The organism is Olleya sp. NP1-10 (genome assembly GCF_055804415.1).
The window spans coordinates 1270758-2097500 of sequence record NZ_CM147840.1 but is presented as its reverse complement, the minus strand read 5'-3'; the positions used below and the strand labels follow the sequence as shown (position 1 = coordinate 2097500).

719 protein-coding genes, 12 tRNA genes, 1 rRNA gene, 1 other RNA gene, 44 pseudogenes and 1 riboswitch (2 of these 778 running past the window's edge) are annotated in these 826743 nt (G+C 31.2%); of the genes and pseudogenes, 361 read left to right on the top strand and 416 right to left on the bottom strand.

Features of this window, described 5'->3' with window-relative positions:
- Positions 1-275, bottom strand: a 16S ribosomal RNA gene (locus AC0L4B_RS09690); it reaches 1245 nt to the left of the window's first position.
- 757 nt (positions 276-1032) lie between these two features.
- Here AC0L4B_RS09690 and thrS point away from each other — a divergent pair.
- The 5 genes from thrS to AC0L4B_RS09665 all read left to right on the top strand — a co-directional run bounded on the left by thrS (position 1033) and on the right by AC0L4B_RS09665 (position 5239).
- Positions 1033-2967, top strand: a complete 1935-nt coding sequence (thrS, locus tag AC0L4B_RS09685) for a threonine--tRNA ligase (RefSeq protein WP_473436737.1) — start codon at positions 1033-1035, stop codon at positions 2965-2967.
- A gap of 70 nt (positions 2968-3037) precedes the next feature.
- Positions 3038-3547 carry a translation initiation factor IF-3 gene (infC, locus tag AC0L4B_RS09680; RefSeq protein ID WP_261975673.1) on the top strand — a complete coding sequence of 170 codons (510 nt, stop codon included), beginning with the start codon at positions 3038-3040 and terminating at the stop codon, positions 3545-3547.
- Positions 3548-3609: 62 nt separating this feature from the next.
- Positions 3610-3807 carry a 50S ribosomal protein L35 gene (gene rpmI / locus AC0L4B_RS09675; protein ID WP_028289873.1) on the top strand — a complete coding sequence of 66 codons (198 nt, stop codon included), beginning with the start codon at positions 3610-3612 and terminating at the stop codon, positions 3805-3807.
- Between the two features lie 111 nt (positions 3808-3918).
- Positions 3919-4263: a 50S ribosomal protein L20 gene (gene rplT, locus AC0L4B_RS09670; RefSeq protein ID WP_028289874.1), complete on the top strand. Its 345-nt coding sequence runs from the start codon at positions 3919-3921 to the stop codon at positions 4261-4263.
- A 160-nt stretch (positions 4264-4423) separates the two neighbouring features.
- Positions 4424-5239 (top strand): HAD family hydrolase, encoded by an 816-nt coding sequence (locus tag AC0L4B_RS09665; RefSeq protein ID WP_473436736.1) that lies wholly within the window; start codon positions 4424-4426, stop codon positions 5237-5239.
- On the opposite strand, the gene AC0L4B_RS09660 is transcribed toward AC0L4B_RS09665, so the two are convergent.
- The 9 genes and pseudogenes from AC0L4B_RS09660 to tgt all read right to left on the bottom strand — a co-directional run bounded on the left by AC0L4B_RS09660 (position 5229) and on the right by tgt (position 15061).
- Complete coding sequence (locus AC0L4B_RS09660) at positions 5229-6305, bottom strand: adenylate/guanylate cyclase domain-containing protein (protein WP_473436735.1); 1077 nt, start codon at positions 6303-6305, stop codon at positions 5229-5231. The two genes, AC0L4B_RS09665 and AC0L4B_RS09660, sit on opposite strands and share 11 nt — an antisense overlap.
- A 10-nt stretch (positions 6306-6315) precedes the next feature.
- Positions 6316-6585: an EF-hand domain-containing protein gene (locus AC0L4B_RS09655; RefSeq protein WP_473436734.1), complete on the bottom strand. Its 270-nt coding sequence runs from the start codon at positions 6583-6585 to the stop codon at positions 6316-6318.
- A 142-nt stretch (positions 6586-6727) separates the two neighbouring features.
- Complete coding sequence (locus tag AC0L4B_RS09650; protein ID WP_473439426.1) at positions 6728-7912, bottom strand: asparagine synthetase B; 1185 nt, start codon at positions 7910-7912, stop codon at positions 6728-6730.
- Positions 7913-8056: 144 nt separating this feature from the next.
- On the bottom strand, positions 8057-9091 hold the full coding sequence (locus AC0L4B_RS09645; protein ID WP_473436733.1) for an AI-2E family transporter: 1035 nt from the start codon (positions 9089-9091) through the stop codon (positions 8057-8059).
- A 21-nt stretch (positions 9092-9112) separates the two neighbouring features.
- Positions 9113-10646 (bottom strand): annotated as a pseudogene (dnaB, locus tag AC0L4B_RS09640) (replicative DNA helicase).
- Between the two features lie 253 nt (positions 10647-10899).
- Positions 10900-11852, bottom strand: a pseudogene (locus AC0L4B_RS09635) (acetyl-CoA carboxylase carboxyltransferase subunit alpha).
- A gap of 109 nt (positions 11853-11961) precedes the next feature.
- Positions 11962-12870 (bottom strand): DMT family transporter, encoded by a 909-nt coding sequence (locus AC0L4B_RS09630; RefSeq protein ID WP_473436732.1) that lies wholly within the window; start codon positions 12868-12870, stop codon positions 11962-11964.
- Positions 12857-13930 carry an LptF/LptG family permease gene (locus tag AC0L4B_RS09625; RefSeq protein ID WP_473436731.1) on the bottom strand — a complete coding sequence of 358 codons (1074 nt, stop codon included), beginning with the start codon at positions 13928-13930 and terminating at the stop codon, positions 12857-12859. Before AC0L4B_RS09625 ends, AC0L4B_RS09630 begins: the two co-directional genes overlap by 14 nt.
- Positions 13931-15061, bottom strand: coding sequence for a tRNA guanosine(34) transglycosylase Tgt (gene tgt, locus AC0L4B_RS09620; protein ID WP_028289884.1), 1131 nt, complete (start codon positions 15059-15061; stop codon positions 13931-13933). It abuts the gene before it with no gap.
- A gap of 211 nt (positions 15062-15272) precedes the next feature.
- On the opposite strand from tgt, the gene AC0L4B_RS09615 reads away from it, so the two are divergent.
- From AC0L4B_RS09615 to AC0L4B_RS09605, 3 genes are all read left to right on the top strand, one after another.
- The gene (locus AC0L4B_RS09615; protein WP_473436730.1) at positions 15273-16118 is read left to right on the top strand and encodes a transketolase; all 846 of its coding nucleotides are present in this window, start codon (positions 15273-15275) and stop codon (positions 16116-16118) included.
- 20 nt (positions 16119-16138) lie between these two features.
- Positions 16139-17092, top strand: coding sequence for a transketolase family protein (locus AC0L4B_RS09610; RefSeq protein WP_473436729.1), 954 nt, complete (start codon positions 16139-16141; stop codon positions 17090-17092).
- 190 nt (positions 17093-17282) lie between these two features.
- Positions 17283-17882: an outer membrane beta-barrel protein gene (locus AC0L4B_RS09605; RefSeq protein ID WP_473439425.1), complete on the top strand. Its 600-nt coding sequence runs from the start codon at positions 17283-17285 to the stop codon at positions 17880-17882.
- Positions 17883-17966: 84 nt separating this feature from the next.
- Here AC0L4B_RS09605 and AC0L4B_RS09600 read toward each other — a convergent pair whose 3' ends face one another.
- The gene (locus tag AC0L4B_RS09600; protein WP_473436728.1) at positions 17967-18920 is read right to left on the bottom strand and encodes an FKBP-type peptidyl-prolyl cis-trans isomerase; all 954 of its coding nucleotides are present in this window, start codon (positions 18918-18920) and stop codon (positions 17967-17969) included.
- 80 nt (positions 18921-19000) lie between these two features.
- Here AC0L4B_RS09600 and AC0L4B_RS09595 point away from each other — a divergent pair, with 80 nt between their 5' ends.
- Together AC0L4B_RS09595 and AC0L4B_RS09590 are read left to right on the top strand one after the other, a co-directional pair.
- Positions 19001-19375 carry an RNA-binding S4 domain-containing protein gene (locus AC0L4B_RS09595; protein WP_473436727.1) on the top strand — a complete coding sequence of 125 codons (375 nt, stop codon included), beginning with the start codon at positions 19001-19003 and terminating at the stop codon, positions 19373-19375.
- Between the two features lie 2 nt (positions 19376-19377).
- Positions 19378-19878 carry a phosphoribosyltransferase family protein gene (locus AC0L4B_RS09590; RefSeq protein WP_473436726.1) on the top strand — a complete coding sequence of 167 codons (501 nt, stop codon included), beginning with the start codon at positions 19378-19380 and terminating at the stop codon, positions 19876-19878.
- On the opposite strand, the gene AC0L4B_RS09585 is transcribed toward AC0L4B_RS09590, so the two are convergent.
- The gene (locus tag AC0L4B_RS09585) at positions 19870-20385 is read right to left on the bottom strand and encodes a shikimate kinase (RefSeq protein WP_473436725.1); all 516 of its coding nucleotides are present in this window, start codon (positions 20383-20385) and stop codon (positions 19870-19872) included. The genes AC0L4B_RS09590 and AC0L4B_RS09585 overlap by 9 nt on opposite strands.
- A gap of 125 nt (positions 20386-20510) precedes the next feature.
- Here AC0L4B_RS09585 and AC0L4B_RS09580 point away from each other — a divergent pair.
- The 7 genes and pseudogenes from AC0L4B_RS09580 (at position 20511) to AC0L4B_RS09550 (ending at position 25706) form a co-directional block, all read left to right on the top strand.
- Positions 20511-20583: transfer RNA gene (locus tag AC0L4B_RS09580), tRNA-Lys, on the top strand.
- A gap of 68 nt (positions 20584-20651) precedes the next feature.
- Positions 20652-20724 (top strand) — tRNA-Lys (locus AC0L4B_RS09575).
- Between the two features lie 157 nt (positions 20725-20881).
- Positions 20882-21781, top strand: coding sequence for a MerR family transcriptional regulator (locus AC0L4B_RS09570; protein ID WP_473436724.1), 900 nt, complete (start codon positions 20882-20884; stop codon positions 21779-21781).
- Positions 21782-21799: 18 nt separating this feature from the next.
- Positions 21800-23261 (top strand): annotated as a pseudogene (locus AC0L4B_RS09565) (phytoene desaturase family protein).
- A gap of 1 nt (position 23262) precedes the next feature.
- A complete protein-coding gene (locus AC0L4B_RS09560; protein WP_473436723.1) occupies positions 23263-24102 on the top strand; it encodes a phytoene/squalene synthase family protein in 840 nt (279 codons plus the stop codon).
- A gap of 5 nt (positions 24103-24107) precedes the next feature.
- Positions 24108-24557, top strand: coding sequence for a sterol desaturase family protein (locus AC0L4B_RS09555; protein ID WP_473436722.1), 450 nt, complete (start codon positions 24108-24110; stop codon positions 24555-24557).
- A 9-nt stretch (positions 24558-24566) separates the two neighbouring features.
- Positions 24567-25706, top strand: a pseudogene (locus AC0L4B_RS09550) (lycopene cyclase family protein).
- Here the strand turns inward: AC0L4B_RS09550 and AC0L4B_RS09545 are convergent.
- The 10 genes from AC0L4B_RS09545 to AC0L4B_RS09500 all read right to left on the bottom strand — a co-directional run bounded on the left by AC0L4B_RS09545 (position 25701) and on the right by AC0L4B_RS09500 (position 39680).
- On the bottom strand, positions 25701-26267 hold the full coding sequence (locus AC0L4B_RS09545) for a redoxin domain-containing protein (protein ID WP_473436721.1): 567 nt from the start codon (positions 26265-26267) through the stop codon (positions 25701-25703). The pseudogene AC0L4B_RS09550 and the gene AC0L4B_RS09545 overlap by 6 nt on opposite strands.
- Positions 26268-26329: 62 nt before the next feature.
- The gene (locus tag AC0L4B_RS09540) at positions 26330-27412 is read right to left on the bottom strand and encodes a hypothetical protein (protein WP_473436720.1); all 1083 of its coding nucleotides are present in this window, start codon (positions 27410-27412) and stop codon (positions 26330-26332) included.
- Positions 27413-27544: 132 nt separating this feature from the next.
- Positions 27545-29815, bottom strand: coding sequence for an aconitate hydratase (locus AC0L4B_RS09535; protein WP_473436719.1), 2271 nt, complete (start codon positions 29813-29815; stop codon positions 27545-27547).
- Between the two features lie 363 nt (positions 29816-30178).
- Positions 30179-32953, bottom strand: a complete 2775-nt coding sequence (locus AC0L4B_RS09530) for a bifunctional aconitate hydratase 2/2-methylisocitrate dehydratase (protein WP_473436718.1) — start codon at positions 32951-32953, stop codon at positions 30179-30181.
- 267 nt (positions 32954-33220) lie between these two features.
- The gene (locus AC0L4B_RS09525) at positions 33221-34360 is read right to left on the bottom strand and encodes an acyltransferase family protein (RefSeq protein ID WP_473436717.1); all 1140 of its coding nucleotides are present in this window, start codon (positions 34358-34360) and stop codon (positions 33221-33223) included.
- A 13-nt stretch (positions 34361-34373) separates the two neighbouring features.
- A complete protein-coding gene (locus AC0L4B_RS09520) occupies positions 34374-34565 on the bottom strand; it encodes a GldL-related protein (RefSeq protein WP_473436716.1) in 192 nt (63 codons plus the stop codon).
- Position 34566: 1 nt separating this feature from the next.
- Positions 34567-35520, bottom strand: a complete 954-nt coding sequence (locus AC0L4B_RS09515) for an AAA family ATPase (RefSeq protein ID WP_473436715.1) — start codon at positions 35518-35520, stop codon at positions 34567-34569.
- An 8-nt stretch (positions 35521-35528) separates the two neighbouring features.
- Complete coding sequence (locus tag AC0L4B_RS09510) at positions 35529-36977, bottom strand: peptidylprolyl isomerase (protein ID WP_473436714.1); 1449 nt, start codon at positions 36975-36977, stop codon at positions 35529-35531.
- Positions 36940-37791, bottom strand: a complete 852-nt coding sequence (locus AC0L4B_RS09505; protein WP_473436713.1) for a peptidyl-prolyl cis-trans isomerase — start codon at positions 37789-37791, stop codon at positions 36940-36942. The genes AC0L4B_RS09510 and AC0L4B_RS09505 overlap by 38 nt, the downstream gene beginning before the upstream one ends.
- A 2-nt stretch (positions 37792-37793) precedes the next feature.
- A complete protein-coding gene (locus AC0L4B_RS09500; protein WP_473436712.1) occupies positions 37794-39680 on the bottom strand; it encodes a peptidylprolyl isomerase in 1887 nt (628 codons plus the stop codon).
- A gap of 333 nt (positions 39681-40013) precedes the next feature.
- Here AC0L4B_RS09500 and AC0L4B_RS09495 point away from each other — a divergent pair, with 333 nt between their 5' ends.
- The 10 genes and pseudogenes from AC0L4B_RS09495 to AC0L4B_RS09450 all read left to right on the top strand — a co-directional run bounded on the left by AC0L4B_RS09495 (position 40014) and on the right by AC0L4B_RS09450 (position 48258).
- A complete protein-coding gene (locus tag AC0L4B_RS09495; RefSeq protein ID WP_473436711.1) occupies positions 40014-40466 on the top strand; it encodes an SRPBCC family protein in 453 nt (150 codons plus the stop codon).
- A 2-nt stretch (positions 40467-40468) separates the two neighbouring features.
- Complete coding sequence (locus AC0L4B_RS09490) at positions 40469-40705, top strand: hypothetical protein (RefSeq protein WP_473436710.1); 237 nt, start codon at positions 40469-40471, stop codon at positions 40703-40705.
- 172 nt (positions 40706-40877) lie between these two features.
- Complete coding sequence (locus AC0L4B_RS09485; protein WP_473436709.1) at positions 40878-42719, top strand: PLP-dependent aminotransferase family protein; 1842 nt, start codon at positions 40878-40880, stop codon at positions 42717-42719.
- 70 nt (positions 42720-42789) lie between these two features.
- Positions 42790-43131 (top strand): hypothetical protein, encoded by a 342-nt coding sequence (locus AC0L4B_RS09480; protein WP_473436708.1) that lies wholly within the window; start codon positions 42790-42792, stop codon positions 43129-43131.
- A gap of 102 nt (positions 43132-43233) precedes the next feature.
- The gene (locus tag AC0L4B_RS09475; protein ID WP_473436707.1) at positions 43234-44079 is read left to right on the top strand and encodes an aldo/keto reductase; all 846 of its coding nucleotides are present in this window, start codon (positions 43234-43236) and stop codon (positions 44077-44079) included.
- A gap of 69 nt (positions 44080-44148) precedes the next feature.
- Entirely contained in the window at positions 44149-44712 is a 564-nt protein-coding gene (locus AC0L4B_RS09470; RefSeq protein ID WP_473436706.1) for a TetR/AcrR family transcriptional regulator, read from the top strand.
- 63 nt (positions 44713-44775) lie between these two features.
- Complete coding sequence (locus AC0L4B_RS09465; RefSeq protein ID WP_473436705.1) at positions 44776-45522, top strand: SDR family NAD(P)-dependent oxidoreductase; 747 nt, start codon at positions 44776-44778, stop codon at positions 45520-45522.
- 94 nt (positions 45523-45616) lie between these two features.
- Positions 45617-46578: pseudogene (locus AC0L4B_RS09460) on the top strand (alpha/beta fold hydrolase).
- Between the two features lies 1 nt (position 46579).
- A complete protein-coding gene (locus tag AC0L4B_RS09455; protein WP_473436704.1) occupies positions 46580-47548 on the top strand; it encodes an alpha/beta fold hydrolase in 969 nt (322 codons plus the stop codon).
- Positions 47549-47682: 134 nt separating this feature from the next.
- The gene (locus tag AC0L4B_RS09450) at positions 47683-48258 is read left to right on the top strand and encodes a hypothetical protein (RefSeq protein ID WP_473436703.1); all 576 of its coding nucleotides are present in this window, start codon (positions 47683-47685) and stop codon (positions 48256-48258) included.
- Here AC0L4B_RS09450 and AC0L4B_RS09445 read toward each other — a convergent pair.
- Positions 48255-49772 (bottom strand): GH3 family acyl-acid amido synthetase, encoded by a 1518-nt coding sequence (locus AC0L4B_RS09445; protein ID WP_473436702.1) that lies wholly within the window; start codon positions 49770-49772, stop codon positions 48255-48257. The genes AC0L4B_RS09450 and AC0L4B_RS09445 overlap by 4 nt on opposite strands.
- A 244-nt stretch (positions 49773-50016) precedes the next feature.
- Positions 50017-51486 carry an IMP dehydrogenase gene (gene guaB / locus AC0L4B_RS09440; RefSeq protein ID WP_473436701.1) on the bottom strand — a complete coding sequence of 490 codons (1470 nt, stop codon included), beginning with the start codon at positions 51484-51486 and terminating at the stop codon, positions 50017-50019.
- Positions 51487-51817: 331 nt separating this feature from the next.
- On the opposite strand from guaB, the gene AC0L4B_RS09435 reads away from it, so the two are divergent.
- From AC0L4B_RS09435 to AC0L4B_RS09425, 3 genes are all read left to right on the top strand, one after another.
- Complete coding sequence (locus AC0L4B_RS09435) at positions 51818-52918, top strand: imelysin family protein (RefSeq protein WP_473436700.1); 1101 nt, start codon at positions 51818-51820, stop codon at positions 52916-52918.
- 74 nt (positions 52919-52992) lie between these two features.
- Complete coding sequence (locus AC0L4B_RS09430) at positions 52993-54399, top strand: di-heme oxidoreductase family protein (RefSeq protein ID WP_473436699.1); 1407 nt, start codon at positions 52993-52995, stop codon at positions 54397-54399.
- 2 nt (positions 54400-54401) lie between these two features.
- The gene (locus AC0L4B_RS09425) at positions 54402-55481 is read left to right on the top strand and encodes an imelysin family protein (RefSeq protein ID WP_473436698.1); all 1080 of its coding nucleotides are present in this window, start codon (positions 54402-54404) and stop codon (positions 55479-55481) included.
- Positions 55482-55531: 50 nt separating this feature from the next.
- On the opposite strand, the gene AC0L4B_RS09420 is transcribed toward AC0L4B_RS09425, so the two are convergent.
- The 8 genes and pseudogenes from AC0L4B_RS09420 to AC0L4B_RS09385 all read right to left on the bottom strand — a co-directional run bounded on the left by AC0L4B_RS09420 (position 55532) and on the right by AC0L4B_RS09385 (position 64879).
- The gene (locus AC0L4B_RS09420; RefSeq protein WP_028607928.1) at positions 55532-55780 is read right to left on the bottom strand and encodes a hypothetical protein; all 249 of its coding nucleotides are present in this window, start codon (positions 55778-55780) and stop codon (positions 55532-55534) included.
- A 122-nt stretch (positions 55781-55902) separates the two neighbouring features.
- On the bottom strand, positions 55903-58329 hold the full coding sequence (locus AC0L4B_RS09415) for a TonB-dependent receptor family protein (RefSeq protein WP_473436697.1): 2427 nt from the start codon (positions 58327-58329) through the stop codon (positions 55903-55905).
- Complete coding sequence (locus AC0L4B_RS09410; protein ID WP_473436696.1) at positions 58310-59674, bottom strand: HTTM domain-containing protein; 1365 nt, start codon at positions 59672-59674, stop codon at positions 58310-58312. The genes AC0L4B_RS09415 and AC0L4B_RS09410 overlap by 20 nt, the downstream gene beginning before the upstream one ends.
- A gap of 57 nt (positions 59675-59731) precedes the next feature.
- On the bottom strand, positions 59732-60823 hold the full coding sequence (locus tag AC0L4B_RS09405) for an imelysin family protein (protein ID WP_473436695.1): 1092 nt from the start codon (positions 60821-60823) through the stop codon (positions 59732-59734).
- Between the two features lie 86 nt (positions 60824-60909).
- The gene (locus tag AC0L4B_RS09400; protein ID WP_473436694.1) at positions 60910-62118 is read right to left on the bottom strand and encodes a DUF4856 domain-containing protein; all 1209 of its coding nucleotides are present in this window, start codon (positions 62116-62118) and stop codon (positions 60910-60912) included.
- A 207-nt stretch (positions 62119-62325) separates the two neighbouring features.
- The gene (locus tag AC0L4B_RS09395) at positions 62326-63189 is read right to left on the bottom strand and encodes a hydroxymethylglutaryl-CoA lyase (protein ID WP_473436693.1); all 864 of its coding nucleotides are present in this window, start codon (positions 63187-63189) and stop codon (positions 62326-62328) included.
- Positions 63190-63219: 30 nt separating this feature from the next.
- Positions 63220-63845 (bottom strand): annotated as a pseudogene (locus AC0L4B_RS09390) (LysE family translocator).
- Positions 63846-64879, bottom strand: a pseudogene (locus AC0L4B_RS09385) (quinone-dependent dihydroorotate dehydrogenase).
- Between the two features lie 151 nt (positions 64880-65030).
- Between AC0L4B_RS09385 and pepT the strand changes: the two are divergent.
- The 8 genes from pepT to AC0L4B_RS09345 all read left to right on the top strand — a co-directional run bounded on the left by pepT (position 65031) and on the right by AC0L4B_RS09345 (position 71978).
- Complete coding sequence (pepT, locus tag AC0L4B_RS09380) at positions 65031-66272, top strand: peptidase T (protein WP_473436692.1); 1242 nt, start codon at positions 65031-65033, stop codon at positions 66270-66272.
- A 6-nt stretch (positions 66273-66278) separates the two neighbouring features.
- Entirely contained in the window at positions 66279-66710 is a 432-nt protein-coding gene (locus AC0L4B_RS09375; RefSeq protein ID WP_473436691.1) for a hypothetical protein, read from the top strand.
- Positions 66611-67354 (top strand): L-dopachrome tautomerase-related protein, encoded by a 744-nt coding sequence (locus AC0L4B_RS09370; protein WP_473439424.1) that lies wholly within the window; start codon positions 66611-66613, stop codon positions 67352-67354. The genes AC0L4B_RS09375 and AC0L4B_RS09370 overlap by 100 nt, the downstream gene beginning before the upstream one ends.
- Positions 67355-67610: 256 nt before the next feature.
- Positions 67611-68276 (top strand): DUF6796 family protein, encoded by a 666-nt coding sequence (locus AC0L4B_RS09365; RefSeq protein WP_473436690.1) that lies wholly within the window; start codon positions 67611-67613, stop codon positions 68274-68276.
- Positions 68277-68278: 2 nt separating this feature from the next.
- Positions 68279-69922 (top strand): FG-GAP repeat domain-containing protein, encoded by a 1644-nt coding sequence (locus AC0L4B_RS09360; RefSeq protein WP_473436689.1) that lies wholly within the window; start codon positions 68279-68281, stop codon positions 69920-69922.
- 704 nt (positions 69923-70626) lie between these two features.
- Positions 70627-70980, top strand: coding sequence for a hypothetical protein (locus AC0L4B_RS09355; RefSeq protein WP_473436688.1), 354 nt, complete (start codon positions 70627-70629; stop codon positions 70978-70980).
- Between the two features lie 83 nt (positions 70981-71063).
- Positions 71064-71444 carry an SET domain-containing protein gene (locus AC0L4B_RS09350; protein ID WP_473436687.1) on the top strand — a complete coding sequence of 127 codons (381 nt, stop codon included), beginning with the start codon at positions 71064-71066 and terminating at the stop codon, positions 71442-71444.
- A 162-nt stretch (positions 71445-71606) separates the two neighbouring features.
- The gene (locus AC0L4B_RS09345) at positions 71607-71978 is read left to right on the top strand and encodes a hypothetical protein (RefSeq protein ID WP_473436686.1); all 372 of its coding nucleotides are present in this window, start codon (positions 71607-71609) and stop codon (positions 71976-71978) included.
- A gap of 70 nt (positions 71979-72048) precedes the next feature.
- Here AC0L4B_RS09345 and AC0L4B_RS09340 read toward each other — a convergent pair.
- The 5 genes from AC0L4B_RS09340 to AC0L4B_RS09320 form a co-directional block, all read right to left on the bottom strand.
- Positions 72049-72130 (bottom strand) — tRNA-Tyr (locus tag AC0L4B_RS09340).
- A 256-nt stretch (positions 72131-72386) separates the two neighbouring features.
- A complete protein-coding gene (yajC, locus tag AC0L4B_RS09335; RefSeq protein WP_289045597.1) occupies positions 72387-72683 on the bottom strand; it encodes a preprotein translocase subunit YajC in 297 nt (98 codons plus the stop codon).
- Positions 72683-73180, bottom strand: a complete 498-nt coding sequence (locus AC0L4B_RS09330; RefSeq protein WP_473436685.1) for a DUF1573 domain-containing protein — start codon at positions 73178-73180, stop codon at positions 72683-72685. Before AC0L4B_RS09330 ends, yajC begins: the two co-directional genes overlap by 1 nt.
- A gap of 87 nt (positions 73181-73267) precedes the next feature.
- Complete coding sequence (nusB, locus tag AC0L4B_RS09325; RefSeq protein ID WP_236011213.1) at positions 73268-74212, bottom strand: transcription antitermination factor NusB; 945 nt, start codon at positions 74210-74212, stop codon at positions 73268-73270.
- A gap of 107 nt (positions 74213-74319) precedes the next feature.
- Positions 74320-75423, bottom strand: a complete 1104-nt coding sequence (locus tag AC0L4B_RS09320) for a Glu/Leu/Phe/Val family dehydrogenase (protein WP_473436684.1) — start codon at positions 75421-75423, stop codon at positions 74320-74322.
- 148 nt (positions 75424-75571) lie between these two features.
- Here AC0L4B_RS09320 and AC0L4B_RS09315 point away from each other — a divergent pair, with 148 nt between their 5' ends.
- Entirely contained in the window at positions 75572-77314 is a 1743-nt protein-coding gene (locus tag AC0L4B_RS09315; protein WP_473436683.1) for an ABC transporter ATP-binding protein, read from the top strand.
- Between the two features lie 83 nt (positions 77315-77397).
- Entirely contained in the window at positions 77398-77802 is a 405-nt protein-coding gene (locus AC0L4B_RS09310; protein ID WP_473436682.1) for a PUR family DNA/RNA-binding protein, read from the top strand.
- 65 nt (positions 77803-77867) lie between these two features.
- Here AC0L4B_RS09310 and AC0L4B_RS09305 read toward each other — a convergent pair whose 3' ends face one another.
- Positions 77868-78203 (bottom strand): tRNA-binding protein, encoded by a 336-nt coding sequence (locus AC0L4B_RS09305; protein WP_473436681.1) that lies wholly within the window; start codon positions 78201-78203, stop codon positions 77868-77870.
- A gap of 99 nt (positions 78204-78302) precedes the next feature.
- Here AC0L4B_RS09305 and AC0L4B_RS09300 point away from each other — a divergent pair, with 99 nt between their 5' ends.
- The 4 genes from AC0L4B_RS09300 to AC0L4B_RS09285 are packed head-to-tail and all read left to right on the top strand — an operon-like array spanning position 78303 to position 80727.
- The gene (locus AC0L4B_RS09300; RefSeq protein ID WP_473436680.1) at positions 78303-78821 is read left to right on the top strand and encodes a hypothetical protein; all 519 of its coding nucleotides are present in this window, start codon (positions 78303-78305) and stop codon (positions 78819-78821) included.
- A 2-nt stretch (positions 78822-78823) separates the two neighbouring features.
- Entirely contained in the window at positions 78824-79507 is a 684-nt protein-coding gene (locus tag AC0L4B_RS09295) for a DUF2490 domain-containing protein (RefSeq protein ID WP_473436679.1), read from the top strand.
- A gap of 51 nt (positions 79508-79558) precedes the next feature.
- Positions 79559-80398, top strand: a complete 840-nt coding sequence (locus AC0L4B_RS09290; RefSeq protein ID WP_473436678.1) for an MFS transporter — start codon at positions 79559-79561, stop codon at positions 80396-80398.
- A 2-nt stretch (positions 80399-80400) separates the two neighbouring features.
- A complete protein-coding gene (locus AC0L4B_RS09285) occupies positions 80401-80727 on the top strand; it encodes a hypothetical protein (RefSeq protein ID WP_473436677.1) in 327 nt (108 codons plus the stop codon).
- 78 nt (positions 80728-80805) lie between these two features.
- Here the strand turns inward: AC0L4B_RS09285 and AC0L4B_RS09280 are convergent, their stop codons facing one another.
- Positions 80806-81348 carry a YfiT family bacillithiol transferase gene (locus AC0L4B_RS09280; RefSeq protein WP_473436676.1) on the bottom strand — a complete coding sequence of 181 codons (543 nt, stop codon included), beginning with the start codon at positions 81346-81348 and terminating at the stop codon, positions 80806-80808.
- A gap of 69 nt (positions 81349-81417) precedes the next feature.
- Positions 81418-82350 (bottom strand): peptidylprolyl isomerase, encoded by a 933-nt coding sequence (locus AC0L4B_RS09275; RefSeq protein ID WP_473436675.1) that lies wholly within the window; start codon positions 82348-82350, stop codon positions 81418-81420.
- A 127-nt stretch (positions 82351-82477) separates the two neighbouring features.
- On the opposite strand from AC0L4B_RS09275, the gene AC0L4B_RS09270 reads away from it, so the two are divergent.
- Positions 82478-82924 (top strand): hypothetical protein, encoded by a 447-nt coding sequence (locus AC0L4B_RS09270; RefSeq protein ID WP_473436674.1) that lies wholly within the window; start codon positions 82478-82480, stop codon positions 82922-82924.
- Between the two features lie 62 nt (positions 82925-82986).
- Here the strand turns inward: AC0L4B_RS09270 and AC0L4B_RS09265 are convergent, their stop codons facing one another.
- Positions 82987-85179, bottom strand: coding sequence for a RecQ family ATP-dependent DNA helicase (locus AC0L4B_RS09265; RefSeq protein ID WP_473436673.1), 2193 nt, complete (start codon positions 85177-85179; stop codon positions 82987-82989).
- A gap of 197 nt (positions 85180-85376) precedes the next feature.
- Between AC0L4B_RS09265 and AC0L4B_RS09260 the strand changes: the two genes are divergently transcribed.
- From AC0L4B_RS09260 to lptB, 4 genes are all read left to right on the top strand, one after another.
- Positions 85377-86342, top strand: a complete 966-nt coding sequence (locus AC0L4B_RS09260; protein WP_473436672.1) for a KpsF/GutQ family sugar-phosphate isomerase — start codon at positions 85377-85379, stop codon at positions 86340-86342.
- Positions 86342-87175 carry a twin-arginine translocase subunit TatC gene (tatC, locus tag AC0L4B_RS09255; protein WP_473436671.1) on the top strand — a complete coding sequence of 278 codons (834 nt, stop codon included), beginning with the start codon at positions 86342-86344 and terminating at the stop codon, positions 87173-87175. Before AC0L4B_RS09260 ends, tatC begins: the two co-directional genes overlap by 1 nt.
- A complete protein-coding gene (locus AC0L4B_RS09250) occupies positions 87159-87512 on the top strand; it encodes a carboxymuconolactone decarboxylase family protein (RefSeq protein ID WP_028289945.1) in 354 nt (117 codons plus the stop codon). The genes tatC and AC0L4B_RS09250 overlap by 17 nt, the downstream gene beginning before the upstream one ends.
- Positions 87513-87595: 83 nt before the next feature.
- Positions 87596-88336 (top strand): LPS export ABC transporter ATP-binding protein, encoded by a 741-nt coding sequence (gene lptB, locus AC0L4B_RS09245; RefSeq protein ID WP_028289946.1) that lies wholly within the window; start codon positions 87596-87598, stop codon positions 88334-88336.
- 76 nt (positions 88337-88412) lie between these two features.
- Here the strand turns inward: lptB and AC0L4B_RS09240 are convergent, their stop codons facing one another.
- A complete protein-coding gene (locus tag AC0L4B_RS09240) occupies positions 88413-89243 on the bottom strand; it encodes a TerC family protein (RefSeq protein WP_473436670.1) in 831 nt (276 codons plus the stop codon).
- An 8-nt stretch (positions 89244-89251) separates the two neighbouring features.
- On the bottom strand, positions 89252-90001 hold the full coding sequence (locus AC0L4B_RS09235) for a CDP-alcohol phosphatidyltransferase family protein (RefSeq protein ID WP_473436669.1): 750 nt from the start codon (positions 89999-90001) through the stop codon (positions 89252-89254).
- Between the two features lie 121 nt (positions 90002-90122).
- Between AC0L4B_RS09235 and AC0L4B_RS09230 the strand changes: the two genes are divergently transcribed.
- Together AC0L4B_RS09230 and AC0L4B_RS09225 are read left to right on the top strand one after the other, a co-directional pair.
- A complete protein-coding gene (locus AC0L4B_RS09230; protein ID WP_473436668.1) occupies positions 90123-91193 on the top strand; it encodes a putative type IX sorting system protein PorV2 in 1071 nt (356 codons plus the stop codon).
- A gap of 14 nt (positions 91194-91207) precedes the next feature.
- Positions 91208-92389, top strand: a complete 1182-nt coding sequence (locus tag AC0L4B_RS09225; RefSeq protein WP_473436667.1) for a lipoprotein N-acyltransferase Lnb domain-containing protein — start codon at positions 91208-91210, stop codon at positions 92387-92389.
- Between the two features lie 12 nt (positions 92390-92401).
- Here the strand turns inward: AC0L4B_RS09225 and AC0L4B_RS09220 are convergent, their stop codons facing one another.
- The 36 genes from AC0L4B_RS09220 to AC0L4B_RS09045 form a co-directional block, all read right to left on the bottom strand.
- Positions 92402-93796, bottom strand: coding sequence for a sugar transferase (locus AC0L4B_RS09220; protein ID WP_473436666.1), 1395 nt, complete (start codon positions 93794-93796; stop codon positions 92402-92404).
- Between the two features lie 70 nt (positions 93797-93866).
- Positions 93867-94877 (bottom strand): glycosyltransferase family 4 protein, encoded by a 1011-nt coding sequence (locus AC0L4B_RS09215; RefSeq protein WP_473436665.1) that lies wholly within the window; start codon positions 94875-94877, stop codon positions 93867-93869.
- Between the two features lie 18 nt (positions 94878-94895).
- The gene (locus AC0L4B_RS09210) at positions 94896-95501 is read right to left on the bottom strand and encodes an O-antigen ligase family protein (RefSeq protein ID WP_473436664.1); all 606 of its coding nucleotides are present in this window, start codon (positions 95499-95501) and stop codon (positions 94896-94898) included.
- A complete protein-coding gene (locus AC0L4B_RS09205; RefSeq protein ID WP_473436663.1) occupies positions 95489-96184 on the bottom strand; it encodes a hypothetical protein in 696 nt (231 codons plus the stop codon). Before AC0L4B_RS09205 ends, AC0L4B_RS09210 begins: the two co-directional genes overlap by 13 nt.
- A 7-nt stretch (positions 96185-96191) precedes the next feature.
- Positions 96192-96839 (bottom strand): glycosyltransferase, encoded by a 648-nt coding sequence (locus AC0L4B_RS09200; protein WP_473436662.1) that lies wholly within the window; start codon positions 96837-96839, stop codon positions 96192-96194.
- Positions 96840-96957: 118 nt separating this feature from the next.
- Entirely contained in the window at positions 96958-97260 is a 303-nt protein-coding gene (locus AC0L4B_RS09195; protein WP_473436661.1) for a glycosyltransferase, read from the bottom strand.
- Positions 97261-97905 (bottom strand): glycosyltransferase family 4 protein, encoded by a 645-nt coding sequence (locus tag AC0L4B_RS09190; protein ID WP_473436660.1) that lies wholly within the window; start codon positions 97903-97905, stop codon positions 97261-97263.
- Between the two features lie 195 nt (positions 97906-98100).
- Positions 98101-98370, bottom strand: coding sequence for a hypothetical protein (locus AC0L4B_RS09185; RefSeq protein WP_473436659.1), 270 nt, complete (start codon positions 98368-98370; stop codon positions 98101-98103).
- On the bottom strand, positions 98370-98921 hold the full coding sequence (locus tag AC0L4B_RS09180; RefSeq protein ID WP_473436658.1) for a serine O-acetyltransferase: 552 nt from the start codon (positions 98919-98921) through the stop codon (positions 98370-98372). The genes AC0L4B_RS09185 and AC0L4B_RS09180 overlap by 1 nt, the downstream gene beginning before the upstream one ends.
- A 9-nt stretch (positions 98922-98930) precedes the next feature.
- Positions 98931-99926 (bottom strand): glycosyltransferase family 2 protein, encoded by a 996-nt coding sequence (locus AC0L4B_RS09175; protein WP_473436657.1) that lies wholly within the window; start codon positions 99924-99926, stop codon positions 98931-98933.
- Between the two features lie 3 nt (positions 99927-99929).
- The gene (locus tag AC0L4B_RS09170; protein ID WP_473436656.1) at positions 99930-101462 is read right to left on the bottom strand and encodes a glycosyltransferase family 2 protein; all 1533 of its coding nucleotides are present in this window, start codon (positions 101460-101462) and stop codon (positions 99930-99932) included.
- 6 nt (positions 101463-101468) lie between these two features.
- Positions 101469-102407: a glycosyltransferase family 4 protein gene (locus tag AC0L4B_RS09165; RefSeq protein WP_473436655.1), complete on the bottom strand. Its 939-nt coding sequence runs from the start codon at positions 102405-102407 to the stop codon at positions 101469-101471.
- Positions 102374-102619 carry a hypothetical protein gene (locus AC0L4B_RS09160; protein WP_473436654.1) on the bottom strand — a complete coding sequence of 82 codons (246 nt, stop codon included), beginning with the start codon at positions 102617-102619 and terminating at the stop codon, positions 102374-102376. Before AC0L4B_RS09160 ends, AC0L4B_RS09165 begins: the two co-directional genes overlap by 34 nt.
- 1 nt (position 102620) lies before the next feature.
- Positions 102621-103106, bottom strand: a complete 486-nt coding sequence (locus tag AC0L4B_RS09155; protein ID WP_473436653.1) for an acyltransferase — start codon at positions 103104-103106, stop codon at positions 102621-102623.
- 19 nt (positions 103107-103125) lie between these two features.
- Positions 103126-103533 carry a GtrA family protein gene (locus AC0L4B_RS09150; protein WP_473436652.1) on the bottom strand — a complete coding sequence of 136 codons (408 nt, stop codon included), beginning with the start codon at positions 103531-103533 and terminating at the stop codon, positions 103126-103128.
- A gap of 3 nt (positions 103534-103536) precedes the next feature.
- Positions 103537-104526, bottom strand: coding sequence for a glycosyltransferase family 2 protein (locus AC0L4B_RS09145; RefSeq protein WP_473436651.1), 990 nt, complete (start codon positions 104524-104526; stop codon positions 103537-103539).
- Positions 104527-104536: 10 nt separating this feature from the next.
- Positions 104537-104968 carry a hypothetical protein gene (locus tag AC0L4B_RS09140; RefSeq protein ID WP_473436650.1) on the bottom strand — a complete coding sequence of 144 codons (432 nt, stop codon included), beginning with the start codon at positions 104966-104968 and terminating at the stop codon, positions 104537-104539.
- 112 nt (positions 104969-105080) lie between these two features.
- Entirely contained in the window at positions 105081-105692 is a 612-nt protein-coding gene (locus tag AC0L4B_RS09135; RefSeq protein ID WP_473436649.1) for a hypothetical protein, read from the bottom strand.
- Positions 105693-105727: 35 nt separating this feature from the next.
- Complete coding sequence (locus AC0L4B_RS09130) at positions 105728-106711, bottom strand: glycosyltransferase family 4 protein (protein WP_473436648.1); 984 nt, start codon at positions 106709-106711, stop codon at positions 105728-105730.
- Positions 106712-106805: 94 nt separating this feature from the next.
- Positions 106806-108191: a hypothetical protein gene (locus AC0L4B_RS09125; protein ID WP_473436647.1), complete on the bottom strand. Its 1386-nt coding sequence runs from the start codon at positions 108189-108191 to the stop codon at positions 106806-106808.
- The gene (gene neuC / locus AC0L4B_RS09120; protein WP_473436646.1) at positions 108191-109318 is read right to left on the bottom strand and encodes a UDP-N-acetylglucosamine 2-epimerase; all 1128 of its coding nucleotides are present in this window, start codon (positions 109316-109318) and stop codon (positions 108191-108193) included. Before neuC ends, AC0L4B_RS09125 begins: the two co-directional genes overlap by 1 nt.
- A complete protein-coding gene (locus AC0L4B_RS09115) occupies positions 109311-110354 on the bottom strand; it encodes an N-acetylneuraminate synthase family protein (protein ID WP_473436645.1) in 1044 nt (347 codons plus the stop codon). Before AC0L4B_RS09115 ends, neuC begins: the two co-directional genes overlap by 8 nt.
- Complete coding sequence (locus tag AC0L4B_RS09110; protein ID WP_473436644.1) at positions 110347-110925, bottom strand: acylneuraminate cytidylyltransferase family protein; 579 nt, start codon at positions 110923-110925, stop codon at positions 110347-110349. Before AC0L4B_RS09110 ends, AC0L4B_RS09115 begins: the two co-directional genes overlap by 8 nt.
- 103 nt (positions 110926-111028) lie before the next feature.
- Positions 111029-111679, bottom strand: a complete 651-nt coding sequence (locus AC0L4B_RS09105) for a methyltransferase domain-containing protein (protein WP_473436643.1) — start codon at positions 111677-111679, stop codon at positions 111029-111031.
- 5 nt (positions 111680-111684) lie between these two features.
- Positions 111685-112140 (bottom strand): glycosyltransferase family 2 protein, encoded by a 456-nt coding sequence (locus AC0L4B_RS09100; protein WP_473436642.1) that lies wholly within the window; start codon positions 112138-112140, stop codon positions 111685-111687.
- Positions 112141-112172: 32 nt separating this feature from the next.
- Positions 112173-112592 (bottom strand): glycosyltransferase family A protein, encoded by a 420-nt coding sequence (locus AC0L4B_RS09095; protein WP_473436641.1) that lies wholly within the window; start codon positions 112590-112592, stop codon positions 112173-112175.
- Entirely contained in the window at positions 112593-113567 is a 975-nt protein-coding gene (locus AC0L4B_RS09090; RefSeq protein WP_473436640.1) for a glycosyltransferase family A protein, read from the bottom strand.
- A 28-nt stretch (positions 113568-113595) separates the two neighbouring features.
- Positions 113596-114318, bottom strand: coding sequence for a hypothetical protein (locus AC0L4B_RS09085; protein WP_473436639.1), 723 nt, complete (start codon positions 114316-114318; stop codon positions 113596-113598).
- Between the two features lie 10 nt (positions 114319-114328).
- Positions 114329-115531: a hypothetical protein gene (locus tag AC0L4B_RS09080; RefSeq protein WP_473436638.1), complete on the bottom strand. Its 1203-nt coding sequence runs from the start codon at positions 115529-115531 to the stop codon at positions 114329-114331.
- A gap of 7 nt (positions 115532-115538) precedes the next feature.
- On the bottom strand, positions 115539-116435 hold the full coding sequence (locus tag AC0L4B_RS09075; protein WP_473436637.1) for a glycosyltransferase: 897 nt from the start codon (positions 116433-116435) through the stop codon (positions 115539-115541).
- Between the two features lie 70 nt (positions 116436-116505).
- Positions 116506-117411, bottom strand: coding sequence for a hypothetical protein (locus AC0L4B_RS09070; protein ID WP_473436636.1), 906 nt, complete (start codon positions 117409-117411; stop codon positions 116506-116508).
- Positions 117412-117443: 32 nt separating this feature from the next.
- On the bottom strand, positions 117444-118715 hold the full coding sequence (locus AC0L4B_RS09065; RefSeq protein WP_473436635.1) for an ABC transporter ATP-binding protein: 1272 nt from the start codon (positions 118713-118715) through the stop codon (positions 117444-117446).
- Between the two features lie 779 nt (positions 118716-119494).
- Positions 119495-119746, bottom strand: a complete 252-nt coding sequence (locus AC0L4B_RS09060; RefSeq protein WP_473436634.1) for a four helix bundle protein — start codon at positions 119744-119746, stop codon at positions 119495-119497.
- A gap of 272 nt (positions 119747-120018) precedes the next feature.
- Positions 120019-120897, bottom strand: a complete 879-nt coding sequence (locus tag AC0L4B_RS09055; protein ID WP_473436633.1) for an ABC transporter permease — start codon at positions 120895-120897, stop codon at positions 120019-120021.
- 30 nt (positions 120898-120927) lie between these two features.
- Positions 120928-123372, bottom strand: coding sequence for an exopolysaccharide transport family protein (locus AC0L4B_RS09050; RefSeq protein ID WP_473436632.1), 2445 nt, complete (start codon positions 123370-123372; stop codon positions 120928-120930).
- A gap of 3 nt (positions 123373-123375) precedes the next feature.
- Complete coding sequence (locus AC0L4B_RS09045; RefSeq protein ID WP_473436631.1) at positions 123376-124170, bottom strand: polysaccharide biosynthesis/export family protein; 795 nt, start codon at positions 124168-124170, stop codon at positions 123376-123378.
- Positions 124171-124481: 311 nt separating this feature from the next.
- On the opposite strand from AC0L4B_RS09045, the gene AC0L4B_RS09040 reads away from it, so the two are divergent.
- Complete coding sequence (locus AC0L4B_RS09040; RefSeq protein WP_473436630.1) at positions 124482-126347, top strand: ABC-F family ATP-binding cassette domain-containing protein; 1866 nt, start codon at positions 124482-124484, stop codon at positions 126345-126347.
- Between the two features lie 70 nt (positions 126348-126417).
- On the opposite strand, the gene AC0L4B_RS09035 is transcribed toward AC0L4B_RS09040, so the two are convergent.
- A complete protein-coding gene (locus AC0L4B_RS09035) occupies positions 126418-126792 on the bottom strand; it encodes a hypothetical protein (RefSeq protein WP_473436629.1) in 375 nt (124 codons plus the stop codon).
- A 155-nt stretch (positions 126793-126947) separates the two neighbouring features.
- Between AC0L4B_RS09035 and AC0L4B_RS09030 the strand changes: the two genes are divergently transcribed.
- The 7 genes from AC0L4B_RS09030 (at position 126948) to AC0L4B_RS09000 (ending at position 134249) form a co-directional block, all read left to right on the top strand.
- A complete protein-coding gene (locus AC0L4B_RS09030) occupies positions 126948-127295 on the top strand; it encodes a helix-turn-helix domain-containing protein (RefSeq protein ID WP_473436628.1) in 348 nt (115 codons plus the stop codon).
- Positions 127296-127344: 49 nt separating this feature from the next.
- Positions 127345-128121, top strand: a complete 777-nt coding sequence (locus AC0L4B_RS09025) for an O-methyltransferase (RefSeq protein ID WP_473436627.1) — start codon at positions 127345-127347, stop codon at positions 128119-128121.
- A 79-nt stretch (positions 128122-128200) separates the two neighbouring features.
- Positions 128201-129133, top strand: coding sequence for a hypothetical protein (locus AC0L4B_RS09020; RefSeq protein WP_473436626.1), 933 nt, complete (start codon positions 128201-128203; stop codon positions 129131-129133).
- Positions 129134-129149: 16 nt separating this feature from the next.
- Positions 129150-129743, top strand: coding sequence for a cob(I)yrinic acid a,c-diamide adenosyltransferase (locus tag AC0L4B_RS09015; protein ID WP_473436625.1), 594 nt, complete (start codon positions 129150-129152; stop codon positions 129741-129743).
- Positions 129744-129883: 140 nt separating this feature from the next.
- Positions 129884-130105 carry a DUF2795 domain-containing protein gene (locus AC0L4B_RS09010; RefSeq protein WP_006989959.1) on the top strand — a complete coding sequence of 74 codons (222 nt, stop codon included), beginning with the start codon at positions 129884-129886 and terminating at the stop codon, positions 130103-130105.
- 274 nt (positions 130106-130379) lie between these two features.
- Positions 130380-133736, top strand: a complete 3357-nt coding sequence (secA, locus tag AC0L4B_RS09005; protein ID WP_473436624.1) for a preprotein translocase subunit SecA — start codon at positions 130380-130382, stop codon at positions 133734-133736.
- Positions 133737-133832: 96 nt separating this feature from the next.
- Positions 133833-134249 (top strand): hypothetical protein, encoded by a 417-nt coding sequence (locus AC0L4B_RS09000; protein ID WP_473436623.1) that lies wholly within the window; start codon positions 133833-133835, stop codon positions 134247-134249.
- A gap of 16 nt (positions 134250-134265) precedes the next feature.
- Here AC0L4B_RS09000 and AC0L4B_RS08995 read toward each other — a convergent pair.
- Positions 134266-135740 (bottom strand): annotated as a pseudogene (locus tag AC0L4B_RS08995) (helix-turn-helix domain-containing protein).
- Between the two features lie 118 nt (positions 135741-135858).
- Here AC0L4B_RS08995 and aceB point away from each other — a divergent pair.
- From aceB to AC0L4B_RS08980, 3 genes and pseudogenes are all read left to right on the top strand, one after another.
- The gene (gene aceB, locus AC0L4B_RS08990; RefSeq protein WP_473436622.1) at positions 135859-137457 is read left to right on the top strand and encodes a malate synthase A; all 1599 of its coding nucleotides are present in this window, start codon (positions 135859-135861) and stop codon (positions 137455-137457) included.
- Between the two features lie 72 nt (positions 137458-137529).
- Positions 137530-139160: pseudogene (locus AC0L4B_RS08985) on the top strand (isocitrate lyase).
- 138 nt (positions 139161-139298) lie between these two features.
- A complete protein-coding gene (locus tag AC0L4B_RS08980) occupies positions 139299-139709 on the top strand; it encodes an MFS transporter (protein WP_473436621.1) in 411 nt (136 codons plus the stop codon).
- Positions 139710-139712: 3 nt separating this feature from the next.
- Here AC0L4B_RS08980 and AC0L4B_RS08975 read toward each other — a convergent pair whose 3' ends face one another.
- From AC0L4B_RS08975 to AC0L4B_RS08960, 4 genes are read right to left on the bottom strand one after another with little or no spacing between them, the layout of a single operon-like run.
- Positions 139713-140402 (bottom strand): peptidoglycan DD-metalloendopeptidase family protein, encoded by a 690-nt coding sequence (locus tag AC0L4B_RS08975; RefSeq protein WP_473436620.1) that lies wholly within the window; start codon positions 140400-140402, stop codon positions 139713-139715.
- 31 nt (positions 140403-140433) lie between these two features.
- A complete protein-coding gene (locus tag AC0L4B_RS08970; protein ID WP_473436619.1) occupies positions 140434-141981 on the bottom strand; it encodes a hypothetical protein in 1548 nt (515 codons plus the stop codon).
- Between the two features lie 23 nt (positions 141982-142004).
- Complete coding sequence (locus AC0L4B_RS08965; protein WP_473436618.1) at positions 142005-142583, bottom strand: hypothetical protein; 579 nt, start codon at positions 142581-142583, stop codon at positions 142005-142007.
- On the bottom strand, positions 142567-143124 hold the full coding sequence (locus AC0L4B_RS08960; RefSeq protein WP_028290671.1) for an RNA polymerase sigma factor: 558 nt from the start codon (positions 143122-143124) through the stop codon (positions 142567-142569). The genes AC0L4B_RS08965 and AC0L4B_RS08960 overlap by 17 nt, the downstream gene beginning before the upstream one ends.
- 182 nt (positions 143125-143306) lie before the next feature.
- Between AC0L4B_RS08960 and AC0L4B_RS08955 the strand changes: the two genes are divergently transcribed.
- The 10 genes from AC0L4B_RS08955 (at position 143307) to AC0L4B_RS08910 (ending at position 152714) form a co-directional block, all read left to right on the top strand.
- On the top strand, positions 143307-143855 hold the full coding sequence (locus AC0L4B_RS08955; RefSeq protein WP_473436617.1) for a DUF2911 domain-containing protein: 549 nt from the start codon (positions 143307-143309) through the stop codon (positions 143853-143855).
- A 45-nt stretch (positions 143856-143900) separates the two neighbouring features.
- Positions 143901-144968: a methylmalonyl Co-A mutase-associated GTPase MeaB gene (gene meaB / locus AC0L4B_RS08950; protein WP_473436616.1), complete on the top strand. Its 1068-nt coding sequence runs from the start codon at positions 143901-143903 to the stop codon at positions 144966-144968.
- A gap of 156 nt (positions 144969-145124) precedes the next feature.
- A complete protein-coding gene (locus AC0L4B_RS08945; protein WP_473436615.1) occupies positions 145125-145685 on the top strand; it encodes a Crp/Fnr family transcriptional regulator in 561 nt (186 codons plus the stop codon).
- Between the two features lie 71 nt (positions 145686-145756).
- Positions 145757-146392, top strand: coding sequence for a hypothetical protein (locus AC0L4B_RS08940; RefSeq protein ID WP_473436614.1), 636 nt, complete (start codon positions 145757-145759; stop codon positions 146390-146392).
- A complete protein-coding gene (locus AC0L4B_RS08935; protein WP_473436613.1) occupies positions 146389-146943 on the top strand; it encodes an AAA family ATPase in 555 nt (184 codons plus the stop codon). Before AC0L4B_RS08940 ends, AC0L4B_RS08935 begins: the two co-directional genes overlap by 4 nt.
- 119 nt (positions 146944-147062) lie before the next feature.
- A complete protein-coding gene (locus AC0L4B_RS08930) occupies positions 147063-147635 on the top strand; it encodes a hypothetical protein (RefSeq protein ID WP_473436612.1) in 573 nt (190 codons plus the stop codon).
- An 895-nt stretch (positions 147636-148530) separates the two neighbouring features.
- Positions 148531-149166: a hypothetical protein gene (locus tag AC0L4B_RS08925; protein ID WP_473436611.1), complete on the top strand. Its 636-nt coding sequence runs from the start codon at positions 148531-148533 to the stop codon at positions 149164-149166.
- 142 nt (positions 149167-149308) lie between these two features.
- On the top strand, positions 149309-150145 hold the full coding sequence (locus AC0L4B_RS08920; RefSeq protein ID WP_473436610.1) for a hypothetical protein: 837 nt from the start codon (positions 149309-149311) through the stop codon (positions 150143-150145).
- A 923-nt stretch (positions 150146-151068) separates the two neighbouring features.
- Positions 151069-151833: a 3'-5' exonuclease gene (locus tag AC0L4B_RS08915; protein WP_473436609.1), complete on the top strand. Its 765-nt coding sequence runs from the start codon at positions 151069-151071 to the stop codon at positions 151831-151833.
- Between the two features lie 281 nt (positions 151834-152114).
- The gene (locus AC0L4B_RS08910) at positions 152115-152714 is read left to right on the top strand and encodes a hypothetical protein (protein ID WP_473436608.1); all 600 of its coding nucleotides are present in this window, start codon (positions 152115-152117) and stop codon (positions 152712-152714) included.
- A 589-nt stretch (positions 152715-153303) separates the two neighbouring features.
- On the opposite strand, the gene AC0L4B_RS08905 is transcribed toward AC0L4B_RS08910, so the two are convergent.
- Complete coding sequence (locus tag AC0L4B_RS08905; protein WP_473436607.1) at positions 153304-154275, bottom strand: IS110 family RNA-guided transposase; 972 nt, start codon at positions 154273-154275, stop codon at positions 153304-153306.
- Between the two features lie 350 nt (positions 154276-154625).
- Between AC0L4B_RS08905 and AC0L4B_RS08900 the strand changes: the two genes are divergently transcribed.
- From AC0L4B_RS08900 to AC0L4B_RS08875, 6 genes are all read left to right on the top strand, one after another.
- Positions 154626-155471: a DUF6602 domain-containing protein gene (locus AC0L4B_RS08900; RefSeq protein WP_473436606.1), complete on the top strand. Its 846-nt coding sequence runs from the start codon at positions 154626-154628 to the stop codon at positions 155469-155471.
- A 357-nt stretch (positions 155472-155828) separates the two neighbouring features.
- A complete protein-coding gene (locus AC0L4B_RS08895) occupies positions 155829-156392 on the top strand; it encodes a metallophosphoesterase family protein (protein ID WP_473436605.1) in 564 nt (187 codons plus the stop codon).
- 222 nt (positions 156393-156614) lie between these two features.
- Positions 156615-157028 (top strand): hypothetical protein, encoded by a 414-nt coding sequence (locus tag AC0L4B_RS08890; protein WP_473436604.1) that lies wholly within the window; start codon positions 156615-156617, stop codon positions 157026-157028.
- 529 nt (positions 157029-157557) lie between these two features.
- Positions 157558-158487, top strand: a complete 930-nt coding sequence (locus AC0L4B_RS08885) for an IS3 family transposase (RefSeq protein ID WP_473439423.1) — start codon at positions 157558-157560, stop codon at positions 158485-158487.
- Between the two features lie 79 nt (positions 158488-158566).
- Positions 158567-158947: a hypothetical protein gene (locus tag AC0L4B_RS08880; protein ID WP_473436603.1), complete on the top strand. Its 381-nt coding sequence runs from the start codon at positions 158567-158569 to the stop codon at positions 158945-158947.
- A gap of 210 nt (positions 158948-159157) precedes the next feature.
- The gene (locus AC0L4B_RS08875; RefSeq protein ID WP_473436602.1) at positions 159158-159940 is read left to right on the top strand and encodes a hypothetical protein; all 783 of its coding nucleotides are present in this window, start codon (positions 159158-159160) and stop codon (positions 159938-159940) included.
- 48 nt (positions 159941-159988) lie between these two features.
- On the opposite strand, the gene AC0L4B_RS08870 is transcribed toward AC0L4B_RS08875, so the two are convergent.
- Complete coding sequence (locus AC0L4B_RS08870) at positions 159989-160960, bottom strand: IS110 family RNA-guided transposase (protein ID WP_473436601.1); 972 nt, start codon at positions 160958-160960, stop codon at positions 159989-159991.
- Positions 160961-161704: 744 nt separating this feature from the next.
- Between AC0L4B_RS08870 and AC0L4B_RS08865 the strand changes: the two genes are divergently transcribed.
- Positions 161705-162088, top strand: a complete 384-nt coding sequence (locus AC0L4B_RS08865) for a transposase (RefSeq protein ID WP_473436600.1) — start codon at positions 161705-161707, stop codon at positions 162086-162088.
- A 74-nt stretch (positions 162089-162162) separates the two neighbouring features.
- Entirely contained in the window at positions 162163-163089 is a 927-nt protein-coding gene (locus AC0L4B_RS08860; protein ID WP_473436599.1) for a hypothetical protein, read from the top strand.
- Between the two features lie 47 nt (positions 163090-163136).
- On the opposite strand, the gene AC0L4B_RS08855 is transcribed toward AC0L4B_RS08860, so the two are convergent.
- The gene (locus AC0L4B_RS08855) at positions 163137-164108 is read right to left on the bottom strand and encodes an IS110 family RNA-guided transposase (protein WP_473436598.1); all 972 of its coding nucleotides are present in this window, start codon (positions 164106-164108) and stop codon (positions 163137-163139) included.
- Positions 164109-164797: 689 nt separating this feature from the next.
- Between AC0L4B_RS08855 and AC0L4B_RS08850 the strand changes: the two genes are divergently transcribed.
- Entirely contained in the window at positions 164798-165181 is a 384-nt protein-coding gene (locus tag AC0L4B_RS08850; protein ID WP_473436597.1) for a transposase, read from the top strand.
- A gap of 151 nt (positions 165182-165332) precedes the next feature.
- On the top strand, positions 165333-165992 hold the full coding sequence (locus tag AC0L4B_RS08845; RefSeq protein WP_473436596.1) for a hypothetical protein: 660 nt from the start codon (positions 165333-165335) through the stop codon (positions 165990-165992).
- A 47-nt stretch (positions 165993-166039) separates the two neighbouring features.
- Here AC0L4B_RS08845 and AC0L4B_RS08840 read toward each other — a convergent pair.
- Positions 166040-166291 (bottom strand): annotated as a pseudogene (locus AC0L4B_RS08840) (IS110 family transposase); the annotation flags it as partial.
- A gap of 659 nt (positions 166292-166950) precedes the next feature.
- Here AC0L4B_RS08840 and AC0L4B_RS08835 point away from each other — a divergent pair.
- A complete protein-coding gene (locus AC0L4B_RS08835; RefSeq protein WP_473436595.1) occupies positions 166951-169311 on the top strand; it encodes a fibronectin type III domain-containing protein in 2361 nt (786 codons plus the stop codon).
- A 210-nt stretch (positions 169312-169521) separates the two neighbouring features.
- Here the strand turns inward: AC0L4B_RS08835 and AC0L4B_RS08830 are convergent.
- Positions 169522-170366 (bottom strand): annotated as a pseudogene (locus tag AC0L4B_RS08830) (NAD-dependent epimerase/dehydratase family protein); the annotation flags it as partial.
- A 94-nt stretch (positions 170367-170460) separates the two neighbouring features.
- Here AC0L4B_RS08830 and AC0L4B_RS08825 point away from each other — a divergent pair.
- From AC0L4B_RS08825 to AC0L4B_RS08815, 3 genes and pseudogenes are all read left to right on the top strand, one after another.
- Positions 170461-171173 (top strand): annotated as a pseudogene (locus tag AC0L4B_RS08825) (glycosyltransferase family 2 protein).
- The gene (locus tag AC0L4B_RS08820) at positions 171173-171796 is read left to right on the top strand and encodes a lipid-A-disaccharide synthase N-terminal domain-containing protein (protein WP_473436594.1); all 624 of its coding nucleotides are present in this window, start codon (positions 171173-171175) and stop codon (positions 171794-171796) included. Before AC0L4B_RS08825 ends, AC0L4B_RS08820 begins: the two are co-directional and overlap by 1 nt.
- Before the next feature lie 49 nt (positions 171797-171845).
- Positions 171846-173270, top strand: a complete 1425-nt coding sequence (locus AC0L4B_RS08815; protein WP_473436593.1) for an ArnT family glycosyltransferase — start codon at positions 171846-171848, stop codon at positions 173268-173270.
- 153 nt (positions 173271-173423) lie between these two features.
- Here AC0L4B_RS08815 and AC0L4B_RS08810 read toward each other — a convergent pair whose 3' ends face one another.
- Genes AC0L4B_RS08810 through mnmA form a run of 7 tightly spaced genes read right to left on the bottom strand, consistent with a single transcriptional unit; the run spans position 173424 to position 180330 of the window.
- Entirely contained in the window at positions 173424-173999 is a 576-nt protein-coding gene (locus AC0L4B_RS08810) for a phosphatase PAP2 family protein (protein WP_473436592.1), read from the bottom strand.
- A 32-nt stretch (positions 174000-174031) separates the two neighbouring features.
- A complete protein-coding gene (locus AC0L4B_RS08805; RefSeq protein WP_473436591.1) occupies positions 174032-174259 on the bottom strand; it encodes a hypothetical protein in 228 nt (75 codons plus the stop codon).
- 20 nt (positions 174260-174279) lie between these two features.
- A complete protein-coding gene (locus AC0L4B_RS08800) occupies positions 174280-175662 on the bottom strand; it encodes an MATE family efflux transporter (RefSeq protein ID WP_473436590.1) in 1383 nt (460 codons plus the stop codon).
- Between the two features lie 42 nt (positions 175663-175704).
- A complete protein-coding gene (locus AC0L4B_RS08795) occupies positions 175705-176481 on the bottom strand; it encodes an FkbM family methyltransferase (RefSeq protein ID WP_473436589.1) in 777 nt (258 codons plus the stop codon).
- Positions 176481-177422: an NAD(P)H-dependent flavin oxidoreductase gene (locus AC0L4B_RS08790; protein ID WP_473436588.1), complete on the bottom strand. Its 942-nt coding sequence runs from the start codon at positions 177420-177422 to the stop codon at positions 176481-176483. Before AC0L4B_RS08790 ends, AC0L4B_RS08795 begins: the two co-directional genes overlap by 1 nt.
- Positions 177423-177455: 33 nt before the next feature.
- On the bottom strand, positions 177456-179087 hold the full coding sequence (locus tag AC0L4B_RS08785; RefSeq protein WP_473436587.1) for a S8 family serine peptidase: 1632 nt from the start codon (positions 179085-179087) through the stop codon (positions 177456-177458).
- Positions 179088-179112: 25 nt separating this feature from the next.
- The gene (gene mnmA, locus AC0L4B_RS08780) at positions 179113-180330 is read right to left on the bottom strand and encodes a tRNA 2-thiouridine(34) synthase MnmA (RefSeq protein WP_473439422.1); all 1218 of its coding nucleotides are present in this window, start codon (positions 180328-180330) and stop codon (positions 179113-179115) included.
- Positions 180331-180481: 151 nt separating this feature from the next.
- Between mnmA and AC0L4B_RS08775 the strand changes: the two genes are divergently transcribed.
- Positions 180482-181453 (top strand): fasciclin domain-containing protein, encoded by a 972-nt coding sequence (locus AC0L4B_RS08775; protein ID WP_473436586.1) that lies wholly within the window; start codon positions 180482-180484, stop codon positions 181451-181453.
- Positions 181454-181492: 39 nt separating this feature from the next.
- Here the strand turns inward: AC0L4B_RS08775 and AC0L4B_RS08770 are convergent, their stop codons facing one another.
- The 3 genes and pseudogenes from AC0L4B_RS08770 to AC0L4B_RS08760 form a co-directional block, all read right to left on the bottom strand.
- Positions 181493-182239 (bottom strand): toxin-antitoxin system YwqK family antitoxin, encoded by a 747-nt coding sequence (locus AC0L4B_RS08770; RefSeq protein WP_473436585.1) that lies wholly within the window; start codon positions 182237-182239, stop codon positions 181493-181495.
- Between the two features lie 133 nt (positions 182240-182372).
- Positions 182373-184274, bottom strand: a pseudogene (yidC, locus tag AC0L4B_RS08765) (membrane protein insertase YidC); the annotation flags it as partial.
- Positions 184275-184365: 91 nt separating this feature from the next.
- Complete coding sequence (locus AC0L4B_RS08760; protein ID WP_473436584.1) at positions 184366-185982, bottom strand: CTP synthase; 1617 nt, start codon at positions 185980-185982, stop codon at positions 184366-184368.
- Between the two features lie 267 nt (positions 185983-186249).
- Here AC0L4B_RS08760 and AC0L4B_RS08755 point away from each other — a divergent pair, with 267 nt between their 5' ends.
- Positions 186250-187878, top strand: coding sequence for a DUF4874 domain-containing protein (locus tag AC0L4B_RS08755; RefSeq protein ID WP_473436583.1), 1629 nt, complete (start codon positions 186250-186252; stop codon positions 187876-187878).
- 103 nt (positions 187879-187981) lie between these two features.
- On the opposite strand, the gene AC0L4B_RS08750 is transcribed toward AC0L4B_RS08755, so the two are convergent.
- The 7 genes and pseudogenes from AC0L4B_RS08750 to bshC form a co-directional block, all read right to left on the bottom strand.
- A complete protein-coding gene (locus AC0L4B_RS08750) occupies positions 187982-188218 on the bottom strand; it encodes a DUF3820 family protein (protein WP_036598481.1) in 237 nt (78 codons plus the stop codon).
- Positions 188219-188220: 2 nt separating this feature from the next.
- Positions 188221-188760 carry a DUF922 domain-containing protein gene (locus AC0L4B_RS08745; RefSeq protein ID WP_473436582.1) on the bottom strand — a complete coding sequence of 180 codons (540 nt, stop codon included), beginning with the start codon at positions 188758-188760 and terminating at the stop codon, positions 188221-188223.
- 38 nt (positions 188761-188798) lie between these two features.
- Positions 188799-189617, bottom strand: a complete 819-nt coding sequence (locus tag AC0L4B_RS08740) for a type 1 periplasmic-binding domain-containing protein (protein WP_473436581.1) — start codon at positions 189615-189617, stop codon at positions 188799-188801.
- Positions 189618-189658: 41 nt separating this feature from the next.
- Positions 189659-190735: a LysM peptidoglycan-binding domain-containing protein gene (locus AC0L4B_RS08735; RefSeq protein ID WP_473436580.1), complete on the bottom strand. Its 1077-nt coding sequence runs from the start codon at positions 190733-190735 to the stop codon at positions 189659-189661.
- Between the two features lie 140 nt (positions 190736-190875).
- The gene (gene guaA, locus AC0L4B_RS08730) at positions 190876-192411 is read right to left on the bottom strand and encodes a glutamine-hydrolyzing GMP synthase (RefSeq protein ID WP_473436579.1); all 1536 of its coding nucleotides are present in this window, start codon (positions 192409-192411) and stop codon (positions 190876-190878) included.
- An 80-nt stretch (positions 192412-192491) separates the two neighbouring features.
- A complete protein-coding gene (locus AC0L4B_RS08725; protein WP_473436578.1) occupies positions 192492-193865 on the bottom strand; it encodes a pyridoxal phosphate-dependent decarboxylase family protein in 1374 nt (457 codons plus the stop codon).
- A 3-nt stretch (positions 193866-193868) separates the two neighbouring features.
- A pseudogene (gene bshC / locus AC0L4B_RS08720) lies at positions 193869-195469 on the bottom strand (bacillithiol biosynthesis cysteine-adding enzyme BshC).
- 130 nt (positions 195470-195599) lie between these two features.
- On the opposite strand from bshC, the gene AC0L4B_RS08715 reads away from it, so the two are divergent.
- Positions 195600-196145 (top strand): carboxypeptidase-like regulatory domain-containing protein, encoded by a 546-nt coding sequence (locus AC0L4B_RS08715; RefSeq protein WP_473436577.1) that lies wholly within the window; start codon positions 195600-195602, stop codon positions 196143-196145.
- A complete protein-coding gene (locus AC0L4B_RS08710) occupies positions 196094-196852 on the top strand; it encodes a hypothetical protein (RefSeq protein WP_473436576.1) in 759 nt (252 codons plus the stop codon). The genes AC0L4B_RS08715 and AC0L4B_RS08710 overlap by 52 nt, the downstream gene beginning before the upstream one ends.
- A 136-nt stretch (positions 196853-196988) precedes the next feature.
- Here AC0L4B_RS08710 and AC0L4B_RS08705 read toward each other — a convergent pair whose 3' ends face one another.
- From AC0L4B_RS08705 to rimO, 3 genes are all read right to left on the bottom strand, one after another.
- A complete protein-coding gene (locus AC0L4B_RS08705) occupies positions 196989-197489 on the bottom strand; it encodes a hypothetical protein (protein ID WP_473436575.1) in 501 nt (166 codons plus the stop codon).
- Positions 197490-197494: 5 nt separating this feature from the next.
- A complete protein-coding gene (locus AC0L4B_RS08700) occupies positions 197495-197977 on the bottom strand; it encodes a DUF4878 domain-containing protein (RefSeq protein WP_473436574.1) in 483 nt (160 codons plus the stop codon).
- Between the two features lie 75 nt (positions 197978-198052).
- Positions 198053-199357: a 30S ribosomal protein S12 methylthiotransferase RimO gene (gene rimO, locus AC0L4B_RS08695; RefSeq protein ID WP_473436573.1), complete on the bottom strand. Its 1305-nt coding sequence runs from the start codon at positions 199355-199357 to the stop codon at positions 198053-198055.
- Between the two features lie 94 nt (positions 199358-199451).
- Between rimO and AC0L4B_RS08690 the strand changes: the two genes are divergently transcribed.
- Positions 199452-200528, top strand: a complete 1077-nt coding sequence (locus AC0L4B_RS08690; RefSeq protein WP_473436572.1) for a serine hydrolase domain-containing protein — start codon at positions 199452-199454, stop codon at positions 200526-200528.
- Between the two features lie 333 nt (positions 200529-200861).
- Here AC0L4B_RS08690 and ftsY read toward each other — a convergent pair.
- The 8 genes and pseudogenes from ftsY to AC0L4B_RS08650 form a co-directional block, all read right to left on the bottom strand.
- Positions 200862-201847, bottom strand: a pseudogene (gene ftsY, locus AC0L4B_RS08685) (signal recognition particle-docking protein FtsY).
- A gap of 168 nt (positions 201848-202015) precedes the next feature.
- Positions 202016-202168: a DUF4295 domain-containing protein gene (locus tag AC0L4B_RS08680; RefSeq protein ID WP_082396086.1), complete on the bottom strand. Its 153-nt coding sequence runs from the start codon at positions 202166-202168 to the stop codon at positions 202016-202018.
- Between the two features lie 38 nt (positions 202169-202206).
- Positions 202207-202389, bottom strand: a complete 183-nt coding sequence (rpmG, locus tag AC0L4B_RS08675; protein ID WP_028282775.1) for a 50S ribosomal protein L33 — start codon at positions 202387-202389, stop codon at positions 202207-202209.
- Positions 202390-202418: 29 nt separating this feature from the next.
- Positions 202419-202655, bottom strand: coding sequence for a 50S ribosomal protein L28 (gene rpmB / locus AC0L4B_RS08670; RefSeq protein WP_028289506.1), 237 nt, complete (start codon positions 202653-202655; stop codon positions 202419-202421).
- An 81-nt stretch (positions 202656-202736) separates the two neighbouring features.
- Positions 202737-203987: a competence/damage-inducible protein A gene (locus AC0L4B_RS08665; protein ID WP_473436571.1), complete on the bottom strand. Its 1251-nt coding sequence runs from the start codon at positions 203985-203987 to the stop codon at positions 202737-202739.
- Positions 203987-204328, bottom strand: a complete 342-nt coding sequence (locus AC0L4B_RS08660) for an Hpt domain-containing protein (protein WP_473436570.1) — start codon at positions 204326-204328, stop codon at positions 203987-203989. Before AC0L4B_RS08660 ends, AC0L4B_RS08665 begins: the two co-directional genes overlap by 1 nt.
- Positions 204329-204939 (bottom strand): annotated as a pseudogene (locus tag AC0L4B_RS08655) (fumarylacetoacetate hydrolase family protein). It abuts the gene before it with no gap.
- A gap of 56 nt (positions 204940-204995) precedes the next feature.
- Positions 204996-205769, bottom strand: coding sequence for a 3'-5' exonuclease (locus AC0L4B_RS08650; RefSeq protein WP_028289502.1), 774 nt, complete (start codon positions 205767-205769; stop codon positions 204996-204998).
- A 68-nt stretch (positions 205770-205837) separates the two neighbouring features.
- Here AC0L4B_RS08650 and AC0L4B_RS08645 point away from each other — a divergent pair, with 68 nt between their 5' ends.
- Positions 205838-206476, top strand: a complete 639-nt coding sequence (locus tag AC0L4B_RS08645; RefSeq protein ID WP_473436569.1) for a glutaredoxin family protein — start codon at positions 205838-205840, stop codon at positions 206474-206476.
- A 47-nt stretch (positions 206477-206523) separates the two neighbouring features.
- The gene (locus tag AC0L4B_RS08640) at positions 206524-207279 is read left to right on the top strand and encodes a hypothetical protein (RefSeq protein WP_473436568.1); all 756 of its coding nucleotides are present in this window, start codon (positions 206524-206526) and stop codon (positions 207277-207279) included.
- 273 nt (positions 207280-207552) lie between these two features.
- On the opposite strand, the gene AC0L4B_RS08635 is transcribed toward AC0L4B_RS08640, so the two are convergent.
- The 3 genes from AC0L4B_RS08635 to recR form a co-directional block, all read right to left on the bottom strand.
- Positions 207553-208866, bottom strand: coding sequence for a dihydrolipoamide acetyltransferase family protein (locus tag AC0L4B_RS08635; protein WP_473436567.1), 1314 nt, complete (start codon positions 208864-208866; stop codon positions 207553-207555).
- 94 nt (positions 208867-208960) lie between these two features.
- Positions 208961-210058, bottom strand: coding sequence for a glycosyltransferase family 2 protein (locus AC0L4B_RS08630; protein ID WP_473436566.1), 1098 nt, complete (start codon positions 210056-210058; stop codon positions 208961-208963).
- Positions 210059-210065: 7 nt separating this feature from the next.
- Complete coding sequence (recR, locus tag AC0L4B_RS08625; RefSeq protein ID WP_028289499.1) at positions 210066-210683, bottom strand: recombination mediator RecR; 618 nt, start codon at positions 210681-210683, stop codon at positions 210066-210068.
- 139 nt (positions 210684-210822) lie between these two features.
- Here recR and AC0L4B_RS08620 point away from each other — a divergent pair, with 139 nt between their 5' ends.
- A complete protein-coding gene (locus AC0L4B_RS08620) occupies positions 210823-212310 on the top strand; it encodes a sodium:solute symporter (RefSeq protein ID WP_473436565.1) in 1488 nt (495 codons plus the stop codon).
- On the opposite strand, the gene AC0L4B_RS08615 is transcribed toward AC0L4B_RS08620, so the two are convergent.
- A complete protein-coding gene (locus AC0L4B_RS08615; protein ID WP_473436564.1) occupies positions 212294-212656 on the bottom strand; it encodes a CoA-binding protein in 363 nt (120 codons plus the stop codon). The genes AC0L4B_RS08620 and AC0L4B_RS08615 overlap by 17 nt on opposite strands.
- Positions 212657-212758: 102 nt before the next feature.
- Between AC0L4B_RS08615 and AC0L4B_RS08610 the strand changes: the two genes are divergently transcribed.
- Positions 212759-215203 carry a TonB-dependent receptor gene (locus tag AC0L4B_RS08610; RefSeq protein ID WP_473436563.1) on the top strand — a complete coding sequence of 815 codons (2445 nt, stop codon included), beginning with the start codon at positions 212759-212761 and terminating at the stop codon, positions 215201-215203.
- Positions 215204-215578: 375 nt separating this feature from the next.
- Here AC0L4B_RS08610 and AC0L4B_RS08605 read toward each other — a convergent pair whose 3' ends face one another.
- Complete coding sequence (locus tag AC0L4B_RS08605) at positions 215579-216589, bottom strand: 3-oxoacyl-ACP synthase III family protein (RefSeq protein ID WP_473436562.1); 1011 nt, start codon at positions 216587-216589, stop codon at positions 215579-215581.
- Between the two features lie 229 nt (positions 216590-216818).
- Between AC0L4B_RS08605 and AC0L4B_RS08600 the strand changes: the two genes are divergently transcribed.
- The 25 genes and pseudogenes from AC0L4B_RS08600 (at position 216819) to AC0L4B_RS08480 (ending at position 247371) form a co-directional block, all read left to right on the top strand.
- Entirely contained in the window at positions 216819-219227 is a 2409-nt protein-coding gene (locus tag AC0L4B_RS08600) for an alpha/beta hydrolase family protein (RefSeq protein ID WP_473436561.1), read from the top strand.
- Between the two features lie 175 nt (positions 219228-219402).
- Positions 219403-221319, top strand: a complete 1917-nt coding sequence (htpG, locus tag AC0L4B_RS08595) for a molecular chaperone HtpG (RefSeq protein WP_473436560.1) — start codon at positions 219403-219405, stop codon at positions 221317-221319.
- Positions 221320-221772: 453 nt separating this feature from the next.
- Complete coding sequence (locus AC0L4B_RS08590) at positions 221773-222120, top strand: hypothetical protein (RefSeq protein ID WP_473436559.1); 348 nt, start codon at positions 221773-221775, stop codon at positions 222118-222120.
- A gap of 56 nt (positions 222121-222176) precedes the next feature.
- Positions 222177-223124, top strand: a complete 948-nt coding sequence (locus AC0L4B_RS08585; protein ID WP_473436558.1) for a tRNA dihydrouridine synthase — start codon at positions 222177-222179, stop codon at positions 223122-223124.
- Positions 223125-223170: 46 nt separating this feature from the next.
- Positions 223171-223728 (top strand): hypothetical protein, encoded by a 558-nt coding sequence (locus AC0L4B_RS08580; protein ID WP_473436557.1) that lies wholly within the window; start codon positions 223171-223173, stop codon positions 223726-223728.
- Between the two features lie 5 nt (positions 223729-223733).
- A complete protein-coding gene (locus AC0L4B_RS08575) occupies positions 223734-224498 on the top strand; it encodes a hypothetical protein (protein WP_473436556.1) in 765 nt (254 codons plus the stop codon).
- Positions 224499-224536: 38 nt separating this feature from the next.
- Positions 224537-226741, top strand: coding sequence for a B12-binding domain-containing radical SAM protein (locus tag AC0L4B_RS08570; protein WP_473436555.1), 2205 nt, complete (start codon positions 224537-224539; stop codon positions 226739-226741).
- 49 nt (positions 226742-226790) lie between these two features.
- A complete protein-coding gene (locus tag AC0L4B_RS08565; protein ID WP_473436554.1) occupies positions 226791-229049 on the top strand; it encodes an FUSC family protein in 2259 nt (752 codons plus the stop codon).
- A 29-nt stretch (positions 229050-229078) separates the two neighbouring features.
- Entirely contained in the window at positions 229079-229642 is a 564-nt protein-coding gene (locus AC0L4B_RS08560; RefSeq protein WP_473436553.1) for a hypothetical protein, read from the top strand.
- 131 nt (positions 229643-229773) lie between these two features.
- The gene (locus AC0L4B_RS08555) at positions 229774-230442 is read left to right on the top strand and encodes a carboxypeptidase-like regulatory domain-containing protein (protein ID WP_473436552.1); all 669 of its coding nucleotides are present in this window, start codon (positions 229774-229776) and stop codon (positions 230440-230442) included.
- Positions 230443-230454: 12 nt separating this feature from the next.
- Positions 230455-231459 (top strand): transglutaminase domain-containing protein, encoded by a 1005-nt coding sequence (locus AC0L4B_RS08550; RefSeq protein ID WP_473436551.1) that lies wholly within the window; start codon positions 230455-230457, stop codon positions 231457-231459.
- A gap of 26 nt (positions 231460-231485) precedes the next feature.
- Positions 231486-232726: pseudogene (locus AC0L4B_RS08545) on the top strand (DEAD/DEAH box helicase).
- Positions 232727-232744: 18 nt separating this feature from the next.
- A complete protein-coding gene (locus tag AC0L4B_RS08540; RefSeq protein WP_473436550.1) occupies positions 232745-233332 on the top strand; it encodes a peptidase associated/transthyretin-like domain-containing protein in 588 nt (195 codons plus the stop codon).
- Between the two features lie 44 nt (positions 233333-233376).
- The gene (locus tag AC0L4B_RS08535; RefSeq protein WP_473436549.1) at positions 233377-233727 is read left to right on the top strand and encodes a hypothetical protein; all 351 of its coding nucleotides are present in this window, start codon (positions 233377-233379) and stop codon (positions 233725-233727) included.
- 136 nt (positions 233728-233863) lie between these two features.
- Positions 233864-236083, top strand: coding sequence for a RelA/SpoT family protein (locus tag AC0L4B_RS08530; protein ID WP_473436548.1), 2220 nt, complete (start codon positions 233864-233866; stop codon positions 236081-236083).
- Between the two features lie 95 nt (positions 236084-236178).
- Positions 236179-236687: pseudogene (locus AC0L4B_RS08525) on the top strand (Fur family transcriptional regulator).
- Positions 236647-237918 (top strand): adenylosuccinate synthase, encoded by a 1272-nt coding sequence (locus tag AC0L4B_RS08520; RefSeq protein ID WP_289045011.1) that lies wholly within the window; start codon positions 236647-236649, stop codon positions 237916-237918. The pseudogene AC0L4B_RS08525 and the gene AC0L4B_RS08520 overlap by 41 nt, the downstream one beginning before the upstream one ends.
- A 127-nt stretch (positions 237919-238045) precedes the next feature.
- Positions 238046-239824 (top strand): OstA-like protein, encoded by a 1779-nt coding sequence (locus tag AC0L4B_RS08515; RefSeq protein WP_473436547.1) that lies wholly within the window; start codon positions 238046-238048, stop codon positions 239822-239824.
- A 12-nt stretch (positions 239825-239836) separates the two neighbouring features.
- A complete protein-coding gene (locus AC0L4B_RS08510; protein WP_473436546.1) occupies positions 239837-241030 on the top strand; it encodes an aspartate aminotransferase family protein in 1194 nt (397 codons plus the stop codon).
- Positions 241031-241165: 135 nt separating this feature from the next.
- A complete protein-coding gene (locus AC0L4B_RS08505; RefSeq protein WP_473436545.1) occupies positions 241166-242554 on the top strand; it encodes a tetratricopeptide repeat protein in 1389 nt (462 codons plus the stop codon).
- A 52-nt stretch (positions 242555-242606) separates the two neighbouring features.
- The gene (locus tag AC0L4B_RS08500) at positions 242607-243620 is read left to right on the top strand and encodes a DUF368 domain-containing protein (protein ID WP_473436544.1); all 1014 of its coding nucleotides are present in this window, start codon (positions 242607-242609) and stop codon (positions 243618-243620) included.
- On the top strand, positions 243621-244640 hold the full coding sequence (locus AC0L4B_RS08495; protein WP_473436543.1) for a DUF368 domain-containing protein: 1020 nt from the start codon (positions 243621-243623) through the stop codon (positions 244638-244640).
- On the top strand, positions 244633-245370 hold the full coding sequence (locus AC0L4B_RS08490) for a shikimate dehydrogenase family protein (RefSeq protein WP_473436542.1): 738 nt from the start codon (positions 244633-244635) through the stop codon (positions 245368-245370). Before AC0L4B_RS08495 ends, AC0L4B_RS08490 begins: the two co-directional genes overlap by 8 nt.
- Positions 245371-245470: 100 nt before the next feature.
- Positions 245471-245821 carry a hypothetical protein gene (locus AC0L4B_RS08485; protein ID WP_473436541.1) on the top strand — a complete coding sequence of 117 codons (351 nt, stop codon included), beginning with the start codon at positions 245471-245473 and terminating at the stop codon, positions 245819-245821.
- 41 nt (positions 245822-245862) lie between these two features.
- Complete coding sequence (locus AC0L4B_RS08480) at positions 245863-247371, top strand: DUF349 domain-containing protein (protein ID WP_473436540.1); 1509 nt, start codon at positions 245863-245865, stop codon at positions 247369-247371.
- A gap of 364 nt (positions 247372-247735) precedes the next feature.
- Here AC0L4B_RS08480 and AC0L4B_RS08475 read toward each other — a convergent pair whose 3' ends face one another.
- The 5 genes from AC0L4B_RS08475 to ruvX all read right to left on the bottom strand — a co-directional run bounded on the left by AC0L4B_RS08475 (position 247736) and on the right by ruvX (position 250676).
- Positions 247736-248278 (bottom strand): hypothetical protein, encoded by a 543-nt coding sequence (locus AC0L4B_RS08475; RefSeq protein WP_473436539.1) that lies wholly within the window; start codon positions 248276-248278, stop codon positions 247736-247738.
- Positions 248254-249027, bottom strand: a complete 774-nt coding sequence (gene mazG, locus AC0L4B_RS08470) for a nucleoside triphosphate pyrophosphohydrolase (protein ID WP_473436538.1) — start codon at positions 249025-249027, stop codon at positions 248254-248256. The genes AC0L4B_RS08475 and mazG overlap by 25 nt, the downstream gene beginning before the upstream one ends.
- Positions 249028-249133: 106 nt before the next feature.
- On the bottom strand, positions 249134-249559 hold the full coding sequence (locus AC0L4B_RS08465) for a DUF5606 family protein (protein WP_473436537.1): 426 nt from the start codon (positions 249557-249559) through the stop codon (positions 249134-249136).
- A gap of 105 nt (positions 249560-249664) precedes the next feature.
- Positions 249665-250258 carry a peptide deformylase gene (gene def / locus AC0L4B_RS08460; RefSeq protein WP_473436536.1) on the bottom strand — a complete coding sequence of 198 codons (594 nt, stop codon included), beginning with the start codon at positions 250256-250258 and terminating at the stop codon, positions 249665-249667.
- A gap of 7 nt (positions 250259-250265) precedes the next feature.
- Entirely contained in the window at positions 250266-250676 is a 411-nt protein-coding gene (gene ruvX / locus AC0L4B_RS08455) for a Holliday junction resolvase RuvX (protein ID WP_473436535.1), read from the bottom strand.
- A 102-nt stretch (positions 250677-250778) separates the two neighbouring features.
- On the opposite strand from ruvX, the gene AC0L4B_RS08450 reads away from it, so the two are divergent.
- Positions 250779-251594, top strand: coding sequence for a 2,3,4,5-tetrahydropyridine-2,6-dicarboxylate N-succinyltransferase (locus tag AC0L4B_RS08450; RefSeq protein WP_473436534.1), 816 nt, complete (start codon positions 250779-250781; stop codon positions 251592-251594).
- A 67-nt stretch (positions 251595-251661) separates the two neighbouring features.
- Here the strand turns inward: AC0L4B_RS08450 and AC0L4B_RS08445 are convergent, their stop codons facing one another.
- A complete protein-coding gene (locus AC0L4B_RS08445) occupies positions 251662-252237 on the bottom strand; it encodes a lipopolysaccharide kinase InaA family protein (protein ID WP_473439421.1) in 576 nt (191 codons plus the stop codon).
- A 317-nt stretch (positions 252238-252554) separates the two neighbouring features.
- Between AC0L4B_RS08445 and AC0L4B_RS08440 the strand changes: the two genes are divergently transcribed.
- Together AC0L4B_RS08440 and AC0L4B_RS08435 are read left to right on the top strand one after the other, a co-directional pair.
- A complete protein-coding gene (locus tag AC0L4B_RS08440; RefSeq protein ID WP_473436533.1) occupies positions 252555-253007 on the top strand; it encodes a glycosyltransferase family 9 protein in 453 nt (150 codons plus the stop codon).
- On the top strand, positions 252983-253633 hold the full coding sequence (locus tag AC0L4B_RS08435; RefSeq protein WP_473436532.1) for a glycosyltransferase family 9 protein: 651 nt from the start codon (positions 252983-252985) through the stop codon (positions 253631-253633). The genes AC0L4B_RS08440 and AC0L4B_RS08435 overlap by 25 nt, the downstream gene beginning before the upstream one ends.
- On the opposite strand, the gene AC0L4B_RS08430 is transcribed toward AC0L4B_RS08435, so the two are convergent.
- Entirely contained in the window at positions 253630-254451 is an 822-nt protein-coding gene (locus AC0L4B_RS08430; RefSeq protein WP_473436531.1) for a glycosyltransferase family 2 protein, read from the bottom strand. The two genes, AC0L4B_RS08435 and AC0L4B_RS08430, sit on opposite strands and share 4 nt — an antisense overlap.
- Positions 254452-254495: 44 nt before the next feature.
- Here AC0L4B_RS08430 and AC0L4B_RS08425 point away from each other — a divergent pair, with 44 nt between their 5' ends.
- Positions 254496-255233, top strand: a complete 738-nt coding sequence (locus tag AC0L4B_RS08425; protein ID WP_473436530.1) for a glycosyltransferase family 2 protein — start codon at positions 254496-254498, stop codon at positions 255231-255233.
- A 215-nt stretch (positions 255234-255448) separates the two neighbouring features.
- On the opposite strand, the gene AC0L4B_RS08420 is transcribed toward AC0L4B_RS08425, so the two are convergent.
- Positions 255449-256168 carry a polysaccharide deacetylase family protein gene (locus tag AC0L4B_RS08420; RefSeq protein ID WP_473436529.1) on the bottom strand — a complete coding sequence of 240 codons (720 nt, stop codon included), beginning with the start codon at positions 256166-256168 and terminating at the stop codon, positions 255449-255451.
- A gap of 80 nt (positions 256169-256248) precedes the next feature.
- Between AC0L4B_RS08420 and AC0L4B_RS08415 the strand changes: the two genes are divergently transcribed.
- Both AC0L4B_RS08415 and AC0L4B_RS08410 read left to right on the top strand, forming a co-directional pair.
- Positions 256249-256995: a glycosyltransferase family 2 protein gene (locus tag AC0L4B_RS08415; protein WP_473436528.1), complete on the top strand. Its 747-nt coding sequence runs from the start codon at positions 256249-256251 to the stop codon at positions 256993-256995.
- Entirely contained in the window at positions 256996-258063 is a 1068-nt protein-coding gene (locus AC0L4B_RS08410; RefSeq protein ID WP_473436527.1) for a glycosyltransferase family 4 protein, read from the top strand.
- Here AC0L4B_RS08410 and AC0L4B_RS08405 read toward each other — a convergent pair.
- Positions 258055-259005: a WaaS/CpsH family glycosyltransferase gene (locus AC0L4B_RS08405; protein ID WP_473436526.1), complete on the bottom strand. Its 951-nt coding sequence runs from the start codon at positions 259003-259005 to the stop codon at positions 258055-258057. The two genes, AC0L4B_RS08410 and AC0L4B_RS08405, sit on opposite strands and share 9 nt — an antisense overlap.
- 106 nt (positions 259006-259111) lie before the next feature.
- Between AC0L4B_RS08405 and AC0L4B_RS08400 the strand changes: the two genes are divergently transcribed.
- Positions 259112-259558 carry a glycosyltransferase gene (locus tag AC0L4B_RS08400; RefSeq protein WP_473436525.1) on the top strand — a complete coding sequence of 149 codons (447 nt, stop codon included), beginning with the start codon at positions 259112-259114 and terminating at the stop codon, positions 259556-259558.
- Between the two features lie 83 nt (positions 259559-259641).
- Positions 259642-259920: a glycosyltransferase family 2 protein gene (locus AC0L4B_RS08395; RefSeq protein ID WP_473436524.1), complete on the top strand. Its 279-nt coding sequence runs from the start codon at positions 259642-259644 to the stop codon at positions 259918-259920.
- An 88-nt stretch (positions 259921-260008) separates the two neighbouring features.
- Here AC0L4B_RS08395 and AC0L4B_RS08390 read toward each other — a convergent pair whose 3' ends face one another.
- On the bottom strand, positions 260009-261028 hold the full coding sequence (locus tag AC0L4B_RS08390; protein WP_473439368.1) for a glycosyltransferase: 1020 nt from the start codon (positions 261026-261028) through the stop codon (positions 260009-260011).
- Between the two features lie 75 nt (positions 261029-261103).
- Between AC0L4B_RS08390 and AC0L4B_RS08385 the strand changes: the two genes are divergently transcribed.
- Genes AC0L4B_RS08385 through AC0L4B_RS08365 form a run of 5 tightly spaced genes read left to right on the top strand, consistent with a single transcriptional unit; the run spans position 261104 to position 265142 of the window.
- Positions 261104-261664, top strand: coding sequence for an L-threonylcarbamoyladenylate synthase (locus AC0L4B_RS08385; RefSeq protein ID WP_473439367.1), 561 nt, complete (start codon positions 261104-261106; stop codon positions 261662-261664).
- Between the two features lie 9 nt (positions 261665-261673).
- Positions 261674-263089: a CCA tRNA nucleotidyltransferase gene (locus AC0L4B_RS08380; protein ID WP_473439366.1), complete on the top strand. Its 1416-nt coding sequence runs from the start codon at positions 261674-261676 to the stop codon at positions 263087-263089.
- A 7-nt stretch (positions 263090-263096) separates the two neighbouring features.
- The gene (locus AC0L4B_RS08375) at positions 263097-263546 is read left to right on the top strand and encodes a GNAT family N-acetyltransferase (RefSeq protein WP_473439365.1); all 450 of its coding nucleotides are present in this window, start codon (positions 263097-263099) and stop codon (positions 263544-263546) included.
- 24 nt (positions 263547-263570) lie between these two features.
- Complete coding sequence (locus AC0L4B_RS08370; protein ID WP_473439364.1) at positions 263571-264587, top strand: COX15/CtaA family protein; 1017 nt, start codon at positions 263571-263573, stop codon at positions 264585-264587.
- 39 nt (positions 264588-264626) lie between these two features.
- On the top strand, positions 264627-265142 hold the full coding sequence (locus tag AC0L4B_RS08365; protein ID WP_028289456.1) for an IS1096 element passenger TnpR family protein: 516 nt from the start codon (positions 264627-264629) through the stop codon (positions 265140-265142).
- Here AC0L4B_RS08365 and AC0L4B_RS08360 read toward each other — a convergent pair.
- Positions 265139-266155, bottom strand: coding sequence for a hypothetical protein (locus AC0L4B_RS08360; RefSeq protein WP_473439420.1), 1017 nt, complete (start codon positions 266153-266155; stop codon positions 265139-265141). The genes AC0L4B_RS08365 and AC0L4B_RS08360 overlap by 4 nt on opposite strands.
- Before the next feature lie 162 nt (positions 266156-266317).
- Here AC0L4B_RS08360 and AC0L4B_RS08355 point away from each other — a divergent pair, with 162 nt between their 5' ends.
- The 8 genes from AC0L4B_RS08355 to uvrB all read left to right on the top strand — a co-directional run bounded on the left by AC0L4B_RS08355 (position 266318) and on the right by uvrB (position 285383).
- Positions 266318-267226, top strand: coding sequence for an ABC transporter ATP-binding protein (locus AC0L4B_RS08355; RefSeq protein WP_473439363.1), 909 nt, complete (start codon positions 266318-266320; stop codon positions 267224-267226).
- A gap of 20 nt (positions 267227-267246) precedes the next feature.
- Complete coding sequence (locus AC0L4B_RS08350) at positions 267247-268071, top strand: ABC transporter permease (RefSeq protein WP_473439362.1); 825 nt, start codon at positions 267247-267249, stop codon at positions 268069-268071.
- Positions 268072-268152: 81 nt separating this feature from the next.
- A complete protein-coding gene (locus AC0L4B_RS08345; RefSeq protein WP_473439361.1) occupies positions 268153-271497 on the top strand; it encodes a T9SS type B sorting domain-containing protein in 3345 nt (1114 codons plus the stop codon).
- A 4-nt stretch (positions 271498-271501) separates the two neighbouring features.
- A complete protein-coding gene (locus AC0L4B_RS08340; RefSeq protein ID WP_473439360.1) occupies positions 271502-273862 on the top strand; it encodes a T9SS type B sorting domain-containing protein in 2361 nt (786 codons plus the stop codon).
- A gap of 32 nt (positions 273863-273894) precedes the next feature.
- Positions 273895-275733 (top strand): T9SS type B sorting domain-containing protein, encoded by a 1839-nt coding sequence (locus AC0L4B_RS08335; protein ID WP_473439359.1) that lies wholly within the window; start codon positions 273895-273897, stop codon positions 275731-275733.
- A gap of 375 nt (positions 275734-276108) precedes the next feature.
- Entirely contained in the window at positions 276109-280926 is a 4818-nt protein-coding gene (locus AC0L4B_RS08330; RefSeq protein WP_473439358.1) for a choice-of-anchor L domain-containing protein, read from the top strand.
- A gap of 60 nt (positions 280927-280986) precedes the next feature.
- Positions 280987-283317 (top strand): choice-of-anchor L domain-containing protein, encoded by a 2331-nt coding sequence (locus AC0L4B_RS08325; protein ID WP_473439357.1) that lies wholly within the window; start codon positions 280987-280989, stop codon positions 283315-283317.
- Between the two features lie 62 nt (positions 283318-283379).
- Positions 283380-285383, top strand: a complete 2004-nt coding sequence (uvrB, locus tag AC0L4B_RS08320; RefSeq protein ID WP_473439356.1) for an excinuclease ABC subunit UvrB — start codon at positions 283380-283382, stop codon at positions 285381-285383.
- 114 nt (positions 285384-285497) lie between these two features.
- On the opposite strand, the gene AC0L4B_RS08315 is transcribed toward uvrB, so the two are convergent.
- Complete coding sequence (locus tag AC0L4B_RS08315) at positions 285498-285899, bottom strand: TerB family tellurite resistance protein (RefSeq protein WP_473439355.1); 402 nt, start codon at positions 285897-285899, stop codon at positions 285498-285500.
- Positions 285900-286293: 394 nt separating this feature from the next.
- Here AC0L4B_RS08315 and AC0L4B_RS08310 point away from each other — a divergent pair, with 394 nt between their 5' ends.
- Positions 286294-286617 carry a DUF1456 family protein gene (locus tag AC0L4B_RS08310; protein WP_473439354.1) on the top strand — a complete coding sequence of 108 codons (324 nt, stop codon included), beginning with the start codon at positions 286294-286296 and terminating at the stop codon, positions 286615-286617.
- Between the two features lie 33 nt (positions 286618-286650).
- On the opposite strand, the gene sucC is transcribed toward AC0L4B_RS08310, so the two are convergent.
- Complete coding sequence (sucC, locus tag AC0L4B_RS08305; protein WP_473439353.1) at positions 286651-287841, bottom strand: ADP-forming succinate--CoA ligase subunit beta; 1191 nt, start codon at positions 287839-287841, stop codon at positions 286651-286653.
- Between the two features lie 198 nt (positions 287842-288039).
- Between sucC and lysA the strand changes: the two genes are divergently transcribed.
- The 3 genes from lysA (at position 288040) to AC0L4B_RS08290 (ending at position 291391) form a co-directional block, all read left to right on the top strand.
- Complete coding sequence (gene lysA / locus AC0L4B_RS08300; protein WP_473439352.1) at positions 288040-289278, top strand: diaminopimelate decarboxylase; 1239 nt, start codon at positions 288040-288042, stop codon at positions 289276-289278.
- A 348-nt stretch (positions 289279-289626) separates the two neighbouring features.
- Positions 289627-291000 (top strand): sensor histidine kinase, encoded by a 1374-nt coding sequence (locus AC0L4B_RS08295; protein WP_473439351.1) that lies wholly within the window; start codon positions 289627-289629, stop codon positions 290998-291000.
- Positions 290993-291391, top strand: coding sequence for a response regulator (locus AC0L4B_RS08290; protein ID WP_473439350.1), 399 nt, complete (start codon positions 290993-290995; stop codon positions 291389-291391). Before AC0L4B_RS08295 ends, AC0L4B_RS08290 begins: the two co-directional genes overlap by 8 nt.
- Positions 291392-291555: 164 nt before the next feature.
- Here the strand turns inward: AC0L4B_RS08290 and AC0L4B_RS08285 are convergent, their stop codons facing one another.
- From AC0L4B_RS08285 to AC0L4B_RS08260, 6 genes are all read right to left on the bottom strand, one after another.
- On the bottom strand, positions 291556-291762 hold the full coding sequence (locus AC0L4B_RS08285) for a VOC family protein (RefSeq protein WP_473439349.1): 207 nt from the start codon (positions 291760-291762) through the stop codon (positions 291556-291558).
- Between the two features lie 4 nt (positions 291763-291766).
- The gene (locus AC0L4B_RS08280) at positions 291767-292336 is read right to left on the bottom strand and encodes a hypothetical protein (protein ID WP_473439348.1); all 570 of its coding nucleotides are present in this window, start codon (positions 292334-292336) and stop codon (positions 291767-291769) included.
- A gap of 1 nt (position 292337) precedes the next feature.
- Complete coding sequence (locus AC0L4B_RS08275) at positions 292338-292862, bottom strand: murein hydrolase activator EnvC family protein (protein WP_473439347.1); 525 nt, start codon at positions 292860-292862, stop codon at positions 292338-292340.
- A gap of 57 nt (positions 292863-292919) precedes the next feature.
- A complete protein-coding gene (locus AC0L4B_RS08270) occupies positions 292920-293066 on the bottom strand; it encodes a type II secretion system protein GspG (protein WP_473439419.1) in 147 nt (48 codons plus the stop codon).
- A 200-nt stretch (positions 293067-293266) separates the two neighbouring features.
- The gene (locus tag AC0L4B_RS08265; protein WP_473439346.1) at positions 293267-294664 is read right to left on the bottom strand and encodes a M20/M25/M40 family metallo-hydrolase; all 1398 of its coding nucleotides are present in this window, start codon (positions 294662-294664) and stop codon (positions 293267-293269) included.
- A gap of 104 nt (positions 294665-294768) precedes the next feature.
- Entirely contained in the window at positions 294769-295647 is an 879-nt protein-coding gene (locus AC0L4B_RS08260) for a PPK2 family polyphosphate kinase (protein WP_473439345.1), read from the bottom strand.
- A 284-nt stretch (positions 295648-295931) separates the two neighbouring features.
- On the opposite strand from AC0L4B_RS08260, the gene AC0L4B_RS08255 reads away from it, so the two are divergent.
- On the top strand, positions 295932-296627 hold the full coding sequence (locus AC0L4B_RS08255; protein WP_473439344.1) for a hypothetical protein: 696 nt from the start codon (positions 295932-295934) through the stop codon (positions 296625-296627).
- Between the two features lie 53 nt (positions 296628-296680).
- Here the strand turns inward: AC0L4B_RS08255 and AC0L4B_RS08250 are convergent, their stop codons facing one another.
- The 7 genes and pseudogenes from AC0L4B_RS08250 to AC0L4B_RS08220 all read right to left on the bottom strand — a co-directional run bounded on the left by AC0L4B_RS08250 (position 296681) and on the right by AC0L4B_RS08220 (position 304135).
- Entirely contained in the window at positions 296681-297844 is a 1164-nt protein-coding gene (locus AC0L4B_RS08250; protein WP_473439343.1) for a sigma-54-dependent transcriptional regulator, read from the bottom strand.
- Positions 297844-298728, bottom strand: a complete 885-nt coding sequence (locus AC0L4B_RS08245; protein ID WP_473439342.1) for a DUF6268 family outer membrane beta-barrel protein — start codon at positions 298726-298728, stop codon at positions 297844-297846. Before AC0L4B_RS08245 ends, AC0L4B_RS08250 begins: the two co-directional genes overlap by 1 nt.
- Positions 298729-298739: 11 nt before the next feature.
- Complete coding sequence (locus tag AC0L4B_RS08240) at positions 298740-299684, bottom strand: mechanosensitive ion channel family protein (protein WP_473439341.1); 945 nt, start codon at positions 299682-299684, stop codon at positions 298740-298742.
- 12 nt (positions 299685-299696) lie between these two features.
- Positions 299697-301010, bottom strand: a complete 1314-nt coding sequence (locus AC0L4B_RS08235; RefSeq protein WP_473439340.1) for an ABC transporter permease — start codon at positions 301008-301010, stop codon at positions 299697-299699.
- Between the two features lie 5 nt (positions 301011-301015).
- Positions 301016-301939 carry an ABC transporter ATP-binding protein gene (locus AC0L4B_RS08230; protein ID WP_473439339.1) on the bottom strand — a complete coding sequence of 308 codons (924 nt, stop codon included), beginning with the start codon at positions 301937-301939 and terminating at the stop codon, positions 301016-301018.
- A gap of 507 nt (positions 301940-302446) precedes the next feature.
- Positions 302447-303569 (bottom strand): annotated as a pseudogene (gene dnaJ, locus AC0L4B_RS08225) (molecular chaperone DnaJ).
- An 8-nt stretch (positions 303570-303577) separates the two neighbouring features.
- On the bottom strand, positions 303578-304135 hold the full coding sequence (locus AC0L4B_RS08220; protein WP_473439338.1) for a nucleotide exchange factor GrpE: 558 nt from the start codon (positions 304133-304135) through the stop codon (positions 303578-303580).
- A 166-nt stretch (positions 304136-304301) separates the two neighbouring features.
- On the opposite strand from AC0L4B_RS08220, the gene AC0L4B_RS08215 reads away from it, so the two are divergent.
- Together AC0L4B_RS08215 and AC0L4B_RS08210 are read left to right on the top strand one after the other, a co-directional pair.
- The gene (locus AC0L4B_RS08215; protein ID WP_473439337.1) at positions 304302-304952 is read left to right on the top strand and encodes a YceI family protein; all 651 of its coding nucleotides are present in this window, start codon (positions 304302-304304) and stop codon (positions 304950-304952) included.
- Between the two features lie 70 nt (positions 304953-305022).
- Positions 305023-305919 carry an RluA family pseudouridine synthase gene (locus AC0L4B_RS08210; protein ID WP_473439418.1) on the top strand — a complete coding sequence of 299 codons (897 nt, stop codon included), beginning with the start codon at positions 305023-305025 and terminating at the stop codon, positions 305917-305919.
- 4 nt (positions 305920-305923) lie between these two features.
- Here AC0L4B_RS08210 and AC0L4B_RS08205 read toward each other — a convergent pair whose 3' ends face one another.
- The gene (locus AC0L4B_RS08205; RefSeq protein ID WP_473439336.1) at positions 305924-306541 is read right to left on the bottom strand and encodes a M15 family metallopeptidase; all 618 of its coding nucleotides are present in this window, start codon (positions 306539-306541) and stop codon (positions 305924-305926) included.
- 87 nt (positions 306542-306628) lie between these two features.
- Between AC0L4B_RS08205 and AC0L4B_RS08200 the strand changes: the two genes are divergently transcribed.
- From AC0L4B_RS08200 to AC0L4B_RS08180, 5 genes are all read left to right on the top strand, one after another.
- Positions 306629-306988, top strand: a complete 360-nt coding sequence (locus AC0L4B_RS08200; RefSeq protein ID WP_473439335.1) for a DoxX family protein — start codon at positions 306629-306631, stop codon at positions 306986-306988.
- Positions 306989-306991: 3 nt separating this feature from the next.
- Positions 306992-307585 carry an alpha-ketoglutarate-dependent dioxygenase AlkB family protein gene (locus AC0L4B_RS08195; RefSeq protein ID WP_473439334.1) on the top strand — a complete coding sequence of 198 codons (594 nt, stop codon included), beginning with the start codon at positions 306992-306994 and terminating at the stop codon, positions 307583-307585.
- Between the two features lie 387 nt (positions 307586-307972).
- Positions 307973-308899, top strand: coding sequence for an alpha/beta hydrolase (locus AC0L4B_RS08190; RefSeq protein ID WP_473439333.1), 927 nt, complete (start codon positions 307973-307975; stop codon positions 308897-308899).
- 621 nt (positions 308900-309520) lie between these two features.
- Positions 309521-310828: a DUF819 family protein gene (locus AC0L4B_RS08185; protein WP_473439332.1), complete on the top strand. Its 1308-nt coding sequence runs from the start codon at positions 309521-309523 to the stop codon at positions 310826-310828.
- 50 nt (positions 310829-310878) lie between these two features.
- Entirely contained in the window at positions 310879-311577 is a 699-nt protein-coding gene (locus AC0L4B_RS08180; RefSeq protein ID WP_473439331.1) for a DUF4369 domain-containing protein, read from the top strand.
- 109 nt (positions 311578-311686) lie between these two features.
- On the opposite strand, the gene AC0L4B_RS08175 is transcribed toward AC0L4B_RS08180, so the two are convergent.
- From AC0L4B_RS08175 to AC0L4B_RS08145, 7 genes are all read right to left on the bottom strand, one after another.
- Positions 311687-311760, bottom strand: a tRNA-Thr gene (locus tag AC0L4B_RS08175).
- A gap of 58 nt (positions 311761-311818) precedes the next feature.
- The gene (locus AC0L4B_RS08170) at positions 311819-312088 is read right to left on the bottom strand and encodes a hypothetical protein (RefSeq protein ID WP_473439330.1); all 270 of its coding nucleotides are present in this window, start codon (positions 312086-312088) and stop codon (positions 311819-311821) included.
- A 95-nt stretch (positions 312089-312183) separates the two neighbouring features.
- On the bottom strand, positions 312184-312594 hold the full coding sequence (locus tag AC0L4B_RS08165) for a 6-pyruvoyl trahydropterin synthase family protein (RefSeq protein WP_473439329.1): 411 nt from the start codon (positions 312592-312594) through the stop codon (positions 312184-312186).
- Positions 312578-313114 (bottom strand): isopentenyl-diphosphate Delta-isomerase, encoded by a 537-nt coding sequence (idi, locus tag AC0L4B_RS08160; protein ID WP_473439328.1) that lies wholly within the window; start codon positions 313112-313114, stop codon positions 312578-312580. The genes AC0L4B_RS08165 and idi overlap by 17 nt, the downstream gene beginning before the upstream one ends.
- A 123-nt stretch (positions 313115-313237) precedes the next feature.
- Positions 313238-315151: an OmpA family protein gene (locus AC0L4B_RS08155; RefSeq protein ID WP_473439327.1), complete on the bottom strand. Its 1914-nt coding sequence runs from the start codon at positions 315149-315151 to the stop codon at positions 313238-313240.
- Between the two features lie 20 nt (positions 315152-315171).
- Positions 315172-316107, bottom strand: a complete 936-nt coding sequence (locus tag AC0L4B_RS08150; RefSeq protein WP_473439326.1) for a PorP/SprF family type IX secretion system membrane protein — start codon at positions 316105-316107, stop codon at positions 315172-315174.
- Between the two features lie 68 nt (positions 316108-316175).
- On the bottom strand, positions 316176-331364 hold the full coding sequence (locus AC0L4B_RS08145; RefSeq protein ID WP_473439325.1) for a Calx-beta domain-containing protein: 15189 nt from the start codon (positions 331362-331364) through the stop codon (positions 316176-316178).
- Between the two features lie 1086 nt (positions 331365-332450).
- Between AC0L4B_RS08145 and AC0L4B_RS08140 the strand changes: the two genes are divergently transcribed.
- A complete protein-coding gene (locus AC0L4B_RS08140) occupies positions 332451-334040 on the top strand; it encodes a peptide chain release factor 3 (protein WP_473439324.1) in 1590 nt (529 codons plus the stop codon).
- A 212-nt stretch (positions 334041-334252) separates the two neighbouring features.
- Here the strand turns inward: AC0L4B_RS08140 and AC0L4B_RS08135 are convergent, their stop codons facing one another.
- From AC0L4B_RS08135 to AC0L4B_RS08000, 28 genes and pseudogenes are all read right to left on the bottom strand, one after another.
- Positions 334253-334573, bottom strand: coding sequence for a DUF3467 domain-containing protein (locus tag AC0L4B_RS08135; protein ID WP_473439323.1), 321 nt, complete (start codon positions 334571-334573; stop codon positions 334253-334255).
- An 86-nt stretch (positions 334574-334659) separates the two neighbouring features.
- A complete protein-coding gene (rpoC, locus tag AC0L4B_RS08130) occupies positions 334660-338961 on the bottom strand; it encodes a DNA-directed RNA polymerase subunit beta' (protein WP_289045081.1) in 4302 nt (1433 codons plus the stop codon).
- A 69-nt stretch (positions 338962-339030) separates the two neighbouring features.
- On the bottom strand, positions 339031-342843 hold the full coding sequence (gene rpoB / locus AC0L4B_RS08125) for a DNA-directed RNA polymerase subunit beta (protein ID WP_028290293.1): 3813 nt from the start codon (positions 342841-342843) through the stop codon (positions 339031-339033).
- Positions 342844-342966: 123 nt separating this feature from the next.
- Positions 342967-343341 (bottom strand): 50S ribosomal protein L7/L12, encoded by a 375-nt coding sequence (rplL, locus tag AC0L4B_RS08120; protein WP_028290294.1) that lies wholly within the window; start codon positions 343339-343341, stop codon positions 342967-342969.
- Between the two features lie 61 nt (positions 343342-343402).
- Positions 343403-343924, bottom strand: a complete 522-nt coding sequence (rplJ, locus tag AC0L4B_RS08115; RefSeq protein ID WP_028290295.1) for a 50S ribosomal protein L10 — start codon at positions 343922-343924, stop codon at positions 343403-343405.
- Positions 343925-343944: 20 nt separating this feature from the next.
- Positions 343945-344634: a 50S ribosomal protein L1 gene (rplA, locus tag AC0L4B_RS08110; RefSeq protein ID WP_473439322.1), complete on the bottom strand. Its 690-nt coding sequence runs from the start codon at positions 344632-344634 to the stop codon at positions 343945-343947.
- An 18-nt stretch (positions 344635-344652) separates the two neighbouring features.
- Positions 344653-345093 (bottom strand): 50S ribosomal protein L11, encoded by a 441-nt coding sequence (gene rplK / locus AC0L4B_RS08105; protein ID WP_028290297.1) that lies wholly within the window; start codon positions 345091-345093, stop codon positions 344653-344655.
- 69 nt (positions 345094-345162) lie between these two features.
- On the bottom strand, positions 345163-345654 hold the full coding sequence (gene nusG / locus AC0L4B_RS08100) for a transcription termination/antitermination protein NusG (protein WP_473439417.1): 492 nt from the start codon (positions 345652-345654) through the stop codon (positions 345163-345165).
- A 68-nt stretch (positions 345655-345722) separates the two neighbouring features.
- Complete coding sequence (gene secE, locus AC0L4B_RS08095; protein ID WP_028290299.1) at positions 345723-345920, bottom strand: preprotein translocase subunit SecE; 198 nt, start codon at positions 345918-345920, stop codon at positions 345723-345725.
- Between the two features lie 81 nt (positions 345921-346001).
- Positions 346002-346074, bottom strand: a tRNA-Trp gene (locus AC0L4B_RS08090).
- A gap of 62 nt (positions 346075-346136) precedes the next feature.
- A complete protein-coding gene (gene tuf, locus AC0L4B_RS08085) occupies positions 346137-347324 on the bottom strand; it encodes an elongation factor Tu (protein WP_028606821.1) in 1188 nt (395 codons plus the stop codon).
- 66 nt (positions 347325-347390) lie between these two features.
- Positions 347391-347462, bottom strand: a tRNA-Thr gene (locus AC0L4B_RS08080).
- Between the two features lie 11 nt (positions 347463-347473).
- Positions 347474-347546 (bottom strand) — tRNA-Gly (locus AC0L4B_RS08075).
- Positions 347547-347595: 49 nt separating this feature from the next.
- Positions 347596-347677, bottom strand: a tRNA-Tyr gene (locus AC0L4B_RS08070).
- Positions 347678-347749: 72 nt separating this feature from the next.
- Positions 347750-347823, bottom strand: a tRNA-Thr gene (locus AC0L4B_RS08065).
- Between the two features lie 100 nt (positions 347824-347923).
- Positions 347924-348226 (bottom strand): ribosome hibernation-promoting factor, HPF/YfiA family, encoded by a 303-nt coding sequence (hpf, locus tag AC0L4B_RS08060; protein WP_473439321.1) that lies wholly within the window; start codon positions 348224-348226, stop codon positions 347924-347926.
- A 25-nt stretch (positions 348227-348251) separates the two neighbouring features.
- A complete protein-coding gene (locus tag AC0L4B_RS08055; protein ID WP_473439320.1) occupies positions 348252-348926 on the bottom strand; it encodes a tyrosine-type recombinase/integrase in 675 nt (224 codons plus the stop codon).
- A 24-nt stretch (positions 348927-348950) separates the two neighbouring features.
- A pseudogene (locus AC0L4B_RS08050) lies at positions 348951-349061 on the bottom strand (tyrosine-type recombinase/integrase); the annotation flags it as partial.
- 194 nt (positions 349062-349255) lie between these two features.
- A complete protein-coding gene (gene rpsU, locus AC0L4B_RS08045; RefSeq protein ID WP_028290303.1) occupies positions 349256-349450 on the bottom strand; it encodes a 30S ribosomal protein S21 in 195 nt (64 codons plus the stop codon).
- Between the two features lie 93 nt (positions 349451-349543).
- A complete protein-coding gene (locus AC0L4B_RS08040; RefSeq protein WP_473439319.1) occupies positions 349544-350917 on the bottom strand; it encodes an alpha-amylase in 1374 nt (457 codons plus the stop codon).
- A gap of 169 nt (positions 350918-351086) precedes the next feature.
- Positions 351087-351446 carry a hypothetical protein gene (locus tag AC0L4B_RS08035; RefSeq protein WP_473439318.1) on the bottom strand — a complete coding sequence of 120 codons (360 nt, stop codon included), beginning with the start codon at positions 351444-351446 and terminating at the stop codon, positions 351087-351089.
- Positions 351446-352516, bottom strand: a complete 1071-nt coding sequence (locus AC0L4B_RS08030) for a carboxypeptidase-like regulatory domain-containing protein (RefSeq protein ID WP_473439317.1) — start codon at positions 352514-352516, stop codon at positions 351446-351448. Before AC0L4B_RS08030 ends, AC0L4B_RS08035 begins: the two co-directional genes overlap by 1 nt.
- Before the next feature lie 371 nt (positions 352517-352887).
- Positions 352888-354054 carry an acyl-CoA dehydrogenase family protein gene (locus AC0L4B_RS08025; RefSeq protein WP_473439316.1) on the bottom strand — a complete coding sequence of 389 codons (1167 nt, stop codon included), beginning with the start codon at positions 354052-354054 and terminating at the stop codon, positions 352888-352890.
- A gap of 24 nt (positions 354055-354078) precedes the next feature.
- Positions 354079-354966 (bottom strand): ComEA family DNA-binding protein, encoded by an 888-nt coding sequence (locus AC0L4B_RS08020; RefSeq protein ID WP_473439315.1) that lies wholly within the window; start codon positions 354964-354966, stop codon positions 354079-354081.
- A gap of 14 nt (positions 354967-354980) precedes the next feature.
- Positions 354981-356567, bottom strand: a complete 1587-nt coding sequence (locus AC0L4B_RS08015) for an alanine/glycine:cation symporter family protein (protein ID WP_473439314.1) — start codon at positions 356565-356567, stop codon at positions 354981-354983.
- A 90-nt stretch (positions 356568-356657) separates the two neighbouring features.
- Positions 356658-357683: a potassium channel family protein gene (locus AC0L4B_RS08010; protein ID WP_473439313.1), complete on the bottom strand. Its 1026-nt coding sequence runs from the start codon at positions 357681-357683 to the stop codon at positions 356658-356660.
- A 6-nt stretch (positions 357684-357689) separates the two neighbouring features.
- Positions 357690-357917 (bottom strand): PspC domain-containing protein, encoded by a 228-nt coding sequence (locus tag AC0L4B_RS08005; RefSeq protein WP_473439312.1) that lies wholly within the window; start codon positions 357915-357917, stop codon positions 357690-357692.
- Between the two features lie 12 nt (positions 357918-357929).
- Positions 357930-359203: pseudogene (locus tag AC0L4B_RS08000) on the bottom strand (DUF2851 family protein).
- Between the two features lie 202 nt (positions 359204-359405).
- Between AC0L4B_RS08000 and AC0L4B_RS07995 the strand changes: the two are divergent.
- Positions 359406-359771, top strand: a complete 366-nt coding sequence (locus AC0L4B_RS07995; RefSeq protein ID WP_473439311.1) for a hypothetical protein — start codon at positions 359406-359408, stop codon at positions 359769-359771.
- A 53-nt stretch (positions 359772-359824) separates the two neighbouring features.
- On the opposite strand, the gene AC0L4B_RS07990 is transcribed toward AC0L4B_RS07995, so the two are convergent.
- A complete protein-coding gene (locus AC0L4B_RS07990) occupies positions 359825-360805 on the bottom strand; it encodes a PLP-dependent cysteine synthase family protein (RefSeq protein WP_473439310.1) in 981 nt (326 codons plus the stop codon).
- Between the two features lie 291 nt (positions 360806-361096).
- Entirely contained in the window at positions 361097-362332 is a 1236-nt protein-coding gene (locus AC0L4B_RS07985) for an ABC transporter permease (protein ID WP_473439309.1), read from the bottom strand.
- Between the two features lie 8 nt (positions 362333-362340).
- Between AC0L4B_RS07985 and AC0L4B_RS07980 the strand changes: the two genes are divergently transcribed.
- On the top strand, positions 362341-363585 hold the full coding sequence (locus AC0L4B_RS07980; protein WP_473439308.1) for an exo-beta-N-acetylmuramidase NamZ family protein: 1245 nt from the start codon (positions 362341-362343) through the stop codon (positions 363583-363585).
- Here the strand turns inward: AC0L4B_RS07980 and AC0L4B_RS07975 are convergent.
- From AC0L4B_RS07975 to AC0L4B_RS07965, 3 genes are all read right to left on the bottom strand, one after another.
- Positions 363582-364400: a hypothetical protein gene (locus AC0L4B_RS07975; RefSeq protein ID WP_473439307.1), complete on the bottom strand. Its 819-nt coding sequence runs from the start codon at positions 364398-364400 to the stop codon at positions 363582-363584. The genes AC0L4B_RS07980 and AC0L4B_RS07975 overlap by 4 nt on opposite strands.
- A gap of 358 nt (positions 364401-364758) precedes the next feature.
- Complete coding sequence (locus AC0L4B_RS07970; RefSeq protein WP_473439306.1) at positions 364759-365652, bottom strand: hypothetical protein; 894 nt, start codon at positions 365650-365652, stop codon at positions 364759-364761.
- Between the two features lie 19 nt (positions 365653-365671).
- Positions 365672-366166: a YkgJ family cysteine cluster protein gene (locus AC0L4B_RS07965; protein ID WP_473439305.1), complete on the bottom strand. Its 495-nt coding sequence runs from the start codon at positions 366164-366166 to the stop codon at positions 365672-365674.
- Between the two features lie 21 nt (positions 366167-366187).
- Between AC0L4B_RS07965 and AC0L4B_RS07960 the strand changes: the two genes are divergently transcribed.
- A complete protein-coding gene (locus tag AC0L4B_RS07960) occupies positions 366188-366886 on the top strand; it encodes a class I SAM-dependent methyltransferase (protein ID WP_473439304.1) in 699 nt (232 codons plus the stop codon).
- On the opposite strand, the gene AC0L4B_RS07955 is transcribed toward AC0L4B_RS07960, so the two are convergent.
- The 4 genes and pseudogenes from AC0L4B_RS07955 to AC0L4B_RS07940 form a co-directional block, all read right to left on the bottom strand.
- On the bottom strand, positions 366883-367410 hold the full coding sequence (locus AC0L4B_RS07955) for a DUF2059 domain-containing protein (RefSeq protein WP_473439303.1): 528 nt from the start codon (positions 367408-367410) through the stop codon (positions 366883-366885). The genes AC0L4B_RS07960 and AC0L4B_RS07955 overlap by 4 nt on opposite strands.
- Before the next feature lie 40 nt (positions 367411-367450).
- Positions 367451-369073 (bottom strand): amidohydrolase, encoded by a 1623-nt coding sequence (locus AC0L4B_RS07950; protein WP_473439302.1) that lies wholly within the window; start codon positions 369071-369073, stop codon positions 367451-367453.
- A 93-nt stretch (positions 369074-369166) separates the two neighbouring features.
- Complete coding sequence (locus AC0L4B_RS07945; protein WP_473439301.1) at positions 369167-370894, bottom strand: TonB-dependent receptor; 1728 nt, start codon at positions 370892-370894, stop codon at positions 369167-369169.
- 40 nt (positions 370895-370934) lie between these two features.
- Positions 370935-373953, bottom strand: a pseudogene (locus AC0L4B_RS07940) (tetratricopeptide repeat protein).
- Between the two features lie 230 nt (positions 373954-374183).
- On the opposite strand from AC0L4B_RS07940, the gene AC0L4B_RS07935 reads away from it, so the two are divergent.
- From AC0L4B_RS07935 to AC0L4B_RS07925, 3 genes are read left to right on the top strand one after another with little or no spacing between them, the layout of a single operon-like run.
- The gene (locus AC0L4B_RS07935; protein ID WP_473439300.1) at positions 374184-374867 is read left to right on the top strand and encodes a cell division ATP-binding protein FtsE; all 684 of its coding nucleotides are present in this window, start codon (positions 374184-374186) and stop codon (positions 374865-374867) included.
- Between the two features lie 11 nt (positions 374868-374878).
- Positions 374879-375769 (top strand): glycosyltransferase family 2 protein, encoded by an 891-nt coding sequence (locus AC0L4B_RS07930; protein ID WP_473439299.1) that lies wholly within the window; start codon positions 374879-374881, stop codon positions 375767-375769.
- A complete protein-coding gene (locus tag AC0L4B_RS07925; RefSeq protein ID WP_473439298.1) occupies positions 375766-376704 on the top strand; it encodes a glycosyltransferase family 2 protein in 939 nt (312 codons plus the stop codon). The genes AC0L4B_RS07930 and AC0L4B_RS07925 overlap by 4 nt, the downstream gene beginning before the upstream one ends.
- On the opposite strand, the gene AC0L4B_RS07920 is transcribed toward AC0L4B_RS07925, so the two are convergent.
- The gene (locus AC0L4B_RS07920) at positions 376690-377094 is read right to left on the bottom strand and encodes a sugar 3,4-ketoisomerase (protein ID WP_473439297.1); all 405 of its coding nucleotides are present in this window, start codon (positions 377092-377094) and stop codon (positions 376690-376692) included. The two genes, AC0L4B_RS07925 and AC0L4B_RS07920, sit on opposite strands and share 15 nt — an antisense overlap.
- A gap of 2 nt (positions 377095-377096) precedes the next feature.
- Positions 377097-377918 carry a glycosyltransferase family A protein gene (locus tag AC0L4B_RS07915; RefSeq protein WP_473439296.1) on the bottom strand — a complete coding sequence of 274 codons (822 nt, stop codon included), beginning with the start codon at positions 377916-377918 and terminating at the stop codon, positions 377097-377099.
- A gap of 36 nt (positions 377919-377954) precedes the next feature.
- On the opposite strand from AC0L4B_RS07915, the gene AC0L4B_RS07910 reads away from it, so the two are divergent.
- Positions 377955-379097, top strand: a complete 1143-nt coding sequence (locus AC0L4B_RS07910) for a glycosyltransferase (protein WP_473439295.1) — start codon at positions 377955-377957, stop codon at positions 379095-379097.
- Between the two features lie 4 nt (positions 379098-379101).
- On the opposite strand, the gene AC0L4B_RS07905 is transcribed toward AC0L4B_RS07910, so the two are convergent.
- The 8 genes from AC0L4B_RS07905 to typA form a co-directional block, all read right to left on the bottom strand.
- Positions 379102-380406 (bottom strand): O-antigen translocase, encoded by a 1305-nt coding sequence (locus tag AC0L4B_RS07905; protein WP_473439294.1) that lies wholly within the window; start codon positions 380404-380406, stop codon positions 379102-379104.
- Positions 380407-381507 carry a DegT/DnrJ/EryC1/StrS family aminotransferase gene (locus AC0L4B_RS07900; RefSeq protein ID WP_473439293.1) on the bottom strand — a complete coding sequence of 367 codons (1101 nt, stop codon included), beginning with the start codon at positions 381505-381507 and terminating at the stop codon, positions 380407-380409.
- Entirely contained in the window at positions 381500-382345 is an 846-nt protein-coding gene (locus tag AC0L4B_RS07895) for a FemAB family protein (protein WP_473439292.1), read from the bottom strand. The genes AC0L4B_RS07900 and AC0L4B_RS07895 overlap by 8 nt, the downstream gene beginning before the upstream one ends.
- Positions 382346-382635: 290 nt before the next feature.
- The gene (locus AC0L4B_RS07890; RefSeq protein WP_473439291.1) at positions 382636-383793 is read right to left on the bottom strand and encodes a sulfatase-like hydrolase/transferase; all 1158 of its coding nucleotides are present in this window, start codon (positions 383791-383793) and stop codon (positions 382636-382638) included.
- Positions 383794-383974: 181 nt separating this feature from the next.
- Complete coding sequence (locus AC0L4B_RS07885; protein ID WP_473439290.1) at positions 383975-385354, bottom strand: class I SAM-dependent methyltransferase; 1380 nt, start codon at positions 385352-385354, stop codon at positions 383975-383977.
- Entirely contained in the window at positions 385354-385554 is a 201-nt protein-coding gene (locus tag AC0L4B_RS07880; protein ID WP_054851772.1) for a hypothetical protein, read from the bottom strand. Before AC0L4B_RS07880 ends, AC0L4B_RS07885 begins: the two co-directional genes overlap by 1 nt.
- 53 nt (positions 385555-385607) lie before the next feature.
- A complete protein-coding gene (locus tag AC0L4B_RS07875; RefSeq protein ID WP_028606792.1) occupies positions 385608-386378 on the bottom strand; it encodes a nicotinamide mononucleotide transporter family protein in 771 nt (256 codons plus the stop codon).
- 3 nt (positions 386379-386381) lie between these two features.
- The gene (typA, locus tag AC0L4B_RS07870) at positions 386382-388181 is read right to left on the bottom strand and encodes a translational GTPase TypA (protein ID WP_028290336.1); all 1800 of its coding nucleotides are present in this window, start codon (positions 388179-388181) and stop codon (positions 386382-386384) included.
- A 222-nt stretch (positions 388182-388403) separates the two neighbouring features.
- Here typA and AC0L4B_RS07865 point away from each other — a divergent pair, with 222 nt between their 5' ends.
- From AC0L4B_RS07865 to AC0L4B_RS07845, 5 genes and pseudogenes are all read left to right on the top strand, one after another.
- Entirely contained in the window at positions 388404-390161 is a 1758-nt protein-coding gene (locus AC0L4B_RS07865) for a hypothetical protein (RefSeq protein ID WP_473439289.1), read from the top strand.
- A gap of 11 nt (positions 390162-390172) precedes the next feature.
- Complete coding sequence (locus AC0L4B_RS07860; RefSeq protein ID WP_473439288.1) at positions 390173-390805, top strand: ATP-binding cassette domain-containing protein; 633 nt, start codon at positions 390173-390175, stop codon at positions 390803-390805.
- Positions 390802-391995 carry a hypothetical protein gene (locus AC0L4B_RS07855; RefSeq protein ID WP_473439287.1) on the top strand — a complete coding sequence of 398 codons (1194 nt, stop codon included), beginning with the start codon at positions 390802-390804 and terminating at the stop codon, positions 391993-391995. Before AC0L4B_RS07860 ends, AC0L4B_RS07855 begins: the two co-directional genes overlap by 4 nt.
- A 31-nt stretch (positions 391996-392026) precedes the next feature.
- Positions 392027-392844: pseudogene (gene kdsA, locus AC0L4B_RS07850) on the top strand (3-deoxy-8-phosphooctulonate synthase).
- A 24-nt stretch (positions 392845-392868) separates the two neighbouring features.
- Positions 392869-393732 carry a hypothetical protein gene (locus AC0L4B_RS07845; protein WP_473439286.1) on the top strand — a complete coding sequence of 288 codons (864 nt, stop codon included), beginning with the start codon at positions 392869-392871 and terminating at the stop codon, positions 393730-393732.
- A gap of 3 nt (positions 393733-393735) precedes the next feature.
- Here the strand turns inward: AC0L4B_RS07845 and AC0L4B_RS07840 are convergent, their stop codons facing one another.
- Together AC0L4B_RS07840 and AC0L4B_RS07835 are read right to left on the bottom strand one after the other, a co-directional pair.
- Positions 393736-394083: a DUF1801 domain-containing protein gene (locus AC0L4B_RS07840; protein ID WP_473439285.1), complete on the bottom strand. Its 348-nt coding sequence runs from the start codon at positions 394081-394083 to the stop codon at positions 393736-393738.
- An 8-nt stretch (positions 394084-394091) separates the two neighbouring features.
- Positions 394092-394466 (bottom strand): hypothetical protein, encoded by a 375-nt coding sequence (locus AC0L4B_RS07835; protein ID WP_473439284.1) that lies wholly within the window; start codon positions 394464-394466, stop codon positions 394092-394094.
- A 146-nt stretch (positions 394467-394612) separates the two neighbouring features.
- On the opposite strand from AC0L4B_RS07835, the gene AC0L4B_RS07830 reads away from it, so the two are divergent.
- The 6 genes from AC0L4B_RS07830 to AC0L4B_RS07805 are packed head-to-tail and all read left to right on the top strand — an operon-like array spanning position 394613 to position 397748.
- Positions 394613-395227, top strand: coding sequence for a hypothetical protein (locus tag AC0L4B_RS07830; RefSeq protein ID WP_473439283.1), 615 nt, complete (start codon positions 394613-394615; stop codon positions 395225-395227).
- Positions 395228-395256: 29 nt separating this feature from the next.
- Positions 395257-395550: a winged helix-turn-helix domain-containing protein gene (locus AC0L4B_RS07825; protein ID WP_028606785.1), complete on the top strand. Its 294-nt coding sequence runs from the start codon at positions 395257-395259 to the stop codon at positions 395548-395550.
- A 42-nt stretch (positions 395551-395592) separates the two neighbouring features.
- Positions 395593-396075 carry a hypothetical protein gene (locus tag AC0L4B_RS07820; protein ID WP_473439282.1) on the top strand — a complete coding sequence of 161 codons (483 nt, stop codon included), beginning with the start codon at positions 395593-395595 and terminating at the stop codon, positions 396073-396075.
- Positions 396072-396704, top strand: a complete 633-nt coding sequence (locus AC0L4B_RS07815; RefSeq protein ID WP_473439281.1) for a SanA/YdcF family protein — start codon at positions 396072-396074, stop codon at positions 396702-396704. The genes AC0L4B_RS07820 and AC0L4B_RS07815 overlap by 4 nt, the downstream gene beginning before the upstream one ends.
- Entirely contained in the window at positions 396704-397090 is a 387-nt protein-coding gene (locus tag AC0L4B_RS07810; protein ID WP_473439280.1) for a ribosomal maturation YjgA family protein, read from the top strand. Before AC0L4B_RS07815 ends, AC0L4B_RS07810 begins: the two co-directional genes overlap by 1 nt.
- Positions 397077-397748 carry a DUF1361 domain-containing protein gene (locus AC0L4B_RS07805; protein ID WP_473439279.1) on the top strand — a complete coding sequence of 224 codons (672 nt, stop codon included), beginning with the start codon at positions 397077-397079 and terminating at the stop codon, positions 397746-397748. Before AC0L4B_RS07810 ends, AC0L4B_RS07805 begins: the two co-directional genes overlap by 14 nt.
- 31 nt (positions 397749-397779) lie before the next feature.
- Here the strand turns inward: AC0L4B_RS07805 and AC0L4B_RS07800 are convergent, their stop codons facing one another.
- Positions 397780-399858, bottom strand: a complete 2079-nt coding sequence (locus AC0L4B_RS07800) for a hypothetical protein (RefSeq protein ID WP_473439278.1) — start codon at positions 399856-399858, stop codon at positions 397780-397782.
- Between the two features lie 64 nt (positions 399859-399922).
- Entirely contained in the window at positions 399923-401128 is a 1206-nt protein-coding gene (locus AC0L4B_RS07795; protein WP_473439277.1) for an NAD(P)-dependent oxidoreductase, read from the bottom strand.
- A 100-nt stretch (positions 401129-401228) separates the two neighbouring features.
- Between AC0L4B_RS07795 and ssrA the strand changes: the two genes are divergently transcribed.
- Positions 401229-401624, top strand: a transfer-messenger RNA (tmRNA) gene (gene ssrA / locus AC0L4B_RS07790).
- A 781-nt stretch (positions 401625-402405) separates the two neighbouring features.
- Here the strand turns inward: ssrA and AC0L4B_RS07785 are convergent.
- The 31 genes from AC0L4B_RS07785 to AC0L4B_RS07635 all read right to left on the bottom strand — a co-directional run bounded on the left by AC0L4B_RS07785 (position 402406) and on the right by AC0L4B_RS07635 (position 439283).
- Positions 402406-402930 (bottom strand): type II secretion system F family protein, encoded by a 525-nt coding sequence (locus AC0L4B_RS07785; protein WP_473439276.1) that lies wholly within the window; start codon positions 402928-402930, stop codon positions 402406-402408.
- A 2-nt stretch (positions 402931-402932) separates the two neighbouring features.
- The gene (locus tag AC0L4B_RS07780; protein ID WP_473439275.1) at positions 402933-403529 is read right to left on the bottom strand and encodes a type II secretion system F family protein; all 597 of its coding nucleotides are present in this window, start codon (positions 403527-403529) and stop codon (positions 402933-402935) included.
- The gene (locus AC0L4B_RS07775; RefSeq protein ID WP_473439274.1) at positions 403529-403996 is read right to left on the bottom strand and encodes a hypothetical protein; all 468 of its coding nucleotides are present in this window, start codon (positions 403994-403996) and stop codon (positions 403529-403531) included. Before AC0L4B_RS07775 ends, AC0L4B_RS07780 begins: the two co-directional genes overlap by 1 nt.
- Entirely contained in the window at positions 403989-404243 is a 255-nt protein-coding gene (locus tag AC0L4B_RS07770) for a hypothetical protein (RefSeq protein WP_473439273.1), read from the bottom strand. The genes AC0L4B_RS07775 and AC0L4B_RS07770 overlap by 8 nt, the downstream gene beginning before the upstream one ends.
- Positions 404244-404319: 76 nt before the next feature.
- Entirely contained in the window at positions 404320-405255 is a 936-nt protein-coding gene (locus AC0L4B_RS07765) for a hypothetical protein (protein ID WP_473439272.1), read from the bottom strand.
- A gap of 19 nt (positions 405256-405274) precedes the next feature.
- On the bottom strand, positions 405275-405565 hold the full coding sequence (locus tag AC0L4B_RS07760) for a hypothetical protein (RefSeq protein ID WP_473439271.1): 291 nt from the start codon (positions 405563-405565) through the stop codon (positions 405275-405277).
- A gap of 263 nt (positions 405566-405828) precedes the next feature.
- The gene (locus tag AC0L4B_RS07755) at positions 405829-406386 is read right to left on the bottom strand and encodes an REP-associated tyrosine transposase (RefSeq protein ID WP_473439270.1); all 558 of its coding nucleotides are present in this window, start codon (positions 406384-406386) and stop codon (positions 405829-405831) included.
- Between the two features lie 246 nt (positions 406387-406632).
- Complete coding sequence (locus AC0L4B_RS07750; RefSeq protein WP_473439269.1) at positions 406633-407214, bottom strand: hypothetical protein; 582 nt, start codon at positions 407212-407214, stop codon at positions 406633-406635.
- A 435-nt stretch (positions 407215-407649) separates the two neighbouring features.
- Positions 407650-408501 (bottom strand): vacuolar protein sorting family 37 protein, encoded by an 852-nt coding sequence (locus AC0L4B_RS07745; RefSeq protein WP_473439268.1) that lies wholly within the window; start codon positions 408499-408501, stop codon positions 407650-407652.
- Positions 408502-408876: 375 nt separating this feature from the next.
- Positions 408877-409836 (bottom strand): tetratricopeptide repeat protein, encoded by a 960-nt coding sequence (locus AC0L4B_RS07740; protein WP_473439267.1) that lies wholly within the window; start codon positions 409834-409836, stop codon positions 408877-408879.
- The gene (locus tag AC0L4B_RS07735; RefSeq protein WP_473439266.1) at positions 409805-410218 is read right to left on the bottom strand and encodes a tetratricopeptide repeat protein; all 414 of its coding nucleotides are present in this window, start codon (positions 410216-410218) and stop codon (positions 409805-409807) included. The genes AC0L4B_RS07740 and AC0L4B_RS07735 overlap by 32 nt, the downstream gene beginning before the upstream one ends.
- Before the next feature lie 333 nt (positions 410219-410551).
- Complete coding sequence (locus AC0L4B_RS07730; protein WP_473439265.1) at positions 410552-411091, bottom strand: hypothetical protein; 540 nt, start codon at positions 411089-411091, stop codon at positions 410552-410554.
- A 729-nt stretch (positions 411092-411820) separates the two neighbouring features.
- Positions 411821-412126 carry a hypothetical protein gene (locus AC0L4B_RS07725; RefSeq protein WP_473439264.1) on the bottom strand — a complete coding sequence of 102 codons (306 nt, stop codon included), beginning with the start codon at positions 412124-412126 and terminating at the stop codon, positions 411821-411823.
- A 97-nt stretch (positions 412127-412223) separates the two neighbouring features.
- The gene (locus AC0L4B_RS07720; protein ID WP_473439263.1) at positions 412224-412505 is read right to left on the bottom strand and encodes an immunity protein TriTu family protein; all 282 of its coding nucleotides are present in this window, start codon (positions 412503-412505) and stop codon (positions 412224-412226) included.
- A 2-nt stretch (positions 412506-412507) separates the two neighbouring features.
- On the bottom strand, positions 412508-422908 hold the full coding sequence (locus AC0L4B_RS07715) for a TreTu family toxin (protein WP_473439262.1): 10401 nt from the start codon (positions 422906-422908) through the stop codon (positions 412508-412510).
- A gap of 30 nt (positions 422909-422938) precedes the next feature.
- On the bottom strand, positions 422939-423655 hold the full coding sequence (locus AC0L4B_RS07710) for a LolA3 family protein (protein WP_473439261.1): 717 nt from the start codon (positions 423653-423655) through the stop codon (positions 422939-422941).
- A complete protein-coding gene (locus AC0L4B_RS07705) occupies positions 423655-425427 on the bottom strand; it encodes a hypothetical protein (RefSeq protein ID WP_473439260.1) in 1773 nt (590 codons plus the stop codon). Before AC0L4B_RS07705 ends, AC0L4B_RS07710 begins: the two co-directional genes overlap by 1 nt.
- Positions 425384-425836: a hypothetical protein gene (locus AC0L4B_RS07700; RefSeq protein ID WP_473439259.1), complete on the bottom strand. Its 453-nt coding sequence runs from the start codon at positions 425834-425836 to the stop codon at positions 425384-425386. Before AC0L4B_RS07700 ends, AC0L4B_RS07705 begins: the two co-directional genes overlap by 44 nt.
- Positions 425815-426072: a hypothetical protein gene (locus AC0L4B_RS07695; protein WP_473439258.1), complete on the bottom strand. Its 258-nt coding sequence runs from the start codon at positions 426070-426072 to the stop codon at positions 425815-425817. Before AC0L4B_RS07695 ends, AC0L4B_RS07700 begins: the two co-directional genes overlap by 22 nt.
- A 14-nt stretch (positions 426073-426086) precedes the next feature.
- Positions 426087-429821, bottom strand: coding sequence for a hypothetical protein (locus AC0L4B_RS07690; protein WP_473439257.1), 3735 nt, complete (start codon positions 429819-429821; stop codon positions 426087-426089).
- Between the two features lie 62 nt (positions 429822-429883).
- The gene (locus tag AC0L4B_RS07685; RefSeq protein WP_473439256.1) at positions 429884-430375 is read right to left on the bottom strand and encodes a hypothetical protein; all 492 of its coding nucleotides are present in this window, start codon (positions 430373-430375) and stop codon (positions 429884-429886) included.
- Positions 430376-430766: 391 nt separating this feature from the next.
- Positions 430767-431075 carry a hypothetical protein gene (locus AC0L4B_RS07680; protein ID WP_473439255.1) on the bottom strand — a complete coding sequence of 103 codons (309 nt, stop codon included), beginning with the start codon at positions 431073-431075 and terminating at the stop codon, positions 430767-430769.
- Entirely contained in the window at positions 431076-432026 is a 951-nt protein-coding gene (locus tag AC0L4B_RS07675; protein ID WP_473439254.1) for a hypothetical protein, read from the bottom strand.
- Positions 432010-432477 (bottom strand): hypothetical protein, encoded by a 468-nt coding sequence (locus tag AC0L4B_RS07670; protein ID WP_473439253.1) that lies wholly within the window; start codon positions 432475-432477, stop codon positions 432010-432012. Before AC0L4B_RS07670 ends, AC0L4B_RS07675 begins: the two co-directional genes overlap by 17 nt.
- 59 nt (positions 432478-432536) lie before the next feature.
- On the bottom strand, positions 432537-433715 hold the full coding sequence (locus AC0L4B_RS07665; RefSeq protein ID WP_473439252.1) for a hypothetical protein: 1179 nt from the start codon (positions 433713-433715) through the stop codon (positions 432537-432539).
- Complete coding sequence (locus AC0L4B_RS07660) at positions 433715-435142, bottom strand: type II secretion system protein GspD (protein ID WP_473439251.1); 1428 nt, start codon at positions 435140-435142, stop codon at positions 433715-433717. Before AC0L4B_RS07660 ends, AC0L4B_RS07665 begins: the two co-directional genes overlap by 1 nt.
- Before the next feature lie 110 nt (positions 435143-435252).
- Positions 435253-435633: a hypothetical protein gene (locus AC0L4B_RS07655; RefSeq protein WP_473439250.1), complete on the bottom strand. Its 381-nt coding sequence runs from the start codon at positions 435631-435633 to the stop codon at positions 435253-435255.
- Between the two features lie 2 nt (positions 435634-435635).
- On the bottom strand, positions 435636-437048 hold the full coding sequence (locus AC0L4B_RS07650; protein ID WP_473439249.1) for a GspE/PulE family protein: 1413 nt from the start codon (positions 437046-437048) through the stop codon (positions 435636-435638).
- Positions 437048-437503, bottom strand: a complete 456-nt coding sequence (locus AC0L4B_RS07645) for a prepilin peptidase (RefSeq protein WP_473439248.1) — start codon at positions 437501-437503, stop codon at positions 437048-437050. The genes AC0L4B_RS07650 and AC0L4B_RS07645 overlap by 1 nt, the downstream gene beginning before the upstream one ends.
- Before the next feature lie 28 nt (positions 437504-437531).
- Positions 437532-437942, bottom strand: a complete 411-nt coding sequence (locus AC0L4B_RS07640) for a type IV pilin protein (RefSeq protein WP_473439247.1) — start codon at positions 437940-437942, stop codon at positions 437532-437534.
- Positions 437943-438419: 477 nt separating this feature from the next.
- Positions 438420-439283, bottom strand: a complete 864-nt coding sequence (locus AC0L4B_RS07635) for a hypothetical protein (protein ID WP_473439246.1) — start codon at positions 439281-439283, stop codon at positions 438420-438422.
- 602 nt (positions 439284-439885) lie between these two features.
- Here AC0L4B_RS07635 and AC0L4B_RS07630 point away from each other — a divergent pair.
- Complete coding sequence (locus tag AC0L4B_RS07630) at positions 439886-440863, top strand: type I phosphomannose isomerase catalytic subunit (RefSeq protein ID WP_473439245.1); 978 nt, start codon at positions 439886-439888, stop codon at positions 440861-440863.
- A 42-nt stretch (positions 440864-440905) separates the two neighbouring features.
- Here AC0L4B_RS07630 and AC0L4B_RS07625 read toward each other — a convergent pair whose 3' ends face one another.
- From AC0L4B_RS07625 to AC0L4B_RS07610, 4 genes are all read right to left on the bottom strand, one after another.
- A complete protein-coding gene (locus AC0L4B_RS07625) occupies positions 440906-441295 on the bottom strand; it encodes a rhodanese-like domain-containing protein (protein ID WP_473439244.1) in 390 nt (129 codons plus the stop codon).
- 11 nt (positions 441296-441306) lie between these two features.
- Positions 441307-441615: a rhodanese-like domain-containing protein gene (locus AC0L4B_RS07620; protein WP_473439243.1), complete on the bottom strand. Its 309-nt coding sequence runs from the start codon at positions 441613-441615 to the stop codon at positions 441307-441309.
- 111 nt (positions 441616-441726) lie between these two features.
- Positions 441727-442347 (bottom strand): thioredoxin family protein, encoded by a 621-nt coding sequence (locus AC0L4B_RS07615; RefSeq protein ID WP_473439242.1) that lies wholly within the window; start codon positions 442345-442347, stop codon positions 441727-441729.
- 9 nt (positions 442348-442356) lie between these two features.
- Positions 442357-442908 (bottom strand): TlpA disulfide reductase family protein, encoded by a 552-nt coding sequence (locus AC0L4B_RS07610; protein WP_473439241.1) that lies wholly within the window; start codon positions 442906-442908, stop codon positions 442357-442359.
- A gap of 296 nt (positions 442909-443204) precedes the next feature.
- Between AC0L4B_RS07610 and AC0L4B_RS07605 the strand changes: the two genes are divergently transcribed.
- The 12 genes from AC0L4B_RS07605 (at position 443205) to AC0L4B_RS07550 (ending at position 452859) form a co-directional block, all read left to right on the top strand.
- On the top strand, positions 443205-444599 hold the full coding sequence (locus AC0L4B_RS07605) for an anthranilate synthase component I family protein (protein ID WP_473439240.1): 1395 nt from the start codon (positions 443205-443207) through the stop codon (positions 444597-444599).
- Between the two features lie 81 nt (positions 444600-444680).
- Positions 444681-445244 carry an anthranilate synthase component II gene (locus AC0L4B_RS07600; protein ID WP_473439239.1) on the top strand — a complete coding sequence of 188 codons (564 nt, stop codon included), beginning with the start codon at positions 444681-444683 and terminating at the stop codon, positions 445242-445244.
- Position 445245: 1 nt separating this feature from the next.
- On the top strand, positions 445246-446238 hold the full coding sequence (gene trpD / locus AC0L4B_RS07595; RefSeq protein WP_473439238.1) for an anthranilate phosphoribosyltransferase: 993 nt from the start codon (positions 445246-445248) through the stop codon (positions 446236-446238).
- The gene (gene trpC, locus AC0L4B_RS07590) at positions 446238-447023 is read left to right on the top strand and encodes an indole-3-glycerol phosphate synthase TrpC (protein WP_473439237.1); all 786 of its coding nucleotides are present in this window, start codon (positions 446238-446240) and stop codon (positions 447021-447023) included. Before trpD ends, trpC begins: the two co-directional genes overlap by 1 nt.
- Before the next feature lie 4 nt (positions 447024-447027).
- Entirely contained in the window at positions 447028-447663 is a 636-nt protein-coding gene (locus tag AC0L4B_RS07585) for a phosphoribosylanthranilate isomerase (RefSeq protein WP_473439236.1), read from the top strand.
- A complete protein-coding gene (gene trpB / locus AC0L4B_RS07580; protein ID WP_473439235.1) occupies positions 447653-448834 on the top strand; it encodes a tryptophan synthase subunit beta in 1182 nt (393 codons plus the stop codon). Before AC0L4B_RS07585 ends, trpB begins: the two co-directional genes overlap by 11 nt.
- Before the next feature lie 240 nt (positions 448835-449074).
- Complete coding sequence (locus AC0L4B_RS07575; protein ID WP_473439234.1) at positions 449075-449356, top strand: GIY-YIG nuclease family protein; 282 nt, start codon at positions 449075-449077, stop codon at positions 449354-449356.
- Between the two features lie 377 nt (positions 449357-449733).
- Positions 449734-450504, top strand: coding sequence for a tryptophan synthase subunit alpha (gene trpA, locus AC0L4B_RS07570; RefSeq protein ID WP_473439233.1), 771 nt, complete (start codon positions 449734-449736; stop codon positions 450502-450504).
- Between the two features lie 95 nt (positions 450505-450599).
- On the top strand, positions 450600-450749 hold the full coding sequence (locus tag AC0L4B_RS07565; protein ID WP_187294260.1) for a hypothetical protein: 150 nt from the start codon (positions 450600-450602) through the stop codon (positions 450747-450749).
- A gap of 95 nt (positions 450750-450844) precedes the next feature.
- The gene (locus tag AC0L4B_RS07560; RefSeq protein ID WP_473439232.1) at positions 450845-451021 is read left to right on the top strand and encodes a hypothetical protein; all 177 of its coding nucleotides are present in this window, start codon (positions 450845-450847) and stop codon (positions 451019-451021) included.
- A gap of 2 nt (positions 451022-451023) precedes the next feature.
- Positions 451024-451473: a tRNA (cytidine(34)-2'-O)-methyltransferase gene (locus tag AC0L4B_RS07555; protein ID WP_473439231.1), complete on the top strand. Its 450-nt coding sequence runs from the start codon at positions 451024-451026 to the stop codon at positions 451471-451473.
- 111 nt (positions 451474-451584) lie between these two features.
- Positions 451585-452859, top strand: coding sequence for a hypothetical protein (locus AC0L4B_RS07550; protein WP_473439230.1), 1275 nt, complete (start codon positions 451585-451587; stop codon positions 452857-452859).
- A gap of 97 nt (positions 452860-452956) precedes the next feature.
- On the opposite strand, the gene AC0L4B_RS07545 is transcribed toward AC0L4B_RS07550, so the two are convergent.
- From AC0L4B_RS07545 to AC0L4B_RS07535, 3 genes are read right to left on the bottom strand one after another with little or no spacing between them, the layout of a single operon-like run.
- Positions 452957-453184: a VF530 family protein gene (locus tag AC0L4B_RS07545; protein ID WP_473439229.1), complete on the bottom strand. Its 228-nt coding sequence runs from the start codon at positions 453182-453184 to the stop codon at positions 452957-452959.
- The gene (locus tag AC0L4B_RS07540; protein ID WP_473439228.1) at positions 453185-453400 is read right to left on the bottom strand and encodes a DUF6500 family protein; all 216 of its coding nucleotides are present in this window, start codon (positions 453398-453400) and stop codon (positions 453185-453187) included.
- 7 nt (positions 453401-453407) lie between these two features.
- On the bottom strand, positions 453408-454718 hold the full coding sequence (locus AC0L4B_RS07535; RefSeq protein WP_473439227.1) for a DEAD/DEAH box helicase: 1311 nt from the start codon (positions 454716-454718) through the stop codon (positions 453408-453410).
- A 170-nt stretch (positions 454719-454888) separates the two neighbouring features.
- Between AC0L4B_RS07535 and tssD the strand changes: the two genes are divergently transcribed.
- The 5 genes from tssD to AC0L4B_RS07510 are packed head-to-tail and all read left to right on the top strand — an operon-like array spanning position 454889 to position 458356.
- Positions 454889-455575, top strand: coding sequence for a type VI secretion system tube protein TssD (tssD, locus tag AC0L4B_RS07530; protein WP_473439226.1), 687 nt, complete (start codon positions 454889-454891; stop codon positions 455573-455575).
- Position 455576: 1 nt separating this feature from the next.
- Positions 455577-455876, top strand: coding sequence for a hypothetical protein (locus tag AC0L4B_RS07525; protein WP_473439225.1), 300 nt, complete (start codon positions 455577-455579; stop codon positions 455874-455876).
- A 5-nt stretch (positions 455877-455881) separates the two neighbouring features.
- A complete protein-coding gene (locus tag AC0L4B_RS07520; RefSeq protein WP_473439224.1) occupies positions 455882-457438 on the top strand; it encodes a hypothetical protein in 1557 nt (518 codons plus the stop codon).
- Between the two features lie 2 nt (positions 457439-457440).
- The gene (locus AC0L4B_RS07515) at positions 457441-457740 is read left to right on the top strand and encodes a hypothetical protein (protein ID WP_473439223.1); all 300 of its coding nucleotides are present in this window, start codon (positions 457441-457443) and stop codon (positions 457738-457740) included.
- 28 nt (positions 457741-457768) lie between these two features.
- Positions 457769-458356 carry a hypothetical protein gene (locus tag AC0L4B_RS07510; protein WP_473439222.1) on the top strand — a complete coding sequence of 196 codons (588 nt, stop codon included), beginning with the start codon at positions 457769-457771 and terminating at the stop codon, positions 458354-458356.
- Between the two features lie 16 nt (positions 458357-458372).
- On the opposite strand, the gene AC0L4B_RS07505 is transcribed toward AC0L4B_RS07510, so the two are convergent.
- Together AC0L4B_RS07505 and AC0L4B_RS07500 are read right to left on the bottom strand one after the other, a co-directional pair.
- On the bottom strand, positions 458373-459728 hold the full coding sequence (locus AC0L4B_RS07505; RefSeq protein WP_473439221.1) for a UDP-N-acetylmuramate--L-alanine ligase: 1356 nt from the start codon (positions 459726-459728) through the stop codon (positions 458373-458375).
- 68 nt (positions 459729-459796) lie between these two features.
- Positions 459797-460741 carry a tetratricopeptide repeat protein gene (locus tag AC0L4B_RS07500; protein ID WP_473439220.1) on the bottom strand — a complete coding sequence of 315 codons (945 nt, stop codon included), beginning with the start codon at positions 460739-460741 and terminating at the stop codon, positions 459797-459799.
- Positions 460742-460915: 174 nt separating this feature from the next.
- Here AC0L4B_RS07500 and AC0L4B_RS07495 point away from each other — a divergent pair, with 174 nt between their 5' ends.
- The 4 genes from AC0L4B_RS07495 (at position 460916) to AC0L4B_RS07480 (ending at position 469585) form a co-directional block, all read left to right on the top strand.
- Entirely contained in the window at positions 460916-467482 is a 6567-nt protein-coding gene (locus tag AC0L4B_RS07495; protein WP_473439219.1) for an alpha-2-macroglobulin family protein, read from the top strand.
- Between the two features lie 94 nt (positions 467483-467576).
- Positions 467577-467831 (top strand): autorepressor SdpR family transcription factor, encoded by a 255-nt coding sequence (locus tag AC0L4B_RS07490; protein ID WP_473439218.1) that lies wholly within the window; start codon positions 467577-467579, stop codon positions 467829-467831.
- Positions 467832-467835: 4 nt separating this feature from the next.
- Complete coding sequence (locus AC0L4B_RS07485; protein ID WP_473439217.1) at positions 467836-468579, top strand: SdpI family protein; 744 nt, start codon at positions 467836-467838, stop codon at positions 468577-468579.
- Complete coding sequence (locus tag AC0L4B_RS07480; protein ID WP_473439216.1) at positions 468479-469585, top strand: alpha/beta hydrolase family protein; 1107 nt, start codon at positions 468479-468481, stop codon at positions 469583-469585. The genes AC0L4B_RS07485 and AC0L4B_RS07480 overlap by 101 nt, the downstream gene beginning before the upstream one ends.
- A 119-nt stretch (positions 469586-469704) precedes the next feature.
- On the opposite strand, the gene obgE is transcribed toward AC0L4B_RS07480, so the two are convergent.
- Both obgE and AC0L4B_RS07470 read right to left on the bottom strand, forming a co-directional pair.
- Entirely contained in the window at positions 469705-470700 is a 996-nt protein-coding gene (gene obgE, locus AC0L4B_RS07475; protein ID WP_028606753.1) for a GTPase ObgE, read from the bottom strand.
- A gap of 67 nt (positions 470701-470767) precedes the next feature.
- Entirely contained in the window at positions 470768-471883 is a 1116-nt protein-coding gene (locus AC0L4B_RS07470; protein ID WP_473439215.1) for an adenylate kinase, read from the bottom strand.
- Positions 471884-472003: 120 nt separating this feature from the next.
- On the opposite strand from AC0L4B_RS07470, the gene AC0L4B_RS07465 reads away from it, so the two are divergent.
- The gene (locus tag AC0L4B_RS07465; protein ID WP_473439214.1) at positions 472004-473158 is read left to right on the top strand and encodes a 5-(carboxyamino)imidazole ribonucleotide synthase; all 1155 of its coding nucleotides are present in this window, start codon (positions 472004-472006) and stop codon (positions 473156-473158) included.
- Here AC0L4B_RS07465 and AC0L4B_RS07460 read toward each other — a convergent pair.
- The 4 genes from AC0L4B_RS07460 to AC0L4B_RS07445 form a co-directional block, all read right to left on the bottom strand.
- Entirely contained in the window at positions 473155-474579 is a 1425-nt protein-coding gene (locus AC0L4B_RS07460) for a LytR/AlgR family response regulator transcription factor (protein ID WP_473439213.1), read from the bottom strand. The genes AC0L4B_RS07465 and AC0L4B_RS07460 overlap by 4 nt on opposite strands.
- A complete protein-coding gene (locus AC0L4B_RS07455; RefSeq protein ID WP_473439212.1) occupies positions 474580-474927 on the bottom strand; it encodes a hypothetical protein in 348 nt (115 codons plus the stop codon).
- A gap of 180 nt (positions 474928-475107) precedes the next feature.
- The gene (locus AC0L4B_RS07450) at positions 475108-476709 is read right to left on the bottom strand and encodes a hypothetical protein (RefSeq protein WP_473439211.1); all 1602 of its coding nucleotides are present in this window, start codon (positions 476707-476709) and stop codon (positions 475108-475110) included.
- Between the two features lie 110 nt (positions 476710-476819).
- Positions 476820-478280: a hypothetical protein gene (locus tag AC0L4B_RS07445; RefSeq protein ID WP_473439210.1), complete on the bottom strand. Its 1461-nt coding sequence runs from the start codon at positions 478278-478280 to the stop codon at positions 476820-476822.
- 469 nt (positions 478281-478749) lie between these two features.
- On the opposite strand from AC0L4B_RS07445, the gene purE reads away from it, so the two are divergent.
- The 7 genes and pseudogenes from purE to AC0L4B_RS07410 all read left to right on the top strand — a co-directional run bounded on the left by purE (position 478750) and on the right by AC0L4B_RS07410 (position 485012).
- Entirely contained in the window at positions 478750-479232 is a 483-nt protein-coding gene (gene purE, locus AC0L4B_RS07440) for a 5-(carboxyamino)imidazole ribonucleotide mutase (protein WP_473439209.1), read from the top strand.
- Positions 479233-479782: 550 nt separating this feature from the next.
- A pseudogene (locus tag AC0L4B_RS07435) lies at positions 479783-481810 on the top strand (M3 family metallopeptidase).
- 98 nt (positions 481811-481908) lie between these two features.
- Positions 481909-482412, top strand: coding sequence for a GbsR/MarR family transcriptional regulator (locus AC0L4B_RS07430; RefSeq protein ID WP_473439208.1), 504 nt, complete (start codon positions 481909-481911; stop codon positions 482410-482412).
- Between the two features lie 54 nt (positions 482413-482466).
- Positions 482467-482811 carry a hypothetical protein gene (locus AC0L4B_RS07425; RefSeq protein WP_473439207.1) on the top strand — a complete coding sequence of 115 codons (345 nt, stop codon included), beginning with the start codon at positions 482467-482469 and terminating at the stop codon, positions 482809-482811.
- 329 nt (positions 482812-483140) lie between these two features.
- On the top strand, positions 483141-484034 hold the full coding sequence (locus AC0L4B_RS07420) for a TIGR01777 family oxidoreductase (RefSeq protein ID WP_473439206.1): 894 nt from the start codon (positions 483141-483143) through the stop codon (positions 484032-484034).
- 165 nt (positions 484035-484199) lie between these two features.
- Complete coding sequence (locus tag AC0L4B_RS07415; protein WP_473439205.1) at positions 484200-484754, top strand: sigma-70 family RNA polymerase sigma factor; 555 nt, start codon at positions 484200-484202, stop codon at positions 484752-484754.
- Between the two features lie 3 nt (positions 484755-484757).
- The gene (locus AC0L4B_RS07410; protein ID WP_473439204.1) at positions 484758-485012 is read left to right on the top strand and encodes a hypothetical protein; all 255 of its coding nucleotides are present in this window, start codon (positions 484758-484760) and stop codon (positions 485010-485012) included.
- Here AC0L4B_RS07410 and AC0L4B_RS07405 read toward each other — a convergent pair.
- On the bottom strand, positions 484995-485516 hold the full coding sequence (locus tag AC0L4B_RS07405) for a UbiA prenyltransferase family protein (RefSeq protein WP_473439203.1): 522 nt from the start codon (positions 485514-485516) through the stop codon (positions 484995-484997). The genes AC0L4B_RS07410 and AC0L4B_RS07405 overlap by 18 nt on opposite strands.
- Before the next feature lie 466 nt (positions 485517-485982).
- Between AC0L4B_RS07405 and gcvP the strand changes: the two genes are divergently transcribed.
- The 4 genes from gcvP (at position 485983) to AC0L4B_RS07385 (ending at position 491428) form a co-directional block, all read left to right on the top strand.
- Positions 485983-488835, top strand: a complete 2853-nt coding sequence (gcvP, locus tag AC0L4B_RS07400; protein ID WP_473439202.1) for an aminomethyl-transferring glycine dehydrogenase — start codon at positions 485983-485985, stop codon at positions 488833-488835.
- Positions 488836-488928: 93 nt separating this feature from the next.
- Complete coding sequence (locus AC0L4B_RS07395; RefSeq protein WP_473439201.1) at positions 488929-489987, top strand: 3-oxoacyl-ACP synthase III family protein; 1059 nt, start codon at positions 488929-488931, stop codon at positions 489985-489987.
- A 56-nt stretch (positions 489988-490043) separates the two neighbouring features.
- Positions 490044-490571, top strand: coding sequence for a class I SAM-dependent methyltransferase (locus AC0L4B_RS07390; RefSeq protein ID WP_473439200.1), 528 nt, complete (start codon positions 490044-490046; stop codon positions 490569-490571).
- 5 nt (positions 490572-490576) lie between these two features.
- The gene (locus tag AC0L4B_RS07385) at positions 490577-491428 is read left to right on the top strand and encodes a glycosyltransferase family 2 protein (protein WP_473439199.1); all 852 of its coding nucleotides are present in this window, start codon (positions 490577-490579) and stop codon (positions 491426-491428) included.
- Between the two features lie 8 nt (positions 491429-491436).
- On the opposite strand, the gene AC0L4B_RS07380 is transcribed toward AC0L4B_RS07385, so the two are convergent.
- From AC0L4B_RS07380 to AC0L4B_RS07360, 5 genes are all read right to left on the bottom strand, one after another.
- Positions 491437-492243 carry a DNA/RNA non-specific endonuclease gene (locus AC0L4B_RS07380; RefSeq protein WP_473439198.1) on the bottom strand — a complete coding sequence of 269 codons (807 nt, stop codon included), beginning with the start codon at positions 492241-492243 and terminating at the stop codon, positions 491437-491439.
- 3 nt (positions 492244-492246) lie between these two features.
- Positions 492247-495228, bottom strand: a complete 2982-nt coding sequence (locus AC0L4B_RS07375) for a T9SS type A sorting domain-containing protein (protein ID WP_473439197.1) — start codon at positions 495226-495228, stop codon at positions 492247-492249.
- A gap of 30 nt (positions 495229-495258) precedes the next feature.
- Positions 495259-498210, bottom strand: a complete 2952-nt coding sequence (locus tag AC0L4B_RS07370; protein ID WP_473439196.1) for a DUF8202 domain-containing protein — start codon at positions 498208-498210, stop codon at positions 495259-495261.
- Between the two features lie 220 nt (positions 498211-498430).
- Positions 498431-499240, bottom strand: coding sequence for a tetratricopeptide repeat protein (locus AC0L4B_RS07365; protein WP_473439195.1), 810 nt, complete (start codon positions 499238-499240; stop codon positions 498431-498433).
- A 115-nt stretch (positions 499241-499355) separates the two neighbouring features.
- Entirely contained in the window at positions 499356-499799 is a 444-nt protein-coding gene (locus AC0L4B_RS07360; protein WP_473439194.1) for an RNA polymerase sigma factor, read from the bottom strand.
- Positions 499800-499955: 156 nt separating this feature from the next.
- Here AC0L4B_RS07360 and AC0L4B_RS07355 point away from each other — a divergent pair, with 156 nt between their 5' ends.
- From AC0L4B_RS07355 to AC0L4B_RS07325, 7 genes are all read left to right on the top strand, one after another.
- Positions 499956-500384, top strand: a complete 429-nt coding sequence (locus AC0L4B_RS07355; RefSeq protein WP_473439193.1) for a hypothetical protein — start codon at positions 499956-499958, stop codon at positions 500382-500384.
- 746 nt (positions 500385-501130) lie between these two features.
- Positions 501131-502909 carry a CHAT domain-containing protein gene (locus tag AC0L4B_RS07350; RefSeq protein ID WP_473439192.1) on the top strand — a complete coding sequence of 593 codons (1779 nt, stop codon included), beginning with the start codon at positions 501131-501133 and terminating at the stop codon, positions 502907-502909.
- Positions 502910-502950: 41 nt separating this feature from the next.
- Positions 502951-504567 carry a vitamin K epoxide reductase family protein gene (locus tag AC0L4B_RS07345; protein WP_473439191.1) on the top strand — a complete coding sequence of 539 codons (1617 nt, stop codon included), beginning with the start codon at positions 502951-502953 and terminating at the stop codon, positions 504565-504567.
- A 306-nt stretch (positions 504568-504873) separates the two neighbouring features.
- On the top strand, positions 504874-507066 hold the full coding sequence (locus tag AC0L4B_RS07340; protein ID WP_473439190.1) for a peptidase domain-containing ABC transporter: 2193 nt from the start codon (positions 504874-504876) through the stop codon (positions 507064-507066).
- A gap of 141 nt (positions 507067-507207) precedes the next feature.
- Entirely contained in the window at positions 507208-507423 is a 216-nt protein-coding gene (locus tag AC0L4B_RS07335; RefSeq protein WP_473439189.1) for a hypothetical protein, read from the top strand.
- 57 nt (positions 507424-507480) lie between these two features.
- Positions 507481-508770 (top strand): HlyD family secretion protein, encoded by a 1290-nt coding sequence (locus AC0L4B_RS07330; protein WP_473439188.1) that lies wholly within the window; start codon positions 507481-507483, stop codon positions 508768-508770.
- 107 nt (positions 508771-508877) lie between these two features.
- On the top strand, positions 508878-509783 hold the full coding sequence (locus AC0L4B_RS07325) for a T9SS type A sorting domain-containing protein (protein ID WP_473439187.1): 906 nt from the start codon (positions 508878-508880) through the stop codon (positions 509781-509783).
- Between the two features lie 75 nt (positions 509784-509858).
- Here the strand turns inward: AC0L4B_RS07325 and AC0L4B_RS07320 are convergent, their stop codons facing one another.
- Complete coding sequence (locus AC0L4B_RS07320) at positions 509859-510464, bottom strand: hypothetical protein (RefSeq protein ID WP_473439186.1); 606 nt, start codon at positions 510462-510464, stop codon at positions 509859-509861.
- Between the two features lie 347 nt (positions 510465-510811).
- On the bottom strand, positions 510812-513448 hold the full coding sequence (locus AC0L4B_RS07315) for a valine--tRNA ligase (protein WP_473439185.1): 2637 nt from the start codon (positions 513446-513448) through the stop codon (positions 510812-510814).
- A gap of 183 nt (positions 513449-513631) precedes the next feature.
- Here AC0L4B_RS07315 and AC0L4B_RS07310 point away from each other — a divergent pair, with 183 nt between their 5' ends.
- The 4 genes and pseudogenes from AC0L4B_RS07310 (at position 513632) to AC0L4B_RS07295 (ending at position 517817) form a co-directional block, all read left to right on the top strand.
- Positions 513632-514057 (top strand): DUF1573 domain-containing protein, encoded by a 426-nt coding sequence (locus tag AC0L4B_RS07310; RefSeq protein WP_473439184.1) that lies wholly within the window; start codon positions 513632-513634, stop codon positions 514055-514057.
- Between the two features lie 167 nt (positions 514058-514224).
- Positions 514225-515415 (top strand): pyridoxal phosphate-dependent aminotransferase, encoded by a 1191-nt coding sequence (locus AC0L4B_RS07305; RefSeq protein WP_473439183.1) that lies wholly within the window; start codon positions 514225-514227, stop codon positions 515413-515415.
- Positions 515415-516427, top strand: a pseudogene (murB, locus tag AC0L4B_RS07300) (UDP-N-acetylmuramate dehydrogenase). The gene AC0L4B_RS07305 and the pseudogene murB overlap by 1 nt, the downstream one beginning before the upstream one ends.
- A gap of 481 nt (positions 516428-516908) precedes the next feature.
- Positions 516909-517817: an anti-sigma factor domain-containing protein gene (locus tag AC0L4B_RS07295; RefSeq protein ID WP_473439416.1), complete on the top strand. Its 909-nt coding sequence runs from the start codon at positions 516909-516911 to the stop codon at positions 517815-517817.
- 79 nt (positions 517818-517896) lie between these two features.
- On the opposite strand, the gene aqpZ is transcribed toward AC0L4B_RS07295, so the two are convergent.
- The gene (gene aqpZ / locus AC0L4B_RS07290) at positions 517897-518586 is read right to left on the bottom strand and encodes an aquaporin Z (protein ID WP_473439182.1); all 690 of its coding nucleotides are present in this window, start codon (positions 518584-518586) and stop codon (positions 517897-517899) included.
- 197 nt (positions 518587-518783) lie between these two features.
- On the opposite strand from aqpZ, the gene AC0L4B_RS07285 reads away from it, so the two are divergent.
- The 7 genes from AC0L4B_RS07285 to AC0L4B_RS07255 all read left to right on the top strand — a co-directional run bounded on the left by AC0L4B_RS07285 (position 518784) and on the right by AC0L4B_RS07255 (position 524851).
- A complete protein-coding gene (locus AC0L4B_RS07285) occupies positions 518784-518987 on the top strand; it encodes a hypothetical protein (RefSeq protein ID WP_028289631.1) in 204 nt (67 codons plus the stop codon).
- Between the two features lie 3 nt (positions 518988-518990).
- A complete protein-coding gene (locus AC0L4B_RS07280) occupies positions 518991-520103 on the top strand; it encodes a glycosyltransferase (protein ID WP_473439181.1) in 1113 nt (370 codons plus the stop codon).
- Positions 520094-520642: an RNA polymerase sigma factor gene (locus AC0L4B_RS07275; protein ID WP_473439180.1), complete on the top strand. Its 549-nt coding sequence runs from the start codon at positions 520094-520096 to the stop codon at positions 520640-520642. The genes AC0L4B_RS07280 and AC0L4B_RS07275 overlap by 10 nt, the downstream gene beginning before the upstream one ends.
- A gap of 83 nt (positions 520643-520725) precedes the next feature.
- Entirely contained in the window at positions 520726-521604 is an 879-nt protein-coding gene (gene lipA / locus AC0L4B_RS07270) for a lipoyl synthase (RefSeq protein ID WP_473439179.1), read from the top strand.
- A gap of 1 nt (position 521605) precedes the next feature.
- Positions 521606-522598, top strand: coding sequence for a type I glyceraldehyde-3-phosphate dehydrogenase (gene gap, locus AC0L4B_RS07265; RefSeq protein WP_473439178.1), 993 nt, complete (start codon positions 521606-521608; stop codon positions 522596-522598).
- A gap of 49 nt (positions 522599-522647) precedes the next feature.
- Entirely contained in the window at positions 522648-524573 is a 1926-nt protein-coding gene (locus tag AC0L4B_RS07260; protein ID WP_473439177.1) for an ATP-binding protein, read from the top strand.
- Positions 524570-524851 (top strand): response regulator, encoded by a 282-nt coding sequence (locus AC0L4B_RS07255; RefSeq protein ID WP_473439176.1) that lies wholly within the window; start codon positions 524570-524572, stop codon positions 524849-524851. The genes AC0L4B_RS07260 and AC0L4B_RS07255 overlap by 4 nt, the downstream gene beginning before the upstream one ends.
- An 18-nt stretch (positions 524852-524869) precedes the next feature.
- On the opposite strand, the gene lpxK is transcribed toward AC0L4B_RS07255, so the two are convergent.
- Positions 524870-525874, bottom strand: a complete 1005-nt coding sequence (gene lpxK / locus AC0L4B_RS07250; protein ID WP_473439175.1) for a tetraacyldisaccharide 4'-kinase — start codon at positions 525872-525874, stop codon at positions 524870-524872.
- A gap of 115 nt (positions 525875-525989) precedes the next feature.
- Here lpxK and AC0L4B_RS07245 point away from each other — a divergent pair.
- The 3 genes and pseudogenes from AC0L4B_RS07245 (at position 525990) to msrA (ending at position 528667) form a co-directional block, all read left to right on the top strand.
- Positions 525990-527083: pseudogene (locus tag AC0L4B_RS07245) on the top strand (Nif3-like dinuclear metal center hexameric protein).
- A 3-nt stretch (positions 527084-527086) separates the two neighbouring features.
- Positions 527087-527869 (top strand): zinc ribbon domain-containing protein, encoded by a 783-nt coding sequence (locus AC0L4B_RS07240; protein ID WP_473439174.1) that lies wholly within the window; start codon positions 527087-527089, stop codon positions 527867-527869.
- Between the two features lie 141 nt (positions 527870-528010).
- Positions 528011-528667: a peptide-methionine (S)-S-oxide reductase MsrA gene (msrA, locus tag AC0L4B_RS07235; RefSeq protein ID WP_473439173.1), complete on the top strand. Its 657-nt coding sequence runs from the start codon at positions 528011-528013 to the stop codon at positions 528665-528667.
- On the opposite strand, the gene AC0L4B_RS07230 is transcribed toward msrA, so the two are convergent.
- The gene (locus AC0L4B_RS07230; RefSeq protein WP_473439415.1) at positions 528664-529464 is read right to left on the bottom strand and encodes a class I SAM-dependent methyltransferase; all 801 of its coding nucleotides are present in this window, start codon (positions 529462-529464) and stop codon (positions 528664-528666) included. The two genes, msrA and AC0L4B_RS07230, sit on opposite strands and share 4 nt — an antisense overlap.
- A gap of 66 nt (positions 529465-529530) precedes the next feature.
- Between AC0L4B_RS07230 and AC0L4B_RS07225 the strand changes: the two genes are divergently transcribed.
- From AC0L4B_RS07225 to AC0L4B_RS07165, 13 genes are all read left to right on the top strand, one after another.
- On the top strand, positions 529531-530202 hold the full coding sequence (locus AC0L4B_RS07225) for a hypothetical protein (protein WP_473439172.1): 672 nt from the start codon (positions 529531-529533) through the stop codon (positions 530200-530202).
- Between the two features lie 171 nt (positions 530203-530373).
- A complete protein-coding gene (gene kynU / locus AC0L4B_RS07220; protein WP_473439171.1) occupies positions 530374-531645 on the top strand; it encodes a kynureninase in 1272 nt (423 codons plus the stop codon).
- 75 nt (positions 531646-531720) lie between these two features.
- Positions 531721-533118, top strand: a complete 1398-nt coding sequence (locus AC0L4B_RS07215) for an FAD-dependent oxidoreductase (RefSeq protein ID WP_473439170.1) — start codon at positions 531721-531723, stop codon at positions 533116-533118.
- 91 nt (positions 533119-533209) lie between these two features.
- Entirely contained in the window at positions 533210-533614 is a 405-nt protein-coding gene (locus AC0L4B_RS07210) for a RidA family protein (RefSeq protein ID WP_473439169.1), read from the top strand.
- Between the two features lie 79 nt (positions 533615-533693).
- Complete coding sequence (locus tag AC0L4B_RS07205; RefSeq protein WP_473439168.1) at positions 533694-535133, top strand: aldehyde dehydrogenase; 1440 nt, start codon at positions 533694-533696, stop codon at positions 535131-535133.
- A gap of 69 nt (positions 535134-535202) precedes the next feature.
- Positions 535203-535523: a GIY-YIG nuclease family protein gene (locus AC0L4B_RS07200; protein WP_473439167.1), complete on the top strand. Its 321-nt coding sequence runs from the start codon at positions 535203-535205 to the stop codon at positions 535521-535523.
- A 239-nt stretch (positions 535524-535762) separates the two neighbouring features.
- Entirely contained in the window at positions 535763-536545 is a 783-nt protein-coding gene (locus AC0L4B_RS07195) for an SDR family oxidoreductase (RefSeq protein WP_473439166.1), read from the top strand.
- A 141-nt stretch (positions 536546-536686) separates the two neighbouring features.
- Positions 536687-537223, top strand: a complete 537-nt coding sequence (locus tag AC0L4B_RS07190; RefSeq protein ID WP_473439165.1) for a 3-hydroxyanthranilate 3,4-dioxygenase — start codon at positions 536687-536689, stop codon at positions 537221-537223.
- Positions 537224-537456: 233 nt separating this feature from the next.
- Positions 537457-538542 (top strand): amidohydrolase family protein, encoded by a 1086-nt coding sequence (locus tag AC0L4B_RS07185; protein ID WP_473439164.1) that lies wholly within the window; start codon positions 537457-537459, stop codon positions 538540-538542.
- A gap of 91 nt (positions 538543-538633) precedes the next feature.
- A complete protein-coding gene (locus AC0L4B_RS07180; RefSeq protein WP_473439163.1) occupies positions 538634-539275 on the top strand; it encodes an O-methyltransferase in 642 nt (213 codons plus the stop codon).
- Between the two features lie 8 nt (positions 539276-539283).
- The gene (locus tag AC0L4B_RS07175; protein WP_473439162.1) at positions 539284-540063 is read left to right on the top strand and encodes a HipA family kinase; all 780 of its coding nucleotides are present in this window, start codon (positions 539284-539286) and stop codon (positions 540061-540063) included.
- Positions 540053-540442: a DUF3037 domain-containing protein gene (locus AC0L4B_RS07170; protein WP_473439161.1), complete on the top strand. Its 390-nt coding sequence runs from the start codon at positions 540053-540055 to the stop codon at positions 540440-540442. The genes AC0L4B_RS07175 and AC0L4B_RS07170 overlap by 11 nt, the downstream gene beginning before the upstream one ends.
- Positions 540443-540465: 23 nt before the next feature.
- On the top strand, positions 540466-540900 hold the full coding sequence (locus AC0L4B_RS07165; RefSeq protein WP_473439160.1) for a hypothetical protein: 435 nt from the start codon (positions 540466-540468) through the stop codon (positions 540898-540900).
- Between the two features lie 26 nt (positions 540901-540926).
- On the opposite strand, the pseudogene AC0L4B_RS07160 reads toward AC0L4B_RS07165, so the two are convergent.
- A pseudogene (locus tag AC0L4B_RS07160) lies at positions 540927-541969 on the bottom strand (flavin-containing monooxygenase).
- A 217-nt stretch (positions 541970-542186) separates the two neighbouring features.
- On the opposite strand from AC0L4B_RS07160, the gene AC0L4B_RS07155 reads away from it, so the two are divergent.
- Together AC0L4B_RS07155 and AC0L4B_RS07150 are read left to right on the top strand one after the other, a co-directional pair.
- On the top strand, positions 542187-542495 hold the full coding sequence (locus AC0L4B_RS07155) for a DUF421 domain-containing protein (RefSeq protein WP_473439159.1): 309 nt from the start codon (positions 542187-542189) through the stop codon (positions 542493-542495).
- Positions 542495-542716, top strand: coding sequence for a YetF domain-containing protein (locus AC0L4B_RS07150; RefSeq protein WP_473439158.1), 222 nt, complete (start codon positions 542495-542497; stop codon positions 542714-542716). Before AC0L4B_RS07155 ends, AC0L4B_RS07150 begins: the two co-directional genes overlap by 1 nt.
- Before the next feature lie 74 nt (positions 542717-542790).
- Here the strand turns inward: AC0L4B_RS07150 and AC0L4B_RS07145 are convergent, their stop codons facing one another.
- Both AC0L4B_RS07145 and AC0L4B_RS07140 read right to left on the bottom strand, forming a co-directional pair.
- Positions 542791-544308, bottom strand: a complete 1518-nt coding sequence (locus AC0L4B_RS07145) for a S8 family peptidase (protein WP_473439157.1) — start codon at positions 544306-544308, stop codon at positions 542791-542793.
- A 236-nt stretch (positions 544309-544544) separates the two neighbouring features.
- Positions 544545-544832: a Sec-independent protein translocase subunit TatA/TatB gene (locus tag AC0L4B_RS07140; RefSeq protein ID WP_028607363.1), complete on the bottom strand. Its 288-nt coding sequence runs from the start codon at positions 544830-544832 to the stop codon at positions 544545-544547.
- Positions 544833-544938: 106 nt separating this feature from the next.
- Here AC0L4B_RS07140 and AC0L4B_RS07135 point away from each other — a divergent pair, with 106 nt between their 5' ends.
- Positions 544939-546699, top strand: coding sequence for an aromatic amino acid hydroxylase (locus AC0L4B_RS07135; protein WP_473439414.1), 1761 nt, complete (start codon positions 544939-544941; stop codon positions 546697-546699).
- On the opposite strand, the pseudogene AC0L4B_RS07130 reads toward AC0L4B_RS07135, so the two are convergent.
- Positions 546700-547451: pseudogene (locus tag AC0L4B_RS07130) on the bottom strand (enoyl-CoA hydratase/isomerase family protein).
- A gap of 84 nt (positions 547452-547535) precedes the next feature.
- On the opposite strand from AC0L4B_RS07130, the gene AC0L4B_RS07125 reads away from it, so the two are divergent.
- Positions 547536-547841, top strand: a complete 306-nt coding sequence (locus AC0L4B_RS07125; RefSeq protein ID WP_473439156.1) for a rhodanese-like domain-containing protein — start codon at positions 547536-547538, stop codon at positions 547839-547841.
- A gap of 122 nt (positions 547842-547963) precedes the next feature.
- Here AC0L4B_RS07125 and AC0L4B_RS07120 read toward each other — a convergent pair whose 3' ends face one another.
- The 3 genes from AC0L4B_RS07120 to alaS form a co-directional block, all read right to left on the bottom strand.
- Positions 547964-548446, bottom strand: a complete 483-nt coding sequence (locus AC0L4B_RS07120) for a DUF4230 domain-containing protein (protein WP_473439155.1) — start codon at positions 548444-548446, stop codon at positions 547964-547966.
- 211 nt (positions 548447-548657) lie between these two features.
- Positions 548658-549608, bottom strand: coding sequence for a GSCFA domain-containing protein (locus AC0L4B_RS07115; protein ID WP_473439154.1), 951 nt, complete (start codon positions 549606-549608; stop codon positions 548658-548660).
- A 29-nt stretch (positions 549609-549637) separates the two neighbouring features.
- Positions 549638-552253, bottom strand: a complete 2616-nt coding sequence (gene alaS, locus AC0L4B_RS07110) for an alanine--tRNA ligase (protein ID WP_473439153.1) — start codon at positions 552251-552253, stop codon at positions 549638-549640.
- A gap of 134 nt (positions 552254-552387) precedes the next feature.
- On the opposite strand from alaS, the gene AC0L4B_RS07105 reads away from it, so the two are divergent.
- The 6 genes from AC0L4B_RS07105 to AC0L4B_RS07080 all read left to right on the top strand — a co-directional run bounded on the left by AC0L4B_RS07105 (position 552388) and on the right by AC0L4B_RS07080 (position 556161).
- The gene (locus AC0L4B_RS07105) at positions 552388-553359 is read left to right on the top strand and encodes a M23 family metallopeptidase (protein WP_473439152.1); all 972 of its coding nucleotides are present in this window, start codon (positions 552388-552390) and stop codon (positions 553357-553359) included.
- Positions 553359-553688 (top strand): MerR family transcriptional regulator, encoded by a 330-nt coding sequence (locus tag AC0L4B_RS07100; RefSeq protein WP_473439151.1) that lies wholly within the window; start codon positions 553359-553361, stop codon positions 553686-553688. The genes AC0L4B_RS07105 and AC0L4B_RS07100 overlap by 1 nt, the downstream gene beginning before the upstream one ends.
- Before the next feature lie 37 nt (positions 553689-553725).
- A complete protein-coding gene (locus AC0L4B_RS07095) occupies positions 553726-554325 on the top strand; it encodes a LemA family protein (RefSeq protein ID WP_473439413.1) in 600 nt (199 codons plus the stop codon).
- Between the two features lie 6 nt (positions 554326-554331).
- The gene (locus AC0L4B_RS07090; protein WP_473439150.1) at positions 554332-554775 is read left to right on the top strand and encodes a TPM domain-containing protein; all 444 of its coding nucleotides are present in this window, start codon (positions 554332-554334) and stop codon (positions 554773-554775) included.
- A 219-nt stretch (positions 554776-554994) separates the two neighbouring features.
- Positions 554995-555654: a TPM domain-containing protein gene (locus AC0L4B_RS07085; protein ID WP_473439412.1), complete on the top strand. Its 660-nt coding sequence runs from the start codon at positions 554995-554997 to the stop codon at positions 555652-555654.
- 15 nt (positions 555655-555669) lie between these two features.
- Positions 555670-556161 (top strand): TPM domain-containing protein, encoded by a 492-nt coding sequence (locus tag AC0L4B_RS07080; RefSeq protein ID WP_473439411.1) that lies wholly within the window; start codon positions 555670-555672, stop codon positions 556159-556161.
- On the opposite strand, the gene AC0L4B_RS07075 is transcribed toward AC0L4B_RS07080, so the two are convergent.
- The 4 genes from AC0L4B_RS07075 to der form a co-directional block, all read right to left on the bottom strand.
- Positions 556151-558931 (bottom strand): outer membrane beta-barrel protein, encoded by a 2781-nt coding sequence (locus AC0L4B_RS07075; protein WP_473439149.1) that lies wholly within the window; start codon positions 558929-558931, stop codon positions 556151-556153. The two genes, AC0L4B_RS07080 and AC0L4B_RS07075, sit on opposite strands and share 11 nt — an antisense overlap.
- A gap of 309 nt (positions 558932-559240) precedes the next feature.
- Positions 559241-561262: an outer membrane beta-barrel protein gene (locus tag AC0L4B_RS07070; RefSeq protein ID WP_473439148.1), complete on the bottom strand. Its 2022-nt coding sequence runs from the start codon at positions 561260-561262 to the stop codon at positions 559241-559243.
- Positions 561263-561462: 200 nt separating this feature from the next.
- Positions 561463-562023, bottom strand: coding sequence for a carboxypeptidase-like regulatory domain-containing protein (locus AC0L4B_RS07065; RefSeq protein ID WP_473439147.1), 561 nt, complete (start codon positions 562021-562023; stop codon positions 561463-561465).
- Positions 562024-562135: 112 nt separating this feature from the next.
- Entirely contained in the window at positions 562136-563443 is a 1308-nt protein-coding gene (der, locus tag AC0L4B_RS07060) for a ribosome biogenesis GTPase Der (RefSeq protein ID WP_028289591.1), read from the bottom strand.
- 98 nt (positions 563444-563541) lie between these two features.
- Here der and AC0L4B_RS07055 point away from each other — a divergent pair, with 98 nt between their 5' ends.
- Positions 563542-564039: a GTP-binding protein gene (locus tag AC0L4B_RS07055; protein ID WP_473439146.1), complete on the top strand. Its 498-nt coding sequence runs from the start codon at positions 563542-563544 to the stop codon at positions 564037-564039.
- Positions 564040-564090: 51 nt separating this feature from the next.
- Here AC0L4B_RS07055 and AC0L4B_RS07050 read toward each other — a convergent pair whose 3' ends face one another.
- The 3 genes from AC0L4B_RS07050 to AC0L4B_RS07040 all read right to left on the bottom strand — a co-directional run bounded on the left by AC0L4B_RS07050 (position 564091) and on the right by AC0L4B_RS07040 (position 567091).
- Positions 564091-565635, bottom strand: a complete 1545-nt coding sequence (locus AC0L4B_RS07050) for a choice-of-anchor I family protein (protein WP_473439145.1) — start codon at positions 565633-565635, stop codon at positions 564091-564093.
- Between the two features lie 88 nt (positions 565636-565723).
- Positions 565724-566605 (bottom strand): GTPase Era, encoded by an 882-nt coding sequence (gene era, locus AC0L4B_RS07045; protein ID WP_473439144.1) that lies wholly within the window; start codon positions 566603-566605, stop codon positions 565724-565726.
- Between the two features lie 27 nt (positions 566606-566632).
- The gene (locus tag AC0L4B_RS07040) at positions 566633-567091 is read right to left on the bottom strand and encodes an RNA methyltransferase (RefSeq protein ID WP_028289587.1); all 459 of its coding nucleotides are present in this window, start codon (positions 567089-567091) and stop codon (positions 566633-566635) included.
- A 147-nt stretch (positions 567092-567238) separates the two neighbouring features.
- Here AC0L4B_RS07040 and AC0L4B_RS07035 point away from each other — a divergent pair, with 147 nt between their 5' ends.
- From AC0L4B_RS07035 to AC0L4B_RS07010, 6 genes are all read left to right on the top strand, one after another.
- The gene (locus tag AC0L4B_RS07035; protein WP_473439143.1) at positions 567239-568042 is read left to right on the top strand and encodes a DUF6503 family protein; all 804 of its coding nucleotides are present in this window, start codon (positions 567239-567241) and stop codon (positions 568040-568042) included.
- Position 568043: 1 nt separating this feature from the next.
- Positions 568044-568619 carry a DUF2911 domain-containing protein gene (locus tag AC0L4B_RS07030; protein ID WP_473439142.1) on the top strand — a complete coding sequence of 192 codons (576 nt, stop codon included), beginning with the start codon at positions 568044-568046 and terminating at the stop codon, positions 568617-568619.
- 168 nt (positions 568620-568787) lie between these two features.
- Complete coding sequence (locus AC0L4B_RS07025; RefSeq protein WP_473439141.1) at positions 568788-569384, top strand: DUF6134 family protein; 597 nt, start codon at positions 568788-568790, stop codon at positions 569382-569384.
- 39 nt (positions 569385-569423) lie between these two features.
- Positions 569424-569687 (top strand): patatin-like phospholipase family protein, encoded by a 264-nt coding sequence (locus AC0L4B_RS07020; RefSeq protein WP_473439140.1) that lies wholly within the window; start codon positions 569424-569426, stop codon positions 569685-569687.
- Positions 569615-569962, top strand: a complete 348-nt coding sequence (locus AC0L4B_RS07015; protein ID WP_473439410.1) for a patatin-like phospholipase family protein — start codon at positions 569615-569617, stop codon at positions 569960-569962. The genes AC0L4B_RS07020 and AC0L4B_RS07015 overlap by 73 nt, the downstream gene beginning before the upstream one ends.
- Positions 569963-569964: 2 nt before the next feature.
- The gene (locus tag AC0L4B_RS07010) at positions 569965-570186 is read left to right on the top strand and encodes a hypothetical protein (RefSeq protein ID WP_473439139.1); all 222 of its coding nucleotides are present in this window, start codon (positions 569965-569967) and stop codon (positions 570184-570186) included.
- 120 nt (positions 570187-570306) lie between these two features.
- On the opposite strand, the gene AC0L4B_RS07005 is transcribed toward AC0L4B_RS07010, so the two are convergent.
- The 7 genes from AC0L4B_RS07005 to AC0L4B_RS06975 form a co-directional block, all read right to left on the bottom strand.
- Positions 570307-570379: transfer RNA gene (locus AC0L4B_RS07005), tRNA-Met, on the bottom strand.
- 120 nt (positions 570380-570499) lie between these two features.
- On the bottom strand, positions 570500-570682 hold the full coding sequence (locus AC0L4B_RS07000; RefSeq protein ID WP_473439138.1) for a CPXCG motif-containing cysteine-rich protein: 183 nt from the start codon (positions 570680-570682) through the stop codon (positions 570500-570502).
- A 72-nt stretch (positions 570683-570754) separates the two neighbouring features.
- On the bottom strand, positions 570755-571570 hold the full coding sequence (locus AC0L4B_RS06995) for a leucine-rich repeat domain-containing protein (protein ID WP_473439137.1): 816 nt from the start codon (positions 571568-571570) through the stop codon (positions 570755-570757).
- Positions 571571-571742: 172 nt separating this feature from the next.
- Entirely contained in the window at positions 571743-573062 is a 1320-nt protein-coding gene (locus tag AC0L4B_RS06990) for a TolC family protein (protein ID WP_473439136.1), read from the bottom strand.
- Positions 573052-576249: an efflux RND transporter permease subunit gene (locus tag AC0L4B_RS06985; protein ID WP_473439135.1), complete on the bottom strand. Its 3198-nt coding sequence runs from the start codon at positions 576247-576249 to the stop codon at positions 573052-573054. The genes AC0L4B_RS06990 and AC0L4B_RS06985 overlap by 11 nt, the downstream gene beginning before the upstream one ends.
- Before the next feature lie 12 nt (positions 576250-576261).
- Entirely contained in the window at positions 576262-577383 is a 1122-nt protein-coding gene (locus tag AC0L4B_RS06980; RefSeq protein ID WP_473439134.1) for an efflux RND transporter periplasmic adaptor subunit, read from the bottom strand.
- Between the two features lie 80 nt (positions 577384-577463).
- Positions 577464-579368 (bottom strand): ABC-F family ATP-binding cassette domain-containing protein, encoded by a 1905-nt coding sequence (locus AC0L4B_RS06975; RefSeq protein WP_473439133.1) that lies wholly within the window; start codon positions 579366-579368, stop codon positions 577464-577466.
- 87 nt (positions 579369-579455) lie between these two features.
- Between AC0L4B_RS06975 and AC0L4B_RS06970 the strand changes: the two genes are divergently transcribed.
- A complete protein-coding gene (locus tag AC0L4B_RS06970; protein ID WP_473439132.1) occupies positions 579456-579842 on the top strand; it encodes a DUF983 domain-containing protein in 387 nt (128 codons plus the stop codon).
- Here the strand turns inward: AC0L4B_RS06970 and AC0L4B_RS06965 are convergent.
- The 7 genes from AC0L4B_RS06965 to topA all read right to left on the bottom strand — a co-directional run bounded on the left by AC0L4B_RS06965 (position 579812) and on the right by topA (position 589485).
- Complete coding sequence (locus AC0L4B_RS06965) at positions 579812-580891, bottom strand: NAD(P)/FAD-dependent oxidoreductase (RefSeq protein ID WP_473439131.1); 1080 nt, start codon at positions 580889-580891, stop codon at positions 579812-579814. The genes AC0L4B_RS06970 and AC0L4B_RS06965 overlap by 31 nt on opposite strands.
- A gap of 102 nt (positions 580892-580993) precedes the next feature.
- Positions 580994-581893 carry a type IX secretion system ring subunit PorN/GldN gene (porN, locus tag AC0L4B_RS06960; protein ID WP_473439130.1) on the bottom strand — a complete coding sequence of 300 codons (900 nt, stop codon included), beginning with the start codon at positions 581891-581893 and terminating at the stop codon, positions 580994-580996.
- A gap of 42 nt (positions 581894-581935) precedes the next feature.
- A complete protein-coding gene (porM, locus tag AC0L4B_RS06955; RefSeq protein ID WP_473439129.1) occupies positions 581936-583498 on the bottom strand; it encodes a type IX secretion system motor protein PorM/GldM in 1563 nt (520 codons plus the stop codon).
- Positions 583499-583544: 46 nt separating this feature from the next.
- Complete coding sequence (gene porL, locus AC0L4B_RS06950) at positions 583545-584180, bottom strand: type IX secretion system motor protein PorL/GldL (protein ID WP_289043050.1); 636 nt, start codon at positions 584178-584180, stop codon at positions 583545-583547.
- Positions 584181-584232: 52 nt separating this feature from the next.
- Positions 584233-585594: a T9SS ring complex lipoprotein PorK/GldK gene (gene porK / locus AC0L4B_RS06945; protein ID WP_473439128.1), complete on the bottom strand. Its 1362-nt coding sequence runs from the start codon at positions 585592-585594 to the stop codon at positions 584233-584235.
- A gap of 175 nt (positions 585595-585769) precedes the next feature.
- Positions 585770-586936 carry a formimidoylglutamase gene (locus AC0L4B_RS06940; protein WP_473439127.1) on the bottom strand — a complete coding sequence of 389 codons (1167 nt, stop codon included), beginning with the start codon at positions 586934-586936 and terminating at the stop codon, positions 585770-585772.
- 5 nt (positions 586937-586941) lie between these two features.
- A complete protein-coding gene (topA, locus tag AC0L4B_RS06935; RefSeq protein ID WP_473439126.1) occupies positions 586942-589485 on the bottom strand; it encodes a type I DNA topoisomerase in 2544 nt (847 codons plus the stop codon).
- A gap of 155 nt (positions 589486-589640) precedes the next feature.
- Between topA and miaB the strand changes: the two are divergent.
- The 8 genes and pseudogenes from miaB (at position 589641) to groL (ending at position 597280) form a co-directional block, all read left to right on the top strand.
- Positions 589641-591085: pseudogene (miaB, locus tag AC0L4B_RS06930) on the top strand (tRNA (N6-isopentenyl adenosine(37)-C2)-methylthiotransferase MiaB).
- Between the two features lie 27 nt (positions 591086-591112).
- Entirely contained in the window at positions 591113-592096 is a 984-nt protein-coding gene (locus AC0L4B_RS06925) for a hypothetical protein (RefSeq protein WP_473439125.1), read from the top strand.
- A 16-nt stretch (positions 592097-592112) separates the two neighbouring features.
- Positions 592113-593378: a sigma-54 interaction domain-containing protein gene (locus tag AC0L4B_RS06920; RefSeq protein ID WP_473439124.1), complete on the top strand. Its 1266-nt coding sequence runs from the start codon at positions 592113-592115 to the stop codon at positions 593376-593378.
- A 30-nt stretch (positions 593379-593408) separates the two neighbouring features.
- Positions 593409-593912: an LptE family protein gene (locus AC0L4B_RS06915; RefSeq protein WP_473439123.1), complete on the top strand. Its 504-nt coding sequence runs from the start codon at positions 593409-593411 to the stop codon at positions 593910-593912.
- 3 nt (positions 593913-593915) lie between these two features.
- A complete protein-coding gene (locus tag AC0L4B_RS06910) occupies positions 593916-594812 on the top strand; it encodes a hypothetical protein (RefSeq protein ID WP_473439122.1) in 897 nt (298 codons plus the stop codon).
- 13 nt (positions 594813-594825) lie between these two features.
- Positions 594826-595182 carry a preprotein translocase subunit SecG gene (secG, locus tag AC0L4B_RS06905; RefSeq protein ID WP_473439121.1) on the top strand — a complete coding sequence of 119 codons (357 nt, stop codon included), beginning with the start codon at positions 594826-594828 and terminating at the stop codon, positions 595180-595182.
- 137 nt (positions 595183-595319) lie between these two features.
- Complete coding sequence (locus AC0L4B_RS06900; RefSeq protein ID WP_028289562.1) at positions 595320-595598, top strand: co-chaperone GroES; 279 nt, start codon at positions 595320-595322, stop codon at positions 595596-595598.
- Between the two features lie 47 nt (positions 595599-595645).
- The gene (gene groL / locus AC0L4B_RS06895) at positions 595646-597280 is read left to right on the top strand and encodes a chaperonin GroEL (protein WP_289043070.1); all 1635 of its coding nucleotides are present in this window, start codon (positions 595646-595648) and stop codon (positions 597278-597280) included.
- Positions 597281-597351: 71 nt separating this feature from the next.
- On the opposite strand, the gene AC0L4B_RS06890 is transcribed toward groL, so the two are convergent.
- From AC0L4B_RS06890 to xrtF, 4 genes and pseudogenes are all read right to left on the bottom strand, one after another.
- Positions 597352-597984 carry a T9SS type A sorting domain-containing protein gene (locus AC0L4B_RS06890; RefSeq protein WP_473439120.1) on the bottom strand — a complete coding sequence of 211 codons (633 nt, stop codon included), beginning with the start codon at positions 597982-597984 and terminating at the stop codon, positions 597352-597354.
- Positions 597985-598016: 32 nt separating this feature from the next.
- Positions 598017-601223: a LamG domain-containing protein gene (locus AC0L4B_RS06885; RefSeq protein WP_473439119.1), complete on the bottom strand. Its 3207-nt coding sequence runs from the start codon at positions 601221-601223 to the stop codon at positions 598017-598019.
- A 191-nt stretch (positions 601224-601414) separates the two neighbouring features.
- A pseudogene (locus AC0L4B_RS06880) lies at positions 601415-601838 on the bottom strand (exosortase F system-associated membrane protein).
- A 1-nt stretch (position 601839) separates the two neighbouring features.
- Positions 601840-602382: an exosortase family protein XrtF gene (gene xrtF / locus AC0L4B_RS06875; RefSeq protein WP_473439118.1), complete on the bottom strand. Its 543-nt coding sequence runs from the start codon at positions 602380-602382 to the stop codon at positions 601840-601842.
- 79 nt (positions 602383-602461) lie between these two features.
- Here xrtF and AC0L4B_RS06870 point away from each other — a divergent pair, with 79 nt between their 5' ends.
- The 8 genes from AC0L4B_RS06870 to rodA all read left to right on the top strand — a co-directional run bounded on the left by AC0L4B_RS06870 (position 602462) and on the right by rodA (position 610347).
- Positions 602462-602917: a GAF domain-containing protein gene (locus AC0L4B_RS06870; protein WP_473439117.1), complete on the top strand. Its 456-nt coding sequence runs from the start codon at positions 602462-602464 to the stop codon at positions 602915-602917.
- A gap of 98 nt (positions 602918-603015) precedes the next feature.
- Entirely contained in the window at positions 603016-604545 is a 1530-nt protein-coding gene (purH, locus tag AC0L4B_RS06865; protein ID WP_473439116.1) for a bifunctional phosphoribosylaminoimidazolecarboxamide formyltransferase/IMP cyclohydrolase, read from the top strand.
- Between the two features lie 244 nt (positions 604546-604789).
- Positions 604790-605818: a rod shape-determining protein gene (locus tag AC0L4B_RS06860; RefSeq protein WP_028289556.1), complete on the top strand. Its 1029-nt coding sequence runs from the start codon at positions 604790-604792 to the stop codon at positions 605816-605818.
- Positions 605819-605831: 13 nt separating this feature from the next.
- Positions 605832-606158, top strand: coding sequence for a hypothetical protein (locus tag AC0L4B_RS06855; RefSeq protein ID WP_473439115.1), 327 nt, complete (start codon positions 605832-605834; stop codon positions 606156-606158).
- Positions 606119-606646, top strand: coding sequence for a rod shape-determining protein MreC (gene mreC / locus AC0L4B_RS06850; RefSeq protein ID WP_473439409.1), 528 nt, complete (start codon positions 606119-606121; stop codon positions 606644-606646). Before AC0L4B_RS06855 ends, mreC begins: the two co-directional genes overlap by 40 nt.
- Positions 606639-607145: a rod shape-determining protein MreD gene (locus AC0L4B_RS06845; RefSeq protein WP_473439114.1), complete on the top strand. Its 507-nt coding sequence runs from the start codon at positions 606639-606641 to the stop codon at positions 607143-607145. The genes mreC and AC0L4B_RS06845 overlap by 8 nt, the downstream gene beginning before the upstream one ends.
- Positions 607142-609070 (top strand): penicillin-binding protein 2, encoded by a 1929-nt coding sequence (mrdA, locus tag AC0L4B_RS06840; RefSeq protein ID WP_473439113.1) that lies wholly within the window; start codon positions 607142-607144, stop codon positions 609068-609070. Before AC0L4B_RS06845 ends, mrdA begins: the two co-directional genes overlap by 4 nt.
- Positions 609070-610347 carry a rod shape-determining protein RodA gene (gene rodA, locus AC0L4B_RS06835; RefSeq protein ID WP_473439112.1) on the top strand — a complete coding sequence of 426 codons (1278 nt, stop codon included), beginning with the start codon at positions 609070-609072 and terminating at the stop codon, positions 610345-610347. The genes mrdA and rodA overlap by 1 nt, the downstream gene beginning before the upstream one ends.
- A gap of 84 nt (positions 610348-610431) precedes the next feature.
- Here the strand turns inward: rodA and AC0L4B_RS06830 are convergent, their stop codons facing one another.
- Positions 610432-613167, bottom strand: a complete 2736-nt coding sequence (locus AC0L4B_RS06830; protein ID WP_473439111.1) for an outer membrane beta-barrel protein — start codon at positions 613165-613167, stop codon at positions 610432-610434.
- A gap of 30 nt (positions 613168-613197) precedes the next feature.
- Complete coding sequence (locus AC0L4B_RS06825) at positions 613198-614112, bottom strand: GLPGLI family protein (protein WP_473439110.1); 915 nt, start codon at positions 614110-614112, stop codon at positions 613198-613200.
- Between the two features lie 152 nt (positions 614113-614264).
- On the opposite strand from AC0L4B_RS06825, the gene AC0L4B_RS06820 reads away from it, so the two are divergent.
- Both AC0L4B_RS06820 and AC0L4B_RS06815 read left to right on the top strand, forming a co-directional pair.
- Positions 614265-615044 carry a hypothetical protein gene (locus AC0L4B_RS06820; protein ID WP_473439109.1) on the top strand — a complete coding sequence of 260 codons (780 nt, stop codon included), beginning with the start codon at positions 614265-614267 and terminating at the stop codon, positions 615042-615044.
- A 2-nt stretch (positions 615045-615046) separates the two neighbouring features.
- Complete coding sequence (locus AC0L4B_RS06815) at positions 615047-615661, top strand: deoxynucleoside kinase (protein ID WP_028289548.1); 615 nt, start codon at positions 615047-615049, stop codon at positions 615659-615661.
- A gap of 159 nt (positions 615662-615820) precedes the next feature.
- Here AC0L4B_RS06815 and AC0L4B_RS06810 read toward each other — a convergent pair whose 3' ends face one another.
- The 6 genes from AC0L4B_RS06810 to AC0L4B_RS06785 all read right to left on the bottom strand — a co-directional run bounded on the left by AC0L4B_RS06810 (position 615821) and on the right by AC0L4B_RS06785 (position 623793).
- The gene (locus AC0L4B_RS06810) at positions 615821-616072 is read right to left on the bottom strand and encodes a phosphatase domain-containing protein (protein ID WP_473439108.1); all 252 of its coding nucleotides are present in this window, start codon (positions 616070-616072) and stop codon (positions 615821-615823) included.
- 14 nt (positions 616073-616086) lie between these two features.
- The gene (locus AC0L4B_RS06805) at positions 616087-616824 is read right to left on the bottom strand and encodes a phosphatase domain-containing protein (RefSeq protein WP_473439107.1); all 738 of its coding nucleotides are present in this window, start codon (positions 616822-616824) and stop codon (positions 616087-616089) included.
- A 74-nt stretch (positions 616825-616898) separates the two neighbouring features.
- A complete protein-coding gene (locus AC0L4B_RS06800; protein ID WP_473439106.1) occupies positions 616899-619319 on the bottom strand; it encodes a sodium-translocating pyrophosphatase in 2421 nt (806 codons plus the stop codon).
- A gap of 257 nt (positions 619320-619576) precedes the next feature.
- Positions 619577-620104: an inorganic diphosphatase gene (locus tag AC0L4B_RS06795; RefSeq protein WP_473439105.1), complete on the bottom strand. Its 528-nt coding sequence runs from the start codon at positions 620102-620104 to the stop codon at positions 619577-619579.
- Between the two features lie 132 nt (positions 620105-620236).
- Positions 620237-622738: a DUF5686 family protein gene (locus tag AC0L4B_RS06790; RefSeq protein WP_473439104.1), complete on the bottom strand. Its 2502-nt coding sequence runs from the start codon at positions 622736-622738 to the stop codon at positions 620237-620239.
- A 77-nt stretch (positions 622739-622815) separates the two neighbouring features.
- Positions 622816-623793, bottom strand: coding sequence for a pyruvate dehydrogenase complex E1 component subunit beta (locus AC0L4B_RS06785; RefSeq protein WP_028289543.1), 978 nt, complete (start codon positions 623791-623793; stop codon positions 622816-622818).
- A gap of 241 nt (positions 623794-624034) precedes the next feature.
- On the opposite strand from AC0L4B_RS06785, the gene AC0L4B_RS06780 reads away from it, so the two are divergent.
- From AC0L4B_RS06780 to AC0L4B_RS06760, 5 genes are all read left to right on the top strand, one after another.
- Positions 624035-624781 (top strand): electron transfer flavoprotein subunit beta/FixA family protein, encoded by a 747-nt coding sequence (locus AC0L4B_RS06780; protein ID WP_473439103.1) that lies wholly within the window; start codon positions 624035-624037, stop codon positions 624779-624781.
- Positions 624782-624883: 102 nt separating this feature from the next.
- Positions 624884-625846, top strand: a complete 963-nt coding sequence (locus AC0L4B_RS06775) for an electron transfer flavoprotein subunit alpha/FixB family protein (protein ID WP_473439102.1) — start codon at positions 624884-624886, stop codon at positions 625844-625846.
- A 114-nt stretch (positions 625847-625960) separates the two neighbouring features.
- The gene (locus tag AC0L4B_RS06770) at positions 625961-626569 is read left to right on the top strand and encodes a bifunctional nuclease family protein (RefSeq protein ID WP_473439101.1); all 609 of its coding nucleotides are present in this window, start codon (positions 625961-625963) and stop codon (positions 626567-626569) included.
- A 10-nt stretch (positions 626570-626579) separates the two neighbouring features.
- Positions 626580-628268 carry a NupC/NupG family nucleoside CNT transporter gene (locus tag AC0L4B_RS06765; protein WP_473439100.1) on the top strand — a complete coding sequence of 563 codons (1689 nt, stop codon included), beginning with the start codon at positions 626580-626582 and terminating at the stop codon, positions 628266-628268.
- A gap of 91 nt (positions 628269-628359) precedes the next feature.
- The gene (locus AC0L4B_RS06760; RefSeq protein WP_473439099.1) at positions 628360-629184 is read left to right on the top strand and encodes a thymidylate synthase; all 825 of its coding nucleotides are present in this window, start codon (positions 628360-628362) and stop codon (positions 629182-629184) included.
- 45 nt (positions 629185-629229) lie between these two features.
- Here the strand turns inward: AC0L4B_RS06760 and AC0L4B_RS06755 are convergent, their stop codons facing one another.
- Positions 629230-629526: an isoamylase early set domain-containing protein gene (locus AC0L4B_RS06755; RefSeq protein WP_473439098.1), complete on the bottom strand. Its 297-nt coding sequence runs from the start codon at positions 629524-629526 to the stop codon at positions 629230-629232.
- A 261-nt stretch (positions 629527-629787) separates the two neighbouring features.
- Here AC0L4B_RS06755 and AC0L4B_RS06750 point away from each other — a divergent pair, with 261 nt between their 5' ends.
- Positions 629788-630699 carry a dihydrofolate reductase gene (locus tag AC0L4B_RS06750; RefSeq protein ID WP_473439097.1) on the top strand — a complete coding sequence of 304 codons (912 nt, stop codon included), beginning with the start codon at positions 629788-629790 and terminating at the stop codon, positions 630697-630699.
- A gap of 50 nt (positions 630700-630749) precedes the next feature.
- Here the strand turns inward: AC0L4B_RS06750 and AC0L4B_RS06745 are convergent, their stop codons facing one another.
- The 4 genes and pseudogenes from AC0L4B_RS06745 to AC0L4B_RS06730 form a co-directional block, all read right to left on the bottom strand.
- On the bottom strand, positions 630750-631586 hold the full coding sequence (locus AC0L4B_RS06745; protein WP_473439096.1) for a pseudouridine synthase: 837 nt from the start codon (positions 631584-631586) through the stop codon (positions 630750-630752).
- A 70-nt stretch (positions 631587-631656) separates the two neighbouring features.
- Positions 631657-632576 (bottom strand): annotated as a pseudogene (locus AC0L4B_RS06740) (geranylgeranylglycerol-phosphate geranylgeranyltransferase).
- An 18-nt stretch (positions 632577-632594) separates the two neighbouring features.
- Complete coding sequence (locus AC0L4B_RS06735; RefSeq protein ID WP_473439095.1) at positions 632595-633524, bottom strand: mevalonate kinase family protein; 930 nt, start codon at positions 633522-633524, stop codon at positions 632595-632597.
- 28 nt (positions 633525-633552) lie between these two features.
- Positions 633553-634635 (bottom strand): diphosphomevalonate decarboxylase, encoded by a 1083-nt coding sequence (locus AC0L4B_RS06730; protein WP_473439094.1) that lies wholly within the window; start codon positions 634633-634635, stop codon positions 633553-633555.
- A gap of 201 nt (positions 634636-634836) precedes the next feature.
- Here AC0L4B_RS06730 and AC0L4B_RS06725 point away from each other — a divergent pair, with 201 nt between their 5' ends.
- Entirely contained in the window at positions 634837-635397 is a 561-nt protein-coding gene (locus tag AC0L4B_RS06725) for a TetR/AcrR family transcriptional regulator (RefSeq protein WP_473439093.1), read from the top strand.
- 33 nt (positions 635398-635430) lie between these two features.
- Here AC0L4B_RS06725 and AC0L4B_RS06720 read toward each other — a convergent pair whose 3' ends face one another.
- Genes AC0L4B_RS06720 through AC0L4B_RS06710 form a run of 3 tightly spaced genes read right to left on the bottom strand, consistent with a single transcriptional unit; the run spans position 635431 to position 637823 of the window.
- Positions 635431-635925 carry a DUF1697 domain-containing protein gene (locus tag AC0L4B_RS06720; RefSeq protein ID WP_473439092.1) on the bottom strand — a complete coding sequence of 165 codons (495 nt, stop codon included), beginning with the start codon at positions 635923-635925 and terminating at the stop codon, positions 635431-635433.
- Between the two features lie 3 nt (positions 635926-635928).
- The gene (locus AC0L4B_RS06715; RefSeq protein ID WP_473439091.1) at positions 635929-637140 is read right to left on the bottom strand and encodes a BaiN/RdsA family NAD(P)/FAD-dependent oxidoreductase; all 1212 of its coding nucleotides are present in this window, start codon (positions 637138-637140) and stop codon (positions 635929-635931) included.
- Positions 637137-637823: a glycerophosphodiester phosphodiesterase gene (locus tag AC0L4B_RS06710; RefSeq protein WP_473439090.1), complete on the bottom strand. Its 687-nt coding sequence runs from the start codon at positions 637821-637823 to the stop codon at positions 637137-637139. Before AC0L4B_RS06710 ends, AC0L4B_RS06715 begins: the two co-directional genes overlap by 4 nt.
- A gap of 85 nt (positions 637824-637908) precedes the next feature.
- Here AC0L4B_RS06710 and AC0L4B_RS06705 point away from each other — a divergent pair, with 85 nt between their 5' ends.
- Entirely contained in the window at positions 637909-638400 is a 492-nt protein-coding gene (locus AC0L4B_RS06705) for a hypothetical protein (RefSeq protein ID WP_473439089.1), read from the top strand.
- Positions 638394-638714, top strand: coding sequence for a hypothetical protein (locus tag AC0L4B_RS06700; RefSeq protein WP_473439088.1), 321 nt, complete (start codon positions 638394-638396; stop codon positions 638712-638714). Before AC0L4B_RS06705 ends, AC0L4B_RS06700 begins: the two co-directional genes overlap by 7 nt.
- Here the strand turns inward: AC0L4B_RS06700 and AC0L4B_RS06695 are convergent.
- Positions 638709-639992, bottom strand: a complete 1284-nt coding sequence (locus AC0L4B_RS06695) for a DUF2254 domain-containing protein (RefSeq protein ID WP_473439087.1) — start codon at positions 639990-639992, stop codon at positions 638709-638711. The genes AC0L4B_RS06700 and AC0L4B_RS06695 overlap by 6 nt on opposite strands.
- Before the next feature lie 9 nt (positions 639993-640001).
- Positions 640002-643712 (bottom strand): metallophosphoesterase, encoded by a 3711-nt coding sequence (locus AC0L4B_RS06690; RefSeq protein ID WP_473439086.1) that lies wholly within the window; start codon positions 643710-643712, stop codon positions 640002-640004.
- Positions 643713-643767: 55 nt separating this feature from the next.
- On the opposite strand from AC0L4B_RS06690, the gene AC0L4B_RS06685 reads away from it, so the two are divergent.
- Positions 643768-645033: a Pycsar system effector family protein gene (locus tag AC0L4B_RS06685; protein WP_473439085.1), complete on the top strand. Its 1266-nt coding sequence runs from the start codon at positions 643768-643770 to the stop codon at positions 645031-645033.
- On the opposite strand, the gene AC0L4B_RS06680 is transcribed toward AC0L4B_RS06685, so the two are convergent.
- The 11 genes and pseudogenes from AC0L4B_RS06680 to AC0L4B_RS06630 form a co-directional block, all read right to left on the bottom strand.
- Positions 645030-647411, bottom strand: a complete 2382-nt coding sequence (locus tag AC0L4B_RS06680; RefSeq protein ID WP_473439084.1) for a GAF domain-containing protein — start codon at positions 647409-647411, stop codon at positions 645030-645032. The genes AC0L4B_RS06685 and AC0L4B_RS06680 overlap by 4 nt on opposite strands.
- Before the next feature lie 350 nt (positions 647412-647761).
- The gene (locus tag AC0L4B_RS06675; RefSeq protein WP_473439083.1) at positions 647762-648085 is read right to left on the bottom strand and encodes a hypothetical protein; all 324 of its coding nucleotides are present in this window, start codon (positions 648083-648085) and stop codon (positions 647762-647764) included.
- A gap of 147 nt (positions 648086-648232) precedes the next feature.
- The gene (locus AC0L4B_RS06670) at positions 648233-649009 is read right to left on the bottom strand and encodes an RMD1 family protein (RefSeq protein ID WP_473439082.1); all 777 of its coding nucleotides are present in this window, start codon (positions 649007-649009) and stop codon (positions 648233-648235) included.
- 2 nt (positions 649010-649011) lie between these two features.
- A complete protein-coding gene (locus tag AC0L4B_RS06665; protein WP_473439081.1) occupies positions 649012-649335 on the bottom strand; it encodes a hypothetical protein in 324 nt (107 codons plus the stop codon).
- A 12-nt stretch (positions 649336-649347) separates the two neighbouring features.
- Positions 649348-650322, bottom strand: a complete 975-nt coding sequence (locus tag AC0L4B_RS06660; protein WP_473439080.1) for a deoxyhypusine synthase family protein — start codon at positions 650320-650322, stop codon at positions 649348-649350.
- Entirely contained in the window at positions 650312-651250 is a 939-nt protein-coding gene (gene speB / locus AC0L4B_RS06655; protein ID WP_473439079.1) for an agmatinase, read from the bottom strand. The genes AC0L4B_RS06660 and speB overlap by 11 nt, the downstream gene beginning before the upstream one ends.
- Positions 651240-652637 carry an arginine decarboxylase gene (locus AC0L4B_RS06650; RefSeq protein WP_473439078.1) on the bottom strand — a complete coding sequence of 466 codons (1398 nt, stop codon included), beginning with the start codon at positions 652635-652637 and terminating at the stop codon, positions 651240-651242. The genes speB and AC0L4B_RS06650 overlap by 11 nt, the downstream gene beginning before the upstream one ends.
- A gap of 425 nt (positions 652638-653062) precedes the next feature.
- On the bottom strand, positions 653063-654112 hold the full coding sequence (locus tag AC0L4B_RS06645) for a hypothetical protein (RefSeq protein ID WP_473439077.1): 1050 nt from the start codon (positions 654110-654112) through the stop codon (positions 653063-653065).
- 32 nt (positions 654113-654144) lie between these two features.
- Complete coding sequence (locus AC0L4B_RS06640; RefSeq protein ID WP_473439076.1) at positions 654145-654876, bottom strand: hypothetical protein; 732 nt, start codon at positions 654874-654876, stop codon at positions 654145-654147.
- A pseudogene (locus AC0L4B_RS06635) lies at positions 654863-655422 on the bottom strand (RNA polymerase sigma factor). The gene AC0L4B_RS06640 and the pseudogene AC0L4B_RS06635 overlap by 14 nt, the downstream one beginning before the upstream one ends.
- Before the next feature lie 79 nt (positions 655423-655501).
- The gene (locus tag AC0L4B_RS06630; protein WP_473439075.1) at positions 655502-656479 is read right to left on the bottom strand and encodes a polyprenyl synthetase family protein; all 978 of its coding nucleotides are present in this window, start codon (positions 656477-656479) and stop codon (positions 655502-655504) included.
- Positions 656480-656745: 266 nt separating this feature from the next.
- On the opposite strand from AC0L4B_RS06630, the gene AC0L4B_RS06625 reads away from it, so the two are divergent.
- On the top strand, positions 656746-658062 hold the full coding sequence (locus AC0L4B_RS06625; protein ID WP_473439074.1) for a T9SS type A sorting domain-containing protein: 1317 nt from the start codon (positions 656746-656748) through the stop codon (positions 658060-658062).
- An 81-nt stretch (positions 658063-658143) separates the two neighbouring features.
- Here the strand turns inward: AC0L4B_RS06625 and rlmN are convergent.
- The 10 genes and pseudogenes from rlmN to AC0L4B_RS06575 form a co-directional block, all read right to left on the bottom strand.
- Positions 658144-659183 (bottom strand): annotated as a pseudogene (gene rlmN, locus AC0L4B_RS06620) (dual-specificity RNA methyltransferase RlmN).
- Positions 659184-659423: 240 nt separating this feature from the next.
- Positions 659424-660473 carry a tRNA preQ1(34) S-adenosylmethionine ribosyltransferase-isomerase QueA gene (gene queA / locus AC0L4B_RS06615; protein WP_473439073.1) on the bottom strand — a complete coding sequence of 350 codons (1050 nt, stop codon included), beginning with the start codon at positions 660471-660473 and terminating at the stop codon, positions 659424-659426.
- Between the two features lie 86 nt (positions 660474-660559).
- Positions 660560-661792 (bottom strand): 3-phosphoshikimate 1-carboxyvinyltransferase, encoded by a 1233-nt coding sequence (locus tag AC0L4B_RS06610; RefSeq protein WP_473439072.1) that lies wholly within the window; start codon positions 661790-661792, stop codon positions 660560-660562.
- Positions 661793-661829: 37 nt separating this feature from the next.
- Positions 661830-662156: a nucleotide pyrophosphohydrolase gene (locus tag AC0L4B_RS06605; protein ID WP_473439071.1), complete on the bottom strand. Its 327-nt coding sequence runs from the start codon at positions 662154-662156 to the stop codon at positions 661830-661832.
- A gap of 1 nt (position 662157) precedes the next feature.
- Complete coding sequence (gene dtd / locus AC0L4B_RS06600) at positions 662158-662610, bottom strand: D-aminoacyl-tRNA deacylase (RefSeq protein WP_473439070.1); 453 nt, start codon at positions 662608-662610, stop codon at positions 662158-662160.
- A 1-nt stretch (position 662611) separates the two neighbouring features.
- On the bottom strand, positions 662612-663562 hold the full coding sequence (gene rsgA, locus AC0L4B_RS06595) for a ribosome small subunit-dependent GTPase A (RefSeq protein WP_473439069.1): 951 nt from the start codon (positions 663560-663562) through the stop codon (positions 662612-662614).
- Between the two features lie 147 nt (positions 663563-663709).
- Positions 663710-664792, bottom strand: a complete 1083-nt coding sequence (locus tag AC0L4B_RS06590) for a chorismate mutase (RefSeq protein WP_473439068.1) — start codon at positions 664790-664792, stop codon at positions 663710-663712.
- Positions 664793-664815: 23 nt separating this feature from the next.
- Complete coding sequence (locus AC0L4B_RS06585; RefSeq protein ID WP_473439067.1) at positions 664816-665670, bottom strand: prephenate dehydrogenase; 855 nt, start codon at positions 665668-665670, stop codon at positions 664816-664818.
- Positions 665667-666809 carry a pyridoxal phosphate-dependent aminotransferase gene (locus AC0L4B_RS06580; protein ID WP_473439408.1) on the bottom strand — a complete coding sequence of 381 codons (1143 nt, stop codon included), beginning with the start codon at positions 666807-666809 and terminating at the stop codon, positions 665667-665669. Before AC0L4B_RS06580 ends, AC0L4B_RS06585 begins: the two co-directional genes overlap by 4 nt.
- Complete coding sequence (locus AC0L4B_RS06575; protein WP_473439066.1) at positions 666806-667633, bottom strand: prephenate dehydratase; 828 nt, start codon at positions 667631-667633, stop codon at positions 666806-666808. Before AC0L4B_RS06575 ends, AC0L4B_RS06580 begins: the two co-directional genes overlap by 4 nt.
- A gap of 344 nt (positions 667634-667977) precedes the next feature.
- Here AC0L4B_RS06575 and gldA point away from each other — a divergent pair, with 344 nt between their 5' ends.
- Both gldA and AC0L4B_RS06565 read left to right on the top strand, forming a co-directional pair.
- The gene (gene gldA, locus AC0L4B_RS06570; protein ID WP_473439065.1) at positions 667978-668871 is read left to right on the top strand and encodes a gliding motility-associated ABC transporter ATP-binding subunit GldA; all 894 of its coding nucleotides are present in this window, start codon (positions 667978-667980) and stop codon (positions 668869-668871) included.
- Between the two features lie 26 nt (positions 668872-668897).
- On the top strand, positions 668898-669323 hold the full coding sequence (locus AC0L4B_RS06565) for a PH domain-containing protein (protein WP_473439064.1): 426 nt from the start codon (positions 668898-668900) through the stop codon (positions 669321-669323).
- Between the two features lie 2 nt (positions 669324-669325).
- Here AC0L4B_RS06565 and AC0L4B_RS06560 read toward each other — a convergent pair whose 3' ends face one another.
- From AC0L4B_RS06560 to AC0L4B_RS06460, 21 genes are all read right to left on the bottom strand, one after another.
- Positions 669326-670069, bottom strand: coding sequence for a head GIN domain-containing protein (locus AC0L4B_RS06560; RefSeq protein WP_473439063.1), 744 nt, complete (start codon positions 670067-670069; stop codon positions 669326-669328).
- Positions 670070-670133: 64 nt separating this feature from the next.
- A complete protein-coding gene (locus tag AC0L4B_RS06555) occupies positions 670134-671225 on the bottom strand; it encodes an acyloxyacyl hydrolase (RefSeq protein WP_473439062.1) in 1092 nt (363 codons plus the stop codon).
- Positions 671226-671282: 57 nt separating this feature from the next.
- The gene (gene cysM, locus AC0L4B_RS06550; protein WP_473439061.1) at positions 671283-672161 is read right to left on the bottom strand and encodes a cysteine synthase CysM; all 879 of its coding nucleotides are present in this window, start codon (positions 672159-672161) and stop codon (positions 671283-671285) included.
- On the bottom strand, positions 672158-672904 hold the full coding sequence (gene epsC, locus AC0L4B_RS06545; protein WP_473439060.1) for a serine O-acetyltransferase EpsC: 747 nt from the start codon (positions 672902-672904) through the stop codon (positions 672158-672160). Before epsC ends, cysM begins: the two co-directional genes overlap by 4 nt.
- A gap of 84 nt (positions 672905-672988) precedes the next feature.
- Positions 672989-674038: an NAD(P)/FAD-dependent oxidoreductase gene (locus AC0L4B_RS06540; protein ID WP_473439059.1), complete on the bottom strand. Its 1050-nt coding sequence runs from the start codon at positions 674036-674038 to the stop codon at positions 672989-672991.
- Position 674039: 1 nt separating this feature from the next.
- Positions 674040-674621: a precorrin-2 dehydrogenase/sirohydrochlorin ferrochelatase family protein gene (locus tag AC0L4B_RS06535; protein ID WP_473439058.1), complete on the bottom strand. Its 582-nt coding sequence runs from the start codon at positions 674619-674621 to the stop codon at positions 674040-674042.
- Between the two features lie 5 nt (positions 674622-674626).
- Positions 674627-675406: a uroporphyrinogen-III C-methyltransferase gene (gene cobA / locus AC0L4B_RS06530; protein ID WP_473439057.1), complete on the bottom strand. Its 780-nt coding sequence runs from the start codon at positions 675404-675406 to the stop codon at positions 674627-674629.
- Positions 675407-675412: 6 nt separating this feature from the next.
- Complete coding sequence (locus AC0L4B_RS06525; RefSeq protein ID WP_473439056.1) at positions 675413-677506, bottom strand: nitrite reductase; 2094 nt, start codon at positions 677504-677506, stop codon at positions 675413-675415.
- Positions 677507-677585: 79 nt separating this feature from the next.
- A complete protein-coding gene (locus AC0L4B_RS06520; protein ID WP_473439055.1) occupies positions 677586-678833 on the bottom strand; it encodes a sulfate adenylyltransferase subunit 1 in 1248 nt (415 codons plus the stop codon).
- A gap of 83 nt (positions 678834-678916) precedes the next feature.
- Positions 678917-679819 (bottom strand): sulfate adenylyltransferase subunit CysD, encoded by a 903-nt coding sequence (gene cysD / locus AC0L4B_RS06515; RefSeq protein ID WP_473439054.1) that lies wholly within the window; start codon positions 679817-679819, stop codon positions 678917-678919.
- A 10-nt stretch (positions 679820-679829) separates the two neighbouring features.
- The gene (locus AC0L4B_RS06510) at positions 679830-680444 is read right to left on the bottom strand and encodes a phosphoadenosine phosphosulfate reductase domain-containing protein (protein ID WP_473439053.1); all 615 of its coding nucleotides are present in this window, start codon (positions 680442-680444) and stop codon (positions 679830-679832) included.
- Positions 680444-680731: a DUF2061 domain-containing protein gene (locus AC0L4B_RS06505; RefSeq protein WP_473439052.1), complete on the bottom strand. Its 288-nt coding sequence runs from the start codon at positions 680729-680731 to the stop codon at positions 680444-680446. Before AC0L4B_RS06505 ends, AC0L4B_RS06510 begins: the two co-directional genes overlap by 1 nt.
- A gap of 115 nt (positions 680732-680846) precedes the next feature.
- Positions 680847-681257 (bottom strand): RrF2 family transcriptional regulator, encoded by a 411-nt coding sequence (locus AC0L4B_RS06500; protein ID WP_473439051.1) that lies wholly within the window; start codon positions 681255-681257, stop codon positions 680847-680849.
- A gap of 26 nt (positions 681258-681283) precedes the next feature.
- Positions 681284-682237 carry a methylenetetrahydrofolate reductase [NAD(P)H] gene (gene metF, locus AC0L4B_RS06495; RefSeq protein ID WP_473439050.1) on the bottom strand — a complete coding sequence of 318 codons (954 nt, stop codon included), beginning with the start codon at positions 682235-682237 and terminating at the stop codon, positions 681284-681286.
- A gap of 122 nt (positions 682238-682359) precedes the next feature.
- Complete coding sequence (gene metH / locus AC0L4B_RS06490; RefSeq protein WP_473439049.1) at positions 682360-685068, bottom strand: methionine synthase; 2709 nt, start codon at positions 685066-685068, stop codon at positions 682360-682362.
- An 11-nt stretch (positions 685069-685079) separates the two neighbouring features.
- Entirely contained in the window at positions 685080-686090 is a 1011-nt protein-coding gene (locus AC0L4B_RS06485; protein WP_473439407.1) for a homocysteine S-methyltransferase family protein, read from the bottom strand.
- Between the two features lie 47 nt (positions 686091-686137).
- On the bottom strand, positions 686138-686428 hold the full coding sequence (locus AC0L4B_RS06480; RefSeq protein ID WP_473439048.1) for a rhodanese-like domain-containing protein: 291 nt from the start codon (positions 686426-686428) through the stop codon (positions 686138-686140).
- A 15-nt stretch (positions 686429-686443) separates the two neighbouring features.
- Complete coding sequence (locus AC0L4B_RS06475; RefSeq protein ID WP_473439047.1) at positions 686444-687613, bottom strand: trans-sulfuration enzyme family protein; 1170 nt, start codon at positions 687611-687613, stop codon at positions 686444-686446.
- Between the two features lie 2 nt (positions 687614-687615).
- Positions 687616-688620 (bottom strand): alpha/beta fold hydrolase, encoded by a 1005-nt coding sequence (locus tag AC0L4B_RS06470; RefSeq protein ID WP_473439046.1) that lies wholly within the window; start codon positions 688618-688620, stop codon positions 687616-687618.
- Between the two features lie 91 nt (positions 688621-688711).
- Positions 688712-690004 carry an O-acetylhomoserine aminocarboxypropyltransferase/cysteine synthase family protein gene (locus AC0L4B_RS06465; RefSeq protein ID WP_473439045.1) on the bottom strand — a complete coding sequence of 431 codons (1293 nt, stop codon included), beginning with the start codon at positions 690002-690004 and terminating at the stop codon, positions 688712-688714.
- A gap of 120 nt (positions 690005-690124) precedes the next feature.
- A riboswitch (SAM riboswitch) is annotated at positions 690125-690246 on the bottom strand.
- Positions 690247-690472: 226 nt separating this feature from the next.
- Positions 690473-693052, bottom strand: coding sequence for a phosphoenolpyruvate carboxylase (locus tag AC0L4B_RS06460; protein ID WP_473439044.1), 2580 nt, complete (start codon positions 693050-693052; stop codon positions 690473-690475).
- Between the two features lie 349 nt (positions 693053-693401).
- Between AC0L4B_RS06460 and metK the strand changes: the two genes are divergently transcribed.
- The gene (metK, locus tag AC0L4B_RS06455; protein ID WP_473439043.1) at positions 693402-694658 is read left to right on the top strand and encodes a methionine adenosyltransferase; all 1257 of its coding nucleotides are present in this window, start codon (positions 693402-693404) and stop codon (positions 694656-694658) included.
- Positions 694659-694712: 54 nt separating this feature from the next.
- Here the strand turns inward: metK and rsmG are convergent, their stop codons facing one another.
- Positions 694713-695345 carry a 16S rRNA (guanine(527)-N(7))-methyltransferase RsmG gene (rsmG, locus tag AC0L4B_RS06450; protein ID WP_473439042.1) on the bottom strand — a complete coding sequence of 211 codons (633 nt, stop codon included), beginning with the start codon at positions 695343-695345 and terminating at the stop codon, positions 694713-694715.
- A 136-nt stretch (positions 695346-695481) separates the two neighbouring features.
- Here rsmG and AC0L4B_RS06445 point away from each other — a divergent pair, with 136 nt between their 5' ends.
- Together AC0L4B_RS06445 and AC0L4B_RS06440 are read left to right on the top strand one after the other, a co-directional pair.
- Entirely contained in the window at positions 695482-696576 is a 1095-nt protein-coding gene (locus AC0L4B_RS06445; protein WP_028289055.1) for a fatty acid desaturase family protein, read from the top strand.
- A 31-nt stretch (positions 696577-696607) separates the two neighbouring features.
- Complete coding sequence (locus AC0L4B_RS06440) at positions 696608-697798, top strand: pyridoxal phosphate-dependent aminotransferase (RefSeq protein WP_473439041.1); 1191 nt, start codon at positions 696608-696610, stop codon at positions 697796-697798.
- Between the two features lie 52 nt (positions 697799-697850).
- Here the strand turns inward: AC0L4B_RS06440 and AC0L4B_RS06435 are convergent, their stop codons facing one another.
- The 3 genes and pseudogenes from AC0L4B_RS06435 to trkA form a co-directional block, all read right to left on the bottom strand.
- Positions 697851-698117, bottom strand: coding sequence for a hypothetical protein (locus AC0L4B_RS06435; RefSeq protein WP_473439040.1), 267 nt, complete (start codon positions 698115-698117; stop codon positions 697851-697853).
- Between the two features lie 166 nt (positions 698118-698283).
- Positions 698284-699787, bottom strand: a pseudogene (locus AC0L4B_RS06430) (TrkH family potassium uptake protein).
- Positions 699787-701136, bottom strand: a complete 1350-nt coding sequence (trkA, locus tag AC0L4B_RS06425; protein WP_289043195.1) for a Trk system potassium transporter TrkA — start codon at positions 701134-701136, stop codon at positions 699787-699789. The pseudogene AC0L4B_RS06430 and the gene trkA overlap by 1 nt, the downstream one beginning before the upstream one ends.
- Before the next feature lie 120 nt (positions 701137-701256).
- Here trkA and ubiE point away from each other — a divergent pair, with 120 nt between their 5' ends.
- On the top strand, positions 701257-701985 hold the full coding sequence (gene ubiE / locus AC0L4B_RS06420; RefSeq protein WP_028289060.1) for a bifunctional demethylmenaquinone methyltransferase/2-methoxy-6-polyprenyl-1,4-benzoquinol methylase UbiE: 729 nt from the start codon (positions 701257-701259) through the stop codon (positions 701983-701985).
- Positions 701985-702710 carry a type IX secretion/gliding motility protein PorT/SprT gene (gene porT / locus AC0L4B_RS06415; RefSeq protein WP_473439039.1) on the top strand — a complete coding sequence of 242 codons (726 nt, stop codon included), beginning with the start codon at positions 701985-701987 and terminating at the stop codon, positions 702708-702710. The genes ubiE and porT overlap by 1 nt, the downstream gene beginning before the upstream one ends.
- A 2-nt stretch (positions 702711-702712) precedes the next feature.
- Here the strand turns inward: porT and AC0L4B_RS06410 are convergent, their stop codons facing one another.
- Positions 702713-703426, bottom strand: coding sequence for a TrmH family RNA methyltransferase (locus AC0L4B_RS06410; RefSeq protein WP_473439038.1), 714 nt, complete (start codon positions 703424-703426; stop codon positions 702713-702715).
- A gap of 162 nt (positions 703427-703588) precedes the next feature.
- On the opposite strand from AC0L4B_RS06410, the gene tamL reads away from it, so the two are divergent.
- The 3 genes from tamL (at position 703589) to accD (ending at position 708488) form a co-directional block, all read left to right on the top strand.
- Positions 703589-706126, top strand: coding sequence for a translocation and assembly module lipoprotein TamL (tamL, locus tag AC0L4B_RS06405; RefSeq protein ID WP_473439037.1), 2538 nt, complete (start codon positions 703589-703591; stop codon positions 706124-706126).
- A 116-nt stretch (positions 706127-706242) separates the two neighbouring features.
- A complete protein-coding gene (gene fbaA / locus AC0L4B_RS06400) occupies positions 706243-707310 on the top strand; it encodes a class II fructose-bisphosphate aldolase (RefSeq protein WP_473439036.1) in 1068 nt (355 codons plus the stop codon).
- A 320-nt stretch (positions 707311-707630) separates the two neighbouring features.
- On the top strand, positions 707631-708488 hold the full coding sequence (gene accD, locus AC0L4B_RS06395; RefSeq protein WP_473439035.1) for an acetyl-CoA carboxylase, carboxyltransferase subunit beta: 858 nt from the start codon (positions 707631-707633) through the stop codon (positions 708486-708488).
- A gap of 38 nt (positions 708489-708526) precedes the next feature.
- Here accD and def (AC0L4B_RS06390) read toward each other — a convergent pair whose 3' ends face one another.
- Together def (AC0L4B_RS06390) and AC0L4B_RS06385 are read right to left on the bottom strand one after the other, a co-directional pair.
- Positions 708527-708943 (bottom strand): peptide deformylase, encoded by a 417-nt coding sequence (gene def / locus AC0L4B_RS06390; RefSeq protein ID WP_473439406.1) that lies wholly within the window; start codon positions 708941-708943, stop codon positions 708527-708529.
- A gap of 256 nt (positions 708944-709199) precedes the next feature.
- Positions 709200-710309 (bottom strand): sensor histidine kinase, encoded by a 1110-nt coding sequence (locus tag AC0L4B_RS06385; protein ID WP_473439034.1) that lies wholly within the window; start codon positions 710307-710309, stop codon positions 709200-709202.
- A gap of 265 nt (positions 710310-710574) precedes the next feature.
- On the opposite strand from AC0L4B_RS06385, the gene rpsO reads away from it, so the two are divergent.
- The 6 genes from rpsO (at position 710575) to AC0L4B_RS06355 (ending at position 717977) form a co-directional block, all read left to right on the top strand.
- On the top strand, positions 710575-710844 hold the full coding sequence (gene rpsO, locus AC0L4B_RS06380) for a 30S ribosomal protein S15 (protein WP_473439033.1): 270 nt from the start codon (positions 710575-710577) through the stop codon (positions 710842-710844).
- 174 nt (positions 710845-711018) lie between these two features.
- Complete coding sequence (locus AC0L4B_RS06375; protein ID WP_473439032.1) at positions 711019-713271, top strand: polyribonucleotide nucleotidyltransferase; 2253 nt, start codon at positions 711019-711021, stop codon at positions 713269-713271.
- Between the two features lie 201 nt (positions 713272-713472).
- The gene (locus AC0L4B_RS06370; RefSeq protein ID WP_473439031.1) at positions 713473-714876 is read left to right on the top strand and encodes a glycosyltransferase family 2 protein; all 1404 of its coding nucleotides are present in this window, start codon (positions 713473-713475) and stop codon (positions 714874-714876) included.
- A gap of 299 nt (positions 714877-715175) precedes the next feature.
- The gene (gene proC, locus AC0L4B_RS06365) at positions 715176-715982 is read left to right on the top strand and encodes a pyrroline-5-carboxylate reductase (protein ID WP_473439030.1); all 807 of its coding nucleotides are present in this window, start codon (positions 715176-715178) and stop codon (positions 715980-715982) included.
- Position 715983: 1 nt separating this feature from the next.
- Positions 715984-716763 (top strand): glutamate 5-kinase, encoded by a 780-nt coding sequence (gene proB / locus AC0L4B_RS06360; RefSeq protein ID WP_473439029.1) that lies wholly within the window; start codon positions 715984-715986, stop codon positions 716761-716763.
- A gap of 14 nt (positions 716764-716777) precedes the next feature.
- Entirely contained in the window at positions 716778-717977 is a 1200-nt protein-coding gene (locus tag AC0L4B_RS06355) for a glutamate-5-semialdehyde dehydrogenase (RefSeq protein ID WP_473439028.1), read from the top strand.
- A gap of 62 nt (positions 717978-718039) precedes the next feature.
- On the opposite strand, the gene AC0L4B_RS06350 is transcribed toward AC0L4B_RS06355, so the two are convergent.
- Positions 718040-718687 (bottom strand): hypothetical protein, encoded by a 648-nt coding sequence (locus AC0L4B_RS06350; protein WP_473439027.1) that lies wholly within the window; start codon positions 718685-718687, stop codon positions 718040-718042.
- 119 nt (positions 718688-718806) lie between these two features.
- On the opposite strand from AC0L4B_RS06350, the gene AC0L4B_RS06345 reads away from it, so the two are divergent.
- The 4 genes from AC0L4B_RS06345 to rpe all read left to right on the top strand — a co-directional run bounded on the left by AC0L4B_RS06345 (position 718807) and on the right by rpe (position 722143).
- Positions 718807-719775: a hypothetical protein gene (locus AC0L4B_RS06345; protein WP_473439026.1), complete on the top strand. Its 969-nt coding sequence runs from the start codon at positions 718807-718809 to the stop codon at positions 719773-719775.
- Positions 719776-720013: 238 nt separating this feature from the next.
- Positions 720014-720877, top strand: a complete 864-nt coding sequence (locus tag AC0L4B_RS06340; protein ID WP_028289079.1) for a sigma-70 family RNA polymerase sigma factor — start codon at positions 720014-720016, stop codon at positions 720875-720877.
- A gap of 152 nt (positions 720878-721029) precedes the next feature.
- Positions 721030-721437, top strand: a complete 408-nt coding sequence (locus AC0L4B_RS06335; protein WP_473439025.1) for a BLUF domain-containing protein — start codon at positions 721030-721032, stop codon at positions 721435-721437.
- Between the two features lie 43 nt (positions 721438-721480).
- The gene (rpe, locus tag AC0L4B_RS06330; protein WP_473439024.1) at positions 721481-722143 is read left to right on the top strand and encodes a ribulose-phosphate 3-epimerase; all 663 of its coding nucleotides are present in this window, start codon (positions 721481-721483) and stop codon (positions 722141-722143) included.
- Positions 722144-722328: 185 nt separating this feature from the next.
- Here the strand turns inward: rpe and AC0L4B_RS06325 are convergent, their stop codons facing one another.
- From AC0L4B_RS06325 to mraZ, 15 genes and pseudogenes are all read right to left on the bottom strand, one after another.
- Entirely contained in the window at positions 722329-723216 is an 888-nt protein-coding gene (locus AC0L4B_RS06325; protein ID WP_473439023.1) for a zinc-dependent peptidase, read from the bottom strand.
- Between the two features lie 144 nt (positions 723217-723360).
- The gene (locus AC0L4B_RS06320; protein ID WP_473439022.1) at positions 723361-723810 is read right to left on the bottom strand and encodes a GatB/YqeY domain-containing protein; all 450 of its coding nucleotides are present in this window, start codon (positions 723808-723810) and stop codon (positions 723361-723363) included.
- 160 nt (positions 723811-723970) lie between these two features.
- Positions 723971-725956: a cell division protein FtsZ gene (ftsZ, locus tag AC0L4B_RS06315; RefSeq protein ID WP_473439021.1), complete on the bottom strand. Its 1986-nt coding sequence runs from the start codon at positions 725954-725956 to the stop codon at positions 723971-723973.
- A 71-nt stretch (positions 725957-726027) separates the two neighbouring features.
- The gene (gene ftsA, locus AC0L4B_RS06310; protein ID WP_028289085.1) at positions 726028-727353 is read right to left on the bottom strand and encodes a cell division protein FtsA; all 1326 of its coding nucleotides are present in this window, start codon (positions 727351-727353) and stop codon (positions 726028-726030) included.
- Positions 727354-727356: 3 nt separating this feature from the next.
- Positions 727357-728049, bottom strand: a complete 693-nt coding sequence (locus tag AC0L4B_RS06305) for a cell division protein FtsQ/DivIB (protein ID WP_473439020.1) — start codon at positions 728047-728049, stop codon at positions 727357-727359.
- 16 nt (positions 728050-728065) lie between these two features.
- A complete protein-coding gene (gene murC, locus AC0L4B_RS06300) occupies positions 728066-729418 on the bottom strand; it encodes a UDP-N-acetylmuramate--L-alanine ligase (protein WP_473439019.1) in 1353 nt (450 codons plus the stop codon).
- Positions 729418-730524 carry an undecaprenyldiphospho-muramoylpentapeptide beta-N-acetylglucosaminyltransferase gene (murG, locus tag AC0L4B_RS06295; protein WP_473439018.1) on the bottom strand — a complete coding sequence of 369 codons (1107 nt, stop codon included), beginning with the start codon at positions 730522-730524 and terminating at the stop codon, positions 729418-729420. The genes murC and murG overlap by 1 nt, the downstream gene beginning before the upstream one ends.
- A gap of 7 nt (positions 730525-730531) precedes the next feature.
- Entirely contained in the window at positions 730532-731740 is a 1209-nt protein-coding gene (locus AC0L4B_RS06290) for an FtsW/RodA/SpoVE family cell cycle protein (RefSeq protein WP_473439017.1), read from the bottom strand.
- Positions 731741-731766: 26 nt separating this feature from the next.
- The gene (murD, locus tag AC0L4B_RS06285; protein ID WP_473439016.1) at positions 731767-733098 is read right to left on the bottom strand and encodes a UDP-N-acetylmuramoyl-L-alanine--D-glutamate ligase; all 1332 of its coding nucleotides are present in this window, start codon (positions 733096-733098) and stop codon (positions 731767-731769) included.
- Between the two features lies 1 nt (position 733099).
- Positions 733100-734330: pseudogene (mraY, locus tag AC0L4B_RS06280) on the bottom strand (phospho-N-acetylmuramoyl-pentapeptide-transferase).
- 52 nt (positions 734331-734382) lie between these two features.
- Positions 734383-735846 carry a UDP-N-acetylmuramoyl-L-alanyl-D-glutamate--2,6-diaminopimelate ligase gene (locus AC0L4B_RS06275; RefSeq protein WP_473439015.1) on the bottom strand — a complete coding sequence of 488 codons (1464 nt, stop codon included), beginning with the start codon at positions 735844-735846 and terminating at the stop codon, positions 734383-734385.
- On the bottom strand, positions 735843-737795 hold the full coding sequence (locus AC0L4B_RS06270) for a penicillin-binding protein (protein WP_473439405.1): 1953 nt from the start codon (positions 737793-737795) through the stop codon (positions 735843-735845). The genes AC0L4B_RS06275 and AC0L4B_RS06270 overlap by 4 nt, the downstream gene beginning before the upstream one ends.
- An 83-nt stretch (positions 737796-737878) precedes the next feature.
- Positions 737879-738175 (bottom strand): FtsL-like putative cell division protein, encoded by a 297-nt coding sequence (locus AC0L4B_RS06265; protein ID WP_473439014.1) that lies wholly within the window; start codon positions 738173-738175, stop codon positions 737879-737881.
- Positions 738175-739077: a 16S rRNA (cytosine(1402)-N(4))-methyltransferase RsmH gene (gene rsmH / locus AC0L4B_RS06260; protein WP_473439013.1), complete on the bottom strand. Its 903-nt coding sequence runs from the start codon at positions 739075-739077 to the stop codon at positions 738175-738177. Before rsmH ends, AC0L4B_RS06265 begins: the two co-directional genes overlap by 1 nt.
- Positions 739061-739530, bottom strand: a pseudogene (gene mraZ / locus AC0L4B_RS06255) (division/cell wall cluster transcriptional repressor MraZ). The gene rsmH and the pseudogene mraZ overlap by 17 nt, the downstream one beginning before the upstream one ends.
- A 282-nt stretch (positions 739531-739812) precedes the next feature.
- On the opposite strand from mraZ, the gene AC0L4B_RS06250 reads away from it, so the two are divergent.
- The 3 genes from AC0L4B_RS06250 (at position 739813) to AC0L4B_RS06240 (ending at position 741399) form a co-directional block, all read left to right on the top strand.
- On the top strand, positions 739813-740577 hold the full coding sequence (locus AC0L4B_RS06250; RefSeq protein WP_473439012.1) for an alpha/beta fold hydrolase: 765 nt from the start codon (positions 739813-739815) through the stop codon (positions 740575-740577).
- A 74-nt stretch (positions 740578-740651) separates the two neighbouring features.
- Positions 740652-741257, top strand: coding sequence for a ribosome biogenesis GTP-binding protein YihA/YsxC (gene yihA, locus AC0L4B_RS06245; RefSeq protein WP_473439011.1), 606 nt, complete (start codon positions 740652-740654; stop codon positions 741255-741257).
- A gap of 61 nt (positions 741258-741318) precedes the next feature.
- A complete protein-coding gene (locus AC0L4B_RS06240) occupies positions 741319-741399 on the top strand; it encodes a DUF2200 family protein (RefSeq protein ID WP_473439404.1) in 81 nt (26 codons plus the stop codon).
- Between the two features lie 231 nt (positions 741400-741630).
- Here AC0L4B_RS06240 and AC0L4B_RS06235 read toward each other — a convergent pair.
- Positions 741631-742724: pseudogene (locus AC0L4B_RS06235) on the bottom strand (ABC transporter permease).
- Between the two features lie 39 nt (positions 742725-742763).
- Positions 742764-744921 (bottom strand): annotated as a pseudogene (locus AC0L4B_RS06230) (carboxy terminal-processing peptidase).
- Positions 744922-745075: 154 nt separating this feature from the next.
- Between AC0L4B_RS06230 and surE the strand changes: the two are divergent.
- From surE to AC0L4B_RS06205, 5 genes and pseudogenes are all read left to right on the top strand, one after another.
- Complete coding sequence (gene surE / locus AC0L4B_RS06225) at positions 745076-745852, top strand: 5'/3'-nucleotidase SurE (protein ID WP_473439010.1); 777 nt, start codon at positions 745076-745078, stop codon at positions 745850-745852.
- The gene (locus AC0L4B_RS06220; protein ID WP_473439009.1) at positions 745842-746123 is read left to right on the top strand and encodes a hypothetical protein; all 282 of its coding nucleotides are present in this window, start codon (positions 745842-745844) and stop codon (positions 746121-746123) included. The genes surE and AC0L4B_RS06220 overlap by 11 nt, the downstream gene beginning before the upstream one ends.
- Position 746124: 1 nt before the next feature.
- Positions 746125-747243: a lipid-A-disaccharide synthase gene (gene lpxB / locus AC0L4B_RS06215; protein WP_473439008.1), complete on the top strand. Its 1119-nt coding sequence runs from the start codon at positions 746125-746127 to the stop codon at positions 747241-747243.
- Between the two features lie 4 nt (positions 747244-747247).
- Positions 747248-747822 (top strand): annotated as a pseudogene (locus AC0L4B_RS06210) (C40 family peptidase).
- A gap of 108 nt (positions 747823-747930) precedes the next feature.
- A complete protein-coding gene (locus AC0L4B_RS06205; protein ID WP_473439007.1) occupies positions 747931-749871 on the top strand; it encodes a ComEC/Rec2 family competence protein in 1941 nt (646 codons plus the stop codon).
- A gap of 7 nt (positions 749872-749878) precedes the next feature.
- On the opposite strand, the gene AC0L4B_RS06200 is transcribed toward AC0L4B_RS06205, so the two are convergent.
- The 5 genes and pseudogenes from AC0L4B_RS06200 to AC0L4B_RS06180 all read right to left on the bottom strand — a co-directional run bounded on the left by AC0L4B_RS06200 (position 749879) and on the right by AC0L4B_RS06180 (position 756025).
- Positions 749879-750307 carry a thioredoxin family protein gene (locus AC0L4B_RS06200; protein WP_473439006.1) on the bottom strand — a complete coding sequence of 143 codons (429 nt, stop codon included), beginning with the start codon at positions 750305-750307 and terminating at the stop codon, positions 749879-749881.
- Positions 750270-750428 carry a hypothetical protein gene (locus AC0L4B_RS06195; RefSeq protein WP_473439005.1) on the bottom strand — a complete coding sequence of 53 codons (159 nt, stop codon included), beginning with the start codon at positions 750426-750428 and terminating at the stop codon, positions 750270-750272. The genes AC0L4B_RS06200 and AC0L4B_RS06195 overlap by 38 nt, the downstream gene beginning before the upstream one ends.
- A gap of 105 nt (positions 750429-750533) precedes the next feature.
- Positions 750534-752317, bottom strand: a pseudogene (locus AC0L4B_RS06190) (peptide MFS transporter).
- A 73-nt stretch (positions 752318-752390) separates the two neighbouring features.
- Positions 752391-753812 (bottom strand): peptide MFS transporter, encoded by a 1422-nt coding sequence (locus tag AC0L4B_RS06185; protein WP_473439004.1) that lies wholly within the window; start codon positions 753810-753812, stop codon positions 752391-752393.
- A 26-nt stretch (positions 753813-753838) separates the two neighbouring features.
- Positions 753839-756025: a S9 family peptidase gene (locus tag AC0L4B_RS06180; protein WP_473439003.1), complete on the bottom strand. Its 2187-nt coding sequence runs from the start codon at positions 756023-756025 to the stop codon at positions 753839-753841.
- 147 nt (positions 756026-756172) lie between these two features.
- Here AC0L4B_RS06180 and AC0L4B_RS06175 point away from each other — a divergent pair, with 147 nt between their 5' ends.
- Together AC0L4B_RS06175 and AC0L4B_RS06170 are read left to right on the top strand one after the other, a co-directional pair.
- Complete coding sequence (locus AC0L4B_RS06175; RefSeq protein WP_473439002.1) at positions 756173-757471, top strand: hydroxymethylglutaryl-CoA reductase, degradative; 1299 nt, start codon at positions 756173-756175, stop codon at positions 757469-757471.
- A complete protein-coding gene (locus AC0L4B_RS06170; RefSeq protein WP_473439001.1) occupies positions 757471-758379 on the top strand; it encodes a GYDIA family GHMP kinase in 909 nt (302 codons plus the stop codon). Before AC0L4B_RS06175 ends, AC0L4B_RS06170 begins: the two co-directional genes overlap by 1 nt.
- 76 nt (positions 758380-758455) lie before the next feature.
- Here the strand turns inward: AC0L4B_RS06170 and AC0L4B_RS06165 are convergent, their stop codons facing one another.
- The 7 genes and pseudogenes from AC0L4B_RS06165 to AC0L4B_RS06135 form a co-directional block, all read right to left on the bottom strand.
- The gene (locus AC0L4B_RS06165; RefSeq protein WP_473439000.1) at positions 758456-760597 is read right to left on the bottom strand and encodes a SurA N-terminal domain-containing protein; all 2142 of its coding nucleotides are present in this window, start codon (positions 760595-760597) and stop codon (positions 758456-758458) included.
- A 132-nt stretch (positions 760598-760729) separates the two neighbouring features.
- A pseudogene (locus AC0L4B_RS06160) lies at positions 760730-762017 on the bottom strand (hemolysin family protein).
- The gene (locus tag AC0L4B_RS06155; protein WP_473438999.1) at positions 762018-762203 is read right to left on the bottom strand and encodes a hypothetical protein; all 186 of its coding nucleotides are present in this window, start codon (positions 762201-762203) and stop codon (positions 762018-762020) included.
- A 64-nt stretch (positions 762204-762267) separates the two neighbouring features.
- Positions 762268-762822, bottom strand: a complete 555-nt coding sequence (gene lptC / locus AC0L4B_RS06150) for an LPS export ABC transporter periplasmic protein LptC (RefSeq protein ID WP_473438998.1) — start codon at positions 762820-762822, stop codon at positions 762268-762270.
- Positions 762822-764153 (bottom strand): hypothetical protein, encoded by a 1332-nt coding sequence (locus AC0L4B_RS06145; protein ID WP_473438997.1) that lies wholly within the window; start codon positions 764151-764153, stop codon positions 762822-762824. Before AC0L4B_RS06145 ends, lptC begins: the two co-directional genes overlap by 1 nt.
- A 19-nt stretch (positions 764154-764172) precedes the next feature.
- Positions 764173-765480 (bottom strand): hypothetical protein, encoded by a 1308-nt coding sequence (locus AC0L4B_RS06140; RefSeq protein WP_473438996.1) that lies wholly within the window; start codon positions 765478-765480, stop codon positions 764173-764175.
- A complete protein-coding gene (locus tag AC0L4B_RS06135; RefSeq protein ID WP_473438995.1) occupies positions 765477-766208 on the bottom strand; it encodes a type III pantothenate kinase in 732 nt (243 codons plus the stop codon). The genes AC0L4B_RS06140 and AC0L4B_RS06135 overlap by 4 nt, the downstream gene beginning before the upstream one ends.
- Positions 766209-766393: 185 nt before the next feature.
- Between AC0L4B_RS06135 and AC0L4B_RS06130 the strand changes: the two genes are divergently transcribed.
- The 16 genes from AC0L4B_RS06130 (at position 766394) to AC0L4B_RS06055 (ending at position 781640) form a co-directional block, all read left to right on the top strand.
- A tRNA-Phe gene (locus tag AC0L4B_RS06130) sits at positions 766394-766469 on the top strand.
- Between the two features lie 105 nt (positions 766470-766574).
- Positions 766575-767048: a nucleoside deaminase gene (locus AC0L4B_RS06125; protein ID WP_054852004.1), complete on the top strand. Its 474-nt coding sequence runs from the start codon at positions 766575-766577 to the stop codon at positions 767046-767048.
- Between the two features lie 111 nt (positions 767049-767159).
- Complete coding sequence (locus AC0L4B_RS06120) at positions 767160-768056, top strand: alpha/beta hydrolase (RefSeq protein WP_473438994.1); 897 nt, start codon at positions 767160-767162, stop codon at positions 768054-768056.
- Between the two features lie 84 nt (positions 768057-768140).
- Complete coding sequence (locus tag AC0L4B_RS06115) at positions 768141-768476, top strand: arsenosugar biosynthesis-associated peroxidase-like protein (RefSeq protein ID WP_028283334.1); 336 nt, start codon at positions 768141-768143, stop codon at positions 768474-768476.
- 56 nt (positions 768477-768532) lie between these two features.
- Positions 768533-769588: an arsenosugar biosynthesis radical SAM (seleno)protein ArsS gene (arsS, locus tag AC0L4B_RS06110; protein ID WP_116824040.1), complete on the top strand. Its 1056-nt coding sequence runs from the start codon at positions 768533-768535 to the stop codon at positions 769586-769588.
- Between the two features lie 39 nt (positions 769589-769627).
- The gene (locus tag AC0L4B_RS06105; protein ID WP_473438993.1) at positions 769628-770314 is read left to right on the top strand and encodes a TIGR04282 family arsenosugar biosynthesis glycosyltransferase; all 687 of its coding nucleotides are present in this window, start codon (positions 769628-769630) and stop codon (positions 770312-770314) included.
- Between the two features lie 41 nt (positions 770315-770355).
- Entirely contained in the window at positions 770356-773547 is a 3192-nt protein-coding gene (locus AC0L4B_RS06100) for a SusC/RagA family TonB-linked outer membrane protein (protein ID WP_473438992.1), read from the top strand.
- 10 nt (positions 773548-773557) lie between these two features.
- Positions 773558-775003, top strand: a complete 1446-nt coding sequence (locus AC0L4B_RS06095) for a SusD/RagB family nutrient-binding outer membrane lipoprotein (protein ID WP_473438991.1) — start codon at positions 773558-773560, stop codon at positions 775001-775003.
- A 3-nt stretch (positions 775004-775006) separates the two neighbouring features.
- The gene (locus AC0L4B_RS06090; RefSeq protein ID WP_473438990.1) at positions 775007-776341 is read left to right on the top strand and encodes a sodium:solute symporter family transporter; all 1335 of its coding nucleotides are present in this window, start codon (positions 775007-775009) and stop codon (positions 776339-776341) included.
- Positions 776326-777153, top strand: a complete 828-nt coding sequence (locus tag AC0L4B_RS06085; RefSeq protein ID WP_473438989.1) for a metallophosphoesterase family protein — start codon at positions 776326-776328, stop codon at positions 777151-777153. The genes AC0L4B_RS06090 and AC0L4B_RS06085 overlap by 16 nt, the downstream gene beginning before the upstream one ends.
- Positions 777154-777157: 4 nt before the next feature.
- Entirely contained in the window at positions 777158-777670 is a 513-nt protein-coding gene (locus tag AC0L4B_RS06080) for a rhodanese-like domain-containing protein (protein ID WP_473438988.1), read from the top strand.
- Between the two features lie 6 nt (positions 777671-777676).
- Positions 777677-778297: a TIGR04282 family arsenosugar biosynthesis glycosyltransferase gene (locus AC0L4B_RS06075; protein WP_473438987.1), complete on the top strand. Its 621-nt coding sequence runs from the start codon at positions 777677-777679 to the stop codon at positions 778295-778297.
- Complete coding sequence (locus AC0L4B_RS06070) at positions 778278-779090, top strand: purine-nucleoside phosphorylase (protein WP_473438986.1); 813 nt, start codon at positions 778278-778280, stop codon at positions 779088-779090. The genes AC0L4B_RS06075 and AC0L4B_RS06070 overlap by 20 nt, the downstream gene beginning before the upstream one ends.
- Positions 779091-779146: 56 nt before the next feature.
- Positions 779147-780028, top strand: a complete 882-nt coding sequence (locus AC0L4B_RS06065; protein WP_473438985.1) for a sterol desaturase family protein — start codon at positions 779147-779149, stop codon at positions 780026-780028.
- Positions 780025-780912 (top strand): DUF547 domain-containing protein, encoded by an 888-nt coding sequence (locus AC0L4B_RS06060; protein ID WP_473438984.1) that lies wholly within the window; start codon positions 780025-780027, stop codon positions 780910-780912. Before AC0L4B_RS06065 ends, AC0L4B_RS06060 begins: the two co-directional genes overlap by 4 nt.
- A 32-nt stretch (positions 780913-780944) precedes the next feature.
- Positions 780945-781640 carry a TIGR04283 family arsenosugar biosynthesis glycosyltransferase gene (locus AC0L4B_RS06055; protein ID WP_473438983.1) on the top strand — a complete coding sequence of 232 codons (696 nt, stop codon included), beginning with the start codon at positions 780945-780947 and terminating at the stop codon, positions 781638-781640.
- Positions 781641-781652: 12 nt separating this feature from the next.
- Here AC0L4B_RS06055 and AC0L4B_RS06050 read toward each other — a convergent pair whose 3' ends face one another.
- The 6 genes from AC0L4B_RS06050 to AC0L4B_RS06025 all read right to left on the bottom strand — a co-directional run bounded on the left by AC0L4B_RS06050 (position 781653) and on the right by AC0L4B_RS06025 (position 786394).
- Positions 781653-782411 carry a metallophosphoesterase family protein gene (locus AC0L4B_RS06050; protein ID WP_473438982.1) on the bottom strand — a complete coding sequence of 253 codons (759 nt, stop codon included), beginning with the start codon at positions 782409-782411 and terminating at the stop codon, positions 781653-781655.
- Positions 782412-782447: 36 nt separating this feature from the next.
- Complete coding sequence (locus AC0L4B_RS06045) at positions 782448-783140, bottom strand: hypothetical protein (protein ID WP_473438981.1); 693 nt, start codon at positions 783138-783140, stop codon at positions 782448-782450.
- On the bottom strand, positions 783086-783592 hold the full coding sequence (locus AC0L4B_RS06040; RefSeq protein WP_473438980.1) for a hypothetical protein: 507 nt from the start codon (positions 783590-783592) through the stop codon (positions 783086-783088). Before AC0L4B_RS06040 ends, AC0L4B_RS06045 begins: the two co-directional genes overlap by 55 nt.
- Before the next feature lie 107 nt (positions 783593-783699).
- A complete protein-coding gene (locus AC0L4B_RS06035) occupies positions 783700-784698 on the bottom strand; it encodes a glycoside hydrolase family 113 (RefSeq protein WP_473438979.1) in 999 nt (332 codons plus the stop codon).
- A gap of 74 nt (positions 784699-784772) precedes the next feature.
- Positions 784773-785636: a transporter gene (locus AC0L4B_RS06030; RefSeq protein ID WP_473438978.1), complete on the bottom strand. Its 864-nt coding sequence runs from the start codon at positions 785634-785636 to the stop codon at positions 784773-784775.
- 41 nt (positions 785637-785677) lie between these two features.
- Positions 785678-786394: a DUF547 domain-containing protein gene (locus tag AC0L4B_RS06025; protein WP_473438977.1), complete on the bottom strand. Its 717-nt coding sequence runs from the start codon at positions 786392-786394 to the stop codon at positions 785678-785680.
- 197 nt (positions 786395-786591) lie between these two features.
- On the opposite strand from AC0L4B_RS06025, the pseudogene AC0L4B_RS06020 reads away from it, so the two are divergent.
- The 20 genes and pseudogenes from AC0L4B_RS06020 to AC0L4B_RS05925 all read left to right on the top strand — a co-directional run bounded on the left by AC0L4B_RS06020 (position 786592) and on the right by AC0L4B_RS05925 (position 806811).
- Positions 786592-787895 (top strand): annotated as a pseudogene (locus tag AC0L4B_RS06020) (NAD(P)/FAD-dependent oxidoreductase).
- A 12-nt stretch (positions 787896-787907) separates the two neighbouring features.
- Positions 787908-789497: a 4Fe-4S binding protein gene (locus tag AC0L4B_RS06015; protein ID WP_473438976.1), complete on the top strand. Its 1590-nt coding sequence runs from the start codon at positions 787908-787910 to the stop codon at positions 789495-789497.
- A gap of 1 nt (position 789498) precedes the next feature.
- Positions 789499-790335, top strand: a complete 837-nt coding sequence (locus tag AC0L4B_RS06010) for a toxin-antitoxin system YwqK family antitoxin (RefSeq protein WP_473438975.1) — start codon at positions 789499-789501, stop codon at positions 790333-790335.
- Complete coding sequence (locus AC0L4B_RS06005; protein WP_473438974.1) at positions 790332-791024, top strand: glycosyltransferase family 2 protein; 693 nt, start codon at positions 790332-790334, stop codon at positions 791022-791024. The genes AC0L4B_RS06010 and AC0L4B_RS06005 overlap by 4 nt, the downstream gene beginning before the upstream one ends.
- Positions 791025-791077: 53 nt before the next feature.
- A pseudogene (locus AC0L4B_RS06000) lies at positions 791078-792510 on the top strand (cellulose synthase family protein).
- A 165-nt stretch (positions 792511-792675) separates the two neighbouring features.
- Positions 792676-793797: an MptA/MptB family glycosyltransferase gene (locus AC0L4B_RS05995; protein ID WP_473438973.1), complete on the top strand. Its 1122-nt coding sequence runs from the start codon at positions 792676-792678 to the stop codon at positions 793795-793797.
- A gap of 376 nt (positions 793798-794173) precedes the next feature.
- Positions 794174-794629 carry a 50S ribosomal protein L13 gene (rplM, locus tag AC0L4B_RS05990; protein ID WP_028289142.1) on the top strand — a complete coding sequence of 152 codons (456 nt, stop codon included), beginning with the start codon at positions 794174-794176 and terminating at the stop codon, positions 794627-794629.
- Entirely contained in the window at positions 794629-795015 is a 387-nt protein-coding gene (gene rpsI, locus AC0L4B_RS05985; RefSeq protein WP_028289143.1) for a 30S ribosomal protein S9, read from the top strand. Before rplM ends, rpsI begins: the two co-directional genes overlap by 1 nt.
- Before the next feature lie 198 nt (positions 795016-795213).
- Positions 795214-795984: a 30S ribosomal protein S2 gene (gene rpsB / locus AC0L4B_RS05980; protein WP_028289144.1), complete on the top strand. Its 771-nt coding sequence runs from the start codon at positions 795214-795216 to the stop codon at positions 795982-795984.
- Between the two features lie 87 nt (positions 795985-796071).
- A complete protein-coding gene (gene tsf / locus AC0L4B_RS05975; protein ID WP_473438972.1) occupies positions 796072-797031 on the top strand; it encodes a translation elongation factor Ts in 960 nt (319 codons plus the stop codon).
- 143 nt (positions 797032-797174) lie between these two features.
- A complete protein-coding gene (pyrH, locus tag AC0L4B_RS05970) occupies positions 797175-797882 on the top strand; it encodes a UMP kinase (RefSeq protein ID WP_473438971.1) in 708 nt (235 codons plus the stop codon).
- A 70-nt stretch (positions 797883-797952) separates the two neighbouring features.
- A complete protein-coding gene (frr, locus tag AC0L4B_RS05965; RefSeq protein WP_054852032.1) occupies positions 797953-798510 on the top strand; it encodes a ribosome recycling factor in 558 nt (185 codons plus the stop codon).
- An 88-nt stretch (positions 798511-798598) separates the two neighbouring features.
- On the top strand, positions 798599-798943 hold the full coding sequence (locus AC0L4B_RS05960) for a hypothetical protein (RefSeq protein WP_473438970.1): 345 nt from the start codon (positions 798599-798601) through the stop codon (positions 798941-798943).
- A complete protein-coding gene (locus tag AC0L4B_RS05955; protein ID WP_473439403.1) occupies positions 798850-799335 on the top strand; it encodes a TlpA family protein disulfide reductase in 486 nt (161 codons plus the stop codon). The genes AC0L4B_RS05960 and AC0L4B_RS05955 overlap by 94 nt, the downstream gene beginning before the upstream one ends.
- Positions 799322-800329, top strand: a complete 1008-nt coding sequence (locus AC0L4B_RS05950; RefSeq protein ID WP_473438969.1) for a DUF5686 family protein — start codon at positions 799322-799324, stop codon at positions 800327-800329. The genes AC0L4B_RS05955 and AC0L4B_RS05950 overlap by 14 nt, the downstream gene beginning before the upstream one ends.
- 86 nt (positions 800330-800415) lie before the next feature.
- The gene (locus tag AC0L4B_RS05945; RefSeq protein WP_473438968.1) at positions 800416-800607 is read left to right on the top strand and encodes a hypothetical protein; all 192 of its coding nucleotides are present in this window, start codon (positions 800416-800418) and stop codon (positions 800605-800607) included.
- Between the two features lie 63 nt (positions 800608-800670).
- Positions 800671-803081, top strand: a pseudogene (locus AC0L4B_RS05940) (efflux RND transporter permease subunit).
- A gap of 34 nt (positions 803082-803115) precedes the next feature.
- Positions 803116-804546 (top strand): asparagine--tRNA ligase, encoded by a 1431-nt coding sequence (asnS, locus tag AC0L4B_RS05935; protein ID WP_473438967.1) that lies wholly within the window; start codon positions 803116-803118, stop codon positions 804544-804546.
- 124 nt (positions 804547-804670) lie between these two features.
- Positions 804671-806131 (top strand): RNA polymerase factor sigma-54, encoded by a 1461-nt coding sequence (gene rpoN / locus AC0L4B_RS05930; RefSeq protein ID WP_473438966.1) that lies wholly within the window; start codon positions 804671-804673, stop codon positions 806129-806131.
- Between the two features lie 74 nt (positions 806132-806205).
- Positions 806206-806811, top strand: a complete 606-nt coding sequence (locus AC0L4B_RS05925) for a hypothetical protein (RefSeq protein WP_202999181.1) — start codon at positions 806206-806208, stop codon at positions 806809-806811.
- Here the strand turns inward: AC0L4B_RS05925 and AC0L4B_RS05920 are convergent.
- From AC0L4B_RS05920 to AC0L4B_RS05865, 12 genes are all read right to left on the bottom strand, one after another.
- Positions 806806-807501, bottom strand: a complete 696-nt coding sequence (locus AC0L4B_RS05920) for a porin family protein (protein ID WP_473438965.1) — start codon at positions 807499-807501, stop codon at positions 806806-806808. The genes AC0L4B_RS05925 and AC0L4B_RS05920 overlap by 6 nt on opposite strands.
- A gap of 93 nt (positions 807502-807594) precedes the next feature.
- A complete protein-coding gene (locus tag AC0L4B_RS05915; RefSeq protein ID WP_289043332.1) occupies positions 807595-808065 on the bottom strand; it encodes an ExbD/TolR family protein in 471 nt (156 codons plus the stop codon).
- An 11-nt stretch (positions 808066-808076) separates the two neighbouring features.
- Positions 808077-808685 (bottom strand): ExbD/TolR family protein, encoded by a 609-nt coding sequence (locus tag AC0L4B_RS05910; protein WP_473438964.1) that lies wholly within the window; start codon positions 808683-808685, stop codon positions 808077-808079.
- Between the two features lie 2 nt (positions 808686-808687).
- On the bottom strand, positions 808688-809137 hold the full coding sequence (locus tag AC0L4B_RS05905) for a hypothetical protein (protein WP_289043335.1): 450 nt from the start codon (positions 809135-809137) through the stop codon (positions 808688-808690).
- A gap of 34 nt (positions 809138-809171) precedes the next feature.
- A complete protein-coding gene (locus tag AC0L4B_RS05900) occupies positions 809172-809951 on the bottom strand; it encodes a MotA/TolQ/ExbB proton channel family protein (RefSeq protein WP_473438963.1) in 780 nt (259 codons plus the stop codon).
- Positions 809952-810099: 148 nt separating this feature from the next.
- A tRNA-Ser gene (locus AC0L4B_RS05895) sits at positions 810100-810187 on the bottom strand.
- Positions 810188-810258: 71 nt separating this feature from the next.
- A complete protein-coding gene (locus AC0L4B_RS05890) occupies positions 810259-811290 on the bottom strand; it encodes an asparaginase (RefSeq protein ID WP_473438962.1) in 1032 nt (343 codons plus the stop codon).
- Between the two features lie 19 nt (positions 811291-811309).
- The gene (locus tag AC0L4B_RS05885; RefSeq protein ID WP_473438961.1) at positions 811310-812077 is read right to left on the bottom strand and encodes a TatD family hydrolase; all 768 of its coding nucleotides are present in this window, start codon (positions 812075-812077) and stop codon (positions 811310-811312) included.
- 78 nt (positions 812078-812155) lie between these two features.
- On the bottom strand, positions 812156-812599 hold the full coding sequence (locus AC0L4B_RS05880; protein WP_473438960.1) for a tetratricopeptide repeat protein: 444 nt from the start codon (positions 812597-812599) through the stop codon (positions 812156-812158).
- Positions 812600-812631: 32 nt separating this feature from the next.
- Positions 812632-812910, bottom strand: coding sequence for a hypothetical protein (locus tag AC0L4B_RS05875; RefSeq protein WP_473438959.1), 279 nt, complete (start codon positions 812908-812910; stop codon positions 812632-812634).
- 4 nt (positions 812911-812914) lie between these two features.
- The gene (locus tag AC0L4B_RS05870) at positions 812915-813226 is read right to left on the bottom strand and encodes a hypothetical protein (protein WP_473438958.1); all 312 of its coding nucleotides are present in this window, start codon (positions 813224-813226) and stop codon (positions 812915-812917) included.
- Between the two features lie 19 nt (positions 813227-813245).
- The gene (locus tag AC0L4B_RS05865) at positions 813246-813494 is read right to left on the bottom strand and encodes an RNA polymerase sigma factor (protein ID WP_473438957.1); all 249 of its coding nucleotides are present in this window, start codon (positions 813492-813494) and stop codon (positions 813246-813248) included.
- A 116-nt stretch (positions 813495-813610) separates the two neighbouring features.
- On the opposite strand from AC0L4B_RS05865, the gene AC0L4B_RS05860 reads away from it, so the two are divergent.
- The 6 genes from AC0L4B_RS05860 (at position 813611) to AC0L4B_RS05835 (ending at position 820432) form a co-directional block, all read left to right on the top strand.
- A complete protein-coding gene (locus AC0L4B_RS05860; RefSeq protein WP_473438956.1) occupies positions 813611-814597 on the top strand; it encodes a hypothetical protein in 987 nt (328 codons plus the stop codon).
- Between the two features lie 171 nt (positions 814598-814768).
- On the top strand, positions 814769-816727 hold the full coding sequence (locus AC0L4B_RS05855; protein WP_473438955.1) for a DUF7849 domain-containing protein: 1959 nt from the start codon (positions 814769-814771) through the stop codon (positions 816725-816727).
- 9 nt (positions 816728-816736) lie between these two features.
- Positions 816737-816904, top strand: coding sequence for a hypothetical protein (locus AC0L4B_RS05850; RefSeq protein ID WP_473438954.1), 168 nt, complete (start codon positions 816737-816739; stop codon positions 816902-816904).
- Positions 816905-817263: 359 nt separating this feature from the next.
- On the top strand, positions 817264-819288 hold the full coding sequence (locus AC0L4B_RS05845; RefSeq protein WP_473438953.1) for a CHAT domain-containing protein: 2025 nt from the start codon (positions 817264-817266) through the stop codon (positions 819286-819288).
- Positions 819281-819733 carry a retropepsin-like aspartic protease gene (locus tag AC0L4B_RS05840; RefSeq protein WP_473438952.1) on the top strand — a complete coding sequence of 151 codons (453 nt, stop codon included), beginning with the start codon at positions 819281-819283 and terminating at the stop codon, positions 819731-819733. Before AC0L4B_RS05845 ends, AC0L4B_RS05840 begins: the two co-directional genes overlap by 8 nt.
- Before the next feature lie 57 nt (positions 819734-819790).
- Positions 819791-820432 (top strand): response regulator, encoded by a 642-nt coding sequence (locus AC0L4B_RS05835; protein ID WP_473438951.1) that lies wholly within the window; start codon positions 819791-819793, stop codon positions 820430-820432.
- 1258 nt (positions 820433-821690) lie between these two features.
- Here the strand turns inward: AC0L4B_RS05835 and odhB are convergent.
- Genes odhB through AC0L4B_RS05820 form a run of 3 tightly spaced genes read right to left on the bottom strand, consistent with a single transcriptional unit; the run spans position 821691 to position 826076 of the window.
- A complete protein-coding gene (gene odhB, locus AC0L4B_RS05830; RefSeq protein ID WP_473438950.1) occupies positions 821691-822905 on the bottom strand; it encodes a 2-oxoglutarate dehydrogenase complex dihydrolipoyllysine-residue succinyltransferase in 1215 nt (404 codons plus the stop codon).
- Between the two features lie 34 nt (positions 822906-822939).
- The gene (locus AC0L4B_RS05825; protein ID WP_028289751.1) at positions 822940-823305 is read right to left on the bottom strand and encodes a DUF3887 domain-containing protein; all 366 of its coding nucleotides are present in this window, start codon (positions 823303-823305) and stop codon (positions 822940-822942) included.
- 11 nt (positions 823306-823316) lie between these two features.
- Positions 823317-826076 (bottom strand): 2-oxoglutarate dehydrogenase E1 component, encoded by a 2760-nt coding sequence (locus AC0L4B_RS05820; RefSeq protein ID WP_473438949.1) that lies wholly within the window; start codon positions 826074-826076, stop codon positions 823317-823319.
- A 116-nt stretch (positions 826077-826192) separates the two neighbouring features.
- Here AC0L4B_RS05820 and AC0L4B_RS05815 point away from each other — a divergent pair, with 116 nt between their 5' ends.
- Positions 826193-826738, top strand: a complete 546-nt coding sequence (locus tag AC0L4B_RS05815; protein ID WP_473438948.1) for an alpha-ketoglutarate decarboxylase — start codon at positions 826193-826195, stop codon at positions 826736-826738.
- Here AC0L4B_RS05815 and AC0L4B_RS05810 read toward each other — a convergent pair.
- Positions 826735-826743, bottom strand: the final stretch of a protein-coding gene (locus AC0L4B_RS05810) for a hypothetical protein (protein WP_473438947.1). 342 nt of this gene lie beyond the right edge of the window; the window shows 9 of its 351 coding nt (coding positions 343-351); its start codon lies beyond the right edge, outside the window — the gene reads right to left on this strand; its stop codon occupies positions 826735-826737. The genes AC0L4B_RS05815 and AC0L4B_RS05810 overlap by 4 nt on opposite strands.

Below are 826743 nucleotides of genomic sequence, written 5' to 3'. Positions count from 1 at the left end.
CGCCATGGTATGCCGTTACCACACCATCTAGCTAATAGGACGCATAGTCATCTCTTACCGTAACCTTTAATGTTATCTTGATGCCAAGTCAACATACTATAAGATATTAATCCAAATTTCTCTGGGCTATCCCTTAGTAAGAGGTAGATTCTATACGCGTTACGCACCCGTTCGCCGGTCGTCATCTTTAGCAAGCTAAAATGTTACCCCTCGACTTGCATGTGTTAAGCCTGCCGCTAGCGTTCATCCTGAGCCAGGATCAAACTCTTCATCGTTAAATTTTTAAGTGTTTCCACTAATATGCTTAACAATTAAAGCTGTTTAAAAATACTCAAAATGGTTTATTCTCTTGTTTGAATTAAATCGTTTCCAATTTAGTTCTTACGCTGTCAATTCAATATGTTTATGAACTTTTCTGTATCTCTTAAGATGTTATTTCCTTAAGCGGGTGCAAATATAATTCGCTTTTTTTAATCCCACAAGTTTTAAATGAAAAAATATTTTTTTATTTTAAAACTCTCAATAACTACTTTAGAACGTTTTCCTGAAACTAAATAACTTTTAATAGGTTACGTCGTTTTCGGGGTGCAAATATACAACCCTTTTCCATTCTACCAACACTTATTTTAATCTTTTTTTTAATTTAATTTTAATATTGCTTTTTAACAGCTTGTAATCAGTTGATTATCTCTTGAGATTTTATTGTGTTTTTTTAATGTTGTTCTTTGATTATATGTCAGTGTTTGGCTACTTTGAAATTGTGTTTATTGATTGTCAACGCGTTAGGGATAGAACGGTCTGTTTGAGCTCTTTTTTTATATTCCAATCTTTATTACATAGGATTATACTTTTAGCATGAAAACAAACTTTTAATCTAGCCGTTTACTTTAATAAAAAAAGCGAGTAGTGATAGCCCGACCCTTGGGGAACGCCTTAATTGGTCTAAATATTAAAAATTATTGTGTAATACTTATATGTAGTATTGCTAGTCTATTAATATCATATTATATTTGTGACTTAATTTTGATATTGATGATAAAAATAACTTTACCCGATGGTAGTGTAAAATCCTTTGAACAAGGGAGCACTCCGATGGATGTCGCTAAGAGTATTAGTGAGGGATTGGCTAGAAATATTATTTCGGCAAGTTTTAATGGTTTAACGGTTGAAACCTCGACCGAATTAACCACTGATGGATCTCTTGTACTTTATTCTTGGAAAAACGACGAAGGGAAAAAAGCTTTTTGGCATAGTTCTGCTCATGTTTTAGCTCAAGCTATTGAGGAGTTATACCCTAAAAGCAAATTAACAATTGGTCCTGCTATTGATAATGGTTTTTATTACGATGTTGATTTTGGTGATACATCTATTAGTGATAAAGATTTTAAGGCCATTGAAAATAAAATGTTAGAGATTGCTAGAGGTAAACATGAGTTTGCTATGCGATCTGTATCTAAAGCTGATGCTTTGTCATTATATAAGGACAATGAATATAAAACTGAATTAATTGAAAACCTTGAGGATGGCACGATAACGTTTTGTGATCATTCAACATTTACAGATTTATGTCGTGGTGGACACATACCAAATACTGGGATTATTAAAGCTGTCAAGATTTTATCTGTTGCAGGAGCTTACTGGAGAGGTGATGAAAACAAGCCACAATTAACTAGGGTATATGGTACATCTTTCCCTAAACAAAAAGAATTAACAGAATATCTTGCGTTATTGGAGGAAGCAAAAAAACGTGATCACAGAAAACTGGGTAAAGAACTTGAACTTTTTACTTTTTCTCAAAGAGTAGGTCAAGGTTTACCTTTATGGTTACCAAAAGGAGCTGCTTTAAGAGAGCGTTTAGAAAACTTTTTAAAAGAGGCTCAGAAAAAAGCAGGATATGAAATGGTTGTTACACCACATATTGGACAAAAGGAACTTTATGAAACTTCTGGTCATTATGCTAAATATGGTGAAGACAGTTTCCAACCGATTACCACTCCTAAAGATGGTGAGGAGTTTTTATTAAAACCCATGAACTGTCCACACCACTGTGAAATTTATAACAGTGCACAATGGTCTTATAAAGATTTACCAAAACGTTTTGCAGAATTTGGTACAGTATATAGATATGAACAAAGTGGAGAATTACACGGTTTAACAAGAGTTAGAGGTTTTACTCAGGATGATGCACACATATTTTGCACACCTGACCAACTAGATACTGAGTTTAAAAATGTTATAGATTTAGTATTATATGTGTTTGGATCTTTAGGTTTTGAAAACTTTACCGCTCAAGTCTCTTTACGCGATCCGGAAAAGCCAGAGAAATATATAGGAAGTGTTGAAAACTGGGAAAAAGCAGAACAAGCCATAATAAATGCTGCTAAAGACAAAAATTTAAATTATGTTATAGAAACTGGCGAAGCTGCTTTTTATGGTCCTAAATTAGATTTTATGGTAAAAGATGCTTTAGGTAGACAATGGCAATTAGGTACTATTCAGGTAGATTATAATTTACCAGAACGTTTTGACCTTACTTATAAAGGAAGTGATAATGAGTCACACAGACCAGTGATGATACATCGTGCTCCTTTTGGAAGTCTTGAACGTTTTATAGCAATTTTATTAGAACATACAGGTGGTAATTTTCCACTTTGGTTAATGCCAAATCAAGTTTCTGTGTTAACTCTTAGCGAGAAATACGAGAAATACGGAGAAAAAGTTTTAACTTTGCTAGAAAATCACGAAATTCGCGCAATTGTAGACAACCGTAGTGAAACTATTGGTAAGAAGATAAGAGAAGCCGAAATGAGTAAAACACCTTATATGATTATCATAGGTGAGCAAGAAGAAGCAGAAAACAAAATATCTGTAAGACAACATGGTGGAGAAGATTTAGGCACGATTAGTGTAGATGAATTTGCAGAAATTGTCAAAACAGAAATAAATAAGACGAAAAAACAATTTTAAAATAAAGTTTAACTAAAATATATAAGTCATAGCAATACGTAGAAAAAGATCAAGAGGTCCAGCAAGAATCATTAAGGAAGATCAACACAACATTAATGGGAAGATTAGAGCAGAAAAAGTGCGTCTAGTTGGAGATAATGTTGAAGTAGGAATTTATACCGCAAAACAAGCCAGAGAATTTGCCCGAGAGCAAGAACTTGATTTGGTAGAAATTTCGCCTAAAGCCGATCCACCTGTATGTAAAATAATGGATTACAAGAAGTTTCTTTACGAACAAAAGAAGCGGGAAAAAGCATTAAAATCTAAGGCTACAAAAGTTGTTATCAAAGAAATTCGATTTGGTCCACAAACAGACGACCATGATTACGAGTTTAAAAAGAAACACGCCGAAAAATTCTTAAAAGAAGGAGCAAAGCTAAAAGCCTTTGTTTTCTTTAAGGGAAGATCAATAGTGTTTAAAGAGCAAGGACAAATATTATTATTACGTTTAGCTCAAGATTTGGAAGAATTTGGAAAAGTAGAACAAATGCCAAGACTTGAAGGAAAACGTATGACAATGTTTATTGCTCCTAAAAAGTAAATAGATACTGAAAAGATCAGTACTAAAATATTATAAGCGAAATAATAAAACTAGGAAACAAAATGCCTAAAATGAAAACTAAATCTAGTGCTAAGAAGCGTTTCAAGCTAACTGGTACTGGTAAGATTAAAAGAAAGCACGCGTTTAAGAGTCACATCTTAACAAAGAAGTCTAAAAAACGTAAGCTTGCTCTAACGCACAGTGCATTAGTACACAAAGCGGATGAGAACAATATTAAAGTAATGATGCGTTTAAAGTAACATTACCTTAATTGGTTACAAATTATTTATAAACCCTGGAGTTAGGCAAACTAAGATTTACAAAAAGTGTTAATTATATTAACCGCCTACTACAAAAAAACAATTTAAATTATGCCTAGATCAGTAAATTCTGTTGCCAAAAGAGCCAGAAGAAAAAAGGTGCTTAAACAAGCAAAAGGTTACTTTGGACGTCGTAAAAACGTTTGGACAGTAGCAAAAAATGCGGTTGATAAAGCGATGCAATATTCGTACAGAGACCGTAGAAATAAAAAGAGAACTTTCCGTGCATTATGGATCACGCGTATTAACGCAGGAGCTAGATTACATGGAATGTCATACTCACAATTTATGGGAAAAGTAAAAGCTAACAATATCGAATTAAACCGTAAGGTTTTAGCTGATTTAGCAATGAACAACCCAGATGCTTTTGAAGCAATTGTGAATAAAGTAAAATAAAAGGCATTTTGCCATTTGTATAACAATACTTCGCTTATAACATAGAAAATCCGATTCTTAATTGAATCGGATTTTTTTATGCTTTTTAAATATAACTTAACTATTAAAATTACTCTAAATCAAACAATAGATTTAGTTTTACAGTATTATAAAAATATTTATGAAATTAAACCAAGTTAAATTAATTGTTTCAGATCTAGATGGTACTTTATTAAATTCTAATCACGAAGTTAGTACTGAGTTTTTTGAGCTATTTAAAATTTTGAAAGCAAACAATATATTATTTGTCGCAGCTAGTGGACGACCTTATTATAGTATGATTGATAAACTTGGTGCTATAAAAGATGATATAATAATTGTTTCTGAAAATGGTGGTTTAGCTATAAAACAAGATGACTTATTTATATCTAATACACTAGAAACAGAAAACTTAATAACTATTGCTAATATAGTTGAAGGTATACCTGATGCTCATCCTGTATTTTGTACACAAAACAAGGCATACGTGGTCAGCAAATCTGATAAATTGATGAATTTGTTAAGTGAATATTATACTAACTATCAATTTATTGATGATGTTAGTCAAATTGAAGAAGATGTATATAAGATAGCTTTATATCATGAAAAAAGCAGTGAGCAATATATTTATCCAGAAGTTAAACATCTTGAAGCTGATTTTAAAGTAAAAGTATCTGCTAACCATTGGGTAGATATTTCTGAAAATATAGCTAATAAGGGATATGCTATCAATTATATACAAAAGTTATATAATATTGCTCCAGAACAAACCATGGTTTTTGGAGATTACAACAATGATTTGGAAATGTTAAAACTGGGTCATTTTAGTTATGCTATGGAAAATGCACATCCTAATGTAAAAGCAGTTGCAAACTACTTAACAAAAAGTAACAACGATAATGGTGTAGAAGTTATAATTAAACAACTTATTGAAAGTTTAAAACAACCTATTTGTTAATTGAGAATAGGTTAAGCTCTTCCTCCTTTCCTCTTAAAGCTATATTACCAATAGACTCTAATTTATATTTATTAAGATTTAATTGTTGTAACAAATACTCTGATATTAAAAGGTTTTGATTGTACTTATTACATTCACCTTGTATTCTAGCAGATGTATTAATCACATCTCCATGATAAGCAATTTCTTTTTTAATAGTTCCAACTTCTGTAACTATTAGTGTTCCGCCATGTAATCCAGCTTTAAACTTGGGTAGTAATCCAAACTTTTTTAAATAGAGCTTTTCTTTTTTTGCTAATTTATCCTGAAATTTATAAAACAATTCAACACAATTATTCTGTTTTATTCCCTTATCAAATGTCCAACTAATGACAGCTTCATCACCAACATATTGATAAATGTTAGCATTAAAATTATTTAATACTGTGTTTAGATCATAAAAACATTCTTGAATTAATTGACTGTATTTTAGGTGACCTAATTGTTCGGCTATTGTTGTAGAGCCTTGCAAATCTAAAAACATAAAAATACGACGCTCTTCTCTTGGTCTTTTATATTTACCTATCAATTGATTGAATAAAACACCATGACCAAAATTTTCTTTTGCTATTTTTAGAAAAGAAAATATTAATGAGCATATAATAAAATAGACTACAATAAGCCAAAACACTTTATTTTGAATCCACCAAGCGAGTTCATTTGGAAGGTCTCTGTCTATTTGAACTTCAATTAAACCCACTACAAAACTTGTTAACAGTATTAATAAAACTAAATAGACAATTGATTTAAATAATATTAATAATCCTGTTGAAAATTTATTTAGTAATAATTTATCAGAGATAAACTCTATTATTCCATAAAAAAACCCAACAACAGCACCAACTAAAACGCTAAAGTGTAACCATTCTGTTATTGGTATAACTTCGTCATAATTACTAACAAATGCCTTCCCTCCTTCTGTTCCTATTTCGAAATAACGAATAGTAATGAAAAGACAGAATGATAATATCCAAAAGATTATAGTTACTATTTGTAATTTGAAGAATTCTATTATTGCTTGTTTCAAGATAGAGTTTTTAAAGTGCTATTTCGTCTATTGCTGTTTTAAATTCTGACCAACTTATTAATTGGTCTCCATCTACATCATAACCTTCTATCAATTTTGAAGCGACTATACCTCTAATAAAACCACTTATTTCTGCTTCTTGTAAGAGGTTTTTAATTTCTGCTTTTGATAGTTTTTTGTCACCATTCTCATCAAAAAAATCGAATGCATTTTTTGGTGACTGAAAGTGATTGGTTATTAGTATTTCTATTTTTTTAAGTATATCTGCTTTTGTTGACATTAACTATAAGTTTTAGGTATTATTGGCTTAATATTTTTAAACTAAACGTTGGCGTATTTTGCGTTAAGGATGGAAAGGTTTGTTTGAGCTCCTCGCAGAGAGCGAGCCTTGACAGCCTGACCATTGTGGTAACGCCCAAAAATTAAGTTTTTTGTTTTTTCTTTTTTGCTGCTGGAAATAATACATTATTTAAGATTAATCTGTAACCTGGTGATGTTGGATGTAACTCAAGTTCGGTTTTGGGATCTCCAACTTGGTGTGTATAATCTTCTGGATCGTGTCCTCCGTAAAAAGTAAAGAAACCTTTTCCTTTAATTCCGTGTATGTATTTTGCTTCTCCATTGGTTCTATTTTCACCCATGACCAGAACATTGGACTTTATTTGTTCTCTTGTAAATGAGGTTGTTTGTCCCATAAAACCTTTAACCAAAGCGGTATGATTTTGACATAACATAGTTGGTATTGGATCCCATTTTGCAGAGAAATCCATAAGAGAGAAATAATCAGTTTCTTTTGGAATTTTGCGTTTCATGGTCATGTCTATACTAGAAAACTCATAAACTACTGGACTGCGCTCTAAAGTGTAATCTTTAAAAGCAAAGGTTTGAGAAAAATCTATTTTTGATTGGTAATTATTATCGCTTCCGTCACCATCAAACATGGGTTCGCAAATGTCTAATAATTGAGCTGAAAGTGCGATATCAAAACTCTCCGTCGCACTACACATGGCAAACATAAATCCACCACCAACAACATAATCTCTAATTTTTAGTGACACGTCTCGTTTTTCTTCAGAAACTTTTTTGTAACCTAATTTTGTTGCTAAAGCTTCAGCGTCTTGTTTTTCTTGAATGTACCATGCTGCTTGACGATAACGAACATAAAATTTACCGTATTGACCTGTAAAATCTTCGTGATGTAAGTGTAACCAATCGTATAATAAAAGTTCATCTTTTAAGACTTCTTCATCATAGATTGTTTCGTAAGGGATTTCGGCATAGCTTAAAACCATAGTTACTGCGTCATCCCAAGGTAATTTACCTTTTGGTGTATAAACAGCAATTTTTGGTGCTTTTTCTAAAACTACTGCTTCCATATTTTTACTTGGACTAGCAATCTCTTGAAGAATTTGTTGTGTTTTAGTGTCTGAAATGACCTCAAAACTTACACCTCTAATTTGACATTCGCGTTGTATTTCTGGACTATCAGGAACTAAAAAAGAACCACCTCTATAATTTAATAACCATTTAACTTTAAGATTTTTATTTAACGTCCAATAGGTTATTCCGTAAGCTTTTAAATGATTTTTTTGCGTCTCTGCATCCATTGGAATTAGGATGTAAGATGCAAATATTTGATTTACAAATAGAAACAGGATTATAAATACTGTTAATTTTTTCATTTAAAAAGTGATTTAATAAGTATGAAAGATACTTAAAAATGTTACTTATTAAAAGGGATTAATATTAAATTAACTTGGTGAACCCGATAGTAAATCCGAAATAATTTTTGTTCTAGGGAATTGCTCTAAAATAATTTTTAAAAATACTGTAATAGGAATAGCCATAATTAAACCTGGAATACCCCAAATAAAGCCCCAAAACATAAGCATTACTAGAACAGCGATAACATTAATTGAAAAGGATTTACCCATAAAAATTGGTTCTAAAATACTACCATACAATACTTGTGTACCTGTAATAGACAATATAAAAAACAATAATTTGCTTGAAGTTTCAAGCTCTACAAATGCGAAAATTGATAGTAATATAACCGTTATGAAAGAACCTACCATTTGTACAAAATTGATTAAAAAAGCAAATAAACCCCAAAATATTGGGAAGCTTACATCAAAAAAGTAACAAGCAACTCCTGTAAATACTCCTGTTAAAAAACTAACCAAAAATTTAACTTTAATAAATTTGATTAAGTCTTTTTCGATTTTCATAAATGTTTTTATGGAAGTATGCTTTTTTCTTAATATGGTACGGTTAATAAGTTGCTCCACATTTATGGACTCGGCTAACCAAAGGACAACAAAAAAAGTTGTCATTAGTAAAGCTGTTAAAAATTTACTTATAAAACTTAATGTTGGTGACAAGTTGTCTAACAATGCGTCTTTATTAACTAACCTTGTTAAAGATTTACTACCTTCTACCTTTTGAACACCAAAAAAGCCTTCTATATTATCTACCAATGTATTGATTTTATCTTCGGCTTTTACAAAAAATTGAGAATCTGAATTTAAAATCTCTCTACTTGATAACTTAACAAGCTCTACTCCTACTTTTACACCCAAAGCGATTACCAATAAAACGATTACGACGCTTACAGATTTTGGTAATTTACGTTTACGTAAAAAACGCATGAAAGGTAAAAATAGTAACGCAATAAACATTGAGAATACTAATGGTACGAATATAAAAGATAATACTTTTAGTAAATAGAATATAATTGGTATTACAATTATTAAAAGTAAATAATTAGTTGTTTTGATTTTATCCATCAAAGTAATAGTTAATTTGTATTAAAAAGGAACATCATTATCATCTGGTTCTGGTGCTCCGAAAGCATCACTTGCAGATGGGAAATTATCTGGTGCAAATGTGTTATCATTTGCTGCTTCATTCATTTTACTATGAAACTCTTGGCCAAAAGGTGTATCAAAATCATCTAGGTTATCAAACTTACCTAAATGACCAATAAACTTAAGTCTAATATTTTCTAAACCACCATTACGGTGTTTTGCTACAATAAACTCACCTTGACCTTCGGTTGGAGAATGTTCATCATCATCCCATTCGTCAATTTTATAATATTCGGGTCTGTAAATGAAACTTACAATATCTGCATCCTGCTCAATCGCTCCAGATTCACGTAAATCGGATAATAAAGGTCTTTTACTTCCACCACGCGTTTCTACAGCACGAGATAATTGCGATAATGCAATTACTGGTACACTTAATTCTTTTGCTAATGCTTTAAGGTTACGAGAAATTGTAGAAATTTCTTGCTCTCTGTTTCCTCCATTACCAGCAGCTGTCATAAGTTGAAGGTAATCAATCATAATCATTCTAATACCATGTTGAGAAGCCAGACGTCTAGCTTTTGCACGTAAATCGAAAATAGATAATGATGGTGTATCATCAATAAACAAAGGTGCTTTTTCTAAAGCTTTAACCTTTACATTTAACTGTTCCCATTCGTGTTTTTCTAGTTTACCTGTCCTTAATTTTTCTGAAGACAAACCAGTTTCACTAGATATTAAACGAGTTATTAATTGTACAGATGCCATCTCTAAGGAGAAAAAAGCAACTGGCATATTAGAATTTACGGCTACATTTCTAGCCATAGTTAAAGTAAAAGCTGTTTTACCCATACCTGGACGTGCTGCAATAATAATTAAATCACTGTCTTGCCATCCTGAAGTTAACTTATCTAACTTATTAAATCCAGAAGGTACACCACTCATACCTTCTTTTTTAGAAATCTCTTCAATTTTTTCTTCGCCTGAATTACAAGATCCTGAGCAGTTTCACTGGATTTTTTAATGTTACCTTGTGTAACTTCATACAATCTAGATTCTGCTTTATCAAGTAAATCAAAAACATCTTGAGTTTCATCATAAGCTTCTTCAATAATTTCAGAAGAAATTTTAATTAAACTTCTTTGAATAAATTTTTGAAGAATAATACGTGCATGAAACTCGATGTGGGCAGAAGAGGATACTTTTGGGTTAACGATATTAAGTAAAAATCTCCTCCAGCTTGATCTAAAGTTGCATTAGTTTTTAATTGTGTTGAAACTGTTAATAAGTCAATAGGTTGACTTTCTTGAAACAACATAAATATGGCTTCAAAAATAAGTTTATGCGCTTCTTTATAAAAGGCATCTGCACTTAAAATATCAATTACTTCATCTACCCCTTTTTTATCAATCATCATAGCACCAAGTACTACTTCTTCTAAATCCAAAGCTTGAGGCGGAATCTTACCTTTTTCAAGGTTTATAATGGTACTCCTGTCTACTTGGTAGCCTTTTATTTGATTAGGTTGCTTCATTTATTGATAAAAATTTTAAGAAAACACTTAATGGTTGTTTAATTATTTTTCAGTTTAAAATAGCCTTAAATAAGTCTAATTTAGGAATTAGCGAAAATAAAGAAATTGTAAAGAAATATTAGAATACAAAGTTACTCAATCTTAACAGGTCATCAACAATTATAATGTTAATAACTCATTTTTTTTGTTGATAAGCACAAAAAAAACCTGAAGCCTAAACTTCAGATTTTGTTAGCAAATGGTTTTATAAGGTCTAACCTTTAAAAACTCCCATTTCTGAATATTTTTCAATACGATTATTAACTAATTCTTCTGGTGATAAGTTTTTAAACTCATCAAAAGCAGTCAATATTGCTTTAGATACGGTTTTGAAAGTTGTAGGTCTATCTTTATGAGCACCTCCTAATGGTTCTTTTATGATAGCATCAACAATTTTCATTTTTTTCATATCGTTAGCTGTAAGTTTTAAAGCTTCTGCAGCTTGTTCTTTATACTCCCAACTTCTCCATAAAATTGAAGAACATGATTCTGGAGATATTACAGAATACCAAGTATTTTCTAACATCATGATTTTATCACCAACTCCTATACCTAATGCACCACCAGAAGCACCTTCACCTATTACAATAGTAATAATTGGCACTTTTAAACGAGTCATTTCTAAAATATTTCTAGCAATTGCTTCACCTTGTCCACGCTCTTCTGCTTCTAAACCAGGATATGCTCCAGGAGTATCTAAAAGTGTAACAACAGGTATACCAAATTTTTCGGCAGATTTCATTAATCTTAAAGCCTTACGGTATCCTTCAGGATTAGCCATACCAAAATTACGGTACTGTCTTGTTTTTGTATTATAGCCTTTTTGTTGACCAATAAACATAAAGCTTTGGTCTCCAATTTTACCAAGACCACCAATCATGGCTTTGTCGTCTTTAAAACTTCTGTCTCCATGTAGCTCTAAAAATGAGTTACCACAAATAGCATTAATATAGTCTAATGTATAAGGTCTATTTGGATGACGTGACATTTGTACACGTTGCCAAGGGGTAAGGTTTTTATAAATCTCTTTTTTAGTTGCTGTAAGCTTTTTTCGATTTGCTTACAAGTCTGTGTCACATCTACATCACTCTCTTCTCCAATAATTTGACACTTTTCTAGTTGATCTTCTAGTTCTTTTATAGGTAATTCAAATTCTAAATATTCCATAGGGAATGATAGTTTTGTTTATTTGTTAGCTAGCAAAATTACATATTTTTTGCTTTAAATTTTAAGATTTTAATTAAAATGACTTCTTTTTGACGTTATAACTTGATAATCAAAGGGTTTGATTGTTTTTTTTAGTCTTAATTTTTTTCCAATTTTTAAGTATTCCATTACATAAAACAACTCCTAATATTATAAATGCACCAATATAAAATGAGGGAGACATGGTTTCTGATTCTGGAAATAAAATAAGAGCCAACACAATTCCGTAAATAGGTTCTAAATTATAAGTGAGTACAACTGTGTATGGACTTATATACCTCATAACATAGACTGATGCAATAAAAGCATAGGCTGTACAAACTGATGCTAAAATAAATAACCACGAGGCATCTGATATAGAAATATTAAAATGATTAGCATTAAAACCATCGCCAAAAACAAATATATAAATTGAAATAAAAAATACACCACTTATAAATTCATAAAATGAAATTTTTGTAGCTGAATGTTCTTCAAGAAATTTCCCGTTTAATACTGCAAATAAAGATGAAAGAAAAGCTGAAATAACCCCTAAAATCATTCCGTCAATGTATTTAAATTCACTACGTACTATCAAATAAATTCCCACAATAACAATTAGACCAAAAACAATTTCATATTTAATTATCTTTCTTTTATATATAATTGGCTCTATAAATGAAGCAAAAAAAGCACCTGTAGAAAACATAGCTAATGCAATTGAAGCATTAGACACTTGAATAGAACCAAAAAAAGTAATCCAATGCAAAGCTATAATTATACCAGCAATGGATAATTTGACTAAAGCTTTTTTAGTAATGCCTATATTAATTTTGGCTATTTTAATATAAAAAAACATTAAAACAGTAGCCATTAGCATCCTATACCAAACTAAACTAACAGCATTGATAGTAATTAATTTACCTATAATAGCTGTAAATCCAGCAATAAATACTAAAAGATGTAAGTGTAAGTAGTTTTTTAATTTATCGTTTTGCATTACGCAACAATATTAGAGCTAAAATTCCGAAAATTATATTAGGAAACCAAACCGCTAATAAAGGTGAAAAATTTGATTGTGAGGCAAGTGTACCAAAAATTTTATCAAAAAACACAAAAATCATAGCTATACAGATACCAAAAGCTAGATTTACACCCATACCTCCTCTACGTTTTATAGACGATACTGAAACCGCTATTATCGTTAAAATAAAAACAGAAACTGGTAAACTCCATTTTTGGTACATAGCTAACTTATAACGTCCAATAAATTTAGAGCCTCTTTTTTCTTCACGCTCTATAAAATTAACTAACTCGTTGTACTTAAGTGTTTCTGCAATATAATCCTCTGGAGTTAAATCTTCTAAATCAAATGAAAATGTTGTATCCTTTCTTCTTTCAATTTCAAAAAGATCATTATTTTGACCAACCTTTCTTTTAAAATAATTTCGTAATCTAAAAACTGATTCTTCTTCTATATATCTGATGTTAGAAGCACTTATCTTATAAGTCATTTTCCCCTTTTCAAAATGCTCCAGAGTAAAATTAGTCCCCGTTTTATTTTTAGCATTAAAACTAGTCACATAGATAATATCATTATCATTAATCTGTTTTAATACATTGGTATTATTTGATGCCTTACGACCAGATAAATATTTATATTTAAAATCATTAAAACCTTTACTAGCATTAGGTGCTAAATATAATCCTAATACAATAGATAGGATGGCTACTAATGTTGCTCCAATTAGATAGGGTCTTAAAAAACGTGTAAATGATACTCCTGAACTTAAAAAAGCAACAATTTCTGTATTATTAGCTAATTTTGAAGTAAACCAAATGACTGATAAAAACAAAAACAACGGAAATAATAAATGTGCAAAATAAATTGTAAAATCTAGTAAATACTGTAAGACCTCTATTAGAGGCACATTGTTTTCTAAAATTTTCCCAATCTTTTCAGCTAAATGCACAGTAATTCCAATAGGAATGAATAGCAATAACATGACCGCAAAAGTCAATAAATAGCGTTTTAATATATACCAGTCTAAAATTTTCACCTACAGACGATTATTCATTTGTTTAACCATTTTATCTTTCCATACTTTAAAATCTCCAGCTATAATATGTTTTCTTGCTTCTCTTGTTAACCAAAGATAAAAACCTAAATTGTGTATTGTAGCAATTTGTTTTGCTAATAATTCATTAACATTAAATAAATGTCTTAAGTAAGCCTTGCTATATTCTGTGTCTACAAAAGTTATACCCATTTCATCAATTGGAGAAAAATCATCTCTCCATTTCAAGTTTTTGATATTTATAGAGCCATAGGCTGTAAAAAGCATACCATTTCTTGCATTTCGGGTTGGCATAACACAATCAAACATATCTACACCTAATGCAATATTTTCTAAGATATTTATTGGAGTTCCTACACCCATTAAATAACGAGGTTTATCCCAAGGTAGTATATCTGTTACGACTTCTGTCATAGCATACATTTCTTCTGCAGGTTCACCCACAGATAGACCTCCAATGGCATTACCTTCTGCTCCAACACCAGCAATATACTCAGCTGATTGTTTACGTAAATCCTTGTAAGTACTACCCTGTACTATTGGAAAAAATGACTGAGAATAATCATATTTTAATGGTGTTTTATCTAAATGTGTTAAGCAACGCTCCAACCAACGATGTGTCATGTGCATAGATCGTCTTGCGTAATTATAATCACATGGATAAGGTGTACACTCATCAAAAGCCATAATGATATCTGCTCCAATACTACGTTGGATTTCCATAACATTCTCTGGCGTAAAGGTGTGATAACTTCCGTCTATATGAGATTTAAACTTAACACCTTCTTCTTTAATTTTATTATTTCCTGATAAAGAGTACACTTGATAACCACCAGAATCAGTAAGAATATTACGATCCCAATTCATAAATTTGTGTAATCCACCAGCCTTTTCTAAAATGTCAATCTGAGGTTTTAAATATAAATGGTAAGTATTACCTAATATGATATCAGGGTTTATATCATTTTTAAGTTCTCTTTGGTGCACACCTTTTACAGATCCAACAGTTCCAACAGGCATAAAAATAGGTGTCTCTATCTCGCCATGATCTGTTGTCATTACTCCTGCTCTTGCATTACTTTGTGTGTCTTTTGCTTTTAAATCGAAAGTCATTGTATCTGTTAAATCTTCAGCTAGCAAATATAAATAAGAAAAACTCAAAGGGTATTAAATAGTTGCTAAATTTAAAAATATTGTTAATAGTTAACTCAAATAGATTCAATTGTTAAGAAATCAGTACATTTCGTTAATAACTGTAATACCTCTACTTTTGTAAGGGAATATTAAAAAACTAATTTTGACAAAAATAATTAACCCATAAGTCATGGCAAGCATACAACAATTAGAAGATTTAACAACACAAGTACGTAGAGACATTATACGTATGGTGCACAAAGTAAATTCTGGACATCCAGGAGGCTCATTAGGTTGTGCCGAATTTTTTGTAGCATTATACAAAGATATAATGGACAGAAAAGAAGGATTTGAAATGGATGGAATCAATGAAGACCTTTTTTTCCTATCCAATGGTCACATCTCTCCTGTCTATTATAGTGTTTTAGCAAGATCTGAATATTTTCCGATAGAAGAGTTAAATACTTTTAGATTAATAAACAGTAGACTACAAGGTCACCCAACAACTCATGAAGATTTACCTGGTATAAGAATTGCTTCAGGATCTTTAGGTCAAGGACTAAGTGTTGCTTTAGGTGCTGCACAAGCAAAAAAATTAAATGGTGATAATCATTTAGTGTATAGCTTACATGGTGATGGTGAAATGCAAGAAGGTCAAAACTGGGAAGCTATAATGTATGCTTCTGGTAAAAAAGTAGATAATATTATTGCTACTATAGATCTTAATGGTCAACAAATTGATGGATCTACAGATACCGTTTTACCAATGGGAAGCTTTAAAGCAAAATTTGAAGCATTTGGTTGGACTGTAGTAGAAATTGAAAAAGGTAACAATATAGAAGCTATATTAAAAGGTATGGCAGAAGCAAAAAGCTTAACAGGAAAAGGTAAGCCAGTTTGTGTATTACTAAAAACTATAATGGGTAACGGTATTGACTTTATGATGCATACTCACGCATGGCATGGTAAAGCTCCAAATGACGAGCAACTTGCTATTGGATTAGAACAAAACCCTGAAACTTTAGGAGACTATTAATACACTTGAATTTAGACAAAATGAAAACATATACAAACACAGGAAGTAAAGATACAAGATCAGGTTTTGGTGATGGGTTAACAGAATTAGGGAGAACAAATCCTAATGTTGTTGCACTTTGCGCAGATTTAATTGGATCTTTAAAAATGAACCAATTTATAGAAGAAAATCCAGAACGCTTTTTCCAAATAGGTATTGCTGAAGCTAACATGATGGGTATTGCAGCAGGATTAACAATTGGAGGAAAAATACCTTTTACTGGTACTTTTGCTAACTTTTCAACAGGTCGTGTTTATGACCAAATAAGACAAAGTATTGCTTATTCTGATAAAAACGTAAAAATCTGTGCTTCTCACGCAGGTTTAACTTTAGGTGAAGATGGTGCTACACACCAAATACTTGAAGACATTGGTTTAATGAAGATGTTACCAGGTATGACTGTAATTAATCCATGTGATTATAATCAAACTAAAGCTGCTACAATTGCTATTGCTGAACATAAAGGTCCTGTATACTTACGTTTTGGACGTCCAAAAGTTGCTAATTTCACACCAGACGATCAAACTTTTGAAATTGGTAAAGCTTTACATTTACAAGATGGTAGCGATGTTACTATTGTAGCAACTGGTCATTTAGTATGGGAAGCTTTAGAAGCTGTTAAGGTTTTAAATGAAAAAGGTATATCTGCCGAAGTAATCAATATACATACTATTAAACCTTTAGATGCTAATGCTATCATTGAATCTGTTAAAAAGACTAAATGTATTGTTACTGCTGAAGAACATAATAAATTAGGTGGTTTAGGAGAAAGTATTGCTAGAGTCTTATCTCAGCACCAACCAACACCTCAAGAGTTTATTGCTACAAATGATACTTTTGGAGAATCAGGTACTCCAGCACAATTGATGGAAAAATATGGTTTAAATGCAGATGCAATTGTTACTGCTTGTGAAAAAGTTATAAAACGAAAGTAACAAAACTATAATCAACATATATAAAGCGTTTAAAACATTTTTGTTTTAAACGCTTTTTTTATTCACATAACACACTGTTAAACAACAATTAAAACAATTTGGCATAATTTTCGTTATAATATGTGTTCATCAAAAAACAACAATTATGAAAATTTTAAAAGAATTTCACGAATACTTTACCCTAAATAGAATGAATGTGAGTAAAAAATTAATTTTAACATCAATTGCAACGCTATTATTTTCAACATTTATTTTAGCTCAAACAGAAAGTGGTATTGGTATAAAAGGAGGCCTAAACTATAATGGAAATGGTAATTACTTCGAGTCAATAAATAATAATTATCAAACTCCAAATCGAAACATAGGCTATCATGTAGGTGTGTTTGGTAAAATAGGTACAAAATTATATTTTAGACCAGAATTAGTTTATACTGCAACAAAAAGTGACTATGATGCTGGAGCATTTGAATTTAAAAAACTAGATGCACCTTTATTAGTTGGTTTTAAAGTATTAGGACCAATAAGTGTCTTTGCTGGTCCTTCTTTACAATATATAATAGATAGTGACTTTGAAAATGCAACGATAAATACTATTGAAGATGATTTTTCGGTAGGATTAAACTTTGGTATTGGTTTTAGTTTAGATAAAATTGGAATAGATTTAAGGTATGAAAGAGGTTTTAATGATAATGAAGCTACTTTAATAGACAATAACACATCTACAATAAACCCTAACAGATTAGATACTAGACCAGAACAATTAATATTAAGTTTATCTATAATGTTATAATAGAATAAAAAAAGAGCCACTTTAAAAGTGGCTCTTTTTTTATTTCTTTAAATAATTTGAATCTTAAATAGATTCGTTTGAATCTTAAATAGATTCGTTTGAATCTGAATCTAAATAGTTTGGTATTCCGTCACCATCTGTATCATCATTAGTTGGATCTCCATCTCCATCCAAATCTTCATTAATAGTGTTAACTCCATCTTCATCATCGTCGACATCTAGCAAATTAGCTATTCCATCTCCATCTGTATCATCATTAGTACCGTCTCCGTCACCATCTAAATCTTCAAGATAAGAAGGTACACCATCAAAATCATGATCTAATTCAATTCTAGTTAATAATCCAAACTTAAAGATTAAAGGGTAATAACTTGGGATACTAGTTGTTCCTGAAGAAAAATAAGCTATACCAGAAGGTATAAACGCTGCTCCCATACCAAAATTATGATTAGTAGTAGTACCATCACCATTTTCACTGTAACCATCACGTGTTTTAAACTCTAATAAAACGTCTCTAAAACCAGTAATTATTCCAAAAGAAGAAGATACAGTTGATAAATTAAAAACAATACCTTCATTGCTACTTGTGTCAAAAACTTCTCCATCTAACAAAGAGCCTTCATAAGTAACACCTACAGCATCTAAAGGATGTAAAGCTTCCCCTAAACCTTCTCTAAGACTTAAGTAGTATAAAGTATAAACTACTGGATCTGTATCAACTTCACTTTCAACTTGCTTGCTTAATAATTCAGGTCTATCAATTAAAGCGTCTGCATCCAAATTATTGTTAGCTGCACTTATGGTATCGATAATAATTTCAAATGTATCATTAGCTAACGAATATGGGTTTGCAAAATCAAAATCGTCATAGTTGTAAGTATGTGTACTTAAAAACTCTTCTATCTCTAAAATATTTTCATCATAAACTTCCTGTCTATCTCTTTCAACAAAATCCACAGTATCATCATCATCAGAATTACATGAAAAAGCAAGAGTTAATATAGATAAAAGTGCAAAAGTAAATTTTCTTAATCTCATTTATTGTTATTTTTGAAGTGCAAGATACATTTTAATATAATTTTGCACAATAACGTTAACGTCAATTTTAGATAAATAATATGCGTATAGATAAATATTTATGGTGTGTCAGATATTATAAAACAAGAAACATTGCTACTACTGCCTGTAAAAAAGGGCATATTAAAATAAATGATGCTGTTGTTAAGCCAAGTAGAGACGTTTATCCTACAGATATAATAGAACTTAGAAAAGACCAAGTAAATTATAAATTAACTGTTTTGGACATACCTCCTAATCGTGTAGGAGCCAAACTTGTAGATCTTTATCGTGTTGATAAAACACCTAAATCAGCTTTTGAAGCACAAGAAATGCTTAAATTAGCTAAAGATTACTACAGAAAAAAAGGTGTTGGACGACCAACAAAAAAAGATAGAAGAGATTTAGATAACTTAAATTTAGAAAACGAACAGTAATAATGGAAGGCCAAAACATAATTTTAGACTCAAAGGAAATCAATAATAAATTAAGACGTATTGCATACCAGATATATGAAGCTAATACGACTGAAACTGAAATTATCTTAGCAGGTATTGATGTAAATGGATACATATTAGCTAAAAAACTTAAAACTATACTTTCTAAAATTTCTGATATTAAACCTATACTTTGTAAAATATCCATTCATAAGAAAAACCCAAGATTACCTATAAAAACTTCGATTAAAGCAGAAGATTACACTAATAAATCCGTAGTTTTAATTGATGATGTTTTAAATTCTGGAACTACACTTATATACAGCGTAAAACATTTTCTAGAAGTTCCTTTAAAACAATTTAAAACAGCTGTTTTAGTTAACCGAAATCATAAAAAATTTCCAGTAAAAGCTGATTACAAAGGAATATCCCTTTCTACATCCTTAAAAGAACATGTTAATGTTGAACTTGAAGGAAAAGAATGGAAAGCGTACCTAACCTAAACTTTTTTTAAGATTTTCTAAAGTTTCCTGAATAGACCTTGTAGTATTGACTACTATATTTGCTTGGCTGTAAAAAAACGACCTTTCAAAAATATGTTTTGCTATAAAGTCTTTTAAGTGTACTTTTGTATTTAAATGCGCTATTAATGGTCTAGTCTTGTCTTCAAACAACCTGTCTGTTAAAATATCTAAGCTTGTTTTTAAATAAATAGTCTTTACGTTATCTAGTTTGTTTAACCAAATCATGGTATCGTAAAAACAAGGTGTTCCTCCTCCTAAAGAGATAATAGTTTTGTTACATTTTGATGTCAAATCTTTTAAATAAGACTGCTCTAATTTTCTAAAATGTAGCTCTCCTCTTGTTTTAAAAATTTCTGAAACAGTTAAATTTTCATTTTTTTCAATGAATTTGTCTAAATCAACAAACTCATAATTCATCATTTTTGCCATTTCTACTCCAATTGTAGACTTTCCTGAGGCCATATATCCAACTAAAATTAAATTCATTTTTGAGCTTATAAATTGATTATTAAATCGATAGAAAATTATATAACAAAAAAACGAAAAAAAATCATATTTACGCTTGTTGTTCTAATAAAAGGTAATATATTTGCACCCTCATTTAAACAAATGACCAGTTAGCTCAGTTGGTAGAGCATCTCCCTTTTAAGGAGAGGGTCCTGGGTTCGAGCCCCAGACTGGTCACTAATAAGTTAAGTCATATTAACTTTGTAAATGACATAAACACTTAAACTAACAATACAATAGTTTAAGACCAGTTAGCTCAGTTGGTAGAGCATCTCCCTTTTAAGGAGAGGGTCCTGGGTTCGAGCCCCAGACTGGTCACAAAAAAGCTAAGCATTTTGCTTAGCTTTTTTTTGCTTTAAACTTAACCAGATTTAAAGACATTAATTATTTCCACACCAATTTTTTTGTTAATTATTTCAAAATCTTTTAAAATATGAGTTACAAATCCATTTTGTTTAACTATTTTTGAAAAATAATGAACAATATAAAATCTAAATTTAGCATTAAAGACCTAGAAAACCTTTCTGGGATTAAAGCCCATACTATTAGGATTTGGGAAAAACGCTATAATCTATTTCAACCAAACAGAACAGATACCAATATTAGATATTACAGCTTAGCAAGTTTACAAAAGATATTAAATATTAGCTACCTAAATAAAAACGGTTACAAAATATCTAAAATTGCAAAATTAGACATAGAGGAAATACCTAAATTAGTCAAAGAAATTGCTGATAAAAACGATAAAAACAATCATTCTATTAATGCTTTAAAACTTGCTATGATTAATTTTGATCAAGGTTTGTTTTACAGAACTTACAGTGATTTAATTATTAAGCATTCGTTCGAAACTATTTTTAATCAAGTTTTTGTACCATTATTAGATGAAATTGGACTATTATGGCAAACGGATACCATTACTCCCGCTCATGAACATTTTATAGTAGAGCTTATTAAACAAAAAATAATACTAAACACTGAAAAAGCAATTAACGCCACAAACTTATCAAATCAAACGGAAGCTTACGTATTGTTTTTACCGGATAACGAAGTACACGAATTAGGATTACTTTTTGCTAATTATTCAATAATTAATAAAGGTGCTCATGCAATTTATTTAGGGCAAAGTGTACCAATAGATAGCTTGCAGTTTTTAAATACACAATATGATAAAATCATATTTATTTCATGCTTTACAGTAAAACCTGAAAAAGATAATTTAAATGATTATCTAGAAGAGTTTCATGAAAAAATATTACATAAAACTGATAATACTCTTGTAATTTCTGGAAGAATGTCTTCATTAATCAACAATGATGATTTTAATCAAATCAAAGCATATAAATCCACAAAAGAGGTCATTGAAAACCTTTAACTTATAAATTAATATTTAATGAGTAAAAATATTGCAATAATTGGTTCTGGGTTTTCAGCATTATCTGCTTCCTGCTATTTAGCTAAACAAGGACACAAAGTCACTGTGTTTGAAAAAAACAATACCATTGGTGGACGTTGTAGACAATTTAAAAAAGATGGTTTCACTTTTGATATAGGTCCAAGTTGGTATTGGATGCCTGACATATTTGATAAATTTTTTGCTGATTTTGGTAAAAAAACTTCAGACTATTATCAATTAGACAAATTATCTCCTGCTTACAAAATCTTTTTTAAAGATGAAACCATTACAATTGGAGATACACTTGATAAAATCTGTTCTGAATTTGAACGTATTGAACCAGGTAGTTCTATTCCGCTTAAAAAATTCATTAAAAAAGCTGGAGATAATTATAACATAGCAATTAATAAAGTTGTTTTGAAGCCAGGAGTTTCACCTTTAGAACTTATTACACCAGAAACAGCAATACGTGTAGATCAGTTTTTTAAAACCATAAGTAGTGAAGTTAGAAAAAACTTTAAAAACCCTAAATTAATCTCGACACTTGAGTTTCCGGTTTTATTTTTAGGAGCTAAACCTAACAAAACACCTTCTTTTTATAGTTTCATGAATTTTGCTGACTTTGGTCTTGGTACTTGGCATCCTAAAGGCGGAATGTATAAAATAGTAACAGCCATGTCTAGTTTAGCAAAAAGCCTTGGTGTAATCATTCAAACGGACAGTAATGTTAGTAAAATAGACGTTTTAAATAAATCAGTTTCTACAATAACTGTTAACAATAACAAATTAAGCTTTGATGTTGTTTTAAGTGGTGCAGATTACCATCATACAGAGACACTTTTAGAAGAGAAACACAAACAATACTCTGAAAAATACTGGAGTAAAAAGACCTTTGCACCTTCCTCACTACTATTTTACATTGGTTTTGATAAAAAACTAAACAATGTACAACATCATAATTTATTTTTTGATACTAATTTTGAATCACATGCAGAAGACATTTATGACGATCCAAAATGGCCAGAAGATCCTTTATTTTATGCTAACTTTCCATCTGTAACAGACAAAAGCATGGCTCCAGAGGGTTGTGAAACAGGCTTTTTTAATTCCGATTGCTCCAGGAATAGAAGATACTCAAGAAATAAGAGCTAAATATTTAAATATAATTTTAAACAGGTTTGAAAAATTAACAAATCAAAATATCAAAAATAATATTATCTTTAAAGAGTCCTTTTGTGTAAACGATTTTATTAAAGACTATAATTCATATAAAGGAAATGCTTATGGGATGGCTAATACACTACTCCAAACCGCATTTTTAAGACCCAAATTAAAAAGTAAAAAATTAGATAATTTATACTTTACAGGTCAACTAACTGTACCTGGACCAGGTGTTCCTCCAGCATTAATATCTGGAAAATTAGTAGCTCAATTAATAAACAAATACCATAATAAGTAACATGAAAGCATTATTCGATACTGTATCTTACAATTGTAGTAAAGTGGTAACCAACTCTTACAGCACTTCATTTTCATTAGCTACAAAAATGTTATCTAATAGTATTAGACAAGATATTTACAACATTTACGGTTTTGTAAGATTTGCAGATGAAATTGTAGACACCTTTCATGACTATAACAAAAAAGAGCTTTTTAAACGTTTTGAAGACGACTTAGAATTTGCATTGCGTGATAAAATAAGCTTAAACCCAATTTTAAATGCTTTTCAATATACTTACCACAAATGCAACATAGATAAACATATGGTAGATTCGTTTATGAAAAGTATGCGGCTAGACTTATCTAAAACTAAATATACAACAGATCAAGAATACAAAGACTATATCTATGGATCTGCAGATGTTGTAGGCTTAATGTGCCTTAAAGTATTTGTTAAAGGTGACAATCAAAAATACGAAACATTAAAAAGTACAGCAATGTCATTAGGTTCAGCGTTTCAAAAAGTAAACTTTTTAAGAGACCTAAAAGCAGATCACGAGCTTTTAGATCGTACCTATTTTCCTAATACGGATTTAACAAATCTTACAGAAGACGACAAACTATTTATAATTAAAGACATCGAACACGATTTTGAAGAAGGCTTAAAAGGTATTAAACAATTACCAATAGAAGCTAAATTTGGAGTGTTTATGGCTTATAGATATTACAACCAATTATTAAAAAAACTAAAAAAAACACCAGCTTTAGAAATTAAAAACACACGAATAAGAGTACCTAACTACAAAAAAGCCGAGTTACTAACACGTAGTTATGTAAAATATCAACTTAATTTATTATAAAAATAATGCAAACCCTTTATTGGATATTAGTCTTTTTAGCAACATTCTCTGCAATGGAATTTATGGCATGGTTTACACACAAATACATCATGCATGGTTTTTTATGGAGTTTACACAAAGACCATCACCACAAAGATCACGACAGTTGGTTTGAGCGTAACGATGCCTTTTTTATATTTTATGCCATAGTAAGTATGACCTGCTTTTACCTTTGGAGTTATGAAGGTGTATGGTATTGTCTACCCATTGGATTAGGAATTATGGCTTATGGTGCTGCTTATTTTTTAGTACATGATATCTTTATACATCAACGTTTTAAATTATTTCGTAAAGCAAATAATAGATATGCAAAAGGTGTGAGACGTGCACATAAAATGCATCATAAACACTTAGGTAAATCTGATGGAGAATGCTTCGGAATGTTATTTGTACCTTTAAAATATTTTAAAAAATAATATTTTTATATGCCAAAAAACCATTATGATTACATAATTGTTGGTAATGGATTAGCTGGTTTACAATTAGCATTAGCATTAAGTAAAGATTCATATTTCAATAAAAAATCTATTGCCTTAATAGATCCTTCTCCTAAAAATGTAAACGATAAAACTTGGAGTTTCTGGGAAGAAAAATCTGGTAAATGGGACAATATTGTAAATAAAAAATGGACCAAGGCTAACATTTATACTAGCAAAAAAAATCCATTTAGATTTAAACCCTTACACATATAAAAGCATTCGTGGTATTGATTTTTATAATTTAGCTAAAGCTGAAATACAGCAGAACAAGAATTTTACTTTTTAATTGAAACCGTTACAGATGTTTCTGAAACAAAAACACCAATAATCACTACCAAAACTAATAGCTACACAGCCAATCATGTTTTTGACAGTAGACTAACTAAAGATTACAATTTAAACGACAAGTCCTATACTTACATCATTCAACATTTTAAAGGTTGGGTTATAAATACTGAAAATAACGTATTTGATGACACTACTTTAACTATGATGGATTACCGTTTAAAAGATGGTAACCAAACCACATTTATGTATGTGCTTCCAACTGCTAAAAACCAAGCTTTAGTAGAATTCACATATTTTACTGAAAATTTAGTAGAAGAAAAAACTTATGACAAATTCATAAAACAATATATAAGTCAATATTTAGATATTGAAAATTATAATGTAATCGAAACCGAAACTGGACGAATACCAATGACCACCTTTCCGTTTGATAGTTACAACACTAAATCTGTAACCAAGATTGGTACTGCTGGAGGTTGGGTAAAGCCATCAACAGGGTATTCGTTTAAACACACTGAACATAAGGTTAGCTTAATTATTTCTAATTTAAAAAACAACAAAATACCTTCATCAGGATTATATAAAAGCAAATATAAATTTTACGATAAAATATTTCTTAAAGTTTTAAAAGATGAAAACTATAAAGGCGAATGGATTTTTCAGCAATACTACAGTAAAAATAATCCAGAAACTATGTTTAAATTTTTAGATGAAACTTCTACTTTTAAAGACGATTTAAAAATTATGTGGTCCTTATTTAGTTTTAGCTTTATAAAAGCCTTTTTTAAAACTTTATAATTCTAATAAGTCATTAATAGTTTTAGTGACCGTTTCACTATACCAATTAGCAGCTCCATTTTTGTCTATTATAACTTCACCTTTTTGATTAATTAAAAAAGTTCTGGGGATACTATTTATTTCAAAAGTATTAATTGTAGATTTTTCTAAAGGTGTATAAGCTTTAAATGTGTAGTTATTTTTTGTCATGAATGCATTGATAATCTCAGTCTTTTCATTTGAAATGAAAACAAACTCTATTTTATCCTTATAGGTTTCATACAACTGCTGCATGCTTGGTAATTCTGCTATACAAGGAGGACACCAAGTTGCCCAAAAGCTAACTAATACGATTTTGTTTTCCGCTTGACGGAAATTATAAGGCTGACCAGTACTATTTTGTAATTGCCAATTGTAGTTAGTTATTATTTTTCTTTTGTTTGGTTTTTCAATACTTGGCGAAAATAGAGCTAAACCTTTATGTACTTGAACTTGTATAAATTGTCTTGTTGTAGGTATTATCATTAGTACTATTAAAGCGACAAATAATATATTTTTAAATGAAAATTTAGGTTTAGTCATAAGAATAAAAAGCCTCTTTTTTAATAATAAAAAGAGGCTTAAATATAAAAAATATTTTTTCTTTAGTTTCTGTTTACTGTTATAGAATTAGAAAGTGAGAAACACCCTTCTAAATTATTAGCATTTTCTCCCATTGCAGCTCCTTCAAGTCCATCTTCATAGCGTAAATACCAAATCAAACAAACACCAACACCTGCTCCGTCAAAATCAACACCTTCCAAATCTGCAATAGTTGGAGGTAATCCTAAAATATTACCATTAGCATCTGTAATTACCCAAGTAGAATTTGTACCAGTAGCAGTTCCATCTAAAGTAATACCACTAACCATATCAGGCATGCCATCAACAGTAAAATCAAATGGTCCACCAGTAATTGTACCTGCAATTGTTTGATTTCTGTATACTGTAATTGGGTTTGACAAATCAAAAGTACCTACTAAGTCGTCTGTATTTTGATCAACCTCTGCTCCAACAAGACCATCTTCATAAGATAAATGCCAAATTAAGCAAACACCAGCTCCAGCTCCATTAAAATCTACACCTTGTACTGCTTCTAAAGTAGGAGGTAATCCTAAAATATTACCAGCATCATCAGTAATTACATATGTACTATTAGTTCCTATATTCCCTGATAATGATAATCCTGAAACCATATCACTTGTATCGTCAATACAAAAAGAAAAATCTTCACCGTCTATAATACCTCCATCGACTTGTGCATTTCTAAATACTGAGATAGAGTTTGACAAATCAAAACTACCTGCTAAATTATTTGCATTCATGTTAACTTCAGCACCTTCTAGACCGTCTTCATAACGTAAATACCAAATTAAGCAAGTTCCTACACCTGCTCCATCAAAATCTACACCTTCTAAATCTTCTATGGTTCCTGGCAAACCTAAAATAGTTCCTGCTTCATCTGTAATCACAAAAGTTCTGTTTGTACCGACTGCTGTTGGATCTGTTTCAATACCTGTTACCATATCAGCAATACCATCTCCTGCAATAAAAGTAAATGGTCCACCAGTAATTGTTTTGGCATCTGGTGTTGTAACAGCTGTAGTTACTGCTGCATCGTCGTCATTGTTACATGATAACGTTAATAATCCTAAAGCCATTACAGCTAAATACATTTTTCTAATCATAATTTTTGGTTTTAATTAATTGAACAATTTTTTTTACTAAAAAGTCGACACTTAATTTAAAACCTTACATAAATATCAAAAAAACTCCTGAAAGATTCAGGAGCTTTAATAATAAACACTTTTTACTAAGTATTATGCATTGTTTTCTTTCTTAATTAAATTAAGAGCACTTCCCTCGTTATACCAAGCGATTTGCGCTTCATTGTATGTATGATTTACGATGATATTGTCCTTATTTCCGTCTGCATGAACCACTTCAATAGTTAATGGTTTATTAGGTGCAAATTCATTTAAATCTAAGAAATTGAATGTATCATCTTCTTGAATTAAGTCATAATCTGCTTCGTTAGCAAAAGTTAAACCTAACATTCCTTGTTTTTTAAGATTGGTTTCGTGGATACGAGCAAAAGATTTAACAATTACAGCTACAACACCAAGATGTCTTGGCTCCATTGCTGCATGCTCACGAGAAGATCCTTCTCCATAGTTATGGTCTCCAACAACTATAGTTTTAACTCCAGCTGCTTTATATGCTCTAGCTGTATCTGGCACACCTGCAAACTCACCAGTTAATTGATTTTTTACAAAGTTGGTTTTCTTACCGAAGGCATTTACCGCACCAATTAAGCAATTATTAGAAATATTATCTAAATGTCCTCTAAAACGCAACCAAGGTCCAGCCATACTAATATGATCTGTAGTACATTTACCAAAAGCCTTAATTAATAATTTAGCGCCAGAAATATCATTACCAATTGGAGTGAAAGGAGTTAATAATTGAAGTCTTTCTGAGTCTGAAGCCACTTTTACAACAACTCCACTTCCATCTGGATCAGGAGCTAAATACCCATTATCCTTAACTTCAAAACCTTTAGGTGGTAACTCCCATCCTGTTGGCTCATCAAACATAACTTCTTGACCTTCTTCATTAATTAACTTATCCGTTAAAGGATTAAAGTCCAAACGTCCAGAAATTGCAATAGCTGCTGTAATCTCTGGCGAAGCTACAAAAGCATGTGTATTTGGGTTACCATCTGCACGCTTTGCAAAATTTCTATTAAAAGAGTGTACAATACTATTTTTAGGTGCATTTTTTGGATCGCTATATCTTGCCCATTGTCCAATACATGGTCCACAAGCATTTGTAAATATTTTAGCATCTAATTTTTCGAAAATCCCTAAAATACCATCTCTGTCTGCTGTATATCTAACTTGTTCAGATCCAGGATTAATCCCTAAATCAGCTTTCATTTTTAAACCTTTATCAATTGCTTGTTGCGCTATTGATGATGCACGCGATAAATCTTCGTAAGATGAGTTAGTACAGGAACCAATAAGTCCCCATTCTACTTGTAATGGCCACTTATTAGTAGTTGCCATCTCAGTCATTTTATCACCAACTGGAGTTGATAAATCTGGAGTAAAAGGTCCGTTTAATAATGGCCCTAACTCTGATAAATTGATATCTATAACTTGATCAAAATACTGTTCTGGATTAGCATATACTTCATCATCTGCAGTTAAATACTCTTTCACTTGATTTGCAGCATCTGCAACATCTGCTCTGTCTGTGGCACGTAAATAACGTTCCATAGACTCATCGTAACCAAAAGTTGATGTCGTTGCACCAATTTCTGCTCCCATGTTACAAATAGTACCTTTACCTGTACATGACATAGCTTTGGCACCTTCACCAAAATATTCAACAATCGCGCCTGTACCTCCTTTAGCTGATACAATTCCTGCTACTTTTAATATGACATCTTTAGGAGCTGTCCATCCAGATAATTTACCTGTTAATCTAACACCAATTAATTTGGGGAATTTTAATTCCCAAGCCATTCCAGCCATTACATCTACAGCATCTGCACCTCCAACTCCGATGGCAACCATACCTAATCCACCAGCATTAACTGTATGAGAATCTGTACCAATCATCATTCCTCCTGGAAATGCGTAATTTTCTAATACTACTTGGTGAATAATACCTGCTCCTGGTTTCCAGAATCCAATTCCGTATTTATTAGATACTGATTCTAGAAAATCAAAAACTTCACTACTTACACTATTTGCGTGTTTTAAATCTTTTGTAGCTCCTTCTTTGGCTTGAATTAAGTGATCGCAATGTACAGTAGTTGGTACTGCAACATTATCTTTTCCTGCTTGCATAAATTGCAATAATGCCATTTGTGCGGTTGCATCTTGACATGCAATACGGTCAGGTGCAAAATCTACATAATCTTTACCTCTTGTAAAGGCTTTGTCCGTTTTACCATCCCAAAGGTGAGAATATAAAATTTTCTCAGAAAGCGTTAAAGGTTTTCCAACAACATCACGTGCTTTGTCTACACGTTCTGCTATTTGGCTATACACCTTTTTTATCATATCAATATCAAATGCCATAAGTTCTTTTTTTTGTTTATTTAGTTGTGATTATTAGTATCCTAATATACAAATTATAGTATGATTATGAAAGTGTTTTAACGTGTTTTGACTATTACCAAAATGCTAACTGTTTGTTTTGCATCGCGTTAGGGATTGCAGTGGAAATCCTTTTTTAACACTTATGATGCTTAATAAAACTTGAAGTAGATAAATATTGATACTACTTATTGCTATAAACCTTATTAAAAAAAGATTGGGAACGAAAAGCCCGACCCTTGTGGTAACGCCCAAATTATAAAAATTAATCGAAGCTATTAAACACAAAAAAAGCCCGAGTTCAACACTCGGACTTTTTAAAATATTATAAAGATATCTTGTTGATTATCTAACTAATTGCTTTGTTGAAGGTTTGAATTTGGTTAAAACAATACCATCTACTGCTGCTTCATATTCTGCCATAGTTGGAGTTCTTCCTAAAATTGTAGATAATACCACAACTGGTGTTGATGATAATAATGACTCTCCTTTTTTCTCGCCAGTATCTTTTACAACTCTTCCTTGGAATAAACGTGTAGATGTTGCCATAACAGTATCTCCTGGTTCTGCTTTTTCTTGATTCCCCATACAAAGGTTACATCCTGGACGCTCTAAATACAACATGTTTTCATATTTAGTACGTGCTAATCCTTTTGGAGCACTATCGTCAAACTCGAATCCTGAGTATTTTACTAATACATCCCAATCACCTTCTTCTTTTAGTTCGTCTACAATATTATATGTTGGAGGTGCAACTACTAAAGGTGCTTTAAATTCTACTTTACCATTTTGCGCTTCAACATTTTTAAGCATTTGCGCTAAAATTTTCATGTCACCTTTGTGAACCATACAAGATCCTACGAAACCTAAATCTACTTTTTTAGTTCCTCCGTAATATGATAATGGTCTAATGTTATCGTGTGTATAACGTTTTGAAACATCTTCGTTATTTACATCTGGATCTGCAATCATTGGTTCAGCAATTTCATCTAAATCAATAATAACTTCTGCATGATATTTAGCATCTGCATCTGGTCTTAACGATGGCTTAATACCAGTTTTAAGCTCTGTAATTCTCGTTTCTGCTTTCTCCACAAGTCCTTTTAGTACTTGTTTCTCATTATCCATACCTTTATCAATCATGATTTGGATACGTCCTTTTGCAATTTCTAATGACTCGATTAAAGTATCGTCTTCTGAAATACAGATAGATGCTTTAGCTTTCATCTCGGCAGTCCAATCTGTAAATGTAAAAGCTTCATCTGCAGTTAAGGTACCAATATGCACTTCGATTACACGACCTTGGAATACGTTTTCACCTCCAAATTGCTTTAACATTTGTTGTTGTGTTGCGTGTACTACATCACGGAAATCCATGTAAGATTTCATTTGTCCTTTAAAGGTAACTTTAACTGACTCTGGAATTGGCATTGACGCCTCACCTGTTGCTAATGCTAAGGCTACTGTACCAGAATCTGCTCCAAAAGCAACACCTTTAGACATACGTGTGTGCGAATCTCCACCAATAATGATGTCCCAATCTCCAACAGTAATATCGTTAAGTACTTTATGAATAACATCTGTCATAGGGAAATATTTCCCTTTTGGATCACGACCAGTAATTAAACCGAAGTCGTTCATGAAACTCATTAACCTTGGAATATTAGCTTTAGATTTATCATCCCAAACTGAAGCTGTATGACAACCAGATTGGTAAGCACCATCTACAATTGGAGAGATCACTGTAGCAGCCATCATCTCTAATTCTTGAGAAGTCATTAAACCTGTAGTATCTTGAGAACCAACAATGTTTACTTCTGCACGAACGTAAGATCCTGCGTGTAATGTTGCTCCTGATGTACCTACTGCATTTTTATTGAAAATTTTCTCTACTGCTGTTAAACCTTGACCTTCTATAGACACTTCTTTTGAAGCAGCATATACTTGAGGTACTTCGATACCTAATACTTTAGCAGCAAATGTTTGTAATTTTTTACCGAAAACAACAGCATAAGATCCACCAGCTTTCATAAACTCCATTTTTTGTGGAGTAAATGCTGCAGAAACATCTTTTAATTCTGTTTTTCCGTTATATAATTTTTTCTCTTTTGTATTAATTGTAAGTACTGTTCCTGTTGCAACCGAATACTCTTCTTTTAAGATAGGTTCACCATCTTCATCTACAATAGTATTACCGTCTGCATCTTTTTGTTTCACCCAGTTTTTAAGGTCTAAACCTATACCTCCAGTTACTCCAACTGTAGTTAAGAAGATTGGAGCAATACCATTAGTACCAGCAATTACTGGAGCGATATTAATAAACGGTACATAAGGACTTGAAGAAATACCTGTCCATAATGCTACGTTGTTAACACCAGACATTCTTGAAGATCCAACTCCCATGGTTCCTTTTTCTGCAATTAGCATCACGCGCTTATCAGGATGTTGTTCCTTTAAAGCTAATAATTCGTTTTGCATGTCTTTGTTATGCTCAAACATACATTGACCATGTAATTCTCTGTCTGAACGTGAGTGTGCATCACCACCTGGAGATAATAAATCTGTAGATATATCACCAACACCTGCGATGTATGTTACTACTTCAATTTCTTCGTCTATTTCTGGAAGTTTGGTGAAAAATTCTGCTTGCGCATAACTTTCAATAATACCTTTAGCGATAGCGCTTCCGTTATTGTAAGCCTCTTCTAAACGATCTGTATCTGCCTCGTATAAAAACACTTGCGTTTTTAACACTTTTGCAGCCTGATTTGCTATTGCTTCATCAGTACCTAAAGCTAAATCTAATAATGCTTTAACAGAAGGTCCACCTTTCATGTGTGATAATTGCTCAAAAGCAAATTCGGTTGAAATTTCTGGAACACTAGATTCACCTAAAATAATCTCTTTTAAAAACTTAGCTTTAACAACTGCAGCACTTGTGGTACCAGGTAAAACGTTATAAATAAAGAAATTTAGAGACTGCTCTCTATATTCGTTATTTGTGTCTTTAATTTGCTCAATAATTGCGCTTAATAAATCTGCACCATCGATTGGCTTAGGATGAAGACCTAGTACTTTTCTGTCTTCGATCTCTTTTAGGTAATCTTTATAAATGTTCATATAGTTTAAAATAGAATTCTTTTAAATTTATTACTGAAAAAAATGTTGTAAGTATACACTTAAATCAAACTTAAACCTTACGTAAACTAGAAAATTACATACAATTCAAGTCTAGCAAAATTACGAAAATTTTAAGGTATTTTGAAAGCTAATTATAAAATTGAAGTATTGACAAATTTGATGAAATAATATCCTAAATTTTAATAATTCCATATTTTTGATACCTCAAAAAAATCATTATCTAAATTTATTAACTAAAAATTACGTTTATTTTAAAAACTTGTTATTTATAGAGTCTCTAAATTTTATCAGTGGATATTCAAAAAAAGTAAATAATAGATAAGAAAAAGCAAATGTTAAGATCCAATACAACACTAAAATTGAAAATTTAGCAATTAAACTGACTTGATCGATATTTACAAATTGTCTTATAGTTAGCAAAACAATTGAATAATTGATTAAATAAATTGAATAAGACCACAAGCTAATTTTATTTATTAGAGGTGTTAACATTATATGCTTTTTCCAATTTGAAAACACAGGAAACGTCAACAAAATACTTATGGATACTAAGGGTAAATAATAAATATTAAAAAAGGAGGAGAAAGCATCTGGGTTTAATTGATTTAGAAAAATATTTAAGTGAACAATTATAAATAAACTTAACCCAAAACCAAAACTTAGCCACTTAAGTTGCTTCCATAATTTTGAATAGTAATAAGCAAAAAAAGCTCCTAAAAAACCATAATAAATACTATCAATTCTATAAATGACTACTTTACGTAATATTTTACTCCATGAAAGATGTTCTGGAATAGTAGTTAAATGGACATCAAAAATATATCTGTGTACTGTAATACACATAATTACTAAACAAGTCATTATTAAAAAACTCCATTTATTAATTTTTTTAAAAAATAAGCTCAAGGCTAATAATATTACAGGACCAATAATATATGCAAACTCTTCTATTGTTAAGCTCCAAGATTCGGTAAAAAAATCAGGTTGCTGTGAGCTGAAATTTTGAAGAAAGAAAAAGAACTTATAAAGCTGTTTAGGTATTTCGCTATTAAAAATATACAATAAACCAATATTGATAATTAAAACCAAATAATAGTTTGGTAGTGTTCTAAGCCAGCGATGTATCCAAAAACTAATAAATTGCTTAAGACTAGTTTGTTGGTTTTGTATGTGTCTTATTAATATAGTACCAATTAAAAATCCACTAAGTACAAAAAATATATCTACACCTATTGTTCCAAAAAACTGAATGGTTTTAACAATTGTTGAAGGTGATTCTGGAAATAATAAAATAGTAGAATGCGAGCAAAGTATAAGTAAAATAGCGATTGCTCTAACTACATCTAAACCAAATACTCGTTGCTTGTAAGTTGTTATTGGTTTCAAAAATTAGATTTAATTATTTTTGTCTTGCTATTTTCACTAATTTAATAATGCCATAAAATATAGCACAAAACTCTATAAAAGTACCTAGAGTTAATAGCAAGCTTCCGTTTGGCCAATGTTGTATTTTAAATAATGCGCCTACAATTGTTAATCCAATACCTAATAACAAAATAAGAAAAGGCACTAATAATTGTTTTAGCTTCATCTTAAAATAGACTTTTTATAATCTGCTCTATAGTGACTCCTTCAGCTTCTGCTTTATAATTTTTAATCATTCTGTGACGTAAAATACTTGTTGCTACAGCTTGAACGTTTTCTATATCTGGAGAAAACTTACCATTTACGGCTGCATGAGTTTTTGCTGCTAATATTAAATTTTGAGAAGCTCTTGGTCCTGCTCCCCAATCTACATATTGCTTTACTAAATCTGAAGCAGCATCACTATGTGGTCTTGTTTTACCAACCATAGTTACTGCATATTCTATGACATTATCCGCTACAGGAATACGTCTTATTAACTGCTGAAAATCTGTTATTTCTTTAGCTGTAAATAATGCATTAACTTTAGGTTTATGGTCTGATGTGGTAGCTTTAACGACATCTACTTCTTCCTGAAATGTTGGATAATCTAAATTTATAGCAAACATAAAACGGTCTAATTGTGCTTCTGGAAGTGGATATGTCCCTTCCTGCTCAATTGGGTTTTGGGTTGCTAATACAAAATAAGGTAAATCTAATTTATAATGATGACCTGACACTGTAACTGCACGCTCTTGCATTGCTTCTAATAAAGCAGCTTGAGTTTTTGGAGGTGTACGGTTAATCTCATCTGCTAAAATAATATTAGCAAAAATAGGTCCTTTTATAAATTTAAATTGTCTGTTTTCGTCAAGGATTTCACTTCCTAAAATGTCACTTGGCATTAAATCTGGAGTAAACTGTATGCGTTTAAAATCCAATCCTAAAGCTTGAGAAATTGTATTAACCATTAGTGTTTTGGCTAAACCTGGAACACCAATTAACAACGCGTGACCACCAGAAAAAATAGAAATTAAAATCTGATTTACAACATCGTCTTGACCAATTATTACTTTGGCAACTTCTTGTCTTAATGAATTGTATTTAGTTACTAGAGATTTTACTGCTGCAACGTCTGACATATGTTTTATTAGTTTTTTAACCAGTTACTTGAAAAGTCACAATCTCTGTGAGACTCGCTAATTTTAATATAAGTATCGTTAATTTTCTCGTTTTGCCACTTACCAATAGCGTCGTATTGCTTTTCGTTTAAAGCTAGTTCTTTAATTTTTAAATAATCACGTGCGTAATCTGCATCATGCTCGTCAATTCTATCTGTAACTGTTACTAACTTAAACTTAATGTTTCCTTGTCTGTCTGTATCAGTCAAGACTTCACTTATTGTATTATTTTCTAGATCTTGTAATTGACCATATAATTCAGGATCCATTTTTGTTAATTCGAAATTATAATCCTGAGTTTGAGGGTTAATTAATTGACCGCCTTGAAATTTAGTTTCTTTTTCATCACTAAACTCTAAAGCTGCTTCGGCAAAAGTATAATCACCATTAGCTATTTCTGTTTTAATTTTTTCAATCTTTTCTTTCGCTTCTAACACTTCTTCGTCAGAGATTTCTGGAACTAATAAAATGTGACTTACATCATATTCTTGACCTCTAATTTTTTCAAGGTATATAATATGATACCCAAAGTCTGTTGCAAAAGGTTCTGAAATTTCACCTTCTTGTAATGAGAATGCAACATCTCTAAATTCTTTTACCATTCTTGGTGTAGAACGTACCATTGGAGGTAATTTTCCTCCTGATCTTTTTGATCCTGGATCATCAGAATAAAAGGCTGCTCTTGATCTAAAACTTTTTCCGTCTTCTTCAACTTCTCTTTTAAATTCTTTTAATCTATCAATAACACGTTGCTTCTCAGTTTCGCTAACTTTAGGCTCAATTACAATTTGTGCTACTTTAAGTTCTGTTCCAAATCTTGGTCTTTCTGCTTTTGGAATGTCATTAAAAAACTGTCTTACTTCTTCTGGAGTTACTTCTACTTCGTCTACAATTTTTTTCTTCATTTCTGAAGCTAACTTGTTACTCTTGTTAATTTCAAACATTTCTTCTCTGAAACTAGCTTCGTCTTCTTTGTTGTAGAATTTAAGTAATTCATCCATATTACCATTAGTTTGTTGTAAAAACTGCTCTACTTGTTGGTCAACGTATGATTTTATTTCTGCATCACTAACTACAATACTATCTTGTATGGCATGGTGTGCATATAATTTGTCTTCTAATAATTTACCAAATAACTGGCAACGTGTTACACCTTGTAAGGATGCGCCTTGTGCCTTTAATTGTAAAATCATTTTATCTACATCACTATCTAAAACAATGTAATCTCCAACTACTGCAGCTACACCATCAACTTTAGTTGCTCCTGTTGTTAAAGTAGAATCTATAGTTTTTTCTGGAGCTGTCTCTTCAATAATCTCTTGGGCAGAAGCAGTAAAACTTGCTAATAATAAAAACGTAAAAGCTGTTAACGTTTTAGATTTAATTGTAAATTTCAAATTGTTTGTTTTTAATGGCATCTTTAGTAATGTCCTTTTCTAATTGTTTAATCAATTCCAGTTTTCGTTTATTAATAACGATTTGGTTAATGGTTGGTCTTACGTACTCTAATGGAGCTGTTTCGTTTCGTAACAACACATCATTTATTTGCATCAAATATAATCCTAATGAATCTTTGAGTTGTATAAAATTAGATTTTTTTAACAATTCATTTCGATTTTCAGGTTGTACTGCTGCAATTTTATTTATAACTTGGTCTACTCTAATCCAAACTGAATCTTTTAATGAATACGTTTTAAATTGGATGGATATAGAATCTAATTCCTTTTTATCCTCTACATTAAAACGCTTAAACTTAGTTTTAACATCATCAAGATCTAACCTATTAGCATCAACATTAATATATCTAAATTTTATTAAGTCTTCGTTTAATTTAAAAGCCTCTTTATTAGTATCATAATATATTGTTGCTTCTTGATTTGAAACTGTTGTATCTATGTTTTTAGACACTAAAGCTTCTAAATATGCTTTACTATATAAATCGCTTTTATATTGTTGGACTAGCCTATCAAATTTTTCTAATTTAGAATCTGTTAAGTTGACTTGAGCATTTTGAACAAGTAATTGCTGTGTTGCCCATTTATTAATAAAATTATTAGCAAAAATGGTACTATCAGATGCGTTCAAATTTTCAGGCAATACCTTTTTTAAATCTTTATGATATAAAAACGCATCCTCTACTCTAGCAATTGCTTCATCTTGCTGTACTGGTTTAAAATAGTCACAAGACCATAAAACACTAACTAATAATACTATGTAGATTATTTTTTTCAAAATTATTTAAGTTCTTCTTTGACTTGTTTTAAAGCGTCTTGATTAATTTTTACTGTGTATTTTTTAGCTAATTTTTCTAACCATTCTTTTTCAATTTTAGCTTGATAATCTGCAATAACATTACCTTTTGACTCTTCAAAAGTTTTGGCTGTTTTTGGTAATACACTTATAATTTGAACAACACTATAAGCATCATTATGTTTAAATACTTTTGAAACTCCAGTCTTTATATCTAACCCTTTTGGTAAAGCCTGATGATTTATATTTAATGTATCAGTAATAAAACTAACGTTGATTTTTGAATCAGAATTTAATTGTTGTTTAATCTGATCTACAGTCATACTTTTACTTAATAGTTTTGCTGTTTTTTTGATTATACTTTTCTCTGCTGAAGATGCTACAATTGCATCTACTCTTACATCATAAAAATAATTGTCTTTATGTGCATTGTAAAAGGATTGCAATCCAACCGAATCCTGTTTTGAAACATTCCAAATTTGTGTTTCCATAAGGTCAAATAACAATAAACCGTCTCTATATTCGCCTAAAATATGAGCGTATTCCTCATTTTCATTTTCTAAGTTTTCTTCTTGATAAGCTTTTAAATGACTTTCTAAAAACACTTTGTAGTTGTTTTTAACTAATTGGCTTACATCTATTTTTGACTGACGTTGACGTTGGCTTTTTGCCAAAAACTTAGCAAAATCCATGTATGTTAATGGCTTATCTTTAATGCTTACTAAAACCGTTTCGTTTTTAAAATGATCTGGAATAACCCAACTGCTTTTAAAGTAACTATCATTTAAAATAGCTTCAATTGGTTCTAGATTTGGTAAAGTCGTTGATACGTTATATTTAGCATATAATGCTTGTATACGCTTATCATTTATAACTTTAGACCTTGAGTCGCGCTTGATTTTGTTTTTTAATTCAGGTTCAAGTTCTTCAAAAGACTTAATTCCTTTTTTATCAATAAGTTTAACAATGTGATAACCAAATTCTGATTTAAAAGGTTTACTTACATCGTTTATATTTTTTAATCCAAAAGCAACTTCTTCAAAAGCTTTAGAACTTAATTGTCCAGACGAAAACGTATTAAGTTGTCCTCCTTTACTACTTGAGCTTTTATCTTCAGAAAATTGTTTTGCTAAGGCATCAAAAGCTTCCCCTTGTTGGATGCGTTTATAAATTTCTTCAATACGTTCTTGTGCTGTTTGCTGTCCATCTTTATCTGTAAGCATAATATGTGCAACAGTAAGGTCTCCTCTATTTTTTCTTTTATCTTTTACAAGAACAACATGAAAACCAAACTGCGTTCTAAACGGTTGTGACCATTGTCCAACAGCTGTATTGTACGCAGCAGTTTCAAATGGATACACCATTTTAAAAGCTGTAAAATAACCTAACTGCTCAGCAAAAATAGTACGTCCATTATGTACATCTTGCTTTATAACTTTAAAGCCTTCATTTATAACACGACCTCTAAGCTTTTGAATTTCTTGATAGGCTAAAATAGAATCTTGTGGACTAGCATTTTCTTCTATTCTAACTAAAATATGATTAGCATCAATCTCTGTCAATAAGCGTTGATAAGCTTCTTCTACTAATTGATTTGTAACTTTATTATCGTTTAAATAATTTTTGGCTAATTGGTTTTTATAGTTACCAAACTCTCTAATATAAGAAGTTTTTTTGTCCAAATCTAAAGCTCTAGCTTCTGCGATTTTCAACTTATACTTTATAAATAAATCTAAGTAATTATCAATATCTTTTTGTGTATCGTCCTTAACTAAATCTAAATTTTTATTATAAACACGCTTAAAATCAGAAGCATAGACTGGCACCTCATTAACAGTAAACAATACAGACTTATTTTGCGCCTTAACCATAAGATTGGAGACAAAAAAAACAAATAATGTTAAGCGTAACATATTCAATTTCATAAAAAGCTTAGTTTAATTAGCAATGTCTGCAAAAATAGCAATATTACACTATAATACAAGCACTTTTGACAGTGATACAATAAACAACTTATTACATGATAAATAAGTAAACTATTTGTTAATTTTAATCTAAAATTAGCATTTCACATTTTAACTCAACAATTAGCTAAAAACTTTAAATTAAAACTAAATTGTACTTAATCGGTAATCTTTATATCCTTAGCAATTGTAATCGGTAAATACAGTAATATTTTATATTTTTATGCCATATCCCAAAATATGAAATACACTACACAAATTATCATAAACAAATCTGTTGAAGATTGTTTTGCTTTATTAAAAAATCATGACAACATGAAGTATTGGCAAGATGGCTTATTAAGTTACGAGCATCTGTCAGGTGAACCTGGTATGGTTGGAGAAGCTATTAAAATTAATTATGCGTTTGGGAAACGTCTAATGAGTGTTAAAGAAACTATAACCAAAATAGAAGAAAATTGTGTTTTAAATTTTAATTTTGACACTAATAACATGCATAATATTCAGGAAAATTATTTTGAGATCATAGATGAAAACACTACTAAATGGTCTTGTATAAATCAATTTGTACCTACCCAATTTAGTTCACGATTAATGATGCTGTTAATGCCTAAAGCATTTAAAAAACAGTCTAAAAAATATTTAATTGATTTTAAGGCTTTCGCCGAAAAGCAAACAGATAGTAAACAATAATAATGAGACAACTTAAACTAATTTGGGATTTTAGAGGACCTGATGCCTTAAAAATAGCAGAACACCACGTCATACATCTTAAAGAGTATATAGCTATTGAAAACACTCAAATAAACATCACAGGTGTTGAAGCTATTAATGATATGCATTGTATTGCATATATGGTAGTAAATGAAAGCGAAATGAAACCAATTCGTGACGCATTAAAACCGCATCGTGGACAGGTATATCAACCATAATTAACAAAGGTTTAATACCATTTACTAATCCAGTAAACTACTAAAATTACTAAATTTGTAATGTTAACTTACATCTTAAAACAATGTAAGTTTAAGTATAAATTATCGACTTATTTTGCAACATTACAAACTAACTTAAGGTTAACATCAAACCTATTAAAGTTCAAACTTTATGACAGACAATAACTTATTAAATTATATAAAAGACGTATTAAATAATAAACCTGAAGGTTGGTTAAGTACCACAACTCACAGATTAGATATTTATAACGAAGCTTTAGCAAAGGTTCAGTTTTTAGAACTTTTTGAAACGCTTTACAACGACAATAATTCAGAAACCTCAGCTTTAGAGAATCTTCCAACTGCTTATGACTACATACGCCTTGGCCATCCTTTATCTTGTGTTTTAGAGTGGTCTATTGCAAAATTAAATAACATTAGTGCTCAAAATGTAATAAGCTTTGACTCTCAAACAGTACCAATCTTAGCGGTTTTAAGAAAAAATCTGTTAGATAATAAAAACACTCAAATTAATTATATTGGTCAATTACCAGAAGTGTTTAATGCCGATAGTATTAAAAGTGTTTACGGTTATAATTTTGAACTAAAACAGGTGAAAAATATTAATGACATTTCTGATTTTGATGGAAGTACTATTTTTATAGCTGAAGATAAACACATTGGAACAATAAACTTAATTGATACAGTTGATTTTTACATTAATCTACATGGAGCTTTAGGAAGTGTTTTAATAGTAAATGGATCAGATAACGACCATTATATTTCTGACATACAACATGTACGTCGTCGTGAAACTGTTGCAATGACTCCGTCCAATACTCTATTAGCTTTACAAGCTTTGGCAAATCAAGCTAATTACAATACTCCTGAAAGCAACCAACAGAATAAAACAGCTGTTACAGAGGCAATTAAAACCGTTACAGGATCCAATACAAAAGCATTAGTAGCATCAAGTGGATTATCTATTCAATATGCTATTTTAATGGGATTAATTGATGATGCTAAACAAAACCACAAGGGTAAAGACATCAAAATAGTAGTTCCACCCAATTGTTATGGAGGAACAAATGACCAAGCACGTCGTGTTGCTGCTTGTATTGACAATGTATCCATTGTTGATTTATTAGTAGATGGTGATAATGATATGGTACAAAGTATAGATAATGTATTAAACACTATTGCAAAGCAAGACGCTGTCCCATTAATAATTGCCGAAATACCAACAAATCCAAGAGTTGAAGTTCCGGATTTAATACAATTAAAAGCTGCTTTAACTAAAGTGCGTCAAACACCAAACGGACAAAATGCTATTGATCCTGTTTTTATTTTGGATCAAACGTTTTGCCCAAATGTTCAGTTTTTAGGAGAAGATAAAATATTAGCTTCGGTTAGAACTATATCTTTTGCTAGTGGATCTAAGTTTCCTAGTGGAGGACAATGTACAGCTGGATATTGTATTGGTAACACTAAGACTTTCGATTTAATCGAAAAAATAGAACAACATTTATTATTGTGTGATAACGAAGCAACCGCTTTACAATATGAGATTTTAGCAAAACAGTTACCATCTATGAACCAAAGAATTGCTGATGCGTATACTAACACTCGTGATTTTGTAACATTTATACAAGAGGCGTTACCTGATGCTAAAATCAATTTTGTATCAGAAGAGTTAGCCTCACAAGGCTTTACTCCTTCAGTATTTTCTTTAGATCTTCCAACAAAAGGAAACACAGCTGAAGAAAAAGAAACTTATAAGAGAGCACTTAACTTAAAATTAATTAATTTAATGATTACTGAGATTCCTGATCAAAGTAAATTTTGCGTTAGTTATGGACAGTTAAAAGGTTGTTATTGGACTATTCCTGCAACCTCAACACAAGGTACAACCAAAGAAGGTGATAAAGATTATATTGTACGTGCATCATTATCTCCAAATTTAGATTTAGAACTACATAAAAAAGTTTTTAAAGACTTTGTAAATAACCTATAATAGATATAAAAAACACAACTTTATAAGTTGTGTTTTTTATTTAAACTAATTTTAAAATCGTAACAAAATCATGTCAAAAAGCCAATTCAACTTAATTTTCAAAAAGAAATTTATTTACCTAATTGCAATTACTATTTTAGGTTTTTCCTGCGCAAACTCTAAAACAACTAAAGACAAAACCTGTCCTAATCAAGTAAATGGTAAATTAGTTAACATGACTGGACTAGATGGTTGTGGTTGGATGATTGTATTAGAAAACAATAAAAAAGTTAATCCCATTAACTTGAAAAAGTTTGATATTACATTGGAACATCAAAAGAAAATAACTTTTAACTATACAGTAATCAAAGACAGAATGGATATTTGTATGGCTGGTCAAATTGTAGAAATAAATTGTATTACACCTTTATAAAATCGTTATACAAATGCTAAAAAGCTGTTAAACAGATTAAGCCATTTTATATAAAATTAGATAAAACGTACCTTGTAATTATCAATTATTAAATATTAAATCATGACATTTAAACATTTAAATGATGACACTAAAATACCTATCGCAGGCTTCGGAACTTATAAATGTACAGAACAAGAAGGTATTCAATCTGTTGCCAATGCCATAGCAAAAGGTTATAGATTATTTGACACTGCTGCTATTTATGGTAATGAAGAAGCTGTAGCACAAGGCATCAAAAAAAGTGGAATCGACAGAAAAGAATTATATATTACTACTAAACTTTGGCGAGAAAACTTAAATTATAACGAAGCTAAAGCTGAATTTAATAAATCTCTTAAAAAATTAAATTTAGATTATATCGATCTTTACCTTATCCATTGGCCTGCAAATGCTAAAAACTATAATGAATGGGAACACGCTAATGCGGAAAGCTGGCGTGCTATGGAAGAATTACAAGCTGAAGGTAAAATCAAATCCATTGGAGTCAGTAATTTTTTTCAAGAGCACTTAGAAGCTTTATTTAAAACAGCTAATGTTATACCTGCTGTAAATCAAATCGAGTTCCATCCTGGATATTGGCAAGAAAAATTAACCTCGTATTGTAAATCTAAAAATATTGCAGTACAATCTTGGTCTCCCTTAGCCAGAGGTCGCGTGTTTGACAATCAAATATTAATAGACATTGCTAAAAAACATAAAAAATCTATTCCGCAAATTTGCTTAAGATGGGTTTTACAACACGACGTAATTGTAATTCCTAAATCTACATCACCTCAACGCATGGAGGAAAACTTAAATATATTTGATTTTGAGTTATCAACTTCAGAAATGGAACAAATCAATACTATACCAAAATTAGGTTTTAGTGGAGAGCATCCTAACTTCTGGCCAGATCGTATAAAATAAGTTAAGTTAATTAAATCACAAAAACAGACAGACCTGTCTGTTTTTGTGATATTTTTATATATTTGCAATATGAAACATGCTGAAGTAAAAAATAAAATTACGGAAACTGCTTCGTTTTTATTTTATAAAAACGGTTACAACTCTACTGGAATAAATCAAATTATTGCAGAAGCAGGTATTGCTAAAGCAACACTTTACAATCATTTTAAATCTAAAGAAGATATATGTTTAGCATATCTTAAGCATAAAAACGTAAACTTTTTACAAAATTTTGAAGCTTTTACAACTTCTAAACCTAAAGGTGAAGATCAGATTTTAGCCATTTTTGATTTTCTTAATTTATTTTATCAAGATAAAGATTTTAATGGCTGTTGGTGTATTAAAACGGTTTCGGAAATACCAAAAGATAATGAAAATATTAGACATGAGATTCAATCTCAAAAAAACAGCTTCATTTCAATTATAAAAAAATTAGTTTCAAATAATCTAGAACATATCAAAACACAACAAATTGATACTTTATCTAGACAAATATATTTGTTATATGAAAGTGCTGTTGGCGAAAGCCACCTTCATCAAGAGGATTGGCCTATAAAAGAGGCAAAAAACTTATGTCAAAAAATAATAACTTAAAAAAATTTACAAAAAACAAGACAGACTTGTCTGTCTTTATTTAACAATTAAAACAAGAATAAAATGAAAGAATTTGAAAACAAAGTAGCTTTAATCATTGGTGGAACTAGTGGAATTGGTAATGCAACAACTAACACATTGTTAGAAGGAGGAGCAACAGTACATGTTGTAGGAAGAAATACAAGTAAAATTGATGATGCTCCAAACTTAATTAAGCATACAGTAAATATCTCTGACACAACTGAAGTAAATAGGTTAATTGAAGATGTAAATGCATTAGACAATTTAGATTATCTAGTTAATGCTTCAGGTATATTTGGACCAAAACCTTTTTTAGATCATACGATGGAAGACTACAATTCATATTTAGATTTAAATAGAGGTTTCTTTTTTATTACACAAAGTGCTGCAAAAAAAATGAAAGCAACACAAGGAGGAGCTATAGTTAATGTAGGATCAATGTGGGCAAAACAGGCAATTAAAGCTACGCCATCGTCTGCATATTCTATGCAAAAAGCAGGTTTACATTCTTTAACTCAACATTTAGCAATGGAATTAGCAGAAGATAACATTCGTGTTAACGCTGTATCACCAGCATTAGTTAATACACCAGTATACCATAATGTTTTTGGTAGTGAGGCTGCTGCCAAAGAAGCTTTAGTAGGATTTAACGATTTTCATCCAATAGGACGTTATGGAGAATCTAAAGATATTGCCAACAGCATTGTTTATTTACTATCCGATAAAGCCTCATGGGTAACTGGAGCAATTTGGGATACCGATGGAGGTGTAATGGCTGGAAGAAATTAACTAGATTATAACTTAGTTACAAGCCATAATCTAAAACATCATGATTATGGCTTAATTATTAAACTTATTAAAACTACCCTTAATATAACATATCATGAAAAACATATTAACAGTATTAATATTAACCTTACTTATTACATCTTGTAAAGTTAATGACGCTAATGTAAACCTAACACAACAACATGCTAATATTGATACTACAGTAAAATATAAATCCATAGAAGTAGATGGTATTAACATAGCATATCGTGAAGCTGGTAACCCAAATAATAGCACCATAGTATTATTACACGGTTTTCCGGCATCTTCATTTCAATACAGAAAGGTATTAAATCAATTATCAGATAAATATCACTTAATTGCACCAGACTATCCTGGCTTTGGCAATAGTGACTTTCCTAGTAGTCAAAAATTCAACTATACATTTGATAATATAGCGATTATAATTAGTAAGTTTCTGAAACAAAAAAAATTAATCAATATGCTATAATGATTCAAGATTATGGTGCTCCTATTGGGTTTAGATTAGCTACTGAAAACCCTGATAAAATTACAGCAATTATTAATCAAAATGGAAATGCATACAAAGAAGGTTTAGGTGAAGCTTGGTCGGATATAAAAGCACTTTGGAATAATAGAAATGAAACTACAGAAAAGGCATTATTACCTGCTTTTTCTTTAGAAGGTTTAAAGTGGCAATACACACATGGAGTAAGAGATACTAAAACCGTTGACCCTGATACTTATAATTTAGATTATTACAGATTATCAAGACCAAACGCACATGCTGTAAACTTAGACTTATTTTACGACTACCAAAACAATGTTAAACTCTACCCTAAATGGCAACAATATTTAAGAGATAATCAACCACCATTATTAATAGTTTGGGGTAAAAATGATGCGTTTTTTCCAGAAAGCGGTGCTCAAGCTTTTAAAAAAGATGTGAAAAATGTTGATTTTAATATTTATGATACTGGACATTTTGCTTTAGAAGAAGATGGAAATGCTATTATAAAAAAAATAAGGACCTTTATGCAAAAGCAAAATTTATAATATGAAACAGTTTTTTATATTTATTACACTTATTCTTTTATTATCTGGATGTAATACTAAAAGTAGCAAAAAAGAGAATACATTTATTCTTCCTCCACAAACAACATATAATTATCAAGATATTGATAGTGTTAAATTATTTTATCGCGAAGCTGGAGACAAAACTAAACCTACAATAGTATTGTTACATGGCTACCCATCGTCCTCACATTCTTACCGTAATTTAATTCCAATGTTAGCAACTCAATATCACGTTATTGCTCCAGATAATTTAGGTTCTGGATATAGTACGCATTTGGACCCAAGTAATACTGTACATACTTTTGATTTATTAGCTAATTACACTCAAAAACTAATTGATACATTAAATATCAAAAAATATGTAATGTATATGCAGGATTTTGGTGCTCCAGTGGGCTACCGTATGATGATGAACAACCCAAAAAGAATCCAAGCTTTAATAATTCAAAATGCTAATGCTTATCTAGAAGGGTTAACACCAAAAAGACAAGATTTTTTTAGAACAGCACAAACAGATACTAGCAAAGTAAAACACGATTTTTTGTTTAGTTTAACAAGTAAAAATGCTATTATAAACAAACAATACTTATTTGATTTAGATAGTACAAATATTAATATACAAAGCCCTGATGCATGGACACATGATTTATCATTTTTAACTTCTGATAAGGATAGAGAAATACAGGTACAGTTATTTCAAGATTATAACACTAATTTATTACGCTATCCTAAATGGCAAAAAATGCTACAAATTAACCAACCAAAAACATTGATTACTTGGGGTAAAAAAGATTTAAAATTTAATTACAAAGGAGCCCAAACTTACCTTACACACTTACCTAATGCTGAATTGCATTTACTTGATGCAGGACATTTTGCTGCTGAAGAAAAAACGACTGAAATAGCCACATTAATCTTACAATTTTTAGACAAAAACAATATTAAATAATTAAGTATTTTAAATTAAGCATAACTTAATTGTTGTGCTTATAATGTGTTAAAATAAATAGATGAAAAGTTAAATGGTTTTGGCTTGTATAATAATTGATTATATTATTAATAGCATTAATATTAATAATTTTTATGACAAATACGATATACCCACAATCCACTATACCCAAAATAATACAAAATGAAATCGAAATTGCTTTATCATTTTATCCTGAATTAAAAGACACTTCTATTAATTTTGAGTTTAAGAAAAACATTAAAAAATCAACCATGCAAGCACAACCTAGTTTTGGTAGTTTTTTTAAGAAAAAAGGCAACAGATCCTATAATATTTTTATTAGTGAAACTGTTAAAATTTCAGGCGAAACCTTTTTTACTAAAGACATGCCTAAAGATGTTATTATAGGATGGATTGGTCACGAATTGGGTCATATTATGGATTACAGAAACCGAAGTAACAGTAATTTAATTTGGTTTGGTGTTAAGTATTTATTCTCAGACAGCCATATTGCTGAAGCAGAAAGAGCTGCAGACACTTATGCTGTTAAATCTGGTATGGAAAAATATATTTTGATTACAAAAGAGTTTATCTTAAGTCAAGCAAATATTGATGCGTCATATATTGCAAGAATCAAAAAATACTATTTATCTCCAGAAGAAATTATGGAACTAATACATCAACGCGACTTAGAAATCTCTAAATCTTAATATTTAACTACAAAATTTTCCCATTCTTTAAACTTATCTTCTCCCATAACACGTTCCATTTTAACTTGACCACCTTTTTTCTTGTTAGCACCACTCCAATCATGAAACACTTCAGGGCTTACTACTTCAACTTTTACACCTTCTAAAGCTTTACTTCTAGCAACTTTATAGTTTTTATTAGCGTCTTTCAAAAATTCATCTAAAACATTAGCAACAGTATCTGATGATAAATTATCAGAACCTAAATACCAAGAATGATAAAAACCATCATCAAAACGCTTAGCACATAATGTGTATTCAGGAATTGTAGTCTTAAATTTTTCTTCTAAAAACCTAATAGCGTCATCTAATTTATTAACTGATAGTTGAGAACCAACTGTATTTAAAAAGAATTTGGTACGACCTGTTATTTTTATTTCTGCTTTTTCAATATTTGTAAATTCAATAGTATCACCTATTAAATAACGCCAAGCTCCACTTACAGTACTTATTATTACAACATAATCCTGATCAAGTTCAACGTCTCTTAAAGTTAAACTTGGTGCATCTTGTGTTATGGATCCATCAGGATTTATGTATTCTGGCTTAAAGGGTACAAATTCAAAATAAATTCCGCCATTAGTTACTAACTGCATTGCTGTGGTTTCTGGTCTAGCTTGAAACGCTAAAAAGCCCTCTGAAGCTAAGTAAGTGTCTATAACAGTGACTGGTTTACCAAGTAAAGCATTGAAGCTTTTTTTATAAGGCCCAAAAGCGACACCTCCAGAAGTATACACTTGTAAATTTGGCCAAACCTGATGAATATTGTCTACTTTATGATAGTCTATAACCGTTTTAAGCATTAACTCCATCCATGAAGGAATACCACTTAGTGCTCCAATATCCCATTGTTTTGCACGTTTTGCTATTTGGACAACACGCTTATCCCAATCGTCTATTTTAGCAATCGCTTCGCCTGGTTTATAAAAGCCTTTAAACCATGATGGAATATTACTTGCAGTAATTCCGCTAATCTCACCTTCTAAATGATCATCCTTTTCTGTTAAATCGGTAGAACTACCTAACATCATCGCTTCTGTTGCAAAAAATTCTGCTGGTAAATCAAAATTACTAAGAGCAGTAACTTGATCGATTCCTGCTTGTTTGATAGCAGACAACATTGCGTCTGTTACAGGAATACGCTTACTGGTCTTTCCGGTTGTACCAGAACTTAATGCATAATAAGTTGGACTTCCTGGCCAAGTAACATCGTCTTCTCCTTCATGTAATTTAGACCACCAAGCTTCGTTAATTTGGTTATAATCAAAAAACGGAACTTGATTTGCAAAAGCTAAATTAGGAGTGTCTTGATTTAATATCGTTTCAAAATTATAGTGCTTACCAAACTGAGTATCTTTGGCTGTTTTTAAAAGCATTTCTAATACCTTTTCCTGTGCTTCAATTGGATTGACCTCTGGTGTTAAAGCATCCTTTAAATGAATAGCACCTTTTATAATATTACCTATAATTTCCATGGTTATGTAAATTAATTACTTGTGTTAATTCTAAAAGAAAAACTCTTCTAGTGAACAATAATTTGAAAATAGATATAAATATGCATTTACCAAGTTATCTTAAAGTAAAATTAACATTCTAAATAAACCATTAGAGTTTCAATTCAGCTCATATTTCAAGCAATTTGCAATAACATAATTAATTTTTAATAAAAAAAGCACAACTTTAAAAGTTGTGCTTTTTCTTTTTTATTTAAACAAGATACTATCTTGAGTAATTTGGAGCTTCTTTGGTGATAGTCACATCATGTGGATGACTCTCATTAATTCCTGAAGCTGTAATTTTAACAAATCGTCCTGTATCTTGTAAAGTAGCTACGTCTTTAGCGCCACAATAACCCATTCCTGCTCTTAAACCACCTATAAATTGGTGTAAACTTTCATATAAATCACCTTTATAAGGGACACGTCCAACAATACCTTCAGGTACTAATTTTTTAATATCATCTTCGACATCTTGGAAATAACGATCTTTACTTCCTTTTTTCATAGCTTCTACAGATCCCATACCTCTATACGACTTAAACTTACGTCCTTCGTATATAATTGTTTCTCCTGGACTTTCTTTGGTTCCTGCTAAAAGAGATCCTAACATAACAGTGTCTGCTCCTGCAGCTAAGGCTTTAGGTATATCACCTGTATAACGGATTCCTCCATCTGCAATTACTGGCACTCCACTTCCTTTTATAGCAGCTGCCACCTCTAATACTGCACTAAATTGAGGAAAACCTACACCAGCAACAACACGAGTTGTACAAATAGAGCCTGGTCCAATACCTACCTTTACTGCATCTGCTCCTGCGTCTACTAAATACTTTGCAGCTGCTCCTGTAGCAATATTACCTACTATAACTTCTAATTTAGGAAATTTAGATTTTATTTCTTTTAAAACACTGACTACACCTTTTGTATGTCCATGTGCAGTATCTATAACTATAGCATCAACATCTGCTTTTACTAAAGCTTCAGCACGATCAACAGCATCTCCAGTGACACCTATTGCTGCAGCAACACGTAAACGTCCAAAAGTATCTTTATTTGCTATAGGCTTTTGTGTGACTTTAGTTATATCTCTAAAGGTTATTAAACCTTCTAACTTATCACCTTCAACAATTAAAAGTTTTTCAATTTTATTTTGTTGTAATATTTTTTCAGCATCTTTTAATGATGTTCCAACAGGAGCTGTTACAAGCTTTTCACTAGTCATAACTTCAATAATTGGTCTACTATTTTCATGCTCAAAACGTAAGTCTCTGTTAGTAACAATACCTTTTAAAACTCCGTCTGTATCTACTATTGGGATTCCTCCAATGCTATGTTCTTTCATTGCATTTTTAGCATCACTTACAATAGCTGTTAATGGTAAAGTTACAGGATCTATAATCATACCACTTTCTGCACGTTTAACTTTACGTACTTTAGTCGCTTGTTGCTCTATAGTCATGTTTTTGTGCAACACACCAATACCTCCTTCTCTAGCCATAGCAATTGCCATTTGACTTTCTGTAACTGTATCCATAGCTGCAGAAACTATTGGTACGTTAATGGTAATATTTCTTGTAAATTTTGATTGAATGTTGACTTCGCGTGGAAGTACTTCTGAAAATGCTGGAACTAAAAGTACGTCATCATACGTTAGACCTTCTCCGACAATTTTGTTTTCGTGTGCTGTCATGTTGCAATTAGAATTAATTGCGTGTAAAGGTAATCATTATATTAATAGTAAAATACTTTTTAACAATCAGAATGAAAACTAAATATTTAATTCATTGATTTTAGAATTAAAATATAATCTTAAAATTTATTAAGATTTATTCTAAATAACTTGTTTTGTATTGAATCTAAAAATATATTTGCAACATTATTTTTATTAAGTCTAAATAACAACAAATGAAAACCAATTTTTAAAAACCACATTAGTACTTGGATTATCTTTATCTATATTTTCATGTAATAATGATGATGATACAATTACAGAAGACGCAAATGCAGTTAGTAAATCTGATGTGACTGCAACTTATGGTAACTTAGTGTACCAAACCTATTTAGATAGCTACAATAGTGCTTTAGATATGCAATCAGCTATTGAAGATTTTATAGCGACACCTTCTGAAGACAGTTTTATTGCTGCTAAGCAAACCTGGTTAGATGCAAGAGAATTTTACGGATTAACAGAAGCCTTTAGAGAAGCTGATGGACCTGTTGATACTGAATCTGAAACTTGGTCTTTAGGGACTGAGGGACAAATGAATGCTTGGCCAATTGATGAAAGTTACATTGATTATGTTGCTGATGGAACGGAAGAGTATGCTAACGATTATAACAGCATTATTGGTGACGATACTGTTAGTATTGATCAAGTAACAATTGCAGGATTAAATGAAAGTATAAACGACAAATCTATTAGTGCAGGATGGCACGCAATAGAATTCTTACTTTGGGGACAAGACAACACAATGCCAGTGGACGACTTACCAGGAACAAGAGCATTTACCGATTATACAACTGCTGATCATGCAGACAGACGCGCTTTATATTTACAAACAGCAACCGATTTACTTGTTAGCGATTTAAATGCTTTAACAACAACTTGGGCTACTGGAGGAACATACAGAGCTGTTTTTGAAAGCTTAGATCAAGATGTTGCCCTGAAACAATTAATAAATGGAGCCTTTTTTATTGCTGGTGACGAGTTAAGCTCTGAACGTATCATTGCTCCTGTAGATTCTACCGATGGTATTGGTGGATTAGGTCAAGAAGACGAACATTCTTGTTTTAGTGACAACACACATCGTGATATTTATGCTAATGCAAAAGGAGTTTACAATGTGATTTTTGGAGAATATAGTTCTGTTAGTGGTGCTTCTTTTTACGATTTAGTTAAACAAGCTAACCCAGCGCAAGCTGCAACTTTATTAATTGCTGCTGAAAATGCAATGGAAAAAGTAAATGCTATTGCTAATAACGCTCAACCATTTGATTATTTAATAACCTTAGAAAGCTCAACAGATTCTAATTTAGGAGTAGTTATGCAAAGTGTTGTGGCTCTTCAAGACTGGGCAGACGAAATCAGCGCATCTGCAACAGCTATAGGAATTAGCCTATAATTGATTTAAATATACAATGATTTAAAAATCTCGAATTAAGTTTCGAGATTTTTTCTGTTTTAAATATGTACACAATGAAATACCAATTATTAACACTTAGTCTAATTATTTTGACAGCAATAAGCTGCAAAAATGATGATAATTATATCGATATTGAAGCTCCTTTAAATGGATATATTGATGGAGAAGAATTATTAACTGGTGCACTAGGTGTTAACTCTACTAGTGGAAATGCGTTTGGATTTGAAATAGATGGATTATCCTTTCAAGAACAAGCTAAATTTGGAACTGGAAACTCTTTATTTAATCAAACATGGGTTTCTTCTCCAGCGTCTACAACAGCTAGAGATGGATTAGGTCCAACGTTTAACGCTCGTGCATGTGCAAACTGCCATTTTAAAGATGGTCGAGGTCAACCTTTAGTAAATGGACAAAATTCTAGCGGATTTTTAATGCGTGTTAGTTTAAATGGACAAGATGTTAATGGAGACGCAATTCCTGTACCAGGTTATGGGTTACAACTACAAGACCTCGCTAATAATGGTATACAATATGAAACCAAAGTTATTGTTAACTATCAAACTATAGAAGGGACTTATCCTGATGGAACAACTTACCAATTACAAAAACCAATTTATACGTTTCAAGACGAACAGTTTGGAAGCTTAGATGGTGTAAACACCTCTCCAAGAATTGGTCAACAAACCATTGGCTTAGGATTAATATCTGCTTTACCAGATATTGAAATCACTAAATTTGAAGATATTAATGATAGTAACAACGATGGTATCTCTGGTCGTGCTAATTTTGTATATAATTATGAAACCAATACAACAGACGTTGGTAAATACGGTTGGAAAGCTAATGCACCAACCTTAAAACAACAAGTAGCAGGTGCTTTTCATGGTGATATGGGATTAACTACTACAATTTTTAGCGAGCAAAATTGTCCGTCTCCACAACAAGACTGTTTTGATGCTCCTAACGGAGGAACTCCTGAAGTAACCGATGACCAATTGGATAAAGTCGTATTTTATCAAGCGCATTTAGCCGTACCTAATCGTCGTAATTATTTGGATGAAGATGTCATACAAGGACGTATATTATTTGATGAACTTAACTGTATCGCATGTCATGCTATTAACCAAACTACAGGTACTGAAGCAGAAAGCGAATTTTTAAAAAATGTAACAATCAAACCCTATTCGGATTTTTTATTGCACGATATGGGAGACGATTTAGCTGATAATCGAGACGATTTTAATGCCAACGGAAACGAATGGAGAACACAACCACTTTGGGGAATTGGATTAATTGAAACCGTTAATAACCACACCAACCTACTTCATGATGGTCGTGCTAGAAATATAGAAGAAGCTATTTTATGGCATGGTGGAGAAGCTGAAACTATTAAACAAAACTTCAAAAATTTATCTACTGAAAAACGTCAGCAATTAATTGATTTTGTAAACTCATTATAATTATGAATAACCTATATAAAGCCTTCCTATTTATTTGTCTATTTGCATTAAGCTGTAATAGTGATGACGATCAACAAGAAGAAGTAGCCTTTAACGTTACGGAACTTTTAGAAGATGTTACAAATTACCAAATACTGCCAAGTGTCGTTAATTTTAAAACGGAAAGTAATACATTAAACACTAGTATCGAAACCTATTTAAATACTTTAACTGAAGCTAATTTAAGTCTTGCTAAAGACCAATGGAAAATAACAGCTAAAGCGTATGCTAATATTTATGCCTTTAATATTGGTGATGTTAGAGATCAATTTATGCATTTAGCATTATACAATTGGCCAACACTACCTAGTGCTTTAGAAAACGTTATTAATGACAATGATGCTATTACTGAAGAATTGTTAGCAACTAAAAGTCCACAAATTAAAACACTGTCTGCTTTAGAGTATTTATTGTTTAATACAGATATTACCACTGTAAACACTCAATTTATTGATGATATTAAAAGACAAGATTATTTAAAATACACAGCCTTAGATTTAAAATCACAATCAGAAAGACTGGTTGGTATCTGGAATAGTCCTGGTAATTACGCTAGTACTTTTATTGATAATAATGAAAGCGGAATAAGAGACTCGTTTAATAGATTATACAATGGTTTATATAATTTGATAGATACAGGAAAGGTTACTAAAATTGGAAAACCTGCAGGTTTAGAAAATTCTCAAATTACAAATCCAGAACTTACACAAGCTTATTTTAGTAGTTTATCATTAGCTATTTTAAAAGAAAACATTAATAGCGTTAAAAACGTGTATTTTAATTCTGAAGGTTTAGGTATTGATGATTATGTCTACCACATTATAAAGAATAATGATTTAAATCAAGCTGTAGAAAATAAAATAGAAGACGTACAAAATGCAATTGATGCTATTCCTGTACCTTTATTTGACGCTATAAATTCTCATCCTGATTTAGTAACACATTTACATACAGAACTTGACGCACTAGGCATATTATTTAGTGTTGATGTTAGAAGTATTTTATCCATTATTATCACATCTACAGATAATGATGGAGATTAAAAATAAAAAAGCCCACTTTAAAAGTGGGCTTTTTTTAACTATAATTAAAATTAAGCTTGAGCATTTTGTGGTGCCCAATGTGAACATAACATTCCTGGTGCAGCTTTTTGCGGATTAGCACAGTTAGTAGATTCATAACGTGCACAAGTCCCACAATTAGGATCATTTTTTAGTGCAGCTTTCATTTCAAAGCTATCACAAGTATAATTATCACTTACTTTTACAGCGTGTACTTTACATACTTCATTCTCAGTTAAATTCTCACAATTTACGCAGCTATTTCCTATTCTTATTGACATAATTTTTCTTCTTTTATAGATTAATACTATTTAAAGATATTAAAACATTAAGTCAAAAACCAAACAAACACACTGATTAGCAACAGTTTCTATTTAGACTGTCTTAAAATAAATGAGTGATTTTAAAATTTCACTTCCAAAGTTGTGTAAAAATTACGGTTGGCAGACGGTATGATTCCTGGTCCTGGATAACCTGTAGCACGTCTTGTATAATAAGCATTATCCAATACATTGTTAACACCTGCTTCAAGCTTAAATTGCTTGTACTTGTAAGATAAAGACAAGTCTAAAACATCATAAGCTGGTATCTGACCAACAACTCCACTTAAATTTCCATCAACTGAATTTGTTGCGTCTGTAAACTGAGACGACAAATAGGTATACTGTATGTTAGATAAAAAATCTTTATAACCTAGTCTAACACCTGTTTTAAAGTTGTAGTTTGGTATAAATTCCACATTATTACCCTCTACTCCTATTGCATCAGACCTTGTATATTCTGAGTCTACATAAGAAAAGTTAACATAGTAGTTAAAAATATAATCTTCGTTTTTAAGCAATAGGCTTTCTAAGTTAAATTCTACTAAACTCTCTACACCATACATCATAGCATCACCAACATTACCTCTTTCGGTTTTAATACTTGTATCTTCTAAAACTCGTTGAACTAAACCTATTCTATCGTTATAAAATAAGCTAAAAGCACTAACATCAAAGGATACTTTATTGGATAGTTTTCCTCTTATACCTGCATCCACAGTAAACCCACTTTCGTCATCAATATCAGGACTAATAATGAAGGCTGGATTATTAATACTGATATCCGAGAATGTTACAGATCTGTAGTTTTGAGATAGGTTTCCGTAGACTTCAAAGGTATTACTTGGTTTATAACTTGCACCTAAGCCTAAAAGTACAAACGAGCGTTCTCTGGTTAAATCGTCCTCTGTAAATTCATTTAAAATAATATTACCAGCTCCATCGGTATTAATTTGCCTATAAAAACCATCACTTTGTGTATTAATATATTCAAATCTAAAACCTGGTGTTATAGACAGTTTATCATTTAAATACACTATATTTTCTCCAAAAACAGCAACGTTTAAATTAGGGTACGTATAACTTGATTGATTAGAATAATTAGGAAAGGTTTCATATTGAAAATCAAAATTAGGATCAAAACCATCACTTCCTGGTCCTTGCTCAGAGGTGTTTTCGGCTTTATAAAACTTAGCACCTAATAATCCTATAGCTTTTTTATTAAACAGGTTATAATTGGTTAGCACTCTAGTTTCAAAACCAAAATTATCAAATTCGCCTTTAATTAAATCTCTAACGCCATTACTATCCCCTTGATCCACACGATTAGATCTATAACCTAATGCATTTCTTGAAGCATTTAATCCAAATGCGTTAAATGTAAAATTTGTGTTTTCAGAAAATTGATGTGATAACTTTAAATTATACAACAACCAATCTACCTGAAACCAATTACGTTCTCTATTACTTTGGTAAGGATCGTCTTCAAACATATCATCATTTAATCCTCCAGCTTGTTTTGCTAAATATCTTAAATACGTCACCTCACCTTCCAACTTCGTTTTATCATTAAATTGATACCCTAAATGTGCGTAAAAATTTTTAGACTCAAAGTTAGAGTTATCTCTAAACCCATCTCCTTTTTTATAATTAAAAAAAGTATAATAGCTAAACTTACCTTTAGTACCACTAGCACTTGTAAAGTTGGTATAAAGTCCATTACTTCCGACGGTATTTCTTGTAATAACTTCTAATGGTTTTTGTGTGTTTGGTGTTTTCATTTCAAAGTTTACCAAACCTCCAAATTGCGTTCCGTATTGTAGTGATGCAGCACCTCTAACAATTTGTATTTCTTGTAAGGCTTCAGCAGTTGGTGTGTAATAACTCTCAGGATATCCTAACACATCTGCGCTAATATCATAACCATTTTGACGAGTATTAAAATTAGCGGTTCTGTTTGGGTCTAAACCACGACCACCAATATTTAACTGTAAACCTGCATCATCATTTTGATAAATATTTAAACCAGCCACTTGACTATATAATTGCCTTGCATTATTCGCACCAAGATTAGCCATAGACTGGTCTACTAAAACCACCTCTGTCTTTTTTCCTGCGTAAATAGCAGTTTCTTCAACATCTGCCAGTCGGTTTAAACTAAATAATTTTGCTTTTCTAACCGTAATTTCTACTTCTGATAAAGTGGTTTCCGTTAAAGGAAATAATTTAATACTTAAATTTTCAGCATCAGCTGTATTTATGGTTTGTTCTAAAACTTCGTATTCATAATCAAAAAAGGTTAATTTTAAAGTTTCTTTTTCAGTAGTAAAACTAAAAAAACCATTAGGATCCGACATGGTTACTAACCCTTTTGCAGAGTCATAAACACCAATATTACTTAATGCTTCGTCTTTATGATTAATAATAGTACCGGAAATTTTTTGTTGTGCCATCATGCTAAAAGCAGATAACGTTACTAGTAATAATAGGTTAAAGTCCTTTAATTTCATCTTTAAATGGTAAAATCCAATCTTTGTGTTTAAATGATTCTTTTTCTTGGTACAAATTTACGCTTTCGTCAACAAATAATTGACTTAATCTTCCATTTAAAGCCACATAACTTTTGGCGTAAACCTGTACACCTTTATGACCTTGACTACTAAAATGATCTCCTAAATAATGAGCGTATTCTAGTATAAAATCTGGCTGAGAACTCATTTGTTTTTCTTGTAATGGTGTTAAAAAATCCGAGTTGTTAACCAAAAATGAATTCCCATATTTATCTACAATTTTAAACGTAGTGTTTCCCATTTTTTCCATTAACATCACACGCCATGATAAACGGTAACCTTCCTCTGTCCAAAATAATTCGCCTGGATATAATAAATATCTAAACGGAAATAATAATTGTATTGTAAAAAATAATCCTACTATTGGTAGTATTAACCTATTATACCTTACAGCGTATGCTTGTTTATATTGTATAGGTTTCGCTTTCGCGGAAATAAAGCCAAGCATCGACTTTATTTTATTTAATATTTTATGATGTATAGTAGCATCAAAAAAGATTATTGCACTAACTATCATTACAAAAGGAAACATGCCTATTGGAAATAAAACTCTTGTAAATACATGGAAAAAAATAACAAATAAAAAGGCTACAAAGCGTGTACGTTTATACAATAGAAAAAACGGAATAAGTAAATCATACAACATACCAGACCAACTCATAGCAAAGTGAAACCACTCTTGCTGCATCACAGTTTCGCCAATAAATGGTAAATCGTATTTAGAAGGCAGCCAAATTTTTAAAGGCTGTGCTCTAAATAACCAATCACTATTAATTTTAGCCAATCCTGCATAAAAATAAACGATACCCAATAGCAATTTAATACTATCTACACACCATTTAGGTATGGTATTAAAAGCTTTTTTAGACTTATAATTATCTAAAGAAAAGTAGGCATTAGCAGGTAAAAAAATCATTAAAAAGCTAAGTATGCTTATAAAATAATAATGATTTAAATACACGGTTTTATCCATTAACTCTATATAAGTAAAGCTAATAAAAAAGGTAATTATAGCCAATTTATACTTATAACCTATAGCTACAAAAATGGCAGACAGACCACATATTAAAAATAATATATAGGTGTAATTACCTAAAACATGAACCCACTCAAAACCATAATACTTGAAATGAAATTTTGGTTGGACATATACCGTTTCAATCCATCCTTTTAACCAAAAACGGAGTATTCCATAACACATCATTACACCAAAACCAATCCTAAACACTGCTAAAGTTGCAGCATCTGTGGTTTTGTTTAAATATGTTTTAAAGCTAAAATTCATGTTACAAAAAAAGGTTGATATATTACAATCAACCTTTAAAATTAGTGTTATTTAGTATTAATCACCATCAGCATCTTGATAATCAACGCTTACATCAAATGCTTGTAACATATCAACTTTTAAAGATACGACTACTAACTGTAATGCATCATAAGCTTCGTTCATTTTAGTATTATCGATTTCCACTTGAGTTTTTAAATCTTGATTTAAAAGTAGAATTTTCTCTCTAGCATCATCTATTCTGGTATTAATAAGTGTTGCTAAATCTGTTCTACCTAACTGAACTAAATAAGAATAAAAGCCTTCTCCAATTTCTGAACTAATAGACGTTTTACCGTTAAAAATATTTTGAGCATTATCTAAAGCTAAAATTGCTAAATCTCTTGAATTATTTCCATTGTATATAGCCTCTGCCTTTTCAGGTAAAGGATTTGTTGAAAAAACTCCTGCAGGAATACCAATTTTATTTGCTCTTAAACCTTTTTCAAAATAAAAAATATAATCGTTGATAAATTTATTTACAGCACTTGTTAAGGTATTACTTGTACTAGAAACAAATAAAGATCTGTAATTTGTTGTCCAATCTGTAAGAACTTCTTCGGTAATCGTGTTCATAGCTTCTATCAAATCTGTTAAATACGTGATGTATTTTACGTCTTGATATTTGTTTAATAGCTCTGTATCAGAGTCTGCTAAACCATAAAGCATATAATCTAATGCAGGAAACCCAACTGCATCATTATTATTGTCATGCGTTAAGTCATAGTTTCCATTTTCAATATTACTTTCAATATTATCTACATCTGTAGGATATATATTCATTTGGTTACGGTAACTAATAACTTCGGCTTGACCGATATCAAAAGGTTCTACTAATTGCCATTTTTTATAAGCATCTAACCAAGCTGCTCTTAAATTATCTAAATTAACTTGATCTGGACTAGCAACAAATGTTGAGTTAGCATCAGAAAATGTTTCTAAAGAGGTTTTGAAGCTTTCAAGACTTGGTATTATAATATTGTCTGCCAAATTGGTTTGCATGGCAGCTCTATTATAATTGTCTACAACACCATTGTCATTAGAATCATCAGATTCTGAACATGCTGCTACTAATACAAATACCGCAAAAATGTAAATTAACTTTTTCATATAAATAATAATTTTTCTTTTTTCAGTGTGCAAAAATACTTAATAGTAGCCATTAAAATAAATGACTACTATTAATAAGTAAAATCTTAACTTCCTGCTTGCTCAGTTGTGAAGCTAAACTCTGCTGAAATTGTATCAGAAAGAGTATCTAAAGTTTCGGCAGTTACATCCCAAAAACCATCACCTTGCATTAAAGAGTCTGTTAAAAACAATACTTCGTCTTTAGAAAAATATGGTTCAGTAGTACCTGGTTTTCTTGTGAACTGTAAGCTATAAATAAATCCGTAAGCTTCAGATAATGCGTGAAAAGCTGATGCATTACTTGTTCCTAGATTATTTTTTCCTTGTTGTAAATAATAGATTGCTCTAACTGCAATTACTTGAGATATTTTCTCTCTAATAATGTCTGCTTGAGCATCACGTACGTCATAATCTTTAGCTACAATTGCAGCACGACCTAATTTAAACGCGTTGTATACATCCATTGCAATACCATTAAAGTCTGTATCGCTATCTACTCTTGATAAATACTCGTTTAAAAAGTTATCTGCTCCTAAAACTGGAACAGCTGGATTGTCTTCGTTACCATATAAATAACCATAAGCTTCATCCCATTTATGTTCCATAGTAGTGTAATTATTATCACCATCTAAAACAGCTGCATCATTATTTGCAACATTATCTCCTGCATCTAAAACTGAAGGACTTAAGTAGTTGTTTAATATTTGATCTGTCATCAAAGCACCTATCAAACTTTTTGCAAAGGCTTGGTTATATTCTAAACCTTGTTCATTGACATAACGTGTAGTTCCTCCACCAGCTTGTTGTAATTGACCTGCATAACCAGCTGTTGCGATAGTTGTCCAGTTAGGGAATACATCCTCTACTTGTGCAAAAATATAATAATCAAATATTGCTTTTATTGTTGCTGCATCTGTAGTATTTGCTGAGAAATAATCTGTAGAAGCTGCTGTTTTACTTCTAATGCTTTTGTTTGATGCATTTAAATCTGCATCACTAAAATCTGCATTACCTTCTTCATGAGCAAACATCGCATCTAAAGTTGCTTCTGTATTAGAAGTGTCTAAAAAACCTGCGATTAACTCTTGAGCCATTTGAATACGCGTAGTCTGACCACTAAAGTTAACTGTTGTACTTCCATCTCTTTCAAAAGTATATGTGTCTGGTGTTGTTACAGAAGTCGTTGGAGTAACGTTTCCTCCGTCATCGTCGCTAGAACATGAGGTTAATGATAAAGTTGCTAATGCTGCTAATCCGAATACAATTTTTTTCATTTAAAAATAATTTTGTTTCTATTATTATTTAGACTAATTACAGATAGACCTGTAATTTTTATGCAAAAATAAAAACCAAAAGCTTTTATCACAAGTTTATTTAGACCAAATTTAAATTAAAGTTATATTTTAAATTTAAAAAACTGAATTACAACAAGTTATAATAGTTAAAAATCTTTCAATTTTATTGAAAGACAATGTATTTGGTTAATGATATGCATTAAAAATCTTAGAAGCCTCATTATAAGCACTTTCAAAAGACATAGCATGTAGATTATTTACTTTTTTTGAAGTTAAATAAGACAATACCTTTTCTGTTGGCATGTTACCAGTTAAGTCATCTTTAGCCATTGGACAACCACCAAAACCTTGAATAGCTCCATCAAAACGCTTGCAACCTGCTCTATAGGCTGAATCCACTTTTTCAAACCAAGTATCTGGTGTGGTATGCAAGTGCGCACCAAACTCTATATTTTGATATTCTGGAATTAAATTAGAAAATAAATAGTCAATATTTTCAGGGTTTGAAGTCCCAACAGTATCACTTAAAGACAAGATTTTTACTCCCATTTTGCTTAAACGTTCCGTCCACTCTCCTACTATATTCACATCCCAAGGGTCACCATATGGATTACCAAATCCCATTGATATATAAACCACAACTTCTTTGTTAGCTGCATCTGCCTGATTTAAAATATCTTGAAGTAAAACTATAGATTGTGCAATAGTCTTATGCGTGTTACGCATTTGAAAATTTTCTGAAATAGAAAATGGATAGCCTAAATAATCAATCTCAGGATGTTTGCACGCATCAGAAGCTCCTCTAGAGTTAGCTATAATTGATAACAATTTACTTTTTGTTTGACTTAAATCTAATTGTGCTAAAACTTCTGCTGTGTCAACCATTTGTGGTATGGCTTTAGGTGACACAAAACTACCAAAGTCAATTGTATCAAAACCAACACGAAGCAAAGATTGGATATATTGTACTTTTTGTTTTGTAGGAATAAACTGTTTAATGCCTTGCATGGCATCTCTAGGACATTCTATAACTTTAACTTGGTTTGACATTTGCACTTTGTATTGTTCTATAAAAGTACTTTATTTTTCTGAAAGAAAGATGAAAATTGCAATTCCAATAAAGACCACAATTTGTAACCATTTTAAAATCAGACCAATATTTTTATTTTGTTTTAAGTAATCCGAAATAAATCCAGCTAAAATTGCGATTAATGCAAAAACAACAAAAGACGTAGTCATAAATAATAATCCTAAAACATAAAATTGAGTAACCGTATTAATACTGTCACTATATAAATAAGCAGGAAAAAATGCCAAAAAGAAAATAGAGACTTTTGGGTTAAGCACATTCATGATGACACCTTGCTTAAATAACTGTCCTAAGCTTTTTTTAGGGACTGCTGCATCAGACAAGGTTACATTAGCGTCACTTTTAAAAACTTTATAAGCTAGGTATAATAGGTATATTGCTCCTAAGGCTTTGATTATAAAAAAAGAGAATCACTTTCTTTTATAATTGCAGAGACACCAAAGGCTACTAAAGTTGTATGGACTAAACAACCAGAAATTAAACCACATACCGTCGCTAATCCATATTTACGACCATTAGTAATACTTTGCATTAACACATAAATATTATCTGGTCCTGGCGAAATTGCTAAAGCTGCTGTGGCAAGAATAAAACTGAAAAGAATTTCAAAATTCATTTAGCTTTTGTTTAAAATAGCTTGGTTTATCTTTTTAATTAAACTTGGACCTTCATACACAAATCCTGTATAAATTTGCACTAAATCTGCTCCTGCTTCAATTTTCTCTAATGCGTCTTTAGCCGAATGTATTCCGCCAACTCCAATTATAGGAAAAGCTTTATTACTTTTTTCAGCTAGGTATTTGATAACTTTAGTAGACTTTTCTTTTACTGGTTGACCACTAACACCTCCATTACCTATCTCTAACAATCTTTTTGCGGAAGCTTTAAGATTAGAGCGATCCACAGAAGTGTTACTAGCAATTACACCATCCAAATTGGTTTCTGCAATAAGCTCAATAATTTCATCTAATTGATTATTATTCAAGTCTGGAGCAATTTTTAATACAATTGGTTTTTGCTTATCAAACGTTTTATTAGCTTTTTGCACTGCTCCTATTAACTCTAATAAATAGTCTTTATCATTTAATTTAGCATGACTACCAACATTTGGACAACTAACATTTAGCACAAAATAATCTACATATGGATGTAAACCATTAAAACATTCCAAGTAGTCTTTAGTATAATCTTCAGGTTTAGTCTGTGTGTTTTTGCCAATGTTACCACCAATAATAAGCTTGCCTTTATTTTTTTTAAGTTGAAGTATTGCTTGTTCTAATCCTTCGTTATTAAAGCCCATTCTATTAATAATCCCTTGATCGTCTTTTAATCTAAATAGACGTTGTTTTGGATTACCAGCTTGACCCTTTGGTGTAACGGTTCCTATTTCAATAAAACCAAAACCAAAATTAGCAAGTTCGTTATATAACACTGCATTTTTATCAAAACCTGCTGCTAATCCTACTGGGTTTTTAAAGGTTAAACCAAATAACTTACGCTCTAGTTTAGGATCTTCAATGGTATATAAACGTCTAAAAAGTTTAGACATTCCAGGAATTTTAGAAGTCGATTTTACTAATGAAAACGTGAAATGATGGATTTTTTCAGGATCGAAACTAAAAAAATTGGTCTTAGAAGGGATTTGTACATCTTAATAGGTTTGCACAAAAGTAATTCTAATTAAAAAATTGAGCAATTCAAAAGCTAAAAAACTTAATAATCGTAACTTTGACCTACAGTTAAATTAATTAATTTAGCTATAATATGTAAGCGAATAATTAAAGTATAAAATCACAACAAAATGATTTCAAAAGAAGATATAATTAAAAGGTTTGTAAGTTATGTTACAGTAGATACTGAGTCTGATCCTGCTAGTGACACCACACCTAGTACTGCCAAACAATGGGATTTAGCTAACGCTTTGGTTGACGAGCTAAAAGCTATTGGTATGCAAGATGTGACTATAGATAAGCATGCTTATATTATGGCTACTTTACCAAGTAATGTAGATCATGACGTACCAACTATTGGTTTTATATCTCATTTTGATACGACTCCAGATTTTACAGGAGCCAATGTAAAACCTCAGATTATTGATGTTTATGATGGTAAAGACATTGTCCTTAATGCTGATGAAAACATTGTATTATCACCAGATTATTTTGAAGATTTATTACAATACAAAGGTCAAACTATTATTACTACAGACGGAACAACACTTTTAGGTGCTGATGATAAGGCTGGAATTACAGAGATTATTTCGGCAATGGAATACCTTGTTGCTAATCCACAAATTAAACACGGAACAATTAGAGTTGGATTTACTCCTGATGAAGAAATTGGTCGTGGCGCTCATAAATTTGATGTCGAAAAATTTGGTGCTGATTGGGCTTATACCATGGATGGTAGCCAAATTGGAGAATTAGAATACGAAAATTTTAATGCTGCAGGTGCAGTTGTTAAAGTGAAAGGTAAAATAGTACATCCTGGTTATGCTAAAGGTAAAATGGTAAACTCAATGTACATTGCAACCGAGTTTATAAACTCGTTACCAAGACTTGAAACTCCAGAACATACTGAGGGTTACCAAGGTTTTTTCCACCTATACTCTATCTCAGGTGAAGTAGAAGAAACTGTTTTAGAATATATTATAAGAGATCACGATTTAGGTCATTTTGAAGCTAGAAAAGAAGTGATGAAAAAATTAACTGATGAATTAAATAGCCAATACGAAAGAGAGGTTGTTACTATTGAAATTAAAGATCAGTATTTTAATATGAAAGAAAAGGTAGAACCTGTAATGCATATTGTAGATATTGCTGAAGAAGCTATGAAACAATTAAACATTACACCACTTATAAAAGCAATTCGTGGTGGTACAGATGGATCACAATTAAGTTATATGGGTTTACCTTGTCCTAACATTTTTGCAGGAGGACATAATTTTCATGGTCGTTATGAGTATGTTCCTGTAGAAAGCATGATTAAAGCTACTGAAGTGATTTGTAAAATTGCAGAAATAACTGCTGAACAAAACAAATAAAATATTATGAAAAAAATATTAATACTTTCTGCTATTGCACTGTGTACAATAGCTTGCAAAACAGATAAAAAACAATCAAATATTACAACTGAAGTTGCTACAAAAACAGAGACTTTACCTGTTGTTACTGAAGTTGCACAATTTACAGGTCAACAAGTAACAGGTGTTACAGTTAATGAGACTGGACGTCTGTTTGTTAATTTTCCTAGATGGAGACCAACAGTTAAGCACTCTGTAACCGAAATTGTAAACGGACAATCTATACCATTTCCAAATAAAAATTGGAACAACTGGACAGAAGACGCTACAGTAACAGATTCTACTTTTGTAGCTGTACAATCTGTAGTCGCTTCTCAAAACGAATTGTTTGTAGTGGACACAAGAAACCCTTTTTTAAAGGTGTTTTATCTAACCCTAAAATATTTGTATTTAATCTGAAAGGCAATACGCTTAAACGCATCTACACATTAAGTGACGATGTGTTTTTCAAAGACTCTTATATTAATGATGTACGCATAGATCGTAAAAATAACGTTGCATATTTTACAGATTCTGGACATGCAGGTCTACTTATTTTAAATTTAGATAATGGTAATTTTAAACGAGTATTAACAGATCATACCTCTACAACTGCAGAAGTTGACCATCTAACTATTAACGGTAAACAATGGGTAAACACAGTACATTCCGACGGTATTGCATTAAACCAGATTGATAACACACTATATTTTCATGCCTTAACTGGTTACACTTTATATGCAGTATCAACTGATGTTTTAATTAATGGTACAGATCAACAAATTGAAGCAGCTGTTGAAGTTGTTGATAAGACTGCAGCACCTGACGGAATGATTTTTGATCAATCTGGGAATCTTTATTATGCAGATTTAGAAAATAATGCCATATTAAAAAGAGATATAAAAGGAACGACAACCACTATAGCTAAAGGTGATTTAGTACGTTGGGCTGATACCTTCAGTATTTATAATGGAGATTTATATTACACTAATTCCAGAATTAACGAGATTACTGGACCTATTCCTACAATGACCTTTCAGGTTAATAAAATAAGTCTTAAATAATTAGTTATCTTAGTATTAAGAACAATATCAATCTTTTTTTGATTGATACATAAAAAAGTCAAAACATAGGTTTTGGCTTTTTTTGTACATAATTGAATGTTTTAATTTCACGTTTTATTTCAAAATATATTCACAATCAACTTATTTAAAACTATTCCTTAAGTAATCACAAATTTAGGGACACTCTTTTTTTGTAATCATTTACAAAATCTATCGTCTAACAATATCTAACACTGTGCTAAATACTTAATAGGCAATGATTATAAAAGAAAAACAACTAATTTATACCACTGGAATAATCGGTTTGATTGCGAGTATAACTGTAGGTCTAGGTGAATTCTTATTACACTACAGTACTCAATTAACTGGAAATACAGAAAACTATAACTTCTTTACATTTGTACCAAAAAACAATCTTATTGCAGGGCATTTTCTAGCAGTTTTAGGTACTCCTTTGTACTTTGTAGGCTATTACCACATCTACAAAATGTTGAAAGAAAACAAATGGGCTTTTTTTGTATTCACCCTAGGTATTATAGCATTTACTATAGGAGGTTTCTGGATAACTTCCAGAGCTTTTTTAGGCACCATTGTACATCTAAAATTAGACATTAATTATAATATCTATACACAAATCCTAGATAATTACACTTTAATAAGTGAATCGTTAGTGCAAGTCTTAAGAGTTGTAATATTACTATTATCTGTGTTTTTTATTATTTCAATACTGAAATCACAATCATACTATGATAAATGGATGGCTATTACTAATCCTATTGTATTACTAATAACCGTCTTTGCTATTTATTTTGTTACACCTAGAATAGGACAATACATAGCACCTATTGCTATGAATGTAGTCCATTTTATACTATTTAGTTTATCTCTATACCAATTCAATAAAAATTATAAAAAATTATAAATATGAAGTTTTTAAAATATATCTTTCTTGGGCTTTTAACAATCGTACTTTTAGCAGTAATACTAATAGCGTTTAGATTTGGAACAGATGGAAATAATCCATACGATAACACTATTAATACCAATCTAATACCAACATTTAATGAAGTCTCTATAGATTTTATTCAAGAACACAACACTAAAGAATCGCTTCCTGTTATAGCTTCAACATTAATTGATATTAATAATGATGGAATTGACGAATTGTTTTTAGGAGGTGGATATAATCAACAAGATCAATTATTTCAATTTAAAAACCAGGGGTTTTTATCAATTTCAAACCTCGTAAAACTTCCTAAAAAAAGTAAAGTTACCACTTTAGGAGCAGCCTCGGCAGATTTTGATAATAATGGTTTTTCCGATTTAATTATATCTCGTGAAGATGGAATCACTATATATTATAATAAAGAAGGTGTTTTTACACCAAATAAAATTAATTATAATTTAGCAGATAATGCGACGCCTCTTGGTTTTGCTTTAGGTGATATTGATAAAGATGGTGATATTGACATATTTATATCTAATTACATTAGAAAAAAACAAATGCAAGGTCAAAATAATTTTACAGAAGGTTATGGACCGCAAAGTCAATTATTATTAAATAACGGAGACAATACTTTTACTGATACTACAGCTAATTCTGGATTAGCTTACAACCACAATACATTTATGGGCATTTTTATTGACATAGATAATGATAGTTGGTTAGATTTAATTGTAGCACATGACACAGGAGAGGTTAAAACCTATAAAAACAATAGAAATGGAACCTTTAAAAACATGCTTAACCCTACATCAAACTTTTATGCCTACCCTATGGGTATTGCTGTTGGTGACTACAATAACGATGGTAAGGTAGATTTTATGTTTTCTAATACAGGATCTACAGCTCCACATTTTTTAGCACGAGGAGACGTCGATGAAAATAAATTCAATTCTGATTGGATCTTCTTTGAAAACAAAGGTGATTTCAAATTTGAAAACGCAGCGGACAAAGTTAAAGTCGCCGATTTTGAATTTTCATGGGGAGCTGTAATGGCTGATATGAATAATGATGGTTTACAAGAGTTAATTGTTGCAGAAAACTATGTCGAATTTCCGCCCCATAAACTATTCAAATTACCTGGGCGATTTTTAACACAAAAAACAGACCATACCTTTGTTGCTACTGAAGATGAAAGTGGGGTTACAAATAAAAATTATGCTATTACTCCATTAATTAGTGACTTTAATCAAGATGGCTATCAAGATCTTATATGGGTAAACATCTCAGGTCCAGCAAAAGCCTTTATTAATAAAGGAGGAACAAATAATTACTTACAATTATCATTTACCGAAAGTTTTGAAAATATCGGAGCGAAAATAAACGTCACAACTACCTCTGGAAAAACAATAACAGAAGACTATATAATCGGGGAAGGCTTAGTCTCTGATCAAAGCGCAACAATCACAATTGGTTTAGGAAAAGATACCATTAAAAGCGTAACAATAACTTATATAGATGGAACTATACAATATTTAGATGATGTCAAAATAAATTCAAGAGTAATCGTTACAAAAATGGTTTCTTTAGAAGATGAAACATCAAATAAAACATTGATTGAATAATCTTTTAAAATATTTGATTAATCTAATATTTCTGTTTGGTATATACGGAGCAGGTACTTTAGCTTATAAACATTTTTATTACGGTAATATTTGTCCAACAATTGCAAATTTACCGGCTTGCTATATTATTTTAGTGTGTTTAGTCATTCCGTTAATTATTCACGTAAGTAACCGAAACTATCATCTATATTTTATTTTAACAGGGGCAGCTTGGACTATTGCTAGCTATGGATCAATTATGCAATTTCTAAATGTTATTACATGTCCAAAAACTGTAGAGGGTATACCTATGTGCTATATTTCATTCATAATATTTTCACTTTTGATTTTACTCAAAAAAATAACGTTAGTACAAAAATCAATCATAAATTAAAAAAACACTTTTTTCATTAAAAAATACATTAAAAGTAAATCAATCAGTTCATAAAAAATCGCCATAAACAACTGATTTCATTAAATTATTGAGGAACCATTAGAATTATTTAATACTATTGTACTTTAAAATCTTGCACAGTTAATTAAAAATAATAATCTCCCATATGAAAACAATACAACTACTTTCGATCTTATTTCTAATAATACTTACTAGCTGTAATAACAATAAAAAAATACAAACACTAAAACATTTAATAATCAAACAATATATCAAACAAACCGTAATGAAATTGTTGTTTTAAAAATAATAAAAGATAGCGCTTATCATATTGATTTTTTATCAACAGCTTCAAAAAAATCAAAATGTAACTGCTAAAGATAGTATTCTAAATTACTTCACTTTAATTCAATTTGAAGGAGAAATAACTAATGACAATGATAAACAAATACTCAGAGAAAATATTATTACCAATAAAATCAAAATTAGTAATGGTAAATCAATAAAAGCACCATTATTTAAAGCTGCTAATTTGGTATATAATAAAACCAATAAAACACTAAGTATTTTTAATGATACATTAACGGAAGCTAATAATTTATCCATAGAAAAAACTTTATCAATAGTTGCTAAACATAAAGATTGGTCTGGAGAGTATATCAACCTTAATCAGGTTAAAAATTAAATTATTACTATATTTTAGTAAACGTTATTTTAAAAGTCAAAACTTATGTTTTGACTTTTTTTATTACATTAGTCTTCTAAAAATTGATAATCATCAAAAACATCTACACACAAAACAATAGCATTGACGCTAAAGAGTCTGATTACTTATACATAAAAACATCTCAGTTACCAGGAGCTGGAAATGGTTTGTATACAGCTATAACTATTTATAAAGATGAAATAATATCGCTCTTTAAAGGTGAAATTTTAGATGGTAATGAAGCACAAAAGCGAGCCAGTCAAAACAATGATAAATATTTTATTAATCTATTAGATGGGACTATATTGGATAGCATGCATACTGATTGTTTTGCTAAATATGCTAACGACATCAAAGGAAGCAACACTACTCAATTTAAAAACAATGCAAAAATCACTTTAGATGACAATCAAAACGTCTGTATTAAAGCAAGAAAAAAATAAAGTCTGGTCAGGAGATTTTTTGTGGTTATGGTAAAGCCTACTGGAAAAAGCATCAGGAATAATATTTATTTTAAAATAAACATCTGTAATTGATTTCACGTAAGAAAAGAAAAAATTAAATTTGCATAAACTCAGTAACTAACCTTATTTTAATTTTACATCTTGGAAAATAAAAAAGCACTTAAATTAATAGACAGTATCCAAAGTAACCTAGACGCTACAGGTATTAATACAGATACTTTAATTGACGACATCAAACAATTAAGAACTTATGTTTTAGAATTAGAAGTTCCTTTAGCTGTTAAAGTATTACGTTATGCCTATGAGCATATCGAAGCTAACGACTCTTTTTTAATTCCTATTCCTGAAGATAGTCCAATTGAAGATGAAGATATTGATGTGGATACCTTTGAAGCATCTACATTAGATCCTGTAGAGAGTTTAAAGTATTTAATTGCGTTGATAGGTAACCTAGAAAATAGCATGAATATTTTAGATTTAAAATATTACAAAAAAGCTTTAATGGACTATTAAGTCATTTAAAGATTAACTATAAAACATAAAAAAGCCTTCTTATAATAAGAAGGCTTTTTTAGTTATAATGTGGGGAGAGCAGGATTCGAACCTGCGAAGACGTAGTCAGCAGATTTACAGTCTGCCCTCGTTGGCCGCTTGAGTATCTCCCCAAAACTGATGGCAAATATATACTAACTTTTAGTATCTAGCAAACAAAAAAGGATAGTTTTTATTAGTTAATTTTTGTTTGTTTGATTATTAAATAGTTACAATTAAAAAAATATCAAATTATAAAAAACAGATTAAATTTATACATGATCTATAATGAGTAACCCTCGTTTTAATAGTTTAAAATTTGACTATCTAATCCTTTTTAAACAAAAAAGGCGACCAATTGGTCGCCTTTTTTTATAATGTAAAATGTATTTACTTTTTTAAGCTAGTGGCTGGCTTATTTAACGCAGAGCTCATTTCCATTGAAATAGCTGAACGATCAAATTTTAATTTTCCAGACATGGTTTCAATAACACAACTATTGTCTTTGTCGTTAAGCTCGGCAATTTTACCATGCATACCACTTTTAGTTATTACTTTATCACCACGCTTTAAATCTGCAGCAAATTGCTTTTCTTTTTTTGCACGTTTCATTTGTGGTGCAATCATAAAGAAATACACTACCGCAAACATGGCTATTATAGGTAAAAAACCGCTAATACTTTCCATTACTGAATAACTGGTCCTAAGTTAGTATTAGCTCCTTTTGCTGCTGCATTAGGATCTGGAGTAATAAAGGCTGAAATCTTTACAGACTCTTTTCCTGAAGCTGTATTAGCTGTAATATTAATTACTTTAGATGTTTTGTTAGCGCCTTTACCATTAAACTTAACAGTAAATTTGTCTGATGCTCCAACTGCTAATGGCTCTCTTGACCAATCTTTTGGTACAGTACAACCACATGTACTTTTAATATCTGTAATTACTAATGGTGCCTCACCTGTATTTGTGTAAGTAAATACTGTTTCTTGAGGAGTACCTGAAACAATTTGACCAAAGTCATGCTCTTTTTTATCAAAAGTAATTACAGGTAATTTGTCCGATTTTGCATCTCTCTCTGCTGCTGCAGTTACGTTACTTGCGTCAATTTTAGCTGCTGCATTTTGCTTACATGATGTTAAGCTGATTAAGCATACTGCGCTTAATAGAATCAATACTTTTTTCATAATAGGTATTTAGTTTTGTTGAAACCTTAACATTTAAAGTTTCTAGTTTTATAAATTTAGAACTGTAAAAATAATAATATTTTTTTACTACATCAATCCTCGACCAACTTTATTTAGCTTTCCGTCCTCTTGATATTCTTTTAACAGTTTATCTAAAATACCATTTATAAAGATGCTACTTTTTGGTGTTGAGTACTCTTTTGATATTTCAAGGTACTCATTAATAGTTACTTTTGTTGGTATTGATGGAAAGTTAGTTAACTCGCAAATGGCCATTTTTAGTAACACTAAGTCTAAACTTGCTATACGCTCTGTATCCCAGTTTTTAGTCTTACCTGCAATTTCTTCACTTAATTTGGATTGATTTAACAATGTCTTTTTAAACAAATTAATAGCGTATTGCTTATCCTCTATATCTTTATAAAGTTTAGGCGTTAAAAAACGGTCGTCTGACGTCTCTTTAATTTTACGTAATAACTTTAATATAGCTGTATTAACCGTTGGTAGGTCATCTAACCAAGTTAAATTTTTGTCTTCGATATAATCGTAAAGTTTATCGTTTGGAGCGATAATTTCTTTAAAGACATCTAAAATAAAGTTTTTGTCTTCTTTAAAAGTAGATGTTTTAGTAGACATGTACTCTTTATAAAGATCACTTGCTAAAATATCCTTATAGATAATCTCAACATACTCATTATCTAACTGCCAATTGTTAATGTTTTTGGCTTCAAATTCGCTTTTTAAAGCTTCATTGTTAGTGATTAATTGTAAAACTTGGTTGTTTACAAATTTTTTGTTGGGATTTTTTTCTTCTGGAGTTGCTAAATGCTTTTTTTGGATGGTTTCTAATTGAGATTTAGAACGCTTTCCTACTTCTATAATTAACGAAAACATCGTTAAATATAAATTATACATGTTATCTATACTGTATAACAAAAATTTTTGGTCTTTAGAAAAATCATCACTTTCTGTACCATTAAATGCATATAAAACCTGCATTACTTTAACACGAATATGTCGTCTACTTAGCATACTTACAAAGAACTTTAAATTTCAATTAGTTTGAAATACTTTTTTTAATAATTAAAAAGGCGAAAGTTTTCACTTTCGCCTTGCAAAAATAGTATATTATATGATATCTATTGTTGATTTTCTTTTTTTCTTGCTTCAATTCTTGACAAAGCAATATTTAACGCTGCCTGATGCGTTGTTATATCATTAGTCTCAGCATTACTTAAAATTTCTAAAGTAGTATTATAGATATTTTCAGTTTTTCTCATTATTTCTTGTTTACCATAGTTTTCTAACTCAGCATAAACATTAATAATTCCTCCAGCATTAATTAAAAAATCTGGTGCGTAAACAATTCCTTTTTGTTGTAAGATACGACCATGAGTCAACTCATCTGCCAATTGGTTATTTGCTGCTCCAGCGATAACTTTAGCTTGAATAGTGTTAATAGTAGAATCGTTAATTGTTGCTCCTAAAGCACAAGGTGCATATATATCTACAGCTTCAGCATATACGTTGTTACCTTTATATATAGAGGCTCCGTATTTTTTACTTATAGCTTCTAATCGTTCTTGATTAATATCATCTATAATGACTTTGGCACCATCGTTTGTTAAATGCTCTACAAGAGATTCTCCAACGTGACCAATACCTTGAACAATGACTGTTTTATCCTCTAAAACGTCTGTTCCAAATTTATATTTTGCAGCAGCTTTCATACCCATAAACACACCATAAGCTGTGATTGGAGATGGGTTACCTGCGCCTCCTTTATCTTCAGATATGCCTGTTACATAAGGTGTTACTTCTCTAACAGTATCCATATCTGCAGTTTCCATACCTACATCTTCTGCAGTAATGTACTTACCACTTAAACTGTGTACAAACTCTCCAAAACGCTTCATCAATTCTGGCGTTTTTTGTGTTTTAGCATCACCTATAATGACCGCTTTTCCACCACCAAGATTTAAACCTGTAATAGCAGACTTAAAAGTCATACCTCTTGATAAACGTAATACATCATTTACAGCTTCCCATTCATTGGCATATTGCCACATTCTTGTACCTCCTAAAGCAGGTCCTAAAACTGTGTTATGAATTCCGATTATTGCTTTTAATCCTGTATCTTTGTCGTTGCAAAAAACGACTTGTTCGTGATTATCAAAAGATAATTGCCCAAAAACAGGATCTGCTTTTGATAATTGATTGGTATTGATTAATTCTGAAACCATTTAGTAAACATTTTAATTTAATACATAGATTTTACATTATTTATAAAATCAATGCGCGAAATTACTCTTTTATTAACATTAAAACAATAATTCACATGTTAAAATGTGAAATTATTAAAAAAAATTACGAACCTACGTTTTCATTTAAATGAAAGAATTACAACATCTTAATAAATACTTTTATAAGTATAAAACCCAAATTATAATTGGTGTTTTAATAACCATAATCTCTAAATTATTTACTGTTTTTGTTCCCAAATTTATTGGATCTATTATAGACGTGGTCAATGACCAGCTACAAAACCCTGAAAATAGTGTCGTTAATTACAAAGCTAAATTACTAAAATATATTATGTTTTTAATTGGCTCTGCAATATTATCCGGAATACTAACCTTTTGGATGCGTCAAACAATTATAAATGTATCCCGTTATATTGAGTTTGATTTAAAAAACGAAATTTATCAGCAATACCAAAAGTTATCTTTAAATTTTTATAAGAAAAACAGAACTGGAGATTTAATGAACCGTATTAGCGAAGACGTCACAAAAGTACGTATGTACACTGGTCCTGCTATTATGTACAGTATTAACACACTTACCTTATTTGTTGTAGCCTTAATTTTTATGTTTAGACAAGCACCAACATTAACTTTATACACCATAATACCTTTACCAATATTATCTATAATTATTTATAAAATTAGCTCCGAAATACATAAACGTAGTACCATTGTACAACAATATCTATCCAAATTATCTACATTTTCTCAAGAAACATTTAGTGGGATTTCTGTTATTAAAGCCTACGGTATAGAGCCTCAAACCTCATCACAGTTTGATAAATTGTCTGAAGACAGTAAACAAAAACAGTTAAGTTTAGTTAGGATACAAGCCTTATTTTTTCCGATGATGATATTATTAATCGGACTTAGTAATGTTTTAGTCATTTATATTGGAGGTAAACAATATATGAATGGTGAAATTAGTCTAGGTACAATTTCAGAGTTTATAATGTATGTTAATCTGTTAACTTGGCCAGTTGCAACTGTAGGTTGGGTAACTTCAATTGTACAAGAAGCAGAAGCGTCTCAAAACAGAATTAACGAATTTTTAAAAACGGAACCAGAAATACAAAACAACAATCCTAATACCTCTGATATTATTGGTGAAATTGAATTTAAAAATGTGTCCTTTACTTATGATGACACAAATATTCAAGCTTTAAAAGATATTAGTTTTAAGGTCAATCCAGGCGAAACATTAGCCATAATAGGAAAAACTGGATCTGGAAAATCTACAATCTTGGATCTAGTTGGTAGATTATATGACGTCAACAAAGGTCAGATTTTAGTAGACCACCAACCTATTGAATCACTAAACTTGTATAGTTTACGTGACGCTACAGGTTACGTCCCTCAAGATGCCTTTTTGTTTAGCGACAGTATTAATAACAACATTAAGTTTGGTAAAGAAAACGCTACGGATCAAGAAGTGATTGATGCTGCCAAACTAGCACAAGTCCACAAAAACATTATTAAGTTTAAAAACCAATACAATACTGTTTTAGGCGAACGTGGTATCACCCTATCTGGTGGACAAAAACAGCGCGTATCTATTGCAAGAGCAATAATTAAAACGCCTCAAATCATGTTATTTGATGATTGTTTATCTGCTGTTGACACAGAAACTGAAGAGAAAATTTTAAATAACCTTAAAACCATTACAGAAGGTAAAACGACCTTAATTGTTAGCCACAGGATATCTTCTGCTAAAAATGCAGATAAAATAATAGTTTTAGATGACGGAAACATTGTACAATCTGGAACACATCAACAGCTAATAAACACTGACGGATACTACAAAGAGTTGTATTTGAAAACAACTAAATAAAAAGATTTACATTAAAATGTTGTGGCATTCAACTTTTTTTGATTTTTGGTTTATCAGAAACAACTAACAACACAATTTAGATTATGCATAATAACGAGATGATGGAGAAGGAAGAGATTTTTTCGAAAGTATTAAGAGCAGGAAGACGTACTTATTTTTTTGATGTAAGAGCTACTAAAGCAGAAGACTACTACTTAACAATTACTGAAAGTAAAAAGTTTACTAATGATGATGGATCATTTCATTACAAAAAACACAAAATCTATTTGTACAAAGAAGATTTTAACGAGTTTAATGATATCTTAAAAGAAATGACAGATTACATCATCAACGAAAAAGGAGATGAAGTTATTAGCGAACGTCACCAAAAAGATTTCAAAAAAGAATACGACACACCTCAGGTAACAACTACTGCTACTGAAGCAACCTCAACAACTGAAGCTACTGCTGAAAGTAGATTTACTGATGTAGATTTTGATGATATTTAAAATCTTACAAACAACAAATAAAAAAAGCCTTCTCTAAACGATAAGGCTTTTTTTATATTATCTAATTAAGACACAACACTACCGTTTGGCACTTTATGTTCTGGATTTAATAAAATAACATCCTTACCATTTACAGCTCCTAATACTAAACATTCACTCATAAAATTTGCGATTTGCTTTTTAGGAAAGTTAACCACAGCAACAATCTGACGTTGTAGTAACTGGTCTTTATTATATAGCGTTGTGATTTGTGCGCTAGTTTTTTTAATTCCTAAATCTCCAAAATCAATCTTTAATTGATACGCTGGCTGTCTTGCCTCAGGAAAATCATTAACTTCTAATATTGTTCCTACGCGAAGATCTACTTTAGTAAAATCTTCAAACTGAATTGTATCACTCATAACTGTTAGTTTGTCGTTATATTTGTAATGCAATTTAATATTTTTAAAATGAAAAATCTTTGTGTACTTATCTGTTTCTTATTTATAGGAAATACAATAATGGCTCAAACTAAATTTGAAAAAGAATCAAGAATTTCTGTTCATATGGTTCCAGATCAAGCCAAACAGTTTGTTTATCAATTATTAGCTTCAAAGCAAGTTAAATGGTATCACGAAATACACGAAACTGGCCAATCAATTGAAGCCAAAACTAAATATCAAAACAAAAAATACAGTATTGAGTTTAACATGGATGGAAGTCTTCAAGATATTGAAGTTGAAACCCATAAAGACAATATTTATGTTAAAACCTATGCTAACATAACAAATGTATTAGAAACCAAATTTGATAAACATTGGATTAAAAAAATACAAATCCAATATATTGGCTCAAAGGAAGCATTACTGGCTTTCTTTAAATCTGGACATCCCAACAACATCACCACTAACTATGAAATAGTTTTAAAAGGAAAAACAAAAAATAACAAAGCGCTTTACGAATATTTATTTACCGAAAAAGGCGCACTAAAATCCACAAAAACAATAGTTTTTAGAAACACTGATAATATCGAGTTTTAATAATGAAGCCTTTTTACCTCTTATTACTATGTGGTGTTATAAGTTTTATCACTAAAGCACAAAACACTTATCACATAGGAACATTACCAACTATTAACATTAGTAAACCACTAGAGAATAATTGGAAAATAAATTTTAAATCAGAATTTAGACAATTATTTAAAACTGGACAATTTGGAAATGATCAAACCACTAATTATGATTACGTCCATACTGATGCTGCCCTAGTAGCTTCAAAAAAAACAGGCTTAAATAACACAATTGCTGGTGGATTTTTATTAAGATTCAGAGATCAAGATATTGTAAAACGCACCATTCAACAATTTACAATTATTAATCCTTTTAACAACTTTAGATTAGGACATAGGTTTTCTACAGATCAAACCTTTGTTTCAAACGAAACTATAACATTACGTGTACGATATCGTGTAACTTTTGATATTCCTTTAAATGGTCAGTCAGTTGATAAAAACGAATGGTATTTAAAAATTAGTAATGAGTATCTTAACCGTTTTAAAAGTAAAGAAGATTACGATTTAGAAGTTAGAGTTTTACCAAATGTAGGCTATGTATTTACTGATAATAATAAACTTGAAGTTGGTTTGGATTACAGAATTAATGATTTTGTAAACCAATCTACAAGACAACGTTTTTGGTTAGCTATAAATTGGTATGTCAGTATTTAATATTAGCTTTACCTATTCAAAACAGTTTACAATTAATTTGTTATAATTACATTGAAACAAACAAAACACATTTTACCTCTTATAGTTCTCTCCCAGTTTTGCTGTACCTCGCTTTGGTTTGCTGGAAATGGAGTGATCAATGACCTGATTATAAGTTTTAATCTAAATACCAATGCTTTAGGGCATCTAACTTCTGCTGTACAATTTGGTTTTATTGGTGGAACATTAGTTTTTGCAATATTAGCTTTATCAGATCGATTTTCGCCTTCTAAAGTATTTTTTATAAGTGCTGTTTTTGGGGCCTTATTTAATGGATTAATTATTTGGGACCAACATACTATCTCAAGTCTTTTAACATTAAGATTTTTAACCGGTTTTTGTCTCGCTGGTATTTATCCTGTGGGTATGAAAATTGCATCAGATTATTATCAAAAGGGTTTAGGACAGTCACTAAGTTTATTGGTTGGCGCATTGGTTATTGGTACTGCTTTTCCGCATATTTTAAAAGATTTAACCGTCGGTTACCCATGGAAACTTGTAATTATTACCACCTCTATTTTAGCCCTAGTTGGTGGCTTACTAATATTACTTTTTGTACCCAATGGTCCGTATTGTAAAGTTGGTGCAAAAACGGAATGGTCAGCCTGTTTTAAAGTGTTTAAAAAACAATCTTTTAGAGCTGTGGCTTTGGGATATTTTGGACACATGTGGGAATTATATACCTTTTGGGCTTTTGTACCCATCATGCTAAAAGCCTACACAATCATACATCCAAAGATTATACTAAATATACCATTACTATCATTTTTTATTATAGGCATTGGCGGAATAGCATGTGTGCTTTTCGGTAGAGTATCTAAAATTTTAGACGAAAAAAAACAGCTAGTTTAGCATTGCTATTGTCTGGAGTTTGTTGCTTAATTTCACCAATAATATTCACTGTTTCAAATCAATTAGTGTTTATTATTTTTTTAATGTTTTGGGGAATGGTAGTTGTAGCGGACTCGCCTTTACTTTCTACATTAGTAGTACAATATGCACCTTCAGACATCAAAGGGACTGCTTTAACAATTGTAAATTGCTTAGGCTATTTTATAACCATAATAAGCATACAGTGTCTAACGCTATTGTTAAGTTACACTAATTCAAACTACGTATACATAATTTTAGCTATAGGTCCAATATTAGGATTAATCACTTTAAATAAAAAACAAAACTAATTACAGTATTAATTTTATAAATAATGTTCAGCAATTTATAGGTGAAGCAACTATATGGTTCTCAACACCTTTAGATAACTAAAGCCAACCTTCACGATTTAATAATTCATAAATATGTGCATAATGGTGATTACTATGCCAAGCATAAATACCAACATTTTTATTTAATGAAACGGTATCACCACTTTCCGGATGAATAAAAGTACGCTGTAAATCTTTTTCAGTTAAACCTTTAAGATAATAGACTAGTTTAGCATGTACAGCTTTAATATGGAGTATTGATAAAGCTATGGGGTGATTATAATCATGTTGATTAGCCCAAGCATTTTCTTCATAGGCTTTAATAACAGGATTTTGTTCTGTCATTGCCCATTTAAATCTAATATAACTATGATGGTGACTATCTGCAACATGATGTATTACCTGTCTAATGGTCCAACCTTCTGGTCTATATGGTGTATCCAATTGTGCATCTGTTAAAGGATTAACCAATTGTGCTAATCTAGAAGGAAAATGATCTAATACAGCTATCCAAGATTGAATATCACTAGTTGTAATTATATCTGGACAATTAAAGGTTCCTATTGGATATTTTAGAAGTTGAAGTTGTTGATCTGTCATCAGTATATAAATAAAAAGCCTCATAGACATAATATCTATGAGGCTTTAATATAATAAAATATTTTATATTTATTTAACGTCTACTAATTCGACATCAAAAACAAGTACTGCGTTTGGTGGAATAACTCCGCCTGCACCTCTTGCTCCATAACCTAAATCAGAAGGGATTACAAAACGTGCTTTATCACCAATGTTTAATAATTGGATACCTTCGTCCCAACCAGAGATAACTTGACCAACTCCTACTTGAAAGTCTAAAGGTTGATTACGCTTGTAAGAGCTATCAAAAACAGTTCCGTCTGCTAATTGTCCTTTATAATGTACAGAGACTTGGTTTCCTTTTTCTGCTTTTTTACCTGATCCTTTTTGGATAATTTGGTAACGTAAACCACTTTTAGTTTCTTCAAAACCTTCAGCTAATTTGTCTAATTCTGCACGTTTAGCTTCAAGTTCTGCAGCTTCACGTTTTTCTCTTGCACCTTCAAAAGTTCTAAACGCTTCAATAGCATTAAATTGTTCTGCTGCAGCACCAACTCTAACAATTTCTAAAGTTGTGATTTCATCTCCTTGGGCAATTGCATCCACCACATCTTGTCCTTCTACAACATTACCAAAAACAGTATGATTACCGTCTAACCAATCTGTAGCAACATGAGTAATAAAAAATTGACTTCCGTTTGTACCAGGTCCTGCATTAGCCATACTTAAAATACCAGGTCCACTGTGTTTTAAATCAGGATGAAACTCGTCATCAAATTTATAACCAGGATTACCTGATCCTGTACCTTGAGGACAACCACCTTGGATCATAAAGTTATCTATAACTCTATGAAATTTTAAACCATCGTAATAAGGTGTCCCTTGTGGTTTAACTTCATTTTCCATATTTCCTTCTGCTAAAGCAACAAAGTTACCTACTGTTCCAGGAGTTTTCTCAAATTCTAAAGCGACTAAAATTTCGCCTTTTGTAGTATTAAATTTTGCGTATAAACCGTCTTGCATTACATTGTATTTTAATGAGCTGCAAAGATATAAAGAAGTTAAAAGTTATAAGGTATCAGTTAAGTTTTTTTAACCCAAACCTATTCTATTTAATTATATTAAATTTGACACACAATTATAAACAATTATGGGATTATTAGGTAAGCTTTTTGGAAGCAAAAACTCAAACAATACAACAGCAGCAGATCAAGCTAATTATATAGACAAAATTTTAAAACATAGTGAAGACCAACCACTAGGCGTTGCAGATGCTAATGTTATTTATGCAGGCTATAACGAGTTGGGTGGTTATTATTATTTACAAACATATGTGGTTGGTAAATTAAATACAAAAACTAAAACTGGAGCAAATTTAATTGTAGAAGGCAATGGTTATGTAATGGATTTAAAATCTGATATGAATGAAATTGAATCTGATCCAATAGACATTGGGTTTAAAGGGAGTGCCACCAGAATAGATTTTGAAATTGAAAAAGACACTGTAGAAAGCATCAAACGATCGACAATAAAAAGTTTAACTTTAACTATAAAAAAGCAAACTTTAGTTTTTAAACCTATTGAAACTACAGATTAAAACAAAAAAATCTAATAGCGATGGCTATTAGATTTTTTTATAAGTGTAATAATTACTATTAGTTAGTTAGCGACTTCACTGATAAACTTTATACGATATAATCGTAATTCTTCATCATCATAATCACCATCAAACTCGTCAATAGCAACATCTATTTTATCGGTTTCAGACTCCATAAAATAATCATGGATCTCCTCTTGCTGGTCTTCATCTAAAATATCATTAATCCAATAATCAATATTTAGTTTAGTCCCAGAAAATACGATTGCTTCCATTTCTTTAATAAAAGCAGACATTTCCATTCCCTTTGCAGATGATATGTCTGTTAAAGGTAATTTACGGTCTACATTTTGAATGATATACAACTTTAAAGCCGAATTACTTCCTGTTGATTTTACCACTAAATCATCAGGTCTTATAATATCATTATCTTCAACATATTTCTCGATTAATTTGACAAAATCTTTACCATATTTTTTAGCTTTACCTTCTCCTACTCCATGAACATTAGACAGTTCGGCTAAAGATATTGGATATTTTAAAGCCATATCTTCTAATGAAGGGTCTTGAAAAATCACAAAAGGTGGTACGCCTAATTTTTTAGCATTAGACTTACGTAAGTCTTTTAACATAGTCATTAAAGCCTCATCAACAACTGCTCCTCCTCCACTTTGTGCGGTAATTATAGAGTTATCTGCTGTTTCACTAAACTCATGATCTTTAGTCATCATGAAAGATTCTGGTTGTGCGATAAAGTCATCTCCTTTGGGTTTTAATTTAATAACACCGTAGGTTTCAATATCTTTTTTTAATAATCCAGCCACTAACATTTGACGTGTTAATGCCATCCAATAAGACTTGTCTTTATCTTTTCCTTTACCAAAAAAGGGTTGAGCATCAGTTTTATGAGAAGCAATTAAAGCATTAGATTTACCTGTAATAACATTAACAAGCTCTTTTGCTTTATATTTTTGGTTTGTAGCTTTTACAATTTCTAAAACCAGCTTTACATCATCTTTAGATTCTTGTTTTTCTTTTGGATGACGCATATTGTCATCCATATCTCCACCTTCACCTGTTTCGTTATCAAACGATTCACCAAAGTAATGAAGTATAAATTTGCGTCGTGATATTGAAGTTTCCGCGAAAGCGACAACTTCTTGTAACAAAGCTTGACCAATCTCTTGCTCTGCAACAGGTTTACCAGACATAAACTTTTCTAATTTTTCTATATCCTTGTAGGCATAATAGGCTAAACAGTGACCTTCACCTCCATCACGACCTGCACGACCAGTCTCTTGGTAGTAGCTTTCTATACTTTTAGGTATATCATGATGAATTACAAAACGTACATCAGGCTTATCTATTCCCATACCAAAGGCTATGGTTGCAACCACAACGTCAATATCTTCCATCAAAAACATATCCTGATGGCTTGAGCGTTTTTTGGCATCTAAGCCTGCGTGATAAGGGACTGCTTTAATACCGTTAACTTGTAAGACTTGGGCTAACTCTTCTACACGTTTACGACTTAAACAATAGATAATACCAGACTTACCTTCGTTTTGTTTTACAAAACGGATAATATCTGCATCTACATTTTTAGTCTTTGGACGAATCTCGTAGTATAAATTAGGTCTATTAAAGGACGCTTTAAAGGTGTTAGCATCATTCATTCCTAAGTTTTTCAAGATATCTTCTTGCACTTTAGGTGTTGCTGTTGCTGTCAAACCTATAATAGGTATATTGTCACCAATACGTCTTATTATGGACCTTAAATTTCGGTATTCTGGTCTAAAATCATGTCCCCATTCACTAATGCAATGGGCTTCGTCTACTGCCATAAACGAGATTTTGACCGTTCTTAAAAACTCGACATTTTCTTCTTTAGTTAAGGATTCTGGTGCAACATATAATAACTTGGTTACTCCATTAGTAATATCCTCTTTAACCTGTTTTATTTCGGTTTTGTTTAAAGATGAATTTAATACATGTGCTATCCCGTTTTCATTAGAAATACCACGAATGGCATCCACCTGATTTTTCATTAATGCAATTAAAGGAGAGACTACAATAGCTGTTCCTTCTTGCATCAAAGCTGGTAACTGGTAGCATAAACTTTTACCTCCACCAGTGGGCATGATAACAAATGTATTGTCTTGTTTGGTAATACTTTGTATGACTTGTTCTTGGAGTCCCTTAAACTCGTCAAAACCAAAGTACTTTTTTAGTGCAGAATGCAAATCGCTTTTCACTATGTTAAACTTACGTATTAAATTAATTTTTTTACACTTACTCACTATTGACTCACAAATAAATAGTTGTAAAGAATTGAATTCCTCTTTCAATTTTTCGTTAAATTTGCGGTCAATATAATTCGCTAAAACAATTAAAGTTTTAATGAATAAGACTAAAGATAGTAAAATCTTTATAAACCAAAAAAATAAATACATTGAAAACAAAAGCTTCCATTATTGATAGTGCTAAAGAAACTATTAAATTAGAGGGACAGTCCATATTAAATCTATCCAATTTAGTAGATAATGACTTTGCTGAAGCTGTCCAATTAATATACAATAGTAAGGGTCGTGTAATTATTACTGGTATTGGTAAAAGTGCCATTATAGCTACAAAAATCGTTGCTACTTTAAATTCAACTGGGACGCCATCTGTGTTTATGCATGCTGCAGATGCCATACATGGTGACCTAGGACTTATACTTGAAGACGATGTTGTAATTTGTATTTCTAAAAGCGGAAACACACCAGAAATTAAAGTTTTAGTGCCTTTAATAAAAAACGCTAAAAATAAAATGATAGCTATTACTGGTAATAAAGAGTCATTTTTAGGCCAACAAGCTGACTATATTTTAAATGCTTTTGTACAAAAAGAAGCTTGTCCAAATAATTTAGCGCCTACTACAAGTACAACTGCCCAATTAGTTTTAGGTGATGCTTTAGCAGTAAGCCTATTAGAATTACGTGGTTTTTCTAGTAAAGACTTTGCTAAATACCATCCTGGTGGTGCTTTAGGTAAAAAATTATATTTACGTGTGCATGATATTGCATCTGTTAATCAAAAACCTGAAGTAACATTAGAGACTAACATTAAAGAAGTTATTATTGAAATTTCTGAAAAAATGTTAGGCGTTACTGCTGTTACAGAAAACAATAAAATTGTAGGTATCATTACAGATGGAGATTTAAGACGTATGCTTAGTAAAGTGGATAACTTTAGCAATTTGACTGCTAAAGATATCATGAGTGCTAATCCTAAACGTATTGAAGAAGACGCTATGGCTATTGATGCTATGGAACTTTTAGAAACCTATGGTATTTCTCAGATTTTAGTAGAAAACAATAGTAAATATGCTGGTGTTGTACATATCCACGATTTAATTAGAGAAGGTATAATATAATGGCAAAAAAAGATGTAAACGAGATGTCCTTTCTGGATCATCTTGAAGATTTAAGATGGCATTTAATTAGGATTGTTGCTGCTGTTGTTATTTGTGGTTTGGTAGCGTTTTGTTTTCCAAGTATCATGTTTGACAACGTATTATTTGCACCACAAAAAATGAGTTTTCCAACCTACCAATGGTTGTGTCAAATGTCTCAGTTTTTTGGTATTGAAGATATTAGTTTTTGCGCAGACGAGTTTCCGTTTATCATTCAAAACCGTGAAATGGCTGGACAATTCTCCATTCATATTTGGACCTCCATTTATGCTGGTTTTATAGTAGCATTTCCGTATGTGATTTATCAATTATGGCGATTTATTAGTCCTGGTTTAACTTCAAAAGAAAAAAGAACGTCTACAGGTTTCATAATCATTTCATCTTTATTATTTTTTATGGGTGTCCTGTTTGGATATTACATAATTACACCTTTATCCATAAACTTTTTAGGAACCTACTCTGTGAGTAGTGAAGTATCAAACGAAATTGATATTGCCTCCTATGTTGGGTTAATCAGAGCGTCTGTATTAGCTTCTGGTATCATTTTTGAATTACCTATATTAATCTACTTTTTAACTAAAGTTGGTTTAGTAACACCTCAGTTTTTGCGTAAATACCGCAAATTTGCTTTGGTAATAGTACTTATTGTGTCAGCAGTAATTACACCTCCAGATGTGGCTAGTCAAATTATAGTAGCCATTCCAGTTTTAATATTATATGAGATAAGTATACATATCTCTAGAATTGTTATAAAGAAAGAAAATAAAAACAAAACAAATGTCAGAACAAGTTAAAGAGTTTAACGACTATCGCGAGAAAATGAATCAGAAGATTTTGGGCGATAATAACAAAATAATCAAACGTATTTTTAATTTAGATACTAATGCGTTTACTGAAGGCGCTTTGGATGTTAAAACCAAAGAACTTTTAGGTTTGGTAGCCAGCACAGTTTTACGTTGTGATGACTGCGTAAAGTACCATTTAGAGTCAAGTTACAGAGAAGGACTTACTAAAGAGCAGGTCATGGAAACACTAAGTATTGCAACTTTAATTGGTGGTACCATAGTTATACCTCACCTAAGACGTGCGTATGAGTATTGGGAAGCTTTAGAAGCCCAAGACCAACAATAATAGGTTAAACTTTATATAAATTAAAGTGCCTTTTTTAGAAGTTATACTGAAATGCTTACTTTTAAAGCAATTAAACACACAAAATGAAGCTTAGAGCCGAACATTTAATGAAGTCCTACAATGGACGTAAAGTAGTAAAAGATGTCTCTTTAGAGGTTAGTCAAGGCGAAATTGTTGGGCTTTTAGGTCCCAATGGTGCTGGTAAAACGACCTCGTTTTATATGACAGTAGGATTAGTCAAACCTAATGCTGGAAATATATTTTTAGACAATACTAATATTACTAAATATCCAATGTATAAGCGTGCCCAAAATGGTATTGGCTATTTAGCTCAAGAGGCTTCAGTGTTTAGAAAATTAAGCATCGAAGACAATATTTTAAGTGTACTACAACTAACCAAACTGAGTAAAAAAGAACAATTACACAGGATGGAAGCTTTAATTGACGAGTTTAGTTTAGGTCATATCCGTAAAAACAGAGGGGATTTATTATCTGGTGGTGAACGACGTCGTACAGAAATTGCACGTGCACTTGCTACAGACCCTAGTTTTATATTGCTAGACGAACCTTTTGCTGGAGTAGATCCAGTAGCTGTTGAAGACATCCAACGTATTGTGGCCCAACTAACAAAAAAGAACATTGGAATTTTAATTACGGATCACAATGTACAAGAAACTTTAGCAATTACTGACAGAACCTATTTAATGTTTGAAGGAAGCATCCTTAAAGCTGGTGAGCCTGAAGAACTAGCTAATGATGAAATGGTACGTAAAGTCTACTTAGGTCAAAACTTTGAGTTACGTAAAAAGAAAATCAGAGATTAAAGTCTCAACACAATTATAATTAAAAAGCCCAATTGAAATTTCAATTGGGCTTTTTAAATTTTTAAGGTACTGGGTATTAGACTTGCTCTTTATTTGTAGCATCAACTTTACCCTTAGCATTTTCTGCTATAATCTTCTTTTGATAACGACCTTGTACGATATCTGTAATGACTAAAATAGCAATTACAAAATAGAAGGTTGTTTTACTCATAGACTCAATTGGATTTCCAAATAACTTTAAATGCGCTAAATGACCACCTTCTGTTATAAGCATTATTCCTACTATAAATAAGATAAATAGACCTAAGACTTCGTACATTCTATTTTTTGCTAAAAATGCCGAAATACGATCTGCTAATATCAACATTAACAAACCACTAATAATAATAGCAATAGCCATGACTATAAAAGCGGTTGTACTGTTTTCAATATCACTTGTCAATCCAATAGCTGCAAGAATTGAGTCGAATGAAAACACTAAATTCATGATTACAATACTAGTAATTACAGCATTAGATGTTTTTCTACTTTTACCAGTTCCTTCAATGTCATGATTTAAATCTGGAGCACCAATCATGTGCCAAATTTCTTTAATAGCAGTATATAAAATAAAACCACCTCCTGCTAATACAATTAAACTATGACCATTAAATTCAAACGATGCAATTTCGCCAATGTGTCCAGTTAAAAACTCAAAAGGTTCTTGAAAAAAACCAATAATTCTTACCAAAACAAACAACAATACAATTCGCAATACTATTGCAATTAATATCCCTACTTTTCTAACGCGCTTTTGATCGTCTTGAGGTGCTTTTTTTGACTCTAATGAAATGTATAATAAGTTGTCAAAACCTAAAACAGCTTGGAGTAAAACAAGCATTAATAATGTAAAAATAATTTCTAGCATAATAAGTATTAATTGATGTTATTGAATAAAGATAATAATATGTATAAGAGAATAATAATAGGTATTGCTGCAAATTGTAAAACAATTATAAGCACAAATGCTAAAATAATAAATATGTAACGTACTGCATTAGGCTTAAAACTCCAACTTTTAAACTTTAAAGCAAATAGTTTAACAGAAGCATTTAAAATATAGCAACTAACAATAGTTAGTAAGACTAAAAACCAAGGATTTAAAATAATCGCATTTATAGCATCATTATTCTGAAACTCTAAAATTAAAGGTAAAGACAATATTAATAAGGCATTAGCTGGAGTTGGCAAGCCTTTAAAATAATTTTGTTGCTCTTGATCAATGTTAAAACGTGCTAGACGATAGGCTGATGCTAAAGTCACAAACAATCCAATAAATGGCAATATATTTAAATGGTAATCTGTCCATTGCATAGTTTCTGACCATTCATTAATAGGTGTAACCGCTTTATTGTTTGTAGCTAACTCTAATAGTTTAAACAATACAATTCCTGGTACTAAACCACTAGTAACCATATCTGCCAAACTATCTAATTGTAAACCAAGCTCGCTTTGAACTTTTAATTTTCTGGCTAAAAGCCCATCAAAAAAATCAAAAAACACGCCTAAAAAAACAAAGAATGCTGCAAATATAAAATGACTATTAACTGCAAAAATTACTGCTATGCTTCCGCATAATAAATTAAGAAGCGTAACAAAATTTGGTATAAAAGCTTTGATGTTCATGTAATAGTTTTTGGTAAAAATAACAAAGTATTTGGGTCTATTCCAAACCCTAAGCAATATACTATTAAAATTGAAGTTTAATATATAGAAAAATTATACCATCTTTGTAAAAAAATTGAACTTGAAAGCACGTTTACTATCTTTTCTATTATTAACTGTATCGCTTACCATGGCTCAAACGACACGTAAATATTCTAACGAATTTATGAATATAGGTGTAGACGCAGCTGCTTTAGGTTTAAGTAACGCAACGGTAGCTAGATCAAACGATGTTAATGCTGGATATTGGAATCCTGCTGGTTTAATTCATCTTGAAGACAACCAATTAGCATTAATGCATTCCAGTTACTTTGCTAATATTGCTAATTACGATTATGCTGCATTTGCAATGCCTCTTGACGACCAAAGTGCTTTTGGAGTCTCATTAATTCGTTTTGCTGTAGATGATATTTTAGATACCACACAATTAATTGATGACCAAGGAAATGTAAATTATGATCGTATAAGCTTGTTCTCTACAGCAGACTATGGTGTAACGTTTTCTTATGCAAGAAATCTTCCTATTCAAGGATTAAGTTATGGTGTTAATGCCAAAATTATTAGACGTATTATCGGAGATTTTGCTAAAAGTTGGGGATTTGGTTTGGATGCTGCTATTCAGTTTGAAACTGAAAACAACTGGAAATTTGGTGTTATGGCTCGTGATATTACCACGACTTTTAATGCTTGGACAATCAACGAAGATGAGTTTGCTAAAGTGCAAAATGCTGTTGAAGGTCAAAATCAAGAATTACCAGAAACTACCGAAATTACCATACCTAAGCTACAAATAGGTATCGCAAAATCATATCGTTTTCATTATGACTATACTTTAGATGCCGAACTGGATTTAAACGTTCGTTTTGAAGAAAATAACGATGTGATCTCAACGTCTTTTGCAAGTATAAATCCTGCTTTAGGATTTCAATTTGGTTACATAGACATGATTTATTTAAGAACTGGAGTTGGTAATTTTCAAAACGAATTACAAATAGATAACTCTGAAGACTTAACCTTCCAACCAAGTTTTGGTGTTGGTTTCAAATATAAAGGCATTCATGTAGATTATGCCTTTACAGATATTGGTGACCAAAGTGTTGCTTTATATTCTAATGTGTTTTCGTTAAAATTAGACTTTAGTGTTTTTAGATAAGTTATCTTTGTAACATGAAATTAGTACTACAAATTCTCTTTTTATGTTGGGCAACTTTAGGTTGGTCTCAAAATCTTCAATTATCAAAAGACACTACTGTTAGTGTCATCACTTTTGGACCAGGAAATAACCTAAACGATGCTTTTGGTCATAATGCTATTCGAGTTAAATCACGATTTTTTGATATAGCTTATGATTTTGGTAGATACGATTTTGATGCACCTAATTTCTATTTAAATTTCGCCAGAGGTAAATTAAACTATTTACAAGGAAAAAGTAACTACAAAAACCTAATGTCATTTTATAAAAATGAAGATAGGTCCATTACAGAGCAAACTTTAAACTTAACAACAACACAAAAACAAGACCTTTATAATACTTTAGAAGCCAATTACAAAAAAGAGCAAGGCGCTTATCTCTATGACTTTTTTTATGATAATTGTGCTACAAAAATTAGAGATATAGTTGAAACCACTTTGGATGGTCAATTAGTTTATAATTTACCTAAAGACTATCAAGAACAGACTTTTAGACAATTAATAGATCACAATTTACATTGGAATACTTGGGGAAGCTTTGGTATTGACATTGCTTTAGGATCTATTATCGATCGTAAAGCAACTGCTAGAGAACAATTATTTTTACCAGAAAAAGTTAATGCTTTTTTTAATAGTGCGACATTAAAAAACAACAATCAAAAACTTGTCGATAACAACAAAGTAGTCTATTCCAAGCAAGGTATAAACGGTAATAAAACTAGCTCGTTTTTAACTAGTCCTTTATTTATACTAATAATAGTCGCTGGTGTAATACTATTTATAACGTATAAAGATTACAAAAACAATACTAGATCTAAGGGCTTAGATTTAGTCATTTTTATAATGACTGGTGGTGTAGGATTGCTTCTGTTTTTATTATGGTTTGCAACAGACCATACAGCAACTGCTTATAATTATAACGTTCTTTGGGCATTTCCGTTAAGCTTATTTTGCATATTACAAATCTTAAAAGCGACACCAAAACAATGGTACATCGCTTACATCAAATTTATGATACTAATGTTGTGTTTAATGGTTATGCATTGGACCATTGGTGTACAACGCTTTGCTCCTGCCTTAGTCCCATTAGTTATAGCTTTAGCAGTAAGATACATCTACCTTTTACAATTTTATAAAGCAAAGCGACAAACGGTTTAAAATTAAAATAGCTTACTGACCTCTAAAAAAGATCATTGTGCTTAAGGTTTTAATAATAATATTAATGTCCAATAAAAAGCTACGGTGTTTAATGTAATATAAATCAAACTGAAGCTTAAGTAAGCTATCATCTACACTAGATCCATATCGTGCATTAACTTGAGCCCAACCTGTAAGACCAGGCTTAACGATATGTCTGGTTTCGTAAAACGGAATCACTTGAGACAATTCATTAACAAAATAAGGACGTTCTGGTCGTGGACCTATCAAACTCATATCGCCTTTAAGAATATTGATAAACTGAGGAAACTCATCCAAACGACTCACTCTTAAAAACTTACCAAAACTAGTAATACGACTATCATTTTTTGTAGCCCAAACTGCTCCTGAAGTTTCCGCATGCTTGACCATAGTTCTAAATTTAAAAATCTTAAACGGAATCCCGTTTTCCCCAACACGCTCTTGGGTATAAAACAAACGACCACGATTACCTATAAGATTACCAAATAATACTAATGGTACAATACAGCTACCAACTGTTAATCCAATTAAAGAGACAACAAGATCAAGTATACGTCTGTAGGTCAAGTATAATTTATTTTTATTGTTACGGCTAAAAGGAAAATATTTATAAAAATCCTTACCTACAAACTGCACTGGGACACGATAGGTAATATCTTCATAAACCTGTGTGTATTCCTTTATAGGAAATCCCTTTTCAAGCAATGAAATTAAATCACTATAAATAGAAGGTGTTATATTTTCAGAGTTATAACTCGCTATGACAACTTCTGAAATCCCTTCTTTTTCAATTATAGATTGTAGTTCTGAAGGTTGATATTCTGTTAATCCATTAAATATAATAGTCTCTTGTTTAGCTATCTCACAATTAATAAAACCTATGATTTTATAATTGGGATCTGCGTTTGCAAAGGCATCTATAATGGCCTTAATATTAGAAGTTTCACCTACCAATAATACTTTTTTAAAAAACCGTGGTGACGAAATAAAGGTGATATACATCCAACGCCAAACATATAAACCAATTAAAATAGCGAGATAAAAATACAGAATTTGCAATCTGTTTTCTGGTAGAGAAGGCGTATAAAAAGGGGTTAATAAATAAAATAAAACGGTTACAGAGGTGGTTAATAAAACGGTACCTATAACCGTGTCTAAACGACTAGACTTTTGTAGATCATACAGTTCTAAAACTGTCCCAAAAACACTAACATAAATAGCTAAAACAACAAACCAAGCCCAATGTTGGGCATTGACATTAAAATAATCAAAGTCAAAAAAAGTACTTACACCATACAAAGACAGACCTATAAAAAGTAAGTCAAACAGACGTAATAATAGCTTACGTTCTGAGATTTCAAAATGAATACTTTGACGCGTGGACATTTAATGATTTAAATTTGGTTGTAGTCGTATAACTCCAAATATAGTAAGTAAATTGGCTTTAACAAGTTTTTTAGTATAAAGTAGAAATCCATTGTAATTTAACGGTATCCCAATCAAAACTTTCTGCTTGTTGTCTTGCATTATTAGCAACAGTTGATGCTAACGCTTTGTTATGATACAGCTGTAAAATAGCACTAACAAAAGCGTCTGTACTATTTGGTGGCACCAATACTCCTGTAGATTGGTCAGTAATTAAAAACGGAAGACCTCCAACATTGGTACTCACAATTGGCAAACCTAAAGCCATAGCTTCAATAATACTTACTGGAGTATTATCAAAATTAGTGGTGTTTATAAATAGATTATAAGAATTAGATAATGCAATCCATTCGTCCTTACTTAATTTCCCTGTAAAGGTGACATCAAGATTTAAAGATTTAGCATAGGCTTGTGTTGTAAACAAACTACCATCGTTATCTGGTCCAACCATACACAAACTAGCGGTATAACCTTGTGCTTTTAATTGACTTAAGATGTCTACTGCTAACTTAGGATTATACAGTTTTGAAAACGAACGTACCCAAAGTAATCGGATAGTATCCATTGGCCTCTTGGTAAAAGGATAATTATCAATAATAATACTGTTAGGGATGACTTTCACATTTTCATATCCAAAAGCTTGAAATGAGGATTTGAGATATTCTGAAGGTGAGATATTTATACAAGCCTTATCAAATAATTGCTTACAGAGCTTAGGGCTGTTTTTTAAACGATTAGGTAATTGTCCTCCATGTAAAATAGGGATGTATTTTAAGTTTAAAATTTGACATAATAAACCAACAGCGTAAGCGTAATAAAAATTTAAAGTACTATAAGTATCTATTAGTACATAGCTAGCTGTCTTACGATGCTTAAAAACCGTCCACAACATATCTACAAATCTAAATACAATGTTTTTATAACTAGAAGCATAAGTCACATTATAACCTGAAGCCTCTAGACCTTTACCCAAAGCCTCAATGGTCGTTATGGTTTTATTGTGCTTTGTTAATTTGTTTCCTATGTAAACGAGGTGTGTCATCTATGATGTGTAATAAACTTAATGCATAAATAAAAGCTGGTGCTGCAATACGCATCGCTGAGTGATTAATAGTGAGTAACCAAAACAAATAAAAGGAAAAAAGAGAACATTGCTTCGGTTTTGCAATCTAAAAAACAAGGGAACCAATAATAAAATTGTAAAAGCAATCACACCTAACAATCCATGTTCTGCAATAATACGACTCATTTCATTATGCGATGCAGCATGAATACCTGTTTTCTGGAAACGTAAATCTTTTATGCGACCTACTCCTACCCCTAAAAATGGATTTGCTAAAAACTCATCAAATTCTGCTAAAAACAGCGTGCCACGACCTGTAGTCACATCACTTTTTTCAACACCCATTGCATTTTGATTTGCGTAACGCTTTTCAATCATACCATTGGTTTGACTTGCTGAAATTATCCAAGTTGCAATACCAATAACAGTAAAACCCAATAACGAAAACAATAGATTCCGTTTTTGTTTAAGGGTTGTATGATTATACAAAATAACAACAAAAGCAACTATCATTATAATAGCTGTTAGTACACCTCCTCGACTAAACGTAACAATAGCTCTAAAAGCAAAAAGAAGAATTAACAACAAATCTAAATACCGCAACCACTTTGTTTTACTAAAATAAAAAAACGAACCGTCATTATAAAAAACCCAAGTCCTAACACTGTAGACATTTGGTTAGGTCCAAAACCTCCTGAAGCAGCAAAATTAGACCCTGTACTATTGGATACAGCTGCTACATTAGGATTATACATAATAACATAAATCAAAGTACTAACTAAAGGATAAACAGCATAATTAAGCATCCTACCTAATTGTGTTTTGGTTAATTTCAGGTTGTAACAAAATAAAGCTGCTATACCTAAACAAACAGGTCCACTAAGGTTAAATGCAATAGCTTTTCTTATATTTTGACCAATATCTAATAGGTATAATGAGACATAAATACTTGGAACCAAAAACAAAATGTATAATAAATACGTGGTTGCCTTTTTATTAAACCCATTATAAAACAAGCCTAAAACAGAAAATAAAATAATTAAATACTTACTAGCTTCATAAAACGGACCACTATTAGTCATTCTAAAAATAACTTCAGCACCAATAATGTATGCACAAGCAGAAACAATTACAGAGTTTTTATACTGTGGTTTAGCATATATTATTTTAAGTATTAAATACAAAACAACACCATAAAAATAAACCTGTCCTAAAGGTCTAAACAAGTATACCAAGACACCTATAATAACATGTAAGCCTAAAAGTTTTAAGTAATTATTTTGCATTCAAATGTTATAGTTGTGAATATCTATTGATTGTGGTTTTTAAGATGGCACGTTCAGAAAAATTATTAGCTATTAATACTTGTAATTTTTTAGAATGTGTTACTCTTAAATCTTCAGATTCAATATAAGACTGTAACGCCTTAAATAAGGCTAAATCATCTTTTGGTTCAACTAGTAAACCGGTTTCATTTGCTTCAATAACCTGACCACAATCTCCAACGTTAGTTGCTACAACTGCCAATCCTGACAAACCATATTCTAATAAAGACAAAGGTAAACCTTCTGACTGGGAAGATAAAACACCAATTGTACAAGCTTTTAATATTGCTGAAGTATCTGTACAGCTACCATGTAAAAAAACATGTTGATCTAAATGTGCACTCAAAATAAATTTAGAAATGTGTTTTGAATACTCATCCTTAAAATCTTTACCCACCAAATGTAGTGTCCATTCCGGATATTTAGCAACAAGTTTTTGAAAAGCCTGTAATAAATTAAAATGATCTTTTTGAGGTCTTAGATTAGCCAAACACACTATACGTTTTCCATATACGCCTTTTAATTGCGTTTCTAAATGAGTAGTTGATACAACTGCATAATTAGGCAAATAACTAACGGATTTCGTTTTTAAATGCGTTTGTGCCCAGTGTTTCAATTTTAAATTAACACTAAATATGTGGTTAAAATATCTAGAACAATAGTTCAAAATTTTTAATGGTCGTTGTTCCAAAAATTCACTTTGACCATAATGATCATGCCACACCATTTTAATTTTAGAATTTAGAACAACCATTAACGTAGCTAAAAAAAGAAGAAGAGTGCGCATGAATAATAGTTATTTTTTCTTTCTTAATAAACCGTAACAAAGTCCAAATAGCCTTAAAATCTAAAGTCTTAGTCTTGTTTAAAAACAAGTAACCAACCTGATTATTCAAACTAGATTTCAGCAAGCCTTCTGCTCTGGTGCTACATAAATAACTTTGTTCCACTTGATTTACCAAACCATTGGCATAATTAACAGCAACACGTTCTGCGCCTCCAGCATCTAAACTATCAATTAATTGAAGGACTCTCATTTATTTTTGTATTAATGTTTTAATTTCATCTTCAAATAAATCTAAAGTATAATACTGTGACCAAACCAAAGCGTCTCTAGACATTTCTTCTAATGTTTTAGTATTAGATAAAGCTACTTCAATGGTAGCAACTGCTTCATTTACGTTAGGTGCTATTAAAAGACCTCTATTACCATTATCTAACATATTTGGGACACAAGATATTGCTGTAGCAATAGGTATAACTCCAAAAAACATAGCTTCTGCTATCGCTTTTGGCCAACCTTCGGACTGAGAGGCTAATAGCGTAAAATGAGCAGCTTTTAATTGTTGTTTGACAATAGTACTGCTTTGATTTCCGTGTAAAACTATAATATTTTGCAATTGGTTTGTATCAATATAAGCTTGTAATTCTTGTTTTAATACACCATCGCCATATAAATCTAGTGTCACAGAATAGCCTTTATGGTGTAGTGCTTCTATAATTTGAATCGCTAATAATGGACGCTTACCACTAACCAAACTTCCTACAAATACAAACCCTAATGTTTTTGAGTAATCTTTTGTTTCAATTTTACATCGCTCAGCATCTGTATAAGTTGCAGTAAAAAATGGTTTAATATTTTTGGTTTGATTGTCCCACGCACCATACACTAAAACAGTCATATTTTTAGTCCAAAAGGTATTAGATAAAATACGTTTTTGAATACGATAACTTAAGGGTTGATTAGCCTTAGGGTCCCAATTACCTGCATATTTAGCGGTTTTTATTTTCTTCGGAAAAAAACTTGTAGTATGCAGCCTAATAATCCAATATTACCTGGACAACGTAAATGAATGTGATCAGCCCACAACATTCCGTTAAATAATTTTATAAATATAATAGGTAAAAAAGAAACTTTTTAACGCCTGTAACAGTGTTGTAAAATTTAAAGTTGGAATAGAAACGACTAAGGGATCCTTTTTAAAAGCTGAAGTCAACAATGGTCTGTTATATGTTGTAGGTGATACAATTTTAACGGTATCTACTGATTTAAACCAAATATCCATTTCACGAACATATGGACTGTAAGCCTGATAAACAGAATCTTTTTTTAACGTAGGTGCATTGGTAATGACTAAAAACTTCATTAAATATAACCGTTAGATGAATTTTGATTAACCACCTTTGCAGGCACACCCATAGCTGTCACATGGTTTGGTACAGTTTGAGTAACCAATGAGTTTGCAGCTATAACACTGTCGTTTCCAACTTGTATTGGTCCTGCAAGGACTGCATTGGCTCCTATATATACTGAATCTCCAATAGTTGGGACGCCTCTATTATCGCCTCGTCCACTAATACCTATGGTCACCCCTTGAGAAATGTTGCAATTATTTCCTATAGTTGCTTTAGCATTTATAATAATACCGCCAAAATGGCCAATATAAAATGACGATCCAATGGATACTGAAGCGGGAATGGAAATACCTGTAAAGACTTCAATTACTTTTTGCCATAACAAACATAAACCTAATAACAAATGTTTTACTCCAGGAATGTTTAATTGGTAACAACGGTGTGCAATCCTATATTGAAAAATAGCCCAAAACCCTTGTGTAAAGAAAATAATTGACAAGAAATGTCCGCCATACGACCGGTATTTTTTATAATCAGAAACTATTAATGCTAATAAAGACATGTATTGCTTTTAAGATTGAATGTTTGGTTTGCTAAATATAAGCGAAATCAAGCCAACAGTACGACCTAAAGTTTCAGTGAATGCTTCTTTTTTATTAGCGGTTGTAACAATATTAGTTGCACGAATTAAAGTTAACAAAATTGCTGTGGCATAAAACTTAAATTGAGCTTTTAATTTAGGTGTATCATATTTTACACGCCAAACATACCAGCCATTACGTACAACCATTTTTCCATATTTAAATTGATTGGGTCGTCCTGCTGCATCATGGTAATGCGCTAACTTAGCATTAGTATTAATATAAAGTTTACCTAATTCTGCTATACGTAACGAAAAATCGGCATCCTCATACAAACCATAACCTTCAAAATACGTTGAAAATGACAAGGTATTAAAAACCTCCTTTTTATAAGATGACACACCTCCCATTATCAACTCAACAGGATAAATTTTACCTGATGGTGGTAAAAAACCAACAGAACGACCATGAGAAAAAGTAGGCAAGATTCCTGGATTAGTATCTGGTTGCAAGCCCAAAAGATGCCTCATTTTAAATCTTGAAGACTCGTTGCGCATCCAACCATCATAATAAAACTTATGTTTAGTATGATCATGATCACTTAACTGCCAAACAACCTCGTTTGTAATGTATCCGCCTACAGCTAAAGCTTCTGGATACAATGCATAAGTATCTATAAGCTGTTCAAAATAGTCTGGTTCTAAAACAACATCGTCATCTAAAAAGCAAACAATATTTGATGTGGCACTCACTATATTTATACCGTAATTGCGTTGCTTGGTTAAACCACGATTTGTTTTGTCAACTTTATAATAACTTAAATTATCAAACGCATTGTTTTGTAAAACATGCTTAGTATCATCATTTACAGACCCATCAACAATAATAATTTCATTGGGATATAAAGTTTGTCTGTTGACCGACTCCAATAATGTTAAGAGTGGCTTTGGACGCATGTAAGTACAAATTATCAGAGAAAACTTCATATTCTATTTTGTACGTTTACCTAGTGCCATTAATTTTTCAGCATAAAAAACCGATTTCTTATACTGCAATAAGCGTTTTGGTAATTTTATAATTTTAATAGGCCATTCTATGATTTTGGCTTTTGTAAAATAAAATACAAAGTACTTAATTTTATATTCTTTACGCTGCCTTGCTGTAAAATGCTTGTGCAATTGATACATTATAGTTGGGCTAGGTTTTGGTACAATATGTTTTACAGGTGTGTCTAATTCCCAAGGTTGTTGTTTTCTTTGTTTTCCTTTTATTTTGGCTTGTGTTCCCCAAAAACGATACCCTCCAATAGGTGGTTTTAAATGTAAATTGGCAGAAAACGGATTGTGTAAAACCGTTACGCCTAGTTTGGTAATAGCCATTCCAAAATCGCTATCTTCACCATAACCTCCATCATAATTTATATCGTTACCAACAAGTTTGTCTACTATACGTTTTGAAACACAGGAATTAGCATTACTAAACGATTGGGCTGCTCCAACCTTCCAACGTTGACTATCAAAAGCTTTTAATTTAACATCTAAATCCTCTAATGTTTGTTGTTGGTGGTCTGCTCTTATGTCTAAGCCATTACAAGCTTCCGCGTTATAAGTCTGTAATAGTTTTATATGGTTTTCTATAAATTCTGGTGGTATGCGTATATCGTCATCTCCAAATACAATATAATCTCCTGTACATAAATCTATAGCTTCGTTTCGTGCTCTACAACTCCCTTTAGACGTTTGCCATTTAAAAACGACTTTAAATGAATAGTTTTCAGGTTTATATAACGAAAGCACTCTTTTATCTTCTGGTGTTGCGTCTACAACGACTACTTCTGTTGGTTTATAAGTTTGATGCTCTAAATCATTTAATAGATTTAAAGTAAAGTCTTGGCGCAACATTGTAGGTATAATATAACTTACTGAGGGTTGACCTTCAATAGCTTGTAAAGGTCTTGGTGAAACGACTCTAGTTTTAGACTTAAGCTTAAATTGCTTAGCATAATTATAAGCTTTTAGTTCACTAGGTTTCCATAAGCCTTTTCTCAATAACATATACAACACTTGCGAGCGTTTAAAACTTTTAAAATAAAAGGCATAAATGTCTTTTTTAGAAAGACTGACAGCTTCTATTTTTGCAGGAAACAATCCTTTAATATGCAAAGGTATGGCACCTTGATAACGCATACCATTAAAAGCATAATCTAAAGCTGCTGTTATTGGATTTAAATAATCGATATCAAAATCACCTAAGGTTTCCCACACACTTTCTCTAATAGCAAATTGGTTTGGGTTTAATCTCCAACTCACACAATGGTCTAAATTATCAAAATCATTACCATACCAAAAATAGACTACAGTTTGGTAAATTATATCAGGTAAACAATTTTTAAAACCTTGATCTAAACTACTGTGCCAAATATCACCTTCACCATTTGCTAAAGTATCTAGCAAATTTAAATCAGGAGTACCTACGTATAAAATAACGCTTCCGTTTGAGGCTTTAAATGTTTTAAAATTCATTTACAATTAGGGCTTTATAAATTGTGTATAAAAATCTACACTCTGTTGAGCTACAATTTCCGAACTAAACCGTTGTACTACTTTTTGTCTCGCTGCCTTAGAAAAGGTGTCACACAACGTTTGATCTTCCAAAAGTTTTATAATATTATCAGCATACTCTTGATGTGCTGTTGGATGTACTAAAAACCCGTTTTCACCATCATCAATAACTTCTTTAGCCCAACCAACATTGGACGCTACAATCGGCTTTTCTAAAGCCATAGCTTCTAACCAAGAAACAGGCAAAGCTTCTGCAAAGGTAGGGAATACACATAAACTAGCTGCGTTAATCTGTTCTCGCATTTTTGCGTAAGGTACAGCTCCTATGTAACTTACTTTTTGTAAAGCTGATTTAGCAAACAAAGGCTGCATTAATGCCCAAGTCGATTGCGATTGCGTTATAATATCAGGACTATCTTTTCCTACCAATAATAAAGTGGCGTCTGGATGTATTTGATTAACTATATTAAAAATATAAGGTAATTCTAACAATCCCTTTTTTCTTATTAGTGTTCCAAAATATAGTATGGTTTTAGTAGTAGTAGTGTCTATATTTAAATTAGAAGGTTTAAAGGCGTCTAACGCTATTGCGTTAGGGATCACTGTAAAAGGTCTATTTAAATTAAATAGTGTATTGGTTAAATCTCCAGTAAATTGACTCACTGCAATAATACCATCGACTTGCTTTAACGCTTGTTTTTCATGAAAACGATTAATTGCCTTAACAGGTCTTTGGTCTAAATGACAAAAGTAAGTATCACTTCCATTTTCTCTAATAACAATTGGACAGTTAACATTAATAAACGAAGCAATACCAGTCCAATCTGGAGCTTCAACAATATCTAATTTACCTGCTGTATGTAAACTATTGATTAGCTTTTGTATTTTTTTCGAGTTAAAAACCAAGACAAGCCTTTTAGCTTCGGGTTTTTAATTTTATAAAACTGAAGACCTTGATCTCTAAACTGAGCATCTTCATTTTGACCATAAATTAGTAATACTACCTCATGACCTAAGTTATGTAGTGCTAATGCTAGATGTTTGATACTGGTACCAATACCTCCAGAATGACCAATACGCTCATGCGGATACTCTGGTGTTAAAAAGGCTATTTTCATATTACACTTTATCTACATGATTAATAATTTTAGCTGGATTACCAGCTACAATTGTATTTTTTGGAATATCTCTAGTCACTACAGACCCTGCTCCTATTACAGCATTATCACCTATTGTTACGGGCTTTACTATCAAGCTATCCATACCTATAAAAACATTATCACCTATAATGATGTCTCCTGTCTTAAACTCTGAAACACCATCTTGAGATATAATGGGATAGTGATTAATAATTTTAACTCCAGTAGTTATGTAAACATTATCACCTATATGAGTATTTGATTTTTTCATAATATCAAATAAAACATTTGTACCAATAAAAACAGTTTTAGACTTCTTAAACTTAACGCCGCAACGCTTTAACAAAAAAGGTCTAAATGCTGGAGGAATAAAAAACTGCATGGATATATGCAATAGCAAAAAACTTAAAGCTTTTCTAAAAAACCTTAAAGAAAACATGTTATTCCATGTGGGTTTAAAAGTCATAATATAAACTTATGTATTATTAATAATCTCTAAAAACGAGAAGCTTTGAAACTAAAAACCGAAGAGGCATTAGCAAAACCACTGTTAAAATTGAGGACAACATGTATTTTAAATTTAATTTTAAACCAAAATTATATAAAAGATTGGCACACAAATAGAATAATAAAATAGAGCTAATATACCTAATTAGTTTTTTTGAACTATGCTTGGTTTTAAAAAGTAACTTTAATTGTATTGAATACAAAAAAATATAATTTAAACCATAAATTATAACAAATGAAATTGTTTTATCAATTTGGAAATAATCTACCAATATAAACAAACCTCCGAAAATAAAACCATAGCCAAAAATACTTATTAAAATATATCTAAAAACAAGTTTTTTATTTTTAGGGCTGATTAAATTTTCATAACTGAATAACTTCATAAATTATTGTCCACTTAATGTGTCTTTAATTTTAATCCCTTTGTTTTCAAAATAATTCTTTTTAGTGATATATAATATTTTTTCTTGATTTTGACGAATTCTATTTAACATGTCAGCGACAAAGGCTAACGTAATCACCATCAAAGACATACCACAAAGAGATAAAGCTATAAAACCTAAACTCTTATATGGTGTTATTTGACCAACGGTTAACCAATGCCATAATACAAAACTTCCTAAAAGCATCGCTAATATAAGTATTGCTATTGCTATTGTAATAAAAAACCTGAAAGGCTTATAATCTTTAAGACATTTAAAAATTATTATTGATGTTTTAAAAGCGTACTTAGTTATACTATTTGCTATTCTCGAGACTCTACCATCAAAATATTTAACAGTAATTGGAATTTGAGCAACACTTTTTCCTTTATTCAATAAGTCTAAAATAGTTTCATGGGTATATGTAAATTCTCCTTGCAAATTAAGATTCAAAAGACTTTCTTTTGAATACGCCCTAAATCCACAAGATACGTCTTGAATCTTTGTATTCCCAACATAGCTTACAATTTGACTGATTTTTTTATTTCCCCAAAATTTTATTTTTGGCATTCTTTCAGGTCTTTTATCGCTAAATCTATTACCTAATGTAAAATCTGCTTCGTTATTTAAAATAGGAGCTATCAAGTTTTTTATTTCCCCAACATCAAACTGTCCATCAGCATCAATACTGACCAAGACATCTGTATTAATTTGAAGGGCATAATCAATGGCTGTTTGAAAAGCACTTCCAACACCCTTATTGTAAGGGTGTGAAATTACAGTTGCACCTCCTCTTAATGCTTCTTCTTTTGTATTATCTATACTACCATCATTTACAACCAACACTTCTACAGTTTCAATCCCCTTAAAAAATCTTGGTATAGACTTGATAACATTGTAAATAGTTTCTGCCTCATTTAAAGCAGGCATATATATCAATAGTTTTTCTTTCATAACATACTATTTACAAATTATTATTTATTACAAAAAAATCTAACCTAATTTCATTAATTATATACAGAACAGATATTACTTGAGCCCCATAAATGTACCAACTATCTCTTAAATTGATTTTACGCCATAATAAATAGAAACCTAAAAAGAAACCTGGAAGTAAAACTAACCAATATCGACTAAAACCTGTTCCTGCAACAATAAATCCTAACATGACCAAAACTATAGCAGCAAACAACATTTTTGCTCCATATGTTTTACTCTTAAAAATATAGCCTAAAACAAATGCTAAAATTAAACCCAAGCTTATAATGTAACTTCTCAAGCCTGTTATGGGTAAAAACAAAGAAACAAACGCAGGTAATCCATTAATTTTACTAACCTCATGATGCTGAATTAATCCTAATCCACACTTAATATTGTATAGTAAAGGGTTATCCACCTTAAACCTATCAAAATAGCTTATTTCTGATAGGTTGCTATGTTCTATATTGTAAACATACTTTATCCAAAGTAGTATAGGGATTAAAACAATTATAGAATATTTTAATATTTTATTGAAATATTTTTTTATTCTCTTTTAGATATCTAAAAAAAGTAATTAAGACTAAAACACCTAACACTGCATAAACATATCTTGTCAGTATCAAAATCATAAAAAACAATAACATTTTAAATAAGTTTTTGGTACTAAATTCTAAATTAGAATAATATACAAATCCCCAAAAACAAAAAAACAATACAGCTTCTGGATATAAACTTGAAAAATGATTAACAGCTATTGGATTAACAATAGTTAAGGCTATAATTGTTAATGCTATTTCTGTATTAATATTTTGTTTTCTTAAAAAGAGATAGACATATTTTAAAGAATATAAAACTAAAACAATATTAAAAATTTTATGGACAACATACCCTAAAACAGGGAAACTTTTAATCTTAAAGAATGCAAAAAGTAACGGAATAATTGGTGTTACGGTTGAAGGGTAATCAATTAAAAAGTATTTACCTTCTAAAAGATGCTCTCCAAGTTTATTATATGTAATTTCATCAGCAAAAAGGGGTAAAATTAAAGATCTTAAAGAAGACATAACACTTATGAAAACTACAAAAAACACCCATTTATATTCAAAAACAAACTTTTTTATTTTTTTATAATGTATCATTCTACTCACTTATTTAATCAATTGATATAACTAACCTACTTGACAATATAACTAAAATGATGCTTTACCATCAACTCAATTGAGAATTGATCCTCAATTAATTTACGTGTATTTATTTTAATCTGCTTTTTACCTGTTATAACAGATTGTAAAAGAGCTGTTAATGCCTGTACATCTTTAGATTTAAATATAAAACCATTTTTTTCGTGAGTAATAACTTCTTGATTTCCACCTACTGGCGTTGTAATTACAGGTATATTAGCTGCTAAACTCTCTAAAATAGATAAGCTAAAACACTCCATATGCGTAGGTTGTAACATATAATCGTAATGTTGATAGTTAGTATTTAAAGTTGAACTACTACCTTTAAAAGTAAAAACAGAGTTTAATTTATGTACACCAACCAACTGTAATAACTCCTTTTTATAGGGTCCATCTCCAAAAACATCGATTTTTAAATTTTCAATTACATGCAGTGGTAAGTTACTAACGGCCAAAATTAAATCTTGAATCCCTTTTGAAAACCGCAAATGCGATACCACTAAAAACTTAGGGTTCGTTTTTGCTCTTTCAGTGGTTTTAGCAATAATATCTGTTATTACAACGCCATTATAAACCGTTTTTGTTTTAGATTTTAAAAACGCGCCAAAATCCTTTAAAATAGCCTGACTTGTATAATCTGAGACACCAATAAATTGATCGATATGTTTGGCATATAAATAGCCTTTAATTCGCTTTTTAAGTTGTTTTACAAGCGGATAACCTTCTAAAGGTCTTGGATTATGGTCTACTGTTATAATTCTTGTGTTTAATATTTTTTTGACCTCAGCATGAAATGAAGTGCATAACTCTACAAAATGAGTAATAACATATGCGTAATGCGTGTTATTATTTTTTATATGATTAATAAATGAGGCTTCAATGGAAGCGTTTTCGTTTGCTATAATATTAAATGTATTATACTCGCCATGCGTTGCTACGTTTGGGAAAAACCAATCTATTACTATATGTTGTTCCAAACATTTTTTTGAAATGCCCAGAAAAAATAATCCATGCCACCTACACGGTTTTCTAGTAGTTTATAGTTACAGATTATAGCAATTTGATTTACACCTAACTCCATTGCTTTAATGTTTTTGCTGTCAATTGGCTAGTGTTTATTAAATCCACACCAATTTGCTGAGCAATAAGTTGTTTACGATTTTTAGTATTGGTGTCTTTATTTAAATCTTGAGTTATTGCTTGAATTAATTCTGTTGCAGTAGTCACAATATTTGTCGCTTTACTATTTACAACATGCATGATATGCTCATAACCTAAAAACCGTTGATCATCATATAAACCATTGTTAGCATTACCAAATATAGTATTGATTACGGGTTTATCAAATAACATAAAATCCAAACTCATTGTAGACAACATATTAATATTTAAATCGCAATATTCCAACAAGGCTCTAAGTTGTTTTACATCTTCAGTAGAAGGTATACGTTGCGACCAAGACTCTTGATGGTTAGCTCTTACTTGTTCCCACTTAGGAAAATTCCATTTTATAAAAGGAAACGCTTTTACTAATGCATCAAAACGTTTTGGATCTTCAGCTGGAGAGGTTCTTACAATAAAATTTACTTCTGGTATATCTTTTTGTTTTATAGCTTTTGCTATGGTTGTAATGTATAGCTCATCATTTTTACTGGTAGAGCGATCACCACAACTAAAACAAATAGTTTGTAATGAAGCGTCTAAATTAAATGTTTCTATAAATTCAACCTCGCTTGTTTTATATCTTGGTAGCACATAAGGCTCAAATTGTGGAGTACCGACAACTTCTATAGCGTCTTTTGGGATGGTTTTATAAAATTGTAACAAATCCTTTTTCATTAAAGCACTCCATACTAAATAATAATCAAAATTTGATGCCATTCTGCCTTTAGATGCCAAATTATCCCAACTAAAAATAAAAGCTGCTGTTTTAATTCTTAATTGCTGTGCTGCATACACCAAAGGCGCAATATAAGGTGGACGTTGATGTGTAAAAAACAGCAAATCTATAGCGTCTTGATTTAAAATGTTCTGATACTGCTTGGTAACACGATGCTTAGCAAAGGTTTTATTTTGAAAATATTGAAACTTTTGTATCGCTTTTTCTGAATGAAACAATGTGGTTAATTTATAAATAAAGCGTGTACCATAACCACGAGTAGTTTTTAAAGTTGATCTGTTTGTATTTAAATTATCCTGAATCCCTAAATTACCCTTAGCATGTAGTTTTAAATGAGCAATCTCTTTAGTTTTTCTAAAAAACCAGGTTGCATAACCTTCAGTAAATACATCCAATTCTATAACTTGACAGTTAGTATGTGTTTTATATACCGATTTGGGTAAACATGATAAAATAATGACGTTATCAAATTGTTGTTCTGCTTCCTTCAGAAAATCACTTAAAATAAAGTTTCTAAAGCCAACACCATCTGTAATTACCAATCCTAATGTTTTCATTATATAGCTCTAAATTGTTTTTGATGATTAACCTCCCAAAAGCGGTCTAATTTTAAAGAATGAATAAAAGCTTCGGCACTCTTTCCGTTTCCAAAAACATCAAGTGCTTTAGGTTGTTTTGTTTTTTCTTTTAAAATAGCCTTAACAATAGCATCAGTAGTATAATTGGTATTGATTATTGAATTTAATATCGCTCTATTATCTTGACGTGTACCTATATTAATTGTTGGAATACCATAATATGGTGCTTCTCGCACACCTGCACTACTATTACCTATCATAAATTGAGCATATTTTAATAAAGTTAAAAAGTACTCAAATCTAATTGATGGAAATATTCGAAACTTCGGGTTATTTTCTAAACGTTTATAAGCTTTTAATATGGCTTGACTACCTAAATCATTATTAGGATATATCACCACGTATTCTTTATCACTTTGCAATAAAGCATCTACATATTGTTGTGCATAGTCTTCCATATCTTCATGTTCTGTGGTAACAGGATGAAACATAGCAACAGCATAATCTTTAAAAGGAATATTATAGTAATCCTTAACGATACTTAAATTAGGTAGCGTACTTGAAAACATAACATCTATATCAGGTGACCCTATAGTATAAATAGAACCTGGTAATTCTCCCATTTGCTCAAGTAACTGCTTGGCTTGTGCATTTGCCACAAAATGAATATGACTCATTTTACTAGTAGCATGTCGTATAAGCTCATCTATAGTACCAGAGAGTTCTCCGCCTTCAATATGTGCCACTAATACATTATTTAAACTACCTACAATTGCACCTGCTAAAGCTTCTACCCTATCACCATGTATAACGATTAAGTCGGGTTGTGTTTCTGTTATAAAATTAGAAAAACCTGTTATTGTTTTTGCTAATGTTAAATCCATGGTAGCTTCATGCGTATGGTTATTAAAAGTCGAAATATATTTAAAACCACAACGTTCAACTTCTATTAAGGTATAACCATAATCTTCAAGCAAATGCATACCTGTTACAAACACATGAGCCTCAAATCCTGTTTCAGACTCTACGCTTTGTATTAAAGGTTTTATTTTACCAAAATCTGCTCGTGTACCTGTTAAAAATGCTATTTTTTTAAAATTAATCAATATCTGCCCAAGTTAATTGTTCATCATTTGCTATGGATCTGGTTGCTTTTTTACCTAAAACGTCTTCAAATTTATCAGCTAAAATCTCACCTGTTCCTGGTCGTTTTACCCAAATATTATCTTTTGTAAAAGTGTCGCCTTCAGCTATTGCTTTAATTGTACACACGGTTGCAAATGCAAAATCTATAGTGACTTGCTCCTCTTTTGCAGGCGCTTTAGTACCGCCTCGCATTAAAGCCATTTCGGCACTATTTTTTATTAATGACTTACATGCTTGCTCATCCATACTACACACAATATCTGGTCCTGTACGTTGCATGTGGTCTGTAAAATGACGTTCCAATATAGATCCTCCAAGTGCTACTGCACCTAAACATGCATTGTTATTTAAAGTGTGATCACTTAATCCAAATACTTTGTCAGGAAACGCTTCATGCAGCTCCATCATAGCTCCAAAACGGACTAAATGTGTTGGTGTTGGATATAAATTGGTAGTATGTAATAAGGCGACAGGTACTTTATATTTATCAAAAATAGCAACTGCTTTTTTTACACTTTCAATTGTATTCATTCCTGTACTTAAAATAACAGGTTTACCAAATTGAGCAATATGCTCTAGTAATGGGTAATTATTACATTCTCCAGAACCTATTTTATATGCAGGAATATCAAATTGTTTTAAACGTTCTGCTGCTGCTCTCGAAAATGGTGTAGAAATAAAAATCATGCCTTTAGATTCTACATAACGTTTAAGCGCTAATTCATCGGCTTCATCTAATGAGCAACGTTCCATAATATCGTAAATAGATACGTCTGCATTACCAGGAATCACTTGTTTTGCTGCGCCACTCATTTCATCGGCTACAATGTGTGTCTGATGTTTGACAACCTCAACACCTGCACGATATGCAGCATCTACCATTTGTTTTGCTATTTCTAAAGAGCCTTCATGGTTTATACCAATTTCGGCAATAACTAATGGCGGATAATCTGGGCCTATTTTTCTACCGGCTATTTCTATGTATGGATTATTCATTATTGTAATTATTTAGCATAAACTCAGCATAATCAAAATCAGTTTGTGTATCGATATCAACTTTTGCGAAAGGATGATCAATTACTAAAGGATAAGCATCCTTAGTTATAATCTCATCATTTAAAATACAGCTAGTCTTGGTAATGTATAGTAACCCGTTTTCATAATATAAAGGTTTTAAATCTTGACTGCGCTGTCCTGGTTTATAATTATATGGTTTAAATTGCTCGTTTTTTATAGTTCCAAATTTAAGATGATTTTGAGACACTGTAAACAAACTGTCGGCTTTTACTTGATTAAAAACAGTAAATGCATCTTGTAATAATTGTTTTGGTCGTAACGGATTGGTGGCTTGTAACAATACCACTATATCTACTTTAGTATTTATAGCACCTAAAACATGTTTTAATGCGCTTACTGTAGGCTCAAAATCTCCAGATAAATCTGCTGGTCTTTTTATTACTTTAGCACCATGAGCTATTGCAACATCTTTTATTCTATTACAATCTGTAGTAACATATATAGCATCAATAAACGGAAATTGTTTTGCATAATCAATACTGTGTACCAATAATGGTATACCTCCTAAAAGTTTTATATTTTTTTAGGTAAACGTTTTGAGTTGCCTCTGGCTGGTATAATGGCGATAGTTTTAATGGCTTATTCTTTTTAATTTACATGATTTTTTTAGCAACAATACCATAGCTCATGCCAGTTGCTTTTTTATTTCTTTTTTCTAATATTCTTTCCAAAATCAATTTAAAATAATCTTTATAATTTTCTGCTTTCCGGTTTTGATAACTAGTATCTACAATTGCATACTCTAAAATTTCAAAACCTGCTGTTTTTAAAAATTCTCTAACAATGTGTTCCCAAGGAGTAAATACATGGTATTCCTTAATATGTTTTTCTTGGAACGCATAAAGAGTTCCTTTTAAAACCAAATTTATTATATTTTTACTACTTTGGGGATTTGGAGTTGACAATATAATAAAGCCATCTTTTTCCATGTGATCACTAATATTTTGCAAAGATTGTAATGGATTTGGTAAATGCTCTAAAACTTCTAGAAGAATAACTATTCCTGGTTTTTTAACACCCTTTGGTGCAGCGTAATTTAGATCCCAATGTATTGATTTCTCTATTTTTTTGACATAGTCAAAGGGTTGCCATTCTCCAGAAATTGAATTTACTGGCTCTTCCATGTGTCCATAACCTGCTCCAATATCACTAATTATAGTATTCGGAGCTTTTGAAAAATATTGATTTAACTTAGTAATACCAAAGACAGATCTATTTTCAAATCTTTCAATTTTATTTTTCATTTATATTAGGTTTTAATTGGTTTCCAATATATTTTGGTCTCTTCTAATTTATTATACCGATTAATATCTTCTAATGTTAATCTACTTCCAACAAAATATTTAGGCATATGTATTAACAAATCTACAATAGCCAATAGTATTGCTTTTAAAGCTTTTAAATCGCCTTTAAAAACTTTTATTTTCAATTGTATCCACAAGGTATATAAAAACTTTTTAGGAATTAGATGTAAGGGATAAAACATAAAATACAAATACCAACCAGACCTTAAGGAGCGTCTTAACCTAGTAATATAATCTTTATCATCTTTTCTGGATTTTACGTCCACACGATGCTGTACGAAAATATCAGGAATATACCACACCTGCCAATTGTTTAAAAACAATTGATAACTTGCAAATTCTTCTTCTCCATAAAACACAAACCAATCAGGATAATTTGGTATACTTCGCCATGCATCCATACGCCAAATATGCCCACAACCTACAAAACCTTTTACTCTTGTATTATTCGTGGCATCAGCAATATTAGCAGGTAATTGTTTTCCCCAAAAATTCTACTTGCTATTACTGCACATTTAGGATTTTTCAAGAAAAAATCATTAATAGTCTCTAAAGCATTGTTAGAAACAATATGGGCATCATCATCTAAAGTAATAGCATAATCTGCTTTGGTTACATCTAACAAACGGTTTCTACTAAAAATTAACCCTTTGCTGGTTTCGTTTTTCAAAAGTATTATGTCTTTATACTGGTGTTGAATATAACTGTAAGTGCCATCGGTAGAACCATCGTCACAAATTATACATTTTACATCTTTATGCTCTAATAAACAGGCTAAATTATTTAAAGTAATTTTTAAATCTTCTAGTCTGTTTTTTGTGGTTATTAGTATGGAATATTTTTGATGACTCATTTAATTACCTTTTAAAAATCTTCTTAAAGATTTTTTTATAATTAAACGTTTTATAGTGTATAGTTTATGACGCTTTGATTTAAAAGGGTACGTTAACCTATAATCTTTTATTTCTAGGCTATTTATATTATTTATGTTTTCTTCTTGAACTTGTTCCATCCATTTTTCTAAAGTATTACCCATGTGATAGGCAAAATTATTATAAGTAGACAATCTTAACTTGCCAGACTTATTTATTGGATCATCTATAAAATCATTAACAGAATTTCTTCCTATTAAAATATAGGAAGGACATATTGGTATATAAGAAAATAACAAATCCCTATCAATTGTTAAAACTTGGTGACCACTACCAAGATTTGCTTTTATTGAATTAGATTCGACTACTGGCCATTTCAAGTTTTTATTTGTTTCTAAATCCCAATTTATACTACTCATATACCTATTAAAATCCTCGAAATTTTCTGGTATTGCTTTATATTCAAATTTTAATTGCTTGGTTAATATTTTTAACATTCCGCTACTAGTGGCATAAGTTTCTGCATTCCTAACAGAAATAGGGGAAACAGAACCAACATTTTTGAAATTATTAAAAACTGAAGTCACTTCCTCTAACCATCCTGTTTTGAATAACACGTCTGCATCAGTTAATGTTATATACTTTTCTCTTGCGCCTCTTGCAGCACCAAGTAAAGCATCAATTTTACCAATATTTATATTGTGATGTATGAGTGTATCTATACACTTTTTGTGGTGTTTTTCATAAATATATTGGGTGACTTGTTCGTTTGAACCATTATTAACTACCGTTATTCTCGATTGAGAATTAGTTGTTTTTATCAAGGATTCTAAACATATTTTAAAAACTTCAAAACTATTTTTATAAAACTCAATATTATTTGGTATGTATACAACAAGAATGATTCTATGTATTGAATCTACTTCGATGACATCTTGTTTTTTTTGAGGGTTCATACCGTTTCTCATAACTAATACTGTAAATTTATAACGTTATTGCCATTTCATAGGCTTTTGTAACAATGACTAGTTGACTCTTTATACCATCGTAGTTTTTTGTTTTCACTGCAATCTTTTTTTGCTCTAAAACCTTCAACAACTCTTTTGATGTTTCTTTTTCACCACTTCTGTTATAATCATCAATAATAATTATAAACTCTTTATCTTCATTAAATTGTTTAGCTAAATTAACTATATCAAATCGTGAATAGTTTTCACTTCCAAATGGACCATCTATTATATATAAACTAAAATCATCAGTTACATTTTCAATATCAACGTAACCTAAGTATTCTTTATTAAATATTGATTTATTGGCTGCTGGAAGGTTTATTATCTTTGACTTGTCTGATAAGGAAAAATTATTATTAAAATGATTTATCCATTCACGGTCATGCTCAATAATAACATGAATTGAATCAATTTCATTATTGCTTATTAACGTTGAAATAAATTTAGAACTCTCTCCTAATCCTAATTCTAAAATAGATTGTGGTTTTATATCGAATAAAATCCGTTTTAAAATATAAAAAAAGGAGTAATTTCCAGCCCATCGTCCAACATTAATAGACAAATTATTTAAACAATTAACACCTCTAATACTATCATGAAAAACATTTGCCCATATAACTTCATTAGTTAATTTTTCATTTCGTTTATGCCTTTCTCTATTATCTTTAACTAAATTAACTAATCTTTTTAGTATCATCTTTTAATATTTAATTTAAAATATATTCAATGTTAGATTTAAATTTTTCCATACTAAAATAATCGCCATATGGAGACATTACTTTAGCGCTATCTAATTGAATATTTATTAGTGTTTCTAACTTAGAAGCAATTTCTTTTTTATTTGTACTATTAGCTATATATCTCTCATATATTGTAATATGACGTGTTTCGCTTTCTATTGGACAAATATTAAATATTTGACTTCCTGCAGCATCTGCAACTGGAATTTTACCAGGTAAAATATTACTATAATTACTATTATTTTCAAGGATTATTAAAATATCAGATTCCTTATTTTGTTCAACATAAGAACTTGAAAAATCATTAGCTTCAAGAATAACAATATTAGAAATAGTTTTATATTTCGTTTTTAATCTACTGTATTGATTACTTTTTAATCTTAATACAAATTCTGTATTTGCTTTTATGCTTGCATCTTTATTTAAACAATCTATATAAGCATCCAAAACAATATCCATATCGCGACCTAATTGCAATGTGCCATGATACGTTATGCTACATTGTTTTTGTTTTTCTCTTACCTGTTTTGCTCTCCCAAAATTAAAAACTGATTTATTAAATTGATGTGGCAGCGTTTTAAAAACCTTATTTGAACCATAAAGAACAGTTAAATCTCTAGACAGATAAGTTGATGGACTAACACATACTTTTGCATTATCAACCACTTGTTTCATGCGCTTTAACCTAAATAATTCTAAATTAGAAAGGTTTTTATTTGAACCTGTATCCCAAAAATTAGGATAAGGATCATGAAAATTTATTATAGCTTGCTTTAAAATTGGTAAGTCTTTACAAGCTAATAAAGTTTCGTACTCTAAACCAGAACTTCTTATAAACACATGATTATAAGACTTATAATCTATAGTTTTAATTTTCCTTTTGTATAAATTTTGTATATAACGTTCCCGAAGTGACTCATTAAACAGTCGCCAATATATTTTATTTATCCATTTTGTTAAAAAAGGAATTTTACGTGGTATAGTATACTCGGTAATAGAATCTATCCCCAAAAGGTCATTACAATCATGCGAGTCATGACTTTTTATGTAAAAAACATCAATAATTGCCTGCGGATAAATGGCTCTTAAATTTGCAATAAAAGAACGTGACACTATACCTTCGCTTGTACCTGAATACCTTAAATCTTGGGCTATAATTAAAAATTTCATTTTATTACTATAATTTTCTAAATAAAGACTTAACTATCATAATTTTAAGACTTATCAAATTTTTAAACTTTAAATGCTTTAAATAATAAAAACTTACTTGTAGTATTCTGAAAACATTTTTTTTATTGGTCGCTACTGTTTTGTTTAACTTATAAACAACAATTCTTTGCTGCTTTTTAGTAAAAAAATTAATTTTATCAGAATACAAATAAAAGTAATATTGAAAAGAACTTTCGTTTTTTTGTTTCAAATTGTCTGTATTTGAAGTAATGTTTTCTGAACTATGTCTAAATTTAACACATGAAGTATTTATAGTATAAACTAAACCATAATTTGAACATTCTAAAACAGCCAAATCATCTGTATGCCATGCTAAAGGGAAAGACTTAATCTTAAAGTTTGTCTTCTTAAATATATACTCGCTCAAAGAGCTTCTTGTTCCTCCTTGATGTTTACGCTCAAAAAAAGCTGTTGACTTCTCAAATTTTGGATGCTCATGCTTTTTAGATATTTTAAAACCCTTACCGTCAATAACGATTGTTGCAAATCGCACAACATTTACGTTATGTTTTTTTAAAATTTCTAAATTATTGTAAAATCCCTCAACACAATTAGGTCCCAAAATATCATCATCGCCTAAAATCATTATCCAATCTTCACTTGCTGTCATTGCAATACAACGTTCCCATTGCTTTACTAAATTTTGACCACCTAGATTATTATCAAATTTCTTATAAGTAAATAAAAAACTGTTTTTATAGGCCTCTAGTAAATTTGAGGGATCAGTATCACTAGCATCATTACCTATGTAAACATGAAATTGCTTATTAGTTTGAGAAGCTAAACTTTGTAATGTCGCTTCAAAAAAATTAACTTTATAATATGGAATAACGATGGCTAGCAAATATATTCTTGTTTTATAATTCTATTTTTAATGTCCAATAGCATCTTTTTTATATTAAAAAACAATCTATTTATTGTATTACTTCAATAAAGCCTTTTTCAACTAAATATGTATTCTCTGAAATACTATAAATCATATTACCTGTTTCTTTTAATGATTTAATCATGAAAGGAAATTCATCATCAATCTTAGTGTTTTTATAATTTATAATGCTAAAATGCTTTTTTTCAGTTTCTATATATTTAGTTGTCCAATCTTTAGAATCAATATTGAGTTTATTAAGTTCTTCTTGAAAAAAATATTCAGGCGAATTCAAATCTACTCCAACAAACAAAATTTTCTTATTAGGAAACTTTATTGAAATATAATTTAAAACTGTTGTTAAACTTCCTCTAAAATGATAAAGAGGTTCTGCAAGTGAAGTTGACCATTTGTTTCCTTTTGAAATCCAATTCTGTACACTGATATACTCAAAATCAAAAGTCTTATCTACTATATTAAATCTAATTATATCTTTTGGCTTTAAAATGACTTTTACAAAATCTCTAAGTTTATTAAACTTATCTACGCTATAAACTTTAACAACTTTTCTTAAAATAAATATTATAATCTTATAAATAGATAAATTGATAATACCTTTTATTTTAAATAAATAATATTTAATCTTAGTTTTTTTAAAGCATCCTTGGTAGTTTTTAGATACAATGAATACGATATCTTTTAACGGTTTGTTTTTTAAAAAGTTAATAATATACTTTAAAATCAAAATTGCACTTGTACTGAAATCATCTAAAAAATATACATGTGTTGGCGCTATCTCTGCTTTTTCATAAAATGCGGCGTATTTATTTATCCCAATTTTAACAGGGCATTTGTCAATTATTTTTTTTGTCTCAAGCGTTAAATTATTAATCGATATTCCTGAACCTAATACAACAACATAATCATTAATTATTTCTTTCTTTGTGATAGACATTTAATATACTTTTGTGCTTTATTTACTTAAATTTATTGAAACTTAGCATCAATAATTGCTACGTTTGTTGCTCTATTTATAGTTTTAGTATTCCAATAATCACCCGGAAAAACTTTAAAATTTAAAACATTATGCAGTAAATCTATTTGTTTAACTACTACTTTTGCTGTTTGCACTACAATAGTTACAGTATAATCCCCTCCTCTTAACATCAATTTTGGTATTTCTAAATCTACATAAGAATCAATTTCATCAAATGAAACTCCCATCTCATCCGAATAAAAGTCTGCTATTTTTATTTCGTTCTTGTCAAAAACAACCAAACCAAATATTAATTCTACACAGTTAACTTCTTGATTGAAAACCATATGAAGTCTAAACTTAACATAATCACCTGAAAGTATTTCTGTTACAGGCGTATTTTCTTTGCTAAGTAATTCAACATTTGAAAAATGAACTTCACCTGTACCTCTTCTATCTGCTCTTTTTAATAAATCTTCATTTGCTTTCTTACTCTCATTATTTAAATAAAAACTCACAGCTTTATCTGAAGCTCCTTCAAAAACAACCTTTCCATGCTCCAAAACAAGACCTCTAGTACACAAACTCTTTACAGCTGCCATATTATGACTTACAAACAAAACTGTACGCCCTTCTCCTTTTGAGATATCCTGCATCTTCCCAATAGCTTTTTTCTGGAACTCGGCATCACCAACTGCTAATACTTCATCTATCACCAAAATCTCTGGCTCTAAAAAAGCGGCTACCGCAAACGCTAATCGTACCGTCATACCTGAACTGTAACGTTTAACAGGTGTATCTATATAACGTTCGCAACCTGAAAATTCTATAATTTCATCTATTTTAGAGGCTATTTCTTTTTTGGTCATACCAAGAATGGCTCCATTTAAATAGATATTTTCTCTACCTGTCATTTCACCATGAAAACCAGTACCGACTTCTAATAATGAGGCTATACGTCCTCTAGTTTTAATTTCTCCAGTGGTAGGACCAGTAACTTTAGACAGTATTTTTAGTAGTGTAGATTTTCCTGCGCCATTTTTACCTATAATTCCTAAAACTTCACCACGTTGGACTTCAAAATTAATACCCTGTAAAGCCCAAACATATTGCGACTCTCCTTTTGTACTACAATCGTTACTCTCTCCGACTTTTAAATACGGATCGTCTTTACCTCTAATACGATTCCACCATCTATTTAAATCATGGCTAATCGTACCTGTACCAACAAGACCTAAACGGTATTGTTTAGAGATATTTTCAGCTTTTAAAATAACACTCATTTTTTTATATTATTCAATGTTTATAGCCAGCTATATACTTTAAGAAGGTAAAATAATAAAAAATATAGCCAATCAGACATCAAAACTAAAATGCTTTAGCAAAAATAGTTTTTCTAATATTCAATAGTTTTCATTTGTTTTAGCAATAAAGTTAAGACACTAATTGTAAGGTTTATTAATAATAAATAGCACCCCAAAACAAAAAATAGCAATTATCACTCTACAATTCAAACCTAACTAGTCAAATCTAACTAATCACTTTCAACTTCTAACTTCTCACCATTCACTTATTCACCAAAACCATTCACCTGTCACCATTAACTTCTCACTTTCAACTTCTAACTCCTCACCATTCACTTCCAACTTCTCACTTTCCAACCCCTCACTTTTCAACTTCCTAAACCATAGTTACTCCATAGATACTTCATGGATACTCCATAGATACTTCATGGATACTCCATAGTAAAGCCATAGATAGTTCATGGTAATGCACCAGAGTTAACCACTTTTATCAAAAGCAACTGTAAAACAGGAATATCACCCATACAATACAAAAGGAAGAACTCACCAAACACCGAATTAAAATATAATCTTAATATCTAAAGAATCAGAGAAAACAAAAAAAACTAATCATCCCTATTCCTATATATTCCAACCTATTAACTACTAAAAACTCACTACTCACTTCTAACAATTTCACTATTTCACCACCAAACTATTCACCTCTCACTATTCACCTCTCACTCCTAACTTCTCACTATTCAACTCTCACCTCCTCACTATTCAACTCTCTTACTCTTCCCCAACAAATAATTCCTAAACCCTAAAATCAATCGTTTGACCTCAATCATTAATGATTCTACAGCTTGACTTGTCTTTGTGAATTTTAATCTAACTGAAAATAAATACTGAGTCTCTAATTCAGACAAAGAGCCCAAAGCTATCATTAAAAATTGTATTAATTCTTTATCACCTTTTCTAGCAGCACCTTCAGCTATGTTAGACGGAATTGAAACAGCTGCTCTCCTCATTTGACTTATCAATCCATATTTTTATTCAGTAGGAAAAGTAGACGTCAATTGGTAAATTAACTCAACCAAGTCCATACTTTTTTTCCAAACATCTAAATCTTTATGATTCATAATTTTAAGAATTTAAACCTCTAACCTTTCACTTTTCACTACAAACTTCTCACTTCTAACTCCTCACCATTCACTACTCACTACTCACTACTCACTACTAACTACTAACTTTTCTCTTAATACTCCTCACCATTCACTTCAACCTTCTCACTAATAAAAAACTAAACCGTATCAATAAAAGTTTTTTCCGTTTTATTAAAAATCACCAATCCAATCAAAAACACGATAATACTGACGCTTCCTGCGTAAATAAACTTGTATAATGAAAACTCACCCACACCCAAGGTCATATATCTAAACAACTCTATAATAGTAGTCATCGGATTATATTCAACAACCCAAGAATATTCAGGAACTTTTTCTTTAAAATAAGACAAAGGATACATAACAGCCGAAGCATACATTAGTAGCTGAACTCCAAAACCAACCAAGAAAGTTAAATCTCTGTATTTAGTTGTCATGGACGATATAATCATTCCAAAACCTAAACCAAACAAGCCCATAAAAGCTATCAAAACAGGTAAAAATAGTATTTCTAATTGTGGTAAAGCGTTGTAAGCTGTATCTGTAAAAAAGACAAAATACAGGTAAAAAATAGTAAATACTAAGAGTTGAATTCCGAATTTTAACAAATTTGAAAACACCACAGACAAGGGTGTGATTACCCTAGGAAAATACACTTTCCCGAATATCCCTTGATTTGCAGAAAACGTATTACTGGTACCTGTCAAACAGGTGCTAAAATAATTCCAAGATGTGATACCTGCTAAATTGAATAAAAATGACGGAATACCATCTCCTGTTGGTATTGCTGCCAGATTATTAAATATTAAAGTAAATATAACTCCTGTAAATAATGGCTGAATAAAATACCATAATGGACCTAATATGGTTTGCTTATACTGAGTTATAATATCGCGTTTAACAAACAAAAATAGCAAATCACGATAACGCCAAATTTCTTTAAAATTAAGATCTATTAATTTTCGTTTAGGCGAAATTGTATATAACCAGTCGTTATTTTTTGAAACAGAATCCAATATTTATTATTTAATTTTTAAAATTATAAGTTACTTTTTAAATAACCCTTTAATTCTATTTAAAACAGTCTGCTTTTCAACTTCATTTTCATGATACCCATTACCATAAGCTCCATAACCATAGCCATAACCGTATCCATAACCATATTTAGCTTTTTGATCATAGCAGTTATATAAAAAACTAATGTTTTTAACTTCGCCTTTGCTATGCTTATCGTTTATTAAAGTTAGCATTTCTTTTTTGGTGTAATCTTGTCTAACCACATATAAAGAGGCATCCGCATATTCTATTAACTCTAATGCGTCCGCAACTAGGCCAATTGGAGGTGTATCTAAAATAATATAGTCGTATTCTGCTTTTAATTCCTCTACAAAACGATCCATTTGCTCACCCATTAGTAATTCTGATGGGTTTGGAGGAATCGGACCAGAAGTGATAACATCCAAATGTTCAACTTTTGTCTTTTGCACGACTTCAGATAAGCTTTTTTGACCTATCAAATAATTAACTGCACCAATAGAATTGTCAATATCAAAATCGCCAAAAATCTTCGGTTTACGTAAATCCAATCCTACTAACACGGTTTTCTTTCCGCTTAAAGCGAAAACAGACGCTATATTGATAGAACAAAACGTTTTACCTTCTCCACTAATTGAAGACGTTACCATAACGGTTTTAGTCCCTTCTAATTCATGCTTTTTGTATATAAACTGAAGACTAGAACGTACAGCTCTAAAAGCCTCTGCTACTGCAGATTTAGGCTTGTTAAATACCGCCAAGTTATTATCTGTATCGTTTTTACCAACAACACCTAATAATGGAATATTAGCTAGTTTTTCTAAGTCATTTGGAATATGAATTTTATTGTCAAAAAAGGTTACAATAAAAGCAATAATCAAAATAGGTAACAATGCTGCTAAGACCGCAAAAACATAACGTATACTCAGGTTTACAGCATTACGACCTTGACCAATGTCTTTTGCTGGTTCTATTAAAATAATATCCGAAATATTGGACGCTTTTATTAAATCGGCTTCACCACGTTTAGCCAAATACAAATTATAAGTACTTTGACTAAGCAAATACTCGCGCTCAATAGCTTCTAGTTTTTGTTGGTTTTCTGGTAATGTAGAATACTGACTTTCTGAACTATATATTTTTGAATTTATAGATTGAATTTGATAACCAATATTGGTTTTAACCGAAGCGATGTTTTCTAACATCACATTTTTTAATGATTCTATCTGATTATTTAAATCACCAAATACCGAAACATTATCTCTTACAGAAGACTCTAAAGTAGATTTTTGTATAGATAAACTTATAATCTTAGAAATACTAGCCGAAATATTTGGATCGTCAATCCCTTGTAATGCTGGAGCAGGAAAACTAGTGAAATCCTGACTAGTCAACAAGTAATTTTTTAATAAATCATAAGACAGTAAAGATTGATTCAGTGTTTCTTTTTGATCATTATAACCTTCAATTTTAGCCGATAGCAACGTGCTTTCGTTTTCTAAATCAAATATTTTATTACTACGCATAAAGTCATTTAACGAGTCTGCTTTTCTGTTTAACTGACCCTTAACTCTTGCCAATTGCTTATCAATAAAAGCAACTGTATTTATAGCGTACTGGTTTTTACGTTGTAATTGATCGCGTTCTAATATAAACACTGAGGTATTTATATAGTCTACAATCTTTGCCTTATTTTTATTAGTCAATTTAGTAACTAATAATGGTGACCCTTGTTGGTTAGTCACAGCATAATTATTTACAAAAGAAGACACTGTACTGTTAAAACTATTAAACTGAATAAAATAGTCTGTATTAATAATAATATCCTGATTTTTAGTTTTTACAATACTCCCTTTAAAAAAAGGCAAATCTATATACTGATTTAAACTGTACGTCTTAGAAAATGTTGGTGTCTTTAAAGTAAACCCTTTAATACTTTTATCTAGAAAGTTTTGAGTCGTCACTTGGGTTGCTTCTCCAAAATCATAGGATAACTTAAAAGTATTAGCGTCACTGAAATTAATTTTTATAGGTTGTCCCAATACTTGATAAGCACTATCTAATCCTACAAAATTAAATGGCTGACTACCATAAATATCTGTTTTATAAAAACGTCCTTGGGTAGAGTATGTCAAGTATAAATCTAAACTATCGACTACCTTTTCATGGTGTTTTCTAGACTTTAAATTAAGTAGCACTTCTTGTACTTTTCCTGATATACCACCATAGTTAAACACCAAACTGGTATTGGAGGTAAATAGTGGGTTTTTGTCATCTTGTACCGTTAATGAGGCTTCTAACGTATAAGGAAACTCACGTCTTATATTTTGCTGATAGACAATATATAAACCAACAATTAATAGTAACACAAACCACTTCCAGTAACTTATAGCTCTATAAATAAAAGCTTTAAAGTCAAACATCTGAGAATTCCCGTTACTTAAATGCTCTTCCATAATTTACAAATTACGTGCTAAAAAGTAAGTACTTACCAATACTGAAAAAATACTAGCAATTGTAGTTAACGTTTGTGTTGCGGTTTGTCCAGCTCCTAAAGATTTACGTTTTAATGGCTTAACCATAATTAAATCATTGGGTTGAATATAATAAAACTCAGACTGCATTGCAGCTATGTCTGTTAGATCTATATGATGTATTTTTTGACCATTAGGATATTGCCTAACAATTAAAACATCTTTACGATCTCCTGTGTCCATTATGTCACCAGCATTAGCAATGGCTTCTAAAATATTAACACGATCTTGATAAAGTACTTGAGTACCTTTATTATTAATTTCGCCTAAAGTCGTGTATTTTAAACCTGACAACTTAACGGTTACAAATATTTTGGCAGTCTCTTTTAAGTATTTCTGAAGTATAACATCCTTTACTTTTTGCTCGACTTCATCGGTAGTAAAGCCTAAAACATTAACTTCTCCTAAAATAGGAAACTCGATATTACCATGAAGATTCACAGTAAAACCATTATAATACAACGACTGTTCAGAATCATTAACTATATTAGTTGTTGGATTAAATATTTGAACTAAATCATTAATTTCTTTTTCTGCTTTAACGTTTACACTTAATAAATCGTTGACTTGCACTCTGTAAGGCATTGCTAAAGCTTGGATCTGTAAAGAATCATTCACTATTGTACCTTTATCCTGAAGGTAAACCACGTCCTTTTGAGTAATACAAGATGTACTTGAAAGACCAAGTACAACAACAATACACATAATAATTTGCTTCATTAATAAGACGTTTGATAAGTCACAAATATAACCTTTCAACCTGAAAAACAAAACATATATCGACGTTTTTGGACTTTTACAAAAAGTGAAATACAACATCAGTAAGCCTCTATTTTTATGATTTTATTATTCAATTAAACACTTAATTTTTATCGTCATAAAAAAGAAGCTCGAGTTATGGATTATTTCAGTGATAATAAACGCTTCAGCATTTCACTTTAAAAACTGCTACTGTATTAGTATTCACTTTTCCTTTACTCTCTTTTTCTCTATTCATCTAAAATAACCATCTTTGTAAAAAAAATAACATCTTGAATTATTTAACTGTAGAAAACATTGCCAAATCTTATGGCGAATTAACTTTATTCGAAAACATTTCGTTTAGCGTTCATAAAGATCAAAAGATAGCTTTTGTTGCTAAAAACGGAACAGGAAAAACATCCATACTAAAAATGCTAGCTGGTTTTGATGTTCCTGATCAAGGTAATATTATTTACAGAAAAGATATTAAAGTCGCTTTTTTACCACAAGAACCTGTACTAGACCCTACATTAACTATTGAAGAGGCTATTTTTGACGCAGACAATCCTGTGTTAGATATTATTAAAAATTACGAAAAAGCATTACTTAATCCTGAAGATGAAGACGTCTACCAAAAAGCTTTTGAGCAAATGGATAGACACAATGCTTGGGACTTTGAAACCCAATACAAACAAATATTATTCAGACTTAAATTAGACGATTTAGACCAAAAAATAAGTAGCTTATCTGGTGGACAAAAAAAGCGTCTAAGTCTAGCCAATGCTTTAATTAACAAACCAGACTTGTTAATTTTAGATGAACCTACTAACCACTTAGATCTAGAAATGATTGAGTGGCTTGAAGCTTTTTTTGCTAAAGAAAACATCACCTTATTTATGGTGACTCACGACCGCTTTTTTCTAGAACGTGTGTGCAACGAAATTATAGAACTTGATCATGGTGAGTTATACAGCTACAAAGGAAACTACTCTTATTACCTTGAAAAAAAGGAAGAACGTGTTGCCAGAGAGCAAGTAGAAACTGGTAAAGCTAAACAACTGTTTAAAAAAGAATTGGTTTGGATGCGTCGCCAACCTAAAGCACGTACCACAAAATCTAAATCTAGAATTGATGATTTTGCCGAAATAAAGCACAAAGCCCATAAACGTAGAAATGACCATGTGGTAGAGCTTGAACTTAATATGGAACGTTTAGGAAGTAAAATTGTAGAAATGGTTAACCTTTCTAAAGCCTTTAAAAACAAAACCATATTAGACAAGTTTAATTACAACTTCCAGCGTGGTGAACGTGTCGGCATTATAGGTAAAAACGGAACAGGTAAATCCACGTTTCTTAACATGCTTACCCAAACCACACAACCTGATAGTGGAAAAATAATTATTGGTGAAACCGTAAAATTTGGATATTACACTCAAGCAGGTATTAATCCTAAAGAAGGCCAAAAAGTTATTGATATCGTTAGAGAGTTTGGTGATTATATTCCATTAAAAAAAGGACGCCAAATTAGTGCACAACAATTATTAGAGCGTTTTTTATTTGACAGAAAAAAACAATATGATTTTGTTGAAAAACTAAGTGGTGGAGAACGTAAAAGGTTATATTTATGTACCGTTTTAATACAAAACCCTAACTTTTTAATACTTGATGAACCTACCAACGACCTTGATATTGTTACACTAAATGTATTAGAAGACTTTTTACTAGACTTTCCTGGTTGCCTTATTGTTGTGTCACACGACCGTTATTTTATGGATAAAATCGTAGACCACCTGTTAGTTTTTAAAGGCGAAGGTATTGTCGAGGATTTCCCTGGTAACTACACAGATTATCGCACCTACGAAGATAGTAAACCACCAGAAAACTCATCAAATTCTGAAGATAAAAAAGAAAAGAAAAACTGGAAAAAAGACAGCAATACTGCATTGTCTTATAACGAACAAAAGGAATATAACAATCTAGAAAGTAAAATCAAATCCTTAGAGTTTGATAAAAAAGAAATCGAACAGAAGTTTTTAAATCCAGATTTAACGCAAGATCAAATTAACGAGTTATCTAATAAAATACAAACCATTTTAGACAGCATTGAAGAAAAAGAAATGCGCTGGATGGAACTTGCCGAAAAATTAGAAGACTAAAACTAGAGTTAAATTCAAAAAAAAGCACAATATAATTATTGTGCTTTTTTTATTTCAAACTTACGACAAACTACAGTTTACCAGAAAGTTTATTCTTGTACTTATTTAATAGTGATTTAGTCATACCTAAATTAGATTTAGTTGAATCAACTGCTAAATAAATAAAGTATTTATTATCATCTGAAATATCAATAATATGAATTTGACCAGTAATATTTATTAATATATCATCAATACTTTGATCTAAATTTAAAACTTCAATAGCTTTAAGCTTTGCTTTTACAACTTCAAGGTTAAATGCTGCTGCAAGTTCTGGATCAAAATCTGGAGATATTGAATCCGAATAGTATGAAATTCCACTTTTAATTTCAGTTACTGTCACTGCTAGATATCCAGAAACATTATCTTTCAAGTCACTCGCAAATTGATTTAAAAAATCAGACATAATTTAGGGGTTTTGTATTATTTATTTGTTAATTATTGTAATATTATATTTGTTAAAATGATCAAATATTCATTTTTTTGTGCGAATATATAATATTTTGTCTGATTATACATTATATTGAACGACGTAATTATTATTAAAACCATAATATTTTAATGCCTGAATTTAACGAAGTAGGACTTAGATTTTACAAATACTTAAAAAACAAAGGTTTAGGAGTTAATGACACTGCCAGAAAGTTAGGTTTCTCTGGTAGTCAAATTAGCAATATTAAAAACGGAAGAGTTTTTGGTACAGACAAAATATACAAAATATTGAATGAATTTAAAGATTTAGATGCAAATTGGCTATTTAGAGGTGTATCCAATGAAATACCAGAAATAGATGTTAATCAATTGGATTATATGATAGAATTACAAAAAGAAAGAATTATAGATTTAAAAAAAGAAAATGCAGATTTAAAAAATCAGATCAAAGCATTAAACAAATTAAAAGAATCTTAAATCAATCAACTTTTAATAATTACTACCTCTTCAAAAAATAAAGCATTATATGCTATACCAAATTAAACAGTATTTTAAAATACTTTTAAAATCGACCAATCAGCATGGTGTCCACTCACCTTTTGTATATAATTTAGTAACTAAATGTTTTTATAATTCAAAAAAACAACCAGCTTACAAAACAATAAAAGCTTACAGAAAACAACTCATACAAAACAAGACTATAATAAAGGTTACTGATTTAGGCGCAGGAAGTCAGGTTTTTAAAAGCAATTCCAGAACCCTATCACAAATTACTAAAGTGGCTGGTTCCAATTACAAAGAAGCTAAATTACTATACAGACTTGCTAATTATTTTAAACCCAACACCATTCTTGAATTAGGAACCTCTTTAGGTGTTGCTACGCAAGCTTTAGCTTTAGGCAATCCTGAAGCAAACATTACCACAGTAGAAGGTTGTCCAAATATTTCGGCAGTAGCCAGAGAGCAATTTAAACATTTCGATTTAAATAATATTACCTTAAAAACAGGTGATTTTAAAGAAGTCATACAGCACATAGACTCACAAAACACCTACGATTTAATCTATTGTGATGGTAACCACAACAAAGAAGCTACCTTACACTATTTTGAAGCATTACTACCAAAAACTCACAATGATTCAATACTAATTTTTGACGATATCTATTGGTCAAAAGACATGACAGAAGCTTGGGAAGCTATCAAAAAACACCCTAAAGTTACTGTAACTATCGATACTTATGCATTTGGTTTTGTGTTTTTCAGACAAGAACAAGCTAAACAACATTTTACAATAAGACTGTAATCACTTATAGTAGAATTAAGACATAAAATATCCTTATATTTCAACTTTACTAATCATTTAACCACTTAACCTCATACTTATGTCAAAGTATTACTCACCTTCCGGTAAATTTGAACCAATTGCTATCCTTTATTTTGTTTTAGTTACCCTAATTGCAGCTCCTATTTTAGGTTTTATCTATTCTTATGCAATATGGTTTATACCATTTATTTACATTAATTTTATTATCGCAGGTGCTTTAGGTTTTGGATTAGCTTGGCTAATATCATATGTAGTAGTAAAAATAGGAAAAGTTCGTAATAATAAACTAGCAATCATTTTTTCACTAATAGCAAGTCTAGTCGCTCTCTATTCTGCTTGGGTTGTTTGGGTTGATCTTGCTATTAATGCAGGAGAGAGCTATGGAAACTCAAGAATTGGAATAACCACAAGTAATGTTAAGCTAGAACAACTAGTCGTATTAGCAGGTAACCCTAGTGCTTTATTTGAATTAATAGGAATAATTAACGAAGTTGGTACTTGGGGCATTAGATCTGCTGAAGTTAGTGGTGTTTTTCTAACTATAATATGGATTATAGAAGCTTTACTAATAATTATTGCTACAATAATTTTTACAAATGGTGCTTCTGAGCCATTTTGCGAGTTAAGCAATCAATGGTTTGAAAGCAAAAATCTACCAGTTTTTGATTATATTGATAATAAAACTGATTTAATTAAAGCGCTTGAACAATCAAATCCAAATGCTTTTGAAAATCTAATTTACGCTAAAACAGCTGATCAAAACCATAGTATTTTCACGCTATACACATCAAAAAATAACGAAAATTACTTAACAATAAATAACAGGACCGCCAAACTGGACAAAAATAAAGAAGTAAGCTTTGATGATGATATAATATTAGAACACATTAGCTTAAATAACGAACTTAAAGAAAAGATTATTAATTTTAAAGAAACAACAACTTTTAACGAAGAAAACAAGCAAGCACAAATCACAAAAGATTTAACTTAAGAAGCCTAATTAAAACATGAAAATTTACACTAAAACAGGAGATAAAGGTACAACTGCTTTGTTTGGAGGTACACGCGTACCAAAACACCATATTAGGATTGATAGCTACGGAACGGTTGATGAACTTAATTCACATATAGGATTAATCAGAGACCAAAATATAAATACATTATACAAAGACATTTTAATTATCATTCAAAATAAACTGTTTACGGTAGGAGCTATTTTAGCCACAGACCCTGTAAAAGCAATCTTAAAAAACGGAAAAGAGCGATTAAACATCAATAAAATATCAGATGATGACATTGCCATTTTAGAACGTGAAATGGATGGTATGAATGAAGCTTTGCCACCAATGACACATTTTGTATTACCTGGAGGACATCAAACTGTGTCATTCTGTCACATTGCCAGAACAGTCTGTAGACGCGCAGAACGCTTAGCATCAGCGCTTAACGACTTAGAACCTTTTGAAGCTAATGCATTAACCTATTTAAACCGTCTATCTGACTATCTTTTTGTATTGGCACGAAAATTGTCTCATGACTTACAAGCAGACGAAGTAAAGTGGATTCCGAAAAAAAGTAACCCCTTTTATAAAGCACTGTGATTAATAACACTGCAAAATACTTTAGTATCAAGTAGTTTCAGTTTAAAAGACGTTCTTTTTTTAATGAAAAAATAATTCACTTTTTTCTTGACTATTTAAACTAAAAATTTATTTTTGCAAAAATAAAAACCGCATAAGAAATGTATTGGACATTAGAACTAGCATCTTATTTAAGTGATGCACCTTGGCCAGCAACTAAAGATGAGCTTATTGACTACGCAATTAGAACAGGAGCACCTTTAGAAGTTGTAGAAAATTTACAATCTATTGAAGATGAAGGAGATTCATACGATTCTATAGAAGAAATTTGGCCAGATTATCCAACTGACGAAGATTACCTCTGGAATGAGGATGAATATTAATAACATCAAATAGTACAAAAAAGTCTCAATTAGAGACTTTTTTTGTGCTTTAAAATTTAGCCAAACGCAGCTAAAAACGTATATTTAAACCCGTTTTAAAAACACTTTTTTGTGTCTTTAAAAAAATATCAGTCGTAAATAATCACACGATTTGACAAAGTATTAACAAACCTAAAGTTGCTAACCTATTAAGCAAGGCAACTTAACCTATTAAAAACTAAACATGAAAGCCTTTAAAACCAAAGTCTTTCATCTTAAATAAAACACAAAAACTATGAGTTTTTTAAATTCCGTACTAAAAGTGTTTGTTGGCGACAAGTCTAAACAAGACGTCAAAGCCATCACACCAATAGTAGATAAAATTAAATCTTTTGAAAAAGCCCTAAGCGCTTTATCTCATGATCAATTAAGAGCCAAAACAGACGAGTTTAAAGCTATAATTGCTGAAACAAGAGAACCGTTTTACAGTAAAATTGAAGCCTTAAAAACTGAAGCTGAAGCAACTGAAGACATTGATAAACGTGAGGACATCTACCTTGCAATTGATAAAATTAAAGACGACTCCTACACTGCCACAGAAGCAACATTAAACAACATATTACCTGAAGCCTTTGCAGTAGTAAAAGAAACTGCTAAACGTTTTAAGGACAATCCAACAATTACGGTAACTGCAAATGAATTTGACAGAAACCTATCTGGAGACAAAGACTTTGTAACCCTTGAAGGCGACAAAGCAACTTGGTCTAACTCTTGGGATGCTGCTGGTAAAGCCATTACTTGGGATATGGTACACTATGATGTACAACTTATTGGTGGTGTAGCAATGCATCAAGGTAAAATTGCCGAAATGCAAACTGGTGAAGGTAAAACCTTAGTAGCAACATTACCTGTTTACCTAAATGCGTTAGCTGGTAAAGGTGTACACTTAGTAACCGTAAACGACTATTTAGCAAAACGTGATAGCGCATGGATGGCTCCAATATTTAACTTTCATGGTTTAAGTATTGACTGTATAGATTACCACCAACCTAATAGTGATGCACGTCGTAAAGCATACAACGCAGACATTACTTATGGTACCAATAACGAGTTTGGTTTTGACTACCTACGTGATAATATGGCACATGCACCAGGAGATTTAGTGCAACGTCCACACCATTATGCCATTGTAGATGAGGTCGATTCGGTATTAGTAGATGATGCACGTACACCATTAATTATTTCTGGTCCAATACCAAAAGGAGACGTACATGAGTTTACAGAGCTTAAGCCAAAAGTAGACGATATTGTTAATACACAACGTAAATATTTAACTCAAGTTTTAGTAGAAGCTAAAAAACTTATTGCCGAAGGTGACACTAAAGAAGGTGGTTTTAAATTACTACGTGTTTATAGAGGTATTCCTAAAAACAAAGCCTTAATAAAGTTTTTAAGTGAAGAAGGTGTAAAACAAATACTTCAAAAAACCGAAAACTATTACATACAGGACAACAATCGCGAAATGCCTAAGATTGATGCAGAACTGTACTATGTTATTGAAGAAAAAAATAATCAGATAGAATTAACAGATAAAGGTGTTGATTATTTATCTGGAAAAGATAATCCTGACTTTTTTGTAATGCCAGAAATTGGTGTTGAAATTGCAAAAATTGAAGCTCAAAACTTATCATCGGAAGAAGAAGCAAATCTTAAAGAAGATTTATTTCGTGATTTTGGAATCAAGTCAGAGCGTATTCACACATTAAACCAATTACTTAAAGCTTATGCTTTATTTGAAAAAGACACACAATATGTGGTCATGGATAATAAAGTTATGATTGTAGACGAGCAAACTGGTCGTATCATGGATGGTCGTCGTTATAGCGATGGATTACACCAAGCAATTGAAGCTAAAGAAAACGTAAAAATTGAAGACGCGACCCAAACCTTTGCAACGGTAACGCTTCAAAATTACTTCAGAATGTACAAAAAACTATCTGGTATGACAGGTACTGCTGTAACAGAAGCTGGAGAATTCTGGGAAATTTACGAATTAGATGTAGTAGAAATCCCTACCAACAGACCAATTGCCAGAGATGATAGACAAGATTTAGTTTATAAAACTAAACGTGAAAAATATAATGCAGTTATTGAAGAGGTTACTAAACTTTCTGCAGCTGGACGTCCTGTATTAATTGGTACGACTAGTGTCGAAATTTCAGAACTTTTAGGTAAAATGCTATCTATTAGAAAAGTACCACACAACGTACTTAACGCAAAACAACATAAAAAAGAAGCCGAAATAGTTGACCAAGCTGGTAAAGCAGGTCAAGTTACCATAGCAACCAATATGGCTGGACGTGGTACAGATATTAAATTAAGTGACGAAGTTAAAGCTGCTGGTGGTTTAGCCATCATTGGTACAGAACGTCATGATTCTAGACGTGTAGACAGACAGTTACGTGGTCGTGCAGGACGTCAAGGAGATCCAGGAAGCTCTCAGTTTTATGTATCGCTAGAAGATAATTTAATGCGATTATTTGGATCAGAGCGTATTGCTAAGATGATGGATAGAATGGGATTACAGGAAGGTGAAGTGATTCAGCATTCTATGATTTCAAAATCTATTGAGCGTGCTCAGAAAAAAGTTGAAGAAAACCAATTTGGTGTTCGTAAGCGTTTATTAGAGTATGATGATGTTATGAACTCTCAACGTGAAGTTGTATATAAACGTCGTTACAATGCTTTATTTGGAGAGCGTCTTCGTGTGGATTTAGCAAACATGATTTATGATACTTCAGAAGGTATTGCAGAATCTAACAAAGCTGCTAGTGACTTTAAGAATTTTGAATTTGAATTAATCAGATTCTTCTCAATGTCTTCACCTATTACAGAAGCTGAGTTTAATAAAATGACACCTTTAGCTATTGCTCAAACCATTTACAAAGCTGGTTTTGATCATTATAAAGAAAAAATGGAGCGTAATGCAGAAATAGCATTTCCTGTTATTGAAAACGTATACGAAAACCAACGTGACCAATACAAGCGTATTGTTGTTCCTTTTACCGATGGTGTTAAAAACATACAAGTTGTTACAGATTTAGAAAAAGCTTATCAAACAAAAGGAAAGCAATTAGTTACAGACTTTGAAAAAAACATATCTCTTGCCATTATTGACGATGCTTGGAAAACACATTTACGTAAAATGGATGAGTTGAAGCAGTCTGTACAATTAGCTGTACACGAACAAAAAGACCCTTTATTAATTTATAAATTTGAAGCTTTTGAGTTATTTAAAGCTATGATTGACCAAGTTAATAAGGACGTTATTTCATTCTTATTTAAAGGAGAACTACCTACTGAAACTACTAATGCTATTAGCGAAGCTAGAGAAGTGCGTCAAAAAGACAATCTTCAAACACAAAAAGAAGAAATACAAAACTTAGACGAGCGTGCTGCACAAAATAGAGCTGCAAGTAATACACAACCGCAACAACAAGTAGTAGAAACTATTGTTAGAGACCAACCTAAAATTGGTCGTAATGACAAAGTAAATATTAAGCATATTATTACTGGAGAAAGTAAAACAGTAAAATACAAACAAGCAGAACCTTTAATAAACAAAGGAGAATGGGTTTTAGTTAATGACTAAAAACTCCTACTGTAAAATAATCAAAATCCTAAAGCAAAAGCTTTAGGATTTTTTTTGTAAATTTAAATAAGTAACTAACGTCTCTAACTTAATATTATGCTTAAAAATATACTGGCAACTATCGTTGGATTTATTGTAGCAGCTGCTACAGTTTACATTGTTGAAACATTGATTGGTCATAATTTTTATCCATTACCAGAAAGTATGGATCCAAATGATATGAAATCTATAAAAACCAACATGCATTTAATACCACAAGGCGCTAAAACATTTGTTGTATTAGCTCATTTCATTGGTATTATAGCGGGTATGACCATTGCAGGAGTAATTTCTAAAACCAGCATAGTACCTTCATACATTGTTGGTGGACTAATGGTAATTGCTACATTTACTACAATTATCATGCTTCCAAAAGAATTGTGGTTTGCTGTTACCGATGGTATTTTAGCTATTTCAGGATTCTTCTTTGGCAAATCATTAGCCTCAAGATTTATTTATGGCTCATTAGTATAAATTTCACAGCTAGTTTTTAAGAAAACTTAGTTGTTAATTCACTTACTATAGATTCCATTTTTTTGTTTTTTGCTTTTTTCTCTAAAAAAATCGCAGGCACTTCCCTATCCTTACAATCTTTTATAGCACAACGCTCGCAAGTCACACCTACATTTTTAGTTTCTATAATTTCATCTTGTAAAAAATTAACTTTACGTTGTAATTGCTTATTAATCAACAAACCAATACTGATACTCCTGTAATGATTATCTCTAAAAGGATCTTTAGTTGCTGAAGACAACACCAAATATTTTACACCATCATCTTTATAATTAGAGATTTGATAATCAAAAACATGTGCTGTTTTACTTTTACTAATGTCTTTAAGCATTTTTAAAGACACCCAACGTCTACAATAATGCTCATTAGTTTCATTTGCATGTGGAGATTGTTGATGTGATAAATGCAACTCTTTTTTTAAATAAAAATTAGGACTTTTAGCTTTATGCGTAAATCTTAAAAAAATAAATTCTGAATATTAAATGCTTTTGGAATAACGTTAGTTAAACGCTGATAAAACGATTCTGGTGATGCATTGTAACTATCAATAGCCTTCAAAAATAGTGAAGCATCAAAAGTTTCTTTTTCAAAAATATGATTTAGTTGCGAAATAATTTTTGCACTAGGTATAATTAAAGCTCCTGCAAAGTAAGATGCATAAAAATTATTTAAAACCTGATCAAAAGTGTCAAACTTAATCCAAGGAAACGTATATAAACGTTGTTCTATTTTTAAAAAATTATAAGCTAATTCTTTTGCATAGATAAAGGTACGTTGTGCTTCATCAATCTCATTTGCTAACAATAAAGTCTTCGTTTTAGGAACAAACATAGACCTTAAATTACCCAAAGCTTCATATTTACTAAGTTCATTGGGTTGAATGGTATAACCATATTCTTCAACTAAAACCTCCTCTAAATCTTTAGATGTAATTGTTTCATTTAAATCAATATGATAAGCTTCCGCAAATCTCAATACACTTTGTTCTAAATCTGCAAAATAGTTATTATTCGCTTGTTGAAACGATCGTACAGAAGCTAAATAAAAACTTTCTCTACTAAAGTTATAATTCTGTGCAATTTCAATAATTGTACTAATAAACGCATTGACTTTAGCTGGTGCATTTGCAACAATATCTATCAGGTTACTTTCTTTAATTCCAAAAAGTTCTAACGGAATTTCTTTTAAAATTTTTGACTGTAATAAATCACCAATTGGAGCTAAATTTTTGTCCAATTTAAGAGACACCATTTGGTCATAAGGTACATCCAATTTTTCAGAAAGTATAGCAATTTTATCAGGTTTAGGATATTTTTTTCCGTTTTCTATTTCGTTTAAATAGGACTTTGATAAACCTGAGAGTTTAGATAAACCTAATAAGGATAAATTCTTATCAGTCCTTATCTGCTTTAGCTTTAATCCAAATATTAGTTTTATGTAATCTTCTTCCATAATTACAAATATAGCATTTTTTGCGAATATTCTATTTTGGCGAAAAAAATTTTTAGCGAACGTTCGCTTGTTTTATTCGATTCTTTGTTTTAATATTGTCGTACAAAATCATAACACAATGGAAAACAATCTTTTAAAACAACCAAAAATCACATTCTCTAGAGACGTTACAAATTACTACCCAGAAATTTTAACAGATGAAGCCTTAGTTTTTTTAACAGCTTTACATGAAAAATTCAATAATCGAAGATTAGAATTATTAGATGAACGTGTCAAACAACAAACAATTTTTGATAAAGGTCAATTTCCTGAATTTCCAAAAGAAACAGAATCCGTTAGAACATCTGAATGGACAGCAAATCCAATACCAAAAGATTTACAAGATAGACGTGTAGAAATTACAGGTCCTGTTAATAGAAAAATGGTCATTAATGCATTAAATTCTGGTGCAAAAACATTTATGGCAGACCTTGAAGACAGCAATGCTCCTAGTTGGAAAAATAACATCGAAGGTCAAATAAACCTAATGGATGCTAACAATAAAACCATAACATTAGTAGACACTAAAAAGAATAAAACCTATCAACTAAAGCCAGAAACTGCTGTATTATTAGTTAGACCAAGAGGTTTACATCTTAATGAAAGACACATTACATTTGATAAGCAAGAAGCTTCTGGTAGTTTAATAGATTTTGGACTATACGTGTTTCATAACACAAAAACTTTACTAAAAAATAATACTGCACCTTACTTCTATTTACCAAAATTAGAGCATTACTTAGAGGCTAGATGGTGGAATGACGTATTTACTTTTGCAGAAGAATACCTAAAAGTAAAAGAAGGTACATTTAAAGCTACTGTTTTAGTTGAAACTATCACTGCAAGTTTTCAGCTTGACGAAATTATTTACGAATTAAAGGAACATATTGTTGGTTTAAACTGTGGACGTTGGGATTACATTTTTTCTTACATCAAAAAATTCAGAAATCATCCAAACTTTGTAGTTCCTAATCGTGATCAGGTTACTATGACAACACCATTTATGGATGCGTATTCAAAATTAGTAATACAACGTTGTCACAAAAGAGGCATTTTAGCTATTGGTGGAATGGCTGCACAAATACCAATTAAAAATGACGAATATGCAAATTTAGCAGCGCTTGAAAAAGTAAGAAAAGACAAAGAGCGTGAAGTTAAAAATGGACATGATGGGACTTGGGTTGCACATCCTGCATTAGTGGATGTTGCTTTAACCGAATTTAACAAACATATGCCAACACCAAACCAATTACACGTGACACGAGATGACATCACTATTACAGAAAAAGATTTAGTCGAAGTTCCAAAAGGTACTGTTACTGAAGCTGGAATACGAAAAAATATTAATGTCGGAATTTTATATACCGAAGCTTGGTTAAGAGGTCATGGAGCTGTCGCACTTTATAATTTAATGGAAGATGCAGCTACTGCTGAAATCTCTAGAACGCAAGTTTGGCAATGGTTAAAAAACGAAGTTATCTTAGAAGATGGACGTGCGTTTGACATGAAACTTTACGTAACCCTTTTTAATGATGAAGTAGAAAAAATATTAATTGAAATTGGTGAAGAAAATATTGAAAACACCAAATTTAAATTAGCTATAGACTTATTTGACAAATTGGTTTTAGCTGACAAATTTGAAGAATTTTTAACGCTTCCAGCTTACCAATACATATAAAAAACAATCCTGCGATTGCGGCAACAATCAACAGGATCTAATTATTAATAATAAATAACGTATCACAAAATTATGAAAAATTTATCACAAACAAATTATGGCTCAGCTTTAGATACAGTAAGGCAACTTAAAGCAAAATTTGGCACCACTTGGAATGCTATAAATCCAGAAAGTGCTGCAAGAATGTTTACACAAAATCAATTTAAATCTGGAATCGAAATCGCAAAATATACTGCAGCAATTATGAGAAAGGATATGGATGAGTATGATGCAGATAACTCAAAATACACTCAATCTTTAGGATGCTGGCATGGTTTTGTGGCACAGCAAAAAATGATTGCTGTAAAAAAACACCACAATACTACTAATAAAAGGTACTTATACCTATCGGGTTGGATGGTAGCTGCATTAAGATCTGAATTTGGACCTTTACCAGATCAGTCTATGCATGAAAAAACTGCAGTACCAAAACTAATAGCCGAAATCTATGACTTTTTACGTCAAGCAGATGCTATTGAGTTGAACGATCTATTTAGAAGACTAGAAAATGGTGAAGATGTACAGGCTCAAATTGATAATTTTGAAACACATGTTGTTCCTATTATAGCAGATATTGATGCAGGTTTTGGTAATGAAGAAGCGACCTACTTATTAGCAAAAAAATGATTCAAGCTGGAGCTTGTGCTATACAAATAGAAAACCAAGTATCTGACGCTAAACAATGTGGTCACCAAGACGGAAAAGTAACTGTTCCTCATGAAGATTTTATAGCCAAACTAAACGCTGTAAGGTATGCGTTTTTAGAGCTAGGTGTAGATCAAGGTGTAATTGTAGCTAGAACAGATTCTGAAGGTGCTGGTTTAACCCAAAAACTTCCTGTTAGCCAAAAACCTGGTGATTTAGCTTCAAAATATTTAGATTTTGTTGAAGCAGAAGAAATAGCAATTACAGATGCTAAAGAAAATGACGTTTTAATTAAAAGAGATGGTAAATTAGTACGTCCTGTTAGATTAGCTAATGGTTTATATAAATTTAGGGATGGGACAAATATAGATCGTGTTGTTTTAGACTGTATTACTAGTCTACAAAACGGAGCAGATTTGTTATGGATAGAAACACCTACACCTAATGTAAAACAAATTGCAAACATGGTAAATCAAGTAAAAGCTGTCATTCCAAACGCTAAACTAGTTTACAATAACTCACCATCATTTAACTGGACTTTAAACTTCCGTAATCAAGTATATGAAGACATGCTTGCTGAAGGAGAAAACATGACTTCTTACGACCGTAACAACCTAATGGATGCAGAGTATGATAATACTGAATTATGCTTTAGAGCAGACCAAAAAATTAAAACCTTCCAAATGGATGGAGCAAGAGACGCTGGAATATTTCATCACTTAATTACCTTACCAACATATCATACAACAGCATTACACATGAATGATTTAACAGCTGGATATTTTGGTGATCAAGGGATGCTTGCTTATGTTAAAGGCGTACAAAGACAAGAAATACGTAAAGGTGTATCTTGTGTAAAACACCAAAGAATGGCAGGTTCTGATCTTGGTGATGACCACAAAACATTTTTTGCAGGTGATAAGGCTCTAAAAGCTGGTGGAACAAAAAACACTTCCAATCAATTTGAAATTAAAACAAAAAACAAAGTCTCTCAAAAACAAATTGCTGATGTCGTATAATTAATATTTTAACTTAGTTTTAATGTCACACACAAACTTAGCTTTTATTAGCGGTTTGTGTGTTTTATTTTAAAGCTTTAAAATTTGAATTTATTAGTAATTTAAAGTACTTTGCTAACCCATCTAAGGTTATCAACTATGCAAGAACAATTAAAAATTTTTAAAATCATCCATATAGCATTAGTAGTCGGTTTAATTATGGCGTACTTTTTTTTAGGCAACATATCTGACTTTAGTCAATTAAAAATGCCTGAAATTAATAATGAAAACATGATTTATTTAACGATTCCTATTGTTGCTTTTCTACTTAGTAATCTACTATTTAAAAGATTGGTTTCTAAAATTGAAAGTAGTTTAAGCTTAAAACAAAAACTAGTTGCCTATCAAAGTGCTACCATTGTACGCTATGCCATACTTGAAGGAGCTGCATTTGTTATACTAATAATATTTCCAGAATTTATCGTATTTGGAATATTATTAATAGTATACATGGCATTATTAAGACCTACCGAACAAAGAATTAAAAGGGATTTACATATTTTAGATTAACCATTACAATCCTAAAATCACATTAGGATTAATCGTATTGGTTTTATAAAACTCTAAATCACTTAAGCTACAAACACCAGGATAATCACCTAACTTATTTTGCATATCTATTATAATCTGAAAATGTAAATGTGGTGCATAATCACCATTTACTGAAGCTTCTCCAAGACTTGCTATCGTTTCGCCTTGAGCGATGATATCACCAATTTTTATATTCGCTATTGAAGCTTCACTTAAATGACCATATAACGTATAAAATACTTGGTTATCTAAACAATGCTCTAAAATAATTGTTGGTCCATAATCTCCAAAATTTGTATTGTTTTTAAAACTATGAACTTTACCATCAAAACAGGCCAAAACAGATGTATTTGCTGGACACCAAAGATCTAGACCTAAATGAATATTACGTTGCTCGGTTTCGGCTTGAGCCGAAAAATAAGAACTTCTGTTGTATAAGTTTCTAGTTTCTAGATAACCACCAAAAGCAACTTGCTTATTATGTTGTTTTAGATATTGATTGATGTAGTCTTCCCAAGCTTTTGACGAAGAGATATCAAAAGAATTTAAATCAGGATTAGCTTTTGATAAATCTATAGCAATATAGTCTGTTTTAGAAATAGAAGCATCAATAACGTTTAAGTCTGTTGTAGCGGTTTGATTTAAAATTGAAGAAAGTAAGTTTGAATTCATCTTAATAAAATTGAATTCAAATTTAGAAATTTTATTTAGCAATCACGTTACTATACTTAGCATTTATGATTATAGTTTTATTGGTATTACTATTATTATTTGGGTAGTTTTTTATGGTTTTATTAGACGCTACCTTGTTATTAAATTTAGATTTGTTACCATTAAAAAACAGGTTGAAATCTGTTTTAGGCAGTTTTAATTTAGCCTCACTATTTTCTAATACAATATTTAAATTACTAAACTCTGAAGCTATTGCATTTATAAATAAATCTCCAAAACTACCATTTATAACGGAGTTACCAGATAAATTTCCAACTTCTACGTCAGACGACACTGCATTTAATATTAAATTATTAGCGTTAGCTATAATTGCATCATCCACATAATTTAATTGTAATTGTCCAGAAGTCCAATTTTTAATAGCCACTTTAGCATAAGACACATTAATGGAGGTATTACCTCCAGAAATGTGATTAGCTATTAATGATCCATGACTAATATTACCCTTTGCATTATCAAATACATTTGCCATTTTTAACTCACCATGCTTAATATTTAATTTAAGCTTAGCTTTTTTGGGCATTTTAATAATAATGGTTTTTGTAGTGTTATAATCCACATCATCAAATAATTTAGTGTTCGTATTTTTAGTCGTTCCGTTTTGATTAAACTGGGCTTCCATTCGTTTTTCAAACTCTTCACCAAAACGTTTTCCCCAAGCTTCTAGTTTTGGCGCTAATTCTTTTTCTAAACGCTCTCCTAGTTGTTCCATTTTTAATTCAAACTCTTCACCAAAAGAGTCTTCTATTTTTTTACCTAAATTTTCTCCCCATTCTTCCATTTTTTGTTCAAAATCTGGTCCAAAAAGGTCTTCCACTTGTTCACCAAGACGCTCTCCCCAAGCTTCCATTTCTTTTTCAAATTTATCTAGATCTTCTTGAGTAATACTTTTTGCCCAAGTACGCATGTCTTGCTCATAAGCTTCACCATATTCGTTTCTGTATTTAATACTCCATGCATCAAGATAAGACTCGCCTTCCTCCTTATATCTATCAAAATCAAAATTGATATTATAATTACCATCAGGAGATTTTGGGACACGTAGTAATTTTAGTTTTTCTGGTAACTCACCAAAAATTTCTAAATTCTCTAATCCTTCTAATAATGGAGATAAATTAAGGTCTAATTGTTCTGGTAAGTTAGCTAAAGCTTCAATGGACGCTTCATCCAAAAATGTAACACTCATGTCGTCAGACCAAATCCCTTGTGCACCTTTAGATGTAATTTGCACATAATCTGAATCTCCTTTTAGACTTACATCCCAATTGTCTAAAGCCTTTTGCATCTCTTGGTTGGATAGCTTAGTACTTTCAATAAATGCCTGTACCTCTATATAATCCTTGTTCCAAGTTTCTACCACTATATTGGTGTGACTAGTATTTAGATCTATTGTTACCGCTTTATTTGCTCTAACAGATTGATCTATTTTACTCAACTTCTGTTGTGCTGTAACACTTACGGTTATTAATAAAAGGAATACTTTTAAGTAAATGCTTTTTAATATTTTATATTGTTTCATTGTATTTTAGTTTTTTTTAAAGCTTATCCTTGGGACGCTTTAATTGTGTTTAACTGACTTAATTGATTTTTAAGACGATGCATCAAGTTTAAACGTAATTTCAAGTTTTTAATTAATGCATTTACAGTATGCTCATCAGGACCATTTAAGGTCAACTCATTAGACAAGTTTTTGTATTCTGCATTTAATTCTTCTAACTTTAAAACATAACCATCAAATAACTCTTTATTATCAGGAGTTAATTTTAATTTTGACAATTCTAAATTAATATTGGCCACATAATACTCTTCCACCTTTTTTAAATCCGGAGAAATATCTCCAAGCGTCATTGTTTTGGCTGTATTAGTTGTTTCTTTTGGAGGATTTGTATTGACTACTTGTGGTATTTTTGTATTATTTTTAAATACAGTATAACTTCCAAATGCCAAACCAATAACTAACAATACACTGGCAGCAATATTTAAAACCGTCCATTTAGATTGCTTTTGTACTGGCAATTCTTGGTGTAACTTATCCATAAACCTAGCCTCATGTCCTTTAGACATTTGGTTGTTAGATTGTTTTTTATCTTCGTTAAATAGGTTTCTAATATCTTTGGCCATAATTGGTATGTTTTAAAAGGTCTTGTAATTTTGTTTTTCCTCTGGATAATTGTGTACGTGATGCGACTTGTGTAATATTTAAAATTTCTGATATTTCTTGATGGTCATACCCTTCTATTAAATACAGCATGACAACGTATTTATATTTTTCCGGAAGACTAGTAATGGCCTCTTTAATTTGATCTAAAGTTGTGCTATCTTGGACTAACCATTTGTCACTAGTATCTGTATCGATTACTTTTAGGTGCACCTGATCTAATTCAACCAAACGTTGTTTTTTAGACTTTAAGTGATCAATACTTTTATTAATAACAATACGTTTTAACCATGCACCAAAAGTCACGTCGCCTTTAAATTGATGTAATTTTGTAAATGCTTTAATAAAGGCATCTTGCACTACATCTTCTGCTTCTGCTGTGTGATTTACAAACCTTAAAGCTACCTGATACATAGCATCACAATATTGCTTGTACACTTGCATTTGTGCTTTACGGTTGTTTTGTTTACACAACTGGATGTTATCTAAAGTAACGACTTTCACTTGTTGGTTTTTGGTTAGTGTTCATGATAAAGACGACACAAAAAAAGTAGTGTTGCAAAAAAGTTTATTTTTTTTCAATTTAGCACATTAATTTAGAATATTTTAAGGCTTATCTTTCTGTAAGTCTTAAATTTTAAATTAATTTTGTTTGCAATTAATTATCTTTTAGACAAAAAAATTAAATGAAAAAAATCATATATCTTTTATTACTAGTAGTCGTTAGCGTTTTAGGTTATCAATTTGCTACCAAAACAGGCTTATTTAATCAACCTTTAAGTCCAAAAGATACTGCAGGAGTTAAAATAAACGATTTAAATGTTAAAGTGGTTTATAACAGACCATCAAAACGAGACAGAGCTGTATTTGGCGCTTTAGTCCCTTTTAATAAAGTTTGGCGTACTGGTGCAAACGAAGCGACAACCTTTGAAACCAATCACGATTTATCCATAAAAGGCATGACTCTACCAAAAGGAAAGTACACCCTTTGGACGGTTCCAAACGAAAATAATTGGAAAGTTATGTTTAACTCTAAACAATATGATTGGGGAGTTAACGAAAAAATGGAACCTAATTGGGATCCTAATTTTGATGTGGTTGAAGTAGAAGTTCCTGCTCAAAAACTAGATAAAATAGTAGAGCAATTTACTGTAGCTTTTGATAACTCTACCGATGATTTAAAAATGACTATGGCTTGGGATAATGTAAAAATTGAAGTCCCTTTAAAAGATTAATCTAATACATAAAATAATATCGCTTTCGCTGAAATTAAAGCACACATGTCAAACAAAAAATCAGCATTATCAGAAACTGAAGGTGTTTCTTCTCCAGAAATGACCAATGCTGATGCTGTATCAAAAATTAAAGCAAAACGAAAACAACAGCGTACAACCAAAGACTTGGTTGATGCCATCTTAAAGGGAAACATTACCGCTTTAAGTCAAGCCATTACTTTAATAGAAAGTAAAAACCATAAACACACAGCACAAGCCAATGCTATTATAAAAGCCTGCTTACCACATGCTAACACCTCTATAAGAATTGGTATTACAGGTGTACCAGGAGTTGGTAAAAGCACTTTTATTGAAGCTTTTGGCACACACCTTACCTCATTAAACAAAAAAGTAGCCGTATTAGCAGTTGACCCAAGTAGTAGTCTTACCAAAGGAAGTATTTTAGGAGACAAAACCAGAATGGAAGACCTGGTAAAAAACAAACAAGCCTTTATACGTCCATCGGCTTCCGGAACCTCATTAGGTGGTGTAGCCCGAAAAACAAGAGAAACCATTATACTTTGTGAAGCTGCAGGTTTTGACACTGTAATAATCGAAACCGTTGGTGTTGGACAAAGCGAAACCGCTGTACATAGTATGGTTGATTTTTTCTTACTTTTAAAATTAGCAGGAGCTGGAGACGAGTTACAAGGTATTAAACGTGGTATAATTGAAATGGCTGACGCAATAGCCATTAATAAAGCAGATGGAGACAACCTTAAACATGCTAAACTAGCAAAATTAGAGTTTAACAGAGCTTTACACATGTACCCTACAAAAGACTCAGATTGGCAACCTAAAGTTACAACCTGTAGCGCAATAGACAATCAAGGTATTGACAACGTTTGGCAAATTATTACAGATTATATTACGCTAACAAAAAAGAACGATTATTTTAAAAATAAACGTACAGAACAAAATAAATTTTGGTTATTACAAACTATCGAAGAACAACTTAAAAACACTTTTTTTAATACACCAAAAATTAAAGACGAATTAAAAAAACAATTAGCACTAATTGAAGCCAATAAAACAACCCCTTTTGCAGCAGCAGATTATTTATTGAATTTATAATATTCCTTTTTTTACTAATTTTAACAAATATCAAAACCCAAAATAACAACAAAAAAGTTGTCATAACGGGAAATATAATCCCAAAAACAACTATATTAGTTGTTATATAACTAGTTGCCAGTAATTTAAACCCAATATCGAGAAACAATTAAATCAATGGATGAATCAATTTTGGAACTTCTAAAAAAAGCTGGAGAATTTTCCGAAAAAGAATCTACACTTCTAAAACAAGAACTTAAGTACAGAAAACTGAAAAAAAATGAGTATTTACTTGGGAAAGGAAATATTTGTTCATCTTTAATCTTTATAATTTCAGGTAGTTTTTATCAATATAAAATTGATTTTGAACTAAATAAAAATGTTATTGACCTTAACATAAGTAATGACTGGGTCATAAATCATAAAAGTTTTACCACCAGAAAACCATCAGAATATTCAATTCAAGCTTTTGAAGATAGTTCTATCTATGAACTTTCAATAGATGCGATACATAGGCTTATTGCTCAATCTCAATCTTTTCTACAAATGGGAAAAATATTAGAGGAATCAACTTCCAGAATTAATTTTTTCGACAATCAAAATACACCCGATGAAAAATATAGCTTTATTCTTGAAAATAAGCCAAAACTACTTCAGATATTCCCTCAGAAAATGATAGCGTCTTATCTTAAAATTACACCAGAAACATTAAGCAGGGTTAGAAAAAGGATTAAGTGATTTCTTGATTTCAATCAAGTGCTTCATTCAGAGAATCCATAGATATTTGTGTTCATCAAAACATCAAATAAATGGAAAATCATTTTTACAAAAGCACAAGTATATCTCTTATTTTAGGAGCATTATTAATTATCATAACTATGGTTTTGCATCCAAGTGGTGGAAGCATTGAATATATCATTAAAATATCCAAAACAATTACAATAGCTCATTCATTAGCTATTTTTAGTTTACCAATAATATTGTTTGGATTTTATGGACTTACTATAAAGCTTTTAGATAAATGGAAATTATCAATATTGGCATTTATCATTTTATCTTTCGGACTGTTTTCTGCGATGCTTGCAGCAGTTATTAACGGATTAACCTTACCCTATTTTTTGAACAAGTATTCAGAAAGGTTAGACGAAAATATTAAAGTATTAAAACCTATTACCAACTATAGCTTTTCATTAAATGTACCTTTAGATTACATTTTTATTGTAGCTTGTTGTTTAGCAATAATGATTTACTCTATCATAATTCTCATCGAAAATAAGTTTCCTAAATGGATTGGTTTTTTGGGTGTTTTTATAGTTCTATTTTCAATTGTTGGAGCACTAACTGGTTTTATTTTTACAAGCTTAACTGGTTTTAGAGTTTTTACATTTAGCATCGCAGCTTGGATTTTATCAAGTGGAAGATTAATGTATAAATCGAATAAATGAAAGTTTTAATTTTTGGAGCATCTGGTTCAGGAACAACAACACTTGGAAAAGAAATTGAAAAAAGAACTGATTTTAAGCATTTGGACGTTGACAACTATTACTGGAAGAAAACCAATCCACCATTTCAGGAAAAAATAGCTTTGATAAACCGTAATGAAAATCTGAAAGCGGATTTCAAAAAATTTGAGAATGTTGTAGTAAGTGGTTCAATGGTAAGTTGGGGAAAAGAATGGAAAACTTCATTTGATTTAGCCTTTTTTATCCGATTGAAAAATACTGAACGAATGAAACGGTTGAAAAAACGTGAGGTTGAACGTTACAGGGAAAAACTTTTGACAGACAAAAAAATTCAACAGAACTCAAAAGCATTTTTGGAATGGGCAAATCAATATGAAAACGCAAACTTTGACGGTAGAAGTTTAAAAGTTCACAACGATTGGATTAAATTATTGGATTGTAAAACAGTGCGGTTAAATGGAGAAAATGAACTGAATAAAAATGTGGAAAGTGCATTAAATGAAATAAAAAACTACTGGCAACAACGTGTATAAGCAATAGCGGTTTGAGTGCAAATTTATACCGCTTTTTCATTTTAATAAAGTATATTGTAATCCGAAAAGTAGTTCAGTAAAACCCGCTACTGCTCATACACAAAACCGTTGTAAAACATTTGACCAAACAATACGCTGAATTGAAAAAACTCAAATCTAACTTCACAATAAACGAAATTGGAAAGTTCCAATTTTATAGCGGAATTGCAATTGGAATCGGATTTAGCTTAATTTTCAACTTATTATTTCGAGTATTTTTAAAAATGTGTAATGTTGGAGAAATTATCACAGACTTGAGCTGGTCGAATTTCTATAGTTACGAATTTTCCATTTATTACCTGACTTTAATTGGTTTTGCTTCCGTTGGATTTTCATTTTGTTTTACTACCTATTTGTGGATGAGCAAACCTTTTGCCACTAACAGAAAGAAAAACATAAGATTGAGAATGGCTCAAACTAATACGTTTTGGATTTTATTTGGAACATTATTTTTTCTTCTGCGATTGTTTTGGTTTTTTGCTGGAGTGGATTTGACAATTGAAAAAGACTTTGCTTATTTGGGATTTATGTTTCCGATATTTATTTATTTGTATTGTTGGAATTTAATTTCTGATATTTATAAAAGTAAGAAACCGTTTCTGATAACTTCGCTGATTATCCTAATTATCGGAATTATATTGAGCGGAATATAGAAAATGAAATAAAAACGTTTTACAACACCGTGTATAATTAATTGCTTGATTCTCGCCTACTTACGAAAGTCCTCGCGAACTTTCTATCTGTGATTTATTTGCTAACTTTAGTGCTTAAACCACGCAACTAATCATACATAAACACGTTAACTACAAGCTAATTCCAAATCAACATTTTTCTAAAATTTAAACATTTAACTACCAACTCTGGATTGATTACTCGGATGAATAATACAACCTGAAAAGTATTACGGAGTAAACTCAATTTGACTAAATAAACCAAGATAATTTAGATTTTAAGAAATTAAAAAAAGTAAACCAATAAACAACTCACTCTACTCTGCTTTAATTTTAAAAGGAACTAAGTTAATTTTAGATTAAAAAGATTAATAAGGGAATCCTAATTAAAACTCACTCTACTCTATTTGAAAATTAAAACAACTAAGATAAATCTAGATTAAAAAGATTGATAAAGGAAACCAAGATTGAAAAGCAAGCGTTTATCGTTACCGCTGAACTAAGCGCAAGAAAAGCAATCTGAACTAATCTGGATTCGTAAAACGGAGTAATACGCTAAAACTCTTGCGAGAATTAAAGTTCCTAAATGAATTTAAAGGAAAATTTAAACATTTGAACTCTGCCTAAATAGAAAAAAAGCCGGTAGTTAACACCGTGTATAATTAATTGCTTTTTTTAGCTTACTTACGAAAATACTCACGTATTTTCTATTCGGTTTTTATTTGCTAACTTAGTCGCTAAACCACGCAACTAAGTTATACACAAACACGTTACCCAACATAAAAAACCAAGATGATAGACCTAAATAATCCCGAGTTCAAAATCAATCATTGGGGAATTTTATATTATTATGATGATGACTTAGATAATCTGTTAATTGCAGAAAAAAATAATTGAAAATTCAGAAAAATATAGTAAAACTTTAATTGAGGAATTTCGGAATAAGATTAAAAATGATGCTGAATTACAAACTAAGCCAACCAATGAGCAAGAAGGTTCATTACAAGCGCAATATTATGGACATTATTATGGTCACACAGAAAAGTTTCTAAAGCAAATACCCCAAAATTATAGAAAAGCATCACTTCTATCAATCTTTTCAGTTTTAGAAGGACAATTAAAACTTCTTTCAAACTTAATAGAAACTAATTTTGAATTTAGTGTTAAAATAAAACACATTACTGGAAGTGATTATATTCATAAATACTGGATTTATCTTACTAAAGTTTATGAAATAGAATCAAAAGATGTGGAAAAGGAATACAATCTAATAAGACAGCATAAATACATTCGTAATAAAATAGCTCACAATAATTCTGAAATCGATGATAATAAATTAACTTTTATACAAAGGACTAAAGGATTGACAACGAGAAAATTTGGGGCAGACAATATAGTCGAAATAGAAAGTGAAAATTATATAATAGAAATAATTGAACTGATTCAAGCCTTTTTCAATAAGTTAATAAAAGTTATAGATAAAAGATACGGAGAAATAAAAAACGTTGGGTAACATCGTGTATAATTAATGGCTAGTTCAAGCCTACTTACGAAAATCCTCGCGGATTTTCTATTCGGTTTTTATTTGCTAAATTAGTTGCTGAAACACGCCACTAATCATACACAAAACCGTTGTGGGTAATGTTGAGCAACCAATGGAAATAAACGAACAAGCAAAATATATTGACCATTTTTTAAGAGAATTATATAATTCATCTTTTGCTACATCATTAGCAATGGGAATTGAAATGAAACAATTACCAAGTCAGCAGAACAAAGAGAAATTTAAGACATTAGAATACATCTTGGAAGAATTAGAATTGGTCGAATTTGTTCGTGGAAGAGATAATTCAACTTTGAGCGGACAATGTGAATATCACATAAGTGGGAAAGGTCGTGAACTGGTCGAAAAAAACGAATCAAGTATTGGATTACTTTTAGAAAGAGAAATTCAAAATGTCACAAAAAACAATCCTTTGTTTGATGAAAAAGAATGGGATAAATATTATGACCGACTTCTTGAAAAAAGAGCTGACCAAGCAGATTTTTTTCTTGATATGATAATTGAGAAGAAACTCATAAATCTTGACAAACCTACATTGAGAAAATATTTTAAAGAATGGTTCAAAGAAAATCAAGAATTCGATTTACAAATAAAGGATGGAGATTTGGCAATAGAAGATGGAGATTTACAAACTGTACCTGACTTCAGCGAAGAAAACATACCTGAATTTATTAAATGGTTTCAGGAAAAAGGAAATGAATTTATGGACTTTCTAAAAGAAAAAGGTTTAAATGTTCAAGAAAACTCAAAAGAACAGATAATTAACCAAGGAAATCTTATAATAAACAAGGATTCTAAAATTAAAAATCAATCCATTGGAGAAGAAAAAGAACAAAAAGAATCGAATTGGAATAAAACAAACGTTATCATAGCTTTAGTAGTTGGAATAGCGACAATAGTAGGTGTGATTTGGCAAATAATAGGATAAAAAACACTACCCACAACAACGTATATAGCTCATAGCTAATCAGTTGCTTAACCAAAGTTAAGGCGTATTTGGAAAGTCGCCAAATTTTTAAATTTGACGATTTCCAGTAAAAAGATAAATAGTAAAATTTAAAAATCTGGCTTGTGCTTAATCCGAAAAATAATCGCTAATTTACACGCTACAAGCCATATACAAAACCGTTGTGGGTAAGTAAAACAAAATGAACATATGACAAGCGAAATGATTGAGTTGATTGATACAATTGTGAAAATTGGACTCGGAGCATTAATTGCTTCTTTAACAAACTATTTGATAACAAGGTATAATCATAAGTCTGAAGAAAAAAAGAATTCATAAGAAGATACATTCTCTCAATTGATAAAATATCGGAAAATGCGGAGGAATATTTTCAAAAGTGGTCTGTTTTAACAAGCGCAATTGGAGGGACTTCAAAACAAACGACAGAATTAAATAGAAAAGCAAAGAAGGAAGAATGGAATTTTATTTTTACAGCTGATGAGAATTTACTTGATTCTAGAAATAATAAAATGACAGCTCTTTCAAAGCTTAAATTACTAAGTTTAAACAACGTTGCAGATATATTAGAAAACTGCACTAAGATAGAAGTAGAACTTCGAGAAATGGTCATTTTCAATGATATAATTCCAAAAAATTCTGAATTAGACATATATGAAATGAAAATGGAGAAACTTAGAGAGAAGTTTTATAAAGAATTGAGTAAGTATTATGTTCAATATAAAATACCTACCCACAACAACGTGTATAATTAATTGCTTGGGCAATTGCCTACTTGGAAAATTCCTTCGGAATTTTCTCTGGCACGTTTTTGTTTACTAAATTAGTTGCTTAAACACGCAACTAACCATACACAAGACCGTTAGCCATAATATAAAACCAACCGAATGGACTTTTTAATAATCATGATTGCAATCGTCTTAATTATAATAGGATTTAGCAAAATGAAAAAGTCGAATAAAAAAACTTCGACAGCCAATTCTGGAAAAAAACAAGTTGTCACTAAAACAATGAAAAAAGAAGTTGCTTTACAACCAGTAAAGAATAAAAGCACCTTCAAGCCAATTGCGTTAATTTTGGATACGGAAACGACTGGATTAGTAAATGACAATTCAATTAGAGTAACTAAACAAAATGTTATTGACCATTCGGAAAACTTCCCACGAATAGTTCAACTCGCTTTTATGTTAGTTGATATAAACGGAAATTACGACGGAGAAACTTTCTTTATTAAGCAAAAAGAAGATATTCCTAAACAAGCAATAAAAATTCATGGAATTACGAATGAAAAATGTGAAAAAGAAGGCGTGGAATTAGAAAAAGCACTTTCTGCATTAACTGTTGCTGCATCGAAAGTAGACGACATTGTTGGGCATAATATTGCATTTGATTATAAAGTATTACATGCTGAATTTGTAAAAGCTGGAATTCCATTCTCATTGAAGAAAAGAAACAAAGTTGATACAATGAAATTGACAGGAAAACAACTCGGACATAAATATGGATTTAAAATTTCTTTATATAATTCGGCAGACAAACTATTTGGAAATAAAAAGGAATGGCAAGCACTTAAACCGAATTTGAAAGAGCATAGTGCTGAAAGCGATGTCATCGTGACTGCCTTAATTTATAACATGCTGAATGGAAAATAATACTATGGCTAACAATGTATATAAAACATTGCTAATATAGGCTTTCCGAGAGGTTTGTGTGTGTTTTCAAAGTCGCCAAATTTTTAAATTTGGCTTTTAAAATAGAAAAGATAAAAACAAAACATAAAAATTCGGCTTGTGTATAATCTGAAAGGTCAGCGTCTATTTACACGCTACGTTTCATATACGAGACGTTGTAATGCATTATGACCGAGCTTTTCCGAATTAAAAAACTTATCAAATAATATACTAAATTTAGTAAAAAAATTAAATTAATTTTTATGAAAATAATTTTATTACTCTCTATTCTTTCATTTTCAAGTTTATCACTACAAAGTCAAAATTCACTTTTTGAATTTCAAAATGATAATAGCATTGATAAATATTTAGAAGAAAACAAATTAAGCTGCAATAAAACTGAATTATTCATTTTTAAGAATTTTGACAGTTTTATTACTTATAATAATAACGGTTATTTAGTCGGACCAATAGTACACGTTTTTAATTCAGATGGAATTTATCTTGAAAACTTCAAGCTTTCAGAAGTTATTGACAAACTTTCCAATTTTAAAAATATTAGAAAAAAACCTAAAAAAAAGGCTATCAATATTGACAGTTGGATAAATAAAATTGTTAATTACAAGACACTACAACCTTTGTTAAAACAAGATAATAAAGACTATTATTTTGTTTTAAATTGGGCTATATTTTTTAATAAAGATATAAATAATGAAGCACTTTTCAAGTGGTATGAGGTATTAGAACGACAAAAATTAAAAGGAAAAGACATTCAGATTATATTAATAAATATGGATCTTCAAGATTCTTGGGATTTATCTGAAGAAAAGAAAGAATCAATTCTTAAACAAGCTAATAAGTGATAGTCAAAAAACTCTATATATTATTTATTTTCATATCGAGTGCTCTATTTTCGCAAGAATATATTTCTGTAGACAAAACAGACAATAATAGAGAACATATAAAATTAGTCAATATGAATATCAACGAATTAAAAGACAGTATATTCAATTCATCGAAAAATATTAAAGTTATTTATTTTTTCAATAATTATTGTTCTCAATCTTTAAAATTCACCCCATATTTAAATGAAATCTATTTAAAAAATAAAGATAAATTCGATTTATTTGTGATTTCAAGCAAAAAGCCAAAAAAATAGAACAACTTTATAATTATTTGTTCTATGAAGGTTATTATTTTCCAGTTTTCAATGTAAGTAAAGAATCCTTTAAATCTATAACTAACATATTATGCTCTGACTGCAATCAAAAGATTATGGGATATTCTGATTTTTTTATTTTGGATAATAATAACATTTTACTTTCCCAAAGTAATTATGACTTGTCGACTACTGAAAAGATAAGAGTTTTGAAAAATTACTTAAATTAAACTTTTGGAATAAAAATAACGCATTACAACAAAGTACTGTGGTAAAAAACAAGTAAAAACTCATTAATTTTTTAATAAAGTACTTCTGTAATTATTATCATAACTTAGTCCTGATTTTGCTATTGCAAAAGCCTGTTTTAATAGTTTGTTACAAACCGCTATTAATGCTAATTTTTTACTCTTCCCTTTGGCTACTAATCGATCGTATATTGCTTTGCAAGCATGGTTATATTTACAAGCATTAAAACTGCACATAAATAATAAATTTCGAAGCTTTTGATTCCCTATTTTACTAATTCGCGGACGTCCTTTTACACTACTTCCACTTTGACGGATCACTGGTGTTAAACCTGCGTAACTACACAATTCACTTCCGCTTGTAAAACGATCAAATCCATCGGTTAAAACCACTAGCATTAATGATGTTTTGGGACCAATTCCTGGAATACTTTTTAAGCGTGTTAAAACATCTTGATGCACTTCTTTTACTAAAACTAACAATTTATCTTCTATCATTTTTAGCTCTTTCTGAACTTGTTTTAAACTGCGTTTTAAAGAGCTAACTACTACTTTACTTGGATTGCCTAAAACAGCTTCGCCATGTAGTTTATTTTTTAACATTGTGCTTTGTTTTGTATACACACCAAGGAGTCTGGTCATTTGAAGACATTCTAATTGATGCTTTGAGTTGCCTTTCCAAAGCTTTAATTTTACATCTTTGGCATATTCACAAATCAACTTTGAGTCACTTTTATCTGTCTTTATTTTAGACAACTTCATTTGTATAAATCGTTTTACGGCTAAGGGATTTTCTACCGAAACTTTAATCCCTTCTTCTTGTAAAAAATAAGCTAATTGGTAATGATAATAACCCGTAGCTTCCATTACACAATGACTATTAAAATCTAACAGTTTTGTAAACTTTTTAAAGCCCGAAATACTGTTTTTAAATTGGTAATAATTACCATCAGAATCTGTTACATCAAAAACTAAATGACTGATGTCAAGTCCAAAATATTTTATATCTTTATTCATAAGAAAATGTTTTTTGAAAGGACAAGCTACGCGAGTTTCAACGACTTAAAATCGAGGTCTAAAAGCCTCATAGAACTGTACGAAATCTGTGTAGAAAAAGAGAGGGGATTTTCAATGTTGACGAGATCATAGTCTCTGCGTATATATTAACCTTATTCCTCTCTTTTGTACTTTCTGTTTATGTTTCTAATTTAATGAATTACAAACTTAAGACGTATATAATTTATTGCTGACTTCTCGCCTACTTACGAAAGTCCTCGCAGACTTTCTATTCGGTTTTTATTTGCTAAATTACGTGCTAAACCACGCAACAAACCATATACAAACACGTTGCCAGTAATTAAAGAAATATGGAACAAACATTCAACTCTTTTGAGTTTCTAGAAGATTTATCGGAAGAGTTAATACTCGGTTTTAAAAAGGCAGGAAAAGCAACAACTCCTGTTCTAGTTGGCTCTGCTCGAGAAAAAGAAGTTAGAAAAAAATTAGAATTGATTTTTCCACAATCAATAGGAATTTCTACTGGATGTATAATTGATACGGAAAACAAAACTAGTAAGCAAACAGATATTGTAGTATATGAAAAGGATATTTGTCCAGTTTTTTCAATAAATGACAATGAAGAAACCACCTATTACCCTTGTGAAGGAGTTATAGCTGTGGGAGAAATTAAGAGTACTATAAACACTAAAGAATTAGAAGATTCATTTGCTAAAATAAAATCTGTAAAACAATTAAATAGATTTTCAAAAAACAGTACTATATGGCGAAGCTATTGCTCAAGACAAACAATACAAGGTGCCGATTCTCAGAAATTTGACCAAAAATCCAATAGTACAGACCAAATCTATGGTTTTATTCTTTGCGAAAAAATCGGACTCAAATTAGACACATTTTTATCCAAATGTTCTGATTTAATTAAAGCTGAAGACGCTCATTTATTGCCGAATATCATTGTTTCTCTTCAAGACGGAATATTTGTTTATTTGGATTCTAAAAAGAATCATATTAGAAAAGACAAAAACAATGCTGACAATTTTTATAATGTTAAAAATCCATCGGGTGATTTTCAATTTCTCTTAAACGAATTGAATTATTACATAAACCAAGGTCGTTCAACTGATATTTTACCTTTTGAAAAATATGTTATCAAAACACCGTCGTTGCCTGGAAACGGAATGAAAATCGGAATATAACTACTGGCAACAAGGTGTATAAAACATAGCTAATAAGTGCTTAACCGAAAGGTTTGTTTATATTTAGAATGTCCGCCAAATTTTTAATTTGGCTTTTAGAATAGAAGATTAAAAACAAAATATAAAAATTCGGCTCTGTGTTAATCCGAAAAGTTAGCGTCTTTTTAAAAGCTACGTTTCATACACAAGTCCGTTGTAGGGCATTAAACAGAAACCAGTAAATTTGAAAACAATAAAATCAATATAATATGCGAACCTTTAAAAACAAAAAGATGTAACCTTCGGAGTCCAAAGTTGAATGTAAAATTCAATAATAGAAAAGAGTGAAAACAAATAATTTAATTAAAATACAATAAAATGAGTAAAATATATTTTACCTCAGACCACCACTTTGGACATAAAAATATAATCAAATTTTCTGAACGTCCTTTTAAGGATGTGAATGAAATGGATGAAATTTTAATCCAAAGATGGAATGAAAAAGTAAACCCAGAAGATGAAGTTTATCACTTAGGTGATGTTGGTCTTTCTTCTTCGGGGAAATTGAGAAAAATTCTTGACAGACTGAACGGGAAAATTTATCTAATTAATGGAAATCACGAAAAATCAGCCCAAGATTGTCACTCAAGATTTGAATGGATAAAAGACTATTATGAACTAGTCGTTAAAGATGATGAATTTGAAAGAGGCGAACAATTGATTGTCCTTTTTCATTATGCAATGAGAGAATGGAACGCTTCACATTGGGGAGCATATCATTTATACGGTCATTCTCACGGAACATTATCAGACGACCCAATTTCACGTTCATTTGACATTGGAGTCGATTGTCATAATTTTTATCCGTTATCATATGAGGAGGTTAAAGCGATTATGAAAACTAAAAGTTGGAAACCACCATTTGAAAAGGGTAATAGATAAGAACGCCCTACAACAAAGTGTATAAATAATAAGGGCTCTAGTACTTAAACCAAAGTTAAGTACACTTTATAAAATCCGCAAAACTTACAATTTTGCGGATTATTTATTTAAAGAAAAATTGTAAATTTGGCTAAGAGCTTAACCGAAAGTAAGTGAGTTTTTAACCCCTTACTATTCATACACAAACCGTTATGCACAAGTAACCACACTGACCCAAGAAAAATGAAAACAATAATAATATTTTTAACTTTCGGAATTTTGATTTCTTGTGGAAATAATGCGAAAAAGAATAAGCCTGAATCAAAAAATAGAATTGAAATTTTAAATGGGAATTTTTCTAATTCAGAAATTGTTTCTGTGGAAATAATTGAAATTGAACACCCAATGCTTGGTGGAATTGTAAATACTGTAAAACTGAATAGTTTGCAAAAGGAAAAGTTCTTGAGTGATTTAGATAGTCTTAAGAAAAAAGGAATGTTGAAATGCGGAGCAAAATATGTTGTAAGACTGAATATGAAAAAAGACACTTTACGATTAAAAGTTTGTGGAAATAATATTGCAAACCGAAAAAACGACTACTATTTTGAACTTGAAAACGGAAAAAACATAATTGAGGAATATATAAAAACTGAATAAACCAGTGCATAACATTGTATATAAAAAATTGCTATTTTGTGCTCAACCAATGTGAGTTGCTTTGTTTGCTTGCATCTGATTTTCCTTCGGAAAATCCTCGCACTCAAACACGCAACTTTCCATATACATAAACGTTAGGCAACATTAGGTAAATGAACTTTCCTGAAATAGGTTGACTAAAAATTAAGCAATTAATTACAGTCACTTATGAAAACACAAAATGAACACTGGCGAAAAAAAGCTACCAAAAAGCAACTTTAGAGACTAAACTTTTAGTCGTTGACCAAATACTTACAGGACAACTATCCAATAACCAAGCTTCAAAAAAATATGACATTCCTAGAACAACTATTTCCTATTGGTTAAGAAAATACAGTACCTTAGTACAACAAAATACTGGCATGAGTAAAAACGATGAGATTAAAAGATTAAAGGAAAAGATTGAAGAACTTGAGTTTCAAAAAGACTTTCAACAAGACATTATCGCTGATATGGAACTTATTACAGGAGTCGATATGTCAAAAAAGTCATTACCCAAAACATTAGCAAAAGAGATAGAGCTAAAGAAAAAGGCACGTATAAAAGAAAGTGGCTTTATGGATGTTTTGGGGTTAGCAAACAAGCCTTCTACAAAAGACTCAAAGCTCAACGAAAACAAGAAATAGACCATCAAAAACTAATTAAATTGGTGAAAGACTACCGTAAAAAGGTAGGCTCGAAAACCGGTGGAATTAAGCTATATAAAGAACTTAAGCTAGACTTTATAAACGCTAATATTAAGATCGGAAGAGGCAAGTTCTATCGCTTCCTTAGACTAAATAACCTTTTGATTCCTAAAACTAAAAATTACATCACAACCACAAACTCTAACCACATGTACAAAAAATATAAAAACCTGGTCAAAGACCAAGTTCCTTCTCGACCAGAACAACTATGGGTAAGCGATATAACCTACATTAAAACCGAAAAAGGACACAACTACCTAGCATTAGTCACAGACGCCTATTCTAAGCAAATTATGGGCTACAAACTAGATAACCATATGAGAACATCACTTTGCACAGATGCACTCGCTATGGCCATTAGAAACAGAAAATACCCTAATCAAAAACTTATTCATCATTCAGATAGAGGTTTCCAATACTGCAACCCCAAATACACGCAGTTTGCTGAAGATAATGGAATGACAATGAGTATGACTGAACAATACGACCCTTACGAAAATGCAGTAGCTGAACGCATTAACAGAACTCTTAAATACGAATACGGACTAAAACAAAACATTAAAAACACTGTATTAGCACAAAAAATGACACAACAAGCGGTGTATATTTATAACAATTTGAGAACCCATTTTAGCCTGAATCTAAGAAAACCTGCTGAAGTACATCTAAATCCAAACATCAAATATAAATCCTATAGAAAAAATAATGTAAATTTACCTGAACTTACGATTTAAGAACGAAGAATTTTAATTAAAAAAGAGTCAACCTATATCAGTATAATACACATACTCAAAACTAACAGAATAGAACTGAATGAAATACTGGATTCTGACTTTTACGATATTGATTTTAGGATGTAAAAATAGTCGAGAAAAAGCACCAACTGTAGAATTGACAGACCCAATTTTAATCGAATGTGATTCAATGTCTCAAAAAGCAGAAATTGATTACAAAAATGGAATTAGGGAATATACAATGATGGGATTAGTACGCGCGACTGAGCTTGAAATGCACTACTCGGATTTTATGAAACAGAATTATAACATAACGATGAAAGTAAATTGTGTCCCAAATTATCCTCAAACTTGCTACGAGGAATCAATGAATTATGAAATTGAAAAAGAATATGGCGAAGATTTTATGAAATTGACAAGAGAAAAATCGGAAAAAGCTTTTAATGAGAAACGGAAATAAAAACTACACACAACACGGTGTATAAAACATAGCTAATAAGTGTTTAATCGAAAGGCTTGTGTATATTTATAAAGTCCGCCAAATTTTTAAATTTGGCTTTTAGAATAGAAAAATTAAAAACAAAACATAAAAATTCGGCTCTGTGTTAATCCGAAAATCTAGTGTCTTTTTGTACGCTACGTTTCATACACTGAGCCGTTAGCACCAATTATGAAAAAAATCCTGCTTACCATATTATTTATTGCAATTTCAAGTAAAATGTTGGCTTGTACTTGTATAATACAGAAAGTTATTGATAGGTATGCAAAATCGGATTTTGTAGCAACTGTAAACGTGTTGAATGTTAATTCCGAAATCGATGATAACTATTTAAACTTACAAATAGAAATTTTGGAACTATATAAAGGAACCCAAACAGAATTATTGAAAATACCCAAATCAAGAGGCACGTGCGGAATTTATACGCCTGAAAATACAAAGTGGTTGATATTCGCATCAAAGGACAAGAATGGGAATTTGACATTTGGTTATTGCTCTGGAGCAAAACAAATAGATAAAAAATTTGACTCAAAAAGATTAAAGAAATATCCACACGTTGAAATAAATCACAAAAGAAATATAGAACGCAAAATTGAACTTCTGCGGTATTTGAAAAAAGAAAAAATAAAACCGCAAAATGAATTTAAACTTCATAGCTCTTTTTCACTGGAATCAATGAAAAAATTCAAAGGTTACGAAGTAAATAAAAACAAGTTTGCTCTTTATGAATTAACAATCGATAAAGACTTGAGTGTTTTAAAGGTCAAAGAGTTAAAAGCGTTTGACAATAAAAAACTTTCAATGGAACTTTTAGAATTCATAAACGGAAATGTAAGCATTGGACGGAAAGGGAAATTGAATGAAATTCCTGAACAAACCAAAATAGTTTTAGGACTTTATTATTATCCACCTGAAAAGGAAAATTCAAGCTTTATTGGAACTTTTGCGTTGTAAATAACTGGTGCTAACAAAGTACTGTGGTAAAAAACAAGTAAAAACTCATTAATTTTTTAATAAAGTACTTCTGTAATTATTATCATAACTTAGTCCTGATTTTGCTATTGCAAAAGCCTGTTTTAATAGCTTATTACAAACGGCTATTAAAGCTAATTTTTTACTCTTCCCTTTGGCTACTAATCGATCGTATATTGCTTTGCAAGCATGGTTATATTTACAGGCATTAAAACTGCACATAAATAATAAATTTCGAAGCTTTTGATTCCCTATTTTACTAATTCGCGGACGTCCTTTTACACTACTTCCACTTTGACGGATCACTGGTGTTAAACCTGCGTAACTACACAATTCACTTCCGCTTGTAAAACGATCAAATCCATCGGTTAAAACCACTAGCATTAATGATGTTTTGGGACCAATTCCTGGAATACTTTTTAAGCGTGTTAAAACATCTTGATGCACTTCTTTTACTAAAACTAACAATTTATCTTCTATCATTTTTAGCTCTTTCTGAACTTGTTTTAAACTGCGTTTTAAAGAGCTAACTACTACTTTACTTGGATTGCCTAAAACAGCTTCGCCATGTAGTTTATTTTTTAACATTGTGCTTTGTTTTGTATACACACCAAGGAGTCTGGTCATTTGAAGACATTCTAATTGATGCTTTGAGTTGCCTTTCCAAAGCTTTAATTTTACATGTTTGGCATATTCACAAATCAACTTTGAGTCACTTTTATCTGTCTTTATTTTAGACAACTTCATTTGTATAAATCGTTTTACGGCTAAGGGATTTTCTACCGAAACTTTAATCCCTTCTTCTTGTAAAAAATAAGCTAATTGGTAATGATAATAACCCGTAGCTTCCATTACACAATGACTATTAAAATCTAACAGTTTTGTAAACTTTTTAAAGCCCGAAATACTGTTTTTAAATTGGTAATAATTACCATCAGAATCTGTTACATCAAAAACTAAATGACTGATGTCAAGTCCAAAATATTTTATATCTTTATTCATAAGAAAATGTTTTTTGAAAGGACAAGCTACGCGAGTTTCAACGACTTAAAATCGAGGTCTAAAAGCCTCATAGAACTGTACGAAATCTGTGTAGAAACCGAAGCATGAGGTTCGTGAATACTTTTAAAAACAAATAAGAAAAAAGGAACAAAAAGAGAGGGGATTTTCAATGTTGACGAGATCATAGTCTCTGCGTATATATTAACCTTATTCCTCTCTTTTGTACTTTCTGTTTATGTTTCTAATTTAATGAATTACAAACTTAAGACGTATAAAAATAATTGCGGTTTAGTGCTTAATCAAAGGCAATTGCGTGTTTGCATGCATCTGATTTTCCTTCGGAAAATCCTCGCATACAAACCCGCAACTATCCTTATACATAAACGTTGCCAGTAATATGAAAAAAGCACTTTCCTGAAATAGGTTGACTAAAAATTAAGCAATTAATTACAGTTACTTATGAAAACACAAAATGAACACTGGCGAAAAAAAGCTATCAAAAAGCAACTTTAGAAACTAAACTTTTAGTCGTTGACCAAATCCTTAGCGGACAATTATCCAATAACCAAGCTTCTAAAAAATATGACATTGCCAAAACTACTATGGGTAAGCGATATCACCTACATTAAAACCCAATACGGTCAAAATTATTTAGCCATTGTTACAGATTCTTATTCTAAACAGATTATGGGCTACAAACTAGTTAACCATATGATAATATAACTTTACAAAGACGCACTCGCTATGGCCATAAAAAACAGAAAATACCCCAATCAAAAGCTCATTCATCATTCAGATAGAGGTTTCCAATACTGCAACCCCAAATACACGAAGTTTGCTGAAGATAATGGAATGACAATGAGTATGACTGAACAATACGATCCTTATGAAAATGCAGTATCTGAACGCATTAACAGAACTCTTAAATACGAATACGGACTAAAACAAAACATTAAAAACACTGTATTAGCACAAAAAATGACACAACAAGCGGTGTATATTTATAACAATTTGAGAACCCATTTTAGCCTGAATCTCAGAAAACCTGATGAAGTACATCTAAATCCGAATATCAAATACAAGTCGTATCGAAAAAATAAAGTAAATTTACATGAACTAACGATTTAATAACCGAGAATTTTAACTAAAAAAGAGTCAACCTATTTCAGTATAATACAAAAACTATAAAACAAAATCATATTATGAAGAAAATTAAATTTACATTATTGATCTTATCAATTATTATATCCTTTGATTCGTATTCACAAGAATTTGAATGGATTGTTGCCAATACTGGTTCAACCCCTGGAGAAAGAATCGTAGCAATAATTGATGCAGGAAGCATTGGTAATTATGATGGAGTAGGCTTAACTGGAACTGTTACTGATTATAATGGAAATTGGGGCTACAACTATCCTACTTTATCTGAATTTACAGCTTATATAAAATTTTCTCCTAATCTTACTTATGGAATTATACAGGAAAAACCAACTGTAAACATAGAGCTTCGAATACGTAAAATATCTAATTCAATAGTTCATTTAACCGCTAACTTACCTTATACTCATAAAGGTGCAAGAGTGGATTTTAAAAAAGTCATAGGCTCTCCTTCTATTGTAATGGGGAATCCGCTTGTTAATGATTTTTCAGGAGAACTCTTATTAAACAAACCTAATTATAATTCAATATCTACTACAAACCATGGTACTGGAGATATAGGAATTGGAACTTCAGATACCAAAGGCTTTAAATTAGGTGTCAAAGGAAAAATAGTAACAGAAGAAGTGAAAGTAGCTACTTACGATAATTGGGCTGATTTTGTATTTACTAAAGAGTATAAATTACCAAGCTTAACAGAAGTTGAAAATCATATCAAAGAAAAAGGCTATTTAAAAGATATTCCGAGTGCTAAGGAAGTTGAAAAAAATGGAATTTTTCTTGGAGAAATGGATTCAAAATTATTACAAAAAATTGAGGAACTTACTCTTTATACGATTCAACAACAGAAAGAAATTAATGTTCAAAAAGAAAAGTTTGAAAAACTTGAAAAAGAAAATAAATCTTTAAAAAAGATAAATCTAAAACTTCTCGAATTACAAAAAAGATTAGAAAAACTGGAAAAGGAATAAAGCCAGAATCTAAAAAATTACTACAGCAAAAAACAAGTAAAAACTCATTAATTTTTTAATAAAGTACTTCTGTTATTATTATCATAACTTAATCTTGATTTTTCTATTGCAAAAGCCTGTTTTAATAGCTTATTACAAACCGCTATTAATGCTAATTTTTTGCTCTTCCCTTTGGCTACTAATCTATCATATATTGCTTTGCAAGCATGGTTATATTTACAGGCATTAAAACTGCACATAAATAATAAATTTCGAAGCTTTTGATTCCCTATTTTACTAATTCGTGGACGTCCTTTTACACTACTTCCACTTTGACGGATCACTGGTGTTAAACCTGCGTAACTACATAATTCACTTCCGCTTGTAAAACGATCAAATCCATCGGTTAAAACCACTAACATTAATGAAGTTTTTGGCCCAATTCCTGGAATGGTTTTTATGCGTGTTAAAATATACTGATGTACTTCTTTTACTAAAACTAACAATTTATCTTCTATCATTTTTAGCTCTTTCTGAACTTGTTTTAAACTGCGTTTTAAAGAGCTAACTACTACTTTACTCGGGTTACCTAAAACAGCTTCGCCATGTAGTTTATTTTTTAACATTGTGCTTTGTTTTGTATACACACTAAGGAGTCTGGTCATTTGAAGACATTCTAATTGATGTTTTGAATTGCCTTTCCAAAGCTTTAATTCTACATGTTTGGCATATTCACAAATCAACTTAGAGTCACTTTTGTCTGTCTTTATTTTAGACAATTTCATTTGTATAAATCGTTTTACGGCTAAGGGGTTTTCTACCGAAACTTTAACCCCTTCTTCTTGTAAATAATAAGCTAATTGGTAATGATAATAACCCGTAGCTTCCATAACACAATGACTATTAAAATCTAACAGTTTTGCAAACTTTTTAAACCCAGAAATACTGTTTTTAAATTGGTAATAATTACCATCAGAATCTGTTACATCAAAAACTAAATGACTGATGTCAAGTCCAAAATATTTTATATCTTTATTCATAAGAAAATGTTTTTTGAAAGGACAAGCTACGCGAGTTTCAACGACTTAAAATCGAGGTCTAAAAGCCTCATAGAACTGTACGAAATCTGGGTAGTAAAAGAGAGGGGATTTTCAATGTTGACGAGATCATAGTCTCTGCGTGTATATTAACCTTATTCCTCTCTTTTGTGCTTTCTGTTTATGTTTCTAATTTAATGAATTACAAACTTAAGACGTGTATAATTCATTGCTAGTACTCGCCTACTTACGAAAATCCTCGCGGATTTTCTATTCGGTTTTTATTTGCTAGCTTTAGTGCTTAAACACGCAACGAAATCATACACAAAACCGTTGTAAGTAATTTTGACCGTGTACTTTCCTGAAATAGGTTGACTAAAAATTAAGCAATTAATTACAGTCACTTATGAAAACACAAAATGAACACTGGCGAAAAAAAGCTATCAAAAAGCAACTTTAGAAACTAAACTTTTAGTCGTTGACCAAATCCTTAGCGTTCAGATATCCAATAACCAAGCTTCAAAAAAAATATGACATTGCCAAAACTACTATGGGTAAGCGATATCACCTACATTAAAACCCAATACGATCATAATTATTTAGCCATTGTTACAGATTCTTATTCTAAACAGATTATGGGCTACAAACTAGTTAACCATATGATAATATAACTTTACACAGACGAACTCGCTATGGCCATAAAAAACAGAAAATACCCCAATCAAAAGCTCATTCATCATTCAGATAGAGGTTTCCAATACTGCAACCCCAAATACACGAAGTTTGCTGAAGATAATGGAATTACAATGAGTATGACTGAACAATACGACCCTTATGAAAATGCTGTAGCAGAACGAATTAATAGAACGTTGAAATACGAATATGGATTAAAACAAACTATTAAAAAAACTGTATTAGCACAAAAAATGACACAACAAGCAGTGTATATTTATAACAATTTGAGAACCCATTTTAGCCTGAATCTCAGAAAACCTGCTGAAGTACATCTAAATCCAAACATCAAATATAAATCCTATAGAAAAAATAATGTAAATTTACCTGAACTAACGATTTAAGAACAGACCTTGTTCAAACTTTTTTTACCTTCTAAACGTCTAAAAAATCTTTTGAACTGGAAAATATTAACAAAAAAAGGTCAACCTATATCAGTATAATACAGAAAATGGAGATAATACTAACAAAATTTAATAACTTAAAAATACAATAATGAGAAAATTAATAACACTATTTATGACTTTTGGATTTACTTTATTCATAAATGCCCAAACTCCTGTAAATGGAATTCTAAATCATACAAACTCCTATTTTACTATGAAAGCCTACAATAGTGGTTATGATGATGGTTCCTATGCCAAAATATTTTACGATGGTAACAATAAAACAATTAATTTCTGGAACTCTGACAATGGAACTGAATACACTAACTTAAAGATAGGTAATCTTTTTTCCTTAGGTCAAGTAGGTATTGGAACATCAAATATAGGCTCTTGGAAATTAGCAGTTAATGGTCAAATCAGAGCAAAAGAAATAAAAGTGGAAACAGGATGGTCTGATTTTGTTTTTTATGATGATTACAAACTACCTACACTTGAAGAAGTAGAAAATCATATAAATGAAACTGGACATTTAAAAGACATTCCTAGTGCCAAAGAAGTAGAAAAAAATGGAATTTTTCTTGGAGAAATGGACTCTAAATTACTTCAAAAAATCGAGGAACTTACTCTTTATACGATTCAACAACAGAAAGAAATTAATGTTCAAAAAGAAAAGTTTGAAAAACTTGAAAAAGAAAATAAATCTTTAAAAAAGATAAATCTAAAACTACTCGAATTGCAAAAAAGATTAGATAAACTGGAAAAGGAATAAAGCCAGAATCTAAAAAATTACTACAGCAAAAAACAAGTAAAAACTCATTAATTTTTTAATAAAGTACTTCTGTAATTATTATCATAACTTAGTCCTGATTTTGCTATTGCAAAAGCCTGTTTTAATAGCTTATTACAAACGGCTATTAAAGCTAATTTTTTACTCTTCCCTTTGGCTACTAATCTACCATATATTGCTTTGCAAGCATGGTTATATTTACAGGCATTAAAACTGCACATAAATAATAAATTTCGAAGCTTTTGATTCCCTATTTTACTAATTCTTGGACGTCCTTGTAAATGATTAGTTTTTATATCTTTCTTCATAAAAAATGTTGTTTTTAAAATCAAGGAACGAAGATTCACGATTTCCAATTTATTGAAATATTATAGAATGAATAAAGATCAATCTATGCTAGTTTCTACGACTTAAAACCGAGGCATAAATACCTCATAGAACTGTAAGAAATCTGTGTAGAAATCGAAGTATGAGGTTCGTGAATACTTTTAAAAACTAATAAGAAAAAATGAACAAAAAGAGAGAGGGTTTTCAATGTTGACGGGATCATAGTTTCTGACTGCCTAACAACTTTACTCCTCTCTTTTGTGCTTTCTGTTTATGTTTCTAATTTAATCAATCATAAAACTTAAACTGTGTAAACTAAGGAAAATTAACCTGAGCTTGCAATTGAATTACAGAGCTATTTCAGTATAATGCACAATTTCATTTACAATATCTTTCCCTGCATTATATTAAACTATTCTATTTATATCTGTAAGTACAGGTAACCTACAGTTTCGCTTTTAATCGCGAATAATTCGCCTATAAAACTCAAGTAGATAAATTAAATTTTTAGGATATTATTAAGATTAAATAAAATAAGCTTAATAAAAAACGTATTTCGTCATCTAAATATAGACTTTCATCGTATATCTTTTAAAATAAATCAACCTACAAAATGAAACAAAATTTACAAACACCCAAAATCAAAGAAAAACTATCACAATTTTTTATTACATGTTTGTTGTTTTCTACAACATTTATTTGTCAAGTAAAAGCGCAATCTAATTTGGTGCCATCTGACTTATTAAATGTATGGAATTCTAACATTGCAGATAATACTACTTATCCACATTGCGAGCAATGGAAAATCACTTATCCAACAAGTGAAGAAGACAAAACGTTATGCGGAGAAGATAACAACGAGTTTTTTTATGTAAACTCTACTAATGATGGTATCGTATTTTACGCTCCAGTCCGCTCCGACAATGGCACAACTCCTAATTCTAAAAATATACGATCTGAATTAAGAGAAAGAGAGATTGATGGCGAATCTGATAAATACTGGACTACAGAAGGTAGACATGTTATTTATGTTAAACAAGCAATAACACACTTACCTATAAATGTAGATCAATTAGTTGCTACTCAAATTCATGGAAATAAATCCGAAGGTATTGATGATGCTTTAGTTGTAAGACTAGAAGACGAACATCTTTTTTTAAGTTTTAATGGAGGTGAATTAAGAAGCAACGTTACTATTACTAATAATTATTCATTAGGAACTTTACATGAGGTTATTTTTGAAGTATTAGATGATAAACATTACGTTTATTATAGCGAAGACGGTAATTTAAAATCTGCTTACCAAAGCGGAAATGCTTCTGCTTATTTAGTAAAAGACAATGGTAATGAGATATTAATGGATATTGATTACGATGATGCCTATTTTAAAGTTGGAAATTATACACAAAGTAATCCAACAAAAGAAGGCGATGATACAGATCACCCAGATAATTATGGAGAAGTAGTTGTTTACGACATGTATGTAGATCATGCTGATGTTGGTGTGGTAACACCTCCTGCTTCTTGCAATGCTACAGCTCCTACTGGACTTTCTGTAACTAACATTTCAACCACTCAAGCTACACTAAACTGGAATTTTAACACTTCTATAGATCACTACAACGTAAGATATAGAGAGGTTGGAAGTACGACTTGGATTAACGAGTCTTCAATAACTTCAGGAAGTATTACATTAAATAACCTTACTACTGATTCTGATTATGAATGGCAAGTCAGAGCTAAATGTGCTGATGGCTCTGGATCTAACTACTCAGATGCTCAAGGGACTGACTTTACAACGACTTTAACAAGCTCAACTTGTAATGCTACCTCACCTTCTGGATTAACTGTAACTAATGTATCAACAACTGAAGCTACTTTAAACTGGAGTTTTGATCCATCTATTGATCATTATAATGTAAAATATAAAGATGTAAATAGTTCTAGTTGGAGTTTTGAATATTCAATCTCTAACAGCAGTATAACTTTAACAGGTTTGAATGCAGACACAGATTATGAATGGCAAATTAGAGCTAAATGTGCTGATGGCTCTGGATCTAATTATTCTGACGGACAAGGTCCAGACTTTAAAACCACATCAAATTCAACTTCAACAAATTGCGATGACACACCAACGGGATTAATTGTTAACAACTTAACTAGTAATAGCGCTACTTTAAATTGGAACTATATTTCTAGTGTTGATCATTATAATGTACGTTATAAAAAGGTAGGAGACTCAGATTGGAAGTATATAAACAGTATTCATACAGGAAGTGTAACGCTAACAGACGTTAATACAAGTTCTACTTATGAATGGCAAATCAGAGCTAAATGTGCTGATGGTTCTGGATCTAATTATTCTGATGGGCAAGGTCCTGACTTTTTACCAACATCTTCAAATGAAACCTCTGAAACAATTTCATGTAGTGATACACCAACAGGATTATCTATCAGCAGTCTTACCAATAATAGTGTTACTTTAAATTGGAATTATTTTTCTAATGTAGATCACTACAATGTACGCTACAAAAAAACAGGAGATTCTGATTGGAGATATAAAAACAGTATTACAACAGGAAATGTAACACTAACAGATGTTAACACAAGTTCTAGTTACGAATGGCAAATTAGAGCTAAATGCACAGATGGAAGTGGATCTGATTATACAGATGGTCAAGGACCAAATTTTACACCTTCATCATCAAATAGAAGTGCTCAGTCTTCTATTATTACCTATGCTAACTCGTCTAAAACTAACTTAATTGTTAAAATTGATAACCATACAAATATTAAAGAGGAACAATCATTAAAAATATTTAATATTCATGGTAGATTGATTTATGAAAAATCAAGCCTAAGGCCTAATAATGAGCTTGTATTTGATAATAATATCGAAGACGGTATATATGTAATTATGCTTTTTGATAAAAATGGTGAAATTATAGAATCTAAAAAAGTGTTGAAAAAATAAGGTTTCCAAAATCTTAATATTACATTTTTTCAAAAAGGTAGATGTGTTTTATAAACAGATCTACCTTTTTTAATTATAATATTTTAAATAATTATTAATTATTATTCAATCAGTTTACAAAAAATTAGCTTTATACCAATCTACTTGAGCTGTAACACCTTCTAGTAAAGTTGTTTTAGGATTATAATTCAATAATTTTTTGGCTTTATCAATATTAGCTTTTGTGCGTAACTGGTCTCCTACTCTAGCCTTGACGTGATCTATCTTTATCGTTTGACCAATGACTTGTTGTACTGCTTCTATGCCTTCTTGTGTTGTATGCTCAACCTCTGTACCAAGATTAATAATTTCTCCATCAACAACATCTTCATTATCTATAACGCTTACAATTCCGTCTACTATATCACCAACATAAGTAAAACTACGTAAATGCGTTGCACTGCCATTATATAACGGAAAAGCCTCTCCATTATATGCACAAGCAATTAATTTAGTATACATTTTTTCTGGACGCTCTCTTGGACCAATTACAGAATATAATCGTAATGAACAGCTTTTAAATTGGTGTTCTCTACTTTTTGCAATACTAATTGTTCTGCTGTTAGTTTTGTTACTCCGTAATGTGAAGCTGGTTTTGGTGCTACATCTTCAGGAAAGGTAGCTTGTAAACCGTAAATTGAAGATGTACCGATATTAACAAACAATTGCAAAGCATCACACTGTAAAGCATAATCTATTAAATTTTTAGTCCCAATGATGTTATTGCTAAAGTAATCTTCAAAAGTAGAGCTTGCAGAAATACCAGGTTGTGCAGCAAAATGAAAAATATAGTTGATGTCTTTAGGCAAAGCTTCAGAAAGAGTATCGTCTCTTAAATCGGCTGTTATAATGCTTATTCCTTTTTCTAAAAGTGTTTTTTCGTTTAAGGTTTTCAGCTTTAAGCTGTAATAATCATTAAAATTATCTAAACCAACAACCTCATGACCTAAATCGTGTAAACGCTCACAGGTGTGAGAGCCTATAAAACCTGCTGCTCCAGTGACTAATATTTTCATAAATGTATTTAAGTATTACAAAGAAACAGATTTTTTTTCGATAGTAATTTCAATTCTTTAAAAAACAATACATTTGCAGTACTAAAATAGGTTTATGAATTACCAATTTACCATTATTGTTCCTGTTTATAATGAGGAAGATAATTTATTAAGAGTTGAAAAAGAACTTTTAGCTTACACCAAAATAGCAACTAGAGTTACCAAAATACTATTTGTTAATGATGGTTCTAAAGATAAAAGTCAAGAATTAATTGAAGCTATTTGTAGCAGAAACGAGCAGTTTGACTATATTTTATTTAAAGAAAATAGAGGGTTGAGTGCTGCTATAAAAGCTGGCTTTGACTATACTGACACTAAGCTTGTTGGGTATATTGATAGTGATTTACAGACTGCACCTGAAGATTTCAACTTATTATTAGCACATATTGGAGAGTTTGATTTGGTTACAGGTGTACGCTCTAACCGTAAAGATAGTTTTGTAAAAAACATGTCGTCAAAAATTGCAAACGGAATTAGACGTGCTTTTACCAAAGATGGTATGGATGACACTGGTTGTCCTTTAAAAGTTATTAAAACAGACTATGCTAAACGCATCCCAATGTTTAAAGGATTACACCGTTTTTTACCTGCAATGATTATGCTACAAAACGGTAAGACAAAACAAATACCTGTACAACATTTTCCTAGAGTTGCAGGTGAAGCTAAATTTGGTTTATGGAATCGTTTACTTGGACCTTTAATGGATTGCTTTGCCTATTTATGGATGAAAAAAAGTACATCAATTACGAAGTTGCTAAACAAAAATAATGAGCAATTGGATTATACTTAGTATAGGTTTTTTGGCTCAAACCTTATTTTCTTCTCGATTAATCATCCAATGGATTACAAGCGAGAAACAAAAACGCGTCATTACACCAACCTTATTTTGGACTCTAAGTTTAATCGCGTCTTTCCTTTTGTTTATTTATGGGTATTTACGTGATGATTTTGCTATTATGTTAGGTCAAAGTTTGACTTATTATATTTACATAAGAAATCTACATTTACAAAACCAATGGAAAACCTATCATATTAGTGTACGTTACATCTTATTATTAATGCCTGTTTTTGTGACAGTTTTTTATTTTAATAATAACGAAATTGATACTGTAAAATTATTTAAAAATGAAGCCATTCCCTATTGGTTATTAACCTTAGGTATTGTGTCTCAAATTATATTTACACTACGTTTTGTATTTCAATGGATTTATTCTGAAAAAAACAAAGAATCATCTTTACCGCTTGGTTTTTGGGCTTTAAGCTTAACAGGATCGCTTTTAATTTTGACTTACGCTATTTTTAGAGTAGATTATGTATTATTAGTTGGACACTCATTAGGAGCTGTCATTTACATTCGTAATTTATTGATCTTAAAAAAACAAGATGCTTAAATTTTTAAAAAATTATCCGCTTGTAACCCTATGTTTGCTTATTGCAATCATGCTACTACCAAATTTAGACGCTATTCAGGTTACCATTATGGAGGCACGTAATTTTATTACAGCCAGAGAGATGATACAGGATAACAACTGGTTATTAACTACTATGAATGGTCAAGCACGTTATGAAAAACCACCTTTACCAACTTGGTTAACTGCCCTTTCTGGATTAGTTTTTGGTGTTAAAAGTATTTTTGGAATGCGTTTACCTGCTATAATCATGATTATGGTTTTAGCAATATACAGCTACAAACTGTCTAACCTCATTTTAAAAAATCAAATACACAGCTATTTAAACACATTAATTTTAATAACTTCATTTTACGTTATTGGAATTACAATTGAAGCACCTTGGGATATTTTTACTCATGGTTTTATGATGGTTGCTATTTACCACTTAGTTTGCTTTTTTAAATCTGATATTACTAAATGGACCTCTGTTATTTATGCTGGATTTTTTATAGGTTGTTCTATTTTAAGTAAAGGTCCAGTAAGTTTTTATGCCTTGTTATTACCATTTATAATAGCTTATGGTTTTAGTTTTAAATACAATACTATTAAAACTAAAATAGTACCATTATTAGCACTTTTAATAATAGCATTAACTATTGGAGGTTGGTGGTATTTATATGTTAGATTAGAAGATGCTGAAACTTTTAAAGCCATTACCAGTAAAGAAACCGGAAATTGGACTAGCTACAATGTTAGACCATTTTACTACTATTGGAGCTTTTTTACGCAAAGTGGATTATGGACTATTCCTGCATTTATAAGTTTGCTTTATCCATATTTAAAATCGAGAGTAATACATTTTAAAGCCTATAAATTCACATTATTATGGACCATTTTTGCAGTTATTTTATTATCCCTAATACCTGAAAAAAAATCGCGTTACTTGATGCCTGTTTTAATTCCGTTGGCTTTAAATATTGGGTTTTATATTAATTATCTAATTCGTGAATTTAATTCGTTAACTGATAAACGCGAAACCATTCCTGTATATTTTAATTTTGGATTAATAGCTGTTATAGGTATGATTGCTCCTGTAGCTCTATTTTTTGTATTTAAAACAGAATTAAGTCAGCATCCAATTAAGTTTGCTGTTTTTGCAATAGTTGCATTTACTTTAGGTTTATTTATTTTACTAAAGCTAATAAAGAAAGACATTAAAACTGTTTTTATCTTAACGACTACGTTTTTTGGTGCTTTATTTTTGTTTGGATTACCGCTTTTTAAAACGTTTACAAGTTCTAATTTTAAACCAATTAATACTTTATTAAAATCACATCAAGCTGCCCAAGTTAAATTGTATAATATAAACCATATATCTCCAGAAGCTATCTGGCAATATGGAACTATAATTCCGCAGATAACAAAAAAGAAGGTGCTTATACATTTCCTGAAGCTAAAGAATTTGGCGTTTTAGCTAACAATATCAGCAAGAAAGAACAACAAATAATCAGCAAAAATTATTCTATTGAACTAATTAAGACTTTTGATTTAAACGAAAGTGAACCAGATAGCAAACAGTATAAAGACAGACTGATTAGCAAATATTATTATTTCAGAAAAAAATAAATTATTTTAATTGAAACCTTGATTGTAAATATTTGTCAAGCCTATAGAATAAATATCCAGAGAACGCTCCAAATATCATTCCGCTTACAACGTCTAAAGGATAATGTACTCCAATATAAATTCGGCTGTAAGCCATAGCTAAAGACCAAATTATTAAAACATAAATCAAGTATTTATATTTATAACGCAAGATTAATCCAGAAAAAATTGCAACAGCCATACTGTTACTTGCATGTCCAGAAAAATAACCATACTGTCCACCACACCATGATTTAAGTAATCTCATGGCTTGCACTAGCTCGTCTTCATGACAAGGTCGTAATCGTTTGACCAATATTTTTTTAAATAAATTAGTGACTTGGTCAGTAAATAAAATCATTAATGCTATAACTACTAATGTTAATACAAACATTTTTGTATTCAGCTTTTTATACATCAAAAACAAAAGGATAGCATAAAACGGAATCCAATGTACTTTGTCAGTATAAAAAACCCAGAAAGCATCCCAAGAGCTGCTTCCTAAATTATTTAAAAACAAAAATAATTCTTTGTCGTATTGTACTAATTGGTCTAACATATAATAATTTTGAGGGTAATTAAACCCAGTTTTTACTCTTCGTAACGTGCTACCTCTCGATCATAAAAAGCTGTTGCTTCTTTAATTAAGTTTTCGGTTTCCATTTCTAATTCCTTTTGATCCTGCTGATCAAAATCTTCAAACCACTCCACCTCATCATCTTCAAGATTAATTATAAATCTAGGAAATTCAGTATGAATTACAAAGATTGCGTTTGGATGGTCTGTATTGTCTCCTAAAATATATTTTGGTAATTCCATGTTGTATTAACTTTTAGCTGTTAGTTATTAGCTGAGTTCAAAATTAATCTTTTAGTTAGATAATTAAAACGTATAAACAATAAAATAGCAGCAGTGGTTAATCCTGCTAATAAACCTAACCAAATACCAAAACTACCATAAGCATCTGCTTTTCCAAAATACCAACTAACAGGAAATCCAATTAGCCAATAGGAAATAAACGTGATTAAAGTCGGGATTTTAACATCTTGTAAACCTCTTAATGCTCCAAGAACTACAACTTGTAGGCTGTCACTAATTTGAAAAATAGCAGCTGCAATTAATAGTTGTGAGGCTATTGATACCACTTCCATATTATCTTTAAAATTAACAGCATCATCAAAATCCACATATAATCGTGGTAAAAACTGATTAAATATTAAAAATAATGAAGCGAAAATTACTGCAAAAATAAAACCCATTAAAAATAACGACACTGCAATACGACGTAACTCTAGATATTGATGTAATCCTTTTTGGTTACCTACTCTAATCATTGAGGCAACACTTAATCCCATTGCAACCATAAAAGTCATTGAACTTAAATTTAAAGCCACTTGATTGGCTGCCTGAGGGTTTTTGCCCAACAAACCACTTAACCAAATTGCTGCTGTAAAAATAGCTACTTCAAAAAACATTTGCATAGCGCTTGGTGTCCCTAAACTTATAATTTTTTTCAGCATTAATTTATCTAAAACAAACAACTTAATATTGGTTACATAATCTTTAGATTTTGCTCTACCTTTTAAAAGCCACCATAAGTAAAACACCATTACAACACGCGACACTAAAGTCCCATAAGCTGCACCTACAATACCCATTTCTGGGAAACCAAATTTTCCGAAAATTAATAAATAGTTTAAACCTACATTAATTAAGTTGGCTACAATAGTGGCATACATTGGATATTTAGTCAATGACAAACCATCACTAAACTGTTTAAAACCTTGAAAAATTATTAACGGAATTAAAGAAAAGGCTACCAAATCTAAATACGGAATAGCCAATTCTACAACCTCAATAGGTTGCTTCATTAAATACATTAACGGTTTTGCAAAAAACACTAATAAGAATAGCAAACAACCTAAAACAGTGCATAAAAATAAACCGTGTTTAAAAGCGGATTTACCTTCGTCAAAATTATTAGCACTATCTGCCTCAGCTACTAAAGGTGTTATAGCTGTACTAAAACCAATACCTATAGACATTGCTATAAACATGAAACTGTTTCCTAACGACACAGCTGCCAACTCTGCTGTACCCAATTGGCCAACCATAATATTATCTATAAAACTCACAAAAGTATGACCTAGCATACCTAACATTACAGGTGCTGCAAGCTTCCAGTTGTATTTAAATTCTTTTGTGTAATTGCTTAAAACCATAAAGCAAATGTAGTTGTTTTTAGACTGAATATATCTTAAATCTTATTTTGAAAAGACTAGATTTTCACCAGAATGTGATATTTTAAAATTCTCGGATTTTAAAATTTTATGAATCAATTTAGTGACACCAGGTTCATATTTTTCATGAAGCTCCAAAAATCCAAATGATGTTACAGACAACCAAGGTTGTACATTATTTTCAAAAATTAATTTTTCTGTACCTTCAATATCAATTTTTAATAGGTCGATACTTTCTAAATTAAATTGTTTCCGAATTGCATTAATCGAAAACCCTTTAAATTCACCTTCATCTTTTATAGCCTCAACAACTCTAAAAGCCCATTTTCCTGCGTTTTTATTTAAAATATTTAAGTCTGTATTTTTATACCAAACACCACCTTCTAATAGCTCTACATTTGTTAAATGTTGCGTGTTTTTTCTGATCATTTTAATATTAGAACGGTCTGGTTCTATAGCAATAATTTTAGCATCCTTAAATTTATTTTTAAAATACACTATAGAATAGCCACAATTAGATCCAGCATCTATAATAGTTTGAACCTTATTTGGGTATGTAACATTATAGTCTTCTTCAATAAAAATTTGCTTAAAAATTTTAAAATCTGAAGTCTTAGGTCTTAAATATACAGCAGATGTATATCCTTTTAGTTGAAGCTTTAAAAACTCGGAATTACTTTTTAAGTTATATACTAACTTTAGGTATTGAAATACACCAAGTACGTTAATCCATTTAGGAAGATATTTTACTTGGTAAGCCTTTAAAAACAGTTTATTTATTAGCATTCGTATAAATACCATTAAAGTTTAGCCACATTAAGTTTAGCCTCTTCAAACTCTTCTACCATTTGTTTGACAATATCTGCAACTGGTTTAATATCGTGTATTAATCCTGCAATTTGACCAATTTCTAATTCACCCTCTTCTAAATCGCCTTCAAACATTCCTTTTTTTGCTCTTGCACGACCAAGTAATTCTTTTAGTGCTTCAGGTGAAGGCGCTGTTTTGTATAAAGCTTCAATTTGATTAAAAAACTTATTTTTAACTAATCTTACAGGTGCTAATTCTTTTAAAGTTAATTGAGTATCTCCCTCTTTAGCATCTACAACTACTTGCTTAAAATTGTCATGCGCACTACTTTCTGTACTTGCAACAAATCGGCTTCCAACCTGTACTGCATCTGCTCCTAAAATCATACTCGCTAACATAGCTTTACCATTAGCTATTCCTCCAGCTGCGATTAATGGTATTTCTAATTGCTCTTTAACCATTGGAATCAAAGTTAAAGTTGTAGTCTCATCACGACCATTATGTCCTCCAGCTTCAAAACCTTCAGCTACGATAGCATCTACACCAGCTGCTTGTGCTTTTAAAGCAAATTTAACACTACTAACAACGTGTACAACTATAATACCTTGATCTTGTAACCACTTAGTCCATGTTTTAGGATTTCCTGCAGAAGTAAATACTATTTTAACACCTTCTTCAACAATAATATTCATAATCTCTTCAATGTTTGGATACAACATTGGGACATTAACACCAAAAGGCTTATCGGTTGCTTTTTTACATTTTTGAATGTGCTCTCTTAACACATCTGGATACATACTTCCTGCTCCAATTAACCCTAATATTCCTGCATTACTAGCTGCTGAAGCTAGTTTCCATCCACTATTCCAAATCATTCCTGCTTGGATTATTGGATGTTTTATATTGAAAAGTTTTGTTATAGAATTTGGCATTAGTTTTATGTTAGTTTGTTAAATTTATGTCTTTTACTTTTTAATAATTTTTTTAGTAATTGACAGGCCTTCTGCTTCAATTTTAATTAAATAGACACCTTTAGACAATACTGATGTATTTATCTTTTTATTAATTGCATTGACTTTAGTATCGATTACTTTTTTACCTAAAACATTATACATTTTTATACTAGCTTCTTCAAATTGACTAGGAATTTCGACTGTTAATTGATTGACAACAGGATTAGGATATAGTTTTAGTGTTGTGTTTTGGGTATCAAATTCATCTAAAGATAATCCTTCAGCTAAAGCCAAAGCTAAATCTGGAATACCATAACCTAAGAAAAAATCTGGTGTGGAGTACTGTGATGCTGACTCGCGTACCAATTGCATAATTTCGGCATTCGTTTTATTAGGTAATGCTTGCCATAAACAGACAATTCCTCCTGCTAAAATTGGAGCACTAAACGAGGTTCCGTTTAAAGTTGTTATAGCATCATTAGTATTTATAACATAACTAGCTTGACCTTGAGCTACAACATCTGGTTTTTGTGTTGGTTGAGCACTACTACCTCTTGAACTAAAAGACGCATAAGTCCCATTAGCTTGCACTGCACCAATACTAAATACACCTGAAGCATCTGCTGGTGCACCAACAATTTGCCAACTACCACTACCTGAATTTCCTGCAGAATTAACCACTAGTATTCCTTTTTCAAAAGCAATATTAGCGCCTTTTGTAATGTAAGCAGTATTACCATCCATCTGAGCTGGAGTATAACTGTAATTAGGATTATCAAATGTTGTATAGCCTAAAGACGAATTTATTACATCTACACCTAAACTATCTGCACGTTCTGCAGCTTCAACCCAAAGACTTTCTTCCAAAGGTGTTTCAGTTGCTGCATCTTCTGTTCTAAATAAATAATATGTTGCGTCTGGAGCTGTACCTACAAATTGATCTTGAATAAATCCAGCCATATCACTTAATACCCAAGTTCCGTGAGAATTACCTGTGTAAGCATAAACGTTTGAATTTCTATCTACAAAATCATAACCTCCAGCAATTCCATTTGCATCTCTTAAACGTTGAAAACCATTCATAGTTTCAACATTAGGAAAACCAGCATCAATAACTGCTACCGTCATTCCTGTACCTGTGTAATTATTGATATTTTGGTGTAAATGATCTACTCCAATCATGGTTACTTGATTAGAGGTATTACCATAAGTAAAGTCTGTTAAACTAGCTTCAAAATCGTGTTTATTTTGGTTTTGAGCAGGACGTGCATTTAAACTTGAATCTGCAAAATCTATAGTACTTACAATAGAACTACCATTAACCATAACAGCTGACAAAGCATTAATGTCAGTTTGAGTACCCAAAACATGTAAAGCATTAAACCATTTAGATTTTGAAACTACTGTAATACCTGTTTGAGATTTTATTGCTGATATGTAAGCTTCATCAACAGGAACATCTCTAAAATCTACAGTTACATTATGTGCTGCTTTACGATCTAATGCTTTTTGAGTTAAAATAGAAATAGGATTAGCTAAAGCTGTTGCACTATCAGGTTTGTCTGATAAATACACCCAAGCATGTTCTTGTGCATGAGTTCCAATTGAAAATATTATAAAGAAAAACAAGTAAAAGTGTTTCATAGCAATAACGATTTGTTACTGCAATTTAAGAAATTACACCAGAACCAACTAATTCTTCATCTAAATACCAAGCAACAAATTGACCTTCTGTAATTGCAGATTGAGGGTTTTCAAACTGAACGTAAAGCCCAGATTCTACTTTATACAAGGTCGCATTTTCAAGTGGTTGCCTGTATCTAATTCTGGCTAAAACTTGCATACTTTGATCGTTTTCTAAAGCCAAATCTTGTCTAACCCAATGTAACTCATCATTGGATACAAATAGTGTTTTTTTAAATAAACCAGGATGAGAAGCACCTTGACCTGTATAAATCACGTTTTCGTTTACATCTGTATCAATTACAAATAAAGGCTCGACTGTACCACCAACTGCTAATCCTTTACGCTGACCTTTTGTAAAATAATGTGCTCCTTGATGTTTACCCATTATTTTACCTTCAGCCACTTGGTAACTTGGCTTTCTGGATTGATATTGCAGTTCTTCTAACTTGTTATTAAAAGTCGGTAAAGTTTCGTTGTAAAACGAATTATCTTTAGGTATTTCAACTATAACACCTTCTTTAGGCTTCAGTTGTTGTTGTAAAAACTCTGGTAATCTTACTTTACCTATAAAACATAAACCTTGTGAGTCTTTTTTATCTGCTGTTGTAAGTTCTTGCTCTTTAGCAATGGCTCTTACTTCTGGTTTTAATAATTCACCAACTGGAAATAATGCTTTTGCTAACTGTGCTTGAGATAATTGACATAAAAAATAAGATTGATCTTTATTACTGTCCTTTCCTGCTAGTAATTGGTGTACTTCTTGACCATCTTTAGTTATTGTAGTTTTACGACAATAATGTCCTGTTGCAACATAATCCGCACCTAAATCTAATGCTATTTTCATAAAAACATCAAACTTAATTTCTCTATTACATAACACATCAGGATTAGGTGTACGACCTTTTTCATACTCGTCAAACATATAATCTACGATACGTTCTTTATACTGTTCACTTAAATCAACAGTTTGAAAAGGAATACCTAATTTTTCTGCTACTAACATAGCATCATTACTATCATCTAACCATGGACATTCATCTGATATAGTAACAGAATCATCATGCCAGTTTTTCATAAATAGCCCAATAACCTCATAGCCTTGCTCCTTTAATAAATAAGCAGCAACACTAGAATCTACACCTCCTGACAATCCAACAACAACTCTTTTTTTCATGACTAATTTTAAATAGACTGCAAAGATAAGTTTTTATATAAAATCTATTAGCATAAACAAGAATTGGATTACCTATCAAGCAAACTGTAAAACAATCATTTATAAAATTTTAACAAATATTTAAGTTGTTTTGTTTAATCTTTTGATAGATTTGTTAAACAAAATAAAACGAAAAAATATGAAAACTATCAAAAAATTATCACTGCTATTATTAGCAACATTTGCATTTGTATCTTGTAGCGACGACGATGACGCACAACAAATACCAGAACAACAATTAAATATTGTTGAAACTGCGCAAGCTACACCAAGCTTAAGTATTTTAGTTGAAGCTGCTGTACAAGTTGGATTAGTAGATGCTTTATCTGCATCTGGAGACAAAACTGTATTAGCACCAACAAACGATGCCTTTACAGCTTTTTTAGATGCTAAAGGTTTTGCATCTTTAGAAGATGTACCAGATGAAGTATTAACACAAATTTTATTAAACCACGTTATTGATGGATCTAACATCATGTCTTCTGACTTAACAGGAAGCACTGGATACACAACAACTTTAGCATCTGGACCAAATAACACTAATTTAAGTTTGTTTTGGGATGGTACTTCTGGAGTAACGTTTAATGGAATGTCTAACGTAGCAGCAGCAGATATAAGCACATCAAACGGAATTGTTCATGTAGTTGATGCTGTAATTGATTTACCAACAATAGCAACATTTGCAACGTCAAACCCAAACTTAACAAACTTAGTAGCTGCATTACAATATGCTGACTCTGGTATGCCAACAGTACCTTATATTACTACAGTTTCTGATTCTGAAGCTGGACCTTTTACAGTATTTGCACCTACTGATACTGCTTTTGGAGATTTATTAGTAGAGCTTAATGTAACAGCTTTAACAGACCTTGATACAGCTACAGTTGACGCTGTTTTAACTTATCATATTGTTGCTGCAAACGTACAATCATCTATGCTTGCTTCTGGAACTGTTACCACGTTAGGAGGAGACATTACTGCAGATGCTACAGCATTCACTTTAACTGATGCCAATGATAGAGTTAGTAATATAATAACAAGTCTAGTAGATATTCAAGCTATAAATGGTGTTGTACATGCTATTGACCAAGTTATATTACCACCTCAATAATATTTAGTGTGGTTTATTATAACATTACCCTAAACAATGTTATAATAAATTTAAAAGCCGACTTAAAATTAAGTCGGCTTTTTTATATAAACTATTTAAGAAATCATCTTTTTTATCTAAATCTTTTTCCTCTACTAATTCACCATCTTTATAACGTTTCCAAACACAACATTTAACGTCATTTTTATAATGACCTTCTTTTGATATTTGACCACTTTTATTATAAGTTTTGTAGACACCATCATACATATCTTCTTTAAATGTCACACTTTTAATTAGTGTTCCATTTTCTGCATACCATTTAGACTCGCCATTTAGCATACCGTTTTTATATAATGCTAATTCAGCAACCTGACCACTTAAGTAATATACCAACTTTTGACCTTCAAGTTTACCGTTATTATTATAATTTTCTTCAGTCATCACTTGATCAGAATTTTTATGATAAATAACCCATTTACCAATATAATTACGACCACGCATTTGACCTTCGCTTATCTTAGCTTTATTACTTGCTAAAAAAGTAACTTGAGCCAAATCATTAGTCTCGTTAAAAACTTTAGTGGCAGTTAAAACAGCTTTTCCGTCTATGTTTTTATAAAATTTAAAGGTACCAACCTCTTTACCATGATCAAACTGACCTTGATAACGTAAAACTTTAGTGTTTTTAAAAGTCTTTTTCCAAGCTCCATGACGTTGACCATTGTCATCAAACTGATTAAACTCCTGAGAAAAACCTACAGTAGTAGTAATTAAAACAATAATTAAAAGTGTTATTTTTTTCATTTTAATAAATATTATATCGCTTTCGCGGAAATCAAGCCTTTAACCTTAACGTTAATAAGACACTTTTGTTATAACAAAAAAGCTGCCATACTAAAATATAGCAGACAGCTTTTATATGATAAATAATAAGAAATTACTTTCTTTTATTTTTTTGTTGCATTTGTTTTTGCTTTTCAGCTTGTTCCATCATATCCTTCATACGTTTTTGAAACTTGCTTTCTTTTTTAGGTTTTGCTTTTTGAACCTGAATGTTAGCGTGTATTTTTTCTTCATCTAAAATATAATTCTTGATGACTAATAAAATACCAATACTAATTAAATTAGAAATAAAGTAGTATAAACTTAATCCTGATGCATACTGATTAAAGAAAATTAACATCATTATTGGAGCAAAGTATATCATATACTTCATCATTTTAGCCATATCTGGCATCCCTTCTTGCTGTGGCGCAGACATTTGATTTTGTCCAGTTGTTAACTTCATATAGAAGAAAATAGCAATAGCAGCCAAAATCGGGAATAAACTAACGTGGTCTCCATATAACGGAATGTTAAACGGAAGCTCTGCAATAACATCATAAGAAGATAAATCTTCAGCCCATAAAAACTTTTTCTGTCTTAAAGCAAAAGCTGTAGGGAAAAACATAAATAAAGCATAAAACACAGGCATTTGTATTAAAGCTGGTAAACATCCTGCTAAAGGACTTGCTCCTGCTTTGTTTTGAAGCGCCATAGTTTCTTGCTGAGCCTTCATTTTATTGTCTTTATACTTTTCTCTGATGGCATCTAATTCAGGTTTTAACACCTTCAATTTCATTTGAGATAAATATTGTTTGTATTGTACAAACGACATTGCAAGCTTGATAATTACAGTCATAACTATAATAGCTACACCATAAGGTAAAAATGAACTTAAACCACTAAATAAAGGAATAAATAAAAACTTGTTAATCCATCCAAAAATTCCCCATCCAAAAGGGATACTTTCTTCTAGATTATTATCGTATTGTTTTAAAATCTGACTATCCGTTGGACCATAATATAATTTTAAATTATTGTTTATGGCTGCTCCACTTAATGCTAAAGCGGTTTTAGTAGAAAATTGTTTGGTAAATACTGAATCTACTTCTTCATCTTCAACTAAATTTTTAGACGTAATAGCAACTTCTTTAAAAGGCTTATCACTTACTAAGATTGTACTAAAAAAGTGTTGTCTATAAGATAACCAATCTACATCTTCTTCAGTTTCATCATCATCTCCCATTTGAGATAATTTATCTACATCACCATCTGTTTTGTATGTTAAACGAGTGTATCTATTCTCGTAACTTATACTTTGATCGTGTCTATATGTTTTTTGTGTCCAATCTAAATTAATTGGATTTGAGGTATTAATTGCAGTTTCTAAACCTTGAGATTTAATGGTAAAATCTACCATATAGTCGTTTGGTTTAATTACATAATTATATTCTAAAAACTTATTTTGTGCAGTTTTTAGTTTCATGGATACTATAGTGTTTTCACCACTTTTAGTAACTGTAGGCTGAAAATATAAATCTTTAGTATTTAAAGTACGATTGTCTGTAGTTTGAAACTGAATATTAAATACAGAGTTACCATCTTTAACTAAATAGATTGGTACTTGATTAAAATCTACAAACTCTTTAAGTTTAACTTCTGATAAGTGACCACCTTTTGTATTAAATTTTAAATCTAAAACTTGATTGCTAACCGTTAACTCATCATCATTAAATGTTGATGTTGCTGCTGAAAAGGCAAAATCACCAATTTTAGATTGTAAAGCTGCAACTTGAGCTGAATCTGTTGGCTTAGCAAAGTCTAAAGCTGTAGTTACTTTAGTATCATTTGCATTAGCAGTGTTAGCTTTTGCTTTTTTATCAGCTTCAATTTGTGCTTGTTTTTCGGCTTCTTGTGCTTCAATTTCTTCAGCACTTGGTTGATTTTGCCACATCATAAACAATAAGATTCCGAATATTAAAACGAAACCTATTATTGACTTGACGTCTAGTTTTTTTCTTCCATATTGTTTGGTTCCTCTTACTTATTATGAGGAATTATTATTAGTCAAATATTTGACCATATTTAATTAGGTGTCAAATTGACACTTATTTTTTCTTACTATGCTTTAAACTTGCTTTTACAAATGCCACAAATAAAGGATGTGGATTGGCAACTGTACTTTTATATTCTGGATGATATTGTACACCAACAAACCAAGGATGAGAAGGATTTTCTACAATTTCTACAAGTTTAGTATCAGGATTGTATCCTGTTGCTTTTAATCCTGCTGCTTCAATCTGAGCTTTAAAAGTACTGTTAAACTCGTATCTATGTCTGTGACGTTCTTTAATATCTTGAGATTGATAAACCTTGTAAGCAATGGTATCTTTTTCTATATGGCAATCCCAAGCACCAAGACGCATAGTTCCTCCCATGTCTGTAATGGTTTTTTGATCTTCCATGATATCTATTACTGGATTGGTAGTATCAGGATTCATTTCTGTCGAGCTAGCATCTGTTAATCCCATTACGTTACGACAAAACTCGATAACTGCCATTTGCATACCTAAACAAATTCCTAAAAAAGGAATATTATTTTCACGCACGTATTTGATAGCTGTAATTTTACCTTCTATACCACGTTCTCCAAAACCTGGAGCTACTAAAACACCATCCAAATGCGATAATTTCATTTTAATATTATCTGCATTCAAGTATTCTGAGTGCACTGATTCTACATTGACTTTAACTTCATTTTCTGCTCCTGCATGAATAAAGGCTTCTAAAATAGATTTATAAGAATCTTGTAACTCTACATACTTACCTATTAAACCAATTGTAATTTCTGATTTTGGATTTTTATGTCTTTTTACAAATTTATTCCAGTTTGTTAAATCTGGAACATCACTATTTAATGCTAATTTTTTAAGTACAACTTGATCAAGTTTTTCTTCAAGCATTAAATTTGGTACATCATAAATTGTTGATGCATCAATAGATTGTATGATTGCCTCTTCACGTACATTACAAAATAATGCTAATTTACGTTTAAGGTCTGATGGTAATTCATGCTCTGTACGACATACTAAAATGTCTGCTTGCACACCACTTTCCATCAATGTTTTTACACTGTGTTGTGTTGGTTTAGTTTTTAACTCACCAGCAGCTGTTAAATAAGGGATTAATGTCAAGTGAATAACTAAAGCGTTATTATCTCCTAAATCCCATTTTAATTGTCTTACCGCTTCAATGTATGGTAAAGACTCTATATCTCCAACGGTTCCTCCTATTTCGGTAATTACGATATCGTAATCACCTGAGTTTCCTAAAATTTGGATTCTATTTTTTATTTCGTCTGTTATATGCGGTATTACCTGAACCGTTTTACCTAAAAATTCACCTTTACGTTCGCGATTAATTACGCTTTGGTAAATACGACCTGTCGTTACGTTATTAGCTTGACTGGTTGGTACGTTTAAAAAACGCTCGTAGTGTCCTAAATCTAAATCGGTCTCTGCTCCATCATCAGTGACGTAGCATTCACCATGTTCATACGGATTTAGCGTACCTGGATCGACGTTAATGTAAGGGTCTAATTTTTGGATTGTGGTTCTGTAACCTTGTGCTTGAAGTAGCTTAGCTAAAGATGCTGCTATAATTCCTTTTCCTAAGGAAGATGTTACTCCTCCTGTTACAAATATGTACTTAGTTTCTGGTGTCATGTTGCGTTGTTAAACGCGAGCAAATTTACGATTTTTAAGTGGAACGTGTTGGTGTTTCTTGTTTTATTTTTAGAAGAATTTATAGTTAACTTTTATAATTGTCTAATAGCTTTATGAGATTGAGATTGTAGTATTATAAAAGGCAATTTAATAACTAATAACTTTAAACAAATAACATTTAAATCACAGATTTTTAATACTATAAAAATCTATTTATTGTAATTAATCGTATATAAAAACAAGTATTGTTAATCACATCATACAACCATGAAAAAACCACTTTTATTACTTTTACTTTTATTTCAAGCTATTTTATCGGGACAAACTGTAAACTACACTCCATCTACAGATATTATTACAAATCCAGAACGTGGCCTGCAAAAATATTCTATAACTGCAAGTGATTATGCAACAATTGATGGTGCAAATAATTTTTCGGTTACAACATTAAATAATTGGAAAACTAGTGCAGATAAAGTAACTGTTGTTTATCGTTACTTCTTACTTGATAGCTTTTTAAATGAAGACATTAGCGCTACTTACTTAAATAATATACAGACAGATTTTGATAATGTTAGAACAGCAGGTCTTAAAATTATTGTAAGATTCTCTTATTCTAATGAACAAGGTTCCGAAGCTCAACAACCTACCAAATCACAAATATTAACTCATATCTCTCAACTATCTGCTATTCTAAATAATAATAAGGATATTATATTTTCTCTTCAAGCTGGTTTTATTGGTACTTGGGGAGAATGGTACTATACAAACTCTAACGAATTTGGGACCGATGGAAACATATCTGCAACCCAATGGGCTAATCGTAAAGACATTGTAGATGCCATGTTAGCTGCGACTCCAATAGAGATACCTATTCAGGTTAGATATGCTGGTATTAAGACAAATATGTATGGTAATACCCAATTAACAGAACAATCTGCTTACCAAAATACTGCAAATGCAAGAGTTGGTTTTTATAATGATGCTTTTTTAAATAATTATGGTGATCAAGGTACTTACAATACTGATGAGTGTACTAACCCTGTTGGCAATACACAATACAATTATTTGTCTAATGAAACTAAATATTTGCCAATGACAGGAGAGACCAATGGATTAAACCCTTGTGATAACGGATTTAGAACCACTGGAGCTAATGCTATTTACGAAATGGGTTTGACTAATTGGACCACTTTAAACAGAGATTATCATCAAGACTTCTGGAATCAATTAAATACAAATGAATACAATGAAATCCTTAAAAACTTAGGGTATCGATTTGTTTTAAATTCGTCATCAATAACACAATCGGGATCTGATATTGATTTAACCTTAAACATTACCAATATTGGTTTTGCCAGACCTTTTAAAGAAAGAAATGCTTATTTGGTATTAAAGAATACGACAACAGATGACATAACTACCTATTTAATAAACTCGGATATTAGGACATGGGAATCTACAGTTACAATTAATCAAGTTTTCAATATTGGTGTAACTGGGGCTTTTCAACTATACCTTTGGCTACCAGACATCAACACAACCATATCGACTAATCCAGATTATAGTATTCAGTTTGCAAATTCAGGTTTATGGGATGCTACAACAGGCTACAATGATTTGTTACAAACTGTAACTTTAAATACACTTGGAGTTGAGGATTTTGAATTAAATAATTTTTCAATATTTCCAAATCCTACTTCAGATTTCATAACAATTCAATTAAAAAACTCTAGCAAAGAAAAAGTTAAAATATATAATATGATTGGTCAACTGGTTAAAGAAACTACTGTTTTAGATAACCAAAAACTAGATGTTTCTGACTTAGTAAACGGAATATATATTATTAGTTTGGCTGATAAAAAATCGATAACTCATAAATTTATCAAGCAATAATTAGCTTCAAAATATAAATACTGTAATCTTTTTTTAAAAACTACTTTTATCTAATATTTGATATGGGGAATTTAAAATTCGCCATATCAAATTAATTAAAATCTTATTTACTAGGGTATTGCTTCTTAATATTCCAAATCAAATCTTCTAATCCATTTACTTTAAGTGTGTAAACGGTCTCAAGCATTTCGCCTAATTTTCCTTTTGGAAAACCTTTATTACGATACCAAACAACATAATGTTCTGGAAGGTTTATTAAAAATCTATCTTTATATTTTCCAAAAGGCATTTTAGTATGTGCCAATTTTATTAAAAAATCTTTATCAGGCTGAAGCTGCATTATTATTTAGATTTAAATTTTGAAAGAACTAATAATTGCTTTGCAATACTATCTTTCCATTTTTTTTGACCTTCGTAATTAATTGAGTATTCGCTTTCAATATCATACTTATTTTGCGTAGCAGCTAACTCGGCATCTATAGTTTCATGGAGAGTTTGTAAAGTTTGTGGAAGTGTGCGATGTGGTTGTATTTTAGAAATGCGTTGTCTAAACAATCTTGCATGTAATTCTGTAATATCAAAATGCAATTGTTCGTGAACTAAAACATGATCATCTACTTGATCCAACTTACACCAAGAATGTTCTGGATAAAAAAAGGCTTTAACTATAGTTTTAAAGCCTTTTATAATTTTATTTTCTCTTTGAATTGAATAGCTGAATGTTATTCCTGAAGCAGTCACTGCTACTGCATCATTACCAGCTATAGGTTTTCCTTTAAAGTCTGACCAAGTTAATTTGTAGTCTTCACTCCAAGATAACTCTTCCATTACATCATTTTGTAATAGCAAAAAACTGGCAACTACTAAAACATATTTAATCATAGGCGCAATATGTAATCAACGTAAATTGACTAAAATTATTATTTTACCTCAACAATTCTTAAATCTTTGTATTGTACAATGTAAACTGTATTGTTGTAATAACCACCAAACAACTCTTTTTTATAAGCAAACTTATTCTCCACATAAGTTGTTAAAGGAGATTGAATTGCAGATAAATACAAATCTTCTGAAGTCACCAATCTTAACACTATATCCATAGTCAAATCAAAACCTCTAACTGCATAAGTTGATGGTGTTTCATGATATAACGTCTTGTAACGTTTAGCAAAACTATTGTTATCATTCTCACTAAATGACTTGTTAATAGAGGCATAAGTAAAGTTTAAATTTGATAAATGCATGTTACTAACCTCATCGTCTTCAAAAGCTTTAGTTTTATCTATTGTTGTTAAGACAATTTGTTTTGTTGGTTTTATTAGTGAATTTAAAACACTTGAAACATTAGACACAAAACCTGCATTAGCTGTTTCTAAAAACACTACATTCTTACCTGTCTTAAGTTTTCTTTCTATATCAGAATCCATAATATAATAAGCATCAGCTCCTGTTTTGTACACTTTTCTTGACATAACAATTGATGCCTTAGGAAAACTCTTTTTAAGAGATGTAGCAGTTTCTTTATTTTTGATATCAGAAATAATTATAAAGTGAGAGGTAGTATCTGCTTTAAAATACTCTAATAATTTCTCTTTCAATAATGTCTCTGATGGTCTAGATTGAAATACATTATCTCCTAGATTTACTGTTTTAGTAATAGGTGAAACTAGTGGTATATTTTTACTTTTTAATGTTGCTGCAGCAGAATTAAATAACTTTGAATCTACTGGTCCAATCACTACATCTACATCATCAAAGTCACTTGATTTTACTATTGAATTTACTGTACTTTCTCTTTTTCGGTATCATAAACATCAACTTTTAGATTAACACCTAAAGAAGACAAACTATCTAAAGCTATTTTAACACCTGAATAAAAATCCAAGGACATATTAACATAAGCATCTGTCTTAATTATCTTTTTGGCATCATAGATTGAGTCCGAATTAACTTCATTTAACTTAAAAGGTAACATTATAGCAACATGCTTGGTTGCTAAATCTAATTGACGTGTTGTTAAGTCTGACACTAGTAACGAATCTGCCACAACTGAAGGATCTAATCCTTGATTAATAGCTGTAATATTAGCGTCAAAAGGCACTTTTAAAACCATACCTGGTTTTAAACCTGTTGTTGCTAAATCAGGATTTAATTGCTCTAATTGCTCTTGAGTTAATCCTGTTTTTATTTTTAATCTATAAAAACCTTCTGCTGGTAAAACTGTATAATAGCTATATTTCTCATCAACAACTTTTACATCTTCTACTTCTAAATTTGGAACATTTACCACATCTCCTGGTTGTAATACCTCTGCCATTTCAGGATTTAAATCTTCTAAATCCTGAACAGTGATACCATATTGGTAAGCAATACGCCACTTTCCTTCTTTTGGTTTTACAGTATATTTTGTTACAGAGGATTTAGTAGTAACTTCTTTAGATACTTTATAAATCGGAATTTTTATTTTGTCTCCTTTACGTAAACTGTTTGAGTATAAATCTGGATTGTGCTTTTTAATTTCCTCTTGTGCAACGTCATACTTTTTAGACAAACTGTAAAGTGTTTCTTTACGCTTTACTTTGTGTGTTTTAAAACCTTCTAAAGTTTTAACCTCTGTGACTGTTGGTCTATTGGGTACTAATGCAGCATTAGGAATTATTAAAACAGCATTAGGTTTTAACTCCTTTCTTGCATCTGGATTTAAAGCATATATTTGAGATTTTGTTACTTTATATTTTGTAGCAATCTCTTCTATAGTTTCACCTGTTTGTACTTTGTGCGTTTTATAATTTTGCGCTTTTGCTGAAGCACAGCCAAATAATACAATTATACTTAATATGTATATTAATTTTCTCATATGTTATTTATACGTTTCAAACTGCGTTAGCGGTTGTAATGGCATCCTTTTTTTGCTGCCATATATGGCAAAAAAAGATATAATGTAAAACGCGACCCTTGTGGTAACGCCCTAATTATTTTAACCCTAATCAAGTTATCTTATTCCCACTCTATTGTTGCTGGTGGTTTGCTACTTATATCGTAAACTACTCTATTAACTCCTTTTACTTTATTTATTATATCGTTACTTGTTTTTTGTAAAAACTCGTAAGGTAAATTTACCCAGTCTGCTGTCATACCATCTGTGCTTTCTACTGCACGTAAGGCTACACATTTTTCATAGGTACGCTCGTCTCCCATTACTCCTACACTATTTACTGGTAGTAAAATAGCTCCTGCTTGCCATACTTTGTCATATAATCCTGACTCACGTAATCCATTTATAAATACAGCATCTACGTCTTGTAATATTTGTACTTTTTCGGCTGTGATGTCTCCTAAAATTCTGATTGCTAAACCTGGTCCAGGAAAAGGATGACGTCCTAATAAATCTTTATCCATACCCATTGATGCACCTACACGTCTTACTTCATCTTTAAATAAAGCACGAAGAGGCTCTACAATTTGTAATTTCATGTAGTCAGGTAAACCGCCTACATTATGGTGACTTTTAATTGTTGCACTTGGTCCTCCTGTTGCGCTTACGCTTTCAATAACATCAGGATAAATAGTCCCTTGTGCTAACCATTTTACGTCTTGAATTAAATGAGCTTCGTCATCAAAAACCTCAATAAACGTTTTACCAATAGCTTTACGTTTTAATTCTGGATCACTCAATCCTGCTAATGCATCCAAAAAGCGTGCCGAAGCATCTACACCTTTTACATTTAAGCCCATCCCTTTGTACTGTTCTAGTACATCTGTAAATTCGTTTTTACGTAATAACCCGTTATTTACAAATATGCAATATAGGTTTTCACCTATTGCTTTGTGTAATAACATTGCTGCTACTGAACTGTCTACACCACCTGATAATCCTAAGACAACTTTATCGTCTCCTAATTTAGCTTGTAGATCATCAACGGTTTCTTGTACAAATGCATTAGGTGTCCAATCTGGATTAACATTAGCTATGTTAACTAAAAAGTTTTCTAGCAATTGTTTACCGTCTGAACTGTGATACACTTCTGGGTGAAACTGAATGGCATAAGTTGTTTCGCCTTCAATTTTATAAGCTGCATTTTGTACATCATGTGTACTTGCTAATAATTTACCATTTTCTGGTAATTGTTTAATGGTGTCACTATGGCTCATCCATACTTGACTTCCAACCTGAATACCTTCTAAAAAGGCTTCGTTATCTTGAACAAAACTTAAGTTAGCACGTCCATATTCACGTGTGTTAGATTCTGCTACTTCACCTCCTGAAAAGTGTGCTAAATATTGTGCACCATAGCAGACTGCTAACATTGGTTTTTTTCCTCTAATGTCTGATAAATCTGGATGAAAAGCATCCTCAGATCTTACAGACATTGGGCTACCAGACAGTATTACTGCTTTGTAGTCGTCTACATTTTTTGGTGGTTTGTTAAAAGGGTGTATTTCGGAATAGATGTTAAGCTCTCTAACTCTGCGCGCAATTAGTTGTGTATATTGCGATCCGAAATCTAAAATAAGTACTTTGTCGTGTTGCATGCACAAAAATAGTAATTGTGCGGAAAAATACTATTTAAGATATATGAAATTTACACTATTTTTTCAACAATTTTAATTTACTATTTCATAGACTCTAAAATAGCCTTAATATCTTGTTCTGTAGTGTCTGGATTTATAAAGCAAAAACGCGAAACGGTTTCAAAAGTGTCTCCTGTTTTCCATTTTGTAGGTGTTACTAAAGCAAATCCTTTATCATGGTTGGCAAACGTCCAATCTCTATAGTCATTTGGTGTCCAACCTTTACGTCTGTATAAGACACAAGATAAGCTTGGCTCTCTAACCAACTCGACATGATCCATCTCTTTAATTAACTGTCCAGAAATTGTAGCTAATTCCAAACCTCTTTCAACTGCTTGTTTATATCTATCGGTACCATGAGTAGCCAAACTAAACCATAATGGCAACCCTCTAACACGACGTGTTAGTTGTATTTGATAATCTGTAGGATTAAAACCATGTGCACCTTCGTCTTTAAAGATATCTAAATAAGAACCTTCTTGCGCATGAGCTTTTTTTGCTAATTCTGGTTGTTTATAGATTACAGCACCACAGTCATAAGGTGAAAACATCCACTTATGTGGATCAATGGTAATACTATCCGCCTTTTCAATTCCGTTAAACAAATGTCTAACAGAATCTGCTGCTAAAGCTCCTCCTCCATAAGCAGCATCAACATGAAACCACAAACCTTCTGATTGACAGATAGTTGCAATACCTTCTAAATCGTCAATAATTCCTGCATTGGTTGTTCCTCCTGTTGCTACAACAGCAAATAGACGTTGTTTTTGATTAGCTGTTAACGTGTTTAAGGTTTGTTGTAATGCACTACCTTTTAATCGGTCTTCAGTATCAACTAATAACACATCAACATCCACTACTTTAGCCATAGCTTTAATTGATGAATGTGCTCCAATTGAGGTTATTATCAAACCTTTTTCGGATTTATTTTGATCGTTTAAACTTCGCCAATATTCTCTTGCTGTTACAATTGCAGATAAATTTGCTGCTGTACCACCACTTGTAAATACTCCAAATGCACCTTCAGGCAAACCTGTTAAGGATACAATCCATTTCATGGCTTCGTTTTCGCAAAAAATCCCTCCAGCTCCTTCCATCCAATACGCGCCATGAATACTTGAGGCAGAAGTCACTAAATCAAATAAAATAGAAGCTCTGGTTGGAGATGCTGGTACAAATGCTAAATGACGTGGATGATCTATTTTTACATTAGCATGCATTAAATGTTGCTTCCATAGATTAAATGCTGTTTCTCCACCAATTCCTTTATCTGTAACGGTATCACCAACTAAAGCTTTTAGTGTTGCTGCTTTTTGTGGTTTACCAATAACGTCTTCGGTTTTGGAAATACGATCAATAGTATATTTCATGACGTCTAGCGTCATTTCAACTAAATCTAAATCTATTTTATGCATGGCTTACAATTCAACTATTAAAAATTCTCCTTGCAAAGGTTTTAAATTTTTAATTAATTGAGGTATTAATTGGTCACCAAATTCTAAATATAATTCAGAAAAATTGGTGTTTCGCTCTTGCAAACTATAATTAGGAAACAATTGATATTGTAAATCCGTCATACGTTGTACTTGATCTTTAAGTTTTCGTTTTTGAGCTGTAAGCAAACGTTTTTCTAAATGCTGTAATCCTTTAATTTGCTTTTTTTCTTGTGAAGCGACTGCACCTACAAAAGATTTATCTGTTAAATTAGCTAAATCATACAAATCTTTAAACTGAGTTTTAAGATGTTGAATTTGCTTTGAAAAATCGATATCTATATTTGATATTTCTCTAACTTTTTTATTGATGAAACTATCGCGTTTTAAAAATAAATCTTGATTAGAAATATTAAGTTTATCTAGTTTTTGAGCTTGTTGTTTTGTTTTTATTAATACTGAATTACGAAGTAATAATATTGGAAACACCACATTATTGGCTTCAAAATTTGCTTTAAGTTGAAACCAATACGCTAACTCACCACCTCCACCTATGTAACATAAATTAGGCAAGATAACTTCTTGATATAATGGTCGCATGATGACGTTTGGACTAAAACGCTCAGGGAAGTTTTCAACTTCGTCTTCTAACTCTGTTTTACTCCAAGCTATTGCTGTGTTTAAAACTTTATATGTATCGTTTTCAAAAACAATACGCTCTCTCACATTTTTAGTTATATAAAATAAGTTAATCTCTCTTGGGTTGACTTGTATATTATAACTGTCAGATACTAGACTTAATTGCTTAGATGTTTTTGTTACTGCATTAAATGACGTGTTATTAAATAACTCTGTTTTTATTTGAGGTATAAATAACTGTTTTAAAGCCTTAGTGTTAGCATCAATAATTACTAAACCATGCTCTGTAAACAATGCGTTGGCAAGATATAATGTTGCTTGTGCTAAGTTACTATGTTTAAGATAAGCGTTTTCAAATAATTGTCTTAATTGTTTGGCGTTGTTACCAATACCTAATTCTTTTGAAAACGTTTCAAAAACTTCTTGCAGACCCTTTGTGTCTAATTCACCAACTGCACCACTTGCCTCTTTGTTCCAACGTATTTTTTTCCTTTAAAATTAAAATAATTGATTTCTTCAAAATCATGATCCTCTGAAGCCATCCAATATATTGGTACAAAATTATATTCCGGATATTCTAGTTTTAACTGTTTAGTTAAATTAATAGTAGATATTATTTTGTGTAAAAAATATAGTGGTCCTGTAAATAAATTAAGTTGATGACCAGTTGTAATGGTAAAAGTCTTAGCATCTGCTAATAATGCGATATTAGTATCAGTAAGTTCTGAGGTCTCAAAATATTGATATTGCTGTTGTAACGCATTAACTAAAACCGTTCTTGATTGATTAGTAAACTCTTGCTGCTTTGCTTGTATTTGCGCTTCAAAATTTTGAAGCTTAGGAAAGTTATTATAAAAAGGCTTAAGCGTTTCTGCTTCGGATAAATAATCACATATTAATTTAGAAAAATATCCTGTGTTTTTAAATGGTATACAGTCTGTTGGCATAATTACAAAAAATCTGTCGTAAAGATAAGACAGTTTAACCTTTACTATGTCTTAAAATTAACATAAAAACTTATATAAAACTGTAGGTTTTTAAGTAATTTTATAACATTAACAATGTTATAAAATTACTATGAAAAAGAAATTACTTAACAACATTAAATTATTTATTGGACTTTATTTATTTGGATCTACAGTATTAGCGTTAAGCCAAAACATACAAGAATTTAAAGGTCAAATTATTGACAAAAAGACCAATACCCCTTTAGCTTTAGCAGATATTATTATTACAAATTCCAACATTAGTACTATTTCTAATAGTGATGGAGAATATCTAATTAAAGTTCCTAATGATTTATTAAACGAAACACTAATTGTGACTTATTTAGGCTATCAAAAATCTGAAATACCGTTACAACAGTTAAAAATTAATCCTACAATACAACTAAATCAAGCTGCTACAGTTTTAGCGCAAGTAGATATCAATACACCTAAAGATGCCATTACTTTAGTCAAAAAAATGTTAGAATTAAAAGGCGACAATTACCTTAACCAATCTGTTAGTATGACTGGGTTTTACAGAGAAACCATAAAAAAAGAAACCGAAATGCTTCACTCTCTGAAGCTGTGGTTAATATTAACAAACAAGCCTACGATAACTCAAGAAATGATGGTGTAAAATTAATAAAAGCTAGAAAAAAGGTTAATTATGCTAGATTGGATACTATTGCCTTAAAGTTACAAGGAGGACCTTTTAGCAGTTTGTTTACTGATATGGTTAAATACCCTAAATATATTTTTGCAAGTAATGATTTACTTGAATATGATTTTACATTTGACAGATCAACACAAATAGATAATCGACTTGTCTATGTTGTTAATTTTAAACAAAAAAAAGAAATCTTAAGACCTAAATATGCTGGTAAATTATACATTGATGCAAACACTTTTGCTTTAACTAGTGCTGTATATAATTTAAATGTAGAAAACCGAGAAGAAGCCTCTAAAATGTTTGTACGTAAAAAACCAAATAAAGCAACTGTTTACCCTACAGAAGCGTCTTATAGAGTTAATTACAGAACCAAAGACGGTAAATGGTACTTTGGTTATAGTAATATACTATTGACCTTTAAAGTTAATTGGGATAAAAGATGGTTTAACAGCAAATACACCTTAAATAGTGAAATGGCTATTACGGATTGGTCTATTGGTAAACCTTTAGTTTATAAAAAAGAATCTAAAAACCTAAGACGAAATAGTATTTTACAAGATGAAGCTTCTGGGTTTTCTGATCCAGATTTTTGGGGAGAATATAATATTATCGAACCTGAAAAATCTATTGAAAATGCTATAAAAAAGATTAACAAAACACTTAAACAGAGTTAATTTTACTGTTGGTGATTTATAATTATATCAAAATAATTAGTATCGTAAAAAGTATTAAGTGTGTTATATTTTTGTTCATCCGTCAAGGTGTCTGAAACTTTTAGTATATTTAAATTATGCTCGTAAATTCGCCAGATTAACTCAGAACAGTAATGCTCTGTACTGTCTTTATAGTTAAAGCTATGATCAAAGGGTAGATTTTTTTCTTGTAATACGCTATTTGCTTAACAATATTTTTTTGTTTTACCGAGTCTATGTTTTTTAACCTAGTAACTAAAATTGTATTATCATGAGAATTATGTACAAAAGAGTCTATTGCTTGCAAACGTAAACCATCTTGATTTGACACACTACTTGACAAAGCGTGTGCAATTTTTAAGGTATCGTTTTCAGTAACGACCATACCTAAATGTGTAACATCATAATCTTCGTCCATCATTTTTAAAATCATAGTACTTACTAGTCCATAACCACGACGCAAAATGATGTCACCATCTTGTAGTTTTGATTTTTCAGCTGAAGATAACTTATACAAAAAAGACGATTCATACGGTTTGTTTGAATCGTCTTTTAAAAATTTATAAGCTAAAAAAACTAAGATTAAAACTAATCCTATTTTAATAGTAATTTTAAGCATTTATGTTAGTCTTCAGTTTCAACTTCAACATCATCCTCTTCGTAATCTGAATCCATGTTTGGGTTTCCTGTTTCTTTATTTTGGTTACCCATTCCTTCTTTATTCATAGACTCTTTATCCATACTTACCAACCATTTTCCGTCTTGTTTTTCAAGGTTAATTGGCATGTCTTGATCTTTTTCTTCTTTACTACTTGACATTTTAACAGTACAAACCGCTTTGTCACCATCAATTTTAGTGTCTACAACTTCAAAATCAATATCTGTTTCTTTCATTTTATCAGCAAATTGATCTTTTGCTCCAAATGACTCTAACATTGTTAACATAGATTTTGTGTCTGTAGTCGCATATTCTTTAGCAGTTGTAAAATCTCCAGAATACATAGCTTCTAAAAAGTTAATTGTAGCTCCTTCAGGACCACCTCCTCCACATGCAGTTAATACTAAAAAGCAAGTCAGTAAAAGGGATTTAAAAATTGGTTTATTCATTTTTTTATTTTTTATTTTTGTAAATATACTTTTTTGTACTTAGTATCCAAACTAATTAAAAAGCTTAGGTTGTTTTTACTTTACGATTTCACCGTAAAGATCAAAATCTTCAGCTTCAGTAACTTTAATCGTATAATACTCTCCAGTTTTTAAATACGTTTCTGTAGCATCAATTAATACTTCATTATCAACATCTGGACTATCAAATTCTGTACGACCAACAAAATAGTTTCCTTCTTTACGATCTATAACAACTCTAAAAGTATCCCCAATTTTTTCCTGATTCAATTCCCAAGATATTTGAGATTGTACTTCCATTATTTGATTTGCGCGATCTTGCTTAACTTCTTGAGGAACGTCATCTTCAAGATTATAAGCATGTGTATTTTCTTCATGAGAGTAAGTAAAACAACCTAAACGTTCAAAACGCATGTCTTTTACCCATTGTTTTAATTCTTGAAAATGAGCTTCTGTTTCACCTGGATATCCAACAATTAATGTCGTTCTGATAGTCATTTCTGGTACTTTAGCTCTAAACTGCTCTATTAAATTTGTCGTTTTAGCTTTGGTTGTACCACGACGCATACTCTTTAATAAATCATCACTAATGTGTTGTAATGGTATATCAAGGTAATTACAAATTTTAGGTTCACGCTTCATTAAATCTAAAACATCCATCGGGAAACCAGTAGGAAAAGCATAATGTAGTCTAATCCACTCTATACCTTCAACCTTAACTAGGTTTTCTAACAACTCTGCTAAGTTTCGTTTTTTGTATAAATCTAAACCATAATACGTTAAATCTTGAGCTATTAAAATTAACTCTTTAACTCCATTGGCTGCTAATTTTTCAGCTTCAGTCACTAAGTTTTCAATAGGCGTAGACTTGTGCTTACCTCTCATTAATGGTATTGCACAAAAACTACAAGGTCTATCACAACCTTCGGCAATTTTAAGATAAGCATAATTTTTAGGTGTCGTAGTAAGACGTTCTCCAATTAACTCATGTTTATAATCTGCACCCAATGCTTTTAATAAACCTGGTAATTCTGTAGTTCCAAAATATTGATCAACATTAGGAATATCTTTTTGTAAATCTGGCTTATATCTTTCACTTAAACAACCTGTAACAAATACCTTATCTACTTCACCTTCTTCCTTTTTTTGCATGTACTCTAAAATAGTGTTCACACTTTCTTCTTTGGCATTATTAATAAAGCCACAAGTATTAATCACTACTACGTTACCTTCTTCCTCATGCACAACTTCTTTTCCGTTAGCTTTTAATTGTCCCATTAGGACTTCGCTATCGTAAACATTTTTACTACAACCTAAAGTTATTACGTTGATTTTGTTCTTTTTAAGTGACTTTGTTCTCATACCTCAAATTTGGACTGCAAAGATACTATCTAATTTTAAAATAACTGATATTAAAACATTTTGATTTATATTAGTAAAAAAGAAAACTAATACTATGAGATTAACCTATTTAACACTTAGTTTACTAATTTTCATTAGTTTAAGTTGTACTTCTGAAGATGAAACTGTTTTAAATGAAATTGAAGAAACAGAATCTATATATTTCCCTCCTTTAAACTCGGAAAATTGGGACACTGTAAATCCAGTAGATTTACAATGGAATACGTCTGCATTGACTGAACTATCAGATTTTTTAAATAATTCAAACACAAAGTCATTTATAATTTTACATAAAGGAAAAATGGCTTGGGAAGCTTATTTTAATGATCATACCGAAACTTCAGGATGGTATTGGGCAAGTGCAGGAAAAACAATAACTACAACTCTTACTGGTATTGCTCAAGACCAAGGATTGTTAGATATTAACAATAAAGTATCCGATTATTTAGGCGCAGGTTGGACTAATATTACAATTGATAAAGAAAATTTAATTACTTGTACTAATTTATTATCTATGACCTCAGGATTAGATGATACTTTAGGTGATAGTGTTGCACCAGAAAACTTACAATTTGTTGCAGACGCTAATAGTCGTTGGGCATACCACAATGTATACGTTAAATTACAAGATGTTATTGCTACAGTTAGTAATCATAGTTGGTCTGATTATTTTGATGAAAACTTAAAAAATAAAATTGGTATGTCAGGTAGTTGGTTTAATCTGGATGACTTAAGCGTGTATTGGAGTAATACACGAAGTATGGCTAGATTTGGATTAATGATATATGCCAATGGACAATGGGACAACACACAAATTGTGTCAGAATCTTTTTTAAATGAAGCAACAGACACATCACAAAACATTAATAAATCTTATGGTTATTTATGGTGGTTAAATGGGGAATCAAGTTTTCATTTACCCCAAACTCAGTTTGAGTTTTCAGGTGAATTAATTCCTAATGGACCAAGTGATATGTACTGTGCTTTGGGTAAAAATGACCAAAAACTATACATTATACCAAGTAAAGATTTGGTTATTGTAAGAATGGGAGAAGCAGCTGACGCTTCAAATTTTGCTTTATCAAATTATGACAATGAGCTTTGGGAAAAATTAAATAACGTATTTAATTAATAAATTTATACTCCATAAGGGTTAACACTATATAGTCCATCAAATATAATATTAGGGCAGAAAAAATAGAATAAACAAATTGCAAAAATCAAAGTAATTATGAACTTATTAAGTGTTTCTTTAAATTGACTTTTCCAACAATACCAAATACAAAATGTAAAAACTGGTATTAAAAATATCAAAGGAAAAAGTGAATAGTAAATTAATTCTTCTGGAATTAATGGGTTTTTTGTTTGTAAGAAATAACTTATAGCAAAAACCACATTACTACCAATTACTACTAACAAATAAAGTATTATAAATACGGTAATTATCCTAAAAATTCGATCAGAATTAAAAGTCATGCTTATTTAAAAATGAATCTACAAATTCAAATTTGTTAAAGACTTGTAAATCCTCAATACCTTCTCCAACACCAATATATTTTACAGGAATTTGAAATTGATCACTAATACCAATTACAACACCACCTTTAGCTGTACCATCTAATTTAGTAACTGCAAGGCTAGTTACCTCTGTTGCAGCAGTAAATTGCTTGGCTTGCTCAAAAGCATTTTGACCTGTACTACCATCTAAAACTAATAACACATCATGTGGAGCGTCACCGACAACTTTTTGCATGACACGTTTCACTTTAGTTAACTCATTCATTAAATTAACTTTATTATGTAAACGACCAGCTGTGTCAATTATAATAACATCTGCATCTTGGTTAACACCAGACTGTAAAGCATCAAATGCAACAGAAGCAGGATCACTTCCCATATCTTGACGTACCATTGGTACATCTACACGATCAGCCCAAACCTGTAATTGATCTATAGCTGCTGCTCTAAAAGTATCTGCTGCACCTAGGACAACTTTTAATCCTTGTTTTTTAAATTGGTATGCTAACTTTCCGATTGTTGTAGTTTTACCAACACCATTAACACCTACTACCATTAAAACATATGGTGTTTTGGCTCCATCTGCTTGTTTTGGTAAAACAGGCACTTTATACTCTGTATCTTCACCAGAATTTGTTTCTGATAATAATCCAGCAATCTCTTCTCTTAATATCTTATTTAGCTCGTCAGTACCTAAGTATTTATCTTTAGCTACTCTAGCTTCAATACGATCAATAATTTTTAAAGTTGTATTTACACCAACATCACTAGACACTAAAACCTCTTCTAGGTTATCTAAAACAGTATCATCTACTTTAGATTTACCAGCAACAGCTTTACTAAGCTTGCCTAAAAAGCTTGTACTTGATTTTTCTAATCCTTTATCTAGGGTTTCTTTTTTTCTGAAGAAAATATTTTTTTAAAAAAACTCATCTGTTTTTTATTATTTGGTTTGGTTGATTTATAACAATTATGAAGCCTAATTTTAATTACTGCTACATTGTCATAGTTTTATGAGTGTAAAGAAACGTAATATTTTAAAAACAAAAAAGCCACTTCCTGTAGGAAAGCAGCTTAATAATACTTTTTAAGAAGTAAACCTTATTTCTTGTTTAAGAAATCTTTTACTAATTCTGGTGCCATAATAGACTCTACAAACATGTAAGCTCCTGTTTTTGGAGACTTAACCATTTTTATAGCTTTAGATAATCTTTTTGATCCTGTCTGTAATGATGCTACTGATTTTTTTGCCATTTCTGTATATTTTTTATTTCTTTAATAAATAAAGAATATTATTTAATTTCTTTATGAACAGTCATTTTCTTCAAGATAGGGTTGAATTTTTTAATTTCCATTCTATCAGGTGTATTCTTTTTGTTCTTCGTTGTAATATAACGAGACGTTCCTGGCTTTCCAGACTCTTTGTGCTCAGTGCACTCTAATATTACTTGTACTCTATTACCTTTCTTTGCCATAATAATTATTATTTTTACCTTTTGGGTAATTATTTTACAAATCCGTTAGCTCTAGCTCTTTTCAAAGCAGCTGAGATACCGATTTTATTAATTGTTTTTAACGCTGATGTAGATATCTTTAAAGTAATCCACTGATCTTCTTCAGGAATATAAAAACGTTTTTTAATTAAATTAGCATCAAATGTACGCTTAGTTCTATTCTTTGCGTGAGACACGTTGTTTCCAACCATTGCCTTCTTTCCTGTAAGTTCACAAACTCTTGACATTACTATATATCTTTAAAATATGTTATTAAAAATCGAGGTGCAAATATACTAATTTTTTACTATCTGACAATATGTTTGTAATTAATTTTCAAAAATTTCTTTTTGAAACAATTCTAAAGCTTTATTTACGGTTTTATTTATAACGCGTTCTCTGTGGTTTCCCATCTTAAATTCAAAAGCTTCAACCTTGTTTTTTGTCGCTATAGCTATAAAAACCGTACCTACTTCTGCATCACTATCGCCTTTTGTTGGTCCTGCATTTCCGGTAGTAGCAATTGCAAAATCAGATTTTAATTTTTGTCTAACATTAGCTGCCATAGCTTTAGCAACTTGCTCACTTACTACAGAATACTGATTAATTAATGTTTCAGAAACGTCTAAAACATCAATTTTTGTTTGTGTAGCATAACTAACAACTGCTCCTTTATAAAATGCTGATGCTCCAGAATGAGATGTAAATTTTTCTGATAATTTTCCACCTGTACAACTTTCGGCTAAAGCCAAAGTTTTTCCCATTTTGGCTAATTGTTTAGCAATTATGAGCTCTAAACCTTCATTATTATCTTGAAAACCAACAAATATATCTTGAATTAACGGTAATATTTTTTCAACTTGTGTCTCTATATCTTTAGCTAAAACCGCTTCGTCTTCACCTTTACCAGATAATCTTAATCTAACTGCACCTAATGTTGGCAGATAGGCCAACTTTATATGTTTTGGTAATGCATCTTCGATAGCTTCAATACGTTCTGCTACAACACTTTCACCTAAACCATAAGTTAAAATAGTCTTATGTAAAATAAATGGTCTTTTGTATTTGTCGGCTAAATTTGGTAAGACTTCATTATCAATTAAAGCTTTCATCTCATAAGGCACACCTGGAAGTGATATAAACGTTTTATTGCCTTTTTCCAACCACATTCCTGGTGCTGTCCCAAAACGATTGTTTAACACTTTAGCTTTAGATGGTACTAACGCTTGTTGTTTATTAAGATCTGAAATGGGTTGATTGATATAGTTTTTAAACAAGTGTTCTACGTGTTCTAAAACTTGATTATCTTGAACTAAAACATCATTAAAATACTCTGTTAATGTATGTTTTGTTATATCGTCTTTAGTTGGCCCTAAACCTCCTGTAATGATGATGATATCAGCATTCTCTTCTGCTTCAGCAAAAGCTTTAAGCAAGTGCTGTTTTTCATCCTGAATAGAGGTGATTTGATACACGGATACACCAATTGAATTTAAGGCTTTACCTATAAATGCGGAATTGGTATCTATGATTTGACCAATAAGTATCTCGTCACCTATTGTAATTATTTCGGCTTGCATTACAATTTAAAATCTTGTATTATTTCTTTAGTTGTTCTATCTACTGCATCTAAAACGATTTGTAGTTTTTCAGAAATATCTTTATCTTTTTGCTCAAACTTACCCCAATCTTGAACTTCAATCAGGTCATCTAATACACCAAGCTCAAATAAATCTACGGTAGGTTTCATTTTATGAGCAGTTTGATAGGCTAGCAAATAATTTTCATTGTTAACTGCTATTTCTAGCACTTTTGCATCTCCTGGTACTTCCTCTATAAATGTTGCAGCTAAGGCTAATATAAAATCTTGATCGTTATCTGCTAACTCTTTTATTCTGTGTAATTTGTAGTGCTGTTCCATTTATTTTACTGTTATTGAAAATAACTCTCTATCTTCAAGAAATCCTTTTAATTTATCATTAGCAACGACCTTGCCAACTCCTGCAGGTGTGCCTGTAAATATAATATCTCCAATCTTTAAAGTAAAATATTTAGAGACATATTCTATTAATTCGTCTATTTTCCACAACATTAAATTAGTATTTGCGGTTTGTACCACAGTTTCATTTTTTTCTAATCTAAAATTTAGGTTGTCGACATGCGCTACTTCTGTTTTATCAATCCACTGTCCTACTACTGCTGCTCCATCAAAGGATTTAGCTTTTTCCCAAGGTAAACCTTTGTCTTTTAGTTTTTTTGTAAATCGCGAGCAGTAAAATCTATTCCGACACTTAATTGATCATAATATTTGTGAGCAAATTTTTTATCAATGTGCTTTCCTAACTTATTAATTTTTACCAAAACTTCTAATTCGTAATGAATTTCGTTTGAGAAATCGGGAATAAAAAACGGTTGTTTTTTTAAAAGTATAGCATTATCAGATTTAATAAACACTACTGGATCTGTAGGTTTTTCGTTTTCTAACTCTTTGATATGGTCTGTGTAATTGCGACCTATGCAAATTAATTTCATATACTTATATATTTAAAACACTGTTTTTAATTATCTCTTAAAATATGTAAACCAAATTAAAACTTATTATTTAAAGCTCTTAACTTAATTGCTGTTAAAACTTTTTTGGTATACAAAGGAAAGTCTGCATTTAACAACCATCCAAAGTAACCAGGTTCTTTATCTAAAACTTCTGTAACTAGTTTTCCTTTATGTTTTCCAAAAGAAAACACTTCTTGATCTTCTTTATTAAAGCTAATAAAACCAGCAAAATCCGCAAAACGTCGGCGCGAACTAAACTCGGCTAAAAACTTAGTGTCATTTTCAAGCTCGTCATAACGTTCTACTTGTGCTTTTAAAACCTCGTAAGTTGCTAAAGTATCAGCTTCGGCTGTATGAGCATTTTCTAAACTTTTATCACAGTAGAATTTGTAAGCTGCACTTAATGTACGTTGTTCCATTTTATGAAAAATAGTTTGTACATCCACAGCAACACGACCTTTCATGTCAAAATCTAAATCTGCACGTAACATTTCTTCTGCTAAAAGCGGAATATCAAATCTATTAGAATTAAATCCTGCTAAATCTGCATCCTTAATCATAGCATTAATTTCTGGTGCTAATTGTTTAAATGTTGGCTCGTTTGCAACCCTTTCATCAGTTACACCATGAATTGCAGATACCTCAGCTGGTATTGGCATTTCTGGATTGACTAACCAAGTTTTACTTTCTTTATTACCATTAGGAAACACTTTTAAAATAGAAATCTCTACAACCCTATCTGAGGTAATGTTAATTCCTGTGGTTTCTAAATCAAAAAAGCAAATTGGTTTTGTTAAGTTTAAAGACATAAATATTATGGTATGGTTTATGCAAATATAATTTTAATCTGTTACTTTTACTTTGTAAACCTCTTAAAATGATAAGAAACCTAACTCTAATACTTATAACATTAGTATCACTAACTACTTTAGCGCAAAACAATCATAAACATGTAAAGTTATCTGAAAAAATTACTGGAAAGCGTTACGAGATCTTTATTGAAAACACAGACTCTATATCCTACGATATTTTTTTAAAAATTGAAACAAACGATTTTAGACGTAGTAGTGAACGCCCAATTTTACAAACCATAGCAGGAAAAAGCAAGAAGAAAGTTTTAACTATGGTGAAACTTAATGGTAAACCTGGAAAATACACCTACATTTTGGTTGTAAATGAAGTCTCTTATGCTTTAGAAGTTGATAATAATCATGAAATAATAGACTTTAAACTAGACAAAGAAATACACAATAAAAACGTTGTAATTTACACTAAAAACGACTGTTTAATATGTCCTGATGCTAAACATATTTTAACTAAAAATAAAATTAATTATACGGAATATAACCTAGATAAAGACACCACTAATTACAATAGAGTAATTAAAGAATTTAAAGCGATTAAACCTAAAAGCGATTTTAATAAAATTCCTATTTTAAAAATCGAAAACAAATTATATAATGACATTGGGTCTTTAGACGATTTTATAAAATGCTTACGTGAGGCATTTAATTAACAATAATGACCTATCTTACGACTATACTTTAAAAATATCTAAGAGAGATGAAAAAGAAAATCACATGGGATATAATATCAAGAACACTTACAATTATTGCTATTTTACTAGGTGTTTTTTATTTTATATTTTCTAATTTTATTAATATTAAAGAATCAAAATTAGAATTTAACATATTAACAAATACACCGCTAATAGATATTAACGAAAATATATCAAAACTTTCTATTAAATATGACTCAATTAATTTTCTTGAACAAGAAAAAAATATATCACTAACAATTATTGAAGTAAAAAACACAGGTAATAAAAGCATACTATCTAATGATTATGATTTAAATATACCTTTTGGCGTAAAAATAAAGAATGCAGACTTAATAAAAACTCCTGAAATAACAACATCAAGTGACTCTTATTTCAATGACATAATAAATGACATATCAAACAATAAAATTATCTTAAATAAAAAAATTATAGATGAAAATGAATTTTTTCAATTAAAAATCTATACCATTCATCCAAAAGAAACAACTCCAGAATTTGAATATTTAGGAAAAATAACAGGTTTAAAAAACGTTACAATTAATGAAATTGAAAATAATACACCAATCATAAATAAAAGATCAATATACTTAGAAAAAATCACAACTATTTTAACTATTGCCTTAATAACCATATTTTCACTATTAACTTTAGCTTTATACAAAAAAAATAATATTATGCTAAATTCAAACAAAACACTAATAAATAAAAATACTGAACTAAGTCTTGAAATAAATAAATTAAAATCTACAAAAAAATAATTTCTTACTATTTAAACAAAATTAATTACAAGGAATATAATTTAGATAAAGACACCACAAATTACAATAGAATAATTAAAGAATTTAAAGCGATTAAACCTAAAAGTAATTTTAATAAAATTCCTATTTTAAAAATTGAAAACCAATTATATAATGACATTGGGTCTTTAGACGATTTTATAAAATGCTTACGTGAGGCATTTAATTAAAGTTTAAATCACAAAAAAGCACAATCCTAAGATTGTGCTTTTTTAATATATAACGTTTTGTTATTTAGATTTCTCTGTTTTTATCCCAAGCTTCTAAATAATCTTTAACAGCCTTAACAAATTGTCCACCTAATGCACCATTTACAACTCTATGATCGTAACTGTGTGATAGATACATTTTGTAACGGATTCCGATAAAATCACCTTCTGGAGTTTCGATTACAGCAGGCACTTTACGTATTGCTCCTAAAGCTAGAATACCTACTTGAGGTTGATTAATAATTGGCGTACCCATAATACTTCCAAACGTACCTACATTGGTTACAGTGTACGTTCCGCCTTGTATATCATCTGGTGCTAATTTACCTTCTCTAGCACGTCCAGCTAAGTCATTAACTTGCTTTGTCATACCAACTAGGTTTAATTGATCTGCATTTTTAATTACAGGTACAATTAAATTACCGTCAGGTAAAGCTGCAGCCATACCAAGGTTAATATTTTTCTTTTTTATGATTGTATCACCTTGTAATGAAATATTCATCATCGGGAAGTCACGCAACGCTTTTGCTATAGCTTCCATGAATATTGGTGTAAACGTTAAGTTTTGCCCTTCACGCTTTGCAAAACCATCTTTAACTTTTTTACGCCAATTCCAAATATTTGTAACATCTGCTTCTATAAAACTTTGCACATGCGCACTAGTTTGTACAGATTGTACCATGTGATGCGATATAAGCTTACCCATTCTGGTTAACTCAATAATCTCATCTTCACCTGAAGCAGCAATTGGAGTTGCTTTTGGTGCTGGAGCAGTAGCCTTAGCTGTAGTCGCACTTGGTGTTGCTTTAGCTTTAGCTGGTTGATTACCTCTGTCTTTTAGATAAGCAATCATATCATTTTTAGTGACACGACCATCTTTTCCTGTTCCAGATATTGCGTCTAGTTCTGATTGCGCAATACCTTCTTCTTTTGCCATATTTTTTACTAATGGCGAATAAAAACGATCGTCATTAGATGTTATTGGCGCAACACTATCTTTAGCTGTTTCTACAGATTTTGTTACTTCTTTAGCAGCAACAGGAGTTGCTTCTGTTTTAGTTTCGGCTTTAGGTGCTTCAGTTGCTGAGGCAGTATCACCATCGGTTTCAATAATTGCTATGGTTTGACCAACTTGTACAACATCGTCAGCATTAAATAGTATTTCTACTAAAACGCCATCAACTTCACTTGGTACTTCACTATCTACTTTGTCTGTTGCAATTTCTAAAACTGCTTCATCTGCTTCAATAGTATCTCCAACTTCTTTTAACCATGAAGTAATTGTTGCTTCTGCAACGCTTTCTCCCATTTTTGGTAACTTAAGCTCAAATCTTGCCATATTAATAATCTAATAGTCTTTTTAATGTGTTGAATTGCAAAATTAATAAATAATAAGCGTTTTTACTACTTATTATGCATCATTTTGCAATATCTTAAAAGTGAAGCACTTCACCTCTACTTTTTGCGGAATCACTTCCGAGCATAAAATTAGAACTTTTTGGAATAATTCTAAAGGTTATATTTTTATTTTTTTCAGAATTTGCAAGTGTTTCGATTATTGTTTTAAAACTTAAATAGTTAGCATCTAAAATTACTTGTGTGTTTTTTTTAAATGGTACTACATCTGAAACAATTTGCAATGTATTATTGTACTTAGCGTTTAATGCTTCGTAGTTTCGGTTGGAAACCAACACATGATTTACAGCTGGCTTTATTTCCGCGAAAGCGTTATTTTTAAAAATTTTAACGGTTTTTATACCTAACCAAACTACACTATCAAACAAAATATTGCGTTTGAAATGCTTTTTGTAAAAAATTTGCATGGCTCCATAAAAGCGTTTAGCATAATTAGCATCTTTTAAAGTACTTTCTCCTTTAAAATGAATCACTTTTATTGGACCATAATACATATTGTCACAACCAGAATTGGTTATTTTGTAGGATAAATCTATATCTTCACCATACATAAAATAGTCTTCATCAAAGCCTCCTACTTGTTGATACAAGGCTTTTTTGACCATCATAAAAGCACCAACTAAAATTGGCGAAATACCTGTAGAGTTGGGTTTAATACTAGTTACATAGTAGCTTTTATCTAAACCAATCATTTTTTTTAAAGCTACTTTTGGTGTCGGAATATGACGCTTACTTTCTGGCAGAAAACCACCACTTCCATCTATTAATCTACAAGCAAAAAGACCTAATTGATTTTTAATTTTTGAAAAATCAAACAACTCTTCAAAACAGTCTTCTGGAACAACTGTATCTGGATTTAAAATACATAGATACTCTCCTTTAGCTTGTTGCACACCAATATTATTTCCTTTTGAAAATCCAAAATTTTGATTGTTCTGAATGAGTTTTACTTCCGGAAACTTTTGCAATACCATTGCACAACTATTGTCCTGAGAGTTATTGTCTACTACAATTATTTCGGCATCTAGGCTTGTTATTGCTGCTTCAACACTTTGTAAACATAACTCTAGAAAATGACGTACATTATAATTTAAGATAATTACGGATAGCTTCATTAATGGCTTATAATTTTAATGAAGATTCAAACGGAATACGGTTTAAGATACTACGTCCTAAAGTAATTTCGTCTGCGTACTCTAGCTCGTCTCCAACAGAGATTCCTCTTGCTATTGTAGAGGTTTGAATGCTATAATCTTTGATTTGTTTATAGATATAAAAATTGGTTGTATCTCCTTCCATAGTTGGACTTAAAGCAAAAATAAGCTCTTTTACTTTACCTTCTTTTACTTTTTGAACCAAGCTATTTATATTTAAATCATGTGGTCCTACTCCATCCATTGGTGATATTTTTCCGCCTAATACATGATACAAACCTTTATGAGATGCTGTATTCTCTATAGCCATTACATCTCTTATATCTTCAACCACACAAATTACATCGTCCTTACGTAATGAGTTAGCACAAATGTCGCACAAATCGTTATCACTAATATTATTACAAGATTTACATAATTTTAAATCGTTGACCATATTTAATAAAGCATGACTTAAATTATGAGTATGCTCTTTGGGTTGACGTAATAAATGTAAGGCTAAACGCAATGCGGTACGCTTACCAATACCTGGTAATTGCGAGATCTCGTTAACTGCGTTTTCAAGAAGTTTTGATGAAAATTCCATAAGCTGCAAAATTAATGCATTTGATGCTAGATTTCGAATTTATTTTAATCATCCACTCAAAAAGTTTAAAACACGTTTTACAAATCTTAATAAAGCTTGTACATACTAATTTTGTATTTTGGCTTCACAAATAAAAACTATGACTTCTATACAGATCCTTTTATTAATAGCTGCTTACTTTGGTGTGCTTATATTAATCTCTTATTTTACTGGTAAAGACGATTCTAACGATGTGTTTTTTAAAGGCAATAAACAATCACCTTGGTATGTTGTTGCTTTTGGTATGATTGGAGCCTCATTATCTGGTGTTACATTTATATCTGTTCCTGGTTTAATTGAAGGTCAACAGTTTGCTTACATGCAAGGTGTACTTGGTTTTTTTGTAGGCTATTTAATTGTTCTATTAGTATTACTGCCATTATACTACAAACTAAATGTAACGTCTATTTACCAATATTTAGAACAACGTTTTGGTACTACCAGTTACAAAACAGGCGCTTTTTTCTTTTTACTATCACGAGTTACAGGTGCTGCTTTCAGACTGTTTTTAGTCGCTTTAGCAATGCAATATATAGTTTTTGAAGCATTAGGCGTTCCGTTTTGGTTAACCGTTGTAATCTCTATATTACTAATCTGGTTATATACTAATCGTGGTGGTATTAAAACTATTGTTTGGACAGACACATTACAAACATTAGCTATGTTAACTTGTGTTATTGTTGCTATTGTTTTAATTGTAAATAAACTTGATTGGTCTATTACAACCATTTTTAATCAAGAGGCTTTTGCTGCAAAAAGTCAAGTGCTATTTTTTGATGACGTTAATAGTAAAATATACTTCTGGAAATATTTTATTGGTGGTATTTTTATAACCATTGCAATGACTGGTTTAGACCAAGACATGATGCAAAAAAACTTAACTTGTAAAACCCCTTCGGATGCTAAAAAAAACATGTTTAGCATGTCTATTTTATTGGTGTTTGTAAATATTATATTTTTATCGTTAGGTGCATTACTATTTATTTATGCCGAGCAGTTTGGTGTTTCAATTCCTATTGTTGATGGCAAAACACGTACGGATTTGTTATTTCCAGAAATAGCCATGAATCAAGGTTTAGGTCTTGGGTTACAAATCACTTTTTTAATTGGACTAATTGCTGCTGCTTATAGCAGTGCAGATAGTGCTTTAACATCCTTAACAACTTCCTTTTCTGTAGATTTTTTAAATATTGAAAAACTACCTAAAACAGAACAAAAACCTTTACGTAAAAAAGTACATATTGGTGTATCCCTACTTTTGATAATTGTAGTTGTTATTTTTAATGAACTTGAAGGTAGCGTTGTAAACAACTTATTTAAGTTTGCTACCTTTACTTATGGTCCATTATTAGGTTTATTTACATTTGGTATACTTAGCAAACGTAGTATTAAAGATCAATTTGCATGGATTGTTGGCTTAGCTTCAATTATAATTACTTATATCATTACAGAACTACCTGGAAACTTTCCGGATAGTTTTATTGGACAATATGCTTTCCATTGGGAAATCCTTCCGTTAAACGGACTAATAACATGTTTAGGTCTGTATTTAATTTCCGCGAAAGCGACATCTAATACTGATTTGTAGATAGTAATACTAAAGTACAAGCAACCTCATAATCTATACCATTAGCGGTTAATAATTGATACAATTCAGGGTTTTCTGTTCCTGGATTAAAAATCACTCGCTTTGGATTTAAACCAATTATATAATCATAATATTCTTTTTGACGTATCGGATTAAGATATAACGTTACTGTATCTAAATCTTGATATTGTTGTAATTTAGTTTCAATAGTTACACCTTCCACTTGACCTGCTTTCATCCCAAAAGCAACTGTACTATGGTTATAATTAACCAATTTACGTAATGCAATGTTGCTATATCTATCAAGTTTTAAGGAAGCCCCTAGAACCAATGTTTTTTTATTCATAAATGTTAAAGTTTTAATAAAACGCTTTTTTACAGTAACAGATTGACAATTGTGACGTCTTTATAGCATAACCAAACATCAATCAAATAATCAATCAAAACAATGAAAAAACTATTCACCATCGTATGTCTATTGGTAGCCTTTAGCATGCAATCTCAAAACCAATCTAATGTCAAACCTAAAATTGGAACTGTTACTGGTACTGTATTAGACGTAACTTTAAACCAACCCTTACCTTATGTAAATATAATTATTAAGGACTCTAAAAACAATTTAATTACTGGAGGAATAACAAATAACGATGGTCAATTTGAAGTAAACCAAATACCTGCTGGAATGCACATAGCAAGTATTGAATATCTAGGTTTTTTATCACAAACTAAAACTATTAATATCTCTAAAGACAATAAAAAAATAGATTTAGGAACTATAAATCTTGAAGAAGCTGCAACAAGTTTGGATGAAGTAACGATTGTTGCTGAAACCTCAACAATTCAACAAAAAGTTGATCGTAAAGTTATTACCATCGGTAAAGACTTACAAACTGCAGGTGCTACAGCTAGTGAGATTATGAATAACTTACCCTCTGTAAGCGTGGACCAACAAACAGGATCTATTAGTTTGCGAGGTAACCAAAATGTACGTGTTATGGTAGATGGAAAATTATCTAATATTCCTGCCGAACAGCTACTTAAGCAAATCCCATCGTCTTCAATTAAAAGTATTGAACTAATTACAAATCCTTCTGCTAAGTATAATCCTGAAGGAATGAGCGGAATTATAAATATTGTGTTACATAAAAATACAAAAATTGGTTTTAACGGAAACCTAAACATAGGTTTGTCTCATGATGTTGAAGCTAAATTTAATAGCTCTATTGATGCCAATTATAGAAACGGAAAATTTAACGTTTATGGATCTTACAATAATAGTGTTGCAAAAAACTTCAATTTTGGAGAAATCAATAGAATTGAACAAAATATTAATCAAAATTTTGAAATTTTAAACAATAACAAATCTCACTTATTTAAAGTAGGTTTGGATTATTATTTAGATGATAAAAACACCATTTCGGTATTTACAAATCAAAATATTTATGATGGTTGGAGTGATGTAGACTCAAGTATAAATTATTTATTTGATGCGTCTTTAAACGAAAGTCAATACACAAGAAGTGATAACGAAAATGACTCGCAACAATATAATTTTAATTACAAGCATGATTTTAATGATGAAGGTCATAATATTGAATTAGAAGTAGATCATAACACTTATAATGGATTAGCGTTTACACGAAACAACTTTTTTAGCTCACAACGTCCTAATTTTATTGAAGATACAGATACAGACCGAAAAAGCAGTACTATTAACTTAGACTACAGCAACCCTTTATCTGAAACTGCAAAATTAGAAGTTGGACTACAAGCACGTTTATTTAATACCAACATTTACTATCAATCAGATGCTAGAGAGACTAACCAAAATGGAGATTACATACCTACAACCACAACTTTTGATTATACAAGAGACATCTACTCTGCTTATGCAACGTATGGCAAAACATTAGACAAATGGAGTTATCAAGTTGGCTTACGTGCTGAAAATGTAACAGTAAACTCAGAAGCATTTAAGCAAGACTTACAATCTAATGAGCAAACTAATATTCCGTTTGACAATGATTATTTTAAGTTATATCCTTCTGCTTTTGTAACCTATACACCTTCAGAAAAAAATTCGTTTCAGGTAAATTATAGCAGACGTGTAGACCGTCCAGGAATTGGTCAAGTTAATCCTTTACCAGAATGGAACACACCATTAATTTCTCAGTTTGGAAATCAAGAGTTACGTCCACAATTTACAAACTCTATTGAAACTAATTATACAAGACAACTAGAAAACGGAAGTATTACTGCTGGAGTGTTTTATAGAATTATTGAAGACGAGATACAACAAGCCATACTTATTGATAGAACAGACACGAATCGTTTAATTTTTACAAACTTAAACTTTGACAACTCATCTGCTTACGGAGTTGAGTTATCTTCTAACTACAGACCGACTAAATGGTGGAGTGTTAATGCTAGTTTTGATTTGTTTTCTCAAACTCAAAAAAGTGTAGCCGAATCTTTTGACAACAACCAAAACATTGTTTTAAATACTGTACAAGTAGATAATGTTATGTGGAATGTTAGAGCCTTTAATAATTTTAAAGTAACCAAAGCTTTAAGTCTATCTGCTTTTGGAATGTATAGCGGAAAAAACAAAAATATACAGTTTGAAACTAATGATATGCTAATGGTAAATTTAGGCATGCGTTACAGCTTCTTACAAGGTAAAGCAAGCTTTAGCTTAAGTTACAATGACATTTTTGATACCATGTATGCACAATTTGAAGGTAAGACACCTTATGTACAAGTTGGACGTTTTAATTGGGAAAGTCAACAAATTTCTGGACGTTTATCTTACCGCTTTGGAGGAGGAAACTACAGAGCAAAATCAAGAAAACAAAGAGATAATGACACTAAATCTGGAGGCGGATTTATGTAATATTAAAATACCTTCTAGAGGCTATTTAGTTGCTAACAAAACAGTTGATGGTTAGTGTTTAGGTTAGCTGCTAGATAAAGAAAACCCAAAGTCTGATCAACTTTGGGTTTTTATTTTTAACACATTATTGGCTATATAGGCAACCCAATGTTAAAATAACGTTAAATACTGATAATCAGCGTAATAAAATTCAATTTTAGGCGTCTTAATAGTAACAAAACAGTAAATCGTTTTTATTTTTATTTGAATTAGTCTTCACAAAAAACCAACAGATTTATATAGTTAAGTTAAATAGTTAGTTAATAGAAAAAGCCAAACACAAAATTGTGCTTGGCTTTTTTAATTATATAAAATATTAATAAGTCTTGTAATTAATTACCATTTAATAATAGCACTTCCCCAAGTAAAACCACTACCAAAAGCAGCCAACACAACATTGTCTCCTTCTTTAATTTTACCTTCTTCCCAAGCTTCCGTTAAAGCAATTGGTATAGATGCAGCTGTTGTATTACCATAACGCATAATGTTATTATACACTTGGTCATCTGTTAATTCAAATTTCTTTTGTATAAATTGTGCTATACGCAAATTAGCTTGATGAGGTATTAGCATATCAATAGCATCTTTACCCATTTTATTTTTAACTAATCCTTCCATAATTACCTCACTAAAACGGACTACTGCATTTTTAAAAACAAATTGACCATTCATATGCGGAAAATAACTTTCGTCATTAGGATCATTATCTGCAATAATATCATTAACCCAACGCTTACCCATTCCTGGTGCAACCAACACTAACTCTTCTGCATGTTCACCTTGACTATGTAAATGTGTAGACAAAATTCCTTTAGTAGTATCTTCTTCCCTTGTTAAAATTGCAGCTCCTGCTCCATCTCCAAAAATTACAGTAACACCACGACCTCTTGTGGTTTTATCTAAACCATGAGAATGTAACTCACTACCAATAACTAATATGTTTTTATACATACCAGTTTTAATAAAATTATCTGCAACAGATAATGCATATACAAAACCAGAACATTGGTTACGTACATCCAAAGCACCAACCGTTTTTATATCTAAAGCATGTTGTACTTGCACACCTGGACCAGGAAAATACATATCAGGACTAAGGGTTGCAAAAATGATAAAATCAATATCGTCCTTATCTATTCCTGCACGTTCAATTGCTTGTTTAGCAGCTTTTACACCCATTGTAGCAGTTGTGTCTCCAGAGCCTTCTTTTACCCAACGTCTTTCTTTAATACCAGTACGTTCTGTAATCCACTCATCATTAGTATCCATCATTTTGGATAAATCTTCATTAGTCACAACGTTGTCAGGCACATACTTACCTAAACCAATAATTTTTGAATTATACATTTAATTATATTTTTATTAGTGCTATTGCCCTTTTTATAACCAAAGCAAATAGTTTCGCAATTTAATGCTTTCAAAAATAATGATTTCACAAATTACACTATTTAATTATGCATGCATAATAACTAACTCTGAATTGACAACGAAATTTGCTAAAAGTTTTAACAAATCTATCATATTTACCAAAATAGATTTTAAGTAACTTGAAAGTTGAAAATCAACCTTATTAAAAATGAAAAAACTACTTCAATTATTTGCTATTTTACTACTTAGTAATAGTTATGCACAACAAAATTTAACGTATCAAAAACCTTCTGAAGAAATTTTAAAACTAGCAGATGCAGATTTAGCTCCTGGTGTACAAATTGACAGCAAAGGAGAAAACATAGTTTTGTTTTATCGTAATCAATATAAATCCATTACAGAATTATCTGAAACCGAATTACGATTAGCAGGATTAAGAATAAATCCTGTAACAAACATAGGAAGCAGAACAACCTATTACACTAATTTAAAAATAAAAAAAACAAAAGACAAAGACGCTAAGCAAGTCTCTGGCTTACCAACTAACCCAAGATTATCAGGTTTTAGATGGTCACCAGACCAAACTATGCTTGCTTGTCTTAATACAACAGATAAAGGTGTTGAAGTTTGGATTTTAGATATTAATAAAGCGTCTGCTAAAAAAATTACAGACGCAAATGTTAATGCTAATATGGGAAGCACATTAAATTGGTTTGAAAACAATCAAAATCTATTGGTAAAAATGTTACCAAGTGACAGAAAACCTTTAATAAATACTTCTACTGCTGTACCATCTGGTCCTACAGTATCTGTAAGTGATGGTGCTAAAGCACAAAACAGAACGTACCAAGATTTATTAAAAACACCTAATGATGAATTTAATTTTGAACAACTTGCACGATCTGAAATTAAAAAAGTATCTATAACAGGTAAAATCGAAACCTTTTTAAGTGCAGATATGTATCGTAATATTAGCTTTTCGCCTGACGGAAATTATATTATGATTACAAAAATCAAAAAACCATTTTCATATTTAGTAACCTATTCTAGATTCCCAAGCGAAAGTAATATTTATGACAATAACGCTAAATTAATTTCTAAAGTAAATGATGTTGCTTTAGACGAAGTTAGACCAAAAGGTTTCATGTCTACTAGAACAGGAAAACGAAACATGACCTGGAGAAGCGACAAACCTTCAACCTTAGTTTGGACTGAAGCTTTAGACAAAGGTGATCCTGCAATTAAAGTAGATTTTAGAGATGCTGTGTACCAAATGCAAGCTCCTTTTAATGCCAATCCAAAACTTCTTATAAAAACCAAACAACGTTTTTCTAATATCACTTGGGGAAATGATAATACTGCTATTGCTTATGACTATTGGTGGAATACAAGAAACACTAAAACGTATATTTTTAATCCATCAGACGCTAATCAAGAGCTTAAAATAATTTCAGATAGAAGCTATCAAGATGTTTATAGCGATCCAGGAAATTTTGTGAGTTCTAAAAACAAATATGGTAATTATACATTAACCATGGATGGTGATAAATTATTTTTAATGGGTGAAGGCTTCTCTAAAGAAGGACAATTTCCTTTTGTAGATCAATATGATACTAAAACCAATACAACCAAACGTTTATACCAATCTAAATACACTGATAAGCTAGAAAGCTTAAACACAGCTTTAGATATGAAAAAGGGAGATATTTTAGTTAGAATAGAATCTAAAACAGAATATCCTAATTACTACATAAGAAATATTTACAAAGACAATGATTTAAAAGCTATTACAGATTTTGAAAATCCTTTTAAAAGTATAGAAAATGTTGAAAAACGTGTTATAAACTACAAACGAGAGGATGGATTAGATCTAGAAGGTACATTATATTTACCACTAGATTATCAAAAAGATAAAAAATACCCAATGATTTTATGGGCTTATCCAAGAGAATTTAAAGATAAATCAAGTGCATCACAAAGTACAGCTAATCCAAACGAATTTGTGTATCCATATTGGGGTTCTCCAATATACTGGGTAACTAAAGGTTATGTTGTTTTAGATGACGCTGCATTCCCAATTGTTGGTGAAGGTACAGAAGAACCAAACGACTCATTTAGAACACAATTAGTAGCCAATGCAAAAGCTGCTATTGATGCAGTTGATAATCTAGGATATATTGACAGAAATAAAGTTGCTGTAGGAGGTCATAGTTATGGTGCATTTATGACAGTTAATTTATTATCACATTCAAATTTATTTGCTGCTGGTATAGCAAGAAGTGGAGCGTATAACAGAACATTAACGCCTTTTGGATTTCAAAGTGAAGAACGTAGCTATTGGGAAGCGCCTCAAATCTATTATAATATGTCACCATTTATGCACGCAGACAAAATGAAGACACCTCTACTGTTAATACATGGTGTTGCAGATAATAATTCAGGAACCTACCCTTTACAAAGTGAGCGCTATTTTAACGCCTTAAAAGGTTTAGGTGCTCCTGTAAGATTGGTTATGCTGCCAAAAGAAAGTCATGGCTACAGAGCCAAAGAATCTATTATGCATATGCTTTGGGAACAAGAACAATGGTTAGACAAACATGTTAAAAACAAAAAATAAGACTCAATAAAGGCAGATTTCTTAAAAACCATTCAGTAAAACGAATGGTTTTTTTATGTCATCTTGTCACAAAAAATGTCAACTTAATCAATTGGCATTTTTGTTGTCTATAACAAAGCAAATAATAAATCTATTTTTCGCTTAAAGCGGAAATTAAAACATAAACAATATTATCATGGCAAAAGGAAATATTAATGTTTCGGTTGAAAACATTTTCCCGTTAATTAAGAAATTTTTATACAGTGATCACGAGATTTTTTTACGTGAGCTAATTAGTAATGGTACAGATGCTACTTTAAAATTAAAGCATTTAACTAGTATTGGAGAATCAAAATCCGAATACGGAAACCCTGTTATTGAGGTTAAAATTGATAAAGAAGGTAAAAAACTTCATATTATTGACCAAGGTTTAGGTATGACTGCAGACGAGGTTGAAAAATACATCAACCAAGTTGCTTTTTCTGGAGCAGAAGAGTTTTTAGATCAATATAAAGACAGTGCAAAAGATTCTGGAATTATCGGACACTTTGGATTAGGTTTTTACTCTGCATTTATGGTTGCAGAAAAGGTAGAAATCATCACCAAATCTCATAAAGAAGGGACTACTGCTGCACATTGGACATGTGATGGATCACCTGAGTTTACTTTAGAAGAAGCAGACAAAACAGATAGAGGTACTGAAATTGTATTACATATTGCAGAAGATTCTTTAGAGTTTTTAGAAGAAGCACGTATTAGCAGCTTATTATATAAGTACAATAAATTTATGCCTATTCCAATTAAATTTGGAACTAAAGAAGTAAACGATCCTGATCACACACCAGCAACAATTACTGATGCTGAAGGTAAAGAAACTACTGAGCCTCAGAAAAAAATCACTGTTGACAACATAATAAACAACCCTACTCCAGCTTGGACAAAACAACCAACGGAATTAGAAGACGAAGACTATAAAGGGTTTTACCGTGAGCTATATCCAGCACAACATGAAGATCCATTATTTCATATTCATTTAAATGTAGACTATCCATTCAACTTAACAGGTATTTTATACTTCCCTAAGATGTCTCAGGATATGGCTATGCAAAAGGATAAAATTCAGTTATACCAAAACCAAGTATACGTAACAGATAACGTAGAAGGTATTGTACCTGAATTTTTAACCATGTTACGTGGTGTTATAGATAGTCCAGATATCCCATTAAACGTATCTCGTAGTTACCTTCAAGCAGATGGTGCAGTTAAAAAAATTAGCTCTTACATTACACGTAAAGTGGCTGATAAACTTAAATCATTATTTAATAATAATCGTGAAGAGTTTGAAGCTAAATGGAATGACATTAAAATTGTTATTGAATACGGTATGTTGTCTGAAGACAAGTTTTTTGACAAAGCAGACGCATTTGCATTATATCCAACCATTGATGGTAAATACTACACTTACGATGAGTTATTTAACGCCATAAAAGCTAAACAGACTGATAAAGACAATAAATTAGTAATACTTTACACTAGTAATCAAGACGAGCAACATAGCTACATTGAAGCTGCTAAAGACAAAGGTTACGAAGTGTTATTATTAGATAGTCCAATTGTTTCGCATTTAATGCAAAAATTAGAATCTACTAAAGAAAACATCACATTTGCTCGTGTAGATGCTGACTCTATTGACAAATTAATTGCAAAAGACGAAACAGTTATATCAAAATTAGACGAAGAGCAAACAAAAGCTTTAGACGAAGTTTTAAAAGCTGCAATCCCTTCAGAAAAATTCATGGTACAATTAGAAGCTATGGATAGCAACGCAACACCATTTATGATTACACAACCAGAATTTATGCGTCGTATGAAAGAGATGCAAGCCTCTGGTGGTGGTGGCGGAATGCAAATGTTTGGTAGCATGCCAGAGATGTACAATCTAGTAGTTAACACAAACTCTGATTTAGTATCAGAAATTTTAAATACTGAAGCTAAAGACAAACAAACAGATTTAATTACTCAAAGTTTAGATTTAGCACGTTTATCTCAAGGTTTATTAAAAGGTAAAGAATTATCAGACTTTGTAAAACGTAGTTACGAGTTACTAAAGTAATTTACAATAAAAATATCGCTTTCGCGGAAATAAAAAACCACCTAGAAATAGGTGGTTTTTTTATTTTACATTCTATTATTTCAACTTAATAAAACACAGAAATTTTTCCCTTTAACTATTAATCACAACCTCAACCAACTAAATATTTAACACACACAAAACGAATAAAAATCTTTCTTTTCAAAAAAAACAACTAACTTGTAACAAGAATAAATTATGTTTTATTGTTTACAATAACCCATAACACACTAATAAGCAAACATTTAAAAACACAAACAGGATTAAACCAATATTACATTAAAACCTTAAAAGTTTTAACTAACAAACTAAATCCCAAACTACTAAAACAAAGATTTTATTAAAAATAAAATCTAAATTACATATGTTATATACAACCAAAACGTCGCTTTTAAAAACATTAACACTGATTTTAATAAACGATACTATATAACCATGAGTATAATAACCATAAACAACACACCCATTGATAAGCGTAAATTATTACACCTTATAGCTAACGGTAAGAAGTTACAATGTATTAAATTGATTAAACAACAATTAAATATAGGCTTAAAAGAATGTAAAGACATTGTAGACAATCTAACCCAAGACCCTAATTACTACGACGGAAAACCGCATTTCATAGAGACTTTAACTTATAATCAAACCTCACAAACAGAACCTTTTAAGCCTAGAAAAGGAGATCATATTATAGACGATACTTCTAAAACAAAAAACTATGTTATTTTAATTTTAATAATTAGTTTAATTACCATGATGATTTTATATATTCAAAAATAAAATTTGTAGTCTCACTTTTTCAATTTAAACTATATTTGCCTTACAAATATTGTTTAATGTCCATTACCTTACTGTCTTCGCCTTTACAAGGCTTCACTGATTTTAGATTTAGAAATGCATTCCATCATTACTTTGGTGGTATTGATACATTTTATGCGCCTTACATTAGGTTAAATGGTAAACTAAAAATCAAAAACTCTTACCAATTAGACTTACAACCTGAAAATAACACGACACTAAATGTTATACCACAAGTCATGACTAATGATCCTGACGAGTTTATGTTTGTTGTTAATTATGTCCAAAGTTTAGGCTATAAAGAACTTAATTGGAACCTAGGTTGTCCCTACCCAATGGTTACCAAATCTGGTATGGGATCTGGATTAATCTGTAATCCTACTAAAATTGATGACGTATTAAAAAAAGCACATAACGAGAGTGATATTACTGTATCCATGAAAATGAGAATGGGTTATGATAATGCAAATGAGATTTTAGAAGCCTTCTCTATTCTAGATAAATATCCACTTAAAAATATTGCTATACATGCCAGAATAGGAAAGCAATTATATAAAGGACCTGTAGATTTAGATGCTTTTGAACGTTGTACAAAAAACACCAAGCATAAATTATATTACAATGGAGATATTACAAGTGTAGCCTCTTTTAAGGCCATGAAAGCACGTTTTCCAAACATTAATCACTTTATGATTGGTCGTGGTCTAATTGCTGATCCTTTTTTACCAAGTATGATTAAAAATAATACAACCGAATATCCTAAAAACCGTTGGGACATTTTTAATCAATTTCATGATACGATTTATCAACAGTATGATGAGTATTTATCTGGTCCAACACCTATTAAAATGAAAATGTTAGGCTTTTGGGAATTTTTCTCTCAGTCATTTTCCAATCCCCAAAAAACTTATAAAGCAATTAAAAAAGCTAGCAATCCAATAAAATACAAACAAGCGGTAGCCACTATTTTAAAAAACGAAAAGTAACGGTTTCATTATTTAAATTATATTTACAAAAACCAACTACCAAATAATGCAAAATAATTACAGATCCAAAGCTTTTAAGGCTTGGCTTGATAAACTACAACAAGAAAGCTGGCAGTTAGAACTTATAATCTCTGGGTTTTCAGTGTATGGATTATCTCAAGCTTTTGAGCCATTAGAACTTTTTTATAGTACAGCTTCTAACGAGGGTAACACCATAATTTCTATTAGTATTGTCTTAATGTTATTTTCGTGTTACATCCTTATGACCTCTCTTTTATTACACGTTGTATTAAGAGGGTTATGGATTGGAGCTTTAGGGTTACGTTATGTATCTGGAGATATAGATTATAAAAAATTAAATTACAGACCTAAATTTGATCGTTATATAAGACGCAAAACTGGGTCTTTTGACAAATACATATCTAAATTAGAAGATTACTGCAGCATACTATTTGCAACTTCATTTTTATTGATTTTTTATATGTTATCTATTTTTATTAGCATAGGTAGTATTGTCGCTATTTCGGTATTAATGATAAAGGACTATCAAAATAGCAACAAATTTATTTTTGTTCTTGGTATAGGTGCTCTTTTTTTGTTTTAATAGGGATGCTATTAACTTTTATAGACTTTGTAACTCAAGGCTATCTTAAAAAAAACAAATGGTTAGCAAAAGTATACTTCCCTTTTTATTGGGTATTTAATTATTTAACACTATCCTTTTTATACAGACCATTAGTCCATAATTTTTTGGATAATAGATTTGGTAAAAGACTCCATTTTTCATTAATTCCATTATACTTTATTGCTGCGACCTTAGCGTCATACCAACATAACAGATCTAATTATTTAAACATTAATGATGACTCTAATCAGTATATAGCTAATATTAATAATTATGACGAAACAATCACAAAAAAAGGTATGTTTATTAAAAATGCCTCAATACCATCTAAAATAATCACTACCAATTACCTTCCAGTTTTTATTGAATATAATGAAGACATTGAAGACGCTATTTTTAATTTTAATAAAACCCTAAAACCACAATATGATAAACGTGGCTTAAAATCTGGCTTAAACTTTAGTTTTAATGAAGTCGTGAAAATTAAAAACATAGATAGCTTAAAAACAGAATATTTAAAAACACTAACAAAAATTTACAGTTTTAAAATAGATAGTGTCGCTTTTTTACAACCTGACTTTATTTACACAAAACACAATAACAACCAAGAAGGGTTTGAAACTGTTTTACCTATAAAAAACATTACTGAAGGTAAACATAGTTTAGAAATTTTTAGAAATGAAAAGCAGGATAGCATAAATACTAAAAATAAGATAGTAACTATCCCGTTTTGGCATTACTCCAAGTAATTTAAAGTACCTTTGCAGCTGTAATAAATATAACATTTGTGAAAGATCTTTTACTAATAACACCACCTTTTACTCAATTAAACACACCTTATCCTGCGACTGCATATTTAAAAGGCTTTTTAAATACTAAAGACATTTCTGCATTTCAAATGGATTTAGGTATTGAGGTTATTCTGGAATTATTCAGTAAAAAGACTTTTGAAAATCTTTTTGATTTAGCCATTAAAAATAAAAGTATTGTCACAGAGAATTGTCATCGTATTTATACTTTAAAAGACGACTATCTTCAACCTTTAGATGCTGTAATTTTATTTTTACAAGGTAAAAATCAAACTTTAGCCAGACAAATTTGTACTACTAATTTTTTACCTCAAGCTTCCAGGTTTGACCAATTAGAAGATATGGATTGGGCATTTGGCGAAATGGGAATGCAAGATAAAGCTAAACACTTAGCAACCTTGTATCTTGAAGATTTATCAGATTTTATTATTGAATGTATCGACCCAAATTTTGGATTTAGTCGTTATGCCGAGCGTCTTGGTCAAAGTGCTAATGCTTTTGATCAACTTTACGATAGTTTACAAAACAAACCTACAGTTATAGATGAGATTACCTTATCTATTCTAAACAAAAGACTAGAAACAGTAAATCCAAAATTGGTTTGTTTTTCGGTTCCCTTTCCAGGGAATTTATACAGTGCTTTTAGATCTGCTCAGTTTATAAAAGCCAATTATCCTGACATAAAAATCGCTATTGGTGGTGGTTTTCCTAATACCGAATTACGTGAAGTATCAGACACACGTGTTTTTGATTTTTTTGATTTTATAACATTAGATGATGGCGAATTACCTGTTGAGTTATTACACAAAGCTGTAAATGCAGCTAATCAAAACAAAGACCTTTATAAACAAGAATACAAACGTACTTTTATTTTAGAAAACGGAATAGTTAGCTATAAAAACAATACAACAAAACCTGATTACAAACAATTACAAGTTGGTACGCCTGACTATTCTGACTTACTTTTAGAAGATTATATTTCGGTTATCGAAATTGCTAATCCAATGCATAGTTTATGGAGTGATGGCAGATGGAACAAGCTAACAATGGCTCATGGTTGTTATTGGGGAAAATGCACCTTCTGTGACATTTCTTTAGATTACATTAAAATTTACGAACCCATTGCTGCTTCACTTTTAGTAGACAGAATGGAACAGTTGATTGCTCAAACTGGTGAAAACGGATTCCATTTTGTGGACGAGGCTGCTCCTCCTGCTTTAATGAAAGCCTTGGCTCTAGAAATTTTAAAAAGACAATTAACCGTTACTTGGTGGACTAACATTAGGTTTGAAAAAAACTTTACTCAAGACTTGTGTTATTTACTAAAAGCCTCAGGTTGCATTGCTGTTTCAGGTGGTTTAGAAGTAGCTTCAGATAGACTTTTAAAATTAATTGATAAAGGAGTCACTGTACAACAAGTGGCACAAGTGACTCGTAATTTTACACAAGCCAATATTATGGTTCACTCCTATTTAATGTATGGCTACCCAACACAAACTGAGCAAGAAACCATAGATAGTCTAGAAATGGTTAGACAATTGTTTCAACTTGGTATTATTCAATCTGGATTTTGGCATCAATTTGCTTTAACAACACATAGTCCAATTGGTAAAAACCCATCAAATTATGGTATTACACCTCATTATAAATCCATTTCTTTTGCTAATAATGATATAGATTTTACAGACAACACAGGTATAGATCATTCGCAATTTAGCTATGGATTAAAAAAATCACTATTCAATTTTATGCATGGTATTGGTTTTGACATGGATTTACAAGACTGGTTTGATTTCACTGTTCCGCAAACCACAATTGCTCCTTTTTATATTGAAGATTGTTTAAATACTGAAACTATTTTAAATACAAAACCTACAGCAAAAATAGTTTGGTTAGGACATTTACCATTAGTTGAAGAGCGCACTAAGACAAAAAAAGGATTTACCAATTACTTATTAGACTTAACGTTTCATGATAAAACGGAAACGCTTCAATTAACATTAAATAAGCCTGAAGGTGAATGGTTACTAAATACCTTAGAGCTTTTAAAACCGTCAAGCGGAAAAACACTTTCGTTTTCGACATTAAAAAAAGACTTTGAAACTAATTTAGAAAATTTTGAATTATTTTGGTTCTCTAAACCCTTACAAAAACTGAGAGATTTTGGTTTACTAATACTTTAAGTAAAGTTTATAATTTTAAATAACAGCATTAACTTACCTTTGTCTGACTATGCAAACTAAGTTGAAAAAACATCTTAAAACTACAGAGCTTTTCTTTAAAGGTTCTAGCTTTTATAGAGGTGTTGTTTTAACCATAGCGATTGTTTTACCTCTAGTTATTTTAAATCTTTTAGACCTTTTTGCTTTTGCACCTGCAATAGCTTTAGGTACTTTTTTAAATGCACCAAGTGACGTACCTGGTAGTTTAAGACGTAAAATTAATGGGACATTAATTAGTGTAGCATTAACTGTTATTGTCACCTTTTTAGTATTATTAACCAAACCAATTTTTATTGTATTAGTACTTACTATTGCTATGTTAAGCTTTTTAATAAGTTTAATATCTGTGTATGGTTTTAGGGCTTCATTAATTTCATTTTCAGGTTTATTAGCCATAGTATTAGCTTTAGCTGTAAGCAAACCAGATTTAAAGTCTATTATTATACATGTTGGGTTTTTAGGTATTGGAGGGTTTTGGTATTTATTAGTGTCATTATTATCCTATTGGATTTTCCCGAAAAAAGATGATGACCAATTACTATCAGACACCTTAGCTTTAACAGGTCAATATTTAAAAATTAGAGCTAAACTTTTAACCAAACCTAACAAGCGTGAAAAGTTTTCAAAAAAAGCATTAATAATTCAAACTCAAATTAGTGAAAAACATGAAACGTTAAGAGAGCTACTTTTAGAAGGCAGAAAACGTTCTGGTCGTTCGTTTTCAAACGAAAGACGCTTGCTAATCTTTATTTCGTTAATCGATATTTTTGAATTGGCTTTAGCTAACACCATAGATTATTCTAAAATAGACTCCCTTTTTGGTTTAAAAAAACAACATCTAAATCCTTTTAAAAAACTTAATAAAGCACTAGGAAATCACTTAATAAATCTATCTGAATTATTAATTAAAAAAGGTGAACTTCCCAACATTAAACATATTAACATAATCACCGATAATACTGAAAAAGCTATTGAAGCTTACGTCTCTGAAATCTCATTACCACAGGCAAGAGATGGAGCCATTACCATGCGTAATTTACAGGATTATCAAAAACAATTATTTCAGGAAGTTAAAGCTATAAGACGCGTATTAACTAAAGTAAAAAATAATGCAAAAGCCTCTTTAGTAGTTCAAGAGTCAAAACAATTTTTAACTTCTCAAGATTATAGATTTAACATTCTGCTACAGCATTTTAGCTTAGAGTCTCCAATGTTAAGGCACGCTTTAAGACTAACAATAGCTATAGCTTTTGGGTTTGTTTTAGGTAGTCTTTTAGACCTAAAAAATGCCTATTGGATTATTTTAACCATAATAGTTATTATGCGTCCTAATTATGGCTTGACTAAAGAACGCTCTAAAAACCGAATTATAGGTACCATAATTGGAGCCATTATAGCAACAGTTATAATTTTAATTACCAAAAACATTACGATTTATATGGTTTTAGCTGTATTGTCATTAACTTTTGCATTTTCGTTAATACAACAAAGCTATAAAATTGGTGCAGCATTTATCACGTTACATATTGTATTTGTATATGCTTTGATAGAGCCTAATGCTTTTGCTGTCATTCAGTTTAGAGTAATTGACACTGCTATTGGTGCGACAATTGCTGTATTGGCAAATTATTTAATTTTACCCAGTTGGGAGTACAAAAACCTAGATTCGGTTATATTAAATGTTATAACTGCAAATAGCAATTATTTAAGCGCTACAAAAAACTTATATCACGATAAAGAAGCTAACACATTAAAATATAAAGTATCCAGAAAAGAAGCATTTATAGCCATGAGTAATCTTAATGCTGCTTTTCAAAGACTGACTCAAGATCCTAAATCTAAGCAAAAGCAATCGGTTTTAATATATGATATTGTAACACTAAATCACACTATATTATCTGCAACAGCTTCTATTGGACGCTATATTTTAAACCATAAAACAACTCCTGCTTCAGAAGAATTTGATACTATCATAAAAGACATAACTACAACTTTAAATCAATCGGCAAAAACGTTAGACAGTAATAAGCAAATTGTTGTTTCAGAAGAAAAAGAAATTCAAAAAGCCCATCAAACACTTCAAAAACATTATGCAAAATTGTCCGACAAGCGTGACAATCAAATTAAAGCTGGTCAAACATTAATTGATACAAAAACATTGCTAAATCTTCAAGAAGCACACTTAATTAGCAATCAATTATTATGGCTAAAAACATTGTCAACTAATTTAACCAAAGTAACTACAAAATATCATTCGGTTTTTAATTAACTTGCTGGTTAAATTCATTTTATAAAAAATTGAAAGTCACTTTTAACGATCAAAAACAATTTGTACTACAAGCCATAAAACCACATTTGGGTTTACTTGGTATTTGGTTAATTTTTATTGTTTTTGGCAGTTTTTTCATCTATTTAGGTAATCATATTGACCAAAATGGTATTGGTTTTGTAATTTTCGGTTATGCCTTTATAGTACTAGCTTCAGCTTTTATGCTCTTTACTTTGCCTTCAAGTGTAATGTATTATTACGAAAAAGCTAAAGTAAAAAAATATGGCAGCTATACTTTTGCAAAGATTACTAACAAACGAATTGATGACTATTCGCAAACTAACAGCTCCACTTTTGACTCTTCAAAATCTAAAATTATAAAAGAATTTTTATATGTTATAGAATTTGAATTTAACTACAACAACACAACTTATACAAATGAATGTTTCTTTGAGCATGAAACTACATTTGAAGCAATTACACTTACGACAGAATTACCTATTCAATTTTTGAAAATCAATCCTAAAAAGGTTACTTTAAGACGTCGAAAACTTTCAAACCAATTGAATATTCCCGAAAAGTTGTGTCAATAACCTACCTTTAAAAAAAGCTATACTTATCCAAAAGGGCTGTTTACTTATTAAAAAGTACTGTTGACTCATTGTCGATTTTATACCATTACTAAGTTATATAAGTTTGAAGTGTAACTTAAAAACGGTATATCATGAAAAATCAAATTAACTTAAATATTAAAACACCTTGTCAAGAAAAATTTAACAACTTCACTCCTACAACAAATGGAGGGTTTTGTAATTCTTGTACTAAAGAAGTAGTGGATTTCACAAATTGGACACCAAACCAAATTGCTTTATTTTTTCAAAATAAAAACAATTCAAATACCTGTGGTCAATTTAAAAACACCCAATTAACAAGCTATTCAAAACCTATTAAACAAAATAAAAAACTAAATTTAGTTAGCAGTATTGGATTAGCATGCCTAACCTTTTTCTCCTTTTTTACAGCTCAAGCTCAAGACAGTAATAACATCACAAAAAGCACATCAAAAACCATAAAACAATTAAACCAACCCATATTAATTAAAGGGACTGTTTTAGATGACGACGGTTTACCATTACCACTTACAAATATTGTTTTAGAAGGAACAAACATTGGGACTCAGACTGATTTTGAAGGTAACTTCACATTTCCTAATAAACTAAATAAAGGATCTGTATTAGTTTTTAGCTATGTTGGTTATGAAGCAAAGAAAATAACAGTAACAGATCCTGACAATAAAAAAACAGTTAATCTTGACGTAACATTAAACAATGACCATTATATTTTAATGGGTAAAGTAGCTGTAAAAGAAGTATTTCAATCAAAACGCAAATAATTTTCTATACTTATGAAAAACCTCCTATTAATAGGTTGCTTTGTTGGCGTACAAATATTATCTGCTCAAGTTTCTGATTTTAAAACAATAAATTTTACAAGAGCAGATAATATTGCCCAATTAAATAAAGGCGCAAAATTGGACAACCTACCTATCCTAGCTTATAATTTAACCCATAAACTAAATACTGATGCCGAAAAATTTAGAGCAATTTACTCATGGGTTTGTAACAATATAAAAGGGGATTTAAATCAAGATCAAAAGGTTAGCAAATACCGTAAAAAATACAATAATGACAGTTTAACTTTCAAAACATGGAATGACAAGTATAAAACCATTGCTTTTAAAACACTATTTAAACGTAAAAAAACCATGTGTTCTGGTTATGCCTATTTAATAAATCAATTGTGTTTTTTAGCCAATATAGAAAGTAAAATAATTAATGGTTATGGTAGATCAGCCAATGCAAACACTGATACTTTACAGATTGCAAATCATGCATGGAATGCAGTAAAACTTAACAATAAATGGTATTTATGTGATGCAACTTGGTCCAGCGGATATTTTGTAAACGACATATTTATAAACGATTATAATTTAGGTTATTTTTTAACAGACCCTAAATTATTTAAACAAAATCATTATCCGTTAAACACAGAATGGTTGTTGGACAATAACTCAAACAACAACATGTTTGTTGCTTCTCCAATAGTGTATGGAGCCACATTTAAACATCAAATTTTAACAACTAGTCCTTCCAACTTATACACCAATGTTAAGAAAAACAAACCAATATCATTTAGTTTTGATACCTTAAAAACTATCAAAAAAGATCAGATTAGTCTAGTCTATTTTTCAGGCGAAAACTTAAAATCACTAAAAATATTTGATCTAAATATCCAAGGACAATCCATAACTTTTAAGCATCTTTTTAAAACCGAAGGTTGGCATGACGTACATTTAAAAATCAATAATGATATTGTAGCAACATACACAATACAAGTTATGACTGAATAAACTACCTTTGTAGTAAATTATAACTTATGTCATTTAAAGACTTACAATTAAATAGGCCAATATTACGCGCAATTGCCGAAAAAGGTTACGATAATCCAACACTAGTACAAGAAAAAGCAATCCCTTTGGTTCTTGATAAAAAAGACGTAATTGTATCTGCTCAAACAGGTACAGGTAAAACCGCTGCGTTTGCATTACCTATTTTACAACTGTTATTTGACAGACAAGAAGGTCCTAAAAAAGGAAAAAAATAAAAGCTTTAGTAGTAAGTCCTACTAGAGAATTAGCGATACAAATTGCCGAAAATTTTACCAGCTATGCAACTCATACCAATTTAACAAGTACTGTTATTTTTGGTGGAGCATCCATTGAGCCTCAAATTGAAAAACTTAAAAATGGTGTTGATATATTAATAGCAACTCCTGGTCGTTTGCTAGATTTACATAAACAAGATCAAATTAATCTAGATTATATAGAAACCCTTGTTCTTGATGAGGCAGACTTAATGTTAGACATGGGTTTTATAGATGATGTCAAAAAAATCGAACGCTTATGTCCAAGCACAAAACAAACCTTATTATTCTCGGCAACAATACCTTATAAAGTAGAGCAATTAGCAAGCTCCATTTTAAACCAACCTAAACGTATTGAGGTTGCTCAGAATAGTTCTACTTCAAAAAATGTAAACCAATTATTATATTTTGTTCCTAAAAAGGATAAAATCGAATTATGTTTACACCTACTTCGTAATACCATAAAGGGTCATATTATTATTTTTAGACGCACAAAATATGGTGTAGACAAACTTGAAAAAACATTACTAAAAAACGGTTATAAAGCAGATAGTATTCATGGTGACAAAAGCCAAACTGCTAGACAAGAAGCTTTAAATAAATTTAAGAAAAAAGAAGTCAATATTTTAGTCGCTACAGATGTAGCAGCTCGTGGAATTGATATCGATAATTTAGATGCTGTTGTAAACTTTGATCTACCAAATGTGCCAGAGACTTATGTACACAGAATTGGACGTACTGCTCGTGCTGGACAATCTGGTATGGCTTATTCACTTTGTAGTGCTGACGAGAAAAGTTACGTTATAGACATTCAAAAACTAATACATTTGCAATTAGATGTTATGGATGATCATCCTTATCCATTAGATCCAAAAGCAAAACCTATTGTTCATAAATCTAAAAAAACAGGAAGTAAACATAAAAAGGGACGTAAAAGCGAAGCCTCTAAAAAGAAGAAAAAGCGTTGGTATTAATTTTGCTATATTAGTAGTATGAAATTAAAATACTTAATTACATTACTTTCCGTAGTTTACTATACTAACAGTCATAGTCAAACCACCATTTTAGACAGTATTTCTAAAAAAGGTGTTTCATTTGCAACCATATCTTTTGGTAATGGTAACGGATTGTTTGCTGCAGATGATGGTTCATTCTATTTTACTAAAAAATTATATTCAGATATTGATTCGCTTTTCATTTCTGCATTAGGATATAAAGACACTAAACTAGCAGCTTCAACATTAAAAGACACACTGTATTTAACACCTCAACCTAACGTTTTAGACGAAGTAATTGTTACTGCAAAACCTACAGGAAAATTTAAAGAAGTCACTTTAAAACCAACAGATCATAATGATTATTATAAATGTTGGCTACCTACTATAGAAAGTGAAATAGCTGTGTTTTTTCCTAATACAGATGCTAAGCCTAAACACTTAACTAAAGTTTTAATTCCGATTAAAACAGAAGCTAAAGACTGGAAAAAAGAAGCAAAAGTAAACAAGCAAAACGACCGTTTTCTACTTTATTTAGAGTTCAGTTTTACGACAATAACAACGGTTTACCTGGTGACGTTTTAACTTATGAAAAAGTAGTTTTTATCGCGACTGAAAACACAAAACCTGTGTTTGAGTTTGACGTTTCTGGTTTTGATATTTTTGTACCTAAAGAAGGTATTTATGTTTCAGTACAAGTATTGGGTTTTACAGATAAAAACGGAAAATTATTACCCAATAAAAAATACAAAGAAATCAAAACAAGACGTGGTATTGTAAAAGTATCCACAACATTTAGACCTTTATTACCCTTTACAGATCAAATAAATCAAAAAAACACTTTTGTAAAACGCGTATTTCATAATAATGGACAATGGGTTTTATTTGACAAGCAAAACATTACCAATTCCAACCTCTTAAATGCTGGTTTAAATAACTACGGAATGGGTTTAAAAATGGCAGTTTATAAAGAACAATAATTTTTAGCTAACACTTTATCTTACAAAAAAAGCACCTTATTCAGTTTTAATCAAAATTAGCATTTTGAGTGTTGTCTATTCATAATTTTATAGTATTTTTAGTACGCAATCTAATATAAATGAAGGAGAGCATTATATGATAGAAATTGATATTGAAAAAGAAAATGCTGAAATAGCAAAAGCCTACAAACATCTACTAAAAGTTAGTTATCGTACTTTGTCTGACGATGACAAAAAACTAATTAGAAAAGCGTTTGATGTTGCTGTTGAAGCGCATAGTCATCAACGCAGAAAAAGTGGAGAAGCCTATATTTTTCACCCAATTGCAGTGGCTAAAATTGTAGCAGAACAAATCGGATTAGATGCAACTTCAATTGCAGCTGCATTGCTTCATGATGTAGTAGAAGACAATGAAGAGTATTCAATTAAAGATATCGAAGACTTATTTGGTACAACCGTAGCTAAAATCGTAGACGGTTTAACAAAAATTTCATCTCTAAGCAAAGAAAAAGACATGGATGTGTCTTTGCAAGCTGAAAACTTCAGAAAAATGCTATTAACTTTAAATGATGACGTTAGAGTTATTATTATAAAAATAGCAGACCGTTTGCATAATATGCAAACAATGGACAGCATGCGTCCTGATAAACAAGAAAAAATTGCTTCAGAAACATTATACATTTATGCGCCATTAGCACACAGGATTGGACTATATAATATTAAAACCGAACTTGAAGACCTTGGTTTAAAATATACAGAACCTGACACTTACAACGATATTCTTAACAAAATAAAAGAAAGCAAAGAGCAGCAAGATGCGTATATAGACGAGTTTAATGAAGTTATCAAAACCTCTTTAGATAAAGAAGGTTTAAATTATAGCATCAAAGGAAGACCAAAATCTATTTTTTCGATAAAACGAAAAATGGCCAAACAAGGTGTTACTTTTGATGAAGTTTACGACAAGTTTGCTGTTAGAATTATTTACAAAAGTGACCGAAACAACGAAAAGTTTTTAGCTTGGAAAATATACTCCATAGTAACGGATCATTTTAGACCTAACCCTACCCGATTACGTGATTGGATATCATCACCAAAATCTACAGGTTATGAAGCCTTACACATTACTGTTATGGGTCCAAAAGGACGCTGGGTAGAAGTACAAGTACGTAGTGAGCGCATGAATGAAATTGCAGAAAAAGGCTATGCTGCACACTACAAATACAAAAATGCAGATGATAAAGAAGATAATCTTGACATTTGGATTAATCGTTTACAAGAAGCTTTAGAAAATGCATCTACTAATGCTGTAGATTTTGTAGAGCAGTTTAAACTAAATTTATATTCAAAAGAAATTTTTGTTTTCACACCTAAAGGAGAACTAAAATCTTTACCAAAAGGAGCCACACCTTTAGACTTTGCTTTTAATATTCATACGGAAGTTGGCCGTAAAACTAGAGGAGCCAAAGTAAACGGAAAATTGGTTCCGTTAAGCCATACTTTAAAAAGTGGAGATCAAGTTGACATCATAACATCAGAGAGTGCAAAACCAAATCCAAACTGGTTAGATTATGCAACAACAGCTAGAGCAAGAGGTAAAATAAAATCCCTATTAAGAGAAGAAACTAAAGCAATTGCAGCAGATGGCAAAGAGATTTTAAGGCGAAAGTTAAAGCAACTAAAAATTACTTTAAACGAAAAAGCGGTAAATGAAATGGTCAGCCATTTTAATTTAAAAACTAGCTTAGATTTATTTTATCGTGTCGGTACAGGAAACATTGACAATACCATGTTAAAAGAATATGCAGCTTCAAGAAGCAATGCATTAGTCAGTTTTCTGAAAAGTAAAATAAACCGAAGACCAGGTACAAATCCTGATGATATTAATAAAGACGAAATCACTAACAAATATGATTTATTAGTATTTGGTAAAGAAGAAGAAAAACTAGATTATAAATTAGCAAATTGCTGTAATCCAATACCTGGAGACTCTGTTTTTGGATTTATAACTATCAATGACGGAATTAAAGTTCATAAAAAAAACTGTCCAAATGCTTTAAGTTTACAATCCAATTACGCATATCGTATTATGCAAGCCAAATGGATTGATTCGTCTCAACAAGAATTTGCTGCACAAATCAGATTATCTGGAATTGATAATTTAGGATTGGTTAACGACATCACTAAAGTTATATCGTCAAACATGCATGTTAACATGAATAGTTTAAGTTTTCAAAGTGACGATGGTGTTTTTAAAGGTAAAATCAATGTTATTGTTCGCAATAAAACTATGCTTAAAAAGTTAATCGATAATCTTAAAAAGATTAACGGAATTGATAAGGTTAGTAGGATTTAAAACCAAGTTGTTAATAAGTGTCTAATAACACATTAGTCAAATTACCTTTTTTATGAGTTTAACCTCAAAAAAAGATGTAAATTTGCGTGGTATTTATGAGTGGAAAAACAGATATAAAAAATCAAGAGATAGTAAAAAACGTCTTCACCTCTTTTTTAGAAGACAATGGTCATAGAAAAACACCAGAACGCTACGCTATACTTCAAGAAATCTATTCAAATTCAGAGCATTTTGATATAGAGTCTTTATATGACAATATGAAGAAAAAAAGTATCGTGTTAGTCGTGCTACGCTATATAATACCATTGAGTTACTATTAGATTGCGGATTGGTAAGAAAACATCAATTTGGCAAAAATCAAGCACATTACGAAAAATCTTATTTTGACAAGCAACATGACCATGTCATATTGCAAGATACAGGAGAAGTTATTGAGTTTTGTGATCCTAGAATTCAAGCAATTAAAAAAACAATAGAAGAAGTTTTTGATATCGAAATATCAAAACACTCATTATACTTTTACGGTAACCGAAAAAAAATAATAACAACACAACTAATTAAAAATGGCAGTAGATTTACTACTTGGTTTACAATGGGGAGATGAAGGCAAAGGAAAAATTGTCGATGTATTAACCTCTAAATACAATATTATAGCACGTTTTCAAGGTGGTCCAAATGCAGGACATACATTGGTTTTTAACGGTAAAAAACACGTGTTACACACTATTCCTTCAGGAATTTTTCATGACGAAGCAACAAATCTTGTTGGAAACGGAGTGGTTATTGATCCTGTGATTTTTAAAAAAGAATTAGATAAGCTTGAAGAACAAGATGTTGATTACAGAAAATCGCTTCTTATTTCGCGTAAAGCTCACATTATTTTACCAACGCATCGCCTATTAGATGCTGCTAGCGAAACAGCTAAAGGTAAAGCAAAAATTGGATCTACTTTAAAAGGTATTGGACCAACTTACATGGACAAAACTGGTCGTAACGGTTTACGTGTAGGTGATTTAGAGTTAGACACTTGGAAAGATAAATATCGTGCATTAGCAGACAAGCATGAGTCTATGATTGACTTTTATAACGTAGATATCCAATACAATTTAAAAGAATTAGAAACTGAATTTTTTGAAGCTGTAAAAGTTTTAAAATCTTTAAAATTTATTGACTCAGAAGAATACATTTACCAAGCTCAAAAATCTGGACAATCAATCTTAGCAGAAGGCGCACAAGGTTCACTATTAGATATTGATTTTGGAACGTATCCATTTGTAACGTCTAGTAACACAACTGCAGCAGGAGCTTGTACTGGTTTAGGTGTTGCACCAAACAAAATCGGTGAAGTATTTGGTATTTTTAAAGCATACACAACACGTGTAGGATCTGGACCTTTCCCAACAGAATTATTTGATATTGATGGAGAAACTATGGCTAAAGTTGGTCATGAGTTTGGAGCAACAACAGGACGTCCAAGACGTTGTGGTTGGTTAGATTTAGTAGCTCTTAAATATGCTTGTCAAGTCAATGGTGTGACTCAATTAATGATGATGAAAGCAGATGTTTTATCTGGTTTTAAAACATTAAAAGTTGCAACTGGTTACAAGTATAAAGGCGAAACTATTACACATTTACCTTATAATATCGAACCAGAAAATGTAGAACCTATTTATTCTGATTTTAAAGGTTGGTCTGAAGATTTAACAGAAATGTCTGAAGCTTCAACATTACCGTCAGAACTTAATGACTACATTGACTTCTTAGAAAAAGAATTAGAAATTCCTATTACAATAGTATCTGTTGGACCAGACAGAAAACAAACTATTTTTAGATAATTATATATCTAGTATCATAATACAAACCTGCTATTCAATATAATAGCAGGTTTTTTCATCTTAAATAAATATTAATACATAATAGTAAGTCTATTAAATCGTTATTTTTGTGATAAACACGTATATCTTGAAATTTAATACATACTCAACCATTATTTTAATTGCTTTGTTATTCTCACAGTTAGGTATAGCGCAAGAAAAACACATATTAATTAAAGACTCAGGAGCTTTTGGAGATATTGACGAAGTTAACCATCCTGGAGCTAGTATATTAACACGAAGTGACCAAGGACAAGTACACATCTACCATGATGGTATTGATATGTTTTGCGATAAAGCTATTTTTTATGGTAAAGAGGATTTTGTCGAGGCCTATGGAAATGTAAACATGAAACAAGGTGACACTATTAATTTGACCTCTAAATATGTTGAATATTCTGGTAAAACCCAATTAGCTTTTGCTAGTGGTGACGTTGTATTAACAGACCCTCAATCTACAATAACTACAGATACTTTATATTTTAATAGAACAAATCAAGAATCATACTACAGAACTGGAGGAAAAGTAGTCAGAGATTCTTCTGGAACTATCACAAGTCGCATTGGTCGTTACTATATGAACCAAAAAAAATATCGTTTTGTAGATAGCGTAAAACTAGTTAACCCAGATTATCAACTTGATACTAAAACTTTAGATTATTATTCGGACAATGGTCATGCATACATGTATGGACCATCAACCATTGTTGGAGATAGCAGTAAAATATATAGCGAACGTGGCTTTTACAATACCACTAATGACACTGGTTATTTTGTAAGAAAATCAAGAATAGATTATGATAATCGGGTTATTGAAGGTGACAGTTTATACTTTGACAGAAATAAAAACTTTGCATCAGCAACAAATAACATTGTAGTTACAGACACAATAAACAGCAGTATTATCAAGGGACATTATGCAGAAGTGTATCGAGCAAAAGACTCTGTGTATATTACCAAACGTGCTTTAGCCATTACAATTCAAGAAACGGATAGTATTTATATGCACGCAGATACATTAATGGTTACAGGAAAACCAGACCATCGTATTACTAGAGGCTATTATAATGGTAAAGTTTACAAATCAGATATTAGTGCTAAGGCAGATTCAATACATGCAGATCACAAGACAGGATTAACACAGCTAATTAATTTAAAACGATTAAATAAAGGTGATGCCTTTTCAGTTGCCAGAAAACCAATACTTTGGAATCTAGATAATCAAATGACTGGTGATACTATTCATTTAAAATCAAATCCAAAAACCGAGAAATTAGATTCGCTAATCGTCTTTAACAATGCCTTTTTAATTAGTAAAGACACGATTAGTGAAGATGGATACAACCAAATTTCAGGTAAAGTATTAATTGGCCTTTTTGATGACAATAATGACATTAAACAAGTCGATATTTTAAAAAATGCAGAATCCATCAACTATAGTCGAAATGATGATAACGAATTAATTGGTATTGAAAAATCTAAATCTGCTGATATACTTATTTTATTTGAAGAAAAAGAAGTTATAGAGTTAAGGAAAATTACACAATTTGAAGGTAAATTATACACAGAGGAAGATTTACCAATAAATGCAAGAAAACTAAGAGGCTTTGATTGGCGTGACGATGAAAGACCAAAATCAATCGAAGACTTGTTTAAAGACGATCCTCCGCTTAATTTACCAACCATAAAAGGTTTAGAACCTTATAAAGCTGATGAAGAGTTTTTTGGAGACGCATTACTTGATCGTGTAAATAAAGCAGATCAAGAAGCGGAAGATAAAAAATTAAATAAAAAAGATGAAGCTCCAAAAGCTTCAAGAACTATCCCTAAGAAATTTTTAAAGCCTTTAATAGCACCTAAAAAATAAGAATAAATTCATTTGAAATCAGATTTTTTAAAATACCAAGCTCAAACATCACCTTATCCTTTGGCGCTAGAAATTTCTCATGCTAAAGGGAGTTATATTTACGATACAAACCAAAAAGAGTATTTAGATTTTGTTGCAGGTGTATCAGCTTGTACTTTAGGTCATAGTCATCCTAAGGTCATTGAAGCCATAAAAAACCAAGCCGATAAATATTTACATGTTATGGTTTATGGCGAGTACGCACAGCAACCCGCTGTACAACTTTGCCAATTCATGGCTCAGCATTTACCAAACCCGTTGGAAGCCACATATTTGGTCAATTCTGGGACAGAAGCTATTGAAGGTGCTATCAAATTAGCACGTCGTGTCACAGGTCGTAGTCAAATAATTGCTGCGCACAATGCCTACCATGGTAACACGATGGGATCACTAAGTTTGATGGATTTTGAAGAGCGTAAAGCGCCTTTTAGACCTCTATTACCAGACATTAGTCATATCACCTTTAATTACGAACCTCACTTTAAACACATTACACAAAAAACAGCTGCTGTAATTGTTGAAACTATTCAAGGAGGTGCAGGCTTTATCGAACCTACAAATGATTATTTAGTAAAACTTAAAACTAGATGTCATGACGTTGGAGCGCTTTTAATTTTAGACGAAATACAACCAGGAATTGGACGTACAGGTAAACTCTTTGGTTTTCAAAATTATAACGTAATACCAGACATAGTTGTCACAGGTAAAGGTCTTGGTGGTGGACTTCCAATTGGTGCTTTTACCGCTTCTAAGGCTCACATGGACACATTACAAGACAGTCCAAAACTAGGTCACATTACTACATTTGGTGGTAATCCATTAATAGCTGCTTCGGCTTTAGCAACATTAAAACAAGTTGTAAATAGTGACTTAATGTCAGAAGCACTAAATAAAGAACAACTAATAAAAAAACACCTTAAACATCCTTTAATTACTAGTATTAGAGGTCGTGGTCTTATGCTAGCTGCAATAACAACTTCTGCGGACATCACTAATCAAGTCATCTTAGAAGCTCAAAACCAAGGTTTAATACTATTTTGGTTACTTTTTGAGCCTAAAGCAATTAGGATAACACCTCCTTTAACTATAACTAATGAAGAGCTTATCAAAGGTTGTGGCATCATAATTGACCTACTAAATAAAATAAGTGATCAAAATAAAAGTTAAGTCACTACAAATCATCCAAAAACACATTTAAACCTACAATTGTTGATTACTTTGTTAAAAACAAAAAACATTTTTAACTCATATAAAGTAATAGAACAGTACATTTATTACACTAGAAATACCTAAACAGTGCCTATGGAGTTTAGTCAAGAAGAACCATATAAAGTATCGCTTAAAAAATTTGAATCCATGTTAAAAACAAACAATGTCTTGTTTTTTGATTCAGGCGAATTTGAAAATATAATACACCACTACCTTAATCAAGGTAAAGTTTCATTAGCAAAAAAAGCTATTAAATTAGGTTTAGATCAACACCCAACATCTACAAACCTTAAATTGTTTCAAGTTGAAATTTACGTTTTTGAAAACAAGCTTAAAGAAGCCGATCAGCTTTTAGATGCTTTGTACATTTTAGAACCTTCAAACGAAGAAATATATATTCAAAAGGCAAATATATTATCCAAAGAAGATAAGCATGAAGCTGCTATTAAGGTTTTAAAAACAGCTTTAGATTTAGCTGAAGAAACCTCAGAACTTCATTCTTTAATAGGAATGGAATACTTATTTTTAGATAACTTTCAAGAGGCAAAACAAAGTTTTATGCGTTGTTTAGCAGAAGATTCTGAAGATTATTCTTCTTTACACAATGTGATGTATTGTTTTGATTTTTTAAATGAAAACACTGAGGCTATTAAATTTTTAAACGAATATTTGGACAAAAATCCATATTCAGAAGTTGGTTGGCATCAATTAGGAAAGCAATATTATGCAATTAAAGAATACACAAAATCATTAAGTGCTTTTGACTTTGCTATAATATCAGACGACCGTTTTGTTGGTGCATATCTTGAAAAAGGTAAAGTTTTAGAAAAATTAAAACGTTATAATGAAGCTATTGAAAATTATGCATTAACCCTAGAGTTAGACGACCCAACATCTTTTGCTTTATTACGCTTAGGTTGTTGTCATGAAAAACTAGGACAAGATGATTTAGCTAAACAATACTATTACAAAACGGTAAAAGAAGATCCTTTACTGGACAAAGGGTGGATTGCTATTACCAAGTTTTACAACAAACAAAAAAACTATCAAAAAGCTTTATATTATATTAATAAAGCGATCAATATAGATAGTGAAAACGTTGTGTACTGGAAGCTTTTTGCTCAAATAAACCATAGATTAAATTATCTTGAAGAAGCTGAAAGAGGATACAAACGTGCTTTAGAATTAGGAAATTATGAGTTACATTCTTGGTTACAAAGAACCGATATTTTATTACAATTAGGTGAAGCTGAAGCTGCAAGTCTAAACTTGATTCAGGCAGCCGAGTTTTATCCTGAAGAATCTGAAATAGAGTTTAGATTAGCAGGTATATATTATAGTATTCTAGAAACCGAAAAAGGAAGTTACCATCTAAAAAATGCATGGACCATAAATCCTGAAAACATAATAATTATAGAAGAGTTATTTCCGACAATTTATCAGTCTTTAACCTTTAAAAAAGCATTAAATAAGCTTCAATAATCCAAATTAAAACGATTTTTACATACCTTTGGTTAGTAACAAAAATCAAATTATGCAAAGACGGTTAAAAGATTATCTTTTAATAAGTTTAAAAGGTATGGCAATGGGAGCTGCTGATGCAGTTCCAGGTGTTTCTGGAGGAACAATAGCTTTTATTTCAGGTATATATGAAGAGTTAATTGCTACAATTAGTGGTGTAAATTTATCATTGTTTAAAACCCTTAAATCTGAAGGGTTTTCTGCTTTCTGGAAACAACTAAATGGTAATTTCCTCCTAGCTTTATTAACTGGAATAATAATTAGCTTTGTGTCTTTCATGCGTTTGGCTAAATATTTACTAGAGCATCATCCGGTCTTAATTTGGTCATTCTTTTTCGGATTAATTATTGCTAGCATTCTATTTATTGGTAAACAAATAACCAAATGGTCCGTTCTAACAATAGTAGCTTTAATAATTGGTGCTGCAACTGCGTTTTATTTGACTAGCTTACCGTCCCTAGCCAGTAATACAAGTTCTTATTTTTTATTGGTTGCTGGTGCAATTGCTATTTGTGCAATGATTTTACCTGGTATTTCGGGTAGTTTTATATTAGTAATTTTAGGCGCTTACAAAACTTTAAGTGATGCCTTTCATGATTTTGACATCAAAAAAATAGCTTTATTTGGTACAGGTGCAGTTATTGGACTTTTAAGTTTCAGTCACGTTTTAAAATGGTTATTTAAAAATTATCACAACACGACTTTAGCTATATTAACAGGTTTTATTTTAGGCTCATTAAATAAAGTTTGGCCTTGGAAAAAAACAGTTTCGGTAATGGTTGAAGAGACTGGTAAAGTCATTCCGTTTAATACCCTTACGGACTTTAGTACACTTTCGTTTTATCAAAAAACGACTAACGATTTTGAAACCTATAAAACCGTTTTAGAGCAAAGTGTTTCACCATTAAAATACAGCGAAATAAACAATTACTTAGCACAACCGCAAACAACAATTGCAATTGAGCTAATGATTGCTGGATTTTTAACTATTTTTATTCTTGAAAAAGTAGGGAACAAAGCTAAATAAATGGAAAACTTAACAACCTTTAAAGATAAATTATTCCTTATTTTAAAAGGAATAGGTATGGGAGCAGCCAATAAAGTTCCTGGTGTATCTGGAGGTGTCGTTGCTTTTGTCGCTGGTTTTTATGAAGAGTTTATCCAATCCTTACAAAAAGTAAACGGAACTGCTTTAAAACTTTTGTTTAAAGGAGAGTTTAAATTATTTTACCAATATATAAATGGTCGTTTTTTAAGCTTACTTTTTCTAGGGATGATTATTAGCTATTTTAGTATTTCAAAACTATTAGACTACTTAATCACACATTACCACCTTTATGTTTGGAGCGTCTTTTTTGGTATGATAATAGGATCCATCTATTATATCAGTAAAGATTTTAAAGACTGGAAAACTACAACTTATATTGCACTAATTATAGGTACTGCAATTGGTGTTAGTATTAGTTTTTTAGATCCTGCAACACAAAACGATAATCTATTATTTGTGTTTTTCTGTGGTATAATTAGTGTTTCAGGTATGACGTTACCTGGTTTTTCGGGTTCATTTATTTTGATATTATTGGGCAATTATGTTTTACTATTGGTAGACTCGGTCAATGCTTTATACGATACAGTTTCAGATATCTTGATTGGAGATTTTAGTTTTACTACCAATATAGAGCGCATCAGGATGCTAAAAGTTTTGGCAGTATTTACATTAGGTTCTGTAGTAGGTCTAGTTACATTTTCTCATGTTTTAAATTATATTTTAAAGCATTATAAAAGTGTAACATTAGCTTCAATCATTGGGTTTATAATAGGCTCTTTAGGTGTTGTTTGGCCTTTCAAACAAACTGTTTACAAAATGTCAGAAAACAATACTTTTATTTTAGACTCTAAAGGTCATAAAATAGTAGAAAATTATCATCGCTATTTACCAGAGCTTAATACACAAACCTACCTTGCTATTTTTTATACCATAATGGGAATAGCAATAGTATTAGCATTAGAAATTTATGGAAATAAAACATCTCAATCACATGCGTAAATACGGACTAATTGGTAAGGATATCTCCTACTCTTTTTCGCAAAACTATTTTACAATAAAATTTAAAGACGAAGAAATCACAGACACGTCTTACCAAAATTTTGATATTCAAGATATAGAAGCTTTCAAAACTGATATCCTGAAAACGGATAATTTATCAGGATTAAATGTCACTATTCCTTATAAAGAAAGCATAATACCTTTTTTAGATAAACTAGATAAAAAAGCAAAAAAAATAGGAGCTGTCAACACTATTAAATTCACAAAAAAAGGACAACTTAAAGGTTACAATACAGATATTTACGGATTTAAAAAAACAATAAAACCTCATTTAAAAAAACGTCATAAACAAGCATTAATACTTGGTACAGGAGGTGCCAGTAAGGCAATTGCATTTGTTTTAGACCAATTAAAAATAGACTACCGTTTTGTATCACGTAAAGCTTCAAAAAAAGCAGCTTTTACATATGACACACTAACTGAAGAAGATATTAAAAACCATAAACTAATTATTAATTGTTCTCCTGTTGGGACGTTTCCAGATGTTAATGAAGCGCCTAAAATTCCGTATAACGGGATTTCTTCTAAACACATTTTGTTTGATTTAATATATAATCCATCAGAAACTGTGTTTCTTAAAAACGGAAAAAATAAAGGCGCAACAACCATAAACGGTTATGATATGCTGGTTTTTCAAGCTGAAAAGTCATGGAAAATCTGGAATAAATAATTAAAAACCAAGAGTAAACCCTTAAAATATTGGTAGTTTTTGAAGTAGTTATTATCTTTAAAAGCTGAAATACATAAAAACAAATTAAAACATTTATAAAATGTCAGAGCTAGATAACCTGCAAAACGCAGATGGAACGGAAAAAAATATTGAAAACGTACAACCTGAGACACCTCAAGAAACGACTTCTGTAACAGAAGAAAATGATGAAGTGTTAAATGAAATTGACGATTCTAATGCTGAAGATGCAGAAGATGAAGGAAACAGTGAGCGTCATAACATTGAAGACAAGGACTACGAGTCGCTTAACCTTGAGCAATTAGTTATAGAAATTGAACGTTTAGTTAAAAACGAAAAAGTTCAAGCCATAAAAAAACATGTGGATGCTATCAAAACAGAATTTGACAAGCAATTCAATCAACTGTTAGACGAAAAAAAGAAGAGTTTTTAAGTAATGGTGGTAACGAGATTGATTTTAGATACAACTCACCATTGCAACGTAGCTTTAAAGATAGCTATAAAGACTTTAGACAACGTTTGAATGCGCATTACAAAAATATCGAGCAAAACCACAAACAAAATCTGACTAATAGATTAGAGATTATTGAGGCTATCAAAGCACTAACAGAAGATGCAGAAGACTCAATGAATACTAAATACAAAAAATTTAAAGAACTTCAAGAACAGTGGAAAGTGGCTGGTCCAATACCACGTGACAAATACAACAATGCATGGAATAGCTACCATTTTAATGTTGAACGTTTTTATGATTTACTTCATTTAGACAGAGATTTACGTGATAAAGATTTTGCACATAATTTAGAATTAAAAACTAAAATTATTGAGCAAGCTGAAGCATTAGCTAATGACGAAAATACTAACAGAGCTTTTAGAGAACTTCAAAATTTACACAAAATTTGGAAGGAAGAATTAGGTCCTGTTGCTAGAGAACATAGAGAACCAATTTGGGATCGCTTTAAAGAAGCTACAAAAAAAATAAATGCTAAACGTCAAGACTATTTTAAAAATCTTGATAAAATTTATGAGCAAAATTTAATTAACAAGCAGGCTATAATTACTTTAATTGAAGAAAAGGCTAACGAAAACATTACTAATCATGGTGGATGGCAAAATAAAATTAAAGAAATTGAAGCTTTAAGAGAAGAGTTTTTTAAAGCAGGAAAAGTACCAATTAAAGTTAACGAAGCGACTTGGGCAAGCTTTAAAGACGCTGTTAGAGGATTTAACAGAAAGAAAAACGATTTTTATAAAAGCTTGAAAAAGGATCAATATGATAACCTTGAAAAAAAGCTAGCATTAATTAAAATAGCTGAAGAAAATAAAGACAGTGAAGATTTTCAAGCGACAACCCAATTAATGAAAAAAATCCAAGGAGACTGGAAGCGTATTGGCCATGTCCCAAGGAAGGATAGTGACAAAATTTGGAAGCAATTTAAAAGTGCTTGTAACCATTACTTTGATCGTATTAAAGAACAACGCAATGCTGCTAGTGCTGAAGAAGAAGTTGCTTATACTCAAAAAGAAACACTATTAGCAGAAGTTAAAAATTTAGCTTTAACAGGAGAACAGAAAACAGATTTAGCAACTATTAAAGAACAAATCAATAGTTGGAAAACAATTGGTCGAGTACCACGTAATAAACGTCAAATTGAAAGTGATTTTAATGATGCTTTAGATGGATTATTTAAATCTTTAGATTTAAATAAAACTGAAGCTGAATTAATAAAATTTGAAAATAAGTTAGACCAATTGACTTCTGGTGACGACACTAAGGCACTTGATAACGAGCGTTTTTACATTCAAAAAAAAGTAGATGAAATTAAAGGTGAAATTAATCAATTAGAAAATAACCTTCAGTTTTTCTCTAACGTAAAATCTGACAATCCTTTAGTTAAAGATGTACATAAAAACATTAAAAAGCATAAAGACAGCTTAGTTTTATGGACTACAAAACTTAAAAAGATAAAAAGTTTATATTAAATAGTAATCACTAATAATAAAAAAGCCTGCTAGAAAAATCTAGCAGGCTTTTTTATGGTACAATCTATTTAATAAATAGTCTAAAAAACCAAAACCTACTTCTAAAAGAAGTAGGTTTTTGGATCCTAACTAAACTAACCAATTATTTCTCTTCGCTTACAAGAAATAATATATGTAATGACATTATAAGTGATGTATGCTATTAATCAACTATTACTTTTAAAAAAGCTTGTGTCATTTGTTATATATACGACGCAATTATAGTTTTGGATTACGAAAAATAAAAAAAAACACTTTTTTTTATTTTTATTCAAAAAACGCTCTGTTCATAAGGCTTTGGAAAGAGATAATAATTTAAAAGAAATTATCTATCTCCAAAAAAAGTAGACGTATTTGAAAATCCTTTAATAGATTTTCTAATTACTGTTTTTTGGCTTCCTCCCAAAAAAGTAGACGTATTTGAAAATCCTTTAATAAATTTTCTAACTACTGTTTTTTGGCTTCCTCCCAAAAAAGTAGACGTATTTGAAAATCCTTTAATAGATTTTCTAACTACTGTTTTTTGGCTTCCTCCCAAAAAAGTAGACGTATTTGAAAATCCTTTAATAGATTTTCTAACTACTGTTTTTTGGCTTCCTCCCAAAAAAGTAGACATATTTGAAAATCCTTTAATAGATTTTCTAACTACTGTTTTTTGGCTTCCTCCCAAAAAAGTAGACGTATTTGAAAATCCTTTAATAGATTTTCTAACTACTGTTTTTTGGCTTCCTCCCAAAAAAGTAGACGTATTTGAAAATCCTTTAATAGATTTTCTAACTACTGTTTTTTGGCTTCCTCCCAAAAAAGTAGACGTATTTGAAAATCCTTTAATAGATTTTCTAACTACTGTTTTTTGGCTTCCTCCCAAAAAACATCCATTTCACCCAAAGTCATGTCTTTTAGATCTTTGTTTATTGCTTTAGCTTGAGCCTCTAAATACTGAAAACGTTTTTTAAACTTTTTGTTAGTGCGTTCTAAAGCATTTTCTGGATTAATATTTAAAAACCTAGCGTAATTTACCATAGAAAATAAAACGTCTCCAAACTCGTCTTCCATAGCATCAGTATCACCTTTGTCAACCTCAACTTTAAATTCATTAAGCTCTTCCTCTACTTTTTCCCAAACTTGTTCAGGTTTTTTCCAATCAAAACCAACTCCTGCTACTTTTTCCTGAATACGACTTGCTTTAACTAGAGCTGGCAGACTATTAGGTACACCTTCAAGCACACTTGTTTTACCTTCTTTTAATTTTAAATTTTCCCAATTACGCTTTACATCTTCTTCATTTTCGACTTTTACATCTCCATAAATATGTGGATGTCTATGGATAAGTTTTTCGCAGATACTATTACATACGTCTGCAATATCAAAAGCGTTTTTCTCGCTACCTATTTTGGCGTAAAACACCATATGAAGCATTAAGTCTCCTACTTCTTTTTTAACCTCTTCTAAATCGTTATCTAAAATAGCATCACCAAGCTCATAAGTTTCTTCAATGGTTAAATGACGTAAGGTTTCCATGGTTTGCTTTTTATCCCAAGGACATTGTGCTCTTAACTCGTCCATAATAGTTAGTAAACGGTCAAATGCTTTAAGTTGATCTGCTCTAGAATTCATTTTAAAAAAGGTTTTTGTAAAAATACGATGATTGTTTGTACTTAAAAAACTAAACAAAAAAATCCAGCGTATGCTGGATTTTTAATATTAAATAAGTATCTAAATACTATTCTTCTTCATCTGTTGCTACTGCTTTATCAGCTTCTTCAAAGTTTAACATGTCATTTTTATGTAACATATTATACCATTGTATCACTTTTTTGATGTCACTTGCATACACACGATCTTCATCATAATCAGGTAATACATCAAAGAAATATTCTTCTAACTTGTCCTTAGACTCTTTATGACTAATACTAGTTTCAGCTCCATTTTCTTTGTCTTTAATTTTATTAAAAACCTCTTTTAATGGCACTTCCTCTGATAGAGTATAAATTGCTATTTCGCTTAAAATACTAACGTTTTGTTGTATCCCTACAGACATGCGTCTGTTGTCTATTAAAGATTCGGCAATAAAACCACCTCTAGTTTGAGTTACTAATTTATATAATCCTGGTTTACCTGCTATTGCTAATACTTTATCTAAAGCCATATATTGTTTTTATTGTTATTATCCGTTTTTAAGTTTGCTCTGGTTAAAACAGAGTTAAAAAATAGGATGGCAAATATCTTATGTTAGTTTGGGTTTTCCAAACGTTTAACGTTTCTTTTTCATTAATGGAAACTTCATACGATAATCTACATTAATTTTTCCTTTTGAAATGTTGGTTAATTTACCCTTAATTAATCGCTTTTTTAAGGCAGATAAATGATCTGTAAACAGAATCCCTTCGATATGATCATACTCATGCTGAAAAACTCTTGCAGCTAAACCATCTAATTCCATGGTTTGTTTATTAAAATCTTCATCATAATATTCGATTTTAATATTAGGTTTTCTAAATACATCTTCTCTAACATCAGGAATACTTAAACAACCTTCGTTAAAAACCCACTCATCACCAGTTTCTTCTAAAATCACAGGATTAATAAATGTATGTTTAAAGTTTTTTAAAAACTTTATTTGATCTGCATCAAGATTCTCTTCGTCATCTGCAAAAGGGGTTGCATCAACAATAAACAAACGGATTGACAATCCAATTTGAGGCGCTGCTAATCCTACTCCAAACGAGCCATACATAGTCTCGTACATGTTGGCTATTAGTTCTTTTAATTTAGGATAGTCCTCAGGAATATCTTTTGCTTTTCTTTTTAAAACGGGATCGCCATAAGCGACTATTGGTAATATCATACTATTATTATTGATTGTAAAGGTAGCTTTGTAAAATTATGGTTGCACTAACCTCATCTAAAAGCGCTTTATTTTGTCTTTGTTTTTTCTTTAACCCACTATCTATTAGTGTTTGTGTTGCCATTTTAGAGGTAAATCGCTCATCCACACGTTTTATTGGCACGTTTGGAAAGGCTTTTTCTAGTTTAACTAAAAACGGAATGATTAACGCTTCGCTTTCTGAAGGTGTATTATTCATTTGTTTTGGTTCTCCTACTAGAAACAGCTCTACAACTTCTTTATTTAAATATTCTTTTAAATAAGACAATAACTCTTTGGTGTTAACTGTAGTTAAACCAGATGCAATAATTTGCAGTTCATCGGTCACTGCTAATCCTGTTCTTACTTTTCCGTAATCTATTGCTAAAATGCGAGCCATGTTAAATTTTGTACAAATTTATAGTTTTCTAGTCTTAACACCTTAAATATTGTGCCATATTTTAATTTTTACGAATTATATTTGTGTCAAATAAAAATTGACATGACAGAATTACAAAAAACTATAGAAAGTGCTTGGGATAACCGAGAGCTTTTAACCGAAACAAAAACCATTGAAGCTATAAGAGAAGTTGTTAACCTTTTAGATTTAGGAAAACTACGTGTAGCTGAACCAACAAATGATGGATGGCAAGTTAACGAATGGGTAAAAAAAGCAGTTGTTTTATACTTCCCAATTCAAAAAATGGAAACATTAGAAGCTGGTATTTTTGAATATCACGACAAAATACCACTAAAAACGGGTTACAAAGAAAAAGGAATTAGAGTGGTACCTAACGCAGTTGCACGTCATGGTGCTTATATATCAGCAGGAACTATTTTAATGCCAAGTTACGTTAACATTGGTGCGTATGTAGACGAAGGAACTATGGTTGACACTTGGGCTACTGTTGGTAGTTGCGCACAGATTGGTAAAAATGTACACTTATCTGGTGGTGTTGGTATTGGTGGTGTATTAGAACCTTTACAAGCATCTCCTGTTATTATTGAAGATGGTGCTTTTATTGGATCACGTTGTATAGTTGTTGAAGGTGTTCACGTTGAAAAAGAAGCTGTTTTAGGTGCAAACGTTGTTTTAACTATGAGTACTAAAATTATTGACGTAACTGGTGATGAACCTGTAGAAATGAAAGGTCGCGTACCTGCAAGATCTGTAGTTATTCCTGGAAGTTATACTAAAAAGTTCGCTGCAGGAGAATTTCAAGTACCTTGTGCGTTAATAATTGGTAAACGTAAAGAGAGTACAAACAAGAAAACATCTTTAAATAATGCTTTAAGAGAATATGATGTAGCTGTTTAAATAACACAACATTATTAAATACAAAAAAGCCTCTAAATAACATTTTAGAGGCTTTTTAATTTATATATTATTTTTTAAACTGCATTTTCCTATCACTACGTCTTAGTTTTTTACTATTAATTTTTAGTTGAAATGCTCTACTATACTTCAACATTAAATCATGTGTTTCTTGATAAGACTTATTATAAAGTTTGGCATAAGTTTCAGCTAAAACTTTAATCATTGTTTTAGATAACCATAAGCGTCTAAAATTATGCATTCGCTTATCAAAAGTCATAGTTTCAAAACGCATTCTATTTAAATCTATTAAATAAAACTGATAACTACCATTATCTTTTGTAATTAATGTATTTCCTGGTGAATGATCCAAAAAATTAATATTGTTTTGATGTAGTTTAAACGTAAAATCAGCAAACTGTTGTAAAATTATTTCACGTTCAGGAAAACTTGGATTGTGTATTAACTCCCTAAACTCAAAGTCATAATCAATATGCTTACTAATATAATAACTAGTTTTCAATCCTGATACACTGCTGTTTTCTATATAAGCTATAGGAAAAGGTGTAGATATCGAACAGTTAATTAGCTTGTTAGCATACTCAAAAGATCGTTTTGCTTTGCTAGGACGTATATATTTATACACAAAACTATTAAAGGCATTAGGCACTTTAAAAGATTTGACATTTAGTTTTAATCCTTCAATCTCAAATGCTTTAATAACGTTACGTTGACCAATAGTTACTGCCTCTCCAGAGGTTTCAAACGCTGAAATAAGTTGTAATAACTGAGGCTTTAAATGTTGATATTTTGGATGACAGTGTATAATAATTGGCTATTTTAAGATTGTTCAAAGATATATTAAAGTAAATTTTAATAAAAGCCTATAAAATTATATTTTGCGCTAAAGCGGAAAAAAGGAAAATTCGCGTTAAAACTTTAGACTGAAAGAGGTCAGCATACATGAAAAAAATTCTTGTTATACAAAATAAACGTATTGGTGATGTATTAATAGCATCGGTAATTGCTCAGAATATGAAAACTATTTATCCAGATAGTCAAATAGATTATTTGGTATATGACTATACAACTGGTGTGATTAACAACCATCCAGCAATCGACAATATTATTGCTGTAAACGAAAAAGAATTAAAACAGTTTATGGTCATGAAACGTTTGATTAAACGTATAAAAAAGACCAATTATGATGTGATTTTTGATCCTTACACTAAGCTTCAAAGTCGATTGATATGTTATTTTTCTGGTGCAGACATGCGTATTGGATTTCAAAAAGAGGTAAAAACCCTTGGTTTAAATTTTACACACACACTGTACCTTTACTTGAAGAAAAAACACATATTAGTGGAAAAGCTATTCAGGATAGAATTAATATGTTTAATACCTTTTTTAAATTAGCAGAGGACAAAATAGATTATCAACCTCATATCGTTTTAACTGAATCTGAAAAACAATATGGTGCTTTAGAAAAATACAGTAAACCTGCTATAATGTTAGGTGTCCTAGGAAGTACACCTCAAAAATCGATGCCATATCAGTACATTGTATCTGTTATAGATTATATAACTTCTACTTATGATATCAATGTATTATTTAATTACGCTCCTGATCAAAAAGAAGATGCTTTAAGTATATACAACCAATGTCAGAATAAAGACAATATCATTATTGACCTTTACGAAGATAGCATTAGAGGTTTTATTACTTTAATGAACAAATGCAAGCTACTTGTTGGTAATGAAGGTGGTGTTGTACACATTGCAAAAGCATTAGATAAACCAACTTTTACAATTTTTTCTCCTTATGTTTTAAAAGAACATTGGGCTAGTTTTGAAGACGGCAAACAACATACATCCATACATTTACTAGAAGAAAAACCAAACTTATTTGATGAGTTTAGTGTTGAACAAAGACGTAAGATTGAAGAAAACCCACACGAATTATATCATATGTTAACACCAGAAATGATTTTAACAAAACTGGTTCCGTTTTTAGACTTTCATTTAAAAGCTTTTAAAAATTAAGCTTTTTTTACAATTCCGTAGTCAGTCCAAGCCTTTTTTTCGTTTTTAGTAACCTCTCTAATAGCTCTGTTTTTAGCTATAGAAGCTTCATTTTTGTAACCTCGTTTATGATCTAAATGAATACAAATTGCAGAATACCTAATCTGCTTACTTTGTATTCCCAAATTCATTAAACGCTCACCAAGCTCACGATCTTGGCCACCATATTGCATACGTTCATCCAAACCATTAACAGCAACAATGTCTTTTTTCCATCCTGAAGCATTGTGTCCATTCCAACTTGCATTGGTTGGTGTAATACCATTCAAAATTTTGGATTTTAAACCTTTAGCTGTTAACTTATTATTTTTAAAAGAGGATTTTAAGCCATTTTTTTTAAGCCATTTTAGGTTAAAACAATTGGCTTTGTAGATATCTTCTTTTGTGATTGCATGAGAAATATCCATAGGTAGCATAAAATAACCTCCAGATAAAAAATAACCAATCTCACGCTCTTTAACATGTACTTCTACAAAGTCTTGACGTGGTATACAGTCTCCATCAGACATGATAATATAATCTGATGTGCATTGTGTAATAGATTTATTTAAAATCTCAGATTTCTGAAATCCATTATCCTCATGCCAAACATGTATGATAGGATAAAAAACTTCTTCCTGTATTGTCTTTATTAAATCTATGGTCTCTTGTTTAGAACCATCATCTGCAATTACGATTTCAAAATTACGGTAAGTTTGGTTGTTATAACCATACAGTACTTTTGCTAACCATTCCGGAGAATTATAGGTGCTAATTATTATTGAAGTATCTATTTTCATTATAGCTACAAAGATAAAATTATTTTAGTAATTTTGGTTTTTATATGGACGCTATTACTGTAATTATACCTACTTATAACGAGGAAGCTTACTTAGAACAGGCAATACAATCTGTTGGGTTTGCCTCTCAAATTATTGTCGTTGACTCTAATAGCACAGACAATACTGTTGCTATTGCTAAAGAAATGGGTTGCGAAGTCTATTTGCGTGCATTTGATAATTTTTCTAATCAAAAAAATCACGCCTTACAATTTGCAAAAGGCGACTGGATTTTGTTTGTAGATGCAGATGAGCGTATTCCATATGCCTTACAACAAGAAATATTTGAAGCCATTAAAAGTAACAAACATGCTGGCTATAAGTTAAACTTTCCGCATTATTATATGAATCGTTTTTTATATCATCACAGTGATAATGTGACACGATTAGTAAAACGTAATAACTGTAAATTTGAAGGTCTGGTCCACGAAAAACTGATTATTGATGGTACTATTGGACAATTAAAAAATCCTGTACTACATTTCACCTATAAAGGATTACTACATTACATTAGCAAAAAAGATAGTTATGCGTGGTTTCAGGCAGAGCAAATGCTTAAAAAAGGTAAAAAGGCTACTTATTTTCATTTAGCATTCAAACCCTTCTATCGTTTTTTTAGTAGTTATATTTTAAGGCGTGGATTTATGGATGGTATTCCTGGATTAACTGTTGCAAGCGTTAATGCTTATGGCGTATTTTCAAGATATGTAAAACTGATGTTATTACAGAAAGGTATTAGGTAATGTTAGAACAATTAAAATCTATATACTTTTTTATTGCAATAGCGCAAATTATAATTGGATGCTATTTCGTCTTAATAGGCTTTAAAGTTATAAATCGATTTAAAAACAATCCTGAATTAGAACAAAAATGGTATCATAAATATCAAAGAACGTTTAAAACAGGAGGCTTTTTACTAATCCTTTTAGGCTCCTTTTCAATTCCTTTTTTAATATAATCAAAACCAGCTTTTTCCTTTTTTCAGCTTTCGCTGAAAGACTTTCATACTGTCATCACCTTTAATATCTAGACGTTGAATTTCGTAATGATTTTTGAACGGAAATTTATTGACTCTATTTCCTATTCGTAAACCATAAGCAATATTATTATCCTTTAAACATTTAAAAAAAGCATGTTGCTCCTCTCTTTTTTTGGGATACTTACCGTATGGGTATGCCAAAGTATTGTTGATATCCAACTTGTGTTTAATTATAAATGCTTTACATAAATCAAAATCTTTTTGAATTGCTTCAATTGATAATTTATCATAACGTTGATGTGCAAAACTATGTAAACCTAACTCAATATTATCGGCATTTAAACTTTGTAATTGTTGGACAGACATGATAGGCTCCTCACCTTCATCCCAAGTATTAACACCATTAACGTACTTAAACGGAATATAAAAACAAGCCTTTAAATTGTGTTTTACAAACAATGGATAAGCTAATTCTAATTGATTAACATACACATCATCAAATGTGATTATTACTGCTTTTTCTGGAAAATCCTTAGCAGAATTAAATTGCTGTAAATCTTTAAAATGTAAGGTTGTATAACCCTTAGTTTTTAGATATAGTAATTGTGTTTCTAACATTTTGACATCAATAGTCAACCCTTTACTCTCATTTGATTGAGTGGTTACACTATGATACATTAAAATGGGTAATTTTGGCACGTTGTTTTAATTTGAATACTCTGCACACAAATATATAAAGCCTAATGGTTATATTTGGCAAAAATCTGATTTTCTCTTGCATGATAACTGCTCTAGCAATAACCTATAACGAAGCACATAATATAGAACGCTATATTAATAGTATGTCTTTTGCAGATGAAATTATTATCGTAGACTCCTTTAGTACAGATACTACCGAAGCTTTAGCCAAGCATCCTAAAGTCACTTTTATAAAGCGCGTTTTTGATGATTTTTCCTCTCAAAAAAACTACGCTATTAGCTTAGCAAAACACGATTGGGTTACCTTTTTTGATTTAGATGAAGAAGTGCCTGAAGCCTTAGCTACTGAAATTGTAGCAACCGTTAGATCAAAACCAGAAGCAAAAGCATTTCGCGTAAAGCGTGATTACCATTTTATGGGTAAACGTATTAAATACAGTGGTTTCCAGACAGACGTAGCTGTTCGTTTATTTAATAAAAACCATTGTAAATACAATGGTAAATTAGTCCATGAAGCTATTGAAACTAATGCTAAAGTAGGTAAATTAAAATCTCACGTAAAACACCAAACCTATACAGATTTTGATAACTACAATCAAAAGTTAACGCAGTACAGTAAACTACAAGCAGAAGCTTTATTTAAAAAAAATGTACGCCCTAATTTGTATCATTTTTTATTTAGACCTTGGTACAGATTTATGCACCAATACTTTTTAAGGTTTGGATTTTTAGATGGTAAAGAAGGTTTTATAATTTGTTATGTTCATGCGTTTTCAGTGTTTAAACGCTATATACAATTGTGGACCATGTATCGTAAAATAGATTAAATGAAAAATATATTTTTAGAATCTCATAATATCAAAAACCAATTTAATGGATTTGGGCAATTTAATTACCACTTAATAAAAGGGTTATATCAGGCAAAGATTACTGATTTCAAAATGACTCTTCATGCTAAAGACATTAAAAGCCTTAAAAATGAGTTTGACGATTATTTTGATTATAAACCTTATAAATCTATTTCAAGAAAACCTTTATTTCGTATTCGAAAGAAATACGATGTTTGGCATTGTATGAATCAAAATATTAAGGTTGAACCTCATCACAATATTCCTTACGTTTTAACAATACACGATGTTAATTTTATAAATGAGGTATCTAGTGATTTATCACATAAAACAAACAAACGTTTTATTGAAAAATTAAACAGGAGTACTGCAATAACCTATATTTCTGAATTTGCCAAAGCGTCTACACATCAACATTTTAAAGTGCCCAATGTACCAGAATATGTAATTTATAATGGTAACCCAATAACCAAATTATTAGATTTAGAACCTAACAGTGTTAATTTAGTTACGAAAAGGCCTTATCTGTTTTTTATCGGAGGGCTTACAAAAAGAAAAAACGTCCATACTCTAGTCAAAATGCTTGAACATTTACCAGATTTTGATTTGGTTTTAGCTGGTGATACATCTGATGCATATGTAAACACAACCCTATCTCAAGTAATTTTAAAAACAAGAACCTCCAGTCGTGTCCATATGATAGGAAAAATAAACACTGAAGAAAAACAGTATTATCTACAGAATTGTAGTGCTTTTGTATTTCCTTCATTACTTGAAGGTTTTGGAATCCCTCCAATAGAAGCTATGCGATTTGGAAAACCTGTATTTTTATCCAACTTAACCTCGCTTCCGGAAATTGGTGGTGACAAAGCTTTTTATTGGAACAACTTTAATCCAAAAGACATGGCTACATGTTTTATTGAAGGTATGCATAGCTATCAAACTAATATAGACCAATATAAAGAAGCATACATTAATCGTGCTAAAAGCTTTAATTGGGATAAATCTGCTTTAGCCTATATCAAAGTTTACAAAAGCTTATTGTAAATTAAATACTTTTTTAATCCAATATTTTAATCTATAATTATTTAAAATAGAATCCTCAACCTCTTGATAGGGTGTATTGACAAATTCCTCTGGGATATTTATATCATTTTCATCAATGACTAATATGTTATTAGGATTATAAAAATCATAATTTACTATATCTGCATTGGTAGTAATTAACTTTTTATTATGTCCTAATGCTTCAAAAATCCTAAAAGACAAACCTATTTGCTCCTTTCTTTGTATTTCAACTATAATTTTAGATTTCTTGATTTTTTCAGCTACGTCATCTACTGGAATTTGATTATGTATAATCTTAACATAAGGTGATACTAAATCATCAGGTCCCAAAACTAAAATTTCTTTACTCCAAGATTTCTCATGAATATATTTAGCCAGTCTTTCCATTGCCTCATATCTATAATCATGTGTAGAAATATTAAAAAAATCGGTATCTGTATTAGTTACATTACTTTCGTCAAAAATATAATTAGTCAAAAACTCTAAGTTATATTTTTCAACATCCAAACGATCATAACTATATACCTTATCAAAATAAGGAATAATACCAACCTTATCCGGAAAACGACGTGTACTATCATAATAAAAAGCTTGTAATTGCTTTGTTTTTGACTTTAAATAAGTAAGTGTTGATGTTTTCAATAAATCTGGTCGGATCATAAAAACTAAATCTTGTTCTCCTAATTGATCAATCTTATCTTTAACTACCGTATTAACATACTCTTTTTTTAGATTTTTATTTAAAAATACTTTAGATAAAAAATTGATAACTTTATGGCCTAAATTTTTATACTTAAAACTAAATTTATCTATTAAAACAATATTAGACTCAACATTATTATAACTATTTAACTCAATATTAATCTTTGTCAAGTATCCTAAACTTGGTGGTCCAATTATGAAAATCTTTTTTCTATCCATCTAATTTAAATATGATTACAAGTTAACAAAAGTATCATTTTTATTCAAACACTTAAAAATATATAGGAAAAGTATAAAGTTAATCTTGATTGCATACATTTGTAAAATGAAAGATGTTTCCGTTATTATTATCAATTATAACACAGCCAAATATACTTTGGAATGTATTGAATCTGTTATAAAGTTTAGTAATCCTAAATTACGTATAGATATTATAGTAGTCGATAATAACTCTGAACCTGAGGATTTTAAAAAATTAGAAAACAACTTTCCAAAACAAGATAATATTCTATTAATTAGAAGTGTAATAAACACAGGTTTTGGAGGTGGTAATATGCTTGGCGTACAGCATGCAAAATCTAAATACTTACTTTTTCTAAACAATGATGCCATGTTAAAAAATGATTGTTTAGATATCCTGTATACTTTTATGGAAGCTAATCAAAACGTGGGAGTTGCTACAGCGCAAAACTATGATGAAAACAACAATTTCGTACCGTCTTTTGATCACGATAAAGGATTACGAAAACTACTTTTGGGCAGAAGTTTTTAGAAAAGATTAATCCAGAAAAATTTCCAAAAAGAAAAAAGGAATACACAAATCCTGTTAGCGTCAATTTTGTGAATGGTGCTTTTATGTTTTTTAAAACTTCTGTATTTGCAGAATTAGGCGGTTTTGACACCAATATTTTTCTGTATTTTGAAGAAATGGATATATGCTTCAGAATGAGAAAACTTGGTTTTACTAGTGTATTAATTCCAGAAGCAAAGATTTTACATTATCAAGGCGTTAGTACAGGAATGTCAAAATTAATTAGCAAAGAAGGCTTTTTGTCTCAGTTATACGTTACAAAAAAAACTATTCATACGCTAAATATATGTTTATCAAACTTTACTATACTAGCACCTTCTTAATTAAACCTAAAAAATGGTTTCTCCTTTCTGTAATTTTAAAAGGTGCACACATGTCTCAATCTCTAAAACAAAAGCAACCCATAAGATTTTAATCTTTATTTTGTTTGCGTTTTCTTCTTGCTCTTCTTGCTATTTTTCTTCGATGTTTATTTTCTAAGTAAGTAAAATATTTTTGTTCCCAAACCGCTTGAATTAATTTAAAATATCCGTTTTTCTTTTCCAAAGTTTTTGCATAGTCCAGATACTTTTCAACTTGCAAATCAATATTTAAATTTTGTAACGCATAATTTCTCATTATGGCTCCGTCTTCAGCATTGTATTTTAGTAATTCTTCTTCTATGTCTTTGGCTTCAAATTTAAATTTCGAAGTTCTTCCTGAAAGATTGTTGTAAATACAAGTTTCAAGTACTTTTTTAGTAAGATAGCCATCTCCATAGGATTCAAAATAACCTCTATCATCGAATACTAAAATGGGCCTACCACAAGCCATAGCTTCGTATGCTGATCTCCCTAAACCAACCACTAAATCCACTTTATTTATTTCATCTTCTACATTCCAGATCGGGTTTATGTGTTTGTTGAGCTTATTAAAACTAACATTTAGTGTTTTACAAACTGCTTCAAGTTTATCGTTTGCCAAAGCCGATTGACTTAAACTTAAAACATGCTTTAACTCTTTATTTATGGGGTTTTCTATTTTAAACCTCTCACAATTAATGCCATTTAAAACGACTTGAGATGTAAAACCTTTTTCCTTTAAATGATCTCTAACTTCACATGAGATAGCAATATGACCGTCTGCATACTTATTGGGCTGTTCTAAATCTGGAAAAATACCATGACAGGTTTGTATGGTTAATCCATGTCTACTTAAATGTCTAACACACGAATTATGATTTGCTAAAATTAAGTCATAATTATTTTTACTTTTAAAGCTTACTTTTAATTCACTTTCTATTCGTTTAGAAACAATTCCTTTGTAAAATGTAAAATACTCTACGTTATAACCTTTAGCAATTAAAGCTTCGATTAAGGAATAAGCAAAAGTTTCAGAACCTCCAACAGCTTCTAAATGATTGGTTGCTACTAAAATGTTTTTAATAATCATATTATATATTATATCAAAGCATAAAAGTAAGGATATCTATTAAAATAATTTAATTTTGTAACATAATTAAATCTAATGAAAGAAGAAATAGAAAAAGCAATTGAAACCCTTAAACAAGGTGGTCTAATACTTTACCCAACTGACACTGTTTGGGGTATTGGTTGCGACGCTACAAATGCTAATGCTGTTAGAAAAATATATAATTTAAAACAACGTGAAGACAATAAAGCATTAATCTGTTTGGTCAATAACTATAGCATGCTTGAAAGACATGTCGATAATGTCCCAAAAATGGCTTATACTATTTTAGATATTGCAGACAAACCTACAACAGTAATCTATGATGCTCCTGCTGGTATTGCAGAAAACTTAGTAGCTAAAGACAATACTTTAGCTATTAGAATTGTGGATCATAAATTTTGCGAAAAACTAATCAAATATTTTGGGCGTCCAATTGTATCTACCTCTGCAAATATTAGTGGTCAATCTACACCAAATTCGTTTAAAGAAATAAGCGAAGCTATTTTAAAAGGTGTGGATTATGTCGTAAATTTGCAAAACGAAAATAAAAACGCAAAACCATCAACTATTATTAAGTTATCTAACAATGGTGGAGTTAAAATTATTCGTGAGTAAATAGCACCAATGAATTACAAAGCAGCACTACAAAACCCTATATTTAAAATTATATCTCAAGCCTCTAAAAATCTAAACTTAGACAGCTATGTTATTGGTGGTTTTGTTCGCGATTTTTTACTTAAACGTGGTACAGCAAAAGACATTGATATTGTTGCTGTTGGTAGTGGTATTGAATTAGCAAGAGCTGTAGCACAATTATTACCAAACAAGCCTAAAGTACAAGTTTTTAAAACCTATGGCACAGCAATGTTACGCTATAATGACATTGAAATTGAATTTGTAGGAGCTAGAAAGGAATCTTATAACGAAGATAGCCGAAATCCAATTGTTGAAAATGGAACGCTACAAGACGATCAAAACCGAAGAGATTTTACTATTAACGCATTAGCCTTAAACTTATCGGAAGCTAATTTTGGTGATTTATTGGACCCTTTTAACGGTATTGAAAATTTAGACAATAAGGTTATTAAAACACCATTAAATCCAGATATAACATACAGTGACGATCCTTTACGTATGATGCGTGCTATTAGATTTGCGTCGCAATTAGATTTTATAATTGAAGCAGAATCTTTAAATGCAATAACAAGAAATAGCGAACGCATTAATATTATTACTAAAGAACGTATTGTTGTTGAACTAAATAAAATAATTGAAAGTAAAACACCTTCCAAAGGCTTTTTATTATTAGAAAAAACAGGTCTTTTAAAACACTTTTTACCAGAAATCACAAACCTAAAAGGTATTGATGAAGTCGAAGGTCAAAAACACAAAGATAATTTTTATCATACTTTAGAAGTTGTAGACAACATATCACAACATACTGATGACCTTTGGTTACGTTGGGCTGCATTATTACACGATATTGGAAAAGCACCAACCAAACGTTTTAGCAAAAAAGTAGGTTGGACATTTCATGGTCATGAATTTGAAGGTTCAAAAATGGTATACAAATTATTTAAAAGATTAAAAATGCCATTAAATGACAAAATGAAATTTGTTCAAAAAATGGTATTTATGAGCTCTAGACCAATCGTTTTAGCTCAAGATATTGTTACAGATTCTGCTGTAAGACGTTTAGTATTTGATGCAGGAGATTATGTTGATGATTTAATGACGCTTTGTGAGGCTGACATTACCACCAAAAACCCTAAAAAATTTAATAAATACCATAACAACTTTAAAATAGTTAGAGAAAAAATTATTGAGGTAGAAGAAAAAGATCAGGTACGCAACTTTCAACCTCCTGTTTCAGGTGAAGAAATCATGAAAACCTTCAATTTAAAACCTTCAAAAGAAATTGGAATTATTAAAGAAGCTATAAAAGAAGCTATTTTAGAAGGAGATATTCCAAACGAACATGAAGCAGCTTTCAATTTAATGCTAGAAAAAGGAAAAGCATTAGGTTTAACTGTTAATTAAATTTAGGATGTTAGAATTAATTAAAACCAATTCTGATAACTCCGACTTTAAAAGTCTTGTCACCCAATTAGATGAATTTTTAAAAATTACTGATGGTGAAGACCACGACTTTTACAACCAATACAATGGTTTAGACACTATTAATCATGTTATAGTTGCCTACTTAAACAATAAACCAGTTGGTTGTGCAGCCTTTAAGCCTTTTGATAATGCAACAGTTGAAGTTAAACGTATGTTTACAACTAAAGCTACCAGAGGACAAGGTGTTGCTAGAGCTGTTTTAAACGATTTAGAGTCTTGGGCAAAACAATTGGGTTACCAATATAGTATTTTAGAAACAGGTATTAGACAACTTGAAGCTATCCAGCTTTACAAAAGCTGTAATTATGAAATCACAGATAATTACGGTCAATATAAAGGTATAGACCAAAGTTTATGCTTTAAAAAAGAATTGTAAGAAAAATTATAAATACGTTAAGTTATGAAAAAGGACAACAAAAAGGTCATTTATTGGCTACTAACAGGTTGTGTGCTAATATTTGTAATGGTTATTGTTGGCGGAATTACACGTTTAACACATTCTGGATTATCAATTTCTAATTACAAACTAATTTCTGGAACAATACCACCAATGAACGATGTAGAGTGGCAAGAAGCTTTTGATCTTTATAAACAATATCCAGAATACCAAAAACTAAATACACATTTTAGTATAGAAGAATTTAAAGATATTTACTTCTGGGAATGGATCCATCGTGTCATTGGACGTTTTATTGGCTTGGTGTTTTTCTTTCCATTTTTATATTTTTTAATTACCAAGCAACTCACAAAACCAACTATAAAAAAATCCATTGGATTAATGATACTTGGTGGATTTCAAGGTTTTTTAGGATGGTATATGGTCAAAAGCGGATTGGTAGATAGACCTGATGTAAGCCATTACAGATTAGCAATGCATTTAACCACTGCATTTATAACATTTGCAGCAACATTTTGGGTAGCATTAGACTTAATGTTTCCGTTTACTGAAATTAGAAACACTAGATTTAAAAGATTAATTCAAGTAAGTTTAGTGGTACTTATTCTACAAATTATATATGGTGCTTTTGTCGCTGGATTGGATGCTGGTTGGGTACACAACCATTGGCCAATGATGAGCGAAGGTAAATTTATACACGAAAGCGCTTATATAGAACGTGACACCTTATTTGCTAATTTTACGGAAGGCAAAAGTGGAGTCCAATTTGTACACCGTACATTAGCATATCTTGTGGTTGTTTTAATACTTTTTATTTATTTTAAAGGTCAAAAATATATTAACTCTCATTACCAGAAAAAAGCATTAAATTTATTATTAGGTTTAGTCTTTTTACAATTTGTACTTGGTGTGTTTACGTTAATTTTACAAGTTCCGGTTTGGTTAGGTGTTGTACACCAAGTTGGTGCCTTTTTATTATTAAGTGCAATGACATTTACGTTACATCGTTTTAGCAAATAACACCTAAAAGCAGTATCTTTACACACTTATTTTTTTATTATGATTTACAGATTTAGAGTTATACTAGATAACGATACAGAAGAAGATATTTTCAGAGATTTTGAAATTCGCGAAAGCGATACTATGGAAGACTTACACAACGTTATTACACAATGTTTTGGCTTTGATGGTACTGAAATGGCATCATTTTATATTAGTGATGAAGAATGGAATCAAGGTGAAGAAATAAGTCTTTTTGACATGAGTGATGGTCTAAATGAAGTTAAGTTAATGAACGAAACTTCTATCTCAGACACAGTACACGAGGCACAAACTAAGCTAATTTATGTGTACGATTTTATGAGTATGTGGACCTTTTTTGTTGAATTAGCAGAAATTGTTGAAACTGCTGAAGGCGTGGATTACCCTAACCTAATGTATGTACAAGGTCAAGTTCCAACTGAAGCTCCTGATAAAGTTTTTGAAGCTGAAAAAGATGAATTTGACGCAGAATTTGATGATGACTTTAACATTGATGACTACGACAATTTAGATTTTAACGAAAACTGGAATTAAAAGCCTTTAGTATTAACATTCTCATAATTTCGTTTTACAAACGACAATGCGTTTTTTACTATTTGCCCCATATTTTGACTTTTCTTAAACTTTAGATCTAAGGTATAATCATAGATTTTAGATTTTAAAAGTTTAATATGCTCTGGATTTGATATTGTATCATTTACCATACAATCTAACAATTGGTCAATACGATCGTTGTAACTTATCATACGTTTAGCAACTATGGAACGTTCTTCTATTTTGTATTGATCAATAGATTCTTTTTTAAACTTTTTTGTAACAAGCTCAACTAACTTTAAGTTTTCTTTAAAAAACTGAGGTCTGTACACGTTAAATTTGCCTTCATAAGATTGCTGATCAAAATCTATGGCTCTAATTTTAAATACCACATGATCAAAATCGTGTGTTGGCACAATCACATAATTATAAGCTCTCATATCTCCTAAAAGCCTAATCATACAACGCTCGTTAAATTTAACAAACTCTTTGGCAATTTGTGATTTTTCAGATTCTGTACAATCATTAAGCATGGTTTTAATAAACTCGTCTCCAGGTATTCCAGCTATATGTTCTTCTATTAAAGTATTACCATGCACCATAAAATTTAAGTTATATGGTGATAACATATGCTCTAATTCCAATCCATAAATACGAGAAGCATCAGCTTTTTTGACATAAAAATAAGTGTAATTATCATTTAAAATATTTCTAACTTTTATTCTAAAAGGTTTAGAGTTTCCGAAGGTACAATAGTCAATTGCATCAACATTTAAAAACGGAATTGAGGTTTCATTTCCATCAGAATGTAATCTTGTATATACTTTTTTAAGGCTTAGGTCTATTTCTGCTCTATCAAATTCGCTAAAATAAACACGCACCCAAAGTGTGTCATTATCATCTTTATCATAAACCGTAATTGCGCCTTGAAAACGCAGTAAATCGTCATATAAAATGGTGATTTTAGAGTTTCTGTTATATTCTGATAAATAATCATTTAACTTATCGCTTATCGGATAGGATGGCTTTTTTTAGAAATTTTTAAGTCTTTCATAGCTTTATATAGTGTATCAAATTTAAAACTAATTTTTAATTTGTAACAATTTTATAATATTATCGTCTTACTATTAAACCAACCATTGCTAATTTTAAATTAGTACTTAAAACCATTTATCTTGGACACCATTCTTAACATTAGTAATCTTACTAAACAATATGGCAACTTAACTGCTGTCAACAATTTATCATTTACCATTAAAAAAGGAAACGTTTACGGTATTTTAGGACCAAACGGAAGTGGTAAATCCACTACATTAGGTATTACCTTAAACGTCGTTAATAAAACCAGTGGAGATTTTAGCTGGTTTGATGGTCAGACCTCAACACATGATGCCTTAAAAAAAGTTGGAGCCATTATAGAGCGTCCAAACTTTTACCCTTACATGTCTGCGTATAAAAACTTAAAATTAGTTTGTAAAATAAAGGGAATTACTGAAGAAAAAATAGACGAAAAACTAGAGCTAGTTGGTTTACTAGATCGTAAAGACAGTAAATTTAAAACCTTTTCTTTAGGGATGAAACAACGTCTTGCGATAGCATCTGCATTACTTAACGATCCTGAAATTTTAATTTTAGACGAACCCACAAACGGTCTTGATCCTCAAGGTATTCATCAAATTAGAGCTATAATTAAAGATATTGCAAGTCAAGGTACAACCATTTTATTAGCGTCTCACTTATTAGATGAAGTTGAAAAAGTGTGCTCACATGTTGTTGTACTTAGAAAGGGTAATAAATTATACGAAGGTCCAGTAGATCAAATGATTTCTAGTGATGGATTTTTTGAATTAAAATGTGATAATAACACAGCACTTTTAGACTATCTAAATACACATCCAAATATTAAAAACACAAAAGTAACAGAGGATTTAATAACTGCCTTTTTAAATGCACCTACATCTGCTGCCTCTTTTAACAAAGAGCTATTAGATAAAGGTATTGCACTGTCGCATCTAGTATTGCGTAAAGAAAGTTTGGAAGAACAATTTCTTCAACTTACAGACAATTTAGAAGACCAAAACTAATCCATCAAAAAACACAAATCATGTTACGACTTTTACAAATAGAATTACAAAAACTTTTAGAAAATAGGGTTAGTAAAATATTAATCTTCTTTTCATTTATATTACCGTTTTTCATCATATTATTATCCTCATTTAAAATCAATTTCTTTGGTCTATTTACTATAGATTTAGGTAGTGTTGGGATTTTTGACTTTCCATACATATGGCATATTACCACGTTTTTCTCATCATTATTTAAGCTGTTTTTTGCTATAGTTGTGGTAAGTATGATTGGTAATGAATATAGCAACAAAACCATTAAGCAAAACTTAATTGATGGTCTTAGCAAAAAAGAATTTATACTGTCAAAATTTTATGCTATAGTATTTTTCTCTGTTGTTTCTACACTATTAGTTGGGATTTTAACCTTAGCTATTGGACTGTACTATAATGGTGATAGTGAAGCTTATTATATGTTTAGTGAAAGTATCTTTTTACTTGCTTATTTAGTAAAACTTATAGGCTTTTTTAGTTTATGTTTATTTGCTGCAGTATTAATAAAACGTTCGGCATTTGCACTAGCTTTTTTATTCATCCTATTTATAATCGAATGGATTATATATGGTATAATATTAAAAAATTACGATGATGACATAGCGACTAAAATTCAAAACTTTTTACCATTAAAGTCTATGTCTAAATTAATAGACGAACCTTTTAGACGTATTGTAGCTATGAAGTCTCCAGAAAAAACAGAACTTATATATGATTTTGCTGTACATTGGCACGAAATATTTATTGTTCTTGGTTGGACTAGCTTATTTGTATTTTTCTCTTATAAATTATTACAAAAAAGAGATTTATAAAAAATCTTGTTTATTTTTTTAACAAACTACATTTATTTATAAGATTTTATTATAATACTTTTACTAATTATAGATTTTTTTATGAAAAAGATATTTTTAGTATTAATACTACTTTGCAGCTTTATATTGCAGGCGCAAAATGAAGCTGCAAACTGGTATTTTGGTGATAATGCTGGAATACAATTTAACACAAACACTAATGCTGTTACAGCATTAACTGATGGTCAATTAGCAACTGACGAAGGCTGTACAAGCATATCAAATAGTGCTGGTGATTTATTATTTTATACAGATGGAATTACTGTGTATAATAAAAACCATAATGTTATGCTTAATGGTAACAACCTTGATGGTAACCCCTCTAGTACACAGTCTGCCATAATTATACCTAAACCAGGTGACCCTAATATTTATTACATATTCACTCAAGGTACAGAGTTTTTTGGTCAACAAGATCAAGGGTTCAATTTTACTGAAGTCAACATGTCATTAGATAATGGACTAGGAGCTGTAACCAATGTTAAAAATCAATTTTTATTATCTAGAGCTTCAGAAAAATTAAGTGCTGTACTTAAAGATTGCCAATCTCAAAATATTTGGGTGGTCACTTTTGCAAGTAATGATGCATTAACAAACCCTTCTGCTGTAGACAACAACAATACTACTTTTTATGCTTTTGAAGTTTCTTCAACTGGTGTAAACACTACTCCTGTTACATCAACGATACCTTTCAGTATTTCAGAAAGAAGAGGGTATTTAAAATTTTCTCCAGACGGAACAAAAATAGCTTCTGCAAACGTTGGTAGTGGTTTATTTTTATATGACTTTGATACTAATACTGGACAGGTAAGTAACTCGCAACAAATACAAATAAATATCAATCCATTAGGAAAAACACAACGTGCCTATGGAGTAGAATTTTCACCTAATAATCAAGTGTTATATGTGAGTACTTATTTTGAAACGGATTCAGCTAACTTTGAAAATGTTAGTGCGCAATATGGTGCTTTACTTCAATATGATTTAACGTCTACTAACATTAGCCAGTCAGAAGAAATTTTAGATCAAAGAGTCATGTATAGAAGCGCTTTACAGTTAGGTCCTGATGGCAAAATTTATAGATCACTAAGTGCGACCTATAATCAAGGAACTTCGTTTTTAGGTGTTATCAATAATCCTAATCAATTAGGTCAAATTGCAGATTACCAACACGAAGCAATAAACTTAAATGGTCGTGTGTCTAGACAAGGCTTACCTCCTTTTATTGCGTCTTTCTTTTCTGAAAAAATTGACATCATTCCTACTGACACTTCAAATTCTGTAGTATTACCATTATGTACAGGTGAAAACTATACACTGACAGCTGAAGATATTAATGGAGCAACTTATACTTGGTTTAAAGATGGCACAATCCTTACAACTCCTATAATACCAAATGAATTATTAATAAATGAAAATGGAAATTATGAAGTTATTATTGATTTAAACAATGGTGACTGTGACACAAAAGAAGGACAAGCCATTGTAACCTATTATGACATACCTATTGCTAATCAACCAAATGATATTATTATTTGTGATGACGATAATGATGCTAGTAGTAATGTATTACTTTCTAATCAAGATGAATCTATCTTGGATGGTCAAAATTCTTTAGAATTTCAAATCACTTATCATTCATCGCAAAATGATGCTGATTTAGGCCAAAATCAATTACCTGATAATTACACAACGAGCAACCCACAAGAAATTATTTTTGCCAGAATCTTCAATTTTGGTAACTCCAATTGTTTTGACACTACTAGTTTTAATATTGAAGTTTATAATACTCCAATTATAGATAGTTTATCCGACTATGAAACTTGCGATGATACTTCTGATGGAGACGACACCAATGGACAAACAACCATAGATTTATCAAGCTACAATATGGAGGTCTATGGATCACAAAGTACAACGCTTTATAATATAACATATCATAGTAATCAAAATGATGCTGACTTAGGCACTAATCCTATACCAAATAACTATTACAACACTACACCTTTTAACGAAACTATTTTTGTTAGATTGGAAAACAATAATAATACGGATTGCTTTGCTACTAATAGCATTAATATTACTGTTAATCCTGTACCTGAAGCTTATGATGACATTTTATTTCAGTGTGATGAAGATGGAATTCCTGATGGACAGACTATATTTAATTTAAATGAAGCTTCAGTAAATATAACCAACAATAATAGTCAAAATACTGTATCATTTTATACAACTTTCAGCAATGCGCAATCAGAGACAAACCCTTTAAACGGAGACGCATACAGTAATATAACAAATCCTCAAACTATTTATGCTGTTGTTACAGATACAGTAACAAACTGTATTGCTTTATCCGAGTTAACTTTAGAAGTTAGCGTTACACAAACTAATGATTATATTGCTCCTCCTGTTTGTGACGAACTTGGGTCTGAAGATGGAATTAACACCTTTGATTTAGATAGTTTTTCAACAGAAATAACAAATGGTCTTCCTGCTAGTATTACGATTAATTATTATGGAACATATGATGATGCTCTTTTAGAAATTAATGCTTTACCCACAGTATATAACAATACAATCCCTTATAGTGAAGTCATTTACGCTAGAGCAGAAAACAACAATGCTTGTTACGGTATTAGCGAAGTTTTGTTAACTATTAATCCTTTACCACAATTTACAGAAGACGAAACAGTTTTATATTGTCTTAATCAATTTCCTGAAACCATACAACTAACAGCAACCAACGCAGTAAACCCTAACTATTACTACAATTGGTCAACTGGTGAAACTACTGCCTCTATTGAGGTCAATACAATTGGTCAATTTACTGTTACTGTAACAACTCCAGAAGGTTGCCCTAAAACAAAAACTTTTACTGTTCAACCTTCAGACATTGCAACTATTGAAGATATTATTGTTGTTGATGGTAGTTTAAATAACAATGTTGTCACTATTTTGACTTCAGGAGATGGAGATTACGCATTTGAGCTAATAAATACTGAAGGACTTTCAACAGGCTTTCAAAATAATAATACTTTCACTAATATAAAACCAGGAATTTATCAGGTTAATATTACAGATATTAAAAATAATTGCGGTACTGTGGACCAAATGTTTTCGGTAATTGGTTTTCCGTTATTTTTCACACCAAATGACGATGGAAAAAATGATTATTGGCAAGTATATGGTGTATCGTCTCAATTTCAATCTAATTCAATTATTCAAATATTTGATAGATACGGAAAACTACTAAAAGAATTCACACCTAACAGCCAAGGTTGGGATGGAACTTTTAACGGACAACCATTACCCACTAACGACTACTGGTTTACGGTAAAACTTCAAGATGGTCGTGTTTATAGAGATCATTTCACATTAAAACGATAATTATATGAACAAACAAATATTATATACAACCTTAATGCTCTATATTACTATTTGTTTTTCACAAAATGAAACAGCAAACTGGACTTTTGGAGAACATGCTGGCCTTAATTTTAATTCTGGATATCCTTTGCCTTTAGGTGCTTCTCAATTACATACTACTGAAGGTTGTGCTAGTATGTCTGACAATAGTGGAAACTTGATTATCTACACTGATGGATCAACCGTATGGAACAAAAACCATGATATAATGACCAATGGATTGGGTTTATTAGGTAATGACTCCAGTACACAGTCTGCTATAATTATCCCAAAACCTAATAGTGACATCATATATTATATTTTTACAGTAGATGACAGAGCTGGATCTAATGGCTTAAGGTTTTCGGAAGTTGATTTGTCTTTATCAGGTGGGCTAGGTGCAGTAACAGCCAATAAAAACGTCTTACTAGAGTCACCTATTACAGAAAAACTTACAGCAGTCGAAGCGTCTAATGGAGAAGACATTTGGGTTATTAGCCACAGATGGGAAAGTAACGAGTTTGTTAGTTATCTGGTTTCAGATTTAGGTATCTCAACAACACCTATTGTATCAAGTATTGGATCATATCATGGAGGAGATATTAATCAAACCATAGGATATTTAAAAGCCTCTCCTAATAGAGAAAAAGTAGCTTCGGTTGTAAGCTATGTTAGCCAAGTAGAAGTATTTGATTTTAATGCGCTAACTGGACAACTGACTAATCCTGTTTATATTCCTAATTTAAGCACAAATAATCCAGGATTTTATGGTTGCGAGTTTTCGCCAGATAGTCAATTACTTTATGTTAGCGAGCTAAATTATGATACAAACCTTTCCTTTATCCATCAATACAATTTAGGCTTAAATTCTGCTTCAAGTATAATAGCATCTGATATTATCGTTGGACAAAGAACGGGGTCTTTTGGTGCCTTACAACAAGCATTGGACGGAAAAATTTATGTTGCCGAATTTGGCCGAACGTCTATGGCTGTAATTACAGATCCTAATACTATTGGTTTGGATTGTAATGTATTATCAGAATTTGTAAATTTAAATGACAAGATTTGTCAATTGGGTTTACCACCTTTTATTCAATCTTATTTTTACGCTACAAATATTTTTAGTAATACATGTTTTGGTGATGTCACTGAGTTTCATACGGAATTTAGCACAAGCATTGACAATATACAATGGGATTTTGGAGATCCTGCTTCTGGCATAAACAACACCTCTACATTACTAAATCCAACACATATTTTTTCAAGCAATGGCACCTTTAATGTTACTATAAATTTTGTTGTAGATGGTCAAAACCAAACGCTTTACAGGTCCTTAAATATTACTGAAAAACCAACTATTTTAACTTTAGACCCATTATATAGTTGCGAAATAGACAATCTATTTAATCTACAAAATGCAATACCATCATCTTACTTGAGTCCAGATTATAATATTACATACTTTGAAACTTTAGAAGATGCACAACAAACAGAAAATAATATATTAAATTTTAGTAATTACGACGCAACAAGTACTAACCAAACAATCTACGTAAAACTATCTAATGGAACGTTTAGTGATTGCTTTTCTATAAGTACGTTAGATTTAGTTACAGTTTCTGCTCCAATTGTGGCTGATGAAGACGTTTTTTTGTGTAAAAATTCAGTCACAGATTTTGTTACTATTGATGTTGGATATTTAGATTTACCATACAATCAATATTCATTCTTGTGGTTATCAAGTTTAGAAACTACATCAGAAATTGATGTAGTTCAACCTGGTGAATATGTTGTAAGAATCACACTTTTAAGCAGCATAACATCCACTAATCCTGAAGGCTGTTATGCAGACCGATTGGTAACAGTTACAGCTTCAAGCATTCCTTATATAGAAGAAATTATTACAAATAACACAACAATAACGGTTATTGTTTCAGGTTTGGGTGATTATGAGTATACTTTGGATAACATCAATGGTCCTTATCAAAACGAAAACATTTTTGAAAACACAACTGCTGGTAACCACATAGTTTATATTAGAGATAAAAACCATTGTGGTATTGCAGAAGCACCAATTTGGTTAATAAAATTTCCAGATTATTTTACACCAAATAATGATGGTAAAAATGATTATTGGCAAGTGGAAGGTTTAAGTGACAATTCTAAAAAAAACGCACTAGTTCAAATATTTGACAGATACGGAAAACTACTAAAAGAATTCACACCTAACAGCCAAGGTTGGGATGGAACTTTTAATGGACAACCATTACCCACTAACGACTACTGGTTTACGGTAAAACTTCAGGATGGTCGTATTTATAGAGATCATTTCACTTTAAAACGATAGTAATTTGTACATTTAAGCAAGAATACTAATCAATGAAACATGTATTTTTCGTCATTATGATAATTGGCATTTGCTTTACTAAAGCAGATGCCCAAAACATTGAGTTGTTTCAACAATTTAATGGACGCTATGACTATATAGCTATTGGGAATACTTTAAATCAAGCTGAAAATAACCTTTCTCAACTCTTTTGTGAAACACTTCCATCCTCTCAAGCAGATTTAACATTACCAAACAATACAAACATTATTGCTGCCTATTTATTTTGGTCTGGATCTGGATCTGGTGATAACCAAGTTACACTTAATACTACAACTATAAATGCTCAAGACACATTTACTGTAGACTATAATGCAGGTAGTAATGGATTACTCACTTATTTTGCAAGCTATGCAGAAGTAACAGATCAAATTATAGAGGAAGGCAATTCAAGCTATATTTTTTCAGATTTAGATATTTCTGATGCATTAATTAATACACCTGGTTATTGCAATAACAGAACAAATTATGCAGGTTGGAGCTTATATATTATTTATGAAGAACCAACACTACCACTTAATCAAGTTAATCTATTTTTAGGATTAGAAATTATTAATGCTGATGTACAAAACAAAACTATTATTCTAGAAAACGTAAACGTACTTGATAACAATAATGCTAAAATTGGTTTTTTAGCTTGGGAAGGAGATAATGCTTTAAATTTTGGAGAATCTCTATCTATTAACGGAAACGTCTTATCCAATCCTCCACTAAATTTTGCAGACAATGCTTTTAACGGAACCAATAGTTTTACAAATTCTACTAACTTTTTCAATGCGGATTTAGATGTTTATAACATCGAAAACAACATACAAATTGGAGATACTGAAGTTACTATTAATTTAACCACAGGTGATTATGATAGTAACGGTATTTTTAGAGCTGATTTAATCATTCTTAATAATATCATCACAGTTTTAAATAGTCAATTACCAGATGCAACAGTTACACAAAATTTTTACCAAACAAACTGTAATACCAGAAGCATTACTATAGACTATACTGTATACAATAACAATAGCACAGCTGCTTTACCAACCAATACACCAATTGCTTTTTTAATAGACAACGTATTAATTGGGCAAAGTCAAACCAATACTATAATTGGTATTGGTGAAGAAGAAACAAGTCAAATAACTTTAGAAATCCCTAATACTATACCTGATACTTTTATTATTGAAATTGAAGTTGATAACGACGGAAATAACAATGGTTTAGTCACCGAAACCAATGAAGTAAACAATAACACATTTACTACAATTCAACTTATACCAATTCCTGAAACTATTCAGCTTGCTGAATTAGTCGCTTGTGGTCAAGGTAACAATACAGGTAGCTATAATTTAAACGAAGCTTTAATTAATACAGACCTAAATCCATATCAAGACCTATTTTTTTACAGCAGTTTAGATGATTTAAACAATCAAAATGCCATAACAAATCCAAGTCATTATATTTCAAATACAACTCCACAAACAATATATGTTACTGCACAAACGCAATTATGTTATGACTTATTTGTTTTTACCTTAAACACCACAAACTGTCCTCCTATTATTCCTGATGGGTTTTCCCCAAATCAAGATTCAATTAACGACTATTTTAATATTCAAGGATTGTATAATGTCTTTCAAGATCACGAATTATTAATATATAATCGTTATGGTACTTTAATTTTTAAAGGTGATAATAATACAAAATGGTATGGTCAAGTTAATCAAGGCTTAAGTAATCAAGGAGACATTGTTCCTACAGGTACATACTTTTATGTACTAAATCTTAACGACCCAAATTACCAAATTCAAACAGGATGGGTATATATTAATTACTAAATAGTTGACTTAATATTTAGCTTTAATTAATACTTCAGATTATACCGTTTTTTCACCTACTTATAAAGCATGCAAAATTAGTATTCTTCAAAATAAATCATGTTTTTATGTTATTAAAATAGCTTAGTTAAGCTTCATCTTATATAACTATCCTCCCAAACTTCAATAGAAACATTTTTTTCTGAAAAATAGCTATATCTCAAAATACGCTTAGCAAGTCTAAAAACGCGACATTTTGCTAATAATTTAAAAATCAGGAAAATAAAAACTTCTTTTTATCGTCAAAACTTGCGTTTAGTCGATATTTTACATATGTTTGTCCTTTAATCGATAATATATGTATTTCATCGTGTTTTAAGAAAAACCAACAAAACAATGAAAATTAACCTAAAACCAACATTTTGCACTCTACTATTAGTGCTTTCATTAGCAAGTTTTGCTCAGCAAATATCTATTGATGATTCGTTTTCTGCACAACAATTAGTTCAGGATAATTTAGTACAAGGCTGTGTAGAGGTATCTAACATAAATTCTACTGTAAACGGAAATATTGATGGATTTTCAAGTTTTGGCTATTTTGAAAAAGCAGAATCTAATTTTCCGTTTGAAAACGGAATTATGTTATCTACAGGCCAAGCAAACTCTGCTGGAAATACTTTAAACACTAGTCCTTTAAATGAAGGAACAACAGCTTGGACTACGGATCCAGATTTAGAAGCTGCTTTAGGTATAAATAATACATTAAACGCAACATCAATTGAGTTTGATTTTATTTCAGCTTCAAATACTGTTCAATTTAATTACATTTTAGCTTCAGAAGAGTATTACGCTGAGTATCCTTGTTTATATTCAGATGGTTTTGCTTTTTTAATTAGAGAAGCTGGAAGTGGTGACACATATCAAAACATTGCTGTTGTACCAAATACAGATATACCTGTAAATACAAATACTATTCATGATGATATTGTTGGATTTTGTGCTGCAGAAAATGGTCAATATTTTGAAGGGTATAATGTTGGAGACACAAACTTTAATGGTCGTACCACAGTTTTAAGTGCATCTGCTAACATACTGCCAAACGTACAATACAATATTAAATTAATAATTGCAGATCAAACCGATCGTAATTTTGATACTGCTGTATTTATTGAAGGTAACAGTTTTACAGATAGTGTGGATTTAGGTGAAGACATCAATACATGTGACACTTCTGTTACATTAAATGCAGATACTAATAATCCGCAAGCAACTTACCAATGGTATCTAAACAATACAATTATAGCAGGACAGAATACAAACTCTCTATTTGTTGATACAAATGGAAATTACACTGTGCAAGTCACTGTACCACTAAATACTAACACATGTGCTTTTGAAGATTCAATTAATATTGTTTTAAACACCATTCAAGATGGATCGATGATATCCGATTTTGAGGTTTGTGATGATGCTTCAAATGATGGAGAAGAAATCTTTGATTTAAGCACAAAAATTTCTGAAGTAGAAACGACTTTACCAAGTGCCACTTATACGACAACCTTTCATTTATATCAAAACGAAGCAATAGAAAACACTAATGCTATCACACAGTATTTAAGTACAAACCCTACACAAACAATATATTTTAGAGCACAAAATAATAGTTCTGGTTGTGTATACATGGGCAATTTTGATTTAATAATAAACGCTTATTTATCAATAACTAACCCTTCTAATTTAACAATTTGTGCTGCTAATAATAGTGCAATTGATTTAACGGTAAAAAACGACGAAATCACTAACAATAATCCAAACTACTATGTTAATTATCATTTTAATCAAACTGATGCAAACAGTATTGAAAACCAAATAGAGTCGCCTTATACTCCTGCTAGTAATACAGAAACACTTTACGTTAGTGTATTAGATATAACTACAGGTTGTAGTACGACAACAACTTTAGATATTCAGATTAATAACTTTCCTGATATCAACATGGACACATTATCTTTAGATGCTTGTGAACAAGACGGAAATGGTTATGATAATTTTGATTTAACCGAAAATCTTGATGGCGTATTACAAGGTCTTACCAATGTTACAGTAACCCATCATGAAACCGAAGATGAAGCTTATGAAGGAACAAACCCGATTAACAATCCAACCAACTACCCAAATACGCAACAATTTGTACAAACCTTATTTATTAGAGTTGAAGACAATGATACTGGTTGCGTCTCAATAGTACCACAAGAATTACACACTTTTTTACTTGAAACTGGTACTGAAATAACAGATTTTTACGAGTGTGATGATGCTTCTAATGATGGTATTGTAGACTTTGATTTACTACAAGTTGGTATTATGATAATTAATGGTAACGAAGATCTAACAATTGATTTTTATGAAACCGTTGAAGACCAAACAGCAAATACCAATGCTATTAACCAAAACCAACCGTATACAGTAAACACTACTCCTAAAACATTATTTATAACATTACACAGTCCAGCATGCTCATATGAATCTTCAATACAACTAATAATTAATGAAGGTTTTGCCATACAAACATTAACAACACAAAACTATTGTGACACTAACAGTGATGGGTTTACAAGTATAGATTTAACTAGTTTTGACGATTATGTTGCTACTGGTGTTGAAGGCGGAACAGTAAAATATTTTGCCTCTCAAGCTAATGCAGAAGCCAACGTTAATGCATTACCTCCTTTTTATGATAATACAAGTAACCCTTTAACAGTATATGTTAGAGTACAAAATCAAAATAACTGTAGTGCAGTATCAATGTTAACAATAGATGTTTTACCTGCTCCACAAGTTAATAATGCTGAGGACATTGTTATTTGCGACGATGATCAAGATGGTTTTTCTATTATAGATTTAACACAGTCTATCAATCAAATGGTACCAGATACTACAAACAGAACTATCACATTTCATAACTCACAAGTAGACGCTCAATCTAACAGTAACCCAATACTAAATGACACCAGTTACAATGCTAACACACAAATGGTATTTTGTCGTGTTGAAAACTCGACTACTGGATGTTTTAGAGTTGACAATATTAGAATCTATGTAAATACACTTCCTGTTTTTGATGCAATTGAAACCTATATTAGCTGTGAAACTGATGGAGACCAAATAGGCGAATTTTTATTCTCTGATAAGGATACCGAAATACTTAATGGTCAGACAGGCAAACAAGTTTTATATTATATATCTCAAGCTGATGCTGATTCTGGAAACAACCCTATTAACAAAAATAATATTTATGAAAACATCTCAAATCCTCAGACTATATTTGTTCGTGTTCAAAACACTACAGATTCAGATTGTTATGGCACATCGTCATTTCAAATAGAAGTTGGTTCTAATCCAATTTACAATGCACCTACAGATGTGTTTGTCTGTGATGATGTTTCGAATGATGGATTTTCTACGTTCGATTTAACAGAAATATCTTCTCAAATCAGTCAAAATTCACCTGAAACACTGTCCATTACTTACCACTTAACTCTTGCAGATGCAGAAGCACAAACTAATCCTTTACCTGATAGTTTTACAACGACTGTAAATCCGCAACAAGTATTTGCAACTATAGATAATGGTACGTTTTGTAAAGGTATAGAGAGTTTTGAGTTTAACGTTATTGCTGTACCTTCAACAAACTCTGCTAGTGGTTTAGAAATGTGTGATGATAATACTGATGGTTTTGTAACATTTGACTTAACGCTTTCAGAATTTGAAGTACTTTCAATAAGACAAGATAATACTGTCGTAGAATATTATACTTCTTCGGAAGATTTAGAATCGTCTTCAAACAGAATCATGGATCCTACTAACTTTACAAACACAGTAAATCCACAAACAGTTTATATTAAAGTATTAAATACCGTGTCTAATTGTTATGCCGAAATTCCTTTATTACTAACAGTTAATACACCTCCTACTATAACACCAAATGTTGTAGTTAACACTTGTGAAAATAGCACAACTAGTTATAATTTAAACGAAGCTTTACCTGCTATAATAGACACAAATCAAGCAATTGAAGCGACTTTTTATGCTTCTCAAGTTGATGCTGAAACACAACAAAATGCTTTGGACAACAATTACAACTATACTATTGGTAATCAGACCCTATTTGTAAGAGCTAATTTTATTAATAGCATCTGTTATAACATCAACAGTTTTACACTGCAAGCTTTTCCAATACCAACAGCAGGAACAGTTCCAGATTTAGAGCAATGTGATAATGACTATGACACTTTTGCAATTTTTGATTTAAGTCAACAAAGTACTACAGCTCTAAATGGTCAAAATCCTAATGACTTTAGTGTTTCGTATTTTGAAACATTAGCTGATGCAGAAAATAACACCAATGTAATAGAAGATTTAAACGTAGATTCTGAAAATAATTCTGAATACTTTATTAGAGTACAAAATAATATAACAGGTTGTTACAATACAACAAGCTTTAAAACTATTGTAAACAGAAAACCAGAATTAGATATTCAAGATCAGGTATTATGTTTAGAAAACTTACCTTTATTAGTATCTGCCGAGACTAATATACCTACAGATAATTATTCTTGGTCAACAAATAGCACTAATAGTTATATAGAAATTACTGAAATTGGAACATATTCCGTTACTGTTACTACACAAAACGGTTGTACAACCTCAACAACGTTTACAGTGTCAGAGTCGGAAGCTGCAACAATAGATTTTACTGAAACTGTAGATTTTTCAGATCCCAATAATGTAACCGTTGAGGTTTCAGGTATTGGAAATTACCTATATCAGTTTGACGACGAAGCTCCTCAAGAATCTAACCTATTTACTAATGTGCCAATTGGACCTCATGTAATTACGGTTATAGATTTAAATGGTTGCAACTCGACATCCAAAGAAATTGTCATAATAGATACTCCTAAATTTGTCACTCCAAATGGAGATGGCTACTTTGATACTTGGCACATCACTGGTGTTAACCAATTAGTAGGTACCGTTGTTAATATTTACGATCGTTATGGTAAGTTGTTAAAAACGCTAAACCACAGCTCGATGGGATGGGATGGTCGTTACAACGGAAACCTAATGCCAAGCAGTGATTATTGGTTTGTTGCTGATGTTAAAAAAGGAGCTATAGAGTTTCAAGTTAAAGGTCATTTTGCCTTAAAGCTTTAACACTTAAAATTTTATTTTAAAAATAATTGTTGCTTACCTTTGCTATCCCTAAAAATTGATATGCAAAGTAGATTACTTTTAGTTTTAGTTTTGATTGTTAATGTTATAACTGCACAAAACGTTACAACAGACGTACAAACTTATACACCTCAACAATTAATAGAGGATGTTTTAATAGACAGTAACTGTATTACAAATATCCAAGTAACTAATGTAATTGGTGGCGATTTTGGAGGCTCTGACCAAAGTTATGGTTATTTTGATGCATCAGGTACAACGTTTCCATTTCAAAATGGTATTGTTTTAAGTACTGGACGCTTAAATAATGTTAATGGTCCAAACACCTCTTTAAGCGATGATAACGCAAATAATTGGTCTGGTGATCAAGATTTAGAAATTGCCTTAAACGAAAACAATACTATCAACGCAACAATACTTGAATTTGAATTTACTACGGTAGCCTCTCAAATTAGCTTCAATTACATTTTTGCGTCAGAAGAGTATCAAGAAAATAATACTAACACCTGTCAATTTTCTGATTTATTTGGTTTTTTAATTCGCGAAGTTGGTCAACAACAATACCAAAATATAGCTCTAGTACCTAATACACAAACACCTGTAAAGGTAACCACTGTTCATCCAGAAATACCAGGTGGATGCCAAGAAGAAAATCCGTTTTATTTTGGAAGTTGGAATGACGCCAATGCACCAATCAATTTTAATGGACAAACCAAAGTTCTTTCTGCTACAGCAAACACAACACCCAATGTAACCTATCAAGTAAAGCTTGTCATTGCAGACGAGCAAAATTACAGATACGATTCTGCTGTATTTTTAGAAGCTGGAAGTTTTCAAGTCACCACTAACTTAGGTCCTAATTTATTAGAAGACACAAATAATGCTTTATGTCCAAACGATATTATTACTTTGGACGCAACACAAACTGGTAATAACGTTTACACTTGGTATCAAGACAACACCTTATTAGCTACTCAAACCAATCCTACATTAGACATACAAGATGCAGGAACCTATAACGTTGAGGTCACTTTAGCCAATGGTTGTATTAGCTATGGCGAAATTATTATAGAAAAATATGATGATTTCCCAACATCAAACACCTCTATAATACAATGTGACTTTGATCAAGATGGCTTTAGTAATTATAATTTATTAACAGTAGACCAAACCCTTTTAGGTTCAAATCCAGACTTATCTATACAAGGTTTTTATACCTCACAATTGGATGCCGAACAACAATCAAACCCAATTGCGACACCTCAAAATTTTGAAAACACAAGTGTAAACCAAACCGTTTATGCTTTATTGGTTAATAATCAATCTGGCTGCACAAATATTTCTCAAATAGCATTAAGCATATCTAACAATACCTTACCCAATTATAATTTTGATGGTTGTGATGATGGTGACATTGATGGTTTAACAACTTTTGATCTAGACGAGGTCGCTGCACAAATCCAACCTCAAGTTCCTGCCAATGCTTCAATAATTTTTTACAATACAATGGAAGACGCTTTCGGGGAAAGCAATCCGTTGCCAACACAATTTTTAACAACACAACCAGACACACAAACTATAGTTGCAAAAGTCAAAACCAACAGCATCGATTGTTACGCTATTACAGAAGTACAACTTAATGTATTGTACACTCCACAAATTTCAGAAAATGAAACTGTTAACTATTGTTTAAATAACTATCCTGAAACCATAACATTACAAGGAGGTGTTTTAAACGACTCACCTAACAACTATTACTACCAATGGTTACTAAACGGAATAGATACAGGAATTGACACGTCTTTTATAAACATCAATCAAATTGGTATTTACACAGTAATTATTACAGATCCAAATGGTTGTTTTAATACTAGAGATATAACTGTTACTGCAATTGAAGCTCCAATTATACAAGAGATTAATTACACTCAATTGACTAGTAACAATACTGCTACAATAATACTTGAAAATAACGGTAATTTTGAGTATGCTTTGGACCAAGGAAGCTATCAAAACAGCAATGTATTTACCAATTTAAATTCTGGATTACATACTGTATATGTTAGAAATATTGATGGTTGTAGTGTTAGCCAACAAACGTTTGCCATATTAGGTTTTCCTAAATACTTTACTCCAAATGGAGATATTTATAATCAATATTGGAAGCCTTCAGGAATGACTGTAGACTTTAATACCAATTTGGATATTAAGATTTTTGATCGTTTTGGTAAACTATTACACCAAATCAATCCTGAGTCTGAGGGTTGGGACGGAACATTAAATGGACAACTACTACCAACCAATGATTATTGGTATTTAGCGACTTTCCCTAACGGATCTGCTACAAGAGGTCATTTTAGTTTAATAAGATAAGCCACACAAGCTTTAACCTTCCTTTAAATAAAAACTGCTTATTATTCTGTAATTTTGTATTTATGAAATTCAAAATCCATTCAGAGTTTAAGCCAACTGGTGATCAACCCAATGCTATCAAACAATTAGTTAAAGGCTTGGGTAATCAAGACAAATACCAAACTTTATTAGGTGTTACAGGTTCTGGTAAAACCTTTACTGTAGCCAATGTGATTGAAGAAACACAAAAGCCTACCTTAGTTTTAGCACATAATAAAACGTTAGCTGCTCAGTTATACTCAGAATTCAAACAGTTTTTTCCAGAAAATGCTGTAGAGTATTTTGTGTCTTACTATGATTATTATCAACCAGAAGCTTACATACCTACTTCTGGTGTCTACATTGAAAAAGATTTATCTATCAATGAAGAAATAGAGAAAATGCGATTAAGCACAACCTCTTCCCTATTATCAGGACGTCGTGATGTGATTGTTATTGCTTCTGTATCGTGTTTATATGGTATTGGTAATCCTGTTGAGTTTCAGAAAAACGTTATTACAATTGAGGTTGACCAACAAATCTCACGTACAAAATTATTACATCAATTAGTACAAAGCTTATACTCGCGTACTGAAGCAGATTTTAGACATGGTAATTTTAGAATAAAAGGAGATACTGTAGACATTTTCCCTAGTTATGCTGATGATGCTTTTAGAATTCATTTTTTTGGAGATGAAATTGAAGAAATAGAAGCTTTTAATATTCAAACTAACGAAATAGTAGAAAAATACGACAGACTTACCATCTATCCAGCAAACATGTTTGTAACCTCTCCTGACGTGTTACAAAACGCTATAAAATCTATTCAAGACGATTTAGTAAAACAACACGATTACTTCAAAGAGATTGGTAAACATTTAGAAGCAAAACGTCTGAAAGAACGTACCGAATTTGATTTAGAGATGATCAGGGAATTAGGGTATTGTTCTGGAATAGAAAATTACTCGCGCTACCTTGATGGTCGTGAACCAGGCACAAGACCATTCTGTTTATTAGACTACTTTCCTGATGATTATTTAATGGTTGTAGATGAGAGTCACGTAACGGTATCTCAGGTACATGCTATGTATGGTGGTGACCGAAGCCGAAAAGAAAACCTTGTTGATTATGGGTTTAGGCTACCTGCTGCTATGGACAATAGACCGTTAAAATTTGAAGAGTTTGAAGCGTTACAAAACCAAGTGGTTTATGTTAGTGCAACTCCTGCAGATTATGAACTACAAAAAACGGATGGTGTTTATGTAGAGCAAGTAATACGTCCAACTGGTCTTTTGGATCCAATTATTGAAGTTAGACCAAGCTTAAACCAAATTGATGATTTAATTGAAGAAATACAACAACGTGTTGAAAAGGATGAACGTACTTTAGTTACAACCCTTACAAAACGTATGGCTGAAGAATTAACTAAATATTTAAGCCGAATTAATGTGCGTGTAAATTATATACATAGTGATGTAGATACCTTAGAACGTGTCCAAATCATGCAAGATTTACGTAAAGGTATTTATGATGTTTTAGTTGGTGTTAACTTATTACGTGAAGGTTTAGATTTACCTGAAGTCTCTTTAGTTGCCATTCTAGATGCAGATAAAGAAGGTTTTTTACGTTCGGCTAGATCTTTAACTCAAACTGTTGGTCGTGCAGCACGTAACCTTAATGGTAAAGCTATAATGTATGCTGATAAGATTACTAAAAGTATGCAACAAACCATTGATGAAACTGAGTATAGACGTACCAAGCAAATCAATTATAATACTAAAAACAACTTAGTCCCTAAAGCTTTAAATAAAAGCTTGGATAGTGCTTTATCACAAAACTCGGTTAGTACATATAGTTATGATCTAGAAGCTGCAAAAGCAGCTGAGCCAGAAAGTGAATATTTATCTAAAGGTGAATTAGAAAAGAAGATTAGAGAAAAACGAAAAATCATGGAAGAGGCTGCTAAACAATTAGACTTTATTGTCGCAGCAAAACTAAGAGATGAAATTAAAGACTACCAAGGAAAATTAGAAGCTTTGAAGGCTTAACTAATTATACTTGTTGAATAGCTTCTTAACACACTTTTAGTGTCCAACTTAATGGGCTAGATTTATAATATTAGTCTTTGATTTTTCTAATAGGTATTCAAAATAATACAATAGTTAATTATACTGCACTTTAAAAATGTCAATTAATACTTCTGCAGGAACTATCATATCAGGAAAACCTTCCATTAAGTATAATACTTTGGTAATAGAGTTATGGTTTAAACCCATTCTAAGACCATAGTTATACAATTTAGCAAGCTCGTTTTGTGTTCTAGCCTTATCGACATGCATTAATAATACCATTCTATGGAATTGCACGATACGCTGACTATGGGATTTAAGATTGATTCTACTTATTGGATTATTAATTAAATAATCAAAATCTTCTCTTGATATTTCTAATTGTTTAGCAACTGCTAACAAAAAATTATACTCTACCGTTTTAATATTATCATCACTTTTTGCAAATGCAATCATTTCTGATAATAGACTTAATTTTTCTTTTCTATTATGCATAATATTAAGGGATTATTATTTATTATAAAGTTAACTAATATTGTTATATAATAATCATTTAAAATTGGTAGTTCATCGAAAAACAACACGCTATTTAACTGATTTTTAGTTAATTACAACTTTACTAAAAACTACTACTAACATTATTTAACAATGTTAATCGCTTTTCATTATATCCAAATAAATAGATGTAAAATGATGCTTAACAATGATTTTAAATTATTTTCAGATTAATAAACTTTAATATTGAATGATCTGATATTTATATATGTTTTAATTTTCTACTAAATTCTAAAAACGATTTATTAAGTAAAAAATTGTATGCTTTTTATTGTTTTCATTATAATTAGTTAACCGTTTTCAAATTTGTACTTTTGTACTTTATATTAAGAACATGACAAATAACGATATTTTTAAAAAGCTGAGAGTAGCTCATAGTTTTAGAGACACTGATATTATTGAAATTTTAGCTTTAGTAGATTTTAGAATTTCAAAAACAGAACTAAGTGCTTTTTTTAGAAGAGAAGATCATCCTAATTATGTAGAATGTGGAGATCAAATTTTGCGTAATTTTTTAAACGGATTAGTGATCCATCTAAGAGGACCAATGCCTAAAAAAGGAGAGAAACCATCAGGCCATGTTTCCGCGAAAGCGAAACCTAAAAAAATAGATTTAAATAAAACCTATTCTAAACCAAAAAAAAGAGCAACTAAATAGTTGCTCTTTTTTTATATATAATAATATAATGTACTAAGCTAATACTGCTTGTACTTTGTCTGCTGCTTCTTGGAATTCTGTTGCACTCATTACATCTAAACCAGAATCGTCAATTAATTTTTTAGCGATGTCTGCATTAGTACCTTGTAAACGTACAATAATTGGTACAGTAATGTTACCCATGTTTTTGTAAGCATCGATTACACCTTGAGCAACACGATCACAACGAACGATACCACCAAAAATGTTAATTAAAATTGCTTTTACAGCTGGATCTCTTAAAATAAGTTCGAAAGCAATTTCAACTCTTGCTGCATCTGCAGTACCACCAACATCTAAAAAGTTAGCTGGCTCACCACCTGCTTGTTTAATTAAATCCATTGTTGCCATAGCTAATCCTGCTCCATTTACCATACAACCAACGTTTCCGTCTAAGTCAACATAGTTTAAACCTTGCTCTCCTGCTTCAACTTCAATTGCGTTTTCTTCACGTAAATCACGTAAAGCTGCTAAATCTTTATGTCTATATAATGCATTGTCATCTAAAGATACTTTTGCATCTACAGCCATTATTTTAGAATCACTAGTTTTTAATACTGGATTGATTTCAAATAAAGAAGAATCTGACTTTACATAAGCAGTATATAAAGAAGTTACAAACTTTGTCATTTCTTTAAATGCTAAACCTGATAAACCTAAGTTAAAAGCAATACGTCTTGCTTGAAAAGGTAATATTCCTGTAGCAGGATCTATTTCTTCATTAAAAATTAAATGCGGAGTTTCTTCAGCAACAGTTTCAATATCCATTCCACCTTCTGTAGAATACATAATCATGTTACGACCAGTTCCTCTGTTTAATAATACTGAGATATAAAACTCATCTGGCTCTTCATCTCCAGGATAATATACATCTTCACAAACTAAAACTTGGTGTACACGCTTACCTTCGGCAGATGTTTGAGGGGTTACTAAGTCCATACCAATAATTTGACCAGCTATATCTTTAACTTCGTCTAAATTTTTGGCTAACTTAACTCCTCCACCTTTACCACGTCCACCAGCATGAACTTGCGCTTTAATTACGTGCCATCCTGTTCCTGTATCTTCAGTTAGTTTTTTTGCTGCAGCTACTGCTTCATCAGCATTTTGAGCAACAATACCACGTTGGATACGTACGCCAAAGCTGCTTAATAATTCTTTTCCTTGATATTCGTGTAAATTCATCTTGTTTAGAGTAAAATTTTAGAGATACAAAAGTAAATAATCACTTTAACTTACCCTAATATTTAATTATGAAAAAAACTAACAATTTAAAAATCTTTAAATTGTTAAATAATTAACAATATGTTACAAATGTGTAATATCTTATTGTTTTAATTTTTATTTTCTACTAAAAAAATAACTTTGACAAAAAATTACAACATGCAAAACAGTCAATTACTTCAAATAGCTAAAGACTTTGGAAGTCCAGTATATATTTATGATGCCAATAGTATTGAAGCACAGTACAAACGTTTAACTTCAGCTTTTAACTCGGTTAAACAATTAAAAATTAACTATGCTGTTAAAGCGTTATCTAATATTTCTGTTTTAAAGTTTATGAAACAATTAGGAGCAGGACTTGATACTGTTTCTATCCAAGAAGTACAATTAGGATTGGCTGCAGGTTACAAAGCTAAAGACATAATTTTTACGCCAAACGGTGTCTCTTTATTAGAGATTGAAACGGTTGCTAAATTAGGATGTCAAATTAATATTGATAACTTATCAATATTAGAACAGTTTGGAACTAAACATCCAGAAACACCTGTTTGTATTAGGATCAATCCACATGTAATGGCTGGAGGTAACACCAATATATCTGTTGGACATATTGATAGTAAATTTGGAATTTCGATACATCAAATACCTCATATTTTAAGGATTGTTGAGAACACTAAAATGAATATTAACGGAATCCATATGCATACAGGAAGTGATATTTTAGATATTGATGTGTTTTTGTATGCAAGTGAAATATTATTTGATACTGCTAAAAACTTTAAAAATTTACAATTTATAGATTTTGGTTCAGGATTTAAAGTGCCTTATAAAACTGGTGATATCGAAACTAACATTGAAGAATTAGGCCAAAAATTAAGTCAACGTTTTAATGAGTTTTGTAAAGAATATGGTAAACCCTTAACCTTAGCTTTTGAACCTGGAAAATTTTTAGTCAGTGAGTCTGGTCAATTTTTAGTAAATGTAAATGTAGTAAAACAAACAACCTCAACAGTTTTTGCTCAAGTAGATAGTGGTTTTAATCATTTAATTAGACCAATGCTTTATGGATCGCAACATGAGATTAGAAACATCTCTAATCCTGAAGGTAGAGAACGTTTTTATAGTGTTGTAGGTTACATTTGCGAAACAGACACTTTTGCGAATAACAGACGTATTGCCGAAATTAATGAAGGTGACATTTTAGCTTTTAGTAATGCAGGAGCTTACTGCTACTCTATGGCTAGTAATTATAATTCTAGATACAGACCTGCAGAAGTCTTGGTTTATAATGGTCAAGCACACTTGATTAGAAAACGAGAAACCTTTGAGGATATAATTAATAATCAAGTAGAAATTGAATTGAATCCTAAAAACAAGAAAAAAGCAGTTCCACAATAAAAAAACAAATAAAACACTGTTATACAGTGTTTTATTTGTTTAAATACAAAACTAAAAATCCGGTTAATTTTTACTATTTAAAAAAAAAGAACTTATCAATAAATTAAAACTGCATTTTAACCGAAAAAAACAGCTTTTTGTCGAAAAAAATATTACTTTAGAGCATCCAAAAGATAAAAACATTTTAAACTTATCTTTTGGATGCTCTTAAACTAATAATAATATGACTCCAAATAATTCTCACCAAATTATTTCAAACGAAATTCATGATGATGACTTTTTAAATCTTATCGAGAATTCATTGGCAATTGGATCCTGGGAATTAGATTTAACATCTAATACGCTTAAATGGAGTTCGGTTACAAAAAAATTCATGAAGTATCACAGGATTACATACCTGACGTTAATACTGCTATAAACTTTTACAAAGAGGGTATTAACAGAAATAAGATTGCAACATTACTTAATCAAGCTCTTGAAACAGGAACAAGTTTTGATGATGAGCTCATTATAATTACAGCAAAAGGAAAAGAAAAATGGATAAGAGCAATTGGCTATCCTAAATTTGAAAATGAAACTTGCATTGCTATAAGAGGTGTTTTTCAAGACATTCATGATAAAACTGTTAAAGCACATGATACAGCTTTAAAAGAAAAACAATTACGTACCTTATTTAACCATTCTATAACAGGTATTGCTGTTTTAAGCCTAGACGGAAATTGGATTAAGGTTAATCCAGGAATGAGCAAAATATTAGGCTATAATGAAGCTGAGTTTTTAAAATCCACTTTTTTGCAATTAACACATTCTGATGACCAATTAATTGGACAAAAAGAATTAAAACTTATGCTGTCAGGTGATATTGACAACTTTCAAACCGAAAAACGCTACATACATAAAGATGGTTATTTTGTTCACTGTATACTATCACTAACCATAGTTAGAGACTATAATGGCATACCAGAACATTTTATAGCAAACATTAATAATGTTTCTGATATTAAAGAAAGTGAAAATAAAATATCAGAATTACTTAACATTAGCTCTAAACAAAACGATAGGCTATTAAATTTTGCACATATCGTATCACACAACCTTAGGTCTCATGGAGGAAACTTAAATATGTTACTTAAGTTAAAAAAAGAAGAATATCCAAATTTTACAACTAACGAATACTTTCCTTTAATTGAAAAAGCGGTACAAAACCTAAACGAAACTATTCTTAATCTAAATGAAGTTGCTATTTATAACAACTATGAAAATAAAGCATTAGAATCTATTAATTTATCTAAATACACAGATAATGCACTAAATAGTATTAAAGCACTTTCAATTAAAAATCATGCAACTATAAATGTAAACATTGATTCTAAAACAACTATTCAAGGTATACCAGCATATATTGATAGTATATTAATTAACTTTTTAACTAATGCTATTAAATATAAAAAACCAGATATTAATCCTATAATTAATATTGAAGCAATTAAAAAAGACAATAAGATTATACTTACAATCGAAGATAACGGATTAGGAATTGACCTTGAAAAATATGGAGACAAACTTTTTGGAATGTATAATATGTTTCATAAACATGAAGAAGCGCGAGGTCTAGGATTATTTATAACCAAAAATCAAATAGAAGCTATAGGTGGATCTGTAGAAGTAGAAAGTACTGTTGATATTGGCACAAAATTTAGCATTTTATTTAATTATGAATAGCACGATTAATCTTGTATGTATAATTGATGATGATCCGATTTATACGTTTGCGGTAAAAAAAATAATGAAAATAAACACCTTTTCTGAGCAATTTTTAATTTTCAAAAACGGTAAAGAAGCTCTGGATGGGTTAACTACTTTACTTAATAATAAATCTATCTTTCCAGATCTAATTTTGTTGGATATAAATATGCCAATCATGGATGGATGGCAATTTTTAGATGCTTGTATAAATACTAATTTAAATATAACCTCACCTTTATACATGACCAGTTCCTCCATTGATGAAAAAGACAAAGAAAAATCCAGAACCTATGATATGATTACCGAATATGTTGAAAAACCACTGACTTTAAATAGCTTAAAAAAACTGGTCAATCAAAAAAACTAAATATTTTGGTAAAACGTTAATCCGTTATTACACAAATCATAAAAAAAGCTCTTTAGTACCCCAATCTGTGGTTTTTACTACAGTTTTTTTATTAAATATATTTTTAAAATTATATTCCTGATACAAGTAATCTACATTTTCTGTAGCTATACGTAACATTGATCCTACTGTATTAAAATCCCATTTTTTTCATCATACCATTGCAAATGGATTTCGATATGATCACATTTAATTCCTGCATATTTAGGGTCTTTTGGATTGTCTGCAAAAGCAATTTCAAAACCTAATTTTTGAGTGTAAAAAAACAAAGCTTCCAAAACATTTTGGACTGGCAATACTGGATGAATTTGATGCATTACAGCGTTACTCATAAATTTAGTCTTTTTTTACTGTTCCTGTAAAATGGTTAAGTTTTGGATTAATTGGATTTCCTGATATGCGTCTAAAAGAAGCTATTTGACCACAGTGCCAAATAGAATCTGATATTGGACCATTAATATTATTCCAAAAAGGAATTGTATTATCACCAAATATGATAACGTATTGAGAAATATCATCACTAGATCTTAAAATATCAGCTGCTTGTTTTAAATTAAGTAAAGTTTGTGTACGTAATTGATTAAAATCAAGAACAGTTTGAGATTTGATATTATCTTGCTTTAAAGTAGAGTTTAAAACTATTTTTGAAAGCTCATAAATATGTTTAATGGTTTCACTTGAAGTTTTAGCATCATCATCTAGTTTAAATTCTAAATCTTGTTGAGTCAATCCATCCGTAGCATGATAAAACCTAAAACCCAACGCATCTATTTGTCTTGCAGCGACAGTGCCTGCAGTAAAGTTTTTTGATGCTTCAGGTAACTCAAAATATGGTAAAATTGTTTTAGTTTGAGATATCATAATTGTGCTTGTTAAATAAATTAGTAGGATTGATAATGTTTTCATTTTATCTATTATTATTGATATACTTTGTTGGATTTAAATACCCTTTTATATCATTGGAGTATCCAGGACCAATTGGCAAATTCACCTGACTTCTTATTTCAAAATGAAGGTGAGCTAAATATGCGCCATCAGCAGTACCTATGGTTGCTATTTTAGTTCCTTTGGCAACATAATCTCCTTGATTTACTAGTATTGTTTGACAATGCGCATATAAAGACTCTACTTTAGTGGCATCAGGATTATGATGTATAATCCTAATAATATTCCCCCAGCCACCTTTTACATCTTCAGCAAAAGAAACATAACCATTTGCTATAGCGTAAATTGGATCACCTAAATCTGTATTACCACCTCCTACTCCGTTCCAATCATCACCCAAATGATAGTTTTCTTGAAATTTTTGCGCATTATAATACCGTTTAGCATCTGGCTTACCTACAGGAAAATCATAACCCTTTGTAAATTTTAAAGTATCTAATTTAATACTATCCTTTACTTCAAGTTCTTCCGTAACATTGACAACCAATTGTTTTTCTTTTTTACATTGAAAAAAATGATTGACATTATAATTATATATAAACGTTTATTTAATATCATCTTTTGTGTTTAAAATACCATCTGGACCTTTTGAAACTAACTTGTAAGTTAAACCATCTTTTGAGGTAGAATAATAAAATAGATTATTCCATTGGTCTTTTGTTAAGTTTTTATGAAATGGGTTATTTCTAATTATAGTTTTTAATTCTTTAGGATATATTGTAAATACTTTTTTCGGCAGTTAATAACTCTTGAATTTTATCTATTCGCTTTTCTGTTAGATCATAATCCTTAATATTTAGTAAGAATATTATGCCATAAATAGGAACTATTAAAATAATGAAAAGGACTAAAACTTTTAACTTCTGATATAAAAACTAAACAACTCACCTACTAGTCCTTAAATTTTTTAACCTGTGGTATATTACTTGTTCCGTATTTATCAAATAAATACACCAAACTTGTCATTGTTGCTGCACCCAATTCTAGTTCGCGTTTATTGACTGCATCAAAAGTATCGTTTGCAGCATGATGATGATCAAAATAACGTTGAGAATCTGGTCTTAAACCAGCCATAACTATATGGTCATTTTTTAGTGGTCCTATATCTGCACCACTATACCCTTTTTCAAAATAATGAATTAAATACGGTTTAAATAGGGACTCCCAACTTAATACTTTATTTAATGCTGCCTCACTACAATCAAAACTAAAGCCACGAGGTGAAAATCCTCCTGAATCACTTTCAAGCGCAAAGACATGATTCTCGTTTTTACGTTTAGCCTCTTCTGCGTATTTTTTCCCACCACGCAAACCATTTTCTTCATTCATAAACAGAACCACTCTTATGGTGCGTTTTGGCATGATACCACTTTCTTTTAATAATCTTATAACATCCATAGACTGCACTACTCCTGCTCCATCGTCATGAGATCCATCTCCTAAATCCCAAGAATCTAAATGCCCACCAACAACCATATATTCATCCGGAAATTGACTTCCTGTAATTTCTCCAATTACATTGTAAGACAGTACATCTTCAAATTGTTGACAGCTTTGTTTAAAGTAGAATTTTAGATTAGCATCCTTTTTTAAGGCTTCTGATAATTTATTAGCATCATTTGTACTTATTGCTGCTGATGGAACACGTTGGTTGTTTGGCAAATCCATGTAACCCATACTTCCTGTGTGTGGCAAATCGTCTTGTCTTAAATTTAGAGAACGTACTATTACGCCAACAGCTCCAAGTTTACCTGCTTCGTAAGCTCCAGCATAACGTTGTTTAGAGCATCCACCATAAGCTTCAAAGGTGTGTATTAATTCTGGATTCATGGCGCCATTAAAAAATACTATTTTACCTTTTACTTTAGTACCTAGTGTTGCTAACTCTTCAAAACTTTTGACTTCTATTACTGTTGCTTCTAACCCTTGTTTTGATGTTGCCACAGAACCACCTAGTGCGCAAATATTAACATCAAAGGTGTTATTTTGGGTTGTAAAATGCGCGACTTCTTTGGCTCCACGTTCCCATTTTGGAACCATAACCTCTTGTAACCAGACTTTGTCTAATCCTAATTTTTCTAGTTCTTGTTTTGTGTATTGTACAGCTTTTTCTGCATTTGTAGATCCTGATAATCGTCCTCCTATTTGATTTGATAAATGGTCTAACCATTGGTAGGCTTTACCATTGGTTAAGGATTGACTATAAATGGTTTTTACGACTTCTTGATCTGTTTGTGCTGTTGCGTTTATTGATAGTAATAGTGTTAGAATAATTGCTAGATGTTTCATGATAGTTGCGTTAGCGATTGAAATGGCATCCTTTTTTTGCTGCCATATATGGCAAAAAAAGATATAATGGAAAGCGCGACCCTTGTGGTAACGCCAAAAATAGTTTACTCGTTATTTAACTGCTCTTTGTACAAATGTAGATTGGCTTTGGTTTTATCGTCTAATTCTGGCTCTTGTATGTCTGTGTATTGTTTTAATGTGTCATACAAAATTTGAGCTACTGCTAGTCGTGCTGTAGGTTTGTCGTCTGCTGGAATATTATACCATGGTGCATTTTTGGTACTTGTCTTGTTTATTGCATCTTGATAACAGTCCATGTACTGATCCCATAATTTGCGTTCTTTTAAGTCTCCTGCAGAAAATTTCCAGTTTTTTTCTTTTTTATCTAATCGTCGTAACAATCTTTTACGTTGTTCTTCTTTTGATAAATTCATAAAAAATTTAAACACTAAAGTACCATTGTCTGTTAAGTGCTTTTCAAAATTATTAATTTGCTCAAATCGTTGGTCCCAAAAGGCTTCATCAACATCTTTAACATTGTTTACATTGGGTAAGTTCTCGCTTAAAATATATTCTGGATGTACGCGTGTTACTAAAACATTTTCATAGTGTGTACGATTATGCACTCCAAATTTACCTCTTGCTGGTAATTGTATATAATGTCTCCAAAGGTAGTCGTGTTTTAACTCTAAATCTGTTGGTACTTTAAAACTCATAACCTCAACACCTCTTGCATTAAAATCTTTAAAAACCTCACGTATTAAACTATCCTTACCTGACGTATCCATACCTTGTAAACAGACTAAAACCGAGTATTTACCATGTGCATACATGGTGTCTTGAAGTTTTCCTAATTGTCGTCTTACTTTACGTAAAGCGTCTTCGGTTTGGTCTTTATCTGCTTTAATATCTACATGGCTTGGTAAGTCACTTAATTTAATTTTTTTTGTGATTTTATGGTCGCTAATTTTTATGTCTTTCATGCTAATAATTTATTTACTAAATATAATGCAATTATTGATACTTGTTGATTAATCACTTTTTAGAATATCTTTATAGTAATCGAAAATAATTATTAAAAACACAGAATCCATTGTTTAAAACTATATTTTAACAAATTTTATCAGTTTAAATACAAAAAAAGTCGTTTAATTGCGGAAATTTATTATTTTAGCATTTCCCAATAAAAAACCCTACTTATGAAAAAAATTACTTTACTATTCTATTGTGCATCATTGCGTTACAATTAACGCATGCAAAAAATTATGTGACTGGAGACGTACACACCAACCTTGGTATTGTTAGTAAAAACCTTACTGCTGGTATTGAGTCTTATAACTTAGCTGGATTGCAATATCATGCTGATTTATGTAAAAAAGCTATTGAAAACGTTAAAACTAGCCTTCAAGATTCTGATTGTACTAAAGCTTTAGATTTATCTAGAAGTATTAGTACCTATATGGACACTGCTTTGTTAGCTGATGATTTAGCTTCTGGACGTACTTATTTACAAATGGCTGAAAAGTTGATTTTAGATATTTTTTACGAATATGATGTTTGCACAAGCTCTGAAACTACAGCAACTACAGCTGTTGCAACCGATAATAGTGGTAGTGCTTTATCACAGCTAGAGCAACAACAAGCCCAATTAAAGCAACAACAAGCTGCGTTGGAACAACAGGCTAATGCTTTAAAACAACAGTTAGCAGACCAAAAGGCTAAAAAAGCACAATTAGAAAAAGAGCAATTTATTATTAAGCAAAACCAAGCTATTGCTAATAATGTATCTAGTTACAATAACTTGCTTCAAAGTTGTAATTGTAACACTACAGTTAATGACAATACTGGAAGTACTATGGATGCCACAACAGCAACTATACCTGAAATTAAAACTTATTATTTAGAGAAAGCTGTTAAAATCACACAACAGTATCTTGAAAAATTAAAGACTTGTAAACAATAAGCAAATAAAAAAAGCCTCAATGTTAATTGAGGCTTTTTTATTTATATTAATGGCTATTTACTAGCAAATAGTTTTACATCTTTTTCACTAACTTCTGGTCCTCCTAAAATAATTAGTCTTTCAATAACATTACGCAACTCTCTAATATTACCAGTCCAATCGTAATCTTGTAGTAATTTTATAGCTTTAGCCGAAAATGATTTGTGAGCTGTCCCTTGCTCTTCGGCAATTTTTTTAGAAAAATGATTGATTAACAACGGAATATCTTCGCGTCTATCATTTAAAGCTGGAACTTTAACTAATATTACTGCTAGTCTGTGATATAAATCCTCACGGAAATTACCATCTGCAATTTCTTTTTTAAGGTTTTTATTAGTTGCTGCAACGACACGCACATTAACTTTTATGTCTTTATCACTACCTACACGTTGTATGCGACTTTCTTGTAAGGCACGCAAAACTTTAGCTTGAGCTGATAAACTCATGTCTCCAATTTCATCTAAAAAAATGGTTCCGCCATTAGCTGCTTCAAATTTACCTGCTCTGTCTTTTGCTGCACTTGTAAAGGCACCTTTAACATGACCAAACAATTCACTTTCAATTAACTCACTTGGTATTGCTGCACAGTTAACCTCAATCATTGGTGCTTTTGCGCGTGTACTTTTTTCGTGTAACCAATGTGCTACTAACTCTTTACCTGTTCCGTTTGGTCCAGTAATTAATACTCTAGCATCAGTTGGTGCTACTTTATCAATCATGTCTTTGATTTGAGAAATAGCATCACTACCTCCAATCATTTCGTACTTTTTGCTGACCTTCTTTTTAAGAATTTTGTTTTCTACAACTAATTCTTTTCTATCTAAAGCATTACGAACAGTGTTTAATAAACGGTTTAAATCTGGTGGTTTTGAGATATAATCAAATGCACCTAAACGCATTGTATTTACTGCTGTATCTAAATCTCCATGACCAGAAATCATAACCATTGGTATTTCTGGTTTTATTTTTTTAGCTGCTTCCAACACCTCAACACCATCCATTTTAGGCATTTTAATATCGCAAAGTATAAGGTCGTAATCTTCTTTTTTAATTTTTCCAATACCAACTAATCCATCTTCAGCTTCTTCAACTTGATAGGTATCATTTTCTTCAGAAAGAATTTTCACTAAAACCCTTCTTATGGCTGCTTCGTCCTCTATTACTAATATTTTTGGCATTATATTTTAAATTTTATTCCTGTTCTTAAATAAAATGCATTTACATTATCTAACTTAAATACATCTTCTCTATTTTCATCTCTTAACCTATTACTCATACTTATTGTATGACCAACATACGAATACCATACCAAATTATCTGTAAAATTATATTCATAACCTAAACCTGCTAATATTACAGATAAAGAAACACTGTCTGCTTGTTTACCATCTATAGTAAAAACCTCTTGTGTATTAGCAAAATAACCATCAATACCTACAAATGTTTGTACGATATTTTTTTCGTTAAAAAAATACTTAATATTAGTTTTTGGTACTCCTAAATTATAAGACCAATTCTCATTTACACGTCTAAAATAACTAACAAAAGGTAACGGTAATGGTATACCTGTTGTACTATTGTACGTTAATCCAAGAATTAATCTGTAAGGTTTTTTAATGTTAGCGTCTTTAGTTTTATCGTTAATAGCATAAACTCCTCCATTTAAAAATATATCGTCTCCAGTTATTTTATGTCTTAAAGTAGATGCTATTCTAGGTGTAACTTTTGCTCCTAATCTCCAATTTTCATTTAACTTAAAAGTATACCCAACATTAAAATCTAGGATATGTAAACGTCTTAAATTAGAGGTTGGAAAAGGATAACTATCTTCTAAATCTAAGGTCAATCGACTATACTCTGCACCAACAATTAAATAACAGTCTTCACTGGTTTTAATTGGGTAGTTTAAAAGCGCTCTAATCCTGTCAAAACTATCTTCAGAGTTACTTTTAGGCACATAGGAATACTCTAATCTAGCTAAATCTGTTAATTGAGCTTTGGCAACATTTACACCACAAAGCAGCATTAACGTTAATAAAATAGTCCCTAAATATAATCTCATATAGTGTTTTGTTATTTAATTTTTAATTCTTGATTTTGATCATGAATAATATGTATGTCTCTTTGAGGGAAAGGAATAGATATATTATTTTCTCTAAATAGTTTATCTATAGCAAATCTAATTTCACTTTTAGGTATTCTGGCATTAAAACTATCCGCAATAGTAAATGCGACTTTAAAATTTAAAGCACTGTCTCCAAACTCTGTAAATAAAACTGCAGGAGCTGGTTGTTCAAACACCATCTTACTTGATTTTGCTGCTTGTAATAATAATGACTTAACCAAATCTACATCACTTCCATAAGCCACACCAACATCTACACTTTCTCTGGTAGTTGATCCGTTTTGAGTCCAATTATATAAACTATTAGTTAAGTATAAATGGTTAGGTATGATTAGTACTTTATTATCTATTGTTACAGCTCTTGTAGTACGTAGTTTAATTTCTTCTACACGACCAACTTTACCGTCAATTTCCATGATATCTCCTACATGTACAGATTGATCTATTAAAATAAATACACCAGAAATAATATCCTGAAATAATGTTTGTAATGCTAAACCAACACCAATTAATAATGCTGCCGAAGCTGCAAAAATTGCTGTTACATCAATACCTAACGAGTCTATTGACACCAAAAAAACAATACCATAAATTATCCATCTTGCAAATGAAAAAACAGTAACAAACTTTGCTTTATCATCTTCAGGTAATTTTCTAGTTATTATTTTTCTAAACCAACGTAAAACATAGGTCGTTAATAATAACACTAATATGATTAATAGTACATATTTAATTTTTATAACACTAGTGATGTTACCTTGAGTATCTGTAAAAGAGTAAATTTTAAAATTTAAAAATTCGACAAACTTTTCCCAAATAGAGCTTTCGACAATTGCGTCGCTAACCTTATTTACTTCTTCCTCAATTTTAGTAGACACTTTGTTATCCTGCATTTTTAAGGTATTTTAATACTTAATCCACTTGATTAACTCCTTATAAGTTGGCTTTTTGCCATACATTAAGATCCCAACTCTATATATTTTTGCTGCAAACCAAACGGTTAACAAAAAGGTACCTATTAATAATAATAACGACACAATTTGTTGCCAAACAGGTACTCCAAACGGAATTCTCATTAACATTACAACTGGTGAAGTAAACGGAATAAATGAAAATATAGTACTTACAGTCCCATGAGGATCCTCTATAACCGTAAACATACCAACATAAACTGCTAATATTAATGGCATTAAAATTGGCAACATAAATTGTTGTGTATCTGTTTCATTATCTACTGCTGCGCCAATTGCTGCATAAAGTGAACTGTATAACAAATAACCACTTATAAAAAACAGTAAAAATGCTATTACTAAATTAGCCAATGGTAAATTATAAAAAGCAGTAAACAGACTTTGTACTTTCATACTAGCATCAGGATTTTCCATAGCTTGACGTACTAACTCTTGTTGTGGTGTTTGCGCTTGCGCGAAATCAATGCCAAATATAGCAGATACTACAGTTAATAGTACACCTCCTAGAATTATCCAAATTACAAATTGCGTAATTCCCGCAAGTGAAGTCCCTATAATTTTACCTAACATTAATTGTACAGGTTTAACAGAAGAAATAATAACCTCAATAATTCGGCTTGTTTTTTCTTCAATAACGCTTCTCATAATCATGTTACCATATATAATGATAAACATAAATAGCAAATAACCAGCTGCTCCACCAAATGCTAACTTAACAACACTATCGATTTTTGAAGACTTAACACCTGAAAAATTTTCTTGAGAAATATCTATTTTGATTTTTGAAGCATTGATCGTTTCAATATCAATACCTTTTTGAGCCATATTTTGATTCGTCAGCTCCTTTTCAATTTTATCTTCTAACGAAGAAATTACTGATAGTGATGGTGAATCTTCAGAATAAAACTGAACACTACCATCAACTAGATCAAAATTTTCGATTTTGTTAATATGAAGTAAGCCATAGTCCCCTTGTTCTTCAACAATAGTTTTAGCGTTTTCTAGTGTTAATCCTGTTAAAATATTATACGTTGTTTTTTCTGTACTTTTAAACGCATTAGTAACAAAACCAGACTCATCTAAAACTGAAATGGTACGTTGTTTATTGTTATTCATTTGCGATAAATAAACTACCACAGTTATAAGTGCAATCATTATTAATGGACTAAGAATAGTCATTATTAAAAACGATTTATTTCTAACTTTAGTTAAATATTCGCGTTGTATGATTAGTGAAAGATGGTTCATAATAATTAGTTATTCTTTACAGTTTGAATAAAAATATCGTTAGCACTTGGAATAACTTCAACAAAATGAGAAATTTGTCCTTGATTGGTTAAATAGCTAAGTAAGTCGTTTGCAGATTCATCTTTGGACAATTTAATGTTCAATTTTAAATCATCACCTAAGGTTTTAAATTCGGCTGGAGTCACACTAAATTTAGACGTTAACTCTTGTTCTAAAGTACTATTATTAGGCTTAATACCAATTTGGAATGTGTTGGTTTTGTACTGACGTTTAACATCCATTAAATTTCCGTCTAAAACCTTATTAGATTTGTGGATTAATGCAATATGATCACATAATTCTTCAACAGATTCCATGCGATGTGTCGAAAAAATAACCGTTGCACCTTCATCACGTAATCTTAAAATTTCGTCTTTTATTAAATTAGCATTAATTGGATCAAAACCAGAAAAGGGCTCGTCAAAAATCAATAGTTTAGGTTCGTGTAAAACCGTTACTACAAATTGTATTTTTTGAGCCATACCTTTAGATAGCTCTTGTATTTTTTTATTCCACCAATCTCCAATTTCAAGACGCTCAAACCACATTTTTAAACGTTTTTTGGCTTCGGATTTTTGCATTCCTTTTAATTGTGCTAAGTATAGTGCTTGCTCACCAACCTTCATAGATTTGTATAAACCTCTCTCTTCTGGCAAATATCCTATATCTCTAATATGATGATTTTTAAGCGCTTCTCCATCTAACAATACATGACCATCATCTGGCATTGTTATTTGATTTATGACTCTGATTAGGGTTGTTTTTCCTGCTCCATTTGGTCCTAAAAGACCAAAAATACTGCCTTTAGGTACAGTAATAGACACATCATTTAATGCAGTAAAGTCTCCAAATTTTTTGGATACATTATGCACCTCTAAAAGATTGCTCATAGGTTTTATTAGTTGATTATTGCGACTACTAGTAGCACGCTTTGTAAATATAGAAAATGTTAAAAGAGTAACATTAAAGATTTACTAATTTTTAACTACTTGATTGCTTTTAATTTTAAGTTATAAATTTCTTAACTAAATAATTACAACTGATAATTAAGTCGTTAAATACATTTGAAACTTTAAGAGTCATGCTTTTTTAGTTGAAGAGTATGACGAAGTAGCCCTTATATTACAGTTTTAATTCAATCTAAACTTAATTAGATTTCTATGACATTAGAACAGAAAGTCTCATAAAAAACAAAACCCACCCTTTAAAAAATAAAGGATGGGAAAAAATTGCTATGAAAAAGAAAAATTACCACTAGCTAAGCTAGTGATAAGTCAAATATAGCATAATTTATTAAACTAAGATGTTAAATGATTTAAATTAATAGACTAAACACAAAAAAATCCGTTATTACTAACGGATTTTATATGTATTAAATGTCTAGTTATTTAAAAAAATTACGAGAACATGTCTTTAACTTTTTCAAAAAATGATTTATCACTTCTTTCTGGTTTAGGAGAAAAATGCTCGTCTTCTCTCATACTTTCAAAAAACTCTTTTTGTTTTTTATTTAAAGTTTTTGGAGTCCAAACGTTAACATGAACTAGCAAATCACCTTTACCATAACCATTTATACTTGGTATTCCTTTTCCGCGTAAGCGCAAAATCTTACCTGATTGCATACCTGCTTCTATTTTGATACGTACTTTACCAGTTACAGTATCAATTTCTTTAGAAGTCCCTAAGATAGCATCAGGTAAACTTACATATAAATCATAGTGTAAATTATCTCCTTCACGTTGAAGTGACTCGTGAGATTCTTCTTCAATCGCTACCAGTAAATCTCCCGAAATCCCGTTTCCTGGAGCTTCGTTACCTTTACCTGACACTTTAAGTTGCATACCATCTACAACACCTGCAGGAATATTTACAGGAATGGTTTCTTCTTTTGCAACCATACCTTGCGCATCTGCATCACTAGGTTTTTTATCTATAATTTGTCCTGCTCCACCACATGTATTACAAGGTGACGCTGTCTGCATACGTCCTAAAATGGTATTAGTTACTCTGGTAACTTGACCAGAACCATTACATGTTGTACATGTTTTATAGGTTGTACCAGAAGCTTGAACTTTACGTTTAACTTTTATCTTTTTCTACACCATTGGCAATTTCTTCAAGAGTAAGTTTTAAACGTACACGTAGGTTGCTACCTTTAACGCGACGTTGTCCGCCTCCTCCACCGAAGCCTCCTCCAAAACCAGAGAAACCTCCACCACCAAAGATATCACCAAATTGGCTAAAGATGTCGTCCATATTCATTCCGCCACCACTGTAGCCACCTCCTCCTCCACCTTCAAATGCTTGGTGTCCGAATTGGTCGTAACGTGCTTTTTTATTCTCGTCACTTAATATTTCATAAGCTTCAGCTGCTTCTTTAAATTTAGACTCAGCGTCTTTATCATCTGGATTTTTATCTGGATGAAATTCGATTGCTTTTTTACGGTATGCCTTTTTGATCTCAGCTTGAGTAGCCGACTTATTTATACCTAATATTTCGTAAAAATCTCTTTTAGCCATACTATATTTTATTGTCCGATAACTACTTTAGGAAAACGTATAACAGTTTCGCCTAGTTTGTATCCTTTTTCTATTACGTCTACAATTTTACCTTTTAAATCATCAGTTGGTGCTGCAATTTGTGTGATTGCTTCATGATGATCTGCATTAAAGACATCTCCAGCATTCACTTCAATTTTAGCTAAGCCTTTTTGTTGTAAAACTTGAACCAGTTTATTGTAAATTAATAAGACACCTTTACGTAATTCTTCTGCTTCTTTGTCATCTTCAATATGTAACAAAGCACGTTCAAAATCATCTAAAACTGGTAATAATGACACCATGACATCTTTACTTGCGGTTTGAAATAACTCTATACGCTCTTTAGAGGTACGTTTTTTGTAATTTTCAAATTCTGCAAAAAGACGTAAAAACTTATCTTTTTCTTGTTGTAAATCTGCTTTTAACTGTTCTTCAACGGTTAATTTTTCAACAACTTCTTCTTGTTCAGTTGTTACTTCGGTTTGATTAGAAGTAGCTTTAACTTCCTCTTCTATATTTGTTTCTTTTTTACTTTTCTTGCTCATTGTTGTACTTATTTTGAAATACATATACTCATAGTCAAAAGTACTGCCATTACTATTAATAATGTCAAAATGTCACAGTTTTTATTAACATTTATTTAATTAGTTTCCATGGAAGATTATTTATATATTTGCATTGTAAAATACTAAAAACCTTAAAAATTATATCATGAAAAAAATTGTATTAAATCTATTTGCTGTTGCTTTAATAGGAACAACTATTGTAGCTTGTAAAAGCGATGTTAAAGATGCTAAAACAGGTGAAGCAGAAACTGTTGTAGAAAATGTTGAAGCTACTAAATACAAAGCAGATGCAGATCAATCTATGATTATCTGGAAAGCTAATAAAATTGTTGGTGGACATGAAGGAACTATTAATGTATCTAATGGTGTTGCTGAATTAGAAGGAGATAAATTAGTAGGTGGAAGTTTTATTTTTGATATTAATACTATTAAATGTACTGATATTCCTGAAACAGAAGAAGCTAATGCTAACCTAATTGGTCACTTAAAGAGTGTTGACTTTTTTGATGTAGAAAAATTTAGTACTGCTACTTTTGAAATTACTAAAATTGAAGGAAATAACATTAGCGGTAACTTAACAATGAAAGGCATTAAAAAGAATGTTACTTTTCCTGCTGCAGTTAGCGTAAATGGTGATGACGTAACTATTTCTAGTGATACATTTACAATTGACAGAACATTATGGAATATTATGTACAACGCTGCTACTAGTGATGATGTAGCTGCTTCATTAGGAGACAAATTAATTAAAAATGATGTAGAAATTAAAATATTGATTAAAGCTAAAAAAGCTTAATACTTTTTTAATTTATAACTCTATATAGCCACAACATATGTTGTGGCTTTTTTTATTTGATTAGATTTGAATTTTAACACCTATAAATAACACCAATATCAAAACAACACAAACACATATTGTTCCTTCTTTAAATCAAACCATTAGACTTCAAGAGTATGGTGTTGGAATTTTTGATACAATAGCTACAAAATCGGCTTTAAAAAAAGTATTAAAAAAACAATTTATAACTGTAAATGGAAGTATTGCAACTACTGCTACCTTTATCAAAGGAGGAGAAACAATAGTTTTAAGTCTACCAGAAAACAATACTATAAACAACAAACTTAAATTAAAATTAGACGTCTTATTTGAAGATAATTACCTAGCTGTAATACATAAACCTGCAGGCATATTAGTTAGCGGAAACACTTTTAAAACGATAGCTAATGCTTTATCACAAAACTTAAAACCTAGTACACTTGATGATGCCACACAACCACAACCTGTACACAGACTGGATTATGCTACAACAGGTATTTTATTAATAGGAAAAACTAGCAGTAGTATTCGTGCTTTAAATACTTTATTTAAAACTAGAGCTATTATCAAATCTTATTACGCTATTACTATTGGTAACATGTTAAATAATGGAAGCATCACAACAAATATTGATAACAAAACATCACACTCTGATTATCAAGTGTGCCAAACGGTAATATCTAAACGTTTTGAAGCATTAAATTTAGTAAAACTTAATCCTAAAACTGGAAGAAGACATCAATTAAGAAAACACTTATTAAGTATAGGACACCCAATACTTGGTGATCAAACGTATGGTTTTGAGTCATTAATTTTAAAAGGGAAAGGGTTGTATTTACACGCATATTCTTTAGCGTTTACACATCCTTTTACAAATACACCTTTAGTATTAACATCTAAGTTACCAAAACGGTTTACAAAGATTTTTCCAGATTACAATCACTAAACTACTACTCTACTGGAAAATCAAAATATTGATTTCTAAAAGGTTCTCCTCTTAAAGTAAAATGCCACCATTCTTGCGAGTAATTTCTAAAACCGTTAGTGGTCATTACTTTTTGTAACAAATCACGATTAGATTGTTGTTGTGTTGTTAAATTAGGATTTTTAACCCAAGATGCTGGGCCAAAAAAATCAAAAGGTGATCCCATATCTAAAGGCTGACCTGTTTCTAAATTTATAATGGTTAAATCCACTGTACTACCACTACTATGTCTTGATTTTGAAGCTATATACCCTTTTTTAAATAAGTTTTGTTTTTTAACATTTGGGTAATACTCTTGTTTTTTTAATGTATCATTAATTTGCTTTGCCCAACGTACAAAATGATTTACAGCACGTTGTGGTCTGTAAGCATCATAAATTTTAAGACCTAAGCCTTGCTTTTTTAAGGTATCTTGTATTTTTTTTAAAGCTTGAGCTGCCTGATTTGTCATAATTACAATTTCTTTGTTATAACCATCAATTTGCTGACCCACAAAATTATCATCTTGACAATATTTTAATTGTACTGCTAAATCTTCAATTACATCTTGTGCATACACAAAACCTTTTGGTAATTGTGCCAAACAAATGGTAGAAAAAAAGTTATTAAAAGTGTTATACTAAGCTTCATATTGTATAAATTATAGGCTAAATTTATAAAAAAACTTACTATGGACTATCCTTGGCATCTTTATATAATGAGTGTAATGTACATCTTTGCAGGAACTATGCATTTTGTTAAACCAAAATTATATTTGCGTATTATGCCTAAATATTTACCTAATCATAAATTACTGGTATATTTAAGTGGTTTTGCCGAAATCCTTTTGGGTATAACCATTTGTATTCCAATATTAAAAGACATTAGTGTTTATGCTATTATAATAATGTTAGCTTTATTTTTAATGGTTCATTTTTATATGTTGTCTGGTAAAAAAGCTTCAGCTGGAATTGCGACTTGGATTTTAATATTACGTATTCCGTTACAATTTGGATTAATGTATTGGGCATATTGGTATTTAAAATTTTAGTGTATGTTATTTTCTGAAGCATTTAGACTTAATTTACCAGATTCGGATATTACATACTATCCTAATTTTTTAAATCCCGAAGAAGCTGATTATTATTTTAAAATTTTGAAAAACGAAATCCCTTGGCAACAGGATGATATCACAGTTTTTGGTAAAACATATGCGCAGCCAAGGTTAACTGCTTTGTTTGCAGATAATAAAAAGCCTTACAGTTATTCTAATATTACGATGCAGCCTCATGGCTTTTCTTCCGCTTTAAGCGAAATAAAAAACAAATTAGAATCTATTGAAAACACAACATTTACAACCTGCTTAGCCAACTTATATCGAGATGGACAGGACAGTAACGGTTGGCATGCTGATAATGAGAAAGAATTGGGCGAAAACCCAATAATAGCTTCGGTTAGCTTAGGTCAAGAAAGACCTTTTAGTCTAAAGCATAAAGTACATAAACATTTAAAACATAAAATAGAATTACAATCGGGAAGCTTATTAATAATGAAAGGAAGCACTCAACAACATTGGTTACATCAAATTGCTAAGACTAAAAAAATTATCAAACCAAGAATTAATTTAACATACAGAATTATAAACTAATTTTGACTATTAAAAACATAAAAGCCAAGGTCCCTCAACCTTGGCTTCTTGCTATTTAGCATTTTTTACTTTACGCAGATTTATGTTTGAAAAATCTACTTAATTATGCAAATAATAATTAATTAATCCATTGAACTAAAAAGTATGTAGTTTTTAGTACAATACAAACATAAAACTTATCACAAATAAAAACGTTCAAAAACATCAATTATCGACAAAATACATGAAATTTTAACATTTAATGACAAAACACATTATATTATCGATTAAAAACGAAGTAAAAGAAGAGTAAAATCAATCTTTTATGAACAGAAAATTAAGCTTAAATTTGAATCAACAAATACAATTAGGTCTAAAAATTATTGTTATAATTAAAAACCCTACAACATGAAATCATACCTATTACTGTTTTTCACATTAGCCTCTACATTAGTTGTGGCACAAGACTCACAATATACTAGTAAAGATATTGCAATTAATAACTACATTAATGGTACACTTTTAACTCCTAAAACTCCACAAAAACCAAACTTAGCTATAATTATTGGTGGATCAGGTCCGACAGATAAAGATGGTAATCAAAACTTTTTAAAAACTAATAATCTTAAAAAACTAGCCATTAGTTTAAGTAATAATCAGATTGCAACATTTAGGTATGACAAACGTATAGTTAAGCAAATACGAGAAAGAAGTGTAGATAATACTATTGTTTTTGATGATTTTGTAACAGATGCCACATCAGTCATAGATTACTTTATTAAAACAAATACGTTTAATAAAATATTTGTGATTGGTCATGACCAAGGTAGCTTAGTTGGTATGTTAGCCTCAAAAGATAAAGCCAGTGGATTTATATCTTTAGCAGGTTCTGGTAAAAGTATTGATAGCGTTATAACAGAAGAAGTTGCAAAAACTGCGCCTCAGTTTAGTCAGGATACACAACGTATTTTTGAAATTTTAAAAACAGGAAAAACAACAACTGATTATCCTGTAGCTTTATCTTCTATTTTTAATATCGAAACCCAACGTTTTATAATGAATTGGATGCAGTACAATCCTACTGCAATACTAAGCACTTTAGATATTCCGTCATTAATACTACATGGTAGTAAAGACTTACAAGTTAGTGAAGCTGAAGCTGAAAGTCTTAAAAACGCAAGTAACAAAGCCCAATTAAAGATTATTGAAAACATGAACCATGTATTGGTAACCATTGAAGGTGGTAATTTGGAAAACTCAAAATCGTATAATGAATCTCATCGTCCATTAGCAAGTGGCTTAATTGATGCTATTACCAATTTTATTAAAGAATAAATACTTAACAATATATTTGAAATAGAAAAAGCATCCTTAAACAAGGATGCTTTTTCATACTAACCAACCAAAAATATGATAATTATTACTCGTTTCTATTATAGGTAACCACACCTATTTTGAAAGTCTTAGTAAATAATAACTATAATACAATTGTCGTGCCATTTTTTAAACCCTAACACCATTGATTGTTAAATGTTTACTAATGTTATAAAACAGAAAAAGCATCATTAAAAATGATGCTTTTTCATACTAACCAACCAAATGTAATCACTACTCGTTTCTGTTTAGGTAACCACACCTGTGTAAGAAAGTCATCATAAATAACTACAAACTTAATACTACAATTGTCGTGCCAATTATAATTTACTAACACCTTGTCTTGTTAAAGATTTATTAATATTATAAAACAGAAAAAGCATCATAAAAATGATGCTTTTTCATACTAACCAACCAAATGTAATTGTTTACTCGTTTTTCTTTAGGTAACCACACCTAGTATTAAAAAGTCATCATAAATAATTACATTTATTACTAAACAAATCCTATGCCAAACTTTAATTTTAAACCTTTTAATAACCGTTTTATTTGATTATTTTGCGTTGACTATAAACTAACATTATGACTGAACCATTGTTTACTAACGACACTGTCGTTTTTGGAGTACTGATGCTTGCATTAGGCTTTATATTTTATACAGAATCTTTAAAGGGAGGTTTCTGGGAAAAATTTTACAAAATTGTCCCTGGATTATTCATGGCTTATATGCTTCCTGCTATATTAACAACTATTGGATTAATTGCTCCAGAATGGGAAACCACTTCAAATACAGGAGAGGTTATAAAACATAAAACCAATTTATATTTTGTTGCCAGTCGTTACTTATTACCAGCTGCGTTAGTACTAATGACCTTAAGCATAGACCTTAAGGCTGTTTTCAACTTAGGTTGGAAAGCTTTAATTATGTTTTTTACTGGTACTTTAGGTATTGTAATTGGTGGTCCGATTGCAATATTATTAATCTCTGCAATTTCACCAGAAACAGTTGGAGGTATTGGACCAGATGCTGTATGGAGAGGTTTATCTACTTTAGCTGGAAGTTGGATTGGTGGAGGTGCCAATCAAACCGCAATGCTGGAAATTTACGGATATAATCAAGCAGAATATGGTAAAATGGTATTTGTAGATATTGTAGTTGCTAATGTTTGGATGGCTATTTTATTAATAGGAATAGGAAAAAGAGCTAAAATCAATAAATGGTTAAAAGCTGACACATCGTCTATTGAAGCTTTAAAGGAAAAAGTGTCATCTTATACAGAGAGTATCAAACGTAATCCAACAGTAACAGATTTAATGTTACTTGCAGCAATTGCTTTTGGATCTGTAAGTATTGCACATTTTTGTGCAGATAATTTAGCACCTTTCTTTGGCGAAGTTGTTTCAGGTATACAGTCACAAACATTAAAAAACACATTTACATTTTTAGATAGTACTTTTTTCTGGATGATAAGCATTGCAACCATTATTGCAATTATTTTATCCTTTACAAAAGCTAAAAACTTTGAAGGCGCAGGAGCCAGTAAATTTGGAAGTGTTTTTATATACATATTAGTTGCAACAATAGGAATGAAAATAGACATTACCTCTATTTTTGATAACGTAGGTTTAATAGCTATAGGATTGGTTTGGATGACCATTCACGCCTTATTATTAATAGGTGTAGCCAAATTAATTAAAGCTCCTTATTTCTTTTTAGCTGTAGGTAGTCAAGCTAATGTTGGTGGTGCAGCATCTGCACCAATAGTAGCATCAGCTTTTCACCCTTCTTTAGCAACCGTAGGTGTTTTATTAGCTGTTTTTGGTTATGCAGTAGGAACATTAGCAGCTATTGGTTGTACTATTTTAATGCAATTAGCTTCTGGAGGTTAGTATTTTTGTTTTTTTAATTGATATTTGCTCACTTTAAAACCAAATTTTAGATGAAAAAGATTATTGCATTATTACTATTAGCTTCAATTTTTTCCTGTGGAAACGATAGCGACAAACTTACCGTTAAAGGAAACATTAAAGGATTAAAAAAAGGAACTGTATATTTAAAGAAAGTTAGTGATACTATATTAGTAACCGTAGATTCGATTAGCGTTAATGGAGATTCAGAATTTACATTACAATCTGATATTTCTGAACCAGAAATGTTTTACTTGTATTTAAATAAGAATACAAAAGTAGATGACAGAATTTCGTTTTTTGCAGATAAAGGTCTAACTGAAATTAATTCTACATTAAAAAACTTTGCTTATGATGCAAAAATCAAAGGATCTAAACAACATGAAACTTTAGAAGAGTATCTGACTATGATTGGTAAATTTACCGATAGAAACTTAGATTTAACTAAAGAGTTATTTGAAGCTGCAAGAGATAATGATACAATAAAGCAAGACAAAATTCAATTAGCAATAAATAGTTTTGTAAAACGAAAGTATTTATACACTGCTAATTTTGCAGTAACACACAACGATAGTGAAGTTGCACCATATTTAGCTTTATCAGAAATATATGATGCAAACGTGAAGTATTTAGATACTATAAATAAAGTATTAACACCTAAGATTAAAGCTTCTAAATACGGAAAGCAACTAGACAAATACATCGCAGATATCAAAAAATCTGAACAATAAGATTATTTAAAAAATAAATCAAATTAAAAAAGCCATTTAAGAAATTAAATGGCTTTTTTGTTGACTATTAGGCATAAAAAAAGCTTCTCAAATTGAGAAGCTTTTTAAGAGCCGATGGAGGGACTCGAACCCACGACCTGCTGATTACAAATCAGCTGCTCTAGCCAGCTGAGCTACATCGGCAAAAGAGTTTGCAAATATAGAGTTATCTATGATATCTGCAAACTTTTTTAAAAAAATTTTATCCTAATTTATTAATTCTTTCAATTAACGCTCTACCTTTAGTTTCAAGGTCTGATTTGATGGCATTAAAGTGTGCTTTTTTATTCTCAACACTTTTATCATTAGTCTTAGCGATTAATTCGTCAAACGTATTAATTGCATAATCAATGATAGCTTCGCTATCTTTTGTATCTTTATCAGTGTTAGAAAATTCCCAAACGTATACTGCCTCAATAATATCTCCTAAAACATAATTAATGTCTTTTTTTAGGTCTCTTTTATTTGCCATAATATTAATTTTTATTTAGCTGCAAATTTACATATAAAGTTCCGAATTAAAACTATTTAAATGCATTTTAAAGCCTTCTTTTATAATTTACATAATTATTCTCCTGAATACTTTACAAAGTTTCTAGGTGTCTCATAAAGTGTTATTTCTAGATCTAAATCAGATTTAAGTTTTGCTTTAACTTTATTATAAATAACTACAACTATATTTTCTGCTGTAGGATTTAAATCTTTAAACTCAGGCACATCTAGATTGAGGTTTTTATGATCAAAAGCGTCCTCTACTTCTGACTTTATGATCTCTTTTAAGATTTTAACATCAATAACATAACCTGTTTCTGGGTCTATTGTACCTGTTACACTAGCAATTAACTCGTAATTATGTCCATGAAAATTAGCATTGTTACACTTACCAAATATCTGGTCATTTTTTTCATTGGTCCAATCTTTACGATATAGCCTATGTGCTGCATTAAAATGTGCTTTTCTACTAACTGTTACTTTCATTGCTAATATTTATAAATTGGTAAAACTTATCAAATATAATTTTAAACCAAGCTGTATACAACTCAGGTTGATTAATTATGTCTTGTCTAACGTCTTCTAAAGGCATCCATTTCCAACTTTCAACTTCATCTTTATTAATCACTGGTTCTTCCTGATAGTATCCAACCATAATATGATCTAATTCATGCTCGGTTAAACCATTATCAAAAGGTGCTTTATAAATGAAGGAGGTTTTTTCAACTAATGTTGTTGTAAATCCCATTTCTTCTTGTAAACGTCTTGTTCCAGCTTGTAAATTAGTTTCACCATCTCTTTGATGACTACAACAAGTATTGGTCCAAAGTCCAGGTGAATGGTATTTACTTAAAGCTCTTTGTTGTAACATTAATTCGTTTTTATCATTAAAAACAAAAACTGAAAATGCTCTATGAAGTAAGGCTTTTTCATGTGCTTCCATTTTTGGCATTAAGCCAATTTGCTCGTCAAACTGATTTACTAATATTACTTGTTCTTCTTTCATTAATTACGTTATGATAAACAAAGTTAATACTTAGAATTTTGTCTTTTTTATTTTTGAGTAATTTTAATAAAAAAAGCACCTTAAAAGGTGCTTTTTTTATTATTAAATTAAACGATTTTACGCTTAGTTATTTATGATAATAAAATTACTTCGTCTGTTTAAATCGTGTTCTTCTTCAGTACATTTAACATCATTACTACATCTATTAACCAACATCGTTTCTCCGTAGCCTTTTCCTTCCAATCTATCTGCTGCAATACCTCCTTTTTGGATAATGTATTGTTTTGTAGACACATTTCTTCGGTTAGACAAAGCCCAGTTATAATCATCTGATGCTCTTGAATCTGTGTGTGATTGTACATCAATTCTAACAGAAGGGTATTTAGTCATATAATCAATAACTTTCTTTAATTCAATTTCAGCATCTGGTCTAATATTAGATTTATCAAAATCAAAATAAATTGGGTTTAAGTTTAAGACTTCAACTAAATCCATACCTACTTCAGCTGGTTGTTGAGTTGCTGGTGTCAAATTAAGTTTTAAAACTATATCTTCTTTTTTTCTAGGTTTTACTACAAATGTTTGTTCTGATTGTATGTATCCATCTTTTGATGTAATGATGCTATATTTTTGTTTATTACAAGGTCCTTCATAACTAAAAGCTCCATTTTGATCAGAGGTCAAATTTTGTACTTCTACACCTTTTTCATTAATTACAACTACACTTGCATAAGGTATAATAACGTTAGTTAATTTATTAACTGTAGTTCCATAAACAAATTGAGTACAGAATGTTCTGGTAAATTTATAAATGTCATCATCTCCTTTACCATTGTACCTATTAGATGTTAGGTAACCTTCATTTGAAAATTCGTCTATAATAAACTCAAAATCATCTCTAGAACTGTTAATTGGCTTACCTAAATTAGTAACTGTATGATCAGGATCGTTTAACTTAATCATAAACACATCTAAACCTCCTAAACCTTGATGCCCATCTGAAGAGAAGTAAAGAGTTCCCTTGTTACTCATATATGGAAAATTCTCTCTTCCTTCTGTATTTACAGCGCTTCCTAAATTAACAGGCTCTCCATAGGCACCATCTTCTAAAATATCTACATAGTAAATATCAGATTTACCATGAGTTCCTGGCATATCACTAGCAAAATATAACTTAGTTTCATCCAAACTTAAAGCTGGATGTGCTACATTATATTCATTATTATTAAAAGGCATGCTTATAATATTTGTCCATGAACCATTAACCAATTCTGCTTTAAAAATTTTAAGCCCATTTACTTTTTCATCACTTTTTCTAACCTTACCTTTAAAGTAATTATTTCTAGTAAAATATATTGTTTTACCATCTTTGGTAAATGATGTTGATGATTCATGGAATTTTGTATTTATACTATTAGAGAAATCTTTAACAGTTGTAGAGTCATCACTCTTAAAATATAAATCTAAGAATGGTTGTTCGTTCCATTTGTATAATTTACCATCACCTCTTGATGAAGCAAAAACAATTCCATCTTTAAAAAATGAGGTTCCAAAGTCCGAAAAACTTGAGTTAAAGTCTAAATTTTCTAATTCAAAATCCGCTGACATCGCTTCAATTACTTCTAGATAATTCGGCGATTTTAAAAATAAAACAGCTCTAGAATCATCAGGTTTTAATGTAGCAAATTCCCTCATTTTAGCGTTAGCCCCTTCATAATCACCAATAGCTTTTAAGCTCATGGCATATCTGTAATAGTATTCGTACTCAATCACTGCATTAAGCATAAACAGTTCTCCATACCATTTTGCAGCATCTTCCATTTTAGAATTAAAATAGTAAGAATTGGCTAACTTTTTATAGACTTCTGGTGTTTTATTACCTTTTTCTACAAGCTTTAATAAAGCCTTTGTTGTTTTTACATAAGAAAGTTTATCGTACTGTTTTTCTGTATTACTAGAAATACCATCATCTTGTGCAAATGAGAATGTAAACGAAAGCACAAGTATTAAAGTAGAAAGTATATATGTGTTTTTCATAATTTATATAATGAATATATTTAAAAGAATCTTGGTGATAAAATTTTAGTTAGATTTCTTGGTTCAAATCTTAAAAAGACTTCAAATGAACCTGAATTAAACTGAGTTTGACCAAGGTCTGTTGTTTCTCTATCATAACCAAAACCTAGCATTACACTTTCTGATACTTGGTAACCTAATAAACCACTTAATGCTGCATCCCAACGGTAAGCTAAACCAAAAGTGAATTTTTCTTGATATAAAGCATTTAAAGTTACATCTGCTTGAAGAGGTGCACCAGTTACAGCTTTAACTAGAAATGCTGGTTTTAATTTAAGATCTCTATTAACATCAAAAACGTAACCTCCCATTAAATAAGCATTCATTCTTTCAGTAGCCTCAGACAATGAAGATTCATCAAAGTGTGTTGTTTCTAATAAATTAGGAACAGAAAGCCCTACATACCATTTATCTGCATTTCGATAGTATATACCAGCTCCTATATTGGGTGAAAACTTATTTTCAATATCTGTATTTAATAAAACGTCTCCACTATTATATTGACTTAATTCAGAATATCTGATATCTAGTAAATGACCTCCAGCTTTCAACCCTAAAGACAATCTACCTTGATCCGACGTATTAATAGTATACGAGAAATCAATATCAACATATGTTTCTTGAGTTGGACCAATACGATCATTAACAATTGACAAACCTAATCCGACCTTACCATCCTCTCCTCCTAATGGAGAATGAATATTAAAAGTAGCTGTGTCTGGAGCTCCATCTAAACCTACCCATTGAGTACGGTATAATAGTAAAGCACTTAACCCATCCCTTGCTCCTGCGTAAGCAGGATTTACACTCATAGTATTATACATATACTGAGTATATTGAGCATCTTGTTGAGCAGAAACTTCAACAAAGCTTATAGTACTAATAAGAACTATTAAAATTAAAATTCTATTTTTCATTATAAAAAGGTATAATTATTTTTTATAGAGGTAGCTATTGAATAGCTACCTCTTTTTTTAACTATTATCTATCGTTGAATATATAGATATCCAGCTCTTGATTTAGTTTCACTTCCGTTATCATATTCAACTATGTAGAAGTAAGTTCCTACTGGTAATTGTTTTTCAACTTTAACATTTACTCTTCCATTAGACTCTCCTTTAAAGAAGTTTCCGTTTTGAGCGTAACCTGTTGTTTCATAAACAATAACTCCCCATCTGTTATAAATTCTTACTGTATTTTCTGGGTATAATTCGATGTTTCTAATCACAAACACATCATTATCACCATCTCCATTAGGAGTTACAGCATTGAATATCTCTAATTCATCTTCTGAAGGAGTAGCGTTATTAACATCTAAATAATCAGGTAAACCATCACCATCACTATCTACTGCATCACCACCAAAACCAATTCCGTCAAGGTTTGGATCAGGATACTCATCTTCAGTTAAGATACCATCATTGTCATCATCAGTATCTAAATAATCTGGGATACCGTCACCATCACTATCGTCGTTAGTAGGGTCATTATCTCCATCAGGATTAATATCTCCATCAGAATCGTCTACGTCAGCATAGTCTTCGTTAATTGTATCAACACCATCATTATCATCGTCCGAATCTAACAAGTTTGGTGTTCCGTCTCCATCTGTATCTCCTAAAGGTAATTCTTCACCATTTGGAACATTATCTGAATCACAGTCTCCAAGTAACCAATCTTGTGATTGAGGAACTGTAGTACTAGTTATTAAGAAATCACATGGGTCTTGAGGATCTGTAGCATCAACTAATTCTGTTCCGTTAACAACTCCATCTCCGTCACAATCTAAAGCTTCCCATGCTTCCGTTACTATTATAAGATCTTGATTTGTTGCAAAATAATCACAAGGATCTATTGGATCTGTTCCATCAATTATCTCTTGACCATTTGAAACTCCATCTCCATCACAATCTGCATTAAGGAATTCGTTATCAAGAGTTTCAGTGATACTATCAACATTATAATCACATGCATCATTTGGATCTGTATTATCATCTAAAACTTCTGTTCCGTCTAATACTCCGTCTCCATCTGTATCTGGATCTGTTGGGTCTGTTCCATCATCTGTGGTTGGATCTCCATCTGGTCCATTTACTTCGTCTGCATCTGTTAATCCGTCATTATCACAATCGTTTGTTGATGTAATAACTTCTGTAATATCTGCTACGTTGTAATCACATGCATCGTTTGGATCTGTTCCGTTGGTAACTTCTGTTCCGTCTAATACTCCGTCTCCATCTGTATCTGGATCTGTTGGGTCTGTTCCATCATCTGTGGTTGGATCTCCATCTGGTCCATTTACTTCGTCTGCATCTGTTAATCCGTCATTATCACAATCGTTTGTTGATGTTATAACTTCTGTGATATCTGCTACGTTGTAATCACATGCATCGTTTGGATCTGTTCCGTTGGTAACTTCTGTTCCGTCTAATACTCCGTCTCCATCTGTATCTGGATCTGTTGGGTCTGTTCCATCATCTGTGGTTGGATCTCCATCTGGTCCGTTTACTTCGTCTGCATCTGTTAATCCGTCATTATCACAATCGTTTGTTGATGTTATAACTTCTGTAATATCTGCTACATTGTAATCACATGCATCGTTTGGATCTGTTCCGTTGGTAACTTCTGTTCCGTCTAATACTCCGTCTCCATCTGTATCTGGATCTGTTGGGTCTGTTCCATCATCTGTGGTTGGGTCTCCATCTGGTCCATTTACTTCGTCTGCATCTGTTAATCCGTCATTATCACAATCGTTTGTTGATGTAATAACTTCTGTAATATCTGCTACGTTGTAATCACATGCATCGTTTGGATCTGTTCCGTTGGTAACTTCTGTTCCGTCTAATACTCCGTCTCCATCTGTATCTGGATCTGTTGGGTCTGTTCCATCATCTGTGGTTGGATCTCCATCTGGTCCGTTTACTTCGTCTGCATCTGTTAATCCGTCATTATCACAATCGTTTGTTGATGTTATAACTTCTGTGATATCTGCTACGTTGTAGTCACATGCATCGTTTGGATCTGTTCCGTTGGTAACTTCTGTTCCGTCTAATACTCCGTCTCCATCTGTGTCAGGATCTGTTGGGTCTGTTCCATCATCGGTTGTTGGGTCTCCATCTGGTCCATTTACTTCGTCTGCATCTGTTAATCCGTCATTATCACAATCGTTTGTTGATGTTATAACTTCTGTAATATCTGCTACGTTGTAGTCACATGCATCGTTTGGATCTGTTCCGTTGGTAACTTCTGTTCCGTCTAATACTCCGTCTCCATCTGTATCTGGATCTGTTGGGTCTGTTCCATCATCTGTGGTTGGATCTCCATCTGGTCCATTTACTTCGTCTGCATCTGTTAATCCGTCATTATCACAATCGTTTGTTGATGTAATAACTTCTGTGATATCTGCTACATTGTAATCACATGCATCGTTTGGATCTGTTCCGTTGGTAACTTCTGTTCCGTCTAATACTCCGTCTCCATCTGTATCTGGATCTGTTGGGTCTGTTCCATCATCTGTGGTTGGGTCTCCATCTGGTCCATTTACTTCGTCTGCATCTGTTAATCCGTCATTATCACAATCGTTTGTTGATGTAATAACTTCTGTGATATCTGCTACATTGTAATCACATGCATCGTTTGGATCTGTTCCGTTGGTAACTTCTGTTCCGTCTAATACTCCGTCTCCATCTGTATCTGGATCTGTTGGGTCTGTTCCATCATCTGTGGTTGGATCTCCATCTGGTCCGTTTACTTCGTCTGCATCTGTTAATCCGTCATTATCACAATCGTTTGTTGATGTTATAACTTCTGTGATATCTGCTACGTTGTAGTCACATGCATCGTTTGGATCTGTTCCGTTGGTAACTTCTGTTCCGTCTAATACTCCGTCTCCATCTGTGTCAGGATCTGTTGGGTCTGTTCCATCATCGGTTGTTGGGTCTCCATCTGGTCCATTTACTTCGTCTGCATCTGTTAATCCGTCATTATCACAATCGTTTGTTGATGTTATAACTTCTGTAATATCTGCTACGTTGTAGTCACATGCATCGTTTGGATCTGTTCCGTTGGTAACTTCTGTTCCGTCTAATACTCCGTCTCCATCTGTATCTGGATCTGTTGGGTCTGTTCCATCATCGGTTGTTGGGTCTCCATCTGGTCCATTTACTTCGTCTGCATCTGTTAATCCGTCATTATCACAATCGTTTGTTGATGTTATAACTTCTGTGATATCTGCTACGTTGTAGTCACATGCATCGTTTGGATCTGTTCCGTTGGTAACTTCTGTTCCGTCTAATACTCCGTCTCCATCTGTGTCAGGATCTGTTGGGTCTGTTCCATCATCGGTTGTTGGGTCTCCATCTGGTCCATTTACTTCGTCTGCATCTGTTAATCCGTCATTATCACAATCGTTTGTTGATGTTATAACTTCTGTAATATCTGCTACGTTGTAGTCACATGCATCGTTTGGATCTGTTCCGTTGATAACTTCTGTTCCGTCTAATACTCCGTCTCCATCTGTATCTGGATCTGTTGGGTCTGTTCCATCATCGGTTGTTGGGTCTCCATCTGGTCCATTTACTTCGTCTGCATCTGTTAATCCGTCATTATCACAATCGTTTGTTGATGTTATAACTTCTGTGATATCTGCTACGTTGTAGTCACATGCATCGTTTGGATCTGTTCCGTTAGTAACTTCTGTTCCGTCTAATACTCCGTCTCCATCTGTGTCAATGTCATTATCTAAGATTGTTACTGTTCCACTTGGATTTGTATTAGTAGTGTTTCCACTATTCACGGTTCCATCTACTGTAAATGTTTCGTCTAATTCAACTTCTATATCATCCGTTGTTGGAATCACAACAGCTACACTGGTATCGCCTGCTGGAATTGTTACTGTAGTCGTTACTTCTGTATAGTCATCCGTTCCTGCTGTTCCTGTGGTCGTTACAATATCTACTACTGTATCAACACTACTTGGATTACTCAAACTTACTGCAAATACTGCATCATCGCCTTCTGGAACCGTAACATCTGAAATACTTACTATTGGTGCGCCATCATCATCTGTGATCGTACCAATACCTTGATTGTCACTTACTGTAACTGCTGTATTAGTCGTATCTGTCTCTGCTCCTGTGATATTAACCTCGAAAGTCTCGGTTGGTTCACTTGTTGTATCTTCTACTGTAGGAACGGTAACATTAACGGTTGTACTTCCTGCTGGAATCGTAACTGTTAAAGTTACTGGCTCTGTATAATCACCTGTCTCTACTGCTGTAGCATCATCTATCGTAAAAGTAACTGTAATGTCTTCACTACTTGGATTACTCAAACTTACTGCAAATACTGCATCATCGCCTTCTGGAACCGTAACATCTGAAATACTTACTGTTGGTGCGCCATCATCATCTGTGATCGTACCAATACCTTGATTGTCACTTACTGTAACTGCTGTATTAGTCGTATCTGTCTCTGCTCCTGTGATATTAACCTCGAAAGTCTCGGTTGGTTCACTTGTTGTATCTTCTACTGTAGGAACGGTAACATTAACGGTTGTACTTCCTGCTGGAATCGTAACAGTTAAAGTTACTGGCTCTGTATAATCACCTGTCTCTACTGCTGTAGCATCATCTATCGTAAAAGTAACTGTAATGTCTTCACTACTTGGATTACTCAAACTTACTGCGAATACTGCATCATCGCCTTCTGGAACCGTAACATCTGAAATACTTACTGTTGGTGCGCCATCATCATCTGTGATCGTACCAATACCTTGATTGTCACTTACTGTAACTGCTGTATTAGTCGTATCTGTCTCTGCTCCTGTGATATTAACCTCGAAAGTCTCGGTTGGTTCACTTGTTGTATCTTCTACTGTAGGAACGGTAACATTAACGGTTGTACTTCCTGCTGGAATCGTAACAGTTAAAGTTACTGGCTCTGTATAATCACCTGTCTCTACTGCTGTAGCATCATCTATCGTAAAAGTAACTGTAATGTCTTCACTACTTGGATTACTCAAACTTACTGCAAATACTGCATCATCGCCTTCTGGAACCGTAACATCTGAAATACTTACTGTTGGTGCGCCATCATCATCTGTGATCGTACCAATACCTTGATTGTCACTTACTGTAACTGCTGTATTAGTCGTATCTGTCTCTGCTCCTGTAATATTAACCTCGAAAGTCTCGGTTGGTTCACTTGTTGTATCTTCTACTGTAGGAACGGTAACATTAACGGTTGTACTTCCTGCTGGAATCGTAACAGTTAAAGTTACTGGCTCTGTATAATCACCTGTCTCTACTGCTGTAGCATCATCTATCGTAAAAGTAACTGTAATGTCTTCACTACTTGGATTACTCAAACTTACTGCGAATACTGCATCATCGCCTTCTGGAACCGTAACATCTGAAATACTTACTGTTGGTGCGCCATCATCATCTGTGATCGTACCAATACCTTGATTGTCACTTACTGTAACTGCTGTATTAGTCGTATCTGTCTCTGCTCCTGTGATATTAACCTCGAAAGTCTCGGTTGGTTCACTTGTTGTATCTTCTACTGTAGGAACGGTAACATTAACGGTTGTACTTCCTGCTGGAATCGTAACAGTCAAAGTTACTGGCTCTGTATAATCACCTGTCTCTACTGCTGTAGCATCATCTATCGTAAAAGTAACTGTAATGTCTTCACTACTTGGATTACTTAAACTTACTGCAAATACTGCATCATCGCCTTCTGGAACCGTAACATCTGAAATACTTACTGTTGGTGCGCCATCATCATCTGTGATCGTACCAATACCTTGATTGTCACTTACTGTAACTGCTGTATTAGTCGTATCTGTCTCTGCTCCTGTGATATTAACCTCGAAAGTCTCGGTTGGTTCACTTGTTGTATCTTCTACTGTAGGAACGGTAACATTAACGGTTGTACTTCCTGCTGGAATCGTAACAGTTAAAGTTACTGGCTCTGTATAATCACCTGTCTCTACTGCTGTAGCATCATCTATCGTAAAAGTAACTGTAATGTCTTCACTACTTGGATTACTCAAACTTACTGCGAATACTGCATCATCGCCTTCTGGAACCGTAACATCTGAAATACTTACTGTTGGTGCGCCATCATCATCTGTGATCGTACCAATACCTTGATTGTCACTTACTGTAACTGCTGTATTAGTCGTATCTGTCTCTGCTCCTGTGATATTAACCTCGAAAGTCTCGGTTGGTTCACTTGTTGTATCTTCTACTGTAGGAACGGTAACATTAACGGTTGTACTTCCTGCTGGAATCGTAACTGTTAAAGTTACTGGCTCTGTATAATCACCTGTCTCTACTGCTGTAGCATCATCTATCGTAAAAGTAACTGTAATGTCTTCACTACTTGGATTACTCAAACTTACTGCGAATACTGCATCATCGCCTTCTGGAACTGTAACATCTGAAATACTTACTGTTGGTGCGCCATCATCATCTGTGATCGTACCAATACCTTGATTGTCACTTACTGTAACTGCTGTATTAGTCGTATCTGTCTCTGCTCCTGTGATATTAACCTCGAAAGTCTCGGTTGGTTCACTTGTTGTATCTTCTACTGTAGGAACGGTAACATTAACGGTTGTACTTCCTGCTGGAATCGTAACAGTTAAAGTTACTGGCTCTGTATAATCACCTGTCTCTACTGCTGTAGCATCATCTATCGTAAAAGTAACTGTAATGTCTTCACTACTTGGATTACTCAAACTTACTGCGAATACTGCATCATCGCCTTCTGAAACCGTAACATCTGAAATACTTACTGTTGGTGCGCCATCATCATCTGTGATCGTACCAATACCTTGATTGTCACTTACTGTAACTGCTGTATTAGTCGTATCTGTCTCTGCTCCTGTGATATTAACCTCGAAAGTCTCGGTTGGTTCACTTGTTGTATCTTCTACTGTAGGAACGGTAACATTAACGGTTGTACTTCCTGCTGGAATCGTAACTGTTAAAGTTACTGGCTCTGTATAATCACCTGTCTCTACTGCTGTAGCATCATCTATCGTAAAAGTAACTGTAATGTCTTCACTACTTGGATTACTCAAACTTACTGCGAATACTGCATCATCGCCTTCTGGAACTGTAACATCTGAAATACTTACTGTTGGTGCGCCATCATCATCTGTGATCGTACCAATACCTTGATTGTCACTTACTGTAACTGCTGTATTAGTCGTATCTGTCTCTGCTCCTGTGATATTAACCTCGAAAGTCTCGGTTGGTTCACTTGTTGTATCTTCTACTGTAGGAACGGTAACATTAACGGTTGTACTTCCTGCTGGAATCGTAACTGTTAAAGTTACTGGCTCTGTATAATCACCTGTCTCTACTGCTGTAGCATCATCTATCGTAAAAGTAACTGTAATGTCTTCACTACTTGGATTACTCAAACTTACTGCGAATACTGCATCATCGCCTTCTGAAACCGTAACATCTGAAATACTTACTGTTGGTGCGCCATCATCATCTGTGATCGTACCAATACCTTGATTGTCACTTACTGTAACTGCTGTATTAGTCGTATCTGTCTCTGCTCCTGTGATATTAACCTCGAAAGTCTCGGTTGGTTCACTTGTTGTATCTTCTACTGTAGGAACGGTAACATTAACGGTTGTACTTCCTGCTGGAATCGTAACAGTTAAAGTTACTGGCTCTGTATAATCACCTGTCTCTACTGCTGTAGCATCATCTATCGTAAAAGTAACTGTAATGTCTTCACTACTTGGATTACTCAAACTTACTGCAAATACTGCATCATCGCCTTCTGGAACCGTAACATCTGAAATACTTACTGTTGGTGCGCCATCATCATCTGTGATCGTACCAATACCTTGATTGTCACTTACTGTAACTGCTGTATTAGTCGTATCTGTCTCTGCTCCTGTGATATTAACCTCGAAAGTCTCGGTTGGTTCACTTGTTGTATCTTCTACTGTAGGAACGGTAACATTAACGGTTGTACTTCCTGCTGGAATCGTAACAGTTAAAGTTACTGGCTCTGTATAATCACCTGTCTCTACTGCTGTAGCATCATCTATCGTAAAAGTAACTGTAATGTCTTCACTACTTGGATTACTCAAACTTACTGCGAATACTGCATCATCGCCTTCTGGAACCGTAACATCTGAAATACTTACTGTTGGTGCGCCATCATCATCTGTGATCGTACCAATACCTTGATTGTCACTTACTGTAACTGCTGTATTAGTCGTATCTGTCTCTGCTCCTGTGATATTAACCTCGAAAGTCTCGGTTGGTTCACTTGTTGTATCTTCTACTGTAGGAACGGTAACATTAACGGTTGTACTTCCTGCTGGAATCGTAACAGTTAAAGTTACTGGCTCTGTATAATCACCTGTCTCTACTGCTGTAGCATCATCTATCGTAAAAGTAACTGTAATGTCTTCACTACTTGGATTACTCAAACTTACTGCGAATACTGCATCATCGCCTTCTGGAACCGTAACATCTGAAATACTTACTGTTGGTGCGCCATCATCATCTGTGATCGTACCAATACCTTGATTGTCACTTACTGTAACTGCTGTATTAGTCGTATCTGTCTCTGCTCCTGTGATATTAACCTCGAAAGTCTCGGTTGGTTCACTTGTTGTATCTTCTACTGTAGGAACGGTAACATTAACGGTTGTACTTCCTGCTGGAATCGTAACAGTTAAAGTTACTGGCTCTGTATAATCACCTGTCTCTACTGCTGTAGCATCATCTATCGTAAAAGTAACTGTAATGTCTTCACTACTTGGATTACTCAAACTTACTGCAAATACTGCATCATCGCCTTCTGAAACCGTAACATCTGAAATACTTACTGTTGGTGCGCCATCATCATCTGTGATCGTACCAATACCTTGATTGTCACTTACTGTAACTGCTGTATTAGTCGTATCTGTCTCTGCTCCTGTGATATTAACCTCGAAAGTCTCGGTTGGTTCACTTGTTGTATCTTCTACTGTAGGAACGGTAACATTAACGGTTGTACTTCCTGCTGGAATCGTAACAGTTAAAGTTACTGGCTCTGTATAATCACCTGTCTCTACTGCTGTAGCATCATCTATCGTAAAAGTAACTGTAATGTCTTCACTACTTGGATTACTCAAACTTACTGCGAATACTGCATCATCGCCTTCTGGAACCGTAACATCTGAAATACTTACTGTTGGTGCGCCATCATCATCTGTGATCGTACCAATACCTTGATTGTCACTTACTGTAACTGCTGTATTAGTCGTATCTGTCTCTGCTCCTGTGATATTAACCTCGAAAGTCTCGGTTGGTTCACTTGTTGTATCTTCTACTGTAGGAACGGTAACATTAACGGTTGTACTTCCTGCTGGAATCGTAACAGTTAAAGTTACTGGCTCTGTATAATCACCTGTCTCTACTGCTGTAGCATCATCTATCGTAAAAGTAACTGTAATGTCTTCACTACTTGGATTACTCAAACTTACTGCAAATACTGCATCATCGCCTTCTGGAACTGTAACATCTGAAATACTTACTGTTGGTGCGCCATCATCATCTGTGATCGTACCAATACCTTGATTGTCACTTACTGTAACTGCTGTATTAGTCGTATCTGTCTCTGCTCCTGTGATATTAACCTCGAAAGTCTCGGTTGGTTCACTTGTTGTATCTTCTACTGTAGGAACGGTAACATTAACGGTTGTACTTCCTGCTGGAATCGTAACAGTCAAAGTTACTGGCTCTGTATAATCACCTGTCTCTACTGCTGTAGCATCATCTATCGTAAAAGTAACTGTAATGTCTTCACTACTTGGATTACTCAAACTTACTGCGAATACTGCATCATCGCCTTCTGGAACCGTAACATTATCAATGCTAACTGTTGGTGCGCCATCATCATCTGTGATCGTACCAATACCTTGATTGTCACTTACTGTAACTGCTGTATTAGTCGTATCTGTCTCTGCTCCTGTGATATTAACCTCGAAAGTCTCGGTTGGTTCACTTGTTGTATCTTCTACTGTAGGAACGGTAACATTAACGGTTGTACTTCCTGCTGGAATCGTAACAGTCAAAGTTACTGGCTCTGTATAATCACCTGTCTCTACTGCTGTAGCATCATCTATCGTAAAAGTAACTGTAATGTCTTCACTACTTGGATTACTCAAACTTACTGCGAATACTGCATCATCGCCTTCTGGAACCGTAACATCTGAAATACTTACTGTTGGTGCGCCATCATCATCTGTGATCGTACCAATACCTTGATTGTCACTTACTGTAACTGCTGTATTAGTCGTATCTGTCTCTGCTCCTGTGATATTAACCTCGAAAGTCTCGGTTGGTTCACTTGTTGTATCTTCTACTGTAGGAACGGTAACATTAACGGTTGTACTTCCTGCTGGAATCGTAACAGTTAAAGTTACTGGCTCTGTATAATCACCTGTCTCTACTGCTGTAGCATCATCTATCGTAAAAGTAACTGTAATGTCTTCACTACTTGGATTACTCAAACTTACTGCAAATACTGCATCATCGCCTTCTGGAACTGTAACATCTGAAATACTTACTGTTGGTGCGCCATCATCATCTGTGATCGTACCAATACCTTGATTGTCACTTACTGTAACTGCTGTATTAGTCGTATCTGTCTCTGCTCCTGTGATATTAACCTCGAAAGTCTCGGTTGGTTCACTTGTTGTATCTTCTACTGTAGGAACGGTAACATTAACGGTTGTACTTCCTGCTGGAATCGTAACAGTCAAAGTTACTGGCTCTGTATAATCACCTGTCTCTACTGCTGTAGCATCATCTATCGTAAAAGTAACTGTAATGTCTTCACTACTTGGATTACTCAAACTTACTGCGAATACTGCATCATCGCCTTCTGGAACCGTAACATTATCAATGCTAACTGTTGGTGCGCCATCATCATCTGTGATCGTACCAATACCTTGATTGTCACTTACTGTAACTGCTGTATTAGTCGTATCTGTCTCTGCTCCTGTGATATTAACCTCGAAAGTCTCGGTTGGTTCACTTGTTGTATCTTCTACTGTAGGAACGGTAACATTAACGGTTGTACTTCCTGCTGGAATCGTAACAGTCAAAGTTACTGGCTCTGTATAATCACCTGTCTCTACTGCTGTAGCATCATCTATCGTAAAAGTAACTGTAATGTCTTCACTACTTGGATTACTCAAACTTACTGCGAATACTGCATCATCGCCTTCTGGAACCGTAACATCTGAAATACTTACTGTTGGTGCGCCATCATCATCTGTGATCGTACCAATACCTTGATTGTCACTTACTGTAACTGCTGTATTAGTCGTATCTGTCTCTGCTCCTGTGATATTAACCTCGAAAGTCTCGGTTGGTTCACTTGTTGTATCTTCTACTGTAGGAACGGTAACATTAACGGTTGTACTTCCTGCTGGAATCGTAACAGTTAAAGTTACTGGCTCTGTATAATCACCTGTCTCTACTGCTGTAGCATCATCTATCGTAAAAGTAACTGTAATGTCTTCACTACTTGGATTACTCAAACTTACTGCAAATACTGCATCATCGCCTTCTGGAACCGTAACATCTGAAATACTTACTGTTGGTGCGCCATCATCATCTGTGATCGTACCAATACCTTGATTGTCACTTACTGTAACTGCTGTATTAGTCGTATCTGTCTCTGCTCCTGTGATATTAACCTCGAAAGTCTCGGTTGGTTCACTTGTTGTATCTTCTACTGTAGGAACGGTAACATTAACGGTTGTACTTCCTGCTGGAATCGTAACAGTCAAAGTTACTGGCTCTGTATAATCACCTGTCTCTACTGCTGTAGCATCATCTATCGTAAAAGTAACTGTAATGTCTTCACTACTTGGATTACTCAAACTTACTGCGAATACTGCATCATCGCCTTCTGGAACCGTAACATTATCAATGCTAACTGTTGGTGCGCCATCATCATCTGTGATCGTACCAATACCTTGATTGTCACTTACTGTAACTGCTGTATTAGTCGTATCTGTCTCTGCTCCTGTGATATTAACCTCGAAAGTCTCGGTTGGTTCACTTGTTGTATCTTCTACTGTAGGAACGGTAACATTAACGGTTGTACTTCCTGCTGGAATCGTAACAGTCAAAGTTACTGGCTCTGTATAATCACCTGTCTCTACTGCTGTAGCATCATCTATCGTAAAAGTAACTGTAATGTCTTCACTACTTGGATTACTCAAACTTACTGCGAATACTGCATCATCGCCTTCTGGAACCGTAACATCTGAAATACTTACTGTTGGTGCGCCATCATCATCTGTGATCGTACCAATACCTTGATTGTCACTTACTGTAACTGCTGTATTAGTCGTATCTGTCTCTGCTCCTGTGATATTAACCTCGAAAGTCTCGGTTGGTTCACTTGTTGTATCTTCTACTGTAGGAACGGTAACATTAACGGTTGTACTTCCTGCTGGAATCGTAACAGTTAAAGTTACTGGCTCTGTATAATCACCTGTCTCTACTGCTGTAGCATCATCTATCGTAAAAGTAACTGTAATGTCTTCACTACTTGGATTACTCAAACTTACTGCAAATACTGCATCATCGCCTTCTGGAACCGTAACATCTGAAATACTTACTGTTGGTGCGCCATCATCATCTGTGATCGTACCAATACCTTGATTGTCACTTACTGTAACTGCTGTATTAGTCGTATCTGTCTCTGCTCCTGTGATATTAACCTCGAAAGTCTCGGTTGGTTCACTTGTTGTATCTTCTACTGTAGGAACGGTAACATTAACGGTTGTACTTCCTGCTGGAATCGTAACAGTCAAAGTTACTGGCTCTGTATAATCACCTGTCTCTACTGCTGTAGCATCATCTATCGTAAAAGTAACTGTAATGTCTTCACTACTTGGATTACTCAAACTTACTGCGAATACTGCATCATCGCCTTCTGGAACCGTAACATTATCAATGCTAACTGTTGGTGCGCCATCATCATCTGTGATCGTACCAATACCTTGATTGTCACTTACTGTAACTGCTGTATTAGTCGTATCTGTCTCTGCTCCTGTGATATTAACCTCGAAAGTCTCGGTTGGTTCACTTGTTGTATCTTCTACTGTAGGAACGGTAACATTAACGGTTGTACTTCCTGCTGGAATCGTAACAGTCAAAGTTACTGGCTCTGTATAATCACCTGTCTCTACTGCTGTAGCATCATCTATCGTAAAAGTAACTGTAATGTCTTCACTACTTGGATTACTCAAACTTACTGCGAATACTGCATCATCGCCTTCTGGAACCGTAACATCTGAAATACTTACTGTTGGTGCGCCATCATCATCTGTGATCGTAATTGTTCCACTTGGATCAGTATTTATAGTGTTTCCACTGGTTACATTTCCATTGACTGTGAAATCCTCACTTGGTTCATCTATAGTGTCATTAATAATAGGAACACTTACATTTACACTTGTATCTCCTGCTGGAATCGTGACTATTGTTATTGTACTTGTATAATCCCCAGGTTCTTCTGCTGTACCATCTGTTGTTGTTATCTCAACCACTGTATCAACACTACTTGCCACATCTAAACTTACCGAAACAGTTGCATTACCAATATCTTCGTTTACTGTTACATCACCTATTGTAATATTAACTTTACATTCATCATCAAGAACTGTATCGTTTTGTGTTGAACCAATAGTTTGACCATTATTAACATCAACATCATTTGGCACTCCAGTTGAACTATTTACTGTTCCTGTTAAAACTCCATTAGCATCAACAGCTGAACTATCAATAGCATCTCCTCCTTCAAACGCATCAAAACATCCATCATTATCTGAATCTAAATCTAAATAATCAGGAGTACCATCATTATCAGTGTCTGTACTTTGACATGCTGACAAAATTAATTCAATTCCATCTGTTCCTGTTCCAAACAAGCCTCCCTGTACAAATTCTAAAGTAAAACTTGATATTTCTCCATTTATTTGTAAAGTTCCTGAGGCAGTACCATCAGCATCAGCTTGAGTTCCATCTTGACTATGTCCAGGATCAGCAGGAGTATTGTTACCTGAATCAAATGCGGTATTTGAAGTCGTTCCAAAATCTGAAGTACCTGATAAATTATTCCATGTTAAGCCATTTAATAATGTAACTATAGCACTGTTCTGAGTGGTAGATCCATCTGTACCACCAATTCTATCTAAATGAAGAATTGGATTAGTTACTGTTACTGGGTTTCCTAATGAATCTACATAGTTTACTGTTAATGTTGTTCCCCAAATATAAGAGCTCTCTAAAGAAGTAGAGTTAGCTAAATTTTCAGTCCAAAAATTACCATTACTAAAAGTTCCAGAAGTTAACGGTAACGAGTTTGTAGTTGTAATTTCTGCTGTAATTCCATTTCCAAAATCATAAGAGGCTGTTGAGCCACTTATATTCCAACTCCCTGATAAAATTTGCGAAGAACAAAATCCTTCATTTACATCTAGTATACCATCATTATCATTATCTAGGTCACAACCATCAGGTACATTATCATTATCTACATCAACTGTATCATTTGAACCATTACAAATATCATCAGCATCAGCAACCCCATCATCGTCTGAATCACATTGACCATTTGAATCTGAAGGAACTCCATCAATAGAACCTCCAACGGTTTGACCACTTGTAGTATTTACATTATTTGGAACTCCCGTTGTAGAATTAACCGCACCATCTAGAGAACCATCGGTATTAACATTTGATATTAAAATATTATCTCCTCCTTCTAAAGCATCAAAACAGCCATCATTATCACTATCTGTATCTAATTGATTTGGGATACCGTCATTATCTGAATCAGGACAACTTTTCTTTAAAGAGATATTATCTATTCTGAAATCATTATCAGCACAACCAGCTACATTATTAACAAGCTCTAAAGTTTTTGTTCCAGATAAAGTACCTGAATTAAAAAAATAATAAACCTCTTGCCAAGAATCTTCTCCATTACTCCCTCCCGTTGTTCTTGTTAAAGTTGGAGCTGTATAAATATCCGTATTATCAAATCTTAATACAACCTGTGGACTATTCTCAATTACCATTACCCACATAGAAAAAACATAATCGGTATTAGGAACCATATTAGTAATATCCTGCTTCCAGAAAGCTATACCAGCAATATCGTTGGGATCAATGTAAACAGAGTTATTTGTTGTGGAGTCAGGAGAATAATCTGTATGATTATCACCATTACAAGCGCCCGTGTTAGATGGTGTTGTATTATTCCAAATATTATTACCAACACCAGCAGCATCAGTAATAATATCTGCACCATTTGGAGTTCCTCCATTATAATTATAATGATTATTGCAACCACCATTAATTGAAGAGAATGGTGAAACTGCTACCCAACCTTGAGAACCACAACCTCCACTAGTATCTGGAACACCTCCACCACCGTTATTGTTGTTTCTACCTCTATTTAATTCCGAATACCAATGACGGTATCCTTCTTCAAAATCCCCATTTTGTATTAACTCAGGACCTAAAACACCTACTACACCTGTAGAAAAACATTCAAATTCATCTAAAATACCATCATTATCATCATCTAAATCTTGTGAATTAACAACACCATCGTTATCACAATCATTATCAGGCCCAATACATTGAGAATAAGAAACTTCAGAAAAAGAGAATAATAAAAAAAGAAAAAAGATAAAATTTGTTTTTAATAAAGAATCGAGTAGAGATTTTCATGATGAGAGAATTATTTTATTCTAATATTTAATTTGTGTTTATAGCTGCTGAGACAAAACACTGGGCGAAAATATAACATAGATTAAGTTTAAGGTTGACTTAAGTAGTCAAAAGTGTTAATTTTCGTTAAAGGGTCAAATATAACGTTGATAAACACAAAAATTAATTAAGCAAAAAACAAATAAAATCATTCAATATTAATAAAAAAATATAGATAAAAAACAAAATAAAACGCTTAAGTGCGTTTTATCAAAAAAAAGAATCAATTGATTAATTCATCGAGAATTACTACCATTGAAAGATAAAAATCACTGACACAAATTATTGTAAAGTTGAAAAGTTATATTAATACTAAAATTAAAAAAATAAAAAATTAAACCTAATTACTAACTCTAGAATGTATAAAACAAATCAAGTTTAATCAACCTTAAAACTTTTATATTTTATATTTGCACAAATTGATTTTAATGAAATTTTTAGAAGAAATACAAAGAAGAAGAACATTTGGAATTATATCACATCCAGATGCAGGAAAAACAACATTAACTGAAAAACTATTACTGTTTGGAGGAGCCATTAACGAAGCTGGAGCTGTAAAAAGTAATAAAATAAAAAAAGGAGCGACGAGTGACTTTATGGAAATTGAACGTCAACGTGGTATATCCGTAGCGACTTCTGTATTAGCTTTTGAATATAATGGAATCAAAATCAATATTTTAGACACACCAGGTCACAAAGATTTTGCAGAAGACACATTTAGAACATTAACAGCTGTTGACAGTGTAATAGTTGTCATTGACGTCGCAAAAGGTGTTGAGGAACAAACTGAAAAATTAGTTGAAGTTTGTAGAATGCGTAATATCCCAATGATTGTTTTCATTAATAAAATGGATAGAGAAGGTAAAGATGCTTTTGAATTACTTGATGAAATAGAACAAAAACTAAAATTAAAAGTGACTCCTTTAAGCTTTCCTATAGGAATGGGTTATGACTTTAAAGGTATTTATAATATTTGGGAGAAAAACATTAACTTGTTTAGTGGTGATAGTCGTAAAAATATAGAAGACACAATAGAAATTAGTGATTTAAACAGTGATGAATTAAACACTTTAGTGGGAGATAATGCAGCGGAAACATTACGTGAAGAAATAGAATTAGTTGAGGGAATTTACCCTGAATTTACAAATGAAGACTACTTGAAAGGAGAATTACAACCTGTATTTTTTGGATCTGCATTAAATAGTTTTGGAGTAAGAGAATTATTAGATTGCTTTGTTGAAATTGCACCTAAACCTCGCCCTAAACATAGTGAAGAACGCTTAGTTAAACCAGAAGAGGATAAATTTTCTGGATTTGTATTTAAGATCCACGCTAACATGGATCCTAATCACCGAAATAGATTAGCCTTTATAAAAATAGTGTCCGGTGAATTTAAAAGAAATACTCAGTATCTGCATGTTAGACATAACAAAAAAGTAAAATTTTCTAGCCCAAATGCTTTTTTTGCTGAAAAGAAAGAAATTGTTGATATTTCTTATCCTGGGGATATTGTTGGTTTACAAGATACAGGAACTTTTAAAATTGGAGACACACTTACTGAAGGTGAGATACTGAATTACAAAGGAATACCTAGCTTTTCACCAGAACATTTTAGATACATAAATAATGCAGATCCATTAAAATCTAAACAATTATATAAAGGTATTGACCAATTAATGGATGAAGGTGTAGCTCAACTTTTTACTCTTGAATTAAATGGAAGAAAAGTTATTGGTACCGTTGGAGCTCTACAATATGAAGTGATTCAATATAGATTAGAGCATGAATATGGAGCAAAATGTACATATGAAAACTTAAATGTTTACAAAGCTTGCTGGATAGAACCTACTGATAAAAAAAATGATGAATACAAAGAGTTTTTAAGAGTAAAGCAGAGGTTTTTAGCAAAAGATAAAAGAGGACAGTTAGTATTTTTAGCTGATTCGTCTTTCTCATTACAAATGACTCAACAGAAATATCCTAGTATTAAATTTCATTATGTATCAGAATATGAATAAATAATTGTTTTAAGAGCTTTTAAAAGACGTATAAACAAAACACATACTAATTAGCGTTTAAATATTATTTCTTCTTTTAAACCCCAAATAAATAACCTTCAAAAACTAAGACTATAACTAAAAACTATTATTTTTTATTTTTTAATAACAAAAATCAATTAAAAAATTATTTCATAAAAAAACCTCTTTATAAAAGTTATAAAGAGGTTTTTTTATGCTTGTCCAGTTGGACCAAAATTTAAAGGTATTGGTGGTTGATCATAATCTTTAATTTCACCATGAGCTTTTTCAAATCGATTTACATTTTCACTTAAAGCTTTCATTAATCGTTTAGCATGTTGAGGCGTCAAAATAATTCTTGATTTAACTTTACTTTTAGGCGTACCTGGCATTATGCTAACAAAATCTACAACAAATTCTGAAACTGAATGATTAATTATAGCAAGGTTAGAATAAATTCCTTCTGCAATTTTTTCATCTAATTCAATATTAATTTGACCTTGTTTTGGTTTATTATCCTTATTGTCTGACATTAATTTATGTTTTAAACAAAGAATCCTGCATGTTAGCAGGATTCTTTTAGTTATTATAATTTAGAATTTTATATATGATGCTAACATTAGTTGTAGTTAACTTCTTGTTTAGCTTTCATCATTTGATCAAATTCTTCTTTAGAACCTACAATTATGTTTTCATAAGCACGCATACCTGTACCTGCTGGTATACGATGACCTACAATTACGTTTTCTTTAAGTCCTTCAAGCGTATCTACTTTACCACTTACTGCTGCTTCATTAAGAACTTTAGTAGTTTCTTGGAATGATGCTGCCGAAATAAATGACTTAGTCTGTAATGATGCTCTTGTAATACCTTGTAAGATTGGCGTAGCTGTTGCTGGCTGTGCGTCTCTTGCTTCAACAAGTTGCTTATCTTCACGACGTAAGATTGAATTTTCATCTCTTAATTGGAATGCAGATATAATCTGACCTTCTTTTAAGTTAGAAGAATCTCCAGCGTTTTCAACCACTTTCATTCCGAAAATATTGTCATTTTCTTCAATGAAATCAGATTTATGAGCTAATTGATCTTCAAGGAAAATAGTATCTCCAGAATCAATAATTCTTACTTTACGCATCATTTGTCTAACAACAACCTCAAAGTGCTTATCATTAATTTTTACACCTTGTAAACGGTATACTTCCTGTACCTCGTTAACTAAGTACTGTTGTACTGCAGATGGTCCTTTAATGTTTAAGATATCATTTGGTGTTACAGAACCGTCAGATAATGGCATACCAGCTTTGATAAAGTCATTTTCTTGAACTAAGATTTGACTAGATAACTTAACTAGATATTTTTTAATTTCACCTAACTTAGATTCTACAATAATCTCACGATTACCTCTTTTAATTTTTCCAAAAGAAACAACACCATCAATAGCACTAACAACTGCTGGGTTAGAAGGGTTACGTGCTTCAAATAATTCTGTTACACGTGGTAAACCTCCTGTAATATCTCCTGCTTTAGCAGACTTACGTGGGATTTTAACTAAGATTTTACCAACTTCAACTTTATCTCCATCATCAATCATTATGTGTGCACCTACTGGTAAGTTGTAAGAACGAATTGCTTCACCTTTACCATCTTCTACAATAAGTGTTGGAATTAACTTTTTGTTTCTAGATTCAGAAATTACTTTTTCTTGGAAACCTGTTTGCTCATCAATTTCAACTTGATAAGTTATACCTTGTTCGATATTTTCATATCTAACTTTTCCAGCAAATTCTGAAATAATAACTCCGTTATATGGATCCCAAGAACAAACAACGTCATCTGCTTTTAGTTTATCTCCGTTTTTAACAAAAACATGAGAACCATAAGGAATGTTATTAGTACTTAAAGTAATACCTGTCTTTTTATCTACTAACTTAAGTTCTGAAGTACGAGAGATAACTACATCTACTTCTTTTCCATCGTTATCTAAACCTTTTACAGTTTTAAGATCTTCGATTTCTGCAACTCCATCAAACTTAGCTACTAATTTATTTTCTTCTGAAATATTACCTGCAATACCTCCTACGTGGAAAGTACGAAGTGTTAACTGTGTACCTGGTTCTCCAATAGATTGTGCTGCAACAACACCTACAGCCTCACCACGTTGTACCATTTTATTGGTAGCTAGGTTACGACCGTAACATTGAACACAAATTCCTTTTTTAGCTTCACAAGATAATGGTGAACGTACTTCTACAGCTTCAATTGGTGAATTTTCAATTCTTGCAGCTACTACTTCATCAATTAATTGACCTGCTTCAGCTAGAACCTCTTCAGTTAAAGGATCATATACATCGTTTAATGAAATACGACCAACAATACGTGCTTCTAGTTTTTCAACTACTTCATCATTTTTCTTTAATGCAGTAACTTCAACACCTCTTAATGTACCACAGTCTTCACTGTTAACAATTACATCTTGAGAAACATCAACTAAACGACGTGTCAAGTAACCTGCATCGGCAGTTTTAAGTGCTGTATCGGCTAATCCTTTACGAGCTCCGTGAGTTGATATAAAGTATTCTAAAATTGAAAGACCTTCCTTAAAGTTAGATAAAATTGGATTTTCAATAATAGATCCACCTCCTGCAGTAGATTTTTTAGGCTTAGCCATTAATCCACGCATACCTGTTAACTGACGAATCTGTTCTTTAGATCCACGAGCTCCAGAATCAAGCATCATAAATACCGAGTTGAATCCTTGTTGATCTTCTCTAATACGTTTCATTGACAATTCTGTCAATTCTGCATTTGTTGAAGTCCAGATATCAATAACTTGGTTATAACGTTCATTATTAGTAATTAATCCCATGTTATAGTTACCAGTAATACCATCTACTTTAGTATTTGCAGCATCAATCATTGATTGCTTTTCTGGTGGGATAATAATATCTCCTAAACTAAATGATAAACCACCTCTAAAGGCAAAGTTATATCCTAAAGTTTTAATTTCATCTAAGAAAGCTGCTGTTTCAGGTACACTAGTTACTTTTAAGATATTACCAATAATATCTCTTAAAGATTTTTTAGTTAATACCTGGTTAATGTAACCTGCTGCTGCTGGTACTTTTTCGTTAAATAATACACGTCCAACAGTAGTTTCAATAATTTGGTAAACTAACTCACCAGCTTCATTAAAGTCCTTTGTTCTTACTTTTATACCAGCATTTAATTCTACTCTTTTTTCGTTGTAAGCAATTGTTACCTCTTCAGCCGAGTAAAATGTTAATCCTTCTCCTCTAACTGGTACTTCTGGAGTAGAATATCTGTGCTTAGTCATGTAGTAAAGACCAAGTACCATATCCTGAGAAGGTACAGTTACTGGAGATCCATTTGCTGGATTTAATATATTGTGAGATGCCAATAATAATAATTGACATTCTAAGATTGCTTCAGGTCCTAATGGTAAGTGGACAGCCATTTGATCTCCATCAAAATCGGCATTAAATGCAGTACATACTAATGGGTGTAATTGTATTGCTTTTCCTTCAATTAACTTAGGTTGGAACGCTTGGATACCAAGTCTGTGTAACGTAGGAGCACGGTTTAAAAGAACTGGATGTCCTTTTAAAACATTCTCTAAGATATCCCAAACAACTGGCTCTCTTTTATCTATAATTTTCTTAGCAGATTTTACTGTCTTAACAATACCTCTTTCAATTAATTTTCTAATTACAAAAGGTTTATAAAGCTCAGCAGCCATATTTTTTGGTAAACCACACTCAAATAATTTAAGTTCTGGTCCAACAACAATTACAGAACGTGCAGAATAATCAACACGCTTACCAAGTAAGTTTTGACGGAAACGTCCTTGCTTACCTTTAAGTGAATCTGATAATGATTTTAATGGTCTGTTAGAATCTGTTTTTACTGCAGAAGATTTACGTGTGTTATCAAATAATGAATCTACTGATTCTTGTAACATACGTTTCTCGTTACGTAAGATAACTTCTGGAGCTTTAATTTCAACTAAACGCTTTAAACGGTTGTTACGAATAATAACACGACGGTATAAATCATTTAAATCTGAAGTTGCAAAACGTCCACCATCTAAAGGAACTAAAGGTCTTAATTCTGGCGGAATAATTGGCACTACTTTCATGATCATCCATTCTGGACGATTCTCTCTATTCTCATTAGACTCACGTAAAGCTTCAACAACTTGTAAACGTTTTAAAGCTTCAGTTTTACGTTGTTTAGAAGTTTCAGTATTAGCTTTGTGACGTAACTCGTAAGATAACGCATCAAGGTCAATTCTAGCTAATAAATCAATTAAACACTCAGCTCCCATTTTAGCAACAAACTTGCTTGGGTCAGTGTCATCTAAATATTGATTATCTTGAGGAAGTGTCTCTAAAATATTTAGGTATTCTTCTTCAGTTAAAAAGTCTAATTTTTGTAAAGGTTCACCTTCTTCATTTTTAGCATTACCTGGTTGGATTACTACATAACGTTCGTAGTAGATAATCATATCTAATTTCTTAGATGGTAACCCTAATAAATATCCTATTTTGTTAGGTAAAGAACGGAAATACCAAATGTGTGCTACAGGCACAACTAAATTAATATGTCCTACTCTGTCACGACGTACTTTCTTTTCTGTTACTTCAACTCCACAACGGTCGCAAACGATACCTTTATATCTAATACGCTTATATTTACCACAAGCACATTCATAATCCTTAACAGGACCAAAAATACGCTCACAGAATAAACCATCACGTTCTGGTTTATGTGTACGATAATTGATAGTTTCTGGTTTTAAAACCTCACCTCTAGACTCTGCTAAAATAGACTCTGGTGATGCTAAACCAATAGAGATTTTATTAAATCTCTGTACTGTATTCTTATCTTGTTTTTTTGCCATAATTCTTATAGTGTTCAGTTTGTAAAGCAGTTTTAAAGTTTAACTTAAAACTGCTCGACTCACTTAAAATTATTCTTCTAATCTAATGTCTAATCCTAATCCTTTCAATTCGTGCATTAATACGTTGAAAGATTCTGGTAATCCAGGTTCTGGCATTGGTTCTCCTTTAACAATAGCTTCGTAAGTTTTAGCTCTACCTACTACGTCATCAGATTTTACTGTTAAGATTTCTCTTAACGTTGCTGATGCTCCATAAGCCTCAAGAGCCCAAACTTCCATTTCTCCAAAACGTTGACCTCCAAATTGTGCTTTACCACCTAAAGGTTGTTGAGTAATTAATGAATATGGTCCTATTGAACGAGCGTGCATCTTATCATCTACCATGTGCCCTAATTTAAGCATGTAGATAACTCCTACTGTTGCAGGTTGATCAAAACGATCTCCAGTTCCACCATCATATAAATATGTATGACCATATCTAGGGATACCAGCTTCATCAGTTAACTCGTTGATTTGATCTATTGTTGCACCATCAAAAATTGGAGTAGCATAAGTACGACCTAAGTCTTGTCCAGCCCAACCTAAAACGGTTTCATAAATCTGTCCGATGTTCATACGAGATGGTACACCTAATGGATTTAATACAATATCAACTGGAGTTCCATCTTCTAAGAAAGGCATATCTTCTTGACGTACAATACGTGCAACAATACCTTTGTTACCATGTCGTCCTGCCATTTTATCACCTACTTTTAACTTACGTTTTTTAGCGATATAAACTTTGGCTAATTTGATGATACCTGCTGGTAACTCATCTCCTACTGATATAGTAAACTTCTCACGTCTAAGAGACCCTTGTAAATCGTTTTCTTTAATCTTGTAGTTGTGAATTAAATCTGCAACTAATTTGTTAGTATGGTCATCTGTTGTCCATGTACCACCAGTTAAGTGAGTATAATCATCAACAGCATTTAACATTTTTAAAGTGAATTTTTTACCTTTTGGTAATACTTCTTCACCTAAATCATTATAAATACCTTGAGATGTTTTACCGTTTACAATAGTGAAAAGTTTTTCAACTAATACAGACTGTAATTCATCAAATTTAGTATAATATAAATTCTCTAACTTATTAATATCTTCTTTATCCTGAGCTCTCTTTCTTTTATCTTTTACTGCTCTAGAAAATAATTTTTTATTAATAACAACACCATGTAATGATGGAGAAGCTTTTAATGAAGCATCTTTAACATCTCCTGCTTTATCTCCAAAAATGGCACGTAAAAGTTTTTCTTCTGGTGTTGGATCAGATTCTCCTTTAGGAGTAATTTTACCAATTAATATATCACCAGGTTTAACTTCTGCTCCAATACGGATCATACCGTTTTCATCAAGGTCTTTTGTAGCCTCTTCAGAAACGTTAGGAATATCATTTGTTAACTCTTCGTTACCTAATTTTGTATCTCTTACATCAAGAGAATACTCGTCGATGTGTATAGAAGTAAATATATCTTCACGAACAACTTTTTCCGAAATCACAATGGCATCCTCAAAGTTATACCCTTTCCAAGGCATGAAGGCTACTTTCATGTTTCTACCTAAAGCTAATTCACCTTTTTGAGTGGCATAACCCTCAGATAAGACTTGACCTTTAGATACTTTATCACCTTTTTTAACGATAGGTTTAAGGTTTATAGAAGTACCTTGGTTAGTTTTTCTAAATTTAACTAATGGATAAGTCTTAATATCACTATCAAAACTTACTTTTGCTTCATCATCAGTTCTTTCGTATTTAATTACAATTTCGTTTGCATCAACGTATTGTACAACACCTTCACCTTCTGCATTAATTAAAACACGAGAATCAGATGCTACTTGTCTTTCTAATCCAGTTCCAACAATAGGAGCTTGAGGACGTAATAAAGGTACAGCCTGACGCATCATGTTTGATCCCATCAATGCACGGTTGGCATCATCATGTTCTAAGAAAGGAATTAAAGACGCTGATATAGATGAAATTTGATTTGGTGCTACATCTGTATAATGGATGTCTTTTGGATCCATTACTGGGAAGTCACCTTCCATTCTAGCAATTACTTTATCATGTAAAATTTTACCATCTTCATCAACTTTTACAGTTGCTTGAGCGATTAATTTTTCTTCTTCTTCTTCAGCACTTAAATATGTTGGAGCACTTTTAATATCAACAACACCATCTGTAACTTTTCTATAAGGGGTTTCAATGAATCCCATTGAATTTACCTTAGCATATACAGATAATGAAGATATTAATCCAATGTTTGGTCCCTCAGGAGTTTCAATTGGACAAAGTCTTCCGTAGTGAGTATAGTGAACATCTCGAACCTCGAATCCTGCTCTTTCTCTGGATAAACCTCCTGGTCCTAATGCAGATAAACGACGTTTGTGTGTTATCTCGGCTAATGGATTAGTTTGGTCCATAAACTGAGATAACTGGTTTGTACCAAAGAAAGAATTAATTACTGACGACAAAGTCTTAGCATTAATTAAGTCAATAGGTGTAAAAACCTCGTTATCACGAACGTTCATACGCTCACGAATAGTACGTGCCATACGAGCAAGACCAACACCAAACTGAGATGATAACTGTTCTCCTACTGTACGTACACGACGGTTAGATAAGTGATCAATATCATCAATCTCTGCTTTAGAATTAATAAGCTCGATTAAGTATTTTATTATAGTAATGATATCTTCTTTAGTAAGCACTTGCTTATCCATTCCGATATCTAATTGTAATTTTTTGTTCATTCTATAACGACCTACTTCTCCTAGAGAGTAACGTTGGTCACTAAAGAATAATTTGTCAATAATACCACGTGCAGTTTCTTCATCTGGCGGCTCAGCATTACGTAGTTGACGGTAAATATGTTCTACAGCTTCTTTTTCAGAATTTGTTGGATCTTTTTGAAGTGTATTATGTATAATTGCGTAATCTCCTTGTTGTGCAGTTTCCTTGTGAATAAGGATAGTTTTTACATCAATTTCAAGAATTTCTTCAATATTTTCTTTATCTAATTCTGTATCACGATCTAAAACAATTTCGTTACGTTCGATAGATACTACTTCACCTGTATCCTCATCAACGAAATCTTCATGCCATGTGTTAAGTACACGTGCAGCAAGTTTACGACCAATAATTTTTTTAAGACCTGATTTAGAAACTTTAACTTCTTCAGCAAGATCAAAAATTTCTAATATGTCTTTATCACGCTCAAAACCAATAGCTCTAAAAAGAGTAGTTACAGGTAACTTTTTCTTTCTATCAATGTAAGCATACATTACTTGGTTAATATCTGTAGCGAATTCTATCCATGATCCTTTAAAAGGAATAACTCTAGCTGAATATAATTTGGTTCCATTTGCATGGAAAGACTGTCCAAAAAAGACACCTGGAGATCTATGTAATTGAGATACTACTACACGTTCTGCTCCGTTAATACAAAAAGTACCAGAAGGAGTCATGTAAGGTATAGTTCCTAAATACACATCCTGGACAATGGTCTCGAAATCCTCATGTTCAGGGTCTGTACAATATAACTTTAACCTTGCTTTTAGCGGAACGCTATAGGTTAGTCCTCTTTCAATACATTCTTCAATAGCGTATCTTGGTGGATCAATAAAGTAATCTAAAAATTCTAAAACGAATTGATTACGTGTGTCTGTAATAGGAAAGTTTTCCATGAAGGTGTTATATAAACCTTCATCACCTCTTTCTTCAGATTTTGTTTCTAACTGGAAAAAATCCTGAAAGGATTTAATCTGAATATCCATGAAATCTGGGTACTCTGTTCTATTTATTATAGACGAGAAATTTAATCTTTCAGCTTGTGTTACTAACATCAATGGACGAAATTTTGATTAAAAAAATATTATTTTATATAGCTAATCACTATATACGACAAATGGTTTAGGTCTTAAAGCGCATGCTTCAGACCTAAACCTTTGTAAAATTATGTGGTAAGCTTACTTAAGCTCAACCTCTGCTCCTGCTTCTTCTAATGAAGTTTTTAAAGCTTCAGCTTCGTCTTTAGACACTGCTTCTTTAATTGGGCTTGGTGCTCCATCAACTAATCCTTTAGCTTCTTTTAAACCTAAACCAGTTAATTCTTTAACTAATTTAACTACTGCTAATTTAGAACCACCAGCTGCCTTTAATATAACATCAAATTCAGTTTGCTCTTCAGCAGCATCACCTCCTGCAGCAGGACCAGCTGCAACAGCTACAGCAGCAGCTGCAGGCTCGATACCATATTCATCTTTTAAAATAGTAGCTAACTCATTTACTTCTTTTACAGTAAGGTTAACTAATTGTTCTGCGAAATCTTTTAAATCTGCCATTTTTCTATCGTTTTAATAATTTTTTAATAATATATAATTGTAAAAGTGCGTTCTTTTAAAATTATCCCTCTTTTTGAGATAATGTTTTTAAGATACCTGAAAGTGTTCCTCCACTAGATTTAAGAGCTGAAACAACGTTTTTAGCTGGTGATTGTAATAATCCAATGATATCACCAATTAACTCTTCTCTAGACTTGATGTCCACTAACATATCTAACTGGTTATCTCCTAAATAAACAGCTTCTTCAATAAAAGCACCTTTTAATAAAGGCTTTTCAGATTTTTTTCTGAAAGCTTTGATTAATTTAGCTGGAGCATTTCCAGTTTCAGAATACATCACAGATGTATTTCCTTTTAATACAGATGGTAAATCTCCGAAATCTCTATCCGAAGCTTCCATCGCTTTTTCAAGTAATGTATTTTTTACAACAGATAATTGTATGTTTGCTTTAAAACAAGCACGACGTAAGTCTGATGTAGTTCCTGCGTTTAAACCTGATATATCTGCTATGTAGATATTAGAATTGTCAGCTAATTGTGCAGTTAAGTCTTTAATTACTTGTGATTTATCTTCTCTTGTCATAATATAAAGTTTTTAACTACTTAACCTATTTTAGTATCAACAGCTATACTAGGACTCATTGTAGAAGACATAAAAATGCTTTTTACATAAACTCCCTTTGCAGTTGTCGGTTTAAGTTTCATAATTGTTGTTAATAATTCGTTTGCGTTATCTTGAATTTTATCAGCACTAAAAGATGCTTTTCCAATTGAAGCGTGAACGATACCAGTTTTATCAACTTTAAAGTCAATTTTACCAGCTTTAACCTCTGTAACAGCTTTTGCAACATCCATTGTTACAGTACCAGTCTTAGGGTTAGGCATTAAACCACGAGGACCTAATACACGTCCTAAAGGACCTAATTTACCCATAACGCTAGGCATAGTAATGATTACATCTACGTCTGTCCAACCACTCTTGATTTTATCAAGGTACTCATCTAAACCTACATAATCAGCACCAGCTTCTTTAGCTTCTGCTTCTTTATCTGGAGTTACTAATGCTAATACTTTAGTGTCCTTACCTGTTCCATGAGGAAGAGATACTACACCTCTAACCATTTGATTAGCTTTTCTTGGGTCAACCCCTAAACGAATTGCTAAATCAACTGATGCGTCAAACTTAGTATTAGTTATTTCTTTTACTAATGCTGAAGCCTCTTGTAAAGAATATACTTTATCCTTTTCAATTTTTGCTACAGCTTCTTTTTGTTTTCTTGTTAATCTTGCCATTTTTAAAATCTTTTTAGGTTAATTTGGTGCATCACCACCTTTAACAGTTATACCCATAGATCTTGCAGTACCAGCAATCATCTTCATTGCAGAATCTATAGTAAATGCATTTAAATCTACCATTTTGTCTTCAGCAATAGTTTTGATTTGATCCCAAGAAACTTTTGCAACTTTCTTTACGTGTGGTTCTCCCGAACCTTTCTTTACTTTGGCCGCTTCTAATAACTGTACAGCAGCAGGTGGAGTCTTGATTACAAAGTCAAATGATTTGTCTTTGTAAACAGAAATCACCACTGGTAAAACTTTACCAGCTTTATCTTGAGTTCTAGCATTAAATTGCTTACAAAACTCCATGATATTTACTCCTGCAGCACCTAGAGCGGGTCCAACCGGTGGCGAAGGATTCGCTGCACCTCCCCTAACTTGTAGTTTAACTACTTTTCCTAGTTCTTTTGCCATTTTAAATAAATTAATTTGATGTTTTTAGTTAAGTGGAAGCTTAACCAACATATATTAGTGTAACACTTATTATATTTTTTCTACTTGCATGTAACTTAACTCTAATGGTGTTTTTCTTCCAAAAATCTTAACCATTACTTCTAACTTACGTTTTTCTTCATTGATATTTTCAATAGTTCCATCAAAACCATTAAAAGGTCCATCGATAACTTTAACAGTTTCACCTTTTGTATATGGTATAGCAACATTTACATCTGCATCAACTGACAACTCATCAACTTTACCTAACATCCTGTTAACTTCAGATTGTCTTAAAGGTAAAGGATCACCACCTTTAGTAGCACCTAAAAAACCAATTACATTTGTAATTGATCTAATAATATGAGGTACTTCTCCAGTAAGATTAGCTTTAATCATGATATAACCACTAAAGTAAACTTTTTCTTTATTGATTTTTTTACCATTACGAATTTGAACAACGTTTTCTGTTGGCACTAAAACTTGCTCAACATAATCTTGCATACCTAATCTAGCAATCTCGTTTTCGATATAAGTTTTAATTTTATTTTCTTGACCACTTACAGCTCTAACTACGTACCATTTTTTTCTCCAACTTCAGCCATAAAAACCTATCCTGTTATAAGATTAAAATATAAACTAATAACTTTACTAAAAACAGTATCAATTCCCCAAATTGCTAATGAGAATATAATTGAAAAAACAGCCACTAAGATTGTTAAACTTTGTGCTTCTGACCAAGGTGTCCAAGTCACATTATTTTTCAACTCTCCGAATGATTCTTTTATATAATTTACTATTCCAGCCATATTGTCCATTTAACATCTTCTTTTTAGAAGAAGATAATTATACTATTTCAAAACAAGTAAAATATAACTTGTTTTAATTTGCACGGGTTGAGAGACTCGAACTCCCGACACCTGGTTTTGGAGACCAGTGCTCTACCAACTGAGCTAAACCCGTAAATATAAATCAAGGCACTTTGACAACAAAGCACCTTAATTTTATATTTTATAAACTATAATTTAGTCTAAAATTTCAGTTACCTGACCTGCACCTACAGTTCTACCACCTTCACGTATAGCGAAACGTAGTCCAACATTCATTGCAATAGTATTAATAAGCTCAACAGTAATTGTTAAGTTATCTCCAGGCATAACCATTTCTACTCCATCAGGTAAAGCAATGTTTCCTGTTACATCAGTTGTACGTACGTAGAACTGAGGACGGTAGTTATTATGGAATGGAGTGTGACGTCCACCTTCTTCTTTTTTAAGGATATAAACCTCTGCTTTGAATTTAGCGTGAGGTGTTACAGAACCTGGCTTAGTAATAACCATACCTCTTGAGATTTGAGACTTCTCAATACCTCTTAATAGGATACCAGCGTTATCTCCAGCTTCTCCTCTATCTAATATTTGACGGAACATCTCGATACCTGTGATTGTAGATGTTAACTTTTCAGCTCCCATACCAATGATTTCAACAGGATCTCCTGTATTAGCTACACCAGTTTCGATACGTCCAGTTGCTACTGTACCACGACCTGTAATAGAGAATACATCTTCAATAGGCATTAAGAAAGGCTTGTCCATATCACGAACTGGCTCTTCAATCCATGCATCAACAGCTGCCATTAATTCCATAACAGTATCAACCCATTTTTGCTCACCATTTAAAGCTCCTAATGCAGAACCTGACACTACAGGTCCATTATCACCATCATACTCATAGAAAGAAAGTAATTCTCTTACTTCCATATCTACTAATTCAAGTAATTCTTCATCATCAACCATATCCACTTTGTTTAAGAACACTACGATTCTTGGGATACCAACCTGACGACCTAATAAGATGTGCTCACGAGTTTGTGGCATTGGTCCATCTGTTGCAGCTACTACTAAGATAGCACCATCCATTTGAGCAGCACCTGTTACCATGTTTTTTACGTAATCGGCGTGACCTGGACAGTCAACGTGTGCATAGTGACGATTAGCTGTTTGATATTCTACGTGTGAAGTATTAATTGTAATACCTCTTTCTTTTTCTTCAGGAGCGTTATCGATAGTATCGAAATCTCTTGCTTCTGATAAACCTGCATCAGCTAATACTTTAGTAATAGCAGCAGTTAAAGTTGTTTTACCGTGATCTACGTGTCCAATTGTACCAATATTTAAGTGTGGTTTTGAACGATCGAAAGTTGCCTTTGCCATGTTTTAATAATTTAATCTTAGTTATATAATAATATTAGTGTATTCTTACTTATTGTCTTTAAATTGAGCCAATGACGGGAATTGAACCCGTGACCTCTTCCTTACCAAGGAAACGCTCTACCCCTGAGCTACACCGGCTTAAATATTAGAGCGAGAGACCGGGTTCGAACCGGCGACATTCAGCTTGGAAGGCTGACGCTCTACCAACTGAGCTACTCTCGCAATTATTTAAAATTCTTATTTAAGTTTAAAAAATACTTTTCAAAAAAAGTGGGGAGAGCAGGATTCGAACCTGCGAAGACGTAGTCAGCAGATTTACAGTCTGCCCTCGTTGGCCGCTTGAGTATCTCCCCTTTTTTAAACTTTCACTCTATTAAAGAACTTAAATAAAACTAAAACATTTATGAATTAATTTTATTTTTTTGAGCCGATGGAGGGACTCGAACCCACGACCTGCTGATTACAAATCAGCTGCTCTAGCCAGCTGAGCTACATCGGCTTTTTTTTACTGTTTTTACTTCTAAAAAAAGCCCGCTATTTCTAACGGACTGCAAATGTAAATATTTATTTAATTATTCAAAACATTTTTTTAAAATATTTTAAAATTTTTCTCTAATTTTTTGTTTTCGCTTTTTTAATTGACGTTGAAGTGAAGCAATTGCTGTATCTGTACCCTCTTCAAAAGACTTACATTGTTTTTTAACTACTAAACTATCTCCAGGTATATTTATCTTAGCTTCAAAAATTTTATTAAGCTTATTACTTCTTTTTTCAACTTTGAGGTATACCTCAGACTGAATGACTTTATCATAATACAATTCTAGCTTATTCATTCTTTTTTGAATAAACTCCAACAACTGTGGCTCTGCATTAAAATTGATTGCTTGTGTGTTTACCTTCATAATTTAATTTTTTGTGGTTAAACATTTATTTTTTACTTCTTGGATGGCTTTTAGCATACACTTTTTTTAATTGCGCTATACTGTTGTGTGTATAGACTTGTGTTGCAGCTAAACTTGAATGTCCTAATAACTCTTTGACAGCATTTAACTCTGCTCCTTGATTTAATAGATGCGTTGCAAATGAATGTCTAAGTATGTGTGGGCTTTTTTTGACCTTACTCGAAGCTATACTAAAGTAATCATTTATAATTCTGTAAACAAGAGTTTCGTATATTTTAACTCCCTTTTTTGTTAAAAACAAATATTGATCATCATCTATTAATTCTAGTTGTTTTCTAACTTCAAGATACTTTTGAATACTATTAATTACAGAATTTAACAGCGGAATTAATCTTTCTTTGTTTCGTTTACCTAAAATTTTGATGGTTTTGTTTTCTAAATCAACATCACTTAGTTTAATATTTATTAACTCAATACGTCTTATTCCTGTAGAATAAAACAATTCAATAATTAATTTATTTCTTAAGCCTTCAAATCCTGAAGCTAAACTAATTTTATCTAGAACTGTTTCTATTTCTTTTTCAGAAAAAGGTATTTGTAGTTTTTTACTTGTTTTTAAAGCTTTGTGTTTAGAAAGCGGATTAACTTTTACTTCTTCTATTTTTAATAGAAATTTATAAAAACTATTTAATGCAGACACTTTTCTATTTATACTTCTATTGGTTAAGCCACTTTCTACTAAATTAATAATCCACGGTCTGATTTGTGCATAATTAACCTCTGTAATGGAGTTTAAAGCATCTTGTTCCTGTAAAAAAAGTAAAAAAGACTGAATATCTTTATTATAGGCATTGACCGTTAGCTTGGAATATTTTTTTCAAGCAATAAATAGTCTATAAAAGCATTAAGTAACATTGATTGAAGTTATTTTATATTTATAAATATAGTGTTTTGTAATTGACTACACGTAAAACAAAAAAATCCCACTAAAAATAAAGTGGGATTTTAATTATTATAATATCAGAGAAATTATACTGCTTCTTGATCTCTTAATAATTGAACGTATTGCGCTTTTTGCACTTTAGCTCTGTTTTGTACTGAAGGTTTTAAAAACTGTTTACGACCTTGTAAAGCTCGTCTTGTACCAGTTTTATCAAACTTACGTTTGTAGCGTTTTAAAGCTCTTTCTATATTTTCTCCTTGTTTAATTGGTATTACTAACATAGTGTCTTAACCTCCTCTCTTTTAAAATTTTGAGGTGCAAATATAATAACTAATTTAAAATTCTCAATTTTATTTTTAAAATAACTTAACGACTTACAATGTTGACCAAACAGAATAACTTTTAGGAGGTGCTTGTATTTTAACCCACTTTCCTGATTGTGTTACTGGTTGCCAACTTGAATGTCCAGTATAATCTTTTATAGTAGTACTTGACCAATTAGTTTCTACCCACCTTTCTTGCCAAGCATCAGAGTTATTAATATAGACGATTAAACCTGAGGAATTATTACCGTTACGTTTTGCAATATATTCGTCATTATCTACATGTAAAATAGATGTGCTACCGCTTGCAAAATTATTATGAATCCAAATTAAGTTATTTAGACTTGCTTTATTTAACCACTCTTCATAATCTTTATAAAAAATAGTTGGATACCCTTCATGTGTTAAAATATAGGCATAGGCTAAAATCTTATTATTTATAATCTCATCAGTATCATGGTTGGTAACAAATGTCATTGCTTTTGATGCGTTTTGTTTCCAAAGCATATTATCATTTAATGCATTTAAGTTATTCCCCATAAAAGCGTCTTTCATTTTATAATAACAAGCAAAATCAAAAGCACTTGCATTTGCAGTATTTGTCCACCAATCTAATGTCGAAACATTACTGTCCCAATATTCTCCGACTGAAAAACCACCAACTTCATCCTTCCAAGCCTTAACTACCCATGGCTCGAAACCTTTAACATAATCAAATCGCCAACCATCGAAACCTATAACGTCTCTATAGTATTTAGCGACACTATTTGAATTTTTCCATAACCAATCTTGAACGTATAATTGATTATGACATAAATCAGGGAAGCCTCCAAAAACTCCAGAATCGTTTGAATGTGCATTATTAGGATGAAAATCTGTTGCTGATCTGTAAAATTTACCAGAAAGTGGATTAAAATCTGTCCATGTGCCTCCTCCTGTATATGGGTTTGCTTCGCTATTACCTCCACTATTATGATTAATTACAATATCAGCAATAACACTTAGTCCACTTTGATGTGCTGAATCTATTAATGACACGAGTTCTGTTTTAGAACCGAATCTAGTTTCTATACTTCCCATTTGGTCGTATTCTCCAAAATCGTAATAATCAAAAGGATCATAACCCATAGAAAATGGACCATTTTGTGCTTTTGATACAGGTGGTAACCAAATAGCATCTATACCTGCATTACTCCAATCTTGAACTTTTGATTTTACTGTATTCCACCAATTACCACCAGCTGGAACGTCCCAATAAAAAGCTTGCATCATTACACCCGAGCCAATGGGTTTTAAACCTGCTCTTTGACTACTAGTATTGTTTACGGATTTTTCTTCTACAGAATCTGTAAGTACGTCGTCATTACTACAACTGTAAGTAAAGACAATCGAGACGTACAGTATTATTAACTTTAGTTTTTTCATGTTATTTGGGATTAGATTATACCTAAAACTAATCCATCACACTTCAAAAACAAAACATATTAAATCACGAAAACCTTTTCGTGTTGATAAATAATTAAAAAAAGCATCTTATTTTATCAAATAACCAAAACTATATAGTTTTTTTGATATAATTACACTTTTAGTATCTTTATTCTTTTTTGAACAAAGAAGATCTTTTGGTTAGATCTTTAATTAATTTTTCATCTTCTTCACTCTCTAGTAAAGTATTGTAATTATCCCAAAACTGTTTGTCATAAGGTTTAACTGAAAAAATATCTGGATCCCAATTTTGTTGTAATGCTGTTTCGACTTTTTCTTGGTCTTGAATTATTTCTGTGAATAAAATCTCTTGTACTGTATAATAAAAACGTTCTTCTTTATTAAACTGCGCTTCTTCTTCTTTATTAATTTTACCCGTTGGTTTATATCCTACATTTACTAATTTAGGTGTTTCATAGTAAATATAATTTGGATACATCCTATCTTGATACTCTGTGTAAGAGATCACTAATTTGTGATTAATTTGAGTATCAAATAACGTTTTACTTCTGCTTTTTGAGCTTTAGATCCTGCTTTAAGTTGGTATTCAATTTTTTTAATAGCAAAATTATCCCAATAAATATAAATCCAGCCACCAGCAATATAACCTTCATTATAAATCCCTTTGGTATTTAAACCAACAAAATCTTCACTTTTATTAATTTGAATCTTGTAAATTTTTCTTTCGTTATCTACTAGAATAGTATCTAATTTAAATTGATGTGTATTTAAAATGTTGTCACCAAATAATGCTTTAGGACTTTTTGAATTACGAACAAGGTTCAATTTTCCTTTAAATAAATTTTCTAATCCATTGACACGCGTATCGTTCCATTTTATAGACTTTATTAATGATTCTTTTTTAATAGTATCACGTCTTAAATTTTTTGGTCTTAAATTAACGTTAGCATTGTATTTTAGGTAAGTTGAATAGGAAAATAAACTATCAACATCACGTAAGTCATAACTTTTTCTAACTTGATCGACATTGATTTTAAGATTGTCTTTTCCGCCAGACACATAACTTGAGTCATCGTATAAAGTTATCGCGCTTTCAACCAACCACTTAAACTGTTTTTTGTTTCTTTCTTTATGTCTTATAAATCCTTTTTGAAGATATGGTAGTTCCGGTAAATTGCCTTGTAATTTTTCTAAAGCACGCAATACAATGTCGTTACCTGTTGTTGGCCTATTTTCTGCAACTATCATAATTTCGTCTAAAGACGCGATATCTTCTTCAAGTAAAATATCAAAGTCATTATCAAATTGGTCTACAGTTGTTTTGAAACTTTTAAAACCAATTGAAGACACAACTATGGAGTCGTTTTCAAACTCTTTAGGAACTAACAACACAAATTTACCATCTGCATTTGTTATTGTCCCTATGGTTGTATTTTGCACATAAACACTTGCGTTTTCTATTGGCATCATCGTCATAAAGTCAACGATCTTATTTTTTAATTCGGTTTGTCCAAAAGAGAAGCTTCCAAACAATAACAATATTATAATTACTGTTGGTTTAATGTTTAAAAATTTCATTTTAAAATAATTGTATTTATAAGTTTATGTGGCTAGACTAAAATCGAAAACAATATTACCATTTTAGCGATAATTATAAAACTAATTTCCGCTAAAACAACAATATTGTATCATATAACTATCTTAAAACTTTACCATCAATTACCTTTTAGCGATAATTAAAAACTAATTTTCGCTAAAACAGCAACCTTTATATTATGTAGCTGGCTTATAGTCTTTACCATCTATTACCATTTTAGCGATAATTAAAAGACTAATTTTCGCTAAAATAATAACCTTAATATTATGTAGCTGACTTATAATCTTTACCGTCTATTACCATTTTAGCGATAATTAAAAGACTAATTTTCGCTAAAATAATAACCTTAATATTATGTAGCTGGCTTATAATCTTTACCGTCTATTACCATTTTAGCGATAATTTCTCTTAAAATTTCAGAGGTACCACCACCAATTGGTCCTAGTCTACTATCACGCAATAGTCGTGCCAATGGGTATTCTTCCATATATCCATAACCGCCTAAAAACTGAAGACAGTCATAAATAACGTCATCTGCTACTTTAGTAGACTTTAATTTTGACATTGTTGCTTCTTTAACAACATATTCACCTTTACCTAATCTATCAGCAACTGTGTAGTTAAAAGTTTTAGATATTTCTACTTCAGTAATATGATCTGCAAGACGATGTCTTAATGCTTGAAAACGATCTATAGTTTTTCCAAAAGCTGTACGCTCTGACATATACTTCATGGTGTAATCAATAGCAAATTCTGCTCTAGCATGTGCATTTACACCCATTATTAATCTTTCTGAAGCAAAGTGTTGCATAATGTATGCAAATCCTTTATTTATTTCTCCCATTAAGTTAGACGCAGGAATGGTTACGTTATCAAATGCTATTTCACCAGTATCTGATGCTCTCCAACCTAATTTATCAAGTTTTGTAGCAGACACTCCAGGTGTATCTCTATCTACTAAGAAAATACTGATTCCTTTATTACCTAATTCTGGGTTAGTTTTAGCAGCTACTATAAGATAATCACTATACACACCGTTTGTAATAAACGTTTTAGAACCATTAATTACATAAGTATCTCCTTTTTTTACAGCTGTAGATCTCATACCTGCAACATCACTACCACCAAAAGGCTCAGTAATACACAAACATCCAATCATGTCTCCAGCGATACTTGCTGTTAGATATTTTTGCTTTATTGCTTCACTACCTTCAGCTTTTAAATGCGTCATTGCTAAATAAGCATGAGCCCACATTGCAGCAGCGAAACCAGCAGAGTTTATTTTTTGTAATTCTTCAAGTAAAATTACCATATAGAAAATATCTAAATCTAATCCTCCATATTGTTCTGGATAATTGATTCCGAAAAACCCCATATCTCCAACTTTCTTCCAAATAAAGCGTTCAATTTGACCTGTTTTTTCCCATTTATCAATGTGAGGCACGACTTCTTTTATTAAAAAATCGCGTAAACTTTCTCTAAATAAATTATGCTCTTCACTGAAGTACATATTTCCCATAATACGTTGTGTTATTGTTAAGTCTTAATCTAGACGTAAAGATAACTTAATTATCTGTATTTTATTAACAGGAAAACCGTTAACTTTTGTTAATTCGTCAATGGATTTAAACCCATCACGTAAGGTACGTTCTTCAATTATATTATGAGCTACTTCGTAATCAATGTACTTAATGGTTACCAACTGATCTTTAGTAGCTGTATTTAAAGCAATTTTGGTTATTGCTCTTGGTGTTTTTATAGTAAAATTATTTTTAATATTTTGAATTACTTCTGGTGTTAATCCATACACTTCTTGTAACTCTATAAAACTATGGAAACTGTTTATTTTATGTCTGTATTTTATGATTCGTTGTGAATAAGATGGACCTATACCATATACCTTTTCTAATTGTTCAGCTGTAGCTGAATTTAAATCTAACTTTTGACTTTCAGTTTTTGGTAAATTAGAAAAGGACTGACTAAAGTTATTTTGTTTGGGTTTAGGGTTTGTTACCCAATCCGGAAATTTAAAGTAAGGAGATATTTTTGCTAATAACGAATCTGAAACCTTTGTTACAGACTGAAACTGACTTACAGAATTAATCCACTTGTTTTGTTTTCTGAAAGCTAGCAAACGATCAATTTCTTGACTAGTCATACCTAATGCATATCCTTTATGGTCTGAAATAAAGTTAGGGTTAAAAGGATTAATTTTAGGTTTTCGGTTTTCTAACTCGACTGCTTTTAAAGAATCAATTTGAGCTATAAATGTATTTATAGTACTATCTTTTGTATCAAACTCTGGATTATCATCCATTAATTTAGGCAATACAAAATGATAGAATATTTGTATTGATAGAATAAGTAGTAGTAATAAAAAAATCCCACTTCGTTGTTGTCTTGAAAACTTGAAGTGGGATTTGATATTCATTTTAAATATTTTATTTATTCAGCACCTTTTTTAATTGCTAACATATATTTATTTAATTCTGATTTTACTTTAGGCGCTAATAATACTAAACCAATCATATTAGGAACCATCATAGCAAATACCATTGCATCTGAGAAACCTATAACTGAGTCTAAACTAGCAGCAGCACCAATGACTACAAATACACAAAAGATAACTTTATAAATGTATTCAGCTTTTTTAGTTCTTCCGAAAAGGAAAGACCAACCTTGGAAACCATAATATGACCAAGAGATCATAGAGCTAAAAGCAAATAATACCACTGCTACTGTTAACACATAAGGAAACCAGCTAATAACACTACCAAAAGCACCTGAAGTCATTAAAATAGCTTCTGCATCACTAGATGGTCCTGCACCTGTTAACGAACCTGTAATAATTAATACTAAGGCTGTCATAGTACAAACCACTACAGTATCAATAAATGGCTCTAATAAAGCAACCATACCTTCACTAGCTGCGTATTTAGTTTTTACAGCCGAGTGCGCAATAGAAGCCGATCCAATACCTGCTTCGTTTGAAAACGCAGCTCGTCTAAACCCTTGCACTAATACTCCTACAACACCACCTGCAATTCCTTCAGGACTAAAAGCTCCATTCCAGATTTGCGCAAAAGCATCTCCAATCATATCGTATTTTGCAAAAATGACAAATAATGATGCTAAAACATATATTAACACCATAAATGGTACAATCTTGTCTGTTACCTTAGCTATTTTTTTGATTCCTCCTATAATTACAATTCCAACTAAAATAGCCATAACAAGACCAAATACCCAACCGTAACCAGCTAGAAAAGACTCATTACCTCCTGTGATGCTCTGTACTAATTGAAATGCTTGATTAACTTGAAACATGTTACCACCTCCAAATGAACCACCAATAACAAATATTGCAAACAAGACAGCAAGTACTTTACCTAAACCTGCCATACCTTTAGATTTAAGACCTTTAGTTAAATAATACATTGGTCCTCCATATACCGTTCCGTCTTCACCAATATCTCTATACTTAACACCAAGTGTACACTCCACAAACTTTGAAGCCATACCTAAGAAACCTGCAATAATCATCCAAAATGTAGCACCTGCACCACCAATAGATACAGCAATTGCAACACCTGCAATATTACCTAAACCTACGGTTGCAGATAATGCTGCTGTTAAGGCTTGAAAATGGGACACTTCACCTTCGTGATCTTCTACAGCTATTGTCTCTATATTATCTCCTCCAGGAGTTGAGTCACCAGCTGCAACCAAAGATTCATGATGATCAAGTTCGTCATATTTACCTCTTACAATATTTACTGATGTAAAAAAGCCTCTAAAATTGATAAACTTAAAGTATACTGTAAAGTAAAGTGCGCCTAAAATTAACGGAAATAATACCCAGAAAATTTTTACTCCTCCACCAAAATCAATTTGATAAAAAATAAAGTCAACAAACCAGCCTGTAGCGTCTCCAAACTTTTTGTCAATCATTTGGTCAATGCCAACTTCGTCTTGAGCAAAGTTTAAAAGTGGGAATATTAGAGTAAAAATCGAGAGAAGATATTTCTTCATAATTAAGTTTTATAAGTTATTTTTAAAGTTAAGATTAGCAATATGCAAAAAAATGATGGATTTTTAAAAGAAAAGCTGTTAAATACCTGTTTAGTCTATACTAAATATGGTGTTTAATTTTTGAATTTGTTCTGGTCTACCAAGTACAATAACTTTTGAGTTGGGTACTAACTTAAGTTCAGCTTCTGGGTTTACAATATATTCGCCATGACCATTTTTAAAACCAATAACAGTACAACCTGTTTTGTGACGTAAGTCTAAATCTTTTATTGTTTTAATACCTGAATCGGGATTGTACAATTTTTCAACCTGAACTTCCTCTATATTAATGTTAGCCTCACCTACGATAGCAAGGTTATCTATAAACTCTATTAAATCCGGAACCACTACTAAGGATGCCATGTGGTCACCACCAATTCTGTCTGGCAAAATAACATTGTTAGCTCCAGCCAATTTTAATTTATTATAAGATGTTTCTTGAGAGGCACGACTAATGATCCTTAGATCTTTTTTCATCTGTCTAGCTGATAATACAACAAACAAGTTATCAGCATCGTTTGGTAATGCAGATATTAAAGTACTAGCTCTTTCAATACCAGCTTGAAGTAAAATTTCATCTTCATTTGCGTTACCTAAAATAAATGGAGTATTGTCGTCTTCAAATTTTTCAATAATTTCTTTATTTTTTTCAATAATAACAAAAGATCTATTGTGAGCTAACAACTTGGTAGCTGCTTGCTTTCCGTTTCTACCGTAACCACATATTATGATATGGTTGCTAAGTGCATCAATTTTTTTCTGCATTTTCTTTTGTTTTAATTCTTCAAGATTACTTTTACTTAAAATAAATTCGGTAATAACAGATAGTGCATAACCTAAAATCACAACACTATTTAATATTAAAAATATCGTAAAGATTTTTGCGACATCATCCAAAGGTTGTACCTCTCCAAAACCAACGGTTGTAATTGTAATTACAGTCATATACAAAGCGTCTACCCAACTGTAATTGGACATCACTCTAAACCCTAAAACACCAACTAATAATAGTAGTATCAATAGCGAAATTGCTGTGTAAATTTTAGATCTATATAAAGTAATTAAAGGGTTAGTCATAAGGTTTTAAAGATCAAAAACTGAAGATCGTTTTGTATAAACAATATCTTTAATACGCATCCAAAAGGCTAGAAACAAATATAATGCAAAGCCAAAACCTAGGGTTGCAAACGTCAAATACATAAAACTAGTACGTACTACTTTGGCTCTTATACCTAAACGGTCTGCAATACGCTGGCAAACATGATAACCACGTTTTTGAAAATAATGTATCGGTTTGTATAAAAATTGCATACTGCAAGATAATTAATTTTGCGTTAGTATAGAATTACCAATTACACATTTTAAGCACAAATTTTTGTCGCAATAATTATTTTTAAGTTGAATTAAAGCTTGACTTTGTAATGCTGATTTTGATTTTACTTTTAAAACTTTAAACTTATCTACAATGTTATTTTTTTCTGGCTTTAATTGCTCCATAAAATTAACAATAGTTTCTTCTGCAGCTTTACCTTGCTGTTTTGCATAACAGAATTTGAGCGGAATGATTGTATTTATTAACAGTAAGTCTATAAAACTATTGGTAATTTTCTTCTTACTAGTTTTTGAAACTTTATCAAATGTGTAATGGTTTTCCCAAAAAGTAGATGTTGTTACAGATAATAATTTATAACTATCTTCCAAAGTTTGTAACGATATGACTTTTGAAAACAAATTTTGGTGCACATGATACAGATTTGCTAATTGCGATAACCTTATGGTTGGAAAATTTGGTGGTCGTAATCTAAAAACTGGAACGGAATAACACCATTATTTTCTAACCCAAATTTTTGCTTTAAAAACGCATAATCTTTTTGAAGGTTTATATAATATGCCTCTTGAACATTTTTGTCTAACATATTAGCTTGACCAAAAAATAAAGCCTCTAAACTTTGTAAATTATTTTGTTGCTTTCTGACTATTGAAAAATCAATACTATTTGCTAGACTTAAAAACGCATCACTATTAACTTTTAAACCAAAGTTTTTAGCTAGTAATTTAAACAATACTGCTTCAAAATTATTGTTAGATGTTTTCAGCAAGATTTCAATCTCTTTTGATTTACGTTCTAAACGTTCAAAAAACAAACGCTCTAACCAATTATTAACTGTAAAAGAATCCACGTTAGCAATCGTGTTTTCGCAATTAATCCAGGTTTGATTTTTATTAAATAATTTATAATAATTGTTTAATGCTTTTACAGATACGTAATCTCTAAGTTGAATGGTTGGTATTGGTGTGTTGTTTTTACGGAATACTTCTGTATCATGCTCCCAAACCACATGTAATATTACGTTATCATAATTTGGATCTACTTCATGATTATGCACAAACCAATCGCTAGATTTAATGTGTATCTCGATATTTCCTGCCCAAAGCTGATTAGCAATAGTGATTTGACCGTTAAAAAAATCTGGTCCAGCATGATGGTTGTGCGTACCTACTGAATTTATTACTACTGTTTCATCATTTGTAGTTTTTAAGTTTTGAGTATCAAACTTTTTAAGCTTCCAGAGATAATGTAAAAAATCTTCTTGCATGTTTAAATGTAAGACTAGTGATTGATATTTACAAGTTAGCAGATTAATTTGTAAGAAAAAAACCTTTTACAGTTATAAAAATTGATTTAATAACATTGTTTACTAATAACCATTTAATTGGTTAATTTAGACTGATATTTATTAACACAATACGAACATGTATTTATCAAAAAAATATTATTTATTTATAACTACACTCTTTATGCAAATTGGCCTGTTTGCACAAGACAATATTGATATCTCTTTTGGAGAAACTTTTACTATTAAAAACAATACAATTACTAATGTTGGTAATCAAAAAGAATTTATAATTATTGAATTAACAGATTTAATTGAAGAATGGTGGTATGATGCACCACCTGAAGACAAAAACCGCAAGCAACACTCTGATGTCCAATACACGTTAAAAGTAACATTTAATGACATTGAAAAACAATTTAGTTTTTATCGTTCTGAAATAAGACAAGACAATCCATACGCTATAAAGCTAGACAACTATAAACTTGTAGTTGTATCTGATAAATATAATAACACCTCTGGATCCATTACAATGAAAGTTGTTAAATAAAAAAACTCACAATTTACATTGTGAGTTTTTTTATTTAATATTAATGCTTAAGTCTACTCAATGTATCCTTTTTCACGCATCCAGTCGTCATTAAACATTTTACCAACATAACGACTTCCATGATCATGAAATAACACCACTACAACATCGTCTTTTGTAAAATGTTCTTTTAATTGTAGTACTCCTTTTATTGCTGCTCCTGCACTATTACCTAAAAACATTCCTTCTTCTTTGGATAGTCTCTGAGTATAAACTGCTGCATCCTTATCTGTTACTTTTGTAAATCCGTCAATAATATCAAAGTCAACGTTTTTTGGTAAGATATCTTCACCTATTCCTTCTGTTACGTATGGATAGATTTCGTTTTCATCAAAAATACCCGTTTCGTGATATTTTTTAAATACTGATCCGTAAGTATCTATTCCCCAAACTTTGATATCTGGATTTTGTTCTTTTAGATATTTACCGACTCCTGATATGGTTCCTCCTGTTCCAACACCAACAACAAAGTGTGTTATTTTACCTTCGGTTTGTTTCCAAATTTCTGGTCCTGTACTTTGGTAATGTGCTTTTGCATTACTTGGATTATCGTATTGGTTTACGTACCAACTGTTTTCTATTTCTGTACTTAATCTTTTTGATACTGAATAGTAAGATCTTGGATCTTCAGGCTCTACTGCTGTTGGACATACAACTACTTCTGCTCCAACTGCTTTTAGTATGTCTACTTTTTCTTTACTTTGTTTGTCTGCCATTACAAATATGCATTTGTAACCTTTGATTATAGCTGCTAACGCTAATCCCATCCCTGTGTTACCTGAGGTTCCTTCTATAATAGTTCCTCCTGGTTTTAAACGTCCATCTACTTCTGCATCTTCAATCATTTGTAATGCCATACGATCTTTAACAGAGTTTCCTGGATTAAAAGTTTCGTATTTAGATAGCACTAAACATGGTAACTCTGCAGTTAGTTTGTTTAATTTTACTAACGGTGTGTTTCCAATGGTTTCTAATATATTATTTGCGTATTGCATCCTTTATTTTTTATTTTATTTTGCAAAAATAAGTAATCTTTTTGTTTTATGTTCCATTTGCTTGAACACTTAACAAACTGTTATTTGTAGTTGATAATTTAGATATACAGATTACTGACCTGTCCTTAGACTGGACCTGTAATTACATTTAATAACTTGCCTTAGGATAGGTTGCGTTAGCGGTAGTAACGACATCCTTTTTTGTGCGCGCTTATGCGCAAAAAAGATATAGTGGATGACGCGACCTTTGACTTGATTTTTTTATCAAGTTAAAGGTAACGCCCAAATTATTTAATCAAATCTAATAGCTTTTACTGGAGATATTTTTGAAATAATGTAGGATGGTATTAATAGCATTAATAGACATAATACAAAGGTCCCAATATTTAATGCTATTATGTAGCCTATGTTTATATAAACAGGTACTGCTGAGACGTGATAGGTTTGTGGGTCTAAAGGAAATAGTCCAAAGTATTTTTGTAAAAGCAATAAGGTTAATCCTATTAAATTACCCCAAAACAGACCTTTTAATATTAGATAACTAGCGTTGTATAAAAAGATTTTACGTATGCTGGTATTGGCACTTCCTAATGCTTTTAGTATGCCTATCATTTGTGTACGTTCTAGTATTAAAACTAACAAAGCTGTTATCATGTTTATACCTGCTACTAAAATCATGATACCTATTATGGCATAAATATTATTATCAAATATTTTTATCCAATCAAAAATGAATGGATATTCTTTGTCTACTGTTTTTGCATTTAGAGTGGATGGCACTGCTTTAAATATAGCATTTCCTGTAGTTTCTAGATTATCATAATCGTCTATAAAAACTTCAAAACGCCCAACTTGGTCATCCTCCCATTTATTTAGTCGTTTAATATGGTTGATGTCGCCAATGACATATAGTTGATCCATTTCTTGTAAACCAGAATTATAAATACCAACAATATTAAAAGTTATACTCCTTGGTGGTTTTGTTGTATCTTCTCTTAAAAAATAGGTATTTATACGATCTTTTAGTTTTAGCTTAAGCCTGTTGGCTAAATACTGAGAGATTAATATATCTTGATTTAACCCGTCTGTATAGTTTGGCAGTTCTCCTTCTATTAAAAACTCTTTAAAATATTGCCAATCATAATCTTGACCAACCCCTTTTATAACGACGTATTCAAAATCGTTTTCTAACCTAATTATCCCAGATTTAGTTGCTGTAGCCTGTATATGAGTTACACCTGGTACACTTGAAAAATTTGGATAAAAATCCTGATTGGTAGATATTGGACGTATACTTTCTTCAGACTGATTATTATCGTAATTTTGAATGATACTATGTCCATTAAAAGCGATTACTTTTTCTCTGATTTTTTGTTGCAACCCAATACCTGTTGCTATGGCAATCATCATTACAATAATTCCCAAAGCAATTGCTACAATACCAATTTTTATTATTGGTGCTGATATACTACTTTTATACGCTTTACTATCAATTATGCGTTTAGCTATAAAAAACTCGAAATTCAAACTAGATTATGCAATTTAATGTTTTCAAAAATACAGTTTTATTATTTGTTATAGTACTAAATTCTTGTGCTTATAAAACGAAAAATAATATTACTGAAACAACAGCTATTTTGGCTAAAGCCGAAACTACTATAGATAACCTGATAGATAAGCCAATTATTGTTGGTGCAAATCAAACCGAAACTTATTTACCATTGTTAAAAGACAAACGTGTTGGTGTCGTAGCTAACCAAACAAGTGTGGTATTTAAAAACGAAACTTATACACATTTGGTAGACAGTCTTTTAGACTTAAATGTAACCGTAAAAAAAGTATTTGCACCAGAACATGGTTTTAGAGGTCAAGCTGATGCAGGCGAAGTAGTTAAGGATGGTTTAGATACTAAAACAGGTCTACCTATTGTATCATTATATGGTAAAAATAAAAAACCTAGTGCTGCACAATTACAAGATATTGATATTGTAATTTTTGATATTCAAGATGTAGGCGCACGTTTTTACACTTACATATCGTCTTTACATTATGTTATGGAAGCTTGTGCAGAACAAAACAAAACTTTAATTGTATTAGACAGACCTAACCCAAATGGCGATTATATTGATGGTCCAATTTTAGAAAAAGAACACACTAGTTTTGTTGGTATGCATCCAATACCTGTTGTACATGGCCTAACAATTGGTGAGTATGCACAAATGATTAATGGTGAGCATTGGCTAAAAAACAAGGTTACTTGTAATTTAGAAGTAATAACTATCAAAAATTATAACAGACAAATGACGTACGATCTACCCATTAAACCTTCTCCAAATTTACCTAATGCTCAAGCTATAAATTTATATCCAAGTTTGTGTTTTTTTGAAGGGACTAATGTTAGTGCAGGTCGTGGTACAGATTTACAGTTTCAAGTTTATGGTTCTCCATTTTTACCTGAGACATCGTATAGCTTTACCCCTAAATCTAATGCTGGAGCAAAATACCCTAAGCATGAAAACAAATTATGTAATGGTTATAATTTAAGTGGTAACAAACCTTTATCTAACCTGAACCTAAGTTATCTTATAAATGCATATAATAGCACTAGTGATAAAGCCTCATTTTTTATCAAGAATGGCTTTTTTACAAAATTAGCAGGAACAAAAAAATTACAAATTCAAATTGAAGCTGGTTGGAGTGAAGACAAAATAAAAGCCACTTGGACAAGTGGCTTAGATAATTTTATGGTTAAACGTAAACCTTACTTGTTATATAATTAGTTTTCGTAAGGTAATCCGTTTGGTCTTAGGTTTTGTTTTCTGTATTCGTCTCTAGTTTGTTTATCTTGACTGTTATTCTTTATTTCAGAAATATTGTATTTCATCTCTTTAGTATCAACTTTTTTAGCGTTAGCTAAAGTAGCTGCATGTTGTTCTAAAATACGTTGATTACGCTTATAACGTGCAGCTACTGTATTTGCTTTTTGTTTTACTATTCTTTTTTGTTCTAATACTTTTTTATTAGATTCAGTATGAGCTAACACTTGCTCTTTCATTGACTTTGCTTCTGCTTCACGTTTTAAGCGCGCATTATATTCTCTCTGCCTAAGTACAACTAACTTACGCTCTTTAGCCAGTTTTTCTTCAAAAGAAATTTGATCTTCTTCAATAATAGCACTAGCTAAACGCGTATATTTATTAATAGATGCTCTTGGCGTAATGTTACGTTTACGTTGTTCATCTTTTGACAAACTAGCACGTAATACATCTTCTTCTAAATCTGCAACTGCATCTTCTGGTTTTGCAATATCTTGAACACGATTTAAAGATATAGGATATACAGCATCTTCACGATAAGCAACAACAGTATATCGACCAACATTAAAATGGTGTAATGGAATTTTTGCTTCCTTACTACCTAAATCCATCATTATAGATTCTTTTTTATTATGAAACAAAAAAGTAAACCTATAAATGTCTTTATTACTTTTTAATACAATAGTGTCTCCTGTTTTATTAAGCCCGTGAAAAAGTCCTGCTTTGGTAGCATTTACATTTTCGACAATAATTGTTTTACTTCTTGTTTGAGAAAACATTGAAGTGGTTAATAGAAAAGTAAAAACTAATACGAATGTTATTTTTTGCCTAATCATAATTGTATAATTAATTGTTACGCTAAAAATCAGTTTAAAGGGGTGTCAAATGTATCATGAATAATAGAAATTTCACACTAATCACAATGCAATTTATACACTTTTAGTTAAAATACATAAAAAACTCGATGAATAACTATACAATCTGATTATCAAATACTTAAATAACAACAATAAACTACCACTAACAAATCTTTAGTTAAAATAAATATGAATCTAATAACTCTTAATTAATTAACACGATTAAAGAGTTATTCTTAATTATAAAAAAATCAACTAGTTTAAATTCCACTTACAATAATTATTTTTTCAACAACAACTCAACTTTATTTAAATCAGATTGTGATAAATTATCACGCCATTTTATAGCTTGGTCCATATCATCCAAGCCTCTAAAAGTTACATAATTTAAAAACGAAAATAAAGATTGATTTATGTCGTCAACTGATTCAGTGTTATATTTTTTAAGGAAACGACGCGCCTTTTTAAATTTACCTATTATTAAAAAACCTTCAATTTTCAATAACTCTTGTTTTTGAAATAAAGCGTCTTTATGTTCTATATCGCTAAGCTTCAATAAATCTGTAGCTTCATCCATATATAAATTTGATAAAGCTATTAATTCTTCTTTAACAAAATCTTCTGCATACATTGCAAAATCAAGATATCTATTAGCTAATCTAAACGCCGAAGCATAATTTTTATGTTCAAAATGTTGCTTCATTTCATTTGATAAAAATGAAGTGTTTATCGCGTATTTTTGTATTAAAAGCGACATATTAGTCATGCTAAAATCATCTCTTTCAGATAGATTTAATATGTTTCCATTGGGATCCATTACTTTTAATTTGTCATCGTTAAACCTTTCAATATAACTAGCTTTTCGGTTTTTAACTCCACCATGATATAGTTTATCATAATTAGACTCGTTAATTATAACTGGTACAAAATACTCCCAGACCAACTGTTTTATTTTATCACTTTCAAATAACTCTACAACAATTTGAGAGCCCTCTTTAGTATCCACCAATAAAGGGTAAGAATAATTAGCTGCATCCTCCCAAATAACTAACATCATTTTATTTTTAACCAATGCTAATTTTTTAGCTAACGTATAAGAAGTCAACCATTCTTGAGCTATGGTACTATTTATAGAACATAAAACAAAGGCTATAAGGATAACTATTTTTTTCATAGATACTATTTAAGCAGAATTACAATTTAATTCTAGATTTCATCTTTTCTACAATATTATAAGCAGCAGGACAAATAGCAACGTTTTTTAACGTTAGATTAGATATTTGTTGAAACTTTTTACGATCTGTATGCGGAAACTCGGCACAAGCTTTAGGTCTAACATCATAAATAGAACAGTAATTATCTGCACCTAAAAAGGTACAAGGCACAGACTGTAAGACGTAATCATTCTCTTCGTCAACACGTAAATATTGGTCAATAAACTTTTGTGGTTTTTGTCTAAAATATTTAGCGATGCGTTGCACATCTTTGTCTGTAAACAAAGGTCCAGTAGTTTTACAGCAATTAGCACAAGTCAAACAGTCTGTAGTTTCAAACTCCTCTTCGTGCAATTCTTGCATAATATAATCCAATTGCTTTGGTGGTTTCTTTTTTAGCTTCGTAAAAAAGGTTTTGCTTTCCTTATGCTTATCTTTGGCAAGCTTTGGTAGATTATTTAAAAATGCTTCCATAGTGCAAAAATAGTATTTTAAATGAAAGACCTTTTCGGAAAAGCATTATTAGATTACCAAAATGGTAATTATACAGTAGACCTTATTACATCTACCAATATATCTGATGAAGATACATTACCACTTCCTTACCTATTTAGAAGTTTTAAAGACATGCCTAAATTAGAGCAACAAGCTTTAAAACTATCTAAAGGTAATATCTTGGATGTTGGTTGTGGCTCAGGAAGCCATAGCTTATACCTTCAAGACAAAGGATTACAAGTTAAAGCAATTGACATTTCTGAAGGTGCTATTAAGGTTTGTAAACAAAGAGGTGTTTTAAACGCTGAGCTAAAAGGTTTATTAGATGAAACCGAAACTTTTGATACCATACTATTACTAATGAATGGTACTGGTATTTTTCAAACCTTAAAACAAGTCTCTAAATATTTAACACATCTTAAGTCTTTATTAAATACTAATGGTCAGATACTAATAGACTCTAGTGACATACAATATATGTATTTAGATGAAGATGGTGGTTTTTGGCAGGATATGAATGCGAATTATTATGGTGAATTGGATTACTTTTTAAGCTATAAAAATGAAAAAGAAGATCCAATGAAATGGTTATACTTAGATTTTAATTTACTTCTTACTGCTTGTCAAGCTGTTGGTTTAAAATGCGAAATGCTCGCGGAAGGCGAGCATTATGATTATTTAGCAAAGATATCTGTTTAAAGATCGTATCCTTTTTCTGATAATTTTGAAATAACGCTTTTATATAAATTACCACTCCACATTACAGAAATATCACTCATAGAGGAGTTCATAGATTCTTGAGAGCTTACAATTTTTTGTCCTGTTTCACTTTGGTAAAAATCTTTTAAAAAAACTTTATCACCTTCGGTTAAAGCATCTGGTTTAAACATATTTTTACCAGCTTTAGTTGCGTACAACTTGTTCATGTTTTTAACATCTTCATGTGTAAAATGCGCTTTGTAAGCACTAACAATCATTAGAGACAACTCATCCATTGCTTCTGAGTTACCTTTTTTTAAGTCTGCCCAAACAGTAGCTGGTACTTTTTGAGCCACAAACTGCTCTTCTAGCATCGTATACATTTGCTCTATAACACCTTCATAATAACTATATGTTCCGTTACTTTTAATACACGTTTTGACATCTTTACTGTATTGATCTACTTGAGCAAAGACTGATGTACCAATGACTAAAAAGCAAAATATTGTGATTATTTTTTTCATTTTAATTAGTTTGTATAATTAGTTGTTTACAAAACAGCAACTACTGTGCCACTCCGTTAATGTAAGTTTCTTTAACTGTTATATTAGGGATTTCATTTTGATCTACAGTCATTATATCTTTATCTAAGATAATAAAATCGGCAAACTTACCTGTTTCAATACTTCCTTTTTCTTGTTCTTCAAAGTTTGAATAAGCAGCCCAAATAGTCATTCCTCTTAATGTTTCTTCTCTTGACAGCCCATTTTCAATATTAAAACCGTCTTTAGGAAATTGTTTTAAATCCTGTCTAGAAACCGAAGCATAAAAGGTTAAAAACGGACTTACTTTTTCCACTGGAAAATCTGTACCTAAGGCAACTCTTCCGCTTTTTTCTAATAAGGTTTTATAAGCATAAGCTCCTTTTATACGCTTACTTCCTAATCGGTCTGCTGCCCAATACATATCACTTGTAGCGTGAGTAGGCTGGATTGAAGGAATGATATTTTCATTTTCAAAATAATCAAAATCATGATCTGTAATTACTTGAGCATGTTCTACTCTCCAACGTCTATTAGCTTCATTTTTTAAAGTCTTTTCATAGGTTTGTAATACAAATCTGTTGGCGGAATCTCCAATAGCATGCGTATTCATTTGATATCCTGCTTTTGCTATTCTTTCAGCTAAATCCTTATAAGCTTCAGTACCAATAACTAGAGCACCAAAATGATCATGTTGATCTGTATATTCTTGTTTTAAAGCTGCACCACGTGATCCTAAAGCTCCATCTGCATAAACCTTTACAGACTGTACATTTAATCGATCCGTTTTTACTTTTCCTTTAGATAAATAGTAATCTAAATTTTCTTTTTTATTGCTAATCATAGCATACACACGCATATCTAACTTACCTGCTTGTTGTAAACTATCTATTAACTGAATAACCTGCTTATCTAATCCTGCATCGGACACAGTTGTTAAACCTAAATCTGTACATATTTTTTGAGCAGCTAATAAGGCGTCTATTTGTTGCTGAACTGTTTGTTCAGGAAAAACAGCTTCAACCAACTCCATTGGATTATCAATTAATACACCTGTTAATTTTCCGTTTTCTTTTAAAATCTCTCCTCCTTCGATTTTAGAATCTATTGTTATTCCTGCTAAATCTAAAGCTGCTTGGTTACATAACATCGCATGACCATCTACTCTAGTTAAAGCTACTGGTGTGTTTGGATATAGTTTATCAAGTAACAATTTATTAGGATAGGTTTTGTCTTCCCAATCGTTTTGATCCCAACCTCTACCTATTATAAAGTTAGTTGGTTTATTGTTATAAAAGTCAATTGTTTTTTTCATGACATCATCAAAACTAGTTGTCCCTCTTAAATCCACATTTAATTGGTTTAATCCTAAACCATAAAAATGACAATGTGCATCTATAAATCCTGGTACAATTGTCTGACCTTTTGCATCAATAATATTAGTTGACAAGTACTTATTTGTTATTTCTTTTGTTGTTCCTGTCGCTACAAATTTTCCGTCCTTAATTGCAAAAGCTTCTGCTTTATCAAACTCAGTATTTACAGTATAAACATTAGCGTTAGTAACAATGGTATCAACATCGGTTTTGTTTGGTGAGCATGAAGCTACTACACAAAGTAACAATGCTATTTTCAATAATTTCATGGTTAGATATTTTTAAACAAATATAAGAATAAAAAAACCTCTAAATAGAGGCTTTTTATTGTTATATGTTTACTGAAAGTTATTTACTCTAAACTAAAAATCAAATTTATAAGTAGCACCTGCTAAAAACTGAATACCCTGAACAGGTGTGTTTTGCCATTTATTATATTCTTCTCCAGCTATATTATTAGCTTTTGCAAAAACTGAAAAACGATCGTTTATATGATATCCTACATGTGCATTGGCATCAAAATAGCTATCTAATGTAACTTCTCCAGACGTTGGTGTTATCAAACTTGGCACATTAAATTGGTCTTTACGCTCTCCTACAAAATACAAATTAGCACCTGTAAACCATTTCTCTGTAATTTGGTAATCTAAGAAGACAGAAGCTTTTAAGTTTGGTAAATTCCAAGCTTCAGTCTGGTTGTTAGTGTCATAATTAAAATATTCTCCTTTGACACCTAAAGTGATGTTACGATTTACGTCTACATTAAGCTCTGCAGCTACACTTAAAGTTGTAATATCATCATATATTATTCCAAATGAATTTCCGTAAGTATAAACCTCTGTGGTTTGAGTAACATCGTTATTTACAAATAAGGCTTTATTTTTTTCTGAACTATAATTACCACTTACCGAATAACTCATTGTATTGGTTAACTTTCCTTTTAATCCAGCAAATGCTTTATATTGTTGATCTGTTGGAGTTATAAATAAGTTAGGTGAAACAAACGGATTTTCTTGAGCATAATCATAATATGAATTTTGATTTAATCCACCACTAACCCCTCCAAAAACTATTAAAACTTCGTCTACCAATCTATAACTTGCTGCAATATTTGGGTAAATAAAGAATTTACTTTGACTTGCTTCTGTATCATTAAAATAGACTGCTTTTACACCTAAATCTACAGTTAAGTCATCTTCTTTAATCTGAAATTTTGGAGATACACCAAATAAGAAATTACCATAATCTAAAGTTTGATCTAAGAAATATCCTTTTTCAAAACTACCACCTAAATAATCTGCAAAAACCTCAATATCCACATCATTATCTTGAATATTAATTGTTCCGGTTGCGTTAAGCTTTAGCCTATTTTCGCCAGAACCATAATCGTCACCAAAACGTCTAAATAATACACTTGCAGAATTTACCGTTGCGTCTTCAAACATAATATCTCCACCAACATATCCATTAGTAAAACTATGACCAACATCTAGAGTATCTGCTGTCGTTTGATTAAATAAAGGTTGCTGTAAACCATACCAATTAAATGTTTGGTATTGAAACCCACCTAATGCTGACCAAGTATAATCACGATCTGTTTTTGTATAGTTTAAATTAATTTTTGAATCTGAAAAGCCACTATCTGTTAAAGCATCTTCTACATCTCCTATTGATGAATGATGACCTAAATAAGCACTGACGACCTCATCACGACCTAATTGCTGATTTAAATATGCTTCACCTAAAATAGTGGTATAAGTACCAAAACCTAAAGTCGCATAATTATTATACAATTTTACTTTTTTTGCTTTATCTACAACTGCTGCTTTACCTTTTGCTGGTGTAAAAGTTGAAGCTACTGGAAATGAAAAAATATTATATTTCACTTCTTTTTTTACAGAGGTTTCATTGTCATCTAAAGATGGTGTTTCTTTTACTTTAAACGCATCTGAAATGGTTGGTGTATATGGTTTAACAACATCTATCACTCCTGTTTGAATAGTATCTCCTTCACGCTCTTGAGCAAATGTAATTAGGGTTGTTACTAATGATAGTACTGTTAATATGATTTGTTTTTTTGTTCTAAACATAATTTATATTTATGAATTACGACGTCTGGATTGATGTATTTTAGTCTTCGGTTATTACTGAAGAGTTAGTTTTAGCTTCTTCTGCTTTGATTAAGTTTAATTGGGCTTGGGCTTCCGTTTTAACATCTTCAAAATTGCTAAAGTTTTTAATTACACTTTCTAAAATATAGGTTGCCTGAAAAGCATCACCAAGAGCATAAAAATTCTTAGCCATAATTACCAATCCTTTGGCTCCATAGTATTTGTAACCTGAATAATCTTTAGCCAAACGTTGTGTTACTGTGTTTGACTCGGCATACAATCCATCTTTATTTTTAAAATAAGCATTGTAATATAAAGCTTCGGCTGCTGTTTCGCCTGTAGCAAAAGTTTCTACTTGTGTGTAAGCAGTTCTGGCTTTAGCCATATCATTAGTTTTAATTGCTGATCTTGCAATAATCACATAGGCATCACTTCTAACTTTATTATCTAAATTATTCTTAGCAAGCACCTTTTCCGCGTAAGCGACTGCTTGATTATAATTATCTAATTGGTAATTGGCTTGCATTAAATTGGATTGTGCAAATAGACTGTTTTGCGGAAAATTAGCTTCGGTTTCTAGACGTTGCAATGTCGGAATAGCTTCTGTCCAATTATTATTATCTAACTGAATTTGTGATAGACGCAGTAATGCTTCTTCTGAAAACTCACTTTGCGTTTGTGCTACTACATAAGCATAATGAGGTTTTGCGTTAGATTTTAAATCCTTTTTGAAATATAACTGAGCTAAATAAAAATGCGCTTGTGTTGCGTGTAAACCGCTTGGAAATTGATTTAAATAGCCATTAAATTGTTTGATTGCAGAATTGACGTTTTCATCTAAATACTGGATTTCGGCTGCTTGATAAGTTGCATTGTCTAAGTCGGCATTTGTAACTTCAACAAAATCTAATGTTTTAACCCAAGTTGCATATTGATCTACTTGACCTAAATCTATATATATTAATCTTGCTGTAGATACTGCCTGATTGGCTTCTGGTGTGTTTGGATAGTCTTTTGCTACTGCTTTAAAAACAGTCAAAGCTTGCTGGTTTTGATTTGCATTATAATACACCAAACCTTGACGCAATTGACCTTTGCTTGTAAATGGGCTTGTACGATATTCTTTTTTTAATTGCGTATAAATACCAATTGCTTTATCATCAAGACCTGCTTTTACATAGCTATTACCTAAAGCATACATGGCGTCATCACGTAATTTAGATTTTGGATATTTAGCAATAAATTGTTCTAATTGACTGGTTTGTGTATCTGGCTTACCTAAGTAACCGTAGCTCATCGCTTTTTGAAAATAAGCATAATCACTCTCTATTGTTCCGACTTGCATAGCTTGGTCATAAGCTGCAATAGCCTGGGTGTAACTACTTGACACAAAGTAACCGTCTGCTAATCTTAAATACGCATCGTTTAATCTAACTTTATCTGTTGTGTTTTTTTGAATAAACTGATTGAAATATGTGGTTGACTGATCGTAGTTTTTTTGTTTAAAATACGTGTATGCTATGTTGTAGTCAAGGTTTTGATATTCGGAAGTCGCATTGGCTTCATTGTGTTGCGCAAATTGTTTAAATCCAATTAAAGCATCATCATAATTGGTAAGATTATAATCTGTTTCGGCTTTCCAGAATATTGCTCTTGCTGTAAACTTTTGATCTTGTTGTTCTTTTAAAGAATTATCAAACATTGTTTCTGCATCTTGATATTTACTTTCATTAAACAATTCTAAACCTCTGTAAAATGCTACTTTTTGATAAGCGACTTTACTTTCAAAACTATTTTTATTTTTTAGTAATACTAAAGCTTCTTTATAGTTTTTTGAGGTTATGTAAGAGTCAATTAATAGTGTTTCTATTTCATCTTTATACTCGGTTTCAGGGTATTTTTCTAAATAAGTATTTAAAACCTGAGGTACAGATTGATATGCGTTACCAATTTGATAACTAATTTTAGCGTAATTTAACCAAGCATCCTCTTGAATTTTTAAATCATAATCCATTTGTGATGCATTTCTAAAGGCATTTAATGCTTCTTGTTTTTTACCTACATTTACATAACTTTCCCCTAAATGGTAATAAGCATTTTGGGCTACACTATTATCTGCGCTTACAATTTTATTAAACTCTGATATTGCTTTATCATACTCTTTTTGCTTATAATATGCGTATCCAATTTGGTAGTAATCTGTATTACTCCATTTTCCTTTTTTACCTTTATATTCCTTTAAATACGGAATAGCTTCATCGTACTGTTCTAGGTTAAAATAACTCTCTCCAATGATTTTGTTAAGTTCTGAAACTTCGTTACGATCACTGGTTTCTAATTTAGGTTCTGCTAATTGAATAGCTTTTTCAAACTTACCTAGTTTGAAGTTTAAATCTGCTTGAAAATAGCTTAGTTTTTCTTTGTACTTTTCTTGATCACTAACTTGCTCAAAATATTTATTTGCACCATCATAATCATCCCCTTGATAGGACATAAAACCTAAATAATACTTAGCTTGAGAACCATATTTTTGAGACGTTTCTACACGTGTTAAATATTTTTTAGCGTCTTTATAGTTTTTGGTAACAAATGATGCGTAACCATTATTAAAGTTATAAGCTTCACGATCTGTTCTTGATAAAGAAGACTCGTCTACCTTGGCATACCATTTTTGAGCATAAGCATATTTACCATTTACAAAGTAATACTCTGCAACATCTACAAATGCAGTATTTTTTTGTACTTGTGGGATAATCTTCCACAAAGCGTTCCATTAAAACATCAGCATTTTGTTGGTTTAATCTAATGGCTGCATTAGCTATATAAAACGCACAATTACTTTGTATATTAGGATCTTGAGATTGTTTTTTAATTTGCGTGAACAAATTTTGAGAAGCTAAATATTGCTGACTATTGTAAAGCTGTAAGGCTTTTTGGTAGTCTGCTAAATCACTTGTGTAAACAGCTGTTTGCTGTGCAAATAACTGTAGACAAAAGGTTAATGTAATAAAAAATATAAACTGTTTTTTTAATGACATTGATACTATTTTTAAATTCAAAATCAAATATAAATTAATCTATAGCTCTAACGTTAGAATTAACTAATAATTATAAATGTACCAACTAAATATGATACTAATCCTTAAATTAACTATGCTAATTAAGTCATAAATGATGCTAATAATTTTCCTTATTATTTATTAATTGTTTACTTTGGCAGATACAATTTTTTGCTACAAAAAAGCGTTACTAAACAATACCATATTTTATGTCAAATACAGTTTTAGAATTAAAAAATGCATCAATATTTCAAGGTAAAAGTCTTGTATTATCTGACGTTAACTTGGAAGTTAAAAAAGGTGAATTTGTATATTTAATTGGTAAAACTGGTTCTGGTAAAAGTAGTTTTATGAAAACGCTTTATGGTGATTTAAAACTAACACAAGGTAAAGGTTATATTGTCGACTTTGATTTACCAAGTTTAAAGGAAAAAGAAATTCCGTTTTTAAGACGAAAACTTGGTATTGTATTTCAGGATTTTAAACTTTTATCAGATCGTACTATAAATGATAATTTATTATTTGTCTTAAAAGCTACTGGCTGGAAAGATAAGACTAAAATGAATGAACGTGCAGCATCTGTACTTGATAAAGTTGACATGAAAACTAAAGGTTTTAAATTCCCTCATGAATTATCTGGAGGAGAACAACAGCGTGTTGCTATTGCTCGTGCTTTGTTAAATGACCCTGAACTTATTTTAGCCGATGAACCCACTGGTAATCTTGATCCACAAACCAGCATTGAAGTCATGGAAGTACTACAAGACATTAATAAAAACGGTAATACCATTTTAATGGCGACTCATGATTATGCATTATTGCTAAAATATCCAAGTAAAACTTTAAAATGTGATGATAATAAGGTTTTTGAGGTTGTGCAACGTAAATCCTAATTGAAGTTTACATGTTATCTATATTAATCCCAACTTATAATTACGACGTCACAAAGTTGGTTAATAGCTTACACCAACAACTTATATCTCATAAAAATTGTTTTGAAATTATTATTTATGATGATGGATCTAAAGGTGAAACAATTTTAACTAATAACACTCTCAACACTTTAGAAAATGTTACTTTTAAAACTCTTACCTCTAACGTAGGATTAAGCAACAACCGAAATTTACTAGCAGAGGCTGCACAATATGAATACTTGTTATTTATTGATGGAGATTCCTTGATCATTTCTGATCAATACATCATAAACGTTTACAAAAGCATAAGTAACAATATAGATATTATTTATGGTGGACGAATTCACCCAGAACAAGTCCAAAACAAACGTAAATTAAGATGGAAATACGGTAAACAACGAGAAGATTTAACTGCTAAACAAAGAAGACAAAACCAATACAAATGTATGTTTTGTAATAACACACTAATGACTAAAGCTATTTTTAAAGCTATTGGTTTTGAAAAAACACTTTGTCAATATGGTCATGAAGACACTTTATTTGCTTATAAAGCTAGTTTAATAAAAGCAAATGTAAAACATATTGACAACCCTATTTTACATGGTGATGTTGATATTAGCAACGTATTTATAGATAAAACAAAAAAAGGGCTAGAAAATCTTAACTATATTTACAAAACAGATTTGATTAAAGTAGATTTTATTCCGTTTTTAAATTATTACACAACTTTAAATCGTCTTAAAGTCACCTACCTATTAGGCTATAGCTTCCCTTTAATAAACACCATTACAAAACGTAATTTGACATCCAAACACCCTTCATTATTTCTATTTGATTTATTTCGAATTAGTTATTTTTGTTATATAAATCGTAAAAAATGAGTCCTTTCTTTTCTGTTATTATTCCGCTTTATAACAAAGAAAAATACATTTTAAAGACCCTTAAAGCCGTATTAAATCAATCGTTTCAAGACTTTGAAATTATCATAGTAAATGATGGCTCAACAGACAATAGCATCAATCTTGTAAATAGCCTAGCCAGCAATAAAATTAAGTTGACACATCAAGACAAACAAGGTGTTTCTGTTGCTAGAAATAATGCCATAAAATTATCAACAGGTCATTACATAGCAACTTTAGATGCTGATGATTTATGGAGGAATAATCATCTTGAAGCATTAAAACAAACAATTACTAAATGTAAAGATGCCATTCTATTTTGTAATAATTATGAAATAAAAAGAAATGACGGATTTATAACACCTGCAAGATTCAATTTTAAATACGACACTGACTGCCTTATAATTGATAATTTTTTCAAAGCAAATGTTATTAATTATATACCTCACTCATCTTCTGTAGCATTTAAAAAAGATGTCTTTTTTAAAATAGGCGCTTATAACAATTCTTTAATAACTGGTCAAGATATAGACTTATGGATTAGATTTGGTCTAAACGGAAAAATTGCGTTTAACCCTACTGTTACAATGCTTTATAATTTTTATGACCCAAATAGCCTATCAAACAGCAACTTAAATGATAATAGATTATATTTAATAAATCAATATAAAGAGAATGAAAAAAACAACCCAGATTTAAAACGCTATTTAGATATAAAACGCTACGCATTAGCTATAAGATATAAATTTAATAAAGATTACGACAAAGCCCAAATACTAATTAAAAACATCAATGAAAACCATCTTAACATAAAGCAACGTTTGGTATTACATTGTCCTAGATTTATATTAATAATGCTAAAACGTTTTCAAAATTTATTAATAAAAAACAACGTTTATTTATCAGCCTTTAAGTGATAAATATTGATTAAAATCTCTTATGTAGTCGGACTCTTCATAAACATCAGAGGCTAATACGAGACAAACGGATCCTGATGAAAAATTTTCAAGTTCTCTCCAAATACCAGGTACTATTAACAACCCCTTGTCGGGCTTATTTAAAGTTATAGTTTTGGTCGCACTACCATCTTTTAAAATAACATCAAAACTACCACTTACAGGAATTAAAAACTCATATTGTGCTTTATGAGAGTGACCTCCTCTAAACGCATCACTAGGTACGTCATATAAATAATAAACACGGTTTACTTTATAAGGCAAAATATCTTTTTCAACAATAGCTAAGTTTCCTCTAGCGTCTTTCACTTTAGGAATTTCAATTAGAACAACATCATCGTTATTAGCCATATTTATTTTTTTAGCGATTTATATTTTTTTATTCCTGATAAACCTACTTTAAATTTTCTAAAAATTTGACTTGTAGTAATTTTATTTTGATGAAAAAGTAAATATAGGTGATGTAGTAATTTAAAACATGAAAAAACTCCATAATACTTACAAAACAAGGCACTCACGCCAAAAATATTTTTATCAGTAGCATCTAATTGTCCGGAACTAAATACAGGATGCGACAAAATTATTTCAGGTTTAAATCGAGATTTTAGATTAAGTTTTAAAGCATCACGCATAAAGATATACTCGTCTGCTGTTTCAAATATAGACCCTAAACCAAAATTGATATCAAACAATAAATTACTTGATAGAATTTTTCCTCTTTTAAAGGAAATCACTACAGAGTTTACAGACTTAATAGAGTTTAAATCATGCTTCGAAACTTTTGGATAGGCTTTGAATAACTCTCCATCAAAGTTTTCCATTTTAAAAGTTATAATAGCAGCTTGCATATCTTGTAAATGAGCCTCTAAAATTAAATAATCAAAATTAGATTTGAATTTAACATCATCGTCTACAAACAAACAAACATCTCCTGTTGCCTTTAAAATTGCAAGGTTTCTACTTTTGGACAATCCCTTTTCAAAACTATTAACAACCTTTATGTTTTCTATATCTGAATGTAATAGGTTAGCTTCTGTAGTTTGATTAACTATTAAAATATTAAAATTTCTGTAGTCACTAAACGGAAACAAATCTGCTAAAAAATGCAAAGATGACCGATTCATTGTTGCAATTAGCAACTCTAAATTAACATCTTTTATTTCAGCATTACCCATTAAAAATTATCTTTGAAACAAATGTATAAAATATAAATGAGGATTTTATTAGTTGGGGAATACAGTAGACTCCATAACTCTTTAAAAGAAGGGTTGGTCGCTTTAGGACATGAAGTTACAATAATTGCTTCTGGTGATGGATTTAAAAATTATGATGTTGATATTGACATCTCTTCAAAGCTTAAAAATGTACGACTATTTTCGTTTTTAAATAAAATGTTCACCAGATTCTTTAGACTCAATTTTATAGCAGTTGAAAATGCTTATCGTTTTAAAAAACAGCTTCCTAAATTAAAAAACTACGATGTAGTACAGTTAATTAACGAAGACGCATTACATGTCAATCCAAAACAACAAATTAGACTTTTAAAGCAATTAAAAACTCAAAATAGAAAACTGTTTTTACTCTGCTGTGGAGATGACTATATTACCATAAAGTATTACTTACAAAACAGGATTAAATATTCTATTTTGACGCCATATTTAGAGGATAAATCGTTGAAAGGAAAATATAATTACTCACTTAAATACCTTTCAGATTCTTATAAAAAATTACATGATTTTATTATAATAAACAGCTATGGTACTATTGCAACAGATATTGACTATCATTTACCCATGCAGTCTCATCAACATTATTTAGGATTGATTCCTAATCCAATAAACATAGATATTATAAATTATCATCCTTTAAACACTAAAGGCAAAATTGTAATTTTTCATGGTATAAATAAATTATCAAAAATTAAAAAAGGAAATATTTATTTTGAAAAAGCACTAACTATTATTAAATCCAAACATCCTGATAAAGTAACAATCTTATCTAGTGAAAACGTACCCTACAAAACCTACATTAACTCTTACAATAGTGCACATATTATTTTAGATCAAGTGTTTGGATTTGACCAAGGCTACAACGCATTAGAAGCAATGGCTAAGGGTAAAGTTGTATTTACAGGTGCAGAAAAAGAATGGTTAGATTACTATAATATTGAAGCTAACACAATTGCAATAAATGCACTTCCTGATGTAGATTATTTAGTACAAAAATTAGAATGGTTAATTCTCAATCCTAGTCAAATTGAAACTATTTCGAAAAATGCACACGCTTTTGTACTTAAAAATCATGACTATAAAACTATAGCTAAGCAATACGTCCAGACATGGAAGAATGCTTAACGTTTTATTCTACATTTTTTTCAGGTATGACACCAAATAACGACGAGTAAAAAATCAATAATATTATTGCATAATACAATACATAGGTTACAAAATGCGCCATATTAGCACCAACTAATCCAAACTCGTCTATTAAAATTTTACTTGTAAAATAAAGCACTACTACTGAAAATGCTTCGGTTATTATATAATGCCAAAACATACGTTTTGCTAAAAACTGATAAGCTATAACAATTGACAAAACCTTGATAAAATCTCCTAATAATTGCCAAAAAAACAAATCCTGAACAGGCATAAACTCTTCTGTTAAAACAACTCTAACAATAAAATGTCTTAAGTAATAAATTACAATTAACCCTAATGCAAAAATTGGAATGATGGTTTTATAAAAACTAAAAACTTCTTTTCTAAACTCCTTTATGTTATCAATCTCTGAAAATCTTGGTAAGATATACAAAGTCAATAACGAACTGATAAACAATAAATAATACTTAGAGATACGATTCATTGCTTCCCAAAAACCAGCTTCCTTCAAACCTATATTATCGATAATATAGGTTCTAATTAAAATAGCTACAACTGGTAATATTATTGCAGAAAACAAAGCCATACCAGAATAAGAACCCAATTTTTTAGCAAAACTAAAGCTAAAATTACTAGCTTTAATTAATGTAGTTACATTACGTCGATTTAAAATACCGACTACTGTTATCAAGAATATTAATGACTCAGTTGTAACAACAGCTATTAAAGCGCCATCTATCTGTTCTAGCCAAATCAATAATATTGTAACTATTGCACCTAAAACTTGTCCAAAAATATTGAATACTATTAAATATTTATATTTTGAAAATCCGTTTAAGATTGAAAAAGAAAACATATTTAACGCATAAAACGGTAACGCTACAGCAAAAATCTTAATGACATAAGCATAATTGTTATCTTTTGTAAATATTAACTCATTTACATAGTCTGCCTTAAAATATACTATAAAACATGTTAAAAGCGACATTATAAATCCTAAGTAAAAAACAGTCGATAATGTTTTACTAAGTTGCACAACATCATTTTTAAACTCGGCTATATATTTTACAACACCTTTATACAGCCCTAAAATAGATAATGATTGTACAGATCCTACAAAGTTTCTTAAATTACCAACTAAAGCCATACCTTCTGACCCTACAAAAATTGCAATAAATTTAGAAGTTATAAATCCTGCTATTATTTTTATGATAACAGAGACTGAATTAAGCGAAGCAACTTTAACCAGAACATTATTACTTATGTATTCTAGGATTTTTTTCAATTAATAATTATTAATTATAGTTATTATTTTATTGACTTGATCTTCACTCATTACTGGGCTAATTGGCAAGCTAACACAAGTGTCGTGAATTTTTTCTGTTATTGGAAGTTTTAAATCATTAAATCGACCAAGTGCTTTTTGCTTGTGTGGTGGTACTGGATAATGTATTGCAGCTTGTACTAAATTAGCTTCAAGGTAGTCCATAAATTCTTTTCTATTCTCTACTAAAACCACAAACAAATGAAACACATGATTATCCGAACCATCATAAAAAGGCAACGTTATTTTAGTGTTTTTGATATTAACTAAATAACGCTTTGCTATTGTTTTTCTATTTTGATTGTCTTGGTCTAAGGCTTGTAATTTAACAGATAAAAATCGTGCTTGCACATCATCTAATCTGTTATTTACACCTAATCTTTCATTTTTATATTTAGATATTGTTCCGTAATTACGTAATTGTTTCACTACTGTAGCTAATGCGCTATCGTTTGTTGTTATCGCACCTGCTTCACCTAAAGCACCTAAGTTTTTACTTGGGTAAAAGCTAAATGCTGCAGCATGACTTAAGCTACCTGCTAATTCGCCTTGACTATCTTTTGCTCCGTGTGCTTGTGCAGCATCTTCAATTAATAATAAATTATTATTTTCTGCTAATTCTAAAATAGCTTTAGCATTTGCTAATTGTCCATACAAATGAACCATCAAAATAGCTTTTGTATTTTTAGTGATGTGTTTTTTATATTGATCAGCACTACAATTAAAGGTTGTTATTTCTGGATCTACAAACACAGGAATTAATCCAACTTCTAAAATTGAAATTATTGATGCTATATAGGTATTTGCTGGCACTAAAACCTGATCTCCTATTTGTAGTTTACCTAATTCTATATAGGCTTTAAAAATTAATATTAAAGCATCTAGACCACTACTAACACCTACACAGTGTTTAATGTTACAATACGTAGCAAACTGAGATTCAAAATTTAAAACACCTTCTCCTAAAACGTAATGTCCAGAATTTAAGAAGGATGTAAATTGATCTTTAAAATCGGTTTCAAATCGAAGATTAATTTTATGTAAGTCTAAAAATTTAATCATTACAATTCATTTTAAAAGTGTCCTGAAAATATATCTGACAACCTAACTCTTCCTTTTGTTTTAAAAGTCCTTCATTTATGCCAAGCACACTATCATCCATTACAGTTCCCATTGAGAAGTATTCTTTACCTTCAGCTTTATATTTTTCAATTAAATATAAAAAGAGATAATCTAATGCTCTATATTTTTCCCCAGGACCTGTAGTTGCACCATATTGAGATTTAACTACATTTTTTGTTTCAAAAATCGTTATTCCTGCTAACAATTCTCCATCTTTAATTATATTAAATTGCTTGATATTATCAGGAAAATTATCACTTAATTTTTCAATTTCTTTTAATGTATGCACAGGTTTTACATTATGCTTCTCTCTTAACCTTGGAGACAAAACCGTATTCCAAAAAGAGGTAAACGACTTTGTTTCAACAATTTCAAAATTATAAATCTCTCCTTTTTTGTAATGTTTTAATTTAGTTTTATGTATTTGTAATGGTTGAGAATAATCTATTGCCAATACTAGCGCTCTACTTTTTAACATCGCTTTTCTAGTCAATACAAAATCTAAATATTTAGCTGAAACTTTATAATATATCTGAGGAATTAATTTACAATAAAACCAATTAATATGTTGTGATTTAAAATACGTTTTTAAAGCCTCTACAACATCAAAAACAAAATTTACTTGTGTTTTATTTAGAAACACCAAACCTCCATAAGTTAGACCTTGATGAGAATAAATACTATCATTACTTTTATTAGCAGGAAGTAATGCTACTAGAGTTTCGTTTTTATAAATCATCAACGAAAAATCTGTAAATCTATCTTTATGATATTCCATAAAGTCACGATTAAAAAGAAATGTTCCGTTTATTGACTTTGAAACAAAAGTATTCCAAATAGAATATTGATCCTGCTTATATGGTTGTATCGTGTAAATAACAGCTGTTTTTATTAAGAAATCGAAAATACTAATTAATCTTCATTTAAATTACTTTTAGTTAGATAATGGACTAAACACGGTATTTCCTTCTGCATCAATATATTTATAGACTCCAAATGGAGCACCTTTATCAATAATAATATAACTACTGTCTTCCTCTAGATAATTAAGGTGTTTTTCGTCCTGACTTAGGTAAGAAAATAAAATCCTAAAAAGTTAACTGGTGTTTTAAATTTATAATCAAAATTTGGTGATTGATCATTCCATTTTACAGACAACATAGCGCTATAAATAGAATAAATTAATTCCTTATCGTCTACCCTTGTTGCTGACTCCTTGGTATTATTAAAGCCAACAAATCCTCCATGATCTGCACTAATTATAATTAACGCATTTTTGTCTTTGTTTTCTATTATTTCAATAGCATTTTTTAGCCAAAGATTAGTTTCTTCTAAACGATTTAAATAAGCTATTCTTTCTGACTTTTTATTAGCCCAATCTGCAGACATATTTGTTATATGTGATGGTAAAAGTTTTTCAATAAAATAAAAACTAGGTGACACCATTTCTTGGGACAGCACCTGCTGCAAATCTTTTAACACTTCTTTTTTAACCGAAAACCCTTTATCATTGTAGGCAATCTCACTAGGATTAATATTACAATAATCATATCCCATTTTTGGTCTGTTTACTAAAAAGTAAGGATGCTCTAACAATAAATGAGTTTTATAATTGTTCTTTTTTAAAATTTGCAAAACAGGATTATCAGTTACTATTATTTGTCTAGCATTAATCAATTCATTAAAAGCTTTTACAGGTTCAGAATAATAATGATGTTTCATAGCAAAAAGAGAACTGTTCGAGCTTAGAGTAGAGAAATAATTACTCCTATAATTTTTATAGTTTTTAAAGCCATTAGTTTTTAGGTAATTATTAAAATTTGAATTATCAAAATCATAATACCCTTTATCTAAAACATCTACATTTACATAACCATCCACTTGAATCATATAAATGTTTGGCTTGGTTTTAAAAGTCACATTTTTAATAGCATCTGGTTGATCTAACCACTGATTACTATAAGATAAATGTCTCAATAGTATTGGTATTAGCATAACGCTTGACAGTAATGCTAATAATAATTGAAACACCACTATTTTTTTTAAATATTTACCAAAAGCTATTGCACAAATTATTGATAATAATGCAATAAAAAATAAATATTTAAAACTAGTTCCTACCGAACTAATCATTAACAAATAACCAAACCATAAGATGTTAAAACCTAAATATAACTGCTTATTATATGTCTTTAAAAAAGTTGTTTTTATTAGAAAAAAAGACATACTTAGCATTACAATTACAGGAAAGACTAAATAAACTAATAAAAAAAGAAAAATTGATACAATGAATTAACCTGAGTGAAATTTGAATTATAATAGTAAAACATTGGATATAATCCTGAAGCTAAACCTACAATAACGGGGTAATCTGCTTCACTATTTACAAATTTCAGAATACTTTTTTTCATTTAACTTTCATTAAATATAGCACACGATGTGTGTCTACGATGTGTTGCTTTTCAAAAATTTGAAAATAATTTTTGTAACTATTTTCAAAATTATCTTCATTATAAAAATCAAAATACGCTTTAAAATCGGTTTTGCTGTTTAATAAACGTTGTACCCAAGAATCTTCTCGTTTAGGAAATTCAATAATAAAATCTTTTGAAAACGAAGCAAAAAACCTAGCAGACATGTCAAAACTAACATTTCCGCTTAATGACATATGATGTATTACAGCTAAAGCCAATGTCGTATCAGGAGCAAAGTCTTTGATTCTTTTTAAAAACGAAAATCGCTCTAAATTATTAAAACCTATACTTGCTGAAGGATTTAAAACATCTAAAACAAAAGGCGTGATGTAACTATCTTTATTTGTATTTATAAGTTTAAAATTGTGGTCTACAGCATTATTATCCATATCACAAACTAAAGCATGTTGCAATGATGCTTTTATTTTTCTAACAAAAGTGCCATCATTACCACCAATATCTATAAGTGTTTTAGTGTTTAAATTATCAACCCATTGGTTAATTATTTTTGACTTAAAGTCGAATGAACTATCACTATAATTAATCTTTTTATAGTAATTACCCCATTCGCTACTTTCTTTTAAATTCAGCTTTTTTATATAATCATACAGGCTTTGTACAATATTTAACTGTGCTTTTTTACTTAATGTGCTTGCTTTTGTTTCTCCTTTATAATCTTGGTTATGCTTATCTTCAAACTTGGCTAAAAGATGAATATTTGAATACAAAAAAGGATTCAATTTAGTCTTAAACGGAAGCATAGAAGCTAACATTTTAAGAGGAATGCCATCCATAAAATTACTTATAAGTTTTAAAGACTGTGAGCCATGATAATGTGCTAAAACTAATGGTCCTAAAAAATGAGTTATAAATTGCTTGTAAGCTCTCCAAGGTGAGTTTTCTATATAAAAATCAAAAGACAACGTGTCTATAAAAACAGCTTTACCCTTATTAAAAGTAACATTAAATGCAGAAGCGTCTTTTAAAGTAAATCCATGCTCAATAGCAAATTTCTGAAGCTTTAAAGTTAATAATGCTGCCGCTTTGTATTGATTAAAACTCCACTCATAAGGGTAAGTAATAAAAGAGATTTGTTCTGGTTGTAAGACTATTTTTTCTGAAGACGAAAAAACTTCGTCGTGTTTAACTAGTAATTGATTATCAAATAACTGTTTAAAAAAACCAGAATCTTTTAAGGCTAGATATTGCTTAAAGTAAATAGGATTAATTTGTCTTTTAATAATTCCATTTTCAAGAAAAACAAAACCAGAGGGATCTTTATAGGACGCAGTATGATTAGTTATATTGGTCACTAGTTACTTGTGTTATCTGTATCAGATTCTTTAACATTTATATCGTCAAACAAATCATCATTATCTTTTTTAGCTAACCCAAAAAAGGCTTTGACTTTATACAAAATGTTTTTTGAAAATAGCAGGATTGCTGCTACTGCTGCCACAATAGACTGAATAATCATTGCACCTAAACCTGGATCAAAATAAAGACTATACATTGTTTGTTTTTTGTAAATATAAACAATGTAATAATGCTTTTAAAAAATAGATACTATTTAACGTTTGGATTTTGTTTTATATCTCCATTTAAACGCCAATCAAAAAAAGTAAGGGTTGAGTTTATAATATAAAACACATATTTTACAATATTTGCAATATTACCTTGAATTACATTTTTTATAATTTGTGCTAAATTATAAAAGGACCAAGTTAAAAAGGTTTGCTCATATTTAAAGGCTGTACTTATATTTCCAACCAATGATATACCAAATATTATAGCTACTGTATGCTTAAAAAACTGATTTTTAATATTAGTTCCAAACCAATAAAACCCTAAAAACACAAGTGTATAAGACACTATAAAAGCCAAAGCAATTAGCAGCCAATACTTAGCATCTGCTTTTTTTACTTGCTCACCTTCGCTCCATTTTTTTGTAGCTAAAATAGCTATAATAAAAGTTAATGGATAGGTAATAATAGCAGAGTGATTACCAAACAAATAATCTATTATTCCGGAATTAACGGTTGTAAAAACACCTATTAAATTACCTAGATTTTGTTGTTTAACAATCATTCTTGCTGCTAGTAAAGACACTACAGCACCTAATGTAGACAATAAACCAATTGGAAAAGCGCCTTTAGATATGTAGTCACTAAAACTAGAAAGAGGTACCCCAAATTGGATACCTCCTTGATAATATATAGTTTCATGAAAACCTCTGTAAAAACAGATAACAGTTACCAAAACCACACCAACAATATCAATATATTTAGAGTGTACTACACGTCTAAGTGTTGGATTTGGTAACTGTATTGGTTTCAAATGTTATGCAATCTTGTTTCTTTTACGATCGTTTTCTGTTAACCAGATTTTACGTAAACGCAAGTGATTTGGTGTAACTTCAACATACTCATCTTTTTGTATGTATTCTAAAGCTTCCTCTAAACTAAACTTGATAGCTGGTACAATTTTAGCCTTATCATCTGCTCCAGAACTACGTACGTTACTTTGCTTTTTAGCTTTAGTAATGTTTACAGCCATATCATCTTGACGAGAGTTTTCTCCGATTACTTGACCTTCGTAAATATCTTCTCCTGGTTCAACAAAAAACTTACCTCTATCTTGTAATTTATCAATAGAATAAGGAATTGCTTTACCGTTTTCCATAGATATTAATGATCCTGATATACGTCCAGGAATATCACCTCTTAATGGTTGGTACTCTTTAAAACGGTGTGCCATAATAGCTTCACCTGCAGTTGCTGTTAATAATTGGTTACGTAAACCTATAATACCACGAGAAGGAATTAAAAACTCACAGATCATACGATCTCCTTTAGTTTCCATACTTAATAATTCTCCTTTACGTAATGTTACAAATTCTACAGCTTTTCCAGATACTGTTTCTGGTAAGTCAATAGTTAATTCTTCAACTGGTTCACATTTAACACCATCAATTTCTTTAATGATTACTTGTGGTTGTCCAATTTGTAACTCATAACCTTCACGACGCATTGTTTCGATTAAAACAGATAAGTGTAATACACCACGTCCAAAAACCATAAACTTATCAGCAGTATCAGTTTCTCCTACTCTAAGCGCCAAGTTTTTCTCTAATTCTTTTTCTAAACGATCTTTAATGTGTCTAGACGTTACATATTTACCGTCTTTACCAAAGAATGGAGAATCGTTAATAGTAAATAACATACTCATTGTAGGCTCATCAATTGCAATAGATTTTAAACCTTCTGGGTTTTCAATATCTGCAATAGTATCTCCAATTTCAAAACCTTCAATACCTACAACTGCACAAATATCTCCTACTTGTACACTTTCTACACGTTTACGTCCTAAACCTTCAAATATAAAAAGTTCTTTAACTCTACTTTTAGCAACAGTACCATCTCTTTTAACTAACGAGATTTGTTGCCCTTCTTTTAATTCACCTCTTTGTAATCTACCAATCGCGATACGACCTGTAAAAGAAGAGAAATCTAAAGATGTGATTAACATTTGTGTTGTTCCTTCATCAAACTTAGGTGTAGGTACATGCTCTACAACCATGTCTAATAATGGCTCAACGTTATCAGTTTCAACTTTCCAATCTTCACTCATCCAGTTATTTTTAGCCGAACCGTAAACTGTTGGAAAATCCAACTGCCACTCCTCTGCTCCTAACTCGAACATTAAGTCAAATACTTTTTCATGTACTTCATCTGGAGTACAGTTTTCTTTATCAACTTTATTTACTACCACACATGGTTTTAAACCTAAGTCAATCGCTTTTTGTAATACAAAACGCGTTTGAGGCATTGGTCCTTCAAAAGCATCAACTAATAACACAACACCATCTGCCATGTTTAATACACGCTCTACTTCTCCTCCAAAATCGGCGTGACCAGGTGTGTCAATAATATTAATTTTAGTGTCTTTGTATATAACAGAAACGTTTTTAGAAGTAATTGTAATTCCTCTTTCACGTTCTAAGTCGTTATTATCTAAAATTAAGTCTCCTGTGTTTTCGTTTTCACGAAACAATTGACAGTGGTACATAATTTTATCAACCAACGTTGTTTTTCCGTGGTCAACGTGTGCAATAATTGCAATGTTTTTGATATTAGCCATAATTGTGCCTTATTTTAAGCGTGCAAATGTACTTAATTTTTATCGAAAAAACAGCTTAATTTTTTTTGATAAATTTTTAAAAATAAATGTAACATTTTTATAAGAAGACACACAGATAGTTATGTTAACTTAAGGTAATGGTTTGATATTTATTTTGTTAAAAATATTATATTATTAGTTTTGTTGACATATTAATCAATATCCAAATTTTATTCTTAAAAAATGAAAAAATTATTATCCCTTCTTACCATCACCTTTTTGTTTGCAAGTTGTAGCAAAACCATTGACGAAGCTTACCTTGTACCTAAAGACGCTATTGGTGTAATGTATATTAACTTAGAGTCTTTATCAAAGAAAAGTCAAGATTTAGACTTTAGCAAACTAAGCATAAATACCATAATTGAAGATAAAGCACCTAAAGAAATCAAAGAATTTGTAGATCAATTAATGTCACAAGACAATATTAACAACACTTTTAGAAAAGAATACATCTTAGGTTTTGGGTCTTTTAAAAGAATGTCTGGAGTTGGTGGTTTAATACTACCTATCAAAGATGCTGCATCATTTGAAGCCTTTATTAAGCCAATTATAGATAAGTTAGATAATCTAGAAAAAGAAGACAATGTTGGTAAAAACAATGCTTACACAGTATATTCTAACAGAGAGTTTGCTATTGGTTATAATGATAAAACTGCTTTAATTATTGGCGCTAATAATTATGCTGCTGCAGAATTAAAAGATTTAACAGACCTAGAGAGACAAGAGTCTATTTTAGCAACCAACTATTTTGATGACTTTTTTGACACAAAGCAAGACATTGGTCTTCATGTAACCTCTACACCTTTAGGAGATACTTTTAATGGTATACTAAATACCTTCTCTGGATTTGATATTGATTTAGAAAACAATAACATTACTTATTACGGAAGTTTTGAAAACGACCACTTACATACAGATACTAAGCTAAAATTAAATAATGATATCAAATCTTTAATAGCTTATGACAAGTATATGACTACATCATACAGCAAACCTATGCTAAATGCATTACCTAACGACCCATTGGTTGTGACAAAAATGTCCATTGATTTTGAAGCATTTTATGAGCATATTGTTAGCCTTCAAGACAATAAATTACTTCCAGTTCAAGTTAGAGAAGAACTTAAAAAAAACATGGAAAGATCAGATCGTGAAGCGTCTAAAGAAATTGGAATGACTACTTCTGACTTTACTGCGTTATTTGACGAAACTATAATGTTTGCCTTAACAGAAGGTAAAACAGTAAAAGATTCGGTTTACAGTTATAATTATTATTCAGGTGAAGAGTCTTATAAATTAATAGACAAAAAAGTACCAAACATGTATGGTGCAATTGCTATTAAAGATAAATCTAAAGTTTCAAACTTTTTAAGTCTTATTAAAGAAAAAGGAGCGCCTTTACAAGAAATTAGTAAAGATTATTATAGAGTAGACAACGAAGCTTTTGTGGTAATTACTGACGATTTAATTTTGATTACTAATGATGAAGAACGTGCTAGCCAAATGAAAAATAATGGTCAGTTAACTAATAATATGTCAGATTTTAAACATAAAGACAAATTATCACACTCAATGTATGTGTATTCTAAAGGAAACATTGGAGCAATTACTAATGACTTTTCAAGTTCATTAAGTAACATGTTCAATCCTTATGGTCGCTATAACGCATACGACAGTAATAATGCAATGAGTAAATTATCCGAAACAAGTAATAAACTATATGAAAAATATTATGGTGAAATTCATTATTTTGTAGACGTTGATGGTAGTGAGTCTTTCCTATACACTAAAGGTGGTAAAAACTCGTTAATACAATCTATCAAATATGGTGACGAATTAGCTAAAACTATGAGTACATTTGAAGATGATCTAAAAAAAGAACAAGAAGAAATGACTGAAGAGGTTATTGAGATAGAAGAAGTTGAAGAAACAACTAACTAATACAAGCTTAAGTGCATATAAACATACAATCTATAATACCAGATTTTTTTACTCCAGCTTCATCAGAAGTCTGGAGTAAAAATTTTGAACTACTCCCAAATTCAAAATATCTAGTCAAAGCAGTTTCAGGAAGCGGAAAAAGTTCTTTTTTTAATTTCCTTTATGGATTAAACAATAAATTTTCGGGTACCATACAATTTGATAATTCTGCTATAGATTCATTGTCAGAAAACGATTGGACATCTTTAAGACGAAACAAAATAGCAATTGTGTTTCAGGGTTTACGTTTATTTCCAGAGTTAACAGCTATGGAAAACATTCAACTTAAAAACACTTTAACTAATCATAAAACTGAAACCGAAATCTTAGCAATGTTAGCACAATTAGACATCGATCAATTAGCTAATAAAAAAGCAGATACGTTATCTTATGGACAGCAACAACGTGTCGCAATTGTTAGGGCTTTATGCCAACCTTTTGAACTATTACTACTTGATGAGCCTTTTAGCCATATTGATAAAGCACAAATTACAAATGCTGTTAATTTAGTTAACCAACAAGCAGAAGCCAATCAAGCAACCCTAATTGTTGCTAGTTTAGGAGACACTTACAACATCAATTATACTAAAACCTTATTATTATGATTGATACACTATTAAAAAAACAAGTTGATAAATCTCAGCTTATCTTTTTTGCATTAAGCTCTAGTTTAGGTTTAGCAATACTATTAATAGTTATTCAATTATTTGTAGACACACGCTCAGTATTCAATTCTGAAAACGATTTATTAGGCAATCAAAACCTAATAATTTATAAAGATTTAGGACGTGATAATGCATTTACAGATCAAGAAATTAAAGAGCTACAACAACAACCTTTTATTAATAAAACAGGTGGCTTTACACATGGTACTTACCGTGTTTTAGCAAGTGTAACTCTACCTAATTACACAGGTATATCAACCGAAATGTTTTTAGAAGCTGTTGGAGATCAATTTATCGATATAAAAAGTGACGATTGGAAATGGCAACCAGGAGACAGAGAAGTCCCAATTATAATTCCTAAAAACTATATAAACTTATACAATTTTGGATACGCAGCAAGTACAGGAATGCCTCAGATTAATGAAAAAATCATAAGACAAATCCCAATAGACCTTAAGCTTACTGGAACAAGTAAAACCAAAATGTATCCAGCTTATATTTTAGATGCTTCAGAAAAAATAAATTCGATATTAGTACCAGAATCGTTTTTAAACCATACTAATAAAACGCTTAGTCCAAATAAAGCTAGTAAAATTTCTAGAATAATATTAGATGTCATCAACCCATCAGACCCAAAACTACTAGAATTTTTAGCATCCAAAAACTACAATTACTTATCAAACGATGTACAAAACTCAAAATTAAGTTATGTCCTAAAACTAATCTTAAGCGTTGTTTTAGCCATTGGATTATTAATCACATTTTTATCCATTTATTTAGTAGTTACTAACATTAACCTACTGATTTTAAAAAACAAACAAACCATAACACAGCTTCATTTTTTAGGATATTCTAAAGCTCAAATAGCTAAAGTATATCATAAAATTGCTTTTAAAATCTTAGGTGTTTCAATTATTATTGCTTTATTAATCAGTATCGGATGTAAGTTTTGGATTGCTCCTTATTTAGACATTTTACAAGTTGACGATACATTACTTACTATTGCTTACCTTGTTATTATCAGTATTATAATCTTTATTGGTTTGGCTGTATATTATCGTAAACATACCAATAGTAAAATCCAGCAAATGTTAAGACCAAACACAAGCCTATTAACTACTGAAAATTAGCGTATCTTTGCAGCCTAATTTATTTTAAATAATGACACTTCAAGATATACCAAAAATAAAACATACTGATAGTAAAAACTTTTTTTACTATGTGGACCTTGCGCTATTGAAGGCGAAGACATGGCTTTTAGAATTGCTGAAAAAGTAGTAACTGTTACCAATAAGCTAGAAATCCCTTATGTATTTAAAGGTAGTTTTAAAAAAGCAAACCGAAGTAGAATTGATAGTTTTACAGGAATTGGTGATGAAAAAGCTTTAGAAATCTTAGCTAAAGTTTCAGAAAAATTTGATGTACCAACTGTTACAGACATACACGAAGCTAGTGATGCTGCAAAAGCTGCACAATATGTTGATGTATTACAAATACCAGCTTTTTTAGTTAGACAAACAGATCTTGTTGTTGCTGCTGCAAAAACAGGAAAAGTTGTTAACCTTAAAAAAGGTCAATTTATGAGTCCTGAAGCTATGAAGCATGCTGTGCAAAAAGTAAAAGATGCTGGAAGTGACAAAGCCTGGATTACCGACAGAGGTACAATGTTTGGTTATCAAGATATGATAGTTGACTTTAGAGGTATACCTACAATGCGTCAATTTGCTCCTACAGTATTAGATGTAACACATTCGTTACAACAACCAAATCAAAGTGCTGGTGTTACTGGTGGACGTCCTGATATGATTGAAACGATTGCACGTGCTGGAATTGTAAATAATGTAGATGGTTTATTTATAGAAACACATTTTGATCCTGCTAATGCTAAAAGTGACGGAGCAAACATGTTACACTTAGATAATCTTGAAAATTTACTAAGCAATCTAGTAGCTATCAGAAAAACAATCAATAGCTTATAATTACCAAAATTTCTTTTTATTATAATGAAATATATAACGCTAAAACATTTAGCATTATTAAGTCTTGCGCTGTTTTCAACATTAGCGTTTGCCCAAAATAACAACGACACACAGAGATACACTGCTAACAATAAAGGAAAATTTTATATCAGTTGGGGAGGAAACAGAGAAACATTTTCTGAATCTGACATAAGGTTTCAAGGTGATGGATACGACTTTACTATTAAAAACGCTACTGCTGAAGACAAACCTAAAGGTTGGCATATAGATTATATTAATCCAACTAGAATGACCATACCACAAACCAATTTTAAAGCTGGGTATTTTATTTCTGACAAATACAATATATCACTTGGTGTAGATCACATGAAATATGTAATGAACAGAAACCGAAGCCAGAATGTAACAGGTTATGTTAACCTTCCTGCAGATGAAGAAGGGAGTGTATTTAACCAAGAATTTGATGGCAGTGAATATGTTGTGTCTGAGGACTTCTTAAAATTTGAGCATACCAATGGATTAAACTATGTATATGTAGAAGTCAATAGATTTGATGATATATCGTCTATATTTAAAATAAATAATACAGACAAATTTCAATTAAATATAACAGAAGGTCTTGGTGCAGGTGCTTTGTACCCAAAAACCAATACGACGCTTTTAGGTAAAGAAACTTATGATGAATTTCATTTATCTGGTTATGGAGTATCAGCAAGTGTAGGGCTAAATTTCACCTTTTTTAAATACTTTTTTATTCAAACCGATTTAAGAGGTGGCTATATAAACATGCCAGATATTAGAACAACTAGTAATGCTAATGAAAGTGCTTCACAACACTTTTGGTTTTTACAACGTGTATTTTCAATTGGTGGACGTTTTAGATTATAAAAACTAATACAAAGTTAACGCGTCTTTTAAAATAGCAATAATTACAGTATCTTGTATTTCATTTACAGATTGATACCTTAAAGACATCATCTTCTTTCTGTTTTCAGTAATATGATAAGACTTATATGCTGTAATCTGGTTTCCTTTTACAAAAGCCAAATCTACGAATTGCTTTTTATGACTGGCGTTTAAATAACAAAAAGGCATTCCGTTTACATAGTAAAACGGAATGCTCCATTTGTATTTTAATTCAAAATCTGTTATTGTGTGTTCTATAATAACCTGCAAATGCAACAAAATAGAACGATAAGGTTCTGGTTGCTTTATTATATAATCTTCAGCAGGATTCAATGGTTATACTATAAAATATGTAGTAAACTTAACACACCAATAGCTAACAAAGCTATTCCAATAATAGCTTTAAAAGGCATTAATACACCAGACACTTTTTTTAAAGTTTCTTCTAAAGCTGGTACTTTACTAAACACGTGAGTTAACAATAATAAACCACCTATAATACTAACAATCCCGTAAATTCTAAAACCACCAGATAATAGTCCAAGTATTGGTAACACTATTAATGCGCCTCCAATTACGGTCTGAAAAGGAGCTAAAACACCTGCAATTTTATTAAAAAAATTAGCGTCACCATCCCATTTATCAAGTGTTGCTAATCCTAATAACACACCTCCTGAGATGTTTGCGATGTCTAAAAGTAATCCTGTTAATGCCATAATAATATATTTTTTTAATTGGTTAAAGGATAAATTTATGAAAATAAACTACACCAAAGCACAAATGTTAAAATGAATATTAAGAAACTTTTAACTTGTATATTATTACAAATTAAAGTTACTTTGTAATTCAAAGTACTTTTACCATGAGCGATAAAGATTATTTAAAAGACATTAATGAGATTAAAAACTTAATGAATAAATCTTCAAGATTTATTTCTTTAAGTGGTCTTTCTGGGATTCTAGCAGGTATCTATGCTTTAATTGGCGCAACTGCTACCTACTATTTAGTCACAAAATATAGCTACGGAACTTTAACATTAGACGGTTGGGTGTTTAGAAGTGTATTTTTAATTTTAATAATGGTTGCTGTCTTAAGTTTTGTTACTGGCATGTTTCTAACAACAAAAAAGGCAAAACAAAACGGAGAAAGTATTTGGGATAGCTCCTCAAAACGTTTAATCTTTAATTTTTTAATTCCGTTAATAGCTGGAGGATTATATATTTTAATAATACTTAGCCAAGGACGCTATGGACAAACTGGTGGTTTAATGCTTATTTTTTATGGTTTAGCATTAGTTAGTGCATCAAAATATAGCATTGGTACAATAAAATATTTGGGCTTTACCGAAATTATTTTAGGACTAATCGCCACCCTTTATCCTGGTTATGGTTTTTGGTTATGGGTTATTGGTTTTGGAATAATGCATATTATTTATGGTACATATATGCACTTTAAATATGATGTAAAAAATAAGTAATATTTTTAGCTACCGCAGAAATTAAATAAATGAGCATAATTACTAACATCAATAAAGTATTTGACCATAGGATTAGACTTGGTATCATGTCTGTTTTAATGGTTAATGAATATGCAGATTTTAAAACATTAAAAGAATTACTTGGCGCGACAGATGGCAATTTAGCCAGCCATACTAAAGCTTTAGAAAAAGCAGAATACATAATTGTTGAAAAACAATTTATAGATCGTAAACCTAATACACGATATAGTGTGACCCAATTAGGCCAAGCCGAATTTAAAAAACATATTAATGCACTTGAAAAATTAATTAAAAAACAATAATCTTTTTTTAACTATTAACTTTGAAATACAAAGTACTTTAAAATGAAAAATAAACGTAAACAAATCATCGCTTGGCTATTCAAAGTCACACAATACATATATACAACATACTTCAAACGCAATGTCCCATGGAATATCAAAAAACAGCAATTATTAGAATTACCTCAGCACACCTTTGGTTACCATTTGGGTGCATTTTTAGATACTAATGGATTTGAATTAATCCCAAAAGCAGAACGTCATGATGCCTATCACGTCTTAACTGGCTACAACAGCAATGAGCAAGATGAAATTGCTTTGCAATACCTGTGCTTTGGTAATGGAAAACGCAGTTTGTATTTGTTTGGTGTAATAATCATAGGAACACTAATATTACCAGATTATTGGACGTATTATAAGCAATCTTATAGTATTGGAAAAAAGGCTAATTCCTTTTACAATCTAGACTATAAAGGTTTATTAAACAATTCTTTAACAACATTAAAAAGCACCATATTTACAAACCCTAATAACATAACAAAATGAAAACTTACATCAAACGTTTATTAACACTATCCATTATAATGATACTTGCTGTAATATTGGCAAACTTTCATATTGAATATAGCGCAGAAGGAAAACTGTTTAATACTATTGAAGATATCCCTAAAAACCGAGTTGGTTTAGTCTTAGGCGCAGGCAAATATGTTGGAGAAAGTAGTCGTGTTAATTTATATTACAAATACCGTTTAGAGGCTGCTTTTTCACTCTTTAAAAACAAGAAAATAGATGTTATTTTAATTAGTGGAGACAATAGTAGAGTTGATTACGACGAGCCTTCAACCTTTAAACATGATTTAATACAATTAGGAGTTCCGGAAGACAAAATAGTATTAGATTATGCTGGTTTTAGAACTTTAGACTCTATTGTTAGAGCCAATAAAATATTTGGATTAACCAATTTCACAATCATATCGCAACAATTTCATAATGAACGTGCCATATACTTAGCCAACAATAACCAACTAAATGTTATTGCTTTTAACGCAAAAGACATAAAAGGTAAATATGGATTACGCACTAAAGCAAGGGAATATTTAGCCAGAACAAAAGCCATTATAGATGTTATTATAAACAAACAGCCTAAATTTTTAGGTCCTAAAATAAAACTATAATGCCTTTAAAATTTAACTCTATATTTTTTGCCCTAACAATAACTTTATTAATTACAGAAATTGCTATTGCTTACTTTTTAAACAGTGGATTTATTCGTTATACTCTAGGCGATTTTCTAGCATCAATACTTGTGTATTGCGCCATAAAAACAATCTTTAAAACGTCCACAATTACTGTAGCTATTATTGCATTAATTATTTCATTTAGTATCGAATTTGCCCAACTTGCCAACCTACTAGATTATTTAAATTTAAGACATAACACACTAACATCCATAATACTTGGTAGTCATTTTAGTGTTCAAGATTTAATTGCTTATGCACTTGGTATAATAACTATTTATTTTGTTGACATTAATTACATCACGACTCATGAAAACTATTAGACATATTTTACTTACCCAATACAAAACAATACAATCTGTAATTTTACTAACAACATTTAGCATAGTATTACTACTACTTAGGATAAAGTTAACCAATACATATTATTTCATATTTTTAATTTGGAATTTATTTTTAGCAGGAATTCCTTATTTGATTAGTAGCTATTTGTCAGCCTATAATACTATAAATAAAGCTTCGTTGTTGTCAATTAGTTTTGTTTGGTTGCTATTTTTACCTAATGCTCCATATATAGTTACAGATTTATTTCATTTAAAATATAGCCATCAAGATTTAATTTGGATAGACACACTCATAATTATTGTATTTGCGATAACAGGACTAATTTTGTTTTACAAATCGACAAAAACAATGTGTTTAATTTTTGAGACTTACGTCGAAAAGAGAGTTGTTACATTAAGTCTACCAATACTATTTATATTGGTTGGTTTCGGAGTATACTTAGGTAGATTTTTACGATTTAATTCATGGGAAATAGTAAATAAACCTTGGACTATAATTGAAACAATTACATCCATAATTTTACATCCAACAACATATAATTATGCCTGGATATTTTCGATTGTATTTGGAGCAACTTTGTATGTTGGTTATTACATTTCAAACTCATCAACTTATAAAACAAAAAAAGCGTCCTAAATTAGGACGCTTTTTTATTCTTATTTAACCTTTAAAAATCTAAGGGATCGTTAGGATCGGTTCCATTAATTGCCTCTTGACAATCATCAACTCCGTCTCCATCACTATCTGCTGCATTAGGGTCTGTAATATTACCATTTGGATTACAAACAGTATTAACGTCATCAATACCTGTTAACTCCTCACAATCTGATAAACCATCTTGATCACTATCTATAGTATTTATACCTAATAAATCAATTTGTCCAATATATGATTGATCAGAAATAGTATTTGTAGATACTACAAACACCATATCAAGCATATTAGAATCATTGTAATAACTAGGATTTATTATAGAGTTTGCGCCTGTTTCTGCATCTGTTTCAGTTTCAAAATAAGTAAATACTGTATTTGGATACGTTGCTCCATAAGTTTCAGTCAAATCATATTGTAAATTAGAGCTATCACAATTATTAGCCCAAATCTCTGTACCAAAAGTAACCACATCAACAGGATCTAAATAGTCTGGTATTTGATCTGCATCACTGTCTTCATTCATTGGATTTCCGTCATTATCATAATCTTCATCAACAGTATTTACACCATCATTATCATCATCTTCATCTAAATAATCTGCAATACCATCTTGATCTGTATCGTCATCGTCTAGATTATTATTTCCGTTTAAATCTTCATTAAAATCAAAGACTCCATCTGCATCACTATCTGTTAAATCTGTACATGACATTTCTGTACCTAAGTCCGTTAATGGATCAGTAAATGTTCCTGTAACCACATCAGAACTTTGACCATTTTCTAGATCAAAAAACTGCGCACTAAAACTAAGATCTGTATCACAGTAATCAATTACTAGATTTAAATTTCCGTCTGTAACAGGTATAATACTTGACGTATTATTGTAAAATAATTGTACATAACCATTGGTAGCTGCTTCTCCTGAACAATTATTAAAAACACCTGTTAGGTTTGTAGTCATAACATTGGTATCTTCAACAGTAACTGTAATTGTAGTATCTTCAGAAAAAGGTCCAATGTTTTGTGTATAATCATATCCAATACAACCAAAATCTGGTAGTACTAACGTTAAGGTTTCGTCACTTGGTATTAAGCCACAAACACTACCATTTTGATTAGTTATACCAGAGGAAGAAGAGTTCCAGTCTGTTGACTCACGTTGTAATTGCACATAAGTATTTTGTAATGGGTCACCATTTTGGTTTACTAAATTAACACACAATTCTGACGAAGCAAAAGGATCATCACAATTCCAGAAACTAAAATGAGTCACTTGACCAACATATTTATCACCTTCTAAAGTTGCAAAACCTTCTTCTACCCAATAACCATAGACCTCATCAAAATACCATAATGGTATTGTTAAAGGCGGATTTACAGCATTAGCAGGAACAGGTATAGATATTGTTGCTTCAGTACCATCAGCAATGTTAAGACTTTCTCCATCACTTGCAATTAACTCTACTGCAATCATTCCGTAGGTTTCTAAAACGCGTAAATCTCCACTTTCATTTTCAGCAATTAATGTTCCTGGCATTTGTAAATCCATAGTATCATAATCTGGATTAAGATGTTTTAATACAACCGAAACCTCTCCTTGATAGGCAAACCCATTTTGATATTCATACGTACTTGGTAAATCTATTGATGTTCCATCTGGTAAACCAATATTAAATTCTTGCCCAGAGGATATAGTCGCTAAAGGCTCTGCATCAAGCATCATAATTTTGACCTGATTCACGCCATCCGAAGGTAGTAAAGACCTTGATCCATCTATAAATCCAGACTTACTGGCTTTGATGTAGGCAAACTTTTCATAAACTGTAGCTTCCTCAACCGAAAACACTCCGTTAACATCTGTAAATGTAATTGAATTTCCTATTGAAATTTGTACTCCTGAAATTGGATTCCCAGATTCATTTATAACATTACCCATAAAGCGAGCAGTAGTTGTCCCTCCAAAATTGTCTAGAAAAGGGTTACTAAAAGCAGCATCAACTTGTTGTTGATTTAATGGTGTATTGTTATCTTTTTCGCAAGCAAAAACAAATACTAACAATAGTATTGGTAGTAAACATCTAAGTTTTTTCATTTATATCTTTTTGGTTATTGTTTTAATAGAACATCTCAAGTATTAAAACTCCTATCTTAAAATTTTATTCTTTACCATCCACATAATCTTGTAAATAACTAAAACGTTTAGTTAATTTACCGGCTTCTGTCATTTTAGCACGATTTAAAATACCATGTTCGTCGTTATTAAAAAATGCAGGTATAACGTGTTTTAAAAACATATCTCCAAAACCTTCACTTGCATCTTTAGGTAACTCACATGGTAAATTATCTACAGCCATAACAGTTATAGCGTTTTCAGAGTCATAAGCTACTTCTTTTTCGGTAATTGGGTCATAACCATAAAATGGATCTGCAATTGTAGAGGCTCTTAATGTTGATGCTACAGGACCATCAATATCACAAGAAATATCTGCTACTAAATTTATTTTAAATTCAGGATGCTTTGCATCTTCACGCGTAAATAAATAAGGAGCTCCATCGCCATAAAAATGACCAGCAATAAAAAATTCTGTCTCTTTTGCATAAGGCATAAAGTTACTTTCATAACCAGATGCATCTTTATAAAAGGCCCACTTGTCTCCTACTTTACCGTCTTTACGTTTAGCGTATTCCATAACATCTATCATGCAATACACAGGCTCAGTAAATTGAGACGTCAAATACAACGCATCACTAACCTGCTTAATCTTTAAATAGTCTAAAATTTCTTTGGCTCCTTTTGCAACTTTTCCGGATCCTGTTAATAGTATTTTTATGTTAGGTAATTTTATTTTATCTAATTCTGACTTGACCTCATCTAAATCTTTTAAAGTTTCAACTTTAGGTAATTTAAATAATCCATCACGTAAACCTAATGCTCTAAATCCATTGTAAGCACCTACTAAACCTGCATAGCGTCCAAAACCTATTAAACGTGCTCCATTCTCTTTAACAATAGTTTCATGGTCATAAAGCTCAATATTTTTTTGTAAAATAGCCTGTAACAAGGTTCTGTTATAAGGTTGCTTTTTTATTGTATGACTAAAGAAAAAGTATTTTTTATTAGGAATCAGTGCCTCTATTGGCACTTCTTTTACACCAAACATAACATCTGCATCCGAAACGTCTTCAGAAACAGTAATATGTTCTTGTTTATATTGGTCATTATTAAACACTCTTATATCTGAAGCCTCTACAACCAACTCAGCCTCAGGATAACTCGTTTTTAATTGCTTTAAATAATTAGGAGAAAATACCACACGTCTATCTGGTGGATTTTTACGTTCTTTTATAATTGCGAATTTCATTTAAATATAAATTGGTATAAAGTTTGCACTAAATTAAGAGTTAATGCATGGTTAAACAAACTTTTTATTAATTTTGCATTCTTATAATTTAATTAAAATTGGGGTCGACTGGTTTTGACAGCGAGATTAATTAGACGGTAAGCACGTCGAGTAACGATTTTGAACTCGTAAAACACTAAGTCAACTTTTTAATCGGCGAGAATAACTACGCTTTAGCTGCCTAATCTGAATTATAGTAGGATTAAGCCTCGGCTCACAAGGTGAGCAAGCTTTATGTCTCCGGAAAGCCTTGATTGACGGCGTTCCATTTTGAGGCATCGAAAATGTCAATATAGATTAAGTAGCGCTTTGATGCTTTTTCGAAACTAAAAAAGATAAGTTAAAAGTGGGTTGTCTTTAACCAGCTTTTAATCGAAAACCTAAGAAAAGAATAAACGTGTAGAAAGCCCTTTGGTTACTTGTTTGGACGAGAGTTCGATTCTCTCCGACTCCACAAAAAAGAGAAATACTATATATAGTATTTCTCTTTTTTTATACTTTAGTTAAAATTTCTAAAAGTAACCATTTTGTTTAAAATCATAAAAACTAAAAATACATTAGCTTTATTAAGTTTAACTGCATTACTGCTATCTATTACTTCAGATATTCAAAAAAATAATACGAGATGGTGAATTTGACATCATTTGTTATGTTTCTTTAAAAGAAATAAAAAAATTCAGCAATGATAAAGAGTATTTTTGGTTTAAAAATAGTCAAGTACACAATTCTATATCTAAAGTAGGTGGTTTAGCGCTTCATGATGAATTCAATAAGTTTTACAGAACAAAACAATTAGCAGAAAGTGGAACCTTTAATTATGGTTTAAAAGAAGGACAATGGAGAACCTGGCATGTCAATGGTAATATAAAAACTAAGGTTGATTGGACAGATGGTTATAAAAATGGTAAATATTTAGAATATAATAAAGATGGTGCTTTAATTATATCTGGAACTTACAAGAAGAATGAAAAAAGAAATACTTGGATTAACCATAAAGAAAAAGATACAACATATTTTAAAGGAGACAGTATTTACACTTCAAAACCAAAGAGTAAACTTAATGTTTTTTTTAACAAAATAGTAAAAAGAAAAGATTCTATAACAAGAGCTACCAGAAAAAAAGAAAAAACCTTAAAAAAGATTAATGACTCCATACATAGGGTAAAAAGAAAGGAAGACAAAAAACAAAAAAAATATAACGATTCACTTAAAAAGGCGCGAAAAATAAAAACTAAGAATTAACGCTCTAAAATTTTACTCATATCAAAAATAGGCGAGTACATTGCAATCATTATAAAACCTACAATTCCTCCAATTAAAATAATCATTACTGGCTCCATTATTGTTCCTATAAGTTTAGTAGAGTGATCAATATCATTATTATATTGGTTAGACAAGCTATCATACATTTGATCTAATTCATTTATCTGCTCTCCAATAACTGTTAACGAAATAATTTTAGGAGTAAAAATTGAATGCTTTTTTAAACTATTAGCTAAACTCCCTCCTTTTAAAACATCTATTTTAGCTTCTTTTACAGCCTTTTTTAAAGGAAAAAAAGAAATCATTTTCTCTGTTAAATCTAATGCTGTAATTAATGGAGTTTTAGCTGATAATAATAAACTTAAAGACTGACAAAATCTAGCTAAATAAATTTTTTTGATCAACCCTCCAAAAAAGGGAATATTTAAAGTAATTGTAGATAGTGCACTTTGATACCTATCATTGTTTTTTAAAGATTTATTAATTAAAAATATCGACACTATTAATATAAAAAAAGTCCTATTATTAAATTAAAATGCTTTGATATTTTAACTACAAACATGGTTATTTTAGGTAAATCTTTACCAAATTGCTGAAATAAAGAAGCAAACATTGGCACCACAAAATTTAACATAAAATACAGTACGCCAAATGTTATTAAGATTACAAAAACTGGATAGGCCAAGACAGAAATAATCTGACGTTTCATACTAATTTTTCTAGTGAAAAATTTCTCTAATTGATCTAAAATAGTGGTTAAACTTCTTGTCTCCTCACCTATTTTTATACTATAATATTCATAAGGTGTAAAATACTTATGACTTTTAATAGCTTCATGAAGTGTTTTCCCTTTTACGACATCATTATTAATTTTTTTATAAATAGATTTTAAAAAAATAGACTTTTGTTGTTCTGCTAATATTTGAAGTGCTTGATTAAAGTCTATTCCTGATTTTATTAATGTAGAAAACTCTCTATAAAATTCTTCTTTTTTCTTATCGGAAAAACGATTTAATATATTGGCCGACAACTTAAAATCAAATAAGTTATCTTTATTTTTTTTAGGTGTTTTATTATATGTACTTATATCAATTTTCATTAAAACAACTTGGTGTTTATAATTTTGGAAACACTATTATTAAAAAAATAATTTGCGTTAATAGTTTCATCTAATAACCGTAACTTTAAATGCAACATATTTTGATTAGATTTAAATTGGTTATTAAAATTGTAATCAATTATTTTAATTTTAAATGTATCTAAAACATTTAGTTTTTTTCTAATCATATTTGGTTTTTCAATACTATAACTAACTTTGGTGTCATCATATTTAACTAACAAAATATGGTTATTATTAATTTTATAATCTCTGCTATTATGTAGATCATTTTTAAATACTGTATTAAAGAGATTATACTCTAAAATTTCTGTATTTTCTTTTTTAAAAAGCGACAATTGCTTACCAATTAAATTTATTGTCGTAAATATAAGTCCTATAATTATACTCATTAACATAAGACCTATTAAAGCTTCTAAAATTGTAAACCCCTTTAATTGCTTAGTCATCTTCAAAAGGTATTAAAGCATGTATAATATAAGATTTACTACCTGTTACTATTTTAAATTCTAACAATACGGTTTTATCTTCTGTATTTATGGAGCTTATTTTATTAACTAAATAATTATCAAAAGCGTAACTATTATTTTTATAATCTTTAGTAATTTTTGTTTCTTCTATTAGTGCATTAACTTTGTGCTTTGCATTATAATATGCAACAGGATTATTTTGTTTTATTACATTAACGTAAACCATAAAAGCAACTAATATACATACTGAGATTATTGCAATAGCTATTACAGACTCTATTATTGAAGAGGCTTTTAATTTTTTATAATTTTTTAATGACAGAATAATTTGATGTTTTATTTATAGTATTAAACAAAGGTAATCTAATAAATTTTTTTGGTAAACTATCTCTATTAACGTTTCCATTTACAATTACGTTTTCATAATCAGATGTTTCTGTTTTTAAAAACATCTTATCTGCATACAAAGATCCAATAACCTCGCCTTGTAACTGTGTGGCTCCGTAACAATAAACATCTCCTATTATTGTTGCAGATTCTTGAATAATTAACTTTCTTTTTAAAGCTCCTTTTAGTGTATTACCTGTTACTACTACTCCTCCGGCTATTTTAGATTTTTTTCCAATTGTAACTATAGATTCATTTGTATCATTTTTTAAATAAACACTTGAAGGATATTTTAAATTTACATTTTCTTCTATTGTAATGTTTTGATCTGCGATAATTTGAATATTACCTTCAAAACCAGACTTAATAACTACTTTTGGTGCTATTATTAAGACGTCTTCTAATTGTGTGGTGTTTGATATTTTAATTGTTTTTTTAGAAAACAATATAAAATTCCCTTTTATTTTAGTATCACCTAGTTGGTTAATATCAGTTAAGTCAATCTTTATCGTTTCATTTTTAAAAGAATTAAAAATAATACTATCTTGATAAAAAGATATGGGTAGTGTTTTAAAATTTAAATCTATTAAATTTAAATCTTTATTAATCTTTGGTATTTGCTTTTCTGATTGCTTTTGGTCTCCAATAACAGAAACTAATTTATTTTTAAAATCACCAATGTATCCTTGCTCAATACGTCCATTTGGGACTTTTAAATCGCCATTAAATTTATTATTTCCAGATACTTTTAAAGGCTTACTATAATCTGTAACAAATAATGCCAATCTGTTTTTTAAATCTTGATTTTGACCAACTAATGCTATACTAAAAGCACTGTCTTTTTTAAACACTGTTTTACAAATTAAAACATCATAAAATCCCCAATTTTTTTAATCCAAAAGACATTATACCGTCTTCAAAAAGATCTAATTGTGTAGATTTGTTAGGCTCTAGTTTTTCTAAATTTGAAAGAAAATAGTAAAAACAGGAGGTATTATTATTAATTAAATTTTCTTCTATCTCTAATTTTTGATTTAGCATATTTTGATAATGCGCTATTAAAACTAAACAACCACAAAATATAGAAATCATTAAACACAAAAAAATAGCATTTGTCAATGATGATGCTTTTAAATTTTGTTTAAAATATATGTTTTTCATGGTGCAGCACATTAAAATTATAAATAATAAACTGTATAAATGTTATTACAGATGCATCTATTTACAAATATAAACTAAGTCGCAATTTAGCTAGAAAACATCAAATTTAATGCATTTGTAAAAACAATATTAAAGGTGGATAATTAAGTTATAGACTTAAAATTATTTTACAAATCTAGTATATTTAACGTTTATAAGTCGTTTGTTATAACCTATACTAAAACTACTTTACAACAACTATAATAACTAGAAAGACATTGTGTTTAGCTAAAAAAGCCAACACTATCTATTTCTAAAATAGTACTATCATCTTGATAGTTTTTTGCGCTTGAATATTTCCAGTCTATTGCTTGAGTTACAAAACCACTGGCTACTGGATTATTGTGTATATAATCTATTTTTTGTTTTATAACCTTGTCGCTCCATAATTCTATAGGTTTATTATGATGTTGCCAAAATTGATATGTAGATACATTTCCTTGCTTTTTTCCTGCACGTTTGAACATCCATAATAACCACTCTTTTCTACTTTCTTGTGGGTTATTTTCTATAGCTTCTATTACTTTTTTAGCTGTATACTTTTTAAAATCTCGTAATAATTGCATTGGCTGCTCATTACTTGACCTAAATATAAAATGAATATGACTTGGCATAAAACAATAACAATACAACTCCATTCCTTTTTCTGCTCTACAATAATTTACACTATATGCCAATACATTAAAATAAATTTGCCTTGTAAATACATCTATCCAATTTACTGTAGCAAAACTTACAAAGTATAAACCTTGTTTGTTTTTAAACTTATACTTTCTACTCATAGTCCTAAAATACAAAAAAGCTTTTTTTGTTTAAATTACAAACTCAATATGCATATCGTAGCTTGTTAATAAGCATTTATATAGCTATTAAAACATATGTTTATTCTCGATGGTTAAACCTTACTTAAAATGTAGAAAAACTAAAAAAATCACCCTACATATCTGTAAATACTTTCTTTTTATTCTCTTTTTTAAAACACTCTATACGTCACTCGTCACAGACGAACGCTAGCTAGGGTATAAGCTTTATTCTTTTTTATAAAATAATAAAGCGCTTTCTCCATTATCATTCCTCCTTATAAGGCTACCTTGTTTATCCAAAATATTTTTATCATCCGTAACAAAGACAGGGAATATAACATGGTTATATTTTGTTAAAATATTTACTGGTTCATCCTCATCTAAAGTTACATAAGTAATTTCATCTTCAAATACTCCCTCTAAGTAATAATTTCCGGTTTCTTTAAATGTATATTCAAAAAGTAATGAATCTTTTGATTTGGTTATAAATAAATGAGATTTCTCATTTTTTAATATATGTTGAAAATCATTTTCTATATATTTTTTGTTTTGCTTTAAATAAAATGAGACTATACGAATTGTATCGTTACTTTTTCCGTAAATTGATCTAGTCAAAGTATCTAGATGACTTTTATATAAAATAAGTCCTCCATATGTTTTACCTACTTGAAGTGTGTCTCTAAAATAAAACTCAAAAAATGTCTTTTCTTCTAAACTTACCTCTTCCTCTTTGAAAGTGATTCCATCATTTTTTTTACAAGCTATAACTAGGATGGCAACATAAAACAATAAAATTATTTTTTTCATGATATATTATCTTTCTTTGTTAATTCTATCAGCTGTTTTTATATTATAATCCTCGCTAGCGCTTGTCTGTGACGAGTGCCGATATAGATTTTATAAATGTAGAAAAACTAAAAAATCATCTTACATATCTGTAAACACTTTCTTTTTATTCTCTTTCTTAACCTACTCTTAACGTCACTCGTCACAGACGAGCGCTAGCTGGGAGTGCTAACTAGGGACGAGTGCCGATATAGATTTTATAAATGTAGAAAACTAAAAAATCATCTTACATATCTGTAAACACTTTCTTTTTATTCTCTTTCTTAACCTACTCTTAACCTCACTCGTCACAGACGAGCGCTAGCTGGGAGTACTAACTAGGGACGAGTGCCGATATAGATTTTATAAATGTAGAAAATTAAAAAATCATCTTACATATCTGTAAAAGCTTTTTCTTTAGTTTTTTGATTCCAATTTATCAAGTCTAACTTGTATTTCGATAAGTATGTTGTTACTAGATTTTAACTTTTCGATTTCTTTTTGTTGCTTGATGGTATAGAGTGTTAATTCCTCTATTTTTTGAAGTAATTTTATATTCATTTCTGCTAATAGAAGTCCGTTTTCTTTCATTTCTTTTTCAGAAGAAATCTCAGGTAAATGCTTATTTTCTTTTATGTACTTTTCAATAAAACCTAATGAAGGTAAGCTATAATTGTCTCCAAAAACAAAATCGGCTCCTGCATTTATAACTACTTTAACTTCTCGAGAATGTATATTTCCTGCTACTGTAAGTTTGGCATCAGGATTAGATGTTCCAATCCCAAAATTACCTCCATTAAAGTAAGATTTTCCATCAGGTCTTGCAACAACATTTAAATTTCCACTATTATCTCTTAAGTATAATGCTGGATTTCCATTATTAGTCCAAAATCCACTTTTTTTATTGCTAGAGTTTATTTGATAGACCCAATTAGAAGGAGTCCCAGATATATTTTGATAGAAATTTCCTGTAGTATAAATTTGATCAGTCAACAATCTAATTTTAGGAACATTGCAACCTCCGTCACAACTCAAATTATATAATATGATTTCATTTTTGTTGCCATTTTGATCTTTACCTGCTCCTAAATATAAATTTTGATTTACAGGGTAAGTAAATAAAGCACCAGTTGCATTGTTATCTGTGGTATGTAAATATTTACCATATATATGTCCATCAACAGTTAATTTACCATCAACAGTTTCATCTTGCGCTTTTATGGATAAAAAAGCTCCAAATAATGTGATTGTTAATATTATCTTCTTCATTTTTTTTATTTTTGAATTTAATGTTCTGAGTAATGTCTAGTCCTGAAATAGGGCTACAGTTTAAAATTGAATTTACACTGATAATTTATAGACCATATTAGGTGTTTTATAGTCTAAAGATAAATTTAATCTTATTTCGTTGTATAAATTAATTGCATTTTTTGCAGCCCGCTTTGCGTGAGCCGCCCTCGCTAGTGCTTCTCTACAACGAGTGCCGATATAGATTTTATAAATGTAGAAAAACTAAAAAATCATCTTACATATCTGTAAACACTTTCTTTTTATTCTCTTTCTTAACCTACTCTTAACCTCACTCGTCACAGACGAGCGCTAGCTGGGGTCAAAGACGAGCGCTAGCTAGGGCTGGGAAAACACCTACCAATTGACATTATATTCTTTCTTTAAAACAGAGTAGTCATGTTGAGAAATAGTTAATGAAATATTAATTTCTCCTGAATTAGCATTGAACACAATAGCTATATTAGATTCCTCCTCCTTATTTTTTGATATTGATACTATTTTTCCTAAATCTTGAGTAACATCTAGCTTCGTTTCTACTAATAAGTTTAAGAACGTACTGTAATCTTTCTTAATTAGATAAATGAATGATTTTAATAACTTAATAAATGTATCATTTTCATTATTGACATCTGTATATTTTGCAGTATCTAAAAACTTTAGAGAGTGATCTAATTTTCCCTCTTTTGCTAAAATTAAAGCTTTGTTATAATAGGCATTCGAGTTTTTGAGATTGTTATTTAAATATTTGTTTAAATATATTTTTCCGTTTTGGAAATCTTTTTGAAAAAAATAAGAAATATATAAAATTTCCATAAATGATTGTTCACTTTCAGGGCTACATTTAATCGCATTCAAAGAATTTTCGATAACTTTTTCATATATTCTATTATCATATTGATACTGGATAACTTTTGAATAATGTTCTATATTACATGAATCATCCTTAATGTTAATAAGGAATTTATAATCTTTATAGGCTTCATTAAGAGAGCCTATTTTTTCATAAGCTTTAGCTCTCAATTCAAAAAATTCCAATCTACTTTCAATATTTATTAATTCATTTAAAACATCAATGCATTTTAAGTATTCTTCTTCTTCTGTATAATAGTTTAGTAAATAAAGCCTTAATTCTAAATTGTCATGCAGTCTAATGCCTTCTTGAATAGTTTTTAATGCTTCTTCTTTTCTATCCAAAGCATATAAAATTCGAGTTAAATCAATCCTTGCCTCAAAATCATCTGATGAAAGTTCTAATATTTTTTTATAATATTCAATACTTTCATCATACATCTGCAAAGAAAAAAGTAGTAGCAATTTGTTGTGACACTAATTTACTTGGGTTATACTCATTGTATACAATTAAGCTCGCAAGAGACTCTTCTTTTTGTCCTAAACTATCTAGTAAAACGGAGCGATATAGTACTGCTTCTTCAGTTTCGCCATGTAAATCATTAACTTTATTTAAAATTTCTAATGCTTTAGAGTATTGTTTTTTTGCATATAAAATATTAGTTTTTTGAAGAAAAAACTTAGAGTTTAAAGAATCGTTTTCTATCGCTTTATTTATAAAAAACAAAGCTTTATCATACCGTCCTTCGTTAAAATGAACTTTAGACTCTTCATAAGAGTTTGTCTGGCTTGACACAAAGTTGGCACTAGACACAATAAACAATAAAGAAAACAACAATTTATTCATAATGTAATTTAATTAACAATTTTCTTGCCAAATATAAAAGGCCTTATTATTTATCTTCTTTAGCCTTCTTAGCCTGATCTTCCCTAGCGCTAATTAACTTTTTTTAATTCGTTTTCCATTTTTAATAATAAGTTTCTCCCTCGCTAGTGCTTCTCTACAACGAATGCCGATATAGATTTTATAAATGTAGAAAAATTGAAAAACAACCTTACGTATCTGTATAAACTTTTTCTTAGTTTATTTACTAACTCAATACGGCACTCGTCATAGACTAGCGCTAGCTGGGGAGTAGTCAGCTATTAAAACAACTTCATTTTCAAAAGAACCAGTTTACTACATTACCCCAATTTTTTTTATTATGCATGATATCTTTTCAGGTATTTTTATTTTTAATTGAGACTCTAATTCTAATAAATCTTCTTTATAAACTTCAATCAAATTATATAACAAAGCTGATATAAACTCATAATTTTTAACATCACTATTTTTTTTAAAAATACGCCCTTCTTTATCACCAAATATTAACATACCTGAATCAATAAGAATAATATTCTTTAGGTTCGTATTTTCTTCTATAATTTGAAAATTTAGTTTTCCAAAAATCGTTCTTATAAAATCAGAAGTTGGTAGATAAACAGATTCAATATTCTTATCTCTAATAATTTTCTCTTTTAAAATATTAGATAATTTTTTATTAAAATTATCTAAATTTCCTAAAACAAAAATTTCAACTTTGTTATTTATCCTATCAGATTCAATGATGCCTAAATCAAAATGCAATAACCTGTCTATAATAACAAAGGAGTAGTTGTCAATCTCAGGTGAAATCTGATTTTTACCATTAATTTTTAGTTTTATTAATTGATTTAACATTTAGTTTTGTGGTTTATTTGTTCTACCAGCTGTTTTTATATTATAATCGTCGCTAGCGCTTGTCTGCGACGAGTGCCAATATAGATTTTATAAATGTAGAAAAACTAAAAATCATCTTACATATCTGTAAACACTTTCTTTTTATTCTCTTTCTTAACCTACTCTTAACGTCAATCGTCATAGACGAGCGCTAGCTGGGGTCTAGCTAAGGACGAGTGCTGATATAGATTTTTATAAATGTAGAAAAATTGAAAAATCATCTTAAATATCTGTATAAACTTTTTCTTAGTTTATTTACTAACTCAATGCGGCACTCGTCACAGACGAGCGCTAGCTGGGGGTAACTAGCCTAGTAGATGTTTTTCCTTCTATTGTCGATTCATGTACTCGCTTATAAACATCTTGTAGTTGTTGAACTAAAATATTATTTTTATTACCAAGTTTTTTAATAAACTTACCATCAGCAGCATATAAATATTCAAGCCCTTCTAACTCTATTCCATCTATTACTCTATTTTCACTAAACGAGTATGGAGAATTCCATGCATATTGCCCTCGCTAGCGCTTGTCTGTGACGAGTGCCGATATAGATTTTATAAATGTAGAAAAACTAAAAAATCATCTTACATATCTGTAAACACTTTCGTTTTATTCTCTTTCTTAATCTACTCTTAACGTCACTCGTCACAGACGAGCGCTAGCTGGGGGACTTTTTTAATAAAAATGTGGCTACTCTTTGAATTTTTGAGCAGCTTTTAAATCTTTAATAAATTCAGTTGTCAGATTATAAATTGAATTACTAATTGGTTTTGTTTTTTCAATAAACCCACTCTTATCTGTTGAATAAAGTTTAATGATATTTTCTAACTCATTTATATTGTAATTTTGAATATATATGTCCTTGATTTCTTTTGAAAGATTAAGTTTTAATGTTTTAGCTCTTATCATATAATTATCCCACTCTTTATCTGTTAAAGAGTTATTATAATCGTATTGAGTATTAATTATTTTATCAATGTTTTTATTAAATTCCATTTTCTTTAATAATTGTTCTACCAACTTATTCTCAATATTCTGACTATTAACATTACAAAATGTTATTATTAAAAAAAACTTAAAAAAACTTTACCCATCATTTATTCATTATTAATTTAAATTCTTCTAAATACTTCTCTTCAAAAGGCATATCATTAAATTCAATATATTTATAATATATTTTATCTTCAGTTAAAATATTCAAAACCTCCATCTCCATTCGGTTATCTTCCCAAACTACAATCCTACCCAAATTGCGTTCAGATAAGAAGTCATAAAAAGCACTATCTTCATTTTCGGTAAAATCGCATATAGATATACTTAATTCATCAAAAATTTTTGAATTTTCAGAAATCCACTCTTTTAGTGTATTAATCATAATTATTGACCTGTCTTTATTTGTTTTATATCTATTGCTTTTGGCATTTGAGGTACTGGTGAGCCCTTAATTTTCGCTAACCTACCCTCTAATGAATTAGGTCCTAATATTTTTGCCCATTCTCTATTCTCCGCAGAATTAGTGACTTTCAGAGCAGCTCTTGGCACTTTAAAAGAAACAAAAATATCTTTTGGATTTGAAGGTGTAAAAGCTGCTGGATTTGCTGGATAAGTAACATGTGTAGTACCTGACTTACTTTGAACTACAAATCCATTCTTTTTCATCAAACCAAATTCAGCTTGACTCATCCATCTACCTACAGTAGCAAATTCACTACTTCCTTTAGCTGTTGCAAATCTTGGTAAAAAAGATTTATTTGTTATCTGACCTGTTAGACCTGAACCAGGATATGCTGCTGCATACGCTGCAAGAATTAAGCCAGTCATAGCAAACTTATCACTTACGCTTTTTACATGTAAAGACCTATTAGCTATTATATAAAACTTATCTTCTATTGTAGCATGTTCAGCTAATAAACTATTATATTCTTCATATGCTTTTGGATTAATTTTAGATATGTAAGAGCCCTCTTCGTACGAATCAATACTTGCATTGAATAATTGAGCATATTCTTTAGTACCTTCATCATAAACTTTACTTACTTCATTTGTTATAAAATTTTCAACTGAAAGAGCTCTCTGATGTTGCTTTTCAACACCTTCAAGTCCTAATAACCAAGCCCAACCTCTCGCTTGCCCACTTCTCATTTTTGCATTATTACCATATTTATCAATAGCACTTGTAGCAATAGAATTAGCTTGTACAACTGTAGCTTTACTTGGTGGGTCAGTAGAAAGTCCACTTCTGTCAGTAAAATTTATAGGATTATTATCCATAGCTACATATGGACTTTGATGCGGAAATTTATGACTTAATGGGTCAATGCTTAGCCATCTCCCAATTCTTGGGTCGTATTGTCTGAAGTGAGTCGTGTAACTATTTCCCTCGCCTTTTATCTCATCATCTTTCTCGCTCCCTTGATATCCATAACGATAGCTATCAGTGCTTCCATGACGGTTGGGCAGAAGACTACCGAATGGATAGTAATCATTATACGAAAGAACGTCTGGAATAAAGACGTCACTCTCTACTAATTTGCGATCACTTATTACACTTAATACGTTACCTAAGTGGTTACTTAACTCATAACGTTTGTCTCCAGAAATATTATTATAGGCTACTAAACTTATATTACCTGGCACTAATGGATTACTGTTTGCTGGATCCAAAAAGTCTAAATGGCCATCTGCATCTGTATCATCGTCTGTTGGATTACCATTACCGTTTTCGTCTTCTTCTTGGGTAATGTAACCATCTCCATCATCGTCTGTATCTAAATAGTTAGGTGATCCATCACTATCTGTATCTAAGAGGTAGGTCTCTATAAATCCTGTGTCGCCTTCTTGTAATGGGTTTTCGTTTATGGTTAAAACGGTATCGTTATCATCGTCGGTATCTAGATAATTTGGTATGCCATCACTATCAAAATCGTCATTGTTATTATACTCATGTATGGTTAAAACGGAATCGTTATCGTCGTCAGTATCTAAATAATTTGGTATACCATCTCCATCTGTATCGTCGTTATCGTAATTACCATCGTTATTTAAATCTTCTAGAATTGTAGGAATACCGTCTCCATCGTCGTCTGCATCAAGGTAATTTGGTATACCGTCTCCATCTGTATCGTCGTTTAATACGCTACCATCGTTATTTGGGTTTTCGTGTATTGTTAGTATGCCATCACCATCGTCGTCTGTATCTAGGTAGTTTGCGGTACCGTCACCATCTGTATCATCATCATCAAAGTTACCATTATTATTTAAGTCTTCTTCATCGTTTAATACAGTATCATCATCTAAATCATTATCTATACCACAAGATGGAATCCAGTATAATTGGTCTAAATTTGGTAATGTTAATGTACCACCATTAGATGTTGGGTTGGCACCTTTATTTGTAAATGTGTAATTTCTTGAGACACCATTTATATTATAGTCTAAATAGCACATTTCAAAATTAGAAGGGTAAACATAACCATTTACTAATTGTAGAAGTAAACCAAAACTTTGTCTTGTGGTGGTGGTTGCTATTAATTGGCCAGATTGCGTATTGTATGTGTTACCATTATGGGTCATGCTAACATCGTAAGTATCGACTCCAATAACATTAATACTAAAACTGACTTCATTTAAATTAACATTAGGCAAGACGTTAGCTAAACTATTTAATGTTATTACGGTTGTGGTTAGTGTATTGTTAAGGGAAGATTGTACTGCTTTTTGGAGCCTTAACTGTGGTACATATTTGTAATCTGCACCTATTAGTTCTTTAACAAAGGCTAAATTAATAATTGTGTTTTGTTGAGGGTAGAAATCTGATAACGAAAAAATAACACGGCTTTGTTGAGCAAAATCGTTTAGCGTTACTTTAGTACCAAAATTGTAAGTGTCTCCTGTGGCAAAATTCATTTCTATTTCGGCTGCACTGTTAAATGTGCCAGAGCCTAAGTTAGAAGAAAATGAATAAGCACAATTATCGCAAATGGTATTGAATGAGCTAGCAGCTACTTTAGCTGTAGCTACATTATTACTACTTACTTTTGAAGCTAGTGTTTTATTAGCTTGTGTATTGCCCAATGGTACATCTTCATATTGTTGTAATCCTAAGCGACTACTTCCATAAATATGGTGCTCCTTAAGCGTGAAACCTTCTTCATCATAAGGTGAGTTAGTAAATTCTTCAATTTCTGCTACAAAAGTACTTCCACTATTTGCTATAAAACCGGGTTTTAATGTGATACTATTTCCAGCTTTAAGCGTAACATTTCCACCTGGTTGTACTTCGTAATTTACTCCAAATCCTTTTGTTATGTTATTTATAGCCTGAATTAGTTCTGTTGATGTTATAACAGCACTTTCAAGATCAATATCGTATTCGTTAGGTCCATTATTTTCTTCACCATTGTCTACAACCATATTATATACTCCCAAAACATTGCCTTGTGCATCCCTTATGTAATATGTCGTTTTTGTATCTCCTATTGGAGACGTGTTAGATAGGTCTAAAGTTTTAGAAATTCTGTTTCCTAGACCATCATACTCAAAGTTAATTATTTCGTTATTGGCTTTTATAATTTGTTTTACTTTACCAGCAACTGTCCAATTAATCTGTTTTATACCTGCTTGATCATCACTTATAAGCTGTCCAATATCATCATAGATGTAATTATTTTTTGATTGCGAATCGATATCAACTGTAAAATAATCGGTTAGTGATTCTTCATCAGTCACAAAATTTAACTGGTTACTATTGGGATTATAGTTATACTTGAAACGATCCATTTCTCTTCCAACAGCATTCCTTTCTAGCGTTATAAGGTTACCATTTTTATCGTAGCTATATGCTGTTTTATAAAGGTTGTTAGAAATTGAAAAAGTACTAGCATTTTTTTGGGTTACAGATTGGTTGGTACTGGACTTTATTCTGTTTAACTGGTCGTAAGTATAACTATTTGAGAGTGTTGCTAGTTTGTTCTCACTAAAATCTAATAAGGAAGTTGTCATCTGTTTAATGTTACCATTAAACAGATTGTTTTCAGAAATAGCTAGAGTTGAATTAAGATTAGATAATCTATCTGCATTATTCGCTATATAGTCATCTTTAAAATAATTTAGAGTAAAACCAAATGCATCTTTTGCTACATTACTATTGGTTCCAGCAGTGTAACTATCTTGCCCAATGTCGTCTGCAGGATTTAAATTTTCAGAATTTACACCTTTTAGCCAACCTTGGATGGTATATGCATAATCTAATCCCTGTACTTTTTTATCTCCTATTAAAACTCTTGCTAATGGTCCATGTTTATAATAATTGTAAACAGCTTCATTTTCCCAAATAATACCATCTCTAGATGTTTTTACACCAACTATTCTATTGTCTGCATCGTATTGATAGGCATGTAAAAATTGATCTGTTTCTCCTTTCTGGTAGCTTACAGTATTAACATTACCACTTATAAGATCGTAATCATATTCTACTCTTTTAATTTGTTGCCCAACAGCTACTAAATCTGGTGAGTTTATATAGGTAATTAACTCTTTTACATTACCATGAATATCGTAACTATAAAATAAACCATTATCGAACGTGTGATCACCGTTAGATGCATACTCACTGTAATGTAATACAGTAGTTACCCTATTTCTATTGTTTAACGTATTGTAATTCTCAAACTCATTAACTATAGCTTGATTAAAAACAGTGTCATAAATTGTTACCGTTACGTCATGTCTTAAATCGGATAAATTATTTGGAAAACTGTCTTCATTTACTTCTAAAACCTCTTCGTTTGTATTTACCTCTACAAGTCTTCCTTCATCATTAATTGCGAATTTGTTATATAATAACCCAAGTTCTCCAGCTTCTTTTATTCGCCCAAGAGCATCGTAAGAAGTGTAACTAAAACGCTCTTTTTCTTCTTTATCGACCTGTGCCTGTTTTGCATTTTGGGACATTACTATTCTTCCTAAAGCGTCATAAGCAAAACGTGTTTCTTTTCCGTCTGGTGTAAACTGCCACACTAATTGATTTAAGGAGTTGTATTTATATCTAGTTTTTAACGTGTGATCTGGCGCTTGTCCTATACCGTCGTTTTCTCTTGTTTTGTTTATAGCACTATTATTTACATTTTCTAATCTATCGACACCTTCGGGAGGCACTGTTTGCATTAAATTACCTGCTTGATCGTAATAATAGAGTGTGTATTGATACTCTTTATCGTCGTAACTTAAATTAAAGTTTTCGACTAAATCATTTAATGCTGCATTAACATAAGCATTGGTAAAGTATTGTGTTTGTTCTTCTATATATTGATCGTATAAATCATTAGCATAGGTTAATTGTAAGTTATTAGTAAAAGCATCACAATCAGTCTCTTCTAATTCTATTTCTGGTGTGTTTATAGTTAATTGAGCAGTCGGACAAGTATTAGTATTAAACATGTATACATTAACATATTCTAACCAATTAAGCGTTTCATCAGGCTGTGTTTCTATATAACTTTGATAAGAAGAGATAGCGTCCAAAGTAGAGGGATGTCCAGGTCCTAATGCACTACTCCCAAATTGAAAAAATGAAATAAAATAAGGGCTATCAACTCCTAAAGTATTTAAATTAAACGTAGAAACGTAGTTTAGATAATGCTCTATAGAATGTTTATAGCCAAGGTCACAAAATGTATCTGGTAACAAAACTGGGTCTGGTAGTTCGAAATTTGGTATAAAATCACTTACAAAGTCATTATTTTCATCTAAACCTATAGTTGAATTATATAAACTATAGGCTACATCACAACTTACATTGGGAACTGGTACGGCAATACAGTTGTCTATAAAACATCCAAAATCTAGAATTCTACCTTTAGCTGCAAATTCTCCATTTGCGATATAATTTTCTCCTGGCTGAACAAAAACTGTACCGTCTGTTAATAAAAATGAAAAGATTATTGAGTCTCCCTCAATAAGAATACTGTCTATTTTATCGAAATTTGTTATAGATGAAAAATCAGGAATGCTGAAATTTATAAATGATGTATTTATGATTAATTGATGTGATAGTTCAATAGTATCATCATAAACTATTGTAGCTTCCAGGTTATTATCTACTAAAAATTCAGGCAAAGAACTATTTGTATAAGATGTGTAATTATTAAGATCTACAACTGACGTAGAAAACAGCTCATTATTTTCATACAAACTATTTAAAACAGATGTAAGATCAAGTTGAAAAAGTGTTTGCTTCTCCACACATTCATCGGTGTCCTCACTATAATTTATATCAATTACAGAATCAAAATAATCATATTCTCCTGTTTGATTTGGATCTGAACCACAATTACCAATATTAACACAAGAACTGCCTTCAAAAACCACTTCTACTGGGTTGTTGATGTCTCCATTCTCTATAACCACAGCTAAAAAGGAAAAAGTATGTGGCCCTGCTGTGTTTGGAACTCCTGTAAATATTAAATCTTGAACTTGAGAGATATACCAATCTCCATTCTCATTACCATAATTAGACCAATTGTAAGTATTACTTGTATCGTTTATTGATATAGGACAAGTAAGACCAGAAGCTAAATCATTATTATCACCAACTATAATTTCAACATTTCCTGTACCTGCTGTGTTAGCATCTGTATATATTTTAATACCACTACTACCAATTTGAGGTTCGTTATTATTTGTGAAATCTACAACACCACCAATTGCTGTATATAAAGTTGTTGTTAGATATAATGCATTTGTGTAAGCAGTATTTTGTGTAGGAACAATACCTGGTTGGTCTGTAAATAATCCATTTAAAAATTGTGTTAATTGAATTACTTTAGGACAGTTACCTGTTTCTTGATAGGTTATAAAATCTACATCGCTTGTAACACCTTCAATAAATTCAGTATCATTAATGTCGTTATCACCAAAGACAACATCTATTGGTATAAAGCGTCTATCTTTATCTATAAAATCCCCAGGGTTTGTGCTGTAACAAACGCCCGTTGGCGTTCCTATGTAATTAAGTTCGTATGCGTAAGATTCAATTACATTTTTTAAATTAGGATATGGAGTTATAATATTAAATGGATTATTACTTAAATTTTCTATGCAACCGTTATAAAATCCGTTTTGTAAGGCATATACATTAGAAAATAGATAAACAATCTTATTTTTTGTGCTGGAGTATAAGGATTTGTAAATACTCCAAAATTCTTCTTTTTCTAATTCATTAAGCTGAGATATTGCTAGAGTTAATGTATCTGGGAGTACACATTCAAAAAGAATTCCATCTCCACAAATTAAAGTTCGATAAGCAAATTTCCACATTGGTAATCCAGAGCCATCTAAATCATACTTCATAGCGTGAGCCATTAAAGCATATCTAGCGGAGAGCTCACCATTTAGTGTGTATGGGATTGAGGCTTCTGTAACTTGCTGACTAGTGTAAACATCATCGATATTAACGTTTCCATTAACAACACTATTTATACTTGTATAAGTTGTATTAAAATATGGATCACTGTCTAATAGCATTTTAGGATCTGAAAAAATGTTTATTAAATTACTACTTCCTAAAATATTAATAGTTTGAGGATTGCTAGAGTCGTACACTAACTCTTTTAAAAATTGATCGTAAGCAGAGGAACTTAGCTGTGATGGTAAATTAGAATCTGTAAAGGCTGTGTTACCTAACGTAGAGCATACTTCAGTAAAATATGAGGTATATCCTATTTCAGGGTGATAATATAATAAGGCATTAGCCCAGCTATCTTCCCAATTAATAATGAAATCTGCCTCATTTAATAGATGATTAGGTGCCACTTCTACATAACCATCTACGTTTAAAACTGGAACACCATCAACACCAATATAGTTTGCTATATAATCTGCGTGTATTTCCGGTGAAAATATAAACTGTCCATTATCATCTAGAACATAATCTCCATTATCATCTCTTGATGGTAGTACATCAACGAAAGCAATTTCACCAAACTCATCAAGATAGAAATTACTTCCAAAGGCATCGTTAATACCATGAGGGTGACGCCATAATGGTAACTGTAATCCACTAGTGTTTGGTAAATAAGAATCGTTAATACTATTTACACCATCATTATAAATACTAAATTTATCTTCAACAATTACTCCATCGACTGTACCGTAAATAGCATATTGTTCTCCTGGTCTAAAATCTTGAAGAAGCCTTGAATTAGCAATATAACATTCTGGAGTAAAGCTAAAAGTACCAGCAGCATCACCATTTGTTTCTAGATCAAGTATTGATTGACATGTTTCAATCTTAGTTTCATAAACATTTTCAAGTGCATTAGTGTAAGCAATAATTTCATTTTCAGTTAATTCTGGCGCTGTTGCTGGTGATGCTTCTGCGTCTAATTGTGCAATTATTTGCTCTAGTTTCCATACGGCATAAGATCCTGCATCTGAATAATTTGAATTATTAAAGAACGTATCACAATCTTCTGTTGTTAATGCACAATCATCAATTAATAAGTTTAAGTTAAAATAATCTGCAGGTAAAATACATTCTTCACTACTTAAATACGCTAGTAAATTTAAATTAAATGCTTCTGAATTAATTTTAATTGATTTGTTTATGATATAATTTCCAATTTTTAATGTATTTGGAGTAGTTTCAAACGAAAAGATGTATGGCTCTAGATTGCCATTTACCGAACCTATTTGAGTATTAAATATAGATTTAAAACTATTATTTAAAGTGTCGTCTTCAGTTGTAGAAATTTCCTCACCGTATTCATTAACAACACTTATTGATAAATCATAAACAAAAGGATATTCTACATTACAAATAGTTAAATTATTTAAGGTTGCGTTGTATGAGAAATCTAAAGACGGTCCTATACCTGTAGTAGGGTCTATAGATATATTATCTACAAATTGATTACCCGTATAATTTAAGCCATCTTGAGAAGATCCAAAATTGCCGGTTGAAAATTTGAAGTTATTATCTACATCTGTATCTGAATCAGAAACCAATAATTTATTTAACAAATCAACCTCCATTTGACCAGCTGCTGCCTCTTCTAATTCAACCATTTCTCTAGGTGAATTCCCAGAAAGGGCTGTTGCAATCGTTCTTCCTTGAGGATCTATATAGCTCACACTTATTTGTCCATTTGGGTCTACTACTGTATTTTTTTTGTAGTATTTATTATAACCTACTTTATAACCAAATAATCGATTTAATTCTTCTTGTTTAGCAGTCCCATAAAAATATTTCATTTCATGATTACTTCCTAATTGATGATCTGGCCCTACTCCAGATTTTCTTTTAATTCTTCCTGTATTATCATTGGTATATTGTATTTGAGAAAATGGAAAAGTCTGAGCGTCAGGTATAAAATAATCACTAGGATCTGTTTTTAAATTGGTATTTTGAGAATAATATAAACTCGCTCCACTTACAGCAGTCATTCCGTTGGTAGATACAACATTTTCATTAACAGGAACAGAAGAGTCAGACCAATCAAAATCATAGTGTGTGTATATGTCTCCATTTATGTTTTTATTGAACCCATCACGATATCTTAGTGTAGATATTGTTGCAGGTGAAGGTAATATTTCTATTGCTGGCCGTCCTTGATTATCATATATAACCTCTCCAACTATTGCAGACTGATTTGAATTTATTTTAGTAACAGTTTGACGGTTTCTTAACGTTCCATCAAAGTAACTAACGACTTCTTTCTTTTTCCCATTTTCTGCATAAGAGGCTTGAAATTGCCAGTTCTTATTACTATCATAATTAATAATCTTCGCTACATTTGGCCAATCCGAAATTTTTAACTTGCTTTCAGTACCACTTGACCATTGTCCATAAAATAATTGTGAAACTTTTTTGAAATCATTATCTCCAATATAATCATCAGGTCTATAACCTATAGCCCTAACTCGATAAACAAGATATCCATTAGAGTATATTAATGGAATCTTATAAAAGTTATTTGTAGTTCGTATTCTGGTATGATTAGATTTAAAATCTAAATCTGTTAAATCGATATTTTCTGGGGTTACAGGCGAATTTATATTTGTAGGATTATAGTTGTCAATCCACGTCCATTCTAAATCATATTGTGTTGCACCTATTGGAGTATTCCATTTAATTTTTATCTCGTCTGCATCGAGTTCTCCTCCTGGATTAATAATCTCTCCTGCAGCTGTATGTTTAATATAGTCATGATTTACATTAGGTACAACTGTTGTTAATCTGCGATAACGATTTCCTGAAAACTTAAGTTCGAGAAATACATTGTCTGGCGTATTGGTTCCAAGACTTTGCTCATTTGTTTTATCGAAAACTTCAATACTTAATATTTTAATTTTTAAAGCTTGGGCTCCTGTAATTCTTTTTAAATCTAAATCTTTAATATTACCAAAATTACCAGATGGGCTATATTCTATGCTTAAAGACTCCGTTATTGGATTATTTTCATCTCCACTGTAAGGAATATTTTCGTCTCCAGTATTTCTATTAATAGTCGTTATCTCTAAAGTTATACTATAAGAGAACCATATTGATGGTGTTATTATTTCATCATTTAGAATTCCTAAAGATATGTCTATAACAGGCTTTTCCATAACACTGTTGGGCATAAAAAAACTAGGATCTTCTACCGCTTTAGTTGCACCCACGAAGATTTCAGAAGGCAGCAAATTTTCTATAGTCTCTACTGTGGTTTGCGCCTTAATATGAAATGATAATAATAAACAACTTAAAATCGTAAATAAATATTTAATTTTAGTAATCATAAATTTTTGGGTTATAAAACAGTCCTGCTTTTACTGCGTTAAAATTTGATAATCCTTAATATAATTCGATGCTTTATAGCTATTCTCGTCTATTTTGGTTAAATACTTATCTATACTAAAAAGCTTTAGAGGCACCTCAATTTCTTTTTTAAATGACGTTTGTACAATTTCTAATCTTTCATTTTCGGAACCTTCAGCTTCTTTGTTAAATTGCTTCTCTATGGATATATTAAAATAATAGATCTGCTTCAAAATGGTGAAATTTTCTTTAGAGACATGTAATAGTATTTTGTTGTAGGGTAATTTGTTGTTTGCCGTTTTACTAAAAGAACAAATAAAATATGTCCCTTTATCCTCAATATTACTTTCTTTAAATTGTTTAGAAAACTCTATAAAGGGGTTATTTTGGTTAATTAAATCTTGTATTGAATTCTTGAGTTTTGAATACAGAATAATTTTCTCAGAATGACTAATTTTTAAAACAAAGCTATTAGTAAAAATCATTTCAGTGTCTTTCATTTTTGTGTAATAATTATCCCCAGATTTAATTACTTCACTCTTTAATGCGTCTTTTTTGATATTAGAATCACTATTACTGTAAAGTGTGTAGTTCATTGTCATATTGTAATTATCGATGTTAGTATATACATCAATAACTTTACTAATGACTTTATCTAGATCCTGAGCATTCAAAAAAAGTGCATTTACGAATAGTAATAGTGTTATTATGTGTTTTTTACTATGCATTAGTTATAAGTATTAGAAATTACAGTTCCTGATCTAGTTTCTTGTATAGTCATAATGCCGCGTTCTGTCTCTTTTTTAACACGCACTAATCCACCTTCATTATCATATTCATAAAATGTAGCATAATTATTTTCGTCTAACTCACTCATTAATCTGTAATTTTCACTATCATAAACAAACGATTTCATACTACTATTATAAGGATGCATTCTAGCATCATCGAAAAAAGCGTCGTAAGTCCCTGTATTATTCTCTAGTTTTAAGGTAATCCCTGCTAGAGGAATGGTATTTGGAATTTCAAAATCTCCCATAACACGCTGCCATCCATCAATAATATTACCGCTAGGTAAAAACTCAAGTGGAGAAGAGAAGTATGGGTTTCCGTTTAAATCACTCAATTGAACTGTAGCTCTAACATTTTCATAACTTAAAGGTTGTGAGGCTAAAATCTCTTGTGCAGTTGTACCACTTTGAGGGATATTTACTTTAACCCAAACACTAAATGAATACTTTTCGCCTTGCTTTGGATTAAAAGATGTACATACATTTGGTGTATTTAAATTCTTTTCCATAACTGAAATATGTGATGCATCATTTGCTCCAGGTGTACCAATATCAGGAAATAATTTCAAGCTAAAACGACCTGTATGTGCCTCTTCATCACTCAGTTGGTTTTGTTGGTCAGATTTTCTATTAAAAATAAAGTGAGAGTCGTTAGTAGCATCCTCAAGTTGATTACCTGGGATTTGAACTATACATTTTCTGTCAAAATATCCTTCTTCAAAACTATCAAAGCCCATTTCCCTATACTCACTATTCGAGGCTACTGCTATTGGAAGTTTGTATTCATATCCATATTGGGCGGCGGAATATCTATTTAAAGCGTCTTTATTTTCTAATTCTACTCCATAGGGACTATACTGTGTTACTTGTGAAGCTGATGTCCATTTTCTATCATCTATTCTCCAAGAGCCATTACCATCTGGTTTGTAAAAGGCGTTAAAGCTGTTAAAAAAGCCTGCACTTCTTGGATTGTCTTCAGTTTCATCACCTGTGTAACGCCCTGTTAAATAAGCGAAAGATTCGTCTGCTCTCCATTGACCTAAAATGTTATAAAGGTATGGATTATACGCTTTTTTTATATTATCATGATCAAAAATGACCTCTCCCAATTCACCATAAGAGACTTCTTTAAATTGACAATCACATTGCGGTGTCCATAACTCATTATATTTAACTGCCGAAGCGTTAACAATACGCTTTTTGTCCCATGTTGTTGCATCAAAAGTGTTTTCAGTGATTTTTTCCCCAACTTCTATAGGGTTTCTCATAAGTGTGATACTCGCCATATTTGCACTTTGCAAATTTCTATATCCAGAACGTGTAATCTTTAGTGCATCTAGATTGTTACTAGTAGGTGTTATAAAAAGTCCATTTTTGTCTATTAATTGAAAATAGTTGGCTTGCATATTTGTTACCCATGCTTTTTTATTACTATTTGTTAGCCAAACCTCGTCTCCGTTAACTAAATATAATGATGCTCCATTAGCGGTTACAATATTATTACTTTCGTAATTAATATCTAATTTTATATTTAAATTCTTAGTTGCAGCCCCCATATTTTTGTAATTCCAATAGGCTGGATAATTAAAATTGTAGTATTTATCTTTGTATTCATTAGCCGTTTCTGTTAACAGTACTTGACCTGTTTCTGCATCCCAAGCTTTATTAGTAGTGGTAACTTCTGCACCAAGATCGAAAGCTTTTTTCAACTAAAAACCCTGTTTTATGTATTACTTTTGTTGTTGATGCTGTTCTCAATTCAGTATCATGAAAAGCTAATTGTGGAAAGACTGTGACATTTGAAATAGGGACTGGCCAAGGTATAAAAATGAGTACAGTAGCGACATTTACATCTGCTCCATAGGTTTCACTTGCACTTTTAGAGTGTCTAAAATCATTAATTACATTATAATCTATACCAATTGTTTTTTCTTCGACATGTCCCTTGTCATTAATTGTTATCACTTTATTGTTTAAGTTTCCATCGGTATCTACATTATAATAGTATTCTACCGCTGAAATTGGGAGTGCATCTCCAGAAGCAGATTCGCTATACACTTTCTGGCTTTTAGATTTTCCATTCATATCGTTAGTAATCACAGTGAACCCTTGTGACATTGATAATCTTTTTTGGAAATAATATTTAATCCAAATAAAGAAGTTAATAAAGAACCTCCTGTTCCTGGAAAATCAACTTCATTAGGATCACCTAAAACAGTATGTTTAGTAATTGTTGGAAAATCTTTAGAGGTGTAAAATTCGCTTACCACTTTTCCAGTTCCATTGTTACCAACTTCCAGTATTGTACCACTACTATTAGTATAGTTACCTCTCTCTAAGCTTTTTACGGACACTCTACCATAAGTTACTACTGGAGACGGAAAAAAGAACTACCGAAAGGTTTTTCTGTAAAATTTTGATCTTGTGGTGCTAATAATTTATCGTCGTTTACGTCATCATAAAAAGGCATAATATGTGGATTTTCTTTACTCCCCTGAGGTTCGTAAGTAGCTACACCACTTGTACCACCATCCTCATTTTTATAATTATATTCTTGCCCATAAGACATTTTATATAAATTGTTATCTTCATTACCAGTCATGGCATCCCATTGGTCGTGCATTTCTATTTTAGAAACTCTTAAACCACCACCCAATTTATTGTTAGAAATCCACAAACCGTTTTCTGATTTTATTTTATTAGGACTTTTTAATCTAATCCAAGATTTAGTATCACTAAATTTTTGAGCACATTGTTTGTTTTTTAGTTCTGTATTTGGACCTTGAAAAATTGCATAAAGACTACTTAATGTACCTCCTATAGTTTCTGCTATGTCTAGTACGTTGAAGTTTTGTACTTCTGCCTGACCATACACTAATCTATTTAAATAGTTTCTACCAAAATACCAACCTGCTTTAGCAATTGGATTTTCTCCATCATCATCATTTTCCATTTTATTTTTATGCACAAACTGTATAGGTATGGCTGCATATTGTTTATTACTTTTTTCAAATGTTCCAAGCGTTCTATTTGTGTCTATTTTAAGATACCCTGAAACAAAGTCATAAGCATGATCATTTTCTTTAACCATATTAACCAGGAACTTAAAAAAGATTGGCTCATTCTTAATGTTTGTTAAATAATTTAAATTAAACTCCTCGGGAGTTATTAAAGCTGTTTCATTTGGTAATTCTACATATAGGTAGCGCATTTTTTGTCCAGAGGAATACAATAAATTATTAAAACTACTTGGTTCGCTTGCGCTAGTACCAACACCTCTAACTTTAAACATTTGCATGGCCTCTTTGTCTTGCACATGTCCATAATCATCAGACTCATAAGACATTGTTATTTTTCCTCCTGAAGGTAAACTTACATCTGTTAAAGTCCAAGCGCTAACATTAGTGTTTTCTTCATCAACATTACCTTGCTCTACATACGGAAACTCTGCAGTTGTAGGTTCTGCCAAAGGATTACTTGCATTCCCTTGAGGTGTTTTATAATTCCCCCAAAGATTATACCCTTTAATATGATAGTCTGGGTTATTCTCTGAATAATTAAAAATATAAGGTGTATATTTTCCCATACTAGATCCTCTATAGGTAAAATAAACTCTTTTAAGTGTTAATTTACCACCTAAATCCCCTGAAAAATTGTTTTCGTTTTCATCTAAAGTATCATCTGAAGAATCGTTATTAGGAACATTTTGACATAGGGAATATTCATAATCAAAATGAGCAACTTTAATGGGTTTTATATTAAGAGAAGGATCCGATTGCAACTTCTCGTATTCTGGCTTAGCATACAAAGAAATGGTATTTATTTGGTACATTTTAGAATTGGTAGAAAGCCCACCGTTTTCACCTGTTACACCATATCCATCATTCCTTTCATTTAAATCAAAAATTGCTACATGTGTTTTGGTCTCAATTTTATTTACATAAAACAACTCTTTTTCACCATATACATAATTACCCATATCATCTTTTTCAAGTGTATTTAAACCTTTATTAGAAGTTGCTGTATTAGTTTGAAATGGCACTCTCCATTTGTATGTTTCAGGTTGGTTATAATGAATTTTTGTATATGTACCTAAGTCGTCCATGCTTGGCCCATCTCCTGTTAAATCTTCATAATCTGACGATAAGACTTCTGATAACAAATAGGTATGTGCGTAAGCAGGTGTTGTAACTCTATTAAAATAATTATCCTGACCTTTGGAGTTATATGGTGTATTATCGTTCCCAGAATAGGATACTAACTCTTGAGAACTATCGTTTCCAACTGAACTATTTCCTGTAGCGTTAAAGGTAGTTTCTACTTTTTTGGTATTGTAAGCCGGTTGTCCAAAAACATAAGTACTACCATCTGGCTGTACAACTTTTGTGGCAACATTATGATGGCTCTTTGCATTACTATTAATAAAAGGTGCATTATCACCATAATTTGCATAATAATTATCTGCCTCACGTTTTGTAATAGTTTGAATAGCTTGATTTCTAATCAAACGTTCCTTTCTGTTTATATTATTTTGAGCTAGAGAGCTATTAACTCCAAACGAAGCAGTATTAGATAGTGCTTCTCCTGTACCTTTTATATAATTATTTCCTCTTGTTTTTTTATTGATGTTACTACCCATTAATTCCAGTTTAATAGGTTCTTCTCCTCCTAATTGATTTTCAAGAAGTCCAAAATCATTATCTACGTTAAGTTCTCCTATTGTTTTGTAGAAAACTTTTTCATAATCTGCATTATTATTATTGTTCTGAATAAAATTCTTTCTAGCATCATTATTTACTTCCCAAAGACCAGTTGATGATCTTGAAGGCGAGTACTTAAGTTCTACTCCTAAATGAAATAGATTACCTGCTCCAGCTTCGACACCCAAACTACCATCTCTACTTATATCTTTTACATAGCTATCATAAACATAACCTACCTGACTACGATATGGTTGATACATGCCTGAAATACCCTGACCTTTAATAGAATATAGATCGTATGTATAATTAGTAACAGGCAGTATATTGGTGTTTTTAGAAACCACTCTATCATTTTCTCTGTTGAAATCTAAAATATCGTGTTTGGTTGCATTATCGGTAAAATTAAAACCAAAAGCTTTTTCTGTTTTATATTTTTCTTCTTCTGCTAAGCGCTGCCTTGAAGCGTGAATATATAATTCTAGCTGACCTTCAAAAAAGAAAAACTCGCCACCTAGAGCACCATTAGCTGCAATATTCTCGTTAATTAACTTATTACGTTTTGTTGGTGTGTAAGACGTTGGCATAAATGATTTTGTGCCTGAAGAGACTCCTACAGTGTTAGAATTGTTTCCTAAAACAAAATAATTATAGGCAGGATTTACAATGCTTTTTGAAACGGAAGGAGTTATAGTTAGACTTGTTAAACCTTGTCGAGAATTAATAGATGTACCTAATGACAATCCATTAAAACTATACTTTTTATAACCAAATAATCTTTTATTCAAACTCACTTTTGGAGATACTGATACACCATTATTACTAGAATTAGTAAAATCCATGCCAATAGTTACATTCTCTGATAATTCATAACTAGGTCCAGCCGTAAAAGATGACGACCAACCAGAGTAATTATTATAATCCACACCTAAACCTCCCGAAAGACTAAGACCAACCGGAAAGTCTACCCCTGAAAATGCTGGATGAGCCTTTACTACTGCTCCAATAGTTTTATTCTCTTTTAAATTATTTTCATAAACTAGTTCATCACCATTAAAATCATCCGGAATACCTCGCACTTGTCTATTAATTTGACCTACGTTTAAATTCCAACCTAAACCAACCCATGAGGCTTCTTGATCCATGCTTATCCCAGAATCATAAGATAAGTTTAAAGGATAACCACCAACATCCATAATTGGAATATTGTAATTAAAATCTCCTGAAGACAGATTAACCATATCACTAGTTCCTATTGGTGTAAAAGAATTAAATTCTGGTTGAGATGGCCCTCCTGTTAATGCTAATAATTTTGTAGGTTGGATTGTGGTTATAATTAATTGCAGTGCTAAATAACAAGCAATAACCTTTGAAGATTTACTAGTTCTAATTGTTTGAATCATAATTTATATTATAATTTGTAGTAATAAGTTCTGTTGCGTAACAAAATGTTACCCATAAATTGTTATAATTTTATTGGTACTTCTTTAAAATTAAAAGGTATAACACCATTCCCAAATAGTTGATCGTTATATATTAATTTTATATTATCGTTTGGAGGAATATTATTAAAATATAATAATGCTCTTTTAAAGGGTGCTACTTTAAAATTTCGCTCAAAAAGTGCTCCAGAACAAACTATGGTATCATTTGAACTAGTTATAACACTAAAATCCTTTTCGATTGAAAAGGCTAAATATTTTACTGATGATTCGTAATCTTTATGAGTATATTTTTCAAGAAGTAGATCTTCTTTATTATTTTGCTGAAACTCTATCTCAACGATTCGCTCTTTGTTATTAGCATTATAAATAGAATCAACAGTTTTTGAATCTTTGTCTTCTCCATTTTTAAGAATATAATACTGAAGAGGCACTTCGGTTGCAGTATAATTAATACCGTCAATAGATTGAATAATTCGCTTTGACTTCCAGCCAGCTTGCTGAAGATTAAACAATTTAAAATCTTCTTTTGTTTTAATAGAGTCAGTCTTATTACATGATGATAAGAAAAGAAAAGAAACTAAATAAAATAGCGAAAAATGGGATAATGATTTTTTCAGAATAATATATTAATGGTTAGTTAATAGCCATAAAATTATAAATTAAATTTTAAAAACACCATATAAAATAACAAGTTTTTTTCTAAAAAAAACAAACACCAAAACACACTGTTAATCAACAGAATACTACCTGATAGTTTTAATTATTTTATTTTGATTTTCTAATACGACTAAAATAGAATCGCTAAATGCTTTTTTTATTAATAAATCATCTATTTTTTGATTTTCTCTAGTTCTGTATAATTTATTATTTATTTTTATTAATGCAAGCTTGGTTGTCTTGTGTTTACTTTTCACAAAACCATGATACTCTATTTTCGGCCAAATTAATGTTGTTTTTTCCTTGTTTTTTTACTATAAATGGTCTTTCATTTTTAATAGTTGTTTTTCTATTAGAAGATTTAAAAGGATTTAAGTTTGTCAACTTAAGATTAAAAGTATCTTTTTTTAACAATGGTCTAATTGACCTATTAGCGCTAAATTTACTTACTTGTTCTAATTCTATTTTAGATTTATTTGTGCATTTTTTTAATACAGAAAACCAAATGACAATTAAGCATATTATTAAAATAGTATTTATTAATTTTTTTATCATTTATTGAATGATTAAAGTTCTAATGATACTGTTATCACTTACATTAGAAGCTAAATCAAAAGCTTTAACTCTCCAATAATAAGTTCCATAATTAGAAAAAGTATATTGAAATGAGTTAGTATCTACCTCTGACATATTTACTATACTATTAAAACTTATATCAGAAGCAATTTCTATTATATTAAAAATATCTGACTGTACACTACCTGTATCTGTCCCATTTAACCAATTAAATGTTACAGTTAAACTAGACACATTTTCTTGATCTAGAGGTGATACTAATGACGGTTGATTGGGTTGGGTTGTGTCTAAAAAGATTGAACGCTCTGAAAAAGATGTTTCAGATGTACTATTTATAGCTTTTATACTCCACAAATATTCAGCATCTTCATCTAATTGGCTATTATTTAGAGTGAAATTTGTATCTGTTATATTACTTTGTTGTAAAACAGTTTGTTGTCCACCTAAGTTTTTAATTAAATCTAAATGATAATAATCTGCACTTGATATCCCATCCCATGTCAAAATGATATTTGTACTATTAGTATAAAAATCTTCTGAAGGTGTTGATAACACTATATTTTGGTTACTTAAATCTTCTGAGGATTGAACATCAAAATTTACAGGAAAATTATATGTAGTTTGATAAGCAAAGTTTTCTCCTTTAATTCTCCATTGATAAGATCCTGGATTAAGGTTATAAGCAAATTGATTTGCTGTTATTAATGAGTCAACTAGTTTAATTTGCAAGTCATTAATTATTTGAATTCTATAATTATCCGCACCATCTAAAACTTGCCAAGAAAAAACTACAGTATTACCTTGATTAATGTAACCTTCAATAGGACTTATAATTTGAACAGAATCATTAGTGATATCTTCTTCCAATATATCATCACAAGAGAAACAAATAATAGCAATAATAAATATCAATTTATTTAGATTTTTCATAGTTCTGTAAAATTATAGTTAATATAAGGTTTGTTGTCTTTGTTCTGTAATCTTTTTTGGCATTTAAGTTGGCACTTACAACTCTTGAATCTTTAAATTTTTTTTCAATTTTATAAAATAGCGTTATTAAATCTTCATAGTTACCTTCTAATTCTATTTTATTTGTATATACTAAAAAGTCTTCATTAGAATATAAGTGGACATCACTTACATTTATTACATCAATGTTTTGACCTTCTTTAGTTATAAAATCAAATACTTTTTGTTGAACTTGTTCTGGTTTTATTGAGTTTCCTCCAATTAAATTATCTAAATACTTTACTTCATTTTTAACCAAATACAACTCCTTGAAAGAACTACTGGTTTTAGCTAGATTCCTTTCAACTAAATTAAGTTGCTTTTTAGCTTCAATAGTATCTTTAAATGTTTTTTTATATGAAGCTAAAAGCAATAGCAAAAAACATATTATTACTGCTATAAACTTTTTTTGTATGTTAGGTTTTTAAACATTTATATTTTTATTTCTAAAGTAAACATATTCCTATTTTGCATACCTTGTGAGTAATCCAAAATATCTATTTTTTTAACCCAATCAAAAGTTTTTAGTTGGGCAAACCAAAAATTAAATATATCATCCTTTAACGCCTCTCCTGTGACTTTAATTGTATTATTATTAAAAACAACCTCTTCGTTAGGCCTTGTTTTATTGATAGGTGGTATTACAACAATTGTCTTTAAAATAATATTCTTATCTACCGTGTTTGTTATATCAGCAAAATATTTCGTTATAAAATTTGAATTATTAATACCACTTTTTTCAAAAATTATCTCTTTTAGTTGCAAATCCTTTTTTACTTGTTCTAGTTCGTTAGCGGTCTGAACAGATAAATTATACGTTGTATCCTTTTGTAATAAATCTTCTAAATATAACTTTTGAAGGATATGACTAATAAATAACAAAACCATTAATACCAATAATGCGGTGTAACCAGCAATTTTAAAGCGTTTTTTAAATAAATATTGTGATCTATTAAAATTTAAAAAACTAGTATCAAATTGTAAAAATTGATTAGGAAATTTATAATCTAAAACTGAAGCTATTAATGGTAGTTCTGAGTTATTATAGGTGTCATCATTAACTTTTAAAGTTTCAACTTTATGCGCTTTAGTATTGAAAGCAATTATTTCTTGCCTATCAATATTTACCTGATAACGATCAGAAGAAATGGTGTTATTTTTAAAAATTTGACTAAGATTACATAAAACAAAAGGACCAACAGTAATATATACTACAAATTTATCTTTACTATTTAATTGCAACAAATAATTATCTACGTGAGATTTTCTTATGACAGATGAGCATATTAAATCCGTTTGATGTAATTCGTAAAAATAAAAATCATCAGAATTAGCATTAAAAATAATTTCTTTTCTATACCCCTTAATATTATCGGTTAACTTATTAATAATATCATCTCCCTCAAAATGAAGAATAATAGGATAATCCTTATCAAGCTTTTCTAAACAAGAGTTAAAGTCAGCGTATTTTACCCTGCTTACAATTGTTAAATCATTATTCTCAAACTTTACCAGTATTAAATTAAATTGACTTATTTCATTAAAAATTGAAATGCCTATAACATAAAATGATTCTGTATTAATTTTAATATTTTTAAATCTTTCAAACATTAATAAGTAACCGTTGGTTTAATAAAAATATGAAGTTTTGCCTTTTCTTTTCTTTTCTTTCGTCCACTAAACAACCACTTTATTACTGGGATTCTTGCTAAAAACGGAGTTCCAGTTCCTGAGTTTTCCTTTTCCAACTCATCAAGACCTCCTAGAAGAATCATCTCATTATTCTTTACTCTTATCATAGATTCAAATTGCTGTGTAGCTTTTCCTGGAGGCGCATTTTCTCCTGCACGACCTAGAAACGAGCTTCGCTCAACTTTTATAGTCAAAGTTACATTTTCATCTTTAGATACAAAAGGCTTGATGTTAATAGCTAAATTTGCCTCCGTTGATTTCCATGTTCCTGATTGTAATATATTATTATTTATATTTCCTGTTAAAAGTTGATTACTTTGCTCAAAATAATAACTAGTTTCTCCAATAGTAGAGCTAGCTTCATGTCCATTTTGTGTAACTAACCTAGGTGTAGAAGATGTCTTTATTAATGAGTTATTTTCTAAAAAACTAAGGTTTAAATAAAACTGATCTGTTACTTTACCTAGATTGACAATTCCTAACCCATTAAATGCATCTATTAAACCATTGACTGAGGTTGAATTTAAATTAACATCTCCTGAAGGAAACAAAACTCCTGAAGTTGTCCTTTCGTTTTTGTCCAATCCTGCTTGCATTCCTGTTTGAATTTCATAAGATTTTTGATATTGAACAATAATAACTTCTATTTGTACATTTGGCACTACACGATCAATTTGAAAAATATAATCTCTAAATTCTTGAATATGATTTTTTGAGCCTGCAACAACAAAACCATTTAATTCTATAAATTCTTTTACTTCAAGATTTTCTGTGACAGATTTAGGTAAAGATGCTCTAACGGATTCTATTGACCTATTTTCTAATTGAACTAGTTCTGTGGTCCTTAACCCTTCTGTTTTGTGTTCGCCAATAAGATAAAGGTCTTCTACTTTTTTGTATGTATATTTTTCACCTTTAAAAAGGTGGTCTAACAAATTATCAAAAGTAATACTATTGGCTACTAAAGTAGTTTTTACCCCTTCAGGAGTATTATACATAAAAAAATTAATATTTAACTTTTCTGCAGCATCAGTTATCATATCTGACGCATCAGCCTCATATGCTTTAATATTTAGAAAACCTTGTTTATTTGTTTGTATACTAAAACTTCCTGGGTCACCTTTAATATAATCTTTTATTAAAGCTTTTTTGCCTTTCCTACTTGTACCGCTTACCTTAGGTACTTTAGTTATTGAATTATCATTTTCTAAATAATAATTATCATTTTCATCTTTTGTTAGGATTAGTTTGTTGGATTTTGCAAACATTTCCATAACCTGATCAAAAGGTCTATTTAAAATATAAGATGATACTTTTTTTGTTTTTACATCAGGTGCTAAAACCACGTTCTTTTTTGAGGCGTCAGTTATTGCCTGAGTTACACTAGGTAAAGAGTCGTTTTTTAATTTTAAGGATAAAAACCCATTACTTTCATTAAAGTTAACATCTATAATCTTTATTGGTTTTGGTTTTTCGACAACTTTTTCTTCCTTTTTTTATTAAAAGTTAAAATACTATTTTGCAAATCAACTTCTAATTGATATTTCTGAATTAAAAATAAAAATACATCCTTAACAGTCACATCAAAAAAATTACCACTAACAATTTGATTCAATTCTGTATCAACACTTACATTTAATTCATGCTCCTCTGCTAGAGTTGTTAAAAAATCATATAAAGTAAGTCCAGTTAAATCAATCCTAACAGCATCATTTAAACCTACTTTAGTTTTTGCTAATTCTTCAATTTTATTGGAATAATCCTGATTATTATTTTGAGAAAAACTGATCTGAAATACAAGTACAAGTAATATTGATAAAATTATTTTTTTAGTCATAATTATGATTTAATAAGCAAAGGATAAATTTCATCTAAACTGGTAACACCCTTGGCAAACAAATTAAAGGCTTTATCAGATAACCGGTTATTTTTAAGAAAATCAGATTCCTCAAGTGTGTTGTTTTTTATAGCATTTGCAACTTCTATATCAATTGGCAAAACTTCATATATAGCTTTTCTTCCTCTATAACCAGTATGAAAACATTGGTCACAACCAACTGCCACATGATGTGTTTTAATTTTTACTGGTAAATTAAAAGAAATTGGAAAATCCGATGTGTCAATATTTTTTTCTTGCTTACAAGTCTCACACAAAATTCTAACTAATCGTTGTGCTACAGAAATATTAATAGTTTCTGAAATTAAAAAAGAAGGAACACCCATATCATTTAATCTAGAAATAGTACCTATTGCAGAGTTTGTATGTATAGTAGACAATACTAAATGCCCAGTTAATGAGGCTCTGATTGCCATTTGTGCGGTTTCACCATCTCTTATTTCTCCTAACATAATAATATCTGGGTCTTGTCGTAAAAAAGACCTTAGTGCTGAAGCAAATGTTAATCCTATATTCTCTTTAAGTTGTACTTGATTTATGCCATTTAATGTGTATTCTATAGGGTCTTCAACAGTTACAATATTTCTTTTTATGTTATTTAAATATTTTAATGTACCATATAAAGTAGTTGTTTTACCTGAACCAGTGGGACCACTAATTAAAACAATACCATTAGTTTTTTTAACAGCTTCTAAGTAAATTTTTAATTCGTCCTTCTCAAAACCTAAATCATCTAAATTTAAATGAGAAGCATCTCTACCCAAAATTCTCATAACCACTTTTTCACCATGATGTGTTGGTAATATAGACACTCTAATGTCAAAATCATCATACTCAATTCTCCCATCCTGTGGCAATCTCTTTTCTGTAATATCAAGATTGGATTTAATTTTTATTTGATTAATTAATTCTAAGTAGTGATCTTTTTTAATATGATTTTTTTCAATTAAATGACCATCAATTCTTAACCTTACTCTAACACTTTCTTCGTAAATCTCTATATGTATATCACTTGCATCAATATTTTTAGCTTCGAAAATTAAATTTTCAAGAAAATCATTACCATAATTAACAGCACTAATTTTAGAAGTGGTTTTTCTATAATATACAGATAAAGCTTTTTTTATTTCAGAAGAAGTTTTAGTCTCTAAAAAAATAGTTTTATTGATTAGAAGTTTTAACTCAGATTTAATTGCATTAACTTCATCTTTTTTTAATTCATCAATAAAAAAAACACATTCCGATTCTGTTACACTTTTAGGTATAATAGAAAAATGATTAGCAATATCAGAACTTATAGATTGTTGTAATGAGATACTTAATTGTAAAGAAGTTTCTGTGTTGTTGACTGACATTAAGCGAAGAAAGTTGTTTTAAATATTATATTACAAAGTTTAGACCCAATTAAAAAAAGCGACATATAACCCGCTAGAGGGATTGTTTTTTCGTTTTTTACATTATTTGAAATTAAATGTAGTAATAACGAAAATATTAAACTTGAAATAAAGAATCCAATATAGGACTTTAAATTAAAAAGTGGAGATAAAGCAACAAAAAAAACAACATCTCCCAATCCTAACATAGTATCTATTGGATTAATAAAATGTCTTTCTTTTAATGAAAAATATAATATGAGCCCAAATATATTTATGGCTACAAAACCTATATTAAATAAAATCATGATCCAATTCAAGTTTGCACTAAATATGTTGATTACAGCAGATATAACGAAAACTGTAAGTGGTAAAACAAAATGAATCGTTCTATTTTTTATATCTTGATATAAAATTAAAAACAATATTAATATCAATGAAAGATATAGTAGTTTTATGGTCAAATTAATCTTTTATAATTTCTTTTAAAACTCTATTTTGATCAATCTGCCATGTATTAAAAACACCATCGCCATCAAAATCTTGAAGCGAAGTCGCAGTAGCCTTGAAACTATTAAGTGAGGATTCTATAATTTCTATTTTATAAACAGCTTGACCACCTTTATCTATAGTTAAAGATTGTTCAAAGCCCAAATCTTCAAAATCTTGTGTATATTTAGAATATCTATAGAAATAACTTTTTTCTAAACCATGGACCATACTAAGCATATTTTGTGCTTCAAGTGACTTCGCTGAAGTTACTATTGATGTTTGATTAGGTGTTACAATATAAATAAGAATACCAATAATACATAAAACAACAAGGATCTCTTGAAGTGAATAAGCATTTAAATATTTTAGTTTTTTCTTTTTCAAGATGTTTTTTTGTTTGAAACGCTATTTCTTTTAATTAGAAAAACATTTTTAGATTTAGAATATAAATTTAGAATATAAATTACTTTAACCAAAAAAATATTAATAAAAATAACTTTAAACTTATTTAATGATATAAAAAACTCACCCTTATGATTTTCAAAACCTCTGATACTCCACAAAAACGTTGTAAATAAAACATTTAAATCGTTTTTTTTATGACTTAAAAGATGAATCCCTCAATTAAATTTGTCTGCGACTAGTGCCAATATAAATTTTTATAAATGTAGAAAAACTAAAGAACATCTTACATACTTGTAAAAGCTTTTTCTTTTTTTATTCACTCTACAATATATTTAAGCAATACTCAATTAAACATGTATTAATAAACCTCTATTTTATACTAAAAGGCTTCTATTTGAATTTGCACATACACAATAATTCTCTCGTCACAGACGAGCGTTAGCTGAAAATCATCACTTAAAATTTGTTTTTTAATTTCAAATAAATTGTCTCATAAAAATTATCTTCCATAAGACTTCCATGACAAGTTCTTATCATTAAAGGGAGCTTTATTAGTTTTTTTATTACATCTAAATCTTCTTTATCAATTTTAGATTCATCAAATTTATTAATTTTAAAAAGCGCTTCCATTGCATACATTCTTCCCTCAGGGTTAAAACCTATTAGGATATTCTTAATCAAATCTATTCTATTTTTTTTAATTAGTTTTTCAATTGCCTGTCTGCCTGCTGGTTTTTTATCATTACCATAACAAACTGTACCAAAATCATAATTTTTACTAAAATCAATTAATAATTCATATTCCTCTCTTGTTTCATCATCTAATTTTACAGGCGTAAGCTCACCTGAATAATTACTTACTTTACTTTTAAAATCATTAATTAACTCAAAATTCCTGTATTCAAAATATAAATACTTATTACCTTCTTTTTCTAATAAGTTCCAGTTTTTAAGTATATCTGCTAAATATTTATTGGTTTTAACTTTTTCTTTTAGTATGGCAGTATTTGTTTGATTAAATGAAAAATTTAAATAAAATATAGTATCCTTTTTTACACAAAGAGTGATATGAGTTGATGTAACATCTCCATATTGAGATGCTTCATTTTTTTTGTTATTAATCCAAAGCAAACTTTTTTCGAAAACATTAATGTTTTGAACCGTCTTTAAAAAACAAGAATAACTGTAGTTATCTGATTCTAAAAAGTTAGACAGTTCTATTATGTTACTTACATCTTTATCACTAATATCTTGACTAACTACAAATTGAATAAAAAATATTGATAAAAAATAGAATATATTTTTAAAATTGTTTTTCATATCTATACATAATTAAATCAACTATTATACCAATAGTTGATTACTTAAATTTATCCTATTGCTAGCGCTCGTCTGTGACGAGTGCCAATATAGATTTTTATAAATGTAGAAAAACTAAAAAAATCATCTTAAATATCTGTAAAAGCTTTCTGATTTATTTTCTTACTCAAGACGTCACTCGTCACAGACGATCACTAGCTAGGGGAATAACTACGCTTTAGCTAACTAATCTGAATTATAGTAGGATTAAGCCTCGGCTCACAAGGTGAGCAAGCTTTATGTCTCCGGAAAGCCTTGATTGACGGCGCTCCATTTTGAGGCATCGAAAATATCAATATAGATTAAGTAGCGCTTTGATGCTTTTTCGAAACTAAAAAAGATAAGTTAAAAGTGGGTTGTCTTTAACCAGCTTTTAATCGAAAACCCAAGAAAAGAATAAACGTATAGAAAGCCCTTTGGTTACTTGTTTAGACGAGAGTTCGATTCTCTCCGACTCCACAAAAAACGCGACAAATAAATTATTCATAGCGTTTTTCAGTGAAAAATAATGATATTTACACCACAACTTTAACAAATGATATTTTCAAATTAATAAATCTAAAATGAAATTATATCCCTTAACTTTTAATCCTGTCTATAGCTATCGTATTTGGGGAGGAGATAAACTAAAAACAGTTTTAAATAAATCCTATACACAAGATAGTATTGGTGAATCTTGGGAAATATCAGACGTTAAAGACAACGAAACGGTTGTAAGTAATGGTTACTTAGAAGGTAAAACTTTAAAAGATTTAATTAAAACTTATAAAGCCGATTTTGTTGGACAAAAGGTTTACAATGCTTTTGGTTACGATTTTCCTTTATTAATAAAATTTATAGATGCTAAGACACCATTATCCATTCAAGTACATCCAAGTAATGAGCTGGCTAAAGACAGACATGACTCATTTGGAAAAAATGAAATGTGGTATGTCATGCAGGCTGAAAAGGATGCGGAATTAATTATTGGTTTTAATCAAGATGTAAAAAAAGACCAATACATCAATAATCTTGAAAACAATACTTTAAACAAGATTTTAAATATTGAAACTGTTACTTCTGGAGACACATTTTATATTCCTACGGGACGTGTACACGCTATTGGAGCTGGTGTTTTATTAGCCGAAATACAACAAACTTCAAATATCACTTACCGAATTTATGATTATGATAGAGTTGATAAAAAAACAGGAGAAAAAAGAGAATTACATACAGACTTAGCATTAGATGCTATTGATTATAATGTTTACGACAATTACAAAACTAATTATAAAGTTAAAACTAATACACCTAGTCCTTTAGTTAAATCTCCATATTTTGAAACCAATATTATTGAACTTAATAAGACTATAACAAGAGACCTAACCGCTTTGGATTCGTTTGTAATTTATATGTGTGTCGAAGGAGAGGTTATTTTTAAAACTAAAAATGACACTACGGATTATAATCTTAAAATGGGACAAACCATTATCATACCTGCTTGTATTAACCATATCACTATTCAAACAAAAGCAGCTAAACTAATAGAAGTCTATTTATAATATTGCTAAAAAAATCCCAACCTGAATTAGATTGGGATTTTTTTATTTTTTATAAGGCAAACCTTCATGTTGCCATCGGGAAAACCCACCTTGCATATCATATATTTTTTTAAAGCCTAAGTCAATCATTTTTTTTGCACACTTGGCACTTCTACCGCCTTTTTCACAATATAACAAGACAGGTTTTTCTTTATCTAACGTCATGATATCGCTTTCAAAAGTTGGAGACATAAAGTCTATATTTTGGGCTTCAGCAATATATCCTTCTTTATATTCGGCATCTGTCCTAACATCTACTAATTGCACTGTATCCAATTGCAATAAAGTTTGCATCTCCTCTGGAGACACCATTTTTATTTCGCCTTCAATCTCTTCTTTACAACTAAAAACTAATAAAACCATTAGGCTTAATAATAGTGATACTTTTTTCATAATTAAAAAATTTATTCAACGTCTCCTGTCCACTCATTAAATCCTCCTAAAAGGTTATAAGTTTTCTCAAAACCTAATTCATTCATTATATTACATGCTTGTGCACTTCTACCTCCTGACCTACAATATACATAAAAGCTTTTAGACTTATCCAAAGCATCTACCTCATATACAAACCCTTGACCTTTATAAATATCTATATGTAGCGTGTTTGGTATTTTACCTTCGGCTACCTCTGCTGCTGTTCTAACATCTAGAATTACTGCATTTTCATCTTCTTTTAATTGGTTTACCCAATCCATTTGTGTTAAATCTGCCATTTCAATATACGGTTAATTTGGTGTCAAAATTAAGGTTTCTTTAATAGATAGACGTAAAAAAATCCGAAATGTTACATTTCGGATTTCATTTAAATATCAATCTCAATTATATTATACCTTAATTGAGCAACCTATAGCTTTAGTTTCTTTAACTTTAATTTCTCTACCTGTTAATAGTGCATCAATAGCATCTTCTACATATTTGTTTTTTACCTGACTTGCATCTTGATAATTGTCATCAATAGCACCAATGTATTTTACAATATTACCTGCTTTTGTTTTTTCTAGTATGTATATGTGTGGTGTTTTTGTCGCACCATATTGTGGATAGATATCTTGTCCAGCATCTAATAAATAAGGAAATGTAAACCCTTTTTGATCTGCTCTTTTTTGCATGGCTTGTAAATTATCTCCTGGCTTTACTTTTACATTATTTGGCATAATAGCGACAACAGGATATCCTTTTGAAGCATATTTTTTATTTAACGCCTCTATTCTATCCTCATATGCCACAGCATATGGACAAGTGTTACATGTAAATGTGATTATAAATCCTTTAGAGTCTTCAAAATCTGATAAAGACATCATTTTCCCATCTATATTTTTTAGCTTAAAATCGGTTGCAACATCTCCAATTTTATAACCTGATTTTTCTTTTTCTGTTTTGGTAGTAAATGCGCTAACAGCTACTAATACTATTATTGCAATTGTAATTTGGATTACTTTTTTCATTGTATGAAATTATTTTAAGAATGTTTTTAATGTAGTTTCTAAATCGTTGTAATCAAAAGACTGTTCGTAAAACTCAGATTTTTCACTATTGTAAATTAACGTTGCAGGTATTGCTCCTGACCAGTCTTTATTTACTTTAGGTATCCATGTGTTTGAATCAACATCGTTTAATAAGACAACTTCACTTTGTAATGTATTGTCTTTCAAGAATAACTTTAATCTTGTGTCAATTTGCTTCGGAAAATCTAAACTAACCAGAATGACTTCTACATTTTCTAAAGCATACTCAGTATTGATTTTCTCAAAATAAGGTAATTCTTTAACGCATGGAGCACACCACGTCGCCCAAAAATTAACAACATAAGTTTTGCTTTTATCTTTAGTTTTTAGATAATCTTCAAACTGTTTGTAATTAAAAATTTTAAACTGTTTACTAATGGACTTACTCTCACTAGGCTCAACATTAATATATTCACCCTTAGTAGATTGAGTGATTTTTACAGATTGTGCTTTACTAACAAAAGACACTGTAGCTAATAAAATTATAATAAAATATCTCATACAGTAAATTTAATAAATAATTAAATACAAAAAACATTTGAAAACTAAAATTTGATTTATATCTTTGAACTTTACAATAATTATGAACACAATTTTAAATCATACTTGGTGGTGGAACTCTCGAAACTCAATATTCGTGAACTAACGCTATTCGTATTATTTAAATATCTATACAAAAAAAGCTTGTCAGTCACGACAAGCTTTTTTTGTTATATTCTGAACATAATAAAAATATATCAACCAACAATTAACGTCTCTATAGAAGAGAATATAAAGGAAAAAATAAGACCTAAAAAATGAAAACATTTAGTCTATACACCCACTACAAAAAAATATTAGCCGATACCATCACACCTGTAAGTATCTACTTAAAGATTCGGGATAAATTTCCTAACAGTATATTACTTGAGAGTAGCGATTATCATGCTAACGACAACAGTTTTTCATATATCTGTTTTAATCCAATAGCTTCGATTAAGGTTGACGACACCTCAATTACTCAAAAATTTCCTGATGGAAGTGAAATGAAAAATAAAGTCCGTAATGTGACGGAAATGATTCATAAATTCACAAAAAGGTTTAAAGTCAAATCTGAAAAAGAATTCAAATTTATTAATAACGGAATTTTTGGTTATACAGCTTATGATGCGGTTAAACATTTTGAAGATATCGAAATCACAAAAAAACCAGATTCGTTAGACATACCAGATGTATATTATGCAGTATACCAAAACATTATTGCTATAAATCATTTTAAAAACGAAGCTTATATTTTTGCTCATTGTTTTGAAACAGAAAATAACATTGACGAAATATTACAACTTATAAAGTCTAAAAACTTTGCGTCTTATAATTTTAAAACAGACTCTGATATTAGTTCTAATTTAACAGATGATGAATATAAATCACATGTAGAATTAGCAAAAAAACACTGTGCAAGAGGAGATGTCTTTCAATTAGTATTATCTAAAAAATTCTCACAAGGTTTTAAAGGCGACGAATTTAATGTGTATCGTGCTTTACGTAGCATCAACCCATCACCATATTTATTTTATTTTGACTACGGAAATTTTAAAATCTTTGGTAGTAGTCCAGAAGCACAGTTGGTCGTTAACAAAGGTCAAGCCGAAATACATCCCATTGCAGGAACTTTTAGAAGGACTGGTAATGATGAAGAAGATCAAGTATTAGCAAAAAAATTAGCTGAAGACGTTAAAGAAAATGCAGAGCATGTTATGTTAGTTGACTTAGCACGTAACGACTTAAGTAGGCATGGAAGTCAAGTTAAAGTAGTAACCTATCGTGAAGCTCAGTTTTTCTCTCATGTTATACATTTAGTTAGTAAAGTTACTGGTAAAGTGCATAAAAACACACCAACAATGCAAGTAGTTGCAGATACATTTCCTGCAGGAACGCTAAGTGGTGCACCAAAACACAAAGCCATGCAACTTATTGAAAAATACGAAAAAACAAGTCGCTCCTTTTATGGAGGCGCTATAGGATTTATGGACTTTGACGGTAATTATAATCATGCGATAATGATTAGGACATTTATGAGTAAAAACCACCAACTACATTGGCAAGCTGGTGCAGGATTGGTCTCTAAATCTGTTCCAGAAAACGAGCTTCAAGAAGTATATAATAAACTTGGAGCTTTGACTAATGCTATACAATTGGCCGAACAGATTTAAGTTTCTAAAACATAAATTGACAAAAAAAATAAATCGTAAAAACCCCTAAGTTTCCGTTAAACGGAAATTAAAAAAAGAAAAATGAAAGTATTAGTAATAGACAACTACGATAGCTTTACATATAATTTAGTTCATTATCTTGAAGATTTAAATTGCGAAGTTACTGTCAAACGTAATGACAAACTAACTTTAGATGAAGTGGATGCTTTTCAAAAAATAGTATTATCACCTGGTCCTGGTATACCTGATGAAGCTGGTTTATTAAAACAAATAATAAAAACCTATGCGCCTACTAAAAGTATTTTAGGGGTTTGTTTAGGTCAACAAGCAATTGGTGAAGTATTTGGAGGTTCCCTTATAAATCTAGAACACGTTTATCATGGTATTGCAACAGACGTTAATATAACTGTTGATGATGAAGTGTTATTTAAAAACATGGACAAAACCATTGAGGTTGGTCGTTATCATTCATGGGTTGTTGATGCCAATTTACCAGACCAATTAGAAGCAACTTCCTTTGACAGTAACGGTCAAGTCATGTCTTTAAGACATAAAGTTTATGATGTTAGAGGTGTGCAATACCATCCTGAAAGTGTACTAACACCTAAAGGAAAACAAATTTTAGAAAACTGGATTAATAGTTAATATGAAACAAATACTAAATAGATTAATAAATCAAGAAAGCATCTCTACAGAAGAAGCTAAATTATTATTAGTTAATATTTCTGAAGGAGCTTACAACCAAAGTCAAATTGCATCCTTTTTAACTGTTTACATGATGCGAAGCATTACCATTGAAGAACTTCAAGGATTTAGAGACGCCTTATTAGAACTTTGTATATCAGTAAATTTATCAGATTTTAATGCTATTGATTTATGTGGTACAGGAGGTGATGGTAAAGATACGTTTAACATATCTACATTATCTTCATTTATTACTGCAGGAGCTGGTGTTAAAGTAGCCAAGCATGGTAATTACGGAGTTTCATCTGCATCAGGATCTTCAAATGTTATGGAAGAATTAGGAGTTAATTTCACTAATAACATAGACACGCTAAAACAAAGCATAGACCAAGCAGGTATTTGCGTAATGCATGCGCCTTTGTTTCATCCAGCTATGAAAAACGTAGCTCCTATCCGAAGAGAACTTGGTGTAAAAACCTTTTTTAATATGCTAGGACCAATGGTAAATCCAGCATTTCCTAAAAATCAAATGGTTGGTGTTTTTAATTTAGAGTTACAGCGTATTTATGGATATTTATATCAAAACACAGATAGTAACTATAGTATCGTACATGCGTTGGATGGTTATGATGAAATTTCATTAACCGGAAAAACAAAAATCATTACTAATAATTCAGAGACTATGTTAAGTCCCTCAGATCTTGGTGTCGAACAAATTGAACAATCTGAAATTTTTGGAGGCTCAACGGTTAAAGAAGCTGCTAAAATTTTCAAAAAGATAATCACAGGTAAAGGTACCGAAGCACAAAACAATGTAGTCTGTGCAAATGCTGGTTTAGCAATCGCAACGGTAAATAAAATTTCGCATCAAGAAGGATTTCAACTAGCAAAAGAAAGTTTAGAAAACGGAAAAGCAAAAGCTAGCTTACAAAAACTGATAGATCTAAGTAAATAATGGACATACTAACCAAAATAGTAAATGACAAACGCATTGAGGTTAACTTGCGTAAGCAACTAATACCTATCAAACAACTAGAACACTCTATATTGTTTGAACGCGAAACAGTTTCACTTGCAAAAAAATTAAAAAACAGTACTTCAGGTATCATTGCTGAGCACAAAAGACGTTCACCCTCAAAACAAGTTATTAATCACGATTTAAATGTCTTTGATGTTGTTAAAGGTTATCAAGATGCTGGTGTTTGCGGAATGTCTGTTTTAACAGACGGTAAATATTTTGGAGGAAGTCTAGATGATTTACTAACTGCAAGAGCTAGTAGTAATTTACCTTTATTAAGAAAAGAGTTTATTATAGACAGTTATCAAATTATTGAAGCCAAAGCTTATGGTGCAGATGTTATTTTATTAATTGCAGCAATATTAACCAGAGAAGAAATAAAGATATTTTCTGAACTAGCAAAAAGTCTAAATCTAGATGTGCTTTTAGAAGTTCATAATGAAGCTGAATTACATAAATCAATAATGCCAAGTCTTGACATGCTTGGTGTTAATAATCGTAATCTAAAAACCTTTGAGGTTAGTTTAGAGACTAGTAAACAATTAAGCGATTTAATACCTAACGATTTTGTTAAAGTATCAGAAAGCGGAATAAGCAATATAGAAGCCATAAAAACATTACAACCTTATGGTTATAAAGGATTTTTAATTGGTGAAAATTTTATGAAAACTGAAAACGCTGGTGAAAGTGCCAAACAATTTATCCAAACATTAAACAACTAAGACTATGAAATTAAAAATATGCGGAATGAAAAATGAGAACAACATCTTAGATGTTGCGGATCTAAATCCAAATTATATGGGTTTCATTTTTTACGAAAAATCATCACGTTATTTTAACGGAATCATTCCAGAATTACCAGAAAGTATCAAAAAAATTGGAGTCTTCGTCAATGCTACTTTCGACTATATAAAAGGTAAAGTAGACAAACATGATTTACAAGGTGTTCAACTTCATGGTCAAGAATCACCAGAATTATGTCAACGTTTAAAAGATTTAGACATCATTGTAATAAAAGTGTTTTCAATAAAAAATCAATTCGATTTTTCGATTTTAGAACCTTATGAAGAGGTATGTGACCATTATTTATTTGATACTAAAGGAAAAGAACCAGGAGGAAATGGCTACACCTTTAATTGGAATGTATTAAAAAACTACCCATCTTCTAAACCCTATTTTTTAAGTGGCGGAATTGGTTTAAAAGAAATGGATGCTATACTGTTATTTTTAAAAAGACCAGAATCTTACTTATGTTTTGGATTTGATGTTAACAGTAAATTCGAAACTGCAGCAGGATTAAAAGACACCACAAAATTAAACGACTTTAAACAAAAATTGATAGCACACAATTATGAGTTTTAACATTAACGACAAAGGATATTACGGAGACTTTGGAGGAGCATACATCCCAGAAATGCTATATCCAAACGTAGAAGAGTTACGTCAAAACTATTTAAAAATAATGACAGAACCTTCTTTTAAAGAAGAGTTTGATCAATTATTAAAAGATTACGTTGGTCGTCCTTCTCCTCTCTATTTTGCAAAACGATTAAGTAATAAATACAATACTAAAATCTATCTTAAAAGAGAAGATTTAAATCACACAGGAGCACACAAGGTTAATAATACCATTGGTCAGATTTTAATGGCACAACGTTTAGGTAAAACACGTATTATTGCCGAAACTGGAGCTGGTCAACATGGTGTAGCCACAGCAACTGTATGTGCTTTAATGGGAATGGAATGTATCGTGTATATGGGAGAAATTGACATAGCACGTCAAGCACCAAATGTTGCCAGAATGAAAATGCTAGGTGCAGAAGTCCGTCCAGCATTATCAGGAAGCCGTACCTTAAAAGATGCAACAAATGAAGCCATTAGAGATTGGATTAATAATCCAGTGGACACACATTACATTATTGGTAGTGTGGTTGGACCACATCCTTATCCAGATATGGTTGCTCGCTTTCAAGCGGTCGTATCAGAAGAAATCAAATGGCAACTAAAAGATAAAGAAGATACTGATAAACCAGATTACGTTATTGCCTGTGTTGGAGGTGGTAGTAATGCAGCTGGAGCTTTTTACCACTATTTAGACGATACAGATGTTAACCTTATAGCTGTTGAAGCTGCCGGAAAAGGGATTCATTCCGGAGAAAGTGCAGCAACTTCTGTCCTTGGTAAAGAAGGCATAATTCACGGAAGCAAAACCCTATTAATGCAAACTCACGATGGACAAATCACAGAGCCTTATTCCATTTCTGCAGGATTAGATTATCCAGGTGTTGGACCAATGCATGCACATTTATATAAAACAGGTCGTGCCGAATTTATATCTATAACAGATGATCAAGCCATGACAGCAGGATTGGAATTAAGTCAATTAGAAGGTATAATTCCTGCAATTGAAAGCTCGCATGCATTTGCTGTATTTGATCACAAAAAGTTTAATCCAGATGACGTAGTTGTTATTAATTTATCAGGTCGTGGTGATAAAGATTTACAAAACTATATAGATTATTTTAAACTGTAATATTTGAACGTTACCACAAGGTTCAGGCTTTCAAGGCTTGCTCTCTGCGAGGAGCTCAGACAGACCTTTCAAACCTTAACGCAGTATATTACAGTTAGCAAAAATAATGTGAATCTGAAACAAGTTCAGATTGACGTAACTTAATAATAAAGTAGATCACAAACACTACGTCATGCTGAACTCGTTTCAGCATCGCACAAGAAAATATAACTAGTAACCTAGTTCCTGTATCTCTTAACAATGAAAACAAGCTACACTTATATAATCACTAATAAGTACAGAACAACATTTTATGTAGGCGTAACAACAGATTTAAACAAGAGAATCACTGAACATCAAAATGGAATTGGTTCAGTGTTTACAAAAAAGTATAATTTAAAAGATTTGATTTACTACGAAATATTTACCGATATTAATCAAGCCATATTGAGAGAAAAGCAAATTAAAAATTGGAAAAAGGAATGGAAACTAAATTTAATTAAAGAACAGAATCCAAAACTTGAAACAATAAAAACAATGTGAATCTGAAACAAGTTCAAGCTGACGAAACTGAGTAACTAAAAAACATACAACGTCATGCTGAACTCGTTTCAACATAACACAAGAAAAGAAAACGTCATGAAGATCTAAATAATGGAAACACCAAACAATGTGAATCTGAAACAAGTTCAGATTGACGTAACTGAATAACTAAAAAACATACAACGTCATGCTGAACTCGTTTCAACATAACACAAGAAAAGAAAACGTCATGAAGAACAGAATAACAGAAACATCAGATAATGTGAATCTGAAACAAGTTCAGATTGACGTAACTTAATAATAAAGTAGATCACAAACACAACGTCATACTGAACTCGTTTCAGCATCGCACAAGAAAATAAAAAATTCATTTAAAAATGAACAGAATAAATCAAAAACTAAAAGAAGACAAAAAGCTATTAAGCATATACTTCTCAGCTGGATACCCAACATTAAACGACACTGTTTCTATTATAGAAGGCCTTGAGAAAAACGGAGTTGATATGATTGAAATTGGACTTCCGTTTAGCGATCCATTAGCAGATGGGCCAACCATCCAAGCTAGTTCGACACAAGCTTTAAAAAACGGAATGACAACAGACACGTTATTCACCCAACTTAAAGATATCAGAAAAACAGTTTCTATACCTTTAATAATAATGGGCTATTTTAACCCTATGTTACAATATGGTGTTGAAGATTTTTGTAAAAAATGTCAAGACATCGGTATTGATGGTTTAATCATTCCGGATTTACCTGTAGATGTTTACAATGAGCAATACAAAACTATTTTTGAAAAACATGGTTTAATAAATGTCTTTTTAATCACTCCACAAACTAGTGTAGAGCGTATTAACTTTATTGACTCGATCTCTAATGGTTTTATTTATATGGTAAGTAGCGCAAGCGTTACGGGAAGTAGCTCTGGTTTTGGAACAGAACAGACAGAGTACTTTAAACGTATTGCAGATATGAAGTTAAACAACCCTCAAATTGTAGGTTTTGGTATATCTGACAATAAAACATTTACTCAAGCAACACAATATGCAAAAGGAGCAATTATTGGAAGTGCTTTTATTAAACACTTAACCACAAATGGTAATAATAAAATAAATGACTTTACAAACAATATCTTAATTGACAATTAAGATAGTTTAACAATTTGGGACACTAGTTTAACTATCCATTGTGACACAACAACTTATATAAAATGTATCTTTATTACGAACCAAAAAAATAAATTATGGGAATGATAAAAGATAGAAAGAAATTTAAAACTACTGTTAGACAAACTAATCCAACAAATCCAACAGCAAACACAAAAATGGATACAAACGATTTTGATATTGACAAAGCAACTATCAAAAAACAACAAAATAAAACGATTAGCTAATTTAAAATTAGCTTTATATTTAATGCCTATTCAGTATATTTGAATAGGCATTTTTTTATGAAACTACTTAACGATTTTAGACTAGTAATACTTTTGTGTTTAACTCTTGGATTAGCTCCTTTTTTCCGGAACCACACATTTGGGGTAAAATTAAATGGATTGCTGGAGGAGCCAATGGAATGCAACTAAAAGATTGGTTTGATGTAGTCTTACATGGACTTCCTTGGGTGTTATTAGTTAGATTAATAATTGCCAAATTAACTAAAAAGTAAATATGTTAAATATTGTTTTAATAGAACCCGAAATACCAAACAACACAGGAAACATAGGCAGACTAGCTTTAGCTTCTGGAAGCACTTTACACTTAGTTAAGCCATTTGGTTTTGAATTAAGTGACAAGCGTTTAAAACGTGCTGGATTAGATTACTGGAAACATTTAAATGTTGTAATGTATGAATCAAAAGAAGACTTTTTTGAAACTAATAAAAACGAAAAATTTGCTTTCTTCTCAAGTCACGGAACAAAACCGCATTGGGAAATTCCGTTTGAAAACAATCAGTTTTTAATATTTGGAAAAGAATCTGTTGGATTAGATAAAAACATCATTGAAACCCATTCTGATTCACTTTATAAAATACCGCTTTACAGCGAACATATTAGAAGTTTAAACCTTGCTAATGCTGTAAGTATAGTTATTTATGAAGGTTTAAGACAGTTACAATAACCTATTGACTATATCGAAATTTTATACTAACTTCGTTGAACACTCGATACAGTGAATTGAAAACTCACTTTATCTATACGTTGAATAAAATGATAAGAAAAGTTTAACTGAATGATCAATAGCGAATTTAATGAGCAATTATTAAAAGAAATAAGATTATTTCATCATGGTGAGCTCATTATGAAAGGTAATTCTATTGATATCGTACCAGAAGAATTTACTCATAGCTATCTGCTAACTAATTTCAAAATCCCAAAAATAATTGAAGAATATTATTATTTACCCTGCCGTGACATGCTTAAAAAAGAGGATTATGATAAATTTGTTTCTTCTGGTTATGTTGGCAATCAAAATACAACTTTAGCACCTTACCCATTTAGTTTTAATGGAGCATACATACAAAGAAAAAAGTTGTTTTTTCAAATTATGCACTTAATACATACAACGGAAAGATATAAAGGAAAACCAGTGGAAAAATTTACTGACTTATTTCCATACTTTAAAGATTATAGTTTAGGTTTTAAAGCTGGATTTGATTCATTTGAAGAAGATTGTATCACAAAGTTCTTACCAATGTTTGCTGAAAAATCAGACTATTTAAATAAAGTTTTTGAATATGTTACAAAGGAGATAATTTTTAGGCATAGTTGGAGAAATAATCATTCAGGCTTCTCGATTTCTATGAATGTTGGTGAAAAAATGTCAAAAGGAGGAGAAATAACAAACGCTTTTGAAGATGGAAAGTTTCAAGGATATTTCTACAAAGCATGGAGTTTAATTTTTTCTAATAGCAATCTCTTCGAAGAATTGTTTGAGAGCTTTCTAAATCCGAAAAACACTTCTGATGAAAATAATGTTGTAGAAGATATATTGAAAGCTGCTTACACAATGCAACAAAACAAAATTTTTTGGACTTTAGATGAAGATAGCAGAACTAGACAGATTTTAGATTTATTACCTGAAAAATACCACACAAAAGATCAACCAAAATACGGCAAATCACAAGTAGGAAAAAAAGCAGGAAGTGTTGATGGCGTTATTCAATTAGAGAAAAAAGAGTTTTTTATTGAAGCTTTTAATCTGAGTAGCTTAAATAAAAAAATTATAAAAACTCATATAGATAAATTAGAGAAAAACTATGATTCAAAGGGGTTGAAAGAAAAATTTGTAATTGTATACTACAACTTGAAACCTAACACTTTTAATCAAGCAGTTGAAAAATATAAAAATTACATAAAAAATGATCATGACTTCATATATCCAAAAGTTAGAAATATGGAAGAAACGTTAGTAAATTATACTGATAGTAGACTTTACAAAACATATCACAATAGGGAAAATAAAGATGTAATATTATATCATTTACTATTAAAATTACCTAAATAAGAGTCACATCATATAACTTATTGTGCTTGGTACGAGCCTGCTTACAAAAACCCTAGCAACAAACCATGTACATAACGATTAAACAAACCTCCAAAAACTACTTACTATTTTTCTTCAAGTAATTTAAATACATGTTTTCTACTTTAGTTCTAGCCCAAGGTGTACGACGCAAAAATTTAAGACTAGATTTTACAGATGGATTATCGTTAAAACATTTTATTTTAATAACGTGTCCCATATATTCCCAACCGTAATGTGCTTGCAAGTCGGTAACTATTTGCTCTAACTTAACACCATGTAAAGGGTTGTTTTTTTGAGTTTCCATTTAACTGCTTTCTATTAAACGTTTAATCTTGACTGCTTTTTCAAAATGATCTAATTGGTGTGTTTGTATCCACCAAGTTGCAGCTTCCATTAATAACTCTGGGTTATCATTTTTATTTTTAAAAAACGCATAAAAGGAGACACCAACAGTATCTCCTTTTTGAGCTATTTTTTTATCACAAACTTCAATAATTTTATTTTTTAAATTTTGTGTCATCTTTTATTTAGCTATTAGATCGTCTATCGTTACTTCTATTTCTCGTTTTATTTCGGCTTCTGTTGCGACCACCAGAATTTGAAGTAGTATTAGATTTAGATTTATTTTTTTCGCCTTTAGGCTTATTATTTCTTGATTGATTACGCCTGTTTTGTCCTGGTTTAATAGGTGCTGTTGACGCATTTGGATCTGGTTCAAACCCTTCTAAAATCTCAACAGGTAATTTCATACCTATTAGTTTTTGGATGTCGCGTAAAAAAGTTGTTTCGTCTGCACTAACTAAACTTATAGCTTCACCATTGGCTCCTGCACGACCTGTACGACCAATTCTATGAACGTAGTCTTCTGATATATTAGGAATTTCATAATTAATAACGTGTGGTAATAACGGAATATCCAAACCACGTGCAGCAATATCTGTTGCTACTAAAACACTAATGCTTCCACTTTTAAAACCAGCCAAAGCTTTAGTACGTGCACCTTGACTTTTATTTCCATGGATTGCTGCTGCTTTAATACCATCACCAATCATTTTTTTGACTAGTTTATTGGCTCCATGCTTTGTACGTGTAAAAACTAAAACTTGCTTCCAATTACCATCTGTTATTAGCTTAATAATTAGATCTGTTTTTTTAGCTTTTGCTACACGATAAATTTTTTGCTTAATTGCATCAACTGTTGAGTTTTCTGGAGTAGCTTCAACTTGAACAGGACGATTTAAAATACCTTGTGCTAATTTTTTAATGTCTTTAGAGAATGTTGCTGAAAACATTAAGTTTTGACGTTTGTCTGGCATTAGCTTCATGACACGTTCAATATCACGTAAAAACCCCATATCTAACATGCGGTCTGCTTCATCCAAAACAAAGATCTCGACACGTTTTAACGATAGTAAACCTTGGCTTTCTAAATCAATTAAACGACCAGGTGTTGCTACTAAAACATCCACACCTTGACGGATTGTAGCTGCTTGTGGCTTTTGATTAACACCTCCAAAAATAACAGCACTACGCAAGTTTAAAAACTCGCTATACTCCTTTACGTTAGCATAGACTTGTGCTGCTAACTCGCGTGTTGGCGTTAATATTAATGCACGAATGGGTCTAAACTTTTGTTTAGGGTTTTCTGATAGTATGTGTAATAATGGTAATGTAAAACCTGCTGTTTTACCAGTTCCTGTTTGTGCAGACGCTAAAACATCATGACCTTCTAAAACTGGAGGTATTGCTTTTGCTTGAATTGGACTTGGCGTAGTGTATCCTTTTTTACTAATTGCTTTTAGTAAGGCTTCAGATAGGCCTAAAGATTGAAATGACATAAATACTGTTTATTGAGATAAACACTATGTATTAGGTTACCTCTTTTATTTGATGCAAAGGTAGCGCTAATTAATGGTATTATTATTTTAATTGACTATTGTTTAATTATTAACCGAATGATATTCGATTTAACACTCTTTTTTTGTACATTTATTTAAAAGTTTTAAATATGAGTTTTCTTGCCAAATTATTTATAGATAATCAAGTTAGAAATATACTTAACGTAAACCAAGTATATAGTAAGCTAGCAGACATTAATGGTCGTCCAGTTTCTAGGACCATGGGTCACAAACTTGAATTTGCTATAGAATCTACATCTGATGATACTTTTTTTTACGAAAGTATGTTTTCTGCAACTAGTAAATGTCAAGGCGAAATTGTCTTTTATAAACGTGATGGAATAAGCACCATGTTTAAAATGGAATTTGCTAATGCGCAAATATTGGACTTACAAGAGTCCTTTAATGCGTCTAACAACCTACCATTACACATGAATATTGCAATTGGATGGGGAATAATGAAAATGAGAGGTGTCATACACCAAGAACCCTGGAACCCTAATAATCCTTTTGTAGAAATTGAAACGACGACAAGACAAGAGGAAGAAAAAGAAGTAATACGCTATTTTGTTACCGATATGGAAGGAAATGAACTAGACGAATACAAAACTGGAGAAAAAATTATTTTAAATATTGAAACCAAAAACCGAATTGGTGATCGTATCACAATATCATTAAATGATAAATCTCACGATTTTAAATATGGTGGACAAATACTTGAAAATGATAAATTGAGTAATTATGTTATCAATAGTGATTTAGAACAAATAGAATTAGACGTTATCAACATACAATAAAATGGCAGCAAATACTTTTAAATTAGAATTTGAAGATGGAGTAACTAAAACATTAGACGTTGTAGTTGTTAGTCCTACAGACATCATTATGTTTGTAGCAGGAACACAAGATCCTGTTAATATATCCGCTTTAAACCATCAAGCAAATCATAACTACTGGAAAGCCAGTAAAGATAATCTTTGGGGAAAAGTTTTAGAACTAAAACCTCAGTTTCATGACTTAAACATTGAAGCTGATTTTTTAGCTGGAGTGGAGACAACAGTCAAGATGAAAGAAATAAAGCTGCAGAGAGGTTATTAGATTTAATGACAAGAGAATATCCTAAATTTAAAAACAAAGAAACTCATTTACATTTAATTGGTCATTCTCACGGAGGAAATGTTATCAATCAATTTACCGAATTAATCACAACCGATAGTCGTTTTCCTAAACAATGGAAAGTAAAAAGTATAACCTATTTATCGACGCCTTTTTTCAAAGAAAAACACCAGTTAAACCACTCCAAATTACACGAAGATTGCCAAATTATTAACGTTCATAACGATTATGATATCACACAAAGGTTTGTAGCCGATTTTTCTTTAAATAATTTAGAAAAATTAATACATGGTTTTGATGCTTACGAGTTTTATAAAGCTCAAAAACGAATAGGTCTTATAATGTCTTCTGGAGTTTTTGCTCCCTTAACATCAATATCAATTATTAGTGACTCCAAACATGGTGTTTTAATATGGGAACGAGTAGCATTACTACTGGATAGTGTAAATGATATTTTAGACCTAATCATTGCAATGATTAATAATCCTGAATTAAAAAATCTAAGTGCAGAAAAGGCTGAAATAACTAAACTTCTTACAGACTTAAAAACCTGGATACCTGGAGCCAAAACAAGGTTAAATAATAGAGTTACCGAATACCAAAAAACAATAGAAAACATTAACAGCAGTAGTGATGAAGAAGGATTTTGGGGACAACTTAAAGACAACATAGGAAAAGTTGCAGACAGTATAGGTAATAGCTTTAGCGATACATTTGAGACTGTAGATTTAATGAGTGATTTAGACTTAACTCAACCCTTAAAAGTTTTAAATAAAATATTTTATATAGACAAAGGAATTGAAGACGCTTACCTACTTGGTTTATTAGAAAGAATATTTACAGAACAAGCAGGTGTTACAGATACAATTGACAACACAACTTGGGATCCAAAAGATCAAATCCAAGGTAAATTTGACGTTATTGATATACCAATAACTAATGAAGACGCTTACCACTCACGAGGCTTAAAGTCTAAATTTGAAAAATTTGTTTCAAGTGCTGAAAAAAGTATTGAAGACGGAAATTTAAAAGAGTTTTTAATGATATTAGTTAGCCAACTAATATCTAGCGAATCTATAGATGAACAAAAAACTATTTTATGGTGGGCTGAATTAATATTTAAAGGGACTGCTGATGATGAATTAAAAAAATTCAGAAAAGATCATCTTGATAAATACGGTAGTTTGATAGACCAATATGATGCTCATTTAATTGCTGAACAAGATAAACCTAAAAAAGAAAAAACTAAAACAGACAAAGATGTTCCTGATGCATTTACCGATGCTGCTAAGCAAAAATTCAAAACAGATTTAACTGCTATTAATAATATATCCAAGCAAGAATGGGAAGCTACCATAACTGAGGAAAAAGAGAAAAAGAGAGAAGATGAAGAAAAAAACCCTCCAGCACCACCAGTAATAGGAAGTTTAGCTCACTTTGCAACTGTCTCTCATGGTTTAAGCCATACAAAGTTATGGGATCAAGTGGAAGAAGGATTAAAAAGTAGTTTTAGTTCTGGTAAAAATCCTGGATATAAAGGATAAGCATGAAAAAAGCACTCAAGTACTTATTATTTATTCTTTTATCAGTAGTATTTTCAATATTTGTATTCTATTTATATGTCGAAGATAATACTGTAGAGGTTTTTGGCTTATATTACATCGCGCCTCCTGCTGGCTTATTAACTGGAATTATTTTTTTACTGACTAATCATTTCTTTCTTAAAAAACAGACTAACAAAACAACTTATTATATAACAAGAGCGTTACTATATGTATTCCTTTATGCAATAATTTGCTCTGTCTTTTTATTTGGAGGAGATATTATTTATGAGATTTCCAATTAATTTAAATAAGACTTAAAACAATACTTTTATGAAACAGTTTTTTACCATAATAGCATTATTAATTGTTTCATTAGTTAATGCACAATCTACAAGAAAAATCATCAAGGATTTTGATGGAGATAAATGGATTGACACAGTATTTATAGATTCTGAAGCCAAAAAATTATTTAGTGTACTGTCATCAAATAACTACCAAAGGATATCAAGCTTTAAAATTAGAAGTTTAAATTTTGGAAATACTTTAGTAGACGTTAAAGATGGTTTTGAGTTTTGGAATGACTATGATCGTTCTGGTTGGATAAACACTTTTACTTACAATCCTAAAGAAAAGAAAATGCAGCTAATAAAAATAAGTCGCACTGACTATGATTTAAGTAATACAGCTTATGGCGAAGCTGTGCGTGATGGCAGTGGAAAATCAAGTATTAATTTGCTTACCAACAACTACATTGGAAACTTTTATTATGTCAAAAATGATAAACTAAAAAAACTACCAACTATAAAAGCCACTATGGTTTTTACGGACACATACCTTTACTGTTTTAGCGATCAAATTAATTTTGATTTTGAAAAACAATGTGTTGAACTCTATGAAAAAGCTAAAAAAGCACAGTAATTATCATATAGTAAAATTACTTTATCAAGTCTTTTACCTCATCAAAATTTAATCCTCCATAATTACCACTACTCATTAACAATAATGATTTATCATTAAAATTTTGAGAGAATAAATAGTCTTTAAAATCGTCTGGATTGGTGTAAATAATTAAGTCGTCACGCTTAAAGGCATCTGCTATTTGTGTTTCAGTGACGCGCTCTAATTTTTTAATTTCAACAGCATGAGGACTATAAAAAACAACTGCAACATCTGCAGCATCTAAAGCTCCTTTGTATTCATTTAAAAATTCGGCATTTAAACTACTATAAGTATGTAGCTCTAAGCAGGCAATTAACGTTCTGTTACTAAACTGTTCTTTAACAGCACTTGTCGTTGCTTTTACTTTACTTGGCGAGTGCGCAAAATCTTTATAAGCAACACTAGTATTGCTTTCTGCAATTTTCTCTAAACGTTTACTAGCTCCTTTAAAGGTAGAAATAGCTTCGTAAAAATCATCCTCGTCAATTCCCATATGTTGACAAATCCATTTTGCTCCTGCTAAATTATTTAAATTATGCTGTCCAAAAATTTCAATTGGCATTGGTCCTTCAGGAGTTTCTAGTAAAGTTTCGCCATTTTCTACAGTATAATCAGGTGTATGATAAGCAATTTTACGTATTGGGTTTTCTGAAGCCTCTACAACACGTTTTACCTCTGCATCTTCTTCATTATAATTAATGCTTCCTCCTTTTACAATGCTATCTACAAAAATGCTGAATTGCTCAACATAATTATCATAAGTAGGAAACACATTGATATGGTCCCAAGCAATTCCGCTTAACAATGCTATATTAGGTTTGTATAAATGAAACTTAGGACGTCTATCAATTGGGCTACTTAAATACTCATCTCCTTCTAAAACAATAAAATCATTGTCTTCTGTTAATTTGACCATAACATCAAATCCTTCAAGTTGAGCACCAACCATATAATCCACATCACGATCATGATAATGCATCACATGTAAAATCATAGATGTTATAGTAGTTTTACCATGACTACCTCCTATTACAACTCTAGTTTTATGTTTGGATTGCTCGTACAAAAACTCAGGATAACTATATATTTTTAAACCTAAATCTTGTGCTTTTAATAGCTCAGGATTGTCAGCTTTGGCATGCATACCAAGTACTATTGCATCTAAATTAGCAGTTACTTTTTCTGGAAACCATCCAAAGGCTTCAGGTAATAATCCTTTAGCATCTAATCTAGATTTAGAAGGTTCAAAAATAGTATCATCACTTCCAGTTACTTGGTATCCTTTTTTGTGTAACGCTAGTGCTAAATTGTGCATCGCACTTCCGCCAATAGCTATAAAATGTACATTCATTATCCTTATTTTGTAGAGTATTCAAAGATAATAATTACTTGAACAAGTAAAACCTTTTTTGTGATATACTACAAATCTTCTTTAAAATCTTGAAACACTTCTATTTTTGGTAATTCGGCTATAGCCATATTAATATATTTTAAAGCATTTGTAGTATCATTTTTATGCTTGTAAATTTGTGCCAATCTGTAATTAGCCCAAGCTTTAGGAACACCATCTTTAGCCGAGTGGTTTTGCAAATACACCACTAAACACTGTTTACCTTTATCTAATTGCACATTGTAATCTGCGCACACTTTTCCTATTTGATAATGTAAACTATTACGTTGGTGTTTAATTTGTGAAGCTTCAATATTAGTTATTGCTTTTTCTGGCTGTTTTTCTTTTTCATATAAAGCAGTCAACTTTTCATAACAAGTTAAAGATCCTCCAACTTTAATAGCTTTTAAATAATATTTTTCTGCTAATTCTGGCTCATCATCATATTCATAAATATAACCTTTAGCTAAATAACCATCGACTTTGGATAAGGACTCTAACTGGTTTGCATATTTTAAAGATTTACTTTTACTACCTCCTATTATTCCTGGCAATTGCATATATAATTCCACTAAAGCCCAACGTGTTTCAATATGATTTGGATCTAATTCGGCAGCTTTTAAAAAAGAAGATTTTACATCTCCTATAATACCCAAAGCAGAAACTTTGCTAACAGATAAAGCTTTCATCCCTAAAGCTCCTCCATATTTATAATGGTAATTAGCAGTTTTGGGTTTGGCTTTGATTAACTTTTTATATTCTGTAGCTGCTTCATCCCATTTTTTTTGATGACCATATGCATCGCCTAGCAACTCAATTGCTCTTAAATTATCAGAATTAGACTTTACAAAAGCATTTAAAACCTTTTCAGCTTTACTAAATTGTTTTTTATTGATGTAGCCTTCACCTAACTCTACTGTACTTTGAGAAAAAACAGCAATAGGTAGTAATAAGGCAATTAATAATGATTTCATATTGAATATTAAAGGTTTACAAAAATAGTATTCTATTGGTATTGTTTTTGATTTAATTGGTAAAATATTAATTAACTTTAAATCCGTAAAACGTTACTCATTCAAACGTACACTTTACGCAATTGTACTTTAAAAACATAAAACACTAAAGTATATTGCTTAAAAATTAATAAAATGAAGCATATATCCACATTTTTAATGATTTTACTTTTTGCAACGTCACATGCTCAAAACAATAACTATTCCAATTTATGGCATCAGGTAGAAGCGCAGGAAATTAATGGTTTACCTAAAAGTGCACTAAAAATAGTAGACACAATATATACTAAGGCTGTAGCCGAAAACAATAGCGAGCAACGCATTAAAGCACTACTTTTTAAAAGCAAATTTGCTTTATTACTAGAGGAAGATGCACAATTAAGTATTGTTAATAATTTTAAAACCGAAATAAATAATAGCCAAGCACCAACAAAAAATGTACTTCAAAATATGTTAGCGACATTGTATTGGCAGTATTTTAACCAAAATAGATACAAATTTTATAGACGTACAAAAACCGAAAATAAAGCAGACCAAATTGATTTTAGAACATGGGATTTAAACACTTTATTTACTGAAATAAAAACCTTGTATGACCAATCTTTACAAAACGGTTTAATATTACAACAAACTCCGATCTCTAAGTTTGATGCTATTATTACAAAAGGAGTTGACAGTAAAATATACAGACCAACACTTTTTGACTTTTTAAGTCATAACGCGTTAACCTTTTATGGCACTTCAGAAACTCAAATTACGCAACCTGCTTATAAATTTTCTATTGACAATCCAGAGTTATTAGGCAATACTAATGCTTTTGCCAAGCTAAAAATAACCTCTAAAGATTCGTCTTCATTACAAATGCAAGGTCTAAAAGTCTATCAAAACTTGATTAAATTTCATTTAAAAGACAACACTCCTTTTGCTTTAACCGAAGTTGATATAAATCGACTAGATTACGTTTACAACAATGCTACCTTTGACAATAAAGCAGACTTTTATTTAAAAGCGTTACAAACCGAAGCCAATCAATACAAAACACAAAGCGTATCTGCATTATACAATTTTAAAATAGCTTCATTATTTGCACAACAAGGTTTTGCTTATAATAAAGACAGTAATCCCGAAGTTAGATTTAAAATTAAAGAAGCAATTAATTTATGTCAACAAGTAATAAACGACTTTCCGGACAGTAAAGGTGCCCAATTGTGTGAAACACTAAAAACACAATTACTATATCCTTCTTTAAACATTACAGCAGAACAATTTGTACCAAACAACACGCACTCTAGGTTTTTAATAAACTATAAAAACGTTCAAAATATAACGTTTAACGCTTATAAATTAACGAGAAAACAACGAGATGAATTTTCAGATTTATATAAAGAGGACGAAAAGAAAGCCTTTATAAAAAAGCTTAAAATTGAAACCACTTGGAATTCTGATTTAAAAAATGAAAACGATTACCAACAACACACTACCGAAGTTTTAGTACCTAAATTAAATAACGGATTGTATCTAATTGTAGGACACTCTACAGATTTAGAAAACAACTTTTTTGCAACTACATTAACACAAGTTACTGATTTAGCAATTGTAAATTTTGAGGATCAAAACCAAGAATTTTACCAAGTAATCAATCGTAATAATGGACAACCTTTAGCTAATGCAAAAGTTAGTATTGATTATATATATCGCGATGAATTTTTAAAAACTATCAAAACCACAACAAGTTCCAAAGGAATTATTAGTCTTAGTAAAACTACAGAAAACTACCAAAATCAAATAGCACTAACCATACAAACAAAATCAGATACAGGATATTTTGGTGATTATTATCTAAACAGATATTATAAAAAAGACAAAAACAACGACACTAATTATCGTGCTTTTATTTTTACAGATCGCAGTATTTATAGACCTTCACAAACCGTTTACTTTAAAGCGATAGCTTTAAAAAACAAAAACGATAAAACTGAAGTAATGACTAACAAAAAAGTGGACGTTACTTTATATAATACTAATGGCGAAAAAGTAAGCACACTAAATTTAACAACCAATGATTTTGGGTCTGTCTCTGGCGAGTTTATTTTACCTAACGATGGGTTAACTGGTAATTTTAGTATTCAAGTTAGTAATAATAACGTGTATGGAAACACATCTATTGCTGTAGAAGAATATAAACGTCCAAAATTTGAAACCAACTTTAAACCCATTACCGAAACCATAAAAGTTAACAACAGTGTCACTGTAACTGGTGAAGCTATTGCTTTTGCAGGCTCAAAAATTACTGATGCAAAAGTAGTGTATCGTGTGGTTAGAAATGTACAATATCCTACTTGGTACAGATGGTCTAGACCTAATTACACCACCAGCGAACCACAAGAAATTACTCATGGTGAAACGACTACTGACGCAGATGGTAATTATAAGATTGTATTTAAAGCCATACCTGACTTAAAATCTGATAAAGCAAACTTACCAATTTTTAGCTATCAAGTTTTTGCAGATGTTACAGATATTAATGGCGAAACAAGAAGTACAGAAACAACGGTTAAAGTTGGTTACCATGCCTTAACAGCAAACATTATTGTTGATTCAAGTATTGATAAATCTAAAAAAGACAATCAAATTACCATTACAACACAAAACTTAAATGGTCAGTTTGTTGCAGCAAAAGGAACCTTGAAAATATACAAATTAGAGGCTCCTAACAACGTACTAAGAGACAGACCTTGGGTTGCACCAGATTATCCTGGATTTACAAAACAGACATTTAAAGATTATTTTCCGCATGATGCATTTAGCAATGAAAATCAACCAGAAAATTGGAAAAAAGGAAATCTAGTTTTTGAGACTAACTTTAACACTGAAAAATCAACAACTATTGATTTAAAAAACATTAAAAAATGGATATCTGGAGCCTATATTGTTGAGTTAAACACCAAAGACAAGTTTGGACAAGCGGTTACTAATAAGGCTAAAACTAATTTGTATTCTGACAAAGACAAAGCTTTAGCTGACCAACAATTAATTACTGTCACAACAGACAAATCTAATTATCAAATTGGTGACAATGTCATCTTAACTTTAGCAACTGCAGCAAAAAACTTAACGGTTACAGTAAGTATTGAACGTGATTATCAAATTAAAGAAAACCATATTATAAACCTAAATCAAAACAAAAAAAGCATTACAATTCCTGTAGATAAAAACGATTTAGGAGGTTTTGGTATCCATTATAGCTTAGCTGCTTTTAATAGTTATAAAGGAGGAAGCATGACTATTAACGTGCCTTATCAAAAAACCGATTTAGAAATAGAAACATTAACCTTTAGAGACAAGTTACAACCAGGCACTAATGAAACATGGAGTTTTAAAATTAAAGGTACAAAAGGCGAAAAAGTAGCAACTGAGTTTTTAGCAAGTATGTACGATGCTTCTTTAGATCAATTTAAATCTCATAACTGGAACTACTCTAACTTTACACCTAGAAGCTATTACGCATCATATAGACGTAATAATGGTAGTAGTTTTGGAACTACATATTTTAGAATTGACAGACCGTATAATTATCCACAATTTAATAATACTAAAAACTTTGACCAGTATAATTGGTTTGGGTTTACCATGAATAATAATAGTTGGTTTTACAGACAATATGTAAATAGATTAAGAATAAACAGAATAAAAACCTCCTATGATGGCACAGTAAAAAAAGGATTTGTTACTGGAACTATTACTGATGAAAATGGATTACCTCTTCCTGGTGCAAATGTAATAGTTAAAGGAACGTCTATTGGAACTACCACAGATTTTGATGGTGATTTCATTATTAAAGCTACAACAGGAGATCTATTAATTTTTAATTATGTTGGTTATCAAGCTATTGAAAAAACAGTTGGAACAGATAATGTTATTAATATTAGTCTATCAACAAATGATAATGCATTAGAAGAGGGTATTGAAGCAGCTATGAGGTCTAAAAGAAAAAGAGGTGAACAAAAAGCAAATTTCAAAGAAAATAGTACTTTAGAAGTTCTTGATCAAGCCTCTAACCCAAACATTATACAAGGTCTATCAGGTAAAGTTTCTGGCTTAAAAATTAATACATCCAATAATGGTATAAATCAATCTACAAGAATTATACTAAGAGGAAACAGGTCGTTAACGGGTAGTAGCAAAGCATTAATAGTTATAGATGGAGTAATAGCTTCATCTGAAGATTTAGCAAATTTAGCTCCAGAAATAATTAAATCAACAAATATTTTAAAAGGTGCTTCAGGTAGTGCTCTGTATGGTTCTCAAGGCGCAAATGGAGTAATTATTGTAACAACTAAAAATGGCGTAACAGAAGACTTTTCTAACGTTAAAGCTAGAACCAATTTACAGGAAACCGCATTTTTCTTTCCACAATTAGCAACCGATAAAGAAGGAAATGTTTCTTTTAATTTTACTACTCCAGAAGCTTTAACCAAATGGAATCTTAATTTATTTGCTCATGACAAACAAGGTAATTATGCTAAGAGCACATTACAAACAGTGACGCAAAAGGATTTAATGGTATTACCAAATGTGCCTCGTTTTTTACGTCAAGGTGACCAAATACAAATTAGCACAAAAATTTCTAATCTTAGTAAAAAAGAGATGTCTGGTACTGCTGTGCTTCAATTGTTTGATGCCTTGACTGGTAAATCTGTAGATTCGGAATTAGCCAATACCTTAAACCAACAATCGTTTTCCGCGAAAGCGAAAGGAAACACTCAAGTAACTTGGACGCTAACAATTCCTGATAACGTTCAAGCTATTCAGTATAAAATATTAGCAAAAGCTGGTAAATTTAGCGATGGAGAACAAAATGCACTTCCTGTTTTAACCAACAGAATGCTAGTCACAGAAACGCTTCCTATGTGGATTAAAAGCAACGAGAGTAAAACTTTTACATTGGATAAATTAAAGACCTCAACCTCATCAACTTTAAAACACCATAAATTAACCTTAGAAATGACTAGTAATCCTGCTTGGTATGCTGTACAAGCTTTACCATACCTAATGGAATATCCTTACGAGTGTAATGAGCAAACCTTTAGCCGATTTTATGCTAATACATTAGCTAGTCACATTGTTAATAGTAATCCAAGGATTAAAGCGGTATTTAACCAATGGAAAAACACGGATGCTCTACTTAGTAATTTAGAAAAAAATCAAGAATTAAAGTCTATTTTAATTCAAGAAACACCTTGGCTACGTGATGCACAAAGTGAAACAGAACAGAAAAAACGAATAGCTTTATTATTTGATTTAAATAAAATGACCAATGAGTTAAATCGTGCTAGAAAAAAACTACAAAACAACCAAATGGATAATGGTGGTTGGTCTTGGTTTGGAGATTATCGTGTTAATCGCTACATCACTCAGCATATTATTACTGGATTTGGACACCTTAAAAAATTAAATGTTATTACAAATGATAGCGAAACATCCATGATTAATAAAGCTATTAGTTATTTAGATAAAGCGTTTATTAAAGAATATAAGGACTTAACCAAATACACAAACGATATAGATTATACCAAAGACCACTTAAGCTACACGCAATTACATTATATGTACATGCGAAGTTTTTATCCTGAAATAAAAGGGTCTAAAGAGCAACAAGAGATTTACAAGTATTACTTATCACAAATAAGAAATTATTGGCTACAACGTCCTTTATATGCAAAAGGAATGATGGCTTTAATAATGCATAGGCAAAATGATAACACCACTGCAAATGCTATTTTAAAATCATTAAAAGAAAATAGTATTACGTCTGAAGAATTGGGTATGTATTGGAAAGAAAACACCAATTCTTACTATTGGTATCAAGCATCAATCGAAACTCAAGCTTTAATGATTGAAGCTTTTTCTGAAATTAAAAATGACACTAACACTATTGATAACTTAAAAATTTGGCTACTTAAAAACAAACAAACCAATAAGTGGAAAACAACAAAAGCAACGACAGAAGCTGTTTATGCTTTATTAATACAAGGTAGTGATTGGCTAAGTGTTACAGATAAGGTTGATGTAGTTTTAGGAAACCAAAAAATATCACCTGAAACCTTAGATAATGTAAAAGTTGAAGCAGGAACTGGATACTATAAAACATCTTGGTCTAAAAATGAAATTAAACCAGAAATGGCAACCGTAAAATTGACAAAAAAAGGAAATGGTATTGCTTGGGGAAGTTTATATTGGCAGTATTTTGAAGACTTAGATAAAATAACTTCTGCTGAAACACCATTAAATCTTAAGAAACAATTGTATTTAAAAACCAATACTGACACTGGTGAAGTAATCTCTAAAATTACAGAAGGCACAACACTTAAGGTTGGAGATTTAGTTAGAGTTAGAATCGAACTGCGAAGTGATCGCGCAATGGAATTTGTACACATGAAAGATATGCGAGCTGCAGGTTTAGAACCTATTAATGTGCTTAGTAAATACAAGTACCAAGATGGATTGGGCTATTATGAAGCAACTAAAGATGCGTCAACCAACTTCTTTTTTGATTATTTACCAAAAGGGATTTATGTGTTTGAATATGATTTACGTGTCAACAATGCTGGAAATATGAGTAATGGAATAACAACCATACAGAGTATGTATGCACCAGAATTTAGTAGTCACAGTGAAGGTGTACGTATTGAGGTAGAATAACTTGACACAAATGATGACACAAAAAAACTTCCTAATAAGGAAGTTTTTTTGTTATTAAAAATAATAATTAGATATTTAACTAAATACCTAATTAGTGAATTTATTATTTAAAGCATTAAACGACGACACAAGACGTCAAATTTTAGAACTTTTAAAAGAAGATAATCTTACAGCAGGACAAATTACTGACGCCTTTAATATTAGTAAACCCAGTATATCACATCATTTAGACATTTTAAAACGTGCAGATTTAGTAACCAGTGAAAAAAAAGGTCAGTATGTAGAGTATGCTATTAATACAACCATCCTAGAAGATGTACTACAATGGATTATTACCTTAAAAAATTAGAATTATGAATATCAAAAAAGAATTACCATTACTAATACTGATAGCATTACCATTTGTATATTTAACTTATATCTGGAATACTTTACCAGAAAAGGTACCAACCCATTGGAATACTAGTGGAGAAATTGATGGTTACAATAGTAAAAACACGCTATTATTAATTCCATTTATGTTACCGGTTTTAATTTATATAATTATGACCGTTGCTCCCAAAATTGACCCGAAAAATAAGATTGCTACAATGGGAAAAAAATATGAGCAACTAAAACGTTTCTTAGTCTTATTTATGTCTGTTCTAGCTCTATTTATAATTTATAGCTCAAAAACACAGAGCTTTTCTAGCCCAAACATTATATACATATTATTAGGTTTATTATTTGCTGGTCTTGGTAATTTTATGAAGACACTAAAACCGAATTACTTTATAGGCATAAAAACACCTTGGACTTTAGAAAACGAAACGGTCTGGAAAAAGACGCATCTTTTAGGTGGTAAAATATGGTTTATTGGTGGTTTACTAATTGTTTGCATAAGCTTAACCTTTCAAGCACAAACAGCTGATACATTATTTGTAATAATTACAATATTAATTACCATAGTACCATTAGTGCATTCTTATATTGAATTTAAAAAATTAAATAGTTATTATGAAGTATTTAAACAACCTATCAGTTACATTGTTTTTATTATTTACAAGTTTGACTGTTGCACAAACCGAAAAACCACAAACTCCACAAGCACCTTTTGATTATACAATTGAAGAGGTCACATTTGTAAATAAAGAAGCAGATAACATAACATTAGCAGGTACTTTGACACTGCCAAAAAACATTAAAAATCCTGCAACAGCCATTTTAATAAATGGATCTGGAGCACATGATAGAGACTGCAACATCATGGGACACAAATCATTTTTGGTAATTGCCGATTATTTAACTAACAACGGAATTGCTGTTTTACGCTTTGACGAACGTGGTACAGCACAATCTGAAGGAGATTTTAGTACTGCAACTACTTTTGATTTAGCTAAAGATATTGAAGCTGGTATTAATTTTTTAAAATCACGTAAAGATATTAACACATCAAAAATTGGATTAATTGGTCATAGTGAAGGTGGATTAATTGCACCAATTGTAGCCTCAACTAATATAGATGTTGCTTTTATAATCATGCTTGCAGGACCAGGTGTAAATGGTCAACGTATATTACAGTCCCAAAGTAAAAAAATAGCCAAACTACAAGGAGCAACAGATGAAGGTATTGCTTTTAATAACACTTTAACCTCTATTGCATATAAAGCCATGTTCTCTGAAACAGAAGTTGAAAAACAAAAGACTGCTATTGAAACGGCTTTACAAAATTTTAAAAACAAATTAGACACAGAAGATAGCCCTTTTAAAGTCTATGTTAATGATTATACTATCAACCAATTAAAAACACAGCTATCTAACCCTTGGTTACAAGCTTTTATTAAAACAGACCCAAAACCATATCTTGAAAAAACGACTTGTCCAATTTTAGTTTTAAACGGATCAAAAGACGTACAAGTTTTACCAGAAATTAATTTACCTGAAATTGAAAATCATCTTAAAACAGCTAAAAACATAGATGTAACAATTAAATTATTAGAAGGCTATAACCATTTGTTTCAAACTGCTAAAACTGGCCTTATGAATGAATATTTTACTAATAAAGAAACCTTCTCTCCTATTGTATTAAAAATAATGACTGATTGGATAAATGCTAGGTTTTAGAGTAATTCTTGATAAAATATAAAATAGGTTATATGTTACAAAACTGAAAAAGCAAAAACGATATACATAAAAAAAGCTTCCTTATGGAAGCTTTTTTTATGTAATATAATTCAAAATATCTAGTTAAGCATTTTCCAAAGTGTATCCTTCAATTCGGTTAATCCTTGTTGTGCTACACTTGAAATAAACTGGTAAGGTATTGGTAATACTTTATCTAATTCTGCTTTCATTTCTGCTTTAAGTTCATCATCCAACATGTCTGATTTTGAAATTGCAATCATGCGATCTTTATCTAACATTTCTGGATTATAACGTCTAAGTTCGTCTAACAAAATTTCGTATTGCGCATTAATATCTGGCGCATCTGCAGGTATTAAAAACAGTAATATCGAGTTACGTTCTATGTGACGTAAAAAGTAATATCCTAAACCTTTACCTTCTGCTGCTCCTTCTATAATACCAGGTATATCAGCCATTACAAAGGTTTGATAGTCACGATATTTTACAATACCTAAATTAGGTTTTAATGTTGTAAACTCATAATCAGCAATTTTTGGTTTTGCAGAGGTTACTACAGATAATAATGTTGATTTTCCTGCATTTGGAAAACCTACCAATCCTACATCTGCTAAAACTTTTAACTCTAAAGTTATAAAGTTTTCTTCAAGTGGCATACCTGGTTGTGCATAACGTGGTGTTTGATTGGTTGGCGTTTTAAAGTGCCAGTTTCCTAATCCTCCTTTTCCTCCTTCTGCAACAATGCGTTCTTCACCTTCTTCTGTAATTTCAAAAAGAATTTGATCCGTTTCAGTATCTCTAACAACTGTACCTAATGGTACATCCATATAGATATCTTCTCCGTCTGCTCCAGAGCTTCGGCTTTTACTACCATGTCCACCATGTCCAGCTCTGACGTGACGTTTAAATTTTAAGTGTAATAGTGTCCAAAGGTTTGGATTACCTCTTAATATAACGTGTCCACCACGTCCACCATCTCCTCCATCTGGTCCTCCTTTTGTAATAAATTTTTCGCGATGTAAATGCACAGATCCTTTTCCTCCGTTTCCAGAAGTGACATGCATTTTTACGTAGTCTACAAAATTTCCTTCAGTCATAATTTATTTAAAAGTTAAAACGATAATAGCTAAGAAACTGCTATTAACTCAAACAAAATTGTTTGTATTACAGCTTATCTATTACAGTGTTTAGACGTACTGTTATGTCTTCAATACTACCTATTCCGTTAACACCAAAATATTTATTTTGTGCTGCGTAATAGTCTTTTAATATTGCTGTTTCGTTATAATATACTTTAATACGGTTACGGATGATAGCCTCATCAGAATCATCTTTTCTTCCACTAGTTTTACCTCGCTCTAATAAGCGTTGTACTAAAACCTCATCTTCAACTTCTAAAGCGACCATTGCGCTAACTTCAGAATCTTTTTCTTCCATGATTTGATCTAAGGCTTTGGCCTGAGTTTCGTTTCTAGGAAAACCATCAAATATAAATCCTTTAGCATCTGCGTTACGTTCTACTTCAGCTTTAAGCATATCAATAGTTACTTGATCAGGAACTAAATGTCCTTTATCCATGTATGATTTTGCTAATGTCCCTAAAGCAGTTTCATTTTTAATATTATATCTAAAAACATCACCTGTAGAGATGTGTATTAAATCATATTTTTCTTTTAAAAAATTAGCTTGTGTTCCTTTACCTGCTCCTGGAGGTCCAAATAGCACTAAATTAGTCATGTGTTGTGTTGTTTTTAATTGGTATACAGCTGGTAGATCTCTCCCTAACCCATCATAGTCTAAACCATAGCCTACAATAAACTTGTTTGGTATTTCTAGTCCAACATAGTGCAACTTAAAGTCTTTTTTGTAAGCCTCTGGCTTGTAAAATAAGGTTGCGATTAATAATTGTTTTACGTTTTCGTTTTTAAATATACGATGTATTTCATGCAGTGTATTACCTGTGTCAATAATATCTTCTAAAATAACAACTGTACGACCTGTTAAATCTTGAGTCAAGCCTATTAAGCGCTGTATATCTTCTGTAGATTTTACACCTTCATAAGACGCTAGTTTAATAAATGTAACCTCACACGGTTTAGGATATTTTTTTACAAAATCACTTACTATCATAAATGATCCGTTTAAAACACCAATAAACACAGGCACTTCATCACCCAAATCTTGTGCAACTTGTGCTGCCATTTTAGTAATTACATTGTCAATTTCTTGTTCGGAAATAAACGGTTTAAACTGCTTATCGTGAAGGGTTATTGTTTGCATTTTGTAAATTTAAACCGCAAATATACGTAATTGTGACTGCTTTAGAGATATTTGAATTCGATTTTTAGGTGCTGTTTTGGTTTTAAAATGTATTTTTGTTGCTAACACGATTTAGCACCAATGAATTATTTTTCTTCTGACTTTAAATTAGGTATTTTAGGAGGTGGCCAATTAGGTAAAATGCTACTTTATAATACCCGAAAATTTGATATTCAAACTTACGTTTTAGACCCAAGTAACGAGGCACCAAGTCGTATGTCTTGCAATACTTTTATCCAAGGTAATTTAATGGATTATGATACGGTTTACAATTTTGGAAAACAGGTTGATGTTTTAACTATTGAAATTGAAAATGTTAATGTAGATGCATTAGAAGCTTTAGAAAAAGATGGTATCAAAGTCTACCCATCTGCAAAAACTTTAAGACAAATACAAAATAAAGCAACTCAAAAATTATTTTATAAAGATCATAATTTACCGACTGCTCCTTTTAGCAGATATGCCTATTTATATGAAATTGAAGACGCTATTAGTAATGACGCATTAAGCTTTCCATTTGTTTGGAAAGCAGCACAATTTGGTTATGATGGTAATGGTGTAAAGATTGTACGTCAACTTTCAGATTTAAATGATTTGCCTAAAGGCGAATGTATTGCCGAACAACTAGTACCTTTCAAAAATGAATTGGCTGTTATCGTCGCTAGAAGTGCAAATGGAGAAACAAAAACCTATCCTGTTGTAGAAATGGAGTTTCATCCAGAAGCCAATCAAGTAGAATACGTAATTTGTCCTGCTAGAGTCAGTCAAGAAGTAGCTGAAAAAGCACAAGATATTGCACTAAAAACTTCTGAAGCTTATGATCATGTTGGTTTATTAGCTGTAGAATTATTTCAGACAGAAGATGATCAAATATTAATTAACGAAGTTGCTCCAAGACCGCATAATTCTGGTCATCAAACCATAGAAGCTAGTTATACCTCTCAATTCGAGCAACATATTAGAGCCATTTTAGGGTTACCTTTAGGGTCTACAGATAATACTGTTGCTGGTGTTATGGTTAATTTAGTTGGAGCTGAAGGATATACTGGACAAGTTAAATATCAAAACATTGAAACTATAATGGCTATGAATGGTGTTACACCACATATTTATGGTAAACAACAGACACGTCCTTTTAGAAAAATGGGACATGTTACAATAACCAATAAAGACTTAAATACAGCACGACAAATTGCTGAAGAAGTAAAAAGCAGTATTAAAGTTATCAGTATTTAAAATTTAAATCCACGAGATAGCGGAATATGCTGACCGTTGGTCATGACAACCTCTGAACTATTATATTGCTTAATGTAATTTTTATTAATAATATTTGAGCGATGACACTTAACAAAGTTTGGAGGTAATTGCTTTTCGATTTCCGATATTTTACCTCTTACAAACTCTTTTCCTGAGGTTGTAAATAAATTAAGATAGTGTCCATCAGACTTTACACAAATTAACGCTTCTAAATACACTTTAGATTTATTTTTCAGCACAATATGATCGTTTATAACTAACGCTTTTACTGTTTCTAACTCGGTTTTAGTTTTTTGATTTTCAACACTTAAAGTTTGATTTTCTTTATCCAACAAAGACTTTATTCGGTCTGTTTTTTTCCATCGAATAAAAGAATACAATGCCAGTAAAAAAACTAAAAACAATAAAACACTATAAACCAGCTTATTATTATTGAATGTCTTTTTGAATGAGGATAATTCTTCTATTTTTTTATCCTTTTCCTTAGTTTGGTACGCTACATCAATCTCGTAAAAATTACTGTTTTTGCTAAAATCGTTAACTAAGCTGTCGTATTTATTTAAATAAAGCTTTTGAATTTCAGAATTTTTAAAATCTGCAAGACTATCGTAGGCTCGTTTTTTTAAATTGTGTACGATTCTATTTATTTTAATTAAATACTTTTGATTAGGTATTTTAAAAGTTTCATCAAGCTGATTTAAAGCTAAGAAATAATTGTTTTTATAAATTTCATTGACGCCTAGATTAATTTTAGCGTAAGCTTGGTTTAAATAATCGTTGTTTTGTTTTGCAGTATAATAAGATTCGTTTAAAATTTTTGCAGCTTCATTGTATTTATTTAATTGAATATTAAAACTACCTAAGTTTAATAACACTCCTGTTTTAAAACTTTGATTTTCTTTATAATATCTAGACTTTTGAAGCGCTAACATTTTACTGTAACCAATATTATATTTCATAGAATCCACAAAATACAGTGTAGCTAATTCTTTATTTACTATGGATGACCATTTATCGTTTTTATCTTGATTTGACAATTTCTGTAATTCGTTTAAAAACCGGTTAGTCTCTTTATAATAATTATGTTTATTGGTTTCAGTTTTATGAACTTGTAATAAAAGCTCTTTAAACTGATCTTCATTTAGTGTTCTAAAAGCTTTTTCATGCTCATATATTTTGTAATATTTTGAGTAAGCGGAATCTTCACAATTGATTCTTTGATAGATTTCAGCTATTTCAAATTGTGCTTTAGAATTAAAAGACTTCCCTTTTTGTAAATGTTTTAAATACACAATTTGTTGTAGCTCTTTCTCATAGAAATACTCATAAGAGATAGAGTCTAGCGGAATCTGTTGTGCAACAACAAATTGTGTAAATAATATAAAGATTATTTTTTTCAATTAACTAGCACAAGTTGTAAATCCCACTACGCCTCCTGTTCCGGTTTGTTTAGGTGTAAAAATGTCTTCAATAGATGGATCGTCATTAATAAAAAAAGCATATAAACCTTCAATATTAGAATCTTTAAAATTGGTGTAAATAACAGCTTCTTCTTTTCCTTCTAAAACAGCATTTCCTTTACCATCAGATATTTGAAAAATAACATGATCTGGATTATAATGTACTTTAACATGATCTACTTTAAATTGTCTAGAATTAACATCTTTAGAGTCTACATTAAGAAAGGTTATTTTTATTTTACCTTCTACCTCTCTACAAATTTCTACTTTAGCATTAATTGGTTTCATTTTTTTGATTTTTAATTGGTTAAGTGTTAGTTTTTTAAAAAATTCAATCAAATATATTAAGTTATATTCTAAATTATTAAAGACCTGAATATTATTGTTAGATTAATCTTAATAATGTATTAATTCAAAAAATAAATTAAAATCTAAGTGACATTTTTTAATTGTTTTTAAACTCTGCTTTTATTTCTTTTTTGATTTTGAATATATTTTAAAAGGAATACCAACACGTAATCTAGCAGTAAAGTCCTTATTTATTTTTGTATTGTAAATAGAATTATCAAAACCAATATCAATACCAAGTACAACGCCTTTGTTCTCTTTTCCAGTTGCTTTAAAAATTGGACCTATTAAAGCTGTGAAATTGTTTTTATAAAACACGTCGTCAGGCTTTTGTATTAAATAATTATGTCTAAGGTTTAAGTTTAAACCAAATTTTTGAGTTTTACCAAAAAACAAGGCTCCATAAGCACTAAAGCTACCATAGCTCATGATATTATCTATAGTATTAAAACTTCCTTTTAATGCATTATCTTCAATATTACTTTCGTCAATTATATTTTGGTTTTCATCTATTTTTGGTGTTCCATTTATCAAATTAGAACTTAAAAAGGATCCATTATGCAGTGCTGTACCTGCTTTAAAAAACAATAATCTTTTATTATTTTTACTAGTGTAATTATAATTAATCTGAGCAGTAATTTTTAGTTTATTTTTAGATTTATCAAACTTCAAACTATCGTTTAAAGACACATATAATCCATTATCTATATTAGCTTCTTCAAACTTGTAGTCTTCGTTAGTTATTGAAAAATCGCCATCAAACCAATGTAATGAATACCCATAGGTGATATCATTTTTTTTATCGAAACCTGCTAATTCTTCGATAATATAATTTATAGCTTTAACAAAGTCGTCACCTCCAGATTTTTCTAACTCTTTTAAAGACCTACCTTTTTTTAAGACAAAAACTGTGTCAGATAAAAGGTTTGAATTATAAAGTAACTTATTATGATAATTAGTTAATGTTAGATTTGTATTTACATTTTTGAAAATAGAATTAAATGTTTCTATATCTTTTTTAATAGCAATTAAACTATCTTTTTCATGATAATAAGTTGCTTTGCTTGTATCCAGTTTACTTAGTAAAGTATTTATTGTTTTTATTTTTTTAGTATAAGCAAGTTTAATCTTCATCAATGAATCAACAAATTTTAATCGTTTCATACTTACTTTTTCAGCATCGTTGTCGTAGTAAGACATTGAAGAATTACTAGGCTTATATATATAACCCAATGTCGCACCAACACCACTACTCCAAGCATTGTTGTTATACAAATTAAATGGAGATGAGGATCCTTTGACGTGAATACCAATTTTAAAGAAATGGCTGTATGACGAACTTAGCTTTGTAACACTGTTAACAGATACCGTTTCTTTAGAGTCATTTTTTTGATATCCTATGGAAGATCCATTGGAAGCTAAATCCGAATTAGCAAATACCACAGTATTAAATATTTCATTAATATTATTGTCTAATAATTGAGGTTGAATAGCAATACCATAGGAATTTTCACCAAAATCATATTCTGAAACTTTGTATAATAACAGTTTTTCATAGTTAGAAACTACTGTATTATTTGCTGGAACCTTATATAGTTTTTTATCACCAATTTGATTATAGTTTTTCTCTTGTGAAAAACCTAAAACACTGGATAACAAAACACATATCATGATACTTGTTTTTTTAGCTGTTTCATTTATTTTTAAATTTAATTTTATCAAAGGTTACACTATTAGTATTCAAACAACCATGTGGTCATTCTATTTTAGCCTCTTAGTTGATTACTTCTATTATATAAAAAAAGCATCAATCCAATTAAAATTATTATTTTCTAATTGTTCCCAAAAAAGCCTTCTATTGATCTAGAAAAACCAACCTGTAAAAACATACTACCGTCATTAGAAACACCTCCAATCTCTCCTGTAGAAGGATAGTTAGAAAACACTTCTAAATATAATCTATGAGTATGATCCCTTTTCCACTCGAAGAAAAAACCTGACGCTACGTAATTTGGTAAATTGCCATTTAGGTTAATAAAAGGTTCTCCTGGCTCTTCTCTGAAAGAAAAAACTTCGGCTGAGTTTTCATCAAAATAGTTTTCCATTATCCCTAAAATTATATGATCTCTTTTTGCTGTTCTTTGATTACGATAATATGAAAATTTCAAACCTGCTCTTAATTGTGTATACGATGTTGAAGTCTTACCTCCTTCTCCAATTTCCTCAGGATCTATCCAGTTATTTGAAGAAAAATTGTTAGACCCCATTTCATACCTTCCATATAGTTTAATATTTTTATGACCACCAAATATTTCTGCACCATAACCATAACTAGTGTTAAAATCAGTAAAAACAGGAGAAAAACCTGGTTCAAATCTTCCGTATATATTACCTCCTCCATTTTCAACCTCATAACCTAATTTAAATGCTAATCTTAAATCAACAGTAATAGCAGAAGCAGTAGTCTCTTCCTCTGTAGTTTGCTCATCTCCATTATAATCCACAGCTGTTCTAACACTATTATACGATAGTGGAAAAGCTGAAACACCGTAACCAAAATCAAAATTTATATGAAAATTATTACCTGTATATAAGTCTGTACCAGGTAATCCCATTTTGTTATAAATAACACCACCAAGTAGATATAAAATACTAGCCGAAGACGCTGCAGATGCAGCTGCAATTGCATTATTCTCTTTTTTCTGGTTAGCTATCCTATTATTATAAGCATTAATCTTTTCTTGTCTAAGTCTTTCTTGTTCTTCCTTTCGTTTTCTTTCCGCTTCAGCTGCTGCTGCTTTATCTCTTTCTTCTTCTTTAGCACGTTCTAACGCTTCTTCCTCTTGTTTTTTATTTTCTGCTATAAGCTTTTCGGCTTCTTCTTCCTCTTTTAACTGTTGTTCTTTATCTGCTTTTTCTTGTTCTTCTTTCTCCTTTTCTTCTGCTTTCTTTTTATCTTCAATTGCTTTTGTTTTATCTTTTTCTATTTTATTCAAATAGTTTTGTAAAGCACTAAAACCTGTAAACTTGACATTGTATAGCTTAGCATTTTTTATTGTATATCCTTCTTTCCATATTTTTTTTACATTTTCCTCACTTACACCTGGCCATAATTGATCCCATTCTGGACTACCAGGAATAAAAGATACAGAAATTTCGTTTTCAAGTTTTACCGTTGTAATTTTTCTAGAGCCTTGATAAATGTCAAATGAAACATTAATTAAACCTACCTCAATCTGATCAAATATTTTGTCACCAATATCTTTCCTGTAGTATTTTTGATTATTGTACATAATAAAATCTCCTTCAGATATTTTTTTGTTCTTGAGCTAAAAAGTGGCTCGCCTAGAAAGACATCATACTTACAAGCAAAATTTAAGTTAAGATCTTTACCGTTATTATTATTAGTTTTATAATTAATGTTTTGCTGATATGACTTTTCATATTTTTGAGCAAATAAAAAGGAAAACATTAGCTGAAATATGCTTACAATTAAAATAGACTGTAACTTCATTGGATAGTGATTTTAGTTTTTTGGATAGTTTACATTATGCTGATCAACACTTCAAAACTCCAATAAAATCAAGGCTTATAAAAATAAATGTCGTGAAATGCAGTAGATATATCATGAAATGCAATCACACTTTTAGAATAAATCAAGAAAGTAAATTAATGCTAAGGCAGAAATTAATTTAAAGTTCTAAAAAACGTATTTTTGTTTCAATTATTTTAAAAATCAACACCTCTAAAAAAACACACAACATGAATAAAGTAGCAGTTATAATGGGAAGCAATAGTGACATGCCAGTCATGCAAGATGCAATAGATGTATTAAAGAGTTTTAATATTGATATTGAAGTAGATATAGTATCTGCACATCGTACTCCCGAAAAATTATTTGACTTTAGTAAAAACGCACATAAAAATGGTATTAAAGTCATTATTGCTGGTGCTGGAGGTGCAGCACATTTACCAGGTATGGTGGCTTCGCTTAGTCCATTACCTATTATAGGTGTGCCAGTTAAGAGTAGCAACTCCATTGATGGATGGGACTCTGTATTATCAATATTACAAATGCCAGGAGGCGTACCAGTTGCAACTGTAGCTTTAAACGGAGCAAAAAACGCTGGTATTTTAGCAGCTCAAATAATTGGAGCTTCAGATCCTTCTGTATTAGAAAAAATAATAGACTATAAAGAAGCCTTAAAAGCAAAAGTAGAGCAAGCTGCAAAAGACATTAAATAGTAAAAACAGAAAACCCCAACACTTAGTTGGGGTTTTCAATCGCTATTAATCTTTTCTAAATGAGGAAATTTATACTCACATCAAAAAAACTATTTACAAAGCTGCTTCATATCCTTGTATTTGATTAATTGTTGGGTCGAGAAATAAACGAATTCGATTAAAGACAAATAAAACTGCTGAATTGCGATTTGTAATCCACAAAAAAAGCCCCAAACTATGTTTGAGGCCTCCATCGCTATTATTTTCTATATTATGAGTAATAAACACTCACATTTAAAAAACAGTTGCAAAAACGTTACTTTTCACTTAAATCAAGAGAAATGTTAAAGTTTTTTCATTTTATTAGTTAAAACGTAATATTTATGCGTTTAAATACATATTTAACAAAAAAAGCCTCAGAAGTATCTGAGGCTTTTTATCGCTATTAATCAATAATTTTTAAGTGAGTAACCAACTCACGGGAAAAAATCTTTGCAAAAATACGCAATTAAATCATTAGTAAGCAATAAAAAACTTAATTTTAACATCAAAAAATTTATTTTTAAGAAAAATGAACATATTAACAGACCATTTTACAACAAATTATAACTCAGCACCTTTTAATTTAATTCAAAATAAAGATTTTAAGCCTGCTATATTAAAACTTATCGAAGACACAAAAAAAGAGATTGATGCTATTGTTACAAATACAGCACAACCAACTTTTGAAAATACTATTGAAGCACTCGAGTTTTCTGGACAACAGCTAGATCGTGTGACTAGTATTTTTTAATTTAAATTCGGCTGAAACTAATGATGAAATACAGAAAATAGCTCAAGAAATTTCTCCTATTTTATCAGAGTTTGGTAACGACATTACGCTAAACAACGACTTATTTAAAAAAGTTAAGCATGTTTTTGATAATAAAGACCAATTAAATCTTACTACAGAGCAAAATACTTTATTAGATAAAAAATATAAAAGCTTTTCTAGAAACGGAGCAAATTTACCTGAAGACAAAAAACAAGAATTAAGAGCTATTGATAAACAACTAGCAAGTTTAAAGTTAAAGTTTGGCGAAAACATTCTAGCCGAAACTAATGCTTTTGAAATGCTAATTACAAATCCAGACGATTTATCTGGTTTACCCGAAGGTGCTATAGAAGCAGCAAAACAGTTAGCCGAAAGCAAAAATAAAGACGGTTGGTTAATTACTTTAGACTACCCAAGTTACATACCGTTTATGACCTATGCAGATAATAGAGCATTACGTAAAAAGTTATCTTTAGCTTTTGGATCTAAAGGTTTTAACAACAATGATTATGACAATCAAGATCATGTTTTAAAAATTGCTAAGCTTAGACACCAACGTGCTAATCTGTTAGGATATGATACTCATGCAGATTTTGTACTTGAAGAGCGTATGGCTCAAACACCAGAAAAGGTAACGTCTTTTTTAAATGAGTTATTAGAAAAAGCAAAACCTGCTGCTGAGCGTGAGTTTAAAAATCTTCAAAATTTTGCTAAAGAATTAGATGGTATTGACGTTTTAGAGAAATGGGATTCGGCTTACTACTCTGAAAAATTGAAACAAAAATTATTCAATTTAGATGATGAACAATTAAAACCTTATTTCAAACTTGAAAATGTTATTGAAGGCGCTTTCCTTGTGGCAAATAAATTGTTTGGACTTCAGTTTAAAAAAATTGAAACCATAGATAAATATCATGAAGATGTGATGACTTATGAGGTTTTAGATGAAAACAATGACTTAGTATCTATATTTTACGCCGATTTTTTCCAAGATCAGGAAAACGTAATGGAGCTTGGATGACTTCTTTTAAACCTCAATATATCAAAGATGGTGTTAACCAAAGACCCCACATATCTAACGTATGTAACTTTACTAAACCAACAAAAAGTAAACCTTCTTTATTAACCTTTAATGAGGTAACAACTTTGTTTCATGAGTTTGGTCATGGTTTACACGGTATGTTAGCTAATACAACCTACCCAAGTTTATCTGGCACAAGTGTGTATTGGGATTTTGTTGAGCTACCTAGTCAAGTACTAGAAAACTGGTGTTATGAGAAAGAAGCTTTAGAGTTATTTGCTAAACATTACCAAATTAACGAGGTAATACCAATGGATTTAGTTAATAAAATTAAAGAAAGTGCAACGTTTCAAGAAGGTATGCAAACCCTGAGACAAATAAGTTTTGGATTATTGGATATGAGCTGGCATGGTACTGATCCATCTTTGATCGAAGATGTTAAAGCCTACGAAACAAAAGCTTTTGAAAACACTAATTTATATCCTGAGGTAAAAAGTAATTGCATGAGTACTGCTTTTGCACATATTTTTCAAGGTGGTTACTCGTCAGGATACTATAGTTACAAATGGGCAGAAGTATTAGATGCTGATGCTTTTGAATACTTTAAAGAAGAAGGAATTTTTAATAAAGAAGTCGCAGCTAAATTTAAAGACCACGTCCTATCGCAAGGAGGAACAGAAAACCCTATGACACTTTACAAACGTTTTAGAGGTCAAGAACCTAAACCTGAAGCGCTTTTAAAGCGTGCTGGTTTAATAAAGTAATAGATTAAAAAAGAAGGTTATTAACTTAGCCTTCTTTTTATTTCAAACAAACTTTCAATAATTATTGAAAGTTTGAAATTAATTGATATATTTGTGACATGGAATATTTAGAAGCAAAAAATAAATTTATTAGTACTTGGGGAAGTTTAGGTTCACTTTGGGGAATCAATAAAGCTATGGCTCAAATACAAGCACTTTTATTTATTTCAACCAAACCATTATCTATGGAAGAGATTATGGAAGACCTTAAAATATCTAGAGGAAACACTAGCATGAATTTAAGACAATTAATGGATTGGGGAATTGTAACTAAAACATTAGTAGCAGGAGAACGTAAAGAGTTTTTTACAACCGAAAAAGATGTACAAGAATTAGCTAGGATAGTTGCTGTAGAACGTAGTCGAAGAGAAATTAAACCAGTAGTTAAAGTTTTAGAAGACGTATCAACCATTAAAGACGATGGAACTGCTAAAACAAAAGAACTTATTAAACAAACCAAAGCACTTCATGAACTAACCGAAACTATGGACATTATGATCAATAAATTAGTAAATCAAAAACAAAATTGGATTACAAAATCTTTATTAAAACTATTCAAATAAAAAATTTAATATAAACTTTCAATATTTTCTGAAAGTTTTATAAAAACAATAAATATGAAAAATATATTCAATTTAAACCTAGCAACTTATTTAGTTGTCCTTTTACTATTTTTAATTGAACCAATATATGGAGCTCTTGCTCAGTTAGCTTTAGGTATAATACAGATATTTATAGCGATATATATGAAGAGTAAATATGAGGAGTATTCAAAATCACTTCAAAAATTATTAAATTACTATTGGATACAAATAGCAATCTGGTTTATTGCATATGTTTTATTTGCTAACCTACTAACACTTCAAAATTACAATTATCTTTTTATGTTTATAATACCAATGTGCATTGGGCTATATTTAGTTATTGTGAATTATCTGATATTAAAAGCGTCAAAAGCTTAATTTCAGTTTATGAAAAATCTATATCAAATTAATTATTGGTCAGTTATATTTACAATCCTGCTTAGTTTAACCTTTTGGGGAGGAATAATAGCATTGCCCATTTTAGGAACTATACAATTAACAATAAGTGTAATTATAATCAATAGATTTAAAGCTTTAAATCTAATAAATCGAGTACTATTTATTAGCTACACAATCATAACGATAACTCTAATTTTATTTTTCAAACAATTTAAAGGTGAAGAATTATCAATTTTATTTATGTGGGCCATAGTGTCGTTATTCTTAGCTTGTTTCCATTTATATATAACTTATAATATCTCAAAATCATGAAAACAATAATCATAGCAGGTGGTTCAGGCTTTTTAGGTCAATCATTAAACAATCACTTTACAAAACAAAATTATAAGGTTTTAATTTTAAGCAGAAATCCAAAATCTGAAAATGAAATATTTTGGAATGGCACAACATTAGGTCCTTGGACAAAGCATTTAGAAAACACTGAAGCATTAATTAATTTAGCAGGTAAATCTGTTGATTGTCGCTACACAGATAAAAACAAAAAAGCAATCTACAATTCTAGAATAGACACAACAAATTTATTGGGATTAGCTTTAAATTTGTGTGATAATCCTCCAAAATACTGGTTTAATTCTTCTACTGCAACAATCTACAAAGGGTCTTACAACAAACCAAACACAGAACAAAACGGAATTATTGGTGACGATTTCTCTATGAATATAGCAAAGTCTTGGGAACGTGCTTTTAATGACATAATCACACCAAAAACAAAAAAAGTAATATTACGTACTTCAATTGTTTTAGGTGAAAAAGGAGGTGCCATTACACCCTTAAAACTATTAACAAAATTTGGTTTAGGTGGTAAACAAGCTTCAGGTAAACAAAAAGTTAGTTGGATACATGAAGATGATTTTACAAATGCAATTCAATTTTTAATGGACCAAAAGTTAGAAGGTGTATTCAATCTTTGTGTACCAGAACCAACAGATAATAAAACATTAATGTATACTCTGAGACAAATTTTAAAAGTTCCTTTTGGTATCTCGCATCCTATTTGGTTATTAAAACTAGGAGCATTTTTTTTAGGAACTGAAACAGAACTTGTCACAAAAAGTAGAAACGTAATACCAGAAAAACTTCTTAAAAATGGTTATGTTTTTAAATATAAAAACATAACCACAGCATTAAAAGATTTATTGTAACACATGGAAAACAAAAAAACTTAACAACTTAAGAGGATAACTTTATGTATTATTGTAGGCTTTACATTTAAAAAATTTAGGCATTAAATTATTACCTGTAAAAAATAGTAATTATTTTGTTCTAATTTTATTACATTTAGCCTGAAAAAGAAAAACAAAAATGATATGCCTAACCATAAAATAGATCCTAATCAATGGATAGATTTATACAGCGACTACCTTTTTAATTACACTATAACGCGTGTAAATGACCGAGTAATTGCTCAAGATTTAGTGTCAGACACTTTTTTAGCTGGTCTAAAAAGCATGAAAAATTTTAAAGGAGAAGCAAGTGAGCGTACTTGGTTAGTTTCAATTTTAAAAAGAAAAGTCATTGATTACTATCGCAAAATAAACTCAAACAAAGGTAAAGCTGAAGTTAGAATGTCATATAATAGTGATAGTGAAACCGAAGGAGATTGGCTAGAAGAGCGTGTTGCAGATCCGTTTGACAAAACTGCTGAAGACCAAATAGAAAACACAGAACTAGCAGATGCTATTGAAAGTTGTCTATCTAAACTTCCAAAAAAGCAAGCTAAAATATTTGAAATGAAAACTATTTTAAATTATGAAACAGAAACAATTTGTAATGAATTGCAAATCACTTCGTCTAATCTATGGGTCATAATACACAGAGCACGAGTATCTATGGCAGATTGTTTACAAAATAATTGGTTTTAAAACATGATGAAAAAATTTATGATTTCTTGCGAGGAATCCGGACATATTTGCGACAAATCACAATACGATGAAGCAACATTATGGGAAAAAGTGAAATTTAAATTTCATACCCTATTTTGTGCTATGTGCAAACAACACTCTAAAAACAACACAAAACTTACAGCTTTAATTGATAAAGTAAAGGCTAAAAACTTAACATCTACTGAAAAAAACTCTATAGAATCAGCTTTCAAGAAAGAATTAGATAAGCATCAATAACATCCAGATTATTGGCAAAGCTTCAACCCAGAATGAAGCATAATATTTATTTCTGTTATTACCAGAAAAATAAATAAACACAGCTAATATTAGACTTATCACAAACGTAAAAAGCAAATCTTTACTTTGGCTATTACTTTTAAAATATTCCAAAAAGTAAAAGAACAACTCCAATCCTAAGCCTAGAACTTTGGTGTGCTTTACGCCTATTTTTTGAGGTATGGTAGCTAATTTAATACTATCATATCTTAAATCCCTAATTTCAAAGGGTAACATTAATGCCATCACAAAAACAAAATATTGCACAACTGTAATAATTACGGTTTCACTAAAAGCCACTTTATTATTTATTAAAGGCAATATAACTGTTACACCACTCCATACTAAGGCTATAACATAAACCTTTAAACCACTAATATCTCTTAAATTTTGTTGTGTATCTAAATACCAAGTTTTAGGTAAAAAAGGTATCGCATATAAAAAAGTTATTATAGCAAAAATCACTATGGTAATTAATGTTTCTTTCTGTAATTTTAAACCAAAAAAGCACATCAAAACAAAACATAGCAAGCTAAAAACCTGTATTACTTTTAACCACTTAGCAAGACTCCTATGATCCCATTTGGCTATACCAAAATACTTCACAAAATTATAACCTGTAATTGTAGCAAAAAAGTTAAAAAAAGCACATTAACATCATAAATAACATCAAACCTTTTTAATGTCACCACACTTAAAGCATATACAGATAAAGCAACATGTATACTGCTATTCAAGTAAAAATCTAATAATTGTTTTAACCACTTCACAGTACAAAAATAATTAATCTGTTAATAAAGGTGTCGATTAGTTGAAAACTTTCAATTTTTAACAAAATTTTACTATTAGTTTTCGTTAATTTTGCAAACATTAAAAAACAACTATTTTTTTCTCAAACCTTGTTAAAAAGGTTAATAACAACACAACATAAATGAACACAAACGCATTCGCATTACGTCACATTGGTCCTAGGGAAAATGATCAAAAACTAATGCTTAAAACAGTAAACGCAGATTCAATTGAACAATTAATTTCTCAAACTGTACCTGCTCCAATTCGTCTTGAAAAAGATTTAGATTTAGACGAAGCAATGACAGAATACGAGTACACTAACCACATCAACAATCTGTCAAAACTTAACAAAACATATAAAACTTATATTGGTTTAGGGTATCATCCAACAATTTTACCTGCAGTTATACAACGTAACATTTTAGAAAATCCAGGTTGGTATACTGCCTACACACCTTATCAAGCTGAGATTGCTCAAGGTCGTCTAGAAGCATTGCTTAACTTTCAAACCATGATTACTGACTTAACAGGAATGGAGCTAGCAAATGCCTCTCTTTTAGATGAGAGTACTGCTGCTGCAGAAGCCATGAGTTTATTATTTTCGGTTAGAGCACGTGACCAGAAAAAAGCAGGTATTAACAAGTTTTTTGTTAGTGATGCTATTTTACCACAAACTTTATCTTTATTGCAAACACGTGCAACTCCAATTGGTATTGAGCTTGTCATTGGTAGCGAAGCAGACTTTGACTTTACATCAGACTTTTTTGGAGCCTTATTACAATATCCAGGAAAAGATGGTCAAATTACTGATATCAAAAGTTTTATTAAAAACGCAAATACCAATAATATAAAAGTAGCTGTTGCTGCAGATATTTTAAGTTTAGTTAAACTGGAAGCTCCTGGTAAATTTGGAGCTGATGTTGTCGTTGGTACTACACAACGCTTTGGTATTCCAATGGGTTACGGAGGACCACACGCAGCTTATTTTGCAACTAAAGAAGCTTACAAACGTGATATTCCTGGACGTATTATTGGTGTAACTAAAGATGCAAATGGTAACAGAGCCTTACGTATGGCTTTACAAACCAGAGAACAACACATCAAACGTGACAAAGCAACCTCTAACATTTGTACAGCGCAAGTATTATTAGCAGTTATGGCTGGTATGTATGCAGTTTATCATGGACCAAAAGGATTAACTTTTATTGCAAATCAAGTACATAATGCAACGTCAACATTAGCCAATGCCTTAACTAAAATGGGTATTGAGCAATTAAACACTTCATTTTTTGATACACTTCAGGTTACAGCTAATGCCTCAACTGTAAAAACAATTGCAGAAAAGCACGAGGTTAACTTCTATTACCCTAATGACAATACAGTTACAATCTCAATCAACGAGACAACTTCTGTAAAAGACATCAATGAAATTTTAGATATTTTCGCTGAAGCGGAAACAAAGCCGACTGTAACAATCGATAGTTTTAAAGAAGCAAACAATATACAAGACAGCATACAACGTCAATCATCGTTTTTAACTTTAGACGTATTCAATACGCATCATTCTGAAACCGAATTAATGCGTTATATAAAAGGTTTAGAACGTAAAGATTTAGCCTTAAACCACTCTATGATTTCTCTTGGATCTTGCACAATGAAGCTTAATGCTGCTTCAGAGATGTTACCATTAAGCAACCCTAATTGGGGAAGTATTCATCCTTTTGTACCACAAGACCAAGCTACAGGTTACCAACAAATGCTTACAGCCTTAGAAAATCAATTAACAGAAATTACTGGTTTTGCAGGCACCTCTTTACAACCTAACTCTGGAGCTCAAGGTGAGTACGCAGGTTTAATGGTTATTAGAGCCTATCACGAATCTAGAAACGATCATCATAGAAACATCTGTTTAATACCAAGTTCTGCACACGGAACTAATCCTGCAAGTGCAGTAATGGCTGGAATGAAAGTTGTTGTTACTAAAGCTGATGAAGACGGTAATATTGATGTAGATGATTTACGCGAAAAAGCCGAATTACATAAAGATAATCTAGCTGCATTAATGGTAACTTACCCATCTACTCATGGTGTTTATGAGTCTGGAATTAAAGTTATCACACAATTAATACATGATAATGGTGGTCAAGTCTATATGGATGGAGCCAACATGAATGCTCAGGTTGGATTAACTAATCCTGGAAATATTGGTGCAGACGTTTGTCACTTAAACTTACATAAAACCTTTGCTATACCACATGGTGGTGGTGGACCTGGTGTTGGACCAATTTGTGTTGCCAAACAATTAGTACCATTTTTACCTGGAAATCCTGTTGTAAAAACTGGTGGAAACCAAGCTATAACAGCTATTTCTGCAGCTCCTTTTGGATCTGCTTTAGCATGCTTAATATCTTATGGCTACATTAAAATGTTAGGTGCTGAAGGTTTGAAAAAATCAACCGAAATAGCTATACTTAACGCTAATTACATTAAACACAGATTACAAGGTGCTTTTGAAACTTTATATTCTGGAGAACAAGGTCGTGCTGCACATGAGATGATAATCGATTGTCGTCCATTTAAAGAGCATGGTATTGAGGTTGTTGATATTGCAAAACGTTTAATGGACTATGGTTTTCATGCTCCAACGGTTTCTTTTCCAGTAGCAGGAACTATGATGATTGAACCAACAGAAAGTGAAAGTAAAGCTGAAATGGATCGTTTTTGTGATGCTATGATTTCTATTAGAAAAGAAATTGATGCAGCAACTAAAGATGACAATAATAATCCGTTAAAAAATGCACCACACACTTTATCTATGTTAACTAACGATGAATGGCTATTACCATACTCGCGTCAAACCGCAGCTTACCCTCTTGACTACGTGATAGACAGTAAGTTTTGGCCTTCAGTACGTCGTGTGGATGATGCTTATGGTGATCGTAACCTATTTTGTACATGTGCACCAATAGAAGAATATGCAGACGCTAATTAAGCGTTGAACATCGTAAAAAAATAACCATTTAAAATTGCCTTTAATTAATACTGCTTATCTTAGCAGTCAACAATTAAAGGCAATTTCTTTTTTATGAATATTAAGATTACAGGTACTGGAAGTTATATACCAAGTACCATCGAAAAAAATGAAGATTTTTTTAATCACGAATTTTTAAATGCAGACGGTTCAAAAATTAATAGCCCAAATGAAGTTATAGTTAAAAAATTTAAAGCTATAACAGGAATTGAAGAAAGACGTTATGTAAAACCAGAATTATTAAATTCTGATATTGCATTTTATGCTGCTGAAAAAGCAATTAAAGATGCAAACATTGACAAAGAATCGTTAGACTACATTATCGTTGCACACAATTATGGTGACGTAAAACACAATTCAGATCAAAGTGACACAGTCCCAAGTTTAGCCTCCCGAGTTAAGCATTTATTACAAATTAAAAATCCAAGATGTGTCGGTTACGACTTACTGTTTGGGTGTCCTGGTTGGATAGAGGGTGTTATTCAAGCTAATGCTTTTATCAAATCTGGATTAGCAAAACGTTGTTTGGTTATTGGTACAGAAACATTATCTAGAGTTATTGACAAACATGATCGCGACTCAATGATTTATAGTGATGGAGCTGGAGCTGTAATTGTAGAACAATCTAACGAAGAAGGTGGAATTATTACTCATGAGACTGCCACTTTTGCACTTGATGAAGCACACTTTATTTATTTTGGCGAAACTAATAAACCAGAATCTACAAGTCAACGTCGCTACATAAAAATGTATGGTCGTAAAATTTACGAGTTTGCTTTAACAAACGTACCTCTTGCATTAAAATCTTGTTTAGAAAATAGTGGTTATAACATTAAGGATGTTAAAAAAATATTGATCCACCAAGCTAACGAAAAAATGGACGAAGCTATCGTTAAACGTTTTTACAAACTACACGATATGGATATGCCAGAAGGTATTATGCCAATGAGTATTACTACGCTAGGTAACTCAAGCGTTGCTACAGTGCCAACATTATACGATTTAATTTTAAAAGGAAAACTTGACAATCAAAACATTAATAAAGGTGATATTATTATTTTTGCAAGCGTAGGTGCTGGTATGAATATTAATGCTATCGTTTACAAATATTAATAATTACTAATTTCAATAGGTTTTCGCTGTAGCGGAAATTAAAATGAAACATATTAATGTACGAACAAACTTTTCCGCATAAGCGTTATAAATTAACGTATCAATTTTTAGAAAAACATATATCAAAATCTGAATCACTTTTAGATTTAGGTGTCGAAAATCCGTTTACCAAAATATTAAAAGACAATAATTACAAAGTTGAAAACACTAATGGTGAAGATTTAGATTTTGATGTTTCAAGTATCAAAAACTCTGAAGCTACAGTCGTTACAGCTTTTGAAATATTTGAACATTTACTTAACCCTTTTACTATTTTACAAAACATTAAAGCAGATAAATTAGTTATAAGTGTACCTCTTAGGTTATGGTTTGCTTCTGCTTACAGAAGTAAAACAGACCAATGGGACAGACATTATCATGAGTTTGAAGATTGGCAATTAGATTGGTTACTAGAAAAAACGGGATGGAAAATTATTGATAGAAAACAATGGACTAATCCAACTAAAAAACTTGGAATTAGACCAATATTAAGGTGGTTTACACCTAGATATTACATTATTTATGCTGAAAGAATTTCTAAATAAATAACATGAAATTTTCAATCATAATTCCTGCACATAACGAAGAAACCTCTATTGGATTAACACTTCAGTCATTGGTTGATCAAACGTTAGCTCCAAATGAAATTGTGGTAGTTAATGATAACTCAACAGACAAAACCAGAAGTATTGTTGAAGAATTTCAAAAGAGTTTCAGTTTTATAAAATTGGTAAATGTCACCTCGTCAAACAAACATTTACCAGGCACAAAAATCATTAATGCGTTTTACAAAGGCTTTGCTAAAGCAAATAAAGACTATGATGTTATTTGTAAATTTGATGCTGACCTAATTTTCCCTGTAAACTACCTAGAAACATTAGCTTTTCATTTTGATAAAAACCCAAACATTGGTATGGTTGCTGGTTATTGTTATATAGAAAAAAATGGGAATTGGATTTTAGAATCTATTACAGGAAAAGATCACATTAGAGGAGCTTTAAAAGCTTATAAAAAAGAATGCTTTGAAGACATTGGTCAACTTAAAACAGCAATGGGTTGGGATACCATAGATGAGCTTTTAGCAAAATACAACAACTGGAATATCGTTTTAGACGACTCTTTACATGTTAAGCACTTAAAACCCACAGGAGCTAGCTATAATAAAAGCGCTAAATACCTTCAAGGTGAAGCGATGTACAAAATGCGTTATGGTTTTTTATTGACTTTAATTACTGCTTTAAAAATGGGCTTTAAAAAGAAAAGTTTCCGCTATTTTAAAGATTATATTATTGGATATTTAAAAGCTAAAATAAACAGACCCGATTACTCAGTAACTAAAACCGAAGGAGAATACATTAGAAAATTACGTTGGAATGGAGTAAAACAAAAGCTTAAAGCTTAGTATAAAATTTAAAAACTCCAACCTTTATAACTGCTTGAAGCTTCTAATTTATTTTCTGTATCATCATCTAATCCTGAGAAGAAATCAATACCTGTCAATTGTTCAATTTCATCTACAGAAGTAACAAACTTATATAATGGTAAATCTGAGTTTTTATGTTCCATTAAAAAAGCAATAACTTTAGTTTGACCTGAGTTATTATCAATTAAAATTTTATAAAACTGATTAGGAACAGCAACTTTTTCTGTGCCTATAGTTTTCATCTTTCCTTTTAAAACGCCTCCAGTAACTACAAAAACTCCATCATATTTTTTAGCCCAATATCTTGTTTTTATCTCCAATCTATTCCAAACTCCAGCATTAAAATTATGAGTTTGAGGAGAAATATTACTCGTTAAAAACGTTTCATCATGCGCTTCTAGAGTATATTTTCTATCTCCTGCTGGGCACAAATGACCTCGATCATAGCCTGATTTTTTATAATTTCTCCAATGTGCTGCTCCTGTTTTTACAGCAGCATCAATTTCAAAATAAGGACGTTTAAAATCAGCATTACTTAGGTGCGATTTCTTAAGCTCATAAGCAACCCATTCTGCTTGCTCATGCGATTCACTATAACTTAAACTATAACCATCATGGTGCACAACTTGACCTGTTGTACTAGTTGGTAAAAAATATTCATTAGTAGCAGATTTAACTGTTTCTCCATGTGAAACAAATTCTGCTTTGTCTTGAATATCAAGATATTCTTTAATTCCATAAGTTGCAATGACAACCAAAGCAGTTAACAAAGAATATTTCGTTTTATTAGTCATTAATTACTTCACAAATTTAAGCGTCGTTTTTACTCCTGAAGTTTCTACTATTTCTGCTATATAGATTCCAGAATTTAGTGCTGACATAGACACTTCTTGAGTTGTAATAGTATCAAACGATTGTATAGCTTGTCCTAAAATGTTATATATTTTTAGGTTCTTTATAGTCTTTAAATCTTCTATTCCGTCTAACACTAAATGATCACTGCTAATATTATAATACACAGCGACATCATTCTGATTAAAATCTGTGTTTGATAACGTTTCTGAAGTTTGATAGACTACAGAAAATCTTGCTTGATCAATAGCATCGGTAAGATACAACGTCACTGGTGTTGTCGTGATATCGTAAAATACATTACTCTGATTGTCTTTTAAATAAATAGATTCGTTTGCTGGAAAATTTAAAGTTTCACTTATTTTAAACGTGTAATCTCCTGAATTACTAATGCTTATTCCTAACGGAATTTCTTCTGAAACATCAAAACTATTTAATCCTTGAATACACAATTCTTTTTCTGGAATAGTCCAGTATATTTGATTGGATAGCGTATTAAACCTTTCGCTATCATAACCTCTGTCATAACCAGGACTTGCATTTTGGTCATACCCTAACGCAATTGTCATTGTATTATCTAAAGCATCTTTAAACTGAAGCTTGTATTTTATACGATTATCCGTTGTTGTGGCTTGAGCAGAACGGTAAAATGTAGACTCGCTTAACGATTCTCTTGCAAATTCACGTTGACTGTTTCTAAACTGTATGTTTCCACTATTAGCTATTTTAACAAAGAAACCTTGTCCTACTGCTACCGAATCTTTTGGTGCTCCTTTTGAAGACGTTCCGCCTGCTGCTGGTGTTGGTGCTGCTACTGAATATAGTAAATTATATGTCGCATATCCACCTTGATAATCTGCTAAAATATGAGAACTATTTGTTTCAAAATGCTCATAAAAGTATAAGGAACCATCTGTAATAGGATCATTGTCATTTATAAACTGTGCAGCTCCAATTGCAGAAGGATATGGATTACCTACTAAAATTTGGTTTCCTGCTAAAGCTGGAATAGTAATATCACCATCGTTTGCTGTACCGTTAAACCAATAAGATTCGCCTGATGGAGCTCCACTTCCTGAACCTTTCATAGTATATCCAATACCTGGTATTAATGTTGTGGTTGGTGTTATTTGTTGCCATCCAGCATAATTATCTAGTAAATCATTAAAGGTATACAACCAATAACTACTAAGTTCTATTGGACTTGCTGATGGATTTGCATCATAGCTTGTTGTAAATCCAACTGCGCCTGAAGCGGTTTCTAGATAACTAACTTGCCAATCTCCTGCTCTGTTTACTGGTGAAGACCAAAAATTATAATTGTATAAATTTGAAGTCCCTTCTTGCGTCATTTTTAAAATTCCACTTCCTGTATTTAAACTTGGGCCTGTATGGTTTTGGATTAATTGCGCTTCGCCTGAAAACTGAATTATTCCGCTGTTATTGACACCATTCTCTACCTCTAATAATAATCCATCTACAACTTCAAATAAAGCGCCTGTTTCTACTTCTACTTCTCTTACAAAAGCATCTGCATTTAAAAGTGCTAAACTACCTGCTTTAACCGTTAGTTTTAAACAAGAATCTGAAGTATCTGGTGCATTTAAGGTTCCTGAACCGTTAAAATATGCTGAACCATCCCAAACGATTTGATCTAAGTAACGTAATGTAAAATAATCTCCATCTGAAAATACAACATTTGATGCTGAGGCTGATGTCCCTGAAACTGTTAAGTCGTAAGTGGTTGGTAACGTAAAATTACTATCATTACTAACGACTAATTGTAACGGTTGGCAACTTTGCTTACCTGTTAAATCTATTGCTGAAATATCAAAACTAACAGATACTGTACCTAAATCACCGACTTTGCTAACTCGCCATTTTGAATTTAATTGTTCTCTGTAATTAGTTGTTTCTGTTGAAAAATTATAAGTTGGATCTTTGGTTTCTTCTCCCCAAAATAAATAATCTCCATTAGATAAAGTTGATGGTGTATTAATCCTAACTATTCCTGTTCCTTGTGAGTCTGTATGACTGGATCCATCTGACGCTTGACCTATTCCTGCAACGTCATGATCAAAGTTTCCGTTGGCAGCATTGTCTTGTGTGTAGAAGTCATTTGCAGTTAAAGTAATATCATATTTTGCTGACAAATAATTATTTACAATTATAGATTCAGCTTGAGTTAACTTATAGTTATAATGTATAATCTCTGACATCTCACCATTATAATAACGATCATAATTAACATTCATCGTCCCTATAGTTAAAGGTTGATTTGAGTTAACAATGCTTGTAGAAGCTTCGTTAGCAGTCAACAAAACACTTCCGTTATTAAAAATCGAACTTCTAGAACTAGCTGGATTACTACCATCAAAATCAAAACCAATAATTTGATTTTGATTATCAACAAATGTCTGAGAAGTACTAAAACGGTTATTATTGGTTACTACGTCACTAGTCATTCTTCTATTATAAAAAAAGAAAGAATAAGAATAATTGGTATTAACAGTATAAGTAATCCTCTTACTTACAATAGCATGTACATCATTACTACTACTTAATCCTTCTGGTCTAACAACAGAAAAATAACTAATAGAATTTGTTCCGTCTAATATATCATCATCTTCAACTCTAAGCCAATCCCTTACACCATTAAAACTAACACTTGGGTAATTGTTAAGTGACGAAGTACTAATAAAAGAAGGTTCTTCTCCTGCTATAGTTTGATTTGCATGATTATTATTACCAGATGCATCTTGCCAATTAGAAACTATAGACCCATCTGTTTGATTGATATCGTCAGCTTTAAGCCACAAACCATTTATAGACGAATCACCTACACCACCTGGTCCAGTTTGAGCAAATAAAAGAATAGGTAACATTAACGTAAAAAACGTTAATGCAAGTTGAGATTTTATAAACATACTATTTTGATAAAATTAATATGTGAATTATTACTTCACAAATTTAAGCGTCGTTTTTACTCCTGAAGTTTCTACTATTTCTGCGATATATATTCCAGAATTTAGTGCTGACATAGACACTTCTTGAGTTGTAACAGTATCAAACGATTGTATAGTTTGTCCTAAAATATTATATATTTTTAGGTTCTTTATAGATTGTAAATCCTCTATTCCGTCTAACACTAAATGATCACTGCTAATATTGTAATACACAGCGACATCATTCTGATTAAAATCTGTGTTTGATAACGTTTCTGAAGTTTGATAGACAACAGAAAATCTTGCTTGATCAATAGCATCGGTAAGATACAACGTCACTGGTGTTGTCGTGATATCGTAAAATACATTACTCTGATTGTCTTTTAAATAAATAGATTCGTTTGCTGGAAAATTTAAAGTTTCACTTATTTTAAACGTGTAATCTCCTGAGTTACTAATGCTTATTCCTAACGGAATTTCTTCTGAAACATCAAAACTATTTAACCCTTGAATACATAATTCTTTTTCTGGAATAGTCCAATATATTTGATTGGATAGTGTATTAAGTCTTTCGCTATCATAACCTCTGTCATAACCAGGACTTGCATTTTGGTCATACCCTAACGCAATTGTCATTGTATTATCTAAAGCATCTTTAAACTGAAGCTTGTATTTTATACGATTATCCGTTGTTGTGGCTTGAGCAGAACGGTAAAATGTAGACTCGCTTAACGATTCTCTTGCAAATTCACGTTGACTGTTTCTAAACTGTATGTTTCCACTATTAGCTATTTTAACAAAGAAACCTTGTCCTACTGCTACCGAATCTTTTGGTGCTCCTTTTGAAGACGTTCCGCCTGCTGCTGGTGTTGGTGCTGCTACTGAATATAGTAAATTATATGTCGCATATCCACCTTGGTAATCTGCTAAAATATGAGAACTATTTGTTTCAAAATGCTCATAAAAGTATAAGGAACCATCTGTAATAGGATCATTGTCATTTATAAACTGTGCAGCTCCAATTGCAGAAGGATAGGGATTACCTACTAAAATTTGATTTCCTGCCAAAGCTGGAATGGTAATATCACCATCGTTTGCTGTTCCGTTAAACCAATAAGATTCACCTGATGGAGCTCCACTTCCTGAACCTTTCATTGTATATCCAATACCTGGTATTAATGCTGTGGTTGGTGTTATTTGTTGCCATCCAGCATAATTATCTAGTAAATCATTAAAGGTATACAACCAATAACTACTAAGTTCTATTGGGCTTGCTGATGGATTTGCATCATAGCCAGTTGTAAATCCAACTGCGCCTGAAGCGGTTTCTAGATAACTAACTTGCCAATCTCCTGCTCTGTTTACTGGTGAAGACCAAAAATTATAATTGTATAAATTTGAAGTCCCTTCTTGCGTCATTTTTAAAATTCCATTTCCTGTATTTAAACTTGGACCTGTGTGGTTTTGGATTAATTGCGCTTCGCCTGTAAACTGAATCGTTCCGTTGTTATTTACGCCATTCTCTACCTCTAATAATAATCCATCTACAACTTCAAATAAAGCGCCTGTTTCTACTTCTACTTCTCTTACAAAAGCATCTGCATTTAAAAGTGCTAAACTACCTGCTTTAACCGTTAGTTTTAAACAAGAATCTGAAGTATCTGGTGCATTTAAGGTTCCTGAACCGTTAAAATATGCTGAACCATCCCAAACGATTTGATCTAAGTAACGTAATGTAAAATAATCTCCATCTGAAAAAGCAACATTTAATGCTGAAGCTGATGTCCCTGAAACTGTTAAATCATATGTGGTTAGTGATGTAAAATTACTATCATTACTAACGACTAATTGTAACGGTTGGCAACTTTGCTTACCTGTTAAATCTATTGCTGAAATATCAAAACTAACAGATACTGTACCTAAATCACCGACTTTGCTAACTCGCCATTTTGAATTTAATTGTTCTCTATAATTAGTCGTTTCTGTTGAAAAATTATACGTTGGATCTTTGGTTTCTTCTCCCCAAAATAAATAATCTCCATCAGATAATGATGATGGTGTATTTATCCTTACTATTCCTGTTCCTTGTGAGTCTACATGATTAGTTCCGTCTGAAGCTTGACCTATTCCAGCAACGTCATGATCAAAATCTCCATTAGCAGCATTGTCTTGTTGATAGAAGTCAACAGCAGCATTCAAATTTAACCCATATTTAGCTGTAAGATAATTTTGAATAATTATTCTTTCTGCGGTATTAATTACTTGGTTAAAAATTATTACTTCAGTAAAATCCCCTTCATGAGACTGATTATCAGCATAATTACCATCTACAGCATCTTGCTCAGCACCTAAAGCTAAACTTCCGCCTTGTGTAATACTTGTTCCGTTTCTATGACTGACGTTACGTCTTAAAACACCATCTAAATAAGAAAACACTCCATTACCAGTATTAATCCAGCTCATGTCAACCATATGCCAATTACCATCATTTGCATCGATATTTAAACCTGTATTACCAGCGCGATAATATTGTAAATTACCACTATTGAACAGTAAATAATCGTTATCGGTTCCTGTTGAATTGTAAGATAGAATTCCATCTCCAGAATCAAGAGTTTTATTGATGTAAAAAGTTGTAATTTGAGTTGTCGGGAAATTTGTAAAATTAGTTTTTCTTAGCCTTCTATTTCCTACATCAAACCTAACCGCATCATAACCATTTACATAATCGTTAACAATATTAGGTCGTATTGTTGCATCAGGTTGACGCAAAGCATTTCCATTACCTGAAGTATCATTCCATATATCAATACTTGAACCGTCAGTTAAGCTAAAATTATCAGGTTGCAACCATAATACTTGATTTGAAGAATTACCGACACCACCTGGTCCAGTTTGAGAAAATAAATAAGTAGGTAATATTAATGCGCAAAGCATTAATAATAATTGAGATTTAGCTAGCATACTAATTAGTTTATATTTAGGGAACAACGAAAATAATAAAATTAGAAGCTAGCTTAAAAACTTTGAGTGTTAGCATTTTACACCATTCGACAAATAACAAAAAACAACGATTAAAAGCGTGCTGATTTTTAACAAACATGTCAAAAAGTGGATAAAACACCATAAAAAAAGGAATTTACCACAACAAATCAGAGGTATTTCCTACAAAAATTCAAAAATATCATTTTAACTTACTATACATGTCTATTGCTTGATTATACTTGTAGTGATTTTTATCCTTCAAGATAATTTCAAGCTGCTGTTTAGCTTCATCTATATTTTCTAATTTTAAGTACAACAAAGCTTTATACCAATACCCCTTAGAAAAATCTATACTATCGCTTTCAACTATTTTATCAAAAGTTGCTAAAGCCTCTTTATGTTTACCTAATTCTAGCTGAGTAATACCTAGATACAAATAAACATTTACATTATTTAAGCTTGGATTTTCAAGTGCCTTAACATACAAACTATTTGCTGTTTTATAATCCTTATTAATAAAAGCATTTTCAGCATTTTGCAGTACATCGCTTTGTGCATCACCTCTTTCTATTAAAGATGGTAGTTCTTCCCAGGAATTGTAATTATTATATAGATTTGTGTCTCGATTTAAAATAAAGAGGCCAATAATTAAAACAACAGAAGCTGCAATAGCAAAAAAGGAATTGATCTTAACCTTATTTGCTTTTGATGACTTTACATTGTTTTTATTGTATTCCGCAGACACCTTCGACAAAGTATTTTTCAACCTTTTAGCATCTTCACTGTTAAGATAACTAGTTAAATCTTCAAATTTATTTGAAGTTGATTTCTCTAAAAACTGCCAATCCTCATCATTATACTGAATACGCATTTCTTTATTAACAGCTACATAATTTTGCAATTCCATATTAGAAGATAATTCTTCTTTAAATTTCGTCAATTCTGAATCAGTCATTAAACCATCCAAATAATCATCCACCTGTATTTTTAAACTCTCAGATATACTCATAATGTCTTTAATTGATTAAAACGACTATCACTTTTAATCATTTCTGTTAATTTACTTTTACACTTAAACACACGTTGTCTAACCACATTTTCATCATTATAATCTAATTCTTTAGCTATAATTTTATAAGGAATTTTTTTAAAAAACGCTGTAATATTTCCTTACAATTACCAGAAATCAACTCTAATTTTTCTTGAAAAAACTCCCATCTTTCTTGTTCTAATATTGACTGAGCTAAATCGTTAGTATCATTATCAAGTTCAATTGGTTGATCAATTGTTACCACTTTTTTTGTTTTATTTAGCTCACGTCGCCATAAATTTTTACAAGCTGTAAACAAATAACCATCAAACGTAGATTTAATTTCAATATTCTGCACTTGTAATCGAGCCATAATTTGCAATATAGCCTTCTGAAAAACATCCTCTGCGTCTGGCTCTTGACCAAAGTTTTGCAATACAAACCGTTTGACATTAGGATAGATAGCCTGATAAATTTCTAATATTACTTTTTCATTTTTGGTTTGTAAACCAGTAATAAAGTAATCGTTTTTTTTCATTTAAAACATGTATTGATCATCAAGAGATAAAGCCACAAAAACCAGACCTAAATAAAAAAATCTTTTGAATGGCGAGAAAAAACATCTGGACTTGGGTAACAAATATATATATTTATGAACTGGATTACATAAAACACAATAAATTTAAACTTTTATATGAAAACTAAACAAGTAAATTATTTATCTCTAAAAATATTACTATTAGCGCTCGCAATGTCATTTTTTAATTGTACCGTTAACAGTATTGAGCATGAATCAAATGAAGAAAATTTAAGTGAAGAATCACTAAGACTTACTGCTGTTAACCCATGTGATTGTACCCAACACGGAGAAGAAGGAGGAGGTACTGATGATAATAATAGTACAAATGGTGACCTAGATGAAAATGGTGATGGTGACCAAGATGGTGATGGTGACCCTGACGAATCAGACCCAGACCCAAATGACCCATGTAAAGCTTCAAGAGGAAGTACACCTGATCCCGAAAACCCAATATGGTATAATGCCGATTGTGATTTTGACGGCATAATAAATGGCATAGACCCAAATCCATACAGAAATGATGACAGTGAGCCTTTTAACTAAAAACATATTTAAATTTTTAATATTATTAACTATTTGTAACAAAACATTTGCACAAGAAAATTCAAGCTACTATTTAGAAACTATCAATTCTAAAGAATATACTAAAGAAAAAAAGAGACTATCTTAGATAGTCTCTTTTCTAATTTTAATTACGACAACTTTTATGACATACATGAATATTCTAGGTGGTTAAAAAAAACAATCACATTGAAAAAGCTATACTTATAAATGAAAAACAACGGACTAAAGTATCTTTTTACTCCAAAAAAATAATGTAATAAGAAAAAAATAATTAAAAACTTAGGTTTTTTTAATTTCTTAAAGGAAGAGTACTACCAAGCCTTATATTACTATTACTTATCTACATTAATCAATGAAAGCGAAGAATATACAGCTGTAGCTTATAGAAAAATTGGACAGATTTTTTTAGACTAGGCGATTATTATAATGCTGAAAAATACTTCGATAAAGTACTTGCTCTACCCAAAAACAACCACTTAATTATTTATTTATTAAGCTGCGAAAACGCAAGTATTAATCTTAAAAAATTTCAAACAGAAGAAAAATTTAATAAAGGTGTTCAAATTCTTCAAGGTGGTATTGAAACTCTGAAAAAACATAAAGTAAAAAATCATAATAACAGAGTTATAAATATGTACAAACATTTCGGCAATCTATATACTGAAAACTTAAAACTAAATAGCTTAAATCATTTTAAAAAAGGTCTAGAGTATTATAACAAAAGTTTGAAACTTGCAAAAAAAATTAATGATACTATAAGTATATCTGAAATACTTAACAATATTGGTTATTTACACTTATTAGTAAATAATAATAACTCAATTAATTATTTAGAACAAAGTTTAAAATTTTCAAAAAGAAAACTTGACATATCAACCACGTACAATAACATCGCTAGCTATTACAAACAAAATGACAAATTAAAACTTTCACTTGAAAATATTAATAAGTCCATAGAAACCATAATTGAAGATAAAAAACCTTTAAGAACCAATAAACACAAATTTTATCTACTTAATAAATTAATAGATAAAGGTATTATTTTAAACACATTAAACAAATACGAAGATGCTTTAGAGACCTTTAAAATCTGTGACTACCTACTTGACTTAGTACGATATGAAAGCAATAGCACTTACTCAAAATTGTTTTGGCAGGAAAAGGCTACACGACTTTTTACAGAAGCAACAAAAACTTGCTACTTTTTAAATGACACTAAATCTGCTTTTTATTTTATAGAAAAAAACAAAGCTATATTACTTCTTGAAAATATTAACAAACAAAAACACAATCCAAACGATGAAATAAACTTTGAAATCTTTAAAAACCTTAAAATGTCTGATTACAAGACAGAAGATTTTTCTAATGAATCTAAAATTATGGATTTAAAAGAAGTTCAAAATAATTTACCCTTAAACACAGTGTTACTAGATTACATTATTAATGATGACTTTGGCTATCTAATAATCGTATCAAAACATGACACAGAACTATATGAAATTTGTGATTTAGATATTCTGGCAAAGGATATAACATCCTATTTACAATTAATATCTCAACCAACAACAAAAAGAAGTAATCTAAAAAAATTAGAGGCTTTATCAAATGGCATAACTAAGACAATACTGCCTTTTAAATTAGATAAAAACAACTATACTAAACTAATAATTAGTCCAGATTACAATCTTCAAAATATTCCTTTTGAAAGCTTGAATTATAATAACAAATTTTTAATTGAAACTTTTGAAACATCTTATATTTACTCCTACTCTTATTTAATTAGTAATAATTTAATTAAAAGAGAGCCAAAAAAACAGTTTATTAATTTTGCTCCTTACTCATTTAATTATGACAAACTAAAGAAGCTTAAATATAGTCTTACTGAATCTAAAGAAATATTCAAAATTTTAGATGGTCAACATTTTGAAAAAGAACTAGCAGTTTTAAAAAGTTTTAAAGAAAACATTAACGGTTTTAATATTATAAACATCTCTTCTCATGCTAATGCAAACGACTCCATAAACCCTTGGATTGCTTTTAAAGATCAAAAATTATATTTAGATGATATTTATAAAACCAAAAATCAAGCAGAATTAGTTGTACTAAATGCATGTAAAACATCCTTAGGAGAAATAAAAAAAGGAGAAGGTGTTTTCAGTTTAGCAAGAGGTTTTTTTAAATCCGGATCTAAAAGTGTCGTATCATCGCTATGGAATGTGAATGACAAATCCAACTCTGAAATAACAATTAATTTCTACAAGTACTTAAAAAAAGGAAAAACAAAAAGTGCGGCTTTAAGACAAGCAAAACTAGACTATTTAAATACTCATAGTTTAAGTGAAGCATCTCCTTATTATTGGTCTTCTTTAATTTTAATTGGTGACGACTCTACAATCGAGCTAAATAACAATAAACACTTGACTTACAGCATTATAATGTTAACAATGCTATTTTTAGTGATTTTTCTCATAAAAAAATCAAAAATATTGGGTAACAAATTTTAGTATTCAGGAACAATTAAGAAAACAACAAATTCTTAATTATTTTGAAAGACACTTTATCCTTTTTAGTACAATCGCTTCTTCAAAAAAATAAAATTAAAGTTGATAGCGAAGAGTTGAATTTTCAAATTCAGAGTCATCCATCCTACCCAAGTTTACATGCTATAACAGGCGTGTTAACTCATTTTAATATAGACCACCTTGCTTTACGAGTACCTGTAGACATAAACACTTTAAGCCAATTACCAAATAGTTTTATTGCGCAGTTAAAACTTGACAATACAACAGATCTTGTATTAGTCACAAGAAAAGGAAACAACTACAAAGTAATCTTAAACAGCAAAAAAAGCAAAACGTTAACAACAACAGACTTCTTACAAGAATTTACAGGCATCTTAGTTGGGATCGAGCCAGATGACACAAAACAAAACAATAGAGTAACGACAGCTAATTTTGCAAAACCATTATTAGTTACAGCTATACTATTATTCAACATATTATTTTTTTATTCTAACCCTAATCTTACTGAAATATTTTACTTTTTAACCACAGTAACAGGAGTAATAATTAGCTATTTAATCATACAGCATGATTTAGGGTTAGATTCTAAAATAATAGATAAAATTTGCTCTCAAGAAAGTAAAACAACTAATTGTAATGCTGTTCTAAACTCAAAAGGAGCAACTTTGTACAAAAACGTAAAATTAAGTGATATTAGCTTTATTTATTTTACAGCCATTAATACCGCTTCACTATTATTAAGCATAACAAAGCATTCATTTAACCTACTATATATCATAAGCTTAATCGCATCACCTGTAGTATTCTATTCTATCTATTATCAACTAAAAATTTCAAAAAACTGGTGTGTACTATGTCTAGGTATTGTATCTGTATTAATAACGCAAACATTATTTTTCTTTTACACAATTTATAACTTCTCATCAATAAGCTTTGATCAAATCTTAATAATTAGTCTCTCATTTGTAATCATCACCTCTTTTTGGTTATTTACAAGCTCTAAATTAAAACAAGAACAGGACTACAAAAAACTTAAAATCGAGTCTAATAAATTTAAACGAAACTTTGATTTATTTGACACACTATTAAAACAATCAAAATTTATTGACACAGCTCTTCCTAATACTCCAGAGATAATCTTAGGAAACAAAAATGCAACTTTAAACATCACTGTCATTACTAATCCTTTTTGTGGACACTGTAAAAATGTTCATACTCTAGTTGAATCGCTTTTAAAGTCTTATCATAATAATTTAAATATCACTATCAGGTTTAATATAAACACGAGTAATCTTGAAAGCAACGGAGTATTAGTTTCAAGTAGATTACTAGAATTATTTCACAATGAAGGTGAAGTAGAATGTTTAAAAGCAATGCATGACATTTACACTAATCCTGATGCAAAATCTTGGCTGACTACTTGGAATACATCAAACAATTCTGAAATCTATAAAGATATTCTTGAAACAGAATACAATTGGTGCTTAGATAATAACATCAATTTTACACCAGAGCTTTTAGTTAACGGACAGTCATACCCAAAAGCTTATGACAGAAGTGACTTAACCTATTTTATTGAAGATCTGAATGAGGTTTCCAATATAAAAATCTCTAAAAACAAATTACAAAAAACTACATAAAATAGCAAAGCTCTAAATGGGCTTTGCGTTTTTGAACAATATTTCTCTCGCGAAGAATAGACATAAACTGTGAGTGTCTTTAATGTTCACAGCAAAAATAAATTTATTAAAATTTTTAAAATGAAAAATTTAAAAAACCTAGGAAAAGCTTTGTCAAAAGCTGAACAAAAAACAATTAATGGAGGTTATGTACCTAAAATGAATCCCTGTGACAGTAGTGATCCATGTCCAGCTTGGCAATATTGTCAAAATGGATACTGTAACTCTTAGTCTATCAAATACGCAGACCTACATTAGTTTATTTAAATGAAAAAATTCCCAACATACAAACAGACAGAATCTAAAGATTGTGGACCAACATGCTTAAAAATTATTGCTAAGCATTACGGTAAAACGCTATCAATCCAGCAAATTAGAACCATTAGCGAAACCACAAGAGAAGGTAGCAGCTTACTTAATTTGAGTGATGCGAGTGAGACTGTTGGTTTTAGAAGCTTGGGAGTTAAATTAACTTTAGAAGAATTACAAAAAGCACCACTACCTTGTATACTGCATTGGAATAAGGATCATTATGTGGTGCTTTATAAAATAAAAAAAGACAATTATTATATCTCAGATCCTGCACACGGATTAATAAATTATACTAAAGACGAATTTTTAAAATTCTGGATAGGTAATAACGCTACAGAAACCACACAAGAGGGTATTGCTTTACTTTTAGATCCAACCCCTCAATTTTATAGTAGTGAATTTGCTGAAGAGGAAGAGCAAAAATTCAACTTCACATATATATCTAAGTATTTATTTAAATACAAAAGTTTCATCCTTCAACTTTGTATTGGTTTATTAGCTGCCAGTTTATTACAATTAGTTGTGCCATTTCTAACACAAAGTATCGTAGATGTTGGTATAAAAAATAATGACCTCAACTTTATCTATCTTATTCTATTCGCACAAGTAGCACTGTTTATTGGTCGAACTGGAATAGAAATTATAAGAAGCTGGATTTTACTACATGTCAGTACCAGAATAAACATTTCATTAATTTCAGATTTCTTTATTAAATTAATGTTACTTCCAATCTCCTATTTTGATGTTAAAATGACTGGAGATTTACTACAACGTATTAACGACCATAAACGTATAGAGCAAATATTGACTACATCCTCTTTAAACGTATTGTTTTCAATGGTAAATTTTATAGTATTTAGTTTTGTCCTTTGCTATTATAGTTTGCAAATATTCACCATTTTTATTATTGGTAGTTTTCTTTATTTCTTATGGATAAAAATCTTTCTTAAAAAACGCGCTACACTAGATTACAAACGCTTTTCTGCTTTAAGTCAAGAACAAAGTACTGTAATCGAACTTATAAACGGTATGCAAGACATCAAACTACATAATGCCGAAAAACAAAAACGTTGGGCTTGGGAACACACACAAGCAAGGTTATTTAAAGTATCCATAAAAAGTTTAGCATTAGAGCAAACACAAAGCGTTGGTTCCTCTTTTATCAACGAGCTTAAAAACATACTCATCACTATTTTGTCAGCTAAATTAGTTATTGATGGAGACATCACTTTAGGTATGATGTTAGCCATTTCATATATCGTTGGGCAATTAAACAGTCCAATACAACAACTCATCAATTTTGTCAGAGAATTACAGGACGCAAAAATATCTTTAGACAGACTAGGAGAAATCCATAATATGGACAATGAAGAAGTCGATCCGCAAAGTAAAATAAAAGACATACCTAAAAGCGGAAGCATAAATATTAAAGACCTTGCGTTTAAATACACAGGAAGTGATATTGAAGTTTTAAAAAACTTAAACCTTGTTATTCCTGCTAATAAAACCACTGCTATAGTTGGTACAAGTGGAAGCGGAAAAACTACATTAATGAAATTACTTTTAGGGTATTATAAACCAAATGAAGGTGACATTATATTAAACAAATCATCGTTACAAAACATCTCACAAAAATCCTGGAGAGATCATTATGGTGTCGTTATGCAAGAAGGATATATTTTTAATGACACCATTGCTAATAACATAGCAATTGGAGAAGATACTGTTGATAAAAAACGATTAGCACATGCAATAGATGTTGCTAATATCAGAGAATACATAGAGTCTTTACCTCTAGCCTATAACACTAAAATTGGTGCAGATGGCGCAGGCTTAAGTACTGGACAAAAACAACGTTTATTTATAGCAAGAGCAGTATATAAAAATCCCGATTATTTGTTTTTTGATGAAGCGACTTCTGCTTTAGATGCCAATAACGAGAAAGTAATAATGGAAAATTTGAATACTTTTTTTGAAGACAAAACAGTAGTTGTAATAGCCCATAGATTAAGTACTGTAAAAAACGCGCATCAAATTGTGGTTTTAGATAACGGAAATATTGTAGAAGTAGGTAACCATAAAGGGTTGGTTGCAAAAAAAGGAAACTATTACAACTTAGTCAAAAATCAATTAGAACTAGGAAACTAAAAAATCATAACGAGATGTGAGATGAAAAAGATTGCTTCGATACACTCGCTATGACCAAAATATTCTCTCGCGAGGAATAGACAGAAAATGTGACTGTCTTTAAATGATCACAACAAATTTAATTTACAAATATTTTTAATCATGAAAAACTTAAAAAACTTAGGGCAAGCCTTAACTAAAGCAGAACAACAAACTATCAATGGAGGAGATGATCCAATAGCTGGTTTTCCTGTTGGAGGAAATGGTAATTCAGGCACTGTTTCTTTATACGGAGTCTGCTTCTCTAGAGGAAGATATACAAAGACTCTTTGCACAAGTAAGTGTGCAGATGGTACTGACCCAATTTGTGCATTTTAAAACTCACTGAATTCAGGAAGAGGTAATCACCTCTTCCTTTTTTATCTCAAAATTAACATGTCAAAAAAACTAGAAGAAATAGAATTAAGAAGTGAACAAGTACAAGATATACTATCCTATGTACCACATTGGATGACACGTTATGGAAATCTATTATTTCTTGGTTTAATATTATTGTTTTTTAGTTTAAGTTGGTTGATTAAATATCCAGATGTAATTTCTACTGAAGCATTATTAACAACCAAAATTCCGCCTGAAAAACTTATTGCACAAAGCACAGGAAAACTTGAAACTATTTTAATAAACAACAATGATTTAATTATTAAAAACAAGCCTTTAGCTATTATAGAGAACACATCAAACTACAAGGATGTTTATAAATTAAAAACCATAATAGACACCTTAAAAGTAAATACTAAATCGTTTATTTTTCCGATTAACGAGTTACCTGTTTTATTTTTAGGAGATATTGACACGCAATACGCGTTATTTGAAAACAATTACATACAATACACGTTAAATAAAGACTTACAACCATTTTCCAACGAAGCTTTAGCTAATAACAATTCAATTTCAGAATTACACAGTCGACTGCAAAGCTCTAAAGATCAATTAGCTTTAAACCAAACTGAATTAGCACTTAAAAAGTCAAATTTAGAACGTAATGAAACCCTTTACAAAAAAGGAATCATCTCTAAATTAGAAATAGAACAAAAACAAATAGAATATCATCAAGCGAAGCGTAATTTAAAAAGTTTTGAATCTTCAATCTCCCAAATAAGAGAAGCTATTAGTAATGCTAACAAATTATCAAAAGGCACTGAAATTAGCAAAACAAAAGAAGAAATGATGCTTTTAAAAAAAGTTATTCAATCTTTTAATCAACTTAAAAAAGCTATAAAAAATTGGGAAACACAATATGTTTTAAAATCTAATATTGATGGCAAAGTAGCATTTTCAAATTACTGGAGAACTAATGAAACTGTAAATCAAGGTGATTTAGTATTTACAATCATCCCAACAGAAAGCTCTACGTTTATAGCAAAACTAAAAACACCTGCTAACAATTCTGGCAAACTTAAAATCGGACAAGAGGTTAATATAAAATTAGAAAACTATCCTGAAGCTGAATTTGGTACTTTAAAAGCTAAAGTTATACACATCTCACTAATTCCAGATAACGATGGGTTTTATTTAATACTTGCTCAATTACCTAAAGAACTGATATCATCCTATAAAAAAAATATAGAGTTTAAACAAGAAATGCGTGGAAGCGCAGAAATCATAACGGAAGATTTACGTTTGGTTGATCGATTCTTCTATCAAGTAAAAGACATATTTAAATAACTATAACAATTTACACCAAAACCAAAAGTATTCTCTCGCGAGGAATAGACACAAATCTTGAGTGTCTTTAAAAGATCAAGACTTATTTAATTTATAAACACTTTCTTATGAAAAAAATAATTCTATTTTTAATTTTAATTACATTTTCTTTTGGAGCAAAAGCTCAATGTAATATTTCAGGACCATCAACAGTAATTGTCGGAACTTCTGCAACATTTTCAATCCCTAATTTAGCACAATGTACCGATTGCTATGACTGGGATATTGTATCAAATAATATTTCAATTACATCATCGGATACAAACAACACTGCTACAATTTTAGCTAACTCAGCTGGATTAGCAAATATTCAAGTTACTTATTTTGATGAAAATGGTTGCCATACATGTGATATAGAATTTGAAATCACTAGTGGTGGAAATATTTCTTGCTGCGCACCAGAGCTAGACGCAAGTTTTATATGTAGACCGAATGGTAATGGTGGTGGAACCCTATTATTTGAAGACCCAGAAAATTGTGATGTAGATTGGGATAATATTTCACATATGGATGTAACAGTTTCTGGAGCTTTCTTGACAAGACATCCCCATTTTGGTCAAAATAGCGGAACTTTCTATGGTCCCTTTGTTAATAATCCTGTACTATCTATTGCTTCAGACAATGGCTGTCCTCGAACCATTAGAGCCACAGTTACTTTTCATTTTAATAATGGATGTGAACCAGTAACTAAAACGTTAAAACATAATGTTATAAATTTTGGGAGTTTAGCAATTAAGAAAAGTCATGAAATAATTCTATCACCAAATCCAACCTATTCTAATATTAAAATTACTGGTGAAAATATCGAAAACTCTAAGATATTAATTTATAACAATAAAGGAAAACTAGAAATTTCAGAAGAAAATATTAATAAAGAAATTAATATGAGTAAATTATCAAAGGGAATCTATTTTTATAAAATTTTATCAAAAAATAAAATAATTAAACAAGGAAAAATAATTAAGCAAGAATAAAGACTATTTATCAATTAATCAAAAAAAGCCTTTCCATTTTTGGAAAGGCTTTTAAATTAATACCTAAACAACAACTTACTTCTTATCGTCTGCTACTTTATTTAGTTTTTTAATCTCTTCGTTATATTCTTCTCTGGCATCATCAATATCACCATCATCTTCCATCTCTTCTCTAAACTCTTCGTTTGCTTTACGATTAATGGTAACGTACTCATCAAAAGTTTCATTAATTTCTTCAACTAAATCATCATAAGCCTCGTTTAGTTCTTCAAGGTTTCTAACATTACGTTTGTCTTTACCGTTTTGTTCTTTGATATATTCATTATATTCTTTCTGTACATCTTCTATATCTTCGGTTATTTCTTCTGTTTTCATCCAATCTGGACGTGTGCTTTGCAATGTTACTATTGTTGCTTCTAGATTAGGAATGACTGCAGATTTTGTTGTAAAATCGGCTCCTTCCAACTTTTTCATCTCTACCGACAGCGTATTAAAAGCATCCCAACCACTAATTTGCATAGCATTAACCTTATTGTTTAGTGTTCTATTTACAACAGCTCCAGAGTTAGTCGTTATTGTATTAGATTTTGACTTTAAATCATTACTATTTGTCGCCAACATTTTATTTGTACTTGAAGTGTTTGATTTTAAATCCTGTTCAACATTAGCGTTTTGATTCATTTCAGAATTTGTTAATTCTTTAGAATTATTGTTTTTTTCTCATCCATACAAGATGTGAATAATACTCCTGTTAATGTTAATAATCCGATTGTGTTTCTTAAATTTTTCATAGTTTCAATTTTGGTTTAACACAAAGGTACCGGACAGTTAGATCAACTTAGAAAGATTTATTATAAAATAGTCACAAAAAACAAACTTGATTTAACATAAACACTAATATTTTAACATTATTCCCTAGAAACTTATTAAAAAATGTTAATTGAGCGACTTAAAATTATTGATAATTTAAATTATTAACAAATGAAAAAGCCTCTCCAACTGGAGAGGCTTAATATATTAGTCCATACTTATTTTAAATTAGACAAACTAGATTTTAAAGTTTCAATTTTAGCCAAAGCATCTGCTTCTTTCTTTTTCTCTGCTGCAACTACTTGCTCTGGTGCTCCTGCCACAAAACGCTCGTTGGACAGCTTCTTTTGTACAGATTTTAAGAAACCTTCAGTATAATTCAATTCTTCGGTTAATTTTTTAATTTCTGCCTCAACATCTATTGCGCCTTCCATAGGTATAAAGTATTCATTAGATTTTACTCTAAACGTTAATGCACCTTCTACAGCCTCACTTACATAATCTATAGACTCTAAATTACCTAATTTTGCTATTACTGCATCAAAATCTGTATTAGAACCTTCATTATTAATTACTGAAAAACCTATAGCATCTTTAAACGCTATATTTTTTTCTTTTCTAACAGTTCTAATTCCTGAAATTACTTCTGAAGCAAATTCAAACTGAGAAATAATCTCTTTATTTACAGGTTTTGCTTCTGGCCATTTTGCAACAATTAATGCTTCCTCTGGAGTCCTTTCTGCAATATACTGCCAGATTTCTTCTGTTAAGAAAGGCATAAATGGATGTAATATTTTAAGATTATCTTCAAATATTGACATTACCTTATTATACGTCGTAGCATCAATTGGCTGTTGATAAGCTGGTTTTACAATCTCTAATAGCCATCCACAAAAATCGTCGTAGATTAATTTATAAATTGTCATTAAAGCATCACTTAATCTGTATTTACTAAAGTGATCTTCAATCTCAACTAATGCCTCACTAAACTTTGACTCATACCAATCTAAAGCTATTTTACTTGATTCTGGTTGCGAAATACTATCGCTAACTTCCCATAAATTAGTAAGGTTAAAAGCATTCCAGATTTTGTTTCCAAAACCTTTACCTTGTTGACATAAGGTTTCGTCAAACATCAAGTCGTTTCCTGCTGCGCTACTTAAAAGTAATCCAACTCTGACTCCATCTGCACTATAATCTTCAATTAACTTTAAAGCATCTGGCGAGTTACCTAAAGATTTAGACATCTTACGACGTTGCTTATCACGAACTAAACCAGTTAAGTACACGTTGTTAAATGGTTTTTGGTCTTTATACTCATAACCAGCAATAATCATACGTGCTACCCAAAAGAATAATATATCTGGTCCAGTTACTAAATCGTTAGTTGGATAGTAGTATTTTATTTCTTCGTTTTCTGGGTTTCTAATCCCATCAAAAACAGACATTGGCCATAACCATGAGCTAAACCAAGTATCTAAAGCATCTGTATCTTGTTTTAAATCTTCCGCTTTTAAATCTGCTTTTCCTGTTACTTTTTGTGCTTTTAAAACAGCGTCTTGTAAAGTTTCTGCAACTACAAAGTCTTCTTTTCCGTCACCATAGAAATATGCAGGAATTTGTTGTCCCCAAAGTAATTGACGAGAAATATTCCAATCGCGAATATTCTCTAACCAATGACGATAGGTGTTTTCAAATTTCTTTGGAAATAATTTAATTTCAGCATCTTCACCTAAAACAGCTTCAATTGCTGGCTTAACCAACTCTTCCATTTTCAAGAACCATTGATCGCTTAATCTTGGTTCTATAACTGCTTTGGTACGTTCCGACGTTCCTACTTTATTTATATGTGTTTCAGTTTTTACTAAAACACAAATGTTTTCTAATTCTTTTGCTACATTTTTTCTTGCTACAAATCTGTCCTGACCTTCAAATTGTAAACCATAACTATTTAAGGTCGCATCTTCATGAAAAATATCGATTACCTCAAGTTTGTGTTTATCTCCAAGGTTTTTATCATTTTCATCGTGCGCTGGAGTCACTTTTAAACAACCTGTACCAAATTCTAAATCTACATATTCATCCTGAATAATTGGTATAACGCGATTACTAATTGGTACGATGGCTTTTTTTCCACGCAAGTGTACAAAACGTTCATCTTCTGGGTTTATACAAATTGCAGTATCACCAAAAATAGTTTCAGGACGTGTTGTTGCAATAGTTAGTGTATCGTCACTTCCTTCAATTTTGTAATTAATATAGTAAAGGTTTCCTTGACGTTCTTCGTGGATAACTTCCTCGTCAGATAGCGTAGTTTTTGCTTCAGGATCCCAGTTTACCATACGGTAACCTCTATAAATTAGACCTTTGTCATGTAAATCTACAAACACTTTTATGACAGCTTCAGACATATCGTCATCCATTGTAAACTTTGTACGATCCCAATCGCAAGAACAACCCAATTTTTTAAGTTGGTCAAGGATAACGCCTCCATATTCTTCAGTCCATTCCCAAGCATGTGCTAAAAACTGGTCACGTGTCAGGTCATTTTTGTCAATTCCTTGTTCTTTTAATTTAGCAACAACTTTAGCTTCGGTTGCAATTGAGGCATGGTCTGTACCTGGAACCCAACACGCATTTTTACCTTGTAAACGCGCACGTCTGACTAAAACATCTTGTATAGTATTATTAAGCATGTGTCCCATATGCAAGACTCCTGTTACGTTTGGCGGAGGGATTACGATGGTATATGGCTCTCTATCGTCTGGAGTAGAATGAAAATAGTTGTTCTTCATCCAGTAATCGTACCATTTGTTTTCTGCTTCAATAGCATTATATTTTGATGGAATTTGCATACTTTGGAATAGTTTTTGAAATATATCTTACAAAAGTACTTATATTTCTGTTTTTGGAAAATTTTAATGATAATTAATGTACCTTTAAATATGCTGTAAGTATTTACAGGTATGCATTACATCTATTTTTTTTGCAATTAGAAGAAAAAGTAATTAAATTTACGAACCTAAAATCAAAACATAATGAAAAAATTATTTACAATATTATTTATCGGACTAATTAGTTTGTCAGTTAATGCTCAAGAAAAAGTAGCCAAAATTGAATTTAAAGAAACGACTATTGATTATGGTACAATAGAAAAAGGTGCTAATGGACTTAGAACTTTTGAATTTACTAATACTGGTGATGCACCTTTAATAGTTTCTAAAGTTAGTTCTAGCTGTGGATGTACAGTACCTAAAAAGCCGAAAGATCCAATTATGCCTGGTCAAACTGGTGAAATTGAAGTGAAATATGACACTAACAGAGTAATGCCAATTAGAAAAACAATTACAGTTTTATCTAATGCTGAAACTCCAACAGTATCTTTAAAAATTAAAGGTAAAGTTATTGATCCTTCTAAAACTAGTGTTTTAGAGAAAAAAGGGAAAAGTGTGATGGAAAAATAATCCACATTGATAATATTTTTAAAAGCCGAAAACGTTATGTTTTCGGCTTTTTTTATTAGTCTATTGACGATTTTAGTTTTAAACTGAAAAATCAAGGTTTTAAAACCATTTTTTTAAAGAATACTTACAATTATTTTTTGCAAATTTGCATTCTAAACTATTTTGAAATGCCAAAAATTTCTCAAAAAGGGCAATTAATGCCTCAATCACCTATTAGAAAATTGGTTCCTTTTGCTGAAAAAGCATACCAACAAGGAAAAACTGTATACCACCTAAATATTGGTCAACCTGATATTAAGACTCCTCAAGTTGCTCTTGATGCTGTTAAAGTACACTCTTTAGACATATTAGCTTACACAAGATCTGAAGGATCTGAAGGTTACAGAAACAAAATTGCTGACTACTATTCAAAAAACGACATCCATGTAAAACATGATGACATTATAGTTACCACTGGTGGTAGTGAAGCTTTACTTTTTACTTTTGGAAGTATTATGGATGTTGATGACGAGGTAATTATACCTGAACCGTTTTACGCTAATTACAACGGTTTTTCAACTGCCTCTGGAGTAACGGTTGTTCCTGTAATTTCAAAAATAGAAGACAATTTTGCTTTACCTGCTATTGAGGAATTTGAAAAACTTATTACACCTAAAACAAAAGCTATTTTAATTTGTAATCCTGGTAATCCAACAGGATACTTATATTCAAAAGAAGAAATAAAAAAATTAGCAGACATTGTTAAAAAACATGATTTGTTTTTAATTGCAGACGAAGTTTATCGCGAGTTTGCTTATGATGGTGCCAAACACTATTCAATACTACAAGAAAAAGGACTAGATGATCATGCAATTGTAATAGATTCGGTTTCTAAACGTTATAGCATGTGTGGCGCAAGAATTGGATGTTTAGTTTCTAAAAATAAAGAGGTCATTGCAACAGCATTAAAATTTGCTCAAGCAAGATTAAGCCCTCCTACTCTAGCGCAAATTGCTAGTGAAGCTGCTTTAAGCACACCTCAAAGTTACTTTGATGATGTTATTGAAGAGTATGTAGAACGAAGAAACGTTTTAATTGAAGAATTAAATAAAATTGAAGGTGTACAAGTAGCTAACCCAAAAGGTGCTTTTTATTGCATAGCACAACTACCTGTTAAAAACAGTGATAAGTTTGCGCAATGGTTATTAGAGTCTTTTGATGTTGACGGAGAAACTGTCATGGTTGCTCCTGCTGCTGGATTTTACAGCACACCAGGAGTTGGATTAAACCAAATCCGTATTGCTTACGTTTTAAACACCGAAAGCTTAAAAAAAGCTGTAAACATTATTAAACAAGCTTTAAAAGTATATAAAGATTAGTGCAAATATTAGATAACATATCCTTAAAACCATACAATACATTTGGTATTGATGTTAAAGCCAAACAATTTGTTTCGGTTAAAACTATTTATGACTTAATTGCTGTGTATTCATCTGAAAAAAACACAGAAAAATTTATTCTTGGAGGTGGAAGCAACATGCTTTTGACTAAGAATATGGACAAACTAGTGATTCATTTAGATTTAAAAGGAAAATCAATTGTATCTCAAACAGAAAACCATGTTTTTATTGAAGCTAAAGCTGGCGAGAATTGGCATGACTTTGTATTGTGGACTTTGCAGCAAAATTTTGGAGGTTTAGAAAACCTTTCTTTAATACCTGGTAACGTAGGATCTAGCCCTATACAAAACATAGGCGCTTATGGTGTCGAGCTCAAGGACAATTTTCACACCTGTGAAGTACTAAACTTGGAAACGTTAAAAACTGAAATTTTCACCAATCAAGATTGTAATTTTGGTTACCGTAATTCCATATTTAAACAAAGCGCTAAAGGCAAATACATTATACTTAGTGTTACGTTTAAACTAACAACTAAAAATCACGTATTACATACTAATTATGGAGCTATTAGTTCTCAATTAGAAGTCATGAATATTTTGAATCCTAATATTCAAGAGGTCTCAAAAGCTGTAATAGCGATACGTAATAGCAAATTACCAAATCCAAAGGAAATTGGTAATAGCGGAAGTTTTTTAAAAACCCAATTATTAGTAAAGAAGCATTTACAGAGTTACAACAAAACTTTCCGGATGCACCACATTATATTATTTCTGAAACAGAAGTAAAAGTACCTGCAGGTTGGCTAATTGAAACTGCTGGATTTAAAGGAAAAACTTTTGACAATTACGGAGTTCATAAAAAACAAGCTTTAGTTTTGGTAAATTATGATAATGCCAAAGGAAAGGATATATTAAAGCTTTCAAAATTGATACAACTTAGTATTTATCGTATATTTAATATTTCAATTGAAACCGAAGTCAATATTTTTTAAATAATTCTATAGACTTCAACTTAAAACCTTAGACTAACAAACCCTAAATAATAGCTTGAATTTTTCAATAGAAGAACATATAATAGCACATCTTAAAAATGGCGACAAACAAGCCATAACATTGTTATACGAAAACTATGCTGACGCCTTGTTTGGTGTTATAAAAAAAGTGATTTCGGATGATGATTTAGCTCAAGACGTGCTTCAAGAAACCCTTATAAAAGTTTGGAAAAAAGGCAAAAGCTATAATCCTGACAAGGCTAAATTATTTACATGGCTATATCGTATAGCATACAATTCTGCAATTGATAAAATCAGATCTGTAAATAATAAATCAAACAAGGAAGTCCAAATTGAAAACTCTAACGTATATAAACTGACAACTAATAGTTTAAACGAGGATGTTTTAGATATAAAAAAACATTTAAACACCCTTGACCAAAAATATCAGATTGTCGTGAATGCACTGTTTTTTGAAGGTATGACACAACAAGAAGCTAGTGATGAGTTGAATATTCCGTTAGGAACTATCAAATCAAGGTTAAAAATTGCACTACGTGAATTAAAAAAATTTACAACCCTCAATTGTAGAATGATGAATGAGAAAATAAATACATTTTTAAAGTCTGACTTATTAAACAAGTATTTAATAGGACAAACTACTGCTACCGAAACTCTAGAGGTTGAACATTACATCTCAGAATTTCCGGAAGTAAAAAAAGCTTACGACAGGTTACAAGACCAATTAGAATTTACAACACAACTACATGCTATAAAAGCACCAAAATTAGTATTAGATAATGTTTTTGAAGCTTTAGATGATAAACCAGTTGTAGTATTACAACCTAAACGCTCTAAAAAATGGTACAGTTTAGCAATTGCTGCATGTGTAGCTGCATTACTATTTGCAGGAAGCTCTGTATATCTTTTTAATCAAAACAAAGAGTTATCGAGCGAAAACCAAACCATTGCAGATGAGATCTTTGATCTTAGAAGCGATATTGCAAACAATAACAGCACATTACAACAACTATTAGATCAGTTTAAGCAATTAAATAATCCTGAAACCGAAAAATACGTCTTAAAGGGAAATACTAGAGCTAAAAACTTAAAAACGGTAGCCTACATTAATCCAGAAGAAAAAAAATCTATGATTGATGTTGTATCCTTGCCACAATTACCAGATGATAAAGTTTATCAAATTTGGGCAGAATTACAAGGTAAAATGGTAAACTTAGGTGTTTTGAGTGAAGCTGATAGACGACTTCAAGAAATTCCATATACTGAAGACGCTTTAGGGTTAAGTATTTCTATCGAGCCTAAAGGAGGCAGTCCAGTCCGCTCAAACGATACTCCTGTTGCTGAAATATCTTTAAAGCTTAACGAATAAGCAAGATTGAAATAATATACAAATAAAAGCCTCACTTATTTAAAGTGAGGCTTTTTTTATTTTATTTAATGTATCAAAATTAATCTTTATTAAAAAAGGTTTTATGAATAAAACCTGCAGCAATAGCTCCTGCAATTGGTGCCAACCAAAACAACCATAATTGTCCAAGGTAATTTCCGCCTTCAGCAAATAATGCTTGACTAGTAGATCTAGCTGGATTAACAGAAGTATTAGTAATAGGAATACTAATTAAGTGTATTAAAACTAAAGCTAAACCAATTGCAATTCCTGCAAACCCTTTTGGTGCTTTAGGATATGTACTACCTAATATGATTAACAGGAAAAACATCGTTAATAAAAACTCGGTAACTAAGGCAGACATCATAGAATATCCTCCAGGAGATAATGCATCATATCCATTGGCAGCAAAACCACCAACATCAGTAAAACCTGCTTTACCAGATACAATATATAATAATGCAGTGGCAGCAAGGATTGCACCAACTAATTGTGCAATAATATAACCTGGAAGTTCTTTAGCAGGAAACTTTCCTCCAGCCCAAAGCCCAATGGAAACAGCAGGATTAAAATGTGCTCCGGAAACATGACCAACTGCATAAGCCATAGTCAGTACGGTTAAACCAAAAGCTAATGACACACCAACAAAACCGATACCTAAATCTGGAAAGCCTGCAGCAAAAATAGCACTACCACAACCACCAAAAACCAACCAAAAAGTTCCAAAAAACTCTGCAAATAATTTTTTCATAATTTAAATTGTTAAAAAGTTAGAGCAGTAAATTATAAAAAAATAAAGAACTAACCGCTTTAGGCGTATCTAAATAACTTTTTCGTTAAAAAACTGATTTTAGTGTTCAAATTGATCTAACAAAACTATTGAAACGTTAAATAGGAACTTATTTTCGAAAAAACTGTATCTTTGTACTTCTAAAAAAAGCAACTATTTTGAAACTTTTATTACTTACTTTAGGCCTTTTAGGTTTAGGTTTTGCAGGTATTGCAATTAAAATTTGGGCAAAAAAAGATGGTAAATTTGCAGGTACATGCGCAAGTCAAAACCCTATGTTAAATACAGAAGGTGAAGCTTGTGGTTTTTGCGGTAAATCACCAGACCAATTTGAAAATTGTAGCGAACCTCAACACTCGTAATCTATGCTAATACTTGATGTGTTATTCTACAGTTTTGTTACTGTAGTAGTTATTCAAGTATTGTATTATACTGTGATTTTTGGAAATTTCGCATTTTCAAAACACAGCAAAACAACAACTGAAACACCTCCAGTTTCAGTTATTATTTGTGCTAAAAACGAAGCAGAAAATATTAAAAATTTTCTTCCAAGCGTTTTAGCACAAGACTACAAATACTTTGAAGTTGTACTTATAAACGACTCGTCTAAAGACGAAACTTTAGAGGTTTTTGAAGACTTTAAATCTAAGCATGATAATATAAAAATTGTCAATGTAAAAAATATTGAAGCCTTTTGGGGAAACAAAAAATACGCATTATCATTAGGTATTAAAGCAGCAACTAACGACCACTTACTATTCACTGATGCCGATTGCAAACCGTTATCTAAACATTGGATAAAAGAAATGAGTTCTGGTTTTACCGAAACAAACACTATTGTATTAGGTTATGGAGCTTATAATAAAATTAAACACTCTTTTCTAAACAAACTTATCAGGTTTGAAACCTTATTAACAGCAACTCAATATTTTTCTTATGCAAAAATAGGGTTACCATATATGGGAGTTGGACGCAACTTAGCCTATCACAGAGATGAGTTTTTTAACGCAAATGGTTTTATCAAACACATGAAAGTAAGATCTGGTGATGATGATTTATTTATAAATGAAGTCGCTACATCTAAAAATACAATTATACAGTACAGAAAAAACAGTTTTACAATATCCGTAGCTAAAACCAGTTTTAAAGATTGGTTTAAACAAAAAAGGAGACACATATCAACAGCTAGATATTATAAAACAAAACACAAATTATTGCTAGGCTTGTTTTACATTACCCAAGTCTTATTCTGGATTTTAGGCATTATATTACTTTACACTACTTTTTTGTGGCCTTTTGCTTTAGGACTAATTATATTAAGATTTTTATGTCAGTATTTAAGTTTAGGATTTTCAGCAAAAAAACTAAACGAAATAGACACTATCTTCTTGCTTCCAATACTAGAAATCACTTTAATTATAATGCAATTTAGTATCTTTATAACTAATAAAATTTCAAAACCTAATTATTGGAAATAAACGACATCATAGACAGAGCTAAACAAAACGATCAAAAAGCGTTTAACTATCTATTGCACACTTTTTGGGACCAAGTATATGGTTTTCAATTGAAAAGAATTGAGAATGAAAACGATGCCGAAGATGTCACTATTCAAACATTTTCTAGAGCTTTTGATAAAATCAAATCTTATAATAACAACTATTCTTTTAGCACTTGGTTAATCACCATTTCTAAAAACATTCATATAGATATTATCAGAAAAGAAAAGCACTCCATTAAACAAGCTATTTCCAGAACTGATAATAATGAAGTTTATAACGTTTTAGACGAAACACCTTCGGCTGAGGACAAATTAATAACTGAACAAAATTTAGCAAAATTATTAAGAGATATAAAAAAATTAAAACCCCATTACCAAGAAGTTATTAATCTAAGATATTTTCAAGAATTAAGCTACAAAGAAATTTCGATTCAATTAAAAGAACCTATAAACAACATAAAAGTAAAGTTACTTCGTGCAAAAAAATTACTTTCTGAAATCATTCAAAAAAGTTAGTTACACCAATAGTTTTACTTAACATTTACTTCCTGAATTTTAAACAAAATACTTCGTATCTTTGCTTATAGAAAATTGCAATTATGAATACAGAAACTGCATCAAATATATTACCAAAAAGAGAACCTAAACCAAAATGGTTACGTGTTAAATTACCAACTGGTAAAAAATACACTGAACTAAGAGGATTAGTTGATAAATATAGTCTAAACACCATTTGTACATCTGGAAGTTGTCCAAATATGGGAGAATGTTGGGGAGAAGGTACCGCTACATTCATGATTTTAGGAAACGTTTGTACTAGATCTTGTGGGTTTTGTGGTGTAAAAACGGGTCGACCTGAAGATGTGGATTGGGATGAACCTGAAAAAGTTGCTAGATCTATTAAAATCATGGGTATTAAACACGCTGTACTAACAAGTGTTGATAGAGATGATTTAAAAGATATGGGAAGCATTATGTGGGCAGAAACGGTTAACGCTGTTAGAAGAATGAATCCTAAAACGACTTTGGAAACTTTGATACCTGATTTTCAAGGTGCAGAAATGCATATTGACCGTATTATTGACGTTGCTCCAGAAGTAGTTTCTCATAATATCGAAACCGTAAAACGACTAACTAGAGAGGTACGTATACAAGCAAAATACGAAAGAAGCTTAGGTGTACTTAAATACCTTAAGCAACAAGGTCAACGTCGTACAAAATCTGGTATCATGTTAGGTCTTGGTGAAGAGCGTGAAGAAGTTATACAAACGTTACATGATTTACGCGATAACGACGTAGATGTTGTAACTATTGGGCAATACCTTCAACCTAGTAAAAAACATTTACCAGTTAAGCGTTTTGTTTTACCAGACGAATTTAAAGAATACGAAGAAATTGGTTTAAAACTAGGCTTTAGACATGTTGAAAGTAGTGCATTAGTACGATCGTCATATAAGGCTCAAAAACACATTAATTAATATGATTACTGTTGCCATAAATGGCTTTGGTCGCATAGGAAGACGCGTCTTTAGATTGCTGCATAACAACCCAGAAATAAAGGTGGTTGCTATTAATGATTTGGCTGATGCTAAAACATTAAGTCATTTATTAAAATACGATAGTATTCATGGTGTTTTTCCTGCAAAAATATCTGCAAAAGACAATACGATTGTTGTTGAAGATCAAGAAGTACCTCTTCTAAACCAAACGCATCCAAAAACCATTGATTGGTCTAACTTTTCTCCTGATTTTGTGATAGAATCTACAGGGAAATTTAAAACCTCTGAAGATTTACAACACCATATAAACAATGGAGCTAAGCGCGTTATTTTAAGCGTACCTGCAATTGAAGATGATATTAAAACTATTGTTCTTGGTGTTAACCAACAAGAATTGAATGGTGATGAGACTATAATTTCTAACGCATCCTGCACAACCAATAATGCAGCACCTATGATTGACATAATCAATCAGTTATGTGGTATTAATCAAGCTTATATAACAACTATTCATTCTTACACAACAGATCAAAGTCTTCATGATCAACCTCACAGAGATTTACGTCGTGCAAGAGCAGCTGGACAGAGTATTGTACCAACAACCACTGGAGCCGCAAAAGCATTAACCAAAATTTTCCCTGATTTATCAGAGGTAATTGGTGGTTGTGGTATTAGAGTTCCTGTTGCCAATGGATCTTTGACAGACATCACTTTTAACGTCAAAAAAACAGTTAGTATAGAAGCCATAAACAAAGCTTTTAATAATGCTTCTCACACAAAATATAAAGGCATCTTAGAGTATACTGAAGACCCTATAGTTTCCATTGATATTGTGGGTAATACACACTCTTGTATTTTTGATTCTCAAATGACATCTGTTATAGGAAACATGGTCAAGATCATAGGATGGTATGACAATGAAACAGGTTATTCAAGCCGAATTATTGATCTAATTTTCAATTTATCAGAATAAAAAAACATTTATCGGATAAATATTTATATTTGTTATATAAACCTGATGAATGAAATTTCAAATTACAAATATTTTAACCTACTTGATTTTCAGTCTTGTAAGCATAAACATACACGCACAAGACATCAGTGAAAAACAAAAGGAAAATATACAAAGTAAAATTAATTTCAATATTAGCTTTGCACAAACTAACATTGATAACAACGAGTTTTACAAGGCACAAAGAGATCTTGATGATGCCTTACAATTAGCTAAACAAATAAACGACAACAGAAGCATAGGCTTGATTTATTCTAAAATTGGTAAAATTCAATACATCATTGAAGAACCAATGGAAGCCATGCAATCTTTATCCAAAGCAGTTGAAAAACAACGTTTTGCTCAGGATGATATTAATATTGCCGAAACTTACAAAACCATCGGTAGTATTTATTTATCTAGAAAAGAATATCAAAAAGCAATAGACTATTTTAATTCTGCGGAACAAATTTTTGAAAAGCATGATTTGTCTGAATTTGAAGCTGAAAGTAAGTTACACATTGGAGAAGCTTTATTCTATTCAGGAAATTACACTGAAGCTAAAATACAATTTGAAGATGCTAAAGATTTAGCTAAACGCTACAAAAACAAAAAAATATTAAGTAGTGCTTATTTAAGCTTAGGAGAGACTGAAGCAAAATTACAGGACTTTGCTAACTCTGAAATTGATATTAATGAAGGTTTTGAAATAGCAAAACTTGAAAATTTTCCAAATTTAATTAATAAATCTTATAAAATACTTAGTGACATTCACACCAATAGAGGTGATTATAAAGAAGCTAATAACTACCTATTAAAACACATCAAGCTAAATGATTCTATTTTAAAAGTTAAAAGAAGCTATTTATCTGCAGACAAAAGGTTAGACAAACAGTATAGCAGTCCAATTGAGTATCAAAAAGAAAAAGAAGCTGATTTAGAAAAAGAAGCTAGTTCTACTTGGTTAGAAAAATTAACAACTATTTTAAGTATTGCCTTAATTACTATTTTATCTCTACTTACTTTATCATTATATAAAAACAATAATATTAGATTAAAATCTAATAATATCTTGCATAAAAAAAATGCAGAATTAACTATAGCAATGGAAAAAGCCGAGCTTGCCACAAAAACTAAAGCTAACTTTTTATCCACAGTAACACATGAGTTAAGAACACCTTTATATGCGGTTACAGGTTTAACAAACATGTTATTAGAAGAAAACCCTAAGCAAGCACAAATTCAACATTTAAAATCATTAAAATTTTCAGGAGACTACTTATTAACTTTTATTAATGACATACTTCAAATTAATAAAATCGAAGCTAATAAAGTAGATATAGAACCTGAGGTTTTCAACCTAAAGAAGAAGGCTGAAAACGTAATTTCAGCTCTAAACAATTCTGCATTAGATAATAATATCAAACTGCATTTAGAATATGATGAAACCTTACCAACTAACTTCAATGCTGATCAATTAAAAATTTCTCAAATATTAATAAATCTAATCGGTAACTCTATAAAATTTACTAAAGATGGAGATATTTGGATTAGAATTATTAAACATCAACAAGATGGAGATGACTTTGTTGTGCGTTATGAGGTTGAAGATAATGGAATAGGAATTAGTCAAGAAAAACAAAAAAACATGTTTGAAAGCTTTTCTCAAGGCTCTATCCAAATAAACCGAAAATATGGTGGAACAGGACTTGGACTTTCTATTGTTAAGGGACTAATTGATATTTTAAAAGGAAAAATTTATTTGAAAAGTGAATTGGGTACTGGTACCACGTTTTACTTTGAAATACCTATGAAAAAAAGTAACGAAATAATTGTAGAGCAAAAAGCAAATTATTTTAATGAAATTGACGAAATAGAACTTAACAATATTAAAATATTAGTAGTTGAGGATAATAAAATTAATCAAATGATTACAAAAAAATCCTTAATAAAATGAAACTACATTGTGATGTTGTTGATAACGGTGAAGATGCAGTAGACAAAGTTAAAACATCTAAATATGATGTTGTATTAATGGATATACACATGCCTGGAATTAGCGGTATGGAAGCTACTAAAATTATCAGAACTTTTGATACTGATTTAACTATTTTTGCATTAACTGCTGTTACCATAGAAGACAAAATGCAAGAGTTTGATGATGCAGGATTTACAGATATAATCTCAAAACCTTTCAAACAAGAGGACTTTGAAAAAAACTTTACAATGCTTTAAATTTATCTGATAGCACTGCTACTTAATTGCAAAACTTTTTACAATATCATCAAATTGCTGTTGCTTATCTAAACTTAAATGTATCGGCAAATACCACAATTTATCTTTTAAAATAGATTCATCCTTTAGACGCATATAATCTTTTTCTGTAGTTAATATACATTCTAATTTTGATAAATCTGTAAGATCTTTTTGGGTAAACGTATGATGATCTTTATACTCTAAATGTTCAAATTTAAAACCTTCATTATTTAAAAATTCAACTAAAGGCTTAGCATTAGCTATTCCAGTTACTAAAGTAAAAGGCAACATTGCCCTAAGCGCTTTATTATCGTCATCATTAAAAACAGTAGTACTGTAATTTATGCTACTAAAAAATATTTGTTGATGTTGTTCTGGGTTAATTTTAGATCTTATTTTTTCTTTAACTGCTTTATCTAAATCATTTGGACATTTTGTAACTACAATTATATCCGCACGCTTTGCTCCTGATCTAGGTTCGCGCAAATTCCCAGTGGGTAAAACAATATCTTTGTAATATAAATTATTAAACGTAGTCAACAAAATAGTAAAACCTGCTGTTACTTTTCTGTGTTGATACGCATCATCTAAAACAATAACTTCGGGCTTGATATTATGCTGCAACAACCTATCAATACCTGCTCTTCTATTTGCATCAACTGCTACTAAAATGTCGTCTTTAAACTTATTATAAAACTGAAAAGGTTCATCACCCAAATCTAATGCTGAGAACGTAGAATTCCCAAGAACAAAACCTTCACTTTTCCTTCCATATCCTCTACTTAAAGTTGCTAATTTTACGTCATCTTTTAATAAGCGTATTAAATATTCAACCATAGGTGTTTTTCCAGTACCTCCTGTACTTAAGTTACCAACACATATAACAGGAAAATCATAGGCTTTAGTGGATTTCCAACCTTTATCATACATCAAATTTCTAAACCAAGTTACCAAGTAATAAATCGGAACAACAGGTAATAAAATAGAGCGTAAAAATTTCATTTAAACAATTTAAAAATTAAGATATATGACTACTACATTTAACATAATGTAGCTTAAAATATAGTAACGAAAGTAAATATTTTATATTTGTTTTAAATAATAAAGACTAAAAAGTATGTTGGTAAAAGACCTTATTAATCATATCGAAGATATTGCTCCTTTAAATTATGCCGAAGATTTTGATAACGTTGGATTGTTAGTAGGTGATAAAAATACAGTAGTTACTAATGTACTTGTTACATTGGACACTTTAGAAGCTGTAGTTGATGAAGCTATCGCTAAAAACTGTAATTTTATACTAAGTTTTCATCCTATAATATTTAAAGGATTAAAAAGTTTAACAGGAAAAAATTATGTCGAGCGTACTGTATTAAAAGCCATACAAAACAACATTGCTATTTTTGCTATTCATACTGCCTTAGACAATGATAAAAACGGAGTAAATGCAATGCTTTGCAACCAACTTCAATTAATTAACCAGAACATATTAATTCCACAAAAGCAAACCATAAAAAAACTGACAACTTATGCACCTAAAGATGAAGTTGATACTTTAAGGCAAGCCTTATTTAAAGCTGGAGCTGGACAAATAGGTAATTATAGTAATTGTAGTTTTAATGTTAATGGCATTGGCACCTATAATGCTAACTCTAATGCAAATCCATCAAAAGGAAGTATTGGAATTGATCATAACGAAAGTGAAACACAAATTACAATTACTTTTGAAAGACATTTAGAAAGTAAAATATTAGCTGCATTATTTAAAAATCATACGTATGAAGAAATTGCCTACGAGATTATAACTATTGAAAATACGAATCAAAATATAGGAATGGGAATGGTTGCCGAACTAGAAACGCAACAATCTGAAACAGAATTTCTAAACTATTTAAAAGATAAAATGGAAATTTCTAATATAAGACATTCACAATTACTAAATAAACCCATAAAAAAAGTAGCAGTTCTGGGTGGCTCTGGCAGTTTTGCTATACAAGCAGCAAAAGCAGCAGGAGCGGACGTTTTTGTGACTTCAGATTTAAAATATCATGATTTTTTTCAAGCTGAAAACAACATTTTATTAGTAGATATTGGACATTATGAAAGCGAACAGTACACAAAAAACGGTTTAGTAGCAATACTTACAAAAAAATTCCTAATTTTGCATTCATTTTATCGAAAACAAATACCAATCCTGTTAAGTATTTTTAAAATATGGCAAAGACAAAAGAAGTAACCGTAGAAGAACGTCTAAGAGCGTTATACGATTTACAATTAATAGACTCTAGAATTGACGAAATAAGAAACGTACGTGGAGAATTACCTTTAGAGGTTAGTGATTTAGAAGACGAGGTTACAGGATTAAAAACTAGACTAGAAAAATTAGAAGATAGTTTAAGCTCTGTTGACGCTGACATAATTGCCAAGAAAAACTTAATTGAAGAATCTAAAGCTTTAATTAAAAAATACTCTGAACAACAACAAAACGTTAGAAACAACAGAGAGTTTAACTCTTTATCTAAAGAAGTTGAGTTTCAGGAACTAGAAATTGAACTAGCTGAAAAGCATATCAGAGAATTTAAAGCTCAAATAGAGCAGAAAAAAGAAGTTATTGCTAAAACAAAAGAGCATAACAAAGAGCGTGAAACACACTTAAAGCATAAAAAGAGTGAGTTAGACGCTATTTTAAAAGAAACTGAAAAAGAAGAAAAAGCTTTAATTGAGAAGTCTGAAGACTACAAGAAAAAAATAGAAGCTAGATTAGTTAAAGCATACAACCGTATCAGAGCTAATGTAAAAAATGGTTTAGCTGTTGTACCAATCGAAAGAGGTGCATCAGGAGGATCATACTTTACAATTCCACCACAAGTACAAATGGAAATTGCTGGACGTAAAAAAATTATTACGGATGAGCACAGTGGACGTATCTTAGTTGATGCTGCTTTAGCTGATGAGCAAAAAATAAAAATGGAAAAAATGTTTTCTAAATTAGTATAACATTTTCAAATTATAAAAAAAAGCCTTTACACTGTAAAGGCTTTTTTTATGCTCGATTGTTTTATTTAAGAAATATTTACGAAAGTCTAACTTAATGTTTTCATATTTTAAACGACAAAAAGAAAAACGAAAAAGAAAAACATGAAAAAATTAATCACATTATTATTCTTAGCCCTAGTTTTTAGCTGTCATAATCAAGCACAAACTAACCCAAAACAAGATGCTATTAAAAATGCTAAACCTGTAACTGTAAAGTTAGAAAACGGAAAAGCAAAAGCCTATTTTGCAAGTGGTTGTTTTTGGTGTGTAGAAGCTGTTTATGAAAGTGTAAAAGGTGTAGACGAAGTTATTAATGGCTACGCTGGTGGCCACACTAAAAACCCCACATACGAGAAAAGCAATACAGGTAAAACTGGTCACGCAGAAGCTGTAGAAGTTATTTACGACCCAAAAGTGGTAAGCTTCAAAACATTAGTAGATGTATATTTTGCATCACAAAACCCATTACAAGTCAATGGACAAGGTCCAGATAAAGGTAGTCAATATCGTTCAATACTATTTTATCAAGACCAAATTCAAAAACAGATAATAGATGCTAAAAAAGCAGCTTTAGCAAAACAATTAAATGCCAAAATTGCTGCAGAAGTTTATCCGTTCCAAAAATTTTGGATTGCTGAAGACTACCATCAAAATTACGAAAAACTACATCCTGAAAACAGATATATTCAAGGTGTATCTATACCTAGACTTAAAAAATTTCAAGCTAAGATGCCAGAAGTTTTAAAAGAAAAACACTAAAGCTTAGTTGCTTTAATTTCAAAAATCAAAGGATACAATTTATCTTTTGCCACATAATTACCCGATTTAGTTTCAACTAAATTGGGTAATACATTATAAGGGCTTTCGTTATATTCATTTAGATACTCAATTTTTAATCCTGCTTCTGTTAACGCATTAATAACTTCACCTAATCCATGGTTCCATCCATATTCTTTGGTAATCATTTTAGACTCAGTATCAGCATAAGTACCTTCATATTCTTCATAAATCACCTCATCTTGCATATAGCCATATTTCATTTTAGGCTTTATTTCTAAATAATCAAACATCCAAACAATAGGATGAAATTCTACCATATAAAACTCGCCTCCAGTTGTTAATCGTTCTGCTATCATTTTGCCCCAAGGTTTTAAATCAGGTAACCAACCAATCACGCCATAACTTGTAAACACAATATCAAAAACTTCTTTTACATGTGCTGATGTATCCAAAACATTACAACACACAAATTTAGCATCTAAATGCAATTCTTCATTTAAGCTTTTTGCAAGCTTAATACCTTCGTCACTTAAATCAACGCCAACACACTTAGCGCCTAACCGACTCCAACTTAAGGTATCTTGTCCAAAATGACATTGTAAATGCAATAAACGTTTTTCTTTAACATCAGGTAAAGCTGCTAATTCATAATGCATTAAAGTATTTTTTCCTTTTTTAAAAGACTTTAAATCATACATATCACTTTCAGCATGTACTTTAACTTTGGTGTTCCATGTTAATTTATTAGCTTCAAAATATTTATTATTTTTAGTCATGACATAATATTTTCTTCTAATATAAAACTTTATTTTCATGTGATTATCTTTGTAAAAAAACAACTAATGAAACAATATCTTCTATACTTTATTTTTTTCGTCCTTATTACCGCATGTAAAAACAACACCGAAAAACAATCCGCTAAAAAAGCATTATCTATTTCCGAAAAAATTGCAAATGCACACGGAATCGATAAATGGAAGACGGTAAATCAAATAGATTTCACATTTAATGTGGACAAAGATAGTACTCATTTTGAGCGTCGTTGGTCATGGCAACCCAAGACAAATAACGTTAGTTTAATTACCGGAAAAGACACTATAAATTACAATAGATCTAACATAGACAGTTTATCTTTAAGAGCCGATCAAGGTTTTATAAATGATAAATTTTGGCTTTTAGCTCCATTTCAATTAGTTTGGGACAGCGGAACAACCATTTCTGAAGCCACAGAAGAAAAAGCACCAATTAGCAATACCGTTTTAAATAAAATAACCCTTACTTATTCCAATGAAGGAGGCTACACTCCTGGTGATGCCTATGATTTTTATTACGACAAAAACTATATTATCAAAGAGTGGGTTTTCAGGAAAGGAAATTCAGAAAAACCATCTATGACAACAACCTTTGAAAACCACAAAGACTTTAACGGAATAACAATTGCAAAAGACCATAAAAAGGCAGAAGGGAATTGGAATTTATCTTTTAGTAATATTATTATAAAAACACAACATTAAAACATCCAAAACATAAAGCGGTTCGTATATAGTACAATTCCGCTTTATTGCGTCACTATAAACTTAAAAGGCTTTATAAATTATTTATAAAGCCTTTTTTCATGACCAAAATACAACTTCATTTCTAAATTAATAATTCTTATTTTTGTGTAAACCCGAAAACTACACATTGTGTCCAACTATAAACAAGGTTTAGACTTTGCTAAATTTCAAGACCAAAACGACCCTATTTCTTCTTACAGAAATCAATTTCATATTCCTAAAGATAAAGACGGAAACGATTGGTTATACTTTACCGGAAACTCCCTTGGCTTACAACCAAAAGCAACCAAAGAATATATAAATCAAGAGTTAAAAGATTGGGCAAACCTTGGTGTAGAAGGACATTTTGAAGCTAAAAACCCATGGATGCCTTACCATGAATTCTTAACAGAATCTATGGCGAAGATTGTAGGAGCAAAACCTATTGAAGTGGTTATAATGAACACTTTAACCACCAATTTACATTTGTTAATGGTTAGTTTTTACCAACCTACAAAAACCAAATATAAAATTGTAATTGAAAGCGATGCTTTTCCTAGTGACAGGTATGCAGTACAAACACAATTAGAGTTTCATGGTTTTGATGCTAGTGAAGGTGTGATTGAATGGAAACCTCGTGAAGGCGAAGAACTTTTAAATATAGAAGACTTAGAAACCATACTTGAAGAACAAGGAGATGAAATTGCTTTGCTACTTATTGGAGGAGTAAATTATTACACAGGACAATATTTAAATTTAAAAAAAATAGCAGAGCTTGGTCATGCAAAAGATTGTATGGTTGGTATCGATTTGGCACATGGTGCAGGAAACATAAAACCAGATTTCCATAACTCTGGAGTAGACTTTGCTGCTTGGTGTACTTACAAATATTTAAACGCAGGACCAGGAAGTTTAGGTGGACTTTTTGTACACGAAAAGCATGCGCATAACAAAGATTTAAAACGTTTTGCTGGTTGGTGGAGTCATAATAAAGCAACAAGATTTAATATGCGTCAACCATTAGACCTTATTCCAGGAGCAGAAGGTTGGCAACTTAGTAATCCGCCCATTTTATCTATGGCAGCCATTAAAGCCTCTTTAGACATGTTTAATGACGTTGGTATGGATGCACTTCGTGAAAAGTCTGAAAAGCTAACAGGCTATTTCGAGTATTTAATTAACGAATTAAATAACGATAAGATCAAAATAATAACACCAACCAATCCAAAGGAACGTGGTTGTCAATTATCCATTCAAGTAAAAGATGCAGACAAAAACCTGCACAAACAATTAACTAAAGCCAATATTATTACAGATTGGCGAGAACCAGATGTTATACGCTGTGCTCCTGTTCCATTATATAACACCTTTGAAGATGTGTACAGAATGGTGGATAAGTTAAAAGAGATATTAAACAGATAACTCTTAAAGAATAAATAATGAGATCCTGAATCAAGTTCAGGATGACAAAACCAAATCGAAGTTGACACTAGCAATATGAGTAAAAAAGACAACATACTAATCATAGGAGCAGGACTTTGTGGCTCACTACTAGCATTACGTTTAGCACAACGTGGTTACACCGTAAATGTTTACGAAAGCAGACCAGATTTACGTACCACAGATATTTCAGCAGGACGCTCTATTAACCTAGCATTATCAGACAGAGGTTTAAAAGCGATGCGACTTGCAGGTGTTGAAGACAAAGTAAAACCGCTTTGCATACCAATGTACGGAAGATTGGTACATGACACAGAAGGCAACACCTTTCCGTCCAATTACTCTGGAAGAGATAATGAATATATCAACTCTATCTCTAGAGGCGATTTAAATGGATTATTATTGACAGAAGCAGATCAATACGACAATCTTACTATTCATTTTAATAAGAAATGTACAGGAGTTGACATTGAAAATAACACAGCTACATTTTACGATTATAAAACCAAAGAAGAATTCACAGCCAAAGGAGATGTACTTTTTGGTACTGATGGCGCAGGATCTTCTCTTAGAAAAAGCTATTATTTAGAGCGCAAATTCTTGTTTAGTTACTCGCAAAACTATTTAACACATGGTTATAAAGAGTTAGAAATTCCCGCTTCCGCTGAAGGAACGCATCTTATCAGTCAAGATTATCTTCACATTTGGCCAAGAGGTGACTACATGTTAATTGCACTACCTAATTTAGACGGAAGTTTTACCGTAACACTATTTTTAAGTTATGACGAAGGCGAATATAATTTCAACAATTTAACAACTGAAGAAGCTATAAAAAACTTTTTCGAAAATCAATTTCCGGACGCTTTAGCCTTAATACCAAATATAACAGAAGAGTTTGCGAACAACCCAACAGGAGCATTAGGAACTGTAAAATGTTCGCCTTGGCATTATAAAAACAAGAATATTATTTTAGGAGATGCTGCACATGCTATTGTTCCGTTTTACGGACAAGGTATGAATGCCTCCTTTGAGGATGTTACCGTTTTTGATGCTATTTTAGAACAGCACGAAGGCGATTGGGAAACCATTTTTAAAGTCTACGAAAAAACAAGAAAAGCAGATACAGATGCTATTGCAGATTTAGCTATAGACAACTATTACGAAATGCGAGATCATGTTGCAAATCCTATTTTTAAAGAAAAACGAGCAATTGAAATGGCTTTAGAAAAAGAATTCCCAAACCATTATTTTTCAAAATATTCGATGGTAACTTTTAAAGAAGATATTCCGTATTACACAGCTATGACCAAAGGAAGAGCACAAGACAAAGCCATTTTAAACCTTTTAGTAGATAAAAAAATTACTACATCCGAAGATTTAAATAGTATATTAAAAAAAGTACAACAAGAAACTGAAGCGATTTTAGAAGAAGATAAAATTGCTGGATTAAAATAGAAAATAATTACATTATTTAATGTCTCCTCGAGCGCAGTCGAGAGGTCACTAAAAACAGGTCTCGACTGCGCTCGACCAGACAAATAAAAATATGGAAGGAACTAAAGTTACACCAAGAGGAGCATATCCACACGTAAAGCAAGTTGGCGATTTCATTTTCGTTTCCGGAACTAGTTCGCGTAGAGCAGACAATAGCATTGCTGGAGTTGATATCATTGATGAAATGGGAACCAAAAAACTAAATGCGTACACACAAACGCAAGAAGTTTTAAAAAACATAGATACTAATCTTAAAAAGGTTGGTGCAAGTTTAAAAGACGTTGTAGATGTTACTTCATTTTTAGTAAACATGAACGACTTTGCTGATTATAACAAAGCATATGGCGAGTTTTTTGACAAAGAAACAGGTCCAACAAGAACCACCGTTGCTGTACACCAATTACCGCATCCCGATTTGGTGGTAGAGATTAAGGTGATGGCTTATATTGACAACTAATATCTAAATCTAATGTCTCCTCGAGCGCAGTCGAGAGGTTACTTAAAAAGGTCTCGACTAAGCTCGACCAAGGTGAAAAATGGAAAACATTAAAAACTACATAAACGGAACATTCCATAATCCAATTCAAGAAAACTGGCTGGATAATTACAACCCGAGTAATGGTAATGTCTACGGACAAATTCCTAACTCTACTAAAGAGGATGTAGAAAACGCATATATCGCTGCAAAATCTGCTTTTACAAGTTGGTCACAAACTAGTATAGAAGAGCGCAGTAGAATTCTAATAAAGATTTCAGAATTACTAGAAGCTAATCTAGAAGCTTTCGCAAAAGCAGAAAGCAAAGACAACGGAAAACCCATTAGCTTAGCAAAAGCTGTCGACATACCAAGAGCTGCAAGTAATTTCAGATTCTTTGGTAATGCTATAACCCAATTTGCAAGCGAAAGTCACGAAAGTGTTAATCAAGCAATAAACTATACATTAAGACAACCTATTGGAGTTATTGGTTGTATTTCACCATGGAATTTGCCTCTTTATTTATTTACATGGAAAATTGCTCCAGCAATTGCAGCAGGAAACTGCGTAGTTGCCAAACCCAGCGAAGTAACTCCAATGACAGCTTATTTATTAGGAGAAATTTGCGCAGAAGCTGGTCTTCCAAAAGGTGTTTTAAATATTGTCCATGGTCTAGGTACAACAACAGGACAAGCCATTATTGAACATAAAGACATAAAAGCAATTTCCTTTACAGGAGGAACAACAACAGGTGCACATATTGCAAAAGTAGCAGCTCCTATGTTTAAAAAACTATCTTTAGAATTAGGAGGAAAAAATCCAAACATCATTTTTGCAGATTGTGATTATGATGACATGTTAAATACAACGGTTCGCTCCTCTTTTGCCAATCAAGGACAAATTTGCTTATGTGGAAGTCGTATTTTTGTTGAAGCTTCAATTTATGAGAAATTCAAGAAAGATTTTGTTGCCAAAGTAAAAGCTTTAAACGTTGGCCATCCATCGGAAGCAACTACTAATATTGGTGCGTTAGTTTCTAAACCACATCTAGAAAAAGTAAAAGAATATATAGAAATCGCAAAAGCAGAAAACGGAATAATCCTTTGTGGAGGAAATGAAGTGACTGTAAAAGGTTTTGAAAACGGTTACTATTTAGAACCAACAGTTATTGAAGTAGCAAATGATGACTGCATAGTCAACCAAGAAGAAATTTTTGGACCAGTGGTTACCATTATGCCTTTTCATAATGAAGATGAAGTTTTGCAAATGGCTAACAAAGTAAAATACGGATTATCTGCAACACTTTGGACTAACAATTTAAAACGCACCATGCGATTAAGCAACCAATTACAAGCTGGAATAGTTTGGGTTAACACATGGATGATGCGCGATTTACGTACACCTTTTGGAGGTGTAAAAGCATCTGGTGTTGGACGTGAAGGTGGATTTGAAGCGTTACGCTTTTTTACAGAAGCCAAGAATGTTTGTATAAAATACTAGTTCATGTAAAAGTGGGAATCTTATAATTTAAAACGAAATGTCTCCTCGAGCGCAGTCGAGAGGTCTATTATGAAAACTTATTATGTTTACATATTACAATGCTCCGATAATTTAACCTATACAGGAGTTACAAATAACATTTCCAGAAGATTTGAAGAGCACCAAAATGGATTAAACAAAAATTGTTTTACTTTTAAAAGAAGACCATTAAAGTTAATTTTTCATCAAGAATTTAACGATATTGAACAAGCAATATTTTTTGAAAAGAAAATAAAAAAGTGGAGTGCAAAAAAGAAATATGCCTTAGCAAATAACGAGTATGATTTGTTACAAATTTTATCTGAATGTAGAAATGCTAGTCATACAAAATATAATCCAGATAACGAATAAGGTCTCGACTGCGCTCGACCAGACATTTAAACTAAAAATATAAACGATTCGTCTCCTGGAGCTCAGTCGAGAAGTGAATTAAAAAAATATAATTAAAATTAGGTCTCGACTGCGCTCGACCAGACATTAAAACTAAATATATAATTTACACAAATAATCACCTCGAGCAGACAGACAAACATTAATTAAATCTAAATGTCTCCTCGAGCGCAGTCGAGAGGTTTCAAAAGAACTTAAATATGAACTTAAACTTAAACAACAAACACGCATTAGTTTGCGGAAGCACAGCAGGAATAGGAAAAGCAACAGCAATAGCTTTAGCAGAAGAAGGTGTTCAAGTAACACTTATTGCTAGAAATGAAGACAAGTTAAAAGCTACGTTAACCGAGTTACCTCAACATAGAAATCACGATTATATAGTTGCCGATTTTTCTAATCCGAAGGAATTAAAAGAAAAAGTGGAAGCTTACATAAAAGAGAATCACGGATTTCATGTATTGGTTAATAATACAGGGGGACCAAAAGGAGGACCTGTTTTTTCTGCAGAAGTCAATGAATTTGAAGCTGCTTTTACTCAGCATTTAAAATGCAATCATGTGTTAGCACAAGCTGTTGTTCCTTTTATGAAAAGTAAAAATTATGGCAGAATTATAAATGTTATTTCTACTTCTGTTAAACAACCTTTAGATGGATTAGGTGTAAGCAATACTATTCGTGGTGCTGTAGCTAACTGGAGTAAAACATTGGCTAACGAGCTTGGTCAATTTGGTATTACTGTAAATAATGTATTGCCAGGTGCAACAGGAACCGATCGCTTATCTGAAATTATTAAAAATAAATCTGCCAAATCAGGGAATACAGAAGAAGAATCTGCAAATGCTATGAAAAGTGCTGTACCTGCAAAACGTTTTGCAAAGCCCGAAGAACTAGCTGATGCAATTACTTTTTTAGCAAGTGAACGTGCTAGCTATATTAACGGAATTAATCTTCCGGTTGACGGAGGAAGAACAAAGAGTTTATAATTCTTTATTTCGTTTATTATCACTAATTTTATTGAATTGATGAATCTGCGTTAAGGATTGAAAGGTTTGTTTGAGCTCCTCGCAGAGAGCGAGCCTTGAAAGCCTGACCCTTTTTTAGGGTAACGCCCAAAATATTATACAATGAGTAAATTATTCCCACCCATAAATTTTAAAGCTTGGATTGAAGAAAACAGACATCTTTTAAAGCCACCAGTTGGTAATAAAGTCGTTTGGAAAGATGGTGACTTTATAGTTATGGTGGTTGGTGGCCCTAATAACAGAAAAGATTACCATTATAATGAGACACCTGAGTTTTTTCATCAGATTGAAGGTGATATTATCTTAAAAGTTATTGATGAAGGCGTCCCAAAAGATATTCATATTAAAGAGGGTGAAATATTTTTATTACCACCTAAAGTACCACATTCACCTCAACGTGGCGCAAATACTGTTGGTTTAGTTATTGAATATCCAAGAGAAAAAGGTGTACAGGATGCCTTGCTTTGGTTTTGCGAAAACTGTACAACAAAACTCTACGAAGAGGATTTTACTGTCAAAAATATTGAAACAGATATGCCTAAGATTTTTGATAAATATTATGGAGATCAAAACAAACGTACATGTCCTAATTGTGGCGAAGTTATGGAACCTCCAACCAAGGTTAAATTAGAAAACTAATTAGCAGTTAAAAAAAATAACATTGGGATTAAAAATAACATTAGTTTAATTGATAGTCTCAAATCTATTTGTAAAATTGAATATTGAAATGTAGAATTTCCTACTTATCAATTTAATTTTTGACTTGGTATATCCTGAATTTAGTTGAAGGGTTTTATATTAAGGAAAAATAAATAGTATAAATAATTTAAGATAAAGGTTGCCACATCTAAAGGCTGGCTATAACAAAACACATGGAAAAACGTAAACTTAGAATTAACGGTCACTCACACTTATTGCCCTATCCAGAGGAAATCCCTCAGTTTATGCAAGACAAAGAAATTTTTTGGGTGGACAAAGACCGAAAATTTATGCTTCAAAAAGATTGGAACAGACCAATTACAGATTCTAGTTTCTTTTTAGATGAAAAACTAGCTTGGATGGAACGTTTTAAAATTGACCATGCAGTAGTTTTAAATTTATCGCAATTATATGGTAACGGTTTGCGTGTAGAAGAAATGAAGCAAGCACTTAAATTTCAGAACGATTTTAATGCCAAAGTACAACGCGAAAACCCAAGTAAATTTACTAGTGGTTTTGTAGTACATCCTGGTTTTGTTAGAGGAGCATGTTGGGAAATTGAACGTTGTGTAGAAGAATTAGGCATGCAATTATTATGCTTACCAACCCATTACATGGATACTATTGGTACTTGGCGTTGTATTTTTGATGAAGAAAACGAGCCTATTTTTGAAATGGCTAACAAGTATAATCTGGCAGTAGAAATCCATCCTTACGATGGAGAAAAATTTATAAAACTAGAAAATACCTCTTGGCGTTTTCACTTAATTTGGATGCTAGCACAATGTGCAGATGCCTATCACTTTTTAACTTTAAATGGTTACCAAGATAAATACCCAAACATGCGTACGTGCTTTGCTCATGGTGGGCAATTAGCACAAATAAACTTAGGACGACGTATACAAGGTTTTGACGGAAGACCTGATTTATTTGAAGGTAAAAGCCACCCAAGAAAAGCGGTTGGACATAAAAACATCTTTTTTGATACTTTAGTACACGATACTGGTGGATTGGATTTGTTATTAAAAAACCAAGGCTCTAAACAGGTGTTAATGGGACTTGATGATCCTTATCCTTTAGGAGAAATGGAAAGTGAAAAGCAAAGTTCTTATCCTGGAAAAATTTTAGATTTAGCAATTGACCGAAAAATTATTACAGAAACAGAACGTGATGCTATTTGGGAAGACAACGTAATACAATGGTTATGTGGAGACGATCAAGCTGCTAAGGACAAATTAGTAAAACGAATTTTAGGATAATAAAAAGGTCTCCTCGAGCGCAGTCGAGAGTGTTTTTATTTTTAATGATATATAATAGAAAGGTCTCGACTGCGCTCGACCAGACAATACCATGTATTTTTTACCAGAAAAATTAGATGACTACGTTGTGGCTCACAGTCAGGATGAGCCAGAGTTATTACAACAACTTACTAGAGAAACATACCAAAAAATATTACAACCTATTATGCTTAGTGGACCGTATCAAGGTCGTGTTTTAAGTATGATTTCTAAATTAATTAGACCAAAATCCGTCTTAGAATTAGGGACTTTTACAGGTTACGCAACACTTTGTTTAGCCGAAGGATTACATCCTGAAGGTCAAATACACACCATTGATGTTAATGAAGAGTTGGAAGATTTTCAACGTAAGTACTTTGATAAATCAGAATTTGGAAAACAAATACATCAGTATTTGGGAAGTGCAATGGATATACTTCCTAATATGAATAAAACATTTGATTTGGTTTTTATTGATGCAGATAAGCCTAATTATGTTAATTATTTTCATTTAATAATTGACAAACTAAAACCAGGTGGCATCATATTATCCGATAATGTTTTATGGCATGGAAAAGTTGTAGAACCTTTAAACGACAAAGATGTATCCACTAAAGCTGTTTTAGAGTTTAATACACTTTTAAAAGAAGACCCAAGAATTGAAACCGTTTTACTACCTATTAGAGATGGCTTAACTATTAGCCGAAAAATATAATATTACCAATGAGTAAATTAGACATAAGAACCGTTGATGTTACACAATACATCACACCTTTAAGAGAAGGGGGTTCTTTACCAGCAATTGTAAAAGCAGACGATGATTTTTTATATGTTTTAAAATTTAGAGGTGCTGGTCAAGGAAAAAAAGCTTTGATTGCTGAATTTATTGGTGGTGAATTGGCAAGAGCTATTGGGCTTAAAGTACCAGAATTGGTATTTATGAATTTAGATGATTCGTTTAGTAAAACCGAACCTGATGAAGAGATACAAGACCTATTAAAATTTAGCGTCGGTTTAAACCTAGGTTTACATTACTTAAGTGGTTCTATAACGTTTGACCCATTAGCTTCGGTTGCAGATCCTTTAACTGCGTCAAAAGTGGTATTACTAGATAGTATTATTAGTAATATTGACAGAACAGTTAAAAACCCTAATATACTTAATTGGAATAAAGAATTATGGGTGATTGACAATGGAGCAAGTTTTTATTTTCATCATAATTGGGAGACTTGGGAAAATCATTTAACACGTACATTTCCTTTAATTAAAGACCATGTTTTACTAGATCGAGCTACAAAATTAGACGAAGCATCTCAAGAAATCACTACTAAATTAACAAGTAATACTATTAATACAATTACAAACACCATTCCTGAAGATTGGCTAACAAATGAGTCTGATACTTTTACTCCAGACCAAATGAGAAACGCATATAAAACGTATTTAAACTCTAGACTTGAAAATATAGAATCACTTATAAAAGAGGCTAAAAATGCAAGATAAAGTTACATTTGAATATGCGATAATACGTTTAGTACCTAAAGTAGAACGCGAAGAGTTTTTTAATATTGGTGTTATTTTATTTTCTAAAAGAAAAAAATATCTAGATGTTAAATTTAAAATAGACAAAGCTAAATTAGCTGCATTTTCATGCGAATTAAATATGGAAGACCTAAATACGTATTTAAAGTCTTGGGACTTAATTTGCAAAGGAGATAAATCAAGCGGAAGCATTGGGCAGTTTGAATTATCAGACAGATTTAGATGGTTAGCAGCATCACGAAGTACTGTAATACAAAGCTCTAAAACCCATTCTGGATTGACTAATGATCCTGAAAAAGAATTAGAACATATTTTTAACAACTATGTGTTATGCAAATAACTTAAAATAATATTCATATTGCAATGACCAAAATTCATTCAAAAAAGAAAGCTAATATTTTAGGAATCGTAGTTGGTATTATTGCCTTTTTAATTTCCTTTTATGGTGTTAAGCAACTATTTAAAAAAGACATTGCTGCAGAATTAAAAAAGGTATCTATAGAAATGAACAAGCAAACACCTATAGCAATTGACCAATACACTAGACTTGATAGCACGTCCTCTAAAGGGAAAACTAATTTTATTTATCACTATACACTTTTAGACACCAAAAAATCTGAAGTTGTTATGGATACCGTAAATAAGTACATAAGACCCAATATTATTGAAAATGTAAAAAACAGTCCTGATTTAAAAACGTATCGTGATAATAATATAAGCTTAGATTATAAGTATTACGATAAAGACGGTATTTTTACTATGGAAATTTCTGTAACGCCAGAACTTTATAATAATTAAACGTTTAAATAAACAATACTTAAAATTTAATTTTTGCCATTTATAACACTTGCTAAATAACTAGCGTCTTTACTGACACCTCCCAAAGTAGCAGAACCACGAGTAAACATCCAAGGCAAACCAATAAAATACAAACCATCCATATTACTGACACCTCTATAATTTTTAGGATAACCATCTGCATCCAACTCTAAACCATGTATCCACTTAAAATTTGGACGATAACCTGTGGCCCAAATCACATTTTTAATAGATGATTTTTTAGTCGATTCAAAAATAATTTGATTGTTTAAAGCATCCTTAGTCCTTCCAACAGGTATCACATTGTCTCTAGACAATATTCCTTTAACATCTGTACCAATAACAGGTTGTGTGGATCTATTTATTTTTTTCCAATCCAACTGTATTTATTATAACTTAAAAAACCAACCTTAGTAAACCACCACCATAATGTTTTTCCTAAAAACTGCTGCGGTAAAGATTTAACTTTAGTATCTCCAGAAAAATATACTGTTCTGGATTGATCTTTAGAAATCTCATTTAATATTTGATAGCCACTATCTCCTCCTCCAACAACCAAAGCATCACCAGATTGCAATTGGTGTATTCCTTTATAATAATTACTATGCATTTGCAAAGTTGAATCTGCAATTTTTGTATGACAAGGCGGTGTATATGGGATGTGAAATGGTCCAGTTGCAACTATGACATTATTAGCCTTAATACTTCCGTTTTTGTGAGTAACTTCAAATCCGTTTTCGGTTTTATTAACTGCTGTTACATGTGTATTAAGTTGCATAGGAATGCTAAATTTTTCGACGTAAGTCTTAAAATAATTAGCAACTTCAACTTTAGATGGATAATGACCTTTAGGTGCATCAAATTTTAAACCTGGTAGATGATTATACTCTGTTGGAGTAAATAATTTCAAAGAGTCCCAACGATTTAACCAAGAGGCACCAACTTGAGACTGACCATCAAGCACTATAAATTGTTTATTCATTTTTTGCAAATGATAAGCCATAGCTAATCCTGCTTGGGCACCTCCAATAATCACATAATCCATTATCAAACCTATTGTTTTATGCAAAAGTAAAAACATAAATACAACTGACTAATTATTGCTAATTAAATAGCTGTAGATCACTTTAAAATTGAAGCTTTCACGCTTTTAATAAATATTAATGTTTTCATAAAGTCAGAAAAAACGTCTTTAAACGGTTAATTAATTGATATTTTAAAAGAAACCAATGTATTAACTACTAAAACATATTAAACTTTAATTTATGAAATGGATATACTCGGTCAATGACCCACTAATAGAAACACTTGTAGGAAGCTTAATTTTATTTATTGTAATTATCGTAATTACACGTATGATTGGACTTAGGTCTTTTGCAAAATTTACAGCTTATGACTTTGCGTTTACAATTGCTATTGGTAGCATTATCTCTTCAACTTTAACATCAAGTACATCATTAACTCATGGATCTGTTGCAATTGCAAGTTTATTAGTATTGACTTATATCTTTTCTTTTTTACAAAAAAATTCTCGTTTATTTCTTCAATTATATCCAACAAACCTTTATTATTAATGAAAGGAAAAACTATTTTGTATGAAAATTTAAAACATGCTAGAATTGAAAAGTCACAATTAATAGCAAAATTAAGAGAAGCTAATGTTTTAGATTTTAATCAAATTGAAGCAGTTATTTTAGAATCAACAGGTGATATATCTGTATTGCATAAATCTTCTGACAGCGACAACACAAGTCTTGATAACGTTTTACTTGAGGATGTTAGAGAAAAACCGTAAATATATCGCAATCTTAAAATAAAAAAAGCCTCTCAAAAAAATTGAGAGGCTTTTTAAAATAACACTTATTATTTTTATTGAACAGCTTGTAAAGCATCTATATTACCATAACCAAAACTGCTGTTTTTATTAGGGTAAAATTCTGCTGATTGTTTTAGTTTGTTTAAAACTTGTGTTCTTGACCAACTTGGGTATCTTGACCAAACTAATGCTGCAATACCAGCTGTTGTTGCTGTAGCAACAGAAGATCCACCAGTATAACGTCTGTCTCCATCGTAAAACCCTAACGTTGGAGGAGCTTTACTTGTATTATTGTTTCCTTCCATGATAATGGTAAAATCTATTTTACTTCCACTATGACATACTTCACATCTCTCATAATTTGGTCCATCATCTACTCCTGTTACAGCAACAGTCTCACTCATCGTCGCTGGAAAGATCACTCCATATCCATTAGTAAAACTTGTCGAAGTACCACCTGCTGCAAAAATTAATTTCCCTTTGCTATAAGCATACTTAACAGCATCCTCTATATTACCGATAGACCATAAATAACCAATAGACATAGATATTATTTTAACATCACTTCTGTCGCCTAATTGCGTTAATGCTTCAGACACACCTTTACGCTCATGGTAGTCATTTAACAAAACATCTTCTGTTGCTCTATACGCTACTAAATTAGCATCATAAGCTACACCAACTGGCATACCATTATCATTACGTGGTGCTGCCATAGTAGATGCCATAGCTGTACCATGTCCACATTTATCATGTGGTCCATCATAGTTGTCTGACCACCACCAATTGGAATCTATAAATGTTCCATATTTTTGAATGTATCGACTATTAGATGAATAGCCATCTTTAAATCCATTTCCGTTTAATAGTGATTGAGAAGCAGACACTCCTGTGTCTATTAATCCAATTGTGACTCCGTTTCCTGTACTATAATTCCAAGCAGACGGAATATTAGTTGCATTGAAATGCCAAGATACTTGAGCGTTATTAGGACTTACAGTTGTGTAATGTGCCGAATTAATGCTGTCTGCATTTTTATCGCATCCAGAACTTGATCTAGCATTATTTACTGTTTCATATTGATTGTAACCGTTAGGCTCTAAATACCTAACTCCATCAGATTGTAATAACGCTTTGATGGTTTGGTAATTTTCTACCTTTACATCTATGACGTTAATAATATCATGTTGTACTAAGGTTTCTTGACTACTTTTATAGTCTTCGTTATCTTCTACTACTTGAACAAGATTGGACAGAGTAGTTTTCAATTCAGGAGTTTTTATTTCGGAAAAACTTTGACCTTCTTCTCCGTAACCAATAGTTAAGATATTGTTACCTCTTACAACTGCACTCCATAAAGTGTGCGAGTGTACATCTTTCCAGTTAAAAGTCCCAGTGGTATTTAAACTTTGATTGATAATGGCATTAATTTCTGAAACGGATAATGCTTCTTTTTGATCATAGTCAATAGTTTGCTCTTGTGGCACTTCTTGATAATCCTCTTTCTGACATGCGTTAAACATTGTAAAAACTACCATAAGTACAGATAGTTTAAGTAATGGTTTTTTCATTTTATTAATAATTTTAGGTTGAAATCTAAATATATAAATTTTTCCTAAAAAAAGTTAATAAATTTATCAAATTAACAGCTTTAAAGTAAAGTTAATAGTAATTTGACACTAACTTAAAGACCATGGTAATGCGTTAGCGGTAGAAATGACATCCTTTTTTTGCTGCCATATATGGCAAAAAAAGATATAATGGATAACGCGACCCTTGTGGTAACGCCAAAAAAATAAAAATTGAATTATAATTTACGACGTACAGATCCTGTAAACTCTTCTAGATCGTCTTTAACTTTTTTAAGTTCTTCGTTTACGCCATCTGTGATACTTGTATCCAAACCGTTACGTTCTGCAGATTTTGTGATTTCGGTTTTAATATCATTGGTTGCATCTTTTATTTGACGCATACCTTTACCTAAACCACGTGCAATTTCAGGAACATTTTTAGCTCCAAAAACCATAACAACGATAAGAAGAATAAAAAATATTTCTCCTCCACTTATAAATAAAAATGTTGCTGTTGTAATCATGGTACAAATATACTAAGTTGTTTTGATTGTTTAGTTAAACTACTGTTTTTTTTAAGAGTCTTTTAGTACGTTTTTTGTATTTTTACAACACTTGAAATTTATACCAATGGAGTTTAAAAATATTGAATCTAATCCTATACTGGATCGTTTACCTAAGCATTTAAGACAGTTTATAAAGCCTCAAAACTATGAGGATTATACTGCTATTGACCAAGCTGTTTGGCGTTATGCTATGCGTAAAAATGTAGATTATTTAAGTCAAGTTGCACACAGTACGTATTTGGATGGTTTACAGCAAACTGGTATTAGTGTAGATGCGATACCAAATATGTATGGAATGAACCGTATTTTAAAAGCTATTGGTTGGGCTGCTGTTGCTGTAGATGGTTTTATACCTCCTAATGCATTTATGGAATTTCAGGCGTATAATGTACTGGTTATTGCTAGTGATATTAGACAGTTAGAACATATTGAATATACACCTGCTCCAGATATTATACATGAAGGTGCTGGTCACGCACCAATTATTGCTAATCCTGAGTATGCTGAATATTTAAGACGTTTTGGTGAGATTGGTTGTAAAGCAATTAGTAGTGCTAAAGATTATGAATTATATGAGGCTGTACGACATTTGTCCATTATAAAAGAAGCTCCAAACACACCTCAAGACGCAATTGATTTAGCAGAAAAAAAGGTGGAAGATTTGCAAAACAATATGGGTGAACCTAGTGAAATGGCTTTGATAAGAAATTTACATTGGTGGACGGTTGAGTATGGACTGATTGGTACAGTTGAAAATCCTAAAATTTATGGTGCTGGTTTGTTATCCTCTATTGGTGAAAGCGCTTGGTGCATGACTGATAAAGTTAAAAAATTGCCTTATACTATAGCCTCTACTTTTCAGAATTTTGACATTACAAAACCACAACCTCAACTTTATGTCACTCCTGATTTTGCACACCTTAGTTTGGTGTTAGAGTCATTTGCTAATACTATGGCTTTACGTACTGGAGGACCTAGTGCTATTAATAAATTAATACAAAGTCAGGCTTTAGGAACCATCGAGCTGAGTACAGGATTACAAATATCTGGTGTGTTTACTAATATGATTGAGCATAACGGAAAGGTTAGTTACATACAAACCACTGGACAAACTGCATTGGCTAACAGAGATAAAGAATTGGTTGGTCACAGTGTTTTAGAACATGCTGATGGTTTTGGTTCGCCTGTTGGAAAATTAAAAGGTATTAATCTTGCTATTGAAGACATGTCGCCTAGAGATTTACGTGCTTATGATATTTATGAAGGTGAAACGGTTACTTTAGAGTTTGAAGGTGATATTATTGTTACTGGAGACATTATAACTGGCACAAGAAACCTACAAGGTAAAATTATATTAATCAGTTTTAAAAACTGTACTGTAACACATAAAGACACTGTATTATTTGAGCCTTCTTGGGGACAATATGATATGGCTGTTGGTAAAGAGGTTATTTCTGGTTATTCTGGTCCTGCAGATCTACATAGTTTTGATTTAATTACTCATAAAATTAGTAGTACGACAATACATGAAGAAAAGTCTCCTGAAAAACTAGAGCTTATTGAATTGTATAAACAAGTACGTGAATATCGTGAAGGCACTAACCAAACAGTGTCTAGAACTAAAGTTTTAGATCAATTAGTAAACCGTTTTGCTATGGATTGGTTATTACCTGTTGAGCTATTTGAACTTGCTAAAAAAGGTAATGAAAACGAATTATGTGAAAGTATTTTAGCTCACCTTGAAACCATCAAACAAAACCGTCCAGAAGTTGGACATTTGATTGATGATGGTATTAAAATTGCTAGTCAGGAAATAGCGGTTTAGTTAACTATAACTATCCAACTTTTGCTTTGTAAAATTACTAAGGACTAATGTTCCGCTAATTTGAGCACGCTCTATAAGTAACGTATCCCAATGACTGGTGTCTTGCCAAAGCACTTTTTTAAGTTCTAAAAGTGCTTCTGGATTATATGAGGCTAGTTTTAACGCCAATGCTTGTACTGCCTCATCTAAAGACTCTACAGTTTCAAAAACATCTGCATACAGTCCTTTTGCTTTTGCATAATTTGCATCATAAAACGCTTCTGCGTTAATAGTCATTTCTGCAAAAGCGGTTTGACCAATTTTACGACTTACAGCAGGCTCAATAACAAATGGCCCAATACCAATACTTATTTCTGATAATTTTATTGCAGCATATTTAGTTGCCAAACAATAGTCTGTAGCACTTGCTAAACCTACTCCACCTCCAACAGCTTTACCTTGCACACGTCCAATAATTAACTTTGGACACTTACGCATTGCGTTAATAACATTAGCAAAGCCTGAGAAAAAAGTTTTCCATCCTCAAGAGTATCAATAGCAACCAACTCGGTAAAACTTGCTCCTGCGCAAAACGTACGATCTCCTCCACTTTTTAAAACAATAACTTTAATGTCATTATTTTTACCAGCATCAATGATAGTTTGTTCCAATTGTTTTAAAATTGGACTTGGCATGGCATTATGTTCTGGTGTAAAAAAAGTGATGTAACCTATATTGTTATCAATGGTTTGCTTAACGTATGCTTGAGACATTTAATACTTATTTTAAATTGAAGTTAAACAAATTTAAGAATTTTTAAGTTTCAAATTAGTAGCTTTGTAATAAACAATTTTACTATGGGAATTTTTAGTTTTCTTTTTGGAAATAAAGCCAATAAAATCAAAGACTTTACTGATCGTGATGCAATTATTTTAGATGTACGCTCAAAAGCAGAATATGATTCTGGTGCAATTCCTGGGTCAAAACATATTCCTTTACAACAAGTTCAAGCAAAAATCAATCAAATTAAAGCTTGGAAAAAACCTGTAATTACTTGTTGCGCTAGCGGAATGCGATCTGGTAGTGCTGCGACTATATTACGAAGTAATGGTATTGAAGCAACCAATGGTGGTGGATGGCAAAGCTTGTATAAAAAGCTATAGTTTAAAACGCTCTAGCTTATCTTGTGTATCTATAGTACTATCATTATATTGTAAAGTCCAACCTAAGCTATTGGTTAAAATATAAAATTTAGACAGCTCGCTGATTAATCTGTTTTTTGCATTTAATCGTAAGTTAGATGCTTCAATTTTTTTCTAATTCTTATGGTCACAGTTTCTTTTATCTTGTTATAATCATCTTGATTAAAAGCATTTAGATAACCACTTTCTACATCATAATATTCCAAATCTGGATAAATCTTTAATTCTTCTTGAGGGATTTTCACAATCTTTAAAACTTTATTGATACTATCGATTTGGTATTCGATTTTACTTAAATCATAACTTACGGTAACTTCTGCATTTACAATTACTAAAGCTTGCTTATCTGAAGTCAAGTTAGCAAATAGTGCTTTTGAACTTTTATAACTATAGGCATCACTAAAATAGCCTTCTGTAACGACTAGTTTCCCAACGTTATTTATTTGTTTTTCAATTAATGCAGAGTGCTCTCTAATAACTGTTTTATCTGCACTACCTTCTGTACATTTTTTTAAAATGAAAGACACCACAAATGCAATGACAATTCCTATAATAATTTTTCGCATAATATAAATGTACTATTAGATTACTAATTTATCTAATAAAGTGAAGTTAAAATACAATTAACAAATAGACTATTTGGTTGTTGTTAATTTTAATCCATTTATTAATAATCTGACTAAATTAATGACTATTAAAATGTTGCTAGTTATTTTTCTTCAAAAAAACACTAACAACTATAAATCAATGCTATAAACAAATTATATTTTTAACAACTTATTTTGTGAATTTTATAAAAGAGAATTGCTTTTGTAATTGCTCTTGTTTATCAACTAACTGTTCTAAAAATTGGATATGTGCTTCAGACGAAGCATTAAATGGCTTATGTTGTAATCCTTTTTGGATGAGCGCTACGGTATGCATTGTTTTTTCAGTACTTTCATCAAACCAAACCTCTCTAAAACTATCCCAAATATATTGTACCGCTTTATTGCTTGGGTGGATCATATCTTCGTTATAAAAACGATAATCACGTAGTTGATCCATCATGATTTCATAAGACGGAAAATAATGTGATTGACTATCTAACACCTGATGGATTGCAGTTATTAAATGGGATTTACTTTGTGTGTTTTCAATAAAACCGTCTTTAATATGTCTGACTGGTGAGACTGTAAAAATAAAATTAACGTTTGGATTTACTTGCTTAACTTGATTAATAATAGATTGTAATGCAAGGACTATATCTTGAACACTTAAGATCTGTTTTTTAAATTGCTTTTGCGGAATTTTATGACAATTAGCAACCACTTTATTAGTCTCTAAATACTGATATACCCATGCTGTACCTAAAGTTATAATAACATGAGAACTCTGTTTTAAATAATGCCCAGCTTTTTGTGAAGCTGCATTAAGCTGATGTAACATCAAACTTTTGGTAGACTGACTTAACTTGGAATGTGCATCAAAACTATGAAACTGTTCGTTGTTTAAAAACACATCTTCATCTGTATATTTTTTACCTTGTAAAGCTTTAGTTATAAGGTTATGAATAGCTACAGGATGAAATAAAATACCAAAAGGATTGACATAGTTTTGAAACTTGTAATATTCAAATTTATCACCAATATTTTCAGCAAAACAAGACCCTAATAAAAACACTTTTGTGTTGTAATTTATTAGGTTCTTGTCTTGCTTTTTAAGTGGTATTTTGGTGTGTAGATTCATAATTAAATCTAATATATGCTTTAATTAGGTTAAGCAATATATCCTTTAGCTGCTTTTAAAGCATCATTGATTCCTGCTGGATTTTTTCCTCCTGCTGTTGCAAAAAATGGTTGTCCACCTCCACCTCCTTGGATGTGCTTTCCTAATTCTCTAACAATTGTTCCTGCATTTAAATCTTTAGTTTCGACCAAACTTTTAGACACATAACAAGACAGTATGGCTTTACCGTTATTTTCTGCTCCAAATAATAAAAATAAATTATCAAACTGACTACCTAGTTCAAAACATAAATCTTTTATACCAGACGCATCAAGATCTAATTGTTTAGCTAAAAAATTAACTCCGTTAACTTCAGTAATCTCATTTTTAAGCTCTCCTTTTATATTTTTTGCTTTCTCTTTTAGCAACTGTTCGATTTGCTTTTTAAGACTAGAGTTTTCATCCTGAAGATTTTGTAATGCTTTAATAGGCTCTTTTGCATTATTAAGCAAATCTTTCATTTCAAAAAACGCTCTGTTATTTTCATGGTAATAAGACTTAACAGCATCATTAGTAATTGCCTCTATACGACGTATACCTGAAGCAACTGCACCTTCTGACACAATTTTAAAATGCCAAATTTCGGCAGTATTTTTAACATGCGTACCACCACATAATTCTATTGACTGACCAAATCGTACTGTACGTACCGCATCTCCATATTTTTCTCCAAATAAAGCCATAGCTCCTTCTGCTACTGCTTTTTCCATTGGCACATTACGTCCTTCTTGCAATGGTAATTTACTTTCGATACGTGCATTTACAAAGTTTTCTACATCTCGTAACTCTTCAACCGTTAGTTTAGAGAAATGAGAAAAGTCAAAACGTAAATACTTTGAGTGTACTGCACTACCTTTTTGCTCTACATGGTCGCCTAAAACCTCTCTTAATGCTTGGTGTAATAAGTGAGTTGCTGTGTGATTACACTCTGTTCTGTAACGTTGTTTTTCATCTACTTTAGCTTCAAAAGTTTGATTAACATCACTTGGAAGCTCTTTGGTTAAATGTATTATTACGTTATTTTCTTTTTTAGTATCTACAATGTAAGACACGTCACCATTGCTAGATTGTATATAGCCTTTATCACCAACTTGTCCTCCTCCTTCAGCATAAAAAGGTGTTAGATTAAATACCAATTGGTACATTGTCCCTTCCTTTTTAGAAACCACTTTACGGTATTTTGTAATCTTAACTTTAGCATCTAATTGATCATAGCCTATAAATTCTTGTTCTTCATCTTCGATTAAAACAGTCCAATCATCAGATTTTAGCTCTGACGCTTCACGACCACGACCTTGTTGTTCTTTTAAACGCTTATTAAATTCGCCTTTATTATAAGAAAATCCTTTTTCTCGTAAAATTAGATCTGTTAAATCCTCAGGAAAACCATAGGTGTCCTTAAGCTCAAACACCTTAGATCCTGACACTTGCTTATCTGTAGCATTGTCTACAATACGATCTAAGATAGCTAAACCTTGATCTAGAGTACGTAAAAATGAAGCTTCTTCTTCTTTAATTACGTTTTCTATTAATTGTTTTTGAGCTTTTAACTCTGGAAAAGCCTGACCCATTTTTTCAGTCAAGACATTAACTAACCTGTATATAAAAGGTTCTTTTTTATCTAAAAATGTAAACCCATAACGTACTGCACGACGTAAAATTCTTCTAATAACATAACCAGCTCCTGTATTACTTGGCAATTGTCCATCTGCAATTGAGAAAGCTACAGCACGAACATGATCCGAAATAACACGTATAGCAACATCTACTTTTTGATCTTTACCATAATCTTTACCAGTAATAACTTCAATTTCTCTAATTATAGGTGTAAAAACATCTGTATCGTAATTAGATTGTACGTTTTGTAATACCATACACAAACGCTCAAATCCCATTCCTGTATCAATATGTTTATTTGGTAAGCCTTCTAAAGTACCGTTTGCTTTACGGTTATATTGCATGAAAACTAGGTTCCAGATTTCAACCACTTGAGGATGATCTTCGTTTACTAAAGTTTTTCCATCAACTTTAGCTTTTTCTTCAGCAGATCTAATATCAACATGTATTTCGCTACAAGGTCCACATGGTCCTTGCTCACCCATTTCCCAAAAGTTATCTTTTTTATTTCCTTTTAAAATACGGTCTTCGCTAATGTATTGTTTCCAAATATCATAAGCTTCAGTATCCATATCTAGATTATCTGCATCATCACTACCTTCAAAAACAGTAACATACAAAATATCTTTATCTATTTTATAAACTTCAGTTAATAACTCCCAAGCCCAAGCAATTGCTTCTTTTTTAAAATAATCACCAAAAGACCAGTTTCCTAACATTTCAAATAAAGTATGATGGTAAGTATCGTAACCAACCTCTTCTAAATCGTTATGTTTTCCAGAAACACGTAAACATTTTTGACTGTCTGTTAGTCTATTATTTTTTGGTTGTGCATTACCTAAAAAATATTCTTTAAAAGGTGCCATACCAGAATTAACAAACATTAATGTTGGGTCATCCTTTAATACCATTGGTGCAGATGGTACAATACTGTGTTTTTTATCTTCAAAAAACTTTAAAAATGTGGTACGTATGTCTTGAGAATTCATAGGACTATGTTGATAATCTTGTTTGCCTAAGCCTACCGCTTATTAAAACAATTTATATATTTGTTATTCGTTAACTATTTTAATGTGCTGAAAATTCAGCTTTAACAATTGCAAAAATAGTATAAAGTTAGATAATGAGTAAGGTAAAATATTATTATGATTCTGAAACGCTCTCTTATAAAAAAATTGAGCGCAAAAAAAGACGTACATTTAAGTATATAACGCTGTTATTAATTGCTTCCTCTTTATTTGCTTTTTTGTTTGTTTTTATAGGTGGTCAGTACTTTGAGTCACCAAAAGAAAAAGCTTTAAAACGCGAATTAACTAACCTAGAGTTACAGTTTGATTTACTAAACAAAAAAATGGCTGAAGCCGAAACGGTTTTAACAAACATTGAAGATCGTGACAATGCTATTTACCGTTTATATTTTGAAGCTAATCCAATTCCGGAAGAGCAACGAAAAGCTGGCTTTGGAGGTGTTAACAGATATAAAAAATTGGATGGTTATGACAATTCTGAACTAATTATTAGTAGTAACAAACGTATTGACAACCTTTTAAAACGTATTGTAGTACAATCGAAATCTTTAGATGAAATTGCGATTTTAGCTGAAGAAAAAGAAAAACTTTTAAGAGCAATACCAGCGATACAACCAGTAAGTAACGAGGATTTAACACGTATGGCTTCTGGTTACGGAATGCGATCTGATCCTTTTACCAAATTAAGAAAAATGCATTGGGGAATGGACTTTACTGCACCAAGAGGTACACCAATTTACGCCTCAGGTGATGGTATTGTAGAGCGTGCTGACAGCAACTCTGCTGGTTATGGTAACCATATTAGAATAAATCATGGCTATGGTTACATCTCATTATATGCTCATATGTACAAGTATAATGTACAAAAAAACCAAAAAGTAAAACGTGGAGATTTAATAGGTTTTGTTGGTAGTACAGGACGATCTGAAGCACCACATTTACATTACGAAATTTTTAAAGATGGACAACGTATTAATCCTATTAACTTTTACTACGGAAGTTTAACTCCTGAAGAGTTTAATAAGTTATTAGAACGTGCCTCTTTAGAAAACCAATCTTTAGATTAATGATAATTGATCTACCTGAAAAACGATATTATACCATTGGTGAAGTTGCAAAAGCTTTTGATGTAAATACATCTTTAATTAGATTTTGGGAAAAGGAATTTGATGTTTTAAAACCAAAAAAAACAGCAAAAGGTAACCGAAAATTTACACCAGAGGATATTAAAAACCTGCAATTAATTTACCATTTGGTAAAAGAAAGAGGCTTTACTTTAGAAGGCGCAAAAACACATTTAAAAGAAGAAAAGAAAAAAACACTTGATAATTTTGAAATTATAGCTAAATTAGAAAGTGTTAAAGCACAGCTAATAAAATTAAAAAATGAACTATAAACAATTACCAGAAAACACAAATAAAAAATCATCTACCATGAAAAAGTTACTTATACCAATTATTATTATAGCAATTATAGCCTTTAGTTTATACAAATGGGCTGTTGGTATAAATAACACTGCTGTAACACTGGAAGCTAACGCAAAAACCTCTTGGTCAAATGTAGAAAGCACTTACCAAAGACGTAATGATTTATACAACACTGTTATAAAAACTGTACAAGGATCTGCAGATTTTGAAAGAAAAACGTTAAAAGAAGTTATTGAAGCTAGATCTAAAGCAACCTCTGTAAATGTAAATGTTGATGATTTAACACCAGAAAACTTAGAAAAATTCCAGAAAGCACAATCTCAGCTTAGTGGATCTTTTAGTCGTTTAATTGCTAGTTTTGAGCGTTACCCAGAATTAAAAACTACAGATCAGTTTAGAGATTTTATAAGACAACAAGAAGGTACAGAAAACCGTATTAGTGTTGCTAGAAATAGATATAATCAAGATGTAAATCAATATGATATTTATACGTCTAAATTTCCAAATAGTGTTTTAACAGGATGGTTTGGTTTTGAAGAAATGGCTAGATACAAAGCAGATCCAGGATCAGAAAATGCACCTGAGGTAGAATTTAATTTTGACTAAAAAAACATGGCATCAGACAACGTAGAATCTTTTTTATCGACTATTGAAGAACAAGAAATTGTAGCTGCAATACGTACTGCTGAAGACACAACGTCTGGCGAAATCCGTGTACATATAGAAAACACTTGTAATAACAGGTTAGAACAACGTGCATTAGAAGTGTTTTCTGTTTTAAAAATGGATAACACAGTAGACCGTAATAGTGTATTAATTTATGTAGCTGTAAACGATCATAAATTTAGTATTTATGGAGATCAAGGCATTAATAACTTGGTTCCTGATCATTTTTGGGATGATACTAAAACAGTTATCCAAAACCATTTTAAAAATGGGCAATTTAAACAAGGTTTAGTAGATGGCATTTTACATGCTGGAGAACAGTTAAAAACTCACTTTCCTATTAAAGCCAATGATATTAATGAGTTACCAAATACGATATCTAAAGGATGATTATAAATTTTTATCAATCCTCATTTCATAATAAAACAAAAAAAACAGCATGTAAAAAACATACTTTTTTAATGCTAATTGGATTGTTTTTTTAGGGACTCAGTTTTCTTTTGCACAATATAAAATACCTGACAAACCCACTAAAGTAAATCCAGACGCTGTTTATGACTACGCAAGACTACTAACAAAAGGTCAAAAGCAGACGTTAGAAAAAAACTTATAAAATACTCTGACACAACATCAACACAAATTGTTGTTGCAATTATACCATCTACTCAAGGTGAGTATATTAATTATCTAGCCACACAATGGGCTCAAAAATGGGGAATTGGTCAAGCCAAAGAAGATAATGGTGTTTTCATATTGTTAGCCAGAGAGGATCGAAAAATAATGATTACTACTGGTTATGGTGTTGAGCATTTATTAACCGATGTTATCTCTTCTAGAATTATTGAATATGACATTATACCATACTTTAAACGCAACGATTATTATGGTGGCTTAAATAATGGTGTTGACGCTATTTTTGACACCTTAAAAGGCGAATATCAAGGCACAAGACAAGGTCAAAAGAATAGCACTCCGATTGGTTTTATATTTATTTTAATACTGATATTTATTATCATTCTAATATCCATATCAAAAAAACGTGGTGGTGGCAATGGAACCGATAATTTTGGTGGAGGAAGCAATACCACCAGAGATATTTTAGAAGCCTTAATCTTAAGCAATTCTGGTCGTGGAAGCTACAGACGCAATTCTGGAGGTTTTGGTGGCGGATTTGGAGGATCCTCAGGAGGAGGAAGCTTTGGAGGTGGTTTTGGTGGAGGCTTTGGTGGAGGAGGCTTTGGAGGTGGTGGAGCTTCTGGAGGCTGGTAACTATAATTAAAACTTATTTTTAAAAATGAAACAATTTACTCTACTTCTATTTTTTTATCACTTTTATCATGTAAGTCACAAACCCAAAATTCAAGTCAACAACATGCGTTAGTCGTTATTGATGAGGTTAATTTTTTTACTCAATCACAAACGGATTCGATTTCAAAAATCATTTTAGACTTTGAAAAACAAACTACCAATCAAATTTGTGTTTATATAAAAGACTCTATCCCTAACCAAGAAAACGCACTAGCTTATGCTACTAAATTAGCCAATGATTTAGGTGTCGGTCAAGCCGAAAAAAACAATGGTCTGCTTTTACTAATATCCAAAAACGATCGTCAAGTAGCGATAGCAACAGGTATTGAAACTGAAAAAGTCATAACAGATATTATCTGCTATGACTTGATTGGAAATATTCTTGTGCCTTCTTTTAAAGAAGAACGTTATTTTGAAGGTGTATTACAAGTTTTAGATTCGGTTAAAGTTAAATGGGTTAATCCGTAAAATACATTCCGTTTCCTCTAGTTTCACCTTTAGATCCTAGACTATTAAACTTCCAACTAAAGTTAAGCATAAAGTATTGACGTAACACTGTACTTTGTGTATCTTGAATATAATCTTGCGTAGCAGTACGTCTAGCATTGGTATTTTGATCAAGTAAATCATAGACCTTTAATGTCAACAAACCTTTATCTTTCAAAACAGAATAAGCGACACTAGCATTCCAAAACCATGCATCTTTTTGAAAACCATCTGCAATATTTGGATTATAATTATAAGTAATATCATTTCGCCATTCCAGCCCTTTTGTTAAGAAAAAAGCAGTGTTTAGATCCAAGTTGTGAGATGTAAAATTAATATCTTCAAACGCATCAATATCATAGGTATTATTAGTAATTGTTAATCGGTAACGTGGTTTAAACTCAAACACATCGTCATAAATGTAGTCAATCCCAACATTAGGATTGTAAGCAAAAACGTTACTAGCATATTGCACATCATTATTATAATTGATGTTTTTTGAAAAATTTGACCAGTTACCTATTTTAAATCTCACAGATTGTACAGAGTCTATTTTAAACTTCTTACTGTAATCAATTCCAAAATAACCATTGTGGTTACCATTAACATTGTCATAAGTAGTTGTACGTTTTAGGGTTTCAGAGTCTATAGTTGTTCTAGACACTACTGCATTTTGATTTTTTGACACATTTGCATAAATATAAAAACCAGTACGTTCTTTCCAATTATAAGCATTGAAACCCATATATAATCTATGCTCATTTGTTGGTTCTAAATTTGGATTACCAACAACTGTATTTAAAGGGTTTGAAACATCCTCAAAAGCCTGTAACTGTCGTAAAGCTGGTGGTCTGTTTGACAACCTATAACTTGCATAAATAGATGCTTTTTTACTAAATCTATAATTAAAATTAGAATTCAATTCGATAGCATTAAAATCTCTTTCAACATTAAATTGTGGTCTTAAACCGTCTTCATTTTTAAGTGTACGTAACACATAGTCTGCACCAACTCTAGCAGACCATTTTTCTTTTCGGTAACTTAAACTAACTCCAGGTACACTTTTAGTATCTGTATATTCAAAATCTGTACTTAATGCTTCATTAAACACGTCATATTGATTTGATGTATTATTGTAATCAAAGGTACTTTGCTTGTTTTGGTCATTATTACGTTGGTATTCGTATTCAAAATTTACAAAAAATTCTTTTTCTTTAATTGGTAATCTGTAAGTAACATTACTTCTTAAATTGTCACTATTGTTATCGCCATCTGTAAATTGATTACGATTAATAGTTTCGGCTGAGTCACCAAAAACTTCAGTGTTAGAATTAATAAAATCATCACTTTCTGAAGCGTTAAAACTATTATTAATTCCAAATCTTATAAATGCGCCTTTAGTTCCAAACTTTTTAGTTGCACTAATTTCATTAGAAAAATTATTGCTTTTATTTTCTACAAACGAATTTAAAGTCGATTGATTGGTTAATGTTAGATCTTCATTTAAGGTTTCGTCATTGCTATTATAAGTTGTTGTACTTGTAGAACTTGAAAAAGAGGGTTTTATATTAATAAAAAATGTCGAATCTATCTTAATTTCAAAATCTGAATTAATAGAGTGACTTTGTGTGTCACTATCTGATTTAGAATTTGAATTAGAGAAATACCTTGAATCTGATAAAATAGTTTCACGTTGTGAAGCGGTTTCGTTTTCAGAATTACTATTAGAATAAAAATAATCTGCTGAAACCTCTGTTTTTTCGCCAAAAGCATCAGCATAATTAGCGCCTGCTAAATTTGACGTTGTAATCCCTTGACCTCCTCCAAATTGACGTCCATTAATACTAAATGAGCCATTGCTATTAAACCAAGTACTTCCACCATTACCAAACATTTTTTCGATTTCACCAAAACTAAATCCAGGGGAGTTTATATTATTTCCTCCAACCAAAACACTAATACGTTGTTCGTTATCAAATCTATTAAACATACCTGCAAATTCATACCTATCGTCAGTACCAACTCCTCCTGCTACACGACCAAAAACCCCTTTGTTGTTTTCTTCTTTAATAGTCAGGTTTATAGTTTTGTTTTCTGTATCACCTTCTTCACCTGTAAAAGCTTCACTTTTAGTCTTAGTATCTACAACTTGAATTTTTTCTATAATTTCTTTAGTAAGATTTTTAATTGTTATTGAAGGATCATTACCAAAAAAGGGTTTACCATTTACTAATATTTTATTGACCTCTTTACCATTGACTTTAATTTTACCTTCTTCGTCAATTTCTACTCCTGGTAATTGCTTAAGTAAATCTTCAACAGTGGCATCTTTTTTTGTTTTAAAAGAATTAACGTTAAACTCCAAAGTATCTTTTTTGATAGTAACAGGAGCTGATGATTGTATTAAAACTTCATCTAACGAATTACTAATTTGTAGTTTAATATTTCCTAAATCTATAACCGATTTATTAATTGCTACCTTTTGTTTGTATGATTGATATCCAACATAAGACACCAATAAATTTAGGTTTTCTAGACTAGTTTGATCCTCTAGCTCAAAGCTTCCATCTTTATTGGTTATAGTGTAAGTTACCAGACTACTATCCTTAGCTCGTTCTAAATAAACTGTAGCAGCTTCTAGAGGTGATTGGTCTAAGCCATCTAAAACTTGACCTTTAATACTAAATTCTTTGGATTGACTAAATGAAAACACTGTACATAATAGTGTACAAACAATAATTAAGTTACGCATTGCTTTTTGGTTGATGTTAAAGCTTGATTAATAGCTATATATTTTTCAACGAAAATAACTTTGTAATCCTATTGTCTATCTTAAAAAAACCTAAAAGTAATTTAGAATGATTATTTTTTACGTATAAATACGCTAATAAACACATCTTTAAGTCAGAAATTTTATGTGAGTTATTTTTCAAGACATACTTTTAACGCTAACGCATATATCATAATGAATAACAGTAAAAGGTAAACCTTATGCTTATTATTATTTTGGTTTACTTTACTTGAGTTTAATAAGTTTTAGATTCGGTTAAAGTTGAATGGGTTAATCGGTAAAATACCTTCCATTTCCTCTAATTTCACCTTTAGACCCTAGACTATTAAACTTCCAACTAAAGTTAAGCATAAAGTATTGACGTAACACTGTACTTTGTGTGTCTTGTATATAATCTTGATTTGCAATACGTCTAGCATTAGTGTTTTGATCTAGTAAATCAAACACCTTTAATGTCAATAAACCTTTATCTTTCAAGACAGAATACGCAACACTAGCATTCCAAAACCATGCATCTTTTTGAAAACCATCTGCGATATTTGGATTATAATTATAGGTGATATCGTTACGCCACTCCAATCTTTTTGTTAAGAAAAAAGCAGTATTTAAATCCAAGTTGTGAGATGTAAAATTAATATCTTCAAACGCATCAATATCATAAGTATTATTAATAATTCTTAATCGGTAATGTGATTTAAACTCAAACACATCGTTATAAATGTAGTCAATACTAATATTAGGACTGTGATCCAAAACATTACTAGCATATTGCACATCATTATTATAATTGATATTTTTTGAAAAATTTGACCATTCACCTATTTTAAAACTTATGGATTGCAAAGAGTCTATTTTAAATTTGTTAAGATAATTTATTCCAATATATCCGTTAAGAACACCATTAACATTGTCATAAGTAGTTGTACGTTTTAAAGTTTCAGAATCTATTGTTGTTCTGGACACTACTGCATTTTGAACTTTTGTCATACTTGAATAAACATAAAAACCACTACGTTCTTTCCAATTGTAAGCATTAAAACTCAAATAAAACTTATGCTCATTGGTAGGTTCTAAATTTGGGTTACCAACAACTGTATTTAAAGGGTTTGACACATCCTGAAAAGCTTGTAATTGTCTTAAAGCTGGTGGAGTGTTTAATAATTTATAAGTCGCTAAAACAGACGTTTTTTTACTAAATTTATGAATAAGTAGAGTATTCAATTCTATTGTATTAAAGTCTCTTTCAACATCAAATTGTGGTCTTAAACCATCCTCATTTTTAAGTGTACGTAATACATAATCTGCTTCTACTTTAGCAATCCATTTTCCTTTATTATAATTTAAACTAACTCCAGGTACACTTTTAGTATCTGTATATTCAAAATCAGTACTTAAAGCTTCATTAAACACGTCATATTGATTTGATGTATTATTATAATCAAAGGTACTTTGCTTGTTTTGGTCGTTATTGCGTTGGTATTCGTATTCAAAATTTACAAAAAATTCTTTTTCTTTAATTGGTAACCTATAAGTAACATTACTTCTTAAATTGCCACTATTGTTATCGCCATCTGTAAATTGATTACGATTAATAGTTTCGGGTGAATCACCAAAAACTTCTGTATTAGAATTAATAAAATCATCACTTTCTGAAGCATTAAAACTATTATTAATTCCAAATCTTATAAATGCGCCTTTAGTTCCAAACTTTTTAGTTGCGCTAATTTCATTAGAAAAATTATTGCTTTTATTTTCTACAAACGAATTTAAAATAGATTGATTGGTTAATGTTAAATCTTCATTTAAGGTTTCGTCATTACTGTTATAAGTTGTTGTGCTTGTTGTACTTGAAAAAGAGGGTAATATGGTAATTAAAAATGTTGAATCAATTTCAACTTCAAAATTTAAATTAGCAGAATGGCTATTGGTGTCATTATCTGATTTAGAATTAGAGTTAGAAAAATATCTTGAATCTGACAAAATGGTTTCACGTTGTGAAGTTGTTTCGTTTTCAGAATTACTATCAGAATAAAAATAATCCGCAGCAATTTCAGTTTTATCTCCAAACGTATCTACATAATTAGCACCTCTCAAGTTTGATGTTGAAATACCTTGTCCAGTTCCACCATACTGTCTTCCATCTAATGTAAAAGAACCATCACTATTAGTACGTCCAACACCTCTTCCTCCAAACATTTTTCCAATTTCACCAAAGCTAAATCCAGGAGAATTAATATTATTTCCTCCAACTAAAACACTAATGCGTTGGTCATTATCAAACCTATTAAACATACCTGCAAATTCATACCTGTCATCAGTACCAACTCCACCTGCAACACGACCAAAAATACCTTTGTTGTTTTTTTCTTTAATAGTCAGGTTTATAGTTTTGTTTTCTGTATCTCCTGCTTCACCTGTAAAGGCTTCACTTTTAGTTTTAGTATTTATAACTTGAACTTTTTCAATAATTTCTTTAGTAAGATTTTTAATCGTTATTGAAGGATCTTTACCAAAAAAGACTTTCCGTTTACTAATATTTTATTAACCGCTTTTCCATTAATTTTAATCTTACCTTCTTCGTCAATTTCTACTCCTGGTAATTGCTTAAGTAAATCTTCAACAGTGGCATCTTTTTTAGTTTTAAAAGAATTGACATTAAATTCTAAAGTATCTTGTTTGATAGTAACAGGAGCTGAAGATTGTATTAAAACTTCATCTAACGAATTACTAATTTGAAGTTTAATATCTCCTAAATTTATAACCGATTTATTAATTGCTACTTTTTGTTTGTATGATTGATATCCAACATAAGACACCAATAAATTTAGGTTTTCTAGACTGGTTTGATCCTCTAGCTCAAAGCTTCCATCTTTATTGGTTATAGTGTAAGTTACTAAGCTACTATCCTTAGCTCGCTCTAAATAAACTGTAGCAGCTTCTAAAGGTGATTGGTCTAAGCCATCTAAAACTTGACCTTTAATACTAAATTCTTTGGATTGACTAAATGAAAATACTGTACACAATAGTGCACCAATAATAAGTAGATTACGCATTATTTGGGGTTGGTTTTTAAAAAATAAAGTAACTACTTATAATTTGAAAACGAAAATAATTTTTGTAATTTAATTACTGTACAATTGGAACTTAAAAATAATTTTTGAATGATTATTTTTTACGCATGTATACGCTAATTGGCACACCTTTAAAGTCATAGATTTCACGTAATTTATTCTCTAAATAACGTTTATAACCTTCACGCACATATTGTGGTAAATTACAGAAAAAAGCAAACTGAGGCTGTGGTGTAGGCAGTTGCATAATATACTTAATCTTAACAAACTTACCTTTGTAAGCTGGTGGTGGATAGTTATCTATAATAGGCAACAACGTTTCATTTAACTCACTAGTTTTAATTCGCTTTGTACGATTATTATAAACCTCAACAGCAGTTTCAATAGCTTTGTAAATACGTTGTTTTGTTAAAGCAGAAATAAATACAATTGGTACATCTGTAAAAGGTTCTAATTGTTTTTTGATGTACTTTTCAAACTCAGTAGTAGATTTATGATCCTTTTCTACTAAATCCCATTTGTTAATTAACACCACAATACCTTTACGGTTACGTTGTGCTAACCAAAATATATTCTGAATTTGACCATCAAAACCTCTTGTAGCATCAACTACTAATAAACAAACGTCTGCATGCTCTATTGCACGTACACTTCGCATTACAGAGTAAAACTCTAAATCCTCTTTAACTTTAGATTTTTTACGGATACCAGCAGTATCTACTAAGTTAAACTCAAATCCAAAACGGTTATATTTAGTATCAATTGCATCTCTAGTTGTTCCTGCAATATCTGTAACTATATATCTATCTTCACCAATAAGCGCATTAATAAATGATGACTTTCCTGCATTTGGACGTCCAACAACAGCAAATCTTGGTAAAGTATCTTCTATTTCTTCTTCTTCATTTTCTGGTAAAGCTTTTACTAAAGCATCTAGTAAATCTCCTGTACCACTCCCATTTATACTTGCAACACTAAAATAATCCCCAAGTCCAAGGTTGTAAAACTCTACAGCATCTTCTTCACGTTTACCGTTATCTACTTTGTTTACAACTAAAAACACTGGTTTAGTTACTTTACGTAGTAATTTGGCAACATCTTCATCCATTCCTGTAACACCATCTTCTACACTTACCATAAATATTATGGCATCCGCTTCATCAATAGCTAATTCTACTTGCTTATCAATTTCAGCTTCAAAAATATCATCACTACCTTTAACGTATCCTCCTGTATCAATTAAAGAAAATTCTCTTCCATTCCAATCACTTTTTCCGTAATGTCTATCTCTAGTCACACCACTAACTGCGTCGACGATTGCCTCACGACGTTGTATTAAACGATTAAAAAAGGTAGATTTACCAACATTTGGTCTTCCGACGATAGCTACTATACTGCTCATAATTTTAAGTTTTTATGCATTACATATCCTGTAAGCGAATGCAAAGGTAGTGTTTAGTTTGAGAAAAAATAGTATTTTACTTTCATTATGAGATATTTATGAACGAAAACTTAAACCAAGTCGTGCTACGACCACGATTTAAAATAAAAATAAATAAAGATCACAGCTCTGTTTTAGAGGCTTTTGAAGCCAAAAAGCATAATCAAAGCCAATTTATTGTCTCTAGAATAGACGATCATGTATTTATTAAACTGCCAAAAGCACAACAGCATTTTTGGTCACCACAATTACATTTAGAAATAAATGCATTAGATAATTATACAAGTCAGTTGTATGGATTATTTGGTCCAAACCCTACCGTTTGGACTTTATTTATGTTTTTACATTTTGTTATTGCTGGTTTATTTATTGCCTTTTGCGTTTGGGCGTATTCTAATTATGCGCTTAAAGTAGATTACCATTTACAACTTTGGGGAATAGTATTTATGGTTATTTTATGGTTTGTGTTATACTTTTCAGGTCGAATTAGTAAAACCTCCAACCAATCTGAAATGACTAATTTATATACTTTTATGAGCCTTGTTTTAGACGAATAAAAAAAGCTTCAGTTTAAACTGAAGCTTTTTTACATGAGTTAAAATGTATTACTACTGCTGATTCTCGTAGAAACTAACTGTTCCACTATCTTCATTAGATACAATTAATAAATCTTTTCCGGTTGGACTATCTGCTGCTGGTACAACTAATAAACCTTCTGGAGCATAATCTCCATCATGAGATAATATAGATAAAAAAGTAGGTGCTGCTGGATTAGTAATGTCATAAACCATGACTTGACAATTTCTTTCTAAACCAACAAATAAAATATAACGTTGGTCTGCGATATTTAAAACAGTAACACTTTCTGGTTCTGCACCTTTATCATCGCTACGTTTATCGTTTTCGTTATCTTCCCAATCCCAGTTAAAACGACTTGGTGTATTAGCTAAAATTTGAGTTGCAATATCGTTTCCGCTATCATACACTTGAGCGCCATTTGCATTCCATATAGAAAAAGAACGAGCTCCATAGCTATATATCTCGTCTATATCTCCATCGTTATCAATATCTCCTAACGTTGTTGTTGTTTTTAAGCGTCCAAGATTCTCGTCTGCTAAATAATCTAATGTCGCAGGAAATACTGTTGGGTCTAAAGTTAAATCTTTTAAACGCTCTTCTTCACTGAAACCATCGTAGTCTCTAGAGTCTCCTTCGTTAGCAGAAATCACATAATCTGTTCCGTTAATATTTACAGATACAATAGCATCTGGCATATAAATACCTTTTACAGGCCAATTTTTAAGTTCTGTAACCTCATCTTTATCACTAGCATCAATAGAGTTTTGAGCTAAATTGTAGTCTTTATATCCTAAAGGATAAATAGCTTCAATTACTTTAGTGATTAAATTAACTTTAGCAATACCATTATTTTCTTGTAGAGAGATCCAAGCAGTTTGAGAGTCGTAAGAAACAGCAATATATTCTGGTTCAACATCTTGTACCAAAGTTGCATTTGGACCAAAAACTCTAAACCCTTGAGACGTTAAATTAGCATCTTGAGACGTAAAGGTAGAAAAGTCTAAAGTGGTAACCGTATCATCGTTTAAGTCTATGATACTAACTGTTCCCATGGGATCTATAGTATAATCATCGTTAGGCTCACCTTCATTAGCAGATAAAATATAATTACCATCTTTAGAAAACGTAACCATATCTGGTAAAGCACCAACAGTATATTGATTATCTAAAGATAAATCCGAAGTATTATAAACATGAATTTGTCCAGGGTTTTGTTTTGTTGCAGCTTCAACTGCTACTGCTAACTTTCCGTTAAGGACAGCAACACTATTAGGTGCTCCAAACGCATTTAAACTTATTGAAGACTCTTGAACTGGTGTATCTAAATCTGAAATGTTATAAACAGAAATTTCGTTTAACTCTGCATTAGTTACAAATAACTTGTTTGTAGAAGCGTCAAAAGCAGAAATCTCTGCGGAAGCTTCGCCTCCAACATTGATGGTTGTTTTGTATTGAAAATTAACTTCAGTATTAACTGGATCGATAATAGCATCTACATTACCATCGTCGTCATCAGAGCAATGTAATAATAGTAAAGACGAAAATAATAGTAATGTGTGTTTTAAATGTTTCATTTTTAAGTTGGTTTTTATATAAACCATAAAGATGAAACTATCGCTTTAACCTAAAGTTAAACCCAAATAACGATAACATTAAAATTAACTACTGATTGTAACCAAAACGTTTCAGCTGACGCTGATTACTTCTCCAGTTTTTGTTAACCTTTACATATAATTCTAAATGAATTTGCTTACCAAAAAACTTTTCTAAATCTTTTCTAGCCTCAACACCTACACGTTTTAAAGCAGATCCTTTATGACCAATTATGATTCCTTTTTGGGTTTCGCGCTCCACCATAATTACAGATCTTACACGTATAATCTGTTCTTCTTCAAAAAACTCTTCAGTATCAATCTCTACAGCATAAGGAATTTCCTTTTTGTAATGCATTAAGATTTTTTCACGAATCGTTTCGTTTATAAAAAAACGTTCTGGCTTATCTGTTAACTGGTCTTTTGGATAAAATGCAGGCGACTCTGGTAATAGCTCGATAATACGATCAAAAACTTCTTTAACATTAAAGCCTTCTAAAGCAGATATTGCAATAATCTCAGCATTTGGTACTTTTGCCGACCAAGCTTGAACTTGCTCTTCCAATTGCTCTTGATTAGATTTATCTATTTTATTTAAAAGTAATAAAACAGGGATTTTAGCATTGGTGATTTTATTAAAAAAAGCCTCATCTTTTAATTCTTTTTCACCAATTTCTACCATATAAATTAAAACATCAGCATCATCAAAAGCAGACTTAACAAAATCCATCATTGAGGCTTGCAGCTCGTAAGCTGGTTTAATAATACCTGGTGTATCACTTAATACCACCTGAAAATCTTCACCATTTACAATCCCTAAAATACGATGTCTAGTCGTTTGGGCTTTAGAAGTGATTATGGATAATTTTTCACCAACAAACGCATTCATTAATGTAGATTTACCCACATTTGGATTTCCGATTATATTTACAAAACCTGCTTTATGTTTCATTTTACTTTAATTTAATAGACCGCAAAGTTACGACCTTGGTTTGTTTATTCCTCTATCATACATCACAATACTTCCTGCAACAGCTACATTTAAACTTAATTCTGACTTAAATTTAACTAAAAAATGACTTTTTTCAATAGCTTCCTTAGATAATCCATGGTCTTCTGCTCCCAATAAATACACACAACGTCTAGGATGATGGAAGGTTTCTAGGTCTACAGCTGTGTCATCCAACTCAACACCTACTAACCTTGCTCCTTTGGGTATGTTATTATAAAAATCTTCAAAAGTTTTATAATGAAAATATGGCATTGCCTTTACAGCATTATGCGTGTCACAAGCTTGTTTAGCATATCTGTTTCCGATAGTAAAAATATAACTAGCTCCTAAATTTTGCGCTGTACGCCAAAGGACGCCTAAATTTTCGGGTGTTTTTCCGTTTTGAATGCCTATTCCGAAGTATTCATTTTCAAAATTATCTACCATTTTACAAAAGTAAAATATTTTGAGTTTAGTTTAATTCTTCTTTTTTCAAATTTATCAATCAAATTAATGTCTTAAAGTTTTATTAATTAACTGAAAGGTCTGTGTTTTAAAACGACAAATCCATTAGTTTTATATAAAAATATCCAAATGTCAACCTTAAAATCTGTAATAACCTTATCTGCTGTACTTTTACTTTGTGCTTGTAATAACAAGACTACAAAAGAAGAGACAACAATAAAAAAAGACACAATTACGACGTCTAACAAGGTTAATTTAAGTCCTGCTGAAACCATTTTAAAAGCTACAATAGCTGCACATGGTGGTCCATTGTTTGACACTGCTAACTATGCCTTTAGTTTTAGAGGTGTAAACTACCAATTTAAAAATAACGGTTTGGACTTTAAGTACACTAAAAGCTACCTAAAAGAAAATAAACAAATCACTGATGTCTTAAAAAACGGAACGTTTTTTAGAACCATAAATGATAGTGTTGTAACATTAAGTAAAAAGGACATTAATAGCGCAACAGGAGCTATTAATTCGGTGATATATTTTGCGACTTTACCGTACAAATTAAATGACAAAGCGGTTAACACCAAGTTTATTGAAACCACAACAATAAAAAACAAATCTTATGATGTTATTGAGGTGACTTTTGACGAAGCTGGTGGTGGAGAAGATCATGATGATGTCTTTAATTATTGGATTAATAAACACACAAAAAAAATAGACTATTTAGCTTATAGCTATAAAGTTAATAAAGGTGGCGTAAGATTTAGAAGTGCTTACAATACAAGAATTATTGATGGTATTACGTTTCAAGATTATGTTAATTACGAAGCTAAAGTTGGAACACCTTTAAAGGACTTACCTAAATTATATGAAGCTGGTGAGCTTAAAGAACTTTCAACAATAAAAACAGAAAATATAATTAATCTAAATAACAACTAAAATGAAAAAATTATTATTTATTATCGCAATTATTGTAACAGCATCTACTGTTAATGCTCAAGAGTTTAAAAAAATGGATAAAAGCACAATGGATCGTGCATACTATCCTGATGGAGCACCACACAGAGCTTTTAAGAAAACTGAAGCTGAAAAAACTGCTTTAGAACCACAAATACGTGTAACTTATTCTAGGCCTGCAAAAAAAGACAGAGTCGTTTTTGGAGAGTTACTTAAATTTGGTGAAGCTTGGAGAGTTGGAGCTAATGAATCTACTGAAATTTTATTTAATAATGATGTGACTTTTGGTGGTAAAAACATCAAAGCTGGACGTTACACTATTATAGTTATACCTACTGCTACAGAGTGGACTTTAAAACTAAACACTGTTTTAGATGGTTGGGGAAACTATGGTTATGATGCTAGTAAGGATGTTGCTAGTGTTACTGTTCCTGTTACTAAAAGTGATAAAGTTATCGAAAACTTATCTATTGCATTATATGAGGCTTCAAAAAATACAGTGCATTTAAAAATTGGTTGGGATACTACAATTGCAGAGTTTCCTATTACAACAAAATAATATTTTAGCTTAAGCATAAAAAAAGCCTCACAAATTGTGAGGCTTTTTTTATGCCTATAAATTATAGTTAAACTTAAGTCTAGATGATAATAATCAAATTTTTATTTATAAAAATTATTGTAATTTGTGTAAGTTTAGAACTCGTTGAGTTCATTCAATTTATAAAATATGCGCAACTTATTACTTATAATTACTAGTGTTTCTTTATTCGGTTTTACCGAATTTACAGAATCCAAAGAGAACACCATAAACTTTAATGTAGTAAGAAACAATAAAACTATTGGTAGTCTTAAAGCCACAAAAACAATAACTAACAACAGTATTAACTACCAAAGCGCTACTACAATTGAAGCTAGAATTATTAAAAATATAATTGTTAAATATAATTATGATGTTACATTTAAGTCCAAGAATCTTGAAACTGCTGATGTCAAAATCACAGTTAATAATAATCCACATGCAAGTACAAAAACAAAAAAAGTAGATGGTAATTATAAAGTATTAGTAGATGATAACAATGAAGAAACTATTGATGCTGTGATTAATTTTTCTACCATTCAGTTGTATTTTAACGAACCCATTAATATCAGCAAATGCTATTCTGAACAAACTGGACAGTTTAATAGCATTATTGCTATGGGAAATCATGTTTACAAAAAAATAAATGAAAAAGGTAAAGCTGGAATTTTTCATTATAAAAATGGACTTTTAACCAAAGCATCAATTGATGGTGGTCTAATTAAATTTGATTTGATCAGACAATAAAACAGTAACGTTTAATTTCAATCATTAAAAAAACATAAAATGAGTATAGGTTTAGTCCTCTCTGGAGGAGGAGCAAGAGGTGCAGCACACATTGGTGTGATTAAAGCATTAGAAGAATACAATATAAAACCAACCCATGTTTCTGGTACAAGTGCAGGTGCTATTGTAGGTGCTTTATATGCGGCTGATGTCCATTGGTCTGACATACTAACCTTTTTAAGAGTACTTCCATATTTAATACCACACGTTATGCAAGAAACAAACCAGGTTTTATTAATTCTGATAAGTTTTATGACGACTTGAAAACCTTTTTTCCGGTTGACGAATTTAATGCTTTACAGAAGCCTTTATACATTACTGCAGCAAATGTGATTGATGGTACATTAAAAATTTTTAATAGAGGACAGCTTATTAAACCCATAATAGCATCTGCCTCTTTTCCTGGAGTATTTACACCTACTGAGATTAATGGTAAATTTTATATTGATGGTGGCACTTTAAATAACTTTCCGGTAGAACCTTTACAACAAGAATGCGATAAAATTATTGGCGTATATGTAAATCCGCTAAAAAAATAAGCATGAAAGATTTAAGACACTCCTACTCTGTTGTAGATAGAGCTTATAAAATTAAAATAGCATCTGAGTCTATGGTAAAATTTAAACATTGCGATTTAATTATTTATCCTGAAGAACTTATTAATTATAGTACATTTGAAATGAATAAAATTGACGCTATTTTTAATCTAGGCTACCAAAATACTATTGAAACCTTAAAACAAAAACCAGAACTATTTAGCTAAAATATGAATATTAAGATAATAGTGTTCAAATTATAAAATACTACACTAGCTGAATACAATATTATAATCTAAAGGGCAGAAAATAAAAAAAGCTTCATATTTCTATGAAGCTTTACTTAGTAGCGGGAACTGGACTCGAACCAGTGACCTTCGGGTTATGAGCCCGACGAGCTACCTACTGCTCTATCCCGCGATTTAATATTCGTAACAATTAATTTAGCTTTTAACTATCGGTTCATAATGCCGACCTAATTGTTTCGGACTGCAAATATACAACCCTTTTTAGATATAACAAGCAAAAAATGTATTTTTTTTACTGTTCTATATTAATCGATTCAAAACCAACTAATTCTGACTCTAAAAATTGTGGTGTTAGTTGTATTGGATTACAACAAACCTCACAATCTTCTATATAAGTTTGTTTTGAGACGCTAGAATCTAGTAACATTGAGATGGTTTCCCAACAATAAGGACATTGAAAATAGTGTTCAAACATAGTTTACTTTTTACCAAAAATAAAAATAGCCAACCTAAAGCTGACTATTTTAAACATATATTTAACTAAAACTTACTCTTTATTAGCAGCTACAGTTGTATCTTCTAAGAATAATGTTACTTTATTTGGAGCATCATCTACAACCGTTACATACTCCTTATTTAATAGGTTATCACTAACCATTATCAACTTTAATTTAGACAATCTAGATAATTCAAAAGGTAAACGCCCTGAAAGGTTATTACTTGATAATACTAATTCTTCTAAGTTTGTTAATTCTGCGATAGATTCAGGAATTTGACCTACTAGTTGATTATCTAATAGACTTAATTTTTTAAGTTCTTTTAAGTTATTTATTTCAAAAGGAATATTACCTGTTAAAAAATTACTTCCTAATTCTAAAGATTTTAATTTTTTTAATTGAGTAATAGATTGTGGAATAACTCCAGTAAATTTATTACTATATAAAGCTAAAGCTTGTAAATTAGTCATATTACCAATCCAACTTGGAATTTCTCCTTCTAACTGATTTAAAAATAATTGTAGAGAATATAATTTTTGTAAGTTAGTAATAGACTCAGGTAAATTCCCTATAAGTTTATTAAAACTAAGATTTAAAACTTGTAGATTACTTAATTGTCCAATTTCTGAAGGTATAGAACCTTTAAGATTGTTGAAAGATAGATTTAAGCTAACTACTTTAGAATCTATAACAGTTACTCCATGCCAAGTATCTATTGGCTTGTTTAAATCCCATGAGTTAGTCCACTCTGTACCATTTGTATTTTCATACAAAGCTATTAATGCTTCTTTTTCAGAATTTGATATTCCTGCGATGGTTACGCAGGTAAAAAGAAGTGCTACTAAAGTAAGTTTTACCGTTTTCATGTTAACTATTTAAGACTAACTGAATACAATATACACTCAAACAGGTTTAAAGTCAAAAAAATCGATTAAAAACACAAAACTTTAACAAACAAGTATATTATGAGGTGATTTTAACCGAAATAACTCTAAAAACAAAAAATCATTCGGTAAAATCACACTGTAAATCAGTAGTTTAAAAATCAACATTAAGTAATTGCCCACTTAATTGTAATAATTGCAATTCGGCTAATTTAGCATCGTACTTTGCATTATTACGGCTTAATTCTGCATTTAATAGGTTAAGTTGAGCTTGTCTAAACTCGATTGAATTAACTTGACCTATTTTAAACTGCTCTTGAGTACGTTCAAAATTATTTTGTGAAGTAATAATATTTTGCTCTTGAATATTAAAGATATTCAACTTATTAGTATAATCTTCCCAAGCGTTATCAAAATCACGTTTTATACCTATTAGGATATTTTCTTTTTGAAGTTTCTGAGTGTCTAGATTTACTTTAGCATTTCTAACATTAATTTTTGTGCTTCCTCCATCAAAGATATTCCATGATAAATTTAATCCAGCTGACAGTCCTGTAGTAGTCGTAACAGAAGCAAATGAAGCTCCGTTGTTGTTATTTTTATTCCAACCATAACTACCTGTTAAACCTAAGGTTGGTAGATATCCCGATTGATTAGATTTTATACTTAATTGGCTAATAACTATATTTTTTTCGGTTTGTAATAATGCTACATTTCTTATTTTAGCTTGTTCAAACAAACTATCCCTATGAAATTGCAAAGCAAAGTTAACTTCAGTATTTACAGTAAAGTCTTTATTTAAAGTATTACCTAAAACAACATTTAAATCACGTTTGGCATTTTTTAGATCTTGAAAAGACGAAATGATGTTAATACTATCATTATTAATATCTACTTCTGCATTTAAAACACCTAGTTTGGTATTTTGTCCATATTCAAACTGATATTCAGCGCGTAGTAATCTATCTTTTGAAACTGATAAGGTTTCTTTTAATGCCTCTAAATTTTCGGTTAATTGTGCAACGTTATAATACACAGAAAATAATTGAGTAATCGTATTTTCTATAGTTTCTCTGGCTTGAAGTTCTGACAACTGATATTGTTCTTTCAAACTTTCGTAATTATAACGTCTACCTAAACCGTCAAAAATGGTATAATTAAGACTTATTGATGCATTATAACGGTCACTTTCTGCTCCATTTAGCTCTGTAATAGATCCATCTAAAAATTCTGCTTCAGTATTATCTAAATTATAAGTAGCACCTGCTGCTGCTGTAACTGTTGGCAAATAACCTGAATTTAAAATACTTGTGTTATTATTAGCGACTTCGACATCATTTTTAGCAATTTTGATTCCGTAGTTATTATCTAAAGCTAATTTTACAGCGTCTTCTTGAGTTAAAATTTGTTGTGCATTTACAATTGAAGTACCACATAATACTACTAGAAGTAAAAGGCTTTTGTTAATGTTCATTTTCTTCATTTTGTTCTTTAATTGCTCGTTCTACTTCTTCTTTAGTAATATCTTCTCCTGTAATTAACCATTTTGTTTTTTGTTTAATTGTATTACTAAACGATAAAAACAATGGTAAAACTAATAAGGTTAAAATTGTTGCATAAGCAATACCAAAAGATATTGAAATTGCCATAGGTTTTAAAAACTGAGCTTGTCTACTTTTTTCTAATAATAATGGTGCTAAACCAGCGACTGTTGTTAAAGACGTCAAAAATATGGCTCTAAATCTTGATTTACCAGCTTCAGATAACGCCAAATCAAAAGCCATACCTTCTTTTAAATTACTATTAAACTTACCTATCAATACTAAGCCATCATTAACCATGATACCTATTAAAGCGATGATACCCAACAAGGATAATACGTTAACCGGAAATCCTAAAATCCAATGTCCCCAAGCTACTGCTGTCATACTAAAAGGCACTAATAAAAGTAATAATATAGGTTGACTATAACTTCTAAAAGTAAAAGCAATAGTAACGTAAATTAACAGCAATATTGGTATTCCTGCTTTACTTAAAGAACTTACTAATTTATCTTTTTCACGATTTTGACCTTCGTAAGAGGCTTTAATCGTTGGATACTTAGATTGCAAATTAGGAATGAAATTATTTTTAATATCGTCCAAAATATCTGTCGTACTTGTACTTGGATCTTTTAAATCTGCAGATACCCTAATTTCTCTCAAACCTTCTAAATGATTTATTGCTACATCTCCTCTAGCAATACTATAATTAGCGATGTCTTTTAAATTAACACGCTCACCAGTTGGTGTTAAAATACGCATATCATCTAAATCGTTAATAGAGTTTCGATTTGGTCTGTCATAACGTACCCAAACTCTAATTTCGTCTTGTCCACGTTGAAAGCGTTGTGCTTGCGCACCAAAAAATCCAGAACGTACTTGAGACATTACTGTACTTAAATCTAAACCTAACAGATAAGCACTTTCTTTAAGTTCTAATCTAATCTCTTTAATTCCTGCTGGATCATTATCTTCGATATCCTTTAATAAAGGATTGGTTGATAGGTAAGCTTTAAGCTCTAATTTAGAGGCTTTAAGTTCGTCAATATTATTACCTAATAAAGATACAGATACTGGGCTACCTCCAAAATTACCACCTGAACCAAAAATTAAACTTTCGGTACCTACAACAGGACCAACCAATTCACTTAATCGGTTTGAAACCATTGAAGATTTTATAGCGTCTGGACGCTCTTCTCCTGGTAACATATTTAATCTAAGTGTAGCACTTGAACTACTATTAATACTTAATCTGGTATTTTCAAAAAGTTTTTTACCTGTTCCTTTTAAATATTTTTCGCTTAACTCATCATTTACTATGAATGATTTTTCTTCAATCATTGAAATTATCGAGTCCGTAACTTTAACATTTGTACCATTAGGCATTTCTAATTGTATTGTTACTGCATCACTAGCAACACTTGGAAACAGTGTCACACCAATAATACCTCCTCCTATTGATCCAAAAGTTAAAACTAGTAATGCTACAAATATACCTATGGATAATATTTTAAATTGAAGTACAAAATCTAGGGCTGGAGCATAAACTTTATCTCTTAAATAACCCATAAGTTTATCTCCAGCTCTATTAATCCCTCTCATTTTAGCAAAAAACTGCTTCAACTTTGAAGGGTTTTCTTCTTCAACTTGTGGCTGTAATGCTTTGGAATGTGCTAAGTGTGCTGGTAAAATAATTAATGCTTCTACTAAAGAGACTACTAAGGTTAGGATTACAATTACTGAAACTTCGCTAAAAAATTCTCCAATACGACTATCTAAGAATAAGAATAATGAAAAGGCTAACAGCGTAGTAATAATAGCCGAAACCACAGGAGGAATAACTTCCATTGTACCATCCAATGCTGCTTGTTTAGGTGTTTTACCTTTTTCAAAATGTTGGTAAATGTTTTCTGCTATTACAATACCATCATCCACTAAAATACCAATTACGATAATCATACCAAATAACGACAATACGTTAATTGTGACATCAAATTGTCCTGCAAAAATAAACATTCCTAAAAATGAAATTGGTAATCCAAAAGCGACCCAAAAGGCTAAACGTGTGTTAAGAAACAGTGATAAAAACACTAATACCAAAATCATCCCAACTATTGCATTTTCTGTCAATAAATCTGTACGCTGATTAAGTGTTATGGATAAATCCCTTACAATATGTAACTGTATGTTATTATACTTTTGATTAAAGCTTGTAATATACTCCTTAACTTTATCTGCAGAAGATATTAAGTCTTCGTTATTTGTACTGGTAACCGAAACGTTTACAGATAATTCTTGGTTAAAATAAGAGGTATTTGGTGTTTCAGAAAAACGATCTCTTATTTCAGCAACGTCTTTTAATCTTACTACTTTACCATCTACTGAGGCTTTTACAATTATATTAGAAAATTCAGTTCCATAATATTGTTTGTTATTGGCTCTAATTAAATACTCTTCAGCTTCGGTTTTAATATTTCCACCTGTTACCAAAATATTAGAAGTACTTACAGCATTGGCTACATCTGCAAAAGTTAGATTGTAAGCTAATAAGCTTCCTTCATTGACAGCAATCTCAATCTCTTCTTCAGGATAACCTGAAACTTCAATCTGAGAAATACCTTCAATTGCGCGTAAATCGTTTTCAACTTGACGACCTAATTGTTTTAATGTTGCTAACGGAATCTCTTTTCCGCTTAAAGCGAAAGAAATAGTCTCTCTAACCGCCTCTTGTTTAGATACTACTAAAGGTTCCATACCAGTAGGAAACGTAGGCACTCTATCTACTGCATTTTTCACTTCTAGTAACATGAAGTCTAGATTTTCACCTTTTTCGATTTCTACAGTAATAGTTCCGCTGTTTTCTCTTGATACTGATGTAACACGATCGACACCTTTAAGTCCTTTTAAATTTTCTTCGATTTGAAGTACAATACCTTCTTCAATTTCTTGAGGTGAAGCTCCTGGATAAGCAATACTTACATTGATTATTTTAGATTCTGTTAATGGAAAATACGAAGATTTTAAAGACGAATATCCAAGGATACCAAATATTGCAAAAGCAATAATAAACACATTTACTGCAACATGGTATTTTATAAAATAACTAATTATGTTTCTCATTATAGTATGCTATTAGTTGTCTTTTGTTTCGTCAAAAGGTTTTACAATCATACCGGAATAAGCACCTGGTACTTGACGTTTTAAAATAATTGTTCCGTTTGGCACGTTTTGTAAGACAACTTTTGTGTCAGAAAAATGTACAGGTTTTGCAGGTAATACATCAAGAATAGAATCTTTTATGACAAATATTTCTTGATTATCTGATAATAAGTTTCGGTCAATCTCAATTGCATTATCAATGCTTTTAGCATTTAAGTTAGCTTCAAGATACATCCCTTCTTTTAGATTATCATCTGTTACTTCAATAAAAGCAGTTATGGTTTGAGTCGTAGCATCAATACTTCCGTTTACCCTAGACACCTTTCCTGTATAATTTTCGGTTTTGTCTAAATTAGTTAAACCAACGCTTTCACCTACTTTTAAAATATTAGCAAATGTTTTACTAATTGATACTTCCATTTCATACTCAGAAGGATTAATAAATTCGCCTAACTTTTGTCCATTTCTAATTAAAGAACCTTCTGTTGCTAAAGCTTCTGTTAAAATACCAGTAAAGGGAGCAGATATGGTATACTTAGACAAACGCTGTTCTAAGTTTTTTACATTGTAATAGCTTGTAATAATACCACGACCAGTAATGAAATAGTTTTCTTTATCAGAACTCATTTCTGGTAACTTGGGTGTAGTTTTATTTAAATCGAAATTGTTTAAATAGGATTGCCATTTTGAAAATATATCTGGAAAATCTAATCTTAAATCTGGCATTATTGCAGCTATAGAGTTGTACAAGTCACTTTTTGAAGATTGTACACTTGCATAATACTCAGAAGCATCAACACGAATTAACGTTTGACCTTTACGATAGGTTTGACCAGGTTTAAATAGATAGCTACCATTACGAAAAACACCTTGTACCTCTGAATAGATTTCTACACGTTGTTTTGCTGTAAGATTACCATTGGCCGGAATAACAATAGGTATGGTTGTGTTTTTAACTGTATCTGTAAAGACAGTTTTAATAACTTTTGCTGCTACTGGTCTTGGTTTATTTTTGTTATCAATAAGAGTTTTAGCAATTATAAAAGCACCTATAATAAAAAGAACACCTAAAATAGAAAGGATAATTTTGCGCATGAATTTGGTTTTGATGATATGACCGCAAAATTAGTTTATAGTTTAAAGGTTAAACGTTAAAAAAAGCTAAAAGACTGATGTTAAAATTGTTCTAACTGAAGCGTAATATCTTCCCAATCTTCCATTAATTGCTCTAATTTATCTTTTTTAGCTTGATAGTGTTCAAAAAAGTTAGGTTTTGCTACGGTTTCGTCGTAATTAACAGCTAATTCTACATCAATAGCTTTTATGTCTTTTTCTAGCTGAGCAATTTTAGACTCGCAATTACTTAATCTATTATTTAATGATTTTTGCTTCTTTTGGTCTTCGTAAGATTGTTTAGGTGTTTCTTTAGCTTCCGTTTTTACAACTGTACGTTTTTCTACCTCTCTAAGATTTTCGACGTTACGTTGTTCTAAATAATAATCAATATCTCCTAAATACTTTTTAATGTTACCGTCCTTAAACTCAAACAATGTACTTGTTAAACCTTGTAAAAAGTCTCTATCGTGAGACACTAAAATTAATGTCCCTTCAAAACGTTGTAAAGCATCTTTTAAAACATTTTTAGATTTTATATCTAAATGGTTTGTTGGCTCATCCATTATTAACACGTTAAATGGTTGTAACATTAATTTAGCTAATGCTAAACGGTTACGCTCACCTCCTGACAAAACTCTAACGTATTTATCTGCTTCTTCACCTCTAAATAAAAAAGATCCCAAAATATCCCTAACCTTACTTCTGTTAGTTTCATTAGCTGCATCAATCATAGTATCCAAAACGGTTTTATTTCCGTCTAGATATTCAGCTTGATTCTGTGCAAAGTATCCTATTTGTACATTATGACCTAACTTTAATTCTCCTTCATGTTTTAAATCTCCTACTAAGATTTTTGCTAAAGTAGATTTTCCTTGACCGTTTTGACCAACAAAAGCTGTTTTAACATCACGCTCAATCATTAAATCAACACCTGATAATACGTGATTGTCTCCATAACTTTTAGAGATATTATTGGCCTCAACCACAACTTTTCCTGGAGTAATGGATACCGGAAAATTTAGAGTCATTACGCTATTATCATCTTCATCAACCTCAATACGATCAATTTTGTCTAATTTTTTAATTAAAGATTGTGCCATAGTTGCTTTACTGGCTTTGGCACGGAATTTTTCAATTAGCTTTTCAGTTTGCTCAATTTGCTTTTGCTGATTTTTTTGAGATGCTAATTGCTGTGTTCTAATCTCTTCTCTTAATACTAAATATTGCGTGTAAGGTTTTGGGTAATCATAAATACGTCCTAAACTGATCTCAATGGTACGATTAGTAACATTATCTAAAAACATTTTATCGTGTGATACGATGGCTACTGCACCTGAATAATTTTTAAGGAAACTTTCTAACCAAATGATAGACTCTATATCCAAGTGGTTAGTAGGCTCATCCAGAAGTAAAACATCATTATTTTGAAGTAATAATTTGGCCAACTCTATACGCATACGCCAACCACCAGAAAAAGTATCTGTAAGTTTATTAAAATCTTCACGCTTAAAACCTAGACCTTGTAATATTTTTTCGGTTTCTCCTTGATAATTATAACCTCCTAAAATTTCATATTGATGTTGGATATCACTTAACTCAACCATTAAATCATGATAAGACACACTTTCATAATCTGTACGTTCTGCTAATTGTGTATTAATATGTTCAATTTTAGCTTCAATCGCTTTAATTTCAGTGAAAGCTTGATATGACTCCTCTAAAACAGTACGACCTAAAATAAAGTCTATATCCTGTTTTAAAAAACCAATTTTTAAAGTCTTATCTGCTGCTATTTGACCTGAATCAGGCTCCATTTCTTTAGACAGAATTTTAAGCATGGTAGACTTACCAGCACCATTTTTACCTATAAGTCCCACTCGATCACCATTTCCTAATTTAAAAGTGATGTCTTCAAAAAGGTATTCTCCTTGAAATGAAATTGATAAATTATGAATATTTAGCATTGAATTGTGACTTATGTTACTTAAATTAAAAATTAGAAGTTATATTTTTGTTCTTCTAATTACAAAAGGCAAAAGTACACAAATATTATGTTTAAAAAAGGCTCTAAATTATATTCAATTTTCACAGGTACATGTCCAAAATGTCATGAAGAATCAATGTATACAAACACTAACCCTTATGCTATAAGCAAATTATTTAGCATGCATGAGCGTTGTAGTAATTGTAACACAAAATATAAAATTGAACCTTCATTTTTTTATGGTTCCATGTATGTTAGTTATGGAGTAGGTATAGCTTTTGCAGTTGCTGCTTTTATAATAAGTTATCTCTTTTTAGGTAGCAGTACGACAACAGCTTTTATAGCTATAATAATTACATTAGTTGTGTTTTACCCAATTATAGTTAGACTTTCAAGAAATATTTGGATAAATATTTTTATGAGTTATGATAAAAAATTAGCTAAGAAAGAATAAATACATTGTTTAAAAAAACGACTACAATCAATTTCTTTATCTAAACTCTGATTATTTTCAATAAAATTGAATAATTGATTTGCAACATATGGAGCAATCATAACACCTCTAGAACCTAAACCGTTAAATAGAAACATGTTGGGTATTGTTGGATGCTTACCTACTAAGGGTTTTCTATCTTTTACTGTTGGTCTAACTCCTGCAACCTGATTAATAACTTCAAAATCGCATTTAACAAACGTTTTAAGCTTGTCTAGTAACATTTTTTTAGCTTCTTCGGTAATTGTATTGGTTTTATCTTTTTGCTCATATGTAGAGCCTACACGATATAAATCTTTGCCTAAAGGAATAACAAATACACTAGATTTTAATACATAATCTAGTTTTAAGTTAGGAGCATGAATAGTTAACAGTTGACCTTTAGTTCCAGAAAGTGGTAAATCATTGAAGAATGGGTTTTGTTTCATACCAAAACCTTCTGCAAAAACAATATGCTTAGCTGTAATTTTTTGATAATTCACTTCTAATTTATCTAATGTTAACTCATCGTAATTAAAGCTCTCGTTAATAAGAAAATTATTATCAGAAAGCCATTTTTTATAATTTATAATAAGTTGCTTGGTATCTAATCTTCCTGTTTGAAAGACTTCGCCTAATTTGAAATTAGCATCGATATGTGGATTATCGTTGTCAAAAAGATTTGTATTAATAAATGGTTTTAATCCAATTTTATCAGAAGCTTCAAACCAGTTGTTCTGTTCCTCTAGTGATGTAAATCGTCTTTTAACGGGAACTTTAAAGTCTAAAAGGATATTCAGTTTTCCTTCTAATCTTTTATAGAAAGGTAAAGCAATTGCTAATTGTGCTTCACTTTTCCAAACTGGAGTAAATCGTTTTAAAGTAACTGGGTTATATAATCCTCCAGCAACAATTGAAGATTGCTGAGAGTTATTGTCAATTACTACAAATGATTTATTATTAGCTAATAACTTTTCGCAAAAAGATAAGCCTGCTAAACCACATCCTACAACTATATAATCTACTTTCATATTGCAAAAATATTATAATTAAAACAAAAATCTAATCTGTTTAAAAGCAAAAAACGCTCACTTTTTAAGTGAGCGTTTTAATAATATATTAATTAGTTAAACTTAGTAAGACCACATGTCTAATTCGAAGTTTCTAATTTTTTCTTTTATTCTTTCAGACTCCATTAATTGCATTAAAGCGTTTTCAGCAACGTAATCTTCAACTTTTCTGTCTCCAAATACATTTTCTTCTTTATAGATAACACTATTAAAACGTCTAGAATTTAATATGTGATCAAAAGAAAAAGGCATTGCACTGTTTTTAGCATTAAAGGCTTTAGACTCATGCAAAATATTTCTTGCGTCTGGATAAAAAATCCAGAATAAAGGAATTGGCTCTTTATTAGCTTCATCATTTGAGTTAACATAGTTAACATCTGGTGCAGCAGGAGCAAGACCTAACAATCTATATTTTAATTCACCTTGACGTTTATCAAAATACCATAATCCTTTGATTAAGTAAGCTGATACATCATAAGAAGCAATAGTTGTAGTTGTAATATACTCAGGATCTACATAACCATCAGCATTTAACTGATCGTAACCGATATCCATAGTATCAACTGCTGTTCTAATTTGCTCTAATTCTTTTTTTGTACGTCTACCAGTAAAATATGAATCGTTATAAACATTTTCGATTTTACCTTCATCAATAGCCTTAGTTAGAACATCAAATAGAGAACGTCTTTCACTACCAATATTATTAGTATCAACTGGGTAATATAATGGAAAGTTAACACGCTCATCTAAAACAACTTTCTCCCAAGTCATTTTTGCAAACATAATATCTCTATCATCAACATAACCATATTCTAATGGTCTATCATTATCTAATGCTATTTGTTCTTCTGTTCTTACACCAATCTCATCTGGAGATTTAGCATTTAAAAGATTAGATTGTGCAACTGATTGAGATGCAAAACATACTCCGAAAACAACTGCTAATAAAGATTTATAATTCATCTGAAATTTATTTAATAATTTATTTAATCAAATTTGTTTTGATTAGTTAGATAGCTCAATAGCTATTGGACTAGCTGGTTTAATTCTTGGTCCACCTGAAGATTTAGACTTAATGTCAAAAATCTGAATAGCATCACCACGTCTAGCTTTTCTTAAAGCTGCTTTAGCTTGACCGTTTAATCTACTACCAGAAACATTTACTGTTGCTTGACCTGGTACTTTAATTTTAAAAGATGTTACAGTTAAAGGTAAATCAAAATCAAAATCTTCTAATACAGCTTTAACAGTACCAATTTCAACATTGTTTCTTGGTAAAGATCCTTGAGACTTACCAGCAATAGTACCTGAAGGTTTAGGGATATCTTTAATTCTAAAAACAGCTCTATCAGAAGCACTTGAACCGTCATCAAGTTTAGCTGTAACATTAATAGTCACTTGCTTACCTGAACCTGGTGTCATAATATACTTACCTCCTCCTTTTGATGATAAACCTGATGCAGAAGCATTAACTTTATTATCTGGCACTCCTGCAAAAGAGATCGTCATAGGATTAGCTACACCTCTATAAACTACATTCATTTTATCAGCTGAAATTGTAGCAGAGTTTGGTCTTGGTACAACAACATAGTTTCCAATAATTGGAATTTCTAGTTCTTTACCATCTTCTAAGAATGTAAATTTACCATCTATTTCATGCTCTCCAACATTACCAACATTAAAATCTAATTTAGCAGCACCAGTAGAATCAATTGCTTCTGATAAATCAATATCTTTACCTGAAACACTCATTTTAGTAGGTTCAACATTAGCATATTTACCTAGTACAACTTTTCCTTGGAATTTTTCACCAGCAAAGAATGCTGATTTATCAGCCAATACAATCGCTTTATAATTTTTTAAAGAAGTAGCATTACTTACTAAGTTACCAAGAAAACCGTTATAAATATTAGTCTCAGTAGCTTTAATATCGTTTTGCATAGCTGTTAACTTAGTATAAGATGCAATAGCTGGAAAACCTTGGAAGTGGTAATCTAACCATTTTTTCTCAACACCTTCGCTATCTTTAACTGGTGATGTACTAAAACGTTTTTCAAAGTTTTCAATTACAGGCTTCCACTTAGCTTCTTGTGGTAATACAGCAATTATGTCAGACTTATACTTTTCGATTCTATCAAGTACTTCTTGACCTCTTTTAGTAAGTCTATCACCTGTAAACCATAACTCATCTAACTTATCTCCCTTATCCATTTCTTCGTAAGGTAGATCTCCATTATCTTCTAGCTCATATCCTCCTAGTTTTACAATATCATTGGCTTTAACTGTACCTAGAAATTTGTAAAAATCATTTGATAATATGCTTATCTGCTTTGCTAATTCATTTGCCGATTTAAATTCGTCAGGCTTTTCCTCAGCTTGTGTATTTAATTGATTTAATATACCATCATTTGAAGCTATTGCTAATTCATTAGCTCTATCAAATTTTTTGTCCATTAACCCAAATGCAGATAATACTTCTTTTGACATAGTCATTGCAATCATTGCAATAAATACTAAGTACATCAGGTTAATCATTTTCTGTCTTGCGGACTGTTTTCCTCCTGCCATTTCTAATTAGTTTAATTTATTAATATTAGTTTATACTAATCACTAATTAGTTTTTATTCATTGCAGTTAACATTCCACCATATACTCCGTTTAGAGAAGATAAGTTAGATGCTAAAGATTGCATTTGTTCTTTTAATTTAGCAGCATTTTCAACAGCTTCTTCATTAATAGTAGCTTGACGAGAAGCACTTTCCATTTGCACTTTATATAAGCTATTTAAAGACTCCATTTGAGATGCAGCTAATGTCATTTCTTGACCATATTTTTTAGTTGCAGCTATTGAATCTACTGTTGGAGAAATTCCTTTTGCAGCACCTTCAAAGTTTTTAATACTTGTTCCTAAGCTAGCCATTAATTCACCATCAATTTTAGCTTCTTTTAATAAGTTATCTAATTTTTTAGATAATAAACCTTCTGCTTCTGTTGGCTCTTCAGTTTTAACAGCTTTTTTAGTAGTTGCTTGTCCACCTGCTAATTCAGGATATACAAGAGACCAATCTAATTCACCACCTTGTTTTTCAAATGCAGATAATGTAAATACAACAGCTTCTACGATCATACCTATTGTTAAGATAAGTGAACCGTAAGGCCAGTGTTGGATTTTAAATAAAGCTCCAATAATTACAATTGCTGCTCCTAATCCGTAGACCATGTTCATTGTTGAAATCTTCTTTTGTGCCATAATTTCTAAGTTTTTAGTTGTTAAGTTTTTTAGTTGTTATTAGTAGTAATTATTATTGTCTTGAGTTAGCTGTAACATCAGTTCCCATGTAATCTTGAACAGTTCTGAAACCAATATAACTTCTAGCTGAATCTGAATATTCGTAATCTCTTGAACTTACTTGTAAATAGTAAGCAACATCTTTCCAAGAACCACCACGAACAACTTTACGTTTGTTATTTGGGTCATTAACACTTGGATTGATAGTAGAAGCGTACTCGTATGAACCTGGATCGTAAGATGAATCTACCCATTCTGACACGTTTCCTGCCATATTATATAGGTTAAAATCGTTTGGCTCATAAGCATCTGCTTCAACAGTATATAAAGCTTGATCCGCTGCATAATCACCTCTTAAAGGCTTAAAGTTTGCCATAAAACAACCTCTATCGTTTTTAGCATAAGGTCCTCCCCAAGGATAAGTTGCTGCTTGCAGACCTCCTCTTGCTGCATATTCCCATTGTGCTTCTGATGGTAATCTGTAACGTCCAACATTGTGTATTTTTCTAGAACGTCTATAATCATTGTGGTGTTTTGTTCTCCACTCACAAAATGCTTTAGCTTGTTGCCAAGACACACCAACTACAGGATAATCACTGTATGCATCATGCCAGAAATAATCATTGTGCATTGGTTCATTATAAGAATAAGCAAAATCTCTAATCCAAGCAGTTGTATCTGGATATATTTCAACCTCTTCTCTAATAACTACGTCTTTACGACTTAAATTTTTGTTTTTTGCAGCTTTTGCAATATCCATATAAGTGTATTGAAACTTAAACTTAGTCACATCCCAAGTACGTTGTCCATTGTAAGACTCCTCTAAAGGTAAATACATAGTATCCATAACTTCCACATAGTATTCATCTGGATATTCTGCAGTGTCAAAATACAAATCTATGTCGTAATTTAACTTTCTACCTTCATAACCAGTTTCACCAAGTCCACTATAGTTATCAATCATATACTTTTCGTAAGCTGAAGTATCTGTTGTATCTGCATCTTTAAATGCAAATTCACCAATACCTCCATCATCTGGAGTCATTCCTACTTCATCAGCTAAGATTGCTAATTTTGTACGAATAGTTGAATCTCTTACCCATTCTACGAATTGACGATACTCACTATTTGTGATTTCTGTCTCATCCATGTAGAAGGAAGCCACTGTAACTGTTTTAGCTGGTGCATCTTGTATACCTGCTAAATCATCATCTGCTTTACCCATAATAAAAGCTCCACCAGGAACTAATGTCATACCGAAAGGTTTTTCTGGGTGCCACTTCTTTCCTTTAGCACCTACTAGCTGTCCTTTATCTTTTGATCCACAACTTACTAAAAGTGCGAAAACCGCTGTTAATAATACAAACTTCTTCATATCCATTGAAAACTCGAGGTTAATTTATTACTCTTAATTTTTTTAAGAGCGTAAACATATTTATTTATTTAATACAAAACAACTTTTTTAGCAAAAAAACACATTTCATCGTAAAAATTTAACGCTTAAACGATCTATAATATCGTCAATCAGCAAATCTGTTAATACATAACGATTACACACTATTTTTTTGATAAGCTTTGTACCATCTTTCAGGTATTTTATCGTTACAGGCATCTAAATAATCTTGGTGCGTGCATGGTAATAACGTATGTTTTTTTAATTTATTATTAACATTTGATAAAAATGGAATTTCTATCCACCAACGTCCTGTTTTTATACTCTTATAGAAAATTAATTCGTGAGATTCGGCTAAAGTAATGAATTTTTGGTGATTATCATCATTTGAAAAATCATCATCGTTAACACGACAATTAAAACCTTCAATAAAATACCAAATCATTTGTGAAATTAACATTGAAGTAATTTCATCATCTTGAGACGGTTTATATTCATAAATACCAAATGAAGATACTTTATTACTTATTCCTGCATATCTTGCTACTGCACAAATTTCTTTTCCGTCTAAACCATTTGGCGACACCTTTTGCTTCTGACTAACTTCTGATGCTTTAATAGCACCTAAATCTACAGTTACAATGTTTGCATCACGCATTACTGGTTCTACTAGAGTTATATCATTAGATATTTCTCCTAAACGATAGGGCTCAAAATACAAACGTTCCATCAAATCTATCTCTTCTTGACTGTTAAAATATGTTTGATAACCTAAAATAGCGTAGTTAAACAAGTTATAGGGTTCGTCTAAAATAATTTTACCAACAAAATTTGAGTTTTTGGTAGGCTTTGAAGAGTCACCCAAATCAAAAGATCTGTCCACATTTACAACATTAACCATTGGCATTAAAGTATCATAGGCACGATAATTAGCATAAGCTAAATCTTGACTTCCACCAATAATAACTGGTGTAATACGATTTTGAACTAATGTATTTATAGTTTCTTTTAAAGCAAAATAAGTATCCTCTACCGTTTCCCCTTTCTGAATATCACCTAAATCGGCAATTGACGTACTCCAACTTCCTGGATATAAAGTGTAAAAAGATTTTCTAATTTCGTTTAAATTAAAATCTTCTCCAATATAATTAATATCATTACGATTTTCAAGAACACCAAAGATGGCTATTTTAACTTTATCCAAATCTGGAAAACCATTCTGTACCGAATGAATTTTAATTTTTTGCCCTAAGCTTAAAGGCGATAATAATTGATTATGCGCTAAAACAGTATCTGAAACTGGAGTAAGAAAATTAAAATTCATTTCTATTATTTCTTTTTTGCTGTAGTTTTTTTCTTGGTCGTTGTTTTCTTTTTAGCTGGAGCTTTCTTTTTAGTTGCAGTCTTTTTCTTTGTAGCTTTCTTTTTAGGCGCTTTCTTTTCTATTAAATCTTTCACCTCATCCAAAGTCAATGCTTTTGCATCAACTGTTTTAGGTAACTCAATCTTGATTTTTCCTTTTAAGATATTATGTCTTCCCCAACGCGCTTTCTCAACGCGAATACCTTCTTCTTCCCAATTATGGACAACTTTATCAATTTCTTTTTGAATTTTAGCATCAACTAATTCCTCAATCTCTTCGGTTGTTAAATTATCCCAATCGTATTTTTTATTAACATTAATAAACAAACCATTCCATTTAATGAAAGGTCCAAAACGTCCTTTACCTTTAGTAACTCCATGTCCTTTATAATGATACACAGGAGCATCAGCAATTTCTTTCTCTTTAATTAACTCTATAGCATCTTCTATTTCGACATTTAAAGGATCTTGACCTGGAGCTAATGATACATATTTCTTACCGTATTTTACATAAGGCCCAAAACGCCCATTATTAACCTCAACGTCTTCATCTTCATATTTCCCTAAAGTTCTTGGCAATTTAAATAAATCCATTGCCTCTTCATATGTAATGGTTGTTAGCTGCTGGTCTGGACTTAAACTAGCGAAGGTTGGTTTTTCTTCGTCATCTACAGTTCCCATTTGTACCATAGGTCCAAATTTACCTAAACGCACACTTACTTGTTTTCCTGATTTTGGATCTTTACCTAAGATACGTTCTCCAGATTCTCTATCTGCATTTTCTTTTACATCTTCAACAACAGGATGAAACTTTTTGTAAAATGTCTTCATCATTTTTTTCCAATCCTCCTTACCTTCGGCAATATCATCAAATTGGTTTTCAACTTTTGCTGTAAAGTTGTAATCTAAAATACTTTCAAAATGATTTACTAAAAAATCAGTTACAATCATTCCTATATCTGTTGGGACTAATTTACCTTTATCAGACCCAACTTTTTCTGTTAAAGTCTTATCCTTTAACTCTCCATCTTGTAATACTAATTGTGTATACTCACGCTCAACACCTTCAACAGTTCCTTTTTCCACATAGTTTCTGTTTTGAATTGTAGATATTGTTGGCGCATAAGTTGACGGTCTACCAATACCAAGTTCTTCTAACTTCTTAACTAAAGACGCTTCAGTGTATCTGTATGGTGCACGCGAATAACGCTCGGTTGCAGTAATAATTTTATTTAGCAATGTTTCATTCACCTTCATTGCTGGTAACATGCCTTCTTGCTCTAAATCTTCATCATCTGTACCTTCTAAATACACTTTTAAAAACCCATCAAAAGTAATCACCTCTCCATTTGCTGTAAAGGTTTGTTTATGTGTATTAGCTTCTATTTTAACATTGGTACGTTCTAATTGTGCTTCACTCATTTGAGAAGCAATTGCACGTTTCCAAATTAAATCATATAATCTTGCTTGATCATAATCTATATCTACTGAATGTCTTGTAAAATCTGTTGGTCTAATCGCTTCGTGAGCCTCTTGAGCACCTTTAGATTTTCCTTTAAAATTACGCTCTTTAGCATATTCTTTACCGTAGGCAGCAACGATTTCTTTTTCAGCTCCTTTTCTTGCTTCGTCAGATAAGTTAACACTATCTGTTCTCATATAAGTAATCAAACCAGCTTCATACAAACGCTGAGCCATAGTCATGGTTTTACTTACTGAAAAATATAATTTACGGGACGCTTCCTGCTGTAAAGTAGAAGTTGTAAATGGTGCTGCTGGAGATTTTTTTGCTGGCTTTTTAGTTAAGTCTGCAACTTTAAAATCGGCATCAGCATTACTTTCTAAAAAGTCAAAAGCTTCTTTTTTAGTCGAAAATGTTTTTGGCAATTTAGCTTTAAACGACTGACCAGCTTCATTTGAAAACTCAGCATCAATCCTGTAGGATGCTTCAGGTTTAAAATCTTGTATATCGCGTTCGCGCTCAACAATTAATCTAACAGATACGGATTGTACACGACCTGCAGACAAACCTCCTTTTACTTTTCTCCATAACACAGGAGACAACTCATAACCTACTATTCTATCTAATACACGACGTGCTTGTTGTGCATCTACTAAATCATAATCTATTTGTCTTGGATTTTCTACTGCTTTTTGGATTGCAGCTTTTGTAATCTCATGAAAAACGATACGTTTAGTTTTATCTTTTTCAAGTTTTAAAGACTCGGCAAGGTGCCAAGCAATAGCTTCTCCTTCTCGATCCTCATCACTTGCTAGCCAAACCATTTCGGCTTTTTTAGCAAGATCTTTTAATTTTTTCACAAGTGACTTCTTGTCCGAAGACACTTCGTATTTTGGATCAAAATCTCCTTCTACATCTACTCCCAATTCCTTAGAAGGTAAGTCTGCAATATGCCCAAAACTGGATTCGACTTTAAAGTCTTTTCCTAAAAATTTTTCAATTGTTTTTGCTTTTGCAGGTGACTCTACTATTACTAAATTCTTCGCCATTCTTCGATTTTTATGAGCACAAAGGTATATCAAAAAAAATTTATCTTCCTAATTTTATAAGTTTTAGGTTAAATTTAAGGTCTGTCAGATTGTCATAATTTTAAAATAATCCTATCTTTGCGTACTCATTAGAGGTTAGTGATTTCAACACATTTATGGAAAAGACAATAGACGAAAACAAACAAGGCGAAACATTAGTTATCCCTCAAAAAAAGAAAACACCAAAAAACTTTTTATTGAAAGTTATGGTTGTTCTATGAATTTTAGTGATAGTGAGATTGTTGCCTCAATATTACAAAACGAAGGTTTCAACACCACACAAAGTCTTGAAGAAGCAGATTTAGTATTGGTAAACACCTGCTCTATTCGTGATAAGGCTGAGCAAACTGTTAGAAAACGTTTAGAAAAATACAATGCTGTAAAACGTATCAATCCAAAAATGAAAGTTGGTGTATTAGGTTGCATGGCTGAACGTTTAAAAAGCAAATTTTTAGAAGAAGAAAAAATAGTAGATCTTGTAGTAGGTCCAGATGCCTATAAAGATTTACCAAATTTAATTGCAGAAGTAGATGAAGGTCGCGATGCAATTAATGTTATATTATCTAAAGAAGAAACTTATGGAGACATTGCTCCTGTTAGACTAAACACTAACGGAGTTACCGCTTTTGTATCTATAACTAGAGGTTGTGATAATATGTGTACCTTTTGTGTAGTTCCTTTTACAAGAGGTAGAGAGCGTAGTCGTGATCCACAAAGTATTATTGAAGAAGTTAATGACCTATGGAATAAAGGTTACAAAGAAATTACCTTACTAGGACAAAATGTAGATAGTTACCTTTGGTATGGTGGAGGTTTAAAAAAAGATTTTGAAAAAGCATCAGATTTTGAAAAAGCGACAGCAACTGACTTTGCTAAACTTTTAGAGTTATGTGCCAAAGCACAACCTAAAATGCGTATTAGATTTAGCACATCAAACCCTCAAGATATGCATCTAGAGGTTATAAAAACTATGGCTAAATATGACAATATCTGCAACCACATACACTTACCTGTACAAAGTGGAAGTAACAGAGTGCTTAAAGCCATGAATCGCTTACACACACGCGAAGAATATTTTACTCTAATAGATAACATAAAAACAATTATTCCTGGTTGCGCAATAAGTCAAGACATGATTGCAGGTTTTCCAACCGAAACTGAGCAAGACCATCAAGATACATTAAGCTTAATGGAATATGTAAAATACAACTTTGGCTATATGTTTACCTACTCTGAAAGACCTGGTACTTTAGCTGAACGTAAATTTGAAGACGATATTCCTGAAGCTACAAAAAGTAGACGTTTAAGCGAGATTATTGCTTTACAACTTAAGCATAGCGAATTTAGAACAAGACAATTTTTAAACACTACGGTTGAAGTTTTAGTAGAAAAACAATCTAAAAAATCTGATCAACAATGGTCTGGTCGTACACAACATAATATAGTAGCTGTATTCCCTAAAGGTAATTTTAAAATTGGAGATTTTGTAAATGTAAATATAACCGACTGTACAAAAGCTACGTTAATAGGTGAGGCTATTGATTTTTCAAAAAATAATTAAACAGTTATCGCTAAAACCAACTAAATCATGAAAAAAATATTATTAATAATATTGGCTTTAGGCTTATTTACAGCCTGCGAAAACGAAACTTTAGAAAGTGACTTTATTGAAGCTAATGAAGGAACTGAGTCTGATGGAACAGATGATAACGAAGGTGGAAGCAATAATAATGATGGAAACACTTTATTTAAACTAACTAAAACCACTTCTTCAGGGAATATTTATGAATACGTTTATGAAGAAGGCTATAAAAAAACACAAATAAACTATAATGGGACTTTATTTCAAGAATTTAATTATGATTCTAATGACAACATGATTAGCTTTATTGAATATTCTGTATCCTCAGGAACGATAAATTTTAGCATTACATTTAATTACAATTCAAGTAATGAAATTATATCAATTGACGAATTTGAAAGCACCATTTTTGGTGACATAACCCAAAATAGAACACTAAATTATTCTAACAATACAATAACTATACCTTTAGCAACAGATACTGGAAACACAGCTCCAACTAATGATTTAGTATATACTTTTAACTCAAACAACCAATTAATTAATTTTAAACAATTTAACGAAAACAACACCCAGATACTAGAAAACACTTATACCTTCAGCAACTCTAACTGCACTTCTATTAACTCGATTTATGGAGAACCAAATTCAAGCACTCAATATAATTTTAATTTTGATTATAACACAGGCATTATAAACCCTCTTAAAAACTTCTCAGATTCATATTACTTAAACTTGGTTATTATATATGGTAGATACAGATTAAATTCTTTTCAATGGAATAATATTGTAATTGAAAGTTCTAACAATGGATTAGACACTACAACGATTCCATCTCAATTTCCTGACGAAACAATTTTTCAAGGTTTTTCAAATAACTATCAAGATTATATAGAAGTCAACCAAAACGATTACCCAATTGAAGTTAACAGCATTTTGACTCCTTCAAACTCTATTGGTCAAACTTTTATTTATGAATACACGAACTAAAAATATTTAAACTAACATGGAATCCATTCAATCTATAAAACAACGTTTTGGTATTATAGGAAATAGCCATGCTTTAAATCGTGCTATCGAAAAAGCAATGCAAGTTTCTCCTACTGATATATCTGTATTAGTAACTGGAGAAAGTGGTGTTGGTAAAGAGAGTATTCCTAAAATAATACACCAACTTTCTCATCGCAAACATGGTAAATACATTGCTGTTAACTGTGGAGCAATACCAGAAGGAACTATAGACAGTGAGCTTTTTGGTCACGAAAAAGGAGCATTTACTGGTGCTACTGCTACCAGAAGTGGTTATTTTGAAGTGGCAGATGGTGGAACCATTTTTTTAGATGAAGTTGGAGAACTACCACTAACCACACAAGTACGCTTATTACGTGTTTTAGAAAATGGCGAATTTATAAAAGTTGGATCTAGTAAAGTTCAAAAAACAAACGTACGTATAGTAGCTGCTACAAACGTAAATATGTTTGAAGCTATTAAAAAAGAAAAATTCAGAGAAGACCTTTACTATCGTCTAAGTACAGTAGATATAAACCTTCCTCCTTTAAGAGAGCGCCAAGAGGATATCCATATTTTATTCAGAAAATTTGCTAGTGACTTTGCTTTAAAGTACAAAATGCCAACTATAAAATTGACTGATGATGCTATACAATTATTATTAAAATATCGCTGGAGCGGAAACATAAGACAGCTACGTAACGTTGCTGAGCAGGTGTCTGTTTTAGAACAAAACAGAACCATAAACGCTTCCACTCTGCATGGCTATTTACCAAGCGGAAGCAACCTTCCTGCTGTTATAAATTCGACTAAATCCGAAAGTGATTTTAGTAGCGAGCGCGAAATATTGTACAAAGTCTTATTTGACATGAAAGCTGATCTAAATGATTTAAAAAAGCTAACCATGGAATTAATGAAAAGCGGAAACACAAATGACGTTAAAAAAAATAACGAAACATTAATTCAGAAAATATATGGCGAAAATGAAAGCGACACCGAGTTTGAAGAGCACATAGAAGATATGGAAGTATTATCCATACCTCAAAATGCAAACAACACCTCTGCAATAACAGATAATGCTGCAGATAAATACCATTTTGCTGAAGAAATTGAAGAAGAAGAAACGCTATCCTTACACGACAAAGAATTAGAACTAATCAAAAAATCTTTAGAACGTCATAACGGAAAACGAAAATTAGCAGCAGAAGAATTAGGGATTAGTGAGCGTACACTTTACAGAAAAATTAAACAATTTGATTTGTAATACAACGTTGTTATTTTAAACAAAACATAAATGAAATACATTAAAAACATATTATTACTTTGTATTACTATAACAGTATTAAGTTGTGGTGCATACTCTTTTACAGGTGCTGATACAGGATCTGCAACAAGCTATCAAGTTAATTACTTTCAAAATACCGCAACATTAATAGATCCAGGTTTAGACCTAGATTTTACAAGAGCTTTACAAGATTTAATTCAAAACCAAACCAGTTTGGACCTTGTTAACTCAAATGGAGATTTAGTTTACGAAGGAGAAATCACACAATATCGTATATCACCAACTACTGCAACAGCAAATAGTACAGCAGCACAAAACAGACTAACCATTGGCGTAAAAGTTAGATTTTACAATAAAAAAGAACCAGAAAAAGATTTTGAAAAATCATTCTCTTTTTTCTATGATTATACAGGCTCTGAATTATTATCAGGAACCACAAAAACGGTGGCTTACGAAGAGATTTTTGAGCGTTTAACACAAGACATATTTAATGCTTCATTAGCAAACTGGTAATCAATGACAAGCCTAGAACTAACAAACATACTCCAACAACCTCAGCTTGTAACAGCAAACCAAACTAACAATCTAGAAACGATTCTAGAGGAGTTTCCGTATTTTCAATCAGCTAGAGCGTTATTTCTTAAAGGTTTAAAAAATAAAGACAGTTTTAAATACAATCAGGCATTAAAAATAACAGCTGCATATACAACAGACAGAAGTATATTATTTGATTTTATTACTTCAGAAATCTTTAATCAAAACGAAATTTCAGAATACATAAAACAAAACTCAGCCTACATAAACAGTTTAGATGTTTTTGCAGAAGACATGACTGATAACACAAATCAATCAGTAAAAGATGCATTAAATATTCAAATTGAAACTACTAAACAAACTTTAAACCCAGATTTATTTCAACCAAAATCTGAAGTTAAAACAGAAAAAAAACCTGTAGTTGAGCAATCCAAAACGGATACCATAGATTCAGAAAAAGTTGAAGCAGAAACCATATTAAAAATAGGAAAACCTTTAGAATTTGACAGAAATGAAACTCACAGTTTTAATGAATGGTTAAGTCTATCTAAACTGAAACCTATCCAAAGGGAAACACCTACACCAATTGAGGATACTACAAGCAAAGAACGTGCTAAAAAATTTGAATTAATCGATAAATTTATAATCGAAAACCCAAAACTTGAAGCTAAAAAAACAAAAGTATCCTCACATAATATAGCTAAAGCACAGATGATACAACCAGAGGTTTTAATGACAGAAACCTTAGCACGTATTTATGTGGAACAAAAAAACTATAAAAAAGCAATTCAATCTTATAAAATATTAAGTTTGAAATATCCAGAAAAAAGTGGTTTCTTTGCAGACCAAATTAAAGCAATACAAAAATTACAAGACTAAATACTATAATATAATGAGCACATTTGCAATCTTTTTATTCTTAATCGTAGTAGTAGCATTTTTACTAATAGTAGTAATTATGGTACAAAATCCTAAAGGTGGTGGATTATCATCTTCTTTTGGAGGTGGTGGAACACAACAATTAGGTGGTGTTAAAAAAACAACAGACTTTTTAGATAAAAGTACTTGGACTTTAGCAACAATCTTACTTGTATTAATTTTAGCATCAAGTTTAGGAATTGACAAAAATGGTGTAGCTAACGAATCAAAAATTTTAGAAAGTGATTCAATCGAGTTACCAACACCTACTGCTCCTGCTCCAACAACGGATGATGCTACTAAAGTAATAGAGCCTACATCTGGAAAATAATTCTAGATAAAAAAATAAAAAAATGCCAACTTTTACAGTTGGCATTTTTTGTTTCTGCAAGTTTGTCAGTCCATATGCGTTGGCACATTTTTAGCTTATATTAATTCAAATTTTTAAATTAATTAAACCTATATATTATGAGTAAATTAAACATTAAACCACTTGCAGATCGTGTGCTAGTAGAAGCACTTCCTGCCGAAACACAAACAGCTTCTGGTTTATACATACCAGATACAGCTCAAGAAAAGCAACACAAAGGAACTATTGTTGCTGTTGGAAACGGAAAAAAAGACGAACCATTGACCGTTAAAATTGGAGACAAAGTACTTTACGGACAATATTCTGGTTCTGAGATTAAGTTAGATGGTAAAGCTTACTTAATGATGCGTGAAGATGACATCATGGCTATTATCTAAATAGCTTTTAGTTTAACTACTATTAATACAAACAAAATTTAAAAAAAATGGCAAAAGATATAAAATTTGATATTGAAGCACGTGACGGATTAAAACGTGGTGTAGATGCATTAGCTAATGCAGTAAAAGTAACTTTAGGACCAAAAGGTAGAAACGTTATTATTGGACGCTCATTTGGCGCTCCTGTAGTTACAAAAGATGGTGTGAGTGTTGCAAAAGAAATAGAATTAGAAGATGCTCTTGAAAATATGGGAGCTCAAATGGTAAAAGAAGTTGCTTCAAAAACCAATGATTTAGCTGGTGATGGTACAACAACTGCAACCGTTTTAGCACAAGCAATTGTAAAAGAAGGTTTACGTAATGTTGCTGCAGGTGCAAATCCAATGGATTTAAAACGTGGTATTGATAAAGCAGTAGAAGCTATTGTAACAGATTTAGGTAAGCAATCTAAAGAAGTTGGTGATTCTTCTGAAAAAATCAAACAAGTAGCCTCTATTTCTGCAAATAACGATGGTGTAATCGGAGATTTAATTGCTAAAGCTTTTGGTAAAGTTGGAAAAGAAGGTGTAATTACTGTTGAAGAAGCAAAAGGAACTGAAACTTATGTTGATATTGTTGAAGGTATGCAGTTTGACAGAGGATATTTATCTCCTTATTTTGTAACTAACAGTGACAAAATGATTACTGATTTAGAAAATCCTTACATCTTATTGTACGACAAAAAAGTGTCTACAATGAAGGATTTATTACCTGTTTTAGAACCAGTTGCACAATCAGGAAAACCATTATTAATTATTGCTGAAGATGTTGATGGTGAAGCTTTAGCAACATTAGTAGTAAACAAATTACGTGGGTCTTTAAAAATTGCTGCTGTAAAAGCACCAGGTTTTGGTGATCGTAGAAAAGCTATGTTAGAAGACATCGCTATTTTAACTGGTGGTACTGTTGTATCTGAAGAAAGAGGTTTTACTTTAGAAAACACAACTTTAGAAATGCTAGGAACAGCTGAGCGTGTTACTATTGATAAAGACAATACAACTGTAGTTAATGGAGCTGGTGATAAAAGTTTAATTCAAAACAGAGTTAACCAAATTAAAGCTCAGATTGAAACAACTACAAGTGACTATGATAAAGAAAAACTTCAAGAACGTCTTGCTAAATTAGCAGGTGGTGTTGCTGTACTTTATGTTGGTGCTGCTAGTGAAGTTGAAATGAAAGAAAAGAAAGATCGTGTAGACGATGCTTTACATGCTACACGTGCTGCAGTTGAAGAAGGTATTGTAGCTGGAGGTGGTGTTGCTTTAGTGAGAGCTAAATCTGTACTTGATAAAATCACAACAGAAAACTTAGACGAAACAACAGGAATACAAATTGTTGCTCGTGCTATTGAAGCGCCTTTACGTACTATTGTATCTAATGCAGGTGGTGAAGGAAGTGTTGTTGTATCAAAAGTAATGGAAGGTAAAAAAGACTTTGGTTACGATGCTAAAACAGAAAACTATGTAGACATGCTTAAAGCAGGAATTATTGATCCTAAAAAAGTAACTAGAATAGCATTAGAAAATGCTGCTTCAGTTGCAGGAATGATCTTAACTACCGAGTGTGCATTAATAGATATTAAAGAAGAAGCACCAGCTGGAGGCGGAATGCCAATGGGTGGAGGTATGCCAGGAATGATGTAATACTATCACTCTTAATATAAAAAAAGCCTCAACAAATGTTGAGGCTTTTTTTATTATTAATTAGTTAAAATCTAATCTATTGTCACCTTTTTAGATAACACTCTACCATCTTTTAAAGTTACATCTACAATATACACACCTGTACTTATATTACTTAGTTGTAATCCAGAACTGGCTTGATTTACTGTAATTGCAGATAACTGCATCACATTTTGCCCCAACATGTTGACTAGATTTAAAGTCTTTATATCTTGATCTAGTCCTTTGAGGTATAATTGATTTTTATTATTACTTACAAAAATTGAAACTTCATTATTTGAGATAAAATCCTGATTTGATAAGGTTTCAGTTGTAGTAAACACAATTTTAAATCGATTAGCATCATCACCTGCTGTTGCACTGAAATTATAATTACCAGTATGCAGATCATGATAAACATTTTCCAAAGTATCGTACAAATAAATATCTTGAGTATTCTCTATATTTTGAGTTTCAGTCATAGCAATTGTATAGGTAACTGTCGCATCACTTTTAAGCATTAAATCAATAACCTTATCTGACTGAATAGGCGAATAAGCTTGAATAGTATAATCCTCTCCATTTAAAGTAGTAAATAAATCGTTTGCAAACGTTTCACTTGCTTTAGCATCATAACCATAATCAAAAACATCATCTTGAGTTTCGGTTGTAAAACCTAGTAACAATTCTCGGTTTAAATTATCAGAGGTAGAAAATTCTAATCGTATAGTTTGAAGATCTGTAACTGTTGTATTTTGAGTTGTGTTACTAGTTCTAAAAATTGAGAATCTCCTGAAGCTTCAGTTGTAAAAGCTCGTTGATCGTTATTAAACACAACATTACCACTTCCTAAAATTTCAGTTTTAAAACCTTGACCAACAGGAATAAAAAATTCAGGAGTTTTAGATCCGTTTTGAGCAGCAGTAGCTTCTCCGTTTAAACCAACAAATTGATAAGCTCTTGTTCCTCCTAGTTTATTTAAAGTAGCATAACCTCCTTGGTATTCACTTAAGACATGACTCTCGCCAGCCCATTGCTCCCATAAATATACAGCACCATTAATTAAGCCTTGATTATCATCAATAAAAGGTCTAACATCTATAGATGAAGGATAAGGATTACCTAATAAATATTCTGTTTTAGAAGTACCTCCAACCGAACCTGGTCCTCCTGCATCATTAACGCTAATTAAAATTTCACCATTATTAGGTTTACCTTCAAAAACATATTCAAAATCCGTAGTTCCTACACCAGTTCCTTTTTGAGTATAACCAACTCCAGGCTCAATAGGTGACATTTGATCTAAAGCAGCCCATTGATAATAATTATATCCATTTTTGTAAGTATATAACCAATAAGTGCTAATGGTAGCAGGTGATGTTACAGGAGGAGTATAACCTGTAACAAATTGAATATCTCCATTTGCTTCTTTAAGCATATCTAATGAAAAGTTTGTATTATTAGACGTTGTACTTTTTGCCCCAACTGGAGAACTCCAATAATTATATCTATATGCATTATTAGTTCCTTGTTGACGTCTTACTATTTTTCCTGCACTTGTAACTTCTAATTCACTTAATGACGTTTGAAGTAATTGAGAGTCGTTTTGTAAATCTAAAATACCATCTAACTCTAAATACCAAGTGTTTTTTATTTGATTATCATCATTAACCGTTAATGTATTATTTGAGTCAATAATCAAACCTAAATTGGTGTGTGACTCTGTAGTCGAAACATTATTTTTAATATGAACAATTGACCAATCATTATTTGGCAAATTTTCAATATCCCAAACATCACCATGTAACCAAGTTGCTTCAGTTGTCCAAGTTCCATTAGATGTCGTTTCGAATGGCATTGGAGCTGTTTGATCTTGAATAGTTGTTATATTTTTAAGCTTAGCATTCCTTCCATAATTAGAATGGTCTAGAGTTACTCCATTAACGATATTACTCATAGGAAAATACGCTTGTAAGTTTGACCAATCAATCGTGTTCCCTGTAGCTTCGTCAAATATATTTTTATTTCTTATTACTGATCCTGAAACCTTACCTGCATTAGATTCTATTTCTTGATAAACCATTCTTTGTATTTGATCTTCTGTTAGCTCTGTATTAAACACTCTAACCTCATCAATAGAACCATTAAAATATCTATTTTCACCTCTTTGATAACGTCCTATTGCAAAATCAGGAGTACTATGCGCAGAAGCCAGAGAAAGCACTCCTGGTGTAACAGCTACATTATCATTTAATTCCCCATCAATATATAGTTTTAAATCGCCTGAGACACCAGAATAGGTTAACGTTACCTGATGCCATTCATTTACAGATATTCTATTGTCAGATATAACAGTACTTGCTCCTGTACCATTTCCTATAATATACCCTCTAACTCTTCTATTTGCATTTACAAAAATTCTAAACATTTGCTGTCCTGCCACATCACCAATAGCATTAAAACCAGTGTCTAATTTAATCCAAGCGCTAATGGTAGCTGTAGACCATCCACCAGTCTCTATATCTTCAGCAACTAAATAATCATCAACACCATCAAAATCAATAGTGCTTGAGCCTATAATTGCAGAATAATCATCTCTATAGTCTAAATCTCCACCAGAAGAAGCATCTGCATCAAAGTCACCAAAAGAAGCTACTAAGTCTGTTACTATTCCTGTTGTAACCTCATCATTAGCATCATAAACTACTGAAACACTATCAAAATTATCATCTAATCCATCTGTATCAGTATCTATATTTAACACTGTACTAGCCTGTCCATTTTCATCAATATCTAACACACCGTCGTTATCAGTATCTGTGTCTAAATAATCAGGTAAATCTGTACCATCTGTATTTACAGGATTAAATCCTGATCCATAGTTGTCATATAATCCAATGTTTGCTCCAGAAGTGTTTACTGTGCCACTTGGTGCAATGTAACCTAGCGTTGTTTGAGCTTCAATATTATCTGGAATACCATCTTGATCTACATCTATATCTAATTGAGTTTCGCAAAGAAAACTATATGCTAAACTATCTAGACCATGAGGATCATGAGTAGAAGATCCTAAACTACCCGAAACAACTATATGTCTAATAGCAACATGACTTACAGGCTCACTAGTAACAAAACCAATAGTATTTTCTATATTTTGACCTGCTAATACAGTTCCTTTAAAAGTACCATTAGCATCATATAAATTTATATTTCCAACAGCATCATTACCAATGTAAGGATTACTAAAATATGCAATCAAATTTCCATCAGCGTAGACTTCATAATTCATAACTTCAGTATTAGAAGTTGTATCATAAGCATCTACAAAATCAAAACTAAAGGAAGCTACAGGCTCTGTAAAATTAATATTAACTGTGTAATAATCTCCTGTTTGATTACCTACCTCTGGGTAAACATACAATCCGTTTGACGGACCACTTCCTGAAGTAAAAGCACCAGCAGTTGTTGTTCTAAATTGGTGTACAGGTGTAGCTCTATATATATAATTATGTTCAAAATCTAAAGTCCCGTTAGCAAATGACCCTACAGTAGTTGTTGCAGTCCCAGGAGTAGTCTGCGTAAAAGAATAATCCAAAGCACCGTTTAACACTGTTAATGGCTGACCTCTATCATAAACTTCTTTTTGAAAACCTGACTCTTGGTATCCTAAACCATTAGTATTTCCTCCAATAGTAAATACTTTAAATTGATTAAGCTCCCAAGCAATATTATCTGATGTAGCATTTGCTGCACCAGATATAACAGGACACTCAATAGTATCAAGGATACCATCATTGTCATCATCAACATCAAGTCTATCAACGATACCATCTCCATCAAAATCAGATTCTTGAGCTTTTACAGAACTAGTTAAAAAGAACATTGTACACACAAGTGCACAAAAAAACAAAGTCGTTTTTTTCATAGGTTAAAAATTTAAATTTGAGGGAAATAGTTTTCTTCAAACAAAGAAAACATTTGGAGTACAAATTTAATATTAATCCATAATTCACAGAAAATTTTACGACCAGTCGCACGTATTGTCAGTTAAATAACATAATATATATAGACAAAACAAACAACTACTGTCTTTTGACTGTCAACAACTTAACCAAATCAAGAGAGTTTATTATAATAAAAGGCTGGCAATAGTAGTAGCAATAGAATTGGTTGAATTAAAAAACGTCTGATGTTAAAAAATAAATAATAGTTTTCTTGTTTTGGGTTTAAAACAAAAAACAGAAATAAAGCTATCAAAAGAATATAAGAAAAAACATAGATTAAGGTTGAAAATTTAATCACACTTTTATCTTTAAAAAAAGATATAAAATGGACATAGACAATAAAGTATTAATGACATACCTAAACGTTGTATTAGCTACTAATTTTAAAACTTCTTGTCGTGGTGAATCCATATACAAATAATCATTTTGAAAGAACAACAAATAGGGATCGTAAAATAATTCGTTTTCAAACCATCTAACCAATGCTAACAAAAAAACAAAATAGTAATGCCTATGTATTTTAAATACTTTTTCATTTTATTGATTAAACTTTGAAAAACGATTCACCCAAAACATCCATAATAAAAACACCATCCCGTAGATTGTTGCAGGAAAAACAACACTATGCAATAGGTTTTCCCTCCAAGGATAATGATATAACCCAATAGACAAAACAACAATCCTGATAAGATTTACAACATACAGTAATACACTTCCGCTTAAAGCGAAAAAAATAGTTGTTTTTATTTTACCAGAAAAAGCAACAATAAAAGACACAAACAAAATAATAATGCTTGCTCCATTACAACCCTCTATAACTCTGGCTAAGTACTTCCCCTTTACTATTACCTTCATAGAAGGCTCATTAGGATGTGGTACGACTTTAGTATCATAACCCACAGTTTGTAGTAAGTTTTCAGTTTGTTTGGCGACCAAGTTTGTAATAAAATCTGGATAATATTGCCCTGATTTAGAGATATCCAAATAATAACTATATCCAAAAGATAAAACACCATACACTACTAAAAAAGTAAGTATAAATTTTATAACTGATTTATATTTTATTATTAACGCTTTCAATAAAAAAGAATAAACTTTAAGTTTTTTTAAGGGTTGAAATTACGCCTTTTTAAATACTTTTACCAAAATTTTCAAACAAATGACTTTCGAAACTTTAAAACCTCAAGTTGAAACTATAGTTTCTAATTCTAATTTATCTCATGATGATAAATTGTTACAAATATGTCAACTATTAGAAACTAACATTTCTTATTATAACTGGGTTGGTTTTTACTTCAAAAATGGAGATAAAAACGAACTTAAATTAGGACCTTACGTTGGTGAGCCAACAGACCATACTATTATTCCTTTTGGAAAAGGTATCTGCGGACAAGTTGCTGTTAGTAACGAAAATTTTGTAGTACCAGATGTTGCTGCTCAAGATAATTATATAGCTTGTAGCATTACAGTTAAAGCTGAAATTGTAATTCCAATTTTTGTAAACGGTGAAAACTTAGGCCAAATAGACATAGACTCTAATACTCCAGACCCTTTTACAGAAGCTGACGAGCGTTTTTTAGAATTTGTTTGCAGTAAAGTTTCAGAATTACTATAGATGTTAATAACTACTTGTTTTAGTTGAAAAAGGTTTTAATTTTTCAACTAAAACAATTTAGTTTTACTTAAATTTGCTTGCTTATTAACACAACTATAATGAGCAACAAAACAATTAAATCTGCATTAATTTCAGTTTTTAGCAAAGATGGATTAGAACCTATTGTTAAAGAACTAAACAAACAAGGTGTTACCATTTACTCTACTGGTGGAACCGAAACTTTTATAAAAAACCTTGGTATTGATGTCGTTCCTGTAGAGGACGTGACGTCGTATCCTTCTATTTTAGGTGGTCGTGTAAAAACATTACACCCAAAAGTTTTTGGAGGTATTTTAAACCGCCAAAATCATGATGGTGATGTTAAAGAAATGAAAGACTTTGACATACCACAAATAGATGTCGTAATTGTAGATTTATATCCATTTGAAAAAACAGTAGCTTCTGGAGCTGCCAATCAAGATATTATCGAAAAAATTGATATTGGAGGCATCTCTTTAATACGTGCTGCAGCTAAAAATTATGCAGACGTCATTTGTGTCTCTTCAGTTGAAGATTATGCTGAGTTTTTGGAACTAATTACTGACAAAAAAGGGGACTTATCTGAAGCTGATCGCAAACGTTTTGCTGCTAAAGCTTTTAATGTATCTTCACATTATGACTCTGCAATCTTCAATTATTTTAATACTACAGAAAACTTAGCGTCTTTCAAGTTAAGCGAAACTAAAGGTCAAGTTTTACGTTATGGTGAAAACCCACATCAAAAAGGATTTTTCTTTGGAAAATTTGACGAATTATTCACAAAGTTACATGGTAAAGAATTAAGCTACAACAACCTTTTAGATGTTGATGCTGCTGTAAATTTAATTCAAGAATTTAAAGGTGAAAACCCAACTTTTGCTATCTTAAAGCATAATAATGCTTGTGGATTTGCGCAACGTGATACAGTCCAACAAGCCTATACTGATGCTTTAGCTGGCGATCCTGTTTCTGCATTTGGAGGTGTTTTAATTAGTAATACTGAAATTGACGAGACTACTGCCAATGCTATTCATACCTTATTTTGTGAAGTAGTAATCGCTCCTTCTTTTTCGGCTGAAGCTGAAACTATTTTAAAAGGAAAGAAAAACAGAATACTATTGGTTTTAAATGATATCGATTTTCCGAAGACATCTGTTAGAACTTGTTTAAACGGAGTATTGGTACAGGACAAAGACAACAAAACAGATGTTGTTGAAGATTTTAAATACGCAACTGATACTAAACCTAGTACGACTGAAATTGAAGATTTAATTTTTGCTTCTAAAATATGCAAGCACACCAAATCAAACACTATTGTTTTGGTAAAAAACAAACAATTATGTGCTAGTGGAACTGGACAAACTAGTCGTGTGGATGCTTTAAATCAAGCAATACACAAAGCACAGTCTTTTAAATTTGATTTAAAAGGTAGTGTTATGGCAAGTGATGCGTTTTTTCCATTTCCTGACTGTGTAGAAATAGCAGGTAATGCTGGTATATCTAGCGTGATCCAACCTGGAGGATCTATTAAAGACCAATTAAGCATTGATTATTGCAATGATAATGACATATCAATGGTTATGACTGGCACACGTCATTTTAAACACTAAACGGTTAGTTTTACAAGGACAAAATTTAATTTTATATACAAAGCTTCGGTGTAATTACCGAAGCTTTTTTTGTGCGTTGGGCATAATTTCCGTGACAACGAAAACATCCAAATCTACTTTTTAATCGTATCTTTTATTTGTATGCCAATTAATAAAAATTGTAAGACATAAAATCCTTATATTACCATACTTTTATTACTTTTACGACATCTTTATAATAACGCCTTATAATTACATTTAACATATGGGATTTTTTGATTTCCTGACAGAAGAAATCGCTATAGATTTAGGTACTGCCAACACTTTAATTATTCATAACGACAAGGTTGTAGTTGATGCGCCTTCGATAGTTGCCAGAGACAGGATTTCGGGTAAAATCATTGCTGTTGGTCAAGAAGCCAATATGATGCAAGGTAAAACTCATGAAAACATTAAGACTATTAGACCTCTAAAAGATGGTGTAATTGCAGATTTTGATGCGTCTGAGCAAATGATAAGTCTGTTTATTAAAAATATTCCTGCGTTAAAAAAGAAACTATTTACGCCTGCTTTACGCATGGTAATTTGTATTCCGTCTGGAATTACAGAGGTAGAAATGCGAGCTGTAAAAGAAAGTGCTGAGCGTGTTAATGGTAAAGAAGTATACTTAATACATGAGCCTATGGCTGCTGCTATTGGTATTGGTGTAGATATTATGCAACCTAAAGGAAATATGATTGTTGATATTGGTGGTGGTACTACTGAGATTGCAGTAATTGCTTTAGGTGGTATTGTTTGTGATAAATCTGTAAAAATTGCAGGTGATGTATTTACTAACGATATTATTTATTACATGCGTACGCAACACAACTTATATGTTGGTGAGCGCACTGCTGAAAAAATTAAAATTCAAATTGGTGCTGCTACTGAAGATTTAGACCTTCCACCAGAAGACATGAGCGTACAAGGTCGTGATCTTTTAACTGGTAAACCTAAGCAAGTACAAATTAGCTATAGAGAGATTGCTAAAGCCTTAGACAAATCTATTTTACGTATTGAAGATGCTGTGATGGAAACTTTATCACAAACACCTCCAGAATTAGCTGCTGATATTTATAATACTGGTATTTATCTTGCAGGTGGTGGATCTATGTTACGTGGTTTAGATAAACGTCTGTCTCAAAAAACAGATTTACCTGTTTATATTGCTGAAGACCCATTACGTGCTGTAGTAAGAGGAACCGGAATTACACTTAAAAACATTGCTAAATACAAAAGCGTATTGATCAAGTAGTAACTATAACTAAATGCAACAAATTGTAAATTTTATACTTAAAAACAAAGCGTTTTTGTTTTTCTTGTTGCTGTTTGGTATTGCTATTGGATTAACAATACAGTCACACAACTACCATAAAAGCAAATTTATAAACTCGGCTAATAGCATTACAGGTGGTGTTTATAATACTAGCAACTCGGTAACTAGTTATTTTGGTTTAAAAGAAGAAAACGAAAAATTACAACAGGAAAACACCTATTTAAAGTCGCTGTTATATAATCAACAGGATCCAATAAATACTTTTGTGGACACGACTGTATTTCAAAAAAATATAAGTTTACCTCTGCAAAAGTCATAAAGAATAGTTACAATTTACAAAACAACTATTTAACTATAAACAAAGGAGTAAACGATAGTATTAAACAAGATTTAGGTGTTGTGTCTACTAACGGAATTGTCGGAATTGTAGATAATACCAACAGTAGTTACGCAACTGTAATTTCTATATTAAACACAACTAATAAAATAAGTGGTCAACTTAAAAACTCTAATCATTTTGGAACTTTAAGTTGGAACGGACAATCACCAAATTATATACAACTTACAGATATTCAAAAAAATGCAGTTGTATCTAAAGGTGATACTATAATAACGTCTGGACGATCTGCTATTTTCCCTAAAGGTATATTAGTTGGTGCTATAGAAAGCTTTCAATTGGATGCAACTAAAAATTATTTTGAAATTAGTATCAAATTATTTAACGACATGACCAATCTTGAGCATGTTAGTATCATAGAAAACAAAGACAAACCCTTAATAGACGATTTATTAAACTCCAATGAATAACCTATTATCCATACATACTGTTAGGTTTATTGTATTAATACTACTTCAAGTATTAGTGTTTAATAATATTAATTTTATGGGTTATATCAATCCTTATGTTTACATTTTATTTATAGCTTTATTTCCTGTTAAAAATAATAGACTTACATTTTTATTTTTAAGCTTTATATTAGGATTAAGCATTGATATTTTTATGGATTCTGGTGGTATAAATACAGCAGCAGCAGTACTAACAGCTTATGCTAGACCTGTTATTTTAAAGTTTAGTTTTGGTGCAATTTATGAGCACCAAGCAGTGAAATTTAATAACATAGATTTTGGTCAACGTGTAACTTATATTTTCTTATTAGTTTTAATACATCATCTAACTTATTTTTTATTAGAAATTTTTAACATTTCTAAAATAATTTTTGTGTTACAAAACACGTTGTTCTCAGGTATATTTACTATTATACTTTGTATACTAATAACATATATTTTTAGTTCAAAATCTAAATGAGAAAATTTTTACTGCTTTTTTCTGTCGTCGTTGTTGGCTTAATATTTACAGGTCGTTTACTGTATTTACAGGTTATTAAAACAACAGATTATAATTTATACCAAGACAATGCTATACGTAAGGTGTTTGATTATCCTAAACGTGGTTTTGTGTATGACAGAAACGGACAGCTTTTAGTATCCAACCAACCGTCATATGATGTGATGGTAATACCAAGAGAAGTTAAACCATTAGACACGTTAGAGTTTTGTAATCTTTTAAAAATAGATAAAGAAACTTTTATAAAAAAATACGATAAAGCCTACCGTTACTCACCAAGACTACCTTATGTATTTGTCTCGCATTTATCCAAAGAAGATTATGCTGTATTACAAGAAAAGATGCGTAAATATGAAGGCTTTTACATACAAAAAAGAAATCTTAGAAAATACGAAACCTCTATTGGAGCTAACGTTTTAGGAGATATTGGAGAAGTTAACAACCGAAACATTGAAAATGATAGTTACTATCATTCGGGTGATTTAATAGGTAAAGCTGGTGTTGAAGCTTCCTATGAAGAAACACTACGTGGTCAAAAAGGAATAAAATTTATCCAAAAAGACAGGTTTAATCGTAATATTGGCCCTTATAAAGACGGAATATTTGACACACTTCCTGAATCCGGAAAAGACATTAAAATAACCATAGATGCTACCTTACAAGCCTATGGAGAATTATTAATGACCAATAAACGAGGTGGTGTTATAGCCATCGAACCAGAAAGTGGTGAAATATTAGCTATGATATCTGCTCCAACTTACAACCCAAATAGCTTAGTAGGTAGAAGCCGAAGTGAAAATTATACTAAACTTTACAGAGACTCAATAGCAAAACCATTATTTAACAGAAGTTTACAAGGGGTTTATGAGCCTGGTTCACCTTTTAAACTAATGAATGCTCTAATTGCTCTACAAGAAGGTGTGATTTCTACTGAAGAAAAAATAACTTGTTATAATGGTCTTAAATACGGTAAAAAAGCCTTCATGAAATGTCACTGTGGTTATGGAGTAAAAAATGACTTATCAAGAGGTATTCAACAATCCTGTAATGCATATTTCGGTACTGCTTACAAACGTATACTGGATAAATATGACAATGCTTCAATTGGTATTGACAACTGGAGTAAACATGTCAAAAGTTTTGGTCTTGGGAATTTTTTAAACAACGATTTATATGTTGGTCAAAAAGGACGAATACCTAATAGAGAATTTTATAGCAACGCTTATCCTAAACGTTTTTATTCTACTTACACCATGTCTAACGCCATTGGGCAAGGTGAAGTTAGGACTACTCCAATACAATTAGCCAACATGGTAGCCGCAATTGCTAACAGAGGTTATTACTTTACACCACATATTATAAAAAGTATTCAAGACGAACCTTTACCTGAAAGCTTTACAACACCAAAACACACAACTATAGACAAACAACATTTTGAACCTGTTATAGAAGGTATGTTAAAGGTATATGAAAAAGGTACAGCAGAATCTTTACAAGTTAAAGACATCGAAATTGTTGGAAAAACGGGAACAGTGGAAAATTTTGTAAAAATAGACAGTGTCAAAACTCAACTTACCGACCACTCCATTTTTGTAGCATTTGCACCAAAAGACAATCCTAAAATTGCAATTGCAGTTTTTGTAGAAAATGGATATTGGGGAAGTCGTTATGCAGGAAAAATAACAAGTCTAATGATAGAAAAATACTTAAAAGGAAGTATTAGTAGAACAGATTTAGAAGATTGGGTATTAAATCACACACTAGAAAACGAATATGCTAAACCGTACTCAGGAGAACCTTTTAATATAAACGGTTTAAGCCAATTACAAGTAGTTGATCAAGAAGAATACCATAGACTTAAACAAAGACTAAATCAACTAAATTAATGTCAAGACAAACTGATAGATATTACAAATTTGATTGGTTAACCATATTATTATTTTTTATACTAGTTATTTTTGGTTGGGTTAACATCATTTCTGCTTCACATTCTGGAGAAGCTCTAGAATTCTCTAATTTTTCTCATTATTATAGCAAACAACTTATTTTTATAGGACTTTCTGTAGTACTAATAATTTTAGTCCTATCAATCGAATCTAAGTTTTACGAACGTTTTTCTAGTATCATATATTTTTCAGCATTACTCTCTTTAGCTGGCTTATTTGTTTTTGGAAAAAACATTAATGGAGCCACCTCTTGGTATCCTATTGGCAGCTTCACTTTTCAACCTGGAGAATTTGCTAAAGTAGCTACTGCGTTAGCTGTTGCAAAATATGTAAGCGATTTAAACACTGATATTAAACGATTTAACGACCAGCTTAAATCATTTGCCATAATTACTGTTCCTGCTTTTTTAGTTTTGTTACAACCTGATGCAGGAAGTGCAATTGTTTATAGTGCTTTTTTCTTTGTATTGTATAGAGAAGGTTTACCACACTTGTATCTAATAGTTGCTGTATTACTTATTTTACTCTCTATTTTCGCACTAAAACTTGGAGCCACAAGCACATTGCTAATAACTGCAATAATTGTATTAACGTATTACTTTACACGTAAAAAGCGTCCTTCTATTTTTCAACCTATTGTAGTAATACTATTATGTACTGCTTTAGCTTTTAGTGTAAGATTTTTTTATGATAATATATTACCTGCTCACCAAAAAGACCGAATTACAATATGGCTAAGCTTAGAGAAAGATCCAGATAAATTAGAGCGAATGAAAAAAACGGTAGCTTATAATTTAAACGAATCTGAAAAAGCAATAAGTAGTGGTGGCTTCAAAGGAAAAGGCTTTTTGGAAGGCACACGTACAACCGGAAACTTTGTCCCAGAACAGCACACAGATTATATTTTTAGTACTGTAGGTGAAGAATGGGGTTTTCTAGGAAGCTTCCTAACCGTCTTTGTCTTTTTATTATTAATAATAAGAATTTTAATTCTTGCCGAACGACAGAAAAATCAATTCAGCCGAATGTATGGCTACGCAGTTGGTGCCATTTTATTTTTACACTTTATGATTAATATTGGTATGGTCATGGGCTTAATACCAACTATAGGTATACCTCTACCCTTTTTTAGTTATGGTGGATCTGGACTTTGGGGATTTACTATTTTAGTTTTTATTTTTATTAAACTAGACTCAAATCGTATCAACGAGTGGTAAAACAAGAAACTAACATTTTATAAAACATAAAAAATCCCTTAAAACATATTGCTAAAAGGGATTTTAATTTGTCTACTTATTAATTTATAGATTGTAAATAAATCTAGCTGTTACAAACCTAGGCTGTATAAAATACTCGCTTGTACTTACAGAAAACGCTCCATTACTATTTTGTATTCTTGAAGCTGTATCTAAAAGGTTAGTTGCCTTAAGCTCATATTCCCATTTACTATCACTACTTTTTCTGTAGGCTAAATTAGCATTCCATAAACCAAAACCATTACTATCTCCATCAATAGTCTGACGACTATACGTATAATCTGTTTTAAAAGTGAACGTTTTAAAAATTAAAGCATCAAACTCAGCTGAAGGTGCATTGGTATAAATTTTAGTTGTACGATCTCCTTGATCACTATTAGTTAAACCATAACGATAACTCAATTCAAAATTTGGTGCATTATTAAAATTAGAACGCAATTGTGCAGTATAACTTTGTGTGTAATTTTGATTAACCGAAATTTCATCATTTATAAATTGGCTAAATTTTGTATAACCAAAAGTCCCTCTAGCACTAGCTTGAAGCTTTCCAAATCGTCTTTGAAAGCGTCCGCTAACATTTAAACTTTCGTCTTCTAAGCCAGAGTTAAATGGTGTACTTATTCTAATAACAGATCCAGGTTGAAACTCTGATACGTTTCTAATATTATCAATGTTTTTACTGTAATTAACAAATGCAAAAACATTAGTATAATTAAACATATTAAAACTAAAATAACTTAAATTAACATTATGAGATAAAGAACTTTCTAAATCAGGATTACCAGCAAACGTCGAATTATAACTATTTAAGACTACAGCTTCAGCAAATTGATTAACATCTGTAAACTGAGTTTGCATTTTATATGTTAAATTTAAAGTTTCACTTCCTTTTAATTGTACACGTACATTTAGATCTGGTAAAACTCTAAAAAAGTTATCCGTAGTTTCTGTACCAAATTGTTTATTAATTGCACTATATGCATGTGCTGACACACCAGGACTTATTGTAAATTTACCCGTTTTAATACGGTAATGTGCTCCTAAATAAACATCACTAAAAGTATATTTAATATCATTCTCATCTGATAAACCTTCAAGTGTTGTGTCTGTTTCTAAATCACTTCCGTTATCTAAAGTCTGAAATAAATTAGAATCAAATTGCTGATTACTATATATTGTACCAACAGTAAAATTAATATCGCTTTTCTTATTTAAAATATTCCAATAATCTACTTTAGCATCTAATTGGTTTGTCTTTACACGCTTTTCTTGATTAACATCGTAGCTTACTTGTGTACCATCTAACCCTAAGTCTTGAGCTGTATCATCAAATGGATCATTATCAGCATCATTATTATTTAAAGGATCATTTTGTAAAATAGCATTATAAAAAGGATCTTCATCTTGTAATAAATGCTGAACAGATAGTGCAAAAATATTATCCTCGTTCATGGTGTAATAATAATTCAAGTTTTGATTTATTTTAAAAGGAGTTGTCTCTTCGTTTTGATCAATTTGTCCAATAACACTAGAGAAGGTTCCATTTAACTGTTCGTCTTTAGACACTCTTCCTAAAATATCATAATCAAGTTGATTATTAGAATTGGGCTTATACTTGGCACTAAATTTAAACAAGCCTAAATCACTTTTTTGTTTGGTATTACTAGACGTGTTTTCATCTGGAATATCTAAAGATTGATCTGTGTAAAATACTGAACTATTTTCTTGTAACTCTATTCTACTACTTGCTAATATTGCAAATCCGCTTAAATCCAAAGTGCTTTTAGGCGAAAAACTAAAGTTAGCAGCAGCAAATTTTGTATCAATACTTTTAGCTTGATTATTTTGTAGTTGTCTAAATCCTAGATCATTGCTTCCTAAACTAATATTAGTTCCGCTTTGTTGACTAGGCTGTTGGAATCCACCTGAAAAATTAAACATATCACGACGTGATAAAGCCAATTCTCCAATATTATTTAAATCTCCAATAAAATTGATACTTTTTTCTGGACTGTAATAAAACAATTTAGGTTGAAATAAATATAATTCACCTGATTTTGAATCTCCTAAACCACCTGTAACAGTTCCGAACCAGAAGTTTTTCTTTCCTTCTTTCAATTTAATATTTATAGCAATATTATCTTGATTATTAGTCACACCACTAAGCTGTCCAACTTCACTATAATTTTTTAAAACCTGTACTTTATCTATTGCATTTGCTGGAATATTTTTGGTTGCTAATTTAGTGTCTCCATCAAAAAACTCTTTACCATCAATCATGACTTTACCAACCGCTTTACCTTCAACTTCTACTTCACCATCATCATTAATTTCAACTCCTGGCATTTTTTCTAGTACATCACCAAGTTTTCTTTCAGTACCATTTTTAAAAGAATCTGCGTTGTATGTAATTGTGTCTCCACTAATGGTTACAGGCATTTCATAGGTAATTTCGACTTCGTCTAAACTATTATCTATAGCCATCGTATAATTTTTAGCAATATCAACTTCTTTAGTATTAATAGTTTCAGAAATTTGTTGCATTCCTATATAACTAACCTGAATACTGTAAGCCGAATTGACATCTAAATTTAGTTTAAATCGACCTTTGTCATTGGTAATAGCATAAGACTCTAAAGCCTTCGTTTCTTGATTTATAGCAACCACATTGGCTAACTCTAAACCAACGCCTAAACTATCCTTGACAACGCCTTCAAATTTAACTTGGGCAAAAGAAGTTGTAACCACTAATAAAAGTAGTAGTGTAAATATATGTTTCATAAGTTTTATTGATTGGTTTATTTAAAATGATTAATTACGACCACCTCCACCGCGACCTCCTCTAGATCTAAACATTTCGCGCATTTCTTCCATTTTCTTTTTAACAGTAGCTTGATAATCTTCTTGAGAGATTTCTTTACCCTTAGTTGGTTTTTTTATGTCATCTTTATCTGCTGGATTTATTACAATTTTAGTACACAAAATTGTTGTACGTCCAGAATTAACTTCTAATATTAAACCTGGTAATCCCCAATATTCACTTGGCCCACTATTTACTGGAATACTCATAGTATACCAAGCAGTAACCTCTACTTCTTCAGGGATTTCAATATTTTCAAAAGGATCTTTAGCCCCTTTTACCTTTGTACTATCTTGTTTAGCTTCAGTAGAATCTTTTTTATCATCATCTTTTCTACCATCTCTACCACCTCTTCGTCTCATATTGGTCCAATCTGCAGCATCAACTTTTTTTGTTGCTGTTGCTTTAAAACAAGTGTATTGTCCAATTTGCTTTGACTCACCACTCATTTTCCATTCAAATGTTGTAAGACTATCTTTAATTAAAAATTGTTTCCCAAAAAACTCTTGATCCTGTAATAATTGATTGTCTTTAACATTTTTATAAACAGTTCCTGCAGAGGTCATTCCTCCAAATCTAAAACCTCTTCCTCCACTTGGTGACTCTAAAGCTTCATCTTCTTTATACGTTGATTCGGTTTTATTAAAATCTAAAATAAATGTTTTTTCAAGCATACTTTTCATACGCTCCATAATTGCCTTTTTACGTTCAGGACTCATATCACGACCTCCAAAACTATCCGTATCAACAGTAGTTTTTGACATGTATATAGCTTGACCCTGAAAACTATCTTGAGCAAAGCTATTAGCGGTAATAACCATAACCAATGCAATAGTTAGGCTTTTAAAGGTAGATTTTATTCTCATTATTTTGTGTTTATTGTATTAATACTATGTTAAGACCTTATAGAATCCTAATAGTTTAATTATTAAATGTTAAAAAAATGCTAATAATTAAATATCCAGACTTTAATATTAATCTATTACGTTATGGATTACTTTTTGTACATTGGTAATTCATGAAATCTATCCTAATCACTATTTATTTTATATCAGTATCATTATTGGCTCAACAGCCAATAACCACAAAACTGATTAAAAAAGACAGTTTAAATGCAGACCTTTTTATAGCCAAAAACAATTTTGACAATCTTTATTATATTGATAATAATATTGTAATTAAAAAAACCAAAAACGACACTTATAACTACAGTAATATACAATTAGGGAATATTACCAGTGTACACACATTTAATCCATTAAAAATTAATGCTTTTTACGCAGATCTTAATACTGTAGTTATTTTAGATAATAGGTTAACCGAAATATTTAAAATAGATTTTAATGCATTAGACAGTTACAAAAATATTTCACACATAACAACAGGCTTTGACAACACACTTTGGTTATTTAATCAAGATTTTCAGTACTTAGAGCTATATGATTATAAAACACAAACCACACGTTACAAAACCATACCAATAACCTCAAAAGTTTTAGACCTAACCAGTAATTATAATTACTGCTGGTTGCTTACTGAAAAGTTTTTGTATTGCTATAATTATTTTGGAAGTTTAGTTTATAAAATAAAAAACGACAAGTATTTAAGTATAAAAGCTAATAACGAAAACCTTGTCATAAAAAAAGAAAACGGTTTAATTTATTATAATCACAAAACCAAAACACTGGTTCCTATACCATTACAAAATATGTTAATAAGTCAGTTTTCTGTAACCAATCAAATCCTTTATATTTACACTCTCAAAACACTTTATCAATACCAATTTAAAATAGACTAATCATGCACGTTGCCATAGCAGGAAACATAGGAGCAGGAAAAACAACGCTTACAAATTTATTAGCCAAACATTTTAATTGGGAAGCTCAGTTAGAAGATGTTGTAGACAACCCATATCTTGACGATTTTTACAATCAAATGGAGCGTTGGAGCTTTAATCTACAAGTTTACTTTTTAAATAGTCGTTTTAGACAAGTATCACAAATTCGCGAAAGCGGAAAAGATATTATTCAAGACCGAACCATTTATGAAGATGCACACATTTTTGCACCTAACTTACATGCAATGGGCTTGATGACCAATCGTGATTTTGAAAACTACAAATCCCTTTTTGAGTTAATGGAAGGTTTTGTTGCAGGACCAGATTTACTGATTTACTTAAGAAGCTCCATTCCAAATCTAGTCTCTCAGATACATAAACGAGGACGTGATTATGAAAACTCAATAAGCATTGATTATTTAAGCAGACTTAATGAGCGTTACGAAGCTTGGATACATGGTTACAATAAAGGCAACCTGTTAGTAATAGATGTAGACAATATGGATTTTGTAGCAAATCCTGAAGACTTAGGATTTATAATTAATAAAATAGATGCCGAAATAAACGGTTTATTCTAATAATAATTTAGGCGTTACCTTTATCCTGAATTTAGTTCAGGATAAACGTCGTGCTGTCCGTTATATCTTTTTTATTGGTTTTAGAGTTGTTTTGCTCATACTTCACAAAACACTAAAACTAGCACAAAAAAGGATGCCACTTCCATCACTAACACAGGCTTACTTGATAAGCCCATGACTTTTAGCATGTACAATAGCCTCTTTGCTAGAGTTAACTAATAATACAGGTGTGTTTTTATAATTAGACAATAAGTCCTTAACACGTTTAGTCTTACGTTTATCATCCACACTTCTTAAATACACAGCCTTAATCCTATTAGGATACGCGTTTACCAATTTTAAGTAAATATCAGGATCATGCTCACCACTATCACCTATTAAAATAATAGGTAAATTAGGATAAGTTTTCAAAATATTTTCAATCTCTAATTGCTTATCTGGCTTACAAGTCGAAGACTTTTTTTAAAAATGGTTTTAAAACTTCTAAGTAAAATAGGACCTTTAGGAAAATTGTTAGTTCTTAAAAAGAACTCCAAATAACGATACAAATTCCAAGGACTATGACTAACATAAAAAATAGGATTAGCTTTTTTACCACTTGGACCTTTATGTAAAAGGTGATAAAAATCTGCAGCACCTTCTAACGGAATTCTATTTTGGGCATGTTTTAAAAACGTATTATACAATACACGCCATTTTAAAATAGATACAACACCTGTGTGTAATATTGTATCATCAATATCACTAATCACAGCAAAATCAGAATCTAATTTAGGGATTAATAACTCGGCTGGAAATTTATTTTGATTCTGGATGGTTCTTTTTATGGAAGGTTCATTATAAGAAACTTCAAAATTTAACCAACCTTCACTATTAATTAATAGCTCCAATCCATCAATATTTTCTTCAATTTTATAATAACCATCTTTATCAGTTTGGACATAATACACCTTATTATTAGGCAAAGTCACCTTTAATTTAGTGTTTTTTATTTCATCTGTTTCAAATCGTTTCCAAGTATTTAAAATAAGACTATACAAACTTTTTTGATCTAAATCAATAGTCTCATCTTCTAATGCACGACCACGATGATAGAAATGGTTTGACGTACCATAACTTAAAAACGAAATAATTTGTAACGGATCTTTCCTAAACCAACTCATTACCTCAAATATAATACAAAAAAACCTGCTAATCAAATTAGCAGGTTTAAAATTTTTAATTTTAAAAAGTTGTATTAATCTTTTGTAATATTTACGTTCTGAATTATTTTTTTATTGGCTTCATTTGCTTGATTATTATCTTTTTCAAAATCCTTAATTTTTGCTTCTACATCTAACTTAGAGCCTTCAAAAGTTTCCTCTTTAGTTACCACTTTTCCGTTTTCAATTACGGTATAAACAATTGTAGCTACAGCTGTATTATTTTCAATATTCATTTCCTTTTCAATAGTAACTTCTTTAGTATTAGAGACACCTGTTTCTGTATGACCGCCTAAAATTGGTGCAATTACTAAACCTATTAAACACGTTAGTTTAATCAAAATATTCATAGATGGACCTGAAGTATCTTTAAACGGGTCACCAACAGTATCTCCTGTTACTGCTGCTTTATGCGCATCACTTCCTTTAAAAGTCATTTCGCCATTAATTTCTACACCAGCTTCAAAAGATTTTTTAGCATTATCCCATGCTCCACCAGCATTATTTTGAAAAATTGCCCATAAGACTCCAGACACAGTTACACCAGCCATATAACCTCCTAGCATTTCGGCTATAGCCATAGGGTTCATTCCAAATAACATTGGTACAAAAGCAATAACCAAAGGGAATCCGATAGTTAACAAACCAGGTAACATCATTTCTTTTAAAGACGCTTGCGTAGATATTGCCACACATTTATCGTATTCTGGCTTACCTGTACCTTCCATAATACCAGGAATATCTTTAAACTGACGACGGACTTCTTGTACCATCTCCATAGCTGCTTTACCAACCGCATTCATAGCTAAAGCTGAAAACACTACTGGTACCATACCTCCAACAAATAACATTGCTAAAACAGGTGCTTTAAAAATATTAATTCCATCAATACCTGTAAAGGTTACATAAGCTGCAAATAATGCTAATGAGGTTAATGCTGCTGATGCAATAGCAAATCCCTTACCTGTAGCTGCAGTTGTATTTCCAACCGAATCTAATATATCTGTACGTCCTCTAACGATAGGATCTTGTTCGCTCATTTCTGCAATTCCACCTGCATTGTCAGAAATTGGTCCAAAAGCATCTATTGCTAATTGCATAGCTGTAGTAGCCATCATAGCAGATGCTGCTAAAGCGACACCATAAAATCCTGCTAAAGCATAAGAAGACCAAATTGCTCCTGCAAATAGTAATACCGAAGGAAAAGTAGAAATCATACCAGTTGCTAATCCTGCAATAATATTTGTTCCTGCTCCTGTACTAGATTGTTGTACAATTTTTAAGATAGGCTTTTTACCTAAGCCAGTATAATACTCGGTTACAGATGAAATCACAGCACCAACAAAAAGACCAACTAAGGTGGCATAAAAAACACGCATCGAAGAAATTTGTAGAGTACCTTCACCAAAAAATTTCATTTGCATAGTTTCAGGAAGCATCCAAGTTACTAATCCAAAACAAGCTGCTGCAACTAGTGCAATCGACACCCAATTTCCTAGGTTTAAAGCTCCCATAACTTGAGCTTCTTTAGCATCATTACTTTTAATTTTTACCAAAACAGTACCAATTATTGAAATAATAATACCTGCTCCAGCTATTGCCATAGGCAGTAAAATAGGACCAATACCTCCAAATGCGTCGGCTATATTGCCTCCCATATCTTTTATTACATAATTACCTAAAACCATTGCTGCTAATACTGTTGCAACATACGATCCAAATAAATCGGCTCCCATACCAGCGACATCACCAACATTATCTCCAACATTATCTGCAATAGTTGCTGGATTTCTAGGATCATCCTCAGGAATTCCAGCTTCTACTTTACCAACTAAATCTGCACCAACATCTGCTGCTTTAGTATAAATACCACCACCAACACGTGCAAATAATGCAATAGATTCTGCTCCTAATGAAAAACCTGCTAAAGTTTCTAGGACTAAAGTCATATCATCAGTGTTAGTCCAACCATCAGGCATAAATACAAACTTATAAAACACAATAAAAAAAGCGGTTAAACCTAACACTGCTAAACCTGCTACACCAAGTCCCATAACTGTACCTCCTCCAAAAGAGATATTTAAAGCTTTTGGTAAACTAGTTTTAGCTGCTTGAGTTGTTCTAACATTAGTTTTAGTTGCTATTTTCATTCCAATATTTCCTGCGAAAGCAGAAAATACAGCTCCAAAAATAAATGCTATAACAATCAAGTAACTGGTTGTTGGTACAAAATAAGCGACTATTGCTAATAGCACACTGACTATAACTACAAAAATAGCTAGCAACCTGTACTCGGCATTTAGAAAAGCTAAAGCACCTTGGTAGATGTGATCTGAAATCTCTTTCATTTTTCCATCTCCAGCGTCTTGCTTCATAACCCAAGATTGTTTGATAACCATATAAATTAAGCCTAAAATTGCCATAACAATAGGCATCCAAATCATTATTGATTCCATATAAGTTTATTTTGATTAATTAGTGTTAATAATTTTTTAGTCCTCGTAAATGTAACAAAATCAATTAAAACAAAAATATTAAAATCTAATATTTTTAACTTTAAAAAAGAGATATCAATAATATTACAGACATAAAAAAGAATATTATTAACTAATCCTCAAACAAAACAACATACAACACCATTAATTGAATCAACAAAAAAAGCCTTTCACTTTGTAAAGTGAAAGGCTTTAAAATTATATTATATTTTTACTAATTAGATAGCAAAAGTACGTTTGTCTTTATGTTCGCTTTTTTCATAACGATCAACACATTCGTGAAAGATTTTCACAGCTTCTTCAGCATTACCCCATCCACCTGTATCTACTTTTTTCTTTTCTAAATCTTTATAAACTTTAAAAAAGTGTTCGATTTCTTTTAATCTATGTGGATTTAAATCGCTAATGTCGTTATTATTACTCCAGATTGGATCTGAAACTGGAACACAGATAATTTTTTCGTCTGGCCCTTTTTCATCTGTCATATGGAATACTCCGATTGGTCTAACTTCCATTACTACCATTGGATATGTTGGTTCATGACCTAAAACTAAAACATCTAATGGATCTCCATCTAATGCTAATGTTTCTGGTATAAAACCGTAATCTCCTGGATACATCATTGAAGAAAACAACATACGATCAAAACGGATTTTATTTAATTCAAAATCGTATTCGTATTTATTTCTACTTCCTTTTGGTATCTCTATTAATACGTCAAATGTTAGATTTGCTTCTTGACTCATAAACTTTATATATTGGTTTTATTTAAGCTAAATTATATTTCAAATTGAACTTTTTCAGATTGCGAAAGTACGAGATTTTTAAGGTTTTGACAAGATAATTTTGCGGATTTACATAGTCTAATGTAGGTATTGTTAAAAATAAAACCCAAAACTACCTGTAACTCCAAATTTTCTGGCATCAGGATTGGTTATTGGATTTAGATAATTACCTCTAAAATTAAAATCTATTCTAAACACTTTAAAGATGTTACCTACACCAACACTATACTCGTAATAAGCTTCTTTACTTGGCGCTCTATACAGTAATCCAGAGGCATTAATAGCTCTATTATCTTCACTAACATCACCAATTACACCTCTTGCTCCAACAATAGCCCTTAAATTATATTTTTTAAGAAATGGAATACGCGAAAATAAACGTCCATTAAAATTATGTTCTACATGTAAAGTTGCATATTCATCGGTTACAAACTCGTAAAAATCTAAGTTAGAAAATGTGTTATATATTGAAAAATAACTTTGATTACCAGGTACTACACTTAACAATCCTAAAGGCACTTCTCCAAAAATCTTACCTGCTTCAATAGTTGTATACAAACGCCCAAAACCACCTAAAGACCATGGTTGTGTGTAAGAAAACTGTAAGCGTGTATAATCAAAATCACTATTTAAAATACTTTTATCTCCTAAGGTTATTTGTGCAAATAGTCTTGCAAAATCATCATTTTTTGTACGACGCTCTACACCAAAACCTGTCATTTCTCTTTTAGGAAAAAAGGACATAGACATTGAGGTTTCGTATTGTTTGATTTCTGACTCTGTTGTAGTTTGCGTCTCATCTGTATAATAATCCAAACTAAACGTTTGCGATGCAGACTCTAAGGTCCTATAACTAGTACTAAGACGAGTTATAAAGTTTCTAAAGGGCTCAGCTTCGATTGAAAATGTACTTAAGTTAATATTAGTTAACTTATCATTAGTCCCAGTTCCTACAACAGAGCTGCTGGCTAAACTTCGACCTAAAACATCTGTACTTGTGGTTAAACTAGCTCCTATTTGCTCGATATCCCTTCGGTTACCTCCAGAAATAATTAAACGACTTTTTTTATCTAATAACCATTTACCAGATAATCCATACTTAAATTTATTATCTCTAAATCCGTAAGCTGTAAACCCTTCAATACGCCATAAATCGTTTTGTCCAAAATAGGTACGTCCACCAGCTCTGAGTCTTAAACCTTCGACATCATTGTAACCAAAGGTTGAAAAAATAGGTCCATAATCTAAATTTAAATCCGGAAACTCAATATATCCAGAGGCTAAAATACTCCCTAAATTATAGAGACGTTTAAACTTTTTGGTGTTTTTAAGAGAATCTAACATGGTGTAAACTCCTTTTTCGTCCTTATTTAAGGATTCCATTCTATTTTTCTCCCAAAAGCTATCATCTTGATTGTATAAATCTTGATCAAAACTGTACACTTTTTCTTTGTAAAACTTTGGATCTTTCTCGATATCAAACTTATAATTATCATATAAGGTGGTACGCTTTCCATAAATACCTTTGGATTTTTCTTTTTTATTAAAAGCAAAATCACTCATAAAGTAATCACGTTTTATAAGGAAAACAGAATCGTTTAGCACTTCAAATTCTTGTTCTATATAAATCTCTTTTACCCAATTTATATTAGCACTTTTAGAGGCTTGCATGTTAATTTCTTTAATTGCATATGTGGTATCTGCAACCCAAAAATCGCCTTTAAAAGTTAGTTCATTTTTACGTCTTGGGTAATAAATAATGTTATAACACCATTTGTTATCTATATAACTACTGTCTGCTAAAACGTAATTATAGGTTTGAATACCTGTTCTAGAAATTGGACTTGTAAAGCTTTTATCAAAAAACTTTAAGTAGTTATCGTAGACATCATAATCTGAATATAAATCGTCTACAAAATCTATAATAATTTGATTATTACTAAAGCCAGAATTTTTGTTTCCTTTTAAAACGTCACGTTTTTCGTTGATTAAATTATCTCCATAAACTTGACTTGAAGATTCGTTAATAAACATTGGCAAATAGGTTTTACCTGTAACGCTAGAGGTGTCTACTTGTTCAAAAACAAACTCCATACCTTTAAATAGTTTACTTTCTATTAAAGAACTATCGATGGTATTAAGGTCAAACTCTACTTTCTCGTATTTATCGTATTGGTATTGTTTATATTTTTTTAATCCATTACTGCGCTTATTAGCCCATATTTTTCTTAAAATATCAATAGCAGGATTATTTTTTTTAGGTTGTTTACCAGACACAATTACCACTTCATCAAGAGCTGCAACTTCTTCTTTTAAAACCACTTTTAAATCATAGTTTACTTTTTTGTTTAATGTTATTTCTTGGGTTTGAAAACTAATAAAAGACACTAGTAACGTGTCCCAAGTATTATCATCTTCCATGTAAAAACGTCCATCTTCGTTGGTTATTACTCCAACCGAACTTCCTTTAAACACTACATTTGCAAAGGAAACTGGCTGATTATTCTCATCGTAGACGTGTCCACTAACTTTAGTTTGTGCAAATGTGCAAATGGTACCTATAACAAAACAAAAATAAAAAAGTTTACTAGTCATATTTGGGGATTAAAAAACAAAAAAGCTTCATCAACAAAACGTGCCAATGAAGCTTTTGATATATAAATGTACAATTTTTATTTATACATTACTTTTTTTACAGCTGCAATAACATCTTTATGGTCTGGTAACCATTCTGCTAATAATACTGGAGAGTATGGTGCAGGTGTATCTGCTGTGTTAATTTTTACTACTGGAGCATCTAAATAATCAAATGCTTCACTTTGTACTAAATATGTAATTTCAGTTGCTACGTTACCAAAAGGCCAAGCTTCTTCTAAAACAATTAATCTATTTGTTTTCTTTACAGACTCTAAAATAGCTTTTCTATCCATCGGTCGAACCGTACGAAGATCTATAATTTCACAAGAAATACCTTCTTCTGCTAATTTATCTGCAGCGATGTAAGCTTCCTTAATAATTTTACCAAAGGATACAATGGTTACATCTGTACCTTCTCTTTTAATTTCTGCAACTCCTAATGGGATAGTGTACTCACCTTCTGGCACTTCACCTTTATCACCATACATTTGCTCACTTTCCATAAAAATTACTGGATCGTTATCACGTATTGCAGATTTTAATAATCCTTTTGCATCATATGGGTTTGATGGTACAACTACTTTTAAACCTGGAGTGTTTGCAAACCAGTTTTCAAAAGCTTGAGAGTGTGTTGCTGCTAATTGTCCTGCACTTGCAGTAGGACCTCTAAATACTATTGGGCAATTAAATTGTCCTCCAGACATTTGTCTAATTTTAGCTGCATTGTTTATTATTTGATCAATACCAACCAATGAAAAGTTAAATGTCATATACTCTACAATTGGTCTGTTACCAGTCATGGTTGATCCAATAGCAATACCTGCAAAACCAAGTTCTGCAATTGGTGTATCTATAACACGTTTTGCTCCAAACTCATCTAACATACCTTTTGACGCTTTGTAGGCACCATTATATTCTGCTACTTCTTCACCCATTAAAAAAATGCTTTCGTCTCTACGCATTTCCTCGCTCATTGCTTCGCAAATAGCTTCTCTAAATTGAATTGTCTTCATCTAAATAATAATTTGAAAAGCAAAAATAACAATAAATGAAAAACTTTTAACTAAAGAATTATTTAAAATTTACTATGCACGCATAGTATTTTTAAGAAATAAATAATTATCTTCGTAACCGTAAGATTTAAGAGCATTTTATTATCTTAAATTTTATTGAAATTTAAAGAAACGTTAGACTAACTATATCGTTATAGTTAACTAAATCTAACATAAAAGAACTCATAAAAACAGAATAAATATGAAAATTTTAGTGTGTATTAGTCATGTGCCAGATACGACATCAAAAATTAATTTTACAGATGGAGATTCAAAATTTGACACTACAGGAGTACAGTATGTCATTAATCCAAATGACGAATTTGGTTTAACACGTGCTATGTGGTTTAAAGAAAAACAAGGAGCGTCTGTAGATGTTGTCAATGTTGGAGGTACTGAAACAGAACCTACTTTACGTAAAGCATTAGCTATTGGAGCAGATACTGCAATTAGAGTAAATGCGGAAGCTAAAGATGGATATCAAGTTGCTAAAGAAATTGCAAATGTCGTAAAAAATGGTGGTTATGATTTAGTCATTGCTGGTCGTGAGTCTATAGACTATAATGGCGGAATGGTACCTGGTATGGTTGCTGAAATGATTGAAGCTAATTTTGTAACTAACTGTATTAGTTTAGAGTTAGACGGAACAAATGCTAAAGCTACTAGAGAAATTGATGGAGGAAAAGAAACTGTTAGTACAGCTTTACCATTAGTTATTGCAGGTCAAAAAGGTCTTGTTGAAGAAAGTGATTTACGTATCCCTAACATGAGAGGTATAATGATGGCTAGAAAAAAACCTTTAACCGTTGTTGAGCCAACAGGTGCTACTGTAGAAACGACTACTGTTAAATTTGAAAAACCAGCTCCAAAAGGTGCAGTAACATTAGTTGCTCCAGATAATTTAGACGAGTTAGTTAGCTTATTACATAATGAAGCTAAAGTGATTTAATTTTAAATTAATTCATACAAAAGTATATTTCGAAATCTTTTGAAGTTTACAAAAATATTAATGAGATCCTGAAACAAGTTCAGGATGACAAAACAAAAAAATATGTCAGTTTTAGTATATACAGAATCAGAAAACGGAGCGTTTAAAAAAACAGCTCTTGAAGTTGCATCATACGCCAAAGCAGTTGCAGACCAAATGGGTACAACTGTTACTGCTGTTGCAGTTAACGCTAATGATGTTTCAGAATTAGGACAATATGGAGTTAATAAGGTATTAAAAATATCTGACGCTTCATTAAATAACTTTAATGCAAAATCTTATGCCTCTGCAATTGCTCAAGCAGCAAAAAATGAAGACGCAAAAGTAGTTATTGTTAGCCAAAGTGCCGACAGTAAATATTTAGCTCCAATTTTATCAGTTGGACTAGAAGCTGGTTATGCTTCAAACGTAGTAGAAGCTCCAAGCTCTACTGCTCCTTTTACAGTTAAACGTACTGCGTTTACAAACAAAGCGTTTAACCTTACAACTATTGATACAGATGTAAAAATTGTTGGAGTATCTAACAACTCATTTGGATTAGTTGAAACTGCAGCTGATGCTGCAGCAGAAGACTTTTCACCTAGCTTACCAACATCAGGAGTTACTGTAGAGTCTGTTGACAAAGCAACAGACAAAGTAACTATTGCTGATGCAGAAATAGTTGTATCTGCAGGTCGTGGATTAAAAGGACCAGAAAACTGGGGAATGGTTGAAGAGTTAGCAGACGTTTTAGGCGCTGCAACAGCTTGTTCAAAACCAGTTTCTGATTTAGGATGGAGACCACACAGTGAGCACGTAGGACAAACAGGAAAACCTGTAGCGTCTAACTTATACATAGCTATTGGTATTTCAGGAGCAATACAGCACTTAGCAGGTATTAATGCCTCTAAAGTAAAAGTAGTTGTTAACACAGATCCAGAAGCACCTTTCTTCAAAGCAGCAGATTACGGAGTTGTAGGTGATGCTTTTGAGGTTGTACCACAACTTATCGAAAAATTAAAAGCGTTTAAAGCAGCAAACGCTTAATTTTTAGTAAATTTAAGTTCTTATTAACAAAGGACTGTTTAAATTATGTACAAAAACTACTTATTGTAGTTTGGTAAAGTCCTAATTTAAACGGTTCTTTGTTTTTTATATACTATGAGTTTAGTCCGATTAAATATTAAAGGTATTTCTTACAGCCAAACACAAAATGGTGCCTATGCACTTATTTTAAATGAAGTGGATGGTGATCGCAAACTACCTATCGTCATTGGTGCTTTTGAAGCACAATCCATTGCTATAGCATTAGAAAAAGAAATTAAACCACCTAGACCATTAACTCACGATTTATTTAAAAACTTTGCTGACAGGTTTGATATTGTTGTAAAGCAAGTTATTATTCATAAGTTAGTGGATGGTGTATTTTACTCGTCGTTAATTTGCGAACGCGATAAAATAGAAGAAATTATTGATGCCAGAACTAGTGACGCTATTGCATTAGCATTACGTTTTCAAGCACCAATTTTTACTTATAAAAACATATTAGATAAAGCTGGAATTTATCTAAAAGTAGATCCTACTAAAGACGAAGATCCTGATAATATTTTAGTAGATGATATTTTAAATGAAGAATTTGAAATAGAACAAACACAAGACGATTATATATCTAAATCTACAGAGGAATTACACAACCTCTTAGAACAAGCTGTTAATAATGAAGATTATGAAAAAGCAGCTAAAATAAGAGACGAAATCTCTAAACGCTAATCCCTTTACAATGAAACAATTTACACTAGCGATTGTAGCTATACTATTAAGTGCTGCTTCAAGTTTTGCTCAAAATATCGAAAAAGATTGGCAATTAGAAGCTAGTCAATCTAAACTAGAATTAATAAACATCAACCTATCCAATAAAGATGTTTTATCAATAAAAAAAGGAACGTTTAGCTACAACAAGTCATCAGGAGATTACATACATCAAAACAATGTTTTAGTATTTTATTATGATACACCAGTAGATTTAGTAAAAAGGTTTAAGGTTCAAAAACTTACAGATTCTACTTTAGTACTTAAATCAAAAGAAAACATTTACTCTTTTAATGTTAAGGAAAAACTTGCAGACCAAACCTTAGTGTCAGAAACTGAAAAAATTATTCCAAGTAGTGGTTTTACCTTTACAAGTTTTTGGAGAGGATCACTAGGAATGTTGTCACTAATTTTTATTGCATTTTTATTTAGTAGTAACAGAAGAGCAATAGATTGGAAAATTGTTGGAATAGGTTTAGCTTTCCAATTACTTATTGCCATAGGAGTATTAAAAGTAGAATTTATAAAAACCGCTTTTGAATTTGTTGGAGGGTTATTTATAAGTGTCTTAGATTTTACTAGAGCTGGAAGTAAATTTTTATTTGAAGGCTTAGTTGTTGACATGGACACCTTTGGTTTCATTTTTGCCTTTCAAGTATTACCTACAATTATATTCTTTTCAGCATTAACATCATTATTATTTTATTTAGGAATAATACAAAAAGTTGTACAAGCTATGGCATGGTTGCTATCTAAAGCTCTGAAGATATCTGGAGCAGAAAGCCTAAGCGTAGCAGGAAATATATTTTTAGGACAAACCGAAGCTCCATTATTAATTAAAGCTTACCTAGAAAAAATGACTAAATCAGAAATGCTATTGGTCATGATTGGTGGTATGGCAACTGTTGCAGGTGCAGTACTTGCAGCATATATTGGTTTTTTAGGAGGTGATGATGAAATATTGCGTTTATTTTATGCAAAACATTTATTGGCAGCATCAGTAATGGCTGCTCCAGGTGCAATTGTAATCTCTAAAATTTTATTCCCACAAACCGAAGAGGTTAATACTGATGTTGAAGTATCTCAAGATAAAATTGGATCAAACATTTTAGACGCTATAGCTAATGGTACTACCGAAGGTTTGAAACTAGCTGTTAATGTAGGTGCTATGCTTTTAGTATTTGTTGCTTTTATAGCTATGGTAAATGGTATTTTAGGTTGGGTTGGAGACATTACTTATATTAATGATTGGATTAAAACCAATACCAGTTACACAGCTTTATCTTTAGAATTAATACTTGGATACATATTTGCTCCATTAATGTGGTTAATAGGTGTCGCTAAACAAGATATGGCATTGATGGGTCAGTTATTAGGTATTAAATTAGCTGCTAGTGAGTTTATCGGTTATATACAATTAGCAGATCTAAAAAATGTAGCAAACGCTACGCATTTATCGTATGAAAAGTCTATAATTATGGCAACATATATGCTATGTGGATTTGCAAATTTTGCTTCTATAGGAATTCAAATTGGAGGAATAGGATCTCTCGCTCCAGGACAACGTAAAACGTTATCTAAATTTGGTATGAAAGCTTTACTTGGAGGTACAATAGCCTCATCAATATCTGCAACAATAGCAGGTATGATTATTGGATAGATAAGTTAATAACTTTATGATATATTATTTAGGGTTAACATTTTAATGTTAACCCTTTTTTATACTTTTAAATATTAGAAATTTTTGTAAAATGAAACAATACCACGACTTAGTCAAACACATATTAGAACACGGAAACACTAAAGAAGATAGAACAGGAACAGGAACCAAAAGTGTATTTGGATATCAAATGCGTTTTGATTTAAGTGAAGGTTTCCCAATGGTAACTACTAAGAAACTACATTTAAAATCTATAATATATGAATTACTTTGGTTTTTAAATGGTGATACAAATATCAATTATCTTACTGATAATGGTGTGAAAATATGGAATTCTTGGGCAGATGAAAATGGTGATTTAGGTCCAGTTTATGGACATCAATGGAGAAATTGGAATAGCGATGAGATAGATCAAATAAAAGACGTTATAAATAGCTTAAAAAACAATCCAGATAGTCGACGCATGTTGGTCTCAGCATGGAATCCTTCAGTATTACCAGACACTTCAAAAAGTTTTTCTGAAAACGTTGCTAACGGTAAAGCTGCTTTACCACCATGTCATGCATTTTTTCAGTTTTATGTAGCAAATGGTAAATTATCTTGTCAATTGTATCAACGCAGTGCAGATACTTTTTTAGGTGTCCCATTTAACATTGCATCATATGCCTTATTAACAATGATGATGGCTCAAGTTTGCGGTTATGAAGCTGGTGATTTTGTTCACACATTTGGAGATGCTCACATTTACAGCAATCATATTAAACAGTTAGAATTACAATTATCAAGAGAAATTAGACCATTACCTACAATGACAATTAATCCTGAGGTGAAGGATATTTTTGATTTTACATTTGAAGATTTCAAATTAGAAAACTATAATCCTCATCCTCATATTAAAGGAGCTGTAGCAGTTTAAAAATAATTATATAATAAAAAACGCTTAAAATTTTAAGCGTTTTTATTATAAATTAATCACACTATTATCTGTGGCAGCATAATCATTCCATGTATAAGCATCTGCCTCTACTTCATTTTGCCATCGTCCATCGACAACATATTTAAATTCGTATGCTTGTCCTGATTCAAGATTTACAGTCCCTTTAAAAGTTCCGTTTTTTAATTTTTTTAATGGTTCTGCTTTAGTGTTCCAATTGTTCCAATTTCCTGCAACAACAACTTGTTTTGCTTCTGCTGCTGGAACTGTAAAGGTAACTTTACAAATAGGTTTACTTTTTAAAAATTGTTTTTTAATAGCCATAGTATAAAGGTTTTATAATATCTAAATTAGACAAGATTTTTTCAGTCTTCAAAATAAAAAATAATTAATTTTAAACTTTTATCAGATTATTAAAAATACTAAGGGAAAATATTTTTTTGTTAATTTAAGTGAAATAAATTGTTATTAATAAAAAGCACTTCAAAAACCTAACCTACTGAATATCAATTAAAATAATTTTCATTTAAAAATAAAATTCTTAAATATTATAAAAACACTAACTTTACATTATAAACTTAATATATGTTCGGAAAAAAGAAAAAAGAGACTCCTAAAATCGATCAAGAGCAATTAGAACTTATAAAAAATGCACAACGTAGAATCAAGCAAAAAAAACGATTGTATGCACACTTTGTCATATTTTTAATTGGTGCTGTATTTATAATATTGGCCAATACAGTTTTAGGTATAGGAAAAGAAACAAAGTTTTTTGGTATTGACTGGTTTGTATTTGCTATTATGGCTTGGTTATTTTTCTTTTTATATCACTTATTTAGTGTGTTTGTTACCTCTAAATTTATGGGTAAAGATTGGGAGAAAAAACAATTAGAAAAATTAGTTAACAAACAGAACGTTAGAATTGAGAAATTAAAACATCAAATTGAAAAAGAAGATCTTCATATAGCAAAAAGTGAAGTTTTTGAAAAACAAATTTCATCAAAAACTAACACTCTAACAATGATTGTTGCTGCAGGACAGAATAATGAAATAGGTAAAAACAATGACCTTATATGGCATTTACGTGATGATTTAAAACGTTTTAAGACCTTAACCTCAGGACACCATATAATTATGGGTCGTAAAACATTTGAGAGCTTTCCAAAACCGTTACCAAACCGTACACATATTGTAATTTCTAGACAAACTAATTATGATACACCAGAAGGTGTTATAGTTGTAAATAGTTTAGATGCAGCTATAGCTCATGCTAAAAACGACACACAACCTTTTATTATTGGTGGTGGAGAAATATACAAACTTGCAATGCCTTATGCTACTAAAATAGAATTAACTCGCGTACATTCAACATTTGATGCTGACACCTATTTTCCAGAAATTGACCTAAACGTATGGAAGGAAACTGAAAACACATTCCATAAAAAAGACAGTGAGCATGATTACGAGTTTTCTTTCTTAACTTATGAAAAACTTTAAAACAGAAAAAAATATAAACAAAAAAAAGCGCTTTTTATAAGCGCTTTTTTTTACATCATTTTTAAAGTATTTACTTCTTGCTGAGATAATATTTTCCAGTTACCTCTAGGAATATCTTTTTTGGTTAAATGTGCAATTTGAACACAATCTATACGAACCAATTCATATTTAAAATGCTCAAAAATGGTATGTAAAATGGTATTACCTGTATTTTTTATTTTAACACCAATTTCATTTTTAGTATTATTAACAAAATCAATTTCTTCAACACTAATTTGCTTTCCTTCAATTTTAAAACCTTCTCTAATTGTTTTTAAATCTTCGAATTTTAGATTTCTATCTAACTCTAAATGAAATAATCTTTCAACACCTTTATTAGAACTTGTAAATCGGCTTACCACTTTCTCATCATTTGTAAATAATAAAAGCCCTGTAGAGTTTCGTCCTAAACGACCAATAGGTTTTATTCTTGCGCTAGTTGCATTAGAGACTAAATCCATAACAGTACGTCCCTTTTGCTCGCTTGTAGTAGTTGCAAAACCTTTAGGCTTATTTAATAAAACGTAAGCTTTTTTCTCAGGATTGATACGTGCACCATCATAACGGACTTCGTCATCGAGTTTTACTTTGTAACCCATTTCTAAAATCACCTTTCCATTAACAGTTACTAAGCCCATTGCAATATGCTGGTCTGCTTCTCTTCTAGAGCACATACCAGAATTGGCAACGTATTTATTTAGCCTTATTAAATCAGGATTACTATTAGATTTTGAGGTAGTTTTCTTTTTAACTGGTGCGTTACCTCTTGCAAAAGTTTTGCTTTTTGAGTTATCACGTCCTCTACCAGAGGACTTTCCTTTACCATTAGCACCTTGTTGTCTACTCATAATATTTATTTTTTGCAAATCTACAACGAATTTTTCATTATAAATTAAAAACCTTATTAATCGTTAATTATTAAATAAAATTAACTGACATAATACGGTTAATGACCAAATCAACATCAATTAATAAAATACTAAAAACACCTGCTACAATAATAAGTTTAAGAATATTATGCAGCCACAAATATTGAGTTTTAGTTGAGAAACTCCAAAGTAAAATTAGATATATAATTAATAGAATTTCACATATAAAAAAATACATATACATGTAACCAATATCAAATTTTGCGATTAAAAAATAAACAGGAAACAAAGTCGCGACAACCAAAGTTGTGATTATTTTTTTAGAAGTAGCTTCACCATATACAATAGGTACAGTTCTATAATTTTGAGTCAAATCTCCTTTTATATTTTCTAAATCTTTAGTTAACTCTCTAATTGAAATTATTAAAAATAAAAAAGCAGCATGTACCAAGATGACATATTTAAAGTTAAAGTAGTACACAAAAATGACAAAAAACGGAGTCAATGTTAATAACGCTGAAACTACATTACCTATTATTGGTCTTTTTTTAGTTTATGTGAATAAAACCAAATAGCAAAAATGTAAAATGAAAAAAATAACACTGGCTTAAAAGACACATAACTTGCCATAACAACAGCCGAAAAATTTAGCACGAAATAAAATGATAATTTGGTGTTTTGACTTACCAATTTATCCAACATTGTTTTATTTGGTCTATTAATTAAATCTTTTTCAGAGTCGTAAAAATTATTGATTATATAACCTGCTGCAATAACAGCTGCTGTTGCTAAAACTAGCATTAATAAATTAACATCAAACAACACCTTTTTAAGAGGCTTATCTGAAGCAAAAATATAAATAGAAGCTAAGTATTGTGCGATAACTACTATTAAAATATTGTAGCCTCTTACTACAGAAAACATACTAAAAAACTTAAGTAATATATGTTTTTGTTTTCTGTTAAACATTAAAATTTATTGTAAAGCTTAAAAGTTATAAACTACTTCTAACTTATAATCTTTAAGCGCTTGTTCTGCCTTTTTGATATCCTGAGTAAAACCTAACATGTAGCCTCCACCACCAGAACCACAAAGCTTAAGGTAGTAATCATTGGTGTCTATTCCTTTTTTCCATAATTCGTGGAATTGAGCAGGAATCATTGGTTTAAAATTGTTAAACACCACTTTAGACAATTGCTTAGTGTTTTTAAACAATGATTTTACATCACCTTTTAAAAAGTCTTCAACACAAGCATCTGTATGTTTAATAAACTGGTTTTTAAGCATTTTTCTGAAACCATCATTTTTCATGTTTTCCATAAAAATACTAACCATTGGAGCTGTCTCTCCAGTAATCCCAGAATCTAACAAAAACACAGCGCCTTGTCCATCACTACTTTGAGTTGGTATACCTGTAGCTTCGATGTTTTCTTTAGAATTTATTAAAATTGGTAAGCTTAAATAACTATTTAAAGGATCTAACCCAGAAGATTTTCCATGGAAAAAAGATTCCATCTCTGCAAAAATTGACTTTAGGGTCAATAATTTTTCTCTAGTTAAGTTTTCTAAAACTGTTATTTTATCTGAAGCATATTTATCATAAATAGCAGCAACTAAAGCTCCGCTACTACCAACACCATAACCTTGAGGTATTGACGAGTCAAAATACATACCTGCTTCTACATCTTGACGCAATGATTTTATATCAAAAACCACTAAATCTTGATCAATTTTAGCTAGATAATCCGTGTAGGATTTTAAGCTTTTATTAGAATTAACAGCCTCATCCGATGGATTATCTTCCGTCTTTAAAGCACCATTATAAAAATTATAAGGTATAGATAGTCCTTTAGAGTCTTTGATAATTCCGTACTCACCGAACAATAAAATCTTTGAATAAAATAAAGGACCTTTCATAAGCTATATGATGATTTGATGTATAAAGTTACAATTGTTTTGCACCAAAACCAATTTTATCACAAATATAGTGACCGTTTTGACAATATGCAACTAACTCATCTTTAATGAATTTTAAAATATCATCAGTATATTGCTCTGGATATAAAACATGTACATTTGCTCCTGCATCTAAAGTAAAACTTATTGGTAGTTTTGTATGCTCTCTAAAGCTCCAAATCTTATTAATAATTTGAAGCGTATTTGGTTTCATTAATATAAAATATGGCATACTAGTCATCATCATTGCGTGAAGGGTTAACGCTTCACTTTCAACCAATGCTATAAATGCGTCTAAATCTCCAGATTCTAATATCACTTTAATTTTAGTAATATTATCTACTGCTTGCTCAAAACGTTGACTGGCAAAAGGGTGACCATGCATTAAATTATGCCCAACAGTACTACTAACTTGTTTTTCGCCTTTATCAACTAATAAAATTGTGTCTTGATAATTTTTAAAATTATCATGCACCTTATATGGATATTTAACACCAAACAAATCATTACTACCTTCAATTTCTGGATGAGCTCCCCAAACCACTAAATCACCTTCTAAACTTCTGCATGCACTACCAGAACCTAATCTAGCTAAAAAAGAAGCTTTTTCAATACATTCTGTTTCTGACAAACTTGGATTTAACTGTTTTTCTACACTCATTAAACACAAAGCCAAAGCACTCATACCTGAAGCTGAAGATGCTATACCTGAACTATGAGGAAATGTATTTTGAGTGTTTATTGTAAAATGAAATTGCTTTAAAAATGGTAAATATGCTTCAATACGATTGAAAAACGTTTCGATTTTTGGATGAAACTCAGGCTTAGGTATTTCATCTAAAAAAACCTCAAAAGAAAATACATCGTCTTGAGTTTCTTTTTTAACAAAATCTAAAACAGTTATTGTTTTACAGTTATTAAGCGTAAAACTAATAGATGGATTCTCAGGAATTTGAGTTTGTTTTTTTCCCCAATATTTAACTAATGCAATATTACTTGGTGATGACCAAGAAACTGAACCATTGTTTATAGTATTTTGATAATTACTACTAGAAAAGCGTGATAAATCCATTTAAATGCTAAATTTTTACAAAGATAGCTTTAAAAATTAAACTATTTTAGTAATTTTGCACACCGAATGAACATTCAATACGTTACTCCCTTAACATACAATGTATTACTGTCATTCAAAATGAATAACAAGTTAACTGATAGGTAAAATTATTCCCTTAAATATTGCGTAACTGCGTTTTACCTCAAAAAAGTCTACTAAATGGACAAAAAACAACGCATAATTATCACTATGTTAGAACTAGTGGTAAAACAAGGTGTACACGCTACTCCGATGTCTCAAGTTGCAAAAGAAGCAAACGTCGCTGTAGGTACAATCTACCATTATTTTGAAAATAAAAATCAAATCATTGAAGAAATTTACATGATGATTGTTAAAGATTATGGTGTCGTACTAATTGCAAATTTACCTGAAGGTGATTTTAAAAAACAGTACAAAACCATGTGGCTAAACCTATACAATTATTTTGTAGGTAACCCTTTGGCATACAAATTTATTGAATACGTTGCTGTACCACCAATTATTTCTAAAGAAATTGTAAAGCAATCTGTACCTTACATTTCAAATATTAGAGATATCTTTTTAGATGGAATAAAAAACAAAAATTTAAGAGACGTCCCTGTTAAATTAATGTTGCAAATGACTTTTGGAGATGTTGTGTCTGCTGTTAGACTTAAAATAAAAGAAGAATTAGAGATGACTAATGATCATATTGATTTAGCTCTTGAAATGTCTTGGGACTCGATTAAACACAAGGGTTAATTTTCTGATAAGTTAATCATTTTTTTTAGCGTTTTATAGTTTCTGGTAGTCGCTGTAAGTTTTATTTTTTTCGAAAAAATTATTATTTGCTTTTGCACGACCATATCCTATACTTGAATACAAATAAATACAGTCTTTAATAGCTTCAAATTTTTCGTTTGGAAAACTAAATGTCTTAATCAAATTATTTTGGGTTTCAGTTATATCATTAAATAACAATGCAAAATAACTTGATTCTTTTTCTGTTTGATTAAACGGACATTTTAATAATAGGTTTGAAATGTCCTCTGGCTTTTTTATTAAAACAGGAATATTAAATTGAAAATTTTCTGTGATAGCTTTTTCGATTTTTAAAGTCAGTTTTTGGATGTCGGTTTGATTAGTTTTAAACACAACATTGCCAGTTTGGATGTAAGTTTTCACATCTTTTAATCCTATATCAGACAATAATGTACGCAAATCTTGCATTGGTATTTTATGATGTCCTCCAACGTTTATCCCTCTTAAAAAAGCCAAGTAAGTAGTCATGATTTATGTATTTATATGTTTAGCAACTATATACCCACTAGTCCAAGCATTTTGAAAATTAAAACCTCCTGTAACAGCATCAACATTTATAATTTCACCTGCAAAATATAAGTTATCGTATAATTTACTTTGGTAAGTTTTAAAATTAACTTCCTTTAAATCTATTCCTCCAGCTGTTACAAATTCTTCTTTAAATGTACTTTTACCATCCACATTAAAAACAGCTTGTGTTAATTGATTGGCCAAGGCTTCTAACTGAGATCTATTTAAATCTGCCCAACGGGTTTGCTCTACAATATCTGAGGCTAAAACCAAAGTTTGCCATAAACGTTTCGGTATTTCAAACTGTGTGGCTTTAAGTACTGTTTTTTTTGATAGCTCTTGTTTTATTGTTTTTAATTGAGATAAAACCGAATCAAAATCTTGATTAACAAAATTGATTTCTATTTTAAACTTGTAATCTTTTTTCGCTAATTCTAAAGCTCCAAAAGCGGACAATTTTAAAATTGAAGGTGCACTCATTCCCCAATGTGTTATTAGTAAAGGACCGTAAGATTCTAAATTAGTATCTACGACTTTTACAGTAACATTTTGTGCAACAACACCAGGAATATCATTAATCCTTTTATCTTTAATATTAAAAGTAAATAATGATGGTACTGGTGTGATAATAGTATGATTTAATTGTTTTAAAAACGTCCATATTTTAGGATTACTACCTGTAGCAACCACCAGTTTTTTAGAAGTAAAAACATCAGTTTTAGTTTCTGTAATCCATTGAGAATGGTCTTGTTTGAAACCAATTACAGATTGATTGGTTAATACATCTACATTATGTTTTTTAGCTTCATTTAAAAAACAATCAATTATGGTTTGTGAATTATTGCTAGTAGGAAAGATACGTCCATCATCTTCAATTTTTAGCGACACACCTCTTTTTTCAAACCATTCCATAGTGTCACCAGTCATAAACGTGTGAAAAGGTCCCAATAATTCTTTTTCTCCTCTTGGATAATACTGGGTTAATTCCTGCGGTATAAACTCGGCATGAGTTACATTACAACGTCCACCTCCTGAAATTTTAACTTTACCAAGCACGTCTTTACCACGTTCTAGGATTGCAATTTTTAATTCAGGATATAATTCTGCACTATTAATTGCCGCAAAAAATCCTGCTGCTCCACCTCCTATTACTATTACATCGTACTGTTTCATAATCTATCCGGAAAATCACTAATTATAGCATCAACTTGATAACTTTTTATTCTTTTTATCGCTTGTATTGTATTGACTGTCCATGCATTTACTAGCAACCCTTCTTCCTTAGCTTTTTGTACATTATTTTTACTTAATAATGAAAAACTCGGGTGAATGGCTTTTGCATTAATGGTTTTGGCAAATACTATAGCTTGATTGACACTTGCTTTTGTCAAGACACCTAACGGAATACTTGCATCGTAATTATACACATCCAACAACTCGTTTTGTTGAAAACTGCTAACCAAAATATTGTCTAAAGACCACTTATTATCACTTACTAATTCTTGAATAATATTACAAGTTGGTATAGCAGTACCTTCGCCTTTAAGCTCAATATTTATTAATAATTTATTATCAATTAGCCGTAAAACTTCTCTTAAAGTTGGTATTGTATATTGACCATCTACCAATAGATCTTGTAATTGACTTAATGTTTTTTTACCAATCTCACCAGTCCCATTTGTAAGTCTATCTAAAGTAAAATCATGAAACACTACCAGTTCTCCCGTTTTACATACATGCACATCAATCTCGATACCATCAACATTAAAATCCATAGCTTTTTGTATGGATTGCAACGTGTTTTCAGTAACATGACCTTTAGCGCCTCGATGTCCAATTTTTAAAAATGCACTCATTAATTTATCAATATTTTAAGATTTCAGGCTTCAATATGGCTTACTATATGCTTACATTTAAGTAAATTTTAAAACATCACAATTTATGACTTTTCCGTTAAAACCAATAGCTGTTTTAGCATTACTTTTTATGTCTTGTAACACAGGTAAATTAACTATTGTAGGATCTATTGATAGTGACCTACAAGAAGCATCTGCAGCACAATTAGTTAATACGTCAGACCTATTATGGACTATTGAGGATGCTGGAAACAAAAATAATGTTTATGGTATGGACTTGAAAGGTGATATTATTAGAGATATTGATATTAGCAATATTAAAAACCATGACTGGGAAGATTTAGCAAGTGATACAGATGGTAATTTATATATTGGGGATTTTGGAAACAACTCCAGAAAACGCAAACAATTTTATATTTATAAAATTGAAAACATTGCTAATATAGATGATAAAACAAAAGCTAAAACTATAAGTTTCACGCTTCCAAAAAACATCAAGTCTGAAGATTTTGAAGCGTTTTTTTATGGAACGATAGTTTTTATGTTTTTAGTAAAGAAAACAAAAAGACTATGGTGATTAAAATACCAAATCAAATAGGTAATCATGAAGCAACTTACCTTACTGAATATAAATTAAAAGGAAAAGACACACGTGTGACTTCAGCAGATATAAGTCCTGATGGCAAAACCATTGTTTTATTAAATCACGATCGTATATGGACTTTAACTAATTTTAAAAACGACTCCTTTTTTGATGGTACAGTCCAAAAGATAGATTTAAAACATGATAGTCAAAAGGAAGGTGTGTGTTTTAAAAACAATAACACAATTTACATCACTGATGAGGATTCTGGCAAAGAGGATAATAATATTTATAGTTTAAAACTATAAATTAAACACTTTCATTTTATTAGAAATCACCTCTAAATCATTAGGATTACTAATGTTATTTTCAACATCAAAATATAATGTTTTAGCTTCTTTAATTATTACTTCTTTGTAACCTGAACTATTGTCCAGCTTAGTTAATAAATGCGCATATAAATCTATTAGTTTGCCTATTATAATAACATCATGCTTTGCATAAGTCCGTATTGGTGACAACACCAAGTAAAGTAATTCTTGAAAGGAAATAGTATTAATTTTCACCATAGCTTCCTCATCTTCAAACAATACACTGGTTTCATTTTTTTGCAATCTAATTTCAAATAAATTAGTCAAATAATCAATTGCGATAGACGCTGTTCCAGGATCATTAATACCAGGAGACATTGCTTTTACAGCAATTTCTGTTAACTGTTTAAAACCTAACACGTAATTATCATCAATAACTTCTTCCTTTGAAAAATGAAAATAGGATTTCAGGGTTTCAATTTGCTCTTCAGTCAATTCTGATTCACTTTTAAAAAGAGGCTTGTCGCTATAAATGTACTGTCCTTTGACTGCTAGAATATGAAACTTATTTTTGTTTTGATTAGCAAATTCGCCGAAAGGCTCAAGCATAATATCTTGTAAAAAACCAATGTTTTTAGAATTAAAAATTGACCAATTATTTGTGTTAGGAAAGTTGTTTTTTTTATTTTTTTCAGAATCTATTAACTGCTCCAATCTATTTTTAGCATCTTTAAAAAGACGATGCATAATATTATGTACTTGGATTTCTTGAGAAATAGAGTGAATAAAATATATAAAAGCTGCTAAACAAAAAACCATAAAAACAATAGCTAACAGCACTGAAAAACCAGGTAATTGGTTATTATCTGCATCTGGTTTTATAGCTACCATTGTAAAAATACAAAACAGCAATGTAGCATTGTAAATTCCTAAAATCTTTTGATGCCTTTTATTAGAGATTAATCCTGGTAATACTCTAGGCGAAAAGTTACTTGAAGCTTGGTTTAACAATATCATTACCATTGAAAAACTAAATACCATAATGGATATTAGTCCAGCAATAAAAGTGGTTAATATATTAAATGCTGTTTCTGTATTATTGATAACTAAAAAAGGAATATTGTCTTTTAAATAAGACGATATTCCTTTGTTTTCTGCATAGTACATAAAAAAAGCAAACAAGATACCAACCAAACTATAAAGTGTTGGATAAAACGCTATTTTGCTTTCTATTTTTTTAAGATATTCTAATCCGTTGACTATTATTTTTTTCATGTGATTGGGTTAAAAATTTAAACCAAATCCAAAAGAGAAACGTAATCCTTCTTCACTATTAAAAAAGTTAAATGTACCAGATACACTATCTGCTGCTGTTACCCAAAATCCTAAACCATAATCGTTATGCCATATTTTAGAGTCGCCTTGCTTTGTCCAAACACGACCAACATCACCACCAAGAAAAACACCCAATTGCAATGGTAGGGTTTTAGTTTTAAACTGATTGAAACTATATCTAATATCTGCACTACCTGTTAAACTATTTTGACCTGTAAAACGTTGTAATCTATAACCTCTCAACCCATTATTACCACCAATATTAGCCGCTTGATAAAAGATTAAATCATCACCAAAACGCAACTGAGAACGTATATCTGTTTTTAATACTAGTTTACGATTGGTTGATAATGCATTATAAAATCCTAATTCCGAATTTATAAATCCATAAGTATATTTAGTGTCTTTAACTTCGGTTTTGGCTCCAACATCAATACCTAAAGTCATACCTCTTGTTGGGTTGGCTCCATTGTCAAAACTTTTATAATTAAAATTACCTTCAATACCAGCAAACAAGCGTCTGCTGTAAAAATCTTCATTTGTTGCTGCTGGTTGAACCGTTTCAATAAAACGGTCAGGAGTTTCTCCAATTTCGATAGCTTCGGTTAGAAGTTTAATTCCGTAATCTGATCCAAAATCACCTTTTTTAAGAACACCTACACTTGCTGCATAAATACTTGTTTTAATACGGTTGTAATCCAAATCTAAATCGTCATCATTATTAACGGTTTGGTTACCGTAACCAAAAAAGTTATTGGTAAAATTCTCACTAGTTAATTGTCCTGCAACATGTAAATTCCAATCTCCAAAAAGATTTGCAAACTCGCCATCATAATTTAGACTAAAACCATCTGTAGCGAAAAAGTAGCCACTTTTAAAACGGTGTTGTTGTGAGTAAGGATTACGAGAAAATCCTTTAACAGTATAATTAAATCCTAAACCTATTTTAAATCCATCATCTGGATTATAACCTAAACTTGGAGTTATGATACTGGTTCTAATAATATTTTTTTGAAAATCAAATAAGTTATTATTATAAATATCTGTAAAGTTAATTTTGGCTCCTTTGTTTTTTGTGATTGTATTAGGCTTAGATTTATGGTCATAAATACGTACACGTCTTCCGTTATTAATAATGTATTCGTCGTTATTTTGACCTCCAATAATTCTTGTAAAAATCAAATTATTAGCTTTACCAGAAACTTCAATAATATCATCATCATCTAAAGCATAAATCCAAAGCTCTTTAGTAATATCTTTATCAAAAGTTCTATCTACTATTACATCTGCTTTTTCGTCACCTTTAATTCTAGAAATTACAACTTGTGTTTTATTATCAGCAATACGGTTAACTTCAATATAATCGTCTTTATCTGTTCCTGTTAAAATAACCAACTCATTTAAATAGTCAGAATAGCGTGTTGCAATATCTTGTAGATTAGCTCGTCTACCTTTTAAAAACTCTTTAATTTGTTGTAGCGATTCATCTTGAGCCTCAGTTGGCACTTTACTAAATGCTTTTTCGATAACCTGATCTGTAATATTGTCTTGTAAGTACTGAGCTTGTTTTATCCATACTTCTTTATCAGAATTTTGGATTAACACTTTATCTAATTTTATTCCTGCACTGTTCATCCATTTGATGTCTTTCAACTCTGCGTCATACACTTGTAATTGCTTTGTTGAACCAGAAATAAAACGCATAACATCTAATATTGCTCCATCAAAATTAGAAAACACTTGATCTCTATCTCTAGGAATTGGCCTATATAATTTATCTCCATTTTCTTGATTAAATTGAGCCCATCTCCATTGATCTTGATGCCTATCCCAATCTCCTAAAAGCATATCAAACAGACGTGCTCTAATAAAAGCGTTTTCGTCTATTTTATATTTTTCGTCAGTACGTATTTTTTTGATGATGTCGTGTGTACTTTCAATATCGTCTGCGTATCCAAAGTTTTTCTCGTCAGTATAGTTATCCTCAGGACGCTCTTCAATTAAATACAATTCACCTCCATAATCACGATTATAATCTTTTAAATATTTGTGTTTTGGTATGTAATATAATTTTGGATTAGTATGATATACACCTGCAGCATGAGATAAATCAGGCACTACAGAAAATGCATATGGATGCGCTGCTGTATAAAAATCTAATATTAAATCTTCGACTTTAGTCTTATCAAAATCATCTTCTAAATAAGTTTCTTTAAATAAAACTGTTTGCAAATACTGAGTTGCACTTTTACGTAAAGCTCTCATGTTTAACTGACGACCATCTTTAGTTTGCAATCTTAAAGATCTAGTTTGATGTCCTCCTCCTTCTCTAACAATTTCTAATCCACCATAAAGCGTATCTAAAGTTGCTACAGGTACATTAACTTTTTGACTGTATAATGCTCTATATTTTTCTCCAAAAAGTGCTTGATACACTCCTGTTTTACTAGTTTCTTCTTCTGTATAAATAGACGCATTGGTTGTTGTTTCAAAACTATCAGGTAAAGTTGAAATATCGTATTCTGCTTCACGTTTTTCAAAAACCTGTTTAGTATACATTAACTTAGCTTGCTGATTGTCTTCGCCATAAAAACTAACATAAGTACTACCATCTTTATATACATTTAACACTGCAAAACCTTGTCCACCATAAGAAAATAATCCATTATGGCTTAATGAGGCTGCACTTGATTTAGCACCAGAACCAGAAACTATTTGCTTAATCCCTTCGTTTTCTATGTATTGTAAACTATGCTCATGACCAGATGTAAAAATGATATTTTGGTACTCTAATGCTAAGGTACTAATACGATTCATCATTTTATTATAACGCTCGTTATAACGATCTTGGATAGATACACCACCTTGTGTTCTAACTTGAGTTAAAAGTGATGCAATAATTGGTAGAGGCAGTTTACTTTGAAAAGGATACAAGTGTTTATCAGGACTATAAAATCCACCATGAGACCCATTGGTGTACATTGGATGATGCATTGCTACAACAACCGTTTTATTTTGTGCTTTTTTAAACTCGCCTTCCAATTCTAATAAAAAACGTTCTCTTGTTTTAATTTCACATTCATCATTTATAGTAGGGTGTTTATTCCAATTTTCTAAATACCATTGTGTATCAATAATAATTAATTCAATTTCATCACTAACCTCAACAACTTCTAATGGACAACCATTTTCTGGTTGGAAAGTATTTTTACCTAAAGCTTTTTCGATATATTTTTCTTGGTCTTTTAAACCATGTAATCCGTTAGCATACCAATCATGATTACCAGGAATAAATAATACATTTCCATCAAATCCTTCTACCGAATTAACCTGAGCTTGAATATGATTTTTAGCGTCTTCATAATTTTCATGATCCTTGGTTGGTAATCCAGCAGGATAGATATTATCTCCTAAAAAAATTGTATAATCTCCTTTAGTGTTTTTGTCTTTAATAAAGTTTTTATAAGCTATTAAACCATCAGAAAAGCCACCTTTAGGAGATTTTCCGGAATCACCAACTAAATAAAAAGTTTTATGAATTTCTTTATTTGGCAATTGTGTTTTTGCTTCAGCTTCATGCTTATATTGAGCTTCAAAACTGGCACAATTGGTTAATAAGAAGGCTAAAATAAACGTTAGAAATATGTTATTTTTTGTCATTAAAGGTTGATAGTTTTATTTTTTTAGTACTTTGGATAAGATTTACTGCACACATATGTCAAAACTTATAGAAAAAACCGAAGCTTTTGTTTTTGAACTCCTTAAAAATGAGTTACCTAACACTATAGTTTATCACAACCATACACATACTTTACGAGTATTTAAAAGTACGAAAGAAATTATAGAAAATTCTAAAATTGATGTTAATGATGCGCAAATACTTCAATTAGCAGCATTACTACATGACGTTGGATATACACAAACTAGAGAAGGTCATGAAGCTGTAAGCGCTAAAATTGCAAGAGAATTTTTGACTACTCAAAATGTGGACGAACCAACAATAAAAGCTGTTGAAGATTGCATTTTAGCAACTGAGTTTAACTCTGAACCAACTACGGAATTAGAAAAAGTATTACGTGATGCAGACTCCTCTCATTTTGGAAAAAAATACTTTCCTGAAGCTAGTGAATTTTTAAGAAAAGAACTTGAAATTGCAGGAATAGCAAACTATACACCTAATGAATGGTTAAACGAAAATATAAAAGTACTATCTAAAAAACATAAATTTTATACTGACTATGCTTTAAAAAATTGGCAATCTAGAAAAGAAAAAAACTTAGCCAAACTAATTAAATCTAAAAAGAAACAAAAGTCAAAAATAAAAAACGAAGAGCTTAAGGCTAAATATAAAGCACAGTACAAAAACGAAAGTCCTGAGCGTGCTATACAATCGTTTTACAGAACAGCATTAAAAAACCACATCAAGTTAAGTGATATTGCAGACACAAAAGCCAACATACTATTATCGGTAAATGCCATTATAATATCTGTGGTATTAGCTAACTTAATATCAAAATTAGATACCAACCCTTACTTAACTTGGCCAACTGTTATTTTTACATTATTTAGTGTCATCTCAATGGTTATGTCTATAATTGCCACACGACCAAACGTGACTAGTGGTCAGTTTACCAAAGAAGACGTTAAAAACAAAAAAGTTAATCTAACCTTTTTTGGAAACTTCCATAAAATGAAACTGAATGAGTTTGAATGGGCTATTAACGAAATGATTAGTGACAAAGATTACATCTACCAAACTTTAACTAAAGATTTATACTTTTTAGGTATTGTTTTAGAGCGTAAATACAGATTACTAAGAATAACTTACACTGTATTTATGATTGGTATTATTATCTCATTAATTGCTTTCGGTATAGCAGTAAAAAACAATCCAGGTGTAAATATTCAGGATGTTTTAAACACAACATCACAAATCAAACAACTAGTACCAAACTCCTTTAATTTATTTTATATAGCTTAAGATTTAATGGTGTGCATTAAGTCATCGTAGGTATAAAACTGTTTCATATTTGTTTCATCTTGATACAAAATATTAACTCTTATCGCTTTTAAACCTGTAACACCTTGTAAATCTTCTAATTCTAAGATTTCGACCTCATCACCTAATTTATGTTTAGATTGTAAAAACCTAACATATTTTAAGTACTCATATTCATCTTCCTGTTGAGAATATACAATTGCTAATTTACCTTTTGCGGTAATACGCTCTTCTGTACCTTTAATATTAGCTTTGTCTACACGTTTTTTTACAACTTCATATCTTGCATTGTAAGTTCCGTCAACATCAAAATGTTTTTCGTCAGTTCTAAATCTAATAGATAATGGTTGATTAAACACTAATATCATTGAAGCAACATCTAATGCAATTGGATATTTGTGCTGCTTATTATAAAAAGCATTTTCCATATCTATCATAACTTGCATTTGCCATAATCTAAGATTATATAAATACAATTCGTTAAACGAATCTTCTTTAGTTATGGATTCTCCAATATACATGTTGTGCTCTACTCCATCGGTTTTGTAACGCTCGAAAAAGTGAGGATACATAGCCTGAGCTTCAACTTGTTTTTTGTCTAATAAAGCAGACATGTTTTTATTAATCAAACTTATGGTATCATCGTAATTTTTACGATAATAATAAATTACTTCTAAATTAGTGTCTACTTTACTAAAGTAATCTTCAATATCTTCTGTTATTGAAGATTTTGTTTTAAGTTGAAATCTAAAAAGTGGCTCGATTTCATGTTTGAAGAAATGAGTTACTTTTTGTTCGCTGTCTACTTTAAAACTATCTTTTAAAGCTATTTGGTAAGATTTAATCTGAAACAATAATTGTTCAAAAATCGGAAGTCTTTCGTTTAAAATAGCTTTTTCAACAATTTTTTCTACTAACGTTAATTGTAATGATAAATCTTTTTGAGTTGCACTATTTCTGGCTTCAGAAGACCCTTTAACATCTATTTGCCCAAATAATGGATAGACCTCATCAAAACTAATTTTATTAAATGATGGGTTTTCATTTCCATTATATTGCTCTTGCATAAACTGACGTGCTGCACTTTCAAATTTCCATTTTACACTTGGATGTATAGATGTACATTCACGCTGTATAATAGCTTGAATTAAGTTTTCTTCATCTAACTTAGAGCGTTTAACAGCTGACAAAATAAAAGGCATCACACCAAGTAGCTTATTAGCATTAATACTATTTAATGCTTTTGGTGTTTTGGACACTAACTCCAAAACTGCTAACAACTCTCCTTCTTCTGCAATTGGAGCAAAAATAGCACTTTTAAAACCTTGCTCCTTTAAGACTTTAATTTGTGGAGATTGTCCTTCTGATTTTTCAAAACTTTTATCAACATCAGAAATCGCAAAATTAGCTTTGCTTTTTAAAATTTTATCATAACTGTAGTGACAAAATAGATTTTCGCATTTAAACTCTTCTTTTGCTTTAAGCAAAAAGCTATTAATACTTGAATCATGCACTTTCATTAAGGTATTTTCTTCCTTATTGAAAATAGAAAAACCAACTTCTAAATCTGTAACAGCAAGTAACGAGCGGAAGACTTTTTGAAAGTCAGTCATAAAACTTTCGTCTTTACGCTTATTGTTTCCTATTAAAGTAGTTTTTATATTAGAAATAGACTGATCGTCTGTAACGTCAAATATATTAGAAATTACAAATCCTTTTGAGATGTAACTATTTGGAGGAAATTTTTCTTTCCAAAGGTCTATGTTTTCAAAATTATCTAATAACTCATCAAAATCTTTTTGAGTTAATTTAGGCGCAGCATTGGTTGGAATAATTTCCATAAAATCTGCATTGTAAGTGATTTTATAAATTCTTAAAATCCCATTTTTATCAGGAATCTCATAATACAATGGTCTTTTAAAGTTGGTGTTGAAATTATAACAAAAACTCATGATAATGGTACAACTTAAAATATACCAATCGTTTTCTGGCATATTTTTTATGACCAACTCAAAGTCTGGACCTGCAGTTTTTATTATATTTTCAAATCGCTTTGTGGCATTAAAAATAAAATTATGATACGGTACACTTGCTGTTTTAATTTCGTTTAACGTTAATACTTCACTAAATGAATCTTGCAATAATACTTGTATTGCTTCTTTATGCTTTTCTAATACCGAAATTTTACTAAACCCATCTCTTAACTCTGGATTTTCTTCTTGAAGTTTTAAAATACGACGTGCCTTGGCAGCAGTAAATGGATCATCACTATTTACTAATGCTTCATATCGTTGGATTAATTTATTAAAACTAATCTGCAACGAAAAGGGTAAATTTATATTGTCGTTTAAGTCAATCATTGTATTATAAAAATTACGCAAAGATACGTATTAATGTGATTAGTCGTAAAGTTTTTAATAAGCTGACACCTTATAAAGCCTAATAATAATACCACTTAACAGTACAATGAATTTAGTAATAAAAGTTGATCTTTTAAGTTAAAAAAAACAAAAAAGAGAACCTAAACGTAGATTTAAATGCATTTTAATTATTTAGAAACTTCGTTTTAAATTAAAAAAATAAACACAACACCATTTTCATTCTTTTCTAGATACTGATTTTATAAGCTAAATTAGAATTATTTTAATGGTATAAAACAAAACAATCGGAATGGATTCCGATTGTTTATTAATATTAAAAATTAAGAAAACTAGTCTATTAACTCTAACTCTGTGATTGTATACATTTCTATCTCTACATCGTTTCCTTCAGTGTCTTCACTAAATTCTAGAAGCACCTCATAGGTTACTTTAAATTTGCTTCCAATAAACTCTTCAGAGTCCAAGTCAAAAGCTTCTAAAGCTTCATCAGATAAATATTGAAATGTCATTGGCGTGTCGGATTCATTTATATAAAATACATAATCGTATTCTACAATTCCTTTGTAAACACCTGTTACAGTCATAGTATTAATAGATACAAATGAGGTTAAGCTCAAAAAAGCGATTGCTATGATGATTAATTTTGCTTTCATTTTAAATTTAAATAGTATTAAGTTGCTTATATTTTTTGTTTTTGGAAGTTTACCACCTCAAGTCCAAAATTGCTTTTAGTATTAAAATCTGTTTTAATACGAGTGGTTATTGTTTTGCAGTTTATAAGTTAGATATAATAATTTAGATTACAAGATTTTAGCAATAAACATATCTAACACTTCTATGACAATTAAAATAATAATGATCCACTCTAGCTTACTACTTTCTTTATGGTCCATTATATCTTTAAAAAGCTCAAGATTTTCTTTAATAATTTCTATTCGGTCTCTTATTAATCTATACCTATCTTTTAAATCAAATATGGCTTTTAAATCTTGATTAAGCTGATTTAATTGTTGATTTTCCCATGTGATGTTAGGCGAATCAAATATGTATAAATTTTCAGAAATTCGGTTTTTAATATTTAATGTTTTACCTATAAAACGTTTTAGTTTATTACCAGATATATCAAGTTTTCCTTTTTGCTCTAAGTACAAGGTGTGTTTATTAGTTTGTTCTAATAAATCATATGTGATTTCTGAATAACGATCTAAAGCCACACTTTGTGACACGTTAAGCATGACTAACCTTATGGTTTCGTCATTAAGCTCTGGCAACTGGATATGATTATAATCTACTTTTAGACTATTGGACTTGATAATAACATTGACTTCTTCTGATAATTTTTCTGACAAATAATTATTTGAAAAAGGTTTGATACGGTCTAAAGCTTGTTTAATAGATTGCTCTGTCATATTAAAAAAGCTTACAATACCATACTGAAAAATATATACAAATGCATTATCGTCGCATTTGTAATACAGCTCATCACTATCATTAAACAACAACTGCCAAGACAGTTGCTGTTTACATTGTTTAATATTGATAGTGCTGGCTACCTGATAGGCAACTACTATATACATGTTTAAAAATCGTGATCTTGCTCTTGGTTGGATTCTAACTCAGGGTCTTGTACTGCATCAGAATCATCCCCTTCAAAATCTTCATAATCATCCTCATCATAATTCTCCATAGTTTTTACCAATTTGGTACTAACTTTTACTAAATATTTTGTGTCGTCAGTAGTGACTTCTACAGCTTCAACTAATTCATTTTTAGCATTTTTAAATTCGATTATATGATCTTCATCATAACCATAAGGATATTTGTCTACTAACAACTTTAGTATTTCTGGTGTAAGCTTTTTAAAATCAACAATAACGCGTTTTAAATGGTCTGCTTTTTTCATTTTTAAAAGTAATTATAAACCTAAAATGTAGGCGAAAATTAATGGAGCTACGATTGTTGCATCACTTTCTACAATAAACTTAGGTGTATCTATATCTAGTTTTCCCCAAGTTATTTTTTCGTTTGGTACAGCTCCAGAATATGATCCGTAACTTGTTGTTGAGTCACTTATTTGACAAAAGTAGCTCCAAAACGGAGTTTCGGTACGTTCCATATCTTGATACAACATTGGCACTACACAAATTGGAAAATCTCCTGCAATACCTCCTCCTATTTGAAAAAATCCAATTCCGTTTTGAGAATTATCTGTGTACCAATCTGCTAAAAATGTCATGTATTCTATACCTGACTTAATTGTGCTTGCTTTAAGTTCTCCTTTTAAAACATAGCTTGCAAAAATATTACCCATTGTACTGTCTTCCCAACCAGGACAAACTATTGGTAAGTTTTTTTCGGCAGCAGCATACATCCAAGAATCTTTTAAATCAATCTCATAATACTCTTCTAAAACACCTGACAATAACATTTTGTACATATACTCATGAGGTAAGTAACGCTCACCTTTAGCTTCTGCATCTTTCCATATTTTTTCAATATGATGTTGTAAACGTCTAAACGCTTCGTGCTCTGGAATACAAGTATCTGTCACACGATTTAAACCTTTTTCTAGTAAATCCCATTCCTCTTGAGGTGTTAAATCACGATAATTAGGAACGCGTTTGTAATGAGAATGCGCTACCAAATTCATGATATCTTCTTCTAAATTAGCTCCAGTACAAGAAATAATATGCACTTTATCTTGTCTTATCATTTCGGCAAAACTTTTACCAAGTTCGGCAGTACTCATAGCTCCTGCTAAGGATACTAACATTTTTGCACCATTGTCTAATTGCGTTTCATAACCTTTAGCTGCATCTACCAAAGCTGCCGCATTAAAATGTAAATAATGGTGTTGTATAAATTGAGAAATTGGTCCTTTAGTACTCATCGTCTTCGTTAAATTTAGAAGTGTTATTTTTTTGTGTATTGCTGTCGTATGTGTTGTCGTAATCGTCTTCTGCCTCTTGGTTTAAAAACTTATAGCTTAACATTTTGTAATATAATTTTGCTGCTAAAAAATCTGAAGACTTGTCTGTTTTATTAGGACACAACTCTACTATATCAAAACCTACGACATTTTTTTCTTCAAAAACTTGTTTTAAAAATTCTAAAGTTTCATACCATAATAATCCACCTGGTTCTGGCGTACCTGTACTTGGCATTATTGACGGATCAAAAGCATCTAAATCAATTGTTATAAATACATTGTCTGTCATTTGGTCTACTGCACTATCCATCCAAGCATCATCCATAGCCATATCATGTGCAAAGTATGTTTTGTCTTGGTCCATGACTGTTTTTTCAATTGCATCCATAGATCGAATTCCTACTTGAATTAAGTTAGTATTTTGACTAGCTTCATATAAAGCACATGCGTGATTACATGTTGATCCTTCATACTGTTTACGTAAATCTGCATGCGCATCTAATTGCAAAACGGTTAGACTAGGATACATTTCATTAAAAGCACGTATGGTACCAATAGATACAGAGTGTTCTCCTCCAAAAATAGTTACAAACTTATTTTTTTTGATATACTTTTTAGTAGCTTGATGTACTGCCTCTACCATAGCTTCTGGAGAGCTATTTTCGGTTACTGCATCAGCTAAATATACACCTTGATTATACACTTCAGTATCTGTTTCTATATCATAAAGTTCCATATTTGCAGAAGCATCCAAAAATGCTTCAGGACCTTTATCTGCACCTTTTTGCCATGTACTTGTACCATCGTAAGGCACAGGTATTAATACAATTTTAGCTTTTTCTAGTTTAGCTAATTCTTCTGGAATACCAGCATACGTTTTAGTTTGCATAACCTAAAATTTTAAGTAAGTCTTCACTTTTTTGTTGTTCTGAAAAAATTGTTTTTGTGATGTTTCCATCTTTATCTCTATCTATTAATATGTGTTTTGGAGATGGTATTAAACAGTGTTGTAAACCTCCAAATCCACCTATGGTTTCTTGATAGGCTCCAGTATTAAAAAAGCCTATATATAAAGGTTTGTCTTTATTGTATTTTGGTAAATAGATTGCATTCATGTGTTGCTCGCTATTATAATAATCGTCACTATCGCAAGTTAATCCACCAAGTAAAACACGCTCATAAGAATCGTTCCAACGGTTAATTGGCAACATTACAAAACGCTTGTTAATAGCCCAAGTATCTGGTAAAGTTGTTATAAAAGATGAATTTATCATGTTCCATTTCTCACGATCGTTTTGTTGTTTTTGGTATAATACTTTATAGATTGCTCCACCACTTTCTCCAACTGTAAAGCTTCCAAACTCAGTAAAAATATTTGGTACATCTACACCTTCTTCTTCACAAGTCTGTTTGATTTGATTTATAATTTCATCTATCATATACTCATAATCAAACTCAAAAGCCAACGAGTTTTTAATAGGGAAACCTCCTCCAATATTTAAACTATCTAAACTTGGACAAATCTTTTTTAAACTTGTATATACTTTAAGACACTTTAAAAGCTCGTTCCAATAATAGGCATTGTCTCTAATTCCTGTATTGATAAAAAAGTGAAGCATTTTAAGCTCGACTTTTGGATTATTTTTAATTTGATTTTTATAAAACGGAAGGATGTTTTTGTACCCAATCCCTAATCTTGAAGTGTAAAACTCAAATTTTGGTTCTTCCTCTGATGCAATTCTAATACCTACTTTAAAATTACCTTCTATTTCTTCTGATAGTAAATCTATCTCTTCGTAATTATCAATAATAGGAACACAGTTTTTTTGCCCATTATTAATTAATCTTGCAATGTTTGTAATATACTGTTCGCGTTTAAAGCCATTACTTATGACAAAAGTTTCGTCGGTAATTTTACCTTCTTTTTTTAGGTTTTCGACTATATCAATATCAAAAGCAGACGAGGTTTCTATATGTATATCGTTTTTTAAAGCTTCGTTTAAAACATGTTTAAAATGCGAGCTTTTTGTACAATAACAGTAGTTGTACTTACCTTTATAATCATGCTTTTTAATAGCATCATTAAACCAAGTTTTAGCGCGTTGTATATTGTTAGAAATTTGTGGTAAATAGGTAAATTTTAAAGGTGCACCATACTCTTCCACTAAGTCCATTAAATCTATATCATGAAATTGAAGCGTCTTGTCCTCTAACTTAAATTCTGGTTGAGGAAAATCAAAAGTTTGACTTATTAAGTCTATGTATTTAGTATTCATTGTTGTTTTGAAACATTAAAATTAAAATCGTGCTATTAAAGGTTTCTTTTAGAATTAAAAAGAAATTTAAACAGTCCGTCAAATTTGAATTTTAAGATCACAAGTAGGCACAAAGCCAAATTGATGCTGACTAGCATATATAGAAGTAAAGGCGGAAGTTAGCTTTAAAATTCGGTTGCTTAATCTGTAAGCTGCTTTTGAATATGACTTCCTAATTTCCAAAAGCCCGAACATAGAAACAGAGTTCAAAGTGTTCAGCTATTATGGCTACAAATGAAATACTTTTTTTGAATAAAAAACTTTTTTACAAAAAAAATAATTTTTATTTAACACGCTGAAAACATGAGTGTTTACAATACCTAAAAACAAAAAAGCACTTCCTTTACTAAAAAAAGAAGTGCTTTTTTGAAAAAATAATCTCTAATTTAATCTAGATCAACTCTAACACCTAGTGAAATATTATTTTGATCTATAGTTTGATTTTTAAAAATTGGTGCTAAATCATATTTTGCATATACACTAACATCACCAACACCAACATAAGCACTTAATCCATAAGTAAACGTATTGGTATTAAAGCTTTTTTTAACTTTATCATTAACACGATCTCCATTTTCTTTATACGTTAATTTTTGTACTGCTTTACCATTTACACCTACATAACCTCCAATACCTATTTTAAACTTATCATAAGTATTATAACGTATTCTACCATCATCATATTCTTTTTTACTCCATGGTCCAAACTCAAAATGAAGTGGTAAGACCAAACTAGTAGTTCTAAACTTAGCTTGTTTTAAATCTCCATCAAATTCTTGTAATGCTGTTTGATCACCTTCTTGAACAAAGTATAAGTTATCTTTAATATCTAATTTGTTCCATTGTACTGAAAACCCATACTTTAATCTTAAAAAGTTAGACTCTTTAAAGACTCTTGTGTTCCAAACCCAACCTAGCTCTACAAAACCAGAACCTCCTAATTTGTATGGTGAGTCGCTTAAACTAACACCATCAATAATTGCATTATTGAAGCCCATTGCAAATAGCAATTGATTACCTGTACGTATGTCTTTTTTTGGAGGAGTTTTTGCTGTATGAATACCTAGTATCTCATTATCATCATCACCAATTTTTAGTGATAGCACTGTTTTTCTAGTGTTGACATCAAACTCTTGATCATTACGCTTTAAATAGTCTAATCGGTTTTGAGCAATAACTATTCTGTTTTCAATATTGGATGCCCTTTTTTCTGCTGCAGCTTTTTTCAAAGTTTCAGCTTCATCAAAAGAAATTTCATCTGCTTCTAACTGGTCGTTAATCTGATCGACCTCAACTTTTAAAGCTTCTTTTTCTTGAGCTTTAATGGTTGCTTTAATTTCTTCTAGTTTAGTAACGGAATCTTGATCCTGCGCACTGACCTGATACCCTGTCAATACTAATAATATGTAAACTAAATGTTTTGTAATGGTGTTCATAATTGTTCGTTTTTTGTTAATGATTAATTGATTTAATAATCGCGTTCAACTACAGTCATTTTTAAAGTTTCGTAGCCTGATTTTACAGCGTGAAACAATCTGTTTTTCAAAGATTTTTCAGATGACATCTCAATATCCTCCAATAGTGAATTTGCGTTTATTTTTTCTGATTTATATTTATTTTTATTCTGTCTTACCTCAGCATAAGCTTTATTTAATAATACTTCAGCTTCATTATTAATAGATGGTTTACTTGAAGTGTTATTAGGTTTAATTGAATCTGTAATTGCATTAGCAACTGCAATATTATTATCATTTTCAGAAACAGATGTTTTAGTAGCGAGTTGATTATTATTTTCTATTTTAGTTGACACTAAAACTTGTGCAATAGTCTTCTTTTTATTATTAGAAGTTATCTTACTTGGTTTTGTTTTAGTAATTATTTCTTGTTTTGTTTCTGTTTCTCCTGAGTTTGCAACTTCAATTTTCTTTTTAATTATTTTTTCAATAGGAACCTCTATTTTTTCTTTTTTAATATCTATTACAACATTAACGGGTTCTACTTGATTATTATTAAATAGAAAAACAGCTAAGCAAACTCCTGTAAAGGTAGCAGCCAACCCTAACAACCAAAACGGCAATTTACGTTTACTTTGTTGGTTATCTAATCTTGAATCTAATTGACTCCAAGCATTTTTACTTGGCGTAATTGTACGACGATCCAAAGTCTCTTTTAAATGATTTTCAAATTTATTTGGTGCCATAATCTTTTGTGTTTAATGCCTTAATTTTTTCTTGCAATAATTTTCTTGCTTTAAATAACTGCGATTTTGATGTTCCTTCACTAATATTTAAAAGCTTTGAAATCTCAGCGTGTTTGTAACCCTCAACTGCGTACATCATAAAAACCATTTTATAGCCTTCTGGTAACGTATCAATTAATTCTTGTAATTGCGCTACATCATATTGTTGTGAGTTAGAGTCTTCAATCTCGACATGCTGATAGTCTTCATATACAAACTGAACTTCTTTTTTTGTCTTAGGTAAGAAATAGACTCTCTTACCATAATACGTCTTATCCAACCTTCAAAACTTCCTTCTGATTTAAAGTTTTTTAAATTAGAAAACACTTTAAAAAAACCATTTAACATAGCTTCTTCAGCGTGTTGAAGGTCTTTAACATAATAACGACATACACTTAGCATTTTAGGCGCATGCATTTCGAACAATACGTGTTGTGCTTCACGATTATTCTGAATTGCTTTTTTTATTAGCTTGGCTTCGTTATTAAATAAAGTTACTACCTTCACAAAAAATATTAATTAGTTTGGTCTTCTATTTATTAAGACGCAAATTTTATATTAATGGTTGCCTGAAGATGAAAAAAAATTATTTTTTTCTTTTAATAACATAATTAACCATTAACTCAAGTGAGTCTTTGTATTCAGATTGCGGGAAATTATTAAGCAGTAATAAAGCTTCTTGCTGAAAAGCTTCCATTTTAGAAATAGCATAATCCAAGCCTCCATTTTGCTTAACAAAATCAATGACTTGGTTTACTCGTTTTTTATCTTTATTATGATTTTTAATCGAGTTAATTAACCATTTTTTGTCCTTCTTAGAACAATTATTTAAAGTATATATTAATGGAAGCGTCATTTTTTGCTCCTTGATATCTATTCCAGTAGGTTTACCTATGCTTTGTTTGCCATAATCAAACAAATCATCTTTAATTTGAAATGCCATACCGATTAACTCTCCAAATTTACGCATGCTTTCAACCTCAACAGAATTAGGTTTAACTGAGGCTGCACCAAGGCTACAACAAGCAGCAATTAATGTTGCTGTTTTTTGTCTTATAATTTCATAATAAACGTCTTCTGTGATATCGAGTTTTCTGGCTTTTTCAATTTGAAGTAATTCGCCTTCACTCATTTCTCTTACAGCAATAGAAATGATTTTTAATAAATCAAAATCATTATTATCAATAGATAACAACAGCCCTTTTGATAATAAGAAATCACCAATCAGTACAGCTATTTTATTTTTCCATAAGGCATTAATTGAAAAGAAACCACGACGTTTATTACTGTCATCAACAACATCATCATGAACTAAAGTTGCGGTATGAATAAGCTCAATTACTGAAGCTCCTCTATATGTACGTTCGCTAATTTCTCCGTTAGACACCATTTTGGCTACCAAAAAGACAAACATAGGTCTCATTTGTTTCCCTTTTCGATTAACAATATAATAAGTAATACGATTTAGTAAAGCAACTTTAGAAGACATTGCCAACCTAAATTTTTGTTCAAAAAGTTCCATTTCAAACGCAATCGGCTGTTTTATTTGTTCGGTAATTTTCAATTTAAAGTGCTTTTAGCAAAATTAGTGATATTTAGACAACTTCTATATAAGTGATTAATAAAATTACCATTAAAGCTTAATTACATATTAATAAGATTTGAACATATTTAATATTAACCTTTTTAAATACATAATCCTTAATAGCAGTAAGCATATTCACACAACCTCTTAAAAAACAGCGTAATGACCTTAAAAACATGTTAAATAACTTCTTAAAAAAATATTTAAATAACTTTAATGAATAATAAACTACTTATACTAACAATATGAAAAAAACTACTCTATTATTTATTTTATTTTTAGGTTTTATAAATTGGTCTTATGGACAATGTACCAATCAAGACTTTCAGTGGCCATCAAATTCAGTAAATATTTCTAATGCTCCAGGAGTTCAATCAATTGCTGCTGACAATTATGCTGATAACGAATTTTCTATACTAACAGGTATTGTTCCTGGAGAAACATATACAGTGACAGCCGCAATGTATATTACAGTAACAGAAAGCGATGCTACTACCATAATAAATCACGGTGCAAACTCTGTTACATTTACCGCTGGTACTGGAGTAACAAGTATTTACTGCTTCTGGACCGTTAACAGTATTTGTACTGGAGGAGGAAATACAGATATAGCGACTGACATAGAATGTACTACTTGTACATGCACAGCGACAAGTGCACCAAATGCCGCAACAACACCAACACCTGTTGATGGAGCTGTTAACATACCAATAGACTCGACAGATCCAACAGATCTTTTGATCACACCTTTTGAATGGATAGATGCGACTTCTGGTGCTCCTGCAGAAAGTTATAACCTTTCACTTGGTACAACAGCCTCTGCTGTTGACATTGGAACCATTACTGGTGCTACTAATGGAAATGGGATTACTTATGACTGGGAATATGACACAACATATTACTGGAAAGTGGATGCTGTAAATTGTTTTGGTACTACAACAGGAACTGTTTGGAGTTTTACAACAACATCTTGTACAGAAAGTGCTCCAGTTGCTGCTATAACACCTACTCCTGCCAATGGAGCTATTGATGTTGCAATAGATGCAACAGACCCAACAGAACTACTGATTACACCTTTTTTATGGTCAGATGATACAGCTGGTGGAGCAGCCTCATCTTATACTTTAAGTTTGGGAACGACAACTTCTGGTGCTGATATAGGAACAATTGATCCAGTTGATAATGGCGATGGAGTAATTTATGATTGGGCATACGACACAACTTACTATTGGTATATAGAAAGTACAAACTGTGCAGGTACATCTACAGGTACTGTATGGAGTTTTACTACTGAAGCAGATCCTAATCTATCTGTTGAACAATTTAATAAAACTAAATTTAGTCTTTATCCAAATCCTGCTAATGATATTATACATATTAAATCTGATGCTATACTTGATACCGTTGAAATTTATAACCAAGTTGGTCAACGTGTTATTAGTCTTAATTCAGAGAGTATTATTGATAAATCCATTAAAATAAACGACTTAGATACTGGTATTTATTTTATGAAGATTACAGCTGATAATCAAGAGCAAAATATTAAATTTATCAAGAAATAAATTTAATATTATAAAAACTAAAAGCGCCTTTAATATTACATTAAAGGCGCTTTTTTATTCTTTAAATACAGAACGTTTTTTTTATTCTTTGTTAGCTAACTGTCCACAAGCTGCATCAATATCTTTACCTCTACTGCGTCTTACTGTTACTGTTATATTATTAGCTTCTAAAACGTTTTGATACATATCAATAGCTTCTGACTTAGCTTGCTGAAACATACCATCATCAATGGGATTGTATTCTATTAAGTTTACTTTACTAGGTGCAAATTTGCAAAACTCAACTAATGCATCTACGTCTTTGCGCTTATCATTAATACCTTCCCAAACAACATACTCATAAGTTATTCTGTTTTTTGTCTTTTGGTACCAATACACTAATGCCTCTCTTAACGTCGCTAAAGGGAATGTTGCATTAAATGGCATTATAGATGTTCTAACCTCGTCTATTGCTGAGTGTAAGGATACTGCAAGCTTAAATTTAACATCATCATCTGCCATTTTTTTATCATTTTTGGCACTCCTGATGTTGACACCACAATACGCTTTGGTGACATTGCTAAACCTTCTGGTGATGTAATTTTATCTATAGCTTTTAGTACATTATTGTAGTTCATCAATGGTTCTCCCATTCCCATAAACACAATATTACTAAGTGGTCTATCAAAATATAATCTACTTTCTCTGTCTATTGCTACCACTTGGTCGTATATCTCGTCTGGATTAAGATTACGCATACGTTTTAATCGTGCTGTAGCACAAAATTTACAATCTAAACTACAACCTACTTGACTAGAGACACATGCTGTCGTTCTTGTTTTTGTTGGTATTAAAACAGACTCTACTATTAAATCATCATGTAATCGTACTGCATTTTTTACTGTACCATCACTACTACGTTGCATAACATCTACCTTGATGTGGTTTATAACAAAGTTATCTTGTAACATTTGACGCGTGTCTTTGGACAGGTTAGTCATGTCCTCAAAGGTATGTGCACCTTTATTCCATAGCCACTCATAGACTTGATTTCCTCTAAAAGCTTTGTCTCCTTGGTTTTGGAAGAATTCTCTTAATTGGTCTTTGGTTAATGCTCGTATGTCTTTTTTCTTGATTTCCATTGAATTGCAAAAATAGTGAAAGCTTTGCGGATTTACTATACTTTAATTTACTTACTATGTCTTGGCTGCTATTGCATTAGCGATGGAGACATTTGTTGAAGCTCTTGCTTTTGCATTAAAGCAAATGCAAAGCGACTGTCGAGAGCGCGACCCTTGGGTAATGCCATAAAAAAACCTCTTTTACTTTTTAAGGTTTAAAGAGGTTTTATGTTTTGGATGTGTGCCTAAATTAATTTAGGATTATATGATTAACATGGCGTCTCCGTAACTGTAAAATTTATACTTTTCTTTTACAGCTTCTTCGTATGCTTTTTTCATAAAATCGTGACCTGCAAATGCTGAAACCATCATTAATAATGTTGATTTTGGCGTGTGAAAGTTTGTAATCATTGCATTAGCGATACTGAAATCGTATGGTGGAAAGATAAATTTATTGGTCCATCCTTCTATTTCGTTAAGAGTACCGCTTGATGATACTGAGCTTTCTATGGCACGCATTGCTGTTGTACCTACTGCACAGATGCGACGTTTTTCTTTTTGTGCTTTATTGATAACTTCTACTGCTGGAGCTTCAATTTTAAGCTCTTCGCTATCCATTTTATGTTTTGACAAATCTTCAACCTCTACTGGATTAAAAGTTCCTAATCCAACGTGTAAAGTTACTTCTGCAAAGTCAACTCCTTTTATTTCTAGACGTTTTAACAAATGTCTAGAAAAATGTAATCCTGCTGTTGGAGCTGCTACTGCACCTTCGTTTTTAGCATAGATGGTTTGGTAACGTTGCTCATCTTCTGGTTCAACTTCTCTTTTTATATATTTAGGCAATGGCGTCTCACCTAAGTCTTGTAATTTTTTTCTAAATTCTTGATATGATCCATCAAATAAGAAACGTAATGTACGTCCTCTTGATGTTGTATTGTCAATTACTTCTGCTACTAAGGTTTCGTCATCACCAAAATACAGTTTGTTACCTATACGTATTTTACGTGCTGGATCTACTAATACGTCCCAAAGACGTTGTTCTTGATTTAATTCTCTTAATAAGAATACTTCTATTCTTGCTCCAGTTTTTTCTTTGTTACCAAATAAACGTGCTGGAAATACTTTGGTGTTATTAAGAATCATCACATCTTTCTCGTCGAAATACTCGATTAAATCTTTGAACATTCTATGCTCAATGGTTTGTTCTTTTCGGTTTAATACCATCAAACGAGACTCGTCTCTGTTTTCTGCTGGATATTCCGCTAGAAGCTCTTCAGGTAATTCAAAATTGAAGTGTGATAATTTCATGTAATAAAAAAATGTTTAGTTAAACAAGATTGCAAATATACAATCTGGAGATAGGCCTTGTCAAGTAAATGACCAATTATTATTTATTAAACGCTAAAAATGAAGCCTAAAGCTGCTAAATCGTCCCAAAATGTAGGATACGATTTAGAAACTACTTTATAATCTTGAATAATTATGTCTTGTTTTAGTGCTAAAGGTGCAAATGCCATAGCCATTCTGTGGTCATTATAGGTCGCAATTGCAATATTAGCATTATGTTTTGTAGCTTTTTGTAACGTTAAACTATTATCAGTAATTGTAACTTGGCCTCCTAGTTTTTCGATTTCGGTTTTTAAAGCTACTAAACGGTCAGTTTCTTTAATTTTTAAAGTATGTAAACCTGTTAAATGACAACTTAAACCTAAACCAAATGCTGTTACAGATATAGTTTGTGCTATATCTGGAGCATTTTTTAAATCAAACTCTATATTGGTCTCTTGATTTACTTCTTTAGTTTTTTCAAGAGTTACAGCATTATTGGTGTAAGTTGTAGTTACACCAAATGCCTGATATATTTTAGCTAAAGCCGAATCTCCTTGAAGACTATCTTTTTTGTATGAGGAAAGCTTAATTGTAGTACCTAAAGCAGACATAGCTACGATACTATAAAAATAGGATGCAGATGACCAATCACTTTCAACCGTTAATTGTTTTAAATCAATTTGCGATTGTTGCTTAGGCTGAATAGTTATAACATTACCTTCAAAAGTCGTTTTAATACCTATTTGGTTTAATAGGCTTAAGGTCATTTTTATGTATGGTACAGAGGTAATTTCTCCGTCTAAAGTTAATTCTAAACCGTTTTCTAACGTAGAGGCTATTAATAGTAATGCCGAAATGTATTGACTACTTACATTTGCCTTTAAATTAACTTTACTTTTAGTTAACTTTTTTCCTTTTATTATTAATGGAGGAAACCCTTGATTTTCTTTATAAGTTATGTCTGCGCCTAATTGATTTAATGCATCAACAAGAATTGCAATAGGACGTTCTTTCATGCGTTTAGAACCCGTAAGCTCTGTAACACGTCCTTCTTTAGTTGAAAAATAAGCGGTTAAAAATCGCATTGCTGTTCCTGCATGATGGATATCTACAATTTGATCTTTAGAGGCTAATGCTTTTGACATTAAGACAGAATCATCACTGTTGGATACATTTTCAATTTTAATACTTGGATATAAAGCTTGTAATAGTAATAACCTATTAGACTCGCTTTTTGAACCTGTGATTTGAATGGATGACTTTGGTTCTATTACTGATTTATTTAAATGTAAATTCATGTGATATTAATTTTGCTTACGCAGAAATAACCTTACGTTATTTTAATTTTTGATTATTGTGATGTCTATCATGATCACGTTTAGTTTTTAGGTCTAACTTTTTATCAAAAGCTTCTTGAAGATCTATTCCTGTTTGATTTGCCAAACATAATACAACAAATATGACGTCTGCTAACTCTTCACCTAAATCTTTATTTTTATCGGATTCTTTTTCGCTTTGCTCACCATAGCGTCTAGCAATTATACGTGCTACCTCACCTACTTCCTCAGTAAGCTGTGCCATATTTGTTAACTCGTTAAAATAACGAACACCATGATTTTTTATCCAATTATCTACTTCTAACTGTGCGTTTTTGATATCCATTTTATTGTTTATTTTTAGAATCCATAATTATAGTAACTGGACCATCATTTAGTAATCTAACTTTCATATCTGCACCAAATTGACCTGTCTGGACTTTAGATGGTATTACAGATTGTAAGTTTTTAATGAATGTTTCATACAAAGGAATAGCAACTTCTGGTCTTGCTGCTTTAATATAGCTTGGTCGATTTCCTTTTTTTATACTTGCTTGTAATGTAAACTGACTAACAACAATAACTTCTCCTTTGATATCTAACAACGATAAATTCATAACTTGATTATTATCGTTAAAAATACGACAGTTTGTTATTTTTTTAACCAACCAATTTATATCCTCTTCGGTATCCTCAGATACAATACCTAATAACACTAAAAGGCCATTATTAATACTGGCAACTTCTGTGTTATTAATAGTTACGCTAGCTTCACTAACACGTTGAATGACTGCTTTCATTTTATTCTTTATCCCAAATATCGGTTCTATAATGCTCTTCGTCTCCTTCTATAATTTGCACATAGCTTCTATATCTCGAGGCTGCTATTTGATCGTTTTCTAAAGCTTGTTTTACAGCACATTTAGGTTCTTCAATGTGTAAACAATTATTAAATTTACAATCTTGTTTTAAAGCAAAAAACTCAGGAAAATAATCTCCAATTTCTTCTTTCTCCATATCAACAACTCCAAAACCTTTAATTCCTGGTGTGTCTATAATTTTAGCATCAAAACTTAAATCAAACATCTCAGCAAAAGTAGTTGTATGCTGACCTTGCATATGTTGCATAGATATTGCTTTGGTTTTTAAATCCAAAGTCGGCTCGATAGCATTAACCAAAGTAGATTTACCAACACCTGAATGTCCAGTAAACATACTAACCTTTCCTTCCATTAGTCCTTTAACTTGATCTATATTTTTTCCGGTCTTAGCCGAAATACCGATACACTCATAACCTATTTGTCTGTATACGTGAGCCAAATATCTGACTTCTTCTAATGTATCATCACTGTAAGCATCTATTTTATTAAATAAAAGTACTGCTTTGATATCATAGGCTTCCGCTGTAACCAAAAAACGATCTATGAAACTTGTAAAAGTTGGTGGATTATCTATTGTAACAAGTAAGAAAACCAAATCAATATTGGATGCAATAATATGGGTTTGTTTAGACAAATTAACAGACTTACGTACAATGTAGTTTTGCCTATCATGAATCGTATTAATCACACCTGTTTCTTGATCAGATTTTGTGTCCAATTCAAAATCCACAAAATCGCCAACAGCAATTGGGTTGGTGCTTTTAATACCTTTAAGCCTAAATTTACCTTTTATTCTGCACTCGTAAGTTTGACCTAGTTGAGTCTTAACTGTGTACCAGCTTCCTGTTGATTTATATACGCGTCCTGTCATTATTACAAATATGGATATTATTTTGTCTTCCAACAAAAAAAGACACCAAAATAGATTTTAAAATTTAATTTAGTTATTCTTTTATATGATGTGTCATTTCGGTCAAAATTTAAATAGCCTCTAATTTCTTAGAGGCTATTTTTATGTTTATCCTTTTATAATTTTTTCCTGATGGTTTATAGACTCTTGGTGAATAGCCTTGAACATTTTTAAAATAAACTCTTCACTTAAACCTTTTGACTCTCCTTCTAACACCATCTTTCCTAAAATTTCATTCCAACGTTTGCTTTGTAATACAGCTACGTTTTTTTGCTTTTTTAATCCTCCAATACCATCAGCAATCTTCATTCGCTTACCTAAAGCCTCGATAATTTGATTATCTACCACGTCTATTTGTGCTCTCAGGTTGGTTAACTCTTGATTGTATTCTGCTTCAGGATCAGATTCTTTTCTAATCTTTAAATCAACCATCATTTGAATTAAAGATGTAGGTGTAACCTGTTGCGCAGCATCACTCCATGCGTTTTCTGGATCAAAATGAGTTTCAATCATTAATCCATCAAAATTTAAATCTAGTGCTGTTTGAGACACATCAAAAACCATATCTCGTTTACCTGTAATATGTGATGGATCGTTTATTAATGGTAAGTCTGGAAATCTATTTTGAAACTCGATAGCAATTTGCCATTCTGGAATGTTTCTATATTTTGTTTTCTCGTAAGTAGAAAACCCTCTGTGAATGGCTCCTAAATTTTTAATTCCAGCAGTATACAATCTTTCAATACCACCTAACCATAGTGCTAAATCTGGGTTTACTGGATTTTTAACTAATACAATTTTATCTGTTCCTGCTAAAGCATCAGCTAATTCTTGCATGATAAATGGACTAACAGTCGATCTTGCTCCAATCCAAAGTAAATCTACATCATTTTCTATAGCTAACTTAACGTGTGCAGCATTGGCTACTTCTGTACAGGTTTTCATTCCTGTTTCTTCTTTCACTTTTTTAAGCCATTTTAAACCTAAAGCTCCAACACCTTCAAAATTACCTGGTCTAGTACGTGGTTTCCATATTCCTGCTCTGTAGTAACTTACATCTGTATCTTTTAGCTCATGGGCTATTTTTAACACTTGTTCTTCAGTCTCAGCACTACAAGGTCCAGCGATTACTAATGGATGATCTAACTTCATGTCATCCAACCAAGTTCTCATTTCTTTTTTATTTTCCATAATTTTTCACTTTTCAGTTTATTTTATTGTATTCCGTTTAATATTTGTTTTATATAGTTGGTGTCTTTCATTTCGTTAAAAACACCATCAAAATCATCATTTTCTATCAGTTTTTTAAACTGTGTTAAATTAGCAATATAATCGTCAAGGGTTTCGACTACATTATTTTTATTTAGCTTAAAAATAGGCGTCCACATTGCAGGACTACTTTTGGCTAATCGTACTGTACTTTCAAATCCTGAACCAGCCATATCAAAAATATCTCGTTCGTTTTTTTCTTTTTCAATAACTGTTTTTCCTAGCATGAAGGCACTAATATGAGATAAATGGGACACGTAAGCAATGTGTTTATCATGAGATTCTGGATTCATGTAACGCATGCGCATACCAATCTCTGAAAACAGACTAACTGCTTTTTCTTGAAGTTTGAATGCTGTTTTTTCGACCTCACAAATAATATTAGTTTTTTGTTTAAACAAATCTCTAATAGCAGCTTTGGGTCCAGAAAACTCGGTTCCTGCAATAGGATGCATTGCTAAAAAATTACGTCTTCTAGGATGATGCGTTACCACTTTACATATATCGGATTTGGTAGAACCTACATCTGCAACCAAAGTAAAGTCTGATATTTTATCTAAAACAGTTGGTAATAAAGTCACTGACACATCCACAGGAATTGCTAAAATAACCAGGTCTGCCTTATCTAAATCCTCTAGAGTTGCTTGGTTATTAATAACACCTAATTCTAATGCTTGATTTAGATGATCTTCTGACTTATCTATTCCAAAAATAGTTGTTTCAGGACGTTTATTTTTAATATCTAAAGCTAAGCTTCCTCCAATTAATCCAACTCCAATTATGTATATATTTTGTATCATACTCTTGCTATCGCTTCTTCAATTTGTGTTAGTGTTGCACATAGTGAGAACCTTACATATCCTTCACCTTGAGATCCAAAAATGGTTCCTGGTGTAATAAATAGGTTTTTATCGTGTAACAATTGATCTATAAACTGCTCTGACTTATACCCTTTTGGTGTTTTAGCCCAAACAAATAATCCTGAGGCTTTTTTATTATATGTACAATTTAATTTGTCAGCTAATTGCCAAACTAACTCTCGTCGTTTTGCATAAGTTTTATTTAAATTATCAAACCATTCTTGCGGACTATTTAATGCAGCAATGGCTCCTTTTTGAATTCCATAAAACATTCCGGAATCCATATTACTTTTTACTTTTAAAACCGATTGTATATTTTCTGGACTACCTAAGACCATTCCTACTCTCCATCCTGCTATATTAAAAGTTTTACTTAAAGAATTAAACTCTAAACTTACCTCTTTAGCTCCAGGCACACTTAATAGACTTAATGGTTCTTGATTTAAAATAAAACTATAAGGATTATCATTTACTAGCAAAATATTATGCTTTTTAGCAAAAACTACTAATTGTTTTAAATCTTCATAGCTTGCTTTTGCACCAGTTGGCATATGCGGATAACTTATCCACATTAATTTTACTTTAGTTAAATCTTGGGTTTCAATTTGCGCTAAATCTGGTAACCAATTATTAGTCGCATCAAGATTATAAGGTATTGCTTTTGCTTGCACCAATTTAGTGACTGCTGCATAAGTTGGATAACCTGGATTAGGAATTAAAACACCATCACCTTCGTTTAAAAAAGCCATAGACACGTGCATAATTCCTTCTTTGCTTCCCATTAATGGTAACACTTCTGAATCAGGATTAACTTGCACATTATAATGTGTATCATAAAATTTTGCAATAGCTTCTCTAAACTCTGGCAAACCTTGATAACTCTGATATTTATGTGCACTATCTTCTACCAGTGCTTTAGTTAAAGCATCAATAACTTGACTTGATGGTTTTAAATCTGGACTACCAATTCCTAAATTAATTATAGGCTTTCCTGCTGCTTTTAAAGCATTAACCTCTTTTAATTTTTTAGAAAAGTAGTACTCTTCAACGCTATGTAATCTGTTTGCTACTTCCATTATTGTTTAGCATTTTTATATTGTCCAATGACTTTAAATGATGTTGCCATTATATCCATTATGGATTTTGCTTTTTTAAAATCTTGAAAATCTTGAAAAGTTACGTCTACAAAAAAGGCGTATTTCCAAGGAGTTTCTATAATTGGTAAAGATTGAATTTTTGTTAAGTTTAGCTTACAATCACTCATAACATTAAGTATAGTCGCCAAGCTTCCTCTTTTGTGATCTAATTCAAATTTAATTGAAGCTTTATTAATTTCGGTTTCTAAAACTTCGTCATTATTTTGTTTAACTATTACAAAACGAGTTTCGTTATGTTTTATAGTTTGTATACTTTCTGCTAAAATATCTAGCTTAAAAATTTTAGCAGCTAATGTACTTGCAATAGCTCCAACTTGCTTTAACTGTTTATTGTATATACGCTCTGCAACCTCAGCAGTGTCTTTATCTTCAATTAATTTTATATGAGGATATTGTTTAAAAAATGCTTTACATTGTAATAAAGCCATAGGATGCGAATACACTTCTTTTATATCCTGAATACTCTGATTTGGTAAGACCATTAAATTATGTTGAATATCCAAATAGTGCTCTCCAACTATCTGTAAATTATGCGTATCTATTAATGCATAATTTGGAATTATAGAGCCTGCTATTGAATTTTCTATAGCCATAATTGCTGCATCAGACTCGTTTTTTAATACACTACCAACTGTATTATCAAAAGACATAAATGGTAAGATACTAACAGGTGTCTCAAAATAATTTTGAGAAACTATATGATGAAATGATCCTTTAATACCTTGAATTGCGACTGTCTTTATCAAAATAAAATTACGTATTAATGTTAGTTAGATGCTTAAATTATTAATAAAACCTAAAGGTTTAAACAAAAAAAAGTCTCGATATATATCGAGACTTTTTTAAAATATATGTTTATAAATTACATATACAACGTCTCGCTCCTTTTGCTAAAAAAGAAGTAATACCAGTTGTAATATGTAGTGTTAATTAAATTCATTATTGTAATTATATTGCTAAAGTAATTAATTAAATGACATAACAAAACACTAAGTCTCTATTTTTATGCTTTTTAAGAAATAATTAAAGATTTATTAATAATCTATGGTATAATTTACAGAATGTCTATTTTTGAGTAAACATTACAAATATGTCGATTAAAGTTGAAAACATCTCTAAAGTTTATGGCACGCAAAAGGCTTTAAACAATATATCCTTTGAAGTAAACAGACCAGAAATAGTTGGTTTTTTAGGTCCAAATGGTGCTGGAAAATCTACAATGATGAAAATTTTAACGACCTATATTAATCCAACCGAAGGTAATGCCTTAGTCAATGGACATGATGTTTTGACAGATACTAAAAATGTTCAGCAAAGTGTTGGTTACTTACCAGAACACAATCCTTTATATTTAGACCAATATGTTAGAGAGTATTTAAACTTTAACGCTAACGTCTATAAGGTTTCAAAATCTAGGGTGGAGGAAGTTATCACTTTAACTGGATTAACACCTGAAGCGCATAAAACTATTGGACAATTATCTAAAGGTTATAGGCAACGTGTTGGACTAGCTAATGCTTTACTGCATAATCCTGAAGTTTTAATTTTAGACGAACCTACAACTGGACTTGACCCTAATCAATTAATTGACATTAGAAACTTGATTAAAAATTTAGGAAAAGATAAAACCGTGTTTTTATCAACACATATTATGCAAGAGGTTGAAGCTATGTGTGATCGTGTTATTATAATTAATAAAGGTGAAATTGTTGCCAACAAAAAACTTAGAGAGTTACGTGATGGTCAGGACCAAACAGTAATTGTCGAGTTTGATTATCGTGTTGAAGATGCTTTTTTACTACGATTACCAAATGCTAAAAGTGTTAAAAACACAGATGATTTTATTTACGAAATCACATTTTCGACAACTCAAGACATGAGAAGTCACGTTTTTGATTTTGCACACGATAACCAACTAAAAATATTGCAGTTAAATCAGAAAAACGCAAGTTTAGAAAGTTTATTTAGAGAATTAACTAGTTAATTTAAATATCTTGTCATTTTATTTAAATGAAAACTTACAAAGCAAATAAAAAAGGTTTAATTAATTACTTAATACTAATTAGTATAGCACTACCATTTGTTATTTTTTTACTTAACAAGAATGTATTTACTGAAAAACCTTACATACTACTTCCCCTAATCTGTCCTATTATTTTATTGTTTTGGATATACTTTGATACTTCTTATAAAATAGACAATACTATTTTATATTATCGCTCTGGTTTTTTAAGAGGTCAAATTAATATTAACAATATTATTGAAATACATAAAGGCAAAACCATGTGGAGTGGTGTAAAACCTGCTTTGGCAAAAAATGGCTTGATTATTAATTACAATGCTTATGATGCTGTATACATTGCTCCTACAGACAACAATGATATGGTCTTTGATTTATTAAAAATAAACTCAGCAATAAGCGTCAAAGACTATTAGTTTTATTCAAAAATCACACGACCATCAAACTGTTCTGTAATATTTGTTGTAGGTGGTGTATTTATAGCTATTACATCTCCTGTACTAACCAAATTAGCAGTTAAACTAAGCTGAGGATTAATTATCATATCATTACTACCTCTGTGATAGATGCTAACATTTTGAGCTACTAAATAACGACCCTCAAAACGACCATTTCCAGACGCATGATTAATGTTTAAGTTTTCAGTATCACCAGAAATTTTGCATATAGATAGATTATTAATCACCACTGCAATGTTTGTACTATTAACTTCTAAATTAAAGCTACCTACATTATAATAGTCTCCATTATAATCTTCTGACAACAACCTTAATTCAGGAAAATTTAAAACACCAATACTATGTACATCTAAGGTGCTACTATTTCTAATTTCGGTTACATTGGGTGTTGTTACGTAAATTTTAGTTATTCCATAATCACGCGTTAAATTACACGTATTATTGTCTTTTAAAATTAAACGACCATTCTCTACATAAATTTGGATATCACCAATAAGATTTTCTCCAGTGTTTACAACGACTTTTTGTGTCATACCTTGCTCTATAAATAACTCGATATTTTGATATACAGTTATTTTTGAAAACACATCAACTTTAAACTCTTGCTGTATAACATCTCCTGAACTTTGAAAACAATCTGGTGCGTTTTCAGAGTTGCAACCAAATAGAACAATTGTTGTTAAAATAAATATTAGCTTCTTCATATAATTTCCGCGAAAGCGATATGTTTTAATTAAAAAAATTCCGCGTCAAGCGCGAAAAAACAAATTACAGACGTATTCCTATTCCTAGTTCTACAGCTTCTGCTTTTGCACCATGAGATTTTAGGGTTAATGCACCATATATTTTATTTCCAAAATAGCGTTTTAAACCTACACGATTATAGACACGTCCTTCAAAATCGAAAGGATAATACACATAATAACCTAATTGTGTAATTAATGATGTTTTGTTTATAAACAATTCGTGACCTACAAATAAACCAACACGTTTATAATCTTCGTCTCCAGAGACATTATCTTCAGGAAAAGCTACAGATTTGTATCTAATATGCGTTTTTAAAAAATTAGAAAAAAACACATCTGTACCTAACTGAATGGCACTTTTATGGTTTAATCGCTTATCAGCATATGCTGATACAACATAAAAAGCATATTGACCTGTATCGATAACATCACTCTCGTTAACTCCTGTTCTAACTGCAATATTATATTTTACTTTTTCAGTAAATTTATTATCGACGTGCTTTATATACTCCGTTTGTGCTTCGTTATCTAGAATATAATTTACGCCTAAATTAAAGGTAATACTATTTATTGAACTATTAGGTGCTTTTACGTTAGCATTACTGTAATGTATTAAAGATAAGCCTGTTTGCAATCCAAAATTATTAAAAATATTTTCTTTTTTATAATTTAACATCAAATAAGTACTACTTAATAATGTCGTCCCAAATGCATTGTTACGGTAATTATCTACTTTGTCATAAGGATTGGTATTATAGGCTAATCCTTGACCTATTCTAAACATTAGATTACGTTTAAAAAAGTAGAAATTATAATGTGCGTAAACACCAAAATTATTTCCTAAAGTTTCATTTTTTAAATCTTGATAAATAAAAGAAGCTCCATAATCTGGATAATTAAATCTGCTTTCCCAAGTATTTTTTCCAAATGTTTTTTGGTTATAACTTAAAATAACTCCTGTTGGATGTCCTTTTATAAGATGAGAAATATCTGTGTTGTGCTCGGCTATATTTCCGTAAAAGAAATTAGCCTCTAAAGTATAGGGATTGTTTTCTTGTTGTGCAGTAGCAATGAGGACACAGCATAAGAATAAGCAATTAAAATAATATTTCATTAAACACTTTTAGTTAAGCTACAAAAGTACTTAAATTATATAACCCTATAATGTATATTAATCAAATAAAGCTGAAGACAGGTAGCGATCTCCTCGATCACAAATAATAGCCACGACAACACCTTTATCTAACGTTTTGATTAATTTTAAGGCTGTTGCTACAGATCCACCACTACTCATTCCTGCTAAGATGCCTTCTTCTTTTGCTAATCGTTTAGTCATAGCTGTTGCTTCTTCTTGGCTAACTTCAATAACTTGATCTACTTTGGACGCATCAAAGATACTTGGTACATAATCTGGAGACCATTTACGGATTCCTGGTATTCTAGATCCATCTGCTGGTTGTGCACCAATTATTTGAATGTTTTTATTTTGTTCTTTTAAAAATGTAGAAGTTCCCATGATGGTACCTGTGGTTCCCATTGCAGATACAAAGTGAGTGACCTCGCCTTTTGTATCTCTCCAAATTTCTGGTCCTGTGGTTTTGTAATGCGCTTTCCAATTATCGTTATTTTCAAACTGATTTAATAACAAATAGCCTTTTTCGTCTCTCATTTTAAAAGCAACATCTCTAGAACCTTCAATACCACGATCAGAACCTGTTAAAACAACCTCTGCTCCATAAGCACGCATTGTTTTAACACGCTCTATCGTTGAGTTTTCTGGCATGACTAAAGAGATATTAATACCAAACAAACTTGCCACATAAGCCAAAGCAATTCCTGTATTACCACTTGTTGCTTCCACTAAATGTCCTCCTTTTTTTATGTCGCCTCGTTTTACAGCTTCAGCAATCATATTAAAAGCAGGCCTGTCTTTTACGCTTCCTCCAGGATTATTACCTTCTAGTTTCAAAAACAATTTAACGTTAGATTTTGACACTAAATTAGTTGCTTCCACCAATGGAGTATTTCCTATTTGTTTTAAAATGCTCATTTGCTGTATTTATTGGTAATTTTAATATCTGATTTATAAGTAACTAAGGAGTGTTCTGGGATAGATTTTGTTATCCAAACATTGGCTCCAATAACTGATCCTTCGCCAATAACAACGTCTCCTCCTAATATTGTTGCATTAGCATAAATGGTAACGTTATCTTTAATTGTTGGGTGTCTTTTGGTATTTTCTAAAGCTTTTTCAACTTTAATACCTCCTAGAGTCACCCCTTGGTAAATAATTACATTATTGTGTATCACTGCTGTTTCGCCAATAACAACTCCTGTTGCATGATCTATAAAAAATGAATCTCCAATAGTCGCTCCAGGATGTATATCTGTTCCTGTAACACCATGAGCGTATTCAGATATCATACGTGGTAACACAGGAATATCCAACTGCCATAATACTCGACTTAATCTATACATTGCAATAGCATAAAAACCAGGATAAGCTAAATAGACTTCTCTAACACTTTTTGCTGCTGGGTCGTTATTATAAGCTGCTTCTGCATCTAATTGCAATTTTGATTTTAAGGCTTTAATTCCTGCCTTAAACTGTTTCCATTTGGTGTTACAAACTCCACAGTCTAATGCCTGAGACACATAAAAAAATTGGTCTTTAATACTATTTAACAATTGGTCTTGAGCTTCGTTAGATTCTAAAGCACAATAAAACAGCTCTTTTGCTAAATCTTCTACCTTCTCTTTAAACCTAAATGGAATTTGCAACGTCTCCTGCATACTATAATGTTATTTGAATCTATAAAGCTAATTCTATTTTTAAATTATCTTATACTTTTGTAACAGGAATTTAACAATAATCATTTAAACAATTGCCTTCACAACTGCTTTTGGTGATTCTTTACGTGTTCCATCAAACCCATCAATACCACTGACTGTTGTATATTTTAAAACGAATTTTTTACCTGGATTTAAAATTTTATAAGCCGATTGACACATTAATGTTGCTTCATGAAAACCACATAAAATCAGTTTTAATTTACCTTCATATGTATTAACATCACCTATCGCAAAAATACCAGGAATATTGGTTTGGTAATCAACAGTGTTAACTTTGATTGCATTTTTTTCGATCTCTAATCCCCAATTTCCTATTGGACCCAATTTAGGCGACAAACCAAAAAGAGGCATAAAATAATCTGTATCCAAAGTTGTCTCTATACCATCTTTAGTAACTGTTATTCCGTTTATATGATCTTCTCCATGCAACGCAGTAACCTCAGCTGGAGTAATTAAGTTTATTTTATTTAACAGCTTTAATTCTTGTACTTTTTCTACTGAATCTAATGCACCTCTAAACTCATTTCTTCTATGCACTAAAGTCACACTTGAAGCTACATCTGCTAGAAAAATTGACCAATCTAAAGCAGAATCTCCTCCTCCTGCAATAACCACTTTTTTATCTCTGTAAATTTCAGGATCTTTGATAAAGTAATTCACACCTTTATCTTCGTATTTTTCTATATTTTCCAACTTCGGTTTTCTAGGTTCAAAACTACCTAAACCTCCTGCAATAGCAATAATTGGTGCATGGTGTTGCGTCCCTTTATTGGTGGTTACAATAAAACTTCCATCGTCTTGCTTCTCTATAGTTTCGGCACGTTCACCTAAAGTAAAACCAGGTTCAAATTGCTTACCTTGTTCTAGTAAATTACCAGTTAAATCTCCTGCTAATATTTCTGGAAAACCAGGAATATCGTAAATAGGTTTTTTAGGATACAACTCAGAACATTGACCACCAGGTTGTGGTAATGCATCAATTAAATGGCACTTTAATTTTAACAATCCAGCTTCAAAAACTGTAAATAAACCCGTTGGTCCTGCTCCAATTATTAATATATCTGTTTTAATCATTTTATTTTATTTTTTCTACTAAGCCTTTAGTAAATTCATTTAAAGTTTCAACTTTTTGCTCAAAATCTCCTTTTATAGTTTTTCTATATTCATTAAGATTTTTAACCATATCATCTATGTTTTCTGGTATAACATCTTCAAAAAACTGACGTAAACGTTTTGCTGTTGTTGGTGATTTTCCGTTAGTCGAAATTGCTACTTTCACATTTCCTTTGGTTACAATTCCTCCCATATAAAAATCACAATAAGGTGGATTATCTGCTACATTTACTAATTTACTTTGTGCACGACAAGCGTTGTAAACTTGCACATTAACCTCTGGACTATCTGTGGTTGCTACAACCATATGTTTACCTTCTAAATAACTATCGTTATACGTATCGACTATTCTAGTTACGTTTCCTTTTTCTGCTATTTTAATAGTCTCTTCTCTAAACATTGGAGAAACCATTGTAACATTTGCATCTGGACTTGATTTTAGTAAAAACGTTAATTTTTCTTCTGCTACAAATCCACCTCCAACTATTAAAACCTGTAAGTTTTTCACTTTTAAAAATACAGGATATAAATTATTTCTTTCCATAGTTTTTAAGCTGAAATACGTTCCACAACTTTATTAGTTTGATTTGCTTTTTCATACATTGAAGTTAAATCTACACGTTGGCTGACTACTTCTCCAATAATTATAATTGCTGGCGAAGACAGTTGTTTCTCTTCAACTATAGCTTCAATAGAACTTATGGTACCAATACCAACTTTTTCGTCTTTGCGTGTTCCATTTTGAATGATTGCAATAGGTGTTTCTGCTTTGCCTTCCGAAGAAAAAATGGAAACAATTTCTGAAAGTTTTCCCATTCCCATTAAAATAACAACTGTTGCAGTAGATTGTGCAGCTAATGCGATATCCTTTGAAATTTCGTGCGATTTAGTAGTCCCTGTAATGACCCAAAAACTTTGAGACGCATTACGTTTTGTTAACGGAATACCTTGGTAAGCTGGTACTGCTGAAGATGAAGAAATACCAGGAACCACAGCAACTTCAATTGCATATTCTTTAGCATATTCTAGCTCTTCGGATCCACGACCAAAAATAAATGGATCGCCACCTTTTAGTCTTACCACATGATTTCCTCTTAAAGCACGCACCACAATTAATTCGTTGATCTGATTCTGCTGGTATGCATAACACCCTTTACGTTTACCAACAAAAATAAGCTCTGCTTTTTTTGATGCATATTGCAACAACTCTTTATTTACCAAAGCATCGTACATAATTACATCTGCAGATGCTATTGCTTTAATAGCTTTTAAAGTTATTAAATCTGGATCTCCTGGACCTGCGCCAACGACTGTTAATTTTGGTGTCATAATCTTTTAATTTTTAGCAACTAATTGCGATTCACGATACTCTTTTACAACCTGTAAAAAGGTTTTTGCCGATTCTAAATAGTTTATTGCAAAATTTTTAGTTGGTGGAAATACTTTTATTTGATAGATTAAATCTGAAAAGGTGTTTCCTAATTCTACTTTATTTGTGCTTACAAACAGCTCGTCAAACTGACTAATAATACCTGCTTGAGTATTGGTTTTTACATTTTCTGAAAGCAAAATGGCTTTTGCTGCGTTAACCATAGAACGGTAAGTTTCATAAATTGCTCCAGAGTAAACTTTGTTATTTAATGCGTCTTGTGCTTCTTCAATTTTCTCGTCACATTCTAAGAATAAGGTTGCAATTAAATCGATAACAACTCCAGCGCATTCTCCTACTCCAATTGCTTTTACATAAGCTTCTTCGGTTCCCCAATCAATAAAATCTTCTTGTGTTAGGTTTTCAACATCAGACAAATCTGTTAGTAATTGGTAAAAGTACTTTTCACCTTTTTCTTTGTAATAATCAACAAATAGCTTTCCGTTGGCATTAGCTTCAAAATCGTTTAATATTCTTCTTAATGCTTCAGGACCTCTTCTACTTGGTACTTTTACTACTTTATCTGCGAAATAAGCATTTCCGTTTCCTAAATTACCACCACCTAATAAAACCTGTAATGCTGGAGCAACCAACTTGTCTTTTGTACGAATAGACATGCCTTGAAAACCAATATTTGCCATATTGTGTTGTCCGCAAGCATTCATACAACCACTAATTTTTATTACTAAATCGTTGTTAGATAAATATTGTGGATATTCTGCTTTTATAACACGCTCTAACTCTTCTGCTATTCCTGTACTACTGGCAATTCCTAAATTACAAGTATCTGTTCCTGGACAAGCTGTAATGTCTACCGCTTTGTTATAACCAGCTTCTGCAAAACCTAGTTTTTTTAATTCTTGATAGAAAAACGGAATCAAATCTGCTTTTACAAACGGAATTAGTATGTTTTGTCTTAAACTTAATCGTATTTCTCCTGCTGCGTATTTCTCCACTAAATCTGCTAACAGTCTAGCCTTATCTGTATAAAAATCGCCTAATAACACTTTAATACCTATAGCAAAATAATCCTCTTGCTTCTGCGGAATTATATTAGTGGCTTTCCATAAACTGAAAGCTTCCGTATCTTTGATTTCCACTATTGGAGCTTCAACAGAAACTGGAGTTGATGTTTGATAAGTGACTTCATTTATAGGAACAGACTTAAATTCTATGGCGTTTTGTTCTTCTTCAACTAAAGTTTTAAAAGCCTCTAAACCAATATCTTTTATTAAAAATTTAAGTCTTGCCTTAGCACGACTTTTACGTTCTCCATAACGATCGAACACTCTTAAAACACCTTCCATTAAAGGAATTATTTTATCTGAAGCTAAGAAGCTATAAAACTTATCTGCATGTCTTGGTTGCGATCCTAAACCACCACCAAGCATAACTTTAAAACCTTTTACACCATTTTCTATTTTAGCAATAAATCCTAAATCGTGCATGTATGATAGTCCTGTATCTTCATCTGTACCAGAAAAAGACACTTTAAATTTACGTCCCATTTCTTGACAAATTGGGTTACGTAAAAAGAATTTAAAAACCGCATCTGCATAAGGAGAAACATCAAAAGGCTCGTTAACATCAATACCAGCAGTTTCGCTAGCAGTAACGTTTCTCACTGCGTTACCACAAGCTTCTCTTAAGGTTACATTATCGCGTTCTAGTTCTGCCCAAAGTTCTGGTGTACGTTTTAAATCTACATAATGAATTTGAATATCTTGACGCGTAGTAATGTGTAATCTACTTCTAGAATACTCATCTGAAACCTCAGCAATACGACGTAATTGATTACTTAACACTTTACCATAAGGTAGTTTGATACGTATCATTTGTACACCTTCTTGACGCTGTCCGTAAACACCACGTGCTAAACGTAAACTTCTAAATTTTTCTTCGTCAATTTTTCCGTTATTAAACAGCTCAATCTTATTGGCTAATTCAATAATATCCTTTTGTACTAAAGGGTTTTCTATTTCGGTTCTAAAACTTTGCATTATTTTTTATATAAACCCTATGGATTTAATAGGGTAATTAAAAATGAAATATTAGGCCATAAGATTTATTCAATAAAAACTATTGAATAAATCCTGCGCCTACAGTGTTATTTGATTTTGAATCTATGATAATAAAAGACCCATTGGTTCTATGGTCTTTAAAAGCATCGTAAAATACAGGTTTATTAAGCTTAAAGGTAACAGATGCAATATCATTCATACCTAAAGCACTTACAGAATCATCAATTCCAGAATAATCAGGATTAATTTTATGATTAATGGTATTTACTTTAGCTAAAACTTTATTAACACCATGTTGTATCACATACTTACTTCCTGTAGTTAAATTTTGAGAGTCCATCCAAGAAATAGTTGCAGTAAACTGTTTATCCACAACCGGTAAATCATTGGATTTTACAATCATGTCTCCACGACTAATATTTACATCATCTTCTAAAGTAATTAATACAGAAGATCGTCTTGAAGCTGTCTCTACTTTTTGATTATAAAAATGTATTTCTTTAATTTTTGACTTAGTTTGTGATGGTAAAATAACAACATCGTCACCTACACTTAATTCTCCTCCATATACTTTACCAGCATACCCTCTAAAATCATGAAATTCTTCAGTTTTAGGTCGAATAACATACTGAACAGGGAATCTTGGAGTACCAGCATTGAATACATCTTTTTGATTAATATTTTCTAGATGCTCTAATAATGTTTCTCCTTTGTACCAAGGAGTATTGTCTGATTTATTAACAACATTATCTCCTTTTAAAGCACTTACAGGTATAAATGTAATGTTTTGATCTTGATAGTCACGTTTACTCATCAAAACTTCAAACTCTGATTTTATCTCATTGTATCTCTCTTCAGAAAAATCAACTAAATCCATCTTATTAATAGCAACGATAACAGTCTTAATTCTTAATAAATTATTGATAAAAAAATGACGATTAGTCTGTTCTATTACACCCTTACGTGCATCTATTAAAACTATTGCGGCTTGAGACGTTGAAGCTCCTGTTACCATGTTTCTTGTATATTCAACATGACCAGGAGTATCAGCAATAATGTAACTTTTGTTTGCTGTAGAAAAATAAATGTGTGCAACATCTATAGTAATCCCTTGTTCTCTTTCGGCAACTAAGCCATCTGTAGCTAAAGAAAAATCTAAATAATCATAACCTAATTGTTGACTTTTATTTTTTATAGCATCTAGTTTGTCTGAAGTCAAAGATTTTGTATCATACAATAATCTACCAATTAAAGTACTTTTACCATCGTCTACACTACCTGCTGTTGCTATTTTTAATACGTCCATTTTATATATAACCTTCTTAACTTGAAGGAATTTTTATTTAATTTGTAAAGATTTCCGTTTATCTAGGAAATAAAATTAGTATTCTAAAAATACCCTTGTTGCTTACGTTTTTCCATTGCGGCTTCAGAACGTTTATCGTCTATTCGTGCACCTCGCTCTGATATTGAAGAATCTCTAATTTCTTGAACAACACTTGAAATATCTGAAGCTTCAGACAATACAGCTGCTGTACAACTCATATCTCCAACGGTTCTAAAACGAACTATTCTTTCTATCACTTCTTCATCTTCATCTCTATAAACAACATCATCATCTGCAGACCATATTAATCCATCACGTAAAAAGGTCGCTCTTGTGTGTGCGAAATAAATTGAAGGAATTTCAATTTTTTCTTTCTCTATATATGACCAAACATCTAATTCTGTCCAATTAGAAATAGGAAATACACGTACATTTTGCCCTAATTCAATTTGTCCGTTTAACATATCGAACAATTCTGGTCTTTGATTTTTTTCATCCCATTGTCCAAAATCATCACGTACAGAAAAAATACGCTCTTTTGCTCTTGCTTTTTCCTCATCACGACGAGCACCACCAATACAAGCATCAAATTTAAACTCTTCAATAGCATCTAAGAGTGTTGTCGTTTGTAATTGGTTTCGGCTTGCATAACGTCCAGATTCTTCTTTTACTTTTCCTTCGTCAATAGAATCTTGAACATTTCTAACAATTAATTCTAAACCTAATTCTTTTACCAATCGGTCTCTAAATTCTATAGTTTCAGGAAAATTATGGCCTGTATCTATATGCATTAATGGAAAAGGTATTTTAGCAGGATAAAATGCTTTTTGAGCCAATCTTACTAAGGTAATTGAGTCTTTACCTCCTGAAAAAAGAAGCACGGGTTTTTCAAACTGTGCTGCAACTTCTCTCATAATGTAAATGGCTTCGTTTTCTAACGGATTTATATTTGAAGTATCTTTCATTTATATCTTTTTAAGCATGTAAACCACACTCTCTATTTTCTAATTGTTTTGTTGGGTCAAAGTATTTAAATTCGTTTGGCAAATTATTTTCCTCTAAATAACCATCTAAATCTTTGTCGGTCCAATTATAAAAAGGGCTAATTTTTACAACTCCATTTTTATCTTGCGAAACAATGTTTATACTATCTCTAAAAGCTGTTTGACCTTTACGCAAATTAGTAAACCAAACATCTGGTTTGTGCTCATTCATTGCACGCTTGAATGGTTCTAACTTTACTTGCTCTGTAAATATCTTATGATTTGGATCCTCTATATTAGGTATTCCTAAAACCACATCACGATGTGCACTTGTTTGTTTTGGAACGTATAATTTTATATTAAGATTTAATTTTTCAATTACATCTTCTGCATGCTTATACGTATTTGGAGTATTATAACCTGTATCACACCAAATAACTTTAATATCGCTTTTGACACTACTAGTTAGTTTTAAAATAGCAGCTTCATAAGGTCTAAAGTTTGTCGTCACAACAGGTGATTTTGCTACACTAATTGCCCATTCAACTATTTGTTGTGGTGTTTTAGTACTTAACTCCTGATTTATTTTATCAATATCTAAATTCATTATTTCCCCCATTTTATTTTATTCCAAGCTCTCTCATGAAAAAAATACAGCAACATTTTTGAAACTAACTCAATACCTCCTATCGAAATAGCCATTTTTAAAGTTCCTGTAATCAAGTAAGAAATTAATACAGTATCTAAAGTTCCTATTATTCTCCAACTAATTGTTTTAAGTAGACTTCGTTTAATTTTCTCTTGGGCTGTATCCACCTCTTCTATTCCTTTAATTTCAGAAGTCCTGTACGCTTCTTTTCTTAAATTATTTTTATGTAAAACATCAATTATCATTATCGTAAATTTTAATCCCTATCGGAATACTAGGGTAATAGTGCAAACCTATATAATTAATCCTTATAAATCAAGGGTTTTAATTAAAAAATAACAAGTGATTGGCAAAAAATTATTAACTACTCAAGTCTGCTAATGAAGTATTTCTAAAAATTTTAAGCGTATTATCTCTAACTTTCAGCATAAGTTTATTGACAGCACACACACTTTCATCTGGACAATCGTCACATTTTTCATAAAAGTTTAAACTAACGCAAGGCACCATTGCTATTGGACCTTCCAGCACACGCATAACTTCTGTCATTGCAATATCTTTAGGTTCTTTAAGCAAATAATAACCTCCATTTTTACCTTTTTTGGAGCCTAAAAAACCTTGCTTACGCAGCGACAACAAAATACTTTCTAAAAACTTTAAAGAAATATTTTCACTTTCAGAAATAGTCGCAATTCTAACAGGAGCTCTGGTCTCTTGTTTAGCTAAATAGGTTAGCGCTTTAATTCCGTATTTTGTTTTCTTAGATAACATAATACAAAAGTAAGCGTTTTTTATTATTAAAAAACAGCTTCAGCAATAGCTTTTACATTATCACTTTTTCCCATAGAATAATAATGTAAAACAGGCACACCTGCAGCTTGTAATTCTTTTGATTGCTGAATTGCCCACTCAATTCCCACTTGCCTAACCTGTTTATTAGTCTCACATTGCTCTATATTGGTAATTAAATCTTGAGGCAAATCTATTTTAAAAACTTGAGGTAATAATTGCAAGTGTTTTTTTATAGCAATAGGCTTTATACCAGGAATAATTGGCACATCTATTCCTGCTTTTTTTGCAGCATCCACAAACTCAAAATACTTTTTATTATCAAAAAACATTTGCGTAACCACGTAATCTGCACCTGCATCTACTTTTTCTTTCAAGCGTTTTAAATCGGTTTGTAACGATGGCGCTTCAATATGCTTTTCGGGATAACCAGCAACACCAATACAAAAATCTGAGGTATCGTTAACCTCAACAACATCATGTAAATATGTACCGCAATTTAAATTCTGAATCTGACTCACCAATTGCGATGCATATTGATGACCTCCTTTACAAGCCTCAAAATATTTTTGATGACTCATCGCATCACCACGTAAAGCCATTACATTATTGATTCCTAAATAATGACAATCTACCAACAAATACTCAGTTTCTTCCTTACTAAAACCTCCACATAATACATGCGGAACAGTATCCACATCGTACTTATGCTTAATTGCAGCACAAATACCAACCGTTCCTGGTCGCATTCTAGTAATTTTTCTATCTAAAAGCCCTTGTTTTTCTATATAGATATACTCTTCTCTAGAAGTTGTTACATCAATAAAAGGTGGATTAAATTCTATTAAGGGATCTATATTATCGTACAAATCCTGAATGCTTTTTCCTTTTTTAGGCGGAATAATTTCAAACGAAAATAGCGTTTTACCATTAGCGTTTTTTATATGTTCTGTTACTTTCATGTTTACTTCCTACGAAATTGAGAATCTCTTAAATTAATATTTTTATGGCGTTACCTAAAGGTCGCGCTTTCACTACTCGCTCTCTGCGAGGAGCTAAAACAGACCGTTCAATCACTAACGCACTAATCTGCTAAATTTGGGTTTAGCCATTTGGTAGCTTTTGCTATGCTAATATTTTTTCGTTTTGAATAATCTAATAATTGATCTTCCTTAATTTTTCCTAAGCCAAAATACTTAGCCTCAGGATTACCAAAATAATAACCACTTACACTTGCTGCAGGCCACATAGCAAGACTTTCGGTTAGTTTTACACCAATATTTTCTTCTACATTTAATAGCTTCCAAATGGTTAATTTTTCTAAATGATCTGGACATGCAGGATAACCAGGAGCTGGACGAATACCTTTATAACTTTCCTTAATTAGTTCTTGGTTAGTTAAACTTTCATCTTTTGCATAAGCCCAATATTTTGTTCTTACTTCTTTATGTAGATATTCTGCAAAAGCTTCGGCTAACCTATCTGCTAACGCTTTAATCATAATCGAATTATAGTCGTCGTTATCAGCTTCAAACTGCTTTGCTAATTCGGCTGTACCAAAACCAGTAGACACGCAAAAAGCACCAATATAATCTTGTATTCCTGTTTCCTTTGGAGCAATAAAATCTGCTAACGCATGATTAGGCACACCTTCTCTTTTCTTTAATTGTTGACGTAAGGTTAGAAAGGTTAGTTGATCCTCATGATTATGAGATACTGAAACAAGTTCAGTATGACGTCCTTTAAAAGAAACCTCAATATCATCATCATTTATGGTATTAGCAGGAAATAGTCCAAAAATAGCTTTAGCCTGTAGTAACTTTTCGTCAAAAATTCTTTTTAATAATTCTTGAGCGTCAATAAATAAATCTCTTGCTTGACTTCCAACAACGCTATCTGTTAAAATATCTGGATATTTACCATGTAAATCCCAACTTCTAAAAAATGGAGACCAATCTATATACGTTTCTAATTTTGTAATGTCAAAATCATCAATAATCTGAATTCCTAATTGTTTTGGCTTCAAAATTTTAGAGGTTTGCCAATCTATTTTATACTTTCTATTTCTAGCCTCTTCAATGCTTAAGTATTCTTTTTGTTTGGTTCTGTTTAAGAATTTTTCTCTAAACGCATCATATTCCTCTCTAATTTGTTCTTTATAAACAACATTGTTTTTATTTAATAATTCGCCGACAACTGTTACAGCTCTTGAGGCATCATTAATATGCACCACAGCATCTTTATAATGAGGTGCTATTTTAACAGACGTATGTGCTTTTGATGTTGTTGCTCCTCCAATTATCAAAGGGATATCAAGGTTTTGTTTTTCCATTTCTTTGGACACATAAACCATTTCATCTAACGATGGAGTAATTAAACCACTTAAACCAATAATATCTACCTGCTCTTTAATAGCAGTATCAATTATTTTTTCTGGCGGAACCATGACACCTAAATCTATAATCTGGTAATTATTACAACCCAAAACGACACTCACAATATTTTTACCAATATCATGTACATCTCCTTTAACAGTTGCCATCAAAATTTTTCCAGCAAATTCTTGTTTTCCATCTTTTTCAGCCTCAATAAATGGTTGTAAATAAGCTACAGCTTTTTTCATGACTCTAGCCGATTTTACTACTTGTGGCAAAAACATTTTTCCGCTTCCAAATAAATCCCCAACCACACTCATGCCTTTCATTAAATGACCTTCGATAACCTCAATTGGTCTTGAAACGGATTGTCTTGCTTCCTCAACATCTTCAATAATATACGTATCAATCCCTTTTACTAAAGCATGTGTAATTTTGCTTTGCAAGTCGATATTTCTCCATTCCTGAACCGTTTCTGTGGTTTCTTTTTTATTGCCTTTTACGGTTTCGGCAAACTCCAATAAACGCTCAGTAGCATCCTCACGTCTATCAAACAAAACGTCTTCAACGCATTGTAATAATTCCTTATCAATTTCATCATAAATCTCCAACATCGTTGGGTTTACAATACCTAAATTCATTCCGTTTTTTATGGCATGAAACAAAAATGAAGAATGCATAGCCTCTCGCACAGTATTATTTCCTCTAAAAGAAAAGGATACATTACTTACACCACCAGACACATTAGCAAACGGTAAATTTTGTCTAATCCACTTTGTAGCATTAAAAAAGTCTAGCGCATTTTTACGATGTTCTTCCATTCCTGTTGCAACCGGAAAAATGTTGGGATCAAAAATGATATCTTGTGCAGGAAAATTGACAATATCAACCAATATTTTATAAGAACGTTCACAAATTTCAATACGACGCTTATACGTATCTGCTTGACCATTTTCATCAAAAGCCATTACAATTACAGCAGCTCCATAACGCTTTACTAGTTTAGCTTGACGTATAAACTCGGTTTCTCCTTCTTTTAAACTTATAGAATTTACAACAGATTTACCTTGAACCACCTTTAAACCAGCCTCAATAATTTCCCATTTAGAGCTATCAATCATTATAGGGATTCTGGAAATATCTGGCTCTGAAGCAATGAGATTTAAAAAGGTAGTCATGGCATAAACACCATCCAACATACCTTCGTCCATGTTGACATCTAAAATTTGTGCACCACCTTCTACCTGATCTCTTGCTACAGCTAAAGCTTCGGTGTACTTTTCTTCTTTTATTAAGCGTAAAAACTTTCGAGAACCTGTAACATTGGTTCGCTCACCTACGTTTATAAAATTACTTTCTGGAGTTACAATTAAGGGCTCTAAACCAGAAAGCGTTAAATATTTGTTTTCTTTAGGCATACAACTCTTGTTTATAAAATTTCCGTTTTCGCTGAAATTTTGCGTGGAGAATAATTTTTAGACATTTCTGAAATTGCATTAATATGTTCCGGATTTGTCCCACAGCAACCTCCAATAATATTAATTAAATCGTCTTTTAAATATTCCTCAATTAAGTTTTTCATTTCTTCTGGAGTTTCATCATATTCTCCAAAAGCATTTGGTAATCCAGCATTTGGATGTGCAGATGTATAAAAATCTGTTTGACTTGACAGACGTTTTAAATAAGGTTGTAATTGCTCTGCGCCTAAGGCACAGTTAAAGCCAACACTTAATAAAGGCACGTGAGATATTGAAGCCAAAAAAGCCTCTACTGTTTGACCAGAAAGCGTACGACCAGAGGCGTCTGTAATGGTACCAGAAACCATAATTGGAATGTCTATGTTTTTTTCTTCTTTTACTTCTTCAATTGCAAATAATGCTGCTTTGGCGTTTAAAGTGTCAAAAATGGTTTCGACTAACAATAAATCTACTCCTCCATCGATTAATGCTTCTACTTGTTGCTTGTAAGCTATACGTAACTCGTCAAAAGTTACAGCTCTAAATTCGGGTCTATTAACATCTGGACTAAGGCTTGCAGTACGATTAGTTGGCCCAATGCTTCCTGCCACAAAACGTGGTTTTTTAGGATTTGCATTAGTAAATTCTGTTGCAACGTATTTAGCAATTTTAGCGGATTCAAAATTAAGCTCATAAACCAAATCTTCCATATCGTAGTCTGCCATAGCGATGGTTGTTCCTGAAAATGTATTGGTTTCGACTATATCTGCTCCTGCTTCAAAATACTTGCGATGTACGTCTGCAATTGCATTGGGCTGTGTTAATGATAGTAAATCGTTGTTTCCTTTTAAAGAAGATGGATAGTCTTTAAAACGGTCGCCTCTAAAATCTTCTTCGGTAAAGTTATAGCGTTGTAACATCGTACCCATTGCACCATCAAGTACTAAAATTCGTTTTTGTATTTCGTTATAAATATTAGCCATATTTAATTTTGCTTTTTTCACTTAGAAAATTTTAATGTTTTTGTTTTTTAAATGTAAGACTCTACGTTTTGCCAAGGACCTCCATTTATTGCATCAATACCTTTGTCCTTCAATATATCTTTGGCACGTTCGCTTCTTGCTCCACTTCGGCAACATGTAATTACTGGCTTTTCAAGTGCTTTTATTTGTGCGATTTCATCTTCTAAATCGTCTAAAACGATATGCAACGCATCTTTAACGTGACCTTCATCAAATTCTGCATCAGTTCTGACATCAAGTATTACAGCACCTTTATCTAGGTACTCTTGAATGTGCTTAAATTCTGGATTACTACTCATAATTTCTATTTTATTTTAAAAAGTCAATGCTTGTTTTAAATCGTTAATAATGTCTTCTGGATGCTCTAATCCAACCGAAATACGAACCAAACCACCTGTGATTCCGGTTTGTAATCTTTCTTCTTCAGTTAATTTTGCATGTGTTGTAGATGCTGGATGCGTTACAATGGTACGTGTATCTCCAAGATTAGCCGAAAGTGATAATAGTTTAATATTGTTTAAAAATTGTCTTCCAGCTGCAACACCACCTTTAACTTCAAAAGCAACGATGCTTCCTCCTGCTTTCATTTGTTTTTTAGCCAAATGGTATTGTGAGTGTGATTTTAAAAAAGGATATTTTACAAGATTAACTTTATCGTGATTTTCTAAAAAAGCTGCTACTTTTAAAGCATTATCACAATGTCTATCTAATCTTACTGCAAGGGTTTCTAAACTTTTAGATAACACCCAAGCATTAAAAGGCGATAAAGAAGGTCCTGTATTACGAGAAAATAAATAGATTTTTTTTATTAAATCTGCACTACCAACTGTAATACCACCAAGTACACGACCTTGGCCATCTATTAATTTGGTAGCAGAATGTATAACTAAATCTGCTCCAAATTTTATAGGTTGTTGTAAATATGGTGTGGCAAAACAATTATCTATAATTAATATGATGTTGTGTTTTTTGGCAATGTTTCCTATGGCTTCCAAATCCAAAATATCTATTGCTGGATTGGTTGGACTTTCAGCATAAATAACTTTTGTATTGGGTTGAATTAAACTTTCAATGGTTTCAATTTCATCTATTTTAAAATAACTAGTCGAAATATTCCATTTTGGTAATATGTTTTTAAACATGGTTTGCGTGGACCCAAAGACACTTCTGCAAGACAAAATATGATCTCCCGAATCTAATAATGCAGCTAAAGTTGAAAACACAGCAGACATACCTGAAGCAAAAGCGTATCCACTTTCTGCGCTTTCCATTTTACAGATTTTATCTATAAACTCTGTTGTATTAGGATTGGAATAGCGACTGTAAATATTACGATCTTTCTCGTCTGCAAAAGAAGCACGCATATCCTCAGCATCTTCAAACACATAACTTGATGTTAAGTATAAAGGTGTTGAGTGCTCTAAAAATTGAGATCGCGCTGTTTGTGTACGAATGGCTTGGGTTTCGAAGTTATTAGTGCTCATTATTAAATCGCTTTTTTTAATACTGTGTTATACTGCTTTTTAATCTCAAAAATTGGGTTTAATAATTTTGATAGCTGATCAAATTCAATTAAAAAGGCATCATGACCATGTATTGATTTTATTTCGCCAATAGTCACTTCTTTTTTGACTGATTTTAGATCCAAATAGGTTTCCCAGTTTTCGTCTGCTTTAAAAAACAAATCACTATTTATAGTTATAATATGTACGTGACCTTTAATGGCTGAAGCCACTTCTTTAAAAGATAATCGATCTCTTGTTACATCAATAGTTTTAAGGATTTGATTCATCAATTTGTAAGCTGGTAAATGAAAACGTTTATCTAAATTTTGACCGTGATAATCCAACCAACTTTCGACTTTAAAAACAGAATCTTCCGTTTGATTACGATCAAATTTTTTAGTTAAAGACTCTGGTGTACGATACAATGTCATGGCATGCATCCTAGCATCTTCAAGAGGTTTAGTGGAGTTATTTAAAATAGCTTCTTGAATGTGACAATTAGCAATTAACCAATCTGTAACTTTCCAATCTGCTGCTATAGGGATTAAATGTTTTGCTAAATCTGGCTTTAAAATGGCAAGTTCCCAAGCTATTCCTCCTCCAACAGAACCACCTATAATTGAAAATAACTGAGTAATTTCTAACTGTTTTAAGCCTTCAGCAAATAGTTGTGCAATATTACGAGCAGTAAATCCTTTGTAATCATGTATTAAATGTTCTTGTTTATTATCAAACCCATTACCTGGAATATTAAATGCCAAAATAGTATAGTGAGAAGTATCAATACATTTATGTTCTCCTATTAGATCATTCCACCATCCGTTTTCTCCAACTACATTAGAATTACCTGTTAAGGCATGATTAACCAAAACAATTGGAGCTGAATGTAAAGGTTGCCCAAATAATTGGTAAGACATCATAATATCAAAAGTCTGTCCATTATTATTTACAAATCGAGGAATACTTATGTATTTTAAATTTTTCATTGCGCGACATTTGAAATAGATTTCACACTTTAAAATGGCAACTAAAAAGTGTGAAACTATTTCGGGTTTAAATAACTAAATTATAAGGTAATTAGGCTAAAACAGATTTTTTAACTTCAGTAAAAGCTTCTTTTAAATCGGCTTTTAAATCCTCTATATTTTCTATTCCAACAGATAATCTAATTAAGTCTTTGGTAACACCTGTTGCCTCTTGAGCTGCATCATCTAATTGCTGGTGAGTTGTACTTGCAGGATGTATAATTAATGATTTTGTGTCTCCGATATTAGCTAACAAAGAGAATAACTTGGTTGTATCTGCTATTTTTTTAGCCGATTCAAAACCTCCTTCTACTCCAAAAGTAACGACACCACTTTGTCCTTTTGGTAAATACTTTTTTGCTAAAGCATTATATTTACTAGTTTGTAATCCTGGATAATTTACCCACGTTACTTCTGGTTGTTCTTGTAACCATTTGGCTAATATTAAAGCGTTTTGCGAATGCTTTAATATTCGTAATTCTAATGTTTCTAAACCCTGAATAATTTGAAAAGCATTAAAAGGACTTAATGCGCCTCCATAATCACGCAAACCTTCAACTCTGATTTTTGCAATAAAAGCTGCTGGACCAATAGCTTCGCTGTACACTAAACCATGATAACCTGCAGAAGGTTCTGTAAACTCTGGAAACTTACCATTAGTCCAGTCAAAGGTTCCTGCATCAACAATAATGCCTCCTAAAGACGTTCCGTTACCTGTGATATATTTTGTTAGCGAATGGATGACTATGTTTGCTCCATACTTAATTGGGTTTAATAAATATGGTGTTGCTACTGTATTATCAACAATTAATGGCACTTTGTGTGCTTTTGCATGTTGGGCAATTACTTCAAGATCTAATACATCTAATTTAGGATTCCCTAAAGACTCGACAAAAATAGCTCTAGTATTTTCTTGAGCAGCTTTACTAAAATTTTCAGGATCTGATGGATCTACAAATGTTGTAGTAATACCGTGTCTAGGCAAGGTTACACTTAACAAATTATAAGTACCACCATACAAACTACTAGATGCTACAATGTGGTCTCCTGCTTTTAATAACGTTAATAATGTTGTTGAAATAGCTGCAGTACCAGAAGCTGTTGCAACTGCTGCAATACCGCCTTCTAAAGCAGCTATACGTTGCTCTAAAACATCATTAGTTGGATTATTTAATCTTGTGTAAATAAATCCAGGAACAGATAAATTAAATCGTCCTGCAGCATCGTCTGAATTATCAAACACATAAGATGATGTCTGGTAAATAGGTACTGCTCTTGTTCCTCCTGTTTGTGTGGTGTCGTGACCTGCGTGTAATGCTTGTGTAGCGAATTTTTGTGTACTCATTTTTCTAATTTTTTCGAGTTAAACTAAATTAATTCAAAAGTCAAATAAGCTTCATTGGAAGCGTACCTAATAGAAAAATGTTAAAAAGAAATTACTAATTACAAATGAGTAATTAGATTTAAGTTATCTATCCAATAGTTGATTAATGAATCATCTATTAAGTAGAATGTAGCACCTTCTTAGTAAGTCTAAGGGTTGCTAAGGTTTCAACGAGTCTATCTCTCCACCTTTCTTGATAACATTTCAGTAAGTGTTTGAACTTTGTGAATACAAATATTGCAAAATTTATTTATCACAAACAAACAAAACAGAATAATATTCTTAAAATTTAACTTATTTTTAAGTTTACAGAAAATAATTCTATTAAATTAAATTTTTAAAGAAAAATAATCTTTAAACAAGTATAGCAAGCTTGAATACATCAAACTTGCTATACACCCTTAGTAAAACAATAATTTTACCTAAAATTTAAGCCGAATTACGACTTGCATTTATATTTCCAAATAACGACCTTGTTACTAGTTTTTCATATACAGCAATTAAGTCTACATCTTTTTCTTCTGCTTTTTCTAATTCTTGAATTTGTTTTAAAGCAAATTGTTGAATAGTTAATAATGGTAGTACAATGGACTCTCTGACTTTAATGGATGCTTTACCTGATGGCTCTTCCTCCATCAACTCAGTATAGCCTGTAAGTTTTAAAATCAGTCGTTTTGTTGTTAAATACTCTGTATGTATCACATTCCAAAACTCACCATACTCAGGATCTTCACTCATATATTTAGTCAAATCAAAAAACGATTTTGATAATGACATCATACTATTTTCTATTAAAGTTCTGAAAAAACTAGAGGTTTTAAATAAGCGTTGTGCTTTTTCAAACTCGCCTGCATCTTCATAATGTTTTAAAGCTGTACCAACACCAAAAAACCCAGGAACATTCTGTTTTAATTGACTCCAAGATCCTACAAAAGGGATGGCTCTTAAATCATCAAATACTAAACCTTCAGACTTACCACGTTTTGATGGTCTACTCCCAATATTAGTCTTTGCGTAATATTTAAGTGTACTCATGTGCTCTAAATACGAAATAAATTTAGGATGATTTTTAAAGTCTACATATGTTTGGTAACTCAGTTTTGCTAAGTTATCCATAACAACTCTGTTTTCTGGAATCATACTTAAATCTGCATTACTTAAACTATTATAAATACCAGAACTTATTAATTGCTCTAAGTTATATTGTGACGAATCTAATGTCCCAAAATTAGAACTAATCGTCTGACCTTGAATGGTCAACTGCACTTCTTTATCCTCTATGGTTGGACCTAGTGAAGCGTAAAAATTATGAGTTTTACCTCCTCCTCTTGCTGGTGGTCCACCACGACCATCAAAAAATATTACTGTTACATCGTATTTTCTAGAAATTGCTGTTAAGCGTTCTTTGGCTTTATAAATAGCCCAATTAGCCATTAAGTAACCACCATCTTTAGTACCATCACTAAAACCTAACATGATCGTTTGCTTATTTCCTCTGGCTTTTAAATGCTTTGCGTAAGCAGGATTAGTATATAACTCTTCCATAACTAGATGTGCATTCTCTAAATCTGTAATAGTTTCAAATAATGGCCCAACATCTATTGTTAATTCGTCATGAAAAGCAACAAGTTTTAACATTGCAAATAACTGCATAACATTTAATGTCGTTTGATTATTACTTATTATGTAACGATTGGCTGCTTGTTCTCCATTAGTTTCTTGAATAGTTTTAATAGCTTTAATAGTGTTTAAGGCTTTTAAAGTATTTTCATCTTTAATTAAAGACAAATCAACTTTTCCTTTAACTTCAGATAAGATTTTTACTTGTTCTGTTTCTGATAAATCATGGTAATTATTAGGGATATCCTTACTACCATTAGCGATCATAACATCAACCATATCTGTAAATACTTTATGATGCGCACGACTATCTTGACGAATGTCTAAACTTGAAAAATGAAACCCAAATAAATGTAATTTATTTAGCAGACTAGTAATCTCAGTAACATATAAAGATTGATGTTGGTCGATTACAACCTGTCTAATGTCTTTTAATTCTGAAACAAAAGCTTCTAAAGTTAAACTAGACTCTTCATGAAGTACTTTTTTGTATAACTCTGTTTCTATTTTAGAGATTCGGCTTTCAATACCTTGAAAAGTTAATTTTCTTTTTAACTTACGTATATCTTTATAATAGTTTTTAATAATGGTTTCATGCAACCTTTTAGCAACTTTAACTGTAATTTCAGGAGTCACAAACGGGTTTCCATCTCTGTCTCCTCCAGGCCAAAAACCAACATTAATTATATTGTTATCTATAGGTTGTCCATCAAATATGTTTTGCTGGATGTAATCATAAATTTTCCCAAAAGACTCATAAAACACATTTTCTAAATACCAGATTAAACTTACAGCTTCATCGTAAGGTGTTGGTTTTTCATGTTTAAAAAATGGTGTTTTTCCTAATTGAGCTAACAAATCATTAATACGTAATAAATCGTTTTGTTTAACAGCTTCGGTTAAATCTGTAATGATACCCAAAACAGTTCCAGGATAAAACTGAGTAGGATGCGCAGTTAACACTATTCGCACTTTAAATTCTTCTAAATACTCACGTAATTTGTCCAATTTACCATCTGCAGTAGCGCTTTCTTTTAAACTTCGTAGTGTACCAATACCATCCATATTATTGACCACAGGAAAAGCCGCATCTTCAATTGCATCAAATAAAACAACTTGACGCTCTATATATTGAATAAAACGAAACAATAAATCTATCTTACTTTTATCAGATCGTCTTCCTTGATATTTCTTAAAAAAAGTATCTACAATTACAGTTGGATTGTCTCCATTTTCAAATCCAGTTTTACAGGTTTCATGAAACAAAGGAAGCAATACTCCTGTTTTTGTAATAGTATCAAAAGGAAGTGTCATAAAAATACCATTGTAAATCTGATATTTAGACAAGACGTTTTGATTAAAACGTGTTAATTTAGGTTGTAAAGACATAGCTTTTATTTAGTTTGTTATAGTTTATAAAGTTAATCAACAATCGTTTACTATTAATATCTTGAGCAAGAATTTACGAATTATCCTACTAAATCGTTTTCTTAATAAGAAAAACATAATTTAAAAGCTTAATACTGATTTTTACTGAATACTTAATAGAATATAAAACATCTATTAACTATTTTTAACTTTATGTGTCTTAAAAAACTACTTTATTTTCTTACTTTTGCATCTCAATAAATTAGAGGACGGATTTGACTGATTGCAACCTCATTAAAAAATGCTAAAGGCAGTGTAAACTTCCTTGGACGCTTTCGTCAAATCTATATATACATTTTAAAAAACAAATATGGCGTATTTATTTACATCAGAAAGTGTGTCTGAAGGACACCCAGACAAAGTAGCAGATCAAATTAGTGATGCTTTAATAGACAACTTTTTAGCTTTTGATAAAGATAGTAAAGTGGCTTGCGAGACGTTAGTTACAACAGGTCAAGTGGTACTTGCTGGAGAAGTTAAATCTAACACTTACCTTGACGTACAAAAAATTGCAAGAGACACAATTAACAAAATAGGTTATACCAAAAGCGAATACATGTTTGATGGTAACTCTTGTGGTGTTTTTAGTGCTATACATGAGCAATCAGACGATATAAATCGTGGTGTTGATCGTGCTAGCAAAGAAGAACAAGGTGCAGGTGATCAAGGTATGATGTTTGGTTATGCAACACGCGAGACAGAAAACTATATGCCTTTAGCTTTAGATTTATCTCATAAAATCTTAATTGAATTAGCGGAGTTACGTCGCGAAAATAAAGACATTACTTACCTTAGACCTGATTCTAAAAGTCAAGTTACTATCGAATATAGTGATGACAACACACCACAACGTATTGACGCTATAGTCGTATCAACACAACATGATGATTTTGCTGCAGAAGATGACGCTATGTTATCAAAAATCAGAAAAGATATTGTTGAAATTTTAATACCTAGAGTGGTTGCTAAATTACCGGAAGCAACACAAGCTTTATTTAATGATGACATTAAATATCACATCAATCCAACAGGAAAATTTGTAATTGGAGGACCACATGGTGATACAGGACTAACTGGTCGTAAGATTATTGTTGATACTTATGGAGGAAAAGGTGCGCATGGTGGTGGAGCATTTTCTGGAAAAGATCCTAGTAAAGTAGACAGAAGTGCAGCTTACGCAACAAGACATATTGCTAAAAATTTAGTTGCTGCTGGTGTATGTGATGAAATTCTAGTACAAGTATCTTATGCAATTGGTGTTGTTGAACCAATGGGAATTTTTGTTGATACTTACGGAACTTGCGCTTTTAATATGACTGATGGTGAAATTGCTGAGAAAATATCTAAGATATTTGATATGCGTCCATCTGCTATTGAAGACCGATTAAAATTACGTAACCCAATGTACAGCGAAACTGCTGCTTATGGACACATGGGGAGACAAAGCGAGACTGTATCTAAAACTTTTTCTAGACCAAATGGTGGAGACATTACTGTTGATGTTGAATTATTTACTTGGGAAAAACTTGACTACGTTGATAAAGTAAAAGCTGAATTTGGATTATAATATCCAATCAATATAATTAATAAAAAAAGCCTCACAATTGTGAGGCTTTTTTTATTAATTAGCTTTCCATTTTATTGGTAAATGAACAACCTTTTTGGTTTCAAAAAAGTCTTCTTCATAAAAATCAGAAATATTATAAATTGTAGTTGTTTGATAATTTTTTAACTCTTCTGTTAAATCTCCACCTTTAAGATAAAGAATTCCGTTTTTCAAGTCATTTTGTTGTGTCTTGGCCACTTTTCCTTTTATCCAATGCACAAAAGTTGGCATTGCAGCTACTGCGCGACTTATAATAAAATCGTATGTTTCTTTAATTTCTTCAACACGACTATGAGTCACTTTTACATTTTGCAATTCTAAACCTGCAACTACCTCACGTACCACATTCAGTTTTTTATTAATACTATCTACCAAATGAAACTCACATTCTGGATATAAAATAGCTAAAGGTATACCTGGAAATCCTCCTCCTGTACCAACGTCCATCATAGAGCTTCCGCTTTTAAAATCCATGACTTTAGCAATTGCCAAAGAGTGTAAAACGTGTCTTAAATACAACTCGTCAATATCTTTTCTTGACACCACATTAATTTTCAAATTCCAATCTTGATATAAAGCTTCAAGCTTTGTAAATTGTTCTATCTGTAATGGTGTTAAATCAGGAAAATACTTTAAAATCAGCTCCATAATCTTATATAATTTTCGGCAAAAATATGCATTTTAACATAAAAAAAGGAGCTTCTGTTTTGCTTAATTAATTATCTTTGTTAACAAATATTATTTGACGATTTTTTTCGTTACAATAAAAAAGAATACAAGTACAATGACAAAGCAAACAGTAACATTCTCACGAATAGACTCTGCAAAATTTTTTAAAACACTAAATAAACGTGTTAACAATTACTTTAAAGAGAACAACATAAAAAAAACAGGAAACTGGAAATTATACATCAAAGCAATAGTAATGTTCACCCTATTATTAGGCCCATTAGCGCTATTATTGTCTGTTGATTTACCTGCTTGGCTATTAATTATATGCGTTATGATTATAGGCGTAGGTATGGCTGGTGTTGGTATGAATGTAATGCATGATGCCAATCATGGTTCATTTTCTAGTAAAAAATGGGTTAACAGATTAATGGGTAGTAGCATCCATATTTTAGCTGGAAACGATTACAACTGGAAAGTACAACACAATGTTTTACACCATACTTATACTAATATTGAAGGTCATGATGAAGACATTGATGCAGGACGAATCATTAGATTTTCTAAACATTCAAAATGGCTAAAAATCCATCAATACCAAAAATATTATGCTTTTTTACTTTATGGTTTACTAACGGTAAATTGGGCAATTACAACAGATTTTAAACAAACCTACAACTACTTAAAAAGAAAATTATCTTATGGAGATTTTCCTAAGCCTGCTACACAATGGACCAAATTAATTATTGGTAAAATATTGTATTATGCTATTTGGGTTGTTTTACCTTTATCATTAGGGTATACTTGGTGGCAAGTTTTAATTGGATTTTTAATCATGCATTATACTGCAGGAATAATTTTAAGTGTTGTGTTTCAATTGGCACATGTTATGCCAAATACTGACATGCCAATTCCTGATGAAAACGGAAACATGAAAAACACTTGGGCTATTCACCAATTATTTACTACTTCTAACTTTTCGCCTAAAAACTGGTTAGTAGAGTTTTACACAGGAGGATTAAACAGACAAGTAGAACATCATTTATTTGCACATATTAGTCATGTACATTACAAGCACATCGCTAAGATTGTAAAAGAAACTGCACATGAGTTTAGCTTACCATATAACGAATACAAAACCATGTGGAAAGCAATATCTGAACACTACAATCAACTTAAAGTTTTAGGACAAAACCCTAACTTAGCTTAATTAATTACTTTATTACAAATACTATATATTTATGAGCCAATCACTTTCTAACCGTATTTTAAACATGTCCACTTCTGCCACTTTAGCTATGGCAGCAAAAGCTAGAGAGCTTAGAGGCGAAGGCAAAGATATTATCGGTTTAAGTTTAGGAGAACCTGATTTTAATACACCAGATTTTATTAAAAACGCAGCTATCCAAGCTATAAATGAAGATTACAACTCATATACACCAGTTGATGGATATCAAGAATTAAAAGAAGCTATTATTACTAAATTTAAACGTGATAATAAATTAACATATACTTTACCACAAATTGTTGTTTCTACTGGAGCTAAGCAAAGTTTAGCAAACGTTGCAGCAGTAATGCTTAATCAAGGAGACGAGGTTATTTTACCATGTCCTTATTGGGTTAGTTATTCTGATATTGTAAAGCTAAACGATGGTGTCCCTGTTGAAGTTAAAACAAGTATTGATACGGACTTTAAAATGACACCTGCACAGTTAGAAGCTGCTATTACACCAAAGACAAAAATGTTATGGTTTAGTAGTCCTTGTAACCCAAGTGGATCTTTATATAGTGAAAAAGAACTAGAGGCTTTAGCCGAAATCTTAAAAAAACATCCAAATATTTATGTTGTTTCTGATGAAATTTATGAACATATAAATTACACAGGAAAACCACACGCAAGTATGGCAAACGTAGAGGGTATGTTTGACAACACTATAACTGTAAACGGAGTCTCAAAAGCTTTTGCTATGACTGGTTGGCGTATTGGTTACATTGGTGCACCAGATTGGATAGCCCGTGCGTGTAACAAAATGCAAGGTCAGGTAACAAGTGGTGCAAACTGTATTGCACAACGTGCAGTTATTACTGCTTTAAACGCTGATCCAACAGTTGTAAAATTTATGATTGACGAATTTAAAGTACGTCGTGATTTAGTCTTAGATTTATTAAGCAACATTGAAGGTTTTAATACAAACACACCAGAAGGTGCATTTTATGTTTTTCCTGATGTATCTCATTTTTTCGGAAAGACTTTGAAAGAAAAAACCATTAACAACGCTACAGATTTCTCTTTATTTCTATTAGAAGAAGCTTTAGTTGCTACTGTAACTGGTGATGCTTTTGGTAATCCAAACTGTATAAGAATAAGCTATGCAGCTTCACAAAAGGAAATTAAAGAAGCTATAAAACGAATTAAAGAAGCAGTTAGCTAACTGTAATTTTAAAACACAAAAAAGCCTTACATGATTTTATGTAAGGCTTTTTTTATGCAAAATATATTAATGCACCAAACATAACAAAAACGACAATTATTAATAGTATGATTTGTTTTATACGTCTTTGTTTATGTTCCTTTTGAAGCTTCTGTCGTAATAATAATATTGAAGCTTCAGAAATTTCAGGTAAATTGTATTCTGTTTTCTCAGTAGAGTTAGTAACAAAACTAAAAGACTTCTCTTTACGTTTTGCCAGCATACCTCTATTACTTTTTAACGACTGGTTTGCAGCCATCATTGATCCTTCTCCTCCCATGATTAAAATATTTTATTCTGAAAAACTTCAGACATTAAACTTTATAACCTTCAGATTTTAGATTTCAATTCTAAAATTTAAAAATTACCTCATAAAAAAAGCTGCTTTACCTATAAGTAGCAGCTTTATTATAAAAGTTACATATTTTAACTAAATAAGAATGTAATTATCTATTTCTCCAGAAAAAAGGCGTTAACAAAATAAGTACTGTAAACAACTCTAAACGACCAATTAACATTAAAAATGCCGACCACCATTTACCTATAGCAGGAAGTGAAGCATAATTATTTACTGGACCAAACTGACCTAAAGCAGGACCAACATTACCTAAACTTGAGGCTGCGATACCAACAGAAGATTCATAGTTTATTCCCATCATAGAAAAGCCTAATGCTCCAATAATAAAAGCTATCATATACAATATGAAAAAACCTAGAATATTAAATACAATCTCTTTAGAAATAGCTTTTTTATTATATCTAACAGGTACTATTGCATTTGGGTGCAATGTACGTTTAAACTCTAAAAATCCGTTTTTAATTAAAACTAAATGACGAACCACTTTTACACCTCCTGCTGTACTACCAGCAGAACCTCCTAAAAACATTAAACCAAAGAAGAATACCACTAAAAACGGTGTCCATAAAGTATAATCTGCTGTAACAAATCCTGTAGTTGTAATTACAGATAACACTTGAAACAAGGAGTGTCTAAAAGCACTTTCACCAGCTCCCCAAACCATTGGATGGTCTATTGTAGATAAGGTTAAATCTGCTCTAAAATAAATTATTAATGCTGCTATTAAAGTAAAAATAGCGACAAACTTAAAGTATAATTTAAACTCTTCATCTTGAATTACTTTTTGCACTTTACCTTTAAAAGCAAAGTAACTTAATACAAAGTTAGAGCCTGCTAAAAACATAAAAAAGATAATGATATATTGTATAATTGGCTTGTTGTTCCAGTAGGCAACACTAGCATTTTTGGTAGAAAAACCTCCGGTGGACAACGTACACATCGAGTGATTTACTGCATCAAAAAAGCTCATTCCTGCTACTTTAAGTAAAATAGTTTCAGCAGCTGTGTATCCAAAATAAATTAACCATAATCGCTTAGCTGTATCTGTAATACGAGGATGTAACTTATCTGCACTTGGTCCTGGTGCTTCAGCAGCAAATAATTGCATACCACCAATCCCTAATAAGGGTAGGATAGCAACTGCTAATACAATAATACCCATACCTCCAATCCAATGCGTTAAGCTTCTCCAGAATAAAACCCCTTTTGGCACAATTTCAATATCATTTAAAATTGAAGCTCCTGTAGTTGTAAAACCAGACATGGTTTCAAAAAAAGCGTTAGTAAAATTAGGTATTGCACCTGATGCCAAATAAGGAATTGCACCAGATATAGACATCACAATCCATCCAAAAGATACGACAATGTATCCTTCCCGCTTATTCATCTCTTTGTTGTGATTGCGATGATGATACATCCCAATAAGGCCCAAAATTAAAATTCCAGAACCTGAAGATAGTAATTGCAAAGTAACACCATCTTTATAAAAAAACTCACTAAAGCTGATAACAGAATAAAACCTCCGTTAAAAACCAATAATAGTCCAAAAAATAAAAAATTATTTTGTAGTTAAGGCGTAGTCCTTTTCCCATTATAAAAATAGTTTTTCAACTTCTTTAATAGATCTTGGCAAGCAACAAACTACAATGTAGTCTCCTTCTTCAATCCTAAAATCACCTAAAGCAATAATACCTTTTTCTCCTCTAATTACACCTCCAACAATTGCGGAACGCGGAAACTTAACATCCTTTATTAACTTATTACAAATCTTAGAAGTAGCTTTAACCCTAAACTCGAGAAGCTCAGCATTCATGTTATTAAGTTTAGTCATTGCCACGACTTCACCTTTACGTATGTATCTAAATATATTGTTTGCTGCTAATAGTTTTTTATTGATTAAAGTATCAATACCTATGGATTGCGATAACTCAAAATAATCCATGTTTTCAACTAAAGCGATTGTTTTTTTAACCCCTTTAGATTTAGCCACTAAACAGGACATTATATTGGTTTCAGAATTACCTGTAACCGAAATAAACGCATCCATTTCGCCTATATTTTCTTCATCTAACAACTCGACATTACGTCCATCACCATTTATGACTAGAACTTTTGGCAAATCGTCTGCTAAATCAAAAGCGACATCTTTATTATTTTCAATTAATTTGACATTAAAACCGTTTGCAGATAAGTCTCGAGCAGTTTTATACCCAATTTTACTACCTCCTAAAATCATAACATCCTTAACAGGCGTGTTAGTTTTTCCTGTCATTTTACACAACTCATCTCCTCCACTTGCGCAGGTAATAAACACGACATTATCACCTTCTCTAAATTGCGTATCTCCTCTTGGTATAATTGTATACTGTGTCCCAAAACGCTGAATAGCAATTGGCACAAAATGAATTTCTGAAAAGAGCTGAGCTGCTTCTTTTACCGTTTTACCAACAAAACCAGCAGTTCTGGTTAGATTTAAACTAACCATTGTTAATGCTCCACCTTCAAACTCGTAACTATCTTTAAAAGCGGATTGATTTAAAAGTAATTCAATCTCTGAGGCTGCTAAACTTTCAGGAGAAATCAGTTCGTCAATACCAAATCTAGTAAAACCAACCTCATCTTTATGTTTTATAAATTCGGTATTAGAAATTCTAGCAATAGTACGTTTAGCTCCTAATTGTTTGGCCAAAACACAAACCGTAATATTTGTAGTCTCTGACGCTGTAACACCAATTAACAAGTCTGCACGATCTATTTTTGCCTCTTTTAGAATAGCTATAGATGTCGCATCACCTTTTATAACTTTGATATCTAAATGGTTATCTGCGTAGGACAAACTGTCTCTATGGGTATCAATAAGTGTTATTTCTTGAGACTCGTAAGACAATAATTTTGCTAAATGAAATCCAACTTCACCAGCTCCAGCAATAATTATTTTCATATTATTTATAAATATAGGGAATACAAAGGTACTTAATTTAAATATTTAAGTGTCAATTATTTATTCTTTTGAAGTTTTACAGACTATTCTGAATGCATTATCTTTGTAAAAAAATTGATTTTGACAAAAGTAAATCCCTACAAAAATAGCGACTTAGGCAAAAAAGAACAGGTTACTAAAATGTTTGACACCATTTCTGGTGAATATGATGGTTTAAACCGAGTAATCTCTTTTGGTATTGATATTAAATGGAGAAAAAAGGTAGTTGCTTTAGTTAAGGCTACTAATCCTAAAAACGTATTAGATATAGCAACTGGAACTGGTGATTTAGCAATTAATTTAGCCGAAACTAGTGCCGAAAAAATTATCGGTCTTGATATTAGTAGTGGAATGCTAGAGGTTGGAAAGCAGAAAATAAAAACCAAAAAACTAGATCAAAAAATTGAAATGGTTATTGGTGATTCTGAAAACCTTCCGTTTGATGACAATACTTTTGATGCTATTACTGTAGCGTTTGGTGTTAGAAATTTTGAAACTTTGGAAAATGGTTTAAAAGATATTTTACGAGTTTTAAAACCTGGTGGAATATTTGTTATTTTAGAAACGTCTGTACCAACTAAGTTTCCTTTTAAACAAGGCTATCAATTTCATTCTAAAGTCATTTTACCAACCGTTGGTAAACTATTTTCTAAAGACAAAACTGCTTATAAATATCTAAGCGAAAGTGCTAATGCATTTCCTTATGGAGAAGCTTTAAACAATATTTTAAGAAAAATTGGGTTTATTAATGTTACAGATATGCCTCAAACATTTGGTGTAGCTACAATTTACAAAGCATCAAAACAATAATGACTACAAAACATATTTACTTTTTAGCAATTGCACTTTTAATTGCAAATGTGTCTCAAGCTCAATTATTTTCTAAAGAAAAAATTAAAAACCTTGAAACTGTTGATAAAGCAAAGCTAAGTTGGGGTTATTACCTTGGATTTAATAATTTAGATTTTAAATTTGATTATAACCAAAACCTTGGAGATATCCAAACGGAACGTACCGTTGGTTTTAATGTTGGATTACTTGGTAATATACGCCTTAACGATTATTTTGACCTTAGATTTGAACCAGGTTTAGTAATCTCTCAACGTAATTTAAATTATCAAGAAAATTATTTTGATGGTTTTGAAGACGAGGTTTCAGATTCTGATTTATTACGAGAAATTAAATCTACCTATGTCTATTTCCCTTTACTATTAAAGATTTCTACTAAACGTGTTAACAACATCAAACCTTTTATTTTAACAGGAGTCTCTACAGCTATTAATTTATCTAGTAACGAGAAAAATCCTGACGACAATTATTCTGGTGCTTTTAGAATGGTTAAAAATATGCAGTTTTTTGAACTTGGTATTGGTATCGATTTTTATTTGGATCGTTTTAAGTTTACACCTTCGCTTAGAGGTGTTTTTGCAATGAAAGACGAATTAGTTAGAGATCAGGATCCAAACAGTCCATGGACAGGTAACATCTCACAAATGCAAACAAGAGGTGTTTTTATAAATTTTACTGTACAGTAAAACTACCCTCTTCTAAATTCACTTAATAAAATAGCACCTGCAGTAGCAACATTTAAACTTTCTGTAGCTTGGAAATCTCCAAATCGTGGGATACTAATTTTATCTGTTACAGAAGCTTCTATAGTTTTTGATATACCGTTTGCTTCGTTTCCTAATATTAAAACTCCTGCTTTAGGTAAGTTTGATTTATAAACATTTTGACCATCCATAAAAGCACCAAACACAGGTAAAGTAGTCTCTTTTAAAAACAAGTCCAAATCTGTATATGTAATATTAACGCGTTTTAATGACCCCATAGTGGCTTGAACAACTTTAGGGTTGTAACAGTCTACAGTCTCTGAACTACAAACAAGGTTTTTAACACCAAACCAATCACACAATCTTATAATTGTTCCTAAATTTCCTGGGTCTCTTACAGCATCCAAAGCAACAACCAATTCGTTTCCAATTTCTGCTTTTGAGTTAGGGATTTTAAAAATAGCTAAAGCGGTATTTGGTGTTGTTAAACAACTTATTTTTTTAAGTTCTGCAGCAGTAATTAAAGTTTCGGTGTCAACATTAAAAGTTTCGGTAGTAAATAAATCTACCAAACTAAACGACGAGTCTAAAAACTCGCGTATGACTTTAACACCTTCAGCAATAAATAAACCTTCTTGTTGTCTATATTTTTTCTGCTTTAAGCGCGTTATACTTTTGATTTGATTTTTAGAAATCACAATATTTAAAATTTTTATAAAGAAAATGAAAAATTTGCAGTTAGCATTTGTGTGTTTCTATTTATTTAAAATTACTTTATTAATTAAATAGTGTATTTTTGAATACAAAGTCAATTTCAGGCATAAAATTTGCATTAAACACCCGAAACAGTTACATCTCTCTTGAAAAATTATCAGTTTAAAATTGTCCTTTTAGTAGTATTAACTTACTTGTTAAATGCATGTGATACGGTTAAACGCGTAGCCAAAAACCAGCACCTTCTAACAAAAAATACATTAACTATTAACGATCAAAAAGTAACTAATGATACTATTTCAAATTTATTGTACCAAAAACCAAATACAAGATTACCAATACCATACACCAACATACCTTTAAGACTCTATTTTTACAACACTGCGCGTCCAAATATAGATTCTATTTTAAACGCCGAATATTATAGTAAACCAGATAAAATGGAGCGTAAATCCAAATTTTTATCTAGAAAACAATTAGAAAAAAGGTTAGAATCTAAAGCCAACTTTAATAAATGGATTAAACGCACAGGTGAAGCTCCTGTAATTGTTGACACAACTTTAACAAATAAATCCATAACTAAAATTGAAAACTACTACAAAGTAAACGGATGGTTTAATGCTAAAGCCGATTATAAAATAACAAGAGGTGATGACAAAAAAGCAACCATCGATTACATAATTTCAACGGGTAAACCATATATATTAGACACACTTGACGTTACCATTGGATCTCCTGAAGTAGAAAAAATATACAACCAACACAAAGAAAAAAGCTTACTTAAACAAGGTAAGCAATATCGTATTTCAAATGTTTATGGAGAGGAAGACAGGATTGTTGATTTAATGAGAAACAATGGTGTTTATCACTTTAGTCAAGATTATGTAAGTTTTGTTGGTGACAGTATCTTAGGCAACCATAAACTAAATATAACAACAGTAATAGAAGACAAACTTATCCGAGAAGATGAAATTTCCAGAAGAGAAAAATTTAAAATTTTCAAGGTTAAAGATGTAAACATTTTCACTAATAGCGCTTACAAAGACCGAAACGTACCAACAAGTGACACGACAAGCTACGATGGTTATAACATTTACAGTATTGGAAAACTTAAATACAAACCTAGAGCTTTAACTAATGCTGTGTTTATTGCTCCAAACACTATTTTTAAAGACAAAAACAGACCACTAACATCAAGAAAAATTAGTGATTTACGAACCTTTAAATACCCAAACATTGATTATATCGAAAATCCAGACACGACGCTTACTGCAAATATCTACCTAACACCTTTACAAAAGTTTGAATTAGAGTTTAGTACTGAAGCTATGCAAAGTAATATACAAACTATCGGTTTTTCAATTAACCCTAGTTTATTAATAAGAAATGTATTTAATGCAGCTGAAACTCTAGAAATTTCTGGGTTCACTTCTATTGGAGCATCAAAGGATAGTAATAATGATAACGATCATTTTTTTGATATTAACGAGCTTGGTGCTAATCTAAAACTTACAATTCCACGACTATTCTCACCATTTAATACCGAAAAAATAATACCTAAATTCATGTTTCCGTCTACCAGTTTAACAGTAGCTGCTACTAGCCAGACTAATATTGGGTTAGATAAACAAAGTTTTACTGGGTCTTTCAATTATAAATGGTATCCGAACAATAAAGTGACAAATAAATTAGATTTATTTAATATTCAGTTTGTAAAAAACTTAAATACAGCAAATTATTTTAATGTATACAATACGTCTTATGAGTCCTTAAATTCCATTGCTCAAACTAGTGGATTCATAACTGACACTGAAGATTTAAGCATCCCAACAGGAGCTAACACCTTTTTAAGTCAAGTAGCAAACGGAAGTTACAATTCTATATTATCCACAGACGATTTAGATACTGCTAATGCTATTAACGAACGTAAACAAAGACTAACCGAAGACAACCTTATTTTTGCTACTAATTTTAGCTACGTAAAAGACAGACGTGACAACTTAGCTGATGAGGATTTTTCAATTTTCAGAGCAAGATTTGAATTAGCAGGAAACCTATTTGCACTAACATCAAGAGCATTAGGATTAGAAAAAAATGAAGACGGAAAATATGAAATGTTTAATGTTGCTTTTTCTCAATACGCAAAAACAGAGCTTGACTATATCAAACACTGGAAATTAGGTTACAAAAACGTATTAGCTATCAGAACATTTTTTGGTATTGCAGTACCTTATGGTAACTCGACAAACATCCCTTTTTCTAAAAGTTTCTTTGCAGGTGGAGCAAATGATAACAGAGCATGGTCTGCCTATAACCTTGGACCAGGAAGCTTGCAAACCAGCAACGAGTTTAATGAAGCCAACTTAAAAATAGCTTTAAGTGCAGAACAGCGTTTTAATTTATTTGGCGCTTTAAACGGAGCCTTTTTTGTTGATGCAGGAAACATCTGGAATGTTTTTGATGATATAGAACAAGACGAAGCAACCTTTTCTGGATTGGATAGTTTAGAGGACATAGCAGTAGGATCTGGTTTTGGACTGCGTTATGATTTTAACTTTTTTGTATTACGTGGTGATATAGGTTTTAAAACCTATGATCCATCCTATACAATAGGCAACAGATGGTTTAAAGACTACAACTTTGCCAATGCAGTTTACAACATAGGTATCAACTATCCATTCTAAATAAAACACTCAATTTGCTATAACGTTTGCGTGCTTTTATTGTAAAAAATGCAATAAAACGTAGCAATTTTTTACTACTTTTGAGATATATTCAAATACAACTAAATACATATAAAATGGCTCATAATATAAAACCAGGAGTTGCAACCGGAAAAGAAGTACAAGAAATTTTTAAACTTGCAAAAGAAAAAGGATTTGCATTACCAGCAGTTAACGTTATTGGATCAGACACTATAAACGGTGTTTTAGAAACAGCAGCAGCATTAAATGCACCAGTAATCATTCAGTTTTCTAATGGTGGAGCACAATTTAACGCAGGAAAAGGACTAAGCAACGAAGATCAAAAAGCAGCCATTGCAGGATCTATTGCAGGAGCAAAACACGTACACTTAATGGCAGAAGCCTATGGTGTACCAGTAATTTTACACACAGACCATTGTGCTAAAAAATTACTACCTTGGATTGACGGTTTATTAGACGCAAGCGAACAACACTTTAAAGAAACAGGAAAATCATTATATAGCTCACACATGATTGATTTAAGTGAAGAGCCACTTGAAGAAAACATAGAAATCTGTAAACAATACCTAGCCAGAATGAGCAAAATGGGTATGACATTAGAAATCGAACTTGGTATTACTGGAGGAGAAGAAGACGGAGTAGACAACAGTGATGTAGACGAGTCTAAATTATACACACAACCAGAAGAAGTAGCCTATGCTTATGAGGAGCTTAGCAAAGTTAGTGACCAATTTACTATCGCAGCTGCATTTGGTAACGTACATGGTGTATACAAACCAGGAAACGTAAAATTAACACCAAAAATCCTTAAAAACTCACAAGAGTTTTTATCACAAAAACACAACTTACCACACAACCATATTGACTTTGTATTTCACGGTGGATCAGGATCAACCCTAGACGAAATTAGAGAAGCAATAGGCTACGGAGTTATAAAAATGAACATCGACACAGACATGCAATACGCGTTCATGTCAGGAGTAAGAGATTACATGGCAGAAAAAACAGACTACTTACAATCTCAAATTGGTAGTCCAGATGGACCAGAATCTCCAAACAAAAAATACTACGATCCACGTGTTTGGTTACGTAAAGGAGAACAAACATTTGTAGAGCGTCTTAAAAAAGCATTTGAAGACCTAAACAACGTTAACACATTATAAATTAATTTTGGCGTTACCCAAGGGTCGGGCTTTACGTTATATCTTTTTTGAAAAAAACAAAAAAGGATGCCACTACAATCCCTAACGCAAGCCAAGAACATTACATAAAATAAAATTCCGTTTAAACCTAGTAAATAAAGGACTTAAACGGAATTTTTTTATACCTCAAAAACAACAAAAAAACAGATAGCCACTACAATTTTTGAGTTTAAGTAATAAAAAATGTAATTTTGTTCACTTGCAAAAGCAAACTAAACTAACAAAAAATATAGATTATTAGAAAACATCTAAAAATCTTAATCCCAAAATAGTAAATCAATATGGCTTGGTTTAAAAGAAAAGAAAAAGGAATACAAACCGCAACCGAAGAGAAAAAAGACATTCCAAAAGGGCTGTGGTATAAATCTCCAACCGGAAAAATAGTAGACTCAAAAGAGCTAGAAAAAAACTTTTACGTAAGTCCAGAAGACGGTTACCACGTAAGAATAGGAAGTAAAGAATATTTCGGAATATTATTTGACGACAATAAGTTTAAAGAGCTTGACGCAAACTTAACCTCAAAAGACCCGTTAAAGTTTGAAGACACAAAAAAATATCCAGATCGTTTAAAAGCTGCTGAGAATAAAACAAACCTAAAAGATGCTGTACGTTGTGCAGTAGGTAAATCAAAAGGAAAAGATTTAGTCATTGCTTGTATGGATTTTGCTTTTATTGGAGGGTCAATGGGAAGTGTTGTAGGAGAAAAAATAGCTCGTGCTGCAGAATATTCATTAGAACATAAATTACCATTAATGGTCATCTCAAAATCTGGAGGTGCACGTATGATGGAAGCAGCATTGTCATTAATGCAATTAGCAAAAACATCAGCAAGATTAGGACAACTAGCAGACGCTGGTATACCTTATATATCTTTAGCAACAGACCCAACAACAGGCGGTACGACAGCATCATTTGCAATGTTAGGAGATATTAACATATCAGAACCAGGAGCATTAATAGGTTTTGCAGGACCACGTGTTGTGCGTGATACTACTGGACAAGAATTACCAGAAGGGTTTCAAACGTCAGAGTTTTTACTAGAGCATGGTTTTCTAGATTTCATTACTCAACGTAAAGAATTAAAAAATAAGGTAAATCAATATATAGATTTGATTACCAATCAGCCATTAAGAGCATAAATCAAAAAAGCCTTACTTTAAAAAGTAAGGCTTTTTTATTATTTAGCATCTTTAATCTCTTTATCTAAATGATCTAAAAACAAAATACCGTTTAAGTGATCTATTTCATGCTGAAAAATAACAGAAGTAAAATCTGAAATATCTTCCGTTAAATGTTGACCATCCATAGTATCATATTCAATTGTAATAACTTTAGATCGAGAATCTAAGGTTTCAGCACGATTAGGTATCGATAAGCAACCCTCTCTCCTAGTTTGCTTTTCTTCAGAATAATTAATTATAACAGGATTTAAATACACCTCAAAAGGTGTATCATCTTTATCAAAACGCTGTACCCAAATAATATTTTTCAAAATACCTACTTGTGGTGCAGCAATACCAACACCCATTGACATACTGTCTCTTACAGTAGAATATAAACGTTGAGTAAACTGTTTTAAAACGGCATCATTTATATCAGGTTTAACATAGGTACTTTTTTTCTTAATAATATGGAATCTTGTTTCGCATTAATTTTAAAAACTCGCATTGGTTTACTAGCGTCTGCATTAAGTATTAAACTCGTTTGTTTTACTGTAAAGTTCTGATTCGACTTATTGTTATTATGTGTTGCACAACTACAAAAACAGATTAGTAACACGATAGAAGTATATATATGGGATTTCATTTAATTAAGTTTATAAACTGAATATCTAAACGACCTTAGTAATCTTAACATTCAGCATTTTTAAAATGAACAGAAAAAGTTGTTCCTTGATCTACTTTACTATCTACGTCAATACAACCTCCCAAAGCTTCGACATGATTACGCGTAATAAATAATCCTAAACCGACAGCGTCTTTGTGTTTATGGAAAGTTTTATACATTTCAAATAGCTTTGCTCCATTTTTAACTAAATCAATACCAAGTCCGTTATCAGATATATCTAAAATAACACAATCTCCTTTAACTCTAGAAGACATATTAACCTTAAGTTTTCTTTTTTTAGAAGCATACTTAATAGCATTAGTTAAAAAATTTAAAATGATACTATCTAAATAGGCTGGTATTGCTTTTACATTATGCTTTGGATCAATGTCATTATTAATAGTGGCTTCAATACGTTTAGCCAATGCATTAACATTATACATAGCTTGATTAGCATAATCATTTAGATTTAATGCTTCTATTTCATTTAACTCCAAAGCCTTAATTTTAGCAATTTTAGATAAATGAGAAACTGTTTCACCTAGATTAGATACAGATTCTTTTAAAAAAACAAAATCTTCAATATCATCTAAATCATTAGATTCTTCTTCTAAAAAAGAAACTAAAGTTGTTAAATTAGTGGCATGAGTTTTTAAATTATGTGAAATAATATCTGCAAAATTAGACAGCCTATTTTTTTGCTTTTCAGCAACTGTTAACATTAGTTCTAATTTTTGATCATTACTTTTTCGTTCAGTAATGTCTGATATCTGAGAAATAAAATAAAGAGGTTGCTGCTCATCGCTTCTAACTAAAGACACACTTAATTTACACCAAATTATATGTCCTTCACCATGAAAATAACGCTTCTCCATACTATAATTATCTATAGTGCCAGCAATTAAAGCCTTCATTTGATATAAATCCTGCTTTAAATCGTCTTTATGCGTGAGTTCTTTAAAAGTCATTGTGTATAATTCACTTTCAGTATATCCTAAAATATCAGTAACACTTTTATTTACTTTAATCCACTCACTTGATAGACTAACAATAGCAATACCTTCTTTAGCAAAAGAAAATATATTTTCAAATAGCTTGTCTTTTTCTAACTCAAGAGACAGGTTTTGTAACATAAAAAATTGATTTAAAGCGCAATAAATATATAACCTCTTATTTTAAAAAACAACCAAAACACTATAAGAAACATAAAAAAAGAATAAAAAAACCACAACTTACTGTAAGAAAATACTATACACATTAACATATCAAATGATATCATGAATGATTGTACCCTACTTATAGTTAAATCAAATGTTTGCCATTCAATAAAATTAACTATATTTGCAGCTCGAAAGAAAGGCTTTCGTGTACATAACAATCATTTACAATAATATTAGAATGTATTTAGATCAAAAAGAAAAAGAAGAGATTTTTGCTAAACATGGTAAAAATGCTCAAGACACAGGTACTGCTGAAGGGCAAATTGCTTTATTCACATACAGAATTAACCACTTAACAGAGCACTTAAAGAAAAACCGTAAGGATTATAACACTGAGCGCTCACTTGTAAAATTAGTAGGTAAACGTCGTTCATTATTAGACTACCTAACTAAAAAAGATGTCTTAAGATATCGTGCCATTGTTAAAGAATTAGGATTAAGAAAATAATCTAAATAAAAAGACCACGCTTTTCAGCGTGGTTTTTTGTTATATCATAACTCGATTTGGAAGAGTCTAAACTCCAATATAGAAGAAGCTAATTACAGTTTTTCATTGGTCATCACAACTACTACTACCACACACAACACAACGACCATTGTTTAATTAGAATTAAAAAAATTTATGATTCCAAAAGTTTTTAAAGAGGTCATAGACCTTGGTGACGGAAGAGAAATCTCTATCGAAACCGGAAAATTAGCAAAACAGGCACATGGATCTGTTGTCGTACAATCAGGAAACTGTATGTTATTATGTACATTAGTTTCTAACTACAAGCAAAGTGACGTAGACTTTTTACCATTAACGGTAGATTATCGCGAAAAATTTGCTGCTGCTGGACGTTATCCAGGAGGTTTCTTCAAAAGAGAAGCAAGACCAAGTGATGGAGAAGTATTAACAATGCGTCTTGTAGACCGTGTTTTACGTCCATTATTCCCTAAAGATTACCACGCAGAAACACAAGTAATGATTCAGTTAATGTCTCATGACGAAAATGTGATGCCTGACGCTATGGCTGGATTAGCTGCATCTGCTGCAATCCAATTATCTGACGTACCATTTGAAACTCCAATTTCTGAAGCTAGAGTTGGTCGTATTAATGGTGAATTTATTATCAACCCAACACGTGCGCAATTAGAAGAATCTGATCTTGATATGATGATTGGTGCTTCTGCGGACTCAGTAATGATGGTTGAAGGTGAAATGCTAGAAATATCTGAAGAAGAAATGGCTGAAGCAATTAAATTTGCTCATGAAGCTATTAAAGTACAATGTGCTGCTCAAGTAAGATTAGCTGAAGCTTTTGGTAAAAAAGAAACACGTGAGTATGATGCTGAACGTTCTGATGATGATTTAGCAAAAAAAATCTATGATTTAGCTTATGACAAAGTATATGCTGTAGCTAAAGCTGGATCTTCTAAAAAAGAAAGAAGCAATGCTTTTTCTGAAATTAAAGAAGAAGTAAAAGCAACGTTTACTGAAGAAGAATTAGCAGATTACGGAGATTTAGTATCAAAATATTACGCTAAAGCAGAAAAAGCTGCAATACGTAACTTAACATTAGATGAAGGTTTACGTTTAGATGGACGTAAAACTGACGAGATAAGACCAATTTGGTGTGAGGTAGACTACTTACCATCAACACATGGGTCTTCTGTATTTACGCGTGGAGAAACTCAAGCATTAGCAACAGTTACTTTAGGAACGTCAAGAGAAGCTAACCAAATAGATATGGCTTCTTATGAAGGTGAAGAGCGTTTTTACTTACACTACAACTTCCCTCCTTTTTCAACAGGAGAAGCAAGACCTTTAAGAGGGACTTCTAGACGTGAAGTTGGTCATGGTAATTTAGCACAACGTGCATTAAAAAATATGGTCCCAGCAGACTGTCCTTATACAGTTCGTGTTGTATCAGAAATTTTAGAATCTAACGGGTCATCATCTATGGCAACCGTTTGTGCAGGAACTATGGCACTTATGGACGCTGGTGTTAAACTTAAAAAACCAGTTTCTGGTATTGCAATGGGTTTAATTACAGATGTAGAATCTGGTAAATACGCAGTATTATCTGATATTTTAGGTGATGAAGATCACTTAGGGGATATGGACTTTAAAGTTACAGGTACAGCAGACGGAATTACTGCTTGTCAAATGGATATTAAAGTTAAAGGATTATCATACGAAATTTTAGTAAATGCACTAAAACAAGCTCGTGATGGTCGTTTACACATTTTAGGAAAAATAACAGACACTATTAACACACCAGCTGAGGATGTTAAAAGTCATGCTCCTAAAATGGTTACAAGACGCATACCTAATGAATTTATTGGTGCTTTAATTGGACCAGGAGGAAAAGTAATTCAAGAAATGCAAAAAGAAACTGAAACTACAATCGTTATTAACGAGGATCCAGTTACAGAAGAAGGTATTGTTGAAATATTAGGAGTTGGTAATAAAGGTATTGATGCTGTTTTAGCAAAAATAGATTCGTTATTATTTAAGCCAGAAGTAGGAAGCGTATACGAAGTTAAGGTTATCAAGATGTTAGATTTTGGAGCTGTAGTTGAGTATGTTGAAGCTCCTGGAAATGAAGTATTATTACACGTATCTGAATTAGCTTGGGAACGCACAGAAAATGTATCTGATGTTGTAAACATGGGAGACGTATTTGATGTAAAATACTTTGGTGTAGATAAACGTACACGTAAAGAAAAAGTATCTAGAAAAGCTATTTTACCAAAACCAGAAGGTTTTGTAGAAAGACCACCAAGAGATGATAAACGTTCTGGTGGACGTGATAATAGAGGAAGAGATAATCGTGGACGTGATAACAGACGTGATGATCGCAAACCTAGAGACACAAAAAAAGAAGACTAATTCTTTTTAAACTCAAAATAAATTTAAAAGCTCAACATCACGTTGAGCTTTTTTTATGCTAAAAATTTATATCAATAATCACCAATACAATAAAATTATACAGCTAATTATAAAGTTTTCTTAAATAGTCCATAATAAACGTCCAAAGGCTACTAATGCGACGTAACACTTGTAAACATCAACTAAATATTAAATATTTATATGAATACAAATTACGCTAATACAAATTCAAAAAAGACATTAAAAGAAAAACCAACACAGTATTTTCAAAAATTTAATGATTCAGATAATGTATCAACGTCTAAAAACAAGGCAGTTCTTTTAAGTACTTTTCTATTAATCTTATTGGGTATATACTTCTTTTCTGTATTTCATAATGACTTTGAAGTTTTTAATGCAACGCAGGCACAGTCAGCCATTGGTTTAACTTTTATTGCAATAGCTTCCTTTTTATTTTTTTATAAAGTATTATTTTTTGCATATACTGCTTATAACTTTTATAAATACAAACCTATTGTCTCAGTATCTAATAAAGAATTACCAACATGTACAGTAATTGTTCCTGCTTATAATGAAGGGAAACAAGTTTGGGATACATTAATGAGCTTAGCAAAAAGCGATTATCCTAAAGAAAAAATGCAATTATTAGCAATTGACGATGGTAGTCTAGATGATACTTGGGATTGGATTAAAAAAGCTAAAAATGAATTAGGTACAACTTTAGAAATCTATAAACAACCTGAAAACAAAGGTAAAAGACATGCACTATACAGAGGTTTTAATGTAGGTACAGGAGATATTTTTGTTACAGTTGATAGTGATTCGATTGTCACAGAAGACACTTTAAGAAACTTAGTTAGTCCATTTATTGTTGACGAGAAATGTGGTGCTGTCGCAGGAAACATTAGAGTATTAAATAATAAAAAAGAGATGCTTCCTAAAATGCTGGACGTTAGTTTTGTAATGAGTTTTGAATTTGTTAGATCTGCCGAAAGTAATTTAAAATCGGTATTATGTACTCCTGGAGCATTAGCTGCCTACAGACGTAGTGCTGTCTTTAAATGTTTACCAGAATGGATTGAACAAAAATTTATGGGACAACCTTCTGATATTGGAGAGGACCGAGCGATGACAAACATGATTTTAAAACAAGGGGAGCATGTACTATTTCAAAGTAATTCTGTTGCCTACACCAATGTTCCTGAAGAATATTTAGGACTATATAAAATGTTTATTCGTTGGGGAAGAAGTAATGTTAGAGAGAGTTTAGAAATGGCTAAATATGTATTTACAGATTTTAGAGAAGGTAATAAAACAGGAACCAGACTTTTATTTATAAGTCAATTTGCAGAACTTTTAATGAGTTTTCCTTTTATGCTATTTATGCTATTTTTTGTATTAGTACATCCTTTATTATTTTTTGGATCTACTTTAGTTAGCATTTTATTTTTATCTACATTTTCATTAATATTTTATACTAATCGTCATAAATCTACTCAAGGGTTTTGGGCATATTCATATAGTATTCTTTACACATTTGGATTGTTTTGGATAACACCTTATGCTATTGCAACAGCAAATAAAAGAGGTTGGTTAACTCGTTAATTGATAAAAAATATTCAAAAATAGTATCAAACACCTCTGTTTAAACAGAGGTGTTTTTATTAAAAACAACACGTAATTACAAAATTGTCACCGACAGACTGTCACAAATATCTAGTAACTAGTTTTTATCAAATTATAGATTTAGTTACAGATGAAGACTAAATTACCAATATGATAATTATGATCTTAAATCTTTAAAAATATCAAATTTATTTAAATCAATTTTTCACTTTGGCACTATCGCATAGTAATTGATGCTATTATAGTACTGACAGTTAATTTATTAATTAAAACAAATTATGAAAGTATTAGTAATAGGAGCCGGAAACATGGGTTTAACTTATTCTGAAGGAATGATAAATTCTTCATTATTAAATAAACACAAATTAAAAATATTTGATACCGATCCTAAAAAAATTGAAACACTAAGACAAGAACCAAAATTTAATGTTTACACATCACTACAGGACTGTTTGCCACAAGCAGACATTGTTTTTTTAGCAGTAAAACCATACCACTGTGAAGACCTATTTACAGAAATGACCAATTTGGTAAATAAAGAACAAATTTTTGTATCTCTAATGGCAGGTGTCACAATAAAGTCTATTCAAAAAGGATTAGGCATAAAAAAAGTGATTAGAACCATGCCTAATTTACCCGCTAAAGTTGGTAAAGGTGTGACATCGTATACAGGAGATACATCTGTATCCAAAGTAGAACTATTAATGATTAGACATTTATTAGATACAACAGGTACATCTATTGAGGTAAGTAGCGAAAATTTTATTGATGCCTCAACAGGAATTTCTGGAAGTGGTCCTGCTTATGTTTTTTATTTTATGCAATCTATGCTTGAAGCTGCTTTAAAAATGGGTTTTTCAGAATATGACTCTAAAGTACTTGTAAGCAACACTTTTGAAGGTGCAATTGAATTATTTAGCCAAAATGATATCTCTCCAGAAAAATGGATAGACAAAGTAGCCTCTAAAGGAGGAACAACTCAAGCTGCAATAGATAGTATGGAGGATAATAATGTAAAACAACTTATTCAAGATGCTGCATATGCTGCTTTTGATAGAGCTGTAGAATTAGGAAAAGAAAAATAAAATGGAAGATGACATTAAGCGCGTGGTTGTAAAAGTAGGTACCAATGTGCTAACAAATAAAGATAACAGAATATTAGGACCAGTATTAAGAGAATTGGTAAGACAAATTGCAGTGTTGTATGAACGTGATATTAAAGTCGTTTTAGTATCCTCAGGTTCAGCAATAGCTGGAAAAGAAATTTTAGGAAATACAAAAATTGAAGATTCGTCTATTCGACGTCAAGTCTACTCCTCTGTAGGTCAACCCAGAATGATGAGACATTATTATAGTATTTTTCATGATTACGGAATGCGTTGCGCACAAGTATTAGCCACAAAACGAGATTTTGACTTGGGTAAATACAGAGAAAATATGATTAATTGTTATGAAGGTTTACTGTCCGAAGGCATAACACCTATCGCTAACGAAGATGATGCAGTATCATTAACCATGTCCATGTTTACCGATAATGATGAGTTAGCTAGTCTTGTTGCAGAATTGATTGATGCAGATAGGCTAATTATTTTATCAGATACAGATGGATTATACACAGGACATCCAGATGACGAAGACTCTGTTAAGTTACACGAAGTTAAAACAAACGAAAATGTCGAAAAATATGTTTGTCCTTCAAACAAAAAAGAAGGTGAAGGTCGAGGCGGAATGGCTTCTAAATTAAGAATTGCAAAGGTGACAGCACGAAAAAACATACCAACATATATTGCCAATGGTAAACGCAAAAATGTAATGGTAGATATTATTAATAATAAACAAATTGGCACAAAATTTATTTGTGCCTAATTAAAAAAACTACAATGAAACTATTAAATACAGATATTAAAAACAATGTTTTAAAATCTATGTTACAGATTTTAGACAATGAACGAGAAAATATTATTGCTGCAAACAAAAAAGATTTGGAAGCTTTTAATAAAGAAGATCAAGCGTTATTTGATCGTTTAATTGTAAACAATAAAAAAGTAAATGAAATGATTGAAGCTGTCAAGTCAGTTTTAAACCAAGAGGATCCTGTTGGAAAAGAACTATCTAACATAACGCTAAAAAATCAGCTTAACGTTATTAATACAACTGCACCTTTTGGTACCATTTTAATTATTTACGAATCTAGACCTGATGTTACTATTGAAGCCTCTGTCTTAGCGTTTAAAACCAATAATAAGATTTTACTAAAAGGAGGTAAAGAAGCACTAAATAGTAACCTAATATTAGAAAAATGTTGGCACAAAGCTTTAGAGGATAATGGGCTATCTAAAGACTGGATTAAATTATTACACCTAAAAAGAGAAGAAACACAAGCCTTTTTAAAAAATCCTACTGAGCAATTAGATCTAATTGTGCCAAGAGGTGGTGAGCGCTTGATTAATTTTGTAAAAACACATGCTACATGTGCTGTTTTAGTTAGTGGTAGAGGTAACAACTTTTTATACATTTCAGAACAGGCTGATTGGAGTAAAGCTGTTAGTGTTATTATAAATGCAAAGACTGATAAAATTTCTGGGTGTAATGCTTTAGACAAAGTTTTAATTAATAAGAACATTCCTGAATATGAATTAAAATTGGAAATGCTTCAACAAAAATTAGAACAACACGAGGTTACTGTAATCTCTGATAATAAAATTAACCAAATTTTAAATTCAACTAAAAAAATAACAGAACCCAATATTTGGAATGAAGAATTTTTAGCTAGAAAACTGCTTATTGGAGAAGTTTCAGATTTAGACGAAGCTATTAAAATGATAAACACACATTCCGGAAAACATTCGGCAGCAATCATAACAGAAAACAACAATGAAGCTTTACAGTTCATGAATCAAGTTGATAGTGCTGCAGTATACCATAATGCATCAACAAGATTTACTGATGGAGGACAAATGGGTGTTGGCGCAGAATTAGCCATAAGTACAGACAAATTACACCATAGAGGACCATTGGGACTAAAACAACTGGTAACCAATAAATATTACGTTTTTGGTGATGGTCAAGTTAGAGTTTAATAAATTTTAAATAAATTAGTCTACAAAGCCTATCACTAGTGATAGGCTTTTTTTAAGGACCATCAAAAACTATATAATATTCTGGGCGTTAAACTTAAACTTCCTATATCTTGCCTTAAAGCGCCTTCTATTTTATAAGGCGTGTAATTTAATCCAATGCTAAAGGTTAACTCTTCTTTATTTCTAAACTTTTTGACATAATCTAAATTTGGAGACAGTAACAATGTTGTAACGACTTCGTATTTTTCCTCATCATCATTACCTGAATAAAAAGGATTTCTAGCATCCGTTTTAATTATGGAAGCTCCAATACCCAAACTAATATGAAATTGATTGTTCTCCTTTTGACTAAGATTTTTATTAAACCTCAACATTGGGTTGATCATAAAAGAAGCTTTTGCTTGAATGGTATCTAAAGTTCTTACATACTTAAAAGGTTGTTTTTGATCTGGAACTATAAATTGCAGTGTAAACTGAAGCGATTTTTTTTCAGTCACCGGAAAATCTAAACTAAGCTCTACCAAAGGAGACACACCAAAATATTTTGACAAATCGCCTTGAGGTAACAAAACACCTCCTCCTATTTTAAAAGTTACTTGTTTAAAATAATCCTGATATTGATTATTATAAGGTTTATAAATAGTATCGTTTTGAGCGTTACCAAAAGGTATAATAATTATAACAAAAAGTATAAATAATATATGTTTCATGATTAAAAGGTTTATTTAGTTGAGACCAAAACTATTGCTATAATCACGTTTTAAATGGTCCAATTCACAAATTGAAAAACTAAATTTTGCGATAATCACAAATTATATTATTTTTAATCATGTTTCAAACCGTCTTTTTAGAGTTTTTAAAAACCGAATTACCAACTAACACCTCTACTATTGAGGCTGTCGCTACTGCTTTAGACATTAGTTATGATGCTGCACATAGACGTGTAAGCTTGAAAAGTAAATTATCTTTAGATGAAAGTATTACTTTGGCTAAATACTATAATATATCTTTAGATAGGTTATTTGAAACGACATCTACTGAGTTTGTCAGTATTGAAAAAACAAAACACATTGAAAACGAGTCACAATTACAACAGTATTTTGAGGATTCTTACCAATCTTTATTACCCTTATTAACATTAAAAGATAGCAGTATACTGTATTCTGCTAAAGACATTCCTTTGTTTTACAATTTAAATGGTGATATACTAAGTCGGTTTAAATATTATGTTTGGCTTAAATTGTTAAATCCAAAATTAGCGACTAAAAGCTTTGATAATTTTGCACCAAGTACCTCACTAATCATAGCTGGCAAACAATTAGCTAGCTTGTATAATAATTTAAATACTCAAGAGATTTGGGATGTTACAACTATAAATAGTACACTAAAACAAATTCATTACTACTATCAAGCTGGACAAGTTAACTCTAATACTGCTTTAGAATTGTGTGATTTATTAAAACAATTAATTCAATCTATTTTTGACAAATTACTATCCAACACCAATCCTTTTATGCTATTTTACAATGAATTACATTTAATGAATAATCATGTTTTGGTTAGTGCTGCAAATAGCCAACTACTTTATGTCCCTTTTACATTATTGTCTTATTATAAAACCGAAGACAAACACACTTGTCAAGAAGCTGAACGCTTTTTAAAAAAGCAATTACAAAACAGTAAATTATTAAATACTGCTGGAGAAAAGGAACGTAACAGTTTTTTTAATAATCTATTTGCAAAAATTGAAGCGTTAAAACAACTTATTACTGCTACACAGCTTTTAGATTTTGAGTAAGTCGCAACAGTAAGCGCGTTAAGGATGGAAGTGGCATCCTTTTTTGTTTTTTTTACAAAAAAGATATAACGGACAGCCTGACGTTTTTAAGCCTTTTTGGGGCTTAAAAAGGAAACGCCAAATAAAAAAGAGAAGAGATTGAAAAATAATCGTCAGTTTTTGTAACAAATTATATCTTTGCTACGTATAACTAATGATAGCAATATATTCATTAAGATTAAATAGCACACTTTTTTAGATGAGACAACTTAAAATTACCAAGCAGGTTACTAATCGTGAGACTGCATCGTTAGATAAATATCTACAAGAAATTGGAAAAGTTGACCTAATTACTGCGGATGAAGAGGTAGAATTAGCGCAACGTATCAAGGCTGGAGACCAGATAGCACTAGAAAAGTTGACTAAGGCTAACTTACGTTTTGTTGTATCTGTAGCCAAACAATACCAAAACCAAGGGTTAACACTTCCTGATTTAATTAATGAAGGAAACTTAGGATTAATTAAAGCTGCACAACGTTTTGACGAAACACGTGGTTTTAAATTTATATCTTATGCTGTATGGTGGATTAGACAGTCTATTTTACAAGCTTTAGCTGAACAATCACGTATTGTACGTCTACCTTTGAATAAGATTGGTTCTATTAATAAAATTAATAAAACTTTTGCTCACCTAGAGCAAGCTCATGAACGTCCACCAAGTCCTGAAGAAATTGCTAAGGAATTAGATATGACTATTAACGATGTTAAGGAGTCTATGAAAAATTCTGGTCGTCACGTAAGTATGGATGCTCCTTTAGTTGAAGGGGAAGACTCTAACTTATATGATGTATTAAACTCTGGTGAGTCACCAAATCCTGATCGTGAATTATTACACGACTCTTTACGTACTGAAATTGAGCGTGCTTTAGAAACCTTAACTCCACGTGAAGCTGACGTTATTAGATTATACTTTGGTTTAGGCAACCAACACCCAATGACTTTAGAAGAAATTGGTGAAACGTTTGACCTAACTAGAGAGCGTGTTAGACAAATTAAAGAAAAAGCTATACGTAGATTAAAACATACGTCTAGAAGTAAAATATTAAAAACTTACTTAGGTTAATAACTAAGTTACGATAACAAACAGTTATTCATAACTGTTCGTTTTTTGATTGATGAAGAACCCGAAGCTGATTACTTCGGGTTCACTCATTTTTAGACTTTTACTATTATGTTTTATAAACTTTTTTATATTTACCGTCAAACAATACCATTATGTTAAAAACTATCTGTTATAAAAGTGAAGCTAACTCGAGGCTTAAGCTTATGGATTTTGAAGCACTTTTTAACCAAACACAATTAAAAAATGATAGCCATAACATTACTGGTGTTTTGGTTAAAAGAGGCAACTTATTTTTTCAGATACTGGAAGGCAATCCAATTATTTTGGACACAGTATATGAGGATATTAAAAAAGACCACAGACACTCTAAACTCACCGAGTTATTAAACAAGCCTATCAAACAGCTAAATTTTAAATCTTTTGATATTGGTTATTCTGTTATCAAGGATACTGAAACCTTATATAGTCTACAAAGTTTTATTAAAACTTTACAGGATAATAATGTTGAGAACAGTGATTTCTTTTTTAAAATTATTGAATCCCTTTTAGAAGACAACTAATAAAAAGTAGTAGTTTTGCAAAAACAACACAAAACTAAAATAAATGTCTTCAAAATTAATTGCCCCTTCAATGTTAGCTGCCGATTTTGGCAACCTACAACGTGATACCGAAATGGTAAATAACAGTGATGCAGATTGGTTTCATATAGATGTAATGGATGGTCTTTTTGTACCAAACATATCTTATGGAATGCCTGTTATTGCTGCTATTAAAAAACATGCCACTAAACCTTTAGATGTGCATTTAATGATAGAAAAACCTGAACGTTACATTGAGGAGTTTGCTAAAGTTGGTGCAGATATTATTACTGTACACCACGAGTCAACTGTACATTTACATCGTACCCTTAGACAAATAAAAGATGCTGGTTGTAAAGCTGGTGTCGTGCTTAATATTACTACTCCTGTAAGTGTTTTGGAAGATATCTTACCAGAATGTTATATGGTATTATTAATGTCTATTAACCCTGGTTTTGGTGGACAAAAATTTGAAAATGTAACCTATCAACGTATTAAAAAACTTAGAGCTATGATTGACGCCCAAGGTCTTGACACAAAAATTGAAATTGATGGTGGTGTTACTGACAAAAATATAAAACAATTAGTTGATGCTGGTGCTGATGTTTTTGTTGCTGGTAGTCATGTATTTAAAAGTGATAATCAACCAGAAACAATTAAAAACCTTAAAGCTTTAGCTAACTCATAATATCAAAAAAAGGCTCCAATATTTTGGAGCCTTTTTAAATTACCTAATAATTTGATTATTTCCCCTAAAACTGATTATTTAAGTAATTTACAAATGTCATTAGTGTAGATTTTATTTATTTTCTACGATATAAAATTAAGACAATGCATTGTAATTAAATATGACATATATCAGTTTAAGAGCTATTAATACCCTTTAAAATTAAAGTTAAGCATTTGCTTAACCTTATTATATATTTGAGGAAATTGTGCTTTAAATTGTGCTGGAGTCTCGATAAAGTTCTCTACCACTACTGCAATAAATTCAAAGTTATTTTCAAATGCATAATCTCTGAAATAATCTGAGTTTACCATTTTATTTTTATAAGATTGGTTAGTCTTTAAAAAAGATTCTAATTCTTCAATTCCTCTGGTAAACAAGTACGCTGTTACATCGTTACTATACTCAGGCTTTAAGTAACTAATATGCAAAGCATGTATAAACTCATGTATACCTAAATTTAAATTATCATCCTCAATTTTGTAACCTATTACAAAATCTTCCCATGAAAGGATTACTGCTCTAAAAGCAGGATTAAAATGCCCTTTGTGGTAATTTTCATCTAGATTAGAATAAAACACAGAAGGATAAATTAAAATTTTATCTACAAGTTTTATAGAATAATCCCGATATCCAAAAGTCAACATAATAGCTGTAGCAGAGACTAATACGCGATGATTTTCTTGGATAATGACTCCATCTTTACCAATAAACTCTGTATCTTTTATAAACTTGTGTAATCTGTGTCTAAAATAGTCCTGCTCTTTTTTATTTAAATCATTATAGAATTTAAACTCAGATTCTAATATGCTTTTTTGAACTGGAGTAATATCATTAACCTTTAAGTATAAATGTCTTATTAATGGTTTTCCTCCAAAATAATCTATATAAATACTTTCTATTAATTTAAACAACCATATTGTACCAACAACAACAACAAAACAAACAATTAATATAGTTAATACACCTAAAACATACTTATAGACCAATGGATTTTCTTGAAGCTCGGTATTTACTGATTGAAGTATTAACATTATAATTATTTACAGAACAAAATACTATTTTAATTACTAACACACTGTTTTAAAAAACAAAAAAACCTGATTGGAAATTAAATTTTTCAATCAGGTTTAGTTTATAAACACCTTAAGACGTTTACATTATATTTATCTCTTAAATTAAGCTAACTTAGCTTTTACTATTGTTGAAATAGTTTTACCGTCTGCTTTACCAGCTAATTGACCACTAACCATTCCCATTACTTTACCCATATCCTTCATACCTTCTGCACCAATGCTAGCAATAATTTGTTCTACAACTGCTGTGATTTCTTCAACACCCATTGCTTCTGGCAAAAACTGACTTATTACCTCTGCTTCAGCTAATTCTGGCGCTGCTAAATCTTCACGTCCTTGATCTAAAAATATGGCAGCACTATCCTTACGTTGCTTAACTTGCTTTTGTAAAATTTTAAGTTCTTGCTCTTCTGTCAACTCTTGTTTAGCTCCACTTTCGGTTTGCGCTAATAATATAGCAGATTTTACTGCTCTTAAAGCTGTTAATGCTACTGTATCTTTACTTTTCATTGCCTCTTTTAAGGCTGTCATTATATCTTTAGATAGACTCATTGTAATATTGTTTTGAAATACGAAGATACTAAATCGTAATGATTTTACTGACTATACTTAACATAGTCTGGAGATAAATTAACACAAATAAAAACCCGAAAAGCTTGTTTAAGCTTTTCGGGTTTAAATGATTTGACATCTAAATTTATTATAAAGATAATTAATCTACATTATCATGTAAAAATGAATTATTACTTCTTAACTGAATATCATCATTATCATCTACACCTAAAGATGTTCTAGAAATATTATTATCTGAAGAATGCTGTCTATTTTCTAACTCTAAACCTTGACGTTTATAAGCTGGAATTTTCTCGATATCTTCAATTTTAGAACTATTAAATTTATGATTGAAGTTTTTCATTTTCTTTCTACGCTCATCAGCTCTGCTTTTTAACAATTCTGAAATAGGCGTATTCATTGGGTCTACTTCTGTTTCAACCTCTGGTAAAATTTCTTGTATTTTAACTTCTTCGTTCTCTAGTACTTTTTTCTCAAACGTTACATCTTCTTCTACCTTAGGTTTTGACTGATTAGTTTTGTTTACTACAATTTCTTCTTCTTCAAAATCATCTAAAGTATATCTAACTTCTTCCGTTTGATTGCTTTGAACAGTTGGAGTGATCTCTACAAAATCGTTAACATCAATATTACTAACCTCTTCTGATAAATCTAAAATTACTGGTTTTTCATCTTCAACAACAGGTGCAGTTTCTGGTTCTGATATAGGCATATCAAAACTTAAAGTTATTTGCTGCTTCTGTTCTTGTGGAATGTCATCTATTTTTTGTTTTACAGCGTTAGTACTTGTAATATTAAATTGTGCATTCTCATCGACTAAAGGATCAACCTGCGTAAAATTAACATCTATATTTTTTAAAGCTTCTGTGGTTGCAATAACGTCATTATTTGATGCTGTTCGGTTTTGGCTGTTAACCTGAGCTATTTCTATATTTGATAATTGATCTTCTGTTTCCGCATCAACATCTAAAGTATGTTTTACTATTGCTTTAGGTGGCTCTGGCTTAACTTCAGGCTGACTTGTAATTATTTTTGAAGCAGGTACATTAGGCTTTTTAGTTAAATCTTGTTCCATGTTTTGGTCATCTTCCAACGCATGAATTACTTTCTTAGTTTCAGTATTAGAAATTTCATTTTGCTGTTCTACATCAAAACCTGTAGCAATAATAGTTACAGAAATTGATTCTTCAAGATTTTCGTCCTCACCAACACCCATGATAATGTTTGCACCATGACCAGCTTCATTTTGAATATGGTCATTAATTTCTCCTATTTCATCAATAGTAATTTCTTGAGCACCAGAAACGATTAGCAACAATACGTTTTTGGCTCCTGTAATTTTATTATCGTTTAATAAAGGTGAATCTAATGCTTTTGATATTGCTTCATGAGCACGATTTTGACCTGATGCAGATGCAGAACCCATAATAGCTGTACCACTATTACTTAATACTGTTTTAGCATCACGTAAATCAATATTTTGTGTATAGTGATGTGTTATAACTTCTGCAATACCACGTGCTGCAGTAGATAATACTTCGTCAGCTTTAGAGAAACCAGCTTTAAAACCAAGGTTACCATAAACTTCACGAAGTTTATTGTTGTTTATAACTACTAACGAATCTACTTCTTTACGAAGTCTTTCGATACCTTCTTGAGCTTGCTCATTACGCATTTTACCCTCAAATTGAAAAGGCATAGTAACAATACCAACAGTCAAAATGTCTAAATCTTTAGCCATTTTAGCGATTATTGGTGCTGCTCCTGTACCTGTTCCTCCACCCATTCCGGCTGTTATGAAGATCATTTTTGTATTGGTATCTAACATACGTTGGATGTCATCAAAACTCTCTACAGCAGATTGTTCTCCTACGTTTGGATTGGCTCCTGCACCAAGTCCTTCTGTTAAATTTAAACCTAATTGGATTTTGTTTGGTACACCACTATTTTGTAATGCTTGTGCATCTGTATTACAAATAACAAAATCAACCCCTTTAATGCCTTGTAAGAACATGTGGTTAATCGCGTTACTTCCACCTCCTCCAACACCAATAACCTTAATGACGTTAGATTGGTTTTTAGGTAGGTCAAATGCTATGTTTTCGAATTCGTTGTTGCTGCTCATAAATTCTATTTTACTGGATCAATTATTATTATTCTAGCGATACATACATCGCTTATTGTATTATTATTTAATTACTCTGCGTTATCTAAAAAGTCTTTGACTTTATCTGTAAACGTCTCTAAAAACGATTTTCTTCGTTTTTTTGGTGGTTCTATTTTCTCTTCTTCTGGCATTTCTTGATTTGCCTCTTTTACTTCTTGTATTTGTTCTTCAATTTTTTCTTCAATTTTGATACGGTCTTGGCGTTTTAAACCATCCATAACTAATCCTACTGCTGTTGCAAATAATGGGCTTGTAATAGCGTCATCACTATCTCCTGCAAGATGCTCGTTTGGATACCCTATTCTGGTATCCATACCTGTAATATACTCTACTAACTGCTTTAAATGTTTTAATTGGCTTCCTCCACCTGTTAAAACTATACCTGCAATTAATTTCTTTTTTTGTTCTTCGTGTCCATAATTTTTTATTTCTACAAAGACTTGCTCAATAATTTCTACAACTCTTGCATGTATTATTCTAGACAAGTTTTTAAGCGTGATTTCCTTAGGATCACGTCCTCTTAAACCTGGAATTGAAACAATCTCATTGTCTTTATTTTCTCCTGGCCAAGCACTACCAAATTTTATTTTTAAAAGTTCAGCTTGTTTCTCTATAATAGAACACCCTTCTTTTATGTCTTCAGTTATAACATTACCTCCAAATGGTATTACAGCTGTGTGTCTTATTATTCCGTCTCTAAAAATTGCTAAATCTGTTGTACCTCCACCTATGTCTATTAATGCAACACCAGCTTCTTTTTCTTCTTGACTTAATACTGCATTTGCACTTGCAAGAGGCTCTAGAGTGATTCCTTCTAATGTCAAGCCTGAACTTTGTACACAACGTCCAATGTTTCGGATAGACGAGACTTGACCTACAACAACATGAAAATTAGCTTCTAAACGTCCACCATACATACCGATTGGTTCTTTAATTTCGGCTTGACCGTCAATTTTATATTCTTGAGGTAATACATGTATAATTTCTTCGCCAGGAAGCATGACTAATTTATGTACTTGATTAATTAGTCTGTCTATATCATTATCGTCAATTACAGTATCACTATTTGGTCTAGTAATATAATCGCTATGTTGTAAACTTCTAATATGTTGTCCTGCGATACCAACAGTTACACCTTCTATTTTTAGTGCTGCTGCTGCTTCTGCTTCTTGGATTGCTAGTTGTATGGACTGAATGGTTTGCGTGATATTATTTACAACACCACGATGTACACCCAAACTTTTAGATTTACCAATACCTAAAATTTCGACTTTACCATATTCATTTTTACGACCTATCATAGCCACAATTTTTGTGGTTCCGATATCTAATCCTACTGACAAGTTTTGTTCCATAACTTATGCTTTTGTACAAACAACCTGATTACCAAATTGTAAGTTTACTTTACTGTAATTTTTTAAGGTTTTATCTTTTGTAGCCTTAATATAAAACGCTTTTAGATTGTTGACTTTTTTATCTAACTGATCTAAACTGCCTAATTGGACTACAAAATTACACTGTCTTAACTTAAGATCTATAGTATTATTCTTGTTTTGTTGAATTTGTACAACATGTTTTTTCAAAAATTCGTCTTCTTGAATTTTTGATGCTACTATATAAATCTTGTTTAACTCTTTTTTATTAATAAATCCAGTGACAATTGGGACACGCTCTGTGTAGTTTTTTGATAATGGCATATAACCACCATTGTTATCTACATAGTAAGTCGCATCTGTCACTACTCTAGCAATTGGCGTTTTTTGTTTAACCTTTGCTATTAAATTACCAGTTACAGTTACATAAACATCTGCATACTGGACCATTGGGTTTTGGTTAAGTGTTGTTTCTAGGATGTTCAAATCTAAAATTTCTTTAGATGTGTTACTGACCTCTTGTTGATTTTGTATTAACAACTTACTAACATCTTCATGCGTGATAAACAGGTTTTTATTACCTATAAATTCAACTTGAGGTTTAGACACCACTCTTTTTGCATTTCTTGCTGAAGAAAACGCATACAAAAACACCACTAAAATTAGTAGAACACTCATTTTTATATAGTTCCAGTTAATCTTCATTTACTAATGCTTGCTTTATTTTTGAAACTTCTGCCCCAATATCTCCTGCTCCAATTGTTAAAACAATTTTAGCATCACTTTGTTTTATATTTTTAATTAATGTCTCTTTTGATACTAATTGTTTATTGTTATTATCTATTAGACTCAATAACCATTCCGATGTTACGCCTTTAATAGGCAACTCTCTGGCTGGATAAATATCCAATAAAATAACTTGATCAAATTGTGCTAAACTTTTAGCAAAATCTTGAGCAAAATCTTGAGTTCTAGAAAACAAATGTGGCTGAAAAACAGCTACAACCTTATCCTTTGGATACATTTCTCTAACAGCTTGATAGACTGCATTAATCTCTTCTGGATGATGTGCATAGTCATCTATAAACACCAAATCATCTGTTTTAATTTGATAAGTAAACCTACGTTTTACACCTTTATAACTTGCTAATGCTTGGATTAACTTATCATGAGGTATACCATACTCCATTGACATTGCTAAAGCCACTAAAGCATTTGATAAATTATGTCTACCTGGTAAGTTAAACTGAAATTGTTTAAACACACCTTTTGGTGTCTTTACATCAAAAACGTATGTTCCGTTTTTGATGATTATATTTTGAGCTGAATAATCTGCATCATCTTCAATACCGTAAGTGATACCATCTAAAGGCAATCCATTTTTAACGAATAATTTTCCGTTAGGTTTTAGTTTTTTTGAAAAATCTTCAAAAGTTTTTATTAATTCTGAAGCATCACCATAAATGTCTAAATGATCTGCATCCATGGATGTAATGCAAACTAAATCTGGACTTAGCGTTAAAAACGAACGATCAAATTCATCTGCTTCAACAACACTAACCTCGTTTCCGTTAAGGATTAGATTAGAATTATAATTCTCGCTAATACCACCTAAAAAAGCGGTTAAAGACACATCACAAGCATTTAATAAATGTCCTAAAATACTTGTAGTGGTTGTTTTACCATGTGTACCAGCTACAGCTAAACAATAGGTGTTTTGTGTTATAACTCCTAAAATTTCTGATCGCTTTAAAACTTTAAATCCATTATCCTTAAAATACACTAATTGACTGTGTGTATTAGGCACAGCTGGTGTGTAAACGACTAAGGTCGTTTCGGGATCTAAATAATTAGCCTGTACACTAGCAATTTCATCTTCAAAAATCACCTCTATACCTATATTTTGTAAGCTATTAGTAATTTCTGTTTGAGTTTTATCATAACCAGAAACCTGCTTATTACTTGCTTTAAAATAGCGAGCAATTGCAGACATACCAATACCTCCAATACCAATAAAATAGATGTTATGTATTTTAGATAAATTCATTATTTGTTTAGCAATTTTTCAACCTCATCAACAATATGATTGGTTGCATTTACTAAGGCTAATTTTTTTATATTATTACTTAATTCTTCTTGCTTTTCTTTGGAAGCAACTAGTTGTCCAAATTTATTTTTAAAATCTACTTTTAAATCTTCTTGAGCAATTAAAACTGCTGCATTTTGTTTAACAATAGCTGTAGCATTTTTAGTTTGATGGTCTTCTGCAACATATGGAGAAGGCACAAAAACGACTGGTTTACCTACAATACAAAGCTCGCTAACCGAACTTGCTCCTGCTCTAGAAATAATAAAATCTGCAGCTGCATATGCATAATCCATTTTATTAATAAATTGATGCACTTGCACATGCTTAGTATTACCATACAACTTATACGTTTGATAATACAGTTTACCGCATTGCCAAATTATTTGTAGATTTAAAGTTTGTAAATAATCTAATTCACGCTCTAACAATTCATTGATTGCTTTTGCTCCTAAACTTCCGCCTAATACTAAAAGGGTTTGCTTACCTTCTACTAAATTAAAGTGTTTGATGGCCTCAGTTCTTTTTGAGGTTATATCCAACAAATCTTGACGTACAGGATTACCTGTTTTAATTATTTTTTGTTTAGGAAAAAAACGCTCTAAATCACTATAGGCAACACAAATTTTTTCTACTTTTTTAGCTAACAATTTATTAGTGATTCCCGGATAAGAATTCTGCTCTTGTATTAAACAAGGAATACCTTTTGAAGCTGCAACTTGCAATAATGGTCCACTAGCAAATCCACCAGTACCAATAGCGACATCAGGTTTAAACTGTTTTACTATTTTTCTGGCATTCCATAAACTACTGATTAACTTAAACGGAAACATCATGTTTTTTAATGTTAACTTACGCTCAATACCAGTAATCCATAATCCTTTTATATCAAAACCTGCTTGAGGTACTTTTTCCATTTCCATTCTATCTTTTGCTCCTACAAACAAAAACTTAGACTCTGGAAAACGTGATTTAAGCTCGTTAGCAATAGCAATAGCAGGATAGATATGTCCACCTGTACCACCACCAGATAAAATAATTTTATATGTTTTATTATTACTTTTCACCTTAATATTAATCTTCTAACGCTTCAGATAAAACCTCTAACGGATTTTCTGCATCAGATTTGTTTTCTTTTAATTTAATTTCTTCTCTTTTAGCACTTACGCTAAGTATAACACCAATTGCCATACAAGTCATCCAAATACTGGTTCCTCCACTACTAATTAATGGTAAGGTCTGACCTGTAACCGGAAATAACTCTACTGCAACTGCCATATTAATCATGGCTTGAAAAATGATTGGTAATCCTACACCAAGCACTAATAGTTTACCAAAAACGGTATCTGCTTTTTGTGCAACTATTATAATTCTAAACAACAACCACATGTATAAAATCATTAAAGCTAATCCACCAATCAACCCATATTCTTCAACAATAATTGCAAAAATAAAATCCGAGGACGACTGAGGTAAAAAGTTTTTTTGGATACTTTTTCCTGATCCAACTCCAACAACACCACCTGATGCTATTGCTATTTTAGCTCTTTCAATTTGATAATCTCCTTTTGAATCTTCATCATTAAAAAAGTTATCAATTCTACTCATCCATGTATCTACTCGATTTGGCATAGCTTCAGGAAAGGCTTTAGCTACTAAAATAAATAATGTCAAACCAACTAAACCTGCAAATCCCATTGCTAATAAATAACGTATTGGATAGCCTCCTAAAAACAGCAACGCACAAGCCATAACAAAAATAATTGCTGTGGTTGAAAAGTTAGATGGAAGGATTAATGCTAATATGATAAATACTGGAATCCATAATGGTAAAATAGACTCTTTAAACGTGGTGCTTTTATCTTTTATTTTTGATAAATACCTTGCTATATATACCATTAAAACTACTGCTGCCAAAGTAGACGTTTGAAAAGACATATTTACAAACGGAATTCTAATCCAACGACTAGCATTAGCGCCACCAATAGTGGTACCTTGTAAAATAGTTAGAATTAGCAAGACAAACACAACTGGCATCATAACCATAGATAAACCACGAAAATACCTGTAAGGTATTTTATGGACTCCATACATTATAGAAAAGCCTAAAAACAAATGCATAAAATGCTTTACAAAATAGGCAAAGGTACTTCCGTCACCACCAATGTAAGCCAAATTACTAGCTGCACTGTATACTGGTAAAAACGAAAATATTGCTAATAAGGCTGAAATTGCCCATATTAGTTTATCTCCTTTAATGTTATTTATTATTGTGTTTTGCATGTAATATTAATACGCTCTATAAAATATTATAAACTTCTAACTGCCTCTTTAAATTGACGACCTCTGTCTTCGTAATTTTCAAATAAATCAAAACTTGCACAAGCAGGAGATAATAATACGTTGTCACCAGCTTCGGCAATTTTGTATGCTATTTTTACAGCTTCGCTCATAAACTGTGTTTCGACAATAACATCTACCATATTACCAAAATTCTCCATTAGCTTTTGGTTATCTACACCTAAACAAATGATGGCTTTTACTTTTTCGTTAATAAAAGGATACAGTTCTTTATAGTCATTACCTTTATCCACACCACCAACAATCCAAACCGTTGGAGCAGACACGCTGTCCAAAGCAAAATATGTAGCATTTACATTAGTTGCTTTTGAGTCGTTTATGTACTGTACTTTATTAATTTTTAGCACGTTTTCTAAACGATGCTCTACACCTTGAAAGTTTTCTAAACTTTCACGTATGGTTTGTTTTCTTATTTTTAATAAATGTGAAACTGTCGATGCAGCCATAGCATTTTTTATATTATGTTTACCTTCTAGAGCTATATTTTTTGTCGGCATAATTATTTGATTATTATCTATTGTTATTATTATTTTGTCCTTATCCAAGTACGCACCATTTTCTATTTTTTTTGTAATTGAAAACGGTAATACTGTGGCTTGAATGGTATTATTATTAATGTAATTTGCAATCACTTCATCATCTGCATCATAAATCAAAACATCTTCTTTAGTTTGGTTTTGAGTTATTCTAAATTTTGAAGCTATGTAATTTTCAAACTCATAATCGTATCGATCTAAATGATCTGGTACAATATTGGTAATTATTGCAATTTTAGGTTTAAACTTAAAACAACCATCTAATTGAAAGCTACTAACCTCTAGAACATAATTATTGTAATCATGTTCTAAAACTTGTTTAGCAAAACTATCACCAATGTTACCAGCCAAACCTACATCCAACTCTTGTTTTAATAAGTGATGTGTTAACATTGCTGTTGTTGTTTTACCATTACTACCAGTCACAGCGACAATGGTTGCGTTGGTAAATTGGTTTGCAAATTCAATTTCAGAAATCACAGGCACTCCTTTATTTAAAAGTAACTTTACTATAGCTACTTTATCCGGAATTCCTGGACTTTTCATAACAACATCTGCAGCTAATATTTTTGCTTCAGTATGTTGCTCTTCTTCCCATTCAATTTTATTATTTATAAGAACGTCTTTATATTTTTCTTTTATTTTTCCTTTGTCCGAAACAAAAACATGAAACCCATTTGCTTGCCCTAAAAGTGCAGTTCCCACTCCACTTTCACCTGCTCCAAGAATCACTAATTGTTTCATCTTATCTTAATTTTAAGGTTACAATTGTTAGTATTGCTAGAAAAATTCCAACAATCCAAAAACGTGTCACAATTTTACTTTCGTGATGTCCTTTTTCTGATAATGATGATGCAAAGGCGACATTAAAAAATACGTCTACCTTCACCATATTTCTTTTTAGTGAATTTAAAATAGCTAACCTGCAATATCACAGATAATGACTCAGCAAAGAAAATTCCACATAAAACTGGTATCAATAATTCTTTTCTAACCGCAATAGCAATTACTGCAATCACACCTCCAATAGTTAAACTACCAGTGTCACCCATAAATACTTGAGCCGGATAAGTATTGTACCATAAAAACCCAATTAAAGCACCAACAAAAGCTGCAATAAAAACTACCATTTCACCCAAATTTGGTATAAACATGACGTTTAAATAATCCGAGAACACAATGTTACCAGAGACAAAAGCAAAAATAGCTAGCACAAATACTATAATAGCAGAACTACCTGCTGCTAAACCATCAATACCATCTGTTAGGTTGGCTCCATTAGAGACTGCTGTTACAATAAAAATTACGATTGGAATAAATATTAACCATGCATATTTTGCGTAGTCATCACCTAACCATGTTACTAAATCAGAGTAATCAAACTCATTATCCTTAACAAAAGGAATTGTTGTTTTTAGTGACTGTTCTGCTGTATTAAATTCTCGTGGTGAGTTTTGTGTAATTAATTCGGTTTCATAAATAGGATTAATTTTCTCTGTTTTAATGGTAATTCCTGGATGGAAATACATCACAGCTCCAACAAATAAACCAAGTCCAACCTGACCTAAAACTTTAAACTTTCCGCTTAAGCCTTCTTTATTTTTTTTAAATACTTTAATATAATCATCTGTAAAACCAACTGCTCCCATCCACAACATGGTAACCATCAATAAAACCACATAAATGTTATCTAATTTAGCAAACAATAATACAGGTAACAATGTGGCTAAAATTATAATAATCCCACCCATTGTTGGTGTACCAGCTTTTTCTAACTGTCCATCTAAACCTAAGTCTCTAACAGATTCACCAACTTGCTTTTTTTGTAAAGCCACGATAATTTTTTTACCAAATATTGTAGAAAACAACAACGATACTATAATTGCCAAAGCTGCTCTAAATGTGATAAACTGAAACACACTAGCACCTGGAAATTGGTAGTTATTTTCTAAAAATTCGAATAAATAATATAGCATTCTATTAATCTTTGTTTTTTTATAGGTTTTATGCTTTCGCAGAAACCCTTTTTTATTTTTGTAATTGTTTTAAAAACTCTTTTACTATTTTAAAATCATCAAAATCCGAACGTTCACCTTTAACTTCTTGGTACGTTTCATGACCTTTACCTGCAATCAATATTATGTCATTAGGATTAGCTAATTGGCATGCTGTTTTAATTGCCTGCTTACGATCTACTATGGATAATGTTTTTTTAAAATTTTGAGGCTCGACACCTTTTTCTATGTCTTCAATAATAGTTTCTGGTACTTCACTTCTGGGATTATCACTTGTAAACACAACTTTTGTACTTAAAGCTGAAGCAATACGTCCCATTTTTGGACGTTTTGTTTTATCTCTATCTCCACCACAACCAACAACTGTAATTACCTCTTCGTTTTTGGTTCTGATATCATTTATAGTTTCTAAAACATTTTGTAAAGCATCAGGTGTATGTGCATAATCAACTATAGCAGTAATTTTTTGATCAGATATCATAAACTGAAAACGACCACTAACACTTTCTAATTCGCTAATTAAACGTAATGTTTCTTGCTTTTCAAGACCCAACAATTCTGCTGTAGCAAAAATCGCTAGTAAGTTATACGCATTAAACGTACCGATTAGACGCACCCAAACCTCATTATCATTAAGTTTTAACAACAAACCATTAAACTGGTTTTCTAAAATTTGCGCCTTATAATCCGCGTAACTCTTTAACGCATAAGTATATGTCTTTGCTTTTGTATTCTGAAGCATAACGCTTCCGTTTTTATCATCACCATTAGTTAATGCAAATGCAGTTTTAGGTAATTGATCAAAAAAACGTTTTTTGACATCACGATATTCAGCAAAAGTATCGTGATAATCTAAATGATCATGAGATAAATTGGTAAAAATTCCACCTTCAAATTTTAACCCAAGTGTTCTGTTTTGATGTATTCCATGAGAACTAACTTCCATGAAACAAAACTCAACACCTTCCTCATTCATTGTCTTTAAATACTTATTTATAGTTAAAGAGTCCGGAGTAGTATGTGTTGCTGGATACGTAGTATTATCGACCATTATTTTAACAGTTGATAATAATCCTACTTTATAACCTGCTTTTTTAAATAATTGATATAATAATGAGGCTATTGTAGTTTTACCATTAGTACCAGTAACACCTACAAGTTTTAGATTTTCTGAGGGATTACCATAATAATTAGCAGCCATAACAGCTAAAGCCTTACTAGAATCGTCAACTTTAATATAAGTCACACCATCTTTAATAGTATCAGGTAAAACCTGACATACAACAGCTATTGCACCTTGCTTAATAGCACCTTCAATGTATTGATGACCATCTGTTGCGCTACCTTTGATAGCCACAAACACATCATTAACCTCAACTTGACGAGAGTTAAAATGAATATTATGCACCAAAACATCAGTATTACCTTTTACAGCGTCTAATGTTACCTTATATAGTATGTCTTTTAATATACTCACGAAGCTTCTAAAACTATAGTTTGATTATTCTTTAATTTAGTGTTTTTATTAACCGACTGACTTTTAACCAGACCAACACCGTTACATTTTATGGTTACATTTACATTCATATTTTCCAACAAAGCCAACGCATCCATAACTGGTAAACCTGTAACATCAGGCATTATGGTTTTGTAAGTATTTGCGGTTTTATAATACCCTTCATATTCTTTTTCAACTTTTGGATCTGCAACATCTAATGACGCAACTTGATCAATCAAAGGTGTATCTGTAAATATTTTTTGTGCTACCTTTTTAAATACTGGTCCAGAAACATCTGCTCCATAGAAGCCTTTTCTTATACTTGGTTTATGTATGACAACAATACAAGAATATTTAGGCTTGTCAGAAGGGAAATATCCTGCAAACGATGAAATGTACCTTGGTTTTCTAGCCCAATCATCCATCCAATACTCTACACGCGCAGTTCCTGTTTTACCACTCATAGAAAAATAATCTGAGTATAAGGATTTACCTGTACCTCTTGTCACTACATTTTCCAACATTTGCTTTGCTGCATTTAAAGTTGCATCAGAACATATTTTTGGATTAATTATTGTTTTTTCAAAAACCTCTATTGGTTTATCCAACTCTTTTACCTCTCTTATAAACCTAGGCTTAACCATAACACCATTATTTGCAACAGCATTATAAAATGTTAAGGTTTGCAAAGGTGTTATCCTTAAATTATAACCATAGGCAATAGATGGTAACGCGTTACGACTCCATTTATCATCTCCAGGTCTTGGTATCATAGGCTCTCCTTCTCCTTTAATTGAAATACCTAATTTTTTATCCAAATTCCAACCACTTAAAATATCTAAAAATCGGTTAGGATTTTTAGCATAAGCCGTATTAATAATTGTTGCTAAACCTATATTAGATGACACTTCCAATGTTTTAGCAACAGATATCTTACCATTGCCATGAGAGTCTTTTATACCTCTTCCGTAAAACACCTTATACCCATTACCTGTATCGATAACATCAGAGGTATCTACCTTTTTATCTTCTAAAGCAGCCATTAAAGCCATTAACTTAAACGTAGAACCTGGTTCATGAGATTCATAAACTGCATAGTTTCTTTTTTCGTAATAATGACCAGAGCTTGTTTTTCCTAAATTAGAAATTGCTTTTATCTCTCCTGTTTCAACTTCCATTACCACAACTGTACCATGCTCAGCTTCATATAACTCTAACTGCTCCAACAATGCGTGATGAGCAATATCTTGTATATTAACATCAATTGTCGTGTACACATCAAAACCATCTTTAGGTTCGACTTGATCGTAATCTAAAATAGGCTTCCACTGTCCTTTTCCTATTTTTTGTTTTAGACGCTTTCCGTTTTTCCCTCTTAAATAATCTACTCCAAAAGCACCATCAATACCAGCTCTTGTCACATTTCCATCATCATCTGTACGCTCATACCCAATAGTACGCTGTGCAACCTCTCCTAAAGGATGTTCTCTTTTTACTTTTTGCTCTACAATTAAACCACCTTTAAAAGCACCTAACTCTAACAACGGAAAACCTCTGAATTTTAAATAATCAGAATATCCAATATTACGCGCTAACAAATAGTATCTATTTTTATTTGCTCTAGCTTTACCTAATTCTTTCTTATAATAAGTTGCTGGTTTTCCCGAATATTTTGACAATGCTTGACTTAACGGAATTAAGTTAGCTTTAAAGTTTTTATCCGATGGCGTAACTGCATCAAATAAAATATCATATTTAGGAATTGAAGTCGCTAATAAACTACCATCAGAAGAATATACATTACCTCTATTAGCAGGTATTACAACATCTTTAATAGCACGCTTATCTGCCAGAGCCCTGTACTTATCTCCATCAACCACTTGAATGGTTAACAATTTTCCAACCACAAGCAGCCCAAAGATGAACATACATCCTGCGACAAAATACAATCTGTTTAATATGTTCTTTTCGTTTACTGCCACGATTTGAACTTAGCTTTCTGGTTTAACAATTATTTTTTTGGCGGAATTACTGAAGGCGCCAACCCCTTTTCTTTCATTTTTTTTACAACCGAAGATTCCATCTTAAGTTGCATCAATCTGGTTCTTCCATCATACAACTCGGATCGCAATTCTTTAACTTGATTATTAAGCTTTGCTATCTCATGTACTTTTTTATCCAAACTATGTGAACTTGCTATCATAACTAAGGCCAAAGCCGAAATAAATATGATAAGCTTCCAGTTTTTAAACGAATCTTCACTAACTAAAAAAGTACCTCTTAATAGGCTATAGATGTTTTTTTTCATTAATCAACCGTTGTTGCAATACGTAACTTTGCACTACGTGCTCGGTTATTTATTTTTATTTCTTCTTTTGTTGGTATTATTAATCCTCCAACTTTTTTTAATGGCACTTCAAAACGACCAAACACATCTCGTTCTGGCTCACCTTCAAATAAACCATTTCTTATAAAACGTTTTACCAATCTATCTTCTAAAGAGTGATAAGAAATTAAACTTAATCGTCCCTCTGGCTTTAAAATCTCAGGCGTTTGCTGTAAAAATTCTTTTAAAGCCTCAATCTCTTGATTAACCTCAATACGAATAGCCTGATATATTTGAGCTAAAATTTTATTTTCATGCTTTGGTGACAAAAATTTTTGCAACACCTTTTTAAGCTGATCACTTGTTTTTATGACTTCATCCTTACGATGCTCAACAATTAATCTAGCCATTGCAGGAGCAGCACGAAGCTCTCCATATTGTGACAAAACCTGTTTTAATTGCTCTTCATCATACTCATTAACCACATGATATGCCGACAATGCATCATTCTGATTCATTCGCATATCTAAATCTGCTTCAAAACGCGTCGAAAAACCACGCTCAGCAACATCAAATTGATGAGATGATACACCAAAGTCTGCTAAAACACCATCCACTTGTTTTACACCATGAAAACGCAAAAAACGTTTTATATACCTAAAATTTTCATGTATTAAAGTAAACCTAGGATCGTCAATAGCATTTTCAAGCGCATCTTTATCTTGATCAAAAGCATACAACTTACCATTTTTGCCTAATCGTTTTAAAATCTCTTTACTATGTCCTCCTCCTCCAAAGGTCACATCCACATACACACCATCAGGTTTAATATTTAAACCATCAACTGTTTCGTGTAATAATACTGGATTATGATATGCTGTCATCGTCTTCGTCGTTACCCATTACCTCTTCAGCCAAATCTGCAAAATCATCTGCAGCATCATCAATAGCTTTTTCATACTTTGTTTTATCCCAAATCTCAACAATATTAACAGCAGAAGACATCACTATCTCCTTTTTAATTGATGCAAAACCAATCAAATCTTTAGGTATCAACAAACGTCCACTTGCATCGACCTCGACAATTTTAACTCCAGCAGTAAACCTTCTGATAAAATCGTTGTTCTTTTTTTAAACCGATTTAGCTTATTAATTTTTTGCATTAACACATTCCATTCTTGCATTGGATACAACTCCAAACACTCCTGAAAAACTGCTCTTTTTATCACAAAACCATTTTGTAACTCAGGAGCCAACTGTTTTTTCAGCGCAACAGGAAGCATTAGCCTGCCTTTTGCGTCTACTTTACATTCGTATGTTCCTATTAATGAGTTCACAACCAATTTTTTGTGTCAAAATTTGTAAAAGTCAAATATATTGAAAAAAACACCACTTTTTACCACAATTTACCACATTGTTAATAAGTATTGCGATTTTAACAGAAAAATAAGTTTATAAAACCCCGAAAAACAAGCAAAAACCCTTTGAAATTGAGATAGAAATTGGTGGGATTTTTGAAGAGTGCAAATAAATAAAACTAAGTTGAAGATAATTGTTAAAATGCCTATTTTTTAAATGAAATACTTATATTTGCTTTCGATGCAAACTAGTAATCATTAATGAGTCGTACACTAAAAAAAGAAGGGAAATTTAACTACATAGAAGTTGGTGAAGGACAGCCAATTATAGTTCTTCATGGTTTAATGGGAGGCTTAAGCAATTTTGACGCAGTAACAACTTTTTTTAGCGACAAGGGTTACAAAGTCATTATTCCAGAACTCCCAGTATACACTATGTCCTTGATAAAAACTAATGTAAAAGCCTTTGCAAAATATCTTTTTGATTTTATTGAATTCAAAAAACTAGACAATGTTGTTTTACTAGGAAACTCATTAGGTGGACACATAGGTCTTTACCATACTAAACTGAATCCAGAAAAAGTCAAAGCTTTAGTTATAACCGGAAGCTCTGGATTATACGAAAGTGCAATGGGTGGAGGCTACACAAAACGAAGTGATTACGAGGTGATTAAGAAAAAAGCACAAGAAGTGTTTTATGACCCTAAAGTTGCTACTAAAGAAATTGTGGATGAAGTTTATGAAACCGTAAACGACCGTAATAAACTAATTAAAACCCTAGCTATCGCAAAAAGCGCTATTAGACACAATATGGCTAAAGACTTACCCAACATGAATGTACCAACATGTATTATTTGGGGTAAAAATGATGGTGTTACACCTCCAGAAGTTGCTAACGAGTTTAATGCACTACTACCAGACTCTGATTTATTTTGGATTGAAAAATGTGGTCATGCTGCAATGATGGAACATCCTGACACATTTAATCAAATTTTGTTTGATTGGCTAAAGTCTCGTCAAATCTAATAGTGTCAAACTATTAAGTATAAACTTTATAAAAGACATTTCTGTTTGATACAGAAATTAAATATAGTATTGTAATGCATATTAAATCTGCCGAATTTGTTACAAGTAATTCTGACGCATCAAAATGCCCAAAAGAAAGACTTCCTGAATACGCCTTCATAGGAAGAAGTAACGTCGGAAAGTCCTCATTGATTAACATGCTTACCAGCAGAAAAAGCTTAGCAAAAACATCAGGAAGACCAGGAAAAACACAATTAATAAATCATTTTATAATTAACCAAAATTGGTTTTTGGTTGATTTACCAGGTTATGGTTACGCACGTGTTTCTAAAAGCACTAAAAAGGTATTTCAAAAATTTATAACTCAATATTTTGAGCAACGCGAACAATTAGTTACAGCTTTTGTCTTGGTTGATATAAGACACAAACCTCAACCTATTGATCAAGAATTCATGCAGTATTTAGGCGAAGGTGGCATACCGTTTTCAATTATATTTACAAAAGCAGATAAACTTAGACCTAAAGCCATTGAAAATCACGTTGAAGAATACAAAAAAATACTACTAGAGACTTGGGAAGAAATGCCAAATTATTTTATTACTTCTTCAAGTAAAGATATTGGTAAAGAAGAGGTGCTAAACTACATTGACAGCCTAAACAATTCTATTGTTATAGAATAGAAGAAAAAAACTTCTTAATTATTATGTAAACAACATCAAACATAATAATCTAATTGCAAACATGACATTTACCTCTGTCTATCCACATTATCTAACTAAAGTTAATAAAAAAGGCAGAACTAAAAAAAGTTGCATGCTGTAATTTATTGGTTGACTAGTTTTGACAACAAAATAATTAATTAAATACAACACTTCTTTTAAAACTTAAAAAAACAGATTAAATCCTAAATCAGGACTAATTAAAGTTGTTATATGTAGCCATAGAATAAAGGAATTATCAAATCCATTCTAAACAAACCAGACACTTAGACAAACTAGTAGACGATTAGTTAAGGATTGTAAATTAGAGAATATATACTAGATAATAAAAACACTACTGCTTAACATCTAATGCATCACGCAGTGCATTACCTATGAGCATAAAAGCCATTACTAATAACATAATACACAAACCTGGTAATATCGCTAGATATGGCTTACCTAAAATAATATAGTTATAATGGTCTTTAATCATTGCTCCCCAACTTGCCATAGGTGGTTGTGCACCAATCCCTAAAAAACTTAATCCTGATTCTATTAAAATTGCGGCTGCAAAATTAGCTGCACAAATAACAATAACTGGAGCCATTATATTTGGCAAAATATGTTTTGTTATGATTCTAAAATCATTAAAACCTAAAGCTCTAGCTGCTGTTACATACTGCATTTGTTTTGCACTTATAATTTGACCTCTAACAACTCTAGCAACTTCAACCCACATTGTTAAACCTACAGCTATAAAAACTTGCCAAAACCCTTTACCTAAAGCCAAAGTAATAGCAATAACCAAAAGCAATGTTGGAATTGACCAAGTAACGTTTATAATCCACATTATAAAAGCATCTACTTTACCTCCATAATACCCAGCTACACTACCCATAAAAACACCAATAACTAAGGAGATAAATACTGCTACAAAACCAATAAAAAAAGAAATTCTTGCTCCTACCAACAACCTACTTAACAAATCACGACCATATTTATCTGTTCCTAAATAAAAAGTCACAGTCTTAATATATTGTTGCGCTGAGTTTTGCATTATAAAATCTGCTGCTATAGTTTTAGTCACTCCTTTTAAACCATCTGAAGCATACTCAGTGTACGTTAATTGGTTTTGGTCAAAGCTGTAATTTGTTATAGGAATTTCTGTACTAGTATTTTTTGTTCCAAAAAACACTTTGCTTAGAAAAGATTGATTGTTCTTTATTTTTGAAGGAATAGTTAACATATCTACTGTAAATCCTGGTGATTTAGAGTGAATAGAAACATGCATTTGGTTTGCATTTTGTGAAGCGTCAGGAGCAATCAAATAAGCAAAAATTGACACCATTCCAATTACAATAATAAATGACAAACTAAAAACGCCCCAAAAGTTTTTTTAAACTTCTGAAGCGCTATTTGAGTTAATGATTTAGCTGTAGTAGTCATTACTATTTCTAATTCTTATTATGTAAGAATTGATGTAATTTAATTTTTTATTGTTGCTACTTTTTTGATTTCGTAAGTCATTTTTAAGTCGTTTAACACATTAATTGCTTCTTCAACATAAACATCTTTACTTAAATTTTCATGCCATCTATTACGTTTATCACGAAGTATTGTGTCTTGTTCAAATAACTTTTGCTCATATGGTAATGATTCAAAAGTAAGATTGGTTTTATAATCTGAAATCGCATCAAATTGTTTTGACTCTTTTTCATTTAACTCCAATTCTGCTTTATACTTTTCGTAATTAAGAGAGTAATGATTATTATCCATTTTTGTTTTTGCCCATCTTGCACTATTCTCTATCAACTTAAGTTGCTCGTTATTTTCCATACGCTGCTTACTTTTAGCAATTGTTGCATCATAATCAAAATAGCTGTTCCAAATTTCAAATTCAACTGGTGTAATTTTATCCCAAGCTAAAGGGTTTTCTTGATCGCGCTCACCAATATCTATAAAACTATATCTATCCGGAACCACAACATCACTTTTAACACCTTCTAATTGAGTAGAACCACCATTAATACGGTAAAATTTTTGACGTGTTAACTTCAAAGCACCTAAATCACCGTGAGAACTATTGCGTACCATTCTGTTTAAATCTAGTACATTTTGTACTGTACCTTTACCGTAAGTTTGCTTACTTCCAATAATAATAGCTCTTTTATAATCTTGCATAGCTGCTGCTAAAATTTCTGAAGCAGAGGCAGATAATTCATTTACCATAATCACTAAAGGACCATCCCAAACAATAGATTTGTCTTCATCACTTAGAACTTCTTTAGGTGCATCCGTAGATCTAACTTGTACAACAGGTCCATCTTTGATAAATAAACCAGCCATATCAACAACAGTTCTTAAAGATCCTCCACCATTACTTCGTAAATCCAAGACTAAACCTTCGACTCCTTCTTCTTTTAAACGCTCTATTTCTAATTTAATATCTGTTGCAGCGTTTCTGTTTTTATAATCATCAAAATCTATATAGAATTTAGGCAGATTAATAACTCCGTAGTTTCTATTGTCTTTTTTAACAATTGAAGATTTTGCATAGGTTTCTTCAAGTTCAACAATATCTCTAGTAATGGCAATATCTTCCGTTGTACCATCTACTTTTTTCATTGTTAAAATAACCTTAGTACCTTTTGGACCTTTTATAAGTTTAATGGCATCATCAATACGCATACCAACTACGCTTATCGCTTCTTTTTCTTTTTCTTGACGCACTTTAACAATAGCGTCTCCAACTTCTATCTTACCATCTCTCCAAGCTGGTCCACCAGAAATTAATTCGACTATTTTAATATAATCCATTTTTTTGCAAACGTGCTCCAATACCTTCCAATTTTCCAGACATTTGTTGGTCAAATCTATCTTTATCTGTTGGTGCCATGTAAGATGTGTGAGGATCAAATTCTTCAACAATAGTATTAACATACATTGAGAACCAATCTTCACGATCCATATCTTCTACATAATCTGTAAAATAATTATCTAAAGTTTTTAAAGTTTCTGCTCTTGCATCCGCTTCAAGCTGAGTCAAACTTTTCTTCTCTTTAGACGTTTCTTCAACAACTGATTCTTCATCTTCAATTGTAGCTACTTCTTCATTTTGACCTTCAATTAGTAAATCATAACTAGATAAAGTATTAAATTTTAACTGTTGTCTCCAACGTTCTTTTAATTCTCCTTTAGTTTTTACAAATTTCAGAGCTTCATAGTCTGCATTGTAGCCTTCATCTAAATTAAAGTTAAATGGTTTAGACAAAATAGACTTGTAATATAATTTTGCTTCTTTTTGACGACTAATTAAACGCTCATGCACAACACTAAAAAATGTTATTTCATAGTTTTTTAATTGATCATCAATTAAATTTTCATACTTTTTAAATTCCTGTATATCAGATTGTAAAAAGTATCTTTTTAAAGGATCTACCAACTCTAAATAATCTGAAAATATTTCAGCTGAAAAATCATCATCAAGCTCTTTAGGCTCAAAGTGTAATTGATCTAAAGCTAATGTTATGATTTGAATTAGTAACTTATCTTTATCCGGATTATCATCTACCTTAGCTGTAAAACTACATGACCCAAAAGCCAATAGCAAAACAAGCAACATTATGTTATATTTCCTTTTCATTCTGATTATATTAAATTTATAAGAAATTTCTACTAAAGTAATGAAAAAACCATGCCAATAAAACCTTATCCGCCTAATTTTTTGTTAAACTAAATATTTTGGGCTGTAACGCTAGATTTTATGTATTTTAGCTAAGTAAAAAAACTATGTAATTATGAGCAAAAAACCGTTAATTTTAGTCACTAATGATGATGGGATTACTGCACCAGGAATTTTAGCTTTGATTGAAGTTATGGAATCACTTGGAGATGTTGTGGTTGTTGCACCTGATAGCCCACAAAGTGGAATGGGTCATGCTATTACAATTAATAATGTATTACATCTTGATAAAGTCTCTAAAAAAGGTGACAAAACATTGCAATACAGTTGTTCGGGCACTCCTGCAGATTGTGTGAAAATTGCAATTAACGAAGTTTTGGATAGACGTCCCGATCTTTGCGTGTCTGGTGTAAACCATGGTTCTAACAGCTCGATTAACGTGATATACTCCGGAACAATGAGTGCTGCTGTTGAGGCTGGTGTAGAAGGTATTCCTGCCATAGGATTTTCATTATTAGATTATAGTTGGGATGCTAATTTTGAAACCGCAAAAAAATATATTAAACAAATTGCTGAAAATGCGCTTAATAATGGTATTGCAGAAGGGGTTGTTTTAAATGTTAATATACCATCGTCTGAAAACACCGAAATTAAAGGTATAAAGGTATGCCGACAAGCTAGAGCTAATTGGAAAGAAAAATTTGACAAACGACAAACACCACAAGGTAAAGATTATTATTGGCTAACTGGTGAATTTGTAAATTACGATAAAGGCAATGATACAGATGAACACGCCTTATCAGAAGGTTATGTTTCTGTTGTTCCAGTACAGTTTGATTTAACTGCTCATCATTACATTCAAAATTTAAATAGCTGGCAATTTGAAGACTAAAAAAGATATCATTATAGGTTTTGTACTTGGTATAATTTCTACTTGTATTGGTTTTGTATTATACATTTTAATATTTTCTAAATATGGTATTGAAGAGACTATTAGACAAGCGTTGCAATTTAAATTTCTTGACAAATTGGTAAGTTTAGGTGCATTACTTAACTTAGGACCTTTCTTTTTCTTTTTAAACAGAAAACAAGACAATAAAGCCAAAGGTGTATTGATAGCAACATTAATTATTGGTTTAATCCTTATAATAAATAGATTATAAATTGAAATATTATATCATTTCTGGAGAAGCATCAGGAGATTTACATGGCTCTAATCTAATGAAAGCGCTGCAAAAACAAGACGTTAATGCAGATTTTAGATTTTGGGGTGGAGACCTTATGCAAGATGTTGGAGGAACATTAGTAAAACACTATAAAGCTTTAGCTTTTATGGGGTTTTCTGAAGTAATAATGAATTTACGTACCATTACTAAAAACCTATCGTTTTGTAAAACAGACATTGAAAAATACAATCCTGATGTCATTATTTTTATTGACTATCCTGGTTTTAATTTACGAATTGCAAAATGGGCAAAACAAAAACAATTTAAAACACACTATTATATATCTCCTCAAATTTGGGCTTGGAAAGAGGGTCGCATTAAAGCTATAAAAAATGATGTAGATCAAATGTATGTTATCCTTCCTTTTGAAAAAGATTTTTATGAAAAAAAACATAATTATCCTGTTCATTTTGTTGGCCATCCTTTAATTGATGCTATTTCTGACAGAATTCAAGTTGATGATTATAAATTCAGAAAAGACAATGGGTTAAGTGATAAACCTATTATTGCTTTACTACCAGGAAGTAGAAAACAAGAAATAACAAAAATGTTATCTGTAATGCTTAGCGTTGTGGATGACTATCCAGATTACCAATTTGTAATTGCTGGTGCGCCAAGTCAGGATTACAGCTTTTACAAGACATTTATAAAACAAAGTAACGTCAGCTTTATAAGCAATAAAACTTATGATTTACTGAGTTTATCTACTGCTGCGCTTGTTACTTCTGGAACTGCAACATTAGAAACTGGACTTTTTAAAGTCCCACAAGTCGTTTGTTATAAAGGGAGTTGGGTATCTTACCAAATTGGTAAACGTGTTGTAAACCTAGATTATATTAGCCTTGTTAATCTTATTTTAGATAGAGAAGCTGTAACAGAATTAATACAGAATGATTTTAATACTAAAAATCTAAAATTTGAGTTAGATAGAATTATTGATGAATATGAGCGTACCAAATTTTTCATGGATTATTATGAACTTGAAAAAAAATTAGGCGGTAAAGGCGCAAGTCAAAATACTGCAAAATTAATTTATGATGCACTAAACGATAAATAAATACATGAAACGAATCGCTACTCTCCTACTTATTAGCACAATTTTATCCTGCGGAAGCTCTAAAAGCAAACGCGTAGTAACCACAAAATCTGAAAGTAAATCTGTTATTCAGTCTAGATCCACTAAAAACAGAAAAAGACCACCTAAAACTGTCGTTAGTAATAAATCTACTATTGAGACTATTCCTGTAACCAACAAAACTATAGCCAATATTATAAGTAAAGCTGAAAGTTTTGAAGGGGTAAAGTATAAATATGGAGGTACTACAAAAAAAGGAATGGATTGCTCTGGATTATTATACACATCGTTTGGATCTGAAAACATAGCAATACCAAGAACGTCTAGCGCACTGTCAACCTATGGAGACTGGGTAGATGTTAAGCAAGTACAAGAAGGTGATTTACTTTTTTTGCTACCAGAAGTAATAGCAGAACTATAAATCATGTTGGAATGGTTACCTCGTCAAGAGCAGGTCGTGTCGAGTTTATACACGCTAGCACTAGCAAAGGCGTAATGACTAGCTTGTTATCAGAACGTTACTGGTACTTTGCTTTTGTACAAGCACGTCGTATATTGTAAGAATAATCCTTATATTGAAGAATGAAAATATTTCATTTTTCAATTATTAAGCTTGCTTTTTGTTTAATTATCGGTATAATTATTTCCAAATATTTAAACATAAGCCTATTGATTAGTCTTACAACTTCAATTGTATTTACTAGTCTGACTGTACTGCTTTATTTTCTTTGCAAAAAAAATAATAGCCTTTTTACTGCTTTCGGTATTTCAACATTATTAAGTTTTATTTGTATTGGAGTTTTAGTTACTAATATAAATGAAGACTTACGTAAACGTTCTCATTTTTCTTCTGTTTTAAGTGAAACTACTTCTGAACAAAACATCACTTTTAGGATTAGAGAACTTTTAAAACCTAATGCATTTAGCCAACGTTATTATGTAGATATTTTACAAATTGAAAACACAGTAGTTACAGGCAAAGCATTATTAAACATTAAAAAAGACAGCTTAAATACAATTTTACCAATTGATGCTATATACTTTTCAAAAACAAAACTAAATGCTTTACAATCTCCTTTAAATCCTGATCAGTTTAGCTACAAAAACTATTTAGCCAAACAACAGGTATATTTTCAATTGTATGAAACTCATCAAAACTTATTACAATTAGATTATCAAACCAGAACCGCATTTGGATTTGCTGCTAAATTTAGAAATCTAGTAAATTCTAAATTAAAGCCATACAAATACACCCAAGACCAACTATCCATAATTAATGCTTTATTATTAGGTCAAAGACAGCATATAACTAAATTGGTTTATGATAACTATACCAATGCAGGAGCTATACATATATTAGCTGTATCAGGATTACATGTTGGAATCATACTATTAATTCTGAATTTTATTTTTAAACCCTTAGAACGCTTAAAAAAGGGATTACTAATAAAAACTAGTATCATTCTAGTTCTACTTTGGATTTATGCATTAATTGCAGGAGGATCTGCCTCTATAATTAGAGCAACAACAATGTTTAGTGTAGTTGCTATAGGAATGAACTTAAAACGTCCAACAAACATTTACAATACTTTAGCGATTTCAGTATTTATTCTATTATTGATCAAACCCAATTTTTTATTTGATATTGGATTTCAGTTAAGTTATGCAGCTGTTATAGCTATCGTTAGTTTTCAACCAATTTTAGAACGCCTTTGGTCTCCAAAATATTTGCTTAGTAAAAAATTATGGCAAACTTTAACAGTCACAGTGGCTGCACAATTTGGAATTATTCCTGTAAGTCTATATTATTTTCATCAATTTCCAAGTTTATTTTGGTTATCAAACCTTGTTGTTATTCCATTTTTAGGTATTATTTTAGGTTTTGGAATATTAGTTATTGTTTTGTCACTTTTTGGTATGTCTAAAAGTATTCTATCTGACGCTTTTGGATTTGTGATTGATTGGATGAATCATTTTTTTGGCTGGATATCTAACCAAGAAGGCTTTTTAATAACCGACATACCTTTTACAATTACACAGGTTATAATTAGCTATCTTGTAATATTATGTATTTACAAATTGTTTCAGCTAAAAAGCTACAAATGGGTAACACTAACGTTTGTATCTGTTATAATGCTACAAGCCACTTATGTTTATAATTACTACAGTACAAAAGGAGATAGACTTATTGTATTTCATAAAAGTAGAAATACACTATTGGGACAAAAGCACAATAATACATTAGTATTGTTTTCTAATTTAAAGTCAGCCGAAAACAATAGCATAATTAAAAGCTATGCTGTCAAAAACAATATTAAAACCATACCATCACAAGCTTTAAAATCTATCTATAAATTGAAAGATAAGCATCTATTAATAGTTGATAGCTTGGGTGTATATAATTTAAATGGGTTAAAAGTCGATTTTGTATTATTAACACAGTCACCTAAAGTGAACTTAAACCGCTTGATTGACAATTTAAAACCCAAAGCGATTATTGCTGATGGAAATAATTACAAATCGTATGTTAAACAATGGAGCAAAACTTGCAAAAAACAAAAGCTCCCATTTTACCATACTGGCAAAACGGGAGCTTATATTATAGAGTGAAAAAGTGTTAAGCGTTGTCCTTAAACTCGGCTTTAAACTCTTTATAATATTTATCAAAATCTGTTTGAGTTTTCATCTCTAAATGTTTGTTGGACTCAAACATTTTTAAATACATTTCAAGTTGCTGTGGTGTTTTATATCCTGTAATTGGCGCTATCAATTGTGCGTCTTCGTCAAAAAACAATAACGTAGGGTAAGCTCTAACACCTAAACCTCTTGATAATTGATGCGCAGAATTACGTCTTGTAGCCTTAGCTGGATCGTAATTAGGATTAGTATAAGTCTTACCTTTAAATTCTATAGTTTCATCTCCTTCTGCATTAAACTTAACAGCATAAAAGTTTTTATTTACATAAGCAATGACATCTTTATTAGAAAAAGTACGTGCATCTAACAACTTACAAGGTCCACACCATGAAGTGTAAGCATCCATCATTATTTTTTGGGTTCTTTTTTTGAAGCTCTACAGCTTCTTCTAAAGTTAACCAGTTAATTTTATCTTGAGCAATCGTATTGATTGTAAATAATAAAGCAAGCGCTAAAAGTAAGTTTTTCATTGTTAGACTGTTTTTGTTTTGTAGTCGCAAATAGTGTTCCAAATTTACAAAAAAAGAAACGCCTCAATTAAGAGGCGTTTTTAATTTATAAGTTATGATGTTAAATTATCTAATTCCATGCATTAATTTTTTTAATAACGGATTTAAAACTGCAGATACTAAACCAATAGCAATTGGTACTAAAGTAAAGATTAAGAAAAATGTACTTAAAGAATACTCTTCAGTAATTTTATCAATCATCCCTCCCATTGTTCCTGCTGCCTTTTGTCCTATAGCTATTGCCAAATACCATATACCAAACATAAATCCAATCATACGTCCTGGAACTAATTTACTTAAATAAGACAAACCTATTGGAGATATACATAGTTCTCCCATTGTATGTAATAAATAAGCTAAAATTAAAAAAATCATGCTTACTGATGCTGTTTTAGCACCTTGATCAATACCTAAAGTACCAAAAACAAGAACACCAAAACCTAGTCCTAATAGCACTAATCCAATTCCAAATTTCATCGCAGCACTAGGGTTGTATTTGCTTTCCCACCATTTAGAGAAAAATGGAGCCAATGTGATTATAAAAAATGAGTTTAGGATACCAAACCAAGTCGCAGGAACCTCTGTACCTTCTTTACTAAATTCATTATTAATTTTATAAATAACTATTGCCCATAAAAGCACAAAAGATAATGCTAAGATGATATTAGATAGTGCAATTTTTTTGTAGGTTTTCTGGAATAATAAATATAAAACCCAAGTTATAATAGCCAAGGGTCCAACTGTTAATATTAAATCTACAATTTTAAAAATCATAGCAGAACTACCTGCAAGTGCTCTAGATGTATAATCTCTAGCAAAAATTGTCATAGATCCTAAAGATTGTTCGAAAGCAGCAAAGAAAAATACTGTAAAAACACCAAAAATAGAAACAGCAATAATACGATCCCTAACAATTTTTGTATATCTGGATATTCTTGTTATGATTAAAAATAAGAACATTGCTAAAGAGCATAAAATAATAACATTTGAACCATTAAATGAACCTACATTAAAAGGCACAAAATTAATCCCTGAAATTTTTTCTAATGGATCATTTATTAAATACAATAATCCTCCTATTGAAGATAAAACAATTAATATTTTATCTAACATAGTGAAAGGATTTAGCTTCTCTACCTCTTTAGTTTCTGTATCTAAAACAACACTTTCTTCGTTAATATTTTGAGGCAATTCAACTTCATGAACTTTTGAAGGTTTTTCTCCAATACTCCCAAAAAGTCCTTTGCTAACCAAAACTGAATTAAGCCTAATAACATAAATATACCTGCTAGACCAAATCCATAACTCCATCCTTCATTTTCTGCAAGGTAACCACATAACATCATTCCAAAAAAAGCTCCTGCATTAACTCCCATATAATATATAGTATATGCTCCATCCTTTTTAGACTCTTTACCTTTATACATTTCAGAAATCATTGATGTCATATTGGGTTTAAAAAAACCTGTTCCAATAATTAACAATGCTAAACCTATATATAATGATGCTGGAGTTTCAAAAATCATTGACAAATGTCCTAACATCATTATAAAACAACCAATAATAACTGCCCATTTGTAACCCGTATATTTATCTGCTATCCATCCTCCTAAAATAGGTGTTAAATATAATAATGCTCCATATGTACCAATTAATGATAAAGCGTGCTCTCTTGGCCATTCCCAACCAGGATTATCACTTATTATTGGAGCTGTTAAAAACAAGACTAATAAAATACGCATTCCGTAGAACGAAAAACGCTCCCACATTTCAGTAAAAAATATTATAAATAATCCAGCTGGATGACCTATAACTTTGTCTTTAAATAGATTTTCAATATCTGTATTCATTTTTTATTATAGTTAGTTAAAAAAAGAAAACCTCACAAATTAATATTTGTGAGGCTTATGCATTTATATTTATTTAGTTTTCAGCTAATTCAAAACCTTCAGCTTCTTCGTATTTTGTATCTTTTATATCTTCCGCACCATGAGTAAGTCTTTTAAGTGGTTTTAAAATTAATATAATTAATACTCCAAAAATAGTACAAAACACACCTATACCTGTAAACACTTGAAACTCTCCAGCACCTTCAGATAATCCACCAACTAAACCTGCTAATTTATTTCCTAAACCTGTAGCTGCAAAATAAGCTCCCATCATAAAAGAAGCATATTTTAAAGGTGCTAATTTTGTAATAAATGACAGCGCAACCGGAGAAGCACAAAGTTCTCCTACAGTATGAAACAAATAAGCTAACACTAACCAAATCATTGCAGATTTTTCAACTATAGTATCACCATTCATAACAACTTCTGTCGATGCCTTACTCATAAAAAAGAATCCAAAAGCCATGATTATAACACCTATTGCCATTTTGAATAAAGAAGAAGACTCTTTGCCTTTCCTTCCCCATTTATACCAAAAACCACCAACAGCTGTACCTAAAACAATAATGAAAAAAGCATTAATTGATTGAAATACTGCTGCTGGAATTTCATTTCCAACAAATGGTAAAGAAAAAGATAAAATTCTGTCTGTTTTTTGTTCAGTATATAAACTCATCAAACCACCTGCTTGTTCAAATGCACCCCAAAAAACAATTATTATTAAAAAAGATAAAAACATTACTAACATTCTATCTTTTTCAACTTTTGTTAAAGGCTTTTTCATTAATTCTTTATTAGGAGAATCTGCTTTCCCTAAAAACTCTCCAACACCGTTTAAATATTTTGTTCCAAACATATAAACAACTTGACCAAGTGCCATACCGATACCAGCTAATCCAAAACCATAATGCCAACCATATTTAGCAGCTACAGCTCCAACTAATAAAGCTCCTAAAAAAGCTCCTAAATTTATTCCTATATAAAAAATATAAAACCCTTTATCTCTTCTATCATCTCCCTTTTTATAAAGCCCTCCAACCATTGTGGAAATATTAGGCTTTAAAAAACCTACTCCAATAACAATAAATATTAATCCAGTAAAAAAGGCCCACTGAGCATCTACAGCTAAAATACCATGTCCAACACAAAGTAATAATCCTCCTAGCATTACAGCATTTTTTTGCCCCATAAATTTATCTGCTATCCAACCACCAGGTATAGATGTCAAATAAACAAACATGGTATATGTACCATAAAACGAAAGTGTTTCGGCATTAGACCAACCATAACCTGATTGTGGGTCTCCTACTAAAACAGGAGCTGCAAGAAAAAGGGTTAAAATTGCACGCATTCCATAATAAGAAAAACGCTCCCACATTTCGACAAAAAACAGAACATATAGTCCTAAAGGATGTCCAAGTAATTCTTTTTCTTTAACTTCATTCGAAAGTTCCATATTGTTTATCTATTAGTTAGTTTAGTTTAAAGTTTATCGCCTAAGGTACGATTAATAAAGTTTGTCATTTTTGTATATAAGTGCAATCTTGTATTTCCGCCATAAATACCATGATTTTTATCTGGATAAATCATCCATTCAAATTGCTTGTTAGCTTGCACTAAAGCTTCAACCATACGCATTGTATTTTGCACATGTACGTTATCGTCTCCTGTACCATGTATTAATAAAAAGTCTCCTTTTAATTTATCTACATGATTTATTGGCGAATTGTCATCGTAACCGCTAGCGTTTTCTTGTGGAGTAGTCATGTAACGTTCAGTATAAATAGAATCGTAAAACCTCCAACTAGTAACAGGAGCAACAGCTATAGCCATTTTAAACACATCATTCCCTTTAAATAATGCATTACTACTCATAAAACCTCCATAGGACCAACCCCAAATTCCCATTCGACTAGAATCGATATAAGATTTTGCTCCTAATAATTTTGCAGCTGCTATTTGGTCTTCTACCTCAAATTTACCTAATTCATTTTGAGTAACTTTCTTAAAATCGGCTCCTTTAAACCCTGTTCCTCTTCCATCAACACAAGCTACAATGTAACCCTTTTGTGCTAACATTTGGTACCAATAATCATTAGCACTATTCCATTTATTAGCGACTTGTTGAGATCCTGGACCAGAATACTGGAACATAAATAATGGATATTTTTTTGTCGCATCAAAATTTGCAGGTTTGATCATCCACATATTTAAATCGTTTCCGTTTATGTTAATTGTAGAAAACTCTTTTTCAGATAATTTATAATTTGAAACTAATGCTTTTAAATTAGCATTGTCTTTAATTGATTTTAATACTTGTCCTGATTTAGCATCGTTTAAAGTGTATAAATAAGGAGTTGTTGCACTAGAATATGTATTTATAAAATAAGTAAAATCTGCACTAAAATCTGCATAATTAGTACCTGTCTGTTGTGTCAATCTTGTTTTTTGCGTCCCATTTAGTTTAATAGAATACACGTCCCTGTTAATGCTCCCGTTTTCAACCGATTGATAAAAAATCTTACCAGACTTAGCGTCATAACCATAATAGCTAGTTACTTCCCAATTTCCTTTAGTAATTTGATTAATTAATTTTCCTTTACTGTCATAATGATAAATATGGTTATATCCATCTTTTTCACTAGTCCAAATAAAACTATCGTCTTCTAAAAAGGTTAAATTATCAGTAACATCAACATAAGCTTTATCAGTTTCGGCTATAGCCAAATTAGCTTTGTTTTTTTTAGCATTTATCATCCATAGATCCAATTGATTTTGATGACGATTCATGTATTGTGCACTTAGTACATCACCATCGTTTGTCCATTTAATACGTGGTATGTAAAAATCGTTATAAGATTTATCAACTTTTACTTCTGTTAACTTATTAGCCTCTAAATCGTATAAATGCAATGATACTTTAGCATTTTTTTCACCTGCTTTAGGATATTTAAAAACAGTTTGTGTTTGGTATAAATCTTTACCATAAACATCCATTGAAAACTCAGGTACATCAGTTTCGTCAAATCTAATAAACGCTATTTTGTTACTATCAGCATTCCAATCAAAAGCACGTACAAAAGCAAATTCTTCTTCATAAACCCAATCAGTAATACCATTAATAATTTTGTTTTTTACACCATCAAATGTAAACTGTGTAATTTTTCCTGTTTGTAAATCTTTTACATAAAGGTTATTGTTTAAACCAAACGCTATTTTTGTTCCGTCAGGTGAAAACGTTGGTTCTTGTATTTTGTCTTCACTAACCAAAGTTGTTTTTAAGGTTTTAGTATTGTAAACAAAATATTTACCTAAAGAAGAGTGTCTAAAAATAGACTCTTCTTCGGTTGCCAAAAGCACTTGACTTTCGTCATCACTAAAAGTATAATCTGTAAAATACCTTAAAGCTTCAATATCTGTAGAGCTTACTAAAGTCTTAACTTTTTGCAATGTTTTATAATCGTAAATATCTATAGTTGTTGCACCTTTAGATCTATCAAAATTTAAAACTGAATATTGCTGACCATTATTCATTGAGTGTAAAGCATCTAAACCTTCAGTTCTAAAGGTACCAGACCATATTTCTTCAAGTGTAATTTGCTTATTTTGAGCAGTTAAAAAGGAGGTTGCTAAAAAGCATAATAGAGAAAGAATTCTTAAAATCTTCATGTAATATTATTTTATTAATAACAGGATGTCAAGTTTACTAAAAAATAGCCAAAAAACAGTAAATATTAACACATAAATGCGCAATATTATAACGTTTAGCAAAAATTGAAACAGTATATAGTATCTTTGTCGTTTAAATTAAAATGTATGAGTGTACTAGTTTCTGGATTTTCTAAATTATCTAAAACCGAAAAAATTGATTGGTTAATAAAAAACCACTTATCTGATCAAAAAAATGCTAAAGACATCCTAACACAGTATTGGAATAGCGACCAAAAACTACAACAATTACATGACGAGTTTATAGAAAACACAGTATCTAATTACTACCTACCACTAGGTGTAGCACCAAATTTTGTTATAAACGACAAAATTTATACTATTCCGATGACTATTGAAGAAAGCTCAGTAGTTGCAGCAGCCAGTAAAGCTGCAAAATTTTGGCAAACACGTGGTGGATTTAAAACTAAGGTTATAGCAACAAATAAAATTGGACAAGTCCATTTTACTTATCCTGGAGCTTTTTCAGACTTAGAAGACTTCTTTAGAACCATTAAACCCAAATTAATTCAAGATGCTAAACCCATTACAAAAAACATGGAAAAACGTGGTGGTGGGATATTGGATATTCAATTAAAAAACAAGACCAAAGCTTTAGATAATTACTACCAACTGCATGCCACATTTGAAACTCTGGATGCAATGGGAGCCAATTTTATTAACTCATGTTTAGAGCAATTTGCTAAAACTTTTAAAGCTGAAGCTGAAGCCACGCTGCCTATGCCTGTAACAGTAATTATGAGCATTTTATCTAATTATGTTCCGGAATGTTTGGTAAGAGCTGAAGTAAGTTGTAACGTGGAAGATTTGGCCGAAAAAGACATAGATCCTAACACCTTTGCTGAAAATTTTGTACAAGCTGTTAAAATAGCCGAAATCGAGCCATACAGAGCAGTTACACACAATAAAGGTATCATGAACGGAATTGACGCTGTTGTATTAGCTACAGGGAACGATTTTAGAGCTGTAGAAGCTGGTATACATGCTTATGCTGCAAAAGATGGTCAATACAGTAGTTTAACACATGCTAAAATAGAAAATGGCATTTTTACCTTTTGGATGGAAATACCGCTAGCCTTAGGGACTGTTGGTGGTTTAACTAGTTTACATCCTTTAGTTAAATTAGCATTACAAATATTGGATCAACCAAACGCAAAACAGTTAATGCAAATTGTAGCTGTTGCTGGTTTAGCACAAAACTTCGCAGCTTTACGTAGCTTAACGACAACAGGTATTCAAGAAGGACACATGAAAATGCATTTAATGAACATCTTAAATCAGTTTAATGCTACAGAAAATGAGAAAACTGAAATTATTGAGCATTTTAAAACCAATATTGTAACTCATAGTGCTGTTGTTGAAGCTATTGAAAACATTAGACAATAATGCAAACATTTTATAGTCACGGAAAATTATTATTGACAGCAGAATATGTGGTATTAGATGGCGCAAAAGCTTTGGCTGTACCAACAGTATTTGGACAATCATTAACTGTTGAAACGATTACTGAACCTAAAATAATTTGGACTAGTATTGATAATGATAACAACACTTGGTTTGAGACTTCATTTTTAATAGAAAAACTTAACAATCCACTTCAATCAAATGATGAAATTTTAAACAGATTATATCAAATACTTAATGCTGCCAAGCAGCTAAACCCTGATTTTTTAAATAATAATAATAAAGGTTATAAAATTACGACTAGTTTAGAATTTCCAAAAAATTGGGGATTAGGTACTTCATCGACTTTAATAAACAATATTGCACAATGGGCTAAAGTGGATGCTTACAATTTGCTAAAACTCTCTTTTGGTGGAAGTGGTTATGACATCGCTTGTGCTAAACACGATTCGGCAATTATATATCAAATTAAAAACTCTAAACCAACTGCACAATTGGTAGGTTTTAAACCTTCATTTTCTGATCAACTGTATTTTGTTCATTTAAATAAAAAACAAAACAGTCGAGAAGGAATTGCACATTATAAAGCTAATAGAACTAATCTGACAGAAACTATTAAGCAAGTTAATCACATCACTGCTTCAACTTTAAATTGTAAGTCATTAAAAGAATTTAATTGTTTAATTGATGAACACGAAGCTGTAATAGCTAACATAACAAATCAAAACACTGTTAAAAACACTCTTTTTAAGGATTTTAACGGAAGTATAAAAAGTCTTGGAGCTTGGGGAGGAGATTTTATTTTAGCTACTAGTACAACTAACCCAAGAGATTATTTTAAAGCTAAAGGCTATACTACTATTTTAAAATATGATGATATGGTATTGTAGATACAATTAATATATAAACATAAAAAAGCCTTTTCAATAATTGAAAAGGCTTTTTTTAGTTATAAACTTATATTGTTTATTGTACTGTTTTTGCTCTAAAGTCTTCAATTTCTGAAGATTCTTTTAACGCATTGTACAATCTACTTTGTACAGAACTTAATTTTTGAGTACTTACTTGCTTAGCAAATGGTAAGTAGTTTTCAATTTTAGTAGCAGGTGTCTTTTTAGTTACCTGAACCATAAATATTCCAGTGTTTCCTTTAACAATTTTAGATGTAGCACCTTCTTTTAAACCAAAAGCAGTTCCAACTACTAATGGCTCTTTTCCTGCTCCAGCAATTGTTGGGTTTTTCATATTAATAGCAGATGCAGATTTAACCGTTTGGTTTTCTGCAGCAGCAAACGCATCTAATGACGTTGCATTAACCCTGTCCATTATTAATTTAGCTTTTTTCTCTTTTCTAACTGCTGGTAATGCTGTAACAGAAGCATCTTCAACACTCATTACACCTTTATCTTGTTTTGCTGTTAATTGTGCAATAACAATTCCACCAGGTACATTATCAAAACGCTTGTAGTCACCTATGCTTGTAGCATCTTCAAAAGACCAACGAACAATTTGACGTTGATTACCTAAACCAGGAATACTTTCGTCTAACTCATTAGCTGTCATTGGACGCACATCATAATTTGCAGCTTTAGCAGCCTCAGCAAAATTACCGTTAGCAATTGCTAATTCAAAGTTTGAAGCATCTGTAAATATTTTGTCTTCAGTTTTTGATGATGGTGCTACTTTTCTAGCAATAGTTGCTATTTTGATAGCTGTATCTTCATTTTTCTTATCATCTACTCTAATAATATGGTAACCAAAGTTAGTTAATACAACATCAATGCTTCCTTTTTCATTAAAGAATAAGAAGTTAGCAAAATCAGGATCAAAAGCTGCTGGATTGTAAGTTGACAATCTAGTCCATCCTATGCTTCCGTCTTTACCTTTAGTTCCGTCTGTATTAATTTCGTTAGCAATTTCTGCAAATTTAGAAGTACTGTTTTTTACTAATGGGAAGATACTATCTACAATTGCTTTAGCTTCTTCTTTAGTTCTTGTTACATCAGCTCCTGCTCTTGTTGTTCCAACAAAAGGAACTATAATATGGCTAGACTCTATTGAATCTGCTAATTTTTTATAATCTAAAACTTTAGTCATTTTGTAATAGTTACCTTCTTTGTAAGGACCATACACTTGACCTGCTTCTAATTTAAAAATAGTATCTGCAATTGCAGTTGGTAAGCTAGTTTTATATTGATATTTATCAACATATTTAAAATCGTCTGAATTACTATTTACAAAAGCTTCAATATCTGTAGCCTTTAAAAATCCAACTTTTTTATCTGTTGCTTTAGTCGCTTCGTTATAAACTTCGGAATCGTTAAGTAAATCTTTTAATTCAGTTTGTATCGTTTGCTCATCCTCTAAAGACGCAACTTCTTTAAAAAACACATATTGAAAACTTCTACTAGCTTCTGCTTGGTATAATTTTGGGTTTTCACTAATGTAAGACTTAATTTCTGAAGTACTTACTTTAATTGTGCTATCTGCAATAGATGTGTAAGGTACTTGTACATATTTAATATCTACTTTATCACCTTCTAATTTGTGTTCTAATTGACCTTCAGCTAAAGTTGCTGTTGTACCAGCTTTAACCATGTTAAAATAGTTAGCCTGTAAAGCGTTTGTTGCTAAAGCTTGCTCTGTGTTAATCCAGTTTTGGTAGGCTTCATTTGAAGAGTTTTTCAAGTTATCTATAAATAACTTTACTTTAGACTCGTCAAAAATACCAGCTTCATTTACAAAAGTAGGATCTGTAGCGTAGTTTGTTTTAATAAGATCTCTCATTTGCTCAGACTCGACAGTCATTCCTAACTTATCGATTTGATCATTCATAACAATTTCTCTTACTTTAGTTTCAAAAACGCTATTCATAACTTGACTAGTAGTTGCGTTTGGTCCCATTTGTCTTTGTTGAAACTCAACAAGATTAGAAAACTCTGCTCTAGAAATGTCTTGACCATTAATTGTAGCTACAACATCTGGTGACTTAGAAAACAATGCATCTTTATTATCAAGTAAGCTTGATAAAATAAAAGCGAATAATGCTAATGCAATAACTAATATTAATACAACTGTTTTTTGTCTAATTTTATTTAAAATTGCCATTTTTTGTTATGAATTTTATGAAATAATGTCTGCGAAAATACCATTTACAATTCAATAATAAAAGTACTTTTTACAATAAATAGTTTAAATAGATAGACTTGAGTAAAAATGAAAGAAAATTGAAGAGTAACCTTAGTCTTCAGGTTTGATATTAAGTTCAACCAGCTCGATTTTAGTATTTGAGGCTTCTAAAATTTTAAATTCAAATTTATCAGTCTCTACAATTTCGCTTTGCAAAGGAATTTGTTCTGTGTGGTCCACAATAAGACCTCCTAAAGTTTCGTAGTTTTCTCCTTCAGGTAAATTAAGCTTATAAGTTTCGTTGATATAATCAACCTCTAATCTTGCTGAAAACACAAATTTAGTCTCACTTTTTTGTTCTTCAATTAAATCAATAGTATCGTGTTCATCTTCAATTTCGCCAAATAACTCTTCTACTATATCCTCAACCGTCATTATACCAGACGTCCCACCATATTCATCTACAACAACAGCTATGCTCTTGCGTTTTTTAATTAAAACATTAAGTATATCCTTAATTAACATCGTTTCTGGAACCAGTTCTACAGGCATAATCATAGAACCTATATTTTTTGGTTTTTTGAACAAATCAAAAGAATGTGCGTAACCTAGAATATCATCTATCGTTTCTTTGTATATTACTATTTTAGAACATCCCGTTTCGGTAAATAATGCACTTAATTCTTGCACTGAATCTTGAAGTTCTAAAGCAATAATTTCGGTTCGAGGCACCATAACTTCTCTTGCTTTAACTTCTGAAAACTCTAATGCATTTTGAAAAATTTGTATTTCAGAATCGATATCTTCATCTTCTTCAATACTTTCCATTTGCTCACTTATGTAGTGACCTAATTCTACTTTAGTAAAAGCTAGTTGTACTTGATCACCTTCAGTTTTGAAGAATTTTTTTAACACAACATCACTAATCCAGATTACAAAATCTGAAACCCAACTGAATAACAAATAAAAAAGATAAGCAGGAAAAGCCAAAACCTTTAATAAGGTGTTTGAATATATTTGAAAGAATACCTTAGGTAAAAATTCGGCAGTAAATAAAATTAGTAACGTTGATAGTATTGTTTGTGTCAACAAACTAAAATCGGTAAAAACATAGGTTAATAAAGCATTAGTGGTCGGTAAAAAACTCTGAAACCAATCCATTAATAAGTCTCCCATAAAAAAACCATAAATTACTAATGCTATATTATTTCCAATTAGCATTGTAGCAATAAATTTAGAGGGTTTAGCTGTAATTTTGGATAAAATTTCAGCTAAAAATCCTTCCTGTTTTTTTCTATTTCAATATGAATTTTATTGGAAGACACGTAAGCTATTTCCATTCCAGAAAAAAAGCGGAAAGAAATAAACATACGACAATGATAATCACTGATGACACCATTTATTTACGATTTTTATTATCGAACTTTTTATTAAATTTTTGTTTAAAAAAGAACATAAAAATAGCTGTTAGTCCTAACAACAAAGACATGTAAGCTCTAGATTCTCCCCAACTAGCAAAAGCATCGTATAAAAATAAAACAGCAAAAACTAAATAAGCGTATTGAAAAATTTTAAAAACTTTCATTTATAAATTAATAAGTTTAAGTAAATATACTAAAAATGGTAAAGCTTAGACTTTAAAGCAGCAGTTATTCTTGGACAGCAAATTGACCTGTAACTCCTAAAATTTCGGCTTTTGTGAAATTTTTATCAGAATCAAAACCATTACCACTAGTAACGTATCCCTTTGATCTGTACGTCGCAGGTTTATTAGTAAACAACCATTCTTTACTTTGGTCATAATACAGTTGATCCGCATACAGTGTATCCTTGGTTGGTGTTGCAGCAACAACATTACCTTGTAAATCTATTAAATTAGTGTTATTGTAAATAATAGCATAGTCTGAAATTATAGTCGTCTTTGCATTTTTTGCATCATACAAATACAAAACAATACCATCAGGAAACTCTGAATAAGGAAACATCCTATTACTATAATCAACCATTTTTGGACTAACCAAATTAGCAGCAAGTCTACCTGAATCAGTACGTTTGACATTAATACTATCAGACACACCCACAGGCTCATTAGCAGACATACTCATCTTTTTAACGTCCTTTAAATTGCTTTTACACGCAAAAAACAAAGTCATAGCAAATGCTATGACTGAGTTTTTAATAATATGTAAGTTATGCTTTTGCATTATAGACTTGGCACTGTTACACTTCTTCCAATCCAACATCCAATCTTGATTGTTTGTCCTGCATTACCTGCAGAAAATATCTCAGATTTAGTTGGAGCTTTAGCTTGGTAACTATTTGCTAATGCAGTGTTACCAGCTTTTCTAGCTTCGGTTACAGCTAACCAGAATACAGCACGTTTATTAAAGTTTGTATCACCACAGCTATTAGCACTTGCAGCATAAGATCTTGAGATATACTCATGAGGCTTCTTATCTGATGGGTTTAAAGATAAGGCTTGTTGAAAATATTGTCTAGCCTTACCATAGCTTCCGCTTTTATAAAAATCTAATCCAATTTTCTTAGTCAATTTAGCCTTTTTGATAGGATCTGTCTCTAATTGCATAGTTTGATCTAAATATCTTTGCTCTCCTGTATTTATATATAAATAATACGCTGTATCTGCGTTAGGCTCGATAGTATTCTTTTGATTTAATATTTTAACAAACATAGGATCAGTTTTACATCCTTTTTCGTAAAGCTTGTTCATTGCACGTTGTAACCAAACTGTATTATTTTTGTTAGCTTCATAATCCTTTTGGTATAAAGGAATTAAGTTTTGACAGTTAGCTCTGTCTCCTAATTTAGAATCTACACTACCTACTATTTGATCAAAAACTTTTAATGAGCTTTCGTAATACTTTTTGTATTGCTTGTCTTTTTTTGTTAAAGCTGTTCCAGCCTCCTCTTTAGCAATAAGCTTGTTTAAACCTTCAGAACTAATTTTTACTTCAGTTTCAATTTTATCCACTACATCATCATACTTGTCAAATAACTCTTGATCAGTTTTCTTACCTGCATCAAATAAATCAACCATTAGTGAGAAGTAAGTATATAATGCTTTAGGGTTTTTAAATGTTTTTAAATCTGTTTTGTAAGCTTTATCAAAAGTATTGTACACGTCTTCATTAGATAAACCTAATTCAGTTTTATACTTATACATTAATTGCGCTTTGTCAGACACCATATCTCCAACCTTAGTTTGGCTTTCAAAATGCACAAGTCTTTCATCATACATTGATAATAAATCTTTAACGTAAGCTAATTTATCTGTATCTGAAGCTTTATCTATATAATGATTTAATATTTTTTCACCATATACATAAATTGCTTTATTGTATTTAGGACATTCTTTTCTTAAGTCCATAAATGGTTGGTAAGCTGCCTCATAATTTTTAGCTTTGGCTGCTTCAGACATTAAAGACAATTTGGTCATGCACTCTTCTGTATTTTGTGCAAATCCAAAATTAAGCCCAAACATCAAAGCTATTAATAATGTAATTTTAGTTCTCATAGTCTTAAATTTTATGCTGTTAATTATATTTCTTTTTAATAAACCATCTATCGTTGAGTGATAAACTAATCTGGAAGCTAACAAAATTTTCTTTGACTAGGTTAGCATTTAAAGTTCCTTTTTGACCAAACTCTAAACCTACGTTAGCATTAGAAAAAACGTTTCCGACTGGTACACCTACTCCAAAAGACATGCCAAACTCTTTAATACTTTCATTGTTAATATTTAAACCAGTGTTTTCAAAACGCAAACCAGCCCTGTAAGTCATTCTTTTCCAGTATTTTGAAAATGAATTATATTCAGGAATAAAAAACCCTCCAATTGATAATTTTGAAGCATCTTCAAAGGTTGCTCCAACATTATCGTACAATGGATTGTAGAATTCACTTGTGTTTTGTGTTGTATACTCAATTCCGGCAAACCATTTTCTTGGTTGCCCAAGACCAGCTCCAATACTAAATTTTGATGGTAAAGTTAAATTTGTTTCTTTTAAGTTAGCGTCTTCAAGGTTTGCATCAAGCTCATATAAAGTTACATCTGTATCAGACGTTTCACCTACATAAATAGTAGAAAAAGTACGTTCGTTTTTGGAAGTCAACTCTGTTTTTGGTGTATAAGTAGCAGAAGCTTGCAACTCTAATTTGTCTGTTATCATCTTTTGATAATGTAATCCAAAATTAAAATTAAGACCACTTAAATCAGACCTATTATATTCTTTAGTTTGATATTGAAGCGGAATACCATCTTCATTATATCCAATATCTACAGTATTATTTTGAATGTTACCAAAATTATAATCTGCTTGTAAACCAAAACTTAATGATTGATCAATCTGATATCCTAAACTTAGAAACACTTTGTTAAGACCTCCTTCACCTTCATATCTATTTTCCAAATTATCAGAATCATTTCTAGTTTCTAACTTGTATCCAACTGCTGAGTAAGGTTGAAGTCCAAAACCAAAACCAAATTTACCAACTGGAATAGACAATGCTAAATAATCAAAGTTTGCACTTTTAGAATTATCACTAGAAGTATCTGTTTTAAGTTTTGTTGAAGTTGCACTTCCAGCTACAGCAAATTTAATGGGTCTAGATTCGTTTTTAAAAGATGCTAAATTATTACCTGCATAAGTGGCTGGATTTTGGAAATTAATATGAATACTATCCTTGTATACACCTAATCCTCCCATGCTTCGATTCTCTACAGAACCTTTAAAATTTAAACTACCTATACCATAAAAAGAATATGGTGAAGATGTTCCATTTTGAGCGTAACTTTGAATTGCAAATAATGCAATAAAAACTAATACAAGTTTTTTAATCATTCGACTGTGTTATGTTGTAATATATAATTCAAACCCTCTAACAGGAAATTTGAGTTGGCAAATATGCTACTTTTTAATTGCTTTGACAAAAATTTAGCATCTCCTCCTGTTAAAATAATTGTTAAATCTAAATATAATGCGCTATATTGATAAATAATTCCATCTATTTCATTCAAAACACCATAAATAATTCCGCTATTTATTGATCCTGTTGTAGAATTACCAATAATTTGATTTGGCATTTCTGTATCTAACAAAGGTAAATTTGCGGTTTGATTATGTAACGCTTTATAACGCATTCTAATACCAGGAGAAATAGCTCCTCCTAAATATTCGTTTTCGGTATTTATAAAATCATAAGTAATACATGTACCTGCATCAATTATTAAAACATTTTTATCGGAAAATTGTTGTACTGATGCGCAAACTAATGCAATCCTATCTATACCCAAGGTTTTGGGTGTAGCGTACAAATTTGTAAATGGGACATTTGTATTGTTATCCAATATAGTCAATACAAACTCTAAGTTTAAATATTGCAATACCTTATCGTTTAAACAACCAACCGAAGACACAATAGCTAGCTTAAGTTTAGGATAGTCTAACTTAAGTTGCATTAACGTCTCCAAAACAGACAAGTCATCAGCAACTCTAATTTCTAGCAAACTATTTTCATCAAAAACAGCAAGCTTTATTCTAGTATTGCCTACATCTACAATTAAATTCATATTATTTTTAAAACGGTAAAACTACAAAACCATTGTAATAAAAGTCTTAATAATTTTATAATATTGAAAAACAGAGCAATACACTTTGATTTGAAAAAAAACGAAAAAAATTTTAATTTTTTTTCGTTTTTCTTTTGGTACTTCTAAAATAGAAACTATATTTGCACTCGCAATTTATTGCTACTGGTGCCTTAGCTCAGTTGGTAGAGCAAAGGACTGAAAATCCTTGTGTCCCTGGTTCGATTCCTGGAGGCACCACCACTAAAAACCCGAACTGATGTTCGGGTTTTTTGGTTTTAATACCTAAATGTATTGTATTACAAGCAACACAACTTGTTTAAACATTAATATTTAAAATTAAAAACTATGGATAATAAAGACAAATTCATGATGGAAGCTGTTAATGCGGCTTTAAAAGGAATGAATAATAACGAAGGAGGACCTTTTGGATGTGTCATTGTAAAAGACGGAAAAATAATTGGAAGAGGAAACAATAAGGTCACCTCTACTAATGATCCCACTGCTCATGCAGAAGTTACAGCTATTAGAGATGCTTGTAAAAACTTAGATTCTTTTCAATTAGAAGGTTGTGAAATCTACACTTCATGCGAGCCTTGCCCAATGTGTTTAGGCGCTATTTACTGGGCTAGACCTGACAAAGTATACTACGGAAGTAATCAAGTAGATGCTGCAAATATTGGTTTTGATGATGAGTTTATATATAAAGAAATCCCATTACCTTATGAAAAAAGAAGTATTCCTTTTGAACAATTAGCACGAGATATTGCGTTAAAACCATTTCAAGAATGGTCTAAAAAAGAAGACAAAACAGAATACTAAAATCTTGAAAAATACTTTTTTCAAAAATCTAAAAACAATTAAATTAATTTTTAATTGTTTTTTTGACCTTTACCTTCTAAAACTATGGTTTTTAAACAACCAAACAGCTAAATGAAAAAGATTTTTACAGCAATTATTATTTTAACTTGTTTTACAAGTATAGCACAAACTATGAAAACCTACACATACGCAACCAAGGGATTAGACACACTTAAACTAGATGTATACACTCCTAAAAATATTAAACCTACAGATAGTTTACCCGTTATTATATGGATGCATGGTGGAGGCTTTTCTGGTGGTGGACGCAATGGAATTGACGAATTTAACATTGTAAAAGCTGCAAACAAAAATGGCTATATTGGTGTTTCAATATCCTATAGATTATTAAGAAAAGGAACTAAAACTGGTTTTGGATGTAATTGTAGCAAAGAGGACAAATTATTCACTTTTAACCAAGCTGTCATAGATTTTTTAGACGCAACTAATTTTATCTATCAAAATAGCAACATGCTTCAAGTAGATACCACCAAGATGATTGCTGCAGGAAGCAGTGCTGGTGCAGAAACCGCATTACATGTCGCTTTTATGAAACGTTTTTTTATACCAAATGTTGACAGTTATAAAAACATTAAATATGCTGGTGTTATAGGATTTTCAGGAGCGATTATAGATATTGATTATTTAACTTCAGAAAATGCAATTCCTGTAGCACTCACGCATGGCACTAAAGACTACGCTGTACCTTATGGAACTGCTCCTCATCAAAATTGTAATCCCAAAAAACCTGGATACATAACTCTACATGGCGCAAAAACAATTACAAAAAAATTAGAGCAATTAAATTCACCTTACTATTTAAACATAGTAAAAGAAGGTAATCATGATGCTGCTAACGTACATCCAGAAGATTTAGATGATGTGTTTTACTTTTTGAATAAAACGGTTTTAAATAAGGACATTATTCAAACTAAAAAGTACACACTACCTAAACCTACTAACTATTAATTAAAAAAATACAAATTTTGTTAGTAGTTTTAAATCTTAACGACAAAACGATTTTAGATATTTATCTTTAAAGAAAAAAATATAATGGCAAAAACATATTACGATCCAGCAGACCTAAGAAAATTCGGAAAAATCACAGAATGGAATGAAGAACTTGGTAACAAGTTTTTTGACTATTATGGAAAAGTATTTGAAGAAGGCGCTTTAACTGCTCGCGAAAAATCATTAATAGCACTAGCTGTTGCACATACAGAGCAATGTCCATATTGCATAGACGCTTATACTAAAGATGGTTTACAACGTGGTGTTACAAAAGAAGAAATGATGGAAGCCATACACGTTGGTGCTGCAATAAAAAGTGGAGCAACTTTAGTACATGGTGTGCAAATGATGAATAAAGTGAACAAATTAGATGGTTAATATAAAACTGTAACAAGTTTACTTACGTAAGAATTACAAACAAGATAACACGATTAATGGCAACAAAATCTCTTAAAAAATTAGGTAGCGATTTAGCAAAAAGCAACAAACAACTAGAAATTTTATCTGGCGGAATTTTTGCTGATGGCGAATTACCGACTTTTAAAAATAAAATTTCCGAAACTAGTCAGTTTCCGCTTAAAGCAAAACCTCTAGAAATTTTACAAATTAACGTTGGTTACATGTGTAATCAAGTGTGTGAGCATTGTCACGTAGATGCTGGTCCAGACCGAAAAGAAATCATGACCCAAGAGACGATGCAACAAATCTTGGATGTTATTAAAACAACAGGAGCACACACATTAGACTTAACAGGAGGTGCTCCAGAAATGAATCCTAACTTTAGATGGTTTGTTGAAGAAGCTTCAAAAATTGGAATTAAAGACTTTATCGTGCGTTCTAATTTAACCATTATTCGTGCTAACAAAAAGTATTACGATTTACCACAGTTTTTCAAAAAGCATAACATTCATGTTATAAGCTCAATGCCACATTGGACTCGTGGTAAAACAGACAAACAACGTGGTAAAGGTGTGTTTGATATGTCTATTAAAGCCTTACAAGAATTAAATGCTGTTGGTTACGGTATGCCAGGAAGCGACTTAAAACTGGACTTAGTTTATAATCCTTCAGGTGCATTTTTACCTGGTGATCAAATGGCTATGGAAAAAGATTTCAAAAAAGCGTTGATGGAAGATTTTAGCATCCAGTTTCATAACTTATTTGCGATTACTAACTTACCGATTGCTAGATTTTTAGACTTTTTAATAGCTTCAGAAAACTACGAAGATTACATGTACTCATTAGTAGAGGCTTATAATCCAGCTGCAGTTGCAAACGTCATGTGTACCAATACACTGTCTGTAAGTTGGGATGGGTATTTATTTGATTGCGATTTTAACCAAATGTTAGAGTTACCTGTAAATAGCAAATCTAAACACATATCAGACTATAAAACCGAACTACTTGAAGGTAGAAACATAGTAATTTCACAACATTGTTACGGTTGCACTGCAGGAGCAGGAAGCAGCTGTCAAGGTGTTGTTGCTTAATATAAAACTAACTTTTTTCGCTGTTGCGGAAATCTATAAATGAAGACTAAAACTGCCATTTTAATTTTTTCTAATTCTGCTAAAGAGGATGCTAAACGCAAATCTTTTGCGGATAGTCAGTTGTTTGAAACCCTTACAAACGATACGATTAGAAAAGTTAAAAAAACAGGATTACCATTTTTTCATTTTACCGAAACACAGCAACAAGGTTTAAACTTTGGTGATCGATTTACAAATGCTATTCAATCACTTTTTGATAGCGGTTATAATAATGTTATTTCTATAGGAAATGACACGCCACACTTAAAAACAAAACATATTAATGAAGCTTACCAAAAACTAAACAACAATCAGTTGGTTTTTGGACCGTCAAAAGATGGTGGCTTTTATTTAATGGGCTTAACCAAAAACTTGTTTAATGCTAAGCAATTTAAAAATTTACCTTGGAAATCCTCAGAATTAAAAAGCACAACATTACACTGCTTATCTTCAACTAAAATCACTTTTAGCACACTTGAAACCTTAGACGACATCGATTCGTTTAAAGACTTAAAAGCAATTTTAAATAGTTACAAAACGGTTTCAAAAGCACTAAAAATAATATTATTACAGCTATGTATTTCCGCGAAAGCGATATTTAAACACGTAGCGTTACATCGCACATTACTACCAGTACAATTACCTTTTAATAAAGGATCTCCTGCATTAGTTTCTGTTAAAAACTAAAGGCTTTTAGCCAAAAAATCACTGAAACTAATCTTTATTTAATGAAACACATTTACTTATGTGCTTTGCTACTTGTTTGTACATTTAGCGTTGCTCAAACTACAATTACTGGTACAATTACAAGTGCTGAAGATGGACAAACTTTAGCATACGTCAATATTTTGGCAGACCAAAATAACGGAACAATATCCGATAATAGCGGTTATTATTCTATTACAATTTCTGACGAAACGGAAAACTTAACATTCTCATTTATTGGGTACAAAACACAACAAATTGCAATTAATAATCAATCGGTTATTAATGTTATTTTGGAAGAGGACACCTCTAATTTAGACGAAGTAGTTATCACTGCTTTGGGTCTTGAACGAGATACAAAAGAACTTGGATACGTAGTACAATCTTTAAAAAGTGAGGGTTTAACCGAAGTTAAAACGGTTAACTTTATTGATAATTTGGCTGGTAAACTTGCAGGTGTAACAGTCTCTCAAGGTGCCACAGGTGTTGGATCGTCTTCAAAAATAACTATTCGTGGTGAAGCCTCATTTTCTAACAACAATCCTTTGTTTGTAGTGGATGGTGTTCCAATTAATAACAATACTGTTTTTAACTTTACAAACGAAGCTGCTGCTGGTTTTCAGGAAATAGATTTTGGAAATGGAGCTATGGAAGTTAATGCAGACGATATCGAAGAGGTTTCTGTATTAAAAGGTCCAAGTGCTGCTGCTTTATATGGTACGCGCGCATCAAACGGAGTGATTGTTATTAAAACCAAAGATGGTAAAAAAACTAAAGGTTTAGGGATTAGCATTAACACGTCGTTATTCGTGGACAATGCATTTAGATTACCGGACTTTCAGAATAGTTACGGTCAAGGTAATTCTGGACAATTTGAATATGTCGATGGTCTTGGAGGCGGAATTAATGATAACATCACCTATTCTTGGGGACCGCAATTGGATGCTGGTATTTACCTTCCGCAATTTAATAGTCCTGTGACATTAGCAAACGGAACTATTGTACGTGGTGGAGATACTGCTTTATATTCTGGTGACGCAATTACACCAACCTTATTTCAATCTAATCCAGATAACTTAAAAGATTTTTACCAAACAGGAATTACTACAATAAATAATATTGCTATTTCTAATGGTTTTGATACTGGTGATTATAGATTATCGTTTACAGATTTAAGAAGCGAATCTATTATTCCTGGTGTAAATTTAGACCGACAAACTGTTGCTGCAAAACTAAATTTTGAGCCTACAGAAAAAACGACTATTTCAACCTCATTCTCTTACACCAATTCCACAAGTGATAACAGACCATCTAACGGTTATGGTAGCGAAAATGTAAATTACAGTTTGGTAGCTTGGGGACCACGAAGCCTTGATATTAATAGCTTAAAAAACTATTGGCAACCAGGTTTAGAAGGTGTACAACAATACAGCTTTAACTACACCTTTTTTGATAATCCTTATTTTATTTTATACGAAAACACAAATAGTTTTAATCGGGATCGTGTCTTCGGAAACGTAGCTATTACACATAAATTTACAGACCATTTAAATCTTCAGGTTAGAACAGGAATGGATTATTCGTCTGAAAAAAGAATACTAAAACGTGCGTATTCTAGTAATCGTTTTCAGAATGGAGCTTACGCAGAACATGATGTGTTTTACAGAGAAGTTAACACCGATTTTCTATTAAACTACAATAATTCGTTTGGCGATTTTAAACTAGATGTATCCATTGGTGGAAACCGATTAAACCAAACAGCATCGACCAAACAATCACAAACGGTTAGTTTGGCGCAGCCTGGAATTTTTAATTTAAATAATGCTGCATCACCTATTGAAGTGTTTCAGTTTGAATCTAAAAAACGTATCAATTCCTTTTACGGGATAGCAAAATTAGGCTATAAAGATTTTCTGTTTTTAGACATTACTGGTCGTAATGATTGGTCTAGTGCTTTAGCAACACCTTTTTCGGTGGATGGTACTTCTTTTTTCTATCCTTCGGCTTCAGCCAGTTTTATTTTATCTAATGTTGCAGAGCTTCCTGAAGCTGTGTCTTTTGCAAAACTAAGAGCCAGTGTGGCACAGGTTGGTAACGATACTAATCCGTATCAAACTTCCGGAGCTTTTGTATCGCAAACACCTTTTAATAGTCAACCTACTTTTAGTAATCAGAATTTTATTCCTAATTCAGAATTAAAACCAGAAAGCACCACAAATTACGAATTTGGTGCAGATTTACGTTTCTTAAAAGATCGTATTCGTTTTGACTTTACCTATTATAATGCTATAACTAAAGATCAAATAATTTCATTACCAATACCAATTTCGTCAGGTTATGAACAACAAGTTGTAAATGGTGGAAAAGTAAAATCGACTGGTGTCGAAATTATAGCTGGCTTCACTCCTATTAAAACGTCTAATTTTAAATGGAATACAACCTTTAATTTTGCTAAAAACAAAGCAACTATCGAAGAGTTACCTCAAGAAGATGGACGTTTAACTTTGGCTTACAGCCGAATTTACGATAGTGCCAATCAAACGGTTTGGTTTCAAGTTGAAGAAGGAGGACAGATTGGAGACATTTATGGTACTGGATATTTAAAAAATGAAAATGGTCAATTTATAATTGATGATAACGGAAACTACATTGCAGATAACAACCTGCAAAAATTAGGGAACTATAATCCAGATTTCACGTTAGGTTGGAGCAACGATTTTAACTACAAAAACTGGTCTGCTAGCTTTTTGTTTGATTGGAGACAAGGTGGTGAAATTGTATCTAGAACAAGTGCTTTGGGTAACGTTGGAGGACAATTAGCCGAAACAGAATACAGACCAGAAGATGGTATTATTGCAGAAGGTGTCACACAATCTGGAGCACCTAACACTGTTGCCATTACAGCAGAAAGTTATTACAGACAGTTTTACGACAGAAATCACGAAGAAAATAACGTCTACGATGCGTCTTACTTAAAATTGAGACAATTTTCTGTTGGTTATAATTTTAAATTAAAAGAAGGCTTTTTAGGCTTAAAAGAAGGTGGAGACATTGCAGTGTCTTTAATTGGCAAAAATCTATTTGTTATCACTGAAAACCCACACTTTGACCCAGAACAATTAGCAGTACAAGGTAACGGTTTTGTTAGCGGTGTGGAAGACATGAGTTATGCCACATCACGCAGTTTTGGATTAAAAGCAAGTTTAAATTTTTAATAGAAACATCATGAAAAAAACATTATACATATTAAGCTTTTTTACACTTGTTTTAACAACAAGTTGCACTAAAGACTTTGAAGATATAAACACCAATCCTAATGCTCCAAACACAGTACAACCTAGTTTGCTACTACGCCAAGTTATTTATGATTTTGGAGAACAAATGAGTTATGAAGGTTTTGTTGCTGGCGATTTATTATCGCAACACAGGACTGCTTTAGATTTCAATTTATTTGACAGACACGCCTTGAAATCGCCACAATTAGGCGGAAATCCTTGGCCAATATTTTACACCAATTTACGTGATAACGAAATTATATTAACACAATCCAAAACCACCTCAACCTTTAAGGTTTATGAAGGTCCTGCTTTAATTTTAAAAGCATATATGGCAGCAGGATTAACAGATTTGTTTGGTGATGTGCCCTATTTTGAAGCCTTTAATGGTATTGAGGGAACCGTTACACCAAGTTATGACAGTCAAGAATCTATTTATTTAAATGAAAACGGTATTTTAGATAACCTTGATAAAGGGATTGAAGCGATTACAAATTACGATTTAGCAATTCCGTTGGAAGGAGATATTTTATTTAATGGTGATTTAGACGCTTGGGTAAAATTTGCAAATAGTTTAAAATTGAAATATTTGCTTCGTATTTCCGATCAAGTGGATGTTTCTACTCAATTACAAACCTTATATAATGAAGGTAATTATATTTCAGCTACAGCTGAAAATGCTATATTCAACTTTACAAACACGGATCCAAATAGTTTTAGATTAGCTCAATTAAGAGTAGGAGATTTCAATAATTTTGTCCTATCGGAAACCATGGAAAACATTTTGATTGACCTGAATGACAATAGAATGAGCACATTTTTCAAACCTTTTGAAAACTCGTCTTCCAATCAATTTAATGGTTTACTTAATGGTATTGACGCGTCATCAACATCAATTGCTTTGGCAGACTATTCTTTAGCTGGAAGTGCTTTTAGAGAAGACACTTCGGTTTTGGATGCTAATTTTATAACCTCTTGGGAAGTTCATTTTATTTTAGCTGAAGCTGCTTTAAAAGGGTTAATTAGTGCCAATACACAAGAATTATATGAAACTGGAGTCTCACAAGCTTTTGAATACTGGCAAACCGACTTACCTGCAACTTACCTAACAACCAATGCTGCTTATAATGCACCAGGAACAACGCCTTTACAACAAATTATCACCCAAAAATGGATTGCCAATCTTATAAATGGTTATGAAGGTTGGCTAGAATACAGACGCACAGGTTTTCCTGAGTTTAATGCAATATCTGCAAGTTTAAACAATGGATTAATACCTGTAAGGATGCCTTATCCAGCAGAAGAAGAAGCATTAAATGCCGAAAATTATAATCAAGCAGCCAGTGCAACTAATGGTAATGATATTAACTTCCCTGTTTGGTGGGATCAAAACTAACACATGAATACAGAAATTTGGCAATGGATTTTAGTGATCGCATCAAGTTTAATCTTGTTTGCCTTATCACCTTATTCAAAAACCACTGCATCTTTTTTTAAAGCTAATCACAATAAAAAGTCACCAAATGTTTTAGTTTTAACTGGTAGTTTAATAATCTCTTGGATTTTTGCCAAAAGTATTACTAATGCTGCCAATTTAGGATTAGATTTTGGCCTGGTTGGAGGTGTCGCCTATGCTGGCTATTATTTAAGTTTTGCGGTTGCAGGATTACTAATTTATCAATTACGTACCAAAGGTGGATTTGCAAGTATTCATGACTTTTTAACTAGTAAATTTGGAAAAAAAGCGGTAGCTGTGTTCACGTTTTTAATCATCATTAGATTATTTAATGAGGTTTGGAGTAATACCATGGTAATTGGCTCTTACTTTGGAGAAACAGGAAGTGCTAGCTATTACACAGCCATCATTGTATTTACAGTATTGACACTTAGCTATGCCATAAAAGGAGGATTAAGCAGCTCGATATTTACAGACGTGATACAAATGGTTTTATTTTCTGTATTATTAATCATTATTTTATATACTATTTTTTCAGTTGAAAATTTTAGCACAAAAGACATTGTAACTTCAGGAACTTGGAGTTATGACCTAGGTCTAAACCTCTTTTTTGCAGCCATAATTCAATCGTTTAGTTATCCTTTTCATGATCCAGTTTTAACAGACAGAGCTTTTATTAGTTCGCCAAAAGTGACTAGAAAAAGCTTTTTGTGGGCTAGTTTACTAGGAGCTATTTGTATTGTACTTTTTAGTTTAATTGGTGTGTATGCACAAACTCAAGGTTTAAAAGGACAAGCAGCTGTAGAGGTTGGAAAAGCATTTGGAGTTACGGTATTATTAGTAATTAATTTTATTATGATTACCTCAGCAGCATCAACCTTAGATTCAACGTTTTCATCGTTTTCAAAATTATTAGCAGCCGATTTAGGATTAGGTAAAAGCTTAACATTTGGTAGATTAGCGATGGTAGCAATCGCTGTGCTTGGTACGATTCCCATATTTTTTAATGCCGAAATCCTCTCTGCCACCACAATATCTGGAACTATGGTGATTGGCTTAACACCAATATTTATATTCTGGAATTATAAAGTGCCAAAAATTAGCTTTTATTTAAGTATTGGTTGTGGTATCCTTTTTGGATTTTTATTAGTATTCAAAGTTTTCCCAGAAGCTTTAATTTTTACAAAGGGTCGTTATGCAGATTTACTTTGGGTAAATGTTTGGGGAATTTTTAGTTGTAACCTTTTATATTTCGTTCCTAGATGGATAAAACAATAAATAATATAGGCACATTATCTGGTAAAGTCTTACTTTTTGGAGGCGTTTACAGTAATCTTCAAGCCTTAGAAGCACTTAAAGCTATTGCTGAACAGCAAAATATTGCTCCAGAAAACTGTATTTGCACAGGAGACGTTGTTGGCTATTGCGCACAACCAGAAGAAACGGTTCAGCTTTTAAAAATTTGGAATGCTAAAAGTATTTTAGGTAATGTAGAAATACAACTTATAGAAGGCGAAGAAGATTGCGGTTGTGATTTTACTGAGGGTTCACGATGTGATGGATTTTCTAAACTTTGGTATCCTTATGCACAAAGCAAACTGAGCAAAAACTCGATAGCGTATTTAGCAACGTTTCCGGATCATATCACTTTTAATTATGCTAATAAAAAAGTAACCGTTGTACATGGTGATTATTTTAATGTATCAGAATTTGTATTTAAATCTACCGACTGGAATATCAAGGCCAAAACAATAGACAAAACTAAAAGCGATGTTATTGTTGCTGGACATTGTGGATTACCTTTTAGCCATGAGCAAGACAATAAATTATGGCTAAATCCAGGTGTTATTGGTATGCCTGCTAACGATGGCTCACCACAAGTTTGGTATGCCATTTTAGAAGAAATTAATGGTGAAGTGAAATTTACACATCATACGCTCGACTATAATTATAAGTTAACCAATAACTTAATGAAAAACGGACTATTGCCTGAAGAATACGCAAGAACAATAGTGACTGGTATTTGGGATAATACCGAGATTTTACCAGCTATTGAAAGTGGATTACAAGGTTTCGGAATTAATTTATAACACTATGAAAACAGTATTATTTTTATTTATAAGTCTTTTTGCTGCACAAAGCATAGCGCAAGACACGTTGGATGAGTTACTAAAAAAACACAACAAAAACAGCGTTCCTTATATTTCTGTGCAAGAATTAGCAATGCCAAAAACTGATGCTATTATATTAGATGCTAGAGAACCTAAAGAATACGAAGTCAGTCACATTAAAAATGCAACTTTAGTAGGTTACGATTTTTTTGACATCAAAACAGTTACAGAAAAATACACTAATAAAGACCAAAAAATAGTAGTCTATTGCTCTTTAGGAATACGATCTGAAAACATTGCAAAAAAACTAAAAGACGAAGGCTACACTAATGTCCTGAATCTTTACGGAGGCATATTTGAATGGAAAAACAATGATTTTACTGTAGTAGATTCCGAAGACAATCAAACAGAACTAATACATACTTTTAATGAAGCTTGGAGCAAATGGCTAACTAAAGGGATAAAAGTATTTGAAACAACTTCCACAAAAAAATAAAAATTCATGCATAAAAATCTAGTAATAACCTTTACCAGAAACCCTGAATTAGGAAAAGTAAAAACACGATTAGCTAAGACTATTGGCAATATTTCCGCTTTAGCGATTTATAAAAAATTATTAGAACATACCGAAAGTGTCTTACAACAAATAGACTGTGACAAGGCTGTATATTACTCGGTTAAAATTAGAGAAAACGACCTTTGGAATCCTGACATATATCAAAAACACCAACAATTGGGTGACCACTTAGGTCTAAGAATGTCTAATGCATTTAAAACGGGTTTTGATTCTGGCTACACCAAAATAATTATTGTTGGTAGCGATTTATACGATCTAAAACCCGAACATATTAATCAAGCTTTTGACGCTTTAGATAATAATGATGTAGTAATTGGACCTGCTTTAGATGGTGGCTATTATCTTTTAGCAATGAAACAATTGCATCCTGCTGTTTTTGAAAATAAATCTTGGGGAACCGAAACAGTTTTTGAAGACACCATGAAGGATTTAATTAAGGAAAACGTATTTTTGTTAGAACCATTAAATGATGTTGATACATATGAAGATATGTCCAACAACCAAACCTTAAAAGCCTTAATTGAACATGATAAAGCAAATAAATAAAACCGTAGAATACCTAAAAGAAAAAGGATTTGACCAACCAGAAGTTGGTATTATTTTAGGTACTGGATTAGGAAAATTAACCGATGAACTTGAAGTTATACATGAAGTGAGCTATAATCACATTCCTAATTTCCCAACTGCTACTGTCGAGTTTCATAAAGGAAAATTAATTTACGGAACATTAGCTGGAAAAAAAGTAATTGTAATGCAAGGTCGTTTTCATGTTTATGAAGGTTACAGTTTACAAGATGTTACTTACCCAGTTAGAATTATGGAAAAATTGGGTATCAAAACATTATTGGTTTCTAATGCTTCTGGAGCTATTAATTTAGACTTTAAGAAAGGCGAATTAATGCTTATTGACGATCATATTAACTTACAAGGAAGTTCACCTCTAGCTTTTAAAGGTGTCGCTGAGCTTGGCGAGCGTTTTGCAGACATGAGTGCACCTTATGATTTAGACATAAATGCAAAAATTAAAGCTATAGCAAAATCTAATAATATAAAATTACATGAAGGTGTTTACGCTAGTGTTGTTGGACCACAATTAGAAACTAGAGCAGAATACCGCATGCTTAAAATTATTGGTGCAGATGCAGTAGGTATGAGTACTGTCCCAGAAGTAATTGTAGCTAATCATTTAAATTTAAAGGTAGCTGCAGTGTCAGTTTTAACAGACGAGTGCGACCCAAGTAATCTAAAACCTGTAGATATTAGTGAAATTATTGCAATGGCTAATAAAGCAGAACCTGATATGATTACACTATTTAAAGGGTTGATAGAATCATTATAACACGATGTAACTTTAGTTACATCAAAAAAGTAACTAAAAGGCTAATTTAGCCAACTATGGAAAAGTATTTAGACATTATAAAAAACGCCTACTTTGGCTATTGGAACTACCTAAAACACCAAATTATTTTCCCAAATAACTGGGACAACTATTTTTATGGATTAATCATAATATCATTAGTTGTTTGGGGTTTAGAAATTATGTTTCCTTGGCGTAAAAAGCAATCTATTTTTCGCAAGGATTTTTGGTTGGATACGTTTTACATGTTTTTTAATTTCTTTTTACTGAATCTTATTGTTTTAATAGCCTTATCTAATACTGCTGCAAGTTTTTTTGATGATATTTTAGGCGTTGTTGGTTTATCAATTTCAAGTTTTCAACTGTTTGATGTAGATAATTTACCATTATGGCTAGGACTATTTACCTTCTTTATAATTTCAGATTTTACGCAATGGATAACTCATAATTTATTACATCGTTTTGAATTTTTATGGAACTTCCATAAAGTACATCACAGTGTCAAAGAAATGGGATTTGCAGCCCATTTACGCTACCATTGGATGGAACCAGTTTTATACAAATCCATGTTATACATACCAATTGCAATAATTGGAGGTTTTGATGCACAACACGTTGCAATAGTCCACTTTTTTGCAATAACCGTTGGACACTTAAACCATGCCAATTTAGGTTGGGATTATGGTGTTTTAAAGTATGTATTTAACAATCCAAAAATGCATATTTGGCATCATGTAAAACACTTACCAGAGCACACAAAATTTGGCGTTAACTTTGGTATAACCCTAAGTATTTGGGATTATATTTTTAAAACCAATTATATACCACATGATGGTCGTGATATCGAGTTGGGGTTTGAAGGTGACGAAACGTTTCCTAAAGATTTTATAAGTCAAGAATTATATCCTTTAAAAAAATGAAACAACTTATAGCTTTAACATTATTAGTCTTGTTCTGCGCTTGTAAAAGCACAAAACAAACTGTATCAAATACCCAAATAGCAACTGTTAATTTAAAAAAAGAAGCTATAGTTGAAGCTGAAAGTAAAAAAGATATAGTCAATACTGTAAAGAAGGACACACTTTCTTCTCCAACCGGAACTATAGAACTTACAGAAAAAATACCACTACCTCCTTTGCCTCCTAAGACTACAAAAACAGATAATTTTAGTCACCAAAGATGGAATGACCTCTTACAAAAACATGTTTCTGTCTCAGGAAACGTAGATTACAAACAATTTAGAGAAGACAAAACTACTCTTGCTATTTACATCGATGCTTTAACTCACGCTGAAAATATAGAGGATTGGTCAAAAGAAGAAAAGTTAGCCTTTTGGATTAATGCTTATAATGCTTTAACAATAGATTTAATTATAAAAAATTATCCTGTAAAAAGCATAAAAGATATTAAAAACCCTTGGGAACAGCGCTTATGGCAATTTGGTGATAAATGGTATAATCTTGAAGATATCGAGCATAAAATACTACGTAAAATGGACGAACCGCGCATCCACTTTGCTATTGTTTGTGCTTCTTATTCTTGTCCTAAATTACAAAATACTGCCTTTACAGCAGATAATTTAGAACAACAATTAACCTTGGCTACTCAAGAGTTTTTAAGTGATACAAACAGAAATGAAATCTCTGAAAACGTTTTAAAAATATCTAAAATCTTTAAATGGTTTAGTAAAGATTTTGAGCAAAACGGAAGTTTAATTGATTTTTTGAACAAGTATACAGACTTAACAATTTCAGCGAAAGCTAAAATTAGTTACAAAGATTACAACTGGGACTTAAACAACTAAAACCAACCTAATAAAACTTACGTAAATACAGCATGATAAGTATTATTATTCCGGTTTTAAACGAAGCTAAACACATTACAGAAGTATTATGTCATTTAATTGATAATGCTTCTTTAAACACCATCCAAGAGATTATAGTTGTGGATGGTGGAAGTACAGATAATACCGTTTCAATTATCCAAGCATTAGGTTTAAATATTAAAGTTTTACATTCTGAAAAAGGTCGTGCTAAACAAATGAATCTTGGTGCCAAAGCTTCAAAAGGAGATATACTTTATTTTTTACACGCAGATTCTTTTCCGCCTAACAGATATGACCAATTAATTTTAGATGAAATTAAAAAAGGTAATAATGCTGGTTGTTTTAGATTACAATTTGATAGCAACCATTGGTGGCTACGTTTTACTAGTTGGTTAACTCAGTTTTCTTGGCGTGCAAGTCGTGGTGGTGATCAAAGTCAGTTTATAACCAAAGTGTTATTTAATGATATTGGTGGTTATGATGAAAATTATATAATCTACGAAGACAATATTTTAATAAATGAACTTTATAAACGTAAAGAATTTGTTGTGATTAACCATAAGCTTAAAACCTCAGCTAGGTTATATCAAAAACATGGCGTTTGGACACTACAATACCATTATTTAGTGATTTATATAAAAAAATGGTTTGGTGCTTCTGCTAAAGATTTACATGATTATTATTTGAACAAAATCTGTAAACGTTGATATCCTTAATATTTATATAGAAGAATTATAAGACGTACTATTTCGTCCTGTTTCATCTGGATATAACTTAGGTAAATTATCACTTTGAAATACGGTTTTATCTTCAATATTTACAGCTGAAACTTTACCAGTAAATGCAGCTCCTGTATCAATATTCCATACATTAATGGCTTGCATTGGTTGATCGGAGTTAAATCTAATCGTTGGCGTATGTCCTATATAAATTTCGTGATAATGCTTTAAACGTTTAGGATATAATACTGAGTCTTTTTTTACTCTTTTATCCATAGTGACTGCCATTTCCCAGAGGGTTCTGTCAAAATATAAAGTCTCAGGATGTATTTCTTTATCTGCTCCATGCATTGATGTAAATCCAGCATGCAAAAACAATTGCTTATTAGTGTTAAGATGATACAACTTCATTTGTTTAAAAAACTGTAAATGCATGGCTTTATCTTCGTCTGAAAACGGTTTATAACTTGCTATTGTACCTTCACCTCCATTAACAAACCAAGCTTGATTTACGGTTTTATCTTCCAACCATTGTTGACACCAAGCATCATGATTTCCTTTTATAAAAATACAATTGTATTGCTTAGAAAACTCCATTAAAAAATGAATAACCTGTGCAGATTCGCTCCAACCATCTACATAATCTCCTAAAAATATAAAGCTATCATCTTCAGTCAAACCAATACGCTCTAGCAATTGCTTTAACCCTTTTAATCCTCCATGAATATCACCAACTACAAAGTTTCTATTTAATTTCATATTATACTATAATATTTAAATAAATTAAGCCTATTATTAAAAATACTGACCGATACCAAAGACCAAGCCTTGACCATCTTTTTCTGAAACTCCGTAACCATAATCTATTCTAAAAATAGCATTAAAGATAGATTTGTGTATAAAACGCAAGCCTACTCCAGGAAACACTCGTAAATTATCGGCATCACCAAAATCGCCTAAATCTCCACCAGGATTTCGCCAACTTCCTGCATCCACAAACGCATTACCTTGTAGTGCAAACCAACCTTTTTCGTATAATGTATGTCTATATTCCGTATTTAAAACGACTGCTCCTGTACCTCTATCAATGGTATTACCAACACCTCTAATGTTTAAATTGTTATCTACTGAAAATGGTGCAAAAGGCGTTTCGTCATTACTTGACAATCCTAATCTAACACGTGTTGCCCAATTCCCTCTTTGCCCTACTCTTTTGTAATAATTAAAATCATTCCATCCAATTAAAAACTCAGGTAAATCATCACTAGTAGACGTTACATATTGTACGTTTAATTGACTTTTAAAACCTGATACATATTGATAATTATAGTCTAAGTTATTGTACTCATAAATACCTTTATATAATAATTTATTGACACTTAAATCCTGTGGTACATCTGGACTGGTTGCACCTGATCTGTATTGATACTCTTCTAAGAAATAATTAAGTCCAAACTCAAAACGGTTATTAAAGTTAGGCTGATACAATCCCAAAACTTCAAAAGACTTGTTTCTGTATCTATAATCTGAAGTTGTGTTATCAAAAAAACAGGTTCTAAGGTTTGTAAATCTTGATGATTTACCGCCAAACCAAACTGACGACTAAACAAATAAGGTGCTCTAAAATTTATACCATATGAACTAAATATGTCTTTTTGATAAAATCCACCAAAAATCATATTTTGACCTAAAAGGTTAAACTCATACACTCCAAGCCTGTAAGCAAACTCGCCATCATTTGAGGTATATACATTAAAGGAAGGTATGATGGTAAAATTTTCTTCGATATTATAAAACACATTGTAATCTCCATTTTCTGATGGAAATACTTGATAATACGCATGAGAAACAGATGGTAATCGCTTTAATAATTTAATATCTTCATCTAATTGGATACTATCCAAAACAACACCAGCTTTAGCATTAGCTACTTTTTTCACAAAACTAGATTTTAGCTTTTTATTACCTTGTATTTTTAAATCTGTAATGTTTTGCGATTGCGCAATTGTAACTCCAAAAAGGTTAAAACAAATACTAAATACTTCATCTAATTTACTTTATAATGTTCTTTAATAAGGCTTTCAGCAGGTTTGTTTTGTGGAGTAAATCGATTATTATCAACACCTCCAACTTTGTCATGATTTATAAACCATTTCCAAACAAAACCTCCAGCAAACCAGTCTTCTTTCCAAAAAGCTTCAAATAAGGCTTTCGTGGTATTAACTTGTGCTTCTAGGTTAACACTTTCTTCTATTCTATCTACAGTCCATGGTGCTTTAGCTGCATAATCTATGCTACGGTAACCAAACTCGGTAAACAAAATTGGTTTATTAAATTTTTCTGAAAAACTTTTCAGAGTTGTTTTATGCAAAATCCATCCTTCTAAGCACTCTGCAACAGTAGGTGTTTTACTATCGCTAACCGGAAAATAAGCGTCAACACCTATATAATCTAACTGGTCCCAAAAGGGTGTTTTTTCAAATTCATTCCAATTAGCAGCATAGGTTAATTTACCATTATAAATTTCACGAATCTCATTAATTAAATTAAACCAATATTCTGGTCTAGCTTTAACAAATTGTTCTAACTCTGTACCAATACAAAAAATTGGTGTATTAGTGTCTTGAGCTACCTTGGCAAAGGTTAAAATAAATTTAGAATACGTTTTTTCAAAAGTTAACCAATCTTCATCAGATTTCATTTTTAAAAAACCAGTAAACTCGCCTTTTCTAACCCAAATTTGAGGCTTTAACATAGCATCAATACTGTTGTTTTTTAAAGTATTAATGTATTGTTTCCCTCCTATAATAGTTTCGCCAAACCATTGTCTTTCTGCATCAAAATTAACAACAGGATGCTCTAAATGTCTAACCATAGCAAAAGGCATAATTGCAGCATAATTGGCATTAACATTTAATAAAGGGTTAATATTTTTTTGAGTAATACTATCTCTATGAGCAACAAAACTAACTCCGTTTATTTTTTTGTCTTGAGCTGTGCAAGATTGAAGTAAAATTACAATAAGTAAAATCTGAATGAAGCGCATTATATTTTTTGACTAAATATAAATAAATCCCGCTTTTCAGCAGGATATATTTACTTTTAAATTAATGTTATTTATTAAAACAAGGCTCTTAAACCAATATTAAAAGATTGTCCTAAACCAGTATTACTACCTCTAACAAATTTAGAGTACAAAGTTTCAATATTTAATACATCACTAATTTGATATTTTGCTCCTCCACCAACTGCAGTAAAATCTTGTTCAAAATCATTACCCGTATCTATACGTTGTGAATGTTGTACCAATCCTAAAACGGTAAATTTAGAACTCGGAAAATAACTTAAAAACAAACCTGGTGTTAAACTTAAACTGTTATTAGCAAAACTATCTTCTTTTTTACCAAAGTGATATTCTGTATTAAGCTCTGTAAATAGTTGCCATTTAGAGTTAAAATTATAATCATAAAAAAAACGATTTTGAAACGTAAACCCTTTTTGATCTAAAAATACTCCGTTTTCACTTTCGTTATCAACTAAAGGAATATGAAACGCTGTCTGGATAGTAAAATTACTAACACTTTTTATAGGATTAAATTTAACTGCAGGCGCAAAAGATGTAAAACCAGAACGTGCTGTATTTGATTCACCATCAAATTTAAACACATCTAAAGCATCACGATCTCCAATTACATTAGACCTAAACTCTAATAATAAACCAACATTAAAACGGTTGTTAGCACTAATACCTGTAAACACATCTACAGTTGATGTAAAATAAGTTTCTCTAGCTTCAGTACCAGATGTAAACGTACTTTCTGTTTGTGTATAAAGGTTATTAAAAAACTTAATATCCCATTGTCCTTGGCTTAATAATTTTGAAGGTGTGTAGGTTTGAATGTTACTTCCTGAGGTGTCTTCATCTTGAGAAAATCCAGTTATTGAAGTTGTAATAGCTAATAGTAGTAAAGTTAGTTTTTTCATGCTTTTTTTGTTTTGCTTTCCGCGAAAGCGTTATATTTTTTTTATTGTTTGTTAAGTTTCCAGTTGTAAGAAAAGTATTTTAACTTAAAATTTTTAGGTATTGGATTGGTTCTGTATTTATTTATAAATTCAATTTCAGTCATACCATTTTGTACAAAATCTTCATTGTACCATTTCATGATTTCGGAAACTTCAACAGTTTTCTTTTTGTCATTAACTTTTACAAAATAATCACCATTTAACGCTAGTTTTGTTTGTTGTTCTAATTGCGCATCCAATGTTTTTGGTAGATAAGCATTAGCAATTAAAGGTGGACAACCAATAGCTCCGCAAACTAGTACAAAATGAAATCTTGCATCATTAAACTTAGCTCTTAGCAATTCATTTTCAATGGTATTTAATGTTACCTTTTGTCCTGCTAAACTGTACGTTGTTTTATCAAAAAAACCAGCTTTATCCAATGGTGAAGCCATCGGATAATTGTCAACAATTCCTTTAATAACAGACAGGTTGTACGCATTAATCCAAAAAGCTTGATAATTTTTAGCATCTGTTTGAACTACAGTAATATTATCTGCAATAGTTAAAATTGTGTTTAAACTAGCAACGTTTTCTTTTACTGCTTTGTAATCTACTTTACCTTTAACCACGTAGGATTTTAAAAAGGCATCTGTTTGTGTAAAAAAGTCGTTAAGGGTTTGCGCTTTCGCGGAAAATAATCCGCTGACAACAAGCACAATTATTAGGCTATTTTTCATCATTATATTGGGTTTTAAATCTTTGTAACATCAAATAAGTCTTAACATTTAACAAAAACTTTCAAAAAAATAAAAAAAATGACGTCTCAATATGTTTTAAAAACTTACAAATACTAATAATTTAAATCCATTCTAAATTATTAAACCAATTAAGTTTTTAACTTTAAAAACGACAGACTATCTAACAATCTCAATTTATGGAACACATCGTCATTATAGGAAACGGAATTTCTGGAGTTACTCTAGCAAGACACGTCAGAAAATTATCGGATAAAAAAATCACTATTGTTTCTGCTGAAACGGATTACTTTTTTCTCGTACAGCTTTAATGTATGTGTACATGGGTCACATGAAATTTGAGCACACACAACCTTACGAAAATTGGTTTTGGGAGAAAAACCGCATCGACTTAAAAAAAGGCTATGTCAATACTATCGATAGTGATAACAAAACACTCCATTTTGCCGAAGGTGATACAATGACTTATGATAAATTAGTGATTGCCACAGGAAGTAAACCTAACAAATTTGGTTGGCCAGGACAAGACTTACAAGGCGTTCAAGGCTTATACAGTAAACAAGATTTAGATAACATGCAGCACACTGCACCAGACAACAAAGTGTGCAAACATGCTGTAATTGTGGGTGGAGGATTAATTGGTATTGAAATGGCAGAAATGCTAAATTCCAGAGATATACCAGTCACTTTTTTAGTTAGAGAGACTAGTTTTTGGAATGGTGTTTTACCTGAAGGGGAAAGTCAAATGATTAACAGACACATAAAAAATCACCACATTGATTTAAGATTAAATACCAATTTAAAAGAAATTAAATCGGACGATAACGGAAACGTAAAATCCATAATTATTGAAGAAACTGGAGAAGAAATAGCCTGTAATCTAGTTGGACTGACTGCTGGAGTATCTCCAAACATTTCGTTTATAAAAGACTCTAAAATAGAAACAAATAGAGGTGTTTTAGTCAATCGTTATTTAGAAACTAACATCAAAGATGTATATGCAATTGGAGATTGTGCTGAGCAACACGAAGCAATTGGTAACAGACGTCCGATAGAAGCAGTTTGGTACACTGGACGTATGATGGGAGAAACTTTAGCGCAAACCATTTGTGGAAATAAACTTCAATACAAACCAGGACATTGGTTTAATAGTGCAAAATTTTTAGATATCGAATACCAAACTTACGGTTGGGTATTTGGCGAGCGTGGACGTCCAGAGCATGAAAAACATTTCCATTGGAAACATCAAGACGACACCAAATGCATAACAGTAGCTTACAACAAAGACACTAAAGTATTTTTAGGCATCAATACATTTGGTATCCGAATGCGACACGAAACTTTTGATACTTGGTTGACAGAACAACGTGATGTAGATTACGTAATAAACAATTTAAAAGAAGCCAATTTTGATCCAGAATTTTACAAACATTTTGAACAAGATATCTTAAAAGCATACAACAAACAACTACAAACAGTATAACAACATCCCAATATGAGTAATAAATTAAACCACAGTATGTCATTAGCATCTCCAGATGCGTTTCATATATCAACAAAACAAAAATTTGCTTTAGGTATTGGTCTTGTTGGACTATTAATTTTGGCATTAGCATTATTTAATGTCAACCTACCAAATACAGCTTTATTTTTAACGCTAGCATTAGGATTGATTACTGTTGGTATTATTATATATTCTAGAAAAGCTTATTTAACCAAATTAGAAGGTATAAAAAATGACGGAGTATGGTATAAATCCATTTCATCCAGAGGATTTTGGGGTTGGGCTTTAGGTATCATACTAACCAGTTTTTATATTGTATTATACTTTTTTCCTGAATATTTGGGTTTAGTTAAAGATGGTGCTCCAAACACTGGTTTAATTGGATTATTCGACCCTTTAAGCAATTTATTAAGTGGTCGAAATGCTAGTCAATGGTTTGTTTATGGGACATTATATACCATTGCTATTTTAGCATTTGGTTACAAATACATTTTAAAATATAGACATAATCGCTATCAGCAAATCCGAACTGTTTCTGTTATGTTTTTTCAGTTAGGTTTTGCTTTTTTAATACCAGAATTCATGTACGTCATGAATAATGATCTACCATATTATGACCTTAAAAGCGTTTGGCCTTTAAATTATTACATATTTGATGAGTGGTCTGTAAAAGGCTTTTTGTCCAACGGTAATTTAGGTTTAGCTTTAATCATTTTTGGGATAGCTTCAACCTTTATTATCACACCTATTTTAACGTACAAATACGGAAAAAGATGGTACTGCTCATGGGTTTGTGGTTGTGGTGGATTAGCAGAAACTGCAGGAGATAGCTTTAGACAATTATCATCAAAAAAATTATCAGCTTGGAAGCTAGAGCGATGGTTAATACATACTGTTTTGGTATTTTCTGTAGTTATGACAACAGCAATGGTCTATAGCTATTTAGGCAAAGACAGTAACAATTTTTGGTTAACACGTGATGTTTTTATTATATCTGTTATAGCGTTTTTAACCATCATATTTGCAGGTGTCATGTATTTTAGAGGCAAAGAGCTTGGTAAAGATGCCAAAGCTGGTGCAATTGGTTACGCTGTTGTAATTGCTTTATTATTAATTATGCACTTTACATCTACAACCGATCACTTATTTTTTGTAAAAGGTAGTGCTTTAAGATCTACCTATGGAATTTACATAGGCTCAATATTTTCAGGAGTTATCGGAACAGGTTTTTACCCAATTTTAGGTAGTAGATCTTGGTGTAGATTTGGATGTCCTATGGCAGCTATATTAGGATTTCAGCAACGTTTATTTTCAAAATTCAGAATTACAACCAATGGAGGACAATGCATCTCATGTGGTAATTGTTCTAACAGTTGCGAAATGGGGATTGATGTACGTGCCTATGCCCAAAAAGGAGAAAACATAGTACGTTCAAGTTGTGTTGGGTGTGGTGTTTGTAGTGCTGTTTGCCCAAGAGGTGTTTTAAAATTAGAAAACGACACAATGGACGGACGTATCAATCCAACAGAAGTATTATTAGGTAATGATGTTGACTTAATGGACTTTGTAAACAAAAAATAAAATGAAAACCTTTGTTTTATATTGCTTTATTGTTTTGGGTTATAACGCTTACGCGGAAAAAACTTACGTAAGGACGTATTATGACAACGGAAACCTATTATCTAAAGGTTGGACTAACGATAATAACAAAATAGATTTTTGGGTTTATTACTACCCAAACGGAAGCATTAAAGAAAAAGGAAACTATAGCAACAACCTTAAAACAAGTTATTGGATAGAGTATCACGACAATAAAATAATTAAAGCTAAAGGCAATTATAACAAAGGCTTAAAAGAAAAGTATTGGAGCTACTATCATAATAATAACATCTTGCATAAAGCTGGCTATTACCTTAACGGTAAAACCAGTGGTTACTGGAAAACTTATTATAAAAACACCTACTTAAAAAGTCAAGGTCGTTATGTTAATGGTCTAAAAAATGGTTACTGGAAAACCTATTACGATAATACAAAAACTAAAAGTGAAGGACATTATTTAAACGATTTAAAAAATAAATTTTGGAAATTCTATTATAAAAACGCTGTAATTTCTAAATTTGGAAGCTTTAACCAAAACCTAAAATCTGGCTATTGGCAATATTTCCGCGAAAGCGGTAAAAAAGAAAAGGAAGGTCATTATCTAACTAATAAAAAAGTAAAATGGTGGCTGTTTTATGATCAAAACGAAAAAATAAATCATAAATGCCAACTTAAAGACAATCAAAAAAACGGGTATTGTCTTATGTATAAAAATGAAGATTTGATATCTGCTGTAAAATTTAAAGCAGGACAAAAAATAAAAGAATGGACCGATTTAAAGTCCTTTAAAAAAGAAAATAAATTAAGCGACCTTAAATGACCAAAATAAAAGTCATCATTCCTGCCTACAACGAGCAAGATTCTATTGCAAACGTTATAAACGATATTCCTAAATTAGTAGATGAGGTAATTGTAGTTAGCAACAACTCTACAGATCTTACAGAAACTAATGCAAAAAATGCAGGTGCCACCGTTTTAAAAGAAAGTAACAAAGGTTATGGTTACGCCTGTTTAAAAGGTATGGATTACATCGCTAAGCAAACTAACAAACCTGATATAATTGTTTTTTTAGATGGAGATTATAGTGATTATCCAGAAGAATTAACCAAAATAGTAGCTCCTATTTTGGACAACAATACAGATTTTGTTATTGGTGCACGTGTTAAAAACTTAAGAGAAGAAGGTAGTATGACACCGCAACAAATTTTCGGAAATTGGCTAGCAACAACACTAATGTCTTTATTTTTTGGTGCAAAATTTACAGATCTTGGACCCTTTAGAGCTATAAAATATAATAAGCTTCTAGCTTTAAATATGGTAGATAAAACCTATGGTTGGACAGTAGAAATGCAACTAAAAGCTTTGAAGCAAAAACTGACTTATATTGAAGTGCCTGTAAACTATCGTAATAGAATTGGTGTCTCAAAAGTTTCAGGAACAATAAAAGGTAGTATATTTGCTGGCGTTAAAATATTAACGTGGATATTTAAATACAGTTTTAAAAAGTGATTCTCCAAACCATTACCATTATTATTTACAGCATTGCGCTAGTTCTCATTTTTATGTATGCTTTAGCACAGTTAAACTTGTTATTCAACTACTTAGCTGCTCAAAAGAAAAAAGAAAACGCACCAAAATTCAACTTCAATAACCCTGAAGAAATCCCATTTGTAACCATACAGCTACCTGTTTTTAATGAGCTATATGTTATGGATCGTTTATTAGATAACATAGCGTTAATTGACTATCCTAAGGATAAATTAGAGATTCAAGTACTAGATGACTCTACAGATGAGACTGTACAAACTACAAAAGCACACGTTGCAAAACTAAAGCAACAAGGTCTTGATATCACTCATATTACCAGAACAAACAGACAAGGTTTTAAAGCAGGAGCTTTAAAAGAAGGTTTAGAAGTTGCAAAAGGAGAATACATCGCAATTTTTGATGCCGATTTTTTACCAAAACCAAACTGGTTAAAAAAACAATCCCGTTTTTTAAGGATTCAGCAATTGGTGTTGTACAAACACGTTGGGGTCACATCAACAGAGATTACTCTACATTAACAAAAATTCAAGCCTTTGCTTTAGATGCTCACTTTACTTTAGAACAAGTTGGACGTAGCAGCAAAGGACACTTTATAAACTTTAATGGTACAGCAGGTGTCTGGCGTAAAGATTGTATTCTAGACGCAGGAAACTGGGAAGGTGATACATTAACAGAAGATTTAGATCTAAGTTATAGAGCACAACTTAAAAACTGGAAGTTTAAATATTTAGAAGATGTTGAAACTCCAGCCGAATTACCAGTGGTTATCAGTGCTGCAAGATCACAACAGTTTAGATGGAATAAAGGTGGTGCAGAAAACTTCCGCAAGATGCTTGGTCGTGTATTAACAAGCAAAAACATTTCGGCTAAAACTAAATTGCATGGTATCCTTCATTTATTAAACAGCACCATGTTTTTAAATGTACTAATTGTAGGTATATTAAGCATACCAATGCTATATATTAAAAACGAATATGCTCACTTAAGACCATACTTTTATATCATGAGCTTTTTTGTAATCAGTACAGTTATATTTTTTGTTTGTTATTGGGTTATGTATAAACAAAGTCATGGTAACACGTTTAAAGACTTTTTAAAATACATAGCATTATTTTTTACATTTTTCTCTATAGCAATGGGCTTTTCTTTACACAACTCTATTGCAGTTTTAGAAGGACATATTGGTAAACGAAGTGATTTTGTAAGAACCCCAAAATTTAATATCAGCACATTAAAAGACAGTTGGAAAGGCAACAAATATTTACGTAAAAACATATCGGTTAATGTCGTTTTTGAAGGTTTACTAATGCTATATTTTGCATTTGGTATGTACAGTGCATTTGTAGTTGGTGATCAAGGTGGAGACTTTGGGTTATTTCCGTTTCACTTAATGTTAACTATTGGATTTGGATTTGTGTTTTTTAAATCCTTAACTTCAAAAGCATAATAATTTGGGCGTTACCACAAGGGTCGCGTTTTCCATTATATCTTTTTTGCATTAGTATAATTAGGCTTAATCAAAACAAAAAAATAAGATTAAGTTTTAAACAGTGTTTAAACATCAAACACAGCAAAAAAGGATGCCATTACAACCGCTAACGCAGGATGCATCATGCTTAACACTTCTATTTTAAAGATTAATACATTAAGCTTACTGCTAATATTAGCTAGTTGTTTTTTGTACGGAATCTTTGCTTATGACTTAGTCAGAACAGATTACACAACATTAATTTCGCTTTATGTTGTTTTATTTGGATTATTTGGATTATTTGGATTATTTATAAAACTAGTAATCAACAAACAAAACAGCTTTAAACTACTACTGGTAGTAGCAATAATAAGTCGTTTGGTATTTCTAGTTGCAATACCAAACCTGTCACAGGATTTTTATAGATTTATTTGGGATGGACGCATGATTTTAAAAGGGATAAACCCTTATTTATATACTCCAGAAAGTTTTATAACAGCAGGACAATATCCAGTACATCAAGCTCAAGATTTAGTAAATGGTATGCAAGCCTTAAATGCAAGCCACTACTCTAACTACCCTCCAATTAATCAACTACTTTTCACAATAGCTAATCTTGTACCTAATACAACTATTTTAGGATCTGTTATTGGTTTAAGATTAATAATTATAGCTGCAGACATAGGGACTCTGTATTTTGGAAGCAAGTTATTAGACTCAATGAAGCTTCCTAAAAAAAACATTTTATGGTACATATTAAATCCGTTTATAATTATAGAGTTGACAGGTAATCTTCATTTTGAAGGTGTTATGATTTTCTTTTTAATACTAAGTCTCTACTTACTTAAAATTAACAAATGGAAATGGTCGGCAATAGTATTTGCAATATCGATTTCAACAAAACTCGTTCCATTGTTATTTTTACCCTTATTTGTAAAATGGTTTAGAACAAAACAAGGTATCGATTTTAAAAAACTAATCGCGTTTTATCTCATAATTGGAGGTAGTACAATAGTACTATTTGCACCTTTCTTCTCCATGCAATTTGTAAACAACTACTCTAAAACAGTTGGATTATGGTTTGGAAATTTTGAGTTTAATGCAAGTATATATTATCTAGCAAGAGCAATAGGCTACTACATTACAGGATACAACCAAATAGCTATAATCGGAAAAATTTTACCTGTAATAGTATTTATAACCATTTGGATACTTGCATTGGTTAAAAAAATCAAAACTACAACACTTTATTATCAAGTATGGTAATAGCAATAACCTGTTATTTATTGTTAAGTACTACAGTACATCCATGGTATATTGCTTCGGTATTAATTTTAAGTGTTTTTACTAACTATAGATACCCACTGGTATGGAGCTTTATAATCATAATAAGTTATCTAGCTTATGCAAACTCTAACAATACAGAAAATTTGTGGATAATTGGCTTTGAGTATTTTATAGTATTTACAGCAATAATTTTAGAATATTTGGCTAAAAAAAGATGCTTAATTTTTAAGCTTCAAAAAGATATCAACAGACTTATTAAATAAAAAGCCTTTCACTATTTGGTAATCAAATATATAATCGTAAATTTGCAAACTCTTTTTGAGAGAGGAATGTTTAATAAAAAATAATTAATAACGTGGACACATTAAGCTACAAAACGATTTCAGCAAACAAAGCTACTGCAGATAAACAGTGGGTTTTAGTAGACGCTGAAGGTCAATCATTAGGGCGTTTGTCTTCTAAAGTTGCAAAACTTATAAGAGGAAAACACAAGCCAAGCTTCACACCACATGTTGATTGTGGAGATAACGTAATTGTTATCAATGCAGAAAAAATCAACTTAACAGGAAACAAGTGGAATGACAAAACTTACATTCGTCACACAGGTTATCCAGGTGGTCAAAGAAGTTTAACTGCTACAGAAATGTTTGGAAAAGATCCAGCAAGGTTAGTAGAAAAATCAGTAAAAGGAATGTTACCTAAAAACAAATTAGGTGCAGCATTATTCCGTAATTTAAATGTTGTTGTTGGTACAGCTCATGCTCATGAAGCTCAAAAACCAACAGTGATTAACTTAAACGAATTCAAGTAATGGAAGTAATTCACAAAATTGGTCGTCGTAAGACCGCAGTTGCTCGTGTTTACCTATCTGAAGGAAAAGGTAACATTACGATCAACAAAAAAGATCTTAAAGACTACTTCGATACAGCAACGTTACAGTACAAAGTAAACCAACCATTAGCTTTAACAGATAATGAAGGTAACTTTGATATTAAAGTTAATGTATTTGGAGGTGGTATCACAGGACAAGCTGAAGCTGTTCGTTTAGCAATTTCTCGTGCAATGTGCGAATTAGATGCTGAAAACAGATTAATCTTAAAGCCTGAAGGTTTATTAACTAGAGACCCAAGAATGGTAGAGCGTAAAAAATTCGGACAGAAAAAAGCGCGTAAAAAATTCCAATTCTCGAAACGTTAATATTACCCTTCAACAGCATTGGAATGTCTTTACAGTATTTTCAATCCTGTTGAAACAAACAAAATTTAAACAGTTATTGTTGTCCTAGTGTTTTAAATTAAACACAGGATTTAGTTTAGCATCTAAATAATTAAGGCAAGTTTATTAAAAATGACCACTTAATTATTGCTAATTCAACAGAACGTAAACTATTACAAAATGGCAGTAGAAGTAAAAGAATTACTTGAAGCAGGTGTACACTTCGGTCACCTTACACGTAAGTGGGATCCAAACATGGCTCCTTACGTATATATGGAGCGTAACGGTATCCATATTATAAACTTATACAAAACAGCAGCTAAAATGGAAGAAGCTGGAGATGCATTAGCAAAAATTGCAGCTTCAGGTCGTAAAATTTTATTTGTTGCAACAAAAAAGCAAGCTAAAGATATCGTAGCTGAAAAAGCTGGTAGCATCAACATGCCTTTCATTACTGAAAGATGGCCTGGTGGAATGTTAACTAACTTTGTTACTATCCGTAAAGCAATCAAAAAGATGGCTACTATTGATAGAATGAAAAAAGACGGTACCTTTTTAACCTTATCTAAAAAAGAACGTTTACAAGTTGACCGTTTAAGAGCTAAGTTAGAAAAAAACTTAGGTTCAATTGTTGACATGACTCGTTTACCAGGAGCTTTATTTGTTGTAGATATTAAACGTGAGCATATCGCGATTAAAGAAGCACAAAAATTAAACATTCCTATCTTTGCAATGGTAGATACTAACTCTGATCCACGTCAAGTTGATTACGTTATACCTGCAAATGATGATGCTTCTAAATCAATCGATAAAGTCTTAACACATGTTACTAATGCTGTAACTGTAGGATTAAACGAACGTAAAGCTGAAAAAGCAGAAAAGGATGCAGCTAAAGCAGATAAAAAAGCAGCACCTAAAAAAGCAGTAGCAGCTAAAGACGAAGAAGAATAAAATAACAATTTCAAAACACAAATCAGTCGTTTAATTCTTTTCTTTGTCGAAAATAAATTAAACGACTTTTTTTAAATTATACTTATTATGAGTGAAGTAAAAATTTCAGCAGCACAAGTAAACGAACTAAGAAAAGCTACAGGAGCAGGAATGATGGACTGTAAAAAAGCTCTAGTTGAAGCAGGTGGTGATTTTGACAAAGCAATTGACGTTTTACGTAAAAAAGGTCAAAAAGTAGCCGAAAAAAGAGCAGATAGAGATTCTTCTGAAGGTGCTGCAGCAATTAAAATTAATGATGACAATACTGTTGGTGTTGCTATTGTATTAGGTTGTGAAACTGACTTTGTTGGTAAAAACGAATCATTTTTAGCTTTAGCTGCTCAATTTGCAGACATCGCTATTAACTTTGATAACAAAGAAGATTTCTTAGCTGCAGACTTTGGTGGTATGACAGTTGCAGAAAAACTAGTTGAACAAACTGGTGTAGTAGGTGAAAAATTAGAAATCAACGCTTTTGAAAAATTAGAAGCTCCTTACGTTGGATCTTACGTTCACATTAATAAAATTGGTGCATTAGTAGGTTTATCTGAAGCTAACGAAGAAGTTGCTAAAGATGTAGCAATGCAAGTCGCTTCAATGGGAGCAACTTCATTATCTTACAAAGATTTTGATCCTGCTTTTGTAGCATCAGAAACTGAAGCAAGAATTGCTGTAATCGAAAAAGATAACATCGAGTTAGGACGTTTAGGTAAAACTTTAAAAAATGTACCTCAATACATTTCAATGTCTCAATTAACTCCTGAAGTTTTGGCTAAAGCTGAAGAAGATGCAAAAGCTGAATTAAAAGCTGAAGGTAAACCAGAACAAATCTGGGACAAAATTTTACCTGGTAAAATGGACCGTTTTGTATCTGATAACACAACTTTAGATCAAGAACAATGTCTATTAGATCAAAGATTTATTAAAGACGAAAAAGTAACAGTTGAAGCTTATGTAGCGTCTAAAAACGTTTCTGTAACAGATTTCAAACGAGTATCTTTAGGATAGTCTATTTAAATATGTTATTCTTAGCTTAGCAAAGAATCTCATACTTAGAAAAATAAATTAAAAACCACTACTCTATTTTTTAGAGTTAGTGGTTTTTTTTATGCCTAAAAACACGTAGCTTTGCTAAACTTTCAGAACGACTTATGAAATACAAACGTATACTCCTAAAACTTTCAGGTGAAGCCTTAATGGGAAACCGTCAATATGGGATTGATCCAGAACGATTATCTGAATATGCTCAAGAAATCAAAGCTATTACAGAAAAAGGTATTGAGGTAGCCATTGTTATTGGTGGAGGAAACATTTTTAGAGGTGTTGCAGGAGCTATGAATGGTATGGATCGCGTACAAGGTGACCATATGGGAATGTTAGCAACTGTTATAAATGGGCTTGCCTTACAACAAGCTTTAGAAGACGCAGATATTAAAACTAGACTGCAAACAGCCATTAAAATTAATGAAGTTGCCGAACCTTTTATACGCAGAAAAGCAATGAGCCATTTAAGAAAAGGGCGTGTTGTTATTTTTGGAGGAGGAACAGGTAATCCATACTTTACAACTGACTCTGCAGCAGTATTAAGAGCAATCGAAATAGAAGCTGATGTTATTTTAAAAGGAACACGTGTAGACGGAATTTATAATGCCGATCCAGAAAAGGATAAAACTGCCATTAAATTTGACCATATAACTTTTGATGACGTTTTACGTAAAGGGTTAAAAGTTATGGATACTACAGCATTTACTTTAAGTCAAGAAAACGATTTACCAATAATTGTCTTTGATATGAATACAAAAGGTAATTTAATGAAGGTCGTTTCTGGAGAAAACATAGGAACACAAGTTAGTTTATAATTAGATATTTTTACTACATTTAAAATTGGCTCGCTTTTTGAAAGTCATTCAATATTAAATTTTTATTACAATGAACGAAGACATTACATTTATTATAGATTCTGCTAAAGAAGCAATGGATAAAGCCATTAAGCATCTAGAAAAGCAATTTGTAAACATACGTGCTGGTAAAGCTAGTCCTGCAATGCTTGGTAGCGTGATGGTAGACTATTATGGATCACAAACTCCATTAAGTCAAGTTGCAAATGTCAACACGCCAGACGGTAGAACAATAACGGTTCAACCATGGGAAAAAAACATGCTTCAAGAAATTGAAAAAGCAATAATGATTGCAAACCTAGGTTTTAATCCAATGAATAATGGTGAAACTATTATTATAAACGTTCCGCCTTTAACAGAAGAGCGTAGACGTGATTTAGCGAAACAAGCAAAATCGGAATCTGAAGATGCCAAAGTGGGTATTAGAAGTGCACGTAAAGACGCTAACAACGACATTAAAAAAACAGAAGATGCTTCAGAGGATTTACAAAAAAATGCCGAAGCAGATATACAAACATTAACAGATAAATACGTCAAACTTATTGATGAGCTTCTTGCTAACAAAGAAACCGAAATAATGACTGTCTAATAAAAAAAGCGACTTATCAGTCGCTTTTTTTATAACTTTTATTAAAACTGAGCGTTCTACTTCTGTAATATACTTTAAAATACTATTTATGAAGTTTTTAAAATCATTATCTTTTATACTTTCATTTATATGCTTTGGTATATTACAAGCTCAAGACTTTAAATTTATACCAAAAGAGCAACGATTATTAACTGACGATGAAGTAAAAACCACAGAGATTATAATTACTCCAGACATTTTACTTTTTAACGAGACTGGAAAAATACTTCCAATGTCACAAGTACAATTAATGACCAACAGCAATTATAAACCATTGTTTTATGTAGATCAAAATGAAAAATTAAAGTCTATAATATTCAAACGTTTAAAAGCTGTAAGCAATACAATACAAAAAATCCTGAAGCCGAGTTCACTAAAGGCGAAAAAGCATTAGATTTTATAGCTACAGACTTAAATGGTAATAGGTTTAAACTTTCAGATTTAAAAGGTCAAGTTGTAGTGTTAAATTTTTGGTTTACTAAGTGTGGTCCTTGTATTAACGAAATGCCTGAATTAAATAATCTAGCAGAAGATTTTAAAAGTAAAAAAGTTAAGTTTTTGGCAATAACATTTAATTCAAAAGAAGTGGTTAAACAATTTTTAAAGGACACGTCTTTTGATTTCACTATAACACCAAATGCTAATGATGTCATAACAATGTATGGTATCCAAAGTTATCCGACATCTATTGTAATTGATAAAAATGGAAACATTGTTACCAAAGAAGTTGGTTATAGGACCAATATTAAATCTGTACTTACTAAAGCGATTGATGCTGCATTATAAATCTTTAAAACATTTTAATTGTCTAATTATACTATTTTTAATAAGTATAACCTTTAGTCATGCGCAAGATCCAGAAAACAACCTAAAAGTAACGGATACGACTAAATCGACTGAACTTTTAAAGCAAATTGGAAATGGTTTTTTTCCTACCAAAGTCTGGAATTTTGACTTAAGATACCTAATCAAGTTTAACCAATATGAAGGTTTTAGAACAGGTCTAGGAGGAATAACAAATGATGCATTCTCAGAAAAATATAGAATTGACTCTTATTTAGTTTATGGTTTTAAAGACGACAGTTTTAAATATAAAATTGGAGGAGGATTTAGATTAAATGAAAAACATAATACTTGGTTCAATGCTTCGTATGTTGACGATTTAAAAGAAACTGGTAGTTCTGACTTTTTAACAGATAGCAGATCTTTTTCATTTTTCGAACCACGTTTATTAAACATCAATTTGTTTCATAAGCATATTACATCATCCATATCACTTGAACATGAAATCACTCCACAATTATATTCAAAAACCGAATTAGCAATCAGTAATATTAGACCAACCTACGATTATAATTTTGTTTTAGATAACAACAGCTATAGTGGTTTTGAAACGTCAACAGCAAAAATAGCTTTACAATGGGATCCTTTTAAAACACTAGAGAAGGTTGAAAATGGCAAAGAAATTTATAAAGACGGTTATCCTAAATTTACGCTACAATATTCAAAAAGTTTTAAAGATGTGTTCAATGCTGATTTTAATTTTTCTAAGCTAGATTTTAGGACAATTCATAAAATTAAACACAATAAAGATTCTTATACAATTGGTACAATATCTGCAGGAATCACTCATGGAGATGCGCCTTTAACGCATTTATACCATGCTTATCCAAATAATATCACCAAAGAAACTATACTACAACGTTTTTCGGTTGCAGGAATAAATAGTTTTGAAACAATGTACTTTAACGAGTTTTTTCGGACCGTTTTTCAACGGTAGTATTAAAACATTATGTCAAGCCATTTGCAATTGCAAAACGATTTAATCCGCAATTAGTACTTATTACCAGATACGCAATTGGTAATATGAATACCATTGGACGTCACCAAAACGTAAGCTTCGGAACATTAAATCATGGTTATACTGAAAGTGGTTTTGAAATCAACAAACTACTATTTGGTTTTGGATTAAGTGGTACTTACAGGTATGGTGCCTACCACCTACCAAATGAAGAAGATAATATTGCAATAAAATTCACTTTTAATATTACATTATAAAACCAAAATTGTATTACTAAATACAATGGTTTTGACTACCTTTGCTCCGTTTTTTAAAGCATTATGTTAAAACTTTTTTCAGCAAATTTTTGGGATGTTGTAGCAAGACTAATTCTTCGCAACAAAATAGCTATTCTTCTAGGTGTCATTTTAGTGACTATATTTTTTAGCACACAATGGAAGTACATGCGTTTTACGTATTCTGAAGCCAATCTTTTACCAGATGACCACGAAGTAAATATAATTTACAATGACTTTTTACAAGTATTTGGTGAAGAAGGTAATTTAGTCGTACTAGGTGTAAAAGACACCACTCTGTTTACTGTCGATAAACTGAATGCATGGAATGCACTTTCTGACAGCTTTAGAGATGCTCCAGAAGTTGAAACGGTTGTGTCTATTAAAGATCTTCAAAAATTAGTAAAGGATCTTAAAAATGAAAAATTTGCTTTAGAACCGTTTATCAAAGATTCTGTTACCTCAATACAGCAAATAGAAAAATTACAAGATCAATTATTTAATCAATATCCTTTTTACGATAATTTTTTATTTAATAAAGAAACCAAAACAGTTAGAACAGCAATATACCTTAAAAAAGACATTGTAAATACACCTGCTAGAAAGGACTTTATAATGTCCAATCTTGTTGAAAAAATAAAATTGTTTGAAACTAAAGAAGGTTTAGATGTCAGAATTTCTGGTATGCCTTACATCAGAACTTTAAATGCACAGAATATTGTAGATGAAATTAATTTATTTGTATTAGCTGCATTATTAGTAACCTCATTAATTTTCTTTTTATTTTTTAGATCATTCAGAGCAACATTTATATCACTAATAGTCGTTTGTATTGGTGTCATGTGGACCTTAGGTATTTTAGGTTTATTAGGTTATGAAATTACTGTACTAACTGCCTTAATTCCACCATTAATCATTGTTATAGGAATTCCTAATTGTATTTTCTTAATCAATAAATATCAACATGAGGTTAAATCTCATGGTAATAAAGTTAAAAGTTTACAACGTGTAATTACTAAAGTTGGTAATGCAACTTTAATGACCAACGTAACAACAGCTTCTGGTTTTGCCACATTTATTTTAACCGAAAGCACCTTACTAAAAGAATTTGGTGTCGTAGCATCACTAAGCATTTTAGCCATATTTATTCTGTGTTTATTAATAATTCCAATTATATACACCTTTTTGCCTTATCCAAAAGACCGTCATTTAGAGCATTTAAATAAACGATGGATTGGTGGTTTTGTTAATTGGATGGAACGTATGGTTAAAGAAAAACGAATCGCAATCTATATTACATCATTGGTATTATTAGTGGTTTGTTTGATAGGAATTTTTCAAATTAAAATATCTGGTAGTCTAATTGAAGACATGCCTAAAAAAGCAGAATTTTTTCAGGATATAAGATTTTTGAAGAAGAATTTGATGGTATAATGCCTTTAGAAATAATGATTGATACTAAGCGTAAGCAAGGTGTTATGAAGTTAGCTACACTAAAGCGTATGGAAAAAATTGAAGAGTTTATTAATGAAACTCCAGAGTTTTCTAAACCTATTTCTGTCGTTGGATTAGTTAAATATTCAAAACAAGCTTACTATAATGGTAATCCAAAATATTATCAATTACCAACAAGTCAAGAAAATAGCTTCATTTTATCTTATGCTAAAAACTCGACTTCGGATGTAGATTTACTTAAAAACTTTGTGGATAGTACTGGTCAATATGCCAGAATCACAACTTTTATGAAGGATATTGGAACCGATAAAATGGAACGTATCCAAGAAAATTTACAAGACAAAATAAATAATGTTTTTCCAGAAGCTAAGTACAATGTAACCATGACTGGAAAAGCATTAGTGTTTCAAAAAGGGACAAAATACTTAGTCAAAAACTTAGCAATATCATTATCACTAGCAGTCATATTAATTTCATTATTTATGGCTTATATGTTTAGATCATTTAGGATGATTGTGGTTTCATTAATACCAAACTTACTACCGCTTGTAGTAACTGCAGGATTGATGGGCTACATTGGTGTACCTATAAAACCTTCAACTATATTAGTATTTAGTATCGCTTTTGGTATATCGGTTGATGATACTATTCACTTTTTAGCAAAATACAGACAAGAACTTCAATCCAATAACTGGAAAATTAAAAAATCGGTTTATGGTGCGTTAAGAGAAACTGGTGTTAGTATGTTTTACACATCAATAGTGCTATTTTTCGGATTTTCAGTATTTATAATTTCTAGCTTTGGTGGTACGGTTGCTTTAGGAGCTTTAGTCTCTGTAACATTACTATTTGCAATGTTATCCAACTTACTTTTATTACCATCGCTATTATTATCTTTAGAACGTAGTATTGCTAATAAAGAAGTACTAAAAAAACCAAAGATTAATATTATTCCAGTTGAAGATGATGACGAAAATGCATCAGTTTCAGAAGAACAATAAAAGAAAACTCTATTTTTAATCAAACTTTTTAAAAATGAAATCATATACAGTCGCTTCATTACTAAAGGAGACCAAATTACAAGAAATACAAATTAAAGGTTGGGTTCGTACCTTTAGAGCTAAACGTTTTATAGCTTTAAATGATGGTTCAACTTTAAATAATATACAATGTGTTGTTGATTTTGAAAACACAGACGAAGCCATACTAAAACGTATAACAACAGGTGCTGCAGTAGCCATTACTGGAGAGTTAGTAGAAAGTCAAGGAAAAGGACAAACTGTAGAAGTTACTGTAACTAAAATAGAAATCTTAGGAGACTCTGACCCTGAAACTTACCCTATTCAACCTAAAAAACACTCTTTCGAATTTTTAAGAGAAAACGCGCATTTACGTACACGTACTAATACTTTTAGTGCTGTAATGCGTTTACGTTCTGCCTTATCGTTTGCAGTACACAAGTATTTTAACGATAATGGGTTTTACTACATGCACACACCAATTATAACTGGTAGTGATGCGGAAGGTGCTGGTGAAATGTTCCGCGTAAGTACTTTAGACCAAAAAAATCCACCTTTAACTGAAGATGGAGCAATTGATCACACAAAAAACTTTTTTGGAAAAGACACTAACCTTACAGTTTCTGGTCAGTTAGAAGCCGAAACATATGCGATGTCTTTAGGTAAAGTATATACCTTTGGACCTACATTTAGAGCCGAAAACTCTAATACATCAAGACATTTATCTGAGTTTTGGATGATTGAACCTGAAGTGGCATTTATGGATTTAGCTGGAAATATGGATTTAGCTGAAGATTTCATGAAATCAGTTATTTCTTATGTATTAGAAAATAATGCAGATGATTTACAGTTTTTAGATAAGCGTCTTTTAGATGAAGAAAAAACAAAACCACAAGCAGAACGTAGTGAGTTATCTTTAATAGAAAAATTAAAGTTTGTAACCGAAAACAACTTTAAACGTGTAAGCTATACTGAAGCTATTGATATTTTAAGAAATAGTAAGCCTAACAAGAAAAAGAAATTCAATTACATTATTGAAGAATGGGGAGCAGATTTACAATCTGAACACGAACGTTTTCTTGTAGAAAAACATTTTAAATGTCCAGTAATATTATTTGACTATCCAGCAAACATAAAGGCCTTTTATATGCGCTTAAATGAGGATGGTAAAACAGTTCGTGCTATGGATATTTTATTTCCTGGTATTGGAGAAATTGTTGGAGGATCTCAACGTGAAGAGCGTTTAGATGTCTTAAAAGAAAAAATGGCTGTATTAGATATACCGGAAGAAGAATTATGGTGGTACTTAGACCTACGTAAATATGGTACTGCTGTTCATTCTGGTTTTGGTTTAGGATTCGAACGTTTAGTTATGTTTGCTACAGGAATGAGCAATATACGTGACGTAATACCTTACCCTAGAACGCCTCAAAACGCTGAGTTTTAAAATACAGTAAATAAATTTTAATAAACTCAAGTTTACTTAAAATCGAATATCTATATTAAAACAATCTACTATTATCAAAATGTAGATTGTTTTTTTTATTTTTATCATAATTCTAAAACATACTATGCTTAAACAATACCTACAGTTTAAATTATCTCAAAAGTTGTCTCCACAACAAATTCAATTAATGAAATTGATACAGTTGCCAACGCAAGCTTTTGAACAACGTTTAAAGCAAGAATTAGAAGAAAATCCTGCGCTTGAAGGTGGTAAAGAAGAAGTAAAAGATGAATTTGATGATGCTTTTGATAATTCAGCAGATGAATTTAACGATAATGAAACCATTGATGCTGGAGACATTAATGTTGATGATTATTTAAGTGATGATGAAATTCCTGATTATCGTACTAGCGTAAATAATTATAGTGCAGATGATGACGAAAAAAGCGTACCCTATGCTGCAGGTACTTCTTTTACACAACATCTTGTTAATCAATTAAACACTTATAGATTAAGTGAAGAAGAACGCAGTATAGCCGAATTTTTAGTTGGTAGTGTCGACGAGAGTGGTTACATACGTAGACAATTAATTGATATTGTAGACGATTTAGCCTTTACACAAAGTGTTTATACAGAAGAAGACAAAGTCGCAGACGTACTTAAAATTGTACATCAATTGGATCCTGCTGGTGTAGGTGCTCGTAATTTACAAGAGTGTCTAAGCATACAACTACATCGTAAAGACAAACAACCTGATGTCCTATTAGCAGCAAATATAATTGATAATGCATTTGATCAATTTACTAAAAAGCATTATAAAAAATTAATGCAAAAATTTGACATCACAGAGCTACAACTTAAAGATGCCATTCACGAAATAGAACGTCTTAACCCAAAACCTGGAGGTTCTTATGCTGGTAACAATAAAATTGTAGAACATGTTGTTCCAGATTTTGCTATTAGGATTGTTGATGGCGAATTAGAACTTACACTTAATGGTCGTAATGCTCCTGAATTACATGTATCAAGAGAGTATAGCAACATGCTTAAAGGTTATAAAGAAAGTAAGGACAAAAGCAAGTCTCAAAAAGATGCTGTCTTATTTATAAAGCAGAAACTTGATGCTGCAAAATGGTTTATTGATGCTATTAAGCAAAGACAACAGACCTTGTTTGTGACTATGAGTAGCATAATGCACTATCAAAAAGAATATTTTTTAACTGGTGATGAACGAAATTTAAAACCAATGATATTAAAAGATATTGCTGACGAGATAGAAATGGATGTATCCACTGTGTCTCGTGTTGCTAATAGTAAATACGTTGATACACCTTACGGAACAAAATTGATAAAAGAATTTTTCTCAGAATCGATGACCAATGATCAAGGTGAAGAAGTTTCTACAAGAGAGATAAAAAAGATTCTAGAAACTGTTATTGAAGAAGAATCAAAGAAAAAGCCATTAACTGATGAAGCTTTGTCAAAAATATTAAAAGAAAAAGGCTATCCAATTGCCAGACGTACAGTAGCTAAATATAGAGAGCAATTAGACATTCCTGTTGCAAGATTAAGAAAAAAGATTTAAGTAGTTTAAAACACCCTAATTTGATTAAATAGACTAATATAATTACAGTATAAACTTAAATCACTCTTTGAAAAATGAAATGGCTACTTAAAAGCATATCTTATATTTTTCATCCTATAATAATGCCTTTCTTAGCTGTGCATTTTTATTTTCAAAAATCACCAAGGTTTATTCCAGAGCAATTAATATATGCTAAACAAATCTCTTTGTTTATACTAACTGCTGTATTACCAATAATGGTATATTTTTTACTTAAAACATTAGGTCAAACAAAAAGCATACACTTAAAAACAGCAAAAGAACGTATATTCCCTTTGCTTGTAAATAGCTTCATTATTGGCTTAATACTATACAGGGTATTCCCTCTGGACCATATACCAGAATTGTATTATTTTTTTATGGGAATTTTAATCTCTAACACAACCTGTTTGTTATTAGCTATATTAAAATTTAAAGCAAGCATACACTTGATAGCAACAGGAGGAGTTGTCATGTTTTTTATAGCTTTTGCTATACATTTTAGTATTAACATTAATGGAAGCTTAGCTTTGATGGTTTTAATAACAGGAGCTGTAGCATCCTCAAGATTATACCTAAAAGCACACACAGGAAAAGAATTAATAGTAGGTTTAATAATAGGATTAACACCACAATTAATGTTATTAAAATATTGGTTATAGAATATAAAACATTATACCAATTTTTATTTCACTAACATCAAGGTTTTCGTTATTAATTTTAGCATTATCAAACAAAGTATTTAAACCATAATACAAATGAAAGTTCCAAGTAATATAACCTGCACTTAATGTTAAACCATACTGTAAGTTATTAAAAGCATCAACGTTATTTAGTCTAAAATCTTCAGGTGACCCCTTGTATTTTGTATCGTTAGCAAATTGGTAACCTAACTTAAAACCTGTATAAATCCTCCAAAAATCATACTCAGTTGGTGTAGATGTTCTCCATCTAAATTCAATAGGTAATTCTATTACGTAGGTATAAAATTTATTTTTTGAATAATCAGTATTATCATTATCTAATACAGAAAAGTTAGTAGTGTTATTAGTCTTTGAAATTAATAAATTATGGTTGTAAGCATTTAATGATACACCTAAACCAATACCAATAGATTTATTACGTCTTGTATTAATAGGCATATCTCTAATAACACCAAAATGAATACCGCTTGAAAAAGAGTTTTGACTAACTCCAGATGGCTTTTTATTTAGTAAATTATAAGTAACACCCAAATAGAATTGATCTTCTCTGTAAAGCGAATCAACAACAGTTTTATAAGCATTAGTATCTTGCGCAAAGACCATTGGTGTTATAAATAGCACTAAACAAAATAATAAACAATATTTCATTGTAAGGATAAAATTATAAAACAATAAATATATAAAAAACAAAAGGTGTTTTGAATAATCAAAACACCTTTTGCTATAAAATTAAGAGTAATATTATTTAAGTCCACTACCCTTTTTAGTAGTGTAATTAATTTTTAATTGCCCTACCTTTCTTAATTGTTGCTCTATATCTGATACAAGACCCATGTTTGTTTCTTTATCAACTTTTAAAGCTGCGATTAATTGAGGTATTTCAGCTTCACGTTTAGAAGCGCGCTCTGCAGCAACAAAAGATGCAATCTCATTAAGATTAGCAAACTTATCGTTTAACTGGATTTTAGCTTCTTCACCTTGGCTTTTGTATTGATCACTAGGCTTTCCAGCGTAGATAAACATTATCAAGTTTTTCTGTCCTAGTTTTTCAGTTTCGGCAGCAGAAGGTAAATTGTTTTTAATTTTCAAACTGCTGTCTCTCATTACGGTTGCTACCATGAAAAAGAATAATAGCATGAATACAATATCTGGTAGAGATGCTGTAGAAATAGCTGGTAATTCTTTACCGCCTCCTTTTTTAAATTTTGACATAGTTTAATAAATTATTTAGGTTCTGCTTTAGAAATAATTCTAGGATATTTAGCTTTAATATTGCTTATTTTATCCTTTAATTTTTCGCTTTTAAATTCTGGTGACTTAGAATCATCATAAGAAGCTTCCATCTCTTTAAAAGAACGGTTATAAAGCTTTTTAGCTAAACGTTCTCTTAATACTGAATAAGCACTTACTAACTGATCATAAACAACTATAAAAGTTTCGTAATCTGTAGCTCTAGAGTGTGTAATAGAGATAACTGCTTTTTCTGGATGGTCAGAAGACGATGGGTCCTTTAAACCTTCACAGTAATTACATTTTTCTTTAGCTGCATTCATTCCACCTCCATTGTCGATAAATTTAATAGCTGCTGCTTTTAAATCTCTAACTTTCATTAGCTCCTCTTCAACCAACATTTCGTTGTCCTTGTTAAGCTCGACAGTAAAGATATTTTTTTGTTTAATTGTTACATCATCTATAGGGATATCTGGCGGTAACTTTGAGCTAATACCAGAATCTACTTCAATAGTTGTTGTTACTAAGAAGAATATTAATAATAAGAAGGCAATGTCAGCCATAGAGCCTGCATTAACTTCTGGTGCTGATCTTTTTGCCATAATTATTTAATTAATTTTTTAATACCTGATAATGCCATTGTAGCAACTGCTCCTAAAATAAGGATATAAAATGCTACTAAACCTGCTCCTACCATTGTTGATTGTCCTTCTGTTGCTGTTATTCCGTTATAAAAATACTCTCTTGTATCTCCACCTGAAACAGCATAAGATATTAGTAATATTGCTAAAAACGCTCCAACACCTATTAAAGTGTTTTTTAGAGATTTTCCGCTTGTAAATAAGTTTTTGAAAACAAAATACAAAACGAATAACAATACTAGTCCTAAAATGATATAAGCTATAATAATCATTGGCGCAATAGCTGATGTATCAGGTGTGGCTGCAGCTGCAGCTGCCTTGATAGCATCATCTCCTTTGGCTATGATATTAACTAAAACTCCTATACCAGCAATACTCAATACTAAAGCAACTATTTTTAAAATCTTGTGCATAATCTTTAATTTTTAAAGTTAGTAATTGAGTAAATTATTTTTTGTACTTAGATAACATATCCATTAAGTTAATAGAAGAGTCTTCCATATCGTTAACGATACTATCTATTTTTGCAATGATGTAATTGTAAAAAATCTGTAAAATAATTGCAACAATAAGACCAAATACAGTAGTTAATAAGGCAACTTTAATACCTCCCGCTACTAATGATGGTTGCATATCTCCAGCTGCTTCAATTTTATCAAAAGCTTGAATCATACCAATTACTGTTCCCATGAAACCTAACATTGGTGCTAAAGCGATGAATAAAGAAATCCAAGAAACGTTTGTTTCTAATTGTCCCATTTGAACTCCACCATAAGCTACAACAGCTTTTTCAGCAGATTCTAAATCTCCATCAGCTCTGTCTAAACCTTGGTAAAAGATAGAAGCAACAGGTCCTTTTGTGTTACGACATACTTCTTTAGCAGCTTCTAAACCACCTGATTGAAGTGCTTCTTCAACATCTTGTGTTAATTTTTTAGAATTTGTTGTAGATAAGTTTAAAAAGATAATTCTCTCTATAGCGATTGCTAAACCAAGAATTAAACATAATAATACAACTCCCATAAATCCAGGACCACCTTCTATAAAACGTTTTTTAAGTTCTTGGTGGAACGTTAGGTTTTCAGCATCTGCACTTGCATCAGCAGTTGAATCCTCTTGTGTAAGCACTACAGTAGTTGCAGTAGTCATTGCTGCATTAGTCGTTGCATTTGCAGTTCCGAATGCCATGATACACGCTATGGCTAGGATAGAAAATAATCTTTTCATTTTTTTGTTCTTAATTTTATTAGTTAAAGTGTTAAAGATATAAAAAAATTGTAATTAAAAATAAAAATAACCAAAAGAGCTTAAGTAAAATCATACAAAACCTACTTTTTTGCTTTTGAAAACTATCAAAATGTTTTTAAACATCTTGCAGAGAGGAAGGGATTCGAACCCTCGATACGCTATTAACGCATACACGCTTTCCAAGCGTGCGCCTTAAGCCACTCGGCCACCTCTCTGTAATTATGGTCAATTACAGTGGAGCAAATAACAAAAAAATATCTGTAACTTAAAATTTTGAAGGTTAATTTTAAGACATTTCTCCGCGTAAAGCCGTTTCATATATGGTTTTGAACAAGTTAGAAGAAATATTTTCTCCTAATAAATACATCAATTTTGAGAGTGCAGCCTCTGTTGTAATGTCTTTACCTGATATAAGACCTATTCTTTTTAGTTTTTCACTAGTTTCATATTGTCCCATTAGCACACTTCCACCAGAACACTGAGTTACATTAATAATAGGTATGCCTTTATTTATTGTGTTTTTTAGTAAATCTAAAAACCAATCTTGGGTGGTACAATTACCGGCTCCATAGGTTTCTAATATAACACCTTTTAATCCTTCGTTTTTAAATATACTTTCTAATATGTTTTTTGAAATTCCTGGAAACAGTTTTACTAATGCTATATTAGGATCTAAGTTTTTATGTACAACTAAGTGTTTTCTAGGATTTGGTTTAAACAAATACTCGTTATTAACTTTTAGGTGCACTCCACTTTCGGCTAAATCCGGATAATTTAAACTGTCAAATGCTTCAAAATGTTCTGCATTAATCTTTGTTGTTCGATTAGCTCTGTATAGTTTATATTCAAAATACAAGCCAACTTCTTTTATAACAGGTTTATTGTAATGTTGTAAAGACGCTATTTGTATTGAGGTTATTAAATTTTCTTTTGCATCTGTACGTAAATCTCCAATTGGTAGTTGTGATCCTGTAAATATGACTGGTTTTGCTAAATGTTCTAACATAAAGCTTAAAGCTGAAGAGGTATAGCTCATCGTGTCACTTCCGTGTAAAACAACAAAGCCATCAAAAGTTTCATAATTATTTTCAATAACTTCAGCTATTTGAATCCAATAATCTGGATTCATATTACTAGAATCTATTGGATCATCAAACGAATAAGTCTCAATAGTACATTCTAATAACTTAAGCTCTGGAATACGAACTAATAAATTTTCAAAATCAAACGCACGTAAAGCTCCAGTTTCAGGATCTTTAATCATACCTATGGTTCCTCCTGTATATACAAGGAGTATGTTTGGAATTGTTTTAGTCATATTTAATGGCTTTTTTTAGTTAAATACCAAAAACTTGCTTTGAATTTTCTGTTGTGATGTCTGCTATTGTTTGTTCTGTTGTTTGGTAAATTTCTGCTAATTTTTCAATTACCTTTATTATATAACTACTTTCGTTTCGTTTACCTCTAAAAGGTTTTGGTGCTAAATAAGGCGCATCTGTTTCTAAAACAATATGCTTTAATTCTATTTGATTTAAAAACTGATCTATTTTTCCGTTTTTAAAAGTTGCTACTCCACCAATACCTAATTTCATATTATAAGAAATGGCTTGATGGGCTTGCTCTAAACTTCCTGTAAAACAATGAAAAACACCGAATAGATCTTCACCTTTTTCTTCTTCTAAAATTTCAAAAACCTCATCAAAAGCCTCTCGACAATGGATTACTATTGGTAGTTGATGTTTTTTAGCCAATTGTATTTGATTTCTAAAGGCTTCTTGCTGAATGGCTAGAGTACTTTTATCCCAATATAAATCTATACCTATCTCTCCAACAGCATAAAATTTATGAGTGTTTAGCATGTCTGTTACATGTTGTAACTCGGTTTTGTAATTGTCCTTAACATGTGTTGGATGTAAACCCATCATTAAAAACACGTTTTCGGGATAGTCCTTTTCTAATTGTAACATACTTTTTGTATAGGTGCTATCAATTGCAGGTATAAATAATCTTGAAACGCCTGCTTCTAGAGTACGTTGCATCATTTGCTTTCTATCATCATCAAAAGCTTCGCTATATAAATGTGTATGTGTATCTGTAATAATCATGTGGCAAAAATAAAAAAGTCATCATGGTTATGATGACTTTTAGCTAAGTATTTTATGTCCTTATATAATCACTGATTTTTAATCTAATTTATTAAGCAAACGCTGTGCTTGATTATAATCATCAGACTCTTCTGAAATGGTTTTAAGTATAGCAATAGTAGCTTCTATATCATCTTGCTTTAACTTACTTAAAGCTAGGTACCACTTTGCTCTGTTTTTGTAGGCTGAGCTTCCTTGTGACATTGGGTTTAAAATAGTTTCAGCTTCAGCAAAATCATCTAATTCTATGTTAGTAATTGCGTAGTAAAAATTATACTCTATGTTATTAGGATCTTCCTCTAATAATTGTTTTAAATATAAATTAGCTTTATCAAATTGCTTACTATTAAAAGCTTTAGTGGTTTTAATTAACAACTCAACATTACTTGTTGTGCTTCTTACAGAAAAATCTATGGTTTGATGTGTATTATAATCTGAATATCTAACCTCTGAAACTAATTGATTATAAGCAAAAAAGCCCATTAACAAGACAACACTTGCTGCTATGGCATATTTTAAAATACTGATTTTTTTGCGCTTTTTTGATTTGATTGTGTTTCCTTTTCTTTATTAAAATATTGAAATGCAATGTTGTCTAAATTTGCTTTGAAATCTTTGGTTTTGCTCTCGTTTTTAATATCATGATTTAAGTAATCTGAAAAGTCCTGATAAATCGTAAAGGCTTTTTTAAATTCTGGGTCTGAATGTAATCTAGCTTCAAAATCAACTTGACCTTTACTGGATAAGTTACCTGATAAATAGTCTTCAAAAAGGATGTAATCTTGTTCTTGCATAACACTAATACTTAAGTTTATTAAAAGTTGGTGACTCTTGAACTAACTTGGTTAATTGACCTATGCAAAGCGATTTTTTCTTTCGTGCGTAAGCATAACTTATATCCAAACTTTTGGCAACTTCTTCCATAGATTTGGTTTTAAAAGTGGCTTTAAGTAAATCTTTACAGGCTATTCCTAGTTTTTGAAACATTTGATTAAATAAGGTTTGTTTGTTTTCAAAAACTGAAGTTTCAAAAGATAGTTCTTGTGCGTCATCATCCTTAGATAAAACCTCTTCGTTAATTGTTACCTGATTTTTATTGTTTTTTTTCAAATGGTTTAACCACTTGCGCTTACATAACAAAAAAATACGCATCAAATGGACAGGTTAATTGCAACTTTTTTTGACTGCCTTGATTGTAAATAGTAATTATTGTCTCTTGTATAATGTCTTGTGCACTTTGCGCATCTCCATTATTCTGTTTAATATAATTAACCACTTTTGGGGCAAATTTATCATAAATAGCCTGTATGATAAACGAGTTATTAGCTACTAATCCGTCTACATACTTCTGGTCTTCGTGTATTTTTTTATCACTCATAAACCCTTTGATTTCAACGAATTTAAAAAACTTTATTTAAAAAGGGTAACAATTATTTAATGGTTTTGATATAAGTATGTAACAGACAAAAACTTTTAATCATTAAACTATAAATTATGAAACATTTAAAAACAGTTTTAGGAGCCTTTTTTATCAGCACAATAGCATTTACAAGCTGTAACCCAAGCGATGATGGAGAAAATAACTTACAACAAAACAATATTGTGCCTGCAACTGAAGCACAATTTAAAAACATAAGGGATGAAGCCATTAGTAATCACACTCAAAACTTTATTTTTAATGCAGATGACGGTAACATAAGTTTAACCTCTGCTAATGGAGTACAAATAAATATTAATGGCAATTGCTTAACACTAAACGGAAGTCCAGTTACTGGTCAAGTAGATTTAGAATATATAGAATTGTTTGACAAAGGTAGCATGCTTACCACTAATAAACCAACAATGGGAACATTACCCAATGGAGACAAAAGCTTATTAATCTCTGGTGGTGAGTTTTTTATAGAAGCTACACAAAGCGGAAACCAATTAGCCACCAATTGTGGTCTTCAACTTATAATACCTGCTAGTCTAACTGGTGGAGCAGATCCATTAATGTCGCTTTGGGAAGGAGATATTGACACGGAAGACAACTTAACTTGGGACGAATTAGATGGTCCTGCACAAGAAGGAGAAGTGTTTGTAGAAGGCAATGAATATTATGGACTTTTACAAGGTTTTGGTTGGACTAACGTGGACCGTTTTTATAGCGACACAAGACCAAAAACAGAATTATTAGTACAAGCTCCTGATGGATACAATTTTTCAAATAGTGCTATTTATTTATCTTATGATGGTGAAGATTCTGGATTAGCAAATTTAGACACTTATAATTATTCAACTAATTTGTTTAGCGAACATTATGGACAAATCCCTATTGGGCTAGAATGTCACATTATTTTTGTAACCGAAGACAACGGAGTTTGGAGATACGCAATAAAACCAGTTACAATAGAAGCAAACAGTACTATATTATTTACATTACAAGAAACAACTGTTGGTACAGAAGCAACATTAACCGCTTTAATAAATAGTTTACCATAACCAATAACCTACTTAAATTTAAAAGTCAGAAATTAATTTTTCTGACTTTTTCACATATTAATCCTTTGCTAAAATCAACGTTTAATTTACTCAAACCTACCGTTAATAGATTAATAAACAAGCATCTATTATATTATCACTAAATTTAGTCTGCAATAATTAATAATTAACATGAAAAACCCTCTATTACTATTTGTCATTTTTTTATCCGCAACTAGTATTGCTCAAGAAGATATAGCTAATGATACTGTATCACGCATCGCTACTATACAACATAAAACTAATGGTAATCAAGTACAATTTAATGCAGATGCACCAACATTAAACCAAATAGCAGGAGCACCAAAAGCATTTTACACCAACTATTGGGAGTTTGGAGATGGTACCTATAGTAAAGAAAACGCACCAACAAAAACCTATAAAAACACTGGAGAATATCAAGTCAAACTTTGGGCTACTAATAATTACGACACTGGTAAACCTCCAACCGCAAGACCAAAAAAAATCAGAATAGATAAAACTGATAGTGACTACCAAGAACAGGCCTCTATGGATCAAGCTATTGACCTACAACGTAACAGAGAGCCTATACCAGAACAAGATATAGTTGTAATCTTTAAATATAAAAACACGAAAGACTATCCAACAAATGGAAAATTATATTTGTTTTATAATGAGCTAAAATATAATAATCCAAACTTTACAATCACAGATACAAGAACCCATCACAACGAAACTAAAATTGAAAACGATGATTTAGTGTACACCTCTAAACATAACAATACTTTGTATTACGCTTCCGCGGAAAACCAAAGCGTCCGTAATTATGTTACAACAATTGATTCAACAGAGAAATTAAACCTTCCGCTTACATTAGAAGAAGCCAAATCCACCTACAAAGATGTAAGCAAATTAAGTTTTGACAACATGCAACCTAACGAAGAACGTAATGTATTTTACACCTTACAGACCACACCAGAAATGCTTAAGGATACCAGTGCAATAATTTCGGTAAGAGGTGTGTATATTCCTGATAATAACTACGACAATCACAATGTTAAAGACATGGAAATGGAAATTGTAACCTCTCATGACCCAAACAAAATGTCTTCAAATGCCACTTTTTTAAACTATAGATTGGTACGATATAAAAAACCAAAATTTAAAATTAGATTTCAAAATAATGGTGAGGGACCAGCAACAACCATAAAACTAGAAACAGACATACCAGATATGTTTGACAAAACAACTATTGAAGTTTTAAATATGTATCCAAAAGTAAAAATTTGCCCAAAATATGAGGTTGCCTTTAGTTGCTTAGACACAACTTACACAGCAAAACAAGCCATCTTCACTTTTAAAAACATTTATCTTCCTGGTAGCGAACAGAAAAATGTCAAAGTTTACGATTCCACTAAAGGATTTGTGCAATACAGAATTAAGTTTGATAAGGATTTTCATAAAATAAAAACCAAATCACGTACAGCAATCATTTTTGATAAAAACGATCCCATAATCACCAATTATTCAACTACTAGGTTTTTACCAGGACTATCCATTGGTGTAAAAGCTGGTTACAATTCGTTTTCAGATTTGGATAATTCCAAGAGTTATTTTGTTGGTGCAACAATTTCACCTTACAAATCCTATAAATGGTATTGGCAAATAGAACTTTTAAATAGTTTTCATGAATATAATGGTCAAACCAATGTAACAAATACGTTTGTAGAAAACACTCCTGTTGGCTTTCCTTATTATGAACGTACAACAACAACTACAACTTATGACAATATAGATTGGGGAATACCAATATTGGCTAGATACAATATTAATAATTACATTGGTTTAGGCACTGGGTTACAAGGTATGTTATCTATAAGTGAAAAAAGTAAAAACACTACCACAACCGCATATTTTGAAGACGAAGCTGGCACATTTGCTGTACCTAATTTAGAAAGTACTAGTAATGAAAACAGTAAATCATCGTCATTTACCAATTTTAGAACAGGTGTATTACTAGAAGCTACAGCTGGTTTTGCTAGAATAGGACCAAGTGTTGGTGCACGTTATGTTTTTAGCTTTAAAGAAAACTATAATTACATGCAGTTTTATGCCATTTGGAAATTTTAATTTTTACTAATGAAGCATAGCCTTTTCATAATTATTTTTCTTGTTTTTGGTAGTACGCTATCACAAGATTTAGAAGAAGCTATTTATCAAGCAACCGAAACTTTTAATTCTAATAGAAGTCCTGCGACTTATTCAACACTTTTAAAAACAGAAAACGCTTTTAAAAAAACCTATTAACTAAAGACCACTATTTTGCCTACTTATTTTTACTAGTTAACAAAGCTAACTACTTAGATAATAACAATAAACAAACAGAAGCAATACAGGTTTACGAAGACGCTTTACAGCTATACAACACACAACAATTAAACACAATTTTTAAATATGATATTACAGAATATTGTTTAAAACCATTAGGTATTTTATACAATAAAATAGGAGATTATACCAATGCAGAAAATATCATTAAACATTATATTTTTCTAGCAGAAAAAGAAAAAAACAGCAAACATCGTATTAGTGGAGCCATAAATCTAGCGCAATTATATTATACTATTGGTAAATATCAAGCTGCTATTAAAATTGCTAAAGCTGGATTGCAACTTCCCTCTGTTTTAGATAGTCAAAAACAAAAATTAAATCGTATTATCGCTAATTGTTCTGTTAAAACTCAAAACATAAATAAGAGTAAAATTGTAAGCAGCAATTCTGATAATGAAATTAAGTATCAATTAGCCTTAAAAAATGAAGACTACAAACAAGCATTACAGTACTTTTTCTTAAAAAACACTTCTCTTAAAAAAGATAATATTTCGGTAAGGGATAAAGCTAAATTAAAGTTTGAAGAAGCTCAACTTCATTATAAATTAAACGATTTCAAAAATTCATCAAAACAACTACAACTAGCGTTAAAGACGTTAATACCCAATTACAATTCAAAAACACTTCCTAAACAAGAAGATTTATATGCCGAAAACACCTTTATTGACATATTTGATTTACTGGCAAGACTTCAAACCGATTACAAAAAAAGCTTATTGTGTTATGACCTTAGTTTTTATGTTTCTAATACATTAACTAAAAGTTTAACCTCTCAGGAAGCAAAATTAATGCACCTTACTAATAATAGGATACGTAGCGAATCTTGCATATCTCTATTATACAAACAATATACTTCAAGTAAAGACCCTACATTAATAGGTAAAGCCTTTAAGTATGCTGAAAAAAACAAAGCTTCAGTTTTAAAAGAAACTATAGCTAAAAAATCATTATTACAATTACACCCAAAAGATAGTTTATTAATACAAGAGCAAATCCAATTACAAAAACAAGATCACTTAACCAATCAGTTAATAAAAACTCGATACCAACAAGATGCTAAATTAATAAATAGTGTAAGACAAGATTTATTAGAGGTTAGTCAAACTTTAAAACAGTTAAATCATCAAATTAATCTAAAGTATTCAGATATAAATACACCTGGTGTTTCAATTAAAAAACTACAGCAAAAACTGGCAGAAGACCAAGCTGTTTTAATCGAATATTTTTATGGCGAAACAGCTATATTTCAGTTTAAAATTTCTGCAAAAACGACAACTATTTTTAAAATTGAAAAAACTCCTGATTTTGAAACTGCTATAGCCAATTACATTAATTATTTTGACAATTCTTCCAACATAAACAATAATATTACTAAATACACTACTGATGCTTATCGCTTATATCAATTGTTAGGATTTAATCATGTCAAAGGGCAATCTAATGTCATTGTAATTCCAGATAGTTTTTTAAATTTCATCCCTTTTGAAACTCTTTTAACACAGCAGACATCTACGCAAAGCTTTTCCCAAATGCCTTTTGTAGCCAAAGAACAAATATTAGCCTATAACACAAGTGCTTTATTTTACGTAAATCAAAATCCTTTCACATATAGTGATAAAGTCTTAGGTGTATTTCCTGTTTTTGAAAACACAAACGCAGTATTAACACACTCTTTAAAAGAAGCAGAAAGTATCAAAAAAAATAGTAATGCCAAGTTTTTAATGTACAATAGCGCAACTAAAAATAATGCTTTAAAACAAGCAAAAAATTATGGTGTCTTACATTTATCCACACATGCCAATAGCGGAACTTTTACAATACCTGCTAATATAGATTTTATTGACCAAAAATTATTTTTAAACGAATTATATAGCCTTAATTTAAACAACAATTTAGTAGTTTTAAGTGCTTGCGAGACTGGTATTGGTAGATTACACAAAGGTGAGGGAAGCATGAATTTACCAAGAGGTTTTCAATATGCTGGAATAGAAAATATTTTATTTTCATTATGGAAAATTAATGATTTATCTACCTCTCAAGTCATGGCTTCTTTTTATAAACATTATAAATCAACGCAATCTGTATTTGTAGCTAATCATTTATCAAAAATAGATTACCTAAATAATAAAACCATTTCCAACATTAAGAAATCACCATATTACTGGAGTCCGTTTATATATTATGGAGCAGCTACAGCAAAAAACAACACTTATAATTTAAATTATGTCCTTTTTACTTTTGTTGGTATAGCAATTGCTTTACTTTTATACTTTGTAATACGAAAAAAGATAAATGGATAATAGTTTAAAGGATTTTTTATTTGATAAGGGTTACACCAGAGTCAAATTAAAATTAACAAAAACCAACCATTTTGAAGTTAAAGCTTCTATAAACGGAATTAAAGGTTTTTTTATTTTAGATACAGGAGCTTCAAACAGTTGTGTTGGATTTGAAGCCAATCAAAAATTTATCCTTAAAAAGGTAAAAGACTCTAAAATATTAGCAGCTGGAGCTGGAGCTACAGACATGCTAACTCAAGTATCCAAAAATAACACGATAAAGATTGGTAAAGTAAAAATTAATAAACTAGCTTTAGTCTTATTTGACTTAAGCCATGTCAACCTTGCGCTATCAAATCACAACGCACAAACTGTTGATGGTATAATTGGAGCAGATATTTTGAAAAAAGTAAAAGCTATAATAGATTACGAAAAAAAGTATTTGTATTTAAAAAAATTAGTCTAAGATGTTAGTTTTTTATAATTTTAATACGCTAAATCAACTCCCAAAAAACTAAAAAAAATGAGTGTTTCCATTGTCATCGCAGATGACCATCCTTTAATGCTACGAGGTTTATCAGACTTTATTACTTCTAAAGGTTTTAATATTATAGGAAGTGCAGAAGATGGCCAAACAGCTTATAACTTAATTGTAAAATTAAAACCAGACGTTGCATTATTAGATATAAGAATGCCAAAAATGACTGGTTTAGAGGTTGCTGAAGCTTGTTTTAAAAACGAATTAGAAACCAAAATCATTCTAATTACCTTTGATAATGAAGAGCATTTATTTGATAAGGCTAGAGCTTACAATGTGTATGGTTACATTTTAAAAGAGTTTGCGGTTGAAGAGATTGAAACCTGCATAGCAAATGTTATTAAAGGAGAACCCTATTTTAGTGAAGAAATAGCATCCTATTTAAACTCTAAAGTAACTTATAGTAGTGACTCTTTATTAGAAAAGCTAACACCAACAGAAATTAAAGTAGTAAAGCTTTTAGCCGAAAAACTAAGCACTACTGATATTTCAAAACAACTAATGAGCTCTCCTAGAACCATTGAAAAACATAGAAGTAATATTGTTAAAAAACTAGAACTTAAAAGGTCTCATAACGAACTAATGTTATGGGCTAATCTTAATAAAGATATTATTAAAAATACGTAGTTCTACGTATTTCATAAGTCCAAAATTGATTATACCTTTACAGTGGTTATTAATCAATTTTGGGAGAATTGATAAGGCTCTAAAACAGTTTACTGTTCTTAGGGCTTTTTTTGATACCTAATTACTATAAATATACGTAGTTCTACGTATTTCATATCTCACTCATAATCAGTATCTTTACAATGCTGAATAATCAATTTATGAGAGAATTGATAAAAGCTCTGAAACGGTTTACTGTTTTGGAGCTTTTTTTGATACCTAGTTGATATAAATATACGTAGTTCTACGTATTTCATATTTCTAATATTCACGTTACCTTTACAGTGCTATTAATCAATTTTGGGAGAATTGATAAAGCTCTGAAACAGTTTACTGTTTTGGAGCTTTTTTTGATACCTAGTTGATATAAATATACGTAGTTCTACGTATTTCATATCTCTAATATTCACGTTACCTTTACAGTGCTATTAATCAATTTTGGGAGAATTGATAAAGCTCTGAAACAGTTTACTGTTTTGGAGCTTTTTTTTGATACCTAGTTGATATAAATATACGTAGTTCTACGTATTTCATATCTCTAATATTCACGTTACCTTTACAGTGCTATTAATCAATTTTGGGAGAATTGATAAAGCTCTGAAACGGTTTACTGTTTTGGAGCTTTTTTTTGATACCTAGTTGATATAAATATACGTAGTTCTACGTATTTCATATCTCTAATATTCACGTTACCTTTACAGTGCTATTAATCAATTTTGGGAGAATTGATAAAGCTCTGAAACGGTTTACTGTTTTGGAGCTTTTTTTTGATATCTACTACAAAAAATACGTAGTTATACGTATTTCACATCTCTAATATTCACTTTACCTTTACAGTGTGCTATTAATCAATTTGGGAGAATTGATAAAGCTCTGAAACGGTTTACTGTTTTGGAGCTTTTTTTGATATCTACTACAAAAAATACGTAGTTATACGTATTTTATATATCCCTAACAATCAATACCTTTACCATGCTATTAATTAGTTCTTAGGGAGAATTATTTAAACAAAACTCTGTACTGTAATGGTACAGAGTTTTAACTAAAACAAGTATGTAAACATGATGGATTTAGAAAAAAGAACAAAAGAACAGAATACAATTATAATTGCCTGTATTACAATACTAACTATTGTTATTGTAGCATTTAATATTTTTATCTTTTTCAAATAAAAAAAGGGAGCAATTAGATTGCTCCCTTTTTTTATTTATTAGAATTATTATAATTCTAATGCTTTTTTAATGTCGTTATTCATTAATAACTCAGTTGGGTTTTCTAAAGCCTCTTTAACAGCTACTAAAAAGCCTACACTTTCTTTACCATCAATTATTCTATGATCATAAGATAACGCAACATACATCATTGGATGTATTTCGACTTTACCATTTACAGCTATTGGTCTTTCAATAATATTATGCATACCTAAAATACCACTTTGAGGTGGATTAATAATAGGTGTAGACAACATACTACCAAATACTCCTCCATTTGTAATTGTAAATGTACCTCCTGTCATTTCATCTACAGTAATTTGACCATCTCTAGCTCTTAATGCTAAACGTTTAACTTCAGATTCAACACCTCTAAAAGTTAAGTTTTCAGCATTTCTAATAACTGGTACCATTAATCCTTTTGGACCTGATACTGCAATACTAATGTCTACAAAGTCAAAGCTTTTCATTTCTTTACCATCAATCATTGAGTTTACTGCAGGATACATTTGTAATGCACGAACAACTGCCAATGAGAAGAAAGACATAAAACCTAAGCTTACACCATGCTTAGCTTTAAAAGTTTCTTTATATTCTTTTCTTAGTTCAAATATAGGAGCCATATCCACTTCGTTAAAAGTAGTTAGCATAGCTGTTGTATTCTTAGCTTCTACTAAACGTTCTGCTACTTTACGTCGTAACATTGACATTTTTGTATTTGAAGATCCGCGATTTCCTCCTGTTGGAGTTCCCATAGACGGTACAGCTTTTACAGCATCCTCTTTTGTAATACGTCCATCTTTACCAGAACCTTGAATGGTTGAAGCTTGAATATTTTTTTCAGCTAAAATCTTTTTTGCTGCAGGACTAGCAGTACCTGATGCATAAGTATCTGCTTTTGGAGCGTCTACTTTGGCTTCTGCTTTTGGAGCTTCAGTTTCTGTTTTATCTTCTTTTTCTGTTGCCTCTCCTCCTTCTGGAGCTTCAGCACTTGTATCAATTAAACACACTACTTGGCCAACTGCCACAGCATCTCCTTCTTCCGCTTTAAGCGTAATAATTCCGCTTGCTTCTGCAGGTAATTCTAAAGTTGCTTTATCACTATCTACTTCAGCAATTGCTTGGTCTTTTTCTACATAATCACCATCTTGAACTAACCATTCTGCTATTTCAACTTCTGTGATAGATTCGCCTGGAGAAGGCACTTTCATTTCTAAAATCATCGTAATGTAATTTTATTTTGTTGTGTTAATTTTATTAGTTGATTGAATTTATTTCTAAAAATTCAAGTTTGTTATCTGTTCCTGCTTTGAAATACGCATTATAAACTCCGTTTTCAAAAACCATTGTATAGTTATTTCCAGATCTAACAGTATCTACATATTCTATTGATTTCATTTTACCTAAAGCATTCATTTTTAATTGATCCTTGAAGTAAGCTTTGGTTTTTTCTAATGTTAAAACCTTTTTGAAATCGCTGTTAAACATACTATAAATACCATCTACATCTCCATTATTATAATGTTTTTGAAAAGTTGACGCTATAGTTTTAGAAGTTTGACTTTCTTGAGCGAAGCCTATTGTTGAAACTAATAATGCTAGTATAAAAAGTATTTTTTTCATAATGGAAATATTTAATTACGTTGGTTATTTTTTGACTTGTCAAATACAAAATCGATAACTTCTTTATGACGTTTTTTAGATCTTACGGAACTACCAGCTGCTGGTGCACCATAAGGTCTTCTAGAGGCCAATCTAAATGTTTTGGCTTCGTCTAAATGCATTAACATATGTGCATAAGCTCCCATGTTTCTTGGTTCTTCTTGTGCCCAAACGACATCTTCAACATCTTTGTATTTGTCTAATATATTTTTTATATCCTGTGTTGGTAATGGAAATAATTGTTCTATTCTAATAATAGCAACATCATCTCGATCTAACTTACTACGCTCTTCATCTAAATCGTAATAAAACTTACCTGTTAAAAACACTAATGTTTTAACCTTATCTGTTTTTACTTGTGCATCATCAATTACAGTTTGAAAACTTCCGTTAGCAAACTCTTCTACTGTACTTACACATTTAGGATGACGCAATAAGCTTTTTGGTGTAAACACTATTAATGGTTTACGGTATTTAGATTTCACTTGACGTCTTAATAAATGAAATATGTTTGCAGGAGTTGTACAATCTGCAACAAACATATTGTCTTTAGCACATAATTGTAGGTAACGTTCCATGCGTGCTGATGAGTGCTCTGCTCCTTGACCTTCATAACCATGAGGTAATAACATGACTAACCCATTTTGAGTTTTCCATTTATCTTCACCTGCAGAAATGTATTGGTCTAACATGATTTGCGCACCATTACTAAAGTCTCCAAATTGTGCTTCCCAAATGGTTAATGTATTTGGACTTGCCATAGCGTAACCATAATCAAAACCGACTACTCCATACTCTGAAAGTAATGAATTAAAGATATGAAATTGACCTTGAGTATCACTAATTTGGTTTAATAATAAAATTTCTTCTTCACTATCTTCTACCTTTACAACTGCATGTCTATGAGAAAAAGTACCACGCTCTACATCTTGTCCAGACATACGCACATTATAACCTTCTTCTAATAAAGTACCATAAGCTAAATGCTCTGCCATAGCCCAATCTAATCTATTTTCGTCAAACATTTTTTGACGCTCATTTATTAGACGCTCTATTTTTCTGATAAACTTTTTATCTTTTGGTAAGTTAGATATTACTTTAGTAATTGCTTTTAATTTATCTGTAGAAGTTGTTGTGTCAACAGGTTGCATCATAACAGTTTCATCAACTTGTGTAAATGCTTTCCATTGTTCTTCCATAAACGGAGTGATTACCGTTTTATCTTCTTTACGAGAATCTTCTAACTTTTCTTCTAAGCTAGATTTATAATCTTTTTCTAATTGTTTAACATGACCTTTATCAATAATACCTTCTGATATTAATTTTTCAGCATAGATATCTCTTGGGTTAGCATGTTTAGCAATTGCTTTATACAATTTAGGTTGCGTAAACCTAGGTTCATCACCTTCATTATGACCATATTTTCTATAACCTAATAGGTCAATAAATACGTCACGCTTAAAATTCATTCTAAAATCTAAAGCAAATAACATAGCGTGTACAACAGCTTCTGCATCATCTGCATTGACGTGTAATACTGGAGATAATGTTACTTTACCTATATCTGTACAATACGTACTTGATCTTGCATCTAAATAGTTAGTTGTAAATCCAACTTGATTATTTACTACAACGTGTATTGTACCATTGGTTTTATAACCATCTAACTGAGCCATTTGCACGACCTCGTAAACCAATCCTTGACCAGCTATTGCAGCATCACCATGCACTACAATTGGTAACACTTTACTAAAGTCGTCGCTATAAAAGTTATCTTGTTTTGCTCTAACAATACCTTCTACTACTGCTCCAACAGTCTCTAAGTGAGATGGGTTTGGTGCAATACTTAAGTTTATTTTTTTACCTGTATTGGTTTCTCTATTACTAGTCCAACCTAAATGGTATTTTACATCTCCATCAAAGACTTCTTGCTCGTAATCTTTACCATCAAACTCGCTAAAAATATCTTTTGCAGATTTACCAAAAATATTTGTAAGTGTACTTAAACGACCTCTGTGTGCCATACCCATTACAAATTCTTTAACACCAAGTTCTGCAGCTTTTTCAATAACTGCATCTAGTCCAGGAATTAAAGATTCTCCTCCTTCTAGAGAAAAACGTTTTTGTCCTACATATTTAGTATGTAAAAAACTTTCAAACGATACTGCTTCATTTAATTTTTTAAGGATATGCTTTTTTTGCTCTCCTGAAAAATTAGGTTGGTTATCGTTAATATTTAATTTACTCTGAATCCATTGTATTTCATCAGGTTTTCTAATATACATATACTCCACACCTATCGCATCACAATAAATGCTATTAAGATGTTTTAGTATTTCGCGTAAAGTTTGTGCACCAATACCAAGTATATCTCCAGCATTAAAGCTTGTGTCAAGATCTGCATCTGATAACCCAAAATTTTCTAATGCTAAAGTTGGCTCGTATTTTCTACGATCTCTAACAGGATTGGTTTTTGTAAATAAATGCCCTCTGTTACGATAACCATCTATTAATTTTACTACTTGAAATTCTTTCTGAACATGTTCTGGTATTTGACTGGAAACATTTTCAGTTAGTGCTCCATCTTCAGTATAGCTTTCAGAACCAAAGTCATAACCTTGAAAAAAGGCTCTCCAACTAGGCTCAACTGAGTCAGGATTTTTTAAGTATTGTTCGTATAAGTCAGCAAAGTATGCTGTATGTGCTGCGTTTAAAAAGGAGTATTTATCCATTATTTTCTTTAAGACGTGTTCGCTTCAACAAAATTTTATCAAAAATACAACATTTACCAAAAATAAAGATGCTTTTATTATATTTATAACGTTGAAAAATTTCTAAATTAATTATTATGAAAATTAAATCGATTAAACTTCCTAAAATTATTGTTTTATCAGTAATTGCATGTTTTTTATCAACTTTCACTAATGCACAAGACAATTTACCTCAGCAAAAAAGTGATTTTTGGAAAAACGTACGTTTTGGAGGTGGATTAGGTTTAAGTACTGGAAGTGATTTTTTTAGTGCCACTCTAGCACCAAGTGCTATTTATCAATTTAACAATAGTTTTGCTTTGGGTGTTGGTCTTAACGGAACATACAACAAAAGTAAAAACGTCTACAAATCAACTATTTTAGGAGGTAGTATCATGGGTTTATTTAACCCTATAGAAGAGATACAGCTTTCTACAGAGTTTGAACAACTTAATGTTAACCAACAATTTGAGGGTGCTTTTGCTGAAAATGCAGATAGAAACTATTGGGTACCTGCTTTATTTATTGGTGCTGGTTACAGAACTAACAACGTGACGTTTGGTGTTAGATATGATTTACTTTATGATGAAACTGACAGTGTTTACGCTAATGCTTTTGTTCCTTTTGTTAGAGTTTTCTTTTAAGAATA

Excerpts from the sequence above, each read along its gene's own strand:
- thrS (WP_473436737.1), top strand. The coding sequence starts at position 1,033 with ATGATAAAAATAACTTTACCCGATGGTAGTGTAAAATCCTTTGAACAA.
- rpmI (WP_028289873.1), top strand. The coding sequence starts at position 3,610 with ATGCCTAAAATGAAAACTAAATCTAGTGCTAAGAAGCGTTTCAAGCTA.
- rplT (WP_028289874.1), top strand. The coding sequence starts at position 3,919 with ATGCCTAGATCAGTAAATTCTGTTGCCAAAAGAGCCAGAAGAAAAAAG.
- AC0L4B_RS09665 (WP_473436736.1), top strand. The coding sequence starts at position 4,424 with ATGAAATTAAACCAAGTTAAATTAATTGTTTCAGATCTAGATGGTACT.
- AC0L4B_RS09655 (WP_473436734.1), bottom strand. The coding sequence starts at position 6,585 with ATGTCAACAAAAGCAGATATACTTAAAAAAATAGAAATACTAATAACC.
- AC0L4B_RS09650 (WP_473439426.1), bottom strand. The coding sequence starts at position 7,912 with ATGGATGCAGAGACGCAAAAAAATCATTTAAAAGCTTACGGAATAACC.
- AC0L4B_RS09645 (WP_473436733.1), bottom strand. The coding sequence starts at position 9,091 with ATGGATAAAATCAAAACAACTAATTATTTACTTTTAATAATTGTAATA.
- AC0L4B_RS09630 (WP_473436732.1), bottom strand. The coding sequence starts at position 12,870 with ATGCAAAACGATAAATTAAAAAACTACTTACACTTACATCTTTTAGTA.
- tgt (WP_028289884.1), bottom strand. The coding sequence starts at position 15,061 with ATGACTTTCGATTTAAAAGCAAAAGACACACAAAGTAATGCAAGAGCA.
- AC0L4B_RS09615 (WP_473436730.1), top strand. The coding sequence starts at position 15,273 with ATGGCAAGCATACAACAATTAGAAGATTTAACAACACAAGTACGTAGA.
- AC0L4B_RS09610 (WP_473436729.1), top strand. The coding sequence starts at position 16,139 with ATGAAAACATATACAAACACAGGAAGTAAAGATACAAGATCAGGTTTT.
- AC0L4B_RS09605 (WP_473439425.1), top strand. The coding sequence starts at position 17,283 with ATGAATGTGAGTAAAAAATTAATTTTAACATCAATTGCAACGCTATTA.
- AC0L4B_RS09600 (WP_473436728.1), bottom strand. The coding sequence starts at position 18,920 with ATGAGATTAAGAAAATTTACTTTTGCACTTTTATCTATATTAACTCTT.
- AC0L4B_RS09595 (WP_473436727.1), top strand. The coding sequence starts at position 19,001 with ATGCGTATAGATAAATATTTATGGTGTGTCAGATATTATAAAACAAGA.
- AC0L4B_RS09590 (WP_473436726.1), top strand. The coding sequence starts at position 19,378 with ATGGAAGGCCAAAACATAATTTTAGACTCAAAGGAAATCAATAATAAA.
- AC0L4B_RS09585 (WP_473436725.1), bottom strand. The coding sequence starts at position 20,385 with ATGAATTTAATTTTAGTTGGATATATGGCCTCAGGAAAGTCTACAATT.
- AC0L4B_RS09570 (WP_473436724.1), top strand. The coding sequence starts at position 20,882 with ATGAACAATATAAAATCTAAATTTAGCATTAAAGACCTAGAAAACCTT.
- AC0L4B_RS09560 (WP_473436723.1), top strand. The coding sequence starts at position 23,263 with ATGAAAGCATTATTCGATACTGTATCTTACAATTGTAGTAAAGTGGTA.
- AC0L4B_RS09555 (WP_473436722.1), top strand. The coding sequence starts at position 24,108 with ATGCAAACCCTTTATTGGATATTAGTCTTTTTAGCAACATTCTCTGCA.
- AC0L4B_RS09545 (WP_473436721.1), bottom strand. The coding sequence starts at position 26,267 with ATGACTAAACCTAAATTTTCATTTAAAAATATATTATTTGTCGCTTTA.
- AC0L4B_RS09540 (WP_473436720.1), bottom strand. The coding sequence starts at position 27,412 with ATGATTAGAAAAATGTATTTAGCTGTAATGGCTTTAGGATTATTAACG.
- AC0L4B_RS09535 (WP_473436719.1), bottom strand. The coding sequence starts at position 29,815 with ATGGCATTTGATATTGATATGATAAAAAAGGTGTATAGCCAAATAGCA.
- AC0L4B_RS09530 (WP_473436718.1), bottom strand. The coding sequence starts at position 32,953 with ATGAACATTTATAAAGATTACCTAAAAGAGATCGAAGACAGAAAAGTA.
- AC0L4B_RS09520 (WP_473436716.1), bottom strand. The coding sequence starts at position 34,565 with ATGAAGCTAAAACAATTATTAGTGCCTTTTCTTATTTTGTTATTAGGT.
- AC0L4B_RS09515 (WP_473436715.1), bottom strand. The coding sequence starts at position 35,520 with ATGTCAGACGTTGCAGCAGTAAAATCTCTAGTAACTAAATACAATTCA.
- AC0L4B_RS09510 (WP_473436714.1), bottom strand. The coding sequence starts at position 36,977 with ATGCCATTAAAAACAAACAATTTGAAATTTACAATTAAATCTAAAACG.
- AC0L4B_RS09500 (WP_473436712.1), bottom strand. The coding sequence starts at position 39,680 with ATGGTTAAGGCGCAAAATAAGTCTGTATTGTTTACTGTTAATGAGGTG.
- AC0L4B_RS09495 (WP_473436711.1), top strand. The coding sequence starts at position 40,014 with ATGAAATACACTACACAAATTATCATAAACAAATCTGTTGAAGATTGT.
- AC0L4B_RS09490 (WP_473436710.1), top strand. The coding sequence starts at position 40,469 with ATGAGACAACTTAAACTAATTTGGGATTTTAGAGGACCTGATGCCTTA.
- AC0L4B_RS09485 (WP_473436709.1), top strand. The coding sequence starts at position 40,878 with ATGACAGACAATAACTTATTAAATTATATAAAAGACGTATTAAATAAT.
- AC0L4B_RS09480 (WP_473436708.1), top strand. The coding sequence starts at position 42,790 with ATGTCAAAAAGCCAATTCAACTTAATTTTCAAAAAGAAATTTATTTAC.
- AC0L4B_RS09475 (WP_473436707.1), top strand. The coding sequence starts at position 43,234 with ATGACATTTAAACATTTAAATGATGACACTAAAATACCTATCGCAGGC.
- AC0L4B_RS09470 (WP_473436706.1), top strand. The coding sequence starts at position 44,149 with ATGAAACATGCTGAAGTAAAAAATAAAATTACGGAAACTGCTTCGTTT.
- AC0L4B_RS09465 (WP_473436705.1), top strand. The coding sequence starts at position 44,776 with ATGAAAGAATTTGAAAACAAAGTAGCTTTAATCATTGGTGGAACTAGT.
- AC0L4B_RS09455 (WP_473436704.1), top strand. The coding sequence starts at position 46,580 with ATGAAACAGTTTTTTATATTTATTACACTTATTCTTTTATTATCTGGA.
- AC0L4B_RS09450 (WP_473436703.1), top strand. The coding sequence starts at position 47,683 with ATGACAAATACGATATACCCACAATCCACTATACCCAAAATAATACAA.
- AC0L4B_RS09445 (WP_473436702.1), bottom strand. The coding sequence starts at position 49,772 with ATGGAAATTATAGGTAATATTATAAAAGGTGCTATTCATTTAAAGGAT.
- guaB (WP_473436701.1), bottom strand. The coding sequence starts at position 51,486 with ATGACAGCACACGAAAACAAAATTGTCGGAGAAGGTCTAACGTATGAT.
- AC0L4B_RS09430 (WP_473436699.1), top strand. The coding sequence starts at position 52,993 with ATGAAATACCAATTATTAACACTTAGTCTAATTATTTTGACAGCAATA.
- AC0L4B_RS09425 (WP_473436698.1), top strand. The coding sequence starts at position 54,402 with ATGAATAACCTATATAAAGCCTTCCTATTTATTTGTCTATTTGCATTA.
- AC0L4B_RS09420 (WP_028607928.1), bottom strand. The coding sequence starts at position 55,780 with ATGTCAATAAGAATAGGAAATAGCTGCGTAAATTGTGAGAATTTAACT.
- AC0L4B_RS09415 (WP_473436697.1), bottom strand. The coding sequence starts at position 58,329 with ATGAAATTAAAGGACTTTAACCTATTATTACTAGTAACGTTATCTGCT.
- AC0L4B_RS09410 (WP_473436696.1), bottom strand. The coding sequence starts at position 59,674 with ATGAATTTTAGCTTTAAAACATATTTAAACAAAACCACAGATGCTGCA.
- AC0L4B_RS09405 (WP_473436695.1), bottom strand. The coding sequence starts at position 60,823 with ATGAAAAAGTTAATTTACATTTTTGCGGTATTTGTATTAGTAGCAGCA.
- AC0L4B_RS09400 (WP_473436694.1), bottom strand. The coding sequence starts at position 62,118 with ATGAAAAAAATTGTATTCGGATTAGCAGCATTAGCAACTTTATCATTA.
- AC0L4B_RS09395 (WP_473436693.1), bottom strand. The coding sequence starts at position 63,189 with ATGTCAAACCAAGTTAAAGTTATAGAATGTCCTAGAGATGCCATGCAA.
- pepT (WP_473436692.1), top strand. The coding sequence starts at position 65,031 with ATGATTTCAAAAGAAGATATAATTAAAAGGTTTGTAAGTTATGTTACA.
- AC0L4B_RS09375 (WP_473436691.1), top strand. The coding sequence starts at position 66,279 with ATGAAAAAAATATTAATACTTTCTGCTATTGCACTGTGTACAATAGCT.
- AC0L4B_RS09365 (WP_473436690.1), top strand. The coding sequence starts at position 67,611 with ATGATTATAAAAGAAAAACAACTAATTTATACCACTGGAATAATCGGT.
- AC0L4B_RS09360 (WP_473436689.1), top strand. The coding sequence starts at position 68,279 with ATGAAGTTTTTAAAATATATCTTTCTTGGGCTTTTAACAATCGTACTT.
- yajC (WP_289045597.1), bottom strand. The coding sequence starts at position 72,683 with ATGGAAAGTATTAGCGGTTTTTTACCTATAATAGCCATGTTTGCGGTA.
- AC0L4B_RS09330 (WP_473436685.1), bottom strand. The coding sequence starts at position 73,180 with ATGAAAAAAGTATTGATTCTATTAAGCGCAGTATGCTTAATCAGCTTA.
- nusB (WP_236011213.1), bottom strand. The coding sequence starts at position 74,212 with ATGCTAAGTAGACGACATATTCGTGTTAAAGTAATGCAGGTTTTATAT.
- AC0L4B_RS09320 (WP_473436684.1), bottom strand. The coding sequence starts at position 75,423 with ATGGTTTCAGAATTAATCAATACCAATCAATTATCAAAAGCAGATCCT.
- AC0L4B_RS09315 (WP_473436683.1), top strand. The coding sequence starts at position 75,572 with ATGAAAGAATTACAACATCTTAATAAATACTTTTATAAGTATAAAACC.
- AC0L4B_RS09310 (WP_473436682.1), top strand. The coding sequence starts at position 77,398 with ATGCATAATAACGAGATGATGGAGAAGGAAGAGATTTTTTCGAAAGTA.
- AC0L4B_RS09305 (WP_473436681.1), bottom strand. The coding sequence starts at position 78,203 with ATGAGTGATACAATTCAGTTTGAAGATTTTACTAAAGTAGATCTTCGC.
- AC0L4B_RS09300 (WP_473436680.1), top strand. The coding sequence starts at position 78,303 with ATGGCTCAAACTAAATTTGAAAAAGAATCAAGAATTTCTGTTCATATG.
- AC0L4B_RS09295 (WP_473436679.1), top strand. The coding sequence starts at position 78,824 with ATGAAGCCTTTTTACCTCTTATTACTATGTGGTGTTATAAGTTTTATC.
- AC0L4B_RS09280 (WP_473436676.1), bottom strand. The coding sequence starts at position 81,348 with ATGACAGATCAACAACTTCAACTTCTAAAATATCCAATAGGAACCTTT.
- AC0L4B_RS09275 (WP_473436675.1), bottom strand. The coding sequence starts at position 82,350 with ATGCAAGACGGTTTATACGCAAAATTTAATACTACAAAAGGCGAAATT.
- AC0L4B_RS09270 (WP_473436674.1), top strand. The coding sequence starts at position 82,478 with ATGGGATTATTAGGTAAGCTTTTTGGAAGCAAAAACTCAAACAATACA.
- tatC (WP_473436671.1), top strand. The coding sequence starts at position 86,342 with ATGGCAAAAAAAGATGTAAACGAGATGTCCTTTCTGGATCATCTTGAA.
- AC0L4B_RS09250 (WP_028289945.1), top strand. The coding sequence starts at position 87,159 with ATGTCAGAACAAGTTAAAGAGTTTAACGACTATCGCGAGAAAATGAAT.
- lptB (WP_028289946.1), top strand. The coding sequence starts at position 87,596 with ATGAAGCTTAGAGCCGAACATTTAATGAAGTCCTACAATGGACGTAAA.
- AC0L4B_RS09240 (WP_473436670.1), bottom strand. The coding sequence starts at position 89,243 with ATGCTAGAAATTATTTTTACATTATTAATGCTTGTTTTACTCCAAGCT.
- AC0L4B_RS09235 (WP_473436669.1), bottom strand. The coding sequence starts at position 90,001 with ATGAACATCAAAGCTTTTATACCAAATTTTGTTACGCTTCTTAATTTA.
- AC0L4B_RS09225 (WP_473436667.1), top strand. The coding sequence starts at position 91,208 with ATGAAATTAGTACTACAAATTCTCTTTTTATGTTGGGCAACTTTAGGT.
- AC0L4B_RS09220 (WP_473436666.1), bottom strand. The coding sequence starts at position 93,796 with ATGTCCACGCGTCAAAGTATTCATTTTGAAATCTCAGAACGTAAGCTA.
- AC0L4B_RS09215 (WP_473436665.1), bottom strand. The coding sequence starts at position 94,877 with ATGACACACCTCGTTTACATAGGAAACAAATTAACAAAGCACAATAAA.
- AC0L4B_RS09205 (WP_473436663.1), bottom strand. The coding sequence starts at position 96,184 with ATGCAAAATAATTACTTAAAACTTTTAGGCTTACATGTTATTATAGGT.
- AC0L4B_RS09195 (WP_473436661.1), bottom strand. The coding sequence starts at position 97,260 with ATGAGAGTCCTTCAATTAATTGATAGTTTAGATGCTGGAGGCGCAGAA.
- AC0L4B_RS09190 (WP_473436660.1), bottom strand. The coding sequence starts at position 97,905 with ATGACTGTTTTAGTGTATGGTGCGTGGGACAATCAAACCAAAAATATT.
- AC0L4B_RS09185 (WP_473436659.1), bottom strand. The coding sequence starts at position 98,370 with ATGAAGTTTTTAGTCATTACCAATGCACCTACGTTAAAAAAAGATTCT.
- AC0L4B_RS09180 (WP_473436658.1), bottom strand. The coding sequence starts at position 98,921 with ATGTCTTTATTAGCATTAATAGTTTCTGATTATAAAAAATACCGGTCG.
- AC0L4B_RS09175 (WP_473436657.1), bottom strand. The coding sequence starts at position 99,926 with ATGAAGTTTTCTCTGATAATTTGTACTTACATGCGTCCAAAGCCACTC.
- AC0L4B_RS09170 (WP_473436656.1), bottom strand. The coding sequence starts at position 101,462 with ATGAATTTTAAAACATTTAAAGCCTCAAACGGAAGCGTTATTTTATAC.
- AC0L4B_RS09160 (WP_473436654.1), bottom strand. The coding sequence starts at position 102,619 with ATGAAAATAGCCTTTTTAACACCAGAGTATCCGCATGAGCGTATTGGT.
- AC0L4B_RS09155 (WP_473436653.1), bottom strand. The coding sequence starts at position 103,106 with ATGACTTTTAAACCCACATGGAATAACATGTTTTCTTTAAGGTTTTTT.
- AC0L4B_RS09150 (WP_473436652.1), bottom strand. The coding sequence starts at position 103,533 with ATGAAGTTATTCAGTTATGAAAATTTAATCAGCCCTAAAAATAAAAAA.
- AC0L4B_RS09145 (WP_473436651.1), bottom strand. The coding sequence starts at position 104,526 with ATGAAAGAAAAACTATTGATATATATGCCTGCTTTAAATGAGGCAGAA.
- AC0L4B_RS09135 (WP_473436649.1), bottom strand. The coding sequence starts at position 105,692 with ATGATACATTATAAAAAAATAAAAAAGTTTGTTTTTGAATATAAATGG.
- AC0L4B_RS09125 (WP_473436647.1), bottom strand. The coding sequence starts at position 108,191 with ATGAAAACATTAGGATTGGTAATTACAGATGGTGTTGGCTTTAGAAAC.
- AC0L4B_RS09115 (WP_473436645.1), bottom strand. The coding sequence starts at position 110,354 with ATGAATAATCCATACATAGAAATAGCCGGTAGAAAAATAGGCCCAGAT.
- AC0L4B_RS09105 (WP_473436643.1), bottom strand. The coding sequence starts at position 111,679 with ATGAAAAATAAAATTGAAAGATTTGAAAATAGATCTGTCTTTGGTATT.
- AC0L4B_RS09100 (WP_473436642.1), bottom strand. The coding sequence starts at position 112,140 with ATGGATGCATGGCGAAGTATACCAAATTATCCTGATTGGTTTGTGTTT.
- AC0L4B_RS09095 (WP_473436641.1), bottom strand. The coding sequence starts at position 112,592 with ATGAGTCATCAAAAATATTCCATACTAATAACCACAAAAAACAGACTA.
- AC0L4B_RS09090 (WP_473436640.1), bottom strand. The coding sequence starts at position 113,567 with ATGAACCCTCAAAAAAAACAAGATGTCATCGAAGTAGATTCAATACAT.
- AC0L4B_RS09085 (WP_473436639.1), bottom strand. The coding sequence starts at position 114,318 with ATGATACTAAAAAGATTAGTTAATTTAGTTAAAGATAATAGAGAAAGG.
- AC0L4B_RS09080 (WP_473436638.1), bottom strand. The coding sequence starts at position 115,531 with ATGAAATTTTTAATTATAGCCCAAGATTTAAGGTATTCAGGTACAAGC.
- AC0L4B_RS09070 (WP_473436636.1), bottom strand. The coding sequence starts at position 117,411 with ATGTCTATCACAAAGAAAGAAATAATTAATGATTATGTTGTTGTATTA.
- AC0L4B_RS09065 (WP_473436635.1), bottom strand. The coding sequence starts at position 118,715 with ATGAGTGTTATTTTAAAAGCTGAAAATATCTCTAAACAATACCGTTTA.
- AC0L4B_RS09060 (WP_473436634.1), bottom strand. The coding sequence starts at position 119,746 with ATGAGGAGAGCAGCTGTTTCAATTCCGTCTAACATAGCTGAAGGTGCT.
- AC0L4B_RS09050 (WP_473436632.1), bottom strand. The coding sequence starts at position 123,372 with ATGGAAGAGCATTTAAGTAACGGGAATTCTCAGATGTTTGACTTTAAA.
- AC0L4B_RS09045 (WP_473436631.1), bottom strand. The coding sequence starts at position 124,170 with ATGAAGCAAATTATTATGTGTATTGTTGTTGTACTTGGTCTTTCAAGT.
- AC0L4B_RS09035 (WP_473436629.1), bottom strand. The coding sequence starts at position 126,792 with ATGTCTGATTTTTTAAATCAATTTGCGAGTGACTTGAAAGATAATGTT.
- AC0L4B_RS09030 (WP_473436628.1), top strand. The coding sequence starts at position 126,948 with ATGCCTGAATTTAACGAAGTAGGACTTAGATTTTACAAATACTTAAAA.
- AC0L4B_RS09025 (WP_473436627.1), top strand. The coding sequence starts at position 127,345 with ATGCTATACCAAATTAAACAGTATTTTAAAATACTTTTAAAATCGACC.
- AC0L4B_RS09020 (WP_473436626.1), top strand. The coding sequence starts at position 128,201 with ATGTCAAAGTATTACTCACCTTCCGGTAAATTTGAACCAATTGCTATC.
- AC0L4B_RS09015 (WP_473436625.1), top strand. The coding sequence starts at position 129,150 with ATGAAAATTTACACTAAAACAGGAGATAAAGGTACAACTGCTTTGTTT.
- AC0L4B_RS09010 (WP_006989959.1), top strand. The coding sequence starts at position 129,884 with ATGTATTGGACATTAGAACTAGCATCTTATTTAAGTGATGCACCTTGG.
- secA (WP_473436624.1), top strand. The coding sequence starts at position 130,380 with ATGAGTTTTTTAAATTCCGTACTAAAAGTGTTTGTTGGCGACAAGTCT.
- AC0L4B_RS09000 (WP_473436623.1), top strand. The coding sequence starts at position 133,833 with ATGCTTAAAAATATACTGGCAACTATCGTTGGATTTATTGTAGCAGCT.
- aceB (WP_473436622.1), top strand. The coding sequence starts at position 135,859 with ATGGAAAACAATCTTTTAAAACAACCAAAAATCACATTCTCTAGAGAC.
- AC0L4B_RS08980 (WP_473436621.1), top strand. The coding sequence starts at position 139,299 with ATGCAAGAACAATTAAAAATTTTTAAAATCATCCATATAGCATTAGTA.
- AC0L4B_RS08975 (WP_473436620.1), bottom strand. The coding sequence starts at position 140,402 with ATGAATTCAAACTTACTTTCTTCAATTTTAAATCAAACCGCTACAACA.
- AC0L4B_RS08970 (WP_473436619.1), bottom strand. The coding sequence starts at position 141,981 with ATGAAACAATATAAAATATTAAAAAGCATTTACTTAAAAGTATTCCTT.
- AC0L4B_RS08965 (WP_473436618.1), bottom strand. The coding sequence starts at position 142,583 with ATGGCCAAAGATATTAGAAACCTATTTAACGAAGATAAAAAACAATCT.
- AC0L4B_RS08955 (WP_473436617.1), top strand. The coding sequence starts at position 143,307 with ATGAAAAAAATCATATATCTTTTATTACTAGTAGTCGTTAGCGTTTTA.
- meaB (WP_473436616.1), top strand. The coding sequence starts at position 143,901 with ATGTCAAACAAAAAATCAGCATTATCAGAAACTGAAGGTGTTTCTTCT.
- AC0L4B_RS08945 (WP_473436615.1), top strand. The coding sequence starts at position 145,125 with ATGGATGAATCAATTTTGGAACTTCTAAAAAAAGCTGGAGAATTTTCC.
- AC0L4B_RS08940 (WP_473436614.1), top strand. The coding sequence starts at position 145,757 with ATGGAAAATCATTTTTACAAAAGCACAAGTATATCTCTTATTTTAGGA.
- AC0L4B_RS08935 (WP_473436613.1), top strand. The coding sequence starts at position 146,389 with ATGAAAGTTTTAATTTTTGGAGCATCTGGTTCAGGAACAACAACACTT.
- AC0L4B_RS08920 (WP_473436610.1), top strand. The coding sequence starts at position 149,309 with ATGGAAATAAACGAACAAGCAAAATATATTGACCATTTTTTAAGAGAA.
- AC0L4B_RS08915 (WP_473436609.1), top strand. The coding sequence starts at position 151,069 with ATGGACTTTTTAATAATCATGATTGCAATCGTCTTAATTATAATAGGA.
- AC0L4B_RS08910 (WP_473436608.1), top strand. The coding sequence starts at position 152,115 with ATGAAAATAATTTTATTACTCTCTATTCTTTCATTTTCAAGTTTATCA.
- AC0L4B_RS08905 (WP_473436607.1), bottom strand. The coding sequence starts at position 154,275 with ATGAATAAAGATATAAAATATTTTGGACTTGACATCAGTCATTTAGTT.
- AC0L4B_RS08900 (WP_473436606.1), top strand. The coding sequence starts at position 154,626 with ATGGAACAAACATTCAACTCTTTTGAGTTTCTAGAAGATTTATCGGAA.
- AC0L4B_RS08895 (WP_473436605.1), top strand. The coding sequence starts at position 155,829 with ATGAGTAAAATATATTTTACCTCAGACCACCACTTTGGACATAAAAAT.
- AC0L4B_RS08890 (WP_473436604.1), top strand. The coding sequence starts at position 156,615 with ATGAAAACAATAATAATATTTTTAACTTTCGGAATTTTGATTTCTTGT.
- AC0L4B_RS08880 (WP_473436603.1), top strand. The coding sequence starts at position 158,567 with ATGAAATACTGGATTCTGACTTTTACGATATTGATTTTAGGATGTAAA.
- AC0L4B_RS08875 (WP_473436602.1), top strand. The coding sequence starts at position 159,158 with ATGAAAAAAATCCTGCTTACCATATTATTTATTGCAATTTCAAGTAAA.
- AC0L4B_RS08870 (WP_473436601.1), bottom strand. The coding sequence starts at position 160,960 with ATGAATAAAGATATAAAATATTTTGGACTTGACATCAGTCATTTAGTT.
- AC0L4B_RS08865 (WP_473436600.1), top strand. The coding sequence starts at position 161,705 with ATGGCCATAAAAAACAGAAAATACCCCAATCAAAAGCTCATTCATCAT.
- AC0L4B_RS08860 (WP_473436599.1), top strand. The coding sequence starts at position 162,163 with ATGAAGAAAATTAAATTTACATTATTGATCTTATCAATTATTATATCC.
- AC0L4B_RS08855 (WP_473436598.1), bottom strand. The coding sequence starts at position 164,108 with ATGAATAAAGATATAAAATATTTTGGACTTGACATCAGTCATTTAGTT.
- AC0L4B_RS08850 (WP_473436597.1), top strand. The coding sequence starts at position 164,798 with ATGGCCATAAAAAACAGAAAATACCCCAATCAAAAGCTCATTCATCAT.
- AC0L4B_RS08845 (WP_473436596.1), top strand. The coding sequence starts at position 165,333 with ATGAGAAAATTAATAACACTATTTATGACTTTTGGATTTACTTTATTC.
- AC0L4B_RS08835 (WP_473436595.1), top strand. The coding sequence starts at position 166,951 with ATGAAACAAAATTTACAAACACCCAAAATCAAAGAAAAACTATCACAA.
- AC0L4B_RS08820 (WP_473436594.1), top strand. The coding sequence starts at position 171,173 with ATGAGCAATTGGATTATACTTAGTATAGGTTTTTTGGCTCAAACCTTA.
- AC0L4B_RS08815 (WP_473436593.1), top strand. The coding sequence starts at position 171,846 with ATGCTACTACCAAATTTAGACGCTATTCAGGTTACCATTATGGAGGCA.
- AC0L4B_RS08810 (WP_473436592.1), bottom strand. The coding sequence starts at position 173,999 with ATGTTAGACCAATTAGTACAATACGACAAAGAATTATTTTTGTTTTTA.
- AC0L4B_RS08805 (WP_473436591.1), bottom strand. The coding sequence starts at position 174,259 with ATGGAATTACCAAAATATATTTTAGGAGACAATACAGACCATCCAAAC.
- AC0L4B_RS08800 (WP_473436590.1), bottom strand. The coding sequence starts at position 175,662 with ATGGTTTTAAGCAATTACACAAAAGAATTTAAATACAACTGGAAGCTT.
- AC0L4B_RS08795 (WP_473436589.1), bottom strand. The coding sequence starts at position 176,481 with ATGGTATTTATACGAATGCTAATAAATAAACTGTTTTTAAAGGCTTAC.
- AC0L4B_RS08790 (WP_473436588.1), bottom strand. The coding sequence starts at position 177,422 with ATGCCAAATTCTATAACAAAACTTTTCAATATAAAACATCCAATAATC.
- AC0L4B_RS08785 (WP_473436587.1), bottom strand. The coding sequence starts at position 179,087 with ATGAAACACTTTTACTTGTTTTTCTTTATAATATTTTCAATTGGAACT.
- AC0L4B_RS08775 (WP_473436586.1), top strand. The coding sequence starts at position 180,482 with ATGAAAACTATCAAAAAATTATCACTGCTATTATTAGCAACATTTGCA.
- AC0L4B_RS08770 (WP_473436585.1), bottom strand. The coding sequence starts at position 182,239 with ATGAAAAAAATAACACTTTTAATTATTGTTTTAATTACTACTACTGTA.
- AC0L4B_RS08760 (WP_473436584.1), bottom strand. The coding sequence starts at position 185,982 with ATGACACCAGAAACTAAGTACATATTTGTAACAGGAGGAGTAACATCT.
- AC0L4B_RS08755 (WP_473436583.1), top strand. The coding sequence starts at position 186,250 with ATGAAAAAACCACTTTTATTACTTTTACTTTTATTTCAAGCTATTTTA.
- AC0L4B_RS08750 (WP_036598481.1), bottom strand. The coding sequence starts at position 188,218 with ATGCAGCTTCAGCCTGATAAAGATTTTTTAATAAAATTGGCACATACT.
- AC0L4B_RS08745 (WP_473436582.1), bottom strand. The coding sequence starts at position 188,760 with ATGATTAAATATGTTTTAGTAGTTGCCAGTTTTTTGCTATTACAAAAT.
- AC0L4B_RS08735 (WP_473436580.1), bottom strand. The coding sequence starts at position 190,735 with ATGAGAAAATTAATATACATATTAAGTATAATTGTATTATTTGGCTGT.
- guaA (WP_473436579.1), bottom strand. The coding sequence starts at position 192,411 with ATGCAACACGACAAAGTACTTATTTTAGATTTCGGATCGCAATATACA.
- AC0L4B_RS08725 (WP_473436578.1), bottom strand. The coding sequence starts at position 193,865 with ATGCATAAAATAGATTTAGATTTAGTTGAAATGACGCTAGACGTCATG.
- AC0L4B_RS08715 (WP_473436577.1), top strand. The coding sequence starts at position 195,600 with ATGAAAAAGAAATTACTTAACAACATTAAATTATTTATTGGACTTTAT.
- AC0L4B_RS08705 (WP_473436575.1), bottom strand. The coding sequence starts at position 197,489 with ATGCTTAAAATTACTATTAAAATAGGATTAGTTTTAATCTTAGTTTTT.
- AC0L4B_RS08700 (WP_473436574.1), bottom strand. The coding sequence starts at position 197,977 with ATGAATAAACCAATTTTTAAATCCCTTTTACTGACTTGCTTTTTAGTA.
- rimO (WP_473436573.1), bottom strand. The coding sequence starts at position 199,357 with ATGAGAACAAAGTCACTTAAAAAGAACAAAATCAACGTAATAACTTTA.
- AC0L4B_RS08690 (WP_473436572.1), top strand. The coding sequence starts at position 199,452 with ATGAGATTAACCTATTTAACACTTAGTTTACTAATTTTCATTAGTTTA.
- AC0L4B_RS08680 (WP_082396086.1), bottom strand. The coding sequence starts at position 202,168 with ATGGCAAAAAAATCAGTAGCATCATTACAGACAGGATCAAAAAGATTA.
- rpmG (WP_028282775.1), bottom strand. The coding sequence starts at position 202,389 with ATGGCAAAGAAAGGTAATAGAGTACAAGTAATATTAGAGTGCACTGAG.
- rpmB (WP_028289506.1), bottom strand. The coding sequence starts at position 202,655 with ATGTCAAGAGTTTGTGAACTTACAGGAAAGAAGGCAATGGTTGGAAAC.
- AC0L4B_RS08665 (WP_473436571.1), bottom strand. The coding sequence starts at position 203,987 with ATGCAAGCCGAAATAATTACAATAGGTGACGAGATACTTATTGGTCAA.
- AC0L4B_RS08660 (WP_473436570.1), bottom strand. The coding sequence starts at position 204,328 with ATGGAACAGCACTACAAATTACACAGAATAAAAGAGTTAGCAGATAAC.
- AC0L4B_RS08650 (WP_028289502.1), bottom strand. The coding sequence starts at position 205,769 with ATGTCTTTAAACTTAACAAAACCAATTTGCTTTTTTGATTTAGAAACC.
- AC0L4B_RS08645 (WP_473436569.1), top strand. The coding sequence starts at position 205,838 with ATGATAAGAAACCTAACTCTAATACTTATAACATTAGTATCACTAACT.
- AC0L4B_RS08640 (WP_473436568.1), top strand. The coding sequence starts at position 206,524 with ATGAAAAAGAAAATCACATGGGATATAATATCAAGAACACTTACAATT.
- AC0L4B_RS08635 (WP_473436567.1), bottom strand. The coding sequence starts at position 208,866 with ATGGCAAGATTTGAGCTTAAGTTACCAAAAATGGGAGAAAGCGTTGCA.
- AC0L4B_RS08630 (WP_473436566.1), bottom strand. The coding sequence starts at position 210,058 with ATGAAGCTATCCGTAATTATCTTAAATTATAATGTACGTCATTTTCTA.
- recR (WP_028289499.1), bottom strand. The coding sequence starts at position 210,683 with ATGGAATTTTCATCAAAACTTCTTGAAAACGCAGTTAACGAGATCTCG.
- AC0L4B_RS08620 (WP_473436565.1), top strand. The coding sequence starts at position 210,823 with ATGACTTCTATACAGATCCTTTTATTAATAGCTGCTTACTTTGGTGTG.
- AC0L4B_RS08615 (WP_473436564.1), bottom strand. The coding sequence starts at position 212,656 with ATGAATAAAAAAACATTGGTTCTAGGGGCTTCCTTAAAACTTGATAGA.
- AC0L4B_RS08610 (WP_473436563.1), top strand. The coding sequence starts at position 212,759 with ATGAAAAAACTATTCACCATCGTATGTCTATTGGTAGCCTTTAGCATG.
- AC0L4B_RS08605 (WP_473436562.1), bottom strand. The coding sequence starts at position 216,589 with ATGTATAATTCAAAAATTATTGGTTTAGGTAAGTATGTGCCTGACAAC.
- AC0L4B_RS08600 (WP_473436561.1), top strand. The coding sequence starts at position 216,819 with ATGAAAAAACTACTTCAATTATTTGCTATTTTACTACTTAGTAATAGT.
- htpG (WP_473436560.1), top strand. The coding sequence starts at position 219,403 with ATGGCAAAAGGAAATATTAATGTTTCGGTTGAAAACATTTTCCCGTTA.
- AC0L4B_RS08590 (WP_473436559.1), top strand. The coding sequence starts at position 221,773 with ATGAGTATAATAACCATAAACAACACACCCATTGATAAGCGTAAATTA.
- AC0L4B_RS08585 (WP_473436558.1), top strand. The coding sequence starts at position 222,177 with ATGTCCATTACCTTACTGTCTTCGCCTTTACAAGGCTTCACTGATTTT.
- AC0L4B_RS08580 (WP_473436557.1), top strand. The coding sequence starts at position 223,171 with ATGCAAAATAATTACAGATCCAAAGCTTTTAAGGCTTGGCTTGATAAA.
- AC0L4B_RS08575 (WP_473436556.1), top strand. The coding sequence starts at position 223,734 with ATGCTATTAACTTTTATAGACTTTGTAACTCAAGGCTATCTTAAAAAA.
- AC0L4B_RS08565 (WP_473436554.1), top strand. The coding sequence starts at position 226,791 with ATGCAAACTAAGTTGAAAAAACATCTTAAAACTACAGAGCTTTTCTTT.
- AC0L4B_RS08555 (WP_473436552.1), top strand. The coding sequence starts at position 229,774 with ATGAAAAATCAAATTAACTTAAATATTAAAACACCTTGTCAAGAAAAA.
- AC0L4B_RS08550 (WP_473436551.1), top strand. The coding sequence starts at position 230,455 with ATGAAAAACCTCCTATTAATAGGTTGCTTTGTTGGCGTACAAATATTA.
- AC0L4B_RS08540 (WP_473436550.1), top strand. The coding sequence starts at position 232,745 with ATGAAATTAAAATACTTAATTACATTACTTTCCGTAGTTTACTATACT.
- AC0L4B_RS08530 (WP_473436548.1), top strand. The coding sequence starts at position 233,864 with ATGATAGAAATTGATATTGAAAAAGAAAATGCTGAAATAGCAAAAGCC.
- AC0L4B_RS08520 (WP_289045011.1), top strand. The coding sequence starts at position 236,647 with ATGGCAGTAGATTTACTACTTGGTTTACAATGGGGAGATGAAGGCAAA.
- AC0L4B_RS08505 (WP_473436545.1), top strand. The coding sequence starts at position 241,166 with ATGGAGTTTAGTCAAGAAGAACCATATAAAGTATCGCTTAAAAAATTT.
- AC0L4B_RS08500 (WP_473436544.1), top strand. The coding sequence starts at position 242,607 with ATGCAAAGACGGTTAAAAGATTATCTTTTAATAAGTTTAAAAGGTATG.
- AC0L4B_RS08495 (WP_473436543.1), top strand. The coding sequence starts at position 243,621 with ATGGAAAACTTAACAACCTTTAAAGATAAATTATTCCTTATTTTAAAA.
- AC0L4B_RS08490 (WP_473436542.1), top strand. The coding sequence starts at position 244,633 with ATGCGTAAATACGGACTAATTGGTAAGGATATCTCCTACTCTTTTTCG.
- AC0L4B_RS08485 (WP_473436541.1), top strand. The coding sequence starts at position 245,471 with ATGTCAGAGCTAGATAACCTGCAAAACGCAGATGGAACGGAAAAAAAT.
- mazG (WP_473436538.1), bottom strand. The coding sequence starts at position 249,027 with ATGAATTCTAGAGCAGATCAACTTAAAGCATTTGACCGTTTACTAACT.
- AC0L4B_RS08465 (WP_473436537.1), bottom strand. The coding sequence starts at position 249,559 with ATGGCTTTAGATAAAGTATTAGCAATAGCAGGTAAACCAGGATTATAT.
- def (WP_473436536.1), bottom strand. The coding sequence starts at position 250,258 with ATGATATTACCAATAGTCGCTTATGGCGATCCCGTTTTAAAAAGAAAA.
- ruvX (WP_473436535.1), bottom strand. The coding sequence starts at position 250,676 with ATGGCTCGCATTTTAGCAATAGATTACGGAAAAGTAAGAACAGGATTA.
- AC0L4B_RS08450 (WP_473436534.1), top strand. The coding sequence starts at position 250,779 with ATGACAGAATTACAAAAAACTATAGAAAGTGCTTGGGATAACCGAGAG.
- AC0L4B_RS08440 (WP_473436533.1), top strand. The coding sequence starts at position 252,555 with ATGAAAAAAATTCTTGTTATACAAAATAAACGTATTGGTGATGTATTA.
- AC0L4B_RS08435 (WP_473436532.1), top strand. The coding sequence starts at position 252,983 with ATGTTTAATACCTTTTTTAAATTAGCAGAGGACAAAATAGATTATCAA.
- AC0L4B_RS08430 (WP_473436531.1), bottom strand. The coding sequence starts at position 254,451 with ATGAAAATAGATACTTCAATAATAATTAGCACCTATAATTCTCCGGAA.
- AC0L4B_RS08425 (WP_473436530.1), top strand. The coding sequence starts at position 254,496 with ATGGACGCTATTACTGTAATTATACCTACTTATAACGAGGAAGCTTAC.
- AC0L4B_RS08415 (WP_473436528.1), top strand. The coding sequence starts at position 256,249 with ATGATAACTGCTCTAGCAATAACCTATAACGAAGCACATAATATAGAA.
- AC0L4B_RS08410 (WP_473436527.1), top strand. The coding sequence starts at position 256,996 with ATGAAAAATATATTTTTAGAATCTCATAATATCAAAAACCAATTTAAT.
- AC0L4B_RS08405 (WP_473436526.1), bottom strand. The coding sequence starts at position 259,005 with ATGGATAGAAAAAAGATTTTCATAATTGGACCACCAAGTTTAGGATAC.
- AC0L4B_RS08400 (WP_473436525.1), top strand. The coding sequence starts at position 259,112 with ATGAAAGATGTTTCCGTTATTATTATCAATTATAACACAGCCAAATAT.
- AC0L4B_RS08395 (WP_473436524.1), top strand. The coding sequence starts at position 259,642 with ATGTTTTTTAAAACTTCTGTATTTGCAGAATTAGGCGGTTTTGACACC.
- AC0L4B_RS08390 (WP_473439368.1), bottom strand. The coding sequence starts at position 261,028 with ATGATTATTAAAAACATTTTAGTAGCAACCAATCATTTAGAAGCTGTT.
- AC0L4B_RS08385 (WP_473439367.1), top strand. The coding sequence starts at position 261,104 with ATGAAAGAAGAAATAGAAAAAGCAATTGAAACCCTTAAACAAGGTGGT.
- AC0L4B_RS08380 (WP_473439366.1), top strand. The coding sequence starts at position 261,674 with ATGAATTACAAAGCAGCACTACAAAACCCTATATTTAAAATTATATCT.
- AC0L4B_RS08375 (WP_473439365.1), top strand. The coding sequence starts at position 263,097 with ATGTTAGAATTAATTAAAACCAATTCTGATAACTCCGACTTTAAAAGT.
- AC0L4B_RS08370 (WP_473439364.1), top strand. The coding sequence starts at position 263,571 with ATGAAAAAGGACAACAAAAAGGTCATTTATTGGCTACTAACAGGTTGT.
- AC0L4B_RS08365 (WP_028289456.1), top strand. The coding sequence starts at position 264,627 with ATGATTTACAGATTTAGAGTTATACTAGATAACGATACAGAAGAAGAT.
- AC0L4B_RS08350 (WP_473439362.1), top strand. The coding sequence starts at position 267,247 with ATGTTACGACTTTTACAAATAGAATTACAAAAACTTTTAGAAAATAGG.
- AC0L4B_RS08345 (WP_473439361.1), top strand. The coding sequence starts at position 268,153 with ATGAAAAAGATATTTTTAGTATTAATACTACTTTGCAGCTTTATATTG.
- AC0L4B_RS08340 (WP_473439360.1), top strand. The coding sequence starts at position 271,502 with ATGAACAAACAAATATTATATACAACCTTAATGCTCTATATTACTATT.
- AC0L4B_RS08335 (WP_473439359.1), top strand. The coding sequence starts at position 273,895 with ATGAAACATGTATTTTTCGTCATTATGATAATTGGCATTTGCTTTACT.
- AC0L4B_RS08330 (WP_473439358.1), top strand. The coding sequence starts at position 276,109 with ATGAAAATTAACCTAAAACCAACATTTTGCACTCTACTATTAGTGCTT.
- AC0L4B_RS08325 (WP_473439357.1), top strand. The coding sequence starts at position 280,987 with ATGCAAAGTAGATTACTTTTAGTTTTAGTTTTGATTGTTAATGTTATA.
- uvrB (WP_473439356.1), top strand. The coding sequence starts at position 283,380 with ATGAAATTCAAAATCCATTCAGAGTTTAAGCCAACTGGTGATCAACCC.
- AC0L4B_RS08315 (WP_473439355.1), bottom strand. The coding sequence starts at position 285,899 with ATGCATAATAGAAAAGAAAAATTAAGTCTATTATCAGAAATGATTGCA.
- AC0L4B_RS08310 (WP_473439354.1), top strand. The coding sequence starts at position 286,294 with ATGACAAATAACGATATTTTTAAAAAGCTGAGAGTAGCTCATAGTTTT.
- sucC (WP_473439353.1), bottom strand. The coding sequence starts at position 287,841 with ATGAATTTACACGAATATCAAGGAAAAGAATTATTAAGCAGCTTTGGC.
- lysA (WP_473439352.1), top strand. The coding sequence starts at position 288,040 with ATGCAAAACAGTCAATTACTTCAAATAGCTAAAGACTTTGGAAGTCCA.
- AC0L4B_RS08295 (WP_473439351.1), top strand. The coding sequence starts at position 289,627 with ATGGAGTTCGGTTACAAAAAAATTCATGAAGTATCACAGGATTACATA.
- AC0L4B_RS08290 (WP_473439350.1), top strand. The coding sequence starts at position 290,993 with ATGAATAGCACGATTAATCTTGTATGTATAATTGATGATGATCCGATT.
- AC0L4B_RS08285 (WP_473439349.1), bottom strand. The coding sequence starts at position 291,762 with ATGAGTAACGCTGTAATGCATCAAATTCATCCAGTATTGCCAGTCCAA.
- AC0L4B_RS08280 (WP_473439348.1), bottom strand. The coding sequence starts at position 292,336 with ATGAAAACATTATCAATCCTACTAATTTATTTAACAAGCACAATTATG.
- AC0L4B_RS08265 (WP_473439346.1), bottom strand. The coding sequence starts at position 294,664 with ATGAAACATCTAGCAATTATTCTAACACTATTACTATCAATAAACGCA.
- AC0L4B_RS08260 (WP_473439345.1), bottom strand. The coding sequence starts at position 295,647 with ATGAAAGACATAAAAATTAGCGACCATAAAATCACAAAAAAAATTAAA.
- AC0L4B_RS08250 (WP_473439343.1), bottom strand. The coding sequence starts at position 297,844 with ATGCCAAAAATATTAGTAATAGAGGACGAAGCAGCCATAAGAAGGGTT.
- AC0L4B_RS08245 (WP_473439342.1), bottom strand. The coding sequence starts at position 298,728 with ATGAGATTATATTTAGGGACTATTTTATTAACGTTAATGCTGCTTTGT.
- AC0L4B_RS08240 (WP_473439341.1), bottom strand. The coding sequence starts at position 299,684 with ATGCAGGATAACAAAGTGTCTACTAAAATTGAGGAAGAAGTAAATAAG.
- AC0L4B_RS08235 (WP_473439340.1), bottom strand. The coding sequence starts at position 301,010 with ATGAACCATCTTTCACTAATCATACAACGCGAATATTTAACTAAAGTT.
- AC0L4B_RS08230 (WP_473439339.1), bottom strand. The coding sequence starts at position 301,939 with ATGAGCAATCTTTTAGAGGTGCATAATGTATCCAAAAAATTTGGAGAC.
- AC0L4B_RS08220 (WP_473439338.1), bottom strand. The coding sequence starts at position 304,135 with ATGAGCAAGAAAAGTAAAAAAGAAACAAATATAGAAGAGGAAGTTAAA.
- AC0L4B_RS08215 (WP_473439337.1), top strand. The coding sequence starts at position 304,302 with ATGAAAAAAATTGTATTAAATCTATTTGCTGTTGCTTTAATAGGAACA.
- AC0L4B_RS08200 (WP_473439335.1), top strand. The coding sequence starts at position 306,629 with ATGGACTATCCTTGGCATCTTTATATAATGAGTGTAATGTACATCTTT.
- AC0L4B_RS08195 (WP_473439334.1), top strand. The coding sequence starts at position 306,992 with ATGTTATTTTCTGAAGCATTTAGACTTAATTTACCAGATTCGGATATT.
- AC0L4B_RS08190 (WP_473439333.1), top strand. The coding sequence starts at position 307,973 with ATGAAATCATACCTATTACTGTTTTTCACATTAGCCTCTACATTAGTT.
- AC0L4B_RS08185 (WP_473439332.1), top strand. The coding sequence starts at position 309,521 with ATGACTGAACCATTGTTTACTAACGACACTGTCGTTTTTGGAGTACTG.
- AC0L4B_RS08180 (WP_473439331.1), top strand. The coding sequence starts at position 310,879 with ATGAAAAAGATTATTGCATTATTACTATTAGCTTCAATTTTTTCCTGT.
- AC0L4B_RS08170 (WP_473439330.1), bottom strand. The coding sequence starts at position 312,088 with ATGGCAAATAAAAGAGACCTAAAAAAAGACATTAATTATGTTTTAGGA.
- AC0L4B_RS08165 (WP_473439329.1), bottom strand. The coding sequence starts at position 312,594 with ATGAAAGTAACAGTTAGTAGAAAAGCACATTTTAATGCAGCACATAGG.
- idi (WP_473439328.1), bottom strand. The coding sequence starts at position 313,114 with ATGAAAGAAGAACAAGTAATATTAGTAAATCAGTTTGACGAGCAAATT.
- AC0L4B_RS08155 (WP_473439327.1), bottom strand. The coding sequence starts at position 315,151 with ATGAAAAACACATATATACTTTCTACTTTAATACTTGTGCTTTCGTTT.
- AC0L4B_RS08150 (WP_473439326.1), bottom strand. The coding sequence starts at position 316,107 with ATGAAAAATAGAATTTTAATTTTAATAGTTCTTATTAGTACTATAAGC.
- AC0L4B_RS08145 (WP_473439325.1), bottom strand. The coding sequence starts at position 331,364 with ATGGTTCCTAATACCGATTATGTTTTTTCTATGTGGGTAATGGTAATT.
- AC0L4B_RS08140 (WP_473439324.1), top strand. The coding sequence starts at position 332,451 with ATGAAATTTTTAGAAGAAATACAAAGAAGAAGAACATTTGGAATTATA.
- AC0L4B_RS08135 (WP_473439323.1), bottom strand. The coding sequence starts at position 334,573 with ATGTCAGACAATAAGGATAATAAACCAAAACAAGGTCAAATTAATATT.
- rpoC (WP_289045081.1), bottom strand. The coding sequence starts at position 338,961 with ATGGCAAAAAAACAAGATAAGAATACAGTACAGAGATTTAATAAAATC.
- rpoB (WP_028290293.1), bottom strand. The coding sequence starts at position 342,843 with ATGTTAGTAACACAAGCTGAAAGATTAAATTTCTCGTCTATAATAAAT.
- rplL (WP_028290294.1), bottom strand. The coding sequence starts at position 343,341 with ATGGCAGATTTAAAAGATTTCGCAGAACAATTAGTTAACCTTACTGTA.
- rplJ (WP_028290295.1), bottom strand. The coding sequence starts at position 343,924 with ATGACAAGAGAAGATAAATCACAAGTAATTAAAGACTTAACTGCACAA.
- rplA (WP_473439322.1), bottom strand. The coding sequence starts at position 344,634 with ATGGCAAGATTAACAAGAAAACAAAAAGAAGCTGTAGCAAAAATTGAA.
- rplK (WP_028290297.1), bottom strand. The coding sequence starts at position 345,093 with ATGGCAAAAGAACTAGGAAAAGTAGTTAAACTACAAGTTAGGGGAGGT.
- secE (WP_028290299.1), bottom strand. The coding sequence starts at position 345,920 with ATGGCTGGAATAGTAAATTATATAAAAGAATCATTCGGAGAGTTGAAA.
- tuf (WP_028606821.1), bottom strand. The coding sequence starts at position 347,324 with ATGGCAAAGGCAACTTTCGATCGTTCAAAACCACACTTAAATATTGGT.
- hpf (WP_473439321.1), bottom strand. The coding sequence starts at position 348,226 with ATGAAGGTAAACACACAAGCAATCAATTTTAATGCAGAGCCACAGTTG.
- rpsU (WP_028290303.1), bottom strand. The coding sequence starts at position 349,450 with ATGTTAGTAATACCAATTAAACAAGGAGAAAATATAGAAAGAGCTTTA.
- AC0L4B_RS08040 (WP_473439319.1), bottom strand. The coding sequence starts at position 350,917 with ATGAAAAAACTAAAGTTAATAATACTGTACGTCTCGATTGTCTTTACT.
- AC0L4B_RS08030 (WP_473439317.1), bottom strand. The coding sequence starts at position 352,516 with ATGAAATTTTTAAACATTAAACCAACAGTAATTATAATATTGTTATTG.
- AC0L4B_RS08025 (WP_473439316.1), bottom strand. The coding sequence starts at position 354,054 with ATGGGAAATATGTACTTCAGTGAAGAGCATAATTTATTTAGAGAAAGT.
- AC0L4B_RS08020 (WP_473439315.1), bottom strand. The coding sequence starts at position 354,966 with ATGAATATCAAATCCCACTTCAAGTTTTCAAGACAACAACGAAGTGGG.
- AC0L4B_RS08015 (WP_473439314.1), bottom strand. The coding sequence starts at position 356,567 with ATGAAGAAATATCTTCTCTCGATTTTTACTCTAATATTCCCACTTTTA.
- AC0L4B_RS08010 (WP_473439313.1), bottom strand. The coding sequence starts at position 357,683 with ATGACTAACCCTTTAATTACTTTATATAGATCTAAAATTTACACAGCA.
- AC0L4B_RS08005 (WP_473439312.1), bottom strand. The coding sequence starts at position 357,917 with ATGCAATTTTTATACAAACCGATACATTATTTTCAAAAACGTGGTTAT.
- AC0L4B_RS07995 (WP_473439311.1), top strand. The coding sequence starts at position 359,406 with ATGCAAATTGGCCTGTTTGCACAAGACAATATTGATATCTCTTTTGGA.
- AC0L4B_RS07990 (WP_473439310.1), bottom strand. The coding sequence starts at position 360,805 with ATGCAATACGCAAATAATATATTAGAAACCATTGGAAACACACCGTTA.
- AC0L4B_RS07980 (WP_473439308.1), top strand. The coding sequence starts at position 362,341 with ATGCAATTTAATGTTTTCAAAAATACAGTTTTATTATTTGTTATAGTA.
- AC0L4B_RS07975 (WP_473439307.1), bottom strand. The coding sequence starts at position 364,400 with ATGTTTTCTCAAACAAGAAGTAAAACAATTATTGTCGAAAATGTAAAT.
- AC0L4B_RS07970 (WP_473439306.1), bottom strand. The coding sequence starts at position 365,652 with ATGAAAAAAATAGTTATCCTTATAGCCTTTGTTTTATGTTCTATAAAT.
- AC0L4B_RS07965 (WP_473439305.1), bottom strand. The coding sequence starts at position 366,166 with ATGGAAGCATTTTTAAATAATCTACCAAAGCTTGCCAAAGATAAGCAT.
- AC0L4B_RS07960 (WP_473439304.1), top strand. The coding sequence starts at position 366,188 with ATGAAAGACCTTTTCGGAAAAGCATTATTAGATTACCAAAATGGTAAT.
- AC0L4B_RS07955 (WP_473439303.1), bottom strand. The coding sequence starts at position 367,410 with ATGAAAAAAATAATCACAATATTTTGCTTTTTAGTCATTGGTACATCA.
- AC0L4B_RS07950 (WP_473439302.1), bottom strand. The coding sequence starts at position 369,073 with ATGAAATTATTGAAAATAGCATTGTTACTTTGTGTAGTAGCTTCATGC.
- AC0L4B_RS07945 (WP_473439301.1), bottom strand. The coding sequence starts at position 370,894 with ATGTTTAGAACAAAAAAACAAATCATATTAACAGTACTATCATTAGTA.
- AC0L4B_RS07935 (WP_473439300.1), top strand. The coding sequence starts at position 374,184 with ATGTCAAATACAGTTTTAGAATTAAAAAATGCATCAATATTTCAAGGT.
- AC0L4B_RS07930 (WP_473439299.1), top strand. The coding sequence starts at position 374,879 with ATGTTATCTATATTAATCCCAACTTATAATTACGACGTCACAAAGTTG.
- AC0L4B_RS07925 (WP_473439298.1), top strand. The coding sequence starts at position 375,766 with ATGAGTCCTTTCTTTTCTGTTATTATTCCGCTTTATAACAAAGAAAAA.
- AC0L4B_RS07920 (WP_473439297.1), bottom strand. The coding sequence starts at position 377,094 with ATGGCTAATAACGATGATGTTGTTCTAATTGAAATTCCTAAAGTGAAA.
- AC0L4B_RS07915 (WP_473439296.1), bottom strand. The coding sequence starts at position 377,918 with ATGGGTAATGCTGAAATAAAAGATGTTAATTTAGAGTTGCTAATTGCA.
- AC0L4B_RS07910 (WP_473439295.1), top strand. The coding sequence starts at position 377,955 with ATGAGGATTTTATTAGTTGGGGAATACAGTAGACTCCATAACTCTTTA.
- AC0L4B_RS07900 (WP_473439293.1), bottom strand. The coding sequence starts at position 381,507 with ATGATTAAATTTTTAGACTTACATAAAATTAATCTTCGATTTGAAACC.
- AC0L4B_RS07895 (WP_473439292.1), bottom strand. The coding sequence starts at position 382,345 with ATGGAATATCATAAAGATAGATTTACAGATTTTTCGTTGATGATTTAT.
- AC0L4B_RS07890 (WP_473439291.1), bottom strand. The coding sequence starts at position 383,793 with ATGTCTTTTTTTCTAATAAAAACAACTTTTTTAAAGACATATAATAAG.
- AC0L4B_RS07880 (WP_054851772.1), bottom strand. The coding sequence starts at position 385,554 with ATGTATAGTCTTTATTTTGATCCAGGTTTAGGTGCAATGATTATTCAG.
- typA (WP_028290336.1), bottom strand. The coding sequence starts at position 388,181 with ATGGCTAATATCAAAAACATTGCAATTATTGCACACGTTGACCACGGA.
- AC0L4B_RS07865 (WP_473439289.1), top strand. The coding sequence starts at position 388,404 with ATGAAAAAATTATTATCCCTTCTTACCATCACCTTTTTGTTTGCAAGT.
- AC0L4B_RS07855 (WP_473439287.1), top strand. The coding sequence starts at position 390,802 with ATGATTGATACACTATTAAAAAAACAAGTTGATAAATCTCAGCTTATC.
- AC0L4B_RS07845 (WP_473439286.1), top strand. The coding sequence starts at position 392,869 with ATGAAATATATAACGCTAAAACATTTAGCATTATTAAGTCTTGCGCTG.
- AC0L4B_RS07835 (WP_473439284.1), bottom strand. The coding sequence starts at position 394,466 with ATGGCATTAACAGGATTACTTTTAGACATCGCAAACATCTCAGGAGGT.
- AC0L4B_RS07830 (WP_473439283.1), top strand. The coding sequence starts at position 394,613 with ATGAGCGATAAAGATTATTTAAAAGACATTAATGAGATTAAAAACTTA.
- AC0L4B_RS07825 (WP_028606785.1), top strand. The coding sequence starts at position 395,257 with ATGAGCATAATTACTAACATCAATAAAGTATTTGACCATAGGATTAGA.
- AC0L4B_RS07820 (WP_473439282.1), top strand. The coding sequence starts at position 395,593 with ATGAAAAATAAACGTAAACAAATCATCGCTTGGCTATTCAAAGTCACA.
- AC0L4B_RS07815 (WP_473439281.1), top strand. The coding sequence starts at position 396,072 with ATGAAAACTTACATCAAACGTTTATTAACACTATCCATTATAATGATA.
- AC0L4B_RS07810 (WP_473439280.1), top strand. The coding sequence starts at position 396,704 with ATGCCTTTAAAATTTAACTCTATATTTTTTGCCCTAACAATAACTTTA.
- AC0L4B_RS07805 (WP_473439279.1), top strand. The coding sequence starts at position 397,077 with ATGAAAACTATTAGACATATTTTACTTACCCAATACAAAACAATACAA.
- AC0L4B_RS07800 (WP_473439278.1), bottom strand. The coding sequence starts at position 399,858 with ATGAAAAAACTTAGATGTTTACTACCAATACTATTGTTAGTATTTGTT.
- AC0L4B_RS07795 (WP_473439277.1), bottom strand. The coding sequence starts at position 401,128 with ATGAAATTCGCAATTATAAAAGAACGTAAAAATCCACCAGATAGACGT.
- AC0L4B_RS07780 (WP_473439275.1), bottom strand. The coding sequence starts at position 403,529 with ATGAAAATTGATATAAGTACATATAATAAAACACCTAAAAAAAATAAA.
- AC0L4B_RS07775 (WP_473439274.1), bottom strand. The coding sequence starts at position 403,996 with ATGACTAAGCAATTAAAGGGGTTTACAATTTTAGAAGCTTTAATAGGT.
- AC0L4B_RS07770 (WP_473439273.1), bottom strand. The coding sequence starts at position 404,243 with ATGGTTTACGTTAATGTAATAAAACAAAATAATCCTGTTGCATATTAT.
- AC0L4B_RS07760 (WP_473439271.1), bottom strand. The coding sequence starts at position 405,565 with ATGAAAAACATATATTTTAAACAAAATTTAAAAGCATCATCATTGACA.
- AC0L4B_RS07755 (WP_473439270.1), bottom strand. The coding sequence starts at position 406,386 with ATGAGTAGAAAGTATAAGTTTAAAAACAAACAAGGTTTATACTTTGTA.
- AC0L4B_RS07750 (WP_473439269.1), bottom strand. The coding sequence starts at position 407,214 with ATGAAAAAAATAATTTTATTGTTTTATGTTGCCATCCTAGTTATAGCT.
- AC0L4B_RS07745 (WP_473439268.1), bottom strand. The coding sequence starts at position 408,501 with ATGAAGAAGATAATATTAACAATCACATTATTTGGAGCTTTTTTATCC.
- AC0L4B_RS07735 (WP_473439266.1), bottom strand. The coding sequence starts at position 410,218 with ATGAATAAATTGTTGTTTTCTTTATTGTTTATTGTGTCTAGTGCCAAC.
- AC0L4B_RS07730 (WP_473439265.1), bottom strand. The coding sequence starts at position 411,091 with ATGTTAAATCAATTAATAAAACTAAAAATTAATGGTAAAAATCAGATT.
- AC0L4B_RS07725 (WP_473439264.1), bottom strand. The coding sequence starts at position 412,126 with ATGGAATTTAATAAAAACATTGATAAAATAATTAATACTCAATACGAT.
- AC0L4B_RS07720 (WP_473439263.1), bottom strand. The coding sequence starts at position 412,505 with ATGATTAATACACTAAAAGAGTGGATTTCTGAAAATTCAAAAATTTTT.
- AC0L4B_RS07715 (WP_473439262.1), bottom strand. The coding sequence starts at position 422,908 with ATGATTACTAAAATTAAATATTTATTTACGATTTTAAGTTGTTTATTA.
- AC0L4B_RS07710 (WP_473439261.1), bottom strand. The coding sequence starts at position 423,655 with ATGCATAGTAAAAAACACATAATAACACTATTACTATTCGTAAATGCA.
- AC0L4B_RS07700 (WP_473439259.1), bottom strand. The coding sequence starts at position 425,836 with ATGTCACAAGGGTTCACTGTGATTACTAACGATATGAATGGAAAATCT.
- AC0L4B_RS07690 (WP_473439257.1), bottom strand. The coding sequence starts at position 429,821 with ATGATTCAAACAATTAGAACTAGTAAATCTTCAAAGGTTATTGCTTGT.
- AC0L4B_RS07680 (WP_473439255.1), bottom strand. The coding sequence starts at position 431,075 with ATGATAAAAAAATTAATAAATACTATTTTAATAATATGCTTAATTGTC.
- AC0L4B_RS07675 (WP_473439254.1), bottom strand. The coding sequence starts at position 432,026 with ATGAAAAATCTAAATAAATTGATATTTATTATTGCTATTATTTGTTTC.
- AC0L4B_RS07665 (WP_473439252.1), bottom strand. The coding sequence starts at position 433,715 with ATGTTTGAAAGATTTAAAAATATTAAAATTAATACAGAATCATTTTAT.
- AC0L4B_RS07655 (WP_473439250.1), bottom strand. The coding sequence starts at position 435,633 with ATGACTAAAAAAATAATTTTATCAATATTACTTGTACTTGTATTTCAG.
- AC0L4B_RS07650 (WP_473439249.1), bottom strand. The coding sequence starts at position 437,048 with ATGTCAGTCAACAACACAGAAACTTCTTTACAATTAAGTATCTCATTA.
- AC0L4B_RS07635 (WP_473439246.1), bottom strand. The coding sequence starts at position 439,283 with ATGAAAAACAATTTTAAAAATATATTCTATTTTTTATCAATATTTTTT.
- AC0L4B_RS07630 (WP_473439245.1), top strand. The coding sequence starts at position 439,886 with ATGAAATTATATCCCTTAACTTTTAATCCTGTCTATAGCTATCGTATT.
- AC0L4B_RS07625 (WP_473439244.1), bottom strand. The coding sequence starts at position 441,295 with ATGAAAAAAGTATCACTATTATTAAGCCTAATGGTTTTATTAGTTTTT.
- AC0L4B_RS07620 (WP_473439243.1), bottom strand. The coding sequence starts at position 441,615 with ATGGCAGATTTAACACAAATGGATTGGGTAAACCAATTAAAAGAAGAT.
- AC0L4B_RS07615 (WP_473439242.1), bottom strand. The coding sequence starts at position 442,347 with ATGAAAAAAGTAATCCAAATTACAATTGCAATAATAGTATTAGTAGCT.
- AC0L4B_RS07610 (WP_473439241.1), bottom strand. The coding sequence starts at position 442,908 with ATGAGATATTTTATTATAATTTTATTAGCTACAGTGTCTTTTGTTAGT.
- AC0L4B_RS07605 (WP_473439240.1), top strand. The coding sequence starts at position 443,205 with ATGAAAACATTTAGTCTATACACCCACTACAAAAAAATATTAGCCGAT.
- AC0L4B_RS07600 (WP_473439239.1), top strand. The coding sequence starts at position 444,681 with ATGAAAGTATTAGTAATAGACAACTACGATAGCTTTACATATAATTTA.
- trpD (WP_473439238.1), top strand. The coding sequence starts at position 445,246 with ATGAAACAAATACTAAATAGATTAATAAATCAAGAAAGCATCTCTACA.
- trpC (WP_473439237.1), top strand. The coding sequence starts at position 446,238 with ATGGACATACTAACCAAAATAGTAAATGACAAACGCATTGAGGTTAAC.
- AC0L4B_RS07585 (WP_473439236.1), top strand. The coding sequence starts at position 447,028 with ATGAAATTAAAAATATGCGGAATGAAAAATGAGAACAACATCTTAGAT.
- trpB (WP_473439235.1), top strand. The coding sequence starts at position 447,653 with ATGAGTTTTAACATTAACGACAAAGGATATTACGGAGACTTTGGAGGA.
- AC0L4B_RS07575 (WP_473439234.1), top strand. The coding sequence starts at position 449,075 with ATGAAAACAAGCTACACTTATATAATCACTAATAAGTACAGAACAACA.
- trpA (WP_473439233.1), top strand. The coding sequence starts at position 449,734 with ATGAACAGAATAAATCAAAAACTAAAAGAAGACAAAAAGCTATTAAGC.
- AC0L4B_RS07565 (WP_187294260.1), top strand. The coding sequence starts at position 450,600 with ATGGGAATGATAAAAGATAGAAAGAAATTTAAAACTACTGTTAGACAA.
- AC0L4B_RS07555 (WP_473439231.1), top strand. The coding sequence starts at position 451,024 with ATGTTAAATATTGTTTTAATAGAACCCGAAATACCAAACAACACAGGA.
- AC0L4B_RS07550 (WP_473439230.1), top strand. The coding sequence starts at position 451,585 with ATGATCAATAGCGAATTTAATGAGCAATTATTAAAAGAAATAAGATTA.
- AC0L4B_RS07545 (WP_473439229.1), bottom strand. The coding sequence starts at position 453,184 with ATGGAAACTCAAAAAAACAACCCTTTACATGGTGTTAAGTTAGAGCAA.
- AC0L4B_RS07540 (WP_473439228.1), bottom strand. The coding sequence starts at position 453,400 with ATGACACAAAATTTAAAAAATAAAATTATTGAAGTTTGTGATAAAAAA.
- AC0L4B_RS07535 (WP_473439227.1), bottom strand. The coding sequence starts at position 454,718 with ATGTCATTTCAATCTTTAGGCCTATCTGAAGCCTTACTAAAAGCAATT.
- tssD (WP_473439226.1), top strand. The coding sequence starts at position 454,889 with ATGAGTTTTCTTGCCAAATTATTTATAGATAATCAAGTTAGAAATATA.
- AC0L4B_RS07525 (WP_473439225.1), top strand. The coding sequence starts at position 455,577 with ATGGCAGCAAATACTTTTAAATTAGAATTTGAAGATGGAGTAACTAAA.
- AC0L4B_RS07520 (WP_473439224.1), top strand. The coding sequence starts at position 455,882 with ATGACAAGAGAATATCCTAAATTTAAAAACAAAGAAACTCATTTACAT.
- AC0L4B_RS07515 (WP_473439223.1), top strand. The coding sequence starts at position 457,441 with ATGAAAAAAGCACTCAAGTACTTATTATTTATTCTTTTATCAGTAGTA.
- AC0L4B_RS07510 (WP_473439222.1), top strand. The coding sequence starts at position 457,769 with ATGAAACAGTTTTTTACCATAATAGCATTATTAATTGTTTCATTAGTT.
- AC0L4B_RS07505 (WP_473439221.1), bottom strand. The coding sequence starts at position 459,728 with ATGAATGTACATTTTATAGCTATTGGCGGAAGTGCGATGCACAATTTA.
- AC0L4B_RS07500 (WP_473439220.1), bottom strand. The coding sequence starts at position 460,741 with ATGAAATCATTATTAATTGCCTTATTACTACCTATTGCTGTTTTTTCT.
- AC0L4B_RS07495 (WP_473439219.1), top strand. The coding sequence starts at position 460,916 with ATGAAGCATATATCCACATTTTTAATGATTTTACTTTTTGCAACGTCA.
- AC0L4B_RS07485 (WP_473439217.1), top strand. The coding sequence starts at position 467,836 with ATGAATATCAAAAAAGAATTACCATTACTAATACTGATAGCATTACCA.
- AC0L4B_RS07480 (WP_473439216.1), top strand. The coding sequence starts at position 468,479 with ATGAAGTATTTAAACAACCTATCAGTTACATTGTTTTTATTATTTACA.
- obgE (WP_028606753.1), bottom strand. The coding sequence starts at position 470,700 with ATGACTGAAGGAAATTTTGTAGACTACGTAAAAATGCATGTCACTTCT.
- AC0L4B_RS07470 (WP_473439215.1), bottom strand. The coding sequence starts at position 471,883 with ATGCAAACAATAACCCTTCACGATAAGCAGTTTAAACCGTTTATTTCC.
- AC0L4B_RS07465 (WP_473439214.1), top strand. The coding sequence starts at position 472,004 with ATGAATTATTTTTCTTCTGACTTTAAATTAGGTATTTTAGGAGGTGGC.
- AC0L4B_RS07455 (WP_473439212.1), bottom strand. The coding sequence starts at position 474,927 with ATGAAACCAATTAATGCTAAAGTAGAAATTTGTAGAGAGGTAGAAGGT.
- AC0L4B_RS07445 (WP_473439210.1), bottom strand. The coding sequence starts at position 478,280 with ATGTACAATAATCAAAAATACTACAGGAAAGATATTGGTGACAAAATA.
- purE (WP_473439209.1), top strand. The coding sequence starts at position 478,750 with ATGAATAAAGTAGCAGTTATAATGGGAAGCAATAGTGACATGCCAGTC.
- AC0L4B_RS07430 (WP_473439208.1), top strand. The coding sequence starts at position 481,909 with ATGGAATATTTAGAAGCAAAAAATAAATTTATTAGTACTTGGGGAAGT.
- AC0L4B_RS07425 (WP_473439207.1), top strand. The coding sequence starts at position 482,467 with ATGAAAAATATATTCAATTTAAACCTAGCAACTTATTTAGTTGTCCTT.
- AC0L4B_RS07420 (WP_473439206.1), top strand. The coding sequence starts at position 483,141 with ATGAAAACAATAATCATAGCAGGTGGTTCAGGCTTTTTAGGTCAATCA.
- AC0L4B_RS07415 (WP_473439205.1), top strand. The coding sequence starts at position 484,200 with ATGCCTAACCATAAAATAGATCCTAATCAATGGATAGATTTATACAGC.
- AC0L4B_RS07410 (WP_473439204.1), top strand. The coding sequence starts at position 484,758 with ATGATGAAAAAATTTATGATTTCTTGCGAGGAATCCGGACATATTTGC.
- gcvP (WP_473439202.1), top strand. The coding sequence starts at position 485,983 with ATGAACACAAACGCATTCGCATTACGTCACATTGGTCCTAGGGAAAAT.
- AC0L4B_RS07395 (WP_473439201.1), top strand. The coding sequence starts at position 488,929 with ATGAATATTAAGATTACAGGTACTGGAAGTTATATACCAAGTACCATC.
- AC0L4B_RS07390 (WP_473439200.1), top strand. The coding sequence starts at position 490,044 with ATGTACGAACAAACTTTTCCGCATAAGCGTTATAAATTAACGTATCAA.
- AC0L4B_RS07385 (WP_473439199.1), top strand. The coding sequence starts at position 490,577 with ATGAAATTTTCAATCATAATTCCTGCACATAACGAAGAAACCTCTATT.
- AC0L4B_RS07380 (WP_473439198.1), bottom strand. The coding sequence starts at position 492,243 with ATGACTAATAAAACGAAATATTCTTTGTTAACTGCTTTGGTTGTCATT.
- AC0L4B_RS07375 (WP_473439197.1), bottom strand. The coding sequence starts at position 495,228 with ATGTTTATAAAATCTCAACTTGCATTAACGTTTTTTACGTTAATGTTA.
- AC0L4B_RS07370 (WP_473439196.1), bottom strand. The coding sequence starts at position 498,210 with ATGCTAGCTAAATCTCAATTATTATTAATGCTTTGCGCATTAATATTA.
- AC0L4B_RS07365 (WP_473439195.1), bottom strand. The coding sequence starts at position 499,240 with ATGAGTATATCTGAGAGTTTAAAAATACAGGTGGATGATTATTTGGAT.
- AC0L4B_RS07360 (WP_473439194.1), bottom strand. The coding sequence starts at position 499,799 with ATGAAAAAAAACGATTACTTTATTACTGGTTTACAAACCAAAAATGAA.
- AC0L4B_RS07355 (WP_473439193.1), top strand. The coding sequence starts at position 499,956 with ATGAAAACTAAACAAGTAAATTATTTATCTCTAAAAATATTACTATTA.
- AC0L4B_RS07340 (WP_473439190.1), top strand. The coding sequence starts at position 504,874 with ATGAAAAAATTCCCAACATACAAACAGACAGAATCTAAAGATTGTGGA.
- AC0L4B_RS07335 (WP_473439189.1), top strand. The coding sequence starts at position 507,208 with ATGAAAAACTTAAAAAACTTAGGGCAAGCCTTAACTAAAGCAGAACAA.
- AC0L4B_RS07330 (WP_473439188.1), top strand. The coding sequence starts at position 507,481 with ATGTCAAAAAAACTAGAAGAAATAGAATTAAGAAGTGAACAAGTACAA.
- AC0L4B_RS07325 (WP_473439187.1), top strand. The coding sequence starts at position 508,878 with ATGAAAAAAATAATTCTATTTTTAATTTTAATTACATTTTCTTTTGGA.
- AC0L4B_RS07320 (WP_473439186.1), bottom strand. The coding sequence starts at position 510,464 with ATGAATCAAAACGCTAATGTTGAACAGGATTTAAAATCAAACACTTCA.
- AC0L4B_RS07315 (WP_473439185.1), bottom strand. The coding sequence starts at position 513,448 with ATGCAAATTCCATCAAAATATAATGCTATTGAAGCAGAAAACAAATGG.
- AC0L4B_RS07310 (WP_473439184.1), top strand. The coding sequence starts at position 513,632 with ATGAAAAAATTATTTACAATATTATTTATCGGACTAATTAGTTTGTCA.
- AC0L4B_RS07305 (WP_473439183.1), top strand. The coding sequence starts at position 514,225 with ATGCCAAAAATTTCTCAAAAAGGGCAATTAATGCCTCAATCACCTATT.
- AC0L4B_RS07295 (WP_473439416.1), top strand. The coding sequence starts at position 516,909 with ATGACACAACAAGAAGCTAGTGATGAGTTGAATATTCCGTTAGGAACT.
- aqpZ (WP_473439182.1), bottom strand. The coding sequence starts at position 518,586 with ATGAAAAAATTATTTGCAGAGTTTTTTGGAACTTTTTGGTTGGTTTTT.
- AC0L4B_RS07280 (WP_473439181.1), top strand. The coding sequence starts at position 518,991 with ATGCTAATACTTGATGTGTTATTCTACAGTTTTGTTACTGTAGTAGTT.
- lipA (WP_473439179.1), top strand. The coding sequence starts at position 520,726 with ATGAATACAGAAACTGCATCAAATATATTACCAAAAAGAGAACCTAAA.
- gap (WP_473439178.1), top strand. The coding sequence starts at position 521,606 with ATGATTACTGTTGCCATAAATGGCTTTGGTCGCATAGGAAGACGCGTC.
- AC0L4B_RS07260 (WP_473439177.1), top strand. The coding sequence starts at position 522,648 with ATGAAATTTCAAATTACAAATATTTTAACCTACTTGATTTTCAGTCTT.
- AC0L4B_RS07255 (WP_473439176.1), top strand. The coding sequence starts at position 524,570 with ATGAAACTACATTGTGATGTTGTTGATAACGGTGAAGATGCAGTAGAC.
- lpxK (WP_473439175.1), bottom strand. The coding sequence starts at position 525,874 with ATGAAATTTTTACGCTCTATTTTATTACCTGTTGTTCCGATTTATTAC.
- AC0L4B_RS07240 (WP_473439174.1), top strand. The coding sequence starts at position 527,087 with ATGGCAAAGACAAAAGAAGTAACCGTAGAAGAACGTCTAAGAGCGTTA.
- msrA (WP_473439173.1), top strand. The coding sequence starts at position 528,011 with ATGAAAAAATTAATCACATTATTATTCTTAGCCCTAGTTTTTAGCTGT.
- AC0L4B_RS07230 (WP_473439415.1), bottom strand. The coding sequence starts at position 529,464 with ATGACTAAAAATAATAAATATTTTGAAGCTAATAAATTAACATGGAAC.
- AC0L4B_RS07225 (WP_473439172.1), top strand. The coding sequence starts at position 529,531 with ATGAAACAATATCTTCTATACTTTATTTTTTTCGTCCTTATTACCGCA.
- AC0L4B_RS07215 (WP_473439170.1), top strand. The coding sequence starts at position 531,721 with ATGAGTAAAAAAGACAACATACTAATCATAGGAGCAGGACTTTGTGGC.
- AC0L4B_RS07210 (WP_473439169.1), top strand. The coding sequence starts at position 533,210 with ATGGAAGGAACTAAAGTTACACCAAGAGGAGCATATCCACACGTAAAG.
- AC0L4B_RS07205 (WP_473439168.1), top strand. The coding sequence starts at position 533,694 with ATGGAAAACATTAAAAACTACATAAACGGAACATTCCATAATCCAATT.
- AC0L4B_RS07200 (WP_473439167.1), top strand. The coding sequence starts at position 535,203 with ATGAAAACTTATTATGTTTACATATTACAATGCTCCGATAATTTAACC.
- AC0L4B_RS07195 (WP_473439166.1), top strand. The coding sequence starts at position 535,763 with ATGAACTTAAACTTAAACAACAAACACGCATTAGTTTGCGGAAGCACA.
- AC0L4B_RS07190 (WP_473439165.1), top strand. The coding sequence starts at position 536,687 with ATGAGTAAATTATTCCCACCCATAAATTTTAAAGCTTGGATTGAAGAA.
- AC0L4B_RS07185 (WP_473439164.1), top strand. The coding sequence starts at position 537,457 with ATGGAAAAACGTAAACTTAGAATTAACGGTCACTCACACTTATTGCCC.
- AC0L4B_RS07180 (WP_473439163.1), top strand. The coding sequence starts at position 538,634 with ATGTATTTTTTACCAGAAAAATTAGATGACTACGTTGTGGCTCACAGT.
- AC0L4B_RS07175 (WP_473439162.1), top strand. The coding sequence starts at position 539,284 with ATGAGTAAATTAGACATAAGAACCGTTGATGTTACACAATACATCACA.
- AC0L4B_RS07170 (WP_473439161.1), top strand. The coding sequence starts at position 540,053 with ATGCAAGATAAAGTTACATTTGAATATGCGATAATACGTTTAGTACCT.
- AC0L4B_RS07165 (WP_473439160.1), top strand. The coding sequence starts at position 540,466 with ATGACCAAAATTCATTCAAAAAAGAAAGCTAATATTTTAGGAATCGTA.
- AC0L4B_RS07155 (WP_473439159.1), top strand. The coding sequence starts at position 542,187 with ATGAAATGGATATACTCGGTCAATGACCCACTAATAGAAACACTTGTA.
- AC0L4B_RS07150 (WP_473439158.1), top strand. The coding sequence starts at position 542,495 with ATGAAAGGAAAAACTATTTTGTATGAAAATTTAAAACATGCTAGAATT.
- AC0L4B_RS07145 (WP_473439157.1), bottom strand. The coding sequence starts at position 544,308 with ATGAAAAAACCATTACTTAAACTATCTGTACTTATGGTAGTTTTTACA.
- AC0L4B_RS07140 (WP_028607363.1), bottom strand. The coding sequence starts at position 544,832 with ATGATTACAACAGCAACATTTTTATTTATAAGTGGAGGAGAAATATTT.
- AC0L4B_RS07135 (WP_473439414.1), top strand. The coding sequence starts at position 544,939 with ATGGAGTTTAAAAATATTGAATCTAATCCTATACTGGATCGTTTACCT.
- AC0L4B_RS07125 (WP_473439156.1), top strand. The coding sequence starts at position 547,536 with ATGGGAATTTTTAGTTTTCTTTTTGGAAATAAAGCCAATAAAATCAAA.
- AC0L4B_RS07120 (WP_473439155.1), bottom strand. The coding sequence starts at position 548,446 with ATGCGAAAAATTATTATAGGAATTGTCATTGCATTTGTGGTGTCTTTC.
- AC0L4B_RS07115 (WP_473439154.1), bottom strand. The coding sequence starts at position 549,608 with ATGAATCTACACACCAAAATACCACTTAAAAAGCAAGACAAGAACCTA.
- alaS (WP_473439153.1), bottom strand. The coding sequence starts at position 552,253 with ATGAATTCTCAAGACATACGTACCACATTTTTAAAGTTTTTTGAAGAT.
- AC0L4B_RS07105 (WP_473439152.1), top strand. The coding sequence starts at position 552,388 with ATGAGTAAGGTAAAATATTATTATGATTCTGAAACGCTCTCTTATAAA.
- AC0L4B_RS07100 (WP_473439151.1), top strand. The coding sequence starts at position 553,359 with ATGATAATTGATCTACCTGAAAAACGATATTATACCATTGGTGAAGTT.
- AC0L4B_RS07095 (WP_473439413.1), top strand. The coding sequence starts at position 553,726 with ATGAAAAAGTTACTTATACCAATTATTATTATAGCAATTATAGCCTTT.
- AC0L4B_RS07090 (WP_473439150.1), top strand. The coding sequence starts at position 554,332 with ATGGCATCAGACAACGTAGAATCTTTTTTATCGACTATTGAAGAACAA.
- AC0L4B_RS07075 (WP_473439149.1), bottom strand. The coding sequence starts at position 558,931 with ATGCGTAACTTAATTATTGTTTGTACACTATTATGTACAGTGTTTTCA.
- AC0L4B_RS07070 (WP_473439148.1), bottom strand. The coding sequence starts at position 561,262 with ATGTTTAATAGGTTTGATAATGACCAACGCATTAGTGTTTTAGTTGGA.
- AC0L4B_RS07065 (WP_473439147.1), bottom strand. The coding sequence starts at position 562,023 with ATGCGTAATCTACTTATTATTGGTGCACTATTGTGTACAGTATTTTCA.
- der (WP_028289591.1), bottom strand. The coding sequence starts at position 563,443 with ATGAGCAGTATAGTAGCTATCGTCGGAAGACCAAATGTTGGTAAATCT.
- AC0L4B_RS07055 (WP_473439146.1), top strand. The coding sequence starts at position 563,542 with ATGAACGAAAACTTAAACCAAGTCGTGCTACGACCACGATTTAAAATA.
- AC0L4B_RS07050 (WP_473439145.1), bottom strand. The coding sequence starts at position 565,635 with ATGAAACATTTAAAACACACATTACTATTATTTTCGTCTTTACTATTA.
- era (WP_473439144.1), bottom strand. The coding sequence starts at position 566,605 with ATGAAACATAAAGCAGGTTTTGTAAATATAATCGGAAATCCAAATGTG.
- AC0L4B_RS07040 (WP_028289587.1), bottom strand. The coding sequence starts at position 567,091 with ATGGTAGATAATTTTGAAAATGAATACTTCGGAATAGGCATTCAAAAC.
- AC0L4B_RS07035 (WP_473439143.1), top strand. The coding sequence starts at position 567,239 with ATGTCAACCTTAAAATCTGTAATAACCTTATCTGCTGTACTTTTACTT.
- AC0L4B_RS07030 (WP_473439142.1), top strand. The coding sequence starts at position 568,044 with ATGAAAAAATTATTATTTATTATCGCAATTATTGTAACAGCATCTACT.
- AC0L4B_RS07025 (WP_473439141.1), top strand. The coding sequence starts at position 568,788 with ATGCGCAACTTATTACTTATAATTACTAGTGTTTCTTTATTCGGTTTT.
- AC0L4B_RS07020 (WP_473439140.1), top strand. The coding sequence starts at position 569,424 with ATGAGTATAGGTTTAGTCCTCTCTGGAGGAGGAGCAAGAGGTGCAGCA.
- AC0L4B_RS07010 (WP_473439139.1), top strand. The coding sequence starts at position 569,965 with ATGAAAGATTTAAGACACTCCTACTCTGTTGTAGATAGAGCTTATAAA.
- AC0L4B_RS07000 (WP_473439138.1), bottom strand. The coding sequence starts at position 570,682 with ATGTTTGAACACTATTTTCAATGTCCTTATTGTTGGGAAACCATCTCA.
- AC0L4B_RS06995 (WP_473439137.1), bottom strand. The coding sequence starts at position 571,570 with ATGAAAACGGTAAAACTTACTTTAGTAGCACTTCTTTTTACCTGCGTA.
- AC0L4B_RS06990 (WP_473439136.1), bottom strand. The coding sequence starts at position 573,062 with ATGAACATTAACAAAAGCCTTTTACTTCTAGTAGTATTATGTGGTACT.
- AC0L4B_RS06985 (WP_473439135.1), bottom strand. The coding sequence starts at position 576,249 with ATGAGAAACATAATTAGTTATTTTATAAAATACCATGTTGCAGTAAAT.
- AC0L4B_RS06980 (WP_473439134.1), bottom strand. The coding sequence starts at position 577,383 with ATGCGCAAAATTATCCTTTCTATTTTAGGTGTTCTTTTTATTATAGGT.
- AC0L4B_RS06975 (WP_473439133.1), bottom strand. The coding sequence starts at position 579,368 with ATGCTAAATATTCATAATTTATCAATTTCATTTCAAGGAGAATACCTT.
- AC0L4B_RS06970 (WP_473439132.1), top strand. The coding sequence starts at position 579,456 with ATGTTTAAAAAAGGCTCTAAATTATATTCAATTTTCACAGGTACATGT.
- AC0L4B_RS06965 (WP_473439131.1), bottom strand. The coding sequence starts at position 580,891 with ATGAAAGTAGATTATATAGTTGTAGGATGTGGTTTAGCAGGCTTATCT.
- porN (WP_473439130.1), bottom strand. The coding sequence starts at position 581,893 with ATGAATTATAAATCTTTATTAGCAGTTGTTTTCGGAGTATGTTTTGCA.
- porM (WP_473439129.1), bottom strand. The coding sequence starts at position 583,498 with ATGGCAGGAGGAAAACAGTCCGCAAGACAGAAAATGATTAACCTGATG.
- porL (WP_289043050.1), bottom strand. The coding sequence starts at position 584,180 with ATGGCACAAAAGAAGATTTCAACAATGAACATGGTCTACGGATTAGGA.
- porK (WP_473439128.1), bottom strand. The coding sequence starts at position 585,594 with ATGAAGAAGTTTGTATTATTAACAGCGGTTTTCGCACTTTTAGTAAGT.
- AC0L4B_RS06940 (WP_473439127.1), bottom strand. The coding sequence starts at position 586,936 with ATGAATTTTAATTTTCTTACTCCAGTTTCAGATACTGTTTTAGCGCAT.
- topA (WP_473439126.1), bottom strand. The coding sequence starts at position 589,485 with ATGGCGAAGAATTTAGTAATAGTAGAGTCACCTGCAAAAGCAAAAACA.
- AC0L4B_RS06925 (WP_473439125.1), top strand. The coding sequence starts at position 591,113 with ATGAAAAAAATATTATTAATAATATTGGCTTTAGGCTTATTTACAGCC.
- AC0L4B_RS06920 (WP_473439124.1), top strand. The coding sequence starts at position 592,113 with ATGGAATCCATTCAATCTATAAAACAACGTTTTGGTATTATAGGAAAT.
- AC0L4B_RS06915 (WP_473439123.1), top strand. The coding sequence starts at position 593,409 with ATGAAATACATTAAAAACATATTATTACTTTGTATTACTATAACAGTA.
- AC0L4B_RS06910 (WP_473439122.1), top strand. The coding sequence starts at position 593,916 with ATGACAAGCCTAGAACTAACAAACATACTCCAACAACCTCAGCTTGTA.
- secG (WP_473439121.1), top strand. The coding sequence starts at position 594,826 with ATGAGCACATTTGCAATCTTTTTATTCTTAATCGTAGTAGTAGCATTT.
- AC0L4B_RS06900 (WP_028289562.1), top strand. The coding sequence starts at position 595,320 with ATGAGTAAATTAAACATTAAACCACTTGCAGATCGTGTGCTAGTAGAA.
- groL (WP_289043070.1), top strand. The coding sequence starts at position 595,646 with ATGGCAAAAGATATAAAATTTGATATTGAAGCACGTGACGGATTAAAA.
- AC0L4B_RS06885 (WP_473439119.1), bottom strand. The coding sequence starts at position 601,223 with ATGAAAAAAACGACTTTGTTTTTTTGTGCACTTGTGTGTACAATGTTC.
- AC0L4B_RS06870 (WP_473439117.1), top strand. The coding sequence starts at position 602,462 with ATGACTTTCGAAACTTTAAAACCTCAAGTTGAAACTATAGTTTCTAAT.
- purH (WP_473439116.1), top strand. The coding sequence starts at position 603,016 with ATGAGCAACAAAACAATTAAATCTGCATTAATTTCAGTTTTTAGCAAA.
- AC0L4B_RS06860 (WP_028289556.1), top strand. The coding sequence starts at position 604,790 with ATGGGATTTTTTGATTTCCTGACAGAAGAAATCGCTATAGATTTAGGT.
- AC0L4B_RS06855 (WP_473439115.1), top strand. The coding sequence starts at position 605,832 with ATGCAACAAATTGTAAATTTTATACTTAAAAACAAAGCGTTTTTGTTT.
- AC0L4B_RS06845 (WP_473439114.1), top strand. The coding sequence starts at position 606,639 with ATGAATAACCTATTATCCATACATACTGTTAGGTTTATTGTATTAATA.
- mrdA (WP_473439113.1), top strand. The coding sequence starts at position 607,142 with ATGAGAAAATTTTTACTGCTTTTTTCTGTCGTCGTTGTTGGCTTAATA.
- rodA (WP_473439112.1), top strand. The coding sequence starts at position 609,070 with ATGTCAAGACAAACTGATAGATATTACAAATTTGATTGGTTAACCATA.
- AC0L4B_RS06830 (WP_473439111.1), bottom strand. The coding sequence starts at position 613,167 with ATGAAACATATATTTACACTACTACTTTTATTAGTGGTTACAACTTCT.
- AC0L4B_RS06825 (WP_473439110.1), bottom strand. The coding sequence starts at position 614,112 with ATGAGAATAAAATCTACCTTTAAAAGCCTAACTATTGCATTGGTTATG.
- AC0L4B_RS06820 (WP_473439109.1), top strand. The coding sequence starts at position 614,265 with ATGAAATCTATCCTAATCACTATTTATTTTATATCAGTATCATTATTG.
- AC0L4B_RS06815 (WP_028289548.1), top strand. The coding sequence starts at position 615,047 with ATGCACGTTGCCATAGCAGGAAACATAGGAGCAGGAAAAACAACGCTT.
- AC0L4B_RS06805 (WP_473439107.1), bottom strand. The coding sequence starts at position 616,824 with ATGAGTTGGTTTAGGAAAGATCCGTTACAAATTATTTCGTTTTTAAGT.
- AC0L4B_RS06800 (WP_473439106.1), bottom strand. The coding sequence starts at position 619,319 with ATGGAATCAATAATGATTTGGATGCCTATTGTTATGGCAATTTTAGGC.
- AC0L4B_RS06795 (WP_473439105.1), bottom strand. The coding sequence starts at position 620,104 with ATGAGTCAAGAAGCAAATCTAACATTTGACGTATTAATAGAGATACCA.
- AC0L4B_RS06790 (WP_473439104.1), bottom strand. The coding sequence starts at position 622,738 with ATGACTAGTAAACTTTTTTATTTTTGTTTTGTTATAGGTACCATTTGC.
- AC0L4B_RS06785 (WP_028289543.1), bottom strand. The coding sequence starts at position 623,793 with ATGAAGACAATTCAATTTAGAGAAGCTATTTGCGAAGCAATGAGCGAG.
- AC0L4B_RS06780 (WP_473439103.1), top strand. The coding sequence starts at position 624,035 with ATGAAAATTTTAGTGTGTATTAGTCATGTGCCAGATACGACATCAAAA.
- AC0L4B_RS06775 (WP_473439102.1), top strand. The coding sequence starts at position 624,884 with ATGTCAGTTTTAGTATATACAGAATCAGAAAACGGAGCGTTTAAAAAA.
- AC0L4B_RS06770 (WP_473439101.1), top strand. The coding sequence starts at position 625,961 with ATGAGTTTAGTCCGATTAAATATTAAAGGTATTTCTTACAGCCAAACA.
- AC0L4B_RS06765 (WP_473439100.1), top strand. The coding sequence starts at position 626,580 with ATGAAACAATTTACACTAGCGATTGTAGCTATACTATTAAGTGCTGCT.
- AC0L4B_RS06760 (WP_473439099.1), top strand. The coding sequence starts at position 628,360 with ATGAAACAATACCACGACTTAGTCAAACACATATTAGAACACGGAAAC.
- AC0L4B_RS06755 (WP_473439098.1), bottom strand. The coding sequence starts at position 629,526 with ATGGCTATTAAAAAACAATTTTTAAAAAGTAAACCTATTTGTAAAGTT.
- AC0L4B_RS06750 (WP_473439097.1), top strand. The coding sequence starts at position 629,788 with ATGTTCGGAAAAAAGAAAAAAGAGACTCCTAAAATCGATCAAGAGCAA.
- AC0L4B_RS06745 (WP_473439096.1), bottom strand. The coding sequence starts at position 631,586 with ATGAGTAGACAACAAGGTGCTAATGGTAAAGGAAAGTCCTCTGGTAGA.
- AC0L4B_RS06735 (WP_473439095.1), bottom strand. The coding sequence starts at position 633,524 with ATGAAAGGTCCTTTATTTTATTCAAAGATTTTATTGTTCGGTGAGTAC.
- AC0L4B_RS06730 (WP_473439094.1), bottom strand. The coding sequence starts at position 634,635 with ATGGATTTATCACGCTTTTCTAGTAGTAATTATCAAAATACTATAAAC.
- AC0L4B_RS06725 (WP_473439093.1), top strand. The coding sequence starts at position 634,837 with ATGGACAAAAAACAACGCATAATTATCACTATGTTAGAACTAGTGGTA.
- AC0L4B_RS06720 (WP_473439092.1), bottom strand. The coding sequence starts at position 635,925 with ATGACTACTTACTTGGCTTTTTTAAGAGGGATAAACGTTGGAGGACAT.
- AC0L4B_RS06715 (WP_473439091.1), bottom strand. The coding sequence starts at position 637,140 with ATGAAACAGTACGATGTAATAGTAATAGGAGGTGGAGCAGCAGGATTT.
- AC0L4B_RS06710 (WP_473439090.1), bottom strand. The coding sequence starts at position 637,823 with ATGAGTGCATTTTTAAAAATTGGACATCGAGGCGCTAAAGGTCATGTT.
- AC0L4B_RS06705 (WP_473439089.1), top strand. The coding sequence starts at position 637,909 with ATGACTTTTCCGTTAAAACCAATAGCTGTTTTAGCATTACTTTTTATG.
- AC0L4B_RS06700 (WP_473439088.1), top strand. The coding sequence starts at position 638,394 with ATGGTGATTAAAATACCAAATCAAATAGGTAATCATGAAGCAACTTAC.
- AC0L4B_RS06695 (WP_473439087.1), bottom strand. The coding sequence starts at position 639,992 with ATGAAAAAAATAATAGTCAACGGATTAGAATATCTTAAAAAAATAGAA.
- AC0L4B_RS06690 (WP_473439086.1), bottom strand. The coding sequence starts at position 643,712 with ATGACAAAAAATAACATATTTCTAACGTTTATTTTAGCCTTCTTATTA.
- AC0L4B_RS06685 (WP_473439085.1), top strand. The coding sequence starts at position 643,768 with ATGTCAAAACTTATAGAAAAAACCGAAGCTTTTGTTTTTGAACTCCTT.
- AC0L4B_RS06680 (WP_473439084.1), bottom strand. The coding sequence starts at position 647,411 with ATGATTGACTTAAACGACAATATAAATTTACCCTTTTCGTTGCAGATT.
- AC0L4B_RS06675 (WP_473439083.1), bottom strand. The coding sequence starts at position 648,085 with ATGAAAGCAAAATTAATCATCATAGCAATCGCTTTTTTGAGCTTAACC.
- AC0L4B_RS06670 (WP_473439082.1), bottom strand. The coding sequence starts at position 649,009 with ATGTATATAGTAGTTGCCTATCAGGTAGCCAGCACTATCAATATTAAA.
- AC0L4B_RS06665 (WP_473439081.1), bottom strand. The coding sequence starts at position 649,335 with ATGAAAAAAGCAGACCATTTAAAACGCGTTATTGTTGATTTTAAAAAG.
- AC0L4B_RS06660 (WP_473439080.1), bottom strand. The coding sequence starts at position 650,322 with ATGAGTACTAAAGGACCAATTTCTCAATTTATACAACACCATTATTTA.
- speB (WP_473439079.1), bottom strand. The coding sequence starts at position 651,250 with ATGCAAACTAAAACGTATGCTGGTATTCCAGAAGAATTAGCTAAACTA.
- AC0L4B_RS06650 (WP_473439078.1), bottom strand. The coding sequence starts at position 652,637 with ATGAATACTAAATACATAGACTTAATAAGTCAAACTTTTGATTTTCCT.
- AC0L4B_RS06645 (WP_473439077.1), bottom strand. The coding sequence starts at position 654,112 with ATGAACACCATTACAAAACATTTAGTTTACATATTATTAGTATTGACA.
- AC0L4B_RS06640 (WP_473439076.1), bottom strand. The coding sequence starts at position 654,876 with ATGGCACCAAATAAATTTGAAAATCATTTAAAAGAGACTTTGGATCGT.
- AC0L4B_RS06625 (WP_473439074.1), top strand. The coding sequence starts at position 656,746 with ATGAAAAAAACTACTCTATTATTTATTTTATTTTTAGGTTTTATAAAT.
- queA (WP_473439073.1), bottom strand. The coding sequence starts at position 660,473 with ATGAAATTATCACACTTCAATTTTGAATTACCTGAAGAGCTTCTAGCG.
- AC0L4B_RS06610 (WP_473439072.1), bottom strand. The coding sequence starts at position 661,792 with ATGAATTTACATTTAAATAAATCAGTAATAGAACCAAAGTCATCCATT.
- AC0L4B_RS06605 (WP_473439071.1), bottom strand. The coding sequence starts at position 662,156 with ATGGATATCAAAAACGCACAGTTAGAAGTAGATAATTGGATAAAAAAT.
- dtd (WP_473439070.1), bottom strand. The coding sequence starts at position 662,610 with ATGAAAGCAGTCATTCAACGTGTTAGTGAAGCTAGCGTAACTATTAAT.
- rsgA (WP_473439069.1), bottom strand. The coding sequence starts at position 663,562 with ATGACAGGACGCGTATATAAATCAACAGGAAGCTGGTACACAGTTAAG.
- AC0L4B_RS06590 (WP_473439068.1), bottom strand. The coding sequence starts at position 664,792 with ATGGAAAATAAAAAAGAAATGAGAACTTGGTTGGATGACATGAAGTTA.
- AC0L4B_RS06585 (WP_473439067.1), bottom strand. The coding sequence starts at position 665,670 with ATGATACAAAATATATACATAATTGGAGTTGGATTAATTGGAGGAAGC.
- gldA (WP_473439065.1), top strand. The coding sequence starts at position 667,978 with ATGTCGATTAAAGTTGAAAACATCTCTAAAGTTTATGGCACGCAAAAG.
- AC0L4B_RS06565 (WP_473439064.1), top strand. The coding sequence starts at position 668,898 with ATGAAAACTTACAAAGCAAATAAAAAAGGTTTAATTAATTACTTAATA.
- AC0L4B_RS06560 (WP_473439063.1), bottom strand. The coding sequence starts at position 670,069 with ATGAAGAAGCTAATATTTATTTTAACAACAATTGTTCTATTTGGTTGC.
- AC0L4B_RS06555 (WP_473439062.1), bottom strand. The coding sequence starts at position 671,225 with ATGAAATATTATTTTAATTGCTTATTCTTATGCTGTGTCCTCATTGCT.
- cysM (WP_473439061.1), bottom strand. The coding sequence starts at position 672,161 with ATGAGCATTTTAAAACAAATAGGAAATACTCCATTGGTGGAAGCAACT.
- epsC (WP_473439060.1), bottom strand. The coding sequence starts at position 672,904 with ATGCAGGAGACGTTGCAAATTCCATTTAGGTTTAAAGAGAAGGTAGAA.
- AC0L4B_RS06540 (WP_473439059.1), bottom strand. The coding sequence starts at position 674,038 with ATGATTAAAACAGATATATTAATAATTGGAGCAGGACCAACGGGTTTA.
- AC0L4B_RS06535 (WP_473439058.1), bottom strand. The coding sequence starts at position 674,621 with ATGGAAAGAAATAATTTATATCCTGTATTTTTAAAAGTGAAAAACTTA.
- cobA (WP_473439057.1), bottom strand. The coding sequence starts at position 675,406 with ATGACACCAAAATTAACAGTCGTTGGCGCAGGTCCAGGAGATCCAGAT.
- AC0L4B_RS06525 (WP_473439056.1), bottom strand. The coding sequence starts at position 677,506 with ATGCAAAGTTTTAGAACCGAAATAGAAAACCCTTTAGTACAAAAGGAT.
- AC0L4B_RS06520 (WP_473439055.1), bottom strand. The coding sequence starts at position 678,833 with ATGGACGTATTAAAAATAGCAACAGCAGGTAGTGTAGACGATGGTAAA.
- cysD (WP_473439054.1), bottom strand. The coding sequence starts at position 679,819 with ATGAAAGATACTTCAAATATAAATCCGTTAGAAAACGAAGCCATTTAC.
- AC0L4B_RS06510 (WP_473439053.1), bottom strand. The coding sequence starts at position 680,444 with ATGAATTTAGATATTGATAAAATAAATCAGGAGTTAAGTACTAAAACA.
- AC0L4B_RS06505 (WP_473439052.1), bottom strand. The coding sequence starts at position 680,731 with ATGATAATTGATGTTTTACATAAAAATAATTTAAGAAAAGAAGCGTAC.
- AC0L4B_RS06500 (WP_473439051.1), bottom strand. The coding sequence starts at position 681,257 with ATGTTATCTAAGAAAACAAAATACGGAATTAAAGCGCTAACCTATTTA.
- metF (WP_473439050.1), bottom strand. The coding sequence starts at position 682,237 with ATGAAAGTAACAGAACATATAAAAAACGCTAATGGTAAAACGCTATTT.
- metH (WP_473439049.1), bottom strand. The coding sequence starts at position 685,068 with ATGCCTAAAGAAAACAAATATTTAACGCTTTCTGGTTTAGAGCCCTTA.
- AC0L4B_RS06485 (WP_473439407.1), bottom strand. The coding sequence starts at position 686,090 with ATGGCTAATATTTATAACGAAATACAAAAACGAATTTTAGTACTTGAT.
- AC0L4B_RS06480 (WP_473439048.1), bottom strand. The coding sequence starts at position 686,428 with ATGAGTAGTAATCCAGAATTTAAGCACATTCAAGAGTACCTAGATAAA.
- AC0L4B_RS06475 (WP_473439047.1), bottom strand. The coding sequence starts at position 687,613 with ATGAGCACTAATAACTTCGAAACCCAAGCCATTCGTACACAAACAGCG.
- AC0L4B_RS06470 (WP_473439046.1), bottom strand. The coding sequence starts at position 688,620 with ATGAAAAATTTAAAATACATAAGTATTCCTCGATTTGTAAATAATAAT.
- AC0L4B_RS06465 (WP_473439045.1), bottom strand. The coding sequence starts at position 690,004 with ATGAGTACACAAAAATTCGCTACACAAGCATTACACGCAGGTCACGAC.
- AC0L4B_RS06460 (WP_473439044.1), bottom strand. The coding sequence starts at position 693,052 with ATGTCTTTACAACCTAAATTAACACGTTTTAATCAAAACGTCTTGTCT.
- metK (WP_473439043.1), top strand. The coding sequence starts at position 693,402 with ATGGCGTATTTATTTACATCAGAAAGTGTGTCTGAAGGACACCCAGAC.
- rsmG (WP_473439042.1), bottom strand. The coding sequence starts at position 695,345 with ATGGAGCTGATTTTAAAGTATTTTCCTGATTTAACACCATTACAGATA.
- AC0L4B_RS06445 (WP_028289055.1), top strand. The coding sequence starts at position 695,482 with ATGACAAAGCAAACAGTAACATTCTCACGAATAGACTCTGCAAAATTT.
- AC0L4B_RS06440 (WP_473439041.1), top strand. The coding sequence starts at position 696,608 with ATGAGCCAATCACTTTCTAACCGTATTTTAAACATGTCCACTTCTGCC.
- AC0L4B_RS06435 (WP_473439040.1), bottom strand. The coding sequence starts at position 698,117 with ATGGGAGGAGAAGGATCAATGATGGCTGCAAACCAGTCGTTAAAAAGT.
- trkA (WP_289043195.1), bottom strand. The coding sequence starts at position 701,136 with ATGAAAATAATTATTGCTGGAGCTGGTGAAGTTGGATTTCATTTAGCA.
- porT (WP_473439039.1), top strand. The coding sequence starts at position 701,985 with ATGACTACAAAACATATTTACTTTTTAGCAATTGCACTTTTAATTGCA.
- fbaA (WP_473439036.1), top strand. The coding sequence starts at position 706,243 with ATGGCTCATAATATAAAACCAGGAGTTGCAACCGGAAAAGAAGTACAA.
- accD (WP_473439035.1), top strand. The coding sequence starts at position 707,631 with ATGGCTTGGTTTAAAAGAAAAGAAAAAGGAATACAAACCGCAACCGAA.
- AC0L4B_RS06385 (WP_473439034.1), bottom strand. The coding sequence starts at position 710,309 with ATGTTACAAAACCTGTCTCTTGAGTTAGAAAAAGACAAGCTATTTGAA.
- rpsO (WP_473439033.1), top strand. The coding sequence starts at position 710,575 with ATGTATTTAGATCAAAAAGAAAAAGAAGAGATTTTTGCTAAACATGGT.
- AC0L4B_RS06375 (WP_473439032.1), top strand. The coding sequence starts at position 711,019 with ATGATTCCAAAAGTTTTTAAAGAGGTCATAGACCTTGGTGACGGAAGA.
- AC0L4B_RS06370 (WP_473439031.1), top strand. The coding sequence starts at position 713,473 with ATGAATACAAATTACGCTAATACAAATTCAAAAAAGACATTAAAAGAA.
- proC (WP_473439030.1), top strand. The coding sequence starts at position 715,176 with ATGAAAGTATTAGTAATAGGAGCCGGAAACATGGGTTTAACTTATTCT.
- proB (WP_473439029.1), top strand. The coding sequence starts at position 715,984 with ATGGAAGATGACATTAAGCGCGTGGTTGTAAAAGTAGGTACCAATGTG.
- AC0L4B_RS06355 (WP_473439028.1), top strand. The coding sequence starts at position 716,778 with ATGAAACTATTAAATACAGATATTAAAAACAATGTTTTAAAATCTATG.
- AC0L4B_RS06350 (WP_473439027.1), bottom strand. The coding sequence starts at position 718,687 with ATGAAACATATATTATTTATACTTTTTGTTATAATTATTATACCTTTT.
- AC0L4B_RS06345 (WP_473439026.1), top strand. The coding sequence starts at position 718,807 with ATGTTTCAAACCGTCTTTTTAGAGTTTTTAAAAACCGAATTACCAACT.
- AC0L4B_RS06340 (WP_028289079.1), top strand. The coding sequence starts at position 720,014 with ATGAGACAACTTAAAATTACCAAGCAGGTTACTAATCGTGAGACTGCA.
- AC0L4B_RS06335 (WP_473439025.1), top strand. The coding sequence starts at position 721,030 with ATGTTAAAAACTATCTGTTATAAAAGTGAAGCTAACTCGAGGCTTAAG.
- rpe (WP_473439024.1), top strand. The coding sequence starts at position 721,481 with ATGTCTTCAAAATTAATTGCCCCTTCAATGTTAGCTGCCGATTTTGGC.
- AC0L4B_RS06325 (WP_473439023.1), bottom strand. The coding sequence starts at position 723,216 with ATGTTAATACTTCAATCAGTAAATACCGAGCTTCAAGAAAATCCATTG.
- AC0L4B_RS06320 (WP_473439022.1), bottom strand. The coding sequence starts at position 723,810 with ATGAGTCTATCTAAAGATATAATGACAGCCTTAAAAGAGGCAATGAAA.
- ftsZ (WP_473439021.1), bottom strand. The coding sequence starts at position 725,956 with ATGAGCAGCAACAACGAATTCGAAAACATAGCATTTGACCTACCTAAA.
- ftsA (WP_028289085.1), bottom strand. The coding sequence starts at position 727,353 with ATGGAACAAAACTTGTCAGTAGGATTAGATATCGGAACCACAAAAATT.
- AC0L4B_RS06305 (WP_473439020.1), bottom strand. The coding sequence starts at position 728,049 with ATGAGTGTTCTACTAATTTTAGTGGTGTTTTTGTATGCGTTTTCTTCA.
- murC (WP_473439019.1), bottom strand. The coding sequence starts at position 729,418 with ATGAATTTATCTAAAATACATAACATCTATTTTATTGGTATTGGAGGT.
- AC0L4B_RS06290 (WP_473439017.1), bottom strand. The coding sequence starts at position 731,740 with ATGCAAAACACAATAATAAATAACATTAAAGGAGATAAACTAATATGG.
- murD (WP_473439016.1), bottom strand. The coding sequence starts at position 733,098 with ATGAAACAATTAGTGATTCTTGGAGCAGGTGAAAGTGGAGTGGGAACT.
- AC0L4B_RS06270 (WP_473439405.1), bottom strand. The coding sequence starts at position 737,795 with ATGTTCATCTTTGGGCTGCTTGTGGTTGGAAAATTGTTAACCATTCAA.
- AC0L4B_RS06265 (WP_473439014.1), bottom strand. The coding sequence starts at position 738,175 with ATGAAAAAAAACATCTATAGCCTATTAAGAGGTACTTTTTTAGTTAGT.
- rsmH (WP_473439013.1), bottom strand. The coding sequence starts at position 739,077 with ATGACAGCATATCATAATCCAGTATTATTACACGAAACAGTTGATGGT.
- AC0L4B_RS06250 (WP_473439012.1), top strand. The coding sequence starts at position 739,813 with ATGAGTCGTACACTAAAAAAAGAAGGGAAATTTAACTACATAGAAGTT.
- yihA (WP_473439011.1), top strand. The coding sequence starts at position 740,652 with ATGCATATTAAATCTGCCGAATTTGTTACAAGTAATTCTGACGCATCA.
- AC0L4B_RS06240 (WP_473439404.1), top strand. The coding sequence starts at position 741,319 with ATGACATTTACCTCTGTCTATCCACATTATCTAACTAAAGTTAATAAA.
- surE (WP_473439010.1), top strand. The coding sequence starts at position 745,076 with ATGAGCAAAAAACCGTTAATTTTAGTCACTAATGATGATGGGATTACT.
- AC0L4B_RS06200 (WP_473439006.1), bottom strand. The coding sequence starts at position 750,307 with ATGATGGATGCTTACACTTCATGGTGTGGACCTTGTAAGTTGTTAGAT.
- AC0L4B_RS06195 (WP_473439005.1), bottom strand. The coding sequence starts at position 750,428 with ATGAAAAACTTACTTTTAGCGCTTGCTTTATTATTTACAATCAATACG.
- AC0L4B_RS06185 (WP_473439004.1), bottom strand. The coding sequence starts at position 753,812 with ATGGAACTTTCGAATGAAGTTAAAGAAAAAGAATTACTTGGACATCCT.
- AC0L4B_RS06180 (WP_473439003.1), bottom strand. The coding sequence starts at position 756,025 with ATGAAGATTTTAAGAATTCTTTCTCTATTATGCTTTTTAGCAACCTCC.
- AC0L4B_RS06175 (WP_473439002.1), top strand. The coding sequence starts at position 756,173 with ATGAGTGTACTAGTTTCTGGATTTTCTAAATTATCTAAAACCGAAAAA.
- AC0L4B_RS06170 (WP_473439001.1), top strand. The coding sequence starts at position 757,471 with ATGCAAACATTTTATAGTCACGGAAAATTATTATTGACAGCAGAATAT.
- AC0L4B_RS06165 (WP_473439000.1), bottom strand. The coding sequence starts at position 760,597 with ATGGCAATTTTAAATAAAATTAGACAAAAAACAGTTGTATTAATATTA.
- AC0L4B_RS06155 (WP_473438999.1), bottom strand. The coding sequence starts at position 762,203 with ATGAAAGTTTTTAAAATTTTTCAATACGCTTATTTAGTTTTTGCTGTT.
- lptC (WP_473438998.1), bottom strand. The coding sequence starts at position 762,822 with ATGCAAAAGCATAACTTACATATTATTAAAAACTCAGTCATAGCATTT.
- AC0L4B_RS06145 (WP_473438997.1), bottom strand. The coding sequence starts at position 764,153 with ATGAGAACTAAAATTACATTATTAATAGCTTTGATGTTTGGGCTTAAT.
- AC0L4B_RS06140 (WP_473438996.1), bottom strand. The coding sequence starts at position 765,480 with ATGATTAAAAAACTTGTATTAGTTTTTATTGCATTATTTGCAATTCAA.
- AC0L4B_RS06135 (WP_473438995.1), bottom strand. The coding sequence starts at position 766,208 with ATGAATTTAATTGTAGATGTAGGCAATACTAGAATAAAGCTTGCTGTT.
- AC0L4B_RS06125 (WP_054852004.1), top strand. The coding sequence starts at position 766,575 with ATGGATAATAAAGACAAATTCATGATGGAAGCTGTTAATGCGGCTTTA.
- AC0L4B_RS06120 (WP_473438994.1), top strand. The coding sequence starts at position 767,160 with ATGAAAAAGATTTTTACAGCAATTATTATTTTAACTTGTTTTACAAGT.
- AC0L4B_RS06115 (WP_028283334.1), top strand. The coding sequence starts at position 768,141 with ATGGCAAAAACATATTACGATCCAGCAGACCTAAGAAAATTCGGAAAA.
- arsS (WP_116824040.1), top strand. The coding sequence starts at position 768,533 with ATGGCAACAAAATCTCTTAAAAAATTAGGTAGCGATTTAGCAAAAAGC.
- AC0L4B_RS06105 (WP_473438993.1), top strand. The coding sequence starts at position 769,628 with ATGAAGACTAAAACTGCCATTTTAATTTTTTCTAATTCTGCTAAAGAG.
- AC0L4B_RS06100 (WP_473438992.1), top strand. The coding sequence starts at position 770,356 with ATGAAACACATTTACTTATGTGCTTTGCTACTTGTTTGTACATTTAGC.
- AC0L4B_RS06095 (WP_473438991.1), top strand. The coding sequence starts at position 773,558 with ATGAAAAAAACATTATACATATTAAGCTTTTTTACACTTGTTTTAACA.
- AC0L4B_RS06090 (WP_473438990.1), top strand. The coding sequence starts at position 775,007 with ATGAATACAGAAATTTGGCAATGGATTTTAGTGATCGCATCAAGTTTA.
- AC0L4B_RS06085 (WP_473438989.1), top strand. The coding sequence starts at position 776,326 with ATGGATAAAACAATAAATAATATAGGCACATTATCTGGTAAAGTCTTA.
- AC0L4B_RS06080 (WP_473438988.1), top strand. The coding sequence starts at position 777,158 with ATGAAAACAGTATTATTTTTATTTATAAGTCTTTTTGCTGCACAAAGC.
- AC0L4B_RS06075 (WP_473438987.1), top strand. The coding sequence starts at position 777,677 with ATGCATAAAAATCTAGTAATAACCTTTACCAGAAACCCTGAATTAGGA.
- AC0L4B_RS06070 (WP_473438986.1), top strand. The coding sequence starts at position 778,278 with ATGATAAAGCAAATAAATAAAACCGTAGAATACCTAAAAGAAAAAGGA.
- AC0L4B_RS06065 (WP_473438985.1), top strand. The coding sequence starts at position 779,147 with ATGGAAAAGTATTTAGACATTATAAAAAACGCCTACTTTGGCTATTGG.
- AC0L4B_RS06060 (WP_473438984.1), top strand. The coding sequence starts at position 780,025 with ATGAAACAACTTATAGCTTTAACATTATTAGTCTTGTTCTGCGCTTGT.
- AC0L4B_RS06055 (WP_473438983.1), top strand. The coding sequence starts at position 780,945 with ATGATAAGTATTATTATTCCGGTTTTAAACGAAGCTAAACACATTACA.
- AC0L4B_RS06050 (WP_473438982.1), bottom strand. The coding sequence starts at position 782,411 with ATGAAATTAAATAGAAACTTTGTAGTTGGTGATATTCATGGAGGATTA.
- AC0L4B_RS06035 (WP_473438979.1), bottom strand. The coding sequence starts at position 784,698 with ATGCGCTTCATTCAGATTTTACTTATTGTAATTTTACTTCAATCTTGC.
- AC0L4B_RS06030 (WP_473438978.1), bottom strand. The coding sequence starts at position 785,636 with ATGAAAAAACTAACTTTACTACTATTAGCTATTACAACTTCAATAACT.
- AC0L4B_RS06025 (WP_473438977.1), bottom strand. The coding sequence starts at position 786,394 with ATGAAAAATAGCCTAATAATTGTGCTTGTTGTCAGCGGATTATTTTCC.
- AC0L4B_RS06015 (WP_473438976.1), top strand. The coding sequence starts at position 787,908 with ATGAGTAATAAATTAAACCACAGTATGTCATTAGCATCTCCAGATGCG.
- AC0L4B_RS06010 (WP_473438975.1), top strand. The coding sequence starts at position 789,499 with ATGAAAACCTTTGTTTTATATTGCTTTATTGTTTTGGGTTATAACGCT.
- AC0L4B_RS06005 (WP_473438974.1), top strand. The coding sequence starts at position 790,332 with ATGACCAAAATAAAAGTCATCATTCCTGCCTACAACGAGCAAGATTCT.
- AC0L4B_RS05995 (WP_473438973.1), top strand. The coding sequence starts at position 792,676 with ATGCTTAACACTTCTATTTTAAAGATTAATACATTAAGCTTACTGCTA.
- rpsI (WP_028289143.1), top strand. The coding sequence starts at position 794,629 with ATGGAAGTAATTCACAAAATTGGTCGTCGTAAGACCGCAGTTGCTCGT.
- rpsB (WP_028289144.1), top strand. The coding sequence starts at position 795,214 with ATGGCAGTAGAAGTAAAAGAATTACTTGAAGCAGGTGTACACTTCGGT.
- tsf (WP_473438972.1), top strand. The coding sequence starts at position 796,072 with ATGAGTGAAGTAAAAATTTCAGCAGCACAAGTAAACGAACTAAGAAAA.
- pyrH (WP_473438971.1), top strand. The coding sequence starts at position 797,175 with ATGAAATACAAACGTATACTCCTAAAACTTTCAGGTGAAGCCTTAATG.
- frr (WP_054852032.1), top strand. The coding sequence starts at position 797,953 with ATGAACGAAGACATTACATTTATTATAGATTCTGCTAAAGAAGCAATG.
- AC0L4B_RS05960 (WP_473438970.1), top strand. The coding sequence starts at position 798,599 with ATGAAGTTTTTAAAATCATTATCTTTTATACTTTCATTTATATGCTTT.
- AC0L4B_RS05950 (WP_473438969.1), top strand. The coding sequence starts at position 799,322 with ATGCTGCATTATAAATCTTTAAAACATTTTAATTGTCTAATTATACTA.
- AC0L4B_RS05945 (WP_473438968.1), top strand. The coding sequence starts at position 800,416 with ATGAATACCATTGGACGTCACCAAAACGTAAGCTTCGGAACATTAAAT.
- asnS (WP_473438967.1), top strand. The coding sequence starts at position 803,116 with ATGAAATCATATACAGTCGCTTCATTACTAAAGGAGACCAAATTACAA.
- rpoN (WP_473438966.1), top strand. The coding sequence starts at position 804,671 with ATGCTTAAACAATACCTACAGTTTAAATTATCTCAAAAGTTGTCTCCA.
- AC0L4B_RS05925 (WP_202999181.1), top strand. The coding sequence starts at position 806,206 with ATGAAATGGCTACTTAAAAGCATATCTTATATTTTTCATCCTATAATA.
- AC0L4B_RS05920 (WP_473438965.1), bottom strand. The coding sequence starts at position 807,501 with ATGAAATATTGTTTATTATTTTGTTTAGTGCTATTTATAACACCAATG.
- AC0L4B_RS05915 (WP_289043332.1), bottom strand. The coding sequence starts at position 808,065 with ATGTCAAAATTTAAAAAAGGAGGCGGTAAAGAATTACCAGCTATTTCT.
- AC0L4B_RS05910 (WP_473438964.1), bottom strand. The coding sequence starts at position 808,685 with ATGGCAAAAAGATCAGCACCAGAAGTTAATGCAGGCTCTATGGCTGAC.
- AC0L4B_RS05905 (WP_289043335.1), bottom strand. The coding sequence starts at position 809,137 with ATGCACAAGATTTTAAAAATAGTTGCTTTAGTATTGAGTATTGCTGGT.
- AC0L4B_RS05900 (WP_473438963.1), bottom strand. The coding sequence starts at position 809,951 with ATGAAAAGATTATTTTCTATCCTAGCCATAGCGTGTATCATGGCATTC.
- AC0L4B_RS05890 (WP_473438962.1), bottom strand. The coding sequence starts at position 811,290 with ATGACTAAAACAATTCCAAACATACTCCTTGTATATACAGGAGGAACC.
- AC0L4B_RS05885 (WP_473438961.1), bottom strand. The coding sequence starts at position 812,077 with ATGATTATTACAGATACACATACACATTTATATAGCGAAGCTTTTGAT.
- AC0L4B_RS05880 (WP_473438960.1), bottom strand. The coding sequence starts at position 812,599 with ATGGGCTTTTTTGCTTATAATCAATTAGTTTCAGAGGTTAGATATTCA.
- AC0L4B_RS05875 (WP_473438959.1), bottom strand. The coding sequence starts at position 812,910 with ATGCAAGAACAAGATTACATCCTTTTTGAAGACTATTTATCAGGTAAC.
- AC0L4B_RS05865 (WP_473438957.1), bottom strand. The coding sequence starts at position 813,494 with ATGAGTGATAAAAAAATACACGAAGACCAGAAGTATGTAGACGGATTA.
- AC0L4B_RS05860 (WP_473438956.1), top strand. The coding sequence starts at position 813,611 with ATGAAACATTTAAAAACAGTTTTAGGAGCCTTTTTTATCAGCACAATA.
- AC0L4B_RS05855 (WP_473438955.1), top strand. The coding sequence starts at position 814,769 with ATGAAAAACCCTCTATTACTATTTGTCATTTTTTTATCCGCAACTAGT.
- AC0L4B_RS05850 (WP_473438954.1), top strand. The coding sequence starts at position 816,737 with ATGAAGCATAGCCTTTTCATAATTATTTTTCTTGTTTTTGGTAGTACG.
- AC0L4B_RS05840 (WP_473438952.1), top strand. The coding sequence starts at position 819,281 with ATGGATAATAGTTTAAAGGATTTTTTATTTGATAAGGGTTACACCAGA.
- AC0L4B_RS05835 (WP_473438951.1), top strand. The coding sequence starts at position 819,791 with ATGAGTGTTTCCATTGTCATCGCAGATGACCATCCTTTAATGCTACGA.
- odhB (WP_473438950.1), bottom strand. The coding sequence starts at position 822,905 with ATGATTTTAGAAATGAAAGTGCCTTCTCCAGGCGAATCTATCACAGAA.
- AC0L4B_RS05825 (WP_028289751.1), bottom strand. The coding sequence starts at position 823,305 with ATGAAAAAAATACTTTTTATACTAGCATTATTAGTTTCAACAATAGGC.
- AC0L4B_RS05820 (WP_473438949.1), bottom strand. The coding sequence starts at position 826,076 with ATGGATAAATACTCCTTTTTAAACGCAGCACATACAGCATACTTTGCT.
- AC0L4B_RS05815 (WP_473438948.1), top strand. The coding sequence starts at position 826,193 with ATGAAAATTAAATCGATTAAACTTCCTAAAATTATTGTTTTATCAGTA.